Source organism: Nocardia sp. CA-135953, assembly GCF_050955735.1.
Classification (GTDB): Bacteria; Actinomycetota; Actinomycetes; order Mycobacteriales; family Mycobacteriaceae; genus Nocardia.
In genome coordinates, this window is sequence record NZ_CP192082.1 from 6,441,827 (window position 1) to 7,283,512 (window position 841,686).

The window sequence follows — 841,686 nt, forward strand, 5'->3', positions numbered from 1 at the left end:
GCACCGCACTGTCACCCTCGGGCTCCACGCGCTCTGCATCATCAGGCCGCACTGCGGCGTCAGCCTGGGCACGCACGGCACCTGTACGCCCGGGGCCGTCACCCTCGGGGCGGGCGGCACCGCCACCGTCGGCCCGCGCGGCACCGTCGCTCGCCGACAGAACACCGCCCTCGCGGTCGGGCAGCACCGGACTCTCGCCCTCCGGCCGCAGCACATTGGTGCTGTCGGGGTGCACCGCGCCGTGGTTGTCCGAACGTGCCACGCCGTCATCGTCGGGGTGCATGGCACTGTCGCCGACAAGGGGCACGACACCGTCACTATCGGAGCGCCCAACGGCATCCCCATTGAGCCGCACAGCACCGGCACTGTCCGGGGGTGCAGCGGTGTCGCTGTTGAGGCGGCGGACGGTGGCATTGCCGTCGGCGTTGGTCTCGGCGTGGCTGGGGGCTGGTGCTGCCTGTGGGCCTGCTATTGGTTCGGCGGTGGGGTGGTGGGGTGTTGATTGGTCTGCGCTCGCGCGGATTTCGGGTGTGGTGCGGCGGGATTCGGATTCGGAGGACGTGTCGCCGGTGCCGGTGCGGAATCGGTCCGGGCCGGGGCGTCCGTCGGTGGTGGTGCGGGTATCGGCGGACGGAGTTGCGGAACGTGGTTCTGTAGTGCGGGGTTCGGCGGTCGGTTGTGGGTGGGTCTGTTCGCGTGCGGTTTCGGTGTTGGAGGTTGCGCCGGGGCGCATGTCGGTGGTTGAGGTTGTGCGCGGTGTGGATGGTGTTGCGCCGGTGCGTGCGTCGGGTGCGGCGTGCGGTGGCGCGCTTCCGGGATGTGTAGGAGCAGTGCCGGTTTGGAGTGAGGTCGATGCTGCGGCGGCACCTGCTTGCGCGGCCACATTGTCGCCGAAGATGTGCGAACCCTCGGCGTTCGTGTTCGAAGTGTGTTCCACGCCCGCAGGGGTCAGGGAGGCCCGGGTACCGGCATCGAGGCGGCTCTGCCCCTCGCGCGCCGACGCCCTCGCGTGATCGGCCGACCCCGTACGGTCACCGGCACCGTTGGACTCGGCATTCGAATTCGCCCGTACCGCAGAGGGATCCGAATTAACCGCGGCTTCTCCTGCGGCCCGGACGGCACCGTCCGATCCGGTTCCCACCTCCGAATTCCGGGTCGACCGGTCGACTCCACCATCAGCCGTTTCATCGCCGATGCGCTGCGCGGCTGTGGAACCATCCGCGTCGGCGCGCACAGTCGAGGAACTGTCATCCCCCGCATGCGCGGTCGCACCATCATCACCGGCACGCGCTGTCGCACCATCATCACCGGCACGCGCTGTCGAACCGCCATCACCGGCGTGGGCGGTCGCACCATCATCACCGGCATGCGCTGTCGAACCGTCACCACCCGCGTGGGCGGTCGCACCGTCACCACCAGCACGCGCAGTAGAACCATCGCCGGAGGCCCCCGCCTTCGACATACCGTCATCAGCACCATGCGCCTGCACCGAACCATCGCCCGCACCACGACTATTCGACGAGCCATCAGCCCCCGACCCGTCGTCCATGGCATGCGCTGTCGAACCATCCGCCGCACCGTCCCCACCGCTACGACCGGCAACAGGCTCCCCCGTATGCCCCGCATTCGGCGCACCCTCGCCGGTCTGCCCGGTTCCCGAACCAGCGACCGCACGCCCACCGGCGTCGGCAGCATCACCAGCCGGCCCGGCATCGGGGCGAAAACCAATGCGGGACAGATCATCCGGGTTGACTCGCGTACCGTTCGGCCGGTACCAATCCGGATGCCGATTGTGATAGAACTGCTCGGCCGCCGCTCGATTCGCACCGGACATCGCGCCGTTCGAGGCGCCCGCCGTCAACATGCGCAGGTCGAATTCGGTCTTCTTCAGACCGTCGACGGCCTTGTCCCAGCCACCTTCGGGTCCGGACTTCGCCCAGGTGAACGCGAACTGCGCGCCGACGCTGCCGCCGAATCCGGCGATGGCACCCACTGTGCCCGCCGTCGCGCCGGTGAGCAGTCCACGCAGCCAGGCCTTCATCTCGGTCTCGGCGAACTTCTCGCCGAGACGCTCGCCGATCGGGCTCGCGGCACCGGCGCCAACCGCGGAGCTGATCGCGGTGATGGCGACCTGCTCCCAGTTGACCTCTTTGCGATGTCCCGAATTCACCTGGTACTGCTGAATTCCCCAGTCCTGGACGGTGCCGAGAACCGTGTCGATGGCGATGTGCCGGACCAGGAAATTCGCCAGTCGACGCCCGAGGAATTTGGCCACGATCTCGACGATCTTGTCCATGATCCGCTTGGCGATTATCCGGATGGCCACCCGTGTTCCGGCAATCGCCAGCGCCTCCTCCGCGGGCGCGGTCGGCGGAAAGATCCATGCGATCGCGATCTCGGCCGCGAGCAGCGCGAGGGAGGTGATCAGCATGAGCTGGCCGTATTCGATTTCGGTGCCGACGCTGGTCGCCGAATCGGCCAACTTCTCGAAATCGCGGGCCAGCATCTCGAGTGATTGCGGACCTTCGAGATAACTGTCGAAGTTGGCGATGATCGCCTCGATGCCGTCGCCGTCCTGATATGCCTTCAGCGACGCCGTTTTCGCATCACGGATATCGGGCAGAATGTCGCGCAGTCCGGCGGCCGCAGTGCGCCAGTCATCGGCCAGCCCCCACATGCCATCGGGATCGCCCGCAGGCCAGTCGGATCCGGCGACCCATTCCAGCCATTTGAGATAACCCGGCAGCTCAGCCATCTGCGCTCACCCTCGGTCACCAGCTGGAATCGGTGACTCCACGGTCCGTGGCCGATTGACGCGAGACGACCTCGACATTGCTGAATTCCATCGGCGCGCCGTCATCGTCGGAAACCGGTTGGCGCTCTTCGGAATCAGGCGGCGCAAGCGAAACCTTTGGCGCCTTCGGCATTTCGGCGCTCAGGTCGGGCATGCCCTCGATCAGATCCGATAGTTTGGGCAGTCGCGCACGACGGTCGTGCAGGGGCGTCATCAGCTCCTGCGCCTTGCGCATCACCTCGGCGGTCGCCTTCTGCGCCGCCTCGGTCACCGCCTTCGCGATCTCGCCATAGCTCAATTCGTCTATGCCGGAACCGAATTTGGTTTCGATAATGGTGCCGTCGGCGTTGACGGTGACGGTGATCCGCTTGCGCACGGTAGCGCTCGCGGTCAGTTCGGCACGCTGTTGCTGCACCTGCGCGATCGCCCGAAACTGTTGCTGGACTTCATCGAGCACCGCCGCCATCTCGGCCTTGGCGAATTCGTTCGTCATCGGCCACAACTCACCGGAAGCCGTCGCCGTTGGACTGGTCCATCCGCCGCAGTTCCTTGGCGGTCTTGGTCTGACCGGTGTAGAAGTTGTCGAAATTCGTCGCCGTGGTCTCGATATTCCCGGTCATCTGCGCGCGCGCGACCTTGTATCCGTCTGGCCCGTCGGCGAACTGGCGTCCCAGTTTGTCGTTCCCCCACGGCGCACCACGGCCGGCGAGCGCAGCGTCCAACGTGCTCAGCACGCCGTTCACTCGATCCCGAACGGCGCTGGTCCGCTCCGCGGCCTTCTCGAACAGATCCGCGTCGTGCCTCAACTTGTCCGACATCGCGTACTCCTCGAGCTCCAGCGGTCCCCCGCACCCATCGCCATCGGATCCTCTGATTCGACGATGACAGCGCTCGGCGACTCACCAGTAGCTCGAACATGAACGGCAAGTGCCGCGCCAGTTACAGCGCCCACCGACCGCGGTTCGCGGTCACTTCGGCTTGCGGAACCTGCCCATGATGCCGTCGACAATGCGCAGCACACCGCGCACCGCCATCGGGAAGAAGGCCGCCTTCATGAACTCGAAGTAGCTCGGGTTGTACCGCGCGACATACGAAATGGCCGGATCCACGGATTCGACCTGGTGCCACCAGAACATCGGGATGTAGAGGATGTCGCCGGTCTCGAGAACCACGTCGTAGCAGGACGCGTCCTGCAACTTCTCGAAGCTGCTCACATCCGGGTCGAACTCGTCGGGGAGTCCGGTGTAGGGGTCGGAAACCTTCATCGGAATCCGGCCGTAAACATTGCGGTACTCATTCGGCGGGAACAGCCGGACCCGCTTGCGGCCGTGCAGCTGAATCAGCAGGCCGTGCCATGGATCATTGTGCAGCGGAGTCAGATTGCCCTGTTGGCCGATCCACACACTGCTCGCCGCCGGGCTCTGCTGCCGGGTGCCGACGCGCGCGGGCAACTGCTCGGCGAGCGGCTGCGGGTTCGCGGCGGCACGCGAGTAGTAGTTCTTGCCCGGCTTCTGCTCGTCGAAAACAGCTGCCATGACATCGCGGTATTCGAGCACCTCGACCGGCGACGTCTCCTGTGTGAACACGTTGGTCGCACTGGTCAGCGCGGCGACCTTCTTGTCGCCGTATTTCTCGCGCAGCGCTTCCGGCTGAAAATCTTCGAATACCGGCCAAGTTCTTGCGACACCGCGGAATACGGCCGGAGTCCGTTTATCGAATACGGCCTCGAGTTGGAAATCCCGATCGGGTACGACCAGCCCTTGCTGCCCACCCGTCGACCGATTCAGTACATCGCGAACACTTCGCCCGGCCCAGAGTACGAAACTGGCTAGGAAAATAGGAGCCAGCGTGACCGGCCTCTCATCGTAACCCTTAGTCATATCCCCGTGTCTTCTAAGAGAATTGGTGCACTGCTTTGACTTTCGGTTGCTCGAAGCAACCACCACCGCGCCGCGATCCCGACCCTATCGACATCCTCGAGTTTACCGCCCGAACCGTGCCCACTGCTGGGAAGATGGGGACGCAACTCTCGGACCGAGCAGTCGGACCTCCCACAGACGGCAACAGCCGGTGCCGGCCGGAACGCCTAGGGTCGAGGAGACGCCGATTTCAGGAGATGTCGTGGCCGACTTGCCTTCGGACCCATTGCTTTCGCTGGTGACCGTGGCGGCTGAACATATGGGGTATTCGTGCCGGGCAACTGAACCCGACGAGGTGCAGTTGATGGGCCCGCGTGGGGATGGACCACATTTTCTGTGGCTTGACAACTTGCGGCGCAGGCTGAATGCGAAGCCATTCGATCAGTGGCCCGCGCTCATCGCGGATCATGTCGAGACGTTCCTGGCGCGAGTCGATCTGGATTACACCGATCCGCTCGATACCGACGAATTCACAACAGTGCGTGGATTTCTCAAGACACGGTTCGCGTCGTCGGACACCATCGCGGGTATCGACATTGTCGGGCACTACGTCGCGCCGGGCATCATCCAGGTGGTGGTGATCGAGCAACTCCGCACCGCCGAGATCGTCACTTGCGACCAGCTCGCCCACTGGCAGATCGACACCAACGAGCTCTTCGAACTGGCCGAGGCGAACACTCGTGCCGCCGACCGCCTGGCGATCGAATGGCGCAACTACAACGATGCGCATTTCGCCGTTCTGAGCGGGTCGGAGTCCGCGAGTGCCCACTCGAAATGGCTCGGCGACTATCCGGTGATCGGCACGTACGGAGCACTTTTCGTCATCTCGCACGAAGGCAACGTCTATACGCATCCCATTGTCGGGCCGAATGCGCTGACCGCGATGATTCTGCTGGGCAAGGTCGCCGCCAACACCTACCGCAGCGAACCGCAGCCGATCAGTCCGGCGGTCTACTGGTGGCGGGACGGGGAAATCGGCCTTGCCGCCATCACCGAGATCGATCCCGATAACAGCGTCGAGGTGCGCCCGACCCCGGAATTCGAGGCATTACTGACCAGCCTGGCGGTGACCTGCGAGTTCGCGGTGGTGCCCGCCGATGCGGTCGATACCGCACTCGATGCGATGGAGCAGTACCGGCACATGTGCACCGCCCCGGAGGGCAGTGCGGCCCCACCCGCCGTCGACGACCTCATCGCCGAGATCGACCGCAACGGCGGCGCAGTCGGATTCGTTGCCGCCGTCGCTGATTCGCGCGGAGCGGTATTGCGCACCTGGGGGCCGAACCGGGGCAGGCACCTGCTGGCCGTACTGAAACTCACCAAGGACCGCGACCTCGCCGTGCTGGACGTCGAGACGGGCCACCTCTACGACCCCCGCGGCCACATCGATGTCCGCGTGACCGTCGGTGACGGCCGGTCACTGCCCTACCTCACCCCCGCACTGCTCGAGGACGTCGTGGTCGCCGCCGCCGACCCCGATGACCCGTTCCTGGTCGTCGCACGCGCGGATGAGACCTACATCCGCACGCGCCGCCACGAATGGGTCTATGAAATCGAGCACCGGGCGGGATCCGCGTCGGAGCACTTTCGCGTATACACCCTGCGGCACAAGGTCGTTCGCGATGTCATCTGGGCGTGGGTCGGTGGGGACCCGTCCTGGACGGTCGCGGTGCAATGGCGGCGGGTCGATCCCACATCGCCCGGCATCGAGGCGGCATCCGGATTGGAAATCCTGCAGGACGAACTGTCGTGCGCCGGTCCCGGCCTCACGCCCGACGCACTCGCCCTCCTCGATACCTTTCTGGCAGTGCGTGATACGCCGATCCCGTCGATGGATCCGGTTCCGACGAATGACCTCGCGAGCGACCCGGCGAGCTTGCGTGATCTGGCGTCATCACACACCGAAGAGGCACGCCCGATTGCCGAAGTCGAGACGCCGGACGACACCGACGAGACCTGAGGGCGGCCGGCGCACCCGCGATCACCCGGGTGCAAGGATCGAAGCATGCGAGTACTGGTGCAGCGCGTATCCGCCGCGCAAGTGACCGTCGACGGACAGACCGTTGGCCGGATCGAACCGAATCCGCAGGGCCTGGTCACCCTGGTCGGAGTGACGCATGAGGACACGGAATCCACCGCGAAGGCATTGGCGGACAAGGTGTGGCGGTTGCGAATCCTGCAGGGGGAACGCGCGGCCGCGGACCTGGATGCGCCCGTTCTCGTGGTCAGCCAGTTCACCCTCTACGCCGATACCGGCAAGGGACGGCGGCCGTCCTGGTCCGCCGCCGCACCCGCCCCCGTCGCCGAACCGCTGGTCGAGACCTTCGCGCAAGCACTGCGCGAGCTCGGCGCAACCGTCGCCACCGGACGGTTCGGCGCGCATATGCACGTCGAACTCGTCAATGACGGTCCCGTGACACTGCTCCTGGAGGGCTGACCACAACCGCCGAGCGCAACCACCCCTGACAGCTTCGTGCACCGCTGGTTCGCACGGCTACACTCACGAACCACGCGGAACAGCCACGGCGGCCGCGAGCGCGGTTGTCATGGCTGTCGACAGGTCGATCGCGGCAGCACCGGTCGCCGGTTGATTGCCTGCTCATTCCGGCCATTTCTATGGCAAACTCGGTCGAGCAGAATGCGGCCGCTCGACGACCGTGACGCGGAAGGTGAAGCGGGAGTTGAGGTCGCGATGGATCTGAGTGCACTCGAGCGTCGGGTAGCCGAGGATCGCAGGGCAGCGATCGACCGGACGGTCGAGAACGAATTGCGTCTGGCCTCGTCGCTGTGCGACCTCGCAAAAGGCCTGGTCGCGACCAAGAACGGCCCCGGCAGGGACCGGACGGCCGAGGCCTTGGCCCCTTCGCAGGAGTCCGTCGGCATCCGGCTGCACTGGCTCGCCGCCGGTCGGGTGACCGCCGAGTTCGCGGGCGAAGTCCAGGATGCGCTACGCGTCTTCGAGCAGGCGACCCGGCACATCGGTCACCGCGAGCTCGCGGCGAGCACCATCCGCAATGCCTGCCATACCTATCGCCAAGTGTCACAGACGCATCCGCAGGTGGCCGCCGTCTGCGCGGACGGGCTCTCGAAATGCGGCGTCTGGTTGTGCCGCCTCGACCCGAAGGCCGCCGTCGCCGCCAGTGAGGATGCCGTGCGCATCCGCAGCGCGCTGTTCGCGGCGAATCCGGATCAGTCCGGAAAATATCTCGCCAGCCTGAACATGCTGCTGCGCACACTGATGGTCGGCCGCCAGCGCAAACAAGCCGTGGCGATGTATCGCGAGCGGTATGCGGCACTGACCTCACCTGAGATGACGGCACGGCTACGCGAAACCCGGATCGAGGACATCGATCTCACCAACAAGACCTTCACCGCGCTCACCAAACTCGAAGCCCGGACCTTGCAGCGCGCGGGACATCTGACGCAGCAGCAGATTCTGTACCAAACCTCCGGCGATCTCGCCACGATCGAGGAGATCAACTGGAAGCTCGCGCTGGTCGGCCTGAAGCCGCTGGCCGCTGGCGCCCTACCCGATCCCCCGTCCCGGCCGGTGGAAATCGGTGCGACCTTCGGCGCATTGAGTGTCCGCTGCAGCGCGCGCGACGCCGTCGCCCAGGTTCGCGCCGCGATCATCGCGGCCTACGCCACCGACAACGCACGCCAGGTCGATCGCTCAGCCGTGCGCGGCGCACACGAAACCCACTGGCATACCTTCGATCCCGAACTGAACTCGACCGAATCCCTAGGCGATGACGTAGTGCTGATCGAACAGCCATACGGCGGTTCGGTTGTCGTCATGAGCCTGAACTGGGAGATCACCCAGGTTGGCAAACATCCACTGGCACAGCACCTTTCCGCGCGTTGGCCGGTGATCAGCGTTACCGCGAACGAGAAGATGTCCTACGAGCTGTGCCGCTACGAGGACGGTGTGGCCACCCAATACGCCGCACTCGGCCGCCCGAGCGGACAGGCCCCACTCGATGCCCCATTGGCACCCCTGGACTTCGCGGCCCTGGCCGACTACGGCGCGGATTACGCGTCCGAAACCCAGGTCCGCGCCGCGTTCGGCAACACCGAAATGTTCGCGAAACTCACCCACCTGCCCGCCAGCGGCATTCGGCAAGCGGCCCTGGCCATTCCGCTCGCGGACTACGGCGACAATGTCCTCTTCTTCCGCGGCAACGGGAGTTAACCGGGTACTTCCACAGAGCACCGATCATGTCGACGATCATCGAGACTGCCGCAGCCAGTGTCAATCTCCGACTACCTGCACGGCAGACCCGAGACAGCAACCGGCGAATTCGACTTCCCCATCCACACCGACGTAATCCGCACCGTACGCCGCCCGGTCGATATCCGAACATCACAGCCGAATTGAGCCGCGCAGCGGTCTAGCGGAAGTCGCTACCTACTCGGTGCGCCATGCACCCCGCGCACCGCCCTGAGCTGTACGGAGACCCGTATCGCCGCCCTGAAGCACCCATCGAACGATCACTGTTCGCCGCAGAGCCACGCAATCCCACAAGGGAATTCGAGTAGCCATCTACTCGGGTGAGCACCCCACCCCCGGCCATACGCTTCTCCCATCGTCGAGGTTCAACACGAATCGGAGGAGAAATCATCGCCAATGTGGTTTGCGGTCGATCCCCTGGATGACCCCGGGTTGCGGTAGGACGCGGCGCAAGGAACGACGACACCGATCCAGCGCGAGCTGGGTAATGTCAGGGCAGGCAGCGGACGCATTGTGTCCGAAGTCGTTGCTTACCAGACATTTACGACCTGCGGGCGCCGGTGCGGCTCGGCTCCTCGCCGCGCGACGTCACCGAACACGGAGTCGGACAGCGTGACCGACCACGGCACACGGCGGAATGTTCGCCGAATCCAGGAACAGAGTCGAGCTACAGACTCAAATGTAGTCGTAGCGCCCGATCGAGTTCGGCCGCAAGAGTTTCGGGCAGTCGACCCAACGTGCGCCCGACTCTCTCGACTGATACCGAACGCACTTGCTCGGCCTGGGCTTTCGAGAGAACCCGCAGACCCGGCACATCCTTCAACAAGACCTGGAACGGAAAAACCTTCTCAGTGTTGCTGGTAACCGGGACAACTGTGACAACGCCTCGGCCAAGTTGCTCGGCGCGACGATTGGCACCGTCGTTACTCACGACGATTGCGGGACGAAGCTTACTGACCTCGTTCCCGCGAACCGGATCGAAATCTACGAGCACGAGATCGCCACGGCGCATCACCTCAGCCCGTCGTCGACAGTCGCCGACCAGACAGCTTCCTCACCAGCTCCGTCCCACTCATCCCATGCCTCTTCGTAGGCATCTTCGAGAGCACGACTACGCAGCAGCGCGATCGCCTTGTGAACGGCGGCCGACCGCCCTGGCAGGCCGGACCGACACACTTCAGCGTCGAGCACCGCCACGTCCTCGTCCGACAGGCTCACACTAAGCTTCATACCACCAATGCTACCAGGGTAGGAACGCGCAGGATACCGCTCTTATTTCGGACGAACCGTAAGAATCCGCGGCCCGTCCTCGGTAACCGCAACCGAATGTTCCCAGTGCGCCGCCCGACTTCCGTCCAACGTCACCACGGTCCAGTCGTCGTCGAGCACCTTCGTCTGCGTAGTGCCCAACGTCAGCATCGGCTCGATCGCGAGCACCGATCCGACCACGAGTTTCGGCCCCTTACCCGGCGCACCCTCGTTGGCCAGGAACGGATCCATATGCATCTCCCGGCCGATGGCGTGCCCACCGTAACCGTCGACGATGCCGTAGGACCGACCGTGTTCCTTTTCGGCCGCGCGCGTACCCATTTCGATGGCATGCGAGACGTCGGTCAGCCGGTTACCGGGCAGCATGGCCGCGATACCCGCCTCCATCGATATCCTGGTGGCATCGCTGAGCAGCTCATCGGCCTCGATGATCGTGCCCACGCCGAAGGTCCAAGCCGAATCACCGTGCCAGCCTTCGAGAATCGCGCCACAGTCGATCGAGACCAGATCACCTTCGGTCAGGATCTCGGACGAGGTCGGAATCCCGTGCACCACACGGTCGTTCACCGATGCGCAGATCGAACCCGGAAAGCCGTGATATCCCTTGAACGACGGCACGGCGCCCGCATCGCGGATCACCTGCTCGGCGATCTCGTCCAACTCCAGGGTGGAAACACCGGGCTTGGCCGCCGCGCGCGCCGCGACGAGTGCGCGGCCGACAATCGCACCGGCCGCCGCCATCGCATCCAGTTCACCTGCCGTCCGGAACGGCACGACCTTCTTCTTGCGGTTGAAGACCATCCGGCCTCAGTGTCCCAGGGCGTGCAGCGCGCGTGCGTTGACCTCGTCGATCTCGCCGACACCGTCGACCGAGACGACCAGACCGTCGTAATGCTCCAGCAGCGGCTCGGTCTCCTCGCGGTACACCCGGAGCCGATTGCGGATCACGTCCTCGTTGTCGTCGTTGCGACCGCGCGCCATCATCCGGCCGACCACGGTCTCCTCGGGCACGACGAAGCAGAGCACCGCGTCGAGCTTCTTGTCCATATCCGCGAGGATCTTCTCCAGCGCGTCGGCCTGATCGACTGTGCGCGGGTAGCCGTCCAACACAAAGCCGTTCGCGGCATCCGGCTCGGCGACCCGAGCCTCGACCATGCGGTTCGTCACATCGCTCGGTACCAGATCGCCAGCGTCGATGTACTTCTGCGCCTCCCGGCCCAGCGGTGTCCGAGCGGAGATATTCGTGCGGAACAGGTCCCCGGTGGAGATGTGCGGGACGCCCAGTTTGTCCGACAATAGGTCGGCCTGGGTGCCCTTGCCGGCTCCCGGCGGTCCGAGAAGTACAAGTCTCACTTGAGGAACCCTTCGTAATTTCGATTCATCAGCTGGCTTTCGATCTGCTTCACGGTGTCCAAGCCGACGCTCACCATGATCAGCACCGAGGTGCCACCGAACGGAAGGTTCTGGGTGCCACCGGATGCGCCGATATCGAGGAAAAGGTTCGGCAGGACGGCCACGAGACCGAGGTAGATCGAGCCGGGGAGGGTAATGCGGCTCAATACGAAATTGAGGTAGTCGGCGGTGGGCCTACCGGGGCGATACCCGGGGATGAAGCCGCCGAACTTCTTCATCTCGTCCGCGCGTTCCTCCGGGTTGAAGGTGATCGCGACATAAAAGTAGGTGAAGAACACGATCAAACCGAAGTAGATCGCGATGTATGCGGGGTTGCCCGGGTTCACCAGGTATTTCTGGATGATCTCCTGCCACCAACTCCTATCGGTGGCGGTCTTCGAGGAGGTCAGCTGCGCGACCAGGTTCGGCAGGTACAACAGTGAGGACGCGAAGATCACCGGAATAACACCGGCCTGATTGACCTTCAGCGGCAGATAGGTCGAGGAACCGCCGTACATCTTGCGGCCGACCACACGCTTGGCGTACTGCACCGGAATTCGGCGCTGGCCCTGCTCGACGAAGATTACCGCGGTGACGATGGCGAACGCGGCGACACAGACGAGTCCGAAGACCAGTCCGCCGCGGTTGTCCAGAATGTTCTTGCCCTCGGTGGGGATGCGCGCGGCGATACCGCCGAAGATGAGCAGCGACATGCCGTTGCCGATGCCGCGCTCGGTGATCTGCTCGCCGAACCACATGACCAGTGCGGCACCGGCGGTCATCACCAGCACGATGATCACCATGCCGAAGATGCTGGTGTCGGCCAGGATGTCCTTCTGGCAGCCCTGCAGCAGCTGACCGCGGGCCGCGAGCGCGACCAGACCGGTGGCCTGCAGGATCGCCAGCGCGATCGAGAGGTACCTGGTGTACTGCGTCATCTTGTTCTGGCCCGTTTGGCCTTCTTTACGCAGTTCTTCGAAGCGCGGGATGACGACGGTGAGCAGCTGGATAATGATGCTCGCGGTGATGTAGGGCATGATGCCGATCGCGAAGACCGACAACTGCAGCAGCGCACCACCGGAGAACAGGTTGATCAGCTGATAGATACCGGCGGAATCTCCGCCGGAGACCAGGTCGATGCATTCCTGCACACTCTTGTAGTCGACACCGGGGGACGGCAGCGAAGCACCCAAGCGGTACAGCGCGATCAACCCCAGCGTGAAGAGAATCTTCCGCCGTAAGTCCGGAGTCCGGAAGGCCGATACGAAGGCGGAAAGCACAGATCCTCCTGGCGAACGACATGGTCATGCCACGGATATAGAAAACCCGTGACGAGGCTTGGCAGACAACAACTGAACTCTAACAGTGGCACCGGCGGTGTGAGCTCAGTGCCCAGAGGCGGCAGCTCGCATAACCACGGAGGGCACGCGAGCGCCGCCAATCGAACACTGTCGAGCTCTTCACTCGTCCGGTGCCACTATCTGCAGAGTACCGTCAGCCCAGCTCGGTGACAGTGCCACCGGCCGCGGTGATCTTCTCCTTGGCGGCGCCGGTCACCTTGTCGACGGTCACCTGGACCGCGACGCCGATCTCGCCATCGCCGAGAACCTTGACCAGCTGGTTCTTGCGAACCGCGCCGGCTGCCACCAGCTCCGCCTTGCCGATCGCGCCGCCCTCGGGGAACAGCTTCGCGATCGCGCCGACATTCACGACCTGGTATTCCGTGCGGAACCGGTTCGTGAAGCCCTTGAGCTTGGGCAGCCGCATGTGAATCGGCATCTGCCCACCCTCGAAGGCGGCCGGGACGTTCTTGCGAGCCTTGGTGCCCTTGGTACCGCGGCCCGCGGTCTTGCCCTTGGAGCCCTCACCGCGACCCACACGGGTCTTCTCGGTCTTGGCGCCGGGAGCCGGACGCAGGTGATGCAACTTGATGGTCATGTCAGACCTCCTCAACTGTTACGAGGTGGCGCACGACGTTGATCAGCCCACGGTTCTGCGGGTTGTCCTCACGAACCACGGTCTGGCGGATCTTGCGCAGGCCGAGCGTACGAAGGCTCTCCCGCTGGTTCGCCTTGGCGCCGATCGACGACTTGATCTGGGTCACCTTGAGCTGGGTCTTAACCTCTTGGGCCATAACTACCGACCTCCCGCTGCCTGAGCGCGTGCGCGCAGCATGCCCGCAGGGGCAACGTCCTCGAGGGGCAGACCGCGACGGGCCGCGACCTCTTCTGGACGCTGCAGCATCTTGAGCGCCGCAACCGTCGCGTGCACGACGTTGATGGCGTTGTCGCTACCGAGCGACTTCGCCAGAATGTCATGGATACCAGCGCATTCCAGCACCGCGCGCGCCGCACCACCGGCGATCACACCGGTACCGGGCGAGGCCGGACGCAGCATGACCACACCGGCCGCCGCCTCACCCTGCACCGGGTGGGTGATGGTCGAGCCGATCATCGGAACGCGGAAGAAGCCCTTGCGAGCCTCCTCGACACCCTTCTGGATGGCCGCGGGAACTTCCTTGGCCTTGCCGTAGCCGACGCCGACCAGACCGTTGCCGTCACCGACGATCACCAGGGCGGTGAAGCTGAAGCGACGACCACCCTTCACGACCTTGGAGACGCGGTTGATCGCGACGACGCGCTCGAGCTGGTTCTTGTCGGCCTGCTGGTCACGACGGTCACCACCGCCACGACGATCGCGACCACCGCCGCGGCCGTCACGGCTGTCGCCGCCACCGGCGGCACCATTCTGCTGTCCGGCGGGTCCGTTGCCGCCGTCACGCCTCTGACGTCCCGGCATCAGACGTTCCTTCCGTAAATGTTTGCAGTCATCAGAACTTCAACCCACCTTCGCGAGCGGCATCGGCGAGCGCCGCGATGCGGCCGTGGTAGTCGTGGCCACCACGGTCGAACACAACGGCCTCGATGCCCGCGGCCTTGGCACGCTCGGCGAGCAGCTGACCGACCTTCTTGCCCTTGGCCGACTTGTCGCCGTCCAGTGCGCGCACATCGGCCTCGATCGAGGACGCGGCGGCAATGGTCTTGCCGATCGAGTCGTCGATGAGCTGTGCGTGCAGGTGACGCGAGGAGCGGTTGACCACCAGACGCGGACGCTGGGTGGTGCCGACGACCTTCTTGCGCAGACGGAAGTGACGGCGGGTCTTCGACAGACGACGCGTCGTCGACACGTCCTTGCCACGCGGAATGCGCTTGGCCTTCTGATTTTCGGTTTGCGCCATGATCACTTACCCGTCTTTCCGACCTTGCGGCGAACGACCTCGCCGGCGTAGCGGATGCCCTTGCCCTTATAGGGATCGGGCTTACGCAGTCCGTGGATGACAGCGGAGATCTGACCGACCTTCTGCTTGTCGATTCCGGACACGGAGAACTTGGTGGGCGATTCCACCGCGAAGGTGATGCCCTCCGGGGCCTCGATCGGCACCGGGTGCGAGTAGCCGAGGGCGAACTCCAGGTTGGAGCCCTTGGCCGCGACACGGTAACCGACGCCGAAGATTTCCATCTTCTTCTCGTAGCCCTTGGTCACGCCCTCGATCATGTTCGAGACCAAGGTACGGGTCAGGCCGTGCAGCGAGCGGTTCTGGCGCTGGTCGTCCGGGCGGGCGACCTCGAGCTGGCCGTCCTCACCCTTGGTGACGGTGATCGGCTCGGCGACGAGGTGGGTCAGGGCGCCCTTGGGCCCCTTCACCGACACGCTCTGGCCGTCGATGGCGACCTCGACACCGGCAGGAATGGCGATGGGCTTCTTACCAATACGCGACATTTGTCCTACCTCCCTTACCAGACGTAGGCGAGGACTTCGCCGCCTACGCCCTGCTTGGCCGCCTGACGATCGGTGAGCAGACCGGTCGACGTGGAGATGATCGCCACGCCGAGGCCGCCCAGGACCTTGGGCAGATTGGTGGACTTCGCGTACACACGCAGACCCGGCTTCGACACCCGGCGCAGGCCCTGCAGGCTGCGCTCACGGCTGGGGCCGTACTTGAGGTCGACGACGAGGGTCTTGCCCACGGTCGCATCCTCGGTCCGGTAGTCGGCGATGTAACCCTCGCGCTTGAGGATCTCGGCGATATTCGCCTTGAGCTTCGAGTGCGGAGCCTTCACCTGATCGTGGTACGCCGAGTTGGCGTTGCGCAGACGTGTCAGGAAGTCTGCGATCGGATCAGTCATGGTCATGGTTCGACCTTGACACCTTTCTCGCTGCGGTTCCCATGCAACACCGGCACCCAATAGGCGTACCAGCCGTGGGCCTACAGCAATTCGGCGGTCCGGCCGACATTTGCCGACCGGATTGAGTTCTCATACGAGTTCTCGGTGCGAGGGCCGTCCACACGTCGATGCAACAGCGCATCTTGGACATGCGGACACAGAGGTGCCCGAGCAACCGCTCTAGTGTAGGCAAGCCCCAGCTGAGGGCCAAATCCGCCCCCGGCCGCTCACCTCGGCGTAGGTTGCGCTGATGCGCCGTCTCGACCTGCAGCCGAAGAAGAAGCTCCGCAATCCGGGACGTCACCTGCGTCAGCTCGCTCGTTGGCCAGAGCGAATCGCGGATCGAATTCCTGACTCGACGAGCCTCGCTGACCAGCGCTACTGGAATTTCAAGCTGCCGGTCATCGACAAACTGGTCGAGCCGCCGTATGCGACGAATGCGATCCGCAGCGTGTGCCTCATCGCACTTTTCGCTGCTGCCGAGGCGGTTGAGCGTTCGACGCGGCGCCCGGAAAACAGCCGCGTCGCCTGCCTGGTGACGACGCCCTTCCTGTTCAGCTCGGAAGTGACAATTTTTCTATCGGAAGACTATTTCCACAGCTTCCTTCCAGTGCCAGACGTTCAGCGCACGACCTACCAGGGCGGATGGATCGAAGCGTCGCCCGCCGAAGCATCGCTGCTCGATCCGATTCGCCCACCAGAACCGAACGGCCTTGAATTCCTTGGCGGAACGCGGCTCCTCCAATTCGATGAGGAATGGCCCGATCACCTCGTCGACAGCATCAACTGGATCTGGGCGTTTCCGCGCAAATGAGATCGCCAGCAGGGATTGCATGGTCGCGACCGTAGAATCCAAGCAGCACTGAACCGCTACTTGGGTGGTGCGGGGTCCGACAAAGTCGGATTCTTGGGCATGCCTGCGGTGGCGTCGACGCGCACCGCCGAACTGTAAATTCCCTGCGGCAGGAAGCCTGGGATGAAGGTGGCGCGCTGGACCGCATCGCTCTTGCGATACACCAGGATGCTGGTCTGGCGCGTGAACACCGGCTCCATTTCCACTGTGGCCCCGACGAATTCCTCCACGCGCGCACGGGTGTTCGCGGTCAGCACATACACGCGGTCCCAGTCACCACCGGTCAGATCCCGTAGCTGCGCTTGACCTCGGGTCCGCACCAGTTCACGCAGTTTCGCCTCCAGCTCAGGGTCCGCCACCAGACGCGGGCCGGTCGGCTCTGGATCGGTGAACTCGAGATACTTCGGATAGCCCGGGGCGGCCAACGTCACTGCTGCCGTGTACACACCGGACTGCAACGGAACGTCCACCCACACCGCCCGTTGCAGCTCGACCCCCTTCATGAAGACCACCGCACTCGCGCCCCGGCGATCGAAGGTTTCCTCCATCGGTACCCGCGCACCCACCTCCCGCTCCACCTGATCCCGGCCGAGCTCCTCCTGCTGATAGATGTGCACTCGATCCCAGTCGCCACTCGCGAGCCCGCGCAGCGGTGCGGTTCCGCCGTTGTGCCACAACTCGTTCAAGCGAGTTGACAGTTCCCGGTCCTGCTCGAGCCGCGGCTGCCCCGGCTTACCGATGCTGAACAGCAACAGTCCGGCCACAACCAAGACTGGGAGGATCACCAGGACCGATCCCCACAGCACCTTGCCGCCCAGTTTCACCAATACGTTCCGTTCGTCGGTTTTCCGGGACTGCCCTCGGGATCGTGACCGCCCTGCGCAGGCGGCTCCTTGTCGGTCTGCCCCGTATACCCGAGCGGGACTTGGTTGCTGTACATCAGTTGGTTGTCCGGACCTGGCCCGACCACCACCGTCTGACCATCGAGCACGGCTTGCTTCACCAGCGTGTACAGCTCCGCATTCGATGCGTTCGGATTCTGCATGGCGATCCGGCGGCCGACCTCATTGTTGTACAGGTCCATCGCCTCCGCGCTGGCATGCGTTTTCGCGGGGTCGTCGATGCGCTCGTGTGCGGTGGTGAACGCCTTGGTCCAATCCTCCCCGAACTCCTTGGTCAACATCGCATTCCAGTACGCGTGCCGGAAGGCGTCGGCATGCCCGTCACCAACGCCGCCGTCGCGGAGCTCACCCTTGAATACTTCTTTCCCTCCATCGGAGGCCAATTCCTCGATGGCGTACGCCGCAGCGACCCCGTGCAGATTCAACCGCGAGAGCATGTCCGCCTCTCCAGCGGTCATCTCCTTCGGATCGATCCCCATCGAGCTGAGTAACTTCCCGATTGCACTGTCTGGGTCGGCGGGAAACATGATCGACCTTCAGCACCACAGTCTCCCCTTCGCACCTATCGATCCTATCGCGACCGTACCCGGTGAGGTGAGCGGCCGGAACGGGATGCGCGCCAGCGAGATGCCCGGCTGGATCCGGTGGGGGCGTCAAACCCGCCCGCCCCTTGGCATCGAAAACCCTTCGACTGCACCTACTCTCGCTCGCAGGACGCACATTGAAGCCCTCTGTAGCACTCGACTACAGGGCGCGGGCGCGGCGGCTACCCAACGGCGCTATGAATCGCTGCACCCCCGGACGGCGCTGACAACCGCTGACTAATCGGGCTTTAGCAGCGACGCCTCGGGGCCGACTCCAGCCGTTCTGTGGGTTGTGCTCCCTGTACATCGTGGCGGGCGGGTCGTAGCCTCGCAGTATGAGTAACATCCCACCGAACGCGGTCGGCCGCCATCTGCGTGTAGGAGCTGTCTCCGAGTCGCCAATGGCTTTGTACCCGCCTGCCGCACAGGGAGACTGAGCAACTGCCCTGAGGCTCTACACATGGAGCGCTCGGATAGTCGCAGCGAGATCCGACTGTCCATGGGCACTGGCGCCGTGCACAACCGCCACATCAACTACACATGGAGCTGTTCGTCGAAGATACCGACAAACAGCTGACCCTCATGTACTGCGAAGTGGATGCGATTACTCGTGGGTGAAAGCTTCGCGTGCCATTCGCAGCTGATCTGCTCGCCGTTGAAGTCAACGAGGCGCTGACGCATCGCTTTCGCATTCTTGTGGGTTTTCGGACTCTCTGGCGAACAGACCACATCGGCCTCGATCTGCATGAGCTTTACCCGCCGCACCGACTGCTTTTCCGCGGACCAGATCCGCGGCGCATGGTCATGTAGGCCAGCCAAGTTCGCGATGACCTGCCGCCGCACCACCAGCGGAGGACCGCTGAACCTACCCAGCTGATCCCAGATCCCGTCGACAAAAACGATGTTGGGAAAGGGCAGGTGTTGATGGTCGGCCACGTTGTCCAGCAAACCAGGATCTGAATCCAGAATGGACCGCCAGAACAGCGGCGCATCCGTCTTGTCGGCAATAAAAAATACACTTTCGCCCGGTCCGCCAGTCCTCGATTCAACCCGCTCAGCGCCACGCCGCCCTGCAGTTGCCGTTGTCAGACATGCGATCTGAACTTGCTTCGCCGCCATCATGAGGCAGATTCCAACGCTGGGCGCTATCGGAAGAACCTTCGTGCCGATAGTGAACTCCCACTCGCTGGGATCTTCGTCATACCGTGCGATCTTGTCCAAACGGCCATGCAGTTCCTGACGAATGTCACGGTCGATGCGTGGGTCGAGTAGATGATCGACCAAAGTGCGACCAGACCCCGATTCGATATCGAACAGTTCGTCTGACCGCTTCACCGTGCCTGGCGTGGACCGCACATAGTCGAGCAATTCCAGGAAGACGGCAAACGCCTCTTCCAGTTTGGCCGGCTCCTCTGATTCGAACGCGAACCCCGCTTCGTCCACAACGAACCGCCACCCCCGCATGCCACTACCTCCGCCGGGCCCGGTTGATGAACCCCAAGTCAGTGTCCATTTGGTCGAAAAAGCCTGCTGGCCAATCACTCATCGATCCAGTCGGCCCGATGGTCAATTCGTAGGGATCGGGATCGACGCCGAAGTAGTGCACCACGGCGTCCGAGTGGACCAATGACTCGTTGGCCGTCACCGCTCGCCGGATCCCATTGAGCACATGGTCACTGTGCGTCTCGACCACCACCTGAACTCCAGCAGCCGCGATTTGAGCGAAGAACCGCCCTATCATCGACTGTGCCGCCGGGTGCAGGTGTGCCTCGGGGCTGTCGACGATCAACATCCCACCGGTCGGGACGACGAGTCCGGCCACGATGATCGGCAGGCTGTAGCTGATTCCGAACCCCGTGTTGGTCAACAAGATCCATCCATCTTGCGAGCTGGCCCGCACGTTCAGGGTAGCAACCCCGGTGCGCGGTACCACCTGGGCTTCTATCTGCAACGGGCCCACAAGGCGGCTCATCCAGGCCTCGACTTGCGGACGCAGCAGTGGAGACGCCGAGTCCGCATGCTGCCGGGCAGAATCCACTTCCGCTCGGTCGGCGAGCGCCAGCACATGCGCGGCAAATCGGCCATCTTCACCTAGCACACAGCCATTTTCGGACGGCGAGGTAGGCAGCGCGATCCGTGGACCGATGCGCTCCGCAGCCAGATAGGTAAACGCCCCGGCACGGTCACCGAAGGGATAGGCTGGGCGCCCGGGCCGGTCGACGATGGACAACCGGGACGACTCCGGGTTCTGCGCACCGGAGAACTCCCAGCTCGCCGCGCTACCGTCGCCAAATGTCACCGAGATCGCGATCGCGTCCGAAGTGGCTTCCGCAGAAAGCACATCCGCGGCCTGGCCGAGATCGAGACCTGGATAGCCATTGAGAGCGACGAAATCATCGGTGTCCAGCTGGCCTTGGTGCGCTAGGTGCAACGCCTGAATTACCGTGCTCTTGCCCGCACCGTTGAGGCCAGTCAGCACGGTAAGCGCGTTGAGGCGCAATGAGAGTTGTTGGAACCGTTTGAAGTTGGCGATCTCGAGGGCTTCGATCACAAACCGACATCCTTCATGATGCTGCGCGGCTTGGCAAAACGTGTTTTGACACGTTGCGGGTCGGAGGTCGAGGCGCTGATCGATGCGATGTAGGCTTGGTCGTCAGTCATCGCCGACCGCGCCCGTTTGACAATTTTGGTTCGAACACTTTCGAGCTGCGCTGGCTTGTAGTCCGCAAGCACCACTGCCCAGCTTTCGAACAGTGCCCGATTGATCGGCGAGAGCCGATTGCTCGAGAGTGACCACTTCCGAAAGGCGTGCGAACCGAAGACGAGGCGGGCGTTGTCCATAGCGCGCACGAACTCGTCGAACCATTCTCCGACCTGAGCATCGGACACTTTGTCCTTTGCGTCGATCAGCTCAGCCGTCTTGTCCAGCAGGTTCTCCAGGCTGCCGTAGCGGTCGTAGTCGCGGATGTCGACCAGACGACGAAACGCGATGAATCGGAGGACCGCCTCACGGTCATTCATACGTATGTGGTCGCGTAGCACGCCGCCGGTCGCCGCATGAAAGGACGGGTGCGACGCACACAGCTTGAGCAGTTGCCGACTGCGGTTGCGGCTCATGCAGTGCCGAATCTCCATCGCGTTCAAAGGTTCGCCACCGGTATTGATGCGCTTGAAGATGTTGTACTTCACGTCATTTGGCGTCGACGGATCGATGACGTGGACAACGATCTGGGTGTTGAGCAGGCGACGACGCAGCGGCGGCGTCAGACTGTCGAACTTCTTCCCGTCCTCATCGAGGTACTCCAGATCATCGAGGGCGAAGGCAAGCTTCCGGGCGAAGTCGTGGATCGTCGAAAGACGTTGCAAGCCATCGACAACGCGCAGCAGTCCCACCTCGTCTTCGGCGAAGTAGAAAGCGGGTAGCGGAATCTGCAGCAGCAGGCTTTCAATCAACCTGGACTTCTGCCTTGGCTTCCATACCCGATTGCGCTGAAAGTCCGGTGCGAGTTCCAAGTCCGCGTCGTCGATCATGTCCAAAACATTGCGCAGCGCGAACTGACGGGTTGTCACCCGGATCTTCTCCGGATCCCATGGCCTGATCTCGCCCTCGTGGGGCATGGGGTAATCAGGTTCTACCTCGACACCGGTAGCCTCACCCTCGAAAACTTCCTCGACGATGTGATCGGGTTCGAACGAAGCATCGGGCGCATCCACTGCCGACATAGGTTCGGATTCTAGATGAGTCCGGGCCCAGTCCGGCAAAGTCAGGGTGAGGTCGTCGGCACGGAGCAAGTCTTCGCGTCGACAGAATCAAGGGCGCCGCTACTTCGATCACATACACCCAGCCTCGAGCCGAGCCAGCGGGGGCGACGTACTCGAAAGCCGGAAGTCCCGTCGATGACCAATCTGATCGCCTCGGGCTGTTCGTCCGGCGGGTACCGCTACTGCTGGTAGCTCCTCAGCAGGAGGGCTAGGGCATCGAATATGGAGAGCCCGCGCCCTCGTTCACGATAGGCCCTCGACTGCTCCCTCAGACTCGGAGAATTCTGTTTCGTTCACATCCCGTGCCGAGCGATCGGAGCACTTCTAGTGCGCGAAGCGACGCGCCACCGGGCGTTTTAGCTCCGATGTTCGCGTGTCGCCGTCCGGGCTGGCGAGGCGTCGTTCCAGGGTAGTGAACGCGCTGATCGCTTCTGGTGACTCGAAGGCTCGGTTGCGGCGGCCAATCGTGAGCTGGCGCAGGATTCCGGCCTCGGTCAATCGGTCGACCGCGGCATTCGTGGCGGGGAAACTGCGTCCGATGAGTGTGGCTGCGGTGGAGACGGTGAGAATCGGCGCTCCGATGAGCTTGCTGAGGAGCAGGTCCAGCGCGGAGTTCGCCCGCACCGGCGCCACTCGGTCCCGCCACGATCGTTGCAGTTCGACGGCTTTCACCTCGAAGGCGGTCGCATCCGCTGCCGCCCGAGTGCATGCCGCGGCGAAGCGCGCCACCCACAAGTTCAGATCGTCGGTGGCCTGCGCCGATTCGGACGAGCCGATGTGCCGGAAGCGAGTCAGACCGTCGATGTAGCTGTCACTCCAGGTAGCGAGGACCAGAGAGACAGGCGCAATGATGCGTTCGGCTACACCACGGCGGCGCAGCACGAGATGGATCAACGCACGGCCGGTTCTGCCATTGCCGCCGATGAACGGGTGGATCGTTTCGAACTGCGCGTGCGCGATCGCCGCTTGCGGCGACGGCGGGCAGGTCATCGCTGTTGCAGAAGTCGACCAGGTCTTCTATCAGTTCTGGTACATATTCCGGCGGCGGTGGAACGAAAGCGGCCGAGCACGGATTGAACGAGCTACCGCCGATCCAGTTCTGCACCTCACGCAAGCATCCGCCGTGCTCGGCAATCTTGGTACCAGCCAGCAAGCGCCGATGAACCTCGAGCAAAACATCTTCGCGGATCAACTCGTCGCGACTGATCGCATTGGTTGCGACCGCCATCGCGTCGATGTTGGCCAGCACCTCCGTGGCCGTGACGTCGGAGGATTCACCCTCCAACTTCCGCGCCGCCTCCGCGCGCAGCAGTCGACGCGCTCCGATCTCCAAGCCCTCGATTCGCGAAGAAGCGACAGCCTCGGCGCGAAGCAGCAAGCGAGACAACGCCTCCGTCTCGACCAGCGCTTTCGCCTCGGTGTCGAGGCGGGCGATGGCGACCTCGGCATCGACGACGTCGGCGGCGGTCTCGCTGGTCAGCACGATGGGGCGACCGACCAACGGATCGGGCAGGTACGCCTGGTAGGTGCCGGAGCCACGGTCTCTGCGAGACAAACCACCACCATCCAAGTTGCCCGCCCAGCGCAGCTGTACAACCTTCGCCATGTCGCCTCTTTATTAAAGGTTAACAGATAACCTTTAATAAAGGACGCAGTTGTTAGTACTTGCCGCAAAACACACGAGGGCACGGACTCGGTGGGAGTCCGTGCCCGTTCGCTATCGCATTATGCGTGGGCACCGAAGGATTCCGATGCGATCATCACGAACTTTCCTGGTCCGAACTCGAATTCTGATCGGGCGCAAGGAAAGTCGAACAGCCGAGGGCACGGACTCGGTGGGAGTCCGTGCCCTCGTTCAATATTCGATTGATGCGCTCACAAGGAGCGCAAGCTCACCAGGAGCTCTTGTGCACACCCGGCAGCTCACCGCGGTGCGCCATTTCGCGCAGGCACACGCGGCACAGGCCGAACTTGCGGTACACCGCGTGCGGGCGGCCGCAGCGCTGGCAGCGGGTGTAGGCGCGAACGGCAAACTTCGGCTTGCTGTTGGCCTTGTTGACCAGTGCTTTCTTAGCCATGTGCTCAGTTCTCCTTGAACGGGAAGCCGAGGTGCTTGAGCAGGGCACGGCCTTCTTCGTTGTTGGTCGCCGTGGTCACCACGGTGATGTCCATACCGCGCGGGCGGTCGATGGAGTCCACGTCGATCTCATGGAACATCGACTGCTCGCTCAGGCCGAACGTGTAGTTGCCGTTGCCGTCGAACTGCTTCGGCGACAGACCGCGGAAGTCGCGGATACGGGGCAGCGCGATGGAGACCAGCCGATCCAGGAACTCCCACATGCGGTCGCCACGCAGGGTGACCTTCGCGCCGATCGGCATGCCCTCACGCAGCTTGAACTGCGCGATCGACTTGGTGGCCTTGCGGATCTCGGGCTTCTGACCGGTGATCAGTTCCAGATCCCGGACCGCGCCGTTGATGAGCTTGGCGTCGCGCGCGGCGTCACCGACACCCATGTTCACGACGACCTTGACCACGCCCGGGATCTGCATCACGTTGGCGTAGTTGAACTCGCTGTTCAGCGCGTCCTTGATCTCGGCACGGTAGCGCGCCTTCAGCCGCGGCTGGGCAGGAGCGGAGCCTGCGGAGCGACCCGATGTCACAGTCTCAGAGGTGGTCATGTCAGATGTCCTTCCCGTTCTTACGGGAGATCCGGACCCGCTTGCCGCTCTCCTCGTCCGTCCGGTAACCGACGCGGGTCGGCTTGCCGTCGGAGTCGACGACCATCACGTTGGACACGTGGATCGGAGCTTCCTGGGTCACGATGCCGCCCGAGGAGGCACCACGCTGGTTGGTGGAGTTGGCAACGTGCTTCTTGATCCGGTTCACGCCCTCGACCAGGACCCGGTTCTCCTTCGGGTAGGCCTGGATGACCTTGCCCTTGGCGCCCTTGTCCTTACCCGAGATGACGAGCACCGTGTCGCCCTTGTGCACCTTCATGTCAGAGCACCTCCGGAGCCAGCGAAACGATCTTCATGAACTTCTTCTCGCGCAGCTCGCGGCCGACCGGGCCGAAGATACGAGTGCCACGCGGGTCGTTGTCCGCCTTGATCAGCACGGCCGCGTTCTCGTCGAACTTGATGTACGAACCGTCCGGGCGACGACGCTCCTTGACGGTGCGCACGACGACGGCCTTGACGACCTCGCCCTTCTTGACGTTGCCGCCGGGGACAGCGTCCTTGACGGTGGCGACGATGATGTCGCCGATGCCGGCATAGCGACGCGACGAACCACCGAGAACGCGGATGCAGAGGATTTCCTTCGCACCCGTGTTGTCGGCGACGCGCAGTCGCGACTCCTGCTGAATCACTTCAGCCTCCTTGACCTGGATGTATACGCACGCCGGATTGCCGACCCGACGGGCATGGTCGTGTCACCACCCGAACGCGCGCCTGCCAGCGGTTTCTCGATCGGATGGATCAACCACCGGGGGTTCGCGGCCGAATTGCGGGCACAGCTCCCGCAGGCAACCGGTTCAGTCTAGGGGAAGCCCCAGGTCGGTCCAAAATCGGGGCGGGCCATCGGACCGAGGCTGAACTTCGCCTTTGCATCCTCTCGCGCCCGAAAGTCGGAGAGTCCCGGCTCATGCCGCCCACTCGCTCGGCGAGCGAGTGGGTCTTACGCAATCGACACCAGCAGGGTTGAAACCAGCCCTGTAGAACCGCTCGAACCCCAGCTGGAAGGGGCCGCGGGCACAATGCGTCGGCTGGTTACTACCCTCGGGACGAGCAAGATCTCCGGAAGACCCGTGCATATTCCACATCACCGCTGGAAAAGGGGTTCTCTTGACTTCGTCCGCGCGTCCCACCCGGCTCGGTCGCCGCACGTTTCTGATCGCACTCGGTGTGATTCCGGCCACCACCGCGCTGGTCTCGTGCTCGCGGGAGCAGTCGGTGCGGCTCACCGGTGTCGATATGCGGGGCGAGGACCCGGCGATTCGGCCACAGGACGATTTGTTCCGTTACGTCAACGGCGGCTGGCTGCGCGATTATCAGCTGCCGCCGGACAAGCCGTCCTACACCACCTTCGACGAGGTCGGCGACCGGGTCGAACAGCAGCTTCGGGCGATCATCGACGGCATCCACGACCCGAAAGCCGGGACCGCCGAGCAGCAGATCCGAGATCTCTACGACGCGCGGGTCGATCTGGCGGAAATCGAGCGGCTCGGCGTGGCCCCGCTGGCGGATCTGTTCGCGGCGATCGACGGCGCGACGACCAAACCGGATCTGGCCGAGGTGATGGGCGCGCTGCCGATCGGCGGGCTCATCGGCTTGTCCGTCGGGGTCGATCAAAACAATTCGGCCAAATACGTCGCCGGCATCTCCCAGTCCGGTATCGACTCGAATATGGGCGAGCAGTATTACCGCAAGCCCGAATACGCCGAGCAGCGTGCCGCGTATCAGACCTATCTGCGACGCCTCGCCGCGGGCGCCGGCTTTCCCGATCCGGCGGGCACTGCCCAGCGGGTATTCGAACTCGAAACCAAGATCGCCAGCGGCTTCTGGGACGATGTTCGGCTGCGCAATCCCGATGCCGTCTACAACCCGATGAGCTGGACCCAATTGACCTCGCTCGCACCGCAATTCGATTGGGAACCGTGGCTGGCGGGCAATACCGACCGGCCGCGTGCACTGTTCGATCGCGTGGTGGTCGGCCAGCCGTCGTTCGTGTCGACGGCCGGAAAGCTCTGGGCCGAGGTCGATATCGCCGCCTGGCGGGAGTATCTGCGCATGGCGGTGGTCAAACAGTTCGCATCACTGCTGCCCAAGGCCATTGCCGATGCCGAATTCGATTTCGTCGGAAAGGTGCTGCAAGGGTTGCAGGAGCGTCCGGAGCTGTGGAAGGACGGCATCGCGACCCTCAATGCGAACCTGAGCCAGCCGCTCGGGAAACTCTATGTGGACAAACACTTTCCGCCCGCGGCCAAAGAGCGCGCCTTGGCGATGGTCGCCGATCTCATATCCGCCTATCGGGCCGACTTCACCGATTCGACCTGGATGTCGCCGCCGACCAGACAGGCCGCCATCGCGAAGCTCGACAAGATAGTCACGAAGATCGGCTATCCGGACAACTGGATCGATTACTCGGGTTTGACGATCACACGCGGCAAATTGATCGAATCCGTTCGCGCCGCACAGCGTTTCGAGACCAAGCGCGGTTTCGCGCACCTCGGCACCCCGGTCGACAAATCCGAATGGCAAATGCCACCGCAGATGGTGAATGCCCAGTACAACCCGAACGCCAATTCGATCTCGTTTCCGGCCGCCATTCTGCAGCCGCCGTTCTTCGACTCCGATGCCGCGACCGCGGTCAACTACGGCGCGATCGGGGCGGTCATCGGTCATGAGATCGGACATGGCTTCGACGATCAGGGTTCGCGCTACGACGGTGACGGCAATCTTCGCGACTGGTGGACGCCCGAGGACCGGACCGCATTCGAGGCCAAGACCAAGCAGCTCATCGATCAGTACAACGCGCTGGTCCCGGCCGGTCTCGACCCGAGCAAGCACGTCGACGGCGCGCTCACGGTCGGCGAGAATCTCGCGGATCTGCGCGGTCTCGGTATCGCCGTGGCCGCCCTCGACATAGCCGATAAACACGACGGCAAGGGCGACCCGGACAACCGCACGCTGTTCCTGTCCTGGGCCCGGATCTGGCGGGAGAAATCGACGAAGCAGCACATGGAACTGCGACTGGCCATGGATCCGCACGCGCCCAACGAGTTCCGCTGCAACCAGGTGGTCCGCAATATCGACGAGTTCTACACCACCTTCGCCGTCGAACCGAGCGACAAGCTGTACCTGGCCCGGGACCAGCGGGTCTCGCTCTGATCCGACGGGCTGGCAACGCCGGAGACAGGTAGCCTCGGGCCAGCACTATCGCGCCTGACGAGGATGCGGCCGGGACCGCATCGGGAGAGGAAATCCTCGTGACATCAACCGGTCGTCTCGGTCAGCTGGACCGTCGTGCCTTCCTGATCGCGCTCGGGGTGGTGCCCGCGGCCGTCGCTCTGGCCTCCTGCTCCAAGGATGAGCCTCAGGTGCAGCTCACCGGGGTCGATCTGGGCGGCGCGGACGAGGCGATCCGGCCGCAGGACGATCTGTATCGGCATGTCAACGGCAAGTGGCTGCGCGAGTACCAGCTGCCGCCGGACAAGGCTGCGGTCGGCGCGATCAGCGATGCCAGCGATCGGACGCTGGATCAGCTGCGCGAGATCATCGAGGGTCTCGAGGATCCGAAACCGGGTTCGGAGGCGCAGCAGATTCGCGATCTCTACGATGCGCGCCTCGATGAGGCCGCCTTCGAAACGCTCGGCATGACACCGCTGACCGATCTGTTCGCCAAGATCGATGGCGCGGCGACCAAACCGGATCTGGCCAAGGTGATGGCGGAGCTGCCGATCTCCGGGCTGATCGGCATCGGAGTCGGCATCGACCGCAAGGACTCCAATTCCTATATCCCCACCGTCAGCCAGTCGGGTATCACGCTGAGCGAGCAGTATTACCGCAAGCCGGAATACGCCAAGCAGCTCGCGGGCTACAAGACCTACCTCGAGAAGATGTCCGCGGGCGCTGGGTTCACCGATCCGGCGGGGATCGCGCAGCGCATGGTCGATCTGGAGACCAAGATCGCGGCGGCGCATTGGGACAGCGTGCGCAATCGCAATACCGATGCCACATACAACGTGATGGGCTGGCACGATCTGGTCGCGCTCGGACCGCAATTCGATTGGGATCCGTGGATGGCGGGCAATACCGATCGGCCACGCTCGCTGTTCGACAAGCTCGTGGTGGCGCAGCCGTCGTTCGTGACCGCGGCCGCGCAACTGTGGGCCGAGAACGATATCGCGCTGTGGCGAGAGTATCTGCGGGTCAATGTGGTCGCGCAGTTCGCCCGATTCCTACCCAAGGCGATCCGCGACGCGCGGTTCGATTTCGTCGGCAAGGTGCTCAGTGGACTCGAGGAGCGGCCGGAGACCTGGAAGTCCGGCGTCGGCGTCGTCGACGACAATCTCGGTGACCAACTCGGCAAACTGTACGTGGACAAGCACTTTCCGCCGACCGCCAAGGATCGGGCCAAGGAGATGGTGGCCGACCTCATGGCCGCTTATCGGGAGAACTTCACCAATTCGACCTGGATGTCCAAGCCGACCAGGGACGCCTCGATCGTCAAGCTGGACAAGATCGAGGCCAGAATCGGATATCCGGATAAGTGGGACGACTACTCCGCGCTGAAGATCACCCGGGGCAAGCTGATCGAATCCCTGCGCGCCGTCAATGCTTTCGACTCCAGGAAGGCGTTCAACCGGCTCGGCACTCCGGTCGACAAGTCCGAATGGGGTATGTCACCGCAGACCGTCAATGCCTACTACTCACCCACCAGCAACCAGATCACCTTCCCCGCCGCTTATCTGCAGCCGCCGTTCTTCGACAAGGACGCGACGACCGCGGTCAATTACGGTGCGGTCGGCGCGACCATCGGTCACGAGATCGGCCACGGCTTCGACGATCAGGGCCGTAAATACGATGCCAGCGGTAACCGCAGCGACTGGTGGACACCCGAGGACCTGGCCGCATTCGAGGCCAAGACCAAGCAGCTGATCGACCAATTCGACGTGCTGGTCCCCGAGGGCCTCGATCCCAAATACCACGTCGACGGCGCACTCACCGTCGGCGAAAACCTCGCCGATCTGCGCGGCCTGCAAATCGCCGTCGAGGCCTACCGTATCGCCGCCGAGCGCGACGGTATCGACCCCGACTACCAGCAGATGTTCTTCTCCTACGCCCGCAGCTGGCGCGAAAAGCAGACCGAGGAATCAACCATCAGCCTGCTCCAGGACGTCCACGCCCCCAACGAATTCCGCTGCAACCAGATCGTCCGCAATATCGCCCAGTTCTACAACACCTTCGCCGTCAAGGAAGGCGACAAACTCTTCCTCCCCGAAAACCAGCGCATCACCCTCTGAGCCGTAGGCCGACCTTCCTCGTTATCGGACCAGGTCCGCGAAGCTGATATCGCCCAGCACCACGTGTTCCAGTCGTACGAATCCGTCGCGATGCAAGCGGTGCAGGCGGTATTCGGCGGCGTGGGCGTCGAGCCGGAACTCGCGGACCTCCTCGATGTCGTACTTGGTGTCGAGTGCGACGACAAGATAGAGCGGGATCCCCGCGCGGGCGTACTGAACCTTCTTGTCGAGCAGATCCTCGGCGGCGGTGGATGGCGAGGAAACCTCGATGACGATCAGGGCATCACCGGCCTCCGGTTTCGCACCCCGCTCCGGAAGGCACCGATAGACCGTGACATCCGGCCGCCGGAACGTGAATTTGGGTACTCGCCAGAGCACTACATCGATATCGGTTTCGACTCGAATACACGGTTCGGTACTCGGCAACTGCTCCATGGCACCGGCCAGCCTGCGCGCCACGCGATTGTGCTCGGGTACCGGCGACTCACAGACGATCACATGCCCGTGTACGACCTCGATTTCGCGTGCTGTCGCCTCGGGCAGTTGACGGTATTGCTCCTCGGTCATCTCGTGCGGCAGATGGCCGAACGGCTCGATCGTCATGACGGAAGCCTACCCATTCGTCATGTCCGGAGCCCGACTTGGAATAAGCCCGGCTACTGTGCCGGGCTTATTCCAAACGGGACCCGCTTCTGGGCTTTCGCCGCCGAACCGACTCGGGTCAGAAGGCGCTGCCTGTGGAGGGGCGGGGGAAGTAGCCAGGCCAACCGGGGTAGTAGCCCGGGTAGCTCGGGTAGCCCGGGTAGCTGCGGTGGCCCCATCCACCGTTGCCCCAGCCACCGAAGCCACCCCAGCCGCCGAAACCGCCGTGGCCGTGGATGTCTTCGGCCTGATCGACCAGCACGATCGCCGGACCCTGGGTGTCGGTCGTATCGGCGAGCGCGGGTCCCGCGACAGCGGCGATCGGGGCCAGGGCAAGGGCGGAGGTGATGGCGATGCGGGCGACCATGGGGCGGACGCGTCCGGCGGAACTCTTTTGATTCATCGGAACTAGCCTCGATTCGGTATGCGTCAGTCGTGCGAAGACCCGCGTCTTCACGGGTTCGACGTCGATGCCTCCCGGACGAGAGGATCATTTATTGACGTCATTTAACGTACCGCTAGATAGCGGCACGTTCAATAGGTTTGCAACAGATGACATGACAGCAACCGCCGAGCCGGGGTGGTGCGGCGGTCAATGTAGGTTAGGCTGACCTATGCTATTGCGGCTCGAAGGGAGCCGAGTCGGGGAATTCCTCGATGAAGGAGAGGGTGTCGATGGAGTCTGTACGGACGTCTCGTGGCTGGAAGCGGGCGGCGGTTGCCGTGCTGGCCGGTGCCCTGACCCTGGGTATCGCCGCCTGTGGGTCGTCGAGCGACGACGCGGGGTCCGACGGTGGCGCACCCGTTACCGTCAACCACGCCCGCGGCACGACAACAGTGCAGGGCACCCCGAAAAAGGTTGTCACACTGGGGAATCAGTGGCTGGATTCGACGCTGGCGCTCGGGGTGACCCCGGTCGGCTACGTCGACAATGTCGCCTCGATATCCAAGAGCACCCCGGCATGGGAGCCGAAGTCGCTCGAATCGGCGAAGGCCCTGAATACCACCGGCAATATCGCCGAGCAGGTCGCGGCGCTGGAGCCGGATCTCATTCTGGTGGACGGATTCCTGGCCGACCAGAAGACCTATGACGAGCTGTCCAAGGTCGCCCCGACGCTGCCCGCACTCACCTCCTCGTCGATTCAGCCCTGGCAGGACCTGGTGACCACGCTCGGCAAAGTACTGCACAAACAAGACGACGCGACGCGCGTGATCGCCGATGTGGACAAGAAGGTGCAGTCCATCGGCCAGGCCAATCCGGGTCTGAAGGGCAAGACCTTCGCGAGCACCTGGTTGGCCAGCCCGGCGCAGCTGATGGTGCTGACCGATCCGAACGACGGGTCCAGCAAGATCTTCTCCCAGCTCGGACTGAGCATTCCGAAGAACCTCACCGATCGGCCGTCGAACCAGGGCAGGCTGGCGTTGTCCCCGGAGCGGGTCGACGAACTCACCGCCGATCTGCTGCTCGCGGGCTACTCCCCCGGTATGGACGAAAAGTACCGGCAGCTCCCCGGATACGCCGATCTGCCCGCAGTGAAGAAGGGTTCGGTGGTTTTCCTCACAGTGCAGGAGATCAGCGCCGTCAACCAGCCGACCGCACTGTCGGTGCCCTACCTGCTGAACAAGCTGGAGCCCGCCTTCGCCAACGCGGCGAAATAGGTTCAGCGCGCCGGAGATTCGAGGCTCGCACGCATCAGCGCGCGGGCCTTCGGCCATTCCGCGGCCAGAGCCAGCAGGCATCTGAGTTCATCGGTCCGGTCGCGCAGGTCGACCGGAGTGGCGCGACCGGAGGCCGTCGCGGGCGACCGACCAGCCGTAACTCAGCGCGCGCCGACGAGTTCGTCGGCCTCGGCGAGTTCGGCCAGTTCCTCCTCGACGTACTTATCGCCTGCGAAGTACGAGGCCGCGGCGGCCAGGAACATCATCAAGGCGGCCGAGACGAACACCACGATCAGACCCGAGTGGAACGGTCCGGTCAGCAGATGCGGGAAGAATTCCTGACCGGTGAGGGTGTCCGCATCGACGCCCGGCTTGGCCAATTCGCCACTGGGACCGAGCAATTCCTGGATCGGGTTGTAACCGAGGAAAGCGGCGAACATGCTCGCGACGGGCGGCAGGTCGGCGAGTTGGGACGCGGCGCCCGCGGATACACCCTGGGCGCGCAGACCACTGTCGAGTGCCGAGGGCAGGCTCGCGGCGAGGCCGACGACCATGAGCGAGAAGAAGATTCCCATCGACAGCGCATTGCCGCCGTTGAACAGGGTGCCGCGCATACCGGATGCCGCGCCGCGCTGGGACGCGGGCACGCTCGACATGATGGCGGCGGTGTTCGGTGAGAAGAACAGTCCGCAGCCGATGCCGTTGAGCAGCACGATCGTGGCGAACACCCAATAGTCGAAGTCGACCGGGATGACGAGCAGCAGCAGGAAGGTGAGCCCGGCCAGCGTCGCGCCGCCGGTGGTGAACCGGCGCGATCCGTAGCGGTCCGACAGCCAACCCGAAACCGGTCCGGCGGCAAGGAATCCCACGGTCAGCGGCAACAGATAGATACCGGCCCACAGCGGCGTCGATTCGTAGTCGTAGCCGTGCAGCGGCAGCCAGATGCCCTGCAGCCAGATGATCAGCATGAACTGCATGCCGCCGCGGCCGATCGAGACCATCAGATTGGCGAAATTGCCGAGGCCGAACGCACGGCTGCGGAACAGCGACAGATGGAACATCGGCTCGGCGACCTTGGTCTCCACCACGCAGAACGCCGCGAGCAGGGCGATGCCGCCGAACACCGCGCCGAGCACCCAGGGGTTGGACCAGCCGGTGGGATGTCCACCATGGGGCTGGATGCCGTAGGTGATGCCGGTGAGCAATGCGGTCAGTCCGAGGCCGAAGGTGATAGTGCCCGCCCAGTCGACCTTGCCCTCGGTGCGCATGCCCACCTCGTGCAGCGAGCGATAAGACCAGATCGAACCGATCACGGCGATCGGCACGCTGACCCAGAACACCGCGCGCCAATCCCATTCCGAGAGCACGCCTCCGATGATCAGTCCGAGGAAGGAGCCCGCGACCGCGGCGACCATATTGATGCCGAGTGCGGTACCACGCTGTTTGGCCGGGAAGGCGTCGGTGAGGATGGCCGTCGAATTGGCCGTGAGCATGGCGCCGCCGATGCCCTGCAGCACGCGCCAGACGATGATCCACATCGCGCCCGAACCACCCTGGAACGGATCGAAGGACAGCGCGACCGAGGTCACCGCGAAGACGGCGAAGCCGAGGTTGTAGATCCGGACGCGGCCGAAGATATCGCCGAGCCGCCCGAACATCACCACGAGTACCGCGGTGACGAGCAAATAGCCCATCAACATCCACAGCAGATAGCCGACATTGCCCGCTTCCAGTGGATTCAGCCCGATACCTCGGAAGATCGCGGGCAGCGAGATCAGCACGATCGAGGCATTGACCGCACTGAGCAGCACACCAATGGTGGTGTTGGTCAGGACGATCCACTTGTAGCGCGGGTGATCCCGGTCGTAGCGCAGGCGGCGGCGAATGGTCTGGACATCACCCAGATCGAGATCGGCGGATGGAATCGTCACGGCAGCCCCTTGCTGATTGTTACCTCACGAAACTATATAATTAGCTGATGTAACTATCAAGCCGGGGCCCCACTCAGTGGACCGCTCAGCCCTCCGCGGCCTTGCGGTAACCGCGTACCGCGAAAGCGCCGAAGACCGAGGCGAACCCAACGGACCAGGCCAGGGTCTGCAGCAGCGGGGTGGCGATGGGGCCGCCGATCGTGCAGCCGCGCATTGCCTCGATGGCGCAACTCATCGGCTGGACGCGAACTACCGGCTGCAGCCAACCCGGGTAGTTCTGCACGGGTACGAATCCGGAATTGAAGAACATCCCCAGCAGCACGAGCGCCGAGAACAACTGCACGACCTTGTCGCCCGCCTTGCTGACGCCGACCGTGATCACCATGGTGGCGAAGCCGGGAATCAGCAGCACCGGAACGGCGAGCGCGCCGAGCACACCCAGCCAGCCCTGCTCGAAGCGCAATCCGAGCGCGATGCCGAGAGCGACCACGATGATCGTCGCGATCAGCGTGCGTCCGCATTCGGCGAGCAGTCGGCCGATCAGTCCGGCCGCGCGGTGTACCGGCAGCACCCAAATGCGCCGCAGCAGACCGCTTTCCCGTTCCGCGTAGAGCGAAAGGCCGGTCCCCATGGCGCCGTACATCGCGCCGGTGACCGCGATCATCGGGACAAAACCGTAGATGGCGTCCACACCGGAGGATGCGCTGAGGAATTTGTGGAGCACCAGTTGGTACATCAACAGCAGCAGTACCGGCAGGATCACGGTCGAGGTCAGCACCTCCTGCTCGCGCGGCCAGCGTCGCAGCAGTCGGCCCGTTTCGACGAAGCTCTGGTCGATCAGTGTTTTCACGGCCGTCGCCCTTCCACCCAGACCGAGATCGCGGTGAACACGACGATCAGACCCAGAATCCAGGCCACCGCAACGGCGACGGCCGAGGTGTATTCGCCATCCGCGAGATCGCGCAGGGCCGCAGCGGCCTGGGAGACCGGCTGATTGCGAACGAAGGGCTGGATCCAACCTGGAAAGCCTTCGGCCGGAACGAAACCCGTGGACATCATGATGAGCAGCAGTTGCGGTGCCAGCAGTGCGGACGCGCCGACTTCCGGCTTACCCGTGGCGACGCCGAGCGTGTCGGCACCGATGACCAGTGCCACGGCAAAGGCAAGGGATAATGCGATGAAGACGAGAGCAGCTGCCGCGCTGTGGAATCGGAATCCGAAGGCCGTGCCGATGACCAGCGCTCCCGCGAGCCCGGCCAGCGCGCGAACCAGATTCGCGGACATCCGCGCGGCCAGCGGTACCCACGATTCGACCGGCATGGACCGCATGCGAGTTCCCATGCCGCTGAAGGTATCTCGGGCGGCGCGGTCGGCCGCGGACATGGCGGTGAAGAACATGCCCTGCAGCAGGATCACCGGCAGCAGGTACTGGGCGTAGTCCGCACCGGTCTGCTCCATCGACTTGCGCAGCGGGACATAAAAACAGACGAAGAAGATCATCGGCGCGACGAAACCGAAGGGCAGATCACCCTCGCGGATCGCCGCGCGCACGGTGCGACCGCTCAACGCGGTCCACTGCATTCCGGCGGGAATGGTGACTGATTCGGTCATGCGGTCACCAACCCGGGCTCGTCGGTGGTGAGCTTGATGAAGGCCTCGTCGAGTGACGGTCTGCGCAGGGCGATATCGATGAGTTCGATACCGGCCTCGGTAATGCGGCGCAGCGCCTCGGCCAGCGTGGCGGCACCGTCGGGAGCGGGAAGCGACACCCGGTCCTTGGATTCGGCGACGGTCACCGTGCCGAGACCGTCCAGTGCGGTGATCACGGCGGGCACGTCACCCGCGTCGACCGGAACGACCTCGCAGTAGCTCGAACCCGAACGGGCCTTGAGTTCGTCCGCAGTGCCCTCGGCGATGACGCGGCCCTTATCGATGACGATGATGTTGTCGCTCAACGCATCCGCCTCTTCGAGGTACTGCGTGGTGAGCAGGATCGTCACCCCCTGTTCTTTCAGCGAACGCACCAGCGACCAAACGCCCTGTCTGCTCACCGGATCCAGGCCGGTGGTGGGCTCGTCCAGGAAGACGACCTTGGGCGGGCGCACCAGCCCGCAGGCGATATCGACGCGTCTGCGCATGCCGCCGGAGTAGCCGCCGACGCGACGATCGGCCGCCTCGGTGAGATCGAACTGTTCGAGCAGTTCGGTGGCGCGGACCTTGGCCTGTTTCGGACGCAGACCCATCAGGCGGCCGAACAGGACGAGGTTCTCCCGGCCGGTCAGCACCTCGTCCAGGGCGGCGTACTGGCCGGTGAGCATGATGGATGCCCGCACATCCGCGGCCTCGCGCACGACGTCGTATCCCGCGACCAGGGCGCGGCCCGCATCGGGCTTGGTGAGCGTGGACAGAATGGAGACCGTGGTGGTCTTGCCCGCGCCGTTCGGGCCGAGTACGCCCAGCACACTCCCGGCCGGCGCCGAGAAACTCAGCCCGCGCACGGCGTGGACGTCGCCGAAGGACTTGCGGACGTCCTCGACCACGATAGCGTTTTCGATTGCGTTCATCGTTCTCCCGGAGTTGCGCTTGGTATGGCGGCGGCGACCGCAGTGATGCAGCGCTGCCAGATAGTGGCGAAACGGTCGATCTCGGTGGTGTCGAAAAGTGCGTCACTCCAGCGGAACAAGGTGGCCAGCTGGGGTCCATCGGCGCCGGGGTAGACGGCGACGACGAGGTCGAGTGCGTAGCGCAACGGCATCTCCGGTTCGGGTGCGACCGGAAGCCGTTGGTGCAGGGCGAGGTCGGTGATCGGGGTCCACGGACCCGATGCGCCTGCGGTGAGGTCCATGCGGCCCAGGTAGTCGAGCATCACCTGGGGATCGGTGTGCGACTCGGTATCGCCGTAGCGGAGCAAGCCGTAATCCAAGCCCTTGTTCGGAACGCTGTCGAGTTGTGCCGCAATCGCTTTCAGCAAGTCTGCGACTTCGGCCGAACCGGATTCGGCGCGAGTGATATCGAGTGTCGAGCCCGCGCCGACGCGCAATGGGTACACGGTGGTGAACCAGCCGACCGTCCGCGATGTGTCGACGTTGCCGACGGCGGCGTCTTCACGGCCGTGGCCCTCGAGGGCGACCAGTGCGCCGGTGGAGCCGTCCTGGTTGCGTTCCACTCGCCAGGTGGTGAGTGCGATTGCCAGTGCGGTGAGCAGTAACTCGTGCATGCCGAGGTCGTTGCCGAGGCCGTCGAGGATGTGGCGGGTGATGTCGGTCGGCATGAACGACGGCGTGAGACGGTAGGCGGACCAGGTGTCGCGGGTCGGATCCGGGTGGCGCAGGCCGAGTTCCGGATCGGAGCCGGTCAGCTGGTCCGACCAGAAGTCGCGTTGGGCCGATACTTCCGGTGCGGTACCGCGCTTGTCGAGCAGTTCGGCCCAGCTGCGGTACCCCGTCGATTCTGGTGCGACAGTGGGGGTTTGCCCCTCTGCGATTTGCGACCACGCGTCTGCCAGATCCGCGAGGATTATGTGCCAGGAGACGGGATCGACCGCGAGGTGATGGATCGACAGCAGCAGCACATCGCGGCCCAGGAAGCGGACGGCCTGAATCATGGTGCCGGTCTTCGGATCGATGCGGTCGATCGCCGCTCGTGCATGCTTCTCGAGCGCGGTACCGAAATCACCGGATTCCCGAACCTCGTGCAGGATTTCGGCGGCGCGCACGCTGCCCGGCGCTCTGGTTTCGAACCGGTTTCGGGTCCTCGACAGCTGGCCGCGCAGCATGTCGTGACCGTCGATCAGTGCCTGTAGCACCGCTTCCAACTGGGCCCGATCAACCTCGGCGGGCAGCGATACCAGCGTCGAGAGTGCGAGCCTGCGGAAGCCGCCGTACTCGTACATCCAGGACATGATCGGCGTCGGGAGTACCTCGCCGATCGCGGTCGGGATGTTCTCCTGTTGTGCCGCACGGGAATCGATGGCGGCGGCCAGGTCGCGGACCGTGGGGTTGGTCATGACCATGGCCGGACCGACCGAGAGTCCGGCGCGTCGCGCCGCGTTCACCAGGGAGATGGCGACAATGCTGTCCATGCCGAGTTCGATGAAGTCGTCATCGATGCCGGGCGTACCGCCAAGCACCTCGGCGAGCGCTCGACACAAGGTCCGCTCGGTATCGGTGCTCGGCAGGGTGCGCTGGGCGGAGCCCTGTAGGGCCTCCAGCGCCAGCGCGTTCAGAACTCGGACGTCGAGCTTTCCGTTGGGGGTGACCGGCAGCGCGGGCAGCGCAATGACCCGCGCCGGAACCATATACGCAGGCAGGCGCTCCGCAAGGCGGGCACGCAAGGTGGCCGAATCAGTACTGACCGCGAAGGCGACAAGACTCGGGCCGCTCGGCCGCTGCACGACCGATACAGCGCCCGCACGAACCTGCGGCAGCCGTAGCAAAGCCGTTTCGATATCACCGATTTCGATGCGGTAGCCGCGAATCTTGACCTGGTCGTCGGCTCGGCCGAGATAGGCGAGGTCGCCATTCGGCAACTGCCGCACCAGATCACCGGTGCGATACATGCGAGCCCCGGGTCGGAAGGGGTCGGCGATAAAGCGATCCGCGGTGATGGCGGCCTTACCGATATAGCCGCGGGCCACCTGAGCGCCGGACAAATACAGCTCACCGACGACACCGCGCGGCACCGGCCGCAGCATGGCATCGAAGACGTACGCGGACATGCGATCTACCGGTCCGCCGATGGTGGGCTGGGCATTGCCCGGCTCGTTGCGACCGGTATTCACCGTCGCGACCACCGCCTCGACCGTGGTCTCGGTGGGGCCGTAGCAGTTGTAAACCGCGGTACCCGGCAGCGCGCGCAGCTGCTCCCACATGGGCGCACCGATGGCCTCGCCGCCGAGGGCGAGCACGGTCAGTCGCTCACCGTCCACCAGACCGGCGGCCGAGAGCTGGGTGAACATCGACGGCGAGGTGTCGATCATGTCGATCTGGTGCCCGACGATGCCGTCGACGAGGCCCTGCGCATCGCGCATTTCGGTCTCGTCGAACAGGTGGACGGTGTGACCGTCGAATAGGCCGATCATCGGCTGCCAGGAGGCGTCGAAGCTCAGCGACCAGGCGTGTGCGATGCGCAGGCGGCGGCCGAGCCGGGCCACCGCCGGGCGGTAGACGCGGTCGCGGTGGTCGGTGAAATAGCTGGTCAGAGCGGCATGGGTGCCGATCACGCCCTTGGGTTCGCCGGTCGAGCCGGAGGTGAAGATGAGGTAGGCGGTTGTCTGCGGGGCGACCGGGCGGTAGGGCGAGACGGGGTGGTTGGCGATTCGCTCCGTGACGGCGGGATCGTCGAGTAGCAGGACCGGGTGTGTGGTCTCGCCGAGCAGGTTTGCGGACTCCCCAATTGTCAGAATGAGTTTCGTATCCGCTTGGCGCAGTATGGATTCGATGCGGGCAGCGGGAGCCGAGATGTCGACCGGCACATAGGCTCCGCCAGCTTCCAGTACGGCGAGGATCGAGATGATGGATCGAGCCGATCGCGGTAATGCCAGGGCGACAACGGTTTCCGGGCCGACACCATTGGTGGTCAGCTCATTCGCCAGTTGCCCAGCAGCTGTACGCAATTCACGGTAGGTGTAGCGATCCGAACCGGTGCTCAGTGCGATCGCATCCGGGGTGTGGGCGACCTGGTTCAGGAAGAGCTCGTAAGCCGTGCCATTCACGCAGACGTCCTTGCCTGCAACGATGACTTTTTCGTCGGCCAGCAGCACGTCCAGTGCATCGGGGCTCGAATCGCCACGATCGGGCAGCTGACGCAGCACCGACAGGATCCGCCGGCCGATATCGCCGACCGTGAAGTGCGGCAGGGCTTCGGCAATCGCCTCGAGCAGGACGACGAGCGTGCCGTCGTTCAGATGAGACACCACCGAAAGCGGGTAGTGCACCAGACTTTCCATGGCCACCGGCAGGAATCGGGTGCCGCTCGCGGTGACGATCGGATCGGTGGCCGCGCCGATGGGTGCGTTCTCGAAGACGAACAGCACGTCGAACAGCGCACCGTGCCCCGCCACACGCTGAATAGTCGACAGGCTCACATATCCCGCGTCCCGCATAGCCGCCGATTCGCGCTGCAGTTGTGCACATTGCTGGGCGACGGTGCTGGTCCGGTCGATGATGACGCGCGCGGGCACGGTATTGATGAACAGCCCGATCATCGTCTCGACGCCGGACAGCGCATCAGGACGGCCGGAAATGGTGGTGCCGAAGACGACATCGCGTCGACCGGTGAGCCTGCCGAGGACGACGGCCAAGGCATACTGCACAACGGTATTGACCGTCAGGCCGTTCGCGCGTGCCCATTGCACCAGCCGCGCGGTTTCGGCATTGTCCAAGCTGAATCGGCTGCGGCGCGGAATCGCCGCGCCGACTTCGGTTGCCGTACCGGCGGCCAGCATGAGCGGACCGCTCAGCGGCGCGAGGTATTCGGTCCAGCTGCGGGTGATGGCGGCGGTGTCCTGCGCGGCGAGCCAGCCGATGTAATCGCGGTACGGCCGGGCTGGTGGCAGCGAATCCGCCTGTCCCCCGGCGTCGTACACCGCGATCAGCTCGCGGAAGAACACCGCGACCGCCCAGCCGTCCATCAGGATGTGATGCGCGGTCACGATCATTCTGCGCCTACCCACCGCGCCGACTCCGTCGGTTGCCATCCCGCTGTATTCACCCACCCCGCCGACTCCGTCGGCTGCCATCCCCCTGTGTTCACCCACCCCGCCGACTCCGTCGGCTGCCATCCCCCTGTGTTCACCCACCCCGCCGACTCCGTCGGCTGCCATCCCCCTGTTTTCACCCACCCCGCCGACTCCGCAAGCTCCGTCGGCTGCCATCCACCTGTGGCGCTCGGCGGGCAGCGTAACCAGGGTGATCCGCAGGGCCGGACCGCGAGAGAGATCGAACCGCTGCTGCCGGTCCGCCTCGGCGATGGCATCGAATTCCGCAGGTAGCGCGGAGGTTTCGAACCAGGGCAGATCCACCCAGGTCGGCACGATCTGCACCGGCTTGGGTAGATCCTTATCCCAGAACGCGGCCCGCAGATTGGCGTGCCGCTGCAGGATCGCCTCGGCGCTGCGGCGCAGCATCGGCACGTCGACCGGACCGCCGATATCGATGACGAACTGCATCGTGTACAGGTCGATCCCGTCGGCGGCCAGCCGCGCCAACGAGAACAGACCCTCCTGCAGTGGGCTGAGCGCGAGCACATCCTCGATTTCGGCCGGGACGCTCCGGTCCACACTCATCGCAACGCCTTTCGGCCCTCGGACATCGCGTCACCCTTCGTCGGGTCCGCCGCTCGGAAGAAATCGCCCCTCATTGCGACTGCTTCCATGCCGCACCCAATGCGGCCAGCGCGTCCGAGCCGAGGCCGGACACGCTCATCGCGGCGTGCTGGTGGTTGTCGGTCGGCTGCTCGGGCTCGGCCTGCACGCCACCGGTACCGAAGGTGTCGCCCATGGTCGTGGTCTCCCCGGCGGCTACCGCTTCGTCTACCGCGGCCGCGAGTTCGCCGATGGTCAGGTGCTCGAATATCAGCTGCGGAGACAGCGGAAGACCGAGCTCATCGGCGCGGGCCGACCACTGGATGGAGATCACGCTGTCGCCGCCGAGTGCGAAGAAGCCGTCGGCGGCGGTGACATCCTCGATCTCGAGCAGTTCCTCGAGGATTGCAATGAGCTGCTGTTCGGTCTCGGTGTGCGCCACATCGGAAGATGCTTTGCCCGTGCTGGTTTCACCGGCGCTATCGGTCCGGAACGCGAGCCGCCCCACGGTATCCCAGCGCGCCCGCTGCCCCGTGCGGAACAACCGGGCTCCCGGCAGGTGCGGATCGTCGATGAACGCGTCTGCCGAATCCTCGACGTACCCCAGAGCAAGCCCGACACCACCGACGTACACATCGCCGTCAACCCCGGGCGCGACCGGTCGCAGGGCTTCATCCAGCACCAACAGCCGAGCCCCTGGAATGGGTCGCGCACGTCCGCTGCCATCGACCGCACCGCGTGCCACCGCACCCACGTACTCCGGAATCCGGAAGTCGAAGGTGGCGACCGAACCGGCTGCGAGCGCGGGCAGCAGATCGGGAAGCGCTGCGGGCCAATGGGTTCCGACGACCTCCCAGCTGTGCACCGACGGCAGCATGGATACGCCGGTCTGCACGAACCGCGACAGCGTGACGGGCTCGGCGACCACATGGGTGACCGAATGCGCGCCGATCAGCTCGACCAGCGCGACCGGATCTTCACCTTCGGTGGTGAGGATCAGCGTCGCCCCATCGGCGAGCGCGGCCAGCAACTCGACTTCGATCTCCGATCCCGTCCAGGGCACGGCGACGAGTCGCACATCCGCCCAACCTGTTGCCCGGTCCAGCGATTCGCCGCGGCGATCGGCGGCAATGGCGCGTCGATCGGCCACCGCGGCCGCCAGCGCGTCGCGGTCGAGCACAACGTGCGAAACCGCAATGGTCCCGCCGGTATTCGCTACCGCATCCAGTGCGGTTAGCCTGCGCACCACCCCGGCCATCGAAGCACCATCGGGCACTTGCGCCGATCCGCCGCCGTCGAGCTGTTCGAACAGCTCGCCATAAGTGAGCGTCTCGGTGCCGCACCGCAGGGCGATCCGATCGGTCGGCACCCCGCGGCCGCGCCGGATCAACTCGGCAAGGCCCGGCGTCCAGGAGAGCTCCACACCGGTGGCCCATTCACCGAGGACCCGTTGCCGCTCGGCGGCGGGCATGATGTCGAGCTCACCGACCGTGCTGTCGGGTGCTTCGGCGAAGGCCGTCAGCACACGAAGCATGCGCTGCGCGAACAACTCTCCGGTCGCGGGCTCGTACAGATCGGTATTGACGATGACGCTGGCATCGAAGCCGCCGTCGGAGCCCGCGAAAAAATTGATGCTGAGGTCCAGCAGCGAGATGTCGAAATCCAATGGCAATACCGTCAGCGCGGTGTGCGCGTCCAAACCCTTACCGGCACCGTCCCAGTTCTCCTCGCGGAAGTGCATCATGGCCTGGAACAGCGGGTTCCTGGACCGGGACCGCGCCGGATTCAGCGAGTCGACCACGCGTTCTATCGGGATGTCCTGATTGCTGTAGGCGCCGAGTGCGGTATCGCGGGAGCGCTCCAGCACGGTCCGCAGCGTCGGATCGCCGGACAGGTCATTGCGCAGCACCACCATATCGGCGAGCAGTCCGACCAACTCGGCGGCGGCCGGATCGACCCGGCCCGCGATAGGCGTACCGAGCGGAATATCCACACCCGCACCCAGTTTGTGCAGCAGAGTCGCGACGGCGGCCTGGTAGAGCATGAATTCACTGCCCCCGCTCGCCTCGGCGAGGCCCTTCAGTTTGCCGCGCAATGCGGCGGGCACCGCGAACGGCACCACATGTCCGTTCTTGCCGAGAATGGCGGGACGTGGCCGATCCAGCGCGACATTGATCTCGTCCGGCAGACCGGTGAGTGTGTCGCGCCAGTAATCCACCTGCGTGCCGAGCGTCTCGACCACCTCGCGCTGCCACAGCGCATAGTCGGCGTACTGCACGTCCAGGGGCGTCCAGTCCGGATCAGCGCCTGCGGTGCGTGCACGGTAGGCGGTGGCGAGGTCGTCCAGAATCGTCCGGAACGACCAGTGATCCGCCACCAGATGATGTACGAGCAGCGAAAGTACGTGGGCCTTGTTGTCCAGCACGAAGATTTGCGGTCGGATCAGCAGCTCGGTAGCAACGGCGAAGCAATGCCCACCGGCCGCAGCGAGTTCCGCACGCAGCTGCTCCGGATCGTCCAGCTCCGTTACCGGCACATCGATCGGCCCGGCGGGCAGCACCAATTGATAGGGCACACCGCCGTTCTCGGGGAAGACGGTGCGCAGCACCTCGTGCCGGGCAACGACATCGCCGAGCGCCGCAGTCAGCGCATCGAGATCCAGTGGGCCGTCCACCCGCACCGCGAATGGAATATTGCCGATCGCGCTCGGCCCCTCCAGCTTGCGCTGGAACCACAGCGCGAGCTGCGAATAGGACAGCGGAATATGCTCGGGCCGTTCCCGTTTCAGCAAGGCGGGCACGGCAGCGCGGGCCGGTGCCGGTGTGGCCTCGATGAGCGCGGCAAGTCCCGCGACGGTCGGGGTGTCGAACGGTGCCCGCACATCGATCTCGACGCCGAATTCGGTGCGAATCCGCATGACCAGGCGGGTGGCCAGCAGCGAATGCCCGCCTAGATCGAAGAAGGAATCGTCCGCGCCGATCTGCTCGCGGCCGAAGATCTGCGCGAACAGGCCGGCGAGCCGGATTTCGGTGGCGGTGCTCGGCTGCCGATAGCGGCGTGTGGTGACGCGTTCCGGATCCGGCAGCGCGCGCCGATCGAGTTTGCCGTGCACGGTCAACGGGATCTCGTCGATCACCGCGAAGGCACTGGGCACCATGTACTCCGGCAACGTCGCAGCGGCGTGCCTGCGCACCTCGTCGATATCGAGCGTCGACTCCGAAAGACCATTGGCCGCGACCACATACGCGGTCAGCATCGCACCGACGGCCGCGTCCTCGACCGCGATGACGACACAGTGGCCGACACCCGGACAGGACGCGATGGCCGCCTCGACCTCGCCGAGTTCGATCCGGAACCCACGCACCTTGACCTGCTCATCGGCCCGGCCGACGAATTCGATCTCACCATTGGCGTTGCGTCTCGCGAGATCGCCGGTCCGATACAGCCGAGCGCCCGATGCGAACGGATCGGCCACGAACCGCTCTGCCGTCAGCCCGCGCCGATTCAGGTAGCCGCGCGCCAATTGCGCTCCACCCAAATAGATCTCACCGACCACACCCGATGGCACCAACTGCAGCGCCTCGTCGAGCAGATACACCGTGACGTTCTGATTCGGCACACCGATCGGCACGATCCGCGTGCCCTGCGGACCTTCCACATTCATATGCGTCGCACACACCACGGCCTCGGTCGGACCGTAGTGATTGCGCAGTTCGGCATCGAAGACGCCGGCGAACTTGTCGGCCACCTCACCGGGCAGCGCCTCACCGCCCACCGGAACATGCCGCAGCGCACGCCATTGGCTCACCTCCGGCAGCAGCAGGAAGGTGCTCAACATCGACGGCACCATATGCAGCACGGTGACCCCGCAGCGGGTGATCAACTCGGCGACATACGGAATATCGCGGAAGGCATCCGGCTTCGGGATGACCAGCCGGGCGCCGAGCGTCAGCGTCACGAAGATATCGAGCAGGGAGGCATCGAAGCTCACCGAGGAGGACTGCAGTAGCCGGTCTTCGGCGGTCATACTCCATTCCGCGACGAAGCCCGCGAGATGTTCGGCGATCGCGGCATGGGACACCGGCACGCCCTTGGGCTTTCCGGTGGAACCGGAGGTGTAGATGACATACGCCAGATGGCCGGGCAGCAGCGGTCGCACCCGGTCCGTGTCGACAGGATCGGTCTCGGGGAGTTCGGCGGCCGCGGACTCGGCGGCGGCCAGTTCGGCCCACCCGAGCACCAGCCGGGGCGCGGCATCCTCGACCAGGTAGTCGATGCGATCGTCCGGGTAGGCCGGATCGATGGGCAAGTAGGCGGCACCGGATTTGAGGACACCCAGCACCGCGACGACGAACTCCACCGAATTCGACAGCCGCAACCCCACGATGTCCTCGGTGCCCAGTCCGCTCGTGATCAGCCAGTGCGCGAGACGATTGGCGCGGCGATTCAGTTCGACATAACTGAGTTCGATATCGAGGTCGGCAGGGGCGACGATGGCGAGCGCGTCGGGCGTTGCGGCGACCTGGTTTTCGAAGAGCGCGACCATGGTGGTCGGTTCGGCCTCGACAATCGGGCCGTGTGACAGTTCGAGAATCGCGGCCCGATCCGCCGCGCCGAGCATATCGATATCACCGAGCCTGCGATCGGGATTCGCGAGCGCGCTGTCCAGCAGCTGCACATAGTGGCCGAGCAGCTGTTCCACCAGAGAGCGGTCCAGATCGGCGATCCGGTACTCGGCCTCCAGATAGGCGCCATCGGCTTCGGCGACAACGGTCAGCCCCAGCGGAACCTGCGCCACAGCGCTACCGAGATCCAGCAGCGTCGCCTCGACACCCGCGAGATCGAAGCCCTGTGCGCTCCTGCGGACCCCGAAGCCGAGTCGGACCAGCTGCTCCAACCCGTCCCGGCCGCCGACGCGATCCGGATTCGCTTCGCGCACAACGCGATCGATGCCGACATTCTGATGTGCGAAGGCACCGACACAGGTGTCGCGAATGGTTTCGGTGAAGCGGGCGAAGGTGTCCTCGACGCCGATGGTGGCGCGGAGCAGCAGCGTATTGCCGAAGTAGCCGATCAATGATTCGGCGGCGGCATCGCGGCGCACGGTCACCGGGACCGATACCAGGAAATCCGTTGCCGCGGTGTAGCGATGGATCACCGCGTCATAGGCGGCCAGCCACACCATGAACGGGGTGGCGCCGTGTGCACGCGCGAAGGCCTCGACCCGGCCGACGAGCTCCGCGGACAACGGCAATGTGCACCGGTCGGACTGCTTGGCCGCGATCGCGGCGACCGCGGCCGGACCAGGGAGTTCCAGAGATTCCGGCAGTGGGCGCAGGGTTGCGCGCCAGTAGTCGATATCGGCGCTGTCGTTGTCGGCGCTGTCGTTGTCGGCGCTGTCGTTATCGGCGGCGGCGATATCGCCGATGACCGCGACGTCGACGAATTGCGCACGGCCGGTCTGGGCGGACTCGGCGCGGTAGGCGGCATTGAGTTCGGTGAAGAAGACCGCCCACGAGTCGTCGTCCCAGCTGATGTGATGTGCGACCAGGAGCAGGGCGAATTCGTCGGCGCCGGTGCGCACAAGGCTGACGCGCAACGGCGACTCGGTCGCCAGATCGAACGGTCGGCCGAATTCCCGGCGCGCCAGCACTTCCAGCCTGCGCGACCGGCCGGATTCCGGCAGATCGGTCAGATCGTGTGCCTGCCAGGACAGTTCGAGATCGGCACGGGCGATCTGGTACGGCTCGCCGTTCTCGTCCAGCCCATAGGTGGTTCGCAGTATGTCGTGGCCGTTCACGACGGCCGCGACCGCATCGCGCAGCCGCGCCTCGTCGAGCGCACCCGTCAGCCGGTAGGCCACACAAATATTGAGGGTCGTGTCCTCTGGATCGCGGGTCTGCAGAAACCACATGCGCCGCTGACCGGCCGAAAGCGGATGACGCTCACCGGGTTTCGATCTTCGAATCGGCGCATTCTCGGAAGTCGGTGCGGTCAGACCACTTTCGGCCAAACGCTGGCGCAGCAGCGCCTTGCGGCGGTCCAGCACGCTCGCCGGCTCATTGTTCGACATCGTCAATCCCTCGCCTAGACGTTGCTGTCGGCCATCAGGCGCACGACGTCGTCCAACGACGCGCCGCCCAGAATGGCCGCCACCGGAAGATCGCGGTTCAGTTCCGCCTGCACCCGTTTGCGGAAGTCCAACGCCTGCAGCGAATCCAGGCCGAGTGCCACCAGCGGCACCGAGCTGTCGATGGGGTCGAGCCCGTCGACGCCCATTACCTTGCCCAGTTCGATGCGGACCTGGTCGAACAGTGAACCGGCGGGCCTGGGCGTGGGCTCTACCACGATGACTGGCGTCGCCGTCGGCTCGACCGCGGGAGCTGAGCACTGCATCTGTGTGAGCACATCGGTGAGCAATGGCCCGAATCCGAGCGCCGAGATGAGGGCATGTACCTGGGACCAATCCGCTGCCGCGACCAGCCGGTTGCCGGGTCGGCCGATTTCGGCGTATTCGGACATCCCGACCACGAGCGCGTCGGCCGGATCCATCGGTACCACCCCGGCCGCGGTGACCCGGTCCAGACCGACCGCATGCAACGGCCCCGCCAGATCCCAGATGCCCCACTGCACCGCGACGGCGTTGGCGCCCTGAGCGCGCAAGCGCTGTGCGAGCACATCGAGCATGCGATTGACCGTGGCGTAGAGGATCTGTCCGCGCCCGCCGAACGTCGCGGCCGCCGAAGAACAGATGATGATGCGACAGTCCTCGCTCATCGGCAGTGCGCGCAGCAACAGATCGATGCCGACAATCTTGGAACCGCCCATTTCCCAGACCTTTTCGGCAGTGATATCGCCGAGTTCGGCACCGACGTAGTTCACCGCCGCATGCACCAGCATGCTCACCGGCCGATCGGCATGCGCGTCGGCGAATCCGCGCACCGCGGCCTCGTCACCGACATCGCACGCGACGACCACGACCTCGGCATCACCGCTCTCCCGGATCGAACGCAACCGAGCCGCGATGGCGTCGGTCTCCCCGGAACGGCTCAGCAGCGTGATACGTCGAGCGCCACGCTCGGCGAAGTGCGCACCGAACTTCAAGCCCAGTGTGCCGGTGCCCCCGACGATCACGATGTGGTCGAGGTCCTCGGATGCGATGGCACCCGAAGACTCCTGGTCGACCTCGAGCCGCTTGGCGTACAGACCACCCGCACGCAGCGCGAGTTGCGGTTCATCCTTGGTATGCAGGGCCCGCACAATCGCGGCGGCCTGCGCGGCGTCGCTCTCGCCGACGCCGAGATCCAGATGCCGGAACGCGGTGCCTATGTGTTCCATACCGATGCAGCGGAATCCGGCCGAAATCGCGCCGTGGAACAGGTGCGGCACGGCATCCTCGGCCACCACGGATTCACCGCCGATGGTCAGCAGCCAGCAGTCGGTGACGGTCGAGTCGATGGCGGGTAGCCACCGCGACTCGTAGAACTCGGCCACCTCACGAAGGGCGGTAGGCCCGTCCATATCCGGAAGTTCCGGCAGCAGTACGACAATGGCGTCGTGGTCGGCGACAGACTCGGGGTGAACGGGATCGGAAACCGTGGCATTGCCGCCGTGGTTGTAGGCCGCGGTGGTCAGCGCGGCCGCCAGTTCGCCGCATCGGCCGGTGGGGTCGACGATCAGCAGCCTGCGCGGCGCGCCGAGTGCGCGTCGCTCCAGCCGCACCCAACTCTCGGCCAGTCGCGTCGGGTACTCGCCTCCACCCACCGCTTCCGCGGTCACCGGTTCCGGCGGCGCGATCGGTGTCGCGGATCGGTATGCGGCCCAGAGCCGTTGCGGGTTGAGCACGGTATTCGGGAAGTCACGAAGCGGCAATTGGACAGTGCCGGAGCCGGATTCGCTGCGCAGCGAATCCCATGAATAATTCAGGTCGTGGACCGCGACCGTGGCCAGGTTGCGCGTGAACTCCGCCAGCCCCGTCGCGGTGCGCAGCGACGTGCCGAGCACCTGGAAATCGCGCGGCGGCAGCCCCGGATCACGCGGTACCAACGTCAGATTCTCCTGCACCGCCAGTTGCAGCATCGGATGTTCGGAGATCTCGATGAAGGTATCGACGCCGTCGGTTGCGGCCGCCACGACGGCACGATCGAAGCGGACCCGGTTGCGTAGATTCCAGTACCAGTACTCGTCGTGCTGCAGATCCGGAGTGATCGCCGCGCCGAGTGTGGCTCCGTAGCAAGGAATATCGGTATCGGCGAAGTTCGGCTCACTCATCTCGGTGCCGAGGAATTCCTCGAACTCCGCTCGCAATACGGCCACGATCGAGGTGTGCGCCGGGTAGGCGACCCGAATCTCGCGGGCGAACCGGCCCTTCGCGGTCGCGGTCGCGACCATGTCGACAATGGTGTCCCGATCCCCCGAGATGGCCAGAATATGTGGCGAATTGACCACCGACAGCTCAGCCCACCCGGAGTGCCTGGCCAGCAGCGCCTCGCAGTCATCGCGATTCATCCCGAACACGGCCATCGAATAGCCGCGCGGCGAGATCCGCTCGACCAGCCGGGCGCGATGGGTCACCGCGAGTACCGCATCGCGCCGAGTCATCACACCGGAGACCGCACCGGCCGCCAGCTCACCCTGGCTGTGCCCGATGGTGGCGGCGGGCAGCACACCGACAGCACGCCACATGGCGGCCAGACCGGCCATATGAAACATCAAGGCGGGCTGCACCTCCCAGACCGCGTCGGCGTATTCGCCCTCGTGCCCGAGCAGATAGTGCAGCGGGCTGACGTGGCCGAAACGCTCCTCGTGGATCTCGGCGCACGCATCGATCTCGGCTCGGTAGGCCGCGGAAACCTCGTAGTACAGCGCGCCCATACCCGGCCGCTGGCTGCCCTGACCGGGAAAAACCAGCCCGATCCGGCGGGCGGTCGCGGCTCCGTCGGTCGATACCACCGCCGCATGGGAGGCGTCTTCGGCGATCGCCCGCAGCGCGTCGAGTAGTTGCACGCGATCGGTGACCATCGCCAGTGCCCGCCGCCGACGCGCGACCCTGGTGCGAAACAGCATGTCCGCCACGCGATCCGGGGTCACTCCGGGATGCCGCTCCAGATATCCCAGGACGGCAGCCGCCTCGCCGCGCAGTCCGTCGGCCGTATCGGAGGAAAGCAGTACGGGGACGGTGCCGTCCGGTAGTCGGTAATCAGGCATCGATATCCTCCAGCACGGGCATGGCCAAGATCACGTGCGCGTTGGTGCCGGCGACGCCGAACGAAGAGACGGCGCCATAGCGGACGCCGTCGATCGGGTCCCAGGGTTCGAGTTCCGTGGCCAGCCGCAAGCTGGTGGCATCCCAATCCACCTCGGTGGTCGGGTTGTCCGCGTAGAGGCTCGGCGCGATCTGACCGTTCGCGCCGCTCAGCAGCACCTTGATCAGGCCGAGCACCCCCGAGGCGGCCTGTGCGTGACCCATGTTCGACTTCACCGAGCCGAGTCGCGGACCATCGGTGCCGCGGTCGACACCGCCATAGGACTGTGCGAGGGCGGTGAGCTCGAGCGGGTCACCGACCGGCGTTCCGGTGCCGTGCCCCTCGATCAGGCCGATGTCGTCCGGTTGGATTCCGGCCGCCGCCAAGGTCTTCTCGATCAGTCGCTGCTGTGCCGTCGCGCTGGGTACCGCGAGCGGTGCGCCCTTGCCGTTGTGATTGACCCGGGTGGCGAGCACCCGGCCGTAGATCCGATGGCCGAGTTCCCGTGCGCGCGACTCGCGTTCCACGACGACCACACCGGCGCCCTCACCCCACAGCGTGCCCGTCGCATCGGCGGCATAGGAGCGACAGTGGCCGTCGACGGCGAGTGCGTTGTTCTTGGAGAACTCGAAAAACGCCGCGGGCGAGCCCATGACACAGACGCCACCGGCCAGCGCCCAGTCACATTCACCGGCACGCACGGCATTGGTAGCCAGGTGCAATGCGGTCAGCGACGATGCGCACGCGGTGTCGGTGGTCAGCGACGGCCCGATCAGTCCGAGACTGTGCGAGATCCGGCCCGCCACCGCACCGAGGGCGGTCCCGGTGGCGCGGTATCCGGAGTACTCGGTCACCACGCCTGACTGCGGCCCGTATTCATTGATGGACGCGCCCATGAAGCAGCCGACTTCGGCGCCGTCCAGCGCGCCCGGATTGATGCCCGCATTCTCCAGCGCCCGCCAGGCCACCCGCAGCGCGATCCGCTGCTGCGGATCCATCGAAATGGCTTCGCGCGGGGTGATGCCGAAGAACATCGGATCGAATTCGGTTGCCTCGGACAGGAACCCACCGGCATCGGCGACCCGGCTCCAGCCTTCGGTACGGTGCAGCGCGAGCAACTCCTCGATCGGCCATTCCCGATTGCGCGGGAACGGTCCGATGAGTTCGCGCGCTTCGGCCAGCGCCGACCAGAAGTCGGGCAGCGTTTCGATACCGCCCGGCGCCTCGACGGCCATACCGGAGATGACGATCGGATCCATTTCGCTACTCATCCGACGCGATCCAGTTCGGGCGCGAGCAGCTCCGCGATACCGGCGGCATTGTCGTTCAGGTAGAAATGCCCGCCGTCGAAGATGGTGACGTCGATTTCCCGTGTGCTGTGATTGGACCAGCCGTACAGCTCACGCGGCGTGATGAAAGGGTCCTCGGCACCGCCGAGCACATGAATCTTGGCCTGCACCTGGACATCCACCGGACAGGTGTAGGCATCGAAGGCGCGGTAGTCGGCCTTCACCACCGGCAGCGCCATCCGCATGAGCTCGCGGCTGCCGAGTACATCGGCGCCGGTGCCCTCCATGGCGCCGAGGTGGTCGAGGATCTGCTCGTCCTCGGTCGGATGCGGCGGCAAGTCGATAGCCCGGCCCGGCGAAACCGCGGCGGACGGGGCGAGCAGTCGCACCTCGAGTCCGGCCGCCTCGGCATTGCGCACCAGTTCGAAGGCCACCATCGCGCCCATGCTGTGGCCGAAGACCGTCAGCGGCAGACCGCGATTGTGTTCGGAAGTCCGGAATTCCGCGAACGCACCGGCGGCCAGTTCGGGCAGCGTGGCGAGGGCCGCCTCGCGGGCCCGGTCCTGACGACCTGGGTACTGGAAGATCAGCACATCGAAGTGCTCGCTGAGCACCTTCGAGAACGCGCGATAGGTGGACGCGCCGCTGCCCGCGTGCGGGCAGATCAACAGGGGCGGGCGTGCTGTGCCGTTTCTAGCGACCTGCGAGCAGTCGCTAGCGGTGGAGCGGTGCTTATGGAATTGCCGGATCCATCCGAGATTTGCTGGCATGTCTTGACTCCTGCGCTTCCGCCGGACGTCCCGGCGCAACGGTCGCGCCAGGCAGCGTCATTCGATCGGCGGTGTACAACAAACCCCGGCTCGCTGCACTGATCTGGTTACTTCTGAACGGTCGATTCTTCTGAACGGGCGCCCGATATTAGCGTAGCCTACCCTAACAGATCCACCGATTCCGGCCGACTCCCCTGTGCCGCCGCCTCATCGACCGGTGAGATAGCCACCGCGCGTGAAGAATTCCGCGGCCGAATGCTCGGTACCGTCCGCGGTGCGAATCCGGGTGAGCACCAAGCCACGGTTGCGCCCGCGATGCGCCTCCGGACCACACACCACCGCGCCGCCGCCCTCCTGCACGATCACCCGACCGGGCGTGCCGCCGTAGCGCGCCTCCGAGACCGCCGCCCCGAGCACCTCGATCCGCTCATCGCGGTAGTAGGTGAACGCGCGCGGATACGGCTCGGACAGCGCGCGCACGAAACGCTCCAGATCGACGGCGGACCAGTTCCAGTCGATGCGGCTGTCCCGTTCCGAACGCTTGTGGAAGTAGGTGCGCTCGGATTTGCGCTGCGGCTTCCATTGCGCGGTACCGGATTCCAGGGCGTACAGCGCTTCCTGCAGCGCGCCTGGGATGAGTTCCATACCGCGCAAGACCAATTCGGTGCCGGTATCGGTGGGTCCGATGGGCAATGAGCGCTGCACCAGGATGTCGCCGGTGTCCAGCCCCTCGTCCATCCGATGCACGGTCAGACCCGTCTCGGACTCGCCGCTGATGAGCGCCCACAGCACCGGCGAGAAGCCGGTGAACTTGGGCAGCAGCGAATCGTGCAGATTCAGGGTGCCGTGCGGGGGCAGGTTGTAGAGCTCGGCGGGCATCCAGGTGTACCAACTGTTCACCACGATCACGTCCGGTTCGGCCCGCTTCACCAGGTCGATGGTTTCGGCATCGGCCCGTTCGGTCAGATGCACAGGTATGGCGTGCGCGCGGGCGAGGTCCTCGACCGAATCCGACCAGATTCCCTTGTAGGAGTCCGCACTGGCCGGATGGGTGACCGCGAGTACGACCTCGTGCTCCGAATCGATCAGTGCCTGTAGCGTTTTGCGGCCCCAGGTCTGGAAGCCGAACGAGACGATGCGCATGAAAACCTCACGTAGATGTATTGGGGATATCCGGGCCGAATCAGCACAGCCGGGCGGCCGCACCCCGCCGCGCACCGACGACCTGACGCGCCGGGGCGGTACGCAAGATCCGATCCGAAAGTTCGCCGAGGCAACTGAGATTCGGGAACCCGGGCCCCTGCGCGATGGCGGCCATATTCGGCAGATAGAGCTTCGCGTCAAGTCCGGAGACCGCGAGGTCGTAGCCGATCGAGGCCTCCAGCCTGGGCTGGGTCAGCGGGCCGCCGATGGCGAGCTCGAGCAGATCGGCGGCATCGGAATCGAAGAGCTCCAGGAACCACAGCGGCTGCCCGCCGGTCGCGTCGACCACCAGGTCGAAGTTCTGCACCAGATCCGGGCGACGGTCGTTGCGCAGCGTCACCGCCACGCCGTCACCCCGTTCGGCGACCCGCACGACCCGTCCTTGCAGGTGATGCACGCGGTTGTCGCCGATGACGCTCTCCTGCACGCGAACCGAGAACACACCGCGGTCGGTGCGCCGGATGACGTCGCGGCGCTCGTCCATGCTCAGCGCGTTCCACTTCGTCGGATCGCTGAAAAGTGCGTTCTCGAAATAGCTTTCGCCGCGGGTGTAGATGGTGGCCTTGGGCGTGATCACCGAGATGGTCAGCATGTCGTGGCGAACCAGCTCGTCCAGCGCCGAACCCGCTGTTTCGCCACCACCGATCACCGCGACGCGCGAGGAGACCGGCAGCGCGCGTTTGCCCGCCAGATCCCAGAATTCGGCGATGCTGAGCACCCTGGGGTGTTCGGCCAACGCCTGACCGCTGTGGCCAGGACCGGTGATCATCAGCGCGTCCGTGTCGATCTGGGTGATAACAGCAGTGTTGTTTCGAGCGACCTGCAAGCTGTTGCCAGCGGCGGCGTCGGTCACCGAAACCAGCCAGCCGTCGGCCGCCGCCGCGACCGAATCCACTGTCCCCAGGACCAATTCGAGATCTATCGCGCGGGACACCCACTGCAGATATTTAGCCCAGACGTGGTGGTGCGGGCTCGGCCGGCCGCGGTCGATCCATTCGGCGTAGGTGCCGTGCTCGACCAGGAAGGAGGTCCAGCTGTAGGCCATCATCGCCTCGTCGATGGCCCGGTTGTGCCCGCGCGCCCAAGTCGAGTGGTACGGGAATCCGATGTCCTTTTCCGGACTGGTACCGAGCCGGTGCTGACCGTTGGTCCAGCCGCCGCTCGGCAGCCAATTTCCGCCGACAGCATGCGCCTCGACGACGATCACGCGCGGGGTCGCGAGCCCCAATTTCCGCAGGACGTGCGCCTTTGCCGCCACCGCAAGGGCTTTCGGCCCGGCGCCGACCACCAATAGTGTGTCCACGGTTCTCCTGCGTTCGATCTGGGGCGGTAGCCAGGGTCACCTAACTTTCCGACTTCAGCTTTGCATAGGCTTACCTTATATTGCACTGTAGTGCCAGTCCCCGGATCGGCACCTCCCGGCAAACGAACGATTGGATGATCCGATGCTCAGCACCAGAAATAGGCCGGTGGCACGCCTTGCCGCCGCGGCGTTCTCGCTCACCGCGGCCGCAGTTGTCGGCGCATTCGGCACCGTCGCCACGGCGGCCCCGGCCACCGCCGCGCCCGTCGGCGCGCCGATGCGGACCGCGGCTCCCGGCCTCGGCGAGCTGAAGACCAAGCTGCAACTGGTGCTGAACACCGGCGCTTCGCGCTCCGCCCGCGCGGCCGAACTCGAGGCGGGCGAGGCCGGTCTCAGCCTGGTCGACCAGGTCGGCAGCGTCATGGCCTCGGCGCCGCCGAGCTTCCGCTGGAACGTCCTCGGCCCGGTCGATGTCTCCGGCGATCTGCTCACCGCCCAGCTGACCACCGCCATCGACGGCTGGGACCCCTGGTACTTCGACCTGTCCTGGAAGCAGATCGACGGCACCTGGAAGCTGACCCGCGAGGCCGAATGCACCATCGCGAGCGTCGCGATGCTGCCCTGCAACCTGTAATCGCCTGCGACACACGCGAGTTGGTCCCGAGGCCGATCATCGCCTCGGGGCCACACGGCCATTCGGAGTAGTTTCACCGGACACCCCACGACATTAGAGTGTGTTTAGGCTAACCTTAGCTGCATGGGTAGAGGTTTCGAAGGGTTGATGCTGAAGGCGTGGCGCGCCGAGGATTACCGGCTCACGGTGACCTCGACCGAGTACATCAGCGACAAGTACATGCGGCTCGGATTCGATGCGGGTGGACTGCTCGCCGATCATCCGGTGCATCCGACGCAGTGGGTGCGGCTGTGGATTCCGAACGGTGAGCGCGAACATCAGCGGGGCTACACGCTGGTCGATCCCGATCCGGACGGGAACAAATTCTCGATCGAATTCGCGGTGCACCACGGGCCCGCCTCGATGTGGGCGCAAAAGGCGGCCGTCGGCGACCAGATCGATGTCTCGGTGCTCGGCTCGGATTTCCAACTGCCCGACCCACTCCCGAGCGAGTTCGTCATCTTCGGCGATACCGCGTCGCTGCCCGCCATCAATTCCCTGCTCGACGCGATAGGCGATGTGCCCGCCCGGGTCTGGCTGGAATGGCAATACGAATCCGACACCGGGCTGCCGGTCCGCAATAAGCCGCACCACCAGGTGAAATGGGTGCAGCGGATCGACAACGGCCGGCTGCTGCGCGAGCAGGCCGATGAAATGGAATGCCCGAAGGACGCTTTCGCCTGGGTCGCGTGTGACGGCCACACCACACGGTCGATCGTAAAGGCGCTCAAGACCACCCACGAGCTCCCGAAACCCGCCATCAAATCCCGCGCGTACTGGAAATAACATCCCGGCCCGCACCATGCGCTGCGAACTCACCGACGGTAGTCAAATGGTCGTTCCTGATCTCCGCGCCGGCCACCCTTTGACTCCCCTCGGCAGCGCCAATCATCCTCCGGGATGGGCTGATCGGGACAGCGGTGGTGGCCGGTGCGCGATGACGAGCACGGTCCGACCTGCCATCAGCACCGCGAGCGCAGCATGCACCGTGCGGTACGAGCGGTGGCGATAGACGACCGATCGGGTGCCGTGGGAACTCGCACCTGCTCGATACCGAATGACCGGTTCTCTCATCGCATTTGGCAACATGTCTTCGACATGCCGGGGAAGCTTGTGTGAACGGCGCACCATCCCAGCAACTTTCGCGCGCGAGCATTACTAGCTTATGCAGCTACACAGATTGCGACTGCGGTTGGAGATGTGAAAATGTTTGTCACGACAATTATTTCGAATATCGGCGATTGCCGCCGTGATCCCGGCACCTTGACCGAGCGACAGGCGCACCGAGCGATGCAGGTACATCTGAATTGCAGTGTCGACAGCTGCAAGGTGCGCCGCCGCGCCCGGCAGACGCTGGTCGAGTCCCGGCGAATGGTGCTGGACGAACGCGCCGAGCCGTAGTCGTGATGGCGCAACTGCACCGCCTTGGAACCGACTGCACGCTGTCTGCGTTGTCAGAATCATGACCACCACCGAATCCGATCGCTCCGCCACGCCCGTCGTCGACACCGGCACCGCATTCGGTGCCAGGGTCGCCGCCCGCCTGGAACGCGAGAATGTCATCTGGCTGACCACCGTCGGCCGCAGCGGAACACCACAGCCGAATCCGGTGTGGTTCCACTGGCGCGACGGTGAATTCCTGATCTTCAGCCAGGCCGATAAGCCGAAGTTGCGCAATATCGCCCGCAATTCTCGGGTGTCGCTACATCTCAACAGCACCGCAACCGGCGACGACGTGGTGATTCTCACCGGCACCGCGCGAATCGACGAAACCGGGCCGACACCGGCGGAAGTCGCCGCGTTCACCGAGAAATACGTCGAGGGACTCGTCTCGCTGTCGATGACCGACGAACAGTTCTACGCCGACTTCTCGGTCACAGTGCGCATCACCCCGGATCGACTGCGCGGATTCTGAGCCCGACCCGACCGTGAGCTGGGGATTAGTCGCCGACTAAGGTCGTCGGTAATGAGAAGGAGGCAGCAGCCGCCGTTGCCGAAGCGGCACGGCCTGGATCCGGCCCGGCTCCGCCTACCGGAGCAGGGCGATTGGGCGACCATTCGCGACCATCTGGTGGATCGGCTGCCTCGTGTTCCCGCCGCGCGCATCGATGAGCTGCTGGATGCGGGCGGGATCGTCGATCTATCCGGTCCGATCGCACCGGACGCGCCGTATGTGCCGGGGGGCGCGGTCTGGTTCCATCGCGACCTACCCGATGAGACCGAAGTTCCGTTCGATATCCCGATCATCTACCGCGACGACGATCTGCTCGTGGTGGACAAGCCGCACTTCCTGGCGACGATTCCGCGCGGCCAGCACATCCTGCAGACGGCGTTGGTCCGGCTACGTCGCGAACTCGACCTACCCGATCTCATTCCGGCGCACCGGCTCGATCGCGTCACGGCGGGGCTGGTGCTCTTCGTGATCAATCCGGCCCGACGCGGGGCCTATCAGACGATGTTCCACAAGCGCACGGTGCGCAAGGAGTACGAGGCCATCGCCCCCTTCGATCCGGAGCTGACGCTGCCGCGCACGGTGCGCAGCCGGATCATCAAGGAGAAGCAGGTGCTCGCCGCGCAGGAGGTGGCGGGTGAGCCCAATGCGGAGACCTGGATCGAATTGCTCGAGCAGCGCGAGGGCCTCGGCCGCTACCGGCTGCGACCGCTGACCGGGCGCACCCATCAACTGCGGTTACATATGAACGGACTCGGCATTCCGATCCTCGGCGACGACTTCTATCCGGTGCTCACCGACAAATCTGTGCACGACTTCACTCGTCCCCTGCAATTGCTGGCCACATCACTCGAATTCACCGACCCGGTCAGCGGCGCACCGCGCCGGTTCGACAGTGCTCGGACGCTGCAGGCATGGGCGGATCCGCCGGGTTGGCGGGGTCGGCATCAACGCCGCGGAGCGTAGCGCGAAACAAGGTACGACCATGTTGATGACGCAACCCCCCGAAGCCGAAGCCGTCGCGCCAGTTGTGGGCATCCGTAGACTGGGCCGGATGCTTCAACAGGACCTCGACGAAGGGGAATGGCAGTCGGCGGAGCCGACGGGCTGGGTAGGCGCACCGCCCCGCCACAAACTGCACGCCTATCTCGACGTGGCCGTTGTGGTGATCGTCCTGGCCTGCACGAATCTGATCGCCCACTTCACCACCGCGTGGGCGAGCATCCTCACCGTTCCGATCGCCGCCGTGGTGCTGCTCGGGCTCATGCGGCGACGTGGACTCGGCTGGTCCGAACTCGGACTCGCACCACGGCACTGGCGACGCAGCACGCTATGGGCGCTCGGCGCGGTCGGCTTGGTGCTCGCGGTGGTCGCGATCGGGGCGCTGCTGCCGATCACCCGGCCGTTCTTCCTCGCCGACCGCTACGCCACCATTTCCGGCGCGCTCATCGCATCGATGATCGTCATCCCGCTGCAGACCGCGATCCCGGAAGAGTTGGCCTTCCGCGGTGTTTTGCACGGCACGCTCGACCGCGTCTACGGCGTCCGCGGGGTCTTCGCGGCAGGCTCCCTGCTGTTCGGCCTCTGGCATATCGCCTCCTCCCTCGGCCTGACCACCAGCAACCGAGGCCTGACCGGCTTCATCGGCGGCGGCCCGGCCGGTCAGATCATCGGCATCCTGCTCGCCGTCATCGCCACCGCCGCCGCGGGCGTCGTCTTCACCTGGCTGCGCCGCCGCAGCGGCAGCCTCCTCGCCCCCATCGCCCTGCACTGGTCGATAAACGGCGCGGGCGCATTGGCCGCCGCCATCGTCTGGCACACCACCCTCAGCTGACCCGAATTCCGAGCAAGCCCGGGAGCTTGCGATTCGCGCATTTGTTCGAGTTTTCGGGGTCCGCGGCATTGACCTCGGGCGCGTACCGGTTTAATCTCGGTGCGATCACACATATGTTCGAGCATGTAGGTCTGCGTCGATATGACACCTGCTCCTGGGAAGGCTCGCGATGCGCGACAAACAGTCGACCGGTAGGTCCGAGATCGCCGCATTGGCCGAGCGGGTCGCGAACGCGCGGGGGCGGCTGCCGCTGCAGGATGACGCGGCGCTGGTACAGGCATTATCGGATGACGAGATCGATGCGGAACGCGAACTCGCGCAATGGGTTCGGGCGCAGCGCCGGGGGCAGCGGAAACGGGCTGTCCAGGATGAACTCACGGCGGAGAAGCGCAACCGGCGAACCATGTCCGCCATCCAGCGCGCCGATGACGCGGACGCCCGCTGGCATCGGCGCGCACTGGCGGCGCGGCGACGGGTCTCGAATCAGGATGCGCGCCTTGCCCAGTTGTACCGGCGGGCCGAATGGTCCTCGCGTGCGTTGATCACCGTCGTGGTGCTCGGCATGGTGTGGGCCGGGGTGAATGTGCAGCACAACCTGGTGCCCAGCGGGAATATGGCAGATCCCCTGTACTGGTTGAGCTATGGGATCGAGGCAATGATCTCGATCCCGATCATCACCATCATGGTGGCCGCGACGACGGCCGCCCGCTGGGGCCGCGAACTCGACCGCGGCAAGGTCGTCTTCTTCGAAGCCGCCTTGCTCGGCACGACCATCGCGCTCAACGCGGGCCCGCACCTGGCCGCCGGATCCTTCGGTCAGGCCGCCGAATACGCGATCGCACCGGTCATGGTCGGCGTCGTGATCTGGTTGCACGCCTGGGTTTCCGCGCGATACGCCCTGCTCATCGACGGTGTACCGCTGGTCGAGGACGAACCCGACCTGCCGCCCCGGCATCGAGTAACCACCGAACGTGGCGCACCCATCGATACGTTCCGTGCCGATGAACCCACCGACCGTCGAGAACTGCTCGCCGCCACGGGTTTCGATCCCCTGCTCGACCAAGCCGGTGTCCGCTTCCCGGTCGATATGGATCCCCACGTCGCCGATGCGGCGAGGCGTACCGCCCAACCCGACTCGGTTCCCGTCTCGCGCCTCGATTGCACGGAAACGCTTGTCTATCACGCACAGAGCACCCGCTCGACGAACGGCCGTCTCACCCAACAGCTCCCGAACGACGACTACCGCGCTGGTAACGCGGTGCGTGCGACGGATCCGATCCATGACACCGCGCGGCCCTATACCCACGCCAACGGAACATTGCCGGCCAATACGTCGGCGAGCGCCGCGAACAGCCTCGGCAAGAACACATTTCATGCCACGGACCTCGATCAGCGCATAACACCAGATACGGCTGCGAGCGCCGAGCGCGCAGGTCACGCCACTGCGCTCGGCAAGTCCGCGACGGCACCGATGAATGCTCGGGACACGACTTCTGCCGGGTTCGAGCCTCGAGACGCGCCAAGGCCCGGTGCCGATGAGCGCGCGACCTTCGCCGACACGGACTTCGCGCCACAAACGGCAGCGCCGAGCGCCGCCAACAGCACCCGCGACGAGCACACGGCCGTCGCCGCGGACGGACTCGTCCCCAATACCAGTGCCGATCAGCGCACGCCCCTCACCGACACGGACTTCACGCCACAAACGGCAGCGCCGAGCGCCGCCAGCACCCGCGACAAGCACACGGCCGGTGCCGCGAACGGACTCGCGCATACCGGTGCCGATGAGCACACGACTCCTGCCGCAATCGGTCTCGATCCCCAGACCGCAGTGACTGCTGGCGATGAGCGCATGACTCTCACTGCCACAACAGGTTTCGATCCCCATACCACGCATCCCCGGACCGCGCTGGCGCCCGCGGCCGATGAACGCACAACTTCCGCGAGCACAGGCTCAGCTCCCCGGACGGCTACGCCGAGTGCCAGCGGCCGCGACGAGCACACGACTGTTGCCGCAGCAGGACTCGAGCCCAGGACCGCGGCGACTGCTAGCGATGAGCACACGACTGTTGCCGCCAACGTCCGTACCGCGTCCGCGACTACTGCTTCCACTCGCTACGCGCACACGGCTTCCAATACCAGCGGCTTCGATGCTCGCACAGCACCTGCGGCCGCCGATCGTGGGGCTTTGCCTGCCACAGAAGACGCAGCTCCTGCTACAGATATCGACCTCCGGGCTGCAACGGCGGCCGACGCCAGCACTCCGGACGAGCGCACGGCCTCCACGGCTGCAGGCCTCGAACCCGATGCCACGACCAGTGCGTCCGGTCGCGACGAACGTTCCAATCGCAGTGCGAGCGCGACTTCTGTTGTCGGAGAAGCGGAACCGCAGCGGGCCGCAGCACGCCCTGCAGCGCAGTCGCAGCTGAGCATCTTCGATACGGCGACTGTCGAATCCCTTGCGCAGACCAGTACGGACACCGGGGACCGCGCACAGGCCGATACCGATCGCGCCACGGTGCCCCACACCGCAACCGCTGCGGGCACGGGCACGCCAGCTGACGCTCCCCGCCCTGCGAAGTCCAGCACTCGCGCCGAAACCCCCACACGCACAAGCACACCCACCGAACCCCAGCGTGCTACCCGAGGTTCCGCCACACCGACGCCGGCCGAACGAATCACACGAGCAATGGAGGGTCACCGCACTTCGAGCGCCGACAACTCCGCAGTCGATCACGAGGATCAGGCGACAGTATCCGATGCCGACGTCAGGCAACTCGTTCCGGAGGACACACCTCGCCGGACCACCAGCGAGGTGATCAGCGAAGTCGTGCAATCGCTTTCGGCCGAGAACGTGCTGACCGAGAACCTCGGCTCCGAGAGCGACGATATCGAGGTGTGGTCGGTCGCCCGCGCAATCGCTGGCCGCGGCCTCTCGGTCATCCCCGTGGAACAACTCGCTGAAATCCTCATGCTCGCCGACCAATCCTGGACCCCAACCAGCATCGGCGCCGAAGTCGGCCTCTCCCGCACCGCTATCGCCCAAGTCTTGGAATTCGCCCGCCGAGTCCGCCGCCCCTACGCAATCAGCAGCTGACCAGACCTCACCACTGCAACCGACAACAGCACGGCAGCAGCACCGACAGGGCGACATTCGGTGCTCCCCACACACGAATACCCGCGCAGCTGCGGCCGTCGGCGGCTCAGCGGCAGCAGCAACAGCAGTGACAGCCCGAAAGCGACAGCGACGTAACGACAAGCCCGACAGCAGCGGCAGCGACGGCCGACGGCGGCAACGCAGCGGCGGCGTCAGCAGCGACAGCGCGACGTCAGCAGCGGCGGCGTCAGCAGCGACAGCGCGACGTCAGCAGCGGCGCAACAGCACCGTCAGCAGCGCGGCGTTCGGTGATTCCTGCTCACGCATGCCGAGTGACTACCTCACATAGGGTTGCACACCGTATGCGAGGTAGTCGCTGGGTATGCGGCAACGAGCATTGAGGACGACGAGAAGGGCCGTCCGACTTGGATATCCCGAGTCGGACGGCCCTGTTCACTCAACGGCTGGACTGATCTGTGTTGCGAGGTTCGACCTGTTGCCGCTGCCTGCTCGGCCTTTAGTTGGAGAACGTATCCGAGTATGCGTACGGATCCGAGCGCGTATCTTCCGCCATCCCCTCGGATGCACCCTTCGAATCCCGATCCCCATGCCCCGGCCACCAGGCACGGTGCCCGATCAGCGCGGTCACCGCCGGGGTGAAGAACATCGCCATGACGAATGCGGCGATCGCGATGCCCACCGAGATCGCAAAGCCCATCTGTGACAGCACATTGTTGCCCGCCAACATCATCGAGGCGAAGGTGCCCGCCAGGATTACACCGGCTGCGGCGACGGTCGGACCGGTGTGCCGAACCGCGAGGGCGGCAGCCTGTTTCGGCTCGTTTCCGGCTCGCGCCTCCTCACGCAAGCGAGCGACCATCAGAATGTTGTAGTCGGTGCCGAGTGCCACCACGAATAGGTACATGATCACCGGCAGGGTGAAGATCAGTCCGGAATTGCCCTGGAAGTGCTGGAAAACGAGTACCGCCGCACCGAGCGTCGCGGCGAAGCCGAGGAAGACCGAGGCCATCAGGTACCACGGCGCCACCAGACTGCGCAGCAGCAGCGCGAGCACGATCATGATGAGAATCGCCGCCACCGGGAACACGATCTTGTAGTCGTGCACCATCGCGTCCTGGAAGTCGACGAACACCGACGAGATGCCACCCACCACAGCGGTAGTGCCCGCGGGTGCCGCCGAATGCGTGGTATCGCGCAGCGGACCACGCACCGTATCGAGCGCGGCATCCGATTCGGGCGCACCATCGAGGGTCACCTGGAAGTCGGCGGCCAGTCGGTCACTCGATACCGTCGGCGCCCCGACCTGACTCACACCCGGCACCGCGGCGAGTACGGCGCGATAGGCGGTGAGCTGGTCATTATCGAGCGGTGCGCCGGTGTCCGAATGCAACAGCACCTCGGACGGTTGGGTCGATCCGGCGGGCATCCCCTTGAGCAATTCCTGGTTGTAGACCGTCGATTCGGAGGAATCCGAGGTCGAGCCCGAGCTCAGATCGAACGTCGGATGGAAGCCGAACGCAAGCACACCCAGGGCCACCATCAGCCCACCGGATACGGCCGCGAACGCACCGGGCCGCCGCCCCATCGCCGCGCCGATCGCACCGAAGCGCGCACCCTTCGGCTCCTGCTGCCACGCCTTCGACGGCCAGAACACCTTGGTGCCCAACAGCGAAACCACGGCGGGCACCAGCGTGAGACCGGCCAGCAGCGCCACCGCGACGGCGATCGCCAGCGCGGGACCGAGCGCACGGAACATGCCGAGTGTGGACAGGATCAGCGCCATGAACGCGATGATCACCGCACCGGCCGCCGAGGTGATCGCCTCGCCGACCTTGGTGACCGCACTGACCATCGCGGTCTTCGGATCCTCGCCGGACCGCAGTCGCTCCCGGTACCGGAACATCAGGAACAGGATGTAGTCGGTGCCGACACCGAAAAGCACCACCAGCAGAATGGAATTCACCGAACTGTCGACCTTCAGATCGAAGGCCTTGCTCACCATCGCGATCAGGCCGCCGACGGTGCCGGAGACCGCGCCGATCACGACAATCGGCAGCAGCGCGATCACCGGACTGCGGAAGATGATCAGCAGCAACACCAGAATCAGCACCACTGTGGCGATGCCGATAATGGCCATTCCCTTTTCACCGGACTCGGTCTGGTCCAGCATCTGCGCCGCCTGACCGGTGACGCCCGCCTTCAGATCCGAACTCTGCACCTGATCGCGCAATGCGTCGCGCAGTTTCTTGACCGCATCGCTCTGCGTCGTATCGCCCGCATTGGTCACCTTCGTCATCTGCACGGCGGCGATCTGCACCAACCGGTTCTCCGAGGGCGGAACGGCCTGGATGCCGATGACGTCCTTTATTCTCTGGTCGTCGAGCTTCGACGCGATCGCCGTCACGCTCGCCGAATCGGCCTCGGACAGCGGTGCGCCGTCCGCGCGGACGAAGACGAGCAGCGCCGCAGGCGCCTGCTGTTGCGGAAATGCCTTCTGCTGCAATTGCATTGCCTGAATCGACTCGTAATGCGATGGCAGGAATTCGGATTGGTCGGTGGTCGATTTCAGTTGCGGCGCCGTGGCCACCACCGCGATCACGATGAACAGCCAGAGACCGATCACCTTCAACGGGTTGTGCACGACGATCGCGCCCAGTCGAGCGAACATGTGGGAGAAGTCCTTTCGAGGTCCGAACGAGCGGACCGGTCTCAGATGTCGAGTTCGTCGATGTTCGGACTCGTCGCGGTGCCGACGAGTTCGCGGTAGATGCGTGCCGGAATCCGCCCGGCGAGTTCCTCGACCGAGTCGACGATGTCCACCGTGTAGTCGCCCCAGTTCTGGTCGCCGACGTCGAAGATCTCGCGCCAGTTCTTCAGATTCTTGGTCCAGTTCGTCAGCGCGAAGTCCATCCAGTCGGCCCGCTGCCGATGCACAACGTATTTGCCCTTGCGGCTCAGGTAGACCCGGATCACCTCGATTCCCGATTTGGTGAATTCCCTTGTCTCACCGAGCTTTCGCCCGACGAAGCGCTGTCGGCGCAGGCCGCCGGGACCGACCTCGAGCAGCACATCGCGCATATCCGATGCGTTCTTCTCGATATTGATCGTGGTCACATCCGAAGCGGTGTCGGTCGGTGCACTCGAATCCGGTGTCATGATTCCCCGTCTCATATACAAAAGCATTGGTTCGACGCCAGCGGACTCGATTCGGTCCGCTGCGGTGAGTCGATCTGCTGTTTACCGGTCGCCTCGAGCCCGCTCCTCGGCGTCCGTCGAGAATCACTATAAGTAGATGTATACGTATAACGCAAGACCTGCGCCGAGCGAGTTCAGCGCGCCCCAACGGGCACCTCCTCTCGGTCGACCCGACGCACCACCCTGACCAGCAGCAACAGCCCGATACCGAGTCCGAGCCCGAGTGCCGCGGCCACCGCGAAGCCCGCCGGGAATCCGCCCGCGTCGATCGCGACGCCGCAGAGAGAACTGCCGATGCCGTTGCCGAGCGTCATCGCGGCGCCGTGCCAGCCGATCGCCTCGCCGCGCCCGCCCTCCGGAACAATTCGACTCAATTGATCCACGGATGCGACAAGCGTTGGCGCACAAAGTGCTCCGGCAATGAGCCCGGTCACCCCGAGCGATAGCGGACCGATGGCGAAGCACATCGGAATGGTGACGGCGCCGAGCCCGGCGAGCAGCACATACGTCGAAATGGATCGGCGCAAAGCGCCGTAGACAAGCCCGCCGACCAGCGAACCGAAACCCCAGACCGCCATGACCACGCCGAGCCACCGCTGCGCGCCGAACTCGCGAATCGCGGATACGAATGTCAATTCCGAACCCGCGAGCACCGCGATCGCCACACACGCGCCGATGCACAGCGCGACGAACTCGACCCGAAACCATTCGCGCCGCGGCACCGTCGCGGCCCCGGCCTTGTCATCCGAGCGCAGCGGCGGATTACGCACCCACACAAAGACTCCCGCCAACACCAGCGCCATCTGCATGCCGAATAGGGTGAGCGTTGTCGACCAAGCCGTGGCGGCGGCGACGCCGAGCACCGGCCCGACCATGAACGCCATCTCCACCGACACCGATTCCAGTGCCAGCGCCGGTTGACGGCTCTGCTCGGTGGTCGTTGCGATCACGGCCTGCCGAACCACAGTGAAGATCGGAATATCGAAAAGCCCGGCGACCGCAGCCAGCACCAGTAGCGCCTCGTACCCGACGAACGGCGCGATCGACCAGCACGCCGCCCCGACCACGATCGACGGCAGAATAGTGCGCCGCAGCCCGAACCGGTCCAACATACGGCCACGCCACGGCCCACTCGCCGCGACGCACAGCGTGACAACCGAACTCAGCGCCCCGGCCTGCCCATACGACCCGTGCAAGGTCTGCACTACATGCAGTGCGAGCAGCACCGACCCGGCGAAGAACGGAATGCGAACCATCACCCCCAGCAGCAGCACATTGCGTACCGCCGAGTCAGCCAGCACCTCCCTGTAGGCCCGCACCCGACCGAGCGTCCCACGCCCGCCCACTCGCACGCCACCGATTAATCCGATGATTCGATCCGACGGCGCGCAACCACGCACCTGCTCGAGCCCGGATCACATCGGCGCAGGCTCACCATGTTCGAGGTAGACGGTACGGCTCTCGGAACGTGCGATATGTGCTCGACGTAGTCGGCGGGCGAGCCGCGGGATCAGGTAGTCATCGAACTTCGACAACCCGACCCACGCCCAGCGGTCGAGTTCGCTCTCCTGGAGGCTGATGGCTCGCTCATCGGCTCCGATCTCGCCACAGTCGAAAACATAGAGGATCTTGTCACCTTCGCCCTCGCTCGGCGCCCAATCGTGAACCAGCAAATGCCTTGGTGCACGGTCGATTCCGAGCTCTTCGCGAACCTCGCGACGGCAAGCCGCACCTGGCGACTCCCCGGGCTCGACGTACCCGCCGGGAATATCCCAACCGCTGCCGTAGGTCTTGTGCACCAACAGCACCTCGTCGCCGCGCACGAAAAGCGCTCCCGCCGCCAGACGTGCGTGTGCAAACCGATTGTCCGCATTGGTCATTGGTTACCTCACGACGTGCATTCGTTGGGCCAAGGCTTGCAAGACGAACGAAGGACTGCCGTGCGCGTTGCGCATCCAGGTGAGTACGAGTTGTCGGCTGAGGTAATGATGGCGAACCTGTTCCGGGGCCGCCTGATAGGCATCGAAAACACCACGCAGCTCCCGTTCGAGCGCGGGGAGTTGAAACGACTCCGGATCACGAGCAGGCGGCACCGGCGCAGGCATCAAATGGCTGTAGTCCATCAACGCGGCCCGGAGCGCGGGGATGGTCGAACTCCCGCTGTCGGTGGTCCATTCCAACAGACTCGGATCACCGATCAGGTCTCCCAGCGAAACATCGAGTGCGTCTGCGAGTAGACGGATCACCGACAAGCGGTCCAGCGGAATCCGATTGTTTTCGACCTTGCTCATCCAATCGTCTGTCCGCCCGACAAGACCGGCTAGCACGTCTTGGGACATACCGCGACGCCGTCGGTACCAAGACACCCGCTCACCGATGGTGAGGTTCTGGGTCATTCCGCGCACAACACAATCTTCCGACTCGGCTGGGCAACAATCCCGGAAAGATATTCCGGGCGTACATCTGATCCGGCCTCAGGCTACTTGCAAACCAAACGACATCAGTGCTGAACGGGACGAAGGCCACCGTGGACACCGAGGAACTCGAGAGCGTCGTCGATTGGGCGGACTACTACCGCCAACAGTTTCATCTTCCCGCCGAGGAACGCGGCGGTTATGTCATGCTGCCGGTGACGAACCATCTGAGCATTGTCCACATGCCGAAGCTATTGGCCGAAAAAGTCCGAAATTCCTTGCTACAGCAGGGAACTCCAGGCCCGGTGCTGGCGCGGCAGATCCGCTGGACCTTCGTCGCCGCCGTGGACTACTCCCCGGGTGATCAGGTCCTGGAACTGCTGGCACGCAAAAACATTTGTGTGCCCGTCGTAGGCAGCGCGCTGATGATACCGACGGGCCTCGGGCGGTGGACCCGCGAAGGGGTGCACTGGATCAATCCGCCGGGTCGCGATCAATTGCTGCCAATACTGTCGAACGTCATCAGCACAACGCTGGCATCGTTATTCGATCGAAACGATAGACCGGCTCCGCCGCAGACCGGGTGAATAATCCGAACCGCCGAGCAGATATGAAAAAGGCCCGCTTCCCAAATGGGAAGCGGGCCTTTGCTTTTCCGCCGGAAAAGGGGTTACTTGGCCTTCTCCAGGACCTCGACCAACCGCCAGTGCTTGGTGGCGGACAGCGGGCGGGTCTCCATCAGCTGGACGCGATCGCCGACACCGGCGATCTCGTTCTCGTCATGCGCCTTCACCTTGGTGGTGGAGCGAATGATCTTGCCGTAGAGCTTGTGCCGCGTGCGGTCTTCCAGCTCGACGACGATGGTCTTGTTCATCTTGTCCGAGACCACGTAGCCGATGCGAACCTTGCGGGTGCCGCGCTTGACCTCGGGGGTCACGTTCTCTTCACTCATGCCGCATCTCCCTTGCCAGCGGGTGCCGAGGCCAGGCCGAGCTCGCGCTCACGCATGACCGTGTAGATGCGCGCGATCTCGTGACGCACGACGCGCAGGCGACGGTTGTTGTCCAACTGACCCGTCGCCATCTGGAAGCGCAGATTGAACAGCTCTTCCTTCGACTCGCGCAGGCGGGCGACGAGCTCCTCTTCGTTGAGCTCGCGGAGCTCTGCGGCCGGTGTACCGGTAGCCATCAGAACTGCTCCTCCCTGGTCACGATCCTGCACTTCATGGGGAGCTTGTGCATCGCGCGGCGCAGGGCCTCACGAGCGATCTCCTCGTTGGGGTAACTCATTTCGAACATCACGCGCCCGGGCTTGACGTTCGCGATCCACCACTCCGGCGAACCCTTACCGGAACCCATGCGGGTTTCGGCCGGCTTCTTGGTGAGCGGGCGATCCGGGTAGATGTTGATCCAGATCTTGCCGCCACGCTTGATGTGGCGGGTCATCGCGATACGCGCGGACTCGATCTGCCGGTTGGTGACGTAGGCCGGCTCGAGAGCCTGAATGCCGAATTCACCGAACGCGACCGAAGTGCCGCCCTTGGCCATGCCGCTGCGGCTCGGGTGATGCTGCTTCCGGTGCTTGACCTTCCGTGGCATCAACATGCGTCAGCCCTCCTGTGTTTCTGCCGGGGCGTCGGCAACCGCGGTAGCGGCGCCTGCACGACCGGCTTCGGTGCTGGTCGCGGTGGTGCCTGCGGAACCGGACCGACGCGGGCGGCTCGGCCGCTCCCGGCGCTCACGGCGGTCACCAGCGGCGGGCGCGGCCGCGGCCGTGACCTCACGCTTGCCACCGACGATGTCGCCCTTGTAGATCCAGACCTTCACGCCGATGCGACCGAAGGTGGTCTTGGCCTCGTAGAGGCCGTAGTCGATGTCAGCGCGCAGCGTGTGCAGCGGGACGCGACCCTCGCGGTAGAACTCCGAGCGCGACATTTCGGCGCCACCGAGGCGGCCCGAGCACTGCACCCGGATGCCCTTGACGTTCGGCGAACGCATGGCCGACTGGATGGCCTTGCGCATCGCGCGACGGAACGCCACACGGTTGGACAGCTGCTCGGCGACACCCTGGGCAACGAGCTGCGCATCCGACTCGGGGTTCTTGACCTCGAGGATGTTCAGCTGCACCTGCTTCTTGGTGAGCTTCTCCAGCTCGGCGCGAATGCGATCGGCCTCGGCGCCGCGGCGACCGATGACGATGCCCGGACGCGCGGTGTGGATGTCGACGCGAACCCGGTCACGGGTGCGCTCGATCTCCACCTTGGAGATGCCCGCCCGCTCCATGCCGGTGGCCAGGAGCTTGCGGATGGCGACGTCTTCCTTCACGTAGTCCGCGTACTGCTTGTCCGCGTACCAACGCGACTTCCAGTCGGTGGTGATACCGAGGCGGAAGCCATGGGGATTGATCTTCTGTCCCATTTACTTTGCCCCTCCCTTCCGGCGGCTGCGAGCAGCACCGGCAGTGGGCACGCTCTCGACCTCGATGGTGATGTGGCTGGTGCGCTTGCGGATCCGGAACGCGCGGCCCTGGGCCCGCGGCTGGAAACGCTTCATGGTCGCGCCCTCGTCGACGTAGGCGGTCGAGATGACCAGCGTGGCCGGGTTCAGACCGAGGTTGTTCTCGGCGTTGGCCGCGGCGCTGGCGACGACCTTGGCGACCGGCTCGCTCGCGGCCTGGGGTGCGAACTTCAGGATCGCGAGTGCGTCCTCGACCCGCTTGCCGCGGACCAGGTCCACGACGCGGCGAGCCTTCATCGGGGTGACGCGAACGTGCTTCGCCGTCGCCCGGGCAGTCGGGTTCTGAACCGTCGCTGTGTTTGATTCGCTCATCGCCGCTTGCTCTTCCGGTCTTCCTTGACGTGGCTCTTGAACGTCCTGGTGGGCGCGAATTCACCCAGCTTGTGCCCGACCATGGATTCCGAGACGAACACCGGCACATGCTTGCGGCCGTCGTGGACGGCGAAGGTGTGACCGATGAAATCGGGGATGATGGTCGAACGACGGGACCAGGTCTTGATGACCTGCTTGCTGCCCTTTTCGTTCTGAACGTCCACCTTCGCGAGGAGGTGGTCGTCGACGAACGGGCCCTTCTTGAGGCTGCGTGGCATTTCTTACCTCCTCCTTCAGCGCTTCTTGCCGGTCTTGCGACGGCGGACGATGAGCTTGTCGCTCGGACGGTTGGGCTTGCGGGTGCGGCCTTCCGGCTGACCCCACGGCGAGACCGGGTGGCGACCACCGGAGGTCTTGCCCTCACCACCACCATGCGGGTGGTCGACCGGGTTCATGACGACACCACGGACCGTGGGGCGGCGGCCCTTCCAGCGCATACGGCCGGCCTTACCCCAGTTGATGTTGGACTGTTCGGCGTTGCCGACCTCGCCGACGGTGGCGCGGCAGCGCACGTCGACGCGACGGATCTCACCGGAGGGCATACGCAGCGTGGCGTAGGGGCCTTCCTTACCGAGCAGCTGGACGCTCATGCCTGCGGCACGGGCCAGCTTTGCGCCACCGCCCGGACGCAGCTCCACGTTGTGGATCGTGGTACCGGTCGGGATGTTGCGCAGCGGCAGGTTGTTACCCGGCTTGATGTCGGCGGTCGGGCCGGACTCGATCGGGGTGCCCTGCACCACGCCCTTGGGAGCGATGATGTAGCGCTTCTCGCCGTCCCGGTAGTGCAGCAGCGCGATGTTGGCGGTGCGGTTCGGGTCGTACTCGATGTGCGCGACCTTGGCCGGGATGCCGTCCTTGTCCAGTCGACGGAAGTCGATCAGACGGTAGGCACGCTTGTGGCCGCCACCGCGGTGACGCGTGGTGATACGACCGTGGGCGTTGCGGCCACCCTTGCTGTGCAGCGGGCGGATCAGCGACTTTTCGGGGGTCGACCGAGTGATCTCAGCGAAGTCCGAGACGCTGGAGCCACGACGGCCCGGCGTAGTCGGCTTGTACTTACGGATTGCCATGAGTTCTTCTCTGCTTTCTGGATTCCCAGGCGCTTACGCGACCGGGCCTCCGAAGATCTCGATGGGCTTGCTGTCGGCCGAGATGGTCACGAGCGCGCGCTTGGTGTCCTTGCGCTTGCCGTAACCGAAGCGGGTCCGCTTGCGCTTGCCCTGACGGTTGGCGGTGTTGACGCTGGTCACCTTCACACCGAAGACCTTCTCGACGGCGATCTTGATCTGCGTCTTGTTGGAATCCGGGTGCACGATGAAGGTGTAGGTACCTTCCTCGATCAGTCCGTAGGACTTCTCCGAGATGACCGGCGCCAGCAGAATGTCGCGGGGGTCGGCGATCGTGGTCACTTGCTCTCCTCCTGTGCGGATTCGGCGTCCTTGAATGACTCAGCGCCGTGCACGAAGGCGTTCAAGGCCGTTACGCTGAACACCACTTCGTCGCTCTCGAGCACGTCGTAGGTGTTGAGCTGATCCGGCGCGATCGGGTGCACGAACTCCAGGTTCTGCACGCTCTTCCAGCCCGCGATGTCCTCACGTCCGAGGACGAGCAGGAACTTCTTCCGGTCCGACAGCTCGGACAGGAACGACTTCGCGGTCTTGGTCGACGGGGTCTGACCCGAGACCAGTTCGGTGATCACGTGGATGCGCTCGTTGCGCGCACGATCCGAGAGGGCGCCACGCAGCGCGGCGCGGATCATCTTCTTGGGGGTGCGCTGGCTGTAGTCACGCGGCTGCGGACCGTGCACGGTGCCACCACCGGTGAACTGCGGCGCGCGGGTCGAACCCTGACGGGCGCGACCGGTGCCCTTCTGGCGGTACGGCTTCTTGCCACCACCGGAGACCTCGCCGCGCGTCTTCGTCGCGTGCGTGCCCTGGCGTGCGGCAGCGAGCTGCGCGATGACGACCTGGTGCATCAGCGAGATGTTCGCGGTGGCATCGAAGATCTCCGCGGGGAGCTCGACGGTGCCGTTGGTCTTGCCGCCGAGTTCCTTGACCGGGAGCGTGAGATTCACGGCCTTCTTCTCTGTATCAACTGCGGGGCTGGTCATGCGTGCGCACCACCCTTCACTGCGCTCTTGACGGTCACGACGCTGCCCTTGCGACCCGGGATCGCGCCCTTGATCAGCAGCAGGCCGTTCTCGGCGTCGACCTTGTGCACCGACAGGTTCTGCGTGGTGACACGGTCGTTACCCATGCGACCCGACATGCGCATGCCCTTGAACACGCGGCCGGGGGTGGCGCAACCACCGATGGAACCGGGGCGACGGTGTACCGCCTGGGCACCGTGCGAAGCGCCCTGACCACGGAAGCCGTGGCGCTTCATGGTGCCCGCGAAGCCCTTGCCCTTGCTGGTGCCGGTGACGTCGACGTAGGCGCCCTCTTCGAAGACATCGGCGTTGATCTCCTGGCCGACTTCGAAGGTGGAGGCGTCCGCGACGCGGATCTCGGCGACGTGGCGGCGCGGGGTGACACCGGCCTTGGCGAACTGACCGGAAACCGGCTTGTTCACCTTGCGCGGGTCGATGGCGCCGAAAGCGACCTGGACGGCGCTGTAGCCGTCGCGCTCCACGGTGCGAATCTGGGTAACGACGTTCGGTCCGGCCTTGATGACGGTCACGGGGACGACACGGTTCTTGTCGTCGAACACCTGGGTCATACCGAGCTTGGTGCCCAGGATGCCGGCCGCCGGCCTGTTCTTGTTGTCAGTCATATCTCGAGTCCCCGTCACTGAATGTTGACGTCGACGCTGGCCGGCAGGTCGATACGCATAAGGGCATCAACCGTCTTCGGCGTCGGGTCGAGGATGTCGATCAGCCGCTTGTGCGTCCGCATCTCGAAGTGCTCGCGCGAGTCCTTGTACTTGTGCGGCGAACGGATGACGCAGTACACGTTCTTTTCGGTCGGCAACGGCACCGGCCCGACCACACGGGCCCCGGTGCGGGTCACCGTCTCCACGATCTTGCGCGCGGACGCGTCGATCGCTTCGTGGTCATAGGCCTTGAGCCTGATGCGGATCTTCTGTCCCGCCACGCTAAGTGTCCTTTTCTCCGCTTATCGTTCGTGGTCCGGAAGCCGGCTTCCGTACCACCTTCAATTGCACAGCCCGAACACACGAAGACGTCCCAGCCTGATCGGGTCAGGCCCGGCGACGGCAGCCTGCGTAACCACGCACGGCCCCCGCTCGGGCAAGATCCAACACCGTGAGACCGCGACCGGGCACGCCCGATCCTCGCCGCTGTTCATCTGTCATGGTTCTCCGGTCCACGCGGTCGGGCGTGTCGCGCCGATCTTCGATCGGCATTCCACGCAGCCGCTCATCCCTCGGCCCCGGTCGAAAACTTCACCTGGCCTGGAACGTTCGTCCCGGACGTACCCACGCTGGATGTCCAGCGAGGTACACGATTGGGTGTTGCTCGCCTCGCCACCCGCCACAACCGTCGAACGGCATGACCCGGCGCAAGGCAACCCGAACAGTATGCCCGACTGCGTTGGCGACTTCAAATCCGCCCCCTACCAACGCTTCGCCAGCAGGTCAGGGTGCGAATCCCGGGCGCGCCCGACCACTACCGCAGACGAACTTACTTCCGAGTAAGATCGAGCCATGACGAAACCGACCGCGACTCATCGGATCTGGAACAAGCTGCCGGACAACCGGCTGGGACACACCTTGTTCTCGCTCGGCATGGTGGCCCGGGTGCCCTACTTCGGGACGGTGCTGCCGAGCGTCGTGCGGCTGGAGCCCGGACTGTGCGAGGTGACCTCGCCGAAGTGGTTCGGCATCCACAACCACCTTGGCACCTTTCACGCGATCGCGGCCTGCAACCTGGCCGAGGTAGCCATGGGCATGCTGAGCGAGGCCACGGTGCCCGATACGCACCGCTGGATTCCCAAGGCCATGAATGTGCAGTACCTGGCCAAGGCCGAGACCGGTCTGCGCGCGGTGGCGAAGCTGGCCGAGGTGCCCGACTTCACCCGGATCACCGAGGGGCAGGAGCTGACCGTTCCGGTGTCCATCTACGACAAGCACGGCCTCGAGGTCGTGCACGCCGACATCACCACCTGGATCACCCCCGAGTAGGTGACCGGCGGGACGCGGTGTTGCGGGCGAACGGACGGAGCGGTTTGAATGCGAAGCATGGGTGACAGGGCGGTCCGGGAATTCGACCTCTGCGTGGTCGGGCTCGGACCGACCGGCCGAGCGCTGGCGCATCGGGCCATGCGGGCCGGGTTCCACGTCGCTGCCGTCGATCCGCGGCCGGAGCGGCTCTGGCCGCCGACGTTCTCCTGCTGGATCGATGAACTGCCGGAGTGGTTGCCCTCGAGCGCGATTGCCGCGCGTATTCCGAAGCCGACGGTCTGGGCAAAGGCCGAGCATCGGATCGACCGCCCCTACTGCGTGCTGTCGAAAACCGGACTGCGCGATGCACTGCCGCTCGATGACGCCACCGTTGTAGCCGGGCGCGCAACTCGTGTCGAGGGCCATGAGGTGGAGCTCGCGGACGGCACGATCCTCAGGGCCGCAGCGGTTTTCGATACCCGTGGGCTGCCGACGCTCGGACACCGTCGCGCGGCAAGTGCACACGGCATCTTCGTCGACGCCGAAACCGCCGCGCCCATGGTGACCGATGGCGAGGGTCTACTGCTCGATTGGCGTACGGAGAACGGCGCGGGACCGGATGAGCCGCCGTCGTTCCTCTATGCCGTCCCGATCGGTGACGGCACGGTGATCTTCGAGGAGACCAGCCTCGGCCTGCGCGGCGGCATGCCGCAGCACGAGTTGCGCAGACGCACCCTGAACCGCCTTGCCGCACACGGCATTCGGCTCACCGGCGACGAGCCGACGGAGGCCGCGCACTACCCGCTGGACCAGCCACCGCCGAAAAAGGGGACCGCCCAAGCGATTCCGTTCGGGTCCCGCGGCGGCATGATGCATCCCTGCACCGGCTACAGCGTGGCCGATTCGCTGACCCTGGTCGACACCGCCGTCGCCGCCCTCCGGCAAGGCCACGACCCCATCGCCGAACTCTGGCCGTGGCAGGCCCGGCTGGTGTACTGGATGCGCATGCGCGGCCTCTGGGGCATGGGCCGCTTGACCACCGAGCAGTCCATCGCCATGTTCGACGCGTTCTTCAACGCATCGCCGCGCGGCCAGCGCGCCCTGCTCTCCGCCCACGACGACTACACCGTCCTCGGTGCCGTCCTCTTCAACACCGTCGCTCGCACCTGGCCGTTCCGCTGGCGCTACGACCTGGTCGGCTGGACGAATCGAAACCGCTGGGTCGGTTTCGATTTCGCCGCAGCCGAACGCGAAGAGGGCCGAATCGGCTGAGGAAGGTCAGGCGCCGGTTTCGGCGGCGCGCTGGTAGCCGCGGATCGCCGGATACGCGAACACGACGATGAGCCCGAGAACCCAGGCGACGGTCTTCAACAGGGGTTCGGCGACGGCGCCGCCGTAGGACAGTCCCTTCATCGCATCGATGGCGCAGCTCATCGGCTGATTCGCGACCACGTCCTGCAACCAGACCGGATAGGCGATCACCGGCACGAACCCGGAATTGAAGAACATCAGCAGGGTATTGACGATGCCGATGATGCTCACCAGCATGACGCCCTCGGTAATGGTCGCCAGCGCTGTGACCAGCACCGCGAAGCCGACACCGAACAGCACCGGAATGCCGACCAACGCGATGGCCGCCAATGGCCCCTGCCCGAAGCGGAAGCCGAGGGTGAAGCCGACCGCGATCACGAACAGCGTGGTGACCAGCACGCGGACCGCCTCGGCGAGCAGCCTGCCGGTCAGTCCGGCCGCCCGGTGCACCGGCATGGTCCAGAACCGACCGAGCAGTCCGGTGAACTTCTCACCCTTGAAGCCGAGTGCGCTGACCACCGCACCGGACATCGCCGCGACCAACGTGATCAGCGCGACCTGTCCGTAGATACTCGGCTTACCGGTGGCCGCGGTGATCGAATTGCCGAGCACGACGCGGAACATGAAAAGCGTCAGCGCGGGATAGATCAGCGTCTGGATGGTGGTCGCCGGATCACGCGCCCACACCAGCAGCAGCCGCTTGCACTGGATCAGGCTGTGCGTGATCCAGGTCGACAGCGCGCGTTCGGATGGCGTGGCCACCCGCGGCAGCGGGTCGAATCCGTCCACCTCGGTGCGCTCCAAGGTCTCGACAGAACTCATGACCGCCTCACACTCGCCCAGATCGCCAACGGAGTAAAGACGATCGCCATCCCGCCAAGCCAGGTCAGCGGCACCCACAGCACATCCCAGGTCACCCCGTTGTGGGCCATATCGCGCAGCGCGAAGGAGAACTGGGAGATCGGCTGATTGCGCACGAACGGCCGGATCCACATCGGAAAACTACGTTCCGGGACGAATCCACAGGAGAGCATGCCGAAGATCAAGGTGGGCAGCGTCAATGCCTGACTCAGCGATTCCGGGCTCTTGGTCAGGCTGCCCAGCGCGTCCGCGCCGAGCGCGAGCACCGTGCCGACTGCGATCGAGAACACGCAGAACAGCACGGCCTGACCGAGTCCGGCGACGAACCGGAAGCCGATCATGTAGCCGAAGATGATCGCCGCGGTCAGCGCGGTCAGCGAACGCACCAGGCCCGCGCCGATCCGCGCGCTCAACGGCACCAGCATGCCGATCGGCATCGTCTGTAGTCGCGTGCTCAGACCGGTCAGCGCCTCGTATGCGGACAGCTGCGCATTCGACATCATCGTGAACGCCATGGTCTGCAGCACGATGATCGGCATGACGAACTGGGCGTAATCGATGCCCTGGAACTTCATGACATAGCGCAGCGGCAGATAGAAGCCGAGCGTGAACACCAGCGGGGTGATCATCGCGACGATCAGTTCGCCCTTGACGGCCATGGTCCGCACAATGCGTCCGGACAGCGCGCGCCACTGCGCGAAGTGAGAGAGCCTGGCGGCGGGCAGCTCGGCGAAGAGCAGTGCCGAATCGGCCCGCTCGACGGTGGTAGAACTCACGACCGCGCCTCGCTGGCGCTCGGCTCCGTCGTGACTTCCAGTCCTGTGTTGTTGGTTCGCTCGCCGCGCTCGCTCACGACTGCGCCTCGCTGGCGCTCGGCTCCGCCGTGCGCGATGCGCGCTGTGTTGTTAGTTCGCTCGCTGCGCTCGCTCACGCGTGCCCGCCCGAATGGCCGGTGATGGAGAGGAAGACATCGTCGAGCGAGGGCCTGCGCAGCGCGATATCGGCCAACTGGATCCCGGCGGCGTCGAGCCTGCGCAACGCCTCCGACAGCGTGCCCGCGCCGTCGGGTGCGGGAATCGAGATCCGGTCGCCGCCATCGACGTCGGCGAGTACGGCGGCGGGCACCAGATCACCGAGTGCGCTGGCGGCCTTGCCGAGCTGACCCGGGTCCAGCGGCACCACCTCGCAGTAGCTGCCGCCGGTCTTCTCCTTGAGTTCGTCGGCGGTGCCCTCGGCGATCACCGTGCCCTTATCGATGACGATGATGTTGTCGCTGAGCACATCGGCTTCCTCGAGGTACTGCGTGGTGAGCAGCACCGTGATGCCCTGATCCTTCAGCGCGGTCACCAGATCCCACACGCCCTGCCTGCTGCGCGGATCCAGACCGGTGGTCGGCTCGTCGAGGAAGACCACCTCGGGCCGCACCACCAGTCCGCACGCGATATCGACCCGACGACGCATACCGCCGGAATAGTGGCGCACCGCGCGGCGGCCCGCGTGCACCAGGTCGAATTCCTCGAGCAGAGTGTCGGCGCGCTTGCGGGCGGCCGATTTGCCCAGACCCATCAGCCTACCGAACAATTCCAGGTTCTCCCGGCCGGAGAGGTTCTCGTCGAGCGCGGCGTACTGGCCGGTCATCATGATCGAGCGGCGCACACCCGCCGGATCCTTCAGCACATCGTGGCCCGCGACGACGGCGGTGCCGGAGTCCGGGCGCAGCAGGGTCGAGAGCACTTTGACCATGGTGGTCTTGCCCGCGCCGTTGGGCCCGAGGATGCCGAGCACGCTCGCCCGCTCGGCGGTGAAGCTGATGCCCTGCAGCGCGTGCACGTCGCCGAATGACTTCCGGACATCCGCAACCGCGACCGCGACGTCACCACCACTGTCGATGGGTGGTGGCTCGCTGGTATGCGAATCCGCTTGGTTCAAGCTCGGCATCAACTCTCCACTGTGTCTGATCGGCGGCGTTCGCGGGCCGGGGCGGCGACCCGGTCGCCGAGAGCGCGGGCAATGAATACGTCCCGCTTGGTGATCCCTACCGCCAAGCGTGATGTTACCGGCAGAGGCATCCGCGCATGGCCGACCGCGTTATACCCAGCGGCCCGCGACCTAACTGTGTCCTTACTCACATTTCTTCCGGCCGACTCACGCGACCCGAGAACGTCGCTGGTGGCGGCCCTCGAGGGGCCGCGTAGGGGCGGTAGCGACACCTTGTCCGGCCGTCGCGGCGACCATAGTCTGCTAAAACGGGAAAACGCACTAACTCGTTGCGGCAGTGCTGTTTCGCCAAAGCGTTCAGCGGCTGCGGCGGATCGACCCCGCGAGAGGTGACCATGGCCGAGACCGCGCAGCCGAGGCTGGCAGCGCATACGGGAGGATCGGGCCGACCGAACGTCCTGACGTCCTATGACCCGCGCACCGGTGAGATCGTCGGCAACTACGCCGTGATGGGCGCGGGTGAAATCAACCGCACCGTGCGCGCCGCACGCTCCGCCGAAAAATGGTGGGCGGAACTGGGATTCAACGCCCGCAAACGCTGGCTACTGGACTGGAAACGCAGTATCACCAGGCGTGCAGGCGAACTGGTGGAAATCCTGTGCGAGGAAACCGGAAAACCACAGGCGGACGCGGTGATCGAGGTGATGCTCGCCGTCGAGAATCTGGATTGGGCGGCACGCAATGCCGCGCGCGTGCTGGATCGGCGCAAGCTCGGCTCCACCTGGCTGACCCGCAACCAGCACGCGTCGGTCGGCTATCTGCCGCTCGGCGTGGTCGGGGTGCTCGGACCGTGGAACAACCCGGTGTTCACCCCGATGGGCTCGATCGCCTACGCGATGGCCGCCGGCAATGCCGTGGTGTTCAAACCCGACGAGCTGACCACCGGTGTCGGGGTCTGGCTCGCCGACAGCTGGAACAAGCTCGCGCCGAATCAGCCTGTGCTACAGGTCGTTACCGGCGACCACACCACCACCGCGTCGCTGTGCCGCGCCAAGGTGGACAAGATCGCCTATGCCGGTTCGGATGCGGGCGCGCGCGAGGTGATCACGCTGTGCGCGCAGACGTTGACGCCGGTGGTGGTCGAGCGGAATGGCAAGGGCACCATGGTGGTTCACGTCGACGCCAAACTCGACGCGGCCGCCGAAGCCGCGGTGTTCGGTGCGATGGCCAATGCGGGCCAGAACTCCACCGGCATCCAGCGGGCCTACGTCGCCAACTCCGTCTACGACCGATTCCTGGAACTGGTGATCGAGCAGGCGCGGCGGCTACGACCCGGCGCGGACAAGCGCGCGTCCTACGGTCCGATGATTCTGGAATCGCAGGTCGACGTGGTGCGCAAGCAGGTGCGCGACGCACTGGCCAGAGGCGGGCGCGCCGTGGTCGGCGGAATGGATTCGATTCGCGATCCCTACATCGAACCGATCGTGCTGGCCGAGGTGCCGGAGGAGAGCGTCGCGATCACCGGCGAGGGCATCGGGCCGCTGCTGATCGTCAACAAGGTCGCGAATATGGACGAGGCGGCACAGCGGATCAATGCGGTCGGCAATGGTGTCGCGGTGTCGGTGTTCACCCGGGACGTGCACGGTATCGAATCCTTCGCCGAGCAACTGCGGGTCGGCGTTGTGACCATCAATTCTTCGAGCACCTACGCCGGGGTTCCGGCGCTGCCGTTCGGCGGGGTCGGCGAATACGGGCAGGGACACCATCACGGCGATCAGGGACTGCGCGAGTTCAGCCGGACGCTGGCGATCGCACGCAAGCGGTATCGCGCGGCGGTGAACCTGTCCACCTTCGACCGGCACCCACGGCATCTGCGCACGGCCAAGGCCACCTTCCGCATGCGCCACGGGTGAGTCATTGGCCGCGCCTGCGGCGCGGCGGGTTCGCGGCCCCCTGGTGTCTCGCGTCCGAGCCGTCGAGACTCGCGACTTCGTCGCATGCGCTTCGACGGCTCGGACGCGAGACGGGCCGCGAACGGTCGCTCGTAAGACTCGCTCCGTGGTGGTCACCGATAACGGATCGTTCAACACCCATACGTACCCGCCGGACAGTCGAAACCCCCACCAACGCATGCGCTTCCACCACTCGGACACCACAGGCCACGAACTCCTCGCTCCGTGTGGGGCTGGTAGGCGGGGATAGCGGTCAGCCCAAGAGCACGGCCTCCATCAGGGCGCAGACGCGGGCCAGTTGTTCGGGCCGGGGATCGAACTTGGTCAAACGGCCCACGTCGATCACCTGAGCGATGCCGGCGTGCACGCGGAAGCGCGCCTCCACCGGATCGCCGTCGAGCAGGTTGGCCCACTCCAGTACGTTCTGGCGCTGGATGGTGCGCAGCTTGTGCTGTTCGGCCTGCGGCAGATTACTGAATTCGGCGTAGTAGACCGGCATGATCTCCGGCATCGAGAAGGTGAGCCGGGCCTGGCGGTAGGCGATGCGCCGGACGGCGTCGGGACGGCTGGTGGCTTCGGCCAGCGCCTCGGTGATCGCGATGGCCACCCGGTCGCCGGAGCGGTGGAAGGCTGCGGCGAGCAGGTCGGCTTTGCTGGTGAAGTACCGGTAGACGCTGGAGGCGTTGATGCCGACGGCCGCGCCGATTTCCTCGATGCTGGCCTCGTGATAGCCCTGTCTGCCGAAGATCCGGATCGCCTCGGTGAGCAGCTGTTCGCGTTTCGAGGTGACCGGTAGGCCGCGGGTGGCCGGTCCGGGCTGGGGCTCGGTCGGTGCGGGCGGCAGTTCGGCGCGCAAGATCGACCAGCTCATCTCGCGCAGCAGCGGCATCAGCCGGGCGGTGGCGAGCGTGGTGCGGTGCGAGGAGATGCTGGCGATGGCACTGAGTACCCCAGCCGCGAGCATCGCCACATCCGCGGGTGGTGCGGTAGGGCGCAGCTGTCCGATCGGTTCGGCCAGCGTCGCGTTGAGCGCGTCGTAGACCTTCCTGATCCGGGCGCGGTCCTCGGCCTCCAGGTAGCGCCGCTCCCAGCGATACAGTCCGGCCTCGCGGCGGATATCGATGGTGTGTTCGCTGATCGCCTTGATCAGGGCGTCGAGCCTGGGTTCGGGCTCCAGATCCGGGTTGTCGGCGGCGCGCGCGACCTGCAGCAGGTGCAGTGCGCCTTCTTCGGCGGCCGCGACCAGCAGCGCGTACTTGTTCGCGAAGTGGCGATACAGCGCGGGCCCCGAGATGCCGACCTCCGCGGCGATCTCGTCGACACCGACCGGGTAGTATCCGCGCTCGCTGAACGCGCGCGCGGCGGCCCGGATGATCTGGACCTTGCGATCCTTCGGGCGACGCCGCACCGGCTCCGCGCCGGTCCTGCTCGCACCCGCGTCAGGCCGCGCGGAAGCGAGACCGACCTCGCTGCGATCCGCGACCATGTAGCTCTCCGTTCCGATACGGCGCCGCTGGTTGACAGCGCCGGACAAATCATCCTAAGTTAACCACAATTCGCAAAGTTAACTACCATTCATGGTTCCCGCCAGCGATTGCTTGCAGATCGCTCCAAAGAACCAGGCCCGCTGAATTCCAGACCAGGAGCACCAAATGAGCCAACCGGATTCCGCGACCACACCCGCGGGTTTCAGCGCGGTCCACGACGGCAAGGTGCTCCGGGTCACCATCACCAAGCCCAAGCGCAAGAACGCCATCGACTACGACACAATGGTCGCCCTCGGTGACACCTTCCTCGCCGCCGCCGAGGACCGCTCGGTGCGGGTGATCGTACTGACCGGCGAGGGCGGCGACTTCTGCACCGGCGCCGATCTTGCCGCATCGGCCGCCGAGGCGCAGCGCGGCATCACCTCGGACATGGTGATGGATGTGGCCAACCGGCTCGTGAAAGCCATTGTGGACGCGCCGATTCCGGTCATCGCCCGGGTCAGGGGCGCGGCCGCGGGAGTCGGCGTCGGCATCGCGCTGGCCGCCGATCTGGTCTACGCCGCCGAGGATTCCTACCTGCTGCTCGCCTTCATCAATATCGGCCTGATGCCCGACGGCGGCGCGGCAGCCATGGTCGCCGCCGCGGCCGGACGCCCGCTGGCCGCCGAAATGGCCCTGCTGGGCGAACGACTCCCCGCGCCTGCGGCCAAGGCGGCCGGGCTGTTCACCGCCGTGGTTCCCGAGGATGAACTCGACGCAAAGGTCGAAGCGGCGGCCGCCAAGATCGCCGCGGGCCCGCGCCGTGCCCTCGAACTCACCAAAAAGGCGCTCAACGCCGCCACCCTCACGGCACTGGACACCGCCCTCGCCGCCGAAAAAACCGGCCAGAGCGAACTGCTCCACTCCCCCGACTTCTTCGAGGGCGCGACTGCCATGCTCACCAAGCGCAAGCCGGTCTTCGCCGACTGATCGCACGAATCGGGCGCGCCGTGATCCCGGACACAAGCGCGCCCGCACAAGCGACTATGTTGGTCGGCTATGGCTTACCTGGTTACCGGAGCAACTGGGTTCATCGGTCGATTTCTTATTCCCGAGCTGCTGAAACGGGAGGGGGATATTCATGTACTGGTCCGGCCGGGGGTCGATTCTGCGGACCGGTACACCTGTTGTGCTCGGGAGTGGATGGGTGGCGAGCGGGTACGGCCGGTGCGCGGGGATATGGGCGCACCCGGGCTCGGTATCGATCCGGCGTGGATCGCCGCGCACCGAGGGGCGATCGACCACGTCTTCCATCTGGCGTCGAGCTATGACCTCGCCGAACGCGACGGCGGCACCAGACATGTCGTCGATGTCGCGGAGCAGCTGAAAGCCACTCTGCTGCACCATGTCTCGACGGTTGATGTGGCGGGCGGGTTCGACGGTCTGTTCACCGAGGACATGTTCGACGAGGGGCAGGTGCTGAGTTCGCCCGTGCAGCGGGCGAAATTCGAGGCCGAGAAGATCGTGCGCGAGTCCGAGTTGGGCTGGCGGATCTACCGGCCTTCGATCGTGATCGGACATTCGCGCACCGGTGAGATCGACCGAATCGATGGGCCGTACTACTTCTTCCGGCTGCTGCGCATGGCCGCGCAGCTGCCGAGGATTCTGCCGGTGCTGGTGCCGAAGCTGGGGGAAACCAATATGGTCCCGGTCGATTTCGTGGCTCGCGCGCTGGCCCATATCGCACACCGGCCCGACTCGATCCGCACCACCTACCACCTGGCCGATCCGCGCCGACAGAGCGCCGCCGAGGCGCTGAATCTGTTCGCCGACGAGGCCGGTGCACCGCATCTGGTGGAAGTGATGCCCAAGCGCACCCTCGAGATGATGCTGCGCGTCCCCGGCACTAGCTGGCTGCTCCCACGCGTCGGCGTCCCCCAGGATGTGTTGGAGCACAGTGAATTCAGCTGCTGGTTCGACTGTCGCAATGCCACCGCCGCACTCGCGGGCACCGATATCAAGCTGCAGCCGCTGGCCGCCTATGCCCCGATGATCTGGAAATACTGGATCGAGAACTGGGTATGACTACCCCGCCAGCTCGTATTCGGCTCTGGCCGCATCGATTTCATCGATGTGTTCGATGGCCCAGGCCCGCAGCACGTCTACGGCTGCGCCCGAGCGGTGTCAGCGTGTATTCAACGGTGACCGGCACGGTCGGATACACCTGGCGGCCTCGCCCGAACGCGCCCGCAGGCTTTTCACCCCGGATTCGACCTGGCCCCTGTTCGTCGACCTGCCGACCGCGCGCACCTGGACCGGAGGAGATCTGCGGGCAATTCGTCGCGCAGATGATCGAGCGGATGGATGCGTCACAGCCGATCGGCCAGGAAGGTGCGGACCGTGCCGGCTGACGGCGCGCAGGCGGTCGCCGACTGGACCACCCGCGCGACCACCGTGGCCGGCGATTCGTACCTCAACAATGTGGCGATAGTGTTCCGGGTCGAGAACGGCAAGATCGCCGAGGCCCGTGAGTATTTCGATACTGGCTATGCGCAGCGCATGCTGTTCGCCTAGTTGCCCGTGACGGTCAAGTAGATCAGTGCCACGTTCAGCAGGCTGATGATGATGGCGACCAGCCAGGCCAGGCCGGTGGTCACCCGGTGGTTGACGTCGGCGCCCATCAGGATGCGGTCGCTGGTGAAGCGGACCAGTGGGATCAGGGCGAACGGGATGCCGAAAGACAGCACCACCTGCGAAATGATCAGTGCGCGAGTGGGATCGATGCCGACCGCGAGAATGATGATGGCCGGAATCAGGGTGACCAGCCGCCGGACCAGAAGCGGAATCTTGCGGCGCAGCAACCCTTCCATGATCATCGCCCCGGCGTACGCGCCGACCGACGTCGATGCCAGACCGGAGGCCAGCAGGCCTATCGCGAGCAGCAGCGCGGCGACCGGGCCGAGCGCATCGCCGACGGCGGCGTGCGCACCCTCGAGGGTGTCGACATTCTCGCGGCCGCGCAGGGTGTTCGCGGCCATCAGCAGCATGGCCAGATTGACCGTGCCCGCGAGTACCATGGCGAGTCCGACGTCGTATCGGGTGACCCGCAGCAGCCGGGTCCGCAGCGGACCGATCTCGGGCTGACCGTGGCGGTCCCGGGCCAGCCCGGAATGCAGGTACACCGCGTGCGGCATGACGGTCGCGCCGATCATGGCCGCCGCGAGCAGCACGCTCTCGGTGCCCTGGAACCGCGGCAGCAGACCACCGACGGTGCCGGCGGCCGACGGCGGCGAAATCACCACGCTGGCGAGGAAGCCGATGGCGATGACGGCGAGCAGACCGGTGATGACCCGCTCGAACGGCTTCTGCCCGCGATGGTTCTGCACCAGTAGCAGCGCCATCGAGACCACACCGGTGATCACGCCACCGACCAGCAGCGGCAGATCGAACAGCAGCTTCAGGGCGATCGCGCCGCCGACCACCTCGGCCAGGTCGGTGGCCATCGCCACGGTCTCCGCCTGCACCCAATAGGCAAGGCGCACCGGACGACTCGACTTGTACCGCACCGCCTCCGGTAGCGACATACCGGTGACCAACCCCAGCTTCGCCGACAGGAACTGCACCAGCCCGGCCATCACATTGGCCATCACGATGACCCACACGAGTAGGTAGCCGAACTGGGCGCCCGCGCTGATATTCGACGCCACATTGCCGGGATCGACATAGGCGATGGCCGCTACGAAGGCCGGACCGAGCAAGACACTGACGGATCTCGCCCGGGTCGTCGCGTTCCGCGCCGATTCGACCAGGGTTGTGCTCATATAACAGAATTTTACGGCTTCCCGAACTTTTTGTTTAGCACTATCTATAAAAACGACCGTCCCGATTTGTGTGATAGCGCACAATCGGGGCGGTCGGCTGGAAGTCGCGGGATCAGCTCAGATGCCGAGGCCCTTCGCGAGGGTAGGCCAGGAGGCGTGCAGCTCGTCGTTCCAGTAGCCCCAGGAGTGGGTGCCGTTGGGGCGGAAGTCGTAGGTGGCGGGGATGCCCAGCGAATCCAGTTTCGCCTGCATGTTGTGGGTGCAGTAATTGGTGCCCGCCTCGATGACACCGCCGATCAGGATCTGGTTCGCCAGACCGCCCGGGCCGGGCAGCGTGTACGGACCGTCCAGGGTGTCGTACGGGCCGGGCAGACCGCTGCCGGTCGAGATGTAGAGATCGGTGCCGCGCAGACCCTCGGCATTGACGTAAGGATCGTTCGCAACCCACTCCGGCCCACCGAGCGGGCCCCACATGTTGTCGACATTGCCGCCGCCCCAGGTCTCGACGGTGAGCTTGACGAACTCCGCGCCGACCGGGTCACTGGTCTGGGCGCAGCCGCTGTAGGCCGCGGCGGCCTTGTACAGGCCCGGCTTGGCGATCGGCAGCGCGAGCACGGTGGTGCCCGAGGTGGACAGGCCCGCGATGGCATTGGTGCCGTTGGTGCCGAGCGAGCCGTCGATCAGCGGCGGCAGCTCCTCGGTGAAGAAGGTCTTCCACTTGTTGCGGCCGAGTACCGGATCATCCTTGATCCAGTCGGTATAGTAGCTCCACTTGCCGCCGATGGGCTGGACCACATTGACGTTCTTGTCGCCGAGGAACTTCAGCGCATCGGTCTTGGCCACCCAGGACGCGCTGTCCTCACCGCCGCCCGCACCGTTGAGCAGGTAGAGCACCGGACGCGGCACCGAGGCGTCGGCGGGGCGCTGCACATCGATCGGGAAGGTCCGGTCCATGGCCGCGGACCAGACGTACAGGCGGATGCTGCGGTCGTCCTTGTACTCGGCCTTGGTGATCTTCGAGCCGTCCGGCGCGACCGGGTTCGCCAGCAGCGTCTTCGAATCGATGATCGGATCAGCCGTCGCGGTAGATGCGCCGAAGCCGGACATGACTCCCGCGAATACCGCGGTTGCCGCTATCACCGCCGCCGCACGTATGCCGCGACGCCGGACCAGACTACGCATCAATTTCACACCTTCACTTCGTATCGTGATTACGGGAGGGCTTCCCCTGGCCGCGGGCATGCACCGCGGCCGACCATACGGCCTATTCAGTCGTGACGATAGTGGACATCGTTACCGCAATGTTGCTCCATCATGCCTCAGCGGCCGGAATGTGATCATGGTCGCCCCGGATATCGCTGACCGTATTCGGCCAGCCCGCCGAGGGCCCGGATCCAGTGTTCGGCGAAAGTCTTGACCTCGTCACCACCGAATACCTCGGCCGCGTAGTCGAAGCGCACGAGCAGGCCTTCGGCGGTGGCGTCGGCGGTGATATCGAGCAACAGATCAGCGGCCGGTGCGTCGGTGTGCATGCGCGCCGGGCGCAGATCTCGGTAGCGCAACGCACACCGGCCCGCGGGGAGTGCGGTCAGGGCGGCGGCGGTATCGGGATTGAGGTAGCGCAGCAGGCCGTAACCGACGCCAAAGGACGGCACGGCTCCGGTGAGCCGTTTGACCTGTTCGATCGCGATACCCGCCGCGCGACCACCGACCAGCGCCTCCTGGATGTTCACACCATCCAGTTGCAGCGGGAGCGGGTAATCGGTGGTGAAGGCGCCGACAAGGGTATCGGTATCGGCCATCGACCGACTGTCGGCGTGCAGCCGGACCACCGGGCCCATCGCATCGGTGACGATTTCGCCCGCGGAGGTGATCTGCGCTATCGCCAGCGCGGTAAGTAGGACGTCATCGATGCCGGCACCGTGCACGGCAGCTGCCGCGACGACGGCGGCGGTGCCCTCGGTGGTGATGGTCAGCGAGACCCGGCGCCGCGCTCGCAGGTTCTTGTTCGTGGCGCCCGCCTTGGCGGCGGGGACCGCGCCCAAGGTGTGATGCCACCATGCCACTTCCTCGATTGCCGCCGGGCCGCTCGCTCTCTCGGACAGCACCCGGAGCAGGTCGGACAGTCCGGCCTCGGGGACGGCGGGCGAACGGTGCCTGCCACGCGACCAGGCCAGCGACAGCTTGTCGATGATGGTGCGCCAGGAGGTGTCGTCCACGACGAGGCCATTGGCGACGATGACCATGGTCGAGGGCACCTCGCGGCCGCCGACCAGTACGAAGCGGATATTGCGGCCATGGACCGGATCGAGTTCGGTGGCGACGGCACGCACCACATCGTCGATCGGCGGCGGCGTCTGCTCGATGCCGTATTCCAGGCTGAGGAAGGCCTCGTCGAGACGCTGCGCCTCGGCCGGGATCTCGAAGACCGGATCGGCGCCCGCACGGTCACGATGCAGCCGGACCCACAGCATCGGGTGCTGTTCGAGCACCGTATCGACGGCGAATTGCACCGCTTCCGGCGAGTAGTTGGGCGGGATCTCGAGAGTGACGACGCGCAGTTCGACACCGGAGTCCAAGAGCCGCACGGCATTCGGAGTCAGTGACAGCGGGATGGGTGCGTCGTCGGGTTCGTCGCGGCGGTGCGCGACGGCGTACTCGATCGGATCGTCGTCGTGGATGACCGCGAACGGGGCACGCTCGGGTTGGACCGCGATCTCGGGTTCGTCGGCAATCTTGGGTTCGTCGGCAATCTTGGGTTCGTCGTCATCGAGGTCAAGTACCGGCGCCTCGACCGTCGGGGGCAGGTCCTCGGCCGGTGCCGGCACATCGATTCGTACCGGGGCCAGGACCGATGTCGGGTAGTCGTGGTCGAATCCGGCCGGATCGGCCAGTGGTGCCGCGTGCTCGTATCCCTCCGGTGCGGCGGCGTATTCGACCGGTGCCGCGGCTTCGGTTGGCTCCGCGGCATTCTCGACCGGGGGCTCGGGCTCGGTGAGCAAGGCTGCCAGGACGGGTCCGATTTCGGCGAGGGCCGCCGGTGACGTCATCAGCTCATGGGTCGACTCGACCGGATGCTCGTTGATCGTGCCGTCGACATACGGCCGCCAGGCCCGGGGTTCGGCGGTATGGCCGGTGGCGCTGAAGAAATCGAGTGTGCCGTGGAAAACCTTGTGCTGATGGTTGATTCCGAGCTCCACCGAGCGCACCGCGCCACGGTAGCTCTGACGCAGGCGTTCCGGGGTCAGCAGTGCCAGTTCGGGCGGGATATTGGCGTAGAGCACCGCGAGCGCCTCTTCGGTGAGGTTGCGGATATTGCTGTCACCCAGCATGTCCGGGCCGATGCCGAGTTCGGCGAAGGCCGAACGCAGTTCCGCCCAGAAGTCGGCGATATTGCCGCCGGTGCGGCTGTCCAGCATGGCGAGCAGTGCGACTTCCGCACCCGCGGACTGCAATTCGACGGCGACCGCATGGGCCAGCGCACCACCGAGCGACCACCCGAGCAGTCGGTACGGCCCCTCTGGCTGCACCGCGCGGATCTCCTCGACATAGCGCCGAGCCATGGCATCCAGCGAATCCGGCCGGAAGTCGGATTCGGACAGCGCGGGCGACTGCACACCGAAGATCGGGCGCTCGGCGGGCAGATACTGCGCGAGACCGGTATAGCACCAGGACAATCCGGCCATCGGATGGATGCAGAACAGCGCTTCACCGGTGCCGTGGCGAATCGGCAGCAGCACCTCGAGTGCGGCCTCGGCGTTCAATCCGTATTCGTAGGCCTCGGTTTCGTCGGCGGCCATGATGCGCTGGGTGAGCGCCGCGACGGTCGGATCGGTGAAGAACCACTGCACCTGGACCGCGATGCCGGTCAGCTCGCGCAGCTTGTTCACCGCGCGCATGGCGGCCAGCGAACTGCCGCCGAGCGCGAAGAAATCGTCATCGGAGCCGACCAGGTCGAGACCGAGTACCTCGGCGTATACGTCGGCGACGGCCTGTTCCTGCGGGGTCGCGGGCGCGAAATAGGGACGCGGGGCGAGTTCGGGTGCGGGCAGCGCCGCGCGATCGAGCTTGCCGACCGGGGTCAGCGGCACATGGTCGAGGACCACCACCGCCGAGGGGACCATGTGCCGAGGCATACTGCGGGCGGCGTATTCGATGAGCGCACCGGTATCAATGGCCCGCCCCGCCACCGGAAGCACGTAGGCGACGAGAATCTTTTCACCCGTCGGATTTTCCCGACCGATCGTGACGGCGAACTCGACATCGTCGTGCCCTCGCAACACCGCATCGATCTCACCGAGTTCGATGCGCAGACCGCGGATCTTGAGCTGGAAGTCCGTCCGACCGACGTATTCGAGCTCCCACTCCCCCGGTTCACCGACCCAGCGCACCAGATCACCGGTGCGATACATCCGGGCACCGGGCGGACCCCACGGGTCGGCGACGAAGCGTTCCGCGGTCAGCGTCGGGCGGTCGTGATAGCCGCGTGCCAGCGCGTTGCCACCGAGATAGAGCTCGCCGACCGCACCCGGCGGCACCGGGCGCAGCCGCGGATCCAGCACCACCATCGGCGTTCCGGGCACCGGGCCGCCGATCGTAATGCGCTGTCCGGCGATCATCTCGCTCCAGGACGCGGCCACCGTGGCCTCGGTCGGACCGTAGCCGTTGATGAAATGCCGTCCCGGCTGCCATTTGGCGACCAACTCGGGCGAACTGGAATCGCCACCGCAGCACAGGAATCGGAATTCGTCCAGACCGGCCGGATCGACGGTGCCGAGCACGGCGGGGGTGAAGATCGCGTGCGTGACCCGCTCGGTGCGCAGCAGCGCGGTCAGATCCGGGCCGCCGAGGATGGTGGACGGCACAATGACCAGTGTCGCGCCGTTGTGGAAGGTGCACAGCCACTCCAGGATCGACGGATCGAAGCTCGGCGAGCACAGATGCAGGAACCGATGCTGCGGACCGAGCTGGAACACGGCGGTGGCGTTCTCCACGGCACCGCCGACCCCGACCTGGGTGACGGTGACGCCCTTGGGTATGCCCGTCGACCCGGATGTGTAGATCACGTACGCCGGATGCTGCGGCAGCAGCGTGCGCAGCCGCTCGGCATCGGTGATCGGCGATGGCGACTTACCGGCCACGGCCGCGTGGATCGCGGGATCGTCGAGCTGTAGCCAGCTGGTTTCGGTCGACTCCTCGGGCAGCCGCTCGGTGTAGGTGGAGGTGGTGATGCCGAGGACGGCACCGGAATCGGTCACCATATGCCGGATCCGGTCCGTCGGATAGGTCGGGTCGATCGGCACGTGCGCGCCACCGGCCTTGGCGATGGCCCAGAAGGCCGCGACCATCTCCAGCGAACGCGGGAAGGCAAGAGCGACAAGGCTCTCCGGGCCGACACCCCGATCGATCAGCACCCGAGCCAGCCGCGACGAGTATTCGTCCAGTTCACGGTAGGAGATCGAGCGACCGGCGGTGCGTACCGCGACATGTTCGGGATCGACGCTGACCGCGCTGGTCAGCAGGTCCGGCAGTAGCCGGACGGCGGGTGTCTCGCCGCGCCGCACCGGTGTCAGCGCCTGCTCTTCGGCGGCGCCGAGCAGGCGCAGGTCGCCGATCGGGGCGTCCGGCCGCGCGACGATCTCGGTGAGCAGCCGGGTGAACCGGGCGGCGAACATCTCGATCGTCTTGTCGTCGAACAGGTCTCGCGCGAAGTTGAATTCACCGCGCAGGCTCTCCTCGGAGGTACCCGGGGCCCACATGGTCAGCGAGAGATCGAATTTCGCGGTGTCGACGGCGAAATCGAAGGTCTCCGCACGTAATCCGGGGAGCTCGAAGCTGCTGGTCGGCAGGTTCAGATACGACATCGACACCTGGAACAGCGGGTGCCGAGCCGTGGAACGCGGCGGGTTCAGCAGTTCGACCAGCCGCTCGAACGGCAGGTCGGCATGCGAAAAGGCTTGCAGGTCGGTGTCTTTGGCATGGGCGAGCAGATCGCCGAAGGTGCGGTCGTCGGGCACCGGTAGCCGCAGCACCAGCGTATTGACGAACATGCCGATCATGTCGTCGAGTTCGGCCGCGCCGCGACCGGCGACCGGGGTGCCGATGGCGATATCGTCGGTGCCGGATATGCGCGCCAGGAATACCGACAGCGCGGCGTGCACCACCATGAACATGGTGGCGTTGTGCCTGCGGGCCAGGCGCATCAGCCCGGCGTGCACCAGCGGGTCGATCTCGAATTCGGTGCGACCACCCGCAAAGGTCCGCAGCGCCGGGCGCGGCCGGTCCGCGGGTAGGTTCAGTTCGTCGGGCAGATCGGCCAGCGCCGTCCGCCAATACGCGACCTGCGCCGAGATCAGGCTTTCCGGGTCGTCCTCGGAGCCGAGCATATTGCGTTGCCAGACACTGAAATCCGCATACTGCACCGGCAGCGGTGCCCACGAGGGCAGCTCACCCGCGCTGCGGGCCGAGTAGGCCAGCATGACGTCGCGGACCAGTGGCGACATCGACCAACCGTCGGCGCCGATGTGATGGGCGACGAACACCAGGATGTAAGCAGTGTTGTTTCGAGCGATCTGCGACCGGTCGCCAGCGGCGCTATCGAGCCGGAACAGGGTGGCGCGGAAGGGTACCTCGACGGTGACGTCGAAGCCCGCCGCGACGATCTGCTGCACCTGCTGCAGCGCATCCGATTCCGCGATCGGAACCGGCACCAGATCGATCGGCACTTCGTTGGGTGCGAGCACCTCCTGCACCGGACCGTCGGTGGTCTGCGGGTAGAAGGTGCGCAGCACCTCGTGCCGCGCCACCACGTCCTCGACCGCCGAACCCAGTGCGGCGATATCGAGTTCGCCGGAGAGCCGGATCGCCACCGGGATGTGGTAGACCGCCGAGCTGGGATCGAACTGGTTGATGAACCACATCCGCAACTGCGCCAGCGACAGCGGGATCTGCTCCGGTCGCAGCCCGGCCAGCAGCGGCTGTCGCCGACCGGAACCGGCATGGGTTTCGACCTTGGCGGCGAGTCCGGCCACAGTCGGCGTCTCGAAGATCGAGCGCACCAGCACCTTGGTATCCATTGCGTCGCCGACCCGGGCCGCCACCTGTGTGGCAAGCAGCGAATTGCCGCCCATGGCAAAGAAATCGTCATCGCGTCCGACGCGCTCCACGCCGAGCACCTCGCCGAAGACACCTGCCACGATCTCCTCCACCGGCGTCGCAGGCGCGCGGAAGACCTGGGTCTCGAACTCCGGTTCGGGTAACGCGGCGCGATCGAGCTTGCCATTCGCATTGCGCGGCAAGGCCGTCAGCGTGACGAACGCATTGGGCATCATGTACGACGGCAGCACCGCGGCCAGCGCGGCCTTCAGTTCGGCGACCACGACCGGCATCGCCTCGTCGGCAGGCACGACATAGGCCACCAGCCGATCACCGATCCGCGCATCGGATTTGACGAGCACCGCGGCCTGCGCGATCTCGCGCCTGGCGAGCAGTGCTGTCTCGATCTCGCCGGGTTCGATCCGGAAGCCGCGGATCTTCACCTGGAAGTCGGTGCGGCCGTGGTATGCCAGCTCACCGTGCTCGTTCCAGGACACCAGGTCGCCGGTGCGGTACATACGAGCACCGGATTCGAACGGGTTGGCCACGAACCGTTCCGCGGTGAGGTCGGTCCGCCCGAAGTAGCCACGTGCCAATTGTGCACCGGCCAGGTACAACTCGCCGGATACGCCGACCGGCACCGGCCGCAAGCGCGAATCCAGTACGTAGACATGGCTGTTCCACTCCGGCCCGCCGATCGGCACCGAAACCGCGTCGGCGTCGGTCACCCGATGGTTGGTGATCGAGACCGCGGCTTCGGTGGGGCCGTACAGGTTGAACAGGTCCGCGCCGTTGCCCTGACGGAATCGCTGCGCGGTGGCGGCCGATAGCGTCTCACCGATGGCCAGCACCCGGCGCAGCGATCGGGACAACTGACCCGTCGACAGCGCGTCCAGCATCGACGGCACCACATGCAGGGTCGTCACCGACTCGCGCGCCATCAATTCGTTCAGATAGGCCGGATCCCGATGACCATCCGGCGCGGCGACGACCACCGTGCCACCGCATATCGCCGCCGTCCAGAACTCCCAGACCGACAGGTCGAAGGTGGCGACCGTCTTGAGCAACAGCACATCATCGGCTCCGAGGCCGAATTCGGCCGTCTCCCAGAGCAACTGGTTGACGATCGCGCCGTGCGTAACCGCGACGCCCTTCGGCTGCCCGGTCGAACCCGACGTGTAGATCACGTACGCGGTATTGCCTGGCAGCAGTGCACCACGGCGTTCGTGCGCCGCAAGCGGAGCGTCCGAATAGCGCGACAGGTCGAGCTCATCGATCGTCACGGAATCGACGGCGTCGGTGTGGAAGCCGTCTTGCACGGAGCTGAGCAGGCAGACCGGTCGTGCGGTTTGCAGGATGTACTCGACGCGTTCGACGGGTTGATCCGGATCGATGGGCACATACGCCGCACCGGATTTCGCCACCGCGTATATGGCGACGATCAGATCGATGGACCGGCGGATGCCCAATGCCACCCGGTCCTCCGGGCGCACACCGAGCTCGATCAGGTACCGCGCCAACCGGTTCACCCGGGCGTCGAGCTCCGCATAGCTGACATTGCGCCCCTGCTGATCGGATACCACCGCCACCGCATCCGGCGCGGCGGCCACCGTCGCATCCAGGAGCGACACCAGCGTCGCGGTCGCATCGATCGGATGCGCGGTGTCGTTCCAACCCGCCAGAATCCGCGAACTCTCGTCAACGGCGAGCAGTTCGATCTCGCCGACCCGCACCGACACATCGTTGAGCACGGCGTCGAGCACCCGGACGAATCGGTCGGCGAAACCTTGCACCGTCGACTCGTCGAAAAGGTCGGTGGCATAGCCGAAGTTCGCCACCATCCCGGCGGGTGCGCCGTCGTCGGCGTAGCGGTCGGCCAGCGAGATGTGCAGATCCGTCTTGGCCAGCTGCAGATCGAAATCGACCGTGGCGACCGAGAGTCCGGGCAGCTCCAGGGTGGTCTCGGCCAGGTTCTGGAAGGAAAGACCCACCTGGAACAGCGGATTGCGGGCGATCGAACGAACCGGATTCAGCGCCTCGACGATTCGCTCGAAGGGCACATCGGCATTGGCGAAGGCCTCGAGATCACGCTCGCGCACGTCGGCGAGCAGGGCGGCGAAGCTGTCACCGGGACGCACCCGCGTCCGGAATACCAAAGTGTTGACGAACATGCCGATCAGATCATCGAGTTCGCGCTCGCCGCGACCCGCGATGGGCGTACCGACCGCGATGTCGTCGGTGCCCGACAACCGGGCCAGCAGCACTGCGAGCGCCGCATGCACGACCATGAACAGCGAGGCGTGATTGGCCCGCCCCAGCGCATGCAGTTCCGCGTGCCGATCCGCCGAGATCTCGAACCGCACCGACCTGCCCTGGAAGGATTGGGCAGGCGGGCGCGGGCGATCGGTCGGCAGTTCCAGCTGGTCCGGCGATTGCGCCAAGGTCCGTCGCCAGTAGGCGATCTGCTGTGCGGCCGGCGATTCCGGGTCGTCCTCGTCACCGAGTGCCTCGCGCTCCCACAGCGCGTAGTCGGCGTACTGCACCGGCAGCGGCTGCCACAGTGGAACCTGCCCCTGCACCCGAGCGGCATAGGCGACCATGAGATCGCGCGCGAGCGGACCCATGGATGCGCCGTCGGCCGCGACATGGTGCACGGTCAGCGCGATCACATGCTCGCGCGGCGCCAGGCGGAACAGCTCGACCGCGACCGGAACCTCGACGGTCACATCGAAGGTCAGCGCCGCGAAGTCGATGAGCCGACGTACCAGTTCGTCTTCGGCCACATCGACGGGCACCATGGCGAACCGGGTATCCGGCACCGGATGGATGACCTGATGCGGCCGCCCGCCGATGCTCGGATAGGTGGTTCGCAGCACCTCGTGCCGGGACAGCACATCGCCGATGGCCAGCCCGAGCGCCGCCGCATCCAACTCACCCGTGAGCCGCACGGCAAGCGGAATATTGTCCACTGCCGAGGTTTCGGTGTCGAACTGGTTGAGGAACCAGTACCGCTGCTGCGCCAGCGACAGCGGAATCAGTTCGGGCCGCTCCCCCGCGACCAGCCGCGGCCGACTCCGGCCGGATCCGGCGGTGCGTTCGACCACGGCGGTGAAGGCGGCGACCGTGGACGCGTGGAACAGATCGCGGACCGCCAACTGCGTATCCAGCGCGGCATCCAGTCGTGCGGTCACCTGGGTGGCCAGCAGCGAATTGCCGCCCAGCTCGAAGAAGTCGTCGTCCAGGCCGACGCGCGCGACACCGAGCACATCACCGAAGGTGCCCGCGACGATCTCCTCGACCGGTGTGGAAGGTGCGCGGAACGCCTTGGCCTCGAATACCGGCGCGGGCAGCGCCTTGCGGTCCAGTTTGCCCATCGGCGTCAGCGGCACCTTGTCGAGCACCGTGATGCACGCGGGTACCATATGCGCTGGCAATTTCCGCTCTACCAGGGCCTTCAGCTCCGCCATATCGACGGTCAGCCCGTCGATGGGGTGCACATAGGAGGCCAAGACGGTGGTACCGCTGTCGAGTTCGTGCCCGACGGTCGCCGCGAAATCCACGTGGTCGTATGAGCCGAGTACCGCGTCGATTTCGGTGAGTTCGATGCGGAAGCCGCGAATCTTGACCTGGGAGTCGTTGCGGCCGAGGTACTCCAGTTCACCGGTCGCGGTCCAGCGCACCAGATCGCCGGTGCGGTAGAGCCGGGTGCCCGGTTCGAACGGATTGGCCACGAATCGGGCCGCGGTGAGCGTCTGTTGGCCCAGGTAACCGCGTGCGAGTTGCGCACCGGCGACATACAGTTCGCCGACCACCCGGTTCGGCACCGGCACCAGCCGATCATTGAGCACATAGGCGGCGATGCCGTGGATCGGCGAGCCCAGGGTCACCGGCTCCCACGGCACCATCGGCGCGGTGATATTGGTGGCGATGGTGGCCTCGGTCGGACCGTAGGCATCGAAGAATTCGCGCAGCAGCCCGCCCGCGATCGGTAATACCCAGCGCCGCACCAACTGCGGCGGGCAGGCCTCACCACCGGTCACCACGACCCGCAGTTCGTCGAGTCCGGCGGGCTCCACCGAGGCCAGGGCCGCAGGTGTCACGAAGGCGTGGGTCACCCGCTCACGCCGCAGCACCGCGGCCAGTTCCGCGCCACCGTAAACAGTCGGCGATACGACCACCATGGTTGCCGCGCCGCCCAATGCCAACAGCAGTTCCAGCACCGACGCGTCGAAGGACGGCGAGGCGAAGTGCAGTGTCCGGGCGGCGCTCGTCACCCGGTATCGGGTCCGCTGTTCATCGCAGAAGCCGGATAATCCCTGATGGGTGACCACCACGCCCTTGGGAACGCCGGTCGAGCCCGAGGTGTAGATGACGTAGGCCTGATGTGCGCCGTGCAGTGGTCGCACCCGATCCTGATTGGTCACCCGGTCCACCGGATACCGCTGCAGCTGTTGCGCGGTGATCGGGTCGTCGAGCAGCAGCCATTCGGTACCGCTTGCGACTGCTTGCAGGTCGCTCGAAACAACACTGCCGGGCAGGCCGCGGCGGACCGCGGCGACGGTCAGGCCGAAGTTCACACCGGAGTCGGTCAGCATGTGCGCGACCCGATCCGCCGGATAATGCGGGTCCACCGGCACGAATCCGGCGCCGGTCTTGGCTACCGCCCACACCGCGAGCACCGAATCCACCGACCGCGGCACGGCCACCGCGACCAGATCCTCCGGTCCGACACCACGATCGATGAGCAGCCGGGCCAGCCGGGTCGAACGCTCGTCCAGCTCGGCGTAGCTCAACCCGCCAGAAGTGGTGGCGGCATCGGCGAATACGACGGCGAGGCCGCCGGGATTCGCCTCGACGGCGGCCGCCATCAGCTGCGGCAGGGTGATGGCGCGCGTCCGCTGTGTCCGTGTCCGAGCCGGCCGCACCCGAGTCTGGCGCGTCACCTGCTCACCGCTTCCTCATGCCGACGTTGCCCAACCACCCGAAACATGAAGGAGCTCACCTACCCTGTAATCCCTAAAAAGTGCTCCCCTCCCAGCGCTTGCTCAGAAGCATCGCATGGTCAGACGCCGATCGTAACCGCATTGGCACCTTGTTCCCGTCGACGATCCACCTGCGTTCCCCGGCCGATTGCTACCGCTCACGGGTTTCGAGCAGCTCAGCGAGCCGGGGACCGATCTCGGCCAACGCTTCGGCAGAGGTCATCAACTCGTGCGTCGACGCGATCGGCCGATCGATGATCTCATCGGAGACGAAAGGCTGCCAGTCGGCGGGGGTGCGATCTGGTCGAGCCTCGGCATCGACCGTGGCGCGGAAGAACTCGAGCGTCCCCTCGAATACCCCTGGCCGGTACTGCGACTCCAGCTCGACCGTGCGCATGGCCGTGCGGTAGATCAGCCGCAGTCGTTCGGGGGTGAGCACGTCCACGCCCTGGCCGATGGCCATGGTGTGCAGCGCCGCCACGGCCTCATCACCAATTTCCCGCAGATTTTCGGCCGCGGGCAGAGCCGCCGCGTCCAGTCCCGATTCGGTGAAGGCCTCGCGGATCTGGTTCCGGAAATCGGTGAAATCGCCGCCCGGGTAGGCGTCCAGAATCGCGAGCAGCTCGACCTGCGCGCCGTCGGCCTGCAGTTCGGTCGCCACCGCGTGGGCCAGCTTGCCGCCGAGCGACCAACCGAGGATCCGATACGGCCCCTCGGGCTGCACCGCCCGCATCTCGGCGATATAGCGACGCACGATCTCGACCATCGAGCCCGGGTGGTAGTCGTCTTCGGTGAGCGCGGGCGTCTGGATGCCGTAGATCGGTTGGTCGGCCGGGAGGACCCGGGCCAGTCCGGCATAGGACCATGACAGTCCGGCCAGCGGGTGCACGCAGAACAGCGGCGGCCTGGTGCCTGCGGCCCGGATCGGGAGGATTACCCCGAGTGCGGCCGCGGAGCCGGAGTCGAAATCGCGCCCGTGCTCGAGCACAGCGCTGATCTGTTTCGATATGCCGAGCACCGTCGGCTCGGTGAAGAACCAGGCGACCTTGATCTGCGCGCCGGTCACCTTGCGCAGTCGGCTGACGACCTGGGCGGCCAGCAGCGAATTACCGCCGAGGCCGAAGAAGTCGTCATCGATGCCGACCCGGTCGATGCCGATGACCTCGGCGAAGACAGCGGCGACGGTCGATTCGAGCGGGGTCGTCGGTGCGCGGAACTCCCGTGCCGCGAAGACGGGATCGGGCAGGGCGCGGCGATCGAGCTTGCCGTTGGGGTTCAACGGCATGGCGTCGAGGACCATGATGGCGGCCGGAACCATATAGGACGGCAGCTGTTCGGCGACATGGGCCCGCAATGCCTCGGCATCGACTGTGGTCGCGGCTACGACATGGGCGACGAGCTGATCCGACAGCACCGAGGCCACCGCCCGGGCCACCGAATCGTGTGCGGTGAGTGCGGTTTCGACCTCGCCGAGTTCGATGCGCAGGCCGCGCAGTTTGACCTGGAAGTCGGTGCGGCCGAGATAGACGATCGAACCCTCGGCCTTGCGGGTGACCAGGTCGCCGGTGCGGTACATCCGGGAACCGGGCGCACCGAACGGGTTGGCGACGAAGCGATCCGATGTCAGGTCGGTGCGGCCGGCGTAGCCGCGGGCCAATTGCGCACCGGCCAGGTACAACTCGCCCGCGACGCCTGACGGCACCGGATGCAGCCGCGAATCCAGTAGGTACGCTTGGGCATTCCAAACCGGCAGGCCGATCGGTACCGCGCCCTCGATATCGGCGGCCACCGGACTGTGCGTCGCGTGGACGGCGAATTCGGTCGGTCCGTACAGGTTGTAGAGCTCAGCTGAGCTGACCTTGCGGATGGCCTGCACCGCGTCGGCGTTGAATGCCTCACCGGCGATCAACAGGGTGCGCAGCGATGCCAGTGCGCAGCCGTCGACCGCACCCGCGAAGACGGTCAGCATCGAGGGCACGAACGAGGTGATGGTGACCCGCTCGGCCGCAATGACCTCCGCGAGGTACTGCGGGTCACGATGGCCGTCCGGGGCGGCCACGACGATTCGACCGCCGGTGGACAACGGGCCGAACAGCTCCCACACGGACACGTCGAACGTGGCCGGGGTCTTGAACAGCACGATGTCGTCGGCACCGATGCCGTATTCGCCGGTGATCCAACGGATCTGGTTCACCACTGCGGAATGCGGCACCGCCACCCCCTTCGGGCGACCGGTCGAACCGGAGGTGAAGATGACGTACGCCGGGTTGCTCGGCCGCAGCGGCGCAATCCGCTCGGTGTCGGTGACCGGCTGCTCCGAATAGCCGGACAGGTCCAGCTCATCGATCGTAATCGCAGGCAGTTCAGTCTCGAAGTCGTCGCGCGAACTGGTCAGAACGCACACCGGTGCGGCCGACTCGAGCACATGCCCGATCCGCTCCGCGGGCTGCTCGAGGTCGAGCGGCAGGTAACCGCCGCCGGCCTCCTGCACAGCGTAGGCCGCGATCACGAAATCGACCGAACGCCGCAGGGCAAGGGCGACAAGCTTTTCCGGCCCGACACCAGCCTCGATCAACCGCCGCGCCAACCGGTGCGCATGCGCACCGAATTCGGAGTAGGTAAACGAAGAGCCGGCCGCCGGATCGACGATCGCGACCGCATCCGGCGTCGCCGCGGCCTGCCCGGCGAATTCATCCACAAGTGTCCCCACCGCGGCGAGTTCACGGTTGGTGTCGTTCCACCGCCACAGCACCGCGGCCCGTTCGGTAGCGCTGAGCAGATCGATATCGCCGACCGGCGTGTCCGGCCGGGCGATGATCTGTTCGAGCAGCCCGACGAACCGATCCGCGAACCCTTGGACGGTGACGTCATCGAAAAGATCCCTGGCGAAGGACAATTCGGCGACCATACCGGCACTCGGAGCCGCCTCCTGAATGGTCAGCGACAGATCGAATTTCGCGGCATCGATCTCCAGATCGACCGCACCGATGCGCAATCCGGGCAGCTCGAACGAGCTGTCCGGCAGATTCTGGAACGACAGCATGACCTGGAACAGCGGATGCCGTGCGGTCGAGCGCACCGGGTTCAACAGGTCGACCAGGCGCTCGAACGGAATGTCCGCATGTGCGAAGGCGCGCAGATCCGCATCCTTCGTATGTGCCAGCAGCGCACCGAAACTCAGTTCGCGCGACACCGCGCTGCGCAGCACGAGGGTATTGACGAACATGCCGATCACATCGTCGAGTTCGGCCTCACCGCGACCGGCGACCGGGGTCCCGATTGCGATGTCATCAACGCCGGACAACCGCGCCAGCAAGACCGCGAGCGCGGTGTGCACGACCATGAACATGGTCGCATTCTCGGCCCGCGCGAGTTCCTGCAGGCCACGGTGCAATTCGGTGCCGATCGTGAAGGCCACCCGGCCACCGCGGAACGACTGCGTCGGCGGACGCGGCCTATTCGTAGGCAGATTCAGCTCGTCCGGAATTCCGGCCAGCGCGTTGCGCCAGTAGTTCGCCTGGGCCGTGATGAGGCTGTCCGGATCGGCTTCCGAACCCAGCACCGCACGCTGCCAGATGCTGAAATCGGCGTACTGCACCGGAAGTGGCGACCAAGCCGGTGGCGAACCGGCCGAGCGGGATACGTAGGCGATCATCAGATCCCTGGTCAGCGGGCCCATGGACCAGCCGTCCGCGCTGATGTGATGCGCCACCAGCACAAGCACATGCTCGTCCGACTCGACCTGGAAGAGCTTGGCCCGCACCGGAACCTCGACCGTCACATCGAAACCGGCCGAGGCCGTGGCGACGACCTGCATGGGCAGATCGACCGCGCTCACCCGCACCGGCGTCAGATCCGGCACCGCCTGTTCGGCGGGCACGATCAATTGCACAGGACCGTCATCGGTCTGTGGATAAACGGTGCGCAGCACCTCGTGCCGTTCGATCAGATCCATGACGGCCAGCTCCAGCGCAACCAGATCCAGCGCACCGGTCAGGCGCACGGCGGCCGGAATATTGTCGACCGCCGAGGACGGATCGAGCTGGTTGAGGAACCACATCCGCTGCTGTGCCATCGACAGCGGAATCCGTTCCGGGCGCGGACCGGCGGTCAGCGCGCGGCGACCACCGAATCCGGCGTGCTGCTCGATCGCGACCGCGAGCCCGCCGACCGTCGACGCCTCGAACAGGGTGCGCACCGGCACCCGGCCGCCGATGGCCACACCGAGCCGGGCCACCACCTGGGTGGCGATCAGTGAATTGCCGCCGAGTGCGAAGAAATCGTCGTCGGCGCCGACTCGTTCCAAGCCGAGCACATCGCCGAAGACGCCCGCCACGATTTCCTCGACCGGTGTTGCCGGGGCGCGGAATTCGCGGCTGACGAAGGTGGGTGCCGGCAGCGCCTTGCGATCCAGCTTGCCGCTGGTATTCAGCGGGAGTGAGTCGAGCGCCACGATGGTGGCCGGAACCATATATGCCGGAAGAGTTCCCGCGATCACAGCCAGCAGTTCGGTCTGATCGATCTGGTGACCGAGGGCAGGTACGGCGTACGCGACCAACTGGTCGCCCAACGTCGACGGCAGCACAACGGCCACCGCCTGGCTCACCGAAGCCTCGGCCAGCAGCGCGGTTTCGATCTCGCCGAGTTCGATGCGCTGGCCGCGGAACTTGACCTGGAAGTCCGTGCGGCCGATGTATTCGAGCACACCGCCGGACTCGGTCGCGCGCCAGACGACCAGGTCACCGGTGCGGTACATGCGTGTGCCGGCGCCGAAGGGGTTGGCCACGAACCGATCCGAGGTCAGATCGGGTCGGCGCACATAACCGCGGGCCAGCTGGTCACCGGCCAGGTACAGCTCACCGGCCACACCAGCAGGCACCGGATGCAGTCGCGAATCCAGTACGTATACCTGGGTGTTCCACTGTGGCGGGCCGATCGGGACGCCGGGGCGGTCATCGCCGCGCGCCTCCCAGGAGGTCACCGAGACCGCGGCCTCGGTCGGGCCGTATAGGTTGTGCACGCGGGCATTCGACATTGCCCGCACGGCGTCGACGGTTTCCGGCGGCAGCGCTTCGCCGATCACGAAGATGTCCCGCAGCGTCGGGCAGGAGCCCGCCGGGGTGTGCGCGGCGAAAACGGTGAGCATCGACGGAACGAAATCGGTGACGGTGACGCTCTGTGCAGTAATGGTTTCCGCGACATAGGCCGGGTCGCGGTGGCCGTCGTGCGTGGCGACCACCAGTTTCGCGCCCGCGCGCAATGGCATGAAATAGCCCCACAGCGAGACGTCGAAGGTGGTCGCGGTCTTCTGCAGGTACACATCGCCGACGCCGAGCGGATACTCCGCGAGCATCGACGTGGTCTGGTTGTGGATGGCCGCATGCGAAATCGCCACGCCCTTGGGACGTCCGGTCGAACCCGAGGTGAAGATGACGTAGGCCGGGTTCTCCGGACGCACCGGACGCAATAGTTCGTCGGCGCGCACCGGATTCGCGTCGAATCCGTCCAGTGCCAACGTATCCAGGTGCAGCACCGGCGTATCACCGGGCACCGTAACCGCATCCGCGGTGGTGGTCAGCACCGCTACAGGCTGGGCGGTATCCAGAATGTGCGCGATCCGCTCCGCCGGATGATCCGGATCCAACGGCACATACGCGCCACCGGCCGTCACAATCGCATACATCCCGACGACCAGCTCCACCGAACGCCGAATCGCCAGGCCGACCAGGGATTCCGTGCCGACACCGCGCTCGATCAGCAACCGCGCCGAACGGTTGACCCGCTGATCGAATTCCCGATAGGTCAGCGTTGCTCTCTCGTATACCACCGCGATCGCGTCGGGATGGTCCGCGACCGCTCGGCGATAGCTGTCGAGCAATAGTTCCGGGGCCACCGGACTGGCCGTCTGGTTCCAGTCGAGCAGGATCTGCTCCCGCTCGGCGGTGGCCAGCAGGTCGAGTTCGCCGACCGGGATGCGCGGTGCGGCGATGATCTGGTCGAGCAGGCGTCTGAGGCGCTCAGCGAACCCCTCGACGGTCGCCTGATCGAAAAGGTCCCTGGCATAGACGAATTGACCGGTGATACCGGCGGGCACGCCGTTCGCGTCGTAGGCATCGCTGACAATGAGGTCGAGATCGAACTGCGCCACCTGGATGTCGATACCGACACCGGAGACGGTGAGACCGGGCAGCTCGAGGCTGGACTGCTCCAGATTCTGGAACGACAACCCGACCTGGAAAAGCGGATGCCGCGCGGTCGACCGGACCGGGTTGAGCACCTCGACCAGCCGCTCGAACGGGATATCCGCATGCGCGAAGGCCCGGATATCGGCCTCCCGCTGACGCGCGGTCAGCTCGGTGAACGTGGCACCGGCGTCCACCCGGGTGCGGAACACCAGGGTGTTGACGAACATGCCGATCAGATGATCCAGCGCGGCTTCACCGCGGCCGGACATCGGTGTGCCGATGGCAATGTCGTCGGTGCCCGAGAGCCGCGCCAGCAGTACGGCCAGCGCGGTGTGCACGACCATGAACAGCGTCGCGCCCTCGGCACGGGCCAATTCGATGAGGGCACGGTGAGTTTCGGGATCGATGCGAACCTCGGCCGTACCGCCCGCGAAGGACTGCATCGCAGGGCGCGGCCGGTCCGACGGCAGATCCAGCTGTTCGGGCAGATCGGCCAGTGCGTCACGCCAGTAGGCGACCTGCTCGGCCGCCAGTGATTCCGGATCGTCCTCGCTGCCGAGCAGTTCGCGCTGCCAGATGCTGTAGTCCGCGTACTGCACGGGCAGTGGTGCCCAGCCCGGCGCGGCATTCGCGGAGCGGGCTGCATACGCGAGCATCAGGTCGCGGGTCAGCGGTGCGACCGACGAACCGTCACCGGAGATGTGGTGCACCACCATGGCGAGTACATATTCGTGTTCAGTGGCGCCGTCCGCGGAGCCCTGCACGGCCACACCGGCCACCGCCGAACCCACCCCGCCAACAACCGCGTCCCCACCGCCCTGCACGGCAACACCGGCCCCCACCGCCGAACCCGCCCCACCAACAACGGCATCCCCACCGCCCTGCACGGCGATACCAGCTCCGATCTCCGAACCCCCCGCACCGACTCTGTCGACAGCGAACAGCACGACCCGGACCGGCACCTCGCTGGTGACGTCGAAGGTCGTCGAAGTCAGCTCGACGACCGCGGATTCGAGTTCATTCGGCGCGACCTCGCGGACCTCGAGTTTCGGCACGACACCATCCGAGGGCAGAATCAGCTGGACCGCACCCGCATCGGTCTGTGGGTAGATGGTGCGCAGGATTTCGTGCCGCTCCACCACATCGACGACCGCTCGGCGCAGCGCCGCCACATCGAGGGTCCCGGTGAGCCGCACGGCGATCGGGATGTTGTAAGCCGTGGACTCGGTGTCGAATCGGTTGAGGAACCACATCCGCTGCTGTGCCAGTGACAGCGGAATATGTTGCGGCCGGTCGCCTGCCACCAATGCCTTGCGGGCACCGGTACCGGCGAGCTGTTCGAGCTCGGCCGCGAGTTCGGCGACCGTGGACGCCTCGAAGAGCAACCGGACGGGTACCCGGGTTTCCAGTGCCGCACCGAGACGCGCGACCAATTGCGTTGCCAGCAGCGAATTTCCGCCGAGGGCGAAGAAATCGTCGTCCAAGCCGAGGTAGCAGCCGTCGTCGGTGCCCGTGCCGATGCGCAACACGGTCGCGAACGTGCTTGCCACGATCTGTTCGGTATGCGTCTTCGGCGCACGGAAGGCAGCCTGCTCGAAGACCGGTTCCGGCAGCGCCTTTCGATCCAACTTGCCGACCGGGGTCAATGGGATCTCGTCGAGCACGACGACCGCGGATGGCACCATATGCGGCGGCAGGCGTCGTGCCGCATGCTCGATGAGCACACCGGGCTCGATGGCCCGGCCGGACACCGGCAGCACATAGGACACCAGGATCGTGACACCCGCGTCGCTCTGCCTGCCCATAGTGATCGCGAATTCGACATCGGCATGCCCGCCGAGCACGGCATCGATCTCACCGAGTTCGATGCGATAGCCGCGGATCTTCACCTGGAAGTCCGAGCGGCCGACGTATTCGAGTGCCCACGGGATCGACGGCAGCGCCGCATTGCCCATCCGGAGTTCGGCTTCGGCGAACCAGCGCACCACGTCACCGGTGCGGTACATCCGCGCTCCAGGCTCGCCCCAGGGATTAGCCACGAAACGCTCCGCGGAAAGCCCCCGACGATTGTGATAACCACGCGCCAACGCGCCGCCGGACAGATACAGCTCCCCCGCCACGCCCGGCGGGACCGGATGTAGCCGAGCATCCAGCACCAGCGCCGACATGCCGTGTACCGGTGTGCCGATAGTGATCGGCGAACCCGCCCGCAGCGTCGCGTAGGAGGCGATCACGGTGGCCTCGGTCGGACCGTAGCCGTTGTAGTACCTGCGGCCCGGCTGCCACTTACCGAGCAACTCCGGTGTCGTGGCATCGCCGCAGACCATGAGCATTTCGAGCTGCTCGAGCCCGATCGGATCCACCGAGCTCAGCACCGCCGGGGTGATGATCGAATGCGTGACCCGCTCGCTGCGCAGCAGGTCACCCAGTTCCGGACCGCCGATGATCGCCGCAGGGACGATCACCACTGTCGCGCCGACCGAAAGCGCGACAAGCCATTCCAGCACCGACACGTCGAAGCTCGGCGAGCAGATATGCAGCAGCCGATGCTCCGGCTCCAGCCGGTACAGGCCGACCGAATGGTCGATCAGGCCGCCGAGACCGGTGTGGGTCACGGCGACGCCCTTGGGCATACCGGTAGAGCCGGAGGTGTAGATCACGTACGCCACATGGTGCGGCCGCAACGGCATGATCCGGTCGGCGTCGGTGACCGCTGCGGCGGATCGGTCGGCGCACAGCGCATCCGTCTCCGCATCGTCCAGCACAAGCCATCGCACGTCGTCCGGCAACTCACCCAGATGCTGCGAAGCGGTGAGGCCGACAAGCGCACCCGAATCGGTCAGCATGTGCCGCACCCGATCCACCGGGTAATTCGGGTCGACCGGGACATGTGCGCCACCGGCCTTCGACACCGCCAACACGGCGGCCACCATCTGATACGAGCGTGGCAGAGCCAGCGCTACCAGGCTTTCCGGACCAACGCCGCGATCGATCAGTACCCTGGCCAACCGCGACGAGTACTGGTCGAGTTCGCGATAGCTGATCGACCCGCCCTGATAGCGGACAGCAGTACGCTCCGCACCACGACGTAGCCCACGCATGAGCAGATCGGGCATCAGCAGATCGGGCATCAGCAGATCGGGCATGAGCCCACCGGCCGTCACGTGATCCGGATGCACCCGGGTCAGGAATTTCATCTCGGTTTCGGCCAGCAGCGGCAGATCACCCACCGGCAGCTCCGGCCTGGTCGTGATCGCCTCGAGCAGCCTGACGAACCGATCCGCGAACACCCGAACGGTGGACTCGTCGAACAGGTCACGCGCGAAAGAAAACACCGCGTACATGCCCTCGGATGTGCCCGGCAGCTCGGTAATCGCCAGCGAAAGATCGAATTTCGCGGTATCGATATCGAGATCGACTGCGCCGACACGCAATTCGGGCAGCTCGAATGAATTATCGGGCAGATTCTGGAACGACAGCGCCACCTGGAACAGTGGATGCCGTGCCGTGGACCGCTCCGGATTCAGCAGATCGACCAGGCGCTCGAACGGAATATCGGCATGGGCGAAGGCCCGCAGGTCGGCGTCCTTCACCGCCGAGAGCAATTCCGGGAAGGTCGCGCCACCGCGCACCAGGGTCCGCAGCACCAGCGTATTGACGAACATGCCGATGACGTCGTCCAATTCGGCCGCACCACGACCGGCTATCGGCGTGCCCACGGCGATGTCCTCGGTGCCCGACAGACGTGCCAGGAAGATCGCGAGTGCGGTGTGCACGACCATGAAGATCGTCGCGTTCTGTGCGCGGCCGATCTCCTGCAGCCTGCGGTGCACCCGCGGGTCGACCGTGAAACCGACTGTGCCACCGGCGAACGACTGCGTCGTCGGGCGTGGCCGATCGGCGGGCAGGTTCAGCTCGTCGGGCAGACCGGCCAATGTCGTGCGCCAGAATTCGGCCTGCGCGGTGATCAGGCTTTCCGGATCGTCCTCGGAACCGAGCACTTCCCGCTGCCAGAGACTGAAATCCGCGTATTGCACCGGCAGCGGCTGCCAGGCGGGCGGAGTACCGGCCGCGCGCGATGCGTAGGCGAGCATGAGGTCGCGGGTCATCGGTCCCATCGACCAGCCGTCCGCGCTGATGTGGTGGGCCACGAAAACGAGCACGTACTCGTTCTCGGGTGCGACCTGGAACAATGCACCTCGCACTGGCACCTGATCGGTGACATCGAATCCGGCGGCGATGATCTCGACGATCCTCGCGTGCACCGCATCCGGCGCGACCTGTTGCGGAGTCAGGTCCGGAACCGCCTGTGCCGCAGGCACGATCACCTGATGCGCGATACCGTCGCGGTCGGCCGGATAGACGGTGCGCAGAATTTCGTGCCGCTCGACCAGATCGGCAACGGCCTGCTGCAACGCGGCGATATCGAGCGCACCCGTCAGCCGGACCGCGACCGGCAGATTGTTCACCGCAGATTCGGTATCGAACTGGTTGAGGAACCACATCCGCTGCTGTGCCAGCGACAGCGGAATCCGCTCCGGCCGCGCACCGGCCACCAGCGGCACCTCGCGACGCCGACCCGCGCCGGGTGCGACCGCGGCGGCCAGGGCGGCAACCGTCGGCGCTTCGAAGACGGCACGCACCGGAACGCGGTTGCCGATCGTGGCACCGAGCCGAGCCACCACGCGGGTCGCGACCAGTGAATTACCGCCGAGATCGAAGAAGTCGTCGTCCGCACCCACGCCCTCGATGCCAAGCACATCGGCGAATACCTCGGCGACGGAACGTTCCAGCGGCGTCGACGGTTCCCGGTAGGGCCGTCCGATGAACTCCGGTGTGGGCAGGGCCTTGCGGTCGAGTTTGCCGCTCGCATTGAGCGGCAAAGCGTCCAGATGCACGATCGCGGACGGGACCATATATGACGGCAGCGCCCCGCGTGCCTGGTCGAGCAGGGCATCGTCATCGATCTGCGCACCGGGCGCGGCCACCACATACGCGACCAACCGATCGTCGGCGCTCCCACGGACCAGCGCCACCGCGGCGCGCTGCACAGCGTCCACACCGAGCAGCACGGTCTCGATCTCACCGAGTTCGACGCGCTGACCACGCAACTTGACCTGGAAGTCGCTGCGGCCCAAGTATTCCAGGGCGTTTCCGCCAGCATGAGGCACCCAGCGCACCACATCGCCGGTGCGATAGAGCCGCGCACCATCGGCGTGCGCGACGAACCGTTCGGCGGTCAGCGATGGTGCGTTCACATAGCCACGTGCCAATTGCACACCGGCGACATACAACTCGCCGACCGTACCGACCGGAACCGGCCGCAACTGCCGGTCGAGCACATGCACCCGAGTGTTGGCGACCGGGGTACCGATCGCAATCGCCGGGCGCCCATCGGCTTCGGCGGGACAGGCGGTGACGACCGTCGCCTCGGCGGGGCCATACCAGTTGAACAGGTCCGCGTCGGGTACAACGGTGTTGAAGCGCGCGGCGGTCTCCCCCGACAGCGCCTCACCGGCGGCGAACACCCGGCGCAACGACGGGTACGCCGCAGGTGCGCCGTCGAGAAATGCGTCGAGCATCGACGGCACGAAATGCACCGTGCTGACCGAGTATTCGTCGATCACACGGGCCAGATACGCGGGATCGCGGTGCCCGTCCGGTTCGGCGACGACCACCGTCGCCCCGGTCTGCAAGGGCCACAACAGCTCCCAGGTGGAGATATCGAAGGTGATCGGCGTCTTGTGCAGCACCACATCACCGGGACCGTGCGGATATTTCCGCTGCGCCCAGCGAAATTGGTTCGCCATCTGCCGATGCGTGATCGCGACACCCTTGGGCCGACCGGTCGAGCCGGAGGTGTAGATGACATAAGCGGTGTTGCCGGGAAGCGGTGACGCGACACTCGGCAGGTCACCGAAGATCGAGGCGGTGGTCGCAGAGCGAACAGGTCGCTCGAAAATGTCCACATCGACCAGCGGTGTGTCGGTCTCGGTTTCGAAGCCGGTCCCGGTCGTGGTCAACACACACACCGGAGCCGCACTGGACAGCACATATTCACTGCGCTCGGCCGGATGGTCGGGATCGATCGGCACATACGCCGCACCGGCCCGCAGCACACCATAGATCGCGACGACCATCTCGATACTGCGCCGCATCGCCACCGCAACCAGCGATTCCGACCCGACGCCGCGACCGACCAAGTCCCCCGCCAGCTCCCGCGAACGCGCATCGAGTTGGCGGTAGCTCAGCGTGGTATCGCCGTAGATCACCGCAGGCGTGTCCGGGGTGCGGGCGACCTGTGCGTCGAACAGCGTCAGCAGTGTCGAATCATCCAGCAGCTCGGCCACTTCGGTGGCATTGACGGCGTCGAGTACGACGCGATCGGTATCGGTCAGCGCATCGACGTCGGCGACCTTGGCGAACGGATCGCTGAGGAAGCGCCCGATCAGTGTCGAGAAGCGTTGCGCCAGTGCCTGTGCCGCAGCCTCATCGAAGACATCGCGCAGGTATTTGAGGGTGAAGTGCATGCGCGCGCCGGGGACGATCACCGCGGTGACCGGATAGTGCGTGCCATTCACGGCGACCGCGCCCTCGATGCTCATGCCATCGAGCGCGCCCGCCGCCGCAGTCAGCGCCTGCTCATCGACCGGGAATGATTCGAACACCACCAGCGTGTCGAAAAGCCCTTCCACGCCGACGATTTCCTGGATTTCGCTCAGGCCGACGTAGTGGTGGTCCAGCAGCGCCGCCTGTTCGGACTGCAACTGCCGCAGCAATCCGGCGAGGGTGCCGTTCGCATCCAGGCGCACCCGGACCGGAATCGCATTGAGGAACAACCCGACCATGGTCTCGATGCCGTCGAGCTGCGGCGGCCGCCCGGAAACGGTGGCGCCGAAGACGACATCGTCGCGATCCACACTCCGGCCGATCAACAAACCCCAGGCCGCCTGGATGACGGTATTGACGGTGACCCCGGCATCGGCGGCCAACCGGCTCAACGCATCGGTGTCCGCCTCGGACAGTTCGAAGCCGACTTCGCCTACGCCCGCGGCGATTTCGCGGGCCGGATCGACCGAAGCCAGCGGTGTCGGCTCGGTGATGCCGTCCAGCACCTCGCGCCAGGCCTTGCGCGCGGCACTGTGGTCCTGCGCACCGAGCCAGGCCAGATAGTCACGGTAGGAGCGGACCTGCGGCAACTGGCTCGCATCGCCACCGAGCACATAGAGCGTCAGCAGGTCCTGGGTCAGCAGCGGCATCGACCAGCCGTCGATGAGGATGTGATGACTGGTCACCAGCAGGTGATAGGCATGGGCGGTCGAACGGATCAGCGTGAACCGCAGTAGCGGCGCGGTCCGCATATCGAAGTGGTCGGCCAGCTCGGCGGCCATGATCCGCTGCAACTCCGCGGTGGCATCTGCGCGATCGGTGAGATCGACTGCACGCCAAGGCACTTCGACCTCGTCGAGCACGACCTGCACCGGATTGCCCGCGGCATCCTCGGCGAATGCCACGCGCAGATTCACATGCCGACCCACCACGGCGACCGCCGCCGCGCGTAGTCGATCGGCATCGACATCGCCGCCGAGATCGACCATGAACTGGGTCATGTACGCATCGACCGAAGACTCGGCCAATTGCGCGTGGAACAGCATGCCCGACTGCAGCGGGGTCAGCGGCCACACCTCGGCCAGCTTCGGGTATTCCCTTGTCAGCCGGTCATTATCGGCCTGCGACAGCTCGACAAGCGGACCCTGCGCGCCGGTCTCTACCAGTGCTCCCTGTGTGGCGAGCGGCGCGAGGACCGCGACCGTGCGCGATTCGAAAACGTCGCGCGGCGTGAAGATCACCCCGCGCGCCCTGGCTCGCGACACCACCTGGATCGAGGTGATGCTGTCGCCGCCGAGTGCGAAGAAGTCGTCGTCGAGACCGATGCGCTCGATACCCAGCACCTCGCCGAGCACCTCGGCGATGAGCTGTTCGATTTCGGTCTCCGGCGCCCGGTACTCCTTGGTCTCCGGCACCGGTGCGGGCAACGCCCGGCGATCCAGCTTGCCGACCGGGGTCAGCGGAATCGTATCGAGCACCGTAATGGTCGTCGGAACCATATGGGCCGGCAGTGAGCGTTCGGCGAAGGCGGTCAGTTCGTCGGTATCGACAACCGCGTCGCCCGCCGGGTGCACGTAGGACGCGAGAATCGTGGCGCCGGTACTGAGTTTATGCCCGATGGTGACGACGAAGTCGACGCTGTCGTGCGCGCCGAGCACCGCATCGATCTCACCGAGTTCGATGCGGAAACCGCGGATCTTGACCTGGAAGTCGTTGCGGCCCAGGTATTCGATCTCACCGGCCGATGTCCGGCGCACCACATCTCCGGTGGCGTAGAGCCGAGAACCGCTGGGATCGAACGGATTCGCCACGAAACGCGATGCGGTCGGGGCGGGTCGATCGTGATAGCCACGCGCCACCTGCGAACCCGCGATGTACAGTTCACCGACCACGCCGTTGGGCACCTGATTCAGCCGGTCGTCGAGCACGTATTCGGTAATGGCACGGATCGGACCGCCGATGGTCACCACCGCACCGGGTGTCATCGGCGAGCTGATATTGGTCATGATCGTGGTCTCGGTCGGCCCATAGCCGTTGAAGAACTCACGTGTTCGGCCGTCGGCGATCGGTAATACCCAGCGCCGCACCAGATCCGGCGGACAGGCCTCGCCGCCGGCGACCACGACCCGGAGATCGTCGAGCCCCGCCGGATCGACCGAGGCGAGCGCGGCCGGGGTGATGAATGCGTGCGTCACCCGTTCCCGGCGCAGCAGCGCCGCCAGCTCGTCGCCACCGTAGATATCGGGCGAGACCACCACCATGGTCGCCGCACCGCCGAGTGCGAGCAGCAGCTCGAGCACCGACGCGTCGAAGGACGGCGACGCGAAATGCAGTGTGCGCGACTGGCTCGTGACGCGATACCGCTCGCGCTGTTCATCGCAGAAGCTGGACAATCCGGCCTGCGTGACGACAACACCCTTCGGCTTGCCGGTGGAGCCGGAGGTGTAGATGACGTAGGCCGAGTGCTCCGCCCGCACCGCGCGAACCCGGTCCGCATTGGTGATGGCCCCGCCCGAGTATTTCGACAGGCGCAGTGCGAATTCGGGTGCATCGATCACCAGCCACTCGACCCGATCCGGCAGCTCCGCCGCCACCTCGGCGACCGCGAGCCCCAGCACCGCACCGGAATCGGTCACCATGTGCGCGACGCGCTCGGCCGGATAATTGGGGTCGACCGGCACGAATCCGGCGCCGGACTTGGCCACCGCCCACACCGCGACCACCGACTCCAGCGACCGCGGAATACCAACGGCCACAAGATCTTCCGGACCGACACCGCGTTCGATCAGCAACCGGGCCAAGCGGGTGGACCGATCGTCGAGTTCGGCGTAGGCGAGCTGTCCCAGGGTCGCGCCGGCATCGGCGAAAACGACGGCGACACCCTCCGGATTCGCCTCGACCGCGGCGCCCATCAGCAGCGGCAGCGTGGCCCGCGACTGGCGGGCCCGGGCCGGACGGCTACGGGCTGGCCGGGTCACGCGAACGGCCCCCCTCCGATACCGCGCGGCCGCGCCCGATCCTGTCCCACCGACCGGTATCCCGGCATAGGAACTTTCTCCCCTCGCTCATCGTCACTACCCGGATCTCCCGGGTGGAAGATCAGCTCGGGTCCTGGACGCCCAATAGCGCACCGAGGTCGACCACAACCGGGACGGCCCCGAATTCCGGCGCGGGCGCGCCGTCATCCAGCACCACCGCGTGCAGATCCTCCAGCCCCGTCACCTCGACCGGCGCAAGTCCGGCCCGATCGATGAACAGGTGTGTAACCCATTCGTCGGCCAACAGTGCCGAAAGCGTTACGCTATCCAGGTCGCCGGCGGTGACCACGACCGACGCGCCGTTCTCTCCGGCCGCGACCACTTCCAATAGCGCCGCCGCCGAATCCGCACGGCCGTGCCGGAACACCCGGGACTCGAAGGTGAGTTCGGTGCGCGACCGCAGCCGCTTGGTCGCGACGGAAATATCGTTGTAGGACAAGGTAACCGCGGCCACGAAGGCCGGATCCTCACCGCGCAGCGCCTGCGTCCGGTTGGCATAGGTCACCGGGCGCGGCGATTCGGCGGCGATCTCGGCGAGCACATCCGGATCGTCGAGTGCCAGCCAGTCGACGATGCTGTCGGCGGGCCATGCGCCGGTGGTAATTCCGACCTTGACCTGCAGGCCGACGGGCAGTGCTCCATCGAGGGCGGTCACCGGCGTCAATGCGGCACCGGCTTTGAGCACCGCCCAGGTGGCGACCACCGCGTCCACCCCGCGATCCAGCCGGATCGCGACACCGGTGCGCGGACCGCAGCCGCGGGCGATCAGCACCCGAGCGAGTCGCGAGGACCGCGCGTCGAGATCCTGGAAGGACACCGCGTCCTCACCGAAAACCACCGCGGGCCCGTCCGGATCGTCCTCCACCGCGGCGGCCAGCGCCTGGGTCAACGCCGCACCGCTGGTGACCGGTACGCCATCGGCGGCAGGCTCGAGCACCGTTTCCGGCGCGGCGAGTGCGCGATCGCGTTCGGCGGCATCGAGGATATCGATATCGCCCACGCTGACCTGCGGGTCCGCGACGACCGCAGTGCAGATCCGAGTCAGCCTGCGACCGAATGCCTGCACCGTCAGCGCATCGAAAAGGTCTGTGGCGTAATTGAATACCGCGATCAGCCCGGCGGGTGCGCCGTCCGCGCCGTGCCGTGGCTCGACGGTCAACTGCAGATCGAACTTCGCCGCGACCGCACCGGTATCCAGTGCCGCGACCGTCAGACCCGGCAGTTCCAGCTTCGGCTGCTCGAGATTGTCGAAGGACAGCACCACCTGGAACAGCGGATTGTGCGAGGTCGCGCGGTTCGGCAGCACCACCTCGACCACCCGCTCGAACGGGATATCGGCATTGCCGAAGGCCGAAAGATCGGTCTCGCGAACATGTTCGACGAGCGCGTCGAAGGTGGTCCCCGATTCGGTCGTGGTGCGCAGCGCCAAGGTATTGACGAACATCCCGACCAGATCGTCGAGCGCGCGCTCACCGCGGCCCGCGATGGGGGTGCCGATCGTGATATCGGAACTGCCCGACAGCCGCGCCAGCAGCACCGCGAGCACGGCGTGCACGACCATGAACAGCGACGAATTGTGTTCCCGAGCAATACGAATCAGTCCGGCGTGCACCTCGGGCGAGAGCGTGAAGGCCGTCGAAGCACCGCGCATGGACGGCATCAGAGGGCGTGGGCGGTCCAGCGGTAGCTCGATCGCGCCGGACAGTCCGGCCAGTTGGTCGCGCCAGTAGGCCAATTGCTGTGCGGCGACGGAGTCCTCGTCGTCATCGGTGCCGATGACCTCGCGCTGCCAGATCGCGAAGTCGGCGTACTGCACCTCGAGCGGCGTCCAGGTCGGGACGTCGCCCGCACAGCGCGCGGCATAGGCGAGCATCAGGTCACGGGCCAGCGGGGCCATCGAGGCACCATCGGCCGAAATGTGGTGCACCACCATGGCGAGCAGGTGACGGTCCGGGGTATCACCGCGCAGCAGTACGCCGCGCACCGGAACCTCACGGGTCACATCGAATCCGGTCGACATCAGCTCGGTAATGCGGACGATCGGGTCGGCGTTCGACTCGACGGCGAGGCCGCCCGGCCAGGCCTCGGCGACCGGCAGGATCTCCTGGTACGGCAGCCCGCCGGGACCCGTCGACGGGTAGCGGGTGCGCAGCGCCTCGTGCCGCTCGAGCACATCGGCGACCGCAGCGCGCAGCGCCTGCACATCGAGCGCACCGGTCAGGCCGATGCCGAGCGGGATGTTGTAGGCCGCCGAACCGGTATCGAACTGATTGAGCACCCACATGCGCTGCTGCGCAAGCGACAGCGGCACCCGCTCCGAGCGCACCGCCGCGACCAGTGGGGCACGAGCTCCGGTCGAGGAACCGGGCACGATCCGCGCGGCCAGCGCCGAGACGGTCGATGCCTCGAACAGTTCGCGCACCGAGACATTGGCGTCCAACGCCTCGTTGATCCGGCTGACCGCCCTGGTTGCCAGCAGCGAGTTACCGCCGAGGCCGAAGAAATCGTCGTCCATGCCGACATCGCGCACGCCGAGCAGTCCGGCGAATACCCCGGCGACGGCCTGCTCGATGGGGGTCTGCGGGGCGCGGTAGGTGGCGCTGCTGACGAATTCCGGTGCGGGCAGCACCTTTCGGTCCAGCTTGCCGTTGGGAGTCAGCGGCAGCGCGTCGAGTACGACGATCGCGTCCGGAACCATGTAGCTGGTAAGGAAATCGGCGACCGCATTGCGCAGCTCCGCACCGAGTACCTGCGAATCAGCCTCGGCCACAACGTATCCGACCAGGCGATCACCGGCATGCTCGTCGGAGCACACCAGCACAACCGCCTGGCTGACCGACGGCTGGGCAAGCAGCGCCGCTTCGATCTCACCGAGTTCGATGCGGAAGCCGCGCAACTGCACCTGCTGGTCACTGCGCCCGGCGTATTCGAGATTCGCGTGGCCCGCGAAACCTGCCCAGCGACCGAGGTCGCCACTGCGGTACATGCGAGATCCCGGGATACCGAACGGATTCGCCACGAAACGGGTCGCGGCCAACCCGGGCCGACCGAGGTAGCCGCGGGACAACTGCCCACCGCTGACATAGATTTCGCCCGCCACCCCGACCGGAGCCGGATGCAGCCGGTCATCGAGCACATAGCTCTCCATGCCTGGCAATGCGCGACCGATCGCGCTGGCCGGATTCTCGGCCAGCTGCTCATCCAGTGCCAGGAACGACACGTGCACGGTGGTTTCGGTGATGCCGTACATATTGACCAGCCACGGCGCATCGAAGATGTGCCGCTCATACCAGCGCCGCAACTGACGCAGATCCAGTGCCTCGCCGCCGAATACGACATATCGCAGCGCGAATTTGCCCTGGTCGCCGGCGTGTGAGGCGCGATCGGCCTCGGCAAGTTGATAGAACGCCGACGGCGTCTGGCTCAGCACCGTGACCTGTTCGCGAATCAGCAAGTCGCGGAACTGTTCCGGCGAACGCGAGGTCAGATAGTCGACCACGACCACGGTGCCGCCATTGGCCAGCGCGCACCAGAGTTCCCACACCGAGAAGTCGAATGCGTAGGAGTGGAACAGCGTCCACACATCGGAATCGTCGAATTCGAACATCACCTGGGTGTTGGCGAACAGCTCCACCACAGTGCGGTGCGCGACGCCGACGCCCTTCGGTACACCCGTGGAGCCCGAGGTGTAGATGACGTAGGCCAGGTTGTCCGGACGTAGGCGGGACGTACGCTCGATATCGGTGATCGGCGATTCGCCGAAGCCCGCGGTCTCGTCCAACAGCACCAACGGAGTGTCCGTCGCCGGAATTTCGCCCAGCAGATCGAATGTGGTCAGCACACAGGTCGGCTGCGCGTCGGCGAGCATGAACTCGAGCCGCTGCGCCGGGTAGGTGGTGTCGATCGGCAGATACGCCGCACCCGCGGTGAGCACGCCGAGCAGTGCGACGGGCAACTCCTCGGACCGCCCGATGGCAACGGCGACCAGAGCTTCCGGCCCCGCACCGCGCGCCATCAGCGCCCGTGCCACTTGGTTCGCGCGCCGCTGCAGTTCACCGAAACTCAGTGCGGTATCGCCGAATCGGACCGCGATCGCATCCGGGCGACGGCGTGCCTGCGCCTGGATGAGATCGAGCAGCGTCACATCGGGCACCATCGCCCCGGCCGAATTCCATTCGTGCAGTACCAGCTCGCGCTCACCGGGGGCGAGTAGATCGATATCGCCGAGCACCGCATGGGAATCGGCGGCCACCGCGGACAGCACCCGCAGGAAGCGATCGGCGAAGTCCTGCACGGTGGCGGCGTCGAAGAGATCGGTGGCGTAGGTGAACGTCGCCGACATGCCCTGTGCAGCTGTGTATTCGCGGCGCTCCCGGTGCCCTCCGTGGTTACGCTCCGCTACCGCCTCCGGGCCCTTCGCTCGCGCCGCTGTGTCCGATTCGCGGCGCTCCCGGTGCCCTCCGTGGTTACGCTCCGCTACCGCCTCCGGGCCCGTCGCTCGCGCCGCAGTGTCCGATTCGCGGCGCTCCCGGTGCCCTCCGTGGTTACGCTCCGCTACCGCCTCCGGGCCCGTCGCTCGCGCCGCAGGGTTTTCCGCGATCTCGAGCTGCAGATCGAACTTGGCCAGCGCTACCCCGTGATCCACACCCGCGACCTTCAGGCCCGGCAGCTCCAGTTCGGTGCGCGCCAGATTCTGGAAGACCAGCATCACCTGGAACAGCGGATGCCGCGCAGCCGAGCGCACCGGATCGAGCAGCTCGACCAGCCGCTCGAACGGCACGTCGGCGTGTCCGAAGGCCTCGATGTCGACCTTGCGCACCGTACGCAGCAGATCGTCGAAGGTCATGCCGGGTTCGATCTCGGTCCGCAGCACCAGGGTGTTGACGAACATGCCGATCAGATCGTCCAGCGCCGCCTCACCGCGACCGGCGACCGGGGTGCCGACAGCGATATCGCGGGTGCCCGACAGCCGGGCGAGCAGTACCGCGAGCGCGGCGTGCACGACCATGAACAGCGTCGAATTGTGCTCGTGTGCAAGATCATTGAGTCGAGCGTGGATCTCGGCGTCGATGTCGAACGCGACGACGGCGCCGTTGTGCGACGACGTGGCAGGCCGCGGCCGATCCGCGGGCAGATCCAATTGGTCCGGCAGCGCGGCCAATTCGTCGCGCCAGAATTCGATCTGCTGCGCGAAGACGGATTCCGGGTCGTCCTCGCTGCCGAGGGCAGCGCGCTGCCAGATGGTGTAGTCGGCGTATTGCACCGTCAGCGGCGGCCATTCGGGCCGTCCGCCGCGCAGGCGATCGGAATACGCCGCCACCAGATCGCGGGCCAGCGGACCGAGCGAGAAACCGTCTCCCGCGATGTGGTGCACCACGCACACCAGCACGTACTCGGATTCGCCGAGCTGGAGCAGCCGCAGCCGCACCGGCGGCGCGACCGTCACATCGAATCCGGCCAGCACCTCGGCACTGATCAGCTCCGGAAGTTCATGTGCCGCAGCGTCGGTGAGTGGAAGGTCCGGCACCGCCCGCACATCGGTTACCGGCAGGACGACCTGGAATCCCTCACCATCGATGTCCGGATAGATGGTCCGCAGCACCTCGTGCCGCTCGATCAGATCGCGCGCCGCCGCCCGCAGTGCGTCGACATCCAGGCGCCCCGACAGCCGCACCGTCAGCGGAATGTTATTGACCGCGCCGGCCGTATCGAAACGGTTGAGGAACCACATCCGCTGCTGCGCGTACGACAGTGGAATCCGATCGGGACGGGTCTGCGCGGTGAGCGCCCGGCCGTCGGCCGAACCCGCGTGCTGCCCGACACGTTCGGCCAGTACGGATACCGTCGAGGCCTCGAAGATCAGCTGCACCGGCACTCGGATACCGAGTGCGAAACCGATGCGCGCGGCGGCCTGGGTGGCCAGCAGCGAATTGCCGCCGAGTTCGAAGAAATCGTCGTCGACGCCGACGCGTGTGTCCGTGCTGCCACCGTGCAGCACCGCCGCGAACACATCGGCGATGGTCTCTTCGACCGGTGTCGCCGGGGCACGGAACTGACGTGCCACGAACACCGGTTCGGGCAGTGCCGCCCGGTCCAGCTTGCCGACCGGGGTCAGCGGGATCTCGTCCAACACCATGATCGCGGCCGGAATCATGTAGTCCGGCAACGATTCTCCGATATGCGCGGCCAGCTCGCCGGTATCGACGGAGACACCCTCACGCGGCAGCACATACGCGACCAACGCGGTGGTACCCGAGGGCAGCGTCTTGCCGAGTGTGGCCGCGAAGTCGACATCCGGATGTGCGGTGAGCGCGTTATCGATCTCGCCGAGTTCGATGCGCAGACCGCGGATCTTGACCTGGAAATCGGACCGTCCGAGGTATTCCAGTGCACCGGTTTCGGTGCGGCGCACCAGATCTCCGGTGCGGTACAGGCGTGATCCCGAGCTGTCGACCTCCGCGCCGAACGGGCTGGCCACGAAGCGCTCCGCGGTCAGCTCCGGTCGACCGAGATAGCCCTGTGCGAGCACCGCACCCGAGACGTAGAGCTCACCGACGACGCCGGCGGGCACCGGCCGCAACCGCGCGTCGAGCACAAAGGCGCCGACGCCCGCGATGGCGGAGCCGATGGTGACCGGCTCACCGGACTGAAGGGCCTCCGTGCTCGTGACCATGACGGTCGCCTCGCTCGGCCCGTACGCATTGAATACCGATCGGCCGCTATCCGCCCACCGCGCCACCAATTCCGCGGGTAGCCGATCACCACCGGCCACCACGATCTGCAGGTCATCGAGACCAGCGGTATCCAGCGATTCCAGCGCCCCCGGGGTGATCAGCAGATGGGTGACCTGCTCGCGGCGCAGCAGATCCGCGAGTTCGACACCGCCGAATACCGTCGGCGGCGCGATGGCCAGCGTCGCGCCCACCGAGAAGGTGAACAGCGTCTCCATCATCGAGAAGTCGAAACTGGGCGAACTGAGATGGGAGACGCGGGAATCCGCGTCGATCAGATAGCGCTCGCCGATCGCCGCGAGCCCGGCCAGACCGGTGTGGGTGACCGCGACGCCCTTCGGCTTACCGGTGGAACCCGAGGTGTAGATGACATAGGCCGGATGGTTTTCATTGACCGTCCGCACCCGATCGGCATAGGAGACCGGGTGATCGGGCCGGGCGGCGATCCGCTCCGACAGCACCGGATCGTCCAATTCGATCCAATAGGCCGAGGTCCCGAGCTTGGCGCGATGCGCCGAGGTGGTCAGACCATGTGCGGCACCCGAATCGGTCACGATGTGGTGGATCCGGTCCGCCGGATAGTTCGGATCGACCGGCACATAGGCCGCGCCGGTCTTCGCGATCGCCCACAGCGCGACGATCGATTCGACCGAGCGGGTAATACCCATCGCCACGTAATCGCCCGCGCCGATCCCGCGAGCGATCAGCTCGCGCGCGACCCGCGAGGAGGCGGCATCCAATTCGCGGTAGGTGAGTTCACGCTGGTCAGCCGGGTTTCCAGTCGGGTTGAAGCGGAGTGCGACAGAGGTGGCGGCGGATTCCACTGCGGCAGTGAGCAGCTGGGCCAACAGCGGGCTTCCCGACCTGCGGCGGCGACTACCTCGGGCGGAACGACGAGCAGTTTCCATTCGGGTGTAATCACCTCTCGGGTCGAGCTAAGACCTGCCCCCGACCCCGCAAAAGGGCATCGTTACGCCGGAGGCCAAACCGGTCCGAGTCATCATATAAGCGTTGAACATGCACTGATACGCCTCCGCTCAGACGGCGCAGACGCGACAGCTATGTATCGGTCTCAGACGGTAGATGTTGCGACGCCCCCCAACGCAGTGAACTACGTCACATAGCAGATGCGCATCTCCAGCCCCGGAACCTCCATTGAAGCTGACCTCATTCGTCGAGCCATCGCTCGATCTGGTCGAGGTCCGCGACCGCACCCCATCAAGCGAGCGCCCAAAGATCACTCCGCGCTATGGCTTTCGCGCCAAACCGCGGTCAATACCTTGCCGATTTCCGCGAGCCCATCGGCGACCGTCATCCGCCAGTGAACGGTCGGCACCGCGCGATTGTCCACGGCACCGTCGACGACCTCCGCCCAGATTCCCGCGCCGATCGAACCGGTGGGATCGTCGAGCGCCGCAGTGAAATAGATGACGTCCCCGTGGAATCGAACGGGCTGGTACGCATTGCGCAGCACGACCGAATGCACGGCCGTATCCAGCACCCGGGTGAACCGGTCGGAACCGAAGGAGGCGAACGGCTCCGGCAGTTCGACCAGTCGCTCGGCGAGCTGTCCCCAGTCCACGTCGATATCGAAGCCCAGGTCACCCGCATTTTCGCCGAGCAGGCCGCCGATCAACTCGGCCACCGGCACAGGTGAGCCCGCGCCCTGCGCGCGTTCGTCGGGCGGATCGGCCATAAAGCTGTCCATCACCGCGAGCGTCGCCACTCGTTGTCCGGCTCGCTGTAGTTGCACCGCGATCTCGTGGGCGAAAACACCGCCCATCGACCAGCCGATCAGGTGATACGGCCCCTTCGGCTGGACCGAGCGGATCGCATCGACATAGATCGCGGCCCACTCCTCGATCGTGTCCGGCAGCACCGCCGGTGCGGCCAGAGTCGGCGCTTGGATGCCGTAGATCGGCCGGTCGGAATCGAGGTAGGCGGCCAGACCAGCGAACGACCACGCGATACCGGAGACCGGGTGAATGCAGAACAGCGGTTCGGCAGTACCCGTCGTGCGCAGCGGCAGCACTACATCGAAGGCCACCTCCCCCTCGACCTGCCCACCCGTCCTGCGGGCGAGCTCAGCCAGGAAGTCCGCCGGGGTCGGCGCGGTGAACACACGCATCACCGGAATCTTCTCGCCGAGAAGCGAACTCAGTCGCGCGGTCAGCTTCGTGGCGATCAGCGAATTGCCGCCGCGCTCGAAGAAGTTGTCGTCCATCCCGAATCGGTCGAGGTCGAGCACCTCCGCGAAGGCGGCCGCGACGGTTTCCTCGATCGGTGTGGCCGGTGCGCGGTACTGCCGCGCCTCGAATGCGGGTTCGGGCAGCGCGCGCCGGTCCAACTTGCCGTTCGGCGTGAGCGGCATGACGTCGAGCACCACGATGGCAGCGGGAACCATATAACCGGTGAGGAATTCGGCCACCTGGACGCGCAGCTCGTCTGGATCGATGCCGGCACCGGCGGCGGGCGCCACATAGCCGACGAGCTGATCACCGAGACGTTCGGTCGAGCGGACCAACACCACCGCCTGGCTCACGCCGGGACAGCGCAGCAGCGCGGATTCGATCTCACCGAGTTCGATTCGGAAGCCGCGCAGCTGGACTTGCTGATCACCGCGCCCGGCGTAGGCAAGCCCGGTCCGACCCCAGCGCCCGTGGTCGCCGGTGCGGTACATGCGAGATCCAGGTGCTCCGAAGGGATTCGCGACGAAACGCACCGCGGCCAGGCCCGGCCTGCCGAGGTATCCCCGGGACAGTTGAGCTCCGGCCACATAGATCTCACCCGGTGTGCCAACCGGCACCGGGTGCAGGCGCTCATCGAGCACATATCCGTCCAAGCCGGGCAGCGCGCGTCCGATCAGACTGTCCGGACTGTCCGCGATCTGCTTGTCCAGCGCCAGGAACGATACGTGCACGGTGGTTTCGGTAATGCCGTACATATTGACCAGTCGCGGCGCATCCGCGTCATGCCGCTCGTACCAGCGCCGCAACTGCCGTAGATCCAGCGCCTCACCACCGAATATCACGTGCCGCAGCGCGAATTCGCGGTCGGAATCGGCCCGATCGGCCTCGATGAGCTGGTAGAAGGCCGACGGCGTCTGGTTCAGCACCGTCACCTGTTCGCGAATCAGCAACTCGCGGAACAGCTCCGGTGCCCGTGAAGTCGCATAGTCGACCACGACCACCGAGCCGCCGGTGGCCAGCGCGCACCACAGCTCCCACACCGAGAAGTCGAACGCGAAGGAGTGGAACAGCGTCCACACATCGGTCTCGTCGAACCCGAACAGTGGCTGGGTATTCGCGCACAACTCGACCACATTGCGATGCGCGACACCAACGCCCTTCGGCACACCCGTCGAACCCGAGGTGTAGATGACGTAGGCGAGATGGTCCGGAAGCAGCGGTGCGATTCGGTCGGCATCGCTGACCGGACGGTCGTCGAATTCCGTTGTCTCTTCGAGCAATATCACCGGCAGTTCACCAACCGGCACATCGGCCCGCTGCTCCGCGGTCGTGAGCACACAGACCGGAACCGCATCCGACAGCACGAAGGCCAGCCGCTGCGCCGGATAGGTGATATCGATCGGCAGATACGCCGCACCCGCGATGAGCACACCGAGCAATGCGACCGGCAACTCTTCGGTGCGCGGAACCGCAACGGCCACCAGCGATTCCGGTCCGACACCGGCGGCAATGAGCGCTCTGGCCACCCGGTTGGCCCGCCGCCGCAGTTCAGCGAAACTCAGTGCCGTATCGCCGAAACGGACCGCCACCGCGTCGGGCCTGCGCCGGGCCTGATCGGCGATCAGTTCGGGCAGTGTCGCGGCGGGCACCCACGCACCGCGCGAGTTCCATTCGCGCAGAACTCTGGTGCGTTCATTCGGTCCGAGCAGCTCGATATCGCCGACGGTCACGGCGGCATCGGCGACGACCGCGGCGAGGATGCGGGCGAACCGATCGGCGAAGCCCTGTGCGGTCACGGCGTCGAACAGGTCTGTCGCATAGCCGAATTCGGCCAGCACGCCGTGAGTTTCACCGCGCGGGCCGATCCGCTCGTTCAGCGATAGCCGCAGGTCGACGGTGAGCGGATCCGTTGCCACGGTGTTGCCCATCGCGACTTGGAACAGCGGATGTCTGCCGGTCACCTGGACCGGGTCGAGCACCTCGACGAGTTGTGCGAACGGCACATCGGTGTACGCGCATGCGGAGGCGTCGACCGCACCGACTTCGGCCAGCAGTTCATCGAAGGTCGCGCTCGGGTCGTATCCGGTACGCAGCACCACAGTGTTGTCGAAGGTTGTCCCCGAGGATGGAATACCGGCGACGGCCGGTCCGACCGCATCGAGGGTCAGACCCGGATTGCTATCGGTACGGGGCACCACACTGTTGCCGAAGGTTGTCCCCGAGGCTGAAGTACCGGCGGCGTCGGCCGGACCGACCGCGACGCCCAGTTCATCGAAGGTTGTCCCCGATGCCTGTGCACCGATCGCGATATCGCTCGTGCCGGACAACCGCGCCAACAACACCGCGAAAGCCGCATGCGCCACCACGAATACCGAGGTATTCCTGGATGCGGCAAGCCGACGCAGTTCGTGGTGCAGGTGCACGCCGATTTGCAGCGCGACCTGCCCACCGATATACGAGGGCACGGTCGAACGCGGACGATCCATCGGCAGCGTCAACTCATCCGGCAGGCCTGCCAGCGTGGTGCGCCAGTATCGAACCTGGCTGAGTACATCGGGACCCACACCGTCCCGCACGGCGGCAACCGAATCCGCAGTGACGAATTCGCCGAGCACCGCGCGCAACCGCTGGGTCAGCGCCAGCGCCGCCGAATCCGCGACGGCATCGCGGCGGTACAGCACCTCCACCCGCAACTCGGCACCCAGTTCGGCCCGGACGGTAACCGGATAGTGGGTGTAGTCGACCGAACTCACACCACTGACCACCAGCCCATCGACGGCATTGCCCGCCTGCCGCAGGCCATCGGCGTCGATCGGATACGACTCGTAGGCAACCAGCGTGTCGAACAACTCGCTGCTGCCCGCGATCGCCTGGATGTCGGCCAGCCCGAGATAGTGATGCTCCAGCAGCGCCGCCTGCTCGCCTTGCAACACGGTGAGCAACTGCGAAACCGTTGTCGCCGAATCGAATCGGACCCGCACCGGAATGGTGTTCACGAACAGGCCGACCATCGCGTCGACGCCGTCGAGTTGCGGTGGACGTCCCGAAACGGTGACGCCGAAGACGACATCGTCACGGTCGGTGATACCGGCGACGACCACACCCCACGCCGCCTGTAACACCGTATTGACGGTGACCTCGGTCGCCGCGGCGAAGGCCGTCAGCGCGGCCGTCTCGGACGCCGACAGTTCGAATGCCGACCTGCCGAATCCATTGTCCGGCACCGCGGGTCGCACCAGCGCGGGTGCGAGCAGCGTCGGCGCGACCTTGGTCAGCGCGGTTTCCCACGCGCGCAGTGTGGCTTCGCGGTCCTGCCGCGACAGCCACGCCAGATAGTCGCGGTACGGTCGCAACCCGGGTAGCAGCGCGGTATCGCTCCTGGTCGCGTAGAAAATCAGCAGATCCTTCATCAGCAGCGGCATCGACCAGCCGTCGAGCAGGATGTGATGCGCAGTCAGTACGAGGTGGGTGTGCCCGGATACGGTGCGGTACACCGTGAATCGCAGCAGCGGCGCCAACGCGGAATCGAATCCGGTGCGCTGGTCGGCAGCGAGAAGATCGGGCAGGTCGGCGTCAGGCACCTCGGTGACCACCCGCCACGGCACCCGGACACCGTCGGCAATGAGCTGCACCGGTTTGCCGTTCGCGCCGAACGTGAAGGCGCTGCGCAGATTCGCGTGCCGGTCCAGCACCGCCTGTGCGGCGCGGCGAAGACGCTCGAGTTCGAATTCGCCCGAGAGTTCGACCGCCACCTGAATGACATAGGGGTCCACCGACTCCGCCAGCATTTCCATCAGGAACAGCAGGCCGGTTTGCAGCGGCGAAAGCGGCAGAACATCAACCAGACCGGGGTAGTTCGCCCGCCAGGTATCGAGTTCGTGCTGAGTGGTCGATACGAGCGGGACATCCGATGGTGTGAGACCACCGGCGTCCGGGTCGGCTACGTGCCCGGCTACTGCCGTGAGCGCGGTGAGCCAGTCGTCGGCGAGTTCCTGTACCGCCGCCGCGTCGAGGATTTCACCGGCGTACTTGAACACCACATCCATCCGCGGTCCAGCATCGGTATCGACGACGATCGCATTGATATCGACCACCGCCGACGCGGGCAGTGCCGGATCCTGGCCGTCGTCGAGGTCACCCAGGTCGCCGGAGGGCAGCCATCCCGGATCGGTCAACCCCGCCGATTCGCCGGTGGAAACCCGGCCCAAGTAGTTGAAGCCGATCTGCCCGATATCATCGGCCAGCGCACCGGCTGTGCCCGAATTCAGTTGGCGCAGCAGGCCGAAGCCGATGCCCCGATCCGGAACCGCGAGCAATTGCTCCTTGACCGACCGCAGCACCGCCGCGGGCTCCTCGGCAACCTCGCTCAGATCGAGCGCCACCGGGTACACACTGGTGAACCACCCGATCGTGCGCGTCAGATCGGCGCCGGGCACGGTCGCTTCTTCACGGCCGTGACCCTCGAGTCGAATCCTGGTGACCGTGGCGTCGATCCCGCGGCGCGCCCGCCAGGTCCGCACCGCCATGGCCAGCGCGGCGAGTAGACCGTCGTTGACACCGCCCCGGTACAGCGCGGGCACCGTGGTCAGCACCGCATCGGCGACATCGATCGGCACCTCGACCGTCAACTGACGCACCGTCGCATGGGTATCGACCGCGGGGTCGAGCGCACGCGAACCGAGCAAGGGATCCGGTGTCGCCAGCACAGTGCGCCAGTAGTCGAGTTCGGCTATCCGCGACGGCGAGCCCGCGACCTCCACCAGACCGTGCGCCCAACGCCGGAACGATGTTCCGACCGGCGGCAGCGCAACGGCCATCCCGGCGGAACGCTGCGCCCATGCGGTGATGAGGTCCGGGATCAGAATCCGCCACGACACACCATCGATCACATAGTGGTGCGCCGCGACGACCAGCAGATCGCGAGCATTCGACCTGCGCAGCCAACTGAACGCGACCATCCGGCCCGCAGCGGGATCCAGTGCGGCCAGCGCGGAAACCATGGCGGCGTTGCCGATTCGGTTGAGCTCGGCCTCGTCGGGAACGTCCGTCTCGGACACCAGCGCACCGAGGGTGCCCGGCGCGGCGACCTGCTGCCACCACCGGCCGTCGACCTGCCATACCCGCGCGCGCAGCATGTCGTGGTGGTCGAGTACGGCCGTGAGCGTCGCGGCCAGTCCAGTGCGATCGATCCCCTCCGGCAGCGCGAGCACGAGGGTCTGCGCGAATCGGCCGAACGAGCCGTTGTCGAGGAAGCCCGCGAGCACCGGCGTGAGCGGGATATCGCCGATACCGCCACCGGGCAGCTCGGCCAGCACCACCGGCGCGGGATCCGTGCCGAGCACCGCGACCCTGGCCAATGCGGCGACGGTCTTCTGCTCGAAGACATCGCGCGGGGTGAAGCCGATTCCGACCGCCTTGGCCCGCGAAACCAACTGGATCGAGACGATGCTGTCGCCGCCGATGGCGAAGAACGAGTCATCGGCTCCCACCAGCCGCACGCCGAGAACCTGCGCGAACAGTTCGGCGATCCGCGATTCCAGCGGACCGGACGGTGCCCGCGACACCGCGGTGGTGAACTGCGGCTCGGGCAGCGCGCTGCGGTCGAGCTTGCCATTGGTGGTCAGCGGCACCTCGTCGAGTACGACGATGGCCGAAGGCACCATATGCGAAGGCAATACCCGCGCCGCGAATTCCGTGAGCCGGTCCGCGTCGACGGCACGATCCGCCACGCGACGCACATAAGACACCAGTACTGTTGCGCCGGCGGCGGTTTCGTGACCGAGGGTGACCGCGAATTCGACATCCTCGTGTCCGCCGAGCACCGCATCGATCTCACCGAGTTCGACACGGAAGCCGCGCACCTTCACCTGGAAGTCGCTACGCCCCACATAATCCAGCTCCCATGCCCCGGCCGGAGTCGCATACCAGCGGACCAGGTCGCCGGTGCGGTACATCCGGGCACCCGGCTCGCCCCACGGGTTGGCGATGAAACGTTCCGCGGACAGCCCGGCTCGGTTGCGGTAACCGCGGGCCAGCGCGCCGCCCGCCAGATACAGCTCACCCGTAACCCCGGGCGGTACCGGATTCAGCCGCCCGTCCAGCACCAGTGCGGACATGCCGCGCACGGGCGTGCCGATGGTAATGCGCTGTTCCGCGGTCAATTCCGCATAGGACGAGATAATCGTGGTTTCGGTCGGTCCGTAGCCGTTGTAGTACCTGCGGCCGGGCTGCCACTTGGCCAGCAGTTCCGGTGTGGTGACATCGCCACCAACGGAAAGCATCTCGAGGTCGTCGAGGCCCGTCGGGTCCACTGTGCCGAGCACCGCCGGTGTGATGATCGCGTGCGTAACCCGTTCCGCGCGCAGCAGCTCACCGAGTTCGGGCCCGCCCGGCACGGTGGACGGCACGATCACCAATGTCGCGCCGACCGAGAAGGCGCACAGCCATTCCAGTACCGAAGGATCGAAGCTCGGCGCGCAGATATGCAGGAAGCGGCGTGTCGGCTCCAACCGGTACAGCTCGATCGCATGCGCGAGCAGGCCGCCGATTCCGGCGTGGGTCACCGTGACACCCTTGGGCATACCGGTCGAGCCCGAGGTGTAGATGACATAGGCCGGGTGGTGCAGACGCAGCGGAGTGATCCGGTCGGCATCGGTGATCGGCGCGGCGGATCGGTTGGCGCACCACGCTTCCGTCGTGGAATCGTCGAGCGCGAGCCACGGCACGTCATCGGGGAGGTCGCCGAGGTACTCGGTGGCGGTCAGTCCGACGACCGCGGCCGAGTCGGTCACCAGGTACCGGATCCGTTCCAGCGGATGGTTCGGATCGATCGGCACGTGTGCGCCACCGGCCTTCGCGACGGCCAAGACCGCGGCGACCATTACGTAGGAGCGCGGCAAGGCCAGCGCGACAAGACTTTCCGGGCCGACACCGCGCTCGATCAGGACCCTGGCCAACCGCGACGAGTACCGGTCGAGTTCGCGGTAACTGATCGACCGGCCCGCATACCGGACAGCGACACGGTCCGCACCATGGCGCAGTCCGCGCAACAGCAGATCGGGCAGCAGCCCACCCGCCATCACATGATCCGGCTGCACCCGGGTCAGGAATTCGACCTCGGAGTCGGCCAACAGCGGCAGATCACCCACCGGTGCTTCCGTATTCGCGACAATCGCGGTGAGCAATCGCACGAATCGATCCGCGAAGACGCGCACCGTCGCGTCATCGAAAAGGTCGCGCGCATAGGTGAACGCGGCGAACATACCCGAACCCGACTCGCGAATCGCCAGCGACAGATCGAATTTCTCGGTGATGAGATCGAAATCCACCGGGGCGACCTGCAACCCGGGCAGTTCGAACGAGGTGTCCGGCAGGTTCTCGAACGAGAGGGCCACCTGGAACAGCGGATGCCGTGCCGTCGACCGTTCCGGTTCGAGCAGGTCGACCAAACGCTCGAACGGGATGTCCGCATGTGCGAAGGCCTGTAGGTCCACATCCTTGGCGTGGGCCAGTAGCTCGGCGAAGGTGCTGTCACCCGATACCTCGGTGCGCAATACGAGCGTATTGACGAACATGCCGATGACATCGTCGAGTTCGGCCTCGCCACGTCCGGCGACCGGCGTTCCGATGGCGATATCGTCGGTGCCCGACAGGCGCGCCAGCAGTACCGCCAGCGCGGCGTGAACCACCATGAACAGGGTCGCATTGTGCTCGCGGGCCAATCGCAGCAGCGCGGCGTGCAACCGCGCGTCGATCGGGATATCGCACCGGCCGCCGACGAACGACGGGACGGCGGGCCGAATCCGATCCGACGGCAGGTTCAGCTCATCCGGCAGCTCGGCCAGCGCCTGTCGCCAATACGACACCTGCTGTCCGGCAAGGGAATCCGGATCCGATTCCGAGCCGAGTACCGCCCGCTGCCATATCGCGAAGTCCGCGTATTGCACCGGCAACGGCGTCCACGTGGGCGCGGACCCGCCAGTGCGCGCGATATAGGCCAGCATCAGGTCACGGGTCAGCGGCCCCATGGACCAGCCATCGGCACTGATGTGGTGGGCCACGAGCACCAGCACGTAGTCGCCGTCGCACCGCAGCAATTCGGCACGCACCGGCACCTCGGCGGTCACATCGAACCCGGTGCCGACCAGCTCGACGATTCGATCCGGCAGCTCGTCAAGGCTGATATCGACAACTGTCAGATCCGGAATCGCCTGTCCCACAGGGAGAATCACCTGATACGCGATCCCGTCGCGAGACGGGTACACGGTGCGCAGCACCTCGTGCCTGGCCACCACATCGGCGACCGCCGATCGCAGTGCATCGATATCCAGCGCACCGGACAGCCGCACCGCGACCGGCACGTTGTACGCGGCCGATGCGGGATCGAATTGGTTCAGGAACCACATTCGCTGCTGTGCCAGCGACAATGGCACCCGATCCGGTCGCGTACCCGCAGCCAATGCCGGTCGCCGACCTGAGCCGACCCCGTGCTCCACCCGGACCGCCAGGGCCGCGACAGTGGTCGCCTCGAACAACACCCGCACCGGTACCTGGGTATCCAGCGCAGCACCCAGGCGCGCCGCCACCTGGGTTGCGATCAGCGAATTGCCGCCGAGCGCGAAGAAGTCGTCATCGATACCGACCCGATCCGACCCGAGCACATCCGCGAACACCCCGGCGACGATCTCCTCGATCGGCGTCGACGGCGCACGGAAGACCTGGGTCTCGAACTCGGGCGCGGGCAATGCCTTTCGATCCAACTTGCCGTTGACGGTGCGCGGCAGCGCGGCCAGAACCACATAGGCGGCAGGCACCATATAAGAGGGCAGCACACGCGCGAGCGCCGACTTCACCTGTGCCACATCGATATCGACGCCCACCAGATACGCGACGAGCCGAGCACCGGTCCGCTGATCGGCATCCGCGATAACCGCCGCCTGCGCGATCTCAGGCAACGCGACCAATGCCGCCTCGATCTCACCCAACTCGATCCGGAAACCACGGATCTTCACCTGGAAGTCGGTGCGACCGCGATACTCCAGCTCACCATGCGCATTCCAGGCCACCAGGTCACCGGTGCGGTACATGCGCGTACCCGACTCGAACGGACTCGCCACGAACCGCTCTGCGGTCAGATCGACCCGCCCGAAGTAGCCACGCGCCAATTGCGCACCGGCCAAATACAACTCGCCCGAAACACCCACCGGCACCGGACGCAACCGCGCATCCAGCACGTAGACACGACTGTTCCACTCCGGCGCACCGATCGACACCGACGCCGCATCCGCATCGGTCACCCGATGGCTGGTGACCGACACCGCCGCCTCGGTCGGCCCATACAGGTTGAACAGTTCCTTCTGCGGATAGGTGTCCCGGAATCGCTGTGCCGGCCCCGCGGGCAATGCCTCACCGATGACCAGCACTCGCCGCAAGGTGAACGGCAGCCGACCGGTCAACAGCGCGTCCAGCATCGACGGCACCACATGCAGGGTGGTGACCGACTCCCGCGCCATCAGATCGTTCAGATAATCCGGATCGCGATGCCCGTCCGGGTGCGCCAGCACCGATCTCCCGCCGAATACGGCCGCCGACCAGAACTCCCACACCGACAGATCGAAGGTGGCGGCCGTCTTCAGCAGCACCGCGTCGCCAGGTCCGAGCACGAATTCGCTGGTCTTCCACAGCAATTGGTTGACGATCGCGGCGTGCGACACCGCGACACCCTTCGGCCGCCCCGTCGAACCCGACGTGAAGATCACATACGCGGTATTCGCCGCGCGCAGCGGCCTTACCCGCTCACCATCGGTGATCGGTGTCTCGGCAAGCCAACCGAGGTCGAGCCGGTCCAGTCGCACCACCGGCGCCAGCGCGGTGTCGAAACCCGCCGCCGCATTGGTCAATACGCAGACCGGTGCCGCGGCACCCAGAATGTAGTCGGTCCGCGCTGCGGCCTGGTCCGGGTCCACCGGCACATACGCGGCACCGGCCTTGGCCACCGCGTACATCGCGACAACCAGATCCACCGAGCGGCGGAAGGCGAGCACCACCCGCGACTCCGGACCGACACCGCGCGAAATCAGATGCCGCGCAAGTCGGTTCACCCGTGCATCCAGCTCGGCGTAGGTCACCGGTTCGCCGTCCGCGCCCATCAGCGCCACCGCGCCCGGTGTCGCGGCCACGGTCGCGTCCAAGAGCGACACCAGCGTCGCGGTCGCATCCACCGCATGGTCAGTCGCATTGCGAACCGACACCAGTTCGGTCCGTTCCGCAGCGTCGAGCAGTTCCAGCTCACCGACGACGGTGCGCGGTGCGGCGGCGATCTCGCCGAGCAAGCGCGCGAACCGAGCTACGAAGCTCTGAACCGTCCGCTCGTCGAACAGATCGTGCGCATAAGTGACGGCACCGCTGATCCCAGCGGGATGCCCCGTCTCGTCGTAGTGGTCGCCGATGATCCAATGCAGATCGAACTGCGATACCGCGGCATCGAAGTCCACCGCCGCGACGGTCAGTCCGGGCAGCTCCAGACTCGTCGCGGCCAGATTCTGGAACGACAATCCCACCTGGAACAGCGGATGCCGCGCCGTAGAGCGAACCGGGTTCAGCACCTCGACGAGTCGTTCGAACGGCACATCGGCATTGGCGAAGGCCCCGAGATCCGTCTCGCGCTGCCGCGCGAGCAGTTCAGTGAACGGTGCGGATTCATCGACCCGGGTCCGGAACACCAGGGTATTGACGAACATGCCGATCAGCTCGTCCAGCGCGGCCTCACCGCGACCTGCCATGGGCGTACCGACGGCAATGTCATCGGTACCCGACAACCGGGCCAGCAGTACCGCCAATGCGGCGTGCACCACCATGAACAGCGTCGCGCCCTCGGCGCGCGCCAATTCGGCCAGCGCACGGTGGGTTTCGGCATCGATGTGCACCGGAACCTTGCCACCGGCGAAGGATTGCACCGGTGGCCGTGGCCGATCCGTCGGCAGATCGAGCTGATCGGGCAGTTCCGCGAGCGCGTCCCGCCAGTAGGCGATCTGTCCGGCCGACAGAGACTCCGGATCGCTTTCACTCCCCAGCAGTTCGCGCTGCCAGATGCTGTAATCCGCGTATTGCACCGGCAGCGGTGTCCAGCCGGGCACGGAACCGGCCGAGCGTGCGGCGTAGGCGGTCATCAGGTCGCGCGTCAGCGGTCCCATCGAGGTGCCGTCACCGGCGATATGATGCACCACCAGCGCCAATACGAATTCGGCAGGCGCGTCCTCGACCTCGAACAAGCCGACCCGCAACGGCACCTCGGCGGTCACATCGAATGTCGTAGAAAGCAACTCGCGCACAGCGGATTCGAGTTGCTCGGCGGAGACCGTCCGGACCGTCAGCTCGGGAACCGACTGGTCCGCGGGCAAGATCAGCTGCACCGGCCCGGAATCGGTGTCGGGGTATACCGTCCGCAGGACCTCGTGTCGCGCAACCAGATCCGCGACCGCCGCCCGCAGCGCGGTCACATCCAGCGCACCGCTCAATCGCACCGCGATCGGGATGTTGTATGCCGCCGATCCGGTATCGAACCGATTCAGGAACCACATCCGCTGCTGCGCCGGCGACAGCGGAATGCCCTCCGGACGCGGCCCGGCAACCAATGCCTTGCGATCACCCGCCCCCGCGTGTTCCGCCACCGCGGCGGCAAGCCCGGCCACGGTCGGCGTCTCGAAAAGCAGACGCACCGGAATCCTGGCATCCAGCGCGGCACCGAGGCGCGCCATCAACTGGGTGCCGATCAGCGAGTTGCCCCCGAGTTCGAAGAAGTCGTCATCGGCGCCGACCGGCACGTCGAGCGCGAGAACGTCGGCGAACAGTTCGGCGACTACCGGCTCGATCACACCCGACGGCGCGCGGAAAGTCTTGGTGCGCAACTGCGGTGCGGGCAGCGCCCGCCGATCCAGCTTGCCGACCGGAGTCAGCGGGATCTCATCGAGTTCCATAATGGCGCTCGGCACCATATGGGCGGGTAGCTTGCTTGCGGCCAACTGGGTCAGTTCCGTCGTATCGATGGAAACACCATCGGCCGCGTGCACATACGACACCAGAATCGTCGCACCGCTGTCCTGTTCGTGACCGATGGTGACCACGAAATCGACGTCGTCGTGCGCGGCGAGCACCGCATCGATCTCACCGAGTTCGATGCGGAAACCACGGATCTTCACCTGGAAATCATTGCGCCCCAGATACTCCAGCTCCCGCTCCGCCGTCCAGCGCACCAGATCGCCCGTGCGGTAGAGCCGCGAGCCCGGCTCACCGAACGGATCGGCCACGAACCGAGCGGCGGTCAGTCCCGGTCGTTCGTGATAGCCGCGAGCCACCTGCGCACCGGAAATATAGAGTTCGCCGACGACCCGGCCCGGCACCGGCGCGAGTTCCTCGTCCAGCACATATTCGGTGATCCCGCGGATCGGCCCACCGATGGTCACCGGTTCGCCCGGCACCAGCGGTGCGCTGATATTCGTCATGATCGTGGTCTCGGTCGGACCGTATCCATTGAAGAATTCCCGGGTGCGACCATCCGCGATCGGTAATACCCAGCGCTGCACCAACTCCGGTGGACACGCCTCACCACCCGCGACCACGACGCGCAACTCGTCCAGTCCCTCGGCGGGCAGCGAGGCGAGCGCGGCCGGGGTGATGAAGGCGTGCGTCACCCGCTCCCGGCGCAGCAGTGCGGCCAGTTCCGCACCGCCGTACACCGTCGGTGCGACGACGACCATGGTCGCGCCCCGGCTCAGCGCAAGCAGCAACTCCAATACCGATGCGTCGAAGGAGGGCGAGGCGAAATGCAGTGTGCGCGAATCGGCGGTCAGCGTGTAGCGTTCGCGCTGCTCATCACAGAAGTTCGACAGCCCGGCCTGGGTGACGACCACGCCCTTGGGCGTTCCGGTCGATCCGGAAGTGTAGATGACATAGGCCGGATGCTCGGGGCGCAATTGCCGGATCCGATCCGTGTAGGTGATCGGTTCCGCCGAATATGCCGCGATGTCCGAGGTATCGATGGCGAGCCACTCCGGGCCGCCGGGCAGATCCACCGCCGCGACGGTGAGGCCGAGTGCCGCACCGGAATCCGACAGCATGTGCGCGATGCGATCGGCGGGATAGTTCGGGTCGACCGGCACGAATCCGGCACCGGCCTTGACGATCGCCCACACCGCGACAATCGAATCCACCGACCGCGGAATACCTACCGCGACCAAATCCTCCGGGCCGATACCGCGCTCGATCAGCCAGCGCGCCAAGCGGTTCGACCGATCATCGAGTTCGGCATAACTCAACTGCGCCGATGTCGCTGTGGCATCGGCGACGATCAGTGCGGCTCCGGCCGGATTGGCCTCGACGGCGGTGGTGAGCAATTGCGGCAGGGTCTTGATCCGCGGGCGTCGAGTCCGGTTGGGCCGCTCGCGATTCGGCCGCGTCATGCGCCGAACCCCTGTCGCACACCACGCGCTAACGCCAACACACCTTCGAACAAGCCGAGCATTTCCGGGACTACTTCCTAGCGTTTGTCATTACATCTCACCCCCCTGCACCGTCATCTACTCAGCTCGACACCACCGGCAGCAGCTCGTCCAACAGCACGATCTCGGCCGTTTCGGGCACCACGACCCCGGCGGTTGCGACCTCGGCGGTTGCGACCTCCGTGGCTGCGACCTCCGTGGCCGCGACCTCCGTGGCTGGGCCCTGCTCGAGCACCACCGCCCGCAGATCCGCCAGCTGGGCGGTATCGATGACGGCCAGCGCGGCTCGATCGGCGATCAGATGCGTCACCCACTCCTCGGCGAGCGACGCACCCAGGTCTTCGACACCCGGCACCACGATCAAACCGGCCCCGGTCGCACCGGCGCTCACCAGCTCGAGCAGCGTCGCCGCCGAATCGGACCGGCCGTGCTGGAAGGTGCGCGATTCGAAGGTCAGGTCGGTGCGCACGCGCAAGCGATCGGCCGCAGTGGCCAGCTCGTCGTAGCTCATCCGCACCCCGGTCGCGGCGCTGACGAGGGCCGGATCGGACCCGCTGAGCACCCCGGTCCGATTCGCGTGGTTCACCGGTCGCAGTGACTGCGCTGAGATTTCGGCGCTGGTCGCGGCATCGTCGAGGCGCAGCCATTCGATGTCGTCACCGATCGGACTCGCATCGGTGGTCAACCCGATCCGCACGGAGAGCTCATCGGGTATCGAAGACTCGTCCGCGGGCAGCAGCACCAGCGCCGCCCCCGCCTTGAGCACCGCCCACGCGGCCACCGCCCAGTCGGGACCGCGCTCCAGCCGGATCGCCACACCCGACCCCGGACCGCAACCATGCCCGATCAGCACTCTGGCCAGCTGAGACGACTTGGCATCGAGTTTCCGGTAGGGCATTTTCTCCTCGCCCCACACCAGTGCCGGCGCGTCCGGATCGTCTTCCACCGCGGCGGTCAGCAGGTGGGTCAGCTCGGTGCCATCGGTGGCGGTGGTGGCATCGCCGGCGGTGCGAACCGGATCCTGCTCGTCGACAATATCGATGCCGCCGATGCGCACGCCCGGATCGGCCACCACCGCGGTCAGAATGCACCCCAGCATGCGCCCCAGCCCACGCACCGTCGATTCCTCGAAAAGGTCTGTGGCATAGGTGAATACCGCTACCAGCTCATCCGGCGTCCCATCGGCCCGCAGGCGCGGTTCGACGACCACCTGCAGATCGAACTTCGCGACGACATCGCCTGTGTCCAACGCCGCGACGGTGAGTCCCGGCAGCTCCAGGCGCGGCTGCTCGAGATTCTGGAAGACCAGCATCACCTGGAACAACGGACGCCCCGGGGAGACCACCTCGACCACCCGCTCGAACGGCAGATCCGCATGCGCGAACGCCGCCAGATCCGTCGCACGCGTCTGCTCGACCAACTCGTCGAATGCCATGCCGCGCTCGACCGATGTGCGCAGCGTCAGCGTATTGACGAACATGCCGACCAACTCGTCCAACGCCCGCTCACCGCGCCCGGCGATCGGTGTGCCGATGGCGATATCCGCACCACCCGACAGTCGGGCGAGCAGGACGGCCAGTGCCGCGTGCACCACCATGAACACTGAGGATCGATGCTCACGCGCGATCCGAACGAGACCCTCATGCACCTCGGCGGGCACGGACCAGCCGACCGATGCGCCACGCCCCGACGCCGCCACCGGACGTCGACGATCCAGCGGCAACACCGGTGCGCTCGAAAGTCCGGCGAGCTGCTCGCGCCAGTACGCCAATTGCCCCGCGGCCACCGAGTTCTCGTCGTCATCGGTGCCGATGACCTCGCGCTGCCAGAGTGCGAAATCCGCGTACTGCACCGGAAGCGGCGACCAGCCGGGGGCCGCACCGCCCACGCGAGCGAGATACGCGGTCACCAGATCCCGAGCCAATGGGGCGAGCGAAGCACCGTCGGCCGAAATATGGTGCACCACGACAACGAGCACGTACTCGTCCCCGTCGGCCAATAGTCGAGCCCGCACCGGAACAGCTTCGGTCACATCGAATCCGGCCGACGCCAGCTCGACGACCCGACCGAGCACATCGGTGGTGGTCTCGACCTCGAGCCCATCGGGCAGCACCTCGGCGGCAGGCAGAATCTCCTGGTACGCCTGCCCACCGGTACCCGCCGTGGGGAACCGGGTGCGCAGCGCCTCGTGCCGCACCAACACGTCCTCGACGGCCAGGCGCAACGCCGCGACATCGAGTTCGCCGGTCAGCCGGAACGCGAACGGCAGGTTGTATGCCGGAGATTCCGGATCGATCCGATTGAGTACCCACATCCGTTGCTGGGCAAGGGAAAGCGGCACCTGCTCCGGGCGCTCGACCTTGGTCAGCGGTACGCGCGCGGCGGCGGCACGGCCCGCACCGGGGGTGATTCCGGCGGCGAGTGCGGCGACGGTCGAAGTCTCGAACAGATCACGCACGGCGACATTCGTATCAAGCGCATCGTTGATTCGCGCAACGACCCTGGTAGCCAGCAACGAATTACCGCCGAGTGCGAAGTAGTCGTCATCGAGGCCGATCCGCTCGATGCCCAGAACCTTGGTGCCCAGTACCTTGATGCCCAGCACCTCGGCGAAGACGGCAGCGACGATCTCCTGCGTCGGGGTGATCGGAGCGCGGAATTCGCGTGCGGTGAAGGTCGGCGCGGGCAGTGCCTTGCGATCCAGTTTGCCGCTGGTATTCAGCGGGAAGGCATCCAGCACCACAATGGCGGCTGGAATCATATATGCCGGAAGCACTTCGGCCACCGCGGTCCGCAAATCCTGCGGCTCGACCTGCCGCCCCGGCCGCGGCACCACGTAACCGACCAGTTGATCACCCGACTGCACAACCGATGCCGCGGCTTGGCTGACCGAAGGCTGGGCGAGTAGCGCGGTCTCGATCTCGCCGAGTTCGATGCGCTGACCACGGAACTTCACCTGGAAGTCGCTGCGGCCCAAGTACTCCAACCGGTGCGGGTGCTCGCGCCACACAACGAGATCACCGGTGCGGTACATCCGCGCCCCGGCGGTGAACGGGTCGGCGACGAAGCGATCCGCCGTGAGATCCGGTCGGGTGACATACCCGCGCGCCAACTGCGCCCCAGCCAGATACAGCTCGCCGACCACCCCGGCGGGTACCGGCCGCAATCGCGAATCCAGCACGTAGACCTGCGAATTCCACTGCGGCAGGCCGATCGGCACGGTGGTCTGCTCGATCGCGTCTGCGCGCCATGCGGTGATCGACACCGCCGCCTCGGTCGGGCCGTACAGGTTGTGCACGGCCGCATCCGACACCGCACGCAGCGCGGTCACCGTCTCCGGTGGCAATGCCTCGCCGATCACGAAGATATCGCGCAGGGTCGGGCAGGACCCGGGCGTCAGATGTGCGGCGAACACTGTCAACATCGACGGCACAAAGTCGGTGACGGTGACCCGCTGCGTGGCAATCGTTTCCGCGAGATACACCGGATCGCGATGCCCGTCGGGCGTGGTGACTACCAGCTTCGCACCCGCGCGCAACGGCATGAAGTACCCCCACAGGGATACGTCGAATGTGGTGGCGGTCTTCTGCAGATACACATCATCGGGACCGAGCGGGTAGTGGGCGAGCATCCACTCGATCTGGTTGTTGATGGCCGCATGGGTGACGGCAACACCTTTCGGGCGACCGGTGGAGCCCGAGGTGAAGATGACGTAGGCCGGATTGTCCAGCGAAACCGGTCGCAGCAATTCCGTCGGCAGCACCGGATCTCCCGAGAACGCCGACAGCTCAGCGGTATCCAGGTACACCACCGGCACATCGCCCGTCGACACGGCATCGGCCGTCGTGGTCAGCACACAGACGGGCGCGGCGGTATCGAGAATATGCGCGATCCGCTCCCCCGGATGATCCGGATCCAACGGCACATACGCACCACCGGCCGTCACAATCGCATACATGCCGACGACCAGGTCGATCGAACGCCGAACCGCCAGTCCCACCAGGGCTTCCGCACCCACGCCCCGCTGGATCAACAGCCGCGCGAGCCGATTGACCCGCTCGTCGAATTCGCGATATGTCAGCGTCGCGGAGCGACTCGATGAGGGGCGGTGGTCGGGCGACGGGTGGGCCAGCTCGGTCCCGTCGAAGGCCACTGCGACCGCATCCGGATAGGCGGCCACAGCACGGCGATATCCGTCGAGCAGCAGTTCCGGGACGACCGGGTGCGCGGTGTCGTTCCAGTCCCGCAGCATCCGCTGCCGCTCGGTGGGCGCGAGCAGCTCGAGCTCCCCGACCACCAGGTGCGGATCCGCGGCCACCGCGCCGAGCACCCGATTCAGGCGCTGCGCGAAACCCGCCACCGTCGCCTCGTCGAAGAGGTCGGTGGCATAGGTGAACGATGCCGCGAGACCGTTCGCCGCACCATGGTCCGCGCGCGGCACGACGGTCAGCTCGAGATCGAACTTCGCCTGCACGACGCCCAGATCGATGCCGGAAATGGTGAGGCCCGGCAGCTCCAATTCGGGCCGGTCCATGTTCTGGAAGGTCAGCATCACCTGGAACAGCGGATGCCGCGCCATCGAACGCACCGGATCGAGCAGCTCGACCAGTCGCTCGAACGGCACATCCGCATGTCCGAAGGCCGCCACATCGGCCCGCCGGAAGTTGCGCAGCAAATCGTCGAACGATAGTTCGGGGTCGACCTCGCCACGCAGCACCAGCGTATTGACGAACATTCCGATCACATTGTCGAGTGCGGCATCCCCACGACCGGCAACAGGGGTTCCGACGGCGATATCGGTGGTCCCAGCCAGCCGGGACAGCAGCACCCCGAGCGCCGCGTGCACCACCATGAACAGCGTCGAATGATGTTCGCGGGCTATCCGTTCCAGCGCCGTATGCACCTCGGCATCGATCTCGAAGGCGAACACGGCGCCGCGGCTGGACAGCACCGCCGGACGCGGCCGATCGGTGGGCAGCGCCAATTGCTCGGGCAGTCCGGCCAATTCGGTGCGCCAGAACGCGATCTGCTGAGCCAGCAGCGAATCCGCATCGTCTTCCGCACCGAGCACCGCCCGCTGCCAGATCGCGTAGTCGGCGTACTGCACGTCGAGCGGCTGCAGCTGCGTGCCCGCACCGACCGACCGAGTCGAATAGGCGGCCATCAGATCCCGCGCCAGCGGTCCCATGGAGAAACCGTCGGCCGCGATGTGGTGCACCACGCACACCAGTACCTGCTCGGTTTCGCCGAGCCGCATCAGACGTAGTCGGATCGGCGGCGCGACGGTGACATCGAAACCGGCGACGGCCGCGGCGATGACGAGCTCGGGCAATTCGGCCGTACTCGCGGACACGATCTCGAGCTCCGGCACCGCACGGGCATCATCGATCGGCAATATGACCTGGATGCCCTCGCCATCGATCTCCGGATACACCGTCCGCAGCACCTCGTGCCGCGCCACCAGGTCGCGCGCCGCCGCACACAGCGCCTCGACGTCGAGCGCCCCGGACAACCGCACCGCCAGCGGAATGTTGTCGATACCGCTGGTCGGATCGAAGCGGTTCAGGAACCACATGCGCTGCTGCGCGTAGGAGAGCGGAATCCGATCCGTGCGCGATTGCGCGGTCAAGGCATGTCCCGCGGCCGCGAGTACTGTCACCCGTTGAGCGAGTTCGGCGACTCCGGGGGCCTCGAATACCAGCTGCACCGGCACCCGCCCGCCCAGCGCGGTACCGATGCGCGCCGCGGCCTGCGCGGCCAGCAGCGAGTTGCCGCCGAGTTCGAAGAAGTCGTCATCGACACCGATATCCACACCGTCGGCGAGCAATAGCGCCGCGTACACCTCGGCGACGACCTGCTCTTCCCGCGTGGACGGCGCACGGAACGCACGCGCCTGGAAAACCGGATCGGGCAGCGCGTCACGATCCAGCTTGCCCACCGGCGTCAACGGCAGTTCGTCGAGCACCACAATGGCGGTGGGCACCATGTACCTGGGCAGCGAACGCTCCAGTGCGGCAACGAGTTCGGCGGTATCCACGACGGCACCGCTGCGCGGCAGCACATACGAGACGAGCGCGGTCGTACCCGAAGGCAATGTCTTGCCGAGCGTGGCCGCGAAATCCACATCCGGATGCGCGGTGAGCGCATTATCGATCTCCCCGAGTTCGATACGCAGACCGCGTATTTTCACCTGGAAATCGGATCGGCCCAGGTATTCCAGCACGCCGGTTTCGTTGCGCCGCACCAGATCTCCGGTCCGGTACAGCCGCGCGCCCGGCGCGCCGGCCTCCGCCCCGAACGGGCTGGCCACAAACCTTTCCGCGGTCAGTCCGGGCCGTCCGAGATAGCCCTGCGCCAGCGCGGGTCCGCCCAGATACAACTCGCCCACAACACCCGAAGGCACCGGCCGCAAACGCGAATCGAGCACAAAGGCCCCGACTCCGGCGACGGTGCCGCCGAGGGTGACCGATGCGCCGGGTTCCATCTGCCCGGTCGTGACCATGACCGTGACCTCGGTCGGACCATAGGCATTGAAAACGGCCCGCCCGTCCCGCGCCCAGCGCTCGACGAGTTCGGCGCCGAGCCTGTCGCCACCGGCCACCACGGCCCGCAGTTCGTCCAGCCCGGCCGAATCGACCGATTCCAGCGCACCCGGGGTGATCAGCAGATGGGTAACCCGTTCCCGGCGCAGCAGGTCCGCGAGCTCGACACCACCGAACACCGTCGGCGGCGCGATCACCAGCGTGGCCCCGGCAGCGAACGTGAAAAGCATCTCCATCAGCGAGAAGTCGAAGCTCGGCGAACTCAGGTGCGTCACCCGCGAATCACCGGTCAGTGCATACCGCTGACCGATCGCGGCCAAACCGGCCAAACCGGAGTGCGTGACCACGACGCCCTTCGGCCGTCCGGTGGAACCCGAGGTGTAGATGACATAGGCCGGATGCCGCTCGTCCAGCCGACGCACCCGATCGGCATAGGAGACCGGCCGCTCCGGCTGCGCGGCGATTTGCGCGGCGACAACGGGATCGTCGAGTTCGATCCAATCGACCGATGTGCCGAGCGCCGCGCGATGCGCCGCAGTGGTCAGGCCAAGCGCAGCGCCGGAGTCCGACACCATATGCGCGATCCGCTCCGCGGGGTAGGCCGGATCCACCGGGACATAGGCCGCACCCGTCTTCGCGATCGCCCACACCGCGAGGACGGACTCGACCGATCGCGCCAGCGCAGTGGCGACAATGTCGCCGGGGCCGATGCCGCGTGTCACGAGTTCCCAAGCCAGCCGCGAGGACGCCGCGTCGAATTCGCGATAGGTCAACTCGCGCTGGTCGGCCGGATCACCGGTCGGGTTGAAGCGCACGGCAACCGCATCGGCGGCGGATTCGACGGCGGCGGTGAGCAGTTGACCGAAGAGTGGGGTGCCGGCTCGGCGCCGACGGTTGGTCCGAACAGATCGACTCGCCCTATCCATTCCCAACCATTCGCCTTTCACATTTAGCACATGGCAGGGTCGAACAACCGCACACGGAATTCCGCCGCCGCATTCGCTCCTGCGCAACGCAATCGGGTAATCGTCTTGGCGAGAGCTAACTATCCGCGAATACGGAGTGCGTGGCGCTGGCTCCGAATCCGTTGTGACACAAGCCCTCAAACATCCCGGGACACTGATCGTTCAGCATTCGTCCCATGTTGTCCACTCGAGCGTTCACTTGCTCGAGCTATAGCCATCCTCGCCTCGTCGCCTGCACGCCCGCCTGGAACCGGGTGCTTGCGCCGAGCCGCTCCAGCAGCCGCGCCGTACGCCGGACCACGGTTCGACGGGACATGCCGAGTCGGCGAGCGATGGTGTCATCGGTCGCACCCAGGCCCATCAGAGTCAAAATCGCCTTATCCCTCTCGTCGAGCTCGTCGGCGGCCGGGTTCACCGAAATCGGCGCCGCCAGCGACCACAGCACATCGAAAGTCTTGACCAGCAACCGCAATCCCGGCGATCCGGTAATGCGCAGACCCATCGGATCCGGGCGGCGCTCGTCCGCGTGCAAGACCAGGCTCGCGCGCTCGTCATCACTGATGATCAGCTTGAACGGCGGCTCTGGCAGAGTGCGCGCCTGTGCCCCACTGGCATTGGTGGACAGCGCGTGCCGCAACCTTTCCGCATCCTGATAAATAGTGTCCTGATATAGCGTCTGGTAGCGGATGCCGTCACCGATCCGAGAGCGCTTGAGCAGGAACAGCTGTCGCTCGCGTTCCGGATCGCTGAGATAGGGACCACGTTCGATCACCTTGACCGTGTTGCGGGCCGAGGTCTGGACCTCCTCGAAATCCGCGAGCATCTCCAGGCGTTCGAAGACCGGCACGATCGCGCCATTGGTGCGCGGTGAGCGGCGCACCGATCGAAACGTCTCGCTCAGTCGCGCGGCCGCGGCGTGCATCTGGTTGATCTCGTGCTGCCTGCGCCGCGCCTCGGCTTCGGACAGCGATTCGGGGGCGTGCGCATCCCAGATGGCCTCACCATCGTCGGACAGCTGACTCACCGCGGCCTGCAGGTCGGTCAATACCCGCAGCGATGCGGCGGCGGTTTCCTTCGAGACGCCCAGATATTCGGCGACCTCGCCCAGGCTGGATCGCGGATGGTGCACCAGCACGGCGTAGGTCCGCCCATGCGGGGATCCAGGCTCGAAGATATCGCCCAGCGCTGTCATCGCCTGAGCCTAACGACCGTACGGTCCCGACGGGGCCCCCGTCGGAATATCAAGCCGGGCAAGAAAATCAGTGCGCCGACGGGCCCCACTGCAGCGGGACACCCTTGGCTGCCAAGTACGGCATCGGGTCGACCTTGTTGCCGCCCTGATCCCAGATCTCCAGGTGCAGATGCGGTCCGGTCGAATTGCCGCGGTTGCCGACGGTGGCGATGACATCGCCCGCGTTCACATGCTGCCCGGCGTGTACGAACATCTCGTTGACGTGGCCGTAGACCGCAATAGTGCCGTCGTCCTGCTGGATGCGCACCCACAGGCCGAAGCCGGAGGCCGGGCCCGCCTCGATGACGGTGCCGCTGCTCACCGAGTGGATCGGCGCGCCGAGCTGATCGGCGAAGTCGAGACCGTAGTGGAACTCACCCCAGCGGGAACCGAATCCGGAGCTGATCTCACCGGCGACCGGACGCACCGCGGGGGCAGGGGCGAACTGCTGCTGCGCACCCTTGAGGACCTGTTCGACCTGGGCCAGCGGGCCCGCGATCTCCGGCGGCAGGTTGCTGATGCCGAACGGATTGGCCACCGCGTCCGCGATCGGCGCGGCCACCGGAGTGGCTGCGACGGCCTGCGCGGCTTCGGCGACCGGGGCCGCGGCCTTGGCCTCTTCGACAGGTAATTCCGCCGTGCCCTTGAACGTGATGGGCGCGGCGGCTTCCTCGTCGCCGTCGTGCGCACCCGGCAGGAGCGGGGCGGCAATGGCGGGCGCGACCTGGGCTGCGGTGCCGATGAGAGCGCCGGTCGCGACGGCGACACCGGCCGCGATCTTCACCCGGTCGGTGGTCGACGGCTCGGCGCGATGCCGCGCCGGCCGACCCGCAATGCCGTCGCCGATGAGGCTCATGACGGTGATGGAACTGGGGCCTACCCGATGCTGCGACAAAGCTGGTCCTTGCGCTCGACCTACAGTGACTCGACGGATGCCGAAGTTTTGTAACGTTTCGGCATCCGTTGTGACGGGAACTCTACCCCGTCGTGACCATTCCGCAACCTTATCGACCGAAGTCCCTGTTTAAGGCCTGGTCAGACGCGCGGGGCGGCATCACGACGCTGACCCTTTCGAGCGACCTGCAAGCAATCGCGAGCGGCGACCGATGCGCCACACTAGGACCGTGATCCTCAACGAGTTGAGCGTTCCGATCGTGCTCGCGCCGATGGCGGGCGGGCCGTCCACACCGGAGTTGACGGCGGCGGTCTCCGCGGCGGGCGGCCTCGGCCTGCTGGCCGCCGGATACCTGACCGCGACCGATACCGCGGCGCGACTCGCGGCCACCCGCGAACTGACCACGGCGCCGTTCGGCGTCAACCTCTTCACCCCGGGCCCCGCCGCCGCGCCCGAGGATTTCGCCGACTACCTCGCCGAGTTGGGGCGCGCCCACGAGGTCGGCGTCCCGAAGTACGACACAGATGAATGGGACGCCAAGCTCGAGCTGCTCATCGATGCGCCGGTAGCGGTGGTCACCTTCACCTTCGGCTACCCGAGCGCCACCGAGGTCGCCCGGCTGCACGAGGCCGGTTCGGAAGTCTGGGTGACGGTCACCTCGGCGGCCGAGGGCCGCATCGCGGTCGAGGCGGGTGCCGATGTTTTGATCGCCCAGGGCGCGGAGGCGGGTGGGCATCGCGCCACCTTCATCGATCGCGTCGCGGATGACGCCACCGATCCGCTCACCTTGCTCGCACTGCTGCAGATCCTCAACGCCACCGTCGACCGGCCGATCGTGGCGACCGGCGGCATCACCACGGGGGCAGGCATCGCGGCAGCACTCGCGGCCGGCGCGGCGGCCGTGCAACTCGGGACCGTCTTCCTGCGCTCACCGGAAGCGGGCACCAATCCGGTGCACCGCGCCGCGCTCGGCGCCGACACCCCGACCATGCTGACGCGCGCCTTCACCGGCCGCCGGGCGCGCGGCCTGCGCAATCGGTTCATGGACGAACATTCCGCGACAGCACCGGCCGCCTATCCGGAAATCCATTACGCCACAGCGCCGTTGCGGGCCGCCGCACGAGCGGCGGGCAATCCGGACGATGTGAACATGTGGGCTGGCCAGACCCACACGCTGGCACCTGAGCTACCCGCTGGTGAACTGGTCCGCACCTTGGCCGCTGATGCGAAAACCGCACTGACCACAGCACTTTCGGGACGAATCCAGTCTTGTTGACAACAGTTTCCGTTTAGAATCGAGGGGCATCGCAACAGCAATCCAGGTCAGGAGAGCGCTATGTCCCTCGATGTTCCCACCGCCCTACTCGAACGCGCCGAACGCGGCGAGGTCGACGACGCCGACTTCGTCGAGGTCGTGCGAGTCTCGCTCCCGTATGCCTGGGAGGTCGTCAGCCGGGTGGCCGATGAGCTGCATTCCGGCACAGCCGAATTCGCCGACAATGTCGTCGCGCCGCCCGATGAGGTGGCCCGTGGACAACTGCTGCGCGCCATGGCCTCCGACGCCATCCGCGGCGGCCTGGAACGCCATTTCAACGTGAAGCTCGCCTTCCAGAACTGCCACCGCGTCGCGGCCTTCCCGATCGCCGCTGTCGGCGGCGAAACCTACACCACCTTCATCGGGACTCGTGCCCAACTGCTGAACCAGAACCCCGAACTACGCAACTGCTGAATCAGTTCACAGGTCGGCGCGGTCGAGATTTCGGTCGCGCCGACCTGCGTGTGGTCAGATGGCAGTGGACGCTGGATCCCGTGCAGTGATATCTCGAATTGCTACTGACAGATCAAGGGTTCCGATGGCACGAAGAGTGCCCGACCTCGACGATGATGCCCGCACTGAAGCAGCAAGGTATCTGGAGCAAGGTATTTGGGCACCAACACGAAGAACGACACGGTGAACGCGGCCTCCGTGAGATCGTCGACCGCCGACGCCGCGAGGCCGCCGTGCAGCGCCTGCGCCAAATGGTCGACTCCGGCGAGATCGACTTCTCAATCCTCGAATCGGAACAGCGTCACACTTGATTCGGCGCGTAGTGTGAGGGCGCATGAGCGGCAACGATCTTCGCGATGAGATCGATCGGCGGCTGAATCCCTGGCTGCCACAACTCGGCTCGGATCGCGGTGCGTACACCAACCATGTGCTGCGGGTGCTGGAGCTGTGCGATCTGCTCGATGGTGGCTCGAGCACCTTGCCGAGCACCCGCGAGGAGTTCCACACCGCCGCGGCGTTCCACGATCTGGGCATCTGGACCGCGGGCACCTTCGACTACCTTGCGCCGTCAGCCGACCTTGCCCTGCAATGGCTCGACCAGATAGATCGCCCCGACTTGGCGGACCAGGTCGTCGCAATGATCGACGAGCACCACAAAATTCGGTCAGCGGGCACCGCCACGGACCCGATCGAGATCTTCCGCCGAGCCGATGCGATCGATGTCGAATACGGCCTGCTCGGACGCTTCGGAATACCTCGCTCCACCTACCGCGAACTCACAAAGCGTTACCCCGACAAAGGCTTCCACCGCCGGTTGATCCAGCTGGCCGCCGAGCGAATCCGGACACACCCCACGTCACCACTGCCGATGCTGAAGTGGTGACGCGGGGTTTGTCGTTCTAGGACAGCGTGGTGACGGTGAGGTCGCCGTCGGCGTACTGGGCGCGCAGGCGCTTCTTGTCGAATTTCCCGACGCTGGTCTTGGGGACTTCCGCGATGAAGGTCCACCGTTCCGGCAGCTGCCATTTGGCGAACTTGTCGGCGAGGAACTCGCGCAGCTCTTCGGGTTCGGCCTCGGTGCCCTCGGCGAGCACGATCGCGACCAACGGGCGCTCGTCCCACTTCTCGTCCGGCACACCGATGACCGCGGCCTCGGCGACGGCCGGGTGGCCCATGACCGCATTCTCCAGATCGACCGAGGAGATCCATTCACCACCGGACTTGATAACGTCCTTGGCGCGGTCGACCAGGGTGAGGTAGCCGTCCGGGCTGATCTTGCCGACATCGCCGGTACGCAGCCAGCCATTGTCGAACTTGTCGGGATCGATCACCGCGCCGTCCGGGGCGTAGTACGACCCGGTGATCCAGGGACCGCGAACTTCCAACTCGCCCAGCGACTCTCCGTCATCGGGGACCACGGTGCCGTTATCGCCGACCAGGCGGGCCTGCACACCCGCCGGGAAACGGCCCTGGGTGAAGCGGTACTCCCATTCGTCCTCACCGTCTACCCCGGCGGGCGGATGCGCGACGCTGCCGAGCGGGGAGGTCTCGGTCATACCCCAGGCGTGCAGGATGCGCACGCCGTGCTTTTCCTCGAAGGCGCGCATCATCGACGGCGGCACCGCCGAACCGCCGACGACCACCGACCGCAGATGCGAGATGTCCTGCGGCTTCGCGGCCAGCCCGGCGAGTACGCCACCCCAGATGGACGGGACGGCCGCGGCGAAGGTCGGCTGCTCGCTGGCCATCATTTCCAGCAGCGGACCCGGCTGCAGGAAGCGGTCGGGCATGAGGACATTCGCGCCCGACATCAGCGCCGCATACGGCAGGCCCCAGGCATTGGCATGAAACAGCGGGACGATGGCGAGCACATAGTCGCGGTTGGAGAAGCCCATGCTGGTCGGCTGGCACACCTGCATGGCGTGCAACCAGTTGGAGCGGTGCGAATACACCACACCCTTCGGGTCACCGGTGGTGCCGGAGGTGTAACACATCGCGGCGGCGGATCGCTCGTCGATCACCGGGTAGTCGAAGGTATCCGGCTGCGCGGCGAGCAGTTCGGAGTAGGAATGCACCTGGACACCCTCGGGGGCCTGCAGCGCGGCGGCATCGCCATTGGCCACGATGACGTGGCGGACGGTCTTCAGATTCGGCAGGTACTGGGCGAACATCGGCACCAGCGTGCCGTCGACGATCACCACCTGGTCCTCGGCGTGATTGGCCACGAAGACCAGTTGCTCAGGGAAGAGCCGGATATTGAGCGCGTGCAGCACCGCACCCATCGCGGGTACCGCGATGTAGGCGACCATATGCTCGTTGTTGTTCCACATGAAGGTGCCGACCCGATCGCCGTCACCAATTCCCAAGGTGCGCAACGCATTTGCCAGACGTGCCGATTCGGCGCCGAGCTCGCGGTAGGTCATGGTGCGTACGCCGGTGCCGGTCCAGGTCGAGACGGTGGCATCGCCCATGAACGTCGATGCGTAGCGCAGCAACGTCGCCAGCGACAACGGCTCGTCCTGCATGGTGCTCAACATCGGTACTCCTTTTTTCTACGGTGGCTACGGCAGCCCGCCGACCATGAGCCACATCACACCGGGGATGTTACCCAAGGGTAGGGCGCGCAGAAGGCTCCATAGCCGATCCCATCAGAAGGCGTGTGCCATCAGTTTGTCCGGCTGCGCCGCGATTTGCGAGACGAGTCGAATGGGCACGTGGGGTCCAGTGGCGCGAAGAGTCGCGCTAAGTGCTGGCGCTGCTGTGCGCGACGGTGTTCACGTTGCGCGCCAAGGCGGTCGACGACGTGCTCGAGTTCTTCGACCTGCTGATGGTGACCAATCTGATGGCGCCGGGCAGAGCTGCAGTCCAAGGAGGAGAAACTGCGCCGGTACCCGAAGAGCAAGAACGCCGGCAGGTTGGCGCGGGCGGTGCGAGTGCTGCTGGAGATGACCGAGACCGAGCCGGAGCTGTCGTTGCGGCTGGTGTGGGATCTGATCGAGAACACTGTGTCCAAGGCCGAGCTGCGGGCGGCAGTCGCGGCGATCGATGAGCTGGTGCCGCAAGCGGACCTGGAGTTCGACTCCCGGTTCGAAGAGATGGCGGGCCGATTCGCCACGGTGCTGGCGTTCCTCCCTGCGATGATGCGGCACATCGACTTCGGCGCCGTCGGTGACGGCGTGGCGGTGCTGAAGGCCATGCGGGAGCTGACGGATCTTGTTGCTGGTATTCGATTCCGCCACGACGCCCCGTCCTTTCTCGGTCCAGCGCATCCAAGATCATCCGCGCTATCGCAGATAATTTGCGAAGTCGCCCCGCTCCGGACGGGGCACCAACAGTAAACTCTTGGCGCGACTTTTCGCGGATTTGGACTGAGCCCGCGAAAAGGCGCACCTCACAACGATTCCCAAGGACAGCCGGTGTGCGGCCGGTATTGGTGTCGAAGTCAGGTGACGAGGTCACCGAGTGGCGATGGCACCTCAGAGTTGACATCGGTCCTGTCCGGTGGGCTACGGTGTGAAGCGATGACTACCGGGACGGCATTGCGCCACACACGTATTGGTTACCCGGTGCTGTTCTGAGCGCCGCGCAGACCGCCGGTGTCGGTTCGCTTTTCGATCGAGGATCCGGTGTTGCGCGGGCTCCGCCTTCGTCGTGTTGATCACAGGACATCAACTACGACAGAAGGATTCAACGATGACTGCAACGCACGGTAGGTCGGTCGACGTTCGGACGCCCGATGGTGTCGCCGACGCGTATGTCGCCTGCCCCGACGATGGCGCGGCCCATCCGGGAGTGCTGGTGATTCAGGACGGTTTCGGACTGCGGCCCAGCCTGCGGTCGTTGGCCGACCGCATTGCTGCCCACGGCTACACCGTCCTGCTGCCGAACGCGTATTACCGGCACGGGCGTGCGCCGGTGATCGAGCTGCCGGACGTCATCGACCCGGCGGAACGGCCGGAGATCTTTCAGCAGGTCTTCCCGATGATCCGCGAGCTGACACCGGAGCTACTGCGTTCCGATGCGGACGCCTATCTCGAGTGGCTGGCGACGTCGCCGCAGGTCGCCGAGGGGAAGGTCGGCCTCACCGGTTACTGCATGGGTGCGCGGCTGGCGGTGCTGATCGCCGCCATGTTCCCGGATCGGGTTGCGGCGGTGGCAGGATTCCATGGCGGACCGCTCGTTACCGACACCCCGGACAGTCCGCACCTGACCGTCGGAAACATCACCGCGGAGCTGTATTTCGCCCACGCCGGCGAGGATCAGCACATGACCCCGGAACACATCGCTCAGTTCGACAAGGCACTCGACGCCGCCGGTGTCCGCTACCGCACCGAGGTCTACGAGGGTGCCCAACACGGCTACACCCAGGCCGATACCTCCGCCCACGACCCCGACGCCGCCGAACGTCACTACCGCGAGCTGCTCGCTCTGTTCGACCGCAATCTGCGCCGGTAGCCGAGCAGGCCCCAATCCGGGTCCGGAGTCCAACCACGCACGTCGTGATGCCTCGGGACACGCTTCTCGAGGCATCGTGTTAGCGCCAAATATGGCCGGTTGCAGCACCACCCCCGAAACCACCAGCGCCCAACAACGCTCAGCAATCACCCGAACCGACCGGCCCGACCCAACCGGATCGGCTTAGCGCGACTCTTCGCGCCACTGGACCCCACATGCCGAATGGCGGCCCCACGTGCCCGAGAACCGCCATCCGACGACGCTCGACGGCAAGTCAGACCGCGGAGTGAGCGGGGTAGGCGTGCACGAGGGCGCTGTCGAGTTTGGGCACGGCATGGGTGAGGGTGTGCTCGGCGCCGTGGGCCAAGCGGTGCGCGTCGGCCAGCGTGATGCTCGGGACGACATCCAGCTCGACATCCGCATGCAAGCGGTGGCCGATCCAGCGCATTCGAAGGCTGCGCACACCGAGCACACCGGGTTCGCCGACCAGCGCCCGCTCGGCGGTACTCACCAGGGTGGGCTCGACGCCATCCATCAAGCGGCGGAACACATCTCGCGCGGCCGTGCGCAATACCGCGAGAATCGCGATCGTAATCAGCAGTCCGACAATGGGGTCGGCGAGCGGGAATCCGAGCGCAACCCCGCCCGCACCGATCAGCACCGCCAGTGAGGTGAATCCGTCCGTCCGCGCATGCAATCCGTCGGCCACCAGTGCCGCCGAGCCGATTCGCCGCCCGACCCTGATCCGATACAGCGCGACGGTCTCATTGCCGAGAAAACCGATGAGTCCCGCTGCCGCGACCCAACTCAGATGCTGGATCTGCACCGGATCGATCAGTCTGCGCACCGCCTCGTATCCGGCGATGATCGCGGACAACGTGATCATACCGACCACGAACAACCCGGACAGATCCTCGGCCCGCCCGAACCCATAGGTGTAGCGCCGCGTCGCCGCCCGCCGACCGAGCGCGAACGCGATCCACAGCGGCACCGCGGTGAGCGCATCGGAGAAGTTGTGAATGGTGTCCGCCGCCAACGCGACCGAACCGGAAGCCAGCACGATCAATACCTGGAGCACGGCGGTCAGCCCGAGCACCAGCAGGCTGATCTTCACCGCGCGGATCCCGACAGCGCTGGACTCCAGCGCACCGTCGATGCTGTCGGCGGCGTCGTGGCTGTGCGGTAGGAAGATATCGCGCAGCGCACCACGCAATCCCCCCGGATGGTCGTGGTCATGGTTCGCACCGTGGTCGTGGTCGTGCCCATGATCGTGGTCGTGCTCGTGGTCCGCACCATGCGAATGCCCGTGGTGGTGACCACGCGAAATGTTCTGCCAGCGTTCAGGATTACGCTCGTGACTCATTCCGCCACCGCCTGATCGCGAGCAGGCAGTCCCCGTACCGACCCCCCGCCGCGGTGATGCGCAGGTACACCAGGGCCCGCGTGTTCGGCGTTGTACACCGCATCCACGACCAACTGGCGGACGTGTCCGTTCTCCAGGCTGTAGAAGATGGTGGTTCCGGCGCGGCGGGTCCGGACCAGACGAGCCATGCGCAGTTTGGACAGGTGTTGCGATACCGAGGGGCCGGGCTTGCCGATGTGATCGGCCAGATCATTGACCGAGAGTTCCCGGTCGACCAGCGCCCACAGGATCTGTACGCGGGTCGAGTCGGCCAGCATGCGGAAGACTTCGACGACCAGTCCGACCTGGTCCTCCGCAATCGGTAGCCGCAGTGGCTCGTTATCTGCATTCATACGCAGATAATAAAACTATGCTGCATCAGATGGAACGGTCCCTTCGGACCGGGTCAGATGGAACGGTCCCTTCGGACCGGGCCGACGGCGACATCCCTGCACTGCCGTCGGCAGACCGGCCCGCTCCAGCTCATCCGTTCAATCGGTGTGACTCGTGCGCGCTCAGTACCGACGGGCGCCCGCGTAGGGCATCGAGGACATCGGCGACATGATCACGCCGGTCCCATAGGTCGAAGCGTGGATGACCTTGCCGTCACCGGCATAGAGGGCCGAGTGGCTGCCGTCGTAGAAGGACACCACGTCACCGGGTTCGAGCTCGTCCTGGGCGACCGGGGTGCCCTCGGACAGCTGCTCATAACTGGTCCGCGGCACCTTCACCCCGGCCTGCTTATACGACCACTGCACCAGCCCGGAGCAGTCGAAGACATCCGGCCCCGTCGCGCCCATGCTGTATCCGGTGCCGACCTTGCCGCGTGCCGCGTCGACCGCGATCTCACCGTGCGTGCGTTGCGGCGCCACCACGGGCGGCGAGGCGGGCGGCTTGATGCCGAGAACGCTGCTGAGGTACGCGATTTCACTGCGGAACATATCCGCGGGCACCGTAATCCCGGTCCCCGGAATCGTCGCGAACGCCGGTGGCTCGGCACCGGGGGCTCCAGCCGGCGCCGATCGCCCGGCCTCTGGCGCCGAACGTTCGCCCCACGGAATCACCACGGGCAGTGAGCGCCCGGCCTGCGGCGCGGACCGTTCCGCGCCGGGGATCGCGAGCGGAGCAAACCGCTCCAACCCGAGCACCCCGACGGGTATCGAGATTTGTGCACCTGGAACCCCCAGCGGAATCGAAAGTTCGTTCCCACGGACCTCGACCGGCGCGAACTCTGGGACAGCGACCGGATCCTCGACCGCGGGAATCAGCGGGAGTTCCGAACGCCCGATACCCAGAGTCCGCAGGGACACCGCGAGCGCGGAACCCGGCGCAGCCAGCGGCGCCGAAAGTTCCTTGCCCTGCACCGCGACAGGCGCCGCACCCAAGGGAGCAATGTAATTCTCAACCGCAGAAACCAGCGGAAGCGCAGAACGCTCGACACCCACAGCCCGCAAGGGCACCGCGAGCGCGGAACCCGGCGCAGCCAGCGGCGCCGAAAGTTCCTTACCCTGCACCGCGACAGGCGCCGCACCCAAGGGAGCAATGTAATTCTCAACCGCAGAAACCAGCGGAAGCGCAGAACGCTCGACACCCACAGCCCGCAAGGGCACCGCGAGTACGGAACCCGGCGCAGCCAGCGGCGCCGAAAGTTCCTTGCCCTGCACCGCGACAGGCGCAGCACACGAAGGAGCAGCGTCAACAGTGGAAATCAATGGAAGTGCCGAACGCTCGATATTCAAGAACGCGAGAGGCGCGGAGAACATTGCTCCCGGAATCGTCGGCGGAATCGAAAGCTCATTACTCGGGACCCCGAGGGGCACCTCGACTTCCGCACCGGGAACCGCGCGCGGCGCCGAAAGTTCCTTCCCCGGAACTTCAGCTGGCCCGATCTCCGAAGGTGCGCCGGAATCCGCTACCGCGGGAATGCTGGGAATCGAAATCTGATCCGGGACTTCGAATGTCCCGACCCCCGGAATGGTCAGCGGTTGCGCTGACGCCCGACCTCCTGCGAGCAGTGTCGCGGCGATGGCCGCGCCTGCGATGACTCCCGCGCCGACGGCCCATAGGAGCACGCGCCGCAGGAAACGAGAATATCGACCCTCCGTAGTTGATGCCATGATCCGGTCCTCCGATGCTCGTATCGAAGTTCCTGGCCGGCCGTCGACGCCGAACTGCATTGGCGTTCCGGACTTCACCAAGACCTCGAATGAATTCGAAAACCATCACGGTGATCTTTGTCCAGCGGATCCGAGCGCCATGTTTCGCTCAATCCGCGCCAATTATGCGACACAACACGCGCATTGACGATAACAAAAGCGTAACTAATCTGAAATGCCCCGCAGCAGAATCTCTTCCGCAGCGAGGCATTCCGGCACAGAAATGGCTCAAGCGATGATCTGTTCTTCGATCTGTTCGGCGAGAGTTCGCAGTTTCGCGGCGAATTCGCGCGCCGCCGCCGGATCATTGTTCGAGCCCTTGACAACTCGTCGCGTCAGCGCGGCGAACCGCGATTCCACCGCGGCGAACAGATCGACGGCCCGCTCCCTCGATCGGTCCCGCAACTCCCCGCGCAGCCAGGCCTGCAGCAATTCGACCACCTCGGCCTTGTCGAACCGCTCGGGCAGCAGCGCGACGGCCTCGCGGAGCTTGCCCGCGGTGACCTTCACATCGTCGACACCGGCGATCGTGGTGTACACGGTGACCGCCGCATCTTCGCCGTACTGGGCGGCCACCGGCAGCAGTTCGCGAACCTGTCCCTCATTGATCGCGGGGGCGATCGGATGCAATTTGGCGGCGAGCGGCCAGGCCCGAATCAACTTGTGCGCGTATGACCGCTGCATATCCCAGCGCTGCTCCACATAATCGTCGAAGCTCGCGTGCCGATCCCGGTAGAGCCGACCGTCGCGCACTATTTGCAGCGCGCGTCCGGCAGACCAGAAGGCGACCCGCAGGCCGTCGATCGAGGTTTCACAGGCCGTCAACTGGGCCTGTTCGCGATCGTCGAGCGGCCCGACCAGCCCGGTTTCGTTCGGCGCGGGCAGTGGCATCGTCAGTACATTCGCCTCGACTGCCGGCGCGATCACCTCCAGCGACGCCGCGCTCAGCGGACCCGTTCGCCACTCGGCATCCCGCAGCGGGGATACCGGCGGCGTGTGCTCGGCACTATCCGCCAACGGATTCGCGCCACCGATCGAGCCCTTGCCGATGGAACCCTTTCTACGCTGCGGAGGCATCAGGCGGGCACCTCCACCGCGACCCGGTACGGACTCACCAGTTCCTCGCCGACCTGCCGGTATTCACCGAGATCCATGATCGGATTCTCGGCACCCTCCCCGACCTCCCCGTCGGCCGCCTCCCGGTACCACTTCCACGCGCTCAAATAGGATTCGAATACGTCGTAGCCCGCATCCTCCAGATTTCCGCGCTGCGTGCGGTATTCGGTCGAGACGTTCACGCCGTTCTTCATCGTCACCGGCACCTTGGTCATCAGTACCCGCACCCGGATCTCGCGGCCGCTATCCGCCGCGGCCTCCTCGGCGGCCTTATAGGTACTCGGCACCCGCTTGACCTCCGATGGGCTGACGCTGGTCAACAGAATCAGCTCATCGCTCTGCGGTATGGCGGCCTTGAATATCTCGGCCGACTCGCCACCGGCATCGACGATGATCACATCGAATTTCCCGCCATTATCGGTAATGCAGTCGTCGACATGCCGGGACGGGAAGGCGATCAGCTTGAACGGCACCTCGATCCCACCCCTGAGCAGCCGCCGATACCAGGAATATCCGGTCTGACTGAGCGGGTCGGCGTCGATGACGAGCACTCGCAATTCGTGGACCTGCGCGAAATATGAAGCCAAGAAAAACGCTGATGTCGTCTTGCCGACGCCGCCTTTGAGATTTCCGAGCGTTATGACCAGTGGTTCGGGTATTTCCAGTGGCGCAACAGAATTCTTCATGGACAGTCCTCCGAGGGTGAGGATGGTCAGCTGTGGCGGGCCAAGTTTCGCACAGCGGAGTTCAATTTCCGCTGATTGCGGACCTGCCATTTCCTCGCGCGCGAGCGCTGTGCCCGATTTCGGCGGCAAAGCTGTGTCCAATTGGACACACCCGACCGCCCTGTCGCCAACCGGGCGCATAGTGAAATGTCGACCCGATGCTCCCGACGCCGAGACCTGAGCGAGCTCACTCGCGATATCACCGACAAGGTGCCACGCGTGTTCGAATCCGAGAAGACCGAAACCTTTCCAGACGGCGCGGATCGGGCGAATCCATCGGCGCCTACAACATTTCCGAAGCGCATGCTGTATCCGATGCGGCCGCGGCGCGCTGTCGGGCCATCTCGGTCCGCGGTAAGCATGATAGACGTTGTGGGACAACGGCTTTCGATTGCATTCAGCGGTCCGAACTCGCCGGCCGGTATCGCGGAACTGATCGCCCCCGATGCCGCGATGAAGGTCACCACCGATGCGGCGCACGTGTTCGGCGTCGACGGCTACACCCAGGACTTCCCGATACAGCGCTATCTGCGCTATGCCGAGGTCATGCAGATTTTCGAGGGCACCAACCAGATCCGATGTCTGGTCATCCCGGCAGTCGCCGGACAATGGACACGACGGGTCACCGCCCGCCGCTAGCTCAGCCGAGTCTCAGCTAGCCCCCAGTAAGCTCGGGGCGACCGGGAACGATGACGAAAGGGCGCGAGCGATGCTGTGGGTACTGATCGGCGTTGTCATCTTGCTCGCGGCGGCCTACGTCATCTATCAGACGCAACAGAGCAAGCAGCGTGCGGCACGGGAGTTCGACGACGCGGCCGCCGACGCCAGGCAGATGATCGAGCGACTCGCAGGTCAGGTCTACAACCTGACCGGCAGCAATGAGGCAGCTGAGCAGGCACTCGTCGACGCCTCGGAGCGGCATATCGCGGCCGGCTCACAGATCGAGCAAGCCCGCACGCCCGCCCAGGCGCGGCTGGCGAAGCAGACCGCGGTCGAGGGCATGTATTACATCCGCGCGGCGCGCACTGCGATGTTGATGGATCCAGGCCCGGTGATTCCGGCGCTGGACGGTCAGGACACCGCGGGGCGGGTCACCGAGAAGCGGGTCGTCGAATACGAGGGCCGCGACGTCGCCGCTTCGCCGAACCCCTCCGCGGAGACGCCGAATTACTATCCGGGCGGACGCGTCGCGGGGCGGCCGGTACCCGCGGGCTGGTACTCCGAGCCGTGGTGGCGGCCCGCATTGATCGGCGGCGCTTGGGGTTTGGGTTCGGCGTTGCTGTTCTCCTCGCTGTTCTCCGGAATGTCCGGCGTCGGATATGACGTGCAGGGGTTCGAAAGTGGTTACGGCGAGGGGTATCAGGACGCGCTCGACGCGGCAGGTGGGGACCAGGGTTACGACTCGGGTGATCAGGGCGGGTACTCCGATGATCAAGGTGGGTACGACTCGGGTGGCGGGTTCGACGATGGAGGTTTCGACGGCGGCGGGTTCGATGGAGGCGGCTTCGACGGCGGGTTCTGACCGCCTTCAGGGCGCTGTTCGATACCAGCGGCTACTCCGAGGACCCCAACAGTCTCTGTCTTACGGCATTGGTCAACCCCAACCGATCCAGACCCGATGACACCCTCTTCGCCCTCCGACCAAATCGATTCAACCCACCCGCCCCCGACCCGGTAGACTCCCCGAAGTCCCACCGGTGCCCCCGGCACCGCCAGTTCAGCCCTCGTAGCTCAGGGGATAGAGCACCGCTCTCCTAAAGCGGGTGTCGCAGGTTCGAATCCTGCCGAGGGCACAGCATCGACGCAGGTCATCCCTGTACTTTTCGAAGGTCGACCACTTCTGCACCGTTTTGAGTACACAGTAACGAAGTTGGCTCGCGCCGAGTTCAGCCGATCAGCCACTGCATCGAGGTCGTCATCGAACAGGTCGGCATAGAAATCCAACGTCGTGCTCGGCTTGTCGTGTCCGAGCATCCGCTGAATGCCGAGTACCGACGCACCCTCCGAAACCGCCAATGACGCCGTGTGCCGCATCTCTTGCGGAGTGAACCCGCGAAGTTCAGCAGCTGCGGCGTTGTTCCACCTGCCAATCGGCTGGAAAAGTTGAGTGGCGATCGCGAGGGGCAGCACAGCATCCGTATCAACGACCAATGGCGGATCTGCTTCGTATGGGAAGCAGCTGGACCGCGCGACGTAGAGATTGTCGACTATCACTGAGGAGGAGAGACCATGACGACCACAACACCACTGCCTCCGATCTCTCCTGGCGAAATTCTCGCGGAAGAGTTCATGGAGCCATTGCAGATCAGCCAGAATGCGCTTGCGCGGGCGTTGGATGTCCCGGCGCGGCGTATCAACCAGATCGTGCATGGCAAGAGGGCCATCACCACACGAACCGCGCTGCTGCTGGCCCGGTACTTCGGCACCACACCCGAGTTCTGGATCAACCTCCAGACGCACTACGACCTGGTACGTGAACGCGAGAACCTCGGCGACAAACTCAGCCGGATCGTGCCTCGCCAATCGGTCGCCTGTTAGTTAGATATCCTCGTGGACAGTAATGAACCCGATCATTGATCGGGTTCATTGCTGTCCTGGAGTCCTCACGCGATGAACCCGAATGAAGGAGTCGCAATGGAAGCCAAGCCCACGGCCCTAGTCGTACAGCCCGGCGAGGCAGGCGGCGCGTCGCTCTCGGACGGAACGTTCGAGTTGCTCGCCGATGGCGGTGCGGTCAGCGCCAGCCGTCTGACGCTCAAGACCGGCGCCGACGGCGCGCCGCCGCATCACCACAAGCTGTCCCACGAAGCCTTCTATGTGCTGGGTGGGACGATGCTCTTCCGCCTCGGCGACACTCTGACGACGGTCGCGAAAGGCGGCTTGGTCGTCATCCCACCCGGCCTGCCGCACGTCTTCGGGGCGGCCGACGGCCAGGAAGCCGACGTGTTCGTCGTTCTCAGCCCAGGCATCGAGCGGTTCGGCTACTTCGAGCAGTTGGCCGCCATCAGCCGCGGTGAAGCCGAGTTCGACTCGCTAATCCCTGAGCAGGACCGCTACGACGTGCACTTCGAGAGTCTTCCCAACTGGCGCTCAGTCACCTGAGCACATGCGGTGCCTCTGCCAACACCAACGACTGACACCAACAGACACGAACACGAGCGGTCGTCGCGGGACCTCGACGGACGAGCGATCCAGTTGCAGCATTGGTTTGTCACCGCCTGTCCCTGTCAGACTGAAATGAGACCTGATGGTCTGTTAGTTTGCTGAGGTTGAGTAGGGCTGTATCACTCGCACGCGATCGAGTGGCGCCGCGCTCGGGACGCGGGCGCTTTGAATGCGTTGTCCGCCAAGCAGACCGGGCCGACGAGGACCGAGGCCGATAGGCGGGTGGAGAAGCTGGAAGCCGAGTTCGCACGTACCCGGGAAGAGCTGGCACGTAAGGACAAAGCCCTCGCCGTCCTGGGAAAAGCACACGCGCTGCTGGAAATGCTCTCCAGCAGCGCGGATTTCGAGAATAAGCACGAGAAGTGATCAATGCGGCCGTCGCCGAACTCGATCCGCTGGTCGGGGTTACGGCCGCGTGCCGGTTGACCGGCAAGTCGCGGGCGACGCTGCCGCCGAAGTCCGATCTGGTGTTGAGTGCTGCCGAACGCGCGCAACTGGTTTCGTGGGCGAGGCGGGCCAAGACCGCTCAGTATCTGGCGATGCGGGCCAAGATAGTGTTGCGTTGGATTCTCTTCGACGTCACAACGCGTCGATGATGCCGTCGACGATGGCGCCGAACGTCTCCGACGGCCTACCAGCCTTGATGAGCACACTGAGCCCGATCACGGAGGCAAGTACCTGACCAGCGGCGGCGTCGGCAACGCGATCCACGCCGAATTCTCCCGATTCCTGTCCTTGCGTGATTGCTTGCCGAAACACCGCTTCGATCTGCGTGAAGAGCTCGCTCGCGATGCGATTCACGTCGTCGTCGGCGGCGCCGAGCTCCGCGACAGCATTGACCATGACGCACCCCCGTTGGTGCTCACCGACGCCGGCAAGGACAGCGATCGCCCTTTTGAGACGCGGACCGATCGGCCCGGGCGCTGAGAACAAGTCGGTCAGATACTCGAGTCGTCTCTCGCTATAGCGCCGAAGGGCACTCATGAACAGCGCGTGCTTGCTCACAAATGTGTTGTAGAGACTGCCTTTGCCGATCCCCATCGCACTGGCCAACTCCTGCGGCGTCGTTCCGGCGTACCCCTGACGCCAGAACAGGTCCATCGCCTGTTCTACGGCCGCACCCGTCTCGAACTGCATCGGCCTACCCACGGAAACAGAGTAACTTGCAAGATACTGTACCTTCAGGTCAATAACTGCCCATGCGTTTCACGTCGGGGTCCCGCTACCCCTGCCAGGAGGACATTCCTTTGTCTGGTCAACTGCCCTTTGCGCACGTCATCCCTGCAACTGGCGTGCCGACGCGCGTTCCATTGAACACGCTCGCCATACCCCTGGGCTTGGCTGGACTCGCCCAGGTTTGGTCCGTGGCGACTATCGCGCTCGGCATGCCGTTCGCAATAGGGCAAGCGTTCTGGCTGATCGCTGCGATCGCCTGGCTCTGGACCATCGCGGTGCACGTGCGTCGCGGCACACGCACCGATCAACCGCTCTCGCATCAGCTCACGCACTTCGCTCAAGGCCCGCTCGCGGCATTGCTTCCCATCACCGCGATGCTGCTCGGAGCAAGCCTTCACCGTACGATTCCACTTGCCGGAACCGTGCTGACGTTGATCTCCATTGCCGCCGCTGCCGCGTTCGGCGCATGGATCCTGAGCTTCTGGATGCGTGGGGAACTGACGCTCGAATCCGTTCATGGCGGCTACTACCTGCCCATCAGTGCAGCTGGTCTCGTTGGCGCACTCGCCGCTGCCGAGTCAGGGCTTGACTGGCTTGCCGTCGGAACTTTCGCGGTCGGGATCTTCTTCTGGCTGGTTATCTCCGCGTTCTTCTTCCTCCGACTCGCGCTCCGTCCAACCATGCCCGCACCGCTCGTTCCGACACTCGCGATCATGATTGCTCCCCCTGCCGTCGCGGCGGCAGCGTGGCTGACGATCTCTGGCGGTCGACCCGATGAGGTGTTCGAGGGGTTGACGGCGGTGACGGCGTTCATGGTGCTGATCCAGGTGACGTTGTTGCCGCGCTACCGTGCACTTCCGTTCTCGCTCAGCTTCTGGTCATTCACCTTCCCTGCGGCGAGTGTCACTGCGCTCGTCATCACGTGGTTACGGCTGCTGCATCCATTTGCTTGGCAGGCCACCACGGTCGGATTGCTCGCCGCTCTCACGGTCCTCGTTGTGGTGGTCGCGGCGAAGTCGATCTTCTTGCTCAGCGCGACGACCCGTGCGGCAAGACGACAGCGGCCAGCCGCCGAGAAGCAGGCGATTGGCTGACCCGCGAGCAGGAACAGCCAAGTCGCTCGCCTCCGGCAACTTCTCGACCCAGGTCGTTACCCGGGAGCGGAGACATCGCTCGCCGCCTCGCACTTCTACAAGAACGCCTGGCAGCCCACGCTAGGGTCCGTCCTCAAAGCCATGTGAGCAGGGTGGCCAGGTCGAGCATGCCTCGGTTGGAGGTTGCGGTCGTATCGGGTGGCGATGGCCCGATACTGCTCGAGCCGGTTGAAACAGCGTTCGACCACATTGCGGCGCCGATAAGCGGTCCGATCGAACCTCGGTGGACGGCGACCTGCACTGCCTCGGCGACGACGGTTGGCCTGCTGATCGCTGTGCTGGGAATCGTCGCGGTGATACCCGCTGTCGAAGGTGCTGCCGGATCGCGCGAGTGAGTAGCCCTTATCGGCCAGGACTCGCCGGGGCCGTGCCTACGGCCGATCGCGCCCCAGGCGTCGCATCCAGATACCGGCTACGATTCACGGAAGTCGAGACGGGGCAGTCGGTTCAGCGGTCCACCGCAGTCATATCCTCGTAGCGTGAACCGCTGGCCGCGCCTTTCGGTACCGCCTCCCCGATGCGGTCCAGGTCCTCGCGCGTAAGGGTAATCCCGAGCGCGGCCACGTTCTCCTCCAGGTATCGGGGGTGCTTGGTGCCAGGGATGGGAACGATGCCCTCCTCCTGGGCCAGGATCCACGCCAATGCCAATTGAGCCGGCGTCACATGCTTCGCGGCGGCGATCTCCTTCACTCGCTCCACGAGTTCCAGGTTCTTCTGGAAGTTCTCTCCTTGGAACCGCGGCCTCCGGCGACGCCAGTCGTCCTTTGGCAGATCCTCGAAACGGCGCAACTGCCCGGTGAGGAAGCCGCGGCCGAGCGGGCTGTACGCGACAAAGCCGATGCCCAATTCCCGAACTGCGGGGATGAGGTCGTCCTCGGGGTCGCGACTCCACAGCGAATACTCGGTCTGCAGGGCGGAGATCGGGTGTATGGAATGCGCCCGGCGGATGGTCGCGGGCGCTGCCTCGGACAGGCCGAGATAACGTACTTTCCCCTGCCTTACCAGTCCCGCCATGGCACCGACGGTCTCTTCAATGGGGACGGCTGGATCGACGCGGTGCTGGTAGTAGAGGTCGATGTGGTCAACCCCCAACCGTCGGAGCGAGCCGTCGCAGGCCTCCCGCACGTGCTCCGGCCGGCCGTCAATGCCCTGCCAGCTGCCGTCCGAGCCGCGCACGAAGCCGAACTTGGTGGCCACTATCACTTCGTCACGCTGACCACGAATCGCCTTGCCGACCAGTTCCTCGTTGGTAAACGGGCCGTAGGCATCCGACGTGTCGAAGAAATTGACCCCTAGTTCCAGGGCCCGGTGGATGGTTGCGATGGACTCGGCTTCGTCGGCGGACCCGTAGGCATCGCTCATCCCCATGCAGCCGAGTCCCAACGTGGAGACGATCAAACCCTGCTTGCCCAGTCGTTGCGGCTCCATGTGATTCCTCCTCGTGAAATGTGACCTCTTTCGCCCGGATTTCCAACTGTGGGTCAACGTTATCCGGGACTTATCCCGGCTATCCTGCAAATATCTCCGCTTGGTCGATGTCGCCACCTCCTCGCACTCGATATCCCCATGCCGATCAGGCTGGCGATCACCTCGGTCCGGTCGTGAAAGAGTGCGGGTCGGTAGCGTCCTGTTCTCGACCCATACCTGGCCCGCCGTCAGGAAATCGAACGGGTACACCTGCTCCCCTCCGACGATCGAGAGGACTATCTGGTGTGGACATCGGCAGTCTGTCCTGCGGCGAGCAGGTTCTTCATGGAGGTCGATTGCACTGATGTCCCAGGTGCTGTTCACTGCGACGCCCGAAGTCGATCGGGCCTTCCCGCAGCCGTGGCACGAGTAGCCGATTGCCTTGCCGCGCTTCCAGCATCCCATCAGCAAACTGATGATGGGATGTTTCTATCAGAGGTTGATGGATTCGAGCCCTGCGGCGTCATGCCGGGCTTCCAGGGTGTGGTTGGTTACGGTGCAGAACATCTGAATGTGCCGCATGTGAGCCGGGCGATTGCGAGCCGCGTACCTGCCGTGCGAAGCAGCGCCTACCAATCATCGGCGGCAGGTCGTGGACTTGCCTGCTCTCGGCGGTGTTCGCCGAATTGGCAGTCGGCCGATCAGGAAAGACCCGATCTGCCCGCCCGACCAGGGATCGCCGCGTGCATCGACACGCGACCGGTTCCCGCCCGCACCATCTGGGGGTGATCACCGCAAATGCTCACGAAAGGCATTGGCATCGCCGCGATCGGCCGGACGCTGCATCTCACACGCAAGACTGTTGCCGGGGCCTCGGTGTGTCGTCCCGCGCCGGCCGTCGTTCGCGCGTGGGGATTGCTCGTGGTTCGAGCCCGCTTGCGCGACTGGACGTCTGGAATCTTCTGGAGAGCCGTGGAGCTCTGATCGAGACCGGCGCCGTGCGAGTGCGATCGAGAACAGATTCGCTGAGGTCAGCACGGGGTTCGACCAGGTGCGCGGCGAACTGGACCTCGCTGCGCTGATTGCCCGGACGGGCATCATGTTCGCCGTCCCCGGGGTGCAGCCCCTGACGTCGACGCGGCGGCAGCCGGGTCGGGCCTGCAACTGTGCCTTGACAGTATTGGGTCAGCAGGCCACCATGGAAACTATGGAGACGAAATTAGTTTCCTCAGTTTCCGAGGAGCGGCGTGCCGAGGTGATCGTCGACGCGGCCAGCCGGCTGTTCCTCGCGCCGGGCCTCGGGCGGGTCAGCATGGACGACCTCGCCCGTGAGCTCGGGATGAGTAAGAAAACGATCTACCGACACTTCCCGGATAAGCACAGCCTGATAACCGCGGTGCTGGACCGGCTGTTCGGGGCGATCGAGCGCACGCTGGTCGCCGCGGCCGAGGAGGCCGAAGGCCGGCCGTTCAGTGAGCAGGTGCAGCGGTTCCTGCACGCGACGTGCAGCGAGCTCGGGCGCATCGGCGCGGCTCAGCGAGCCACCGGGCGGGGCGATGCGGTGTTGCGCAAGCACGTGGAACAGCGGATGGACGCGGTGGTCTACCGACGGCTCGATGAGCTGTTCCAGCACGGGCACCGGCATGGGCTGCTGTCGACGCCACCCGAGCTGCTCAGCGAGATCATCCGCGGCGCGGCGGAACGGCTGCTGAACTCGCCGTTACCACGCAAGCTCGACCGCAGCGCAGCCGATCTGCTGCGAATAACAGTCAACACCGTCCTCTATGGCGCAATTCGTGAACAGGAGGTCGAATCATGACCAGGGTGGCATTGGTGACCGGGTCCAGTAGCGGAATCGGTGCGGCGACCGCGCGCCTGCTGGCCGAACGCGGAATGCGCGTTGTGGTCAATTACCTGCACAGCGACCAGGCGGCCAAGGATGTCGTGGCCGAAATCGAGGTCGGCGGCGGCCAGGCCATGGCCGTACAGGCCGACGTGCGCGACGTGGCGGCGGTCGACGGCATGATCGAGCAGATCCACGCGGCCTGGGGCGGCGGCGTCGACGTACTCGTGCACAACGCGCTCACCCCATACGTGATCAAGTCGTTCCACGACATGACCTGGGAGGAGCTGGGCGGAAAGCTCGACGACGAGATGCGGGCGGCGTATGTGGTCACCAAGGCCGTGCTACCCGCCATGACCGACCAGGGCTGGGGACGCGTCATCTATCTCGGCACGGGTCTGAGCCGCCGGCCACGGGCGGGCATGATCGCGCTCGGTACGGCCAAGGCGGCGCTGGCCCAGTTCGCCCGGTATCTCGCGCAGGAATTGGGCCCCAGGGGCGTCACGGTCAATGTCGTCGAGCCAGGCCCGGTGGCCGGAACCAACATATTGCAGGAAGTCGATGACGAGGTGAAACAGCAGCAGGTGGCCGCCACCCCACTGGGCCGCCTGGCGATCCCAGCCGATGTCGCCCAAGCGGTGGCCTTCTACGCCAGCGAGGACAACGGGTTCATGACCGGCACCACCGCCGCCGTCAACGGCGGCATGGCAATGTACTAGGGAAGGACCGATTATGCACACCATTGATCTGGCCTATGTCGGTCGGGGTCTGCACGAGGAACTGGTCGCCCATATCGCCGACCAGGAGGGCTACTACGCGGGCGAGGGGGTGCACGTCGCACTGCACGACGGCATCGCCTGGGACGAGGAACGGTTGCGCCACGGCGCCACCATCGGGCTCGGCCGAGCGCTGTTGTCGCGGTTGACCGGCGGCATCCCGTGGGTCACGCTCATTGTCAACACACACCGTCCGCTGTTCTGGTTCCTCGCCCGCCCCGGCCTGACCTCGCTGACGGACTTGGCCGGCCAACGGCTCGCGGTCCACGCGCCGGACACCCCGCCCGGTTGCTTCGCCCGGATCGTGTTGCGCCGGGCCGGCCTGGACCCGGACCGCGATGTGCACTGCATCGTGCGAGCGCCCGGCGACTACGGCATGGACCTGCGCCAGCTGCGCGAGGGCAGCATCGACGCCGCTTACGTCGGCAGCACCATGGCGCCGGAGGCGGTCGCCGCCGAGTACGGGTGGCAAGTGCTGGCCTGGGTCGGCGACCACTTCCAGATCCCCACTGTCGGCGTGGCCATCGACCCCGCTCACACCGACCCGGACGACCCCGCGCTGCAAGCCCTCGTCCGCGCCCACCGACGCGCCCTTCGGGTGATCCACGAAGATCCCGACACCACGATCCGGCATATGCGAACGTTCCTCGGCGGCCAGACCGCGGACGAGGTCCGAGCCCACTACGAGAAGTTCATCGCGCCGTACTACACCACCGACGGCCAGGTCGATCTGGCTATCGCCGACAGCGCGATCCCCGCGGTCGCCGCCGAACTCGGTGTGTCCGCCAGCGTTGACGCGGCCGACTTCTACCGCTAGTCACCCTGTGACAACCCCATGCAGGGCATCTCGACGGACCACCGGTGGTGGTGTTTGCCGTCAGTGTGACCGCATTCCTTGCAGTGCAGCACGGCCGGGGTCAACGGCGAGATGAACATCTCCTGACCCCGTGCCCTCCACACGGGGCCATACCGTCCCGGTCCGGCCGAGTGTCGTGCATCCGGCGCACCGTCTCAGCAACCGTCACATCGAAGCAAAACATTGATGCACACGATCGATCTTGCCTACGTCGGGCGAGGCCTACACGAGGAACTCGTCACCTACCTCGCCGGGCCCGATTCTGCATACATCACCGGCTCCAGCCTGAACATCGACGGTGGATTCAGCGCATGACCATGTGACAAGACAGTGGAGTTCATTTCCGGCCGATCCCCCGAATTCGTTGCTTCGACGCTGCGCGTGGCACGGATGTCCCACTCGGATGACGCTGTGGTTCAAGCACGAGCCGTTGTATTTTGCACTCCCTACAATGTGATGACGACTTTGCCGCGGGCTCGGTGGCTCATCATGTGGGTTACCGCTGCGGCGGCATCGGCCAGGGGGTAGGCCTTCTCGATGATCACCTTGATGTCGCCGGAGACCAGGAGGGTGGCGAGCGCTCGGAGGTTGTCGCGGTTCGGGACGCAGGTGACGGTGCGGACGTCGGTGGAGCCCCATCGCATCATCAGCATGGCCCGTCCGATTCTGGGCATGCTGCCGAGCACACCGCGGGCTTCGCCGATGCTGTTGGGGATCAAGGTTCCTCCAGGGGTCAGCAGTCGGGCAGTGACCGTGGGCGGATGATTCAGGACGTTGTCGAGGATGACGTCGTAGCGGTGTGTGCGGCGGGTGAAGTCCTCCTGGGCGTAGTCGATGACGTGATCGGCGCCGAGCGACTGGACGAATTCGATGTTGCGGCTGCTGCACACGCCGGTGACCTGCGCGCCGAGTGTCTTGGCGATCTGTACCGCGAGTGTCCCGACTCCGCCCGAGGCGCCGTTGATCAGCACTTGCTTGCCCGGTCCGGCCTGGCCCGCGTCACGCATGGCGGCCAGGGCGGTGATGCCCGACATGACCGACGCAGCGGCCTCCTCGAAGGTCAGTTCGGCGGGCTTCAGGATGAGCTGGCCCGCCGGTGCGACCGTGTATTCGGCGAAAGTGCCATGCTGTGTCGAGGCGGTGCTGTCCCACGTCGATCCGAATACCTCGTCGCCGGGCTCGAGGTCGGTCACGTTCGTGCCGACGGCCTCCACGATCCCGGCGATATCGGATCCCCGCACCGGCGTCGCGGGAGTCCACAGTCCGAACTGCAGCCGCAGGATGTAGGGCATACCGACCGCGCCGACCCAGTCCGGGGTATTGACGCTGGTGGCACGCAAACGGACCAGCGCATCGTCGGCGCCGACCGCGGGACGGGCGATATCGCCGAGCGCGAACACCCGGTCCGGCGGTCCGTAGCCCCGCTGCACGATCGCTTTCATCGGCTTGTCCCCGCCGGATATGTCGGGGGTGACCGCTTTCATCGATGGCGACATGGTTTCCTTGCCTTTCTCGAATGATGCGCCGCTCACGCCGCGTGGGCGTGCGCCGGTGTGGGAACACGTGATGAACGAGTCCGTCGCCGAATGGCTGTTTCAGCGACAGCGAGATTGAGCACCCAGGCGGCGCCGTGCAACAACGCCCTGGCGAATACGCCGGGCCCACCGACCGCGGCCTCCCAGAATCCGAGCAACACCCCCTGGGTTCCGGCGCCGACAGCGATCGCGTAGCCGCGGGTCATCCACGCGCCGTGCCCGGCGAAATCCCCGCGGCGCAGGGCCGCGGTGCCGAGCAGAATAGACAAGGCCATGCCCGATCCGAACAACAATCGAAAGGCACTGAGCAGAACCGAATCTCGCGCCGGCAGCGGATAGGTCACCGTCATCCACAGCGCCGACCCCGCGACCGCCAACCCGAGCGGCACCAGCACACGACCGGCATGGCGATGCCATCGATGACGGCGTAGCCCCGGCACGAATTGAAGCGCACCGATGACACTGAACAGACTGGCACTGACCACGTGCACCAGAATCGGCACCGGCGCCACGAAGAAGCGTTCGTTATCCATCGTGACAGCGACATCGACCGCCCCCGACAGTTCGGCGACACGAATTCCACTGGCAAGCACAGGAACAACGCTGAGCACGATCAATCCGGTGGGCACAAGCCAGTTCGTGCGAGAAGGCGTGGTCATACCTCACATCGTCGCCAACGGGCCGTTGCGCCACATCGGGACAAAGGCTCGAATCCGGTCACCCGATCGTCCGGTCCAGCAGTAGTACTTCCGGCCGATCGCGCGGCTGAGTCAGCGCTCGAGGCGGTGCGTCTCGTAGGCCCAGATGACGATCTCGACACGGTTACGTGCGCCGAGTTTCGCCATCAAACCGGCGATGTGGGTCTTCACCGTACTGAGGCTGATGTGCAGTTCGGCGGCAATCTCGCCATTGGTCCGCCCCCGGGCGACGATGGCCAGAATCTGTTCCTCGCGCTCGGTCAACGGCGAGACCGGTTGCAGCGGTGCCGGATCGGGCCCGCACCCGGCGAAGGCATTCAGCAGTCGCGCGGTAACGCTCGGAGCGATGAGGGCGTCACCGTTCGCGGCGGCACGCACGGCTTGCGCCAGCATATCCGGACCGGCCTCTTTGAGCAGGAACCCGCGCGCACCGGCACGCAATGCCGCGTAGACGTACTCGTCGAGATCGAACGTGGTGATCACCACCACGGCGAGGGGATCCGCGACGGCCGGACCAGCGAGGCGGCGGGTGGCCTCGATACCGTCGACCTTCGGCATGCGGATATCGAATATGCACACGTCGGGACGCAGTTGCTGCGCAAGTTCGACGGCACCCTGCCCGTCCGCGGCCGCGCCGACCACCTCGATGCCCGGCTGGGCGTCGAGGATCATCACCAGTCCAGTACGGACGATCTCCTGATCGTCGGCGACGACCACCCGGAGGTTCTCGCTCACGACACGACCTCGCGGGCGCTCGGCGGCGTCGTACGGGAGGCGCACTGTGCCGATGGCTCGCTCCACTGTGCTCTGCTCACGACACCTCACCTGCCTCGGCTCGTCGCGCTCGCACGTGGCAGCACCGCGCTCACCCGCCACCCCCGGCCGGGATGCGGACCCGCCTCGCACGTGCCGCCGAGCAGGGCGGCGCGCTCGCTCATGCCGAGGAGTCCATAGCCGAGAAATACAGAGCCGCGCACGGGATCGCCGTCGTCGCGCACAAGCAGACGCACCGCCGTGTCGTCGGCATCGACGCAGACCTGCACGCGGGTGGCATTGCGCGCGTGACGCAAGGCGTTGGTCACCGATTCCTGGGCCAGCCGGTAGATCGCGGTATCGACGGCCGCGGGCAAATCGGCGATATCACCGGTGATCTCGACATCCACCGACGGACCATGGCGGGCATTCCTGGCAAGACTGTCCACGTCGCCGACACCGGGACTCAGGTCGCCGTCGTGGACCGGACGGTCACTGCGGAGCATATGAACCATCGCGCGCATCTCACCGAGCGCGCGCGTGGCCTCGACCTCGATCAGGCGCAGCGCGTCCATCGCAGCGTCGGGACTGGACGCCGCGGTCACCATACCCGCCTGTGCGCGAATCACCATCGCGGACACATGATGTGCGACGCTATCGTGCAGATCCCGGGCCAGCCGCTCACGTTCGAGCAGCTTGACCTGATCGAGTTCGCGCGCCTTCGCCCGCGCCCGGTATCGCAATGCCAGGCCGAGCGCCACTACCGCGAACAGAACGATCAGACCGCCAACGACATCCGCGGCCGCAAGATCCGAAACCGCCATCGAGAAAACAGCGCTCACCAGCACGACCACCGAGCCGAGCAGCACCTCGCGCCCGGACCCCCACCGCACCAGCGCCAACGGCAACAACAACATCACCACCAAGCTGCGCAGGCCCGACTGTTCCCCACCCGCCAGCACCGTCCCGGCAGCCGACGCCACGAAGGCGAACGTCACCACCTCCAACGGCTTGGTCCGCCGCCACAGCAACGTCGGCATAATCGCCACCGCGACAGCCATCCACAGCACCCGATGCGGAAGGTTCGGCCGCACCAGCCCCTCCAGCACTACCAGCCCCACAAACACCCCCACCAGCACCCGATCCCACCACATTCGCCGCGGTGGGTCCGGTGGCCGCGGTTCGTCCCACACCGAACGCAAAAGGTGCCGCACGAAATCCAATCCTACGAAAATGGCCAGAGGTGACCGAATTACGATCCGACACGACCGTAGCCCGCTCTCCCGGCACGTCGTCGTCGCGGTCTGCTGATGAATCCCAACCGCAGGGCATCTCTTGTTATTTCGTCGCGGGATCGCGGCCACCGCGCCAAACTGTCGCCGCCGTAACGGTTTCCGTGCACACTTGCCGAGTTGACGGAGTGGACCCTGCCCGGAGACATCACCGCGGGGTTCAGGATTCGGACTGCTCGGCGGCCCATGTGGCAATCTGTGCGCGCGAGGTGAATCCGAGTTTGGTGAGGATATGTTCTACGTGTCTCTCGGCGGTGCGCTGCGAAATCACCAGCCGGGCGGCGATTGCCTTGTTGGTCATGCCTCGTGCAACGAGACCGGCGACCTGGCGCTCACGCTTGGTCAGTTGTCCTCCTGAGCGAGGGGCCGGCTCGATGGGGTCGGTGTGATCGCCGAGCGCGAATCCGACCGCGGCATCGAAACTCACCGCGGCGCCTTTGTCGCGGGCCGCCTCGAAGGCTCGCGCCCCGAGCACCGTGCGGCTGTGCCGGTCGCATTCCTCACGGTAGACAAGCAAATCCCGAAACATGAACGCGGAACCGCCTGCCACGCGACCCAGCGAATCGGCGGCACCCATCAGGACAGCGGCACGCCGGGCATGGCGCTGCTCGCCCGCGACCCAGGCCAGCGTCTCCAAACAGCCCGCGATGACGACCGGATCCGCTACCAGCCGGGCCGTTCGAATCCCCTCCTGCAGCAGGTACGTGGCGCGCTCGGGTTCATCCTTTCGCCACAGGGCAAATCCTGCTGCCCATGACAACCACGAACGAACCATCGTCTCGCCGGCGGATTTGGCAATGGCGAGCCCCTTGTCGAGGCACGTGAGGGCCCGGGCGCTTTCCCCCTGCAGTGCGTAGGCCCATCCGAGCGAAAAATGGGCCGCCAGATGTTCCAGTCCGACGTTTCCCGATGCCTCGTAGGCGTCGATGGCCTCGGCGAGGCGGGTACTTGCTCGCGCCAGATCATTGTCACCGCCGGCAAGACACGTGTTTGCCTCGGCATGGGCGAACAGGGCTCCGATCAGCGGCTCGGCAGTTTGCTCGGCCAGAGTCCGGAGTTGTGTCATTGTGTCGGTGGCGGCGGGCAGGTCGCCCTGTATCGCGGCCATCGCATTGGCTACGTACAGTGCCTTGGACCGCTCGACGGTCGTGGCACCGGCCGTGAGTTCGAGTGCGCGAACGCACCAGCGGCGTCCCTCGCTGAGCCGTCCCCGCAGCGTCCAGAACATATAGAGGGCGGTGGCGATCCGCAACGCGCTGTCGGTCGGTTCGGTCAGGGCGAATCCCAGTGCTTCGCGCAGGTTGGGTACTTCCCGCTCCAGCCGGGCGACCCATTGCACCTGGCGTGGACCGACCCACTCCGCCGCCGCCTGGGTCGCCAGCCGCTCGCACCAATCCCGGTGCCGCCGAGCCAATTCCGGATATTCGCCGCTGTCCTCGGCTTTTTCCTTACCGTATGCCTGGACGGTTTCGAGCATTCGGAAGCGGATCGTGCCGTCGGTTTCGCCGCGGATCAGGATCGACTTGTCGAGCAGCGCGGACATCACATCGAGCAGTTCCGGCTCAGTCAGGTCGGTGCCGCATACCTGTTCGGCGGCGTCGAGTTCGAAACCGCCGGCGAAGACCGACAGCTGGGTCCACAGTCGCTGCTCGATGGGCGTGCACAGGTCGTAGCTCCAGCCGATGGACCACCGCAGAGTTTGCTGCCGCTTGGGGGCGTCACGCCTGCCGCGGGTCAGCAGGGTGTAGCGGTCATCGAGGCGGGTCAGGATCTGCTCGGGCGACATCGCCCGTAATCGGGCCGCGGACAGCTCGATCGCCAGCGGTAGGCCGTCGAGCCGGGCGCAGATCCCGGTGATGGTGAGCCGGTTGTCGTCGGTCATCTCGAAGTCGGGCACGACCGCGGCGGCGCGTTCGATGAACAGGGTCACCGCGTCGTAGCGTGCCGCCGCTCGCAGCGTCGGCTTGTCCGTCGCATCGGGGATCGCCAAGGGGGGCACCGGGTACACCGCTTCGCCGCCCAGGCCGAGGGCCTCCCGGCTGGTGGCCAGAATTCGCAGGTGAGGACAGGTCCGCAGCAGCGAGTCGGCCAGCTTCGTGACCGCATCGATCACCTGCTCGCAGTTGTCGAGCACCAGCAGCAGCTCGCGCGGGGACAACAGCTCGGTGAGGACCTCGAGCATGGGCCGGGCACTCTGATTCCCCAGGCCGAGGGAGGTGGCCACGACGTCGACCAGCAATGTCTCATCTCGCAGACCACCCAGCTCGACCAGCCATGCGCCGTCGGCGAAATCGTCCTTCACCTTATGGGCGACGCGCAGTGCGAGCCGGGTCTTGCCGACTCCGCCGATCCCGGTCAGTGTCACCAGGCGTGACGCCGCCAGCAGGCTAACGACGTCGGCCACCTGGATCCGCCGACCGACGAGGCTGGTCACCTCGAGAGGCAGGTTCCCCTCACCGTTCCCTACTGCGGCCGTCGACCTCACGGCCGATGCCTGGTCGGCTCCAGGTTCGGTTCGCAGTGCCATCTCGTCGACCGGGAAACCGTGATTGCGTTCCACCTGTCGCAGTCGCTCGCCCAGTTCCGCACCGGTGGGACGTTGCTGTGGGTCGCGCGACATCGCCGCCTCGATCACCGTGGACACGTCGTCGGGTATGCCGCTGTTGCGCAGGTCGGGGACCGGTTGCTGGGTGATCCGCAGGAATTGCGCGACCACTTGCTCACCGCTGCGGCGTTCGAAGACCGCATGACCGGTCAGGGCACAGAACAGGGTGGCTCCCAGCCCGTACACATCCGAGGCTGGACTCGGGGCGTCGCCTGCGAGGACTTCCGGCGCGGTGAATGCGGGCGAGCCGGTGACAGTGCCGGATTCGGTATGGAATCCGCCGGTGATGTGGGCTATCCCGAAGTCGGTCAACGCGGGTTCGCCGTAGTCGGTGAGCAGAATGTTTCCCGGTTTGATGTCGCGGTGCAGCACGTCGGCCCGGTGCACTGTTTCCAGCGCACCGGCGATCTTCACTCCTAGGTGCAGCACGTCCGGCAGCGGCACGGGGCCGTCGCGGCGGATGCGGGCGTCGAGGGAGCCGTGCGTGTAGTACGGCATCGCCAAGTAGAGGAGTTCGCTCGTGGTCTCGCCTACCTCGAGCACATCGACGATGTTGGGGTGTCCGGTCAGTCGTCCCATCGCGCGTTGCTCGCGGAAGAAACGCTCCCGATTCTCGTCGAGCCCGGCGGTGAGGACCTTCACCGCGACCGTGCGGTCCATGGCGCGCTGGGTACACCGATACACTTGGCCGAACCCGCCCCGCCCGATCTCCGCCGCATCGTCGAAACCAGCGGCGTTCAACTCCGTGATGACATCACTACCGACATCACGCTGTGTCCGGAAGGCATCGCTCTCAACCATCGGCTACTCGTGTCCCAAACTCAGCGGACCATGGGAGTATATCCCCGCCGTCCTGTCCGGAGTACCCGACATACTCGCTGCCCTACTGCTTGGTGCCTGCTTCCAGCGCGCCTTCCTGATCGAGTTCGAGGGCGAGCATCTCGCAGACCAGCCCGCTGATGAGTTCGCCCGCGCTCTGGTCGACAGCCTGCTGCCGGAGTGAACGGCCTCTGGATCGAGTTTGTCTCGACCTGAACCGGGATTCTGAAATTCGGGCCCCTGCTTCGGCTGATCGGTGGATGATTTCCGCCAGTTGTGTTCCGGGGCAGGAGGGTTCGGGTTGGCGAGTGGAGCGCTGACCTCGGTGATGACCTGGCACCTCGCTGCCGCCGATGACGGAACCGTGGTGACCGTCAGATCGGCTGGAGATCGTCGGGCAGCAGGCGGAACGCGGCATGACCAGTGAGTGGGGTAACCGCGCGGAAATCACGTCGGTCGAGTGTCAACACCTCCGCAGTTTCGTATCGCTCGGCTAATGAAACATTGGTGGCGTCGGTGAGATCCAGGCGCATGGCCAGATATCGGTTCTGTACCTTGCGCGCGACCCGCAACAGGTCCGCCGAGATCGTGGGCACTTCGATGCGTCCGGTGTGCTCTTGTGCCAACAACCAATCATTAATCGCATAAGCGGCTTGACGATTGAGATTTCGGGTGGTGATGTGTTCGACTTCGAGCAAGACGAGCGGAGAAACGATGGTGAGCGCCGCCTGCTGAAGCGCTGCGCGCGCGTCGACGTGCTCGGGATCTGCGGAGTTGAAAGCGGCGACCAGACCTGAGGTATCGCCGATCACGATCATCCAGCATCGGCTTCGGTGCCGGTGATCGCTTCTCGCACAGCGCTATCGATCTCATCCGCCGTCACCGCATGCCCGTAATCGAGAACCGGGATATCCCATACCTCATCCCATCGGCGAGTGCGTATCGCGGCCAGATGAAAAGCTTCACGAAAATACTCGGACTCCGGGCGCCCTTCGCGCGCCGCTGCCATCTTCACCAACTCGAGGTCGGCCTCGTCGACCATGACCGTCGTCTTCTTCAAACCCATAGGGTTATGGTACCCGCACCATAACATTCGGCCGACCTATACGCACGGCCGTTCACGATAGACCCAGAACCCCCACATCGGCTGGGCGGCAAGGCCCTGCCGGCAGCTCGAAACTGGGACTCACCGACCGGACTTCAGACAGTCGAATCCCACTCCAACCGTCAGCGTTCACCAGAAGAATCGCCGGTCAGAACGGGTTCCACGCTGGTAGAGCCCTGCCTGGGACTCTAAAGGAATGGGTCCGGCCGCATAATCGACGCAGGCTAGTCAGATCGGGTACGCACCCACAATGACCAGCCGTTTTCCAGTTGCCCATGTTTTGCGTGCCATGCCGAGGGCACAAGAAATCTCCAGGCCCGGATGTGAGGACGAGTTTGCCTCGGATGCGGCCCGATTCGGCTAGTCGATGGGCGGCGGCGACGTCGGCCAGCGATATGACGCGATCGATATGCACGCGAATCCGGTGGGGACCGGCGGGGACTGCTGTCTGCGCCGCCGGAACTGCGGGCGAGATCACCCGCAGCGCGGTCGAGCGGCTGCAGAACTCGCAGTTACCATGCGAAACTCGACCGCAGTGCGACGATCTGCTGCGGACGACCGTCGACACAATGCGCTACGGGGCTATCCGCCCCGGGATCGAACACGAGAAAGGCTCCTGACCGAGGCTCACTTCTACCGGAAGGACATCTCATGAAAATCGCAGTCATCGGCACGGGACTCATCGGCTCTCAGGTGGTACAGAAGCTCACCGCGGCCGGACACGATGCGACCGGACACTCGCGCTCGACCGGGATCGATCTCCTCACCGGCGACGGGCTCGACGCGGCGCTACGCGGCGCCGAGGTCGTCGTCGACGTGGCCAACTCGCCGACCTTCGACGAGGCATCCCTCGACTTCTTCCGCACCACAGTGCCCCACCTCTTGACCGCCGCGCAGGCCGCAGGTGTCCGGCACATCGTGACGCTGTCGATCGTCGGCGTCGACCAGGTGCCCGACCTCGTCTACTACCGGGCCAAGACACTGCAGGAGGACATGGTCGAGGCCGGTCCGATCCCGTACTCGATCGTGCGCGCGACGCAGTTCATGGAATTCGTGGTGGCGTCGCTGGACTGGACCACCGATGGTGATGTCGTGCGCCTGCCCGCCACCGCGATTCAGCCCATCAGCGCCGCCGAGGTCGCGGCCGCTGTCGCCGAGGTCGCCGCGGGTGCTCCGCTGCGGGGCACACGCAATATCGGCGGCCCCGAAGTCTTCCCGCTCGACGAGCTGGGCCGCATCACACTGGAGATGACCGGCGACACCCGCCGCGTCGTCACCGACGAGTCCGCCGGCCTGTTCGCAGCGGTCAAAGGCGATGTGCTGACCGCGCCCGAAGGTGCCCACCTCGCCACCACGCACTTCCGGGACTGGCTACGGTCACGCTGACCCACTGGATCACACCGAACCGACCGAGCAGTCCGCAGCGCAGCCACCGATCATCAACCACCGACACCCACCGGAAACGGGTACCGGGCACACGGCCCGGTACCCGTTACTCGTTCATCGGTTCAGTTGAAATGCGCCGCGAGGATCGGTGCGTCGGCATTGCGGAGATCGCCCGCGAGGCACGCGCCCGCCATTGCCATGGCATTGCCGATCGGACCTTGTTCGACCACCAGATGACCACCCGCGCCGGGTCCGTCGGTAATGGTCACGGTGTTGGACATCGACCTGGCGACACCACCCGGCACGTGCCACGGCCCGCTGATCCGGCTGACCGCCCCGTTGGACCAGTTGATCTTGCCGTCGATCTGACCGTCGGCACCGTTGCAGCTACCGGTTCCATTGAAGGTGCCGTTGACCGCGGCCTCGGACGCGGGTGCGCCCGTGCAACCGGTGAGATTGCCGTTCCAGGTGGCCGTGGTCGGCGCGACCGACATCCCGAGCGGGCTTGTTTTGTAACTGAATTGGCCGCCGGTGCAGCCGCCGGCAATCGGATCGGCCGCGGCCTGCTGGGTGCCGACCAATGCGGCGGCGAGTGCGGCGACTGCGACCGAAGCTGTAGCGATCTTCCGGGAAATTGCCATGACGAGTACCTTCTCCTTTTGATCGAACTGATCTGATGGAGCAGCTGACGACAAGCAAACGCCAAGATCTTAGTCGGCGCGTGCGATGCGGGCTAATCAGCCCACACACATTCCCCGGGATATGCCCGTCGGGCATAGGTATTGTTCGGGTTGATGCTCGATCCATACAGGTCGGGTGCGGCTACTGTCGTTGGCGCCCGCCACCGCACACTGCCACAGCAAATACAACGCAACCGTAGTAAACCCCCCGCCGAATACAACAGGCGGCCTCGGCGAAGGTGGAGGCATTGGGCGTACCGCCCGAATAGTTCACCGACCGGCGGTCTTGGCGAGGTGCTCGGGATAGCGCGCACCGGCGAACGCGGTGGCAGGAGCAGCGGCATCGATACGGGCGAGATCGTCTGCGGTCAGGGTGATCTCGGCGGCGGCGACATTCTCCTCGAGGTAGGTGCGGCGCTTGGTGCCCGGAATCGGAACCACATCGTCGCCGCGGCTCTGCACCCAGGCGAGCGCCAATTGTCCTGCGGTAATGCCCTTTTCGGCGGCCAGCTCGCGCAGCGCCGCGACGATGGCCAGGTTGCTGTCGAGGTTTTCCCCAGCGAATCGCGGTAGCCGGCGGCGCAAATCATCGGCGGGCAGATCTGCTGTGGAGGTGATCGCGCCAGTCAGGAAACCGCGGCCGAGTGGCGAGAAGGGCACGATGCCGATGCCGAGTTCACGACATGTCGGCAGCACCTCTGCCTCGATATCCCTTGTCCACAGCGACCATTCACTCTGCAGGGCGGTCACCGGATGGACCGCGTGCGCGCCACGGATGGTCTCCGCCGAAGCCTCCGAGATGCCGAGGTAGCGAACCTTGCCCGCCTGCACCAACTCCGACAGCGCGCCCCAGGTCTCCTCGATTGGAACATTCGGATCGACGCGATGCTGGTAGTAGAGGTCGATGTGGTCGACACCGAGCCGGGCCAGCGAAGCGTCACAGCTCTGCTCGACGTATGCGGCGTCGCCACGAGCGCCCATGTTCCCGTCCTCGCCCCACACGATGCCGAATTTGGTCGCAAGCACCACCCGATCGCGGCGGTCGGCGATGGCCTTGCCGACCAGGCGCTCGTTGGTCTCCGGGCCGTAGACATTTGCGGTGTCGAGCAGCGTCACGCCCAGATCCAGCGCACGGTGGATGGTGGCGATGGATTCGTCGTCGTTATCGCGCACGCCGTAGGCCTGGCTCATACCCATGCAGCCCAGACCCTGTGCACCGACGGTCAACTGGCCGAGTTTCCTGGTCGGAATCATGCGGGCTCTCCTCCTTGGTCGACGATCTCGTCATCGACGCTACGACCTGGAGAGCGCTCCAAGTCAAGCGCAAGGAGTTCGGTCAGTTCGCGAATGCGCCCATGACGATCGGTGCGACGAACCGCTCCAGCATGACCCGCTCATCGGCCTCGTCACGGCCGGGCGCGGTGAGCAGCGACATGATGATACGAGCCAACCAGCGGGCGAGCCGGGAGCGGTCCGGATCGGCCGTCTGCGGCAGCAGCCCGGCCGCTATGGCCTCGATGACCTCGGATGATCGACCGATTTCATTGGCAATGCCCGCGTCGCCCGCATTGAACCACGCGATCAGGGTCGGGTCGGCACGGACCTCGCGCAGCGATGCGAGCATGATCGCGACAATGCGCTCACCCGGATCGGTTATCTCCCGAGTTCGCTCGGCGACCGCCGCGCCGACTCGACGAGCTTCGCGGTGCACGAACGCGATTCGCAACGCTTGGCGGTTCGGGAAATAGCGATACAGGGTGGCGCGCGAGCAACCCGCGGCCTTCGCGACATCGCCCATCCCGGTATTCGTGACCCCGCGCTCGACGAACAACTGCGCGGCGGCATCGAGAATTTGCTCGGCCGCGATATCGGCGCGCTTGGGGCGCAACCAATCTCCGGTCATGCGGTCACCCGGAACGGCACACGATCCGGCCAGCGCACATAACTGCCGTGGGCGTAACGCACCCGGTCGATGTCCACGACGAAATCCGGGCAACGCGCGAGCAGTTCCTCCAGCGCGACGCACGCGACCATGCGCGCGGCGGCTGCGCCGAGACAGTGATGGTTACCGTGGCTGAAGGTCAGGATCTGTTTGGGACGCCGTCGTACATCGAGTTCGCCTGCATTGGAACCGAATTCGCGTTCGTCCCGGTTCGCCGAGGCATACAGCAGCAGCACCCGACGTCCGGCCGCGATGGTGGTGCCGTGCATCTCGACGTCGCGCACCATGGTTCGCGCCAAACCCTGCACCGGCGAGGTGAGCCGCAAGAACTCCTCGACCGCATCAGGGATGAGCGACGGATCCTCGATCAGCAGCCGCCGCTGATCCGGACGCTCGGTCAGCAATTGCACCGCACCGCCGAGATTACCTGTGGTGGTGTCGTTTCCGCCGGTGATCATGGTGAAGGCGAAGCCGAGAATCGAGATGATGCCCGCATAGTCGCCATCGGCGCCGAGGCCGGAAGCCACCAGATGCGAGATCGTATCGTCGGCGGGTTCGGCGCGACGGCGTTCGATCAAACGGGTGAAGTACTGCATCAATTCGCCGATGGCGTCCTGGGCATGGAGCGGACTGCCGCCCGCGGAGGCGGTCATGATGAGATCGGTCCACTCGTCGAATTTCGGCCGATCCGGTTCCGGCACACCGAGATAGTGTGCGACCACCATGCTCGGCAGCGGCTTGAAGAGTTCGACGACGATATCGCCCTCGCCCGCCGCCCGCAGCCGCTCCAACCGCTCGATGACGAACGCGCGTACCTGCGGTTCGACCGATCGCACCTGGCGCGGCGTGAAGCCTTTCATGACCTGTCTGCGGAAGGTGGTGTGATCCGGCGGATCGGTGAAGACGAACGGCCGCGGTTCGGGCAGCCCGATCTCGCCGAGGTCGCGGTAGTCGACGGTCAGGCCGCCAGCCGAGGAGAAGGTCGCGACGTCCCGCGCGGCCGCATATACATCCGAATAGCGGGACAGGACGTAGTAGTCGCTCGCCGGATCATCCTGGGGCACAACGTGGTGCGCGGGATCGTGCGCGCGCAGTTCGGCATACATCGGCCACGGGTCGCGCCAGGTCTGCGCGGATCTCAATTCGAAATGCGGTCGATGAGACAACTCTGTCGTCATGATCCGAGCGTAAGACAAAATTATAGAACTGTCTAGAACGCGTTCTATATCGCGTCAGCGGGAATCCTGCGCCACTTCGAACCGGCCTTGCGGTCAGCGCAGAGTTACCACCAGCAACACCGCCACCACGATGAACAGGATTGCCAGCACCGCGGCCATGGCGATGAGGCCGACTCCGGTCGGCGGAAAGGGTCGGCTGGTGCGCGGTTCGGGCGCGGACAGTCCGGACTCGCACCACTTATAGGTCATCGTTCACTCGAAGATTGCCAGACTTCGGGGCAGTTCCCGAGCCGCTGCCCGGCGGTACCGTAGAAGCTGGGCCGAAAACGTGGGGAGGCAACGATGGTGCGGTGGGAACGGCCGCCCAGGATGAAGACACCGGACGCGCAAGCGCCGTGGAACGAGATCGTGCCGCAGCTGTGGATGGGTGGGCATCATTATGGAAACGTCGAAGGCGCGCGGGTGCCCGCGATCGTCGGTATCGAATTCGATGTGGTGATCAGCCTGTTCCAGGCCGACGGGCACGGGCCGGGACCCGATGTCGAACACCATCACCTCGCGATTCCGGATGCGGAGTTGCACGCCGATCAGTTGGCGGCGGCGCGCGAATTGGCCAGGATCGCCGCAGCGGCGGTTCGTGCCCATCGCAGCGTCATGGTGCGCTGCCAGTACGGCTACAACCGTTCGGGTTTGGTGGTCGCGCAGACGCTGCTGGATCTCGGGTATTCGGTCGATGACGCCATCGACTTGATTCGGCAGCGGCGTTCCCGCTATGCGCTGAACAACGAGTTCTTCGTGAAGTACCTGATGATAGGCCTCGACTGAACTTGAAATGCCAAGCGCCCCAACCCAACGGTCGGGGCACTGCGGTTTCGGCGACAGATGCGCCTCAACGCGGCGCGTTGGCCGGATCGGCAACCAGGAATCCCTTCTGCCGCACCAGTAGCCGTAACCCATATCATCGGACAACTTCGGCCGATGACGCGCAAGATGGCGCGTTCGGGGCGACGATGTATTGCGTGGCAGGACAATTCGTTCCGGTCCCCGACTGGTTCGCATGGGAGAACCAGGATTGCGGGATCGCGATCGCGGATATCGATGGAGACGGCGCCCTGGATGTCGTCGTACTCATGGTGGACAATCCGGCTGGTCAGAACACCGCGTCATATCGGGTGGGCATGGGGCTCGCCCCCGACGGCTCGACGAAGAGTTGGGGACCGTGGCTGCCGGTGCCGGATTGGTACGGCTGGGAGAACCAGGGCGCGGGCATCGCGATCGGCGATCTGAGCGGCAACGGCCGACCCGATCTCGTGGTGTTCGTCGTGGACAATCCACCCGGCCAGAACCAGGGTTGCTACCGGATCGGGCGCGATCTGGCCGAGGACGGCACGGTGACCGGCGGCTGGACGCCGTGGATCACCGTGCCGGATTGGTACGGCTGGGAAAACCAGGGTGCCGATATCTGCCTCACGTCCGTCGATGGGCAGCCCACCCTGGTCGTTTTGGCGGTCGACAATCCGCCGGGCCAGAACAGCGGACAGTTCCGGTTGGCCAAGGGACTGACCGCGGACGGCGCGGTCGGCGAATGGACGCCGTGGGTGGCGGTGCCCGACTGGTACGGCTGGGAGAACCAGGGCGCGGGCATCACGGCCGCGGATCTGGACGGCGACGGCAGGCCGGAATTGATCGTCTTCGCGGTGGACAACCCCGACGGTGTGAATGCCGGTGTGTACACCATCGGCTGGGGCCTGGAAGGTTCCGGGCACGCGGTCGACGGCTGGAGCGTATGGACCAAGACCGAGTGGGGCTTCGCCGAAAACCAAGGCGCGGCACTGGCTTTGCTGCCGCACGACGGGACACCTGCGGAACTGGTGGTCTTCACCATCGACGCACCGGATGGCATCAATGCCGGTTATATGCGCGTGCTCGAACTGGAGACCGATCTGACGCACGCACCACATATGGGCTTGTGGCGCATTCTCGATTTCGGTACCGAGATCAACCCGGTGCACGCCGCCGTACTGCACACCGGTGATGTGCTGTTCTTCGCCGGTTCCGGTAACGATCCGGACCGCCACGACGCCCACGAATTCCGCACGCGCGTCTGGCATTACCCGCGACCAGGACTGAGCGCACCCGGAACCCCGATCGATATGTTCTGCGTCGGACACGCGTTCCTGCCGGACGGCAGGCTGCTCGCCGCGGGCGGCACCGAACGCTACGACCCGTTCTACGGGCTGAAGGACACACTCATCTTCGATCCGGCGACGCTGACCTGGAATACCAAGCCGGACATGACTTTCGGCCGCTGGTACCCGTCGCTGGCGCCGCTGCCGAGCGGCAATATCGTCGCGGTGTCGGGTCTGGGTGCCGACAACTTCCTATCCGTCGTTCCGGAACTATTCGACGCCGGCACCGAAACCTGGTCCCAGCTGCCATCTCCAGGTCCGATTCCGATGTACGGGCATCTCGTGCTACTCGCCGACGGCAGGTTGTTCTACACCGGTGGCCAGTACGGTGCGAACAACGGCATGCGGCCCTCGATTTGGGATCCGGAGACCGGCACGACTGTCGAGGTGCCCGGTCTCACCGATCCGGGTTCACGCAATCAGTCGGCGAGCGTGTTGCTGCCGCCCGCGCAGCAACAGCGGGTCATGATTCTCGGCGGCGGCGGATACGATATGCACAGCCCCGCACCGGCTTTGGCCGATACCAGGATCGTCGATCTGACCTCTGCCACGCCGGAATACCAGGCGGCGCCGCCGATGGATCATGCCAGGATGCATCTCGGCGCGGTCCTACTTCCGGACCGAACGGTGCTGGCCACCGGCGGTTCCGGCATGGAGGAGATGGCGCCCGACGCGCCGCCGCACGCCGAGATCTTCGATCCGGCGATGGGCACCTGGATGCACACCGCGCCCAGCCGGGTACCGCGGCTGTACCACTCCGTCGCACTGCTCACCCCCGACGGCAAGGTAATCACCGCCGGCTCGAATCCGGCGCGCAAGACCGAGGAATTGCGCATCGAAACCTATTGGCCACCTTATCTTTTCCAAGGCGAGCGACCGCAGCTCACGCTCGCGACGGACACAGTCGCCCACGGCGCGACCGTTACCGCGATCACCACTGCGGCCCTGCGCGAAGTGAATCTCGTTCGACCTGGAGCGTGCACTCACTCCTCCGATAATGAGCAACGCCTGATCGACCTCGAATTCGCCAGCACCGCACCGGATTCCGTGACGATCACGCTGCCGTCGAATCCGGCACTCGCGCCGCCGGGCTGGTATCTGGTGTTCGTCGTGAACGACCAGGGCGTGCCGTCGATCGGACAGTGGCTGCACCTGGGCTGATTGTGACCGATCACAGTCCCGGACCGCCTGCCCGGCCCGTAAGGTACCGATCATGGTTCCCACCGAGATATCCGAGCTGGTCGAGTCGGTCGTGGAGTCCTATCTGCTCGACGGACGGCGCCGCTACAACCGGACCCAGGTCGCCGAAGAATCCGGGACGACCACCGACCTGACCAAGCGGCTGTGGATGGCACTCGGCTTCCCGGCCGGTCTCGACGATGCCGCCGTCGACTACGCCGACGCCGATATCGCCGCGGTGCGCAATTTCCGCGCGCTCAATGTGCTCGCCTCGGCGGACTCCCGTCAGCAGGCCGCGACCGCACGCACCCTCGGCCAGGGCATGGCGCGACTGGCCGAATGGCAGGTCGATGTGGTGCTCGCCGAAATCAGCGCTCGGATGGCCGCGGCCGCGCCCGGCACCGATCCGGCCGAAATCGCCCGCGACGCCACCGAGACGGCCATCTCCACACTCGAACAGCTCAATACCTACGCGTGGCGCCGCCACCTCGCCGCGGCCCTGGCCCGTTCCCTCGATCCGGGCACCACGGCGGGCGAGTCGGTGCGCGAGCTGGCGGTCGGCTTCGCCGATATGGTCGGCTACACCCGGCTCACCAGACATCTGCACCCCGACGAACTCTCCATGCTGCTGGAGGCATTCGAATCCACCACCACCGCCGCGATCACCGAGAACGGCGGCTGGGTGATCAAGAATGTCGGCGACGAGGTCATGTTCGCGGCCGAGTATCCAACGGATGCGGCCCGCATCGCGCTGGCCATCCAAGAGAGCACGATGATGGTCGGCGGCACCCCGGAGCTGCGGGTCGCCGTGGCATACGGGCCGGTGCTGCAACGCTTCGGCGATCTGTACGGCTCGGTGGTCAATATCGCCTCCCGACTCACCGGCGTCGCCCGCCCCGGCACCGTACTCGTCGATGACGACGCCGCCGCGGCCCTTGACGGCAATCCGGAGTTCGATATCCGCAATCTGCGCAGCGTGCGCGTCCGCGGCTTCAACCGCCTGCGGCCCCACACGCTGCGGCGTAATGGCAAGTACAGATAGCACACAACCTGGGCTCGCGCCCTGGGTCGCCACACGCTGCGCCGCAACGGCAAACACCGGCAGCGCACCACACTGAGCTCACCACCTCGGTCCCCACACACTGCGCCGCAACGGCAGACACCGGCAGCGCACCACCTCGGTCCCACACGCTGCGCCGCAACGGCAAAACGCCAGCAACGCACCACCTGACCTCACCACCTCGGTCCCCACATGCTGCGCCGCGAAGGCAAGCGCGGTGGCGCACAACCTAGGTCTCCACACTCTGCGCTGCAAGGCGAGCACGGTGGCGCACAACCTGGGTCTCCACACTCTGCGCTGCAAGGCAAGCACGGTGGCGCACAACCTAAGCTCGTCCGGTGGAGTTCGAGTGGGCCGAGTTGCGGAAAAGCTGCGTTATCGAGGAGGACGCGGCGGTGCTGGCGCTGAACAAGCCCGCCGGGATTTCGGTGACCGGGGAGCGGCACGACAGCGATATCGTCGAGGCGGCGGCAGCGGTGGGGGAAACGTTGTATCCGGTGCACCGGATCGACAAGGTGACCTCCGGACTCGTACTGCTGGCCAAGGAGCTGGGCGCGCACGGGCAGCTGACCAGGCAGTTCAACAAGCAGACGGCCGAGAAGGCGTATCTGGCGATCGTGGAATCGACCGGCCTGCCCGATCGCGGCGTCATCGAACTGCCGCTCAGTGTCGGCCGCAAGAACCGCGTGCGAATCGCCGCGCCCCGCGAATCCATTCGCGAGCAGGCCGGTCGCTGGTTCGTCGATGACGCGGATCTCTTGGCCACCAAGAACTATCCGTCGACAACCCAGTTCATCACGGTCCTGCGCACGGACACCCACACCGTGCTCGCAGTGCGCCTGATCACCGGCCGCCGCCACCAGATCCGAGTACACCTGGCTTGGATCGGACACCCCATCGTCGGCGACCCCCTATTCGACAAGTCCGCCCGATACGACCGCACCTACCTCCACTCCTGGCAACTCGCCCTCGCCGCCCCCTGGCGCACACCCCCAACCCTCACCCTGCAAGCAACCCCCACCCCCGACTTCTGGCACCCCCTCCACCCCACCCCCGACCCCGCCGCCCTCCTCCAACACGCCGACAACCTCCTGCGCACCGCCGAATCCTCGTTCCCCCCAACCGAATAGCCCTCACCCGACCCGAACGCCGCACACGGAATCACCGGGCGATGACCGAACAACTCCATATGCGGCGCGCTGATCCGGGCACGCGGTGATCAATCGAGCGGGTTCCGCTCAGGCCAGCTCGGGGACCGCCCGAGCATGGCGACGATCTCGTCGAGCACGGAGTCACCGGACCAGGTGACGACCGGTCCGAAGGCGGAGCCAGGGGCCAGGCGGGCCGGACCACCGGGGACGATCTCGGCTACCGATAATGCGACCGCGAGCAGGTCGTCGTCGAAATGCACTGTGCGGCCGAGGGTTCGGGCGACGTCCCAGGAGTGCACGACGTAGTCGACGAAGTGGAAGCCGACTGCCTCGGCTCCGGAGAATTCGAAGGCACGGGTGAACTCCGGCAGCGGGAAGGACCGGTCGAGCACCCCGTCCTCGGCGAAGGAGGCCAGTACGTGTTCGGCGGCGGCACGGTAGTCCGCGACCGGGTCATCGCCCAGCGGACGCAGCCGCCACCGCGACAAGTCGCCCTCGCCGTGGGACGCGGCCGCGAAGCCGTAGTGCTGGGTGATCATGTGCTCCAGCAACCCGTGCAGTGTCCAGCCCGCGCACGGCGTCGGCTTGGCCAAATCGGCGGGAGTCAGCTGGGAAACAACTTCGATGCTGGTGCGCACGGCCTTGGCATCGAGGGCGATCAAATCGACCCTTGTTCCCAGTGATTCGAGGGTCTGCAACTCGGAGGCGGTGTCGGAATCGGTGGTCATCGCTGTCCTCTCGATATTTCCAAATTGATAAGCGTATGCATATCGTAAGCTGCTGCTTATCATAAGCCAAGCGGTATTTTCTACCCATGCCGGAAAAGCGCCCCGACCTCGCCGCGATGATCGCGCCGCTCGGCCGCGCCCTCGCCATGGCGGAACTGCCCATACTCGAGCGGCACGGCCTGACCATGTGGGGCTATGTGGTCCTGCTCGGACTCGGCGACGAACCCGTCTACACCCAGGCGGCGTTGGCCAAGAAGATCCGCGCGGACAAGACGCGCATCATCGGCACACTCGACGAACTCCAGCAGCGCGGCCTCATCCAGCGCGACCTCGATCCGGCCGACCGGCGCGCACGCCTGATTTCGCTGACCCCGGCCGGTCGAACCATCCGCGACCAGGCACAACGCGATATCCAGGAGCAGGAGAACCGCCTGCTTTCTCAGCTCTCCGCCGCCGATCGCAAGTCGTTCCTGCGGTCACTGCAGACGCTGTGGGCATCGGTCGTCGACCCGTCGAGCTGACCCCGATGTGCGCGCGACCACTTCCGACCCCGCGGCCTTCTACCGGTGGTCAGCCTCATGGCGACGCGTAACCCGCAGGTCATCTAGCCTGTAAACGTGCCGGCACACGATGGCGACACCCTCTGACGCAATGGAGCGATCCCCCCAGAGAAAGCGAACGGCCGATGATCCTGGTGGCTCAGGTCAGCGATACCCATTTCGATCTCGGCACCCGAAATGCCGAACGCGTCGAGCGGGTCATGGCCTATCTCGCCGAGCTGCGACGCAGGCCCGATGCCATTCTGGTGACCGGCGATATCACCGATTCGGGTAAGCCCGAGCAATATGCCGAGGCGCGCGTCGCACTCGATGCCGATATCCCCGTCTACGCCCTGCCCGGTAATCACGACGACCGCGCCGCCTTCCGCACGATCCTGCTCGGCGAATCCGCGTCGACCGCGCCGATCAACCACGCACACCGAATCGGCAATTCGACCGTGGTCCTGTTGGATTCGAGCGTCCCCGGCGAATCCGGCGGCCGACTCACCGAGGAAACCTACGACTGGCTGCGCGGCGTACTCGCCGCCGCACCCGCCGACGCGCCCATTCTCCTTGCGCTGCACCATCCGCCCGCACATCTGTTCAGTCCGGTCATCGATGAGATATCGCTGGCCGAGCCCGAGAAGCTGGCCGAGGTGGTCGCCGACGACGAACGCATCGTCGGCGTGATCACCGGACATGCGCATTCCGCCGCCACGACCACCTTCGCGGGCCGCCCGCTACTGATCGCCCCGAGCACCGCCTCTGTCCTCGGCGGGGAGTGGGAACTCGAACTCCCCCATCGCGTGATGGACTACGCGCCGGATCCGGCCATCGCCCTGCACATCATCGATGAAAATCGCCGCATCACAACGCATTTCCGCAGTGTTGCGATGGGCGGCCGGATCGGCGTGCAGCCGAATCAGCGGCGCACCACTCGTTCGCGGCGGTAGGCGGCCGGGGTCGCGCCGGTCCAGCGCTTGAAGGCGTAGATGAAGGTGGAGGATTCGGCGTAGCCGAGCCGGATGGCCACATCGCTCACCGAAAGCGGTGTGGCGGTGAGCATTTCCTCGGCGAGAGCGCGGCGCACCTCGTCCAGCAGCGCGCGGTAGCTGGTACCCGCGGCATCGAGGTGGCGGCGCAGGGTGCGTGTGCTCATATTGAGATCGCGTGCGACGGAGTCGATTCCGCGCGGCGCGGCGAATCCGTCGGCACCGCCGGGCACCAGGAGTTCGCGTACCTCGGCCGCGATACCGGTGCGGGCTCGGCGTCGATCCACCAGATCACGGCATTGCGCGAGGCACATGGCCCAGGTGTGCTCATTCGCCTGCGGCAGCGGCTGCTCCAGCATTGCCGGATCGATTGTGAACAGGTTGTGCGGCCGTCCGAAACGCGGCCGCACATGAGTGACCTCCATGATCCGATCGACATATGCCGGCTCGGGAAAACGGAATTCGGCCCTGGTCAGCGGCAGCTGTTTACCGATCAGATCGCTCATGACCTGATGCATGGCGGTCACATCGCGCTCGACCAGGAACTGGCGCACATCGGCCGGAATCGATTCGTCGTGCACCCAGGCGATGAATTCGCCCTCCCCCCATTCCGCGACGGGCAGGCAGAAGGTGAAGCTCAGCTCCAGATAGCGCAGCGCGAACGAGATCGCCTCACCGAGCGTCGGACTGCTGACGCAGGCGAAGCCGAAAATGCCGAAGGTGGTGATCCGATACCGGCGACCGACCTCGACTCCGAGCGCGGGCGTATCGGCGAGTTCGCGGACGAGATTGCGGATGACGGCGAGTTCGGTGCGCGCGTCGATCTGCGCATCCGGATCGTGCAGCATGGCCTCGGTCAGCCCGGTTCCGGCGAGCATGCGCGCGACGGGCACGCCCTGCTCACCGGCATAACCGACCATGAGTGCCACGCTGGCGATGCCGCGCGGAAAGTTCCAGTCGCGGATGCCCGGATCCTGTACCCGCTCCACAGCGGACATTATGGCCGAAAATCTCGATAGGCCCACCCCATACGCGACCTGCGGTCTTAGAGTGGAACTCAGCTACCGTGCTGTGAGGAGTGCCACAAATGACAGCTGGCGAACGGCCCTCGGTTATCATCATCGGCGCCGGTTTCGGCGGCGTCGGGATGGCAATCGAATTGCGGCGCAACGGTTTCGACGATATCGCCATACTGGAGCGCGGCACCGACATCGGCGGGGTCTGGCGGGAGAACACCTACCCCGGCGCGGCCTGTGATGTGCCGTCGCCGCTGTACTCGTTCTCCTACGAGCCCAAGCCGGATTGGCCGCAGCGATATTCCGGACAGGCCGCGATCCACGACTACCTGCGCGGTGTCGCCCAGCGGCACCGCTTACTGGAGGCGATCCATTTCGGCGCTGAGGTGACCGACGCCGAATTCGACGACGCTTCCGGCCGCTGGACCGTACGGACCAGGGACGGCACGGCCCGCACCGCCGATGTGCTCATCTCCGCCGTCGGCCAACTATCTCGGCCCGCCCTGCCGAACATTCCTGGCATCGACACCTTCACCGGTCAGGCCTTCCACTCCGCCGAGTGGGATCACGGCGTCGAACTCGCCGGTAAACGGGTCGCCTGCATCGGCACCGGCGCCAGCGCCATCCAGTACATTCCGGAGATCCAGCCGCGGGTCGAACACCTCACCCTTTTCCAGCGCACGGCCGCGTGGGTGCTGCCCAAATTCGATACCGACTACACCCCGGTCCAGCACAAACTCTTCGCGCGGCTGCCCGGCGCCCTGCTCGTCGAACGCTTCGGCTGGTGGGCCGTCGCCGAATTCATCGCGCTCGGCCTGGTCGAATTCCCGTGGATCGTGCGAATGGTCGCGAAAATCGCGTCGAAACATCTGGAAATGCAGGTCCCGAATCCTGAACTGCGTGCCAAACTCACCCCCGACTATCCGATCGGCTGTAAGCGCGGCCTGTTCTCCAACGACTACTACCCGGCTCTGCTCGAACCGAACGTGCAGGTCGAGACCACCGCCATCACCGAAATCGTGCCGAACGGCGTGCGCACCGCCGACGGCAAGGTGCATGAGGCGGAAGTTATCGTCTACGGCACCGGGTTCAAGGGCACCGAATTCCTCTGGCCCATGAATATCTACGGCCGCGCGGGCCGCAAGCTCTCCGACGCCTGGCAGGGCGGCGCGCACGCCTACTGCGGAATTACCGTGCCCGACTTCCCGAATCTGTTCCTCGTGTATGGACCGAATACCAATCTGGGCGTCGGCTCGATCATCTACATGATCGAATCGCAGGCCCGCTATATCCGCCAGGCCGTCCAACTGCTCGCCGACCGTCCCGGCCACGTACTCGAGGTGCGTCCCGAGGCGGAGGCGCGATTCGATGCCGCGGTTCAGCAGCGCCTCGCCCGCACACCGTGGAACTTCTGCTCCAGCTGGTATCGCACCGCTTCGGGCCGGATCACGAACAACTGGCCGGGTCCACAGCTCGCCTACCGCCGTCGCGTCCGCAAGTTGAAGGCCGCCGATTACGAGCTGACCCGGGTCGCCTAGCGAGCAAATCGACACAGCCTCAGGCACTCCACAGAAAGACCACACGAACTGTCCACACCGATCCTGGCAGACTTGACCCGTGAGTGATCTGCCAGCCCGCCCCACCGAGCGCGGCCCGCTGCGCCCGATCGAATTGGCGGCGGGGGCGGTACTCGGCGGTGCCACCGTCGGCCTGGTCACCGTCGGTGCGCTGATTCCGTTCGCCGCGGCGCTGCAGCTGGTCGCCGCGGTGCCGCTGGCCATGATCGCGCACCGCTATCGGCTGCGCGCCCTGATCACCGCGACGGGTTCGGCCGTGCTGGTCTGCTTCGTCGCGGCGGGCATCGTGCCGGCATTCGGCATTCTCAGCTCGGCCACTGTCGCGGGCATTATCGGCATCGTCAAACGTCGACGCGGCGGTTTGCCCGCGGTGCTCGGATTGTCGGTAATCGCCGGTCTCGGCTTCGCGGCGTTCGCCGTCGGAACGCTGGTCGTGCTTTCTCGGTCACGGAATCTACTGTTCAACACCATCCGCAGCACCGCGGAGGGCCTGGAGCGGACGGCGGCGCGGCAGCCCCAGCTGGAACCCCTCGGACGTGGAGTCGCCGACGCCGCGGACGCGGCGATCCGCTGGTGGTGGGTGCTGGTCGGCGGTGGTGTGCTGGCGGGCTTCATCGCGACGGCGGTGTTTTCCTGGTTCGTACTCGGCTCGGTACTCGATCGGCTGTCCTGGCTGCCCAGTCGGGACCGGCTCGACGCACCACCCGACGACCGGCCGATCGCGCCGCTCCCGGTGCGACTGCGCGAGGTCGGCTTCCGCTATCCCGGCGCGCCGGTGGATGCGCTGTCCGGGATCGATCTCACGGTCGATATCGGCGAATTCGTGGCCATTGTCGGCCACAACGGATCGGGCAAATCGACGCTGACCCGGCTGCTGGCCGGACATCCGCCGACCACCGGCGGCGTGGACCGGCCGGGCGCCGCAGGCCTCGGCCATCTGGGTGGTACCGCGCTGGTGCTGCAGCGGCCGGAGAGTCAAACGCTCGGTGTGCTCGTCGCCGACGATGTGGTGTGGGGTCTGTCCACCGAGCTCGCCGCCGCGGTCGATATCGCTGGCCTGCTGCGCGAGGTCGGTCTGGACGGTATGGGCGATCGCGAGACCGCAACGCTTTCGGGCGGTCAGCAGCAGCGGCTGGCGGTGGCCGCCGCATTGGCCCGCCGCCCCGCGCTGCTCATTGCCGACGAGGCCACCTCGATGATCGATCCAGAAGGTCGCCGCGATCTCGTTGCGCTCCTGGCCGAACTGCCCAAACGCCATCCGATGGCCGTGGTGTTGGTAACCCATCACGAGGCCGATGCCGCCGCAGCCGACCGGGTGGTGCATCTGGCCGGCGGCCGGACCGTGGAGCGGCTGCCCGCCTGGCCGCGACCGGCCGGCGAGATCCGGCGTCGGCCGATGGGCGAAACAATCCTGCGGCTGAGCGAGGTTCGCCACACCTACAACCGCGGAACACCGTGGGCCGCACCGGCTTTGCACGGCGTCGACCTGACGGTACGGCGCGGCGAGGCCTTACTCGTGGTGGGCGGCAATGGCTCCGGCAAATCCACGCTGGCCTGGATCATGGCTGGATTGATCGAACCAAGTTCCGGCCGTTGCGAATTGGGCGGTAAGCCGATCGCGAAGCAGATCGGCCGGGTGGAATTGGCCTTCCAGCACTCCCGGCTGCAGCTGCAGAAGCAGACGGTCGGCGACGAAATCGCGGACTGGGGCGGCCGGGCCACCGGATCCGGTGCGGTCGGACGCGCACTGGATGCGGTCGGTCTGGATCGCGCACTGGCCGCACGCTCCATCGAAGAACTCAGCGGCGGCCAAGCCAAACGCGTGGTGCTCGCGGCCATTGTGGCCAGCCACGCGCCGGTCGTCGTGCTCGACGAGCCGCTGGCCGGACTGGACCCGCACGGTCGCGCCGAAATCGTGGAACTGCTTGCCCGCCTGCGTGATTCCGGGCTCACCCTGATCGTCATCTCCCATGACGTGCACGATATGGCCGCGGTCTGCGACCGGGCCGTGCACCTCGAGGCCGGACGCATTCTGGAGACCGATCCGATCCGCGATACCGCGAATGTGCCCGCGCACCAGCTGGATTCCCGCACGACAATGCCGGGGGCGCACCCGGGCGATCCGGCCTGGCGACTCGGGAACGGAGGTCGGTAATGAGTACGGTGCTGTTCCGCGAAGTGCCGGTTTCCAGTCCGGTGCACAGCCTCTGGGCCGGAACCAAGATCATCGGGGCGTTCCTGATCAGTGTGGTGCTGATGTTCCTGCCGTCCTGGCCGGTACTCGGCTTGATGGTCGTCTTCCTGATCGCGATCGGATTGGTGGCCCGACTGCCGCTGAGCACGCTGCCGCGCCTGCCGTGGTGGTTCTGGGCGGCGATCGGCATCGGCGCCCTGCTCAATGTGCCGGTCGGCCGCGACGCCGTGCTGCGCTACACCAATGTCACTGTCTTCGGCCTGATCCTGCTGGCCTCCTCGTTCCTGATCGCCTGGACCACCCCGATGGGCGATATCGCCCCCGCGCTGGCCAAACTCGGCTCCCCACTGCGCCGATTCCGCGTGCCCGTGGACGAATGGGCCGTGGTCATCGCGCTGACATTGCGCGGATTGCCGCTGCTGATGGACGAGATCCGGGTGCTGCGTGCGGCCCGCCGACTGCGCCCGAAGGATGGCCTGCTCACCCGCGCCGCCGATAATCCGCTCGTCGATATCCTCACCGCCGCGATGGCGGTATCCAGCCGCCGGGCAACCGAACTGGGCGAGGCCATCACCGCGCGCGGCGGCACCGGCCAGCTCACCGCACACCCGAGCGCCCCAGGACGCAATGACGCGATCGCGCTGACGATGGTCATCGCGGTCTGCCTCGGCGCGGTCGTCCTCGATCTGCTCAGCTGATCGGCGATACTGGCCCTTGTGCCGGACCAAGACGACGATGTACCTGCCTGGCAACGCAAGACGGAGGGTGAATCGCGGTGGGCCGCGACGCTTGCCGTACTGGTGATCGTGGTATTGCAGGTCGCGCCGCCGGAACTCCGCAAGCAGCCCGCCTGGTTTGTGCTACCCGTGCTCGAGGTCCTGTTGCTCGGTGTGCTGGTGGTGGCGAATCCGTTCCGGCTCAACCGGGAAGAGCGTTGGCTGCGCAACGGCGGCCTCCTGTTGATCGGGCTGTTGAGTCTGGCGACGGCGGTTTCGGCGGGTCGGCTGGTGTTCCGGCTGATCGACCGTAGCCTCACCGATCCCGTGGAGATTCTGCTCTCGGGCGGTGCGGTCTGGTTGACCAATATGGTGGTATTCGGGCTCTGCTACTGGGAGTTCGACCGCGGCGGCCCCGCCGCACGCGCGCATGCGCGAAAGCCGTTGCCGGACTTCCTGTTCGTACAGATGCAGAGTCCGGAGCTGGCCGAACCCGAGTGGGAGCCACAGTTCGTCGACTATCTCTATCTGGCGTTCACCAACGCGACGGCATTCAGCCCGACCGATGTGATGCCGATGTCGCGGTGGGCGAAGGCGACGATGATGCTGGAATCGGCGATCTCCCTGGTGCTGGTGATCTTGGTGATCGCACGCGCCATCAATGTCATGTAGTCGGGTAGCGGCGGAATAGCGGAGAGCTATAACAAGATTCATTATGTGAGCAAAATCGTTTACCCCGAAAAGCATTCCTTTAAACCTTTTGTACGCGGTACATTGTCTTCGGAGTGCGTTCTTTAGATCACATCGTGGCTCTGCACGGCGTCGGGGGGAGGATTTTTCCTGTGCGGAGCGTTGCTACGGCTCGCAAGTACTGATGAAGATTGGACCACCGGAATGATTCTCCGCAAGATCACTGCGGCAGCCGTGCCGATCGTCGCCGCTGTCGCGGTCGGCGCGGGCACCTCCTACGCACAGCCGGATGCCGCGCCCGTACCCGACATCGGGTACGAGGCAAAACTGGTGGGCGACAAGATCGTCACCACGCTGACCGACGGGTCCTTCCAGTTGTCCGCGAACACCGTGGATATCAAGGACATCGCGGGCAATACGGTGGTCACGCTGCCGCTGACGTTCCGGCAGGACAGTATGGAGTTCGCCATGCCGCACGAGATCCGCGATGCGGGCCGGGTGCTGGAGTTGACCGCGGTCAAGGACTACACGCAGGCGCGGCAGGCGGCCACGCCGATCGCGTCGCCACGGGAGAACCTGCGCGCACAGGATAACTTCCTGTCCCAGTTCGGCATTGCCACCGCTATCGGCGGCTTCCTCGGCACGGTGATCGGCGCGCTGGTCGGGCTCACCGGCATCATCGGCGGACCGACCGTCATCGCCAGCGTCATCGCGGGCGCGGGTATCGGCGGCATCATCGGCACCCTCGTGGTCGGCGGACCGGCATTGATCATCGCGGGCATCGATCTGCTCAGCACCCTGTCCGCCCCGGCCGGCACCACCAAATGGCAGGACGCGCCGGTCAAGTAGGACCGGCACAAGCACTCCGAACGCGGCGCGCGGCGAATCCTCATAGCGCGCCGCACCTTTCGGTTATCGGCCGTGACAGCCCGGCGCGACCGGAACACCCGCGAAGCGATCGGCGAGGAAGCCCATCGCACCGGCCGCCTCCCCGATGGCGGTCACATTGTGTCCGGGCAGCGCCGAATGCACAGAGGTGAGATCGGCACCCTGTGCGCAGTATCGGCCGACCAGATCGGTGAAGCCAGCGACCGGGATCACATCGTCGGTGGTGCTGTGGTACAGGTACATCGGCATGACCGGTGCGCTGCCGCCCAGCTCCTGACGGTCGGTCGCAGCCCGAAATACCGGATGAAACAGCACATCCGGCACCGCCGCGAAATCGTCCACATGCGCGTTGATGTACTCGAGGACCAGATCCGGTGCACAGGCCGAGGCATCATCGGCGAGGGCGATGCGACCGCGTTCGTTGAGCAGTTCCGGAACACCGGAATTCGGCTCGTTCTTCGCTATCGCGAGCAATACGAGCATTCCCAGCCCGGCCTGCACGGTGCCATCCACACTATGGGCCATGGCTGTCCAATCGGCGGGCACCCCACCCGAGGTGATCCCGGCGAACTGGATATCGGGCGCGTACCGCGGTTGAATCTGTCCCGCCCACAGCGTCGCGAAGGCACCGCCCGAGTAGCCCCACGCTCCGATCGGGCTCGCCGGACCGACGCCGTCCGGTGCGAGCGTCCGGGCCGCCCTGATGCCGTCGAGCACCGCGCGGCCAGCATTGACGCCGTCCAGGAATCGGGAGTCCGGCCCCTCGTAATCGCTTGTCACCACCGCCCAGCCGCGGCGCAGCGCCTCGGCGATGAACGGTGTGTCGATATAGGTATTCGCGCCGCCGAGATCCCAGCCGCCCGCCAGCGCGTACGACGGCGCACACCGGGTGGCGAGACTGTCCTCGGCGATCTGGTACGAGAGCAAGGGGCGCTGGCCAGGGCCGAACCACGGCCAATTCGGCACCAGCACCGTGGCCATCCCCGGGATCGGTGAGCCGTTCGTATCATTGGTCCGGTACTGCACCTGCCAGGCCGAAACCGGAAGCGGTAGACCGTACAAGGCGATCGAGCGGGTCCGCAGCACGGCACCGTCGGGCTGTGCAGCCAGATCGGCCGGTGCCGCGTAGAACGGATCCTGATCCGGCGTCGGCACCGCCCTGGCAACTGGCGCGAATGCGAACGCCACGACCGCGAGGACGATAAGGATCGATACCGCACCGGATCTCCGGTTACCGCCGACGAATGGTGCAGATGAAATTTTCATCCGGGCCTCCCATGTTCCGACGCGGCGCGACGCACAGTGTGCCGGGAACGCGTCGGCGCCGACTTCGCCCAGCCTCGAATGTCACCACCGTACTGCCTGATCAGAGGCCCAGCAACGGGCAATGGCGGGCATCGGCAACGCCGTGCGTGTCCGATTTCCGACATGGTTACAGTTGGGGCGAAGCACGCTGCGGCGCGCTTCGAAAGTGGCTATCGCGCAACCGAATCACCGTCGGGCCGTACCCGGAATGTGATCGGTATCGAACAGGAGTGAGCTGACCATGCGGCATGGCAACGGACTGGACATTCCCGAAGAACTCGCCGATGTGTGTGTGCCGCATCGCATGGCGGTGATCGTCTACGACATGCAGGTCGGTGTGCTGTCCCAACTGCCGGACGGTCCGGAGATCATCGAGCGGGTGGCGCGGGTGGTCGAAGCCGCACGACGCGGCGGCTATCCGATCATCTTCCTGCGGCATTTCTTCCTGCCGCGCCGCCTGAGTGGCACTTTCGCGCTGCGAATGGCCATGAGCTGGCAGCAGGTCGACAATGTCGACGACGTGAAGTTCATCCTGCAGCGCGACACCCCGGCCTTCGAACTTGTTCCGGAGTTGCGGCCGACGGCGGACGAAGTGATCTTCGACAAGACCTCGATGTCGGCATTCGAAGGCACACCATTGGCCGCGGTGCTGCGCGATCTCGGCATCGGCGCATACGCGATCGCGGGTGTCGCACTGGAGATCGGCATCGCGCCGACGGTTACCCATTCGACCGACCTCGGCTTCGTGCCGGTGATCATCAGCGACGCCGTCGGCGGCCGCGATAAGGAGGCAATGGCGCGCGCCTACGACGATTTCGAATTCCAAGGGCACGCGATGGTCACCGACAGCGCGACCATCATTCCGCTGCTGGCCCGCGAACAGAACTGACCGCGGGAATGGCGGATCGGTAGGCCCGGATCGCCACGCCATAGCGACCGCTCGCAGGTCGCTCGAAAGGGGCCGGCGACTCAGTTGTCCTTGCGGACGGCCTGCTTGGCGGCATCCTGCGCGGCGTCGACCTGGCTCGCGAATTTGCCGTCGGTCTGCTTGTCGACGAGATCGCCCACCTTATCGATGGCCGTATCCACCTTGTCCGCATTCTGCTGGGCCAGGTCCAGCGCCTTGTTCGCGAGGTTCTTGAAATCCACCGTGCACTCCTCGTTTTCGAGCCGACACAACCGCAAACAAACGATACCGAGCGAACTCCCCGATGATCCGGCAAACCATCGGCGACCGCCGTCACATCTCGCCGAGCCAGGCCGGATGCCAGAGGCGGCCGGTCTCGGTCCAGTTCATGAAGCGCACGGTTCCGCTGAGCTTCGGGGTCACCCACACCGCGGCCTCGCGTTCCTCGGCGGTGAGGTCGTTGTCGAACGGGGTGGTCTTGCGCTCCAATTTGCCGAGCCTCTTGGCCAGATCCCGCATGACCGGTTCGCTGAACCCGGTGCCGACCCGCCCCACGTAATACAGCCTGCCATCGTGCGGAATGCCGACCAGCAGCGATTTGAAGTTGCGCGCGTCGCTGCGCCGCCAGCCGCCGATCAGGACACGCTGGGTACGCCAGTTGCGCTGCTTGACCCACGAATGCCCGCGCTTACCGGGCAGATACACCGAATCCTTGCGCTTGGCGACCACACCTTCCAGGCCATGCTCCTGGCTGAAGCGCAGCGCTTCGGCGCCGGAGCCGTCCAGTCGCGGCGGCACCCGCAGTGACGGCGCGTTGGCTGCGATTGCCTCCAGCACCCGACGTCGATCCGAATACCGTTTGCGGATGAGTGAAGTCCCGTCCAGATACAGCACATCGAAGGCGACGAAGACCGCGCGCGCCGCATCGGCCTGCAGCAGACCGACATTCGCGACGCCGTGATCATCGAACACCACGGCCTCACCGTCGAGCACCACATTGTGTCCGGCCAACTCCTCGGCCAGCACCGCCATACCCGGATAGCGTTTGGTCACCACATTGCCCGCCCGGCTGCGCAGAGTCAGTGTCCCGGAAGCTATTTCGGCGATCAGCCGGAAGCCGTCCCATTTGGTTTCGAAGCACCACTCGACGTCATCGAGATCGGCGACCTCACCGTGGGTGGCGAGCATCGGTTGCAGTCCACGTGGAAAGGGCGCGGGCCCAGCCGGTCTCGGCACAATGAACGCGGCCTCCGGTCCGACCGGACCACTGGACACCCGGTCCGCCTCTTCCTCGGCCGGATTCTGATCGCGCATGAGATGCATCAGCCACTGGGTGCCATTGGTTCGGATCATCGCGTAGCGACCACGCAGTCGCTTGCCGTGGAAGGTGACGATGACCTCGTCCTCGCGCCATTTCTCGGTGTCGTAGGTGCCGGAATCCCAGATGGTCATCTCGCCCCCGCCGTACTGGCCCTTCGGGATGGCACCGTGGAAGTCCAAGTATTCCAACGGATGATCCTCGGTGTGCACGGCGAGCCGGTTCTGATCCGACGAGGTCGGCGGACCCTTCGGGACGGCCCATGACACCAGTACGCCGTCGCGTTCGAGCCGCACGTCCCAATGCAGCCGCCGCGCGTGGTGTTCCTGGACGACGAAGCGATCATTCGCCCCGGCGGTTGGCGTTTCGGACGGCACCGGTTCCGGGGTCGCCGAGGCATCACGCATGGAGCGATATTTCGTCAGCGCATCGCTGTTCGAACCGGGTGGATCCAATTCGGCGAGCAGATCGCCGTCATCGCGCCAGCGCGCGAGCACTTCGTCGAAGCGCAAGTGCCGCAGCTTTTTCCGGCTCTCCAGCTCGGCCCAGGTGCGCGGTGCGGCCGCATTCGGCTCGGTGCGACCGCGCAGCGAATACGGTGCGATGGTGGTCTTGGACGGATTGTTCTGGCTCCAGTCCAGGAAGACCTTTCCGCCGCGCGCCGATTTCGCCATTGTCGCGGTGACCAGATCCGGGTGCAGCTTTTCGAGATTCGTCGCCACCTGCCTGGCCACCGTGGACGCACCGCCCGGACTCAACTCCCGATTCAGCGGCACATAGATGTGAATTCCCTTGCTACCACTGGTCACCGGGAAGGCGTGCAGCCCGATCCCCTCGACCATCTCGCGCACCGCCAGCGCGACCCGCGCGCATTCGGCCAGTCCCGCGCCCGGCCCCGGATCCAGATCGAAGACCAACCGAGTGGCGTAGCCGACCTTGTCACCGTCGAAACGCCATTGCGGCACATGGACTTCCAGCGCGGCCTGCTGTCCGATCCAGGCCAGTCCGGCCTCGGAATCGATGACCGGATAGACAACCTTGCGGCCGGAATGCTCGATGGTGTGGCGCTCCAGCCACGACGGTGCGTGCTCGGCGAGATTCTTTTCGAAGAAGGACGATTCGTCGACCCCGTTGGGCCAGCGCTTTCGGGTGACCGGCCGCCCGGCGATATGCGGGAGCATCGCGGGCGCGATTGCCGAGTAGTACGCGATGACCTCGCCCTTGGTGGTTCCGGTCGCCGGATACAGCACCTTGTCGAGGTTGCTCAGCTCAACCTCGACGCCCGGCCGGCCCGGGCTGCCACCGAATTCCCGGCGGGTCACCATAAATGAAGTTTAGGGGCGGGGACCGACAGATATCGGCCCCCGCCACAGATCAGGCCTGCGGCTCTCCCGGCTCTTCGGGCTCGGGAGCCGGCTTGGGCGCCGGCGGCACGGGCGGCTCCTCAGCCGCGGCCGTGGGCGGCTTCGGTGCGGGCGCGGGCGGCTCCGATGCGGAGTGGTCCGTCGGGACCGCCTTCTTGGCGGCCTGCTGCACCTTGCCGATCTTGTCGGAGTATTTGTGGCCGGTCTTCTCGTCGATGAACCCACCGGCCTTGTCAACCGCATCGTAAATTTTGTCGGCGTTCTCGGCTGCCGCGTCCCTACCCTTGCCGACCAGGCCTTTCAGGGTGTCCACGAGACTCATGCCTGCATTCCTTCCTGTCGACGAACCTAGGTATTCACCCAATATCCTCCCACCAGGAATCCCGGCTCGGCAGGTCATTGGGGTCGATGCGCTGGCCCGGCATCGGCACCGCCACCTCGGTGCCGGCCGCCCGTGCCGCCGCGACCATCCGGCGCACCGGCTCCGACCACCCGTGGAAGGCCAGGTTGAAGGTCGCCCAGTGGATGGGCACCAGCAGTCCGTGTCCCGGATCGCCGACGCCGAGGTCGGCATGTGCGCGAACCGCCTCCTCCGGGTTCATGTGGACGTCCGGCCAGGCCTCGTCGTAGGCGCCGATCGGCAGGAGCGTGAGATCGAACGGTCCGAGCGCGGCCCCGGCCTCCGCGAAAGACTTGGTGTAACCGGTATCACCACCGAAGTACACCCGCCGCGTCGGGCCGATGATGGACCAGGACGCCCACAGTGTGGTGTTGCGCACCAGGCCGCGTCCGGAGAAGTGCCGCGCCTCGGTGCAGGTGAGCACCAGATCCGTACCGTCGCGCTCACGCCCCAGCGAGGCGAGGGAAACCGAACCGCCCCAATCCAATTCGACGATCCGATGTTCGGGCACACCCCAGTGCCGCAGATGCGCGCCGATGCCGATCGGCACCAGGAAGGGCGCGGCCTGCCCGACCAACAGCTGACGGATCGTCGCCTTGTCCAGATGGTCGTAGTGATCGTGCGAGATCAGCACCGCATCCACCTGCGGCAGTTCCGACAGCGGCGTCGGCACCGGATGCAGCCGGGCCGGACCGACCAGCGCGGACGGCGAAACCCGTTCGCTCCAAACCGGATCGGTGAGAATCCGGTAGCCGTCGACCTCGATGAGCGCCGATGCGTGCCCGTACCAGGTGACCGCGAGATCGGCGGCCTCGGTCGGCACGTCGGGGGTGGCCAGCGGAACCGCATTGCGCGGGCGACCGGCATTGCGCCGGGTCAGCGCCGAAATCAGCAGGGACGGAGCGGCTCCCGAGACGAACTGGGTGCTCGGCTCGGTGTTGTGGAACTGCCGATTGCGATAGCTCACCGCGCCGCTGGCGTAGGGCGCAATGGCATTGATGGAGGCGCCGATCGCCGACGGGATGTCCCAGACCGCGCGCACCACCCAGGCGAGGCCGAGTGCACCGGCGGCAATGCCCACTATCTTCTTCGGACTCATCTATCGCCCCACGAATTTCGCCGCGCGCTTCTCTGCCCTGGCCAGCCGCCCCTCCTGGGCGTCCTGACTGGTCCACGCCGCCTCGAGCGCCGCACGCTGCTGCGCGCTCTCCGGATCCCGGGTGCCGTCATCATTGAGCTCCAACTTCATATGCCGCAGCGACAACGGGGCCAACTGGGCGATCGATTTGGCCCATGCCTGTGCGTCGGCCAGCGTGCCGAGTCGGTTGGCGAAGCCGAATGCGTAGGCATCGGCGGCCGATACCGATTCCGCGCCGAGCAGAATGGTCCGGGCCGGGCCACCGCCGATCAGCGATGCCAGCCGCCGCACGGTCCAGCGGTCGACGGTGATGCCGAGCTTGGCGGCCGGAATGGCGATATAGGCGTCGGGTTCCATGACCCGCAGATCCGAGGCCAGCGCGATCTGCACACCCGCGCCGAGCGCACCGCCGTTGATCGCCGCGATCACCGGGACCGGCACGGATTCGATCGTGTGCAGCATGTCGGGCAGGGCCGTCAGGAATTCCTCCGCGTAGACCCCGGACAGATCCGCGCCCGCGCTGAACAGGGATCCCCGACCGGTGAGCACAATCACCCTGGCTTCCTCGGCCGCGGTCAACACTGCTTCGCGGAGCCGAGTGACGAGTTCGAAGTTCAGCGCGTTACGCCGCTCCTCGCGCTGTAGTTCGATAGTGACGACATCGCCATCGCGGCTAACGTCGAGCATGCATCCTCCCCAACTGACCGGTTCGAGTGGTTACATCAACTCTGCCACAGGTGGCCGAACATACCGTCCAAGCCGATACGATCTCGGTTTGGTGCCGACAGGCTTCCCCATCCTGGTGATCGGTGCTGGTCAGGCCGGGCTGTCGGCCGGTTACCACCTGCAGCGCCTCGGATTGTGCCCGGAACGGGACTTCCTCATCGTCGACCCGCGCATCCACTTGGTCGGCTACGGGCCGTCCGCGAGCACCATCGGCGCCAACCGAGCCGGGCGGGCCGCCGCCCAAGAGCTGACGGCCCCACCTCGGCCTGCGTGCGCCGAACTTCTACAGGAGTCCGGTGGTGAAAGTGGTCGGATCGGGACCTATGCGGGCACCCACGTCGAGTGCGTTGATGGCGTTCATCTGGTCGCGGGTGAGTTCGAATCCGAACACGTCGAAGTTGGCGGCGATGCGGGACGGGGTGACCGACTTCGGAATGACGACAATCCCCTGCTGGAGGTGCCAGCGGATGAGCACCTGGGCCGGGGTGCCGCCGACCTCTTCGGCGATGGAGCCGATGGTGTGATCATCGAGCAGCGTGCCCTGCCCGAGCGGACTCCACGCCTCGGTTGCGATGGCATTCGCATCGTGGAACGCGCGCAGCTCGCGCTGCGCCAGCCGAGGATGCAATTCGACCTGGTTGACGGTCGGAATCTCGCCGGTCTCGCCGATGACCCGCTCCAGATCGGCGACGGTGAAGTTCGACACACCTATCGAACGCACCCGACCCTGCGCCTTCAATGTCTGCAGGGCCTTGAACGTCTCGATGAAGCGATCGGCCTGCGCCACCGGCCAGTGGATGAGATAGAGATCAAGGTAGTCCAGGCCGAGTCGAGCCATGCTGGCGTCGAAAGCGCGCAGCGTGGAATCGTAGCCCTGGTCGGAATTCCACAGCTTGGTGGTGAGATAGACCTCGTCGCGCGGCAGCCCGAATTCCCGGATGGCGCGGCCGGTGCCCTCCTCGTTGCCGTAGATCGCGGCGGTATCGATGCTGCGATAGCCCGCCTCCAGCGCGGCGGTGACCACCGGCTGGACGTCCTCCGGCGGTACTTGGAACACACCGAAGCCGAGCTGCGGGATCACGTTCCCGTCGTTCAGCACGATCGAGGGAATGGCGCTGGTCTCGCTTCTGAAGGTCACATTCCGACCGTAGAAGTGCCGCGCCGCGTCGTCAACGAGAACCCCTGGTGTGTTGACCACCGGTTTTCCCAACGGGATCGCGTTTGTGCTGGTTACCGAGGGTCGTCAGGACCGACCGAGGCGGCGATAGCGGGTATGGCGGGAGGCGCGAATCTCGTCGAGCGGACGGGCACGCAGCCCGGTGAGCTCTTCGGCGATGGCGGCCACCATGCGGCGGGCGAAGTCGACCGGTTCGTCGGCGGCGTCGGGAAATTCCGGGACGATGCGGTCGACGACACCGTCGGCGAGCAGGTCGGTGGCGCGGATGCCCTGTGCGGCGGCCAGTTCGGGGGCGTGGTCGGTATCGCGGTAGACGATGGCACTCGCCCCTTCCGGTGGCAGCGGCGCGAGCCAGCCGTGGGTGGCGGCCAAGACGCGGTCGGCGGGCAACAGCGCCAATGCGCCGCCGCCGGTGCCCTGACCGAGCAGGACCGAGACCGTCGGGGTGTCGAGCGTCACCAGATCGGCTATGCAGCGGGCGATTTCGGGGGCGAGCCCACGCTCCTCGGCCTCCTTCGACAGGGCCGCACCGACCGTGTCGATCACCAGCACCAGCGGCAGCCGCAATTCCTCGGCCAGCGCCATACTGCGCCGGGCCTCGCGCAATGCGGCGGGTCCCATGGTGTGTTCGCCCTGCTGCCCCGAGCGATCGTGACCGAAAACAATGCACGGCTGCCCACGAAAACGGGCCAGCGCATGCACCATGGCGCGATCGGATTCGCCCTGCCCGGTGCCGCTGAGCGGAACCCGTTGCGTCACATGGCGCAATAGGTCGCGGATACCGGGCCGACCTGGGTGGCGCGAGATCCGAACCGATTCCCAAGCCGGAACATCCGCGGCCGCATTCCTGCTCCTACGCACCGGCGCGGCCCAGCCGGGTTCCGCCGCAACGGGATCCGGCACACCACTGAGCACACTCAACGCACGATGCGCGATCCGGCGGAAAACCGAAACCGGCAGCACACCATCGATCACGCCGCTGCGATACAGATTCTCCGCGACCTGCACACCCTCCGGAAAATCCCTGCCGTACAACGCTTTATAGACGCGCGGACCGAGAAAGCCGATGAGCGCACCGGGTTCGGCGAAGGTGATATGGCCCAGCGAACCCCAAGACGCGAAAACGCCGCCCATCGTGGGACTGCGCAGATAGACCAGATACGGATGCCCGGCCGCCTTGTGTGCCGCGACCGCACCCGCGATCTTCACCATCTGCACGAAAGCGACTGTGCCCTCCTGCATTCTGGTACCGCCGGAGGTCGGCGACGCGACCAGGGGCAGGCCGAGTTCGGTGGCGCGCTCGACCGCCGAGACGATGCGCTCGGCCGCGGCCACCCCGATCGAACCCGCCAGAAATCCGAACTCGCAGGCGATTACGGACACGCGTCGACCACGCAGCAGACCTTCGCCGGTCAGCACCGCCTCATCTGTGCCCGCCGCCAGCTCGGCCTTGCGCAGTTCCTCGAGGTATCGCGGGGATGCGGCCACCGTCACCGGTGGCCGATCCCAGCTGATAAACGAGTCCGAGTCGAGCAGTTGCCCGAGCAACTCCCGCGCCGAAATCCTCATCGAGCGAGCTTAACCACTCGATTCGGGCCGACGCGACAGACGTGAACGCTCAGTAACCCTGCATGACCTTGCGTAGGGCGTACTCGGTGAGCGAGACCAGCGCCTGCTTGGCGGGTTCGCGCCGGCGGGCGTCGATGGACAGGATCGGCACATCCGCAGGCACCGCAAGGGCCTGACGGATGTCCTCGATCGGATACCGCGGTGCGTCGTCGAATTCGTTGAGCGCAACCAGGAACGGTAGATTGCGCGCTTCGAAGTAGTCGACGGCCGCGAAGCTGTCCTCGAGTCTGCGGGTGTCGACCAGCACCACGGCGCCGATGGCGCCGCGGATCAGGTCGTCCCACATGAACCAGAAGCGGTACTGGCCGGGCGTGCCGAACAGGTACAGAACCAGATCGTCGGCGAGGCTGATCCGGCCGAAGTCCATCGCCACCGTGGTGGTCGACTTCATCGGAATACCGGTCAGATTGTCGATTCCGGTACTGGCATTGGTCACCAACGCCTCGGTGCGCAGCGGAACAATCTCCGAGACGGCACCCACCAACGTGGTCTTACCGACACCGAAGCCGCCAGCGACCACGATCTTCGCCGAAGTCGGTTTACTGGTGCGGGTATCGACCTGCGCCGTCGAATCAAATACGCCGGAGTCCACTGAGAACCCTTTCGATCAGCTCGCGACGTTCATCGTCGCTGGAATCGTCTTTCAAAGTCGCCGAAACTCGTACATGCCCGGCCTCGATGAGGTCGGCCACGAGCACGCGGGCCACCCCGATGGGTATACCCAAACGCGCTGCCACTTCAGCAACGGACGGCGATTCTCTGCACAACTCCACGATGGACGTCTCGATGTTGGTCAGTTCGAACTGCCGCTCCAGGGCGACCGGATGCGATGCGACAAGTGCCTCCAACGCCAACTCGACCGTGGGCCTGGTTCGGCCCGCGGTCAAGGAGTACGGGCGAACGAGACTCGGCTCGGCGCTCCCCATGCGGTGATCGTCTATGTCCATCCCACCATCAGGAACCCATCGTGACGCGTGGCGTGGCCTGCACCGTCTGGCCGACACGCTCGACCAACAGGGCCATTTCGTAACCCACCTGGCCGATATCGCAGGAAGTATTCGTCAGCACCGCAAGATACGAGCCGTCGCCGACTGCCATGAGTAGCAGATAGCCGTGCTCCATCTCGACTACCGACTGCAGCACGGTGCCGCCCTCGAACAGATTCGAGACGCCTACCGAGAGGCTGGCCAGTCCGGCGGTAACGGCCGAGAGCTGTTCGGCACGGTCCACCGGCAGCTGCGCGCTCGCCGCCATGAGTAGGCCGTCAGCCGAGACCAGGACGGCATGAGCTACGCCAGGAACCTCGTTGGCGAAGTTCGAAACCAGCCAATCCAGCTGACGATTCGTACCACCTAGATCGGGGTTCATCGGTCTCCTTTATCTCCGGTTAGGTTCATTGCCTTCATTGCGCGGCCATCCCGGACGCCCTGCTGGTGACGACTCAAGCTGGACCTGATCGTTTCTGGATCGCGACGCGGCGCGCGATCGGCATTGCCGGTGACACCGCCGGGGACCAGCCTCCCGCCCGGATTGCGTTGAGGCAACCCGGCGGCCGTCTTTGTTTCGGCCTGGGCCTCGCTGGCGCGGCGGGCCGCCTGCCAGCCCTCGTCGCCGGGTGACTCGAAGGAGGCAGCGACTTGGGACCGGTCCTGGTTGGGATCCGATAGCCACGCCGACATCATTTCGGCGAAGATCGGTGTCCCGCCCATCACCGAATCAGAGTCGACGGCTGGCTGCAACCTGGTCTGGAAGAACGACGCCGCCTTTTCCGGATCGGGCTTGAAGCTGTGCCTGCCCGGATCACGCGGTGCGGTCGTCGCCCCGCTCTCGGACATCGCGGATGTCTCACCGCCGGCGACGGGCTGGGCCGCACCACGATCCCGTCGCGGCAGACCGACACCCGGCGGAACTTCCTTGCGCGGCAGCACGGTCGCTCCCGGATCGCGCTGCGGCAGACCGGTAGCAGCCGACTCTCGCTGCGGCAGGCTGTCGCGGGAAGGTAGCAGACCGTCGCGCTGTGGCAGGCCGCTCGGCGTCCCGCCCGACTGACGCTGCGGCAAACCGTTCGGGGCCTCACGCTGCGGCAAACCGTTCGCGGGCGACTGACGCTGCGGCAGACCGGTGGCACCGGAATCCCGCTGCGGCAGACCACCAGAAGCGGAATCCCGCTGTGGCAAGCCCGAACCGGTGTCCCGCTGCGGCAGGCCATTCGAGGCCGGATCGCGTTGCGGTAGACCGCCCGTGCTCTCCCGCTGCGGCAGACTGCTCAACGGATCACGCAACGGATCACGCTTCGGCAGGCCACCGGTGCTCTCACGCTGCGGTAGACCGCCCGTGGTTTCCCGCTGCGGCAAACCACCCAACGCATCCCGCTGCGGCAAACCGCCCGTGCTCTCACGCTGCGGTAGACCGCCCGTGGTTTCCCGCTGCGGCAAACCACCCAACGCATCCCGCTGCGGCAAACCGCCCGTGCTCTCACGCTGCGGCAAACCGCCCGTGCTTTCCCGCTGCGGCAAACCACCCAACGCATCCCGCTGCGGCAGACCACCGGAAGCGGAATCCCGCTGCGGCAAGCCCGAACCGGTGTCCCGCTGCGGGATACCGGTCACGCCGGAGTCACGCTGCGGCAGGCCATTCGTGGCGGAATCGCGTTGCGGTAGACCGCCAATGCTTTCACGCTGCGGCAGACCACTGGCGCTTTCACGCTGCGGCAAACCGCTGGCGCTTTCACGCTGCGGCAGACCGCCAGAGCTCTCACGCTGCGGCAAACCGCCCGTACTTTCCCGCTGCGGCAGACTGCTCAACGGATCACGCAACGGATCACGCTTCGGCAGGCCACCGGTGCTCTCACGTTGCGGCAGACCACCCGTGCTCTCACGCTGCGGCAAACCATTCGACGTTTCCCGCTGCGGCAGACCGCTCGCAGGCGACTGACGCTGCGGCAATCCACCCGACGCAGCACGCTGCGGCAGACCCGAACCGGTATCGCGCGGCGGCACGCCGCCTGCACCCGGTTCGCGCTGCGGCAGACCGTTCAGCCCCGACGTACGCTGCGGCAGACCGCCCGCGCCCTCGCGCGGCGGCGCACCGTTGCTGCCCGGCTGACGCTGCGGCAGACCACCACTGGGCTGACCGCCCTCCGGCACACCATTCGTGCCGGGCTGACGCTGCGGCAGTCCACCCGAATTCAAATTCCGCGGCGGCAGACCGCCACCGGAAACCGTCGGCTCGGCGCCCGGCCGACTCGGCGGCGGACCGCCCGGAGTGACATTGCGTCTCGGCAGATTCGCCGCGGCGAGCTTGCCGCGCTGCGGACCATTCGGCGCCTGTCCGGCCGATGGGCGCAGGGTCGGATTCGGTTGCGCCGGTTCCTGACGCAGCCCGGAGGCGCCCGAGGACATGGTCGAGCCGGGCGAACGCTGCGGTAGTCCACCCGCCGTCGGAATCGGGCCACTGCCCGCGGCCGGTGCCGGGCTGCTTGTCGGAATCGGTCCGCTCACACCGGGATCGACGGTGACCATGACATTGCCACCCGGCGTCCTGGTGATCGCGCGCATCTGCATCGATGCCGCGGCGGACTGCCGTTGCGGACCGGCCGCGGCGATCTGCGGTGCGGCCTGCGGCATCGCCGTGGTCTGGCCCTGTCCGAGCACGATCAGACCGGCCGGGACCTGCACGGTGACCGTGACGCCTGGATCGCGTGCGGTATCGAAGGTCGGGCGCAGGCGCACGGTGAGTCCGTGGCGCTCGGCCAACCGGCCGACCACGAAAAGACCCATGTGCCGCGCGGTGTCCGGACCCGGTTCGGCGGTCTGCTCGAGCCGCCGGTTGATATCGGCCATTTCGCTGGGCGGCATACCGATGCCGCGGTCCGCGACCTCGATGAGCATGCCCTGGTCGTGTCCCTGCGCGAAGGTGAACTTCACGTCGGTCTCCGGCGGCGACGCGCGTAGCGCGTTGTCCAATAGCTCGGCGAACAGGTGTGCCATATCGGAGGCGGCGGGCTCGACCAGCGAACCACGCGGTGTCGCACCGAGCTTCACGCGTTCGTAGTCCTCGACCTCGGAGATCGCCGCACGCAGCACGTCCGCGATCTCGACCGGCGCGGACTTGCTGCGCCGCTGCCGGGTACCGGCGAGGATCAGCAGGTTGTCACCGTTACGGCGCATACGAGCCGCGAGATGGTCCAGCCGGAACAGGTTTTCCAGCAGGCGCGGATCCTTCTCGTCGTACTCCATCGCCTCGATCAAACTGAGCTGATGGTCGACGAGCGACTTGGAGCGCCGGGCCAGGGTTTCGAACATGTCGTTGACCTGGGCACGCATCTGCGCCTGGTCACTGGCCAAACGCAGCGCCTGGCCGTGGATATCGTCGACGGCCCGGGCCAGCTGACCGATTTCCTCGTGGCTGCGGATCGGCATCGGCTCGAGCGGCACATCCTCGGGGGACGCGCCGTTCCGCAGCTGTGCGACCTCGTGCGGCAGATCGCTCTCGGCCACGCGCAGCGCGGCCAGACGCAGCCGGTGCAGCGGCACGATCATCGAGCGCGCGACGAATACCGCGAGCAACAGCGCGGCGAGAATGGTCGCGATGACGACCGCGGTGTAGGTCCACGCGCCGGTGTTGGCGTTGGACACCAGCGAACTCATCGCCGAGTCGATGTCCTTGGTGGACTTGGTGACCACGCGCTCGTAGACATCGAGGCTGCCGGTGAGCGAGTTCTTCAGATCACCGACGGGGATCTTGCCGGACTGCGCCTCCGGGCTGGTCAGCAGTGAGATCCGGTTATCGATACCGGCCCGCAGATCGGCGATCGCGGTATCGCCATCGGAAAAGCGGTGGGCGAGCACGTTGAGCATCGCCCGCTCGGTATTGGCCGCGGTGATCGCGCTCTGCACGCCCGCCGCCGAACCGCGCAGCACCTCGGGGAATGCGGCGACCTCGGCGACCAGCGAGTAACGGGTGTTCAACGAGTCGACCAGCCGCAGCTTCGCCTGCTCGATGGCCTGATCACTGACCTGGCCGACCGTGGCCTCTACGATGTGCACGCTGTCGTTGCGGACCCTGTCGATCGTGCCAATGACTTCGGCCGGGGTCTGCGTCGAGACGTTCTTGCCCTGGGCGCGCACTGCCTTGGCCTGGGTGATCATGTCTTCCAGCGCTGCGCGCGCGCCGGCAACACCGTCGACCTTGCCGACCGACTGCTCGGCATCGGCGATGACCTTGTCGAGGTCGGCCAGGTTCTTGTCCGACACGATCGACACGTTCGGCATGATCGAAATCATCTGCGAACCGGCGGTCGTCGCCGTCTGCGCACTCAGCGCGGTGACGGCAGGAATCGCCTCGATGTTCTTCGCGGCGGCGTCCAGTCGGTTCGCCTCGGCGAACTCGGTGGTAATCCTGGACACGCCGAGCCCAACCGCGACTGCCAGCGGAACGGCCAGGACCGCCGTAACCTTCCAGCGCAGGTCCCAGTTGCCGAGCGCCCAGCGTTTGCTGCCGGACCTTGCGGCGTCACGCATCTCCCACTCACTTTCCAAACTGGCCCCAACCACGTGCCATCAGCGAACCTAGACAATCGCATGCTGGCTCGACAGGCAGAGCTGGCCGAGGAACTGCGGCTGGCCGAGAAATTGCGTCTACGACGGCCCAAATAAGTGACATCAGATTCTAACGGATCAATAACAGCTTGGGTGACGTTGAGTATAGCTACGGGCTTTGACCTGCCGATAGCTGGCAAAACCAAAGGTCGCGGCACCCACCCGGGCGTCGCGTGAAGTCTGCCACAATCGTGCTGATCTATCGAGGCGGGCATCGAGGCGAGGCTAGGGAGTCACAGGTTTGGGTACAGCATCGCGTAGCGATTCCGTGGGAGGCGGTGGTCGAGCGACGGGTGGGCCGGAAAACCAGACGTACCGGCCGGTCTATCAGACGAGCTTGGTCGATCCCGCTGAGTTCTGGGCCGACGCGGCCGAGGCGATCGATTGGGTGACCCCGCCGACTCACATCGTCGACACCACGGCTCGCTCGATGGCCAGGTGGTTTCCGGATGCTCGCCTCAACACCTCCTTCAATGCCCTCGACCGGCATGTGCACGGCGGCGACACTCCGGACGAGGCAAGCCGGGCCGATCAGCCCGCCCTGATATACGACTCCGCTATGACCGGCACCAGAGGCGTTTTCACCTACGCCGAACTACTCGCCGAGGTTGCCGAATTCGCCGGTGCGATGGCACGTTTGGGTGTCGCCGCGGGCGACCGCGTGGTCATCTACTTGCCGATGATCCCCGAGGCGGTGATCGCCATGCTGGCCTGCGCCCGCATCGGCGCGGTGCATTCGGTGGTCTTCGGCGGCTTCGCCGCACCCGAACTCGCCGCCCGCATCGATGACGCCGAACCCGTGTTGATCATCACCGCCTCGGGCGGGCTGGAGCCGGGCCGAACGATCGATTACCCGCCGATCGTGTTGCGGGCCCTCGACCTCGCCGAGACGAGCGCACCGCGTCACGTGATCGTCAAGCAGCGACCGGAATTTCCGACCATCCACTTCCCCGCTCCACAGCCCGCCACCGAATCACTGCCGAGTTCCAACCAGACCGTCGCGGCGCAGTGGCTCGATTGGGGAGACGCGGTGCGCGATGCGCAACCCGCCGATCCGGTTCCGGTCGCCGCGACCGATCCGCTCTATATCCTCTACACCTCCGGCACCACCGGGAAGCCCAAGGGCGTGGTCCGTGACAACGGCGGACACGCGGTCGCGCTGTCCTGGTCCATGCGCAATATCTACGACGTCGGGCCGGGCCAGGTGATGTGGGCCGCCTCGGATGTCGGCTGGGTCGTCGGGCATTCGTACATCGTCTACGCGCCGCTGCTCGTCGGCGCGACAACGCTGCTCTACGAAGGCAAACCGGTCGGGACACCGGATGCGGGCGCGTTCTGGCGGGTGGTCGCCGAGCACAAGGTGCGGGTGCTGTTCACCGCGCCGACCGCGCTGCGCGCCATTCGCAAGGCCGATCCGGACGCCGCACTCGCCCACCGCCACGACCTGTCCTCGCTGCGCGCATTGTTCTGCGCCGGTGAGCGTTTGGATCCGGCCACCTACGAGTGGGCCAGCGAAACACTGCTCGCCGATCGGCCCGACTGCCCGGTGGTCGACCACTGGTGGCAGACCGAGACCGGCTGGCCGATCTGCGCGAATCTGCTCGGCCTGCAGCAACTTCCGATCAAGGCGGGTTCGGCGTCGGTGCCGGTGCCCGGCTTCCGGCTGCGGGTTCTCGATGCCGAGGGCAATCCGGTCGCACCGGGCACCGAGGGCAATATCGTCATCGGCCTGCCACTACCGCCAGGGACACTAACCGGGCTATGGCGCGACGAAGACCGTTTCCAGCGCTCCTATATGTCGGCGTTCCCGGGCCACTACCTCACCGGCGACTCCGGATATTTCGATGACGACGGGTACCTCTACGTGCTCGGCCGCAGCGACGATGTGATCAATATGGCCGGCCACCGGCTCTCGGCGGGCAGCATCGAGGCCGCCATCGCCGGACACGAGGCCGTCGCCGAATGCGCGGTTATCGGCCTGCCAGACGAACTCAAGGGCCAGCGGCCGATCGCCTATGTGGTACTCAAGTCCGGCGTCGAGATCGATCCGGACCGCCTGCGCGACGAACTGATCGCCCGGGTGCGTGGGCAGATCGGCGCGATCGCCACCCTGCACGACGCCGTCGTCGTGACCGCGCTGCCCAAGACCAGGTCGGGCAAGATCCTGCGCAAGACGATCCGGCAGATCACCGCGGGCGAAACCTACGAGGTGCCGTCCACCATCGAAGATGCCTCGGTGCTCGCCGCGCTCGAGGTCCAGATCCGGGCCAGCCGCCCGCAGGAGCCCGGCCCGGAAGTCGTTGCACCCAACGGCGATCCGATTGTGCCGTCATAACTTTGCGATTGCATTGCGTTTCACCCCTTAGAGAATCCTCAGGGATAATTCACACATGCGCCAGTGCGGGGCAATAGCGTCTAGGGCGCTGGATCCACAGCACCCTCGAAGCAGCATGACCCCCGAAATCTGGAGGCACACCCCATGAAGCTCTTCCGCAGTCGCCCGGCCGTCGCCGCTCTCGCCGCGGGCGGCATGGCCAGTGTGGCCGTGTTGCTCTCCCCGGCCATCGCGGCCGCGGATCCGATGACGCTGGCCGGGCCGCTGCTGACCTCCGACTGCTCCTTCGCCCAGGTCGATGCGGCGCTGCACGCCAAGGCCCCGCAGCTGGCGGCGATGCTCGACTCGAACCCGACCCAGAAGGCCGAACTGCAGCGCAAGTTCGATCAGCCGGTCGAACAGCGTCGCGCCGAACTCCAGGCCGCGATCAACGAGAACCCCGGCGCCGCGCAGGACGCCGAGAACGACCCGCGCGCATCCGGGCTGGCCGAGACCATCCGCACCGTGGCCGAAACCTGCCACAGCTACTGACGCTCCCCCGCCTCCCCGCATCTTTTGCCGGTCGTCAGGCACATTGCCAGGTTTCGTCGCGGGCCGACGGTCACGGGCCGACGGTCATGGGCCGACGGTCATGGGCACAGCAAGTTCTGGGCGTACCCGACGAGTTGCCCATGTTCTTACGAAATCAGTCGGCCCGTCGCCATCCGGGAATGATCGGCAACACCCCGTCAGTGCGGAAGGAAGATCTGGGAGTGCGGCGAGCACAATGAGTGATGTGACCGAGCGGAGCGCGAACCCGACCGTCCTTGTCGTCGACGACGACGAGGACGTGCTCGCGTCGGTCGAGCGCGGCCTGCGCCTGTCCGGCTTCCAGGTGCGGGTCGCCCGCGACGGCGCCGAGGCGCTGCGCAGTGTGACCGAGCAGGCGCCCGACGCGGTGGTGCTCGATATGAATATGCCGGTGCTCGACGGTGCGGGCGTGGTGACGGCACTTCGGGCCTTGGGCAATGAAGTCCCGATCTGTGTGCTCAGCGCCCGCGCCTCCGTCGACGACCGGATCTCCGGACTGGAGTCCGGCGCCGACGACTATCTGACCAAGCCGTTCGTCCTGGCCGAATTGGTGGCGCGGATCAAGGCGCTGCTGCGCCGGCGCTCGGACGTCGCGGCCCCCGCCACACCGGGCGCGATCACGGTCGGCCCACTGGAAGTCGATGTCGCCGGATACCGGGCACTGTTGAACGGCCGCGAAATCGAGCTCACCAAGCGCGAATTCGAGCTGCTGTCCACCCTGGCCCGCAATGCGGGCGTCGTGCTGAGCCGCGAGCGGCTGCTGGAATTGGTGTGGGGCTACGACTTCGCCGCCGACACCAATGTGGTCGACGTCTTCGTCGGATACCTGCGGCGCAAGCTGGAGGTCGAGGGCGCGCCACGGCTGCTGCACACGGTCCGCGGCGTCGGATTCGTGCTGCGAGCGCCCAAGTGAGTTGGCGATGACGCCGCAGCTCCCGGCTTCCCGGAAACGGCGGCAGCGCACGTTCTCCCTTCGCACCCGGGTGGCCGGTGCGGCCGCGGTCGGCGCGATCATCATCGTCACCATCATCGGCGCGATCTCCTCTCGGGCCATCGAGCGCAACAATCTGGCCCAGACCGACCAGCAGTTGGCGATCGCGTCGCGATTGGTGCTCATCGATTCGGTCTTGGCTGTCGGTGTGCTCGGACTGGTCAGTCCGAACTACGACATGGCGGTGACGGTCCGCGACAACAACACGATCGTGGCGAGCACACCGATCCGCCTGCCCGAACAGCCGATCGGATCGCATACCGTCACCGTGAACGGCACCCCGTTCCGCGTGCTCACCACCACCACGAATCAACCGGCGGGACGCGTTGTCTCCCTTGGCATTCCGTCCACGGCAGCGGCACGCACAACCGCCGAGCAACAGCGCTGGGTGCTCGCCGGGGCCGGACTGGCGATCGCCACCGCCGCCGCACTCGGCTGGCTGCTCGCGGGCCGGGCCGTCCGCCCGATCGTCGATCTCACCCGACAGGTCGGCGCACGCAGCGGCTACCGCGATCCGGACAATCCACAGCCACCGGTCGACGGCTCCGGAGTCCGGGAGGCGGAAAAACTCGCCGAGGCGGTGAACACCCTGCTGCAACGGGTTGATCAGGCACAAACCGAAACCGCCGCCGCCCTGGAGACCGCCCGCGATTTCGCCGCCGTCTCCGCCCATGAACTGCGTACTCCGCTCACCGCCATGCGCACCGACCTCGAGGTGTTGCGCACCCTCGACCTGGACGAGGCCCAACGCGCCGAAATCCTCGGCGACGTGCAACGCAGCCAGGGCCGCGTCGAAACCACCTTGGCCGCATTGGAACGCCTCGCCTCGGGCGACCTCACCCACGAACGCGATCACGTCGACACCGACGTCGGCGACCTGTGCGACCAAGCCGCCCACGATGCCATGCGACACTTCCCCGGCGTAACCGTCCGCATCGATACCGACGCCGAACTGATCACCCGCGGCCTGCCCGCCGGACTGCGCCTCGCAGTCGACAACGCCTTGACCAACTCCGTCAAACACGGCCGCGCCACCGAGGCCGTGGTCTCGGCCCACCGAATCCCCGACGGACACATATTGATAACCGTCGACGACAATGGCCGCGGCATCCCCGTCGAAGAGCGCACCGCCGTTTTCGAACGCTTCTTCCGCGGCAGCGAAGCCAGCAAAGGCGGCTCGGGACTGGGCCTCGCCCTGGTCGCCCAACAGGCCCAATTACACGGTGGTCGAGCCTATTTCGATGACAGTTCCCTTGGCGGCGTGCGCCTGGTACTCGACCTTCCGGAGCGCCGGACTACGACCTGAACCGAAAGCCCACCGCGTTCACCACCGTAATCGGCCATGGCAGCAGTCGCTTCTCGAGCGTCGCAACGCCGTCGATCAGCCGGTCGCACCGTCGGGTCGGGTAACCGCAACGACCGTTACGAGTTCGTCCAGGCCGGGCACGAAGCGGCGGCGCCTGATCGGCGTCACTTCAGCCAACGGCTCGCCGTTGATGGTGAGTACGTATCGCCCCTCTCGCAGACCACGGGTAACGTCGCCGGACTCATTGACGAACTGGCGCACACACCTACCGCTGATGAAACGCGAAAACCGGTCCGGGAGTGCGGAGAACGGCTGCTGCCACCGTCACCCATTCCCGGACCGGTTCGCGGTATCTGTGTCCTACTTCGGCGGTGCGGTGACCTTGACCGGCTTACCCCACGCCGACAGCGTCACCTTGATGGTGCCCGGATCCCGTTTGACCACAGCCTGAACCAGGTTCGGGCCGTTGCCGGGAGAGGCGGCGGTGGACGGCAGGGCCGATGCCGAACCCGATGGCGGCGCGACATCCGCGATCCACAGGGTGATCGGGAACGTGCCGGCCGGGTCACCCGACTTGGGCACGATGGGGTCGATGACCGTGGAGTCGATGGTTCCGGTCACCTTCACGGTGTCGGTGCCGTCGATCTTCTCGCGGCCCTCGACCTTCGGGTTCTTCACCTGAGCGATGAGGTTGGCCAGACCCTTGTCCTTGTCGAGGATGACGCCTGGGTCGTAGATCTGTTCCGCCGGACCGATTTTGGCGTAGGCGGAGGAGCTACCGGACTGCGCGTACATCTCCTTGTCGACGACCAGGAACTTGGCCTGGATGAAGTCGGCCTCGGGCTTGGTACGGACCTTCGCCTCGCCGATCGCCTGACCGGCGCCCTGCGGCTGGTTGGTCACATCGGCCGAGACGCTCTCGACCGGAAGGTTGGTGAGGTTGTCCACCTTCAGATTCAGGTGCACGGCCTGCAGGGTCTGGGTGGTCCTGGCGGACTCCTGCACGATCTGCGCGGCATCGGGCAGCTGACCCGAGGGTGGCGCGGACGAGGTTGTCTTGGAATCGGAGCTGGAGTCACAGCCTGTCACCAGTGCAGCGAACATCGACGCCGCGACCACGGCGGGCACGAGACCCGGTCGGCGAAGTCGGATTCGGTGCGAGGTGCGTGCTCGCGCTGTCAGATCACTCAATGTTCTGCCCCCAGAAGAGTGCGAGGTCGGGTACGACCCGGGTGGTTGACGAGGACAGCTGCTGCTGCCGCCCGGTGTAGTGCAGCATTTCGCCCGCCAGATTAGCCTGTCCCACACGCCAACTCGACCCGGCGGTGGGAAGCCGACTTTGACCGAACCGGGCATGCTGCGAGGGCTGACGTTACCCTTGGTTCGGTCTTCTCGCAGAGATCGGGGGGAATCCGATGCGAAATTTACCGGGTTAAGGGATTGTTTAGTGAGATGTAAGGCGCTGCAAGCACGATGCTGTCACGAAGGTTCAGGCAGTGTGTGTGACTTCGGGGGGACATCCGGTTCCCCGGATGAAGCGCCCCCGCGCCTGTCCGCGATACACGCCATAACCCCGGGGCCGACAACGGTCACCGAACCGCGGATCAGACACGGAGGAATGCGATGACGAACAGCCAACCGGAAGCGGAGGAGCGGGACTTCCGTAGACCGCCCGGCCCTCCTCCCGGTGGTGGCCCGCAACTCTCGAATGTGTGGGTTTACAACGGAAAAGCCTACGATCTGAGCGACTGGATCTCCAAACATCCCGGCGGCGAGTTCTTCATCGGGCGCACGAAAAATCGCGATATCACCTCCATCATCGGGTCCTATCACCGCGATCCCGAGCGAATCGGACGAATGCTGGAGAGATATGCGTTGGGGCGCAACGCATTACCCGAGGACATCCATCCGAAGGCGAACGCACCCGACTTCCTCTTCAAAGAGGGTTTCGACAGCTGGCAGGACACTCCGAAGTACCGATTCGACAATAAAGACGATCTGCTGCACAAGGTCAAGGCGCGGCTGAAAGAGCCCGAGCTGGCCGCGCGATTGCGGCGCATGGACACGATCTTCAACATAGTGGTCGCCGTGCTGGCCGTCGCATACTTCGCGGTGCAGGGTCTGCGTCTGTTCGAGCGCAGCTGGATGCCGCTGCCCGTCTTCGTCATCCTGATGGTGCTGCTGCGCAGCTCGCTGGCCGGGTTCGGCCACTACGCGATCCATCGCGCGCAAAAGGGCCTCAACAAGATCTATACGAATACCTTCGATTTCAATTACGTCGCACTGGCTTTCGTCACCGCGGACGGACACGCACTGCTGCATCACCCGCATACCCAGAGTGAAGTCGATATCAAGAAGAACGTCTTCACCATGATGATGCGGGTGCCCCGGTTGTATCGGGTGCCGATTCACACCCTTCACAAATTCGGGCACACGGTGACCGGCATGACCATTCGACTCCTCGATGTCTGCCGCCTCACCCGCAAAGTCGGCATCAAAGATATGTACGGAACCTGGGGTGGTGCGCTGCCGCACTTCATCGGTTCGTTCGGGGTGCGCGCGCTATTGCTCGGCGAGTTGGTGGTTTTCACGCTGGCGGGCGACTTCTGGGCCTGGGCACTGCAATTCGTGGTGACGCTGTGGATCAGTACCTTCCTGGTCGTCGCAAGCCATGATTTCGAGGTGGCTTCCGAGGAACTCCCGGCCGCCGATACCGAGGACTGGGCCGTCGATCAGGTGGAGCAGGCCTACGACCTGAAGGTGATCGGAAATCGTTATATCGACTGCTTTCTCGCGGCCGGTCTGAGTTCGCACCGCGTCCATCACGTACTGCCGTTCCAGCGCAGTGGTTTCGCCAATATCGCCACCGAGGACGTGTTGCGTGAAGAATCGGCGAAATTCGGCGTCGAGTGGCTGCCTGCGAAGAGTTTCTTCACCGACCGTTTCCCGAAACTCTGCCGTACCTACCTCTTGTCGCCCTCGCGCGAAGCCGAGGAACGGAATTGGGGCTTCATCCGCGAGCATTGCTCGCCCAGGGCGCTGAAAACCTGTGCGGTCTACACGGTGCAGGGATTCACCGGAATCGGCACGGTCTGAGCCGATTCCGGAGGTCGACCGATCGAACCGCTGGTCGACGGCGGTGCCGATCACCATTTTCACAAGAACGGGGAGAATTTCGTGTCAATCACTATCGATGAGGGAACGTCGGCGGCTCGTCAGGGGGACGAGTACGGCCACGGCCTCGTACAGCACGGGCTGCCGCCCGCGCCGCCGACCACGGTCGGGGTGATCGAGAGCATCGCGACCGGTGCGCCGAGTCAGCTCGTCGATCAGGCCGGCGCCGCCGATCGGGTGGCAGAGCTGTTCACCGATCCGCAACAGCGGGCACGGATTTCGCGGATCTACCAGAAGACGAAGATCGACAGCCGTCGACTCGTCGTCGATCCGCTGGATCCCGACTTCCTGCAGTTCGGCCGGGAGCGCGGCACGATCCGGGACCGGATGAATCTGTTCTACCGCCACGCGGTGCCGCTGGCCGTCGATGTCGCTGGTCGCGCCCTCGCCGGTATCGAGGACCCGGCGGCGGAGATCGGCTTGCTGGTCTTCGTGACCAGCACCGGTTTCATCGCGCCCGGCGTGGATGTCGCGGTGGTGAAGCAGCTCGGGCTTTCGCCGTCGGTGGGGCGGGTCGTGGTGAACTTCATGGGCTGCGCGGCCGCGATGAACGGCATTCGGACGGCTGTGGATTATGTTCGGGCGCATCCGGATAAGAAGGCGATGGTTGTCTGCATCGAGCTGAGCTCGGTGAACGCCGTCTTCGACGACAACATCAACGATGTGATCATCCACAGCCTGTTCGGCGACGGCTGCGGTGCGGTGGTCATCGGCGCCGGTCAGGTCCAGCAGCCGCTGGCGCCGGGCCGGGTGGTGATCCGGGACAGCTTCAGCAGGCTCTTCGACGGAGCCGAGGACGGCATCGTGCTCGGTGTCGATCAGAACGGCATAACCTGCGAGCTGTCGGAGAATCTGCCCCAGTACATCTACACCGGGGTCGATCCCGTGATCACCGAGGTTCTGGCCCGCAATGGATTGCAGAAATCCGATGTCGATCTGTGGGCGATCCACCCGGGTGGGCCGAAGATCATCGAGGAGTCCGTGCATTCGCTCGGTATCGCGCCGGAGCGGGCAGCGCTGAGCTGGGATGTCTTGGCCAGGTTCGGCAATATGTTGAGCGTGTCGCTGATTTTCGTGCTGGAACAAATGATTCGGCAGGAAGCGCCGAAGCCGATCTCGACCGGTGTGGCGTTCTCCTTCGCGCCCGGGGTCACCCTCGAAGGCATGATCTTCGACATCATTCGCCGGTAATCGCACCGGTCTCAGGGAGCGCAGCAACCATGCAACTCATCCGATTCCTCATCTCGATCTCCTGGATGCGGATCGCGGCCGTCATTGCCGCGGGCCTCATCTGCGGTGCGGCCAATACCTATCTGGTGACCCTCATCAGGGGTGTGGTGTCGCCGGAACCGCATCCGCACGTCGATATCCAGAGCTTCGGCCTGACGGCCCTGGTCATTCTGGTCAGTGGCGTGGTGTCGCAGGTGCTCTTGATTCGCCTTGCCCAAGAGGCGATTTACCGGCTGCGCGCGGATCTGAGCTCCGGTATCGTCTCGGCGCCGCTCGAGCATCTGGAACGGCTCGGCATGCACCGTCTGATAGCGACGCTGACCGAGGATGTGCGCTCACTGTCACAGGCAGTGACGGCCATTCCGAGCATCTGCATCGATGTGGCCACCATCGTCGGTTGCTTCGTCTTCCTGCTCATGGTGTCGGGTCCGCTGTTCGCGGTGACCGTAGCGGGCACACTGCTCGGGATCGCCTGTGTCGAGCTGATTCTCGGGCGGGTGCGCAATATCTATCGCGAGGCGCGGGAGAACGAAGACGCGCTGTTGCGGTCGTATCAGGCCGTGACGCTGGGTATCAAAGAGTTGAAGCTGCATCGGGAACGCCGCCGCGATTTCATGCAGCGGCATCTGCTCGGTTCGGCCGCGACGCTGCGTGCGCAGAATGTCGATGCGGGATCCAAATTCTCGGTGGCGCAGGGATTCGGGCAGGCACTGCAGCTCGGCACCATGGCCCTGATCTTGTTCGTGCTGGTCGCGCCGCTCGACCTGTCGCGCGATGTGATGGTCGGGTATGTCCTGGTGACGACATTCCTGGCAATGCCGATGCAGAACTTCATGCACCGCATCCCGGATCTGCTGCGCGGTGATGTGGCGCTGGCGAAGATCCGCGCGATGAATCTGTCCATGGAGACCATGCACGACGAGCAGCGGTTGCCGTTCACGGACCGTCCCGTCGTCGATTCGGCGCGGCTGGAGCTGACGAATGTCACCTACAGCTACCGGACGGAGCCGCCACCGCCGTTCCCGCCGGGTCCCGGCGGGCCGCCGCCCGGGCCGCGAGGCGGCGCGCATCCGCCCGGTCGGGGTCCACGCCCCGGCGGGCCGCGACCGGATGTCAACGGTCATCGGATCATCGACCACAGCGGACACGACAACCGGCCGATGCCGCTCGGCCCGCCACCCGAGCAGAGTAACGACGAGTCCGGATTCCGGCTCGGCCCACTCGATCTGGTCTTCGAACCCGGGCAGATCACCTTCATCGTCGGCGGCAACGGCAGCGGCAAATCCACACTGGCCAAGCTGATCACGGGACTGTATGTGCCGCAGACCGGTGCGCTGTCGCTCAATGGCGAGCCGATCGATCACGAGAATATCGAGTGGTACCGACAGAACTCCTCGGCGATCTTCACCGACTTCCACCTGTTCGAGGACTACCTGGGCTTCGATCGGCCCGGACTCGACGGTGAGGTGCGCCGCTATCTCGAGGAGTTGCAGATCGCGCACAAGGTGACGGTGCGCGACGGTCGGCTGTCGACCATCGATCTGTCGCAGGGGCAACGCAAACGGCTCGCGCTGTTGACCGCGCTGCTCGAGGACCGGCAGATCTATGTCTTCGACGAGTGGGCCGCCGACCAGGAACCCAAATTCCGCGACGTCTTCTATCAGGAAATCCTCACCGAGCTCAAACAGCGCGGGAAGACCGTCATCGTGATCACCCACGACGATCGCTACTTCCACCACGCGGATCAACTCGTCAAGCTCGATTTCGGCCAGGTGGTCGAGGCGACGCGGACCGAGGAGCCCACCGGCGCCGAGCTCTCCTGATCATCTGCGGCTCTTACCGAATCCTCAGAGTTCGGCCAATTCGGAGTTCTAGGGTCGGCAAACGTGGCTGGAAATCGCGCCCGCTGGGCCCTGCTCGCCGTTGCCGTTGTCATCGCCGGGGCGCTCGGTGGCGCCGTCACCGCTTGCTCGAGATCATCCGGTTCACCCGGCGGTATCGCGCTGGTGAATGCCGATACCGGGCCGACGGGTGCGCGCATCGCGCAGGGTTTACAGCAGGACGGCGGCGGATACGAGTGGACCGTCGGCAAGCCGGGTGAACTCGATGCGGATGACTACGCGGCGGTGATCACCCTGCCCGCCGATCTCACCGAATCCATGGGCACACTGGCGAGCGCACAGCCGAAACGGGCCAAGGTGACGGTAGATACGCACAAGGGCGCGGACGCGGATGTGGTGAACGGCGCGGTGAATACGGTGACGCACCGGATCGGCGCATCCGGTGTCGATGCCGCCCTGGCCGCCGTCGCGCAGGCGCGCACTCAGATGACCTCGGTGCAGTTCACCACCCAACTGCTCAATGCGGGAGTGAATGCCGCTGCCGCAGGTGCCGATCAATTCAGCTCGGGCGCGGATCAGCTGCTCGGCTTCCTGACCTACGCCAAAGCGGGTTCGGCACAGCTGACTTCGGCCATCGCACTGCTGAACTCGACCGTCTCCGGCGCCGCCGCACAGGCGAATCAACTTGCCTCGGCGTTGGATTCGACCGGCATCACGATCGGACAGGTGCAGCAGACCGCGAATACGGTGAGCGGCGGTCTGGATCAAATCCTGCCGCTGATGCGAGCGCTACCGTTCGCGAGTGATCCCCAGGTCGCCGACATCATCGCGAAACTCGAAGGACTGCGAAATGTTTCGGGCCAGGCCGGAACCCAGCTGAGCTCTCTGGGTGATCTGGTCGGCAGCGCGGTCGATCCGAGCACCGATCTGGGCACGCTCCTGCGCACAGTTGTGGACCGATTGACCGGCGCCAGCGCGCAATTGGCCGAGGGCGCGAGACTCGCCGAAGGCCTGCCGCAACTGGCGGACCAGGGTGGCGCTCAATTAGTAAGCGCCATAAGCCAGCTCACCGGCGGCGTCACCCAGCTCCAGCAGATCGTGACCAACCTCAGCACCCAAACCGACAAGGCCGTCGCAGCGCTACCCCAGCGCAGCAGCACCCAGCAGTCCGCACTGGCGCTCGCCTTGACGGACCCGGTCGAGGTGGTCCGCAACTGATCAGGCCGTCGAACCCGATTGGGACAACACGACGTCACATACGATCCGGCGTTAGTACTGCAACGGCACTCACCTGAGTCATCCGTCAGGTGGAGCAAACCCCTGACGCAGACCCGGCCGCCGAGCCCGCGTGAGACGACTTCGGCCCGTGCTCTGCGAGAGCACGGGCCGAAGTCGGGTTTTCAGCTCAGTTGGCGTTGAGCAGGTCGATGACGAAGACCAGGGTCTTGCCGGAAAGCTTGTGGCCGGAACCGGCGGGGCCGTAGGCGAGATGCGGCGGAATGGTCAGTTGGCGGCGGCCGCCGACCTTCATGCCCGGGATGCCGTCCTGCCAGCCCTGGATCAGGCCGCGCAGCGGGAAGCTGATGGCTTCGCCACGGTTCCAGGAGGAGTCGAACTCCTCGCCGGATTCGAATTCCACGCCGACATAGTGCACCTCGACGACACCGCCGGGCACGGCCTCGGCGCCCTCGCCCTCGACGATGTCCTTGACAACCAGCTCGGTGGGCGCTGGGCCCGCCTGGAATTCGATCTCCGGCTTGGTCATTCGGCTATCCCCTCTGATAGGTAATGGTGGATTCGGTTGAAAATCAGCGGCCGTTGATTTCGTGGTAATCGCGGTGACCGTAGCCGGTGTAGATCTGGCGCGGACGGCCGATCTTCAAAGGCTCGCTGTGCATTTCCCGCCAGTGCGCGATCCAGCCCGGCAGTCGGCCCATCGCGAACAGCACGGTGAACATGCGGGTCGGGAAGCCCATGGCCTTGTAGATGACACCGGTGTAGAAGTCGACGTTCGGGTACAGCTGGCGCGAGATGAAGTACTCGTCGGTGAGCGCGGCCTCTTCCAGAGACTTTGCGATATCGAACAATTCGTCGTCGCCGCCGACCTTGGACAGGATCGCGTCGGCATGCTTCTTGGCGATCGAGGCGCGCGGGTCGTAGTTGCGGTAGACGCGGTGCCCGAAGCCCATGAGCTTCACGCCGTCTTCCTTGTTCTTGACCTTGCGGATGAAGTCCTTGACGTTGCCGCCCTCGGCCTTGATGCCGTCCAGCATCTCCAGCACGGCCTGGTTGGCGCCGCCGTGCAGCGGGCCCCACAGCGCGTTGATACCACCGGAGACGGAGGTGAACAGGTTGGCGTCGGAGGAGCCGACGAGGCGCACCGTCGAGGTGGAGCAGTTCTGCTCGTGGTCAGCGTGCAGGATCAGCAACATGTCGAGTGCGGCGGCGATCTCGGGATCGACCTCGTAGGGTTCGGCCGGGAAGCCGAAGGTCATCCGCAGGAAGTTCTCCACCAGGCTCAGCGAGTTGTCCGGGTAGAGGAAGGGCTGGCCGACCGACTTCTTGTACGAGTAGGCCGCGATGGTGGGCAGCTTCGCCAGTAGTCGGATGGTCGACAGCTCGACCTGCTCGGGATCCTTCGGGTCCAGTGAGTCCTGGTAGTACGCCGAAAGCGCGTTCACCGCTGAGGACAGCACCGGCATCGGGTGCGCGTTGCGCGGGAAGCCGTCGAAGAACCGCTTGAGGTCCTCGTGCAGCAGGGTGTGGCGGCGGATCCGGTCGGTGAACTCGTCCAGCTGCGCCTGGGTCGGCAGCTCGCCGTAGATCAGCAGGTAGCTGACCTCGATGAAGTTCGAGGACTCCGCGAGCTGGTCGATCGGGTAGCCGCGGTAGCGCAGGATGCCCGCTTCGCCGTCGATGTAGGTGATCGCCGACTTGGTCGGCGCGGTGTTCATGAATCCGGGGTCGTAGGTCACATACCCGGTGCTGGCCAGCATTTTGCCGAGGTCGACGCCGTCATTGCCTTCTTCGGCTTCGGCGATCGTCATGGCGTATTCGCCGCCGGGGTAGCTCAAAATCGGCTTGGCGTCGTTGATGTGGTCTTTTTCGGGCACGGAAGGATCCCTCTCAGGCTAGGACCGTCGGCATCGGGGTGCGGTCGGCACGGCGGTGCACTCACCTAGACGCTAGTCGCTGCTCGCACGGCCCGAGAACGAGGGTGCCCACCGGTCGACCTCACAAACAAGTTCGCGTCAGGTGAGGTTTGTCGCGCTGTCGGACACCGGCACCGAGTGCGACCTGGCGACGCGATAGCGCACGAAGGCCGGGAACATGAGCGCAGCCAGCGACACCCCGATAACGACCAGCACGCCGCCACCCGCCGCGGCGACCGCGGTACCCAGGGCCGCTGCGGCAAAACCGTGGGCAACATCACCGATGCGCGGGCCACCCGCGACGATCACGATGAACACGCCTTGCAGGCGGCCGCGCATCTCGTCGGTGGTGACCGCCTGCAACATGGCGATGCGCAGCGCGGCCGAAACCATATCGACCGCACCGCCGAAGGCCGAGCACGCCAACGCGATCCACAGCCCCGGCCCGATGCCGAGGCCGTGACCGGTCCAGGCGACGGCGACGCCGAAGCCGACCATGGCCACCCCCCAGAGCACGATGCAGACCACCACCGCCAGGCCCTGGCGGCGCACGTGCGAGATCCAGCCGGAGAACACTCCGCCGAGCACCGCGCCGACCGAGATGGAAGCGAACAGCAAGCCGAGCGCGACGCCGCCGCCAGCCGGATCGCCGAAGGTCTCGTGCGCGATCTGCGGATAGAGCGCGCGCGGCATGCCGAACACCATGGCGATCACGTCGACCACGAAGGAGGCGAGCAGGATGCGCTGCGTCGCCAGATAGGCGAAACCGTCCAGGACGGTGCGGAATCCGGCCTTGCGCGCGGTTCCGGTCGGTGGGATGGCGGGCAGCCGCCACACCGCCCAGATGGTGGCGAGCAGTGCGATCGCGTCGATCAGATACAGGGTGGACAGACCGACGACGGGAATCAGCACACCCGCGAGCACCGGCCCGGCAATGGCGCCGGTCTGCTGCACGGTCATGCTGAGCGCACTGGCCGAGGCCAGATGTTCGGTGGGCAGCAACCGCGGGATGGCGGCACTGCGGGTCGGCTGATTCACGGCGAAGAGCGCCTGCTGCACGGCGAAAAGTCCGAGCACGATCCAGACGTTGTCGAATCCCGCCGCGGCCTGAACCCAGAAGGCGAGTGCGGTGATACCGGTGCCGCAGTTGGTGATGAGCATGAGCTTGCGCCGGTCCATCACATCGGCCAGCGCACCGCCCCACAGACCGAACACGATCAGTGGGACCAGGCCGAACAGACCGGCCAGGCCGACATAGCCTGAGCTGCCGGTGATCTCGAATATCTGCTGCGGGACGGCCACCACGGCCAACTGCGAACCGATGACGGTGACGATGTTGCTGGTCCACAACCGTCGGAAATCGGGATAGCGCAGCGGGGTGGTGTCGGCGAGCAGTTTCACCGACCGCAGCGTAATGAGTCGGTCAGTAGGCCAACAAGGTTGGGGTCGCCACGATTTCTAAGGTTGTAGTCGGTCGACCGTCATGACATCGCCGCTGATCCGCACCCGGATCCGGTTGTGCAGCCGACCCCGGCGACCCTGCCAGAACTCCACCTCGTCGGGTCGGATCAGGTAGCCCCCCCAGTGCGGTGGCACCGGGATCTCGTCCACATCGGCGAAGCGTGCGGTGGTCTCGGCCAGGGTGCGATCGAGTTCGGCGCGTGAGGCGATCGGCCGGGACTGGCGCGAAGCCCAGGCGCCCAACTGAGAATCGCGTGGCCGGGAGCGCCAGTAGACCGCGGTCGTCTCGGCGGAGACCAGCTCGACCGGCCCACGCACGTGAACCTGTCGGCCCAGCGCGGGCCAGACGAACGTCGCGGCTGCGAATGGGACGCCCGCCAGTTGGTTGCCCTTGGCCGAGTCGTAATTCGTGTAAAAAGTCACACCTTCCGGTGAGAGGCCTTTACACAGCACCGTCCGGGCGACCGGACGCGGCCCGACATCGGTGAGTGCGACAGTCGCGACCACCATGGCATTGGGCTCGGGAATGCCGACCGCGGTGGCCTGTTCGATCCAGTGCCGCAGCAGCGGCTCCCAGCCGCCTGCCAGCCAGGTTTCGTCCAGATCGGTGTCCTCGCCGCTGCCGAATGGCATGCCGCCGTAGTCGACTCGCATGGCGGCCAAATCGGTCGCCGGGAAAAGAACCCGATCATTTGCGGCCATTTCCTGACCGAGAGATGAATTGTCCAGGTCACGCATGGGCCAGACGTTACTCCGCGGTAGCAGGGAGCTAAGGTTTTGTTGATCGGCATGTGCTCGGCGAGCCACACCCCTCATCGACGAGAACAAGCCTTTCCCAGCGACCTACAAGCAGTCGCCGAGGAACGAACCGAAGTGCAAGGAGAGTCACAGAATGACTACCAGCCATGCGGTGCCCAGTGGGCAGACCGCCGTACCCCCTGATTTCGTCAGCGGCCTGGAAGGCGTGGTGGCATTCACCACCGATATCGCCGAACCCGATAAGGACGGCGGCGCGCTGCGCTACCGCGGCGTCGACATCCAGGACCTGGTCGGGTCGCGGGTGACCTTCGGCGATGTGTGGGCACTGCTGGTGGACGGTGAATTCGGCCGCGGCCTGCCGCCCGCGGAGCCGTTCCCACTGCCGGTGCACACCGGTGACGTGCGCGTCGACGTGCAGGCCGGACTGGCCATGCTCGCCCCGATCTGGGGCTACCAGCCGCTGCTGGATATCGATGACGAGACCGCGCGGGAGAATCTGGCGCGCGCCTCGGTGATGGCGCTGTCCTATGTCGCGCAGTCCGCGCGCGGCATTTACCAGCCCGCGGTACCGCAGAAGAAGATCGACGAGTGCACCACGGTGACCGAGCGGTTCATGACCCGCTGGAAGGACGACCCGGACCCACGGCATACCGAGGCCATCGACGCCTACTGGGTTTCCGCGGCCGAGCACGGCATGAACGCCTCCACCTTCACCGCGCGAGTCATCGCCTCGACCGGCGCCGATGTCGCCGCGGCGCTGTCCGGTGCGATCGGCGCGATGTCGGGTCCGCTGCACGGCGGCGCACCCGCGCGTGTGGTGCCGATGATCGAGGCCGTCGAGAAGTCCGGTGACGCACGCGCTTTGGTCAAGGGCATCCTGGACCGCAAGGAAAAGCTGATGGGCTTCGGCCACCGGGTCTACCGGGCCGAGGATCCGCGTGCCCGCGTACTGCGCGCCACCGCGCAGCGCCTGAACGCCCCGCGTTTCGAGGTCGCCGCCGCGCTGGAGCAGGCCGCGCTCGCCGAACTGCGCGAGCGTCGTCCGGACCGTGCCATCGAGACCAATGTGGAATTCTGGGCGGCGGTCATCCTGGACTTCGCCGAGGTCCCCGCGCACATGATGCCCGCGATGTTCACCTGTGGCCGCACCGCCGGTTGGTGTGCCCACATCCTGGAGCAGAAGCAGCTGGGCAAGCTGGTCCGCCCGGCCGCCATCTATACCGGCCCCGGCCCGCGCCAGCCGCAGGACGTCGCAGGCTGGTCCGCTGTCGCGCACGTTTAGCTGTGTTTTTGGCCGCGTGGCCGCGGCGGGTTCGCGGCCCCCGGGTGTCTCGCGTCCGAGCCGCCGAGACTCGCGACTTCGTCGCATCGCTTCGACGGCTCGGACGCGAGACGGGCCGCGAACGGTCGCTCGTAAGACTCGCTCCGTGCGGGGTGGTCAGTGCTTGAACGGACTTTGTCAGGCCAGGCACGCGGTCGGTGGCTGGCAAACGGGTCGTCGAGACTTGCGCCTGCGGCGCATGCGTTTCGACGGGGCGGATGCGAGACGGGCCGCGAACTCCTCGCTCGTAAGCATCTCGCTCCGTGCGGGGTGGTCAGTGCTTGAACGGACTTTGTCAGGCCAGGCACGCGGGGTCGGGTTGGCTGGCGAACGCGTCGTCCAGACTCGCGACTACGTCGCATGCGCTTCGACGGCTCGGACGCGAGACGGGCCGCGAACGGTCGCTCGTAAGACTCGCTCCGTGGGGGCGGCGATGACGGGGCCTTCGGCACCTGATGCACTCGCATCGAATGGGGCGAATCCCGTGGCCGCGGCGCATGCGCTTCGACGGCTGAGTCGATGGTGCGCTATGCGGCGTACGCGAGACGGGCCGCGAACGGATCGCTGGTAAGACTTGCTACGAGCGGGGCTGGGTGAGCGAGGAATCTCGCTGCCGATATTCCGCGTAGCATCTCGGGGGACGCTGTGGGAGAGAGAGTTAACGGGGAATGCTGGATAGGAATGTGTCGCGGCGGCGGCTGATCGGATTCGGTGCCGCGGCTGCGGCTTTCGTCGCTGGTTGCAGTACCGACAAGGACAGAACTACCACCGCGCAATCGAGAACGACCACGGCCGCGAACGCCGTTGACGTGCAGGCCATTCCGAGATCCCCGTTGCAGCAGGCCCCTGCGGCCAACTCCGCCGCGGCGGTGGCCGCCCGGCACGCGGGTGCCCACCCGACGCGGTGGGGCACGGAGATGGACGGCATCACAAGCACTTTCGCGGCGAACGGCAAACAGATGGCGGTCACCTTCGACGCGTGCGGCGGGCCCGGAAATAACGATATCGATGAGACATTGCTGAATATGCTCATCTCCCAGCAGATTCCGGCCACGCTCTTCCTGAACAAACGCTGGATCGACGCGAATCCCGGTCGCGCCGCGCAATTGGCCGCCGATCCGCTGTTCGAGCTGGCCAATCATGGTGTGGCACACAAGCCGCTATCGGTGACCGGCCGGGCCGCCTACGAAATCCCGGGCACCGGCTCGCCGCAGGAGGCCGCCGACGAGGTCTGGGCCAATCACGAACGGCTCACCACCTTGCTCGGCAAACCGCCGCGGTTCTTCCGCGCGGGTACCGCGCACTATGACGATGTCGCGGTCGCGATCGTCAACGAATTAGGTGAGCGGCCGGTCGGTTTCAGCATCAATGCCGACTACGGCGCCACCGCGAGTGCGGCGCAGGTGCAGAATGCGATGAAAGCCGCCGCACCCGGTACGATCTCGCTGGCGCATATGCACCGGCCGAATTCCGGAACGGCCGCAGGCATGACGTCGGCGCTGCCCGCGCTGCGATCGGCGGGGTTCACCTTTGTCCATCTCTGAGCACCGTTGCCACCCGTAGCCGGGCTCGGCACGCCATCGTGCCGGTGAGCCGCGGGGTGCAATTATTACGGTATGGAGTGCACGCCCCAGGATCGCGCCAATAACGCGCAACCCCCGGCGGCAAGCCAGTATGGTACCGATGCTGACCGGTGTCGCGATGTCAGCCGACCGCCTGCCGGTCGCTCGAAAAACAATGGTGAGACGGATTGCGGCCGTGCACCGGGCATTTCGCCAGCGCGAGATGACCGGATCGGCCCGATCCGAGCGGAAGGCGGTATGTAGGGTGGCGCAGGGAATCTTCGCGCACACTCGATGGCGGAATCTCGAGCAATGGCGAGTCCGCTGGAAAGTCGGCGCGGCCGTTGCTCTTCCGCTGGCCGCGGCCATTCTGCTCGGCGGTCTGCGCCTGACGGTCTTGTTCCGCGATTACTCCGAATACGACAGTGCGGCCGATCGGATCTCCGATATTCCGGCGATCACCGCACTCGAATCGGCGGCCTCGACCGTCGCAGGCGGGCAGGTCTACGGCACCACCACCGACCAGGACCTGGTCGAATTGTCAACGGCTATTACCGAAGCCACGGTGCGCGCGGGACGCAACGGCATCGATCCGACGGTCGCCAGGGCGCTGAAGCAGATGACCGCGACCAGCGAGGTCATCCGCTCAGGCGGTAAGGGCGGCGGCGATCCGGTGAGGGCCATCGAGCTCAACAACGCGATTGTCGCCGATGCCGTCGGCACTGTGGACAAATTGCTCACCCCCGTCGGCGTCGGCTCGGTCGTGGCCGCGAAGGCGCAGCTCTCCGATGTGCTGGTCGGCAAAGTCGAGGGCTTCAACTGGCTGATGGCGGCCATGACGGCGATCCAACAGCCGACCCAGGCCGAGAATTTCCAGATTGCGCAGGGACGCATCCTGGCCGCGGCCGATGCGATCGAACGGGTGTTGCCCGCGGCCAAACCGCAACTCGATCAGGTGGTGCGTCCCAATACCGCGGTGCTCGAGGACATGATCGAGGTCGCGATGCGCACGCACGTCGTCGACCTGGTGGAGTTGCGTCGGCTGGCCATCGAATCCCGCGATGTCTTCACCGGATTGACGCGCCAGATCGTGCAGGGCGTCATCCATGATGTCGACGACAAGGTCGCCGAGGCCCGATCCTCGGCCGTGCAGGCCTCGCTGGTGGTGCTCGGGACCGTGATCGCGGCGCTCGCACTCGCGCTGTGGGTCGCCCACTCGCTGCTACAGCCGCTACGCAGGCTGCGGGCCGGTGCCAGCGAACTCGCCGAGATCGACCTCCCGAGCGAGGTCGAACGGATCATGCGCGGCGCCCAACTCGAGGACATCGAGGTGAAACCGGTGCCGGTGCACACCGGTGAGGAGATCGGCGAAATCGCCCGCACCGTCGACGGTTTGCACACCCAGGCACTCAAACTCGCCGCACAGCAGCAACTGCTGCGCGATCAGGTCAACGACATGTTCGAGACCATGGCGCGGCGCAGCCAGACGCTGGTGGATCGCCAGCTCAGCATGATCGAAGCGCTCGAATTCGAGGAGAAGGACCCAGATCGGCTCGGCCAGCTCTTCCGGCTCGACCACCTGGCCGCGCGCATGCGGCGCAACAGCGCGAATCTGCTGGTGCTGGCCGGAACGCGGTCGCGCCACGATCGGTCCGGACCGGTCGAGGTGCGCGATATTCTGCGCGCCGCGGTCTCCGAGGTCGAGGACTATCAGCGGGTCAAATCCGGTGCCACACCGGACGGTTGGGTCGCGGGCATCGCGGCCACCGATGTGGTGCATCTGATCGCGGAGATGCTGGAGAACGCGCTCCGGGCCTCACCGCCCGACAGCGATGTCACCTTCGCCTACAGCCGGACCTCCGAGGGCGGCCTGCTCATCGAGGTCATCGACGAGGGCATCGGCATCACGGCGAGCGAACTGAACGAGATCAACGAACGGTTGGCGACGCCGGCCGTGGTCACCGTCGCGATGACCCGGCAGATGGGCATGTTCGTGGTCGGCAAACTCGCCGAGCGGCACGGCATCACGGTTCGGCTGCGTCGGACCCACGATCGCGCGCTCAGTCCGGGAATCACCGCGAGCCTGCACATTCCGCCCGCGCTGATCGAGGTGCCGTCGCAGGATGCGGAGGATCCGTCGACGCTGAAGCCGGTCATTCCGGTGCATCGGGACACGCTCGGCACCAAGGCGGGCGCGGATGTTGCCGAACCTATAGCCAAGGCGGTCACACCTGTTGCCAAAGCCGAACCCCCCGCACGTCGAATCGGTGCACCGCCGTCGGCCGCACCCGAGCCTGCCGAACCTGCGGCGGATGCGCCCGCGGCACCGCCGGTGATCACCAGTTATGGTCTGCCGAAACGGGTTCCGGGAGTCAACCGCAAAGGTCGGCGCAAAGCGGGAGGGGCTGCTACGAAGCCATCGAGCACCACCGCGGCGGCGGGCGCGCCACCGCGGTCCGCTAGCGTGGCCGATTCGGGTCCCCCGACCGGGCCGCAGGAGCGGGTGGCGAAGACGACCTCGTTCTTCCAAACCGAAGAGGGGGATTCGGCGGAGACCGCCGAATCCGCTTCGAACGGGTCTGCTTCGAACGGATCGACTTCGAACGGATCGACGCAGCCCACCGAAAGGAAAGCGGCAACGCCGATTTTCACCGGCATGATGTCGGCGTGGTTGGCGGATCCGGCTACGGGGGAGCTACCGGTTTTGAAGAATTGGCATTCGTCGGCGGATGAAGGCTGGTCTGCGGCAGAGCGGGCAGCGGATCCGACAATCACGGAAAGGACAACGTCCGGGCTACCGAAACGAGATCCAGGGAATCAGTTGGTGCCGGGTGGGGCCGAATCGGGGTCGGCGGCAATGGAATCCGCGGCGAGCACGCGCCGCGACCCGGAAACGATCCGCTCAGGATTGAACCGGTATCAGCGGGGGGTACGTGACGGAAGAGCCACTGGTAAGTTGAAACCCCTTGCAGCCGAGGATGTTCGATGACCGCACCTGAACAAGCACCACCCGAGACCACATCCCGCGCGGTCTCGGCGAAAATCGTGATAGCCGGCGAAATGGGAGTCGGCAAAACTACGCTGGTCGGCGCGGTTTCGGATATCGTTCCGCTGAAAACCGAAGCGCTGATGACCGATCTGAGCTCCGAAATCGACGACACCTCGGCGGTCCCGGACAAGACGACCACCACGGTCGCCATGGATTTCGGTCGGATCACCCTGTCCGATGATCTGGTGCTGTATCTGTTCGGCACGCCCGGGCAGCACCGGTTCTGGTTCATGTGGGACGACCTCAGCCTTGGCGCGATCGGCGCGATCCTGCTGGTCGACACCCGTCGAGTGGACGACAGTTTCGCCGCGGTCGACTACTTCGAAGAACTCGGACTGCCGTTCCTGGTCGCGGTCAACGAATTCGAAGGCGCCCCCAAGTTTCCCGAGGAGGCCATCCGCGATGCCCTCTCGCTATCCGCTGATGTTCCGGTGATGATGATCGACGCCAGGGACCGGGAATCGGCCAAGACCGCGCTGATCACACTGACCGGACATGCGCTGGCGCGGGTGAAAGCCAAGAGTTAGCGAAACGGCGGCTCGAATACCGAGCCGCCGCCCTAATCCTCATCGAGGGAGGCAAGCCAGTCGACCGCGACGGATTCGCCGCGGTCCACGGTGAAGAAGGCGACCTCCAGATGTTGGCCCAGATCGACGAGGCCGATCGCGACCAGCGGTACCGGTTGGATCAGGCGCACGCGCCATGGTTTCGCCTCGTCCCAAGCGCGCAGTTCGAGGTCCAGGCGCAGCACCGGGTCGTCGCGACCGGCGTAGTCGGCGGCGACCGGCGCGGCGGCAAGGACAGTGGCATCGGCGCGGCGGCCATCGGCGAGGATCTTCGAAATGCTCGCCCGGCCGGTCTCGGCGATATCGGGCACATAGAGCACCAGTCGGTCGCGATCGCCCGGATCGACCCGGCAGCCGACTACGTCACCGGGCTGCATCCACTCCAGGTCGTCCTCGCGCATCCGCTGCCGCACCCGGGTTTCGTATGGCAGCGCGCCTTCCCCCTGCACTCGAATCCAGAAAACGTGTCCGGGTTCACTGCGCCCCGCGACGTTCGTGTCAGGCCCGGAGGCGGTAGCCCGCGCAACCACGGAGGGCCTCGCGAACGTCGCCTTCGAACTCGGCCGCACGCCGAGAATGGTCGCCGAGCCGATCGCGCCGTGCATGAGCAACTCGCGCCGCTGCGCATCCGATAGCGCGCCCGTGCGCAATCCGAAGTTCCGCGGCCCCCTGCTGCGCTCTCGCCACCCCGTGCTAGCCGACGCAAGGTTCATGGGCGATAACGTTAGCCGGAGTGTGGTCAGAGTCACAGCATTACCACCGTCTACCCTGATGGCCATGACCGCTGAGTTCCCGATCATTCCCGACGATCTCAAGCCCGCCGACGGACGGTTCGGCTGTGGCCCCTCCAAGGTGCGCCCGGAGCAGTTGCAGTCTCTGGTATCCGTCGGCGCCTCGGTGTTCGGAACCAGTCACCGGCAGAAGCCGGTCAAGGATGTGGTCGCACGCGTGCGCAGCGGCCTGCGCGAACTCTTCGCGCTGCCCGACGGCTACGAGGTGGTGCTTGGCAACGGTGGCACCACGGCGTTCTGGGATGCCGCCGCCTTCGGTCTGATCCGCGAGCGCTCGCTGCACCTGACCAACGGTGAGTTCAGCTCGAAGTTCGCCGCGGTGGCCAAGGGCAACCCGTTCATCGGCGATCCGATCGTGGTCTCGGCGGAGCCGGGCAGTGCGCCCGAGCCGGTTTCGGACCCGTCGGCCGACCTCATCGGCTGGGCGCACAACGAAACCTCCACCGGTGTCTCGATCCCGGTGCAGCGTCCGGCGGGTTCGGAGAACGCGCTGATCGCCATCGACGCCACCTCCGGTGCAGGCGGTTTGCCGGTCAACATCACCGACGCCGATGTCTACTACTTCGCACCGCAGAAGTGCTTCGCCTCCGACGGCGGCCTGTGGGTCGCGCTGATGAGCCCGGCCGCGCTGGCCCGGGTCGAGGAGATCAAGGCTTCGGGTCGCTGGACCCCGGAATTCCTTTCGCTGCCGATCGCGATCGACAACAGCACCAAGGATCAGACCTACAACACCCCCGCACTCGGCACCCTGCTGCTGTTCGCCGACCAGATCGAGTGGATCAACGGCAACGGCGGACTGGACTGGGCGGTCAAGCGGACGCTGGATTCGTCGTCGCGGCTGTACTTCTGGGCCGAGTCGAGCTCCTTCGCCACCCCGTACGTCGCGGATCCGGCGCAACGCTCACAGGTTGTCGGCACCATCGACTTCGCCGACTCGGTCGATGCGGCCGCCGTCGCCAAGGTGCTGCGCGCCAACGGAATCGTGGACACCGAGCCCTACCGCAAGCTCGGCCGCAACCAGCTGCGCGTCGGCATGTTCCCCGCCATCGACCCCGAGGATGTTTCGCAGCTGACGCGTAGCATCGACTGGGTCGTCGAAAAGCTCGGCTGACAACAAACGGCTCAACACACCACAACGCCCGCCGAACGGGCCGCGAACAAACGACCTGACGTAACAGACCCGCACTACCGACCAGCACGGAGCTGTCTGACGAGCGAGGAGTTCGCGGCCCGTCTCGCGTCCGAGTCGTCGAAGCGCATGCGCCGTAGGCGCGAGTCTCGACGGCGCCGCCGCTAGCGACTTGCTTGCACGTCGCTCGAAAGGGTCGGACGCGAGACACCAGGGGTCCGCGAACACGCCGCGGCCAAGCGGCCGACAACACGAATAGAGCAGATTAGCGGGGCACGGAGGGACTTTCGCAGATTTCCGCCCCGCGTGTCTTGCCTCGAGATCATCAGTAGTGCACTACTGTTTCGGAAAAGTGGGCGGTGTCGCGAGCCGACGCGATAAGGAGGTAACGGTGCGTGAACTTCGAGTGATCGGGGTGACGCCCGACTCCACACACATCGTGTGCATCGACACCGAGACCGGCACCAAGTACCGGCTGCCCGCCGACGACAAGCTTCGAGCCGCAGCACGCGGAGACCTTGCCCGATTCGGCCAGATTGAGATCGAGATGGAAGCAACTATGCGTCCCCGCGATATTCAAGCTCGTATCCGTGCCGGGGCATCCGTTGAACAGGTCACCGAAGAATCCGGTATGCCGCTGAGTCGCGTGGAGCGGTTCGCCTATCCGGTGCTGCTGGAGCGGGCCCGCGCCGCCGAACTCGCGCAGAAGGCGCATCCAGTGCGCGCCGACGGTCCGGCCGTGGAAATCCTCATCGATATCGTCACCGCCGCGTTCACCGAGCGCGGGCACACACTCGAGAATGCCGAGTGGGATGCTTGGAAGGACGAAAAGGGCTTCTGGGTCGCGCAATTGCAGTGGCAGAACGGCCGTTCCGAGATCGCCGCGCATTGGCGCTACCAGCCCGACGCGCACGGCGGCTCGGTTTCCCCGCTCGACGATCCGGCCTCGGATCTGATCGATCCCGACTTCGGCCGTGCCCTACGCGGACTCGCCACCATCCTGCCGCCGCAGGCGGAGATCGAGGCGCCGGCGGCGCCCGAACCGCCGGTAGAGACCCGGCCGGTGGAACCTCGTCCGGCCGAGGCGCGTCCGGCGCGCGAGGCCGCGGCGGCACCGGCGCGTCCGGCGGCCCGGACCCAGCCGACGTTGGACGAGTACTACGAGCAGCGTTCCGTCGCGGCCGGCGGTAGCAGTACGCCGGTCAGCGCGGGTGGTGCGGCAGCCGCGATTCCGCCCGCCGCGAGCACGAATGCCATTCCGGCCGCGAGCGGTTCCGCTTCGGTCACCGCCGGGACGAATACGGCTCCGGCGGCCGGTGGTGCTCCGGCCGGTGCGGGCACCCCGGCTGCGCCCGCCGCTGCCGCCCCGGCCAAGGCCTCGAAGCCTGCGCCCAAGCCCGCTGCTTCCGAGGAAGCGGCGAAGAAGGCGCCTGCGAAGGCAGCTCGGAACAAGCGGGGGAAGGCGCCGATGCCGTCCTGGGAGGACGTATTGCTCGGGGTGCGGAGCTCGGGCCACTGAGTTTCGCTCCTGCGCTGAGTACTCGGCAGCACTGCGACACCCGAACCTCCGTAGCCGCCAACCCCTTCGGACATAACCCAACTTCGGCCAGCCGCCCGGCGCGCATCCGACCCGATCAAGATCAGGCGGCAATGGCGGCGGGGGCTTCTCGGGCGATGCCGCCATGCGTGCCACCTGATCTTGATTTCGGGCGGTTTGTTGCGAATTTCTGGGGGGTGCTGGCGTGTTCGAATGCGGAAGGGGCGATGTTGGCGCGAGAGTGCGGGTAGATTTCGGTGTGTCGTCGACTTGGTGAGTCGACGGTCGGGCGGGTCACGGTAGCGGGAGTTGCTAGAGGGCGCCGTGGGTTGCTCAAAGTTTGCGGAGCTGTTTGGTGCAACCATCGGGAGGTGCCGGAAATGCTGTCCAAGGCTTCGTCTCTCTGGTACGTCGACGCACAGGATCCGTTGGCGGTACTCCGCGCGAACCACGATCCGGACCCCGAAGCCGCGCTCGCGCTGGCGAAACAGTTGCACACGGACCGTGATGTCAGGCCGATCATGGTCGGCACGCTGGGCGGTTGCGCCGGACCGGATGCCGACGAGGTGTACATCGGCTGCTATCCCGGGGTCACGGTGGTGTGCTCGGCACAGGCCGCACGTGCGCATCCGACGGCGCTGGCGGAGTTGCTGGTTCGCCCGCTCGCCTCGGAGCACACCTATCTGATCTCGTTCGACGCGCATCACGGCTGGGGCGCATTCGCGCATTGGGAGCGTGGCGAATTCCGGCGCTCGTTCAGCTCGACGCGGGTGAACATCCTGGAGGACGAGGGCCTCCCGCTGGTGTGGGAGCGTTCGTATTGGGCAGGTGATCATCCGGTGCGGTGGCAGGCCGGGGAACTGCCCGACCCGCAAACCCTCCCCTTCGACCCACCTGATTTCGCCGACGCCGCCAATAACGAATGGCTCGGCTTCCACTACCGCGCCCCAGCCCCCGAGGGCGCACTGGTGTCAGGCGATATCGCGGTCTGCGGATTCACCCTCTACCCGAAGGGCCAGGCCCCCGACCCGACCGACCTGATCCCACTGGAGCAGCACAACGGTGACACGAAATCGAGACGAGGTCTGCTCGACTGGCTGCGCGGCAAGGACCCCGTCTCGTAAGGGTCTCTGCTAACGCGACAGGCCGCCGATGATCAGGACCAGCCAGCCGAGCAACACACCGACGGTGCCGCCACCGATGACCCACCGGGTCACCGGTGCCAGGCGCCAGCGCCAGGCGGTGGGTGCGGCGCCGCCGACCGCCACCAGGTTGACCAGGATCGCGAGCAGCGGATGGACCTCCGCCAAGGCCGAGCCGAATGCGTACACCGCGACGGCCGTCAGCAGTGCGACCATGGTCGCGACGGTGAGCCCGGCGGCCCACGGGGTCGGATCCTGGTACGGCTGGTATGGCCGGTACGCCCCGTTCGGGAAGTAACTCACGACGTCCTCACCCGTTCATAGAACGCCATGGCGGCCGCAGTAGCCACATTGAGCGAATCGGTGCCGGGTGACATCGGGATACGGGCTCGAATGTCGGTGGCCCGCATGGCTTCCTCGGTCAATCCGGGTCCCTCCGCGCCGAGCAGCAGCGCCACCCGCTCCCCTGTCATCGCCGTCGCCAAATTCACCGCAGCCGGGTTCGGGGTGAGCGCGATGATCTGGAATCCGTTGCTCCGCAACACATCCAGCCCCTCCGGCCACTTCGGCAGTTGCGCGAACGGCACCCGCAGCACATGCCCCATCGACACCCGCACCGCACGCCGATACAGCGGATCGGCGCACCGATCGCCGAACAGAATCGCCTCGACGCCGAGTCCGGCGGCATTCCGGAACATCGAGCCGAGATTCTCGTGATCGTTCACGCCCTCCAACACCGCGACCGTGCGGGCCCGCTCGATGACGTCGCCCACGGTCGACTCCGCGGGCCTGCGCGCCACCGCGAGCACCCCGCGATTGAGATGGAACCCGACCACCTCCGCCATCACCTCGGCACTCGCCCGGTAATACGGCACATCGATCCGCGACAGATCCTCCGCGAGCTCCACCCGCCGCTTCTCCACCCCGAGCAGCCCACTCGGCCGAAACCGCGAATCCAACATCCGCTGGACGACCACCACCCCCTCCGCGATCACCAACCCCTTGCGCCCCGGCAGATCCGGCCGCCGATCCGCCGACTTCAGATCGCGAAAGTCATCGACTCGCGGATCAGCGGGATCGTCGATATCGATCACATCAGCCACCGCTACATCCTGCCGTTTGCCGACAGCTCCACGAACACCGGTGCCGCAGACCTTTGTGCTCCGCCGTCGGCGAGTCGCGCGGCAAGTCGGTATGCGAAGTATTCGGAGCTTCTGTGGGAACTCCGTGAGGGTGGTAATTCAGGTGCGGGCGGGTCGGGGAGCGTGCGATCGTCGAGGGATGACGCTGATACCCGGCATCACCATTCGGTCGGCCACCGAGGACGACGTGGCGGCCATTCAGTTGCTCGGCGACACCTCGTTCGGGATGCGCGGCTATCCGGCGCATGCGCGATTGCGGGCGCAGCTCTGGCCGACCGAGGACGCGATCCTCGCCATCGATGACGGTCGCGTCGTCGGACATGCCAGGTCGACTCGGATGACGCTGACGGTGCCCGGCGAACGCACCGTCGAGGCCTGCGGAATCGCCGGGGTCGGAGTCTCGCCGACACACCGACGGCGCGGGATTCTGCGGGCCATCTACACCGAGCAGCATCGACGCACCGAGGCGGACGGGCTCGCATTGACCATTTTCACCGCGAGTCAGGGCGCCATCTACGGTCGGTTCGGGTACGGACCGTCGATTCGGGAGAACGCGGTCTCGATCGATCGGCGCTTCGTCGAGTTCCTGCCATCCACACCCGATCCGGGCGGCGTGGTGCTCAGCACCCTGGCCGACGCGGGCGCGTCGATGCGCGCGATCTACGACCGGTGGCGGCGGCTGGTGCCCGGTGCGCAGGCGCGTCCCGAGGCACGCTGGCGAATGGAACTCGACGATCCGCCGGCGTTCCGCAACGGCGGCACCGACCTTTTCGCATTCCTGCACCCGGACGGGTATGCGCTGTACCGCTATCACCGCCGCGAACACGGGATGGTCGCGGTGGTCGAGGACATGCGCGCGGTGACCCCGGAAGCCGATATCGCGCTGTGGCGGGCGCTGTTCGGATTGGAGCTGTGCAGCCACGTCGAGGCGTCGATCACCGACAACGATCCGCTCCCGTATCTGCTCACCGATCTGCGACTCGTGCGCACGAAGGCGCGCAACGACACACTGTGGTTGCGTCTCATGGATGTTCCCGCTGCCCTGACCGCTCGCTCATACCTCCGCGATCTCGATATCGTTCTCGCAGTACAGGATCCGTTCCGCAACGCAGGCGGCACCTTCGCGCTCACGGTGCGCGACGGCGTCGCCGAATGCACACCCACCACCCGCCCACCCGACTTCGAACTCGGCATCGACGTCCTGGCCTCCATGTACCTGGGCGCCTACCCCGCCCGGGTCTTCGCAGCCGCCAACCGCCTGCAAGCCAAGGACTTCGTGCAGCTACGCGCCCTCGACGAGGCATTCGGGGCGGAACGAGACGCAGTGCTCGGCTGGTTCTTCTGAGCTGGGCTGTTGCTGTTGGGTCAGCTCGGCCCCGCCGGGTCGGGTTGGTCCGCCAGTCGGTCCGCTCCCGCGTAGCTGGGTCGCGGGCCAACCCGGTTCGTTCAGCCGAATCGGCTGATCCCGCCAGCCGATCCGCTCCCACGCAGCTGAGTCGTCTTTGCGGGCCAACCCGGTTCAGCCGAATCGGCTGATCCCGCCAGCCGGTCCGCTCCCACGCAACTGAGTCGCCCTTGCGGGCCAACCCGGTTCAGCCGAATCGGCTGATCCCGCCAGCCGGTCCGCTCCCACGCAACTGAGTCGCCCTTGCGGGCCAACCCGGTTCAGCCGAATCGGCTGATCCCGCCAGCCGGTCCGCTCCCACGCAACTGAGTCGCCCTTGCGGGCCAACCCGGTTCAGCCGAATCGGCTGATCCCGCCAGCCGGTCCGCTCCCGCGTAGCGGGGTCGTCCCTGCCGCATGCCTGGTTCTCCAGTCGAGTTGAATGGGTGAGCCGACCAGCCCGCAGTTTCGGGGATTTTCTGAGAGCCTGGCTGCCTCGAGCCTGCGTTTGCCGAACTGAGCAATTCTGAGCGGCCGAATCCGCTCACGACCGCCGTTCTGCGCCGAGGCGGCCGGTCAGGCGCTGGTTTCGCTGATCGGGGATATCCCTGAGCCGTCCTCGTACTCCGGAGTGATGTCCGGAGGCGACGTGGGCTGGCATGCTGGATTCATGAAGCCGATTCAGCTGGTGCTCAATATTCTGTGGCTCGTAATCGCGGGGTTCTGGATGGCGCTCGGCTACATTGTCGCGGGCATCATCTGCTGCGTTCTGATCATCACGATCCCCTGGGGTATCGCTTCGTTCCGGATCGCGACCTATGTGCTCTGGCCGTTCGGACGCACTACGGTCGAAAAACCTTCCGCGGGTGTCGGTTCGATGATCGGCAACATCATCTGGTTCATCGTCGCCGGTTGGTGGCTGGCGCTCGGCCACCTGCTCACCAGCATCCCCTTGTTCATCTCGATCATCGGCATCCCCTTCGGCTGGGCGAACCTCAAGCTGATCCCGATCTCGCTGTTCCCCCTCGGCCGCGAAATCGTGGACAGCGACCAGCCATTCGGCGCCCAATACACCCGCGGTGGCTACGTACCTCGCTAGCAACCAGGGTCCAGGATGGGTCGGTTACTCCGAGTCGTCGACGAGTTGCTTCATGATCCCGACGGCGCGCGTCAGCACGACCAGTTGTTCGTCGGTGAGGGTGGAGAGCTGTTCGGTCATCCAGGCCTCGCGGGCACTGGCTTCGTCGGCGATCAGTGCGCGACCCGCATCCGAGAGCGACACGATGATCTGGCGGCCATCGGTCGGATGCGGCTTGCGCTCCACCAGTCCCAGATCGGAGAGCGAGGCGATCACGCGCGTCATCGAAGGCGGCTGTACGCGCTCCTTGGCGGCCAACACGCCCGGCGTCATTGCCCCTTCTCGATGCAGGGTGGCGAGTGCGGAGAGCTGCGTCAGGGAAATCTGCGCGTCGGCGCGCCGCCCCCGCAGATGTCGCGTCAAGCGCACCACCGCGAGCGACAGCTCGCCGGCGAGAGCTCGAACATCCGATGGCGTTGTCACAGAGCAGAACGATACGGGACACGCTGGCCGGTGACCGCCTCTTCCCGCAGCTACGCTGTGACTGTGCCCCAGAATGTCCCGCAGATCCCGCCGCGCTTCACCGATCCACGGCCGGTCCTCGTGGTCGGCAGCGCCCTCTGGCTGATCGCCACCGTCGTCGTGTGGACCAGCGACCGCTGGGAATCCGCCCGCCCGGTGTGTCTGATGGGTATGGCCGTCGGCCTGCTCGGCTACACGATCTTCGCGATCCAGCGCCGGGGCGCCCGCCGCGGCGACAAAGGCGCGCAAACCGGACTTTGACCGCCGGCCTCAGCTCACTTCGAACTCGTTGGTGATACCGGTGAAGGGGTGCAGGGTGCCGTCGGGGCTGAGACTGTCGGCGAAGTGTTGCATGCGGTAGGTGCCGGGGGTGGCGTCCGTCGGGATATCCCAGGTGAAGCGAGCTACGGATGCGGCCGGTCCACGTTTGCTCCAGTAGAAGCGGACGGCCCATTCGCCCTCGTTGGCGACGCGGACCCAGTCGCCGGATGCATTGCGGCGTTGCACTTCCAGGAAGGTGCCGTTGCGACGGGGGTTGTGTTTCGGGTGGGCGGAGACGAATTCGGCGGCGGCCTGGGTACCGGGCGCGTGCGAGGCGGCGGGCTGGGTCAGGACATCGCCGAATCCACGACCCGACGGTGTGGTGTCCGGGCCGGGTGCGGGTTGGAAGTTCGGCTGCAGGTTGGATATGTCGCGCGGCGCAGGTCCGCGCGGGACCTGCTGTCGAGCGGCGAAAGCCGTTGCCAGACGGGCGAACTCCTGCTGGTAGGCGGGCAACGTGTACCGGCCGAAAAGGGTTGAGCCGCCCTCGTACTGCTGAGAGTCGTATTCCTCAGGAGTGGTGACGTATTCGTGATACGCGTTCGCGTAGCCCTGCATCAGCACCTGCTCGAGCGGAACGCCGAGCGCGGCGGCAACAGCTCGGCGGATGCGCAGTCCGGCGACAATGGTGAATTCCGCACCGCCGCAGGCCAAGTAGAGCTCACCGATCCGAACGATCTGTATCGGCACCACATTCGGCACCCACGGCACCGGCGGCAACAGCCCGAGCGGCGCGATGATCGCCTTGGGCGCCTGCGCATCTGCCAGCCAAGACGGTGCGGGCCGGCGCGGATCGCCGAGCGCATCGATGAACGGATTGCGCACACCCTCGGGGATCGGAATGCCAGGCAGGCCTGGACCATCCTCGACGCTGCCCGCGATGAGAGAGACACCCGCGGCGGCGGGCGCGGTGTGGCGCGGTTGGCCGTCGGGTGTGAATCTGCCGTCGACGGCGGTATCGGCCAGGTCGATATAACAGAGCATCGAATCGACCGGACCGCTGATGGACTGTGCGCCCGACAATGCGGTTTTCGACGCGCGGTACTGACGCTCGCCGATGATGCGGGTGTTGTCGAACTCGTTCTCGGTCGGTCCCGAGCCGGGTTTCAGATCGAGATTCGGGGACATATCCCCCGCGTTGGTCTGCGCGAACGCGGCGACGAAATCGGCTGGGCCGCCGAGATACCGAACGCCGTGCTCGGTGTGTTCATACGAGAACGAGGCGTAACCCTTGTTATCCGCGCTGATCAGTCGGTTCTGGTTGGTCATCGACGTGTTGTGCGTAGCGAACCAGGTGATTGCGCCGACTTGTTGGCCGCCCTTGACGAATGACAGTGCGGTGACCGCAGGGTCGATGGCATTCGGGAACTGCTGTTTATCCACATCTGGATTGCGTTCGAAGGCAACTCGTGATCGGTTGACGCTCGCGTCGTGCAGTTCGGCGCGACCCAGCGAAAGCGTGCCCGGTCCGAGATCGGCGTGCGCGGCGGCGATCGCCTCCACGATGCCGTTCACCTCGGCGTCATATACCTGCTGTTGAAAACCCAGAATCGACAGGTTGTACGCGTAATCGTTGCTGGAGCCGCCACAGGTCGCATGCGAATGCGTCGAGGTGAGCGCGACGTTCTGTTCGGTGTACAGATCACCGAAGCGGCGGCCGAGTTCGAGCATGACGCCGCGGTGCACGGACTGGAAAATCATGCCGTTCTCCGCTACTGCGAACACGATTCGACGCGCACCGCTGGCGATGATGAATGCGCGAGCGCGCGGGCGCAGATGGATGCCCGCCGTCTGCTGCTCGAACTGTGAATAGCCCATCATTCCGCATTCTGCGGCCGGGCCGGTGATATCGGAAAGCCCCAGTCCGATGAGGTAGCCGACTATTTCGGGAGCCGCGGTGGCCGGTGCGCCGAGCGCCGAAGTCACACCCGGCGCCGTCGCCGCAGTCGCGAGCGCGGCGGACCCCGCCGCGGTTCGGGCCAGCACCGTTCTGCGTGACACCGGCATACGCGTCTCCCTTCGATCCCGTGCTGAAGCGAACCACACAACTGGACAATCGTCCAGTCGAGATTTTCGGCCCTGCGAATTGACTGCGGCGGAGTTGCGGACTTAACTCGCTTGGGTGTCCTCCCGATTGAGCGTCGAAGAACGACGGGCCCACCTTATCGAGGCAGCCATCGGCCTTGCCGAGAAAAAGGGCGTCGCGGGCGTGACCACGCGCGATGTCGCTCAGGCAGCTGGCGTTTCACTCGGTGTGGTGCATTACTGTTTCGAAAACAAGGACGCGCTGATGACCGAGCTGGTCAAGGCGTTGTCGATGGAATTACGCGATTCCGTCGATGCCAACGAAACAGTTTGGCAAGACGTCGGAAGTGGAAAAGAAGCGCTTCAAAAATTGGTGCGCGCCGGGCTCGAACTGATGTGGCTCAACATTGAAGCAACACCGGAACGACAACTGCTCACATACGAAACCACGACATATGCGCTACGCGAAGGGGAATCGACTCCCGCGAAACTCGCGATAGCGCGCGAACAGTACGCATTCAACGACACGACGGTCGCCGACATCCTCGACCATGCCCGCGATGCCACCGGTTGCCAGTGGTCCGTGCCGGTGCCGACGCTGAGCCGCTTCACCTTGAATGTGATCGACGGTGTTGTGCTGCGCTGGTTGGTCGACAACGACAGCGAAAGTGTGCGCGGACAACTGGATCTGCTCAGCGAGATGGTTGCGAACTACGCGGTGTAATTCGGCTGGGTAGCTATGTAGCTCTGGGTAGCTACGTAGCTGCAGTCAGGCCGGATGGTGCGGGGTTCGGATGTGGGTGGTTGCGCCGTCGCGCCACCAGGGGACAGACACGGTGGCTTCCAGGGCACCGCGCAGGCGGATCTGGAGATCGTCGTGGAGCACCAGGTCGCCTTGTTCATCGGGCAGGATGAACAGTTGGCGGAGAACGATTCCCAATGGTTCGGCGGACCACGTGGTGTGGCGGCCCTGGCTCATCACCTCGGCCGTGATCACATCGGAGACCATGGGGAGATCGAGCAAGGTCGCGAGGGCGGGCGCGGTAGCGGAATCGCCTGCTACCAGGTGATCCGCGGGAACGGCGAGGCCGAACCACGGCTGGTCGAGTACCCAGGCGTCGTTGGGGTCGACGACTGCCGAGGACAGGGCACGCACGCGCTCGGGGAGCTCGAGTTCGGTCAGGTCGAGGTGATCCACGGCGGCCGCGAGGCGGGCGTGGGTTCGGGAAACCACATCGGGCGTAGGGGTTTTCGACGGGTCGGCGAGTGCGTCCAGCAGTGCGGCGGCCAGTTCCTGGGTGATGGCATTCGGGTTCGCCAGGACTGCGCGTAAGGCTTCGGAGTCCAGGCCGGAAAGTTCGAATTCGGGGAGTAGGCCGGCGAATTCGGTATCGGCGGGGTGACGGAGCAGACCGAGAGGGGTTCCGTCTATGCGCGCATGTCTGCGCAACCACCAAGTCGTGTAGCCGTCGGGATCGGTGAGCAGTTCGCGGGTACGCGGAGTGGATGCCAACTGCCGCAACGCCTCTGGCCAGCAGGACTCTTCGACGAGGTCCAGGTCGCGGACGGCGGCCAGTTCCGGCGGATCCTCGGGCAGGTCCGACCACCAGCGCTCCTCGTCGTCCAGGTGGTGATCGGGGCCGGTGGGATCGGTTTCGACGACAATGCTGAAATCCCAGCCGACGCCCACCGCACGCAGCGCCTCGGCGCCGTAGCGGTCCACCAGATCCGTCGCGACAGTGCCGAACGGCGAATCGAGCACCAGCAATGTGCTCAGCGGCGCATCGGGGAGCAGCAATTCGTCGGCGGGGAGCAATTCCCCAGTAGTGTCGGGTAATTCGAGGAGGCCGAGCCAAGACGGGAGTGCCGACGGATCCGTATGTGCGGCGAGGCGCAGCACGGCATCTGTGGTGTCGGGATCGCCCGGCTGGTCCTCCAGTTCCGCGCGTAATCCGGGATCGCTCAACAGATCCTCGGCGGTGGCCGAACGTGCGCCGAGTCGCGCGAGGAGTGGATGCACGGCCTCGGGGTGCACCAGACGCGCCCAGTGCACCGGTATGGCGAAATCTAGCTGGTCATCCAAAACTGCTGTGCGCGGGCCGGTTACCAGCCGGCCGTCCGCCAGCGGCACCGCGAGCGCGCCGAGCTCTTCAGCGGCCAACGGATCGACAACGTACGGCTCCAACGCCGCGTACAGCGAATGCCACCACGTCGGGGATCGCTCGAGCCCGGCCGAAAGTTCCGCCAGCCGGGCAAGTCCCAGTCTGTGTACATCCAGTACAGCCAGAGCCTCGCTGTGTGTGCGCCCCGACAACTCGGGTACTATCAGCGGTCCGACGACGTCATCGAGCAGGTCGGCCAATTCCCGACTCAGGCCGGTGAATACGCTCGCTCGCGTTGGCACCGCATGTCTTATCCGGGGCGCGGACGAGCGCGCGTCGCCGGGAAGGTCTGCGGCGGTCCAGTCGTCAGTGCCGAGCTCGGCATCGCTCTCAGCGGCCGTGCGCACCGAAAAGGCTTGGTCAGCAACGGCTGACCGGGTACCGGCCGAGGCCGACTGTGCGGCGGTTTCGCCAGCGGCTTCCGAGCGGGTCGTGACGACTGGTAGCCAGGGGTGAGTCTGCAGTTCGCGGATCAGGGCCTCGCGCAGAATGCCGTCGACCTCGCTGCGCGCGAAGCCCGGGGAGGGAACCAGGACGAGTCGATCGCGCGGCGGGAGTGCTCGGGCGAAATCGGCATAACCCTGCGCGAATTCGGCAAGGCGAGCACCAGGGAGGACGCGGCGGCGGTCCGGCTGCATCGGTATGTCGGCTATCAGGAGAGCTGGTAGCGACAGCTCCTCGTCGGATCGCGTGGGTGCGCGCAGCACATCATGCACAGCGGACACCGGCCTGCCATTTTGCAGCGGCAGCAACCAGCGCGCCCGCGCAGTCCGGTACTCCCACCAAACCCGTCGCTGCGATCCGGGGCCATCGATCCGCAACTCCCTGAGCCCTGCCCCTGCGGATCGGCCGATGCTCAGGTCTGCCTCGGTGCCGCCGGATTCGGCATCGTGGGTGTCGTGCGGCCCGATCAGGTCGGCGTGCCCGTCACTCGGGTCGGCGCGCCCGCCACTCAGGTTCGCGTCACCGCCAGTCAGGTTCGCGCGCCCGTCACCTGGGTTCGCGTGGCCGCCACTAGGGTCCGCATCACCGCCGCCCGAATCGGCGCGCCCGCCACTCGGGTCCGCGTGGCCGTCACTCGGGTCCGCGTGGCCGTCACTCGGGTCCGCGTGGCCGTCACTCGGGTCCGCGTAGCCGCCACTCGGTTTCGCGTAGCCGTCACTCGGGTCCGCGTAGCCGCCACTCGGGTCGGCACCCCCGCGCGTAGGATCCACATGCCCGAGAGTCGGATGCGCATAGCCACGGCTCGGGTCCGCATTACCGCCGCGGAAGTCCACACGCCCGTGACTGGGATCCGCATAGCCACGGCTCGGGTCGGCATCGCCGCGAGTTGGGGTCGCGAGGGTATCACCACTACCGTGTGGCACGCCTTGTCGACTGTGCGGATGCGAAGCGCCGCCGCCGAAATCCTCGCTGACGTGTGCGGGGTGGGGATCTTCGTGCTCGCACTGGTGCGGACCTTCGGTGGGCGGATCGGTGACCGTGCTGGTGATCTCGTCGTCGCCGATTCGGATGCTCTGTAAGGCGGGCAGTTCCAGGAGGAGGTCGACGGCTTCGGCGCGCATTGCGGCGAGTAGGGATTGGGGGTCGATGTCGGGGTGCAGGCGCAGGACGATCTCGGTATCTGCGTCCGGTGGCGGGGTGGCGTCGGTCGGCCAAGCCAGGCGGAGGACGGGTGGGGTGAAGGCTTCGGCCGGGTCTGGGACGGTGATCGCGTTGTCGCGCAGGGCTTTCCAGGTGAGATCGTGGGAGAACCGGATGGAGCCGGTGGTCGATCGGACCTCGATCTCTTCGCTTACCGTGCGTACGGCGGTGAAGCCGACACCGAAGCGGCCGACGCTCACGGCCGGATCCGCCTTGCCGGAAGCACGCAGCGCGGTCAGCGCGTGCACGCCCGAAAGATCCAACGGTGCACCGGTATTCGAAATGTGCACCGCACCGTCTACGAGACGCACCACCACTCGGCCCGCGACACCGGCCTTGGCCGCGGCGTCCGCGGCATTCTGCGCCAATTCGGTCAGCAGCCGATCCCGGTACCCTGCCCGCACCAGATCCGCTTCGGTCGCCGCATCCTCCCGCAACCGAGTAGGCGAATCACGCCAAGCCGCAAGCACCCCCGCCCGCAGCCCCGACGTCCCGAACGGATCCGCCGCCGATACCGCGCTCACCCCTGCAGCGATGACCCGAACTCCGGCCGAGCCGCAGCCCCGGGCCCACTCCCACCCGCACCGTCAGCGGCTTGGTCACCGGCACCGGCGACCCCGCCGTCAGCGTCCGGGTGCCCACCGTCAGCGTCCGCTACAGCACCGTCGGCATCGACCGCCTCGCCACGAACAGCAGAGGCCTCGCCATCGGTTCCGGTAGCCCCGCCATCAGAGTCCGCAGTCGCACTGTCAGCGCCGGCGTCCTCGCGCTCGGCACCGGCAGTCTCGCTGCCGGCATGCGCAACGCCGCCGCCGATGTCCGCACTCGCACTGCCGACATCGGCGTCCTCGTCATCGACACCCGTGGTCTCGCTGCGAGCGTGAGCAACGCCACCATCGACACCCGCATCCCCACCAACAGAGTCGACAGACGCGCCATCAGCACCCACTATCTCACCGTCAGCGTGAGCAACACCGCCATCGACGTTCACACTCGCACTGACTGCGCTGGCCACCTCGTTGTCAGCGCCCAGTGCGTCGGCATCGACAGCGCCACGATCAGCATCGGCACTCACGCCGTGCGCTTCGGCCACCTCGCCTCGAACGGAGGAAGCTTCGTCATCTGGAACTTCAGCTCCGCCTACGAAGTCTGCCGCCGCACCAGCCGCGCCTGCACCCGATTCCGGCTGCGGCACAGCACCTTCAATGCCCGGTTCGATCACTGCGGCCTCAGCTTCGGCCGTCGCATCGACGACCGGCTCAGCCATGTGGTTGACGTCCGATGCCAGAGCGCCACCCGAACCTTCGGACACGGCCTCGTCAACGCTCGACTCACCCGCAGCGACGCCACCTTCTGCACCAATGGCCGACGCCCCAGCAGCATCACCGACCTCGGTAGCCCCGGTCGCGAAACCAGCATCCGATTCCGGCTGCGGCACAGCACCTTCAGCACCCGGCTCGACCACAACGGCACCGGCCGCTGCGCCGACCCCCGACCCCGGCTGCGGCACGCTCACTTCAGCACTCGACTCAATAGCGGCGTCGGCGCCCGCCACAGCCTCGAGAGGAACCGCCACGCCACTCCCGGCAATGGCACCAGACGCGATCTCAGCGCCCGATTCCGGCTGCGACGCGGCCACTCCGGTGCTCGACTCAACTGCGGCGGTGTCGCCTGCTGCGCCACTCGCCACTGCCTCGGGAGCTGCCTCGCCGCCCCCGGCGGTTGCACCGGGCGCAAGCTCGGCACTCGACTCCCACTGCGACGCAGCAGTTTCGGCGCTCGGATCTCCCGACGTGGGGAAGCTCGCTGAGCCGGCGGTAGCCGTGGCCTCAGAGCCTGCCACGCTCTCGGCAGTGGCACTGTTCGGTTCGGTCTCGCGACTGACGGATGCACCCGTCGTCGATCCAACCGGGCCTTCCGCCGCATCCGCGCCGGGCGCCACTGCGCCGATCGACTCGCGGTCCGCATCGGACGAACCAACAGGCTCGACCACCGCGCTCGGCTCAGTGACCACGTCAGCAGCAGGGCCGAATGCGGCTGCGGCGCTGGACATGTCGGCCACGCCCTGGGCGACGACATTGGGCTCACCCGATGTGCTCGACTCTGCCGCAGCCTCGCCCGGCAGGTGCGCAGCGTTCGACTCGACAGCGCTGGGCGACTGGCTGCCGAAACGCGAAGCAGCAGCGCCGGGCTCCGGGGAAGGCGGCTCAGCAATTGCCGCAGTTCGAGTTGCGGCAGTCGCATCATCTGCCTCGGTGCCGACACTCGGTGCCGCAGCATCCTCGACGACCGCCGGATCGGGCTCAGTCAGCGAGTCGGCTGTCAGATCTACCGCAGCGTCACCGGGCTCACTGACCCCGCTCGGCGTGGTGGCATCGTACGCGGCGGCCGTATTCGGCTCGGCCGCAACATCATCCGACGCGGCGACAGCACTCGATTCGACAGCACTCGATTCGACAGCGTTGGGCGACGCGGCCGCAACATCACTCGACGCACCAACGCCGGGCTCGACGGTCGACTCGACGACATGGCTCGTCAGTCCTTCAGCCGCCTCGGTACTGGGCTCGCCGTCCACACCACCTGCGGAGAAATCGACCGCAGCATTCGGCTCGGCCGCAACATCATCCGATGGGAGAGCATTCGGCTCCACCGCGCTGGGTGACTCAGCCACGACATCACTCGACGTGGCACCGCCGGGCTCGACCGAAGTCGGCTCAGCGGCCTCACCTGTCAGATCTTCGGTGGCCTCGGCATCGGCCTGACCGTCCGCGCCAGGCACCGAGACATCGTGCGCGACCGACGCATTCGGCTCAGCCGTGACATCATCCGACGAGATGGCAGCCGACTCCACTGAGCTGGTCGCAACATCGCCGACCCCTGCCTCGCGCGGCTGGGCCGCAGTGTCGGATGCGCCACGATCGCTCGGTTCGACCGTGGTCGGTTCGGCCGCGATCGCGGCATCGCTGATGCCCGCCGCGGTGGAAGACTCACCCTCGGTGGTCACCGGATCCGGTGCGGCTTCGGGTGCGGGCTTGCGCAACGCCTCGACCGGGATCACGTCGAACGCCGCGTCGTCGAACGCCTCGTACAGCGGCGATCCGCCGCCGGTGGGGACTTCTACGTCGGAGTGCGCGCCGCAGCCGTATTCGGCGTGGACTACGTGGCCATTGGCGCCCATGGCGTTGCCGCAGACGCCGAAGGCGGAGCGGAGGGCGCCGGCGAGGGGGAGGTAGAAGCCGCAGCGGCCGCAGGTGGATGGGGCGGCCTTCGCCATATCGGTTTCAGGGCCGTATTCGGAGTACCAGCGTTCGGCGGCTTCTTCGCGCCCCTCGCGGCTGAGCACCTTGGTGCGGCCCAGGCCGATTTCCAGCGCAACCTCGTCGACGGCCGGATCGCCGCTCGCGACGTAGCCGGGCACCAGCCGGGGATCATCAGCAGGCGGGGCGAGCAGGTCGCCGGGCGCCAGATCGCCGGGGCGGATGCGCTGCTCCCACGGGACGAAATCGGGTGCGACGAGTGCGTCCGGACCGGGCAGCAGCGCCGATTCGCTCACCGTCGCGTACTGCGCGTCCGGCGGGGCGGCCACCACGACCGCCCACTGCCAGCCGCGATAACCGGCCAGGGTGGCCTCGAACCGGTGGGTTGCCGCGGCCTCGTCCTCGCCGGTGACACCGATATGCGGGCCGACACCGGTCGGCTCCAGCTCCAGGAGCGCACGGCGGGCCACGTCGACGGCATCGGCAAGGATCGGCCGCACGCCGGACTGCGAAACAGATACTGCGCTCACGGCCTACATTTTGCCGTATGGAGCGCAATCGGCGTTCGTTGGCCGTCGTTGTCCTGGTCAGCCTGCTCGGAATCACCGGGTGCGGCGGCTCCGACGACGATCCGCCGCGACGGCATATCGAGGTGGTCGGCACCCGTCCACACGATCCACGGGCGTTTACCGAGGGTCTGGAGGTCGACGGCACCGTGCTCTACGAAGCCACCGGCATGCCGGGCGCGTCGGGGGTGCGCGCGACCGATCTGACTACCGGCGACGAACTGACCAGAGCCGAACTGCCCGCGCCCTACTTCGGCGAGGGCGTCACCAAAGCCGGTGCCACCCTCTGGCAGCTCACCTGGAAGCACCGGATCGCGATCGCCCGCGATCCGGCGACATTGGCCGAACACGCCAGGGCGTCCTACGAGGGCGAGGGCTGGGGGCTGTGCACCCGCGCGGGCGAATTGGTGATGAGCAACGGCACCGACACCCTCACCTTCCGCGATCCGGTCACCTTCGCCGTGACCGGCACGGTAACCCTCACCACCCGAAACCGCGCCCACCTCAACGAACTCGATTGCGCCGCCGATGGTTCCGTCTACGCCAATTCCTATCCCACCGACGAGATCCTGCACATCGATCCCGAAACCGGCCGCGTCCTCGCGGTCATCGACGCGAGCGGACTGCTGCCCGCGACCGTGCGCGCGCACACCGATGTGCTCAACGGCATCGCGCAACTGCCCGGCACGGACCGCTTCCTGATCACGGGCAAATACTGGCCGACCATCTTCGAGGTCCGATTCGTACCGGACTGAGCGAGCCAAGTCACCTTTCCGGACGGCTTGGAGCGGCAATTGAACCCAAGTCGCCGATGTACGACAGAATTGAGGTTGTGACTACTCCCCGCGATCCCTCCGGTTCCGACCGTGGTCCGTGGGATGGCGAGGAGTCCCCACCGATCCAGCGTCACCCCGGTTACGACCGCTACCCGCCACCCCACACCCCGCCCCGCCGGTCCTCGCTACCGCCACTCTCGCCCGAACCGCCGCAACGCCGCGAACCCCCGCCGACCAAGCCGCTGCCCGGTGAATCCGCGAAACCGGAAGACCCGCCGCAGCCCGAAATCCCGGCCGAGCCCCAGCGCGTTCCGCGCAAGCTGACCGTCACCCGGGTCGCCGCCATGCGCGGCCGTGAACTCACCTCCCGCGGCGTCGCCACCTTCCAGCGCGCCGCCAAGGCCGACGGCGCCGACAAATCCGGCCTCACCGCGCTGACCTACGCCACCATGGCGAACTTCGCCTTGGACGCCGCGATCGCGGTGGCTTTGGCCAACACACTGTTCTTCGCCAGCGCGACTGCGGAGAGCAAAACCAAAGTCGCCCTGTACCTATTGATCACCATCGCCCCGTTCGCGGTGATCGCCCCGCTCATCGGACCGATGCTGGACCGACTACAGCGCGGCCGCCGCCTCGCACTCGCCACCTCCTTCGCCCTGCGCGTGGTGGTCGCGGTGGTGCTGATCATCGCCTTCGACAGCTGGGCGCTGTATCCGCTCGCCCTGTGCATGATGATCGGCAGTAAATCGTTCTCGGTGCTCAAGAGCGCGGTGACGCCGCGTGTGCTGCCACCCGAAATCGACTTGGTGCGCACCAACTCTCGGCTCACCGTGTTCGGTCTGGTCGGCGGCACCATCGGCGCGGGCGCGGTCGCCGCACTCGCCGCCGCGATCGCCGGTTCCAATGGCGCACTTGTGCTGGCCGCCGCGATCGCGATCGCGGGAACTTTCCTGAGCCTGCGCATCCCACGTTGGGTCGAGGTCACCGAGGGTGAGGTCCCGGCGACCCTCAGCTATCACGCGAAAACCGAAGTGTTCAGTCCGGCAACCGAAGCCACGGTTCCGCCGCGCAAGCGCAGGCAGCCGCTGGGCCGCGCGGTCGTGACCGGACTGTGGGGCAATGGCGCCATTCGCATCTTGACCGGCTTCCTGACGTTCTATGTCGCCTTCGTCGCCAAGGCGACCGAACACGGCGGCTGGCAGCAGGCTGCCATGCTCGGCGTGGTCGGCGTTGCCGCGGCGATCGGGAATTTCGCCGGCAATGCGACCGGCGCCCGGATCGAACTCGGCAAGCCGTCACTGATCGTGTTGGGCTGCACCTCGGCCTGCTGCGCGGTCGCCCTGCTCGCGGTCTTCCTCGACAATCTGCTCGGCGCCGCATTGGCCACCCTGGTCGCGGCGGGTGCGAGCGCACTGGCGAAGGTATCGCTGGACGCGTCCATCCAGGACGATCTGCCGCCGGAATCGATCGCGTCCGGCTTCGGCCGGTCCGAGACCGTACTGCAGCTCAGCTGGGTTCTCGGCGGCGCGGCGGGCGTGCTGATGCCGACCACCTACTGGCAGGGTTTCGCGTTCATCTCCGCGGTCCTGCTGTTCGGGCTGCTGCAGACCTTCATCAGCGACCGCGGCCACTCCCTGCTGCCCGGCCTCGGCGGCCACCGCCCCGAACATGCCGAGCAGGCGGTCGCGACAACCCGACACGCCGACGCCGACCGAGCCGCACAACGCGGCAAGGAGCGCGATGGCGACACTAAGCACATGCAACGAGGCACAGGAGACCCGATCTGGTGAACAAGCTCAGTACCCGCACCGTCGTCGCGCTATGCGTGGCGGCCCTACTGGTGTTCACCGCCGCGTTCGTCGGCGTGTTGACGGTGTTCGTCCGCAACGCGGACCACCCCGACCCGACCGTCACCGCATACGCGCACGGCAAGACCGTCACGGTGTCCCCATTCCTGTACTGCACAGTGAAAATGGAGAACTGCAAGTACGGCGAAACCGTAACCCTCGACGTCCCCGCCGGATACCCGCTGCAGCTGTCACTGCCGAAGAAGATCGCCGACGCGCCCTGGCTGGCGCAGCTGGTCTACGCCATGCCGAGCGGCGAGAAGGTGGACCGAGTGGTGAGCCGCAACGACTATCCCGAGGGCGCACTCGCCGTCACCATCGATTCGAAGCCGGAGCCCGAATTGCGGCTCGTCGGTATCGAATTGCAGCTGCCGATCCTCGCGCGCGACGAGACCGGCCGCGAGTTCTACGTCCCGCACGCGGCCTGGTCGATCAGCACCTCGTCGTAGCGACTGCTTGCAGGTCGCTCGAAAGGGTTCGTAGCGACTGCTTGCAGGTCGCTCGAAAGGGTCGGCAGCGACTGCTTGCAGGTCGCTCGAAAAGGTCCGTAGCGACTGCTTGCAGGTCGCTCGAAAAGGTCGGCCCTGAAACGATTCGCGCGCTGCCCGGTAGGCCGGGCAGCGCGCGTAATTCGTTATCCGCGAACGTCAGTGATCGAGTTCGCGCGCGACCGCCCGCACCACTTCCGAAATGCGCTGAGCGGTCTTGCGATCCGGGTACCTGCCCTTGCGCAGATCCGGCTGCACCTTGGCCTCGAGCAGGGTGATCATGTCCTCGACCATCCCGTGCAGCTCGTCCGGCGTGTGCTTGCGCGCGGCCGGTTCCTTGTGCGCACTGCGATCGCGCTCCTGGCCCTGACGGACCGAGGGCGGCGATTCGAGTACCTTCAGACTCAGCGCTTGCGGGCCACGGCGACCGGCGGCCATGCCGAATTCGACCCGCTGGCCGGGCTTGAGCCCATCGACGCCGTCGGGCAGCGCGGACGAACGGACATAGACATCCTCACCCTCGTCCTGGGAAAGGAAGCCGAAGCCCTTTTCGACGTCGTACCACTTCACCCTGCCGGTCGGCACTGCACTCACCCGTTCGTCATCGAAACTCGGGCCCCACTGGCCCGAGCGCATCCGTCTGCCCAGGTGCTCGTCCGGCATAATCGCCGCGGACAGCTCCTGTCAGTTTGCGAAAAGAACGCGCCCCACAGCTGTGCAGGACGCGATTGACACAGAGTCTACCCCGGTGCGAATAACGCAAGCACATCAGTTTTACGGTCGAGCAGTGACGAACCCATCCGCGCCACCGCCGCCGAGCCGCTCACCGCGCCGCGCGGGCGACCGGTTGCTGTACGTGGCACTCGGTCTGTTCGCGATCGGCTTGCTTGCGATCGTCGCCATATTTCTGACGCCGGTCCTCAGCGATTCCGACCCGGGCCTGTGGCTGTATTTGCTGGCGATGTCGGCGCCGCTCGGCTTCCTCTGCGCGATCGTTTTCGCACTGTGGTCCGGCCGGCGATCGCGGTAAACCGGTTACCCCTGCTAATCGTTACCGAATCGCCAGTGTGATCCTCGTCACATAACGGCGCGATAACGGAGCGGTAGTGGCCCGTGACCGGCCCGCCCGCACCATGCCTCAGCTGCGCGGAAGCTTCTCCCCCGCAACCGATACCGGTCCGAGATCCGCGCGGACCCGCCGGTTACCAAATAGTGATTTTTCGCGCCGATCGTCGTACCGTCTTACCCAGCCGGGACAACCGGCAACCACCGGCCCGCCGCATCAAGCCTCACCCCGCGGGTACCGGACCCCAACGGAAGCAGGGGTGGGGGCGGGACGGACGACCTCTCAGTCCGGACCACGTGCAGATGCGTACGAGAGGCAGAAGAACCCGATATGAGTGGACGCCATCGCAAGCCAACCTCCACCGGGCGCACCGTAGCCAAGGTCGCCGTCACCGGCGCGATCATCGGCACCGCAGGTGTGGCTCTCGCTGGAAACGCCAGCGCGGCACCCGACCAGGATTGGGATCGCCTCGCGCAGTGCGAGGCCGGAGGCAACTGGGGCATCAACACCGGCAACGGTTTCCAGGGCGGACTGCAGTTCTCCCCCTCCACCTGGAATGCTCACGGCGGCGGCGAATACGCCGCGACCGCCAACCAGGCCACCCGCGAACAGCAGATCGCGGTCGCCGAGAAGGTCCTCGCCAGCCAGGGCTGGGGCGCTTGGCCCTCCTGCTCGTCCTCGCTCGGCCTGAGCAGCAGATCCACCCCGCGCACCGCCCCCTCCTCCACCGAGACCCCGCGCTGGAACCCGGCCCCCGCCGCTCCCGAGCAGGCCGCCGCCGACCCCAGCCAGCAGGTGTTCGACGCGATCGACCGCGCCGTCGCCGTCGTGCAGGGCCAGGGTGTGCAGATCCCGCAGGAAGCCCTCGATTTCTTCAATGCCGCCAAGGGCACTCAGCTCGACCCGGCGGTCGTGAGCTTCTACGAGGCGAACAAGGGCATGCTGCCCTCCTGAGTCGGCACAGCGCAGACCATACGAAGAAGGTCCCCGCATCACTGATGCGGGGACCTTCTTCGTATCCGCGGGTTTTCCGTCCGGGTATCGAGCGATGTGCCGCTCAGCGGTTGATCACCGTATTCGGGTGCATGTATGGCAGCTGATCGGCCGGGAGCGGAAACTCGGTGTCCTCACCGAACGGCGAGAGCCCACCGGAACGAGTCGACGACAGTTCGGTGACCGCATGGCCACCGTCCTCCACCGAGGGCCAGCCATGGTCGACATAGGGTTTCTTCGATTTGTTCACCACGACCACATTGTGGCATGCGAGCGACCCGCCAGCACTCTGCCCTCCGCTGCTGCCGACGCCCGGCCACGGATAAAGCGACATCAACTAGGCTGACAAAATCGACAATATTCGGACTGCTACGCAACGACTGATCTCGAGAGCACATGGGTAACTCGTCGGGGACGCCCAATGCCGGACCGGGCACACCACCGTCGGCCCGCGACGGCAGTCACGCGACACTCACAACCGGCAAAAGGTCCGGGGAGGCGGGGAAGCCTGCGACCGAATCCCTGGCCGGGTGGCTCGCTGCCCGCAGCAATGCGCAGCTGGTGGCCCTGCTCGAACTCCGGCCCGATCTGGCCGTGCCACTGCCTTCCTCCATGGCGGTGCTCGCGGCCCGCGCCGAGCAGCGCGCTTCGGTGCTGCGTGCCACCGACGACCTGGACACACTCGAGTTCGCGATCGTGGAAACCCTTGCGGTGCATCGGGCAACGGGTTCGGGCGCAACGCCGATGAGTCGCAAGGCATTGCGCGTGCAGTTGAAAGATCGGGTCAAGGTCGCGGCGATCGATGCCGCGCTGGCCCGCCTATCCGATCGCGCACTGGTCTGGAACGTCGGTGACGAGCTACATCTGATCCCGGCCACCGCCGAGGCGCTGCCGTGGCCGATCGGCAGCACAACCGAAATTCCGGATGCGCTGACCGAGCCCGAGGTGTCAGCGGCCCTCGCGGCCGTCTCCCCCGCCGAACGTGCGCTGCTGGACAAGCTGGCCACCACGGGCCCGCGCGGACGCACCAGGGACGCGGCTCCGGGCACACCGGCCGACCGCCCGATCCAGCAACTGCTCGGTCGCCGACTACTGCACTGGATCGACGAGGAGACCGTCGAGCTCCCGGTCACCGTCGGCCAGGTGCTGCGCCGGGAGCCGGTGACCCACCCGCACGCGCTGAAACCGCCGGAGCCGACACCGACGAAGCACAGCCCCGCCGAAGTGAATGCGGTCGCGGCGGGCGAAGTGGGCGAGCTGCTGCGGCACTGTGCCGACATTCTGGAGGCGCTCGGCCAGGCGCCCGCGCCCGCATTGCGCGCGGGTGGTCTCGGAGTGCGGGAGTTGCGCCGCATCGCCAAACAGACCGGTATCGATGAACCGCGCGCCGGACTGCTCGTCGAACTGCTCGCCGCCGCCAAACTCATCGAGAAGGGTATGCCGGACCCGCCACCGGAATTCGACTCCACCGACGACTTCTGGGCACCGACACCGGCCGCCGACGGCTGGCGCGACGCACCGCCCGCGCGTCGCTGGGTGGCGCTGGCACAGGCCTGGCTGGACCTGGACCGCACCCCGTGGATGATCGGCATGCGCGACGCCAATGACAAACCGCTGGCGGCATTGGCGATCGAACTGCGCACCCCGCACGCGCCGCGCGACCGTCGCACCATGCTGAATCTGCTCGCCGAATATTCGACCGGCACCGCACTGGTCCCCACCGATATCAGCCGACTGCTGGCCTGGCGGCAACCGCGGTGGCGCAGGCACTTTCGCGCCGAAGCGGTCGAGCACACGTTGGGCGACGCCGCGACGCTCGGTTTCATCGGACGCGGCGCGCTCGCCTCACCTGCGCGAGCCTTGCTGCACGACTCGCCGACCAGCGCGTCCGATGCCGAGGCCGAGATGGAATCGGCGCTGCCCGAGCCCATCGATCATGTGCTGGTGCAGGCGGATCTGACCGTCATCGCGCCCGGTCCGCTGACGCCGGAGTTACAGGGCCGGGTGGCACTCGTGGCCGATATCGAATCCGCGGGTGCGGCAACGGTTTACCGGATCAGTGACACATCGGTGCGACGTGCGCTCGATGCCGGGATGACCGCAGCCGAGCTGCATACGCTGTTCACCACGCATTCCCGGACACCGATCCCGCAGTCGCTGACCTATCTGATCGATGACGTCGCGCGCAGGCACGGCCAGTTGCGGGCCGGTATGGCGCAGTCGTTCATACGCAGTGACGATCCGGCACTGCTCGCTCAGGTGCTGAGTTCGCCGGTGGCGAGCGAACTCGCGCTGCGGGCCATCGCCCCCACCGTCGCAATCGCCCAGGCTCCGCTCGGCGAATTGCTCGAGCGATTACGCGCGGCCGGATTCGCCCCGGCCGGTGAGGATTCCGCCGGCACCATTGTCGATCTGCGCCCGCGCGGCGCCCGGATCGCGGTGCGTCCGCATGCCAGGCAGCCGTATCGCCCGACGCCGCCGAGCACCGAACAGCTGACACTGCTCGTCGCGGAGCTGCGTGCGGGTGATCGGGCCGCCAGCGCCCGCAACGGCCAGGCGGTGCGCCCCGACGGCACCAGAACGAGTACCGCCGCAACCCTGGCGCTGCTGCAATTGGCGGCGCGGGTGCGGCGGTCGGTCAATATCGGTTATGTCGACGCCCAGGGCGTCGCGTCCCAGCGCGTGGTCGAACCTTTGAAGGTCGGCAACGGCCAGCTCGACGCACTCGACCCGGTGACCGGCGCGATCCGGCATTTCACCTTGCACCGGATCGCGTCGGTCGCACTACTCGAGTAATCAGCCCTTGGCTGCGCCGAGGCAGAAGGTGACCTTCGGGTCCGGGACGGTCACGAAGCTGGTCGCGTCGGCGCCACACTGCAATTCGTCGGCCTGACCGTCGATGCGCTGCATCACCTTGAAGGTGGCTTCGGAAGAGGAGCAGTCCACGTACTTGTACGGGTTCGTGCCGACGTCGGCGTAGCAGCTGCCCTGCTTGAAGTTCGGCGCGAGGCACATGTAGGCCTGGCCGCCACTGACCAGATCCTCGGTGTAAGTGGTGTATTCGGCCGCGCATTCGATCTTCTTGTCCGCGGTCTGGAATACCTTGTAAACCGCCTTCGGCGACGAGCAGTCGACCGGCTCGGATTTGGTGGCCGATGACGAACTGTCGGTGACATTGATGCAATCACCGACCTTCGCCTTGGCGGTGTCGGACTTGCTTGCATTGTCGAGCGCCGAACAACCGGTCACCACGGCCACCAATGCGCCCACCGCCAGGAGGGCGAGCACAATGCGTGCCAGCAGCCTCATTCCTGGGAACTTCAACGTGAAACCCTCTCTCACCGAACGTGTTCACGACAGATGTGAACGCGGTGAGGATACCGTCACGGTGGCCCGAACCGCATCAGCAGTTCGGACAACCGACCAACAGGAGGCGCGGCTCAGTACTGCCCGTAGAGTCCGGTCAGGCCCATCAGCGCGAGATTGACGAATTTCGGGATCAGGTTGACCAGGACCATGATTACTGAACTGTTCACTATCAATGCCTTCCGCATGACGAACACATGGACGTTTGTCCAGTATGTGCACTCTGTCGCTTCCGGAGACCCGGTCGTTACGCTTGGCAAGTATGAGGCTCGAAGAGGTCGCCGTCGACTTGTACGGATTAGACCCTGGTGAGTTCATCGCCGCCAGGGCGGCACGCGTCGCCGAGGCCAAGGATGCGGGCGATAAGGCGCTCGCGACCGCCGTCGGCAAACTGCGTAAACCGACGGTGGTCGCCTGGACGGTGAACCTGCTGGCCCGTGCCGTACCCGATGATGTCGATGCGCTACTGCAACTGGGGACCGCGCTTCGCACGGCGCAACGGGAATTGTCCGGCGATCAGTTGCGCACACTTACCACGCAGCGGCAGCAAGTAGTCAATGCCCTTGCCAAGCGGGCGGGCGCCCTGGCCGCAGATCGCGGGCACCCGGTCACCGAGGGGGTGCTGCGTGAAGTGGGACAGACGCTTACAGCGGCGCTGGCCGATGACACGGTCGCCGAGCAGGTGCGCAGCGGGACAGTGGTGACGTCCGCGAGTTATGCGGGTTTCGGACCGGGCGGTGCCGCACTCACCTCGGTGAGCGGAACGGGCACAAAGAAATCCACCGAACCCGTCGCAGCAGACAATGCCGGGCAGGAACTCGATGACGCACTCGAAGCCCTCGAAACCGCCCGTGCAGCAATGGATTCAGCGCAGGCCGCGGCTGCAGAGACGGCAAACCGATTGACCGAGAGCGAATCCCGCATAGACGCACTGCGCGAAGAGCTTGCGCACGCCGAACAGCAGAAGCAATTCGCCCGCACCGCCGATCGCGGTGCACAGGACCAACTACGCGCGGCCCGGAAACAACTCGATCGGGCAGAGCGCTGGGTGGAAAAAGCCCGCCAACGCGTCGACTGAACGTCAGCCGCGTAGTGCGCCAGGAAAGAGGTACTCGTCCGGGGGCATTGTGGTGCGGTTCAGCCAGGCGTCGAAGAAGCTGGTCAGATCGGTCGGGGATTTCGACTGCATGAAGGTGCGGAATTCGGGCATCGAAGCATTGCCGTAAGCGTGCGCGGCGTTGAATTCCCGGACAGCCGTGAAGAACACCTCGTCACCGAGTTGTTTGCGCAGGGCATGCAGGAACAGCGGGCCGCGATAGTAGACGGACGTGAATTCATTTCCGACGCCCGGATTTTCCAGCGGAATATCCCAGAATTTCGGGACGGCACGGTTTTTGCGAATGGTCTCGCGGTAGGCCGCGTCGACGTCCTTGCCCTCCATCCGCTCCGGCCACAAATAGTCGGCGGTGTAGCTGGCGAAGCATTCGTTCAGGCAGATATCCGACCATTGCCGCACCGAAACCGAATCGCCCCACCATTGGTGCGCGATTTCGTGCACCGCGGTCGGCAGATCGGTCCACGGTGCGTAGATCGGACGGGTCTGGGTCTCCAGCGAGAACTCCAGATCCGCGTCGACGTAGATGCCACCCCCGGTATCGAACGGATAGGGGCCGTAGAGCGCCTCTTCGAAATCGATGATTTCGGGCAGACGCTGCTCGGTTTCCCGATTGCCCTCCGCATTCTGGGCAAAGGCGCTGATCAGCGGGGTTCCGTTGGCGCGGCGCTGTTCGAGGTAGCTGTAATGATCGATCGCGACCGTGGTCAGGTAGCCGAGCACCGGTTTATGCGACGCCCAGGTGACGTTGCGCCGCGCACCGGCGACCGCGTTCTCGGTCCGCACACCGTTGGAAACCACCTCCCATTCCGCGGGAACCGACGCGTGCAGGGTGAAGGTGGCCTTGTCCAACGGGGTGTCGTTGAGCGGATACCAGGTGGTGGCCGAATGCGGTTCGCCCGCCGCGAAGGCGCCGCCGCTGGGCGCGTAGGTCCAGCCCTCGCCTTCGGTGTTCCTGGCCTGCCCGGCGTAGTCGACGGTCACCGTGAAGGGCAGGCCGGGCAACAGCGGCAGCAGTGGGGTGACGGTCAGTTCGTGATCGCCGTTGCGGTCGAAGGCTGCGGGCAGGTTGTTCACCGAGACCATGCGCACGTCCGGGCCGTTGAAGTCCAGATTGAACATCCGCAGGGCCTGGGTCGCGGTGGCCTCGATCGTGGTCGTGCCGGTGAGCTGATGGCTCGGCGGGTCGTAGTCGATGGTGACCTCGTAGTGGCCGACGTCGTAGCCGCCATTGCCGTCCAGTGGGTAGTACGGATCGTCCAGACCCGGCGCGCCGACGAGCGGATCGGCATTCGCCGGAACCGGGGCGGCGACCAGTGCGCCTATCACGGCCGCACACAACCAGCCGGACCACCTCATACCACCACCCCTTTCATGGCCCACCTGACCTCGGTGGATGGTAGTCGCTTCAGTCGGCACTACCGCTGAGTGCCACCGACGCGCCGAGGCCGAAGATCATCGCACCGCCCGCACCGCCGACCGCCTCCAGTCGTTGCGGCGAGCGTGCGAACCAGGTGCGTGCGGATGCGGCGAGCAGGCCCCAAGCGCTGTCGGAGATCAATGCGATCGCCAGGAAGATGGAGCCGAGGATCAGGAATTGCAACTGCAGCGAACCCGCCGACGGTTCGGCGAAATGCGGCAATACCGCCGAGAAGAAGACGATCGCCTTGGGGTTGGTAAGGCCGACGAAGACGCTCTGCCGAAAGACCTTGGCATCGGCGGGGTCGATCCGCTCGTTCAGCGCCGCCCGCAGCGCCTTGCGCTCGCGGATCGCCTGGATGCCGAGGTACATCAGATAGAGCGCACCGGCGAACTTGACCACAGTGAGCGCGAGCGCCGAGGCCGCGAGCAGAGTGCCAAGGCCCACCGAGACCAGCAGTAGCGCGATGAAAACGCCCACGGAATGACCGAATACCGAGACCAGGGCGGCGCGGCGGCCGAGTGCGAGAGCCCGGCCGATGGTGAAGAGCACACCCGGTCCGGGGATGACGATGATGACAATCGATGCGGCGATGAAAGCCAGCAGGTTGGACGCCGGAACCATTTACCGAGTCTATTCGGCGGCGCAAGGGAATTCGGCTGATCAAGACCCCAGGTCACCGGGGAGCTGGTGCGGGTCGAGCAGCAACCGTTTCGCAGAGGTGCGCCGCACCTTGTCGGCGAGTTCCAGATTATCGGTGAGCAATCGCCATTCGACCTCGCTGATGGCCGCCCGCGCCCGATCGATGACGGTGCCGTCACGGGTGCCCCAGGCGATCGGCATGGCGCTGACCGACTGCCAGCGCTCGCCGACCTGACGCGGCGCCCGATCGGTGCGCACCGCGACCGACGGCACCCGCTCACCCGCGCGCTTCTCGTGCCCCGGCAGATCCCTGACGTTCCTGATCACCAGGGCATAGCGCGGGTCGTGGGTCTCCGGTTTCGAGACATCGACCAGGGCGAGCAGCACCACCCCGCCCGGATGCGTTTCGGACACGACCGCGGGCACCAGCTCACCGTCGGCATAGAGCTTGTCGATGCTGGAGCGGTGCGGCGTCCAGAACGCCACCCACAGCGCGACGACCGCGCCGAGTGCGAATGCGATCGCCAGCAGATAGGCCCACGGATGGTTGAGCCAGATCAGGAAAGCGGTGCCGAGTCCCAGCAGGACCGCGGCACCGATCGCCGCCGCTCGTTGTCGGCGCAAACCTGCGACGACTTCATTGACCGCGCGGGCGTGCTTGCGGTCAACTATGAAATCGAAGCGTCGCACGTCACCATTCCTACAGCGTGTCGTACAGGTCGTCCAACACAACCCTTCACGGGTGTTCCCGCACCGTTGCCGATGCGGGTTCCTGTTTCACCGAGTCCGGTTTCGCCGTCCAACAGTGGTCGGCCAGAGCCAAACACTCCACAGGCTCTGATAACCCGGCCCTCCGCTTGGAGGTCCGGGGTGTCATCGCGGACACGGGCGCTACTCTACCGAAGGGCAACGACAGGCTCCTCCGCTTATCCGATGGCCGGTCCCAGCAAGTCGTCGGCATCCGTAATGCGATACGCATAACCCTGTTCGGCGAGGAATCGCTGCCGGTGCGCGGCATATTCGGCGTCCAGGGTGTCACGCGCGACGACCGAATAGAAGTGGGCTTGGCCACCATCGTGTTTCGGCCGCAATAGTCGACCGAGCCGTTGCGCTTCTTCCTGGCGCGAACCGAATGTTCCCGAAACCTGCACCGCGACAGAGGCTTCGGGCAAATCGATGGAAAAGTTCGCGACCTTGCTCACCACCAGCACCGGAATCTCGCCGCGCCGGAAGGCATCGAAAAGTTCTTCGCGCTCTTTGGTTTTCGTCGAACCTTGAATTACCGGCGCATCGAGATCCGCGCCGAGCTCGTCGAGTTGATCAAGATACGCGCCGATCACCAAGGTCTGCGCATCCTTGTGCTGAGCCAGAATCGATTCCACCACAGGGATTTTGGTGCGCGCGGTCGAACAGAGCTTGTAGCGCTCTTCGGGCTCGGCGGTGGCGTAGGCCATCCGCTCGGCATCGGTGAGGGTCACCCGGACCTCGATGCATTCGGCGGGGGCGATCCAGCCCTGCGCCTCGATGTCCTTCCACGGCGCGTCGTAGCGCTTGGGTCCGATCAGCGAGAACACATCGCCCTCGCGGCCGTCCTCACGCACCAGGGTCGCGGTGAGACCGAGCCTGCGCCGCGATTGCAGATCGGCGGTCATCCGGAAGACCGGTGCGGGCAGCAGGTGCACCTCGTCGTAGATGACCAGGCCCCAATCGCGGCTGTCGAAGAGTTCGAGGTGCTTGTATTCGCCCTTGGTGCGGCGGGTGATCACCTGATACGTGGCGATGGTGACCGGACGGATCTCCTTGCGCTCGCCGGAGTATTCGCCGATTTCGTCCTCGGTCAACGAGGTCCGGGCCAGCAGCTCACGCCGCCACTGCCGTCCGGCCACCGTATTGGTGACCAGGATCAGCGTCGTGGCCTGTGCCTTGGCCATCGCGGCGGCGCCGACCATCGTCTTGCCGGCACCACACGGCAGCACCACGACACCCGAACCACCGGCCCAGAACGAATCGGCCGCCATCTCCTGGTAATCGCGCAGATGCCACTTCCCGCCGGTGTAATCCAGTTCGATCGGATGCGCCTCGCCGTCGACGTAGCCGGCCAGATCCTCGGCCGGCCAGCCGATCTTCAGCAGCATCTGTTTGATCCGGCCGCGCTCGGACGGATGCACGACGACGGTGTCCTCATCGACGCGGGCGCCGAGCATCGGTGCGATCTTCTTGTGCCGCAGCACCTCCTCGAGCACCGCGCGATCCAGACTGACCAGCGTCAAGCCGTGCGCCGGATTCTTCACCAGCTGCAACCGGCCGTACCTGGCCATGGTGTCCACGATGTCGACCAGCAGCGGCTGCGGCACCGCATACCGCGAGTAGCTGACCAGGGCATCCACCACCTGCTCGGCATCATGACCCGCCGCCCGCGCATTCCATAGCGCCAGTGGCGTCACCCGATAGGTGTGCACATGCTCGGGCGCCCGCTCCAATTCCGCGAACGGCGCAATGGCCTGCCGTGCCACCCCGGCCAACTCGTGGTCGACCTCCAAAAGCAGCGTCTTGTCACTCTGAACGATCAGCGGACCGTCGGTCACAGTCTCTCCTCGTATGCGGCGCGTCCGGCACTGTCGGATCGCTCGTGCGACTCCGGTCCATTGTTCCCGACGCCACCGACAACCCATCGGATGCGGCATCGATCCTGCTCCCGACGGGCGTAGCGTGCGTTGGCTTCGCACATACAGCGTGCGAGCAGCCTGTTTTGTTCCGGGACGATGCACCGACCGCCGATTCTCGTCCGGATACCGCGGGATCCCGCTGGATCGAGACACGACTGGCGATGATGTCACCTGGGCGGTCCAGCGGTGTCCGACTGGACCGAGACATCGACAGGGAGTGCGGGTGAGGATCGGGGTCATGATCGAGACTGCTGCGTTGTTCGGTGTGGCGGCGGCCGCGTTGGGAATGGTGCTCACACCGGGACCGAACATGATGTATCTGGTATCGCGCAGTGTTTCGCAGGGGCGGCGGGCCGGATTGGTGTCGCTCGGGGGTGTCGCGGCCGGATTCGGGGTCTACTTGGCGGCGGCCACAGCGGGGATCACCGCCGTGTTCGCGGTCGTGCCCGGCCTGTATCTGGCGGTGAAACTGGCGGGTGCGGGATACCTGTTGTGGCTGGCCTGGCAGGCGGTGCGGCCCGGCGGGACCTCGGTATTCGCACCCGCCGAGCTACCGCCTGATCCGACGCGGCGACTGTTCACCATGGGATTGGTCACCAATCTGCTGAATCCGAAAATCGCGATCATGTACATGGCCTTGATCCCGCAGTTCGTAGCGCCCGAGCACGGCCGGGTGTGGTTGCAGAGTCTGTGCCTCGGGTCGGTGCAGATCGCGGTGGCATTGACGGTGAACGGGCTGATCGTGCTCGGCGCGGGCGGGATCGCCGCCTTCCTGACCGGTCGGCCGCTGTGGCTGCGGATCCAGCGCTATTTCATGGGCACGATGCTCGGCGGGATCGCGGTACTGGTCGCGACCGACCGTGCGCGGCCCATGCCTGCCCGACGCCGTGAGCCGCTGAATATGTGATCGTGTGCGCGTGGCGCATTTCGATTCCGCGGTGAATACCGCGCAGCACGTCGGGGAGTTGTTCGGCGTCTTCGCCTTCGCGACCTCGGGGGCGTTGCTCGCGGTGCGGCGCGGATTCGACGTATTCGGGATCGTGGTGCTGGCCTGCAGCACGGCGCTCGGTGGCGGTGTCATTCGGGATCTGGTGATCGGCCGGACGCCACCCGCGTCGTTCGTCGATCTCAGTTATCTGTGGACCGCGCTGCTCGCGGCCGCGGTCATCTTCTTCTGGCATCCGTCGCCGCGCGTGACCGGCGGTCCGCTCGGCGTGGCCGATGCCTTCGGGCTCGGGCTGTTCTGTGTGACCGGCACGGTGATCGCCTACCACCATGGTCTCGGCGCCCCCTCGGCCACACTGCTCGGATTGGTCACCGCGATCGGCGGCGGAGTGATCCGCGATCTGCTCGGCGGGCAGACGCCGAGTGTGCTGATACCCGAGCAGATCTATGCGGTACCAGCACTTTTCGGTGCCACGGCGACCGCGACCCTACTGCATTTCAATGCCTACAACCCGATTACCGGCGCCTGCGCCGCGCTCGGCGCCATCGTATTTCGCCTGCTCGCGATGCGGTACGACTGGCACGCACCGCAGGCGCGACGGCGTCCACAGGACCGGGCCTAGCCGACTCGAACACCCGCGCGAAGTCGGCGCACGCCCTCGTCGAGGGTTTCGTCGCGTTTGCAGAAGGTGAAGCGCACCAGGTGATTCCACGCATCGACGTGGTCGGCGAAGGCGAGCAGCGGCACGGCCGCGACCCCCAGCCGAGCGGGCAGTTCCCGGCAAAACGCCAAGCCGTCGGTTGTGCCGAGCGGCGTGATATCCGCGCAGATGAAGTAGCCGCCCGCACTCTCCTTCACCCCGAAGCCGGTGTCCTTCAGCGCGGCGGCGAGCCGGAGTCGCTTGTCCGACAGCGTGTCCCGCAGGGCGGCGACCCAGTCGAGTTCATTGTTCAGCGCGTGCGCGACGGCCGGTTGGAACGGCCCACCCGCCACGAAGGTCAGGAACTGTTTGGCCGCGAGAACACCGTCGATGAGTTCGGCGGGACCGAGCGCCCAGCCGGTTTTCCAACCGGTGACGCTGAATGTCTTTGCCGCACTGGACACCACGACGGTGCGCTCGGCCATACCGGGCAGGGTCGCGAGGCTGATGTGCTCGTTGCCGTCGTAGACGAGGTGTTCGTAGACCTCGTCGGTGAGCACCAATAGGTCGTGCTCGCAGGCGATTTCGGCGATCGCGGTCAGATCGGCGCGGTCGAGCACGGTGCCGGTCGGATTGTGCGGCGAATTGACGATCAGCATCCTGGTCGCGGGGGTAATGGCGGCGTGCAGGCTGTCCAGGTCGAGTACGAAGCGGTCACCGTCGGCAACGAGATGGGCGGTGCGCCGTCGCGCTCCGGCCAGCGCGATTGCGGCCGCATAGGAGTCGTAGTAGGGCTCGATCAGCACGACCTCTCGACCGGGCTCGACCAGACCGAGCACAGCGGCACTGATCGCCTCCGTCGCACCGACGGTGACCAGGACCTGTGTGTCCGGGTCGTACCGGGTGCCGTAGCGGCGGGCCCGGTCGGCGGCGATGGCGCGCCGCAGGATCGGCATACCGCGGCCGGGCGGGTACTGGTTCAGCCCATCGGCAATGGCCTGACGCGCGACCTCGAGCATGCCCGCGGGTCCGTCGGTATCCGGAAAGCCCTGCCCCAGGTTGATCGCCTCGTGCCGGACGGCTGATTCGGTCATCTCCGCGAAGATCGTGGAGGCGAAGGGGCGCAGGCGGGCGACGGTCGCGGGTTGCGAGGACATATCCGGAGAGTAGCCCAGCGATCACCATTGTTGCCAACAGATAGCGAAAGGCTATATTTCACTTTTGGATTGACCTCTCTACCTGCATGGTTGTGCGGTATCCCAACGGCGGCTAGCCTCGCCATGTTCTACCTCACAAACCGCCGACCTGCGGCGGTGGCTCGAAAGGGGCGCTTATGGCCTCGTATCTGGACCTGGTACTGCAGCCGGCCGCGTCGGAGGTCGCCGGAACGGTACTGGGTTTCCTTCGAAATATCGCACACGACCTGATCGCCGGCTTCGGCTCGTCCACCGGCGATTGGTTCAACGGCTCCTCGACCGGCAGTAACGGCACCGGATCGTCGACCGGGGACTGGTTCCTCGGCTCGTCCACGCCGTAACCGATGGCGGTGTCAGGCCTGGCGATGGGGGCCCGGCCTGGCACCGCCTCACCCCAGGCGGACGTGGGACAGTTTCTCCGGATTCGCGAGATCGTAGGTACCCCAGATCAATCCGTCGCGAACCGCGAATCCGATCACCCGGGGCGGACCCTCGAGCCGACCGTAACCCGGGCCGACCCGATACACCACCAGACCCAATTGACCGTTGACCGTGGCGAATTCGAATTCCAGTGTCGGCTCCGATGAGCCGTCCATACCGTACTTGCGCATCAGCCCGAGGAGGAAGCGGGCGACCTTGTCCGCACCGGCGATGACATTGATCGCGGTGGACGTGGTGCCGTTCGCATCGCCGATTATTACCGAATCCGGGTGCAGCGCAGCGGTTATCGCGGCGATATCACCGGCGGACAGCGCGGCGATGAAATTGCGCACCGCGGCCGCGTGCTCGACATCCGAGACGGGCGGCGGGGCCTGTGCGACGGACTTCCTGGCCCGCACGGCCAGCTGGCGCGCCGCCTCCACCGAAATGCCGAGGATCTCGCCGATCTCGTCGAACGGCACCGAAAGCCCGTCGTGCAGAACGAATGCCACGCGCTGCGGCGGTGTCAGACTCTCCAACACCACCAGGGCGGCCAGGCTGCATTCCTGTTTGCGGACCACCGCCTCGAGCGGATCCGGCATGGTCGATGGCGTGGTACCGGTCACGACCGGCTCCGGAAGCCACTGCCCGACATAGGTTTCCCGGCGCACGGCGGCACTGCGCAGGCGGTCCAGGCAGATTCGGCTGACCACGGTGGTCAGCCAGCCCCGCAGATCCTCGATCTCGGATTGATGCGCACCGGCCAGCCGTAGCCAACTCTCCTGCACGGCGTCCTCGGCGTCGCCCGCACTGCCCGTCAGCCGGTAGGCGACCGAGAGCAGATGCGCCCGATGCGATTCGAACAAGTCGGCGAGAAGAGCGGCAACCATCAGGCTGATTCTACGTTCCGCGCCGATGGGCCCGACGAGCCGGTCGTGACACGATGATCATATGGAGGATCATCCGCTATCCGACACAACCATCTTTTTGTCGCGGCCGACCGAGGCCGATATCGACGATATCGTCGCATGCTGCCAGGAGCCCAGCATTGCCGAGTGGGTGACAATTCCGGTTCCGTATCACCGGAAGAATGCCGAATCCTTCCTCGACGATATGGTCGCGCCCGGCTGGGCCACCCGCAGTCCGATCTGGGCACTGCGGACACGCGCCGACGGTCCGGTCGTCGGCATGATCGATCTCCATGCGCGCGACGAATCGGCATCGGAAATCGGCTTCTGGCTGGTCTCCGCGGAACGCGGACGCGGGCTGATGTCGCGCGCGGTCGCCCTGGTGTGCGAATTCGGTTTCCAGCCAACAGGATTGGCGCTGAGCCGGATCAACTGGCGCGCCTTCGTCGGCAATCACGCCTCGGCCGCGGTGGTCCGTCGCAATGGTTTTCACTATGAGGGGATGGCGCGGCTCGGCACCATGCAGCGCGGCAGCCGCCGCGACACCTGGCTGGCCGGACGGCTGGCGACGGACCCGCCGGGCCCGGTCTCGGATTGGCCGCCCGGGATCTGACCGAACCGCCGACAGGGGCGCGCAACAGTCGTACATTGCCCATATGGCGATCGATGCCCGATTCGAGTGGATCGCCGAGACCATGCACCTGCGGCCCGACGACCGGATCCTGGAAATCGGTCCCGGCTCCAGCGACTCGATCGCGTACCTGGCCGCACAGCTGGACGGCGGTCGCGTCGTCGGTGTGGACCGTTCCCCGACGGCCATCGCCCGCGCGACGAAGCGTCACGCCGCACTGATCGAATGCGGCAAGGTCCACCTGCTGCACGCCGGACTGGAACAGCTCGACCGAGCCCGGGTACTCGCCGAAATCGGACCGGCTCGCGGCTTCGACAAGGTTGTCGCCGTCAACGTGAATCTGTTCTGGACCAAGCGGCCCACCGCCGAACTCGCGCTGATCCGGCAGGTCCTCGCACCCGACGGCACGCTGTATCTGTTCTACGGATACGGACAACCGGACGGACCCACCGGCACCGGTCCGAAACCCGCTCCCGGACATCTCATCGATTATCTGGCCACCGCGGGCTTCGACGGCGCCACCGTCTGCTCCGGCGATATCCTCGGCGTCGTCGCGAAACCGCGGCGAAATCCGTAGCCGCGCCCCGGCTTTCACCGGGGCGACAGGCTCGGAGTATCAGCGCTCGCGGCGCCGCTGCACCGCGTCGGCGAGGCGATCGAGCTGGGCGGCCGTGGTCTCCCAATCGATGCAGGCGTCGGTGATGGACTGCCCGTAGGTCAGTGCGTCGGCGTGCCCGAGGGTCAGATCCTGGCGGCCCGCGACGAGGAAACTCTCCAGCATCACGCCGACCACCTCCGGCTCGCCCGCGGCCAACCGGCTCGCGATATCGGTGACCACATCGACCTGCTTGTTGTGATCCTTATTGCTGTTGCCATGGCTGGCGTCCACCACGATCCGCTCCGGTAGCGATGCCTTCTCCAACCGGATGCAGGCCTCGCGGACCGAGGCGGCGTCGTAGTTCGGGCCGGTGCTGCCGCCGCGCAGGATCACATGGCAGTCCGGATTGCCGGTGGTGCGGATCAGCGCCGAGCGGCCGTCCAAGTCGGTGCCTGGGAAAACGTGACTGGCAGCGGCGGCCCGCACGCCGTCGACGGCCACCTGCACATCGCCATCGGTGCCGTTCTTGATGCCGACCGGCATGGACAGTGCGCTGCTGAGCTGGCGGTGCACCTGGCTGGCCGCGGTGCGCGCGCCGATGGCGCCGTAGGAGACCAGGTCCGCGATGTACTGCGGGGTGATCGGGTCGAGGAATTCACATGCCACCGGCAGGCCGAGGGCGGTGATATCGACCAGCAGCTTGCGGCCGATGCCCAGTCCGGTGTTCACGTCGAAGGAACCGTCCAGGTGCGGATCGTTGATCAGCCCCTTCCAGCCAAGGGTGGTGCGCGGCTTCTCGAAGTACACCCGCATCACGACGTGTAGCCGATCGTCTGATTCGGCCGCCTTGGCGGCCAGGCGGCGGGCGTAGTCCAGCGCGGCGGCCGGATCGTGGACCGAACACGGCCCGACGATCACCATCAGGCGATCGTCGGTACCGTTCAGCACGTCGACGGTGGCTTTGCGACCGGCTCGGACCACGTCGGCCAGCGCATCGGTGATTCGGTGTACCTGGCGGACCTCGGCCGGTGAGCGCAACGGGCTCACGCTGAGAGTGCGTTGGTCGTCCAGATCGAACAGCATCGCGGAGCGATTCGATGCGGGGTGGCGGTCGGGCGACGGGTGGGCGTGCCGCGCGTCGACGTCGGCTGCGGTAGTCATCGTTTGTGGGTTCCTTTACTTCAAGGCCGACCCACGGACGTGAAACCCGTCGAGCCGGTCCATCCTCCGGCTCGGGGTGAAATGAGGTCAGCGCAAATGGTTGCCGCAGACCGACCCACCCAGGGCCGGCTTGCTAAACCAGAAATAGACGCGCTGCACGACGGTGACTGTACCAGGGACTATCCCGAGGTAACCACACGGCCAACTTTCGTGCCGAAGATCACCCCAGCTGACCGGGAACGTAACCACCGGCCGGGGTGCGGACGATCACATTCATCCGGTTCCACGCGTTGATCGTCGCGATGGCCGCGATGAGCGCCGCGGTCTGATCGTCGTCGTAGTGCTTGCGCACCTGCTCCCAGGTCTCGTCGCTGACGCCGCGACCGTCACCGATGCGGGTGGCCTCTTCGGTGAGGGCGAGGGCGGCGCGCTCGGCCTCGGTGAAGACGGTGGCCTCGTGCCACGCGGCGACGAGGTTGATTCGCACGGCGGTCTCACCCGCGTGCGCGGCATCCTTGGTGTGCATATCGACGCACATGCCGCAGCCGTTGATCTGACTTGCGCGGATCTTGACCAGCTCGTAGGTGGCGGCGGGCAGGGAGGACCCGTCGACGACCTTGCCCGCGGTGACGAGCCGCTTGACGTAGCTACCGGCGACGGGGTTGGCGTAGAGGTTGAAGCGCTGTTCCATGATCTGTGCCTTCCATTCGGTTGGGGTTTCACAGAGAGGACGACGCGGCCCACCACAGTGTGACATCCACGAATGTGATGTGGATCACGAGTGCCGCGCATCGCCGTCGTGGTCCGGATCAGTACTGGCTCGCAGTGATTTCCTTCATCGCGCCCAAAACGACCGGCACAACCGCCGCGCTCCCTGAATTGTCCTGTGCCGCAGAGGGTTCCGCTACTTGCCGAATGTGTAGGTGACGCCGGTCAGCTTCTCCGACAGCTCCCACAGGCCGCGCGCGACCTGCTCGTCCTTGGATGCCGCGGTGGAACCGGACAGCCCGGGATAGCCACGCAGGCCACCCCATCCGTCCGGGCCGTAGAACGCGCCCGACTCGACCTGCTCGGTCGCCGCGAAGATCTCCGACAGCGCACCCATTTCGGCGCTCTGCGCCAGCAGTCGGTTGCCCAGCGCCATGACCCTGTCCTGAATGGATTCGGTATGCGACTGCAGTTCCGTTGCGGCATAACCGGGATGCGCGGCCACCGAAATCTTCGACGAACCCGCCGCGGTCAGCCTGCGCTGCAACTCGTAGGCGAACATCAGGTTGGCCAACTTCGCCTGACCGTAAGCGGACCAGCGCTGGTACTTGCGGCGCTCCCAGTTCAGGTCGTCCAGATCGATCTTGCCGGCCCGATGCGCACCGCTGGAGACCGTGACCACCCGGTCCGAGATCTTTTCCAGCAGTAGCCCGGTCAGCGCGAAGTGACCGAGATGGTTTGTGCCGATCTGCATTTCGAAGCCGTCGGCGGTCCGCCGCAGCGGCACCGCCATCACACCCGCGTTATTGATCAGTACGTCGGATCGGTCCACCGCATCGGCGAACGCACGCACCGAGGCCAGATCCGCGAGATCGAGTTCGCGCACCTCGGCCCGCGCACCGATCTCCCGTGCCACTTTCTCGCCCTTGGCCAGATTCCGACAGGCCAGGACCACCTGCGCACCCGCCCCGGCCAGCGCACGCACCGTCGCCGCCCCCAGCCCGCTGTTCGCGCCGGTGACGATGATCGTGCGGCCACTCTGATCGGGAATGTTCGAGGTATCCCAATGGCTCATGACCGGAAGTCTAGTGCGCGCGGCGACCGTTCTCAGGCGATGCGCACAGGTCACGCCTGGGCCAGGATCTCCTCGTCGGTCATGGCCACCACCTCCAGGTACACCTTGGCCACGGCGTCCAGTCGATCGGGCGTGCCACGACCGGTCTCCCGTTCGACCAGCCGCCCGGCCAACCCGGCCACCGTCCGGCCGACGAGCAGATCGGCGATCAGCGCGTGGTCGACCTCGAGCCATTCGCGGATCCTGGCGACGGCCGTGGTGGCCAGCACCGAGTCACCGCCCGCGCCGAAGAAATCGTCGTGCACGCCGATCCGCTCGGTACCGAGCACTTCGGCGACGACGGTGGCCAGCGCGGCCTCCAGCGGCGTGCGCGGGCGCGCGTCGACCGCTTCGGACGCGTCGGGTTCCAGCAGTGCCACCACCGCGCGACGATCGAGCTTGCCGTTATCGGTCAACGGCATCTGCTCGACAATCTCGATACGAGTGGGAATCATGTAGCCGGGCAACAGATCCCGCACTGCGGCGACAATATCCTCGGCGGCGCCGACCTCGCCCGAAACCGCCGCGACCAGCTTCGGCGCGCCCTTGCCGACCACGGCGGCCACCGCGTGCCGCACCCCCGGCGCGGTACGCAGTCCGCTTTCCACCTCGCCCAATTCCACCCGGTAACCGCGGATCTGGACCTGATGGTCGGCGCGACCGAGGAATTCGATGGTGCCGTCGGGCCAGTAGCGCGCCATATCACCGGTGCGGTACCAGCGGAGATCGTCGTGGACGACGAACCGTTGCGCGGTGCGCTCCGGATCATTGCGATAGCCCGCCGCGACATTCGCACCGCCGACCCAGAATTCGCCGGGCACCCAGTCCGGGCAGTCGCGACCCGCCGAATTCACCACGCGGCAGCGCACATTGCGCAGTGGCACGCCGAACGGGACGGTCGCCCAATGCTCGGGCGGGTCGGCGACCTCGCAAATGGTGTTGTGGATGGAGGTTTCGGTGGCACCGCCCAAACCGGAGAACCGGCAGCCCGGCACCTGCCTGCCCAGCCGCCGCGCCAGATCCGCCCCGACCCAGTCACCGCCGAGGGTGACCGCGCGCAGCGAATCGCCCAGGTGGTCACCGCCGATCTCCAGGATCATGTCGAGCATGCTCGGCACACAGTTGAGGATCGAAACCCGGTGGTGGGTCAGCAGTTCGACCCAGCTGGTGGCCTCCTCGCGCTGTGCGGCCGACAGCGCGACCACCGAGCCGCCGACGGCGAACATGCCGAACATGTCGTAGACGGAGGCGTCGAATTCCAGCGCGGACAGCCCGAGCACCCGGTCGGCCGGGCCGACCTCGAACCACTCGTTCACCGCGTCGATGGTGTTCATCGCGCCGCGGTGCGGCACGTCGACCCCCTTCGGCACACCGGTGGAGCCGGAGGTGAACAGCACATAGGCGATCGACTCCGGATCCGGAATCACCGGCTCGGCAAGCGGATTCGGATGGGTACGCGCCGCCGACAGCGGCAAACACGTGATATCCGTGCGACCCAGATCGGCGCCGTCGACGGTGATCGCGGCGACCACGTCACCGGTGCGCAGGATCTCCGCGCGCCGCCCGACCGGCTGATCGAAACCGATGGGCACATAGGCCGCACCCGCCGCGAGCACACCGAGTGCGGCGAGGATCTGGTCCGGCCCCTTCGGCAGCTGCACCGCGACGGTTGCACCGGGCCGCACCCCGATCGCACACAACGCGGCCGCGACCGAAAGCGCTTGTGCGGCAAGCTCGCCGTAGCTCCAGTCGCCGTCCACGCCGTCGTGACGCCACAGCACCGCCGGTGCGTCGGGCGTGCTGCGGGCATGGTCGAAGAAGCCCTGGTGCAGCGCTCGTCCGGAGACCGGACCGTCGGTCGCGTTCACCGCGGCGCGCACCGCGGCCTGGGCGACCGGCAGGTGCACCGCGGCCTCCGCGATCCAGCCCGCTTCGCCCGCGCCCAGCCTGCCGATGGCCTCGGTGTAGCTGGTGAACATGGCGTCGATCATGCCCGCGGGGAACGCGGATTCGCGCACGTCCCAGTTGAGCAGCAGCCCGCCGCGCACCTCGGTGACCTGCGCGTCCAGCAGCACCTGCGGTCCCTGCGAGATGATCCAGACCGGCTCGCCGAAGGTCTCGGTGACCGCGGTGGCGAACAGCTCGCCCAGGTTCAGCGCACTGGTGTAGACGATCGGCGCGAGCACCGGCTCGCCGCGGTGCCTGCCCAGATCGCGCAGCACTTCCAGCCCGGAATACGCGGTGTGCGAGCCACTTTCGTGCATCGCACGCTGTAGTGCTTTCGCCCGTTCGGTGACCGTCACATTCTCGGTGACGTCCACCTCCAACATAATCGAGGAGGTGAAATCGCCGATCACCCGGTCGATATCCGGATGCACCGGTTCCCGGTGGAACAGCGGCACATTCAGCAGGAAGCGGCTCTGCGCCGACCAACCGCCGATCGTCTCGGCGAATACCGCGGCCAATGCCATTGCCGGTGTGATGCCGCGGGCGTGCGCGGCGGCGAGCAGCCGCTCCTTGGCTTCCGGCGCCAACCAGTGGTTGTAGCGGACGGTCCGATGCGGTTCGGCGCGCTCGCCGACCGGAATGGTCGGCAGCTCCGGTGCGCCGGGCAGCTCCGGCAGCCGATCGCGCCACCACTGCTTATCGCGTTCCCTGGCAACGGCATCCACTGTGCGCTCGGTGCGATAGCGACGATAACTGTAGCCCGGCGGCGGCACCGTGCCCCCGTGGTAGAGCTCAGCGAGGTCGGCGACGAGCACGCGGTAGCTCATCGCGTCACCCGCGATCATGTCGACATCGAGATGCAGCCGGGTGCGGCCGTCGGCGAGCAGGCTCAGCGTCACGTCGAGCACCTGGCCCTCCTCGATGGCCAGCCGCTGATGAGTCTTGCTGTCGCGCAACCGCTCCAGCTCGGCTTCGGCCGCCGCAGGAGCGTGCGCGCGCAGATCGACGACCGAGTACACCGGCCGGCCCGGGCCGAGAATGGTCTGCTGGGTGCCGTCGGGAAGGAACCTGGTGCGCAGCATCGGATGCACGGCAACGAGATCCGTCACCGCCCGCGCCAAACGTTCGGGATCGACCTCGGCACCGTCGAATTCGACATACAGGTGTGCCGCGACACCACCGAGATCCTGCTCCTCGGAGCGACCGATCCAGTAGGCGTGCTGCATCGAACCCAACGGGAACGGCGCGAATTCGTCTTCGGGATCAACGTTTTCGACGGGTTCGATCTCCGCAACCGCCGCGGCGGATTCGTCGACGCCGAGCAGCCGCGCCCACTCCGCCACCGACGGCGCCGCAGCCAACTGCGCGAAATTGATCTCCAACCCGCGTTTGCGCCAGCCGCCCGCCAACTTCATGGTGCGAATGGAGTCCAGTCCGAGCTGGATCAGATCATCGCCGTCGGCGATCGTCTCGACCGGTATGTCGAGCTGCTGGGCAATGGCAGCGCGGATTTCCTCCCGGCCGATCGTCATCCCCGCCCCGTCCCCCGGTCGCTGTGCTGGCTCCATCTGGCGCTGTCACTCCTTGGTCGCCGCCGCATCCGGCGGATCGAGACTGCTCGGCGGCAGCCTATCGCATTGAGATAGGGTTGCCTAACCTATGTTATGAGACCCTGATCATGCAGCAGACCTTCCAGTGAGGCAGACCGTGACTTCGACATCCACCTCGCCCACCCATCGCGACGGCTACGTCCCCTTCCCCACCACCGAGGCCGCGACCTATCGCGCGGCCGGCTACTGGACCGGCCGCCCACTCGGCGACCTGCTGCGCGCGACCGCGATCCGGCACCCGCATCGCACGGCCCTGCTCGATATCGGCAGCGCGCGCACATACGGGTGGGTGGACGCCGAGGCCGACCGAATGGCGCACGGTTTACTCGCACTCGGCATCGCCCCGGGCGAGCGGGTGGTGGTGCAACTGCCGAATGTGCCTGAGTTCTTGACGGTTCTGTTCGGATTGCTGCGCGCCGGAATCATTCCGGTACTGACCCTGCCCGCGCATCGCCGCGCCGAAATCGAGCATCTGGCCGGACTTTCCGAAGCGGTCGCGTACATCGTGGCCGACCGGCTCGGTGACTTCGACTACCGCGAACTGGCCGAAACCGTCCGCTCGGCCGTACCCACCCTGCGTCACATTCTCGTACTCGGAGATCCGGGAACCTTCACCGATCTGAATTCGATTCCCCGCGAGGGCGGTTCACTTCCCGACATCGATCCGAGCGATATCGCGCTGATGCTGGTCTCCGGCGGTACCACCGGCCTGCCGAAGCTCATCGCGCGCACGCACGACGACTACGTCTACAACGCCACCGCGAGCGCCGAGGTCTGCCGACTGACCGAGGACGACGTCTACCTCGCGACACTGCCCGCCGCACACAACTTCCCACTCGCCTGCCCCGGCATACTCGGCACCGTATCGGTCGGCGCGGCCGTCACCTTCATCACCGATCCGAGTCCGGAGAGCGCTTTCGCCGCCATCGAAAGCCATCGCGTCACCGTCACCGCGGTCGTGCCGCCATTGGCTCAACTCTGGTGTGCGGCAACCGAATGGGAGGACGCCGATCTCGGCTCACTGCGCCTGCTCCAGGTCGGCGGCGCGCGGCTGGCCGAGGTGAACGCCCGCGAGGTTGCGCCCGCGCTGGGCGTCCAACTGCAACAGGTCTTCGGTATGGCCGAGGGCCTGCTCAACTACACCCGCCTCGACGACACCGCCGATATCGTCTGCACCACCCAGGGTCGTCCGCTCTCGCCTGCCGACGAGGTGCGGGTCGTGGATCCCGACGGCAACGAGGTCGCCCCCGGCGAAGAGGGCGAACTCCTCACCAAGGGCCCCTACACAATCCGTGGCTACTACCGCGCTCCCGAACACAATGCCCGCGCCTTCACCCCGGACGGCTACTACCGCTCCGGTGATCTGGTGCGCCGACTGCCGAGCGGCCATCTGATCGTCTCCGGCCGCATCAAGGACGTCATCAATCGCGGCGGCGAGAACATCTCCTGCGACGAACTCGAGGAACATCTGCTGGCTCATCCGTCCGTCCGGCATGCCGCCGCCGTCGGCCTTCCCGATGCTGCGCTGGGTGAAAAGGTCTGTGCCGTCTTGGTTGTCGACGGCGAGATGCCGACCCTGGTCCAGCTCAAGTCCTTCCTCACCGAGCGCGGTCTGGCAACCTACAAACTCCCGGACCTGCTCCGCCAGGCCGACGAACTGCCGATCACGGCCGTCGGCAAGATCGATAAGAAGGCCCTGCGCGCCGACCAGGGCTGACCGGAACGATCGGGGGTGGCGCGAGTCCGATCTCGCCACCCCCGATCCGAACCCCGGATAACCGGGTGCCCCAGCAGATGATTCGGAACGCGGGCCGACCTTGATGGGTATGAGTTTTGCTAGGCCTTGACTACATAGGGCGCGACACTGCCCAGTTTTTCGCAGGTCTCCTCGAATTCCCGCTCCGGCCGCGACTGCCCGACAATGCCTGCGCCCGCCCGCAGCCACGCCCCTTCGGTGGTCTGATAGACCGCACGCAGCACCAGCGTCGCCTCCATCGCGCCACTCGGCGAAATCGTCACCACGGCACCGGAGTACAGACCACGCGGCGCACCATCGAGACGGAACACCGAATCGACGCCCTCCCGCTTCGGAATACCGGACGCCGTGACCGACGGGAACAGGACCTCCAGCGCATCCCAGCTGGAACGGTCCGCAGCGAGCCGCCCGCGCACCGTGGAGGCCAGATGCTGCACGCTGCCACGTTCCCGAACCGCCATGAAATCGGAGACCGCGGGCGTGCCCGGATCGGCCACCTCGGTGATCTCGGCAAAGGAGGTCTGCACCGAAATCGCGTGCTCCACGATCTCTTTGGGATCGGTGATCAGATCCGCCCGAGCCGCCATATCGATGGCTTCGCCGAGCCCGAAGGCGCGCGTCCCGGCAAGCGGCTCGGTGGTGACCACCCGATCCTCGTCGACGGAGGCGACCAACTCCGGACTGAATCCGGCCGCCTCGAGTCCACCGAGGCGAAGCAGGAACGACCGCGCCGGAGTGTTGTTGGCGCGGCCGAGCCGGTAACTGGCGGGGACGTCCACCGCGAACGGCAGATCGACCTTCCTGGACAGAATGACCTTCTGATAACGACCGGAGCGGATTTCCGTGACCGCCTCGGCAACCCGATCGCGATATCCGGTCGGATCGAGACGCACATCGACCGGATGTGCCTGGGGCAGCTCGGTCTCCTGCGAGGCGGCGATGAGATAGTGAATGTCATCGGCCTCGGCCGGTGTCGCGCCGGAAATCCGGACGCCGAACTCGCCGACCCGCACCTCGATGCGCGGAATCATCAGATGGGCCAGTGCGGTTCGCGGATCCAGATGCCGCGTCGCATCCAATGCCCATGCGCAGAACTCGAATCCGATCCAGCCGTAGGCCCGACGCCCGCCAAGCGGCAGCGTGGCGAGGGCGTTGTCGATGACCCGCGCCGGGCTGCCCTCCCAGGCACTCGTGGTGCCGCGCCCGTCCCAGGACACACGCAATTCGTTCGCGTCGAGTTCGACGCCGCCGAGCGGATCGGCCGCGAATACCCATTCGCCGGGCGGTTCGTACATCACGTATTCGCCGAAGCGCTCGGCCGCCGCCAACCGGGACATCGCTGCCGCCGGATCGGTCACATACTCAACGCGCAAGCGCTCCGTGGTCGACAACGATCCTCCAAAGTTACGCTGACCTAACTCAGAAAAGTAAGGTTAGCATTACCTGTCTAGATCGGGACTGTGCTGCAGACCACAGAAGGCGGTTACTCCGCGGGCAGCGCGAGCGCCGACCGCTCGACGCTCAACAAACTCTCCGTGTTGTGCTCCGCGTGATACGCGGCCCCGCCGCCGCGCACACCGAACAACCGCTTGCTGTAGACCAGCCACACCACCGCCGCGATATTGATCAGCAGCGCGCCGACGCGCAGCACGGTGATCTTCTCGGTCAACTCGTAGATCTCCAACGGCAGGAAGATGCTGGTCGCGACCACCGCGAAGTACTCACCCCAGCGCTTCACCAGCCACAGCCCCACCGCCTCGATCGCCTGCAGCGTCGCATAGGCGAGGATGCCGATGGCCACCCACCGCAGGGTCGTACTCGACAGCGAGAACGCGTCATCGATCAGATGCACGATCTTGGATCGGTCGATATCCCAGCCGATCTGATCGGCCAGCGGGCGCAGCAGCGGCAGTTCCTCGTCGAAGACCGCCCGCATATCCTCGCGCGAGGACCGGAATTTGAAGACGGCGAGCGCGGCGACCACCAAGAGCAAGCCGCGCACCAACCGCTCGATCGCCAACGCCCGCATCAGCCAGCGGTCCCGCAGCAGTCGCCCGCGCGGCACCTCCGGAGCGTGGTCGGCGGGCCCGGAGCCCACCGGTTCGCCGGGTACGAACGTGCCGCAGCGCAGACACCGCCACGCGACACCGGCCACTGTCTGAACATGCAGTCGCTCCGCCAGATCCTGCTCGTCCGGCGCGTAGGTGTAGTGGCCGTGCCAGCCGCACGCGCGTAACGCCCAATCCATGCGCGCAGCCTAGTTCGCCATCGCGATCGGCCGCGATCGCAAACGCCGTGTCGGTATCCGAAGCCCAACTCGCCTGCCGGAGTTCCTGCGCGGAATCCACTGGCGGGCTTCAATAGGAGTCATGATCGATCACCGCGGGGATTCGCCCGCTCCAGCTCGAGCGGCAGCCCCCGATTCGGTGGTTGCCCTGATCGATGCCAGCTCCGGCGTGGAACGCGAACTCGTCGGCGCCTGGCTGGCCGACGGCGGACTGAAACACGAACTCGGCGTCGACGCACCGATCACCCAGTTGGATCTGGATGCGGATGCGATCGGCGATCGACTGGTCGGACGACGCGACGATCCGCTGGTGGTGCCGATCCGGGTGCTGTGGCTCCCGCCGGAGCGCGACGGGGTCCGTCGCATCACCTTCGCCGACCTGGCCCTGCTGACCAATCCGCGTAAGCCGAACCGACTCACGCAACGCCGGTTGGTCGGCAAATCGCCGGACCGTCACGTGGTGCTCACCGGGCAGCCCGCTCTGCTCAGCGAATTGCGCGCCAATAATCCGGAGGCCGCGGCGCTGCTTCTGAAGGGCTCCGCCGAGCCGTTCGCGCGCGCCATCGTGCGCGCCGCGGTGGTCGCCCTGGAACGCGCCGAACGTTCCATTATCGGGGACCGGTACAAGGTGCCGCGGCTGGTAGCCGAGGAGATCCTCGACTCTCCCGACTTCCTGCGCAGGCTCGAACTCATCGCCGATCAGCTCGGTACGAGTCCGCACGAGGTGTACCGGCGGGCCGAGAAGGCGCTGAACGAACTCGTCGCCGCCCAGAGCAGGCTGGTCTCGGATCTGTTCACCCAGGCGATGCGCCCGATCCACGCCTCGACCTGGAAGGTCGCCTCCGACGACTCCGGTCTGGACGAATTGCGCGCGTTGAACCGCAATCATCCGCTGGTCTTCCTGCCCTCGCACCGGTCCTATGTCGATGCGTTCGTACTCGGTGATGTGCTGGCCCGCAACGACTTTCCACCGAATCATGTGATCGGCGGCGCGAATCTGAGCTTCTGGCCGATGGGTCCGATCGCCCGGCGCACCGGCACGGTCTTCATCCGGCGCAGCTTCGGTGACGACGAGGTCTACAAGGCGGTCGTCGAGGAGTACTTCGCCTACCTGCTGGCCAAGCGATTCAATATGGAGTGGTACTTCGAGGGCGGCCGCACCCGCACCGGCAAGCTGCGCCCGCCGCGCTATGGACTGCTGAATTACCTTGCCGCCGCAGTCCGTTCGAATCGGATCGACGATGTGCTGCTCGTCCCGGTATCGATCACCTATGAGCGACTGAACGAACTCGGCGCCATCGCCACCGAACAGGTGGGCGGGAAGAAGAAGCCGGAGGGCCTGGCCTGGATGGCGCGCTATATACGCAGCCAACAACATTCGGCCGGACACGTCTATGTGCGATTCGGCGAACCACTTTCGGCGCGCGATCGCCTTGCCGCATATGGGGATCCGCTCACCCCGGCGCCGACGATCATTCCGCTGCACCGCACCGAACCGGCGGGAACCGAACCGAGCAATGTCACCGAGTCGGCGGAGGTCGCCGAGCTGGAGCGAAAGGCCGTGCAGCGGTTGGCCTTCGAGGTCGCCGACGGAATCAATCGGGTGACCCCGATCACGGTCAACGCGTTGGTCACCTTGGCGCTGCTCGGTGTGCACGAGCGTGCGCTCACCCTCGGCGAGGTGCGTAATGTGCTGGCCCCGGTGCTGCGGTACATCGAGAAGCGCGAGCTGCCGCGCGGCGAACTGGCGGCGCTGCGTGATGAGCAGAGCCTCGCGGTGGTGCTCGAGCAGTTGTCGCTGGCCAAGGTCGTGACGGTGTATCGCGGTGGCCTGGAGCCGGTGTACTCGATCGAATCGGGTGCGCATCTCGAGGCCGCGTTTTATCGCAATAGCGCTGTGCATTGGTTCATCAACCGCGCCATTCTCGAATTGTCGATCCTGTGCGCCTTGGAGATGCAGGCGCCGGATCAGCTGCGAGCGGGCTGGGACGAGGCCTTCCGACTGCGCGATCTGTTGAAGTTCGAATTCTTCTTCCCGGAGCGGGCGGAGTTCTCGGCGCAGATGACCGCGGAAATGCTTCTGGTGGACCCGGATTGGCACCAGCACACCGCGGCGGACACCCTCGGCGAGGATGTTCTGCACAAACTCACCGCATCCGGATTCATGATGGCGCACCGTGCGCTGCGCGCATTCATCGACGCGCAACTGGTGGTGGCCGAGCGGCTGGCGGCTCACGACAGCGCCGAAGAGATCGATCGCAAGGAGTTCATCGACGAATGCGTCGCGGTCGGTAAGCAGATGCTGCTACAGCAGCGACTGCACAGTCCGGAGTCTGTCTCCACCGAACTGTTCTCCAGCGCACTCAAACTCGCCGACAATCGCGGGTTGTTGACCGGGGTGAGTCATGACTCTGCCAAGCCGAGGGCCGAATTGACCCGGCGCAGAAATGAGTTCGCCGACCAACTGCGCATCATCTCGACCCGGATCTCGCGAGCCACCGCACTCGATCCGTCCAATATTCCCCTGCGGGGGGCCTGATGGCCGAACAAAGCCTCGCGGTTCCAACGGATCTCGCGGCGGCCATCGCCGCGATCCGGTCCGGGCCGCAGGGGCCGGAAGTCGCCGCGGTCTTCGAGTTCGCCGCCGTTGTGGATGGTTTCGGGCCGCTGTCGCAGTGGACATTCCGGCGCGGTAAGAGCCGAACTACCGCGGATATCCTGCTCGGTAGCATCCGCAACGGACTCACCGATGGCGAATACAGCCGGTTCCTCCAGCAGGCCATGCGGACACTCGCCGAGCAGCCCGAAGACGAGCTGGACGAGTTGGGCACGCTGCTGTTCCGGAAAAAGATCTACGGACACCTGTATCCCGAAGCGTGGCAGCTGATCCGGACGCACGAAGCCGCCGGGCACACCGTGGTGCTCGCGACCGCGCTGACCCGATTCCAGGTCGAACCCGCCGCGGCCGAACTCGGTATCGAGCACGTGCTGTATACCCGGATGGCGACCACCGATGGCGTGCTCACCGGTTACGCCGACGGAAAAACACTGTGGCGCAATGGCAAGGCCGAAGCGGTTCGCGAATTCGCCGGCGCGCATGGGCTGCACATCGGCCGCAGCTACGTCTACGCCGACAGCATCGCTGATCTGCCGCTGCTCTCGGTGGTCGGGCATCCGGTAGCGGTGAATCCCGACCGAAAGCTCGCTACCGCTGCCGCCGAACAGAATTGGCCGATACTGACGTTCCGTCCGCGCCGACCACCACGCCCGACCGACTATCTGCGCACCGTCGCCGGATTCGCCGGGCTGCTGGCCGGAGCGCTGCTCGGCGTGCTGAGCAAGTCCTACACGCGTCAGCGCCGGAAGATGGCCGATGCGCTGATGGCCTACGGAACCGCTGCCACGCTCGGCGCTACCGGTATCCGGCTGCGGGTCAGCGGCGCGGAAAACGCCCGCGCCCCGAGACCCGCGGTCTTCCTGTTCAACCATCAGAGCCAGTTCGACGTGATCATCGTGCCCAAGGTGCTCGAAGGCGGGGTCACCGGAATCGGCAAGAAGGAGCTGACGAGGAATCCGATCTTCGGTCCGCTGATGCGCTTCGTCGGGGTCACCTTCATCGATCGTGCCGACACCACGCAGGCCAAGGCGGCACTGGCGCCGGTGGTGCAGACGCTGCGCGGCGGACTGTCGATCGCGGTCTCACCCGAAGGCACCCGGTCGTATACACCACGCATCGGCCCGTTCAAGAAGGGCGCCTTCCACATCGCGATCCAGGCCGGGGTGCCGGTGATCCCGGTGGTGATCCGCAACGCGGGTGAAATCAACTGGCGCAACTCGATGGTCGCGCGCAAGGGCACCGTCGACGTGGCCATCCTCGACCCGATCGACGTCGGCAGTTGGGACGCGAACGATATGGACGACAAGGTCGAAGCCGTGCGTCAGCTGTACACCGACACCCTGCTGAACTGGCCGTCGCCGGACCGGTGATGCCACCGGGACCTTCAGCACCCCGTACGCCGGGGGCTCCGCCTTACCGGATGCCCGGTCGGCGGACGGATGCCCGGTCGGCGAACGGATGCCCAGTCGCCGGACAGATGCCTGGTCGCCGGACAGATGCCTGGTCGCCGGACAGATGCCCAGTCGGTGGACAGATGCCCAGTCGCCGGACAGATGCCCAGTCGGTGGACGGATGCCTGGTCGGTGGACAGATGCCTGGTCGGTGGACAGATGCCTGGTCGGTGGACAGATGCCCGGTCGGTGGACAGATGCCCGGTCGCCGGACAGATGCCCGGTCGCCGGACAGATGCCCGGTCGCCGGACAGATGCCCGGTCGCCGGACAGATGCCCAGTCGCCGGACAGATGCCCGGTCGCCGGACAGATGCCCAGTCGCCGGACAGATGCCCGGCCGCCGGACAGATGCCCGGCCGGCGGACGGATGCCGCTTAAATGGCAGACCGGGTACCCGGCCCCGGCCAATGGATGCCGAGTTAGTTGGTGGGTGGGGTGCCCGATTGACGGAGGGTGCCCGGCTGCTTGCCGGACGGGATGCCCGGCTGACGGACGAACCCCCGTTACCTGGTGCCCGGTCGGCGCCGGGTGTCTCAGACCGAGCGCCCGAACAGCAGCTTCCATGGCATCAGCGCGGATTCCAGTTGCACCTTGAGGCTCATCTTGGAGGCGCCGAGGGTGCGCTCCTCGAACCTGATCGGTACCTCCGCGATCGTGATGCCCTTCTTGACGGTGCGGTAGTTCATCTCGACCTGGAACGAATACCCGTTGCTGCGAATCGAGGCCACGTCGATGGCGCGCAACGTATCGGCCTTCCACGCCTTGAACCCGGCGGTGGCGTCCTTGACGCTCAGCCGCAGGATCAGGTTCACGTAGAAGTTGGCCCACGCGGACAGCGCCTTGCGGTACCACTTCCACTCCTCGGCGGTGGACCCGCCGGGCACGTAGCGGGACCCGAGCACGACACCGGCATCGGTGGTATCCAGCTTTTCCAGCATCGCCGGAATGACCTCGGCGGGATGCGACAGGTCGGCGTCCATCTGGATCACCACATCGGCGCCCTCGTCCAGTGCCCGGGTGATCCCGGCCACGTAGGCGCGGCCCAATCCGTTCTTCTCGGTGCGGTGCAGTACGCCGACAACATTCGGCAGCTCGGCCGTCAGCTTGTCGGCGATCTCACCGGTCCCGTCCGGCGAATTGTCATCCACCACGAGCACATGCAGATCGGGCACCGGCAGCGCCGTCAGCCGCTCCACCGCAACCGGCAGATTCTCCCGCTCGTTGTAGGTCGGCACAACAACGGTAACCCTCAAGGGTCGCCCTCCCTGCTCACCTGTTCCAGCCCGCAGACCCACGACAGGACCCGGAGCACTCGTCTGATTGCCAAGAACCGTACTTGATCGAACTGAAGACCACCTGAGCGCCCGCACGCTCCCGCCGCCACCCCGAATACCCGCGACATGCCGACTACCTCGCGAATCGCGGCGCCCACCCCGCCGACCACCCCCGAAGCCACATCGAAATCAGTTGCCGCACACCACCCCTGGCGCGCCCTCACTTCTCCCCATCGCGCCAACCCCGATCCCGAGCATCCTCACGAGCATTGCGCGCATGCACGATCTCCAATGCCCGCTCAGCAGTAGCCCGATCCGGATACGGCCCCATCCGGTCCCGGAACCAACACTGCTTCCCGCTCTCGGCCCGCTGATGCTTCAAGCAGTAATACCACTTCTCCGCCATCCCCCCAGCATCCCACCACCATGATCAACAGACCCCCATTTCCCACGACCCTCCAAGATCCGGCCCAGACTCCGCGGCGCCTGTGGGCACAAGATGCGGCACGGTCGAAAACCGGTCGTCCTGGCTTCGTGACGGCCAGGACGACCGGCGGGCCGATTAGAGGCAGCCCTTTTCCCTGAGCTGGGCGGCAACCTCATCGGAGACAGTGATGGAGCGGCCGATATTGGCCTCCGTCAGGTCGGATGCGCTGATCCCGGCCTGCATCGCGCAGCTCAGCAACTTGGCGTCTACTGAGATGGTTTCGTCGGCGTGCGCAATTCCGACCCCGCTCATGAGAGCACCGGCCAGCGCTATAGCGAGAACACCGGTCTTGACGAATCGCATGAGATTTCCTCCTTCGAATCGCAGTCCTATGGTTCTGCTCGGCAACTGGTTCACTTGCCTGATGTGCATTCGGAGCACGCCCGTCGGCCGCAGCCGACGCAGCCCACCCCCTGAGTTGCAGGCTCAAACATACGCATGGACACCGATGCGCGCCGGAACTTCGTCACTTCCGTCGAAGTGAATGGCAGATCCCCTGGTCATACGCGAGGAACCCCTGTCCGCGCTCTTTGCGGACAGGGGTTCCTCGTTTCGAGTGGCCAGGGCCGGGATCGAACCGGCGACCTTCCGCTTTTCAGGCGGACGCTCGTACCAACTGAGCTACCTGGCCGCAGGCACCCGTGGTGAATGCCATACGCGAAACGCCGGATTGCTCCGGCGCTTATTTTGCGACCCTGACGGGACTCGAACCCGCGACCTCCGCCGTGACAGGGCGGCGCGCTAACCAACTGCGCCACAGGGCCTTGCTTTGCTTCCAACGATCCGAAGACCGTACCCCCTACGGGATTCGAACCCGCGCTACCGCCTTGAAAGGGCGGCGTCCTAGGCCGCTAGACGAAGGGGGCTCGCCCCGGATTTCTCCGGACCGGCTTCAACGGCTGTCCGTTGGGAGCTGGGATAGCTTATGACAGATCGGCCGCGTTTCCCAAATCGGCTGTTCAGGCTCCCAAACCGAGCTCATCGAGTCGAGCTTGCGCCCGCCAGCCGTCGTTGCGGAACTTCTCCGCCCACTCCGGGGTGGCCATCGCCTCGACCACGACCTCGAGCGTCTCCTGGAACCGGGTCCGCAGATCGACCCCGCTGCCGAGGATATCGATCAGATAGCGCTGGCCGGCGAGGGCGGCAGAGATGGTGCGGGTGAAGCGGTCCGGGTCCGCATCGGCGCGCAGCTGGCCCTGATCGATGGCGCGGACCGCGAGTGCTCTGGTGGCGCGGCCGAGTATTCGACCGCCGCCGGTCTGCACATCGCGATAGAAGTCCGGTTCGATGATCAACCGGAATTCGGCCTGCACGATGATGTCGTGCTCGAGTCGCAATGCCACCTCGTCGACCATCCCGTGCAGGACGTCGAGTGGACCGAGATCCGTTCTGGCAAGCCAACGCTCGGCCGATGTGCGGTATCGGTCGACGGCGGTCTCGAGTACCGCGCGTGCGAGATCTTCCTTGGAATCGAAATGAAAGTACATGGCGCCCTTGGTGGCGCGTGAACCTTCCAAAATGCGGTTGAGCGATGCAGCGGCATAGCCGCTCTTCCCGAACTCAACGGCGGCGGACCTGATTATCGCCGCGCGTGTCCGGCGGGCCCGCTCTTGCTGCCGTGCCATGCTCGAAACGCCTCCGAAGCCTACTCGTCGCCAATCGGTGCCCCCAAAAGGAACGGACCCTTGGCGCGAAGTTATGAGTTTTATCAATACTTCAAACCGGGATTTCGCCCCGTTTCAAACTTTCGGTACGAAAACTTGCGAAAATCCTGAAACACACCAGCTGGTATAGTTTTCCTGCCCAGGTGCGCCGCAGGGGGTGCGCACCTGGGCATTACTTCGTCTCGAATCTGCCTCCCCCGGCGTCGACTCGTAGGAAGTCGCGATCGGTCGAACCGGCCGCGACACGTGCGGGCACACCAACGATAAGCCGAATTTCGGATCGCCGGGTAAGTCGGCGATTCTTCCGTAATTCACCAAGTCGTCACCGTACCCGGAAACACCATCCGACACGCGGCAAACCGAAGACTCCAGCGGCCGAAACATCCGGATATCTGTTACAGCAAACTTCACGCAATCGAGCAAAGTAATGCCTCGGATTTCCGAATTCGACAGCGTCGCAGCACTGTTCACCCGAGTCGACCAGCGGCCCGGTCGCCGCGGAGCCGTCCGCGCGACACCGGCCAGTCGCCGCGCTGCGTCCCCCCGCGCACTGGCCCTACACCCCCTGCAAATCCAAAGACATTGGTACGCAACATGATTGGATGGTAGCCCGGCTCGGTAGGAATGAACAAAGCTGGGTACCAATTGTTTACCGGCAGCATCGCTACCGGCACGCATCGTGTTACCCCGTGCGCCAGCACGACTCGGCACCGGCACCCGACATCTCCGAGCGAACCGATCCACGCCCCCAACCGACGCGCCCCGCCCCCGGTTACCCGATCCGCGCCCAGCCCACTACACTGTCCATCCGCGCCCCTATAGCTCAGTTGGTAGAGCTACGGACTTTTAATCCGCAGGTCGTAGGTTCGAGCCCTACTGGGGGCACCTCCTCAGGCGTCCGGTTTCCGAACCGGACGCCTGAGTCATATTCCAGACGGCGCGCAGTCGCGACGCGCATCGGCTGCGGCCATGAAACACCACATTCCGCGGCAGGCTTTCCATACCTTGCGCCGCGGCCCGCGCACCCGAGGGCATCCTCCGACAACAGGTGGAGCCGATGACTTCGCTCGATGATTCGATTTTCTCGGATTCCCATTGGACAGATCGCCGACAAGTCGACCAGGCCACCGACACGAAGGAGCTATTGCTCGGTTGATCGCCACCCAGGGCGACCGAGCCCGAGGCGCGGCTCGCCGATCGGCGCGTTGGATCAGTTTTCGGCGCGCAGGAACACAGCCAGCGTCGCCGATGCCGCCTCCGATCGCGACGGCTGTCCACCCGAGCGGCGGAGCAGTGGTGCGCACCACAGACGCAGTCCGGCGACGGCATCGGACACATACTCGGCGGTCTGCTCTGCGGCAGCGGCAAGTGTGGTGGCATCGGCCGCGCGATCGGAGAAGCGTTGGCCGAGAACACAGGTGGTGCGCTCGGGCGGACTTTCGGCGGCGAAGCGGACCGATCGCGGCGGCGACACCAGCGGCTTTGTGCGTTACGGCACGCTGGGCTAACGACTCTCGGCCGGTAGCGATAAACCCCTTGCTGCGGGCCGAGCCCCTACACTCGTTGTGGTTGTCGAACGCCGACGTCGGCATATGACCTCTATCACGAGGTCTCGTTTGCCAGCCAGATGCGTTTCGCATCACACCTACGGTGCCGTAAGGTATGGCCGCATCGGCACACGGTCTACCCGGGGGACTGACCAGCAAGAGCGCACACACATGAAGGGCTTGTATATGGCAAGGGATCTGACTCAACTCGAGCTGCTCACGGAGTTGGAGCCGGTTGCCGAAGAAAACGTCAACCGGCACCTCTCCCTGGCTAAGGAATGGCATCCGCACGACTACGTCCCGTGGGATGAGGGCCGCAATTTCGCGGCACTCGGCGGGGTGGACTGGGACCCTGAGCAGTCGCGACTGAACGAAGTCGCCAAGGCTGCCATGATCACGAACCTGCTCACCGAAGACAATCTGCCCTCCTACCACCGCGAGATCGCCGAGAACTTCTCGCAGGACGGCGCCTGGGGTACCTGGGTGGGTCGTTGGACCGCCGAGGAGAATCGCCACGGCATCGTCATGCGCGACTATCTCGTGGTGACCCGTGGCGTCGATCCCGTGGCGCTCGAAGAGGCGCGCATGATCCACATGACCAACGGATTCGCTTCGCCGACCGAGGCCGACGCAGGCTTCCTGCACTCGGTCGCGTACGTGACCTTCCAGGAGCTGGCCACCCGGGTCAGCCACCGCAATACCGGCCGGGTCTGCGAAGACCCGATCGCGGACCGCATGCTGCAGCGCGTCGCCGCCGACGAGAACCTGCACATGATCTTCTACCGCAACATGTGCGGCGCGGCCCTGGATCTGTCCCCCGACCAGGCGCTCGAGGCGATCACGCTGATCCTGGAGAACTTCCAGATGCCCGGCGCCGGTATGCCCAACTTCCGCCGCAACGGCGTACTGATGGCCAAGCACGGCATCTACGATCTGCGCCAGCACCTCGAAGAGGTGGTGCAGCCCGTGCTGAAGAAGTGGAGCATCTTCGAGCGCACCGATTTCACCGCACGCGGCGAAGTCGTGCGCGAACGGCTCGGCCTTTTCCTGGAGAAGCTGAGTCAGGACGTCGTCAAGTTCGAAGAGCAGCGCGACCGCATGCTCGCCCGCGAGGCGAAGAAGCGCGAGCTCGCCGGAGTCGCTGCCGGCTGATCTGGACCCGCAAACGTAACGCGCCGCCGCCGGATTTCTCCGGCGGCGGCGCGTTTATTTTCGGCAACAACGAGCTCAGTGGCAAACTTATAGCTTCAACAACCGAAACTCCTTGCGGCGCTACTTCACCGGCAGTGCGCCGTCGACACCGCCCACATCGGTGATCTGCCAATCCGAGTTCTTATCCAGCGTGACGTTGTAGGTCACCGTTGTCTGCGCGCCTTCCGGACTCTGCGCATTCGTCGAACTCACATTCACGAACGCATCGACTTTGTAGATACCGCCTTGCACCGACATCACCTTCGCGGTAATCGACGCGGCGGTGGAGGTCCACTTCAACGGAACCAGAATCTGTTCGAGCTCGGGCGCGGTCGCATCGAACTTATTCGCCAGCTGCGGAACGGTATTCGCCTTCAGCTCGGCCACCCAAGACGGGATGTCCCGGTAATTGACGGTGGCCGCGCCGACCGCGTATTCGGTGGCCACCTGCTCGGCCCTCTTATCCGCGGCTTCCCGAACGTTTCGATCGGCAAGGTCACCGCGTGCCGAAACGAGCGAGCCGCCCAGCACGGCGACCGCGATTACCAATGCGCCGATTACCGCGCCGACGACCACGGTGGACACGCGAATCGACAGGGTGCCCGGCCGCTGTCCGAACTTGTCGGCCCGCGTACGTAGGCCGTTGCCTCGGCAGTCTTGCCCAACTCCACGCCGGAGTCGTCATCGCCTGATGCGGTGCCCTCGATCCGTTCCGTCATTCGCCCTCGCCGATAACTCTGGTGGTCACAGGCGCTACCGAGAGCAACAAGCTACCGAGGCCGTCTGAGAAGGCCGGAGCGCTCTCGGCGCGGAAGCTCCAACCCGGGCGAGTCATCTCGGGGTCCGGTTCCGAATCCGCCGACGATCCGGCCGCGAACCTCGACACTGGTGGTATTGCCGCCGACGGCGCGCCGCGCTGACCGGCCGTGACTCACAGGACCGCAGGAGGCCGAGGATATGTCCAGCACATCGAAGGGCGACGGGGCGCTCACCGGCAGGGTCGTCGCGATCACCGGCGGCGCCCGCGGGATCGGACGGGCCACCGCAGAGGCATTCCTGGGGGCGGGCGCCGCGGTCGCGATCGGTGATATCGATGTCGAACTGGTCGCCGACACGGCGGCGGAATTGGGTGCGGACCCGGATGCCAAGATCGTCGGGTTACCGCTGAACGTGACGGATAAGGCATCCTTCGCCGCCTTCCTCGACACCGTGGACAGTGAACTCGGCCCGCTGGACGTGCTGGTCAACAATGCGGGAATCATGCCGACCGGGCTGTTTTCCGAAGAGGACGAGACCATGACCGAACGAATCATCGCCATCAACCTCAATGGGGTGATCCACGGTTCGCGGCTCGCCGTCAAACGGTTCAAAGACCGCGGCAGCGGACATCTGATCAATATCGCGTCTTTGGCTGGGACACAGGGCTTTCCGGGCCTGGCCACCTATTGCGCGACCAAGCACGCGGTGGTCGGTTTCACCTCGGCGCTGCATCTGGAGATGAAGGAGCACGGCGTGCACGTCGGCGCGGTGCTGCCGGGCATCGTGCGCACCGAACTGTCCGCCGGCGCCAATATGCCGGCCTGGATTACGCCCCTGACCACAGTGGATCCGGAGGATGTCGCGCAGGCGATCGTGAAATCCGTACAACAGGACAAACCGCTGGTGACCGTGCCGCGCCGACTCGCGGCCATCATCAAATCAGCACAACTGCTGCCCTACCGCGCACAGCTGGGTGTCGCGAAATTCACCGGCGCGACAACGGCTTACGCCCGACCCGACCCGGCCGTGCGCGAGATCTACCACCGCAGACTCCGCGGCGACTAGCAGGTGGGTCAGCACACGTCAGCACATACGGCTCGAGGACAACCCAGCCGCTGATGAGACACTGGTGGGCGTGACGATTACTGCCGAAGCCAAGAGCACGCTGCGGATCGGGCCGTATCCGGTCGATCCGGCGGTGGTGCTCGCGCCGATGGCGGGCATCACCAACCTGGCGTTCCGGAAGCTGTGCCGGGAGTTCGGCAGCTCCACGTCGATCTATGTGTGCGAGATGATCACCGCGCGGGCGGTGGTCGAGCGCAATGAGAAAACGCTGCACATGATGTCCTTCGACGAGGACGAGCATCCGCGCTCGATGCAGCTCTACGGTGTGGATCCGGCCACACTCGGCGAGGCCGTGCGGATCATCGTCGGTGAGGGCTGGGCCGATCACATCGATCTCAACCTCGGCTGCCCTGTTCCGAAGGTCACTCGGCTGGGTGGCGGCGCCGCGCTGCCGTACAAGCGCGCGCTGTTCAGCAAGATCGTCAAGGCGATGGTTTCCGGCGCCGAACCGGCCGGTATTCCGGTGACGGTGAAGTTCCGCATCGGCATCGATGACGACCACCTCACCTACTTGGACGCGGGCCGCATTGCCGAGGCCGAGGGCGCGAAGGCCGTCGCACTGCACGCCCGCACCGCCGCACAGCGGTATTCGGGCCAGGCCGACTGGACGAAGATCGCGCGGCTCAAGGAGGCCGTCACAACGATTCCCGTGCTCGGCAACGGCGATATCTTCTCCGCCGCCGACGCGGTGCGCATGATGGACGAAACCGGTTGCGACGGAGTCGTTGTCGGCCGCGGCTGCCTCGGTCGCCCGTGGCTGTTCGCCGAATTGCAGGCGGCGCTGCGCGGCGAAGCACTGCCCGAGGCGCCGGATCTCGGCCGCGTCGGCGAGGTGCTGTACCGGCACGGCGCACTGCTCGCCCAACACCTCGGCGAGGACAAGGCCATGCGCGATCTGCGCAAGCATATGGCCTGGTATCTGATGGGTTTTCCGGTCGGTGCGGACCTGCGCCGCTCCTTCGCGACTGTGTCGAGTCTCACTCAATTGCAGGACCTCATCGGCGAACTCGACCCGACCGCGCCATTCCCCCGCGATGCCGAGGGTCCGCGCGGCCGTCAGGGTTCGCCGGGCAAGGTGGCGCTGCCACACGGCTGGCTAGACGATCCCGACGATCCGGCCGTCCCGGCGGGCGCGGATCTGATGCACAGCGGCGGCTGATCGTTCCGAGCGACCGGCAAGCAACTTATCCGTGCAATCGCACTGTCACGCGATCGTCAAGAACCCTCCGACCAGCACATTTCCAAATGCGCAACATAACCTCGGCCAGTCGATTTCGCACTGGGCTGGCTCGCCGTGGCGGAATCGTTATCATTGGCGGAATCGGTCATGCGGGTCGAAAGCGGCCGAAACGGCAGCGGAGACGAAAAGCGAGGTTCGTTGGTGGGTGACGATCGGCACGGGCAGTCGCCACGGCCCGGAGGTCGCGCCCCGTGGGAGCGCTATCCCACGGCGGATTACACCGAACGCGACGGTGCACGATCGTCCCGGAGAGCCCGACATAACGATCCCGATTCCGGCTCGACACCGCTGACGGTTCAGGACCTGGTCCAGAAGGTCGACAACGAACGCAGCGGGCGCGGACGTCGACCCACGACTCCGGATGCACCGCCCACGCACGCGAACCGGGCGGCCCCGCCGGAGTCCGCCGCACGCCAAGGCGATACCCCGCCGCGTAAATCGAGCGCTCCCTCCGCGCGCCAAGCGGACGCGCCGCCCCGCACCTCGGCCATGCCCGCCGGACGCAATGCCGACGCACCCCGCACATCGGCCACCCCGGCCGGACGCAAGGCCGACGCACCGCCGCGCACATCCGCAATGCCGACTGGACGCAAAGGCGACGCGCCTCGTACGTCGAGCACCCCAGCCGGACGCAAGACCGATGCGTCCCGCACCTCCGGCAACCCGGCTGCACGCAATCCCGACGCACCGCGTACGACGGCCACTCCAGCCGCCAAAGCCGACGCCGCCCGCCGTTCCGGGGCCTCCCCGGTCGTCGACGACATCGCGGGCACCCCGACGACCGCGCGCACCGGGAAACGCCGCGCATCGACGGTTTCCGGAAAAGAGCCGCCGGAGGTCGTCACCGACGTCATCCCCCCGGTCGAGGAGACCCCTCGACCGAAGAAGCGCACCATGGGCTGGCCGACCACCGATCCGGACGACCCGAAGACCGCGGCCGCATCGAGCCGTGTCGGCCTGTCCCGGCTCGCCGCGAGCCGACAGCGCCGCAATAAGCGGCTACGGGTCGCGGGCCGGGCCACCCTGACAATTTGTGCAGTGGTCGCGCTGCTGGTCACCGGCGGCGGCTGGAGCTATCTACGTTCGACCGCCAATGGTTTCACCCAGGTCTCCGCGCTCGACGACCATCCGGAAGACGTGGTCGACTCCGGCGCGCAGCTCGGCGACGAGAACTATCTGCTCGTCGGCACCGACACCCGCGCGGGTGTCAACGGACAGGTGGGTGCAGGCACCCTGGACGATGCCGAGGGCTCCCGCGCCGACACCGTCATGCTGGTGAACATCCCCAAGAACCGTTCGCGCGTCGTGGTGGTCTCGTTCCCACGCGACCTCGATGTCACCCGTCCGCAGTGCAACGGCTGGGACAACGACAAGGCCGTCTACACCAACGATGTGTTCCCCTCGGCCATGGGCGACAAGCTCAATGCCGTGTACGCGCTCGCCGGACCGAAGTGTCTGGTCAATGTGATCCGCAAGATGACGGGTCTGAGCATCGGACACTTCATCGGCATCGACTTCGCCGGATTCGAGGCGATGGTCGATCAGGTCGGCGGCGTCGATGTCTGCACGCCCAAGCCGATCGTCGACGGCGTCCTCGGTACCGTCCTGGAAAATTCCGGCCACCAGCACATCAACGGCGAGACCGCACTCAACTATGTGCGCGCCAGGCACGTCTACGGCGAGGAACGCAGCGACTACGACCGGATCAACCGGCAGCAGCGCTTTCTGGCCTCGCTGCTGCGCGGCGCACTGTCGAGCCGGGTGCTCTTCGATCCCGGCAAGTTGAACGGCTTCATCTCCGCATTCACCAGCCACACCTTCGTCGACAAGGTGCAACCGACCGACCTGCTGACCCTGGGTCGCTCGCTGCAGAAGGTCGACGCGGGCGCGGTCACCTTCCTGACCATCCCGACTGCGGGCACCACCTCCTACGGCAACGAGATCCCGCGCGATTCGGATATCAAGGCGATCTTCCGCGCCATCATCGATGACCAGCCGCTGCCCGGCGAGAAGAAGTCGACCCCGGCTCCCGGTTCGATCCCATCGGCCCAGCCTGCGCCGCCGAAGCTGACCGCAGTGGATCCGAGCTCGGTATCGCTGCTGGTCTCCAATGGGTCGGAGACGGCAGGCGCGGCCAACAAGGCGGCGATCAAGCTCGGCAATCAGGGCTTCCAGATCTACAACACCGGCAATTACTCCGGCGGCAATTCCGAGGTGGCCACCAAGGTGCGCTTCGGGCCCGGTCACGAGGCCGAGGCGGCCACGGTGGCCAGTTCCCTGCCTGGAGCGACGATGGAGCAGTCGAATAGTCTCGGTGGCATTGTCGAGGTTGTGATCGGCGCCGATAATCCGACCATTCGCACTCCAACGCCGGTCGGCGATCCGATCTCGAACGTCTCGGTCACCGTGGCGAGCGCGGAACCGGTCACACTGCCCTCGGACCTGGAGCACGTCAACGCCGCCGACGAAACCTGCAAGTAGTGCCGCCGCAGGCTGGGCAACGCCCTCGCTAACGTTCGGCACCACCCATTAACCCAGAGTTGGTGACGAGGTCAGCACCTGGCACTAGTGTTTCTTCTCATGCGTGTCATCTACAACGAGCAAATGGCCGACCTTGCCCACCTGCTGGGCGAGATGGCCGGTCTGGCGGGTTCGGCGATGGAACGGGCCACCCAGTCGCTGCTCCAGGCCGATCTCACTCTGGCTGAGTCGGTGATCGGCGAGGGCGACCGGATCGCCGAAATGATCACCGGCGCCGAGGAGAAGTCGTTTGCCCTGCTTGCGCTGCAGGCACCGGTGGCGGGTGATCTGCGGCAGGTAGTGAGCGCGATCCAGATCGTCCAGGACGTCAACCGGATGGGCGCGCTGGCGCTGCACGTCGCCAAGGTGACCCGGCGCCGCCACCCCAACCACGCCCTGCCCGAGGCGGTGAACGGCTACTTCGCGGAGATGGGCCGCGTCGCGGTGAGTATGGGTGAGGGCGCCAAGGAGGTGCTCGAGTCCCGTGATCCGGAGCGCGCCGCGCAGCTCAACGAGGACGACGAGGCGATGGACGATCTGCACCGTCACCTGTTCACGTTGCTGATGGATCGCGACTGGAAATACGGCGTCGCCGCTGCCGTCGATGTGACACTGCTCGGCCGCTACTACGAGCGCTTCGCCGACCACGCCGTGGAGATCGGCCGCCGGGTGATCTTCCTGGTCACCGGTGAACTGCCGCCGGACCCCGACATCGAGCTGTGAATTTCAAAAGGCCCGCGTTCTACGCGGGCTCTTCCGCCTCCCCGCGCCTTTAGGTGCCAGACTCAGGCGCCCTAGTGACATTTGCGGCTGGCGGAACGAGCGGATCGAGTTGGCCCGTCCCCGGTGAGTTACCCCATGTACTCAGAAATCAGCTGGACCGGCTGAACGTAAAATGGCCCGCACCAAGTGCGGGCCATTTACTTGTGCCTTATCCGAAGCGACCGGAGATGTAATCCTCCGTCGCCTTCTGGCCCGGGTTGGAGAAGATCTTCTCGGTATCGTCGATCTCGATCAGCTTGCCCGGCTTGCCCTGAGCCTCCAGGTTGAAGAAGCCGGTCTGGTCACTCACGCGCGCGGCCTGCTGCATATTGTGCGTGACGATGACGATGGTGAATTCCTTCTTCAGCTCGGTGATCAGGTCCTCGATCGCCAGGGTGGAGATCGGGTCCAGCGCCGAACACGGCTCGTCCATCAGCAGCACATCGGGCGATACCGCGATGGCGCGCGCGATGCACAGACGCTGCTGCTGACCACCGGAGAGGCCGCCGCCCGGCTTGTCCAGCCGGTCCTTGACCTCGTTCCACAGGTTGGCGCCCCGCAACGAACGCTCGGCGACCTCGTCGAGCTCCTTCTTGTTGCGCACACCCTGCAGCTTCAGTCCGGCCACCACATTGTCGCGAATCGACATGGTGGGGAACGGATTCGGGCGTTGGAACACCATGCCGATGGTGCGGCGCACGCCGACCGGGTCGACGGTGGAGCCGTAGATGTCCTCGCCGTCGAGGAGCACCGCGCCCTCGACGCGGGCATTCGGGGTCACCTCGTGCATCCGGTTGAGCGAACGCAGCACGGTGGACTTACCGCAACCCGACGGGCCGATGAAGGCGGTCACGCTGCGCGGCAGTACCGACAGCTTGACATCGGCAACCGCATGGAATTTGCCGTAGTAGATATTCAGGTCTTTGACGTCGATCCGCTTGGCCATTTTTCCGTTCGCTTCTATCGGTTCCGCGTGAGCAGCTTGTTGACGACCGCGGCCGCCGCGTACAACAGGGCGATCAACAGGATCAGCGTCAACGCCGCGCCCCACACCCGGGCTCGGCCGGCCGGTTCCGGGTTCGCCAACTCTTGGTAGATCAGCAGCGGCAACGACGCCATATTGCCGTCGAACAGGTTGGTATTGATCGACTTGCTGTAGCCGACCAGCACCAGCACCGGCGCCGTCTCACCCATGACACGGGCGAGCGAGAGCAGGATGCCGCTGATCATGCCGGGCGCCGCGGTCGGCACCACGATCCGAACGATGGTCTTCCACTTGGGAATTCCGAGCGCGTAGGACGCCTCGCGCAGCTCGTCCGGAACCAGCTTCAGCATTTCCTCGGTGCTGCGAATCACCACCGGAAGCATGAGCAGTACGAGCGCCAGCGATACCGCCAGCGAACTCTGCGGGAAACCGAAGGTCGCGATCCACAGCGCGAAGATGAACAGCGCCGCGACGATCGACGGGACACCCGCGAGGATGTCGACCATGAAGGTGGTGACCTTGGCCAGCACGCCACGCCCGTATTCGACCAGGTAAACCGCGGCCATGATGCCGAGCGGAACCGCCAGGATCGCGGCGACGACGGTCTGCACGATGGTGCCGTAGATCGCGTGGTACACACCGCCACCGGTCTGGTCCGGCAGGATGCCCTTCTGCGATTTCTGCCACCAGTCCGGCGAGACGACGGACTCGAGGCCCTTCGAAACCACCATGAACAGCACCCAGATCAGCGGCACGAGCGCGATGGCGAAGCAGGCCCAGACCACTCCGGTCGCGATGTTGTTCTTGAGGCGGCGGGCCGCGCTCACATGCCGGAAGGTGGGCGCCTTGACCGGCTTGTCGAGAGTCGTCGTGGTGGTCATTACCCGTTCACCCTTCCACCGGACACGAGCCGCGCCAGCGCATTGACGATGAAGGTCAGCGCGAACAGCACGAAGCCGGCCGCGATGTAGGCGCCGGTCGGCAGTGGCTGACTGAATTCCGATGCGGCGGCGGCGATTTTGGAGGCGAAGGTGTAGCCGCCGTCGAACAGCGACCAGTGACCGGCCTGTGCCGAGGTGCGCAGGATCACCAATACGGCGATCGTCTCACCGAGCGCGCGACCGAGGCCGAGCATGGAACCGGCGATCACACCGCTGCGGCCGTAGGGCAGCACCGTCATCCGGACCATCTCCCATTTGGTCGCGCCGAGCGCCTGCGCGGCCTCGATATGCGACAGGGGTGTCAGGTTGAAGACTTCGCGGGAAACCGAAGTGATGATCGGCAGGATCATCACCGCCAGTACCACGCCGGCGGTGAAGATCGTGCCGCCACCGGAGATCGACACGTTGCCGTCGGAGAACAGGAAGAACCAGCCGAGGTTCTTGTTCAGGAAGGTCTCGACGGGTTCGAGTTTCGGCGCGAGCACCAGGAAGCCCCAGAGACCGAACACGATGGACGGCACCGCCGCGAGCAGATCGACGAGCATCGCGAACGGACGTGCCATCGGCTTCGGCGAATAGTGGGTCAGGAACAGTGCGATGCCCACACCGATGGGCACCGCTATCACCAGCGCGAGTATCGAGCTCAACACCGTGACCATCAGCAGGTCCCGGATGCCGAACCGCAGGTGGTCGGCGTTGGTGGTGTTGAACTCGCTGGTGGTGAAGAAGTTCGCCTCGTTCGCCATGATCGAGGGCCAAGCCCGGATCAATAGGAATAGGGCGATCAGTGCGATGGCCGCCACGACCGTGGCACCTGCTGCGGTGGCAAGCGACCGGAAGACGACCTCGGCCCCTTGGTTGTGGCCTTTCCTGGCCGGTGTTGCGGCCGGACCTTTCGGCGAGTCCGGTTCGGTGCTCGGTTCACTCGACATAGGGGCAGTATCTCCAGCCGCCAGCGGACCAGTCGAGTCCGACTGGTCCGCGGCGGACACCTCAGGGTGCACGGTCATGGCGTGGCGGCTATCAGTTGACGGCGTTGATCGCGGTGGTCAGCTTGGTCTTGAACTTGTCCGGGATCGCGACGTAGCCCGCGGTGTCCAGACCCTTCTGGCCGTTGTTGACGGCCGAGGTCAGGAATGCCTTGACCGCCTTGGACGTATCGGCGTCGGCGTACTTCGAGCAGACGATCTCGTAGGTCGGCAGGATGATCGGGTACGCACCGGCCGCGGTCGGCTTGTAGAACGACGAGGTGTCGAGCACCAGGTCGTTGCCCTCGCCCTTGATCTTCACGCTGTCGACGGCCTTGGCCGCGGACTCCGGGGTGAGCTTGACCGGATCCTTGGAGGCCGAGGTGACGACCTGCGCGATGGACAGGTTCTGCGCCTTGGCGAAGGACCACTCGTTGTAGGTGATCGAGTTCTTGGTGCTCTTGATGGCGGCCGAGGTGCCCTCGTTGCCCTTGGCACCCTCACCGACACCGCCGTTGAAGGTCTTGCCCGCACCCTTGCCCCACGCGCCGTCGGAGGCGGCGTCCAGGTAGAGCTGGAAGTTGTCGGTGGTGCCCGACTCGTCGCTGCGGAAGATCACCGAGATCTTGTCCGAGGGCAGCTTGGCGGTCGGGTTCAGCGCCTTGATCTCCGGGGCGTCCCAGGTGGCGACGGTGCCGTTGAACACCTTGGCGGCGGTCGGGCCGTCGAGCACCAGATCGCTCACACCGTCGATGTTGTAGGTGATGGCGATCGGACCGAAGACGGTCGGCAGGTTCCACGCCGGGGCACCGCAGCGCTCCTGCGCCTTGGCCGGCTCACCCTTCGAGGCGCTCAGCGGCGAGTCGGAACCGGCGAAATCGGTCTGGCCGCCGAGGAATTCGTTCACGCCGGCGCCGGAACCGCTGGAGGTGTAGTTCAGCGTGGAGCCGCTGCAGTTGGCCTCGTAGGCGGCGACAAAGCGGTCCATGGCGTTCTTCTGAGCCGAGGAACCGCTGGACTTGAGGGCCTTCTTACCACCACAGGCGACATCGACCTTGGCGGTGGAATCGCCGTTGGACGAGGTGCTGTTGTCATCGCTGCCACAGGCGGCCAGGGGCATGGCGACGGCGGCCAGCACACCGATCAGGGCGCTGCTGCGCTTGAAGTTCACTTATTCCTCCGGGAATCGCGTGCGACACGCCCGGTCCCTCACCGGCCCGGGCGGGTTTCGTGGTGCCGTTCGCGGGGAACTTGCGCACCAGGCGGCAACGGTGCCGCCCTTATGTAACGTAAGGTCGCTCGGTTGACATTTGGACCAGGCTGAGTGAACGGAGGGTGAACAGCCCGGCGCTAATGGTCCCGTCACGTGTGACATTTGCCCCGGTGTTACTCGAGCAACCCCGGCGAGCCGCCTGTTATTCAGTCAGCGGCCGAATACGCGACATCGATATGTGACGCGGCGAAGCCGAGCCGCGTGTAGGTGTGTACGGCTGCGGTGTTGTCGGCCTCGGTATAGAGCAGAACCTCCGGCAGATCGCGTTCGCGCAGGTAGCGCAGGCCCGCGAGGGTGAGCAGGCGGCCGAGTCCCCTGCCCTGTGCAGCCGGGTCGATGGCGACTACATAGACCTCGCCGACAGGTGGGTTCTCCTCGTAATGCACCTTGGTCCAGTGGAATCCGAGGATGCGGTCCGGATCGGCCCGATCCACCGCGATGAACAGCCCCTTCGGGTCGAACCAGGACTCGTCGCGGCGGACGGCGATATCCCGCTCGGTCCAGCCGCCCTGTTCTGGATGCCAGGCGAAGGCGGCGTTATTGACACGCAACAGTTCGGCATCGTCGGCGGCGCCTTCGTAGGTCCGCAGCGCGGTGCCTTCCGGAACGACCAATTCCGGTAGCTCCGGCGTTGCCAGCGACCGCCGCATCTGCCACAACTCCCGTGCGACGCGCAGTCCGAGCCGGGCCGCGAGCGCCTGGGCGGCGGGCCGATTTCCGTGCGCCCAGACCCGAGTACCCGATCCCCCTTTTGTCAGCGCGGCCGAGACCAATTCCGCACCGATGCCACGGCCGCGCGCAGCCGGATCGACGGCGACCTCGGCCATTGCGGGGTGTTCGCCATGTGCGGCAACGAGATTCGCGTAACCGGCGACGACGCCCTCGCGCAGCGCCACCAGATGTTCGGCCCCGGAATCGGTCGCGAGGAGCGAGAGGACGGCTTGTTCGGAGACCGGCGCGACACCGTCTTCGGCACTCGTCCGCACGAGCAGTTCACGCACCGCCCGCGCCGTGTCGGCGCCGAGTTCCGTGCCCCACCGCAGCGTCATCTCACCCATGAGCGTCTCCCTCGTCGATCCCGTCATCGCGACGAACGCGCGAATACCGCGCACCATTCCATCCGCTCGAGATCAGGTGGAACTGGTGGCGGCGACTTCTCGACGAATGCCGCCATCGATTCCACCTGATCTCGAGCGGCTACGGGACGGATCCGTTGACGGTGACGGATGGGGAGTCGTCGGTGCCTTCGGCGGATTCGTCGTCGGGGAAGGTGACGTGGTCGCCCTTGGTGCTGTTGCGCGCGGGGCGGACGGCCTTGTAGCCGACATTGCGGACGGTGCCGATCAACGATTCGTATTCGCTGCCGAGCTTGGCGCGCAGGCGTCGCACGTGCACATCGACCGTGCGGGTGCCGCCGAAGAAGTCGTAGCCCCAGACCTCCTGCAGCAACTGGGCCCGGGTGAAGACCCGGCCCGCGTGCTGCGCGAGGTATTTGAGGAGTTCGAATTCCTTATAGGTGAGATCCAGCGGGCGACCGCGCAGCCGAGCGGTATAGGTGCCCTCATCTATCACCAGCTCGCCGAGGGTGATCTTGCCGGTGTTCTCCGGGCTCGCGACACCGCCGTTGCGGCCGACCAGTAGGCGCAACCGGGCGTCGAGCTCGGCCGGTCCGGTGCCGGGCAGCAGAATGTCGTCCAGACCCCAGTCGGCATTGACGGCGACCAGCCCGCCCTCGGTCAGCACGGCGACCACCGGAACCGACGAACCGGTGCTGCCGAGCAGTCGGCACAGGCCACGGGCCGCGGCCAGGTCGGTGCGCGCATCGACCAGCGCGACATCCGCGGTCCCCGCCTCGAGCAGGGACGCCACCTCGGTCGGCGCCGGGCGCACATTGTGCGCCAGCAGCGACAACGCGGGCAGAACCGACTCGGGGTTGGGGTCGGAGGTCAGCAGGAGCAGCTCCACAAGCCCTCCTCCCATCTAGTAGCTCCGGACATAAGCCACACCGCCGGGGCCACGTCGCTTGATCACAGGTAATCGGTGCAAGATTAGCGCGTGAACGCCGATGACCTCGCCATCCGGGGTTAGTGTGGCACCTCGACGCAGACGTGCGATACCCGAAACGCACCGCCAAGTAGTGTTGCCCGCATGCGCAAGCTGATCATCGGGCTGCTGTGCCTCGCGGCATTGGCGGTAGTCGTCGATTTCGGCGCCGCCGCCTACTCCGAGTATCGCGTGTCACGTGCCCTGCGTGTCGGCGCCGACCTCACCGCGGACCCCGACGTGGTCATCTATGGGTTCCCCTTTCTCACCCAGGCCCTCGACGGCCGATACCAGACCGTCGACATCCGCGCGCGCGTCATGCGACCCGATATCCCCGGCGAAATCTCGGTCGGCGCGACGCTGACCGGAGCCCACCTCTCCCTCGGCGACCTCACCGACGGGAACGTGCGCGCGGTGCCGGTGGATCGGGTCGAGGGGCAGATGCGGCTCGAGCCGACCGAACTCGGCAAGCTGTTCAAAATCCCGGACCTGCAAGTACATTCGGCGCCAGGGAACAAATCCGACGGAACCGGCGGATCGGGCGGGTCCGGTATGACCACCGGCGGACAGCTCCTGCTCACCGGCACCATGCCGGGCAAGACGCCGAGCAAGCCGGGCGCACCGCTCGGCGGTGACAATGTGAGTGTGACCGCAGACCTCGTGGTCGACGGCGATCAGGTGAAGATCATCGCGACCAGCATCTACCGTGGTACGGGTGATGCCACGACAACCGCGGTCGTCACCGACACCGAGCGCCCCAAGGTGCTCGAGCAATTCACCCGGACAATCGATACGAACGAACTGCCGTTCGGGCTACGGCCGACGAAGGTCTCCGCACAGGGCGGCCAGATCGTCATCGAGGCCAAGGCCGAGAACGTGACCATCGACCTGGACAGATTGCGGCGACCATGATTGAAATCACAATTCTGCTGGTGGTGGTGGTTGCCGCAGCGGCGATCGGAGTGGTGCTGCAGCGCCGCGACGGCAAGCTGCGCGAGAGCGACACCGAGGCACAGGACGAATCGGCGCGCACCGGTCTGCTGGCAGCGGTCGGTGCCGACAACTCGGGCCCGGCGGTACTGCACTTCTCCGCCGACTGGTGCGGACCGTGCGACGCGGTTCGTCGCGTGGTCGCCGGGGTGACCGAGGAATTGTCCGGATCGCCGCGCCCGCCGCTGGATATCGAGGTCGATATCGATTCCGAGCCCGCGCTGGCCAAAGAGCTGAACGTGCTCTCGCTGCCGACCACCTTCGTCTTCGATATCGAAGGGCGGGAACGCTTCCGGATCTCCGGGGTCCCCAAGTCCGCGGACCTGCGTACCGCACTCGAGCCGCTGACCGTGGGATAACTCTTCCGGTGAGTCACCCCTGAGGGTGGAAAAACCGGGCGTGACACGGGTTGATAGCAACTGTGACGAACCCCGGGTCCAATTCTCCGCCAGAACCAGGTAAACTCCTCTGCGTGCAAGCCAACCACGAGCTGATGCTCACCCGACGACGCACAGTTGATCTGTGTCGCCTCGGTGGTTGTTGCTGCCTGTGTGGCTGAGCGGTCGGCTCCGTCAGAAGTCCTGATGCCGACCTGCGTCCGTCGTGCGAGTGATCTTTGATCCCCCGGCGAACTGGCAGTTTTCCCGCCAACAGCGAAATTCAGCGCAGGAGTACGCACAATGTCCACAAATTCCCGAAACACAGCCGTTGAGAACGGAATTCCCACCCCGCGGCGCTTCCTCGGCCCCGGAGGCGGCAGCTTGCGTAACCACGCAGGGAGCGCCGTAAATCCGGCTCGAGTCGATGTGCGCGGGCCACGCTTCGCCGCGTGGGTCACCACCGGTGTCCTCGTTCTCGTCCTGCTCGCGGCAGCCGTTTCGACGCCGGTCGCCGCGGTGCTCATCGCCGCACAGGCGGTGGTCTTCGCGATCGGCGCGGCCTACGGGCCCCGTCGGCACCCATACGGCCGGATCTTCGCCGCGTTCGTAGCACCGCGCGTGGGTCCGACCCTCGAAACCGAACCGGTGGCACCGCTGCGGTTCGCCCAATTACTCGGCCTGGTCTTCAGTGCCGTCAGCCTGCTGGGTTTCCTGGTCGGCTCCACCGTCGTCGGCGCGGTGTTCGCCGGCTTCGCCCTGTTCGCGGCGTTCTTGAATGCGGCGTTCGGGATCTGCCTGGGTTGCCAGATCTATCCGCTGGTCGCCCGACTCCGCCGGGCAGGGCCGGTGGGCGGTGTTCGCGGGCCCTCCGTGGTCACGCAAGCTACCGCCTCCGGGCCTGACGCGAACACCGCTGGGTCCCCGGCGAACTGACACTGCAAGTCACCACCCCGAAAGGAACAACATGGCTCGCTCCGATGTCCTGGTCTCCGTTGACTGGGCCGAAGAGAACCTCAACGCCCCCGGCGTCGTCTTCGTCGAGGTCGATGAGGACACCTCCGCCTACGACGGCGGCCACATCGAGGGTGCCGTTCGGCTCGACTGGAAGAAGGACCTGCAGGATCAGGTTCGTCGCGACTTCGTGAACCAGGAGCAGTTCTCCGATCTGCTCTCGGCGCGCGGCATCGGGAACGATGACGAGGTCGTGCTCTACGGCGGCAACAACAACTGGTTCGCCGCATACGCCTACTGGTACTTCAAGCTGTACGGCCACAACAACGTCAAGCTGCTCGACGGCGGCCGCAAGAAGTGGGAGCTCGACGGTCGTCCGCTGTCCCGCGACGCCGTGAACCGCCCGGCCACCCAGTACAAGGCCGCCGCCCCCGATCTGACCATCCGCGCGTTCCGCGACGAGGTCATCGCCGCCATCGGCGCCAAGAACCTGGTCGACGTGCGCTCCCCTGACGAGTTCTCCGGCAAGATCCTGGCGCCTGCGCACCTGCCGCAGGAGCAGAGCCAGCGTCCCGGCCACATCCCGGGCGCCATCAACGTGCCGTGGAGCAAGGCCGCGAACGAGGACGGCACCTTCAAGTCCGACGCCGAGCTGACCGAGATCTACGGCGAGGCCGGACTGGACGGATCCAAGGACACCATCGCGTACTGCCGCATCGGTGAGCGTTCCTCGCACACCTGGTTCGTGCTGCAGGAGCTGCTGGGTCACCAGAATGTCAAGAACTACGACGGCAGCTGGACCGAATACGGCTCGCTCGTCGGTGCACCGATCGAATTGGGAGAGTAATCACATGTGCGCAGCACCTACCCAGGGACAGGCCATTCCGGCCGGAGTCGATGTCGAGAAGGAAACGGTTATCACCGGCCGTGTTCTGAGCACCGACGGCCAGCCCGTCGGCGGCGCGTTCGTGCGTCTGCTCGACGGCAACGGTGACTTCACCGCCGAGGTCGTGGCCTCGGGCACCGGTGATTTCCGCTTCTTCGCGGCGCCGGGCGCGTGGACCGTGCGGGCGTTGTCCTCCTCGGGCAACGGCTCGGCCGAGGTTCGTCCGGAAGGCGCGGGCATCCACCCCGTGGATGTGGCAGTCGCCAAGTAAGTAATGCCACCGACGGCCCCGTCGTTTCCCCGGTAGCTGGGAAGCAACGGGGCCGTCGTGCTGGGCGGGACGCAACTCGTTAGACTCCAGTTGTGGTCCTCTTCTTCGAGATTCTGTTGGTGGCCGTGGCCGTTCTGATCGGCTGGTTCGGCCTGTACGTCTTCTACCGGTTGTTCACCGAATCATGAGTGAACTCGCGAGCGAAGGTTCCAACCCGGCCGAGCGAGCGAGTGAACAACTGAACGGCAACGGCCCGGCCGAGTCGGCGCCGCGCCGCAGTGGCGACGAGGCCGTGGCCGAGGCCGCCGAGCGGGCGAAACGGACTGGTGCGCGCAATATTCCGGTGCTGCCGGATCTGCCGCTGCCCGAGGACACCGCAAATCTGCGGCTCGGTCCGGATCTGAGTTCGTCGATGCTCGCGCTGCTGCCGATGGTCGGTGTGTGGCGCGGTGAGGGCGAGGGCAACGATCCCGCTCGCGGCGACTACCGCTTCGGCCAGCAGATCATCGTCTCCCACGACGGTGGCGATTACCTGGCCTGGGACTCACGTTCCTGGGTCATCGAATCCGACGGCTCCTACGGCGGACCGGACCTGCGCGAGAGCGGCTTCTGGCGCGTCGGCATCGACGGTGACGACGAGGTCATCGAACTGCTGTTGACCCACAGCACCGGCATCGTCGAACTCTTCTACGGCACCGCACTGACCCAGTCCTCCTGGGAATTGGCCACCGATGTCGTCATCCGCAGCCAATCCGGCATCGTCGTCGGCGGAGCCAAACGCCTGTACGGCATTGTCGAGGGCGGTGATCTCGCCTACGTCGAGGAGCGCGTCGTGGCCGACGGTCCCCTAGAACCCCGCCTTTCGGCCCGTTTGCAGCGCTACATCGGTTAACCGCGCCGCCCGATCGATGTCAAGTCGATGTCGATCGAGAAGGGGACGCTGATTTTCAGACGGTCGTGGAAGATGCCGACCGAGCCGTAAGTCCTTGTGCCGGGGTCGAGTTCGTAGCCATAGACGACAGCGTCCACTTCCCGCCGCTCGATTCGCCAGTAATGTGGAATCCCGGCCTTGGCGTATTTGCCTGGCTTGGTCTCGCGGTCGCGCTCCTCGGAGTCCGGGACCACGGCCTCCACAGCGAGGACGAGGTCCTCGGCGAAGTAATACGTCGACGGGTCCTCACGGACGAATGCCTCTGCGGTAACGACAAGAACGTCCGGCTCCGGCATCTGACGCTTGCCGAGCCGCACCGCGATCTCTCGATCAGCCCGCAAGTGCGGCGGGGCCTGCATATCCAGTTCTCTCAGGAAAAGTGAGATGACTCGACTGTGCCACTTTTACTGCGGACTCACGAAGATCAGACTCCCGTCGATCAGTTCGGTGTGCTCAGGAAGACCACGCAGCTCCAAGAAGTCCTCGACGGTGAAACCACCAGCAGGTGGGATCACCCAGTCAGGCAACGGCTCAACGGTCATTGCCCCAGCGTAGCGCCCGGTGGGGTGGCATCTAACCGGAAAGCGACGGCCCCATCCGTTAGGTACGCGGGCCCCTCTGTATCGGCTGCACCGGGTGTGCGGCTAGGACCAGAGTGCGGCGAATCAGGTTGGGTGCCAGGTGACGAGGAGTTCGTCGGCGAGGGTTTCGACGGCGAGTTTGGATCCGTTCACCTCGAGGACGGCGGCGCGGAGGCGGTCGTCGTGCAGGCGGGATTCGGAGACGGCGGCGATGTGGGAGCCGATCAGGTGTGAGTACGGGGGTTCGGAGCCGACGTCGAAGGCGGTGTATTTGCCGGATTCGGCGACGTATTCGATGTATTCGGGTTCGGTGAGGCCGGCGAAAGGGTCGCGCCACGGGGTCGATGCGACGAGGAGTTCCTCGCCGTCGGTTCCGGCGTCCAGCAGCAGCACCGAATCGTCGTCGAAGGTCAATTCGATGGGGCCTTCGGTGCGGTCGACATCACTGCCCTGTACGTAGAACATGCGGCGAACCGCCCTGATGCGGCGCCCAACCACTGCCGCGAGACCCTCCGATGGCATCGGCTACCCCTCGTGTCGAACCCGGTCGCCGGACTCTACCGTCCGAGAGAATTGTGCCGAAAAAGGAACGGCCCCCGAGCCATACCCCGCAGGCGGTGAAGCCTGCACGGGTCCCGGTCGGACCAGACCGGTAGCTCGGGGGCCGGGTGGCTGCCTGGAATTCGCTCAGCGCTCGCGCGCACGGAAATCCGTTGCAGCGGTGGCGCTAGCGGACAGCCACCTCACGAGTCCTATGAACATACATTCTTCGAACCACCTCCTTCCTTGTGTACAAACGAATCTAGTCAGCGGTCAGTGCGTCGGCAACGGAATTTCGCGGGGCGCTGAACCGGTGCGCTCCTCGACTCCTCCAGTGGTCGTGACCTGGCCTGATCCGTCGAATCGCAGCACCGCTTCGGCGCGGTGATCAGATGGCAGCTGATGTGTGACGACGACCACAGTTCGGTCGGGCTCGACCAGGCCGCTGCCGATATCGAGTAGCTCGCGCAACAGTCGCGCGCCCGCCTCGGCTTCGAGATGTTCGGTCGGCTCGTCGAGCAGCAGCACCCGCGCGGGCGAAATGAGCGCTCGGGCGAGCAGAATCCGCCGCCGCTGCCCGCCCGAAACCGCGGCCGCACCTGCGACCAGCTCCGTGTGCACACCATCCGGCAGCGATTCCAGCCAATCCCCGAGACCGACCGCGCACAAAGCGTTCTCGGCCGCTTCGGCCGTGAGATCCCCCCGCGCGACCCGCAGGTTCTCGAGTACCGAGGTGCCGAAGATGTGCGCATCCTCGGCAAAGAACGTCACGCCGGGCACGGGCGTACCGAACAGGCCCGCCCACGCCATGAGCAATGTGGTCTTGCCCGCGCCGCTCGGTCCGACGACGGCAATCCGCTTTCCTACCGGACGCTCGGGGAGGTTGCCCGGCAATCGATTTCGTGCGTCGCGGAGATCCGTATCGGCATCGAGGCGATCGGATACGCGCGGTACGCCATCCGGCGACGAGGCAGCGACGCCGGACCGATCGGCCTCGACTCGGCCGGTCGCACTGCCCGGCAACATGTCTCGCGCATTGCGAGTATCCGGGTCGGTATGCGGGCGATCCAATGTGCGCAGGACACCGTCCGACGGCGCAACGCCGTGCCAGCTGTCCTCGGCTCGGCCGGTCGCATTGTCCGGCAACATGTCTCGCGCATTGCCAGTATCCGGGTCAGTATGCGGGCCATCCAATGTGCGCAGGACACCGTCCGACGGCGCAACGCCGTGCCAGCTGTCCTCGGCTCGGCCGGTCGCATTGTCCGGCAAATGGTCTCGTATCGACCCACTGCGGTGTTCGGTGAATGCGCGGGCGGATTGCTGCGCGGTGCTCTCTGCCAGGGGGAGGCGATGCAGGGCCGCGCGGGCGGTGGTGAGGGCTTGGGCAGCGGCGGGGAGTGGGGCGACTGCTTCGAAGGCCGAGAGGGGGAGCAGGACCAAGATGGTGAGCGCCATGGGGGTCATGGCGAGCGGGGCGGTGCCATAGATCGCGATGCCGATCAGGAGGGCGCCGAGGACGCTGGCGCCGATCGAGAGTGGCGTCGCCGCGGCGGCCCAGGCGCTGCGTGCGGCCGCGGAGTCCTCGGCGGCGACCGCACGTTGTCCGGCGCGGTCGGCGGCCGCCAGCGCGGCATCCAGCTTGCCCGCGACCCGGAGTTCGGCCGCGTGGTCGAGGACCGTGAGCGCCTGCGCGGTGAATTCGGCACGGTCGGCGCGCACCGCGCGTTCGGACTCGCGAGCGGCCCACCCCGAGAGCCACGGTGCGACGATTCCGGCAATGCCGAGCGATACCGCCAGAATGGCCGCCGCCACAATCGAAATGGAGGCCATGAGTCCGATAGCGGCCAGCGCCAGCACAATCGCGACCGCGATCGGCACGAACACACGGACGACAACCGCACCGAGATCGTCGATATCGCTGCCGATTCGAACCAGGAGATCCCCGCGCCGCAGCGACGCAGCACCATCCGCGCCTGCCGAATCCGTTGCGGCGATCGAGACATCCCGGTCGCGGCTACGACTGAAGCCGGTCGCGCCGTCGCGGCCGGGCCGACGAACCGCCCCGGGAAGCTGCTCGGCACGCAAACCGTCACCGCCGCGGGCCGACCCCCCTGAACTGCCACCGCGCATATCCCGCCGCATCCAGACGTCGGATTGAGCGAGGGTCCGGTAAACGGTTGTCCGAGCGGTCGTCATCGCACGCAGCGCGACATCGTGGGTCGCAAGACGTTCCAGGTATCGGCACAGCCCACGGGATATACCGAGCGCCCGTACCGCGACAACGGCAACGCTCAGATCGAGCACCGGAGGCATCTCCCAGGCGCGCGCGATCAACCACGCCGCCAATGCCGCCAGCCCGAGCCCGCTGCCCAGTGCCGACACACCCAACCCGATCGCAACGGCAACCCGCCACGGCGACAACTCGAGCAGCACCCACATGCGCCGCAGGTCCGCTATTACTCCACGGCGACGCGCCGTTGTCCTCGGCACCGAAGTGTCTCTCGCACGGTTCATGAGACGACTGCCTGTGCGGTGGAGTGGACAGGGATTATGTGATCGGCGGCGGCGAGGACGGTTGGGCGGTGGGCTATGACGATTACGGTTGCGCCGGTGCGGGCTCGCTGCTGCAGGGCGGTGAGGACGGTGGCCTCGGCGGCGGGATCCAGGTGCGCGGTCGGTTCGTCCAACAGCAGGATAGGGCGGTCGGCGGCCAGCACTCTGGTGAGGGCGAGGCGTTGGCGCTGGCCGAGGGAGAGTCCGATGCCACCTGTGCCGACGATCGTGTTCCATCCGTCGGGGAGTTCGTCGAGTACTGCGTCGAATCCCGTTGCGATGCAAGCGGCTTCGAGTTCGTCGAGCACGCGGGCCGCCCCCTTGGCCGTGGTGTCGGGTGTGCGCGCACCGAGTAATTCGAGATTCTCACGCAGTGTTCCCGGGACCAGGACCGGACGTTGCGGCAACCAGGCGAGGCGCGACCACCAAGTCTCCTGATCCAGCGCGCGTACGTCGGTGCCGTCGACCTCCACCGAGCCGGACTCCGGTGCGATCAAACCCAGGATTGCTTGCAGCGCAGTCGATTTCCCACTCCCGTTGGGACCGGTGAACACTGTCACCGAACCCGGCCGCAACACCGCCGTCAGCCCGGCGGGCGCAAACCCGTCCCTGGCGCGTACCGAGAGATCGCATATCGCGATGAGGCCCGAGCCATCTCTGCCGACTTCATCTCTCATCTCGGCCGGATTGCCACTCGACACCGCTGAATCGAGTTCGCTGGTATCCCTGCCGTCGTCCCCGCTCTCCGAAGCACCCTCGCCGCCGATAACCTCATGAGGGGAGCCGACGGCGGCCACGGGATCAACACCATTCGTGCTCGAAACCGGCCTCACAGCACCGGCGCGCCTGGGCGCAGCCGACCGAACAACGCCCGCTCCGCCAACCGCAGCATCAGCCCCAATAGTTCCGGAAACCGACCGGACAGCGCCCGCGTCCCCACCATCCGCTCGACCATCGGCACCCGATTCGGGCTGAACCTGCGCAGACGGCTCGAGAACAGCAAAGGCCTTGTCCGCGGCCGCCATTCCATCCTGCGCCGCATGGAACCGCTCCCCCACCATCCGCAGCGGCAGATACACCTCCGGTGCGAGAATCAACGCCACCAGCCCGGCGTAGAGACTCATCTCCCCGTATACGAGCCGCAGACCGATGGACACCGCGATCAACGCGACGCTCAGCGTGGCAAGCATCTCGAGCACCATCGACGACAGGAACGCGATCCGAAGCGCACGCATAGTGCGCTGCCGCAACGCATCCCCGAGCGCACGCACCCGGTGTTCCATCGAACCCGTCCGCCCCGCGCTACCCTCCCGCCCCAACGCCCGCAATGTCGGCATCCCGGCGAAGAGATCGAGCAGTTGATCCGACAGCCGTGTGGTCGCGACGAGGGTAGCCTCCGCTCGGCCCTGCGTGAGCAGACCGATGAGCACCATGAACACCGGAATCAACGGCAGCGTGACCACGGCGATGAGGCCGGCGACCGGATCGTGAAACCCGATGACCACCAAGACAATCGGCGGCACCAGGCAAGCAAGGAGCAACGCGGGCAGATACCCGGTGAGATACGCCCGCAGACCGGTCAGCCCGGTACTCGCGACAACCGCCAATTCGGTTCGCCGAGTTTCGAGTTCGCGCGGCGGCAGCTGAGCACCGGCGGTAAGCACCGCGGTTTCCAGTTCCGCGACCACCGCGGCCCCCGCCCGATGTGCGATCCGCGACTGGACCCAGGTGGCGAGCACCCGACAGCCGATGGCGGCCACGAGCACCACCAACTCGAATGTCCACGCCCCGAAGCTGCGCCGACCGGGATCGGTGACGACCCCCGCCAGCACCTTTGCCAGGGCGACCGCCGTGACCACGATCGAACCCGTGATCACCACGGACAGCGCCACACTCAGCACCAGATAGCGACGGGCCGAGCGCGCGTACTTCCACAACCGGGGGTCGACGGGTGGGCGAGCCATGATCAGTCCTTGACGGCTTCCAACGGCAGGCCGATCGGCGCGGGAATCTGCTCGACCGTAATCCGTTTGCGGAATACCCAGTACGTCCAACCCTGGTAGCCCAGCACAACGGGCGTGACGACCACGGCGGCCCAGCTCATCACCTTCAGCGTGTACGGCGTCGAGGAGGCGTTGTCGATGGTCAGGTTGAACATGTCGCTGATGGTGGACGGCAGCACATTCGGATACAGCGACCCGAACAGCAGCACCGTGGCCGCCGCGGTGGTGACCGCCGTGCCGACGAACGCCCACCCGTCGCGGTCGGCGAAACTCGCCGTGCCCGCCAGCAACAGCCCGATTACCGCCAGCGCCAACGGAATCCAGGTCCATCCGGTTCCGTAGGCCAACTGCGTCCACACCCCGAAAACACCGACCACGATCGCGGTCGGTGCCAGCAACAACCGCACCGTCTTCACCGCATCGTCGCGCACCTCGCCGCCGGTCTTCAGTGCCAGGAAGACCGCACCGTGCAGCGCGAACAGCAATCCGGTCGTGAGTCCGCCGAGCAAAGCGTACGGCCCGAGCAAATCCCACACCGAGCCCGCGATGTGCTTCTTCTCGTTCAGCGGCACCCCGCGCACCACGTTGGCGAATATCCAACCCCATGCCAGTGCCGGTACCCAGGAACCGATTCCGATTGCGGCATCGCACCAGGCCCGCCACCGCGCATCGTCGATCTTGCTGCGATATTCGATGGCGCAGACCCGCACGATCAGTGCGATCAGCACGAGCAGCAATGCGATGTAGAAACCGGAGAACAGGCTCGCGTACCACTCCGGAAAGGCGGCGAACATCGCACCGGCCGCAGTGATCAACCACACCTCGTTGCCGTCCCACACCGGCCCGATCGTATTGAGCACCACCCGCCTTCGGGTATCGCTGCCCTTGCCGAGGATCGGCATCAGCATGCCGACCCCGAAGTCGAAGCCCTCCAGCACGAAGTAGCCGGTGAACAACACGCCGATCAGCAGAAACCAGAACTGTTGCAGATTCATCGTCGGCTCCTAATAGGCGAACGAAAGCTGTTCGACGGCAGGTTCTTCGGCCTCATGACGACCGCCCGTATCGTCTGGTCCACCGGTCGGAATCTTCGCGGGCTCGGGTCCCGCGACCGTGTAGCGCCGCATCAGGTAGAACCACACCACCGCGAGCGCGCCGTACAGCACGGTGAACACCACGAGCGAGGTGATAACGGTGCCCGCGACGTGGTCGGAGACGCCCTGCTGAACCATCAGCCGCAGGCTCTGGTCACCGGTCGGGTTCGGCGCGACAACCCATGGCTGCCTACCCATTTCGGTGAAGACCCAGCCCGCGCTATTGGCCAGGAACGGAGTCGGGATGGCGATCAGGCACAGCCACGAGTACCAGCGCTTATCGGTGATCCGGCCACCGCGGGTCAGCCAGAGGCCGACCAACCAGAGCAGGATCGCACCGGCCGAAAGGCCGATCATGGCGCGGAAGGACCAGTAGGTGACGAACAGATTGGGCCGGTAGTCGCCGGGCCCGAATTTCGCGTTGTACGCGTGCTGCAGATCGGAGACACCGTCCAAGGTGACGTCGCTGAACTTGCCCTTGGCCAAATACGGCAACACATAGGGCACCTCGAGCACGTGCGTCACGCTGTCGCAGTTGTTGTGTGTGCCGATGGTCAGCACCGAGAAGTCCGGATCGGTTGCGGTATTGCACAGCGATTCCGCCGAAGCCATTTTCATCGGCTGCTGTTCGAACATCAGCTTGCCCTGCACATCACCGGTGAAGAACAGCGCGACACCGGCGATGACGATCACCCACAGGCCGCCGCGTCCGCCGGTGCGCCACATCGTTCGCGCCTCAGCGACTTTGGTCTCGTCACCGCTGCGCGCATTGCGCACCATCCACCAACCGCAGATGCCGACCACGAAAGTTCCCGAGGTCAGGAATGCTCCGGCCACCACATGCGGAAATGCCGCCAGCGTCGTGTTATTGGTGAGCACCGTCCAGATGCTGGTGAGTTCGGCGCGCCCGCGCTCCGGGTTGTATCTAGCGCCGACCGGATGCTGCATGAACGAATTGGCTGCGACGATGAAGTACGCGGAGGCATTCACCCCGATCGCGACGAACCAAATCGTCGCCAGGTGCACGATTTTCGGCAGCCGGGTCCAACCGAAGATCCACAGGCCGAGGAAGGTCGATTCGAGGAAGAATGCGACGAGCGCCTCCAGCGCGAGCGGTGCGCCGAAGACGTCACCGATGAAGCGGGAGTATTCACTCCAGTTCATGCCGAACTGGAATTCCTGCACGATGCCGGTCGCGACACCGAGTGCGAAATTGATCAGGAATAGCTTCCCGAAGAATTTGGTCAGCCGGTACCAGTGCTCTTTGCCGGTGATCACCCAAGCGGTCTGCATACCCGCCACCAGCGGGGCCAGACCGATCGTCAGCGGTACGAAAATGAAGTGATAGACGGTCGTGATGCCGAACTGCCAACGCGATAAGTCCAGGACGCTCAAAACCGACCTCCCGCCGATCTACGACATTACGTAGTAAGAGTACGCCCGGAAACGGGTCCATCAAGGAGTCGTACGCCACGACACACCGGCGCAACCGACCCCCGACGTCCTATTTTCCGAGCTCGCCGAGTACTCCTACACGCTGTAGTAGGACGAAGATCACGGGCCCGGCGAACTCACCAATCGCCGATGGCCCCGGCCCGCTCCACTCCTCGATCCACCAATTCGATGATTTCGGCCGCATTGTCCGGCGCCATCATCCGCAATCCGTCCAGTGAATTCACCCTCGCGGCGAGCGTGATGCTCGACATCAGCCAAATGCTGTCGCAGGTCAACAGGTCAGCGGTGAACAACGAGTCGTAGCTGCACTTCCACCCGGCCTTCTCGGCCTCGGCGAACAGCGCACGCTGGGTAACCCCCGGCAGTACGCCGTTCTTCGCGGGCGGGGTGATCAACTGCTTGTCGCGCACGATCACCACCGACGAGCGCGGCCCCTCCAGCACCCGGTTCTCGGTACTGGTGAAGATCACGTCATCGGCGCCCATCCGCTGCGCGAACCGCAGCGCCGCCATATTGGTGGCATAGGAGAGCGTCTTCGCACCCAGCAGCTGCCACGGCGCGGCCTGCGCCAGATCGACCGAGATCCCACGCGATAGCGACACCACCGCGACACCATCGGTGCGCGCCTTCTGCACCCGCTCCGGCACCGGCAGCACCAGCACATAGGAAGTCGGCACCGGCACCGCGGTCGCGAGATCGCCCGAGGTGACGCTGGACGGAGCCGACAGCTCGGTATCGCGCCCACGGGTGAGGACCAGCCGCATCAGGCCCTCACGGTCGGTCCCCCATTCCTTCGTCGCCGTCTCGACCGCGTCTCGCCATTTCCCCAGTTCGGGCTCGGGTAGATCGAGCGCCTGCGCCGAACGACGCAGTCGGCCTAGATGAAATTCGATCGCGCACGCGTCACCGGCACGAACCAAAACCGACTCGAAGACACCGTCACCGCGCAGTACGCCGATGTCGTCGGCAAACAACAACGGCGCGTCCGGATCCTGGACGGCGCCGTCGAGTGTTACAAGAACTCGATCCACCATGGGTCGAGCGTAGGCGCTGTTCGTTGACCGCGCTGAGGACTGTGTAGGATTTGCGGCGCCTGCGGCGCCGCGTGTTCGCGGCTCTGTTTCCGGCCGCGTGGCCGCAGCGTGTTCGCGGGCACCCGATGTCTCGCGTCCGACATTTCGAGCGACCTGGAAGTAGTCGCTAGCGGCGCCGTCGAGACTCGCGACTACGTCGCATGCGCTTCGACGACTCGGACGCGAGACGGGCCGCGAACTCCTCGCTCTACAACTCACTCCGAGGTGGTCGCTGATGGCGCGACGTTCAGCACTTGTCGCACGCGTGCTGGGCCGCCGAATCCCGGGGTCTGCAGCGCATGCCCTCGACTACTCGGACGCGAGACGGGCTACGAACGTCGCTTGTTGAGGGTTGCTGGGGAGCGGACGTTGCGACGCAGTCCGAGGCCGCTGACAGCAACCAATCCGGTTCGCGCTTAGAGTGGTTTACGTGTCCGTGGTCGTCGCACCCAGTCCCATCCTCGCTGTCCCGGGCGCCGTCGCGGGCGCGGCCGGTACGCCGGACGCCGCCGTCGCCTGGCATTACGGGGATCCCTTCCGAGAGCAGCGCGCCGCCGCGGAGCGGGTGGCGATCGTCGACCGGTCGCATCGCTTCGTCCTGAAAATCACCGGGGCCGAGCGGCTGACCTGGTTGCACACCATCAGCAGCCAGCACATCGCGAGCCTCGGCGACGGTCGGTCGGCCGAGAACCTCGACCTCGATCTCAACGGCCGGGTGCTGCACCACTTCGTGCTGACCGAACTCGACAGCGCCGTGTGGATCGACACCGAAGGTGAGCACGGACCGGCGCTGCTGGAGTTCCTGGCGAAGATGGTCTTCTGGGCAGATGCCAAACCGGTCGAGGCCGCCGATCACGCGGTGCTGAGCCTGCTCGGCCCACGCATGACCCAGTTGACCGAAACGCTCGGCATATCCGCCCTCCCGGACACCTACGAAGCAGTGCCGCTGCCCGACGGCGGTTTCCTGCGCCGCATGCCGTGGCCCACCGCGGACTCCTTCGACCTGGTCATCCCACGCGACCAACTCGCCGATCGCTGGGCGCGCCTCACCGCCGCCGGCGCCGAACCCGCCGGCATGTGGGCCTTCGAGGCACTGCGCGTCGCGGCACTGCGCCCCCGGATCGGACTCGACACCGACGAACGGACCATCCCACACGAGGCCCGCTGGATCGGCGGCATCGCCGAACACGGTGCGGTGCACCTGGACAAGGGCTGCTATCGCGGCCAGGAAACGGTGGCCCGGGTGCACAACCTCGGCAAGCCGCCGCGCCACCTGGTGCTGCTGCATCTCGACGGCTCGGCCGAGGAACGTCCGGCCACCGGCGAGGACGTCACCGCGGGCGGCCGTGCGGTCGGCCGACTCGGCACCGTCATCGACCACTACGAATTCGGCCCCATCGCGCTGGCTTTGATCAAACGCACCATCCCGGCCGATACCGAACTGGTCGCGGGCCCGACCGCCGCCGCCATCGATCCGGACTCGGTCCCCGCCGACGACGCACCCCAGGCGGGTCGGATCGCCGTCGACCGGTTGCGTGGCCGTTGATGCGACCTGACAGCGCTCGGGTGCTGGCCGTCTGCGTGGTCCATGCCGAACTGGAGGTGCCGACCCGCGTCGGCCGGACGGCCATCGACAAGCGACCTGTTCCCCATCGCGTCGCCGCGCGTGCCCACGGTCTCGACGGCGACTACGTGTGCGACACCAAGAATCACGGCGGCGTACATCAGGCCGTCTACGCCTACGCCGAGGAAGACGCGCGGCGCTGGGGTGAGGAACTCGGCCGCGAACTGCCCGCGGGTTGGTTCGGTGAGAATCTGCGCATCGCCGGCCTCCCGGTCAGCGATGCGGTGATCGGTGCGCACTGGACCATCGGCGACACCCTGCTCGAAGTCAGCGCGCCCCGCGTGCCGTGTTCGACCTTCCAGCACTGGTCCGGCGAGTCCCACTGGGTCAAGCGGTTCACATTGCAGAGCGATACCGGCGCCTACCTGCGCGTACTCACCGAGGGCACGATCGGCGCGGGCGACGAGGTCCGCATCGTGCACACACCCGAGCACGGCATCACCGTCCGCGACTTGTTCACCGGCCGCGATCCCGATCTTCTCGCGATTCTCGCGACCGAACCGACCATCTCCGATGATGTGCGGATGCAGATCGAGCGTCACGGCCGCCGCAACGCCGATGTCGCCCGTGCCCGCGAGCAGCGGTCCGATGCGGCAAGCGCGCGCGAGCAGCGGGCCGAACCGACAGGAGCCGAGCTGTGACGGTCGAACTGGTCGAGGTCGTCCGCTCCGGCTTCCGCGAATGCGTACACAGCGGTTCGGTGGTGATCCTCGGTGCCGACGGCGAACCGACCCTCGCGCTCGGCGAGGTGCACGTCCCGATCTTCCCGCGTTCCACCAACAAGCCCATGCAGGCGATCACCTTGCTGCGCAACGGCTTCGAACCGCTCGATGATGCCGAGCTGGCCATCGCGACCGCATCGCACTATGGCGAACCGGATCACGTCGCCCTGGTCGAGCGCCTGCTCGACCGTTTCGGCTTCGACGAGAAGGCCCTCGAATGCCCGCCCGACCTACCGCAGGACGAGCGCGCGCGGGCGGAGGCGCTACCCGAACCCCGCCGGGTGTACATGAACTGCTCCGGTAAGCACGCGGCCATGCTCGCCACCTGCGCCGTAAACGGCTGGCCCACCGAGGGCTACCTGGACCAGTCGCATCCGCTGCAACAGGCGGTGATCGCCACCATCATCGACCTCACCGGCGAACCCGAAACCGACCTCGGCATCGATGGTTGCGGTCTTCCGATCATTCCCGTCTCGCTGGTGAATCTGGCCCGTGCGTTCGCGGCCATGGCCACCGCCGCGCCCGGTTCGCCGCAGCGGCGCGTCGCCGATGCGATTCGCGCCAATCCGCGAGTGATTTCCGGCACCAACGCACCCGATTTACTGACCATGCGGGCCACCCCCGGCCTGGTCTGCAAGATCGGCGCGGACGGTGTGCACGCGGGTGCGCTACCGGACGGAACGGCCTTCGCATACAAGATCGCCGATGGTCACGACCGTGCGCGAATCCCCCTGACGCTGGCCATTCTGCATCGCATGGGCGTCGAATGGACCGCCGCGCATGCCGAACTCGCGGCGCCGCCGGTGCTCGGCGGCGGTGCCAGGGTCGGCGTCATCCGAGCGATTCCCGGGGTCGTCTGAGGGGCGGCCCGACGGCGACAACCGGGCAAACGGCGCCACTTCCGGAGTTCTACCCCCACTCCTGGAAGCGCGACCGCCTGACACACGCTAAAGTGTCTGTCAGGAAGAGTATTAATTCGAACGGGGCCGCCAACAAACCCCAGGCCGCCCCGCAGTGACGCGAGGGGGTCAGCCATGGGCCGTGGCCGGGCTAAGGCAAAGCAGACCAAAGTCGCACGCGAGCTGAAGTACAGCTCCGCGCCGACTGACTTCGCGAGCCTTCAGCGCGAGCTTTCGGGTAGCCCCACCTCCCAGCGGAGTGGTGGTGTGCTGTCCGATGAGCACGACGCGGACGAATCCTCATCCCGCTGGGACGAGGACGACGACTACAACGACTGGCGCCGCTGACTCGGTAGACGACGAAGGGGGAGGCCGACGGGCCTCCCCCTTCACCCGTTGACGCCGCGTGACCGGACTAACCATTCGAGGCTTGCACAACAACAGCGTCCCGCATCCGACGATGCGGGACGCTGTTGTGAATTTCCATGCGCGACAAACGGAACCACTGCTGTCTTACGAGCGACCGTTCGCGGCCCGTCTCGCGTCCGAGCCATCGAAGCGCACGTGCCGCACGCGCGAGTCGGTCTGACCGGGACAAACCTGGCACTATCGACCACCACGGAGCGAGAACGCTACATCTGGTGAGTACCTGAGTTCCCGCAGTGATCGACCGATCTCGCTGAAGGCCCGAAGCCAGTCTTGCGGTGAGTCAGGACGGCCACCGCGGGAATTCGGCAATCATTACTGTCTTACGAGCGAGTAGTTCGCGGCCGTCTCGCGTCCGAGCCATCGAAGCGATGCGCCGCACGCACGGGATTCGACCACCCGATACGAGTGCACCAGGCGCCGAACGATCCACCATCACCAACCACCACGGAGCGAGTTTTGCGAGCGACCCGTTCGCGGCCCGTCTCGCGTCCGAGCCGTCGAAGCGATGCGCCGCAGGCGCGAGTCTCGACGGCTCGGACGCGAGACACCAGGGGCCGCGAACACGCCGCGGCCACGCGGCCAAAAACGCCACGCGGCCAAAGACTCAAAAGCGCGGGTGCTCGCCGACCAGTACGGCGCGGACCGCGTCGGCGTCCTTGGCCTTCTTGACGGTGCCGAGGGTCCAGCAGGCGATATGCCGTGCCGTCAGCACGGCCAGGGCTCGGTCGACGTCCTCGGGTGCCACCACGGCAACCATGCCGACGCCCATATTGAAGGTTTTCTCCATCTCGACCCGATCGACCCGGCCGCGCTGGGCGATCATCTTGAATACCGGCGCCGGATTCCAGGTGCCGCGATCCAGTTCGGCGACCATGCCCGCGGGAATCACCCGGCCCAGGTTCGCGGCCAAGCCACCGCCGGTGACGTGTGCGAAGGTGCGCACATCGGTTTCGGCGATCAGCGCGAGGCAGTCCTTGGCGTAGATGACCGTCGGCTCGAGCAGCTCCTCACCGAGGGTGCGGCCGAACTCCTCGACATGGCCGGTCAGCGACATCCGGTCGATATCGAGCAGCACCTTGCGGGCCAGGCTGTAGCCGTTGGAGTGCAGGCCCGACGATCCCATGGCGATCACCACATCGCCGGGTCGCACCCGGTCCGGACCGAGCACCGAATCGGCCTCGACCACGCCGACACCGGTCGCGGATAGGTCGTAGTCGTCGGGATCCATCAGGCCGGGATGTTCGGCGGTCTCGCCGCCGAGCAGTGCGCAGCCCGCCCGCACGCAGCCCTCCGCGATACCGGAGACCAGTTCGGCGACCTTCTCCGGGACGACCTTGCCGATGGCGATGTAGTCCTGCAGGAACAGCGGCTCGGCGCCGCAGACCACCAGATCGTCCACGACCATGGCGACCAGGTCGAGGCCAATCGTGTCGTGCTTGTCCATCGCCTGGGCGACCGCGATCTTGGTGCCGACCCCGTCGGTGGAGGCCGCGAGCAACGGCTCGCGGTAGCCACCCTTCAGTGCGAACAGCCCGGCGAAACCGCCGAGCTCGCCCTGTACCTCGGGTCGGCTGGCCTTCTTCGCCAATGGCCCGAACAACTCGACTGCGCGGTCACCTGCCTCGATGTCCACGCCGGCCGCGGCGTAGGAAGCACCGGCACCACTGGGGCTCTGTTCAGTCATTTTCGGGGAAAGCTCCAAACCGAATCGGCGGATAGATGCCAGCTCACGCTACCGGAGCCACATAACAAGCTTGCACCGGACGGCTCCCCACTTCCCCGGGACTTCGGCCGGTCGTGAGTGCCGGAGGCTTCGAGACCGGACCGACGGTTGGGACAGGTGACACCTTCTGGGCGTGCCCGACGAGTTACCCATGTACTTACGAAATCAGTCGTCAGGGTTCTTGCTCGCGGTCGCCCTCGTGCTCTGTCGCGAACAGGGCGGCCGTTTGCGCACGCCTGCGTCGCTGCTCCACCGGATCCGGGACCGGCACCGCGGCGACCAGTCGCCGGGTGTACTCGTGCTCCGGACGGCGCAGGATGCGATCACGATCACCCTGCTCGACCACCGCGCCGTTGCGCAGTACGACGATCCGATCGGCCAGCTGGTCGACGACCGCCAGATCGTGGCTGATGAACAGGCAGGCCCAGCCGCATTCCTGCTGTAGTTGACCGAACAGCTCAAGCACCGCCGCCTGCACCGAGACGTCCAGCGCACTGGTCGGCTCGTCGGCCACCAGCAGATCCGGATCGAGGACCAGCGCTCTGGCCAGGCTGGCGCGCTGCCGTTGGCCGCCGGACAGTTCGTGCGGATAGCGGCGTTCGGTGCCCGCGGGCAACTGCACGTCATCGAGGAGTTTGCGGACTCGCGCCCGGATCTCCGCCGAACTGCCCGCCTTGTGCACGATCAGCGGTTCCGCTACGCAGTCGCCGACGGTGAGCCGCGGATTCAGCGAGCTGGCCGGATCCTGGAAGACAAATCCGAAGCGGCGGCGAATCGGTCGCAGCTGCCGCTGCGACAGCTCCGCGATGTTCTGTCCGCGCACCTTCACGACCCCCGAGGTCGGGCGCTGCAGGGCCGCGACGCAGCGGCCGATGGTCGACTTCCCGGAACCGGATTCGCCGACCAGGCCGAGGGTTTCGCCGGGCCGAATGGACAGACTCACGTCGTCCACGGCGCGGAACGGTGGTCGGCCGAAGGGGCCTGGAAACTGCACGACAAGATCGGTCACCTCGAGCACCGGCTCGCCTGCGGCGACCTCCTCGACCGCACCGTGCTCCAACTGCTCGGTGCCCAAATGCGGAACGGCAGCGAGCAGTTTGCGGGTGTACTCCTGCTTCGGCGCCGCGAAAAGCTCGTCCACCGGCGCCTGCTCGACCACCTTGCCGTCACGCATGACCACCACGCGGTCGGCGATATCGGCGACCACGCCCATATTGTGCGTGATCAGCACGATGGCGCTGCCGATGCGATCGCGCAGATCGCGCAGCAGTTCCAGGATTTCGGCCTGCACGGTGACATCGAGTGCGGTGGTCGGTTCGTCGGCGATGATCACCTTCGGCTCGCAGGAAATCGCGATCGCGATCATCACGCGCTGCTTCTGGCCACCGGAGAGCTGATGGGGGTAGTAGTCCACCCGATGCTCCGGATCGGGCAGGCCGACCATGCGCAGCAGCTCGATCGCCCTGGCCTTGGCGGCCCTGCGGCTCATATCGCTGTGCGCCCGCAGTGCCTCGGCGATCTGATAGCCCACCGTGAACAGCGGGTCGAGTGCGCGACCCGGCTCCTGGAAGATCATCGAGATCGCGCCGCCGCGCAGCGCGGTGAGCTGCCGCTCGCTCATCGAGGTGACCTTGTCCGCACCGAGGGTGACCAGGCCGTCGACCCGCGCGGTATTCGGCAGCAGTCCGATCGCGGTCCGCGAGCTCACCGATTTGCCGGAGCCGGATTCCCCGACGATGGCGAGCACCTCGCCGGGGAACACCTCGTAGGAGACATCGCTGACCGCGTAGACCGGACCGGCGTCGGTGGCGAAGGTGACCGACAGCGATTCGATGGACAGCGCCGGGCGTTTGGTCTCGGCGACCGCTTCCGTCATTGCGATACTCCTTCCCCTGCTGAACTGTCTTTATCGGCGGCACTGTCGCTTTCGCGCAGATCCAGTTCAGCGGCAGTGAGTTCCGTTGCGGGAACGCCTTTTTCGAGGGCGGTGTCGCTGGCGACCGTGGCCGGGGCGAGGGCGCGACGGGTGCGCAGCAACGGATTCAGCACCTCGTTGAGGCTTTCGCCGACCAATGTCAGCCCGAGTACGACCAGCACGATGGCCGTGCCTGGGAAGATGCCCGTCCACCAAATGCCATTGGACACATCGGAAAGCGCCTTGTTGAGGTCGTAACCCCATTCAGCGGCCTGGGTCGGTTCGATACCGAAACCGAGGAAGCCCAGCGCGGCCAAGGTCAGGATGGCATCGCCCGCGTTGAGGGTGACGATCACCGGCAGCGACTGTGTGACGTTGGCGAGGATGTGCCGGAACATGATTCGAGTGGTGGACGCACCGGTAACCCTCGCCGCGTCCACATACGGTTCGTTCTTTACCGCGACGGTCGCATTGCGAACCACCCGAAAGTATTGCGGCACATAGATCGCCGTGATCGCGACGGCCGCCGACAGCACGCCACCGAAGCTGCTCGACTGACCACCCGCGACCACGATCGACACGACGATCGCGAGCAGCAGGGTCGGGAATGCGTAGATGGCGTCCATGAACAGAACGAGCACCCGGTCGAGCGCACGTCCGATGTACCCGGACACCAATCCCAGCGGTACCCCGACGACCAGTGACATCACCAGCGAGATCGCGATCACGAACAGCGCGGTGCGAGCGCCGAAGATCACCCGGGACAGCACATCCTCGCTGCGCACCGACGTGCCGAACCAATGCTGACCCGACGGCGGTTGCTGTGCGACGAAAGCGACACCGTCCGAAGAGTTCTGGGCGAGCCCGTACGGTGCGATCAGCGGTGCGAAGATCGCGACGAATACGAATACCGCGACGAGTGCGAGTCCGACGATCAGCGTCACCCGCTGCAATCCGGCGGTCATGGTGAACAGCCGCAATCCGGGGATCCGCCTGCGCTTCGTCGTCGGCACCGGCGGGATCACCAGTGGTTCGTTCGCCAATTCCGGAGCGGTCATCAGAACCTCACTCTCGGGTCGATCAGCGCGACGATGACATCCACCAGGAAGCTGATGACCGCGACGGCCAGCGCCAGGAACGCGACAATCCCCTGCACCGCGATGAAATCGCGTTGATGCAGGTATTCCGCGAGCTGGTAACCCAGCCCTTTCCATTCGAAGGTGGTCTCGGTGAGCACCGCACCGCCGAGCAGCGTCGCGATATACATGCCCATCACCGTGATGATCGGAATCATCGCGTTGCGCACGGCATGTCGCCCCGTCACCACCCGCGCCGAAAGTCCGCGTGCGCGTGCGGCATCCACAAATTCGCTGTGCAGCGTCTGGATCAGATTGACTCGCACCAGGCGCAGGAAGATGCCCGCTGTCAACAGACCGAGTGCGACCGCGGGCAATATCGCGTGCTTCAGCACATCGATCAGATAGCTGTTGTCCCCGTAGAGGATTGCGTCGACCACCATGATGTTGGTCTTCGGCGAGACATGCTGCAGTTGCAATTCGACCGAGGTGCTCGCCCGGCCGGCGACGGGCAGCCACTCCAGCTTCACCGCGAAGATCAGTTTCAGCAACAGACCGACGAAGAAGACCGGCGCCGCGTACGCCAGGATGGCGAACAACCGCAGCCCGGCGTCGGCCGTCGAATCACGATGTGTCGCAGCGTATCTACCGAGCGGCACGCCGACCGCGAAGGCGACGAGCAGCGCCCAGAACACCAGTTCCAGGGTCGCCGCGCCGTACGTTGTCACCACCTCGCTGATCTGCCGATTGTCCTGGGAGTGACCGAAATCCCCGTGCATCAGCCCGGAGATGTACTCCCAATACTGGGTCAGGATCGGCCGGTTCAAACCGGCGGCCTCCTTGCGCACTTCGATCTGTTCCTGGGTCATCCGTCCGCCCATAGCGGCGCTGATCGGATCGCCGATAACCCGCATCAGGAAGAACACGACGGTGACCAGGATCCACGCCGTCGGCAGAATCAAGAACAGTCGAATCACCAAGTACCGCAGCAACGCCAGCTGCCGGGAATCCCCACTCGACTTCCCGGCCCTCGGCAGCCCGAAGCGCCGGGCCCGAACCGGTGCCTGCTTTTCAGCGGCGGCAACAGCTTCGGGTCCGGCTTCGTCCGATGTCACTTGCTCAGCACCGTGTACCGGAACTTGAAGGACGCGTCGAGTGTGTCCGACACACCTTTGACGCTCGGATTCGACACCGCGATCTGCTTACCGGAAAGCAGCGGCAGGGTCGGCAGGTAATTCTGCGCGAGATCCTTCTGCACGTCCTCGATCAATTTGATGCGCTTGGTCTTGTCCTGCTCGGTCGTCTCCGCGGTGAGCTGCGAGTTGATCTTCGGGTCCTCGAAGTGCGACTGCAGGAAGTTGTTGGGGCCGAAGAACGGGGTCAGGTAGTCATCGGCGTCCGGGTAGTCCGGGAACCAGCCGAAGTGATAGAGCGGGTAACCGTCGCGGGCCCGTTCCTTCTGGTAGGTAACCCATTCGGTGGATTGCAGATTCACCTTGAACAGCCCGGTCGACTCCAGTTGCGATTTGATCGCCGCATACTCCTCGGAGCTGCTCGAACCGTAGTGATCGGGGTTGTACTGCAGATTCAGCTCCACCGGTGTCGCGACCCCCGCACCGGAGAGGAACTTCGCCGCGGCATCCTTATTGGGCTTGGCCCCGTAGAGGTCTTTGAGCGGCTCGGCTGCACCCGGCATACCTTCCGGCACAAAGCCGTACGCGGGCTGATAGGTGTTCTTGTAGACGCCCTCGGCCAGCGCGGGTCGGTCGATCGATGACGCGATGGCCTTGCGCACCGCCAGCTTCTGCTCTGGGGTGCCGCCCGGCATGGTGTTCAGATTGAAGACGATGTAGCGCAGTTCGCCGCCGGGCCCGTCTTCCACATTGACCTTGCTGTCCTTGCGCAGCGATTCGATATCGGTCGGCGTGAAGGATCGGTAGGCGACATCGAGCGCACCGCTCTGCAGATCGAGTTTCATATTGTCGGAGGTCGCGTAGTACTTGGTGGACACCTGCGATGTCTTGGGTGTGCCGAGGATGCCCTTGTAATCCGGGAACGCCTTGTACTCGACCAACTTGTTCTTGTCGTAGCTGGCGATCGTGTACGGGCCCGAGTACCCCTTCGTCTTCACCACTTCCTCATCCGGCAGCACCTTGTCGGCCGGGAAGACCTTCTCGTCCACGATCGGACCGGCCTGGGTCGGCAGGATCGCGGGAAAGGTCTGATCGTTGGCTACCTTCAAGGTGAAGTTCACCGTCAGGTCGTCGGCGATCTCGGTCTTCTCCAGATTGCCCAGCAGCGAGGCGGGGCCGTTCGGGTCGTTGATGCCGAGCATGCGATCGAAGGAGAACTTGACGCTCTTGGCGGTCAACGGGTTCCCGTTGGCGAACTTCAGCCCCGACTTCAGCTTGCAGGTGTATACCGTCGGAGAGCTGAACTCACACTTCTCTGCGGCATCGGGCTTCGGGGTGGCATCGCCGGGCGCGAAATTCAGCAGATACGAATAGATCTGGGTTTCGACCAGCAGCGAACCGTTGTCGTAGGCGGCCGCGGGGTCGAGCGAGAAGATCTTGTCCGTGGTGCCCGCCACCAGTCCGGCCCCGTCGCCACCCCCACCGGTGCGCCCCGATCCGCATCCCGCGATCGCGGAGACGGCCAGCGCCGCCATCCCGACCGCCGCGATTCGTCGCGTCCGGTCCCCTCGCCCAGGCTTGTTCGAAACCCTCATCATCAGGCCCCACTTCTCGAGCGCGCCACACCGCGGGAACTGGATCACAGGACAGCGGCGGGCACGGTGAACTTCCGATATGTCGGGCACCGTACCCAGGATCCATTTCTGGGATGTTGCGTTTTCAAAGAAAAAGTCACGGGCAGGTTAGCGGACGTTGCGAACGGCGCGGGGTAACACCGGATCACCGGACGAATGACCAGGTTCGCCTCGAAAGCGCCGCCGCGGCGTCTCGAATAGGCCATGGCACAGCTGTGGACAGATCGCGTCGAAAGCGGCCGAACAAGATCGAACCCCCCGACTTCTCGCCGAGGGGTTCGTGATCATCGCATGCTGTCAGGGACGGCTGAGCGCACTCGCATTCGCGTTCTCGCCCAATAACATTGCCTCGGACTGGCCGGCTCGGGGGCGGTAAGCCGTCGGAGCTTGCGCAGACGGCGGGGTGGGTGAATCCAGCATGCCCTCGAGCACGTTCTTGCCGATGGCCGCCTCGGTGGGCAGCGGGATCGGGTAATCGCCATCGAAGCAGGCGGAGCACAACCGCGAGCGCGGCTGCTCGGTGGCGGCGACCATGCCCTCGGTGGAGATGTAGCCGAGGGTGTCCGCGCCGATCGAACGGCGCACGGCCTCCACCATGTCGTCGTAGCTGTCATCGGCGCCCGCGCCATTGGCGATCAGCTCCGCGCGCGAGGCGAAGTCGATGCCGTAGAAGCACGGCCACTTCACCGGCGGCGAGGCGATCCGCACGTGGATCTCCACCGCGCCGGCCTCACGCAGCATCCGGATCAACGCGCGCTGGGTGTTGCCGCGCACGATGGAGTCGTCCACCACGATGAGCCGCTTACCGCGGATCACCTCGCGCAGCGGATTCAACTTGAGCCGGATGCCGAGCTGGCGGATGGTCTGACTCGGCTGGATGAAGGTGCGCCCGACGTAGGCGTTCTTCATCAAGCCCTGCCCATACGGCACACCCGAGCCCTGCGCGTAACCGACCGCGGCGGGGGTGCCGGACTCCGGCACCGGAATCACCAGATCGGCCTCGACCGGATGTTCCTTGGCCAGGCGACGGCCGATCTCCACCCGGGTGGCGTGCACCGAGCGACCGGAGATGGTGCTGTCGGGCCGGGCCAGGTAGACGAATTCGAAGACGCAGCCCTTGGGTTCGGGATTGGCGAAACGCATGGACCGCACGCCGTCGGCATCGATCGCCAGCAGTTCGCCCGGCTCGATCTCCCGGACGAACGCGGCGCCGACGATATCCAGCGCGGCGGTCTCACTGGCTACGACCCAGCCACGCTCGAGCCGACCGAGGCACAGCGGACGAACGCCGTGCGGGTCCCGCGCGGCATAGAGGGTGTGCTCGTCCATGAAGGTCAGACAGAACGCGCCCTTCAGCGTCGGCAGCAGCTTCATCGCGGCCTGCTCGATGCTCGAATCCGCGGCGGCGTGCGCGAGCAGCGCGGTCATCACATCCGAGTCGGAGGTGGCGGTGATCGGCGCGGAGCGACCACCGGAGACCGGCGGCCTACCGATCAGCCCGAGTTCACGTGCGCGCGCGCTCAATTCGGCGGTATTGACCAGATTTCCATTGTGGCCCAACGCAAGTCCGGAACCGACTGCGGTGGTGCGGAAGATCGGCTGCGCATTCTCCCAGGTGGTGGAGCCGGTGGTGGAGTAGCGACAGTGACCGACGGCGATATGACCCGGCATCGCGGCCAGCGTCTGCTCGTCGAATACCTGGCTGACCAGGCCCAGATCCTTGAAAACCAGAATTTGTGAGCCGTCGGAGACGGCGATGCCCGCGGCTTCCTGGCCGCGGTGTTGCAGCGCATACAAGCCGTAGTACGTGAGCTTGGCCACGTCCTCGCTCGGCGCCCAGACTCCGAACACACCACACTCTTCGCGTGGTTCGTTCTCGACCTGATCGGGGGTAGTTTCGACCGGCATCTCGGCGTTGGTCACCGTTTGCTCCCTGTTCGGGCGGGCTGGGGGCAATGGCCATTCTACGGGGGAACGATTCGTCGCGATCACCGCCACCGGGTAGGCACAGCAATCGCCGAGCGACGCTGCCGTTTTTCCACATGGCACGGTGCTACCGTGCCAAGCCGTGACGACTTCGGACAGTGCGCGCACCCGTGGGTCGGATACCCGGTTGACCGCGCGCATGTGGCTGGTCCCGATCGCGGTACTTACGCTGTTCATGGCGCTGCTGGCCACGATGTATCTGGATTACGTCGTCGATCCGGAGAAGAACCTGCACGATTTCCCGATCGCCTTGGTGAACCAGGACGTCGGCGATACGGTCGGCGGGCAGCAGGTGAATTTCGGCACACAGATCACCGATGCGCTGCGCCACGGCATTCCGGCGGACAAGGTCGATCTGCAGGTGCTCGGCATCAACGACGCCGAGCTGAAGATGCAGTCCGGTGCGGTCTACGGCACGATCCTGATCCCCAGCGATTTCAGTAAGCGCCTCGGAATTCTCGGTGTGGGCAGTGTGGTGCCCGGTGATATCCAGCGACCGACGCTGACGCTGCAGACGAATCCGCGCAGTGGTGCGTTCGTCACCAATATCGTCACGACCATCGGCACCCAGGCGCTGACCCAGGTGAACGAGCAGGTCGGTAAGAAGCTGACCGATCAGGTGAATGCGCAGTTGACGCCGCCGAGCGGCGGGGCAGCGCCCGAGTTGACGGGTGCGACGCGGGTGGCGCTCGCGGATCCGGTGCACATCGTCGTCTCGCCGTTCCGTCCGCTGCCATCCGGCACCGGACAGGGTTTGACGGCGTTCTTCTACGCGCTGCTACTTCTGCTCGCCGGACTGGTCGGCTCGATGACCATCCACACCATGATCGATGCCGCACTCGGATTCGTGCCCACCGAATACGGGCCGTGGTACGTGCGTTTTCCGGCCACTCCGATCTCGCGGTTCAATACGCTGCTGATCAAATGGGGCGTGATGGTGATCACTGCGAATATCGTCGCCGGCGTATTCCTGACTGTGGCTCGGCTGCTCGATATGCCGATCGATCATCCGCTCACGCTGTTTCTCTATAGCGTGCTGGCCATCATTGCGGTCGGGATCACCGGGTTGTCCATCCTCGCAGCGGTCGGTTCGGCGGGTTTGCTGATCAACCTGATCCTGTTCATCATTCTCGGGCTGCCCTCTTCGGGCGGCACCGTGCCGATCGAGGCGACACCGAAATATCTGGGCTGGCTGGCGAAATTCGAGCCGATGCACCAGGTGTTCGTCGGTGTGCGCGCGATTCTCTATTTCGACGCGAACTTCCCGGCGGGGTTGGCGCGCGGGGTGTGGATGGCGGTGCTCGGGCTCGCGATCGGGCTGGTGCTCGGCACCTTCAGCACCCGGTACTACGACTACCGAGGCCTGCATCGGCGCGATCTGTCCCGCGGCTGAGTCGAGCCCCGTGGCGGCTGCGACCGAGTTCGCGGCATGCACCAAGATAGGTGCCGTGAATTCGTGGATCGAACACGCGCGTTATCTGGCCGATGAAGTATTCGCACCACAGGCCGACGCCGTCGACCGCACCGGCGAAATTCCCGGCACCCATTTCGACCTACTCGCCGAGTACGGCTTCTACGGCGCGACCATGGACCCAGCACCGCGCAGCGATTCGATGAGGGGTGGTGGCCGGGTGACGAGGCAGGCCGATATGGATATCGCCACCTTTACCCAGGCCGGTGAGATCCTGGTGGCCGGATGTCTGACGACCACCTTCGTCTGGGCGCAGCATCTCGGGGTCGCGCGACGGATCGCCACCTCACCGAATCTCGAACTGCGCGAACGACTTACCGAGGATCTGCGGCACGGACGGGTGCGCGCGGGTGTGAGTTACGCGGGCGCGAACGACCAACCCGGCCTGGTCGCGCGGCGCGTCGACGGTGGGTATGTGCTCGACGGCACCGCGCCGTTCGTCACCGGGTGGGGCCTGGTGGACGTCCTCGGCGTGATGGCACGCGATGCCGATGACGAGGGATCGCTGATCAGCGTGCTGGTGCCCGCCGAACCGGGCTCCACGATGCATGCCACCCCGCTCCCGCTCATCGCCGCGGACGCGAGCAAGACCGTGACGCTCACCTTCGACGGTGTCCAGGTACCCGATTCCGCTGTGGACAACCGGATTTCGCTGCGCAGCTTCAACGCTTCCTTCATCCTGGCCGCCTGGCGCAACGGCGCGATCGCTCTCGGCATCGTGCGGCGCTGCCTCGGCGAACTCACGCGACTCGGCATCGACACCACCGCTTCGGCCGCCGAAGCCGCCCGCATCCGAACCGAACTCGACGATGCGCTCACCGGCCAGTCGGATGTCTACCTGGCCCGCGCCCGTGCCTCCGAACTCGCCGTCCGCGTGGCCACCGCCCTGGTGACCGCAGTCGGCAGCGCGGCGGTCACCTGCGGCAACCTCGCCGAACGCTCTGTCCGTGAGGCCACCTTCAGCCTGGTTTTCGGGTCCCGTCCGGCCATCAAAGCAGCCCTACTCGATCGGCTCACACGGCCGGACCATATGGTTGCCTGACCTGCTAGCCGACACTCGCGCCGGCATCATCGGACTCGGATTGTTCGCCGAGACGCATGGCGTACACGCGATCCAGGAAGTCGCGGTGCGCGCGCAACGTGGAGTCGAGTAGTTCGCGCCAGGTTCTCCGATCGATGCGGTGGTCGCTGACCAGAGAAGACAGCGAAGCGGGCCGAAGCTTATCGATGTGGTCGACGATGAAGGTGAGTCGACGACGCGGGAATTGCTCACCGATGCGCGGATTCTCATCGAGGAAGGTGTCGAGCGCGTAGAGGTAGTTGATGGCGCGGTTGTACTCCTCATCAGTGAGGTGGTAATCCATCCGCTTGATTTCGACGATCCACAACTCGCCCGCATCGTGCAGGAGCACGAAATCCGGCTCCCGTTTCTCGCTGCCGATTGCGGTGGTCACCAGTGCCTTGCCGAATTTCTGCTTGTACCACCGTTCGAAGCTGACGCGGACCCGCTTCAACGATTCGTTCATTCCCAGCGGTGTCCACTCGGGTGCCAGCAGCCAGGGCGCCCGCTCGATCAGCTCCTGGAAGGGACGCTCCAGTGACCGACGGTCATCGACCAGGCTCTGCAGTCGATCGACCACGGCCACCCGCTCGGAGGCGATCTGGCCGAGGGAATACACCTCGGCCACCCGCGCGGTTTCGAAAAGGGCGACAACGACATCGAGCCGGTTATCGGTGTCCTCGGCGACTTCCTTCAGCGTTTCCAGCAGGCTGCGCTGCGGGCCGAGCGAAAGGGCCAGGCGCACAATGCTGTCGATATGGCTCGGATCCTCCAGCGCGGCACGATCCTTGTTGTTCACCAGGATCCGCGCGGCATCCATCACCGACTTGCGGAACATCCGATCCTGCGGCGCGATCGACTGCAGGGTCACCAGAATGCCGGACTTCTCGACGAACTCCTCCCACACCCGGCGTTTGACCGAACTCTCGCCGAGCAGCCCGAGTTCGCGCACGAGATTGCGGCCCCAGACCGAAAGTGCCTCACCGCGTTCGGAATTCCAGATGATGTCCTGCCGGTCCGAGCGGACCAGATCTTCCTCGTCGTCCAACCAGTTCACATGCACCGCGCCGACCAGGTAGGAACGCAACTTGAATTCGCCGGTGAAGCCCGACGGAATGCCGAAGTCGCGGGTCTGTGCGACCAGTTTGCCGCGCGCGTAGATCCGGACGCCTGCCATGGCCTCGTCGCGGTAGGGCTGTTTGGAATAGGCCGCCCAGCCGGTCACCGGCAGGAAGCGGTCGCCGATCCACACCGGCCGCTTCGCGACATCGATCCTGGTCTCCTCCATGACGTCTACGGGCAGATCACGCAGGACGAACTTCTGCGGTGCGCCGCGTTCGGCAATGCTGTTGTGCACCTCCACCTGCCAGTCGGCACGCTCCAGGCCGAAGCGTGCGGCCAGTTGCCGACTCAGTTCGGGACCAGAACCGACGCGCTTACGCAGGAAGTCGCGCAGGATGACCGTGGTACCCCGCTCGGTGCTGAAGGTGCCGTCCCGCGGTCCGGGCCGTGGATGGTAGTCGCGTTCGGTATCGGAGAGCATTTCGTCGAGGTTCATCACGATATTCGCGACCGGCCAACCCTTTTCGGTGCGCTCCGCATCGGTTCCGCCGACCGACACCACCTCGATGGTCCGGCAGATCCCGAACGGCGCGAGTTTGCCGATGCCCTTACGGCCCATCACCGGCCGTTCCAGCCGTCGCGACAGATCGGTGCCGACCCGCACCCGGCGGTCGGAGCCGACCATCAGATAGTGCGCGTTGATCTCCGCCGAAGTCATGCCATGTCCGTTGTCGCGCACCATAATTCGATGCGGCTCGTGCTCGGCGGCATGGATGGTGCCCGCGAGCGTCACACCCCACGGCAGCGAGACCTCGACCCTGGTGGCATCGGCGTCGTAGGAGTTGGCAATGAGTTCGGCGAGCACCGCGGAGACACGATCGTAGAGCCGAATACCGAGCTTGTCGATCGTCAGGCGGCTGATCCGCATCGTGTACTTGTGCGAATGGTCGTCGAGTTCGGTGATCGTGTCCATGGTGGCCCCCATTTACCCGAGCGGGTTAGCTGTGCGTCCGCTAGCGCCCATCCTCGTCCGCATGGTTGTCGAGGGACTGAACTTTCGAACACCAGTTCATAACGGGCGGTTCGGTTCTCGCGGCTACCCGATCACGATCGTTATTCCGCGGTGGGGCGGGCGATGGGGAGCCAATGGGCGACTTCGGCGGCTCGGCTGCCGGAGGCGGTCACGGTTCCGTTCGCCACTGCGGTCTCGAAATCGAGCAGGCCGGTGGCGAGTAGGAGCCAGGTGCGCGGGTCGGTTTCGACGACATTGGGTGGTGTGCCCCTGGTGTGCCGTGGGCCCTCGATGCACTGCACGGCCACGAAAGGCGGGACGCGGACCTCGACGGAGTGGCCGGGTGCGGAGGCGGCGAGGGCTCGGACGGTGGTGCGGACCGCGGCCGCGAGTTCGGGCCTGGCGGGGGCGGGCGCCGAGTCGTCGCGCAGCCAGGTGCCGACTGCCTCGACCGCCGCTCGCATTTCCGCCGGATCCACTGTTCCTCGTCCTGCCACGGTGCCGAGATTACTGCTGGGCTCCGACAACACTGATGGAGCGGTCGGTTGGAACCCGGTCCCGCACCTGGAGCGCATTCAGTCGGCAGCCGCACTGCCGGTGGGGTGGTGAAGGCGTGCCGATCACCTGTTGCGAGCAGGAGCCGAGGCGAGCGGGCAACTGCTCCGGGGCACGCGCCGAGGCGGGAGTCAGCTGCCCGAGCACAAGCCGGCACCGCAGTCAGCTGCTCCGAGCGCAGGCCGGCACCGCAGTCAGCTGCTCCGAGCGCAGGCCGGCACCGCAGTCAGCTGCTCCGAGCGGCAGTCGAGGCGAACCGGGCGGCGATTCGCGGCGCAAGCGCACCGCCGGCGTTCACGGCGAAGTGCAGCAGAGCGGGGGCCGTTGCACTGTCGGTGCGGCGGCGCAGCAGATCGAACAAGCCGCCGCCGGCCGCGGTCGCGGCGATCGATGCGGGAACGCTGTCGCCCGCAGCGCGGGCGGGATAGATGTGCCAGCAGCCGAAAGTGGCTGCTCCGATCAACGCACCGCAGCGTGGACCGAACTCTTTGTCCAGCAACGGGTTCAGTGTCGCGCGAAAGATGAGTTCCTCGCTGTAGACCGTGCCGATCGGGATATGTACCGCGACCCACTCATCGAGCGGGACGTCCGGAGCCCGGTCGGCAAACCCACCGAGACGCTCGCGCAGCGCCGGAATGGCAACGGCCACACCATAACCGGTGGCGACCACGCCCGCCGAGGCGAGTCCGTAACCGAACCCACGCGCGGACAACCAGTTCGGACGGCCGCGAAATGCCAGTGCGTAACCGGTCGCGAACCCGGCATTGGCGGCGGTGCGACCGCGCAGGTCCAGTTTCGAGCGCGGCAACAGCCAATTGCTCCAGACCAACGGAACACCAACGGCGACAGCAGTTTTCGCGACCCGTCCGATAAACGTCATTTGATCTCGCGCTCGTAGTCCTCGGCGGCCTCGATCTGGGCCCGGATCTTGTCGGACTGTTCCACGGTCCAATCCGGCGGTGCGGCAACGGCGATCCAGCCATCCAGCACCAGACTGCCGTACCGGTGCCCATGCCCGTCGGCGACGCCCTGCGCATTGGACAGGTCACACGTGACCTGCCAGAACGTGACGAACGGCCACCAGCGCATCTGCGAGGACACATCGGAGCCGCGCGGTTCGGACAGCCAATCCGGTTGGGAGAAGATCAGATCCGAGGACCACCAGACGATCGGGTCGGAGGCGTGCTGTAGATAGGCGATGCGCGGGGCGCGCCATTCGGTGGTCGGACGCGCGAGATCGGCGCTGTCGGAGGCGAATCGGACCACAAGACCGTCGGCGTACACCGGTTCGACCTCGCGCGATCCGGGATCGCGTCGCGAAACGAACTGCTCCCACAGTCGATTCGAATTCGGCGGCCCGACCCACAGCGCACCGTCGACCTTGGAGCGCAGATCGGCGAGTCCGTCGAAGGCCGCCTCCGAGCCCTGCGAGCCCAGGCTCTCGCCGTACACGAGCAGCTTCGGGCGCGCCCCCTCGGGCCGCGCCGACCAATGCTGGTAGACCGCGTCGAACAGCTGCCTACCCGCATCCGATGCCTTGCCGCGGTCCGCGAGGAAGGACAGCACACTGGGCAGATACGAATACTGCGAGGCCACGACGGCGGAATCGCCGCCGTACATGTATTCGATGGCGCCGGCCGCCATGGAATTCACCCATCCGGTGCCGGTTGTGGTGACCACCACCAGCACCTTCCGGTCGAACGCGCCGGTGCGCTCCAGTTCCGAGACCGCGAGCTCGGCCCGCGCATCACCGCTGGGCGCCGACTCCAGACCCACATAGGCGCGGATCGGCTCACGCGCGGGCTTACCGGTGATCGAGCTGATCAGGGCCGCGGAGGGACCGTGCGAGACGAACCAGCGGCCCTCGAATCCGAGCGAATCCCATTTCGCCAGCGACGCCGGACTGCCCGATCGCTCGGGCTGCGCCGGTTGGACCGCATTCGGCGAGGTGTGATCGTTCTGCACGCTGAATGCCGAATTGGCCACCGCGAAGAAGGCGCGCGAGGCGACGCCGTTGAACACCGTGACGGTCAGCACCACCAGAACCAGGAATCCGGCCGATGGCGCCAGCTCGCGCGGCACCCGCACCCAGCGGTTGAGCTGGCGGGCCAGGAATCGGATGATCTCGCGCAGCGTCCGATACACCGCGACCACCCCGGTCCCCACCGCGATGCTGAGCAATCCCGTACGCAGATACGCGGGGGTGGTGGTGCCCTCCATGCCCATCAGCGCGGTGATCTCGCGTTGCCAGCGAGCCGACTGCACCAGCATGAAGGCCGCCGTGACAGCGGCAGTGAGCAGGATCGCCGATTTCACCGCATAACGCACCCAAGTCGGCGGCGCTGCGATCTGGTCGCGCAGCAGCTCGGCGAGCCGCGGCCGGACCCAGAGCCGGAACAGCCACTCCAACAGGCAGCCGAGTCCGTAACCGAGCGCGGCATTGATGCCGCTGATCAGGCCCTGGAACAGCCAGTCGCGGGGTAACAGCGATGGCGTCACCGAGAGTGCGAAGAAGATCGTCGCGAAAACCAGCCCGACATAGTTCAGATCGATGATGTCCTCGGCACGGCGCACCACCACGGCGCCGCGCGCACGCAGCTTCGTCAGGGTGGTCGAAGTTTCGAGCATCGGTCAGCGCGACGGCGCGATGCCCGGGTTGTCGGTGGGATCGGGCACGGGAGGCGACGTCAACGGGTCCGTAGCGATCATCACTCGAACAGTATGCGGGTGCTCGGGGCAGCGGGTGCGTTGCCCCGGAGCGCCAACCGATATTGCCGGTACAGATCACACGGCCGCTCGGCCGACACGATTCGCGAATCACCCAGCGGCAGGGCCACTACCGTGTCGTCCGGCAACTACCCAATGCGCTCGAGTAGTTGTACGCGGTCGCGCAACGCGCCGAAACAGCAGACTTCATATTCATGAGCAATCCCAACGCCCGGCCGAAAACCTCTTCGGCCTTCCTCGCGCAAGCCGCGATCGCGTTCGGCGTCAGCTTCTTCGGGACCGGCGTCGGCATCTTCTACCTGCCACTCGATATCGCACAGCGCGGCTTCCTCGGCATGTCCGTGCTGTTCCTGGTGTCGAGCGCGTTCACCCTGGCGAAGGTCGTTCGCGACCAACAGGAATCGGCGAGCATCAGCCGTCGCTTGGACGAGGCGCGGATGGAAAAGCTGATGGCCGAGCACGATCCGTTCAAATCGGTCGCCTGATGACGCGCACCTGGGCGAGTCCGGCAACGAGGGGTTCGGGCCCGCCCAGGTGTGCCCCGAAAGTCGGGTGAACCGACGACGCCCGAGAAGGGCGGTGCCCGCAACACCCGTCGGGGTATTCAGACCCGCTGTGTTCGGGGCCAGTGCCCATTTGAAAACAGCTTCGGCAGCGTGCCCTCGTGCGCCTCGCGCAGGTCCTCCAGGGTGATCGAGAACTGGCCCTGCACCTCGACGGAATCCGAGCCCTGGTCGACCACACCGATGCGCACCCACGGCAATTCGCGCGCGGTGCACATCTTGGTGAAGCGGGTCTCCTCCGAGCGCGGCACCGCGACGAGCACCCGGCCCGCCGACTCGGAGAACAGCTGCACGAACGGATCCGAGCCCTCGGGGAGCAGAATGCGGCAACCGGTTTCGCCGGCCAGCGCGGCCTCGACCACGGTCTGGATCAGACCGCCCTCGGAAAGGTCGTGCGCCGCACTGATCATGCCGTCGCGCGAACCCGAGGTCAGCACTTCGGCGAGCAGCTGCTCGCGGGCGAAGTCGACCTCGGGCGGCACGCCACCGAGATGGTCGTGCGCGACCTGCGACCAGATCGAGCCGCCGAATTCGTCGGCGGTCTCGCCGAGCAGGATCAGCGTCTCGCCCGGCTCCAGGCCGAGTCCGGTCGGGATGCGCCGGTGCACATCGTCGATGACGCCAAGGACGCCGACCACCGGGGTCGGCAGAATGGCGTCCTGACCGGTCTGGTTGTAGAAGCTGACATTGCCGCCGGTGACCGGAATGCCGAGGGCCACACAGCCGTCCGCGAGACCGCGCACCGCCTGCTGGAACTGCCACATGACGCCCGGATCCTCCGGAGAACCGAAGTTCAGGCAGTTGGTGACGGCCTTCGGCGTCGCGCCGGTGGTGGCCACATTGCGGTAGGCCTCGGCCAGCGCGAGCTGCGCGCCGGTGTAGGGGTCGAGCTTGGTGTAGCGGCCGGATGCGTCGGTGGCCAGCGCGATGCCGCGGCCGGTCTCCTCATCGATCCGGATGACACCCGCGTCGGCATGTTCGGCGAGCACGGTATTGCCGCGAACGTAGCGGTCGTACTGCTCGGTGATCCACCGGCGGCTGCACAGCTGCGGGCTGGCGACCATCTGCAATACGGTGGCGCGCAGTTCCTCCGGGGTCTTCGGCCGAGGCAGCGTGTCCGGGGTATCGGCGATGAGCGCGTCCTGGAAATCCGGTCGCTGGACCGGCCGCTCATACACCGGGCCCTGATGCGCGACCGTGCGCGGCGGCACATCGACAACGGTCTCACCGTGCCAACTGATCACCAGCCGGTCGCCCTCGGTGACCTCACCGATGACCGTGGCCAGCACATCCCACTTGTGGCAGACGGCCATGAACGCGTCCACGTTCTCCGGCGTGACCACCGCGCACATGCGCTCCTGCGATTCGCTGGAGAGCACCTCGGCCGGGGTCATCCCCTTGGCGCGCAGCGGCACCTTGGTCAGGTCGATATGCATGCCGCCATCGCCCGCGGCCGCGAGTTCGGAAGTGGCACAGGACAATCCAGCGCCACCGAGGTCCTGGATGCCGACCACCAGCTTGGCCGCGTACAGCTCGAGACAGCACTCGATGAGCACCTTCTCGGCGAACGGGTCGCCGACCTGGACGCTGGGCAGTTTCTTGCGGCCGGTGGCGGACTCGTCACCGGAGAAAGTGTCCGAGGCCAGCACCGAGACTCCACCGATGCCGTCGAGGCCGGTGCGCGCGCCGAACAGAATGATCTTGTTGCCCGCGCCGGAGGCGAAGGCCAGATGCAGATCCTCGACCCGCATGACACCGGCGCACAGCGCATTGACCAACGGGTTGCCTTGGTAGGAGGCGTCGAAAACGGTCTCGCCGCCGACATTCGGCAGGCCGAGCGAGTTGCCGTAGCCGCCGACGCCGCGCACCACACCGTCGACCACGCGCCGGGTATCGGCCGCGTCCGCCGCACCGAAGCGCAGCTGGTCCATCACCGCGATGGGCCGCGCGCCCATGGCCATGATGTCGCGCACGATGCCGCCGACACCGGTGGCCGCACCCTGATACGGCTCCACATAGGAGGGGTGGTTGTGGCTTTCCACCTTGAAGGTGACCGCCCAGCCCTCGCCGATATCGACGACGCCGGCGTTCTCACCGATGCCCGCGAGCATCGCGGACTTCATCTCGTCGGTGGTGGTCTCGCCGAAGTAGCGCAGGTGCACCTTCGAGGACTTGTAGGAGCAGTGCTCGCTCCACATCACCGAATACATCGCCAGTTCGGCGTCGGTCGGCCGACGGCCGAGGATTTCCTTGATCCGCGCGTACTCGTCGTCTTTGAGACCGAGCTCCTTGTACGGCTGCGGGGCGTCGGGAGTTGCTGCGGCTGCGCTGACGGTGTCGACCTGCGGAGTCACGGAGTACCAGGGTCCTTTCGGGCCGGAGCGCGAAGCTGGGGATTCGCCATGAAGTTTAGCCGTGGCCCTCGATGGGCGACCGCTCGCATCGACCGGTCGTCCGGATCGTCGGTTTTCGGGCCCGGATGCCTCGGGTCGGCACACATCGCGCGAGCTCGCAACCGCTACGCTTTGGCCGTGAACGATCGATCGGGGGTCGCGGATCCGGCCGAGCAGCCCGTCACCACGCAGAACACTCGGCTCGAACTCGACTCGGATGTCTCGCCGCGATTCTCGTTGTCGAACCCGCAGGTGCGCTGGCTGTTGATCGCCGTGGCGATGTTCGCCGTATCGGCCATCGTCTCGCTGGTGGTGCACTGGTGGAACGGATACATCGATCTCCAGGTCTATCGCAACGGTGCGCGCGTCTGGCTCGACGACGGCGAGTTGTACGGACCGATGCCCCCGGTCGAGGGGATCGGGCTGCCGTTCACCTATCCCCCGCTGGCCGCCCTGTTCTTCGCACCGCTCGCGCTGATGCCACTGCCGCTGGCCGAGGTGCTGGTGACCGCCACCTCGGTGCTCAGCCTCGGCATCACGCTCTGGTTGGTGCTCGCGCGGTTACGCCCGAGCCTCGAGCGGCGGACGATGCTGGCGCTGGTCATCGGTATGGTCGCGGTGGCGCAGACTTCCGAACCGATCCGGGCGACCTTCGGCTTCGGCCAGATCAATCTGGTGCTGATGGCCGCGATCACCATGGATTGCCTTGTCCGCAAACCGTTCTGGCCGCGCGGCATGCTCATCGGCATCGCGGTCTCGGTGAAATTGATTCCGGCCGGATATCTGCTGTACTTCCTGCTGCGCCGGGATTGGAAGGCGGCGGGCACGCTGATCGTCTCCGCGATCGTCGCGGTCGGACTCGGATTCCTGCTGTTTCCGAGCGATTCGGCCGAGTACTGGTTCCACACGCTGGCCGACACCGGCCGCATCGGCCCGCCGTACTTCGCGGGCAATCAGTCGATCAAGGGCTTGGCCTTCCGCCTCGGCGTCTCCGATTCCCTGGCCACCCTGATCTGGATCGCCCTGTCGCTCATCGCGATTGCCCTCGCCGCGGTGTGGATGCGCCGCCTGCTCGAAGCGGGACAGCAGGTCGCCGCACTGATGGTGAACGCTGCCGCGGTACTGCTGGTGTCCCCGGTTTCCTGGTCGCACCACTGGGTTTGGATCGCCCCCGCCATCCTGGTCGCCGCCGACGCCATCGCCCGCGGCACCCGCAATCGCTGGTTCATCGGCTCCGTCGCCGCCTTCACCGTCCTATTCATGATCGGCCCGCAATGGCTCCTGCCGCATTCGAAAGACCTGGAACTCGGCTGGGCCTGGTGGCAACAGATCATCGGCAGCAGTTACGTCCTCGCGACTCTTGCGGTGTTCGTGGTTGCCGTCGTCACCTACCACCCGACCAAACCCGCGATACCCGAGACATCCGGCGCCGCAGTCTGATCAGCGATCGCCCGCCTCGCCTGCACCGGCGCGCACATCGGAGATCCACCCCCGCCGGGTAGGCGTGTCGCAATTCTGCTGCCGACGTTGCCATTGGCGCCGGACCTGCCGAAACGCCGCAGGCCCGCATCGAGACGCTGGACCCGATCGCGGAGTATCGCAGCACGACTCGCCGATACCGGCCGCACGTGCTCGACAGTTGATGGGCAAGCTCTGTGGGCGCTCACGGGGTGTGAAACCTGATAGCGGGGAACTCCGCAGCACCTACCGGTCGAGCGGTGCGGGGGTCAGGAACGCGGCGAGCGCGGCGGCGTACGCCGAAACGTCTGCCGCGCCCATGATTTCGCGAGCCGAATGCATAGCCAGCTGCGCAGCGCCGACATCGACGGTCGGCATGCCCGTGCGGGCGGCGGTCATCGGTCCGATGGTGGAGCCGCAGGGGAGATCGGCCCGGTGCACGTAGCGCTGCAGCGGGACCTCGGCTTGGGCGCAGGCCAGGGCGAAGGCACCCGCACCCGCGGCGTCGGTGGCGTAGCGCAGATTCTGGTTGACCTTGAGTACCGGGCCGCCGTTGACCTCGATGCGGTGGGCGGGCTCGTGCCGGTCCGGGTAATTGGGATGGGTGGCGTGCGCCATATCGCCGGAGGCGCAGACGGATCCGGCCAGCGCGGCCAGGTATTCGGCGCGGCCGCCACCGCGTGCGAGCACGATCCGCTCCAGCACCGTCGGCAGCAAATCGGACTGCGCGCCGCGATCGGATTGACTGCCGACCTCCTCGTGATCGAACATCGCCAAAACCGGAATGGCCGCACCTGGTTCCTCGACCGCCGCGAGGAATGCGTTCAATCCGGCGTAGCAGGTGCCCTGATTGTCCAGGCGCGCCGCGCTCACCAGATCGCGATCGCGGCCCACCAACCGGCTCGGTGCCAGATCGTGGGTCATCAGCTCCCAGCCGAGTACCGCCTGCGGATCGACCTCGGCACATTCGGCGACGAAATCGAGGAACGAGCGCGGCTGCGCACCCAGACCCCAGATCGCATTGACGTGCCGCTGCGGATCAAGCGTGACACCCCGGCGGTCCTCCGAGAGATGTATGGCCAACTGCGGCACCCGCAGAATCGGTTCATCGATGCGAACCAGCTGGTCGCGCACCGCATTTCCGTCGCGCACGCTGAGCCGTCCGGAGATCCCCAGTTCCCGGTCCAGCCACGAATTCAGCCAGGCGCCGCCGTAGGGCTCCAGCCCGACCAACTGCCAGCCCGCCGCGGCCAGATCCGGATACTGCTTCACCCGCAGATTCGGACTGTCGGTATGCGCACCGACCGCTCGGAACGGCGTCACACCGCCGGAATCGGCAGTCGCCCATGCGACCAGCGAACCGCCGCGCACGACGTAATGGCGGCTCGGCCCATCCGATGGCCACGGCGCCGACTCCGCGAGCGGGGTGAAGCCGTTGGCGTCCAGTTCCCGCGCGACCGTCCGGCACACGTGGAACGGCGACGGTGAATCGTCGATGAAGGCGCACAGTCCGGCGGCCGTGGCTGCGGTAGTGGGAACGGGCATGCCTGCGATCCTATGCAGACCTCGCGCAGACCTCGAGATCCGTCTCGATCAGACCCCGCACGTGCTCCTGTGCTTCGAGCGGTGGTTTGTCCGGGCTCGATAGCGATCGAGCGGGCAGTCCGCTCGCCGGGAATCACCGCCGCGGCGGCGGAGTACAACTCGGTCCAGTCGTACTACCTCGAATACCGGAGCACGATAGTGCGGTCTATTCGGAACATAACCGAAGGAATGGAAATTACGCGCCCACACCGGCGCAACCGGACATTCATAGGCTTAATTCATCCGACGACTGAGGCTGTACCGATTTGAACTACCCCGCGGAAACGAGTTCGAGCAAACGCATCAGCTCGGCATAACGCCGCGCACCGATACGCGAACGCAACTCCTGCTCCGCACGCTCCTCCTCGGTGCGCACCGCGTCGACCAGATCCGAACCGAGTCTGCTCAGGCCGATCAGGATGCGGCGGCGGTCGTCCTCGGCGGCGACACGGAAGATCAGGCCGCGCTCGGCGAGTGCGTCGGCGTGCCTGGTCGCCGAGGACGGCGGTAGCTGTGACCTCGCCGCGAGCTCACTCATGGTGACCCCGAACTCGGTGGACAGATTCGACAGCATCGACCATTGATCGGCCGTCAGCTGCCTGGCGCACAGGGCGGAGTCGAGGTGATCCAGCCAACGCCGTTCCGCGGCACGCAGCGCACCATGCAGCGTGGAATATCCGCTTACAATGGTCGTCATTATTTCCTGCCTGCCATGAATTTCGCTCGAACGAGAAGAAGAGTACCGAATGTCAGCGTTCGGCGAGAGCCCAGACGGCACGATCGAGATCCTGAACATAGTTCCGATGCAGGGACCGGGCGGTATCGTCGCGGCGTCGTGCGATGCGGCGATTTCCCTCGCGGTCGACGAAATCAATGCTGGAGCCGGTTTTCTCGGTCGCGAAATTCGTACTACGAATATCGATGGCGGCCGGAATCCGCGCGAGGTCGCCGATGAGGTCTCCGCGTTGCTCGCCACCGGAATGGTGCACGCGATCACCGGCTGGCACACCTCGGCGGTGCGATTGGCCGTCGCGCGGGCCAATGCCAGCCGGGTGCCCTACCTTTTCGCCACCGGACACGAGGGCCTCACCAATGAGCTACCCGGGGTGCTGATGCTCGGGGAACATCCGGCGGGTCAGACCCTGCCCGCCGTGCACTGGCTCGAGCGTGAACACGGCGTGCGCCGTTGGGCGATCATCGGCAACGACTACATCTGGCCGCGCGAATCGGCCAAGGCGGTGCGCCGCAGTCTGGCCGATCCGAGTGCCATCGTGCTGGAGCGATTCGTGCCGCTCGGCGCACCGGACTTCGGTGAATTCCTCAGCGATCCCGCATTGGACCAAGCCGATGCCGTCATCATCCTGATGGTCGGCGCGGATGTCTCCCGCTTCAACCAGCAGTTCGCCGCCACCGGACGCGCCGACACGCTGCTGCGCATCAGCCCGGCCGCCGACGAGAACGTCCTGCTGACCGGTGGTCCCGCCGCCAACGACAACTTCTACGTGGCATCGAGCTTCTTCGTGGACCCGGACACCGACGACGGCCGCGACCGACTCGCTCGCTACCGCCGCCTACACGGCACCTTCGCACCCGCACTGACCAGCTTCAGCAATATGAGCTACGAGGCGATCCACACCCTGCGCGCGATCGGCGAGACGGTCGGATCACTGGCCGTACCCGAGGTACACGCGGCGCTCGATCAGGGTGTGCAACTCGAAACACCTGGCGGTTCCCGATCTTTCGTCGGAAACCAGGCGCAGCAGCACGGCTATATCGCGCTGGCCGACGGCGTCGATTTCCACATCATCGCCCGGATCACTTGACTGACGCCCCGACCGGCGGCATCCGATGCGAGCGCATCAGGTCCCCAACACCCCGTCATCACCGACCACCACAGAACGAGTTTTACGAGCGACCCGTTCGCCGCCCGTCTCACGCCCGAGCCGTCGAAGCGCACACGCCGAAGGCACGGGATTCGGACCATCCGATGCGAATGCATCAGGTCCCCAACACCCCGTCATCACCGACCACCACAGAACGAGTTTTACGAGCGACCCGTTCGCGGCCCATCTCACGTCCGAGCGGGCCGAGCACATATGCCGCACACAGGATTCGACCATTCGGGCGCGGCATACATCAGGCGCCGAACGACCCGCCATCACCAACCACCACGAAGCGAGATGCTTACGAGCGACCCGTTCGCGGCCCATCTCACGTCCGAGCGGGCCGAGCACATATGCCGCACACAGGATTCGACCATTCGGGCGCGGCATACATCAGGCGCCGAACGACCCGCCATCACCAACCACCACGAAGCGAGATGCTTACGAGCGACCCGTTCGCGGCCCATCTCACGTCCGAGCGGGCCGAGCACATATGCCGCACACAGGATTCGACCATTCGGGCGCGGCATACATCAGGCGCCGAACGACCCGCCATCACCAACCACCACGAAGCGAGATGCTTACGAGCGACCCGTTCGCGGCCCATCTCACGTCCGAGCGGGCCGAGCACATATGCCGCACACAGGATTCGACCATTCGGGCGCGGCATACATCAGGCGCCGAACGACCCGCCATCACCAACCACCACGGAGCGAGTCTTACGAGCGACCCGTTCGCGGCCCGTCTCGCGTCCGAGCCGTCGAAGCGCATGCGACGAAGTCGCGAGTCTCGACGGCTCGGACGCGAGACACCAGGGGCCGCGAACACGCCGCGGCCACGCGGCCAAATTATAGAGCGTCCAGTACCGAGAGGAACAGGCCGAGGCCGTCGTCACTCGGGCCGGTCAGCGGCTCGGTGGCGTGCTCGGGATGCGGCATCAGGCCGACGATCCGGCCATCGGCCGAGGAAATGCCCGCGATATCGCGCTGGGAGCCGTTCGGATTGTCGCCCGCGTAACGGAAGACCACCCGGCCCTCGCCCTCGAGCTCATCGAGCACGCTCTCCGACGCCTGGTAGCGACCCTCGGCGTTCTTGACCGGGATGAGGATCTGGGCGCCGGGCTCGAAGCGCGAGGTCCATGCGGTATTCGCGGTTTCGACGCGCAGCCATTCGTCACGGCAGACGAAGTGCAGACCCTCGTTGCGGGTCAGCGCACCGGGCAGCAGACCCGCCTCGCACAGCACCTGGAAACCGTTGCAGATGCCCAGGATCGGCAGCCCCTTACCCGCGGCCTTGACGACCTCGCCCATCACCGGGGCGAACCGGGCGATGGCACCGGCACGCAGGTAGTCACCGTAGGAGAAGCCACCCGGCACGACCACCGCGTCGACCTGCTTCAGATCGGCATCGGCATGCCACAGGCTTACCGCCTCGGCGCCCGCCAGTTTCACCGCCCGAGCCGCGTCGACATCGTCGAGCGTGCCCGGAAAAGTAATTACCCCGATCCGGGCGGTCATGGGACGCGCACGACCTTCCAGTCCTCGATCACAGTGTTGGCGAGCAGCGCCTCGGCGATCTGCTCGAGCTCAGCGTCGCTGACACTGTCGTCGACATCGAGTTCGAATCGCTTGCCCTGCCGCACATCCGAAACTCCGGCGAATCCCAGGCGCGGGAGCGCGCCGGCGATGGCCTGACCCTGCGGATCCAGGATCTCGGCCTTCGGCATCACCTCGACCACGACTCGTGCCACGCGTTGCTCCTCAGGTGGTGTTGGGGTTACCTGAGCAGCGTAGTTGTCCAGCTTGTCCGAGCTACGGTCGGGGTCGAGTCAAATAGCATGGCCCCATGCGCATAGCCCACTTCGGCCACTCCTGCATCCTCGTCGAATTGCACGGCAAGAAGGTGCTGTTCGATCCGGGCACCTTCTCGCACGGCTTCGAGGGCATCACCGGCCTGGACGCCATCGCCGTTACCCATCAGCATCCCGACCATATCGATCCGAGCCGGATCGAGGCGCTGCTCGACAACAACCCGAATGCGCGCCTGTTCAGTGATCCACAGACCGCACAGCAGCGCGGCGAGCCGTGGGAGCCGGTGCACGCGGGCAATGTGATCACCCTCGGCGATCTCCAGATCACCGGAGGCGGCGGCAGGCACGCGGTGATCCACCCCGAGCTCCCGGTGATCGACAACACCGTCTTCCAACTCGGCACCCCGGACGATCCGGCCCAACTCGTGCACCCCGGCGACTCACTGTGGGTGCCACCGGTACCGGTCGGCGTCCTCGCCATTCCAGCATCCGCACCGTGGATGCGCATCAGCGAGGCCGTCGACTACCTGCGCGCAGTCGCTCCCCGCACCGCCTTCCCCATCCACTTCGGCATCATCCAACCCGAAGCCCAAGGCATCTACTTCGGTCGCCTATCCGAAATGGGCCCCACCACCACAGAATTCACCATCATCCCCCCCGAGGCCCACCGCGACCTCTAAAACCTCGGACTGCTGATCACCATGTATCCCTGGCGGCAAATGTCGAGAGGGTCCGCCATGGATGCATGGTGATCAGGTGTCCAACGCCGGCTCAGTGGATCTGTTCGGCGTAGGTGGTGAGGAAGAGGGCCTCGGCGAGGGCCATGTGTTCGATTTCGGAGGGGGCGACGCTTTCGTTGGGGGCGTGGATCAGGCATTTGGGTTCTTCGACGCCCAGCAGCATGATCTCGGCGTGCGGGTAGGTGGCGGCGAAGACGTTGCACAGCGGGATCGAGCCGCCCTGGCCCTGGGTGGTGGTCGGGCGGCCGTATGAGGCGGTGAGTGCGGCTTCCATGGCGGTTCGAGCGGGACCGCCGCTGGCCGATCGGAACGGTGCGCCGGTCGACTCGGTTTCCACGGAGAGTTCTGCACGCCACGGCGTATGCGCACGCAGGTGCGCGGTCAGCAGTTCCAGCGCCTGGTCGGGATCGGTGCCCGGCGGAATGCGCAGGTTGAGCCGGGCTCGCGCGGCGGGCTGGATGGCCGCCGCCGAGCCGACCACCTTCGGCGCGTCGATACCGAGCACCGTCAAAGCCGGTCGCGCCCAAAGCATATCGGCGACCGTGCCGTCACCGATGAGTTCGACGCCGCCGAGTACGCCTGCGTCAGCGCGGAATTGGTCCTCCGAGTACTGCACACCGGTCCAGCTCTGATAATTGGGCAGTCCGGCCACCGTGGTGTTGCCGTGTTCGTCGCGCAGGGAGGCGAGCAGGTGGACGAGCGCGGCGAGCGCATCGGGGGCCGGACCGCCGAACATGCCGGAATGCATTGGCCCGGCCAAGGTTTCGATGGTGACGACAACGTTCACGCTGCCGCGCAGGGTCTCGGTCAAGGTCGGCACCCCGATCGCGAAATTGCCGCAGTCGCCGATCAGAATCGCATCCGCGCGCAGCAGATCCGGATTCGCCTCGACGAATTGTTCGAGTCCGCCGGTGCCCTGCTCCTCGGAGCCCTCCGCGACCAGCGTCACCCCGAGCGGCAGTTCCGCGCCGAGGGCCCGCAGCGCGGTCAGATGCATCACGATATTGCCCTTGCAGTCCGCACTGCCGCGCCCGTACCAGCGGCCGTCCTTCTCGGTCAGCTCCCAAACCGGAGTGCGCCAGGCATCGTCGTCGAGCGGCGGCTGCACGTCGTAGTGGCAGTAGAGCAATACCGTCGGCGCACCGTTCGGCGCGGGACGCGAGGCGATGACGGCCTTACTGCCGTCGGGAGTTTCGTGCAGACCCACCTTGGTCAGACCCGCCCCGGCGAATGCGTCGGCCACCCATTGCGCGGTCCGGTCGCACTCCTCCAGCGGGAACTGCCGGGGATCGGCCACCGACTTGAACGAAACCAGTTGGGTGAGATCGGTTTTCGCCTGCGGCATCAGCGCGGCCACCCGCTGGCGCAGCGCCGCGGTGCGGGAGTCGTCGATCATCTGCGAAACCTCATTTCAGATCCGATCCGGCACAGAAGCGGCCGACCGCCCGCCGCCCGCCAACTCTGGCATGAACCGCTCGGTGCATACCGAGAACTCAGCCGACCGATCGGTCTGTGTCGTCCGGTTCGGAACACCCGAAAATCCGGTCGCCGCTGTGACATGCTGAAACGTCGACGCTGGTTGCCACTGTTCGGCAAACATCACGCGATCCATATTCGGAGGCGATTCGATGACAGAAGGACTGGAGCCCGACGACCTATTCGCTCTGCCGGGCCTGCGCCGGTCGGCGCCGAAGGCCGGATTTCCGATCAACGAGTTGTTCCCGCAGGTCGCCTACGAGATCGTGCACGACGAGTTGATGCTCGACGGCGTCTCCCGGATGAATCTGGCGACGTTCTGCACAACCTGGGTGGACGACCAGGCGCGCAGGCTGATGAACGAATCCCTGGACAAGAACATCGTCGACAAGGACGAATACCCGCAGACCGCCGAATTGGAACGTCGGTGCGTGCGGATGGTCGCTGATCTGTGGCATGCGCCGGATCCCGCAGGCACGCACGGCACCTCCACCACCGGCTCGAGCGAGGCCGCGATGCTCGGCGGTCTGGCCGCCAAATTCCGCTGGCGCAAGCATGGCGGCACCGGAACCCCGAATTTCGTCTGCGGCCCGGTTCAGGTGTGCTGGGAGAAGTTCGCGCGCTATTTCGATGTCGAGATACGGCAGATTCCGCTGCGCGGGGACCGGCTGACCATGCATCCCGACGACGTCGCCGCCTACTGCGATGCGCGCACCATCATGGTGGTGCCGACCTTCGGGCAGACCTACACCGGTCTGTTCGAGGATGTCGCCGAGATAAGCAAGGCGCTGGACCGGCTGCAGGAGGTCAGCGGCCTGGATATCCCCATCCATGTCGACGCCGCCAGCGGCGGATTCCTCGCGCCGTTCACCGCACCGGATCTGATCTGGGATTTCCGGCTGCCGCGGGTCAAATCGATCAATGCCTCCGGCCACAAGACCGGGCTCGCGCCGCTCGGCTCGGGCTGGGCGATCTGGCGCGAGGCCGCCGATCTACCCAAAGAGCTGATCTTCGATGTGGATTACCTCGGCGGCAGCATGGCCACCTTCAATCTCAACTTCTCCCGCCCCGGCGGGCAGGTGATCACCTCGTACTACGAATTCATTCGGCTCGGCCGCACCGGATACGCCCGACTGCAGTCCCAGCTCTACCACGTCGCCCAGCATCTGGCCGATGGCCTGCTGAAACTCGGGCCGTTCGAGATGATCCACGGCGGCGATCCACATCGGGGCATCGCGGCGGTGTCGTGGCGACTGACCGAGGATGTCGGCTTCAATCTCTACGAACTCTCGGATCGGCTGCGGACCAGGGGTTGGCTGATCGCCGCGTATCCGCTGCCCGCCGACCGCGAGAACGAGACGATCATGCGCGCACTGGTTCGGCACGGGTTCAGCATCGACATGGCCGACCTGCTGCTCGCCGATATCGCGCGCAGTATGGCGCAACTCGAAAAGCATCCACAAGCCAAACCGCTCACCCGCGAGGAAGCGGGCGGATTCACGCATAACGCGACCGCGGCCGTCCCGAGCGAGCAGGCCGAACCCGTTCGATCGAGCCGCGAATAGCGCTGGCGCAGCGTCGATTACGCCGCGCGCCGCCGCCCGGTCACGCCATTACGGGCGGCGGCGCCTCGTGCGGGCGGTGCCGACCACACCCCTGCACGGCTTCCGGCGGACCCGATCAGGCCGCCTTGACGGCAGCGAACGGCTCCCAGCGGTACACGTCGCTGGCCGCGCCGTGGAATAAAGCGAGATCGACCGCGTCGAGCATCGCCTGCCGCGGACCGGAACGGCCGAGCTGAGCGGCGGAAACGGCCAGCCGCAGCACACCGCCGCGACGCGCGGTCCTGGCCGCGCCGAGCACCAGGGCGCGACACCACCAGGGCTCGGTGCGGAAACCCTCGCCCATGCCGTAGACCCGCGCCTTCTGAGCGATATTGCGCTCGAGATCGAGAATCGAGGTCAGCCCGAGCGCGAGCCGGAAACCGGCCTCGGGCAACGCCTCGATGGCACCCGCCGAGGCATCCCAGCGCGGCGCCGCGAACAGCCGGGTGCGCAGTTCCACCTGCTCGAGCACTCGATCCGCCGCGGTCAGCCGCAGGCGCGCCTCGTGCCGGGGCAGGGCGGCGAATTCCGCTCGGCGCCGCTTGGTCGCCGCCTGGTCGTAGCCGTGCAGCACGATCGCATCGCCGCGGGTCCGCCGACCGCGCAGCCACGACTGCGTCGCCGGATCTTCCACGAGCCGGTAGCCACCCTTCAACCGGGGCGCGACCAGCAGTGAAAGCCGCACATCGCGGCGATCCATTTCGGCCGCGAATTCGATAGCCGCGTCCCGAGTGGTGTCCCGGATCCCGGAAATCGACACGATCAGCTCAGCGTTCATGGCCTTACGGTGCCAGCCGCAGATGTACTAGGCGTGCAGGTCGGATGACCCGCCGACGAACACTGCGTTCCACCCGCGGCACATCTGCCCTAGGATCTCCGGCGTGAAGACAGCCCTGCTCAGTGTTCTGTCGGTTCCACTCCTGCTCATCGCACCGGCTACGGCGCTAGCCGATCCGGGCGACCCCCAGATCTTCAGTCAAGACGAAACATGCACGGCCACACAGGGATTCGTCAACCAGGTACGCGGCAAGACTCCCGACGCGACGCCGGATCAGATCGCCGACGCCTACATCGCGATCATGGATGCGAACGGCGCATACCAGGGGATCGAGCAATTCCGCGACAGCGATCGCGCGACGTTCCTGGACAACATGCGCACCTGCGGCCTCTGATTTACCACCGCTCCCAGTGCAGTACCTGCGCCCTCGGCACCCGGACCGCCGGTTCGAAGTCGGTGCCGAGGGTGTAGGCCAGCGGAATGAACGCCGCGAGCGTCACCTTGTCGTACGGAATCCCGAGTGCCGCAGCGAATTCGCGCTCCAGCGGACCCTGCGCGCTGGTCCAAGTGGTGCCGGCCAGCTCACGACGCTGCTCGGCAAACTATCGGTACCCGCCGGGTGAGCGGCCGGGGTGAACCGGCCGTGCACGGAAGCTACGCATCGGCCAGGCCGAGGGTGTCGAGCACCCAGGCGTATTCGAAGGCGACTTCCTTCCACTTCTCGTAGCGGCCGCTGACGCCGCCGTGGCCCGCGCTCATTTCGGTCTTGAGCAGCAGCGGTGTGTCGCCGGTCTTGGTGGCGCGCAGTTTGGCGACCCACTTGGCGGGTTCGACATAGAGCACGCGGGTGTCGTTGATGCTGGTGATGGCCAGAATGGCCGGATAGTCCTTGGCTTCGATGTTCTCGTAGGGCGCGTAGGACTTCATGTAGTCGTAGACGTCCTTGTCCGTCAATGGATTTCCCCACTCGTCCCATTCGATGACGGTAAGCGGCAGGGACGGGTCGAGGATCGAGGTGAGCGGGTCGACGAACGGTACGTTGGCCAGGATGCCTTTGAACAACTCGGGTGCCAGGTTCGCTACCGCACCCACCAGCAGGCCGCCCGCACTGCCGCCGTCGGCGATGACGCGGTCCGAGGAGGTTATGCCGGTATCGATGAGATGCCTTGCGCAGCAGACGAAATCGGTGAAGGTGTTCTTCTTGGTGAGCGTCTTGCCGTGCTCGTACCAGAGCCGCCCCATTTCACCGCCGCCGCGCACATGCGCCACCGCGAACACCATGCCACGGTCGAGCAGCGAAAGCCGCGATACCGAGAACGACGGATCCATACTGGCCTCGTAGGAGCCGTATCCGTACAGCAGCAGCGGTTTCGGCCCCTCGGGCAGACCCTTCTTCCGCACCAGCGAGATCGGAATCCGGGTGCCGTCCGCGGCGATCGCCCAATCCCGGTGCTGCTCATAGTCGTTCGCGTCGTAGCCGCCGAGTACCGGCTGCTCCTTGCGCAGCAGCAGCTCACCGGTGGCGGGCACATAGTCGAAGACCTGCATCGGCGTGATGAACGAGGTCAGCCCGATTCGCAGCGTCGGCTGCTCCCACTCCGGATTGGCGCCGGAACCGACCGCGAAGAGTTCCAGATCGAATTCGAGTTCGCGCCGCTCGCCGTAACCGGATTCGGTCAGCGGCCAGATGGCGACGCGGGTCAGGGCTTCGCGCCGGTAGCTCAGCACCAGATGACTGGCGAACGGATCGACATCCTCGAGCCGCACATCGTCGCGATGGCCGATCAGCAGCGTCATATTCGACGGATCCGATACCGGCGCCTCGGCGAGTACGAAGTTCTCGGCCTTCACCCCGTCCACGACATCGTTGTGCAGGATCAGGAAACGGTCCTCGCCGCCGACCACCGCATGCTCCGCGGAGTACTCGACGCCATCGCGGCGCGCAATGATGACCCGGAAATCCCCTTCCGGATTATCGGATTCGAGCACCCAGCCCTCGGTGGTGATCTTGGAGCCGACCCAGATCATCAGGTACTTCTCCGAGCGCGTCGCGCCGATGCTCACCCAGTAGCGCTCATCGGACTCGTGGAAGACCTTGACGTCGTCGTCCTTGCCCGTACCGAGTCGGTGCCGCCACACGGTGTCGGGCCGCCAGGATTCGTCGACCGTCTGATAGAAGACATGGGTGCCGTCCAGCGACCAGGTCGCACCGGGTGCGGTGCCGGCGATCTCGTCGGCGAGCACCTCGCCGGTGCGCAGATCCTTGAAGCGCAGCAGATAGCGCTCGTCACCGCTGGTGTCGACGGAGTACGCGAGCAGGTTGCCGTCATGGCTGACCGAGAACGCGCCAAGCGCGAAGAAGTCGTGGCCCTCGGCGACCTGGTTGCTGTCGAGCAGCACCTGCTCCCCGGGAATCTCGGTATCGACCTCGAGCTGCGGCGGAGTCCAGGCATCGATACCCTCGGCCGTATCTATTGCGGCGCTCGCGGGGCGCTCCGTGGTTACGCGAGCTGCCTCCCCCGCGCCCGTCGCTCCCGCCGGGGCAACGATGGGACAGCGGCAGTGCACGCCGTACTGCTTGCCCTCGAAGCTGCGCGAGTAATACCAGTACTCGCCCATCCGAGTCGGCACCGACAGATCGGTCTCCTGGGTGCGCGACTTGATCTCGTCGAAGATCCTGTTCCGCAGCCCGCCGAGATGGGCGGTCTGCGACTCGGTGTAGGCGTTCTCGGCCTCGAGATAGGCGATGACCTCGGAGTTTTCCTTGTCGCGGAGCCACTCGTACTCATCGATGAAGACATCGCCGTGGTGCACCCGCTCGGTGCGCACCGTCTTGGCGACCGGCGCCGTCACATCACCCGAACCGGCGAGCGTTCCGATTCCACTATCGAGAGCCATGGGCACCACCCTACTGTTCGGGCCGCGCACCGCCCGCCGCTCGCAGGATCTCGTCGAGTACCGCGCCGGTGCAGGTCGGTCATGGCCTGGTCGATGCGCCTCACTACCGGGATCTACTCGCTCCTCGGCCAGCTTGTCCACCAGGAACGGTGTCGCCCGCTCGTTCGGTGTGCCGTCCTCGTCATGGATGCACGGCAGCAGCTGGCTGACGGTATCGCTGCCGATGCCCGCGGCGAACCAGGTGCGGATCGCACCGGACTGCTATCCGCCTGTCGCCGGGCGACCCGCAGTTCAATATGTACGAGGCCGATCCGGCACCGCTGTACCGCACGCTGGTGGCCGAGTTGGATCGCCGCGACCTGGCGCTATCTGTATCTGACCGACAACGACGACTATCCGGCCCTGGCCGATCCGCGGCCGCGCTGGCACGGCACGCTGATCGCGAATATCGGTGAGAACCGCGAGCCGACCAGCGCGATCGAGGCCGAGGCGGTGCTCGGGCTCGCCGATCTGGTGTCGTTCGGACGCGCGTTCATCGCCAATCCCGACCTGGTGGAACGGATTACGCACGATCTGCCGCTGGCTTCGATCCGCGAAGAGCTGCTCTACGGGCGCGAGGCGGCTGGGTACGGCGACTATCCGAGCTGGGATTTGCGCGAAACGCGGTGCGCCTGACGGTCCTGCCGCATGGCCGCGCAGCCCATTAGGCTCGCGGCCATGCGTGCTGTTCACCTGCTGGCCGTCATCGGAATACTGTTCGCCACAGCTGGAATCGGCGCGCTTGCACCGGCTTCCGCATGCGCGTGCGGCGGGGTCGCCAATCGGCCGGGTCACTTGGCGTCGGTGCGCGAGGAGACGGCGCTGGTCAGCTGGGACGGTCGGCGGGAGACCGTGCTCATGCGGCTCGCGCTGAAATCCGGCACCGATCAGGCAGCGCTGATCGTGCCGACACCGAAGCCGGCAACCGTCGCGGGTGGCTCCGCCGCGACCTTTACCGAACTGGCGGGCTTGACCGCACCCAAGGTCATCACCCAGCGTCGATGGTTCGGCTCGGGTTCCAGCGACTCCGCGGGCGATGGCGCAATGAGCGCTGCCGGTGGCGGCCCGACCGTCCTCGACCGCGTGCAACTCGGCCCGCTGGAGGCGACCACCCTGTCCGGCGGCAACCTGGATGGCATTCGAAAGTGGCTGAGCGACAACGGCTACGAGATGCGCCCCGAGGTGGTCAGCACCCTGGAGCCGTATCTGCGCGAGGGCTGGTCCTTCGTCGCTATGCGCCTCACCAGCGCCCAACCGCTCGACGGCGCAATCGATCCGGTGCGCCTGACCTTCGATTCGGATCGGCTCGTGTATCCGATGCGCATGTCGAGTGCCGCCGAACAGGCCCAGTACGTGCACCTTTACGCGCTGAGCGAGCATCGCGTGCGACGCGCCGATCCCGATGCCACCGCACAGAGCGTGCACGTCGATTTCGCGGGCCGGGTGGCCACATCGGATCCAGAACTCGCGCCGGTGACGACGAATGGCCGCAACTACCTGACCGAACTGCGGATTTCGATCGATAACCCCGCGGATATCCACTCCGACTTCGCCTTCGAGGCCGATGCCAGCGACGCGGAGGTTTACCAGACGATCCACCGAACCGAGAACGTCGAGCTATTCGGCGCGCCCGCGGGCATTGTCATTCTCGGCACGGTCTTCCTGGCCGCGATCGTCGTGGTGTTCGCCATCGTCCGCGTGCTGCGGGCCTGACCTCAGGCTCCGATGGCCGGACCGATGGTCGGCCAAGAGGCGTGCAGGGTGTCCTGCCAGTAGGACCAGGAGTGGGTTCCGGTCGGGCTGTAATCGACCTCGGCCGGGATGCCGAGGGAACGCAGCCGCTGTTCGAACGAGATGACGCAGTTGTTCACGCCGACCTCGACCGGGCCGCCGAGGACGATGTTCTCGCCCAGTTGGGGTTTGACCTCGGCCTCGTGCGGACCGGGTATACCGGTGCCGGTGGAGAGATAGATCGTCTTGCCGCGCAAGCGATCCGCGAGCGCCGCCGCATCGTGTTCGGCCCAGGCCGGGCTGCCGGGACCGCCCCACATATTCACCGGGTCGCCGCCGCGGTTGGCGATGGAGAACATCACCGCGCCCATGGCCAGAGTTGTGTCGGGACAGGCGCTGTAGCCCGCGATCGCCCGGTACAACTCGGGATGGCGGGCGGCGAGGATGAAGGCCGCGTTGCCGCCCATGGACAGACCGCCGATGGCATTGACGCCATTGCCGTATCGGGCGTCGATGATCGGCGGCAACTCCTCGGTCAGGAAGGTTTCCCACTGGTAGCGGCCGAATTTGGGATCGTCGCGCTGCCAGTCGGTGTAGTAGCTGGCCTGGCCGCCGACCGGCAGCACCACATTGACGTTCCTGCCCCGGAAGAAGGATTCGGCGTCGGTGGCATTGGTCCAGGTGCTCTGGTCGATGCCCGGATCGAGGCCGTCCAACAGGTAGAAGGACGGATGCGAGTCGCCGCCCGCCGGGTGCAGAACATCGACCTGGATGATCCGTCCCATCGATGGCGATTCGATGAACAGCGCCGAGCGCGTCGTGCTCGGTTCATCGATCCGATTGATCCGTGCGGCCGATGCCGTGCCCGGCTCGACGAGCATGGGCACCGTCAGTGCGGTCGCAAAGGCGAGCACCGCAACAGCAATCTTCGTTCGCCGCACGAACCTACCTCCGTCACCGCATGACAATGGCCTTCAACGTAACTCACGTCGAGACGTTGGAGAAGAGATTCGTTATCCGGCGTTTCCGCGGCAAACCTTCCGGTAGGTAGTAACTTTCACGGCAGTCGCAGCCCGGACCGGCGACGGCTCAGCGTTCGAGCGCACCGCGGATCGAACTCGCCAGATAGTCCAGGTCAGCGCGGTGCGGGCTGGTCGGCCGCCCACGTAGTCCGAACCCGTCACCCGGTGTCCGCGGAATGACGTGCAGGTGCACATGGAACACTTCCTGACCTGCGGTCACTCCGTCGGCCAAGAAGAAGTTGACGGCATCACAGCCCACCTCGCTGTTCCGCAGCGCCCCCGCCAATTTCTGCGCCACCTGGAACAACTTCCCCCCGACCGCCGGATCCAATTCCGCCAGACTCCGTGCCGCCACCTTCGGCACCACGAGTAAATGCCCTGGCGTCATGGGCCGAACATCCATGAACGCCATCACATCATCGTCCTCATACACCCGGCTGGCCTCGGCCCGCCCAGCCACAATGTCGGCAAAGATCGTGTACGGATTCACGCCGATCACTATGGCCGATCGCTAGAGGATCGGCGAGGGGGTGTAGCGAGCGGCGTCGGGGTACTGGTCCACCAGCTTCTGGACGGCGGCGACCACATCGGAAACCTGGGCTTCGGCCGCGCCGATGAAGGCGGACTTGTCGGCCAGGGCGGCGTCCAATTCGGCGCGGTCCAAGGGGAACCGGGAGTCGGCGGCCAGGCGGTCCAGCAGGTCGGGTTCGCGACCCTGTTCGCGCATGGCGAGGGCGACCGCTACGGCGTGTTCCTTGATTACCTCATGGGCGGTTTCGCGGCCCACCCCAGCGCGCACGGCGGCGATGAGCATGCGGGTGGTGGCGAGGAAGGGCAGGTAGCGGTCGAGTTCGCGGGAGATGACGGCCGGGTACGCGCCGAATTCGGTGAGCACGGTGAGGAAGGTTTCGATCATGCCGTCGATGGCGAAGAAGGCGTCCGGCAGCGCGACACGACGCACCACCGAGCAGAAGACATCGCCCTCATTCCATTGCGCGCCAGCGAGTTCGGCGGCCATCGAGGCATAACCGCGCAGCACCACCTGCAGGCCGTTTACGCGCTCGCAGGAGCGGGTGTTCATCTTGTGCGGCATCGCGGAGCTGCCGACCTGGCCGGGCTGGAAGCCCTCGGTGACCAGCTCGTGGCCCGCCATCAGCCGGATGGTGTGCGCGAACGACGACGGACCCGCACCGACCTGTACAAGCGCCGACAGCACATCGTGATCGAGCGAGCGCGGATACACCTGGCCGACGCTGGTCAGCACATTCGCGAAACCGAGATGCCGCGCGACCTGCTGCTCCAGCGTCGCGAGCTTGGCCGAGTCGCCGCCGAGCAGATCGAGCATGTCCTGCGCGGTGCCCATCGGACCCTTGATACCGCGCAGCGGGTAGCGGTCGATGAGCTCCCGCAGACGGGTCAGCGCGATCAGCAGCTCGTCGGCGGCGGAGGCGAACCGCTTGCCGAGCGTGGTGGCCTGGGCGGCGACATTGTGCGACCGACCCGCCATCACCCGCGCGTGGTACTCGGCGGCCCGCTCGGCCAACCGCGCCGCCACCGCGACACCGTGCGCGTGCACATGCTCGAGCGAAAGCCGGATCTGCAACTGCTCCACATTCTCGGTGAGATCGCGGCTGGTCATGCCCTTGTGCACCTGCTGGTGCCCGGCCAGCGCATTGAATTCCTCGATGCGCGCCTTCACGTCGTGGCGGGTGACCCGCTCACGCTCGGCGATCGAGGCGAGATCCACCTGATCGATGACCCGCTCGTAGTCGTCGATGACGCCGGCGGGCAGATCGATGCCGAGTTCGGACTGCGCCCGCAACACCTCCAGCCACAGCCGCCGCTCGAGCACGATCTTGTTCTCGGGCGACCAGAGATGCACCAACTCGGGGCTGGCGTATCGGGTGGCAAGGACGTTCGGGACGAGGCTCATGACTTCGCCTCGCTAGCGCTCGGCTCCGTCATACGCCTGGGCGCTGTGCCTTTGGTTCGCTCGCTGCGCTCTCTCACGTCCAGTCAGTCTAGTGTCCGGAACCTGTCGACCAGCTGCGGTGTCGCGGGCGCGACGATATCGATGACCTCGAGCAACGCACCGCGCGCCATTCGCCTTGGCTCCGGGTCCATTTCGCTCAGCGCCGCCACCACGGCCCCGTCGACCACCGCGACCATCCTGCGCAACTGCTCCGGCCGAACCGCCCGATCGGAGCGGCGCAGCACATCGGCGAGCAGCTCGTCCAGCTGTGCCCTTAGCCGGAGCTGGACTTCCCGCAGTTCCGGATGCCGCGCCGAGGCCACCGAACGCTCATAGCGCGCGATGAGCTGCCCGCGTGCGCCCTCGTCGTTTCCGTCCGACCCCACCAGCAGGTCCAGCACCAGGTCGACGGTCGCCTCCGCGCCGCGTCTGCGGTGGCTCACCTCGCCGACCCGGCGCCGCATCGCGTCCAGCTCCGCATTGCCGCTGAATTCGACCGCTCGCGCGATCAGATCATCGAGCGACTCGAAGTAGTACGTCGTCGACGCCAGCGGAAGGTCGGCGCGCGTTGCGACCGAGCGATGCCGCACCGCATCGAATCCGCCTTCGAGTAACAACTCGGCGGCGGCCGCTACCAAAGCCTGGCGACGCCGTTCGCCTTTCGGGGTCGTCGCGGTTATCACCGTGCCATCGTGCCAGTCATCATCAGCTCATCCGTGCGAAATCAGAGGAAACCCAAAGAGTGAAAGCCGAGCCATCGTTGTTTTACCGCATCTGCTCGTTAATGGTGCCGAACTGTGCAAACTTGTTGTCGGACAGCATGATCAACCACGCAGGTAGTGACCCAGCCGAACGAGTGCCGCCTCGATGTCCGCGGTAGCTCCGGCGAAGGAGAACCGTACCGTCCGGTGACCCGCCGCGGTATCGAAGTCGATTCCGGGGGCCAAGGCGACTCCGGTGTGGTCGAGCACCTCGGCACACCACTTCCGGGAATCGTCGGTGAGGTGGCCGATATCGGCGTAGGCGTAGAAGGCGCCGTCGGCCGGGGCCAGTTCGGTGATGCCGAGCTTGGGCAACCCCTCCAGCAGAAGTTGCCGATTCACCGCGTAGCGCCGGACGTGACCGTCGAGTTCCTCCTTGGCCTCGGCGCCGAACGCGTGCAACGCCGCGAACTGCGAGACCGCGGGCGGACACACGGTCATATTGGACGCGAGTCGCTGCAGCGCGGGACGCAATCCGCTCGGCGCCAGCATCCAACCGAGCCGCCAGCCGGTCATCGAGAAGTACTTCGAGACCGAACCGATGACCACGGATTCGCGCGAGGTCTCCCAGGCCGATGATGTCCGGCCGCCGCTGAGGCCCTGGTAGGTGATGCCGTGGTAGATCTCGTCGGAGATCAGCAGGGTGTCGTGCGCATCGCACCAGCGGGCCAGCGCGGCGAGTTCCTCCGGATCGATCATGGTGCCGGTCGGATTGGCCGGACTGGCCACGATCAGGCCCGCGGGCGGCTCAGGGAGCGCCTCCAGCATGGCGACCGTCGGCTGGAATCGAGTCTCCGCGCCGCAATCGAGTTCGATGACGCGACAGCCCAGGGCAGTGAGGGAGTTGCGATAGGCCGGGTAGCCGGGCCTGGCCACCACGACGGTGTCCCCGGCGTCGAATGCGGCCAGGAAGATGAGGGTGAACGCACCGGAGGAGCCGGTCGTCACCACGACGTCATCGGGTTCGACGGCGTATCTGTAGGTATCGCGGTGGTGTTCGGCGATCGCCTCGCGCAGCGGCAGAATGCCGAATGTCTCTGTGTAACCGAGCAATTCGGAATCAATCGCCGTCTTCGTCGCGCGCAGCACCGGGGCGGGCGCTGGCGTCGAGGGCTGCCCGGCCGCCAGCACCAGCACATCGCCGTGCGTCCTGGCCCGTTCCGCGGCAGCTTTCCAGACATCCATCACGTAGAAAGGTGGAATGGTCGACCGGCGAGATTCTCTGGACACCCGACGTACGGTAGACGGTCCCGCACGTCGGGTGTGCGCCGATGCTCGGCTTTTGCCGGACCGAAATGCGACCCACCCGTGGTTCGTCATGTGCACGGCACGCGGCCCGGGTTATGGTCGGCGTTAATGCTTGACAAGGCGCGCCGTGTGCGGCTGGACCGAGTACCCGGGGTGGGTGGCATCGGTGTCATACCCCCCGATTGGCGTGCCGAGTTGCGCGAACGGCGCGAATCCGAATTGCGTGGGTGGGCGCGCGAGGTGCTCGGCGAGTGCAAGGACGGCCTGGTCTGGCTGCGTCGACAGCCACCGCCCGACCTGCACGCGCTGTGGGAGGACCGACCCAAACCCGACTATCGCGCGCTATTGCGGCGGCACCGGATCCTGATCGCGGGCCTCTGCGTCACGGCCGTATTCGCGGCCGCCGATTCCACGGTCACCTGGACCGTCACCGATCGCACGCCCGGCCCGGACGAAGCGCAACGCGTCGCCTTCGCCTATCCACAGCAGACGCAGTCGACACCGCCGTCGGTGAAGCGCTATCTCAATGCCATCGCCAACGGCGAGCGCATCCGTGAGCAGGAGGTGGTCGCCGCGGCGGCCCGCGCAACGCTGGAACGTGCCAAAGCCGAGGCGGCCGCGGCCGTGTCCGGTGAGTATCAGCCGTGGATGGCGGGCAGCGCGCCGGTCACGACGGGTTCGGCGCTGCCCGGCATCACCGGCATGGTGTTACCCACACGCGGCACCTTCACTTCCGGATTCGGTTCGCGCTGGGGCACTTTCCACAACGGCATCGATATCGCGGGGCCGATCGGTACCCCGATCTATGCCGTCGCCAGCGGCACCGTCATCGATGCGGGACCCGCGCAGGGATTCGGACTATGGGTGCGGATCCGGCACGATGACGGCAGCATCACCGTCTACGGCCATATGTACGACTTCTTCGTTTCGGTCGGCGAGCGCGTTCCGGCGGGTATGCAGATTGCTCGCATGGGTAACCGTGGTGACTCCACCGGGCCGCATCTGCACTTCGAGGTCATCGTCAACGGGCAGCACGTCGACCCGCAGCAGTGGTTGGCGGTGCACGGGCTCACGTTCGGTTGAGTTTTTGGCAGCGCCTTCGGCGCGGCGGGTTCGCGGCTCTGTTTTTGGCCGCGTGGCCGCGGCGTGTTCGCAAGAGTCAAATGAGTCAAACAGAAATGCGGTCCTCGACGGCGGCGAGACCGATGTCGGTGCGAAAGTGGCTGCCTGGCAACTTGATCGAGGCAATTCGGTCATAGGCGTGTGCGCGGGCCTCGGCCAGATCCGCGCCGATGCCGACGACGCTCAGCACCCGACCGCCCGCGGAGATCAGGGCCCCGTCTTCGCGCAACGCGGTTCCCGCATGCAGCACGGCGGACGAGTCGTCGGTATTGCCCTCGCCCGCTCCGGTGATCACGTCACCGACGCGGGGACGACCCGGATAGTTCTCGGCGGCGATCACGACCGTGACCGCCGAACCGTCGCGCCAACGCGGCGCGGCGAACTCGGCGAGGGTGCCGGTCGCGGTGGCATTCAGCAATTCACCGAGCGGGCTTTCCAGCAGCGCGAGCACCGCCTGGGTCTCCGGATCGCCGAAGCGACAATTGAATTCGACGACGGCGGGTCCGTCCGCACCGATCGCCAGACCCGCGTAGAGCAGTCCGGAGAAGCCGCAGCCACGCCGCACCAACTCCGCGGCAACGGGCTTCACGACGTCCTCGACGATCGCGGTGACCGTCTGCTCCGGCAACCACGGCAGCGGCGTATAGGCACCCATACCGCCGGTATTCGGCCCGGTGTCGCCGTCGCCGACGCGCTTGTGATCCTGCGCGGGCAGCAGCGGCACCACGGTCTCGCCGTCGACCAGGCAGAACAGCGAAACCTCAGGTCCGTCCAGGAAGGATTCCAGCAGCACCGGATGGCCCTGCTCGAGCAGTTCGGCACCGTGATCGCGAGCCGCGTGCCGGTCGGCGGTCACCACGACGCCCTTGCCCGCGGCCAGACCGTCGTCCTTGACCACCCAGGTCGGGCCGAACCGATCGAGCGCGGCGTCGAGTTCAGCGGGGTTGTCCACAATCTCGCTGTGCGCGGTGCGGACCCCGGCGGCCGTCATGACGTCCTTCGCGAACGCCTTCGAACCCTCGATGCGCGCGGCCGCAGCGGACGGACCGAAGCACGCGATACCCGCGGCCCGGACCGCGTCGGCGACGCCGAGCACCAGCGGCACCTCGGGACCGATCACCACCAGGTCCGCGTCCAGGTCGGTAGCCAGCGCGACAACAGCCTCCGCGGAGGACTGATCGACCGCTCTGACCTGCGCGTACTGGGCGATCCCCGCATTGCCCGGCGCAGCGAACAGCGCGGTCACCGCGGGGTCCCGGCGCAGCGCCAGGACGAGGGCATGTTCACGGGCTCCGGAACCGATGACGAGTACGCGCACGGGCAACAGCTTAGGTTGTTGCCAATGGTGGCTCCCCCGGCTCCCCGGAACTTTGCCGGTCGTTGGGTGCGTCGTAACTTCGTCCGCGGACCGGCGGTCGAGTGGCTGGCCCATTCTTGGACGTGCCCGACAAATTACCCATGTGCTCGCGAAATCAGTCGTCACGTTCTCCACCCCCAGCGGTGGTCGTGTGGATGATTGATGGGAGGGGACGCGACAGCCGACCTCCACCGCGCAAAGGACGTGCTGAGTATGGGTCTGATCGACGGACTGATGGGCAATGCCGGGCGGATCGATCCCGGTAAGGCGCAAGAGGAATACGCGAGATTGATGGGCGGCGGTGAGCAGGTCTACGCCGCGTATCTTCTTGTCCGCGACGCGATTCTGTTCACCAACAAGCGTCTCATCCTGGTCGACAAGCAGGGGGTCACCGGCCGCAAGGTGAGCTATCACAGCATCCCGTACCGCGCCATCACCCACTTCTCGGTGGAGACCGCGGGCACCTTCGACCTGGATGCCGAACTCTGCATCTGGATCTCGGGCACCCACGAACCGGTGCAGAAGCGGTTCAATCGGCAGGTCGACATCTACGAAGTGCAGAGCATCCTTTCGCACTACGTCGCCTGAGCACATGGCGTGAACCTGCCGGTGACCACCGGCAGGACCCGGGTCAGCAGCAGTTCGAGGAACTGCTCGGGCTGCCAGCACGCCGCGAAGTGGTTGGCGTCCGCGATCAGCGCGAACTCCTTGTGCGGCGCCTCGACGTCGTCGAAGTAGCGGCGCGCATCAGGCTGTCGTGTTCGCCCTGAAAGATGAAGAAGGGCAACTCGAATCGCGTTCCGTCGCGTCGGGCGTCGAAGTGCACGGCGTATCGATCCGAGCGCATGAGCATTGCTGCGGCGACGCAGCCGACGGTGGGTGAGCAAGCCCGCGGGGGCGGCGGCGATGGCGAGGTCAATACCCGAACCGCCGATCGGGAACTCCCGGCGTAGCCTGCGGTGCATGGCTTCTGTTTTCAGCGCGATCATCGAAGGCCAGCTGCCGGGCCGTTTCGTCTGGGAAGACGACGAATTCGTCGCATTCCTCACCATCGCCCCGGTGACGCAAGGGCACACGCTGGTGGTCCCCCGCAAGGCGATCGATCAGTGGCAGGATGTCGACGCCGACACCTTCGCGCGGCTCAACAGCGTCGCGCAGAAAGTCGGCCAAGCGGTCCGCCACGCCTGGGACGCCCCCCGCGCCGGCCTACTCATCGCCGGCCTGGAAGTCCCCCACCTCCACGTCCACGTCTTCCCAGCCTTCACCATGGGCAACTTCGACATCTCCGGCGCCAACCACCACCCCACCCCCGAATCCCTCGACGAAGCCCAAACCAAAATCAAGTCGGCCCTGCGCGACCTGGGCTACGGAGCCAACGTTCCCGATTGATCAGGCGTAGCTTCGGTGCGCCGGGTGCGTCGACCTAGTCCGTATAGGTGTCGCGGAACGCCTCGCGGACGGTCGCCGCATCCGGCGCATCCCGCCCTTCGATCCCGGAGACCACCTCCGCGACGCGCCAATAGTTGGACGGGACCAGTCGGCCGGAAGTCACGGCCGTGAGCGTGACGTCTGCCGCCTCATCCGGTTTGTCGGCCGCTACCAGGGCCAAGCCCAGATCTATATTCGCCGTGGCGATTCGACGCGGCCGGACAGACGCAGCGCCAGCGAGATCGGTGAGGACATTCCGCGCATAAGCTTCGGCGGCGGGATCACCGATCCACGACAACGTCGTGGCTACGTAGGCATCGGACTTCGGATTGCCCTTGGCCGTCGTCATCGCGGTGGTCGTCTGGCCGATATCGGACATCCCCGAAGGGCGGTCGGTCGACGAGATCGAGCATCGAGTAGCCCGAGAGCTGAGCGAGATGGACGCGGCTGCCGGGCCGATCGGATTCCCGCACGATGCGCCGGACCGTCCACTCGGCGTGCCGGAAGCGCGGCGCACAATGCAGCGGCATCGGGGTTGCCGGGTGCCCGATTGCGCGCGCAAGGCAGCGGCGTGGGATGCCCTGGTCGCGGCTGGGCAGATCAAGCCATGGACGGGCCGGGAGGGCTGACCCGCTCGAGCGACCCTCACCAAGGACGGTGCCACACTCTCGAACTGACGACCTTTCGTCTACCACGGCGAGTGCTCCACCAACCCAGCCCCCGAGTGGCCACAGCAGTGCGGTCGCTCAGCGACTTTCGCGAGGGAGGCGGACGGTGAAGGTGGTGCCTTCGTCCTCGGCGCTCTCCACGCTCACGGTGCCATTGTGGGCATCGACCAAGGCTTGGACGATGGACAGGCCGAGACCGGTGCCGCCGCTGGCACGGGTGCGGGAGGTGTCGGTGCGGTAGAAGCGTTCGAAGATGCGCTCGGTCTCCTCGGGCGGCAAACCCTGACCGGTGTCGGCGACCTCCAGCAGGACCTCGTCGTCTGTGGGAGTCAGCCGGACCTTGACGTCGGTGTCCGGTGGTGTGTGCGTAAGTGCGTTGTTCAGCAGGTTGGCCAGTATCTGACGCAGCCGCGCTTCGTCGCCGGTCACTTCCAATGTTCCAGTGCCCGAACGGATTTCCAGCTCGACGGAGCGGCGGGGACCCTCCTCGCAACTGGCCGCGGTGACGGCGCGGGCATTGTGCACGGCGTCGCTGGCGATGGCTAGCAGATCGACCGGGCCCAGTTCCAGCGGGCGCTGTGCGTCCAAGCGGGCCAGCATCAACAGGTCCTCGACCAAGAGCCCCATGCGCTGGGCCTCGTGTTCGATACGGTCCATGAACATGGCCGGATCCGCGGTAGCGCCCTGTCGATACAGTTCGGCGAAGCCGCTGATGGTGGTGAGCGGGGTGCGCAGTTCGTGGCTCGCGTCGGCGACGAAGCGGCGCATCTTCGCCTCGGAGCGCCGGGCCGCCGATTCGGAGGCTTCCGTCGCGGCGAAGGCCCGTTGGATCTGGGCCAGCATGCCATTGAGCGATTGGGACAGCCGATCGACCTCGGTGTTGGTGCCGCGCACCGGAACTCGGCGATGCAGGTCACCGTCGGCGATGGCGGCGGCGGTCTTCTCGACCGCGCGCAACGGCCGCAGACTGCGTCGGATCACGAAGTAGGCGAGCACCGCCAGCGCGGCGAGCACCGCGGCACCGACCATGAGCTGCAACATGATCAGTCGATTGACCGTGTCGATGTTCTCGGTGAGCGGTATCGCGATCGTTGTCGTCGTGTCGGGTGACACCGCCGTCATGGTCCGCCATTTGACCGTCGAACCGTTCTTGGAGCCGACGGTCACCGCTCTGGTGAGGACCTTGCTGCCCGGCGGATCCGTGGTCGGCCGCACATCGGGCAGTCGCGGCAATTCCGGCTCGGCCTCCTCGTTGAACGGTCTGGTCTCGAGATAGGTCGTGCCGTTGCCGCCCGGGGTGGGCTCGATGTGGACATAGAAGGTGCTGGACGGATGCGACGGGTTCGAAGGAATCGGCGGCCGCGGCCGCGACCACGCCATCACCGCATCGCGAAGTTGCTGGTCGGTGCGGTGCAGCAGCGAATTCTCCAGCGCCGAGGTGACGACCATGCCGGATGCGAACAGTCCGAGCGCGGCAAGCAGTACAAGCGCCAGCACCAGCGTGACCCGCAGCGGAATCGCAGAAGAAGCGCGTGCCAGTTTGCGACGGGTCTGTTCGAGCCGAGACGTGGTCATTTCTCGTACTAGCGCGTGCGATTCGGCGCGCGCATCACGTAGCCCACACCACGCAACGTGTGAATCAGACGCTGATCCCCCGTGTCGACCTTCTTGCGCAGATACGAGACATACGTTTCGACCACACCAACCTCACCCCCGAAGTCGTAGCGCCACACATGATCCAGGATGCGCGGCTTACTCAACACCGTCCCGGCATTGACCATGAAATACCGCAGCAGGGTGAATTCGGTGGGCGACAACGCAACCGGCTCGCCCGCCTTCCACACCTCGTGCGTATCGTCGTCGAGCTCGATGTCCTCGAACCGGAGTCGTGAACTCTCGCGCTGCGGCGCGGCATGACCGAAGCGGCGCAGGACAACTCGCAGCCGGGCCACTACTTCCTCGAGGCTGAACGGTTTGGTGATGTAGTCGTCGGCGCCGAGGGTGAGTCCGGCGACCTTGTCCTGCACATCGTCGCGCGCGGTCAGGAACAGCACCGGTGCGTCGATGCCGTCGGCGCGCAGTCGGCGCAGCAGCCCGAAGCCGTCCATACCGGGCATCATCACATCGACGATCAGTGCCTGCGGCCGGAAGGTGCGCGCCTTGTCCAGCGCCTGCGCCCCGTCGATAGCGGTATCGACGGCGAACCCCTGATAGCGCAGGCTCACCGACAGGAGCTCCACGATCATGGGTTCGTCGTCCACCACCAGCACTCGGGCCTCGGGCGTGGACTCCGCAGGCGCACCACTCATTGCTTCATAGTCCGGCAATCGACTGGGAACTGTCTGGACCTTGGCTGGGTGAATGCTGTGAAGTTGGCCGCGCGGGCGCGGCGTGTTCGCGGCCCCCTGGTGTCTCGCGTCCGAGCCGTCGAGACTCGCGACTTCGTCGCATGCGCTTCGACGACTCGGACGCGAGACGGGCCGCGAACGGGTCGCTTGTAAGACACGCTCCGTGGTGGTGGGGTTATCGCCGGGGTGCTCGGGACTCCGGGTACACATCGTCGTCGGTGAGCAGCGCGCTGCCTGCGACCTGGTCCTGCGCTAGTGCCTCCAGGAATGAACGCGCCCAGCGGTCCACATCGTGGGCGAGCACCTGACGGCGCATAGAGCGCATTCGGCGACGACGGGTATCGCGGTCGTCGTCCAGTGCGGAGATGACGGCATCCTTCACACTGTTCAGGTCGTGCGGGTTGCACAGATAAGCCTGGCGCAATTCCGCCGCGGCACCGGTGAATTCGCTCAATACCAACGCTCCGTTGAGACCGCTGTGACAGGCGACGTACTCCTTGGCGACCAGGTTCATCCCGTCACGCAGCGGCGTCACCAGCATGACGTCGGCGGCCACGAAGAAGGCGACGAGTTCGTCACGAGGGATCGGGCGGTGCAGATAGTGCACGACCGGATAGCCGACTCTGGCGAATTCACCGTTGATCCGGCCGACCTGGCGCTCGATATCGCCGCGCATCTGGATATAGCTCTCCACCCGCTCACGGCTCGGGGTGGCCAGCTGCACCATGACGGTATCGGCTGGATCCAGCCTGTTCTCCAGCAGCAATTCCTCCAGCGCGGCCAGGCGGATATCGATGCCCTTGGTGTAGTCCAAGCGGTCGACGCCGAGCAGGATATTTTTCGGATTGCCGAGTTCGGCTCGGATTTTCGCGGCCCGTTCGCGGACCGAGCGGCGCCGCGAATGCTCATCGAGTTCGGCCGAGGCGATCGAAATCGGGAACGCGCCGACCCGGACCGTGCGGAAGCCCACCTGCACCACGCCGAGCTTGGACCGCACACCGACGGTGCCGCGCGAAGTGGGCTGGCCGGCCAACCTGCGGGCCAGGTAGAGGAAGTTCTGCGCGCCGCCCGGCAGGTGGAAGCCGATCAGGTCGGCGCCGAGCAGACCTTCGATGATTTCGGTCCGCCACGGCATCTGCATGAACAGTTCGACGGGCGGGAACGGAATGTGCAGGAAGAATCCGATGGTGAGGTCGGGGCGCAGCATCCGCAGCATCTTCGGCACCAACTGCAGTTGGTAGTCCTGCACCCAGACGGTCGCGCCCTCGGCGGCGACCTTCGCGGTGGCCTCGGCGAAGCGCCGGTTCACCGTGACATAGGCGGCCCACCAGGCGCGGTCATAGACCGGGCGCACGATCACATCGTGGTACAGCGGCCACAGCGTGCCGTTGGAGAAGCCCTCGTAATACTCGGAGACTTCCTCCGCGGACAGCTGCACCGGATGCAGTTCCAGGCCGTCCTCGATGATCGGATCGATATCGACATCGGGAACGCCGGCCCAGCCGACCCACGCCCCCTTGTTATTGCGGAGCACCGGTTCCAGTGCGGTCACCAAACCGCCCGGGCTGCGCTTCCAGCGGGTGGAACCGTCGGGCAGTTTCTCCAAATCGACCGGCAGCCGGTTGGCGACGACGACGAAGCCGGAACCGGCCCCGCTCATCTCGGCGAGTGCGGAGGGGACCACCGTGGTGTCGGGTTCGGATGGGGTCTCTAGAAAGGCGTGTTCGGAGTCCTCGGACGGCTGTTGGGTCATCTGGTCCACTCACGCATCCTTTGCGCGTCGCTTTCGGCGTTTGAAGTTGTGAATAGTCGACGGCCCCGTTGACGTCGAGGTGGTTACTCGCCTCGAGAGTTAGGCCCGATGCCCAGCATGGACAGCAGCATCCGGCATTCGTCCGCATCCTCCGCGTAGGCCGCGACAACTCGCTGCGCCTGACGGGCGGTCTCGTCGGCGAGTGGTTCCAGATCGTCGTCCGCGATGTCGTTCGCGCTGCTCTTCGCGGCCATCTTCTTGTCCTCCCGGCTGAGTACGCTCGTACGTGCGAATAGTCAATGGTATCTGGCCACCACGGCGGTATGCCGCACCCGGATCCGAGTGACCTCCGACACGTTCGGCGTCATACCCTTCGCCTGCTCGCCGAAAACCGAAGCCCTATACCGTGGGAACGCAGCACCAACTCCACGAAAGGGTCGATATGCCGCTGGCCACGGTGAACGGAATTTCACTCAACTACCAGGTCAAGGGCGACCGAACCAAGGGCACGGAGCCGAAGGGCGCGGGTCCGCTCGTCGTCATGATCATGGGCACCGGTAGCCCGGGCCGGGTCTGGGAGTTGCATCAGGTCCCGGCGCTGGTCAAGGCCGGATATCGGGTCTGCACATTCGACAATCGCGGCATCAAACCGTCCTATGAGGCACCCGACGGCATGACCATCGATCAGCTGGTCGGCGATACCGCCGGACTCATCGAACTGCTCGATGAGGGTCCCGCGCTGGTGGTCGGCACCTCGATGGGCGCGCGGGTGGCGCAGGAACTCGCGCTGGCGCGTCCGGAACTGGTGCGCAAGGCCGTATTCATGGCCGGACACGGCCGCCTCGACCAGTTCCAGAAAACGCTCTCGCTCGGCGAACACGAACTCGACGCCAGCGGGGTCAGCTTGCCCGCGAAGTACGAGGCCGCCGTGACCGCGGTGATGAATATGTCGCCCGCGACCATGGCCGATCCGAACGCTGCCCGCGACTGGCTGGATCTGTTCGAATTCACCGGCGGTGCGGTGACGCCCGGTATCCGCGCCCAGCGCCGGATGGACCACGATTTCGACCGGGTGCAGGCCTACCGCGGCATCAAGGTGCCGTGCCTGGCCATCGGATTCGCCGACGATCGGATGATTCCGCCGTATCTGTCCAGGGAGGTTGCCGAGGCCATTCCGGGTGCGCGTTACCTGGAAGTTCCTGATGCGGGGCACTACGGCTATCTCGAGCGTCCAGAAGCGGTGAACAAGATCCTGCTCGATTTCTTCGCGGCCTGAGGTAACTGCCTACGCGTAACGTCTGCCTTGCTAGGGTCGACACAACGCTCGGGGAGCTTCCGGCGCTCGACAGCGTTGGACGAGCCAAGAGCGATCCCGTACATGCGCCAGTATCCAGTGAGGTGAAATTGAGCACCAACCCCTTCGATGACGAAGACGGTCGCTTCTTCGTTCTGGTAAACGATGAGGAACAGCATTCGCTGTGGCCGGCCTTTGCGGAGGTTCCGGCCGGATGGCGAGTCGTTTTCGGCGAGGACAGCCGCGCCGCGTGCGTGGAGTACGTCGAGAAGAACTGGACCGATATGCGTCCGAAGAGCCTGCGTGACGCAATGGCCGCCGATGACGCGGCCCGCCAGGGCGCCCAGTCCTGACCCGCGGTATCCGATACTGCGCCGGGCCCACTGCTGAACCGTCACTGCGTGGCACCGTAAAGCCGGTGTCACGCAGCTGGCGTGCCCGGTTATGATTAGCACCGTTTGTAAGAACCGTCCGCCTCCTTAGCTCAGTGGTAGAGCACCGCTCTTGTAAAGCGAAGGTCGTCAGTTCAATCCTGACAGGGGGCTCCAGCCGAGCGCGTCGGTGACGGCGCGCTCGTTCACGTAACAGAGGCCTTGCCGATTGTGTAAGCGAAGGTCGTCAGTTCAATCCCGACGGGGGGCTCCAGCCGAGCGCGTCGGTGACGGCGCGCTCGTTCACGTAACAGAGACCCTGCCGATTGTGTAAGCGAAGGTCGTCAGTTCAATCCCGACAGGGGCGCTCCAGCCCAGCACGTCGATCACGGCACGCCCGTTCACGCTCGGGTAGACACGCGTGGCGGCTGGATAATGGCTGGGTGTGTGCGCAGATCGTCGCCGATGGACAGCGATCGCCGGCCTGCCCCTAGCCGGCTATCGCTCATCGGCGATACCGGATCCCGTGACAGCGGCTGCGGCCCGCTAGATCGGTGTTACTGCGGAAACGAGCCAGCGGGTGTCGTTCTTGTCCAGGGTTACCCGGACTCGGCTGGTGGTGATGTTGGCTTGGGGGGAGTCCTTGCCGGTGGTTACCTGGTTCAGGTAGAGCAGGACTACGGCGTGGGCGGGGGCGGCGGAGACTACGCCGGTGGCCTGGGTGGTGGCCTGGACGTTGAGTTCCTTTTCCTTGGCGCCGGGGGCGATGGCTTCCTTGATCAGTTTCAGGTAGTCGTCGCGGAAGCTGCCGCCGAGATTGTCGGCGGCCTTCGGCAATTCGGCGTCCACCGTTTTGAAGTTGTAGGTGAACATCGCTTCGACGGTGCGCTGCGCCGCGGGAACGACCTGGGTGCGCGCCTGTTCGCTCTTGCGGTCGTTCCAGTACTTGTACCCGGTGACGCCGCAGACGGCCGCCAGCGCAACGATGACGAGGGCGACCGCGGAAGCCACCAGAATCAGACGCCTGCTCATGCCACGAACTCCACTTGTGAGGCGGTGATCCCGCTGTCGCCGCGGGTGACGGTGACCCGGAATCGGTAGTACCGCGTCTGCGGATCCGCCATACCCGCATTGGTCAGGGTCTGCTTGGCGGCGACCAGCACGCGTGCCGAATCACCGTCCTCGCTCTCGATGGCGGATTCGATGATCTCGCCGGTGGCCTTCACCTTGGCCTGTTCCACCACGCTCGCGTAGGCGTCCTTGCGCTGCGAGTATTCGGCCTTGAGTTCGCCGGAGGCCACCGCGAGGACGCGGTCGATATCGGCCTTGGCGGTGTCGTCCTTGATGGTGGTGAGATTGAGGATCGCCTGTTTGGCGGTCTGCACGTAGTCCGCGCGCCGCGCATCGCGGTCGGATGCGGTGTGCAGGTTGTAGGCGAAGAATCCGGTGCCGATCACCAGCGCGATCGCCACGACCGCGGCCGTGGCGGCACCGGCGATGAGCACCCAGCGCGGCGGCCCGGATTTCGGAGCGTCGTCGATGACATCCGCGACGCTGGGTATCTCCAGCGTGGTCACGGGTTCGGCATCCTCGCTCGGACCGTCCGACTCCGATTTCGTCACCTTGACGGTGACATCGACGGCCTTGGTCAGCTCGACACCTTCGGTCTCGAGTGGGAGGGTGTCCTCCGGCGGCGGACCCGCCGAACGCACCGCCCGTCGCCTGGACCGGGCCTTGACCACACTGGATTCATTCATGCCCGCACCTCGCTGACGCTCGGTTCCGGCATGCGCGAAGCACGCTGTGACATGGTTCGTTCGCTGCGCTCTCTCACTGCTGCTGCTCCTGAAGCATCGCCTGCCAACTCGACGGTATCGTGCCGGATCCGTCCTTTCCGATATCCCCCTGACGGTACGTGCGTCCGTCCGGTCCGATGAAAGTCCCACTGCTGGGATCCAATGTCGTACTGTGTGCGGCCGGGTGGGTCGAGCCCTGATCGCCGATCGGGTCACCAGACGGTGTCACCGGCTGCGGCGGACCGAAGGCCGGGTTATTGCCTTCGGGCACATAGCCGTTCGGGTCGCGGCACAGCTCCGGCGACGGCGCCCGCTTACCCGGCACCTCCATGCACGGCGTATTGCGGATACCGCGCACGGCCTCCTTGGCGTTCTGCGCCACCTTGCAGAACAGCCCGGGCGGCGTGTCCGGTGTGTCGAGCTGGGCGGGTGAGCGGCGCTGTTCCGGCGTGAGGAAGCCGGTGGTGCAACCGGGCGGATCGTTGAGTTCCAGGTGGAAGTCCACCACGGCACCGTATTCGACGGGACCGCGGATGGCCGTCAGGAACGCGGCGGTCAGCGGTGGATAGATCACCAGGATCTGTTCCAGACCCGAGTGATAGGTCACCCCGACCTGACCCACGCTGACCAGATTCGACAGCAGGATCGGCAGGGTCGGGCGCAGGTCCTGGAACAGCGAACTCACCTGCTGTGCCGCGCCGGGCGTCTTCTCGATCACATTGCGCAGCGCCGGATCATGGGCGCGCAGTTGGTCGGTCACCGTCGCCAGGTCCTGGGTCCACGACCGGATCGCCGCATCGGACTGATTCTGCGTATCCAGCAGCGGCCCGATCTTTTCCAGCAGATCCTTGGTCGGCTCGGCATTCGCCTGGGCCTCCTGCACCAGCAGCGATGCGGAATCGATGAACTTCTGCAGATCCGGTCCGGCCCCGTTGAAGGCCTTGAACGCATCGTCGATCACCTGCCGCAGCTTGGTATCGGCAATGCTGGACAGCAGACGATCGGAGCGATCGAGCACGGTGCCGATATCCTCGGGCAGCTCGGTGCGATCCACCGGAATCACCGAACCGTCGGAAAGGTTGCCGCCCTTGGCATTCGCGACCGGCACCAGATCGACATACTGTTCACCGATGGCCGAGACGCTGCGCACCCACGCGTCGACATCGGACGGAATCTTGTAATCGCTCTTGATGGACAGCTTCACGTCCACCCCCGTCGGGGTGAGCCGAACCTCTTCCACCTTGCCGACATTCGTGCCGCGGTAGGCGACATTGGCCGTCGGGTACAGCCCCCCGGTGGCCAACAGTTCGACAGTCACCTCGTAGCGGCCGATACCGAACATGGCGGGCAGTCCCACATAGGTACCGCCCATCACCACCAAGCCGATCACCGTCAGCACCGAGAAGATGGCCAACTGGATCTTGACGAATCGCGTGAGTTTCATCGGCCCGCACCTTCCTGCCCGGCGGGCGGAACGGTGAGGCCGGGAATCGCGGGCAGACCCGGAATCGGCGGCAGCCCAGGGATACTCGGCGTCGGAGCCGGAGTCGCGCCGGGTGACTGCAGCGGTGCCGTCGCCGGATTGCTATTGCCCTCCGCCGTCCCGGCCAGACCGCCGAGTGCACCCTCCACCCCACCGAACCGACCGCCGAGCGGAGTGCCGGTGAGGAAGTTCGAATCCAATCGCTTGCCCGTGATGTCGACGGTCATGATCAGGTTCATGTAATCGCCCTTGACCGCGTGATCGAGGTTCTTCATCGGGAACGGGAAGGTGAAGATCAGCTTCAGGACCTCGACCAGGCTGTTCCCGGTGCTGGCCAAGGTCTCCAGCACGGGTGCCAGATTCGCCAGATTCGCCTTCAGATTGTCCCCACCCTGCGCGATGATCCGCTGCACGACATCGCTCAGATCACCAAGGGCGGTAAGGGTATGCGTGATGTCCTCGCGCCGATCGGCGAGCACGGTGAGCGCCGGATGGATCTGTTCGATCGCCGCGGCCACCCGATCCTTCTGCTTGGCCAGTGTGCCTGCGAACCGGTCCAGCCCGCCCATCGCATCGATGATGTCTTTGGTCTGGGAATCCAGTGTGGTGGTCAGCTCGGTCAACTGTGGCAGCAAATCGCGGATCGCATCCTCGCGACCGTTGAATGCGGCATTGAGTTCATGGGTAATGGTTTCCAGCTGACTGATGCCGCCGCCGTTGAGCACCACCGACAGCGATGACAGGGTCTGCTCGGTGGTCGGATAGACACCGGCCCGATCCAGCGGGATCAGATCACCGTTCTTCAGCTCGCCCTGTGCCGGAACATCTTTCGGCGCGGCGAGTTCGAGATGATTGCTGCCGAGCAGACTGGTCTGCCCGATTCGGGCGGTCGCATTGGCGGGCAGCTTCACATCGTTGTTCAACGAGACGGTGACCAGCGCATGCCAGCCCTCGACCTCGATCTTCGATACCGTGCCGACCGTCACGTCGTTCACGCGGACCGGTGAATTACGGGTCAGCGTGGTGACATTGGGCATCTGGATCTTGACTTCGTAGGCGTTGTCACTTCCGGCTGTACCGGGCATGGGCAGCGAATTGAGCCCGTCCCACTCGCAGCCGCTGACTCCGAGCACGACGGCCAATCCGATCGCCGCACCGGCCATTCGCGTGCGCATCATCGCCCTCCTCCCGGAATGGCCAGCCCGGCGATGCCGTTCGGCACCGTGACCGGATCCGATTGCGGCACCGAATCACTCGGCCCGCGCGCGGCCAGACTCGGCGGACTGTAGACGAGCTGATGCGGGAACGCGGTCTGGTTGGAAACCGGATTCGCGAGCAGCGGTGGGTAATTCATCATGAGCTGCTGGATGACGGGTGCCAGATACTGGCGGCACAAGGCGGCGCTCTGATCGGAACCGTTCGCGTCGTTCGCCTCGACCGCGCCGCAGAGGAAGGCGAACGGATTGGCGAAGTTCGGCGCGACGACGGCACCGGTGAGACTGCCCTGCGCCGGGTCGTAGATCTGATAGAAGTTCGCCAGCGACGTCGGCCCGGCATGCAATACCTGCTCGAGCTGGGGCCGCTTATCCGCGAGGATCTGGGTGACCTCGGCCAGCCGCTGCACCCCCTCGGTCAGCGCCCCGCCGCGCTCTTGGATGAACCGCTGCACATCACCGACTGCGATATCGAGATTGTCCAGTCCGGCACCGAGATCACCGGAGACATTCGCGAGCACCGACGAGACCGAGGCGAGCCGGCCGCCGAACTGCACGATCTGATCGTTGCTCTTGGACAGCACATCCACGAACTGCTGCAGATTGCGGATGGTGCCGAACAGATCGGTGCGCCCGTCCGACAACGTACTCAGCGTGTGCGACAGCTCGCGCAGAGTATCGCGCAACGCCTCCGCATTGCCATTGCCGAGATTATCGGCGGCGGTGTTCACGAACCGCCCGAACGAGCCCTGCTCGTCATCACCGACCGGCCCCAATGTCGTTGCCAGTTTGGACAATTCGGCCTTGATGTCATCCCATTCGACCGGAACCGCGGTGTGCTCGATCGGAATCACGCTGCCGTTGTGCATTTTCGGCCCGCCGGTGTAGGCCGGGGCCAACTGGATGAATCGCGCCGACACCAGCGACGGCGAAATGATGACCGCCTTGGCGTCCGCGGGGATCTCGATGCCGCGATCGAGTGTCATCGCGACCCGGACCTGGTCCTTACCGGGATCGATGGAGTCGATCCGGCCGACCTCGACTCCGAGCACGCGCACCTCGTCACCGGCGTACAGGCCGGTCGTGGACGGGAAATACGCGGTGATCGAGGTCTTTCCGATCCGCGATATCAGTGTCCACCCGCCGGCGATCACCAGCGCGGCGATGACGACAAGTGCGAGCACCCGCACCCATTGCGGTGCCGAACGAACAGTGCGCAATGCATTCATCGCGGCGGCTCCTGAATCGCGGGCTCGATCGACGGCAACGCGGGGTCGGTCAGATAGGCGCGGAAGGAGTCCGGCACATGCTGCGGCCAGACCAACGCGTCGACCAGGATCTGCAGGCCGCGCGTGGTCGCGTTCGAGACATAAGCCTGGAAGTATGGACCACTGCCGACCTGCTCACCGAGCGCGGCCGAGAACGGGCCGAGTCCATCGAGTGCCTTCGACAAGTTGTCTTTATTGGATTGCAGCAGTGCGAGCACCGAATTCAGCCGGTCCAGTGTGGGTTTCAGCTGCTTCTCGTTGTCGTTGACGAGGCCGGTCAGCTGCTGGGCCAGCCCGTTGATGTACACGATCAACTGACTGAGCGCACCGCGCCGCCGATCCAGTTCGCCGAGCAGGTCATTGCCGTCGACCAGCAGCGCGTTGATCTGATTGCTGCGATCGGCGAGCACCTTCGTGACGTTCTGTGCCCGGCCGAGCAACTCGGTCAGCGCCTTGTCCCTGGCATTCAGGCTGCGCGAGAGCTGGGTGACGCCGTCGAGTGCTGACCTCAGCGGCGCCGGAGTATCGGCGAAGGTCGTGGACAGCGCGTCCAGCGTCCGGTTGACCTGGTCCATGTCCAAGCCCTTGACGGTATTCGTCAGATCGCCGAGCGCGTCGGTGAGCGAATACGGCGAGGTGGTGCGGTCCAGCGGAATCGTGTCGTTCGTCCGGGTCGAGCCGCTGCCCGCCGGAGTCACCTCGAGCGATTTGCGGCCGAGCACCGTATTGGTCTTGATGGCGGCACTCGTCTTATTGCCAAGCACAATTCCCTCGTCCAGCGTGAACCGGACGTAGACCTTCGCACCGTCCAGCTTCACCTGCTCGACGCGTCCCGACTTCACCCCGGCGACCTGCACATTGTCACCGGGAACCAGTCCGCCCGCATCGGCGAAGTACGCGGTGTAGGTCGCCCCGGAGCGAATGAACGGCAGCCGGTCGACCTGCAGTGCGGACAGCGAGACCGTCGTCGCGACGACAATGCCGATGATGCCGAGCGAGACCGCGCGTGATCGAGTTTCCTTCATCGGCTCTTCGCACACCTTCCCGTCGTCTGCATACCGGGCAGGGTGATGTGCATCGGCTTGCCGTCCGGCCCGTCGACAATGAAGTTCGTGCCGCACACGTACATATTCAGGAACGACCCGTAGGAACCGATCCGGACCAGCTTCTTGTAGGTTTCGGGCAGCCGATCGAGCACCCATTGGACGGTGTCGGAGCCGTCGTCGAGAGTCGCGGCGACGGTGCCGGTCTGCTCGATGGTGGTCTTCAGATCCGGCCGGGCCTGCTGCAGCAGATCGGTCAGATCCCCTGTCGCACCGGCGATCCGCGGCAGGGCCGCACCGATCGGATCCTTGTCGGCGGCCAAACCGCTGACCAGCCGCTGCAATTCCTCGAGTGTGGTGGCGAACTGCTGATCGCGGTCATCGATCGTGGCGAGCACGGTCTTCAGATTCTCGATCACGCTGCCGATCAACGCATCTCGATCGGCGAGGGTTTTGGCGAACGATCCGGAACTGTTCAGCAGCGCGACGAGCGTGCCGCCCTGGCCCTGGAAAACCTGGAGCAGCGCCTCGGTCAGATCGTTGACCTGAGCCGGATCGAGTCCGCGCAGCAGCGGTTTGAAGCCACCGAGCAACATATCCAGATCGAGTGCGGGCGAGGTCCGATCGAGGCCGATGGTGCTGCCTTTGGACATCACCTTCGCGGTGCCCGGCCCTTCGAGCAGTTCGAGATACCGGTCCCCGACCAGGTTTTCGTAGCGGATGGTCGCCTTGGTGCTGGTGTAGAGCCGGTACTTGCTGTCCACGTCGAAATCGACGTGGGCGAGATTGTCCTTGCCGACATGCACACCGGTTACCGAACCCACCGGCACACCGGCGATTCGAACCTTGGCACCGTCCAGCATGCCGGAGGAGTTGGTGAAGACCGCGTGATAGCCGGTCTCCCTGGCGAAGCGCATCTGGCTGAACACCACCACCAGCCCGGCCAATACCAGCGCCATCACCAGCGTGAAGATCGTCAGCTTGAGCGTTGTCGCGCGCGGTTTCACAGCTGCCCCACCCCCGGCAATCCGGCGAACAGCAACTGGAACACCTTGGGCCCGTTCAGATGTGTCGTCGTCGACGGCGTCCACACATGACCCTCGGAAGTATCGGTGACCACGAAGTTCGCATGGCTGTCCGGCACCCGGTCCAGCACGCCCTCGCAGTGCGGCCCGCCGGTGGCATTCACCTTCGGCAGATCCTGTGGGTACTGGTAGGCGTCGGCGCCCGGCATGAAACTCGCATTCAGCGGCACCGCGTCGAACCGTCCGCCGAAGATGTCCTCACCGATCGGGAGCACATTGGCCAGGCCGACGACCAGGCAGTACAGCGCGGGCTTGTAGTCGTCGAGCAGTTGGGTGGTCGGACGCAGCAGATCCAGCGCGGTCACCAGCGGCTGTTCGTTCTCGTGCAGCACCGAGCCGGTGGTATCGGCCAATCCGATGAGGTCGGCCAGCATCGCATCGACGTTCTCCTGCTCCTCGACGAGCGTTTTGGCCGTCACCGTCGCGTTATCGGTGGTGCGCAGCAGATCCGGCACGGTGTCGGCATACAGATTCGTGACGCCGGTCGAGGAGACCAGATCCCGTTGCAGCGCGGGCAGACTCGGATTGATATCGCGCAGGTAGGCATCGCTGCGGGCGAGCAGGTCACCGAGCTTCTCACCGCGCCCCTGCAGCGCGGTGCCCAGCGCCGACAGTGTGGCATTGAGCTTCTCCGGCTCGATCTTCTGCAGCACATCGGTCAGATGCTGGAACAGCGTATTGAATTCGACGGTCACCGATTCGGCCGTCACGGTCGATCCCGGCTTCAGCGGGGTCGACGAAGCCTGGTCCGGCGCAGTGAAATTGATGTACTTGGCGCCGAATACCGTGGTGGACTTGATATCCACGGTCGCATTGGACGGAACCATCTTCAGCAGTTCGGGATCCATCGCCAGCGTCAGCTTCGCACCGTCGGCGGTCTGCTCGATCTCCGAGACCCGACCGATCTCCACCCCGCGGATCTTCACCTTGGCGTCGGGATCGAGCACCAGGCCGGTGCGCGGCGCGTCCACCGTGACGGTCACCGTCTTGGTGAATCCGCCGAAGAACATGACCATCGCGATGGAGACGACCGCGACCAGCGCGATCACCATGCCGAGCCCGGCGAGCTTGAGCCCGAGCCCGCCGCGCAGTGCCGCGGCCCAGGCTGAAGTGTTTGGGCCGCTTCCCGATTGCTTCGTTGCCATACCGCTCTACCCGGAGAGATGGAAGTTGCCGGAGGTGCCGTAGATGGCCAGCGAGATCAGCAGCGTCACCGTGACCACCGCGACCAGCGAGGCCCGCACCGCATTGCCGACCGCGATCCCGACGCCGACCGGTCCGCCCGCGGCGTTGTAGCCGTAGTAGGTGTGAATCATCATGACCGCCAAGGCCATGAAGATCGCCTGGGCGAAGGACCAGAGGATGTCGCTGGGGATCAGGAAGGTGGAGAAGTAGTGGTCGTAGACGCCCGCCGACTGCCCGTAGATGACCACGGTGGCGAATCGGCTGGCGAGGAACGAACAGATCACCGCGAGCGCGTACAGCGGCACGATCGCGATCATGCCCGCGAGCACCCGGGTGCCCACCAGATACGGCACCGGCCGGATGGCCATGGACTCGAGCGCGTCGATCTCCTCGGCCACCCGCATGGCGCCCAGCTGCGCGGTCGAACCCGCGCCGATGGTTGCGGCCAAACCGATTCCGGAGATCACCGGCGCCGCGATGCGCACATTGATGAATGCCGCGAAGAAGCCCGTCAGCGCCTCGACGCCGATATTGCCGAGCGAACTGTAACCCTGCACCGCGATGGTGCCGCCGGTGAACAGCGTGAGAAATCCGACGATGACCACGGTGCCGCCGATAACCGCCAAAGCGCCTGTGCCCATGCTGATTTCGGCGATCAAACGAATGGTCTCGGTGCGATAGTAAATCAGTGCGCGTGGGATGGAACCGATTGTCTGCGCATAGAACACCGCGTGTTTACCCAGCGAATCGAGCGAGTTCGAAAAGCGACGCACTCGCCGCACGGTACGCGGAAAGCGGGATTGGATTACGAATGCCATCGCCTCACCGCGCCGCGAACTTGATACCGACGGCGGTGACCACGACATTCACCACGAACAGGGCCATAAAGGCGAAGACGACGGTCTGGTTCACCGCATCACCGACACTCTTGGGACCACCTTTGACATTCAGGCCGAGATAACAGGCCACCAGTCCGGCGATCAGCCCGAACAAACCGGCCTTCACTTCGGAGATGACCAGCTCGGGCAGATGGGTGAGCAGCGTGATGCCATTGACGAAAGCGCCGGGATTCACGTCCTGCAGCAGCACCGAGAACAGGAAGCCACCGACGATGCCGATGGTGCACACCAGGCCGTTCAACATCAATGCCACGAACATCGAGGCCAGCACCCGCGGCACCACCAGCCGCTGCACCGGGTCGATACCGAGTACGCGCATCGCGTCGATCTCTTCGCGAATGGTTCGCGCCCCGAGATCCGCGCAGATCGCGGTGGCGCCTGCGCCCGCCACGATCAATACGGTGACAATCGGCCCGACCTGGGTGACCGCACCGAATGCCGCACCGGCGCCGCTGAGATCCGCGGCGCCGATTTCGCGCAGCAGAATGTTGAGCGTGAAGCTCACCAGCACGGTGAACGGAATCGCCACCAGCAGTGTCGGAATGATCGAAACGCGTGCGATGAACCAGGCCTGATCAATGAACTCGCGCCCTTGGAACGGACGTCGAATGCTTGCCCGCGCGACGTCGGCAACGAGTTCGAAGAATCCGCCCACTGCCCGCAATGGCACAGCAAGGACCTCGTTCATGCACGATCCTCCTTGCTCATCCTGCTGATTCTGCTCATCGCACGATGCCTCACCCCGGCCACATCGCCGCAACAATTAGAACACGTTCACATTGCCGTAGGAAGCTTTTTGGCATATTTGAACTGCCATTTTTCTCAAATTCGGCCCATGAATTTGTAACAGGTGTCATTTGAGGGTGGCCTAACCTTTGTGAGGCGTCACGCACCGTCGACTCCCATGTCTACCAAGCGCCGCATCGGTGATCAACAGCTGGACGAGTGATCAGCTAGTTTCCGATGGCACCCGCCATCACAGTGTCAGTTGTCGAGATCGATCAAAGAAGACGCTGAAAACGTACGCCCCGTGGGCCGCTGCGCGAAGTATCCGCCGAGCGTGGCGGCGAGATCATTTACCGACCAGTGATCATCGGCGGCGTCGAAGCGCTCTTCGACGACCGGCGCTGCCATCAAGGCGACCATCGGCCCGTACACCACGAACAGTTGTCCGTTGACCGCCTCGGCGGCGGGCGAAGCGAGATATGCGACCAGGCGCGCCACATGATCCGGCGAGAGCGGATCGATGCCGGCCTCGGGCGCCGCACTGAAGACCGCCTCGGTCATCGCGGTGCGCGCCCGCGGCGCAATGGCATTGGCGCGCACACCGAATCGGGACAGTCCGCGCGCGGCGGAGAGCGTCAGCGCGGTGATACCGGCCTTGGCCGCACCGTAGTTGGCCTGCCCTTCCGGGCCGAGCAGGCCCGCCTCGGAAGAGGTGTTGACGAGCCTGCCGTAGATCGGCGCGCCCGCCGCCTTGGACTTGGCCCGCCAATAGGCGCCGGCATTGCGGGTCAATAGGAAATGACCGCGCAGATGCACCGCGACCACCGCGTCGAAGTCCTCATCGGACATGTTGAACAGCATGCGGTCGCGGGTGATGCCCGCATTGTTCACCACGATGTCGACGCTGCCGAACGCTTCCTCGGCGGTGCTGATGAGCGCATCGGCGGTCGACCGCTCGGCAATGCTGCCCGCGACGAACTCGGCCTTGGCGCCGAGCGCACGGATATCGGCGAGGGTTTCGGCCACCGCATCCGACTCCGTCAGGTCGTTGACCACCACCGACGCGCCCGCCCCCGCCAAGGCCAGTGCCTCGGCGCGCCCCAGTCCGGCGCCGCCACCGGTGACGATGGCCACCCGCCCCGCAAGGCTCACATCCGTGTCGTCTACATCGCTCACGGCTGCACCTCGCTGCGCTCGGTTCCGCCGTGTGTGATACACGCTGTGTTTTCTGTTCGTTCGCTGCGCTCACCCACGGGGCCGACTCTAGAACGTGTTCCTATCCGACGGCAAGCACCGGCTACTGCAACCTCAGCGCCGCCTTCGGACACTGGGCCACCGCGTCCTCGACATCGGCGAGCCGTTCCGCAGGTACGTCGGCTTCCACGATGTGCAGCACGTCCTCATCATCGAGTTCGAAGACGTCGGGGGCGATTCCGACACAGATTCCGTTGGCCTCGCATTGATCCGGATCGACCGTGACCTTCATGGGAACTCCTTAAATGCGACTCTGGTCGAAGCCTAACAACACCAGGTCATATCGGGTACCGCCATTGCGCGGATTCGGTAGCAATACTGGAACATGTTTCAGTTCATATGCAATGATCGGTTGACCGACATCGAACGAAGGCTCAGCTATTCCCACCCCGGCTATTCCCACCCCGGCTATTCCCACCCCGCCGACTACGCAAGCTCCGTCGGCCGACCATCCCCCAAGAGGTACTGCCATGCGCATCGCGTACACGCCGCAGCAGGAAGAGCTCCGCGCGGAGCTGCGCGACTACTTCGCGCGGCTGATCACCCCGGAGCGCCGAGCCGCGCTGAGCGCGACCACCGGCGAGTACGGCCACGGCAACGTCTACCGCGAGGTGGTCCAGGAAATGGGCCGCGACGGCTGGCTCACCCTGGCCTGGCCCAAGGAGTTCGGCGGCCAGGACCGCCCGACCATGGACCAGCTGATCTTCACCGATGAGGCGGCCATCGCCGGAGCGCCGGTGCCCTTCCTCACCATCAATTCGGTGGCGCCGACGATCATGCACTACGGCAGCGAGGAGCAGAAGAAGTTCTTCCTGCCCAAGATCGCCGCGGGCGAACTGCACTTCTCCATCGGCTATTCGGAACCGGGCGCGGGCACCGACCTCGCCAGCCTGCGCACCACCGCCGTGCGCGACGGCGACGACTACGTGATCAACGGCCAGAAGATGTGGACCAGCCTGATCGCGTACGCCGACTATGTCTGGCTCGCGGTTCGCACCGATCCGACGGCCAAGAAGCACAAGGGCATCAGCATGCTCATCGTGCCGACCACCGCCGAGGGCTTCTCGTGGACCCCGGTGCACACCATGGCCGGACCGGATACCAGCGCCACCTACTACCAGGACGTCCGGGTGCCGACCAGTTCGCTGGTCGGCCAGGAGAACGGCGGCTGGGCGCTGATCACCAATCAGCTCAACCACGAGCGCGTCGCGCTCACCTCGGCCGGACCGCTCATGGTCGCACTGAACCAGACCACCGAATGGGCACGCAACACCAAGGCGGGCGACGGTTCCCGGGTCATCGATCAGGAATGGGTGCGGCTCAATCTGGCCAGGGTGCAGGCCAAGGTCGAATATCTGAAGCTGCTGAACTGGGAGATCGCCAGCCGGGCCGATGCGGGCGGGGATGCCGCACCGCGGCCGTGGGATGCCTCGACCTGCAAGGTCTACGGCACCGAACTGTCCACCGAGGCCTACCGACTGCTGATGGAAATCCTCGGCCCGCAGGCCTATCTGCGTCAGGATTCGCCCGGCGCCGAACTGCGCGGACGGTTGGAGCGGTTCCACCGCGCCGCGCTGATCCTCACCTTCGGTGGCGGCACCAACGAGGTCCAGCGCGACATCATCGCCATGACCGCACTGAAGCAACCCGCCGCCGCGCGCTGAATCTATGGCGGTGTTCCCGGGGCCCTGCGTGGTCACGCCTCCGGGCCCGTCGCTCACACCGCAGAAAGCAGGTAGACAACCATGGATTTCACTCCCACCGAGGCCCAGCTCGACCTGACCCGCCTCACCGCCGAGGTCTGCGCCAAACTTGTCACCGCGGACCGGATCCGCGAACTCGATGCCGAAAGCCGCTTCGACGAGCCGCTGTGGCAGTCGCTCGCCGAGACCGGCGTATTGGCCGCCGCACTGCCGGAGTCGGTGGGCGGCGGCGATTTCGGCGCGCTCGAGCAGAGTGCCGTACTGCGCGAACTGGGCAAGCATGTCGCCGCGGTGCCGTATCTATGGTCGATCGTGGTCGGTGCCGGTGCACTGGCCCGCTACGGGTCGGCGGCGCAACAGGATTGGGCACGTCAGGCGGGTACGGGCGAGGTCATTCTCACGGCCGGGCTCGCCGAGGAGCACAACTGGGAGCCGACCAAGCCGACCACGGTTGCCCATGAGGCCGATGGCGGCTGGCGACTCACTGGCGCGAAGACCACCGTGCCGTACGCCGATCGTGCGGCTCGAATCCTGGTCTCGGCCACGGCTTCCGGAGCTCCCGCACTCTTCCTGGTCGACCCCACCGATGCGACGGTCACGGTGACCGCGCAGCGCGTGGTCGACTTCAGTGCCGAGTTCGGTGTCGAATTCCATGACACTCCGGCGGAATTGGTCGCGACCGTTGCCGAGGGCGCCGAAATCCTGGACTGGATCCTGACCCGTGCCTGGCTCGGCCTGAGCGCGCAACAGCTCGGCACCCTGGAACGCGCACTCGAGCTGGTCGCCGACTATGCCAGGGAGCGTGAACAATTCGGTAAGGCCGTCGGCAGTTTCCAGGCGGTGGCCCAGCGCCTGGCCGACGCATACATCGACGTCCAGGGCCTGCGGTTGGCGGTCACCCAAGCGGCGTGGCGGGTCTCCGAGGAACTGGCCAGCGCCGAAGCAGTACACACCGCCAAGTTCTGGGCCGCCGATGCGGGACATCGGGTGGCGCACACCGTGGTTCACGTACACGGCGGCGTCGGCATCGACCGCGACCACATCGTGCACAACTACTTCACCGCGGCGAAGCACAACGAATTCGCGCTCGGCGCAGCAACCGACCACCTGCGAGCCCTCGGCTCGCTCCTCGCGGACACTCCTGCCTGACCCAGGATTGCCGCACCGATATCGGCCCGCCGGACCTGCCACCGGCGGGCCGATTACTGCTGTAACCCTCGATTACCGAACCCGTGCGGACCGACTGTCGCCCACCGGTTCGACGCCACTTCACCAATGCTCGCCTGCGGCCACATACGTCCAGTGACCTCCGCCGCCACCTCAAAGAGGTGAATCACGCAGTGGGAGCATGTGACCTTCTGTGATCATCGACGAACTCGAGGATTACTACCAGGCAGCAGGTGCCACAACGACTACCTGAGTGTGCATCGAGCAGCATAGAATCTTACGTCAGCTGGCTGTCCGGGAAGCTCGACGCTTCTCCCTGCCTGAGGGGCGGCGCAACCAGACGATACGGTCTACAGGGGGATTTATGGCTTTCGAGGTCAATCCGGACGGGTTGCGCGCGGCGGCGGGCGCTCTGGCATTACTACCAAATCAGATTGATAACGCACCCCATCTGGGTGCCGAGCCGGTTGCAGAGAAATTAAAAGGCTCTGCGATTGGCGACGCTCTGACTGAGACGGATTCACTGAGCAGGCAAGCAAAAGACGTGCTCAAAGCGCGGTTCAATGAGTTCTCGGCGGAACTGGCTTATTCGGCGGACAACTTCCACGATTCCGATCTGGATGCCGCCAAACGGCTGGCCGATATCGCGGATATCAATTCCGGCGACCCACACGCAGGGAAGTAGTCTCATGCCCACCCCAAGCGAAGTGCTGAAATGGGATATCGCCGGGTTGGCGATCGCAGCCACGAACGCAAGCCAGATCGCGGACGCGATAATCAAGGCGTCAAATGGGATGTTCACCACGGTCCACGATGATCTGGCGTGGAAAGGCGTAGCCGCCGATGCTGCCCGGAGCAAGGCTGAGCGGGAACAAACTCAGATGCGGGCGATCGCGACCGCATATGATGACCTTTCCACGGCCTGCAGTAATGCGCATCGGGATATGGAACATCCGCTGGCAGAGATCAAGACGATTTTCCAGCATTACGCGGTGGCCCCGATTGTAGTCGCTAGCGATTGGTCGATCACCGGTGTCGACGATTGGGATTCTGAAGCGGGCAAACAGCTTTCGCGGCTATCGGGTCTGGTGTCGACGCTGACAGCCGCAGATGCCCAGTGGGGCGCGAAGATCACCGAAGCCAATGATGAACTTGCGCAAATGGCCCCCGCATCTGTCCTTGCCGCCGCGAACACTCAGATCCAGCAGGACAAGGCCAAAGACGACCGCGCCGACCCCGAACGGATGCGAACCTCGGCCGCGGCGTTTCAGCAGACATTCGGCAGATCACCGGCCAGCTCAGCCGACTGGACAACTGCCGAAGTACTCAACCCACACAGCTACGACCCGAAGTACAAGGGAGTCGACCCTGAGATCCGCGTTATCAAGATCAACCCGGTCGACGGCCAGGGTGTCGTGCGGACAGGGCAGTACATCCAGGAGCGCGATGTCTCCGATCCATCCCTCAGTAATCCCGCAGGACGGAACAAGGGCGATAATCGCGGCCCGGATATAAACTTCGACCCCGAACATACGCGAGTCACCACATATGTCGATTACGAAAACGGCATCGTGGTAGTTCGACAGAACCCATCGGTGGTGCAGGAAGCAGACGGCAGTTCCGGCCACGTCGAAGTCGGGAAGCCCGAAGCAACAGTGAAGCAAGCAGCCGACGGTTCGGTGCGCATCAAATACGATGCTGCCGACCCCATCGGAGCTGGTGGTCCGACACGACAGCTCGGTTGGTCTGTCAACGGCGACGTAGTGGTCACACCCACCAAAGATGGCGCCTACATCGACGGCACTCGCACCAACTACCCGTGGATGGAGGCATATCAGGATTACCCAGACGGCAGACAGCAGACGATCGCAGTCGACCCGCCAACCGGCGTAGGTACCGGTTCGAGTTTCGGACCGTCGATCAATTTGCAAGGGCACCACGACATCGGTATCGGCGGACAGGCGTTCGACGACCGCTGGAAGTCATGGAATCCCCACTACGATGTCAAAGTGGAGACGCCCGGAACCTCGCTGGGCGACCCCAAGAACCCGCCGTCCGTTCCGGTTACACCCAAGCCGAATTATATTTGATCGCCGCAGATATCGAGGAATCCATGCCCACCGACGGCACTACATCGAAGACCGAGCCAGAGCAGCAAGCGTCCGGCATGCCTTCGGCGTATACGCTTCTGGTGCTGGGCCTTGGACTGCCTGGTACGGCACTCCTGGTCTTTCTGGTCAGTCGCAGCGACGGCGGCGGGTTGTCGGGCACGATCTTCGGGGCATGGGCGATCTGGGTGCCGATTGCAATCCTGTCCGGCACGAGGTCGCTGTGGGACAACAATTTCGCAGCTGGCGGTACTCGTCGTCAGCGGATACGCGCCTTCCTCGCCGAATGGTTCGGCTGGACCGGACTCCTGGTAATTGCGGCGCTACTTGTCTCTTGGGGTGTTTTATCGAGCCGTGGCATTCACCCCAGGACAGGTTTCTGCCTCATTCCGGAAATAGGCGTTCCGATCGTGATGGTCGCATTCCGCGGAGTCGTCCGCAAAGTTGGCACGGCCCTGCTTGTCACGCTTGCGGCACCCCTGTGGACATATCTGTTGCTCGGCGGAGTAGTCCTGCTGGGACCGCCGTTCATCGTTTATTTGGCAACTATCGCAATAACACGTTCGGCAGCCTCTAGAACTCAACGCTGAGGTCGCCACGATGTGCAGTTGGCGGTCACCCGCGGATACTTCCGCCTGGCCTAGGATTCACCACCGAAGCGGTACTGCTCGCACGGTTGCGCAAAGCGGGCGGGGATGTGCACCGACCCTACCGGATCACCAAGGTCGTCGATGAAAATGACGGCGTCACAGTCGAATACGTCGACGGCGAGGACGCGACCGGCACGATCCGCGCGGACTATGTGGTCGGCGCGGACGGTATGCACAGCGTCGTCCGGGAGCAGGCGGGCATCGGCTTCACCGGCGACACCTACCCGGAATCCTTCGTCCTCGCCGACGTCCGGATGGACTGGCCGATCGCGCGTGAGGAAGTGGCGCTGCATCTTTCGCCCGAGGGCGTGACGGTGGTCGCGCCGCTGCCGGACGAGACCGATCCGAATCGGTACCGGGTCGTCGCGACCGTCGCCGAAGCCCCGAACACCCGACCATCGAGGATATTCAGACCATTCTGGACACGCGTGGCCCCGGCGGCGCCGTGAAAGTCCGTGAGGTGCTGTGGAGTTCGCGCTTCCGGGTGCACCACCGCGTCGCGGACCACTACCGCGCGGGTCGTCTGCTGCTCGCCGGCGACGCCGCACATGTGCACAGCCCGGACAGGGTATGACCACCGGCATCCAGGACGCGGCTTTCCTCGGCCCCCTGCAGCCCGTCGAGCGTAGTGATATGACGGTCGAATGCGGCGGGAGCGACCACCATTCGACTACGTTCGACGGAACCCGCGCCTCGCCTGGACGGCCTCGTGGTTCAGTTGCCGGTGAAGGTGGGTTTGCGCTTCTCGGCGAAGGCCTTCGGCCCCTCCTTGGCATCGGCGGAACGGAAGACCGCCATGCCGAGCTTCGCTTCGATCTGGAAGGCGTCCTCCTCCGGCATGGCCTCGGTCTCCCTGATTGTGCGCAGAATGGCCTGTACCGCGAGGGGGCCGTTGGCGGCGATCTGCCCGGCCAGCTCGAGCGCCTTGTCGAGCGCGGTACCGTCCGGCACCACATGGCCGATCAGTCCGATCTCCTTGGCCTCGGCGGCGGTGATGTGCCGACCGGTCAGCAGGATGTCCGCGGCCACGGTATAGGGGATCTGACGAACCAGTCGCACAGCCGAGCCGCCGAGCGGGAACAGCCCCCAACGTGCCTCGGAGACACCGAATTTCGCACCTTCGCCGGCCACCCGGATATCGGTGCCCTGCAGGATCTCGGTGCCGCCCGCGATGGCCGGGCCCTCGACCGCCGCGATCAGCGGTTTGGTGAGCCTGCGGCCCTTGAGCAGCGCCTCGAGCTTGGTCGGATCGAAGCTGCCCGCGGCGGAGGCATCACCGGGATGCCGCGCGGTCATCGCCTTGAGATCCATACCCGCGCAGAACGCGCCGCCCGCACCGGTCAGGATCGCGGCGCGGATATCGGGATCGCTGTCCACCTGGTCCCAGGCGTCGCGCATGATCGCCATCATCTCGGCCGAAAGGGCATTGCGGGCCTCGGGCCGATTCATGGTGACGATGAGAACGTGATCGCGCTTCTCGACGAGGCAGTCTGGCATTGCTGAGTCTCCTGACTTTCCAGGGGGACGGCAGGTCGGCGGAGCCCGCCGGGGGCAAATTCGGCCTTGTCAGAAACAGTAACACGTTCTATTTTTGTCTCTGTGAGCTACAACATAGCGGACCTTGTCGAACACGCCATCGATCTGATGCCCGACCGCGTAGCGCTGGCCGACGACGGCCGCGAGGTGACTTACGCGCAGTTGGAGGAGCGGGCCAACAAACTCGCCAACTACCTGCTGCAACAGGGTGTCCAACCGGGCGACAAGGTGGGCATCTATTCACGGAATACGATCGAGGCCGTCGAGGCCATGGTCGCGGTCTTCAAGGCGCGCGCCGTAATGATCAACGTGAACTTCCGTTACGTCGATAACGAGTTGCAGTACATTTTCGACAATTCGGATATGGTCGCGCTGATCCACGAGCGCCGCTACAGCGACCGGGTGGCCGGGGTTCGCCCGAATACGCCCCTGCTGAAGACGGTCGTCGTCGTGGACGACGATACGACCGGCGCCATTGCGACCGCAGCCGATTCGGTGGAATACGAGACGGTGCTGGCCGAGTCCTCCGGTGAGCGCGACTTCGGCGAGCGCTCGGCCGATGACATCTTCATGCTCTACACCGGCGGCACCACCGGCCTGCCCAAGGGCGTGATGTGGCGGCACGAGGACTGGTGGCGCGTGCTCGGCGGCGGCATCAACTTCCTGACCGGCGAATACGTCGAAGACGAATGGCATCAGGCCAAGACCGGCGCGGGCAATCCGCAGATGGTTCGCTTCCCGATTCCGCCGATGATCCACGGTGGCTCACAAACCGCGACCTTCCACAGCCTGTTCGACGGCGGTAAGGCCGTGATGATTCCGGAGTTCACCGGACACGGCGTGTGGCAGCACATCGACCGGCACAAGATCAACCTCATCTTCATCACCGGTGATGCCATGGCCCGGCCGATGATGGATGCGCTGGCCGAGGGCAATCCGGAAACCGGTGAGCCGTACGACCTTTCGAGCCTGTACCTGATCGCCAGCACTGCGGCGCTGTTCTCGCCGACGCTCAAAGACCAGTTCCTGGAACGGCTGCCGAACCGGATGATCACCGACTCCATCGGCTCCTCCGAAACCGGCTTCGCCGGTCTGTCCGTTGTCGCCAAGGGCGCCAACCACACCGGCGGCCCGCGGGTGAAGATCGACGCCGCCACCCAGGTACTCGATGACGAGGGGAATCCGGTGGCACCGGGCTCCGGGCAGGTCGGCTTCCTCGCGCGCAGCGGCCACATTCCCGTCGGCTACTACAAGGACGAAGCCAAGACCAAGGCAACGTTCAAGGAGTTCAACGGAATTCGCTACTCCATTCCCGGCGACTACGCGCGGGTCGAGGAGGACGGCACCGTCACCATGCTCGGCCGCGGTTCGGTGAGCATCAACAGCGGCGGCGAGAAGATCTACCCGGAGGAGGTCGAGGGCGCACTCAAGATTCATCCCGAGGTCTTCGATGCGCTCGTGGTCGGTGTGCCCGATGAGCGGTGGGGACAGCGGGTGGCCGCGGTCGTGCAGTGCCGCGGCGATAAGCGACCCACCCTCGAAGAGCTGCGTCCGGTGCTCACCCAGGAGATCGCGCCCTACAAGCTGCCGCGCAGTGTGTGGTTCGTGGATCAGATCAAGCGCAATCCGGCGGGCAAGCCCGATTACCGTTGGGCCAAGGCGCAAACCGAGGAGCGCCCGGCCGACGAGCATGTCGAGGCGAGCAGCAAGTAGCTCCGGCATCGACAACGGCAAGGACTGCTGCGGCAGCCCTTGCCTTTCGCCGTTGGTCCCGCGGCGATAGGAGATCGAATTGACAACGCCCCTTGCGTTTTTCGCGGTAACCGACGACGGGTTCGAGCCGCTGCCGTTCGCCGCGAGCGCGTGGTCGCCGAATATGGTCAATGGGCCCGCTGTCTGTGGACTGCTGGCCAGGGCGCTGGAGAGTCAGCACTGCGCGGAAGGATTCTCGCCCGCCCGGCTGACCGTCGATCTGTTCCGGCCCACCTTGTACAAGCCGGTGACGGTGGTGACCGAATTGGTGCGCGACGGCAATCGGATCCGGGTCGCCTGTGCCGCACTGATGCAGGACGGCGAGGATGTGGCCCGTGCCAGCGCGGTCTTCCTGAAGCGGTCGGTGCAGCCGCCGGGCGAGCGGTGGACGCGCACGGAATCGCCGGTGCCACCTGCGGTTCCGGTCGCGAACGGGCCGACGGCGCCGATGTGGAGCAGCGGTCTCGACTGGTCGTCCAGGATCGGCGATCACCAGAACAGTGAACGCAAGCGCATGTGGCAGGCTCCGCTCTCGGTGGTCGAGGGTGAGCCGCCCTCGGCCTTCGCCGCTGCGGCGATGATCGGCGAGTCGACAAGTCTCATGACCAATTGGGGCACCACCGGAATCGGCTTCATCAATGCCGATCTGACACTGGCGCTGGCGCGGCCGCTGATCGGCTTGGAGATCGGGGTCGAAGCCGACAGCCATATCAGCGCCGATGGCATCGCCGTCGGTAGTGCGACTCTGTTCGATCGGCACGGATCCTTCGGCACGTGTGTGGTGACCGCGCTGGCCAATGCCGACCGCCAGATCGACTTCGGCAACGGCGATTCGCACCGGAGAGTCGGCATTCGGTAGCCGTCAATTGCCGGGATGGTCCATCCAGAAGGGCTCCCACTGGTGGCCGTCCGGATCGATGAACGTGCGGCCGAACATGCCGACCTGGGCTTCCTGGGCGCGGCGATCGTCGTTGATTTCCTCGGTGGCGCCCGCGGCCAGGGCGGCATTGGTGAGTGCGTCGACCTCCTGTGCGCTGGCCAGGGATAACGCGTAAGCGCCGCCGCTGGTCGCGATCGTGTCGGCGATCGGGCGCTTGCTGAAGTTCGAATAGAAGTCCTTGGTCAGCAACATGGCGCAGATGTTGTCGTCGATGACTATGCACGCGGCGTTCTCATCGGTGACGTCCTGATCCACCTTCCAGCCGATCGCCTCGTAGAAGTTTCTGGACCGGCCCAGGTCCGCGACGGGAAGGTTGATGAAGATCATCTTGCTGGGCATGCGGGATCCCTTACGTCGGCTTCGGCGGTCTCTATGTTGAGACTGATCGAGCGCGCGAAACTCATCGCTTCCAGGCACTGTGTGGCCGAACACATCTGCCACACCGCAGCGATGATCTTGAAACCGCTGGTAGGCGGTGGTCTCGCATTCGCTCGCCCAAGCGCAAGGGACCAATGACGGACTGCGTCCGGCGGCTCCCGATTGTGGCAATTCAGGTCTCGAATGTGTCGGTGGGCTGTGGCAGGGTGACACCCATGAACGACTCCGTCGGCCTCACCCCGGACGTCCTCGATTCCTTCGAAGGACATCGGCGGGAACTGTGCGCCTACGCCTATCGTATGCTCGGCTCCTCCTTCGAAGCGGAGGATGCGGTGCAGGAGACCTTCACTCGCGCGTGGAAGTCCTACGACTCGTTCGAGGGTCGCGCCAGCCTGAGGTCCTGGCTGTACAAGATCACCACCAATGTCTGCCTCGATATGCTCGACGGCCCGCAACGCCGGGCCCGGCCGATGGATCTGTCCGGTCCGTCGCGGCCGGATTCGCCGCTGCCGATGGCGCAACCGGATTACGTCTGGATCGAACCGATCCCGAACGCACTGGCCTTCGGATCGGATCCGGCCGAGCACGCCTCGGCCAAGGACACATTGCGGCTGGCGTTCGTCGCGGCCTGTCAGCATCTGCCCGCGACCCAGCGCGCCATCCTGATCATGCGCGAAGTGCTGCGGTTCTCGGCCAGCGAGACGGCCGAGGCACTCACCATGTCCCCCGCCTCGGTGAACAGCGCACTACAGCGCGCCAGGGCCACCATGTCGAAGGTGCAGCCGACGGCCACCGACACTTATGACGAAACCGATGACGATCAGCGCAAACTCGTCGACGATTTCGTCAAGGCCTTCGAAGCCTACGATATGGACACCCTCACCACCCTGCTGAAAACCGATGTGGCACTGTCCATGCCGCCGATCGAATTCTGGGTCTCGGGCCCCGAGAATGTGGCCGCGTTCATGCTCGGCCACGGCAAGGGCTGCCGCGATTCCCGCATGATCCGGTTGGCAGGCGCCAACGGGTTGCCCGCATTCGGCCACTACAAGCCGAGCGAGACGGAGCCGGGCGTCTGGGTGCCGTGGTCCATCACCGTGCTGGAGTTGGACGGCGACTCGATCGCCGGACTCAGCTTCTTCCTCGACACCGAAAAGCTGTTCCCGCTCTTCGGTTTGGCGCCGGAACTGCGCGAACCGGCTGGGTGAGGTGGGTCGCCAGGGTTCGGGAAGGGACTGACAGGTCAGGCGGGCGCTCCAGCATGCCCAGCCGACCAGGCATGTCGGGCTGCATGACAGGTGGCGCCCGGATGCCGTCGCACAGAAGTGAAGGTCGCACAGAGGCAATGACAATCGCCCAGAAGGCATAGCCCCTGCGCGACGTTCACTCGCTGTGTGACAACAGTTTCGCTAGGTCCACCGGTGAGCAGGCCAAGCGAGCGACAAGCCGAGCACTCGGGTGGCACGCCGACGCCATCACACAGAAAGTGAAGGTCGCACAGAGACAACGGCTGCCGCACAGAAGGCACACCCTCTGCGCGACGTTCACTCGGTATGCGACAACCAGTTTCGCTACATCCACCGGCCGAACAGGCCAAGCGAGCGACAAGCCGAGCACGTCAGGGGCCACCCCCGACGCCATCGCGCGGAAATTGGAGATCGCACAGAAGCAACGGCTGCCGCACACAGGGCACACACTCTGCGCGACGTTCACTCGGTATGCGACAACAGTCCCGCTAGGCCCACCGGCGAGCACGCCAAGCAAGCGACACGCCGAGCACGTCAGGAGCCACCCCCGACGCTCACACAGAAAGTGGAGATCGCACAGAAGCAACGGCTGCCGCACACAGGGCACACACTCTGCGCGACGTTCACTCGGTATGCGACAACAGTCCCGCTAGGCCCACCGGCGAACAGGCCAAGCAAGCGACACCAAGCACGTCAGGAGCCACCCCCGACGCCATCACACAGAAAGTGAAGGTCGCACAGAAGCAACGGCTGCCGCACACAGGGCACACACTCTGCGCGACGTTCACTCGGTATGCGACAACAGTCCCGCTAGGCCCACCGCCGAACAGGCCAAGCAAGCGACACCAAGCACGTCAGGAGCCACCCCCGACGCCATCACACAGAAAGTGAAGGTCGCACAGAAGCAACGGCTGCCGCACACAGGGCACACACTCTGCGCGACGTTCACTCGGTATGCGACAACAGTCCCGCTAGGCCCACCGGCGAGCACGCCAAGCGAGCGACACGCCGAGCACGCAGCAGGTGGCACCCCGACGCCATCGCGCGGAAATTGGAGGTCAAGGTCGCACAGAGGCAACGGCTGCCGCACACAGGGCACACACTCTGCGCGACGTTCACTCAGTATGCGACAACAGTCCCGCTAGGCCCACCGGCGAGCACGCCAAGCAAGCGACACTCAGAGCACGTCAGGAGCCACCCCCGACGCCATCACACAGAAAGTGAAGGTCACACAGAGACAACGGCTGCCGAACAGAGGGCACAACCTCTGCGCGACAGCCAGCCGGTGTGCGACAACCAGTTTCGCAACATCCACCGGCCCGAACAGGCCAAGCGAGCGACAAGCCGAGCACGCAGGTGCCACCCCGACGTCATCGCACGGAAATTGGAGGTCGCACAGAAGCGGCGGCTGCCGCACACAGGGCACACACTCTGCGCGACGTTCACTCGGTATGCGACAACAGTTCCGCTGCGTCAGGTGGCGTTACGACGCCGGGATAGCGGTCGCGGAGTTTGCGCTTGTAGAGCTTGCCGTTGGGGTCGCGGGGGAGTTCGTCCAGGTAGTCGATGGAGCGGGGCATTTTGTACTTCGCCAATTGGGTTGCGGCGAAGGCCAATAGTTCGGCGGTCAGTTCGGCGTTGCCCTCGACGCCCGCGACCGGCTGGACGACGGCCTTGACCTCCTGGCCCCAATCCGGATGGGGCAGACCGAAGACCGCGACATCCTCGACCTTCGGGTGGGTGGTCAGCACGTTCTCGATCTCGGCCGGGTAGATGTTCACACCGCCGGACAGGATCAGATCGGAGCGGCGGTCGTGCAGGTAGAGGTAGCCGTCCTCATCGAGGTGGCCGATATCGCCGACCGTGAAAAGGTCACCGACCCTTGCCTCTTCGGTCTTCTCCTTGGCGTGGTGGTATTCGAAGCTGGACGCGCCCATGCGCATGTAGACCAGACCGGTCTCGCCCGCGGGAACCTCGGAACCGTCTTCCTCGCTGAGTACCTTGATCACCGACCAGGGCCAGGCCTTGCCGACCGAGCCGGGCTTCGTGAGCCATTCGGTCCCGTTGATCACCGTGCCGCCGCCCTCGGTGGCCGCGTAGTACTCGGTGACCGTCGGGCCCCACCACTCCAGCATCTGCCGCTTGGTCTCGGCCGGACACGGCGCCGCGCCGTGCACCATGCTGCGCAGCGACGAAACGTCATATTTGGCGCGCACATCCGCGGGCAGCGCGAGCAGGCGGTGGAATTGGGTCGGCACCATATGGCTGTGGGTGACCCGGTGCTTGTCGATGAGCCGCAGCATTTCCTCGGCGTCCCAGCGATCCATCAGAACGACCTTGTGCCCCAACTGGATCGAGATCGTCGCGAAGTTCAGCACGGCGGTGTGGTACAGCGGCGAACCGCAGATGTGCACGTGATCGTCGTAGGGCTTCAGCCCGAACAGGCCGAAGAAGGCGGGCGAATGCGGCGGTACGACATCGGGGTCGGTGCCGGTGAGCGGACGCCGAACACCCTTGGGCCGCCCCGTGGTTCCCGAGGTGTAGAGCATCGGCGCGCCGGTGGTCCGGTTATCGGGGCGACCGGTATAGGCCGCACCCAGCCACGACACCGACTTGAAGCCCTCGATCTCACCGACCGCGAAGCGCGCGGTGGCGGGCAGCCCGGCCTCATCCGCCGCGGCGATCGCGGCGGCGGCGAACCGGTCGCTGGCGATGAAGGCCTTGGCCTCGCTGTCGCCGAGGATGTAGGCGACCTCCGGGCCGGTCAGATGCCAGTTCACCGCGACGATGTACAGCCCGGCCTGATAGGCGGCGAAGTAAGCGGCGATCGCCTCGACGCAGTTGTGCACCATGCTGACCAGCACGTCGCCGGGCTGCAGGCCGAGCGCCCGCAGTCCGGTGCCGTAGCGGTTTGCGAGCGTGGCCAATTCGCGATAGCTCACCTCGCGGCCGGATGGATCCACCAGCGCGATCCGATCGGGTTCCGCGTTCGCGATGTTCCAGAGACCGAGAATTTCTACTGACTCCCTCGGGGGATGGTGAGGAGGCGGAGCCGACGGGGTGGGTGAATCAGTCACCCCTACGAATCTAGAACGTGTTCTACATCTGTACAAGGGGTGCGAGCCGATGCAATTGCTCGATATCCGGAACCGACACAAGCATCTCGGTGACGCCCGCGGCTTCCCACACGCCGAGCTGCTTACGCACATGCTCCTCGTCGCCGATGATCGATGTATCCAGAATCAGCTCGTCCGGCACGATGGCGGCGGCCTCGGCCTTCTTTCCGGATCGGAAAAGCCTGCCGATCTCGTCGACCTCGCGCTCATAACCCATCCGCCGGTAGACCTGGGCGTGGAAATTCAGTTCAGGCGCGCCCATGCCGCCGATGTAGAGCGCCATGATCCAGCGCATCCGCTCCAACTCGCTCTTGGGATCGTCGGTGATCACCACCTGACAGCTCGCGGCGATCTCGAAATCCGCCCGCGAACGCCGTGCGCCCGCCCTCGCGAAGCCCTCATCGAGCCAGTCGTTGTACATCCCGGCCAGCCGCGGCGCGTAGTAGATCGCCAGCCAGCCGTCCGCGATCTCGGCCGTCAGCACCACATTCTTCGGCCCCTCCGCACCCAGCCAGATCGGCAAATCCGCTCGTAGCGGATGCACGATCGGCTTGAGCGGCTTGCCGAGTCCGGTGGCACCCGGTCCGGTGTAGGGCAGCGGGTACTGCGGCCCGTCATTGGTGACCGGCGCCTGCCGCTCCAGGATGCGGCGAATGATGCCGACGTACTCCCTGGTGCGTTGCAACGGCTTGGCGAACGGCTGGCCGTACCAGCCCTCCACTACCTGCGGCCCCGAAACGCCGAGCCCGAGGATGGCCCGGCCACCACTGAGATGATCCAACGTCAGTGCGTGCATGGCCGTCGCGGCGGGCGTGCGCGCCGAGAGCTGCACTACCGAGGTGCCCAACCGCACCCGATTCGTCGACGAGCCCCACCACATCAGCGGCCCGAAGGCATCCGACCCCCAGGATTCGGCCGCGAAGACCGCGTCGAAACCGGCCGCTTCGGCGGCGACCACTATCTCACCGGCATTCTGTGGCGGCTGCGCCATCCAGTACCCGAGTTGCAATCCGAACTTCATGGGAGACCTCTTTCCAGCCAACTTCTTGCCACCAGAATAAGAACCTGTTCTACTCGATTTCGTGGCTGAAGAAAATACTGCGTCGCGGAGCGACTCCGTGGGGGGTGGTGGTCGGGCGACGGGTGGGCATACCGCATCCGGCACAATCACGGATGAGAGAGGGTCCGATTCGAACACCGGACCCGATGTACTCAGCGCACCCCTGCGGGTGCAATTCGACTACACGCGATCGGTCGGACCGACCATCGGCACCTTCCTGGCCAAGCTGCGCGCCCGCCGGATCGTCGGTATGCGCGGCTCGGACGGGCGGGTATTGGTGCCGCCGCCGGAATACGATCCGGTCACCTCCGCGCCGCTGACCGAATTCGTCGATGTGGCCGATACCGGCACCGTCCAGTCGTGGACCTTCGTGCGCGATCCGCTGCCCGGTCAGCCGTTCGATCGCCCGTTCGCCTGGGCACTGATCAAGCTCGACGGCGCGGACACCTCGCTGCTGCACGCCGTCGATGTTTCCACACCCGAGGACATCCACACCGGACTGCGCGTGGTCGCACGCTGGGCCGAGGAGACCATCGGCAGCATCAAGGACATCGCCTGCTTCGAACCGGGCGAGACGTCCACCGCACCGGCGGAATCCAGCGCGGACGGCGAGCCGATCGAGGTGCTGATCACCCCGGTCGATCTGCAGTACATGCACAGCGCGTCGCCGCAGGAGACCATCTACCTGCGCGGTCTGGCCGAGGGCAAGCTGCTCGGCGGGCGCACGGATGCCGCGGGCAAGGTGTACTTCCCGCCGCGCGGCGCCAATCCGACCGACGGCAGGCCGACCGACGAAATCGTCGAACTGCCCGACCGCGGCATCGTCACCACCTTCTGCATCGTGAATGTGCCGTTCATGGGTCAGCGGATCAAGCCGCCGTACGTGGCGGCATATGTGCTGCTCGACGGCGCGGATATCCCGGTGCTGCACCTGGTGCTCGGATGCGACGCGAGCGAGGTGCGGATGGGCATGCGGGTGGAGGCGGTGTGGAAACCACGCGAGGAGTGGGGCTTCGGGCTCAGCAATGTGGACCACTTCCGACCCACCGGCGAGCCGGATGCCGACTACGAGACCTATAAGCACCATCTCTGAGAGGCCACGTTGACTAACAACGCTCTGCCTACCCACCCCGCCGTCCTCGCGGGCTCCGACGGCTACCGTCCCCCTGGCGACATCGCAGTGGTGGGCTTCGCTCACGCACCGCATGTGCCGGAGACCTTTGGCACCACCAATGGTGTCGAGATGCTGGTGCCAATTTTCCAGCAGCTCTACGCCCGACTCGGCATCACCAAGTCCGATATCGACTTCTGGTGCTCGGGTTCCTCGGATTACCTCGCCGGCCGTGCATTCTCGTTCATCTCGGCGGTCGATGCCATCGGCGCGGTGCCGCCGATCAACGAATCGCATGTCGAAATGGACGCCGCGTGGGCGCTCTACGAGGCATTCGTGAAACTCCGCTCCGGCCAGGCGCAGACGGCGCTGGTGTACGGGTTCGGCAAGTCCTCGGCGGGTACGCTGCGCCAGGTTCTGACCATGCAGCTCGATCCCTATCTGGTCACTCCGCTGTGGCCGGACGCACTGTCCATCGCGGGTCTGCAGGCGCAGGCCGGGCTGGATGCGGGACGCTGGACCGAGCGCGATATGGCGGCGGTGGCCGCCGGTGATTCCGGCGATGTCGAAACTCTGCTCGCCACACCGTATGTCGCCGATCCGCTGCGCGCGCACGATGTCGCACCGGTCACCGACGGCGCGGCCGCCATTGTGCTCGCGGTCGGTGACCGGGCGCGCGAACTGTGCGAGCGTCCGGCCTGGATCACCGGCATGGCGCATCGGGTGGACACCCCCAATCTCGGCGCCCGCGATCTGACCGTCTCGCCGTCGACTTCGGCGGCGGCACAGTCGGTTACCGGCGGCGATACCAGTGGCTTCGATATTGCCGAACTGCATGCGCAGTTCAGCCATCAGCAGCTGATTCTCGCCGAGGCCATCGGCTTGCGGTCCGAGACCAAGGTGAATCCGTCCGGCGGCGCACTCGCCGCCAATCCGATGTTCGCGGCGGGTCTCGAGCGCATCGGCTTCGCGGCCGAGGCGATTATCGCGGGCACCGCGAATCGCGCGCTCGCCCATGCCAGCAGCGGTCCGGCCCTGCAACAGAACCTGGTAGCCGTTTTGGATTCGGAGGCGAGATGAACACCGTATCGCGCAGCGACTCGATGAGGGGTGGTGGTCGGGCGACGGGCGGGTGTTTCCCTGCTGCGGTACTCGGCACCGGACAAACCCATCACGTGACGAAACGAACCGATGTGTCCATGGCGGGCATGTGCCGCGAGGCAATCGATCGTGCACTCGTCGACGCCGGACTTACCATCGCCGATATCGATGCGGTGGTGGTCGGTAAGGCGCCGGACTTCTTCGAGGGCGTCATGATGCCCGAGCTGTATCTGGCGGATGCGTTGGGCGCCACCGGAAAACCCCTGCTGCGCGTGCACACCGCCGGGTCCGTCGGCGGCTCCACCGGTGTCGTCGCCGCCAATCTGGTGCAGGCGGGAGTGCACAAGCGCGTACTCGCGATCGCCTGGGAGAAGCAGTCGGAATCGAATGCTATGTGGGCGTTGTCGTTTCCGGTTCCCTTCACCATGCCGGTCGGCGCGGGCGCGGGCGGCTACTTCGCACCGCACGTGCGTTCCTACATCCGTCGCTCGAATGCGCCGGGCCATATCGGCGCGATGGTGGCGGTGAAGGATCGCCGCAACGGCGCGAAGAATCCGCTGGCACATCTGCATCAGCCCGATATCACGCTGGAGAAGGTGCTTTCCTCCCAAATGCTGTGGGATCCCATCCGATTCGACGAGACCTGCCCGTCCTCGGACGGTGCGTGCGCCGTGGTGATCGGTGACGAGGATGCCGCGAAGGCCGTCGAGGCCACCGGCAAGAAGGTCGCGTGGGTGCACGGCACCGCCATGCGCACCGAGCCGACCACCTTCGCCGGACGCGATCAGGTCAATCCACAGGCGGGACAGGATGCGGCGGCCGCACTGTGGCAGGCCGCCGGAATCACCGACCCGCTCAACGAAATCGATGTCGCCGAGATCTACGTGCCGTTCTCCTGGTTCGAGCCGATGTGGCTGGAGAATTTGGGTTTTGTCCCGCAGGGCGACGGCTGGAAGCTCACCGATAAGGGTGAGACCGAGATCGGCGGGACCCTGCCGGTCAATCCATCCGGCGGCGTGCTCTCCTCGAATCCGATCGGCGCCTCCGGGCTCATCCGATTCGCCGAGGCCGCCAAGCAGGTCATGGGCCGGGCCGGGGACTACCAGGTCGCGAATGCCGAGAAGGCGCTCGGACACGCGTACGGCGGTGGGTCGCAGTACTTCTCGATGTGGGTGGTCGGCTCGGAGCAGCCGAACTGATGACCCCGTTGAAGTTCACCGTCGGTATCGCGCTGAGTCCGCTGGAGCAGCTGCCGGAATTGGCGAAAACCGCTGAGGAGTGCGGATTTTCGTCGATCGCCCTACCGGATTCGCTGTTCTACATGAAGTCGGCGGCGGCGAAGTATCCCTACACCGCCGACGGCAGCCGATTCTGGGGCCCGGACACGCCGTGGGTCGACCCGCTCATCGGAGCGACCGCCATGGCGGCGGTGACCAGCCGGATTCGCTTCTACACCAACGTGCTCAAGCTCGGCTCACGCAATCCGCTGTTGCTTGCCCGCCAGGTGGGCTCGGTCGCCAACCTGTCCGGTGACCGGTTCGGGTTCGGCGTCGGAATCGGCTGGGCACCTGAGGAATTCGAATGGTGCGGCGTACCCTACGCCGACCGTGGCGCACGGTCGACGAGATGATCGAGGTCATCAAACTGGTACTCGACGGCGGCATGGTCGAGTACCACGGGAAGTTCTTCGACTTCGAGCCGCTGCAGATCAGCCCGGCGCCGAGCGAACCGGTGCCGTTCTACATCGGCGGCCACACGGCACCCGCACTGCGCCGGGCCGCCAAGGTCGGCGACGGCTGGACCTCGGCGATGATGACCTACGACGAACTGTGCGTCACCATCGGCAAGCTCGGCGCACTGCGCACCGAATTCGGGCGGGAGAGTGCGCCTTTCGAAATCCAAGCAGTGTGCATCGACAAGTTCGGGCGCTCCGGATATCAGGATCTGGCCGATGCCGGGGTGACCGACGCGATCGTGGTCCCGTGGCTGGCCGACGGCATCGGCTTCGACGGTGAGCTGGCGGCCAAGCAGGATTCGCTGCGCCGCTTCGCCGCGAAGAATATCGAGGACCCCATCGTCGCGAAGGCACGCGTATGAGTACTTCCGAACATCCAGCAAGGACCGCCGGACTCGCCTCGCAGGCCGCGGTGCGGGCCAGGGACAAGCAGGCCTGGGTCGATCTGTTCGCAACCGACGGCATTGTCGAAGATCCCATCGGCCCTTCTGGTTTCGATCCGGAGGGCAAGGGCCATCGCGGCAAGGAGGCCATCGCGGCCTTCTGGGATATGGCGATCGCGAAGACCGATTCGATCGAGTTCCTGTTCGAAGACTCCTTCGCCTGCGGCAACGAGATCGCCTTCACCGGTCTGATCCGCACCAAGATGGGCGGGCACCAGATCGATGCCGAGGGCGTGTTCACCTACAAGGTCGACGAATCAGGCAAAATCGCCGCGCTGCGGGCCTTCTGGGAGGTCGACCGCGCCATGGCTACGGCCGAGCCGATTACCTGAGCGCGCTGCCCCTCCCCTTGGGGGCAGCACAACAAGGGCCCCCGCACCGGCTATTGGGCAAACCGGTGCGGGGGCTCTTGTCTGTCACCGAGGCCGGGGACCCAGGCTGCCGACCAAGCCTGGATCCCCGGCGATTCAGTGCGCGACCGGGCAGCCCGAGGCCTTGTAGTCGACCTGGAATTCCTTGACCCCGTTGAGCCAGCCGGAGCGCAGCCGCTTGGGGTCACCGAGCTTGGTGATATCGGGCATGGCGTCGGCAATGGCGTTGAAGATCAGATCGACCTCCATCCGCGCCAGATTCGCGCCGATGCAGAAGTGCGCGCCGGTACCGCCGAAGGACAAGTGCTGGTTGTCCTTTCGCATGATGTCGAACTTCTCCGGGTGCTCGAAGACCTCTTCGTCGAAGTTGGCCGAGCGGTAGAGCATGACCACCCGCTGGCCCTTCTTGATCTGGACGCCGCCGAGTTCGGTGTCCTCCAGCGCGGTCCGCTGGAACGAGGTGACCGGGGTGGCCCAGCGAATGATCTCGTCCGCGGCGGTGGCCGGACGCTCCTTCTTGAACAGCTCCCACTGGTCCGGATGCTCCAGGAAGGCCGCCATGCCGTGGGTGATCGCATTGCGGGTGGTCTCATTGCCCGCGACGGCGAGCATGATCACGAAGAAGCCGAACTCCTCCGGGGTCAGCTCATCGCCGTCGACATCCGCCTCGATCAGCTTGGTCGCGATATCGTCGGCCGGGCATTCCTTACGCGCCGCGGCCATCTGGTACGCGTAGCCGAGCACCTCGGCCGAGGCGGCGACCGGATCGGCCGTGCTCCCCGGATCGTCGTAGCCGGTCATATCGTTGGACCAGGTGAAGACCTTCCTGCGGTCCTCTTGCGGGATGCCGATCAGCTCGGCGATCGCCTGCAGCGGCAGTTCGGAGGCGACCTGGGTGACGAAGTCGCCGGTGCCGTTCTCCACCGCCTCCTTCACGATGGCCTCGGCTCTGGTCTCGAGTTCTGCTTTCAGGCCGTTTATTACGCGCGGGGTGAAGCCGCGGGAGATGATCTTGCGAAGTTTGGTGTGCTGGGGCGCGTCCATGTTCAACAGGACGAAGCGCTGCAGCTCGATCTGCTCGCGGGTGATGTCGTCGTTGAAGCGCGGGATCGCGGTGTTCTCGAAGGTGGAGAACACATCGCTGCGGCGCGAGACCTCTTTGACGTCGGCATGCTTGCTCACCACCCAGAAGCCCTCGTCGTGGAAGCCGCCGATTTCAGGGGGCTGCGGATTCCACCAGATCGGTGCGGTACGGCGCAGTTCGGCGTACTCCTCGACCGGAACACGCTCGGCATAAATGTCCGGGTCCGTGACATCGAACCCATCCGGCAGGTTCGGCCGGGCATCGCGCTGGTCTACCACCAGATGTCTCCTTCGACAAACTGAAACACGTTCTACAATCATTGAAGCATAGGCTGCATAATGAGGGAAGAACAGGACAGATTCCGCCGTACCACGCGTAAACACACGTTTCAGTTTCTGTCCCGAAAGAAAGGTTGGACATGGGCACACCCGTCATCGTCGAGGCCGCTCGCACCCCCATCGGCAAGCGCGGTGGCCGGCTCGCCGGTCTGCACGCCGCCGAACTGCTCGGCGTCGCCCAGCGCGGGCTGCTCGAGCAGGCGCACCTGGATCCCGCAGCGGTGGAACAGGTCATCGGCGGCTGCGTCACCCAGGCGGGCGAACAGTCCAACAACGTGACCCGCGTCGCCTGGCTGCACGCCGGACTGCCGTGGCAGGTCGGCGCCACCACTATCGACGCGCAGTGCGGATCGGCGCAGCAGGCCAACCATCTGATCGCCGGACTGATCGCGACCGGCGCCATCGATATCGGCATGGCCTGCGGCGTGGAGGCGATGAGCCGAGTTCCGTTGGGCGCCAACGTCGGCGAGAACGCGGGCCCGCGCCGCCCGGCCTCCTGGAATATCGATCTGCCGAATCAATTCGAGGCCGCCGAGCGTATTGCCAATCGGCGCGGCTTCACTCGCGACGATCTCGATGAACTCGGCGTCCGCTCGCAGCGGTTGGCCGCCCAGGCCTGGGCCGAGGGACGCTTCGATCGCGAGGTGCTCACCGTGACCGCGCCCGGTGTCGACAAGGAAGGCAAGCTCACCGGCGAGAAGCTGGATGTGACAAGGGATCAGGGCCTGCGCGAGACCTCGCGCGAGGGGCTGGCCAAGCTCAAGCCGGTACTCGAGGGCGGAATCCACACCGCGGGCACCTCCTCGCAGATCTCCGACGGCGCGGCCGCCGTACTGCTGATGGACGAAAAGGCCGCGCAGCGAGCGGGTTTGCGCCCGCGCGCGCGAATCGTGAGCCAGGTGCTCGTCGGCGCGGAGCCCGAGTTCCATCTCGACGGTCCGGTGCAGGCCTGCACCCGGCTGCTCGAACGCTCCGGAATGAATATCGGCGACATCGACCTTTTCGAGATCAATGAAGCCTTTGCGGCAGTGGCACTTTCATGGGCTTCTGTACACAAACCAGACATGGACCGGGTGAATGTAAACGGTGGCGCCATTGCCCTCGGACATCCCGTCGGCTCAACCGGATCTCGGCTCATCACAACGGCTTTGCACGAACTGGAGCGTTCCGGTGGCAGCACCGCGATGGTGCTCATGTGTGCAGGTGGTGCATTGGCGACAGGCACCATCATCGAGCGCTTGTAGCAGTTTCAACCAATTCCGCTCCGAAGTTGAACGTTCATCCCAATGAGCCCAAAACGTGTCGTACGCCACACAAACTCCAGCACAGGCACGTAGATGACCCATCAGCTATCTTTTCGCTATCGTATCCCCATAGGGGAAGACCCTTGCGACGGGCCAGAACCGGTTCACACCACCCCTTCTCAAGAGCCGTTGGCGTGACCCGCAAACGCAACCGTCGCAGTGACTTCACCAGAGCGGCACCTAGAAGCTTCAAGGAAATCCCGAATCAGGCGTAGGTTTTCAGTTACTGAGCCGCTAATATCAATGATACGTATCCGAGATAACGACTGTTAGTACAGCGAAGGGAATTGGGCGGCTCACAATGGCTGATTTCGCGGCGCGGCTGAACAAGCTGTTCGAAACCGTGCATCCCCCGGGGCGCAAGCCGCACACCAACGCGGAGGTTGCGGCTGCGCTGACGGCCTCCGGGCATCCGATCTCGAAACCGTACCTCTCGCAGTTGCGGTCGGGACAGCGGACCAACCCGTCGGACGAAACGGTGGCTGCACTGGCCAAGTTCTTCAAGGTCAAGCCGGACTACTTCTTCAACGACATCTATGCCGCCAAGATCGATCACGATCTGGAGTTGCTGTCCCAGCTGCAGGGCTACGGACTGCGACGGTTGTCGAGTAGGGCGTTCGATCTGTCCGAAGAATCACAGAACCTCCTCACCTCCATGGCGGAGAAATTGCGGGCAAGCGAAGGTTTGCCCGAAATTCCTCCGGACGGTACCGAATAGGTTCTCCCACAGCGCAGTACGGTGCGACCCTCAGGGTCGCACCGTACTGCGTCATGGTATGGATGCTTCTCGCCTTGCGTCACCCGTGAATTATGGGCTTGGCAACAAGTGCAGGGTTGCGATAAAAGCGCGCGCCTGGAGTGACTGCGTTGTGACGAAATCAGTTGTGCGGATACGTCGGTAGACACATGGAATCCGGCAGGCCATCAGAGCCTTGCCGGATTCCTTGCTATGTCAACTGTATTGAATACCCCGAGCGAGTCCTCGGGAATGCTTCGGACTGATCGGTTTTGATTGCGCACGATCAATTTCGGGCACCCGCTTCGTAGGCGCGCGCGATTGCCTGGATCCAACCGCGAGGACTAATGCCCTCGGGCGGAGCAATCCACCGTGCGTCTACTACTACATCGCCCAATGGGTTTCGTGCCCACTGCGCAACTCGGTCCGCACGCGCCGATACCAGTGGCGGGCCCGCGGTGACAATTCGACGCCGCCGCCGGATTGCAGATACCGCGCGTCCATGATCTGCGCGACCTGGTCGGATGCCTCGAGCTGCGCCGAGGTACCGGTCTGCTCATGGGCGACCACCTCCGGAAATCGGCCGACCATGACGCGGTGCAAAACCTTGATCTGCCGCAACAGGATTCGCGCACGCACCCACAACTCCACCACGATCCAGACCGCACCGAACGCGATGGGCAGCGCGGCCGCCGCCCAGATCGGCCAGGCCCAGTCCGGTTCGCCGACCCGCGCGGGCGGCGCATCGATGGAGGCCCGGCGAACCTCCAGCGCGGCCAGTACCGCGACGACCGCGGTGCCCGCGGTGAAGATCGCGATACCGCGACCGAGGGTGGTCCAGTCCAGATTGCGCGCACCGGTGACAACGATGAATACACAGCCGAGTGCTACGACTACCCAGCCGAAGGTGGTGGACCAGAACAGATTCACCGCCACCTCGAATACACCGACGCCATAGATGACCAAGGCGATCTGGCGCAGATTGCGGCGGGAGACGACCGGCCACGCGGCCGAGGCGACCACCGAGGTCGCGGCCGCGAAGAGGATCCACGCCGAGACGACGATGCCATCGGAGCGCAGGCCCGAACGCAGGCCGCGCGGTAGCAGGTTGTCCAGCGCCAGCGCGATTTCCGGAACCGCGACGGTGGCCGCGAGTGCGACCGCCGCGACCGCGACGACAATCGCCACCCGGGCGGTCGTCGCGGGCTTCACCAGCACGCGCCCCACACGCGCGCCGACGGAACCGACTGCGGCGGAACCAGTTCCAAGCACAGCCAAACCGGTACCGAGCGCGGCCGAACCCGCACCCACCACCGCGAAACCAACAGCAGCCGAACCAGTTCCAAGCACAGCCAAACCGGTACCGAGCGCGGCCGAACCCGCACCCACCACCGCGAAACCAACAGCAGCCGAACCAGTTCCAAGCACAGCCAAACCGGTACCGAGCGCGGCCGAACCCGCACCCACCACCGCGAAACCAACAGCAGCCGAACCAGTTCCAAGCACAGCCAAACCCGTGCCGAGCGCGGCCGAACCCGCACCCACCACCGCGAAACCAACAGCAGCGAAACTAGTTCCAAGCACAGCCAAACTCGTGCCGAGCGCGGCCGAACCCGCACCGGCGGCCGCGGAACCGTCGGCAGCGGAACCGGTCCCGAGAACGGTGGCGACCCCGGCCGAGCCGATGCTGGTGCTGGTGCTGGTGCCTACCGAGCCACCGCCGAGGAGTGCGCCGAGCAGACCCGTCGCGGCTGAACCAGCTGCTGAACCGGCGGCGGCCGAGCCGGGACCGGCGGCGGGGTTCACACCGGCTGCGGCGTCGGTCGAATCGATCGGCGAACTGACACTCGGTTGGCCCGGAATCGTGAGCGGCATCCAGACATCGCCGTTCGAATCCGGCGTCGGATTATTCGGGTCCGCGCACGTCGCAAGTACTGCGACCACACGCGACGTGCGACCAACGGCCATGCGCCAGCATTCCCCTCATCCGAAATAGCGCAGATCTCTGGCCCGGTCGCAACACTTCAGTTCCGGGACTTCAACGAACGGGAGCCCATAGTAAACCCCAGCCCAATCCGCGCAGTAGCTCGGGGCACGCCGGGTATTCGACACGCCCGGCCCGCCACACGCCGGCTCTCGGTCGACCGCCCAGATCATGCCATCGGGAGTTCGGCTTCGATCCCGAACACATTTCCGCGTCGATCCCCCGACGTGCGCCGGGCCAAACGGGCAGACCAGTACGTATGACGATGCCGCGCAGCGGCGAATCGGACGTGCCAACAGTGGAACCCGGGTCGGTCCGTTCGCCCGGCGACGAACCCACCGCGGACCGCATGTTCGCACCTCTACCGCCAGAACACGAATCGAGGGACGCGCCGACACGACCCCACCGAACCGGAGAGACAAATAGCACGACCGTACCGATCCTTGTCGGGCGAAGCAACCGTCCAGCTTTCGGCGCTGCCGGAACTATTCGGCGCTCAAGCGCCGTATACCGCCTCCGGCGGAACGGACTTGGCGATCAGGTCGGCGACCACCGGGCCGAGTTCGGCCGGATTCCAGCGGGCACCGCGGTCCACGGCGGTACCGTGCCGCCAGCCGTCGGCGAGCGCGACCTTGCCGCCCTCGACCTCGAACATCCGGCCCGTGACGGCCGCGGATTGCGAACTGCCGAGCCAGACCACGATCGGCGAGACATTCTCGGGAGCCATCGTGTCGAAGCCGTCCTCGGGTGCGGTCATCATCTCGGCGAAGACGGTTTCGGTCATGCGCGTGCGGGCCGAAGGGGCGATGGCATTGACAGTGACGCCGTAGCGTGCGAATTCGGCCGAAGCGGTGAGGGTCAGGCCCGCGATACCCGCCTTGGCGGCACCGTAATTGCTCTGGCCGACACTGCCCTGCAGGCCCGCGCCGGAGCTGGTGTTGATGATGCGGGCATCGACCGGGCGACCCGCCTTGGACTCGCCCCGCCAGTACTCGATCGCATGGCGCATGGTCGCGAAGTGGCCCTTGAGGTGGACCCGGACCACGGCATCCCACTCGTCTTCGCCGAGGTTCACCAACATGCGGTCGCGCACGAAACCGGCATTGTTGACCAGCACGTCCAGGCCGCCGAAGGTGTCGACGGCCTGGCGGATGAGATTGCGCGCGCCGTCCCAGTCCGCGACGTCGTCACCATTGGCCACGGCCTCGCCGCCGAGTGCTTTGATCTCGGCGACGACCTGTTCGGCGGGCGTCTCACCGGTCGCCGCACCGTTCAGCGCGGAGCCGAGATCATTGACGACCACGCGGGCTCCGGCGGCGGCGAAGGCGAGCGCGTGCGCCCGGCCGATACCGCGGCCGGCACCGGTGACGATGACAATGCGCCCCGCGCAGATCTGCTCGGTGTCCATACCTGTTGTGTCCTCTTCGTTTTCAGGTTCGATTGTTCAGGCCTCGGCGGTCTGCTCGCCGACTTTCGCATTCGACGCCGCGAGGAATGCCGGACGCTCACCGCCGCCGTGCACCAGCAGCGTCGCGCCGCTGACGAAGGCGGCCAGGGATGAGGCCAGGAAGGCGGCGCAGCGGCCGATGTCCTCCGGGCGGGCCATCCGACCGAGCGGGATGGTCGCGCCGACAGCGTCGATACCGTCTTGATCGCCGTAGTGCAATTCGCTCAGTTCGGTGACAACCGGGCCCACGACCAGCGAATTCACCCGGACCTTCGGCGCCCATTCGACCGCGAGCGAGGAGGTCAGGCTGTCGACGCCCGCCTTGGCCGCGCCGTAGGCGGCGGTACCCGGCGACGGTCGATGCCCGCTCACACTCGACACCATCACAATGGAGCCGCCGCCCGGCTGCTGCTGCATCACCGCATTGGCGGCCTGCGAGACCAGCAGGGGCGCGAGCAGATTCAGCTCGACGATCTTGCTGTGGAAGTTCTTGCCGGCGTCGGCGGCAAGGGCGAACGGGGCGCCGCCCGCATTGTTGACCAGGTGATCGAGGCGGCCGTGCCGCGCGACGATCGCGTCGACCAAACCCTGCACGGCATCGGCATCGCGCACATCGCAGGGCAGGTATTCGATCTCCCGGCCCTCATGCTGCACCAGCTCTTCACCGGGTCGTCGCGCGCAGGCCACGACGGTCGCTCCGGCAGCCAGGAAAGCCCTGCTGACGCCTGCGCCCACCCCGCGCACACCGCCGGTGACAAGGACGACGTTGCCGGTGAGGTCTATTTCGAGTGCCACCGTGCTAATCTACCAAGCAACTGCTTGCTTTGCCATCTCGTACACACGATGGGACTTGCGATGGGGATCAACCGTCACTCCGAATCAACCGGCATCACCGTGGTCACGGTCGACTACCCGCCGGTCAACGCCATACCGTCCGACGGCTGGTTCACGCTGGCGGATGAGATCCGCGCGGCCGGGCGCGATCCGGAAGCCAAAGTGGTGGTCTTGCGCGCCGAGAACCGCGGCTTCAATGCCGGTGTCGATATCAAGGAAATGCAGCGCACCCCCGGCCATCAGGCGCTGATCGACGCGAATCACGGCTGTTTCGAGGCGTTCGCGGCGGTCTACGACTGCCCGGTGCCGGTGATCGCGGCGGTACAGGGCTTCTGCCTCGGCGGCGGCATCGGCCTGGTCGGCAATGCCGATGTCGTAATCGCTTCGGATGACGCCACTTTCGGGCTGCCCGAGGTCGACCGCGGTGCACTCGGTGCGGCCACGCATCTGTCCCGGCTGGTGCCGCAGCATCTGATGCGCGCGCTGTTCTATACCGCGAGCACCATCACCGCACAGCAGTTGCAGCACTTCGGCTCGGTGTACCAGGTGGTCCCGCGCGCCGAACTCGATGCCGCCGCGCTGGAGGTCGCCAAGAACATCGCGACCAAGGACAGCCGGGTCATCCGGGCGGCCAAGCGGGCGCTCAATGGCATCGATGTACAGGACGTGCACCGTAGCTACCGCTACGAACAGGGCTTCACCTTCGAACTGAATCTCGCCGGTGTCGCGGATGAGATCCGCGCGCGGTTCGACGGCGATCTGGCCGCACGCAAGGAAGAGAGCAAGGAAAGCTGATGCGGGACAAGCGAATGTCGCTCGACGAGGTCGTCGGCGAACTGCGCAGCGGTATGACCATCGGCATCGGCGGCTGGGGCTCGCGGCGCAAGCCGATGGCGCTGGTGCGGGCCATCCTGCGCTCGGATATCACCGATCTGACCGTGGTCAGCTACGGCGGCCCCGATCTCGGTCTGCTGTGTTCGGCGGGCAAGGTGCGCACGGCGTACTACGGCTTCGTCTCGCTGGATTCGCCGCCGTTCTACGACCCGTGGTTCGCCAAGGCGCGGACGTCCGGCGCGCTGGTGGCGCGGGAGATGGACGAGGGCATGTTGAAATGCGGGCTGGAGGCGGCGGCCGCTCGACTGCCGTTCCTGCCGATCCGCGCCGGTCTCGGATCCGATGTCGCGAAGTTCTGGGATGGCGAGCTGAAGACCGTCGCGTCACCGTATCCGGACGGCGACGGACGAACCGAGACGCTGATCGCGATGCCCGCGCTGAATCTCGATGCGGCGCTCGTGCATTTGAATATCGGCGATAAGCACGGCAATGCCGCCTACACCGGCGTCGATCCGTACTTCGACGACCTGTACTGCCTGGCCGCCGAACGCCGCTACGTCTCGGTGGAGCAGGTGGTGGAGACCGAGGAACTGGTGAAAGCCGTTCCGCTGCAGTCGTTATTGATCAATCGGATGCTGGTCGACGGTGTGGTCGAAGCGCCCGGCGGCGCGCACTTCACCCTGGCCGCCGACAGCTACGGCCGGGACGAGAAGTTCCAGAAGCACTATGCGGAATCGGCCAAGACGCCGGAGTCCTGGCAGCAGTTCGTCGACAAGTATCTGGCGGTCTCCGAGGACGAATATCAGGCCGCCGTTCGCGAGTTCGCACAGGAGGCGCAGAAATGACATCGCGAAGCGATTCCGTGAAGGGTGGTGGCCGGGTGCCGGGCGGGCCTACTGCAGAAACCGTCACCAAGGCCGAGATCTGCGCCATCGCCTGCGCCGAGATCTTCAGCGGCGCAGGGGAAATCATGGCCTCGCCGATGTCGCCGATGACGATCATCGGCGCGCGGCTGGCCAAGTTGACCACCGAACCGGATCTGCTGCTCTCCGACGGCGAGGCGCTGTTCTTCGCCGACACTCCCCCGCTGGGCGCCAAAGCGCCGATCGAGGGGTGGATTCCGTTCCGCAAGGTGTTCGATGTGGTCGCCGCCGGACGGCGCCATGTGGTGATGGGGGCCAATCAGCTCGATCGGTTCGGCAATCAGAATCTGTCGGCATTCGGTCCGTTGCAGCAGCCGACCCGGCAGATGTTCGGTTCCCGCGGCGCGCCGGGCAACACCATCAATCATCCGACCAGCTACTGGGTTTCGCGGCATACCCGCCGGGTGTTCGTGGATCAGGTCGATATCGTCTCGGGCGTCGGCTACGACAAGGTCGATCCGGCCAATCCGGCGTATCGATTCCATCACCTGCACCGGGTGGTCACCAATCTCGGCGTCTTCGATTTCCAGGGACCCGACCATACGATGCGGGCGCGCAGTCTGCATCCGGGCGTCACCGCCGACGAAGTCGCCGAGAACACCTCGTTCGAGATCGCCGGACTGGCCGAGGCGGACCAGACCCGGCTGCCGACCTCGGAAGAGCTGCGGTTGATCCGGGATGTGCTCGATCCCAAGAAGGTTCGGGAATCGGAGGTGCCGTCATGAGTTCGCTGCGGACACCGCTGACCGAATTGGTCGGCATCGAACATCCGATCGTGCAGACCGGCATGGGTTGGGTGGCCGGGCCGAGCCTGGTGTCGGCGACGGCCGAGGCGGGTGGGCTCGGGATTCTGGCCTCGGCCACCATGACATTCGCCGAATTGGAAGCCGCGATCGCGAAGACCAAGGCGCATACCGACAAGCCGTTCGGCGTGAATATCCGCGCCGACGCCACGGATGCGCCCGAGCGGATCGATCTGTTGATCCGGGAGAAGGTAGCCGTCGCGTCATTCGCGTTGGCACCGAAGCAGGAACTCGTCGCCGAGTTGCAAGATGCCGGTGTGGTGGTGATTCCATCGGTCGGCGCGGCCAAACACGCGGTGAAGGTCGCGTCCTGGGGCGCCGATGCGGTGATCGTGCAGGGCGGCGAGGGCGGCGGACATACCGGCCCGGTCGCGACCACGCTGCTATTGCCGTCGGTGCTGGATGCGGTCGATATTCCGGTTGTCGCGGCAGGCGGATTCTTCGACGGACGTGGTCTGGCGGCCGCATTGGCCTACGGCGCCGCGGGTGTCGCGATGGGCACGCGTTTCCTGTTGACCAAGGAGAGCACCGTACCCGACGCGGTCAAGCAGGAATACCTGAAGCGACAGCTGCAGGACACTGTGGTCTCGCTCAAGGTCGACGGTATGGCGCACCGGGTGCTGAATACCGAACTCGTTGATCGCCTGGAACATTCGGGGCGCTGGCGGGGGTTGGCCGCCGCGGTCTCCAATGCGGCGAAGTTCAAGGGCCTGACCGGCATGAAGTGGTCGACCATGGTCCGTGACGGTCTGGCCATGCGAAAAGCCAAGGACCTCAGCTGGTCTCAGGTAGTGATGGCCGCCAATACCCCGATGCTGCTGCGCGCCGGACTCGTCGAGGGCAATACCCAGGCGGGCGTGCTCGCCGCGGGCCAGGTCACCGGCATCATCGATGACCTGCCCACCTGTAAGGAACTCATCGACCGCATCGTTGCCGACGCGGTTGTGCGGATCGACACCATCGCCGCGCTGACTGCCGATCATGGCGTGACCCCGAGCCCGTCATAGCCGAAGCACCGCTTCGGTCTATTCACGAAGGCCGCCCGGAGCCTTCCTGGCCGGAGCGGTCTTTCGCATGCATTGGAAGTTCATACGAATCAAGGTTTCCGAATCCACTATCTGCCGAGGTGTGTACCGGGGCCGCCGCCTTCGCCTTGTAGCCTTGACCCACGCGACGACGGACAAATGAGACGGGGGGCACCAGTGAGTGACTTCGAGCTGGATCCGGACAAGACCCGAGAGTTGGCGAATACGGTTCGGAGCCATGGTGACGCGGTCGGCGGATTGGCACCATTGGCTGAGGGGCTCGTCGCCCTGCCCACGATGGAAAGCTCCGATATAGCCCAGACCGTCGACGCGGTCGCGACCGGACTGAACAAGGTTGTGGAATATCACGCTCGCCGTCTGCACGAGTTCGCAGATCTCACCGACACAGCAGTGACTCAATTCCTTGCGGAGGATGGTGCCTTCGCGGACCGTCTGCGGGAGGCCGGACAGCGGTGAGCGGCGGCGCGTATGTAGAGGCGCTTACGGTGTCCAAGGTGCTCAGTTGGGATCCGCGCCCTGCGGTGAACATCGGAGCGAAGATCTCGGACAAGGCCCAGAAGCTTGACGCCGATACCGCCAAAGCGGCATCGGCGATCGACATGTCTTACGAATACTGGAAGCGCGCCGCTGGCGACGCCGCTCGCGATCGCGCAGCCCAAGACCGCGACCATGCGCGGCGAACCAAGCAGGTGATGGGGGACATCCAGCAGGAGATCTATATCCAGCTCGACGCCATTGTTGGCTACATTGATGTCATCAAAGAGGCAAAACGCGACGCCGAGGATTCGGAGTACCACTTATACGTCGAGGACGACGGCGAGGTCCGCTCACGAATGCCCAACTGGAAGGTCGTGCTGGAGCACGGTCCGGACGGATTGGTAGCGAAGGAAGGCTACGAGTTCTACCTGACCAGTCGGATCCGGGGCGCGCTCACATCGATTCAGCAGACCGACAAAGAGGGTGCCGAGAAAATCCGGCGACACCTGGAGTCTCTATCGCCTGAGGTGCAGCGAGGCGCGACTCCCATGCCCAGCGACCCAAAGCTAGCCGAGATCCTCACGAAATATCAGACAGCACCGTCCAAGTCGGGTGCGACCTTGTGGCCTTCGGGCCTGTTGCTGAACGAGATCCGGATGGTTTCACCCGATTTCCAACCGACATTCATGACACCTGAGGAAGTGGCGCTGCTCGAGTTGCAGCTCACGAAGCCGGACGGGATCAGCAGGGTTACCGACTTCTTCGATTTCAAATCACAGGCCGAGGAAGCGGCAAAGAAGGCGTACGACAACGACCCCGCCGCTCTCAATGACGGTCATGGAGACGCGTTCCGGCACATGTACTGGAACTCGCTGATGACCCAACGATATGGCGAGGACTGGACTCAAAGCTTCGGCACAGCACACGAGGGTATCGGCGGCAATGCTCCCGCACGGGAAGCAATGGACCTGCACAACAACAGCCTCGGCAGACAGGTCGCGGTCGAGCATCCGAACGCCTCACCTGAAGAACTGCAGAGACTGGTCCAGCAGAAGATCGATGCCGGCGATGCGATCGTGATCAACCAGCAGCAACAGATCGAGTGGAGCAACCGCGTGAAGGTTGGCGAGACCGGCTCGCCGGAACCATCGGATATCCCACTACCAGCAGGGAAGTGAGGGCCATGGGCATCAAGCTGGTTACAGCTGTTGTCGGGATGGCGATGCTGGTTCTCACCGGTTGTGCCGCCAGCTCGGAACCGCCGAACGGTGTCGGGGAGGACTGCACTGCGACGTTCGAGTTGGCTGCGAATCCGCAACCCTTGGGTTCGCCCGCGAGGCTCGAGCAGACAGTACGCACGAAAGCCGCTGCGCCCGATACGGTTTCACTTCGCGATCTGACTGTCGAGGCCGGTTGGAATGACGATTGGGACCGGATGGTGGTCGTCCAGTCGGGAATGACTCGGGAAACAATGAATTCGGCCTCGGGATTGGCCGGATATTGTTGGCGGAGACTGCCGGTGTTCAGCTCGGATGACCACTTCCACTACGAGTACTACGTTTTCATCCAAGGTTCGGCGCCAAAGCAGGCTGTCCCGGCAACCCCGAGTCGCAAGCTTTTCAGCAACGTTCAACGCGGGGATGTACTGCGCCCCGACACTCTCCTCGAATCGGTTCCGCCAGCAGGAGCACGACAGGCAGGATACTTCGTTCCCGCTGGCTAGGTGACAATCCAGCGCGGAATCGGGCCTGGTGTTGTGACCGGCACACATCACAACGTCGGGTGCGGGTCCCAGCCCGCTGCGCTCGACATGGCAGCCGCCATGCTCGGCGACGGGTACCGCGATGTCGAGCAGGCTGCACAGTTTGGCATCGAGGCGCTGTTGGTATCGAGTGATCGCCCGATCCGGTCGGTGTGGCAGCGAGCGAACGAGCTGGGCATGCTCATGCGGGCCATTCCTACACCGGCGTCGGCGGGTTACCTGGACGAGCTCGAGAAGTGGGCACCGGCCGCGCGTGAGTTCTCGGCGCCCGAGCTGTAGTCAACCGCCGAGCGCAACGACGGCTCGATCGGTCCAGCGATACTGGCGTCCTTCCCGGCGTAACTCCACCAAGTGCAGCCTGTCGACGCGAACGGAGATTTGCGGAAGGTTCCGGAGCAGGGAGACATCGTCGATCAGCGGGGCTGCTCCTTGTGACCGATTGATGTATCCGATTCCGAGATGCGGCCGGAACTCCGATGTCTCTGCAAGTCGGCTCGATGGGCGGTGAACAGCCGATGCGCAACGAACTCGGCGGTGCACGCTGAGGAGACCGTCCCATGGGGTGACGGAGAACCTGAGTGCGCTTCGGGATCCCGTCAACGGGCCAATGCTGAGGTCGAAGGGCTTCACTGTAGAAAGTTCTGCCTGTGCCGCCGACATGACGCCGTCCAGTTGCCGATCGGAGACTTCGGCAACCTTGCCGATACTGAGCACCGTCAGGTGCAGGCCGTCCAAGGGCACCAGGTCGATACCGTCATGCACGAGCGCTTCCTGACACCGCGCCACGAGGCTGATCAACTCTGGATCGTCGAATGTGATGTACCAGTAGTAGCCCGCTTGGCCTGGCCCCCATGGCTTCATGGTCCAGTGGTCATGCAAGGTGGACAGTTGACAAAAGGCCGACCAGTCGTTGTCTGCAATCGCGGCTGCCTCGGATGTTGATGCCGGGCGGAGCAAGGGGAACGGACGTTTGGACGTGGCGCTCATATAGCTGCCATGCTCCTCGGCTCAGGACGATTGACGCTGAAGAGTTTACGGTCCCGCCGAATCGCCTACGAGCTGATCGTGTTCGAAGAGTTCGCCATGCCTACCGGCACGGCGAAGCTCAGAGTTATATCGGTGTCGCTTCCACTATTGGGACTGTGCGAAGCGGCCGAAGTGAGCGACGAGTCCACCGAAGTCGCTTCGTCCGCCCAGACGAACTCGCGGAACTGCCAGTGCACAACACGGTCCGGCTCCGTCTGCACCATCACTCCGAATCCGAACACCGCACGCGACCCTATCTGGGCTGACAACGGTCGGGCTTCCATCCGACTCGCTGGTCCGGGATGCCCCGAACAATGCCCCCGCTGACGCCGCACCGGCAGAGGGCTCGGGGAGGCGAGGCTCTCTAGTTGAGGCGCTCGATAATCGTTACGTTGGCAGTACCACCGCCTTCGCAGATGGTAAGCAGGCCGTAGCGGCCGTTGCGGCGTTCCAGCTCATTGAGCAGCGTCGCGAAAAGCTTTGCGCCGGTGGCGCCGAGCGGATGTCCGAGGGCGATCGCGCCGCCGTTGACGTTCACCTTCTCCGGATCGGCGCCGGTCTCGCGCAGCCAGGCGAGCACGACCGGGGCGAAGGCCTCGTTGATCTCGACGACATCGATATCCTCGATGGTCAGACCGGTCTTCTCCAGCGCCCACTTGGTGGCCGGAATCGGGCCGGTGAGCATCATGATCGGGTCGGCGCCACGGGCGCTCACATGGTGGATGCGGGCGCGCGGGCGGAGTCCGTATTCCGCGACGGCCCATTCGGAGGCGAGCAGGGTCGCGCTCGCGCCGTCGGAGATCTGGCTGGCCACCGCGGCGGTCAGTGTGCCGCCCTCGGCGAGCACCGGCAGCGACGCCATCTTCTCGAGCGAGGTCTCGCGCGGTCCCTGGTCGATCCAGAAATCACCGACGGGCACGATCTCGCCGTCGAAGCGGCCGTTCTTGATGGCATCGCGGGCGCGCTCATGGCTGCGCAATGCCCAGCGCTCCATCTCTTCTCGGCTGATATTCCACTTGTCGGCGATCATCTGGGCACCGTTGAACTGCGAAACCTCCGCGGTGCCATAGCGATGGTCCCAGCCCTGCGCCCCGACGAACGGTGCGTCGAAACCATATTCCGTGCCCGCCAACATGGCCGCCGAGATCGGAATAGCGCTCATATTCTGCACACCACCCGCGACGATCACCTCAGCCGTGCCACTCATAATCGCCTGCGCGCCGAAATTGATGGCCTGCTGGGAAGATCCGCACTGCCGGTCGACGGTAACGCCAGGAACTTCCTCCGGATAACCGGCGGCCAGCCACATGGTGCGACCGATATTGCCCGCCTGCGGACCGATATTGTCGACGCAGCCGACGATCACATCGTCGACCACCGCCGGATCAACGGGGTTGCGATCCAGCAGCCCACGCAATGCGGCCGCGCCGAGATCGGCCGGATGCACCGCGGCCAGCGCACCATTGCGCTTGCCGATCGGCGTGCGCACCGCGTCGATCACATAGGCGTCCCGCACCGGGGTGTACGGGCGGCGAGCGGATGGTGCTGACATGGAGAACTCCTACTTGGTGTTGCCCGACGGGCCTGGAGGCGGTAGCTCGCGTAGCCCACGCTGGGCCATGCGAGCTACCGAAATCGACTACGGCACGGTCAGGCCGTCCAGCACGATGGTCAGGTACTGCTTGGCGAGGTTCTCGACGGTGATCGAGCCGCCGGGCTCGTACCACCGCACCGCAACCCAAACCGTGTCCCGGAGGAACCGGTAGGCCAATTCGACATCGAGTTCCGGCCGGAAGCTGCCGTCCTCGACGCCCTTGATCAACACCCGGTGCCACAGCTCGCGGAATTCTCGGTTGTAGTCCGCGATATAGGTGAACCGCTCCGAATCGCGCAACCGCTTGGCCTCGGCCTGGTAGATCGCCACTGCGGCGTGTGAGCGGTCGAAGGATTCGTAGGACGCGATCACCAAGGCTTCCAAGGTATCTCGCGAACTGAGCCCGGAGGCCACGATCTCCCGGTACCGCCCGAACAGATCGTCGAGGAAGCCGCGCAGAATCTCGTCGACCATCGACTCCTTGGAATCGAAGTGGTGATAGAGGCTCCCCGAGAGAATCCCGGCCGCATCGGCGATATCCCGCACGGTGGTCGCACGCAGCCCACGCTCGGCGAACAGTTGGGCCGCGAGTGCGAGCAATTCATTGCGCCGAGCTGATTTCGAGGCGTCTGGTGCGGTCACACGGCTCATAATACAACCAAGCATTTGCTTGGGCCAACCGCGTGCCTCGATTGGTCAGCGCATCGAATAGCGCAGTGGTGACGACACCGACAGGTCGGCAAGGAGTCGGTCGCAGATCACGACCGGTGAGACGCCTGCGCGCGCCATCCGGGCGACCAGCGCGAGTCTGCGCTCACAGCTGTCCCATTCGACGGTCAGCGGGTTGCGATCCGGGCCCGCGTCGACAGTGGCCATAACGCGCGGCGGGCCGAATAGGACCGGCTCCTCGATGAGTTTGAGGATCATGCCGCGCTGCCAGGCACGATAGGTATCCATATCCGCACCGACCACCAGCTTGTCCGTAGCGGCGCACAGACCTTGGGCGATCTCGTCGGTGAACGCCACGCGATCGAAGCGGAATTCGCGGCATTTGCGAATGACATCGAGCAGATCCGCTCGCACCTCACACAGCAGTGCCGTCTGCCGCCGCCGTCTGCGATCCTGTTCGGATCCGAGCGATGCGGCACTGAGCCCGACGCGGCAGGCACGTTCGTAATCGCGTGTCATATCGGCGCGCAACGCACCCCGCGGATCACGGGCGACCTCGGCTTCATCGATCGCGTACTGCTCGAGAATCTGGGCGGTCCGGGTCGCGGTCGCGCGGTCGGATGTGTGGTCCATGAGTTCGGCACCGAGGGTGAGTGCCGCGAGCACCATGCTGTCCAGACGTCGCCTGGCCAGCACGACTTGGCGCACCAATTCGAGTTCCAGTTGTTCGTCGGCCGGTGGGCGATCCTGCCCCATAGCCATCGCCCCTTAGGGGAGTGCGGGATTCGACCACTCCCAGCATTGCACAGGTTTACCGCCGGCGTCCCGGCCTTTTTTACCTGATCAGGCGGTGTTTGATGGCAGCGCCTGCGGCGCTGCGTGTTCGCGGCCCCCGGGTGTCTCGCGTCCGAGCCGTCGAGACTCGCGACTTCGTCGCATCGCTTCGACGACTCGGACGCGAGACGGGCCGCGAACGGTCGCTCGCAAGACTCGCTCCGTGGTGGTCGATGATGGTGGATCGTTCGGCACCGGATGCACTCGCATCGGATGGTCGAATCCCGTGCCTGCGGCGCATCGCTTCAACGACTCCGACACGAGACGGGCCGCGAACGGTCGCTCGCAAGACTCGCTCCGTGGTGGTCGATGATGGTGGATCGTTCGGCACCGGATGCACTCGCATCGGATGGTCGAATCCCGTGCCTGCGGCGCATCGCTTCAACGACTCGGACGCGAGACGGGCCGCGAACGGTCGCTCGCAAAACTCGCTCCATGGTGGTCGATGATGGTGGATCGTCCGGCACCGGATGCACTCGCATCGGATGGTCGAATCCCGTGCCTGCGGCGCATCGCTTCAACGACTCCGACACGAGACGGGCCGCGAACGGGTCACTCGCAAGGCAGTAATGATTGCCGAGTTCCCGCGGTGGCCGTCCTGACTCACCGTAAGACAGCTCCGTCGTGGTCGGTGATGGTGGGACGTTCAACACCTTGATGCGCGCCGGACGGTCGAGTCGCGCATGTGGTGGGTCGATCAGGCGCGCTGGCTGCTGACCGATACCACTTCGCCGGTGAGGTATGAGGTGTAGTCGCTAGCGAGCATGGCGATGGTGGCGGCAACCTCCCAGGGTTCCGCCGCGCGGCCGAAGGCTTCGCGTTCGGAGAGGCGGTCGAGGAGTTCGGTCGAGCTGACCTTGTCGAGGAAGGCGTGCCTGGCGATGCTCGGGGCGACGGCATTGATGCGGACGCCGAGTTCGGCGGCCTCGACGGCGCTGCAGCGGGTCAGGGCCATGACGCCGGCCTTGGCGGCGGCGTAGTGCGCCTGGCCGTATTGCGCGCGCCAGCCGAGCACGCTGGCGTTATTGACGATGACACCGCCGTGGCCCGCATCGCGGAAGTAGCCGAGGGCGGCGCGGGTGCAGCGGAAGGTGCCGTTGAGCGTGATGTCCAGGACTCGGTCCCACTGCTCGTCGGTCATATCGACGACCGGTGTCTCGCCGCCGAGTCCGGCATTGTTGACCATGATGTCGATGCGGCCCAATGCCGTTGCGGCACCGCGAATCAACTCGTCGACCTGTTCGCTGCTCTGCACATCGCACACGATCGAGGCGACCCGGCGCTCCGGGAATTCGGCCTTCAACTCGACCTCGGTTTCGGCGAGACGCCGCTCGTGCCAGTCGGATACAACGACATCGGCGCCCTCGGCGAGTAACCTGCGCGCGGTCGCGGAGCCGATGCCGGTGCCCGCCGCGGCAGTGATCACGGCATTGCGTCCGGTCAGCAGACCGTGCCCCGGAATAGGCTGCGGCGCAACGGAAAGCGGTCCATTCATGGGCGAGCCTCCCGCGGCAGTCCGAGCACGCGCTCGGAGATGATATTGCGCTGCACTTCGTTCGAACCTCCGTAGATCGTGTCGGCGCGGGTGAACAGATACAGCCGCTGCCATTCGTTGAGATCGTGCTCATCGGCCACCAGACCGGCGGGGCCGAGCACGGCCATGGCCAATTCGCCGAGGCCGCGATGCCAGTTGGCCCACAGCAGCTTCGAAACCGAGGCTTGGCCGCCGTCGTCGGCGGTGCTGTCCTGCATGGTGCGCAGCGCGTGCGCGCGCAGCACACGCAGGCCGACCCATGCCCTATCGATGCGGTCGGCGATCAACGGGTCGTCGGCCGCGCCGGTGCGGCGGGCCAATGCCTCGATATCGGCCAGTTCGCGAGCGAATCGGATCTGCTGGCCGAGGGTGGAGATGCCGCGCTCGAAGGTGAGTGTGCCCATGGCGATGCGCCAACCGTCACCGGGTTCGCCGACGACCAGGTCCGCGGCGGTGCGGGCGTCATCGAAGAAGACCTCGTTGAATTCCGAGGTACCGGTCAGCTGGATGATCGGGCGGACCTCGATACCGGGCTGATGCATCGGAACCAGCAGGTAGGAAAGGCCTTTGTGCCGGGTCGAACCCTTTTCCGTGCGCGCGACGACGAAGCACCAGTCGGCCACATGGGCCAGCGACGTCCAGATCTTCTGGCCGTTGATCGACCATTCGTCGCCGTCGAGCTGGGCGCTGGTGGTGATGGCCGCCAGGTCCGAGCCCGCGCCGGGTTCGGAGTAGCCCTGGCACCACAGCTCGGTCACATTCCGGACGCCCGGCAGGAACCGCTGCTTCTGCGCCTGGGTGCCGAAGGCCAATACCGTCGGACCGAGCAGTTCCTCACCGACATGGGAAACCCGCGCGGGCGCGTTCGCCTTGGCGTATTCCTCATGGAAGATCACCTGCTGGCGCACCGAGGCCTCGCGCCCGCCCCACTCCTCGGGCCAGCCGAGGCAGGTCCAGCCTGCGGCGGCCAGATGCCGGTCCCAGGCGAGGCGTTCTTCGAAGGCCTCGTGTTCGCGGCCGGGCCCGCCGAGTCCGCGCAGCGCACGGAACTCGCCGTCGAGGTTCTCGGCCAACCACTCGCGCACTTCTGCGGAAAACCGCGCGTCCTGTGCTGCGGTGCCGGAATCTGAGGTCTGGATAGCAACCACGCCGGTAGGATAACCTACCAAGCACTTGCTTTGTTAGAGCCGGACCGCTTTTATCGAGCAAGGGCAGCAAAAGACCCCGCCGACGGTGAGGACACCCGTGACAACCCCCGCACAAACGACACCCATGGCACTGCACGATGCCGCGCGCACCTTCGGCACCGCGCCCGCCCTCGGCGACGGCGACGTACGGCTGGACTGGGCGCAGTTGCTGGCAGCGGTGCAGGAGGTGGCGCGGGCGCTGATCGCGCGTGGCGTGCAGGCCGGCGATCGGGTCGCCATGTGGGCGCCGAATACCTACCACTGGGTGATCGCCGCCCTGGCCGCGCACTACGCGGGTGCGGCCTTGGTGCCGTTGAATACCCGCTACGTCGCGGACGAGGCCGCCGATGTGCTGGAGCGGGTCGAGGCCAAGGCGCTGTTCATTGCCGGGACCTTCCTGGGCAGGGATCGGTTGGCCGAATTGCGTGCCGCAGCACCGGAATTGCACATCGATACGGTGGTGGTCATTCCGGTCGAGTCGGAAACCGACGATCCCACCGCGCTGAGCTGGTCGCAGCTGGCCGAAGTCGCCGAATCCGTCCCGCCGGCCGATGCCGTGAAGCGCGCCGAAGATGTCGGCCCCCAGGATATTTCCGACATCCTGTTCACCTCCGGCACCACCGGACGCAGCAAGGGCACATTGGTCGCGCATCGGCAGGCGCTGTCGGTGGTGCGGGCCTGGGCCGAATGCTCCACCCTCGACAGCTCCGATCGCTATCTGGTGGTCAGCCCGTTCTTCCACAACTTCGGTTACAAGGCAGGCATTCTCGCGTGCCTGGTGACCGGCGCGACGATCATTCCGCAGGCGACCTTCGATGTGCCGGTGACCATGCGACTGGTCGGCGAAGAGAAGATCACGGTATTGCCCGGCCCGCCGACCATCTACCAGACGATCCTGGACTTCCCGGACCGGGACAACTTCGACCTGAGCACCCTGCGGGTCGCCGTCACCGGTGCCGCGACCGTACCGGTGGTGCTGGTCGAGCGCATGCGTTCGGAACTCGACTTCGATGTGGTCATCACCGCCTACGGGCTGTCCGAGGCCGCCGGATTCGGCACCATGTGCCGCGCGGACGACGAGGCCGCGACCATCGCGGGCACCTGCGGCCGGCCGATCGCCGATTTCGAACTGCGGCTGAGTCCGGAAGGTGAGGTGCTGCTGCGCGGCCCGAATGTCATGCTCGGCTACCTCGACGACCCGGAAAGCACCGCGGAAACCATCGATACCGAGGGCTGGCTGCACACCGGCGATATCGGCACGATCGACGAGCGCGGCTATCTGAAGATCACCGATCGACTCAAGGATATGTACATCTCCGGCGGATTCAATGTGTATCCGGCGGAGGTGGAACAGGCGCTGGCCCGACTCGCCGGGGTGGCCGAATCCGCGGTCATCGGAGTCCCGGATACCCGAATGGGCGAGGTGGGCAAGGCATTTGTGGTGCGCAAGCCCGGCGCGGGACTCACCGAGGAGCAGGTGCGCGCACATGCGAGCACGGTGCTGGCGAATTTCAAGGTGCCGCGGTTTATCGAATTCCGGGACCAATTGCCTTACAGCGCGGCCGGGAAAGTGCTGAAACGTGAACTACGTGAGGAGAAGTCGTAATGTCCGAGATTCCCTATGAGCCGGACGTCGTCACGTACGAACGGCGCGGGCGGGTCGCCATCGTGACGCTCAACCGGCCCGACTACCGCAATGCGCAGAACTCGGTGATGACCTACGCTCTCGACGCCGCCTTCGAGCGCGCGGTCGAGGATCCCGAGGTCGGCGTAATCGTCCTGGCGGGCAACGGAAAACACTTCAGCGCCGGGCACGATATCGGCACTCCCGGCCGTGATCACCATGTGCGCTACCAGAACAAGGCCGCGCTCTGGTGGGATCACGTCGACAAGGTCGGCGGTGACCAGCGTTTCGCGCGCGAGCTCGAGGTGTACCTCGGCATGTGCCGACGCTGGCGCGAAATTCCGAAGCCGACTATTGCCATGGTGCAGGGCGCCTGCATCGCGGGCGGGCTCATGCTGGCCTGGGTCTGCGATCTGATCATCGCTTCCGATGACGCCTTCTTCTCCGATCCCGTTGTGCGCATGGGTATTCCGGGTGTGGAGTACTTCGCCCATCCGTGGGTGATGGGTCCGCGCGCGGCCAAGGAGTTCCTGTTCACCGGTGACCGCTTCGATGCGGCGCAGGCCGAGCAGTGGGGCATGGTCAATCGCGTCGTGCCGCGCGACCAGCTCGAGACCGAAACCCTCGAACTGGCCGAAAAGATCGCCACCATGCCGCAATTCGGGCTCGCGCTGACCAAGAAGGCGGTCAACCAGGCCGAGGATCTGATGGGCATGCGGGCGGGCATGGATTCGGTATTCGGCCTGCATCACTTCGCACATGCGCACAATGCCGAGGTCGGCGCGGATTCGCTCGGCGGTATGAACGCCAAGTCGATGAAGGCCAACGCGACGACGGCCTCGACGTCCGAGCAGAACGGGACAACGTAGTGGATCTGGATCTCGATCAGGCGACGCAGGAATTCCAGCGGGAAGTCCGCGAATTCCTCGCCGCGGCCAAACCCGCGAAGCCGCTGCCTTCGATGGATACCAAGGCCGGGTTCGAGGCGCATCGCGAATGGGAGCGCACGCTGGCCGAGGCACGGCTGTCGGTCGTCGCCTGGCCGCAGGAGTACGGCGGGCGCGATGCCTCGCTGCTGGAGTGGGTGCTGTTCGAGCAGGAGTACTACGCCGCCGGTGCACCGGGGCGGGTCAGCCAGAACGGCATATTCCTGCTGGCGCCGACACTTTTCGAGCACGGCACGCCGGAGCAGCTGGAACGGATGATGCCGCGGATGGCACGCGGTGACGATATCTGGGCGCAGGCCTGGTCCGAGCCGGAGGCGGGCAGCGATCTGGCCGGTATCCGCTCGACCGCGCGACGCACCACCGGCGGCTGGCTGTTGAGTGGTCAGAAGACGTGGAGTTCGCGAGCAACATTCGCGGACTGGGCCTTCGGGCTGTTCCGCAGTGATCCCGAGGCCGTATCCGATGCGGGGCCCTCCGTGGTTACGCAGGAGGCCGCCTCCGGGCCTGACCGCAACCGCCGGGGGCGGCATCGCGGACTCACCTATGTGATGTTCCCGCTGTCCGCGGATGGTGTTTCGGTACGGCCGATTCCGCAGTTGGACGGGGAACCCGGCTTCGCGGAGATCTTCCTCGACGATGTCTTCGTACCGGATCGCGATGTGATCGGCGAGCCCGGCGACGGCTGGCGGGTCGCGATGAGTACGTCGAGCAATGAGCGCGGACTGTCGCTGCGGTCCCCGGGCCGCTTCAGCGCCACCGCGCAGCGGCTCATCGATCTCTGGCTCGACACCGGCGACCGCACCAATACCGCGCAGCGCGATGCGGTGGTGGACGCCTGGATCGGCAGCGAGGCCTATCGGCTGCACACCTTCGGCACGGTCACCCGGTTGAACGAGGGCGGCAAGCTGGGCGCGGAATCCTCGATCACCAAGGTGTTCTGGTCCGAATTGGATATCGCCGTGCACGAGACCGCGCTGGACCTACTCGGCAGTGCGGCCGAGCGGTCCGGGTCCTGGACCGACGGCTATCTGTTCTCGCTGTCCGGCCCGATCTATGCCGGCACCAATGAGATTCAGCGCAATATCATCGCCGAGCGGCTGCTCGGACTACCGAGAGGGAGCAGCCGATGAGATTCGCGCTCAGCCCGGAACAACTCGACTTCGGTACCAGCCTGCGCAAGCTGCTCGACGCCGGACGGACACCAGCCGCGGTGCGCGGCTGGGCCGCGGGTGACCCCCGGCCCGGACGGGCGCTCATTCGGCAGTTGGCCGGTGCGGGTGCGTTCGGTCTTGCCGTCGAGGAGCGGCACGGCGGTGTCGGTGCGGAGCCGATCGATCTCGTCGTCGCGTTCCAGGAGATCGGCCGCGCCGCCGCGCCCGGCCCGCTGGTCGAGACGGCGGCCGCGATACCGGCACTGCTGCAAGCCCTTCCGGATCCCGCACCGGCCGCGCGCTGGCTGCCCGAGTTCGCGGACGGTGCGGCGCTCGGCACGCTGGCATTTACTTCGGTCGAACACGGCACGGTCGCGTTGGATGCCGATACCGCCGACGTCGTGCTCATTGCCGACGGTAAGCAGCTCCGCACCGGACATCGCGCGGGTCTGGTGCGATCGGTCGATCCGGCGCGGCGACTGTTCGTCATCGAATCCGATGCCGTTGTCGCCGAAGGTGAGCAGGTGCTCGAGGCGGTTGGGGCGGCCTTCGACTCCGGCGCGCTGGCCAATGCGGCGCAATTGCTCGGTGCGGGCCGGGCATTGCTGGCCGCGGCGACCGAATATGCCAAGCAGCGCAAGCAGTTCGGTAAACCGATCGGCGAATTCCAGGCCGTGAAGCAGAAGCTGGCCGATGTGCTGATCGGGCTGGATCTGGCCGAGCCGCTGCTCTACCGGGCGGCATTGACGATGGGTGAAACCACGCGCGGGCGTGACGTTTCGGCTGCGGTGATCGCCTGCGGCGATGCGGCCTATCGGGCGGCACGCGCGGCGCTGCAGGTGCACGGCGCGATCGGCTACACCGCCGAGTACGACCTGTCGCTGTGGTTGACCAGGGTGACCGCGCTGCGTTCGGCCTGGGGTACACCGGATCTGCATCGTTCCCGGATTTCCCGCGCACTGCGCGACGAGGCTGTTCGGGACCGAGCCTTGCGAGGTATGAAATGACTGCGTCCCGTAGCGATTCGATGGGGGGTGGTCGGGCGACGGGTGGGCCGAGCACCGAACATCAGGAGTTCATCGCCTCGGTCCGGGCGCTGCTCGCCAAGCACGCCGGATCCGCCGCCGTGCGCGCGGCAATGGATACCGAACTCGGCTATGACGAGACGCTGTGGCGGCTGCTGTGCGAGCAGGTCGGTGTCGCGGCGCTGGCGATTCCGGAGGAATACGGCGGATTCGGCGCCAGCCTGGTCGAATCCCTGCTGGTGGTAACCGAATTGGGGCGCACGCTGGCCGGGGTGCCGATGCTGGGTTCGGCCGTGCTCGGTGTGCAGGCGGTGCTGTTGTCCGGTGACAGTGCGGCGTGTGCGCGGCTGCTGCCCGAGGTTGCCGAAGGCGCCCGCACGATCGCGGTGTGCTGGGCTGGCACCGGCGGCTGGGATGAGCCGGGTGTGCAGTCCGAAGGCGGAACACTGTCCGGCACAGCGCATTACGTGCTCGACGGGTCGCATGCGGACACTCTTGTCGTGGTCACATCTGACGGACTGTTCGAGGTCGAGTCGGGAGCCGCGGGCGTCACCCGACGTGCCGTCCCGACTATGGATCCCACTCGCAAGCTCGCCGAAATCACGTTTGCGGCGGTTCCGGCGCGGCGGCTCGCTTCGGCGGATCCGGCGCTCACCGTACGGCTGCACGAAATCGCTTGGGCCGCAGTGGCTGCCGAGCAGGTCGGTGCGGCCGAACGGTGCCTGGAGATGACGGTCGAATACGCCAAGTCCCGGGTGCAGTTCGGGCGGGCGATCGGCAGCTTCCAGGCGCTCAAGCACCGCATGGCGGATATGTACGTGCTGGTGGAGTCGGCCAAATCCGCGTCCTATGCGGCGACGGTCGCGGTGGCGGAGCAGAGTCCGTCCGCTGCGGAGGATGTCTGGGTGGCGCGGACGCACTGCTCGGAGACATTCACGACCATCGTGGCCGAGATGGTCCAGTTGCACGGCGGCATCGCCATCACCTGGGAGCACGACGCGCATCTGTTCTTCAAGCGCGCACATGGTGATGCGGAGTTGTTCGGGCAGCCGCGCAGGCCGCTGACACCAACCATCTGACGGTCACGCCTGGACAGGTCTCGTACACAACCCCTCGCCATACATAGTTAGCGTATGTAATAATATTCTATGCAGCAGGCTCAGGTGGCAACAGCAGATGACATCGTGGTCGACCTTCTTGTCACCGCGGGCCGGCTGACCCGGCTGGTCGGGGTGATCAGCGGCGACGATCTGCCGCGAGCCGTGATGCGCGCACTGGCGGTGCTCGATGAACACGGTGCGGTGCGCGTCAGTGAATTCGCTCGTATCGATAGATGTTCACAGCCGGCGGCAACGGCGCTGATCGGCAAGCTCGTTGCGGACGGATACGCCTCCCGGGTCAAGGATCCGGATGATTCCCGGGCCGTCGTCGTCGAGCTCACCCCGGCCGGACGCAGTCGCCTGAGGCGTGCCCGTGGCGCCTTCGGCGAGGCGATGGCGGCGGGGCTCACCGGTTTCGATATCGAACGTTTGGCCCGCATGGAAAGCGATATGAAGGAACTGCTGGACGCGCTGAAGAAGTCGGTGCCGCAGCATCTGTCCAGGTCGCGATAGCCGACTCGGCTGGTCGGACCGGAGTACGGTCGGAGAGTATGACCGATGAGAAGCGTGGCCGAGTCAAGGTGGCGACCAGCCAGAAGCGAGTCCGGGTCTACCTCGGCGGCCAGTTGGTCGCCGATACCGCCCGACCGGTCCTGGTCTGGGAGAGTCCGCACTACCCGACCTACTATCTGCCCGTCGCGGATCTGCACGCGAAACTCGAGCCGAACGGCACCAGCGCGAAATCCCCGAGCCGCGGCACCGCGACCGGATACGACGTGGTCGTCGACGGCACCACCGCGTCCGGAGCCGCGGTGCGCTATCACGACTCCCCGTTCACCGAACTGAACGAGCTGGTGCGCCTGGACTGGAACGCCATGGACGAATGGTTCGAAGAGGATGAGCCGGTCTACGTCCACCCGCGCGATCCGTACACCCGCGTCGACATCCTCGCCAGCTCGCGCCATATCCGCGTCGAAATCGACGGCACCACTGTCGCCGACTCGCACTCCCCCCGCATCCTCTTCGAAACCGGCCTCCCCGCAAGGTATTACCTCCCCCTGACCGATGTCCGACAGGACCTGCTGAAGCCCTCGGCAACCCACACCAGCTGCCCGTACAAGGGCACCGCCGACTACTGGACCGTCCACATCGACGGCAAGGAATACCCGGACATCGTCTGGGGCTACCGCACCCCCCTCCTGGAAAGCCAGAAGATCGCGGGCCTGGCCTGCTTCTACAACGAGAAGGTCGATATCTACCTCGACAGCGAACTCCAGGACCGCCCCAACACCCCGTTCAGCTGACAGCTTGCCGCATCAGACCGCAACGACCTCGAGCATGCTCTCCAGCCCACGGAAATCCTTGCCGTCGCGCGTATAGAGCGGCAGCCCCCGAGCCGACGCTATTGCCGCGATCAACAGGTCCATCCTGCGGGGTTCGGGATCACGTTTCGCCGCCATAGTCAGTGCCACCAACGTGCCATACCGTGTCGCGGCGTCCTCGTCGAACGGCAGCGGATCGAAGTCCACAATGGCCGCGCCCAACTGCTCGGATCGCGCGCGGAGCGGGTCGCGGCGTCCCTGGCCATCGCGACGCCCTGGTTCAGCCGGCCCCGCCGGAGGACTCACCTCGCATCAGCGCCCCTAGGGACTCGCGGTCGGTCACGTCCATCTTGATGCAGGCGCGGTAGAGGTGACCCTCGACCGTGCGGACGGAAACCGTGAGGCGATCGGCGATCTGACGGTTGGACAGGCCTGCCGCAACGAGATTGGCGATTTCACGCTCGCGGGAGGTCAGTGGCAAGGGCTGGGCTGCTTGGCGCAATGCGGGCGTGCCTGCACCGCCGCAGGCCGCGGCGAGACGGTTCGCGGTGGCCGCGGATTCGAGGAGCCGGCGGCGATCACCGGCGCGTTCGTGTGCGGATGCGGCTTGGGCGGCGGCATCGGCGGCGGAGAGCATGGCGCCGATGCGCTCGAATTCGGCTGCGGCCGCGTCGAGTCCGGGTCCGTCGTGAGCCGCGAGTGCCACCGCATGGCGGGCCTGGACCTGCACCAGTTCGCCGTCGACCCGGGCGGCCAGGTCGGTGAGTCGGCCTGCCACCGAATGCTCGCCGAAGCGCGCGGCGGCATGCAGTGCCATGGCCTCGATGGCGTGCTGATGTGCGCGCGCGGCGGCGTCGGCGGCGCCCATGGCCAGTCGGATGGCGGGGGTGACGGTGCCTTCCGCGGCGGCCGCGCAAGCGCGCGCGATCTCCAACTGCGGGTCGTAGACCGCGCTGTGCCTGCCACCGCGAGCGGCCGCCTCGGCAATGGATTCGGCCGCCTCCGAAGCGCGCCCGAGTGCCGAATATGCCTCGGCCAGGCGGATTCTCGCCGGAATATGCCAAGCGGCGGCACCCTCGGCGGTAAGCGCGGCCAGTGCCTGTTCGAGATGTTCGATCCCGTCCGGGAAGCGACCCTGCGCCACGTCGACGGTGCCCTGCAAGATCTTCGACATGCCCCACGCCAGGTACTGGCCCGGTGCCGAGTAGCCGAAATACCCCGAGGCGCGCCGACGTGCGGCCTCGAGATCACCGGTGCAGATCAGCGCGAGCACCTCGGCATGGGTCGAGATGAACCGGTTGAGTCCGTCGATATGCGACTCCACCTGATGCCCGCGTGCCGCGTACTGCCGCGCGGCATCGCCCTTACCCATCAGCGCCAGTGCCAGGCCACCGCCGAAGGCTGCCCACCAAACCGCCCACGGTGGTGCGCCTTCGGTCTCCATCACCGACTCGGCCCCGGAAAACGCTTCCTCCAGCAGATTTTCGTGAACCGCGCACGCCGCGGCCAGGCCGTCGAAGGTGGCCACGATCTTCGGATGCTGCACCTTGCCGCGCAGCATCGCGAGCACCTCGTCGGCACGCTCGGCATCGCCCATGGCCCAGAACAGGTTCGAGACCCGGGTGCTGCCCCAGCGGCCCAGTTGCACCTCGTTCATCTGATCCGGATCGAAGCTGGCGAGGGTGCGTTCGGCCTCGATGCGATGGCCCTGCCAAAGCAGCGCCCGAGCCAGCAGATCCGCGGCCTCCACCCCGCCGCGACGTTCCACCGCGGCCCTGGCGAAGCGCTCACCGAGCGGCAGATCAGCCAGCCCGATCGCATCGGCCGCGGCCGCCTCGAAGAGTTCGAGATCGGCGGATTTATCACTGTCCAAGGCCAATTCGGCCAGCCGGATGCGGTCGGGCGCGGAATTGATCGCGCGTTCCTTGAGCGAGGAGTACAGCCGACCGCGCAGCCGCCGGGCCGAGGCGATGCCGAGCCTGCGCCGGATGACCTCACCGAACAGCGGATGGTTGTAGCGCACGATCAACTGGTGGGTGTTCTCGACAACCCTGATGAGACCGCGGGTTTCGGCGGCCTCCACGGCTTCCTCCCCGGCCAGTTCGGAGAGCACGTCGAGATCGATGGGCTCGCAGAAGGTGAGCAGTTCGAGCACCCGCAGCACCGGTTCCGGCAGCTGCTCGACCCGATCCTCCAGTAGCGCAGCCAATTCCGAGGTCACCGCGGCCCGGCCGCGCAGCTGCCAGACGCCGTTGACCTGCCGCAGCGCGCCAGCCTCCAGTGCGCCCTCAGCCAAATGCCGTAGAAACAGGGCGTTTCCGCCGGAGGACTCCCACATCAGGTTGGCCGTGAAGCCTTCCAACTGCCCACCGAGCATCGACTCGACCAGATCGACGCTCTGCTGCTGCGTGAACGGAGTGAGGTCGATGCGCAGCAGATGGCCGTCTTTCCACAACGAGGTCACCGCATCTGGCACCTGCACCCCGCTACGAACGGTCGCGACGATATGCGCGGCCTTATCGATGGCCAGCTGCAACAGCAGTGTGGCCGAAAGCTGATCGAGCAGGTGCGCATCGTCGACACCGATGATCGCGTGCCCGTCGGCGAGCAGCGCCTCGCGCGCGGCCGACATGAATGTCACCGGATCGTGTGCGGTATAAACGCCGACCATATGGGCGAATACGCCCAGCGGAATGCTGCGGGCCGATTCCGTACCCGCCACCCACCGGACATTGCCGCCTACCGCAGCCGTCGCCTGTCTCGCCAGCGTCGTCTTCCCGACTCCGGCGTCGCCCGTCAATACCGCACCGACGTATTCAGTTCCGGTGAGTGCCGCGCGGATCGCTTCGAACTCGGTCTCGCGCTCGATCATCGGCCAGTTCCGAGCCATAGCTCTTACTGTAGTTCGTCACGGATCATGATCGATGACAACGAACCATGAAGGGGCGCACCGGCTCCGCTGCTCGAGCTCCTAGCCGAGCACGTCGTGACGGACAATGGTCTGGTCACGACCCGGTCCGACACCGATACAGGAGATGCGCGCACCGGACAACTCCTCCAGGCGCAAGACATAGGCCTGGGCGTTGGCGGGCAATTCCTCGAACGTCTCGACATGTGAAATGTCTTCCCACCAACCGGGCATCTCTTCGTAAATCGGCTTGGCGTGGTGGAATTCGGTCTGTGTGGTCGGCATCTGCTCGACCCGCTTGCCATCGATTTCGTAGGCGACGCAGATCGGCACCCGCTCCAGACTCGACAGGACGTCCAGTTTGGTGAGGAAGAAGTCGGTGACGCCGTTGACCCGGGTCGCATAGCGTGCGATGACCGCGTCGAACCAGCCGCAGCGGCGGGCTCGGCCGGTGGTCACGCCGACCTCACCGCCCTGCTTGGCCAGGAATTCACCGAAATTGTCGAATAGTTCGGTCGGGAACGGACCCGAGCCGACGCGGGTGGTGTAGCACTTCAGGATGCCGAGCACCGTCGTTATCTTGTTGGGTCCGACGCCCGCGCCGACCGCCGCACCACCCGAGGTCGGGTTGGACGAGGTGACATACGGGTATGTGCCGTGATCCACATCGAGCAGGGTGCCCTGCGAACCCTCCAGCAGCACGGTCTCGCCACGCTCGAGCGCCAGATTCAGTTCCAGGCGGGTATCGGCGATGCGGTGCCTGAAGCTCTCCGCTTGTCCGAGAACCTCATCCACCACCTGCTGCGGGTCCAATGCGCGACGGTTGTAGATCTTCACCAGGACCTGGTTCTTGAACTCCAGGGCCGCCTCGACCTTCTGGGTCAAGATCTTCTCGTCGAGCACATCGGCGACGCGCACACCGACGCGGGCGACCTTGTCCTGATAGCACGGACCGATGCCGCGACCGGTGGTGCCGATCTTCTTATTGCCGAGGAAGCGTTCGGTGACCTTATCGATGGCCACGTGGTACGGCATGATCAGATGCGCATCGGCCGAGAGCAGCAGCCCGGAGGTGTCGACGCCGCGCTCCTCCAGTCCGGCCAGCTCGGCGAGCAGGACACCGGGATCGACCACGACACCATTGCCGATGACGTTCGTCACGCCCGGCGTGAGAATGCCGGACGGGATCAGATGCAGCGCGAACTTGTCGCCATTGGGCAGCACGACCGTGTGACCGGCGTTATTACCGCCTTGGTACCGGACCACCCACTGCAACCTGCCACCGAGCAGATCGGTTGCTTTGCCCTTACCCTCGTCGCCCCACTGGGCGCCGATCAGGACGATTGCCGGCATGGTCGTGTCTCCTACGGTTCGACGCGCAACAGCCATCTGTTGCAGCTACCTGCCGTATCGAGGCGGTGGCCGGACGCACAGTCTACCCAATGCCCAGTTGCGTCCTGGCCTCCGTCCGGATCGCAGTCAACGGTCGATGTCTACGCGGCCACAACGGAGCGAGATGCTCTTACGAGCGACCGTTCGCGGCCCGTCTCGCGTCCGAGGGGCCGAAGCGCATGCGCCGAAGGCGCGAGTCTCGGCCGCTCGGACGCGAGACACCCAGGGCCCCCGAACACGCAGCGCCGCAGGCGCTGCCAATCAAACACAGCTATGGTTGCGAGGCACTGGCGGACCATGGGTCCGCCGACAGGTGGCGAGGGTGACCGACGGGTTGTCGGCCGAACCGAGGAGGGTGTACGGCAGTTTGAGTACCCACGTTCTCCGTTGCGACGGCGCACCGGTACCCATCGCCCTCGCGTCGCTGCCACTCTCGCAGACGACCGCCATCCCGGAAAACAGCGTCATCGATGAGCTATTGCCCGTCCTCGCCGCCGACAGCCTGCCCCGGCTGATCGTGCTCGGCGACGATGCCGCCCTGGCCTCCGTACTGACCAATCTGATGCGGACCGAGCGACTGCATGTGGAGATCGGGTACGTGCCCGTCGACAAGACCTACGGCTCGCGTGCCTACCAGACCGGCACCGGCAACGCCGCCGCCAAACGAGCGGTGAAGGGTCGGCCCGTCGAAACCCCGCTGATTCGCGACGACACCGGAACCGTGCTGGTCGGACGGGCCGAGATCACCGGGCCCGGTGACGAGAAGCTCGAGGGCGAAGCCTATGTGGACGACGCCCAGTTGTTCTCCGGCAAGGTCGACGCGATGATCGTCTCCCCCATGCTGGACATGCCGGGAGTGCGGGCGAGCGTGCAGAAGAACATCATCCGCAGGCGCCGCTGGCTGGAAGGGCGGGCCGCGCAGCTCGGCACACCGGGGGCCGTGGTGACCAGGGACGGCATCACCAACGATCGGGTGCTGCCGCGCTCGTCGTTCTATCGGCATCACGAAAACTGGCTGCTGGTGCGTTGACGATGCGTTTTCCGAGAGACGGCCGCCCCGCATCGGGTGTTTCGCGGCGGCCGAGCCCAATATTCCTGCTGGTGATCGCGATCGCGGTGGCCGGTGGCGCGCTCGCATGGAACGCCGACGTGCAGTCGACGCGGGCGAAGTTCGGGGTATTTCTGCTCGTCGTATTCGGCTGGATCGTCACGCTGTGTCTGCACGAATTCGCGCATGCGTACACGGCGTGGCGGGCGGGCGATCGCGAGGTCGAGTTGCGGGGTTATCTCACACTGAATCCGCTGAAATACAGCCATCCGCTGCTGTCGATCGTGTTGCCGATGGTGTTCATCGCACTCGGCGGAATCGGCTTGCCGGGCGGTGCGGTGTACGTGCACACGCATAACGTGAGCGCGCGCATGCAGCGGATCATCAGCGGCGCCGGGCCCGCGGTGAATGCGGTATGCGCGGTGCTGCTGCTGGTGGTCGTGCGGTTTTTCGGCAGTGACAGTTCGCATCGCGCGTTCTGGTACGGCCTGAGCTTTCTGGCGTTTCTGCAGATCACCGCAACGCTTTTGAACATCCTGCCGCTGCCCGGGTTGGACGGATACGGCGTGGTCGAGCCGTCGCTGAGTTATCAGACCCGGCGGGCCCTCGATCAGTTCAAGCCGTTCGGCATGCTGATCCTGTTCGCGCTGCTGTTCACGCCGTCGATCAACAAGGTGTTCTTCGATGCGGTGTACTCGCTGTACGAGTTGTCCGGGGTCGATGCGGACTGGTCGCGGTACGGCAGCTGGCTCACCCGGTTCTGGACCTAGCCGATGTCCCGGCCGCCCGATCCGACCTCCCGGACCGGGCAACCTCTTCGCACGACCGCTGCGCGCCCGTACCCGCCCGGCCACCACACCATATGGCCGGTAGGGCGGTTCGCCGTCGGGCGAAGCGTCCCAACCGCGCTACCCCTCGTAACCGCGGTTGCCTCTCGAGGCTATGACCCCGGGCAGCCGCGAACACGAGTAGCGGACTACGCGAAGATCATGATTCGGGTGCCCGGGGCCGAGCACGCGGTTCCGCAGCGGCGGGAGTATGTCCGAAATCCGCTGAGTAGTCGGCTCATTCCGCCGGCGGCACGTGCGGATTCGGGACCGTCGGGGGCAGCAGAGCCATGGCCGAGATGCGCTGCATGCCGCAGACCCGCATGAGATCGACCAGCATGGAGCGCATCTGCGCGAAGACCACATGGGCCGAAAGTCCCGCACCCTCAACGAGTTCCGGTCGCGCGGCCTTGGCTATGCCGCGCAGCACCCGGGCGGCCTCGGCCTGATCCGGCTGCTGGCCCGGATCGGCGAGCATCATCCGGCGCACCACCTCGACGGCTTGGGCCAGGCGCTCCAGTCCCTCGATCAGTCGCGGGTCGAGGATTTCGTCATCCTGGACCAGGGTCAGGGAACGGCGCAGCAGCACCCTCGAATTGCGGACGGCATTGTCGAGCGGGTCGGCGGTGGCGCGGATGCGGTCCAGGCGCTGGCGGGAATTCCAATAGAGCGGGGAGATCCGGCTGATCTCGCGGCCGCCCTCCAGGGTGGAGCGCAGTCCATCGATCTGGGGCTGGGTCGCGCGGGCCGCGGTCAAGGCCATGCGGATCTTCTCCGGATCCTGTTCGAGCAGACCGTCGGCGCACCCGTGCAGCGACTTCGCCAGTACCGCAAGGACTTCCGCGGCTTGCTCGCGGGCCCGACGTACCGGATGCAGTGGTATCGATGCGACCACAACAACGCCGACCAACCCGCCGACGAGCGCGTCGATCATGCGCGAGAAGCCGCCGCCGGCCGACGGCGGCAGCAGCGTCGCGACCAACACCGCCGAACCGGCGGCCTGCATGGTGATGATCGAACCACCGTCCAGGAATACCGTCAGCGCCATGGCCACCGCGACAACGAGGGCGATCTGCCAGACGCCCGTGCCGGCGCGGGTGATGAAAAGGTCGCCGATGCCGATGCCGACCGCTACGCCGACCACCAACTCCACCGACCTGCGCAGCCGGGCGCCGAACGAAATGCCGATCGACACCACGGCCGCGGTCGGTGCGAAAAAGGGCTGGGTGTGCCCGACTATTTTGTGCGCGATAAACCAGGCGAGCGCCGCACCGACCGCGCATTGCAGAATCGGCAGCGCGGACAATCGCAGACGCGCCCACGAGCTGCGCAGCTTCTCCATGCCGCTGTCGCGGGCGACACCTACCGGGGAGTTCGGGTCGAGTCCACCCTTCGCCCGACCACCACCCCTCATCGAATCGCTCCGCGATGCCGCAATCACTTAGTCGAGGCCGAGCGCACCTGCGGCGCGTGGGTCGCAGTCTTCCAGCAGATCTAGGCAGCGTGCGTACTCTTCGGTCTCGCCGACCGCCCTGGCCGCCCTGGCCAGCGCGGCGACACTGCGCAGGAAACCGCGATTGGGTTCGTGGCTCCACGGCACCGGCCCGAAACCCTTCCAGCCATTGCGCCGCAACAGGTCAAGGCCGCGGTGGTAGCCGGTGCGCGCGAACGCGTACGCGGCGACGATGTCGTGATTGACCACCTGTGTATCGCCTTCGGCCCCGCCGCGCTCCAACGCGGCCTCGGCGAGATGGGCCCAGGCGATCGAAGCCGACGGATGCGCGGCCGCGACCTGCACCGGATCGGCATTGTTCAGCAGCGCCTCCTCCGCATCGGAGTCTTCGGGCAGGAGTACCGGTTGCGGTCCGAGCAAGTCACCGAACGAGGTCATGCGGTTCATTGTGCACTGCGCGTGCATGTCGCGCCGACACGGTGTTCCCCTGCCTGAGCAAGGCCCAGCCCACCTGTCGCGCCCGCCCGCCGCTGTCGAGCCGGACCAGGCGGCGTACGGCGCAGGGGAATCATCACAGTCGACCGAATTGCTGGCTAGGCTGGCCGTCGAGTTCAAACTGTTCCGCCCGACCGAGGGGTTATAGGTGTCCGACCCGAACGACGAGAAGAGCCCGGCACAAGATCCCGGCCGCCCCACCGAAGCGGGAGCTGACCCGCGCCCAGCCGCGCCCGCTGACCGGACACCCACATCGCCCAACCCCTCCGACCGGGGTGCGCCCGCGCGCCCCGGTCCGGCCACCGGCTCCCCGTCGGGAACGGGCAGCTCCTCGGGCGCCGGGGCTACCGCGAAGGAAAGCACGGCTGACGCGACCCGCCCGTTCCCCTCATCGTCAGGGCCCAGCTCGTCGGGATCCGCGCCCACACGCCCTGGTCCGGCCACGGGCTCCGGCACCCCCTCGGGGCCCAGCTCGTCGGGATCCACGCCCACACGCCCTGGTCCGGTCACAGGCTCCGGCACCCCCTCGGGGCCCAGCTCGTCGGGATCCGCGCCCACACGCCCTGGTCCGGTCACAGGTTCCGGCACCCCCTTGGGGGCTGGCACTTCGGGAGGCGGCGCCGGCTCGGCCACTGCTCCGACCCGACCGGTCCCCGCCTCGTCGGGGCCGAGCGTATCTCGGGGATCCGGTGCGCCATCGGGAAGCGGTTCGGCTGCGAAAGAGGGGACCGCCAGCGCACCGACGCGGCCAGTTCCCGCGGGTTCGTCGCCGAAGCAGCCGTCGCCCGGTGCCGGGCAGTCGAGCGCGGCAACCGGGGATATCGCCGCGCTCGGGAAGCCGGCGGCACCCAGCCAGTCGGGCGGAGCAGCCAATGCGCCGTTATCGACTTCCGACTCAGGTGGCACAGGTCAACGGGCTGGCGGCGCAACACCATCCGCTCAGACGCCGACCGGCGTAACATGGTCGGGCAACGTGGGCCAGCGAGATTCCGGCGCAGCCTCGCCTTCCGCACCGGGTAGCGCAACTAGGCCCAATGCAACCGCCGCAGGCGGCGCGGGCCGACGAGACAGCGGCAGCGCTTCGCCTGCGCCGGAAATAGCTGCCAAGCCAGGCAGCGGGGGCCAACAAGGTGGCGGCGCAACACCATCCGTGCAAACACCGAGCGGCGTATCGAGGCCGGGCGGCGCAAGCCAGCGAGATAGCGGCACAGCCTCGTCGACTCCCGCGCCGGGCGGCGCAGTCAACCTCGGCAGCACGGCACAGCGAGGTGGCGGCAGCCCATCTGCTCCCACGCCGGGCAGCCCAACCAGGCCGGGCGGCGCAGCCAACTCCGGCGGCGCAGCCAACTCCGGCGGCGCGGGCCAACGCAGTGGCGGCGCTGCCCCATCTGCTCCCACACCGGGTAACGCAATAAAGCCAGGCGATGCTGGCCAGCGAGATAGCGGCGCAACCTCACATGCTCCAACGCCCGGCAGCACAAGCCAACGAGACAGCAGCAAAACCTCACCAACCCCAACGCCCGGCAGCACCAACCCCAACGCCGCGCCCCAGCGAGGTGGCAGCTCACCAACAACGCTCGGCAGCGCGGGCCAACGAGATGGCGGCGCGGCTGCGTCAGGACCTGCGCAGGGCAGCGCAATCGGGCCGGGTGGTGTCGGCCGACGAGACAGCGGCACAGCCTCACCTGCAGCGCCCGGCGGCGGAACCAACCCGGGTGGCGCGGGTCGACGAGATGGCGGCGCGGCGGCGTCTGCGCCCGGTTCCGCGAAACCGGGCGCAGCTGCCGATTCCACACGGTCCGGCGGTGACGCGGCGAATTCCGAAGTGAAGACCACGGAGACCTCGCGTAATGGCGTCGAGGGCAAGACGGCTCCCACGAAGGCACCGGGTGCGGCAGCTCCGGGTGGGGCGACGCCGGTTGGCCGCTCCGGCGGAGCAACCGATACCGGCTCCGGGCCGAATGCACCGACCGTCGTGATCAAACGAGGTGGTCCCGCCGCCAAGTCCGCTGGTGGTACGGCGAAGTCCGCGGCTGCCGCGGCCGGTGGAACTGCCGCTGCGGCCTCCGATGCCGAGGCCACGGTAGGAGATGAGTCGAGGGCGACCGCATCAAGTGCCGCTGAATCGACTACTCCGACGGGAGCTGAGCCACCGTCTGAAACCTCGCCACCGGGTGACACCCCCGTATCGGCGACCGGATCCGCTGCGGAAACCGCTGTAATTCAGCGGGATTCGGCTGCGGCCAAGTCTGCGACAGCGGCCGACAAGGTCGACGATGCCGCGGGTGCGGATGCGGCGACCATGGTGATGCGCCGGATCGATCCGAAGGCGAAGTCGACCGCCGAGGAAGCGACTGCTGCGCCGACGCGGGACGAGCCGGATTTGGCGGACGCGGACGACAAGACGATCGCCATGCCGGTGGTTTCGAAGTTGGATGCCGAGCAGACCGTCGCACTGCCGATACAGAAGCCGGCCGACAAGGACGCCACGCTGCGAATGCGGACCGATGCCGGGACCAAGCCCGGTACCGACCGCGTCGTTGCGCCTGCGGCGCGGCCCGGTCCCATCAGTAAGCCGCCGAGCACACCACGTCCGGCGGCGGGTCCGAAACAGGCTGGGGCGCAAGGGCCTTCGCAAAGTGGGCCAGGGGTCGAGGAGACCGCGCCCTCGGCGCCGCGCGGGCCAGGACGGCCGCGTCAGGTCGCGTCGGCACCGTCACCTGCGGATACCCAGCTGACTCGACCCGCGCAGCCGGTCACCGGATCACGACCGATGGCCCAGCCGCAGCGCATCACGCCGCCCGGTCAGCAACCGGCGGCCGCCGAAGCACCGGCCGAGCGCTCGAAGCGCTGGTTGTTCCTCGGTGCGGCCGCGGTGGTGCTCATCGCGGTGATCGGGCTCGCGGTCGCGCTCATCGGGAGCCGGGGCGACAACTCCCCGGAGGCCAAGGTGCGCGCCTCTATCACCGATTACACCCAGGCGCTGAAATCCGGCGATCTCGCGGCGCTGCGCAACACCACCTGCGGACAGTTGCACGATTTCTATCAGGGCATTGCGGCGGACCAGTTCGCGGGCGTGCACCAGCTGTCGATGGATCGCAAGAACATTCCCGTGGTGGCGAGCGTCGATGCGATCAAGATCACAGACAAGACGGCGATCGCGCAGGCCTCCGTGTACACCGACGCGGATCCGACGAAGCGCTCGGCGCGGACTTTCGATCTGGAGCAGACCGCGGACGGCTGGAAGGTCTGTGACCCGCCGAGTGCCGGGACGCCCTAGCCGAACGGTGACGCCGAGTCCAGCAGGACATATCCAAAAGGTAAGCCCTCTAACCGGTAGCGAACGTCACACTTACCTGGTTATCAGACCGGTTCGCCAGTAGCATGGCCCGGATCATGGTCAGGGAGCAGACAATCGAAAAGCCGGAAGTCGAAGTAGTCGAGCAGACAGCCACGCTGGCGGGAAGCCGGTTCCGGGTTCGCGAACACTATTCGGTCGGCCGGGAGAAGGTCCGTGAGTTCGCCCGCGCGACGCAGAGTCGCCACGGTGCGCATTATTCCGAACCCGATGCGCTCGAGCTCGGTTACGGCGGCATCATCGCGCCGCCGACCTTCGCCTCGGTCATCGGCATCAATGCGACCAGGGTCCTGCTGGACACGGTACTCACCGAATACGACCTGTCCCAGATCCTGCAGACCGACCAGGTCTTCGAGCTCACCCGCCCGATCCTGGCGGGCGACCGGCTCAGCACCGAGATCATGATCGACTCGATCCGCCAGTTCGGCGATAACGACTTCATCCTGGTGACCTTCTCGCTGACCAACCAGCAGGGCGAGATCGTGGTATCGGGTTCGACCACCATCGTGGCGCGCCGCGGTGTCGAGGTGGATCCGAATATCGCGGCAGCCGTCGAGAACATCATGATGCACGCACTCCCGGTCACCGTCGGTGATATCACGATGGCGGACAGCGGCCCGCTGGTCGCCTTGCCCGCGGATGCCCCGCCCCCCGGACAGCCCGCGGCGCGCAGCGCATCCGTGCGCTCGCTCCCGGACTTCGACCGGCTGGCCGTCGGCGATCAGCTCCCGGCCGAGACCGCGCATGTGACGCGCGGCGATCTGACCAACTATGCGGGCGTTTCCGGCGATCCGAACCCGATTCACTTCAGCGAGCGCGCGGCCCAGTTGGCCGGACTGCCGACAGTGGTGGCGCACGGCATGCTGACCATGAGCCTGGCCGGTGACTATCTGACCTCCTGGCTCGGTGATCCGACCGCCATCGAAAAGTTCAGCGTGCGGTTCGCCGGATTCGTTCCGGTGACCGCCGAGGCGCCGAGCGCCGTCGAATTCAGCGGGAAGATCAAATCGCTCGATCCGCGCCGACGGACCGCGACCATTGTGCTCGCGGGTAATTCGGCGGGCCGCAAACTCTTCGGCCGGGCCATCGCCGAGGTTCGCCTCGCCTAGCGGCGCAACCTCATTCGATGGTCGCGTGCACGAGATAGACGTTGTAGTCGCTCCAGGTCGAAACGTTGAAGTACAGGTCCGGACCCGAGGACCAGGGGTGGATGAATCCGCCGTACAACTCGGGATATTCGCGCACCGTCACCGTCGGTGCGCCATCGGACCACACGCCCTGCGGTGAATTCGCTTCGCGGACGACCAGTGCCGCTTTCGCGGTGTCCAAATAGCTCATCTGCCAGACGTTTCGGGAGGCGTCGAAGCGCACCGACAACTCACCGACGGGCGCGTCGACGATCGGGCTCGCGGAGCCGGATCCGCCTACCGGAGTCCAGTTTCCGTCTCGCCAGTATTGGTAGGCGGTGGTGTTGAGGAGCTGATCCTTCGGCACTCGCGCGAGGCCGACCGAGCCGAGGCGGGTATTGGGCGTGCCGAACATGTACACGTAGTCGCCATGCGGAACCATCGCGCTCACTTGGAAATTCGCGAGGCCGAAAATGTTGTCCCAACGCGCGTAGGGATCCTTGGTCCAGGTCTGACCGTGATCATCGGAATAGGCGATGCCGCCGTAATTGGTGAAGAACGTGCCCGGAATGCTGTTCCAGGTGCGAATCGACATGTAGCTCAGGTACTGTCGCGCACCGAGTGCGAATCCGGAGGTCGGAATCGTGGTGACCTCGACATTGTCGAGTTTGCGGCTGGAAAGCACCTCGGCCGCGTGGCAGCGGTCGTCGGTCACCATCCGGTCGTAGGTCATGCCGTCGGTGAGATCGCGATCGGTGCTGAATGCGAGCACATTGCTGCGCCAATCCGATCCCATTCCGCCCGGCGGGTGGAAGCCGCGTCCGATGGTGTCACCGAAGGCGGTCGCGATCTCCCCCGGCGCGCTCTCCCACATGATGCCGAGATCGGTGCCATCGACCTGCCAGCGCTTATCGGTCCGATTGACCGAATGCGCGCCGGTCTGCTTGGCCACCTCGGTGACCGCGCCGACCCGTGGCGTCGGGCGAGCCGCGGTCGAAGGAGCGGGCTCGGTCGATGGATCCACCCGCGGCGGAGGCGGCGGCACCTGACCGGGGTCCGGTCCCGGTCCCGGAATGGCGAAGTGGAAAGGCTTGGGGCTCAACAGAATTTCCGGAATGCCGAGTTGGCTCGCCGGACTCGGCGGCAGCGAAGGTAAGTCGGTCAGATCCGGGCACGGATTCGTGCAGGGATCCGGCGGCAACTGCATCTGCGTCCGAACCGGCGCGGGTTCGGGCCGATCCGGCGGCAGCACGGTGATCACCGGATACGGAATCGGCACGTCGAGCGTCTCGGGTATCAAGCCTTCATGTGTCGCGGGCGGATCCGTCACACACGGCCCGGCCGCCGGGGTCTGCTCCGGCGCTGCACCGGCTCGTGCCGCGCACGTCAATGCCCCGGCCGCGCAGACGACCACCCCGAACACCGCCACCCACCGCCGAGCCATCCGCAACCCCTCTATATCTCGCGCAACAATTGACACCCGCCACATCGATGCTCTCCGCGATGCTGTGCACCAGGGCCCGACCCTACCCGTCTTGCCCGCTTCGCCCCGTCCGACTTACCGACCGAATAGCCTATGCGCCGCACGGACATCCAGAAATTAACAGGAAACTCCTACTCCATTTCCGGGACCGCAGGACAACCGCCTGCTAGCGTCCACGACACGACAACTCGAGTCGGGGTGAGTGGCCGTCCACCGGGGGAGCAAAGGGCCTCCGGTGGTTCTCATTCGACCAGAGGACACCCATGAAGCCTGCTTTGCACCCCAGGTCGCTGCTCGGAACCGCTTCGGCGATCCTGATCGCTTCCGCCGCCATCGCATTCGCGGCACCGACGGTCACCGCCGATCCACTCACCGACCTGCTGTGCAACTCGGGGTCCGCCCAGTTCTGCCCGCCCGCACAACCCCAACAGAACTCGCCGAGCAATCCGCCGCCGCAATCACAACCACCCCAGGCACAACCACCCCAGGCGCAACCGCCGCAATCACAACCACCGCAGACCCAACCGGCGCCCTACTACAAGAACTGCGACGAGGTCCGGCGAGCGGGAAAAGCACCGCTGCACCGCGGTGACCCGGGATACGCGTCCCACCTGGACCGCGATAACGACGGAATCGCCTGCGAATAAAGCGCACTGACATCGGCGCGGAAAGCGGAGCAGGATGGAGGATGTGAACGCTTCACTGATCTATCGCCGTGCTGTACCCGCGTTCGGCGCCGCCTGTCTGGTGGTCGGCGGCCTCGCGATCGCGTCGCCGATCGTCGCTGCCGATTCGTCTGCCGTCCAATTCATTGCCGGGCCTGATAGTTCGCTTCCGGTACCGTCTTATCGGCCGGGGCCGAAGGGGTCGAATGTGCCGCCGCCGGAGAAGTCGAAGGAGGAGGAGTCGCCGAGGTATTACACCGATTGCGATCAGGTTCGGGCCGAGGGTAAGTTGCCGCTCTATCGCGGTCAGCCCGGATACAACCCGTATCTGGATCCGGATGGGGACGGCATCGCCTGCGACTGAGCGATTACTGGACGGCCTGGAACACCAGGACCGTTGCGCCGATACGGATATTGTCGCCGTCGGCGAGCAGCGCACCGCTCTCGATCGCCTCGTCGTTGACGTATACGCCGTTGGCCGAATGCAGATCCTTGATCAGCAACCCGGCCCGGCTCGGCATGATGTGCGCGTGGTAGCGACTGGCCTTCGGATCGTCGAGGACCAGATCGTTATCGGTCATCCGGCCGATTCGCATGCCGCCCTGCGCGATTGCCGTGACCCGGCCGTCCGGCATGCGCAGCTGACCACTGCGGACCGCACGCGGCATCTCGGTGACCGTCTCGGTCATCGCCGCGGCCAGCCGCTCGGTGCGCTTGAGCTCCATCGTGCTCAGCGGTTCCTGCCGCAGCACCCGCTGTTCGAGATCGACCAGGACCGGGCCCGGATCGATACCGAGTTCGTCCGCGAGCACTGTGCGCACCCGACGGCACGCGTCCAGCGCGTCGGCCTGTCGGCCGGATAGGTACAGCGCGGTGATGAGCTGACCCCACAGCGGTTCGCGCAGCGGATGCTCATTGGTCATCGAGACCAACTCGCCGATCACCGATGACGCACGCCCACAGGCGATTTCGGCATCGATACGCGCCGAGGCGGCCTGCAGCCGCTCCTCGTCCATCGCGGTGGCGAAACCGTCGGCGAACTGCAGTCCGGCCAGGTCGGCCAAGGCCCGACCGCTCCACTCGCGCAACGCGGTTCCGAACAGTTGCGACGCGCCCACATGGTCGCCGACTTCGGCGGCGCGCGTGCCCGCATCCCTGGCCGCCTCGAAGCGGCCGAGATCGCAGGCATCCTCCGGGATCTCGAGTCGATAGCCGGATGATTCGGTGCGCAGCACCATGGCCGGATCCACGCCCGAATTACGCAGTGCCTTACGGATATTCGAGACGAATACCTGCAGGCTGGCGGCGTAGGAATCAGGCGGATCCTCGTTCCAGACCATATCGGCCAGCGCAGGCGAAGCCACCGCACGCCGTCGATTGACGGTCAGCGCGGCGAGCAACGCTCGCGGCTTGGGTCCGCCTACTGCCACCGGTTCACCACCGACGAGCAGTCGAACGGGCCCGAGCACGCGCACATCCAGAACCATGTGCTCAATGCCCCCCGAAGGGTAAATAGGGTCAGGCGCTGATCGAGCGACCCGCGGACTTCAGATCATTGCACGCCTCGACGACACGTGCCGCCATGGCCGATTCGGCCTTCTTCAGGTAGCTGCGCGGATCGTAGGCCTTCTTGTTGCCGACCTCGCCGTCGATCTTGAGCACACCGTCGTAGTTGCTGAACATGTGCGCGGCCACCGGCCGGGTGAACGCGTACTGGGTGTCGGTGTCGACATTCATCTTCACCACACCGAAGCGCAGCGAATCCTCGATCTCCGACTTCAGCGAGCCGGAACCGCCGTGGAAGACGAAATCGAACGGCTGCGCGTCCGCCGCCAGACCCAGCTTGGCCGCCGCGACGGATTGCCCCTCGGCCAGCACCTCGGGCTTGAGCACCACATTGCCCGGCTTGTACACGCCGTGCACATTGCCGAAGGTCGCGGCGAGCAGGTACTTGCCGTTCTCGCCCGCGCCGAGCGCGTCGATGGTCTTCTGGAAGTCCTCGGAGGAGGTGTAGAGCTTCTCGTTGATCTCGGCCTCGACTCCGTCCTCTTCACCGCCGACGACGCCGATCTCGACCTCGAGGATGATGTTCGCTGCGTTGGTCGCCTTGAGCAGCTCCTTGGCGATCTCCAGATTCTCGTCGATCGGGATCGCCGATCCGTCCCACATATGCGACTGGAACAGCGGGTTCTTGCCCGCGTTCACCCGCTCCTGGGAGATGGCGATCAGCGGCCGCACGAAGGTGTCCAGCTTGTCCTTGGGGCAGTGGTCGGTGTGCAGCGCGATGGTCACGTCGTAGCGCGCGGCGATCACATGCGCGAATTCGGCCAGCGCGACCGCGCCGACGACCATATCCTTCACACCCTGGCCCGAACCGAACTCCGCGCCGCCGGTGGAGAACTGGATGATGCCGTCGCTGCCCGCGTCGGCGAAGCCCTTGATGGCCGCGTTGACGGTTTCCGAGGAGGTGCAGTTGATGGCCGGGAAGGCAAAGGAGTTCGCTTTGGCCCGACCGAGCATCTCGGCGTAGACCTCCGGAGTCGCGATGGGCACTGTGAAGACCTCCGTGTTGTGCGGCAAAAGACAATTCTGTCAGTCCACAGACTAGGCCAGCGGGCTTTCGCGCGATCTGCGGGGACCGCTCTGTGCGGCGGGTTGACAATACGGACCGGCCGGTCGGACGAGGCGAACTTTTCGCACAGCAAGAGGTTTCTCAGTTGGACCCGGTACTGTTGGCGACGTAATTGCGCTGGCAGCTTCCGATGCGGTGGCAAGCAATGCAGGCCAGCCGTACCCGGGACAGGAGGCCGCGTGATTCTGCTGGCAGCGACAGAATCGGTGACGAGCAACGTCGCACTTACCCAGTTGCTGGACCCGATGCACCTGCTTACGGAGACGTGGCTCGAGAACGCGGTGCTCCCGGCGATCCTGGTGATCGTCTTCATCGAGACCGGTCTGCTCTTCCCGATCCTCCCGGGCGATTCGCTACTGTTCACCGGCGGCCTGCTGTCCGCGACGGACAATCCGCCGGTATCCATCTGGATCCTGTTGCCCGCCGTCATGGTGACCGCCTTCGCCGGTGATCAATGCGCGTATTGGATCGGCCGGGCCATCGGGCCCGCACTGTTCCACAAGGAAGACACCCGGTTGTTCAAGAAGCATTACGTCACCCAGACGCATGCCTTCTTCGAAAAGCACGGACCGAAGACGATCATCCTGGCCCGATTCGTGCCGATCATCCGCACGTTCATGCCGGTGCTGGCGGGTGTGTCGAAGATGGATTACCGCAAGTTCGTCACCTTCGACATCGTCGGCGCCATCCTGTGGGGCGGCGGAGTCACGGTGCTCGGCTATTTCCTCGGCAATATCGAATTCATTCGCAAGAACATCGAGCCGATCTTCCTGCTCATCGTCCTTATCTCGATCCTGCCCGGCATCATCGCGGTGGCCAAGAAGGTGCTCAACCGCGGTCCGGCGGCGCGAGCGACGCGCCCGGAGGAGGCAGCGGAGCGTAACCACGGAGGGCGCCGGGAGCGCCGCGAATCAGGCACTTACGAGGCCGCTCAGCACGACGACGCCGCGCTGACCGCCTCGACGAACGAGCCGACCCACTGAGCCGGTGTCCACGGCGCAGTTGCCCCTAGCAGTGGGCAGTTTCGATCCGCTGACCTCGGCGGGGCCCGCGCTCGTCTGGACGGTGGTACTGACCTTCGTCTTTCTCGAATGCGCGTTGATCATCGGGTTGTTCCTGCCCGGCGACTCGATGCTCATCACCGCGGGCATCGTGATGGCCTCCAACGCCGCGGGCGAGGCCCATGTCTGGGCGTTGTCCATCGGTGCGATGATCGCGGCCATCGCGGGCAACCAGGTCGGCTATGTCATCGGGCATCGCACCGGCCATCATCTGGTGGCCAGGAAGAACGGCCGCTATATCAACACCCGCAACCTGCAGCGGGTCACCGAACTGCTGCAGAAGCACGGCTTCCTCGCGGTACTCATTTCGCGCTGGATCCCATGGGTGCGCACGCTGTGCCCGATGGTCGCGGGCGCGGCGCGGATGGATCATCGTAAATACACCGTGGCCAGCACGGTCGGCGCCATTACCTGGGCGCCGGTGCTGCTGCTCATCGGCTACTACGCGGGCAGTTTCCTGGACCGGGTGCCATGGCTGATGCCAGGTGTCATCGGCACCCTGGTGGTCGGGCTGATCATCGGAACCGCCATCGGCATCCGGCACTACCGCCAGGAGATCGCCAAACCCGCCGAGGATTTCGGGCTCGAAACCGCCGGCGACGATACGAAAACAGCCTCGCTTTGACTCGCTGACCGGCGCAACTGCCCGCGTCCCGTGCCGGATCAGGCGGCATCGGTTTTCTCGAACCGGGCGGCGAACCGCAATTCGAGTGCGTGCGCAACCGGTCCAGCATGCCGATGGGTGGTGTGCCGCCGCCGGACTCGAGCCGGAAACGTCCGGCTGGTGCAGTCCGGCACGCCGAGCCAACTGCGACTGGGTGAGACCGAGTTCCAGCCGCCGTTCGCGGATGGCGTTCGCGAGTTCGATGGACAGCAGCGCTTCCGCACGACCCGCATTATTGTCGCTCCCTGCCCAACGATCGATGAGCAGCGCGGATGAGCCGGATCAGCCCTTCAGGCGCAGGACCGCGAGGACTCTGCGGTGGTGGGTGTCGGAGGGTGGCAGATCCAGTTTGGTGAAGATATTGCCGATGTGCTTTTCGACCGCGCGCTCGGTGACCGTGAGTGCGGTTGCGATCGCATTGTTCGACAGTCCCTGAGCCATCAGTTCGAGGACCTCACGCTCGCGGGGTGTGAGCCGGGCGAGCGAATCCTGTTGGCGTGCGGCACCCATCAACTGACTCACCACCTCCGGGTCTAGCGCGGTGCCGCCGGTGGCGACGCGGTCCAGGGCGTCGACGAAGTCACGGACGTCGGCCACCCGATCCTTGAGCAGATAGCCGACGCCGTTCGCGCCGCCGGCGAGAAGTTCGGTGGCATAGCGGGTTTCGATCCACTGCGAGAACACCAGCACGCCGGTGAGCGGATACTTGCGGCGCAACTCGATTGCCGCGAGCAGCCCCTCGTCGGTGAAGGTCGGCGGCATCCGCACGTCGACCACGGCCACGTCGGGGTTGTGGGTGCCGACCACATCGCTCAAGGTGGTGGCATCGCCGACGATGGCGACCACCTCGTGGCCACGCTCGGTCAGCAGCCCGGCCAGCCCGTCGCGCAGGATCGCGTTGTCCTCGGCGATGACCACCCGCAACGGCGTACTCATCGTGGCCCGGCCGTCGGCAGCAGGATGGTCACCACGGTCGGCCCACCGGTCGGACTCTGCACGGTCAATGTGCCGTCCACCGCACGCGCCCGCGCGGCCAGTCCGGAAAGTCCGCTGCCCGCAACGTGTTCTCCGTCCACGGGCTGCAGTACACCACCGATGCCGTTGTCGCGCACGGAAACCGCGATGGTGTGCGCATCGGTCGGCACGACCGACACCCACGCACTGGTGGCATTCGCATGTTTGACCACATTGGTGAGCAGTTCGGCGACCGAGAAGTAGGCGATCGCCTCGATCGCGGGATTCGGCCGCTGCGGCAGCTGGACTCGCAGCTCAACTGGAACGGCACACCGCGACGCCAGTGTTTCCAGTGCCGGCTCGAGCCCCAATTCGAGCGCGGGCGGATGGATTCCGCGCACCAGTTCCCGCAATTCGGTCAGCGCCTCCTTGGCATCGGCGTATGCGTCGGCGATCAGGTCGCGAGCGTCACCACCGTGGGATATCCGCTCCTCGGCCCGGCCCAAGGCCATGGCGATGGTGACCAAGCGCGCTTGCGTGCCATCGTGCAGATCGCGCTCGACCCGACGTAGCGTCGCCGCCGAATCCTCGACGGCCGCACGCCGGCTCGCACGCAACTCGACCAATTGCCGGTCCCGCGCCGTCGCCGACAGCAAGGCGATGGTGAGTAGTCCGTGTACCCAGCACACCGCGCGCAGCAGCCACGGCAGTGCGAAGCAGCAGATGATGCCGACCGCGGACATCAGCAAAACCCTTGGCCAAGTGTCGATATAGAAGGATCCGAACTGGGCCAGCGAATGGTGCTCGACGCCGTTGTCGTCGATATTCGTCGGGTTGAACAGCACCCACGGGATGGGCGAGAACGCGGTGAATACCGACACGGCCACCACGATCAGCACGAGGTACCCGCCGCCCACACCGAGTACGGCCTGCGCGAACAGGAACAGAACGGCCCGCCAACTCGCGCGATCGGTGAACGCGCTCTTCAGAAATCCGAAAAAGCCCGGCTGCGAAACATAGGGCGGCGGCGCGTCCACCTGCGCGTCCAGCAGATCCCTGGCCAGCGCGCGATACACCTTCGCCCAGAGCCGCGCGCCCAGCAGCACCAGTGCCAGGATCGGGATGCCGATCAGGAAGATCGAGGCGTACAAACCGCCGCCGAAACCGAAGAACAGATAGCAGACGGCGAGCATGCCGATCACGAAAACCGTGAATACGTAGACGAGTTGCTTCCAGGTCCGAGCCTGGATCGGCGCCCGCAGCACCGCGCGCAGTACCTCTCGCGCGTCCGGGCCGGTCTTGCCGGTCGGCGCGTCGAGCACGAGTGTTTGTGTCTCGGTCATGGACTCCATGGTTGTCGCGGGCATGGCGGCATTCGATCGAGCTGACCGCCGAAACGGAGGTGTGGCCAGCCACACCACCAACTACCATCCTGCGCATGAACTATCCGCCGCCGCCGCAGTACGGTTCGCCGTACGGATACCCAGCCTATGGCCCACCGCAGGATCACCCGCAGGCCATTACGATCATGATCCTCGGCATTCTCGGCCTGCTGCTGTGCCAGCTCCTCGGCCCGGTCGCGTGGGTGATGGGCAAGAAGGCGCTCAACGAGATCGATGCGTCCGGCGGCGCCATCGGTGGTCGCGGCAGCGTGCAGGCCGGATACATCTGCGGCATGATCGCCTCGATACTGCTGATCCTGACCATTTTGTTCGTCATCCTGATGGTGGTCCTCGCCGCTGTCGGTGTCCTCGGCTCCTCGTCCTCGACGTACTGAATCGTGCCGCCGGGACGGCCGGAATTAGCATCGTCGGGGTGAACCACCCCGCGCCGGATACGGCCGAGCAGCCAGGCCCCACCGAATGGGGCGAGCACCCGCACGGTGTCGGACCATGGGCGCAGGAGCACGGGGAAGCCCCGCCGGCGGATCCGCACTACGATCCGGAGCTGCTTGCCGGCGGTGACCGCCGCAATGTCGTCGATGCCTATCGCTACTGGAAGCGCGAGGCGATCATCGCCGATATCGACCGCCGCAGGCATCCGTTCCATGTCGCCATCGAGAACTTCGGCCACGATGCGAATATCGGCACCGTGGTGCGCACCGCCAACGCCTTCGCCGCGGCCGCCGTGCACATCGTCGGCAGGCGGCGCTGGAATCGCCGCGGCGCCATGGTCACCGACCGCTATCAGCACATCGAACATCACACCGATATCGGCGAGCTACTCGCCTTCGCCGAGCGGGAAAACCTGACCGTGGTCGCGGTGGACAATGTGCCCGGGTCGGTTCCGCTGGAAACCGCCGAGTTGCCGCGCCGCTGCCTGCTGCTGTTCGGGCAGGAAGGGCCGGGTGTCACCGAACATGCCAAGGGTGCGGCGGCACTGACGGTTTCGATCGCGCAGTTCGGTTCGACCCGCAGTATCAATGCCGGAGTCGCGGCCGGCATCGCAATGCACGCATGGATCCGGCAACATGCCGATTTGACGTCAGCTTGGTAACGAAAAGATCGGTATTGATCGGCTCGAAGCTGGCACCATTGACCCATGACCTCGCGGAGCCCGGAAACCGGGCGCGATGCTGCCCCCATGCCCGCGCTGTGGTCCGAGCGCGCGGATATGGCCGAATCCGCGATCGTCTCTCGGCACCTACGCGCGCTATGGGCCGTGCCGGGAACCGAATTGGGTGTCGTCGGTTGGCCGGCGACCCGTCGTGAGCGGGCGTTCGCCTCCTGGCACTACTGGTGGCAGGCACATCTGATCGACTGTGCGGTCGATGCCGCCAACCGGGTGCCGACACCGACGCGACGCAACCGCATCGCGGCGATCGCGCGGGCGCATCGGCTGCGCAATATCACCGGCTGGACCAACAGCTACTACGACGATATGGCTTGGCTGGCAATCGCTTTGGAGCGTGCCGAGCGAACCCAGGGCATCGCCGAGGCGCGCGGCGGTCTGATCGCACTGGAGAAGGAACTGTACGGCGCGTGGGATCCGGCGCGAGGCGGCGGTGTGCCGTGGCGGGTCGGCGCGGACTATTTCAATGCCCCCGCCAATGGACCGGCCGCGATCGCGCTGCTGCGCCTCGGCCGCCACGTCCGCGCGCAGGAAATGGCGGACTGGATCGATGCGACGTTGTGCGACAAGGAATCCGGCCTGATCCTGGACGGCATCCACCTGCCCTCCGGCGAGATCGAGAGCCCGACTTTCACCTATTGCCAGGGCGTGGTGCTCGGCCTGGAGGCCGAACTCGCGGTGCACACCGGCGAGCCGCGGCACAGCGAACGGGTGCACCGGCTGCTCACCGCGGTCGAGGAGCAGATGACCACCGATGGGGTGATCAATGGCGGCGGTGGCGGCGACGGCGGACTGTTCAACGGAATCCTGGCCCGCTATCTCGCGGTGGTCGCGCTGATGCTGCCCGGCGACGAGCGCGAACAGGCCGCCGACCGGCGGACCGCGGCGGCCATTGTGCGCGCCAGCGCCCAGGCCGCCTGGGCGAACCGGCTCGAGGTCGAGGGCGAGCCGCTGTTCGGGCACGACTGGAACAAACCCGCCCAGTTACCGGGCGGCCGGTCCGGTGCCGGCCATTTCACTGCGGGCGGTTCGGTGACCTCCTCGCGGGTGCCCGAACGCGATCTGTCGGTGCAACTGTCGGGCTGGCTGCTGATGGAGGCGGCCTACCAGGTCAGCGCCGCGGGGCTGTAGGCGTAAGCCTGCCCCTGCCGTATCGATCAGATGATCAAAGGCATTGCCAGACAATTGATCAGCGGCAGTACCGGGTGTTCGGCACAACCGTGAGGTTCGACGGCACCGCTGCGCGCAAGACTGCGAGCGGAGACCGGACCAGCCGAGAAGCATTCTGGGTTTGCCGAACCATTCGGTTGCTCATCCCGCCGCATGGAGTGTTGGGACGCGGTGGAACGGGCAGGTCACGGTTGTGGTCAAGGCGGGTTCACGGCGGGTGAGCGGTCCTATCCTTGAGGTGCAGGGCAGTCGGGTGGAGGCTGGCATGGATCACGCACGCGTTCTCCGCACAGTGCTCGGGGTGACCACCGGGTATTTGATCGTGCTCGGATTCTGGCTGGGGTGGCTACTACCGCATACGCCGCCGGGGACCGAGCCATTTCAGATCGTCGCGTTGGTCGGGCTGTTCGGATCATGCGTGGGCGTCGGAATGCTATTGGCGGCTCGGCCATCGCGCGCGGATCGGCAGTTGTGGCGGCACGGGCTGGAGGGGTGGGCGACCATCGAGGGCGCGCATACGCTGCAGCGCACCGATCATCACACCGAACTGACCGAATTCGATCTGGAGCTGGTTGTGCCGGGGTCCGAAAGTTACCGTGGCACCATCGTTTTCGATGTCACCCCGGCCGATAAGCCGCGGCTCGCGGTCGGCGAGACCATCTCCATCCGGGTCGATCCGCAAAATCGCGATCGGATCATTCTCGTTCTGGGGCAATAACTCTCGACCAACTGCGCGCTCCGGGCCGATCGGCGAACTTCGCCGAATCGACGGGCGGGAGGTCAGTCCCGCGCGTGCGCTCGCGGGTCCGCGAGCAGATATTGCGCGGCCGCATAGGTAGCCAGGATGACGCCCTCGGTGACCCGCCGGGAACGCTCGCTCCGCGCGAACAGTCGGCGCAGCACGATCAAACCATCGGAAACGGTGAACAGCAGTGCACCCAGGCCGAGCCGACTACGCGGATCGGCACTCGGAATATTCAGTCCGGCAACATTTTTCGCGCCCGGAGCCAATCCGGTATCGGAGGCGAGCACTGCCGCACTGCCCAGCGTCGCACCATAGGCCGTGAGCGGAGCCGCAACGGTAGGCGCCTTGGCCCGCAGCAGCAGTGCGACACCGAGCCAGGCCAGCACCCGCGGCACCGCGATCTCCGGGCGCGGCCGCCCCCCGCGCCGCCACCACAGCACCGAATATCCGGTCTGCATCACCGCGAACGAGGACGCGCCCGCGATCAGCCGCCGGTCATTGTCCGGCTCGATCAACAGCACATCACCGATGGTCGCGGCACCGAGGGAACCCAGCAGAACCGTCCGATCAACCGGCTCCAACACCGCCTGATCGGTCGCCACATCCGCCGCCAACAGCGGCATCAGCAGCGGCTTCGCCACCCATTGCACCTTCTCACGGCCGGTGACCGCGCCGTACACGGTCGCCGCCGCTGCCGCCAGAAATGCGGCTCGGAACGGACGCGTCAAAAGCTCGGCTCTTTCGGGGCGGGCGGCAGGGTGACGACCTGGCCCGCATAGCTCAGACCCGCACCGAAACCGAGCAGCAGCGCGACCTGGCCGCCCTTGGCCTTGCCGGTCACCAGCATTTCCTCCATCGCCAGCGGGATGGAGGCGGCGGAGGTATTGCCGGTGTTCTCGATGTCATTGGCCACCGGGATGTCATCGGCCAGCCCGAGGTTCTTCTTCATCAGCTCGTTGATGCGCGCATTGGCCTGATGCGGAATGAAGACCTCGATATCTTCCTTGGAGACACCGGAGACCTCGAGCGCCGAGGCCAGCGCGCGCGGCAAAGTGACCGCCGCCCAACGGAATACCCGCGGGCCCTCCATCCGCAGCGACATCCGGCCGATGGGCTCGACGGCCGGATCGATGCCCTGCAGCCGCTGTGCCTTCTCCATGTATTCGAGGAAGTCGACGTCCTGCTCGATCGCCGAGGCATTCTCGCCGTCGCTGCCCCACACCGTCGGGGAGATGCCGTTCTCCTCGCTCGGGCCGACCACCACCGCACCCGCACCGTCGCCGAAGATCATCGCGGTGCCGCGATCGGTCGGATCGAGTCCGACCGTCATCGTCTCGGCACCGATGAGCAGCACATATTCGGCCGATCCGGAGCGGATCAGGTCGGCGGCGACCCCGACGCCGTAGCCGAAACCGCCGCAGCCGGAGGTCAGATCGAAAGCCGCGATCCCGTTCATCCCCAGGTCGTTGGCGACCTTGGGGGCGCCGTGCGGGGTCAGCGTCAACCAGCTCGAGGTAGCCAGAATCAGCGCACCGATCTTGGACCGGTCGATGCCGCTGTTGACGATCGCCCGCTCACCGGCGGCCGCCGATATCGACTGCAGCGTTTCGTCACCGCTGATCCACCGACGGTTGCGCACACCGGTGCGCTCATAGATCCACTCCGGGGTCGAGTCGAGAACCTCGCACACCTCTTCATTGCTGACCAGGCGTTTCGGACGGTAAGCACCGATGCCGAGCATCGCGACATTCGCACGGCTCTTATTGACTGCAATGCTCACCACAGGTAACTCCACGACCCTTCACTGTCTCGAACGCCTCGACGCGCTCGACGTATACGTCCTGTTATCGGGTCACGCCGCTGTCGGCGTTTCAGCGCAAGGCGAAGCGCCGATCACCAGCGATTGCGACCCAGGACCGCATTCGCAGCTTATCCGAGGGCCAGATCCTTCAATCCCAGGATGGACCGGTACTCCAGGCCCTCGGCGGCGATTACCTGATCGGCACCGGTCTCCCGGTCCACCACGGTCGCGACACCGACGACGGTCGCACCGGCCTCGCGCAGTGCGCGCACGGCGGTCAGCGGCGAATTTCCGGTGGTCGTGGTGTCCTCGACGACGAGCACCCGCTTGCCGACGATGTCCGGGCCCTCGATCTGGCGCTGCATGCCGTGGGTCTTGGCGGCTTTACGCACCACGAAGGCGTCGATCGGACGGCCGGGTGCGTGCATGACGGCAAGCGCGACCGGATCCGCGCCCATGGTGAGCCCGCCGACGGCCTCGAAATCCCAGTCCGCCACCAGTTCACGCAGCAGCTTGCCGATCAGCGGTCCGGCACCGTGGTGCAGGGTGGCGCGGCGCAGGTCGACGTAGTAGTCGGCCTCTTTGCCCGAGGACAGCGTGACGCGGCCGTGCACGACGGCGAGCTCGCGCACGAGTGCGGCCAATCTATCTCGGTCGGCCGTCGAAACGGTGGCCTTGTTCGCCTGGTCGATCATGTCTGTCAAGTCCTTCCGCGTGCGTTGAACATGCCGCGATTCAGTCGGGCCGCCAGGGCTCGCGGAATCATCCCGGCGGCGGTGGTGAGCACTTTGTACTGCACGCCGGGCACGCTGAGCACCCGGTCCTTCTCCAAGTCACGTAGCGAACCGGCGACCACCTGGTCGACGCTCAGCCACAGCTTTTTCGGCAGCGAGGACATCTCGATACCGGCCCGCTCGTGGAATTCGGTGTGCACGAATCCGGGGCACAGGGCTTGGACCCGGACTCCCGTTCCAGCCAGTCCACCCGCCAGCCCTTCCGTGAAGGATACGACGTAGGCCTTGGAAGCCGAATAGGTCGAGCCGCGTCCGGGGATCAGACCAGCGACGCTGGCCACATTGACGATCGAGCCCTTCGCGGCCGCGATCATCGACGGCAGCGCGGCCCTGGTGAGCTGCACCACCGCGGTGACATTGACATCGAGTTGGGCTTGCACCTCGGCGGGCGGCTGCGTCCAGAACTCCCCCGACTGACCGAATCCGGCATTGTTTACCAGGAATTCGATGCCATCGGCGGCGCGAGCCAGCACCCGATCCCGATCGTCGGCCTTGGCCAGATCGGTGACGAGCACCTCCGAACGGGTCGCGAATTTCCGCTCGAATTCCGCGGCGAGTGCGTTCAGCCGGTCCTCGTCGCGGGCGACGAGCACAAGGTCATAACCGAGTGTGGCCAAACGCACGGCGAATCCGTGCCCGATGCCGGAGGTCGGTCCGGTGATCAGCGCGACCGGGCGGGTGGCACCGGGCAGACGCACAGGTTGGACAATCGGTGTCGAAAGGGCGTCATGCCCGCTCACTGCGGCACGGGTCCCTGATACGGGCGGAATCCCGGGTGGAACGGACCGCCTGGCGGTTCCGGTGTGTGCTCGGCCGACTCCCAATCGTCCGCATCCGGGTCGGACCGGACGGACTCGGGCTTCGCGGATTTGCGCTGGGCGGGGCGGTCCTCCGGCGACCAGTCGTCCTCCGGTTCGGCTGCCCAGCGCTCGTCGCGGGCCCGCGAGCGAGAGTCGGGGACGACAGCGAGACTGGGGCGGCGGGGCGGCTCGGGTGGCACCGGTTCGGCGGCCGGTTCGTCGTCGTAATAGTCGTCGTCGGAGTACTCGCGGTACTGCGGACGGTCGAAATCGTCTTCGTCATAAGACGATTCGTCATAGGCGGAGGCCTCGTAGTCGTCCTCGAAGTCCTCGCCCTTGCGCAGATCCGCCGACGCGGCCCCTGGACTGTCCGCCTCGTCTCGGTCATCCGCCCGCTGGCGCGGATGCGGCCGTCCCGGATCGTGCCCACCGGAATCCACCCCGCGCACATCACTCACCGGCGGCAGCACATGCAACAGACCGGACAGGCGAAGCACCGCATCGATGGCGGTCTCCCAATCCTTGGCCACCGTCCCGACATTCAGCATGCCGAGGGTCCAATTGCCCTCGCTCCACAGCATCTGCACGCTGTCGGGCAGCGATTCGATGAAGGCGACCATGCGCTGGTCGACGGCGTGCCTGGCGATTTCCGGATTGGTCGCGAACACCACCCGATCGCCGATCGCGCCGAGCAGTTCCAGATCGGCGTCCTTCGGCGGGGAAGCGGTCTTGAGCCGCATATCCACATCGATGTCGGAGCCGATCTGCCTGCGCACCGCGACCAGCGTCGCCGCGTCCTCCAGATCGAAGAGGACGAATTTCTCGCCCTTGCGGACGCCGGACACCACATCCACCGCGGAAAGATAGCCGAGCTTGGCCAACGCACCGCGGCGCCAAGTGGACGCCAGCGCCGGTTCCACCGACACATACGTATAGCCCTGCGCCTTCGCCCACACCTGGCGCGCATGACCGGTCCGCCGTCGCTGGACCCGATCGAAATACAGCAGCACGATCGCACCAACGAGCGCGATCGCCGCCAACCCGAACCACATTGCCGTCATCGTCGCCTACCCTATAGAGCCGACAGGGCTATTGCGCATCACTGCCCGCTGATATTTCACCGTGTGCCCCCGGGCAGTGCGGTACTGATGATGATCTTCGCGTCGATCGAACCGTCCGCGGCCTTATCGCCCTGCACCATGACCATGTCGCCGACCGGAAGATCGGATGCCTTGGACCCGTTCAACGAGATCACCTGGGTCTTGTCGGTGGTGCGCACCGTCACGGCGGATCCGCCGATGGTGTCGAGGGTCAATTGGCCACCGGCATTGGCTTTGATGGTGCCCATGGTCGCGCCGAGGTTATCGATGCCGCCGAGTCCCGGAATGCTCGGCAGGACCTGGGTGGACGATGGACCGCCCGAGGGTCCGGTGGATCGGCCCGCGGTCGGGAAGGCCGAAGTGCTCGCGGCGGAGCTCGACGAGGTGTCCTTACCGCCCATCAGCACGCCCGCGAGCACGCCGACCGCGCCGATCAGCAGAATCACCCCGACTCCGAGGGCGATCCACAGGCCGGTGTTCCGCTTGCGCGGCGGTTGCTGATCCGGGGGTAGGGATCCACCCGGCGGGCCGGGCGGATACTGCGCGCCCGGCTGACCGTATGCACCGACCTGGGTCGGCTCCTGCCACGCGCCACCTTCCTGCCCGCCCCACTGGACCTGACTGTCGTACGGCGGGAACTCCTTGGTGGCATTGACCGGCGGCGGCCCCCACGGCTCGTATTGTTCGGTCGACGGATAGACCGAGGTCGCATCGCCGTGGCCGAACGCCTCGGTGTATTCCGTCGTGGGCGGCGAAGGCTGAAATCCCGACTTACCCGACGGACCGATATGTTCCGTCGGCGCATCCTCCGGTCGCTGTGCCCAGGGATCGTTGGGACTACTCATGGCCTCCAGCGTAGGCTGTGTTGCTTTGGCCGCGCCTGCGGCGCGGCGGGTTCGCGGCCCCCTGGTGTCTCGCGTCCGAGCCGTCGAGACTCGCGACTACGTCGCATCGCTTCGACGGCTCGGACGCGAGACGGGCCGCGAACGGTCGCTCGTAAGACTCGCTCCGTGCGGGGTGGTCAGTGCTTGAACGGAATTTGTCAGGCCAAGCACGCGGATCCGGCGGCTGGCGAACGCGTCGTCCAGACTCGCGACTACGTCGCATCGCTTCGACGGCTCGGACGCGAGACGGGCCGCGAACGGTCGCTCGTAAGACTCGCTCCGTGCGGGGTGGTCAGTGCTTGAACGGAATTTGTCAGGCCAAGCACGCGGATCCGGCGGCTGGCGAACGCGTCGTCCAGACTCGCGACTACGTCGCATCGCTTCGACGGCTCGGACGCGAGACGGGCCGCGAACTCCTCGCTCGTAAGCATCTCGCTCCGTGCGGGGTGGTCAGTGTTTGAACGGAATTTGTCAGGCGAGGGACGCGGTCGGGTGGGTGGCGTCCGGGTCGTCCAGACTTGCGCCTGCGGCGCATCGCTTCGACGGCTCGGACGCGAGACGGGCCGTCAACGGTCGCTCGTAAGACAGTAATGATTGCTGAGTTCCCGCGGTGGCCGTCCTGACTCACCGTAAGACGGTACGGGGTGATCAGTGTTTGAACGGAATTTGTCAGGCCAGGCGCGCGGGTCGGGTGGCTGGCGTCCGGGTCGTCGAGACTTGCGCCTGCGGCGTATGCGTGTCGACGACTCGGACGCGAGACGGGCCGCGAACTCCTCGCTCGTAAGACAGCTCCGTGGTGGTCACCGGGGACGCCCAGCTGCGGGATGATCGCAAGCTGGGCCATCTCGGTTAGGCGCGCCCGACGATGAGACTTTCGCCGTTCGGGCTCACATTTACCGCCACGGTGTCGCCGTCGGTGACCTCGCCGGCGAGCAGCTCCTTGGCGAGGGTGTCGCCGATGGCCTGCTGGATCAGCCTGCGCAGCGGGCGGGCGCCGTAGGCTGGGTCGTAGCCGCGCACGGCGAGCCAGAACCTGGCCGAATCGCTGACGTCCAGCTTCAGTCTGCGCTGCGACAGCCGCTTCTGCAGCTGGTCGAGCTGGATATCGACGATGGATTCCAGCTGCTCCTCGTCGAGGGCGTGGAACATGACTACATCGTCGAGGCGGTTCAGGAACTCCGGTTTGAAGGCCGAGCGCACCGCGTTCATGACGAACTCCGGATCGCCACCCGCACCCAGATTCGAGGTCAGGATGAGGATGGTGTTGCGGAAGTCGACCGTGCGGCCCTGGCCGTCGGTCAGGCGACCCTCGTCTAGTACGGCGAGCAGGATGTCGAAGACATCCGGATGCGCCTTCTCGATCTCGTCGAAGAGCACGACGGTGTAGGGCCGACGCCGGACCGCCTCGGTGAGCTGACCGCCCTGGTCGTAACCGACATAGCCGGGCGGGGCGCCGACGAGCCGAGCGACCGAGTGCTTCTCGCTGTACTCGCTCATATCGATGCGAACCATGGCGCGTTCGTCGTCGAACAGGAAGTCCGCCAATGCCTTTGCCAGCTCGGTCTTACCGACACCGGTCGGGCCGACGAACATGAACGAACCCGTCGGCCGGTTCGGATCCGCGACGCCTGCGCGCGCCCGGCGCACCGCATCGGAAACCGCCTGCACCGCCTCGGTCTGGCCGACCACGCGCTTGCCAAGCTCCTGCTCCATCCGCAGCAGCTTCTGGGTTTCGCCCTCCATCATCCGGCCGACCGGAATACCGGTCCAGGACGAGACCACCTCGGCGATATCGTCGGGGCCGACCTCCTCCTTGAGCATCACTTCGCCGTCAGCGGCTGTCGCGGAAACCTTTTCGGCCTCGGCGAGCTGCTTCTCCAGCGCCGGAATGCGTCCGTAGCGCAGTTCCGCGGCCTTGCCCAGATCACCGTCGCGCTCGGCGCGTTCGGATTCACCGCGCAGGGATTCCAATTCCTCCTTGAGCACGCGGACCTGGTCGATGGCGCTCTTCTCGTTCTGCCAGCGGGTCATCAGCTGGTTCAGCTTCTCGCGGTCGTCGGCGAGTTCCTGGCGCAACTTGTCCAGGCGCTGTTCGGATGCCGCGTCGGTCTCCTTCTCCAGCGCGACCTCTTCGATCTCCAGCCTGCGCACCGCCCGCTCGACCTCATCGATTTCCACTGGGCGCGAGTCGATTTCCATGCGCAGCCGCGACGCCGACTCGTCGACCAGGTCGATCGCCTTATCCGGTAGGAACCGGGAGGTGATGTAGCGGTCGCTGAGCGTGGCGGCGGCGACCAGCGCAGAGTCGGTGATGCGCACACCGTGGTGCACCTCGTAGCGGTCCTTGATGCCGCGCAGGATGCCGATGGTGTCCTCCACCGACGGCTCGCCGACCAGCACCTGCTGGAAGCGGCGTTCCAGGGCGGCATCCTTCTCGATGAACTTGCGGTATTCCTCCAGCGTGGTGGCGCCGACCAGGCGCAGCTCACCGCGCGCGAGCATCGGCTTGATCATATTTCCCGCATCCATCGCCGATTCGCCGGTCGCGCCCGCGCCGACAATGGTGTGCAGCTCGTCGATGAACGTGATGATCTGTCCCGCACTGTTTTTGATCTCTTCGAGGACGGCCTTGAGCCGCTCCTCGAATTCGCCGCGGTACTTCGCGCCGGCCACCATCGCGCCAAGGTCGAGCGAGACGACGGACTTACCGCGCAACGACTCCGGCACGTCACCGGCGACGATGCGCTGGGCAAGGCCCTCGACGATCGCGGTCTTGCCGACGCCTGGTTCACCGATCAGCACCGGGTTGTTCTTGGTGCGACGGCTCAAAACCTGTACGACACGGCGGATTTCGGTATCGCGCCCGATAACCGGGTCGAGCTTGCCCGCACGGGCGGCCGCGGTGAGATCGGTCGAATACTTCTCCAACGCTTGGTAGCTGCCCTCTGGATCGGCAGTGGTGACGCGCGCGCTGCCGCGTACGGTCGTGAATGCCTCGCGCAGCGCGTCGGGTGTCGCGCCGTACTTCATCAGCAGCATGGTCACATCCGAATCGCCTTCGGCCAGGCCGACCATGACGTGTTCGGTGGATACGTATTCGTCGCCGAGTTCGGTGGCCAGGCGCTGGGCGGCGGTGATCGCGGCCAGTGCCTCGCGGCCGAGTTGGGGTGCGGTGGTCGCACCGGTCGCTCGCGGCAGCTTGTCCACGATGTCCTGTGCCTCGCGTCGAATGGTCGCCGAATCTGCCGCGACGGCCTTGAGCAAGGGGGCGGCGATGCCATCGGTTTGATCCAGCAACGCCACCAGCAAGTGCGCCGGACGAATCTCCGGATTGCCCGCGGCCGAGGCGGCCTGCAGGGCGGCGGTCAGGGCCGCCTGGGTCTTGGTGGTGGGATTGAACGAGTCCACAAGTCACCTTCTTACTAGTCGATTCGCACTATCCAACGTCCGAAAGGTTGAGTCTGTTCCGCTCAACTTTGATTCTCGAGCGGGCCGCTCGACACCCGAACAGACTCGATTCGAACGCTACGCCGCGACACTGCCGAATGGCATCAATCACCGGGCCTATGACACCGCGATGCCTACGATGGCCTTGGCCGTTGATTGATGCATCAAATCCAGCCCGACTCGAGGAGCGATGGATGCGCGCGATCGTGGTACGAAGCTTCGGAGCAACACCCGAACTGGCCGAAATGCCGACCCCCGAACCGGGCGCGGGTGCGGTCAGAATCCAGGTCGAGGCGGCAGGTGTCAACCCCTTCGACCAGAAGATGGCAGGCGGCATTCTGGATGGCAAGCTGCCGCACGATTTCCCGATGATCCTCGGCGTCGACGGCGCGGGCACGGTGACCTCGGTCGGCCCCGGCGTCACCAAATTCGGCGTCGGCGACCGCGTCGTCGGCAAATTCCTGGTCCCGCCCGCGGGCCACGGCAGCTTCGCGGAGTACTCGGTACTGCCCCAGGACGCCACCCTGGTCCCGATCCCCGATCGGGTGCCGACCGTCGCGGCGGCCGCCCTGCCGACCGCGGGCATCACGGCGCAGGACATCGTGGACGCCACCAAGATCGAACCGGACCAGACGGTATTGATCGTCGGTGCCACCGGCGGCGTCGGCTCCTTCCTGGTGCAGCTGGCGAATATCGCCGGAGCGCACGTCATCGCGACGGCGCGCGGATCGGTCGCCGATCAGATGACCAGGCTCGGCGCTGCCGAGACCATCGATTACACCCGCGGTCCGATCCGCGAACAGGTCGCCGCCGCGCATCCCGACGGCATCGACGCACTGTTCGATCTGGTGAGTCCACCCGAGGTGCTGGCCGAACTGACCACGCTGGTCCGCGACGGCGGCACCGTCTACTCCACCATCCGGTCCGCCGATCCGAACGCGCTGCGCGATCGAGGCATCAAAGGCGGAAATATCGAATCCTCCGGGCGTGGACCGGAACTGACCCGCCTGCTCGATCGGGTCGCCGCAGGCGATGTGGTCGTGCCGATCGACGCGACCGTCCCACTGGACCGGGGCCCATCGGTCATCGGCGCGACAGGGGCGCGGGGCAAAACCGTGCTAGCCATCTGAGGCAAGGTGTGAGCGAGCGAGCCGAAGACACAGCCGCCAGGACGGGCACCGCGAAGCCGAGCGACAGCGAGGCGGAGGCGTGAGCGCCCGCAAGAAAGGCTCACGCACACCCGAATTCGGCCTCTTCCTGAGTCCGGAGGCCGACAACTACCAGCAGCTCACCGAGCTGACGACATATGCCGAAAACGCCGGACTCGACCTGATCGGCGTCCAGGACCACCCCTACCAGCGACGCTTCCTCGACACCTGGACCCTGATCACCGGCTTGGCCATGCGGACCGAGCGACTCACCTTCTTCCCCGATGTCGCCAACCTGCCCCTGCGCAATCCCGCCGTACTCGCGAAATCCGTTGCCTCCCTCGACATCATGACCGGCGGCCGGATCCATCTCGGACTCGGCGCCGGCGCGTTCTGGGCCGCCATCGCCGCCATGGGCGGTTACCACCTGAGCGCGGGCGAGTCGGTCCAGGCGCTGGCCGAGGGCATCGCGGTCATCCGGGCCATGTGGAGCGACGAACGCTCGGTCCGGGTGCCCGGCACCTATCACCTGCTCGCCGGCGCCCATCCCGGACCGCAGCCGCAGCACGACCCGGGCATCTGGCTCGGCGCGAAGGGACCGCGCATGCTCGCCCTGACCGGACAGCGCGCCGACGGCTGGCTGCCCTCGGCGGCCTGGGCCCCGCCCGAATTCCTGACCGAGGCCGGCAAGCGCATCGACGATGCCGCCGCCGCGGCGCACCGCGATCCGCGCGCCATCCGCCGGGTCTACAACCTGTCGGGCACCATCACCGCCGACGGTACGGACCACGGCTTCCTGGAGGGCCCGCCCGAGCGCTGGGTGGACGATTTATCCACACTGCATCGTGACCAGCGCATCGACGGCTTCATCTTCTGGCCGACCGAGGGCGACCCCGTCGACCAGGTGCATCGCTACGCCGAATTGGTCGCGCCCGCGGTGCGCGCGAACGTCACGAGTTGACCCGGCGGTAACCCGGAGCGAGCGAGGTCGCGATATCCTGCGTATCCGGCCCAGAGCAGCCCCGATTTGCCCACGGATTACCCGTGAGCGCGGACGTGATCGGCCATACCCACACGACCATGTGATTTTCAGGGATACTTGTCGGCGGAGGACCGCCGGTTACGGATATGTCCCTGGGCAGATTTTGAGGGAAAGGAAGCTCCACGTCGTGGATGCGCGTTCGGCAGCGCTGGTCCGCGCCAACTTCCGAGCGGTGATCGAGTCACCGAACGGACCCGAGCGGTTGATCAGTGCGTTTTATGGTCACCTGTTTGCGGAGAAACCGCAGCTGCGGGAATTGTTCCCGCCCGCGATGGAGATGCAGGCCAAGCGGGTGGTGACCGCCATCCATTACGTGCTCGACAATCTCGAGGACTGGGAGCGGGCCCAGAGTTTCCTGGAACAGTTGGCGCGCGATCACCGCAAGTACGGTGTCATCGCCGCACACTACGACATCGCGGGGCGGGCGCTGCTGGCCGCCTTCCGGGTCTTCAACGGTCCGATGTGGAATCGCTCGCTCGAGGAGGGCTGGCGCGATATCACCATCCTCATCTCCGCATCCATGGCCATCGGCGCCAACTCCGACAAGTCGCAGCCGTACTGGGATGCGACCGTGGTCGGCCATCGCCGGGTGCTCGAGGACTTGGCCGTCGTGCGGCTGCAGACCGAAAGCCCGATTCCGTATCAGGCCGGGCAGTACGTACCGATCTCGCTGCCGCAGCGCCCGAAGATGTGGCGCTACCTCTCGCCGGCGATTCCGGCGAATCCCTACGGCGAGATCGAATTCCACGTGCGCAAGATCCGCGGCGGTTGGGTCAGCCCGGCGATCGTCAACGAAACCAGGGTCGGCGATCGGTGGATGATCGCGGGTCCGCTCGGCGGTCTGCACATCGATCGCGACAGCGGCCGTGACGTGCTGCTGATCGGTGCGGGCACCGGGATCGCCCCGCTGCGCGCGCAGCTGATCGAGATGGGTCAGCGCGGCATCAACCCGCGCGTGCACTTCTTCATCGGCGGCCGCTACCCCTGCGATCTGTACGACGTGGAGAATATGTGGCAGCTCTCGCAGAGCAATCCGTGGCTCACCGTGGTCCCGGTCTGCGAGCAGAAGACCAACCCGTGGTGGTATCCGCATCCACCGCAGGACGAGCCGTACGGCATGCACCGCCGCCTGATCGGAAATCTGGGAGCGGTCGTCGCCAGCTTCGGCTCATGGTCCGACCGGCAGATCCAGATCGCCGGTTCGGCCCGCATGATCGCCGACACCCGCCGCGCCCTGATGGCGGTGGGCACCCCCGAGTCGGTAATCAGCTCAGATCCCGTTTGAGAGAAGTGATGACAATTGATCCGAGCCCGCACCGCAATGGTGCGGCGCCCGAATGGAAGTCGACCGTCGTCGGTCACCACCGGCTACGCCACGACATCGCGGTTATCCGTCTGATCGGTGAGTACGTCCCGTTTCTCGCGGGACAGTCGGTCGAGGTCCGGGTACCGCAGCATCCGGGGATGCGCCGTCGGCTCTCCCCCGCGCTGCCGCCGTCGCTGGACGGCAAGCTGGAATTCCACGTGCGCACTGTGCCGGGCGGCTGGTGCAGCGGCAGTATTGTCGCCGACACCCGACCGGGCGACGAATGGCAGATCAGCGCTCCCCTTGGCACTCTCGCCGTCGATCCGTACGGGGACGAGGTGGTGATGATCGCGGGCGGCACCGGGCTGGCCCCGATGCGCTCCCAGATTCTCGACCTGGCCCGCCACGATGATCCGCCGCCCACCTACCTGTTCGTCGGCGGGCGCTCCCCGCGCGACCTCTACGCCGATGACATGCTGTTCCTGCTGGCGAACGAATTTCCTTGGCTCACGGTGATTCCCGTGATCGAGGGTCCGGAGGATCCGGGCTGGGTCGACGAATGGTACGAGCAGTCGCGCGTGGATATCGGCTTCCCGCTCGACGATATGCTCTTCGGCACGCTCGCCGATGTCGTCGCTTCACACGGCGCATTCGACCACCATCAGGTACTTGTCTGCGGTTCACCCAATATGGTCCGCGTGACATTGGACCGCCTCGTCGAAACCGGAACCCCAGCTGCCGCAATACAGTTCGAGGGCCTTTGATCGACACTCCGACCACCATGGAGCGAGTCTCGCGTGCCGTTTCACGTCCGCGCGGCATGGCCACAGAGTCGAAGCGCACACGACGCAAGTGTGAGCCACCGACGCGCGCGTCAGGTGCCGAACGTCCCACCGTCAGTGACCACCACGGAACTCTGTCCTACGAGCGAGGAGTTCGCGGCCCGTCTCAGGGCGCCGCGGCGAAGGCGCGGCCAACAACTCAAAAAAGCGGATCGTGGCGGATGTCCTTGGTCTGCGTACCTGCTGCCATGAGACGGAACTTGGTGGTCTGCACCATCGATGGTGAGCCGACGATCTGCACATCCCGGTCGGACCAGGAGCCGTAGCTCGCGACGACCTTGCCGATCTGGCCGGTCATCCGGGCTTCGAGGCCCGGCCAGGTGTGCGTCGGCTCGCCGGAATCCAGGTACCACCAAGGGTTTTCATCGCTCTCGGTGACCGGCGTGACGGTGAGCCATTTATTGGCGGTGGCCAGTTGGCTCAGGATCTCCAGATCGTAGAGGTCACACGGGTGGTGGCCGCCGACGAACAGATGCACCCGCGGATTGACGCGCCGCTGTGCCATCGCCATGAGCTGGGCGCGTAGGGGTGCGATGCCGGTACCGCAGCCGACCATCAGCATTTTGCGTTTCACATTGCGCGGCACGCCGAGTCCGCCGAGCGGTGAACCGAGCAGCCACTGGTCACCGATATTGGTGTGGCCGACGATGGCGGGACTGACCCAGCCGCCGAGCACACCGCGGATGTGGAATTCGATCTCTCCGTTCGCATTCGCGGGCACCGCCGGGGACAGATAGCGCCACATGCGCGGCCGGGCCGGGATCTGCACGCTGATGTATTGGCCCGCGGCGTACTGCATCGGCTGATTCAATTGCAGCCGCACCACGGCGAGATTGCGCAGCACCTCGCGGCACTCGACGACGGTCCCGCTCCAGACCGGCGGCGCCGATTCCTGTTCGGCCGCGCCGATCATGGTGTCGCCGATGATCTTCAGGCCTTCGTCCCAGGCCCGGTCGACCTCGTCGGTCCACATCTCGGTGCCCGCGAAGATCCGCATCGCGGACTTCAACGAGGTCGCCACGGCGGTGTAGTGCGCGGCCTGCACCCCGTACTTGCGGTGATCGCGCCCGAGTTGGGCGAGGAATGGCAATAACTTGTTCGGCTCCTCGAGCCGATCCAGCGCGTAGGAGATGGCCTTGACCAATCTGTCACGCTGGGAATCCATTGCTGCGGGAAAGAAATCCCGTACGGCGGGATAGTCCGTGAACAGAATTGCGTAGAACGAACTGGCTAGCTTGGCCGGACCCCCCTCCTCCGCAGCAACCGCCTTGAACGTCGTTCTTATCAAAGCGACAGTCCGCGAGTCCATTTGTGTCACACCCCTTTTGCACTCGAACACAAACCCGTGCCGGCGAGTGAGGTGCTGCGGGACACTCGACAGCAGCCGATGCGTAACGAGTGTAGGCGAGGTTTGCCAGCCGCGGTATCAGTCGCATAAACATCACGCATGTAATTCCCCTGAACGAGGAACCGCCCTACGAAAACCCTTGAAAACAAACCGAAAGAACGAACACGACGGCGAAATCCGTCATATACTCACCGAATTCGGAAGGTCAGGTTTGCAAGATTCATCCCAATCGGCATCTTGGAGCTATCGTGCGGCAACCCGCGATCCGAGACCGCTCATCCGGCTCGAGCAAACCGCCGGCGTAGGCCGACCTGGCGACCGACGGAATCGGCGGCGCGATCCGGCGCATTGTTTGCCGAAGCAAGGGCCACAGCAAACTTCGCAGGTCGGCACATCGTTGGCAACCCTGCCGAACCCACACACCGACACCCACGAGAGGCTGAACCGGTTGTCGGGTAATGAAACCGGTTCGGGGGTTTGCTCGAGCACTGCCGGCGGTAATTCGGGTCCGCAACCCGATTCGACGTTGCGACATAACGCATTCACTTATCGGCACGAAATGACAAAAGGCTCCGGGCTCGGTCGAAACCGAATCCCGGAGCCTTTTCGCGCTTATCAGCGCCTATTGCGCGGTTTCCACACCACCAGTGCGGTACTGCGTTGCGACGGTACGAGATCGGGGCGATACCCCGCACGCAGCCGGTCCAGCTCGGCCGCCATCTCGGCGACGCGCTGTTGCAGTTCCTCGACCTGATTGGTGAGTTCGATGATGCGCTTGATGCCCGCCAGGTTCACACCCTCGTCCTGGGACAGCCGCTGCACCTCGCGGAGCAGTTCGACGTCCCGTGCCGAATAACGTCGACCGCCACCCGAAGTCCGTTGCGGCGTAACCAGTCCGAGGCGGTCATACGTGCGCAATGTCTGCGCGTGCATACCCGCCAGCTGGGCCGCCACGGAGATCATGAAGAACTCCGCCCGCGAAGCCCCGCCGGACGCCTGCTTCGGATTATCGGACATCACGCACCTGCCCATCCCGCACGTGGATCGAACCCGCTGGTCTTCTCCGCCTCCGCGTAGCGCTTGAGCGCCTCGGCGGCATTGTCGTCCAGCTTCTGCGGCACGGCCACCTTGACGGTGACGAGCAGATCGCCCGCCCCGCCGCCGGGACCGCGCTTGGGCACGCCACGGCCGCGCACCCGCAGGATGCGACCGTCCGCGGTGCCCGCAGGCACCTTGACACCGACGCGCCCTTCCAGCGTGGGCACGGAAACCGTTGTGCCCAGCACCAATTCACTGTAACTGACGGGCAGCACCAGGGTCAGGTCGTCGCCGTTGCGGCCGAAGACCTTGTCCTGGCCGACGTGCACGGTCACATAGAGGTCACCCGAGGGCGCACCACGCAGTCCGGCCTCGCCCTGTCCGGCCAGCCGGATCTTCTGCCCGTCGCTGACACCGGGGGGAATCCGCACGGTGATGGTGCGGGTCCGATTCTGGATGCCGGTGCCGTGGCAGTCGATGCACGGATCGTCGATGATCGAACCGCTACCACGGCATTCGTCGCACGGCTCGCTGAAGCCGAACGCGCCCTGGTTGCGGCTGATCACGCCGTTGCCATTGCAGACGGGACAGACTCGCGGACTGGTCCCCGGTTTGGCGCCGCTGCCGTGACAGGTCGTACACGGCGACGGACTGGTCATTCGCAGCGGAACCGTGACACCCTGCGCGGCCTCGCGAAAGCCGAGGGTCGTCTCGGTCTCCACATCGGCGCCGCGGCGGGGACGGCTCGTGGTGCGCGCGCCGCCCCGGTTGAACAGGCCGCCGAGCAGGTCACCGAGGCCACCGTCGCCGGCATTCGCCTGGCCGAAGATGTCCCCGATATTGAAGTCCTGCGAGAAGCCGCCGCCCGCACCGGGAGTGAAGCCACCGCGCCCGTATCCGCCACCGGCGAACAGCTTTCGGGTCTCGTCGTATTCCTTGCGCTTGGCCGGATCCGACAGCACGGCATGCGCCTCGCTGACGGATTTGAACCGCTCCTCGGCCTTGGTATCGCCGGGATTGGCATCCGGATGCAGATCACGAGCGAGCTTGCGGTACGCCTTCTTGATCTCGTCCTGCGAGGCGCTGGAGGAGACACCCAGCTCCTTGTAGAAGTCCTTTTCGATCCACTCCCGTTGGCTCACCGGGCATCTCCTCCTCTCGGGTTCCTATTGGTTGTTCGCATTGGCATCAGCATCCGATGCCTCTTCTTCGACCAGATCGGCCACGCCATCGGTTACCCCGACGAGTGCGTGCCGAAGCACTCGATCGCCGAACCGATAGCCCTTGCGCATGACAAGGCCGATCACCGGATCGTGGCCGGAGCCCTCGTGCTGCACGGCTTCGTGCAGGGTCGGGTCGAAAGGCTCACCCTCCGTACCGAATTCCTGCAGTCCCTGCTTGTGCAGCGCGTCGGCGAGCTTATCCGCGACCGACTTGAGTGGTCCGGCATCGAGATCGCCGTGCGCCCGCGCACGATCGAGATCGTCGAGTACACCGAGCAATTCGGAGACCACGGCCGCCTTGGCCGAATCGATGGTGGCCTGGCGGTCCCGCTCGACCCGACGCCGGTAGTTGGCGTATTCGGCGGTCAGCCGCTGCAAGTCGGCGGTGCGCTCGGCCAGTTCCTTGGTGATGGCCTCGGCCAGGATCTCGGCCCCCGCATCGGAACCGATGACGGGTTCGGTGCCGTTCCCGGCTTCGGGACCGGGCCCGGCGGCGGGCTGCTGCGCCGCCGGTTCCCGGATTTCACCAGCCTGCGCCGTCTGGTCGCTTCGCGGGCTCCGCTCCTCCGGATCGATCTTGCGATTGTCGACGATGGTGATCGGCTCCTGTTCGGAGTTTCCGTCGCTCACTTCTTCTCCGTGTCGACCGGCTCGTCAACGACCTCGGCATCCACGACCTGGTCATCGCCTGCGGAGCTCGACGCGCCGTTGCCGGACGCGGCTTGGTCGGCGGCCGATGCCTCGTAGATCGCCTGACCCAGCGCCTGCGACTCGGTCGCCAGCTTCTCCACCGCGGACTTCACGGCCGCGATATCGGTGCCCTTGAGCGCCTCGTCGGCCTCGGCGATGGCAGCCTCGACCTTGGTCTTGACATCCGCGGGGACCTTGTCCTCGTTCTCCTTGATGAACTTCTCGGTCTGGTGCACCAGCGACTCGGCCTGGTTGCGGGTCTCGGCCTCCTCGCGGCGAGTCTTGTCCTCGGCGGCGTGCGCCTCGGCGTCCTTGACCATCCGGTCGATCTCCTCCTTGGACAAGCCGGAGCCGTCCTGGATCTTGATCGTGTTCTCCTTGCCGGTGCCCTTGTCCTTCGCGGTCACGTGCACGATGCCGTTGGCGTCGATATCGAAGGTGACCTCGATCTGCGGCACGCCGCGCGGGGCCGGCGGGATACCGGTCAGCTCGAAGGAACCGAGCAGCTTGTTGTGCGAGGCGATCTCGCGCTCACCCTGGAACACCTGGATCTGCACCGACGGTTGGTTGTCATCGGCCGTGGTGAAGGTCTCCGAGCGCTTGGTCGGGATGGTGGTGTTGCGCTCGATGAGCTTGGTCATCACGCCGCCCTTGGTCTCGATACCCAGCGACAGCGGGGTGACATCGAGCAGCAGGACGTCCTTGACCTCACCCTTGAGCACACCGGCCTGCAGGGCGGCGCCGACGGCGACGACCTCGTCCGGGTTCACGCCCTTGTTGGGCTCCTTGCCGCCGGTCAACTCGCGGACCAGGTCCGAGACGGCGGGCATACGGGTCGAGCCACCGACGAGCACGACGTGGTCGATATCGGCGACATTGATGCCTGCGTCCTTGATCACGGACTGGAACGGCGCGCGGGTGCGGTCGAGCAGGTCCGAGGTGATCTTCTGGAATTCGGCGCGGGTCAGCTGCTCGTCGAGGAACAGCGGGTTCTTGTCGGCGTCGACGGTGATGTAGGGCAGGTTGATCGAGGTGCTCTGGCTCGAGCTCAGCTCGATCTTGGCCTTCTCGGACGCCTCACGCAGGCGCTGCATGGCCATCTTGTCCTTGGTCAGGTCGATGCCCGCACTGGCCTTGAACTTGTCGACCAGCCAGCTGACGACGCGCTCGTCCCAGTCGTCACCACCGAGGTGGTTGTCGCCGGAGGTGGCGCGGACCTCGACGACGCCCTCGCCGATTTCCAGCAGCGAGACGTCGAAGGTGCCGCCACCGAGGTCGAAGACCAGGATGGTCTGTTCCTTGTCGCCCTTGTCAAGGCCGTACGCGAGTGCGGCCGCGGTGGGCTCGTTGACGATGCGCAGCACGTTCAGACCGGCGATCTGACCGGCCTCCTTGGTGGCCTGACGCTGCGAGTCCTCGAAGTACGCGGGCACGGTGATGACCGCGTCGGTGATCTCCTCGCCCAGGTAGGCCTCGGCGTCACGCTTCAGCTTCATCAGCACACGCGCACTGATCTCCTGCGCGGTGTACTTCTTGTCGTCGATGGCCACCGACCAATCGGTGCCGATGTGGCGCTTGACCGAGCGGATGGTGCGGTCGACGTTGGTGACCGCCTGGTTCTTGGCGGGCTGACCCGTCAGAACCTCTCCGTTCTTGGCGAACGCGACGATCGATGGGGTGGTGCGCGATCCTTCAGAGTTCGCGACGACGACCGGCTCGCCGCCTTCGAGAACGGCGACGACCGAGTTCGTGGTCCCGAGGTCGATTCCGACCGCACGAGCCATGGTGGTTCCTCCTAGTTGACGTAACTTCTTGTGTCGGTGCTGGGTAATCGCGGTCTTCGGGCGATCTGCCCGCTCTGCGACATCCGACCGGGTCGGGTGCCACGAGACCTCGTCCCGAGCACCTCACGGAGCACGGTCCCAGCAACGCTGAGCGTGGTCGGCTCAATCCTGCACCCATTCGACGCCGGGCGTCAACTGAAACTTGAGTCGAACACACTCAACATTGTCGATCAGCTCAACCGATGGCCCACGATGTTCTATTCCCGATGCGGGAAGAAAGGTCTTGTCAGGCCCGATGGCCCGAGCCGGAATCGTTGATTCGAATCCGCCGATCACCCCACGCACACCTGAATGGAACGCGCACTCGACCTGGCTGCCGACCTGCCGCTTCACCCATGTGTACCCGGACGGTCCGGCACCGCACTTCGGAATCTACGCCGCAGGTCGCCGGGGCAATACGCTCGTGGAGTGGGATGACACCAAAGCCGCAGTCTCCGAGGCGCTCTCGACCGCGGCCGGGGCCATCACCCACCATCACGCAGTGAGCCGAGACCATCGGCCCTGGTACGACCGCCAGCGCCCCGACCCGTTCGCGACTGCGTTACGGGCAGCCGAGTCCGCGCTGGATCCGGCCGGAATCCTCGATCCCGGCGTGCTGATCTGAGTTCAGCACTTGTCCACCGGGCGGGCCAGTCCCGGGTGAATGCCCGGGACGAGTCCGTTCGCCGCGGCGGTGCGCTGCAGAAGGTCGACCAGGGTGGCGCGCTCGTCGGGTTCGAGCGCCGCCGTGACATCGGCATCCAAACCGGTCACGATCGTCTCGGCCCGGGTGAGCAGCTCGTGCGCCGCCGGGAGTAGATACACCGCGTGTGCGCGCCGGTCGGTCGGATGTTTGCGTCGCTCTACGAGTCCGCGCTTCTCCAGTTCGTCCACCAGCCCGACCATCACATTGCGGTGGATCCGCTGCGCCTCGCACAGTTGCTGCTGCGATTGGCCATCGTTGGCACTCAATATTCGCAGCGTGCCGTAGTGGCGCGGGCTGATACCGAGCGGCGCGAGCAGATCGGTGAAGCGCGCGGCGACATGGAACCCGAGCTGACCGAGCAGGAAGGCGGAGTGCTCGGACAGCGGCACGAAGGTCGGTTCGGTCACTCTCCGAGCATACCCCGATCAACACACTCTTAGTGATTGCACACTTGATTGATAATCAGATGATGTGCATAGTTTGAGGTGCCGTCCTACTTCACCGATTCGAAAAGAGCCTTCTCGTGGATACCGACATCTCTCCGGGCGCAGACGCGCCACTCGACCCGCGCCGATGGATCGCCTTCGCGGTCGTGCTCGCCGCGGGGTTCATGGATCTACTCGACGTCACCATCGTCAATGTCGCGGTACCGAGCATCCAGACCGATCTGGGCGCCCAGTATTCGCAGATCGAATGGATCATCGCGGCGTATGTGCTCGCCTTCGCCGCGGTGCTCATCACCGGCGGCCGACTCGGCGATATCTACGGCCGCAAGCGGATCTTCCTGATCGGCATGACCGGATTCACGCTGGCCTCGGCCGCGTGCGGCTTTAGCTCGGATCCGACCATGCTGATCACCTCCCGGTTCGTCCAGGGCGCGATGGCCGCGCTGATGGTGCCGCAGATCCTCGCCATCATCCGTGCCACCTTCCCGCAGGAAGAGCGCGCCAAGGCCATCGCGATCTACAGCGGTGTAGGTGGCTCGGCCTCCGCGGTCGGCCTGTCACTCGGCGGACTGCTGGTGCAATGGAATCTATTCGATCTCGACTGGCGGCCGATCTTCCTGGTCAATGTGCCGGTCGGGATCGCGGCGCTGATCGCCGCGACCATCGTCATGCGGGATTCCCGCTCGCCGGCCTCGCCGCGGCTGGATCCCATCGGCATGGCGCTGGCGATCTCCGCGGTGCTGCTGCTGGCCTATCCGCTCACCGAGGGCCGCCGATTGGGTTGGCCCGCATGGACTTTCGTCATGATGGCGAGCGCCGCGGTGGTCTTCGGCGCATTCGTCGTCTTCGAGCGGCGGCGGGCACGGACGGTCGGATCCCCGCTGATCGATCTGGAGCTGTTCCGGTCCCGTCCGTTCACCGTCGGCCTCGCGAGCTGGCTGCTGTTCTGGATCGGGCTCGGCGGGTTCTTCCTGATCTGGACGCTGTTCATGCAGGCCGGGCTGGGCTGGTCGGCAATGCGGGCCGGGCTAACCGCAGTCTTCTTCGCGGTCGGCGCGGGCATCGGGGCCGGTATTTCGGTGAGTGTGCTCGCGCCGCGGTTCGGGCGCGTCGTGCTGGTCGCCGGTGGTGTGGTGAACGCCGGTGGATTCGCGCTGTACGGGTGGCTGGCCGCGCACTACGGTGCGTCGATCGCGTCATGGCAGATGGTCATTCCGCTGATCGTCACCGGTGTCGGATTCGGCATGGTGGTCGCGCCGACCATCGACCTGCTACTCGGTCAGGTGCCCGCACGTGAGGCGGGGGCGGCGTCCGGACTGCTCAATACCGGACAGCAGCTCGGCACCGCGCTCGGTGTCGCATTGGTCGGCGTGGTCTTCTTCGGTCAGCTGGACCATGATTCGACGCGCGGAGTCGAGGCGGTCACGCCGCAGGTGCGCACCGAACTCTCGACGATCGGCCTTCCCGAACCCGCACAGGATCGGATCATCGCGAATTTCCTTGCCTGCGTTCATGATCGGTCGGCACAGGTGGATCCGACGGCGGTCCCGGCCAGTTGCCAGAGCTCCGATGTGGGCAATTACGCTGTGGCACAGGTGCTCACCGATGCGGGCGAACGAGCCAATGCGGTGAATTTCGCCAACACCTTCCGCTACACGCTGTGGTACGGCATCGGCCTACTGGCCGTCATGTGCCTCGGCTTCCTCGTGCTCCCCAAGGACGCACGGCTCGAGCAGCACGAAATCGACGACCCTCTGGAAGACGACCCTCTGGAATTGGTACCAACAGGAGCCTGAGATGAAAGTACTCGCCATCGGACGCGACCGAGCCGTCGTCGACACCGCCACGGAATTGTTGCAGGCCAATGGGTATATCGCAGTGGGTACCATCGCCGACGCCGAGGCGCTGCGCGTGCTCGATACCGGCGAGATCACCGATCTGATCATCGGTGGTGGCGTGGAAGCGGATTCGCGTGCGGCACTGCAGCGAAAGGCGGCCGACCGGCACGTCGCCGTACACGAGGCCAAGCGCGGCGGTCGCGGTATCGAGGATTATCTGAACGAGATGGTCATTCCGACGCTGGAGCGTCGGTAGTAGCCAGACGGCGGTGCCCGACTCGGCGCGGGGACCGCCGTCCTGGCCCGGACTCGCATTTCCGCTGCATCTGATATACGCGGCAGTAAGGTGGCATGTGGAGGCTTCGACCGCCTCACCGCGCGCCGCCGATCCGAGGAGTTCGTCATGAGGGCCGCCGTCGTCACCGATACCAAGTTTTCGGTGGAGGATTTGCCAGCACCGACGCCCGGGCGCGGGCAGGTGCTGATCAATGTGTCGCGGTGCGGCATCTGCGGGTCCGATCTGCATGCCCGCACCCATGCCGACGAGATGGCCGAGCTGGCCGCACGCACCGGATACGACCAATTCATGCGCACGGAACAGCGGGTGGTGCTCGGACACGAATTCAGTGGCGAGATAGTCGATTACGGGCCGGGCTGCCGCAAACGCTGGCACACGGGTACACCCGTGGTGGCACTGCCGATCGTGCGCCACGACGGCGCACCGCAGCTGACCGGGCTCTCGGCGGCCGCTCCCGGCGGGTATGCCGAGCAGGTGGTTGCGCAGGAGTCCATGACAATGCCGATCCCGAACGGACTTTCGACCGAACATGCCGCGCTCACCGAACCGATGGCCGTCGCCTGGCACGCAGTGCGCAAGGGGCGAGTCGGCAAAAGGCAGACGGCATTCGTAATCGGGTGTGGCCCAATTGGTTTGGCTGTTATCAGCATGCTGAAGACGTCGGGCGTGCGCACCGTGGTCGCCAGTGATTTTTCGCCGCGCCGCCGCGAACTCGCCGTCGGCTGCGGCGCCGATATCGTCGTCGATCCCGCGACCGAATCCCCTTGGGAGGCAGCGCCGAAACGCGGGCGGATCGATAGTGTCACCGATATTCTCAGCCTCGGATTCGACACCATGGAACGGCTGCGCCGAATCCCGAATCTGCCATGGTGGTACGTATTCCGGCTGGCGCACGCGCTCGATGCGGGTCCGGCGGGTCCGGCGATCTTCGAATGCGTCGGCGTGCCGGGGATTATCGATCAGATCCTCGCGGCCGCGCCGCCGCTGTCGCGCGTTGTCGTGGTCGGCGTCTGTATGGAGACCGACCGCTTCCAACCCGCGATGGCCATCAACAAGGAAATCGAACTTCGCTTCGCCTTCGGCTACGACCCGGGCGAATTCCGCGACACGCTGCATATGATCGCCGACGGGAAGGTCGATCCGGACCATTTGATCACCGGAACCGTCGGCCTGGACGGTATCGATAATGCGTTCACCGCGCTCGCAGATCCGGAACAGCACGCGAAAATACTGATCGACCCGGCCAGTACGGCGACGACGCCCTGACGCTCAGCCGAGGTGCCGGTCGCGATCGGGCTGCCGATCGAGCCATGAGGGCGCCGCGGTGTCCGGGTAGCTGAGCGCGGGTTCGCCGTGCTCGAGGTAGACGGCGTGGCCCTCCATCCGGGCACGGAAGGCCTGCCAGACGCCGCGGCACAGTTCGGCTCGGGCGAACGTGTCCACAGTGTCGACGCGGACCCACTGCCAGCGGTCCAGTTCGCGCGCCGACAGTTGGACGGCCGATTCTTCGCCGAGTTCGCCGCAGTCGAAGATGTAGTGGATCTTGTCGCCCGCGGGGCTCTGTGCCCAGTCGTGCACGAGCAGGCGCTGCGGTGGGCGGTCGAGGCCGAGTTCTTCGCCGATCGCGCGGCGACAGGCCGCCGCCGGTGATTCGCCGGGCCCGACAATGCCGCCCGGAATGTCCCAACAGCCCCGATCGACCGAATGGACGAGCAGCACGTCCTCGCCGCGCACGAAAAGAGCCCCCGCAGCCAGTCTCACCTGGGCGAACGGTTTCGCGTCACGGTCCGACATCACCTCACGACCTTCCTTCGCCGGGTCCGGAAATACGCGGGTTCGGCGGAGTTGCCGCCGTTGGACCGCACCTGCTGCGACGATGGGCACGGTCTCTCCACTTGTACACCAGCAGCGCACATACGTCCTCGAACAGCTCGAGAAGGTGGGCTAAGCATGGCCGAGAAGATCTTCGACATCGTGTGGGATGCGATCGACGACGTCCGAAGCGACGTCGAGAACATGCGGCTGCGGTCGCGGTTGATATTCGAACTGACCGACCGGATCGCGGCCGAGGGCTGGAGTCCGGACGCCGCCGCCGAGCACCTAGGCGTGACCGCCGCGCGGATCTCCGATCTGCTCGGCGGCCGAACGCAGCTGTTCAGCCTGGACGCGCTGGTCAATATGATCGCCGCGGCCGGTCTACGGGTACAGGTGCTGATCACCTGATCCTCAGGTGGCGGCGAGCACCTGATCGGCGATCTCGCGGTCCAGTGCGACACGCACCAATGCGGCGGCCAGGTCGGCGGTGTGGTTTTCGGGGGCCAGATCGGCCAAGCGGTCCGGGTCTTTCGGAAGTCGGACGCGTTCGGCGCCGCGCAGGGCGCGTTCGTCGAAATGTGGTCGAGCCCAGGTCCATATGTCCTGGACTTCGCGCAGGAAGATATCGCTGCCGGTCGGGCCGATGCCCTGGAACTGTTGCAGCAGTCCGGCGGCGCGGGTCGGCTCGTGGTCGGCTTCGTCGGCGAGTTTGCGCAGATCGCCGCCGTAGCGGTCGAGCACGCGAGACGCGTTGGCGCCAAGGCGGGACGCCGTACTTTCGTCGTAGCGCTTGTAGTGGGCGCGTCCGAGTGCGTCGACGAGTTCCTGCCAGTCGGCGTCCGCGACCCGGTTCGGGGTGCGATATCCGGTACTCACCAGTTCCTTGGTCGCGGCGACGGCGATATCGGCGGAGATCCGGGTGCTGAGCAATTCGGCGAGCATGAGCAGCTGGAACAGCGGAGCGGGCTTATCGGCCAGAGTGATACCGGCCTCGGCCGCGTAGGCGGTGCCCGCCCGGTCCAGCAAAGCGTTCACCACATCTTTTTGAGTCATCGCATGCTCCTGGGTTCGATATCCGGGGCGTACCCAGGGGTCGCGGGTCCACACTCACGGCGAAACTCCGCCGTGTGCTCGCATGATCCGGCAGCGTGCCGACCATCCGGCGAGAACGCGGCAGTGCCCTCACGCCGCATTCCGAACAGACCGACAATCCCCGGACGCGAACGCGACAGCTTTCCAGAAGCGTCGGGATCACTCCGGGAGCAGGCTGAGGGTGCCTTCGGCGCTGCGGGCTGCGGTGAGGCAGGCGGTGGTCGTGAACTGGTCGGCCAGGGGGTGGCGGGCGCGGGCCCGCCATTTGCGCACAGCGGCCATGGCTTCGGCGCGCTGTACGGCAGGGTCGGCGCCGAATGGCAGGCCGAGTCGCAGATGCGGGGCGACGCCGGAGCCGCCGATCAGTCGGTGCAGTTCGGCGAGATCCGGTGCGGGCAGCGCCAATTCATCGGTGCGCAGGCGACCGAGTAGGCGGAGTTCGGCGAAACCGTGCACGTCGGCGAGCAGGGTGCGGACCCGGGGTAGCAGCTGGTCGGCGGGGGTGCCGGGGTATGCGTTGAGGACACGGGCCAGGGCGGTGAGGGCCGAGTGCGCCTTGAGCTGGTCGGCGCGCTGGCCGAATTGAACGTCGAGTACCGAGCGGAGTTCGTCCACACCGCTGCGATTGGTCAATTCCGCTGCCAGCGTGGCGGAGTCGCGCACACCGAGGCGGATCAGGGTGACCGCCGTGCGAATTCCGAACAGGCCGAAACGGGCCGCCAGCTGCGCGCGGAGTTCCGGCGGGACCGGGAGCGGAATATCGGGGCGGGCGAAGCGATCCGCCGAGAGTAGTGCGGCGCTCAGCTCGTCGACCGGCACCCGGGCCAGCGCCTCGAATGCGGTGAATTCCTGCTGACGCAGGGTCGCCGCGGCGAATGCGAGCAGACCGGCGACCGGAATTACGGCCTGGCACAGTCCCATTCGCTCCAACTCGCCCGCGAAACGTGCCGCGACATCGCGAGCGGAATGCAGTGCGTCGATTCGGCCCGCCCCGATCTCGTCGGCACGCGAGACCACTCCGATAACACCTAGCGGACCCGAAATATCCTGCGCACCAGCGGTTCCGACACCGACCTGTTCGAGGAACCGGACGTCGGCGTCGTCGAGCCGACGCAGCAGATAGACCACGGCGTCCGCACCCGGAATCGATACGGCCGCCATGCCGTCGGCGTCACCGGGCGTGAGCAATCGCGCGGTCCGCAACGACACCTCCCGCGACAGCGACGATGTGCCAGGGGTGTCGATAATGGTGGTATTCGCCAGTGTGGCAGCGGGCCACTCGACCTCCAGGTGGTCCACCTCGCGCGGACCCGGCGCATTCCAGTTCAGTCGTTCCAAATCGAAGGTGAGCCCGTGCGTGCCGCTGCCGCGGCGCACCACCACATTCGCTGTCGAGCCGTCCGGTGCGTAGGCCGTCACACTCGGGGTCGAGCCGTTGCGGTACCAGGTGACCACGCGCGTGCATTCGGTCGCATCGGTCGGGGCGATGTCCTGACCGACCAGGGAGTTGAGCAGAGTCGACTTGCCCGCCTTCAACGAACCCGCCAGTGCCACCCGCAGCGGCTGATCCAGGCGGCGGGCACAGTCGGCCAGCAATGCATGCGGTCGCGGCTCACGGGGAAATGCCTGCCTGGCCGCGGCGACCAGCTGATGCGCCTCGGCGACGATGCCGGGCGCCCGCCGAGCATCATGCCGGGTCACGTCTCTTCTCACGGGGTTACCGTACCGGCGGCTCCTTTCCGCGGCGCGACGATGGCAGGTTGCATAGCATCCGCATAGCGGCGCAGCTCGGCGACCATGTGCAGCTGCCGGTCGAGTACCGCGCAGCGCTCGGTCCGGCGGGCCGTTTCCATATTCGCCGCCTCCTGCGCGGCCCGCAGCGAATCGTCGATGGAGCGCAGGCTGCGTTCGGCGACGCCGGTGTAGTGATCGCGCAGAGCCCGATGGATGCGGTGCAAGCGGTCCTTGGATTCCTTGCCCGCCTGGAACGCGACGTCATCGATGAAGCGCCGAATGGCGACCTTGGCCTCATTGCGGCGCCGGGCCAGCCTGGCCTGCTTGTCGTCGCGGAAAGCCTTGCCGCCCACCAGGACACCGGCGCCGATGGAGATCGGATTGAGCATCGCCAGCCCGGCGAAGGTGGTCGCGAGGCCGACCATCAGCACACCACCGTAGGAACCCCGCATGCCGACCAGAATTTTGCTGCCGAAACCGATATCGGGCTCGAGATCGGCGAGGGTCCCTCCCCCGGCGCGGCTGTCCTCGGTGTGCAGGCCGGAGCTGACATCGGGCAGTTCGACCATGCCGATCTCGGTGAAGTGCTCAGCGACCCGCTCGGCGAGCTCGACGGCGCGGGTATGTGTCCAGAGCAGGTTGTCGCCGAGGGCGGTGTCGATATCGCCGGTGAGCCATTCGGCAATCCGATCCCAATGGCGGCCCGGATCGTGTTTATCGATCCACTCCTCACCGGTTCGGGCGATCTCGCGCAGGCGCTCGCGCAGATCGTGATCGACATCGCCGGCCAGATCGGTGATGCCGTCGGAGAGGGTCAGCTGCCAGGCCGAGGTACGCCGGTGCAGATCCTCGGCGGTGGTCTTCGCGATTTGCAGCTCACGGACCGCCATCGCGCCCTGGCGGGGATCGCGCAGTGCGACCAGTTCACTGCCGAGCGCGAGCGCCAAATGCTCTGCGGCGGACTGGATATCGTGGGCCACCGCGACCAGGGTGGCGGCTTGATCGCGGGCTACCACCTGCTCGCGAAGAAACTGGTACAGCACACCGAAGCCGGATTCGGCACCCAACTGTTGGTCCTGCAGAATCATCGCGTGCCTGCGCAGAACCGAGGAAACCGGGATGATCGGCACCTCGACGCGCGCACGGCTCAGATGGCCCTCGTCGGCCTGATGCACTTGGCGCCAGTGCGGATACAGATCGATCTTGGTGAGTAACAGCGCGGTGGTCGGGCACAGTTCGCGGACCTGCCGGAGGAAGGCCAGTTCCGGTTCGGTGAGTTCGGTGGAGGCATCCGAGAGCACCAGCACCGCGTCGGCGGTGGCGACCAGGCCGAGTACGCCTGCCGCATAACCACTTCCGTGGCCGCCGACGCCCGGTGTGTCCACCAGGACGATGCCGTCGGCCAACAGCGGATTCGGGAGCTGGATCTCGATGCGCAGCACCCGCCGGCCGTGTGCCTGCGGTGTGCGGACATTGATCATGCCGATCTCCTCGACCGGCAATGGAACTCGCGCCTCCTCGGTTCCGCTCGGACCGGCCGGCACCAGTTCGACATATGGTTCGGGACCGTGCGCGAGCAAGGTCGGGACAGCGGTGGTCGCGTCATCGCCGACCGGGCAGATCTCCAGATTCAACAACGCATTGACGAAACAACTCTTGCCCTGGCCGACTTGTCCGACGATCACGATGCGCCGCCGCGGATCGCGGACCCGGTCGGCCGCCATTTCCAGGCGACCGACCAGATCATTGCGACCCGCGGCGCGCGCCGCGGCGATGGTTTCACCCAATACCGTCAGCAGCGATACCGCGGGCGGTTGAGCATTGACTGCGGGTGTCCCCATCGAACCTCTTTCGTACGAATATCCGCTGCCGCTCAGTGCAGGAAGGCGTCGCCGCCCAGATCGCCGCCGGCATGTCCGGCCAGATCGGTACCCGCATGAGTATCGGCGAAGAGGCTGGAATCGCTGTGTCCGGTGACCGACGTGTCCAGATGCGATCCGGCCGAACTGTCGAGTCCGGAACCGAAGGCACTCGAAACATCCAGCGACGACCAGGTATTCGCGGTGGACCCGACGGTCGAGGCGGCGCCGCCGGTGAGTGCCGAACCGGCGTGACCGCCCAGATCCGCGGCGCCGTTGGCGGTGCCCTGTGCCGCGGCGCCGGAGTGCACCGTGGAGTCGACGCTCGACGAGAGTCCGCCGCCGAGGCCCGCGTCCGCCGAGCCACCGACACCGGTGGAAAGGCCTGTGGCCAAACCGGTTCCGGCGTGCGCGCCACCGCCGAGGCTGGTTTCCAGGCCACTGCCGACCTGGACGCCACTGCTGATTCCGCTGGAAAGACCGGTCTCCAGGTGTGTTCCGGCATCGACGGCGCCCTGCGCTCCGGTAGACACACTGCCGCCGAGCCCGGTGGCCGCACCGGTGGACAGTCCCGTCTCCAGACCGGTAGCCGCATGGCCCCCGGCATCGACAGCACCGCCCAAACCTGTGGACAGCCCCGCACCGGCCTGCGTCCCGGCGCCGACCGCGCCGTTCAGACCCGACGAGAGTCCCGCACCCAGCTCCGAACCGGCATGCGCACCGGCACCGACCGCACCGCTCACACCCGAAGACAAGCCGGCACCGAGCTCCGAACCCGCGTGGGCGCCGGCGCCGACCGCACCGCTCACACCCGCACCGAGCTCAGAACCCGCGTGCGCACCGGCACCGACCGCGCCATTCAGACCCGAGGACAGGCCCGCACCGAGATCGGCGCCCGCCTGCGCACCGACGCCGACCGCACCGCTCAGTCCGGATGCCAGGCCGCCACCGAGATCGGCACCAGCCTGTGCACCGACGCCGACACCTGTGGACAGCCCCGCACCGGCCTGCGTCGCGGCGCCGACCGCGCCGTTCAGACCCGACGAGAGTCCCGCACCCAGCTCCGAACCGGCATGCGCACCGGCGCCGACCGCTCCGCCCAGACCCGTGGACAAACCGCCGCCCAGATCAGCCGCGCCACCGATGGCACTGGAGAACCCGGACGTGACGTGCGCCCCAGCGTCACCGATATCCGATCCGACCTGCGCACCGCCGCCCAACGCACCACCGAGACCGCTCGACAGTCCGCCACCGAGCTCAGCGCCCGCACCGAGCGCCGCACCGGTAGCCAAACTCGACTCCAGCCCCGTCGTCACCTGAGCACCGGTACCGATCGCGGACGAAGCCCCGCTCGACACGCCGCCACCGAGCCCGGCCCCGGCATCCACCACACCGCCGAGCCCAGTCTCCAGCCCACCCCCGAGCCCACTCCCCGCATGCGCCGCCGTATCGAAAGCCCCCTCGATCCCCGAAGTAGCCTGCGCCCCAGCATCAACGGCCCCATTCACCCCTGTGGACAACCCACCCCCGACCCCCGCACCGGCCTGCGCAGCCCCACCGAGCCCGGTGGACAACCCCGCCCCCAGACCGCTCCCCGCCTGAGCACCCGCGTCGACAGCGCCACCCAGACCTGTGGACAAACCACCGGCCAGATCGGCACCTGCCTGCGCACCGGCACCCGCCGCACCTCCCAAAACGGTCGACAGACTGCCACCACCCAGATCGGAGCCCGCCTGCGCACCGGCGTTTACCGCGCCTGTCAGGCCTGTGGACAAATCAACGTTCGCGTCGGCCGCGGTGCCGATTGCGCTGGAGAATCCGGTCGATGCCTGGGCGCCGGTGTCCAGTGCGCCTCCCAAGCTGCCGCCGAAATCGGCGGCCGCATCGAATGCACCGCCGAGGCCGGTCTCCAAGCCCGAAATCGCTTGTGCCCCTGCACCAATCGTGCCGCCGAGACCGGCACCGAGATCCGTGCCGAGCTGGCCACCCGCACCGACAGCGCCACCAAGGCCTGTTGCGGCTTGGGCACCCGCATCGACCACACCACCGAGACCAGCACCCAAATCCGCGCCAACCTGACCACCCGCACCCACAGCACCACCAAGGCCCGCCCCGAGACCCGTCGCGGCCTGTGCGCCCGCATCGAACACACCACCCAGACCAGCACCCAAATCCGCGCCAACCTGACCACCCGCACCCACAGCACCACCAAGGCCCGCCTCCAGACTCGCGCCGGCCTGCGTGCCCGCATTCACAATGCCGTTCAGGCCGGTCGAAAGGCTCGTGCCGAGGTCAGTGCCCGCTTGGGCACCGAGGGCACCGCCGAGGTCGGCACCCAACTGGGTGCCCGCTCCGATGGCACCGCTGAGCCCGGCGCCGAGATCGGCACCAGCGCCGACTGCGCCACCGAGACCCGTCTCCAAGCCCGAAATCACCTGCGCTCCGCCGTTCAGGCCCGCGCCGAGAGCCCCCTCCAGCCCCGCTCCGACCTGCGCTCCGGCACCGAGTGCACCCTCGAGACCAGTGGTGAGATCGGCGCCGGCCTGTGCTCCCGCGCCGAGCGCGCCACCCAGTGCACCGCCGAGACCCGTCACGGCCTGTACGCCCGCACCGATCGCACCGCCGAGGCCGGCGGTCAGATCCGCGCCCGCGCCGACAATGCTGCCGAGACCGGCGCCGAGTTCGGCTCCGGCCTGCAGGCCCGCGCCGATCGCGCCGTTGAGCCCAGCACCCAGGTCGAGCCCCGTGCCGACGCCGAGGCCCAGGTCCGCGCCGAGGTCGATATCGGTGCCGAGGTCCACGCCCGCGTCGGCGGCCGCACCGAGTCCTACCGCGGCGGCGGTATTGGCCCCTGCTGCGGCACCGGTATCGACCGCTCCGGAGCCGCCGGCCGCCACGATCGCCGACAGCTGTGAGCCGCCCACGATCAGGGCCGATTCGGCGACCATGGGGGCGACGGCGGCGATATCCTCCGGCGTCACGGCGGGCAAACCGGCAGCTGCCAGCGCCTGGCCGGGGTTGGCGCAATAACCCACCGCGGCCTCGTGGTCACGGAGCAGGTTGAGAATGAACTCCAGAATCGCGTTGGGTGTCATCGAAATCATCTCCTGGATGAGCGGACCCTCGCGGTCCGCAGTCGTTGGAATGCATTTCACGCTAGGGACGCCCGGCGTTACTCCGAAACGGGGCGCACCCCTACTGCGAACCACACGTTCCCGTTAGGGACCCCCGAACCATTAGGGGAATTTCCCCGCACCTTCCCCGACTGGGTAACGGCTGATGCCCAGCAACCGACAGAAGTGTTGCGGCTGGCAGGTCCACTGCGCCTTCCCGTCTATACAACAGCGACTACCGGGCCACACAGTTTTCGAACGGGGTTCTCGAATGACAGAGCGTCTGGCGCTCGGCATCACTGTCGGAGCGTCGAATTCGGTCGCCGTGGCGACCCCGGGGGACGGCGGCGACTATGACAGGGGTCACTCCGGCGACACGGTCATCACCCATCCGAGTGTGCTGCGCCTCGCCCCGCATGCGGCGCCCGCGTTCGGGAGCGGCGCTCGCCCCACCGGCAGGCACTCCAGTGACGTTGTACTCGAGGACTTCCTCGCCCGGGTCGGTGATCCGGTGGATATCCTCGCCGAGGACGGAACCGCCCACTCCGCAGCGGATCTCGTGGCCACCACGGTCGGCTGTCTGATCGATGAGATCGGAGCAGGCGCCGCGCACTCCATGGTCGCCTGCCATCCGGCGTGGTGGTCGCGACATACCGTCGATGTGCAGCGGGCCGCGCTGGATCGCGCGGGCCTGCGCGAGGTGACCTTGGTTCCGGAGCCGACCGCGTCGGTGCGCTGGCTGGAGGCCGCGCACGGCCCGCTCGGCGACGGCACGGTTGTCGTATACGACCTCGGAGCTTCCGGCCTCACCGTCTCGGTGGTCCGCACCGGCGCGCAGGCTGCCGTGCTCGGCGCGCCATTACGCACCACCGATGTCGCCGGCGCCGAATTCGATCTGTTGACCATGCGCTATGTCCTGGCTAATGCCGTGCGTGGAAATGATTTCGATCCGTTCGATCCGGTGGTGGAACGGGAATTGTCGGCATTACGCGATCGCTGCCGATATGCGAAAGAAGAGCTTTCCACAAATACCGCGACGGTTGTCCCGGTCCGTTTGAACCCGGATGATCACCATGCCGAAAACATCCGGCTGGTCCGTGACGAACTCGAAGACCTGTTGCGCGGCCCCTTGCTCACCTCACTCGATCTCGTCCGTGACGCGGTACATCGCGCCGGACTCGATATCGGCAAAATCGGCCGGGTGCTGCTCACCGGCGGCGGCGGTGCGATCCCGCTGGTGGCCGAGTTGATCTCCACCGAATTCGCACTCCCCGTGGTCGCGGCGCCGCAACCACGACTCACCAGCGCGCTCGGCGCCGCCGAACTGGCCGCGGACCTGAGGTCGGTCACCGTGGATCGCACCCCGGTCGCGGTCATGGGCGGCAACGCGAGAACCGAGGAGCTGCCCACCGTGCCGCGGCCGGTCGAAAAGTCCGCCGACAGCAGCGTGGCCGACAGCGCGGTAGCAAGCGGCGGCCTTTCCCACGATGACACCGTGCCCGAAAAGACCCTGCCCGGCACGAGCGACCGACCCCGCCGCAGGCGCCGCGCCGCCGTCATCGCGGGTGCGGCACTGGTGCTCGGCGCACTGGCGACCGGCACCGTCGCCATCGGCACCGGCGCGCAGCCCGGTCCGACCTCACCGGTGCGCTCCGATCCGACGACAACACCGGGCGCTTCCGTCGTCGCGGCGACCAGTGACGGCAATCCCACCGGCTCGGCGACGACCTCGGCGAAGGATTCGCCCGTCGGCAGTCCGAAGCCGAAACCAGCTGCGGGACAACCGGGTTCCGCTGCGACGAGCACCGTCGCGGTGGCGAGCAGCCAACCCGTCGCAGGCGAGTCCGCCGACGGCCAGACCACCCAGAACCAACCATCTCCCGCACCGGCCACCCAGCCGACGGCGGAAGCTCCGGCGACGCATACCCAACCCGCGCCGCAACCGCAGCCTGCTCCGCAGACACCGACGCAGGTGCAGGTCACGACCGTGCCGCCCGTGCAGACCAACTTGGGCGACACCTTGAGCGACACTCTCGGCGGCGTCCAATCCGCACTGCCCAAGATTCCCGGAGGCAGATGATGGGTGATACCGCCTTCGACACGCTGCCCTGGGCACGCGAGATCTTCCGCGAATTGAACTCCGCGGACCGGGAACCGGTCGTCTATCTGATCAGGGGCCGCTCCGGCTCCGGCAAGTCCACCCTCCTCTCGGTGATCCGAGCCCGCCTGCGCGCCAACGGCATCCCGTTCCGAGACGACCCCGCAATGCCCGAACACCTTGCAGCGCAAGCGGGCTCGGTCAACGGAGCGCATGCGATGGCTGACGCCCACCGCGCCGACGGGCAGCACCCCGACCACGACGATGCGCACACCATCGGCGCGGCGCACGCCACCGGCCACGGAACCCGAATCGCCCAGAAAACCGACATCATTCAGCGCACCGATAACGGAGCGCATCCGATCCACCGCCTCGACGGCGCACACCCACGCACACCGCGCCCGGCCCTGATCATCGACAACGCCCACACCCTGAGCGACTCGGATCTCGAATCCCTCTGCGCGACCATCGAATCCGGCCGCTACACGGTCATTGTCGCGACCCAGCCGCGCCCGCACGATCCGCAGCTGCGCACACTCGCCGACACCGTGGCCCGCCGCGGCCGGGTGGCCGATCTGCGCGCACTCGGTGTCTCCGATATCGCCCCGTTCGCCCGCGAATTGGGTATGGCGGTGCCGCGCCCGGTCGCCCAGCACATCCATCGCCAGACCGCGGGCAGCCGCGGCGGCGTGGTGGCCGCGCTGACCGCCGCCTGCTCGGCCCGCATCGATGCCGGCATCCGCTCCGTCGACGACGCCGTCGCCGCCTGGGCCCGCACCCTCTTGGACAACCTCGAGCCCGATCTGCTGGAAACCCTGGTCGTCGCCACCACCGGCACCGGCCTGGACTCCTCCGAACTCACCGAGGTCCTCGGCGTGGACACCGCCGCGGCCCAGGAACTGATCGACCGGGCCAGGGCCAGCGCGCTGGTCACCGATGCCGATCTGCTGCTCGAACCCGCCGTCACGCCGCTGCGCACCCTGCTCGGCGACCGCCGCTTCGTGGCCGTGCAGCGTCGTTTGCTCAACGCGCGATTGGATGCGGGTCTGCTGCGCGATCACACCGCGCTGCTGCTCGCCGAATCCGGTGTTCGCGATGAGCGGCTGGCCGAATTCCTCTGCGCCGCAGCGGAAAAGGCGGGACGCGAGGCCGTGCGCTACTACGCCGCCGCGGCGGCGACCGGCGCGGACCCGGATGTCATCGCGTTGCGCTGGGCCGAGGCGGCCGCATGCACCGGCGACGGCGATACCGCCATGCGACTTGCCGAACCGGTACTGGCTCGTCCCGGTGTCACCGGCGCGGAACTGGCTGCGGCCGTGCGGATCTGCGCGGCGGTGCTGACCCGCCGCGGTCTGGTCGGGCGCGCGGCGCAACTGTATTCCTGGCTCGGCGCGCATCGGGTCGGGGCGGATTGGGCGGTCGGCGCGACCGTGCAATATCTCGCAGGTTCGGTGACCGCCGCGGCGGAGCTGTCCGAATCGGCGACGCAGTGGCCGCCGACCGAGGCCAATGCGCACGCCCGCCTGATCGCCACCGCACTCGCGCGCACCATCGTCGAACACGGATCCGGTACCGCCACAGCCGTATCCGCGCTCATCCAGGCCGCGCAGGCCGATGCGGGCACCGATCGGTTCCTGCCGTGCACCGCGGTCTCCATCGCGACGCTGCTGTGCCTGAGCACCGGCGAACCGGGACGTGCCGGTGAGGCACTGCGCCGGGCCACCACCAGCGGCCTGCGCTGTCACCAGTTGCAGGTGCTGACCGCTTGGGCGGCGATGCTCGGCGGCGACGAACAGGCCGCCGCGACCACTGTCGCCGCGCTGCAAATGGATTCGCTCGATATCCGCGACCGCCTGCTCGCGCACGGTGTCGCGGTCGGTCTTGCCCGCCGCGGCGGCGATCATGCCGCACTGACCCGCGCCTGGCAGGCCGCCTATCCGCTCTTCGACGACGTCGACGCCGACCTGCTCACCCTGCTGCCGATCGGCGAACTGTGGCTCGCGGGCATCCGGCTGCGCGACGAGCGCCGGATCGCACCGCTGGTCGATGCCAGTCTCGCGTTGCTGCGTCGCCTCGACCAGCCGCCCGCCTGGGCCAATGCCTTCCACTGGTACGGCGTGCAGGCCGCGATCGCACACGAGAGCCCGGAGGAACTGCTCCCGCACGCCCGGCTGCTCAAGGCCGCGGCCGAGGCCGGTGACCGGCATGCCGCGATCCTCGCCGACGCGGGCCGCACCTGGGTGCTGGTGCTGCGCGGCCAGGTCGCCGCGGCTCCCGTGCAGGCGGCGGTCGCCGGACTCAGCGAGATCGGGCTGACCTGGGATGCCGCCCGGCTCGCGAGCGAGGCCGCACTCGCCGCCGCCGATTCCGCGACCGCGACCACCCTGCTGAAACTGGCCAGAACCGTCCGCGCCGAAGCCCGTCCGCAAGAGCCCGCGGCTCGTCCGGCCGCAATGGCCGCGGCCTCGGGCGACGGTCAGGCCGCCGGCCCGCCACCGGTTGCCGCCGCGGCGATTCTCAGTGAACGCGAACGCGAGGTCGCCGAACTCGTCCTACTCGGTTTGACGTACCGGGAGATCGGCGCTCGCCTGTACATTTCCGCCAAGACGGTGGAGCATCATGTCGCCCGGATCCGACGCCGGATCGGTGCCCGTTCCCGTTCGGAGTTATTGTCGATGCTCCGCGCCATGGGACACGGCTCGCTGCTGGTGTGATCGGGGTGCGGCCCGATCCGTGACGCCGAAGCGAGGTATTGAGGATGGCCACTGGGGTGGGCCTGCGCATCGCCGAGGACAACTGCACAGCGGCCATCGTCACCGATAACGGCGAACCGACATTCATCGTCCGCGAGTCGATCCTGCATATGTCCGATGACGGCGACACCGTCCTCGGCGGACCGGCCCCGGCCGGGCATACGCATTCGATCACCGGTTTCGCATCCTCGGTCGGGGATCCGGCCGGGATCTCCGTCGACGCCGGCGAGGCCTACCGGGCCGAGGATCTGGTCGCGACCGCACTGTTCTGCCTGATCAATCTGACCGCCGAACATCTGAACGGCGCCGCCGAGTTCTATGCGACCTATCCCGCGGGCTGGCCGTCGGAGCACGTGCTCTCGCTCCGCGACGCACTGGACTATCTGGGCCTGAAGTCGGTACTGCTGGTCAGCGAGGGTGACCTCCCCGGCAGCGACGCCGTCGCACCGGAATTGGCCTACGCCTACGACGCCGCGCGCGCGGCGCTGGCCGCGGTGCTGGCGACCCCGGCGGGCGCGACCCCACCGGATCCCAGCAATGCCGAGAACTCGACCGTGGTCACCGATGTCATCCCGGCGGTGCCGACGCCCGAGGTGCAGCAGCAGGCTTATTCGGCTGCGATGCCGGTGGCCGCACCGCTGGTCGCGGCGACCGCGGTCGAGGCGACCACCCCGGAGCCGCCGCCGGCCGCGACCCCCAAGAAAGACCGCGGCACACAACTGCTGATCGCGATCGCGGTCGGCGTCGGCCTGATACTCGGCGGCATCGGTGTCGCCGTGCTGTTCCGTGATCCCGGCTCGACCCCGGTGCCGCCGGTACGCGACGCCAAATCCGACCAGGTCTCGACGAGCCCGACCCCACAACCGCCGGTGGAGCTACCGACCGTGCCGGAAACCACGCCGCCGCCGACCACCGAACCGCCGGTCGTCATCACCAGCAGCGAACCGGAGACGACCGAGCCGACCACGCCGCCACCGACCACCACGCCCGCACCGACCACGACGACACCGCCGACCACCACCCGGCCGAGCCGGACCACGACCACCCGTCCTGGCTTCCCGATGTGGACGCCGCCGACGTGGACGCAGCTGCCGTGGCAGCAGCCGATTCCGTTCGAGTTGGCGCCTCCTGGTTGATTTCGCAGCGACCTACCGGGGTTTGTGCCTTAAAGTGATCCGCTGACCGGTGTAGTGGGCTGGCACATTTCGTGCCGACGAAGGGACTTCATGCGCAAGTTGGTGGCGCGCAGCGCCGCGGTCAAGGCAGCCTCGATCGGATTCGCCGCGACCGTTTTCATCGCACCCCTACTCGTCACCACCGCCGCTTCGGCCGAACCGGCAGCACCCGGGCAGCTTTCCGCCGAGAACCTGCCGCCCGAACTCGTCGAGGCCATTTCCCGCGATCTGAAGATGACGCCCGCCGAGTATCTGGAACGCTCCGCCAAGGCCCAGGAGCTCAGCGAATACGCGGAGTCGTTCCGCAGCGAGCGCCCCGACACCTACGCGGGCGCCTGGCTCGGCACCGACGGTAAGCCGGTCGTGGCGGTCACCTCGGTCGATGCCGCCAAGATCGCCGCGGCCGACGGCTACCAGACCCATCTGGCCCCGATCTCGGCGAACGGCCTGGAGAACGCGCTGATGCAGCTGAATCAGTGGATCAACACGCTGCCCAAGGAGATCTCCCAGTCGATCAACTCCGTCGCGGTCGACTTCCTCAACAGCCAGCTGGTGCTGTCGGTCGCCAATACGCCGGTCGGCCACGCGCTGAACCTGCCGACCCTGATCGCCAACGTCAAGGTCATCCTCTCGCCCAACAGCGGCGGCCCGATCGAACGCCGTCCGATGGGCGGCGATACCTACATCACCGCGCCGACCTCGCTGAAGGACGCCTCGCTGCGCGGCGTCGATGTGTGCTCGTTCGGCTTCAACAGTGTGGACGCGGCGGGTAACGCGCTGAATATCAGCGCCGGCCATTGCGACCCGAACCTGGAAAAGGACGACCAGCACGCCGCGGTGTACCTGCCCAATGTCAGGGACATCACGAACAGCATCGAGCTCGGCAACTTCGTCAAGGCGCGCCTCGGCGGCCCGACCGCGCTCGACTACTCCGTCATCAAGCTCAACGAGCGCTCGATCAATGCGGGTATGGACCAGCCGTCGGTGCGCGGCTCCAATGGCACCACGCTGACCATCACCGGCACCGCCGAGCCGGTCACCGGCGCCCCGATCTGCAAGTCGGGCCAGTCCTCCACCTTCACCTGCGGGTTCGTGGTGGCCGATCGGGTCGAAACCCAGCTGTACACCGCGGAGGGGGTGAGCAAGACCGTGCGTGGCTTCGCCAGCTCGGCCTGCACGCTCGGTGGCGACAGCGGCGGCGCGATCGTCACCGGCACGCTGGCCCTCGGCATCACCAGCGGTTCCAATGCCGCCGACGCGCCCGACTGCAACGAGGCCAATATCGCCCTCGCGCAATACGGCGGCACCGCGACGCTCGGCATCCCGATCCGCTCGATCCTGGCCGATATCGATGCGTCCGCCGACAACGGCGTCGGCACCGGCATCGCGCTGCGGACCCGTCCGAACGCCGGGTGAGAGGGCTTGTCGGACACCGTATTTCCGACAAACCGACCGCCGGTCCGTTAGTGGGCCGAACAACATCCCGACATAAGTAGGCATAACCGGGCGGACACCTTAAGGTATGGGCATGCTCCTGCCACGTATAGGTCAGTTCCGATCAGCTGCGCGACAGACCCGGGTCCGAAAAACAGTTATCGCCGCCTCGGCGGCGATTCTGCTGTTCGGTCCGACGGCAGCAGTGGCGAACGCAGAACCCGACCAGCCGGCCCTGCCCGCCGACCTGGTCGCCGCGGTCGCGCGCGATCTGAAGATCTCCCCCGAGGAGTACCTGCACCGGGCCGATCTGGCTCAGCAGCTCGCCGCTTTCGCCACCACAGCGCAGCGCCAGTTCCCGCAGGTCTTCGCGGGTTCGTGGCTCGCTGACGGCGGCAAGGCGGTCGTAGCGCTGGCACAGGGCCCTGGTGCCGACGAGGCGCGTCAGGCGGCCACGTCGGCCGGATTCGAGGTCCGCAATGTCGCCAAGAGCGAGGCGGCGCTGCGCGGCGAGAAGAGCGCGTTCGAACGCTGGCTGGAGGGCCAGCCCGAGGCGGTCTCCGCGCTGGTACGCGGTGTGGTGGTCGATCCCGTCAACAACAGCATCGCGGTGCGGGTCGAGCAGGCCGGCCTGCCGATGCCGAACTTCGTCGACCCGTCGCGGGTCATCGTGACGGCCCCGCCGATCGCCGGTGAGCAGCTGCAGACCACCCCGGTCGCGGCTGCGATGCAGACCGGTCCGCTGGCCGGTGGCGACGGCTTCGCCTCGATCTCCGGGAAGACCTCGCTGCGCTGCTCGCTCGGCTTCAACGGCACGGACCGGGCAGGCAATGTCGTGAACATCACCGCGGGCCACTGCAATCCGGATATTCCGTCGGCGGGTTCGGGGAATTCGGCCGGCGTCTACGAGCTGGCCGGCGATCGGGCGGGTGCGCAAGTGGGCACCTTCCAGAAGTCGGTGCTCGGCGCCCAGGACTACTCGATCATCCGGATCAACGATCAGGCCAAGGACCGGTTCAGCAACAACTTCGTGCGCCAGCCCGGCCAGCCGGTCGCGGTCGAGGGCGTCGCTGTGCCGGTGGTCGGTGCGCCGGTCTGCAAGTCCGGTGCGCGCACCGGCTTCAGCTGCGGCATCGTGAATGCCGTCGACCAGACCGTGCAGGTCGGTGACCGGGAGCTGACCCAGGCCTTCTCCGCCAACATCTGCGCCCTGCCCGGTGACAGTGGCGGCGCGATCGTGTCCGGCCGGATGGCACTGGGCATCTCCAGCGCGTCGTCGGTGGCCGACTTCCCGATCTGCGAGATCCCGAATCTGATCGGTGCGCTCACCGGCAATGCGCCGCAGCTGTTCGCCCAGCCGGTCAGCGTCGTTCTTTCGGACAACCCGGGCCTGAAGGTCAACAACTAGCACTACCCCGCGAAAGGCCGACAGCGACGACGCTGTCGGCCTTTTTGCTGTCCTTGGGCCCGATCCACTGAACTTGCGGTGCCCGAGACCACGTAAATGCTCTGTGGGGCCCGGCGACCTTCCGGCATCCTGGAATGCATGTGTTTGGTGTTGATCGGTTGGCGGGTCCATCCGGAGTATCGGTTGATCGTCGCGGCCAACCGCGACGAGTTCTACTCCCGCCCGACCGAGTCGATGCGATGGTGGTCCGAGGTGCCCGGACTGCTGGCCGGGCGCGATCTCGGGGCGCTGCGCAAGGTTGCGGGCGATCCGCCGGGCACCTGGCTCGGGTTGACGCGGGAAGACAAGGGCCGCAATCGATTCGCCACCGTCACCAATGTGCGCAGTCCGAAAGACGAACGCGGCGATGCCCGTTCACGCGGCGCGCTGCTGATGGATTTCCTGCGCGGCACCGGCGACCGGCGTGAACTACTCGGCCCGGAGCAGTACGTGCTCGACGTAGCCGCCGCCCCCGACGACTACAACGGCTACAACATGCTGGTCTCGGATCTCGAATCGCTGTGGTGGCACTCCAACCGCAGCGCACTACCGTCCCAGGAGCTGACACCGGGCTTCCACGGGGTGTCCAACGGCATGTTCATCGCCTCCGCCGCACCCGGCTCCGGGGCGGCATTCGAAGCGCCCCAACCCATTTGGCCCAAAGTCCACAGCGGTCTCAGCGAGCTGCGCGCGGTGATCGAATCGGATCCCGGCAATGTGGCGCGCTATTTCCAGGTGCTGGCCGATCGCACCGAGGCGCCCGATGAGCTGTTGCCGCACACCGGAGTTCCGCTGCGGCGTGAGCGCACGCTCTCAGCCAGATTCATCGCCAACGCACTGCACGGGACCAGGGCGAGCACGGTCCTGCTGGTACGCGAGGACGGTTCGTTCGAGATGGCCGAGCGTTCGTTCGGACGCTTCGGGCGGCACAGGGGCGAGGAAATATTCAGCGGCAGTTTGGATTTGCGCGAGCACCAGGCCTGAAAACTCGACCGGCCCGCTCCCCAAGAGGCCGGTCGAGTTCGTTCGAAATTCAGTTCGGCTGCTGCGCCGGTACCGGCTGCTGGGCCGATGCGGGCTGCTGCGCCGCCACCGGCTTCTCGGCCCACCTCGTGGTGCCGTCCGGCGCTTGCACGGTGTTGAGCAAATCGAGGCCGGCAGCGACCAGCGTCGGACCGCCGACCGCGATGGTGCCGAGGATACCGCCGATGCCCGCACCGGTCACCAGACCCGGAAGGCAGCCGACCGGGAGACTGATGATGCAGCCGGCGACCGCACCGATCGCGGTGCCGATGAAACCACCGACCGCAGTCGCGATGCCGAAGTTGCTCGCGAATTCGTTCTGCGCGCGCTGGTTCTCGACCGGCGACGCGATGTCCTTGGCGACGACCGGCTTGGCGACGACCGGCTTGTCGGACACGACGAGATCCGCCGGCTTTTCCGGGGTGACCTCGAGGACGGTGCCGTCGTTCTTCATATCCGTTTTGACCGGAACGAGCTTGCCGTCGACGTCCACATTCAGTGGGAAAGAGACGAGGGTAGCGCCCTTGCTGTCCCGAACGTTGGCGACCGTGGTCTTCGGATCATCGGCGGTAGCACCGGCCTCCTCGCTCAGCGAGAAGGTTCCCCCCTTGAGCGTCGCCACAACGGTCTTGTCCACCAACTTGACGGAGTAGCTGACGTCGGGATCAGCTGGGGCGATCGGCTCGGCATGCGCGCTCCCCAAGCCGATGGTCATCGCGCCGATGACCATCGTGGCAGCCGCGGTGGTGCTGCGGAGATTCATTCAGTTTCCAATCCATCGTCACGTTGTCCGCGCGCCGCTTCCGTACACGCGAGAGCGCTCATCAACCCGAGGTGGTCGGACCCCGGATTCTCCCCGAGCAGTGTAAAAGACAGGCACATCGAACAGAACGTGGTGAGCGTAATCGAACCGACATGAAGATGCGAGATCGACTATTCCCACTGTGATCTCGGCGTGACATAAGCCTGTCCTTGCCGCCGAGCATTGTTTACGGTGGTTGTCGCCCCGAACCACACCCGCATCGCGCGATCTTCGTGAAATCAATCACAGGCGAAAAGCCGGTCAAGCCCCAGGAAGAGGGGGCAAGAGCCAACCGCCGATCGTACGATAGACCGGTAAGTTACCGATGGGTAACTTGCCTGCGGTTAGGATACGAGCCGACCGGGTGGCGAGATCGCCGCCCACGCTCGTGTTGCCTCTAAAGAAAGGTCGCGACATGAATGCCCTGACATTGACGCTGGGCACGATTGGTGTGGCGTTCAGCCTGTTGGGTTGGGCATCATTCGTCGGTGGCGTCCGCAAAATGACCCGCGCGATCATGATCGGCCAGCCCGCGCCGGATCGTTGGCGACCCTTCTTCCCGCGCTTGAAGACGATGATCGTCGAATTCCTCGCCCACACCCGGATGAACAAATTCCGCACGGTCGGCTGGGCGCACTGGCTGGTGATGATCGGCTTCCTCGGCGGTTTCATCCTGTACTTCGAGGCGTACGGGCAGACCTTCGATCCCGAATTCCACTGGCCGATCATCGGCGGCTGGGGCATCTACCACCTGTGGGACGAACTACTCGGCATCGGCACCGTGATCGGCATCCTGGTGCTGATCGCCATTCGCCAGCTCAACCACCCGCGGGTACCCGCGCGACTGTCGCGATTCAGTGGTTCCCGGTTCGCCCCGGCGTACGTCATCGAGGCGATCGTGTTCCTCGAGGGCATCGGCATGGTCATGGTGAAGGCGGGCAAGATCGCCACCTACGGCCACTCCGAGGCCTGGACCGACTTCTTCACCATGCAGGTGGCCAAGCTGCTGCCCTCCAGCGTGGCCATGGTCGCCGTCTTCGCGTTCATCAAGATGGTTTCGGGCAGCACCTTCCTGCTGCTGGTCGGTCGCAATATCAACTGGGGTGTGGCCTGGCACCGGTTCGCGGCCTTCTTCAATATCTACTTCAAGCGTGAGGACGACGGTGGCGTCGCACTGGGTGCCGCGAAGCCGATGATGTCCAAGGGCAAGCCGGTCGATATGGAGACCGCCGACCCGGACGTCGACACCTTCGGCGCGGGCCGGGTCGAGGACTTCTCCTGGAAGGGCTGGCTGGACTTCACCACCTGCACCGAATGCGGTCGCTGCCAGTCGCAGTGCCCAGCCTGGAATACCGGTAAGCCGCTCTCACCCAAGCTGCTGATCATGTCGCTGCGCGACCACGGTGTCGCCAAGGCGCCGTACCTGCTGGCCGGTGGCCGCAAAGATATGGGCGGCGACGAGGTCGGCCTGGTCGACGGCGACGGCAAGCCCAACGAGGCGAAACTGGCCAAGATCTCCGAACTGGCCAAGGCCGAGGCGGAGCGTCCGCTGGTCGGCGGCGAGGACGTCAACGGCATCATCGACCCCGAGGTGTTGTGGAGCTGCACCACCTGCGGTGCGTGCGTCGAACAGTGCCCGGTCGATATCGAGCATGTCGATCACATCATCGATATGCGCCGCTACCAGGTGTTGATCGAGTCGGAGTTCCCCTCCGAGCTGGCCGGTTTGTTCAAGAACCTGGAGAACAAGGGCAACCCGTGGGGCCAGAACGCCAAGGACCGGCTGAACTGGATCAATGAACTCGACTTCCAGATCCCGGTGTTCGGCCAGGACGCGGACTCCTTCGACGGATACGAGTACCTGTTCTGGGTCGGCTGTGCGGGTGCGTACGAGGATCGCGCCAAGCGCACCACCAAGGCCGTCGCGGAGCTGTTGGCCACCGCGGGCGTGAAGTTCATGGTGCTCGGCGCCGACGAGACCTGCACCGGTGACTCCGCGCGCCGGGCGGGTAACGAATTCCTGTTCCAGCAGCTCGCGCAGCAGAACATCGAACTGTTGAACTCGGTGTTCGAGGGTGTCGAGCAGTCGCGCAAGAAGATCGTGGTCACCTGTGCGCACTGCTTCAACGCGCTGAACAACGAGTACCCGCAGGTCGGCGGCACCTACGAGGTGGTGCACCACACCCAACTGCTGAACCGGCTGGTGCGCACCAAGCAGCTGATCCCGGTCGCCTCGGTATCGCAGAATGTCACCTACCACGACCCGTGCTACCTGGGCCGCCACAACAAGGTCTACAACGCACCGCGCGAGTTGATGGAGGCCTCCGGCTCCACCCTCGTCGAAATGCCGCGGCACGGCGAACGTTCCATGTGCTGTGGCGCCGGTGGCGCGCGGATGTGGATGGAAGAGCAACTCGGTAAGCGGATCAATATCGATCGCGTCGACGAGGCGCTGTCCACCTTGAACGGTGGCAACGAACCGTCCAAGATCGCGACCGGCTGCCCGTTCTGCCGCGTCATGCTCACCGACGGTGTCACCGCACGCAAGGACAGCGGCGAGGTCGGCCAGGGCGTCGAGGTCGTCGATGTCGCGCAGTTGATGCTCGACGCCATCGACCGGGTCGACCCGTCGAAGCTCACCGAGAACCTGACCGTGGTGCAGGAACCGAAGCAGGCCCCCGAGCCGGAACCGGTTGCCGCCGAACCCGAACCGGCACCCGCGGCCGAAGCGCCCGCCGAACCGAAGGCGGCTCCGGCCGGTGGCGGTCTGGCGATGAAGGGCGGCGGCAAGGCGCCCGGTGGTCTGGGTATGAAGGGCGCGGCCAAGGCACCGGGTGGTGGTCTCGGTATGAAGGGCGCCGCGAAGGCACCCGGAGCCAAGGCGACCCCGGCTCCGGCCGAGGACACCGCGGCGGCGACTGCTCCGGCGGCCCCCGTCAAGGGCCTCGCGATGAAGGGCCCCGCCAAGGCACCGGGCAAGGGCCTCGGCATGAAGGGCGGTGCAAAAGCGCCCGGCGCCAAGGCAACTCCTGACGCCGCCACCGAAGCAGCACCCGCCGCCGAGGCACCGCCGGCACCGCCGGTCAAGGGCCTGGCAATGAAGGGTCCGGCGAAGGCACCGGGCAAGGGACTGGCCATGAAGGGCGCGGCAAAGACACCCGGAGCAAAGGCACCGGAAGCAACGGCACCCGCCGAAGCGGCCCCGGCAGCGGAAACCCCCGCCACCGCACCGGTTTCGACCCCGACCGAAACCAAGCCGTCCATCCCCGCCAAGGGCCTGGCCATGAAGTCCGGCTTCAAACGCCCCGGCCCCAAGGCCCCCGGCACGGCCACCCCGGCTCCCGCCGAACCGGCCCCCGCCACCCCGGAAGCCGCCACCCCGGAAGCCGCAACGGAACCCGCTGACGAACCGGCCCAGCCCGCCAACGGCAACGGCACCCCAGCCGTCGCACCCCCGCCCGCCAAGCCCGGCGGCCTCGGCTTCAAATCCGGCGCCAAGGCCCCCGGCCGCAAGAACTGACGGTAAGCGAGAACAAGCGAACGGCCCGGGTGTGCAATGCGCACCCGGGCCGTTCGCTTTCGTTGACCGCCGGTCCTACGCGACCAATCGGCGGCCAGTGCGTCGTCGCCGCCGAAGACGCGCCCGGTGATCATCCATTCCTTGGCCTTGGCCAGGCCGACAATGCGCGGCAAGAACCAGAGCGATCGGCCCTCGGGAAAGAGGCCACGGCGGGCGAAGACGAATCCGAAGCGGGAATCGGTCGCGGCCAAGCGAAATCGGCGGCGAGCGTCACGGACAGGCCGACACCGACGGCGGCAACCTTGCATGGCGACGATGACGGGTTTGTTGAGATTGGTCATCGGCTGAACCACACGCGTGGACCATTCGACCCAGTCGGGCGCGGCGACATCCTCGTCGGAGCCGCCCGCCGTGAGGTTTATGCCGACGCGGAAATCCGTTCCGGCCGCGGCGAATACGACAGCGCGTACCGCATCGTCGTTATCGGCGGCGGTGACGGCGGCACCGAGTTGATCGGCCATTTCGGTGATGAAACCGTTGCGCGCCTCGGGTCGATTCAGCGTGATCGTGGCGATCGCATCCGCAACGCGGTAGGTAATGGTGCTATTCGGCTCCCGACTGCGGTTCAGCGCTTGCCGGATGCGGCGGAGATGAGCAGTTCGACCATGGCGGTGGCTTTTTCGGACTGTGGCGGGTCACCGGTGATGACATCGCTCCAGACGAAAGCCTCGCCGATGCGCACGATCGCATAGGCGAGATCGCGGATCTCGATGCGCGGATCCAGATCGGGCAGCCCGGCCAAACGCTCTGCGGCCCAATCGATCATGCGGGCCTGTACAACGGTGTAACGCGAGGTCAGGACGCGCAGTCCGTACTCTGGATCCTCGGCGACGAAGCGTGACAGCGGTTCGAAGGTGCGCACGGTGTCGGCGAGCTTGCCGAAATTGCGGACGAAACGTGTGGCCGGCGCCCCGTAACCGCGCGCCTCGACCCGGGTGATCGCCTCCGCGATCACCCGCCACACCACCTCCCCGATCACCACTTCCCGACTGCCCCACCAGCGATAGAGCGTGGCGCGGCCGATGCCGAGTTCGCGCGCGAGCTGCCGCATATCGATGCGGCGGCCGTCGAGGAACCAGCGGTGCGCGAGGTCGATCACATCCGCACGCGCCGGTTTCGATACGACCGCCGCCTCGTCGGACACGGCTACGGCCTCGTCATGGCCGCATATCGAGCGAGATGCTGGTCGCTGGAACCGAATTCGTATTCGATCGCGGTCAGTCGCTTGAAGTAGTGGCCGATCGCGAGTTCCTCGGTCATGCCCATGGCGCCGTGCAGTTGCACGGCGTTCTGGCCGATGAAGCGCGCGGCCCGACCGATGGTGACCTTCGCGGCCGAGACCGCTCGCGCCCGGTCCGCCGCGGCCGCACCCAATGAGTAGACGGCCAGATACACCGCGGCAACGGCCTGCTCGAGCTCGATGAACATGTCGACCATGCGGTGCTGGAGCACCTGGAAACCGCCGATCGGCTGGCCGAACTGCTGCCGCTGTTTGGCGTATTCGACCGTGTCCGCCAACACCTTTCGCATGCAGCCGACGGCCTCGGACGCGATCGCCGCGATCGCCTCGTCCGCCGTCGCATCGATCGCGTCCCATGCCGCGCCCTCGGCGCCGAGCAGCGCGTCGGCCGGCAATCGGAATCCGGTGAAGGTGATATCGGAGCCGACCCGGTCGTCGATCGTCCGATACGAATGCACCTCGACACCGGTGGGCAGATCAGCGGCATCGAATTCGGAGAGGAATAGCGAGATTCCGTCCTTGTCGCGCCGCTCACCGGCGGTGCGCGCGGTGATGAGCAGATGTGTCGCCAGCGGTGCGCTGGTCACGACGGTCTTGACGCCATCGAGCACCCACCCGTCACCATCGCGACGCGCGGTGGTCGATACATCGTGCAGCGTCTGTCCCGAGCTCGGCTCCAGCGCCGCGAACGCTGTCCGCGCCGCACCGGAAACGATCTGGCGCAGTACCGAATCGGCACGCTCGCCGCCTGCGCGATTCAGCAGACCGGCGCCGACCACCACGGTGTCGACAAACGGCTCGACGACCAGCGCACGGCCGAGTTCCTCGGTGATGATCATCAACTCGACCGGACCACCGCCCAAACCATCGACCCGCTCGGGCAGGGTTGCCCCGAGAATGCCCAGTTCCTCGGCGAATCCGCGCCATACGCCCGGCTGCCAACCGGCATCGGATTTCGCCGCGCCCCGGCTCTTGTCCAGTTCGTAACGGGCGCCGAGGAATCCGGCCACCGCGTCGCGAAGCAGTTCCTGCTCATCGGTGAAGGTGAAGTCCATCAGAGCCCCAATGCTGCCTTGGCGAGAATATTTCGCTGAATTTCGTTGCTGCCCGCATAGATCGAGCCCGCCCGGTCATTGAAGTAGCGCAGCGGCGCGACGGCCTGCCAGTCCGCGCCGCTGTGATAGCCGTCGGCGGGCGGGGTGAATTCGGCGATCGGCCCGCCCGGCGCGGTGGCATGCGGCTGATAAACCCGGCCGCGCGGTCCGGCCGCCTCCAGCGCCAATTCCGTGAGCCGCTGACTCAATTCGGTGGCCAGGATCTTGAGCATCGAGGACGCGGGCCCCGGATTCTTGCCGTGCGCCATCGCCGAAAGCGTGCGGTACTCGAGGATTTCGAGCACCTCGGTGCGAATTCGGGCCTCCGCCAACTTCGCCGCGAATGCCGCGTCATCGATCAACGGATTGCCGTCGGGTCCGGTCTGCTCGGCCGCCGCGGTGGCCACATCCTGGGCCATGACCTGCAGCATCGGCGCTGCCGCACCGCCTCGCTCGTGCACGAGCAGAAATTTCGCGACGGTCCAGCCGTCATCGATCCGCCCGAGCACATTGGCCTTCGGCACCCGGACGTTATCGAAGAAGACCTGGTTCTGCACCTGTTCGCCGGAGGTCATCACCAGCGGGCGGATCTCGATGCCCGGCGAGGTCATATCGATCAGCAGGAAAGTGATGCCCTGCTGCTTCTTCCCCTCGCGCGAGGTCCGGACCAGGCAGAAGATCCAATTCGCCTCGGTGGCATGGGTGGTCCAGATCTTGCTGCCGGTGCAGACGAAATCGGCGCCGTCGTCGACGGCGGCCATGGTCAGCGCGGCCAGGTCCGAACCGGCCTCCGGTTCCGAATAGCCCTGGCAGAAGAAGACTTCCCCGGTCAGGATGCGCGGTAGATAGAAGGCCTGCTGCTCCGGCGTACCGAACGCGACGATCGCGGGCGCGACCATCCGGATGCCCATCGGCGAGAGCGACGGCGCACCGGCCAGCATCGACTCGCGATTGAAAATGTAGTGCTGGGTGAGGCTCCAATCGCAGCCACCGTGCTCCACCGGCCAGGCCGGTGCGGCCCAGCCGCGCTCATGCAGGATGTGCTGCCATCGCATGCTGGCCTCGTGGTCCGGGTACACGCTCGTCGCCAAGCGCCCGGCCCGCCGCAGCTCCGGCGTCAGCTTCTCGGCGAGAAATGCGCGAACCTCGTCCCGAAAGTCCAGATCGGCCGCTGACCAGTCGTAATCCATCTGCCCTCCCGGAGGGATCTGCGTCATTGCATCGGGTCGCGCTGCGGCCCCACGAGACACAATGTACGTCTGTCTCACGCCGGAAATCAAACTGATGCCACCTGCCTGCACTTGCGTGCGCTAGCAGTCTTCGAACGCCGCCTTGACGTATCCGACGGACTGGTAGACGTAGTCGTAGGCCCACCTGGCGACCGAAAGACGTGGCTGCGGATCCACCATCAGCACCTCACCGTCCCAGCATTTCCCGAGGATGTAGCGGGCCCGCGAAATGTGCGGCGTGAAGGTGACGACGATGACTCGACGCCAACCCTGCGCCGCGGCGAGTTCGGCGAGTTCGCGACCTTCGCCACGTGTGGTACGCGGCGACGGATCGAAGCAGGTGACCTGAAAGCTGTAGCGGCTGTGGCAGATTCGGTTCATCAGCGCACTGTTCTCATACGGATCCGAGAACAGCACCCGGGGCGCGTAACCCTCTCGGGCCAGCCGCAGTCCCAGCTTCTCGCGCCCGTCGTGCGCGCCGCCGAGCACGAGAATCGCATCGGCTTTCACGGGTGCGTCCACCTGCGGCCGAACGTAAACCGGCCACAGACCAGCGACCGATACCACCACCGCAACGCCGACTACCACCCAGGCGCTGCGGGCCCGGATGCTGCGCTGGCGTCGCACGAGATCGATCGTAACCGGGCCGTCATCGTATGAGTTTACGCAGGCCAGAAGGCTATCGGTCTTTCATGTCGCCACATGTACATCTGCTGTTGCCGAGACCCTTGCCTCGCTGACGTGGGGTGGCCATCGGCGGGACCTATCAATCGATCATGCGATGCACAGTCTTCGGAACCGGGTACCTCGGGGCCACGCACGCGGCGTGCATGGCCGAGCTCGGACACGATGTGATCGGCGTGGATATCGATCCGGGCAAGGTCGCGAAGCTGTCCGATGGTGTGGTGCCGTTCTACGAACCCGGGCTAGAGGAGGTGCTGCGCCGGAACCTGGACGCCGGTCGGCTGCGCTTCACCACCTCGTACGCGGAAGCCGCCGACCACGCCCAGGTGCATTTCCTAGGCGTCGGGACACCGCAGAAGAAGGGCGAGTACGCCGCGGACCTGAAATATGTGCACGCCGTGGTCGATACGCTCGCACCGCTGTTGGAGCGGCCATCGGTGATCGTCGGGAAGTCGACGGTGCCCGTGGGAACCGCCGCCGCATTGGGTGCGCGGGCCCGTGCGCTCACCGACGCCGCGGTCGAGGTGGCGTGGAATCCGGAGTTCCTGCGCGAGGGTTTCGCAGTGCGGGACACACTGCGTCCCGATCGACTGGTGCTCGGCGTGGATCGCGAACGCGAAAGCGCCGCCTGGGTAGAGGAATTGGTGCGCGAGGTCTATGCCGACCTGATCGCGGCCGAGGTGCCGTTCCTGCTGACCGACCTGGCCACCGCAGAATTGGTCAAGGTCGCCGCGAATGCCTTTCTCGCGACCAAGATTTCGTTCATCAACGCCGTCTCCGAGGTCTGCGAGGCCACCGGCGCCGATGTGACCATGCTGGCCGACGCACTCGGCTACGACGCGCGCATCGGCCGCCGATTCCTCAATGCCGGACTGGGTTTCGGCGGCGGCTGCCTGCCCAAGGACATCCGCGCGTTCATGGCGCGCTCCGGCGAACTCGGCGCCGATCACGCGGTGGCCTTCCTGCGCGAGGTCGACAACATCAATATGCGCCGCCGCACCAAGATGGTCGATATGGCCGCGCGAGCCTGCGGCGGATCGCTGCTCGGCGCCAATGTGGCGGTGCTGGGTGCGGCCTTCAAACCCGAATCCGACGATGTGCGTGACTCACCCGCGCTGAATGTGGCCGGGATGATCCAGCTGCACGGCGCGGTGGTGACGGTGTACGACCCGAAAGCGGCGGAGAATTCGCGACGGGTCTTCCCCACGTTGAATTACGCGACCTCGGTCACCGAGGCCTGCGATCGCGCCGATGTGGTGCTGGTGCTGACCGAGTGGGACGAATTCGTCGCATTGCGTCCGCAAGACCTCGATCCGGTCGTCCGCAAACGGTCGATCATCGACGGTCGCAACTGTCTCAATCGAGCCACCTGGAGAGACGCCGGATGGGTGTACGCCGGACTCGGCACACCGTAGAGTTGCCTGCGACGCAGGGGCGACGCCGGGATGATCAGATCCTGCCTTCGGGTCTGTCGGACGTCGGCGGTAGGGTCCCGAGAGCGGGCCGATTCCCCGGCGGGCGGCGCAGGCTCGCACGTCGTGATGTGTGAAACGGGATGGGCAGCTGATGAGTTCGGTTCTGGGAGTTTCGGTGGGGGCCGGCGCCGTCCGTATGGCGCGACCACACACCAGGAGCCCCCACGGCCCCATCACCCCGCATTCCTTCGATCTGCAGACGATTCCGATCGTCGAGCACCAGGTGGAGGAGCTGGCCGCCGAGGCGATCGGCGTGACGCTGGAATCCATGCCAGGTATCGCGGCCACCGCGATCGCCTACCGCAGTGAGCAGCATGCCAAGGCGCTGCGTGCGGCCATGGCGCGGCAACAGCTCACCAATTACGAACTGGTGCCCGAAATCGTCGCTGCGGTCGAATTCGCGCAGGCCACCGGGGATATCCGCGGCATCTCCTCACTCGTCGTCTACGACCTCGGCAGCTCCGGACTGACGGTCAGCGTCGTCGACACCCAGACCCGTGAGATACGCCACAGCGAACGCACCAGCGATATCAGCGGCGACTACCTGGATTCGCTGATTCGCGAACAGCAGATCGCCTCGGGCCGGATCGCGCATCCGCCGGATTCGGCGGGGCTGGCCGCCCTGGACGCACTGTGCCGCGAGGCCAAGGAGCAACTGTCCTCGAATACCGCCGTGGCGCTGCCCAGCGAACAAGGGCTGGTGCTGCTGGCCCAGGAGAATTTCGAAGCCCTCATCATGCTGGCGATCGAATCGTCGGCGCGGATGGCGCGCGATGTCATCGTGCGCTCGGATCGTCCGGTGCACGGCGTGCTCGCGATCGGCGGTTGCGCGCGAATTCCGCTGATCGCCAAGGTCCTCGAACGCTGGATGGGTGTGCCGGTCATCGTGCCCGACAGCCCGGAGACGGTGGTCACCCGCGGTGCCGCGCTGATGGCGCGTCCGGTGCGCACGGTCGTCCAGACCCCGCAGCAGCACGCGCCGGCCGCGGATTCGCTGCTCGATGATGATGAACTCTCACCCGCCTGGCTGTCCGCACCGCCCAAGCGGCGCCGCCGCAAGCGGGAAATCAATGGTGCGGTGCTGACCGTCAGCGCACTGGCTGTCGTCGCGGCGATCGGACTCGGACTCGGTTACGGCCCACAGGTTCTCACGCGCGATTCGCAGAGCAGCGACCACCAGACCTCGGTCTCGCCGACCAACCCGCCGCGCACCACCACCCTGGACCCGCAGATCGCCGTTGCCCCGGCCAGCTCCACCGAGTCCGCGGAGTCGGTGGCCGCCCCGCCCCCGTACCGCGCGACGACCACGGAGCCGCCCCCGTCCACGCCCGGCCCGAATACCATTGTCGTGCCGGGACTTCCGCCGATCGTGGTGCCGACGATTCCGCCAGTGATCCTCCCCTTCCCGCCACCGGCGCCGCGCTGAACCGGTGACCCGCACTCCCCAGCGAAGCAGGTTATGCGGCAGTTGCCGAGGGGCGGAACCCTCGTCGCCCCACGCGCTCTCGGATCCGGCGGCGGTTACCGAGCGGCAGGGCCGTCGTCGTCCCAGGATCCGCGCGGATCCGGGCGGCGGTAGCCGTGCGGGTCGGTGTCGTAGTCGGGCTCGTAGTCCTGCGGATCGGCGCTGCGGTAGCCTCGACTGCGTTCGTATGGCCGGGAATTCGAGGGTTGGTCGTTCCAGGCAGCCGGGCCCGGCTCGTCATCCCGGGTCGGGGCCGAGGTCCGTTGGCGGCTGGGAGCGGCGGCGGAGGGGCGGGACGGCGAGCGACGGGAAGGGGCGGACGCCTCGGACTTCGCATGCCGCGAGTGCCGCGCGGGAGCAGCGGGTTCGGGCTTGTGACCGAAGGGCCGGGCGAGCATGACGGCGATGGCAGTGGTCAACGGGACCGAAAGGGCCAGCGCGATACCGCCGACGGAGGAGCGAGCGATTTCGATGGCGACCGCATCGCCGGTCAGGACGTCGCGGATGGAGCGGCCCGCGACACTGAACAGCAGCAGCAATGGAAGCGCGCCACCGGCGTAGGCCAGCACCAGGGTGTAGACCGTGCTCGCGATATGGTCCCGGCCGACGCGCATGGCGGCAGCGAAAACCTCCCGGCGCGATGCGGATTCATCGATGGCGGCGAGTTCGAAAGCGGCTGAGGCCTGGGTGATGGTCACATCGTTGAGCACACCGAGCGAACCGATGATGAAGCCCGCAAACAGCAGACCGGTAATGCTGACGTGCTCGATGTAGGTGGCGACGTTGGTGTTCTGTTCCTCGGATAGGCCGGTCAGATGCGTGACCTCGATGGCGACCCAGGACAGCACCGCCGCGACGACCATCGATGTCAGCGTGCCGAGCAGCGCGGAACTGGTGCGCAGATTCACACCGTGCGCCAGATACAGCACGGCATACAGGATCATCGCACCCGCGACCAGCGCGACCGGAATAGCGGGCTTACCGTCCAACAGTGCGGGCAGCATGAACAGCACGAGCACCGCGAAGGCGAAGACCAGCCCGAGCAATGCCCGCAACCCGCGCCAGCGCGCCACCACGATGACCACGACCACGAAGGCCAGCACGATCAGGGTCAGCGGCAGCCCGCGCGAGTAGTCCTCGAACGAGTACAGCGGCATTCCGCTCGGATCGGTCTGTCGCACGATCCGGATGTGGTCACCGGCATGCAGATCGGGTTGTCCCGGGCCGGGCGCGATTTCGAACAGGGTGTGATTGCCCTTGTGCGGACCGGAATCGATGCTGATCAGACTGCGCTGACAGGTGTAGCCCGCGGCGCGCGGCTGCTCGGGCTTATCGATGAACACCTTGCCGATCGAACTGCTGCCGCACGCGCCGACGTCCTGCATCACCACGGTTCCGGCCTCGGTCTGCACCGCGCCACCGCCCGCGTTCTGCATCGGCAGCGGGATGTCGATGTGCTGGCTGCTCGGCCACAGCACGATGGCGGCGATCACGACCACGACACCGATCGCGGCGAGCAACCCGACGACCACCCGGGCCGCGGTCGCGCCGATCGCAATGGGGCCGGAATGGTCGTGGTGATGGTGATGATCACTCATGGCTCACCGGACTCCTACCTTTTCGTCTGTAGTCCAGGGTGCGAGCTTAAAGGATTTCATTTTCAAGATCCGATTCACGGACCGGCAGCGACCGACAACGAGTCAAGAAAAGATTCCGAATGGAAATCGGGAGGGGGCGGCGGAGAGCAGGGGGATGTCTCCGCCGCCCGCAGGTTGGCGCCCAGGGGGGTAGGCAGCCTAACCCGAGGTCAGGTTGTCCAGGGGGGGTAGACAACATGACCGGGCACTCGAAGTGCCAAGAGACACTGTACACAAAAAGTCTCGTTTAGCGCTAGCTAGTAACCAAAACTCGCAACTATCCGTACACCGAGTCTGTTTTACCCCCGGAAGCGGGGCGATCCAGTAGCCCAGCGCACACTGACGAGGAGGTTCGGACCGCCCAGTCCCTACTGCCGGTAACTCGACAGGAAGTTCCCGAAGCGCTCGATCGCCACCGCGAGATCCCGTGCCCACGGCAGCGTGACGATCCGCAAATGATCATGATTCGGCCAGTTGAACCCGGTGCCCTGCACCATCAAGATCTTCTCCTGCAGCAGCAGATCCAGGATCAGCTTCGAATCATCGTGGATTTCATAGACGTTCGGATCCAACTTCGGGAACGCGTAGAGCGCACCCTTCGGCTTCACACAGGAAACACCCGGGATCATATTCAGCCGCTCCCATGCGACATCGCGCTGCTCGAGCAGTCGACCGCCGGGCAGGATCAGATCCTCGATGCTCTGATGTCCGCCGAGTGCCACCTGAATCGCATGCTGCGCAGGCACATTCGGGCAAAGCCTGGTCGAGGCGAGCAGATCGATGCCCTCGAGGAAACCAGCCGCATGCTCCTTGGGTCCGGTGATCGCCAACCAGCCGGAGCGGTAGCCCGCGACCCGGTAGGCCTTGGAGAGTCCGTTGAAGGTCAGGCAGAGCAGATCGGGCGCGAGCGTCGCCAGCGAAATATGCTTGGCGTCGTCGTAGAGGATCTTGTCGTAGATCTCGTCGGCGAGCAGCAACAGCTGATGCTTGCGTGCGAGGTCGACCAGCTGCTGCAGCACCTCGGTGGAGTACACCGCACCGGTCGGGTTGTTCGGATTGATGACCAGCAGCGCCTTGGTCTTATCGGTGATCTTGGCTTCGATATCGGCGATATCGGGCTGCCAGCCGTTGGATTCGTCACACAGGTAGTGCACCGGAGTGCCGCCGGCCAGGCTGGTCATCGCGGTCCACAGCGGATAGTCGGGCGCCGGGATCAGCACCTCGTCACCGTTGTCGAGCAGCGCCTGCATGGTGATGGTGATCAACTCCGAGACGCCGTTGCCCAGGTAGACGTCGTCGACATCGAGTTCGGGAAAGCCGGGGACCAGCTCATAGCGGGTCACGATGGCGCGCCGGGCCGACAAGATGCCCTTTGATTCTGAGTAGCCCTGGGCATACGGCAGCGCGGCGATGATGTCGCGCATGATCACATCGGGCGCCTCGAACCCGAACGGCGCGGGATTGCCGATATTCAGCTTGAGGATGCGATGCCCCTCCGCCTCCAGCCGTGCCGCATGTGCGCCCACCGGTCCACGAATTTCGTAGAGAACGTTCTGCAGCTTCGTGGATTGCTCCAGCACGCGCGGCGGGTGATGCGGAAGATGGCTAGGACTCACCCTGCCTATGGTGCCATTTGTGTTTTTGGCAGCGTGGCCGCGGCGTGTTCGGCAGTGCTTGCAGCCGCGATTTGATCCAGTGTGCTCCGCCGAATCAGGACGACGAGTTGCCCGGCGGGATACCTTTGGCCGCAGTGTTTCCGCAGAACTCTTCGATTTTCTCGTCGAGGAAGCGCGCCTCGACGGCGTCGCGGAACTCCGGTCCGGCGATCCGCCGCCGCAGCCCGACCAGCCGTTCCTCCAGTTGGGCGATGCGCTTGTCCTCGGCGAGGCCGAGCACCGGAACCAAGGCGGCGGTCGCACCGTCCAGACTGCCGTTGATCAGGTGCGCCGCGGCGCTGTCGACCCGGGCCATCGCCTCGGTGCCGTAGGAACGCCGCTCGGACGGGCCGTTCGCGTACAACTCGATGGCCTGTTGCGTCGCGGCCAAGGCGGGTTCGGCCTGACCGAGATGGATATAGGTCGCGCCAGCGTAGTAATGGGCCTTGGCCTCGTTGAAGCCGAAGACGCCGCCGACCTCGTCGTGCAGGGAGTCGGTATCGGACACCTCGCGGGCATCATCGGCGGCCCGGATGCAGCGATCGGCGTCGGTGTCACTGCCCAACCGCGACCAGATTCTGGCCTCGATATTCAATAGTCGAACCTTGGCCGTGGCCGATTCGGCGAAGTCCTGCCCGCTTTGCGCCAGCAGCACTCCCCGACGCGGTCGATCGGACCAGTATTCGATCAGCGCGTGCATGCCGCGGGTCCAGGCGCGCAACCCGTTGTGACCACACAATTCCGAATACGCCCAGGCCGCTCTGATCTGCTCGCCCGCGGCATCGAGATAGCCGAGGTCGGTGCTCGCATTGGCGAGCAATCCCGACAGCGTGCCTGCCAGCAGATACAGATGGCTGGTATCGGCGGGGCGCTGATGCCCCTCCAGCAGCCGGTACACCCGGCGTCGCACGCGCAGCATCTCCACCATCATCGGTACCGGCGGGATGTGCACATATTCGTTCGCGATGCGCGTGACATCGGCATCGAGCTGCTCCAAGGTGGTAGCACCGACATTGGTGCTCTCGGCCTGGCCGGCGTGCTCGCTCGCCTCGTGGGCAGCCGCCATGATCAGATCCCTCTCCGAAATCGCCGCTAACGCATCACCTCTCATCGCACCGGCGTCAATGAGAGCCAAAAGGTCCGCGTCACTCGAATAATTAGCGCGAGCCGAGACATCGGCCCGCCTGTCGAATCCGGGCGCGGTCGGTCGATCGAATACGGGTTGATCGATTATCGCCGCAAACCGCGCCCGCACAACATCGTCGGACCTGGCCAGGGATGTATCGAGGGCGGCTTGATTCACCGGACGTGGATGGACCCGCGCTCCGCCGGCCTCCCACTTCGATACGAGCCGCTCGTGCACACCCAGATGCGCTGCGAACTCCCGGATACTCATCCGCCTGGCATCGCGAAGGGCACGGGCCTCTTTACCTGACCACTGCCGGACCACGACGTCATCCTTCCGACCGAACTCCTTCCCAGGGTACGAGCGCTTTGTGAGTGCGGCCACAGGCAAAAGCCGTCCGCTATCAGAGGCAGCGGAATGGCAGTAGAAGGCGAGCGGGTGGGCGATTCCCGAATCGCCGTCCGGCACAGGACCCTTGGACACGAGGAGGCAAGGAGTTGACCGTGAATGTGGAGAAACTCAGAACAGTCGACGATTGGGTGGCCTATTACCGGCACGAGTTCGGATTACCGGTCACCGAACGCGGCGGGTTCGTGATGCTGCCCATCACCGGCCGGGTCTGCGTTGTCCACCTGCCGACGATCCGGGCCGAAAAGGTCAGGGCCGCACTGGAACAGCAGGGGACGAGGGGCCCCATGCTGGCCAGGCAGATTCGCTCGAGCGTCCTCACCGAGCCGGACAGTCGGCCGGGCGCGCAGGTATTGGAGGTGCTGAACCGTCTCGACATAGGCATACCAGCCATCGGCAGCGCCGTGATGTTGCCGACCGGGCTCGGTCGGTGGACCCGGGAAGGGTGCTTCTGGGTCAACCCACCGAGTCGCGGCGACACGCTCCCACCGTTATCCGTCGTCATCACGACGGCACTCGCGGTGGGGGCGGGTGGCGGGGACTGAATGCGTCGTCGGTCCCCGCCGCCGGGCCTACCGAGTCCGCCCCTCTACTGGCAGTCGACAGGGGCGGGCTCGGTCGGGTGTTTTTCGGGCCGATCCAACGTGGGCGAAGAGGCAGCGAAAGGGCAGTGGGGTTGCGTCCTGGAGCCTGAACCCGTACGCATCTGCACGATTCGAGCGAGACGAGGAAGCTCGTTCGGATCGACGCTGATGCGTACGGGTCCTGCCGCTGGTCACAACTCTTTCCGGGTCGTCGAAACCCGTACTGCCACAGATCAAGTGGGCAGCGGGAAGTTCAGATACGACCGGGAGGGTGTCGGTCCGCGCTGGCCTTGGTATTTGGAGCCCGCGGTGGTGCTGCCGTACGGGTTCTCGGCGGGACTGGTCAGTCGCAACAGGCACAGCTGACCGATCTTCATGCCCGGCCACAGGGTGATCGGCAGATTCGCCACATTCGACAGCTCCAGCGTGATGTGGCCGCTGAAGCCCGGATCGATGAAGCCCGCCGTCGAGTGCGTCAGCAGGCCGAGCCGTCCGAGGCTGGACTTGCCTTCGAGCCGACCGGCCAGGTCGTCCGGCAACGTGCACACCTCCAGCGTGGAGCCGAGCACGAACTCGCCGGGGTGCAGCACGAACGGCTCACCTGGGTCAGGCTCGACCAGACTGGTCAGCTCATCCTGACGTTGTGCGGGATCGATATGGGTGTACCGCGTGTTGTCGAACACCCGGAACAGCCCATCCAGCCGCACATCGATACTCGACGGCTGGATCAGGTTTGCCAGGAGCGGCTCGACGCCGAGACGCCCAGCGGCGATCTCCGCGCGGATGTCACGATCGGAAAGCAGCACGCCGACGAGCGTAGCGCCTGCTCGATACCGCTGCTCAGCCGCCGCATGGTGACGAACTGCCGCCGCGTTGTCGATGGCTCGGTTGCCTTGTCCCGGAACCGATCTCAGCGATTTCCGTCCGCGGTTTCGGTTGCCTGCACGAGTCTGTCGGACATGGCGCTGGTGATGAACTTGGGGATCGCGGGGGCGAATACTTTGAGATAGGAGTCCACCCATTCATGGCGGGAGCTGAGGAATGGGAAGTCGGTGGCGGCCATATGGCGAATGGCGAGCATGGGCAGGGGCGCGTCGAGTGCGGGGAAGGCCGGGTTGCGCAGCCCCGGGACAGTGCAGCCCGGATAGAACTGGCCGAGCATCAGACCCTTTGCGACGAACCGAGACTTCTGGTCGTGTTGCACCGCGTCGATGTCTGCGTAGTGGGTGAGGTCCGGGAACACCGCGAGTACGGCCTTGAACTTGCAATCGGGTTCGTCCGAGGGTGGCAGGGCGGGGAACATGTCGTACAGATCGTCGATGATCGCGGTCAGGCGCTGGGCGTCGACGGAAGTACCCGCGAAGAATGCGGCCCAGAGCGACTGGTTCGCGATGGCGTGGCTGGTGTAAGGACAGACCGGACCGGATCGGCCGAGATCAGGGTGCGGCCGACACAGGTATTCGCGCGTCCACCTACGCAACTCGCCGGCACGGGGGTGCGGGTCGATATGCGTCGCTGGATCGGGATCGAATAGGTTGACCGGCTCGATGCCGGAACGCGTCCCGACGATTCGGTGCGGGTTCATGATCGGCTTGTCCTTGCGGAGGTGGCGGGTTCCATCGGGGTGGTCCGGGCCGAGCGGAAATGCTCGGCGAGGACGAGTCCGATCGCACGCAGCGACTCGGGTTCGATCATCCGCTCGTGCCGGACCGGAATGTGATGGTCGGTGATCCGGCCATCGATCAGGTTGTGCCATGCGAGGGCCGGCGAGGGGCCGTCGTCTGTGTGGGCGCCGGCGCTGAAGTAGATCAAGTCGCCGTCGAAGGAAGTCGGCCGGTGGTTCCAGGTGAGGTCGACGAGCCGGGTGTAGTCGTCGTGCAGGATCACAAGGTGCTCGGGGGTCACGGCGGTGAAGAGTCCGCCTTGCCGGTGGAGCAGTTCGGCCGCGGCCGCCGGAGTGAGATCGGCCGTGCCCGTTGGCACATCGAGTCCGGCGAACTCGGCGAGCAGCTGCCCGATGGAAGGAGTGGGCACGCGGACGGTGTCGGCGGTGACGACGCGGGTGTCCATCATGGCCAGGGTGGCGACGGACGCACCGTCGCTGCGGAGTTGGACCGCGATCGCGTGTGCGATGGTGCCGCCGAGCGAGTAGCCGAGCAGGTGGTACGGCCCGTGCGGCTGAACGGCCCGGATCTCCTGGACATAGCGGGCGGCGAGTTGGTCGAGCGTCTCGAACGCCGCGGTGGCATCGCTGAATGCCGGGGATTGCACCCCGTACACGGGGCGGTCGGAATCGAGATGCTGCACGAGTCCGCTGAAACCCCAAGCCAATCCGATGGCGGGGTGCACGCAGAACAGCGGCGGCTCGTTTCCGGCGGCGCGCAGCGGGAGCAGGACGGACAGCGCATCGCCGGGGTCCTGTTCGTCGAGCCCGTGCCGGCGCATGTCGATGCGGCGGGCCAGCGACTCGGGCGTCGGATCGGTGAAGATCCACTGAACCGGCACGTCGACAACGGTCGACTCGGCGAGGCGCGCCACCAGTTCGGCCGCGGCAAGCGAGTTGCCGCCGAGGGTGAAGAAGCCGTCGTCGAGGCCGACCCGCTCGACGCCGAGGGTTCGGGTGAACGCGTCACAAACGGCGGCCTCGAGTGCGGTGGACGGCGGCCGGAACCGGGCGGGTCGCCGATCGGGTGTGGGTAGGGCCTGGTAATCGACTTTGCCGGTAGGGGTGAGGGGTATCCGGTCGACCGTGTCGATAGCCGTGGGGATCATGTACGTGGACAGCCGTTTTGCGAGGTAGGCGGTCACTGCGGCGGTATCGGGCGTGCTGCCGGGAGCGGGCACCACGTAGCCGACGAGTTGAGTGCTGCCGTTGGGGCCGGTGTGCACCGTGACGGCGGCATGGTCGATGTCGGGGTGTGCGCGGAGCGCGGCTTCGATATCACCGGGTTCGATGCGGTGGCCGTTGATCTTGAGCTGCAGGTCGCTGCGACCTGAGAATCGCAGTGTTCGATCGGTGGTCCAGCTGACCAGGTCGCCGGTCCGATACATACGTGTCCCCTCCGGCCCGTACGGGTCGGGGACGAACCGGGCTGCTGTGGTCGCGGGTTGGCGGTGGTAGCCGCGGGCGAGGCCCGGTCCGGACACGTACAGTTCGCCGACCACGCCGGCCGGGACGGGACGCAATCTGCGGTCGAGTACGACGGCGGTGAATCCGAGCACCGGCCCGCCGATCGTCATCGGGCCACCCTTGGTCGTGGTCAAAGGCGCATGGCCGCAGCTGACGATTGTGGTTTCGGTAGCGCCGTAGGCGTTGAGCACGGTTCGGCCCGGCGTCCACTGTGCTGCCAGATCGGGTGGACATGTCTCGCCGCCCAGGATCAGCGTGTCGAGGGTGTCGACTTCGTCGGCGTGCAGTGATGCGAGCACGGTGGGAGTGATGGCGGCATGGGTCACCCGTTCGGCATTGATCAACTCGGCCAGTGCGGCACCGGCGACTACCGATGCGGGGGCCACGACCAGAGTCGCACCGGCGGCGGTCGAACTGAACCATTCGAGGATCGAGACGTCGAAGGTCGGTGAAGCGGCGGCCAGCATCCGAGAGGCCGGGGTGAGGCCGAACCGCTCCCGAATTTCGGCCGCCAGGTTCGCGATCCCGGTATGGGTGACCACCACTCCTTTGGGGGTTCCGGTGGAGCCCGAGGTGTAGATCAGGTAGGCCGGATGCTCCGGCCGTAGCGGGGTCGCGCGCTCGGCGTCCTCGATCGCCGTCGGATCCGTCTCCGCCGTCATCGCGACGAAGGCGGGATCGTCGAGGGCGAGCCATTCGAGTGTGTCCGGTAACTGGTCTCGGTAGGTGTCGAGGGTCAGCCCGACTGCGGCACCGGAATCGGTGAGAATGCGCATGATCCGGTCGCGCGGATGAGTGGGATCGATCTGGACGAACGCGCCGCCGGACTTGGCGACCGCCCACACGGCGATGACAGCGTCGATGCCGCGCGGAAGCGTCACGGCAACCATCGCCTCCGGACCGATTCCCATTTCGATCAACACGCGCGCCCAGCGGTTGGAGGTTTCGTCGAGTTCGCGATACGACATCCGCACGCCGTCGCAGACCAGCGCTTCCGTGCCGGGCGTCATCGCGACCGCATCCGATAACACCTGCGGCAATAGCGACGCCACCGGCCCGGGTCGACCGCGGACGGGCACCAGCTCGGTCTGCTCCACGGGCGAGAGCAGCTGTAGTTCGGTGAGCGGGAGATCGATATGCGCGGCGACGGTGTCGAGCACGCGCAGCACCCGGTCTGCGAAGGCGTCGATCTGCTGTCGAGTGAACAGATCAGGCAGGTATTCGAAGGTCAGGTGCAGCCGGGTGTCGTGGTGCACGACCAAGCCGAGCGGATAGTGCGCGGCGTCTCGTCCGTCGACGCCGCGGACGTGCATTCCGGCGATGTCGATGTCTTCGGACAGCCCCGCCCGGTCCACTGGGTAGGACTCGAAGACGGTCACGGTGTCGAACATCGCGCGGGCACCGGCCACCTGCTGGATGCGGGCGAGTCCGAGATGGTGATGGTCGAGCAACGCGGTTTGTTCGGTTTGGATTCGCCGCAGTAGCTGGGCGAGGCTTTCGCGGTGGTCGAGCCGGACCCGTACGGGCACGGTGTTGACGAACAGTCCGATCATCGATTCGATGCCGGGCAACTGTGGCGGACGCCCGGAGACGGTGGTGCCGAAGACCACGTCGTCGCGGGCGGTCGCGTTGGCGAGCACGAGCGCCCAGGCCGCTTGGACGACAGTGTTGAGGGTCGTCTCATATCGGTGGGCCACCTCGACCAGCGCCGCGGTGTGGTCCTGGCTCAGCCGCACCCGCACTTCGCGCCCCGCGGCGGTGGTGCGGCGACCGCGGTCCTCGGGGGCCAGCAGAGTCGGCTCCGCGACGCCCTCGAGTGCCTGCGCCCAGGCGGTTTCCGCACCGGTCCGGTCCAGGCTGTGCAGCCACATCAGGTAATCGCGGTAGGGACGCACCGGAGGCAGTGCCGCGGCGTCGCCGTCGCCTGCGTAGAGGATCAGCAGCTCCCGGATCAGCAGTGGCGTGGACCAGCCGTCGATCAGGATGTGATGCATGCTCAACACCAGCCGGTACTGCTCGGGGGCGATCCTGATCAGTGTCAGTCGTAGCAGCGGCGCCTCGGTCACGTCGAAATGACGGTCGCCGGCCATGACCTGCTCGAGGGCGGCCGCGGTGTCGTCGTGCTCGGCCAGGTCGACCTCGGCGAACGGCACGTCGACATGCCGGTACACCACCTGAACCGGTTCGCGGGCGCCGTCACGCACAAATACGGTCCGCAGGTTCGGGTGCCGTCCGAGCAGAGCCTGCGCGGCACGGCGCATCCGGTCCGCGTCGACGCGCCCGGCGAGTTCGATACGGAGTTGCACGATGTAGGCGTCGAGTGCGCCGTCGGCGAGCTGGGCATGGAACAGCAGTCCCGCCTGCAACGGCGTGAGCGGCCAGATGTCGTCCAGAGCCGGGTGTCGAGTCTCCAAACGGTCGATCGCGGCCTGGTCGAGATCGACTAGGCCGACATCAGAGGGGGTCAGCCCGCCGACACCGGGTCGGGACGTGTGGACAGCCAGAGCCGTCACAGCCTCGCGCCACAGTTCGGCGAGGTCGGTGACTTCGACACGAGTGAGCACGCCGGACGGGTAGTCCCAGGCGGCGGTCAAGGCGGGGCCGTCCGAGGCATCCGTGGTGACCGCGTTGATGCCGAGCACCGCCGCCGCTGCCGCGTCGGGATTCTGATTGCCGCCGCCGGCGTCGCCATCGGCGGGCAGCCATCCGCTGTCGCGCAATGCCTCGGGAACGGTGTCCAGACGACCGAGATAGTTGAAGCTCACCTGTGGGGTCGGCAGCGCACGCAGGATGGGGGCGGTGTCGGCGTCGAGGTAGCGCAGCAGCCCGTAGCCGATCCCACGGTCGGGGACCTCGCGCAGTTGTTCCTTGACCGATTTGATGACCGCCGCCGCGGCAGCACCCGCGGCGAATGCGTCGTCGATATCGATGCCGGACAGGTCGAGGCGCACCGGGTAAGCGGTGGTGAACCATCCGACCGTGCGGGTGAGGTCGGCGCCGGGTAGCACCGTGTCGTGGCGGCCGTGGCTTTCGAGTGTGAGCAGCGTTTCGGTCACGTTGTCGCCGTGACGCTGCCGCCATCGAGTCAGTGCCAGTGCGAGCCCGGCGATGAGTGCGTCGTCCACATTGCCGCGGAACGCCTGGGGCAGGGTGGTGAGCACAGCGCGGGTCACCGAGGTCGGCAGCGTCACCTCGACGGTCGCGACGGTGGCCTGCACGTCGAGCTCGGGGTCGATCGGGCGAGCGCCGATCGGCGGATCGGCGGCACCGAGCGTGGATCGCCACCAGTCGAGTTCATCGCGGCTCCCGGCGGCGGCCTCGAGCCCGTGCGCCCAGCGTCGCATCGAGGTGCCGACGGGCGCGAGCCGCGGCCGTTGCCCGGCACCGAGCTGGGCCCAGGCCGTGGCGAGGTCGGGAATCAGGATCCGCCACGACACCGCATCGACGGCCAAGTGGTGTGCGACAACCAGCAGCCGTCCCGGCCGTTGCGCCCAGTCGAACCAGACCAACTGCAGCATGAGGCCCGCGGCGGGGTCGAGTCGTTCGGCGGCGGCGTGCGCCTCGGCGTCGGCGATCGCGGCGAAGGCGGTGCTGTCCGGTGCCGCTGTCACCGGCACGCGCCGGATCAGCCCGGCGATCGTCGCGGCCGGCCGCACCTGCAATGCCCACCCGGACGGGTGCGTGGGCTCCGGCTGCAATCGGGCCCGCAGCATGTCGTGCTGATCGATCACCGCTTGCACGGTGGCCTCGATACCGTCGACGTCGATACCGCTCGGCAGCGTGAGCATCACCCACTGGCAAAAATGGTCGAATCCGCCGCGTTCGAACATCCAGCACATGATCGGCGTCAGCGGTACCTGGCCGACCCCGCCGCCGGGGAGCTCAGCCGGAAGAGCAGCCGCCGCGGCGCTGTCCCGGACTGCGACCTGGGCCAGTCCCGCGACCGTCTTCCGCTCGAATACCTCCCGCGTGGAGAGCACCACACCGGCTGCCCTGGCTCGCGTCACCAACTGGATCGACATAATGCTGTCGCCGCCCATGGCGAAGAACGAATCATCGACTCCGACCCTGTCGACGCCCAATACTTCGGCGAAGAGTCCGGCCAGCGTCCTTTCCACCTCGGTGACCGGCGCCCGGAATTCGGCCCGGCCCATGGTGAAGTCCGGCTCGGGTAGCGCGGCGCGGTCGAGCTTGCCGCTCGCTGTCACCGGCAAGGTGTCGAGCACAACCACGGTCGCGGGCACCATGTGCGGGGCCAGTCGCTGTTCGGCGAACGCGCGGACCTCGGACGGGTCCGGCTCGACGCCGGGCTCGGGCACCACGTACCCGACCAACCGGTCACCGGCGGCGCCCCGGTGGACGGTCGCGGCCGCTCGCGCCACACCGGCACAGGCCAGCAGGCCCGATTCGACCTCGCCGAGTTCGATGCGGAAACCACGCAGCTTGACCTGGAAGTCGGCGCGGCCCACATAGTCGAGTGTCAGATTCCCCTCCGGTAGCCGCAGCCACCGAACCAGGTCACCGGTGCGATACATACGCCGGCCCTGCTCCGCGAATGGATCGGCGACGAAGCGTGCGGCCGTCAGCCCCATTCGGTTGCGGTAACCACGAGCCAGGGCCGGACCCGTGAGATACAGCTCGCCGACGATTCCGACGGGCACCGGCCGCAACCAGGCGTCGAGCACGACGTGCCCGACCCCGCGGATCGGTCCGCCGACCGTCACCGGCTCACCTGCCACCAGCGGTGCACTGGCGTCGGTCTGGATCGTCGCCTCTGCCGGACCGTAGGTGTTGAAAAACCTCCGGCCCGGCGCCCACCGTGATACGAGATCGGGCGCGGGCGCTTCGCCACCGACCATGACCGTCTCGAGGTTCTCCAACCCGGCCGGGTCGAGTGTCGCCAAGGCGGTAGGCGTCAGTGCGGCATGGGTAACCCGCTCGCTCGACAGGATCCGCGCCAGCTCGTTCCCGCCGTAGACAGTCGGCGGCGCGATCACCAGCCGCCCACCGGATGTGAACGCCCAGAGCAGTTCCAGGACGGCCGCGTCGAAACTCGGCGACGCGACATGCAGCACTCGCGCGCCGGGCTCGATATCGAACCGGGAGCACAGCTCGGCCACCAGGTCTGCCAACCCCTGGTGCGACACCACCACGCCTTTGGGCACACCCGTCGAACCGGAGGTATAGATCAGGTACGCCGCATTATCGAGCCGGATCGGCGCTGTTCGCTCCGCATCGGTCACCGGCGCCGCCGATGCCGCCGACGCCTCGGCTTCGACCGCCGCCTCGTCGAGGACCAGCCACGGCACGGATCCGGGCAATCGAGACCGCCACTGTGACAACGTGATTCCCACCGCCGCACCGGAATCGGTGAGCATGTGCTCGATCCGGCCGGTCGGATACTGCGGATCTATCGGCACGAATGCCGCCCCCGACTTCGCCACCGCCCATACCGCAAGCACCGACTCGACCGATCGCGGCAGCCCCACCGCCACATCGGCCTCCGGTCCCACACCCCTATCGATCAACAACCGTGCCAACCGATTCGACTGCGCATCGAGCTCGCCGTAGGTCCACCGACGATCCTCGTACACCACCGCGACCGCGCCCGGATCCCGCTGCACCATCGCCGCCAACAGCTCCGGCAGCATGCGCCCCGGCGCCGCCGGGGAGCCCGACACCGGCGTCAACTCCCGGTCTTCCGAGGGGGAAAGCAGATTCAGCCGGGCCAGCGGCAGATCCGGATCGGTCGCGACGACACCGAGCACACGCAGGATGCGCTGCAGGGCCGCGGTCATCGTGTCGTGGTCGAAGAGTTCGGGCAGGTACTTGATCTTCAGGTGCAGTCGGGAGTCGATTCGCGCGACCACTCCCAGCGGATAGTGCGCGCCGTCCGTGCCCGTGACATCGACTACTCGCATGCCGGCGATATCGGTCTGCGCCGTCAGCCCGAAACGGTCGATCGGGAACGATTCGAACACCGTCATCGTGTCGAACACTGCCCCCGACCCGGCCACCCGCTCGATTTCGGTGAGGCCGACGAACTGGTGCTCGAGCAGGTCCGCCTGTTCGGTCTGGATTCGGTCGAGCAGTTGTCCCAGGCTCTGGGCGGCGTCGAGACGGACGCGCACCGGCACCGTGTTGATGAACAGTCCGATCATCGTTTCGATGCCCGCGATCCGCGGGGACCGTCCGGACACCACGGCACCGAACGTCACATCGTCCCGAGAAGTCAACGTGCCCAACACGATTGCCCATGCCAGCTGGATGACGGTGTTGAAGGTGATGCCACGGGACCTGGCCAGATTCGTCAGCGCCGTTGTCTGCTGCTCGGTCAATTCGCCGAGCACATCGCGTGATTCGGTGTAACGGCGGCCGGGATCGGCCTGTGCTACCAGGGTCGGTTCCTCGGCGCCGTCGAACGCGCCGGCCCATGCGTCGAGAGCCGCAGCCGAGTCCTGCCGGGCGATCCAGGCCAGGAAGTCCCGGTACGGACGGACTTCGGGCAGCACGGTGGCGTCGCCGTCGGTGGCGTAGAGCACCAGCAAGTCCCTCAGGAGCAGCGGCGTCGACCAGCCGTCGAGCAGCAGGTGATGATTGGTCAGTACCAGCCGATAGTGCTGCGGCCCGGTGGTGACCAGCATCCAGCGCAGCAGCGGGGCACGAGCCGGATCGAACCTGGTTGCCCGGTCCGCGGCCAGCAGCAGCTCCCACTCGCGATCGCGGGCACTGTCATCGAGGCCGGACAGGTCGAGCTCCGACCAGGCAGCCTCGACATCTTCCTGGACCACCTGCACCGGACCGACATCGGTGTCGAAGGCGGTGCGCAGATTCGAATGTCGGTCAAGTAGCACTTGTCCGGCTCTGCGTAGCCGCTCCGGATCGACCCGGCCGCGCAACTCGACGACCAGTTGGGTCAGGTAGGCGTCCACCGACTGCTCGGACACCAACGCGTGGAACAGCAGTCCCTCCTGCAACGGCGTCAACGGCCAAACGTCGCTCAGCGTCGGGTACCTGTGCTCGAGTCGCTCGATTTCGGCCTGCCCGAGCCGGACCAGATCCAGATCCGATGGTGTCCGTCCGCCGCTGCCGGCCTGGTGGGCGTGGCTCGCCAGCGCGGTCAGTGCCCGGCGCCAGGACTCCGCCGCCGCACGCACCTCCTCGGCGGTGAGTACCTCGGCGGGATAGGACCAGATGGCCCGCAACTGCGGGCCTTGTCCGTTGTCCCGGGCGCGGACATTGATGTCGAGTACGGCCGAAACCGGCATATCCGGATGCTGCGCATCGGTGAACTCCCCGCCGTCCACCGGCCGCCATCCGACCGTCGGTTCTCCTTCGGGAACCCACTGGGAGACCGGGCCGAGGTAGTTGAATGCGATCTGCGGCGTCGGCAGCGTGCCGGTGTCGTCGTCGAGATACCGCAGTAAGCCGTAACCGATTCCGTGGTCCGGGACGGCGAGCAGCTGTTCCTTGACGGACTTGACGGCTGCGCCCATGGCAGGCCCGCCCGCGCATGCGTCGTCGATATCGATGCCCGACAGATCCAGACGCACCGGAAAACTCGTGGTGAAGCAGCCGACCGTCCGGGTCAGGTCCGCGCCAGGAACGACGCTTTCCTCCCGACCGTGCCCTTCGAGACCGATCACCACATCCGTCAGCTCCGGGGCCGCGGGCTCCCGTTCGCGCCGCCACTTCGTCAGCGCAACCGCCAGAGCGGCCAGTAGCCCGTCGCCCACCTCGCCGTGGAATGCCACGGGCACGTCGTTCAACAGCGACTCGGTCACCTCGGGGGAGAGCTCGACCTCGAGCGTCCGAGCAGTTGCGGCCACGTCGATCGCGGGGTCGAGGGCCCGCGACCCGATCATCGGGTCCTGCCCGTCCGCCATCGCTCGCCACAGTTCGAGTTCGGCTACCCGCTCCGGCCGTCGGGCCGCCTCGACCAGTCCATAGGCCCACCTGCGCATCGAGGTCCCGACCGGGGCCGGCTCGGTTGGCTCGCCGGACTCGATCCGCGCCCACGCGACCGCCAGGTCCGACACCAGCACCTGCCAGGAAACCCGATCGATCACCGACTGATGCACCAGCACCAGCGCTCTGCCCGGTTCGGCCGGATTCGCCGGATCGAACCAGACCACCTGCAGCACGATCCCGGCGTCCGGATCGAGCCGGGCCGCAGCGGAAGTCAGCTCCGCCGCAGCCGACGTACGGAACTCGGCACTTGTCGGCATCGGCACGCGGTGGATGGCATCGGCGGCGCGAATCATGCCGACCGGCAGCACATCCCACGCCCGGCGGCCATCGCCGTCCGAGCGCAGCCGCGCGCGCAGCATGTCGTGCCGGTCGAGGACCGCCTGCACCGTTTGCGCCATCCGCTCCAGGTCGATTCCGATCGGCAGATTCAGCATCATCGCCTGCGAGTAGCGGGCGAACTTCGGACCGGACCGTGCGAGCAGCCTGCGCATCATCGGCGTCAGCGGTACCGGGCCGACGCCGCCGCCGCGCAGTTCAGTCAACTGGGAGGCTGCGGTGCTGTCGTGGGCTGCGACCTGGACCAGTCCAGCGACCGTTTTCCGCTCGAACACGTCGCGTGCGGAGAACGTCGCGCCGGCCGACCTGGCTCGGGCCACCAACTGGATCGCCATGATGCTGTCGCCGCCCAGCGCGAAGAACGAGTCGTCGAGACCGACCGTTTCGGTGCCGAGTATGTCGGCGAAGGCTCCGGCGATGACGTGTTCGGTTGGTGTCTGTGGTGCTCGGAAGGGTTTGCGGTCGGCGAAAACCGGCTTCGGCAACGCCCTTCGGTCCAGCTTGCCCGCCGGGGTCAGTGGGATGCGGTCCAGGACCATGATCGAGGACGGCACCATATAGGACGGCAACCGGTCGGCCAGGTATTCGGTCAGGGTCGTGGTGTCGATGGTGTGGCCCGGTGCGGCCACCACATACGCGACGAGTCTTTGGGTTCCGGCGTCGTTGCGGTGGCCGATGGTCGCCGCGTAGGCGACGGTTTCGTGGACGGCGAGCGCGGTATCGATCTCGCCGAGTTCGATACGCAGGCCACGGATCTTCACCTGGAAATCCGAACGACCGAGGTGCTGGATCGCTCCGTCGCCGGTCCAGCGCACAACATCACCCGTGCGGTACATACGTCGACCGGATGCCCATGGGCACGCGATGAAGCGGCCGGCCGTGGTGGCTGCCCGCCGGTGATATCCGCGGGCGAGCAGATCACCCGCGATATACAACTCACCGGCCACACCGACCGGAACCGGTTGCAACCGCTGGTCGAGAACCCAGACCGAAGCCCCACGGACCGGAGCACCGATCGTGACCACCTCTCCGGCCGTCAAAGGGCTCCGCGTCGCGGTGACGGTGGTTTCGGTCGGGCCGTAGTCGTTGATCAGCTTCCGGTCGACGCCCCAGTGTTCGACCAACTGACTGCCGTGGTCTTCGCCGCCGACGATCAGATATTCCAAATCCGGTAGTGGCCAACGGGTGTGGTCGACGGTGGACAGTGCCGAAGGTGAGATCAGAACGTGGCTGACCTGCTCGCGGTCGAGCAGCGCGGCGAGTTCATCACCGCCGTAGACATCCGACGGCGCGATGACCATCGCCGCCCCTTCGGACAATGGCAACAGTATCTCCAGTACCGACGCGTCGAAGCTCGGTGACGCCAGATGCAATGTCCGGGAGTCGGATTCGACGCACATTGCGGCTTCGAGCGCGATGGCGCAGTTGCCGAGCCCGCGGTGAGTAACCGCGACCCCCTTGGGTAGTCCGGTCGATCCGGAGGTGTAGATGACGTAGGCGATATCGTCGATCCGCAACGGACGAACCCGGTCGCCGTCGGTGATCGGACCGCTGTCGGCAGCGTCGAGGTTGTCGAACGTCAACCACTCGGTGTCGCCTGGCAATCGCGCGGGTAAGGACCCGGCCGTAATGCCGAGGGCCGCTTTCGAATCGGTCATCATGTGGGTGATGCGTTCGGCCGGATAAGTCGGATCGATCGGCAGGAACGCGGCTCCCGTTTTGGTCACCGCCCACACCGCGAGCACAGAGTCCACCGAACGTGGAATGCCGATCGCGACAACATCTTCCGGCCCGATACCGCGCTGGATGAGCTGCCGCGCCACCATGCTGGAACGTTGGTCCAATTGTCGATAACTCATCTGTTGTCCGTCGCACACGATCGCGGTGGCGTCGGGATCGAGCATGGCTGCCGCCGTCAGCAGGTCGGGCAACGTGGTGGGCGGAGCCGACGGGACACCGGAGCGAGTCAGCAGATCAGCTCGCTCGGCGGGTTCGAGAACGTCGATCGCCCCGACAGGCACCGTCGGATCGGCGGCGATCGACTCCAGAATCCGAATCCACCGATGGACCACAGAATCGATGGTCACGGCATCGAACAGGTCGGTGGCATAGGTGACCGCGACGCTCATATCGCCGCTGTCATGGCTTTCCGACAGGATGAATTGCAGGTCGAACCGGGATACCTGGTTGGGCAGTTCGACCATCGACAGCTCTAGATCGGGAAGTCGCAGTGTTACCGGTTCCAGATTCTGGAACGCCAGCAGCACCTGGAACAGCGGGTGTCGCGCTTGGGATCGCTGTACGACCAGTTTGTCCACGACCTGCTCGAACGGAACGTCGGCATGTTCGAAGGCGTCCAAGTCGGATTGTTTGATCCGGCCGAGCAGGTCGCTGAACGATTCATCGAGATCGATCTCGGTCCGCAGCACCAGGGTATTGACGAACATCCCGATCATGTCGTCGAGTGCGGCAATTCCGCGCCCGGCGATCGGTGTGCCGATCGGAATGTCGGTGCTGCCGCTCAACCGGGCGAGCAGCACCGCCAGCGTGCCGTGGATCGCCATGAACAACGACGAATTACGCTGCCGCGCAAACCGTTCCAATGCCCGCACCGAACCGGCGGACACCGAGTAGTCGATGGTGGCGCCACGATTCGACAGCACCACCGGCCGCGGCCGGTCGAACGGCAGACGAAGCTCCTCGGCAACACCGTCCAGCGCCTCGGTCCAGTATCGGATCTGTTCGGCGCACAGCGATTCCGGATCGTCGGGTGTGCCGAGGGTCGCTTGTTGCCACTGCGCGTAGTCCGCGTACTGGACCGGCAGCGGTGTCCAGGCCGGGGCTCTGCCGCTGATCCGCGCGGCATAAGCGGTTGTCACGTCGCGGGCCAGCGGCGCCATGGAGAAGCCGTCCGCGGCGATGTGGTGCACCACCACAGCCAATACGTATTCCGGTTCCTCGCCGCCGACAATGCGGAACAACCGGGCACGCACGGGCGCCTGGATGGTCACATCGAAGCCGTCGGCGACGAATTCGGTTAGCGTCCGGACCAACCGGCTCGGCACGACCGGCACCACGATCAGCTCGCGGTCGACGTTCTCGACGGGCTCGACCAGCTGAATCAGCGTTCCGTGGTGATCTGGATACCGCGTTCGCAACGACTCGTGCCTGCCCAGCACGTCGATAACCGCCGCGTGCATGGCATCGATGTTCAAGTCGCCACGCAACCGAATGACGATCGGCATGTTGTATGCGCCGGATGCGGTGTCGTACTGGTTGAAGAACCACATCCGTTGTTGGGCAGGCGCGAGCGGCACGAGATCGGGCCGCGGCCCGGCGACGAGCGGCGGGCGCCTGCGCCCGGTACCGGCATGCTGCTCGATGCGAGTGGCGAGTTCCGCGACCGTGGACGCCTCGAACAACAGTCGCACCGGAATCTCGGCATCCAATGTGGCCCCGAGTCGCGCCGCGACGCGGGTCGCGACCAAGCTGTCGCCGCCCAGGGCGAAGAACGAGTCGTCGAGACCGATCGTTTCGATGCCCAATACGTCGATGATTGCCTGGGCGATCGCGTGTTCAGTTGGTGTTCGTGGTGCTCGGAAGGGTTTGCGGTCGGCGAAAACCGGCTTCGGCAACACCCTTCGGTCCAGCTTGCCCGCCGGGGTCAGTGGGATGCGGTCCAGGACCATGATCGAGGACGGCACCATATAGGACGGCAACCGGTCGGCCAGGTATTCGGTCAGGGTCGTGGTGTCGATGGTGTGGCCCGGTGCGGCCACCACATACGCGACGAGTCTTTGGGTTCCGGCGTCGTTGCGGTGGCCGATGGTCGCCGCGTAGGCGACGGTTTCGTGGACGGCGAGCGCGGTATCGATTTCACCGAGTTCGATACGCAGGCCACGGATCTTCACCTGGAAATCCGAACGACCGAGATGCTGGATCGCTCCGTCACCGGTCCAGCGCACAACATCACCGGTACGGTACATACGCCGACCGGACATCCAGGGGCAGGCCACGAAACGGCCGGCCGTCACGTCTGCGCGCCGGTGATATCCGCGGGCGAGCAGATCACCCGCGATATACAACTCACCGGCCACACCGACCGGAACCGGTTGCAACCGCTGGTCGAGAACCCAGACCGAGGCCCCGCGGACCGGACCACCGATCGTGACGAGCTGTCCGGCCGCCAACGGCGAGATCAGTGTCGCGGCGATAGTGGTTTCGGTTGGACCGTACTCATTGAGCACGACGCGGTCGCGACCCCAGCGCTCGACCAGCTCGGTGCCGTAGTCCTCGCCGCCGACCATCAGATACTTCAGATCCGGTAGTGGCCAACGGTTGTGGTCGATCGTGGACAGTGCCGAAGGTGAGATGAGAACGTGGCTGACCTGCTCGCGGTCGAGCAGCGCGGCGAGTTCATCCCCACCGAAGACGTCCTTGGGTGCGATGACCATGGCCGCGCCGGCGGGCAAGGGCAGCAGCATCTCCAATACCGATACGTCGAAGCTCGGTGACGCCAGATGCAATGTCCGCGAGCCGGGTTCGACGCCCATCGCAGCCCGATGTTCTGCGGCGCAGTTGGCGAGTCCGCGGTGGGTGACCGCGACGCCCTTGGGTAGTCCGGTCGATCCGGAGGTGTAGATGACGTAGGCGATATCGTCGATCCGCAACGGACGAACCCGGTCGTCGTCGGTGACGGGCCGACTGTCTGTGGTCGGCTGGTCGTCGGAACCGCCGAGGTTGTTCGATATCAACCAGTCCGTGCTGTCGGGTAGCTGTGCGCGGACAGATGTCACGGTCAGACCGATCGCCGCTTGCGAATCGGTCATCATGTGGGTGATGCGTTCGGCCGGATAAGTCGGATCGATCGGCAGGAACGCGGCTCCCGATTTGGTCACCGCCCACACCGCGAGCACGGAGTCCACCGAACGTGGAATGCCGATCGCGACAACATCTTCCGGCCCGATACCGCGCTGGATGAGCTGCCGCGCCACCATGCTGGAACGTTGGTCCAATTGTCGATAACTCATGTGTTGTCCGTCGCACACGATCGCGGTGGCGTCGGGATCGAGCATGGCTGCCGCTGTCAGCAGGTCGGGCAACGTGGTGGGCGGAGCCGACGGTACACCGGAGCGGGTCAGCAGATCAGCTCGCTCGGCGGGTTCGAGAACGTCGATCGCCCCGACAGGCACCGTCGGGTCGGTGGCGATCGACTCCATAATCCGAATCCACCGATGGACCACAGAATCGATGGTCGCGGCGTCGAACAGGTCGGCGGCGTAGGTGACCGTTATCGCCGCCGCGCCGCTGTCCTGGTCGGCCGACATCAGAAAATGCAGGTCGAAGCGGGAGGTGTCGACTGGCAGTTCGGCCGAGGGGTCGGGATCCGGCTCCCCACTCGGCACCGCCAACATCACCTGGAACAACGGATGCCGGGTCCGCTGCGCGACGAGTTCATCCAGCACCTGCTCGAACGGAACATCGGCATGTTCGAAGGCGTCCAGATCGGCTTGTTCGACGCGGCCGAGCAGGTCGCTGCACGATTCGTCGAGATCGATCTCGGTTCGTAGCACCGGAATGTCGACGGACCCGTCGGCATCGTCGAGCGAGGCCACAGTGCGCCGGATCGGTGTGCCGATCGGAATGTCGGTGGTACCGCTCAGCCGGGCGAGCAGCACCGCCAACGCACCATGGATCGCGGTGAACAGTGACCAGTTGTGCCGCCGCACGCACCGTTCCATCGCGGGAACCAGGTCGGCCCGCAATGGGTACCGCGCCGTGGCGGCTCGATTCGACGGCATTGCCTGCCGCGGGCGATCGAACGGCAGGCGAAGCTCCTCGGGAAGGTCCGCGAGCGCGGCTCGCCAGAACGCCAGATTCTCGTGTCGACGCTTGATCACCCCGCCATCACGGATGCTGGCGGGGTGAATCCGCTCGAGCGCGGCGTCCGGATCGGCCGCGAACGCATCGAGGAACTCCCCGAATCTGGTGCAGTGTGCCGACAGTTCGGCGTCGGTATAGAGGTTGGGATTGGCGAGGAAGTGCAGGATCGTGCGCGGCGCATCCCCGGTTTGGTACAGGTCGATCAGCAAATCGTCGACCGGCCCCGAGCTGAGGATATGGAACTCCCCGCTCATCGATCCCAATCGGATCTCCTGGTGGAAGAACATGACATTCACTACCGGGCCCGCGAAACGTCGCTGTCCGCCGTGGTATCCGGCGGCGGCACGGATATCGGTGAGGCCGCACCGCTGGTGCCGCAATGCCCCGACCAGATCGGACTGCACCCGCCGCGTCGATGTCGCCGCGGTGTCGCCCGGAACCAGCGCGAGCGGAAGGGGTGCGACATTGACGAACATCCCGCCGGACCGCCGCAGTACGGCATTGGTCCGGCCCGAAACGGGGATGTTGACCATGACCGCGTCGCGGCCGGTCATCCGGGCCAGATAGCAGCCGAATGCGGCGATCACCACCGCAGCCGGGCTCGCGTTCAGCGCTTTCGCGGAATCGCCGATCCGCTGTACCGTCTCCGCCGAAAGTTCGGCGGTTGCGACCGTACTGTCCGCGCGAGCAAGTGCGTGCCCGGCGACCAGACTGGACTCATCCGGCGCATCGGCGAGTCTGTTCAGCCAGTATTCCTTGTCGTCGGCGAATCGCTTCGACTCCCGATAGCTGCTGTCGGCCTCGAAGAGCGTGCGTAGGTCCGCCGCCTGGTTCGGCTCCGGTGTCCGTCCCTGCACCGCCGCCGTGTACAGCGCGGCGATGCGGTTCACGATCAGCATTCCGGCGTAGCCGTCCATCGCGACGTGGTGGATTTTGAGGTACAGCAGGTAATGCTGGTCCCCGACCTGCACAATCGCCGATCCGAGCAACCGGTCTCGTGTCATGTCGAGCGGTCTGGTGTATTCCCGATGCATCCACTCCAAGCCGGCCGCAACAGGATCCGGTTCGCCGCGCACATCGATAAACGGCCCGGTCGTACGGAGGAGCGGGTCGAACAACTGGTACGGCTCGCCGTCCACCTCTACCAACCGCAGGTAGCCCGACTGGAACTCCTGGCCGGCTCGTATCGAGACTTCGCGCAGTAGCTCGACATCGAGATCGCCGCGCAACTCGATATATTGTGCCTCGCATATCGGCACATCCGGACTCAATTTCTGCGCCAGCCACAACCCACGCTGCCCAGCGGACAACGGTACCTGCGCTATTGCTGACACGTCCGGCTCGGTTACTCCGCTCAACCCCCGGTCGGGGTGAAGCTGTGGTCGCAGAACGGTCATTGAACTTTCCTCTAACCCCGACCACGGCCAGTCTAAGCCGAATCATTCGCCGATGTATACCCACATTCCGGAATCTGCACCGTGAAATTTTCACCCGATTCGAGGTGGCGACCTGCGAATCTCCTTCGACAGGCATGGCGCATCGGCAGGCGAAATGCAACATGTTGCAACATAGGGACCTTCGGCCCCGGATGCCATGACTGAATACCCTAAACCAGGTTGACGTACGCGGCGTATAAACCGACCGAATTGCAATGCAAGATGCAATTCTATATAAATTCAATTCTACTGTTAACACCCGACCGCAGCATTGCGATCTTCGCTTTTATCGAAATCGGCGAATAGATGTCGCAAAGATATCTCAGCACATCGATGCCGAACATCGATGCCGAACGCGGTGAGTTCGCCGTGCTGCGGATCGCGGCGAGGAGCCGCGCCGACCACCAACGGGTTCGCCACTGCCTGTCCGCATCAGAGCAGGTCAGCGATATCTACCTGGACTTTTACCGGCCGCCGGACGATTCTGCTACAGTCTCGGACGTACCCTTCGGGGTCTGCCGATGTAGTTCAATGGTAGAACTTCTGCTTCCCAAGCAGACAGCGCGGGTTCGATTCCCGTCATCGGCTCAACGAAACCCACACTCCCACAAGGGAATTCACCTACTCCACCGGCCTCGCAGAGGGTCACTGTACCCAATCCTGTACCCAACGCGCCTGTCGGAGAACCGGACTCGAATCGGACGAATCGCCGCAGGTCAGAGCATGCGGATGGGTTGCCAACCAAGCCGGCAGCCATCCCTGAACGGGAAGCCACCCAACACCGCACCGGTCAACTCCCACACCTTCACAAGGACGAATGGGCACGCGACCCTGACTACCTGATCGCCCGCATCCAGGACGCGATGACAACCGCCGCCGCTGCCGTTGCGGCAGAACGCGCTGAGGGCGACCGCGACTCGAAGCGCATCGCGGATGCGGTGGAACTCGAACTGCTCCACATCCACCTCGAGCGCTTCGAGAAGGAGCTGCGGTCCCACACGCGCGCTGCCGACGAAATGCTGGACGTACTCACCCAATCGCATCAGGGGACGCCCGATCCCGCGAGGTCTACCCATTCCCCGTGAAGGAATCCGAATAAGCATTCCCATTCACCCAATAGCCCGTACCCGCGGGAACCGATCAGCATGAGGGGCTGCCTGTTCGCATTGCTGATCGTCGCGATTCTGTGCGTCGGGGGCTGTGTCGCGATCATCGCGGAAGCGGGCAACAGCACCGCCTCATCGAAATGAGCGTTACCCGTACCTGGTCATCCGGCACCGTCGACCCACTGGCCAGTCGGCCGAACGCGCCACGAACCCAACGGGTCCGAGGCGCGTAAAGGCTGATCAAACCGCTATTTCGAGCGGCATTCGGTGAAGATCTTGGTGTTGGCCTCGCGGGCCTTGTCGGCATCGGACTGGCTCATGCCGAAGTTGTTGGCGTCGGCAGCCTTGGCGTCGTATTCGTCGCTGACCATCTTGCGCAGGCCCTCCTGCGAAATGCCCTGGTCCACATAGAGTTTGGCGGCGCAGTCGGCCAGGTTCTTGTCCTTGAGTCCCTTGTCCTGGAGCGACTTGGCGAGGTCCGCTTGGGTTACCGCGGGCTGGTCCGCGGCCTTATCGTTACCGCACGCCGCCAGTACCGGCAGCGCGACGAGCGCTGCGGCGATCAGGAAGGTCCGCACCTGATTCCTCTTCTCGATTCAGTCTGTATCTATGGCCACCGCGTGGCGCCGCAACGATAATGCCGTACGAAGCCCAGCGGTAGCCGAGCGATCGGCTTCCCATTCGGAAAGTGGTTAAAGATCCATGGCCGCGCGCAATGCGGTATCCAACCGATCCAGCGCATCCGCTTCCATCTCATCGATGGGCTCGGCCAGCCAGCCACGATAGATGCGACCGATATTCCCGGCATGCACCCAACCGTGCCGCTCGACAGGCACAGCCAGAATGTCCTGCGGATCCTCGTCGACGATCTCGGCGGCGATCAGCCACTGCCTCGCTGATTCATTGATGCCATCACTGCTGATGAGCACGACGGTACGGCGCCGCGGCGAACCGTGTGGGTGATAGAGCCACAGTTCACCCCTGCGCACGCATCGCCTCCTCGGCGGCGGCGAGTTCCACTTCGTCCGCCGCGGCCAGGGCGGTCACATCGGGTACCGGACCGACACCGGTCCGCACCGCCTCGCGACGCGCTGCCTTCGATATCCACGCCGATGGCGACATCCCCGCGCGGGCCGCCGCCTGTTCGGCGAAGGCCCAGGACGCCGCGTCCAGCGAAAGGGTGACCTTACGCGTTGCCATACCATTTATCGTACCGCCGTTTCCGCCGACTGCCAGCGGAAATCCGGTCCGGTCGTGGCCGGAAATCTCGGTCCGCCGACTGCGAATCGCTGTACGGTCACGGATATGACGACGTTGAACCACCACCGGGTGGGCGCGGGGGAACCGCTGGTCCTGGTGCACGGCGTAGGCAGCCGCTGGCAGGTGTGGGAGCCGATCATCGGCACCCTCGCCGAATCCTTCGACGTCGTCGCCGTCGATCTACCCGGCTTCGCGGGGTCCGCGCCGATCGAGCACACCACCGTCGACACCCTCACCGAAGCGCTCGCCGACTTCCTGCGCGAACAGGGCATCGAGCGCCCGCACCTGGCGGGCAATTCGATGGGCGGGCTCATCGGCCTGAACCTCGGCGCACGTGGTGCGGCCCGCTCGGTCACGGCCTTTTCGCCGATCGGATTCTGGGACACCCCCGGCCGCGTGTGGTGCCAACAGTCGCTCGGCAAATCCCGTCAACTCGCCCGGGTGCTGCGTAGGTGGCTGCCCGACGTGCTGGGCACCGCCGCAGGCCGCACCATATTTCTGACGTTGATCTTCGGCAAGCCGTGGGCGCTGGATCCACAAGTGGCCATCGACACCGCCGCCGACGCCGCCGACGCACCCGGCTTCGAGCCCGCCCTCGCCTCCTTCACCGATGCGCAATTGCACGAAATCGGTGCGCTGGCCGACATTCCCGTGACCATCGCCTGGGGCAACCGGGACATCCTGCTGACCTACGCCACGCAGAGCAGGAAGGCACGCGCCGTGCTGCCCAATGCTCGCCACGTCACGCTGCACGGCAGCGGCCACACCCCGTTCTTCGACGATCCGGCCGGCTGCGCGCAGGTCCTGCTCGACACCATCAGCCCGCATCCCTGACCACTCGCGTCAGCGTTGCCGGATCCGCTTCGCCGAGCAGGATGCGGACCACATTTCCCAGCGGTGCCGCAGGATTCGGTTCCGGTCCAGATCGCCGGGGAGCAGCACACGCATGGCGAGGCCGGTCGTGATCTCGATGGTGAATTAGATAATGGTCGGCACGCGCGGATCGTCCGCGAGCGTGGTGGTACCCGCCGACCAGACTCTCCACCGCGGCGTCCAGGAGTCGCGTGCGCATGCGCGAGCGCCGCCGCCTGCGTCTCCCGGACGCGTTCGGGCATCGGATCAGCGTCCCTGCCACTGGGGTTCGCGCTTCTGCGCGAAGGCCAGCGCCCCCTCGGCGGCATCCTTGGAGAACAGCGCGGGCAGCGCGATTTCGCCCTGCTTGGCAAACCCCTCCGCGACGGACCAATCCGGCGATTCGTCGATGATCCGCTTACTCGCCGCCACCGAAAGCGGTGCGGCCGCGACGATTTCAGCCGCCAGGGCCAAAGCGCCGTCGAGTGCCGCACCGGGTTCGGTGAGCCGATTGACCAGTCCGAGCTGGTAGAGCCGTTCGGCATCGATGCGACCACCGGTGAGCGCCAGCTCCGCGGCCATGGGACGCGGCAGCCGCTGGGTCAGCCGCAGTACGCCGCCGCCCGCGGCGACCAGACCGCGCTTGACCTCCGGAATTCCGAACTGGGCATTGTTCGCGGCGACAATGAGATCACCGGAGAGCGCGAGTTCGAACCCGCCGGCCAGCGCGAAACCCTCGACCGCCGAAATCATCGGCTTGGCAGGCGGTTTCGCGGCGATGCCGAGCGGGCCGCGCTTGGGGGTTATCGGCATCTCCCCCTTCGATGCCGCGACGAGATCCATTCCGGCACTGAAGGTCGCGCCCGCTCCGGTGAGCACGAGCACGCGCGCGGCATCGTCGGCCTCGAATTCGTCGACCGCCGCCTCGATGGCCTGCGCGGTGGCCAAATTGATGGCATTGCGGGCCTCCGGACGATTCACGGTCAACAGCGTTATCGCATCGCGCTTTTCGACCAGCACCAGATCAGTCATCGGACAGTCCTCTCGGTAAGAAACGTGAGCTTGTCGGCGGCGATCACATCGGCGTCCGCGCCGATCGGGTCGCCGTCGGTGAACGCCGCGACGGTTTCCGAATCGGACGCCCGAACCAGTATGCGGGCACCGGCCGGAGTCAATGCGGAGATCACCACGGCCTCGGGTTCGTCGGCGCGTTCGGGCGCGGGACCCTTGTGATAGGCGACGGTGTAGGCCTCGACGGTGGCCGGTCCGGTGTCGTCGGGCACCGTATCGCGCCGTGCCACAGGCACTTCCGGTTCGTCGGCATGGAGCAGTCGCGCGGGCGGGCGAGCGGAGTAGACGCCGATGGCGTGCTTGGTGATGTACCTGGCGAGCGCGCTCGCCAGGCCCGTACGCCGATGGATCATCGCGCAGACGAGGCGCGATCGAATGGGTCGGGTAGTTGTTGCCGGGGCCACCCGCCAAGGTGCGTCCGCCGGTGACCGACAGCGGCCGCGACGAATCGTCGATCGGCAGCCCCAGCGCCTCGGCCGCGACCGGGAACGCAATAGCCGATCCCCGGTGCCGCTGTCGGTGCCCGCGCGACGCAGCGATTCGGCGGCGAGTTCGACCGGTCCGGGCAGGCCGGGCTCGCCGCTGGGCAATGGCCCGCTAACTGACTCGCAGGTAAGATTCGGGAATGGCCTCGAATATCGCGCTGCGGTTCGTCGACGACCGCGCCTACGTCACGCTGGACCGGCCGGATAAGCACAATGGCCTGACCATCGAGATGCTGCGCGACCTCGTCACCGCCGCACATACCGTCGCAGATCACAAGGAAGTACGCGCGGTCATCCTGTCCGGCAATGGTCCTAGTTTCAGCAGTGGCCTCGATATCGCGGGGACGAGCCGCGATCCACTGGCCGTCGTCTGCGGCTTCATCCCGCTGCCCTGGCGCGGCACCAATACCTTCCAGGAAGCCTGCTGGGCTTGGCGTCGGCTCTCGGTGCCGGTGATCGCCGCGGTACACGGCCACTGCTACGGCGGTGGCTTGCAGATCGCGCTGGCCGCCGACGTCCGCTTCGCCGACGCCGACACGGAATTCTCGGTGATGGAGGCCAAGTACGGCCTGGTCCCGGATATGACCGGCGCGGTGACGCTGTCCCGGCTGATCGGTGTCGACAAGGCACTGCTGCTCACCATGACCGCCGATATCGTGGACGCCGCATACGCCGAGCGGATCGGCCTGGTCACCGAGGTGACCGCGGACCCGGTCGCGGCGGCGGAAAAGCTCGCCGATCGAATCGCCATCCGCTCGCCGCACGCCGTCGCAGGGGCAAAACAACTATTCGATCGCTCCTGGCATGCCTCGGCTCGCCGCACCTTCGCCATCGAACGAGCCACCCAGCTGCCATTGATCCTGCGACAGGCCATTTCTCGTCGTCGCTGATCACAATTCGGGTAGTACTGCGTACAACTATCCAGACGAATCACGCAAGCCACCAATTTCACCGGTTTCGCTGTTAGCATCGTGAACGATTTGCCAGCCAGCCGAATGTGACACACACGAGGTGGGGGGCCGCGTATCGTGCCACTTCGGCCAGAACCCGGAGGGCCTTGAGACTTGAACAAGACCGCGTCCGCCTTGCTCTCGGCATTGGCAGGAGCTTCGGCCTTGCTCCTCGCTGCGACTACCCCAGCCTCGGCAAACCCCAATGCGATCAATCCGATTCCGGTACTGAACGGCACCAGCGGACTCCCCAATCTGGTCGGCCGAAGCAGGGCGATATTCCAGGTGACCGGCATGGCCAGCCCGAATAACACCCAGGCCTATAACGTGCTCGGCACCGATCTGGGCATCATGTGGGACAACGGCGACGGCGAGATGCTGACCGCATTCGGCGATACCGCCGGACTCGGCCTGCCGAATCTGCTCGCGGGCAGCACATGGGCGTGGCGCAGCAATATTCTGGTGCGCAGCCACACCCACGATCCGTCCAATGGCATCTACTTCGACAGCGTCGTCCGCGATATCTTCGGCCAGGCGCGCGATCTGATTCCGAGCCCGAAGATTCCATTCATCGAGATCAGCCGTATCCCCACCGCGGGCATTTCGGTCGGCGGCGTTCAGTATATGAGCCTGATGTCGGTGCAGACCTGGGACGATGTCGGCCGGTGGACCACGAATTTCTCCGGACTCGCCGTCTCCGGCGATAACGGTGAGACCTGGGCCGAGCTACCCGAGACCAGACGCCCGAATGAGGGCGGTAACGTCAACTTCCAGATGAACGCGTTCGTCAAGAACGGCGGGTACGTCTACGAGTACGGCACCCAGTCCGGGCGCAACCGGGCGGCGTATATCGGGCGGGTCCGCGAAGGCGACATCAAGAATCTGGGCGAGTACGAGTACTGGGACGGCGAGCACTGGAGCAAGAAGGGCGATGTCGATGCCGCGGCGCCGATCATGGGGGGCGTCGGCGAGATGTCGGTGATGTACAACGAGTACCTCGGCCAGTTCATCTCACTCACCACCGATCCGTTCAACTCGGTGGTCATGCGACGGGCCGCCTCGCCGGTGGGTCCGTGGAGCGATCCAGAGGTTCTGATCGACACCCGCGAACTGCCGTCCGCATACGCTCCGTCGATCTTCCCCTACCAAACCGGACGCGACCTGTACTTCGTCACCACGGTTCACAGTCAGTACAACGTTTTACTGATGCATACCACCCTCTAGCCCCTCCGCAACGGCACCTGGCCGTGGCTGTGTGCCGTTGCTCGTGCCGACTTGACCTCAATGGCACTTCAGGTATGAAGCTGGGTCGCGTCGAGTAGTCGAGCTTCGGGAGAGACGATGGGCACCACCCTCACATCCAGTGAATCAGTTACCGGCACTTCGGATTTGCGTGGATGGCTGCGTTCGCATGCGCGGCCGATTTTCGATACGCATTCGAATAGCCTGGGATCGGATATCGCGACATTGACCGAGCGGCTGGGATCTGCGACCGTGGTCGGGCTCGGTGAGTCGACCCGGTTCTCTCGACAGACCTTCGGACTGCGGGAGCGGGTATTCCGGGTGCTCGTCGAGGCATACGGTTTCCGCGCGCTCGCCGTGCAGGACGGTGCACGTTCCGGTGAGCGGCTCGATGCCTACGTACGGAACGGCGCGGGCGATCCCGAATCGGTGCTCGCGGGTGCATGGCGGCCGACCCGTACCGTCGAAATGGCGGCGGCGCTGGTTTGGATTCGCGAATTCAACAATGAGCACCCGAACGATCCTGTGCGGATTTTCGGAGTCGAACCGCCGCGTGCCGAACCGTCGGATTACGACGTGGTCCTGGATTATGTCCGCCAACAGGCACCGGATCGGTTGGCAGCCATCGAATCCCACCTCGCTCCGATCCGCACCGCGCACCAGGTAGATGAACATGTGCAGCGCCATCAGGGAATTCACCCCGGCCGCCCGTTCATCGACGACGCGCGCGATGCCTTGGCCTTATTCGAAAAGCTCTCGGTTACACCAGAATTCGAAAACGCACTGACGCATCTGCGGCTCATAGTCGAATTCCACGAGAAGAGCGTTGCCGGGCAGGGTGGTTTCGCGCGCGACGAGCGACCTGCCGCGGACCGACTAATCGAATGGCAGCGCGATACCGGCGCGAAGATCGCGTATTGGGACGGCATCGCCCACACCGCGGCCCTTCCCCTCGGCGACGGTCCGGCGGAGACCGCCGAATTCCGCGGTACCGGTAGCTATTTGCGCGAACATTTCGGTGCGCGGTACATCTCGGTCGCCATCGGGTTCCATCACGGTGATCTCGGTATGGCGGTGGCACCGGAACCACTGTCGGACCTGGTCGACGCTTCCCTGGGCGACGTGGATCTGCCCGCCTTCTACGTCGACTTGCACAGCGACGCACCGGAATCGGTGCAACAGTGGCTACGCGGTCCGGCGAAGCTGCGCACGATCAGCGGTATCTACGATCCGGCCAAGGACGCCACCGCCCACACGAGCGTGCGATCTCTCCTGAACGCTTTCGACGTGCTCGTCCACATCCGCGAGACCTCGCCAGTGCACTGGTTGCCCCGAGCGACTTCTTAGAACTCGGTCCGCCCGCCCGCGATGATCCCCCGGCGCGCGGACGGGATTGGCGATCGTCGCGGATTCACGATCGTCGCGGATTCACGATCGTCGCGGATTCACGATCGTCGCGGATTCACGATCGTCGCGGGTACGCGATCGTCGCGGGTACGCGGCGGTCGCGAGGTACACGGCGGTCGCGGGTACGCGGCACGCGGCGGTCGCGAGGTACACGGCGGTCGCGGGTACGCGGCACGCGGCGGTCGCGAGGTACACGGCGGTCGCGGGTACGCGGCACGCGGCGGTCGCGAGGTACACGGCGGTCGCGGGTACGCGGCACGCGGCGGTCGCGAGGTACACGGCGGTCGCGGGTACGCGGCACGCGGCGGTCGCGAGGTACACGGCGGTCGCGGGTACGCGGCACGCGGCGGTCGCGAGGTACGCGGCGGTCGCGAGGTACGCGGGGCAAATACACTCGCGCATATGGACGCGACCGATTGGGACACGCGGTATGCGCAGAGTGAACTGGTTTGGGGCGCACCGCCGAACAGCACTGTGGTGGAGCATGTCTACGGACTCGAGCGGATCGCCCCGCTGGTGCCGGACACTCCCGACGGCGAGCCGCCCGGCCTGCCGCGGGCCCTCGATCTCGCCTGCGGTGAAGGGCGCAATGCGCTGTGGCTGGCCACGCACGGCTGGCAGGTGCACGCCGTCGACTTTTCACAGGTGGGCGTCGATAAGGGCCGCACCATCGCGACCCGCCTGTCCCGTTCGGTCCGCAGCCGGATCAGTTGGCAATGCGCCGATGTCACCGATCTGGATGCCGCGGGCATCACCGGCCCGTACGAACTCGTGCTGATGGTCTTCCTGCACTTGCCCGCCGAACAACGCCGCAGGCTGGTCCGCCGCCTCGCCGATCTGCTCGCCCCCGGGGGCACGCTGCTGATCCTCGGCCACGACACCACCAATCTCACCGACGGCTTCGGCGGCCCGCAGGACGCCTCGGTCCTGTTCACCCCCGACGACATCATCGCCGACCTCGGCAACGACCCCGAACGCATCCGAGTCCGCCTCGCCGACCGCCTCTATCGCCCGACCGAGGAACGTGACGCGATAGACGCCCTGGTGATCGCCACCAAACCCCCAGCGGATCCGCCCGCCATCGAACCCGATTCCCCCAGCTAGCCGAGGCCGCCGCATACGCCACGCAGGCCGCCGCACACCACACACGTCCTCACACGCCACACATGTCCTCGCACGCCGCGCACCGCCTCGCACGCCTCACAAGCCACAAACGGCCTCACACGCCACGCAGGTCACTGCGCGCCGGGCAGGCTTGGCCGAAAATCCGATGCCCGGTCGCGCAGGGCGTAAGTGCGGCACACGAGTTGCCCGGGCCGCCATACTTCGGTGGAGGGTCGCTCACAGGCGGCCAGACCCAACCGGAACCGGATCGCACGTCGCACACGTCCTGGCCCGCACGCAGGCCACTGCGCGCCAGGCTGGCTTGGCCGAAGATCCGATGCCCGGTCGCGCAGGCGTACGTGCGGCACACTCAAGTGGCCCGGCACTCTGGCCGCCGGTGAGCGACCCGGTATGACGGCCCGTTGGCCAGACCCAACCTGAACCGGTCTGGGCGCGCGCCCTACTGGTACCAGCGCTGCAACCAGGGGGCGACCGTGTCGGCGATGGTGTCGAATCCCGACCGGAAGGAATGTGGCTGACCAGGGATTACGCGCACCTCGGCGGCATCGGCGGGGTCGGGGATGCCGAATGGGTCGTTCGCGCCGTTGATCACGACGACTTCGATATCGCCCGCCGCCAGCAGTTCTTCGCGACGCGTCTGCTCCGGCTTACCCGGTGGATGCAGCGGGAAGGACAGCGCGAGCACGCCGCGCACGTCGGCGGCGATGGCGGTGCGGCATGCCACCCGGGCCCCATTGCTGCGCCCACCTTGGATCAGCGGGACGTTCTTCACTCGCTTGCGCAGGTCGGCCACGATCTCGAGCCACGCCTCGTCCTGCTTCACCGCGGAACCGGGGGCGCGTCGTCCGGCGACCCGGTACGGCTGCACCACCCGAGCCACCGCGCCGCCCAGCTCGTAGGCGCAGTCGCGCACGGCAAGCAGGTCTTTTGCGTCGACACCGCCGCCGGATCCGTGCGTGAGCAGCAGCAGGAACGCCGCTTTGCGCGGCTTGTCGAGCTCGATCTCCGCAGGCCCGGCGCTCGTCTCGATTCGCACATTTCCACGGTAGTCCCCAGCTATCCGAAGAAGCCCAGTCACCCGCAGCGCGTCGGCAGCAGGGTAATGCACCGGCAAACCCGGCTCGACCGTCTACTACGTGGGCCGTAGACAAACGGCAACGCCTTCGAGTGTTTTCCGTGTCACATTGCCCACTCGGGTCTTTGCGACCCCATTACCGACCGGTAATATGGACATAAGTTACCCGCGAGTAGCATGCGGAGAAACCGGCACGGCTACCCGGTGGACGGACAACGGGCGGGAACGGCAACCAACCGACCGCACCAACTCAACGGAGAGTGAGTAACAGACATGGGCCACTACAAGAGCAACGTCCGCGACCTGGAGTTCAACCTCTTCGAGGTACTCGGCCTCGGTGCCGTCCTCGACAGCGACGCCTACGGCGATCTCGACACCGAGACCGTCAAGGAGATGCTCAACGAGGTGCGTCGCCTGGCCGAGGGTCCGCTGGCCGATTCGTTCGTCGACGGCGACCGCAACCCCCCGACCTTCGATCCCGAGACCCACACGGTCACTCTTCCCGAATCGTTCAAGAAGTCCTACCGCGCGCTCGAAGACGCCGGCTGGGCCAAGGTCGCCGTCCGCGAGGAGTTGGGTGGCCTCGGTGCCCCGAGCGCCGTCTCCTGGGCGCTCGGCGAGATGATCCTCGGCGCCAACCCGCCGGCTCAGATGTACGCCGCCGGTGCGGGTTTCGCGCAGGTGTTCTACAACAACGGCACCGATGAGCAGAAGAAGTGGGCGCAGATCATCGCCGATCGCAACTGGGGCGCCACCATGGTGCTGACCGAGCCGGATGCCGGTTCGGATGTCGGCGCGGGCCGCACCAAGGCGCTCGAGCAGGAGGACGGCTCCTGGCACATCGAGGGCGTCAAGCGCTTCATCACCTCGGGTGACTCCGACGACCTGTTCGAGAACATCATGCACCTGGTGCTGGCCCGCCCCGAGGGCGCAGGCCCCGGCACCAAGGGCCTGTCGCTGTTCTACGTGCCGAAGTGGCACTTCGACTTCGAGACCCAGACCATGGGCGACCGCAACGGTGTCTTCGTCACCAATGTCGAGCACAAGATGGGCATCAAGGTCTCGGCCACCTGCGAGGTCACCTTCGGCGGCCACGGCGTGCCCGCCAAGGGCTGGCTGGTCGGCGAGGTGCACAACGGCATCGCGCAGATGTTCGACGTCATCGAGAACGCGCGCATGATGGTCGGCACCAAGGCCATCGCGACCCTGTCGACCGGTTACCTGAACGCGCTGGACTACGCCAAGCAGCGCGTCCAGGGTGCGGACCTGACCCAGATGACCGACAAGGCCGCCCCGCGCGTCACCATCACCCACCACCCGGACGTGCGCCGCAGCCTGGCCCTGCAGAAGGCCTACGCCGAGGGTCTGCGCGCCATCTACCTCTACACCGCCGCGCACCAGGATGCCGATATCGCCGAGCTGGTCTCCGGTGCCGATAAGGATGTCGCCTTCCGCGTCAACGATCTGCTGCTGCCGATCGTCAAGGGTGTCGGTTCCGAGCGGGCCTACCAGTACCTGACCGAATCGCTGCAGACCTTCGGTGGCTCCGGCTTCCTGCAGGACTACCCGATCGAGCAGTACATTCGCGACGCGAAGATCGACTCGCTCTACGAGGGCACCACCGCGATCCAGGCGCAGGACTTCTTCTTCCGCAAGATCGCCCGTGACCGTGGCGTCGCGCTGGCCCACGTGGCCGGCCAGGTGCAGAAGTTCATCGAGTCCGAGGCGGGCAACGGCCGGCTGAAGGCCGAGCGCAAGCTGCTCGCCACCGCGCTCGAGGATGTGCAGGCCATGGTCGCCACCCTGACCGGGCACCTGATGGGCGCCCAGGAGCAGCCGTCCGAGCTGTACAAGGTCGGTCTGGGTTCGGTGCGCTTCCTGCTCTCGGTCGGCGACCTGCTCATCGGCTGGCAGCTGCTGCGTCAGGCCGACATCGCCATCAAGGCGCTCGACAATGGCGCGACCGGCGCCGACGAGGCGTTCTACCAGGGCAAGGTCGGCGTCGCGCAGTTCTTCGCACGCAATGTGCTGCCGGAGCTGACCGCGACCCGCGCCATCCTGTCGAATCTCGACAACGACATCATGGAGCTGGACGAAGCGGCGTTCTGATCCAACAGATTTCGCACACAGCGGCCCCGAAGTCTCTGGGGCCGCTGTTGTTATTTGCTGCGGTGCACCATCTCTCGGGCGGGCTCGGCGAGTTCGATCGCCGGTTGTTCCGGATCTTCCGCCAGCACAACGGTATTGCCGCCCAGCCGTTTCGCCTGATACATCGCGTTGTCGGCACACCGCAGCAGCCATCGCGGCCGTCCGGCGTCCGTGCCGCCGTCGCATACCGCGACACCGACACTGGCCGTGACGGTGACGGATATGCCGGGCGTCTCCGCCACGGCCGAGCGCAATCGCTCGCCCAGACTCAGCGCTGCCGCACGATCCAACTGATCGACCACCGCGAACTCCTCCCCGCCGGTGCGGGCGACCACGGCATCGGGATCGGCCGCGGCGCGCAATCGCGCGGCCGTCGAGACCAGCACCTCGTCACCGATGGTATGACCGAAAGTGTCGTTGACCGCCTTGAAGTGGTCGAGGTCGAGGGTGATCACGCACAGTTGGCGCTGGTATCGCGTACGGTGCACGTAATAGTCGAGCCCGCGGCGATTCAGCAGCATGGTGAGCGGATCCGAGAGCACATCGATGCGCAGCACCCAATAGCAGAACTGCAACGCGGGCAACACCACGACGATGGCCGCGACCATGATCAAGACCATCGCACCGGCCAGCGCGAGATCATTGCCCTGCGCATCGGTCACCAGCAACACGGCCAGCGCACCCACCGTGAGCAGCGACCATCCAGCGTGCGCGGCGAGCGCCTTCGGGCTGTGGAAGAACGTGATGTACGCGCCGGTGACCACGAGCAGCATCGCACTCAATGCGCCGTACACCCGATCGCTGTCCACCAGACACGATGCCGTGATCGCGACATCCGCCCAGGTCAACATGGTCAGTGAAGTGATGGCGCGGGGCCACGGGAACAGCCACCAGCGAACCGTCCACACCGCTGCCGTCGCACCGGCCGCCGCGAAGATGGTCCGGTTCACCGTGCCGCTCGGACCGGCAGGCGACATCCAGATCAGCATGTTGATCACGAGCATGATCGCACCACCCGCGCCGATGATCGCCTTGATCAGGCGCAGCCCGGAATGGGATTCGAGTGTCCGCACGAACCAGCGATAGTGCGCCGGATCGCGCCACCAACTGCGAAGTATCGCGCGACTGTCACCCATGGACCCACCGCCTAGCGTTCACGAAATCCTGCTGGATGTACCGAACAGCTTTGCCATTTCGAGCGACCATTAAGCAGCGGTGACAGGCCAGCCCCTGTCGAAGCCCCCATCTCCTGGTGATCTTCAGTGTAGCGATGATCACATGTCGCTCTCCACCATGAGGAGCCGGACATAGATCACGAAACGGGGCACAATGACCGGGCAGACCGCGCAAGAAGGGATCGTCCGGATGAACCGATCGCTGTCCGCACTCAGCAGAGCCGGTGTGCTCGCCGCCGCAATATCGGTCGCGCTGGCCGGACCGGCCGCCGCGGATTCGAACTTCCTGCTTCCCATCCCCGGCATCAACCCCATTCCCGGCATCAACGGACAGCCACGCGGCCTGCCTCGCCTACCCGGACTGACCCAGGCGGTCTTCCAGATGACCGGTATGGACAGCCCCAATCGCACCCAGAACGTCAATGTGCTCGGCACCGACCTCGGCGTCATGTGGGACGACGGCAACGGCCGGATGATCACCGCCTTCGGTGACAGCGCGGGCCTCGGCTTCCCGAACCTGCTCGTAGGCAGCGTCTTCGCTTGGAGCAGCCAGGTACTTTTCCACAGCTCGACCACGGATCCGTCGCAGGGGATTTCCTTCGAAGGCGCAGTGACCAATCCGCTGCCGAGCCCCAAGATTCCGGGCATCGAGATCAGTCTCATTCCGACAGCGGGCATTTCGGTCGGCGGGGTGCAGTACATGAGCCTGATGTCGGTGCGCGAATGGGGTGAGCACGGCAAATGGTCGACCAACTTCTCCACCCTCGCCGTCTCCGGTGACGGCGGGCAGACCTGGACCCCGCTGACCACGACCCGGCGCGCGAATGTGGACGGGCATCAGAACTTTCAGCAGAACGCCTTCCTGAAAGATGACGGTTACGTCTACCGCTACGGCACTCCGGCAGGGCGGCTGAACCCCGGATTCGTTTCGCGGGCAGTGGAATCCGATATCGCCGATCTCGATCGCTACGAGTACTGGGACGGCAAGGAGTGGAAGCCCGAGGCCAAGGACGCCGCACCGATCGTCGGTGATGTCAGCGAGCTGTCGGTTATGTGGAACGAGCATCTCGGCAAATTCATCATGCTCACCACGGATTCCAAGAATTCGGTGGTGTTGCGCACCGCATCGGCGCCGGAGGGGCCGTGGAGCGAGTCGGAGGTCCTCGTCGACGGCACCGCGCTGCCGAGCGCCTACGCGCCGATGATCTTTCCGTATCAGACCGGCAGTGACCTGTACTTCTTGCTGTCGGTATGGAACCAGTACAACGTCCTGCTGATGCGAACCCCGTTGTAGGAGCCGACTACTCGCATTTCACGACAGGTACCGGGTCGTACTTCACAGTCCGCGTCGTGCGCGAGATCTGCCGACCGGTTTTGCGGTCGGTGATGACTCGCGTATCGGAAATGGTGAACCCCGGTGCGCCTTCGGTGGCGATGCAGTCCTTGCCTTTGGGGAGTTTGATCTCGGTGGGCTCGGTGGGTTTGGTCTTCTCGCCGGTGATGGATTCGACATCGACCGTCTTGGTGCCCCAGAGGCGGACCGTGACCTCGGAGTCGGTGGTCGATGTCTCGATATAGACACCGGATTGGCTGTTATTGCGGAACTCGAGGTCGATGGCGCCGTCGAAGACGGTGGCCTCGCGCGCCGCCGGGTAGCGGGAAATGTAGTAGCTGTGCTCAGTGTGACCGGCATCTTCCATGCCCGCGAAATAGGCGGCGTTGTAGAGGGTCGTCGCGAATTGGCTGATGCCGCCGCCGACGGCGGTGCTCGGGCGACCGTGGTCGATGATGCCGGATTCGACGTACCCCTCGGCGGTGCCGCGGGGACCGGTGAAGTCGTTGAGCGAGAACGTTTCTCCCGGCTTGACGATGGCGCCGTTCACCTTCTTGGCGACCACGCGGATATTCACGCCGGACGGCCCGCTGAAGCCGCTCGTGGTGAATTGGCCCATCACCTCGGTGACGCCGAGTCCGTTGGCGGCCTCGGTGGTGAGCTTGGGATCAACCTTCTCGTAAACGGCCTGCGCGGTGCGCTCCTGCGGGGCGACGACGAGATTCGGCAACTGCTCGAATGTCTTCGCCCAATTGATCTTGTCGCCGACCACGGCCGGAACCACCGTCGCGGCCGACCCGGTCACGGCGAAGGTCGCATCCTTGGCCTCGACCTCGGACGGCGCGAGTTGCGGCCCCAGCACCCCGAGCGCGACGTCCTGTTTGAAGGACGGGGCGAGGCCGCCCTGACCATCGGGGGCGAAGGACAGTATGGAGGCGATCTGCTCCGGCTCCAGCTTGCCCGTCGCATTGTTCTTGCCCGCGAACACAATCGGCGCACTCACCGCCGGTTCGGCAATGGTGTGCAGAGCCTGGTCGACCGCTTCCGCGCGCACGGCGATCGGTGCGGCGGTCTCCGGGAGATCCAGCAGCGCACCGAGATACCAGTTTTCGATGAGCGCGGTGCGCGCGGTCGGAACATCGAGGATGCGGCCGGGTACCGGCGGCACGGCGACCGGGCGCGCGCCGTCGAAGGCGATGGTGCCTTCGACCGTCGCACGGTCGTGCACGCGCAGGGCGGTGAGCTGAGCATCGAGTGCTTTGTCGTCGACCGTGCTCGCGACCGGCACCGTGTGCGTGACGAACAGCGAAGTCAGTCTGGTGATCGGATTGAGCGGCTGGCCGCCGATGCTGGCCCAGGTGGCGTCCCAATCCACCCCGAGGCCAGCAGTTTTGGGTGTGAGCCTGGTCTGCATGTCGCCGATCTGCAGCGGCAGTTCCTGGTCGGCGCGCGGATCCACCGCGGTGCGCAACCGAGCATCCGCGGCCGCGGTATCCGCACCTCCGATATCGATACCGGCCACCACGACGCCGCGCGGTACGTGCCCCGACGAAAGTACGAGGTCCGCAACGTAAGCCAGACCGCAAACCGCTATCAGTGCGCCCACGCCGATGCCGATGCGTTTCACGATGGACGATCTCAGCCCGCTCGGTCTGGACGGCTGTTCGGGTGCGCGACCCCGCTGCCCGCCGGTGGGCGCGTTTGCCTTGGATCGCCGAGTTGCCCGCAGCGGCTCGGTCGCCATGGCATCCCCACCCCACTCCGGTGACCGATGTCCCGACGGAGTCGGCTGCTGAGCGGCCGACTGGGGCGGCGCCGTCGTCTCGGACGACCTCGGTTGCTGCTGCGCCGATCGAGGCCTGGGCGGCTGCGGCGTCTGATCCGCGCCCGGTGCCTGCTGGGCAACCGTGCGCGGCGGCGGTGGCTGCTGCGGTGTGGTGGATCGAGCCGAGTCGAGGAGCTGTCGTAGACCGACCTGGCCGCCTTGGTGTCGGCCCTGCCGCCCGGTACTCGATTCGCTCGTCACGAACCGTCCTCCCCGCTGCTCGATTCAAGGAGCCCGCACGGTGCGAGCCCCGCCAACGATAGTGGTCTCCACCGACATCGTCAGCGCAGCGCGGTCCATCAGCAAATCACGTGCAACGGACCACGCCACACATGGAAGGGCCCCGCGTAGTTGCCGGGTCGGGGGTCTGGCAACTACGCGGAGCCAATCCGTTTATCTGGTCCGCCGCACCGCGCGTTACACATGCGCGGGACAATCGAGCTGAACTTCCTACCACCGGGGCTCCACACGCGACGAGGGAGATGGCTGGAATGCAGCTGGGAATGATCGGCCTGGGCCGGATGGGCGGCAATATAGTGCGCCGGATCGTCAAGGACGGGCACACCGCCGTCGGCTACGAACGCAGACCCAAGATGATCGACACGCTCGTCGCGGAGCTGGGCAGCGATGGTTTCCAGGGTTCCACCGATCTGAAGGACTTCATATCCCGGCTGCAGACCCCGCGCGTGGTCTGGGTGATGATTCCGGCCGCGGTGACCGGTCAGGTGATCGACCAGGTCGCCGCGCTGCTCGTGCCCGGCGACATCGTCATCGACGGCGGCAACAGCCGCTACCACGACGACATCGCGCGCGCCGCGGCGCTGAAGCCAAAGGGCATCCACTATGTGGACATCGGCACCTCCGGCGGCGTCTTCGGACTGGACCGGGGCTTCTGTCTGATGATCGGCGGCGAAGCCGAGCCGGTGGCGCATCTGGATCCGCTGCTGAAGTCCATCGCTCCGGGGGTCGAGGCGGCCGAACGGACGCCGGGCCGCACGGGCGAGCCGTCACCCGCCGAGCAGGGCTATCTGCACTGCGGACCGGCCGGAGCAGGCCATTTCGTGAAGATGGTGCACAACGGCATCGAGTACGGTGCCATGGCCGCCTACGCCGAGGGCCTGAACATCCTGCACAAGGCAAATATCGGCGCGACCCCCGATGCCGTGGCATCCGCCGAGGAGGCCCCGCTCGAACATCCCGAGTGGTACCGATACGACATCGACGTGCCCGAGGTGACCGAGGTGTGGCGGCGCGGTTCGGTGGTCGCCTCGTGGTTGCTCGACCTCACCGCGAGCGAGCTCTACGTCGATCCGACCCTGGAATCCTTCGACGGCCGGGTATCGGACTCCGGCGAGGGCCGCTGGACCCTCGACGCCGCGATCGATACCGGCGTCCCCGCGCCGGTGCTCGCGGCGGCGCTGTTCGCGCGATTCTCCTCGCGCGGCGAGGCGCTCTACGCGGACAAGATGCTCTCGGCCATGCGCAAGGCCTTCGGCGGTCACATCGAGCTGCCGCCGAAGTAGGACTATCCAGACCCAGCGTCTCGGACAAGGTTGTCCACGGCAGACGCCGCGTAATATCGCACTGACGCCGACTCGTTCGCCTACCTCGAATTTTCTTGCGCTGCCGGTACTGCCCAGGTCGCGATCGAGACCGGCATGAGCGAATGGCTGTGGCGCACCGGACTTTCCGCTCGCGGAAGTTCGGTGCACTGACGCCGCGGGCGGGAAGTCGATACGGTGGAGTTATGGAGTTCGCTACGTCTTCCTTCTCCGAGAACCTGCGCCGATACGCACCGGAACTCCTGCCCGGCAGCGATTTCGGCAATGCCACGGTGCACGGACAGGACATCGCGCCGCACGGCACCACGATCGTGGCCCTCGCCTACCGCGGCGGCGTGCTGCTCGCCGGCGACCGGCGCGGCACCATGGGAAATCTGCTGGCCAGCCGGGATATGGAGAAGGTGTTCATCACCGACACCTACTCGGCGGCGGGTTTCGCGGGCACGGTCGGCATGGCCATCGAGATGATCCGGTTGTTCGCGGTCGAGCTCGAACACTACGAGAAGATCGAGGGTGTCGAGCTGACCTTCGAGGGTAAGGCGAACAAGCTGTCGAAGATGGTGCGCGACAATCTGCCTGCCGCACTACAGGATATGGCGGTGGTCCCGGTGCTGATCGGCTACGACCTGAGCGCCACCGACCCGGAGAAGGTCGGGCGGATCTTCTCCTACGATGTCGTCGGCGGTCGCAGCGAGGAGCGCTTCGGTTATACGGCGGTCGGTTCCGGTTCGCTGTTCGCGAAGTCCTCGCTGAAGAAGACCTACAGCCGCGGCATCGATGAGGATCTGGCGCTGCGGATCACCGTCGAATCGCTCTTCGATGCCGCCGAGGACGACACCGCCACCGGCGGTCCGGATCTCACCCGTGGCATCTATCCGACCGTTGTCGTCATCAATGCCGAAGGCGCAGTGGAAGTTCCGGAGAATCGGATCGCGGAGATCTCGCGTGAACTCCTTACCGACCGCACCGCGACGGCACGCGAATGAAAGCCAGCAGGATGGGCCACTAGTCGTTGCGGACCTCCCAGAACCGGCAATTCGACATTGCCGCTGGTGCGGCGAAGTGGTCGAACAGGTCGAGGCCGCTGGCGCCGAGGTGTGGGGTGCGTCGATGATCGTTTCGCTCAGCGCTCCAGGATCGCGACGACGCCCTGTCCGCCCGCGGCACAGATGGAGATCAGCGCGCGGCCGGATCCCCTCTCCGCAAGCATCTTCGCGGTGGAGGCGACGATGCGGCCGCCGGTCGCGGCGAACGGGTGACCAGCGGCGAGCGAGGAACCGTTGACGTTCAGCTTGCTGCGATCGATCGAACCGAGCGCGCCGTCCAGGCCCAGGCGTTCCTTGCAGTACTGATCGGACTCCCACGCCTGCAGGGTGGCCAGCACCACCGAGGCGAAGGCCTCGTGGATCTCGTAGTAGTCGAAGTCCTGCAGGGTCAGGCCATTTCGGGCCAGCAGGCGGGGCACCGCGTAGGTCGGCGCCATCAGCAGGCCGTCGGGGCCGTGGATGTAATCGACCGCGGCGACCTCGGAATCGACCAGATGCGCCAGCACCGGCAGGTTGCGCTCGGTGGCCCATTCGTCGCTGGACAGCAGCACCGCGGAGGCGCCGTCGGTGAGCGGGGTGGAGTTACCGGCGGTCATGGTGGCATCGCCGAGTTTGTTGCCGAACACCGGCTTCAGGGTGGCCAACTTCTCGACGGTCGAACCAGGACGCAGATTGTCGTCGCGGGTCAGGCCGAGGAACGGGGTGATCAGATCGTCGAAGAAGCCGCGGTCGTAGGCGGCGGCCATATTCTTGTGCGACAGGTAGGCCAGTTCGTCCTGGGCCTCGCGCGCGATACCGAATTCCTTGGCGGTGATGGCGGCGTGTTCACCCATGGACAGACCGGTGCGCGGTTCGGCATTGCGCGGGATCTCGATGCCGAGCATGGCGGGACGCAGCTGACCGACCAGCTTGAGGCGGTCCTTATTGTTCTTGGCGCGGTTGGCGTCGAGCATCCACTCACGCATGGACTCGCTGACCCCGATCGGGGCATCGGAGGTGGTGTCGGTGCCACCGCCGACACCGGCATCGATGCGACCGGCGGCGATCGCGTCACCGACGGTGACGATCGCCTGCAGGCCGGTGCCGCAGGCCAATTGGAGGTCGTGAGCCGGGGTGTAGGGGCTGAGCTTGCTGCCGAGCACGCTCTCGCGGACCATGCCGTGCTCGCCGACCCGCTTGAGCACCGCGCCGCCGACGACCATGCCGAGGCGTTCGCCCTGCAGACCGAACCGGCTCACCAGACCGTCCAGCGCGGCGGTGAACATGTCCTGGTTGGAGGCGTGGGCGTAGGCCTTATCGGAGCGGGCGAACGGAATCCGGTTGCCGCCCACGATCGCAACCGGGCGTGGGCCCTTCTTTGCCGTGCTCTTCGCTGAACGGGCTTTGGTTGTCACTCGAGTCTCCAAGGTCTCGTCGGGTGCCCGGTGGGCCGTTCGACACGGACGTGTCCGTGCAGATCGGCGCCCCGTCGCGGTTGGTTTACTTTAAACTTACTCTGGAGTAAGTTTGTTGTCGACACCGTACCCCGCAAGTCTGCGTAAATTCGCGCCGGGGCATGTAGACCATTCGGCAACGCAGCCACCGGCGCGCCGAAACCACGACACACGAGAAAAGGGAGAAACAGTGGCAGCCAGCAAAAGCAAGGGTGCTCCCAACCTCTACGGATCGTTCGTACACTCGGCTCCCGGCCAATTCCTGGCGAGCAAGTTGGGCCTGCCGCAGCCGCAGAACCTGCGCCGCTACCAGGCCGGTGAGCCGCCGCTGCCCGGTCCGGTGCTGCTCGGCGGCAAGGGCCGCGTTGCCGAACCGGTGCGTACGCTGCTCTCGGACTACACCTTCGCCGACGCGCCCGCCTCGGGGCAGAAGTACGGCGCGCTGGTCTTCGACGCGACCGGCATCGGCACGGTCGAGGATCTCTCGCAGCTGTTCGAATTCTTCCAGCCCGCCATGCGCAGCGTGGCGGCGTCCGGGCGCATCGTCGTCATCGGCACCACCCCCGAACTGACCGCGGGCGTGGACGAGCAGATCGCCCAGCGCGCGCTGGAGGGCTTCACCCGCAGCGTCGCCAAGGAGCTGCTGCGCGGTGCCACCGCCCAGCTGGTCTACCTGCACCCGGAGGCATCCGCCACCGCGTCCGGCCTGGAATCCACACTGCGCTTCCTGCTTTCGGCCAAGTCGGCCTTCGTCGACGGGCAGGTCATCCGGGTCGGCTCGGCCGATTCGGTGGCCCCGGCCGCCTGGGACAAGCCGCTCGACGGCAAGGTCGCCGTGGTCACCGGCGCCGCGCGCGGCATCGGCGCGACTATCGCCGAGATATTCGCCCGTGACGGCGCGACCGTGATCGTCGCCGATATCCCGGCCGCCGGTGAGGCACTCTCGGCCACCGCCAACAAAGTCGGCGGCACCGCTCTCGCACTCGATGTCACCGCACCCGATGCCGCCGAGAAGCTGGCCGAATTCACCACCGAACGCTTCGGCGGCATCGATATCATCGTGCACAACGCCGGCATCACCCGCGACAAGCTGCTCGCCAATATGGACGAGGGCCGCTGGAAGTCGGTCATCAACGTGAATCTCGCCGCACCGCACCGCATTACCGAGGGTCTGGTGGCGCGTGGCGCGCTGAAGGAGGGTGGTCGGGTGATCGACGTGTCTTCCATCGCGGGCATCGCCGGTAACCGCGGTCAGACCAACTACGGCGCGTCCAAGGCCGGTGTCATCGGCATGGTCAACGCCGAGGCGCCGAAGCTGGCCGAGAAGGGCATCACCATCAACGCCGTCGCGCCCGGTTTCATCGAAACCGCCATGACCGCGGCCATTCCGCTGGCCACCCGTGAGGCCGGTCGGCTGATGAGCTCACTGCTGCAGGGCGGACAGACCATCGACGTCGCCGAGACCATCGCCTACTTCGCCAGCCCGGCGTCGAATGCGGTGAGCGGCAATGTGGTTCGGGTCTGCGGGCAGAGCCTGATCGGAGCATGATGACCGAGACGATCACGCTCACCGAACCTCCCAAGAACAGCAGCCTTTTCGTCAAGGCCGCGCTCGGTGCGGTGCCGGTGCCGCTGGTCTCGGGGCGCAAAGCGACGCTGCCCGACCGCGTCGTCCGGCTGGAGGGCCTGCGCGTGGATCCGGATCACCTGGCCGCGTACTGCCGGGCGACCGGACTGCGGTTCGGCGACTCGCTGCCGCTGACCTACCCGTTCATCCTGAGTTTCCCGCTGGCGATGCAACTGGTTGTGGCACGGGACTTTCCGTTCGTCGCGGTGGGTGCGGTGCACTCGCAGAATCTGATCGAGCGCAGTCGTGAGATCTCGGTGAGCGAACCACTGGACTTCACTACGCACATCGAGAATCTGCGCGAGCACCCGAAGGGGCTGCTGGTGGATGCGATCACCGAGGTGAATGTCGGCCGGGAACCGGTCTGGCGTCAGGTCACCACCTTCCTGCACCAGCAGCGCACCTCGCTTTCGGGCGAACCGAAGGGTGAGCCGAAGCCGGAAGAGGTTCCGCCGCCGCCGATGCGCACCGTTCGGGTGGATCAGAAGACGATCACCCGCTACGCGGCCGCCTCCGGAGACCACAACCCGATCCACACTTCGGCATTGGGCGCCAAAGCATTCGGCTTCCCGAAGGCGATCGCCCATGGCATGTGGTCGGCCGCGAGCATCCTCTCGAATGTCGAGGGGCGGATTCCCGAAAAGGCCGGCTACGCGGTCAAATTCGGAAAGCCGATCCTGCTGCCGTCCACGGTGAATGTGTACGCCGATCAGGTCGAGGGCGGTTGGGACCTGGCAATGCTGCACCCGAAGAAGGGGTATCCGCATCTGACGGCCACGCTGCGCTGACCCGACAGCGAAGCCGCACTCCTGGAGTGCGGCTTCGCTGTTTCTGGGCCGAGTTTCAGCAGTCGCAGCCGCAACCGTCGCAGCAGCAGCCGTCACCGTCACAGCAGCTGCCGCAGCAGTTACAGCCGCAATCGCCGCAGTCACAGCAATCGCCGCAGTCGCAGTCCTTGATCCAGGCGTCCTTGCGCGTGCCATCGCACGGGTTGGTGTGGTCGGCGCAGCAGGCGTAGCCGGTGCAGTAGACGCCGAGGACCAGTGCCAGCGCCTCGCCGATGCCGGGGCGACGCGGCGGCTTCTCGAATCCGGTTCCCGGCGGCAGCGGGTACTGCATCGTCGCGGTGTGCCGAGATGTGCTGCAGGCGTGGGCGGTTGTGCCCACGCCGCGGCCGACCCTGCGTACCAAAGCGTGCAGCGGGTCGAGCAGCATCCAGCGGATGGTCGGGACCTGGTCCAGTTTCGCCTTCGCGACGGCCTTGCGCAGGTGCGAATCCGATTGCCGCAGTAAGTCGTATGCCTCGGGCATGGTGGTCCCGGTGGCGGCGAGCGGATTGAAGCGGCCGCGGGTCCGGTCGTCGTCGAAGTCCGCGACGGCATCGGCGAGATGGGCTATCCGTCCGAAATTCCTGCCCGCCGAACGCAAAGCGGCGACGTTATCGGGGCGATCGGCCAGCACCGCGGTGTGCGCGAAGAATTCCGCTGCGCAGATCTGCGTCGGTGCGGTCAACTCGTCGAGAGAGATTGTGCGAGACGCATTTTCCGACGTGCCCGCGGTGGGTCGGGCACCCGCCGCGGCGAGAGCTTCCAGATGCGACTGCGAATTGATCGCGGCGACAAGCGGTTCCACATCGAGGCCGATCAGGGATGCCTGCGATCGCGCGCGGTCGGCCCAGCGACTCGATACCTTCGTCATCGGACGCCGGGAGAGGACCGAACCGTCACCATCGTCGACGTGATCGCGAATCTTGGCCGATCCCAGCAACAGTGACGCGGTGGCAGCCAGCAGTACGCCCGGCGAATCCGCACTGGCCACTTCGGCGCGACGCATCCCCCGCAGCGCGCACGGCCCCGCCGTGGTCCGCTCGGTCGGGCCGGACATCTGTGCCTCGGTCAGCACGCTCAGGACGATCGCATCGGTATTGGTCGCCGCCCGCGCCAACTGCCCGTGCCCATCCCGCAGCCCCAAACACAGCCCACACATATGTGCACGCCACGTGCTCGCATCGATCCCGTACTTCTCGGCCCCATGCGAACACGGCCGCAACATCCCGAACAATTCCGCCCCGTTCCCCGACCACAGCGCCGGTCCACTCTCTTGATCTCCCGCACTCTGGCAGCCCGTCAACCCTGCCGCAAGCCGAGCCACCGCCCCACATGTGCACACCGACACCATCACCTCTATACGCGATGTGCAGCCGCGAATAGATCTGCGCTGCTACGACAATGGCGCGCTGGGGCGGCCAACCACCACGGTCCTCTGACAGCTCCGGAACACCACGCCCTATCCGCGCGATGTCAGCCCGCAAATCGAAGTGCGCTGCTACGGCCAGAGCGGCCGAACCCACAGGGCCACTCAGGCGCTGCCCCGCTTTGTCTACGCATACCGGCCATACGGGGTGTGTAGCTGGGACGAAGAGTGTGCGCACTCGGGAGCGGCGACCGGGCGCATACGGGCCAGTGAGTTACTCCGCCTTCTTGCGCCCCGCGAGACCGCGCCAGGCAAGGTCGTCCAGGAGGTCGACCGCCTCGGAGACCTCGATGCGGCCGCTGGCTACGCGGTCGGCGATGGCCTCGCCCGCGCCGATGACGGCCGCGGCGACAATATCGAAGTTGGTACCGGGTTCGGCGTGCTTGGCACTGGATTCGAGCAGTTTGGCGGTCAGTTCGATGACGCGTTCGCGGGCGTTTTCGATTTCCGAGGCGAAGGCTTGCTGGCCGATTGCCTGGCGGTAGAGCACCTGCCAGGAGTTGCGGTTGCGGTCGACGAATCCGAGGAAACCCTCGAGCGCCGCGCGCACTTGTTCATGTGGGGACAGTTGCGGATTGCCCGCCGGTGCCACCGATTCGATGAAGCGCAATCCCTCGCGCTGAATGCAGGCGCGGAACAATTCATCCTTGGAGCCGTAGTAGAGGTACAGCATGGGCTTGGAGATTTTCGCCTCGGCGGCGATCGCGTCCATCGAGGTGTCGTGGAACCCCTTACGCGAGAAAACCTCGACCGCGGCGTCGAGCATCTGCTGCTCACGAACCGCCCGAGGAAGTCGCTTCGTTCCGCCCGCCATTACTCTCCTACCACATGGTGAAACTCTTATATTACTCCAAGGTAAGTTCGGCGGGTCGGATTGCGCGTTCGTAAGTTCGGCGAACTATCGGCACTCGGCTCCCATCCTTCGGACCGCGATGTCCTTGGATTCGCGGGCGCAGCTGTTCGGCTGTCCAGCAGGGGAATACTACGGGTGTACGGCGATAGGGCGGCTGTACAACATACGAGAGCCACCGGCGACTTCACGCAGGTCGCTTGGAAAGGCCAATCGTCAGCAGGACTGCAGCGCGCCCTTGAATCGAGCCATCCGCAGCACCGATGCCCCGACCCGCTCGGCGGACAGGCGCCCACTCGATACCGCCTGCTCGAGACGGTCCAGCACCTGCGGCACCGCATCGGTGGTGATCCACAGCGCAGTGTCGGCACCGGCGATCAGCGCCGCCTCGACCGCGTCCTCGATGCTCATCCGGCTCGTGATGGCGGCCATGCCGCCGAGGTCGTCGGTGAAAATCGGACCCCGGAACGGTGCCGCGCCGTAGCCGGTGCCGTCGCGCAGCAGTGACATGGCCTCCGGGCTGATGCTGGCGGGGACATCGGGAGTGGTCAGGCCGGGTACGTCGAGGTGACCGACCATGGCGGCAGCGCCGGAGTCGACCAGATTGCGGAACGGCACGAGGTCGACGCTCTGCAACTGCGTCAGCGGCGGGGTGCGGACGGCGCCGGTGTGCGAATCGCCCGATCCGGAGCCGTGGCCCGGGAAGTGCTTCATCACCGTGCCGACCCCGACCTCGTTCATGGCGCGGATGTAGGCGCCGGCGTATTCGGTGACCACCGCGGGATCGTCGGAGAAGGACCGGTCACCGATGACCGAGTCGTCGGGCTGACTGCTCACATCGACGTCCGGGGCGAAGTCCACGGTGACGCCCAGATCCTTCAGTGCGCGCCCGCGGGTCACGGTGGCGTCGTGGAACTGATCCGCTGTCATGGTCTGGGCGGTCACCCGGGCCGATGGGGCGGCGCCGATCAGATCCTTGGCCCGGGAGACGCGGCCGCCTTCCTCATCGATCGTCACCATGAGCGGTACCTTGGCGGCGGCCTCGACCTGTTTGATCAGGCCGTCACCCAGCAGCGACTTATCGGTCCAGCCGCCGACGAAAATGCCGCCGACCTGCGAATTGCGCACCACATTCGTGGCGTCGTCGGCACCGGTGACACCGACTGTCAGCAGTTGCCCCAGTTTCTCGCGCAGGGTGAGTTTCGCGAGGAAGTCGGCACCGCAGTCACCTTTGACGGTGGTGGTGGCGGGAGCCGCGGAACCGGCCGTCACGGCGGGAATCGCGGACTTCGACGGCGCGGGGCCGGAGTCGCCGTTCGAGCACGCCGTCGCGACGGCGGCGAGGATTGCGAGCAGGACGAGAGGCGTCTTCCGCATAAGTCCACGGTAATCGGCGTGCTGCGGACGGTTCGACTCAGGTATGGCTAGCGGCCAGTCGCAGCGTCCGGCGGGCCAGGTCGGAGATTCGGCAACCGTCGTGGCCGAAGACCGCGCTGTGCAGTCGGTCGTGGAACGGATCGGTCCAGTGCGCCGGGATCCCGCGGGCACCGGCGCGGATTCCGGCGACCGAACCCGCGGTCGCGCCATTGGAGTCGGTATCGCAACCGCCCTGCACGGTCAGCGCGATCGTGCGGGTGAAATCGCCTGCACCCCAGAGTAAACCGGCGGCGACGAGGCAGGCGTTCGGAATGGCGTGCACCCAGTTGTAGCGGTCGTGGCGGCGGTGAATCGCTGCGAGAGCCTGCTCCCATGACCTGCCGCCGTCATGGTCCACGATCACTTCGGCGACCGCGACGCGCAACCTGGAATGTGCCGGAATGCATTGCTGGGCAACGGAAAGCGCATCCGATATGGTGTCGGCGGTGAAGGCCGCGGCCACCAGCGCGGCGGCCCACATCGCCGCGTACACACCGTTGCCGGTATGCGAAAGCCCGGCATCGCGCGCGGCCAGTTCGGCGGCACGCGCCGGTTTACCCGGGTTGACGTAACCGTAGATATCCGCGCGAATCATCGCACCTATCCACTCGCGATACGGATTTCGATACCCGGCCACCTCCGGTGGTTTCCGACCGGCAATCAGATTGCGGTAAGCGACCCGCTCCGCGGTGTAGGTCTGCAGAAATGGCAGATGTTCCAACCAGGCATCGGCGACATCGGATTGCGTGAAATTCGTTCCACATGTTTCCAATAGGTGCAATCCCAGCACGGTGTAATCGACATCGTCATCGCGCGGTGCACCGTCGATGCGGCCTTTCGCCGATACCGGCCAGGTCGGATTCAACGGATATTCCGGCGACGGCGGCAATAATGCGGGCACATAGTCGGTCAGCGGATAGGCGTCGGCCCGCTCGAGATAGGCGCGGATTCGTGCGGGCGTCCAGACGAATCCGTTTTCCAGCGGCTTGCCGAGCGTGCAGCCGACGCAGCGCCCGAGCCAACCGCCGTGGATCCGCTCGAACAGCTCGGGTATCGGCGCGACCGGCCGGATTGCCGACTGCGGTGCCGCAGTTCCGGATTCGTCATAACCCCAGTCGGGATCGCGTTCGGCGTTTTCGAGTCGATCGAAAATCGCCCAGCATTCGGCCGGTTCGACATGATCGGCGGCGACGAGCGCGCGCACCTCGGACTCGAACTCGGCCACCGAATAGCCCGATTCGAGCCGCTGCCGCCATTCGTAGAACAGCAGGGTCCGCGGGTCGATCTCGTGCCTGCCGAAGAACACCAGTTCGTTCGCATCGGGCATATCCGCTCCTGGTCCGTGTCGCCCGGTCGGTTTTTTCGCCGTTCAATCCGTTCCCGCTGCAGATTATCCGCGCGCGGCAATACCTCGTGTCGGGGTTGTCCGGAGTAATGTTGTGGCGTAGCCATATGACTCCTACCTGGAGGTCATCGTGCCGTGCGATCTCATGCTCATTGCCTATGACGGTTCCGAAAATGCCAAGCGGGCCATCGAATACGCCGGCCGGTTCCTCGCGGCGAACAGAGCGGTGGTGCTCACCGCCTGGGAACCGATGGTGCGCCAGGCCGCTCGGCTGTCCGGACTCTCCGGTGTGATGCAGCCGGAATGGGTGCCCGACGAGGAGATCGAGGATGTCGCCTATGTCGACGCCCGCAATATCAATATCGAGGGCGTCCGCTTGGCCAAACTCGCCGGTCTCAATGCCGAGGCCCGCACCGCCGAGTGCACGTCGACGATCTGGAATGCCATCGTCGAAACCGCCGACGACCTCGACGTCGACATCATCGTGGCAGGGACGCGCGGCGCCACCGGTATTCGAGCGCTGATGCACAGCAGCGTCGCCGACGCCGTACTCAAGCATTGCCACCGTCCGGTGCTCATGGTGCCGCCGGGCAGGGAACGGCGTCGCTGAGATTCGGGTCGCTGAGATTTGGGTCGCTCGGGTGGCTCTGCTCCGGGTTTGCGGGGTTAGGGTCGAGGGATCATGAACGGTTTCTTGCTCGCTCAGCCCGGTGGGGTGATCCGCGCGTCGGGGACCCAGGTCACCTTCGACGAGGCGGCGCGGGCGGTGGCGGCGCTGCGGGACGGGACCGCCGAGCTGATCGTCGGCGCCCTGCCGTTCGATCCCCGGAATTCGACCGCGCTTTGCGTGCCCGAGCGGGCCCAGCGCACGGTCGGGCCATGGCGGCCCGCAGCGCTGCCCGACCTGCCCGCCGTTCGGGTCATCACCGAAATACCAAGTCCGGCAGAGCATGTCGCGCGGGTGACGAAACTGGTCGAGCAGCTGAACGATCCGGCGCAGCCGTTGCGCAAGGTCGTGGCCGCTCGATCGGTGCTGGCCGAAGCCGACAGCGCGCTGGAACCGGAGCTGGTCGCGGGGCATCTGCTGACCAGGCATCCGCACGCGAATGTTTTCGCGGTCGATCTGACGGCAGCGGGTCGGCCGGGTGCGACGCTGGTCGGCGCCACCCCCGAGGTACTGGTCGCACGGCACGGCGCGACCGTCACGCTGCATCCGCTCGCGGGGACATTGCCGCGCCTCGCCGATCCGGACGACGACGCGGCGCAGGCGCGAGAGTTGTTGGCCAGCACCAAGAATCGCGATGAGCACGCGTTCGTCATCGAGTGGATTCGGGAGGTGCTCGCGCCGGTCTGCGCGGTACTCACCATTCCGGACGCCCCGCAGCTGATCAATACCCACGAGGTCTGGCATTTGGCCACCCCGATCACCGGTCGCCTACGCGATCCCGCGACGACCGCGCTCGACCTGGCGATCCGCTTGCATCCCACCCCGGCGGTCTGTGGCACGCCGACCGATCTCGCCCTCGACACGATCGCGCACATAGAAGAGGAACGCGGCTTCTACGGCGGCGCGGTCGGCTGGTGCGATGCGTACGGCGACGGCGAATGGGTGGTCGCGATTCGCAGCGCGGAAATCGCCGCCGACGGGCGCTCGATCCGTGCCTTCGCGGGCGGCGGCATCGTGGCCGCTTCGGATCCGCATGCCGAGTTGGACGAGACCAGCGCCAAACTGCGCACACTGCTCGGCAGTTTGCACTGCGCCATCCCGAGCTGAGCGACCCGCGCCCGCTATTCGATTCCGCTATCGGTGGCCTGAACGTAGGTGATCGCGCGCTGCCCTGCTAGGTTGGCCCAGAATATGCCTGCATCGATGTATTGGAGTGCCGCGATGAAGTTTGCTGTCCCTGGTGTTGCGAGTGCAGTCGCGGGCGCCGTGTTGGGCGTGATCGGGGTGTTCGTCATCACGATGGCAGTGCAGCAGAACACGCGGCCCGATATCGAGCGTTCCGACTCGACCTCCTCACTACTCAACAATGTCGAGTACGGCAGCCGCTGATCCCGCGCGGCGCGAACGATAGGCCCGTAGGCGGCAGCCTGCGTAACCACGGAGGGCCGGTGAGCGCCGCGGATTCAACACAGCCCGCTGCTTCGGCCACCGACTCGTTCGGTTCCTCGGGCGCGGCGCGTCAGTATGAGAGCGCCCCGCTGGGCAGGGGCTGGTTCGTCGGGACCGTGGTCGCGGCATTCCTGCTCACCTTTCTCCAGGCGCCCGGCCTGACGGTCGCCGACACCAAATACGATCTGGCGCAGAATCCGCTGGGTTTCCTCGAACGCGCCGCCCACCTGTGGAGCAGTCAGGCCCCGATGGGGCAGGTGCAGAACCAGGCCTACGGATATTTCTTCCCCCACGGCGCATTCTTCTCAGCCGGACATTTACTCGGTCTGCCCGCCTGGGTGACGCAGCGGATCTGGTGGGCGTTGCTCCTGCTCGCCGGGTTCTGGGGCATCGTGCGGCTCTGCGAAGTGCTCGGCATCGGCGCACGCGGATCGCGGATCGTGGCGGCGGGGGCATTCGCACTGTCACCGCGAGTGCTGACCACACTCGGTTCGATCTCCTCGGAGACGCTGCCGATGGTGCTCGCGCCGTGGGTGCTGCTCGCGCCCGCCGCGCTGGGCACCGCCTACCGGAACCGGCGCGGGGGTGCGGCCTCGCCCGCAGGTAGTGCGCTGGCCTTGGCATTGATGGGTGCGGTCAATGCGGTGGCGACGGTCGCGGCGTTTCTGCCCGCGCTGCTGTGGTGGGCGTCGTATCGACCGAACCGGAAGTGGTGGCGGTTCACCCAGGCCTGGATTCCGCTGCTGGTGCTGGCCACATTCTGGTGGGCGGTGCCGTTGCTGTTGCTCGGCAAGGTGAGTCCGCCGTTCCTGGACTACATCGAATCGTCGGGGGTGACCACGCAGTGGGCCTCGCTCGGTGAAGTGCTGCGCGGCACCGACAGTTGGACGCCGTTCGTCTCGCCGGAGCGGATCGCGGGCGCGGTACTGGTGACCCAGCCCGCCGCGGTGCTGGCCACCGGACTGCTCGCGGCGGCGGGTATGGCCGGATTGGCGATGCGGTCCATGCCGTATCGCGGGCGGCTCGCGCTGATTCTGCTGGTCGGGCTGCTCGGGATCTGCGCCGGATTTGTCGGTGAACTGAGCGGGCCGTTCGCGGATTCGGTGCGGGTGTTCCTGGACGCCGGGGGCGCGCCGCTGCGCAACGTGCACAAGCTGGAACCGCTGATCCGAATTCCGTTGGTGCTCGGTCTCGCGCATATGTTGAGCAAGGTGCCGTTGCCCGCGTCCGTTCCGATGCCGGTGTGGCGCAGCGCCTTCGCCCATCCCGAACGCGATAGATCCGTCGCCGTCGCCGCCTTGATCCTCACCGCGCTCGCGCTGTCCACCTCATTGGCCTGGACCGCGAAGCTCGCACCGCGCGGCGCCTACGACGAAGTGCCCGAGTACTGGAAGCGGACGGCGCAGTGGTTGTCCCACAATGCCTCCGATACCCGAGCGCTGGTTGTGCCCGGCGCCCCCTTCGGCAGTCAGATTTGGGGACTCACCCGCGACGAACCGCTGCAGGCGCTCGCGAGTACGCCGTGGGCAATCCGGGACGCGGTGCCACTGAACCCGCCGGGCACCATCCGGGCCATGGATTCGGTGCAGCGGTTGATCGCCGACGGCAGGCCCTCGACCGGACTCGCCGCGACGCTGGCCGAGCAGGGCATCGGAATTCTGGTACTGCGCAACGATCTCGATCCGGAGACGTCGCGTTCGACCCGGCCGATGCTGGCACATCAGGCGATCGACGGGTCGCCCGGATTGCACAAGGTGGCCGAATTCGGCAATCCGATCGAGACTGTCAGACCCGACGGTCTGGTCGCCGATGGTGATCTGCGCCCCGCGTATCGGGCGGTCGAGATCTATCGCGTCGAGGCATCGCCCGCCGGCACTCCGATCGAGATCCACAGCGGCACAGGCGCGCCGACATCATTCCCCGGTGCCTACACGGTGCCCATGACCTCGGTCGGTACGGTTCAGGGCGGGCCGGAAGTGCTCGAACGGTTGCGCCGCGATCCCGGAACCGCGCCGACGCTTCTCGCATCCGATGCGGCGGCGGCCGGTCTGCCGATCGGGCCGTTGACGGTGACGGATACGCCGATGGACCGGGAGGCCGACTTCGGTCGGGTGGACAATCACAATTCGGCGCTGCGCGCGCCCGACGATGCGCGCCGCACGCACAACCTCGTGCCCGACTATCGGGTTCCCGGTGCGGAATTGGTGCGCGGGGAATGGTCGGGTGCGACGGTCACCGCATCGAGTTCCGCCGCCGACGCCACGCAGTTGGGCGGCTCCGCGCCCGGCAGTTCGACGGCCGCGGTTGTCGACGGTGATCCGTCGACCGCGTGGATCAGCAATGGCGCCGAACACGCACTGGGACAATGGCTTCGGCTCGATCTCGATCATCCGATCAGCTCCGGACTGCTCGAACTGACCACCAGCTCGGCCGCGATCGGCGATCCGGTGAAGTGGGTCGAGGTGCGGACCGCGAACGGGAGTGTGTCCGCGCGGATTCCCGAACCTGGTATGCCGGTGTCGATTTCGCTGCCTGCGGGCAAGACCGACTGGCTCACCATTACCGCTATCCGCACCGAGGACGGTACGCGCGGTGGGCAATTCGGAATCAGCGAGCTGACTCTGGACGACTACACCGACCGGAGTGCGCCGGCGCGGGTCGATATTCGGCATCGGACCGTGCTTCCGCCCACCCCGGCGGGAGCGCAAGTGCGGGCCTGGGATCTCGGTCAGGAATTTCCCGGGCGCAGTGCGTGCTTCGATGCGCCGGACCGCGTGCGATGCAGCAAGGGACTTGCCTTGGCGCCGGAGGAACCCGGCACGTTCGAACGCACGCTGTCGGTGCCGGAACCGGTGAATGTGACGCCGCAGTTGACCGTGCGGACTCGACAGGGTCCGGCGCTCGAGGCGCTGCTCACCGACCACACGCGTCCCGTCGCCCGCGGTAAGGCAGACGTCGGTGACCTCCGTGGTTCGGCCTTCGCGGCCACCGATGGGGATCCGCGCACGAGTTGGACCGCGCCGGAGGATTCGGTGCGGAATCTGGCGGGCGGCAAACCGACACTCACACTGGAATTGCCCGAACCGGCGCTGGTGACAGGGTTGGACGTGACACCGTCGCTCGGCGAGTTGCCCGCCGCACCTGTTTCGATAGTCGTAAATCTCGGCAACGGCCCACAGGTTCGCGAGATCGAACCGGGCGAATCGACCCGAGTGTCATTGCAGCCCACCGTGACCGACCGCATCGAACTGAGCATCCAGACCTGGAAGCCGGTCCTCGACCGCACCGCCCTCGGGTTCGCCCAGACGCAGCCACCCGGTCTCGCCGAGGTATCGGTACTCGGTCCCGACTACCCGGCGCCCGCCCCCGGGGATCGGCTGATCACCGTCCCGTGTGCGCAGGGGCCGACGATTGCGCTCGGTGGACGATTCGTGCGCACGTCCGTCACCGCGACCGCTGATGAATTGCGCTCTGGCGCACCGGTTCCCGCTCGCGTGTGTGCGGATTCGGAACTTCCGCCCGAGTTGGCGGACACCGGGAATGCCCGCCCCGGTTCAACCAACCCCGCATTCGGTAATGGCCTGAGCACAGCCCGCACACCGGATGCGGCCGACAGCGGATCCACCGACACGATCCCGGTGGCTGCGGGGCGTGCGGACGTGACGGTCGCACCGACGGATCTGTTCTTCGTAGACCGACTTCGCCTGAACCGCACCGATTTCCCCCCTGCCGCTGCGCCCACCGCGACATCGGGACAGCTCCTCGTCCTGCCGCTCAGTACCAATGTCGGTTGGCAGGCGCGCACCGCCGACGGCAAGGAACTCGAGCCGGTCGTGGTCAACGGCTGGCAGCAAGGCTGGCTGCTCCCGGACAACCACTCGAATGCCATTACCGTCTCATTCCCCATCGACCGCTGGTACCGCCTCAGTATCTTCGGCGGCCTGCTGCTGCTCATCCCGCTCATCCTGATCGCCATCCCTCGCAAGCGCCGGAGCCCGGAAACCGTTGGTCCGGAGCCGAATTCGCCCGCAGGCGCCGACGCCACCCGAAATCCGCCTGGTAAGTACAGCCGTGCCGACTCCGACATGCACGCAGCCGAGCGGACCGCCGACGGGGTGTCGCCCCCGACCAGCTGGGGCAATCGCCTTCTCGGCGCGCTCGGAATCGCTGCTGTAGCAACCGTCATCGCCGGACCCGTCGGCACCGCACTGACCGTGGTCGCGCTCGCCGCCACTCGGTTCTCCGCACGGGTGACGCCGAAAGTCCTCACCGCCGTCGCGGGCCTCGGCACCGCCGCCGCGTCGGCAGCCCTTTCCACCGGACCATGGCGCGCCGCAGGCGGATACATGGGCGGCTCGCTGTGGGTGCAAGTACCCGCACTGCTCGCCGTGATCGCCGTCGGCATCGCCGCGCTGCCCGCCCGACGTGCGCATCATTGAATAGCCTCGAACGGGTGACGGACTGCGCAGAGTGCGGAGTCGACTACGACCCTGCCTCGGTTCCCGAGGTGTCGGCGCTGACGAGGGACCACGCAGCGGAATACGCGGCACAGGCCCGAATCCGGTCAGCCAACCGTCTCGTCGCGCGCTTCCGTCACGGTCGCAGCCGAGCGCGCGGCCTTCGCACGATCGCGATCACGCGCGAACCGGCGCGCCGGTTCCTCGATGAGTGCATAGCTGGCCGCGGCGATCGGGAGGGTGATCGCGATCGTCAGGATGAGCACCTTGCCGAAGTTGCCGCCGAACGGCAGGATTCCGAAAATCGGGAACACCACCGAGAGCACCGCGAGATGCCAGAGGAAGATGCCGTAGGACCAGCGCCCGATCATCGCGGCGACCCCGGATTCCAACCAGCGATGTGGACGCGCGCCGGGCGGGCGCAGCACCAGCGGCGCGAGCAGCGCGAAACCGATGATCGCGCCGAAACCCATCTTCGCCGCGTACTGCCAGGGCTCGGCCCGCGTCAGCCCGGCGGGACCGCCCATGTCGGTGGCGGAGATCAGGAATGCGACCAGCGCGATGCTCCACATCACCGGCTGATTGGCGAGCAGCCGAAGCCGCGACGATAGCTGATCCCTACTGTCGACGAGCTCGGCGAGCAACATGCCGCCCGCGAACCACGGCAGATATCCGGGCAGCCAATTGTCGGCGTGAATGGCATCCGGAGTCGGGACCGGAATGAAGTTCCAGCCCAGGCTCACGACCGCGAGCGCGAGGATCGCGGGGACGCGCCAGCGCGCGGCATCGCCACGTAACCGCACCGCCACGAACGCCAGCAGCGGCAGCGCGACATAGAAGGCCACTTCGACGGACAGGCTCCACATCTGGGTGAGTCCATCGGTGAGCGTGAGCGGCACGAATACCTGCGTCAACGCCAGATTCGAAGCCCATACCCGTAGGCCGGCGGTATCGGCCGCACTCGGCACCAGGATCAGCACCGCGGCGACCACAACCCAGTACGCGGGCAGAATGCGCGCCGCGCGATGCCGCAAGTAGTGGGCGACCGACGGCGCGGTGCCCAGTCCGCGCGCGACCGCCGCATGCGGACGCCACAGCAGGAATCCGGACAATGCGAAGAAGACCGCGACCGCCATATCGAACCGTTCCAAGATCCGCCCGAGTACAGGCGTATTCGCGGCGCCGGTCTGGAATGCGACGTGGGTCAGCAGCACACTGAGTGCGGCCATGCCGCGCATACCTTCCAAGGCGGGCACGAAACCGCGTGTACGCGCGGGTGCGATGGTGGTCGGCGCGGATTGGGTGGCGGTCATCGAACTCCAGTCTGCAGGATCTCCTACCAGCTGGTAACCCCACGTTTCAGAGTTCGCGCTGGACTCGGGCGATTTCTGGGTCGAATCCGGCCTCGGCACCGCATGGTACGACATCGGGCTGTTAGTGTCGGGGCTCACGAGTGCCGTGGCGTGCCCGCAGTACTCGCCGCACAGACCCGTTTTCTACGACGAGGAGAGTTTGCATGGCACTGAGTGCCGGAACCAGAAGGACGGTGGCCTGCCTGCTCGTGGGTCTGGGTGCGTTGCTGATCGTCGCCGCGGTTATGATCCCGACCTACACCATCAGCAAACTGGCGAAAACTCCACTCGATCTCGAGATCACCACCATCGCGACGAACCAGCCGGGCGAAGACAGCCTGGTCCTGGACTCCAAGTCGCTCACCGCACCGGAGGGCGCGGCCAAGATCGAGACGAATGTGCCGCTGATCTCGCAGCGGTTCCTCACCGTAGAAGAGCCCTCCGACGCCACCGAGATGACCGTCCAGGCCGGTCAGACCCTGCGACGCATCGATAAGCAGGGCGACACCGGCCTGCTCACCGCGACCGTCGACCGGGTCACCATCGACCGCAAGACCGGCGAGCCGGTGGCCAAGGACCCCAACGGCTCCATTGCCGTCACGGTGAACAAGGACATGGAGAGCATCGCCGACCCGGTCCAGCACACCGGCCTGCAGTACCGCTTCCCGATCGGCACCGAGAAGAAGACCTACCCGTACTTCGATGTCAATGCGCGTAAGTCCTTCGACGTGAACTTCATCGAAGAGTCCGAGATCAACGACATGAAGGTCTACCACTTCCAGATGTCGGTCCCGGTGACGAACATGTGGGACGTGATCCAGGCGCCGACCAACAAGCTGAGCCTGCCCGCATCGAAGTGGGGCCTCGAGGGCGACGACCCGGTCACCATGACCCGCTTCTACACCAACACCCGCGACCTGTGGGTCGAGCCGCAGACCGGCACCGTGATCAAGGGTGGCGAGCAGATCCACCTGTACTACGCGCGCAGCGGCGACCACCCGGACGTCACCGCGCTGAAGTCGCACCTCGTCTTCGACGAGAACACCATCGAATCGCAGATCTCGGTGGCCAAGGAGAACATCGACAAGCTGTCGCTGTACGGCCGTATCATGCCGATCGTGCTCGGCGTGCTCGGTGTCGCCGCCGTGGTCGGCGGTGTGTTCCTGGGGATCCGCGGCGGGACCGGTGCGGGTCGGCGTGGGCCGGGTCGCGGTCGAGATGATGCTCCGACCGAGCAGATCAGGATCCAGAAGAATCTCTGACGGTTGGTTCGACTACTCGGCTCCCCGACGTTATGCCGGGGAGCCGAGTTCGTTTTCGCGTAGGTCGATTCAGGGCGCGGACGGCCCCATCGGGTAGGCAACGGGATGCGACGGCTGATACAGCAGCATCACTCCCGCGCCGGGAATCTTCATATCGATGCAGCGCCCGAAACCTCGCTCGGCGATCTCACCCACGAATTCCGCCCCACGCCCGCCCAATTCCGCCATCGTCTGCTCGATGTCATCGCACATCAACGAAATCTCGTGACGCGGCGGCCCATCCGCCGGATGCACCCCGAGCTCACTCGGTCCAGTCGCGAATATGAGCCACCCCCCATGCGCATCGACATTCGGCCAGCCGAGAACGTCACGGAAGAAGGCGCGGGCCACATCCGGATCCTGCGCGTAGACCAGCGTGTGCACAGCGGTGATCATGCTGGTGATGCTAGGTGAGCGGACGGCTCCGCGATGCGTGTTCTGTCGGCCCGCCGGATGTTCAGCCGGATGCGCTCGGCAACTCGGCAGTCCCGGAGCGGTCGGCGGTACGCAATACGATCACCGCAACGAAGATGGTGGTAACGGCCGCGACACCGACCGCGGTGGTGATCAGCGTCGGTACCGAGCGTGCGAAACAGGCCATGAGGACCACCTCGACCACCAGGCCGAGCCAGGTCACCGCGGCGAGGGCGGTGCGGTCCACCGCGATCGCCGAAAGCAGTGCACCCTGTAGCACCGCGAGTATGGCTCCTTGCAGGGCGAACAACCACAGCAAGCCTTGGATCGGCGCGTAATCCTGTCCCGCGAACAATGGCGCGACCGGTGCCGCCAAGGCAGCGCCCGATACCGCCACGATTCCGATGCCCGACAGCACCGCCAGTGCATCCCGGATCGCACGTGCCGAATGCGTCGGCTGCGCCATCCGCGGATACAGCACGACTCCCACGGCCTGCGGCAACCAGAACGCGATCTTCGCCGCGATCGCCCCCAGCGCGTACCGGCTCGCATCCGCCTCGTCCAAAACGATTCGCGCAATGATCAAATCCGCCGACGACAATGCCATCAACGCCGCCTGCACCTGTGCCGCCCGCAACACCGGCAGCACTCCGACCGAACGCACACCCTGAGCCGTCGGCCGGTCGCCGACGGACCGAACGTCATCTCGAGTTCCCGCTTCGTCGACTGCGAATCCGGGCATCGGTCCTTCGGCGGTAACGTCCGGCGACGGTCCCGTCGCAGGCGCGATAGCGGGGCGAATGCGTACTGGCGGCGCGCCCGCGGTGGAGCGGGCGAACGCGGAGGCAACGACGATTCCTGCGGCGGCGGCGCACAATGCGGGAGCTGTGCCACCACCCGCCGCGAGGATCACCAACGCCGGGACCACACGGGCTACCCCGGCCGCGCCCAGGACCACGGCCAGGGCTCGGAAGCGTCTGCTGCCCTGCAGGATTCCCTGTTCACCGGATAGCAGGACCAAGGCGGGTGCCGCGCCGAGGGCCGCTGCACCGGCGAGTACACCGACGTTCAGTACGGCAGTCACAACCGGTATCAGCGCCGCGGCGACTACAGCGACGATCACCGCGCACCGCCACTGCAACCCGCGCAGAGCCGCCACACTCGACCCGCGCACCAGTTCCCTGGCAACCACGTTCTGGAGCGCAAGGGCGGGTACCGCGCACAACAGCTGCACCGCGAGCAGGCTGGCGAATTCGCTGTATCCGGTGACCCCCAACCACCGACTGGCCAGCATCTGCAGCAGATATCCCGCCACATTGGCCGTCATCGCCCCTGCCGTGACCAACGTCAGATCCGCGACGACGGGAAGACGACGGACAGCAGGCACGCGGCAATCGTCGCACCCCACCACCCCGCGCCCCGCACGCGCCCACCGTGACCGAACCGACTGTCGTCCCTGTTCCCTGCATGTCCGGCACCCCGTGGGATATCGAGCAACTCACCCCGCTGGCCGCCCGTCCCATGCGCACAATGCGGCTCCCCGAAGACGCGCTCACGCCCACAACCTGACCTCGCCGCATGATCACGAGGGGGCAGGTCCGGTGGAGCAAGGCCGACAACCGGAACCTGTTCCTGGACAACACCCACGACCGATCCTTCGGCGCCGCGCCTGCTCGATGCGCGACTCACCGCCGAGGCCGACGCCCAACTCCAACGCCTGGCAACACTGCTCGGCGCGATCGGCTACCCGATCGGGATTCTCCGTACCGGAAGGTGGTGGTTTGCTCGACGGTACGTAAGGTGCACAGGCGTGAGTGGCAGCGGCCCGGCTCGACGCACCCGGTGGGCGAGGTTCGTCCCCGCCGGTTACAGCGGCCTGCTGGCGCTGCTCATCGCCGGGCCACTACTCGGCCCGGGTTATCTTCTGCTGCGCGACGCAGTGAGCACACCGCGTTCCTATCCGACGGACTCCGCACTCGGTCTCGGCGACGCGGCCCCACGCGCAGTCCCTCAGGATGCGCTGCTGGCGGCGCTGTCACCGCTCATCGACGGCGGTTCGATCGTCAAGGCAATACTGCTCGTCGCATTGTGGGCAGCCGGATTCGGCGCCGCGGTCCTGTCCCGCGAATTGCTCCGGGTATCGACCGGCCCTCAACTGGTCGCCGTCACGGTCGCGATGTGGAACCCCTACGTCGCCGAACGTCTCCTTCAGGGCCACTGGAGCCTCCTGACCGGCTATGCGGCTCTGCCCTGGACCGCATTGGCCGCGTACCGAATCCGCTGCTCGATCAACCCGGATCCCGGGCAGCCGCCACTCGTGCCGAACGCCGAGGCCGCTTCCAGCCGAAGCGGAAAGTCCGCTTCGCGCAGGCGTGCGGTGAGTTCGTGGGCGGCTCTGGCTGGATGCTTCGCGGCCGCGGGACTGACCCCGACGGGTGCGCTGCTGGCGGGCTGCACCGCCATGGTCCTGGTCGGACGGCGAAATCTACTCGGCGCGCTCGCGCTGCTGCTGGCCACGTCCGCACCGTGGCTGACCGCGACGGCACTGTCCGGCGCAGGCTCCGAACCGTCCGACCCCGCGGGAATCGCCGCCTTCGCCGCCCGCGCCGAACCCGCCCTCGGCACCCTCGGCTCCCTGGCCGGACTCGGCGGAATCTGGAACGCCGACTCGGTCCCCGACTCGCGCACCACGCCCCTCGCCCTGATCGCCACCGCACTGCTGCTGACTCTCGTCGCCATCGGCATTCGCACTACCGCGGGGATCGAGGCACCCGCTACGAATCGCCATACCGCTGATCGGCCCACGCCCTCGACCAGCCCTGCACATGCCGATGAATCCGATACCGCCACAACTCGTTCGCCGGCCTCTGCTGCCGAACAGTCCGGCGATACCGCAACCTGCCGCCTCGATGCCGGTGACATCGAATCAGACAGCGACGCGGATTCGAATCGCGAGGTGTCCGAGACATCCAGCGCCGGCGCGACTCCCGCAGGCGACACCACAAATTCGACGCACCCCGAGGCCACGACCACCGACGCCGACACAGCCGCCGGCGACACCGGCGGCATCGATCGGGAGGGCTTGCGAGTCCGTCGCGCATTGCTGGCACTTGCGATTCTCGCCGTCCTACTGCCCGCATTGGGGGCCACGACGTGGGGCATGAGCGGCTTGGAGTGGCTCGTCGGTCATGTGCCCGGCGCGGGGTTGTTGCGGGATACGCAGAAGTATGTGGCGCTTGCCATGCCTGCGTACGTGCTGTGCGCCGCCGCTGGGTGTCGAGCGGTCGCACTGCGCTTCGCGGCAGCGGCGAAGGAGTCCAGCGGCTCGTTCGGGATGGCCTTGACCGCAACGGTATTCATCGCGCTGCTGATGCTGCCGCTGTTCGATTTGGCCTGGGGTGTGGGTGGGGCGCTGAAGCCGGTGCATTATTCCGTCGGCTGGCAGCGGGTTGCTGAGCGGATCGATGGGTCTGGGGATGTTGCCGTATTGCCCGGCGGGATGTTTCGGAAGTTCCCGTACAGCGGCAAAGTGGCGGTATTGGATCCGGCGCCACGAATGTTGCCGCGCGACGTGTTGCAGACCGGTGAGCTTCCGGTGCACGGGCGCACCGTGGCCGGTGAGGGCGCCCGGGCCCGAGAGGTGGAAACCGCACTGCTGCACGGTGATTCGGCACGGCGGTTGGGTGAGCTCGGGGTCGGCTGGGTCCTCGTCGAACGCACCACGCCCGGACCGCTCGGCGAGTCGAAAACAACACTCGCCCAGCTGGACTCGGTCTACGCCGACTCCCAACTGGCCCTGTACCGAGTCCCCGACGCCACCGACCATCTCGAAGAATCACAGTCCGCGCACCGCGTGATCGCCTACGCCGCCCACATCCTCTGGGCCGCGCTCATGGTCGGCGGTCTGCTGCTCGCGGCCATATTGCGCCCCACGCCGTTGACCCGAGCGGCAGACGAGTTCGTCGCATGACCGCGACCCACGACCGATCAGGGTCCTGGCGGAATAAGCCCCGAGCTGTGCTCACCTCGAGCCGCGGCCGCGAGCACCTCGTACACACCGTTACCGGTTTGCTCCCAAGAGAATTCACGCGCCCGGGCACGCGCCTTCTCCCCCATGACAGCGCGCGCCTCGGTGTCGTCGACCAGCTCACCGACGGACTCGGCGAGCTGGCTCACATCGTCGACGAGCACCCCGGTCACCCCGTCGACAATGGAATCGGTGAGTCCGCGTGAACTGCGGTAGCCGATCGTCGGGACGCCGTGTTGCGCCGCCTCGATGACCGCGAGGCCCCAGCCCTCCTTGCGGGAGGGCAGCACGTGCACCCAAGCGCGCGCGAGCAATTCGTGTTTGCGCCGCTCGTCGACGTGGCCGTGGAAGGTGACCGCGTCGGCGATGCCGAGGTGGCGGGCGTCGGTCTTCAGGTTGTCCGCCCACCAGCCGTCGCCGATGACATCGAGTCGCAGGCCGGGAATCCGACTCCGTAGTCGCGCGACAACCGCGAGCGCGTCTTCGATCTGCTTGTGCGGCACCAACCGCGAGAGCACCACGATGCGCGGCTCTTCGGTGCGCGTCTCCGCGCAGCCGGTCGGCGCGTCCACTGGAACGGGCTCGGCGCCGTTGCGCACCACCGCGATCCGGGAACCGTCCACCCCCAACGTGGCCAGTTCCTCGGCCGAGGGCAGCGAAACGGTCAGGTATTGGTTGTGCCGATGCACCCGCGGCGAGAGCCGCGATTCGATCCACCAGCCGATCCGCCCGACGAACCGTCCGGCGACCGGCCACTGCTCTCGATGCCCGTGATGCACCAGCACCACCGACGGTGCCTTCGTCGCCGCCCCCGCGAAGAACGGGATCCCGTTCTGCGTATCGATCACCGCATCGGGCCGCAGACCTCGCAGCGGCCCGATGCCGAGCCGTCCGAGCGCGATAGCGACCAGCGCCCGCGGATAGACCGAGAACCGCCCGCCCGCCCGGCTGATATCGATGCCGTCGATGCGCTCCCGCTTCGGTGCGCCCGGATATCGCGCGGTGCGCAGGGTTACTTTGACCCCGCGCGCGGCGAGCTGCGCGCCGACCTGTTCCAGGTATCGTTCGCTGCCGCCGCCCTGCGGGTGCCCGGTGTCACGCCAGCACAGCAGGAGGACTTCGCGCACTGTGGAGCTTCTCTCGGTCAGCAGGTCACGGATATCGCCGTACACCCTAACCCGCGCACCTGCCCGACCAGCCGCCACCGCGCCCTTACCAGCAATCGCGCACCGCGTGAACAGCAACCGACGCCCGCGAGAATTCCCAGCCCAGGCAGGCGGGACCGCGGCGCATTGCCCGCACTATGCGAGACTCTGCGCCGTGCCGACTGCTGAAACCGAGCCAGCCGAGGCCGTGGCGGCCCAAGCCCCACGGCGCGGACGAGCCGTGTCCCGGTTCGCGCGGCGGGCGACCTTGCGCCGGTCGCTGCGGCTGCTCGGCAGTTTCCGATTCGAGCAGACCGATCCCGCACTGTTCTACGGCGGTCTGGCCGCCGACAGCGCGGCGATGCTCGTCGACTTCTACACAGATATCACCGGACACGGCCTCAACGGCGCGACCATCCTGGATGTCGGCGGCGGCCCCGGCTACTTCGCCGACGAATTCGTCAAGACCGGTGCACGCTACCTCCCCGTCGAGCCCGACCCATCGGAGATGCACGCCGCCGGACTCTCGGTGGCGGGCGCGGTCCGCGGGTCCGGTATGGCACTACCGTTCCGCGATAACGCCGTCGACATCTGCTTCTCCTCGAATGTCGCCGAGCATGTGCCGCAGCCGTGGGTCATGGCCGACGAAATGGTCCGTGTGACCCGTCCGGGCGGCTTGATAGTGCTCTCGTACACGGTCTGGCACGGCCCGTTCGGCGGCCACGAAACAGGGCCGTGGCACTACCTCGGTGGTGAGTACGCAGCGCGCCGATACCGTCGCAAGACCGGCCGGGAACCGAAGAACCGCTTCGGCAAGTCGCTGTTCGCGGTCCGCGCCGCCGACGGGTTGCGTTGGGCGGCAGGCACTTCCGCGGATGTGCGCATCATTTTCCCCCGCTACCACCCGCGTTGGGCCTGGTGGCTGGTTCGCGTACCCGTGTTGCGAGAGTTACTGGTGAGCAATCTGGTGGTAGTGGCCGGCAAGCCGTAGCGCTACTTCTCCAGCCAGCCCCGGCGCCAGCTCCTGCGCCCGCATACGTTGATCGTGGCCGCCCATGGCGATTCCTGAATGGCCAAACCGACCGTCTCCAGGGTGGTCAGACCGACCTGATCAGCCAGCATTCCGACGACGGCGACCGCCTCGGCGGCCTGCATCGCGGCGGTTGCCTGCTCGATGGTCAGCGTCCGGCCCGGTAGGAAGGAAACCACCCATCCACCTACGCCCACACTTTTAGCTTGATGCTCGGTCTGGTCGCTGGTCATCAACGACCGACCGATCACTTGCACCGCCATGACTCTGACTCCCCAATTGCGTAATCGGTTCATGAATCGAGCGAGCTGATCAGTAGCTACAGCATGACCGGTACAGGAACAGAACGCAATAGTGCGTTCTCTGAAAAGCGAACCGACAGGTTGGAATTCGCGCAGTTCAGACCGTGGACCAGATGGCGAACTGGAACATGTTACAGACAATCGGGCCACAAAACTGTAACGTGTTCTCATGCATTACGACAGCCTGTTCATCGGCGGCCGCTGGACCGCGCCCGCCGCCACCGAGCGCCTCCAGGTCATCTCGCCCGCAACGGTCGAGCCGGTGGGCAGCGTCCCGGTGGTGGGTCGCGCCGACGTCGACGCCGCGGTAGCCGCCGCTCGGCACGCCTTCGACAACGGTCCATGGCCGTCCACACCGCCCGCGGAGCGCGCCCAGGTGCTCACGCGCGCCGCGCGCCTGATCGAGGAGCGTTCGGCGGATCTGCTCGCCACGCTCACCGCGGAAATGGGCGCACCGCAGATGATCGCCATGACGCTCAACCAGATTCCGGCGGTGGCCGCGCTCGACGCGTACGCCGGACTGGCCGAGTCCTTCCCCTGGAACGAAACCCGCACCGGCCTGTTCGGCACCGCGCGGGTCTCGCGGGAGCCGCGCGGTGTGGTCGCGGCCGTCACGGCCTGGAATGTCCCGCTGTTTCTCGCGGCCAATAAGCTCGCGCCCGCATTGCTCGCCGGATGCACGGTGGTGCTCAAGCCCGCGCCGCTGACTCCGTTGACCGCCAACAAGATCGGGGAAATCTTCACCGAGGCGGGCCTGCCCGAGGGCGTGCTGTCGATCCTGCCCGCCGAGGCGGATGCCGCGGAATATCTGGTCTCGCATCCGGGCGTCGACAAGGTCACCTTCACCGGCAGCACCGCGGTCGGTCGCAAGATCGGCGCCATTGCGACCGGACAGCTCAAAAGCGTCTCGCTCGAGCTGGGCGGCAAATCGGCGGCAATCCTGCTGCCGGATATGGATATCGCCAATATCCCGGTGCTCGCCTTCTCCGGTCTGATGAACAGCGGCCAGGGTTGCGTCGCGCAGACCCGCATTCTCGCGCCGCGCAGCCGCTACGACGAGATCCTGGAAGCGCTGGTCGAGCACGTGCAGACGCTGAAAACCGGCGATCCCACCGATCCGGCGACGACCTTCGGCCCACTGATCTCCGAACGTCAGCGTGACCGCGTCGAGGGCTATATAGCCAAGGGCAGGGAGGAGGGCGCGCGACTGGTGCTCGGCGGCGGCCGCCCGGCGAATGTGGACCGCGGCTGGTTCGTCGAGCCGACCATCTTCGCCGATGTCGACAACAAGTCGACGATCGCGCAGGAGGAGATTTTCGGCCCGGTCCTGTCGGTCATCCCGTACGAGACCGAGGACGAAGCGGTGGCCATCGCGAACGATTCCGTATACGGCCTGGCCGGCTCGGTCTGGACCGCCGATATCGAGCACGGCGCGGAAATCGCGGCGCGGGTGCGTACCGGAACGTACGCGATCAATTGGTACGCATTCGACCCGAGTTCGCCCTTCGGCGGCTACAAGAACTCCGGCCTCGGCCGGGAGAACGGACCAGAGGGTCTGGACGCATTCTGCGAGCAGAAGTCCCTGCTGATGCCGATGGGATGGACGGGGTAGTCAAGCCCCCGGCATAACCACCCGGACTACCGGCTGACGATCCGGTGCGTCGACGATCCTCGGCGCACCGGCGTCGACGATTTCGACCTGCCAGCCCGACGGCAGCGCATCCTGCAAACGTCCGGCAGCGCGCCGCAGCGGCGTGCTCGCGGTCGCCGGCTCGATCTGCGGCACCGCCAGCGGGCCGATTTCCAGATCGGGCCCACCCGTCACCCGACCGCCACCCCTCGAGGAATCGCTTCGCGATGCCGTATTCATCCAACCACCTCTCATGCGTTGATCTCATCGCTGGCCGCAAGGTTCGGATTCGCGAGTCGAAAGGGAAGTAGTTCAGTCATTGAGTTAATGATTGGCAATTGATCTGGCGGGTCATGAGACGGAAACACGCGTAACATGCGCCCCTCCCGGACATTCCTCGTATTAATACGAAGCACATCCGGGCAAATCAACCGTAGCGCACCGACGGCTTCAGATCCGACGATCCGAAAACATCGACCGATCGATACCGCCTGGTACGCGCATTCACCGACGAGATTTGCCAGCGATGCAGCGACCGGCGATAACCGGCGGGCGTCGTACCGGTGGCCGCGCGCAGATGCACCCGCAGCGCGGTGACGCTACCGAATCCGGACTGTGCCGCAACAACTTCGGTGAACAGTTCGGTAGTCTTCAGCAACCCTCTGGCACGCACGGTGCGCTGCGCCTCCAACCAGCGCCGCGCGGCGTGGTGCCCACCTCGGCTTCGAATCGGCGGATGAATGTGCGTTCGCTCATCAGCGCAAGTCCGGCAATCGCCGAAACATCCGGCGCTGCAGCCGGATTCGCCGCCCCCAGGCCATGGTCGCGGCCAGCGCGCCCGGGAAGTCATTGCTGCCCAAAGCATCCGGAATGTATTGCGCCTGACCGCCCTCGCGGCGCGGTGGTGTCACATTCCAGCGGGCCAGATCGGCCGCCACACCCGCACCCAACTCTCGACGCACGATATGCGGACACAGGTCCATTCCCGCGGACAATCCACCGAGGTGAGCACATCACCGTCGTCCACGTAAAGCGCGGCGGGGTCAAGCTTTACCGCTGGGAACAGCGTGGCGAATTCATCGCAATACGCCCCAGACCCTGCGCGAGCAGGTGCGCCAGATCGAGGCGCACACCGTCGGTGCCGCGATCGCCGCGCACCTCACCGTCGGAGTCGCCGATGAGGTCGACGATCTCGGCTTCGTTCCGCAGGCGCGTCGGTGGACGTCTTCGGGGCACGGATGTCCGACCTAGATCCGAGCTGGGTCGAGGAACTGCTGCGGCGCCATCCTCGGCACAACTTCAAACAGCATGTGACACAAGCGCTGACGAATGAGGCGGCCGCAGTGCCGGACGGACGGATCCGATGGCTCTTCCGGACCGCCGGCTTCCGTCAAGTGATCCGGTTCGCGCCGTTCTCCGAATAAGTCCGCCCCAGCCGAATCCGCCCGCACCATCGTCGAAAGATGGTGCGGGCGGTGCCGCGAGTTTCGGAAATTACTCACCCAGCACGAAGCGAGTCTCAAGAGCGAGGAGTTCGCGGCCCATCTCTCATCCGAGGCGTCGAAACGCATGCGCCGCAGGCGCAAGTCTCGACGACCCGGACGCCACCCACCCGACCCGCGCGCCTGGCCTGACAAATTCCGTTCGAGCACTGATCACCCCGTACCGTCTTACGGTGAGTCAGGACGGCCACCACGGGAACTCAGCAATCATTACTGTCTTACGAGCGACCGTTCGCGGCCCGTCTCGCGTCCGAGCCGTCGAAGCGCATGCGACGTAGTCGCGAGTCTGGACGACGCGTTCGCCAGCCGCCGGATCCGCGTGCTTGGCCTGACAAAGATCCGTTCAAGCACTGACCACCCCGCACGGAGCGAGTCTTACGAGCGACCGTTCGCGGCCCGTCTCGCGTCCGAGCCGTCGAAGCGATGCGCCGCAGGCGCGAGTCTCGACGGCTCGGACGCGAGACACCCGGGGGCCGCGAACCCGCCGCGCCGCAGGCGCGGCAATCAGACAGAGCCCAAGCGCTCCTTCAGCGCCTCGAACTCGTCGCGCACGCCGGAGGGCAGCTTGTCGCCGACGAATTCGAACCACTCCTCGATGAGCGGGATCTCCTTGCGCCATTCGGCGGCATCGACGGCGAGTGCCTCGTCGACATCGACCGGGTCGACATTCAGACCCTCGAGGTCCATCTGGGCGGCGGTGGGCACATTGCCGATCGCGGTCGGCTCGGCCTGCGCCGAACCCTCGATGCGGCCGACGATCCACTCCAGCACGCGGGAGTTCTCACCGAATCCGGGCCACAGGAAGCGGCCGTCGCCACCGCGACGGAACCAGTTCACGTAGAAGATCTTCGGCAGCTTGTTCGCATCGGCATTCTTGCCGACATTGATCCAGTGATTCAGGTAGTCACCGACGTGGTAGCCCATGAACGGCAGCATCGCCATCGGGTCGCGGCGCACGGTGCCGACCTTGCCCTCGGCGGCTGCGGTCTGCTCGGACGACAGGGTCGCGCCCATGAAGACGCCGTGCTGCCAGTCGAAGGATTCGGTCACCAGCGGAACCGTGGTCTTGCGGCGGCCGCCGAACAGAATGGCCGAGATCGGCACACCCTGCGGGTCGTCCCATTCCGGAGCCAGGATCGGGCACTGCGACATCGGCGTGCAGTACCGCGAGTTCGGGTGCGCGGCAAGGGTCTCGGTCTCCCGCAGGTACCAGTCGTTGCCCTTCCAGTCGATCAGGTGATCGGGCTCGCCCTCCAGGCCCTCCCACCAGACATCGCCGTGATCGGTGAGCGCGACATTGGTGTAGACCGTGTTGCCCGCCTCGACGGTCGCCATGGCGTTCGGGTTCGAGCTGCGGTTGGTGCCCGGCGCGACGCCGAAGAATCCGAACTCCGGATTCACCGCGTACAGGCGGCCGTCCTTGCCGAAACGCATCCAGGCGATGTCGTCGCCAAGGGTCTCCGCGCGCCAGCCGGGAACCGTCGGCTGGATCATTGCGAGGTTGGTCTTACCGCAGGCGCTCGGGAACGCCGCGGCGATGTAGTACGCCTTGTCCTCGGGCGAGATCAGCTTGAGGATCAGCATGTGCTCGGCCAGCCAGCCCTCGTCGTGGGCCATGGCCGAGGCGATGCGGAGCGAGTAGCACTTCTTGCCGAGCAGCGCATTGCCGCCGTAGCCGGAGCCGTAGCTCCAGATCTCGCGGTCCTCGGGGAAATGGGTGATGTACTTGGTGTCGTTGCACGGCCACGGCACATCGGCCTGGCCGTCGGCCAGCGGGGCGCCGACGGAGTGCAGGGCCTTCACGAACGGCTTGTCGGTGCCGAGCTTCTCCAGCGCGGCGGTGCCCATCCGGGTCATCACGCGCATCGAGACCACGACGTATTCGGAGTCGGTGAGCTCCACGCCCAGCTTGGGGTCCTCGGCGCCGAGCGGGCCCATGCAGAACGGCACCACGTACATGGTGCGGCCCTTCATCGAGCCGCGGTACAGCTCGGTCATGGTGGCGCGCATCTCGGTGGGGTCGACCCAGTTGTTGGTGGGGCCCGCGTCGGCCTCGGTCTTCGAACAGATGTAGGTGCGGGATTCGACCCGCGCCACATCGGAGGGGTCGGAGAGGGCGAGGAACGAGTTCGGCTTCTTGTCCTCGTTGAGCTTCTGGAAGGTGCCCGCCGCAACGAGCTGAGCGGTCAGCCGATCCCACTCTTCGTCGGAACCGTCCGCCCAGACCACTCGCTCCGGCTGAGTGAGTTCTGCGACGTCCTGTACCCAGGCGAGTAGTTCGCTGTGCTCGGTCGGCTGCTCGCCGTCGGAATCGCGAAGACCAGGAATGGTCGCTGAGGTCATGAAAACTCTCCTGAGATGGGCGGTTCACGGTGTTTCCGCCTGGACTGACCCATTCGAGCGACCTGGCAAGCAGTCGCTAGCGGGCAGGCCCATGACCAGCGCGAACACACCGAGCGCCACCGTTGGCGGGAAGGCACCCGCTACGACCAGTCGAAAGCGCGTCATGGCTGGACCGCGTACAAGGACGAAGCGGACGCCCAGGTTCCTGCTTAAGAGGTTAACGCGATGTGACGACCGGTACGGAATCGGGTTCCCCCAGGAGTACCCACCAAGTTACCTAGTCAAAAGAAGTCCGATATCGGTCGAGTATGGCGATGTCGCGTTCGCAGGCGGCGAGCTGTCCCGGTTGCTCGGCCGCGGCACGGCGCAGTCTGGCCTCCAATTCGGCCACCTGACGGTCGATTTCGACGATTCGCTCGGTGCTCGCGTGCATGACGCGGTCCGATAGCGAGGTCTCCGATTCCACCAGCGCGGTGACGACCCGCTGCTCCAAATGGGCCTTCACATTGACCAGCGCGTCGGAGATCCATTGACGGAGGTGCGCACGGTCGGCGACCTGGCCGCGGGCACGCACCACCCAGGCCGCCGCACCCGCTCCGAGCAGCAGCGTCACGGGCAGGACCGCGAAATTGACGGCTTGCACGAGGGAGAACGGAGCGACCAGTAGACGGCCGATGCCGACACCAGCGGACGCACCCAGCGCGATCATGAGGTGATCTTCGACACCTCGGTGCCGCGGCTCCGGATCCGGACCGACACGCGGGGCCGGATCGCGCCAACGCGGTGGCATGTCGCGGTCGTGTTCCGGTGCGGCGCCGACGCGGTCGGTGAGCTCGGACAGCCGCTGGTCGATGGTGCCGTCCACGACGTTGGTCAGTTCGTTGACCGCCTGCCGTAGGCGTTCGGGATAGCCGCCGAATTCGGCGCGGCGCAAACGGTCGAGTTCGCCCCGGGCGGCGGCGTGCAGCGCGCGGACCCGGGCACCGACATCGGTCATCAGATCGACCCTGGCCAGATGCAGCTGGCTGCGCAGGGTGGACATGGCGGTGGCGCGGCCGCCGTCACGTCCGGCGAGCAGGACGGCGCGTTCTTCGCGCCACTGGATCGGTTCCGCGCCGGAACGCAGCACCGCGACCTGTTCGGCGACCCGTCGGCGGGTATCGGTCAGCACGCGCGTGGTGACCGCGGCGAGCCGGTCGTCGGATTCGGCGCCGGCCGTGGCCGCCGCGAGTTCCGCATGCAGCGCGCCGAGTCCGGAGCGATCGAGCAGACCCGCATCTCCAGCCGATCGGCCCGCCACCGCGAGCCGCGCCGATACCGGCACGATCTCCAGATCGTGGATGCCCTGGGCGGCGAGCAGTTCGAGGTTGTGCGCCTGCACCGCGCGCCAGTCCTGATAGGCGTGGATGCCGTTCATGGCGAGCAGGATCCGGGTGCCGTCGGCGCGCAAGCGCTGCACCATGTGCACAGTGTCGGCGCCGAGGGCGCTACCCGCGTCCAACAGCATGAGCGCAACCGCCGACGGCGCATTACCCGACGGCGACGTGGTCTCCACCGCCGCGCTCGCATCGGGCACCGGATCCGACAGCGGTATCCGCGGCTCGAACCGAGCCAGTTCGGTGCGCAACAGGCTCGTATTGGCGTCATCGGGCCCGATCAACGACACCGCCGACGCGACCCCGGTCCCCCGCACCGCGCGCAACAGCGCGGTCCCCTGCGGATTCCACCGCGCGATGACCGCCTCGACCTCAGGAGTCAGCGAGCCCTGCTCGGATGCGGATCGGCGTGGAGCAGTGGCGGATTCATCACGGTCGAGCGCACCCGAGGCCGACGGCTCCGTGCCCGCGGAACTCGGCTGCTCAGAGTCACTCGGCTGCTCAAAGTCACTCGGCTGCTCAGAGTCCGGCACTGCTCATCCGTTCCCATAGCCGGATGTAGCCGTTGTGCACGCGCAGGGCGGCGCGGCGAGCCGCAGGGGACATATCGCTGGAGACCACCGCGCGCCAGCGGGCGGCGCGGGCGAGGGCGTCATCGGCATCGGACGGCGCGGGTGCGCGATATCCGGCGGCCAGGTGAGCGACCTGCGGGTAGGCGAGGCCCGCGCAGAGGCCGAGCCAGAGGGCATCGTCGCCGAAGAGGTAGTCCTCCAGCACGTCCCGTGCGTTCGTGCCGTCGGCCGGGACGGCGCGGGCGGCGAGACGGGCCAGTTCGTCGAGGAGTTCGCCGCCGTGCAGTGCGGAGACCTGTTCGTAGCGGCGGTGCAATAAGCGGTGCAGCGGATCGATACCGCTGGCCGCGTGCATGATCTGCAGCAGTGCGTGCGGACCCAGTTCGGGGTCTTGCCGCAACGCCGACAGCGCGCAGGTCACGCCGTACAGATCCCAACGTTGCAGCAGTTCTTCGCGCTCGGCGACATCCGGTCCGGCCGATGCCGCGACGAACAGGTCGGGCGAAAGCGTGAGCGCCGGATCCGCGGTTTCGGCCAGGCGGCGCAGCGTGGCCATATCGGCCTCGCTCACCGCACCGGCCCTGGTGCGCACGGCCAGCGAGGCGACCACCGGCAGCGTGACGGTCCCGAGTCCGCCGCTGTACTGCTCGGCGGCGGCGACCGCATCACCCCACCTTGATCCGATGGCATCGGCCTTGTTCAGCACCGCGACCGTGCGCTCCGGCGGCAGTTCCGACAGAATCCGCCGGTCCGCGGGCTGTGGCGCACCGGAGAGCACGTAGACAATGATGTCGGCGTCGAGTTCGGGATCGGCGACGCCCGGTTCGTCGATCGGCGCCGTCTCCACCGCCGACATCAATGCCAGCGCGTGCAGCACTGTGGTCCGCCCGGTATGCGCCCGCCCGGTCACCTGAATGCGCGGCGGCCGACGCCACCGCGCTATGGCGGTCCCCACTTGGCCCACGATCCGCGGATCGGCACCCGAGCGCAGCGTCGCGAGCAGGTGGTCGAGCTGGTCCAGTTCCCGTGCGGGTCCGCCCGGTCGGATCCGGGGCCCCTCGGATTCGGTGGCTATCGGCAAAGCTTCGCACCCCCTTTTCGGTGCGCCATTCTTGCAGACATACCGGGCGGACGGGCCATAGCGACCGCGGGCAGGTCGCGAAAGGGTCAGCTGCCGCTGAAGTATTTGTTCGCGGTCCGCACGGCCCAGTTCGGCGCGTATTTCGCGGCGGCCGCCAGTACCTTTGCCTGCGCGCCGATTTCGTAGTGCACCCGCGGCAGCCGTCCGCGCTTGCGGGTCGCGTCCCAGATCCCGTGCGCGACATCCTCGGCGGTCAGACGCACGCCGAGCGATTTGGTCGTACCGGTTTCGACTCCGTCCACCATGGCGGTGGCCACGAACAGCGGCCACACCGCGATCACTCGGATATCGTGGCGCTCCCATTCGAGATCCAGTGCCTCGGTGAGGTTTTTGACCGCGGACTTGGTCGCACCGTAGCTGGCGAGTTCGGGTTGACCGTAGATCGCCGACGCCGAGCACAGATTCACGACCTGAGCACCGGGCGTATCGCGCAGATAGCTGAACGCGGCATGCGTACCCGCTATGACCCCGCCGAGATTGACGTCGATGATGGTCTGGTGGGTGGCCAGATCGATCGATTCGAACGAACCCGCGCGCAGGATGCCCGCATTGTTGACGAGGATGTCGAGCCGGTTCTCGTCACCGTTGAACTCCGCCAGACGCTCGGTCCAGTGGGTGTCGTTCGTCACATCCAGCACCCCGGTGCGCACACTGCCGTCGGCGGCGTGGATATCGGCCGCGAGCCTGGTCAACCCCACCTCATCGATATCGTATGCACCGACGTGATACCCCTGTGCTGCGAAAAGTAGGGCCGTGGCCCGGCCGATCCCCGCCGCCGCGCCGGTGATGAACACAGTCGGTCTGCTCATGCGCGCAGTCTAGTGCGGGGGCAAGCCCCCTACCTCGGGGTTCCCACAGATGCCATGGTCACTTAGTCTGACGGGATGGTCGGCACCATAGTCGGTGCGCAGCTTCGTTTTTCGAACACGCGGTGCGAGCGACGGGCCCGGAGGCGGTAGCTTGCGCAGGGCCCGGGAGCGCCGCAATCGAACACGGCAGCCGACCAGGCGGAATCCGTTCCGCTGGTCTCGATGAGGAGGTTGCCGTGACGGTCGATGTCATCGGTGTCGAGCCGGACGCGTCCGGCGATCGGAAGCCGCTGCTACCCAGTAGCGATCCATTCCTCCGTCCACCGAAGGGTTTCGCGGCCCGGCCGGCCGGGACCATCCTGCGCAGCCGTCGCGTCGAGCTCGCACTGTTCGGTCTTGTACCGCAGCAGGTCTCGGCCTGGCAGCTGCTCTACCGCAGCTGTGACATGCACGGCACCCCGGAAGCGGCGGTCACCACGGTGCTGCTGCCGCTCGGCGCCGACCCGAACGAAGACCGCCCGCTGCTGGCCTTCCAGACCGCCATGGACGCGGTCGCCGAGCGATGTTCCCCCTCCTACGCATTGCGGCGTGGGTCCCACGCACTCGGCTCGGTCACCCAATTCGAATGGATGCTGGTGGCCAACGCGCTGCGCCGGGGTTGGGCGGTGAGCATCGCCGATCACGAGGGCCCGCACGGGAATTTCGGCGCGCCGCGTGAGCCCGGTTACCGCGGACTCGACGGGATCCGCGCGGCGCTGCGTTTCGCGCCGCTGGGTCTGCGCCCCGATACCCGGATCGCGGTCTGGGGTTATTCCGGCGGCGGTATGGCCAGTTCGTGGTTGGTCGAGATGGCGCCGACCTACGCTCCGGAGCTCGATATCGTCGGCGCGGTACTCGGCGCGCCGGTCGGCGATCCCGGCCAGGTATTCGCCCGACTCAACGGCGGGCATTACGCCGGGCTGCCCGCGATCGTGATCGCCGCGCTACGCAGGCTCTACCCGGCACTGGCCGAGGTATTCGACGACGATTGCGATGCCGAGGGGCTGCGGCTCATCGAACGCGCCGAACGGTCGACACCGCTCGCGGCGGTTCTCGGGCTCGTCAAAAGAGATGTCGGTCACCATCTGAGCCGTCCGCTCGTCGAGGTGCTCGCCACACCCGAAATGCAGGCCGTGCTCGACGACCTGCGGCTCGGTCACTCCATCCCGACCTGCCCGCTGCTGGTGTTGCAGCCGGTGCACGACCAGATCATCCACATGGACGGCGTCGACGGTCAGGTCGAGCGGTACCGCCGCGGCGGCGCACAGGTCACCTATGTGCGCGACCGGCTCAGCGAGCACTTCTCCCTGCTTCCGCTGGCCACGCCGATCAGCCTGGATTGGCTGAGCGATCGGCTCGCGGGAAAACCGGTGCGCGAAGCCGGCGACAGCACGGTGTGGTCGGTCGCCGCCTCGCCCACGGGTGTGCGCGGACTGTGGGAGATGCTCGGCACCGCGGTCAAGGTGGCGCTGGGCAAGCCGCTGCGTCAGGAGACCGAGCCCGCCGCTCGAATCCCCCGCGTACGCGCCGCGTAACCGTTCGTCTCGGGTGACCCGCAAGCGATCCGCTACGACCGCTTGCCGCCCGCATCCTGCGATGCTGGACAATGGAGCGCGTGAACGACGCCGCGAACCATACTGCCGAGTCAGTTCCCGGACCGCCGTCCACAGCTCCGGCTTCGGCGGACGGTGGATCCCGAATGGGCTCGGGCTCTCGCCTGTACCCCCGCGTGACGAGCTTTCGCTCGCGCCGGGGCGCACTCACCGCGACCCAACAGCAATCCTGGGATCGCACCTGGCCCAAGATCGGTCGCGATGTGGCCGACGAACCACTCGACGCCACCGCCTGGTTCGGCCGCGAGGCCCCGCTCGTCATCGAGATCGGTTGTGGGACAGGCACCGCCACCGCCGCGATGGCACAGGCGGAACCGCATCTGAATCTCATCGGCATCGAGGTCTATCAGCCCGGTCTGGCGCAACTGGTGCAGCGCATCCAGCGCGAGCAGATCGACAACATTCGACTGCTGCGCGGTGACGCTGTGGATGTGTTGGAAAACATGATTGCTGAGCAGTCGCTCACGGGCGTTCGAGTCTTCTTTCCCGACCCGTGGCCGAAAGCGCGACACCATAAACGCCGGCTGTTGCAGCCCGCGACGTTCGCATTGATCGCCAATCGCCTACGGCCCGGCGGTGTGTTGCACGTCGCGACCGACCACGCCGACTACGCCGAATTCATCGCCGCGGTCGGCGCCGCAGAACCGCAGCTCATCGGCTTGAACGAGACAACGGGCGGGGTCAGCGCCGAGCATCGCGACAGCGCACCGATCGGCTTCGAAAGGCCCGTCACGAAATTCGAAGGTAAGGCACATCGCGCCGGAAGCGCCATCAACGAGTTCATATGGGGGAAGATCAGATGATGAGTGTCGGTGAGATGGCCCATGAGGTCGTGGATGTTGCCGGGGAGGTGCACGGAACCGGATCCGAGGTGATCGGCGCGGTTACGCCCGATGTGCGTCGAGTGCTATTGGTCTGGGACGCCCCGAACCTCGACATGGGGCTGGGCGCGATCCTCGGCGGCCGCCCGACGGCCGCCTATCGACCGCGCTTCGACGCGCTCGGCCGCTGGCTGCTCGCGCGCACCGCCGAACTATCGGTGGGCAGCGTGACCCGGGTCGAACCGGAAGCGACCGTCTTCACCAATATCGCGCCGGGCACCGCCGATGTGGTGCGGCCGTGGGTGGAGGCGCTGCGCAATGTCGGCTACGCGGTCTTCGCCAAGCCCAAGATCGATGAGGACTCCGATGTCGACGCGGATATGCTCGCGCACATCGAGCTACGCAGCCGCGGTGCCGGGCTGGCGGGCATCATGGTCGCCTCCGCCGATGGCCAGGCATTTCGCGAACCACTCGAACGATTGGCCGCCAACGGAATCCCCGTTCAGATACTCGGCTTCCGTGAGCATGCGAGTTGGGCCGTAACATCCGATACCCTCGAGTTCGTAGATCTCGAGGACATCCCGGGCGTGTTCCGTGAACCGCTGCCCAGGGTCAGCCTCGACTCGCTGCCCGACGAGGGTGCCTGGCTGCAGCCGTTCCGGCCGCTGTCGGCGCTGCTCACCTCTCGCCCTGCCCAAGGAGTCGCTTAGTGTTCACACGCTGGGGCGATCTGGTCTATCGGCTGCGCTTCGCCGTCATCGGCACAGTCGCGGCCGCACTCTTGGCCATCGGCGGTTACGGCCTGGGCCTGGAAGACCATCTCAGCTCCAGCGGGTGGGACGATCCCACGTCGCAATCGGCCAACGCGGCCAAGCTGTCCGACGAGGCGTTCGGGCGTGATCACAACAGCGATGTGATCGTGCTCTACACGGCACCGGACGGTAAGACGATCGATGATCCCGAATTCCGGCAGAAGATCGTCGACAGCCTCAATTCGCTGCCGCGCGAACATCCGGATGAGATCTCCAAGATCAACGGCGCCTACTGGCAGACCGAAACCGGTCCGGCGTCACCGTTGACATTCGGTTCGAAGGATAAGAAGTACACCTTCGCCTCGGTCGCCATCCAGGGCAATAACGACACCGATATGGTGCGCAACTACCGGAAAGTGAAGGATGCCTTCGCCATTCCGGACGTCGATGTGCAGGTCGCTGGCCTGCAGGCGGTGGCGGGCACGCTGAACGACACCATGGCCGCCGACCAGAAGCGGATGGAGATCCTGGCCATCCCCGCGGTCGCGGTGCTGCTGTTCTTCATCTTCGGCGGTGTGGTCGCGGCGGCACTGCCACTGATCGTCGGTGGTCTGACGGTGATCGGTGCTTGGGGCATCGTGCGTTTCGTCACCCAGTTCACCGAGGTCAACTCGTTTGTCTCGCCGGTCGTTTCGATGATCGGTCTCGGTCTGGCCATCGACTACGGCCTGTTCATCGTGAGTCGATTCCGTGAGGAACTCGCCGAGGGCTACGACACCCGGGCGGCCGTGCGCCGTTCGGTGATGACCTCGGGTCGCACCGTCGTGTTCTCCGCAACCATGATCATCGCCAGCCTCGGCGGCATGCTGCTGTTCCCGCAGGGCTTCCTGAAATCGATCGCCTACGGCTCCATCGCGACCGTCTCGCTGGCCGCGCTGACCGCCATCACCATCCTGCCCGCGATGCTCAGCATTCTCGGGTCGCGGGTGGATTTGCTCGGGCTCAAGCGATTTCGCAAGACCAAGACCGCGGAGGAAGTCGAGAACGGCTTCTGGGGCAAGTCGACCCGCTGGGTGATGCAGCATCCGCTCAAGATCGCGATCCCGATCTGCATCCTGTTGCTGCTGCTGATCATTCCGGTCAGGAATCTGGCCTTCGGCGGTATCAACGAGCGGTATCTGCCGCCGGATAACGCGACCCGGCTCGCGCAGGCGAAGTTCGACTCGATCTTCCCGCTACGCAAATCCGATCCGATCCAGCTGGTTTTCGTCTCGGGTAACAGCAGTGACGTCGGCAAGGTGTGGACCGCGGCCAAGCAGGCGCCCGGCTTGAACGGCACCTTCGACGTGCCTGCTCAGTCCAATACGGACAAGGAAGTGTTCCGCACCAGCGCGACACTGGCGGATTCGGAGAATGCGGATCCGACCATCGACTATCTGCGCTCCCTCGAAATCCCGGACGACGTGCAGATGTATGTCGGCGGACAGCCCGCGATCCAGAAGGACAGCATCGACGCGCTGCTGCACCGGATGCCGTGGATGATCGCGCTGGTCCTGTTCGTGACCACGCTGCTGATGTTCCTCACCTTCGGCTCCCTGGTGCTGCCCATCAAGGCCGCGTTGATGAGCGCGCTCGGATTGGGTTCCACGCTCGGCATTTTGACGTGGATCTTCGTCGACGGGCACGCCGCGGGCCTGCTGAACTTCACTCCACAGCCGATCATGTCACCGGTATTGGTGCTGATCATCGCGGTTATCTACGGTCTTTCGACCGACTACGAAGTATTCCTGTTGTCGCGCATGGTCGAAGCGCGCACACAGGGGGCTTCGACCACCGAGGCGGTGCGCATCGGTACCGCGCAGACCGGTCGCATCATCACCGCCGCCGCGCTCATCCTGCTCGTGGTGACCGGCGCGTTCGCATTCTCCGATCTGGTCATGATGCAGTATCTGGCCTACGGGATGATCGCGGCGCTGTTCATCGACGCGACGATCCTGCGCATGCTGCTCGTCCCTGCCACCATGAAACTGCTCGGCGACGACTGCTGGTGGGCGCCGGCGTGGATGAAGAAGGTGCAGCAGAAGATCGGGCTCGGCGAGCCGATTCTGGACGACGAACGTCCCGGCGGGGGCGAGGTCGTCGACCTGGTGAAGACCACGCCGATCACCGATCCGGTGACGATGCAGATGCCCGCGCTCACCGATAACGCCAGTACCCGGTCGCGGTCACCGCGACGGCCGCGCACGGTCGAGGAGATCGAGGCGGATGCGCCGACGCAGCATTTCGCGAAGCTCCCGCCCGAACCACCGGTGCCGCCACGGCCCGCTGTCGCGCCGCACGATCCGACTCGGCCGCGGGCGAATTCGCCGCTGCATACGCCACCGCCTGGGCCGCCCGTGCCGCCCTCCGGACAGGCATCGGCTGCGCCGGGGTCGCCGCCCGCACCGGGGTCGCCGCCCGCACCAGGGTCGCCGCCCGCGCATGGGTCGCCCGCCGCGCCGCTCGGCCAGTCGGCACCGCCCGCACCCGAGCCCATTCGGCCGCGGCCGATTCCGACGATTTCGGGAGCCTCCGAACCGACTCGTCCGATTCCGCCTGCGCCCACACCGACGCCTCCCCCGCCACCGGTTCAGCAGACGCCGATCCCGGCTTCGGACCATCCGACTTACCACGCGGTCTCGGAACAGCCCGCCCCGTCGAATGACGATGCCTCGGACGAGAATCGGAGCAGCATCGAAAACTGGATGGCCGAGTTACGGTCCAACCGTCGCCGCATCGGCCAGCCCGACGAAGGTCGGCATCACAGCGCGGACGGGCGGACGGTCAGTGTGAACGAGTTGCTGCGGCGGCGGGATCGCGAGTAACACGTTGCGCGGCCGCGCCTTTCAGCGGCGACTACGCAAGAGGCACGCAGGAAGACCCGGCGTCCTCCTTGTTCGTTGAGCAGCGTTGGTGGTATCGCCAGATGGTGCTGTCAGGTCTGACTGGGTTCGCGAGCGTCGCGATAGGGATTCCTCCCGTAGCAGTTTTGCGCCGAGTGGGGGAAGCTGTGGCGTTCGAATTCCGGCCGCACCGGCGTTCCACGGGAGGCCGTCGCGGGCTCGGATGCGAATTCCGGTGTGTCGCTGTTGGTTTCGATGGCATTGAGCGGTGCTGAGGAGACTCGGGTGCCAGCGGCGGATTCGTCGGTGACGGCTGAAGGACACTGAGCAGCTTCGGTGCCAACAGTTTTGCGGGCCGTTCGGTGCGAACCCCAGGGCTCACTGGATCGGCGTTGGGCTCAGGTTGTCGTCCGCTGTGGGCTGATGAACGCGCAGCCAGGCAAGGATGGTGTGCAAGCAGGTGCCGATATTGCCGATTTGGCAGTGGTTTTGGGCTTGTTCGGCGGCGGTGAAGAGGCGAGTGGTGATGGAGCGGGCGTGGGTCAGCGCGGCGGCTTGGCGGTGGAGTTGGTGTGTGGGGACGTAGTGGTCGTCGGCTCCGGCGAGCAGCAGGACGTCGGCGGTGACGCGATCGGAGATGGTGCGGGTGGACAGGGCGCGGGCGGCGCGGAAGAAGGCGTAGGCGTCCGCGGTGCCGGTGACGTGCATGCCCTGGCGCAGCCCCCAGGCGGCGATCGGTTTGCGGGCTTCGGCCAGGCGTGCGGTGAGGTTGACGATGGGGCGAGCGTGGGCGGCGAGGGCGAGGCGCAGCGCCGGGGTTGCACCGGGAAAGGCTTGTCCGCCAAGGCATTCGAGGAAATCATCGAGAACGTCGAGCGCGACGACCCGGCGGATGCGGGGCTCGAAGGCGGCTGCGCGGATGGCGAGTCCGCCGCCGAGTGAGATGCCGATCAAGGTGACGTCATCCAGGTCGTAGTGGTCGAGGACGGTACCTACAGGGTGTTCCCATGCTGCCGCGAAGGGCAGTCCGTGCTCTTCCAGAGCGCCGCCCTGGCCGGGGCCGTCGAAGGCGATGACGCGGTATCCGGCACGAGCGCCGGTCAGCAGCAGGGGGAAAATTTCCTCGGTGTACTCGTCGAATCCACCGCAGACGACGATGACGCCTTGCGAAGGGCCTTCGGGCTGCACCTCGTATGTCGGCAATGCGACAGCACCGTAGGGCACGTCGACCGGAAACAGCTGGTAGAGATCGCGCATCGCACCGACGAAACGGTCGCGAGCATGGACGCGACGCGGGTCGTCGACGGGCATGAAGAACTCGGCCGCCCGGTCGTAGTACGCGGCAGACAGCACGCGACCGTCGGCGCGTGCCTGCTGCGCCAGCCCGAGGAACACCGTGATCCAGTCGGAGTAGGAGCCGATGCGCTCGGCGGCCGCGCGAATCTCGCTCAGGGCATCGGGTCCGATCCACTGCAGGAATCGGTTGAGCTGGAATTCCATGCCCCGGTCCGGATGCAGTCTGTGGTAGCCGACCGGGTCCGCAGTGGGCGCGATGTCGATGGTCGGCGCATCCCAGTTGACCATATCCACTCCTTAACGCAAGTAATCATGCGATAAGCACGCTAACCCTCACCGAACTCGAACGCAAGGATTCTTGCGTTAAGGTGACAGGGTGACCGAGTCAGCAGATCGGCCGCGGCGGACCGGCGGTCGCAGTGCGCGGGTGCGCGAGGCAGTCGTCGAGGCCGCCGTCAGCGTGCTGCTCGAACATGGTCCGAACAATTTCAGCGTCGCTGAGGTCGCGACACGGGCCGGGGTCCATGAGACGTCGATCTACCGCCGGTGGCGCAACCGAGAGAACCTCATCGTCGATGCAATGCTGGCCACCAGCGGCGAGGACGTCCCCGTGCCCGACACCGGCTCGGTACGCGGCGACCTCCTCGCACTGACCCGATCGGTAGCGGCGTTCCTGTCCCAACCTGCCGGGGCGACCTTCACCCGCGCGGCGGCCGTGCATGTCGACGACGAGTCCGTCGCAGCGGCGCGCCGCAGGTTCTGGGAGTCGCGCCTCGGCCTGACGTCGGTCATCATCGAACGTGGCATCCAGCGAGGCGAGTTGCCCCGCAGCACCGATGCGCGCTTGGTGCTGGAGACCATAATCGCCCCGTTCCACATGCGAGTCCTACTCACCCACGAACCGATCGACGAGTCGCTACCCGAACGCATCGTCGACCTGATCTGGGCCGGGCTAGAGCAACCAGGTGCGTGATTTCAACGAGATTGCCCTAGCCCGACGACGCTGGGCATCCTCGTACCCGCCAACGATCGGACCGGTCTCGCCGGGTTGCGGCTGCTGAATCTTGTTATCCAACACAGGCTTCGGCGAGGAATTCGGATGTGGCGGTGGCGCCGACCAGCACAGTCGCTACCTGCATCAGCGAATAACGCTGGTGAATCCTGGATTGCGGCACCGGCTTCAGCGAAGTCCCGTGACTGCGGGTACCGGCTCGCAGGTGCCGCACGAGTCAGTGGCTGTCTTTGTCGAATCCGGGTTGCGGCACCGGCTTCAACGAAGGGCCGACATTGCAAATACCGGCCAAGAGCAGGAAAACCCCGCCCAAGGTGTCAGCGGGGTCTTCTGTTGGATCTCGGCCTGCAGTTCGGACTTCGGCGAAGCTTGACGTAGGCGCGTGCTGGCTACGAGCAGGCGGACAAGCAGTCTCCAGTTGTCAGTGTTCTGCTGAATCCGGGTTTGTCGCACCGGCTTCGGCGAAGGCTCGGGCGTAGCGGGTCCCTGCCAGGAGCAGCAGGACGCCGACCACCAGGAAGGCTGCAACTCGGACGAGGCCATCGAGGGTGGCGAGATCGAAGAGGAACAGCTTGGCCAGGGCGGCTGCGGTGACGAGCAGTCCGGAGCCGAGTGTCAGTTTGGCGACGGCGGCCGAGCGAGACAGATTGCGCAGGCCGAAGAACAGCGCGGCCGTGGCGGCGGCCATCCACAGGATGGTGGCGGCGCTGTGGCCGATGATGAAACCGTCGGCGCTGCCGGTCGCGATGCCGATCGAGACCGCTGCGGCGGTTACCGCATACAGGCCAGCGATGCTCGCTACGACGAACAGTGTCGACTCGTCGGTTCCGCCCTTCGTCATGCCGGGGAGTCTCCGGGCGCACCAGACGCCCTCAACGATGACCGCGAGCGCGAGGACTGCGCCCAGAGCGGTGGCGAGACTCAGATGCAGTTGCGCGAGCCGTTGTCCTGCAAGCACTTCCGGAGTCACGGTGGTGAAGTACGCTACCGATCCGACCAGGGTGAATGCCGCGCCGATGGCGGCGGCAATACGGGAGCGCCGCTGTCCGGCCAACCCGAGGTAGCTCAGCGCCACCAGGAACAGTGCGATGGGCAGGGTCTGCGCTCGCGTCACGCCGACACACGCCTCGAGCAGCGCGAACGAACCGGCGATCGCGGAGACGAATGCGATCGAACCCGGAATCCGCACCAGCTCACGCAATTTCGGCACCATATGCAATGCCGCCACGGCCAACAGGACCGCCGCATAAACGGCCGCGACCAAGGTGGCCGAGTGCCGCTCGAACATCGCGGGGGCGGCCAAGAGCGGAACCGTCGAGAGCGCGAAGCCCAGCGCGGCGACGATATCGCCGGATCGCCTGCGCACCACCAGAACACCGCCGACCAACCCGATCGCCGCAATCGCCACCGCAGCGGTGAGCAGCCAGTACACCCGACCCTGCGCCGGATCGTCGACGACGGCGACGGCAATGGCGAGCAAGGTCGCCGAGGTCGCCGGCACCGTGCGCACCACATGCAGGAACGGCCAATCACGGACCAATTGGACTGGAACACAGGTCAACTGCAACACGATCAGGAATGCGAGCAGCACCAGCTCCGAAGTGACGAACGGCGACAACAACGCCGCACCCGCGACCACAAGCACCGCGAGCGGCTGCGATTGCCACCGCATCGCCAACCCGACCCCTCCCGCCGCAACACCGAGCGCCACCGCGAGCCCGACCACCGGATGCAACCACTGGTAGATCGCCGTCACCGCGACCACATCCAGATACGCTCCGGCGATACCGGTGGCAGCCAAGGAAATTCCACCGACCCGACCACCGACCCGTACGAACACCCGCGCCCCGGCGCCCACCAGCACGGCCGAGAACACCGCCCCGGCAACAACTCTCGGCACCGGCCCGAAGAACCCGGCCTGCGCGGCGAGCACCAACAGCATCACCACCCCGATCAGCGTCACCCCCACCCCGGCCACGGCCAGCACCCGACTGATCATCCCCTCCTGCTGCCACCACGGCGTCTTCGGCGCACGCGCCCCACCCCACCCCGGCGGCCGCGGCGGAACCGCCCCACCTCCCGGTCCACGCGGTCCTGGCGGCACAAATCCGCCGGGCATACCCGAACCCCCCGGCACTCCACCCGGTCCCCCAGCCCACCCGGACATCCCAACACCGCCCGGCGCGCCATACCCAGGCGCCGGCCGCGCCCACCCCGAAGTCCCGGTCGGCGGCATCGGAATCCGCCCCACCCCGCCAGGAACTGGTGCCGACGGCACCGCACCCGCCATCGGCGCGCCAGGCACCGCCCAAGCGACGGGCACCCCCGGCACCGCACCTGCCGCAGGCACGGCCGGAGCGCCCGGAATACCGGCAGAAGCCGACTGCTGCGGCACCGCGCCTGCAGGCACAACCGGAACACCGGGAGTCTCTCCTGCTGTAGGCACAGCTGACGCGGCGTCCCCTGCAAACAAGGCAGCGGTACCCGCGGCCGCTGCATCCGACTTACTCCTTGCGGGCATGGTCGGAGCATCCGACGACGCACCCGCGACAGGTACACCGGAAGCACCAGAGATCGCTTCGGGTGTGGGGGCCATCCGGGCACTCGCGGCGTCCGACCGCGCCGTCGATCTCCGGTCGGCAGACGACTCCCCCGAGACTGCCGATGTGGCGGTTGCATCCTGGCCGCCGCACGCCGACTCAGCCGAAGGAGCTACGGGAGCGTCCGGTAAAACCGTCTGGCCACCGACCGCCCCTGCAGCTCCGGACGCAGGCTCACCGCTGACACCGGGCGGCACCGGGATCGGACCGAGCGGATACTCTCCGCGAACCGAGAAGCCGGTCGACTCCGGCGAAACCGCCGATGCCGCAACCGAATCGGCGACGACCTGCGCTCGCAACAAATCCAGATCCCGGCCGAGGACGCCCATCTGCGTTCCCAACGCGGCGAACTCACCGGACAACCGCGAAATCAGCGCGGGATCGATAGACGAAGTCATGTCTCCAATGCTGATTTCCCGAGCACAATCGAACATGAGTAGAAACCACTGGTACTCATCCGGGATCTACTCGAATTCCATCTGTGCGACCGAGTCAGCCAGGCCCACCGCAGCTACGCGGATCCCCCGCCCGGTCGGGGCAGGGGGTCGGCGCTTACTGCAGGGTGTGGGAGCGCATGTTGGTGACCTGGTAGACCGCATTGATCACCGCGGACCGGGGCGGCATGCGCAGGACACCTGGGGTCGGTTCACCTGCCCAGTGCCAGCCGAGTTGGGAATCGGTGGTGGGGAGCAGCACGTGGCGGCCAGGGGGGATGACGGTCACGTGATGTCCGGCCAGGCAGCGGCGCACGCTGATCTCGACCGGGGTGGCCGGGCTCGGTGGTGCGACGAGGAAGGTCCAGGTGCGTTCGCCGGGTTCGGCGACTACCGGGGCCGTATAGGTCCGGTCGAGGGTGCCCAGGACTTTGCGGCCGAGATCCGATGGCATCACCAGGGCCCCGAGTATGGAGCCGGTGGTGATCATCGGGCGACCCGCCAGCAGTTGGACCGGCAGTCCGTACAGATGTCGCAGCATATGCGCGATTTCGTGGGGCGAGTGACAGCGCTCGAACATGGCCTACTCCTCACCCCGTTCGCAGACCGGGCAGCCCCCTCTGCGTAGCGGACCGTGCTGTTCGCGCGCGCGCTGGGTGTGGCGCGCGGATCGACTGGTCTGGACACCGGGCTCGAACGCGCGATCGGCGCGGAGAGCTCGCACGGTGGTATTCGGCATGGTGATCATTGCCGCCGCCCTTTGCATTCTCAAAGTTGCAGAAAGGCAACGGTATTCCAACCGAGCAGGAACGAGTCGTACGTAATGTCCCACTTCTGGTGAGCGCGATCACTTAACGTCGTACGCTGAAACAAGGATGTAACAAAGGACTTGGCTAAATGGACGATTCGTCGATCGGCGTGCGGATAAGGCTCTTCCGCGGAAAAGCGCTCACGCAGCGCCAACTCGCCGACCAAGCCGGTGTCAGTGTGGATCTGGTGCGCAAACTGGAACAGGGTGGCCGCCAGACCGCGTCTATCGCGAGTCTGCAAAAACTCGCGCGCGCACTGGATGTCGACATCTCCGACCTGGTGGGCAAGCGACACGGCATCCCCTCCGGCAATCCCGATGCCGGTATCGTCGCGATCCGGCGCGCACTGACCCCGGTCGACGATCTGCTCGGCGAGATCCCGGATGAGGACACGATCGGCCTCGACGAGGGCAGTCGCGCAGTCGATTACGCGTGGGGCGCCTACTGGACCGGCCACTACGAACTGCTGGCCTCGATCCTGCCGACCGGACTCACCCAACTGCGGGCAATGGTGCACGCCGCCCGCAACGGCGCGGTCGCATCCGCTAATGAACTACTCGCACGGATGTATTGGGTCACCGGCTGCACCCTGGTCCATCTCGGGCAAACCGATCCGGCGTTCCTCGCGATCCGGCAGGGACTTGCCGCCGCCGAACTCGGCAATGATCCGCTGCTGCTGGCCACCATTCGCGGCTCGGTCGCGTGGCAGCTGCTGGTGCAGGGCCGTTATGAGGAGTCGCGCAAGGTCGCGCTGCGTGCGGCGGCGGAGCTGGAGCCCGAGGGTGACGAAGTCCCGACACACCTGTCCGCGTACGGATCGCTGGTCCTGCAGGGCGCAACCGCGGCTGGTCGATCGCAGGACGTTCCCGAAGCGTTGTCGCTGGTCCAAGCGGCGGGCGAGGTCGCGCTGCGCATCGGCGTCGATCGTCACGATTACGAAACCTATTTCGGTCCTTCCCAAGTCGTCATGCAGACGGTCGATGTGAATATCAGCTCCGAACGCTATCCGGAGGCTCTGACCGCCGCGCAGGATATGCCCGCGAATTGCGGTCTGCCCCAGGCCTCCCGCGCCCGCCACCTCACCGATACAGCCGTCGCCCTGACCCGCACCGGCCAGCACAAGCGGGCCCTTGCCGCCCTGCTCGACGCCGAACGCGTCGGCGGCGCCGACTGGATCAAATACCAGTCCCTGCCCCGCCACATCGTCTCCGAATTACTGGACCACGACCGCCGAGTCCCGTTGCGCGCCTTCGCCCGCCGCATCGGCGTCAATACCTGATCGGCGTCGAGATCCCGCTCGACCACCGCCAGTTCAGCGTCAGCCGCAGGTGCTTTGCCGTATCGCTGCGGGCGCTATCGGCGAGTTGTGCACTGCTGACGAGTGCAGCGGAGACCTTGCGGCTGCAAGAGCAATTGCGCCTCACCCATCGGACTTGCGCGATCCGCGCTACTCGACGGCCAAGCGCACCGAATCTACCTGCCGCCACGCTTCACGCAATTGCCTTTCGCACCTCGAGTTGTCCGGCGACCGACCTCACCGAGTCGGTTCGAGCTAGCTTCCCATCAACTTGCGCCATTGGGCGCGCAGGGAGTGTTTGGCGGTTATCGAGCCGAAGCGGATTCGGCCGTGCACCGCGACGTGCAGTCGGCCGAGTGGTGGGCCGGTGCGGACCTTGTTGTTGACGCCGGAGCCGATCAGGTCGACGGCGTTGAGGTCGACGGTGGCCTCGGCGGGGACGATCAGGGTGAGTGAACTGAGATAGTCGTCGACGTGCACCTCGACGACCTGCGTGGACATGATCGCCTCGGTGAAATCGAGGGTGACGCCGGAGAGCCAGTTGTTCAGATGCAGCGCGGGCGCCACCTGCCAGGGACCGCGGCGATTCACCCCGGACAGTCGGCTGCGGATCACATTCCCTGGCGTGACCTGCGGCGGGACCGATGGCGGCGGGGAGACCCGCTTCGTGAACGCGGGCGAGGAGTTCACGAATGTCGAAGGCGGCGCGGCAGGCCGGCCGACGAGTCGCACACCGGGCAGGTCGACCAGCACGGCATTGAGTTCACCGCGGGTCTTTGCGGCCAGCGCGGTATCCATCCGCTCGGTGAACTCCCCGAGGGAGAGCATGCCGAGCCCGACGGCGCGCTGGAGCAGTTGACCGACATGTTCGCGTTCGGCATCGGAAACACGCAACTCGCGATCGCCGACCATGTCACCGGAGCCGACACCGTTTGATACCGATTCGGGGCCACCCATGAATCCGAGATTACCGAGCCCAGCACCTCCGCCGCATCAGGGCAATCCCCGAGTCCCCATCCCCCTCGGCCCCGATCCCGCCGATTTCCGCACAGATGCCGGACCGTCTCCGCACTCACCACACAGATACGTCGGGCGAGCCAAGCCCGCACATCACCCGGAGCCAGGGGGCACCCACCCCATCCCACCGATTTCAACACAGATGCCGGACCGTCTCCGCACTCACCACACAGGTGCGTCGGCGAACCATGCGCACCTACTCCAGCCCCTGTTCGATCGCATAGCGGGTCAGTTCAACCCGGTTGGCCAACTGCAACTTCCGCAATGTCGCCTGCACGTGGTTCTCCACGGTTCGATGGCTGAGCCCGAGCCGTGACGCAATCTGCTTGGCGGACAAGCCTTTCGCCACCATCCGCAAGACTTCGGTCTCCCGATCGGTGAGTGCGGGCCGATGCGGTTCATCCGGTTCGACCGGCGCGGTCGCCATCCGCCGATACTCACCGAGCACCAGCCCGGCCAGCCCCGGCGTGAACACCGGTTGCCCGGCCGCTGTGGCCCGCACCGCCTCGATCAACTCGCTCGCCGACGCACTCTTGACCAGATAACCCGAGGCCCCCGCCTTGATCGCATCCAGCACATCGGCGCGCTCGGCCGACGCCGACAACACGAGCACCCGGCTCTCCGGCGACACCCGCAGTACCTCCGCAGTCGCCTGGGCCCCATTCCCATCCGGCAACTGCATATCCATCAACACCACTGCAGGCCGCACCGTCGCCGCCCGCCGAGTAGCCGACCCCACCCCGTCCGCCGTCGCGGCAACCACGAATCCCGCCTCGGCCAGATCACGGGAAACCCCATCCCGCCACATCGGATGGTCGTCCACCACCATCACCGAAATCACCTCGGCAGCATCATCGCTGGTCACATCGTCCTCCTACGTGCTCGGGCTCCTGAGCAGCCAGCGGCAACCAATAACCGAACCGCCCCAGTCGCACCACCACGGTCACAACGTCCTCCTCCACACTCAGGCACCTGAGCAGCCAGCGGCAACCAATAACCGAACCGCCCCAGTCGCATCATCACTGGTCACAAGGTCCGCCTCCGCCCGCTCGCGTACCTGCGGGCAAGAAATCGCCTCGACCGCATCACTACTGGTCACAGTGTCCTCCTCCGGACTCGAACGTCCGGAGACACCGACTCCTGCCACACAGCTCCGGCGCGTTCATGCGGCAGCGTCCACACACCGGTCGTCATGCACGACGAATACTTGCGCCAGCACTCACGCGACTCCTCCCGCACGCGGCACCCGAAACTCCCACTCGGTACCGAACCCGGCCCCACCAGCCTCCTCGGTAAGCAACACCGCCGTTCCCCCCAACGTCTCGACGCGACCGATAATGGATCGCGAAACCCCCATTCGCCCCTCGGCTTCCGCCTCTGCCAGGCGTCCCGGCGCAATCCCGACACCGTCATCGCGCACACTGATGATCAGCTCGTCACCGGTATCCTCCAGCAGCACATAAGCTTTCGCATCAGGCCCCGCATGCAGCGCGACATTGGACAGCGCGTTCGCCACCGCCGCCGCGATCTCCCCCGCCGCCCAACGCCCGACCCGCACCGGCTCTCCCGGCGTCGAAACGAACACCGACGGCGTCGCGTGCACCGTCAGCAGCGGCCGCAGATCGACATCCACACCACCGGTATCCCCGTGCCTACCTTGTTCGGAGATCAAAACCCGCAGCGCCACTTCCTGTTCCGCCGCCCGCTGCGCCAATTCCTCGGTGGGACCGCCGATCTCGTTGCCACGCCGCTTGATGTAGCTGAGCACCTGCAGCACGCCGTCGTGCACCTCACGCGCCAGCCGCTCCCGTTCCTCGGCCGCCGCGGTCAACCGAACGGCCCGTTCCAGCTGCCCCTGCGCCCGGCGCGCGGTATTGGCCGCCAGTCCGAGCGCCAGCCCGATGGAGACGAGCACCGGCGCGGTCGCATCGGCCCACACATCCTGGCCCCACTGCTCGCGCACCGTCACGATGACCGCCGCTATCAGCAGCCCGGAGAGCACACCGGCGAGCGGCCCGCGCAGAATCGCCGCGGAGACAACGGCATTGGCGACCCACAGCGTGGTCGGAAGCGTCTGATGACCGTGGTACCAGCCGTAATCGGCGACCAACCGGGTCGAGGCGATCAGCGCGATCACCACCACGTGATCCCCGATCACCACCCACGACCGCAGCCGCGCCACATCGGGAAAGTGCCACTGCGACAACATGAATGCCGACGCACCGGACCACACCGCCATCACCGCGATCAGTACCCAGCTCAGCTGCTGATGGTCGTAGTGCCGCACCGAGGCGATCTGCTGACCGACCGCATAGAGCAGCGTGACCAGCCGCAATGCCTGCACGGCACGCCACAGCGGCGCGGTCGCCGCATCGTCCGCGCTCAGCTCGGCCGCGCCGGCCTCAGTCGGGCCCGGCCGAGTCATCCGACCGGTCCTGCCGGTACATCTCCTTGGTCAGCACCGCATCCACATCGAACCGGCCGGGCTCCGGTTCATCCGGCTCCACCGTGAATCGCCCCCCGTCGCCGGTGTGCAGTTCCTCGAACGCCTCCTCCGGACTCTCCGACAGCAGTGACCGAATCGCGGTATTCATCACCGCGACGAACGGCACCGCCAACAGAGCGCCCGCGATGCCGCCGAGCACGAGGCCCGCGGCAATGGCGAGCACCACCGCGAGCGGATGGATGCTCACCGCCCGCCCGAGCAGCAACGGTTGCAGCACATGGCTTTCCAGCTGCATCACCGCGATAATGATGCCGAGCACGATGACCGCGGTCACCCAGCCCTTGGTCACCAGTGCGATGAATACCGCGATGGTCCCGGCCAGGAATGCACCCACTATCGGGATGAACGCGCTGATGAACACCAGCGATGCCAACGGCAATGCCAGCGGCACCCCGAGAATCGCCAGACCGGCCCCGATGCCGATGGCATCGACGAGCGCCACCACCACGGTCGCGCGGACGAATCCGACCAGCGTGCCGAAGCCGAGTTGCCCTGCGGTGCGCACCTTTTCCCGATGCGGGGTCGGCACGATCCGGGTGACGAAGTGCCAGATCTGATCGCCGCCGTAGAGGAAGAAGATGAGAATGAACAGGGTCAGGAACGCACCGGTGAGGACGTGCCCGATCACCGTCGCGGTGGTCAATGCCCCGCTGGTGAGACCTTCCCTGTTCGATTGGATCGTTTTGACGATCGTGTCGCCCGCATTCCGAATCTGCTCATTGCTCAGATGCAGCGGACCGTTGATCAGCCAATCCTGAATCTCGTGGACGCTGTGGGTGATTTCGTCGGACAGCTGCGGTACGCCCTCGATGAACTGCTCGACGACGAAGGTCATGATCCCCGCGACCATCCCGAGCGATCCGACCAGCGCGACGAAGACCCCCACCGACCTGGGCACCCCGAGCCGCTGCATCCAATCCACCAGCGGCGCCAGCATTGCGGCCGCCAATAGGCCGATGGCAAGCGGTATCACCACCGTCGCCAACTTCTGCACGACCATCGTGATCGCGATCAGCGCGGCGAACATCACCAGCAGCCGCCACGCCCACTCGGCGGAAACCCGGACAAACGGATGTACAGAATCAGCAGCCGACCGCGCAGCAGTGGCTTTTCCGAGAGCACTAACCTTCTGGTCGGTCATCTCCGCGAGCCTAATGGCTGATCCTTTCGAGCGACCTGCAAGCAGTGGCTATGGCCAGAGCGCCGCGGACATGCTCGAATGAGCTGAACGCTAGATTGGTCATCGTGTCAGCGCCCTTGGAAGCGGTCAAACAGACCATGCGAACGCGCTGGCCGCTGTACCTGACATCGATGCTGTTGGCCAATGCCTTCGGTGCGGTCCTGGTGTGGGCGTTCGTCCAATATGGACTCCCGGTTCCCGAAGGTGAGGCGGCCGGTGCGCGACGCGCCGGCTTGGTGATTCCCGGTCTGGTTTTCACCACCGGTGGTTTGCTGAGCCTTGCCGCTTCGGCGCTGATGCTGCGTCCGGTCATGCGCTGGCAGATGCGCGGTGGGCCGCCCAGCCACCAAGAGCAGATGGCCGCACTGCACGCGCCGCTGCGCCAGGCGATCCTGCATCTGGTGCTGTGGTTGATCGGCGGCGCCATCCTGGCGGCCACCATCATCGTGGACGCGCCGGAGCTGGCGGGTGCCGTCATCGTCACCGAGTGTATGGCCGCGACGATCGTCTTCGGTTTCACCTACATGCTCGGTGAACGGATTCTGCGCCCGGTCGCCGCGCAGGCCCTCACCGAGGGCTCGTTCGACCACACGCTGACCCCGGGCGTCGGCACCAGGATGGGGATGACCTGGGGCATGGGCACCTTCGCGCCCACCATCGCCATCGTGCTGCTGTGCGTCACCCAGATCTCCTCGGACGTGAAGTTCTCCGCGCAGTCGCTGGCCATCTCCATTCTGCTGCTGTGCGGCGTGGTGATCATGCAGGCGCTGGCGCTATCGATGCTGACCGGATCCAGCATCTCCGACCCGGTGCGCCAGCTCAGCCAGGCCATCGACCGGGTGCAGGAGGGCGCTCGCGACGTGCAAGTCGAGGTATTCGACGGCAGCGAGATCGGACTGCTGCAGGTCGGCTTCAACCGCATGATGGAAGAGGCCGCCAAGCGCCGCCAGCTGCAGGAACTCTTCGGCCAGCATGTCGGCGAGGAAGTGGCGCAGCGCGCACTCGACTACGGCACCGAACTCGGCGGCGAGACCCGATTCGTCGCCGTGCTGTTCGTCGATATGGTCGGGTCCACCGCGACCGCCGCGGAGCGACCCCCGACCGAGGTGGTCAGCCTGCTCAACGAATTCTTCCGCATCGTGGTCGACGTCATCGACCGGCACCACGGCTTCGTCAACAAATTCGTCGGCGACGCCGCACTGGCGATCTTCGGCGCTCCGCTGGACCGCCCGGACGCACCGACCGCCGCCCTGGCCGCCGCCCGTGAACTGCGCGAAGTCCTGCGCGAGGTGCCCGGACTCGATATCGGTCTCGGAGTTTCGGCGGGCCTGGCCGTCGCCGGGAATATCGGTGCCGCAAACCGTTTCGAATACACCGTGATCGGCGATCCGGTGAACGAGGCATCACGCCTGACCGAACTGGCCAAGGATCAACCCGGCCGGGTACTCGCCTCGGGCAGCGCGCTGTATTTCGCCGATGAAAAAGAGCAGGGCTTTTGGCTGACGGGCGAGGAAGTCCAGCTGCGCGGGCGGCGACGCAAGACCAGGTTGGCCTGGCCGAAGGATGGGACCGCGGTGCAAGCTGGTTTTTTCGAGCGACCTGCAAGCAGTCGCTAGCGGCGGGGCCCGGAGGAGGCTGCCTGCGTAACCACCGACGGCCCCGGGAACACCGCCGATCAGATATTGGCTCCGCACGTCGATGCAGACAGCGAAACAGCCGGTTCGTTAGGCTGACCGCGTGACGGCCAATGGGGAACTAGCCGGCGAGCCCGCGCCGCGGCCGTCCGACGACCCCGATAGACCGGCGAAACGTGGTCGCCGGAGCAAATTCTGGTGGGTCAAATGGGTCGCAGGCATCGCCCTACTGGCATTGCTGATCGGCGAGGGTTACTACCTCTGGCCACGATTACACGATTCCTGGAATAACCTCACCGAAATTCATTGGGGCTGGGTCGCCGTCTGTATCTGGTTGCAGGCACTGTCGATGAGCGGATTCAGCAGGGTGCAGAAGCAACTGCTGCATGCGGGCGGCGTCGAGGTCCGTCAGCACAAATCCGTCGCCGTCGTCTACGGCGCCACCGCCATGTCGGTCACGCTGCCTGCCGGACAGGTGTTCTCCACCGCCTTCACTTATCGCCAGACCCGCCGGTGGGGCGCGAATCCGATCGTCGCCTCCTGGCAGTTGGTGACGTCGGGTGTGATCGCGACCGCCGGACTTGCACTGCTCGGTGTCGGTGGTGCGCTGCTGGTGGGCGACCGGGTCGGGCCGTTCAAGCTCATATTGTCGCTGGCCGGTGTGATCGCGCTGGTGTGGGCGGGCAACCACCTGTCGAAGAATCCGGGCGCGCTGGAAGCCGTGCTGCGCCGCGGGCTCGCGCTGCTCAACCGGATCCGCAAGCGACCCGCCAAGCAGGGCATGAACAAGATCGCCGATGTGCTCTCGCAGCTGGAATCGGTGGATCTCGGCAAGCGCGACGGGGCAATGGTCGCGAGTTGGGCGCTGGTGCACCGCTTCGCCGATGTGGCCTGTCTCGGCGCTGCCTGCTACGCGATCGGTGCCGATCCGAAGCTGGCCGGTCTGCTGATCGCATTCACCGTGGGCAAGGCCGTCGGCTCGATCCCGTTCGCACCCGGCGGCATCGTCTACGTCGACGCGACCCTCATCTACGGTCTGACCGCGGGCGCGACCCTGCCCGCCTCCCAGGCCGTCGCCGCCGCCTTCGTCTACCGCCTGGTGAGTTTCGTCCTGGTCGCGATCATCGGCTGGATCGTCTTCGCCTTCCTGTTCCGCACTCCGCAGGCCGATGATGCCGAATTCGAGAAGGAGTTCGAACAGCGCCGCACGCTGTGACAGCTCTGTTTTTGGCCGCGTGGCCGCGGCGGGTTCGCGGCCCCCGGGTGTCTCGCGTCCGAGCCGTCGAGACTGGCGACTTCGTCGCATGCGCTTCGACGGCTCGGACGCGAGACGGGCCGCGAACGGTCGCTCGTAAGACTCGCTCCGTGCGGGGTGATCAGTGCTTGAACGGAATTTGTCAGGCCAGGCACGCGGGTCGGGTGGCTGGCGTCCGGGTCGTCGAGACTTGCTTCTGCGGCGCATGCGTTTCGACGGGGCGGACGCGAGAGATGGGCCGCGAACTCCTCGCTCGTAAGCATCTCGCTCCGTGCGGGGTGGTCAGTGCTTGAACGGAATTTGTCAGGCCAGGCACGCGGGTCGGGTGGCTGGCGTCCGGGTCGTCGAGACTTGCTTCTGCGGCGCATGCGTTTCGACGGGGCGGACGCGAGAGATGGGCCGCGAACTCCTCGCTCGTAAGCATCTCGCTCCGTGCGGGGTGGTCAGTGCTTGAACGGAATTTGTCAGGCCAGGCACGCGGGTCGGGTGGCTGGCGTCCGGGTCGTCGAGACTTGCTTCTGCGGCGCATGCGTTTCGACGGGGCGGACGCGAGAGATGGGCCGCGAACTCCTCGCTCGTAAGCATCTCGCTCCGTGCGGGGTGGTCAGTGTTTGAACGGAATTTGTCAGGCCAGGCACGTGGGTCGGGTGGGTGGCGTCCGGGTCGTCGAGACTTGCTTCTGCGGCGCATGCGTTTCGACGGGGCGGACGCGAGAGATGGGCCGCGAACTCCTCGCTCGTAAGCATCTCGCTCCGTGCGGGGTGGTCAGTGTTTGAACGGAATTTGTCAGGCCAGGCACGTGGGTCGGGTGGGTGGCGTCCGGGTCGTCGAGACTTGCTTCTGCGGCGCATGCGTTTCGACGGGGCGGACGCGAGAGATGGGCCGCGAACTCGTCGCTCGTAAGAGCATCTCGCTCCGTTGGGGTCAACGGTGTGCGAACGGTTCAGGCGGCGAGACGCTGGTGGGCGAGCAAGGGCCCGGACCTGATCGGCGGGTGTCACGTATCAGGTGCGGCCGCGGGCACTACTACGCTGGCCAGCGTGAGGAAACTGGTGCCGTTGGTGGTGGACGCACTGCTGGTGATCTTGTTCTGCGCGATCGGGCGGCGCAGCCATGACGAGGCGGTTCTCACCGGACTGCTGAAGACGGTGTGGCCGTTCGCCATCGGACTCGCGATCGGCTGGGTGATCGCGGTCGCCGTGGCCGGTCGGGTAAAGGGGGAGGTCGACGGAACCGCCTTGTGGCCCACCGGGGTTCTGGTCTGGCTCGGCACACTGTGCGGCGGCATGCTGTTGCGCGTGATCAGCGGTCAGGGCACGGCATTCAGTTTCATCATCGTCGCGGCGTGTGTGCTCGCGCTGTTCCTGCTCGGCTGGCGCGCCGCCTTCCGTGCCATCAACTGATCACGGTTCCGGGTGGGCCAGCGATTGGAACAGCCTGGCCGCCATCCGCGCGGTAGCATCGCCGCTGTCGGCGTCGTTGATGTGGATCGCCAGTGCCAAATCCCCCGCGTTCGCGATAAGCCATGCGTCATTGCCCGCAGTGGCCATGAATCCGATGACATCGCGGTAGGACCGCAGCGGCGCGAACTCGGGTCGGCCCGCGCCGTCGCGCAACATCGCGCGCAGCCGATCGGTGAGCTCCGGTGACATCTCGGGGACCTGTGCATCCGTGGCGCTCGGGTGTCCGGCCTCGATCATCGGCGGCGGCACCTGCCCGCGTGCGATGGCGGCCGCGGCGATCGCCATACCGAATGGGCTGGCCAGCACCGCATCCGTACCACCGCCCTGGCGCACCTGCTCGGCACTGCGACCCGCGATCGCGACCCGGCCGGTCACCTCGTCCAGTCCCGGCACCTTGTAATCGACGCCGACGCCGAGATTCGGCGCGGATTCGGCCGCATCCTGCACCGAGACATCCTGCGGCGCCTTGTTCTTCAGCACCGCGGCGACATTGCGGAACAGATCGATATTGGTGCCGACCGGATAGAGCCCGGTGAACGCGACCGAACCGTGCTCACTGGCCTGCGTATTCTGCGCCACCGCCACGACCGCGCCGCTGGACGGCTGGATCGCAACGATCGAGGCGGGCGTCCCCACGCTCACCACCGCATCCTCGGCGGCACGCTGCAGGCGCTGATCCATGGTAGCCGCGATATCCGGACCGGGCGGGCCCTGGTAACCGGCGATCTGGCCGACGAAACGTCCGTCCTGTTCGAAAATCTGCACACCCCAACCGGAGTGCAGATCCTGGCTGTCCTGCCACACTTTGCGCAGCGCGTCCAGCATCGGCGACCAGGTCCGGCGGTCGGCGGAGATCAACCGCGGCTGCTTCTCCATGACCACGCCGGGCACCCGGGCCAGCGCGGATTCCAGGATCGCGAAATCGGGTTCGCGCAGATTCACCGCGATGATCGGCTTGCCCTGTGAGGTCGACAGCTGCTGCATCAGCGACGCTCCGGTGATCAGCGGTGCGACCGGTGCGATGGCCTTGGCGAGCGCGTCGGTCGAGGCCACCGGGTCGGTCGTCTTGGCGGGATCGAGTGTTACCACATTGATGACCTGCTCGGTCATCAGCGCGTCGCCGACGACGTCCTTGACCCGCGGCGGCGGGGTGGGCGTGGTGCGCACGAGCCGGACGGTGCGGTTGTGGTCCAGCTGCGGCATGACGACTGCGGGATCCCAGGAGATGCGCCAGCCGATCGCCAACTTCCGCACGTTGCCCTGCAGGCTGTATCGCCAGGTCTTGTTCTCGCCGAAGTTCCAGGCGACGTCCATGCTGAACAGGCCCGCCTCGCGGTCCAGGTCGATGAATTGGGTTTTCTGGTAGTCGACCTTGCCCGGCTGCAATCCAGCGAACATCTGCTTCAGTGTTGCGGACGCGGCCGTGGGATAAGAGGTGAGCTCCGCGGCCTTTGCATAGTTCTGCTCGTCGAGCAGTGCGGTGAAGCGATCGACGACGTACTCGGCTTCATTGCGCTTCGCCTCGGAACCACATGCCCCGATCGCGATAGCCAGCGCCACCACCCCCGAGAGTGCGATTGCGCCCCGGACGCGATAGCGGCGGGATCCCCACACATCCATGTCGCCCACTCTTCACTCTTGTCACTTCAGTAACAAGACCACCGTACCTGAAATTAGCTGCCCGCCGCGCCGCGGTGACCGGACGTTACCCATGCTCAGTATCTCCGATTGTTCCCGAAGCCCGTGCTTCGGCTGGTCGATCATGGACGTTCCCCGGTCCCGTTGCGACACCCGGCGCCGCAACCGTACCGGCCGGAACACGAACTTGTCAGAAAACGGCCCACGTCGGCGTTTCGGCCGCCCGCGTTGGCGTTTCGATCGCACAGGGCCTCGTTGACCAGCACACACCTTTATCTGGCGTACCCGAACGGCCGGTGGGCGAAACCGTTCGCACAGAGCAGAACCACGCGCGCGCATTTCGACGTAATCTTGTAATCAGTGAAATACAGACACCACAGTAAGTAGGTGAATCCCAATGAGGCACGAGCATCGGGGACGAGGCTTCGGACGACCGGGCGGCTGGCAGCAGGCCGACCTACCGGATCCCGCGGACGCCCCGGACTGGTTCGCCGGAAGGTTGCCGAGCGACTGGTTCGCCGGGCCGCCCGTCATCGAAATCGATCGAGACGAGATCGTGGTTATCGGTGAGCTCCCGGCCCCGGTACCGGAAAAGGAAGACACTCCCGCCGAGGAGGTCCCGGCCGCGACGAAGGAGGGCGCCGTCGCCCGCTTCCGCGAGACCACCCGCCCGGCCCGCATGCAGATCGCGAACGAGGCCCAGCGCCGCTACGGACGCAGCGTCGCATGGGGCGTCTCGGTGGACGGCGAACGAATCATGTTCACGCACTTGGCGGTTCCGGTGATGACGCGACTGCGGCAGCCGGAGCGCAAGGTGCTCGACACGCTCGTCGATTCCGGTGTGGCGCGCTCGCGCGCGGACGCGCTGGCGTGGACGGTGAAATTGGCGGGCAAGCATGCCGAGGCATGGCTCGAGGAGTTGCGCACCGCCATGCGGAAAGTGGACGACCTGCGGTCGGAAGGTCCGCAGGGACTCTGAACAGGGCGGGCTAGTGTCTAAGCCATGTCGACACCTGGCCCGATCCTGGTTCTCAACGGCCCGAACCTCAATATGCTCGGCATCCGCCAGCCGGAGGTCTACGGGTCGGCCACGCTCGATGATGTCGTCCATTTGTGCCGACAGACCGCCGCCCGGTACGGCCGCGAGATCGATGCGTTCCAGTCGAATTCCGAAGGAGCGCTGATCGATCGGATCCACCGGGCGCGCGGCGTCGAGTCCGGGATTGTCATCAATCCCGGTGGACTCACGCATACTTCGGTCGCGCTGCGTGATGCGCTGGTGATTCCGGAACTCCCGATCGTCGAGGTGCACATCAGCAATGTGTATGCGCGCGAGGAGTTCCGGCATCACTCCTACATCTCCCCCATCGCCGCCGCGGTGGTGGCCGGGATGGGGATTCAGGGTTATTCCGCGGCCATCGAATTCCTGATCCACCGCTAGCGACTGCTCGCAGGTCGCTCGAAAGGGTCGGCTGACCGGATCGGCTTGTCGCACTAGGCGAGTCGGAAGACCGGGAAGCCCGGGGCGATCTCGGCCAGCTCCGCATCGGTGGCGTCCTTGGTGACGCCCTCGAAGAATTTGCCGACCTCCCAGCCCCACTTCTGCAGGTAGAGGCGCAGCAGCGGCACTTTGTCCGCGTCGGCCACTTCGGTCGCGGTGAACACCTCGACCTTGCGCCCCAGCCGCAGTTCACCATCGCCCGCGACGCGCAGATTCCGCACCCACTGGGTGTGACCGCGCGGCGCGACCAGGTAGCGCGTGCCATCGGTATCGGTCATCAGATTGACCATGGTGGTGCGCCATTCGCCACTCTTGCGTCCACGCACCGCCAACAGCCGCGACCCCATAACGCTGATGCCGAGGCGAGGCAGCCAGTTGGCAATCTTGTTCATGATCGGGTCCATGCCGGCCGGGGCGAGGTAGCGGGTGCTGGCGTTCATTTCCTACTCCTTTGTGAGCACTGCTCTCTGTTGAGATCAGTGTTCCACACCGATTCACACCAAGTCAAGAGCACTGCTCTCTTTTCTTTGGACGATCACTCGGCACCCGATCACCGAACATGACCTCGCGATCGACGAACAGGAAAGCCGGGTTCAGCGGCAGCAGTTGGGGTCCAAGACCAGACACAGCGCCGCGAGGGCGTCGCGTAGCGCGCGATGGTAGGTATTCATGCCGCGGCGTTCGGTCTCGACCAGGCCCGCTTTTCTCAGCTGGCCGAGATGATGGCTGGTGGTGGATTCGGCCAGTCCGATCGCCTTGGCGAGGTCGCCGGTGTTCTCCGCACCGACGGGGCTGGTGAGCAGCAGGGACAGCAGTTTGACGCGGACGGGCTCGGCGATGGCTTTGAGCCGCAGCGCGATTTCCAACGCGGCGATGTCGTCGATCGGTGCGGCGGCGACGGGGGCGCAGCAGACCGGGGTGGACATGTCGATCACGGGCAGCGCCTTGGGCATGCGGTCGACTCTACCCACCTTGTTGACATATGTCGAAAAGGTGGCAGACTCAACCTTGGCAGCTTTTCGATATATGTCTCACAAGTCGAGGTATGACCATGTCCCGTATCCAGCTCGCCCTCAATGTCGACGACCTCGACCAGGCGGTGATGTTCTACTCGACCTTGTTCCAGGCCGAGCCCGCCAAGCGCAAGCCGGGTTACGCCAATTTCGCCGTTGCGGAGCCGCCGCTGAAGTTGGTGCTGATCGAGAATCCCGGCCATGGTGGCAGCCTCAATCACCTCGGTGTCGAGGTGGAATCCAGCGATCAGGTGCACACCGAGATCGCTCGCCTGTCGGAGGCGGGCATGTTCACCGAGGAGCAGATCGCGACCACCTGTTGCTTCGCCACACAGGTCAAGGTGTGGGTGACCGCACCGGATGCCGAGCGCTGGGAGGTCTACACCGTGCTGGCCGACAGTGAAACCTTCGGCGTCGCACCGCAACTGGCGACCGGCGAGACAGCGAGCGACGAACAGGCGATCTCGGTGTGCTGCGGCACTGCCGAGGAAGCCGCCGCCGAGGGGGCGTGCTGCGCCAGTGACGCCAAGAAGGCGGCCGTCGCCTCCTGTTGCAGCTAACCCGTCGTTCATCTGCTGTTCGTTTGCCCTCGGATTCGATAACCATCAATATCGATGTGTGTCGAATCAAGAGCTCCCGCTGACCGCTGTGACCGCACCCGCGTGCGAGGTCACACCACTGGCGCGGCATCCCTTGACCGCGCGGGCCGCCGCCGACCTGGCGGCGGTATTCAAGGCGTTGTCGGACCCGGTCCGGCTGCGCCTGCTGTCGGTGGTGGCCGGCCACACCGGCCAGGAAGCCTGCGTATGCGATATCTCCGCGGGATTCGACGTCTCCCAGCCCACCATCTCCCACCACCTGAAGGTGCTGCGAGCGGCGGGGCTGTTATCGAGCGAACGGCGCGGGTCGTGGGTGTACTACCGCGTTGAACCCGCCGCCCTGCACCAACTTTCGCAGTTTCTCGACCTTGCGCTGCCCGAGGCGATCGCTCGATGAGTGCGCTGTCGCGGCGGCTGCTGGCCGAATTCGTCGGGACCGCGCTGCTGGTGTGCACGGTCGTCGGTTCCGGCATCGCCGCCCAGCAGCTCTCGCCGCGAGACAGCGGCTTGCAGTTGCTGGAGAACTCGACCGCGACCGTTTTCGCGCTCGGTGTTTTGATCCTGATGCTCGGCCCGGTATCCGGCGCGCACTTCAATCCCGTTGTCTCGGTCGCGGATTGGTTGGCCGGACGCCGCCGTGGTACCGGACTCACCGCTACCGACCTCTCCGCTTACATCAGCGCGCAGGTCCTCGGCGGGATGGCCGGGGCGGTACTGGCCAACATCATGTTCGACCAGCGTGCCGTCCAGATCGCCACCCACCACCGCGTCACCACCGGGCACTTGGTCGCAGAGGTGGTGGCCACGGCCGGGCTGATCGCGGTGATCTTCGCCCTCGCCCGCACCGGCCGCGCCGCAATGTCGGCTGCCGCAGTGGCCGCCTACATCGGTGCGGCCTATTGGTTCACCAGTTCCACTTCCTTCGCCAACCCAGCTGTCACGGTCGGCCGCATCTTCTCCGATACCTTCGCCGGCATCGCCCCCACCTCGGTGCCCGCGTTCATCGCCGCCCAAATCGTCGGCGCCGGTATCGGATTCGCCCTCATCGGGCTGCTCTACCCCGACCCGGCACCAGCCGAGAACATCGTCGCACCGCACCCCGTGACCGGTCCTGCCTGAAAGACGCACTCCGCCGATGACATCCAAACCCAGTGTGCTGTTCGTCTGCGTCCACAACGCCGGACGCTCCCAGATGGCCGCGGCGTTCCTCACCCACCTCGCCGGTGACCTGGTCGAAGTCCGCTCTGCCGGATCCGCGCCTGCCGACCAGGTCAACTCTGCCGCCATCGACGCCATGCGCGAGATCGGGATCGACATCTCCACCGAGATCCCCAAAATCCTCACCGTCGACACCGTGCGGGAATCCGACGTCGTCATCACTATGGGCTGCGGCGACGCGTGCCCCTACTTCCCCGGCAAGCAATACCTGGACTGGAAACTCGACGATCCCGCAGGCCAAGGCATCGACGCCGTCCGCCCCATCCGCGACGACATCGAAAACCGCGTCCGCTGCCTACTCGACGAACTCGGCATCCCCGCCCGGCCATAGACACGCTGCCGGTGCCGGCAGGGACTCCCCTCAGGCGCGAATAGAGCCGTCCCGAAGCGCACCACGTGCGCCCTTCGCAACCTCCACCGAGAATGTGGAGATGACATCCACTCCCCGGGTGGTGCTCGCCCCGGACAAATTCAAGGGCTCGCTGACCGCCCCCGAGGTCGCGGCCGCCCTGGCCGCGGGCATCACCCGCGCCGTGCCGCAGGCCGAGCTCCGGCAGGTGCCGGTCGCGGACGGCGGTGACGGAACCGTCGACGCATTCGTGGCCGCGGGCTGGGAGCGGATCGAGGTCGATGCTCCCGGACCAACCGGCGCACCCGGCACCGCCGCCTATGCGGTACACGGAACCACGGCCGTGATCGAATTGGCCGCAGCCGTCGGACTGACGAAACTGCCAGGGGGACAACCAGATCCGCTCGAAGCCGACACCTACGGACTCGGTGTCGTGATCGCTCATGCGCTGGATCGAGGGGTAACCGATATCGTCCTCGGCTTGGGCGGCAGCGCCTCCACCGATGGCGGTGCGGGCATGCTGCAGGCCCTCGGTGCTCGGATCCTGGATGCCGATGGCGCTGAATTATCCACAGGCGGGGCGGCTTTGGCGCATGCCGTGCGATTGGATCGCACCGGATTGCATCCACGGATCGCGACGGCGACCTTCACCCTGGCCTGTGATGTGGACAACCCACTACTCGGCCCAACCGGTGCGGTCGCCGTCTATGCGCCACAAAAGGGCGCGACACCGTCGGATCTGTCGATTCTCGAAGCGGCACTGACGAATTGGGCCACGGTCGTCGCACCGGAATTCGCGAAGGTGCCAGGCGCAGGTGCGGCGGGCGGCACGGGATTCGGCGCACTCGCGGTGCTCGGCGCGCAGGTTCGCAGCGGCATCGAGGTCGTACTCGAACTCCTCGATTTCCCAACACTTCTCGATGGCGCCACCCTGGTCGTCACCGGCGAGGGGGCCCTCGATATCCAGAGCCTGCACGGCAAGGCCCCGATCGGTGTCTGCGAAGCGGCGCGCAAGGCGGGCGTCCCGGTAGTTGCCGCAGTCGGCCGAACGCAATTGACGCGCAATGAGATCCGGGCGGCAGGCTTCACCGCCTGCTACGCCCTGGCCGATCTGGAAGCGGACCCCGCCCGCTCGATCGCCGATGCGGCACGGCTCCTCGCTCGCGTGGGCGAGCGAATAGGCGTCGACAACCTGTGAACGCCTAGCCCGCCGCGGCGAGCAGATTGCCGAGCAGTTCGTCGCTGTGCTTATCAGGATGCCGGGGCGCAGCACATCATCGATGCCAGCGAGGAGGTCGGTGTCGACGCGACGCTGTCGCACGCGGCGCAGGGCCTGTGGCGGCGCGCGATCGCGGCCAGTGCGGAGGCGGGACAGCCGGTTCCGGTGTATCAGCTGTTCGCCGGGCGGCGGTAAGTCTCAGTTCCCGGCGGCACGCGCCGAATCGATGGAGCCGAGGCGCGGGAACGGGGTGGTCGAGAAAATCACCTCCACCGCGACCTCGAAATAGGCCGCGATCCGCAATGCCAGATGCAGGCTCGGACTGTATTCGCCCCGTTCGAGGTAACCGATCGTCTGATAGTGCACGCCGAGCGCTTCGGCAAGCTCCCGCCGGGAGATGCCGCGCTCGGCCCGCAACATGGCGATGCGGTTGTAGATGACCTCAGTAGGCACGCTGAATCGCCTTCTCGCGGCGCGCCGCCACGTTCGACCCGGACTCGCGACGTGCCATCCTACGCAGCACGATCGGCGCGAGCAGCAGCCCGGCCACCGCCCAGACACCCAGCACGGCAATGGTTTCCAGATGCCGCCAGGAATGGCCGAGCTCGATGGCGACCGCATCGCCCGGCAGCATCGCCGAACGCATGCCGAGCCCGACCCAGTAGACGGGGAACACCTGCGCGAGGCCCTGCAGCCAACCGGGCATCGAGGTGATCGGGTAGAAGACGCCGGAAATCGCGACGATGCCCATGATCGGCAGCGAGACGAAGCCGATATTGCGCGGGTTGCTGAACAGCGATCCGAGCACCGCGCCGATCGGCATGGTCGCCAGCATGCCGATTGCGACCACGCCGATCAGGCCCAGCCAGGAACCGATGCTGCCCATTGCCGTGCCGTCGACCAGGAACAGCCCCGGAATCAGCACGATCAGGAACGGGATGACCACCCAGCCCGCGGTCGTGACGATCTTGCCGATCAGGTAGCCGATCATGCCGTTCGGAGTCGCCTTGGCGCGCAACAGCGTTCCGTCTTCGCGTTCCAGGGTCAGCATCTGGGCAATGCCGAACATGCCGTTGAAGGCGACGAGCATGCCGAGGATGCTCGGCAGTGCAAGTGAACCGAGTGCGAAGCCACTCGCCTCGAAGGTCGCGTTGCGCATGAAGAACAGCACGATGACCATGGCGACCGGCCAGAAGAGCATGCCCCACAGGTCCTGCACATTGGTGAGCGATTGCCGTATTTCGATCAGTCCACGCCGGGTTCCGGCCCGCACGGCGGCATCGATCGGATTCATCGCGCGACCTCCTCGAGGGAATGGACCTCGGTTTCGAGCCGGCCGGATTCGTACTGCCGCACCAGCGCCATATACGTGTCCTCCAGCGAGGCGCGGCGCACCTCGAGCTCGCCGATCTCGTCGCCGTGCTGCTTGAACAGCTCGTAGACGAATTCGGTCGACTCCGCGGTGGTGTGCACGAACCGTTGTCCACCGTGGGTCCAACGGATTTCGGCCTCGCCCGCGATACGTCGCGATAGTTCGTCGGCCGAGCCGTCGGCGATGATCCGGCCACCGGCCAGGATCATGATGCGGTCGGCGAGCTTCTCGGCCTCGTCGAGATCGTGGGTGGTGAGCAGGATGGTGGTCCGGTCGTCGGCGAGTTGATGGACCAGATCATGGAATTCGCGGCGGGCCTGCGGGTCGAAGCCCGCGGTCGGTTCGTCGAGGAACAGCAGTTCGGGGCGGCCGACAATGCCGATGGCGACATCCATGCGACGGCGCTGCCCGCCGGACAGCGATCCGATCTTACTGTTGGCCTGCTCGGTCAATCCGACGGCGGCAATGAGTTCGTCTGTGTCCCAAGGCCTGTGGATCCTATCCGTGCCGTACGGCGCGTAATAGGAGCCCAGATGCGAAAGTAGCTCGTGCACACGCCATTTGGCGTGATCACGCCACGATTGCAGGACGACGCCCAGTCGCGCCCGCCAGGCTTCGCTCCCGTGTGCCGGATCCGTGCCGAGTACCTCGACGCGACCCGCGGAGCGCATGCGGAAGCCCTCCAGAATTTCGATGGTCGTGGTCTTGCCCGCGCCGTTCGGGCCGAGGAGCACCAGCACTTCGCCCGGCCGGGCTTGGAACGTCACGTCGTGCAGGACGTCGGTCGTGCCGTACCGCATCCGCAATTTTTCGACGTCGAGCGCGACGCCGTCACCCATGGTCATCTCATCCTCCCGTTGTGAGATCGGGATGAATCGTAGCATATCTACTACATGGCACCGCGACAGTGCTATTTCTTGCCTGCGTCGTGGTTGACATGCAGCCAAATAGCTGCCTATCGTGAATATGCAGCTGAATGGCTGCATATCACGAAGAAGGTGGCATGGACGAGGTATTCCGAGCGCTCGCCGATCCGAGCCGCAGGAGGCTGCTCGACAGCCTCAACGCGCGCAATGGCCAAACCCTGCGCGAACTGTGCGCCGAACTGGATATGGCCCGCCAATCGGTGAGCAAGCACCTCGCGGTCCTCGAGTCCGCCAACTTGATCACCACTCGTCGCAGCGGCCGCGAAAAACTGCATTACCTCAATGCCGAACCCATCAACGCCATCGCCGACCGCTGGATCACCCGCTACCACCACGCCCGCGTCCGCGCGCTGGCCGACCTGAAACAAGCACTGGAGGCAAACCCCATGAGTGACAACGCATTCGTCTACACCACCTACATCAAGACGACGCCGGAGCGACTCTGGCAAGCCCTTACCGAGCCGGCCTTCACCAACCGCTACTGGGGCGCGAGCTTCGACACCGATTGGCGGCCCGGTTCGGAAATGGTGTGGCACCAACGGGATTGGACCAGCAAAGACGCGGAACAGGTTGTCCTGGAGGCAGATCCCTACACCCGGCTCTCCTACACCTGGCACACCTTCGACCCCGCCTTCGCCACCACCTTCGAAATGAATCCGGAAGACGTGGCGGCCTGGGCGCGCGAGCCCCGCTCGAAGGTGACGTTCGAAATCGAACCCCAGGGCGAAACCGTGAAACTGACTGTCATCCACGACGGTTTCGAGCCCGGCAGCGCGGTCCTGGCCGGTATCAGCGGTGGTTGGCCGAGCATCTTGGCGAGTCTCAAGACCTTGTTGGAGACGGGCGAGTCCCTGCCGGAACCGGTGGCGTAGTTCTCGCCGGATCGCTGAACTGCTGGAATACAGCCGAGGACCCAGCTGGATCGTCGCCCGAGCGCGCCTCACGAGGCACTCGCGGCGGCTCCCTACTGGCGGCGCAGGCCTGCGATGAGGAGGTCGACCATGCGGCGGGCGTTGTAGCGGGGGGTGTTGCCCGCGCCGATGCAGAGGTTGCCGACGGCGCGGAGGAGCTCAAAGGGGTCCATGTCGGGGCGGATCTCGCCTGCTGCTGTGGCGGCGTCGAGGAGTTGGGCGCATACCGGGACCAGGCGGTCGAGGAAGTAGGCATGCAGCGTCTCGAAGGCGGGATCGTCGGACTGTAGTGCCTCGGCGAGGCCGTGTTTGGTGACCAGGAAGTCGACGAAGAGGTTGATCCACCGCCCCAGCGCGGCATGCGGTGCGTCGCTGTTGGCCAGCAGTGTCGGGCCGGCCTCGGCGCATGCCTCGACCTGGTGTCGGTAGACGGCGACGATGAGATCGGCTCGCGTCGGGAAGTGGCGGTAGATCGTGCCGATGCCGACGCCCGCCTGCGCCGCGATATCGCGTACGGGGACATCGACGCCGGACTCGACGAAAGCCGCGGCGGCCGCGTCCAGCAGTGTCTTCTTGTTACGCAGGGCGTCGGCCCGTTTTCGCGGGGCTGACGACCCCGATCCGCTGTCGATATCAACCACCTCCGGCACATCGCTTGCCAAACGGAACAAGGTTCCGTATTGTTGGTTTCGGAACAAGGTTCCGTTTGTTCAGGATGACAGAACAGCCGAGCCGAAACCAATTCACGCCTCTCATGGAGGAACACCTCATGCAGTACCGCACTTTGGGCCGCACCGGTGTGCAGGTCAGCACCCTCGCGCTCGGCGCGATGAACTTCGGCCGGATCGGGCGCACCACCCAGGACGAGGCCACCGCTATCGTCGACGCCGCCCTGGCGGCCGGGATCAACCTCATCGACACGGCCGATATGTACAGCGACGGCGAGTCGGAGGAGATGGTCGGCAAGGCCATCGCCGGCCGCCGCGACGACATCGTGCTGGCCACGAAGGCGAGCATGCCGATGGGCGCGGAACGCAACCATCAGGGCGGCTCGCGCCGCTGGTTGGTCACCGAGTTGGACAACAGCCTGCGCCGGCTGGGCGTCGACCACGTCGATCTGTACCAGATTCATCGGTGGGACCCGAACACCAGCGACGAGGAGACGCTGTCGGCCCTGACCGACCTGCAGCGCGCCGGAAAGATCCGCTACTTCGGTTCGTCGACATTTCCCGCGTACCGAATCGTGCAAGCCCAGTGGGCCGCTCGCGAAAACCACCTGCGCCCTTACGTCACCGAACAGCCCGGCTACTCGATCCTGCAGCGCGGCATCGAATCCCACGTGCTGCCGGTGACCGAGCAGTACGGACTCGGCGTGCTGGTGTGGAGCCCGCTGGCTTCGGGCTGGCTGTCGGGTGTGATTCGCGCGGGTCGAGACATCACCACCAGCCGCTCGAAATTCATGCCGCAACGCTTCGACACCACCATCCCGATCAACCGGGCAAAACTGGATGCCGTCGAGCAATTGGCCAAGGTCGCCGACCAGGCCGGTTTGACGATGATCCAGCTCGCCCTCGGTTTCGTGACCGCGCACCCTGGCGTCACCAGCGCCATCATCGGGCCGCGCACGATGGACCACTTGCACTCGCAGCTCGCCGCCTCCGACACCGTGCTCTCCGCCGACGTGCTCGATGCGATCGACGCGATCGTCGCGCCCGGCGTCGACCTCGCCCCGGACGAGAAACACGACACGCCACCCGCTCTGCGCCACACGGCACTACGACGCCGCTCATCGCCGGTAGGTGGCCGGTAGCCATGCCCAGTTTCGGAATCATGACCGCCCCGATGCAGGTCGGCTACCAAGACATCCTGCGGGTCTGGCGCGAGGCGGACGCAATCCCGCAGATCGAACACGCGTGGCTGTTCGACCACCTCATGCCTATCGGCGGCGACCCGAACGGACCCACGCACGAAGGCTGGACATTGCTCTCGGCCCTCGCCGCACAGACCCGGCGACTGCGCCTCGGTCTGCTCGTGACCAGCAACCGCTTCCGCCCGCCCGCGATGCTGGCCAAGATCGCCGCGACCGTCGATATCGTCTCCGGCGGGCGGCTCGACTTCGGTATCGGTGTGGGCTCACGACCCGACCATCCGCTGGCCCGGCGCGAGTACGAAGCACACGGCCTGCCCTTCCACGACACTGCCAGTGCCGTAGAGGGTTTCGCCGAGGCCTGCGCGGTCATCCGGCGGCTGTGGACCGAGGCCGAACCGTTCGACTTCCATGGCACCCATATCCGATTCACCGGAGCGTTCTGCAACCCCAAACCGGTCCAGCGCCCCCACCCGCCGATCCTGATCGGTGGGCGATCAGCCGCGACGCTGCGAGTGGCCGCCGAGCACGCCGACCTGTGGAACATCCCCGGTGGCGATATCGACGACGTCATCCGCCGCAGCGCACTGCTGGACCGCTATTGCACCGAGATCGGTCGAGACCCCGCCTCGATCACCCGGTCGATCCACGTGCCCATCTCCTACGACAACCCCGGCGGCACCCGCGACGCCATCGGCGCGGCGATCGACGCCGGTTTCCACCACATAGTCCTCGGACTGCCCGCGCCATACCCCGCCGACATCGCGCAGTGGGTCGCCGACGAGCTCATCAGAACAGCGGTCTAGGCCGAAAAGGATTGGCCTGGCCGCCCATTCCGCAATCGAATGCGCCCAGCGCGGGAATGGCACTCAGGCCAAATCCTCACGACCGTCCGCGCACGGTGATACCGCCTACCGCAACGGCGCCTGGTCGGCGTGGTCGATGGTTACCTGACCGGTGCGCAGATACGTCATCACGGCGGCGTCGACGGCGGTGTTGCCGCGGCCGAATGCGCCGTGGTCGCCGCCCTCGACCGTGATCAGCGATCCGCCGAGCGCCTGCGCCATGGCCGGGCCGCCCGCGTAGGCGGTCAGCGCATCCCAGCGGCTCTGTAGCAGTAGCGGTCGGGTGCGCAGATCCCTTCCGGTGATCGGCACCGGCTTGGTCACCGGTTTCCAACTGCCGCAGGCGGTTCCGGAGCGGACCAGGTCGGCGCGGGCGTCCATGGCATTACCGCCGGTGGCGATGGTGGCGATGGCCGAACCGATCAGCTCGGAGCGGCCGGGCACATTGTTCTCGTTGCAGGTGATGGCCGAGAAGACGAAGCGTCCGGTCGGATCGGTGCTGGTCGCGCCCTCGATGGCGAGTAGCTGGCGGACGTTCTTCGGATCGATATTGGCGTCGGCCATCGCCCTCGCGAAGGTCGGCCAGAAGGTGCGGGTGTAGGTGGCGACCGCGGTCGCACCGACCAGCGGCACTTGCGCGGACGCGCCGCCGGTGACCATCAGGCGCACCAGATTCTGCACCTTGCCCGCTTGTTCCACACTGTCGTTGAAACCGTCGCGGGCGATTTCGGCGAGCGGTTCAGGCAGCTCGCCGGGCAGGTCGGCGACGCTCGCGGGTGGCGGGGTCAGGTTGGCGTACCAGCCTCCGCCCTGCTCGGCGACCAGCCGCACCCAGTTCTGGTAGACCTGCAGCGCGGTATCACCGAGCCGGTAGTCGCCGCTGTGGTCGGCGATCCAGGCGAACAGATCGTCGAGCCGCTGCTTGCCGGCGACCTGCTGTTGCGCGAATTCCTCGGTCCACACCCAGTCGGGATTGACGTTGGAGTCCAACACCATTCGATCCACCCGGCTCGGGAACAACGACGCGTACACCGCGCCGAGGTAGGTGCCATAGGACGTACCGAGGTAACTGATCCGATCCACGCCGAGCGCTGCGCGCACCTCGTCCAGATCGCGGGCGGTGCTCTCGGTGGTGATTGTGTCGAGGTAGCCGGGCAGCGCCGCGTCACAGGCCTTCTTGATATCGTCGCGGTTACCGCCGCCCAGCGAAACTTGTTCGCCCTCAGCCGGTTTCGATGCCGCACTGATGGTCTGGGAATCGCAGCGCAGCGGGGTGGCCCAGCGCAGCCCGCGCGGCTGCACCGCGATCCGGTCATAATGCTCGTCGAGTTCGGCGGGCATCGAATCGATCCGACGCGCCCAGTAGTCGAGGCCATCCGCGCCCGGTCCGCCCGGATTCGCGGCAATGACGCCGCGACGCTCGCCGGTGGCGGCGATCCGGCTGACGGTGAGTTCGATACGCGCGCCGCCGGGGTCGGCGTAATTCATCGGGACGGAGATCACCGCGCACCGCACGGCGCGCCCCTCGGTGACCGACGAGTCCGGGCAGGCGCCGAAGGACGCCGAGGGTGCGGCCTCGGCCCAACCCGTCACGATCGATCCGCTGATCAGGCTCGCGGCGGCGACAGCGACCAGTGCTCGTGGAAAACCTGGCGTCCTCATCATGTTTCGTACCTCCGCCGGGCCCATCGCCGATTCGGCGCGACCAACAGCATTCTGGTCAGCCTGGCACCGGTAGACAAGTCGAGCCGACGATCGGATGCGATTGGTATTGCGGTGCACGGCCATCCACACCCACCGGAGTAGCGTCGAGCCATGTCGACTGAGGTCCGCAACAACTTCGCGCTGGAACGTTTCGAGATCTACGTCGACGGTGCCATCGCCGGCTACGCCGAATATCAGGACACCGGCGCCGAGCGGGCCTTTATCCACACCGAGTTCGATCCAAGGCACGCGGGACGGGCATACGGCCGGGTGCTGGTGCAGGCGGCATTGAACGCCTCACGTCAGGAAGGTTTCGGCATTCTGCCGATGTGTCCGCTGGTGCGGCAATTCGTCCGAACGGAACCGGAGTACATCGCGACGGTTCCGCAGTGGGCGCGGGAGAAGTTCGGCCTGCCCCTGTAGATCAGTACACGGTAGATCAGTACGCGGCGACGGCCCCGTCGAGCGCCTGCTGCAGATCGGTGCGCACCAGCCGGGCGATTTCCGCGGGTTTGGTCGGCAGTTCGGTGATCGGCACCCCGAAATGGAAGCTGGCCGACTTGGCCTCCTCCTTGGTGACCGGCACGCTCGGATCGGGTCGGGGCCCATAGCTCAAACCCAGGCTGAGGAGCACCGGCCGCGCCCCCAACTTCATCGCGCGGAATGCGATGTGGCCGATCCCGCTGCCCACCGGCTGCACCTCGGTGTGGTCGACATCGTTGCAGGTGCCCTCCGGAAAGACCGCGATGCCGTCACCGTTTGCCATCCGCTCCGCGCAGATATCCATCATCCGTTGACCGGCCGCATTCGCCGCCCGCAGGCCGTGGTCTTTACCGCGGAATACCGGAATCCCGCCCATCATGTCGATCTTGCGGCGCTGGCCGGGATCGATGAACAGGTCGTCCTTGGCCAGTACGCGAACCCGCCCGATCACCGAACGCAATTCGCTGCGCCACGCCGCGGCGGCGACGGTGTACGGATCGGATTCGGAGAGGTGGTCGATCGCGACGAGCAACGGCCTGCGCTGGCGAATCACCTGGTGCAGTAGCTCTTGCGCACCTTCGGCATAGGTGACGCGCGGATGGTATCGACGTCCGAGAATGGCGTAGGCCCCCCATGCCTTCAGCCGGTTCTGCCGGTGGTCGCGATAGAAGTCGTACACAGTGTCAGCGTTGTCGAGGCGGACCTCGGGCCGTTCCATTGCCACACCCTAACCGGTCTGTTTTCGGCGTGATCCAGGTGCCGCCGGCCGCCGATCCGGGAATCCGCCGCGCCGCTTGACCGACGAACCGCCTGTGCCAGTGCGATGATGTCGGAGTGGCACGCGGAGATGACCCGGACGATCGGAAAACTCGCGGCGGACACGGTGACCGCAGGCGACGCGATTTCCGGCAGGGCGAGCAGGTGGTTCGCGCAGGCACCCTGCTGGTGTCGGCGACCGAACTGGTCGAGCCGACCTTCCGGCGCACCGTTGTGTACATCATCGAACACAACGAGGCGGGCAGCTTGGGGGTCGTACTCAACCGTCCGAGCGATACCGCGGTGCACGACGTGCTGCCACGCTGGTCCGAGGCGGCAGCCGCGCCGCGCACGCTCTTCATCGGCGGCCCGGTCAAGCGGGACGCGGCACTGTGTCTGGGCACCATCCGGGTCGGCGCATCGATCGCGGGCGTCCGTGGACTGCGTCGCATCGATGGCCGCGTGGTGCTCGTCGATCTGGACGCCGACCCGGAGCAGATCACGCCACTGATCGAGGGTCTGCGGATCTTCGCGGGCTATGCGGGCTGGACCTTCGGCCAACTCGAGGGTGAACTGCAGAACGACGACTGGATCGTCCTTTCGGCGCTGCCGTCGGATCCGATCAGCGCCGGCCGCCCCGACCTGTGGGCGCACGTGCTGCGCCGCCAGCCACTGCCGCTATCCCTACTCGCCACGCATCCGATTGAACTGGAACGCAACTAGGGACGTGGTCTGCATGAAGGAGGAAGTACCTACATGCAACGAGACAAGTGATCCGGCGAGAACATGGATAACTCGCCGGATAAGCCCAGAAGCCGATCACCCCGACTACCGCCGGCCCGCGACGAATCCGAGGGACCGCCCGACGACCGGCAAAAGACGCGGAGAGGCGGGGGAGCAGGTGACGAATGCCCGAAGAACAAGCCGAGCTGATGCGGGTTCTGTATCAGGAACATGCGTCGGCGCTGTGGCGGTACACGCTCGGTTTGGTTCGCGATCCAGGCCGGGCCGAGGACATCGTGCAAGAGACGTTGTTGCGGGCGTGGCAGCGCCCCAACGTGCTCGATCAATCGACGACATCGGCGCGGGCCTGGTTGTTCACGGTCGCGCGCAATCTCGCCGTGGATGAGCACCGCAGCGCCCGTAATCGGCGCGAATTCCGCACCGACAAGCCGCCGGAACAGGCCGCACCGGATCAGGCCGACCGGGCCTTGGACGGTTGGCTGGTCGCGGACGCATTGAGCAGACTCAGCGGCGATCATCGCGAGGTGATCGTGCGGGCCTACTATCGAGGCCTTTCCACCCACCAGATCGCCGAGGAACTCGATATCCCGGCGGGCACGGTGAAATCTCGCATGCACTACGGCATGCGGGCGCTACGGCTGGCACTACAGGAGATGGGGGTGACGAATCAATGACGGACATCGCCGACGACTATTCGACGTGGGATGCACCGTACATCCTCGGCTCCCTGTCCCGCACCGAACGGCGGGAGTACGAAGAGCATCTGGACGACTGCCCGGTCTGCCGGGCGGCGGTTGCCGATCTCGCCGGACTCCCGGGTTTGCTCTCGATGGTCGATCCCGATACCGCGTTGGCCATGATCGAGCGGCCGGAAAAGACTGCGGCCGAGGCGGATCCCCCCGCCCAGCTGCTGCCCCGGCTCGCCGATGCGGCCGAGCGGCGTAGGCGGCGCAGTCGGTGGGCGGCCGTCGGGGCTGCGGTCGCTGCGGCTGCCGCGGCGGTGGCCATCGCGGTTCCGGTGGTCACCTCGGTCACCGCAGTGCAAAGGCCGAGCTCCGAACAGGTTGTGGCCGAACGCAGTATGGAGGCGGTCACACCGAATCCGGTGACGGCCAGCTTCAAGGTCGTGCATGCCGATGGCAAGACCCGGATCGTGATGACCTGCAGCTATGGGCCGAGCGACCAGAAGTACAACTGGGATCTCGACCTGTACGTCATCGGCACCGACGGCAGCCAGGCCAAACTCGACCGGTGGCCCGCCGGACCCGGCACCGAGCTGACGATCGACCGGACCGTCGACAAGACGCCGGATCAGATCCAGGCGGTGCAGATCCGGAAGGCGTCGACGGGCGAGACGCTGCTGTCCGGCACGGTCTGACACGCTTCGATCCCCCCGCCGAACTCGACGGGGGGATCGAAGGTTTCGGTGATTCAGCGCTGGGTCTGCTTGCGGAAGACCGAGGTCGACCAGAAGTATCCGACCAGCGTGAGGCCGACGCACCAGGCAATGGAGATGATGCCGTTATTGCCGATCTCCGTGCCCATGAGCAGGCCGCGGATGGTTTCGGTGAGCGGGGTGAACGGCTGGTACTCGGCGAATTGACGCAATCCGACCGGCATGGTGTCGGTGCCGACCAAGCCGCTGCCGAGGAACGGCAGCATGATCAGCGGGAAGGGCATATTGCTCGCGCTCTCCGGAGTCTGCGCGACCAACCCCATGCCGACCGCTAGCCAGGTGAGTGCGAAGACGAGCATGCCCAGCAGTCCGAATGCGGCGATCCACTCGACGACATTCGCCGACGGCCGGAAACCGGCGAGCAACGCGACACCGACCATGGCGGCGATGCCGAGCAGAGCCTGAATCAATGCGCCGACGACATGTCCGGCGAGTATCGCAGACTGCGAAATCGCCATGGTGCGAAAGCGGTTCACGATGCCCTTGGTGGTATCGGTGCACACCGAGACCGCCACACCCGCGGTCATGTACGCCGGGATCATCAACAGCATGCCCGGAGTCAAGTAGTCGATGTAGTTTCCGCCGGACGACTTCTCCAGTGCGCCACCGAAAACGAAGTTGAAGGTGAGCAACAGGATGATCGGCATGAGGATGATGCTGAAGGTCATGCTCGGATACCGCTTCGCATGAAGCATGCTGCGCCGCAACATCGTTTTCGAGTCGGCGAGTGCGTAGGCCATCGAGCTGCTCATCGCACGGTCTCCTTTTCTGCGGTGGGATGTCCGGTGAGGGTGAGGAATACGTCGTCGAGGGTGGGGGTGTGCACGGAGAGTCCGGCGACCTCGATCTGCTCGTAGTCGAGCCGGTCGAGCACCGCACGCAGCGATTTGACGCCGCCGTCGCTGGGGACCGCGAGGGTGAATTCCTCCTCGGTCACGTCGTCTACGATCCGCGCCTCCGGCCCCAATGCCGTTGCCGCGGCGGCTAATCCGAGCTGATCGGCGAATTCCAGCCGGATATGTCCGCCGGGTATCCGCCGCTTCAATTCGGCGGCCGTGCCCTCGGCGACGATCCGGCCGTGATCGAGCACCGCGATCCGGTCGGCCAGTTGATCGGCCTCGTCCAGGTACTGGGTGGTCAAGAAGACGGTCACGCTGTAGTCGTCGACCAGCGTGCGGATCATTTCCCAGATCGCCCGCCTACTGCGCGGATCCAGGCCGGTGGTCGGCTCGTCCAGGAAGATGATGCGCGGATCGCCGACCAGCGTCATGGCCAGATCCAGCCGTCGCACCATGCCGCCGGAATAGGTTGCCGCGGTCTTGTCGCCGGCCTCGACCAGGTCGAAACGCTCCAGCAGCTCGGCGGCGAGGCGCTTGCTCTCGCGGCGCGGCAAATGGTGCAGATCGCCCATCAGGACCAGGTTTTCGCGGCCGGTCAGCAATTCGTCGACCGCGGAGAACTGGCCGGTGACTCCGATCGCGGTGCGCACGGCATCGGGTTCAATGACCAGATCGTGGCCGTCGACGCGAATTTCACCCGCATCGGGGCGCAGCAGGGTGGTGAGGATCTGCACGGTGGTGGTCTTGCCCGCGCCGTTCGGGCCGAGGAGGGAGTAGATCGTGCCCGCCTGAACCGTAATGTCGATGCCGTCGAGCACCACGTGCTCACCGAATGATTTACGCAGGCCCAGCGCCGAAATGGCAGGGGCGCGATGACCGTTGGACATGGTCTTCCTTTCGAGAAATTTCATAAATCAATGCGAATGACAGCATGATTCGGCCGCACCGCGCCCGGAGTCCGGTGCGGCGTTATGAGAGGTGGTATTCGGTTGGTATCGAGTTCGACTGTTCTTACCCGCCCCGTCGGCTCCGCCGACTGCTATCCCCTAGATGTCGAGTTCCTCGACCGGCGGACGGTCGGCGATCTGGGCCACTCGCTCGTAGAGCTTGTCCGGAATCTTTCCCTTCAATTCGCCGAGCGAATCGACGATCTCGAAAATGAAGTCGCCCCAGTCCTGATCGCCGACGCCGAGCATGCGACGCCAGTTCGTCAGATCCTTGACCCAGTTGGTGCTCTGCGGGTATTCGTCCCAGTTCGAATACTGGGCATGCATCACGAATTTGCCCTTCCGACTGCGATACACCCGGACGTGTTCCATGCGCTCTTCGTTCACGTCACGATGCTCGCCGAGCAGGGCGCCGGAGAAGCGGACCTGACGCACGCCATTGTGGCCGACCCGCAGCACTACCTCGTCGTAGCCCTCCAGCCTGCCCTCTTCCAGCTCGATGAACCGCCGCAGCGCGGTGGTCACCGCCCCCGAAAGGTTGCCGCCGACGAGCTCCTGCGCGCGCTGGAACAGTGGCAGGTCGTCATCGGCAACGTAGATCGTTTTGTTGGGCATGAACTCACTATACGTAGATGTATACGTACACGCAAGCAGTGGCGGGTCACAAGAATCCCGACCGCCTCATGCGCGGAGTACATCTTGCACGCCGCTAGCGACTGCTTGCAGGTCGCTCGAAAAGGTCGCCGCTAGCGACTGCTCGCCGGTCGCTCGAAAGGATCGGCATTGAACCGCTCGGCAGTCCAACTCGTAGTTCACGTGTACGCGATGCGTGACCGCGCTGTGCTCGCCTTCGGCGGCACGGCAGGTCGCTGCGAGAGGAGGGCCGATGCCGAGCAGGGTCGTAGATTATCTGGTACGAGCGGTTTCAACCCTGGGGGTGCGCCACATCTTCGGTGTCGACGGCGCGAATATCGAGGATCTATACGACGCCCTATTCGACGCGCCCTACGACGTCGCGGGAATCGTTGCCAAGCACGAGTTTTCGGCCGCGACCATGGCCGACGGCTATGCCCGTTCGACCGGCGGACTCGGCGTCGTCGCCGCCACCTCCGGCGGCGGCGCAATGAATCTCGTTGCCGGACTTGCCGAATCGTTCGCGTCCCGGGTGCCGGTATTGGCGCTGGTCGGACAGCCGCCGACCGCCCAGGAGGGCAACGGCGCGTTCCAGGACTCCAGCGGGCTCGCGGGCACCATCGACGCGGCCCGGATGTTCGGCGAGATCACCCAGTACTGCGCACGGGTGGAGACCGCCGCCGACCTGCCCGACAAGTTGGCCAGGGCGGTCGCCGCCGCCCGGCGCGGCGGACCCTCGGTCCTGTTGCTGCCCAAGGATGTACAGCAGAGCGATATCGGCGATACCCCGCCGTTCCGGCCGACATCGCCGACGCATCGGCGCGACGAAAGCGGCCTGGCTCGGGTGCGCGCCGCGCTGACCGCGGCACGCAAGGTCGGCAAGATCATGATCATCGTGGGCGACCAAATCGCGCGCGACGACGCCCGCGCCGAACTCGCTCGGCTGGCCCGCGCATTGGATGCGCCGGTGGGAGTCGCCCCCGATGCGAAGGACACCTATGACAATGCCGACCCCGCGTTCTGCGGTGTCGCCGGGAGTATGGGACATCCGGAATTGTCGGCGGCATTGCGCTCGGCGGCCCTGTGCCTGATCGTCGGCACACCGATGCCGATCACCGCGCGCACCGGATTGGACGAACTGTTGGCCGACCGCACCGTCGCGCATATCGGTGTCGCCGCGCCCTATCTGTCCGCGATCCACGCCACAAGCACGGATCTCGCGCGAGATCTGGCCGAACTCGCGGACGAATTCACCGACGGCATCGAAGAGAACCATCCGTATCCACCGCATGCTCTGACACCGCTGCGGGTGCCCGAGTCGACCGGTCCGGGTGTGCGCTACCGCGAATTGGTCGAGACGATCGAGGCGTTATTGCCTGAGGGCACGGACGTTTTCGCGGATGCGGGCAATACCGGGGCCGCGGTGGTGCACCATTTGCGGGTGCCGCGCGGCGGCCGATTCGTGGTCGCACTCGGCATGGGCGGGATGGGCTATGCGTTCGGCGCCGCGATAGGTTCGGCATTCGCACGCCATCGCGGACCGTCCGGAACCAGACGCACCATCGTCGTCGCAGGTGACGGCGCGTTCTACATGCACGGCATGGAATTGCACACCGCGATCGAACACCAGCTGCCGGTCATTTTCATCGTGCTCAACAACAACGCGCACGCGATGTGCGTCACTCGCGAACAGCTCTACTACCAAGATCGCTACAGCTTCAACCGATTTCGGCCCACACACCTGGGAGCGGGCATCGGTGCGATGTTCCCTGAACTCCCCGCGTACTCCGTACGTACTACCGCAGACCTGGCCATCGTACTGGGGCGATGCGTCGAATCCGAAGGGCCGGCGTTCATCTCGATCGACGTCGACCCCGACGAAGTTCCACCCTTCATCCCGTTTCTCGCGACATTGGAGAAGCTCGACACATTGGAGAATAGGCAGTGACAACAAGCGCCCTCCCCGCCCTCAGCGATATCCCGGAAGACGTAGTCCCCGGCGTGCTGCGGATCGAGAACTCAGATAAGGACGCAACCACTCCGATCATTATGGACATGCTGCGGTCGGTGTATCCGCACGACCAGATCTTCGGCGAATACTGTCCGGTGCAGGCGTATATCGCCGCGCCGCCGGAAGAGGTGTGGGAATACCTGGCCGATACCCGCAGCCTGGAGGAGTGGACCTACAGCCTGCGCGGCTTCGTCGAGACCGAGGAACCGGGGCTGTGGCTGGCCTGGGACCGGCTCGGCCCGGCGACCAAGATTTTCACCCGCACCGTCGCGCACCGCGAGGGCATGACCGTCGACTACCACTGCGCCTGGGATCAGAGTCAGCACCTTTGGATGATCTACCTGCTGCGGGTGATCGATGCCCAGGTGGTGTTCAACAAGCCGGGTTCGGTGGTGCTGTGGGTGAACTGCCGTCACCCGTTCTACGACGAAAACCCCTATCCCGAAACGGCTCCCGAGAAGCGGCCGGTATGGGTGGGCGACTTCTGGGAAATGTTCTCCGCCGGGCACCAGCTCGAAATGGACAACCTCAAGGCGATCTGCGAATACCGTGCGGCAAACGGTCTTCCGATCAAGCCCGACTGGATGAAGTGAGGCCGCGCCATGAACTTCTCTGATCCGAACGGCCCTGGACTGCCGGCCGTCAGCCTTGTCGATGTATCGAGCTATCTGCCGGGTGAGCCGGTCGGCACCGAATACTTCACGCAGTACAGCCGATCCGATCGGATGGCCAAGAACGTCATGTTCCGTTCGCCCAAGGCGCGCCACCATGTGGGCAGGGACGAGACCGCGGTGGACATGGTCGAGCGTGCCGTCGCACCGCTGATCGAACGCCATGGTGCACAGGCGATCTCGGATATCGATGTGCTGATCACGCACACCCAGCTGCCGGACAATCCGGTCATGGGCTGCGGACCCGAGGCAGCCCGCCGCCTCGGGATGAAGCCCCGCTTCGTCTACGACGTGCACAATGGCGGCTGCGCGGCCTTCGTGCACATGATGGCCATGGCCAGGATGATCCTGCAGACCACCGACGCCCGCTCCGCGCTCATCGCGGCGTCCCAGAACTGCGCGGGCCCGGTGTTCACCCAGACCGAGATCCGCAAGCTCGCGCAGGCGCCGGTGCCCGGCGACGCCTGCGGTGTCGGACTGCTCGTCAAGGACGATTCCGCGCCGATCCTGGATATCGAATGCCGCACCTATCCCGAATTCGCCGGGGATATGGAGTTCTCGACCAATGGCGAGCGCAAGTACTGGGAGCCGGGCGAGGGGCAGGGCTGCGTCAGTTTCACCGAATCGAAGATCACCAAGGTGTTCGCACGCGGTAATCGGCTGGTACCGGAGGTGGCATTGGCGGTGTGCGATCGGATCGGGGTGAAGGGCCGCGATATCGACACCTTCGTCACCAATCAGCCGAACCGGCTGTTCCTGCGCAACTGGCACGATGCGCTGGAACTGCCGCCGGAGCGGCATCCGGACACCTTCGACAAGTGCGGAAACCTGTTCGCCGCAGGCATTCCGGTCACCCTCGATACCGAGAATCGAGCGGGTCGGCTGCGCAACGGCTCGGTGGTGCTGTTGTCGGCATTCGCGCACGCCGGTGATTTCGCCGGCGCCGCGGCGGTGCGCTGGGGTGCGGCCGGATGAGCGTGCGGGTGGCCGATGAATCTCGGCCCTCGCAACAGCACCGAAGTCAGCGGACGCAGGCTCGGTTCGATCTCAGCCTGAGCGAAAATCCCTTCCCCCCACTGCCTTCGGTACTGATCGCCGTGAACAGCGTACTGGCGCAGGCCAATCGCTATCCCGAGTTCCTGCCGCGCCGGCTGCCGAGGTTGATCGCGGGGCGCGTCGGGGTGCATTCGGATCAGGTGGTCGTCGGTTCCGGTGCGACCGGGGTGGCCATGCAGATCATCCGGGCGTTGACCAAGCCGGGTGACGGAATCATCTACGGTGCACCGACTTTCGACGGCTATCCGATCATGGCGGAGATGGCCGATCTCGAGGTCGTGCCGGTGCCACTGGATGGCGCGGGCAATCAGGATCTCTGGGCGATGGCGAAGGCCATCGACAAGCGGACCGGTTTGGTGGTGGTCTGCCGTCCGCACAATCCGACCGGCACCGTGATCTCGGCCGGCGAACTGAAGTCATTCCTGTGTTCGGTGCCGCGCCGGGTCCCGGTCATCCTGGACGAGGCATATGCCGAATTCCTCGGTCCCGCCGATCGGGTCGATACCCTCGAACTGCTCAATCGACATCCGAATCTGCTGGTCCTGCGCACCTTTTCGAAGGCATACGGACTGGCCGGTCTGCGCATCGGCTATACCTTCGGCAGCAGCGAGTTGATCAGCCACGTCCGCAGGCTGCAGCTGCCGTTCGGGGTGAGTTCGGCGGCGGTGGCCGCGGTGGCAGCGTCCTACGCCGCCGAACCCGAATTGGCCGCGCGCATCCTGCGCATCACCACCGCACGCGAGACCCTGCGCAGTGCGTTGCTGCACCGACACATCGCCGTACCGCGCAGCTACGCCAACTTCCTGTACCTGCCGGGCCCCGGCGTAGCAACGGCGCTGCGCCGGGCCGGCATCGCGGCCAAGGTGTACCCCGACGGCAGCGCGCGCATAGCTGTCGGGGACACCGAGGCCGACAACGCGGTGCTGAAGGCGCTGGAATCACTGCGGTAGATGGTGTCGGAGCGGCGGCGTTCGCGGAACCTGTGTGGTTTCCACCACGCCGCCGCCTCCAGGTTATGGCCATGACGTTGCGACTCGATGATGACGACGAGCGCATGCTGAGCGAGGAAGCATTCGAGACCACGCTGGCTCGCACCACAACGCCGAACTGCTGGAATGGCTCGCGTGATCTCCCCCGGTCTGCGCACTTCCCGTGATCGCGCGGTGGTTCGATGGGGTAGTGATGCTGCGGCGGAAGTTCCAGGTGAATGCGGCGCCGGCGCGCGGGACGGCGAGCCGGGTGCTGTTCCGGTTCACGCTGGGGCGGCGTGCGGTGATCGGTCGCCAGACTGTCATCGAACCGGGTGGGACCAGTGGTTGGCACTATCACGATGGGACCCTGCTGGTGCTGGTCGCCCGCGGCACCCTCGACCATCCGGGCTCGGACTGTGTCCCGGTCACCTACCGGCGCGGCCGAATCTTCCGGGAACCCAGTGGCCCGTCCTATCCCCATGTGGCACGCAATCTCGGGACGACACCGGTGACGCTGTTCGTGCTGTACCTGAACCCGGTCGGCAGCCCGCTATCGCGTCACGTCGATCCGCCGCGGTGCGCCGAAAACAGCTCCGACTAGTTCCGTGCTCACACCAGCGAACCCCCGCGCACCAGACAAGCCACCACCGAGATTCCGGCCGAATAGCTGGTGCCGGTAATCGAGATCCGCCGAGCGCAGTCATACGGCGGCGGGGCGTGTCGTGCCGCGTTTCGACTGTGCTCGGCGAGCCAGTTCGTTCGAGCGCGGCTCAGACCGGGGGCAACCGAGTAATCGGGGGTCTCCCGAACGCAGTCAGTTGGTCGGGGCGCAGGTGTCGCGCAACGAGCACGCACCGCAGGAGGAACCGCAGCCGCCGATCTCCTGGGCGGGAACGAGCTCCTCGGCCGCGCGAGCTGCGGCATTCGCGCCCGCACCGAGGGTGAACAGCGCCACCGTGGCTGTGACCACCGCAACGATCAGCGCGGGGAAACCGCCTGCGGCCAGGGCAACGAGGCCGCCCGCGAAGAGCAGTGCGCCCGCGGCCACGGAGGTGGGGGCGGCGACGCGGTTGGCGATCCGGAAGGTTTCCTCGTCGTGCAGTGCCGCCTCGGTGTGCACCCCGACGAAGCGGTTGCGTGGCAGCCGGCCGGTCAGTCCGAGCACGCCGGTTGCGATGGCGACCATGGCCGGCACGAACAGGGTGAGAGCGACGACGAACACCTCAGGAGGCTAGCGCACCGCCGCCACGCCGGATCCAGCCCGGCCCGATTTTCGGTGTGTAAGCCCGGACGTTCTACCCTGATAGACACATCTATGACGGGGATCGGCGAGAACAAGAAGGCAGGACCGTGGCGGACACTCGTGCAACCGAAAGCGATGTACCGGAGCACAGGTACGGCGCCGGCCTCGCCGGCCGCATCGAGCGCCGGTGGCAGCGGACCTGGGATGAGCGCGGGACCTTCCACGCGCCGAACCCGGTAGGCCCGCTCGCGGGTGCGACGCCGTCGGACAAGCTGTTCGTCCAGGACATGTTCCCGTACCCGTCCGGCGCGGGACTGCATGTCGGGCATCCGCTCGGCTACATCGCCACCGATGTCTTCGCGCGCTATCACCGGATGCACGGCCGCAATGTGCTGCACGCGCTGGGCTATGACGCATTCGGTCTGCCCGCCGAGCAGTACGCGGTGCAGACCGGTGCGCATCCGCGCCAGACCACCGAGTCGAATATCGCCACCATGCAGCGTCAGCTGGATCGGCTCGGCCTGGGCCACGACCGTCGGCGCTCGTTCGCGACCACCGATCCTGAGTACTACAAGTGGACGCAGTGGATCTTCCTGCGCATTTACAACGCTTGGTACGACCAGGATCTGGACCGCGCCCGCTCGATCGCGGAACTGCGGGCACAGTTCGATTCGGGTGCCAGGCCGACCCCCGACGGCCGCGCCTGGAACGATCTGACCGCCGCCGAACGCGCCGAGGTGCTGGACTCGTATCGCCTGGTGTACCAAACGGATTCGGTGGTCAACTGGTGTCCCGGTCTTGGCACGGTGCTGTCCAATGAGGAGGTCACCGCTGACGGCCGCAGTGAGCGCGGCAACTTCCCGGTATTCCGGAAGCGGCTGTGGCAGTGGATGATGCGCATCACCGCCTACTCCGACCGGCTGGTCGACGATCTGGACCGCCTGGACTGGCCGGAGAATGTAAAGGCCATGCAGCGCAACTGGATCGGGCGATCTCGTGGCGCGCAGGTGAAATTCGATGCCGACGGTCAGCAGATCGAGGTCTTCACCACCCGGCCCGACACCCTGTTCGGTTCCACCTACGTGGTGCTGGCACCCGAACACGAACTGGTCGACAGGCTGACCGCGGAGGCTTGGCCCGCTGGTGTCGATCCGCGCTGGACCTTCGAGGACGCCGGTGACCCTCGGGAGGCCGTTGCCGGATACCGCAAGGCGATCGCGGCCAAATCGGACCTGGAGCGGCAGGAGAACAAGGAGAAGTCCGGCGTCTTCCTGGGTTCCTATGCGACGAACCCGGTGAACGGCGCCCAGGTGCCGATCTTCATCGCCGACTACGTGCTGGCCGGTTACGGCACCGGCGCGATCATGGCGGTGCCGGGACACGATCAACGCGACTGGGAATTCGCCTCCGTATTCGGCCTGCCGATCGTGGAAGTCATTTCCGGCGGAGATATTTCAGCCGCGGCCTACTCCGGCGACGGCGCGCTGGTGAACTCCGATTACCTGAACGGCCTGGCCATCGAGGAGGCCAAGGCCACCGTCATCGCGCGCTTGGAGGCCGACGGTCACGGCAAGGGCACCGTCCAGTACAAGCTGCGCGACTGGCTGTTCGCCCGCCAGCGCTACTGGGGGGAGCCGTTCCCGATCGTGTACGACGAGGACGGCGCACCGCACGCACTGCCGGAATCCATGCTGCCGGTCGAACTTCCGGAGCTGGACGATTTCGCGCCGGTCACCTTCGATCCGAACGACGCCGACTCCGAACCGTCGCCACCGCTGGCCAAGGCCACCGACTGGGTGAATGTCGAACTGGATCTGGGCGACGGACCCAAGCAGTACCGCCGCGACACCAATGTCATGCCGAACTGGGCGGGCAGCTCCTGGTATCAGCTGCGCTACGCGGACCCGACGAACCCGGATGCGTTCTGCGCCAAGGAGAACGAGCAGTACTGGCTGGGTCCGCGCTCGGCGGAGCACGGCCCGAACGATCCCGGTGGCGTCGATCTGTACGTCGGCGGTGTCGAACACGCGGTGCTGCACCTGCTGTACGCGCGGTTCTGGCAGAAGGTGCTGTTCGATCTGGGTGATGTGAGTGGTTACGAACCGTACCGCCGCCTCTTCAATCAGGGCTACATCCAGGCGCACGCTTACACCGACGCGCGCGGTGCGTATCTGCCCGCCGCCGAGATCATCGAGCGCGACGGCAAGCACTACTTCCCGGATCCGACCACCGGCATCGAGATCGAGGCGTTCCAGGAGTACGGCAAGATCGGAAAGTCGCTGAAGAACGCCATCTCGCCGGACGAGATGTGCGATACCTACGGCGCCGACACCTTCCGCCTCTACGAGATGTCGATGGGGCCGCTGGATACCTCGCGGCCGTGGGCGACCAAGGATGTCGTCGGTGCGCACCGGTTCCTGCAGCGGGTGTGGCGACTGGTCGTGGACGAAGAATCCGGCGTGCTCCGGGTCACCGACGCGGCGCCGTCGGAGCAGACGCGGCGCCTGCTGCACAAGACGATCGCGGGTGTGGACGACGACTACGCCGCACTGCGCGATAACACCGCCGGTGCCAAGCTGATCGAGCTGACCAACCATCTGACCAAGAGCTACCCCGCGGGCGCGCCGCGCGAGGTGGTGGAGCCGGTGGTGCTGATGCTGGCGCCGATGGCACCGCATATCGCCGAGGAACTGTGGGAACGGCTGGGGCACAAGGAATCCCTGGCCCACGGCCCGTTCCCGGTGGCGGATCCGGCGCTGCTGGTCGAGGAATCGGTGGAATACCCGATTCAGGTGAACGGCAAGGTGCGCAGCCGAATTCAGGTGCCCGCCGACGCCGATAACGCGACCATCGAGGCGACCGCTCTGGCCGATGAGAAGATCGCGGCACTGCTCGGCGGGAATGCGCCGCGCAAGCTGATCGTGGTGCCGGGGCGACTCGTCAATATCGTCGCGTAGGCGCGGGCCACCGCCGCGCACAGGTTGCCCGCCATCGTGCGCGGCGGGCAAATCCGTGTGGCGCGGGCGCTGTCAGCGCGACGGACAAGCCCGTTTGCGCCGACCGGTCAGCGCGGCGGCAGCAGCACGTCGTTCAGCGTCACCATAGAGAGATTGCGTTCCTTGATGATGTCCACCAGCTGCCCGTAGACGTGCGTAACCGCGGGCGCGTTCGCGTGCCCGATGATGATCGTCTGCGGATTGAAATACTTACGCGCGCACTCCAGTAGGTAATCCTCGGTGATCACGCCCGAGTCCGACAGCGAGCCGTACCACATGGTCGGCACGGTGTAGCCGAGATCCGCGGCGACCCGATCGACCGTGCCGTTGTGGCGACCGAACGGCGGGCGGTAGTAGGGCGTGCCGTCCACACCGAAGTTGTTCCACAGGAAGGACTTCGCCCGCTCCAACTGCGAGGAGATGCCCGACGCGGACAGATTGGTCAGGTCGGCGTGGTCCCAGGTGTGATTGCCGAGCTGGATCTGACCGGAATCGACCAGGGGCCGCAAAGCATCTCGGTGGATCGCCCACGAGTCGTAATAGGCGGTCACGAAGAAGGTGAACCGCGCGCCGGTATTCCTGGCGAATTCGATGTAGGCCCCGACGACTTCCGGACTCGCACCGTCATCGATCGTGAGCGCCATATTGGTGCCACCGCCCGGCAGTGCGGTGATGGTCTGCGCCGGAACCGGCGTCTTCGGTCCGATCGGCGGCGGGGGCAGCAGCGGCGCGGGCAGTATCGGCCCGCTACCCGCCGAACCACTGTTGAACGGCTCCCCCTCGGCCCGCACACAGCCGGTCAATGCCAGCGCGGTGCCTGTTGCAAGCATTGTCAGCAACCGACGTCTATCCACGATTCGAACCCTCTAGCTTCGCTCTATCAGCGCACCGCCGCCCCGTCGACGCAAACGCGCAGGTAACAGACGCGAGGCTACCGAGCGGAACTGTCTCCGAGCTGAACCTCGGAACAACATGTCAAGAAAACGACACCATCGCGGCCACACATTCGGACGAAATCACAGTGAGCCCGGACGAAATCACAGTGAGCCGAATCAGTAGGGGCGCAGCACGATCTCGGTCGGATGGCCGTCGCGCGGTGTCTCGATCGCGGCACGCACGGTCCCCGCAACCGTCTCCGGGCTCAGAAATTCCTCCGCGCGATACTCGCGACCCTCACCCGCGATGATCTCCCGCTGCATATCGGTATCGATGCGGCCGGGATGGATCGAGGTCACCCGCAGCGTCGGCTCCTCCAACCGCAGCGCGTCACCGAACGCGCGCAGACCGAACTTGCTCGCCGCGTAGGAGGCCCACCCAGCATTCGCCCGCAATCCGGCACCCGAATTGATCAGCACCACATGACCGTTGGCGGCGCGCAATGCGGGCAGTAGCAATCGAGTCAACTCGGCGATGGCGATCACGTTGGCTTCCAAGGTATTTCGCCACTGCCGCACCGAGGATTCGGCGATCGAACCCAGGTCCGCGATACCGGCGTTGTGTACCAACACATCCAGGCGTCGAATCGGCGAAACAGCTTCCGCCACCGCGGAATAGTCGGTCAACTCGACCGGCCATCCGGTGGCGCCGGGCAGTTCGCCTAATATCGCGCGCAGCGCCTCGGCCGAGCGGGCGCCGAGCAACAGATCGTGGGTCGGTGCGAGTTCGCGAGCGATCGCGGCGCCGAGCCCGCGGCTGGCGCCGGTGATCAGCGCGGTCGGCTTCGGTGTGCTGGTCACGGCGGTGGTCATGGAGTCACCGTATCGGCCACCGAAGCGGGCGGAAGCAGTACCCGCACGCGCGGCGATGGATGCATAAAGCGAATAAGTGGAATTCACGGACGGGGCATGCAGAGTGAGATCCGGCGCACAACAGCTGGCCACCAGGACGCACCAGGACGAGACACGAGTCACTGAGCGGGCGTACTTGCGGGTGTCATCGCAAAATAGGGGGATGGCACACCCGGGTTTCACCCCAACACAGCTCGCGGCTCGCGCCGCCTACCTGCTACGGGGCAATGATCTCGGCACGATGACCAGTGCCGCACCGCGGCTGTATCCGCACATGTGGAGCTGGGATGCCGCCTTCGTCGCGGTCGGTCTCGCCCCGCTGAGTGTCGAGCGCGCGGTCATCGAACTGGACACCCTGCTCTCGGCGCAGTGGAAGAACGGGATGATCCCGCACATCGTCTTCGCCAATGGTGTGGACGGCTATTTCCCCGGTCCGGCCCGCTGGGAGTGCAAGAAGCTGGCCGCCAATGCCCCGGACGGTCCGGACACCTCCGGCATCACCCAGCCGCCGGTGCACGCCATCGCGGTGCAGCGCATCCTCGACCATTCCCGCCGCCACGGCCGCAGCACCAGGGCGGTGGCCGAGGAATTCCTGAATCGGCGCTGGCCGGATCTGGTGCGCTGGCATCGTTGGCTGGCCCATGCCCGCGACCCCAAGGAGAGCGGCCGGATCACGCTGTATCACGGCTGGGAATCCGGGATGGACAATTCGCCGCGCTGGGATCGGGCCTATGCGAATGTGACGCCCGGCGATCTGCCGCCGTATCAGCGTGAGGATCTGCTGGTGGTCTCGGACACATCGCAGCGGCCCAGTGATCGCGAATACGACCGCTATCTGTGGCTGGTCGAGCAGATGCGTCGCGCCGGATACGACGACTACCAGCTCGCCTCGACGATGAGCTTCGCGGTGGAGGATGTCTTCGTCACCGCGATCTTCGCGCTGGCGTGCGAGGTTCTCGCCAATATCGGCGAGGAGTACAAGCAGCCGCATGCCGATGTCCGCGAACTGTATTCGTGGGCGGAGCGTTTCCGCGCGGGTGTGGTCGCGACTACCGACGCACGCACCGGCGCGGCCCGGGATTTCGATGTGCGACTCAAGCGCTGGATCAATACCGAAACCCTCTCGATGTTCGCCCCACTGCTGTGCGGCGGCCTGCCCCGCGACACCGAACGCAGTCTGCTGCGCCTGTTCGAGGGCCCGCGCTTCTGCGGCCATCCGGACCTGCGCTATGCCCTGCCGCCGTCCACCTCGCCGGTCTCCAAGGACTTCCGCTCCCGCGAATACTGGCGTGGCCCGGTCTGGCCGGTGATGAGCTGGTTGTTCTCCTGGGTCTTCGCCCGCCGCGGCTGGGCCGAACGCTCCTTCATGCTCCGCGCCGAGGGTCTGCGCCAAGCCAGCGACGGCAGCTTCGCCGAATACTACGAACCCTTCACCGGCGAACCGCTCGGCAGCATGCAGCAGTCCTGGACCGCGGCCTCGGTCCTGGACTGGCTCGGCTGACGCATCCGGGCCGGTCGCGACAATGGGGGGCACCGTTGAAGTAAGCGGCCCGACGGGCGGCGAGTGAATACCGTGCAAATACCTCAGATGTAACTCTGGTCACATCGATTGATGGTCGCTATCGTCGAACAGCATGGATAGTACTCGTTGGAGATCCACCCGCGCTGCGGCGCTGTCCGCGATCACGGTGGGCAGCATCCTGATGGCTACTTCGGCGGGCACGGCGGTGGCCGAACCGAGCGGGCCTGATGTGTCGTCGTGGCAACATGTCGACGGCCGGCTCATCGACTGGTTCGCGGTGCGTAGCGCGGGGCACTCTTTCGCCATGCTGAAGGCGACGGAGGGCGTGAATTACGTCAACCCGTATTTCGTGCCGGACAGCTTGTTGATGCGAGCGGCGGGAGTCGCGCGCGGGACGTATCACTACGCGCGACCGAACCTGCCGCCGGAGCCGCAGGCGGCGCTGTACGCGACGGTCGTGCTCGGACAGAACGGGCCGCTGGACCTGCCGCCGGTGCTCGATCTGGAAAATACGGGCGGACTCGGTCCGGCCGCACTGATCAACTGGACGCATCGGTATCTCAATACCGTGCAGGCCCTGACCGGGCGGGTGCCGATCGTCTACACCTATCCGAATTTCTGGAAGTCGGCCATGGCGAACACCGATGAATTCACCAGGTATCCACTCTGGATCGCCGACTACCGCGGCAACGAACAACCCGAAGTCCCAGGTGGCTGGCCGGCGTGGACGTTCTGGCAGACCACCGACAGCGGTCGCATTCCCGGTATCGCGGGCGGTACCGATGTCAACGTGTACAGCGGCGCCCAAGGCGATTTCGCGCGCTACGCCAATATGGGCTGAACAGCACGAAACCGCTACTCCCTGCAGGTTCGAGTAGCGGTTTCGTGTGTTGCGCGGGAAGCCGACTAGGCGCCGATTCGCCCGCCGCCCTTCTTCCACACCGAGACAACGGCGGGTCTGGGCAGACTATCGCCACCATCGGGCCAATGCGAGGCGGGCTTTTCCGCGGTCGCGTCATCACGCTCGCCCGGATGCTGGACGCACACCGTCACCCGCTGCTCCGACACCGTCGGACCGCAGGTCTCCGCGCCGAACGGGACGGTCAGGAATTGTTTGGTCTCTCCGCGATTCGGCCCGTCGAGCACCACCGAGAAGAGGCCGTCGTTGGCGCCGTTGGCGCGTGAGGCATCGGTGGAGATCCACAGATTGCCGTAATCGTCGAAGGCGAGATTGTCCGGTGCCGCGATCGGGCTGACCTTGGCCTTGTCGAAACCGGCGAAGTAGGTGTCGGTGGTCTTCGGATCACCGCACAGCATGAGGATATTCCAGGTGAACGTGGTGCCCGCGTGATCGTCGTCGAGTTCGAGCACCTGTCCGAATTTATTGATGTTGCGCGGATTCGCCTCGTCGATGGCGGGCTTGCCCTGCGCGCCACGCTGCTCGTTGTAGGTCAGCGCGACATAGACCTTGCCGGACTTGGGGTTCGCCTCGAAATCCTCGGGACGGTCCATCTTGGTCGCGCCGACCTTATCGGCGGCCAACCGGGTGAATACCGAAACCTCTTCGGCGGTGAAGCCGTCCACCTTCGAGGTGGCCTTGCCGTCCTCGCCGGTGACCAGCAGCGGAATCCACTGGCCGGTACCGGTGAAGCCCTTGTCCGAGGGCACCGTGCCATTGCCGTCGATCTTGTCCGGGTGATCGCCGGTGAATTTGGCGACGTACAGCGTGCCCGCATCCAGAATCGTCAGGTTGTGCCGCATGCTGGCCTGGCCGTTGCCGGACTGCACCTTTCGCGACGAGACGAACTTGTACATGTAATCGAAGCGCTCGTCATCGCCCATATACGCGACAACGGTGCCGTCCTTGGCGACGTGAATGGTCGCGGCCTCGTGCTTGAACCGGCCGAGCGCGGTGTGCTTGATCGGCGCGGCCGCGGCATCCCACGGATTCACCTCGATGACCCAGCCGAATCGGTTCGCCTCGTTGGGTTCCTTCGCCAGATCGAAGCGCGATTCGTGCCGCTCCCATTTACGCTCGGAGGCGCCGTTCGGGAAGCCGTAGCGCTTGAGCCTGGCCTTGGCGGCCTCGTCGGTGACCTTATCGCCGTTGGCGAAGTACTGGTTGACGTTCTCTTCACCGGAAAGGACTGTGCCCCAAGGGGTCAGGCCACCTGAGCAATTGTTGAGGGTGCCGAGCACCTTGGCGCCGGACGGGTCCGCGCTCGTCTTCAAGAAGGCGCTGCCCGCGGCTGGTCCGGTGACCGTGAATTCGGTGGTGCCGGTAATGCGACGGTTGTATTTGCCGAATTCCGGCGTCAGCTTGCCGACTCCGGATTCGCCCTTCACCTGGACCACCGAAAGACCGTGCGCGGCAATGGCGGTCTGGTAGTGCTCGAGTGCGGGATCTTCCTTGTTGTAGCCCTTGAACATCTGCGGTTCGGTGGTGTACTCGTGATTCACCACCAGCAGGTAGGTATTCGCCTGCCCTTCGATGGGCAGTAGCGCGGCGAAGTCGTTGTTGAAGCCGAACTGTTTGGCCTGCGCGGCGGCGGACTGGGCATTCGCGTCGAACTTCGGCGCGTCGGCGAACAGCGGGTCGCCCCAGCGGATCACGATATTGTGCTCGTAGCCTTCCGGAATGACCAGTGCGTCATCGGAATTCGCCGCGACGGGTTTGAAGTTGGTACCGACCGGTACACCGTCGACCAGCGAGCCACCCGCCGCCAATTCGACCTTGTCGTCTCCGCAGGCCGCGAGCACACCGGCCGCGCCGACCGCGACCACAACCCCCGCACTGCCTTTCAACATGCCGCGTCGCGTCAGCGCCGCGCGCACCATATCGCCGAAATATTCGTTCTCGGAAGTGTTCGGAACCTCGTGGAAGCAGGCGTTGCCGCATTTGTACTGACAGGTGATGGCCGAGCGCTTCGGCTGGCCGTCCCGCTTCACGAACAGGGCGAGGGGCTTCGGTGTCACGACTGCGCCTCGCTAGCGCTCGGGTCCGTCGTGCCACCGATGTGGCCTCTGCTTATGGTTCGCTCGCTTGGCTCGCTCACGATGAACTCCTGACATAGTGCTGACCGGCGCACCGTAAGCCGCTCAGGCAATCCACAGGAAACAGTCAGATGAACGACCGACCAATTAGGTGACCCTCAATTCGTTTACCGCGCTACTCATGTGCGACTCCCCTTGCAGGAGGAAGATCGGGATCAAGGACATGAGTACAGAGAGAGGAGTGGTGCGATGACCTTGTCCGGAGGAAAACCCCAGCTCACCTCGAAGGCGCTGGACTATCTCGATTCGATTCTCGCGGGTGCGGTGGCCGAGGCCCGCGTCGTCCTCGTCGACCACGACCATATGGGCGAAGACGGCGACGGCGGCTGCAACAGGTGTACCCACCCCACCTGTGTCGGGTTCATCCCGGGCGGTGGTGCGGTCTGCAAGCGCCCCACCTGCCAGCACAGCTTCTTCAGCCACCGCGTCTTCTGACGCAAACAAATACCGCGTCTTCTGACGCAAACAAATATTGCTCCCGTTCGGTGATGAACGAGAGCAACATTCTGCGCCGGGGCTACGCATTGACTTGCAGTGCGATCACGACCTCTTGTTCGTTCTCCGGCAGATAGTGCACCTGGATGATCCGACCGACCTGCACCTGGGCCACGCTGGCGGGCGGCAGGAACTTGTCCACGCCGGCGGTGAAAGTCGTTCCGTCGGGCCGGGTCACCACCAGGCCGAGCTCGATCTTGGAATACCCGTTACGAATTTCGCCGGGCACCGCAAGCGATTGCACGACGGCCTGAGCGGAAATGCCGCGCTCGGCGATATCGAGTTTGGCCTTGGTGGTGAAGCCCTTTCGGATCATGGATTCGTTCATGGCGCGCTGGGCTGCCGACCTATCACCGGAGCGGTCGACCTCGACCTTGTCGGTGTGATCGGGCAGATAGCGCACCGGCAGCACGACACCGGGCTGCAGCAGGGCGAGCTCGGTGAGCGGAACGATCATTTTTGCGTGCGAGTGGAAAATCTTGCCGTCGACGCCCTCGACGCTGAAATCGATGCGGATCTGCGGCTGGTCATTGACGGTGAGCCCGGTCTGGCGGAAGGACTTGATGGTGCCGATGCCGACCAGACCATCACGGAACGCTGAGCTGTTGTTGTTGCCGGTGAAGGCCGCCATGATGCCCTCCCCGATGCCATCGCCGGTGAAGGCGAAGACCATCGGGACGATGGTCAGGGCGATGATCGGCAGCGCCATCTGCGGGCCGACCCAGGCCAGCATGCTGTCGTCGAAGGGGCCGGAGCTGGTGTAGGTGAAGCCGTGCCAGAGGTAGTAGCCGATCGAGAGCACGAAGAAGGCGGCGGCGAGCGAGCGAGCGATGTTTTTCATGGTTTTCCCTGTATATGAAGTGGTTCGCCCCGCTCACGCCCCTTGTATCAAGGGGCGTGAGCGGGTTTGTCATGGTGTGGGTCAGCCGCCGACCACGGTGGAGCAGGCGAAGGTGATGTCGAATTTCGAGCTCTTCGGGGTTGCGGTCGGATTGGTGAGGTCGGGCGCGCCGACGCCCTCACCGGTGACCTTGTAGGTGTTGCCGTCCTTGACGACCTTGGCCGAACCGCCGGGCATGCCGTTGCCGAAGCCGAGGGCGTAGGGCAGGCCGTCGGCGCCGCCCTTGCTGCCCGCGACCGCGACCGCCTGGACGTTGTCGGTGCCGGTGATGGAGGCGCTCACGCTCAGGGTGCCATAGGTGGCGTTGTTGGTGTCGCTGAGTGCGAGGGCGAGGGTGCCGCCCTGCTTGGCGCAGGTGGTCTCGAACTTGCCGTCGAGCGCCTTGCCGTCGACCGAGGCGATCGACTTGCCCGACGCCGGTGCCGGGGCGGCCGAGGTGCCCGGCTTGGCCGAGGTGGTCGGCGAGCTGCCCGAATCGTCACTGCATCCGGTGACGAAGAGGGCGAATGCGGCGGCCGAGGCGGCGAGGGCGGCGGCGGAGATGCGGACCGGCTTGGTGTTCATGATCTGTTCCTTTGCTTGGTTCGGCTCCGGTGTTGGGCCGATACGAGAAAGGTAGGAATCGAACGCGCCCTACCGATCCCAGGTTTTTCGGAGTCTGAAACAGAGGAAGTTCCGTTAGCCTGGTCGAATGCGACGGCCGCGCGCGATGGTGCTGGACGAGGTTTGGCGCCGACTCGAGGGCGTCGAACCGCTCAGTGGACCCCACGGCGGGCCGCTGCGGCGCACCGTGAAGCTCATCCTGGATCCACTGGTCATCCGCCCCGTGCAGCATCCGCTGTGCGCGGGCCCGATCCTGACCGCCGACGGCGCGGTGCTGCTCGCCACTCGAATTCATGCCGCCGCCGACGTGCTGCGCGCGACGGCGGCCTGGTTTTCCCTGCTCAAACAGGTCCGACGGGCGCTGCGGATCACCGAGGGCAATCCGCAGGATCTGTATTTCCAGCGCGCCTTCGAACTCGCCACCACATCGGGTATGCCGGATCCGTCCCGGGACCGGGCGACCGCCGAGGCGACACTGCGCGACGTCCATGAATTCGCGGCGGGGCGCACCACACAGGCACTCAAGGAGTACATCACCGCGGGTGCGCGGACTGCCGAACTCGACTCGTTGATCGATATCGCGTGGGGACGACGTCCGGTGGGCGGGCCGACCGGAGAACACGCCGAGCTGTTCGCGGCGCTGCTCGATGCGGCCGCGGCGCGCGACGGTCGCAGCGCCGACGGGCAGCGGACATTCGATCAGCTCGTCGCCACCCATGCTGGGACACACGGGGGAATCCGACTATGGGGCAACAGCTTCGAGCCGACCGCACATCAGCTCGGGCTCACGGCGGTGCCGGTTCCGCAGTCACCGGCGCTCGGTTCGTCGGCCTCGAAGGCAAGTCTCGGGCTGCCGTTCGATCGCACCATCTACGAGCGCGTATTCACCGTGCTGCAGGCGTCGAGTGAACGGGCCGAACTGCCGCCCATTCCGGAATTGGTGACCACGGAGATCGCCAGAAGTTGTTCGCCCTGGGCGCTTTTGGATGAATCACTACGGGTCGCGGCGACGGCCGGGGCCGCGCTCGCGCTCGGGTTGCGGCCGATCGCACTGCATGGCGCGGAGTCGGCAGCGGCCGAAACCGCGGCGCATCGGGTGATCAATAGCCGCTGGCAGCGGGAGGCATACGTGCTGCAGGCGCGGCGGCTCGCGGTGCGCACCGATATCGAAATGCCGAGTGGCCCACTGGCGGCCATCGCGACCGAGCTGCGCACACCGTGGCGGCCGTATTTGCGGCGGCTGTGGGTTCGCCTGCACGGACGCGATGTCCGGGAGTTCGGCGTCTACGAGCCGGACGAGCTGTGGGATCTGCTCGATGGTGTGGCGCGCTCGGTCATGCTGGACCATCGCATGCGGGTCAAACAGGCGCTGAGTGTGAGTTCCCTGGTGACCGAGTCGGATCCGGCGGAATCGAGGGCGAGCTGATGAGCGGGATCGTGCGGATCGAACCGGCCGGAGACGGAATTTGGATCATCGCGCCCGACGGAGCGCCGACGGTATCGGACGGTGCCGCGGCGATCGATGCGATGGTGCTCGAGGTGGTCGGCGGTCATCTGTCGTGGAGTCTGCTTGCCGGACAGACGATTCCGGCGGCGGTGATCGATGATGTCGAGCTCGCTCAGGACTGGTTGTGGGCGGTGTACGGCGAACGGATTGCCATTGCCATCGCCGACACCGAGAGTGGTGGCACCGAATTCACCGACGTAGCCGACCCCGCGGTGCCGAATCTGGTGGCCGCCGCCTGGCGGCTCGGGTTCGCGTATTGGGCCGCGCGCTGGTGGCCGGCATCGACGATCGATGGCATCACCGCGCTCGACGATCGGCTGCTGGACCAGGAGATAGCGACACTGCGCACGCAGTGCGAACCGCTCCTCGGTGATGACCAGCCGGACTCAGACGAAGAGTTGCCTATTTCCGTCGAAATATCTACTCGTGCAGAGGATTACGCGCTCGCCGCTGGTGGCGGTGCCGATCGGCCGGCCGGGGCGCTGTCGCTCGGTCACGGCACGGGCGGATGGGATTGGCGCCGCTGCCCGCCCGGCCTCATCGACGCGTCCGAACGGGCGGTGTCCTGGGAATCGACCCGAAGTTCGGGCGCTACGACCGTCCGCGTCACCGCGGTAGCCGCGCCCCAATTGGGCTCGGACGCACCGGCACACCTGCACCCGCGCGCCCTCATCACCACACCCGTCGGGACCGCCGAGGCCGAGCTGGATCTGGTCGGCGATCTGTGGACCGGCGCGGCCACCACGCCGTCGAATTCTGTTTCGACGGTGGATGTCTACGTGCCCGGCGTCGGTGCGCCCGGCGAACCCGAACTGGGTGGTCCCGAGATCCGGCGACAGATTCGTGAACTCGCGGCCGCACGGCTGCGTCGGGCCACCACAGCGGACGATGCCGTCGACGCACCTCTCCTTGCCGAAATCGCCGCCGCCGCATCGGATTCGGACTTCTGATGCCTGCCGATGACGGTCGCGAGCGACTCGCCGAAGGAGCGGCCGCCTATCAGCGCGGCGATGTCGCCGAGGCCAGGCGACTGTTCGAGGAGATCGCAAGGACCAGCACGGATGGCCTGCGGGTCAGCGCTCTGGTCAATGCCGCGAGCATGTCCGATGAACTCGGCGATCATGCCGGGGCGATCGTCATGTTCCGCGAGGCACTCGCGGAAATGCCCGCGGACGCGATCGAAAAGCGGCCCGCCGCACTGATCAACCTCTCCCAGGCATTGCAGCACGTCGGCGATCTCGATGGTGCGCAGGAGGCGCTGGAACAGGCGCGCGCAATGCTGACCGAACACAATGACGAGAGCATGCAGCGGGTGGCCTGTCTGCTATCGCTGACCGCGGTGGCATTCCATCGCCAGAGCTGGGCCTACGCCATCGAACTCGCCACCGAATCATTGGATGCGGCGGTGCGTTTCGCGCCGCACCTGGCCGGACATCCGCTCTCGACGCTCGGCGGGATCTACTTCGAGACCGGACGGCGCGAACTCGCCGTCGACTTCATGGGCCAGGCGCTGGCGGCATTCGATGCGGCCGGTGATCGCAATGCTGTCGCCGAGACGGAACAGAATCTGGCCGTCATGTACGTCAGGTTGGATCGGTTCGACGAGGCGGAACCGCCGCTGCGCTCCAGCCAGGAGTATTTCGAGCGCGCCGAACTCGGATATCGGGCGGGCGTCGGGCTCAAGACCATGGGTTTTCTCGCCGAGGGCCGTGGCGATACCGATGCGGCGCATCAGCTCTATCGCCGCAGCCTCGACTATTTTCGAGAATCCGGTGCGGTGCTCGATGCCGCGGATGTGCGGGTGCGCCTGGCGACCGTGGCGTACTCGAACGGACAATACGACGAGGGCGAAATTCTCATCGGCGAGGCCTTCGCCGCGTATGCCGAGCGCGGTCTCGGTTTGCACTGTGCCCAAATCGATTTCTGGCATGCGGCGCTATTGGAGTCGGTCATCGAGGCGGCCGAATTCCCGGATGCCGAGTTATTGGGGCGGGCAATCGGTCTCGCGGTACCGTCGGCGCTGGCCATCGATGCCGTGCGCTACACGCTGCCCAATGGCAATCAACGCGAGAAATGGAACCGCCAGATCGCCGATCCGGCGATGCGGATGGCATTCCGGTTCGCCTATCTGTCCGGCAATGGTCCGCTGATCGTGGACCTCATCGAAACACAGTGCGCGGGTACGACATTGGATATCGCCAGATCAGCAGCCAGCGCACCGCCACGGCTGCCGCTCGAACTATTCGATCCCCCAGCTGAGTCGGCGCAACCCACGGTGCAGGTCGGGACCGGGCCGCAGAGTGGGTCGGCACCGCAGTTGGGCACGGCGCTGGCCTCGGTCGCGGCGGGCGCGGGACTGCCGGTGGTGCCACCGCCGCGGGTGACCGTCGCACCGGACGGGCATATCGCATTGGCCGGGTATATCGAGGCCGCCGAGCTGCGGTACGGGCATCCGGTGCGGGACAGCCGGGTGCTGCCCGCATGACCCTCTCGGAACAACCGACCGTCATTGTGCGGATGGCGGATGCCGGCGATCTGTACATGTCGTGGCGCTGGTTGCGCAACGAATACGCCCAGGGTGCGAGCATGCTGCCCGGGGATGCGATCACCGACGCCGTCGAGCAGTTCGCGCAGGCACTGCCGAATCCGGCGCTGCCCGGCGGACTCGAACGTGCCATGACCAGTGGCGCTTTCGCCTCGTACGACACGGAATATCTTGTTGCGCAGTCACTTTCCCGTGCACTGCTGCCCTATGGACTGGCGGCACAGTTGTACGACCTGCACATGCGCGGGGTGCGTCCACATATTCGGCTGCAACCCTCGCCCCGGGTGGCTCAGATCCCCTGGGAGATCATCGCTCCCAGCCCGGAGCTGCGTCTGGTGGATATCGCCGATATCAGTCTGCTCGCTCCCGCCAGCATTGTGCACGGCCCGAACCGCACGGCGCGCGCCTGGTCCGAGACGAGCACCCTTCCAGTAGTGGCCGTACTCGACCCGCGCGTCCCGGGCTTTCGCGCCGATTCCGCACTCGGCTCCGTCCTCGGACGGATGGACCCCAAAGCTCCACTCGCCCAACGGGTTGCCGAATATTCGGCCGAGGGCCGACTACTGCCCGCGGTCGACGACCCGATCGACGCGTTCCGCCGCACGGATATCGATCGAAGCTGGTTGAGCGAAGCACTGCGCGGCGGTGTCAGCCGCCTGACCTATGTGGGGCACGTAACCGCCGCAGCCCCCGAATCCGGCCAGAGCGAAGCCTCCGAACTACACCTCGCCTGCGACGCCGAATCCGTCGGCTTCGCCACCCCCGTCCGAGCGCATCGCCCGCTCTCGGCCAAGGACCTACTGCTCGGCACCCACACCCTGACCACCGATCCCGTCGCCGGACCACAACTCTGGCCCATTCCGAGCCGAGTCGCGCTGATCGCCTGCGAAAGCGGCGGCGATATGCGATTCAGCGAGGCCCTCGGCCTGGTCGCCGCCATGATCAACGGCGGCGCCGAACTGGTTACCGCCAGCCGCTGGCCGCTGCCCACCGACTTCGCCTTCCAGCGCCTCGCCGGCGCACCCCCCGAAGCCCACCCCCTGCAAGACGCCATCTGTGCCATCGACGCCGCCCACGAACACCCGGACCCGGTGACCGCCCTCGCCACCTGGCAACGCTCCCGCCTGACCGCCTGGCGCACCACCCACGCCATCGAACACTCCCCCTTGCTCTGGTCCGCCTTCGCCACCGTCCGCACCTGAGCGCGCAGCTACCGGTATGCGTCCGGTCGCTTCGCCACGACGAAGACAGTGACCAGCTGTTCTTATCGTCGATCTCGTACGCGGTACGTGGAGAGCTTCACCGGCGGTATCTTCCTCGAGCGGCCAGCAGATCTGGGCAGGTACCGTGAGGCGTACGGGGTTCTCCAGCGTGAGGCGCTTGATGCCCGACCGAGCCGAGACCTATTACGTGAAGTTGCGAAGGAGTTCGAACGTGGGCGTTGACCTGTCCGGTGCGAAGTGGTTTAAGAGTAGCCACAGTGGCGGGGGACAAGATTGCGTAGAGGCGGCGCACCTGGACGGTGGCCTGGTCGGTGTCCGTGACTCCAAGAACCCGACCGGTCCCGCGCTCGTCTTCACCCCGGCCGAGTGGGACGCGTTCACCGCTGGCATGAACGATGGCGAGTTCGATCGAGCATAGGCGCTCAAAACGTCAATCGAAAATACCCCGTTCCGCTGTCAGCGGAGCGGGGTATTTCATTGCGCTGTAAGGGGTTTCGACCGTCTCGCACCCCTGTTCCAGGTGTCGTGACCGGCGCGCGGTCCGGCTTCTACTGGATGCAGGAGGTATAGACGACCGTAGGTCACAGAATGTCCGCAATCATGACGAAACGGCTGAAACGAACCGTTGCCCTGAGAGTGCGTGCCACTGCGGGCGGTTCGGATCCGAGTCGCTCGGCGAGATCCCCAGCCGAGCCACGGCCGAACCGGGCAGCAGCTCGGCGGCGAGCTCAGTGGTCGTCGTAGTGGCCGTTGTGCGCGGCGTGGTGGTGGCCGTCGTGCAGGTAATCGACGTGGTCGCCGTGCTGGACGGCTTCATGGCCGCAATTGGGGCCGTGGATGTGGTCGTGGCCGACATGTTCGGTGTGGCCTACGGGTTCGCATTCGTCCCAGTGGCCGTTGTGCTCGCGGTGTAGGTGGCCGCCGTGGGCGTAGTCGGTGTGGTCGCCGTGCGGGACTTCGGCGTGGCCGCAGCCGGGTCCGTGGACGTGCTGGTGGTCGGTGTGCTCGTGATGCGCTGTGGTCATCGGACCTCCTCGTTCCCATTGCTGGATATGTGGCGCCGAGCGTGACGACACATTAACAGGTGCGCATCTGTCGAGTTTACTAGCCGTGTGCTGAGGGTCATAAAACCTGGGCGAGGAAGCGCTGCAGCCGCGGGGTCTGCGGGTTGTCGAACACAGCGTCGGGTGCGCCGGTTTCAACCACCTGACCAGCGTCCATGAACAGCACGCTGTCGGAGACGCTGCGCGCGAAACCCATTTCATGGGTCACCACGATCATCGACATCCCCTGGGTAGCCAGATCGGCCATCAGCGCGAGAATACCCTTCACCAACTCTGGATCCAGCGCCGAGGTGGCCTCGTCGAAGAACATGATCTCCGGCTGCATGGCCAGCGCTCGGGCGATAGCCACCCGCTGCTGCTGCCCACCGGACAGATTCGCCGGGCGCGAATCGGCCTTCTCGGCCAGCCCGACCACCTCCAGTTGCTCGACGGCCAGCGCGCGAGCGGCATCCTTGGACAGCCCGCGCAGCTTGCGCGGCCCGAGCGCCACATTCTCCGCGACCGTCTTGTGCGGGAACAGGTTGAAGTGCTGGAACACCATGCCGATGCGCTGGCGCAGCTGATCCGGATCAGCGGTGAGCACCGACTCGCCGTCCAACAGCACATCACCCTGATCGGGTTCGTGCAGGCGGTTCAGCACCCGCAGCAGCGTCGACTTGCCGGAGCCGGACGGCCCGATGACCGTGGTGGTCTTTCCCGCGTCGACATGGATATCGACGCCGCGCAGCACATGGTTGTGGCCCAACGTCAGATGCAGACCGGTTCCGGTGAGAGAGGCACTCATGCCTTACCCGCGCCCTTCCGTGATCGTGGCCGCCTCGACCTGGTCGATGGGCTGGTCGGGTCGGCCGGTGCGCATCCGGTGGTCGATGTAGTTCACCAGGTGCGTCAGCGGGATGGTCAGCAGCAGGTAGACCAGGCCGGCGGCGACCAGCGGGGAGAGATTTCCGGTCTGCGCGTTGAGATCTCGCCCGACCGCGAACAGTTCGCGCTGGGTCGCGAGCAGTCCGAGGAAGTAGATCAATGAGGAATCCTTGATCAGCGCGATGAATTGGTTCATCAGTGCGGGCAGCACCCGGCGCACACCCTGCGGAATCACCACCAGTGTCATGGCCTGGCGGTAGCCGAAGCCGATGGCCCGCGCGGCCTCCAGCTGACCCGCCTCCACGGATTGGATGCCGGAGCGGAAGATTTCACCGATGTAGGCCGAGGCCAGCAATGCCAGCGCGATCGCGCCGAGCCAATACGGGTTGTTGCCGGTGATATTGCGCACGACCGGCCCGATGCCGAGTCCGATGATCAGGATGATTACGACGGCGGGCAGGCCGCGAAAGATATCGGTGTAAACCCTTGCGGGCCAGCGCAACCAGCGCGTCCGGGAAATACCCGCGACCGCGAGCAGCATGCCGAGGATGGTGCCGAGCACACCCGAAACCAGCGCCAGGATCAGGGTATTCGGCAGACCGGTCTCGAACAGATCGGGAAAGGCCTTGCGGTACAGCGACCAGTCGAAGAACGTCTCCCGCAACTGCTGCAATGTCGATTTCGGCGCAGCCTGTCCGCTATCGGTGGTCTTCTTCTGCGCGGCGATGGCGGCGAAGTCCGGGAGTTGTGGTGCGGGTGCGGCTTTCGAGCCCGGCATCCAACCGGGCGGCAACTGCCTCGGCACCCAGTCGGCGTAGAGCTTGGCATAGGTGCCATCGGCGATCACGGCATCGAGACCGCTGTTCAGCGCATCGATCAGCGGCTGGTTGTTCTTGGCGACCGCATAGCCGACGAAATTGTCCAGGCTGAAGGTGTTCTGGATGATCGTGGTTCCGTCACCCGACTTCACCTGCCCCTCGGCCTGTGCCGACGGCGCGACCCAGGCATCGACCTGACCCGACTTCAGATTCGCGTAGGCGGTGGCGTAATCCGGGAACTTCACCGGATCCAGATGCAGCTGGTTGACCACGTAATCGTCTTGCACTGTGCCCTGCACGACGGCGATCCGGTTACCGCGTCCCAGATCCGAAAAGCCCTTGATGGCACTGCCGTTGGGGACTACGAGGGAGAAGTAGCCGAAGTCGTAACCGTTGGTGAATCCGACGCGTTCGCGCCGTTCCGCGGTGGTGGTGATATTCGACGAACCGACATCGAAGCGACCACCGGAGACCTGCGAGAGCAGCGGTGCGAATTCGGTGCCCGAGAACTCCACCTGGAGACCGAGTTTCGCACCGATCGCCCGCAGCAGCTCATTGTCGAAGCCGGTGAACGAGCCCGCCGAGTTCAGGCAGATGCTCGGCGGCGCATCCGAGAGCGTACCCACCGTGAGTTTGCCCGGCGTGATCAAACGCAGCTTGCCGGTATCGATCGCCGACACCGGCAACGTGCTCGCGGTGGTGTACTTGTCCGCACCCGCCGCGGCCGCCGAGCCGAGGTTCGTCGGTGCGGCCGATGCCGCGCTGAGTCCGGGCGGGCTGCATTGGTCTCGATCGGCGGAATCGTCGCCGGAACCGCAGGCCGTGGCGGCGAGGCCCACGGCAAGCAATAGCACGGCGATCAACGCACGAGACCGCACAGCGGGCAGACCAGCCATGGTGAGCAACCCTAACGCCCGATTCAGCGTTGAAAGGCAGCTACCCCGTGGCGCATGCGTCGGCCACACTTCGCGATCAGGGCTTACGGCCGCCGGGCGTGCGCGGACGCGGCACCATGGCCCGATCCCGGAATTCGAATCACGGTGATTCGAACCCGACCTCCGACCGGCGTTACGGCCCAGGGCTAGGCCAGACCTCGGACCGGCTCCGGATTCACTTCGTCACGCCAACGGACCGCTCGCTCGACCTCACTCAGGTCGAACTTCGGCCCGCTCACACCGATGGTGAACAGATTCACCCCGGCGTCGACGAATGTCGCCGCCCGCTCCGCACCCGGCCACTGCACCGAGCGCTCGATCTTCGCCTGATCGGTGCCGACGTCCGCGCAGTGGTCGGTGAGCACCTTGTTCTTGTGCGCGATCGCGTCGAGGTCGGCGAAGGTGTGCCATATATCGGCGTACTGAGCGACCAACCGCAGCGTCTTCTTCTCGCCACCACCGCCGATCAGAATCGGGATATGACGGGTCGGCTGCGGATTCAGCTTCTTCAGCCGGGCGGTGAGCCGGGCCATATTCGCCTTCAGCAGCGCGAGCCTGGTTCCCGGGGTACCGAATTCATAGCCGTACTCGTCGTAGTCCTTCTGGAACCACCCCGCGCCGATGCCGAGAATGAGCCGGCCATTGCTGATGTGGTCCACCGTGCGCGCCATATCGGCGAGCAGATCGGGATTGCGGTAACCGCCGCCGGTGACCAGCGCACCGATCTCGATCCGTTCGGTCTGCTCGGCCCAGGCGCCGAGCATGGTCCAGCATTCGAAATGCGCGCCGTTGTGGTCGCCGGTCAGCGGATAGAAGTGATCCCAGTTGAAGGCGATATCGACGCCCGCATCCTCCGCGCGCAACACGGCGTCGCGCAGGAGTCCGTAGTCGGAGGCGTGCTGGGGCTGTAGCTGTACACCGATTCGAACCGGTCGCGTCATGAGCCTGCTCCTCGTCGCTCGATCTGGTTCCCCGATCGAGGCTACCGGCGTCAAGATCTTCGGCGCAGCACCGGGGTCCCAGGTCGACGCAAGCTATTGAGCCGCCATGGCGACCAGCCGTAATACGTCGCGGATCCACCCGGCGTCACGGTCGCAGTGGGATCACCCGTGCAGCTACCGCGGCGCCCGCGAGCGAATTCAGCCCTGGCACAACACTACCGAGCCCTGCTCGCCACACCGCAGCAAACATGGAAGCCACCGACGAGCTGGGCCGATAGATTCGCCGACCACGAAGAGGGGCGGATTCGGCATTCTCCAGCTATGCTCAGCCGCGAGATTTCGAACTGCGTGGTGGTGTGTGAAATGGCGCATGCTGCTACCGCAGAGTTGTCGGGAAAACGACGAGGTTCCCCTCGGCAGCGAACGTGGATGTGGAAGTAACAGAACTTGTCATCGTCATCGAATCCGCCGAGTGGACAGCGCCGAGAGCAGCCCGTTCGACATCTACTTCCTATTGCGGCGTTCCTCACGTGCGCCACGGTGACTGCGGCGGTTGTGGTAGCCGCGCTGTTCTCCGCGCCCGCGACGTTCCGTATCCCGCTGGCGGTCGGCAGCATTGTGGCCTCGATCGCGTTGTGCGCCACGGTAACCGCGACGGCGTACTTCTACGGTGAAGCCACGCGAGCCCGCCTGACCATCGCCGCATACGAGGCGGCGGCCACGCAGGCGCGGGAATCCGATAGAGGCGTCGCGATACGCCTGGCCGCCGCGAACGAGGCTGCGGATGTGCACGCACGCGAGGCGAAGTACAACGAAACCCGCCGTGCCGCAGCGATGGCGGCCTTCGCGGGTGCGGCGAGCCGCATGCAGGCGATGACCACCAGCATGCTGGCGGAGTTGCGCGAGATGGAAAACCGGCACGGCGATCCCCGCGTCCTCGAAGACCTCCTGCACCTGGATCACCGCGCCGCGCAGGCGGGCCGTCTCGCCGACAGCATCGCCGTGCTCAGCGGTGCGCGATCGGGGCGCCGGTGGGCGAAACCGATTGCGATGGAATCGATTCTCCGCGGCGCGATGGGCCGCGTGCAGGACTATCAGCGGGTCCGGCTGCGTGCTGTTGCCGTCATCGCGATCGCCGGACATGCCGCCGAGGGTGTGATGCACGCGCTGGCCGAACTCATCGATAACGCGTGCAATTTCTCCCCGCCGACCACCGAGGTACACGTTTACGCCGCCGAAGTTCCGGCCGGTGTCGTAATCACCATCGAGGACAGTGGTCTGGTAATGAGCGAATCGGCGCTGCGGCGGGCCGAACAGGCTGTGTCGGGCGAAAACCGGAACGGACATGACGGCGCCCTGGATCTGTCCTCGCTGAGCGGAACTCGGCTCGGCCTGGCTGTGGTCGGCCATCTGGCCCGCAAGCACGGCCTCACCGTGTCCTATCGCCCGTCCGCGATCGGCGGAACCGCGGTGGTGGTGGTTGTCTCACGAGATCTCACCACACGCCTGGATCGCGCTCCGGGCGCGACGGCAGTACTCACGTTGCCGGAGCCGGTTCCGGTGCCCGCCGCCGCGCCGCCGGAAACTTTGCCCGCTGACGTGGAACCAGTACTGCCGAAGCGGCAGCGGGGCAGCACATTGGCCGCGGTCCACCCCGGCGGGTTGTCCGCGCCGCAGCGCCCCGCGGCGGTGCCCCCGCCCGTGTCGGAACCCGCCGCATTCGGTGCGTTCCAGCGCGCTTTCGCCGCCAAAAGCACCGATACCCCTGCCCCGGAATCACTTTCCCCTTCCTCTGCCGTGGAGAACGATCGATGACAACGTCTTTGCCCTCGCAACTGGGTTGGCTGTTGGAACAACTGCTGGACCGCACGCCCCGGACCCGGCATGCCCTGTTGCTGTCCAGTGACGGGCTGAAGATGTGTCACACACCGGAACTCGGCACCGACAGCGCTGATCAGCTCGCCGCGATCGCAGCGGGTATCCAGAGCCTCTCCCACGGCGCCTCCGTCGAGTTCGGCGACGCTCGCGGCGGGGTCCGCCAATCGATGATCGAGTTCTACGGCGGCATCCTGTTCGTCGTCGAAGCCGGTGCGAGCGCACATATCGCCGTCGTCGCCGCCGAGGACGCGGACGCCGGTCTGGTCGGTCACAATATGCGGGAACTGGTGGAACAACTGAGTGACCACCTCGCGGCCGCGCCGCGCGCCGAGGTACGGGGGTAGTCGTGGCCCGGGCAGGGCGCGACGACGAACCGGACCGCCTATATACCTTGACCGGAGGACGCAGCAAACCGGACTCCGACGCCTTCGACCTGGTAACCCTGGTGGTCAGCGAATGCGATCCGACGCCGGGCATGCAGTCCGAGCATGTGACGATCCTCGATATGTGCCGGGCGCCGACCGCCGTGGTCGAGATCGCTGCCGAGATGCGGCTGCCGGTCGGCATCGCCACGATCCTGCTTTCCGACCTGCTGCACTCCGGCAAGATCACCGTGCGGCATCCGCACGTCAGCTCCACAGTTCCTGGCGCGCCGTGGAATTCGGTGCCCGACTCCACCACCCTCGAGAAGGTGCTCGTTGGACTCCGCAATCTTTGACGCTGCCACGTCGAACGCCAAACCCGCGCGTGCCGACGCGCCGCTGGACAGCACGACTCAGCACGGGTTGAAGATCGTCATAGTGGGTGGGTTCGGCGTCGGTAAGACCACTCTGGTCCGTTCGGTCAGCGAGATCCGCCCGCTCGACACCGAGGCGACGATGACCGACGCAGGCCTAGGGATCGATGATGTGACCGGCGCACCGGGCAAGTCGACGACAACGGTAGCGTTCGATTTCGGGCGGATCACCATCGACGCCGAGAACGTGCTCTACCTATTCGGCGCTCCAGGGCAGGAACGGTTCTGGTTCCTGTGGGACCGTTTGTTCACCGGAGCGCTCGGCGCGATCGTGCTGGTGGACCAGCGCCGCATCGCCGACTCCTGGTATGCCATCGACCGGCTCGAACATCAGCGGACCCCGTTCATCGTGGCCTGCAATAATTTCGGTGCACCAGATCGGCCCGACGAGGTGCGTGCCGCCCTCGATCTGGATCCGCTGGTGCCGCTCGTCGACTGCGATGCCCGTTCCCGTGATTCCGCCAAACGTGTCCTCATCACGCTCGTCGAGCACATCCATGCCGCGTCCTCGAGCATCGCGGTCCCGCATACTCGCCCCACCCCGGAGATCGCGTCATGACCACCTCCAGCGCCGAATCGAGCGCGAGCACCGGCTGTCCGGCACAGCCCAACTCCGCGGCCGTGCCATTGACCGGCCCCCGGTTCCACACCGACCCGCACCATCTCTATCGCGAAATGCGCCGCAACCACGGCCCCGTGGTCGCCGTGGAACTGCCGGGCGGCGTACCGGCCTGGCTGGTCATCGGCTACCGCGAACTACACCAGGTCACCAGCGACCCGGAGCTGTTCCCCCGCGACGTCGGCCTGTGGAACCAGTGGCCGAATATCCCAGAGGACTGGCCGCTGCGCGCGATGTTCGGATCGAGGCGGCCGTCGATCTATTTCACCGTGGGTGCGGAGCACCGCAGGCACGTGGCGATGGTGGAACCCGCTCTGGAGTCGGTCGATCCGTTCGAGTTGCGGCGTACCTGTGAGGATCTGACCGATCGGCTGATCGACGGCTTCTGTGGCAGAGGCAGCGCCGATCTGGTCGGCGAGTTCGCCGCGCTGCTCCCCGTGCTGACCCTCGCCTCGGTCATCGGCTTTCCCGACGAGGAGGGGCCGCAGCTGGCGTGGGCGATGAACGAGATCGCCGACGGTGGGCCCGACTCCCAGTCGGCGTATATGCGGTACCAGGAGCGCATGCGCTATCTACTGGCGGTGAAGAAGGAGCGGCCCGGCGCCGATCTGGTGTCGCGGATGCTGGCTCATCCGGCGACGTTCACCGATGAAGAGTATGTCGAGGACCTGATGGCGGTCACTGCGGCGGCGCACCTGTCGACCGCGGACTGGATCGGGAACTCGGTGCGGCTGATGCTTACCGACGATCGTTTCGCCGCGGCGCTCGGCGGCGCGCGCTCGAGCGTGGGGAAGGCGATGAACGAGGTGCTGTGGGAGGACACACCGACGCAGATCCACGCGGGACGTTGGGCGGCACGCGATACGCGGCTGGGGGAAAAAATCATTCGTGCGGGCGACATGCTGTTGCTCGGACTGGCCGGCGCCAATGCCGATCCACATATCCGCCAGCATCTCGGTGGCGATACCGATACCCACGCCGGCAACAGTGCGCACTTCTCCTTCAGCTATGGCGAGTACCGCTGCCCGTTTCCGGCGCAGCAGATCGCGGAAATCATCGCGAGCACCGGCATCGAGGTGCTGCTGGACCGACTGCCCGACCTGGATCTGGCCGTGCCCGCACAGACCCTGGTCCGGCGACCGTCGGCCTTCTTGCGGGGTATGACTTCCCTGCCCGTCGTTTTCACACCTGTTCGGGCTTTGGGCGGTATTCGGTGAGCCGACCGACGATTTCGGTGGACCCGCCGACCTGTCACAACCCGGGTGGCGGCCGAGCGGTAGGCACCGACGCGATGCAAGCCAGACCTCCCGGTTGGCCATGGCTGGGTGCGGGCCGCGTCGTCTTCGAATTGTTCGCGGGCACACCACTGTTGGTACAGAATTAGCCCGCTCGTATGCCTGCTCATGGCCTCATGTCAGCGGTTGTAGCGCCGATTCCGAGCAGATCCCAGGACGCAGCTGTCAACCGTGCGCGCGAACTCGAGCATTTCGAGCACGAATCGAGCAGATCCAGTAGTATCGCCGCTCGACCCCTTACTCGGATCGTCCGGCACGTTCCTGCCGGTGATGGGATGTGATTTGTCATGGCCACCGTGACCTTCGATAGCGCGACCCGGCTCTACCCCGGCTCGTCCAAACCCGCCGTCGACAAGCTGAATCTGGAGATCGCCGACGGCGAATTCCTCGTGCTGGTCGGTCCGTCCGGCTGCGGAAAATCGACCTCGCTGCGGATGCTCGCCGGGCTAGAGGATGTCGACGACGGACGAATTCTGATCGGCGACAACGACGTCACGCACGCCGAACCCAAGGAACGCGATATCGCCATGGTGTTCCAGAACTACGCGCTCTACCCGCATATGACCGTCGCGGAGAATATGGGCTTCGCGCTCAAACTCGCCAAGGTCGCCAAGGCGGAGAAGGAGCGCCGGGTGCTGGAGGCGGCCGAACTGCTCGACCTCGAGCCCTATCTGGACCGCAAGCCGAAGGCGCTGTCCGGCGGTCAGCGTCAGCGCGTCGCGATGGGCCGGGCGATCGTGCGCCAGCCGCAGGTTTTCCTGATGGACGAACCGCTGTCGAATCTGGACGCCAAGCTGCGCGTGCAGACCCGCACGCAGATCGCCCAGCTGCAGCGTCGCCTCGGCACCACCACCGTGTACGTTACGCACGACCAGGTCGAGGCGATGACCATGGGCGATCGGGTCGCGGTGCTCAAGGACGGTCTGCTGCAGCAGTGCGCGACGCCGCGCGATCTGTACCGGGATCCGGTGAATGTGTTCGTCGCCGGATTCATGGGTTCGCCCGCGATGAATCTGTTCACGCTGCCGGTCGCCGACGGCGCGGTGGAGCTCGGCGGCGCCGAGCTGGCGGTGCCGCGGTCGGTCGCGGATGCGGCGGAGGGTTCGGTAGTGGTCGGGGTGCGGCCCGAGCATCTGGAAATCGGTGGGGCGGTGGACAAGTCGGGCATCCAAATGGAAGTCGACGTCGTCGAGGAGCTGGGCTCGGACGCCTACATCTACGGCCGCACGGTTGCCGAGGGCGCGACGAACGGCGCGGGCGAAACCATTGTGGCGCGGGCGGATTGGCGCAACCCACCGGAGAAGGGCACCCGGGTGCAGTTGACGCCCACACCGGAACACACCTACTTCTTCTCCGCCGTCGACGGTCGCCGCCTGTCCTGAGACCGCTGCGCGTGCACCTTCGGCAATCCGAAACTTCCTAGCGACGGTGCACGCGCAGAAGCGAAGGCCGAGGTGGCGGCACTGCTGAAATCCTTCGGCTGGTCCGATGAGCAGATCATCGACCTGGGCGGCGTCGTGACCGCACGAAGTACCGAACCCCTTGTGCTGCTGTGGGTTCACCTCTACAACAAGTTCGGCACCGAGGACATCAACTACGCGGTTGTCACCGGCTGAGGGACTACTTCGCCGAGCGGATGGCGCGCGAATATTCGGGGTTGAGCCGGACGCCGAGTTCTTCGAGGTCGATCTCGCGACCCGTTTCGCTACGCACCGCCACTCGAACCGGCGCACCGCTGGACTCCTCTACCAGCAGCAGCGGCGCGGGTCCCGGCTGCAGATACGCATCGCCCCACTGCATGAGTGCGAGCACCGCGGGCAGTAGATCGCGACCCATATCCGTCAGCACGTACTCGTGGCGAGTCCGCCTGCCTGCCTCCTGATACGGCCGCTTGGCGAGCAGCCCCGCCTCGGTGAGCTTGCGGAGCTGGCCGGATGCGGCGGCATCGGTGATGCCGACCCGGGCGGCGAAACCGTCGAAGCGGGTGGTGCCGTAGTAGGCCTCGCGCAGGATCAGGATCGCCGAGCGGGTGCCGATGAGATCCATCGCCTTCGCGATCGAGCATTCCGTGGGTTTCCACGCGCTCAGATCTGCCAACGGTCCTTCCATCACGGCTGCCATGACGAACATCATAGCGATATCTGGCTTGAGTCGACTATATCCAGGCGTTAATCTGACTATAAGACAATAGAGCCAGGCGGAGGAGCTCGGCTCACGGTTCGAAGGGAACCACCATGAGAGACGCGGTGATTGTCGAAGCGGTACGCACGCCGATCGGCAAGGGGAAGCCGAACGGGGCACTGCACAATGTCAACGCGGTGGACCTGCTCGCACACAGCCTGCGCGCGGTAGTCGACCGCAGCGGCATCGATCCGGCGCTCATCGACGATGTGATCGGCGGCATCGTCACCCAGATCGGCGAACAGGGCGCCAATATGACCCGGCGTGCGGCGCTGGCCGCGGGTTATCCGGAATCGGTACCGGCGACGACGGTCGATCGCCAGTGCGGCAGCAGCCAGCAGGCCATTCATTTCGCCGCACAGGGCGTGATCGCCGGTGCGTACGACATCGTGGTGGCGGCAGGTGTCGAGTCCATGGGACGAATTCCCATGGGCGCGAATATGATCGGCTCCGAGGACTTCTCCGGCGTCGGCTTCGCCGAGCGTTATCCGGAAGGTCTGGTATCCCAGGGCATCAGCGCCGAACTGATCGCGGCCCGCTGGGGACTGACCCGCAACCAGCTCGACGAATTCGCCCTCGGCAGCCACGAAAAGGCAGCGCTGGCAACGAAGAACGGCTCGTTCGCCGCTCAGCTCGCCCCCATCGCCGGACTGGAAACCGATGAGGGCATCCGGGTCGGCAGCACGCTGGAAACCCTCGGCAAACTGCGTCCCGCCTACTACGACGAGGCCATGGCCGCGCGCTTCCCGGAAATCGGCTGGCAGATCACCGCCGCGACGGCGAGCCAGGTCAGCGACGGCAGCGCCGCGGTGTTGATCATGACCAGTGAACGCGCCGAGGAGCTCGGTCTGAAGCCGCTGGCCCGGCTGCACAGCTTCGCGGTGGCCGGTGACGATCCGCTGCTCATGCTGACCGCCGTGATCCCGGCGACGCAGAAGGTGTTGCAGCGCGCCGGACTTCAGCTCTCCGATATCGATCTGGTCGAGATCAACGAGGCCTTCTCACCGGTGGTACTGGCCTGGGCGCACGACACCGGTGCGGACATGTCGAAGGTCAATGTGAACGGCGGCGCCATCGCCATCGGACATCCGCTCGGCGCTTCCGGCGCGCGCCTGATGACCACGCTGGTACACGCCATGCAGGAGCGCGGCGCACGCTACGGTCTGCAAACCATGTGTGAGGCAGGCGGTTTGGCCAACGCCACAATTATCGAACGGCTCTGAGGCGCCGAGTGCCGCGGCACCGGTCTCGTATCGGTGCCGCGGGCTCAGATCGAAACCAGCACTACCGCGATCAAAAAACCGAGCAACCACGACTCGGCAATCAATGGCACCGCCACCAACGGTGTCCACGCGATGCTGCGCCGGTAGCGGATCTTGTCCACCACCCTGATGCCCACCGCAACCACGGAAAGGGCAATCCCCACCCACGCAACGCAATAGGCGACTGCCAGATAGGGCACACCCCCATCGGGATCGGCATCACGCCCGAGGAGTTCGTACAGCGGCACGGAAGAGGCGACCACCCACCCGAACCCGACCGCGAATACCGACCCGAGCACCACCCGAACCGCATTCGCCAGCCGCGCTTTCCACCGACTCGACCCCACACCCTCAGCATGACCGGTAGATCGGGCTCAGGTTGTCGAACTCGTCCCGCTGGTGCCGGGACTTCGATGTCGACCGCAGCCATCGCCGATTCATCTGGCGATAGCGCAAATATTTTCGATCATGACGTGCCAGATATCGCGTGGGAACGCTCCATGCCCGATCCCTTCGAGCATGGCGAGTTTCGCTCCGGGGATGGCTTCGGCGGTTGCCCGGCCGCCTGCCGGTCTGATCATCGGGTCGGCCGTGCCGTGCAGCACAAGTGTCGGCAGTCGAACCGCGGCCAGCGCTGCGGTCCGGTCCGGTGCCGCCAGCATGGCCGCTTGCTGCCGCAGCTTGCCTGCGGGGTCGTAGGCCCGTTCGAAGCTCATCGCGCCGATTTCGGCGAGCCATTTATCGTCGCGTGGGTACTTGTCGGACGGTGTGCCGATGAGGTTGTAGAGGTCGACGAGTTGTTGTCCGCTCTCCTGTGCGGAGTTCACTGGTTTCCGTAGCAACGCAGCGACTTTCACGTTCGTCCTGACCGTAGCGCGTCCGATGCGAGCGGACGGTGACGACATGATCGAGGTCAGCGAACGTAGTCGTTCGGGATGTTCGATCGCCATAGTTTGCGCGATCATGCCGCCGAGCGAGCCGCCGACCACGTTGGCCGAGCGCCACCCGAGGTCGTCGAGGACCGCGATCGCGTCGCGGGCCATGTCGCCGAGCGAGTACCGCGCCGCGACCTTCGGGCGCACGATCATGGTGAACGGGCTCGGTTCACCGAGGTGAGTCAAATGCGTCGAGAGTCCGGCGTCGCGATTGTCCATCCGCGCCACCCGGAACCCTCGCCGCACCAGCTCGCGGCAGAAGTCATCGTGCCAGAGCAGCATTTGCGCGCCCACGCCCATGATCAGCAACAACGGCTCGCCCGTGTCCGGTCCGAACACCTCGTAGGCAAGTGAGACGTTCCCATTGCGCGCGTGCCGGCGCGTTACTTCGCGAGTCATCTACTGACCCTTTCGGTGGAGTGATATCGACCCATATCTTGACTGTTCACATAAGAACAGTTCTCAAGTGAACAGTCAAGATATGATGTCGACATGCCGCCCCCGACGGATCTCTACAGCGAGTTCGGTTTCTACATTCATCAGGTCGTCGCGTTGATCGACAAACGCGGCGATGCGATGTTCCGACGCAACCTCGGCATCAGCCTGCGACAGTTCACGCTGTTGCGGCTGTTCGACGTCGGCCCCACCGTGCCGTCCCAACAACTCATCGCCGAACGCCTCGGCATTGCGAAGAGTGCGGTCAGCAGGCAGATCGACATCGCACGGCAACGCGGCTGGATCCGAGTCGAGAGCTCGGCCCACTCCCGCAGGCAGAACACCCTCACGCTGACGCCGACTGGGCGACAATTGCTCAGCGAGGCGAAGTCGCTGATCGAGCAGTCCGAGTCATCGGCATTCGACGACCTACCGCCAGCCGACGTCGAAGCTGCGATACGCACCCTGAAAGCGCTGCACGGGAAACTGACAAAGCCGGTATCGGACACTGCCCCACCACCAACCGATTGACATCCCTTGCCAGCTGCGGCAAGCAGGCGGCGACAGCGGGCTCGTTAGGCTGCACGATGATGACCGAAACCTTCGTCTACGCCATTCCGATGCGGACCCGGTTCCGCGGCATCACGGTGCGCGAGGGAATGTTGATCAGAGGCCCGCTCGGCTGGGGCGAGTTCTGTCCATTCCCTGAGTACGACGATCGGGAGGCCGCCGGCTGGTTGGCGACCGCGGTGGAGCAGGTGACGGCGGGCTGGCCAGAGCCGGTGCGGGACAGGATTCCGATCAATTGCACGGTGCCCGCGGTCGATCCGGAGCGGGCGCATGCGATCGTGGCCGGGTCCGGATGCCGTACCGCGAAGGTGAAGATCGCCGATCACCCCGATTCGCTGGCCGAGGATCTGGCGCGGGTCGAAGCGGTCCGGGATGCGCTGGGGCCGAACGGATCTGTGCGCGTCGATGCCAATGCGGTCTGGGATGTCGAGACGGCCGTCACACATATCGAGCAGATCGACCGTGCCGCAGGCGGTTTGGAGTATGTCGAGCAACCGTGCCGCACCATCGAGGAGCTGGCCGCGGTGCGTCGTCGTGTCGAGGTCCGAATCGCCGCCGACGAATCCATCCGCCGCGCCGAGGATCCCCTGCATGTCGCGGTAGCGGGCGCCGCGGATATCGCGGTCCTCAAATGCACCCCGTTGGGCGGTGTCCGCCGCGCACTCGAGGTCGCCGAGGCCGCTGGACTGCCTTGCGTGGTCTCCTCCGCCCTGGAAACCAGCGTCGGCCTGGCCGCCCAACTCGCCCTCGCCGGTGCCCTCCCCGAACTCGAATTCGCCTGCGGCCTGGGCACTTTGTCACTCCTCGAAGGCGACCTCGTACCGGAATCACTGCGCCCGGTCGACGGCTTCATGCCGGTCCCGAAGTCTCCGCCCACACCCGACCCGACCCTGCTCGAGCGCTACCGCCACCCCGACCCGGCACGTATCCGCTGGTGGGAGGACCGACTTACCCGAGTCAGCGCACTGACCCCGCCGAAGTAACAGTGTCGCGAAGGTGGTCGGCAACAGCGAGCAGTGGACCACGTCGAACCCAGCACGCCCAACAGGTCGGCGTTGCGCGACCGCGGTCGCGCGATTTCGACCGTGCGGAGCCGGACACCACAGCCGAGCATCACGAGTTCGCATGCCCAGCCTGACAAATCAGCTACCGGCGTCCATAGGCGCGACCATAAGCAGCAGCGGCATCAGGTTATGCGGACACCGCACCCGAGCATGCTCGACCGCAAAACCAGCCCGGCTTCCGGCCCGATAATGCCATCGACGAGTTCCAAGTAGCGGCTACAGAACTCGGGCCCGTGCGGGGCCGCCGATCCGGCGGCGGGCTCGAGGTGATGGGCCAGTTCGTGCAGAATCACCAATTCGCGCAGTGCCCATGCGGTCGCACCGGCGTACAGCGGAACAGCCAGCACCGCATCGGCGGCCTCGTAATGCGCGGCGGCGCTTCCGGCGCGAGAGCGGACCCGGACGGGCGTCGCGGCGCGGTCCCATTGCGCCCGAATCCAATTGAGACTCAGCACCTTATCGGTGTAGACCTGCACCGATTCGACCGAGGCGAAGCGACGCTCGATCGGCAGCGTGAGGTGTGAACCGTAGAGCTCCACCGTGCGGACACCGTTTTCATCGGCTCGATCGAATACACTCCGCACCAACTGCTCGGCGTCATACACCTTGGCGCGCTGGGTATCTCGTGCACTCATCGGGCTCCGCTCACAGTCCTTCGTCGCCCACGCCGAGTCGGGCAATCGGCATGTCGCGCAATGAATTCGCTCATTTCGACCCACCCGGCAATTGCCCACGCGCAGCACCGAGTTCGGGAGATGTCCCCAGCCGCGCCGCCTTCCCGGCCCGGTCACCTGCACGCCGGGCCGCAGCGCTATGCCCGGCCGACGCCTGTGGGCCGCGCCAGGTGCCGCGGGCATCGGAGGTCTTCTTATAGAAGTCGGTGAGCTCGATTTCCTTATTGCGCAGGGCCAATGCCGTACCCGCCGCCACGGTTTCGGGCACCACCTCGGCCACGACCTCTGCCTTCACCTCGGCCAGGCGGCGGCCGATCCGTGCGGCGAATGCCATCTGAAAGTTCAGCCGCGCGGTAACCGCCGCGACCGGCGTTTGCACGCGCCGCTGCACCTTTCGGCCCCAGTGTTTCTCCGTGACGATCTTGTCGACGGTGGCCGAACGATACTGCCCCGATTTGATGTACTGATCCGACGCACGCACCATCTGCACCAGCAGACTTGCGTAGAGGGCTTCACACGTATCGATATCGGAATCGAAGCCGTACGCGTAAACCTGCGTGGAAGTGCGCGCAACATCGCAGCGCACATCATTGGCCGCGGCGATCGCCACGAACAACTGCACGTAGGTGCGCAACCCCTTCTTGCCCGGTTCGCCGATCGGAATCATCCGCTGCATCGGCGTCGGCCTGCGCTCACGTCCGGCGATATGCGCGCGGGCGACCGCGAGGTCGATCGAGGACCTGGTCGCCAACCGCTGGGCCGCGGCCAGAAATGCCTCGGCCTCGTGCTCGTTATCGGTCGATTCGGCTTGGCGCAGCAACCCACCGATCCGGGTGAGCATCCGGTCCGGGACCGCATTCGGCGAAGTCATCGCCAGTCAGCCTAACGGCATCGCGAGCGACCACCACCGGGCCCGCGGGACCCGGCAGCCGGCCGACCGACACCGCCCATCGCCACAGATCCGGCGGAAAACATTCGACCGCAGGCGATCGGGCCATCTGCCCGGCAAAATGTCGAGGCTACGAGCGACTGTGACGTCGCCGCGCCAGCGTCCGCCCCCGCCGGAAAGTGCCCCTGTTACGGGCACAATCGCTGCGTCGCATATAACAACCATGTATCTTGCCTTGTGCACCGGCAGGGTGTGCTGCTGCTCACGTCTCGACCCCTTGGAGTGTTCGCGATGGCTTTGAAAAAGGTGACGTCCCTACGTTCGTCGCTCGTACCACGAGCGGCGTTGGCAGCCGCCTCGGTTGCGCTGCTGACGGCGACGTTCACCAGTGCCTGCTCCAGCGACAACGGCGGCAATCCATCCAGCCAGAACCTCACCGGCCGCGGCCCGATCACCTACGTCGAGGGCAAGGACACCACCGAAACCGGCGCGGTCAAGCAGCTGATCGAGCGCTGGAACGCCTCGCACCCGGACGAGCAGGTCACCTTCAAAGAGCAGTCCAACGACGCCTCGCAGCAGTACGACGACCTGGTCGAGCACATGCGCTCCAAGCAGTCCACCTATGACGTGGTCGCCCTTGACGTGCCGTGGACCGCGGAGTTCGCCGCGAAGGGCTGGATCCAGCCACTGAAGGACACCTTCGCCATCGACACCTCGGCCCTGCTGTCCCCTACGGTCGCCAGCGCCACCTACAACAACACCCTCTACGCCGCGCCGCGAAACACCAACGGCGGCTTGCTGTTCTACCGCAAGGATCTGGTGCCGAATCCGCCCAAGACCTGGAGCGAGATGCTGGCGCAGTGCCCGATCGCCAAGCAGAACAACATGGGTTGCTACGCGGGCCAGCTCGCACCGTACGAAGGCCTGACGGTGAACGCGGCCGAGGCCATCAATGCCTACGGCGGCACCTTCGTCGGCGCGGACGGCAAGACCCCCACCGTGAACACCCCGCAGGCGCGCGCCGGACTCGCGGTGCTCGTCGACGCCTACAAGCGCGGCGATATCCCGAAGGAAGCCATCACCTTCAAGGAGCCGGAGAGCGCCAACGCCTTCAACACCGGCAAGCTGCTCTTCATGCGCAACTGGCCGTCCACCTTCGGTGACGCGGGCGCGGAATCCTCCGCGGTCAAGGACAAGTTCGGCGTCGCGCCGCTGCCCGGCGAGAACGGCGTCGGCGCATCGACCCTCGGCGGCTACAACGCGGCAATCAGTGCGTTCTCCAAGAACAAGGCCACCGCGCTCGACTTCCTGCGCTACCTGATCAGCGAGGACGCCCAGCACATCGTCGCGGCCGGTGCGCTGCCCTCGGTGCGCGCGTCGATGTACGACGATCCGGCGCTCATCGCGAAGATGCCGTACCTGCCCGCGCTGAAGGATTCGATCGCCAACGCGGTGCCGCGTCCGGTCACCCCGTTCTACCCGGCGGTGTCGAAGGCCATCCAGGACAACGCTTATGCTGCGTTGAACGGAACCAAGTCCGTCGACGACGCGATCAACGGTATGCAAAAGGGCATCGAGACAGCCGGGTCGTAGCGAGTACAAGAGCGGACCCGACCACCCCGTAGGAGAGAGAAACGGTGTCGGATCCTTCGGGAACGGCCACTCGCGTGCAGAGCGACGGCGATCAGCCGACAAAGCGCGGATTCGGTGGCACCTTGGCGTTGGAGTTGCGGCGTTCCGGTAAGGCGTGGCTGTTCGTCACGCCCGTGCTGATCACCCTGGCGGTGGTCGTCGGCTATCCGGTCTTCCGCGCGTTGTACATGTCGTTCCAGAAGGATCCTGGACTCGACCCGGCGACCGGCATGTTCGTCGAGGGCGGCGGCGCAGGCTTCTCGAACTACACGCACTGGCTGCTGCAGCAGTGTCAGGCGGCCGGCGAGACGGTCTCCTGCCCGACCGGCAACCTCGGCTCACAGTTCTGGCTGGCCATCGGCGTGACGCTGTTCTTCACGGTGATCACGGTGACCCTGGAGGCCACCCTCGGCCTCGGCATGGCCATGGTGATGGGCAAGACCTTCAAAGGCCGCGCCCTGCTGCGCGCGGCGGTGCTGGTGCCGTGGGCGATTCCGACCGCGGTCACTGCCCGGTTGTGGGAGTTCATGTTCCAGTACGACGGCGTGGTCAACCGGATCTTCGGCACCCACGTGCTGTGGACCTCGGAGGCCTGGCCCGCACGGTTCGCGGTCATCGCCGCCGATGTCTGGAAGACCACACCTTTCATGGCATTGCTGCTGCTGGCCGGTCTGCAGGTGATTCCGGCCGATGTGTACGAGGCCGCCAAGGTCGACGGCGCGTCGGCCTGGCAGCGCTTCACCCAGATCACGCTGCCGCTGCTCAAGCCCGCGCTGCTGGTGGCGGTGCTGTTCCGGACCATGGACGGACTGCGCCTGTACGACCTGCCCGCGATCATGACGCTCGGCAATCCGTCCACCCGCCCGATTTCGGCGCTGGTGGTCGAACAGGTCCGCCAGGGTCCCAACAGCGCGGCGGCACTGTCGACGATCACCTTCCTGCTGATCTTCGCGGTGGCGTTCCTACTGGTAAAGGTCTTGGGCGCCAATGCCGTTCGGACCCAGGAAGAACAGCGGGAGGCGCACTGATGACCACCGTGACCACCAAAAAGCCCGCGGCACAGACACCTTGGAGTAAACGGCTCGGTTCGGTTCGGCTGTATCTGGGTGCGCTGATCGTGCTGGTGTGGGGTCTGGCCCCGTTCTACTGGATGGCCGTCACCGCATTCCGCGATCCGGACTACACCTTCGACAACACCCCGTGGCCCACTCACGTCACCCTGGAGAACTTCCGCAACGCCTTCGACACCAGCCGCGGCAACGACTTCAGTAAGGCGCTGCTGAACAGCGTGATCATCGGCGCGGTGACCACGGCCGTCGCGCTGGTACTCGGCGTGCTCGCCGCATACGCGCTGGCGCGGCTCACCTTCAAGGGCAAGTACCTGGTCTCCGGGCTCATCCTGTCCGCGTCGATGTTCCCGGTGGTCGTGTTGGTCACCCCGCTGTTCCAGCTGTTCACCAACCTCGGCTGGATCGGCGAATACCAGGCGATGATCATCCCGAACATCTCGTTCGTGCTGCCGATGACCGTCTACATCCTGGCCTCGTTCTTCGCCGAACTGCCGTGGGAACTCGAGGAGGCCGCCCGCATCGATGGCGCGACCAAGATGCAGGCGTTCCGTCTGGTCATGCTGCCGTTGGCGGCGCCTGCGGTATTCACCACCGCGATCCTGGCGTTCATCGCCTCGGTCAACGAATATCTGCTGGCCCGACTGCTCTCCAGCGATAAGACCGAACCGGTGACCGTCGCGATCGCGCGCTTCTCCGGCAACAACCCGCTCGTGCAGCCCTACGCCGCGATCATGGCCGCGGGCACGATGGTCACGATTCCGCTGGTCATCATGGTGCTGCTGTTCCAGCGCCGGATCATCTCCGGTCTCACGGCGGGTGGCGTGAAGAGCTAGTACGCCTGTCGCATGGGTTGAATCCCGTTGCGGCGGTAATACTCGGCGTATACGATCTCTGGTCATTTCCGATCGTGTCCTGTGCAGGTGAGTTTTACCGACGCTCCGGGAGGAGATGATCGTGAGCTCGTTCGGCAAGAGGCGACGCGGCGGCAGTCGCCGGGGCAAACCGACGCAGGCACCCTATGCCTCGGTCGCGGGATTCAGCGAGCACAACTTCGGGACGTCACGACGCAAGGACAAGCCACGACCGCCCGGCTCCTCGAAACCGCCCCGGCCGCAGCCCACCCCGCCGAATCGACCACAGCGCACCAGGGGCGAACGCTTCCGACGGCTACTGCTCGCCCTGTTCATCACCTTCGTCGCGGTGCCGTCGCTGCTGTTCGTGCTGGTCTACTGGAGCGCCGAAATCCCGGATCCCGACTCGGTGCAGACCAATCAGATCGCCACCATCCTGGCCGCCGACGGGACCACAGTGATCGCGAAAGTTGTGCCGCCCGATGGCAACCGGATTCCGGTACCGCTGTCGGAGGTGCCGAAACCGGTGCGCGATGCGGTGCTATCGGCCGAGGATCGGAACTTCTATACCAACCCCGGCTACTCGACCAGCGGATTCCTGCGCGCCGCGCGGGACAATATCCTCGGCAAAGAGGATGCGGGCGGCGGTTCCACGATCACTCAGCAGTATGTGAAGAATGCCTTCCTCGGCTCCGAACGCACCCTGACGAGGAAGATGCGCGAGCTGATCATCGCAGCCAAAATGGCGCGGCAATGGAGTAAGGACGACATCCTCGCCGCCTACCTCAACACCATCTACTACGGGCGCGGCGCGTACGGGATCTCGGCAGCCGCGAAGGCCTACTTCAACAAGTCGGTGCCGGAGCTGACGCTCGCCGAAGGGACGGTACTGGCCGCGGTCATCCGCACCCCATCGATCCTGGATCCGGAAACCCATCTCTCCGATCTGACCGCGCGCTGGAAGTACGTGCTCAACGGCATGGTCGAGATGGGTGCGCTCGCGCCGGGCGACCGAGATGCGACGGTATTCCCGCAGATCGTCCCCATCACCGAAATTCCGGACGTCAACGCGGCCCGCGGGCCGGAGGGCCTGATCCGCAGCCAGGTGCTGCGGGAACTGCGCAGTGCGGGCATCAGCGAGCGGGAACTGAATACCGGTGCATTGCAGATCACCACCACCATCGATACCAAGGCACAGCAGACCGCACTCGACGCGATCCACGATCGACTCGACCCGCAACCGCCGGAACTACGTGGCGCGGTGGTTTCGATAGACCCACATTCCGGCGCGGTGCGCGCCTACTACGGCGGCGCCGACGGTTTCGGCTTCGATTTCGCACAGGCGCCACTGCAGACCGGCTCGGCATTCAAGGTCTTCGCGGTGATCGCTGCGCTGCGGCAGAGTATTCCGCTCACCCGGATGCTCGACAGTTCACCGTTGACCGATCGCGGTAACACGATCACCAATGTGGACGGCGAATCGTGCGGCAAATGCACCATGGCCGAGGCGCTGAAGCGCTCACTGAACACCAGTTTCTATCGACTGACGATGTCGATGTCCGACGGCCCCCAGGCAATTGCCGATGCCGCCCATCAGGCCGGTATCCCCGAAGAGATTCCAGGCGTGGCCGGTAAGACCCTCACCGAGGACGGCGGGCATCCACTGAACGGAATCGTGTTGGGCCAGTATCTGGTTCGCCCCATCGATATGGCGTCGGCCTACGCGACGATCGCCAATTCCGGTGTCTACCACCAGCCCTACTTCGTGCAGCGAGTGGTCGCGGGCGACGGCCGCGTCCTGCTGGATCGGGGCGGACCCGACAAACAGGCCGGCAAGCAACTCCCGCCCGGCCAGCAGCGCATACCGCGCGGCGTCGCCGACAGTACCGCCGGCGCGATGATCCCGATCGCCGCATACTCCAACGGACACAGCCTGTCCGGCGGGCGCCCCTCGGCCGCCAAGACCGGCACCACCCAGCTCGGTGAGTCGAAAGAGAACAAGGACGCGTGGATGATCGGTTTCACCCCGTCGCTGTCCACGGCGGTCTGGGTCGGCACCGAACAGTCCCAGCCCATCGAAACCGCGCGCGGCACCGACATCTACGGCTCCGGCCTGCCCGCCGATATCTGGAAGCAGGTGATGGACGGCGCGCTCGACGGCACCCCGATCGAGCAGTTCCCGGCGGCCGGTTCGCCGGGCAGCCCGCCGACCACGAGCAAACCCTCCGGCGGCAGCTACGACATCCTGAACCCGCCGACCAGCACCTCCTCCGCACCGATGATCATCATTCCACCCGCCCCGGAGCCCACGAAGGAAGTCGAAATCTTCCCCGGATTCAGCATTCCGGTGCCGGGCTGAATTGATGGCCGCGCCTTCGGCGCGGCGGGTTCGCGGCCCCCTGGTGTCTCGCGTCCGAGCCGTCGAGACTCGCGACTTCGTCGCATGCGCTTCGACGGCTCGGACGCGAGACGGGCCGCGAACGGTCGCTCGTAGGACTCGCTCCGTAGTGGTTGGGAGGGCTTGGATTCTTACTGCTTCAGTACTTCTGGTGACTATCGAGGGTCGCTCGAAGTACCTCGCGATGCGGCGGCAGCGCGACTCGGACGGGAGATGCGACGCGAACGGTCGCTCGTAAGACAGAGCTCCGTGGCGGTCGAAAACGACGGGCGTTCAGCACCTGATGCACGCATTGAGACTCACGCCTGCGGCGCATCGCTTCGACGACTCGGACGCTGAAACAGGCCGCGAACGGTCGCTCGTAAGGCTCGCTCCGTGGTGGTTGGGGAGGGCTTGGATTCTTACTGCTTCAGTACTTCTGGTGGTTATCGAGGGTGGCTCGAAGTACCTCGCGATGTGTCGGGAGCGCGACTCGGACGGGAGATGCGACGCGAACGGTCGCTCGTAAGACAGAACTCCGTGGCGGTCGAAAACGACGGGCGTTCAGCACCTGATGCACGCATTGAGACTCGCGCCTACGGCGCATCGCTTCGACGACTCGGACGCTGGAACAGGTCGCGAACGGTCGCTCGTAAGACAGCTCGGTTGGGTTGTGGCGAACTGACAACGTGCTGGTACTCGGTTCGCTGTGAATGTGCGTCGACCGGGGCCATGGGAACGGATGACGTGGCAGCATCGTTTGCCAGAGTGAAGTGAGCGCGCGCGCCGGAACCGAGACCAGGCCGACGCGGACGTCGCGAGATCGATGAGGAAGGATATGCGCTCGAGCGACGACACGGCGCGAGCGTCAGGCCCGGAAGTAGCTTCCGTGGCCACGGGGGCCCGGGAGCGCCGCCAATTGGAGACAGACTAGACATAGGGGCACGCCGGTGGATTTCAATGTCGTTGACCGTCCCGAGACGCTCGTGGCGGGCACAGTGCTGCGCAGCCCGGCGCTCGCGGTCGAGGGACCGCGCCGCGCCAAGGTCGAGGAGGCGTGGAAACGCAATCTGGCCCGCAAGCTGCCCGGCCCGCCGACCACCGCGTACGTGGACCACGCGCCGGAGATCAACTCCTACCTGACGCATATCGTCGGCTACCGCTGCCACACCATCGCGGATCTGCTACCGGGCGATGTGCTCGCCCGAGTACCCGCGGGACGGTTCGCCCGATTCACGCTCAGTGGCGACAATCTCGGCGACACCATCGTGACCATCTGGCGGGCGGTATGGGATGCCGAGGCAGCTGGACGATTGCTGCGCGCCTATACCGGTGACGTGGAACATTATCCGGACGCGCGTACGGCCGAAGTATTCGTGGCGCTGGCAAACGAACCGGTCGACGGTTAGGAACAGCTGTGGACTTCGAAATTGTCACATTGGACGAAAGCCTGGTCGCCGGACTCACCGTCCCGCTGGCCGGACGCGAGGTGACCGCCCGCGACCTGGACCTGGTGAACTTCACCTGGGACCGGTATCTCGCGCGGGAGAAGAATGTGCCGCGGGTCGCGGCCTATATCGGCCAGAACGATCACGCCGTCGCGATTCTGGGCTACGAGGTCACCGAGATGGACGATATGGATGCCGGTGATGTGCTGACCCGGATCCCGACCGGACGGTACGCGAAATTCGTTGTCTCCGACAAGCCCTACGATCTGCTGCGCACCGCATGGGCGCAGGTCCGCAAGGCCGAGAGCGCGGGCACCATCACCCGCTCGCACACCGCGGAACTCGAGCGCTACACGGGGCCGACCTCCGTCGAGGTCTACGTTTCGCTCGACTGAGCAGATCGACGGCGATGCGGGCCGGGGACGGAATTCCGTGCCCGGCCCTTTTGCGTGCCCGGCCCTTTGCGTGCCCGGCCCCGCCGGCGCCGCGGCAATCGGGCGGGGCAGGCGCCGCGGCAATCGGGAGGGTCTCGCAGCGGCGGAGTTGGGCGAGGCATTCGTCATCGTGCTCGGGCATCCGACCTACTACCCGCCCTTCTGCTTCGGTACGGCATCGGCCTCAGCATCGAGGTACCTGACGAGGCCTTGACAGCGCTCACGCTCGATCCGGCGCGGCCGCTACCGCGCGGCACGGTGCGCTACGCCGCGCCATTCGGTATCGACCAGCAAGAACGCCACTACCGAGGGGGCGCTCGACTTCCCACCCTCGGTCTACCTGCGAAAACAGTGCCTCATTGCGCCGACGACTATGCATGTTTATATCGCTCCGATATAGTGGAAAGTCGCATCCATCGGTTAGGTCTGCACACGCAGTCATCTGCACACACAGTCAGGGGGGTGAAGCTCGATGCTCGAGCTGGCAATCCTCGGGCTGCTCCTCGAAGTGCCCATGCACGGTTACGAGCTGCGCAAGCGGCTGACCGGATTGCTCGGGCCGTTTCGGGCCTTCTCCTACGGATCGCTCTATCCGACGCTGCGTCGCATGCAGACCGATGGGCTGATCGCCGAGGAGAACGTCGCGGGCGTCACCCGTCGTGCGCGACGGGTCTATCAACTGACTCCGGCCGGGCGGGAGCGGTTCACCGAACTGCTCGCCGATACCGGACCCCAGAACTACACCGACGACGGCTTCGGCGTCCACCTGGCGTTTTTCAGCCGCACCCCCGCGGAAGCGCGGATGCGGATTCTGGAGGGCAGGCGACGGCAGGTCGAGGAGCGCCGAGAGGGTCTGCGGGAGGCGATCAAGAAGGCCAGTGGCTCGCTGGATCGCTACACCCGCCAGCTCCACCAGCTCGGTCTCGAATCAAGCGAGCGCGAAGTGCGCTGGCTCAACGAGTTGATTGCGGCGGAGCAATCGACGAAGGCGGCACCACAGAAAGAGGGAAATATCGGCCATGAGTGAAGACAACAAGGCGGACAACGCCACCACCTCACCCACCCCGTCGGCTTCGCCTGCGGCCATCCCCCAGGTGCGCGTCGCCATCGTCGGCGTGGGTAACTGCGCTTCCTCGCTGGTCCAGGGCGTGCAGTACTACAAGGACGCGGACGAGACCTCCACCGTCCCCGGCCTGATGCACGTCAAGTTCGGCCGGTACCACGTGCGCGATGTGAAATTCGTCGCCGCGTTCGACGTCGACGCCAAGAAGGTCGGCTTCGACCTGGCCGAGGCGATCTTCGCCAGCGAGAACAACACCATCAAGATCTCCGACGTACCGCCGAGCGACGTTGTCGTGCAGCGCGGTCCGACGCTGGACGGTATCGGCAAGTACTACGCCGAGACCATCGAGCTGTCCGAGGCGCAGCCGGTCGACGTCGTGAAGGTGCTGAAGGACAACAAGGTCGACGTCCTGGTGTCCTACCTGCCCGTCGGCTCGGAAGAGGCGGACAAGTTCTACGCCCAGTGCGCCATCGACGCCGGCGTCGCCTTCGTCAACGCGCTGCCGGTGTTCATCGCCTCCGATCCGGTGTGGGCCGAAAAGTTCACCGAGGCAGGCGTTCCCATTGTCGGTGACGACATCAAGAGCCAGGTCGGCGCCACCATCACCCACCGAGTGATGGCCAAGCTGTTCGAGGACCGCGGCGTGCAGCTCGACCGCACCATGCAGCTGAACGTCGGCGGCAATATGGACTTCAAGAATATGCTCGAGCGCGAGCGCCTGGAGTCGAAGAAGATCTCCAAGACCCAGGCCGTCACCAGCAACCTGAAGAAGGAACTGGGCGCCAAGGATGTGCACATCGGCCCGTCCGATCACGTCGGCTGGCTCGACGACCGCAAGTGGGCCTACGTGCGTCTCGAGGGGCGCGCCTTCGGTGACGTACCGCTGAACCTGGAGTACAAGCTCGAGGTGTGGGATTCGCCGAACTCGGCGGGCATCATCATCGACGCGGTGCGCGCCGCGAAGATCGCCAAGGACCGCGGCATCGGCGGCCCAGTCCTCCCGGCCTCGGCCTACCTGATGAAGTCCCCGCCGAAGCAGCTGGCAGACGATATCGCGCGTGCGCAGCTGGAAGCGTTCATCATCGGCGCCGAGTAATCGGTCCCATCGATGCGAGAAGCTGGGGCGGAGAATGATTCTCCGGCCCAGCTCGTCTGTATCGCAACCGAGGGCAGCGTGGGCCGTGCCGACCGTTGCCGCTGGAATCATGCCGATCAGCACGGCCGCAGAGACAAGCCCTGATCGCGCAAACTGGTCTTCAAAGGTAACCCTCGATGTATCACCGGACCTTCGATATCCTCGCCGGTCAGTCCGTGACCGGCGACGCTGCCCGAGCGCTGATCCGCAAGGCGGTGGAGGCCGGATAGGTCTTCGTCTTGTCTGTTCGGGCGCGGTTGATGTGCACCGCATTCCGCGCTGGATAGGTCGATCACCTATCGCTGGTCGATACCGAAGCGGCAGCGGATTCACGGCCCGGCGGGAATTCGATCGAGTCGCGCGTGATGACACCGCCCCGAGGTACCTGAGCACGGCCACTCACGCGAACCAGGCGGCTCGCACGAGCGAATCAGGTCCTCAGCGGGGCGTGGGCGAAGCGACCCTGAGCGGTTCACCGGTGAATGTCACCGTCATGAATCCCGAAGCGCCTGCTCGGCTCTTGGCGTAGATCTCCACGGCTGGTCCGAGATCGACCGGTCCGTTGGTGGCGGAACTCAGCTTGAAGTAACTAACCGAGCCATCGGGCACCTTGATCGTCTGTGGTGCACCCGCGAGCAGTCCGGCTATCGCGCGTACATCGACGGCGGCCAGATCGAAGGTCTTCGTATCGGGGCTTCGTCCGTCCCGGATATCCGGCTCGCGGATGCTGCCGTTGTAGTAGTAGCTCGCCGTCTCGCTCGGATTACCGCTGACAGGCCGTTTGAAGAGCACATACTCCGGATATAGGGTGACCTCGTCGGCCTTGGTGTCGCCGAATTCCGCGCGGTACGCGGCGAGGAAATACGCGAGCCCGGCGCCGGTGGTCAGCGTCGGCACGTGTTCGGACGGACCGACAGAACCGCCGGCGCAGCTCGCGATACCGCCCACCGCTGCACCGAGCACCGCGGCCGCACTGATGATCGCCACCGGCGCGAGCCAGCGCCGTGGCCGCCTGCGATCCACCCGGACCACCGGCGCGTCGACCAGGTTGTCCGGGATCTGCAAATCGCCGACGATGGCATCGAGTTCGCCGAAGGATTTGGCGGACATGGCCTTCGCGGTGCGGGCGGTGTGCTCGTCCTCGGTGAGCTGACCGTCGGCCAGTGCCGCGTCGAGCAGGCCGCACACATCGGCACGGTCGGTATCGCGGGCCCGGATATCGCCGTAGCGCGTCGTCGCCATCAACGCCTCACTTTTCGAACGGCACCGCGCGCGCGACCGCGCCCGCTGGAGTCAGCAGTAGAAATCCGGACTCGTTGAACTTGTTGCCCGCGTAGATGGTGACGTACGGGCCGTTTCTCGGTATGCCGTAACTGCTGTACGCACCGGCGTCGTCGATCTGCACATCCATATGCGTGACAACACCGTTGGGCACCCGCAGGGTGCTCGGCGCGCTCGCGAGCGCATCAGTGATCGCGGTGACATTCAGCTGGGCGAGATCCACGGCGGGTTTATCCGCCTTGCGGCTGGTCACGGCGCTCGACTGCTGGAAGCCGCCGCGATAGTCGTAGCCGATCAACCGATTCGGCTCACCCGGCACCGCACGCGCCACGATGGCGTATTCCGGATACAACGTCAGCGTATCGACCTGCGGATCGCCGAATTTGTCGCGGTATTTCCCCAGGAACAGCGTGAGCCCTTCCCTGGTAAGCAGATTCGGCGTCGCGATCACGATCGGCTGCACCGATCCGAGGTCGACAACGACCGGTGGAGCGACAGGGGCGGGTGCGGTATCCGATACCCCGCTGGTCAGCACGAAGGCGGCGGCCGCCGCACAGACAGCGCCCGCCCCGACGGCGATCCGATACCAGCGCCGACGATTCGAACGCGGCGGCTGCGGTGGCGGCGCGGCATCGCTGGGCCGTTGCAGATCGTCGACCAATTGCACCAGTTCGCCAAGGGTTTTCGCCTCGCCGACCAGTTCGATGAGGGTCTGGTGCTCGTCCTCGCTCAGCTGACCGTCGCCGCGCGCATTGTCGATCAGTTGCCGGGTGGTGTCGCGATCGATATCCCGTGCCCGGGTGTGATCGGGATAACGTCCACCGGTTCCGGCTCGGCGCAACGGGTTTCGGGTAGGCGTCGATTCGCTCGGCACCAGATCACCCACGGCGGACGGTACTTGCAGATCACCGATGAGGCGCTCGAGCTCATCGACCGTCTTCGCGGTCTCGGCCTTGGCCGTACGGTCACGATATTCATCTGCGCCGAGCTGGCCTTCGGCGTAGGCGGCATCCAGCACACTGGACGCGTTGGCACGGTCGAGGTCACGCGCTCGCATACGTCCGGATGCTGCGGTCGACCGCCCGGATGTAGCGGGGGACACGGGAGAATCGTAATCCGCCGAGACCGGTAACGCCCCAGTTCACAATGAATACCGGTCGGTCGATCCCGCACAGCCCGGCGCGGCCCGCGCGCGGCCCCGCTACTCTGGTTCTCGTGCGAATTCAGCGACAGGTGGTCGACTACGCTCTCAAGCGTCGGTCGCTGCTCGCTGACGTCTATGCGGGCCGTGTCGATGTTGCCGAGGTTTGCGATGCAAATCCCTACCTTTTACGTGCGGCGAAGTTCCACGGTCGGGGGAGTGAGGTCACATGCCCGATCTGCCGGAAAGAGCAATTGACGCTCGTATCCTGGGTCTACGGCGACGGCGTCGGCCCGATGGCGGGATCGGCTCGCACACCAGAGGAATTGATACGCCTCGCCGAGACTCGCGAGGAGTTCTCGGTCCATGTCGTCGAGGTATGCCGGAGCTGCAGCTGGAATCATTTGGTGCAGTCCTATGTGCTCGGTACCGCTCCGTCGCCCACGCGGCGGCGCACGGGCACCAGGGCCAACCGGCGCACCGCAGCCGAATGATGTGCCAGGTCATCTGCCCGTCGGGTGACACGCGGAGCCTCGACGTGTCCGCCGCGGCGATAATCGCCGCACCGCGCCCCGCAGACCCTTACGAGTTATGGAGATCTTGTCAGTGAATTCGCCCTACGAGACTTCCCCCTACGGCGATGAACCGCACGGCGGCCGCACTCAGCGAAGTTCACCTCAGCCTCCGAACCCGTATCCCGGTCAGCGACCGGCCGGTCCCCCACCCGGTCGGCCCGGTCCCGGTGGTCCGCGACCGCCGCAGGGGGGGTATCCCGGTGAGCCGCGCGGTCCGCAGCCGCCGCGTCGACCGGGTCCGCCGCCGCAGGGCCGTCCGCCGCAGGGCAGGCCACTACCCGATAACGCACCGCCCAGCGCGCAGTCCACACAGAAGATCGAGCGCCCGAATCGGCAACCCGGTTCGCTGACCGACGCCGTCGCCGAACGCAACCGCCGCACGGCCCCGCCCACCGGTCCCCGACCGGCCAGCCCGCGGCCCGGCCAAGATCGACCCGGTCAGGACCGCCCCGGTCACGATCGCCCAGGTCACGATCGCCCCGGCGCCCGTCGACCCAACGGCGCCGGACCCACCACCGGCGAGCGCCGCGCGACCGCGGGCGCGCCACCCTCGGGACCGCCGCCGCGCCGCAATGGCGGTAACGGTGGTCCAGGCGGACCGGGCGGTCGTCGTCCCGGTGCGAAGAAGAAGTCGCCGTGGCGGATCGTGCGGCGGGTCATCTACGTCCTGCTGGCCCTGTCCATCATTTTGCCGAGCACGGTCTTCCTGATCGCCTACACCACGGTTTCGGTACCCCAGCCGGGTGACCTCAAAACCAACCAGGTCGCGAATATCCTCGCCAGCGACGGCACCACGGTGATCAGCAAGGTGGTACCGCCGGAGGGCAACCGCACCGACGTCACCATCGACCAGATTCCGCCGCATGTGCGCAATGCCGTGATCGCGGCAGAGGACCGGGACTTCTACACCAACCCGGGCTTCTCGGTTTCCGGCTTCATGCGCGCCGCCCGGGATCAAGTCCTCAACAAGGAGAGCGCGGGTGGTGGCTCGACCATTACCCAGCAGTACGTGAAGAACGCGCTCGTCGGTGACGAACACTCGCTGACTCGCAAGCTGCACGAGCTGGTCATCTCGGCGAAGATGGCGCGCCAGTGGAGCAAGGACGATATCCTCGCCGCCTACCTCAACACCATCTACTTCGGTCGCGGCGCGTACGGCATCGATGCGGCCGCCAAGGCCTACTTCGCCAAGCCGGTCTCGGAACTCACCGTGGCCGAGGGCGCGGTGCTCGCCGCCACCATCCAGCAGCCCTCCGGCCTGGATCCGGAGAAGAATCCCGAGGGCGCGAAGTTCCGCTGGAACTATGTGCTCGACGGCATGGTTTCCGGCGGCAATCTGAAGGCCGAAGAGCGCCAGGGCCAGCAATACCCGCAGGTGGTCCCGGTGTCCACCACCAAGGACAAAGGCCTGGACACCGGCCCCGAGGGCCTGATCAAGACCCAGGTGCTCAAGGAGCTGGCGGCTGCGGGCATCAGCGAACAGCAGCTCAACACCGCTGGTCTGTCGATCACCACCACGATCGATCCGAAGGCACAGCAGGCCGCCGTCGACGCCGCGCAGAAGAAGATGCAGGGCGAACCGGAAAAGCTGCGCGCCGCAGTGGTTTCGGTGGATCCGAAGACCGGTGCGGTGCGCGCCTACTACGGCGGCGACGACGGTCAGGGCTACGACTTCGCAAATGCCGGTCTGCAGCCGGGATCCTCGTTCAAGGTCTTCGGTCTCGCGGAGAACCTGGAATTGGGCAAACCACTGTCGGAGATGTATGACAGCGCGCCGGTCACCGTGAACGGCATCAAGATCACCAACGTCGAAGGCGAACAGTGCGGCACCTGCACCATCGCCGAGGCGCTCAAGCGCTCGCTGAACACCAGCTTCTACCGCATGGAGCTGGATATGCAGAACGGTCCGCAGAAGATCGCCGATATGGCGCACAAGCTCGGCATTCCGGAGACCATTCCGGGCGTCGGCAAGAGCCTGGTCGAGCCGGACGGCTCCCCGCCCAACAACGGCATCGTGCTCGGTCAGTATCAGGCCAGGGTGCTCGATATGGCCTCGGCCTACGCGACGCTGGCCGCCTCCGGCGTCTACCACGCACCGCACTTCGTCACCAAGGTGGTGAGCGCCGACGGGCAGGTGCTGCTCGACCGCGGTGATGTGGCCGGTGAACAGCGGGTCTCTTCGGCGGTCGCGGACAACGTCACCGACGCGATGAAGCCGATCGCGGCGTGGTCGCGCAATCACAACCTGGCCAACGGCCGCGAGTCGGCGACCAAGACCGGTACCGCCCAGCTGCTCGACACCGGCGAGAACAAGGACGCCTGGATGGTCGGCTACACCCCATCGCTGTCCACCGCGGTGTGGGTCGGCTCCATCGATAACTCACCGCTGCGCAACTACAGCGGAGGCATGGTCTACGGCTCCGGTCTGCCCTCGGATATCTGGAAGGCCACCATGGACGGCGCCCTGGACGGCACCCCCAAGGAAACCTTCCCGAAGCCGGCCCCGATCAAGGGCCAGGCCGGTGTGCCCGCGTGGTCCGCACCGTTCACCCCGCCGTCGACCACGGAGGCGCCGCTACTGCCGCCGATCCAGATCGTCCCGAATACGATCGACACCCCCTTCGGACCGATCCAGGTACCCGGCGTGCAACCGCAGACGCAGCAGCGCCAGCCGCAACAACAACAGCAGCAGCCGGAGTCGACGCCGCTGCCCGGACAGCCGACGGCGAACTCCGACGGTACGATGCCGACGACTACCGGATCACCCCAATCCGGCGAGACCGGTAACGGCAACGGCAACGGCAGTCAACCGACCCGCACCCGGTAGAGCGAAAAGCTCTGGCCAGCTCACTGGGGCTGGCCAGAGCTTCCCGATATTGTCGGACCAGACACTCGTGATGGACCAGAACCCATTCGGATCCTGGGTAGCACTTATCCTGCACCCCAGCCAACTGAGGCATTCGGTGTAGGAACCGTAACCCTTCAACACGACATATGAGCCGTCCGGTATCTGAACGCATCGATCGCGGACCCCGGCCCAGGTCGAGCATTCCGAATACGACCCGTACCCCGCTGAGGCATTTACCCGCGAACCCGACGAGCGCTGCGCCGACCAAGGCGACGGCAGCCATGACTTTCGTGAACATTCCCACCCCTTTGTAAGATCAACTGCCCCTCCGACGGTTGATCAATACGGCGCCAACACCGCTGAAAACGCCGCATAGCCGTTCGATCAGCGCGCAGCAGCCGCATCGAGCACGATACCCATCGGACACTCAGTACCACTCGGTCCAGGAGGCGCACCTCGCGGCCGGTACTCTCGGATGGCGTGACCGAACAGCACCTCGCGGACGGGCGGACGAACGGGAGCGCGCCGCAGCCCACTGGGATGCAGTCCGGTGCAGCGCAGACCACACCCGCGTATGACGCGCACGGGCACTATGTCGCGCCCGCGCCGCTGGCGCCGGATCTGCGTTCGGCCGACGGTCGAGATCGGCCCAGCCGCAACGATTCCCTGACCGCGCAGCTGAGCACGGTCGTCGGCGGCCCGGTCGGTGACCACGCGCTCATCGGCCGGGTCCGGTTCTGGACCCCGATGCGGGTGCTGCTCGCCTTCGCACTGGTCTTCCTCGCACTCGGCTGGGCGAGCAAGGCGGGCTGTATCCAGCAGACGACCACGTCCGACGGTTCGCTCACCCTCGACTGGAACAACGGCCGCCAGTACGTCGCCATGTGTTACTCGGATACCGTGCCGCTCTACGGCGCGGAGCGTTTGAACGAGGGCGCCTTCCCGTACAAGAAGGAATGGACCGAGCAGACCCCGGACGGCGGCCGCGAGACCAGGTACATGGAGTATCCGGTGCTGTCCGGGCTCTACCAGTACGCGTCGATGCAGGTCGCCAAGACCTGGGATGCCTCGCCGCTGCCCGGTGCGCTGCAGGTGGTCATCTACTTCAATGTGGTCGCGGTCGGTCTGGCCTTCGCCTGGCTGGTCACGGTGTGGGCCTCGGCGCAACTGGCGGGGCGGCGGATCTGGGATGCCGCGCTGGTCGCCTGTTCGCCACTGGTGATCGTGCACGCGTTCACCAATTTCGACGCGCTCGCAACGGCTTTCGCCGCCACCGGTCTGCTCGCCTGGGCCCGCCGACGACCGCTGCTCGCGGGCCTGCTGCTCGGACTGGGCGGCGCGGCCAAGCTCTATCCGCTGCTGCTGCTCGGGCCGATCGTGGTGCTGTGCCTGCGCGCCGACCCACGGCAGCGGGTGCCGAGCGCACGACTCGGACTTCGGTTGAGCGATATCGACAGCGTGCGCACCGCACTGACCTGGTTGCGCGAAACCCCGTATCGAACGCAATTCCTCAGTGCCCGACCGCTGGGCGCGGCCGCCTTGACCGTCGCGGCCGCGGCGGGCACCTGGCTGGTGGTCAATCTGCCGATCGCGCTGCTGTACCCGAATGGCTGGCGGGAGTTCTTCCGGCTCAATACCACTCGGCACGCCGACCCGGATTCCATCTACAACGTCATCACCTCGTTCACCGGCTGGGCCGGATTCGACGGCGAGATCGGACATGCCGAACAGCCGACCATCCTGAATCTGGTGTCGCTGCTGGTATTCGTCGCGGCATGTGCGGCGATCGCCTATATCGCGCTCACGGCCCCGCGCCGACCGCGCGTGGCCCAGCTGTGCTTCCTGGTGGTCGCCGCCTTCCTGATCACCAATAAGGTGTGGAGCCCGCAGTATTCGCTGTGGCTGGTGCCACTGGCCGTACTCGCGCTGCCGCATCGCCGAATTCTGCTGGCCTGGATGACCATCGACGCGCTGGTCTGGGTGCCGCGGATGTTCTACTACCTCGGCCTGGACCGCAAGGGTCTGCCCGAGCAGTGGTTCACCGGCACTGTTCTGCTGCGCGATATCGCGGTACTCGCGCTGTGCGCCTTGATCGTTCGGCAGATCTACCGACCGGAAGAGGACCTGGTCCGGCGCGATTTCGTCGACGATCCGGTCGGCGGCGTGATCGATCGCGCACCGGACCCGCTGCTGCCCTGGCTGCCGGAGGCACTGCGGCCAAGGGCTGTGCTCGGCCGCTAGCGACTGCTTGCAGGTCGCTCGAAAGGGTCGGCCGCTAGCGACTGCTTGCAGGTCGCTCGAAACGTCGGCTCAGCTGGTGCGCAGGAAGCGCGCCTGCCTGGCCGGTTCCCGTGGCAGCAGGTCCAGATCCAGCTGCCACGCGCTGCCGGTCCACGGATCGAACAGCGGGGTGCCGTCCACCGTCGGCAGATGACGGCAGGCCTGGGACAGCATCGCCACCGTGCCGTCACTGGACTCGGATTCGTCGGTGCCGACGATCACCGTGGACAGCCCGATCAGATCGCCGCGCACCAGCAGCGTCGCGATGCGCTGCGCGTCCGCGGTCTGATATCCGTGCGGGAAGTCCGCCGCGAGCAATACCCGGTGCTCGGTCGGCGGGGTGAAATTCCCACTGGAATAAGCCAATTCGGCCAGGTCTGCGGCATCGACCAGGATCTGCAGCCGCGCCGAGATATCGCCGTATTCGGTGATCGGCGGGCCGTTCAGCACCGGGGTCAGCGGACCGACGAGTTGGCTGAACGCACCGGTCAGATCGATCATGTCGACCAGGGTGCGCCGACCGGGATCGGCAGCGAGCAGCCGCGCGAGCACCGCGCCGACGACCGGGGCCGCCGCGGCTGTCGATTCGGTATCGATCCACAGCGGACGCGTCAGCGGCACCGGCACGCAGTACGGAATGCGCAGCGGCCCACGCTCGTTCGCGTAGAGCTCGCCGAGTCGGATGCCATCGCTCGGCGTCGGCGCCCCATCCCAGGCGGGCGAATCCCAGGACGCAAGTGACGGCGGCAGTTGCCGATCGGCGTCGGCGAGTTCACCCATGAGCGCTTGGCTGTCGCGCAGGTGACTACCTTCCGCGGTGGCGATCAGGTCGTCACAGCGCCGCTGTGCGGTCTGCCTGGCCTCCTCGGCGGCGGGGGTGTTCCTGGTCGCCGGATCCGAAACCGCCGCGGACAGTTCCTGATCCAGTCGCTGCATGGCGTAATCACGCGCGGAGATGAGCGCGGCGGCCGAGCGCGCGGCATCCTCGAAAATCATCCACAGGCGTTCGAGTCCGTGCGCGACCTCGAGCGGCGCCGGGCCGGCGGCACGGGAGTCGCCAGGACCGCTGATGGTGTCCTGACCACCAGCCCGGCCCGCACTGCCGACCGGTTCGGCTTCCCGCAGATCGGCCGCGCTGTGTTGCCCGGACTGCGGCGTCGCCGGTTCGTCGACCTCGACGCCGTGCGCGGTGAGCAGCACGGCGAGCCCACCCGCATAGCCCTGACCGACCGCGCGCAACTTCCAGTCGGTTCCGCGCCGATACACCTCGAGGCAGATCAGCGCGGTCTCCCCCGCCGACGGATTGATCGCGAATTCCGCTGTAGCGCTGTCGTGCACGGCGAGTTCGGCGGTGACCGCACCGAGCCCGTGCGCCTGCGCGGGCGCGGCCGGATCGGCGCTGACCACCAGCAGCACCGCCTTGGCGTCGGCGCGCACCTCGGCGAGCCGGATGGTGACGCCATCCTCGGACAGCGTCACCCCCGCGGTCTCGGCCTGGTTGTAGAACACGAAATCGCCGGTATCGAAGACCCGCAGGTTCTCCGCCACGACCAACGCCGAAACATCCAGGGCAGCCCCGGCTTTCGCGCTGAATCGAACTATATCGCCGGTCAGCACCATATTCTGACCGGCCTTCAGCTGAATCACGTTGTCCGCCCCGTTGTTTCGTGCAGTATCAATTACCCAGGAACCGGCCCAGCTGTGGCACCGCTTCACCGGGATGTTTGGCCTGGAAGCCTTCGCCGAGTGCCTGCAACTTCCAATCGCTGCCGACCCGGAACACCTTGGCCATCGCCATCGCGGTGAACGGCATTCCGCCTGCCATGGTGTACCTGGCCAGCTCGCCGTTGTTGGCGCCGTCGACCAAGCGGCAGAACGCGTTCTGGACTTGTTCGAAAGTGTGGCCCTTATAGGAGGTCACGATGAACACCAGCGTGCTGACGTGCGCCGGGATGCGGGTCAGGTCGACCAGGATCACCTCGTCGTCACCCTCGCCCTCACCGGTGAGGTTGTCGCCCTGATGCCGGATCGAGCCGTCCTTGGAGGTCAGCTGGCCGTAGTAGGCGACATCCACCACGTTCATATCGGCGAACATCACCACCGACGCGTCGAGGTCGATATCGACGGTCCGGTTGCCGAACATGCCGCGACTGCGCACCGGATCCCAGCCGAGACCCATCTTCACGAAGGTCAGCGCGGTGCCGCCTTCCTTACGCAGGGTGACCCGCTGCCCCTTGACCAGGCTGACCGGACGATCCTTGCTCAGGCTGATTTCACTGGGCGGCTGTTGCTGGGCGGCGGGCTGGGCGGGCGGCGGATAGCCCTGACCCGGGACTGGTGCGGGCGGCGGGTAACCACCGGGTGCGGGCGGGGGCGGGTAGCCCGGTCCGGGCGGCGGGTAACCGGACGCACCCTGAGGGTAGCCCTGCTGTGTCGGCGGGTACTGCGGCTGCTGCTGCGTCGGAGGCGCTGGCTGTGGCGGCGGGTAGCCCGGTCCGGGCTGTGCAGGCTGGTAGGCCGGTGGCGGCGGAACCTGGGTCGTGGCCGGCGACTCGTCGACGGTGACACCGTGATCGGTGACCAGCGCCGCGAAACCACCGGCGTAGCCCTGGCCGACCGCACGCACCTTCCACTCGCTCTGGCGCCGGTACAGCTCGAGTGCGATCACGATCGACTCGGTGTTCAAACCATCGATGCGGTACTCGTACAGCTGATTACCCGCCGAATCCGACACGATCGCGGTCGGCGCGGGAAAGCGGCCGAAATTGCTGGTCGCGTCGTCCAGGGTGATCACCGCGCGGATCTGCGCGATATCCGCGGGCACCGCATTCAGCGATACCGCCAGCGACGCGGGCTGCCCGGCCGGCGCGGGCTGCAGATTCACCCCGGGGCCATTGGGCTGATTGAAGAAGACGAAGTCCGCGTCGGAACGGACCTTCCCCGACTCGGTGACCAACAGCGCGGACAGATCCGCGGGTGCGGTCAGCTGGACGGAGATCACCACGTCGTTGGCGGCCAGCGGGCCATTCTGACCCTTGGCGAGTGTTGCGGACAAGTTCGACCCTTCGCTTGTCGGTGCGTACGGTGCCACTCTACGAGAAACGTGTCGAACACGATCCGAAGTAACTCCCCGCCGTGGCCCGTACAGGTACTCCAAGATCGGTTAGGGTGGCGAAACGCGGTCGGAATGGCGGGCGATAAACCCGTGTTCCCCTACGAGACAGCAGGCAAACCCCCTATGGCGCAACTGTTCGAACAGTCGAAAAAGGTGATCGAGGCACACCTCGCCGGATCGAGTATCCGGGCGATTTCCGGCTCGATGGTCGCCTACGAAGGAAATGTGCAGTTCAAGTCGGCCGGTTTCGGCGGCGGTGACGGCGTACTCGCTGGGCTCAAGCGGCGTGCCACCGGCGAAAAACTGTCGCTGATGGAATGCAGCGGCAACGGCCGGGTCTTCTTCGCGGTCAATGGTCAGCACGTGACCGTGGTGAATCTGAATAACGAGACGCTGCAGGTCGAATCGCAGCAGCTGCTGTGCTTCGCCGGAAACCTGCGCACGGACGTGCGTTTCGCCGGTGTGCGCGGTGCGTCCTCGGGTGCCGGTCTGTTCACCACCACGGTGACCGGACAGGGGCAGGTCGCACTGCTCTCGGCGGGCGGGCCGCTGATCCACCTGGAGGTTTCACCGCAGTATCCGCTGGTCGTCGATCCGGATGCCTTCGTGGCCTGCCGGGGCAATCTGAATCAGTCGTTCGTGACCGATGTTTCGTGGCGCACCTTCGTCGGTCAGGATGCGGGGGAGGCGTTCTCGCTGCGCTTCGACGGTCAGGGCCTGGTGTTGATCCAGCCGGCGGAACGGTAAGGGAGCCAGCGATGTTCGAGAAGGTCAACGGCAAGGTCGTCAAGGTCGACGTCGGGATGGCGGGCGGCGTGGTCGCGCGCAACGGCGCGATGCTGTTCTACACCGGCGATATTTCCTTTGCACCACACCAGGTTCCGGGAGCGGCGCCCGGTATGGGCGGTGGCGGCATTATGCGGATGGCGGGCCGGATGATGGCCGGTGAGCACGAGCGCACCATGCTGGCCTCCGGTAACGGCGAGGTGCACTACGGATTCGCCGGGCTGGAAGTGCAGGTGGTGCAGATGCAGCCGGGCGCGGTGCTGCGCGTCGAGGCCTCGCGGCTGCTGGCCAATACCGCCGCGCTGCAGAGTTCGATTGTGTCCGTGATGAGTTCGGGCGCCGGCGGTGGCGGCGGACTGATGGGTGCGTTGCGCGGCGCGGCCAGTGGTGCGCTGACCGGTCAGGGCATGTTCACCACGCAACTGTCCGGACAGGGCGCGGCGGTGCTGCTGGCACACGGCGGATTCCTGGAACTGCCAGTGGGCGGACAGAACCCGATCGTGGTGGACCCGCAGGCCTTCGTTGCCGCCTACGGCAATGTGCAGACCGAGTTGAAGACGGCATTGAGCTGGCGCGATGCGGTCGGTCGCGGTTCCGGCGAGGCGATGCAATTGCATTGCGTCGGACAGGGTGTCGTGTACGTGCAGGCCTCGGAAGAGAAGTTGTGAACCATGACCGATATTTTGAATCCGCTGAATCTCGGTGAGAGCGACAACCTTCCGGGCAACAGCTACGCCTACTGCATCGACCTGAACAAGCCGTGGTTCATGCGCAAGGGCGCGATGATCGCCTACTACGGCGATATGCGCTTCCAGATGCTCACCCACGGATTGCAGGGCGGACTGCTGCACATGGTCTCGCAGCAGTTCTCCGCACCGTTGTTCACCGGCGACTATGTGGTCGCCGAGGGCCACGGCAAGCTGATCATCGGCGACCGCGGTTACGACATCAATTCCTATGACCTCGAGGACAACGGCAACCTCACCATCCGCGCCGCCAACCTGCTCGCCTTCGAGCCGGGACTGTCGCTGAATCAGTCCATCGTCCCCGGATTTCTCACCCTCATCGGCACCGGCAAGTTCCTGGCCTCCTCCAATGGCCCGGTCATGTTCGCCGAGCCGCCGCTGCGCGTCGATCCGGAAGCCCTTGTCGGCTGGGCGGATTGCCCGTCGCCCAGCCACCACTACGACCAGCGCTGGGTCTCCAATTTCCTCGCGGCCGGTGCGGCGCGCTTCGGGGTGAACTCCGGTGAGGAGCGCCAGTTCGACTTCACCGGCGCCGGAACGGTTCTCATTCAATCCAGTGAGAAGATCCTCAGCGATTCCGCGCTGGTCCGCACCATCGAGGGGCAATTGCAGAGCGGCATGACCGTCGGCGGCCTGCAGCGGCTGCACGGCGTGATCACCCAGCAATTGGGCGCTCAGCAACAACAGAGTTACTGAATGAGGTTCGGGCATACACAGCATACGACCTGCTCCACGACCCTCGGCTTCAGCCGTGGGGTAAGCGTGTCAGCCATGTTCCCGAGGCACGCACGCTCGAACATGTCACATTCTCGCCGCCGGGCTGGCGGTGACAGCCTGCGGAGACCTCTGGATTACCAAGTCCGTGAAGCAGGAACCTCAACCCTCACAGGTTGGAATCCTGCGCCTTCAGGCGTGGGGAGGAGGTCAAGAACCAGTTGATGATCTCCTCGCCCGCGAGAATTCCGGAGGCGCGGGTGATGGTCAGGTTGGGGTGGGTCCAGTTGAGTTGTTCGAGTTCGCCGTGGCGCGGACGGATGGCGGAGTCCGCGGTCCGCAGCATTTCGGCGTCGAGAGCACCGTCACCTGCGGCAAGGGTCATTGCTGCAGCGGTGAGTTCACCGTTTTCGACCAAGCGGCGACGGACTTCGCGCACCGCATGACTCTTACAAACGGCCAGGGGCATCGTGTAGATCTTGCGGCCCTGCTGGGAGACGGACCAGCCGCGCGGGCGGCACCAGGCATCCCATTCGGCGAGGAAGCCGTCGGGTACTTCCTTGGGCTTGACCACCAGGTAGGTGAACAGATGATCGGCGACCCGGAACTTGGTGACCCAGGAATCATCGATCCGAGCACGCAATTCGGTGTTCACCTCCGAAAGCGTCGCGCCACCGGCCCGCACTTGCGCGTCGATATCGATGCGCCAGCGCATATCCGGCACGCCGTCGACCAGGATGTTCCCGCCATTGCTGGTAATCGCGTATCGCCAAGGAGCCCCGGGTAATTGGATACGTTCGAACTGCTTGATGGTCCGCGTGGTGGTGGGAATGACGGCGGCGGGTTCGGTCAGGGTCTGCATTCGCAGGGCGGCGGTTGTCGTCATGAACGACAGTGGCGCGCCCTCGAGGTGTTCCACACATACCGTCGGCACATCGGTCGCGGCGTGGAAAGCGTTGCGCGAGTAAATCATCGTTCGGTCGAGATCGGTAGCGATCAGAGCCTGTCTTCGTAGTTTTCTCAGATGCATTACTGCTGTACGTCCTTGATCAATCCCATGCACGAATAGGCCAAGTCGGGTACGACCTCGACCGGAACGCCGCGGGCCGCGGCGAGCAGACGGATATGCGCGTGTTCCGGTGCGTCCGCCACACGCACCAGTACCCGCCACGGCAGCCGCCGCAGCAATACCCGGGTCGTCTCACCGACACCCGGTTTCACGAAATTCACGCTGTCGACGCCGTATTCCTCGCGCACCCTGTCGACCGAGGCCCAGCCGGTCCAGGTCGGTGTCCGGTCGTCGGCGCGAACGGCGGCCAGCTCGGCGGGCACGCGATCCCGGACGGCGTCGAAAGCGGTGGTCACGGTGTCGAGCAGGCGACCGGAGACATCGTCGGCTGCCAGCTCGCGATAGAACTTCGCGCCGTGGAAATCGCCGGGTCCGATTAGCGTGTCATTGAGCACGGTGCGCGAAATCAGTCCGGAGACTGTCGAATTCAGGCAGGCGGAGGCGATCAGGAAGTCGTCTCGGGTGCCGTAGGTGCGCACGCAATGTCCCGGATCGGCGAGCACGGCGAGTTCGTCATTGAATCTGGCGCCGCCCGCGGCGTGATAGGAGTCCAGCGCTTCGGTGAGTTCGCGAGTGATGGCACCCTTGCCGGTCCAGCCGTCCACGAACACGACCGAAGCCGGATCGTGGTTGCGAGCAAGGTAATCCAGGGCGACAGCGTCGATACCGCGTTCGCGCACGATCGACACCGCGTAATGCGGCACGTCGAGACTTCGAGAACGCAACCAGCGCCGCATGAGAATCCCGATGGGCGTACCCGCGCGCGCCAGCGAGACCAGCACGATATCGGTACCACGTTCGGCGACAACGAGTTCGGATACCGTCGCGACGGCGAGCGCGAGGCGCTCGGCACTCTCGGCCAATACCTCGTCGAACAGTGAGCGATATGCGGCATCGGGCTGATATTCGATCGGCAGCGATTCCGCGTAATGCGCGGCACCGGACTGGATCCGGCGTTCCCGCTCGGCCACATCGGCCTCGAGGTCGACCTCGGACAGATCCTTCAGCAGCCACGAGACCTCGTCGGCCGCATACGATCCGAAGGTCGGTCCATACAGCGGAACCGGAAGTTCCAAGGCCGATTGTGGAGAGATATTCGATTCCGGCACAGCGTTCGACGTCATAACACCCTCGGTTCGGCATCGGTGCGTTCCGCGTGCAAAAGCCGCGGATCCGCACCCGGCAGCACTGCCAGCACGACATCGTCGCCGGATGCGGTCAGCACATCGATCAGACCGCCTTCGGCCAGCAGTTCATCGGTATCGGCAGGTGTGTCGATGACAACGACCAGAATCGGATCGACTTGGCGTGACCGCACCGAGGTGGCAGTCCCGGTCAGCGCCGGATCATCCCCTTCAGTCGCACGCGCACGATCGCCCGGTGCCGCGCCGTCGTCGCGCGTCACGAGTTCGGACAACGCATCCTCGATCCAGTGCGCGTTGTACAGATAACGCGGTTGCGTCTCACCCGCTTCGGGCGCAACGAACCGAAACCCACGCCGCAACGGATATCCCGGCTCATCGAGCACATATGCGGGCGAGCGAGTCGTCGTCTGAAACCGCGCCGGAATCCCGGCATCGGCCAGCTCGGCCGCCAACCGCAACGGCAGATACATCAGCTCTTCATGCCCGAGCACAATCGCGGGCCGACCAGCGAAATCATCAGCAAGTCGAACCCGCAGCGCCTCGGCGGCCCGCACCAGCGCCGCCTCGAACGCATCGGTATCCGATCGCAGAATCCCGTGCCGACCGCCTTCGGGAACCGAAGCAGGCCACGGCAACTCGACTCGATCGAACGAACCGCGCCGCGCCGCAATCGGATTCAAGACCGGATCCGGCATAGACGACACCGTCTCGACCAGATCCTCGGGCAGCATGGTGCGACCGGACGCCAGACACACCGTGTCGATCCGCGCATCCAACTCCGCGGCCGCCGCCGCGAACCGCGCCCGATCGCCCTCGGTCCGCATATCCACCAGCGACGCCAGCACATAATGCGACCGCGGCGAAAACGCGTGCAGTGCCCGAACCGCATCGATCGCCGTATCACCGGTGGAGATCTCGTCGTCGACGAGCACCAGCGGCAGATCGTTGACGAAGATATCCGCAGGTGCGGGCTGCAGCAGATGCGAGGTGGCGTGCGAATGCCCCTCTTCGAAGCCGGTCAGGGTGGTCGCGTCGGGCACCTCGCGACGGGTCGAATGCAGATAGCATCCGGCCCCGATCCGCGCCGCCACACAATGCCCCAAACCCGTCGCGGTCTCGGCGAATCCGAGCACCACGGCCTCGCGATCGCCAAGTGCGTCACGCACCAGATCGCCCAGCCGATTGCCCGCGCCGAGAACCACCCGCGGATCGGTCGGCAGATGCTTCCCGAGCACGGTCGAAACCAGGAGGTGCGCACGACGTGGATTACGCCGCAACCCCGGCTGAATCAATGTGGCGATGGGCAATTCGGCGGGCAGCACATCCAGCGATTCGCCGCCATGCGAATGCTCGTGCCGCAACTCGATACCCAAATTCGTTGTCGCCCAAGGATCAATGCTCACTCGGTCACCAACGCCGTCAATAGATCCACGAACGAAACACCCTTATTCGCGACACCGAAAACACGAGCCCGCAGCAGCGTCTGGCGCGCCCAACTGCGATGCGGCCGCATCTCGTTCATCTTGTTCCGGTATCCGGATGCGGCCACCCCGCCGACATCGACCTGCAGGATGTCGAGCGCATCCGAATACTCCTCGTGCGTCACCACCGACAGCGCATGCACGGCCGCGACATGCGACGGATGGATCACCGTCTTGCCCTGGATCCCATTGGCCCGGTCGAGTGTGATCTCGCGCAGTAGCCCGTCCAGATCGCGACTGACCAGATAACGCCGGAACGGCACCGCATCGGATTCCTCGAACGGCGCGGTCCGCAGCAGCGGCCGGAACATCCGCTCGTGGTCGGCGAAGTATTCCCAGACCGGTCCGGTGATCACGAAACCTGTACCGTCCGAACGCCCCAGATAGTTCACGATATCGGCGATGACATCCGCGACCACTCGCACGTCGTAGATGGTCAGATCCCGGTCCCGCCGAATACCGAAGGTCGAGCACATATCCGTCGCACCGATGCGCACCGCGAGTATCCGCTCCCGGTGCTCGGCCAACAGCGCGCCGATCTGGGTCAGCTCCTGATCCCGGCTCTCACGATGCACCAGCGCAGGCGATTCGAGCACCGGCATGCCGTATACGGGCCTGCCCAACCGCTCGGCGGCCGCCTCGAGCGCGGCGAGATATTTCGGACCGCTCGCCCTGTCGAATTTCGGAAAGACGAAGCCGGTCAGTGCCACCGCCCCGGTGCCGAGTTGCTCGACGATTTCGGTCACGGTATCCGCATCCCGAACGCGGACGAACAGCAGCGGATTCGGATCCTCGCTGTCGGCGAGCAGATTCAGCGTCGCGACGGTCTGCCGTTTGGCGAATTCCACCTCGTGATCGGCGACCGCGTCCTCCAGATCGATGACCATCGAACACACACCGCGCGCGGCCCGCTTACTGATCGTCAGGGCGAGGTCGGCCCGGGTCGCCGGCGCGTACAGCGTGGCGCCGAGCGCGAACGCCAGAATTTCCCGGTCGGCATCCTCGCCGAACGGTTCCGGTTGTCTATGGAACAGGTGCCGCGCCTCCGGGCCGTGCAGCTGGCGAAAATGGCGCAGCGGCAATTGCTTTCGCAGGGAAACCCGTTGCTGGACGACGATGCCCGCGGTCATCGCTTCGCTGTCCTCATCCCTGATGGCGGTGGCCGCATAAATCCTGGCCTCATTCTCGTCGTGGTCCTGCTTGCTTTCTCATTCGATCCACTACCCCGGCTACGAACTCCGCGGCTTTATCCAATTCGGTCACATAGGCCCAGTAGTCGGGGTGCCGCCCCGACAGGCTTTCGGTGATTCGATCTATCCGGTCCGCCTGTGCATCGAGCACAGATCCCCATTCGCCGACGAGTCCGCGGCTCACTGCGAGCATTTGCGCGTCCCGCAGCCGAAATCGTACGGCTTTGGCCTTCTCTTGCGGATTCTCACGGACCTCGCGCAGCAATGTCAGCCGTTTGGTGACGGCGTCGATCAAGTGTTCGGCCTCGGTGAGGTGCCCCCGTGCGGATGTGGTCAGATCAAGTGCGGACTCCGGATTGTTTTCGGCCGCCGCCGCACGTGCCCGCACGAGGGCGGCATCCGCGGCATCGATGGCCTTTTTGCTTTTCGGCCCATTGTTAGCCAGATCCGCCGAACTCGCAGCATTGAACTCGCGGAGCAACTCCGAGTAGGCCGGCGCCACCCGTTCGCCGCGGGTGTGGACCGCGGCCGATCTGGTGGCCACCGAGGTAATGGCATTGGCCGCGGCCGCGGTCCGAGATGGCGCTTGCGCCAACGCTTCTGCCAGCGCTTTCGTCGCCGATTCCAGGCGGTTGGCGGCCTCCCGGACATCGGCCGCGGGTGCCTCGGAACCGAGCGCCTCGAGTGTGAGCAGCGACTCATCCACCGCCGCCGCGTACTGGCGCACCGAAGGGTAGCCTGCATATTCGGATTCGGCGGCCTGCCCGCGCACACCGGCCGCCGCGACCTTCACTTGCTGCGCGAATTGCGGCACCGTGCCGAGCACCGCGACGGCATGTTCGAGCTGGGACTGATTACCGAGATAGAACTCGTCGACGGCACGGGCCGCGTCGGTCAGCTGCCGCACCAGGGTGTCCACCCGCGGTTGTCCCTGTGGCATCGGCGTGTCGTCGCGCTCGGCGTTATCCAGTTCCTCGGTGAACGTCAGATACGCGCCTGCGGCGTCGTAGCATCTGCTGCGCACGGGTTCCCATTTCGCGCTCATCCGTCGCTCGGGAAACACCTGTTCGCAGGCGTGCACCGCCGCCTCGGCCGCGCTCTGGCGCCGATCCATATCCAGGAACGCGGCCGCCAGTGTCGACCGGCCCTGTGCAATCCATTCATTGTTCCCGGACGACCGGAACCATCCACGCCTACGGCCTGCCACGCCCCGATGTTAGGCGGTGGACTAGTTCGCCGGGGATACACCAGTTCCTACGCAAGATTGCCGAAACCTACTACTGTCGTAAGGCGTACCCGGCGATTCGGACAATGCTGGGAACCACAGACGTCTATTGAAAGGGAACCCCGCATGGGTGTCAGTCTGTCCAAGGGCGGCAATGTCTCGTTGACGAAGGCAGCGCCGAACCTTACCGCTGTCTCCGTCGGGCTCGGGTGGGATATTCGTACGACCACCGGCACCGACTTCGATCTGGATGCCAGTGCGATCGCGACCGGTGGGGACAAGAAGGTCGTGTCCGACAAGCACTTCATCTTCTTCAACAACCTCAAGTCGCCGGAGGGCTCGATCGAGCACCTCGGCGACAACCTGACCGGTGAGGGCGAAGGCGATGACGAGGTGATCAAGGTCGACCTGGCCAACACCCCGCCGACTATCGAGAGCATCTTCTTCCCGGTCTCGATCTACGACGCGGACACCCGCCAGCAGTCCTTCGGCCAGGTGCGTAACGCCTACATCCGCGTTGTCGACCAGGCCAACGGTACCGAGCTGGCCCGCTACGACCTGTCCGAGGACGCCTCGACCGAGACGGCCATGGTCTTCGGCGAGCTGTACCGCAACGGCGCCGAGTGGAAGTTCCGCGCCATCGGCCAGGGCTACGCGTCGGGTCTGGCGGGTATCGCCCGTGACTACGGTGTGAACGTCTAAGACGTACTGGTCTCTCCCTCAGCGACTGCTTGCGGGTCGCTCGAAAGGATCGGCAGGGGGCTCGGCGACGGGCCCCCTGCTCGCATGTCCACGGAACGATTTGCCTCGCCGCTCCGTTGGACAATCGACGGTTCCGCGACCACGCTGGAACCATCATCGCGACCGCGGGTTGGTACGACCCTCGGGTTACATCGGCAAAGGCGCGCTCGGACAGACATTCGACCGCCGCACGGAAAGGGTCTCCGCGTGGTCCTGCGCATATTCGGCATGTCCATCGTTGTCACGGTGATATCACTCGTCGTGGCATTCCTGTACGGCGGGCCGACAGCACTGGCGCTGGCCGCCATCCTCGGTGTGCTCGAGGTCTCGCTGTCGTTCGACAATGCGGTCATCAACGCCACCGTGCTCGAGCGGATGAACGAGTTCTGGCAGCGGATCTTCCTCACCGTCGGCGTGATCATCGCCGTCTTCGGCATGCGGTTGGTCTTCCCGTTGGCGATCGTCTGGATCACCGCGGGCCTGAACCCGATCAAGGCGTTCGACCTGGCGCTGAACCCGCCCGCCGATGACGCGCTGGTCTTCGCGGACGGCAGCCCCAGCTACGAGAAGTTGCTCACCGACGCGCATCCGCAGATCGCCGCGTTCGGCGGCATGTTCCTGCTGCTGCTGTTCCTGAACTTCATCTTCGAAGAACGCGAGATCACCTGGCTGTCCTGGCTGGAGAAGCCGCTGGCCCGGCTCGGCAAGCTGGACATGCTCTCGGTGGTCGTCGCGAGTGTCGGCCTGGTGCTCACCGCGGAATTCATCGCGGGCGACGGGGAGCGCGCCACCGTTCTGGTCGCCGGTCTGCTCGGCATGATCACCTACATCGTGGTCGACGGCCTCGGTTCGCTGTTCCACACCGAGGAGTTCGAGGAATCCCCGGACGGCGGTCCGTCCCAGCTGGTCAAGGCCGCGGGCAAGGCGGCCTTCTTCCTGTTCCTGTACCTCGAGGTGCTCGACGCGTCGTTCTCCTTCGACGGTGTCATCGGCGCCTTCGCCATCACATCCGACCCGATCATCATCGCGCTCGGCCTCGGTCTGATCGGCGCCATGTTCGTTCGTTCGATCACCGTGTACCTGGTGCGCAAGGGCACGCTGTCGGAGTACGTGTACCTCGAGCACGGCGCACACTGGGCGATCGGCGCGCTGGCGGTAATCCTGTTCGTCTCGATCGGCGTGCACATCAACGAGATCGTCACCGGTCTCGTCGGCGTGGCGTTCATCGGCGCGGCGTTTGTTACCAGCATCATTCGGAATCGGCGCAAGGACACCGACGAAGTGGAGAGCGAGCGCGAGGTCACCCCGGTAGCCTGAATTCCGGCGGGTAGCCGAAGAACTCGAGCGGCAGCGGCCTCCTGGCCGGCTGCCGCTTCTCTTTTCCCGAGGGGGAAATGGCGATGTCGAACGAACCTCCAGGCGTGGACCTGTCCAAGGTGACCTTGTCAAAGGCCACGCCGAGCATCACCCTCACCAAACCCGGCGATCAGCAGGGCACCATGCGGGTCAATCTGAACTGGTCCAGTGGTCCGAAGGGCTTTTTCCGCCGATCCAAGGCCGTCGATCTGGATCTGGGCTGCCTGTATGAATTAGCCAGCGGTGCAAAGGGTGCGGTGCAGGCCGTCGGCAACAATTTCGGCGCACTGGAATCCGAGCCGTTCATTCAACTCGACAGCGACGACCGCAGCGGGGCATCGGCCAGCGGCGAGAATATGCACATCAATCTCGCTCGCCCCGAGGTGTTCCGGCGCATTCTGATCTTCGCCTTCATCTACGAGGGGGTGCCGAACTGGGCCGCCGCCGACGGTGTGGTGACGCTGTTCCCGACCTCCGGTCCGCAGATCGAAGTCCGGCTGGACTCCCCCGTGGACGGTGCGCGGTCCTGTGCGGTCGCCCTGCTGCAGAATCAGGGCTCGGGCATCACCGTGCACCGGGAAGTGAACTACATCAATGGTGCTCAACGCGCGATCGACGAGGCGTACAGCTGGGGCATGAACTGGCACGCCGCCAAGAAGTAATTCAGCGCACGGGCACCGGCTGCCGCTGATCGACTCGGTGCGTCGGGCGGCGGGCGTCGGGCGGCGTGCGGCGAACACCATGCCGATCAGTCCGGCGGCGAGGTGCCGCGGCGGCTGATCGATGAACAGCCAGGCCAGCACGGCGGTGACCGCGGGAGTCGCGAAGAACATACGCCCGACTCGCGTTGCATCCCAACGCTTCAGCATCGCGTTCACGCGGCAAGTCACGCCGCTCGTGCGATATGACCATCTGCGGCAACCGCGCCAAAAGCGCCGCGTTCCGCGCCAGACACGCCGACCGACCCGGTTCGTACTAGCCCACCGGAACCAGGCTGCCGGGTTCGAATCGGGGTATTCGCGGCAGTTCGGGCCGGAATCCGCGCGGTATCGCACGCACGAACAGGAAGAAGAACACCACGAGCAGCACGGCACGTCCCCAGACGCCGAATTGCACGACGTTCTCCATCGAATCCACCGAATTTCCGGTTCCGATCGAATAGAAATACCGGAATACGCCGATTCCGATCGCGGCGTCGGCGATCAGATACGTGCCGATCGCGGCCCACGGCACCTCGAGCAGCACCATGAACGGCACCAACCACAGCGTGTACTGCGGCGAATGCACCTTGTGGAACAGCAGGAATCCGCACAGCATCGCGCCGCTGACCCCGATCCACGGGAAGGTGCCGGTCATCGTGAATCGTTTCCAGCCCAACCACATCGCCAGCGCGAAGGAGGCCAGTACCAGAGTCGGCGAGGCAATCGATACCGCATGCTGAAATGCGCTCTCGCCGTAGGCGTCCTGACCGAAAAGCTGCCGAAGTCCCCAGTACCAAATGGAATTCGTGGTGATATCGGCCTGGCGCAATTGCTGGAAGGTGATCGATGCGCGCCAGCCGTCGTAACCGGCAAGCGCGAACGGCAGATTCACCACGACCACTGTGCCGACGGCGGCGGCGGCGGTCTGCAGCGCACCGCGCACATCGAATCGAGTCGGCGTCGGATCATCCATGCCGCGCTGACCGCCGGTGAGCACATAAGCCAGCAACGGCAGCACGAAGATGCCCGGATACAGCTTGAGACAGAACCCGATGCCGAGCAGCACAGCGGCCAGAATTCCCCTGGTACGCAGCGAATATCGGGTCAGCGCGGTCACCACGTACACCGCGGCGACCGCCGTGCAGACCACGGGCAGCTCCCAGTTGTGGAAGGCGTAGAGCACAAGCGGCGGCCCTGCCGCCCACAGCAGCGCCGCCCGCCCGGCCAGCCGGACCAGCAGCCAGGCGGTCAACAAGGCGAACGGCGCCAACAGCAATGCCGAATGCAGCAGGAATTCCGCGTCGTTATCGGCGCCGACCGCACCTAGCCACATCAGCACGCCACTGAGCACCGGATATTCGACCGCGCCACCGGTCAGCGTGCCATCAGCGGTGATGCCGCCATCGATGTAGGGAAAGACGTGCTGATCGATATCGCGACCGAGCCACAGGAATTGGATATCGGAATAACAGACGTCCGAATCCTTGATCACATCGAAGACCGCACTGCGACCGTTCTCGGCGAACGGCGCACCCGCGCACCGCGCCTTGTTCGCATATGCCAGCGCCAGCGTCAGCCCGCACAGCAACACCACCACCACCGCGGCCAAGGCCGCGCTGCGCGTCACTCCCCCGACGATCCTGTCGCGGGTGGCGAGTCCGGTCGGCATGGGCACCACCCTAGGCCGCACCGTGCGACGACGCCCGTACTTCCCCCCACCAATGACCACACGGGCACTGCCGCAGGCATCGATTTCGCTGCTCAACGGGCGTTCATGTAGCCTTGTCGGGTTGCTGACGCAACGACCCTCCTGCCACGGACCGTCCGTGGCCGTTTCCTAGTCCACAGGAGGTGATTGGTCCGTGCGTCATTACGAAGTGATGGTCATCCTCGATCCGAGCCTGGACGAGCGCACTGTTGGTCCGTCGCTGGACAACATGCTGAGCGTCGTCAAGACCGATGGCGGCAAGGTCGACAAGGTCGACATCTGGGGCCGCCGCCGGCTCGCCTACGAGATCGCCAAGCAGGCCGAAGGCATCTACGCCGTGGTCGATCTGACCGCCGAGCCCGCCACCGTGAGCGAGCTGGACCGCCAGCTGGGTCTCAACGAGTCGGTGCTGCGCACCAAGGTTCTGCGCCACGGCAAGTGACTCTCGATTGCGTCGGTGCCTGTCTCTAGGCTCTAGCGCAAAGCGAGTGCACTGCGGACTGCATACCGAGCAGGAGGAACCACATGGCAGGCGACACGGTCATCACCGTCATCGGAAACTTGACGGCCGATCCCGAACTTCGATTCACGCCCGCGGGCGCGGCGGTGGCGAATTTCACCGTCGCATCGACTCCCCGCGTGTTCGACCGTAATTCGAATGAATGGAAAGACGGCGAAGCGCTTTTCCTGCGCTGCAACATCTGGCGTGAAGCTGCGGAGAATGTCGCCGAAAGCCTGACCCGAGGCGCCCGTGTGATCGTGAGCGGACGACTGAAGCAGCGCTCCTACGAAACCCGCGAGGGTGAGAAGCGCACGGTCGTCGAGCTCGAGGTCGACGAGGTCGGGCCCTCGCTGCGCTACGCCACCGCGAAGGTCGCCAAGGCCAGTCGTGGCGGCGGGGGCGGCGGCTTCGGTTCCGGTGGCGGCGGTGGCAACTTCGCTCCGGCCGGTGGTGGTGGCGGCAGCCGCTCCGGCGGCGCCGACGACGACCCGTGGGGCAGCGCACCCGCGGCGGGCTCCTTCGGGGGCAGCCGCGTAGACGACGAACCGCCGTTCTGAGAACGGCTCACATCGGCTCGAATTTACTGAGCCATCATTGATTACGGAGTAACCATGCCTAAAGCGCCCGCGCGCGAAAAGGTGCTGAAGAAGAAGGCTTGCACCTTCTGCAAGGAAGCCAAGTCCGGCACCGTCAATATCGATTACAAGGACACCGCCCTGTTGCGGAAGTACGTCAGTGATCGCGGCAAGATCCGCGCTCGCCGGGTCACCGGCAACTGCGTGCAGCACCAGCGCGACGTCGCCGTTGCCGTGAAGAACTCGCGTGAGGTGGCCCTGCTGCCCTACGTGTCGACGGCTCGCTGAGAAGGGAGGCATCGCAATGAAGTTGATTCTTACTGCTGATGTGGACAACCTCGGTGCCCCCGGTGACACCGTTGAGGTCAAGGACGGCTACGGCCGCAACTACCTGCTGCCCCGCGGCCTGGCGATCGTGGCCACCCGTGGCGCGCAGAAGCAGGTCGAGGGCATCCGTCGGGCGCAGGACGCGCGCAAGGTGCGCGACCTGGATCACGCCAACGAGCTGAAGCAGGCCATCGAGGGCCTGGCGGCGGTTTCGCTGTCGGTCAAGACCGCTGGCACCGGCAAGCTGTTCGGTTCGGTCACCCAGTCCGACGTCGCCGCCGCCATCAAGACGGCCGGCGGGCCGGTCGTCGACAAGCGCAGCATCGAGCTGCCGAAGTCGCACATCAAGTCGGTCGGCAAGCACGACGTCGTGGTGCACCTGCACCCCGATGTCGTCGCGAAGTTCGACCTGCAGGTCGCGGCTAACTGAGTTCATTCGAAGGCCACTCTTGTGTTCCGACACAAGGGTGGCTTTCGAGACTGTGCGGCATCGATCCCAATTGGTCGGGCCTGGGTGAGTTGTGCCTTTCGCTGAAATAGCCAATTATTTGCGAATGGGTCGAAACGGTGATCTGGACCATTCTCGACACCCCGCCGCTATCAGCTCTACCACCGGTTATTCAGCTTGTGGATCGCCCAGAAAACCAACCGGATGCAATGTGATCTAGGCCATAGTCGCGCAACACGCTGTTTACCTACAACACGCCCGGCTGTTCAACTAGACCGACACGCCGCACTTAATTCATCCACACGTGGATAGATCAAGAAATCGATATCTATCAGCGAGTTTGAACGGCGTGACCTGGGTTTTCCCCAAGTTGTACACAGGGGGTGCACAACACCAGGTAAACAGTCCCCAACTTATCCACAGGTGTGTGCACATTGCGGTTTGGTGACTGCCCTCCGGGTCGCCTAGGTTCGTCGCAGCATCATGCACGCACCACCCGGAACGGCATGATTCGGCCCCTGCCGCGGCGGTTTGCTGGAACCGCAGGTGAGACCCTCTGATGAGGTCACTCGACCGCGGTGCGCTGCCGAATGTGTCGGAGCCCGGGAGTACAACGAGTGATCAATAGGGTCGGCGGGTAGGCGTTTTCGAGCGGCCTGCAAGTGGCGAGAGAGGACGGTCGAGTCTGGTGACCACCACCGATGACCGCGGGCATACGGACTATCCGCCCGAACCGCCCGGTGAGGACTTCGGCAGGCAGCCCCCGCACGATATGGCGGCCGAGCAGTCCGTGCTCGGCGGCATGCTGCTGAGCAAGGACGCGATCGCCGACGTCGTCGAGGTGCTGCGCCCGGGCGATTTCTACCGCCCGGCCCATCAAGCGGTCTATGACACCATTCTCGATCTCTACGGCCGCGGCGAACCCGCCGACCCGGTCACCGTCGCCGCGGGCCTGGACCGCCGCGGCGAACTCAAACGCATCGGCGGCCCGCCGTATCTGGTCACCCTCACCCAGACCGTCCCCACCGCCGCCAATGCGGGCTACTACGCCGAAATCGTTGCCGAAAAGGCGATTCTGCGCCGCCTCGTCGAGGCAGGCACCCGCATCGTCCAATACGGCTACGCGGGCGCCGACGGCCAGGACATCGCCGAGGTCGTCGACCGCGCCCAGGCCGAGGTCTACGAGGTCACCGAGCGCCGCACCACCGAAGACTTCCTCCCCCTCGAGGAACTCCTGCAGCCGACGATGGACGAAATCGACTCCATCGCCTCCCGCGGCGGCATCTCCCTCGGCGTCCCCACCGGTTTCACCGAACTCGACGAACTCACCAACGGCCTGCATCCCGGCCAAATGATCATCGTCGCCGCCCGCCCCGGCGTCGGCAAGGCCCTCGCCCTTGACACGCCCCTGCCCACCCCGTCCGGCTGGACCACCATGGGCGAAGTCCGAGTCGGCGATGAACTCCTCGACACCGCGGGCCGCCCGACCCGCGTCGTCGCGGCCACCGAGGTGCTGGCCGAAAGGCCGTGCTACGAGGTCGAATTCTCCGACGGCACCGTGATCGTCGCCGATGAGCAACATCAGTGGCTCACCATTGCCGGGTCAGCTGGTGCTCGCGTCGCCGCCGTACGCACAACCGGCGAAATCGTCCACAGCGTGCATCTCACGGACAACAGCCCGAACCATCTCGTGCCGACCACCGCTCGTTCGAACGCCCGGCATATTGTGGACGTTCGAAAGATCGACACCGTCCCCGTCCGATGTGTCGAGGTGGAAAATGCCGACCACCTGTACCTCGCCGGCGCGACGATGGTGCCGACTCACAATTCGACCCTTGGCATGGACTTCATGCGCAGCTGCTCGATCAAGCACGGCCTGGCCAGCGTGATCTTCTCGCTCGAGATGAGCCGTACCGAAATCGTCATGCGTCTGCTGTCGGCCGAGGCGAAGATCAAGCTGGGCGATATGCGTTCGGGCCGCATGAGCGACGACGACTGGACCAAACTGGCGCGCCGAATGAGCGAGATCAGCGAGGCACCTTTGTTCGTCGATGACTCGCCGAATCTCACCATGATGGAGATTCGTGCGAAAGCACGTCGGCTCAAACAGCGCCACGACCTGAAACTCGTTGTGGTGGACTACCTCCAGCTGATGACCTCGGGTAAAAAGGTCGAATCCCGCCAGCAGGAAGTCTCGGATTTCTCCCGAAACCTGAAACTACTCGCCAAGGAACTCGAGGTCCCGGTAATCGCGATCAGTCAGCTGAACCGTGGTCCCGAACAGCGAACCGATAAGCGCCCCATGGTGTCCGACCTGCGCGAATCCGGTTGCATGCCTGCCTCGACTCGAATTCTGCGCGCCGACACCGGCGGTGAGACCACTCTCGGGGAGTTGCTGGCCAGCGGTGATCAACCGCTCGTCTGGTCGCTTGACGAGCGGATGCGGATGGTGGCGCGTCCGATGGTAAAGGTGTTCCCGAGCGGTCGAAAGGAAGTATTCCGTTTGCGACTCGCCTCCGGGCGTGAAGTCGAGGCGACCGGCAACCACCCGTTCCTGACCGTCGACGGCTGGATCGCGCTGGAGAAGTTGGCCACTGGCGATCGCATCGCGACTCCGCGTCTGGTACCGGAACCGGTGCATACGACCCGGATGGCGGACGCCGAGATAATTCTGTTGGCGCACATGATCGGCGACGGCTCATGCGTGAAACGACAGCCGATCCGCGATGCCAGCATCGATGAGGAGAACCTCACTGCGGTCACTGAAGCGGCAACTCACTTCGGCGTCACCGCGGTTCGTGACGAGTATGCCGCGGCCCGTGTCACAACATTGCGACTGCGCGCTCCGGGCCGGCTGACCCACGGCAAGCGCAATCCCATCGCCGCCTGGTTGGACGAGCTCGGTCTATTCGGCTTGCGCAGCTACGAGAAGTTCATCCCCCAGCAGGTATTCGCCCTCCCCAACGATCAGATCGCACTTTTCGTGCGCCATCTGTGGGCCACCGACGGCTCGGTTCGCTGGGACGCCAAGGGGCGCCAACCCCGCGTGTACTACGCATCGACCAGCCGCCGCCTCATCGATGACCTGGCCCAACTCCTGCTTCGGCTAGGTGTGCACGGGCGGATCAAGAGAGTGCCCGAGGCGGGCTACCGCGACTGCTGGCACCTGACCGTCGACGGCGCGGACAACCAGAGCATCTTCCTGCGTGATATCGGTGTCCAGGACGCCCGACGACGCGCCGCTGAATCGGCACTGACCGAACTGGAACCGATGGCACGCAACACGATCCCCAAGGAGGTCTGGACCAAGGTCCGCGGCCTGCTGTCCGCCACGGAGATGACCCACCGTGAATTTTCCGCCGCGATGGGCTCACGCTTCTGCGGTTCTGCCATGTGGAAGCACGCTCCCAGCCGCGCCCGCTTAGCACGAGTCGCCGCCGTCCTCGACGACGCCGACATCGAGATGCTCGCAACAAACGACGTCTTTTGGGACAAGGTAATCGAAATCACCAGCCTCGGTGAGCAGGATGTTTACGATGGCACTGTTCCCGGGACACATAATTTTGTGGCACAAGGCATTTCGGCGCACAATTCCCTGGAGCAGGATGCCGATATGGTGATTCTTCTACATAGGCCGGATGCGTTCGAACGCGACGATCCGCGCGGCGGTGAAGCGGACTTGATTGTCGGTAAACACCGTAATGGTCCGACAGCGACCATTACAGTCGCACACCAGTTGCACCTGTCTCGGTTTGTCGACATGGCCCGTGGCTGAACCATAGGTTGGCGTTGCTGGCATTGATCGCCGACCAGGACGTCGAGCCCGCCGAGGACGCAGATGGTTTCGCGGCTGATGTCGGCAATCTTGTTGATCCGCAACACATCCGCCAGTTTCGACAGGCTCCAGGTCGAGAACGGCCAACCCAGCTCACGGGGTCAGCACCGGGCGATCTGACATATCCGATCACGCATCGTCGGATCGGTCTTCGCCGGTCTGCTCTCGCTCCATTTTGGGTCCAGTGCGTCGAACCCTTTCTCGTTGAAGTCGTGGATCACTTGCCGCACATACGGTTCCGACACCTGCATCAGCTTCGCGATCAGCCCCACCGGTTGATGCTGGGCCGAGGCCATCACCACCACCGCCCGACGCATCCGCACCGGCTGCTCGGGTCTCACCCATCGATGCCTCCCGGGTGCAAATGGTCGCGCAGGAAGGCGAGGATTTCGCGGCGGGCGGGGCGGGCGGCGGGTACCAGGCCGGGGGTGCTGAGGAAGGTGTGGGTGGCCTTCGGGTAGTAGCTCAGGCGGGCATCGGTGCCGTCGGCGCGAAGCCGTTCGACGTACCGGCTTCCGTGATCGGCTATGGGATCCAGCGCAGCGGTGACGACCAGTGTCGGTGGCAGATCGGCGAGGCTCTCGAATTCGAGCGGCGATACAGTGCGCGGGTCGAGGGTCGGCGGCAGGCTCAGCTTGCGGGCTGCACGCAGGCGGGACAGCGAAAGTGTCGGGTTATCGGCGTTTTCCGCGATCGAGGGGTAGTCGGTCACGGTTTCGGTCCAGTCCGTGCTCGGGTAGTTCAGCACTTGGGCGTGTAGCGCAGGGCCGTCCTTGCGGGCACGCAACGCCATGAGCGCCGCGATCATGCCGCCTGCGCTCTCGCCCATTACGGCGACGGCGGCGGGGTCGACACCCCAGTCGACGGGGTCTTCGACGAGCCGGACGAGCGTGTCGTAGCCATCCTCGACCGGCTGGGGCAGCGGGTACTGCGGGGCGAGGCGATACTCCACCGATACGACCACGGCCGGGCAGCGGGCCGCGAGATGACTGTTGAGCCAGTCGTTCTGGGCAGCGGTGCCCGCGATGAAACCGCCACCGTGGAACGAGACGATCAGCGGCAGCTTCTGGTACGCGTGCTTCGGGCGGTGCACCCGCAGCATCAGGCGGCGGCCAGGCAGATCGATCGTGGATTCGGTAATGCGGGCACGACGGTCCGGCAGACCGGTGACGATCCGCGCCGCACGAGACGATGCCGCGCGGTTGGCCTTCTCGCGCAAGGCAATCAATTGATCGTCGGTCAGGGCCTCCCAGTCCCGATCATCCTTGAAGAGGCGGGTGCCCAGTGGTGCTTTTCCAAACATGACTGCAGCATGCGCGCGTTCATCGTCGGGTGTCTTGGAGAAATGTTCCGCTCCGACGGTGAGCTTGCTTCGTGGTAGGCCACGCGACATCGTCGACCGCGAGCCACGGCGCGCGTGCCACGGCCGTGGGCGTTATCCCGGTAAAGGCCATGACATCCCGATGGAGGTGGGACTGGTCGACGAAGCCGCAATCCGTCGCCACCTCGGCGACACCGTGCCCCGCGGCGAGGCGGTGCGCCGCGTGGTCGAAACGAACCAGCGTCGCGGCACGTTTGGGTGTGAGGCCGATCTGCGTACCGAACCGGGACCACAGCCGCTTACGACTCCATCCGACCTCGGCAGCCAGCTGCTCGACCCGAACCCGCCCCCGGCTCCGCACCATCTGGCCCCACGCGAGGGCGACCTCCGGATCCACCGCCCGGCCCGCCGCAAACCGCCGAGCGACCGTGGCCTGCGCGATAGCGAACCTGTCGTCCCACGACCCGGCCGCGTGCAGTTGCTCCTGGATTCGCCGAGCGTCCGAACCCCACAGATCTTCGAGGGCGACCGCCGTCCCGCACCGAACACCCAACACCGCGTGTGCGATCACCGGCGACAGACGTATCTGCAGCACATCGACGTCTCGTCCGCATCCTCGAAAGTGGCAGGGGGCCAGACCCACAACGACACTGCCTCGCCTCCGCTCACCGCCGTCGTCATCGATCAGCAGTGTGTCGCCGAAATCGATGAACACCGTCAGCGCCGGATAGGGAACCATCCGAAAATCGACGAGGCCATCCGCTCGACCGCGGAACCCGGCCATGCTGACCCCTACCGGACCACCGGGCCCTGACGGGACCGCGATATCGACCACACCCGCGGCGACACGAACCGGCACGACAGGCATACCACCATGCTACGAGCGGTGCAGCTCCTACGCCGCCCTTGGTTGTGCGGGCCAGGTCGACCACCCGAAAGACGGCCGCCCGCAACGTTCGCGCGGACTCGACGGCGTGAATGTCAGGTTGTCGCGGCGATCCGGTCCCAGGGTCCGAATTGCATAACCATGCCGTCAGCGCTGCCGGATCGGTCAACTCCTCGGCCTCGGCGGGCGAGCCGCGGTGGCGCAACGTCCGCACGTAATCGAGGCAGATCCGACCGGATCCTTCACGAACCTTCAGCCTCGCGGCCAACCATCCGGAGACCGTGCGCAGGCTGGCGCTGCTGGAGGAGCCGCATTCCGATGATCGGCTCTACGACTTCCGCCTGCTGCCCGGCCCCGCGGAACGGGCCCGGCAGCGATGGTGGTTCGCCTTCAATCAGGTCGCCGAACTACCCGAACAGCTCCTGGCCGGACGCGGCAGGCACCTGGTCGACTACCTGTGCCATCGAAATCTGCGCAATCCCGACGCCATCGATGAACAGTCCCGTGCGGTGTACACACGCGCCTATTCCCGTCCCGAGTCGATCCGCGCCGCCACACGACGACGATTGGCGCGTGCTATCGCCGGGACGGATCATGCCGTCGACCAGCGTAGCTATATCAAACGGGCCGTTAATTAGTGACATACAACTTGGCCCGAACGTAACTTTTTGTCGGACCACGGTAACGATTCGGCCCTCGAGTCCGACGTCCTTCAAGACAGATGGCCTTGTCGGGGGGCCTGTCCGTCCACTTGTCGGTTTTTGGATTGGGGAACGGGACATGGCTCTTCGGGAGTTCTTCGCGCGCCATCGCATGGCTTCGGCCATCGCCGCGCCCGCGTCATTGGGAGTGGTGGCGATCGTCGCCGCTTCGATGGCGCTGACATCGACGCACGAAACGGTCGACACGCGCCTGCGGGCATCCGTTACGGAGTGCCACGACATGGTGACGATTTCGGTCGCCGGGCGTCGGGATACGCCCGACGCCGTGACCACGAAGATGCTGGTCGATGCCAATGGCAACGCGTTGCCCGCCGCGCTGTCCGGTGATCACAGCAGCCAATGGGTCGATCCGGTCGTCAACGCACCGGCCGACGATGTCGATCCCGGCTCGTATGCCGCCGTCTACATCGCCTATCCGGCGAATATGGACACCTACGAGGACGCCGTCAACGCGGGTGTCGCGAATACCGAACAGGTGATGCGGGAAATCTCACAGGCCTGCCCGGACACCAAGTTCTCGATCGTCGGCTACAGCGAGGGCGCCGATGTGGTGCGCCGCGTCGCCATGACGATCGGGCATCAGAGCGCCGATCAGGATGGTGGCTACGGCATCGTCGATCCGGCCGATGTCGTCGGTGTCGTCATCCTCGCCGATGCCGGACGTTCGGCGGGCGACGGTCCGTTCCCGGGTTCGAAGGATCCGTACAGCAACCCCGACGGGTTCGACCAGAAATATCAGAACGGCACGAAAGCCACGTCGGGCCAGGGTGCACTGCCCGGCACGAGCGGTGACTTCGGTGCGCTGAACGGCAAGATCGCGTCCTTCTGCTCCGATGGCGACCTCACGTGCTCGGCGCCGCAGAACATTTCACTGCTGCAGTTGGTGGTGAATGTAGGTCGGCAGTTGAATGTCGATGCACTGGAACGCGACGGGCTCACCCCCGCGACCGGACAGGACGTCGCCGTTGTCCTCGGCCGAATCGCGTTGGCGGCATTCGCGGACATCCAGTCGCAGCCGAACTGGATGCAGAGCGATGAGACGTTTCTGCAAGTGCTGCTGAGGGTTTCGGATCCGGAATACAAGCCGGGACAGGCGTCGCAGACTCCGGCCAAGGCGGAAGCGATCTCGACCGATCAGATGTCGCCGCTGGCCTATCTGCCGCAGAAGGTGTTCAACGAAATCATCGGTCTCATCGTGACGAACCAGAACACCATCCCGGTGATCATGAGCGACCCCTACCAGCAGACACTCGGCCCCAATGCGACCGGTCACCACTTCGACTACTGGCGCGATGCCGACCCGAACAACGGTAAGCCGCTGACATCCGCCGAGTACGCGGCGGCCTGGCTCACCCATCTGGCGAAGCAGGCCCAGGCGGGTCAGCCGGTCGACCCGACCACCAAGCCGGAGTCGGCCGATCTCGCCGCCGCCTACCAGGCAGCGACCTCGACGACCAAGACGCCCGAGCCGAGCAAGACCACCACCGCTACCACGTCACCGACCACCACCGCCCCCGCGAAGACAGAAGTCAACAGCCGGCCGACGACCACGACCACCACCGCGCCGCCGCCGAGCACGCCGGCGGTGACGACACCACCGGCTTCGACCACCACGACCACTCAACCCCCGAAGCCGACCACCACCGAATCCACCACCACCACAACGCAATCCACGCCACCGACCACCACCAGCGGGTCGAGTCACCCCTGATCCGGTCAGGAGCGCAGGTCAGCAACGGCGATCGCGCGCACGTCCGCACACGGCTGGCATGATGTTCGGGTGACAGCGAACAGTCGAACCGATCCCGCGGACGTGGCGCATACCCGCGCCGCCTATGACGAGAACGCGATCCGCTACGCCGACTTCGTCGAAGATCACCTGGCAACACAGCCGTTCGACCGCGCCATGCTCGGCGTATTCGCGGAACTGGTGCACGACGGTCGAGTGGCCGACCTCGGGTGCGGTGAAGGCCGAATGACCGCACACCTGTCCGGGCTCGGCCTGGATACCTTCGGGATCGACCTGTCACCGCGGCTGCTCGAATTGGCGCGGGCGCAGTATCCGACACTCGACTTCGAGGAGGGCTCGCTCGAGCACCTCGATATCGGCGACGCCACTCTCGCGGGAATTCTCGTGTGGTACTCGATAATCCATCTGCCGCCCGAACGAATGCCCGCTGTGTTGGCGGAGTTTCATCGGATACTCGAGCCGAGAGGGCACGCACTGCTCGCGTTCTTCCAGGCACCCGATGTCCAGGATCCGGAACCGTTCGACCACAAGGTGATAACCGCCTACCGATGGTCACCGGATCGGCTCGCCACACTGGCCGAACAGGCCGGTTTCACGCCGATCGCCCGGTTGGTCCGGGAACCGGATCCCGGCGAGCGGGGGCGCCAGGCGTACCTGCTCCTGGTGAAGGATCGCTGATTCGGCGAACGCGAATCCGCACCTTTCAGTAAGGTTGGGGACAGCACAGGGGACATGGCTGTGCGGGCCCTTATCGACATCGTGGTCGTTTCCTTTCACCAAGACCTCAGCACCACACCGTCGTCAGGGGGCGACAGACCATGGAGCTCATTTCTCCGATCGATGCCGTATTTCTGCTCGGCGAATCTCGCGAGCATCCGACGCACGTCGGTTCGCTACAACTATTCGAGGCACCGGAGGACGCCGGGCCCGATTTCGCGCGGCGGACCCACGAGAAATTATTGGCGGACAACGAATTCCACCCCACCTTCCGCAAGCGCCCGGCAACCTGGCTCGGCGCACCGCAGTTGGCGTGGACCCAGGACGAGAACGTCGAACTCGGCTACCACCTGCGCCGATCGGCGCTGCCGAGTCCCGGCAGCTTCGCTCAACTGCTCGAACTCGCCTCCGACCTGCACAGCACCCTGCTCGACCGACACCGTCCGCTGTGGGAAATCCACGTGGTGGAGGGCCTGAACGACGGCCGCTTCGCGCTCTACTCGAAGATGCATCACGCGCTGATCGATGGCGTCGCCGCGCAGCGAGTGCTGCAGCGAACGCTCACCAACGATCCCGCGGCGAGCGAAACACGCGTGCCGTGGAACCTGCCTCGGTCGATGCGCAAGACCGAGCCGTCGGGCTCGCTGCTGGGCGGGCTCGCGCGAAAGCTCTTGTCGGCGGCCAATTCCGGGCCCGCCGCGCTGCGGGTCGCACGCGCCGCACTGGTGCAGCAACAGTTGACCATGCCCTTCGAGGCGCCGCGCTCGATGTTCAATGTGCCGATCGGCGGCGCCCGCCGGTGCGCGGTCCGGTCCTGGCCGCTGGAGCGGGTCAAGCAGGTCAAGAAGGCGACCGGCACGACCGTCAACGATGTGGTGCTCGCCATGTCGGCCGGTGCGTTGCGCGCGTATCTGATCGAACAGAATGCGCTGCCCGATAAGCCGTTGATCGCCATGGTTCCGGTCTCGCTGCGGGCCGATGAGGACGATGCCGAAGCCAGTGGCGTGAAGGTCGGTGCGATCCTGTGCAATCTGGGCACCGATATCGCCGATCCGATCGAACGGCTGCGCGTGGTGAGCGAATCGATGCGCCACAGCAAAGAGGTCTACAACTCGCTCTCGCCCATCCAGACCATGACCCTATCCGGGTTGATGCTCAGCCCGCTGGCCCTGACCCTGCTGCCCGGCATGCTGTCGTTCACGAATCCGCCGTTCAATATCGTCATCTCGAACGTCCCGGGCCCGAAGGAACCGCAGTACTGGAACGGCGCCCGCCTGGACGCCTCATACCCGATGTCGATTCCGTTCGACGGGCAGGCCGTCAACATCACCCTCACCACCAATGTCGACAGTCTGGACTTCGGGCTCGTGGGCTGCCGCCGCAGCGTGCCGCGACTGCAGAGCCTGCTCGACCACCTGGAGAATTCGCTGGCCGAACTGGAGCAGTCAGCCTCCTGACCGTCTGATCCGGTCGGCCGGTACGGCTACCCCAAGAAAACTAGAACGTGTTACATTCGATGTCAGGCGTCCGCGCCTGTCGACGAAGCTACCGCCGCATCATGGCGATATCTGCGGCAGTTGGCCGAATCGGCAGCGCGGGCCGGTGACCAAATATGCAACCCGTTCCAGCACTCGTCAGCCGTTGTGATCCGGCTGCTGAGCAAGTAGGGAGACCAGCACGCCATGCGTACCGAAATCTGCGACCGGCTGGGGATCGAATTCCCCATCTTCGCCTTCACACATTGCCGCGATGTGGCGGCCGCGGTCAGCAATGCCGGCGGACTCGGCGTGCTCGGTGCGGTGGGCTTCACCGCCGAGGAATTGGAAGTCGAACTGGCCTGGCTCGACGACCATGTGCACGGTGTGTACGGCGTCGACCTCGTCATCCCGTCGAAGTACGAGGGCAAGGGCATCGATGACCTGACCCCCGAACAGCTGGAAGCCAAACTGGCGGAACTGGTTCCGCAGGAGCACCGGGACTTCGCGGAGAAGCTCCTCAACGACCACAATGTCCCGCATCTGCCCGACGGTGAGCACCACAACCAACTTCTCGGCTGGACCGCGACCACTGTCGCACCGCAGATCGAGGTGATCCTGCGCCATCCCAAGGCCAAGCTGGTCGCCAATGCCCTCGGCACCCCGCCGCCGGATGTGGTCGAGCAGATCCAAGGCTCCGGACGGCTCATCGGCGCACTGTGCGGTTCGGTGAAGCATGCGCTCGACCACAAGCGCGCGGGCCTGGATTTCGTTGTCTGCCAAGGCACCGAGGGCGGCGGGCACTGCGGTGAGATCTCCTCGATGGTGCTGTGGCCGCAGGTGGTCGATGCCATCGGCGATATGCCGCTGCTGGCCGCCGGCGGTATCGGCAACGGTCGTCAGGTCGCCGCGGCCATGGCGATGGGTGCGGCGGGTGCGTGGACCGGCTCGCTGTGGCTGACCGTAGAGGAGGCGAATGTGCCGCCCGCACAGATGCAGACCTACATCGACGCCACCAGCCAGGACACCGTGCGCTCGCGGTCCTGGACCGGTAAGCCGTGCCGCATGCTGAAGAACGACTGGACCGAGGCCTGGGAGGCGCCGGAGAATCCGGATCCGCTGCCCATGCCGCTGCAGATGATGGTGGCCCTGGACGGCGTCAAACGCGGGCACCGCTATCCGGAGGCTGCCAAGGATGTGAACTTCAATCCGGTCGGTCAGGTGGTCGGCATGATGAACAAGGTGGAGCGCTCCGCCGACGTGATCGCCCGGCTGATCAACGAATACGTGGAGGCGTGCGACCGCCTGAACAAGCTCAATAGCGCCATGTAACAGGCTCTTCGACGCCGCCTCGACCGTTCGGGGCGGCGTTTTCGTTCCTCCCGTGGCTGGGTAGCCGTTCGTCGGCGCACGCGGTATACAGATGATTCGCATTGTTACGGTGCGAGCGCTCGCGTCAGTCTTGGGAGGTCGGCATGTATCCCTGCACCAACCCTCGGTGCGGAAGTCGCGGACATAATGAGCCGGAATGTCCGAATCTGGTACATGCCGATCTGCCGCAACGGCGAAATCTGGTGGTGCTGGCCGTACTTGCCGTCGCGATCGTGAGTTCGCTGGTCCTCGCCGCCTTCGCCGCAGCACCGCATTGATATGAAGCCAGCGCCGCGTCCAGCTAGGTAATCGAGATCCGTCGAGCGCAGTCATATGGCGGTGCAGCTGGGCGTGTCGTGGCTCGTTTCGACTGCGCTCGGCGAGCGGGCCGGATTTATGCGGGGCAACCTATCCGGACGGGCGCCAATTGAGCTGAGCTGAGCCAGTTCTGGGCACGGCAGTACAGTCTCAGACAGATGGTCGACGGTCGCGATCTTGCTGACGATCACAACTCCGCAGCCCCCGAGCGGATTTGAGCGACAGCGCCGGCGATGACCGGTGGATTCCGAAGCATCTACGGCGATCAGGCCGTCGCCGCGTGCTCCGCATCCTCATGGCCCTCGGCCCCGACATCGAGCAATTCCTCGAATCGGGCGATCACCTTGTCGTGATACAGCCCGAACAGATCCTCGAACAGCGCGAGTTGCGCATCGGACGGGCCGGAACCCGAATCCCACACCGCGACGAGTGCACGCCATACCAAAACATGCAGATCCGCCGCACCCGCGAAGAAGGCCTCGACGGCCTCGGGTACCTCGAGCACCATATCGCCGATGGAGTTCATGATCGCGCGCTGCATGCTCAGCCCGAGTGCGGTGAGCAGTCGGCGGACCAGGCCGACCTCGATGGCAAGGATCTGTCGGAAGTCGGGAACATCCTGTCGGGCAAGCGATTCCAGTTGGTCGATCGCGGCCTTGAGTTCGGCCGGGTCGATCTCCTGCTCGCTGCTGGTGTAGGCGAGCAGCGCCTCCATGACGATGCCGCGCTCCACCTCGACGATGTCGTGGAACATCTCGATGGCCACATCCGGCATCGGAACCGAGAACCGGAACAGGTGCCGATATACATCGATGCCGCCCGCCTCACGGACATCGCGGATCGTGAACCCCTTGCCGCGTCGCGCTTCGACGAATCCGTACGATTCCAGCCGACCGAGGGTCAACTGCGCGGTCGCGCGGTTCATATCGAACTCTTCCGCGACCTGACGGACCGACGGCATCAACTCCCCCGGCTGATATTCCCCTGCGGCAACCCGGCGTGCCAGCTCATCGGCAACGTCGGCGACTACCGTTTGGGATCCCATCGAGATGCCACCTTTCGACTCGGTTCCGATACGTCCCAGACAGTCTATGCCCTCCTGTGCGAGACTGCACCTGTGTAACACTTGTCAGCGCGCAGTGTGAGGTGAGTCATGACAATTCCGCGTGGCGAGGGTCGATCGGCCGAGAGTTCGACAACTGGACGTGCACGCATTTTCGCGATGAGGTCGAACGGTAAACCTCCTGTTCGCACGGCGGTTCGCAATGCGAAATTAGCGGCGCTGCCGGTCGCTTTCGCGGGCCGGCAAGCCGCGGGCATTGGTAAGCGCGCGCTGGGCCGACCAGCCGGTGAGGTCAATCGCGAAATCCAGATGCGCACCGCACAGCATATGTTCGAGGTACTCGGCGAGCTGAAGGGCTGTGCCGCCAAACTCGGTCAGCTGCTTGCCATTTACGAACTCGCCCTGCCGCCAGATCTCGCCGAGCCGTACAAGATCGCGCTGAGTCGGCTACAGGATTCCGCGCCCGCAATGCTCCCGCGCTCCGTGCACGCGGCGATGACGGCCAGCATGGGGGAGAACTGGCGTTGGCATTTCCGGGAATTCGACGATCGGCGCGCCGCCGCGGCCTCGCTCGGCCAAGTGCATCGCGCGGTATGGCGCGACGGTACGCCGGTCGCGGTGAAGGTGATGTATCCCGGCGGTAGGCAGGCGGTCGCGAACGAGCTGGATCAGCTGCGCCGGATCTCCATGCTGGCAACGGTTTTCGTGCCCGGTGCGGATGTCAAAGGCTTGACGGAAGCGATCTGCGCCTGTGTGCTCGACGAACTCGACTATGCGGCGGAGGCCGAATCTCAGCGGATCTTCGCGGCGGCCTACACCGATGATCCGGATTTCTACATTCCGCGGGTGATCGAACAGCGCGGCGATGTGCTCGTCACCGAATGGCTGGACGGCACGCCGCTGCCGCGCGTCATCGCCACCGGTACGCGCGCGGAACGGGATCGGGCCGGCATGCAGCTGATTCGGTTCATGGCCTCCAGTTGGATCCGCAGCGGTCTGCTCTACGGCGATCCGCATCCCGGCAATTTCCGAGTGCTGCCGGACGGGCGACTCGGCGTCGTCGACTTCGGGGCCTGCACACCGTGGCCGACCGAGGGTTTCGAGGAATTCGCCTTCGACTACTGCGATGCGCTGTTCAACGGCGGACCTGCGGAATTGGAGGCGGCGGCACGCCGGCACGGCTTCTGCGAACCGGGCCGGGTGCTCGATGCCGAGGATCTGTTCCATGTGGTCGCGCCGTGCATCGAACCCTTCCGGCACGCGACCTACCGGTTCACCATGCGCTGGCTGCGCAAACAGGTTCTGCGCGTGGCGAATCCGCGGCTGTCGAATGCCCTGCGTCAGGGCACCATGCCCGCGCGCTTCACGCCGTTCGCCCGCTCGATGCTGACGCTGATCGGTGCGATCGGTCAGTTGGAGACCGAGGGTTCGTTCCGCGACGAGGTCGGGCGCTGGCATCCGACGCTGCACGAGTTGGTGATTCGGCCCGTCGAGGCGGGCGCGTTGCCGGTCGATCTGGCGGTGGCTCGGAGCAAGCGCGCCGACTCGGATGCGCGCCGGATGTCTGTCGGCTGAGTACAACCGCGCTGATCTGCTCGGATACCACGGACGGAACCACCAGAGAGATCACGTCTCAGACAGTGAGCTGTCCGTCGATGAACGTGGTGTCGTTGACGCCGAACGAAACGACCGAGCGGGCGTCGGAGCCGTCCGGAAATCGGGACGCGCATTCGGTCTGCCAGCGGCCCAGAATCTGCCTCCGCACACCCAGGTTGTACGAGGTGGCCGGCCGGCCGTTCGCATACGTCCGCGCGGCCAGGCGGCCGACCCAGCCGAGGCACTGCGGGTCGCCGACACCCGCGACGAAGGAATCACCGATGAAGCACACACGTAGGTCGTTCCACGCCCGGTGATCTTCGCGATTACTCGCCGTGGACCGGGACCCGGCTATCGTCCGCGCGACGGTTTCAGATCGTGCCCGTTAGGATCGCTGTGGTCATTCGGGAGGGATTGAAGTTGACAGGGGCCGAATCCGCAGTGGCCGCGGCACCGTCGTGGTTCACGGATTTGTTCGCGCATCGGCGCTGGATTCGCCGGGTCGAACCGTTTCCGCATATCTATGCCAGGGATGTGTTCGTACCCGAGTTCTACGGGCGGCTGGCCGATGAGCTCGCGCGAGTGCGCCGGGATCGGCCGAAGGCGTTCCAGGCGGTGGCGCCGGATTACGGTGCGGTCGGGGCCTCACTGGCGGGACTGCGGGACGGTCCGTTGGCGCTGTTCCTTTCACGGGAATGGCATGACCTGATCGCACGGGTGGCGGGGGTGGCGACGACCGGTGATGTCGAGGGGTCGGTGCACCATCATCGGCCGGGCAGTCCGTCGGGGTCACCGCACAATGATCTGAATCCGGCCTGGTTCAAGGGTTCGGCACCCGAGCCGGGCGAGATCAGGACCGTGGATCCGGAGGTGGATCTGAAGACCGGCCCGCGGACGCCGGAGGTCTTCGGGCGGGAGACGGTGCGCGCCGTCGCGGTGCTGTTCTATTTCGGCAATCCGGACTGGCAGCCGGGCGAAGGCGGCGAGACCGCGCTGTATGCCCATATCGGCGCGAATCCGGTTCCCGCACTGACGATTCCGCCACTGGACAATTCGCTGCTGCTGTTCGAGTGCACACCGCGCTCATGGCACACATTCGTCGGCGACAACGCCGCCGCGCGCAATAGCGTGGTGATGTGGCTGCACCGGCCGAAGGAAGATGTGGTGCGGCGCTGGGGAGGAGACAGCATTGCGCAGTGGCACTGAACGCCGGGTATGTCTGCTCACCGGAGCCGGAGGTGTCCTCGGTGACACTTTCTGCCGTGGTCTGTACACCGACTACGACATCATCGCGGTGTGCCGCAATCGCACCCCGGCCGCACCGTCGCAGCTCGAATGGTTCATCGATCCCTTCGAACCCGAAATGCCGGTGCCGGAGAACGATTCGCGGATCTTCGTGATCAAGGGCGACTTGGCCGAAGCGGGTGCGGTCGAGCGCGTCGTCGATATCGCACTTGCCCGCTTCGGGCAGATCGATCTGCTGGTCAACAATGCCGCGCACAGCCGATTCCAGCCGCGCGGCATCGTCGACGGCGATGCCGCGCTGGACGAATTCGATCCGCATTTCACGCTCAATGTCGGTGTGCCGCTGCGTTTGTCGGCTCGGTTGGCGCAGCGGAGCTGGGTGCACGCCGGAGACGAGAACCGGGCGCGAAATCGCAATATCGTGAATGTCTCCAGCATGGCGGGCTCGCGGGTGTACCCCGGCGGACAGGCGCTCTACGCGGCGTCCAAGGCGGCGCTCAACCACCTGACCCGGCATATCGCGGCCGAATTCGAGGAGTTCGGGGTGCGGGCCAATGCCGTCGCGCCCGATGATTTTCCCGCGGCGGTGTCCACCGAACAGGTGGTGCGGGCCATTGTCGAACTCGATCGAGGCGAGATGAGCGGCGAAGTGTTCACCGTCGGTGTGGCGGCCGAGGGTGGGCGTCACGCACTCGGTGCGGACACCCACTGACCTATGCCGTCGCGGTGATCTCTTCGGACATCGTCCAGAGCCGTTGCGCGAGTTCGGCATCCACCGCCTGCTTGTTCCGCGGCTCCTCCACGTCGAACCGGTGGAAGTACTTGCCGTTGATCTCGTCCGGCGTTGTCGCCAAGTGCACCAACGGATCCGCGCCTTTGTCTGCCCTGATGAAGAAGGGCCGTGACAGGGGCGAGCGGATGAACGCGCCGAGGCCGAGCGGAGCATTGTCGTAGACGTGGGTGGCGACCGCACCCGGATGGAATGCGGCGGTGACCAGCCCGGTGCCCTCGGTGCGGCGAGCCAGTTCCCTGGTGAAGACGATGTTGGCGAGCTTGGAGCTGCCGTAGGCGCCCAGCTGGTTGAACGAACCGGTCGAGGCGTTGACGGTGTCGAGGTCCAGTTTCGCCATCCGGTAGGTCATGCTCGCGGTATTGACCACCCTGGCCTGCGACTGCACCAGACGATCCAGCAGCAGGGCGGTCAGCAGGAACGGGGACAGGTGATTGACCTGGAAGGTCAGCTCATTGCCGTCATCAGTGACGGTGCGTTTCGCCCATGCGCCGCCCGCGTTATTGGCGAGCACATCGATGCACGGATAGCGATCGAGAAGCTGATCGGCAAGTTTGCGCACCTCGTCGAAGCGGGCGAAATCGGCGATGAACGGCTCCGCACCGACCCGTGTCGCCACCTCGGCGGTGCGCTCGGGCGAGCGCCCGACCACCGCGACGCTCGCGCCGCGCGCCACCAGCTTCGCTGCCGCCTCGGCGCCGATGCCGGAACTGGCGCCGGTCACCACCACCGTTTTCCCGGTTAGATCCTGTGTTGCCATGTGCTGCCTTCCATCGGCTGATTCGTCCTGATCCTCATCGGCTGAGACAGATTCGGCAAGACCGTCTACTGGACGGTAGGTCGGCGGGGCGAACTCGCCGGGACGCCCAGGCCCAGCCATCCGGGGGAAGCGCCGGCGCGCAACGGTAAGTTAGGCACACCCAACACCGGCAGAGGCCGGAGGAGGCGGACGAGCGGAGCCAGAGATGCGAGTTGATGGGCGGGATATCCCGGTCACGGGGAGCCTGCTGCAACCGCTGATCCGGCGGACCAGTGACATCATCCGTGTCGTACTCGCGGCCCTGTGGGTCGGCGTGGTCGTCGCCGCCTCGCTGATCACCCGGCCTGAGTGGCTGGCGCTGGAACGTTCGGTCTCGAATATCGTCGGCTTCCTCAATCCGGACCAGTCCAATCTGGTGTACCTGGTCTATGGCATGGCGATTCTGGCGCTGCCGTTCGCGATCCTCATCGAATTGATCATCGGCAGGCAGTGGAAATTGCTGGCGGGCTACGCGGCCGCGGGATTGGTCGCGGGTCTGCTGCTATCGATCACCGGCACGGGATTGTCCGCGCCGCAATGGCATCTGCAGGTACCGGATCGGCTCGATACCTTCCTGTCGCAGTTCCTCGACGATCCGCGCTGGATCGCCATGCTCGCGGCGGTGCTGACCGTATCGAGTCCGTGGCTGCCGACCCGGCCGCGGCGCTGGCTGTGGTTCCTGTTGCTGGCCTTCGCGCCGATCCACCTGGTGGTCAGCACGGTCGTCCCCGCGCGGGCCATGTTCGGGCTCGCGGTCGGCTGGTTGGTCGGCGCGGTGATCGTGCTGGTGGTCGGCACCCCGGCGCTGGAGGTGCCGCTGGATGCGGCGGTGCGGGTGCTGGCCAGGCGCGGACATACCGTCACCGCGTTCACCGTGGTGCGTCCCGCGGGACGCGGTCCACTGGTGCTCGCCGCGGCCATCGACGGTCCGGAGCGCGAATTGACCGTCGAGCTGTTCGGCAAGAATCAGCGCAGCTTCGGTGCGCTGCGTCAGCTGTGGCGCTGGCTCACCTTCCGCAGCAGTGAAACCGCGGCACTCAACGTCTCCATGCACCGCGCCGTCGAGCACCGTGCGCTGGTGGCCATTGCCGTCGGCGAAATGGGTCTGGCCGCAGTGCAGCAGGTCGCCGTCGCGGCGCTGGAACGCGGCTGGATGCTGTACGCGCACACCATGCCCCGGGGCAAGCCGCTCGACAAAACCTCCGGCGAGGACCTGGCCGGTGTATGGAAATCGCTCGCCGCACTGCACTGCGGCCAGATCTCGCACGGCGATCTGCGGCCCGTTGAGATCCGAATCGAGAACGGCGCCACGTTGTTCAGCGGATTCGTCAATGCGGAATTCGGCGCGTCCGACAAGCAGCGACAGTCCGATGTCGCGCAGTTGCTGGTCTCGACCACCGCGGTCTTCGGCAAGGAAGCCGCGGTGCGCACCGCCATCGAAACGCTCGGCGAGCAGACGGTACTGACCGCGGCGAGCAGACTCACCAAGTCCGCAATGCCCACCGGCATCAAGAAATCGATTCCGGACTGGGGCGAGGTGGTCTCCTCGGCCCGCGACGAGGTGCGCAAGCAGACCGGCCAGGACAAGATCGAGGCCGAGCAGATCACCCGGTTCAGCCGCAATCAGCTCATCCAGCTGGTGTTGCTGATCGGGTTGGTCTACGTCGCCTATCCCTTCATCAGTGCGGTGCCGACCTTCTTCTCACAGTTGTGGACCGCCAACTGGTGGTGGGCGCTGCTCGGGCTGGCGTTCTCGGGGCTGACGTATATCGGTGCGGCGGCGGCACTGTGGGCCTGCGCAACGCGCCTGGTCGGCTTCCGCAATCTGGTGATCATGCAAGTCGCCAATACCTTTGCCGCTACCACGACCCCGGCGGGTGTCGGCGGACTGGCCTTGAGTGTGCGCTTCCTGCAGCGGGCCGGGCTCGGTGCGGTGCGGGCCACCGCCGCCGTCGCATTGCAGCAGGCCGTCCAGGTGATCACCCACATCGGCCTGCTGATCCTGTTCAGTGTGGCGGCGGGCACCTCGGCGAATCTGTCGCATTTCGTGCCCGACGCAACCGTGCTCTATCTGGCGGCCGGTGTGGGCGTCGGCATTATCGGCGCATTCATGTTCGTGCCGAAACTGCGGCGCTGGCTGAACAATTCGGTGCGTCCGCAATTGCAGGAGGTGCTCGGTGAACTCGGTGATCTGGTCCGGGATCCGAAGCGGTTCTCGGTGATCGTGCTCGGCTGTGGCGCGATCACACTCGGCCTTGCGCTCGCGCTGTGGGCCAGCGTCGAGGCATTCGGTGGTGGCGCGTCATTCATCACCCTCACCATCGTCACCATGATCGGCGGAACCCTGGCCGCGGCCGCGCCGACACCCGGTGGCGTCGGCGCGGTCGAGGCCGCGCTGATCGGTGGTCTTGCCGCCTTCGGCCTGCCCGCGACCATCGCCGTGCCGTCGGTGCTGCTGTACCGCGTGCTCACGTGCTGGCTGCCGGTGTTCTGCGGATGGTTCTGCATGCGCTGGATGACATCGAAGGACCTGATCTGATCAGGCGTGCTTGGTTGCCACCAGTACGCCGGTGGTCGGTGCGATCGCGGTGAAGTCCACGGTCGCGAATCCCGTTGCCCGCAACGCTTCTCGGTAGCGGCGAATATCGATGGCCGCCAGCGGGTCCGTGTGCTGTCCTGGTGCGTGCGGGTCGTCGGTGCGGCGCGCGGCGAAGCGGGACATGATGCGAACCGCCGCGGGCAGGACTATTCCGGTCGGGTGGGTATCGGCGAGCAGCAGTCGGCCGCCGGGGCGCAGCACGCGGAACATCTGTGCCAGCGCCGCTGTGCGCTGTGCCTGCGGAATGTGATGCATGACGAAGGTCGAGGTAACCACATCGACCGACGCGTCGGGCAGGGTCAGCGACTGGGCGGCGCCGACTTCGAAACGGCAGTTGGGGGCGGCGCGGCCGCTCGCATAGTCGATCATCTCCTGGGACGGGTCGATACCGATCACTCGACCGGCCGGTCCGACCCGATCGGCCAGCCCTCGGACGAGTTGGCCAGGGCCGCAACCGATATCGACGGCGTGGTCGCCGGGGGCGGCACCGGTCAGCTCGACGAGTCGAGCGTTCAGGCTGCCCACCCGGCCGAGCAAGAAGGCCGACTTCAAGGCGAGGTAGCCACGCGGTTTGGTGATGAGAATGCCGATCTCGGAATTCCGGTCAGCAAATGCGTTAGTGGACTGTTGTTCGTTTCCGGTCATGAGTACATAATCGGATCAGATGACCGGATCGACCAGAAGCAAAAGTGCGGATATCGTGCCATTGCGAACGAATTCGCACTATCTGTACGACAACGCGGGTATTCGCGTTCGGAGGATGCCGATGACCAGCACCGATCGCCGAGTGCGGCGCACCAAGAGCCTGCTGCACCGCGCCTTGATCGAGCTGATGATCGAATGCGGCTACGACCGGATCACATTGCAGGACATTCTGAATCGCGCCGATGTCGGACGCTCCACCTTCTACGCGCACTTCCGGGACAAGGACGATCTGCTACTGGTCAGCAGTACCGAGTACCTGCGCGCGGCGGTCGCCGATGTCGAATCGGGCGCGAATGATCCTGACGCACCGCAACATTCGGAACCGCTCGCACCGCTGTACACGCTGTTCCGGCTGGCATCGGCGAATCCGGAGGTCTACCGGGCGCTGCTGGGCCGCAGGGCGACCGGCGTGCTGTTGCGCTCGACGCGGCGCATGGTGGAAGAGATTCTCACCGAACAACTTTCGGGTCGCCTGGATATGGACGACGACGAATTCGCGGTGACGATGACGTTTCTGTCCTGGGGCGTGGTCGGCCTGCTCGGCTCGATCGCGGATGCGGAGCCGCCGCTGCCCGCGGCCGAAACCTACCGTCGGCTCGAAGTTCTGGTCGGGCCCGGCCTGACGAGCCGGGTGTCGCACACCGAACGGGTCAGCGGCGCAGGCCGTTGACCACGCGGGTCGGCCTGCGGTCATAGCCTTCACACCTATGTGCCGATCAGCTCCAGCGCCTGCTCGCCCGGCCGCTTCGATCAGCTTCGCCTCATCGATGAAGTTCAAGGTGCCCAGCTGATCGTGACGCATCGGCGCCGCCGATGTCTTCGATTCGGCGAAAGGTCAGGACGAATAGTCCTTGCGCAACTGCACTTTCACGACCTTGCCGCTGGCATTGCGCGGCAGCTCGGCCACGATCACCAGATCCTTGGGTTGCTTGTAACGTGCCAGCTTCTCGTCGAGGAACGACGCCAGCTCGTCGAGGGTGAACTCGGCATCCGGATCGACCAGGGCGACAACGGCAACCGGCACCTCACCCCACTTCTCGTGTGCCCGCCCGATGACCGCGGCCTCGCGGATCTTCGGATGCGAGAAGAGCACATTCTCCACCTCGGCGCAGTAGATGTTCTCGCCGCCGGAAATGATCATGTCCTTCTTGCGGTCGACCACCCAGAGGAAGCCCTCCTCGTCCGCGCGGACCAGGTCACCGGAGTGGAACCAGCCACCGGCGAAGGCGTCGGCGGTGGCCTCCGGCTTGTTCCAGTAGCCCTGCATGAGAGTCGGTCCGCGATAGACGATTTCGCCGATCTCGCCGGGCGCGACATCGTTCATCTCGTCGTCGACGACGCGGGCCTGGATGGTCGGGATGGGCTTACCGACCGAACCGAGCTTGCGAATCGCGTCCTTGCCATCCAGCACACAGGTGATCGGCGACATCTCGGTCTGGCCGAAGACCGCGACATTGACCGCGTCCGGGAAACAGTCGGCCATGGCTCGCAGCACGGTATCGGAGGCCGGGGCCGCACCCCAGCTGAGCACCTTCAGCGCGAGCTTGCGCTGCTTGACCGTCGGCTCCTCGCAGATCATCTGCCACTGCGCGGGCACGCAGAACGCGGTGGTGGCCTGCTCGCGCTCGACAGCGTCGAGGAATTCGGTGGGATCGAAGGCACCGAGCGGGTGCAGCACGGTTTTGCCGCCGAGCAGGAAAAATGGTGCGAGACTGCCGAGTCCGGCGATATGGAACAGCGGCGAGGTGCAGAAGCCGATCGAATCGGGCCCGATATCCGTGGCCCGGATGCTGGTCAGCGCTTGGCCGTTCATATTCGAGTGCGACAGCACCGCGCCCTTCGGGCTGCCGGTGGTGCCCGAGGTGTACATGATCAGCGCGGGGGTGTCCTCGGGAATGTCCAGCGGCGTATGGGGTTCGCCACCCTCGGTAAGCACATCGTCGTAGCCGAGCACTCCGTCGGCGCTCTGGCCGCCGATCACTATGCAGGTCGCCAGCTCGGGCGCCTGACCCTGCACGGCGGCGGCCAACGGCTGCAGCATGGTGTCGGTGACGATCGCCTTCGCGCCGGAATCGCTGACGATATAGGCGACCTCGGGCGGGGTGAGCCGGAAGTTCACCGGGACCGCGATGGCGCCGAGTGCGTTGATGCCGAAGACGGCCTCGAGGTATTCGGGATAGTTCAGCGCCAGGATCAGCACCCGGTCACCGAAGCCGATGCCGCGGCGGGCGAGCGCGTCGGCGAACTTCAGTGAACGCTCGTGCAACTGCCGCCAGGTGGTGTCCACACCACGGAACCGCACGGCGACCGCGTCCGGACGCATCCGCGCATGCGATGCGATCTGGTTGTTCCAGTGGTTGCGCCGCGACCTGATCGGCTCGTCGAGCGCCTGTGCACCGGTGGTCATGCCACTCCTCTCGGACCGCCAACCGCGCGTCGGAGTATCCGACGGCGTCGACGGGCTGAACTGAGAGCAGAATAGCAACTAACTTAATCCAGCAGCAAGCGACCGATATGGGAATCGCTGTTAATCGGCTTGATTCGGTTACCTCGAGCAAAAAATTACATCTAACTGCGCTTTTAAGCGCAATCTCGATAGTTGCTTCGAGTCTTCGCGCGCGTCCAGAGGGCCATACGATGCGAATCACGACTCACTTACAAGTTGAACCGCAGACGATTGCCGTGTCACCATCACTGCGTAAGGGCGCCACTGGCACGCCCCGCAACGCATAGGAGAAGCGCAATGCTGCGTACCAGGTTCACCGAGACATTCGGCGTCGAACACCCGATCGTGCAGGGCGGCATGATGCATGTCGGCCGCGCCGGCCTCGTCGCGGCCGTCGCCAACGCGGGCGGGCTCGGCTTCATCACCGCGCTGACCCAGCCCACCCCCGACGACCTGCGCAAGGAGATCGCGCGGACCCAGGAGTCGACCGATAAGCCATTCGGCGTGAACGTCACGATCCTGCCGTCGATCAATCCGCCGCCATACGCCGAATATGTGCAGGCGATCATCGAGAGCGGCGTCAAGATCGTCGAGACCGCGGGCAGCAATCCGGAGCCCTTCCTGCCGTACTACCGGGAGGCCGGTATCAAGGTGCTGCACAAGTGCACCAGCGTGCGACATGCGTTGAAGGCGCAGAAGATCGGCGTCGACGGCGTCAGCATCGATGGTTTCGAATGTGCGGGACATCCTGGTGAGGACGATATTCCCGGGCTGATCCTGATCCCGGCCGCCGCACGGGTTCTCGATATTCCGATGATCGCCTCGGGCGGTTTCGCCGATGCCCGCGGTCTGGTTGCCGCGCTCGCGCTCGGTGCCGACGGCGTCAACATGGGCACGCGCTTCCTGTGCACACAGGAGTCGGCGATCGACCAGAAGGTCAAGGAACAGATCGTCGCCAACTCCGAACTCGACACCAAGCTGATCTTCCGGACCATGCGCAATACCGCGCGTGTCGCGGACAACGAGATCAGTCGCAAGGTCGTCGAAATCGAAAAGGCCGGCGGCACTTTCGACGATGTCCGCGATCTGGTCGCGGGTGCGCGCGGCCGACGCGTCTTCGACGAGGGCGACCTCGACGCGGGCATCTGGTCGGCGGGGCTGGCCCAGGGCCTCATCCATGACATCCCCTCCTGCGCCGAACTGATCGGCCGGATGGTCGCCGACGCGGAGGAGCTGATCACCGCGCGACTCGCGGAGAAGGTGGTCGCCTAGCGATTCGTCGCGAGCCCTGGGCCGAGCGCCCAGGGCTTGTCCCGTACCCGGCACAGCCCATCGAGAGGTGACCGCGACCGTGGTAAGACGAACCCCTGACCTACGATGACGTCGACTACCAGCCAAAGGACGGTCATCCGTGTCGGAAGGGTTCGACTGGTCTCTGCCGAAGACCTACATCCTGCCGGTGGATATCGACGGTTACCTGTCGATGCCCGAGGACATGGCGCGCAATGTCGAGATCAGAGACGGGATGATCATCCACTGCGAATCCACCTCGCCGAATCACAATGCGATAGCCCGAAATATCGAACGGGCACTGCTGGACGGCCACGCCGAACGCGGTTCGGCCGAGCCGTGCTTGCGAGTCAACCGGGCTGTGGACCTGTTGGTCTCGGAGGTCCCCTTCCACTACAAACGGCCGGACGTCATCGTCTACCGCTGTATCGATGAGCCTCGACCGAAGTGGCGGATGAAGCCGACAGCCGCGGACGCCGTGCTGGTAGTCGAGGTTGTCTCGCCGACCACGATCACCGCCGACCTGGTCGACAAACGTGCCGAGTATGCCCGGTTCGGTATCCAGCACTACTGGATCGTGCGGATGGCAAATGAGGACGGTCCCGCGGTTTCGATAGAAATGCTGACGCTCAACTCTGCCGGGGAATACGTCTCGGCGGGGCACCACACCCGATCGGACCGTTCAGCCAGTGCGATCGATTCGCTGGTGCCGTTCGAGGTGCACGCCACCTGGCAGCAACTCGACGAGGGGATCGACTGAAAGGGCGCGGGTTACCGCTTCCGTGCTGCGAGCGCCTCGACGGCCGCGTAGTCGTGGGCTGCGACGATTTCGATGCCGTCGGGTAGAGCGTGCAAGCGGTGGATGGTGGCGAAGGTGGCGTCGCGGTCGGCATCGAAGAGTTGACCGGGCATGGGTGCCTTCTCGCGGATCAGCTCGACCTGGAGTTTGTTCCATACCGCGTCGCCCGCGAGCAGTACCCGGGTGCCGTCGTCTACCGCGAGCAGGACGCCGATGCTGCCAGGGGTATGTCCAGCGAGGTCGACGAGCAGCACCGAACCGTCATCGAACAGGTCAAGGCTGCGCGGGAAGGTGAGCACCGGCGGCCCGTCGAGTTCGAAGGTGTCGAAGGCACGCCCGCGCAGTGGGCCTCGGGCAACGCCGGCCGGGGCGTGCGGGCCGTCGAGGGCCCAGGCGCGTTCGACGGCGGGTAGTCGGACGGTCACGGAATCGGGCAGTTCCAGCAGGCCGGAGATGTGGTCCCAGTGCAGATGGGTCGGCAGGACGAAATCGATCGCGTCGACGGCGATATCGCGGGCGGCCAGCGCGTCGGAGAGCCCGAGCACCGGCTTATCGGGCGCGACCAGGAGCGGAATCGGGAACGGCAGTTCGGGCAGCACCCGGTCGTGCACACCCGCGCACAGGGCCGGATCGACCAGGAATCGCGCCTTCGGATGTTCGATCAGATAGGCCGACATGGTCATCGGCAGTTCGCGCAGGCTGCGCACGCCCTCCGCGACGATCGTGGTCGGCGCGGCCATGCGGGCCTGCATCAGGACGGTGAGCCCGACGGTCGCCTCGGTCTGCGGCAGCGCGACCGGTTCCAGACCGGCCAGCAATGCGGTATCGGGGCGACGCGGGCGCAGCAATCGACCAGGCGTGGCAGCCAGCGCGCTGCAGCAACGCAGCAGGGTCGGCAGGGTGGGCGTCCGCTCGGTTCCGGATTCGGGCACGGTGCCACCGTAGGCGATCACGGAAAACGACGAAAGAACCGGGTATGCAGGACAATTCCGGACAATCCACCAGCCTGGACGACACCTTGATCGCGCCGATATCTACGGCATAATCGCAGGGGGTACCGGCGTGGGGGCACCAGCCCTCCGGCGACGGGAGGAGGACGGATGGGGCCTGATCTTCCGGACGGGCAGGGTGTTGTCTCGAGCGACCTGCGAACAGTCGCCGACGGTATATCGAACAGAACCGGTTCGCGACGTGCCGCGCTACTGAGCGCTGCCACCGTCGCCATTGCCGACCTGCTGAATGTCGATGCCGCAAAGGTCTCGACCGATGCACCGTTCAGCGATCTCGGCCTCGGCTCGCTGCAACTGGCGCGGCTGACGGCGCACCTGGAAGATGCCATGGGAGTCGAGGTTTCGCTCACCACCCTCTACGACCATCCGGACATCGAGCAGCTTGTCGAGTATCTCGCGATGCGATGAGCACCGCCGATACCGCTTCTGTCCGGCCGAATCCGCCGGTATCGATCGTGGGCATCGGCTGCCGGGTGCCGGGCGCGCCGAATGTATCCGAGTTCTGGCGGATGCTGTGCGATGGCCGGGATGCGACCGGTGCACCGCCGCCTGGTCGACCCGGCACGCGTTACGCCGGATATCTCACTGACGTCGACGCATTCGACAACGACTGGTTCGCGATCTCCGGTCGTGAGGCCGCGCTGATGGATCCGCAGCAGCGGCTGGCGCTCGAGGTCGCGATCGAGGCACTCGACGATGCCGGAATCGGCTATCACACCAGGGGTTCCGGGGCTGCGGTGGTATTCGGTGCGTGTGCCTACGATCACGGCATCGCGGTGCTCGGCCGCGACGGGCACGATGCGCCGTACGCGGTCACCGGATCGGCGCTGAGCATCATCGCCAACCGGCTGTCCTATGTCCTGGACCTGCACGGACCGAGTCTGGTGGTGGACAGTGCCTGTTCGTCATCGCTGGCCGCGGTGGATCTCGCGGTGCGTCTGCTGGCCGATGAGGCGGTGCCGTTCGCGATCGTCGGCGGGGTGAATCTAACGCTGCTGCCGCATACCTCGGAGTACCTGGCCGAAGGCGGGTTCCTCGCGCCCGACGGGCGCTGCAAACCATTCGATGCCGCTGCCGACGGATATGCCCGCGGTGACGGATGCACCGTGGTGGTGCTGCGGCGCACCGCCGACGCGCTGCGGGACGGCCATCGGGTGTACGCGGAAATCCTCGGCACGGCGGTCGGTTCGGACGGACGGTCCAATGGGCTGTACGCGCCGAGCGGCCGGGCCCAGCAGGACATTATTCGTACCGCCTGGGCACGGGCCGGACTCGATCCACATGATGTCGGGTACGTCGAATGCCATGGCACCGGAACACCATTGGGTGATGCGGTGGAGGTGGGTGCGCTCGCCGCGGTCGTCGGCGGCGGTGCCGAACCGACCTGGATCGGCTCCCTCAAATCCAATATCGGACATCTGGAGGCGGCCGCCGGAATCACCGGAATGGTCAAGGCGGCGCTGTCCATTCGCCACGGCGCCATCCCGCCGACCATCTATTTCCACACCGAGAACCCGCTGCTGAAGCTCGCCGAACACGGATTGCGGGTACCGACCGAGCCTGTCGACTGGACCGAAACACCGGTGTGTGCACGACGTGCCGGAGTCAGCTCATTCGGATTCGGCGGCACGAATGCGCACGTGGTGCTGCGCGGTCTCGACGCCGCGCGCCACCGGAGTTATGAACCGCCGGTATTGCTTCCGGTCACCGGTCGCGATATTGCCGAGCTGCGGTCGCATGCGTTGCGGTGGGCGAAGTTGCTCGAGTGCATGTCGTCGGACGGCACGAGCAACGATTCGCGAAACAGCATGAGCAACGCCCCACGCGACAGGCCCAGCAGCGCCACGCGCGATCGCATGAGCACAGCTCCGGGTAACGACACCACCTCGGCATCGCACGACAACATCCGCGCCCCCTACCACAACGGCGCAAGCAGCTCCGTGCATGGCGACACCGGCAACGCTCGGCGCGAGAGCACCTGTCGCACTTCGCAAGAGCGCACGAGCGATTCGCACGAGGGCGCTAGCGACGATTCACCTGAGCGAACAAGTGGTGATTCACCTGAGCACATAAGCGGCACTTCGCGCGCAGGCACACGTGGTGATTCAGGCGAGCGCACAAGCACTGCTACGCGCGCGGATATCGGCGCAGCGACCGGCGCGATTGTGGCGAGCTACTCGGGTATCGGAGGCAGCGATCACGAAATTCTTCGGCAATTCGCGGCTGGCGCGGCGCGGTTGATACCTGAGAATGCCCGGGCCGCAGTGGTTGCGCGGGATCTGGATGATGCGGTGGATCAGTTGCGGGCGTTGGCGGGTGGGGAGTCCGGGGGCGGGGTGATCGGCCCTGGTTCGGTGCGGCGGCGGGGCGGCGTGCTGTTCCTGTTTTCTGGGCAGGGTGGGCAATATTCCAAGATGGGGCGGGGTCTGGCGGCTCGCTATCCGGTATTCGCGCAAGCGGTGACCGCTGCCGCGGATGCGATTGCGGCGGCAGGTGGCGGGCGAGTTTGGACACCGCGCAACGGGTTCGCGCTCAGCGGTGCGGCGAGTAACGGAAGCAGTGCGACCGAATTCGTGCAACCGGCGATCTTCGCATTCCAGGTGGCGCTCGCCGAACTGCTGGCCGCGTGGGGGATCGAACCGGACGCGGTGGTCGGGCACAGTCTCGGCGAGGTGGCCGGGGCCGCGGTGAGCGGTGCGTTATCGCTTCCGGATGCGGCCCGAGTCGTGGTGCAGCGCAGCCGGATTCTGGCGCGGCTCGACGGGCACGGTGCGATGGCGGTGCTGGAGACGACAGCGGATGAGGCGGCGCGGCTGGTCGAGCCACTGCACACGACGGTAGCGATCGCGGCTATCAATGGACCGCGTTCGGTGGTGATCTCCGGTGCGCCGCGCTACATCGATGCGCTCGTCCGCCGAGCCAAACGCAGGCAGATATTCGCGCAGCGGATCGCCGTCGACTTCGCCGCACACAGTCCACAGGTAGGCGCGCTCTTCCCCGAATTCGTCGACACGCTCGGCGGACTCACCGCGCAGGTGCCGCGCGTCCCGGTGTACTCCACGGCGCGTCGACGCGAAACGATCACCACAGCCGCGATGGACGGCGACTACTGGGCCGAAAATGCCTCGAGAACGGTCGACTTGGCCGCCGCGCTGCAAAAAGCCGCCGACGACGGATTCGCGACGGTGCTCGAAATCGCACCCCATCCGGTCCTGACACCCGCGATCGGTGAGTTCCCCGAATTCGCCGGCGCCACCCACACGGTGACCACCCGCGACAACGAGGCCGGAACCTTCCTGACCTGCCTCGCAAAGCTCTACCTCGAAGGCCGCCCGCTGAATTGGGCCGCAAACGGCCCCTTCACCGCACCCCCGCCCGCACGCCAATGGTCCCACCGCCGGTTCCCCCCGATCACCATCATCGATCCCGGCACGACCAACGTTCCTGCCACCCAGGCCGACACCACCAACGTTCCTGCCACCAAGCCCCGTACCTCGTACGTCGCTGCCACCGAGCCCGACACCACCAGCGACGCCACAACCGAACCCCGCACCACCAGCAACACCGCCACCGAACCCCGCACCACCCGCGACATCGCCACCCGGGCCGACACCACCAATGTTCCTGCCATCGAGCCCAGCACGTCGTACGTCGTTGTCTCAGAACCGCGCACGTCCCACGACGCTGCAGCCAAGCCCGACGCAGCAACTGAATCCGGCGTCATCCGCGACGCTGCAACCAAGCCCAGCAGCACCCGCGCCGCCGCAACCGAACTCGACACCCACGGCACCCCAACAACGCCCCCTACCACCGGCCACGTCGGCACCAAACCCGAAAACATCTATGGCACCGCCACCGAAAACAGCACTCCCCGAGACGCCGCAACCGAACCCCACACCCACGGCGCTGCGGCTGAGCCTGGTACCACCCGTCGCAGTGCCACCGATCCCACTCTCAACGGCCACGCCGTCAACAACTCCCCGGTGTCCGACTTCGGCACAGGGATCGGAGTCGATGTCGTCCGCAGCGAACCCCACGACTCGAACGCAACCAACCAGCTCGCGGCTCCGCACAGCCGAAATGCCCAGGGTGCGAATACAACCACCGAGCAGGATGCTGCTGGCGGCCAAGACGCTCTCGACCCGAAGGCAACCGCTCGCGACTGGAACACCACCGCCCGACCCGACACGGCTAGCGGTCGCGACACCGACAGCGCGAATAGAACCACCGGACGCGAGACAATTCGCAGCCGAAATGCTCAGGGCGCGGACATCCCCTCTGGTTTCGACATCGGTGGCGGCCCCGACGCCCACGACTGGAACACAACCACCCCTCTCGACCGAGACATCCACGCCACGAACACAACCAGTGGTTTCGACATCGGTCGCAGCCGAAAGGCCGTCGATTCGAGCGCATCCGGCGTCTTCATCGCTGAATCCGAATTCCCCGCAGACGATCTCCACGATCACGTGGTGCAGGGTGCCCCGACTGTCCCCGCGGTCTTCTGGCTGCTCAGGCTCATCGGCCTGGCTGGGGCCGGGCGGACGATCGGCGATTTCGTGGTGCATGAGCGGACCGGGCTTGCCGCGCTGTCCGTTGTCACTTATCGAGCCGATGGTGCTGGAAAGTTGCGGGCGGAGGTCACAGGCGCCGGGACGCTGGCTTCGGCGCGGTTGGCCGGTGACCCCACACCCGGGGATATCGTCGCATGGATGCGGGTGGTCGATGCAAATCGGGCAGTCCGTCGGCGGATGCGAGCACTCACGCCAGGTGTTTTCTACGACTCGTTGCGTGCACGGCAACTCGACTACGGTCCCGGCTTCCGCGCGCTGCGCGATATCGAGGCCGGACCCGATTGTGCGGTGGGGTCGTTCGATTCCGCCCCGCTGCAGCGCTCGTCGACCCTCGACAGCTGCCTGCAGGTGCTCGCGGCCGCGACCTGGGACCACCTGCCCGCCGATGCCATCCCGCTGCCGTTCGGCATCGAATCCGCCTGGCTGTCCGCCGAACCGGACCTGGTTCTGCTGGAAGCCCATGCGCTCGTGCGTGATCGATCGACGACCGGAGTGACCGGCGACATCATCGGCACCGATCAGCACGGCGTCCCCGTGCTCGCGCTGTCGGGTGTCCGCATACGTTTTGCGGCGATCGAATCCACCATGCAGGTCGGCCCATTCCGCCAGGAAACGTGGATCCCGTACCTCGGCAACGCCGAGAGCAACGGCCGGCGCACCAGCACCACGAATCCGCGGCGCGCTTTGGTTATCGGCGAATCCCAGCTCGCCATCCGGCTCGCCAGAGAACTCGACCGCACCCTGCCCACCGAACGCGTTGCCCGCGAACCGGATGCCGCCGGTCCGATCGTCTCCGCTGTTCTCGCCGGACGCGCCGACACCGCCGACACAGCAGTCGTCGTGGTCTGGCCCACCGAATCCGGCGCGACTCACACCGGCCACGACATCGAGTCCGCGATCAGTGCCGCCGCCACGACCGGACGCATGCTGGATCTGCTCCAACGCGTCCAATCCGAGGACACCACAGCATCTTTGACGATCGTCCTCCCAGAACCCGGCGCGACCGACCGCCAACCGCCCGCTCGGAGCCGACAGCGCAGCTCGCCGGACAAAACGATCATGACAATGGCGGTAGCCGGTTTGGTGCGGTCGATGCAGCTCGAATCGGGCCGCGAAGTGCGGCTCGTATGGACCGATAGATCACCGTCCGCAGTGTCGCGACTGCAAGAACTCATCGCCACCGCCCACGCACTCCCCGATGAGCTCCGCGTCTGCGCCGACGCCATCATGGCACGCCGTTTCGTCCCCACCCGTCCCCGATCGACCACACCGACGCCGATCGACCCCAACGGCACCTACGTGGTCACCGGCGGATTGGGTGCGCTCGGTTCGGTCGCGGTGCGCTGGCTGCTCGATGCCGGTGCCCACGATGTCGTTGTACTCACCCGCGCACCCAGACCGGTGCCGGCACTCCTGGACGGACTCGAGGACCGGATAGTCGTGGTGCGCTGCGACGCCGCCGATCGCAGCGATCTCGCCAACGCGCTCGACGATGTTCGCGAATGCGGTTCCACCATCCGCGGCGTCGTCCATGCCGCGGGCGCACTCGAAGACGCCGCCTTCGAAGCCGTGACTGCCCGCCAACTCGCCCGCATGTTCGCACCGAAACCCATCGCCGCGAAAAACCTCATCGAGCTCACCGCCACCGACCCAACCGACTTCGTGCTGCTGTTCTCCTCGGCCACCGGGGCACTTGGCGCACCAGGACAGGGCGCTTACGCCAGCGCGAACGCCGCAATGGACGCCCTCGCTCACAAACACCCGGGTCGGCGCGTATCGAGCATCGGCTGGGGCGTATGGGATTCGGGCCTCACCCAGAGCGCGGGTGGTGCGGCGCATCTGCGGCGCGCCGGAATCCGCGCATTCGATATCGCACGCGGCACCGAATTACTCGCCCAGACCATGTATTACAACGAGCCCTACCTGCTCGCCCTCGACTACGCGCCGACCGCCGATCCCGACCCGGTCGCCACCCGACTGCGCAACCTGCTCACCGACCAACCAGCAACAGTCCCCGCGCCGCCGAACCCGATACCGCCGCGTCCGGCCGAACCACTCACCACGACCATCCGCACCGCCCTCGCCGCCACCCTCGACCTGACCGCCGACCATGTCGATCCGGAAGCCGATTTCAACGAATTGGGCATGAGCTCCCTGCTGGGCATAGAAATGCGCCGACGCCTCGAAACCCGCCTCAATATCCGGATCTCGACCGCCGAATTGTTCCGACACCCCACCGTCACGGCACTCGGCGCAGCCCTGGCCGACCGAGTCGCCGCCGCGAAATCCGATGGGGCGCTGTGACTTCTCCGAACACGATGCGAGCGACCGATGCACTGGTGACCCGGGTTGCCGAGTGGGCGCGAACCAGGCCCAACGACAATGCGTACACCGAATTGCGTTATCGCGGACAGGATTGCGCGCCGGTCACACTGACCTACGAACAACTGCACCACGCGGCGGGGGCACAGGCCCAAAGACTCAGGGCGACAACCGATCCCGGTGACCGAGTGGCAATTCTGTGTGGTCACGGAATCGACTACGTCATAGCCTTTCTCGCCTGCCTCTACAGCAATCGCATTGCGGTGCCACTATTTCCGCCGACGGGCAATAGAAACAGGTCTCGACTCGAGGGTGTACTCGCCGATGCTCGGCCCGCATCGAGCCTGACCTCGGCGACCGACACCACCACCAGCGCCATCTTGGGTCCAGACCTGGGCCGAGTGCTGATACTGACACCGGAGACCACCCCGGCAGCCGACCCGATTATCGATCGAGCAGACACGGCCTATCTCCAGTACACCTCCGGATCGACCAAGACCCCGGCCGGTGTCGAAGTAACCCACGCGAATCTCGCTGCGGCCCTGGATCAATTGTGGACAGCGGTGCCCGCGGTGCGCACCGAACCCATCGTCTCCTGGCTCCCGTTCTTCCACGATATGGGCTTGATCCTGGCCCTTTCACTACCGCTCTACTCCGGCGTGCACGGCGTGACCATGGCGCCGGCCGAATTCGTGAAACGCCCCATGCGCTGGCTGCGCGCCCTCAGCGACTACCGTGCCGGCGCCACCGGCAGCCCGAATTTCGGCCTGACGCTCGCGGTCTCGGCAACCAGCCCCGCCGAACGCGCGGGCCTGGACCTATCCCACCTCGACGCACTCCTCAACGGAGCCGAACCGATCCGCACCGAGGCTCTGACCGCCTTCACCGAAACCTTTGCCCCCTACGGATTCCGACACCGCGCCCACACTCCGGGCTTCGGCTTGGCCGAGGCCACACTCTCGGTCACCATATGCGATCAGTCGACCGAGCCCGTCACACATCGATTCGACCGAATAGCCTTGGCGCAGGGCCGCGCACAGACCGCACAAGAAGGCGTTCCACTGGTCGGCTGCGGCGTACCCGCAGGCCAGCGAGTCGCGGTGGTGGAGCCCAACGAGCACACCGAGGTAGCGGCGGGCACCGTCGGCGAGATCTGGGTCTGCGGCCCGAATGTCTGCGCCGGTTACTACAACAATCCGATCGCCACTTCGTCGACATTCCGGGCCACCATGTCCGGGAGTGACGAATCCTGGCTGCGCACGGGCGATCTCGGCTTCTGGCACGAGGGCCAGCTCTATATCGCGGGCAGGCGCGAGGACCTCATCATTATCGACGGCCGCAATCACTATCCGGCCGATATCGAATCCACAGTTTCCGACTGTGCCCCCGAACTGCGCGCCGGCCACGTAACCGCATTCGGTCACGATGACGGCCACCGCGAGGATCTGGTGGTCGTCGCCGAACTCGCCGACACGGCGGCCACCGGATCAGCGGAACTGGCCCTTCGCATCCGCAATGCCATCGCTGCCGCCCATGAGGTGACACCGAGGGCCGTCGTCCTGGTCGAACCGGGCCGGATCCCGAAGACTTCCAGCGGCAAATTGCGCCGTGGCGAATGCCGAGCGCTCTATCGCGCGGGCCACCTAACCCAGCAATGACGGAAACACCGCCGATCTCCCCCGGCTCGCCCACATCGGGCGCGATGATGGGCGAATGGCGACCGCAATCATCCCCGTGACATGGAAAGACCAGCCGGAAGAACACGACTACCCGGCGGCCGCGGACTATCTGGAGCTGCTCGCCGAACGGGACGTGGTCGACGCCGTGATCGGGGAACTGCGCGCCGCTCCGGTCGTGCACAAGAAGGCCAAGGACATCTTGCGTGCGGCCGGACTCGAACTGGTGTCGGCCGAGGATCCGTATGTCCGCCGCGATCTCGTCAAGATCAATAATCGCAAGTCGCGATCGCCGATCCTGCTGGTGCGCGGCGATTTCCGCAGCGGCGTGCCCATGGTGATCGCCGATGGCTACCACCGCGTGTGCGCCGTCCATTGGGCCGATGAGAATATCGCTATTCCGGCGAAGATAGCCGCTATGCCGCAATGACCTTCGCAACCCTCGCGCTGGTCATCGCACTCGGACTGTGCGGACCGCTGCTCGCACTGCGGCAGAGCTGGCACATCCCGGTGATCCTGGGTGAATTGCTCGTCGGCATTGTCTTCGGCACCACCGGATTCGGCATCCTGCACCCCGCCGACCCGATCTTCACCTTTCTCGCGGATATGGGTTTCGCGGTCGTCATGTTCGTCGCGGGCACCCATGTCCCGGTGCGTGATCCGGCGGTTCGCTCGGCAGTCGGTAAGGGCGCGGTCCGGGCAATCCTGGTCGGATTGCTCGCCGTCGCAGCCGGATTCGGGCTGGCCCGCTGGTTCGCAACCGGACACGGTGCGGTCTATGCGGTGCTGATGGCGTCCTCATCGGCGGCGCTGGTGCTGCCGATCATCGACTCGGTCGGTCTGTCGGGAAAGCCGATACTCGCCCTCACCGCCCAGGTCGCGATCGCCGATACCGCCTGCGTGGTGGCGCTGCCGCTGGTGATCGATCCGGCGAATGCGGGCCGCGCGGCACTGGGCGCCGTCGCGGTGGCGGTGGCCGCCACTGTGCTGTTCCTGGTGCTGCGCAAGCTGGAGCTGTCGGGTCGGCGGCGGCGAGTGCATCGACTGTCCGAGAAGCGTGCATTCGCCCTGGAACTGCGGGTCAGTCTCGCGGTGCTGTTCGCCCTGTGCGCATTGGCGACCCAGACCCGGGTGTCGGTCATGCTCGCCGGATTCGCCGCTGGACTCGCGGTCGCCGGAATCGGGGAGCCGCGACGCGTGGCCCGGCAACTCTTCGCCATCAATGACGGCTTCCTCGGCCCGCTGTTCTTCGTCTGGCTGGGCGCCCGACTCAACCTGCGCGAATTCGGCGACCACCCGCGGCTCATCGGACTCGGTCTCGCGCTGGGTATCGGCGCGGTGCTGGTGCACCTGAGCACCCGCGTCGCAGGTCAGCCGATCGCCTTCGGGATCCTCGCGGCGGCCCAGGTCGGTGTCCCGGTTGCCGCCGTCACCGTCGGCTCGCAACTACACGTCCTGCTGCCCGGCGAAGCATCCGCGATGATGCTCGGCGCGCTCTGCACCATCGCCGCTGCCGCAGTGGCGGCGAGCCGAATCGCAACCCGCACCGCGAAATCCGGCGCGAATTAGCGCCTCAGTTATCGGTGCGGCCGAGTAGACGGTCCGTCTCACGACGTTCCCGCTTGGTAGGTCGACCGGAGCCGCGGTCGCGGCGGGGCAGGGCCACGAGAATCTCCCGAGGCGGCGGCGGGGGGCTGCGGTCGATCAAGCACTGTGCGGCGATCGGAGGGCCGACGCGCTTGGTAATGACGCGCTCCACGATGACAATGCGTTCGATTCCACCGGCTCGGACACGGACCTCGTCACCGGGGTGAACCGGTTGGGCCGGTTTGGCAGCAACACCATTCACCCGGACGTGGCCGCCGCGGCAGGCTTCCGCAGCCGCGGACCTGGTCTTGAAAAGACGCACCGCCCACGTCCAGGAGTCCACGCGGGCCTGGTTCGGGGCGGTGTTCTTGGTAGTCGGTTGGGCGGATGCCACCCTTAGACCATACGGCGTGCCGTCACAACCATGTCGGGGCGCAGGGGGGTGTAGGACACGGGCTGACCGGACTGGACCGCATTGAGCAGCTTGCCGTCGCCCGCGTACAGGCCGACGTGGCCGCCACCGTTGGTCACCACGATATCGCCGGGCTGCAGGTCCTCGAAGGCGACCGGAGCGCCGACGTGCGACTGTTCGAAGCTGGTGCGCGGCAGTTCGATTCCGGCCTGCTTGTAGGCCCACTGGACCAGACCCGAGCAATCGAAGCTGAACGGTCCGGAGGCACCCCAGGAGTACTGCGCGCCGACCTTGGTCTTGGCGGCGTCCAGCGCGATGTCACTGGCGGTGTTGTGGAACATCTGCGGCATGGCCGGGGCGAACAAGCCGGGGAGCGACGGCGCGGCCTGCGGGGCAACGGCCTCCGGGGCGGGCGCGGCGGGCATCGAGGCGAGTGCCTGGGTGAGCTGCTTACCCAGATCCTGGGCCTGCTGGTCGAATTCCTGCGGAACCGGAACGTCGAAATCGCCGATTCCCGGGATGTTGATGGTGGCTGCCATCGCGGGGATCGCGGGCATCGCACCAGTAGATGCGGCGACCGCGCCCATGACGAGCGCACCCTTGACGGAATTCGGTAGCCGCGATTCCCGCTGCAAGCTGTGTTTACCCACCGAGCCGAGTCTCCGATCTTTCTGCTCTCCCACCGACCGGGTCAGCTGTCGGTTCGGACCGGCAGAACGGCCCCAACTCCCAGTTGAATCTCTGGGTCCCGGTACGGCAGTCGGAATTGGTGGCCCCGACAGCCGTTTTGGCGGTAACTCAGTGGCGCCGTTTCTCTTCCGAACCGACAGACTCCACTGGGTCACGAAGAGATTACGGCCAGGACGCGGTGTTGTCCAGCGCACAGACCAGCGTCTTCGTGGATGATCGAAAAACCCCAGGACGAGCGGTGCAATTGCGACACGCCCAGATGGTCACGACACGGTATCGGCGACGCACCGCGTGTTATCGAACCGACGTTCCGATCGGAAGTGACACTGCGTCCACCGGATTCGCGAGCCACCGATTGCTACCCGTCAGATCCGGCACTGCCAGATCCGGCACTGCGCTGATCGAGCGCCCGCTCCAGTTCATCGATCCGCCGCCGCGCATCGGCCAGACCGACCTCCAGCCGACCGAGCGCCACCACCAGCGGACCCACCGCGATATCCGCGACGAGTTGCGGATCGTCGAGGCCGCCTTCGATCGCCTCCAGAATGTTGGACCGGATGTGGCCTGCCACAGGGGCTTCGGCGGGAACTTTCCAGGACTCGACCAACTCGGCAAGGGTGGGGAGTGGTTCCGTGGGCATGCCCCTCAGCATGCGACAGTTTGCTAGCAATATCTAGGACACGCCTTATATATGGCCAGATTCGGCTGACGAAACGCGCTACGCTGTCTGGGCATGGACCCCGTGCGGAATCCGTATGCTCCCGGAGCCGGACAGCGCCCACCCGAATTGGCTGGGCGCGATAAGCAACTCGATGCCTTCGACGTTGTGCTGGAGCGGATCGCGCGTGGTCGACCGGAGCGCAGTGTCATGCTCACCGGATTGCGCGGTGTCGGAAAGACCGTGCTGCTCAACCAACTTCGCTCCGCCGCGGGCTCACGCGGTTGGGGCACAGGCAAAATCGAGGCCCGCCCGGATCAGGAACTGCGCCGCCCGCTGTCGTCGGCACTGCATATGGCCGTCCGTGCGATCGCCATGGCACACCGCAACCAGGAGCGCGTCGACGACTTCCTCGGCATACTCAAGGCTTTCGCGCTGCGCTCCACCGCCGATAAGGGCATGCGGGAGCGCTGGCAGCCCGGAATCGACGTGCCCGCGGTCACCGGTCGCGCCGACTCCGGCGATATCGAGATCGACCTGATCGAACTGCTCAAGGAGGCGGCCGCGCTGGCCAGCGATATCAATGTCGGCATCGCGGTCTTCATCGACGAAATGCAGGATCTCGGCCCTGCCGATATCTCCGCGATCTGCGGCGCCTGTCACGAATTGAGCCAGGACACCGCACCTTTGATCGTGGTGGGTGCCGGGCTGCCGCATCTACCCGCGGTGCTGTCCGCTTCGAAGAGCTACTCCGAGCGACTGTTCAGCTACCACCGCATCGACCGGCTGGACCGCGAATCGGCGGATCAAGCTCTCATCGCACCGGCCGAGCGCGAAGAGGTGAAGTTCACCGAGGAAGCGCTGGATGCGCTGTACCAGAGGGCGGATGGCTATCCGTACTTCGTGCAGGCCTATGGCAAAGCCGCTTGGGATCAGGCGCCCGAGAGCCCGATCACCGCCGAGGATGTCGAGGTGGCGGCACCGAGCGCCGAAGAGGAACTTGCCGTCGGATTCTTCGGTTCCCGATACGAGCGCGCCACCCCGGCCGAACGCGAATATATGCGCGCTATGGCCGATTTGGCGGGCGACGACGGTCCGGTGTCGACCGCGGCGGTGGCCAATGAGCTCGGCCGCAAACCCGCCTCGCTGTCACCGGCCCGCGACGGTTTGATCAAGAAGGGACTGATCTATTCGGCCGAGCGCGGCACCATCGGGTTCACGGTGCCGCACTTCGGTCGCTATCTGCGCAGCGTGTAGCCGGAAAGAGTCAGAGCGGCAGCGGAAGCGGGTATCGGTAGTCGCAATTCCCCTCCACCGACTTCCCCGTGTCGTGCAGGCATTCTGCAGCGACCGCAAGGTGGCGGGACTGACCACTCCGTCGTAAATGCCGACGGCTCGTTGAAAGTTCCGCTCCGCGGCCTTGGTCTTCGGGCCGAACTTACCGTCGACATCAACCTGACCGTTGCCATGGCTGTAGGTGAGGTTGTAGACCGAAACGACATTCGGGTGATCCAGGCAGCACACCAGATCGGCCTCACGCCGGAAAATGCTGCGCTAATGCCCTGATTAGCCCCGAGATTCTTGGCTAATACCTCGAGTGCCACCTGCTTCGGCAGGGCCGGATCATCGGCCAGATAGACCGCCCCATTCCGCCGGAACCAAGGGGCCGCACGATCGAATACCCTGTGAATACCTGCCCGGGCCGCAAGGACATCCCCACAATTCGGACCACGTTTTCTGGCGCGTTTCAGCCCCTACTCCACATCCGAAGCTTGGTGTCAAGGCAACTCCGGCACCTGGTACACGGCAAGGATCAGCTGATCCTTTCGAGCGATCTGCAAGCAATCGCTATGGCCACATCCACCCGTCTACCAAGATCATTAGAGATTGATAGATAACGCTCTACCTCAACGTCTACCGACCGGTAACAAACCCTCCTACACTCTTATGTGATCCTGATCACGTCCGAGGAGGACATCATGGCGACAACCGCGAAAGTCGACGCCACCGAAGAACAGGCCCGCGCACTGGTCGAGGAGTCCCGCGAAACCAGTTGGGCCAAACCATCGTTCGCCAAGGAGATGTTTCTGGGACGATTCCGGCTCGATCTGATCCACCCCTATCCCCAGCCCAGCGACGAGGATGCCGCGCGCACCGAGGCCTATCTGGCTCGGCTGCGGCCGTTCTGCGAATCGCTCGACGGCAGCGTCATCGAGGCGGAGTCCAAGATTCCGGACGAGTACGTCAAGGGTCTGGCCGAACTCGGCTGCTTCGGCCTGAAGATCCCGGAGGAGTACGGCGGCCAGGGCCTTTCCCAGGTGGGCTACAACCGGGCCCTGATGCTGGTCGGGTCCGCGCACCCCAGCCTCGGCGTCCTGCTTTCGGCACACCAGTCGATCGGCGTGCCCGAACCGCTGAAGCTGGCGGGCACCCCGGAGCAGAAGGCCGAATTCCTGCCCCGCTGCGCGGCGGGCGCGGTCAGCGCGTTTCTGCTCACCGAACCCGATGTCGGCTCCGATCCGGCCCGCATGGCAAGCACCGCGACCCCGACCGCGGACGGCGAGGCCTATGAGATCAACGGCGTGAAGCTGTGGACCACCAATGGCGTGGTCGCCGAACTGCTGGTGGTCATGGCCCGAATCCCCAAGAGCGAGGGCCACCGCGGCGGCATCTCGGCCTTCATCGTGGAGGCCGATTCGCCCGGTGTCACAGTGGAGCGGCGCAATTCGTTCATGGGCCTGCGCGGCATCGAGAACGGTGTCACGCGGCTGCACAACGTCCGGGTACCCGTACGCAATCTGGTCGGGCGCGAGGGCGATGGCCTGAAGATCGCGCTGACCACGCTGAATGCGGGCCGCCTCGCCATTCCGGCGCTGTGTACGGCCGCATCGAAGTGGTCACTGAAGATCGCTAGGCAGTGGTGCACGCAGCGGGTGCAGTGGGGTCGACCGGTCGGCGAGCACGCGGCGGTCGGGGAGAAGATCTCCTTCATCGCGGCCACCACTTACGCACTAGAGGCCGCGTTAGACCTTTCGGCCACCATGTGCGACGAGGCCCGCAACGATATCCGCATCGAAGCGGCCCTGGCCAAGCTCTGGGCCAGCGAAATGAGCTGCCAGATCGCCGACGAACTCGTGCAGATCCGGGGTGGGCGGGGCTACGAGACGGCGGCGTCACTGCGGGCCCGCGGTGAGCGCGCGGTCGGGGCCGAACAGTTGGTCCGCGATCTGCGGATCAACCGCATCTTCGAGGGGTCGAGCGAAATCATGCGACTGCTGGTCGCCAGGGAGATGGCCGATGCCCATATGGCCGCGGCTGGTGCGCTGGTCGACCGGAATGCGGAGTTCAAGGACAAGGCCAAGGCCGCGGTCGGCGCGGGTGGTTTCTATGCCAAGTGGTTCCCGCAACTGGCCGTCGGCGCGGGCACCGTGCCCGCGACCTATGCCGAATTCGGCTCGCTGGCAAGGCATTTGCGCTTCGTCGAGCGCAGTGCTCGCAAGCAGGCCAGATCGCTGATGTACGCGATGGCGCGCTGGCAGGCCGGGCTGGAATACCGGCAGAACTTCCTCGGTCGCATCGTCGATATCGCCGCGGAGTTGTTCGCGATCTCGGCCGCCTGCGTGCGCGCGCAGGCACTGCGGACCGCGGGCGCGCCGGAGGCCAAGGCCGCCGAGGAATTGGCCGATACCTTCAGCAGGCAGTCGCGGATCCGGGTCAAGAAGTTGTTCGACGCGCTGTGGGACAACACCGATGACGACGATCGCACGCTGACCCGCCACATCCTCGACGGCCGCTACGAGTGGCTCGAGGATGGCATCTTCGATCCGAGCGAGGGCACCGGACCGTGGATCGCCGAATGGCAGGTGGGTCCGTCGACCGAGACCAACCTGCTGCGGCCTTTCCTACCGTCGACCCGAAGCCACGCAGGCACCTAGACGCGCAACCGCGGCAAGCCGTCACCCAGGCATGGGTGACGGCTCGTCGCGTGATGAGTATTCACGTCTATCGGAAAATTTCTAGATATAGACATATTCCCGATACTCCACGTATGGTTACGGTCCCATAACAATTTCTAGCGGACTCTAGGAGATCCGATCGACTACCCGATAGACGGCGATGCCGCGGGTCGATCATGGACGTCTACCGGAATCTAGCGCCTGACCTATCCATTCATAGATTTACCGATCCACGGGCTTGTGCGCCCTGGCCAGGTCGATCAGCGGCGTCAGTTGGACAACGCGTACATAACGGACGGTATGGCGCGCTAACAGGGCGGGAATTCCGCCCGACAACCGGGCAAGAACGCTCCGAACCGGGTGTCCTACCAGACACAGGAGAATCGTCATGTCCACGACGACTGCCCGCGGCGCCGCCGACTACGACGGCCACCGGATGACGGTATCGGCCGACGACGGCACCCCGATCGCGGTCCGAACCTTCGGCGCCGACGACGCGCAACTGACCGTCGTCTTCGCGCACGGTCACTGCCTGCGGGCCGAGTCCTGGTCATTCCTGCGCGATCAACTGTTGCGGCAATTGGGGATGGCAGCCGGCGGGGCGGGTAAGTACAGCGGTTCGGATGTGCGGATGGTCTTTTACGACCACCGCGGACACGGCGAATCCGGCGTTGCCCATCCCTCGACCTACACCATCGAGCAACTCGGCCGCGACCTCGACGCGGTCCTGCGGTCGGTCGTGCCGACCGGCCCGATCATCCTCATCGGACATTCGATGGGCGCGATGGTCACCCTCGCCTACGCTCGGCTGTTCCCGGCGACCATCGGCACCCGGGTGGTCGGCGTCGGCCTCATCGCAGGTGCGGCGAATGGCATCACCGAGGTCGGGCTCGGCCGTTTCCTGAACCGACGCGCGGTGAATTCGTTGCAGCTCGCGGTGCTGCGAGCGCCCCGACTCATGCAGGCCTCGAAGCGACTTTCCCGCCGGATCTTCGAGCCGATCGCCCGCGAGGCGAATATGGGCACCAAGCGGACGAATCCGCGCATGGTCGCGGTGGCCGCGGCGATGATGAACGAAACCCCGCTGCTCACCATGTCGAGCTTCCTTGCCTCGCTGATGACCTTCGACGAGACCGCAGCGCTGCACCACCTCGGCGGCATTCCGGCGCTGGTGCTGGCCGGTTCTGCCGACATCGTCGTGCCCTTCGCACATTCGGTGGTACTCGCCTCGCAACTGGCGGGCTCGGAGCTGGTCCGGCTCGATGGCGCGGGGCACAGCGTGCATCTGGAGCGGGCCGAGGAGGTGGCGTTGTCCATCGTCGCGCTGGTCGACCGGGCCATCACCGCCATGCACGGTAACGGCCCCGAGTACGCGACCGCCAGCTGACGAACCGTTCGTCGGAACGTACGACAGGCCGGCAGCCAACCCTTGGCAACATGAGGGCGAACCACTGAAATTGTGGGCACCACGAGCCAGAATCCAATTCCTCACGTACTGTGTTAAAGATCACGTTGTGTGGTGAGTCACACGACTCGGTAGAGCGCGTTCCCAGGCAGACCATGGAACCCCTCGCTACCCATCGAGTTCGTCTGTCCGCCAAGGAACACAGGAGGTATCGCGATGACACGCAGCGATATAGCGGAACTGCGCTACACGGTCGGCCAGCTCCGGCAATCCATCGGCGCACTGCGCTCCCACTACGGCGACGCCAATTCGGTCCGACGACTGGAAAATGACCTCGAGCGGCTCGTCATCGATGCCGACGAACTCGAGCAGTCGCCGCCGCAGGAGATCACGCGCCGTCCGCAAGAGACCATCTACGTACCGGACAGCAAATCCGACGAAGCCGCGTGGATGGGCGCACAGGACGAGGGCCTCGGCTTCCATTCCCGCCCGCGCACAAAGTAATCCGGTTCGCGGACCCGGCTCGACGCCGAGCGGGCCCGCGACCGTATCTGCTCGCAATACCGCTCTGATCTGCGCGGCGTAACGGGTTCACCACCCGGTGCGGCGACCAAACCTCGATCGAATGTGGCAGAAATCACGGCCCCCCAGGCGGGTCGGCTTTGCCAGGACCCCGCTCGAGCCATAGCTGGGGTGTCGTATGGTGCTCAGCATCACATTCGATTGCGGAGGTCGCGCGGACCATCCGCACAGCAGATCAGCGAGGCATCCACCTGTGAGTGCCGCACCGACCGCCGCCCCGGAAACGGGCACCGGCGTCTTCAGCAAGACCAGGGCCGCCATCTCCACGCGCACCCTGCGTACCGACCGGTGGTGGGTACCACCGCTGGTAACCGCCGTCGGACTAGCCGCTTTCGTCACCTACGCGACAATCAGATCGTATGTGCGAACGGCATATTGGGTTCCGGAGTACCACTACCTGACCCCGTTCTACTCACCGTGCGTGAGCAGCGACTGCGTCGAGGGCTCCAGCCATTTCGGCGCATGGTTCGGCCACATCCCGGCCATCCTGCCGCTTGGCTTCCTGGTGCTGCCGTTCCTGCTCGGGTTCCGGCTCACCTGCTACTACTACCGCAAGGCCTACTACCGCGCGGTGTGGTTCTCCCCGCCCGCGTGCGCGGTCGCCGAACCGCACGCCAAGTACACCGGCGAGACCAAACTGCCGCTGATCATCCAGAACGTGCACCGCTACTTCTTCTATGTGGCCGTGCTCGTTTCGCTGATCAACACCTATGACGCGATCACCGCGTTCCACGGCAGGACCGGCGGTTTCGGCTTCGGTCTCGGCAATATCGTCCTGGTCGGCAATGTGGTGCTGCTGTGGGCCTACACGCTGTCGTGCCATTCCTGCAGGCACATCATGGGCGGCAAGCTCAAGCACTTCTCCGCCCACCCGGTGCGGTACTGGTTCTGGACCCAGGTCTCCAAGCTCAATACCCGGCACATGGCGCTGGCCTGGACCACCCTCGGCACGCTCGTGCTGACCGACTTCTACGTGATGTTGGTTGCCAGCGACACGATTTCGGATCTGCGGTTCATCAACTAACCGCCCTCACAAACCAGGAGTTTCGCGGCCATGCCAGAAGTGGAACGGCACAACTACGACGTCGTCGTCATCGGTGCCGGGGGCGCCGGACTGCGCGCGGTGATCGAAGCACGCGAACACGGTCTCTCCGTCGCGGTGGTGTGCAAGTCGTTGTTCGGCAAGGCGCACACCGTGATGGCCGAGGGCGGATGCGCCGCCTCGATGGGCAATGCCAATGAAAAGGACAACTGGCAAGTCCATTTCAAGGACACCATGCGCGGAGGCAAGTTCCTCAACAACTGGCGCATGGCCGAACTGCACGCCCAGGAGGCGCCCGACCGGGTGTGGGAACTGGAAAGCTATGGGGCGCTGTTCGATCGGACCGCCGACGGCCGGATCAGCCAGCGCAACTTCGGTGGCCACACCTACCCGCGCCTGGCGCACGTCGGCGACCGCACCGGCCTCGAGATCATCCGGACCATGCAGCAGAAGATCGTTTCGCTGCAGCAGGAGGATTTCGCGGAAACGGGCGACTACGAGTCGCGCATCAAGGTTTTCGCCGAATGCACCATCACCGAATTGCTCAAGGACGGCGATCGGATCGCCGGTGCGTTCGGGTACTGGCGCGAGTCCGGCCGGTTCGTGCTGTTCGAGGCGCCCGCCGTGGTGGTCGCGACGGGCGGCATCGGCAAGTCCTACAAGGTCACCTCGAACTCGTGGGAGTACACCGGTGACGGCCACGCGCTGGCCCTGCGGGCCGGCGCGACGCTGATCAATATGGAGTTCCTGCAGTTCCATCCGACCGGCATGGTCTGGCCGCCCAGTGTGAAGGGCATTCTGGTCACCGAGGGTGTGCGCGGTGACGGTGGGGTGCTGAAGAACATCGAGGGCACGCGGTTCATGTTCGAGTACATTCCGCCGGTCTTCAAGGGGCAGTATGCCGAGACCGAGGAAGAGGCCGATCAGTGGTTGCGCGATAACGACTCCGCGCGCCGCACACCGGATCTGCTGCCGCGCGACGAAGTGGCCCGCGCCATCAACTCGGAGGTGAAGGCGGGACGCGGCACCGAACACGGTGGCGTGTACCTGGATATCGCCTCGCGGCTGCCCGCCGAGGAGATCCGGCGGCGGCTGCCCTCGATGCACCATCAGTTCAAAGAGCTTGCGGACGTGGACATTACGAAGGAGCCGATGGAGGTCGGCCCGACGTGCCACTACGTGATGGGCGGAATCGAGGTCGATCCGGATACCGGCGCGGCGACCGTGCCCGGTTTGTTCGCCGCTGGTGAGTGTTCCGGTGGAATGCACGGCTCGAACCGGCTCGGCGGCAATTCGCTGTCCGATCTACTGGTATTCGGTCGGCGGGCCGGACTCGGCGCGGCGACCTACGTCGAGCAACTGTCCGAGCGCCCCGCAGTGGCCGATGCCGATATCGACGCGGCCGCGAAAGCCGCTGTGGCGCCGTTCGATCCGCCCGCCGAAGGGACCGGGGAGAACCCGTACACCCTGCACACCGATCTGCAGCAGGCCATGAACGATCTGGTCGGCATCATCCGCAAGGAGCACGAGCTGCAGCAGGCCATCGAGCGCCTCGCCGAATTACGGACCCGCTTCAACAGTGTGACCGTCGAGGGGCACCGGCAGTTCAACCCAGGCTGGCATCTCGCCCTCGACCTGCGCAATATGCTGCTGATCAGCGAATGTGTCGCGCAGGCTGCGCTATTGCGCACCGAGAGTCGGGGCGGACACACCCGCGACGACTTCCCCGCCATGGATCCGGAGTGGCGCAACAAGCTGCTGGTGTGCGCGATCGATGCCGCCGATGCGGACGGACCGGTGCCCGGCGTGCGGGTCACCCCGGAGGACCAGATCCCGATGCGCGACGATCTGCTCGCGCTCTTCGATCTGGGTGAGCTCGAAAAGTATTACAACTCAGCCGATCTCGCCTCCCATCCGGCGGGTTCGGTTTCAGCCACGGAAGGCGAGGCGTAAGAATGGGTTACGACGCCAAATTCCGCGTGTGGCGCGGTGATATCGACGGCGGGGAACTGCACGACTTCACCGTCCTGGTGAACGAGGGCGAGGTGGTGCTCGACATCATCCACCGGCTGCAGGCCACCCAGGCCCCGGATCTCGCGGTGCGGTGGAATTGTAAAGCGGGCAAATGCGGTTCGTGTTCGGCCGAGGTGAACGGCCGGCCACGGCTGCTGTGCATGACCCGGATGTCGACCTTCCAGCCGGACGAGCTGATCACCGTCACGCCGATGCGCACCTTCCCGGTGATCCGCGATCTGGTGACCGATGTGTCGTTCAACTACCAGAAGGCAAGGGAGATACCGTCTTTCACGCCGCCGGATGACCTGAAGCCGGGCGACTACCGGATGCAGCAGGTCGATGTGGAGCGCTCGCAGGAGTTCCGCAAGTGCATCGAATGTTTCCTGTGCCAGAACACCTGTCACGTGGTCCGCGACCACGAGGAGAACAAGGAGTCGTTCGCCGGTCCGCGCTTCCTGATGCGGATCGCCGAATTGGAGATGCATCCGCTCGATGTGGCCGACCGTCGCGATCTGGCTCAGGAAGAGCAGGGGCTCGGGCTCTGCAATATCACCAAATGCTGTACCGAGGTCTGCCCCGAGCACATCAAGATCACCGACAATGCCCTGATTCCGATGAAGGAGCGGGTGGCGGACAAGAAGTACGATCCGCTGGTCTGGTTGGGCAACAAGCTTTTCCGGCGCTGATCAACCGATACTGGACCACCGGCCGGGGTAGGAATACCCGGCCGGTCGGCGCACCCTTATAACAACGCGACAACCCCGACGGCGACGACCCACACGAGCACTCCGACGAAGAGTGCCGAGAGGAACGAGCCGGTCAGGACGAACACGCCGACTGCGGACACCGCGAAAAGCAGTGCCACGATCAGCCATTCCACCCAATCGCCCGGCCGCAGTTTCTTGTACCGGGGATGGGAACTCTTGAGCCCACGGTCCACAAGAAGTGGGCTACCCGTAATGACCCTGGGCAAACGCGGTTTCGTTGTCGAATCTGCGCTATTTCGTGATCTTCCCGAGCGGATCTGATCAATACGGGGGACCCGGTCTGCCGTCACGTGACCGAACCCGGCGGGCACAACAACCCGCCGGGTCGCTCACTCTAGGACGAGGGCCGGTCGAACTCACCATCGTGCACACCCGCTGTGAAAGCGGCCCACTCACCGGGGGTGAAGACCAGGACCGGCCCGTCCGGGTCCTTACCGTCACGCAGCGCGACATGCCCGGCATCCAATAGCGCCACCTCGACGCTGTCCTTGCCCGCGCCCTCGCCGGCTTTACGCCAGACCGCACCGGTCAAATCTACTTTCGCGCCCTCATTGATGCTCACGCCCGCAACTCCTCAGAACTCGCCGCCCGCAACACCTGCGGTGAAAGCGTGCCATGCGCCCGTGCCGAAGACGAGGGCAGGTCCACCGGAATTCTTGCTGTCGCGTACGCCGATCCGGCCGCCCGCGAGAAAAGCGACCTCGACGCAGTCCTTGCCCGCACCGCTGCGGGTGCTCTTGAACCATTGCGCGCCAACCAAATCCATACTCATGCCACATACTCCTTCGCTATCTGCCGGAGCAGATGTCTACTGGGTTGAATATCCAGCGCGCAGCGCTGGAGGCACTCGTGCGCACGATGGTACCGCCGTACATCGGCATGTCTTTCGAGGTAGAGATCCCCCGTGAAGCCCTCGGCGTACACCACCGGCGGCTCGATCGGCTGGCCTTTGCTATCGATACCGAATTCGAGAACTGTGAACGGTCCGGTGGACACTCCGAGCGGAACACCGGCCGCGAACGGCAGAATACGCAGGGAGATATTGGGTTGGGTGCTGATATCGGCAAGATGACGTAGCTGTGCCGCCATCACTTTGGCGCCACCGACCACCCGATGCAAAACCGACTCGTGCAGGATCACGTTCACCGTCGCCGGTGCGATCTTACGGGTGATCAAAGCCTGTCGCTGCATACGCAATTGGACCCGGCGCTCGATCTCCGCGTCCGAATCATCCGGGTAGCCGAGACGATTGAGCGCCCTGGCGTAGTCGGCAATCTGAAGTAGGCCCAGTACGATTTCGGATTGGTAGGAGGTGAGTTTTTGTGCCGATGCCTCCAAACCGACATAGACGTCGAAGTTTTCGGGGATGAGATCGCCGTAGGCATGCCACCAACTCTTGACGGCGGCTTGCTGAGCCAGCCCCTTGAGACCATCGGACAATTCGTCCGGTATGCCGTAGATACGACACAGTTCTTGGATATCGATCGTTCGGATGCGGTCGGCCTGGCCTTTTTCCAAGCGCTGCAACGTGCTTGCACCCCACTCCATCAGCCTGGATGCCTCCGCGATGGTGAGACCCGACTGGGTGCGCCAGTCCCGGAGATACCGGCCCAGCTGGCGTCTGGGTAGAGTGGAGGCGGCATTCTCAGGGGATAGCCGGTCCGGGGTTTCCGACGCTCTTGCCGAATTCGCTGACACAGCACGCTCCGTTCTGTATTCAACTGCGACGTTCTCGGGTCCCTCCGTGGTTACGCAGGCTGCCGCCTCCGGGCCCGTCGCTCACGCGATGCGCCCTGTGACATGGTTCGCTCGCTACACTCCCTCACGCCGCGCGTTCGGATGCATACCCAACGGTTGCTCCGGGCGATCCCACAAGCTCGGTTCCCCGGCACTTCGCTTGGGCAGAGGGCTCTTTCGTCCACTATGGAGAATCCTCCCTTCCCTGCTGGGTTTTGTGCTGGGAATTCGCCTCAAATCTTTGGATATCCATCAAGGACACTCTTCGCGACCTGCCGCGATGGTGTGCTGAGAGTGTGCCCGGAGCGGAACAGGCGTCTTTCCCCTCCCCCTGTGAAACCTCCGGGCGCGCACAGTATTCGATGGCGACGCTCGCGGCACCCTCCGTGGTCACGCAAGCGACCGCCTCCGGGCGTGCCGCGAACGTCGCCGGAATCGCACGTAGGAACGAGGAGTCATGGCTGTAAGTGTCATAGCGTCGTCCTTGATGACCAGCGATTTGACCCCGCATCGTGCCCGCAGCGTCGGGCAGGAGAGCTGGGTGGTTTCCTATTTGCCCGGACGCACGCTGACCTGCGACCAGGCGGTTGCCGCGCTGAAGGTTGCTGAGGTGGTGCCATCGCTGTTCGCCGCGGTCGGCGATCTCGCGGACGAGGTCGGCCTGACCGTCCTCGAGGCGCTGGGGATGGCGGTTCGACAGGCACCGTGGGATCAGGGACCGATCTCCCGATACACCCGACAAGTCCGCGCGGTGCGCCGCCGGGCGGAGGTCGCCTGATGCAGCTCACGAACCTGCACATGCCCGTCGCATCCCTATTGGCCTGCGGAAACGACCCTGGTGTGCTCACAACCGAACAAGCCCACGCCGCAATGCAGTTGCATATCGACTGCACCGTCGACCGGTGCCGGGTCCGCCGTGCGGCGCGGACCACGCTGGTCGAGGCGGGCAAATGTGTGCTGGACGAGCGCGCCCTGCCGTTATGAGGCCCGCTGCCGAGCCACCGGGCGTACCGGAGGTGCTTGCCGAGTGCATTCGGGTGCTGCGCTGGGTGACTGCCGAGTCCCTGGCACATCGACGGCACGCTGTCGCGCAGACGAAATACGGCCTGCCGAAACGAGTTGTCCGGCGGATCCGCTCAGTGCCAGGTGTGATCGGTGAGCGGGGTGCGCGGGCCGAACTTCGGCTTGTGCGCGTAACCGCTGATCTCCAGCAGGCGGACGGCCCGATAGCGATGTGGCCGTAGCGGTTCCAGATATTCGACCATCGCGTCGTCGTCGATGGGTTCACCGAGCAGGGTCCAGCCGACGATGGCCGCAAGGTGGTAGTCGCCGACCGAGAGGGCATCCGCGTCACCGAAGGCGCGCTGCCCGATCTCGGCGGCGGTCCACACCCCGATACCGGGCACTGTGCGCAGGCGGCGGGCGGCTTCGGCCGGACTTTCGGCCGCCGCCCGCTCCAGCGCATCGGCCACCCGGGCCGCGCGCACGATCGTCTGCGCGCGCTGCGGCCCGACATTGGCGCGGTGCCAGGTCCAGGACGGGATAGTGCGCCAGGTATCGGCGTCGGGTGGCAGCAGCAGTCCGGCGGGTGCTGGGCCAGGTGCTGGAGAGCCGAACTGTCGCACCAACTTTCGCCATGATGCGCGGGCGGAGACGGTGTGCACCTTCTGTTCGAGCACGGCGGGTACCAAGGCCTCGAAGACCAGGCCGGTGCGCAGCATGCGCAATCCGGGAAAGCGGCGGTGCGCATCGACGATCTTCGGATGATCGGGGGCGAAGTCGGAGACGTCCTCGTCGAGGCACAGCATGTGATCGAGTCCGTCGAGGAATTCGGCCGCGCCCGGACCCCAGGCGCGGGCATCGACAGTTCGGCGATCGGCTTGGGTCAGGCGATAGGTGACGGGGCCGGTCGGCATTCGGGAGGCGTGCCAGTGCGCGCCGTCATGGGTGACCTGGTGGCAGGGGTCGCCGCTGCCGCGAGACAGTGGCGCGAGGGTGGGCGCGAGATCGATCGGCCGCTCGGTCGTGATCGTCCTGGTCAGGCCGGTCGGGTTCAGGTCCGGCGCGGCCGTCTGATTGCGCACCGCCCCATTGTGCCCCGGTAGGTGGGCGGCGGGCGCGCGGGCCCGGAATGTCGCCCGGCTCACAATTTTCGGCCCGAATGTGCGATTTGCCATGCGGATTCGACATAATCACCGGTGCCAGCCATTTTGTAACGCCAAGAATTGGTGTGGCGATATTGATGCGTTCGGCAAACAGCTGGCAGTCGCCATTACGGAGGTACGAAATGATCACCAACGCGCTCAACTGGTTGCTCAATGCCTGGGGTGCGGTTTCCGCGGGCAGCTCGGGCTACCAGATTCCGTCGGGCACGCTGCCGTTCGGCAGCTGAGGCTCATTCGCCGAGCAGGAATTGCACGAGGTGCAGGCCTCGGCGGCCGCTCAGCTGCATGGCCTGGGTTCGGCACGAGAACCCGTCGGCTATGAAGATCGCATCTTCGTCGGCATTCCGTAACGCCGGGAGCAAGCCATTCTCGGCGACGGCGACCGAAATGTCGTAATGGTCTGATTGCATTCCGAAGTTTCCCGCAAGACCGCAGCAGCCGGTGACTTCGGTCACATTCAACTGCATTCTGGCTAATAGTTGGCGATCCTTGTCGAAGCCGATTACGGCATGGTGATGGCAATGTGGTTGGACGACCACCGACTGTCCAGGTCGGGGTGGCGGCCGCCAGTTCGGCTGTTCGGCAAGGAATTCGGCGAGTGAGCGCACGGCGGCGGCGGTAGCGGCCGCGCGCGGATCGTCCGGTAGCAGTTCCGGCAGGTCCGAGCGCAGGACCGCGGTACAGGACGGCTCTAGGCCGACGACCAGGCCACCGCCGCGCACATGCTCATCCAGTTCGGTCAGTGTCGCGCGCAGCCGGGCGCGAGCGCCGTCGAGTTGACCGGTGCTGATCCAAGTGAGCCCGCAGCACACGCGCCGTCCCGGTATCCGGACTCGGTAGCCGAGGGATTCGATCAGTTGTACTGCGGCCTGTGCTATTTCGGGGTCGAAGGCATCGGTGAAGGTATCGATCCACAGCAGCACTTCGGGTGCCACATCCGAATCCGCACGGTCGTGCCGGCTCCTGCGGAAACCGCGGTCGGCGAGTCGTGGTACCGCACGTCGCGGATCAATTCCGCCCGCGCGCAAGGCGATCCGGCGCAGCCAGCCGATTTCGGCCAGTGCGTTCGCCGCTCGCGGCATACGGCCCGCGACACCGAGCCAGCGCGGTAGCCATCCCAGAGAGTAATGATCGATGGGACGCGGGCGGTGCCGGTAGCGGCGGTAGAGCGCCTCGGATTTGTAGGTCGCCATATCGACCCCGGCCGGGCAGTCGGAGCGACATGCCTTGCAGGACAGACACAGATCGAGCGATTCGGCGACCGCCTCGGACGACCAGGGCAGTGCTCCACGCACCACCTCCTGCAGGACCCGTGCCCGGCCGCGGGTGCTGTCCTTCTCGTCGGCGGTGGCCAGATACGACGGGCACATGAAACCACCGGTCGCGCGGGTGTCGGCGCGGCATTTACCGATTCCGACGCAGCGATGCACGGCCGTGGAGATATCGCCGTTGTCGTGCGGAAATGCGAAACCGCCCGCTCCGATCGGCCGCACTTCGACCAGCCGCAGGTCGGCATCGATGGGGCGCGGCGCAACCAGGACGCCCGGGTTCAACACATCATCCGGATCGAAAAGTGCCTTGTACCCGGCGAATGCGTCGAGCGCGTCCTGGGAGTACATGATCGAGAGCAATTCCGAGCGGGCGCGGCCATCGCCGTGCTCGCCGGAGAGCGAGCCACCGTAGCGGACCACCAGCTCGGCGGCATCCTGTACGAAGTTCCGAAAGCGTTGCGGCGCATCGGCAATCGGCAGATCGAGACGGACGTGAATGCAGCCGTCGCCGACGTGACCGTAGAGCAGTCCATCCACGCCGTGGTCCTTTGTCAGCGTGGCGAAATCGCGCAGATACGCACCGAGGTGCTGCGGTGGGACGGCCGCATCCTCCCAGCCCGGCCAGGCCGGATGACCTGCCGGAGTGCGACCGGCCAGGCCCGCACCTTCGGCTCGAATGCGCCAAAGTGCCGCGGCGGCACCAGGATCGGTGACAATCGTGGAGTCCAGCGCACCGACGGTTCGGCCGAGCTGCTCGGCCGCGGCATATGCCTCGGCGGGAGTATCACCGGCGGACTCGACGAACAGCCAGCCGCTACCGCGCGGCAGGTCCGGTACACCGCTGGTGGCCCCGCGGTGTACGCGCACGATATCGACGAGTCGCGCATCGATGCCCTCGACCGCGATCGGGCCGCAGGCCATGACCGCCGCGACATCGTCTGCGGCCGTCGCGATATCGGGATAGCCGAGCACCGTGAGTACGGTGGCACGCGGCAGCGGGACCAGATCCACCGTTGCCTCGAGCAGCAACCCGCAGGTCCCCTCGGTGCCGACGAATGACTTCGCGACCGCCGAACCACGTTCCGGCAGTAGATGTTCAAGGCCGTAGCCCGATGCCTGCCGATCGAATCGGCCGAGTTCGGTGCGGATCACCGCGAGACCGGCCCTGGTGAATTCGGGCAGGCCGGGAATTACGGACGGGTCGGCGGCCAGCGTGCGCTCGGCTCCCGTCCCGTCGAGAATGCGCAGTTCACGCACATTGTCCGAGGTGCGCCCCCATGCCACCGCATGCGGTCCGCACGCATTGTTGCCGATCATCCCGCCCAGCGTGCACCGATTCTGCGTCGACGGATCGGGCCCGAACCGCAGTCCGTGCACGCCGGCCTTTCGCTGCAATTCGGCAAGGACGACCCCGGGTTGGACGCGTGCGATGCGCCGTTGCGGATCCAGCTCACCGATGCCGTTCATATATCGACTGAAGTCCACCACGATCCCGTGCCCGACAGCATTGCCCGCCACCGAAGTCCCCGCACCCCGCGCGGTAACCGTCAGCCCATTACCCCTGGCGAATTCGAGCGTGCGCGCCACATCCTCGGCCTCGCGCGGAAAGACAACCGCGGCTGGAAGTACCCGATAGTTCGACGCATCGGAGGAGTACTCGGCGCGCCGACGCAAGGACGCGTCGACCTCACCCGCGATCCTGCGACGCAACGCATGCGACATCTGGTCCTCGCTCACCCCACCAGCCTATGCACGCACATCCCCGACCACCCGCGCCATATCCGGACCCTTTGTCTGGATCCGTACTCCGCTTCGAATCGGTACTCATGTCCTGATCCGGATACCATTGCCGGATCCGCACCATGTGGGCGGGAGCCAAGGAAAAGGTGCGGTGGTTTCGCTGTGCGCGGAATCCTTGCGGAATCGGCTTGCACTCAACCTATGTTGAGGTCTTAGTGTCGGTGGCCAGGTATTCGATGGGTGGGGAGCGAGAGGGAGCAGCACGGTGAGTATCGAATCGGTGGCCTGGAGCCAGATGTATCGGCGGGCGAACGCGCCGCAGGAGCAGCGGCCGTTCCGGCTCGCGACCGCGCAGCGCATTCTGCGGTTCGCGCGGCCGCACCGCCGCCGGATCGGTGCGTTCCTGCTGTTCAGCGTGGTGTCCGCGCTGCTCGCGGTGGCGACGCCGGTGCTGGCCGGCCGGGTGGTCGACCACATCGTCGGCGGCGCCGCGCCGCGCCTAGTGGTCACCCTCGCCGTCCTGATCGGCGGGCTCGCGGTGGTCGATGCCGCACTCGGGGTGATCATTCGCTGGCTGTCCTCGCGGATCGGTGAGGGGCTGATCCTGGATCTGCGCACGGCCGTTTTCGATCATGTGCAGCAGATGCCGGTCGCGTTCTTCACCCGGACCCGCACCGGCGCGCTGGTCAGCCGTTTGAACAGCGATGTGATCGGCGCGCAGCGCGCGTTCAGCGACACGCTCTCCGGTGTCGTCACGAATCTGGTCACCCTCGTGCTCACCCTCGCCGTCATGGTCCGCATCTCCTGGCAGATCACGCTGCTCGCGCTCGTGCTGCTGCCGGTATTCGTGGTTCCGGTCCGGCGGATGGGCAATCGGCTGGCCGGATTGCAGCGCGAAGCCGCGGGCCTCAATGCGGCGATGAGCACCCAGATGACCGAACGGTTCTCCGCACCCGGCGCGACGCTGGTGAAGCTGTTCGGACGGCCGCAGCAGGAGTCGGACGAATTCGCACTCCGCGCGCGGCGGGTGCGCGATATCGGGGTGCGCACGGCGATGCTGCAGACGGTTTTCGTCACCTCGCTCACTCTGGTTTCGGCACTGGCTCTGGCTCTGGTCTACGGACTCGGCGGGTGGTACGCGCTGCGCGGCCAACTGGATGCCGGTGCGGTGGTATCGCTTTCGCTGCTGCTGACCCGCCTCTATACACCGCTCACCGCACTGGCCAGTGCTCGGATGGAGATCATGTCCGCGCTGGTGAGCTTCGAGCGGGTCTTCGAGGTGCTGGATCTGAAACCGCTGATCGAGGACGCACCGGATGCCGTTGCTGTGCCCGCAGGTCCGGTCGCGGTGGAACTGGACAATGTCACCTTCGGCTACCCGTCGGCCGACAAGGTGTCGCTCGCCTCGCTCGAGGATGTCGCGACACTGGATACCCGCGGCGGGGTCGAGGTGCTGCACAATGTTTCGCTGCGGGCCGAGCCCGGTCAGCTCATCGCTCTGGTCGGTTCCTCCGGTGCCGGGAAATCCACTGTGGCCCAGCTCGTTTCCCGGCTCTACGACGTGGACGGCGGTGCGGTGCGGCTGAACGGCACCGATGTGCGCGAGCTGACCACGACCTCGATCCGGGACACCGTCGGCCTGGTCACCCAGGACGGCCACCTGTTCCACGACACCATCCGCGCCAATCTGCTGCTGGCCCGACCCGAGGCCACCGAGGCCGAGCTGTGGGAAGCGTTGCAGCGGGCTCGGCTGCGTGAGCTGGTCACGTCACTGCAGGACGGTCTGGATACCGTCGTCGGCGAACGCGGCTACCGTCTCTCCGGCGGTGAACGCCAGCGACTGACCATTGCCCGGCTACTGCTCAAACAACCACGCGTGGTGATCCTGGACGAGGCGACCGCCTCATTGGACTCGACCTCGGAAGCCGCTGTCCAAGAGGCGCTTTCCGAAGCGCTGGACGGTCGAACCGCACTGGTCATCGCACATCGCCTCGCCACCATTCGGGCCGCCGACCAGATCCTGGTGCTCGAGGACGGCCGAATCGTGGAACGCGGCACGCATACCCAATTGCTGGCCGCCGATGGACGCTACGCGGAGCTGTACCGCACGCAGTTCGCGGACGAGCCGGTCGAAGTCGCGGCCTGAGCGCACCGAAGCCCGGCTCGAACCGGGCTGCGGTGCGTAGGTCAGAATTCGCCTGCGACGCCGAATACGGTGCGACCGGAGTGGCTGCCGTGCTGAATGGCGTGCAGGACCCGCTCGGCCTCGGTAATGGGAGCGAAGTTCTCGATGGTCGAAAGGTGCTGGGGCCGCAGCTCATTGGCGAGTCGTGCCCACATCGCGCGGCGCTTGTCGATCGGGACGTACGCGGAGTCGATGCCGAGCAGCGATACGCCGCGCAGGATGAAGGGCATGACGGTGGTCGGCAGATCCGGTCCGCCGGTCAGGCCGCTGACCGCGACCGCACCGCCGTAGCCGATCGCGCTGAGAATATAGGCAAGGGATTTGCCACCGACACTGTCCACCGCACCGGCCCAGGTGGCCTTGGACAGTGGACGCAATTTCGCATCCGGATCCGCCGGCAGGCGACCGATCACCTCGTTCGCGCCGAGTTCGGCCAGCCGATCACCCGCATCGGTCTTTCCGGTGGAGGCGATCACCTCGAAGCCGAGGCCCGACAGAATATCGATGGCCACGCTGCCGACACCGCCCGTCGCACCGGTGACCAGCACCGCACCGGTATCCGGGGTGAGTTCGTGATCGAGCAGCCCCTGCACGCTGAGTGCGGCGGTGAAACCGGCGGTGCCGAGCGCGGCCGCGTCGCGGGTGCTGAGACCGTCGAGCTCGACCACCCAGTCGGCCGGCACCCTCGCGTACTCGGCGAAGCCGCCATGATGCGAAACGCCGATGTCATAGCCGTGCGCCACCACCTGATCACCGGGCGCGAAATCGTCGACCTCGGAGGTGACGACCTCACCGGTGATATCGATGCCGGGGATGATCGGATACTTCCGGACCACGCCGCCGCCCGCGGTGATCGCCAGCCCGTCCTTGTAGTTCGCGCTCGAGTAGTGCACCTTGATCGTGACCTCGCCCGGCCCGAGGAAGTCCTCGTTGACCTGCTGCCGCGTGAGCACGATCCCGCTGTCCGATTCTTGTGCCACCATCGCCCAGAACTCCATGCCGACGAGCATACGAGCGTCGGCTGGTGCCAGGGTGGATCTTCGCCGCCCGCTATTGCGGTACGAGTTCGAGGCGCACGCCGATCAGTCTGACCGGGCGATCCAATTCGAACCGGTCGATGATGCGCAGGGCGGTTTCCACGATGGCCGCGATATCGGTGGTCGGCTCGGGTAGTTTCTCCTGCTTGCTGCGGGTATAGAAGGTATTGCTGCGGACGGTCACCGAGACGCGCAGCGGGGTGCGCCCCGCGGCGGCCATCTCCTCGCCGACCTCGGTGGCCAGTCGCGCCACCTGGGCGCGGATCTCCCCGGGATCGGTCAGGTCGTGTGGGAAGGTCTCGGATTTACTGCGGCCCACCGGAATTCGCGGTTCGGTGGTGACATCCGTATCGCCTTTACCGTGGCCGAGCACCCAGAGATATGGGCCGGTATTCGGACCGAACTCGGCGGCGAGGCGGCGGCGATCGGCGGCCATCAGGTCGGCGACGGTTTCGATGCCGAGTTCGGCCATCCGCGCGGCGATCCGATTTCCGATACCCCACAGCGCATTCGTCGGACGATGTGCCATCACCTCGACCCAGTTCGCGGCAGTGAGCCGGAAGATCCCCGCCGCCGCGCCGACGGTATCGGCGGGCGCGGCCGAGGACTTGCCCGCGGATTTGGCGAAGCCGGTCGCCAGCTTGGCCGTGAGCTTGTTGTCGCCGATGCCGATGGCGCAGGTCAGTTCCAATTGTGCGATGGCGCTACGGATTTCGCGTGCGAGCTGCTCCGGATCGTCGGTGTCGGCGGCGAGGAAGGCCTCGTCCCAGCCCCACACCTCGACGCGGCCGGGAAAGGTCCGCAGCAACGCCATGACTTCCTCGGATGCCTCCTCATAGGTGGCCATATCCAGCGGCAGGAAGATCCCGTCGGGACATTTGCGCTTGGCCGAGCGCAATGCCATCCCGGCGCGCACCCCGAATGCTCTGGCCGGATACGACGCGCAGGTCACCACCTTGCGTGGTTCGTCGGGATCGCCATTGCCGCCGACGATGACCGGCAGGCCGCGCAGCTCCGGATGGCGGCGGAATTCCACCGCCGCCTGGAACTGGTCGAGATCGACGTGCAGCAGCCACCTGGGCATACATAGGTCTTACCGCATGACCACGACAAGCAGCGGAAATTGGCCACGAACGTCCGTAGTCGACTCGGCCGGACCGGTACGAAACGGGCCGTACCCGCAGGTACGGCCCGTTCGAGGCGAATATCAGGCGCTCGCCGCGAAAGCGTGGGCGCCAAGGGCCGGTTCGGCGACCGGCTCGATGGCGTAGGCCAGGATGTCGGCCACGTCGGCGACCGGGCGCACATCCAGGGCGGCCAACACCTCCGCGGGCACGTCGTCCAGGTCCGGCTCGTTGCGAGCCGGGATGAACACCGTCTTCAGACCCGCCCGCTGGGCGGCCATCAGCTTCTGCTTGACCCCGCCGATCGGCAGCACCCGGCCGTTCAGCGTGACCTCACCGGTCATGCCGACATCCGCGCGCACCTGCCGACCCAGCGCCAGCGACACCAGGGCGGTGACCATGGTGACACCCGCCGACGGCCCGTCCTTCGGCACCGCACCCGCCGGGAAGTGGATGTGGATATTGCGATCCAGCACCGACGATTCGATGCCGATCTCCGCCAGGTGCGAGCGCACGTAGGTGAGGGCGATCTGCGCCGACTCCTTCATGACATCACCCAGCTGACCGGTCAGGGTGAGCGCGCGCTCGCCCTCGGCGCCATTGGCCTCGATGTAGAGGACATCGCCGCCGAGACCGGTGACCGCCAAACCCGTTGCCACACCGGGGACCGCGGTGCGTTCCACCGAATCCGGGGTGAAGCGTGGACGACCCAGGTACTCCTTCAGGTTCTCCAGATCGATGGTCAACGACGCCAGTGCGTCGTAACCCAGCTCGGTGTCGTAACCCAGCGAAACCACATTGTCGGCCGAACCGGTTCCGTCCTCGGACAGCCGAGTCGCGGCCTTGCGCAATGCCTTCGCGATCAACCGCTCCATCTGCCGCACACCGGCTTCCCGGGTGTAGTTGGCCGCCACCTCGCGCAATGCCTCATCGGTAATCGAAACCTCCTCGGTGGTAAGCGCATTGCGTTCCAGCTGCCGCGGCACCAGGAAGTCGCGGGCGATGGCCACCTTGTCGTCTTCGGTGTAACCGTCGACGCTGATCATTTCCATGCGGTCCAGCAGCGGGCGGGGAATGGTCTCGAGGACATTCGCGGTCGCGATGAACAGCACGTCGGACAGGTCCAGATCCAGATCCAGGTAGTGGTCGCGGAATGTGTGGTTCTGCGCCGGATCCAGCACCTCGAGCAGTGCCGCGGCCGGATCACCGCGGAAGTCCGAGCCGACCTTGTCGATTTCGTCCAGCAGGACAACGGGATTCATCGATCCCGCCTCCTTGATGGCACGCACGATCCGGCCCGGCAGCGCACCGACGTAGGTGCGCCGGTGACCGCGGATCTCCGCCTCGTCGCGCACACCACCGAGGGCGACGCGAACGAACTTGCGGCCCATGGCCCGTGCCACCGACTCACCGAGCGAGGTCTTGCCGACACCGGGCGGACCGACCAGCGCGAGCACCGCGCCGGAACCACGTCCGCCGACGACCTCGAGTCCGCGCGCCGCTCGGCGGGATCGCACAGCCAGGTACTCGACCATGCGATCCTTGACCTCGTCCAGGCCGTGGTGATCGGCGTCCAGCACGGCGCGGGCGGCCGAAACATCGGTGCTGTCGGTGGTTTTCACGGTCCACGGCAGTTCGAGGACGGTGTCCAGCCAGGTCCGGATCCAGCCGGATTCCGGGCTCTGATCGCTGGCCCGCTCCAGTCGACCGACCTCGCGCAATGCCTCGGCGCGCACGTCATCGGGCAGATCGGCCTGCTCGACCCGGGTGCGGTAGTCGTCGGCGCCGTCGGGCTCGTCCTCGCCGAGTTCCTTGCGAATGGCATTGAGCTGCTGGCGCAGCAGGAATTCGCGCTGACTCTTCTCCATGCCCTCGCGGACATCTTCGCTGATCTTCTCGGTGACCTCCGCCTCGGCGATATGCGCCTTGGTCCACTCGATCAGCTTGGTCAAACGCTGTGCGGTATCGGGGGTTTCGAGCAGCTCACGCTTCTCGTCGGCGGTCAGGTACGGCGCGTAGCCCGCGGTGTCGGCGATCGCCGACGGATCGGTCAGCTGATTGACCGCGTCGATGATCTGCCAGGCCTCGCGGCGCTGCAATACCGAAACGACCAGCTTCTTGTATTCGGCGGCAAGCTCTTTGGTGCGACCGTCGGCGGCGGACGTCTCGACCGGTTCGGCCTCGACCCACAGCGCGGCGCCCGGCCCGGTGACCCCGTGACCGATCTTGGCGCGCCGTTCGGCCTTCAGCACGGCGGCGGGCGCGCCACCACGCATCCGGCCGACCTGTTCGATGGTGGCGACGACGCCGTAGGAGGCGTAGCCCTCGGTCAATCGGGGCGCGAGCAGCACCGCGTCGGTATTCGCGGCGCGCGCGGCGTCGATGGCGGCCTGCGCCGATTCGTCCAGTTCGATGGGCACGACCATGCCCGGCAGCACGATCGGATCGGTCAGGAACAGCACCGGCAGGTTCTGTGGTGTAGTCACGTGTTCGACCCTTCCAAAAGTTGAGCGACGTCCAGTCAACCCCGGGCCTTCCACGTTTGTTCCACACCACCGCCCACGTTCGCTCAGAGCGATCAGCGTTCGATGCGGAACTGGAATTCAGAGCGTTTCCGAAGTCGATGCGCGGCCGGTATCCGGACCTGTTCGCTGCGACAATCCGGACGGGCTGAGTATCGGTGAGGCCGCGCGCCTTACCAAGGTCAGCGTGTACACCCTGCGCTACTACGAACGCGCCGGCCTGGTCATCACCCCCGTCGACCGCACCGCCGGCGCTACCACCAGCTGGACCTGGACTGGATCTACGTATGCACCAGGCTGCGAGCCACCGGAATGCCCCATCCAGACCATGCGTCGCTACGCCGGTGGCCGTCGGAAACGGCAATGAGCCCGAACGCATCGCGCTGATGGAGGCGCATCGCGGCGAGGTTGTCGCAAAACTCGCCGAGATCCAAGAGAATCTCGCCCTCATCGACCGCAAGCTCGATATCTATCGAGGTCGAATCGCAATCGGCGACCGCGATTTCACCGCACTCCGGGCTGATACATCCGTCGGCAATGACATACGTGTTGCGGACCTGCGGCGACGCTGGTCATCTTCGGGTGGGTCATCCCGCATCTGGACCGACTGTGCGCCGGGGCTCGGTCCCGCATTGACACCTCATCGGAGCCAATGAGAATGTTGGCAACCAGATATCTCACACCTGGGCGGCACTAGGGGGACCCGACGATGACAACACTCACCTCCGGAGTGTTCATCGATTGGGAACAGCTGACCGGTCTGTCCAAGTTATCCGTCGATCTGATCACCTTTCCGATCTTCAGTGCGCTAGCCGGTTGGCTCACCAACTGGACCGGTGTGCTGATGCTGTTCTGGCCGGTCATTTTTCGCGGAATCCGGATTCCTGGCCTCCAGGTGTTGTATCCGTACTTTCCGCGCCGGGTCCAGGTGCTGCCGACATTTTCCGGCGACGGTCGTCGGCTCGGATTCCAGGGATTCATTCCGGCGCGCGCCGAGAAGATGGCGAGCATTTGCGTCGACAAGGCACTGATGCGCATCGGCAGTCCGCGGGATTTCATCCACGAATTGGACCTGGAGAGTATTGCCGATTACATCGCGGTACTCGCGAGCGAACAGGTCGAAACGCTCGTCGACGAGGTGATGTACCGGGAGAATCCGGACCTGTGGCGCGGGGTGCCGAAGGCGATGAAACAGGTCATCTATCAGCGGGTGGACCGGGAATTGCCCGGATTGACCCGGCGGGCCTTCGAATCGCTCGGCGACAATGTGGACCAGCTCATCGATATCAAAACCTTCGTCATTCGGTATCTGCAGGAAAACCCGTACATCCTCGAGGATCTGACCACCACCATCGCCGCCCCCGAATTGCGTTTCATGGTGCGGATCGGCCTGCTCGGTGCGCCGTTCGGCCTGCTGCTCGCGCTGTATATGCATGTGCACCACACCATTCCGGTGTTCGGCTGGGTGCCGGGTTGGGTGATCGTGTTGCTGGCCTCGGCGGCGATCGGCGTGATCGTGAATGTCATCGCGGTCAAAATGGTCTTCGAACCGGGTGATCCGCAGCCGCGCTACAAGTACTTGTGGAAGCAGGCGCTGCTGGCCAAGCGACAGCCGCAGGCGGCGACCGATCTCGCGCACATCCTCGCCTATCAGGTGTTGACGCTGCCGAACCTGTCCAAGGAACTGCTCGACGGTCCGAACGGCGATAAGACCAGGCAGCTGATCGAGCGGCTGGTCTCCGATGAGATCCATCGCCAACTCGGCCCGACCACCTCGATCGTGCGCGTCGCCTTCGGCCGCCGTCAGTTCGACAATCTCAAGGTCGGCGCCGCGGGCGCGGCGGTCGGGCTGGCTCCCAGCCTGATCGAGGACGAGGCGTTCACTCTCGAACAGGCCAAGAAGATCGATGAGTTCGCCGCACGCAAGCTCCAGCACCTCACCCCGGGGGAGTTCATGGAGATGTTCTACGCATCGGTCGAGCAGGATGCCTGGCTGTTGTACTTGCACGGCGCACTGCTCGGCCTGGTGGTCGGCGCCGCCCACCTGACGATTTTCGGCTGGTAACCGGCCCGAATCCGGTCGGCGGCGAGCCCGCGCCAAATACAAGCACGCATGCTTGCATTTTTTTGAGCCCGCTGCGATGCTGGATCGCGACGGCGTACGAGCAGTGCGCCCGGACGGGACAGGGATCTGATGGCCGACCTGGACGCGCTCCTGCGCGATTTCGCCGACGACTGCGCGGAACTGGAACAAATCGTTGCGCCGCTGGCGGACTGGTCCGTGCCGACACCGGCGCCCGGCTGGAGTATCGCCCATCAGATCGGCCATCTGGCCTGGACCGATGAGGTCGCCGCCCTGGCCGCCACCGACCCGGACGGTTTCGCGAAGCTGGTCGAAGACGCGGGCCCCAAAGCGTTCACCTTCATCGACGAGGCCGCCGAGGAAGCGGCCACCGCACCCGCCGCCGAACTGCTCGACCGATGGCGCCGCGGCCGCGCCGGTCTGATCGAGGCGCTGCGCGCGCTGCCGTCCGGCAGCAAACTGCCATGGTTCGGGCCGCCGATGAGCCCGGCATCCGTGGTCAGCGCGCGCATGATGGAGACCTTCGCACACGGCCAGGACATCGCCGACGCACTCGGTTTGACCAGGACACCAACCGCCCGGCTGCGCACGGTCGCCCATATCGGCGTGCGGACCAGGAACTTCGCCTACACCGTGCGCGGTAAAACCGTGCCGTCCGAGGAATTCCGGGTCGAACTCACCGCACCGGACGACAGCGTGTGGTCCTGGGGTCCCGAAGATGCCGCGCAGCGGGTGACCGGTCAGGCACTCGACTTCTGCCTGCTGGTGACGCAGCGACGGCACCGTGACGATCTCGCGCTGAGAACAGTTGGCGCGGACGCCGCCGAATGGCTCACCATCGCACAGGCTTTCGCGGGGCCGACAGGGGACGGGCGGTCGGCGGGCCAGTTCGCCTGACCCGCCGCATCCGAACCACCGGGTCCGGCCGAATTTTCAGGTGCGGGCGAGCGCCACACTTGGGTGCGCCGTTCGTGTCGGCCGGACGCCGTTGGCCGGGTGTCTCGATGTGGCAGTCGAGAATGGCGCTCGCCAGCTAGGTGTATTTACCCGCTCGTCAGCTTGTAGAAACATTGACGACGCCATTCGGCTCGAGTTCGGCATCGCGGATATCACCCAGCTTTGTGATGCTGATCTCGCCCACGCGGCGCCACCTGCGGCCGCCCCTGTAACCTGGACAAGCGTATGGCTTTCAACGATGCGGGCCGCACGGTGAGGGGATCAGGGGCGGACGGAAAGGAACGCATCGTGGCATATAAGCCTGCCCAGATCGCTCGGCATGCCGCCATCGTGCTCGCGGGCGCCGCCAGTCTCAGTCTCACCGTTACCGCGGGGGCCTACATCGTCCACCAGATGGCCGACACCCAGCACGCCACCAACGACGTGGCCGCACCGCCCGCGGTTCGGATTCCGGATGCCGACATCGACTACGGACCGGTGCTCGCCGATGCCATATCGACCGGTGGAACTCGCGACCTGCCCGCACTATTCGGCCGCTTCCCCGCGGAATCCAGCGACGGCATGGTGAAAATCTCTCAGGCCCATACAGATCCGCCTGCCTCCGCCGGCATCGGCGGCAAACTGCGCCTCGGCACCGCCTATTTCGGCGCGCAGGTGGCACCGGGACGCGCGAATTCCGTCGCCTTCACGGTGGATACCAATGCACTGACGGCACTGACGGATTTCCTGCTCACCGAACCGGCTCGGGACCGGCTCGGCATCCACGCCGATCCTGATGGCGTCACCCGGTTGCGCACCGAGGTCGATACGCACAACTGCGAAGTGATATTCACCTTCACGGATCCGACCCTCGGTGAACACCGCTTGCGGCTCGATCGCAATCCCGCGCCGGGCACTGAACATGCTGCGACCGTGGAAGATTCGGCTACCTCAGAAACCGTCGACGCGACCCCGAATGCGACCATGACGACGGCGAACCACACCGTCGCGGTCTAGTCCGCCTACGCTGCGTCCCATGTACGACTTCTGTGTCATCGGGGGCGGGATCGTCGGAGTCGCGACGGCGCATCGGATTCTGCGACGTCATCCGGGTGCGAGCCTGGTGCTCGTCGACAAGACCGACGCACTCGCGACCCATCAGACCGGACACAACAGCGGCGTCATCCATTCCGGCATCTACTACCCTCCGGACAGTCTGAAAGCGCGGCTGTGCCGAAAGGGCGCCGCCTGGACGAAGGAATTCGCCGCGGCACAGGGCATTCCGTTCGAGGTGTGCGGAAAACTGCTGGTGGCCACCGATGCCACCGAATACCGGCGGATGCTCGTGCTGCACGAACGCTCGGTCGCCAACGGGGTCGATGTCGAACTCATCGACACTGCCGAAATGACTCGCCGCGAACCGCATGTCACCGGAGTCGGCGCATTGTTCGTGCCCGCTACCGGCATCATCGACTTCACCCGCGTGACCAACGCACTCGCCGAGGAGGTCTGGGCCGCGGGTGGCGAAATCGTGCTGAATGCCGAGGTCACCGCGCTCACGGAAACCGCCGATGCGGTCACCGCTGCGGGTCCCGCGGGTTCCTGGACGGCGCGCACCCTGGTGGTCTGTGCGGGTCTGCAGGCCGACCGGATGGCCGAACTCGCCGGTCTGCAAACCGATTTCCGCATCGTGCCGTTCCGCGGGGAGTACTATCAGCTGCCGCCCAGCCGATCCGGGCTGGTGCGCACACTTATCTATCCGATTCCCGATCCGAATCTGCCCTTCCTCGGGGTGCATCTGAGCCCGACGATCGATGGCACCCTGACCGTCGGCCCCAATGCGGTGCTCGGACTGGCCAGGGAGGGCTACCGCAAGGGCAGTTTCGACGCCCGCGATGCCCGTGCGGTGCTCGGGTTTCCCGGCTTCCATCGGGTGGCCCGCGCCAATGTGCGCACCGGACTGCGCGAGTTGCGCAACTCTCTGTTCAAACGCGGCTATCTGGCCGAATGCCGAAGGTACTGCCCGGATCTCACGATCGCGGATCTGCGACCACGCGAGGCGGGCATCCGCGCGCAAGCGGTACTGCGCGACGGCACCCTGGTGCACGATTTCCTGATCGAACGCACACCGCGCTCGATTCACCTGCTCAACGCACCGTCACCGGCGGCGACCTCCGCCATGCCGATCGCCGAATACATCGTCGACCAACTGTGACCCGCCGCGTTAGCTGGGTTGCGCGTTCCGGCAAACCAAGCGACCACCCGGTCATCAATGTGGTAAGCCCGCCAACCAAATTCCCGGCAACCCCTCGAATAAAGAGGAGGGCTGTAGTACTTTTAGCGGAGCCAACAGGGAGGGGCCCTATGGGCCACATCAAGTACGCGAGCGACGTCGGAGCCCCGGTCGAGGTGGCCTTCACCTATACGGACAACCATCAGTTCGTGCCGGATTGGATGTTCGCCGTCGCCGCGTTCGAGCCGAAAGACGAGCTCGACCAGGGTCTCGGTGCGATCTTCACGACGCGGATCGGGCTAGGACTGTGGCGGCCGACCATCGAATGCGAGATCACCGAATATCGGCGCAATGTGGTGATCGGCTACACATTGCGCGGCCAGATATCAGGAACTTTGACGCTGCGCTTCGACCCGCTCGGCTACGGACGCTCGGTACTGACCTCGCAAGCGGAGTACGCTCCACCGAGTGGGCTGTTCGGTCGGCTGTGCCTGCGCCCGGTGGATTCCGCCGTGCGCTCGGCACTGCGCCGCACCGAATCCCAGTTACGAAGGGAGATAGAGGAATTCCACGGTACCGATCTTGTCGGTCGGATTGCGTAGGGTGCCATCCATGATCATCGTGAGCACCGACGGATCCTGCCTCCGCAATCCCGGCGGCGCCATCGGCTGGGCTTGGGTCAATCATCAGGGCGGTTCACGCAGCGGGGGAGCCGCCACCGGAACCAACCAGGTCGCGGAGCTGCGCGCGCTTTTGGAGGCGGTACTCGCCCATCCCGGCGAGGAACCGCTGTTCATCGAGAGCGATTCGCTATACGCGATCAAATGCGCCTCGGAGTGGATCTTCGGCTGGCGGACCAACGGCTGGCGCACCGCCAGCGGCGGCGCGGTGAAGAACGTGGAACTCATCAAACAGATCGACCGGGCCATCGCCTCCCGACCGGGACCGGTCCGGTTCCGCTGGGTGCGTGGACACGTCGGCAATTACTTCAACGAAATGGCCGACACCCTCGCGGGCGAGGCGGCCAGACAGGCCGCGGCCTCCGCGGCCGGTGAGATCCCGACCGCGGAACTCCCCGAGCTACCGCCGGTGCTCGAGGACTCCTCCGACAAGACCACAAGATCCGCCCGGCCGCGGTCAGCGGGGAAGTCGGTCGCGCCAGCACCTCAGGCATTGACTCTGTTCTGAGTCCGCCGGGCGCGACCGGACGCAAGACCGCCGGAAAGACCTCCGGGCGGGTGGTGCCATTCCCACCCGCCCGGAGGCGCTTTTCGCCAGTAGTCGATCCGATCAGTTGCCCATCTGCTTGAGGATGGGCAGATCGAACTTGTCGACCAGCCACTTGTCGCCGACCTTCTTCAGACCGGACACCACCACGAGCTCCACCTTGCTCGGCGGCTTGTTCGCCGCGGCGATATTCACATTGGTGGTGGTCTGACCGATCACCACCAGCACATTCGCGTGCTCGGTATCGCCGGACTGGAAGCCGCACTGCATGTCGTAGGTGGACGAGGTCGCCTTGGCGTCGATGACGACACCCTTGAGGTCCTGGCCGAGCTTGGCGAACTGATCCTTCCAGTCACCGGCGGACGCGGCATCCACCTTCTTCAGGTACTCGTCGATGGTCTGCGGATCGTAGGTGGAGATCAGCTTGCCGTAATCGCACGCCGCCGCGGTGGCCGCCTCGTGCGCGTCCAGCTCATCGCCGCGATTACTCGCTTGCCGATAGAAGACGACAACGGCGGTCACCGCCGCGACGAGCAGCACACCGGCGACGAATGCGGCGACGATCGGCACCAGCGCGCCGCGATCCTTGCCGCCATTCTGCGGGACCGGCGGCGCCGCGCCCTTGGCCGACGTGTCCGCCGCCTGCTTCGGCTCGGACTTCGGGGCTGCCGGGGTCGGCGCCGCGGCTACCGCATCACCCGACTTCCCGATCTCGACGGTCTTGTTCTCGGCGGGCGCGTCGGCCTTGGCGTCCTCGTTCGGCGCATCCGAGTTCTGGTTCTCGGCGCCGACATCATCAGTGGACATCGATACAATCCTGCACTTTCCCGGCGCACCCGAGCGCACCGATATTGCCTTGTCGGTCCGCATCAGACGAACCGTTCGCACTCTGCGGGGGAGTATTCCCGGCCTGGGATCGCACGCCCGGGCCGGGGTAACTCACCGTCGAATACGTACCGCTCGCTGTGTCGACTCACCGCAGTGTTGGGTTCACCGCAGTGTTGGGTTCACCGCAGTGTTGGATTCACCGCAGTGTTGGGTTCACCGCAGCGGCGGCGGGGTCATTTCATTCGGATCCGCGCCCGGCGGCATTTGCGCGCCATTGTCCGGAACATTCGGGCGCGGCGCATTCGCCGAACCGCGCACCTGCAGTCCGGGCGGCGGGTTTTCGCAGTAGTTCCACTTGGGCAGCGAACCGTCCTGGATCACCTCGTTGCGGATCGGCGTGTGCGTGTACTGGCAGATCGGCCGAACCCAGATATCCGCGACAGCGTGGAATTCGTTGTCGTGCGCCGGCACGCCAGCGGCGGACAACCCGAGGTTCAGGGACGGGAACAGCGCCTGCAGCGCCGGAATCCGCAGCTGCGCGGCCCGGGTCATCGCCGCGAAGTTGGCGGCGAGACTGGTGATCGGATCGGCCGTTTTGTCCAGCACCGCACCGAGACTGGTCAGCTGTCCCGGTGCCTTCTCCAGCACCGCCTGCAGTTCACCGTTCGCATTGTTGAACTGGTCGAACAGCTGACCCGAATTGTGGGTCAGCGTCGCGAGATCGGGCTGCGCCATCGAGGTGGTGCTCGCGATGGTGCGCAGGTTGGTGATCAGATTCTGGGTCTGCGGCAGCAGATTGTCGAAACCGGCCATGGCCAGGCTGATGCCGTTCACCATGCCACGCAACTGATCCGGGCCACCGCTGAGCGCGGTGTCCAGGTTGGCCAGGATGACGCTGAACTTATCCGGATCGATCTGGGAGATCAGCGCGCTGGAGTTGTCGAGCACCGACCAGATCGGGGTCGGGGTCTTGATCTTCTCCGCATCGAATTCGATGACCGAACCGTCCTTCAGGTACGGCGCCTGCTCGGAATTCGGCCGGAAGTCGATGTATTGCTCACCGGCGCCGGAGAGCGCGCCCACCGAGATCTTGGTGTCGGCCGGAATCTTGTACTTCGCGTCGATTTCGGCCTTCGCGGCGATGGATTGTCCTCGATTGACCAACTCGATCGAGGTCACCTTGCCGATGCGATAGCCCCGCAGGGTCACATCGTTGCCCGGCTGCAGACCACCGGAGCGGTCCAGATCCACGGTGACGGCGTAGGTCGACTTCAGCGGATTCACCCGCATCACGCTCACCAGCAGATAACTGGCCCCGACGACGAACACCAGCACCAGGCCGATAGTGGACAGCAGCATCTTGCGCTGCATCAATTTGCCGAGCCAACTCATCGGTGACCCCCCTGCAGTCGTCCTTGAATCGCCTGCAGGACGGTGATCAGGCTGCCCGCGAAGTCGCTGAGGTCGCGGCCGTCGAAGAACTTGCCCTGCGCCGGATCCGACAACAGGCTGAAGTTGTGAATATTGGTGACCGTGGCGTAGACCGCGAGGCTGTTACCGCGGAAGGACGCATCGAGCGGGCCTCGTATTTCGTGCAGCGCATCCAATGCGGGACCGAAGTTCTGCTCGGTCTGCGACAGCGCGTTCATCAGCTTGTGCACATTGTCGAGTAGGTCGCCCAGTTGGTCGCCCGAGGTATTGGCATAGTCGCCGAGCGCCGCGCTGGTCACCGAAATCTTCTGCAACAGATCGCCGATGGCCCGGTTGTTCTCCGCGATGGCACCGATCATCTGCGGCAACGAATCGGCGACCTGCCCCAATTCCGAGTGCCTGCTCTCGATGGTGTTGGCCAACGTGCTGAACTGGGCGAGCACGCTGTCCACCCGGGCGCTGTTTTCGTTCAAACTGCCGACCACGCCGGTCATTTCATTGATCAGATGCGCAATCTGATCGCCGCGACCACCGACGATCGAATCCATCTCCGAGGCCAGTTTGGTCAGCGCGGCCACGCCACCGCCGTTGAACAACATGGATACCGAGATCAACAGCTCCTCGACGGTGGCGCCCGCCGAAGTCTTGTCCCGGCCCAGCGTGTCACCGTCGTGCAGGACCGGCGCACCCGGATCCGCCTTGGCCTTGGACACCGCGATGAACACATCGCCGAGCGGGGTGGCCTGGCGCAGTTCCGCGGTACTGCCGACGGGAAGTTCGATGTCCTTGCTGATCTTCAGATCGACAATGGCTTCGAAGTTCTTGGTCTGGATGTTGGAGACCACACCGACATCCGAGCCACCGATCTTCACCTTCGCCTGATCGGGCAGATTCAGCGCATTCTCGAATTTCGCGTGCACGGTGTAGGTTTCACCGGCCAAGCCCGGTTTCGGCAGCGGCAGCTTCTCCACCGTGAAACCACAGCCGGAGGTGATGGCCACCCCGGATGCCGCCGCCAACGCGACCAGCGTGCGACGGGCCTTCATCGTGAACCGGTCGCTCATTTGGTCATCCCCAACAGTGCCGCCGTCATACCGAGGTCCGGACCGAGATCCTCGAGCTTGCCGGTGCGGCAGCCATCCGAACGCATCTGAATCCGTTCACAGAACACGCTCAGCAGTTCACCGTTGAGGAAGGTCGGCAGGTTGCCGTGCAGCCGGACGTAGCCCAACTCCCGGTTCATCGACCGGTCCAGATTTTGCATGAGCAGCGGCGCGATGTCGACGACCTCGGTGAGGCCGCGGGCATTGGCCCGCAACTGATCGGTCACCTTGGTCAGACCCTCCAGCGAACTGCCCAGCTGATCCTGGTACTGCACGAAGACCGAACTCGTATTGGCCAGGAAGTCGTTGAGCTGCCGCAGTGTGGCGTCCAGCCCGGGGGCCTGATCGCTGAGCAGCCCGGTCATCTGCGTAATCCGATTGCTGAAATCGCGTACGGACTGGTCGTTTTCGGCCAACATCGTGGTCAGCTCGTTCAACTTGACGATGATGCTGGAGACCGCGTCCTTATTGTCGACGCCGACCTTCAATGCGCTGGAGAGTGCGTTGAGGGTGTCACGCATCTTCGCACCGTTGCCGTTCAACATCGGATAGAGCACCCGACCCGACAGCGGACCGATGCCCTCGGTACCCGGTTCCGGCTCGAGCGCGGCGGCGAACCGATCGATGGTCTCGAGCATCGTGTCCAGCTCGACCGGTGTCTTGGTCTTCGCCTTCGGCAGATGCGCGCCGTCGGACATGGTCTCGCCCTGGGTGTAGACCGGGGTCAGCTCGACGTGGCGGTCGGTGACGATGGACGGCGAAATGATCGCGGCCATCGCGTCTTTCGGGATCTTGACATCCTTGTCGATGGTCATATGCACTTCGACCAGGGTGCCCTTGGGAATGATCTTGTCGATCTTGCCGACCTGCAGGCCGAGCACCGTGACCGGATTGCCCTCGAAGACACCCGCGATGTTCTCGAAGTCCGCGGTGATCGTCATCGTGTTCCCCAGTGCGCTGTTCACCGAACTCGGCACCAGCGAGCAACTGCCGACGGCCAGGGCCGCAGCGCTGATCATCAGTGGTTTGGCCACCCGCCGCAGATTCGGCAGGCGCAGGTTGATTCGCATCAGTCTCATCCCTTGCACCCCTCGATCAGGTGGGCGAAGCACAACCAGTTGTCGGGGAAGAGCCAGGGGAGGCCGACCTCACCATACGGACCGTTGCCGAACGCGTTGTTCAAGGTGCGCACCGACACCGGCATGATCTGCAGCATCCGGTCGAGGTTGTCCTTGTTCTTCTGCAGGCCTTCCGCCATGGTGTTCAGCTGCGCGATGGTCGGGCCGAACTGGTTGTTATTGGCCGCACCGATCTCCTGCAGCTGGCGGCTCAGCGTCGACACGTTGTCGAGCAGCTGGCGCAGCAGGCTCTGGCGTTCCATCACCCGGTTCGCGATGGCCTCGCCCTGGGTGATCACCAACAGCACGCTATTGCGGTTGTCGCCGAGAATCGTGGTGACCCGGTCGAGATTTTTGAGCAGGCTGTCGACCTCCTCCTTGCGCGAATCCATCACCTTCGCCAGTGCGCCTACGCTGTCCAGCGCCTGCGCCGTCAGCGCGGGCGAATCACCCATCTGCTTGTTGATCAGATCGAGCGAGGTGGCCAACTGCTTGGTGTCGAGCGCCTCGAACTTCGGCGTGCCGTACTCGACCACATCGGCCAGGTTGTACGGAACCGAGGTGTTGGACAATGGAATTCGGCTGTCCTTCAGCCCCGACCCATCACCGGGGTCCAGATCGACATAGCGTGCGCCGAGCAGCGTCGCCATCTTGATCGAGGCCCTGGCATCGGGACCGAGCTCGACATCGTTGTCCAGGCTGAGGGTGAGCAGGACATGCCCGTTCTCCAGCTTCGCACCGGACACCTGGCCGCTCGGGACACCGGCCACATTGACCTTGTCGCCGACCTTGACCCCGGCGGTCTGCACGAACTCGGCCTTGACCGTCTTCTCACCGACGCCGATCAGCTTGTAAGCGCTCGAGCCGATCAGCAGCACGACGATGAGGACGCCACCGAGGACACCCAGCCAGAAGTAGCGGTTGTTGTCGAACCTGTCCTTGATCTTGGTCATCATGGGCGGCACACCGCCGACTGTCCGTTGCCACCGATCTGTGGGAGCAGACCGCGGGGGAGCAGGATGCCGTACAGCGAGACATCCAGCTTGCAGAAGTACGCATTCGCGTAGGCGCCGTCCTGGGTGAACTTGCCGAGATCGGACAGCGCCGCGGGCAGGTCGATCGCGGCTTGGTCGAGCTTGGCGCCGTTGGCGATCAACAGTGTCAGCGCCGCACTCGTCGAATCCTGTGCCGTGGCCAGCTTCGGCTGAATCTTGCCCATCATGTCGACCAGTCCGCTGGTCGCGTCCGCGATCTGCACCGTGGACGCTTGCAGCGACTGCCCCTGGTCGTACAGGCCGCCGATCAGTGCCCGGGTCTGGGTAACCAGGGTCTCCAATTCATCACCTCGCTTGGCCAACCCGGACATGACGCCGCTGAGGTTGGTGATCACATCGCTGAGAATCGCGTCTCGGCGCTGGAAATCCGTGGCCAGGGTAGCGGCCTGAGTGATGAACGCGCTCAACGAAACCCGGTCACCCTGCAATGCCTGGATGAAGGTCTCCGAGAGCCGGTTCACCTGCTCGGGCTGCAACACCTGGAACAGCGGCTGGAATCCGTTGAGCAGCCCGGACACATCGAAGGACGGTTCGGTGCGCTCGAGCGGAATCGTGGCCTTGTTCTTCAATGCCGCCGGGCTCGCCGCCTTGCCCGGGGCCAGTGCGACATAACGCTGGCCGATCAGGTTCTGGTAGCGCACCAGCGCCTTCGTGTCCTCGTACACCGTCTGGTTGCGCTGCACGATGAATGTCACGTTGGCGACGGACTTCTTGGTCTTCGAATCGCGGGTGACTTCGATCTTTTCGACCTTGCCGACCCGCACGCCCGCCATCCGGACGTCATCACCCTCGCGCAGGCCGAGCACATCGCTGAAGGTCGCGGTGTAGGTATTGGTGTCACCCTCCACGACCCGCGCCAACGTATTCCAGACGACAACGGTGACCAGGATCGAGACGATCGCGAAGAGGCCGAAGCCGATCAGTGGTTTACGAACGCTCATTCGGCGGCACCGCCGACCTGCAAGGAACCTCCGCGCATTGCCGAACTGAGCAGCAGATATTCGGCCGTCGTCGGACGACGACCGAGCAGGGCCACGATCGCGGCATCTCCTTCGTACGAAATTGGACCGGCGGTCACTGGCGCACTGGCCGGTTGGGCGGGCACGGCCGGGGCCGCGGGCTGATCGGAGGAGGGCTGCGCACCCGGTGCGGGCGGCGCCGGAATCGGGAACAAACCCTCCAGCGGGGTGCCGGCGAACGGGCTGGCCGGCTTCGGCTCACTCGAGCTCGCCGCGAGCGGATCACCCGGCGAGGTCAGACCCGGGATCTCCGGGAAGCCCGCGGGCAGTGGCAGTTTCGCCAAACCCTGCGCCGTTTCCAGCGAACGCGGCTGCATCGACGGTGGCAGGTAGCCGGGATCGGAGACCGCGGGTGCGGTGGCACAGCTCGGGCCGGCCAGGTTGCCGTAGCGCGGGCAGTCCGCCTGCTCGTACGGCCGATACGGGGTGAGCGTCGCACCGGCATTCCAGACCATCTGCCGCTGCGGACCCCAGTGGAAGGTCGTACTCAACTTGCGCAGCGAGTTGTTCAGCGACGCTATGGTGTCCGGGATCGAATTCGCGTCCGCGGCAAGCGCGCCGAACATATCGCCGGTCCCCGCCGTGATCTGCTTACCGATATCACCGTTGCGGGCGAACAGGCCGTTGACCGTATCCACCGTGCCCGCCGTGCCACTGATCAACGCGACCAAGGCGGTGCGGTGATCGGCGATGGTCTGCGCGGTCTTCACCGAACTGCCGAGCACATCGAGCAATTCGGGCGCGGACTGGTTGAGCGCGCGGGCCGAGGCCGAGAAATCATCGAGCAGCACACCGAGATTCGGGATGGACTCGTCCACCGAGGTGAGCCACTTGTCCAGCCGCTCGATGGTGGAGCCCGGCATCCGGCCGCTGCCGTCCAGTGCCTGGGAGAGCGTCCCGAGCACCCGGCCGAACTGCACCGGATCGAGCTTGGTGAGGATGGTCCGCACGGTGGTGAGGGTGTCCTGCAGCGCGATGGTGCCCTGGCTGCGGTCCTCCTCGATGGTCGAACCCTCGTGCAGGTACTTATCCGCGGGACCGTTGAACACCAGCTCTACCGAGGTGACGGCGAACAGGTTGCTCGGCACCACACGGGCGGTCACGTTCGACGGGATATCGCCGGCGAACTCCGGCTTCAGGTCGATCCGCACCTTCTGCAGCTCGCCCTTGGCGGCGACCTCGACATCCTCGACCGCACCGACCAGCACGCCGCGGAACTTCACATCGGCCTCGCTGGGCAGCCCGTCACCGGTGGTGGTCAAATTGGCCACCACATGCACCTTGGGCACGAAATAGCCTTGGTATCTCGCCATCAGGAAACCGAGGATCAGCGCGAAGACGACGAGTCCGCATACGCCGGCGACCAACAGTTGTCGCATGGTGGGGCCACGCCCACTGGGATCGATGATCATCTCGTCCTACCCCGAGATCCGGATGCCGGGATTGACGCCCCAGATCGCCAATGTCATGAACAGGTCCGCGAAAACCACGATGATGATGCACATCTTGATGGCCCGACCGGCCGCGACACCTACGCCCTCCGGACCGCCCGAGGCGAAAAAGCCGTAGTAGCACTGGATGAATGTGGTGATCGCGACGAACACCATCGCCTTGGCCAGTGAGTAGAGCACGTCTGTCGGTATCAGGAACTGATAGAAGTAGTGAGAGTAGGTACCGCTGGAGGTGTTGCCGATCAGCTGCACCGTGAGCGAGCAGGAAATGTAGGCCATCGCCAGGCCCAGGCAGTAGAGCGGAACAATGGCGATCATCGCCGCGAACATCCTGGTGCTCACCAGATACGGCAGCGGCCGGATCGCGATCGACTCGAGTGCGTCGATCTCCTCGGAGATACGCATCGCGCCGAGCTGCGCGGTGAAGCGACAGCCGGCCTGGGCGGCGAAGGCGAGTGCCGCGAGCAGCGGCCCCAACTCCCTGGTGGTCGCGAATGCGGAGATGGCGCCGGTGATCGGGCTCAGGCCGAGCAGATTCAGCGAGGTGTAGCCCTGGATGCCGACCGTCATCCCGCCGAACGCGCTGAGGATGAGGATGACGCCGATGGTGCCGCCACCGACGACCAGGCTGCCGTTGCCCCAGGTGACATCCGAAAGCAGCCGCCAGACTTCCTTCGGATAGTGCCGCAGCGCCAACGGGATCGAGCCCACCGACCGTAGGAAGAAGAACACCTGGTGACCCAGGCGCGCAACCATTTCCACCGGGACCTGCGCGGACTTCTTTATTTGCAGAAGTGGCCGCAGCAGCGGCGGTACGTAGGTTGTTGACACCGGCTCAGACCACCTGTGGGGGGAGGAGAACGTTGTAGATCTGGGTGATGATCAAGTTCACGCCGAACAACATGATGGCGGAGCTGACCACCGCGGAGTTCACCGAGTTGGCGACTCCACCCGGACCGCCCCGGGTATTGAGCCCGGTATCACAGGCGATGATCGCAGCGAGCAACCCGAAGATCAATGATTTCACCAGTGCGACAAGCAGATCGATGGTGACGGCGAACGAGGAGAAGGTGCCGATATAGGAACCCGGGGTGCCGTTCTGCGCGAAAATATTGAAAATGTAGCCAGTCAAAAATCCGACGAATACGACGAAGCCACACAGCAATACGCTGACCAGCATGGCCGCACCGAGCCGGGGCGCGACCAGGCGACGCAGCGGATCCACCCCCATCACCCGCATCGCGTCGATCTCTTCGCGGATGGTGCGCGAACCGAGATCGGCGGTGATCGCCGAACCGACCGCGCCCGCGATCATCAGCGAGGTGACCAGCGGCGCGCCCTGCTGAATGATGCCGAGACCGTTCGCCGCGCCGATGAACGATGTCGCACCGACCTGGCTCGCGACCGCGCCGACCTGGATGGAAACGATCACGCCGATCGGGATGGCGACCAGCAGTGTCGGTGCCGCGGCGACACTGGACATGAACGCACACTGGCGGATGAACTCACGATAAGGAAAGCGGCGTCGGAATATCGCGATGAACAACTCCGCGACCGCCGCGAACCCCATGGTGATCTGTCTGCCGAAGGTCTCCAAGGAGCGTTTCGGATGGTCTTCCCAGTAGGCCTTCGTCCAATCGACCGCATCACTCATCCGTGACTGCGCTGGTGGACTCTTGGTCGACTGCACTGGCTAACCCCTCTCGACGCCGGTAACCAAACCCCGACGACTTCTTTGCTTGACGCACCCTACTACGGAGTAGTGCAGAACACACCCACCACCGTGTGATTGCGGTCATAGATTGGAGTCAGTGTGGGAAAACGCTGTGAGCAGTGGCCCGACGCTTGGGATCGGTCCCAAAGTTAACGGTGATACTTCTAGAACGAGCCACAGTTCTACCGGCTCCCATCAGGCCCGCATATTGCCTGTTCCAATATTTAAGTGGATAATATTCATGCAAAATCTGCGCACGATCGAAGAGCTTCTTCGGTATCGATCAACATACAACCGAAACACAATCGGCCACTTTGTGATGATTGCAGTAATAGACTTTCGCTATCGCGAGTAAATGAGACGCTGCATCCAAAATGTCGAAAAGTGTGGTCGTCGCCGACGCGTTCGACATCGAGAGCGGACCGTTTCGAGCGACCCACAAGTGATCACCACGGATAGAGGACGCGCCCGGAGCCGAATACTGACACGATGGGTGCGACAGATTGATATCGTGCGGACTTCCGACGTCTGGAGGGACATGTTCAGCAAACTCGCCAAGGTGGCCAACGCTGCCTTCGCCGTAGCTCTTGGTGCGGCACTGGTCGCGACGGGGGCCGGGACCGCGGAGGCCGCGGGGCCACCCGTCATCGGCGGTGGGTCGGGAATCATTATCGATAATCAGTTCGAATGCACTGTCACGACGGTCGGCTACGACGGCGGGGGCCGATTGGTCGGCCTGACCGCGGGACACTGCGGCGACCCGGGCGCTCAGGTGTACGCCGAACTCGACCGCGGCGCAGGCGTGATCGGCCGGTTCGTCTACTCCAACCACGATCTCGACTACGCCATCATCCAATTCGATCCGGCCAAGACCACCCCGGTCAACCGGGTCGGCAATGTCACCATCACCGGAATCGGCGGCCCGGCCCAGTTCCCGATGATCGTCTGTAAGGAGGGCCGCACCACCGGCAATACCTGCGGCATCGCCTACGGCGACCTGTTCGGCACAAATATGGAGACCTGGTCGCAGATGTGTGTGGTGGAGGGCGATTCCGGGGCACCGGTCGTCGTCGGCACCACACTGGTCGGCATGGTGAACGCCTATCTCGCCATCGCCTGCTTCGGACCCGAGGTCGGCACCAATATGAGCTCGATCATGGGCGATATCAATGCCCGTGGCAGCGTCGGGGCGGGCTTCAACCCGATCTAGCCAGGATCAGTCGAATACCGAATGAGCGGGTCGAATGACCCGCTCATTCTGTTTTGTGCAGCGGCGCCAGCGCCGGACCCGCCACCCCGCACTGCGGCATGCAGTCGACATTGTCCAGTGTCGCGGCGTGGCGCGGCGCGCGCAGTAGTACTGCCGCGAACAGCGCACCGGCCACCAGCAGGCCGACGCAGATCCACATCGCGACGCCGAAGCCGCGATCGAATTCCACTGGGTCGCCGAGCGATCCGGAGATGCCAGCGAGGCCGGGCAGCGCGGCGACCGCGAGCAGCTGAGCGGTACGGGCCACGGCATTGTTCACCCCGGAGGCGATACCGGCCTCACTGGCGGGCACCGCGCCGAGTACCGCGCCGGTGAGTGGCGCGACCAATACCGATAGGCCGAGACCGAAGACCAGCACACCAGGGAGTACGTCGGTCGGATAGGTGGTGTCGGGGCCGATGCGCAGCAGCAGTACCAGGCCGAGCGCGGCGAGCAGTGGACCGACCGTCATCGGAATGCGCGCACCGTGCACCTGCGCCCAACGACCCGCGGGCGCGGAAAGCACCAGCATGATCAATGTGACCGGAACCGTGGCCACCCCCGACATCAGCGGCGTGTACTTCGCCACCAATTGCAGCTGCATGACCAGAAGGAAGAAGACACCGCCGAGCGCGGCGTAGACCGCGAGGGTGACCAGATTTGCGGCTGTGAAGACCCGAGAGGCGAACAGCGAGGGCGGCACCAGCGGGTGGTCGCTGCGTATTTCGAGCACCACGAAGACCGTGAGCAGCAACAGACCGACGACCACCAGCAGCGGCATCGCATCGATCAGACCGAAGGTCAGCGCACCGAGGGCCACCGCGACCACCACCGCACCCGGAACATCCAGTCGCGCCGAGGCATTCGGGTCGTGGCTCTCCGGCACATGCCGCAGTGTGACGAGTACGACGACCATCGCGAGCGGGACATTGATGAAGAAGATGGACTGCCAGCCGGCCAACTCGATAAGCCAGCCACCGAGGAACGGACCGAGTGCGCCCGCGACGCCGCCGAAACCGGACCATAGGCCGATCGCCGCACCCTGATCGCGTTGATCGATGGATGACGAGATCAGCGCCAGGCTGCCAGGGGTGAGCATCGCTCCCGCCACACCCTGCAGGATCCGGGCGACGACGAGCATCTCGATATTCACCGCGGCACCGCAGAGCACCGAGGCCAGCGCGAAACCGATCACACCCCAGACGAATACCTTGCGGCGGCCGAGATGATCGCCGAGCGAGCCGCCGAGCAGGATGAACGAGGCCAGGGTCAGCGTGTAGCCGTTGAGCGTCCACTGCAGGCCGGCGACATCGGTGTCGAGGGATTCGCCGATGCGCGGTAGCGCGATATTGACGACGGTGGCGTCCAGCGAGGCCACCGACGAACCGAGGATGGTGGCCAGCAGGATCCAGCGGCCGGTAGCCGAACCCAGGCGGGGTAACTCAGCACTCACCGACCAAACGTAGCCGCTACCGGCCTGTCTTCGTGGGCGTCAGAGATTTTGGACGCAGACCACGAAGCGACGCGTCGGGTACTCGAAGCCGCTGCTGCTGCCGCAGACGCTGGCATCGTCGGCGCCCTGCTGGATATTGGTCACCTTCACGCCCTGGCTGACGCGTTCGGTGCAGTCGATGCGCTTGGGATCCTCGCCGCTGATATCCATGCAGCCACCGACGACCCAGTCGATGTCCAGGCAGATCGCGCCCTGCTGCACGCCGTTGAGGGTTTCGAAGTAGGCCGAGTCGCGGTCGGCGACGCACTGCGAACTCGTCGCCGCCTTGCCGATGACCTTGTAGTTCGAGGCCCGGCTGCCACAGGAGGCCTTGGCGATGGTTGCGTTGTCGGTAGTTCCGCCGAGTGTCACGCAGTCACCGACATTGGCCTGGAAATCGGTGCTGCCACCCTTGGTCGCCGAGGTGGTCGCCGTCGGCTTACCGGAGGACGGGCGGGCACTGGTCGTCGGCCGTGCCGAGGTGGGCCTGGCGCCTGAGGTTTTCGGCGTGTTGGTGGCTGAGACCGCATCGATGGTCCCGTTTATGGCGGGCTGGGCATTGCCGCTGATCTTGTTGCCGCAGCCCGCTAGCAAGAGCGCGGCGACGACGGAGACCGCGGCGATGGCCGCAGTCGCGAGGCGACCCGAGATCGGTTGACGAGACACTTACAGTCCTCCCGGCTGTAACGCTCCGAACTCATACCCCCGTCGGAATCCGAAGTGATCTAGCAAAGCGTGAAATACCACGCCATGCATACACCACCGAGCGCAGGCGCGTCGAGTCGACAGCAACCGCATCGGAGAAGCAAAGTGCCGGCCCAAATGTTGGTTCGATCAGTGTGGCACCGCGGCGTACCAGTGGAATCTGTGTCACAGCAACCGATCTGGGTATGGTGGGGTTTCCGGTGTGAGAGGAGTTCGTTCGTGAAGCTGATCAGCGTGATCACCTGCACCGCCGCCGCGTTCGGCGCCGCGCTGATCCTCCCCGCTGTGGCTTCGGCAACCGATGTGCACTGCGCTTCCGACGGCGGGGCGGACGTCACCGTGATCGACGGAGGAACCGCATGCCGGGCCACGGCCGAATCCCTCGGCCGGGCACGGGCGGCCGGATACGACGGAGTCGGCTACGCCCGTGCCGGCCTGGGTGCCGCCGCGCTCGGCATCGGTGCGGCGGGCGGTGTGGGCGCCAGCGACGGAGTCGGCGGCATTCCGATCGCGTTCGGCTTCGGCGCCGATGCCGTCGCGCTGACCTCGATCGCCGCTGCGGCAACGGATTCCGAGACCGACCAACCGAGCCCGCCCACCCCGCTGTTCGCGATATCGATCGCCTTCGACGGTTCGCGCGCACAGGTCGCGACCGCCGACAGCGCGGTCGTGTGCCTGGGCACGGCAGCCTTCGCGTGGAATTCGGCAACCGGTGCGACCTGTGTGACGACGCCTTTCGGTCGCTGGCAAACGCCACGATCCGAGTTAGGCTGAGAATTCGGCCCCAGCCAGCAGGAGGTGTGACCCATGGTTTCAGCCTTCCCCGCACCGGACCGATGGCCGGCCGCACCACTGGAGATGCTCGTCGATCCGAGATTCGTCCGCCTCGCGGATCATTTCTTCGGCATGTTCGCCCAGCCGACGCGTGGCGGCGCTGCGCTCGCGATCTATCTCGACGGTCGACCCGTCGTCGATATCTGGGCGGGCTGGGCGGCCAAGGATCGACGTTGGAACGGCGAGAATGTCGCGCTCGCCTTCTCCACCGGCAAGGGCGTCGCCGCGACCGTGGTGCACCGGCTGGCCGAACGCGGGCAGATCGAATACGAAGCCCCGGTCGCCACCTACTGGCCGGAGTTCGGCGCACACGGCAAGGAAGACATTACGGTGCGCGATGTGCTCTCGCACCGCGCCGGACTGCACCGAGTGCGCGGCCTGGTGCCCGGCCGGGAGGGCATCCTCGACTACGACGCCGTGGTGACGGCGCTGGCCGACAGTCCCGCCGATCCGCGGCGCATCCGCACATCGGGCTATCACGCGATCACCTTCGGCTGGCTGGTGGCCGAGATCGTGCAGCGTGTCACCGGTGATCAGTTCACCGATGTGGTGCGCCGCGAGATCGCGGAACCACTCGGCTATGACGAATTCTGGTTCCGGGTACCGGAATCCGAGCGCTATCGGATCGCCAAGATATTTCCGCACCTGAATCCACCCGGAATCCGTTGGAATACCGCGTCATCGGTGCTGTCCTGGGTGCGGCCGGTGCGCGGACTCGCCGAGGCGGGAATGCCGGAGAGCTTCGACGAACTCGTCCGCGATCCGCGCGTGCACGATGCGGTGATGCCGGGCTGGAACGGTGTCTTCTCGGCGCGCGCACTGGCCAGAATGTATGGGGCCCTTGCGAATAGAGGGCGGGTCGAGGCGCTGGACCGCGGTGGTCACGCCATCGACGCGGTGCAGTTCCTGCGACCGGAGACGATCGCGATCATCAATGAGACGCAGCGGGCCGACAGCCGCGACTATGTGCTCGGGGTGCCGCTGAAATTCACCCTCGGCTATCACCGTCCGGTCGTGATGTCCAAGCAGCAGCCGCGAAAAGCCTTCGGCCACTACGGACTCGGCGGTTCGGGCGCCTATGCCGATCCCGAACTCGGTATGTCGATCGCCTTCGTCACCAATCGGCTCGGCAATGCGGTGACCGCGCTCGGGGACGCCCGGCTCGCGCGCTTGGCCGCCCTCGCCGAGAATATGGTGCGCAGGGGGCGCCCGAAGGGTGCGGTCGAACCGGGACCGGCGTGAGTTCGTAGCCATAGATATGGAGCAGGCGGGCGCATCCGAGGAAACGGCGCTGGACGCCGCGTCTTCGACGCCGCGCGCACCGAGAATGGTGGTTGCGCACGCGTTGGCGGCGGGCATCGATTTCGAGCGGTACTTCCGTTGGCGACGCGAACGCGAGGGCGATCCGTTCTACGTGCGGTTTCCCGGTCTCGGCGCGGCGCTGTTCACTAGCACGGCCGCCGGCGCCCGCGAATTCTTCCGCGCGCCGACCGATCTGCTCGAACCGCCGCGACCGAATCCGATCGAACCCCTGGTCGGCTCCGCGTCGCTCATCCTGGCCGCGGGCGAACGACATCGGCGCGATCGGGCATTGCTCGCACCCGCGTTCCACGGTGCGCTGATCCGCGCCTACGGCGAACTCATCCGCGAGTCGACCATCGCCGAAATATCCGGCAGCACAGGCGAATCCCGTTCGGCCTGGACACCGGGCACGCGCATCGACTCGCGGGCGGCAGCCAGGGCTATCACTTTGCGGGTGATTCTGGAGGCGGTATTCGGGGTGGACAGCCGCGCGCGCCGCGGCGAATACACCGCCGCGGTCGCGGAATTCCTCACCGCCTACTCCGGACCGCTGATGCTGGTGCCCGCATTGCGCCACGGGCTGTTCGGCCGGGCGCCGTGGGATCGGTTCGTGGCCGCGCGCGAGCGGCTCGACAAGCTGATCCTGACCGATATCGCGCGGCGTCGGGCCGTCGGCTCGGTCGGCGCCGACATTCTCGGTCTCCTGCTCGCGACCAGCTATGACGACGGCACCTCGATCACCGATGACGATCTGTGCGAACAATTGCGCACATTGCTCGTCGCCGGACACGAGACCACCGCGACCAGTCTGGTGTGGGCGCTGTTCCATCTGCATCGGGAACCCGAGGCGTTGCGGCGCCTGCGCGCCGAACTGGACGCGGCCGGTCCCGACGCCTGCCCGCTCGAGCTGGCCGGGCTGCCGTTGCTGGACGCGGTGTGCCAGGAGACACTGCGGCTGCATCCCACGGTGCCGATCGTGCTGCGCAGACTGACCGCGCCGTTCGCATTGCGCGGTGTCGAGCTCGCGGCGGGTGACAACATGGGCATCGCGCTGCCGCTGCTGCATTCCGATCCCGCGGTGTGGACGGATCCGCGGCTCTTCCGGCCGGAGCGGTTCATCGAGCGCAAGTACCGGCCGTACGAGTTCGCACCCTTCGGCGGCGGACATCGACGGTGTGTCGGGGCATCACTGGCCGACTACGAACTGCGAATCGTGCTCGCGACCATTCTCGGTCGCCGGCGGCTGCGATTGCCACCGCGATATGCGCGCGGGCCGACGCCGCTGTCGGTGCCGCACAACATCGCGACGGGTCCGCGCCGGTCGATCCCATTCGATGTCATTTCGTGATTTATCTCACGAAGGAGTTTGGCTCATTTGCGGCTAGAACCACTTGACGGCCACTGTGAGCCACCGAGCCGCATCGACCTGACCGGCAAATTTCACCAAAGATCACGACCCCCGACAGCATATGTGGCGCTCACCACACTGCGCTATGGGCACGAATTAATCCGAAACGCCACTGGCCTCAAATGGCCATGGACGGTAGGAAGGACGCCAGGGTCGGGTGCGTCATATACCCGTGGGGTGCTTCGTGTGCCCCACGCCGTTTTTCCGTGGTCGTTCGCACGGAATCCACGAAGAGTCTTCGTGAAACCGCCCTGCGAGCTCCACACCGATGAGAGATCTGGCCGCGCCACGGCGTAGGCGAGAAATGGATTGGACGAGAAACTTATGCATGCCGCTTTGCACACCGGGACGTCGACTGCTCCTCGTCGGGGAGCGCTAGCCCGCCGACTCCGGCAGGGCATCCTATTGTCGGCGGCGATCGCCGCGGTCGGCATCACCGCCGTCGCGCCGGCTCAGGCCGATCCGGCATTGCCGGGTGTCGGCACCGGCTCCGCAAACTCGACCGCCACCGATCCGGGCGCCACGGCGAACTTCGCGCCGCCGAGTATCAACCCCGGTGACGGCGAGACCGTCGGCGTCGCGCAGCCGATCATCATCAACTTCAAGGATCCGGTGACCGATCACGCCACCGCCGAGCAGGCCATCAGGATCACCTCCTCGAATCCGGCGCCGGGCCACTTCTACTGGTTCGGCGACAAGCAGGTGCGCTGGCGGCCGAACGAGTTCTGGCCGGCCAATACCGATGTGACCGTCGAGGCGGGCGGCACCCGCACCGCATACCGGATCGGTGACGCCTTCATCACCACCGCTGACGACGAAACCCACACCATCACGATCACTCGCAACGGCGAGGAGATCATGACGATGCCGACCTCGATGGGTAAGACCAAGCACGAGACCCCGAACGGCACCTACTTCGTCGGCGAGCAGCTGCGCAAGATGACCATGGATTCGTCCACCTACGGTGTGCCGACCACCGATCCCGAGGGCTACAAGGTCGAGGTCGAATACGCCACTCGGATCTCCAACAGCGGCATCTTCGTGCACGCGGCCCCGTGGTCGGTTGCGCAGCAAGGTGTTTCGAATGCCAGCCACGGCTGCCTGAACGTCAGCACCGAGAACGCCAAGTGGTTCTTCGAGAACGCCAAGAAGGGCGACCCGGTCATCGTCCAGAACACCCAGGGCGGCACCCTGAACGCTCGCGACGGCTACGGCGACTGGAACGACTGAAATAGCTGACCCGACGTCCGAACTCAGCTCGGCTCAGGCGCGATCGCCTGGGCCGAGTTCTTTTTGTTCAACTGATGGTGTTCGGGAATTCCCGAACGACGGACCAGTTGCCAGTTAATCTCCCGAGTGGCGCAACGCTACAACTGATTGCGGGAGAACATGGGTAACTCGTCGGGTACACCCAGCAAGAAGTTCAGCGTAGCGGCGTTCAGCGTTAACCAATCGTTTGCTACTCGCCGTAAAGCTTCGGCCGTGCGATCCAGGCCGGAACGAGTACTGCCGCAACCGCGCGGGCGTGGCCTGCGCAATCGGCCGTGGCAGGACTATGCGCTGTTCCTGATGTTGCTCGGGCCCAATCTGGTGCTGCTGACGCTGTTCGTCTACCGTCCGCTGGCCGACAATATCCGGCTCTCGTTCACCGACTTCAATATCTCCGACAACTTCGTGACCTACATCGGGTTCGCGAACTACCGGGAGTGGTGGGGCCGCGACGACTCCTGGCAGATCGTCACCAATACGGTGGTGTTCACCCTGGCCGCGGTGGTCGGCAGCATGGTGCTCGGCCTGGCGCTGGCCCTGCTGCTGGACCGTAAGCTGTTCGGGCGCAATGTGGTTCGTTCGGCCATCTTCGCGCCGTTCGTCATCTCCGGCGCGGCCATCGGCGTCGCCTTCCAGTTCATCTTCGATCCCAGCTTCGGGCTGATCCAGGATGTGCTGCACCGCATCGGCGTCGACAAGGTGCCGGACTTCTACCAGGACCCGCACTGGGCGCTGTTCATGGTGACGGTCACCTATATCTGGAAGAACCTCGGCTACACCTTCGTCATCTACCTGGCCGCGCTGCAGGGCACCCGCGCCGATCTCATGGAGGCGGCCGAGATGGACGGTGCGAGCCGCTGGACCACCTTCACCAAAGTGCTACTGCCGCAACTGCGCCCGACCACGTTCTTCCTGTCCATCACGGTGCTGCTGAACTCGCTGCAGGTCTTCGACATCATCAATGTGATGACACGCGGCGGGCCGCTCGGCACCGGCACCACGACCATGGTCTACCAGGTCTACGAAGAGTCCTTCCGCAACTTCCGGGCCGGCTACGGCGCGACGGTCGCCACCATCATGTTCCTCGTGCTGCTGGTCGTCACGCTGGTCCAGGTACGCATCATGGATCGGGGCGAGCAGTGAAACACGCGTGGCCGGCGCGACGGGCGCGGAGGAGGCAGCATGCGTAACCACGTAGCGGCGCGAGCGACGGGCCCGCAGGCGGTAGCGGAGCGTAACCACGAAGGGCACCGGGAACGCCGCGAATCGGACACAGCGACCCGCGCAGGCCGCTATGGAAACAGCGTGGAGACTCTTTCGTATCGCCGCAGACAACGGGCGGTGACGGTGCTCGGATACGCCGCGATGGTGTGTGTGCTGATCATTGTCGGCGTTCCACTGTTCTGGATCTTTATAACCTCGTTCAAGGCACGTCCGGATATCTACACCCAGCCCGCGGTGTACTGGCCGCACAGTTGGCATCCGGCGAACTACGAGGACGCCACCACGACGCTGCCGTTCTGGACGTTCCTGCGCAATTCGCTGATCATCACCGGGATCATCGCGCTGGTGAAATTCGTGCTCGGCGTGTTCAGTGCGTACGGCCTGGTGTTCTTGCGGTTTCCGGGCAAGACGCTGGTGTTCCTGGTGATCATCGCGGCGCTGATGGTGCCCAACCAGATCACGGTGATCTCCAACTACGCGCTGATCGCCCAGTTGGGTTGGCGAAATACCTTCCAGGGCATCATCATTCCGCTCTGCGGGGTGGCCTTCGGCACCTTCCTGATGCGCAATCACTTCCTCTCACTGCCCTCGGAGGTCATCGAGGCGGCCCGGATGGACGGCGCCAACTGGTGGCGCCTGCTCACCCGGGTGGTGCTGCCGATGTCCGGACCGACCATGGTGGCCTTCGCGGTGGTCACGCTGGTCAACGAGTGGAACGAATACCTCTGGCCGTTCCTGATGGCCGACGACACCAGGGTCGCCACACTGCCGGTCGGGCTGACCCTGCTGCAGAACACCGAGAATCCGAGCGTCACCAACTGGGGACCGGTGATGGCGGGGACGCTGCTGACCATGCTGCCGATCCTCGTCGTCTTCCTGCTGCTGCAGCGCCACATGATCAAGGGCCTCACCTCGGGTGCGGTCAAGGGTTGACCGATTAGGAGAAACCAGTGTCCACTTCACAATTCCCGGCACTGTCGCGGCGCGGATTCATCGGCCTGGCCGGTGCGCTTGCGGCGGGTACCGCACTGACCGCATGCGCGGGCAGCGGCGGTGGCGGCAAGCAGTCCGGTGACGCCAACACCATCACCTTCTGGTCGAATCACCCTGGCACCTCGAAAGAACTCGAGGCCGAGCTGATCAACCGGTTCCAGGCGAAGTATCCGGATCTGAAGGTCGATCTGGTCGACGCGGGTAAGAACTACGAGGAGGTGTCGCAGAAGTTCAATGCGGCGCTGTCCGGCGGTGAGCTGCCCGATGTCGTTGTGCTGTCGGATGTCTGGTGGTTCAACTACGCGCTCAACGGCACCATCGAACCGCTCGATTCACACTTCGCCGACGCCGGGGTCAAGCTCGACGACTACGTCGATTCGCTGGCCGCCGACTACGTCTTCAACGGCAAGCACTACGCATTGCCTTACGCGCGCTCGACGCCGCTGTTCTACTACAACAAGGACGTATGGGCGAAGGCCGGTCTGCCCGACCGCGGCCCGCAGAGCTGGCCGGAGTTCGACGAGTGGGGTCCGAAGATCCAGTCGGTGGTCGGCGACGGCAAGCTCGCGCACGGCTGGGGTGACGCCAAGAACTACCTGGCCTGGACCTTCCAGGGCCCGAACTGGACCTTCGGCGGCGCCTACTCCGACCAGTGGACGCTGAAGTTCACCGACCCCAAAACCATTGCGGCGGGGCAATTCCTGCGCGATATGATCCACACCAAGAAGTACGCCGGCATCAAACCGCAGATCGCCGTCGACTTCGGCACCGGCGTCATCGCCTCCACCATCGCCTCCACCGGCGATCTGCGGGGCATCCAGAAGAATGCCGAGGGCAAACTGCAATTCGGCACCGCATTCCTGCCGCATCCCAACGGCCCCGGCGTCACCACCGGCGGTGCCGGGCTGGCGATACCGTCGCGGATCTCGGATCAGCGGAAGGTGAACGCGCTGAAGTTCATCGAGTTCATCACCAATGCCGCGAATACCGCTTACTTCTCGCAGGGCACCGGATATATGCCGGTGCGCAAGTCCGCGGTGACCGATCCGAGCGAGGTCGACTTCCTGGCGAAGAATCCGAATGCGAAGGTCGCCATCGAGCAGCTCGCGGTCACCAAATCGCAGGATTACGCGCGCGTCTTCGTGCCGGGCGGTGACCAGATCATCGGCACCGGACTGGAGCAGATCGGTCTGCAGAATGCCGATCCGGCAACGGCTTTCGCGAATGTCGCCAGTCAGCTGCAGACCATTGTCGACCGGCAGATCACGCCGAAGCTGCCCAAGTAGTACCGACGAAGAGGGAGATCGACGCCGTGGCAACAGTGCACTTCGACGGGGTGACGCATCTGTATCCCGGTGCGCAGGCCCCCGCCGTCGACAACCTGGAGCTCGATATCGCCGACGGGGAATTCATCGTCCTCGTCGGCCCATCAGGTTGCGGCAAATCGACCAGTCTGCGAATGCTGGCCGGATTGGAATCCGTCGCGGCGGGTCGCATCCTGATCGGCGGTAAGGACGTCACCGCACTGCCGCCGCGCACCCGCGATGTGGCGATGGTATTCCAGAGCTACGCGCTCTATCCGAACATGACGGTCGCGCAGAATATGGGCTTCGCCCTGCGCAATGCCGGAATGAACAAGGCGGACACCGCGATTCGGGTGCAGGAGGCGGCCGAAATGCTCGAACTCCAGCATCTGCTCGACCGCAAACCGGCGAAACTTTCCGGCGGACAACGCCAGCGCGTCGCGATGGGGCGCGCCATCGTGCGCCGACCCCAGGTCTTCTGCATGGACGAACCGCTGTCCAACCTGGATGCGAAACTGCGGGTGAGCACCCGCTCGCAGATCGCCGCGCTGCAGAAGCGTCTCGGCACGACCACCGTCTACGTCACCCACGACCAGGTCGAGGCCATGACCATGGGCGATCGCGTCGCGGTGCTGCGTGAAGGGAAACTCCAGCAGATCGCCAAACCCCGTGAGCTCTACGACGATCCGGTCAATACTTTCGTCGCGGGGTTCATCGGCTCACCCGGCATGAATCTACTCGACGCTCCGGTTCGCGACGGTGCCGCCGTCCTTGGCGATCTGCGAATTCCCTTGCCCCGCACCGCAACCGGAAAGCGGGTCATGGTCGGTATCCGTCCGGAATCCTGGGAAACCACCACCGAAACCGATAACAGCCTCGCCGTGGCCGCCGAACTGCTCGAGGAACTCGGCGCCGAATCTTTCATCTACAGCCACGGCGTCACCGAGGAATGGAACAGCCGCTCCGGCAAGGTGGTGGCACGGGTGGACCGCCGCTTCCAAGTGACGCTCGGCGATCGCCTGCGCCTGCGTCCGAAACTCGACGAGATCTTCTTCTTCGACGGCGAAACCGAGGAACGCCTGCGCTGAGCGCGCCCCGCGTCCTCGGCTCGCCGCGTGCTCACCAGATCTTGACGCGCTGCGCGGGTTCCAGGTACAGCTCGTCGCCAGGCCGCACATCGAAAGCCTCGTGGAAGCTGTCGATATTGCGAACCACCGCATTGCAACGGAACTCCGGCGGCGAGTGCGGGTCGGTGGCCAGGCGCCGGATGGCCTCCTCATTGCGGGCCTTGGTCCGCCACACCTGCGCCCAACCGTAGAAGACGCGCTGCAGACCGCTCAGACCGTCGATGACCGGCGGCTCCTCGCCTTCGAGCGAAATCCGGTAGGCGGCCAGGGCAATGGACAGCCCACCCAGGTCACCGATGTTCTCGCCGATGGTGAATTCGCCGTTGACGGTGTGGTCGTCGGCCAGCGCCTTGGGTGAGAGCACGTTGTACTGCTCGACCAAAGCCCTTGTGCGCTTACCGAATTCGGTGCGATCGGCATCGGTCCACCAGTCGATCATATTGCCGTCGCCGTCGTACTTGGCGCCCTGATCGTCGAAGCCGTGGCCGATCTCATGGCCGATCACCGCACCGATGCCGCCGTAGTTGGCGGCGTCGTCGGCGTGCATATCGAAGAACGGCGGTTGCAGAATGGCCGCGGGGAAGACGATTTCGTTCATGCCCGGGTTGTAGTAGGCATTGACCGTCTGCGGGGTCATGAACCATTCGCCGCGATCGACCGGACCGCCGAGCTTGTTCAGATCGCGATCGTGTTCGGCGGCATAGCCGCGACGGTAGTTGCCGACCAGATCGGACGGGACGATGACGATGGCGGAGTAGTCGCGCCACTTGTCCGGATAGCCGATCTTGGGGGTGAACTTCTCCAGTTTGGCCAGCGCGGCCGCCCTGGTATCCGGCCCCATCCAGTCCAGCTCGGCGATATTGCGGCGGTAGGCCTCCTGCAGGTTGGCGACCAGCTCGACCATCCGCGCCTTGGCCTCCGGCGGAAAATGTTCGCCGACATACAGTTTGCCGACCGCCTCACCGAGCAGATCCTGCACCAGCGAAACACCGCGCTTCCAGCGTTCCCGGTTCTCCTGCGCGCCGGTCAGGGTGCGACCGTAGAAGTCGAAGTTCTCCTCCACGATCGCATCGGTGAGATTGGCCGCCCGCGAACGCAACAGCCGCCAGATCGCCCACGCCTGCCAGTCGGCGAGCGGTTCGGCCGCCCAGGTCTGGGCGAAGGTGCGCACGTAATCCGGCTGGCGCACAACCACTTCGGCGAACAGTTCGGGGCCCGACTTCGAGATCCCCTCGGCGAGCGCGGCGGTCCAGGCGTGCCAATCGAATTCCGGATGCTCGGCGACCAGCGCGTCGTAGGTGGTGAGGTTGTAGCTCAGCTCGGCGTCGCGGCGGCGCACCACATCCCAGTGCCCGGCCGCGAGTTTGCGCTCCAATTCGATGATCCGCTGTCCGACCGTCGCCAGGTCGGCGGGCAGCAGCGCGGCGATCTGCGGTTCGGCGGCGGCCAATGCGAACATCCGGCCGATGTGCTCGACATATCGGTCCCGGATCTCGGCGAATTCGTCCTGCCGATAGTAGGACTCGTCGGGCAGCCCGATCCCGGACTGGGTGGCGTGCACCAGATACCGGTTGGAGTTCTTGTCGTCGGTATCGACATAGAAACCGAGCGCGCCCCCGACGCCCGTGCGCTGCAGACGACCCAGTAGCGCGGCGAAGGCACTGCGATCGGCGACCTCGTGGATCTCGGTGAGTTCCCCCGCGATGGGCGCCAGCCCGAGCGAGGCCACCGTATCGGTGTCCATGAAGCTCGAGTAGAGATCGCCGATCTTGCGCGCGTCACTGCCGTGTGGCGGCGCCGAGTCGGCGGCCTGCCGGATGATCGTCTGCACATCGAGCTCCGCCTGGTCGTACAGCGTCCGGAAGGCGCCGTCGACCGCACGATCCGCCGGTATCTCATAGGTATCCAGCCACCCGCCGTTGACATGGGCGAACAGATCGTCCTGAACGCGCACGGCGTGGTCGAGGTGGGAGAGATCGATACCGGAGGGACTGCTCAGATCGGAAGTCACGATGTCCAGTATGCAGAGATGGGGCGGAGGCTGCCGTCGCCGAGGTTGGCCCCGGCCGCGTCACGGCCGGGGTAAGCGGTCAGGCGGGCAGGATGATGCGATCGAATTCGCCGTCGCGTGCGCCGGCGATGAACGCATCCCACTCTTCGGGCGTGTAGGAGAGAGTGATATCGCCGTGGCGCAGGGTAGCGCTGCCATCGGCGCAAGTTTGTGCGATCAGCTCGTTATGCGATCGGCCGCTGTTGAGAAGGTTGATGAACGAGGTCCAGAGGCTCGCGGTGACGGTGATGATGGGCTCTTCAGCGGGGCGGTTGGCCGGGTTGCGGCGGTATTTGCTGTCACGGATGAGCACCGCGTCACCATCGAACCGGACTTCGACGCATTGATTGCCGTTGTTCGATCGACTCGACGTGAACCAGTCGGTAAAAACCGACCGGAGGGTAGCGGTGGTGGCCATGGGCAGGATTTTACACTCGTGCATACCTGCTGATCAGGGCCAATGATGCTGCACGATTCAACGATTGTTCCAGTGCGCGAACGTAAGCGAAGCTCAAATCGCGCACCTGTTCCGGATCGTCGACCGCACCACCGAAGACCGCGCTCTCGGCCCACGCGAAGGTTGGCAGCTGTTCACCAGCGAAGTCGATCAGATGGAAACTGGACCCGCCGAGCACCGCGCCCGCCCGCGCCGCGAACGGTATGACACGCACCTCGATATTGTCGAGCTGCTCGAGCGTCTTCGCCAGATATTCCAACTGTCCGCGCAGCACCTCCGGCCCACCGGTCTGCTGCAGCAGGGTGCCCTCGCCGATGACCGCGGTCAGTTCCACCCGTCCTTTGCCGCGCAACCGCTCCTGCCGCCGCATCCGAATGGCTACCAGTTGCTCGACCTGAACCGGCCGGATCATCACATCGGCACTGATGAGCGCCCGCGCGTAGTCCTCGGATTGCAGCAGACCGGGGAAAACCAAGCTGTCATAGCTGCGAATGCTCTGCGCGCCGAACTCCATGCCGTACAGCCGCTGCAGTTCCGGCCCGATCAGAGCCGACGATTTGGCCCACCAGCCACGCTGCTTACTCGCCTCGAGCAGCGTGAGCAACTCCCCGCGTTCCTCGGCATCCACCTCGAGCAGTTCGAGCACCGGGCCGATGGTGTTCGTGGTGAGCACCCGTCGCCCCTTCTCGACGTGCGACCAATTGGCCGGGGTGAAGCCGACCCGTTTCGCGAAGGTGGCCGAATCGAAGCCGCGCTGTTCGCGCAATTCGCGCAGGCGGAGCACCAGCTCCCAACGAGCAACGGTCGGGGAAACAGGCGCCATGGCTCGAGATGGTACGCCGGAAATTTACTCGGCGTGTGACTATTGTCAAGGAACTTGTGCGGGTCTAGTGTCGATTTCAGCGGCAACTTTGGTTTTACGTCGATCCACTCAGAGTCGAGGCGAGGTTCGTCATGAGTACGTCGCGAATGGAATCGGGTGGCTACCTGGCGGCCCAGAATTTCGCGGCTACCCAGGACGCCTTGGCGCGATGTCGCCGCTATCGCAAGGACAACGGTCTCTACGGGGTGGTCGATCCGGGACTCGGGCGAATTCTGTTGGAAGTCGGCGCGGTCGGCGCGGTCGTCATGCCAGCCGTACTCGGCACGCGGGTACGCGCCTACCTCCTGGCCAACTACGGGCGGACCGGTCCGATCATCGCGCATCCGCGCTCCAGCCGTTGGTCCTTCCTGACCGGTCCGACCGACAACTCGTACCTGGATATGACGCTGTTCCCGGAGCTGTTCCGGGTCTGCGCTTCGGTGGCGCTGCCGGGCAGCCGGATCGTGCTGCCCTCACCGACCGATGAGATCAGCGGCTACCGGATCTGGATCGCACCGCCCGAGGGCGACTACCGCCCCGAACTCGCAGATGTCATCGCCGCCACCCGGACGTGCGCGAACAGTGGCGGCCGGTCGGTCGTCAAGGGTGTTGTCAAGGGGTCGGGCGTGGAGTGAGCGTCACGCTGAAGCTCTGCTCGATGCTGTGCTCCCACTTGTCCCGGCACTCGTTTTGTTTGGTCTGATCGTTGCCCGCCTTCTGCATACAGTCCAGATAATCCTTGCCGCCGGAGTCGACGAAGAAGCTCCAGCCGACGATGCTGAGCACGACCGCGGCGACCAGCGCGAGCACACCCAGGATCAAGCCGGTGACCGCCATGCCCGTGCCGCCCGCGCTGCCGGAACGAATCTTGACCAGCGCGATGATGCCGAAGATCAGCGCGAAGAAGCCGAACAGATAACCGCCGATCAGCGTCCAGCAGCTCAGGAAGCCGAGGATGCCGAGCACCAGTGTGGTGATCGCCAGGCCCTTGCGCTTGGGAGATTCCTGCCAATAGTTCGGCTGCCCCGGCGGCGGTGGGTACTGACCCGGTGGCGGATATTGACCGGGCGGCGGATATTGCGCCATGGGACTTCCTCTCAGCCGGTGCGCCTGCGCTGCAGTCGCCTTCTGATCGCACTCTCCGGGATGTTTATGCCGAGGGGGTTATTCCGAGCCGAGCCGCGCGTGCATCTCCCAGACCAGGATCTCCGCAGGCCCGTGAGCGGTCACCCGCTGCCCACCCGATCTGGTCAGGCGCACGGCGTCACTCGCGTACAACGGACCCACGCCCTCCATCTCCACCTCGCCCCTTGCGACGAACAGATGCAGGTACGGGGCGTCGGGTAGGTCGATCGCCTGCTCGGTTTCCCCGCTGTCCGCCAACCGCGCCACATGCAGCGCCGAATGGCTGCTGGCGATGGCGATCGCGGTCCGATCGCGATAGCGCGGCAAGCCGGAGGCCACGGTCACCAGGCCGCCGCGGGCCAATTCGTCGTCGATCTCGAGCTGCTGATATCCGGGCTCCGAGCCCGGTTCGTCCGGCACCACCCACATCTGCACGAAATGGACCGGCTGGTCGTGTTCGGAGCCGTGGTCCAGACGCCAGGAGTCGTTCTTCTCCGAATGCAGAATGCCGGTGCCCGCGCTCATCCGCTGCGCCAGACCGGGATAGATGACGCCGCTGTGCCCTAGCGAATCCTGGTGCACCAGCGAGCCGCCGAGCACCCAGGTCACGATCTCCATATCCCGGTGCGGATGGGTTTCGAAGCCTTGACCAGGGGAAACAATATCCTCGTTATTGACGAGCAGCAGCCCGTGATGGGTGTTGTCGGGATCGTAGTGCTCACCGAAGGAGAACGAGTGCTTCGAATCCAGCCAGGACACGCGCGTTTTCATGCGATCGCCGCCGCGATGGACATCGATGTGTGGTGTCGTGAGTGTGGACATCGTGGTCCTCCTCTCGGGACCGTGCACCGATCACCTTTCAGGGTAGGAGCACCTACGACGTGGTACTCCGAATTCCTAGTAAATTGTCCTGCACTCGGCATTTTACGCGAGCTGATCTTCGTGAGTGACGTGCGCGGGAGTACGCACGGCTGCGGTCAACGGCAGGCGAGCAGTACCGACCGGTTAGTCGAGTCGGCGGTCGGCACGGCCCGCCGGCACCCGACGGGGGACGGTACGCGCGCACGGTGGACTCGTAACATCATGTGCCACAACGGAATCGGAGGTGACGAACGGATGCGAACCGAGGTGCTCGCCCGCATCGAGCAGCGACTCCGCGATGCGGCAGAGCGCGACGGGATCAGCGATTTCGTCGTCGGCGTCGCGGTATTCCGCGATAGCAAACTCCTGGTAGTGCGCCGCGTACCCGACGATTACCACGGCGGCATGTACGAACTGCCCGGTGGCGGAGTCGAATCCGGGGAGACCCTGGCCGAATGCGTGGTGCGGGAACTGTTCGAGGAGACCGGGCTGCGGGTGCGTGCTATCACCGAGTTCCTCGGCGACTTCGACTACGCCACCAGGACCAAGCCCCGAGTGCGCAAGTACAGCTTCATCGTCGAGGTAGAGCCAGGCGAGGTCGCGCTGGCCCCGGGCGAACACGACGCCTTCGCCTGGATCGATGCCGCCGCGCTCGCCGATCTGCCGATGGCACCTGATATGCGCGAAACAATCTCCACACTGGTGGACTGCGTTTGATCCGTCCCGGGCCCACATTGCTGCCCGCCACGGAGCGGTCTTACGAAGAGTCAGGACGCGGGGCTCGTACACATACTCTCTGTCTTACGAGCGACCGTTCGCGGCCCGTCTCGTGTCCGAGTCGTCGAAGCGCGTGCACCGCTGGCGAGTCTCGACGGCGCCGCTAGCGACCGCTCGCAGGTCGCTCGAAAGGGTCGGACACGAGACAGAAGGGGGCCGCGAACACACGCCGCGCCGCAGGCGTGGCAAATCGAACACAGTAGCCTCTGGGCGTGTCTACTGGTCGCCCCGACGGCAACACTCCCGCGGACGCGCGGCCGGTTTCGCTACAGACGGCGCTGCGCGAGAGTCCCGGCGTATTGCGTTTGGCGCTGATCCGCTTTACCGGTCAGTTCGGTGACGGCATGTTCCAGGCGGCGCTGTCCGGCGCCATTCTGTTCAACCCGGAACGGGAGACCGATCCGCTCGCCATCGCCGCCGCGTTCGCGGTATTGCTGCTGCCGTACTCGCTGATCGGGCCGTATGCCGGTGCGCTGCTGGACCGCTGGGATCGGCGGGCGGTGCTGCTGGTCGCCAATGTGCTGCGGGCGGTGCTGATCGGTGCGGTGAGCGTCGGGCTGTTGGCGGGCAGTAGCGAGACACCGTTGCTGTTGCTCGCGCTCGCCGTGGTCGGGGTCAGCAGGTTCGTGCTCTCGGGCGTGTCGGCCGCGTTGCCCCGAGTGCTCGATCAACACTGGCTGGTGCCCGCGAATTCGGTGCTGGCCACGGTGGCGTCCGGATGTGCCGGTGTCGGCGCCGCGGCGGCGGTCGCGATCATCGGGTGGATCGGCGCGGGTGATTTCGCGTCGGCGGTCGCGGTGGCGATCAGTGCCGTGTGGTCGGTCTGCGGTGCGGTATTCGCGGCCGGATTCGGGGCCGGGGTGCTCGGTCCGGAGCCGGGGACCGCGACGCGCGACAGTGCGGTGCGAGCAATCGCGACCGGTCTGCGTCACGGTGCGGCCGCGGTCTGGGGAGCGGTTCAGGTCACCACCGCGATGATCGGCATCGGCACGCATCGGATCGTATTCGGCACCAATACGCTGATCATGGTGCTGGTGCTGCGGCAGGCACCCGTCGACGGCGGCGGCGTGAATACCGGACTGACCCGGTTCGGGCTCGCCATCGGCTGTACTGCCGCCGGGATGTTGGTGGCGGCCGTCGTCGCGCCGGTATTGATTCCGCGGCTCGGCCGCTCGCGCACCGTGGTCCTCGGGCTGTTGACCGCGACCGTGGTGCAGTTGGCGCTGGTCACCCCGACCGCGATCGCGACGTCGGGGACCGCGGCGCATCGGGCGCATCAATTGTTGCTGGTCGCCGCGTTCCTGTTCGGACTCGCGGGGCAGACCATCAAACTGACCGGCGACGCGACCATGCAGATCGATATTGATGACACCAGGCGCGGTCAGGTATTCGCATTGCAGGACACCGTATTCAATATCGCGTTCGTGCTGGCGATCGCGCTCACCGCATCGCTGATACCGGCGGATGGGCGCTCGATCGGCGTGGTGCTGGTCGGCGCCGGAATCTATTGCGCCGGAATAGTCACCATTGCCGTCAACAGTCGGCGAGTGCCGATTACTCGCTGAACGGCATTGTCGGATAAGTGGATTCATCACCCGACCAGGTCCGGTGATCCCGAAGCGCGGCGACAGGTTCGATCGGGGCTTTCGGATCGAACCAGCGCGAATCCCGCGTCGGCTCATCGTGATTCGACAAGGCCGCGCCGAATTGATCGACGGCGAGATGATCCGGCTCGGGCTCGGTGCGCTCTATCCAGGCCAGGTGTTCGCTGTCCGCATCGGCCGGGCTGCCGGTGATCTGGTGATTCCAGGTTCCGTTGCCGGTCGGATCGGTGAAGAAATGGTCGAGTACGCCGTCGTCGTCGAGATCCAGCCCGGCCACATCGGCAATGCCGGTGCCGTGCGAATCCCACAGCACATCGTCGACCAGGCCGTCGCCGTCGAAGTCGAGTCCCACCGCATCGCCGATGCCCGACCCGGATAGATCCAGCTCCGTCTGACTGGTCCAGACGTGCACCGTGCCGTCACCGGTTCCGAACACGTACTCGATCTCGTCCATATCTGGTTGGACGCGACTGCGCCCCATCCGGTTCCACCCTTCGCGCGATGCGGTCGGGTAAGTTGATCTCCCATCGACCCGAATCGACAGGGAGTCAACAACGGATGGGATTTCGGCCGATCTGTGCGCCCGCATTCCTCGGCGTGCTGCTCGCCGGAGCGCTGACCGTACCGACGCCCGTCGCGCAGGCCGCGCAGCATCCGTGGGCCCCGCCGCCGGTGAACAGTTGCGGCGAAATCGGATTCGACCCGTTGAACCGGGCGCCGGACCCGAACGCACCGCCGCCTCCGCCGCTGCCGCCTTTGCCTCCGCAGATCGATATCCCGTTCCCGGTTCCCGAGGTCACGCCGGTTCCGGTCCCTGATCCGCCGCCGGACAACACCCGCATCGATCCGGAACCGCTGCCGACCGACCCGTGCCGCAATCCGTGCCCGGATATCCGGGACACGCCGAAGCCATCGGATCCCGCCACCGATCCGGAACCGGAAGGCGCACCCGACACCGGGTCCAGCGCCGGTTCCGGACCCGGCTCGAGCTCCGGTTCGAGTTCGGGTTCCGGCTCGATCCGCCTGCCGCGCATAGAGTTCCGTCCGGAGATCGAACCCATTCCGATCCCGGTACCCGGTCCCGACGGAATCGAACCGCAACCCGCGCCGCCGCCGATCGTGCACCCGGCCGAACCCGGACCGCTGACCGCCGCCATCGCCGCGCCGCTGGTGGAATCGGTGGATCTGGTCGGTCAGGTGACCGGGCACGGTTCGGCGAACCGCACCGATATGCGCTGGCAGGTCGACGGCACCGACCTCGGCATCATGTGGGAGACCAAACCGGGCGAGGTCGCCGTGGCCTTCGGCGACACCTTCGGCGACGGCTGGACCAGTGGCGGCGTTGGCGGGCCCGACTGGCGCAGCAATGTGCTGGGCTACAGCACCGACCACGATCTCGCCGACGGACTCGACATCGACACCATGGTGCAGGACAGCCGCTGTCACGCCACCGAACTGCTGTCCAGCCGGAAGATCAAGAACTGGGAGACGACCACCATCCCGACCTCCGGGTTCGCGATCGGGCAGCGCCAGTTCATGAGCTATATGTCGGTGAACCACTGGAGCCGCATCCCCGGCCTGTGGTCTACCAATTACGGCGGACTCGCGTACTCCGACGACAACGGCCGCACCTGGGTCAAGGATCAGCATGCCCGGTGGGACAACTTCTTCGGACTCGGCCGGTTCCAAGTGGCGGCCATGGTGCCGCAGGGCGATTACGTCTATATGTTCGGCACGCCCAACGGGCGGGTCGGCATGATCGGCCTGGCCAGGGTGCCGAAGACCGAGGTGCTGAACAAATCTGCCTACCAGTACTGGGTGGGCGGAACCTGGGCCCCAGCGGCCGAAAACCAGGCCACGCCTTTGGTTCTCGGTATGGCCAGCGAGCTGTCGGTGCGCTTCGACAAGGACACCGGACAGTGGCAGATGGTCTATTTGGATTCGGCGCGCGCTGCGATCGTGATGCGCACCGCCGCGAGCCCGCAGGGCGTCTGGACCGATGGTGTCCAGCTGGTCTCGACCGACGACTATCCGAAGGCCTACGGCGGCTTCATCCATCCGTGGTCGACGGGCGAGGATCTGTACTTCACCATCTCGGCGTGGGACACCTACAACGTGTATCTCATGCACGCGAAGCTCGATCCGCCGCACTGATCGCGCTCGGATCCGCGCCGACGGTGATTCGGTATGGTGCGCATGTGATCGACCAGCGCATACGCACTTCGCACGGGCGGCTCCGGTGACGAGCGAGACACCGGGCTGGCAGTTCTGGATCGATCGGGGCGGCACATTTACCGACGTGGTGGCCCGTCGACCCGACGGCAAGCTCGTCACGCACAAGCTGCTCTCGGAGAATCCGGCGCGCTATGCCGACTCCGCGGTGGCGGGCATTCGCGAAATCCTCGCCGACGCGGGCGGCAGCGCCGATATAGACGCCGTGCGGATGGGCACAACGGTCGCGACCAACGCACTGCTCGAGCGCAAGGGCGAACGGACCGTGCTGGTCATCACCCGCGGCTTCCGCGATGCATTGCGCATCGCCTATCAGAATCGGCCGCAGATCTTCGCGCGCGAGATCGTGCTGCCTGAGTTGTTGCACGAGCACGTGATCGAGGTGGACGAGCGCGTCACGGCGGACGGAACGGTGCTGACTCCGCCGGATCTCGAGGCACTGACGGCCGAACTGAAGCCGTTGTACGACAGCGGTATCCGCGCCGTCGCCGTCGTCTGCATGCATTCGCATCTGTATCCCGAGCACGAAACGGCGATCGGCCGGGTCGCCCGCGAGATCGGATTTCCGCAGATCTCGCTGTCCAGCGAGGTGAGCCCGCTGATGAAGTTGGTGCCGCGCGGGGACACCACGGTGGTGGACGCCTACCTCTCACCGGTGCTGCGCCGCTACGTCCAGCAGGTCGCCGACCAGCTCACCGGTGTGCGGCTGATGTTCATGCAGTCCAATGGCGGACTCACCGAAGCCGGACAATTCCGCGGTAAGGACGCCATTCTGTCCGGTCCGGCGGGCGGCATCGTCGGCATGGTGCGGATGTCCGAACTCGCCGGATTCGACCGCGTCATCGGCTTCGACATGGGTGGAACCTCCACGGACGTATCGCATTTCGCGGGCGAGTACGAGCGGGTTTTCATCACCCGGATCGCCGGTGTCCGATTGCGCGCGCCGATGCTCGATATCCATACCGTGGCGGCGGGTGGCGGTTCGATCCTGCATTTCGACGGCAGCCGCTACCGCGTCGGACCCGATTCCGCGGGCGCGGCACCCGGGCCGGCCGGTTATCGCGGCGGCGGACCGCTGACGGTCACCGATGCCAATGTGATGCTCGGCCGCATCCAATCCGAGCATTTTCCAAGGGTTTTCGGGCCGGACGGCAACCAACCGCTCGATGATGCGCTGGTGCGCAACCGATTCGCGGAACTAGCCGCAGAAATCGCGGAGAGCACCGGCGACGATCGCACACCGGAGCAGGTCGCCGAGGGCTATCTCGAAATCGCGGTCGCCAATATCGCCGCCGCCATCAAGCGGATCTCGGTACAGAAGGGCCACGATGTGACCCGCTACGCGCTGACCACCTTCGGCGGCGCGGGCGGCCAACTCGCCTGCAAGGTGGCCGATTCCCTCGGCATTCGCACCGTTGTGGTGCCGCCGATGGCCGGTGTGCTCTCGGCCCTCGGTATCGGTCTCGCCGATACCACCGCCATGCGCGAGCGTTCGGTGGAGTTGCCGCTGCACGAGGAGTCGATGGACCGGGTCGGTGAGATCGCCGATGATCTGGAGGCCACCGCTCGCGCCGAACTACTCGGTGAGGATGTACCTGTGCACCGGGTGCGTATCGCGCGGCGCGCTCAGCTGCGCTACGACGGTACCGACACCACGCTCACCGTCGAACTCACCGAACCGGCGCAGATGGCAACGGATTTCGTCGAACGCCACCGCGGCACCTACTCCTTCGTACTGGACCGCCCGATCGTGATCGAGGCGCTCTCGGTCGAGGCGACCGGGCTCACCGAATCACCCGATCTCGCCGACCTGGCCGAACCGCGGGTAGCCACCAGCGAGCCGGAGTCGGTACAACTGCACACCGGTGGTGCTCGGCGTGCGGTATTCCTTTATCGGCGTGCGGAATTGGTGCCGAAGAAAGCAGTGCGCGGGCCCGCGATCATTACCGAGGCCAATTCCACCACGGTCGTCGACGACGGCTGGCAGGCCGTGGTGAACGACCTCGGACATCTGATCATGGAGCGGGTCGCGGCGGTGGCCGCACCGGAGGCGGGCACCGAAGCGGATCCGGTGCTGCTCGAGGTGTTCAACAATTTGTTCATGTCCATCGCCGAGCAGATGGGCGCGCGGCTGGAGTCGACCGCACAGTCGGTCAATATCAAAGAGCGCCTGGACTTCTCGTGCGCGCTCTTCGATCCCGACGGCAATCTCGTCGCCAACGCGCCGCATATTCCGGTCCATCTCGGATCGATGGGCACCAGCGTCAAGGAGGTCATCCGGCGCAGGCGGGCCGGGGGCATGCGCCCCGGCGACACCTATGCCGTCAACGATCCCTACCACGGCGGCACCCATCTGCCGGACGTCACGGTGATCACGCCGGTATTCGACACCACCGGTGCCCAGATCCTCTTCTATGTCGCCTCGCGGGGCCACCACGCCGAGATCGGTGGTATCGCGCCCGGTTCGATGCCGGCGAACAGCCGTCGCATCGAAGAGGAGGGGGTCATCTTCGACAACTGGCTGCTCGTCGAGGACGGCCGATTCCGCGAGGACGAGACGCTGCGCTTGCTCACCGAAGCGACGTACCCGTCCCGAAATCCGGCCACCAACCTCGCCGATCTGCGCGCCCAGATCGCCGCCAACGCCAAGGGCGTCGAAGAAGTCCGGAAGATGATCGAGCACTTCGGGCTCGATGTCGTCGAGGCGTATATGCGACATGTGCAGGACAATGCCGAGGAATCGGTGCGGCGCGTCATCGGTGCACTCGACGACGGCGAATACTCCTATGCGACCGACCTGGGTGCGACCATTCGCGTACGGGTCACGGTGGATCGGGAAAACCGCAGCGCCACCATCGATTTCAGTGGTACCTCCGGGCAGCTCGACGGTAACTTCAACGCGCCCTATGCCGTTGCGAACGCGGCCGTCCTGTACGTATTCCGGACGCTGGTCGCCGACGATATCCCGCTCAACGACGGCTGTCTGCGACCACTGCGGATCATCATGCCGCCCGGTTCTATGCTCGCGCCCGAACCGCCCGCCGCGGTTGTCGCGGGCAATGTCGAGACCTCCCAGGCGATTACCGGCGCACTGTACGCGGCGCTCGGTGTGCAGGCCGAGGGGTCGGGCACGATGAACAACATCACTTTCGGCAATGAACGCAGCCAGTACTACGAGACGATCGGATCCGGATCCGGTGCGGGCGACGGTTTCGACGGCGCGCCCGTGGTCCAGACCCACATGACCAACTCCCGGCTCACCGATCCGGAGGTGCTGGAGTGGCGGCTGCCGGTACTGCTCGAGGAGTTCTCGGTACGCGCTGGGAGCGGAGGCACCGGTCGATGGCGCGGTGGCGACGGTGCAGTGCGTCGGCTGCGATTCACCGAAGCGGTGACCGTCTCGACGCTGTCGAGCCATCGCCGGGTGCCACCGTACGGCATGGCGGGCGGCGCGCCCGGTGCCCTCGGCCGAAACCGGATCGAGCGTGCCGATGGCACGGTGCAGGACCTGAGCGGGGCGGATTCGGCGCATCTCGACCCGGGAGATGTGCTGGTCATCGAGACGCCAGGCGGTGGCGGGTACGGGAACTGATCATGTTCGACGCAGCGCCCTGGCATGCTCTCGCGAGTGAGACAGATCACATTCGAGTGTGTCACGTCGAGGGGGGTCAGCTGTCTACGGCGCGGGCGGCACGGAAACCGTAGTCGAGACCCCCTATCCGAATACGCACAATTTGCCCACTTCGTCACACCCGCGAACGTGGTCGGGCGCGCCGGCGCCAAGTACGCTCGGAGCAATCATGGCCACGTACTTCGATCCGACGTCATGGTCACCGATGCGGGCCGTCGACATGGGTAAACGCCTCTTCGACCAATCATTGCTCGAGCAATGGCTCGCCTACACCACCGCATGGGTGGATCCACTGGCCGACTTCGGCGCGGGTACGGTGACCGCGCTCATGCCGGACGTGCTGATGACCGTGCTCAGCGAGGGCATTCTCAGCCGGTTCGGCGGCCAGGAGGTCAGCGCCACCCTGCTCGGCCACGACCTGCACGCCACCCTGCAGGTGCTCGAGGTGCGCAGACGCGGCGCGCATTTCCAGACCAAGACCGTGCTGTCCCGGCTGCGCTGCGACGACTACCCGATCGAACGGGTCACCGTGATCGCGCACGGCGTCCGGCTGGTGCCCGGTGTACCGACGAAGGCACGCGTGCAGCAGCTGGATCTGAACGGAACCGTCACCACCGAGGCGCTCGTCGGTTGGCTCGATACCCAGCAGCGCGATTGGAAACTCGACATCGACGCGAGCGGATTGATCCGGGCGAAGCATCGCAAACGCCGGATCAGCGCGCTGGTGGAGGCGCAGGTGCGCGACAACCTGCTGACCGTCGATATCCACCGGGCGAACTGGCTGGGCATCCGGATTCCGCGCAAGCTGATCACCGCGCCGGCGATCCTGCTGGATCGACTACCGAACGACGCACGCATCGTGCACGCCACCCGCGAGGGCGATCTGGTCCGGTTCCGGGTGGAGCTGCCGGGGATCACCGGATCGTTCGATCTGGCACAGATCCGCTCGGCCATCGTGGCGGGTACCACGCTGATCATCTTCTGATCGACCGGCGAATTCCCTATCCGACCTGGTCTTTCCACCATTCCAGCAATGCGGCCCCTGCCTCGTCCCGGCTGAGCGGTCCGCGATCCAGGCGCAACTCCTTCAGGAAGCGCCACGCCTTGCCGACCTCTGGACCCGCGGGAATGCCGAGCAGTTCCATGATCGCGTTACCGTCCAGGTCCGGACGCACCCGATCCAGATCCTCCTGCTCCTGCAGTCCGGCGATCCGCGTCTCCAGCTCGTCATAGGTTGCGCGCAACGCGGCGGCGCGACGCTTATTGCGGGTGGTGCAGTCGGCGCGGACCAGTTTGTGCAGCCGAGGAAGCAGGTCATCGGCGTCGGTGACGTAGCGGCGCACCGCCGAATCGGTCCACTGTCCCTTGCCGTAGCCGTGAAAACGCAAGTGCAGGAACACCAGTCGCGCCACGTCCTCGGTGAACTGCTTGGGGTACTTGAGCGCGCGCATCCGCTTGCGCACCATCTTCGCGCCGACCACCTCATGGTGATGGAAGCTGACGCCGCCCGGTTCATTGCGCTTGGTATCGGGCTTGCCGATGTCGTGCAGCAGCGCGGCCCAGCGCAGCACCAGATCCGGATCGCCCTCTTCCAGGTCGATTGCCTGCTGCAACACGGTCAGCGAATGCCAGTAGACATCCTTGTGCTGGTGGTGCTCGTCGATCTCCAGCTTCATCGCGGGCACCTCGGGCAGCACCAGCTGGGCCAGACCCGTCTCGCACATGACATTGATGCCATCGATCGGATGCGCGGAGGCGATGAGTTTATCCAGTTCGGTGCGCACCCGCTCCGCGGTGATCCGCTCCAACTCACCCGCCATCGCGACGATCGCGACCCGCACCCGCGGCTCCAGTTCGAAGCCGAGCTGCGCGACGAAACGCGCCGCCCGCAGCATGCGCAGCGGATCGTCGTTGAACGAATCCTCCGGCGCCGCAGGCGTATCCAGCACTCCGGCGAGCAGCGCGTCCATCCCGCCGAGCGGATCGACGAACTCCAGCGACCCGTCGGCCCCGATCTTCACCGCCATCGCATTGACCGTGAAATCACGACGCACCAGATCACCCTCGAGCGAATCACCGAAGGTGACCTCGGGATTGCGCGACACCCGGTCATAGGTATCGCTGCGGAAGGTGGTGATCTCCAATTGCTGATCGGCCTTCGACGCACTCACCGTGCCGAACGCCAACCCGCCGGTATCCCACAGATGATCGGCCCACCCGCGCAACAACTCCTGCACCCGCTCGGGCCTGGCATCGGTGGTGAAATCCAGATCCGTCCCCAACCGCCCGAGCACCGCATCGCGCACACTGCCCCCGACCAGGTACAACTCATACCCCCGCGCCGCGAACAACTCGCCCAGCGGCGTCAACACATCGGACAACCGTCCCAGCGTGACCGCGGCCGCGGCCAGTAATCGGGTACGTCGATCCAACGCTGCATCCTCGGACTTGGGCGAAACCACGAAGTAGCAGCTTACCGAGCCCACACAACCGATATTCCCGCGCAGCCCCCACAGATATATAAGGCCTAGCGCATGAGGCGAGCTGGAGATGCCGAACACAACCATCCAGAACCCACGCTCACCACGCATACTCGAATCGCGACTTCGGCGGCTTACCCAGCCACGACGGAGCGAGTCTTACGAGCGACCGTTCGCGGCCCGTCTCGCGTCCGAGCGGCCGAAGCGATGCGCCGCAGGCGCGAGTCTCGGCCGCTCGGACGCGAGACACCAGGGGGCCGCGAACACTCAGCGCCGCAGGCGCTGAAAAATAGACACAGTAGGATTGCGTGGTGTCTCCGGCCGATCGCGCGAACAGTCGACGCCGCCAGCCCCGGCGCCGCGGTTCGGCCGCCAACGCGGCGAAACCGCGCATGCGCACGGTACGAGAAACCTCGGCGGGCGGACTCGTCGTCGACGGGTTGGACGGGCCGAGCGATAAACGCAGTGCGGCGCTGATCGGGCGGACCGACCGGCGTGGCAGACTGCTGTGGTCGCTGCCCAAGGGACATATCGAAGAGGGGGAGACGCCCGAGCAGACCGCGATCCGGGAGGTCGCCGAGGAGACCGGAATCAATGGGATAGTGGTTGCCGAACTCGGCAGCATCGACTACTGGTTCGTCACCGAGGGTCGCCGGGTACACAAGACCGTGCATCATTATCTGCTGCGCTCCATCGGTGGTGAGCTCTCCGATGCCGACGTCGAGGTCACGCAGGTGGCGTGGGTTCCGTTGAGCGAATTGGATTCTCGGCTCGCCTATGCCGATGAGCGGCGCCTCGCCGAAGTAGCGAACCGGATGATCGACCGGATGGAGACCGGCAAGAGATGACCCAGACTTTCCGGCATCGCGCAGCGATTCCGTGGGGGGTGGTGGTCGGGCGACGGGTAGGCCTGTTCCGGATCATCGCGGCGGTCCTGACCATTCTCGGCTCGGCGACGGCGGTCCCGGTACTGCTCGCCCAGCCCGCCGCCGCCCAGCCGACGACGCCGAATAGTTCGTCGTCGCCGAAATTCCTGAAGCTGACCCTGGATTCCGTCAATCCGTCCGCGGTGACCACCACCAGCGATCCGACGCTGACGGTCGCGGGCACCGTCACCAATATCGGCGATCGGGTAGTCGAGGACATCAGTGTCCGCATCCAACGCGCCGCTGCGGTGTCGGCACCGAGCGCGCTGCGCTCGACTCTGCGCTTGGACCAGGTCAACTACGACGTGACCGGTCCGTTCGAAGATGTCGCCGACCGTTTGAGTCCCGGCCAGCGCAAACAGTTCACGATCAGCATCGCGTTGCGCTCCGGCGGTACGGCCGCGCTCGATATCACCAAGCCCGGCGTTTATCCGCTGCTGCTGAATGTCAACGGGGAACCGGCCTACGGCACCCAGGCCCGCCTCGACGACGCACGGTTCCTGCTCCCGGTGCTTGGTGTACCGCCCGCAGTCGATATCAGCTCGCCGGTGCCCGCCGCGCCTGATACCCCTTTGGCGACGACGCTGCTGTGGCCGCTGGCCGACCGTCCTCGGCTGGTCGCCGGTGTCACCGGCCCGCTCAATGGAAAGGCCGAGCTCACCGACGACGAACTGGCCGCATCGCTGGGCAAGGGCGGGCGGCTGGACCAATTGCTCGGCACCTTGGAATCGGTGCTCGGCACCAACCCGGCCAGTCGTGATCGCACGCTGAACTCGGCGGTCTGCATCACGATCGATCCCGATCTGCTGATCACCGCACAGGTGATGACCAAGGGTTATCGCGTACTGGCCAGCCCATCCGATCCAGACGGTGCGACCAGGGCAGGTACCGGCGCCGATCAGGCCCAGACCTGGCTGGACCGATTGCGCGCGGTCGCCGCGTCGACCTGCACGGTCGCACTGCCGTTCGCACAGGTCGATATCACGGCATTGGCCGCGGTCAACGATGCCGAACTGTCCACGCGAGCGTTGAACGACCCCGCCGATATCGTCGATTCGATTCTCGCCACCAAATCGGTGCGCGGGGTCAGCGTGCCGGATTCCGGCAGTATCGATGAGAGCGCGGGAATGTTGTTGCGCGGCCACGGTTTCGGGACCGCGGTGCTGGCCGATAACGCCGCCGTCCCGCTCGGCACCGCCGGTACCTCGACAGATTCGCAGCCGATCACCACCGGACGCGGCGGCGCCGGTAGTCAGGGCAGCACCAACCTGACCACCTCGAGTCAGCCGCTGCCGGAGACGAGCACGCCGGATATGGTCCGGCTCGCCGAGATCTCCCCGGCACCCGTCACGCCGGAACCGGCACCGGAACCACAGACCAGCGCCACACCGAGCACATCCGCGACGAGCACGTCCGCCCCGACGACGAGTGCGGCCCCCTCCGGCACTCAGGCCCCGCCCGCTGATCCGGCACTGCACGCGGCGACCTTCGATATCTGGTCCGCGACCGCCCTCGCCGCCGTCGGCTCCAACCCGCCCACCCCGTCGTTCACCCCCGCACGCGTCCGCTACGACGTCACCAACGACTCCAGGATGGCCCGCCTGCAGGACGCGCTCGGCGCCATCACCTGGTCCGCGCTGAACCCGGACCCGAGCCGCCCGCACTCACTGCTGCTGGTGCCGCCGCAGCAGTGGAGCGCGAACCGGGAAGAGGCCACCGCGATCCTGAAGCAGGTCGACCTGCTGCTGCACAACAACCTCGCGACGCCGCGCACGCTCGCCGAGCTGGTCGCCGAATCGCCCGATGCACAACCTCACGAACCCGACTATCTGCCGCAGGCCGCCCATGACGCGGTTCCGGACCGCTTCGTGCTCCCGGTCCGCGACCAGGGTCGCCGGATCACCGATCTCATGCGTTCGCTCGTCGAGGTGCCCGAGACCGAGCCGACGCCGAACCAATATCTGACCCCGTTGCGCGACGGTCTGCTGCGCGTCCTGACCCTCTCCGACCGGCGCTCCGGCGATTCCGCACAGCCGGACACCTATGCGCAGCGCCGACTCGACCAGACGACACGCACACTGGACCGGCTCTACGGTTCGGTCACCGTGCTGCCGCCCGGCGGAGTGTACACCTTGGCCTCCGAACAGAGCCCATTGCTATTGGTCGCACGCAACGATCTGCCGGTCGCCATCCGGGTCCGGTTCCGGATCGAGGCACCGACGGAGACGAAGATCACCGATCCGGGCGAGGAGACGCTGCCGCCCACCGGTAGCCGGTCGTTCCAGATCCCGACCGAGGTCACCGATAGCCGTAACCTGGTCATTCCGATCTCCCTTACCACGTCCGACGGTGTCCCACTCGGCAATCCCACCTCGGTCTCGGTGCGTTCGAACGCTTACGGTCAGACCTTGGCAATAATTACGGCGTGTGCCGGAATACTGCTGTTCCTGTTGGCCGGGCGCCGGTTGTTGCGCCGGTTCCGCGGACAGCCGGATCCGGCCGACGAGGGTTTCGATCCGGGCACCCGACGCCGGGTGAACAGGTACCGACGGGCGCGCAGGCGCGTCCTACAGCAGCAGGAGCAGCAGGAGGCGGGATGACGACGAGGACACCTCGCTCGTGCTCGGCTGTCATCGCTGTGTTGATTCGACCGACCTGCAAGCAGTCGGTCGCCTCTGATCGGTACCCGACCTCGCACCACTCATGGCATCGTGGAGGACAATCGCGTAACCCCCTGGGCGTCATCGGCCCGGCGGCGGGGGATGACACGGCGAGGGAGGCACGATGAGCGACGATGATCTATCCGCTCATCGGCAACCACCTGTTGATCGGCCCGACGGACTCCAGGCCCGCCGGGCACCTTCGGCGCCGTGGGAACGTCAACTGGCGCAGCCACCGGCAGCACCGGAGGACGCGGATATGACTCCCGACGAACGTTTCGGCGATTCGCCGCACTTACCGCAGGTGAGTCGGCTGAGTCAGCCGCAGCGACCGGTGCCGCCGCCGCGTCCGGCACCCCGTGTCGCGCAACCGCCGACCGGACCGATGGCACCGCCCTCCGGCGCATTGCCCAGGCAACCCCGGCCGCAGCAGCGGCCGGTACCCCGTCCTCCGCAATATCCGGAACCGCAGCAATATCCCGAACCGCGGCCGCATCCGGCTCAGCAGGCCCATCCGGGTCAGCGGCAATACCCGGCGCCGCCACAGCGGCCCGGTCCGGCCCGGCCGCGTCCGATGCCGCCCGGTCAACAGATGCCGCCCGGTCAACAGATGCCGTCCGGTCAACCGGTACCTGGACCGCCGGGGGCACCGCCTCGGGTTCCGCCCCAGCGTTTCGCGCCGCCGCCGAGCTACCAGGCGCCGCGACCGAGCTATCAGACACCGCCGCCACAGCCCCCGGCGACGCGGCAGCCGCCGATCGAACAGCAGCGACCGATCCAACAGCAGGGACCGGTCGAGCGCCAGCAACCCGTCGAACGGCGGCAACCGGTAGAACAGCCGCAACGTCCGGCTCCCCGGGAAGCGGCCAGACCACGGACCCAGGAACGGCCCGCATCGGGCCCGGTCGCCACCGAAACCAAACAGAACGCGAGTTCGCGTCTGCTGCGCGACTCCGGATCGATCGCGATCGCCACCCTGATCAGCCGCGTCACCGGCTTCGGCAAACAGCTGTTGTTGCTGACCGCGCTCGGCCCGGCCGTCGCCAGTGCTTACACCTCGGCCAACCTGATCCCGAACATGATCACCGAGCTCGTCCTCGGCGCGGTCTTGACCGCGATGGTGGTGCCGACGCTGGTGCGCGCCGAACAGGAGGACGACGACGGGGGCGTCGCATTCGTCCGCAGGCTGGTCACCGCCGCCTTCGCGGTGCTCGCCGCGGCCACACTCTTCGCCGCGGCGGCGACGCCGTTGCTGGCGACCCGGGTCTTCGTCTCCTCGGACGGCAAGGTCAATACCGAACTGACCACGGCCCTGACCTATCTACTGGTGCCCGCCATCCTGTTCTACGGCATGTCGGCGCTGCTCACGGCGATCCTCAATACCCGGCACAACTTCAAACCCGGGGCGTGGGCGCCGGTGCTGAACAACCTCGTCGTGCTGGTCGTGCTCGGTCTCTATGCCCTCACGCCGGGCGAGATCACACTTGATCCGGTCCGGATGAGCGATCCGAAACTGCTGGTCCTCGGCGGCGGCATCACCCTCGGTGTGGCCACCCAGGCGCTGAGCCTGCTGCCCGCGATCAAGCGCAATCAGATCGATCTGCGGCCGCTGTGGGGTATCGACGCGCGACTCAAGCAGTTCGGCAAGATGGGTTCGGCCATCATCCTGTACGTGGTGATCAGCCAGATCGGTCTGATCGTCTCGAACCACATCGCCTCGACGGCCGACGAAGCAGGCCCGGCGATCTATACCAATGCCTGGCTGCTGCTCCAACTGCCCTACGGCGTGCTCGGTGTCACGCTGCTCACCGCGATCATGCCGCGGCTGAGCCGCAACGCGGCCGCCGATGACACCCCCGCAGTCGTCGACGATCTGTCCGTCGCGACCCGCTTGACGATGATCGCCCTCGTTCCGGTGGTCACCTTCCTGACGCTGGCCGGCCCGCAGGTCGGCGAGGCACTGTTCGGCTATGCGCGGTTCACCGGCGACGCCGCGCGCCTGGGCGAGGCGGTCAGCTGGTCGGCCTTCACGCTGATTCCGTACTCCCTGGTGCTCATCCATCTGCGCGTTTTCTACGCGAGAGAGCAGGCATGGACGCCGACCTGGATCATCCTCGCCATCACGACGATCAAGATCCTGTTCTCGGCGCTGGCGCCTGCGCTGGCGAGCGACAGCGGTCAGGTCGTGAAAATCCTGGGTGTCGCGACCGGACTGGGCTTCCTGGCCGGTGCCGTCATCGGCGGCTATCTGTTGCATAAGAGCCTCGGCGATTTGCGCATGGTCAATGTCGGACGCACGGTTACCCGCGTCCTGCTGTCCTCGATCGCGGGTGGCGCCGTGATGCTCATCGTCGACAAGGTGCTCGGACTCGACCGCCTCTCCGGCGGACCCGGCTCGCTGATCCGGGTGATCGTATCGGCCATCGTGATGTTCGCGGTCGCCTTCGGGCTGATGCGCCTGGCCGGTATCCCGGAGATCGTCGCGATCACCGTCGCCGTCTCCCGGCGCCTCGGCTTCACCCCGCCCGCACCCGATCTCGATCTCGAGGGTCCGGCCGAGGACGAGTACGCGACACAGGTATTCCGGCGGCCCGAGCCGTATGTGGCATACCCTGGTTTCGACCCGTACATGGATGCCCAAACCATGGTGCTACCCGTGATCCGAGCTCATACCGTTGACAGCACCGGTATGGGTGAGTTCCCGTACCCTGTTCGGCAGAGAAGCACAGGTGGCGAGTTCGCCGGAACTTCGACATATCAGGGCGAAGGAGGAACGAGGGTGAGCGACGACGCGGTGCCGGGCGGCGTCCCAGCCGCCGAATCTGCTGCGACCAAGGCAGGCGGGCTCTCCACAGATGTTCCGCCCGCCGGGGAGGCCTCCGATCTCGCATACGCGAATCAGGGTGCCGATAGCGGTCCGCCGGAGCACGATTCGGCGCCCGGATCCGGTGAGCAACCGCGGGAGGCCCCGCAGCGCGATCCGATGTACGACACCGGGATGATCCCGATCCCGCCGCAGCTACCGCCGATGGACGACACGGGTCGAAGAACGCCGCGCGGCCCCAAGTTGATTCCGGGCGCTTCCGTAGCGGGCGGCCGCTACCGGCTGCTCGCGAGTCACGGTGGATCCCGCGGACTCAAGTTCTGGCAGGCGCTCGATATCAAGCTCGACCGCGAGGTCGCGCTCACCTTCGTCGATGCCGATCAGAAGGCGACCGACAACTCCGGTCACGACGGTCCGCAGGCCATCCTGTCGCGCACGCTGCGCCTGGGCCGGATCAACTCGCCGGGCCTGGCTCGCGTACTCGATGTGGTGCGTGGCAGCTCCGGCGGCATCGTGGTGGCCGAATGGACTCCGGGTCGCTCGCTGCGCGAAATGGCCGAGACGGTGCCGTCACCGATCGGTGCCGCGCGTGCCATCCGGGCTTTGGCCTCGGCCGCCGAATTGGCCCATCGCGGCGGCGGCTCGCTGTCCATCGACCATCCGGACCGGGTCCGGATCAGTGCCACCGGTGACGCGGTGCTCGCGTTCCCGGGCACGCTGTCCGATTCCGACGCGCAATCCGATGTGCGCGGCCTCGGCGCCATGCTCTACGCGCTGATCACCGCTCGCTGGCCGATCCGCGCCGGTGGCATGACCGGCACGGCAGCGACGGTAGGCGGTCTGCGGCTGGCCGATTTCGGTTCCGATGGCACCCCCGTCGAACCACGGCAGATCCGGCCCGAGGTGCCGTTCGAGATCTCGGCGGTGGCGGTCCGTTCGCTGGAATCGAATAAGGGCGTACGCACCGCTGCGACCGTGCAGCATGTGCTCGAACAGGCCTCGGTGGTCGATCAGAAGACCGATTTCATCCCGGTGCTGCGCCTCGGTCAGCGTCCGTCGAGTGGTGCCGAGGAATCGCTCGCCGATCCGGAATTGCTTGCGGCGGAACGCGAACGCTCGCAGCGGATGATGTGGATCATGGTCGGGCTCGGCATTCTGGCCGCGCTCGTGGTCGGCATCATCATCTGGTGGATGGTCAGTGTCTTCGCGCCGAGCGCCTCGGACGCACCGCTCAACGAGCAGCGCAATATCGGGCTCACCACGAACAGTTCACCCGCGCCCGCGCCCACCTCCGGTGGTACGACAGGGACGGCCGCGGGCGGGGTGCCGGTTCCGGTGACGGGTGTGTCGGTGTTCTCCCCGGAGGGCACACCGGACAATGTCAGCGGTACCGGTGCGGTGCTCGATCACGATCCGGGCACCGTCTGGCGCACCGATCAGTACTTCCAGCAGTTCCCGGCGCTGAAGAAGGGCGTCGGGCTGCTGGCCACCCTGCCGAGTCCGGCCAAGCTGACGAGCGTCTCGATCGAATCGCCGAGTACGGGCACCTCGGTCGAGATCCGCACCTCCCCGACGGCCTCGCCCACGCTGGACCAGACCCAGCTGATCGGCTCGGCGCGACTAGAGAACGGCATTACCGAAATCCCGGTCCGCAGCGATCAGGCGGCCCGCTATGTGCTCGTATGGATCACCGGACTCGGCAATTCCGGTGGCCAGTTCCAGACCTCGATCGCCGACTTGCGTTTCGACGCCGCGCCGTAAGCCCGCTCAGCTCTGCCTCTCACCGCACGTGTCCGCCCCGTGCTCATCCGCCTCCCCGAATCTTCAGGCCGTACAAGTAAGTGCCGCGACGGCTGCGTTCAAATCCAGCGTCTTCCTGGCTTGGTTTCGGGCGTCCCCGGCGAGTTACCCGTGTACTCGCGAAATCAGTTGTCGCCTTCCCGCAGTTTCGGATCCGTTGTGCTCCAAGTGGTCTGGTTGCTGCCGATTCTTTACTGACGATATGATCTAGCCGCGCTCTCACTCAGGGGGAGCTCCCCGGGTTCTGGTTGTTCGATCCTGGATGCCGCGAAATTTCGATGGTGGTCGTTCGTGTCCGCATCGCCGTGAGAGCTGTCCAAGGGGTTGGTTTGCCGTCTGAACTGAACGAGGATTCCCACGGGGGGAAGTCGCGGCCTGTTGTGTTCCGGGAGCGTTCGTTCGTCCCCGACGAGCTCAGCGATGTCGAACTGCTGTACGCCCATGTGCGCGGTCAGCGGCATGCCTTCGCCGAGTTGCTGCGCCGCCATAACGACCACCTCTGGCAGACCGCCCTGCGCACCTCGTATACCCGCGAGGACGCGGCTGATTCGCTGCAGGATGCCCTGCTCTCGGCACACCGCACCGCGGCCACCTTCCGCGCCGAGGCCGAGGTGCGCAGCTGGCTGCACGCCATCGTGGTGAACGCCTGCCTGGACCGGATCCGGCGCAATAAGACCCGTCGCGCGGTATCCCTGTCGCCGGACACCATGCCGGAACCCAAGGACACCCGCGACGATATCGCCGAACTGGAAATGTCACTCGTCATCGACCGTGCGCTGTTCACGCTGCCGGAGGAGCAGCGGGCGGCGCTTGTCGCGGTGGAACTGGAGGGGCGTAGTGTCGCGGAAACAGCGGCGCTGCTCGGCGTTCCGGAGGGCACCATCAAGAGCCGATGCGCGCGCGGCCGACAGCGGCTCCAAGAACGTTTGGAATTTCTGCGTGATCCGGGGAACCGGAAGTAGTCGAGATGCGTCATTAACAATGACGGACAACCAGACGATGTATTGGCAGCGCCGCCCGCGACATGTGGGCGGGCATCTACTCGAGAATCCGGAGGTGCGATGGCGACCCGATCCGATCCGCAGCCTCCGTTCTCACCCGAACTGCTCGCCGACCTACATGCCGACAATGTGGCTCCGGAGCTCAGCGAGCAGCTGTGGCCGATGGTCCGCAATGATCCGGACGCCCTGCGGTTCCTGAACTCCCTCGACGATGTCAGTGCCGAATTGCGCGCACTCGGCCAGGACGAGCACGTCATCCACGCCATGCCCGCCGATATCGCGGCCCGACTGGAGCAGTTCGTCGAGGGCCTCGATCTGGCCCACGAGCCCACCGAGCAGGTCGCAACTGTCCATCGGCTGCCCTCGGCCACACGGCCGGAATCGCCGGTCGCCCTGTGGCCCGAATCCGCCGATGCCGCAAAGCATTCCGGGCACGCGGCGGCAATCCCGCTGACGCGACGCGGCACACGCAGACTCCGCTGGCTCGCCGCCGCGGCCGCCGTGATCGCGGTCGTGGCATGCGTGGCGGTCGCGGTCGACGCACTGCGCGGGCACGAGGTGGCCCCGAGCGCCCAACCGACGCCCAGCAGCAATGTCCAACTCGGTGACGAACTCGACGCCACCGTCGCATTGAGGGCCCTCGGTCGCAATGACGTCAGCGGCGCACTCGGCACTCCAGCGGCCCTGAACCGCTGCGTCCACGCCAACGGCCTGGACCGCACCGTCCTCGGTTCGACCGACACCACCTTCGGGGGCAGGGACGCCGTGCTGATCCTGCTCACCGGCCCGCGTCCACACAAGATCACCGCACTGGTCGTCGGAATCGGTTGCGGCGCCGACGATCCGCAACAGTTGGCACTCACCGACATCGGTTGACGAGTGGGCGACGTCACGTCGTGTGGTTGTCCCAGATCACGTCGGGAACAACACCGTTTACCCTGTTGTTGACCGACACGTCCAACGAATCTCCCTCGGAAGGGTCACCCGTGAGCGAGCGCAGCGAGCGAACAATCAACACAGCCGACCTGTTGGTCATGGCGGAGCCGAGCGCCAGCGAGGCGCAGGCATGAGCAACGCAGTTCGCGACTTGATCATCGTCGGCTCCGGACCCGCCGGCTATACCGCCGCCGTCTACGCAGCCCGCGCCGAACTCCAGCCCCTGCTGTTCGAGGGCACCCAGTTCGGCGGCGCACTGATGACCACCACCGAGGTCGAAAACTTCCCCGGTTTCCGCGCCGGCATCATGGGCCCGGATCTGATGGAGGAGATGCGCGAACAGGCCAAGCGGTTCGGCGCCGATATCCGGACCGAGGATGTGGACGCCATCGATCTCACGGGGACGGCAGCCGGCGGGGTGGATGAGCACAGCGGCCCGATCAAGACGGTCACCGTCGGCGATCAGACCTACCAGGCCTACGCCGTAATCCTCGCCATGGGCTCAGCCGCACGCTATCTGAACGTGCCCGGTGAGCAGAAGCTGCTCGGCCGGGGTGTCAGCGCCTGCGCCACCTGCGACGGCTTCTTCTTCAAAGGCCAGGACATCGTCGTGGTCGGCGGTGGCGACTCCGCGATGGAGGAGGCGACCTTCCTCACCAAGTTCGCCAGCACCGTGACCATCGTGCACCGCCGCGAGGAATTCCGCGCCTCACGCATCATGTTGGAGCGCGCCAAGGCCAACGAGAAGATCAAGTTCCTGCTCAACGCCGAGGTCGCCGCAGTCAACGGCGATACCAGCGTGACCAGCCTGACACTGCGCGATACCCGTACCGGCGAGACCTCCGAACTGGCCGCGACCGGCCTGTTCGTGGCGATCGGACACGATCCGCGCAGCGAGTTGGTCAAGGATCAGGTGGAGTTGGACGACGAGGGTTACGTGCAGGTGCTGCATCCGTCGACCGCTACCAAGGTCCCCGGCGTCTTCGCCGCGGGCGATCTGGTAGATCACACCTACCGCCAGGCCATCACCGCCGCGGGCACCGGCTGCCGCGCCGCGATCGATGCCGAGCGCTGGCTGGCCGAACACGGTGACATCACCTCGAACACCCTGGATCACGCGGGCAACTCAGTTGCCGTGCCCGCCAACTGATCTCATCACTTTTGCACTACAAGGAGATACCCATGTCCGAAAACACGGTCACCGTGACCGACGCGTCCTTCGCCGACGATGTGCTGCTCAGTGAGAAGCCGGTACTCGTCGACTTCTGGGCCGACTGGTGCGGTCCGTGCAAGATGGTCGCCCCGGTGCTGGAGGAGATCGCAGGCGCGCACGCCGACAAGCTGACCGTGGCCAAGGTGGATGTGGATGCCAATCCGGGCGTCGCCCGCGATTATCAGATCCTCTCGCTGCCAACTATGATGCTGTTCTCCGGTGGCAAGCCGGTCAAGCAGATCGTCGGAGCGAAGGGCAAAGCCGCCCTGCTGCGTGAACTCGACGGCATCATCTGACGTATTCGTCAAAGAACGCCGTCAATCGACGACGCGCCGTAGGATGCCTGGACGCCGGGAATTGTCGTATTCCGGTCCGGGTCTGAGACAATCGACCGACCTCCGGTCGTGCGAGGGTGTGAGCCATCGCATGAGTCGGTACCCGGGTTGACGGAAGGAAAGGGCTCTCACGCATGCACCGACTTCGTCACGGCGATACCGGTCCAGCCGTCGCCGAGGTTCGGAGCACCCTGGCAAGTCTCGGGTTTCTGCATACGCACTCCGCCGCAACAGATCACGCTGATGCGCGAGAGTACTGGATGGACACCGACGCTTCCTTCGATCGCCAGCTCGACTCGGCGGTTCGCGCCTTCCAACAGCACCGCGGACTGCTGGTCGACGGAGTCGTCGGACCGGCTACCTACCGCGCGCTCAAGGAAGCCTCCTATCGCCTCGGTGCCCGCACATTGATCTACCAACTCTCCGCGCCGCTCTACGGCGACGATGTGGCAACCCTGCAGCGCCGGCTACAGGATCTCGGTTTCTACGTGCACCGCGTCGACGGTTACTTCGGCCCGCACACCCATGAAGCGCTCACCGCATTCCAGCGGGAGATCGGCTTGGCGGCGGACGGTATCTGCGGTCCGGATACGCTGCGCTCGCTGGAGCTGCTCGGCGCGCGCGTCACCGGCGGCAATCCGCATCGGATCGCCGAGGAAGAGGTGGTGCACCGGGCCGGGCCGCAGTTGACCGGGAAGCGGATCGTCATCGATCCGGGTCTCGGCGGCCCGGACAAGGGCTTCGCGGTGCCGACCGAATACGGCGATGTCTACGAGTCGGAGATCCTGTGGGATCTGGCCAGCAGACTGGAGGGCCGAATGGCCGCCACCGGCATGGAAACCTTCCTGTCGCGGCCGTGGGGCGCCAATCCGAGCGACGCCGACCGCGCGGATACCTCCAATGCCTTCGACGCCGATCTGATGATCTCGCTGCGCTGCGCGACCAATCCGAGCCCGTCCGCCAACGGTGTCGCGGGCTTCCATTTCGGCAATTCGCACGGTTCGGTATCTATGATCGGCCAGGTGCTGGCCGGCTTCATCCAGCGTGAAGTGGTCGCGCGAACCTCGTTGCAGGACTGCCGAACTCATGCGCGCACCTGGGATCTATTGCGGCTCACCAAGATGCCGACGGTACAGGTCGATATCGGTTATCTCACAAACGAATACGATGCGTCGGTACTCACCAACCCGCGGATGCGCGATGTGATCGCCGAGGCCATCCTCATCTCGGTAAAGCGGCTGTATCTGCTCGGCCAGGACGATCAGCCGACGGGCACATACACTTTCGCCGAATTGCTGGCGGAGGAATTGGCCGCAGCCGACCGGATGTAGTGAATTACCTTCTGGCTCATTAGATTACGAACAACAAAAATACTTCCGATACGAGTGCGCCCCTGCCGATCATCGGCAGGGGCGCACTGTTTGTTGTATGCGGGGTCTCAGGGTGCTCCGACGCGGAAGGGGACCGTCAGGGAGGCGGCGGCGAGCAGTTGATCGAGCGCGCGCTCCACATCTTCCTTCCAACCGTGATCGGAGTCGAGTTCCAAGCGCAGCCGGGGGAAGCGGTGGTGCGGCGCCACCACTTCGAAACCGACGTCCTCCAGGAAGTCCGCCTCGATCATGCAGGTCTCCGGCGAACATCCGGTCGCCTTACCGGCCGAGGCCGCATCCCGGACCGGTGAACCGATCCGCTCCATCAACCGCATCGAGCCGAGCGAACGATCCGACATCGCGGTCGCCGGAGGATCGATGCGAATGCCGAAGGCCTCTAACGCACGCACGCCACGACGGACCAGATCGGCCACCACGGCCGTTATGAGGCGGTGGGCTATGTCGGCATCCTGATACGGGAATTCGGCACGCAGCGTGGTCAGCAGGACCGCGTCCGGGCTAACCGGCGATGTGGGGAACAGGCCGGCACGCGGTACGGCGCTCGGCGGCGAATACAGCGCACACCCCGCTATGTTGCCGTCCACGTTCGCGACCTGACCGCACGAACCCCACTCCAGCATGACCGTGGACAGCCACGCCTCCTTCTCGAAGACCGGATCACTGAACTCACGGGAGGTCGCGGCCACGGCCGGATCGATCTCCCAGAACACGCAACGCCGCGCATGGGCGGGTAGCCTGTCGAGTCCACCGAGGGTTAATGCTGTGACGCTGGTCGACACCGCTCTGCTCAGCCTCCAGCTATCCGATTCATCCACACTCACGCTGCATTCACTCGCCAGCAAGAATATGCGATCAAAGCGAACCCGCCTCATTCCACGTCGCTGTGCTGTTGGTATGGAGCCCCTCCGTAGGCCGATTTTCTGCGCCGTCACAGTGACGTTTCGACGCCGAACACGTGCCTACCGGAAACACACGGCTATTTTTTGCCACTTCTGTCACTTGCCGAGCTGCTGCTGCTCCATCATGCCTACGATACGTTCGAGGTCTTCGACCGAACCGAATTCGACGACGATCTTGCCCTTCCGCTTGCCGAGGCTCACGGTGACGCGAGTGTCGAAGGATTCCGACAGCCGCTCGGCCACATCCTGCAGACCCGGCATATGAATCGGCTTGCGCCGGGGGGCAGGGGGGGCGGCCGTATCCGGATCCCGGTTCGCCAGGGTGACGGCTTCCTCGGTGGCCCGGACCGACAATCCCTCGGCAACGATGCGGGCGGCGAGTACCTCTTGGGCGTCGGCGCCTGCCTCGAGACCGAGCAGCGCCCGAGCGTGTCCGGCGGACAGTACGCCGGCCGCGACCCGGCGCTGCACCGGGATCGGCAGTTTCAACAGGCGAATCATATTCGTCACCACCGGTCGGGATCGACCGATTCGGGTGGCCAATTCCTCATGGGTGACATCGAATTCCTCTAGCAGCTGCTGATAGGCCGCCGCCTCTTCGAGCGGGTTCAGCTGCACCCGATGGATGTTCTCCAAGAGGGCGTCCCGCAGCATCGCGTCGTCCGCAGTCTCGCGGACAATGGCTGGAATCGCCGCGAGCCCAGCCTCTTGGCAAGCGCGCCAACGACGCTCACCCATGACGATCTGATACTTGTCCACCCCCGGCTCCAGCCGACGCACCACGATGGGCTGCATCAGGCCGAATTCCTTGATGGAGTGCACCAGCTCGGCGAGCGCCTCCTCCTCGAAGACGTGGCGCGGCTGCTTGGGATTCGGTTCGATCTGCTCCGGCGGAATCTCGCGATAGGACGCGCCGCCATCCGACAGCTGCTCATCGCTGGGATCGGGGACCCGGTGCAGAAAGGCGGAGGCCGGTTGCGGTCCGATCGGATCGACGCCGATGACGACATTGGCTGCGGCGCTGCCGAGTCCGGGTGCGGCACCGAGTCCCGGTGTGGCCGCCGGCCCGGTCGGAATCAACGCGGCAAGTCCGCGGCCTAGGCCGCCCTTCTTCGCCTGAGTCATCGGTTACCGACCCTTTCGTCGTTTGTCATTGCGCGCGCTCTGCCGCACCCGGCTGGATCACCGACCGGGAGGCCATCTCGCGACCGGCGTCCAGATAACTCATCGCACCCCGGGAGCCTGGATCATAATCGAGCACCGTCATGCCGTAGCCCGGCGCCTCGGAGACCTTCACACTGCGGGGGATGACCGACTTCAACACCACATCGCCGAAGTGCCCGCGCACCTCCTCGGCGACCTGGTCGGCCAGCTTGGTCCGTCCGTCGTACATCGTGAGAAGCACCGTCGATACGTGTAGTTCGGGATTCAGGTGCGCCTGCACCAGACCGATATTCCGAAGCAATTGCCCGACACCCTCCAGCGCGTAGTACTCGCACTGGATCGGGATCAGCACTTCCTTAGCAGCAACCATTGCGTTGACGGTGAGCAGACCGAGCGACGGCGGGCAGTCGATCATGACGTAATCGATGTCGTATCCGGCGATATTGGCCTCCTGGATGGCGGCCTTGAGCCGTCCCTCCCTGGCCACCATGGAAACCAATTCGATCTCGGCACCGGCCAGATCAATGGTCGCCGGGATGCACAGCAGACGCTCGCTGTGCGGGCTCTGCTGAATCGCATCCATTACCGACACCTCGCCGATGAGGAGTTCATAGCTCGACGGGACACCCGAGTGATGTTCGATCCCCAGGGCGGTGCTGGCGTTGCCCTGGGGGTCGAGGTCGATCACGAGAACCGTCATCCCGGTATGCGCCAGGGCGGCCGCGAGATTCACGGCGGTTGTCGTCTTGCCGACGCCCCCCTTCTGATTGGCGATGGTGATGATCCGTTGCTCGTGCGGTTTCGGCACTGTCACCTTTCCTGGATGCAATATTTGGCTTGCACGTTGGGCTTCGGCTGCTATCGGGGTCTCACTGGGGGAGATGTGCCCGAACGGTGTGCTTCCGAATGCCTCCGCATCCAAGGTGCTGGAGTCCAGCATCCCCGGCACGCGCGACGTTGTTTCCCGTGAAACATTCGCCGGACCGCTCGACATAGACAGCTCCTAACGCGAGAACCTCAGATCACGTACGCCCGACCGAATTCGGCGCCGTGTCATCACTAGCTGTGTCGGATCGAACTTGATGCTCAATCGGACCGCGGCGCCCGACCGACGAGCGGAGCTCTCGCCGCTGCGACAAACCCACATCCCTCCGTGGCACCAACGCTCACGCCCGACGCTCACTAGCTTGCCAGCACTCAGCGCGATTAGAAAGCTGAATCGCGGCATCACACAAAGGACACGCGAATCTGCACCGAATCACATCGCCGCAAACAAGATTGACGCGTTCGATTTGCTGTTTCACATGAAACATGAAGTCCCGGACCGACACCGGAGTTATGTTTCACATGAAACATCGGATACGCTTCCACGCCGCAGACGTCTCACACCGGGCGCTCTCGTGTCCAATGAGGCTCGCGCAATGGGGATTATCGATTTCTCTATCCGGTGACACCAGACTCAAAACGTCACGTGAAGTTTCGGGTCGAAGCCTGCTGCGCCGCGGACGCCGAGACGCCTTGTTTCACATGAAACATTGCCACGAATCGAGAACTGCTACTTCGACTTCCGCGCCGACCTGCCGACTCGACGCGACGGACGCTCGGCACGCGGCAGCCGCTCGGCGCTGATCACCAGAGTGAGGGGGGAGACGAGTCCGGCGCCGCATTCCAGAACAGTCGCATTTCCCGCGCCCGCCTTCGTCAAAGCCTCACCGTCGCGCTCGAGTTCCTCGGCCGCACTGACTCCCTTCAATGCGAGCATCCGTCCGTGATCGCGCAACAGAGGGAGGGACCACTGCGCCAGCTTCGCCAGCGGGGCAACCGCGCGAGAGGTCACCACATCCGCGCCGCCTGCTTCCTTCATCACGCCGGACTGCTCGGCCCGACCGCGCACCACGGTCACATCGAGTCCGGCCGCCTCGATGAATTCGCTCAGAAAGATGGTGCGACGCAGCAGCGGCTCGACCAAGGTGATGCGGAGATCCGGGCGCGCGATCGCCAATGGGATTCCGGGCAGTCCGGCACCGCTGCCGATATCGACCACGGTGGCGCCCTCCGCCATCAACTCACCGACCACCGCGCAGTTGAGAATGTGTCGATCCCATAGCCTCGGCACCTCGCGGGGGCCGATCAGTCCGCGCTCGACACCGGCGGCGGCGAGGGCGGCGCAGTACCGACGCGCGAGATCCAGCCGGTCTCCGAAAACCAGTGCGGCCGTCGCCGGGGGCTCCAGCTCATTCGGCAACGCGGTGATGCCACCGAGATCTCGTTCCACGTGAAACATCCTTCCGAACTCGAGTCGATCAGTGCGGCAATGGGGCCGGGGGAGGGGGCGCGCATCCGAGACATGAAGAGGGCCTCCGGTCCGAAGACCGGAGGCCCTAATCCAATCACAACGCGCGATTCAGGCAGGCACCACGACAACGTGCCGATTGGGCTCCACGCCCTCGCTCCCGCTGCTGACACCCTCGACGGCGGCAACGGCGTCGTGCACGATCTTCCGCTCGAAAGGAGTCATCGGCGCCAGCGGCTCCGGCCTACCGGATTCCAGGACTCGCTGCGCGGCGGCGGTGCCGAGCGCACTCAACTCCGAGCGACGTTTGGCGCGCCAGCCGGCTACATCGAGCATGAGCCGACTGCGCACCCCGGTGGCCTGCTGCACGGCCAGCCGGGTCAGCTCCTGCAGCGCGTCGAGCACCTCGCCGTTGCGGCCGACCAGCTTCGAGAGATCCCGGCCACCGTCGATGCTCACGATGGCGCGATCGCCCTCGACATCGAGATCGATATCGCCGTCGAAGTCGAGCACATCGAGCAACTGCTCGAGGTAGTCGCCCGCGATTTCGCCCTCTTCGATGAGAGCTTCCTCGGCATCGTTCGCGGACTCGGTGGATTCGGCCCCCGCTTCGGCTTCGCCGTTCACCATCGTCGTCGTCGCCACAGTGGCGTCCCCTCCGTCGGTTTCAACAGTCATTTGATTTCCTTCATCTGCTCATCGCGCGCGACCGGCGACCGGCGCCGATCGGAGAACGCGAACAGGGTTGCTCAGAGATCCCGCAGGCGCGCGATGTATCAGCGCCGTCGCTTCTGGTTGGGGCGTCCGCGGTTGCCCGATCGCTTCTGCCCGCCCGAGCGCCGCTGTCCCGCCTTGGTCGGCGACTTCGCGGTGCCATTCGTCGACGGCGATGCGTCAACCGCATCCGCGGCGGCATCGGCATCCGCATCGACAGGCTTCGCATCGGAGGGCGACTGCTTCTTCTTGACATTTACCGGCTTCGCACCAGGCTTCGGCGCGTTCTGTGCGCGCTGCTCCAGCTTCTGCTGCTTCTTGACTTCCTCTTCCTTCGCCATACGGCCGAAGACGAGGTGCTGCTGTCCGTAGGTCCAGATGTTATTGGACACCCAGTAGAGCAGGATGGCGATCGGCAGGAAGGGGCCACCGACCAGCACGCCGAGCGGGAACACCCACAGCGCGAGCTTGTTCATCATGGCCGACTGCGGGTTGGCCGCGGCCTCCGCACTCTGCCGGGCAACCGAGGCGCGCGCGTTGAAATGCGTCGCCAGGCCGGCGATCACCATCAGCGGGATGGAGACCAGCGCGATGCTCAGCTTGGTCGGCACGCCGCCGTAATCGGCGAAGGCCTGCAACTGGCTCGGCGGGCTGGTGATGTAGGCCGAGATGGGGGCGCCGAAGATGCGGGCGCTCAGGAAGGATTGGACGTCGATGGCGCTGAAGACATAGTTCGGCGTATGCGCATTGTCGTAGGCCGACATGCTGAGCTGGCCGATGCCGGTGCCGGTGCGGTTGAAGGAGCGCAGCACATGGAACAGACCGAGGAAGACCGGGACCTGCGCCAGGATCGGCAGGCAGCCCATCAACGGGTTGAAGCCGTGATCCTTCTGCAGCTTCTGCATCTCGGTCGCCATCTTCTGGCGATCGTTCTTGTACTTCTTCTGCAGCTCCTTGATCTGGGGCTGCAGCTCCTGCATCTGCTTGGTGGTACGCACCTGCTTGACGAACGGCTTGTAGAGCACCAAGCGCAACGTGAATACCAGGAACACCACGGCCAGTGCCCAGGTGAGTCCGTTGTCCGCGCCGAACGCGAACCCGAAGACCCGATGCCAGAACCAGAGGATCCAGGACACCGGATAATAAATGAAGTCGAGCACGGCTCTATGCACTCCCGTCGTTCGTATCGCCGATCACCGCGCGCGGTGATCCTTTACAAGCGTGTGGCGCCGACACCTGCTGGTCGGCGGCTGACTCGTTCCGTTCGCGTGTTTTTCGCTCCGGAACGGGATCCCACCCACCAGGGTGCCAGGGTGCGCATTTCGCCAATCGCACGACCGTCAATCCGAGGCCGACGAACAGGCCGCGGGTGCGTAACGCGGTCACCGCGTACTCGCTACAGGTCGGGGTGAAACGGCACACCGGCAGGCGCATGGGGGAGACATACGTCCGGTAGAGCTCGATCAGGAAGATCACCGTGTTCGCGGGTAGCCGAGCAACGGTGGAACGCGCACTCATCCCGCACCGGCCACGGTAGCCGATTTGCGGACGATATCGAGCTTGCGCAGCGCGCCACGCAGCTGGCGGAGCAACTCCGTCGCGTCGGCGGTCGCGGCGCCGGGCAATGCGCGGATCACGATATCGGCATCGGTGGGCAGTTCGGCGATCACTTGACCGCAAATATGACGCAGGCGGCGGGCGACGCGGTGTCGAATCACCGCGTTGCCCACCGCCTTGCTGACAATCAATCCGAACCGCGGGCCGCCCACGCGGACCAACGATCCGGCCTCAGCCGCATCGCTTCGTCGTCCACTCGCGCCCACAGTTCCGTCATACCCGTGCACGAGCGCGTGTACGACCAGATCTCGCCTCCCGATTCGCTGGCCGCGGCGCACCGTCCGGGAGAAGTCGGCACGATGATGCAACCGATACGGCTCAGGCAACACCCGGGCGTCCGAGAGCGAGGATCAGGCAGTGAGGGACTTGCGGCCCTTGCCGCGGCGCGCGGAAACGATGGCGCGACCAGCGCGGGTGCGCATCCGAAGACGGAAGCCGTGGACCCGCGCCCGACGACGGTTGTTCGGCTGGAACGTCCGCTTGCCCTTGGCCACGGTCAACACTCCTCGAGTAGGTGGGCGCCGTTCGGCGCCCAAAGCTTGTCGGTGATACGTCTTTGCGCGATGAATCGCGAGGTGGTCATCATCGATGCGCGTCGGTCCTGGCGCACGAGGTCGATACGACCTGACCCAGCGGCGTGAGCGACGGGCCCGGAGGAGGCAGCTTGCGTAACCACGGAGGGCACCGCGAGCGCCGCCAATCGAAACGGTCAGCACAGGACCGCCACCGCACCAAGGGGTGACTGTACGAGGGTACTGATCGGCAAAGTACGGGTCAAACTCGGCCCACCCTCGCGCGGCTTGCGCGGGAGCGCTGCACCGGAGTGACGCATCCTGGGTATAACCGTGAGTTCGTCCACACCCCTAGCCGTCAGCCTGCGCACCAACTAACGTACGTAGCCAGAAGATTGCTGCAGAACCGCAGGTCCAGGCCGTATAGCGGCAGAAAGCAACCTCGTTTCACATCTCCCCAGGGTTCTCCACATCTGTGGATAATTGTGTGGAAAGACCCCTGGAGTGGCATATTCGTAGGGCCGACGGTGCCACGCCGCCGCCCGGATGGGGGACCCGGGCAGCGTCCGAACCGGTTACGGACGTATGCGGAATCACAACATCGACTCAGCCACGCCGATACTCCGCAGGCTCCGACCGTCTGCTCCTATCGCCTACTTCCGGGGAGGAAACTGC

The 841,686-nt window shown here is 65.7% G+C and carries 685 protein-coding genes, 7 tRNA genes and 13 pseudogenes (1 of these 705 running past the window's edge); 335 read left to right on the forward strand and 370 right to left on the reverse strand.

The window, feature by feature from the left end:
• From ACQPXH_RS29540 to ACQPXH_RS29555, 4 genes are all read right to left on the reverse strand, one after another.
• On the reverse strand, window positions 1–2,755 hold the 5' portion of the coding sequence (locus ACQPXH_RS29540; protein WP_433599730.1) for a hypothetical protein. 18,038 nt of this gene lie to the left of the window's left edge; the window shows 2,755 of its 20,793 coding nt (coding positions 1–2,755); it begins with the start codon at window positions 2,753–2,755; the stop codon falls past the left edge of the window.
• 16 nt (window positions 2,756–2,771) lie between these two features.
• The gene (locus ACQPXH_RS29545) at window positions 2,772–3,287 is read right to left on the reverse strand and encodes a YbaB/EbfC family nucleoid-associated protein (RefSeq protein ID WP_433599731.1); all 516 of its coding nucleotides are present in this window, start codon (window positions 3,285–3,287) and stop codon (window positions 2,772–2,774) included.
• A gap of 10 nt (window positions 3,288–3,297) precedes the next feature.
• A complete protein-coding gene (locus tag ACQPXH_RS29550) occupies window positions 3,298–3,612 on the reverse strand; it encodes a hypothetical protein (RefSeq protein WP_433599732.1) in 315 nt (104 codons plus the stop codon).
• A gap of 150 nt (window positions 3,613–3,762) precedes the next feature.
• Window positions 3,763–4,674, reverse strand: coding sequence for a cupin-like domain-containing protein (locus ACQPXH_RS29555; RefSeq protein ID WP_433599733.1), 912 nt, complete (start codon window positions 4,672–4,674; stop codon window positions 3,763–3,765).
• Window positions 4,675–5,062: 388 nt separating this feature from the next.
• On the opposite strand from ACQPXH_RS29555, the gene ACQPXH_RS29560 reads away from it, so the two are divergent.
• The 3 genes from ACQPXH_RS29560 to ACQPXH_RS29570 all read left to right on the forward strand — a co-directional run bounded on the left by ACQPXH_RS29560 (window position 5,063) and on the right by ACQPXH_RS29570 (window position 8,905).
• The gene (locus tag ACQPXH_RS29560) at window positions 5,063–6,673 is read left to right on the forward strand and encodes a hypothetical protein (RefSeq protein WP_433599734.1); all 1,611 of its coding nucleotides are present in this window, start codon (window positions 5,063–5,065) and stop codon (window positions 6,671–6,673) included.
• 45 nt (window positions 6,674–6,718) lie between these two features.
• On the forward strand, window positions 6,719–7,150 hold the full coding sequence (dtd, locus tag ACQPXH_RS29565; RefSeq protein ID WP_433599735.1) for a D-aminoacyl-tRNA deacylase: 432 nt from the start codon (window positions 6,719–6,721) through the stop codon (window positions 7,148–7,150).
• A gap of 255 nt (window positions 7,151–7,405) precedes the next feature.
• Complete coding sequence (locus tag ACQPXH_RS29570; RefSeq protein WP_433599736.1) at window positions 7,406–8,905, forward strand: hypothetical protein; 1,500 nt, start codon at window positions 7,406–7,408, stop codon at window positions 8,903–8,905.
• A 706-nt stretch (window positions 8,906–9,611) separates the two neighbouring features.
• Here ACQPXH_RS29570 and ACQPXH_RS29575 read toward each other — a convergent pair.
• The 11 genes from ACQPXH_RS29575 to rpsH all read right to left on the reverse strand — a co-directional run bounded on the left by ACQPXH_RS29575 (window position 9,612) and on the right by rpsH (window position 15,798).
• Entirely contained in the window at window positions 9,612–9,959 is a 348-nt protein-coding gene (locus ACQPXH_RS29575; RefSeq protein ID WP_433599737.1) for a type II toxin-antitoxin system PemK/MazF family toxin, read from the reverse strand.
• Window positions 9,956–10,174 (reverse strand): ribbon-helix-helix protein, CopG family, encoded by a 219-nt coding sequence (locus tag ACQPXH_RS29580; RefSeq protein ID WP_433599738.1) that lies wholly within the window; start codon window positions 10,172–10,174, stop codon window positions 9,956–9,958. The genes ACQPXH_RS29575 and ACQPXH_RS29580 overlap by 4 nt, the downstream gene beginning before the upstream one ends.
• 42 nt (window positions 10,175–10,216) lie before the next feature.
• The gene (gene map / locus ACQPXH_RS29585; RefSeq protein WP_433599739.1) at window positions 10,217–11,014 is read right to left on the reverse strand and encodes a type I methionyl aminopeptidase; all 798 of its coding nucleotides are present in this window, start codon (window positions 11,012–11,014) and stop codon (window positions 10,217–10,219) included.
• Between the two features lie 6 nt (window positions 11,015–11,020).
• Window positions 11,021–11,566 carry an adenylate kinase gene (locus ACQPXH_RS29590; RefSeq protein WP_433599740.1) on the reverse strand — a complete coding sequence of 182 codons (546 nt, stop codon included), beginning with the start codon at window positions 11,564–11,566 and terminating at the stop codon, window positions 11,021–11,023.
• Entirely contained in the window at window positions 11,563–12,885 is a 1,323-nt protein-coding gene (gene secY, locus ACQPXH_RS29595; protein WP_433599741.1) for a preprotein translocase subunit SecY, read from the reverse strand. Before secY ends, ACQPXH_RS29590 begins: the two co-directional genes overlap by 4 nt.
• 214 nt (window positions 12,886–13,099) lie before the next feature.
• Complete coding sequence (rplO, locus tag ACQPXH_RS29600; protein WP_063046903.1) at window positions 13,100–13,543, reverse strand: 50S ribosomal protein L15; 444 nt, start codon at window positions 13,541–13,543, stop codon at window positions 13,100–13,102.
• Between the two features lies 1 nt (window position 13,544).
• Window positions 13,545–13,739, reverse strand: a complete 195-nt coding sequence (gene rpmD, locus ACQPXH_RS29605) for a 50S ribosomal protein L30 (protein WP_433599742.1) — start codon at window positions 13,737–13,739, stop codon at window positions 13,545–13,547.
• A 2-nt stretch (window positions 13,740–13,741) separates the two neighbouring features.
• A complete protein-coding gene (gene rpsE, locus ACQPXH_RS29610; RefSeq protein WP_063046902.1) occupies window positions 13,742–14,404 on the reverse strand; it encodes a 30S ribosomal protein S5 in 663 nt (220 codons plus the stop codon).
• A gap of 31 nt (window positions 14,405–14,435) precedes the next feature.
• Window positions 14,436–14,843, reverse strand: coding sequence for a 50S ribosomal protein L18 (gene rplR, locus ACQPXH_RS29615; protein ID WP_433599743.1), 408 nt, complete (start codon window positions 14,841–14,843; stop codon window positions 14,436–14,438).
• Between the two features lie 2 nt (window positions 14,844–14,845).
• Window positions 14,846–15,385 (reverse strand): 50S ribosomal protein L6, encoded by a 540-nt coding sequence (gene rplF, locus ACQPXH_RS29620; protein WP_433599744.1) that lies wholly within the window; start codon window positions 15,383–15,385, stop codon window positions 14,846–14,848.
• A 14-nt stretch (window positions 15,386–15,399) separates the two neighbouring features.
• A complete protein-coding gene (rpsH, locus tag ACQPXH_RS29625) occupies window positions 15,400–15,798 on the reverse strand; it encodes a 30S ribosomal protein S8 (RefSeq protein WP_062983150.1) in 399 nt (132 codons plus the stop codon).
• Window positions 15,799–16,081: 283 nt separating this feature from the next.
• Here rpsH and ACQPXH_RS29630 point away from each other — a divergent pair, with 283 nt between their 5' ends.
• Window positions 16,082–16,645, forward strand: coding sequence for a DUF3916 domain-containing protein (locus ACQPXH_RS29630; RefSeq protein WP_433599745.1), 564 nt, complete (start codon window positions 16,082–16,084; stop codon window positions 16,643–16,645).
• A 56-nt stretch (window positions 16,646–16,701) separates the two neighbouring features.
• On the opposite strand, the gene ACQPXH_RS29635 is transcribed toward ACQPXH_RS29630, so the two are convergent.
• The 12 genes and pseudogenes from ACQPXH_RS29635 to rplN form a co-directional block, all read right to left on the reverse strand.
• Window positions 16,702–17,508 carry a hypothetical protein gene (locus tag ACQPXH_RS29635; RefSeq protein ID WP_433599746.1) on the reverse strand — a complete coding sequence of 269 codons (807 nt, stop codon included), beginning with the start codon at window positions 17,506–17,508 and terminating at the stop codon, window positions 16,702–16,704.
• On the reverse strand, window positions 17,505–18,065 hold the full coding sequence (locus ACQPXH_RS29640; RefSeq protein WP_433599747.1) for a DUF6973 domain-containing protein: 561 nt from the start codon (window positions 18,063–18,065) through the stop codon (window positions 17,505–17,507). Before ACQPXH_RS29640 ends, ACQPXH_RS29635 begins: the two co-directional genes overlap by 4 nt.
• Window positions 18,066–18,704: 639 nt before the next feature.
• On the reverse strand, window positions 18,705–19,613 hold the full coding sequence (locus ACQPXH_RS29645) for a hypothetical protein (protein WP_433599748.1): 909 nt from the start codon (window positions 19,611–19,613) through the stop codon (window positions 18,705–18,707).
• Window positions 19,614–19,638: 25 nt separating this feature from the next.
• Window positions 19,639–20,721 (reverse strand): AAA family ATPase, encoded by a 1,083-nt coding sequence (locus ACQPXH_RS29650; RefSeq protein ID WP_433599749.1) that lies wholly within the window; start codon window positions 20,719–20,721, stop codon window positions 19,639–19,641.
• Window positions 20,718–21,893 carry a DUF262 domain-containing protein gene (locus tag ACQPXH_RS29655; protein WP_433599750.1) on the reverse strand — a complete coding sequence of 392 codons (1,176 nt, stop codon included), beginning with the start codon at window positions 21,891–21,893 and terminating at the stop codon, window positions 20,718–20,720. The genes ACQPXH_RS29650 and ACQPXH_RS29655 overlap by 4 nt, the downstream gene beginning before the upstream one ends.
• A gap of 363 nt (window positions 21,894–22,256) precedes the next feature.
• Window positions 22,257–22,826, reverse strand: coding sequence for a hypothetical protein (locus tag ACQPXH_RS29660; protein ID WP_433603706.1), 570 nt, complete (start codon window positions 22,824–22,826; stop codon window positions 22,257–22,259).
• A 30-nt stretch (window positions 22,827–22,856) separates the two neighbouring features.
• Window positions 22,857–22,922, reverse strand: a pseudogene (locus ACQPXH_RS29665) (hypothetical protein); the annotation flags it as partial.
• 283 nt (window positions 22,923–23,205) lie between these two features.
• Window positions 23,206–23,538, reverse strand: a pseudogene (locus tag ACQPXH_RS29670) (Fic/DOC family N-terminal domain-containing protein); the annotation flags it as partial.
• 286 nt (window positions 23,539–23,824) lie between these two features.
• The gene (locus ACQPXH_RS29675) at window positions 23,825–24,010 is read right to left on the reverse strand and encodes a type Z 30S ribosomal protein S14 (protein WP_062983162.1); all 186 of its coding nucleotides are present in this window, start codon (window positions 24,008–24,010) and stop codon (window positions 23,825–23,827) included.
• A 4-nt stretch (window positions 24,011–24,014) separates the two neighbouring features.
• On the reverse strand, window positions 24,015–24,611 hold the full coding sequence (gene rplE, locus ACQPXH_RS29680) for a 50S ribosomal protein L5 (RefSeq protein ID WP_433599751.1): 597 nt from the start codon (window positions 24,609–24,611) through the stop codon (window positions 24,015–24,017).
• 1 nt (window position 24,612) lies between these two features.
• Window positions 24,613–24,930 (reverse strand): 50S ribosomal protein L24, encoded by a 318-nt coding sequence (gene rplX, locus ACQPXH_RS29685; protein WP_062983172.1) that lies wholly within the window; start codon window positions 24,928–24,930, stop codon window positions 24,613–24,615.
• Between the two features lies 1 nt (window position 24,931).
• On the reverse strand, window positions 24,932–25,300 hold the full coding sequence (rplN, locus tag ACQPXH_RS29690) for a 50S ribosomal protein L14 (RefSeq protein ID WP_040686591.1): 369 nt from the start codon (window positions 25,298–25,300) through the stop codon (window positions 24,932–24,934).
• 475 nt (window positions 25,301–25,775) lie between these two features.
• Here rplN and ACQPXH_RS29695 point away from each other — a divergent pair, with 475 nt between their 5' ends.
• Window positions 25,776–27,821, forward strand: a complete 2,046-nt coding sequence (locus ACQPXH_RS29695) for a M13 family metallopeptidase (RefSeq protein WP_433599752.1) — start codon at window positions 25,776–25,778, stop codon at window positions 27,819–27,821.
• A 98-nt stretch (window positions 27,822–27,919) separates the two neighbouring features.
• Window positions 27,920–29,956, forward strand: a complete 2,037-nt coding sequence (locus ACQPXH_RS29700) for a M13 family metallopeptidase (protein ID WP_433599753.1) — start codon at window positions 27,920–27,922, stop codon at window positions 29,954–29,956.
• A gap of 21 nt (window positions 29,957–29,977) precedes the next feature.
• Here the strand turns inward: ACQPXH_RS29700 and ACQPXH_RS29705 are convergent, their stop codons facing one another.
• Window positions 29,978–30,559, reverse strand: a complete 582-nt coding sequence (locus ACQPXH_RS29705; protein ID WP_063046884.1) for a Uma2 family endonuclease — start codon at window positions 30,557–30,559, stop codon at window positions 29,978–29,980.
• A 118-nt stretch (window positions 30,560–30,677) separates the two neighbouring features.
• Window positions 30,678–31,001, reverse strand: a complete 324-nt coding sequence (locus ACQPXH_RS29710) for a hypothetical protein (protein ID WP_433599754.1) — start codon at window positions 30,999–31,001, stop codon at window positions 30,678–30,680.
• 272 nt (window positions 31,002–31,273) lie between these two features.
• Here ACQPXH_RS29710 and ACQPXH_RS29715 point away from each other — a divergent pair, with 272 nt between their 5' ends.
• Window positions 31,274–32,257 (forward strand): ABC transporter substrate-binding protein, encoded by a 984-nt coding sequence (locus tag ACQPXH_RS29715; protein ID WP_433599755.1) that lies wholly within the window; start codon window positions 31,274–31,276, stop codon window positions 32,255–32,257.
• Window positions 32,258–32,418: 161 nt separating this feature from the next.
• On the opposite strand, the gene ACQPXH_RS29720 is transcribed toward ACQPXH_RS29715, so the two are convergent.
• The 11 genes from ACQPXH_RS29720 to ACQPXH_RS29770 all read right to left on the reverse strand — a co-directional run bounded on the left by ACQPXH_RS29720 (window position 32,419) and on the right by ACQPXH_RS29770 (window position 55,301).
• Window positions 32,419–34,188 carry an MFS transporter gene (locus tag ACQPXH_RS29720; RefSeq protein WP_433599756.1) on the reverse strand — a complete coding sequence of 590 codons (1,770 nt, stop codon included), beginning with the start codon at window positions 34,186–34,188 and terminating at the stop codon, window positions 32,419–32,421.
• Window positions 34,189–34,273: 85 nt separating this feature from the next.
• Window positions 34,274–35,038 (reverse strand): ABC transporter permease, encoded by a 765-nt coding sequence (locus ACQPXH_RS29725; RefSeq protein WP_433599757.1) that lies wholly within the window; start codon window positions 35,036–35,038, stop codon window positions 34,274–34,276.
• A complete protein-coding gene (locus tag ACQPXH_RS29730) occupies window positions 35,035–35,799 on the reverse strand; it encodes an ABC transporter permease (protein WP_433599758.1) in 765 nt (254 codons plus the stop codon). The genes ACQPXH_RS29725 and ACQPXH_RS29730 overlap by 4 nt, the downstream gene beginning before the upstream one ends.
• The gene (locus ACQPXH_RS29735) at window positions 35,796–36,752 is read right to left on the reverse strand and encodes an ATP-binding cassette domain-containing protein (RefSeq protein WP_433599759.1); all 957 of its coding nucleotides are present in this window, start codon (window positions 36,750–36,752) and stop codon (window positions 35,796–35,798) included. The genes ACQPXH_RS29730 and ACQPXH_RS29735 overlap by 4 nt, the downstream gene beginning before the upstream one ends.
• Entirely contained in the window at window positions 36,749–41,473 is a 4,725-nt protein-coding gene (locus ACQPXH_RS29740; protein WP_433599760.1) for an amino acid adenylation domain-containing protein, read from the reverse strand. The genes ACQPXH_RS29735 and ACQPXH_RS29740 overlap by 4 nt, the downstream gene beginning before the upstream one ends.
• Window positions 41,474–41,543: 70 nt before the next feature.
• Entirely contained in the window at window positions 41,544–47,564 is a 6,021-nt protein-coding gene (locus ACQPXH_RS29745) for an amino acid adenylation domain-containing protein (protein ID WP_433599761.1), read from the reverse strand.
• Window positions 47,565–47,578: 14 nt separating this feature from the next.
• Entirely contained in the window at window positions 47,579–50,698 is a 3,120-nt protein-coding gene (nbtC, locus tag ACQPXH_RS29750) for a nocobactin polyketide synthase NbtC (protein ID WP_433599762.1), read from the reverse strand.
• Window positions 50,691–52,007 carry a polyketide synthase gene (locus ACQPXH_RS29755; protein WP_433599763.1) on the reverse strand — a complete coding sequence of 439 codons (1,317 nt, stop codon included), beginning with the start codon at window positions 52,005–52,007 and terminating at the stop codon, window positions 50,691–50,693. The genes nbtC and ACQPXH_RS29755 overlap by 8 nt, the downstream gene beginning before the upstream one ends.
• On the reverse strand, window positions 52,004–52,795 hold the full coding sequence (locus ACQPXH_RS29760) for a thioesterase II family protein (RefSeq protein ID WP_433599764.1): 792 nt from the start codon (window positions 52,793–52,795) through the stop codon (window positions 52,004–52,006). The genes ACQPXH_RS29755 and ACQPXH_RS29760 overlap by 4 nt, the downstream gene beginning before the upstream one ends.
• Window positions 52,796–53,002: 207 nt before the next feature.
• Entirely contained in the window at window positions 53,003–53,938 is a 936-nt protein-coding gene (locus ACQPXH_RS29765; RefSeq protein ID WP_433599765.1) for a methionyl-tRNA formyltransferase, read from the reverse strand.
• A 40-nt stretch (window positions 53,939–53,978) separates the two neighbouring features.
• On the reverse strand, window positions 53,979–55,301 hold the full coding sequence (locus tag ACQPXH_RS29770) for a SidA/IucD/PvdA family monooxygenase (protein WP_433599766.1): 1,323 nt from the start codon (window positions 55,299–55,301) through the stop codon (window positions 53,979–53,981).
• A 142-nt stretch (window positions 55,302–55,443) separates the two neighbouring features.
• Here ACQPXH_RS29770 and ACQPXH_RS29775 point away from each other — a divergent pair, with 142 nt between their 5' ends.
• The 7 genes from ACQPXH_RS29775 (at window position 55,444) to ACQPXH_RS29805 (ending at window position 62,853) form a co-directional block, all read left to right on the forward strand.
• Window positions 55,444–55,935 carry a hypothetical protein gene (locus tag ACQPXH_RS29775; protein ID WP_433599767.1) on the forward strand — a complete coding sequence of 164 codons (492 nt, stop codon included), beginning with the start codon at window positions 55,444–55,446 and terminating at the stop codon, window positions 55,933–55,935.
• A gap of 123 nt (window positions 55,936–56,058) precedes the next feature.
• On the forward strand, window positions 56,059–56,760 hold the full coding sequence (locus ACQPXH_RS29780) for a siderophore-interacting protein (RefSeq protein ID WP_433599768.1): 702 nt from the start codon (window positions 56,059–56,061) through the stop codon (window positions 56,758–56,760).
• Between the two features lie 420 nt (window positions 56,761–57,180).
• Window positions 57,181–57,375 (forward strand): hypothetical protein, encoded by a 195-nt coding sequence (locus tag ACQPXH_RS29785; protein ID WP_387295093.1) that lies wholly within the window; start codon window positions 57,181–57,183, stop codon window positions 57,373–57,375.
• Window positions 57,376–57,436: 61 nt separating this feature from the next.
• Window positions 57,437–57,889: a TIGR03667 family PPOX class F420-dependent oxidoreductase gene (locus ACQPXH_RS29790; RefSeq protein WP_433599769.1), complete on the forward strand. Its 453-nt coding sequence runs from the start codon at window positions 57,437–57,439 to the stop codon at window positions 57,887–57,889.
• Window positions 57,890–57,940: 51 nt separating this feature from the next.
• Entirely contained in the window at window positions 57,941–58,891 is a 951-nt protein-coding gene (locus ACQPXH_RS29795) for an RluA family pseudouridine synthase (protein ID WP_433599770.1), read from the forward strand.
• Between the two features lie 88 nt (window positions 58,892–58,979).
• Window positions 58,980–59,759, forward strand: coding sequence for a lysostaphin resistance A-like protein (locus tag ACQPXH_RS29800; RefSeq protein WP_433599771.1), 780 nt, complete (start codon window positions 58,980–58,982; stop codon window positions 59,757–59,759).
• A 169-nt stretch (window positions 59,760–59,928) separates the two neighbouring features.
• Window positions 59,929–62,853, forward strand: coding sequence for a hypothetical protein (locus ACQPXH_RS29805; protein WP_433599772.1), 2,925 nt, complete (start codon window positions 59,929–59,931; stop codon window positions 62,851–62,853).
• A gap of 517 nt (window positions 62,854–63,370) precedes the next feature.
• On the opposite strand, the gene ACQPXH_RS29810 is transcribed toward ACQPXH_RS29805, so the two are convergent.
• From ACQPXH_RS29810 to ACQPXH_RS29830, 5 genes are all read right to left on the reverse strand, one after another.
• Window positions 63,371–65,542, reverse strand: a complete 2,172-nt coding sequence (locus tag ACQPXH_RS29810; RefSeq protein ID WP_433599773.1) for an MMPL family transporter — start codon at window positions 65,540–65,542, stop codon at window positions 63,371–63,373.
• Between the two features lie 41 nt (window positions 65,543–65,583).
• Window positions 65,584–66,045, reverse strand: coding sequence for an EXLDI protein (locus tag ACQPXH_RS29815; protein WP_433599774.1), 462 nt, complete (start codon window positions 66,043–66,045; stop codon window positions 65,584–65,586).
• A gap of 158 nt (window positions 66,046–66,203) precedes the next feature.
• The gene (locus ACQPXH_RS29820) at window positions 66,204–67,388 is read right to left on the reverse strand and encodes an MFS transporter (RefSeq protein WP_433599775.1); all 1,185 of its coding nucleotides are present in this window, start codon (window positions 67,386–67,388) and stop codon (window positions 66,204–66,206) included.
• Window positions 67,389–67,484: 96 nt separating this feature from the next.
• Window positions 67,485–67,949 (reverse strand): NUDIX domain-containing protein, encoded by a 465-nt coding sequence (locus tag ACQPXH_RS29825; protein ID WP_433599776.1) that lies wholly within the window; start codon window positions 67,947–67,949, stop codon window positions 67,485–67,487.
• Between the two features lie 3 nt (window positions 67,950–67,952).
• Entirely contained in the window at window positions 67,953–68,465 is a 513-nt protein-coding gene (locus ACQPXH_RS29830; RefSeq protein WP_433603623.1) for a helix-turn-helix domain-containing protein, read from the reverse strand.
• A gap of 131 nt (window positions 68,466–68,596) precedes the next feature.
• Between ACQPXH_RS29830 and ACQPXH_RS29835 the strand changes: the two genes are divergently transcribed.
• Window positions 68,597–69,070 (forward strand): hypothetical protein, encoded by a 474-nt coding sequence (locus ACQPXH_RS29835; protein WP_433599777.1) that lies wholly within the window; start codon window positions 68,597–68,599, stop codon window positions 69,068–69,070.
• 83 nt (window positions 69,071–69,153) lie between these two features.
• Here the strand turns inward: ACQPXH_RS29835 and rpsQ are convergent, their stop codons facing one another.
• The 11 genes from rpsQ to rpsJ are packed head-to-tail and all read right to left on the reverse strand — an operon-like array spanning window position 69,154 to window position 74,463.
• Entirely contained in the window at window positions 69,154–69,435 is a 282-nt protein-coding gene (gene rpsQ / locus ACQPXH_RS29840) for a 30S ribosomal protein S17 (RefSeq protein WP_063047820.1), read from the reverse strand.
• A complete protein-coding gene (gene rpmC, locus ACQPXH_RS29845) occupies window positions 69,432–69,671 on the reverse strand; it encodes a 50S ribosomal protein L29 (protein ID WP_040686552.1) in 240 nt (79 codons plus the stop codon). The genes rpsQ and rpmC overlap by 4 nt, the downstream gene beginning before the upstream one ends.
• Window positions 69,671–70,087, reverse strand: a complete 417-nt coding sequence (gene rplP, locus ACQPXH_RS29850) for a 50S ribosomal protein L16 (protein ID WP_014981662.1) — start codon at window positions 70,085–70,087, stop codon at window positions 69,671–69,673. Before rplP ends, rpmC begins: the two co-directional genes overlap by 1 nt.
• A 3-nt stretch (window positions 70,088–70,090) precedes the next feature.
• Window positions 70,091–70,900: a 30S ribosomal protein S3 gene (gene rpsC, locus ACQPXH_RS29855; RefSeq protein WP_040686551.1), complete on the reverse strand. Its 810-nt coding sequence runs from the start codon at window positions 70,898–70,900 to the stop codon at window positions 70,091–70,093.
• Window positions 70,901–71,311, reverse strand: a complete 411-nt coding sequence (gene rplV, locus ACQPXH_RS29860) for a 50S ribosomal protein L22 (RefSeq protein WP_387295067.1) — start codon at window positions 71,309–71,311, stop codon at window positions 70,901–70,903.
• The gene (rpsS, locus tag ACQPXH_RS29865) at window positions 71,308–71,589 is read right to left on the reverse strand and encodes a 30S ribosomal protein S19 (RefSeq protein ID WP_040686549.1); all 282 of its coding nucleotides are present in this window, start codon (window positions 71,587–71,589) and stop codon (window positions 71,308–71,310) included. Before rpsS ends, rplV begins: the two co-directional genes overlap by 4 nt.
• 15 nt (window positions 71,590–71,604) lie before the next feature.
• Window positions 71,605–72,441, reverse strand: coding sequence for a 50S ribosomal protein L2 (rplB, locus tag ACQPXH_RS29870; protein ID WP_062983234.1), 837 nt, complete (start codon window positions 72,439–72,441; stop codon window positions 71,605–71,607).
• A 33-nt stretch (window positions 72,442–72,474) separates the two neighbouring features.
• The gene (gene rplW, locus ACQPXH_RS29875; RefSeq protein WP_040686547.1) at window positions 72,475–72,780 is read right to left on the reverse strand and encodes a 50S ribosomal protein L23; all 306 of its coding nucleotides are present in this window, start codon (window positions 72,778–72,780) and stop codon (window positions 72,475–72,477) included.
• Window positions 72,777–73,481, reverse strand: a complete 705-nt coding sequence (gene rplD, locus ACQPXH_RS29880; RefSeq protein WP_433599778.1) for a 50S ribosomal protein L4 — start codon at window positions 73,479–73,481, stop codon at window positions 72,777–72,779. The genes rplW and rplD overlap by 4 nt, the downstream gene beginning before the upstream one ends.
• Window positions 73,478–74,143, reverse strand: coding sequence for a 50S ribosomal protein L3 (gene rplC, locus ACQPXH_RS29885; protein WP_040686545.1), 666 nt, complete (start codon window positions 74,141–74,143; stop codon window positions 73,478–73,480). The genes rplD and rplC overlap by 4 nt, the downstream gene beginning before the upstream one ends.
• A gap of 14 nt (window positions 74,144–74,157) precedes the next feature.
• On the reverse strand, window positions 74,158–74,463 hold the full coding sequence (gene rpsJ / locus ACQPXH_RS29890; protein ID WP_003938093.1) for a 30S ribosomal protein S10: 306 nt from the start codon (window positions 74,461–74,463) through the stop codon (window positions 74,158–74,160).
• A 571-nt stretch (window positions 74,464–75,034) separates the two neighbouring features.
• Here rpsJ and ACQPXH_RS29895 point away from each other — a divergent pair.
• Window positions 75,035–75,511, forward strand: coding sequence for a hotdog fold domain-containing protein (locus ACQPXH_RS29895; protein ID WP_433599779.1), 477 nt, complete (start codon window positions 75,035–75,037; stop codon window positions 75,509–75,511).
• Between the two features lie 57 nt (window positions 75,512–75,568).
• Window positions 75,569–76,762: a lycopene cyclase family protein gene (locus ACQPXH_RS29900; protein ID WP_433599780.1), complete on the forward strand. Its 1,194-nt coding sequence runs from the start codon at window positions 75,569–75,571 to the stop codon at window positions 76,760–76,762.
• A 6-nt stretch (window positions 76,763–76,768) separates the two neighbouring features.
• On the opposite strand, the gene ACQPXH_RS29905 is transcribed toward ACQPXH_RS29900, so the two are convergent.
• From ACQPXH_RS29905 to ACQPXH_RS29915, 3 genes are all read right to left on the reverse strand, one after another.
• Window positions 76,769–77,623, reverse strand: coding sequence for an ABC transporter permease (locus ACQPXH_RS29905; RefSeq protein WP_433599781.1), 855 nt, complete (start codon window positions 77,621–77,623; stop codon window positions 76,769–76,771).
• Window positions 77,620–78,402 (reverse strand): ABC transporter permease, encoded by a 783-nt coding sequence (locus tag ACQPXH_RS29910; RefSeq protein WP_433603624.1) that lies wholly within the window; start codon window positions 78,400–78,402, stop codon window positions 77,620–77,622. Before ACQPXH_RS29910 ends, ACQPXH_RS29905 begins: the two co-directional genes overlap by 4 nt.
• A gap of 187 nt (window positions 78,403–78,589) precedes the next feature.
• Window positions 78,590–79,600: an ATP-binding cassette domain-containing protein gene (locus tag ACQPXH_RS29915; protein ID WP_433599782.1), complete on the reverse strand. Its 1,011-nt coding sequence runs from the start codon at window positions 79,598–79,600 to the stop codon at window positions 78,590–78,592.
• Window positions 79,601–79,995: 395 nt separating this feature from the next.
• On the opposite strand from ACQPXH_RS29915, the gene ACQPXH_RS29920 reads away from it, so the two are divergent.
• The gene (locus tag ACQPXH_RS29920) at window positions 79,996–81,513 is read left to right on the forward strand and encodes an aldehyde dehydrogenase family protein (protein WP_433599783.1); all 1,518 of its coding nucleotides are present in this window, start codon (window positions 79,996–79,998) and stop codon (window positions 81,511–81,513) included.
• Between the two features lie 292 nt (window positions 81,514–81,805).
• Here ACQPXH_RS29920 and ACQPXH_RS29925 read toward each other — a convergent pair whose 3' ends face one another.
• Complete coding sequence (locus ACQPXH_RS29925) at window positions 81,806–83,038, reverse strand: TetR/AcrR family transcriptional regulator (RefSeq protein WP_433599784.1); 1,233 nt, start codon at window positions 83,036–83,038, stop codon at window positions 81,806–81,808.
• A 166-nt stretch (window positions 83,039–83,204) separates the two neighbouring features.
• On the opposite strand from ACQPXH_RS29925, the gene ACQPXH_RS29930 reads away from it, so the two are divergent.
• From ACQPXH_RS29930 to ACQPXH_RS29940, 3 genes are all read left to right on the forward strand, one after another.
• Window positions 83,205–84,008: an enoyl-CoA hydratase-related protein gene (locus ACQPXH_RS29930; RefSeq protein ID WP_433599785.1), complete on the forward strand. Its 804-nt coding sequence runs from the start codon at window positions 83,205–83,207 to the stop codon at window positions 84,006–84,008.
• A gap of 69 nt (window positions 84,009–84,077) precedes the next feature.
• The gene (locus tag ACQPXH_RS29935; protein ID WP_433599786.1) at window positions 84,078–85,103 is read left to right on the forward strand and encodes an SDR family oxidoreductase; all 1,026 of its coding nucleotides are present in this window, start codon (window positions 84,078–84,080) and stop codon (window positions 85,101–85,103) included.
• 315 nt (window positions 85,104–85,418) lie between these two features.
• Window positions 85,419–85,592: a nuclear transport factor 2 family protein gene (locus ACQPXH_RS29940; protein WP_433599787.1), complete on the forward strand. Its 174-nt coding sequence runs from the start codon at window positions 85,419–85,421 to the stop codon at window positions 85,590–85,592.
• On the opposite strand, the gene ACQPXH_RS29945 is transcribed toward ACQPXH_RS29940, so the two are convergent.
• From ACQPXH_RS29945 to ACQPXH_RS29985, 9 genes and pseudogenes are all read right to left on the reverse strand, one after another.
• Entirely contained in the window at window positions 85,589–86,839 is a 1,251-nt protein-coding gene (locus ACQPXH_RS29945) for an Nramp family divalent metal transporter (RefSeq protein WP_433599788.1), read from the reverse strand. The genes ACQPXH_RS29940 and ACQPXH_RS29945 overlap by 4 nt on opposite strands.
• 117 nt (window positions 86,840–86,956) lie before the next feature.
• Window positions 86,957–88,021: an alpha/beta hydrolase gene (locus ACQPXH_RS29950; RefSeq protein ID WP_433599789.1), complete on the reverse strand. Its 1,065-nt coding sequence runs from the start codon at window positions 88,019–88,021 to the stop codon at window positions 86,957–86,959.
• Window positions 88,022–88,176: 155 nt separating this feature from the next.
• Complete coding sequence (locus ACQPXH_RS29955) at window positions 88,177–98,877, reverse strand: amino acid adenylation domain-containing protein (RefSeq protein ID WP_433599790.1); 10,701 nt, start codon at window positions 98,875–98,877, stop codon at window positions 88,177–88,179.
• 640 nt (window positions 98,878–99,517) lie between these two features.
• Window positions 99,518–114,688: pseudogene (locus tag ACQPXH_RS29960) on the reverse strand (amino acid adenylation domain-containing protein); the annotation flags it as partial.
• Between the two features lie 121 nt (window positions 114,689–114,809).
• Window positions 114,810–122,387: an amino acid adenylation domain-containing protein gene (locus tag ACQPXH_RS29965; RefSeq protein ID WP_433599791.1), complete on the reverse strand. Its 7,578-nt coding sequence runs from the start codon at window positions 122,385–122,387 to the stop codon at window positions 114,810–114,812.
• Window positions 122,388–122,716: 329 nt separating this feature from the next.
• Window positions 122,717–137,125 (reverse strand): amino acid adenylation domain-containing protein, encoded by a 14,409-nt coding sequence (locus tag ACQPXH_RS29970; RefSeq protein WP_433599792.1) that lies wholly within the window; start codon window positions 137,123–137,125, stop codon window positions 122,717–122,719.
• A gap of 121 nt (window positions 137,126–137,246) precedes the next feature.
• Window positions 137,247–144,632: an amino acid adenylation domain-containing protein gene (locus ACQPXH_RS29975; RefSeq protein WP_433599793.1), complete on the reverse strand. Its 7,386-nt coding sequence runs from the start codon at window positions 144,630–144,632 to the stop codon at window positions 137,247–137,249.
• A gap of 247 nt (window positions 144,633–144,879) precedes the next feature.
• Window positions 144,880–145,863, reverse strand: a complete 984-nt coding sequence (locus ACQPXH_RS29980; protein ID WP_433599794.1) for a DNA-binding response regulator — start codon at window positions 145,861–145,863, stop codon at window positions 144,880–144,882.
• A 67-nt stretch (window positions 145,864–145,930) separates the two neighbouring features.
• A complete protein-coding gene (locus ACQPXH_RS29985; RefSeq protein ID WP_433599795.1) occupies window positions 145,931–146,758 on the reverse strand; it encodes a M23 family metallopeptidase in 828 nt (275 codons plus the stop codon).
• A gap of 250 nt (window positions 146,759–147,008) precedes the next feature.
• On the opposite strand from ACQPXH_RS29985, the gene ACQPXH_RS29990 reads away from it, so the two are divergent.
• The 4 genes from ACQPXH_RS29990 to ACQPXH_RS30005 all read left to right on the forward strand — a co-directional run bounded on the left by ACQPXH_RS29990 (window position 147,009) and on the right by ACQPXH_RS30005 (window position 149,448).
• Window positions 147,009–148,073, forward strand: coding sequence for a nitronate monooxygenase (locus tag ACQPXH_RS29990; RefSeq protein ID WP_433599796.1), 1,065 nt, complete (start codon window positions 147,009–147,011; stop codon window positions 148,071–148,073).
• 60 nt (window positions 148,074–148,133) lie between these two features.
• On the forward strand, window positions 148,134–148,526 hold the full coding sequence (locus ACQPXH_RS29995) for an SCO5389 family protein (RefSeq protein WP_433599797.1): 393 nt from the start codon (window positions 148,134–148,136) through the stop codon (window positions 148,524–148,526).
• Between the two features lie 152 nt (window positions 148,527–148,678).
• On the forward strand, window positions 148,679–148,876 hold the full coding sequence (locus ACQPXH_RS30000) for a hypothetical protein (RefSeq protein ID WP_433599798.1): 198 nt from the start codon (window positions 148,679–148,681) through the stop codon (window positions 148,874–148,876).
• A gap of 23 nt (window positions 148,877–148,899) precedes the next feature.
• Entirely contained in the window at window positions 148,900–149,448 is a 549-nt protein-coding gene (locus ACQPXH_RS30005; RefSeq protein ID WP_433599799.1) for a hypothetical protein, read from the forward strand.
• 16 nt (window positions 149,449–149,464) lie between these two features.
• Here the strand turns inward: ACQPXH_RS30005 and ACQPXH_RS30010 are convergent, their stop codons facing one another.
• On the reverse strand, window positions 149,465–151,102 hold the full coding sequence (locus ACQPXH_RS30010) for a long-chain fatty acid--CoA ligase (protein WP_433599800.1): 1,638 nt from the start codon (window positions 151,100–151,102) through the stop codon (window positions 149,465–149,467).
• Window positions 151,103–151,492: 390 nt separating this feature from the next.
• On the opposite strand from ACQPXH_RS30010, the gene ACQPXH_RS30015 reads away from it, so the two are divergent.
• Both ACQPXH_RS30015 and ACQPXH_RS30020 read left to right on the forward strand, forming a co-directional pair.
• Complete coding sequence (locus ACQPXH_RS30015; RefSeq protein WP_433599801.1) at window positions 151,493–151,903, forward strand: hypothetical protein; 411 nt, start codon at window positions 151,493–151,495, stop codon at window positions 151,901–151,903.
• 355 nt (window positions 151,904–152,258) lie between these two features.
• The gene (locus tag ACQPXH_RS30020) at window positions 152,259–153,020 is read left to right on the forward strand and encodes a dienelactone hydrolase family protein (RefSeq protein WP_433599802.1); all 762 of its coding nucleotides are present in this window, start codon (window positions 152,259–152,261) and stop codon (window positions 153,018–153,020) included.
• Window positions 153,021–153,294: 274 nt separating this feature from the next.
• Here ACQPXH_RS30020 and ACQPXH_RS30025 read toward each other — a convergent pair whose 3' ends face one another.
• The 5 genes from ACQPXH_RS30025 to ACQPXH_RS30045 form a co-directional block, all read right to left on the reverse strand.
• The gene (locus ACQPXH_RS30025; protein ID WP_433599803.1) at window positions 153,295–154,383 is read right to left on the reverse strand and encodes a cation diffusion facilitator family transporter; all 1,089 of its coding nucleotides are present in this window, start codon (window positions 154,381–154,383) and stop codon (window positions 153,295–153,297) included.
• Window positions 154,380–154,775 carry an ArsR/SmtB family transcription factor gene (locus ACQPXH_RS30030; RefSeq protein ID WP_433599804.1) on the reverse strand — a complete coding sequence of 132 codons (396 nt, stop codon included), beginning with the start codon at window positions 154,773–154,775 and terminating at the stop codon, window positions 154,380–154,382. The genes ACQPXH_RS30025 and ACQPXH_RS30030 overlap by 4 nt, the downstream gene beginning before the upstream one ends.
• Before the next feature lie 162 nt (window positions 154,776–154,937).
• On the reverse strand, window positions 154,938–156,539 hold the full coding sequence (locus ACQPXH_RS30035) for an NlpC/P60 family protein (RefSeq protein ID WP_433599805.1): 1,602 nt from the start codon (window positions 156,537–156,539) through the stop codon (window positions 154,938–154,940).
• A gap of 267 nt (window positions 156,540–156,806) precedes the next feature.
• Window positions 156,807–157,655 (reverse strand): hypothetical protein, encoded by an 849-nt coding sequence (locus ACQPXH_RS30040; protein WP_433599806.1) that lies wholly within the window; start codon window positions 157,653–157,655, stop codon window positions 156,807–156,809.
• Window positions 157,655–158,380, reverse strand: a complete 726-nt coding sequence (locus ACQPXH_RS30045; RefSeq protein ID WP_433599807.1) for a ParA family protein — start codon at window positions 158,378–158,380, stop codon at window positions 157,655–157,657. Before ACQPXH_RS30045 ends, ACQPXH_RS30040 begins: the two co-directional genes overlap by 1 nt.
• A gap of 456 nt (window positions 158,381–158,836) precedes the next feature.
• On the opposite strand from ACQPXH_RS30045, the pseudogene ACQPXH_RS30050 reads away from it, so the two are divergent.
• The 8 genes and pseudogenes from ACQPXH_RS30050 to ACQPXH_RS30085 all read left to right on the forward strand — a co-directional run.
• Window positions 158,837–159,058, forward strand: a pseudogene (locus ACQPXH_RS30050) (acyl-CoA dehydrogenase family protein); the annotation flags it as partial.
• A 70-nt stretch (window positions 159,059–159,128) separates the two neighbouring features.
• On the forward strand, window positions 159,129–159,941 hold the full coding sequence (locus ACQPXH_RS30055; RefSeq protein WP_433599808.1) for a DUF1542 domain-containing protein: 813 nt from the start codon (window positions 159,129–159,131) through the stop codon (window positions 159,939–159,941).
• Between the two features lie 198 nt (window positions 159,942–160,139).
• Window positions 160,140–160,212, forward strand: a tRNA-Arg gene (locus ACQPXH_RS30060).
• Window positions 160,213–160,495: 283 nt separating this feature from the next.
• Window positions 160,496–160,636, forward strand: a pseudogene (locus tag ACQPXH_RS30065) (type II toxin-antitoxin system RelE/ParE family toxin); the annotation flags it as partial.
• Window positions 160,637–160,648: 12 nt separating this feature from the next.
• Window positions 160,649–160,957 (forward strand): HigA family addiction module antitoxin, encoded by a 309-nt coding sequence (locus tag ACQPXH_RS30070; RefSeq protein ID WP_433599809.1) that lies wholly within the window; start codon window positions 160,649–160,651, stop codon window positions 160,955–160,957.
• A gap of 96 nt (window positions 160,958–161,053) precedes the next feature.
• A complete protein-coding gene (locus tag ACQPXH_RS30075; RefSeq protein WP_433599810.1) occupies window positions 161,054–161,521 on the forward strand; it encodes a cupin domain-containing protein in 468 nt (155 codons plus the stop codon).
• A 228-nt stretch (window positions 161,522–161,749) separates the two neighbouring features.
• Entirely contained in the window at window positions 161,750–161,950 is a 201-nt protein-coding gene (locus tag ACQPXH_RS30080; RefSeq protein ID WP_433599811.1) for a hypothetical protein, read from the forward strand.
• A gap of 80 nt (window positions 161,951–162,030) precedes the next feature.
• Window positions 162,031–162,144 (forward strand): annotated as a pseudogene (locus ACQPXH_RS30085) (IS630 family transposase); the annotation flags it as partial.
• Window positions 162,145–162,163: 19 nt separating this feature from the next.
• Here ACQPXH_RS30085 and ACQPXH_RS30090 read toward each other — a convergent pair.
• Complete coding sequence (locus tag ACQPXH_RS30090) at window positions 162,164–162,721, reverse strand: TetR/AcrR family transcriptional regulator (RefSeq protein ID WP_433599812.1); 558 nt, start codon at window positions 162,719–162,721, stop codon at window positions 162,164–162,166.
• A gap of 62 nt (window positions 162,722–162,783) precedes the next feature.
• Between ACQPXH_RS30090 and ACQPXH_RS30095 the strand changes: the two genes are divergently transcribed.
• Window positions 162,784–163,854 carry a potassium-tellurite ethidium and proflavin transporter gene (locus tag ACQPXH_RS30095; RefSeq protein ID WP_433599813.1) on the forward strand — a complete coding sequence of 357 codons (1,071 nt, stop codon included), beginning with the start codon at window positions 162,784–162,786 and terminating at the stop codon, window positions 163,852–163,854.
• Window positions 163,855–164,361: 507 nt separating this feature from the next.
• Here the strand turns inward: ACQPXH_RS30095 and ACQPXH_RS30100 are convergent.
• A complete protein-coding gene (locus ACQPXH_RS30100) occupies window positions 164,362–165,342 on the reverse strand; it encodes an aldo/keto reductase (RefSeq protein WP_433599814.1) in 981 nt (326 codons plus the stop codon).
• 1,030 nt (window positions 165,343–166,372) lie between these two features.
• Here ACQPXH_RS30100 and ACQPXH_RS30105 point away from each other — a divergent pair.
• The 4 genes from ACQPXH_RS30105 (at window position 166,373) to ACQPXH_RS30120 (ending at window position 169,111) form a co-directional block, all read left to right on the forward strand.
• Window positions 166,373–167,140 carry a TetR/AcrR family transcriptional regulator gene (locus ACQPXH_RS30105; RefSeq protein ID WP_433599815.1) on the forward strand — a complete coding sequence of 256 codons (768 nt, stop codon included), beginning with the start codon at window positions 166,373–166,375 and terminating at the stop codon, window positions 167,138–167,140.
• On the forward strand, window positions 167,137–167,883 hold the full coding sequence (locus ACQPXH_RS30110) for an SDR family NAD(P)-dependent oxidoreductase (protein ID WP_433599816.1): 747 nt from the start codon (window positions 167,137–167,139) through the stop codon (window positions 167,881–167,883). The genes ACQPXH_RS30105 and ACQPXH_RS30110 overlap by 4 nt, the downstream gene beginning before the upstream one ends.
• Before the next feature lie 13 nt (window positions 167,884–167,896).
• Window positions 167,897–168,757 (forward strand): ABC transporter substrate-binding protein, encoded by an 861-nt coding sequence (locus tag ACQPXH_RS30115; protein ID WP_433599817.1) that lies wholly within the window; start codon window positions 167,897–167,899, stop codon window positions 168,755–168,757.
• A gap of 225 nt (window positions 168,758–168,982) precedes the next feature.
• Entirely contained in the window at window positions 168,983–169,111 is a 129-nt protein-coding gene (locus tag ACQPXH_RS30120) for a hypothetical protein (protein ID WP_433599818.1), read from the forward strand.
• A gap of 131 nt (window positions 169,112–169,242) precedes the next feature.
• On the opposite strand, the gene ACQPXH_RS30125 is transcribed toward ACQPXH_RS30120, so the two are convergent.
• From ACQPXH_RS30125 to ACQPXH_RS30160, 8 genes are all read right to left on the reverse strand, one after another.
• On the reverse strand, window positions 169,243–170,292 hold the full coding sequence (locus ACQPXH_RS30125) for an NAD(P)-dependent alcohol dehydrogenase (protein ID WP_433599819.1): 1,050 nt from the start codon (window positions 170,290–170,292) through the stop codon (window positions 169,243–169,245).
• Window positions 170,293–170,324: 32 nt separating this feature from the next.
• Entirely contained in the window at window positions 170,325–170,990 is a 666-nt protein-coding gene (locus tag ACQPXH_RS30130) for a DUF2306 domain-containing protein (protein WP_433599820.1), read from the reverse strand.
• 111 nt (window positions 170,991–171,101) lie between these two features.
• The gene (locus ACQPXH_RS30135) at window positions 171,102–171,764 is read right to left on the reverse strand and encodes a response regulator (protein ID WP_433599821.1); all 663 of its coding nucleotides are present in this window, start codon (window positions 171,762–171,764) and stop codon (window positions 171,102–171,104) included.
• A gap of 86 nt (window positions 171,765–171,850) precedes the next feature.
• Complete coding sequence (locus tag ACQPXH_RS30140; RefSeq protein WP_433599822.1) at window positions 171,851–172,996, reverse strand: sensor histidine kinase; 1,146 nt, start codon at window positions 172,994–172,996, stop codon at window positions 171,851–171,853.
• A gap of 238 nt (window positions 172,997–173,234) precedes the next feature.
• Entirely contained in the window at window positions 173,235–176,480 is a 3,246-nt protein-coding gene (locus ACQPXH_RS30145) for a protein kinase domain-containing protein (RefSeq protein ID WP_433599823.1), read from the reverse strand.
• Window positions 176,481–176,872: 392 nt separating this feature from the next.
• Window positions 176,873–177,316 carry a PIN domain-containing protein gene (locus tag ACQPXH_RS30150; RefSeq protein WP_433599824.1) on the reverse strand — a complete coding sequence of 148 codons (444 nt, stop codon included), beginning with the start codon at window positions 177,314–177,316 and terminating at the stop codon, window positions 176,873–176,875.
• The gene (locus ACQPXH_RS30155) at window positions 177,313–177,540 is read right to left on the reverse strand and encodes a CopG family transcriptional regulator (protein ID WP_433599825.1); all 228 of its coding nucleotides are present in this window, start codon (window positions 177,538–177,540) and stop codon (window positions 177,313–177,315) included. Before ACQPXH_RS30155 ends, ACQPXH_RS30150 begins: the two co-directional genes overlap by 4 nt.
• Before the next feature lie 211 nt (window positions 177,541–177,751).
• Window positions 177,752–178,171 (reverse strand): zinc-binding dehydrogenase, encoded by a 420-nt coding sequence (locus ACQPXH_RS30160; protein ID WP_433599826.1) that lies wholly within the window; start codon window positions 178,169–178,171, stop codon window positions 177,752–177,754.
• 83 nt (window positions 178,172–178,254) lie between these two features.
• Between ACQPXH_RS30160 and ACQPXH_RS30165 the strand changes: the two genes are divergently transcribed.
• Entirely contained in the window at window positions 178,255–178,989 is a 735-nt protein-coding gene (locus ACQPXH_RS30165; RefSeq protein ID WP_433599827.1) for an SDR family oxidoreductase, read from the forward strand.
• Between the two features lie 122 nt (window positions 178,990–179,111).
• Here the strand turns inward: ACQPXH_RS30165 and ACQPXH_RS30170 are convergent, their stop codons facing one another.
• From ACQPXH_RS30170 to ACQPXH_RS30190, 5 genes are all read right to left on the reverse strand, one after another.
• The gene (locus ACQPXH_RS30170; RefSeq protein WP_433599828.1) at window positions 179,112–179,630 is read right to left on the reverse strand and encodes a hypothetical protein; all 519 of its coding nucleotides are present in this window, start codon (window positions 179,628–179,630) and stop codon (window positions 179,112–179,114) included.
• 309 nt (window positions 179,631–179,939) lie between these two features.
• A complete protein-coding gene (locus ACQPXH_RS30175) occupies window positions 179,940–180,923 on the reverse strand; it encodes an aldo/keto reductase (RefSeq protein WP_433599829.1) in 984 nt (327 codons plus the stop codon).
• An 82-nt stretch (window positions 180,924–181,005) separates the two neighbouring features.
• Window positions 181,006–181,572 (reverse strand): TetR/AcrR family transcriptional regulator, encoded by a 567-nt coding sequence (locus ACQPXH_RS30180; protein ID WP_433599830.1) that lies wholly within the window; start codon window positions 181,570–181,572, stop codon window positions 181,006–181,008.
• On the reverse strand, window positions 181,569–182,789 hold the full coding sequence (locus ACQPXH_RS30185; RefSeq protein WP_433599831.1) for a cytochrome P450: 1,221 nt from the start codon (window positions 182,787–182,789) through the stop codon (window positions 181,569–181,571). The genes ACQPXH_RS30180 and ACQPXH_RS30185 overlap by 4 nt, the downstream gene beginning before the upstream one ends.
• Before the next feature lie 93 nt (window positions 182,790–182,882).
• Window positions 182,883–183,038: a hypothetical protein gene (locus tag ACQPXH_RS30190; protein WP_433599832.1), complete on the reverse strand. Its 156-nt coding sequence runs from the start codon at window positions 183,036–183,038 to the stop codon at window positions 182,883–182,885.
• 93 nt (window positions 183,039–183,131) lie between these two features.
• Here ACQPXH_RS30190 and ACQPXH_RS30195 point away from each other — a divergent pair, with 93 nt between their 5' ends.
• The 4 genes from ACQPXH_RS30195 (at window position 183,132) to ACQPXH_RS30210 (ending at window position 188,347) form a co-directional block, all read left to right on the forward strand.
• On the forward strand, window positions 183,132–183,614 hold the full coding sequence (locus ACQPXH_RS30195) for a protein-tyrosine phosphatase family protein (protein WP_433599833.1): 483 nt from the start codon (window positions 183,132–183,134) through the stop codon (window positions 183,612–183,614).
• Between the two features lie 185 nt (window positions 183,615–183,799).
• Window positions 183,800–186,139, forward strand: coding sequence for a galactose oxidase-like domain-containing protein (locus tag ACQPXH_RS30200; RefSeq protein ID WP_433599834.1), 2,340 nt, complete (start codon window positions 183,800–183,802; stop codon window positions 186,137–186,139).
• A gap of 52 nt (window positions 186,140–186,191) precedes the next feature.
• Window positions 186,192–187,199 (forward strand): adenylate/guanylate cyclase domain-containing protein, encoded by a 1,008-nt coding sequence (locus tag ACQPXH_RS30205; protein WP_433599835.1) that lies wholly within the window; start codon window positions 186,192–186,194, stop codon window positions 187,197–187,199.
• Between the two features lie 356 nt (window positions 187,200–187,555).
• Window positions 187,556–188,347 (forward strand): RluA family pseudouridine synthase, encoded by a 792-nt coding sequence (locus ACQPXH_RS30210; protein ID WP_433599836.1) that lies wholly within the window; start codon window positions 187,556–187,558, stop codon window positions 188,345–188,347.
• 89 nt (window positions 188,348–188,436) lie between these two features.
• Here the strand turns inward: ACQPXH_RS30210 and ACQPXH_RS30215 are convergent, their stop codons facing one another.
• Window positions 188,437–189,096, reverse strand: a complete 660-nt coding sequence (locus ACQPXH_RS30215) for a TIGR03086 family metal-binding protein (RefSeq protein WP_433599837.1) — start codon at window positions 189,094–189,096, stop codon at window positions 188,437–188,439.
• Between the two features lie 86 nt (window positions 189,097–189,182).
• On the opposite strand from ACQPXH_RS30215, the gene ACQPXH_RS30220 reads away from it, so the two are divergent.
• Window positions 189,183–189,617 (forward strand): MarR family winged helix-turn-helix transcriptional regulator, encoded by a 435-nt coding sequence (locus tag ACQPXH_RS30220; RefSeq protein ID WP_433599838.1) that lies wholly within the window; start codon window positions 189,183–189,185, stop codon window positions 189,615–189,617.
• Between the two features lie 164 nt (window positions 189,618–189,781).
• Window positions 189,782–190,588 (forward strand): metallophosphoesterase, encoded by an 807-nt coding sequence (locus tag ACQPXH_RS30225; RefSeq protein WP_433599839.1) that lies wholly within the window; start codon window positions 189,782–189,784, stop codon window positions 190,586–190,588.
• Here the strand turns inward: ACQPXH_RS30225 and ACQPXH_RS30230 are convergent.
• Complete coding sequence (locus tag ACQPXH_RS30230; RefSeq protein WP_433599840.1) at window positions 190,558–191,616, reverse strand: AraC family transcriptional regulator; 1,059 nt, start codon at window positions 191,614–191,616, stop codon at window positions 190,558–190,560. The two genes, ACQPXH_RS30225 and ACQPXH_RS30230, sit on opposite strands and share 31 nt — an antisense overlap.
• 98 nt (window positions 191,617–191,714) lie before the next feature.
• Here ACQPXH_RS30230 and ACQPXH_RS30235 point away from each other — a divergent pair, with 98 nt between their 5' ends.
• From ACQPXH_RS30235 to ACQPXH_RS30255, 5 genes are all read left to right on the forward strand, one after another.
• Entirely contained in the window at window positions 191,715–193,181 is a 1,467-nt protein-coding gene (locus ACQPXH_RS30235) for a flavin-containing monooxygenase (protein ID WP_433599841.1), read from the forward strand.
• A 79-nt stretch (window positions 193,182–193,260) separates the two neighbouring features.
• On the forward strand, window positions 193,261–195,375 hold the full coding sequence (locus ACQPXH_RS30240) for an ABC transporter ATP-binding protein (RefSeq protein ID WP_433599842.1): 2,115 nt from the start codon (window positions 193,261–193,263) through the stop codon (window positions 195,373–195,375).
• The gene (locus ACQPXH_RS30245) at window positions 195,375–196,112 is read left to right on the forward strand and encodes an energy-coupling factor transporter transmembrane component T family protein (RefSeq protein ID WP_433599843.1); all 738 of its coding nucleotides are present in this window, start codon (window positions 195,375–195,377) and stop codon (window positions 196,110–196,112) included. The genes ACQPXH_RS30240 and ACQPXH_RS30245 overlap by 1 nt, the downstream gene beginning before the upstream one ends.
• A gap of 18 nt (window positions 196,113–196,130) precedes the next feature.
• A complete protein-coding gene (locus ACQPXH_RS30250) occupies window positions 196,131–196,802 on the forward strand; it encodes a hypothetical protein (protein ID WP_433599844.1) in 672 nt (223 codons plus the stop codon).
• Between the two features lie 222 nt (window positions 196,803–197,024).
• A complete protein-coding gene (locus ACQPXH_RS30255; protein WP_433599845.1) occupies window positions 197,025–197,669 on the forward strand; it encodes an ammonium transporter in 645 nt (214 codons plus the stop codon).
• Window positions 197,670–197,732: 63 nt separating this feature from the next.
• Here ACQPXH_RS30255 and ACQPXH_RS30260 read toward each other — a convergent pair whose 3' ends face one another.
• Window positions 197,733–198,974 carry a lipase family protein gene (locus tag ACQPXH_RS30260; protein ID WP_433599846.1) on the reverse strand — a complete coding sequence of 414 codons (1,242 nt, stop codon included), beginning with the start codon at window positions 198,972–198,974 and terminating at the stop codon, window positions 197,733–197,735.
• 280 nt (window positions 198,975–199,254) lie between these two features.
• Here ACQPXH_RS30260 and ACQPXH_RS30265 point away from each other — a divergent pair, with 280 nt between their 5' ends.
• Entirely contained in the window at window positions 199,255–199,902 is a 648-nt protein-coding gene (locus tag ACQPXH_RS30265) for a cysteine hydrolase family protein (protein ID WP_433599847.1), read from the forward strand.
• Between the two features lie 80 nt (window positions 199,903–199,982).
• Here the strand turns inward: ACQPXH_RS30265 and ACQPXH_RS30270 are convergent, their stop codons facing one another.
• The 11 genes from ACQPXH_RS30270 to ACQPXH_RS30320 form a co-directional block, all read right to left on the reverse strand.
• On the reverse strand, window positions 199,983–200,162 hold the full coding sequence (locus ACQPXH_RS30270; RefSeq protein ID WP_433599848.1) for an antitoxin: 180 nt from the start codon (window positions 200,160–200,162) through the stop codon (window positions 199,983–199,985).
• 91 nt (window positions 200,163–200,253) lie between these two features.
• Complete coding sequence (locus ACQPXH_RS30275; RefSeq protein ID WP_433599849.1) at window positions 200,254–202,563, reverse strand: ATP-dependent DNA ligase; 2,310 nt, start codon at window positions 202,561–202,563, stop codon at window positions 200,254–200,256.
• A 49-nt stretch (window positions 202,564–202,612) separates the two neighbouring features.
• The gene (locus tag ACQPXH_RS30280; protein ID WP_433599850.1) at window positions 202,613–202,924 is read right to left on the reverse strand and encodes an antitoxin; all 312 of its coding nucleotides are present in this window, start codon (window positions 202,922–202,924) and stop codon (window positions 202,613–202,615) included.
• A gap of 34 nt (window positions 202,925–202,958) precedes the next feature.
• The gene (locus tag ACQPXH_RS30285; protein WP_433599851.1) at window positions 202,959–204,101 is read right to left on the reverse strand and encodes an MBL fold metallo-hydrolase; all 1,143 of its coding nucleotides are present in this window, start codon (window positions 204,099–204,101) and stop codon (window positions 202,959–202,961) included.
• A complete protein-coding gene (locus tag ACQPXH_RS30290; protein ID WP_433599852.1) occupies window positions 204,102–204,827 on the reverse strand; it encodes an enoyl-CoA hydratase in 726 nt (241 codons plus the stop codon).
• 322 nt (window positions 204,828–205,149) lie between these two features.
• Entirely contained in the window at window positions 205,150–206,004 is an 855-nt protein-coding gene (locus ACQPXH_RS30295) for an aldo/keto reductase (protein ID WP_433599853.1), read from the reverse strand.
• 105 nt (window positions 206,005–206,109) lie between these two features.
• On the reverse strand, window positions 206,110–207,612 hold the full coding sequence (locus ACQPXH_RS30300; RefSeq protein ID WP_433599854.1) for a carboxyl transferase domain-containing protein: 1,503 nt from the start codon (window positions 207,610–207,612) through the stop codon (window positions 206,110–206,112).
• A 49-nt stretch (window positions 207,613–207,661) separates the two neighbouring features.
• On the reverse strand, window positions 207,662–208,264 hold the full coding sequence (locus tag ACQPXH_RS30305; RefSeq protein ID WP_174414979.1) for a GTP-binding protein: 603 nt from the start codon (window positions 208,262–208,264) through the stop codon (window positions 207,662–207,664).
• Entirely contained in the window at window positions 208,245–208,619 is a 375-nt protein-coding gene (locus ACQPXH_RS30310; RefSeq protein ID WP_433599855.1) for a DUF742 domain-containing protein, read from the reverse strand. Before ACQPXH_RS30310 ends, ACQPXH_RS30305 begins: the two co-directional genes overlap by 20 nt.
• A gap of 7 nt (window positions 208,620–208,626) precedes the next feature.
• Window positions 208,627–209,040, reverse strand: a complete 414-nt coding sequence (locus ACQPXH_RS30315; protein ID WP_011207200.1) for a roadblock/LC7 domain-containing protein — start codon at window positions 209,038–209,040, stop codon at window positions 208,627–208,629.
• On the reverse strand, window positions 209,037–213,194 hold the full coding sequence (locus ACQPXH_RS30320) for an ATP-binding protein (protein ID WP_433599856.1): 4,158 nt from the start codon (window positions 213,192–213,194) through the stop codon (window positions 209,037–209,039). The genes ACQPXH_RS30315 and ACQPXH_RS30320 overlap by 4 nt, the downstream gene beginning before the upstream one ends.
• A gap of 415 nt (window positions 213,195–213,609) precedes the next feature.
• On the opposite strand from ACQPXH_RS30320, the gene ACQPXH_RS30325 reads away from it, so the two are divergent.
• From ACQPXH_RS30325 to ACQPXH_RS30340, 4 genes are all read left to right on the forward strand, one after another.
• Window positions 213,610–215,607: an AMP-binding protein gene (locus ACQPXH_RS30325; protein WP_433599857.1), complete on the forward strand. Its 1,998-nt coding sequence runs from the start codon at window positions 213,610–213,612 to the stop codon at window positions 215,605–215,607.
• A 144-nt stretch (window positions 215,608–215,751) separates the two neighbouring features.
• A complete protein-coding gene (locus tag ACQPXH_RS30330; protein WP_433523273.1) occupies window positions 215,752–216,138 on the forward strand; it encodes a hemophore-related protein in 387 nt (128 codons plus the stop codon).
• Window positions 216,139–216,373: 235 nt separating this feature from the next.
• Window positions 216,374–217,090 (forward strand): response regulator transcription factor, encoded by a 717-nt coding sequence (locus ACQPXH_RS30335; RefSeq protein ID WP_433599858.1) that lies wholly within the window; start codon window positions 216,374–216,376, stop codon window positions 217,088–217,090.
• A 7-nt stretch (window positions 217,091–217,097) separates the two neighbouring features.
• Window positions 217,098–218,474 (forward strand): sensor histidine kinase, encoded by a 1,377-nt coding sequence (locus tag ACQPXH_RS30340; protein ID WP_433599859.1) that lies wholly within the window; start codon window positions 217,098–217,100, stop codon window positions 218,472–218,474.
• A 75-nt stretch (window positions 218,475–218,549) separates the two neighbouring features.
• Here the strand turns inward: ACQPXH_RS30340 and ACQPXH_RS30345 are convergent, their stop codons facing one another.
• Complete coding sequence (locus ACQPXH_RS30345) at window positions 218,550–218,735, reverse strand: hypothetical protein (protein ID WP_433599860.1); 186 nt, start codon at window positions 218,733–218,735, stop codon at window positions 218,550–218,552.
• 99 nt (window positions 218,736–218,834) lie between these two features.
• Complete coding sequence (locus ACQPXH_RS30350; RefSeq protein ID WP_433599861.1) at window positions 218,835–219,665, reverse strand: LppX_LprAFG lipoprotein; 831 nt, start codon at window positions 219,663–219,665, stop codon at window positions 218,835–218,837.
• 432 nt (window positions 219,666–220,097) lie between these two features.
• Between ACQPXH_RS30350 and ACQPXH_RS30355 the strand changes: the two genes are divergently transcribed.
• The 4 genes from ACQPXH_RS30355 to ACQPXH_RS30370 all read left to right on the forward strand — a co-directional run bounded on the left by ACQPXH_RS30355 (window position 220,098) and on the right by ACQPXH_RS30370 (window position 225,937).
• Complete coding sequence (locus ACQPXH_RS30355) at window positions 220,098–221,570, forward strand: cytochrome b5 domain-containing protein (protein ID WP_433599862.1); 1,473 nt, start codon at window positions 220,098–220,100, stop codon at window positions 221,568–221,570.
• A gap of 87 nt (window positions 221,571–221,657) precedes the next feature.
• The gene (locus ACQPXH_RS30360; RefSeq protein ID WP_433603625.1) at window positions 221,658–222,839 is read left to right on the forward strand and encodes a type III polyketide synthase; all 1,182 of its coding nucleotides are present in this window, start codon (window positions 221,658–221,660) and stop codon (window positions 222,837–222,839) included.
• A gap of 29 nt (window positions 222,840–222,868) precedes the next feature.
• On the forward strand, window positions 222,869–224,701 hold the full coding sequence (locus ACQPXH_RS30365) for an ATP-binding cassette domain-containing protein (RefSeq protein WP_433599863.1): 1,833 nt from the start codon (window positions 222,869–222,871) through the stop codon (window positions 224,699–224,701).
• Between the two features lie 63 nt (window positions 224,702–224,764).
• Entirely contained in the window at window positions 224,765–225,937 is a 1,173-nt protein-coding gene (locus tag ACQPXH_RS30370) for a hypothetical protein (protein WP_433599864.1), read from the forward strand.
• A 187-nt stretch (window positions 225,938–226,124) separates the two neighbouring features.
• On the opposite strand, the gene ACQPXH_RS30375 is transcribed toward ACQPXH_RS30370, so the two are convergent.
• From ACQPXH_RS30375 to pdxH, 4 genes are all read right to left on the reverse strand, one after another.
• The gene (locus ACQPXH_RS30375) at window positions 226,125–226,484 is read right to left on the reverse strand and encodes an FKBP-type peptidyl-prolyl cis-trans isomerase (RefSeq protein ID WP_433599865.1); all 360 of its coding nucleotides are present in this window, start codon (window positions 226,482–226,484) and stop codon (window positions 226,125–226,127) included.
• Between the two features lie 43 nt (window positions 226,485–226,527).
• Window positions 226,528–227,832, reverse strand: a complete 1,305-nt coding sequence (locus ACQPXH_RS30380; RefSeq protein WP_433599866.1) for a citrate synthase — start codon at window positions 227,830–227,832, stop codon at window positions 226,528–226,530.
• A gap of 138 nt (window positions 227,833–227,970) precedes the next feature.
• Window positions 227,971–229,272: an MFS transporter gene (locus ACQPXH_RS30385; protein WP_433599867.1), complete on the reverse strand. Its 1,302-nt coding sequence runs from the start codon at window positions 229,270–229,272 to the stop codon at window positions 227,971–227,973.
• A gap of 57 nt (window positions 229,273–229,329) precedes the next feature.
• Window positions 229,330–230,034, reverse strand: coding sequence for a pyridoxamine 5'-phosphate oxidase (gene pdxH / locus ACQPXH_RS30390; RefSeq protein ID WP_063047570.1), 705 nt, complete (start codon window positions 230,032–230,034; stop codon window positions 229,330–229,332).
• Between the two features lie 190 nt (window positions 230,035–230,224).
• Between pdxH and ACQPXH_RS30395 the strand changes: the two genes are divergently transcribed.
• The 4 genes from ACQPXH_RS30395 (at window position 230,225) to ACQPXH_RS30410 (ending at window position 236,550) form a co-directional block, all read left to right on the forward strand.
• Window positions 230,225–231,373 carry a citrate synthase 2 gene (locus ACQPXH_RS30395; protein ID WP_433599868.1) on the forward strand — a complete coding sequence of 383 codons (1,149 nt, stop codon included), beginning with the start codon at window positions 230,225–230,227 and terminating at the stop codon, window positions 231,371–231,373.
• A gap of 707 nt (window positions 231,374–232,080) precedes the next feature.
• Window positions 232,081–232,956: a polysaccharide deacetylase family protein gene (locus ACQPXH_RS30400; RefSeq protein WP_433599869.1), complete on the forward strand. Its 876-nt coding sequence runs from the start codon at window positions 232,081–232,083 to the stop codon at window positions 232,954–232,956.
• Between the two features lie 283 nt (window positions 232,957–233,239).
• Entirely contained in the window at window positions 233,240–235,963 is a 2,724-nt protein-coding gene (locus ACQPXH_RS30405) for an ATP-binding protein (protein WP_433599870.1), read from the forward strand.
• Window positions 235,960–236,550 carry a GTP-binding protein gene (locus ACQPXH_RS30410; protein ID WP_433599871.1) on the forward strand — a complete coding sequence of 197 codons (591 nt, stop codon included), beginning with the start codon at window positions 235,960–235,962 and terminating at the stop codon, window positions 236,548–236,550. Before ACQPXH_RS30405 ends, ACQPXH_RS30410 begins: the two co-directional genes overlap by 4 nt.
• Before the next feature lie 32 nt (window positions 236,551–236,582).
• Here the strand turns inward: ACQPXH_RS30410 and ACQPXH_RS30415 are convergent, their stop codons facing one another.
• On the reverse strand, window positions 236,583–237,302 hold the full coding sequence (locus ACQPXH_RS30415; protein ID WP_433599872.1) for a hypothetical protein: 720 nt from the start codon (window positions 237,300–237,302) through the stop codon (window positions 236,583–236,585).
• A 64-nt stretch (window positions 237,303–237,366) separates the two neighbouring features.
• Between ACQPXH_RS30415 and serC the strand changes: the two genes are divergently transcribed.
• The 3 genes from serC to ACQPXH_RS30430 all read left to right on the forward strand — a co-directional run bounded on the left by serC (window position 237,367) and on the right by ACQPXH_RS30430 (window position 241,170).
• Window positions 237,367–238,491 carry a phosphoserine transaminase gene (gene serC, locus ACQPXH_RS30420; protein WP_433599873.1) on the forward strand — a complete coding sequence of 375 codons (1,125 nt, stop codon included), beginning with the start codon at window positions 237,367–237,369 and terminating at the stop codon, window positions 238,489–238,491.
• A gap of 409 nt (window positions 238,492–238,900) precedes the next feature.
• Window positions 238,901–240,028 (forward strand): septation protein SepH, encoded by a 1,128-nt coding sequence (sepH, locus tag ACQPXH_RS30425; protein WP_433599874.1) that lies wholly within the window; start codon window positions 238,901–238,903, stop codon window positions 240,026–240,028.
• 398 nt (window positions 240,029–240,426) lie between these two features.
• A complete protein-coding gene (locus ACQPXH_RS30430; RefSeq protein WP_433599875.1) occupies window positions 240,427–241,170 on the forward strand; it encodes a DUF6928 family protein in 744 nt (247 codons plus the stop codon).
• 9 nt (window positions 241,171–241,179) lie between these two features.
• On the opposite strand, the gene ACQPXH_RS30435 is transcribed toward ACQPXH_RS30430, so the two are convergent.
• Both ACQPXH_RS30435 and ACQPXH_RS30440 read right to left on the reverse strand, forming a co-directional pair.
• Window positions 241,180–241,491 (reverse strand): DUF2537 domain-containing protein, encoded by a 312-nt coding sequence (locus ACQPXH_RS30435; protein WP_433599876.1) that lies wholly within the window; start codon window positions 241,489–241,491, stop codon window positions 241,180–241,182.
• Window positions 241,488–242,291 (reverse strand): TrmH family RNA methyltransferase, encoded by an 804-nt coding sequence (locus tag ACQPXH_RS30440; protein WP_433599877.1) that lies wholly within the window; start codon window positions 242,289–242,291, stop codon window positions 241,488–241,490. Before ACQPXH_RS30440 ends, ACQPXH_RS30435 begins: the two co-directional genes overlap by 4 nt.
• A 178-nt stretch (window positions 242,292–242,469) precedes the next feature.
• Between ACQPXH_RS30440 and ACQPXH_RS30445 the strand changes: the two genes are divergently transcribed.
• Window positions 242,470–243,675, forward strand: coding sequence for a GNAT family N-acetyltransferase (locus tag ACQPXH_RS30445; RefSeq protein WP_433599878.1), 1,206 nt, complete (start codon window positions 242,470–242,472; stop codon window positions 243,673–243,675).
• A gap of 709 nt (window positions 243,676–244,384) precedes the next feature.
• On the forward strand, window positions 244,385–244,813 hold the full coding sequence (locus ACQPXH_RS30450; protein WP_433599879.1) for a YccF domain-containing protein: 429 nt from the start codon (window positions 244,385–244,387) through the stop codon (window positions 244,811–244,813).
• A 24-nt stretch (window positions 244,814–244,837) separates the two neighbouring features.
• On the opposite strand, the gene ACQPXH_RS30455 is transcribed toward ACQPXH_RS30450, so the two are convergent.
• A complete protein-coding gene (locus tag ACQPXH_RS30455; RefSeq protein ID WP_433599880.1) occupies window positions 244,838–245,275 on the reverse strand; it encodes a MarR family winged helix-turn-helix transcriptional regulator in 438 nt (145 codons plus the stop codon).
• Window positions 245,276–245,338: 63 nt separating this feature from the next.
• On the opposite strand from ACQPXH_RS30455, the gene ACQPXH_RS30460 reads away from it, so the two are divergent.
• Entirely contained in the window at window positions 245,339–245,575 is a 237-nt protein-coding gene (locus ACQPXH_RS30460; RefSeq protein WP_433599881.1) for a DUF2530 domain-containing protein, read from the forward strand.
• A gap of 9 nt (window positions 245,576–245,584) precedes the next feature.
• On the opposite strand, the gene ACQPXH_RS30465 is transcribed toward ACQPXH_RS30460, so the two are convergent.
• Window positions 245,585–247,642, reverse strand: coding sequence for a neutral/alkaline ceramidase (locus ACQPXH_RS30465; RefSeq protein ID WP_433599882.1), 2,058 nt, complete (start codon window positions 247,640–247,642; stop codon window positions 245,585–245,587).
• A 127-nt stretch (window positions 247,643–247,769) separates the two neighbouring features.
• Here ACQPXH_RS30465 and ACQPXH_RS30470 point away from each other — a divergent pair, with 127 nt between their 5' ends.
• Complete coding sequence (locus tag ACQPXH_RS30470) at window positions 247,770–248,384, forward strand: TetR/AcrR family transcriptional regulator (protein ID WP_433599883.1); 615 nt, start codon at window positions 247,770–247,772, stop codon at window positions 248,382–248,384.
• Window positions 248,385–248,429: 45 nt separating this feature from the next.
• On the opposite strand, the gene ACQPXH_RS30475 is transcribed toward ACQPXH_RS30470, so the two are convergent.
• Entirely contained in the window at window positions 248,430–251,990 is a 3,561-nt protein-coding gene (locus ACQPXH_RS30475) for a sacsin N-terminal ATP-binding-like domain-containing protein (protein ID WP_433599884.1), read from the reverse strand.
• Window positions 251,987–255,253: a DUF3027 domain-containing protein gene (locus ACQPXH_RS30480; protein WP_433599885.1), complete on the reverse strand. Its 3,267-nt coding sequence runs from the start codon at window positions 255,251–255,253 to the stop codon at window positions 251,987–251,989. The genes ACQPXH_RS30475 and ACQPXH_RS30480 overlap by 4 nt, the downstream gene beginning before the upstream one ends.
• A 17-nt stretch (window positions 255,254–255,270) precedes the next feature.
• Here ACQPXH_RS30480 and ACQPXH_RS30485 point away from each other — a divergent pair, with 17 nt between their 5' ends.
• From ACQPXH_RS30485 to ACQPXH_RS30495, 3 genes are all read left to right on the forward strand, one after another.
• Window positions 255,271–256,044: a glutaminyl-peptide cyclotransferase gene (locus tag ACQPXH_RS30485; RefSeq protein WP_433599886.1), complete on the forward strand. Its 774-nt coding sequence runs from the start codon at window positions 255,271–255,273 to the stop codon at window positions 256,042–256,044.
• A gap of 77 nt (window positions 256,045–256,121) precedes the next feature.
• A complete protein-coding gene (locus ACQPXH_RS30490; RefSeq protein WP_433599887.1) occupies window positions 256,122–257,855 on the forward strand; it encodes an MFS transporter in 1,734 nt (577 codons plus the stop codon).
• Window positions 257,852–258,361, forward strand: a complete 510-nt coding sequence (locus ACQPXH_RS30495; RefSeq protein WP_433599888.1) for a DUF2771 domain-containing protein — start codon at window positions 257,852–257,854, stop codon at window positions 258,359–258,361. Before ACQPXH_RS30490 ends, ACQPXH_RS30495 begins: the two co-directional genes overlap by 4 nt.
• Before the next feature lie 198 nt (window positions 258,362–258,559).
• On the opposite strand, the gene ACQPXH_RS30500 is transcribed toward ACQPXH_RS30495, so the two are convergent.
• Window positions 258,560–258,985 carry a cold-shock protein gene (locus ACQPXH_RS30500; RefSeq protein WP_433603626.1) on the reverse strand — a complete coding sequence of 142 codons (426 nt, stop codon included), beginning with the start codon at window positions 258,983–258,985 and terminating at the stop codon, window positions 258,560–258,562.
• A gap of 202 nt (window positions 258,986–259,187) precedes the next feature.
• Between ACQPXH_RS30500 and ACQPXH_RS30505 the strand changes: the two genes are divergently transcribed.
• Both ACQPXH_RS30505 and ACQPXH_RS30510 read left to right on the forward strand, forming a co-directional pair.
• Window positions 259,188–259,430, forward strand: a complete 243-nt coding sequence (locus ACQPXH_RS30505; RefSeq protein WP_433599889.1) for a hypothetical protein — start codon at window positions 259,188–259,190, stop codon at window positions 259,428–259,430.
• A gap of 366 nt (window positions 259,431–259,796) precedes the next feature.
• Window positions 259,797–260,420, forward strand: a complete 624-nt coding sequence (locus tag ACQPXH_RS30510) for a transglycosylase family protein (protein ID WP_433599890.1) — start codon at window positions 259,797–259,799, stop codon at window positions 260,418–260,420.
• Between the two features lie 103 nt (window positions 260,421–260,523).
• On the opposite strand, the gene ACQPXH_RS30515 is transcribed toward ACQPXH_RS30510, so the two are convergent.
• Window positions 260,524–260,712, reverse strand: coding sequence for a hypothetical protein (locus tag ACQPXH_RS30515; protein ID WP_063044417.1), 189 nt, complete (start codon window positions 260,710–260,712; stop codon window positions 260,524–260,526).
• Between the two features lie 143 nt (window positions 260,713–260,855).
• On the opposite strand from ACQPXH_RS30515, the gene ACQPXH_RS30520 reads away from it, so the two are divergent.
• Window positions 260,856–263,255, forward strand: coding sequence for a helicase-associated domain-containing protein (locus tag ACQPXH_RS30520; protein ID WP_433599891.1), 2,400 nt, complete (start codon window positions 260,856–260,858; stop codon window positions 263,253–263,255).
• Here ACQPXH_RS30520 and ACQPXH_RS30525 read toward each other — a convergent pair whose 3' ends face one another.
• Window positions 263,256–263,768, reverse strand: coding sequence for an LppU/SCO3897 family protein (locus ACQPXH_RS30525; protein WP_433599892.1), 513 nt, complete (start codon window positions 263,766–263,768; stop codon window positions 263,256–263,258). It lies immediately after the preceding gene.
• Between the two features lie 319 nt (window positions 263,769–264,087).
• Between ACQPXH_RS30525 and ACQPXH_RS30530 the strand changes: the two genes are divergently transcribed.
• Entirely contained in the window at window positions 264,088–264,903 is an 816-nt protein-coding gene (locus ACQPXH_RS30530; protein WP_433599893.1) for a hypothetical protein, read from the forward strand.
• 3 nt (window positions 264,904–264,906) lie between these two features.
• Here the strand turns inward: ACQPXH_RS30530 and ACQPXH_RS30535 are convergent, their stop codons facing one another.
• From ACQPXH_RS30535 to ACQPXH_RS30550, 4 genes are all read right to left on the reverse strand, one after another.
• Window positions 264,907–266,298 carry a M1 family metallopeptidase gene (locus tag ACQPXH_RS30535; protein ID WP_433599894.1) on the reverse strand — a complete coding sequence of 464 codons (1,392 nt, stop codon included), beginning with the start codon at window positions 266,296–266,298 and terminating at the stop codon, window positions 264,907–264,909.
• Window positions 266,299–266,347: 49 nt separating this feature from the next.
• Window positions 266,348–266,983, reverse strand: a complete 636-nt coding sequence (locus ACQPXH_RS30540; RefSeq protein ID WP_433599895.1) for a LysE family translocator — start codon at window positions 266,981–266,983, stop codon at window positions 266,348–266,350.
• 39 nt (window positions 266,984–267,022) lie between these two features.
• Window positions 267,023–267,691, reverse strand: a complete 669-nt coding sequence (locus ACQPXH_RS30545) for a DUF3239 domain-containing protein (protein ID WP_433599896.1) — start codon at window positions 267,689–267,691, stop codon at window positions 267,023–267,025.
• Window positions 267,692–267,927: 236 nt separating this feature from the next.
• Complete coding sequence (locus ACQPXH_RS30550) at window positions 267,928–269,586, reverse strand: DNA repair helicase XPB (RefSeq protein WP_433599897.1); 1,659 nt, start codon at window positions 269,584–269,586, stop codon at window positions 267,928–267,930.
• 319 nt (window positions 269,587–269,905) lie between these two features.
• Between ACQPXH_RS30550 and ACQPXH_RS30555 the strand changes: the two genes are divergently transcribed.
• Both ACQPXH_RS30555 and ACQPXH_RS30560 read left to right on the forward strand, forming a co-directional pair.
• Complete coding sequence (locus ACQPXH_RS30555; RefSeq protein ID WP_433599898.1) at window positions 269,906–270,574, forward strand: LysE family translocator; 669 nt, start codon at window positions 269,906–269,908, stop codon at window positions 270,572–270,574.
• A gap of 10 nt (window positions 270,575–270,584) precedes the next feature.
• On the forward strand, window positions 270,585–271,235 hold the full coding sequence (locus ACQPXH_RS30560; RefSeq protein ID WP_433599899.1) for a trimeric intracellular cation channel family protein: 651 nt from the start codon (window positions 270,585–270,587) through the stop codon (window positions 271,233–271,235).
• Here the strand turns inward: ACQPXH_RS30560 and ACQPXH_RS30565 are convergent.
• Window positions 271,232–272,410 (reverse strand): pyridoxal phosphate-dependent aminotransferase, encoded by a 1,179-nt coding sequence (locus ACQPXH_RS30565; RefSeq protein ID WP_433599900.1) that lies wholly within the window; start codon window positions 272,408–272,410, stop codon window positions 271,232–271,234. The two genes, ACQPXH_RS30560 and ACQPXH_RS30565, sit on opposite strands and share 4 nt — an antisense overlap.
• 176 nt (window positions 272,411–272,586) lie before the next feature.
• Between ACQPXH_RS30565 and ACQPXH_RS30570 the strand changes: the two genes are divergently transcribed.
• Window positions 272,587–272,790, forward strand: coding sequence for a hypothetical protein (locus ACQPXH_RS30570; RefSeq protein ID WP_433599901.1), 204 nt, complete (start codon window positions 272,587–272,589; stop codon window positions 272,788–272,790).
• Between the two features lie 48 nt (window positions 272,791–272,838).
• Here the strand turns inward: ACQPXH_RS30570 and ACQPXH_RS30575 are convergent, their stop codons facing one another.
• Window positions 272,839–273,759: a sigma-70 family RNA polymerase sigma factor gene (locus ACQPXH_RS30575; RefSeq protein ID WP_433599902.1), complete on the reverse strand. Its 921-nt coding sequence runs from the start codon at window positions 273,757–273,759 to the stop codon at window positions 272,839–272,841.
• 61 nt (window positions 273,760–273,820) lie between these two features.
• Between ACQPXH_RS30575 and ACQPXH_RS30580 the strand changes: the two genes are divergently transcribed.
• Window positions 273,821–274,390 (forward strand): GNAT family N-acetyltransferase, encoded by a 570-nt coding sequence (locus ACQPXH_RS30580; RefSeq protein WP_433599903.1) that lies wholly within the window; start codon window positions 273,821–273,823, stop codon window positions 274,388–274,390.
• Between the two features lie 43 nt (window positions 274,391–274,433).
• Window positions 274,434–274,985 (forward strand): class I SAM-dependent methyltransferase, encoded by a 552-nt coding sequence (locus ACQPXH_RS30585; RefSeq protein ID WP_433599904.1) that lies wholly within the window; start codon window positions 274,434–274,436, stop codon window positions 274,983–274,985.
• Between the two features lie 39 nt (window positions 274,986–275,024).
• Here the strand turns inward: ACQPXH_RS30585 and ACQPXH_RS30590 are convergent, their stop codons facing one another.
• The 4 genes from ACQPXH_RS30590 to ACQPXH_RS30605 form a co-directional block, all read right to left on the reverse strand.
• On the reverse strand, window positions 275,025–276,167 hold the full coding sequence (locus tag ACQPXH_RS30590) for a 3-deoxy-7-phosphoheptulonate synthase (RefSeq protein ID WP_433599905.1): 1,143 nt from the start codon (window positions 276,165–276,167) through the stop codon (window positions 275,025–275,027).
• A gap of 220 nt (window positions 276,168–276,387) precedes the next feature.
• On the reverse strand, window positions 276,388–276,858 hold the full coding sequence (locus tag ACQPXH_RS30595) for a carboxymuconolactone decarboxylase family protein (protein ID WP_433599906.1): 471 nt from the start codon (window positions 276,856–276,858) through the stop codon (window positions 276,388–276,390).
• A gap of 213 nt (window positions 276,859–277,071) precedes the next feature.
• Entirely contained in the window at window positions 277,072–277,950 is an 879-nt protein-coding gene (locus tag ACQPXH_RS30600) for an oxidoreductase (protein WP_433599907.1), read from the reverse strand.
• A gap of 50 nt (window positions 277,951–278,000) precedes the next feature.
• Complete coding sequence (locus ACQPXH_RS30605; protein ID WP_433599908.1) at window positions 278,001–281,468, reverse strand: amino acid adenylation domain-containing protein; 3,468 nt, start codon at window positions 281,466–281,468, stop codon at window positions 278,001–278,003.
• A gap of 175 nt (window positions 281,469–281,643) precedes the next feature.
• Between ACQPXH_RS30605 and ACQPXH_RS30610 the strand changes: the two genes are divergently transcribed.
• Window positions 281,644–283,263: a (2,3-dihydroxybenzoyl)adenylate synthase gene (locus ACQPXH_RS30610; protein WP_433599909.1), complete on the forward strand. Its 1,620-nt coding sequence runs from the start codon at window positions 281,644–281,646 to the stop codon at window positions 283,261–283,263.
• Between the two features lie 119 nt (window positions 283,264–283,382).
• Here the strand turns inward: ACQPXH_RS30610 and nbtS are convergent, their stop codons facing one another.
• A complete protein-coding gene (nbtS, locus tag ACQPXH_RS30615; RefSeq protein ID WP_433599910.1) occupies window positions 283,383–284,693 on the reverse strand; it encodes a nocobactin biosynthesis salicylate synthase NbtS in 1,311 nt (436 codons plus the stop codon).
• Window positions 284,694–284,785: 92 nt separating this feature from the next.
• Window positions 284,786–285,550, reverse strand: a complete 765-nt coding sequence (locus ACQPXH_RS30620; protein WP_433599911.1) for a DUF2127 domain-containing protein — start codon at window positions 285,548–285,550, stop codon at window positions 284,786–284,788.
• Between the two features lie 121 nt (window positions 285,551–285,671).
• On the opposite strand from ACQPXH_RS30620, the gene ACQPXH_RS30625 reads away from it, so the two are divergent.
• Together ACQPXH_RS30625 and ACQPXH_RS30630 are read left to right on the forward strand one after the other, a co-directional pair.
• A complete protein-coding gene (locus ACQPXH_RS30625) occupies window positions 285,672–288,128 on the forward strand; it encodes a glycerol-3-phosphate 1-O-acyltransferase (RefSeq protein WP_433599912.1) in 2,457 nt (818 codons plus the stop codon).
• A complete protein-coding gene (locus tag ACQPXH_RS30630) occupies window positions 288,128–289,576 on the forward strand; it encodes an HAD-IB family hydrolase (protein ID WP_433599913.1) in 1,449 nt (482 codons plus the stop codon). Before ACQPXH_RS30625 ends, ACQPXH_RS30630 begins: the two co-directional genes overlap by 1 nt.
• A 615-nt stretch (window positions 289,577–290,191) precedes the next feature.
• On the opposite strand, the gene ACQPXH_RS30635 is transcribed toward ACQPXH_RS30630, so the two are convergent.
• The 6 genes from ACQPXH_RS30635 to ACQPXH_RS30660 all read right to left on the reverse strand — a co-directional run bounded on the left by ACQPXH_RS30635 (window position 290,192) and on the right by ACQPXH_RS30660 (window position 293,044).
• Window positions 290,192–290,911, reverse strand: a complete 720-nt coding sequence (locus tag ACQPXH_RS30635; RefSeq protein ID WP_433599914.1) for a polyprenol monophosphomannose synthase — start codon at window positions 290,909–290,911, stop codon at window positions 290,192–290,194.
• Between the two features lie 583 nt (window positions 290,912–291,494).
• Window positions 291,495–291,722: a hypothetical protein gene (locus ACQPXH_RS30640; RefSeq protein WP_433599915.1), complete on the reverse strand. Its 228-nt coding sequence runs from the start codon at window positions 291,720–291,722 to the stop codon at window positions 291,495–291,497.
• A gap of 254 nt (window positions 291,723–291,976) precedes the next feature.
• Window positions 291,977–292,050 (reverse strand) — tRNA-Phe (locus tag ACQPXH_RS30645).
• Between the two features lie 59 nt (window positions 292,051–292,109).
• Window positions 292,110–292,183: transfer RNA gene (locus ACQPXH_RS30650), tRNA-Asp, on the reverse strand.
• Between the two features lie 29 nt (window positions 292,184–292,212).
• Window positions 292,213–292,285 (reverse strand) — tRNA-Glu (locus ACQPXH_RS30655).
• A 93-nt stretch (window positions 292,286–292,378) separates the two neighbouring features.
• Entirely contained in the window at window positions 292,379–293,044 is a 666-nt protein-coding gene (locus ACQPXH_RS30660; RefSeq protein WP_433599916.1) for a TetR family transcriptional regulator, read from the reverse strand.
• A gap of 851 nt (window positions 293,045–293,895) precedes the next feature.
• On the opposite strand from ACQPXH_RS30660, the gene ACQPXH_RS30665 reads away from it, so the two are divergent.
• A tRNA-Lys gene (locus tag ACQPXH_RS30665) sits at window positions 293,896–293,968 on the forward strand.
• 325 nt (window positions 293,969–294,293) lie between these two features.
• Here ACQPXH_RS30665 and ACQPXH_RS30670 read toward each other — a convergent pair.
• Window positions 294,294–294,557, reverse strand: coding sequence for a hypothetical protein (locus ACQPXH_RS30670; protein WP_433599917.1), 264 nt, complete (start codon window positions 294,555–294,557; stop codon window positions 294,294–294,296).
• A gap of 259 nt (window positions 294,558–294,816) precedes the next feature.
• Between ACQPXH_RS30670 and ACQPXH_RS30675 the strand changes: the two genes are divergently transcribed.
• Window positions 294,817–295,782 carry an acyl-ACP desaturase gene (locus ACQPXH_RS30675; RefSeq protein WP_433599918.1) on the forward strand — a complete coding sequence of 322 codons (966 nt, stop codon included), beginning with the start codon at window positions 294,817–294,819 and terminating at the stop codon, window positions 295,780–295,782.
• 120 nt (window positions 295,783–295,902) lie between these two features.
• Here ACQPXH_RS30675 and ACQPXH_RS30680 read toward each other — a convergent pair whose 3' ends face one another.
• Window positions 295,903–296,406, reverse strand: a complete 504-nt coding sequence (locus tag ACQPXH_RS30680) for a hypothetical protein (protein ID WP_433599919.1) — start codon at window positions 296,404–296,406, stop codon at window positions 295,903–295,905.
• 372 nt (window positions 296,407–296,778) lie between these two features.
• Here ACQPXH_RS30680 and ACQPXH_RS30685 point away from each other — a divergent pair, with 372 nt between their 5' ends.
• The 4 genes from ACQPXH_RS30685 to phoU all read left to right on the forward strand — a co-directional run bounded on the left by ACQPXH_RS30685 (window position 296,779) and on the right by phoU (window position 302,188).
• The gene (locus ACQPXH_RS30685) at window positions 296,779–297,645 is read left to right on the forward strand and encodes an SDR family oxidoreductase (RefSeq protein WP_433599920.1); all 867 of its coding nucleotides are present in this window, start codon (window positions 296,779–296,781) and stop codon (window positions 297,643–297,645) included.
• A 70-nt stretch (window positions 297,646–297,715) separates the two neighbouring features.
• Window positions 297,716–298,864: a tRNA dihydrouridine synthase DusB gene (gene dusB / locus ACQPXH_RS30690; RefSeq protein WP_433599921.1), complete on the forward strand. Its 1,149-nt coding sequence runs from the start codon at window positions 297,716–297,718 to the stop codon at window positions 298,862–298,864.
• 222 nt (window positions 298,865–299,086) lie between these two features.
• Window positions 299,087–301,426, forward strand: a complete 2,340-nt coding sequence (locus ACQPXH_RS30695; RefSeq protein WP_433599922.1) for an LCP family protein — start codon at window positions 299,087–299,089, stop codon at window positions 301,424–301,426.
• 99 nt (window positions 301,427–301,525) lie between these two features.
• Entirely contained in the window at window positions 301,526–302,188 is a 663-nt protein-coding gene (gene phoU / locus ACQPXH_RS30700; protein ID WP_433599923.1) for a phosphate signaling complex protein PhoU, read from the forward strand.
• Between the two features lie 208 nt (window positions 302,189–302,396).
• Here the strand turns inward: phoU and pstB are convergent, their stop codons facing one another.
• From pstB to ACQPXH_RS30730, 6 genes are all read right to left on the reverse strand, one after another.
• Window positions 302,397–303,173 (reverse strand): phosphate ABC transporter ATP-binding protein PstB, encoded by a 777-nt coding sequence (gene pstB, locus ACQPXH_RS30705; protein ID WP_040686399.1) that lies wholly within the window; start codon window positions 303,171–303,173, stop codon window positions 302,397–302,399.
• 14 nt (window positions 303,174–303,187) lie between these two features.
• On the reverse strand, window positions 303,188–304,093 hold the full coding sequence (gene pstA, locus ACQPXH_RS30710; RefSeq protein ID WP_063044451.1) for a phosphate ABC transporter permease PstA: 906 nt from the start codon (window positions 304,091–304,093) through the stop codon (window positions 303,188–303,190).
• Window positions 304,093–305,085 (reverse strand): phosphate ABC transporter permease subunit PstC, encoded by a 993-nt coding sequence (gene pstC, locus ACQPXH_RS30715; RefSeq protein ID WP_433599924.1) that lies wholly within the window; start codon window positions 305,083–305,085, stop codon window positions 304,093–304,095. The genes pstA and pstC overlap by 1 nt, the downstream gene beginning before the upstream one ends.
• Window positions 305,086–305,176: 91 nt before the next feature.
• The gene (gene pstS, locus ACQPXH_RS30720; protein WP_433599925.1) at window positions 305,177–306,292 is read right to left on the reverse strand and encodes a phosphate ABC transporter substrate-binding protein PstS; all 1,116 of its coding nucleotides are present in this window, start codon (window positions 306,290–306,292) and stop codon (window positions 305,177–305,179) included.
• A 248-nt stretch (window positions 306,293–306,540) separates the two neighbouring features.
• The gene (mshD, locus tag ACQPXH_RS30725) at window positions 306,541–307,452 is read right to left on the reverse strand and encodes a mycothiol synthase (RefSeq protein ID WP_433599926.1); all 912 of its coding nucleotides are present in this window, start codon (window positions 307,450–307,452) and stop codon (window positions 306,541–306,543) included.
• A gap of 139 nt (window positions 307,453–307,591) precedes the next feature.
• Window positions 307,592–308,359 carry a winged helix-turn-helix transcriptional regulator gene (locus ACQPXH_RS30730; protein ID WP_433599927.1) on the reverse strand — a complete coding sequence of 256 codons (768 nt, stop codon included), beginning with the start codon at window positions 308,357–308,359 and terminating at the stop codon, window positions 307,592–307,594.
• A gap of 183 nt (window positions 308,360–308,542) precedes the next feature.
• Here ACQPXH_RS30730 and ACQPXH_RS30735 point away from each other — a divergent pair, with 183 nt between their 5' ends.
• From ACQPXH_RS30735 to ACQPXH_RS30760, 6 genes are all read left to right on the forward strand, one after another.
• On the forward strand, window positions 308,543–309,349 hold the full coding sequence (locus tag ACQPXH_RS30735) for an LmeA family phospholipid-binding protein (protein WP_433599928.1): 807 nt from the start codon (window positions 308,543–308,545) through the stop codon (window positions 309,347–309,349).
• Window positions 309,346–309,786 (forward strand): thioredoxin family protein, encoded by a 441-nt coding sequence (locus tag ACQPXH_RS30740; protein WP_433599929.1) that lies wholly within the window; start codon window positions 309,346–309,348, stop codon window positions 309,784–309,786. The genes ACQPXH_RS30735 and ACQPXH_RS30740 overlap by 4 nt, the downstream gene beginning before the upstream one ends.
• A gap of 402 nt (window positions 309,787–310,188) precedes the next feature.
• On the forward strand, window positions 310,189–310,740 hold the full coding sequence (locus ACQPXH_RS30745) for a DUF4395 domain-containing protein (protein ID WP_433599930.1): 552 nt from the start codon (window positions 310,189–310,191) through the stop codon (window positions 310,738–310,740).
• A 31-nt stretch (window positions 310,741–310,771) separates the two neighbouring features.
• A complete protein-coding gene (locus tag ACQPXH_RS30750; RefSeq protein WP_040686391.1) occupies window positions 310,772–311,605 on the forward strand; it encodes a sulfurtransferase in 834 nt (277 codons plus the stop codon).
• A 4-nt stretch (window positions 311,606–311,609) separates the two neighbouring features.
• Complete coding sequence (locus ACQPXH_RS30755) at window positions 311,610–311,915, forward strand: DUF1416 domain-containing protein (protein WP_387286318.1); 306 nt, start codon at window positions 311,610–311,612, stop codon at window positions 311,913–311,915.
• A gap of 184 nt (window positions 311,916–312,099) precedes the next feature.
• Window positions 312,100–312,807, forward strand: a complete 708-nt coding sequence (locus ACQPXH_RS30760; protein WP_433599931.1) for an FABP family protein — start codon at window positions 312,100–312,102, stop codon at window positions 312,805–312,807.
• Here ACQPXH_RS30760 and ACQPXH_RS30765 read toward each other — a convergent pair.
• The 8 genes and pseudogenes from ACQPXH_RS30765 to ACQPXH_RS30800 form a co-directional block, all read right to left on the reverse strand.
• Window positions 312,804–313,235, reverse strand: a pseudogene (locus ACQPXH_RS30765) (Uma2 family endonuclease); the annotation flags it as partial. The gene ACQPXH_RS30760 and the pseudogene ACQPXH_RS30765 sit on opposite strands and share 4 nt — an antisense overlap.
• 15 nt (window positions 313,236–313,250) lie before the next feature.
• Window positions 313,251–313,388: a hypothetical protein gene (locus ACQPXH_RS30770; protein WP_433599932.1), complete on the reverse strand. Its 138-nt coding sequence runs from the start codon at window positions 313,386–313,388 to the stop codon at window positions 313,251–313,253.
• Window positions 313,389–313,511: 123 nt separating this feature from the next.
• Complete coding sequence (locus ACQPXH_RS30775; RefSeq protein WP_433599933.1) at window positions 313,512–313,949, reverse strand: hypothetical protein; 438 nt, start codon at window positions 313,947–313,949, stop codon at window positions 313,512–313,514.
• A gap of 291 nt (window positions 313,950–314,240) precedes the next feature.
• On the reverse strand, window positions 314,241–316,406 hold the full coding sequence (locus ACQPXH_RS30780) for an ATP-binding cassette domain-containing protein (RefSeq protein WP_433599934.1): 2,166 nt from the start codon (window positions 316,404–316,406) through the stop codon (window positions 314,241–314,243).
• Between the two features lie 71 nt (window positions 316,407–316,477).
• Complete coding sequence (locus ACQPXH_RS30785) at window positions 316,478–318,484, reverse strand: ABC transporter ATP-binding protein/permease (RefSeq protein WP_433599935.1); 2,007 nt, start codon at window positions 318,482–318,484, stop codon at window positions 316,478–316,480.
• 2 nt (window positions 318,485–318,486) lie between these two features.
• Window positions 318,487–319,518, reverse strand: a complete 1,032-nt coding sequence (gene cydB, locus ACQPXH_RS30790) for a cytochrome d ubiquinol oxidase subunit II (protein ID WP_433599936.1) — start codon at window positions 319,516–319,518, stop codon at window positions 318,487–318,489.
• 9 nt (window positions 319,519–319,527) lie between these two features.
• The gene (locus ACQPXH_RS30795) at window positions 319,528–321,012 is read right to left on the reverse strand and encodes a cytochrome ubiquinol oxidase subunit I (protein ID WP_433599937.1); all 1,485 of its coding nucleotides are present in this window, start codon (window positions 321,010–321,012) and stop codon (window positions 319,528–319,530) included.
• A gap of 176 nt (window positions 321,013–321,188) precedes the next feature.
• The gene (locus tag ACQPXH_RS30800; protein WP_433599938.1) at window positions 321,189–322,106 is read right to left on the reverse strand and encodes an aminodeoxychorismate lyase; all 918 of its coding nucleotides are present in this window, start codon (window positions 322,104–322,106) and stop codon (window positions 321,189–321,191) included.
• Between the two features lie 469 nt (window positions 322,107–322,575).
• On the opposite strand from ACQPXH_RS30800, the gene ACQPXH_RS30805 reads away from it, so the two are divergent.
• The 4 genes from ACQPXH_RS30805 (at window position 322,576) to ACQPXH_RS30820 (ending at window position 325,738) form a co-directional block, all read left to right on the forward strand.
• A complete protein-coding gene (locus ACQPXH_RS30805; protein WP_433599939.1) occupies window positions 322,576–323,691 on the forward strand; it encodes a YgfZ/GcvT domain-containing protein in 1,116 nt (371 codons plus the stop codon).
• On the forward strand, window positions 323,691–324,410 hold the full coding sequence (locus tag ACQPXH_RS30810) for an MOSC domain-containing protein (RefSeq protein WP_433599940.1): 720 nt from the start codon (window positions 323,691–323,693) through the stop codon (window positions 324,408–324,410). Before ACQPXH_RS30805 ends, ACQPXH_RS30810 begins: the two co-directional genes overlap by 1 nt.
• Window positions 324,407–325,351 (forward strand): asparaginase, encoded by a 945-nt coding sequence (locus ACQPXH_RS30815; RefSeq protein ID WP_433599941.1) that lies wholly within the window; start codon window positions 324,407–324,409, stop codon window positions 325,349–325,351. The genes ACQPXH_RS30810 and ACQPXH_RS30815 overlap by 4 nt, the downstream gene beginning before the upstream one ends.
• A gap of 174 nt (window positions 325,352–325,525) precedes the next feature.
• Window positions 325,526–325,738, forward strand: a complete 213-nt coding sequence (locus ACQPXH_RS30820; protein WP_364396718.1) for a DUF3073 domain-containing protein — start codon at window positions 325,526–325,528, stop codon at window positions 325,736–325,738.
• 685 nt (window positions 325,739–326,423) lie between these two features.
• Here ACQPXH_RS30820 and purM read toward each other — a convergent pair.
• From purM to purF, 6 genes are all read right to left on the reverse strand, one after another.
• Window positions 326,424–327,503 (reverse strand): phosphoribosylformylglycinamidine cyclo-ligase, encoded by a 1,080-nt coding sequence (gene purM, locus ACQPXH_RS30825; protein WP_433599942.1) that lies wholly within the window; start codon window positions 327,501–327,503, stop codon window positions 326,424–326,426.
• 211 nt (window positions 327,504–327,714) lie between these two features.
• The gene (locus ACQPXH_RS30830) at window positions 327,715–329,418 is read right to left on the reverse strand and encodes an ABC transporter ATP-binding protein (RefSeq protein WP_433599943.1); all 1,704 of its coding nucleotides are present in this window, start codon (window positions 329,416–329,418) and stop codon (window positions 327,715–327,717) included.
• A complete protein-coding gene (locus tag ACQPXH_RS30835) occupies window positions 329,415–330,422 on the reverse strand; it encodes an ABC transporter permease (protein ID WP_433603627.1) in 1,008 nt (335 codons plus the stop codon). Before ACQPXH_RS30835 ends, ACQPXH_RS30830 begins: the two co-directional genes overlap by 4 nt.
• Window positions 330,423–330,514: 92 nt before the next feature.
• Window positions 330,515–331,525 (reverse strand): ABC transporter permease, encoded by a 1,011-nt coding sequence (locus ACQPXH_RS30840; RefSeq protein WP_433603628.1) that lies wholly within the window; start codon window positions 331,523–331,525, stop codon window positions 330,515–330,517.
• A 119-nt stretch (window positions 331,526–331,644) separates the two neighbouring features.
• Complete coding sequence (locus tag ACQPXH_RS30845; protein WP_433603629.1) at window positions 331,645–333,201, reverse strand: ABC transporter substrate-binding protein; 1,557 nt, start codon at window positions 333,199–333,201, stop codon at window positions 331,645–331,647.
• A gap of 396 nt (window positions 333,202–333,597) precedes the next feature.
• On the reverse strand, window positions 333,598–335,208 hold the full coding sequence (gene purF / locus ACQPXH_RS30850; protein ID WP_433603630.1) for an amidophosphoribosyltransferase: 1,611 nt from the start codon (window positions 335,206–335,208) through the stop codon (window positions 333,598–333,600).
• A gap of 217 nt (window positions 335,209–335,425) precedes the next feature.
• On the opposite strand from purF, the gene ACQPXH_RS30855 reads away from it, so the two are divergent.
• Window positions 335,426–336,679: an ABC transporter permease gene (locus ACQPXH_RS30855; protein WP_433603631.1), complete on the forward strand. Its 1,254-nt coding sequence runs from the start codon at window positions 335,426–335,428 to the stop codon at window positions 336,677–336,679.
• Between the two features lie 55 nt (window positions 336,680–336,734).
• Window positions 336,735–337,799: an acyl-CoA dehydrogenase family protein gene (locus ACQPXH_RS30860; protein WP_433599944.1), complete on the forward strand. Its 1,065-nt coding sequence runs from the start codon at window positions 336,735–336,737 to the stop codon at window positions 337,797–337,799.
• A gap of 4 nt (window positions 337,800–337,803) precedes the next feature.
• Here ACQPXH_RS30860 and ACQPXH_RS30865 read toward each other — a convergent pair whose 3' ends face one another.
• From ACQPXH_RS30865 to ACQPXH_RS30880, 4 genes are all read right to left on the reverse strand, one after another.
• Entirely contained in the window at window positions 337,804–339,852 is a 2,049-nt protein-coding gene (locus ACQPXH_RS30865; RefSeq protein WP_433599945.1) for an ATP-binding protein, read from the reverse strand.
• Window positions 339,853–339,992: 140 nt separating this feature from the next.
• Window positions 339,993–340,355, reverse strand: a complete 363-nt coding sequence (locus ACQPXH_RS30870; protein WP_433603632.1) for a sterol carrier family protein — start codon at window positions 340,353–340,355, stop codon at window positions 339,993–339,995.
• Window positions 340,356–340,672: 317 nt separating this feature from the next.
• Window positions 340,673–341,326, reverse strand: coding sequence for a lysostaphin resistance A-like protein (locus ACQPXH_RS30875; RefSeq protein ID WP_433599946.1), 654 nt, complete (start codon window positions 341,324–341,326; stop codon window positions 340,673–340,675).
• On the reverse strand, window positions 341,323–343,074 hold the full coding sequence (locus tag ACQPXH_RS30880; protein WP_433599947.1) for an alpha/beta hydrolase: 1,752 nt from the start codon (window positions 343,072–343,074) through the stop codon (window positions 341,323–341,325). Before ACQPXH_RS30880 ends, ACQPXH_RS30875 begins: the two co-directional genes overlap by 4 nt.
• Before the next feature lie 293 nt (window positions 343,075–343,367).
• Here ACQPXH_RS30880 and ACQPXH_RS30885 point away from each other — a divergent pair, with 293 nt between their 5' ends.
• Window positions 343,368–343,658, forward strand: coding sequence for a YiaA/YiaB family inner membrane protein (locus ACQPXH_RS30885; protein ID WP_063044483.1), 291 nt, complete (start codon window positions 343,368–343,370; stop codon window positions 343,656–343,658).
• A 119-nt stretch (window positions 343,659–343,777) separates the two neighbouring features.
• Here the strand turns inward: ACQPXH_RS30885 and purL are convergent, their stop codons facing one another.
• Window positions 343,778–346,090, reverse strand: coding sequence for a phosphoribosylformylglycinamidine synthase subunit PurL (purL, locus tag ACQPXH_RS30890; protein ID WP_433599948.1), 2,313 nt, complete (start codon window positions 346,088–346,090; stop codon window positions 343,778–343,780).
• A 177-nt stretch (window positions 346,091–346,267) separates the two neighbouring features.
• Between purL and ACQPXH_RS30895 the strand changes: the two genes are divergently transcribed.
• On the forward strand, window positions 346,268–347,569 hold the full coding sequence (locus tag ACQPXH_RS30895) for a glycosyltransferase 87 family protein (protein ID WP_433599949.1): 1,302 nt from the start codon (window positions 346,268–346,270) through the stop codon (window positions 347,567–347,569).
• Window positions 347,570–347,833: 264 nt separating this feature from the next.
• Here ACQPXH_RS30895 and ACQPXH_RS30900 read toward each other — a convergent pair whose 3' ends face one another.
• Together ACQPXH_RS30900 and ACQPXH_RS30905 are read right to left on the reverse strand one after the other, a co-directional pair.
• A complete protein-coding gene (locus ACQPXH_RS30900) occupies window positions 347,834–349,132 on the reverse strand; it encodes a M18 family aminopeptidase (RefSeq protein ID WP_433599950.1) in 1,299 nt (432 codons plus the stop codon).
• A gap of 310 nt (window positions 349,133–349,442) precedes the next feature.
• Entirely contained in the window at window positions 349,443–349,868 is a 426-nt protein-coding gene (locus ACQPXH_RS30905; protein WP_433599951.1) for a MarR family winged helix-turn-helix transcriptional regulator, read from the reverse strand.
• 49 nt (window positions 349,869–349,917) lie between these two features.
• Between ACQPXH_RS30905 and ACQPXH_RS30910 the strand changes: the two genes are divergently transcribed.
• Complete coding sequence (locus tag ACQPXH_RS30910) at window positions 349,918–350,994, forward strand: substrate-binding domain-containing protein (RefSeq protein WP_433599952.1); 1,077 nt, start codon at window positions 349,918–349,920, stop codon at window positions 350,992–350,994.
• Window positions 350,995–351,902: 908 nt separating this feature from the next.
• Here the strand turns inward: ACQPXH_RS30910 and purQ are convergent.
• Together purQ and purS are read right to left on the reverse strand one after the other, a co-directional pair.
• Window positions 351,903–352,571, reverse strand: a complete 669-nt coding sequence (gene purQ / locus ACQPXH_RS30915; protein ID WP_433599953.1) for a phosphoribosylformylglycinamidine synthase subunit PurQ — start codon at window positions 352,569–352,571, stop codon at window positions 351,903–351,905.
• Window positions 352,568–352,804, reverse strand: coding sequence for a phosphoribosylformylglycinamidine synthase subunit PurS (gene purS, locus ACQPXH_RS30920; protein WP_433599954.1), 237 nt, complete (start codon window positions 352,802–352,804; stop codon window positions 352,568–352,570). The genes purQ and purS overlap by 4 nt, the downstream gene beginning before the upstream one ends.
• 95 nt (window positions 352,805–352,899) lie before the next feature.
• Here purS and ACQPXH_RS30925 point away from each other — a divergent pair, with 95 nt between their 5' ends.
• Window positions 352,900–353,544 carry an MBL fold metallo-hydrolase gene (locus tag ACQPXH_RS30925; RefSeq protein WP_433599955.1) on the forward strand — a complete coding sequence of 215 codons (645 nt, stop codon included), beginning with the start codon at window positions 352,900–352,902 and terminating at the stop codon, window positions 353,542–353,544.
• A 91-nt stretch (window positions 353,545–353,635) separates the two neighbouring features.
• Here ACQPXH_RS30925 and ACQPXH_RS30930 read toward each other — a convergent pair whose 3' ends face one another.
• Window positions 353,636–355,000: a dipeptidase gene (locus ACQPXH_RS30930; protein WP_433599956.1), complete on the reverse strand. Its 1,365-nt coding sequence runs from the start codon at window positions 354,998–355,000 to the stop codon at window positions 353,636–353,638.
• Between the two features lie 232 nt (window positions 355,001–355,232).
• Between ACQPXH_RS30930 and ACQPXH_RS30935 the strand changes: the two genes are divergently transcribed.
• A complete protein-coding gene (locus ACQPXH_RS30935) occupies window positions 355,233–356,645 on the forward strand; it encodes a glutamate decarboxylase (protein WP_433599957.1) in 1,413 nt (470 codons plus the stop codon).
• A 115-nt stretch (window positions 356,646–356,760) separates the two neighbouring features.
• Here the strand turns inward: ACQPXH_RS30935 and ACQPXH_RS30940 are convergent, their stop codons facing one another.
• Window positions 356,761–357,462 (reverse strand): DUF2334 domain-containing protein, encoded by a 702-nt coding sequence (locus ACQPXH_RS30940; protein ID WP_433599958.1) that lies wholly within the window; start codon window positions 357,460–357,462, stop codon window positions 356,761–356,763.
• A gap of 103 nt (window positions 357,463–357,565) precedes the next feature.
• On the opposite strand from ACQPXH_RS30940, the gene ACQPXH_RS30945 reads away from it, so the two are divergent.
• A complete protein-coding gene (locus ACQPXH_RS30945) occupies window positions 357,566–357,856 on the forward strand; it encodes a hypothetical protein (protein WP_433599959.1) in 291 nt (96 codons plus the stop codon).
• Window positions 357,857–358,116: 260 nt separating this feature from the next.
• Here the strand turns inward: ACQPXH_RS30945 and ACQPXH_RS30950 are convergent, their stop codons facing one another.
• Complete coding sequence (locus tag ACQPXH_RS30950) at window positions 358,117–360,360, reverse strand: S9 family peptidase (RefSeq protein ID WP_433599960.1); 2,244 nt, start codon at window positions 360,358–360,360, stop codon at window positions 358,117–358,119.
• Window positions 360,361–360,543: 183 nt separating this feature from the next.
• On the opposite strand from ACQPXH_RS30950, the gene ACQPXH_RS30955 reads away from it, so the two are divergent.
• A complete protein-coding gene (locus tag ACQPXH_RS30955) occupies window positions 360,544–361,035 on the forward strand; it encodes a hypothetical protein (RefSeq protein ID WP_433599961.1) in 492 nt (163 codons plus the stop codon).
• A 42-nt stretch (window positions 361,036–361,077) separates the two neighbouring features.
• Complete coding sequence (locus ACQPXH_RS30960; RefSeq protein ID WP_433599962.1) at window positions 361,078–362,112, forward strand: DUF2330 domain-containing protein; 1,035 nt, start codon at window positions 361,078–361,080, stop codon at window positions 362,110–362,112.
• 2 nt (window positions 362,113–362,114) lie between these two features.
• Here the strand turns inward: ACQPXH_RS30960 and ACQPXH_RS30965 are convergent, their stop codons facing one another.
• The 5 genes from ACQPXH_RS30965 to ACQPXH_RS30985 form a co-directional block, all read right to left on the reverse strand.
• Window positions 362,115–363,044, reverse strand: coding sequence for an alpha/beta hydrolase (locus tag ACQPXH_RS30965; protein WP_433603633.1), 930 nt, complete (start codon window positions 363,042–363,044; stop codon window positions 362,115–362,117).
• A 175-nt stretch (window positions 363,045–363,219) separates the two neighbouring features.
• Window positions 363,220–363,642, reverse strand: coding sequence for an HIT family protein (locus ACQPXH_RS30970; protein WP_433599963.1), 423 nt, complete (start codon window positions 363,640–363,642; stop codon window positions 363,220–363,222).
• 21 nt (window positions 363,643–363,663) lie between these two features.
• A complete protein-coding gene (purB, locus tag ACQPXH_RS30975; RefSeq protein WP_433599964.1) occupies window positions 363,664–365,085 on the reverse strand; it encodes an adenylosuccinate lyase in 1,422 nt (473 codons plus the stop codon).
• An 83-nt stretch (window positions 365,086–365,168) separates the two neighbouring features.
• Window positions 365,169–365,807 (reverse strand): TetR/AcrR family transcriptional regulator, encoded by a 639-nt coding sequence (locus tag ACQPXH_RS30980; protein ID WP_433599965.1) that lies wholly within the window; start codon window positions 365,805–365,807, stop codon window positions 365,169–365,171.
• A gap of 141 nt (window positions 365,808–365,948) precedes the next feature.
• Window positions 365,949–367,115, reverse strand: a complete 1,167-nt coding sequence (locus ACQPXH_RS30985) for a pyridoxal phosphate-dependent aminotransferase (RefSeq protein WP_433599966.1) — start codon at window positions 367,113–367,115, stop codon at window positions 365,949–365,951.
• 126 nt (window positions 367,116–367,241) lie between these two features.
• Between ACQPXH_RS30985 and ACQPXH_RS30990 the strand changes: the two genes are divergently transcribed.
• Window positions 367,242–368,216: a M23 family metallopeptidase gene (locus ACQPXH_RS30990; RefSeq protein WP_433599967.1), complete on the forward strand. Its 975-nt coding sequence runs from the start codon at window positions 367,242–367,244 to the stop codon at window positions 368,214–368,216.
• An 85-nt stretch (window positions 368,217–368,301) separates the two neighbouring features.
• On the opposite strand, the gene purD is transcribed toward ACQPXH_RS30990, so the two are convergent.
• Window positions 368,302–369,573: a phosphoribosylamine--glycine ligase gene (gene purD / locus ACQPXH_RS30995; protein ID WP_433599968.1), complete on the reverse strand. Its 1,272-nt coding sequence runs from the start codon at window positions 369,571–369,573 to the stop codon at window positions 368,302–368,304.
• Between the two features lie 252 nt (window positions 369,574–369,825).
• Between purD and ACQPXH_RS31000 the strand changes: the two genes are divergently transcribed.
• On the forward strand, window positions 369,826–370,200 hold the full coding sequence (locus ACQPXH_RS31000; RefSeq protein ID WP_063046650.1) for a PH domain-containing protein: 375 nt from the start codon (window positions 369,826–369,828) through the stop codon (window positions 370,198–370,200).
• Here ACQPXH_RS31000 and ACQPXH_RS31005 read toward each other — a convergent pair.
• Window positions 370,188–370,601, reverse strand: coding sequence for a hypothetical protein (locus ACQPXH_RS31005; protein ID WP_433599969.1), 414 nt, complete (start codon window positions 370,599–370,601; stop codon window positions 370,188–370,190). The genes ACQPXH_RS31000 and ACQPXH_RS31005 overlap by 13 nt on opposite strands.
• On the opposite strand from ACQPXH_RS31005, the gene ACQPXH_RS31010 reads away from it, so the two are divergent.
• Window positions 370,576–371,001: an HIT family protein gene (locus tag ACQPXH_RS31010; protein ID WP_433599970.1), complete on the forward strand. Its 426-nt coding sequence runs from the start codon at window positions 370,576–370,578 to the stop codon at window positions 370,999–371,001. The two genes, ACQPXH_RS31005 and ACQPXH_RS31010, sit on opposite strands and share 26 nt — an antisense overlap.
• A gap of 34 nt (window positions 371,002–371,035) precedes the next feature.
• On the opposite strand, the gene ACQPXH_RS31015 is transcribed toward ACQPXH_RS31010, so the two are convergent.
• Complete coding sequence (locus tag ACQPXH_RS31015; RefSeq protein ID WP_433599971.1) at window positions 371,036–371,389, reverse strand: hypothetical protein; 354 nt, start codon at window positions 371,387–371,389, stop codon at window positions 371,036–371,038.
• Here ACQPXH_RS31015 and ACQPXH_RS31020 point away from each other — a divergent pair.
• Window positions 371,376–371,669, forward strand: coding sequence for a hypothetical protein (locus tag ACQPXH_RS31020; RefSeq protein WP_433599972.1), 294 nt, complete (start codon window positions 371,376–371,378; stop codon window positions 371,667–371,669). The genes ACQPXH_RS31015 and ACQPXH_RS31020 overlap by 14 nt on opposite strands.
• A 117-nt stretch (window positions 371,670–371,786) precedes the next feature.
• Here ACQPXH_RS31020 and ACQPXH_RS31025 read toward each other — a convergent pair whose 3' ends face one another.
• The 4 genes from ACQPXH_RS31025 to ACQPXH_RS31040 form a co-directional block, all read right to left on the reverse strand.
• Window positions 371,787–373,283, reverse strand: coding sequence for a sensor histidine kinase (locus ACQPXH_RS31025; RefSeq protein WP_433599973.1), 1,497 nt, complete (start codon window positions 373,281–373,283; stop codon window positions 371,787–371,789).
• Between the two features lie 8 nt (window positions 373,284–373,291).
• Window positions 373,292–374,017, reverse strand: coding sequence for a response regulator transcription factor (locus ACQPXH_RS31030; protein WP_433599974.1), 726 nt, complete (start codon window positions 374,015–374,017; stop codon window positions 373,292–373,294).
• A gap of 214 nt (window positions 374,018–374,231) precedes the next feature.
• On the reverse strand, window positions 374,232–375,716 hold the full coding sequence (locus ACQPXH_RS31035) for an alpha,alpha-trehalose-phosphate synthase (UDP-forming) (RefSeq protein WP_433603634.1): 1,485 nt from the start codon (window positions 375,714–375,716) through the stop codon (window positions 374,232–374,234).
• 176 nt (window positions 375,717–375,892) lie between these two features.
• Window positions 375,893–376,063: a hypothetical protein gene (locus tag ACQPXH_RS31040; protein ID WP_169338030.1), complete on the reverse strand. Its 171-nt coding sequence runs from the start codon at window positions 376,061–376,063 to the stop codon at window positions 375,893–375,895.
• A 188-nt stretch (window positions 376,064–376,251) separates the two neighbouring features.
• Here ACQPXH_RS31040 and ACQPXH_RS31045 point away from each other — a divergent pair, with 188 nt between their 5' ends.
• From ACQPXH_RS31045 to ACQPXH_RS31055, 3 genes are all read left to right on the forward strand, one after another.
• A complete protein-coding gene (locus ACQPXH_RS31045; protein WP_433599975.1) occupies window positions 376,252–377,085 on the forward strand; it encodes an alpha/beta fold hydrolase in 834 nt (277 codons plus the stop codon).
• Between the two features lie 128 nt (window positions 377,086–377,213).
• Entirely contained in the window at window positions 377,214–377,456 is a 243-nt protein-coding gene (locus ACQPXH_RS31050) for an MbtH family protein (RefSeq protein WP_011207082.1), read from the forward strand.
• A gap of 120 nt (window positions 377,457–377,576) precedes the next feature.
• A tRNA-Thr gene (locus ACQPXH_RS31055) sits at window positions 377,577–377,651 on the forward strand.
• A 369-nt stretch (window positions 377,652–378,020) separates the two neighbouring features.
• Here the strand turns inward: ACQPXH_RS31055 and ACQPXH_RS31060 are convergent.
• The 12 genes from ACQPXH_RS31060 to ACQPXH_RS31115 all read right to left on the reverse strand — a co-directional run bounded on the left by ACQPXH_RS31060 (window position 378,021) and on the right by ACQPXH_RS31115 (window position 389,659).
• Complete coding sequence (locus ACQPXH_RS31060) at window positions 378,021–378,506, reverse strand: h domain protein (RefSeq protein WP_433599976.1); 486 nt, start codon at window positions 378,504–378,506, stop codon at window positions 378,021–378,023.
• A complete protein-coding gene (locus ACQPXH_RS31065; protein ID WP_433599977.1) occupies window positions 378,503–379,231 on the reverse strand; it encodes a hypothetical protein in 729 nt (242 codons plus the stop codon). Before ACQPXH_RS31065 ends, ACQPXH_RS31060 begins: the two co-directional genes overlap by 4 nt.
• A 73-nt stretch (window positions 379,232–379,304) precedes the next feature.
• The gene (locus ACQPXH_RS31070; RefSeq protein ID WP_433599978.1) at window positions 379,305–380,714 is read right to left on the reverse strand and encodes an MCE family protein; all 1,410 of its coding nucleotides are present in this window, start codon (window positions 380,712–380,714) and stop codon (window positions 379,305–379,307) included.
• Entirely contained in the window at window positions 380,711–381,931 is a 1,221-nt protein-coding gene (locus ACQPXH_RS31075; RefSeq protein ID WP_433599979.1) for an MCE family protein, read from the reverse strand. Before ACQPXH_RS31075 ends, ACQPXH_RS31070 begins: the two co-directional genes overlap by 4 nt.
• Window positions 381,928–383,196, reverse strand: a complete 1,269-nt coding sequence (locus tag ACQPXH_RS31080; protein WP_433599980.1) for an MCE family protein — start codon at window positions 383,194–383,196, stop codon at window positions 381,928–381,930. Before ACQPXH_RS31080 ends, ACQPXH_RS31075 begins: the two co-directional genes overlap by 4 nt.
• On the reverse strand, window positions 383,193–384,260 hold the full coding sequence (locus ACQPXH_RS31085; protein ID WP_433599981.1) for an MCE family protein: 1,068 nt from the start codon (window positions 384,258–384,260) through the stop codon (window positions 383,193–383,195). The genes ACQPXH_RS31080 and ACQPXH_RS31085 overlap by 4 nt, the downstream gene beginning before the upstream one ends.
• The gene (locus tag ACQPXH_RS31090; RefSeq protein ID WP_433599982.1) at window positions 384,257–385,285 is read right to left on the reverse strand and encodes an MCE family protein; all 1,029 of its coding nucleotides are present in this window, start codon (window positions 385,283–385,285) and stop codon (window positions 384,257–384,259) included. The genes ACQPXH_RS31085 and ACQPXH_RS31090 overlap by 4 nt, the downstream gene beginning before the upstream one ends.
• On the reverse strand, window positions 385,282–386,415 hold the full coding sequence (locus ACQPXH_RS31095; RefSeq protein WP_433603635.1) for an MCE family protein: 1,134 nt from the start codon (window positions 386,413–386,415) through the stop codon (window positions 385,282–385,284). Before ACQPXH_RS31095 ends, ACQPXH_RS31090 begins: the two co-directional genes overlap by 4 nt.
• A 99-nt stretch (window positions 386,416–386,514) precedes the next feature.
• Window positions 386,515–387,366, reverse strand: a complete 852-nt coding sequence (locus ACQPXH_RS31100) for an MlaE family ABC transporter permease (RefSeq protein ID WP_433599983.1) — start codon at window positions 387,364–387,366, stop codon at window positions 386,515–386,517.
• Window positions 387,367–387,370: 4 nt separating this feature from the next.
• The gene (locus tag ACQPXH_RS31105) at window positions 387,371–388,135 is read right to left on the reverse strand and encodes an MlaE family ABC transporter permease (protein WP_387286415.1); all 765 of its coding nucleotides are present in this window, start codon (window positions 388,133–388,135) and stop codon (window positions 387,371–387,373) included.
• Between the two features lie 296 nt (window positions 388,136–388,431).
• Window positions 388,432–389,349 (reverse strand): 3-oxoacyl-ACP reductase, encoded by a 918-nt coding sequence (locus ACQPXH_RS31110; protein WP_433599984.1) that lies wholly within the window; start codon window positions 389,347–389,349, stop codon window positions 388,432–388,434.
• 121 nt (window positions 389,350–389,470) lie between these two features.
• Entirely contained in the window at window positions 389,471–389,659 is a 189-nt protein-coding gene (locus ACQPXH_RS31115; protein WP_433599985.1) for a ferredoxin, read from the reverse strand.
• A gap of 238 nt (window positions 389,660–389,897) precedes the next feature.
• On the opposite strand from ACQPXH_RS31115, the gene ACQPXH_RS31120 reads away from it, so the two are divergent.
• From ACQPXH_RS31120 to ACQPXH_RS31145, 6 genes and pseudogenes are all read left to right on the forward strand, one after another.
• A complete protein-coding gene (locus ACQPXH_RS31120) occupies window positions 389,898–391,091 on the forward strand; it encodes an acyl-CoA dehydrogenase family protein (protein WP_364357308.1) in 1,194 nt (397 codons plus the stop codon).
• Between the two features lie 81 nt (window positions 391,092–391,172).
• On the forward strand, window positions 391,173–392,279 hold the full coding sequence (locus ACQPXH_RS31125) for an acyl-CoA dehydrogenase family protein (protein WP_433599986.1): 1,107 nt from the start codon (window positions 391,173–391,175) through the stop codon (window positions 392,277–392,279).
• A gap of 382 nt (window positions 392,280–392,661) precedes the next feature.
• The gene (locus ACQPXH_RS31130; protein WP_433599987.1) at window positions 392,662–392,982 is read left to right on the forward strand and encodes a hypothetical protein; all 321 of its coding nucleotides are present in this window, start codon (window positions 392,662–392,664) and stop codon (window positions 392,980–392,982) included.
• A 4-nt stretch (window positions 392,983–392,986) separates the two neighbouring features.
• Window positions 392,987–394,387, forward strand: coding sequence for a hypothetical protein (locus ACQPXH_RS31135; RefSeq protein ID WP_433599988.1), 1,401 nt, complete (start codon window positions 392,987–392,989; stop codon window positions 394,385–394,387).
• Window positions 394,384–394,995 (forward strand): hypothetical protein, encoded by a 612-nt coding sequence (locus ACQPXH_RS31140; RefSeq protein WP_433599989.1) that lies wholly within the window; start codon window positions 394,384–394,386, stop codon window positions 394,993–394,995. The genes ACQPXH_RS31135 and ACQPXH_RS31140 overlap by 4 nt, the downstream gene beginning before the upstream one ends.
• 107 nt (window positions 394,996–395,102) lie before the next feature.
• Window positions 395,103–395,629, forward strand: a pseudogene (locus ACQPXH_RS31145) (FAD-dependent monooxygenase).
• 140 nt (window positions 395,630–395,769) lie between these two features.
• Here the strand turns inward: ACQPXH_RS31145 and ACQPXH_RS31150 are convergent.
• Window positions 395,770–396,552 (reverse strand): crotonase/enoyl-CoA hydratase family protein, encoded by a 783-nt coding sequence (locus tag ACQPXH_RS31150; RefSeq protein WP_433599990.1) that lies wholly within the window; start codon window positions 396,550–396,552, stop codon window positions 395,770–395,772.
• A 102-nt stretch (window positions 396,553–396,654) separates the two neighbouring features.
• On the opposite strand from ACQPXH_RS31150, the gene ACQPXH_RS31155 reads away from it, so the two are divergent.
• Window positions 396,655–398,304 (forward strand): acyl-CoA synthetase, encoded by a 1,650-nt coding sequence (locus tag ACQPXH_RS31155; RefSeq protein ID WP_433599991.1) that lies wholly within the window; start codon window positions 396,655–396,657, stop codon window positions 398,302–398,304.
• 79 nt (window positions 398,305–398,383) lie between these two features.
• On the forward strand, window positions 398,384–399,202 hold the full coding sequence (locus ACQPXH_RS31160) for a thioesterase family protein (RefSeq protein ID WP_433599992.1): 819 nt from the start codon (window positions 398,384–398,386) through the stop codon (window positions 399,200–399,202).
• Window positions 399,203–399,205: 3 nt separating this feature from the next.
• Here the strand turns inward: ACQPXH_RS31160 and ACQPXH_RS31165 are convergent, their stop codons facing one another.
• Entirely contained in the window at window positions 399,206–399,622 is a 417-nt protein-coding gene (locus tag ACQPXH_RS31165; protein WP_433599993.1) for a VOC family protein, read from the reverse strand.
• A gap of 254 nt (window positions 399,623–399,876) precedes the next feature.
• Between ACQPXH_RS31165 and ACQPXH_RS31170 the strand changes: the two genes are divergently transcribed.
• Window positions 399,877–400,869, forward strand: a complete 993-nt coding sequence (locus tag ACQPXH_RS31170; protein WP_433599994.1) for a sigma-70 family RNA polymerase sigma factor — start codon at window positions 399,877–399,879, stop codon at window positions 400,867–400,869.
• Window positions 400,870–402,350: 1,481 nt separating this feature from the next.
• Here ACQPXH_RS31170 and ACQPXH_RS31175 read toward each other — a convergent pair.
• Both ACQPXH_RS31175 and ACQPXH_RS31180 read right to left on the reverse strand, forming a co-directional pair.
• The gene (locus ACQPXH_RS31175; protein ID WP_433603636.1) at window positions 402,351–403,922 is read right to left on the reverse strand and encodes an acyl-CoA synthetase; all 1,572 of its coding nucleotides are present in this window, start codon (window positions 403,920–403,922) and stop codon (window positions 402,351–402,353) included.
• 85 nt (window positions 403,923–404,007) lie between these two features.
• A complete protein-coding gene (locus tag ACQPXH_RS31180; protein WP_433599995.1) occupies window positions 404,008–405,045 on the reverse strand; it encodes an LLM class F420-dependent oxidoreductase in 1,038 nt (345 codons plus the stop codon).
• A 145-nt stretch (window positions 405,046–405,190) separates the two neighbouring features.
• On the opposite strand from ACQPXH_RS31180, the gene ACQPXH_RS31185 reads away from it, so the two are divergent.
• From ACQPXH_RS31185 to ACQPXH_RS31205, 5 genes and pseudogenes are all read left to right on the forward strand, one after another.
• A complete protein-coding gene (locus ACQPXH_RS31185) occupies window positions 405,191–406,177 on the forward strand; it encodes a Zn-ribbon domain-containing OB-fold protein (protein ID WP_433603637.1) in 987 nt (328 codons plus the stop codon).
• Window positions 406,178–406,201: 24 nt separating this feature from the next.
• The gene (locus ACQPXH_RS31190) at window positions 406,202–407,275 is read left to right on the forward strand and encodes a thiolase domain-containing protein (protein WP_433603638.1); all 1,074 of its coding nucleotides are present in this window, start codon (window positions 406,202–406,204) and stop codon (window positions 407,273–407,275) included.
• A gap of 23 nt (window positions 407,276–407,298) precedes the next feature.
• Window positions 407,299–408,495, forward strand: a complete 1,197-nt coding sequence (locus ACQPXH_RS31195; RefSeq protein ID WP_433603639.1) for a thiolase domain-containing protein — start codon at window positions 407,299–407,301, stop codon at window positions 408,493–408,495.
• Window positions 408,495–409,393, forward strand: a pseudogene (locus ACQPXH_RS31200) (TIGR03619 family F420-dependent LLM class oxidoreductase). Before ACQPXH_RS31195 ends, ACQPXH_RS31200 begins: the two are co-directional and overlap by 1 nt.
• Complete coding sequence (locus tag ACQPXH_RS31205; protein WP_433599996.1) at window positions 409,390–409,806, forward strand: nuclear transport factor 2 family protein; 417 nt, start codon at window positions 409,390–409,392, stop codon at window positions 409,804–409,806. The pseudogene ACQPXH_RS31200 and the gene ACQPXH_RS31205 overlap by 4 nt, the downstream one beginning before the upstream one ends.
• A 135-nt stretch (window positions 409,807–409,941) precedes the next feature.
• Here ACQPXH_RS31205 and ACQPXH_RS31210 read toward each other — a convergent pair whose 3' ends face one another.
• Window positions 409,942–411,249, reverse strand: coding sequence for a cytochrome P450 (locus ACQPXH_RS31210; RefSeq protein WP_433599997.1), 1,308 nt, complete (start codon window positions 411,247–411,249; stop codon window positions 409,942–409,944).
• Window positions 411,250–411,347: 98 nt separating this feature from the next.
• On the opposite strand from ACQPXH_RS31210, the gene ACQPXH_RS31215 reads away from it, so the two are divergent.
• Both ACQPXH_RS31215 and ACQPXH_RS31220 read left to right on the forward strand, forming a co-directional pair.
• Window positions 411,348–412,511 (forward strand): steroid 3-ketoacyl-CoA thiolase, encoded by a 1,164-nt coding sequence (locus ACQPXH_RS31215; RefSeq protein ID WP_433599998.1) that lies wholly within the window; start codon window positions 411,348–411,350, stop codon window positions 412,509–412,511.
• A 361-nt stretch (window positions 412,512–412,872) separates the two neighbouring features.
• Window positions 412,873–413,289, forward strand: a complete 417-nt coding sequence (locus ACQPXH_RS31220) for a helix-turn-helix domain-containing protein (protein WP_011207048.1) — start codon at window positions 412,873–412,875, stop codon at window positions 413,287–413,289.
• A 402-nt stretch (window positions 413,290–413,691) separates the two neighbouring features.
• On the opposite strand, the gene ACQPXH_RS31225 is transcribed toward ACQPXH_RS31220, so the two are convergent.
• From ACQPXH_RS31225 to ACQPXH_RS31235, 3 genes are all read right to left on the reverse strand, one after another.
• Entirely contained in the window at window positions 413,692–415,182 is a 1,491-nt protein-coding gene (locus ACQPXH_RS31225) for a hypothetical protein (protein ID WP_433599999.1), read from the reverse strand.
• Between the two features lie 605 nt (window positions 415,183–415,787).
• On the reverse strand, window positions 415,788–416,699 hold the full coding sequence (locus tag ACQPXH_RS31230; RefSeq protein ID WP_433600000.1) for an SDR family oxidoreductase: 912 nt from the start codon (window positions 416,697–416,699) through the stop codon (window positions 415,788–415,790).
• 36 nt (window positions 416,700–416,735) lie between these two features.
• On the reverse strand, window positions 416,736–417,533 hold the full coding sequence (locus ACQPXH_RS31235) for an SDR family oxidoreductase (RefSeq protein WP_433600001.1): 798 nt from the start codon (window positions 417,531–417,533) through the stop codon (window positions 416,736–416,738).
• A gap of 60 nt (window positions 417,534–417,593) precedes the next feature.
• On the opposite strand from ACQPXH_RS31235, the gene ACQPXH_RS31240 reads away from it, so the two are divergent.
• The 8 genes from ACQPXH_RS31240 (at window position 417,594) to ACQPXH_RS31275 (ending at window position 423,696) form a co-directional block, all read left to right on the forward strand.
• The gene (locus tag ACQPXH_RS31240) at window positions 417,594–418,367 is read left to right on the forward strand and encodes an enoyl-CoA hydratase family protein (RefSeq protein WP_433600002.1); all 774 of its coding nucleotides are present in this window, start codon (window positions 417,594–417,596) and stop codon (window positions 418,365–418,367) included.
• Window positions 418,367–419,251: a CoA transferase subunit A gene (locus ACQPXH_RS31245; RefSeq protein WP_433600003.1), complete on the forward strand. Its 885-nt coding sequence runs from the start codon at window positions 418,367–418,369 to the stop codon at window positions 419,249–419,251. The genes ACQPXH_RS31240 and ACQPXH_RS31245 overlap by 1 nt, the downstream gene beginning before the upstream one ends.
• Entirely contained in the window at window positions 419,248–420,054 is an 807-nt protein-coding gene (locus ACQPXH_RS31250; protein ID WP_433600004.1) for a CoA-transferase subunit beta, read from the forward strand. The genes ACQPXH_RS31245 and ACQPXH_RS31250 overlap by 4 nt, the downstream gene beginning before the upstream one ends.
• Window positions 420,051–421,139: an NAD(P)H-dependent flavin oxidoreductase gene (locus tag ACQPXH_RS31255; protein WP_433600005.1), complete on the forward strand. Its 1,089-nt coding sequence runs from the start codon at window positions 420,051–420,053 to the stop codon at window positions 421,137–421,139. Before ACQPXH_RS31250 ends, ACQPXH_RS31255 begins: the two co-directional genes overlap by 4 nt.
• 195 nt (window positions 421,140–421,334) lie before the next feature.
• A complete protein-coding gene (locus tag ACQPXH_RS31260; RefSeq protein ID WP_433600006.1) occupies window positions 421,335–421,634 on the forward strand; it encodes a hypothetical protein in 300 nt (99 codons plus the stop codon).
• Window positions 421,635–421,663: 29 nt separating this feature from the next.
• Complete coding sequence (locus ACQPXH_RS31265) at window positions 421,664–422,833, forward strand: DUF6973 domain-containing protein (protein WP_433600007.1); 1,170 nt, start codon at window positions 421,664–421,666, stop codon at window positions 422,831–422,833.
• 5 nt (window positions 422,834–422,838) lie between these two features.
• Window positions 422,839–423,378 carry a hypothetical protein gene (locus tag ACQPXH_RS31270; RefSeq protein WP_433600008.1) on the forward strand — a complete coding sequence of 180 codons (540 nt, stop codon included), beginning with the start codon at window positions 422,839–422,841 and terminating at the stop codon, window positions 423,376–423,378.
• A 99-nt stretch (window positions 423,379–423,477) separates the two neighbouring features.
• A complete protein-coding gene (locus ACQPXH_RS31275; RefSeq protein ID WP_433600009.1) occupies window positions 423,478–423,696 on the forward strand; it encodes a hypothetical protein in 219 nt (72 codons plus the stop codon).
• Here ACQPXH_RS31275 and ACQPXH_RS31280 read toward each other — a convergent pair whose 3' ends face one another.
• The 6 genes from ACQPXH_RS31280 to ACQPXH_RS31305 form a co-directional block, all read right to left on the reverse strand.
• Complete coding sequence (locus tag ACQPXH_RS31280; protein WP_433600010.1) at window positions 423,697–424,404, reverse strand: 2'-5' RNA ligase family protein; 708 nt, start codon at window positions 424,402–424,404, stop codon at window positions 423,697–423,699.
• Between the two features lie 403 nt (window positions 424,405–424,807).
• Window positions 424,808–425,995 carry an acetyl-CoA C-acetyltransferase gene (locus ACQPXH_RS31285; RefSeq protein ID WP_433600011.1) on the reverse strand — a complete coding sequence of 396 codons (1,188 nt, stop codon included), beginning with the start codon at window positions 425,993–425,995 and terminating at the stop codon, window positions 424,808–424,810.
• An 87-nt stretch (window positions 425,996–426,082) separates the two neighbouring features.
• Window positions 426,083–426,688: a TetR/AcrR family transcriptional regulator gene (locus ACQPXH_RS31290; RefSeq protein WP_433600012.1), complete on the reverse strand. Its 606-nt coding sequence runs from the start codon at window positions 426,686–426,688 to the stop codon at window positions 426,083–426,085.
• A 45-nt stretch (window positions 426,689–426,733) separates the two neighbouring features.
• Window positions 426,734–427,462 carry a hypothetical protein gene (locus tag ACQPXH_RS31295; RefSeq protein WP_433600013.1) on the reverse strand — a complete coding sequence of 243 codons (729 nt, stop codon included), beginning with the start codon at window positions 427,460–427,462 and terminating at the stop codon, window positions 426,734–426,736.
• Between the two features lie 775 nt (window positions 427,463–428,237).
• The gene (locus tag ACQPXH_RS31300) at window positions 428,238–429,035 is read right to left on the reverse strand and encodes an SDR family oxidoreductase (RefSeq protein ID WP_433600014.1); all 798 of its coding nucleotides are present in this window, start codon (window positions 429,033–429,035) and stop codon (window positions 428,238–428,240) included.
• Complete coding sequence (locus tag ACQPXH_RS31305; RefSeq protein ID WP_433600015.1) at window positions 429,032–430,222, reverse strand: acyl-CoA dehydrogenase family protein; 1,191 nt, start codon at window positions 430,220–430,222, stop codon at window positions 429,032–429,034. The genes ACQPXH_RS31300 and ACQPXH_RS31305 overlap by 4 nt, the downstream gene beginning before the upstream one ends.
• 97 nt (window positions 430,223–430,319) lie before the next feature.
• Between ACQPXH_RS31305 and ACQPXH_RS31310 the strand changes: the two genes are divergently transcribed.
• From ACQPXH_RS31310 to ACQPXH_RS31340, 7 genes are all read left to right on the forward strand, one after another.
• Window positions 430,320–431,867, forward strand: a complete 1,548-nt coding sequence (locus tag ACQPXH_RS31310) for a FadD3 family acyl-CoA ligase (protein ID WP_433600016.1) — start codon at window positions 430,320–430,322, stop codon at window positions 431,865–431,867.
• Complete coding sequence (locus ACQPXH_RS31315) at window positions 431,867–432,754, forward strand: enoyl-CoA hydratase (RefSeq protein WP_433600017.1); 888 nt, start codon at window positions 431,867–431,869, stop codon at window positions 432,752–432,754. The genes ACQPXH_RS31310 and ACQPXH_RS31315 overlap by 1 nt, the downstream gene beginning before the upstream one ends.
• Complete coding sequence (locus tag ACQPXH_RS31320) at window positions 432,754–433,962, forward strand: acyl-CoA dehydrogenase family protein (RefSeq protein ID WP_433600018.1); 1,209 nt, start codon at window positions 432,754–432,756, stop codon at window positions 433,960–433,962. Before ACQPXH_RS31315 ends, ACQPXH_RS31320 begins: the two co-directional genes overlap by 1 nt.
• Complete coding sequence (locus tag ACQPXH_RS31325) at window positions 433,959–434,990, forward strand: acyl-CoA dehydrogenase family protein (protein WP_433600019.1); 1,032 nt, start codon at window positions 433,959–433,961, stop codon at window positions 434,988–434,990. The genes ACQPXH_RS31320 and ACQPXH_RS31325 overlap by 4 nt, the downstream gene beginning before the upstream one ends.
• Before the next feature lie 20 nt (window positions 434,991–435,010).
• Entirely contained in the window at window positions 435,011–436,087 is a 1,077-nt protein-coding gene (locus ACQPXH_RS31330; RefSeq protein ID WP_433603640.1) for an acyl-CoA dehydrogenase family protein, read from the forward strand.
• Between the two features lie 84 nt (window positions 436,088–436,171).
• Window positions 436,172–436,621 (forward strand): MarR family winged helix-turn-helix transcriptional regulator, encoded by a 450-nt coding sequence (locus tag ACQPXH_RS31335; RefSeq protein WP_433600020.1) that lies wholly within the window; start codon window positions 436,172–436,174, stop codon window positions 436,619–436,621.
• Window positions 436,622–436,659: 38 nt separating this feature from the next.
• Window positions 436,660–437,412 carry a DUF427 domain-containing protein gene (locus tag ACQPXH_RS31340; protein ID WP_433600021.1) on the forward strand — a complete coding sequence of 251 codons (753 nt, stop codon included), beginning with the start codon at window positions 436,660–436,662 and terminating at the stop codon, window positions 437,410–437,412.
• 12 nt (window positions 437,413–437,424) lie between these two features.
• Here ACQPXH_RS31340 and ACQPXH_RS31345 read toward each other — a convergent pair whose 3' ends face one another.
• From ACQPXH_RS31345 to ACQPXH_RS31355, 3 genes are all read right to left on the reverse strand, one after another.
• On the reverse strand, window positions 437,425–437,637 hold the full coding sequence (locus ACQPXH_RS31345; RefSeq protein ID WP_433600022.1) for a hypothetical protein: 213 nt from the start codon (window positions 437,635–437,637) through the stop codon (window positions 437,425–437,427).
• 73 nt (window positions 437,638–437,710) lie between these two features.
• Entirely contained in the window at window positions 437,711–440,320 is a 2,610-nt protein-coding gene (locus ACQPXH_RS31350) for a LuxR C-terminal-related transcriptional regulator (protein ID WP_433600023.1), read from the reverse strand.
• A gap of 81 nt (window positions 440,321–440,401) precedes the next feature.
• The gene (locus ACQPXH_RS31355) at window positions 440,402–441,691 is read right to left on the reverse strand and encodes an adenylosuccinate synthase (protein ID WP_397055527.1); all 1,290 of its coding nucleotides are present in this window, start codon (window positions 441,689–441,691) and stop codon (window positions 440,402–440,404) included.
• Between the two features lie 406 nt (window positions 441,692–442,097).
• Here ACQPXH_RS31355 and ACQPXH_RS31360 point away from each other — a divergent pair, with 406 nt between their 5' ends.
• Both ACQPXH_RS31360 and ACQPXH_RS31365 read left to right on the forward strand, forming a co-directional pair.
• Window positions 442,098–442,760 (forward strand): hypothetical protein, encoded by a 663-nt coding sequence (locus tag ACQPXH_RS31360; RefSeq protein WP_433600024.1) that lies wholly within the window; start codon window positions 442,098–442,100, stop codon window positions 442,758–442,760.
• A gap of 2 nt (window positions 442,761–442,762) precedes the next feature.
• Window positions 442,763–443,548 (forward strand): site-2 protease family protein, encoded by a 786-nt coding sequence (locus ACQPXH_RS31365; RefSeq protein ID WP_433600025.1) that lies wholly within the window; start codon window positions 442,763–442,765, stop codon window positions 443,546–443,548.
• A 295-nt stretch (window positions 443,549–443,843) separates the two neighbouring features.
• Here ACQPXH_RS31365 and ACQPXH_RS31370 read toward each other — a convergent pair whose 3' ends face one another.
• Together ACQPXH_RS31370 and ACQPXH_RS31375 are read right to left on the reverse strand one after the other, a co-directional pair.
• Entirely contained in the window at window positions 443,844–444,947 is a 1,104-nt protein-coding gene (locus ACQPXH_RS31370; RefSeq protein ID WP_433603641.1) for an FUSC family protein, read from the reverse strand.
• Between the two features lie 99 nt (window positions 444,948–445,046).
• The gene (locus ACQPXH_RS31375; protein WP_433600026.1) at window positions 445,047–445,496 is read right to left on the reverse strand and encodes a DUF3151 domain-containing protein; all 450 of its coding nucleotides are present in this window, start codon (window positions 445,494–445,496) and stop codon (window positions 445,047–445,049) included.
• A gap of 1,882 nt (window positions 445,497–447,378) precedes the next feature.
• Between ACQPXH_RS31375 and ACQPXH_RS31380 the strand changes: the two genes are divergently transcribed.
• Together ACQPXH_RS31380 and ACQPXH_RS31385 are read left to right on the forward strand one after the other, a co-directional pair.
• Complete coding sequence (locus ACQPXH_RS31380) at window positions 447,379–448,833, forward strand: Rv0361 family membrane protein (RefSeq protein ID WP_433600027.1); 1,455 nt, start codon at window positions 447,379–447,381, stop codon at window positions 448,831–448,833.
• 116 nt (window positions 448,834–448,949) lie between these two features.
• On the forward strand, window positions 448,950–450,020 hold the full coding sequence (locus tag ACQPXH_RS31385) for a fused (3R)-hydroxyacyl-ACP dehydratase subunits HadA/HadB (protein WP_433600028.1): 1,071 nt from the start codon (window positions 448,950–448,952) through the stop codon (window positions 450,018–450,020).
• 10 nt (window positions 450,021–450,030) lie between these two features.
• On the opposite strand, the gene ACQPXH_RS31390 is transcribed toward ACQPXH_RS31385, so the two are convergent.
• Window positions 450,031–451,482 carry a DUF4185 domain-containing protein gene (locus ACQPXH_RS31390; protein WP_433600029.1) on the reverse strand — a complete coding sequence of 484 codons (1,452 nt, stop codon included), beginning with the start codon at window positions 451,480–451,482 and terminating at the stop codon, window positions 450,031–450,033.
• A 302-nt stretch (window positions 451,483–451,784) separates the two neighbouring features.
• Between ACQPXH_RS31390 and ACQPXH_RS31395 the strand changes: the two genes are divergently transcribed.
• Together ACQPXH_RS31395 and ACQPXH_RS31400 are read left to right on the forward strand one after the other, a co-directional pair.
• Window positions 451,785–452,168: an excalibur calcium-binding domain-containing protein gene (locus ACQPXH_RS31395; protein ID WP_433600030.1), complete on the forward strand. Its 384-nt coding sequence runs from the start codon at window positions 451,785–451,787 to the stop codon at window positions 452,166–452,168.
• Between the two features lie 43 nt (window positions 452,169–452,211).
• Window positions 452,212–452,550 carry an excalibur calcium-binding domain-containing protein gene (locus ACQPXH_RS31400; protein ID WP_433600031.1) on the forward strand — a complete coding sequence of 113 codons (339 nt, stop codon included), beginning with the start codon at window positions 452,212–452,214 and terminating at the stop codon, window positions 452,548–452,550.
• Window positions 452,551–452,554: 4 nt separating this feature from the next.
• On the opposite strand, the gene ACQPXH_RS31405 is transcribed toward ACQPXH_RS31400, so the two are convergent.
• Both ACQPXH_RS31405 and fbaA read right to left on the reverse strand, forming a co-directional pair.
• Window positions 452,555–453,673, reverse strand: a complete 1,119-nt coding sequence (locus ACQPXH_RS31405) for a BTAD domain-containing putative transcriptional regulator (RefSeq protein ID WP_433600032.1) — start codon at window positions 453,671–453,673, stop codon at window positions 452,555–452,557.
• 31 nt (window positions 453,674–453,704) lie between these two features.
• Window positions 453,705–454,739, reverse strand: a complete 1,035-nt coding sequence (fbaA, locus tag ACQPXH_RS31410) for a class II fructose-bisphosphate aldolase (RefSeq protein ID WP_433603642.1) — start codon at window positions 454,737–454,739, stop codon at window positions 453,705–453,707.
• 324 nt (window positions 454,740–455,063) lie between these two features.
• Here fbaA and ACQPXH_RS31415 point away from each other — a divergent pair, with 324 nt between their 5' ends.
• Entirely contained in the window at window positions 455,064–455,801 is a 738-nt protein-coding gene (locus ACQPXH_RS31415) for a DedA family protein (RefSeq protein ID WP_433603643.1), read from the forward strand.
• Between the two features lie 19 nt (window positions 455,802–455,820).
• Window positions 455,821–456,504: a DedA family protein gene (locus ACQPXH_RS31420; RefSeq protein ID WP_433600033.1), complete on the forward strand. Its 684-nt coding sequence runs from the start codon at window positions 455,821–455,823 to the stop codon at window positions 456,502–456,504.
• A 321-nt stretch (window positions 456,505–456,825) separates the two neighbouring features.
• Here the strand turns inward: ACQPXH_RS31420 and ACQPXH_RS31425 are convergent, their stop codons facing one another.
• Window positions 456,826–457,479 (reverse strand): LuxR C-terminal-related transcriptional regulator, encoded by a 654-nt coding sequence (locus ACQPXH_RS31425; protein ID WP_063044803.1) that lies wholly within the window; start codon window positions 457,477–457,479, stop codon window positions 456,826–456,828.
• Window positions 457,476–458,840: a sensor histidine kinase gene (locus ACQPXH_RS31430; protein ID WP_433600034.1), complete on the reverse strand. Its 1,365-nt coding sequence runs from the start codon at window positions 458,838–458,840 to the stop codon at window positions 457,476–457,478. The genes ACQPXH_RS31425 and ACQPXH_RS31430 overlap by 4 nt, the downstream gene beginning before the upstream one ends.
• Before the next feature lie 95 nt (window positions 458,841–458,935).
• Here ACQPXH_RS31430 and ACQPXH_RS31435 point away from each other — a divergent pair, with 95 nt between their 5' ends.
• The 4 genes from ACQPXH_RS31435 to ACQPXH_RS31450 all read left to right on the forward strand — a co-directional run bounded on the left by ACQPXH_RS31435 (window position 458,936) and on the right by ACQPXH_RS31450 (window position 461,956).
• Window positions 458,936–459,274, forward strand: a complete 339-nt coding sequence (locus ACQPXH_RS31435; RefSeq protein ID WP_433600035.1) for a DUF4190 domain-containing protein — start codon at window positions 458,936–458,938, stop codon at window positions 459,272–459,274.
• A 38-nt stretch (window positions 459,275–459,312) separates the two neighbouring features.
• Window positions 459,313–459,993, forward strand: coding sequence for a TrmH family RNA methyltransferase (locus ACQPXH_RS31440; RefSeq protein WP_433600036.1), 681 nt, complete (start codon window positions 459,313–459,315; stop codon window positions 459,991–459,993).
• An 87-nt stretch (window positions 459,994–460,080) separates the two neighbouring features.
• Complete coding sequence (locus ACQPXH_RS31445) at window positions 460,081–461,199, forward strand: glycoside hydrolase family 76 protein (RefSeq protein WP_433603644.1); 1,119 nt, start codon at window positions 460,081–460,083, stop codon at window positions 461,197–461,199.
• Between the two features lie 304 nt (window positions 461,200–461,503).
• The gene (locus ACQPXH_RS31450) at window positions 461,504–461,956 is read left to right on the forward strand and encodes a DUF3592 domain-containing protein (protein WP_040696927.1); all 453 of its coding nucleotides are present in this window, start codon (window positions 461,504–461,506) and stop codon (window positions 461,954–461,956) included.
• 62 nt (window positions 461,957–462,018) lie between these two features.
• On the opposite strand, the gene ACQPXH_RS31455 is transcribed toward ACQPXH_RS31450, so the two are convergent.
• The 7 genes from ACQPXH_RS31455 to clpB all read right to left on the reverse strand — a co-directional run bounded on the left by ACQPXH_RS31455 (window position 462,019) and on the right by clpB (window position 470,770).
• Window positions 462,019–462,711, reverse strand: a complete 693-nt coding sequence (locus ACQPXH_RS31455; RefSeq protein ID WP_433600037.1) for a lysoplasmalogenase — start codon at window positions 462,709–462,711, stop codon at window positions 462,019–462,021.
• Window positions 462,708–463,766, reverse strand: coding sequence for a beta-ketoacyl-ACP synthase 3 (locus ACQPXH_RS31460; protein WP_433600038.1), 1,059 nt, complete (start codon window positions 463,764–463,766; stop codon window positions 462,708–462,710). The genes ACQPXH_RS31455 and ACQPXH_RS31460 overlap by 4 nt, the downstream gene beginning before the upstream one ends.
• Window positions 463,767–463,912: 146 nt before the next feature.
• Entirely contained in the window at window positions 463,913–464,479 is a 567-nt protein-coding gene (gene pyrE, locus ACQPXH_RS31465) for an orotate phosphoribosyltransferase (protein ID WP_433603645.1), read from the reverse strand.
• A gap of 5 nt (window positions 464,480–464,484) precedes the next feature.
• On the reverse strand, window positions 464,485–465,276 hold the full coding sequence (locus ACQPXH_RS31470; protein ID WP_433600039.1) for an SDR family NAD(P)-dependent oxidoreductase: 792 nt from the start codon (window positions 465,274–465,276) through the stop codon (window positions 464,485–464,487).
• Between the two features lie 38 nt (window positions 465,277–465,314).
• Window positions 465,315–466,439, reverse strand: a complete 1,125-nt coding sequence (locus tag ACQPXH_RS31475; RefSeq protein WP_433600040.1) for a hypothetical protein — start codon at window positions 466,437–466,439, stop codon at window positions 465,315–465,317.
• Between the two features lie 56 nt (window positions 466,440–466,495).
• On the reverse strand, window positions 466,496–467,323 hold the full coding sequence (locus ACQPXH_RS31480) for a DUF5666 domain-containing protein (protein WP_433600041.1): 828 nt from the start codon (window positions 467,321–467,323) through the stop codon (window positions 466,496–466,498).
• Between the two features lie 888 nt (window positions 467,324–468,211).
• Window positions 468,212–470,770 carry an ATP-dependent chaperone ClpB gene (clpB, locus tag ACQPXH_RS31485; protein WP_433600042.1) on the reverse strand — a complete coding sequence of 853 codons (2,559 nt, stop codon included), beginning with the start codon at window positions 470,768–470,770 and terminating at the stop codon, window positions 468,212–468,214.
• Between the two features lie 233 nt (window positions 470,771–471,003).
• Here clpB and ACQPXH_RS31490 point away from each other — a divergent pair, with 233 nt between their 5' ends.
• The 4 genes from ACQPXH_RS31490 to ACQPXH_RS31505 all read left to right on the forward strand — a co-directional run bounded on the left by ACQPXH_RS31490 (window position 471,004) and on the right by ACQPXH_RS31505 (window position 475,069).
• The gene (locus tag ACQPXH_RS31490) at window positions 471,004–471,939 is read left to right on the forward strand and encodes an NADP-dependent oxidoreductase (RefSeq protein ID WP_433600043.1); all 936 of its coding nucleotides are present in this window, start codon (window positions 471,004–471,006) and stop codon (window positions 471,937–471,939) included.
• 79 nt (window positions 471,940–472,018) lie between these two features.
• Window positions 472,019–472,918, forward strand: a complete 900-nt coding sequence (locus tag ACQPXH_RS31495; RefSeq protein WP_433600044.1) for an LLM class flavin-dependent oxidoreductase — start codon at window positions 472,019–472,021, stop codon at window positions 472,916–472,918.
• A 208-nt stretch (window positions 472,919–473,126) separates the two neighbouring features.
• The gene (locus ACQPXH_RS31500; protein ID WP_433600045.1) at window positions 473,127–474,284 is read left to right on the forward strand and encodes an FAD-binding oxidoreductase; all 1,158 of its coding nucleotides are present in this window, start codon (window positions 473,127–473,129) and stop codon (window positions 474,282–474,284) included.
• A gap of 8 nt (window positions 474,285–474,292) precedes the next feature.
• On the forward strand, window positions 474,293–475,069 hold the full coding sequence (locus ACQPXH_RS31505; protein ID WP_433600046.1) for an FAD-binding oxidoreductase: 777 nt from the start codon (window positions 474,293–474,295) through the stop codon (window positions 475,067–475,069).
• 217 nt (window positions 475,070–475,286) lie between these two features.
• On the opposite strand, the gene ACQPXH_RS31510 is transcribed toward ACQPXH_RS31505, so the two are convergent.
• The 5 genes from ACQPXH_RS31510 to dnaK form a co-directional block, all read right to left on the reverse strand.
• Complete coding sequence (locus ACQPXH_RS31510) at window positions 475,287–476,456, reverse strand: FAD-binding oxidoreductase (RefSeq protein WP_433600047.1); 1,170 nt, start codon at window positions 476,454–476,456, stop codon at window positions 475,287–475,289.
• 654 nt (window positions 476,457–477,110) lie between these two features.
• Window positions 477,111–477,512, reverse strand: coding sequence for a heat shock protein transcriptional repressor HspR (locus ACQPXH_RS31515; protein ID WP_433600048.1), 402 nt, complete (start codon window positions 477,510–477,512; stop codon window positions 477,111–477,113).
• Window positions 477,512–478,675, reverse strand: coding sequence for a molecular chaperone DnaJ (dnaJ, locus tag ACQPXH_RS31520; RefSeq protein ID WP_433600049.1), 1,164 nt, complete (start codon window positions 478,673–478,675; stop codon window positions 477,512–477,514). Before dnaJ ends, ACQPXH_RS31515 begins: the two co-directional genes overlap by 1 nt.
• Window positions 478,676–478,699: 24 nt before the next feature.
• Window positions 478,700–479,386, reverse strand: coding sequence for a nucleotide exchange factor GrpE (gene grpE, locus ACQPXH_RS31525; protein WP_433600050.1), 687 nt, complete (start codon window positions 479,384–479,386; stop codon window positions 478,700–478,702).
• Window positions 479,383–481,230 carry a molecular chaperone DnaK gene (gene dnaK / locus ACQPXH_RS31530; protein WP_433600051.1) on the reverse strand — a complete coding sequence of 616 codons (1,848 nt, stop codon included), beginning with the start codon at window positions 481,228–481,230 and terminating at the stop codon, window positions 479,383–479,385. The genes grpE and dnaK overlap by 4 nt, the downstream gene beginning before the upstream one ends.
• A gap of 373 nt (window positions 481,231–481,603) precedes the next feature.
• Here dnaK and ACQPXH_RS31535 point away from each other — a divergent pair.
• Window positions 481,604–481,894: pseudogene (locus ACQPXH_RS31535) on the forward strand (FAD-linked oxidase C-terminal domain-containing protein); the annotation flags it as partial.
• Window positions 481,895–481,896: 2 nt separating this feature from the next.
• Here ACQPXH_RS31535 and ACQPXH_RS31540 read toward each other — a convergent pair.
• Window positions 481,897–482,382: a MarR family winged helix-turn-helix transcriptional regulator gene (locus tag ACQPXH_RS31540; RefSeq protein ID WP_433600052.1), complete on the reverse strand. Its 486-nt coding sequence runs from the start codon at window positions 482,380–482,382 to the stop codon at window positions 481,897–481,899.
• 116 nt (window positions 482,383–482,498) lie between these two features.
• On the opposite strand from ACQPXH_RS31540, the gene ACQPXH_RS31545 reads away from it, so the two are divergent.
• The 3 genes from ACQPXH_RS31545 to ACQPXH_RS31555 all read left to right on the forward strand — a co-directional run bounded on the left by ACQPXH_RS31545 (window position 482,499) and on the right by ACQPXH_RS31555 (window position 485,823).
• Window positions 482,499–484,217, forward strand: coding sequence for an MFS transporter (locus ACQPXH_RS31545; RefSeq protein WP_433600053.1), 1,719 nt, complete (start codon window positions 482,499–482,501; stop codon window positions 484,215–484,217).
• A gap of 1 nt (window position 484,218) precedes the next feature.
• The gene (locus ACQPXH_RS31550; RefSeq protein ID WP_433600054.1) at window positions 484,219–484,515 is read left to right on the forward strand and encodes a hypothetical protein; all 297 of its coding nucleotides are present in this window, start codon (window positions 484,219–484,221) and stop codon (window positions 484,513–484,515) included.
• 147 nt (window positions 484,516–484,662) lie between these two features.
• Entirely contained in the window at window positions 484,663–485,823 is a 1,161-nt protein-coding gene (locus tag ACQPXH_RS31555; protein WP_433600055.1) for a zinc-binding dehydrogenase, read from the forward strand.
• Between the two features lie 3 nt (window positions 485,824–485,826).
• On the opposite strand, the gene ACQPXH_RS31560 is transcribed toward ACQPXH_RS31555, so the two are convergent.
• Window positions 485,827–486,441: an NUDIX domain-containing protein gene (locus ACQPXH_RS31560; protein WP_433600056.1), complete on the reverse strand. Its 615-nt coding sequence runs from the start codon at window positions 486,439–486,441 to the stop codon at window positions 485,827–485,829.
• Between the two features lie 66 nt (window positions 486,442–486,507).
• On the opposite strand from ACQPXH_RS31560, the gene ACQPXH_RS31565 reads away from it, so the two are divergent.
• On the forward strand, window positions 486,508–486,780 hold the full coding sequence (locus ACQPXH_RS31565; protein WP_433600057.1) for a helix-turn-helix domain-containing protein: 273 nt from the start codon (window positions 486,508–486,510) through the stop codon (window positions 486,778–486,780).
• 3 nt (window positions 486,781–486,783) lie between these two features.
• Here ACQPXH_RS31565 and ACQPXH_RS31570 read toward each other — a convergent pair whose 3' ends face one another.
• The 4 genes from ACQPXH_RS31570 to ACQPXH_RS31585 form a co-directional block, all read right to left on the reverse strand.
• Complete coding sequence (locus tag ACQPXH_RS31570; RefSeq protein WP_433600058.1) at window positions 486,784–487,425, reverse strand: endonuclease; 642 nt, start codon at window positions 487,423–487,425, stop codon at window positions 486,784–486,786.
• Window positions 487,426–487,623: 198 nt separating this feature from the next.
• Complete coding sequence (locus tag ACQPXH_RS31575) at window positions 487,624–489,177, reverse strand: dynamin family protein (RefSeq protein WP_433600059.1); 1,554 nt, start codon at window positions 489,175–489,177, stop codon at window positions 487,624–487,626.
• Window positions 489,174–491,039 (reverse strand): dynamin family protein, encoded by a 1,866-nt coding sequence (locus ACQPXH_RS31580; protein ID WP_433600060.1) that lies wholly within the window; start codon window positions 491,037–491,039, stop codon window positions 489,174–489,176. The genes ACQPXH_RS31575 and ACQPXH_RS31580 overlap by 4 nt, the downstream gene beginning before the upstream one ends.
• 32 nt (window positions 491,040–491,071) lie before the next feature.
• Window positions 491,072–494,152 (reverse strand): IniB N-terminal domain-containing protein, encoded by a 3,081-nt coding sequence (locus tag ACQPXH_RS31585; RefSeq protein WP_433600061.1) that lies wholly within the window; start codon window positions 494,150–494,152, stop codon window positions 491,072–491,074.
• Between the two features lie 289 nt (window positions 494,153–494,441).
• Here ACQPXH_RS31585 and ACQPXH_RS31590 point away from each other — a divergent pair, with 289 nt between their 5' ends.
• The 6 genes from ACQPXH_RS31590 (at window position 494,442) to ACQPXH_RS31615 (ending at window position 504,061) form a co-directional block, all read left to right on the forward strand.
• Window positions 494,442–496,250, forward strand: a complete 1,809-nt coding sequence (locus tag ACQPXH_RS31590) for an Hsp70 family protein (protein WP_433600062.1) — start codon at window positions 494,442–494,444, stop codon at window positions 496,248–496,250.
• Window positions 496,250–498,982, forward strand: coding sequence for a LuxR C-terminal-related transcriptional regulator (locus tag ACQPXH_RS31595; RefSeq protein ID WP_433600063.1), 2,733 nt, complete (start codon window positions 496,250–496,252; stop codon window positions 498,980–498,982). Before ACQPXH_RS31590 ends, ACQPXH_RS31595 begins: the two co-directional genes overlap by 1 nt.
• A gap of 44 nt (window positions 498,983–499,026) precedes the next feature.
• Entirely contained in the window at window positions 499,027–500,157 is a 1,131-nt protein-coding gene (locus ACQPXH_RS31600; protein WP_433600064.1) for a hypothetical protein, read from the forward strand.
• 90 nt (window positions 500,158–500,247) lie between these two features.
• The gene (locus ACQPXH_RS31605; protein WP_433600065.1) at window positions 500,248–501,612 is read left to right on the forward strand and encodes a S1 family peptidase; all 1,365 of its coding nucleotides are present in this window, start codon (window positions 500,248–500,250) and stop codon (window positions 501,610–501,612) included.
• 223 nt (window positions 501,613–501,835) lie between these two features.
• Window positions 501,836–503,038 (forward strand): S1 family peptidase, encoded by a 1,203-nt coding sequence (locus tag ACQPXH_RS31610; protein WP_433600066.1) that lies wholly within the window; start codon window positions 501,836–501,838, stop codon window positions 503,036–503,038.
• Between the two features lie 138 nt (window positions 503,039–503,176).
• On the forward strand, window positions 503,177–504,061 hold the full coding sequence (locus tag ACQPXH_RS31615) for an NRDE family protein (protein ID WP_433600067.1): 885 nt from the start codon (window positions 503,177–503,179) through the stop codon (window positions 504,059–504,061).
• A 49-nt stretch (window positions 504,062–504,110) separates the two neighbouring features.
• Here the strand turns inward: ACQPXH_RS31615 and ACQPXH_RS31620 are convergent, their stop codons facing one another.
• Window positions 504,111–504,863 (reverse strand): hypothetical protein, encoded by a 753-nt coding sequence (locus ACQPXH_RS31620; protein ID WP_433600068.1) that lies wholly within the window; start codon window positions 504,861–504,863, stop codon window positions 504,111–504,113.
• 454 nt (window positions 504,864–505,317) lie between these two features.
• Between ACQPXH_RS31620 and ACQPXH_RS31625 the strand changes: the two genes are divergently transcribed.
• Window positions 505,318–508,422 (forward strand): (Fe-S)-binding protein, encoded by a 3,105-nt coding sequence (locus ACQPXH_RS31625; RefSeq protein ID WP_433600069.1) that lies wholly within the window; start codon window positions 505,318–505,320, stop codon window positions 508,420–508,422.
• 143 nt (window positions 508,423–508,565) lie between these two features.
• Here ACQPXH_RS31625 and ACQPXH_RS31630 read toward each other — a convergent pair.
• From ACQPXH_RS31630 to ACQPXH_RS31650, 5 genes and pseudogenes are all read right to left on the reverse strand, one after another.
• A pseudogene (locus ACQPXH_RS31630) lies at window positions 508,566–508,943 on the reverse strand (enoyl-CoA hydratase-related protein); the annotation flags it as partial.
• Window positions 508,944–509,047: 104 nt separating this feature from the next.
• On the reverse strand, window positions 509,048–509,626 hold the full coding sequence (locus tag ACQPXH_RS31635) for a QsdR family transcriptional regulator (RefSeq protein ID WP_433600070.1): 579 nt from the start codon (window positions 509,624–509,626) through the stop codon (window positions 509,048–509,050).
• A 2-nt stretch (window positions 509,627–509,628) separates the two neighbouring features.
• On the reverse strand, window positions 509,629–510,777 hold the full coding sequence (locus ACQPXH_RS31640; protein ID WP_433600071.1) for an acyl-CoA dehydrogenase family protein: 1,149 nt from the start codon (window positions 510,775–510,777) through the stop codon (window positions 509,629–509,631).
• Window positions 510,777–512,006 (reverse strand): acyl-CoA dehydrogenase family protein, encoded by a 1,230-nt coding sequence (locus tag ACQPXH_RS31645; protein WP_433603646.1) that lies wholly within the window; start codon window positions 512,004–512,006, stop codon window positions 510,777–510,779. The genes ACQPXH_RS31640 and ACQPXH_RS31645 overlap by 1 nt, the downstream gene beginning before the upstream one ends.
• A gap of 120 nt (window positions 512,007–512,126) precedes the next feature.
• Complete coding sequence (locus tag ACQPXH_RS31650; RefSeq protein ID WP_433600072.1) at window positions 512,127–512,672, reverse strand: YdcF family protein; 546 nt, start codon at window positions 512,670–512,672, stop codon at window positions 512,127–512,129.
• A 149-nt stretch (window positions 512,673–512,821) separates the two neighbouring features.
• On the opposite strand from ACQPXH_RS31650, the gene ACQPXH_RS31655 reads away from it, so the two are divergent.
• Window positions 512,822–514,144 carry a UDP-glucose dehydrogenase family protein gene (locus tag ACQPXH_RS31655; RefSeq protein ID WP_433600073.1) on the forward strand — a complete coding sequence of 441 codons (1,323 nt, stop codon included), beginning with the start codon at window positions 512,822–512,824 and terminating at the stop codon, window positions 514,142–514,144.
• A gap of 151 nt (window positions 514,145–514,295) precedes the next feature.
• Window positions 514,296–515,630 carry an Hsp70 family protein gene (locus tag ACQPXH_RS31660; protein ID WP_433600074.1) on the forward strand — a complete coding sequence of 445 codons (1,335 nt, stop codon included), beginning with the start codon at window positions 514,296–514,298 and terminating at the stop codon, window positions 515,628–515,630.
• Window positions 515,631–515,998: 368 nt separating this feature from the next.
• On the opposite strand, the pseudogene ACQPXH_RS31665 reads toward ACQPXH_RS31660, so the two are convergent.
• The 3 genes and pseudogenes from ACQPXH_RS31665 to ACQPXH_RS31675 form a co-directional block, all read right to left on the reverse strand.
• A pseudogene (locus ACQPXH_RS31665) lies at window positions 515,999–517,267 on the reverse strand (YibE/F family protein); the annotation flags it as partial.
• A gap of 407 nt (window positions 517,268–517,674) precedes the next feature.
• Window positions 517,675–518,931 (reverse strand): pyridoxal phosphate-dependent aminotransferase, encoded by a 1,257-nt coding sequence (locus ACQPXH_RS31670; RefSeq protein WP_063044852.1) that lies wholly within the window; start codon window positions 518,929–518,931, stop codon window positions 517,675–517,677.
• Between the two features lie 85 nt (window positions 518,932–519,016).
• On the reverse strand, window positions 519,017–520,027 hold the full coding sequence (locus ACQPXH_RS31675) for an XRE family transcriptional regulator (protein WP_433600075.1): 1,011 nt from the start codon (window positions 520,025–520,027) through the stop codon (window positions 519,017–519,019).
• 563 nt (window positions 520,028–520,590) lie between these two features.
• On the opposite strand from ACQPXH_RS31675, the gene ACQPXH_RS31680 reads away from it, so the two are divergent.
• Window positions 520,591–521,040, forward strand: a complete 450-nt coding sequence (locus ACQPXH_RS31680; protein WP_433600076.1) for a hypothetical protein — start codon at window positions 520,591–520,593, stop codon at window positions 521,038–521,040.
• Between the two features lie 272 nt (window positions 521,041–521,312).
• Here the strand turns inward: ACQPXH_RS31680 and dcd are convergent, their stop codons facing one another.
• The 3 genes from dcd to ACQPXH_RS31695 all read right to left on the reverse strand — a co-directional run bounded on the left by dcd (window position 521,313) and on the right by ACQPXH_RS31695 (window position 539,796).
• Window positions 521,313–521,885 carry a dCTP deaminase gene (dcd, locus tag ACQPXH_RS31685; RefSeq protein ID WP_433600077.1) on the reverse strand — a complete coding sequence of 191 codons (573 nt, stop codon included), beginning with the start codon at window positions 521,883–521,885 and terminating at the stop codon, window positions 521,313–521,315.
• 104 nt (window positions 521,886–521,989) lie between these two features.
• Window positions 521,990–522,664 carry a DUF6875 domain-containing protein gene (locus tag ACQPXH_RS31690; RefSeq protein WP_433600078.1) on the reverse strand — a complete coding sequence of 225 codons (675 nt, stop codon included), beginning with the start codon at window positions 522,662–522,664 and terminating at the stop codon, window positions 521,990–521,992.
• The gene (locus ACQPXH_RS31695; protein WP_433600079.1) at window positions 522,661–539,796 is read right to left on the reverse strand and encodes an amino acid adenylation domain-containing protein; all 17,136 of its coding nucleotides are present in this window, start codon (window positions 539,794–539,796) and stop codon (window positions 522,661–522,663) included. The genes ACQPXH_RS31690 and ACQPXH_RS31695 overlap by 4 nt, the downstream gene beginning before the upstream one ends.
• A 556-nt stretch (window positions 539,797–540,352) precedes the next feature.
• Between ACQPXH_RS31695 and ACQPXH_RS31700 the strand changes: the two genes are divergently transcribed.
• Window positions 540,353–540,423, forward strand: a tRNA-Gly gene (locus ACQPXH_RS31700).
• Between the two features lie 128 nt (window positions 540,424–540,551).
• On the opposite strand, the gene ACQPXH_RS31705 is transcribed toward ACQPXH_RS31700, so the two are convergent.
• The 4 genes from ACQPXH_RS31705 to ACQPXH_RS31720 all read right to left on the reverse strand — a co-directional run bounded on the left by ACQPXH_RS31705 (window position 540,552) and on the right by ACQPXH_RS31720 (window position 542,141).
• Window positions 540,552–540,878, reverse strand: coding sequence for a hypothetical protein (locus ACQPXH_RS31705; protein ID WP_433600080.1), 327 nt, complete (start codon window positions 540,876–540,878; stop codon window positions 540,552–540,554).
• A gap of 311 nt (window positions 540,879–541,189) precedes the next feature.
• The gene (locus ACQPXH_RS31710; RefSeq protein WP_433600081.1) at window positions 541,190–541,519 is read right to left on the reverse strand and encodes a hypothetical protein; all 330 of its coding nucleotides are present in this window, start codon (window positions 541,517–541,519) and stop codon (window positions 541,190–541,192) included.
• 114 nt (window positions 541,520–541,633) lie between these two features.
• Window positions 541,634–541,930, reverse strand: coding sequence for a hypothetical protein (locus tag ACQPXH_RS31715; RefSeq protein WP_433600082.1), 297 nt, complete (start codon window positions 541,928–541,930; stop codon window positions 541,634–541,636).
• A complete protein-coding gene (locus tag ACQPXH_RS31720) occupies window positions 541,917–542,141 on the reverse strand; it encodes a hypothetical protein (RefSeq protein ID WP_433600083.1) in 225 nt (74 codons plus the stop codon). The genes ACQPXH_RS31715 and ACQPXH_RS31720 overlap by 14 nt, the downstream gene beginning before the upstream one ends.
• Before the next feature lie 105 nt (window positions 542,142–542,246).
• Here ACQPXH_RS31720 and ACQPXH_RS31725 point away from each other — a divergent pair, with 105 nt between their 5' ends.
• Window positions 542,247–543,035: an alpha/beta fold hydrolase gene (locus tag ACQPXH_RS31725; RefSeq protein ID WP_433600084.1), complete on the forward strand. Its 789-nt coding sequence runs from the start codon at window positions 542,247–542,249 to the stop codon at window positions 543,033–543,035.
• Between the two features lie 285 nt (window positions 543,036–543,320).
• Here the strand turns inward: ACQPXH_RS31725 and ACQPXH_RS31730 are convergent, their stop codons facing one another.
• Together ACQPXH_RS31730 and ACQPXH_RS31735 are read right to left on the reverse strand one after the other, a co-directional pair.
• Window positions 543,321–544,085 (reverse strand): crotonase/enoyl-CoA hydratase family protein, encoded by a 765-nt coding sequence (locus ACQPXH_RS31730; RefSeq protein WP_433600085.1) that lies wholly within the window; start codon window positions 544,083–544,085, stop codon window positions 543,321–543,323.
• Window positions 544,082–544,477, reverse strand: a complete 396-nt coding sequence (locus ACQPXH_RS31735; RefSeq protein WP_433600086.1) for a hypothetical protein — start codon at window positions 544,475–544,477, stop codon at window positions 544,082–544,084. Before ACQPXH_RS31735 ends, ACQPXH_RS31730 begins: the two co-directional genes overlap by 4 nt.
• Window positions 544,478–544,749: 272 nt before the next feature.
• Between ACQPXH_RS31735 and ACQPXH_RS31740 the strand changes: the two genes are divergently transcribed.
• From ACQPXH_RS31740 to ACQPXH_RS31755, 4 genes are all read left to right on the forward strand, one after another.
• Window positions 544,750–545,499, forward strand: a complete 750-nt coding sequence (locus tag ACQPXH_RS31740; protein ID WP_433600087.1) for a crotonase/enoyl-CoA hydratase family protein — start codon at window positions 544,750–544,752, stop codon at window positions 545,497–545,499.
• Between the two features lie 174 nt (window positions 545,500–545,673).
• Complete coding sequence (locus ACQPXH_RS31745) at window positions 545,674–546,783, forward strand: DUF4185 domain-containing protein (RefSeq protein WP_433600088.1); 1,110 nt, start codon at window positions 545,674–545,676, stop codon at window positions 546,781–546,783.
• A gap of 243 nt (window positions 546,784–547,026) precedes the next feature.
• Entirely contained in the window at window positions 547,027–548,148 is a 1,122-nt protein-coding gene (locus ACQPXH_RS31750; RefSeq protein WP_433600089.1) for an erythromycin esterase family protein, read from the forward strand.
• Window positions 548,149–548,610: 462 nt separating this feature from the next.
• Window positions 548,611–549,312, forward strand: coding sequence for a class I SAM-dependent methyltransferase (locus ACQPXH_RS31755; RefSeq protein ID WP_433603647.1), 702 nt, complete (start codon window positions 548,611–548,613; stop codon window positions 549,310–549,312).
• Window positions 549,313–549,772: 460 nt separating this feature from the next.
• Here ACQPXH_RS31755 and ACQPXH_RS31760 read toward each other — a convergent pair whose 3' ends face one another.
• Window positions 549,773–550,369, reverse strand: coding sequence for an alpha/beta hydrolase family protein (locus ACQPXH_RS31760; protein ID WP_433600090.1), 597 nt, complete (start codon window positions 550,367–550,369; stop codon window positions 549,773–549,775).
• A 312-nt stretch (window positions 550,370–550,681) separates the two neighbouring features.
• On the opposite strand from ACQPXH_RS31760, the gene ACQPXH_RS31765 reads away from it, so the two are divergent.
• Window positions 550,682–552,517 (forward strand): acyl-CoA dehydrogenase, encoded by a 1,836-nt coding sequence (locus ACQPXH_RS31765; RefSeq protein WP_433600091.1) that lies wholly within the window; start codon window positions 550,682–550,684, stop codon window positions 552,515–552,517.
• Between the two features lie 50 nt (window positions 552,518–552,567).
• Here the strand turns inward: ACQPXH_RS31765 and ACQPXH_RS31770 are convergent, their stop codons facing one another.
• The gene (locus tag ACQPXH_RS31770) at window positions 552,568–553,692 is read right to left on the reverse strand and encodes a GGDEF domain-containing protein (RefSeq protein WP_433600092.1); all 1,125 of its coding nucleotides are present in this window, start codon (window positions 553,690–553,692) and stop codon (window positions 552,568–552,570) included.
• 229 nt (window positions 553,693–553,921) lie between these two features.
• Between ACQPXH_RS31770 and ACQPXH_RS31775 the strand changes: the two genes are divergently transcribed.
• Window positions 553,922–555,025 carry a DUF4185 domain-containing protein gene (locus tag ACQPXH_RS31775; protein ID WP_433603648.1) on the forward strand — a complete coding sequence of 368 codons (1,104 nt, stop codon included), beginning with the start codon at window positions 553,922–553,924 and terminating at the stop codon, window positions 555,023–555,025.
• A gap of 7 nt (window positions 555,026–555,032) precedes the next feature.
• On the opposite strand, the gene ACQPXH_RS31780 is transcribed toward ACQPXH_RS31775, so the two are convergent.
• Window positions 555,033–556,691: a VanW family protein gene (locus tag ACQPXH_RS31780; RefSeq protein ID WP_433600093.1), complete on the reverse strand. Its 1,659-nt coding sequence runs from the start codon at window positions 556,689–556,691 to the stop codon at window positions 555,033–555,035.
• 689 nt (window positions 556,692–557,380) lie between these two features.
• Here ACQPXH_RS31780 and gnd point away from each other — a divergent pair.
• Together gnd and prcB are read left to right on the forward strand one after the other, a co-directional pair.
• A complete protein-coding gene (gene gnd / locus ACQPXH_RS31785; protein ID WP_433600094.1) occupies window positions 557,381–558,412 on the forward strand; it encodes a phosphogluconate dehydrogenase (NAD(+)-dependent, decarboxylating) in 1,032 nt (343 codons plus the stop codon).
• A 224-nt stretch (window positions 558,413–558,636) separates the two neighbouring features.
• Window positions 558,637–559,437 carry a proteasome subunit beta gene (gene prcB / locus ACQPXH_RS31790; protein WP_433600095.1) on the forward strand — a complete coding sequence of 267 codons (801 nt, stop codon included), beginning with the start codon at window positions 558,637–558,639 and terminating at the stop codon, window positions 559,435–559,437.
• 137 nt (window positions 559,438–559,574) lie between these two features.
• Here prcB and ACQPXH_RS31795 read toward each other — a convergent pair whose 3' ends face one another.
• Complete coding sequence (locus ACQPXH_RS31795; RefSeq protein ID WP_387286651.1) at window positions 559,575–560,891, reverse strand: acetyl-CoA C-acetyltransferase; 1,317 nt, start codon at window positions 560,889–560,891, stop codon at window positions 559,575–559,577.
• 229 nt (window positions 560,892–561,120) lie between these two features.
• Between ACQPXH_RS31795 and ACQPXH_RS31800 the strand changes: the two genes are divergently transcribed.
• Both ACQPXH_RS31800 and ACQPXH_RS31805 read left to right on the forward strand, forming a co-directional pair.
• Complete coding sequence (locus ACQPXH_RS31800; RefSeq protein ID WP_433600096.1) at window positions 561,121–562,479, forward strand: 3-oxoacyl-ACP reductase; 1,359 nt, start codon at window positions 561,121–561,123, stop codon at window positions 562,477–562,479.
• Window positions 562,479–563,345 (forward strand): MaoC/PaaZ C-terminal domain-containing protein, encoded by an 867-nt coding sequence (locus ACQPXH_RS31805; RefSeq protein ID WP_433603649.1) that lies wholly within the window; start codon window positions 562,479–562,481, stop codon window positions 563,343–563,345. The genes ACQPXH_RS31800 and ACQPXH_RS31805 overlap by 1 nt, the downstream gene beginning before the upstream one ends.
• Before the next feature lie 55 nt (window positions 563,346–563,400).
• Here the strand turns inward: ACQPXH_RS31805 and ACQPXH_RS31810 are convergent, their stop codons facing one another.
• From ACQPXH_RS31810 to ACQPXH_RS31825, 4 genes are all read right to left on the reverse strand, one after another.
• Entirely contained in the window at window positions 563,401–564,609 is a 1,209-nt protein-coding gene (locus ACQPXH_RS31810) for a DUF5685 family protein (protein WP_433603650.1), read from the reverse strand.
• Window positions 564,610–565,024: 415 nt separating this feature from the next.
• The gene (locus ACQPXH_RS31815) at window positions 565,025–565,624 is read right to left on the reverse strand and encodes a TetR/AcrR family transcriptional regulator (protein WP_433600097.1); all 600 of its coding nucleotides are present in this window, start codon (window positions 565,622–565,624) and stop codon (window positions 565,025–565,027) included.
• Between the two features lie 252 nt (window positions 565,625–565,876).
• Window positions 565,877–567,037 (reverse strand): glycoside hydrolase family 3 N-terminal domain-containing protein, encoded by a 1,161-nt coding sequence (locus ACQPXH_RS31820; RefSeq protein WP_433600098.1) that lies wholly within the window; start codon window positions 567,035–567,037, stop codon window positions 565,877–565,879.
• 37 nt (window positions 567,038–567,074) lie between these two features.
• Window positions 567,075–568,403 (reverse strand): ADP-ribosylglycohydrolase family protein, encoded by a 1,329-nt coding sequence (locus tag ACQPXH_RS31825; protein ID WP_433600099.1) that lies wholly within the window; start codon window positions 568,401–568,403, stop codon window positions 567,075–567,077.
• 148 nt (window positions 568,404–568,551) lie between these two features.
• On the opposite strand from ACQPXH_RS31825, the gene ACQPXH_RS31830 reads away from it, so the two are divergent.
• The 4 genes from ACQPXH_RS31830 to ACQPXH_RS31845 all read left to right on the forward strand — a co-directional run bounded on the left by ACQPXH_RS31830 (window position 568,552) and on the right by ACQPXH_RS31845 (window position 574,976).
• Entirely contained in the window at window positions 568,552–569,031 is a 480-nt protein-coding gene (locus ACQPXH_RS31830; RefSeq protein ID WP_433600100.1) for a universal stress protein, read from the forward strand.
• A gap of 72 nt (window positions 569,032–569,103) precedes the next feature.
• Window positions 569,104–570,195, forward strand: coding sequence for an isochorismate synthase (locus ACQPXH_RS31835; RefSeq protein WP_433600101.1), 1,092 nt, complete (start codon window positions 569,104–569,106; stop codon window positions 570,193–570,195).
• 114 nt (window positions 570,196–570,309) lie between these two features.
• A complete protein-coding gene (locus ACQPXH_RS31840; RefSeq protein WP_433600102.1) occupies window positions 570,310–570,477 on the forward strand; it encodes a DUF2613 domain-containing protein in 168 nt (55 codons plus the stop codon).
• A gap of 149 nt (window positions 570,478–570,626) precedes the next feature.
• Window positions 570,627–574,976, forward strand: a complete 4,350-nt coding sequence (locus tag ACQPXH_RS31845; RefSeq protein ID WP_433603651.1) for an alpha-(1->3)-arabinofuranosyltransferase domain-containing protein — start codon at window positions 570,627–570,629, stop codon at window positions 574,974–574,976.
• Window positions 574,977–575,101: 125 nt separating this feature from the next.
• Here the strand turns inward: ACQPXH_RS31845 and ACQPXH_RS31850 are convergent, their stop codons facing one another.
• Complete coding sequence (locus ACQPXH_RS31850; protein WP_433600103.1) at window positions 575,102–576,307, reverse strand: acyltransferase family protein; 1,206 nt, start codon at window positions 576,305–576,307, stop codon at window positions 575,102–575,104.
• 203 nt (window positions 576,308–576,510) lie between these two features.
• On the opposite strand from ACQPXH_RS31850, the gene ACQPXH_RS31855 reads away from it, so the two are divergent.
• A complete protein-coding gene (locus ACQPXH_RS31855) occupies window positions 576,511–577,608 on the forward strand; it encodes a DUF3068 domain-containing protein (protein WP_433600104.1) in 1,098 nt (365 codons plus the stop codon).
• 69 nt (window positions 577,609–577,677) lie between these two features.
• Here the strand turns inward: ACQPXH_RS31855 and ACQPXH_RS31860 are convergent, their stop codons facing one another.
• Window positions 577,678–578,043, reverse strand: coding sequence for a VOC family protein (locus tag ACQPXH_RS31860; protein ID WP_433600105.1), 366 nt, complete (start codon window positions 578,041–578,043; stop codon window positions 577,678–577,680).
• Window positions 578,044–578,104: 61 nt separating this feature from the next.
• The gene (locus ACQPXH_RS31865; RefSeq protein WP_433603652.1) at window positions 578,105–579,388 is read right to left on the reverse strand and encodes a polysaccharide biosynthesis protein; all 1,284 of its coding nucleotides are present in this window, start codon (window positions 579,386–579,388) and stop codon (window positions 578,105–578,107) included.
• A 107-nt stretch (window positions 579,389–579,495) separates the two neighbouring features.
• On the opposite strand from ACQPXH_RS31865, the gene ACQPXH_RS31870 reads away from it, so the two are divergent.
• Entirely contained in the window at window positions 579,496–579,630 is a 135-nt protein-coding gene (locus tag ACQPXH_RS31870; RefSeq protein ID WP_433600106.1) for a hypothetical protein, read from the forward strand.
• A gap of 241 nt (window positions 579,631–579,871) precedes the next feature.
• On the forward strand, window positions 579,872–582,031 hold the full coding sequence (locus ACQPXH_RS31875; RefSeq protein ID WP_433600107.1) for a hypothetical protein: 2,160 nt from the start codon (window positions 579,872–579,874) through the stop codon (window positions 582,029–582,031).
• Between the two features lie 17 nt (window positions 582,032–582,048).
• Here ACQPXH_RS31875 and ACQPXH_RS31880 read toward each other — a convergent pair whose 3' ends face one another.
• Window positions 582,049–583,215 carry a glycosyltransferase family 4 protein gene (locus ACQPXH_RS31880; protein ID WP_433600108.1) on the reverse strand — a complete coding sequence of 389 codons (1,167 nt, stop codon included), beginning with the start codon at window positions 583,213–583,215 and terminating at the stop codon, window positions 582,049–582,051.
• A 226-nt stretch (window positions 583,216–583,441) separates the two neighbouring features.
• On the opposite strand from ACQPXH_RS31880, the gene ACQPXH_RS31885 reads away from it, so the two are divergent.
• Window positions 583,442–584,224, forward strand: a complete 783-nt coding sequence (locus ACQPXH_RS31885; RefSeq protein WP_433603653.1) for a class I SAM-dependent methyltransferase — start codon at window positions 583,442–583,444, stop codon at window positions 584,222–584,224.
• A gap of 2 nt (window positions 584,225–584,226) precedes the next feature.
• Here ACQPXH_RS31885 and ACQPXH_RS31890 read toward each other — a convergent pair whose 3' ends face one another.
• Window positions 584,227–584,526, reverse strand: coding sequence for a hypothetical protein (locus tag ACQPXH_RS31890; RefSeq protein WP_433600109.1), 300 nt, complete (start codon window positions 584,524–584,526; stop codon window positions 584,227–584,229).
• A gap of 208 nt (window positions 584,527–584,734) precedes the next feature.
• Here ACQPXH_RS31890 and ACQPXH_RS31895 point away from each other — a divergent pair, with 208 nt between their 5' ends.
• On the forward strand, window positions 584,735–586,177 hold the full coding sequence (locus tag ACQPXH_RS31895; RefSeq protein WP_433600110.1) for an aldehyde dehydrogenase: 1,443 nt from the start codon (window positions 584,735–584,737) through the stop codon (window positions 586,175–586,177).
• Here ACQPXH_RS31895 and ACQPXH_RS31900 read toward each other — a convergent pair whose 3' ends face one another.
• From ACQPXH_RS31900 to ACQPXH_RS31910, 3 genes are all read right to left on the reverse strand, one after another.
• Complete coding sequence (locus ACQPXH_RS31900) at window positions 586,178–586,435, reverse strand: hypothetical protein (protein WP_433600111.1); 258 nt, start codon at window positions 586,433–586,435, stop codon at window positions 586,178–586,180.
• A gap of 187 nt (window positions 586,436–586,622) precedes the next feature.
• Entirely contained in the window at window positions 586,623–586,868 is a 246-nt protein-coding gene (locus tag ACQPXH_RS31905; protein ID WP_433600112.1) for a hypothetical protein, read from the reverse strand.
• 82 nt (window positions 586,869–586,950) lie between these two features.
• Window positions 586,951–587,178, reverse strand: coding sequence for a hypothetical protein (locus ACQPXH_RS31910; protein ID WP_433600113.1), 228 nt, complete (start codon window positions 587,176–587,178; stop codon window positions 586,951–586,953).
• A gap of 127 nt (window positions 587,179–587,305) precedes the next feature.
• On the opposite strand from ACQPXH_RS31910, the gene ACQPXH_RS31915 reads away from it, so the two are divergent.
• Window positions 587,306–587,446, forward strand: coding sequence for a hypothetical protein (locus tag ACQPXH_RS31915; protein ID WP_433600114.1), 141 nt, complete (start codon window positions 587,306–587,308; stop codon window positions 587,444–587,446).
• Window positions 587,447–588,201: 755 nt separating this feature from the next.
• On the opposite strand, the gene ACQPXH_RS31920 is transcribed toward ACQPXH_RS31915, so the two are convergent.
• The 4 genes from ACQPXH_RS31920 to ACQPXH_RS31935 all read right to left on the reverse strand — a co-directional run bounded on the left by ACQPXH_RS31920 (window position 588,202) and on the right by ACQPXH_RS31935 (window position 593,938).
• Window positions 588,202–590,040: a phosphoenolpyruvate carboxykinase (GTP) gene (locus ACQPXH_RS31920; RefSeq protein WP_433600115.1), complete on the reverse strand. Its 1,839-nt coding sequence runs from the start codon at window positions 590,038–590,040 to the stop codon at window positions 588,202–588,204.
• Window positions 590,041–590,317: 277 nt separating this feature from the next.
• Window positions 590,318–591,949 (reverse strand): hypothetical protein, encoded by a 1,632-nt coding sequence (locus ACQPXH_RS31925; RefSeq protein WP_433600116.1) that lies wholly within the window; start codon window positions 591,947–591,949, stop codon window positions 590,318–590,320.
• Window positions 591,936–593,069 carry a hypothetical protein gene (locus ACQPXH_RS31930; RefSeq protein WP_433600117.1) on the reverse strand — a complete coding sequence of 378 codons (1,134 nt, stop codon included), beginning with the start codon at window positions 593,067–593,069 and terminating at the stop codon, window positions 591,936–591,938. Before ACQPXH_RS31930 ends, ACQPXH_RS31925 begins: the two co-directional genes overlap by 14 nt.
• A gap of 86 nt (window positions 593,070–593,155) precedes the next feature.
• Window positions 593,156–593,938, reverse strand: coding sequence for an SDR family oxidoreductase (locus ACQPXH_RS31935; protein WP_433600118.1), 783 nt, complete (start codon window positions 593,936–593,938; stop codon window positions 593,156–593,158).
• A 236-nt stretch (window positions 593,939–594,174) separates the two neighbouring features.
• Between ACQPXH_RS31935 and ACQPXH_RS31940 the strand changes: the two genes are divergently transcribed.
• From ACQPXH_RS31940 to ACQPXH_RS31955, 4 genes are all read left to right on the forward strand, one after another.
• On the forward strand, window positions 594,175–595,512 hold the full coding sequence (locus ACQPXH_RS31940; protein WP_433600119.1) for a lipase family protein: 1,338 nt from the start codon (window positions 594,175–594,177) through the stop codon (window positions 595,510–595,512).
• 71 nt (window positions 595,513–595,583) lie between these two features.
• Window positions 595,584–596,393: a tRNA (guanosine(46)-N7)-methyltransferase TrmB gene (gene trmB / locus ACQPXH_RS31945; RefSeq protein ID WP_433600120.1), complete on the forward strand. Its 810-nt coding sequence runs from the start codon at window positions 595,584–595,586 to the stop codon at window positions 596,391–596,393.
• Window positions 596,393–597,121, forward strand: coding sequence for an NYN domain-containing protein (locus tag ACQPXH_RS31950; protein WP_387287475.1), 729 nt, complete (start codon window positions 596,393–596,395; stop codon window positions 597,119–597,121). The genes trmB and ACQPXH_RS31950 overlap by 1 nt, the downstream gene beginning before the upstream one ends.
• On the forward strand, window positions 597,121–600,027 hold the full coding sequence (locus ACQPXH_RS31955; RefSeq protein ID WP_433600121.1) for an MMPL family transporter: 2,907 nt from the start codon (window positions 597,121–597,123) through the stop codon (window positions 600,025–600,027). The genes ACQPXH_RS31950 and ACQPXH_RS31955 overlap by 1 nt, the downstream gene beginning before the upstream one ends.
• Window positions 600,028–600,423: 396 nt before the next feature.
• On the opposite strand, the gene ACQPXH_RS31960 is transcribed toward ACQPXH_RS31955, so the two are convergent.
• Entirely contained in the window at window positions 600,424–601,629 is a 1,206-nt protein-coding gene (locus ACQPXH_RS31960; protein WP_433600122.1) for an alpha/beta fold hydrolase, read from the reverse strand.
• Between the two features lie 88 nt (window positions 601,630–601,717).
• Between ACQPXH_RS31960 and ACQPXH_RS31965 the strand changes: the two genes are divergently transcribed.
• Window positions 601,718–602,314, forward strand: a complete 597-nt coding sequence (locus ACQPXH_RS31965) for a TetR/AcrR family transcriptional regulator (protein ID WP_433600123.1) — start codon at window positions 601,718–601,720, stop codon at window positions 602,312–602,314.
• Window positions 602,315–602,774: 460 nt separating this feature from the next.
• Here ACQPXH_RS31965 and ACQPXH_RS31970 read toward each other — a convergent pair whose 3' ends face one another.
• Complete coding sequence (locus tag ACQPXH_RS31970) at window positions 602,775–604,352, reverse strand: DUF2339 domain-containing protein (RefSeq protein WP_433600124.1); 1,578 nt, start codon at window positions 604,350–604,352, stop codon at window positions 602,775–602,777.
• A 1,153-nt stretch (window positions 604,353–605,505) separates the two neighbouring features.
• Window positions 605,506–605,967, reverse strand: coding sequence for a hypothetical protein (locus ACQPXH_RS31975; protein WP_433600125.1), 462 nt, complete (start codon window positions 605,965–605,967; stop codon window positions 605,506–605,508).
• A gap of 317 nt (window positions 605,968–606,284) precedes the next feature.
• On the opposite strand from ACQPXH_RS31975, the gene ACQPXH_RS31980 reads away from it, so the two are divergent.
• Complete coding sequence (locus ACQPXH_RS31980) at window positions 606,285–607,475, forward strand: helix-turn-helix domain-containing protein (protein ID WP_433600126.1); 1,191 nt, start codon at window positions 606,285–606,287, stop codon at window positions 607,473–607,475.
• 273 nt (window positions 607,476–607,748) lie between these two features.
• On the opposite strand, the gene ACQPXH_RS31985 is transcribed toward ACQPXH_RS31980, so the two are convergent.
• The 4 genes from ACQPXH_RS31985 to ACQPXH_RS32000 form a co-directional block, all read right to left on the reverse strand.
• On the reverse strand, window positions 607,749–608,450 hold the full coding sequence (locus ACQPXH_RS31985) for a DUF1707 SHOCT-like domain-containing protein (protein ID WP_433600127.1): 702 nt from the start codon (window positions 608,448–608,450) through the stop codon (window positions 607,749–607,751).
• A gap of 256 nt (window positions 608,451–608,706) precedes the next feature.
• Entirely contained in the window at window positions 608,707–609,339 is a 633-nt protein-coding gene (locus tag ACQPXH_RS31990; protein WP_433603654.1) for a response regulator, read from the reverse strand.
• 390 nt (window positions 609,340–609,729) lie between these two features.
• Complete coding sequence (macS, locus tag ACQPXH_RS31995) at window positions 609,730–610,935, reverse strand: MacS family sensor histidine kinase (protein ID WP_433600128.1); 1,206 nt, start codon at window positions 610,933–610,935, stop codon at window positions 609,730–609,732.
• On the reverse strand, window positions 610,913–612,157 hold the full coding sequence (locus ACQPXH_RS32000; RefSeq protein WP_433600129.1) for an AI-2E family transporter: 1,245 nt from the start codon (window positions 612,155–612,157) through the stop codon (window positions 610,913–610,915). Before ACQPXH_RS32000 ends, macS begins: the two co-directional genes overlap by 23 nt.
• A 137-nt stretch (window positions 612,158–612,294) precedes the next feature.
• Here ACQPXH_RS32000 and ACQPXH_RS32005 point away from each other — a divergent pair, with 137 nt between their 5' ends.
• From ACQPXH_RS32005 to ACQPXH_RS32015, 3 genes are all read left to right on the forward strand, one after another.
• Window positions 612,295–613,812 (forward strand): adenylate/guanylate cyclase domain-containing protein, encoded by a 1,518-nt coding sequence (locus ACQPXH_RS32005; protein ID WP_433603655.1) that lies wholly within the window; start codon window positions 612,295–612,297, stop codon window positions 613,810–613,812.
• Window positions 613,813–613,933: 121 nt separating this feature from the next.
• Window positions 613,934–615,046: a lysylphosphatidylglycerol synthase transmembrane domain-containing protein gene (locus ACQPXH_RS32010; protein ID WP_433600130.1), complete on the forward strand. Its 1,113-nt coding sequence runs from the start codon at window positions 613,934–613,936 to the stop codon at window positions 615,044–615,046.
• 1,079 nt (window positions 615,047–616,125) lie between these two features.
• Complete coding sequence (locus ACQPXH_RS32015) at window positions 616,126–616,488, forward strand: DUF3054 domain-containing protein (protein WP_433603656.1); 363 nt, start codon at window positions 616,126–616,128, stop codon at window positions 616,486–616,488.
• Here ACQPXH_RS32015 and ACQPXH_RS32020 read toward each other — a convergent pair whose 3' ends face one another.
• The gene (locus tag ACQPXH_RS32020; protein ID WP_433600131.1) at window positions 616,489–618,168 is read right to left on the reverse strand and encodes an NTF2-like N-terminal transpeptidase domain-containing protein; all 1,680 of its coding nucleotides are present in this window, start codon (window positions 618,166–618,168) and stop codon (window positions 616,489–616,491) included.
• 415 nt (window positions 618,169–618,583) lie between these two features.
• Here ACQPXH_RS32020 and ACQPXH_RS32025 point away from each other — a divergent pair, with 415 nt between their 5' ends.
• Both ACQPXH_RS32025 and aroQ read left to right on the forward strand, forming a co-directional pair.
• The gene (locus ACQPXH_RS32025) at window positions 618,584–619,165 is read left to right on the forward strand and encodes a hypothetical protein (RefSeq protein ID WP_433600132.1); all 582 of its coding nucleotides are present in this window, start codon (window positions 618,584–618,586) and stop codon (window positions 619,163–619,165) included.
• 24 nt (window positions 619,166–619,189) lie between these two features.
• A complete protein-coding gene (aroQ, locus tag ACQPXH_RS32030; RefSeq protein WP_433600133.1) occupies window positions 619,190–619,627 on the forward strand; it encodes a type II 3-dehydroquinate dehydratase in 438 nt (145 codons plus the stop codon).
• 53 nt (window positions 619,628–619,680) lie between these two features.
• Here aroQ and ACQPXH_RS32035 read toward each other — a convergent pair whose 3' ends face one another.
• Together ACQPXH_RS32035 and ACQPXH_RS32040 are read right to left on the reverse strand one after the other, a co-directional pair.
• Window positions 619,681–620,127 carry a nitroreductase family deazaflavin-dependent oxidoreductase gene (locus ACQPXH_RS32035; RefSeq protein WP_433600134.1) on the reverse strand — a complete coding sequence of 149 codons (447 nt, stop codon included), beginning with the start codon at window positions 620,125–620,127 and terminating at the stop codon, window positions 619,681–619,683.
• 153 nt (window positions 620,128–620,280) lie between these two features.
• Window positions 620,281–620,640: an Rv2640c family ArsR-like transcriptional regulator gene (locus tag ACQPXH_RS32040; RefSeq protein WP_433600135.1), complete on the reverse strand. Its 360-nt coding sequence runs from the start codon at window positions 620,638–620,640 to the stop codon at window positions 620,281–620,283.
• Between the two features lie 98 nt (window positions 620,641–620,738).
• Between ACQPXH_RS32040 and ACQPXH_RS32045 the strand changes: the two genes are divergently transcribed.
• The 6 genes and pseudogenes from ACQPXH_RS32045 to ACQPXH_RS32070 all read left to right on the forward strand — a co-directional run.
• Window positions 620,739–621,260, forward strand: a complete 522-nt coding sequence (locus tag ACQPXH_RS32045) for an ArsI/CadI family heavy metal resistance metalloenzyme (RefSeq protein ID WP_433603657.1) — start codon at window positions 620,739–620,741, stop codon at window positions 621,258–621,260.
• Between the two features lie 58 nt (window positions 621,261–621,318).
• Window positions 621,319–621,696, forward strand: coding sequence for an ArsR/SmtB family transcription factor (locus tag ACQPXH_RS32050; RefSeq protein ID WP_433600136.1), 378 nt, complete (start codon window positions 621,319–621,321; stop codon window positions 621,694–621,696).
• Complete coding sequence (locus ACQPXH_RS32055) at window positions 621,693–622,418, forward strand: aquaporin (protein WP_433600137.1); 726 nt, start codon at window positions 621,693–621,695, stop codon at window positions 622,416–622,418. The genes ACQPXH_RS32050 and ACQPXH_RS32055 overlap by 4 nt, the downstream gene beginning before the upstream one ends.
• A 16-nt stretch (window positions 622,419–622,434) precedes the next feature.
• Window positions 622,435–622,848, forward strand: a complete 414-nt coding sequence (locus ACQPXH_RS32060; RefSeq protein ID WP_433600138.1) for an arsenate reductase ArsC — start codon at window positions 622,435–622,437, stop codon at window positions 622,846–622,848.
• A 100-nt stretch (window positions 622,849–622,948) separates the two neighbouring features.
• Window positions 622,949–624,064, forward strand: coding sequence for a glycerate kinase (locus tag ACQPXH_RS32065; RefSeq protein ID WP_433600139.1), 1,116 nt, complete (start codon window positions 622,949–622,951; stop codon window positions 624,062–624,064).
• A 54-nt stretch (window positions 624,065–624,118) separates the two neighbouring features.
• A pseudogene (locus ACQPXH_RS32070) lies at window positions 624,119–624,280 on the forward strand (NAD(P)-dependent oxidoreductase); the annotation flags it as partial.
• A gap of 3 nt (window positions 624,281–624,283) precedes the next feature.
• Here the strand turns inward: ACQPXH_RS32070 and ACQPXH_RS32075 are convergent.
• Genes ACQPXH_RS32075 through ACQPXH_RS32085 form a run of 3 tightly spaced genes read right to left on the reverse strand, consistent with a single transcriptional unit; the run spans window position 624,284 to window position 626,302 of the window.
• Entirely contained in the window at window positions 624,284–624,538 is a 255-nt protein-coding gene (locus tag ACQPXH_RS32075) for a helix-turn-helix transcriptional regulator (RefSeq protein WP_433600140.1), read from the reverse strand.
• Entirely contained in the window at window positions 624,528–625,379 is an 852-nt protein-coding gene (locus ACQPXH_RS32080; RefSeq protein WP_433600141.1) for an ABC transporter permease, read from the reverse strand. Before ACQPXH_RS32080 ends, ACQPXH_RS32075 begins: the two co-directional genes overlap by 11 nt.
• A complete protein-coding gene (locus tag ACQPXH_RS32085) occupies window positions 625,376–626,302 on the reverse strand; it encodes an ABC transporter ATP-binding protein (protein ID WP_433600142.1) in 927 nt (308 codons plus the stop codon). Before ACQPXH_RS32085 ends, ACQPXH_RS32080 begins: the two co-directional genes overlap by 4 nt.
• 158 nt (window positions 626,303–626,460) lie before the next feature.
• Between ACQPXH_RS32085 and ACQPXH_RS32090 the strand changes: the two genes are divergently transcribed.
• Window positions 626,461–627,255 (forward strand): ArsR/SmtB family transcription factor, encoded by a 795-nt coding sequence (locus ACQPXH_RS32090; RefSeq protein WP_433600143.1) that lies wholly within the window; start codon window positions 626,461–626,463, stop codon window positions 627,253–627,255.
• Window positions 627,256–627,347: 92 nt separating this feature from the next.
• On the opposite strand, the gene ACQPXH_RS32095 is transcribed toward ACQPXH_RS32090, so the two are convergent.
• On the reverse strand, window positions 627,348–627,935 hold the full coding sequence (locus ACQPXH_RS32095; protein ID WP_433600144.1) for a TetR/AcrR family transcriptional regulator: 588 nt from the start codon (window positions 627,933–627,935) through the stop codon (window positions 627,348–627,350).
• Window positions 627,936–628,063: 128 nt separating this feature from the next.
• On the opposite strand from ACQPXH_RS32095, the gene ACQPXH_RS32100 reads away from it, so the two are divergent.
• Together ACQPXH_RS32100 and ACQPXH_RS32105 are read left to right on the forward strand one after the other, a co-directional pair.
• Window positions 628,064–629,104, forward strand: coding sequence for an aldo/keto reductase (locus ACQPXH_RS32100; protein WP_433600145.1), 1,041 nt, complete (start codon window positions 628,064–628,066; stop codon window positions 629,102–629,104).
• Window positions 629,105–629,124: 20 nt separating this feature from the next.
• On the forward strand, window positions 629,125–629,967 hold the full coding sequence (locus tag ACQPXH_RS32105) for an LLM class flavin-dependent oxidoreductase (RefSeq protein ID WP_433600146.1): 843 nt from the start codon (window positions 629,125–629,127) through the stop codon (window positions 629,965–629,967).
• 105 nt (window positions 629,968–630,072) lie between these two features.
• On the opposite strand, the gene ACQPXH_RS32110 is transcribed toward ACQPXH_RS32105, so the two are convergent.
• Window positions 630,073–631,671: an alpha/beta hydrolase gene (locus tag ACQPXH_RS32110; RefSeq protein WP_433600147.1), complete on the reverse strand. Its 1,599-nt coding sequence runs from the start codon at window positions 631,669–631,671 to the stop codon at window positions 630,073–630,075.
• 150 nt (window positions 631,672–631,821) lie between these two features.
• Between ACQPXH_RS32110 and ACQPXH_RS32115 the strand changes: the two genes are divergently transcribed.
• Window positions 631,822–632,133: a GNAT family N-acetyltransferase gene (locus tag ACQPXH_RS32115; RefSeq protein ID WP_433600148.1), complete on the forward strand. Its 312-nt coding sequence runs from the start codon at window positions 631,822–631,824 to the stop codon at window positions 632,131–632,133.
• A gap of 16 nt (window positions 632,134–632,149) precedes the next feature.
• Here the strand turns inward: ACQPXH_RS32115 and ACQPXH_RS32120 are convergent, their stop codons facing one another.
• Window positions 632,150–632,911: a lysophospholipid acyltransferase family protein gene (locus ACQPXH_RS32120; protein ID WP_433600149.1), complete on the reverse strand. Its 762-nt coding sequence runs from the start codon at window positions 632,909–632,911 to the stop codon at window positions 632,150–632,152.
• A gap of 116 nt (window positions 632,912–633,027) precedes the next feature.
• Here ACQPXH_RS32120 and ACQPXH_RS32125 point away from each other — a divergent pair, with 116 nt between their 5' ends.
• The 3 genes from ACQPXH_RS32125 to ACQPXH_RS32135 all read left to right on the forward strand — a co-directional run bounded on the left by ACQPXH_RS32125 (window position 633,028) and on the right by ACQPXH_RS32135 (window position 635,071).
• Complete coding sequence (locus tag ACQPXH_RS32125; RefSeq protein WP_433600150.1) at window positions 633,028–633,672, forward strand: YqgE/AlgH family protein; 645 nt, start codon at window positions 633,028–633,030, stop codon at window positions 633,670–633,672.
• 185 nt (window positions 633,673–633,857) lie between these two features.
• Entirely contained in the window at window positions 633,858–634,367 is a 510-nt protein-coding gene (locus tag ACQPXH_RS32130; RefSeq protein WP_433600151.1) for a sigma-70 family RNA polymerase sigma factor, read from the forward strand.
• Window positions 634,364–635,071: an anti-sigma factor family protein gene (locus ACQPXH_RS32135; protein WP_433600152.1), complete on the forward strand. Its 708-nt coding sequence runs from the start codon at window positions 634,364–634,366 to the stop codon at window positions 635,069–635,071. The genes ACQPXH_RS32130 and ACQPXH_RS32135 overlap by 4 nt, the downstream gene beginning before the upstream one ends.
• 53 nt (window positions 635,072–635,124) lie before the next feature.
• On the opposite strand, the gene ACQPXH_RS32140 is transcribed toward ACQPXH_RS32135, so the two are convergent.
• From ACQPXH_RS32140 to ACQPXH_RS32150, 3 genes are all read right to left on the reverse strand, one after another.
• Window positions 635,125–635,901 carry an ABC transporter permease gene (locus ACQPXH_RS32140; RefSeq protein WP_433600153.1) on the reverse strand — a complete coding sequence of 259 codons (777 nt, stop codon included), beginning with the start codon at window positions 635,899–635,901 and terminating at the stop codon, window positions 635,125–635,127.
• A complete protein-coding gene (locus ACQPXH_RS32145) occupies window positions 635,898–636,875 on the reverse strand; it encodes an ATP-binding cassette domain-containing protein (protein ID WP_433603658.1) in 978 nt (325 codons plus the stop codon). The genes ACQPXH_RS32140 and ACQPXH_RS32145 overlap by 4 nt, the downstream gene beginning before the upstream one ends.
• A gap of 159 nt (window positions 636,876–637,034) precedes the next feature.
• A complete protein-coding gene (locus ACQPXH_RS32150; protein WP_040697293.1) occupies window positions 637,035–637,550 on the reverse strand; it encodes an EXLDI protein in 516 nt (171 codons plus the stop codon).
• A gap of 271 nt (window positions 637,551–637,821) precedes the next feature.
• On the opposite strand from ACQPXH_RS32150, the gene ACQPXH_RS32155 reads away from it, so the two are divergent.
• From ACQPXH_RS32155 to ACQPXH_RS32180, 6 genes are all read left to right on the forward strand, one after another.
• Complete coding sequence (locus ACQPXH_RS32155; protein WP_433600154.1) at window positions 637,822–639,516, forward strand: thiamine pyrophosphate-binding protein; 1,695 nt, start codon at window positions 637,822–637,824, stop codon at window positions 639,514–639,516.
• The gene (locus tag ACQPXH_RS32160) at window positions 639,513–640,172 is read left to right on the forward strand and encodes an SRPBCC family protein (RefSeq protein WP_433523554.1); all 660 of its coding nucleotides are present in this window, start codon (window positions 639,513–639,515) and stop codon (window positions 640,170–640,172) included. Before ACQPXH_RS32155 ends, ACQPXH_RS32160 begins: the two co-directional genes overlap by 4 nt.
• Window positions 640,173–640,181: 9 nt before the next feature.
• Window positions 640,182–641,225, forward strand: coding sequence for a 3-oxoacyl-ACP synthase III family protein (locus ACQPXH_RS32165; protein WP_433600155.1), 1,044 nt, complete (start codon window positions 640,182–640,184; stop codon window positions 641,223–641,225).
• Between the two features lie 8 nt (window positions 641,226–641,233).
• Window positions 641,234–642,256 (forward strand): aminotransferase class I/II-fold pyridoxal phosphate-dependent enzyme, encoded by a 1,023-nt coding sequence (locus ACQPXH_RS32170; RefSeq protein WP_433600156.1) that lies wholly within the window; start codon window positions 641,234–641,236, stop codon window positions 642,254–642,256.
• Between the two features lie 71 nt (window positions 642,257–642,327).
• On the forward strand, window positions 642,328–642,462 hold the full coding sequence (locus tag ACQPXH_RS32175; protein ID WP_433600157.1) for a hypothetical protein: 135 nt from the start codon (window positions 642,328–642,330) through the stop codon (window positions 642,460–642,462).
• A gap of 26 nt (window positions 642,463–642,488) precedes the next feature.
• A complete protein-coding gene (locus ACQPXH_RS32180; protein WP_433600158.1) occupies window positions 642,489–642,878 on the forward strand; it encodes a cupin domain-containing protein in 390 nt (129 codons plus the stop codon).
• A 213-nt stretch (window positions 642,879–643,091) separates the two neighbouring features.
• On the opposite strand, the gene ACQPXH_RS32185 is transcribed toward ACQPXH_RS32180, so the two are convergent.
• Window positions 643,092–643,499 (reverse strand): SdpI family protein, encoded by a 408-nt coding sequence (locus ACQPXH_RS32185; RefSeq protein WP_433600159.1) that lies wholly within the window; start codon window positions 643,497–643,499, stop codon window positions 643,092–643,094.
• A 128-nt stretch (window positions 643,500–643,627) separates the two neighbouring features.
• Between ACQPXH_RS32185 and leuS the strand changes: the two genes are divergently transcribed.
• Entirely contained in the window at window positions 643,628–646,477 is a 2,850-nt protein-coding gene (gene leuS, locus ACQPXH_RS32190) for a leucine--tRNA ligase (RefSeq protein WP_433600160.1), read from the forward strand.
• A 107-nt stretch (window positions 646,478–646,584) separates the two neighbouring features.
• Here the strand turns inward: leuS and ACQPXH_RS32195 are convergent, their stop codons facing one another.
• Together ACQPXH_RS32195 and ACQPXH_RS32200 are read right to left on the reverse strand one after the other, a co-directional pair.
• Entirely contained in the window at window positions 646,585–647,355 is a 771-nt protein-coding gene (locus ACQPXH_RS32195) for a polysaccharide deacetylase family protein (protein WP_433603659.1), read from the reverse strand.
• A 213-nt stretch (window positions 647,356–647,568) separates the two neighbouring features.
• Window positions 647,569–648,264, reverse strand: a complete 696-nt coding sequence (locus tag ACQPXH_RS32200; protein ID WP_433600161.1) for an SDR family oxidoreductase — start codon at window positions 648,262–648,264, stop codon at window positions 647,569–647,571.
• Window positions 648,265–648,466: 202 nt separating this feature from the next.
• Here ACQPXH_RS32200 and ggh point away from each other — a divergent pair, with 202 nt between their 5' ends.
• Entirely contained in the window at window positions 648,467–649,804 is a 1,338-nt protein-coding gene (gene ggh, locus ACQPXH_RS32205; RefSeq protein WP_357481901.1) for a glucosylglycerate hydrolase, read from the forward strand.
• Window positions 649,805–650,006: 202 nt separating this feature from the next.
• Window positions 650,007–650,666: a glycoside hydrolase family 25 protein gene (locus tag ACQPXH_RS32210; protein ID WP_433603660.1), complete on the forward strand. Its 660-nt coding sequence runs from the start codon at window positions 650,007–650,009 to the stop codon at window positions 650,664–650,666.
• Between the two features lie 65 nt (window positions 650,667–650,731).
• Here the strand turns inward: ACQPXH_RS32210 and ACQPXH_RS32215 are convergent, their stop codons facing one another.
• Window positions 650,732–652,801, reverse strand: coding sequence for a PhoX family protein (locus ACQPXH_RS32215; RefSeq protein ID WP_433600162.1), 2,070 nt, complete (start codon window positions 652,799–652,801; stop codon window positions 650,732–650,734).
• Between the two features lie 267 nt (window positions 652,802–653,068).
• Between ACQPXH_RS32215 and ACQPXH_RS32220 the strand changes: the two genes are divergently transcribed.
• Entirely contained in the window at window positions 653,069–653,314 is a 246-nt protein-coding gene (locus ACQPXH_RS32220; RefSeq protein WP_433523562.1) for a hypothetical protein, read from the forward strand.
• Window positions 653,315–653,396: 82 nt separating this feature from the next.
• Here the strand turns inward: ACQPXH_RS32220 and ACQPXH_RS32225 are convergent, their stop codons facing one another.
• Both ACQPXH_RS32225 and ACQPXH_RS32230 read right to left on the reverse strand, forming a co-directional pair.
• The gene (locus ACQPXH_RS32225; protein WP_433600163.1) at window positions 653,397–654,215 is read right to left on the reverse strand and encodes a hypothetical protein; all 819 of its coding nucleotides are present in this window, start codon (window positions 654,213–654,215) and stop codon (window positions 653,397–653,399) included.
• 81 nt (window positions 654,216–654,296) lie between these two features.
• Window positions 654,297–654,839 carry a lipoprotein LpqH gene (locus ACQPXH_RS32230; protein ID WP_433600164.1) on the reverse strand — a complete coding sequence of 181 codons (543 nt, stop codon included), beginning with the start codon at window positions 654,837–654,839 and terminating at the stop codon, window positions 654,297–654,299.
• Between the two features lie 145 nt (window positions 654,840–654,984).
• Here ACQPXH_RS32230 and ACQPXH_RS32235 point away from each other — a divergent pair, with 145 nt between their 5' ends.
• The 6 genes from ACQPXH_RS32235 to ACQPXH_RS32260 are packed head-to-tail and all read left to right on the forward strand — an operon-like array spanning window position 654,985 to window position 660,571.
• Complete coding sequence (locus ACQPXH_RS32235) at window positions 654,985–656,304, forward strand: hypothetical protein (RefSeq protein ID WP_433603661.1); 1,320 nt, start codon at window positions 654,985–654,987, stop codon at window positions 656,302–656,304.
• Window positions 656,304–657,335, forward strand: a complete 1,032-nt coding sequence (locus ACQPXH_RS32240; RefSeq protein ID WP_433600165.1) for a hypothetical protein — start codon at window positions 656,304–656,306, stop codon at window positions 657,333–657,335. The genes ACQPXH_RS32235 and ACQPXH_RS32240 overlap by 1 nt, the downstream gene beginning before the upstream one ends.
• Entirely contained in the window at window positions 657,335–658,870 is a 1,536-nt protein-coding gene (locus ACQPXH_RS32245) for a tetratricopeptide repeat protein (RefSeq protein ID WP_433600166.1), read from the forward strand. The genes ACQPXH_RS32240 and ACQPXH_RS32245 overlap by 1 nt, the downstream gene beginning before the upstream one ends.
• Window positions 658,867–660,132 carry a CHAT domain-containing protein gene (locus ACQPXH_RS32250; RefSeq protein WP_433600167.1) on the forward strand — a complete coding sequence of 422 codons (1,266 nt, stop codon included), beginning with the start codon at window positions 658,867–658,869 and terminating at the stop codon, window positions 660,130–660,132. The genes ACQPXH_RS32245 and ACQPXH_RS32250 overlap by 4 nt, the downstream gene beginning before the upstream one ends.
• 48 nt (window positions 660,133–660,180) lie before the next feature.
• Window positions 660,181–660,375, forward strand: a complete 195-nt coding sequence (locus ACQPXH_RS32255; RefSeq protein WP_433600168.1) for a Scr1 family TA system antitoxin-like transcriptional regulator — start codon at window positions 660,181–660,183, stop codon at window positions 660,373–660,375.
• Entirely contained in the window at window positions 660,365–660,571 is a 207-nt protein-coding gene (locus ACQPXH_RS32260) for a DUF397 domain-containing protein (RefSeq protein WP_433600169.1), read from the forward strand. The genes ACQPXH_RS32255 and ACQPXH_RS32260 overlap by 11 nt, the downstream gene beginning before the upstream one ends.
• 310 nt (window positions 660,572–660,881) lie before the next feature.
• Here ACQPXH_RS32260 and ACQPXH_RS32265 read toward each other — a convergent pair whose 3' ends face one another.
• The 4 genes from ACQPXH_RS32265 to ACQPXH_RS32280 all read right to left on the reverse strand — a co-directional run bounded on the left by ACQPXH_RS32265 (window position 660,882) and on the right by ACQPXH_RS32280 (window position 664,775).
• Window positions 660,882–661,178 (reverse strand): hypothetical protein, encoded by a 297-nt coding sequence (locus tag ACQPXH_RS32265; protein ID WP_433600170.1) that lies wholly within the window; start codon window positions 661,176–661,178, stop codon window positions 660,882–660,884.
• Between the two features lie 97 nt (window positions 661,179–661,275).
• Window positions 661,276–662,001 (reverse strand): amino acid ABC transporter ATP-binding protein, encoded by a 726-nt coding sequence (locus ACQPXH_RS32270; protein WP_433600171.1) that lies wholly within the window; start codon window positions 661,999–662,001, stop codon window positions 661,276–661,278.
• Between the two features lie 3 nt (window positions 662,002–662,004).
• Window positions 662,005–663,795, reverse strand: coding sequence for an ABC transporter substrate-binding protein/permease (locus ACQPXH_RS32275; RefSeq protein WP_433600172.1), 1,791 nt, complete (start codon window positions 663,793–663,795; stop codon window positions 662,005–662,007).
• A 185-nt stretch (window positions 663,796–663,980) separates the two neighbouring features.
• A complete protein-coding gene (locus tag ACQPXH_RS32280) occupies window positions 663,981–664,775 on the reverse strand; it encodes an LLM class F420-dependent oxidoreductase (protein WP_433600173.1) in 795 nt (264 codons plus the stop codon).
• Window positions 664,776–665,315: 540 nt separating this feature from the next.
• On the opposite strand from ACQPXH_RS32280, the gene ACQPXH_RS32285 reads away from it, so the two are divergent.
• The 7 genes from ACQPXH_RS32285 (at window position 665,316) to ACQPXH_RS32315 (ending at window position 670,979) form a co-directional block, all read left to right on the forward strand.
• A complete protein-coding gene (locus tag ACQPXH_RS32285) occupies window positions 665,316–666,590 on the forward strand; it encodes a sensor histidine kinase (RefSeq protein ID WP_433600174.1) in 1,275 nt (424 codons plus the stop codon).
• Window positions 666,587–666,997 carry a roadblock/LC7 domain-containing protein gene (locus ACQPXH_RS32290; protein ID WP_433600175.1) on the forward strand — a complete coding sequence of 137 codons (411 nt, stop codon included), beginning with the start codon at window positions 666,587–666,589 and terminating at the stop codon, window positions 666,995–666,997. Before ACQPXH_RS32285 ends, ACQPXH_RS32290 begins: the two co-directional genes overlap by 4 nt.
• Before the next feature lie 2 nt (window positions 666,998–666,999).
• Window positions 667,000–667,371 carry a DUF742 domain-containing protein gene (locus tag ACQPXH_RS32295; protein WP_433600176.1) on the forward strand — a complete coding sequence of 124 codons (372 nt, stop codon included), beginning with the start codon at window positions 667,000–667,002 and terminating at the stop codon, window positions 667,369–667,371.
• A gap of 67 nt (window positions 667,372–667,438) precedes the next feature.
• Window positions 667,439–668,008 carry a GTP-binding protein gene (locus ACQPXH_RS32300; protein WP_433603662.1) on the forward strand — a complete coding sequence of 190 codons (570 nt, stop codon included), beginning with the start codon at window positions 667,439–667,441 and terminating at the stop codon, window positions 668,006–668,008.
• Window positions 668,005–669,285, forward strand: a complete 1,281-nt coding sequence (locus ACQPXH_RS32305) for a cytochrome P450 (protein WP_433600177.1) — start codon at window positions 668,005–668,007, stop codon at window positions 669,283–669,285. Before ACQPXH_RS32300 ends, ACQPXH_RS32305 begins: the two co-directional genes overlap by 4 nt.
• A gap of 365 nt (window positions 669,286–669,650) precedes the next feature.
• Window positions 669,651–670,745 (forward strand): ABC transporter ATP-binding protein, encoded by a 1,095-nt coding sequence (locus ACQPXH_RS32310; RefSeq protein WP_433600178.1) that lies wholly within the window; start codon window positions 669,651–669,653, stop codon window positions 670,743–670,745.
• 72 nt (window positions 670,746–670,817) lie between these two features.
• Window positions 670,818–670,979, forward strand: coding sequence for a hypothetical protein (locus tag ACQPXH_RS32315; RefSeq protein WP_433600179.1), 162 nt, complete (start codon window positions 670,818–670,820; stop codon window positions 670,977–670,979).
• A gap of 4 nt (window positions 670,980–670,983) precedes the next feature.
• Here the strand turns inward: ACQPXH_RS32315 and ACQPXH_RS32320 are convergent, their stop codons facing one another.
• Entirely contained in the window at window positions 670,984–671,496 is a 513-nt protein-coding gene (locus ACQPXH_RS32320; protein WP_433600180.1) for a winged helix-turn-helix transcriptional regulator, read from the reverse strand.
• Between the two features lie 101 nt (window positions 671,497–671,597).
• Here ACQPXH_RS32320 and ACQPXH_RS32325 point away from each other — a divergent pair, with 101 nt between their 5' ends.
• Window positions 671,598–672,767: a thiolase family protein gene (locus ACQPXH_RS32325; RefSeq protein ID WP_433600181.1), complete on the forward strand. Its 1,170-nt coding sequence runs from the start codon at window positions 671,598–671,600 to the stop codon at window positions 672,765–672,767.
• 44 nt (window positions 672,768–672,811) lie between these two features.
• Here the strand turns inward: ACQPXH_RS32325 and ACQPXH_RS32330 are convergent, their stop codons facing one another.
• The gene (locus ACQPXH_RS32330) at window positions 672,812–673,069 is read right to left on the reverse strand and encodes a hypothetical protein (protein WP_433600182.1); all 258 of its coding nucleotides are present in this window, start codon (window positions 673,067–673,069) and stop codon (window positions 672,812–672,814) included.
• Window positions 673,070–673,243: 174 nt separating this feature from the next.
• The gene (locus tag ACQPXH_RS32335; protein WP_433600183.1) at window positions 673,244–674,140 is read right to left on the reverse strand and encodes an alpha/beta fold hydrolase; all 897 of its coding nucleotides are present in this window, start codon (window positions 674,138–674,140) and stop codon (window positions 673,244–673,246) included.
• 93 nt (window positions 674,141–674,233) lie between these two features.
• On the opposite strand from ACQPXH_RS32335, the gene ACQPXH_RS32340 reads away from it, so the two are divergent.
• A complete protein-coding gene (locus ACQPXH_RS32340; protein ID WP_433600184.1) occupies window positions 674,234–674,707 on the forward strand; it encodes a MarR family winged helix-turn-helix transcriptional regulator in 474 nt (157 codons plus the stop codon).
• A 56-nt stretch (window positions 674,708–674,763) separates the two neighbouring features.
• Window positions 674,764–675,729, forward strand: coding sequence for an o-succinylbenzoate synthase (locus tag ACQPXH_RS32345; protein WP_433600185.1), 966 nt, complete (start codon window positions 674,764–674,766; stop codon window positions 675,727–675,729).
• Between the two features lie 203 nt (window positions 675,730–675,932).
• On the opposite strand, the gene ACQPXH_RS32350 is transcribed toward ACQPXH_RS32345, so the two are convergent.
• Entirely contained in the window at window positions 675,933–676,445 is a 513-nt protein-coding gene (locus ACQPXH_RS32350) for a TIGR04338 family metallohydrolase (protein ID WP_433600186.1), read from the reverse strand.
• Between the two features lie 70 nt (window positions 676,446–676,515).
• Window positions 676,516–677,355: a DUF2786 domain-containing protein gene (locus ACQPXH_RS32355; protein ID WP_433600187.1), complete on the reverse strand. Its 840-nt coding sequence runs from the start codon at window positions 677,353–677,355 to the stop codon at window positions 676,516–676,518.
• A gap of 309 nt (window positions 677,356–677,664) precedes the next feature.
• On the opposite strand from ACQPXH_RS32355, the gene ACQPXH_RS32360 reads away from it, so the two are divergent.
• The 8 genes from ACQPXH_RS32360 (at window position 677,665) to ACQPXH_RS32395 (ending at window position 687,344) form a co-directional block, all read left to right on the forward strand.
• Window positions 677,665–678,966 (forward strand): ABC transporter substrate-binding protein, encoded by a 1,302-nt coding sequence (locus ACQPXH_RS32360; RefSeq protein ID WP_433600188.1) that lies wholly within the window; start codon window positions 677,665–677,667, stop codon window positions 678,964–678,966.
• A gap of 44 nt (window positions 678,967–679,010) precedes the next feature.
• Window positions 679,011–680,033, forward strand: a complete 1,023-nt coding sequence (locus ACQPXH_RS32365) for a carbohydrate ABC transporter permease (RefSeq protein WP_433600189.1) — start codon at window positions 679,011–679,013, stop codon at window positions 680,031–680,033.
• Window positions 680,033–680,908 carry a carbohydrate ABC transporter permease gene (locus ACQPXH_RS32370; protein ID WP_433600190.1) on the forward strand — a complete coding sequence of 292 codons (876 nt, stop codon included), beginning with the start codon at window positions 680,033–680,035 and terminating at the stop codon, window positions 680,906–680,908. Before ACQPXH_RS32365 ends, ACQPXH_RS32370 begins: the two co-directional genes overlap by 1 nt.
• A 115-nt stretch (window positions 680,909–681,023) precedes the next feature.
• Window positions 681,024–683,285: a transglycosylase domain-containing protein gene (locus ACQPXH_RS32375; protein WP_433600191.1), complete on the forward strand. Its 2,262-nt coding sequence runs from the start codon at window positions 681,024–681,026 to the stop codon at window positions 683,283–683,285.
• Between the two features lie 968 nt (window positions 683,286–684,253).
• A complete protein-coding gene (locus tag ACQPXH_RS32380) occupies window positions 684,254–684,712 on the forward strand; it encodes a GyrI-like domain-containing protein (RefSeq protein ID WP_433600192.1) in 459 nt (152 codons plus the stop codon).
• A gap of 8 nt (window positions 684,713–684,720) precedes the next feature.
• Complete coding sequence (locus ACQPXH_RS32385) at window positions 684,721–685,146, forward strand: GyrI-like domain-containing protein (RefSeq protein ID WP_433600193.1); 426 nt, start codon at window positions 684,721–684,723, stop codon at window positions 685,144–685,146.
• A 511-nt stretch (window positions 685,147–685,657) separates the two neighbouring features.
• Window positions 685,658–686,212 carry a PadR family transcriptional regulator gene (locus ACQPXH_RS32390; RefSeq protein WP_433600194.1) on the forward strand — a complete coding sequence of 185 codons (555 nt, stop codon included), beginning with the start codon at window positions 685,658–685,660 and terminating at the stop codon, window positions 686,210–686,212.
• Window positions 686,205–687,344 (forward strand): inositol-3-phosphate synthase, encoded by a 1,140-nt coding sequence (locus tag ACQPXH_RS32395; RefSeq protein WP_433600195.1) that lies wholly within the window; start codon window positions 686,205–686,207, stop codon window positions 687,342–687,344. The genes ACQPXH_RS32390 and ACQPXH_RS32395 overlap by 8 nt, the downstream gene beginning before the upstream one ends.
• Window positions 687,345–687,821: 477 nt before the next feature.
• Here ACQPXH_RS32395 and ACQPXH_RS32400 read toward each other — a convergent pair whose 3' ends face one another.
• Together ACQPXH_RS32400 and ACQPXH_RS32405 are read right to left on the reverse strand one after the other, a co-directional pair.
• Window positions 687,822–688,625, reverse strand: a complete 804-nt coding sequence (locus ACQPXH_RS32400) for a DUF1707 SHOCT-like domain-containing protein (RefSeq protein ID WP_433600196.1) — start codon at window positions 688,623–688,625, stop codon at window positions 687,822–687,824.
• 7 nt (window positions 688,626–688,632) lie between these two features.
• Window positions 688,633–689,721, reverse strand: a complete 1,089-nt coding sequence (locus ACQPXH_RS32405; RefSeq protein ID WP_433600197.1) for a DUF1707 SHOCT-like domain-containing protein — start codon at window positions 689,719–689,721, stop codon at window positions 688,633–688,635.
• A 158-nt stretch (window positions 689,722–689,879) separates the two neighbouring features.
• On the opposite strand from ACQPXH_RS32405, the gene ACQPXH_RS32410 reads away from it, so the two are divergent.
• The 3 genes from ACQPXH_RS32410 to ACQPXH_RS32420 all read left to right on the forward strand — a co-directional run bounded on the left by ACQPXH_RS32410 (window position 689,880) and on the right by ACQPXH_RS32420 (window position 695,469).
• Window positions 689,880–690,299 carry a DUF5318 domain-containing protein gene (locus ACQPXH_RS32410; RefSeq protein ID WP_169814622.1) on the forward strand — a complete coding sequence of 140 codons (420 nt, stop codon included), beginning with the start codon at window positions 689,880–689,882 and terminating at the stop codon, window positions 690,297–690,299.
• 397 nt (window positions 690,300–690,696) lie between these two features.
• A complete protein-coding gene (locus ACQPXH_RS32415; RefSeq protein WP_433603663.1) occupies window positions 690,697–693,207 on the forward strand; it encodes a transglycosylase domain-containing protein in 2,511 nt (836 codons plus the stop codon).
• Window positions 693,208–693,768: 561 nt separating this feature from the next.
• Window positions 693,769–695,469: a glycosyltransferase family 87 protein gene (locus tag ACQPXH_RS32420; RefSeq protein WP_433603664.1), complete on the forward strand. Its 1,701-nt coding sequence runs from the start codon at window positions 693,769–693,771 to the stop codon at window positions 695,467–695,469.
• A 69-nt stretch (window positions 695,470–695,538) separates the two neighbouring features.
• On the opposite strand, the gene ACQPXH_RS32425 is transcribed toward ACQPXH_RS32420, so the two are convergent.
• Together ACQPXH_RS32425 and ACQPXH_RS32430 are read right to left on the reverse strand one after the other, a co-directional pair.
• Window positions 695,539–697,155, reverse strand: coding sequence for a TerD family protein (locus tag ACQPXH_RS32425; protein WP_433600198.1), 1,617 nt, complete (start codon window positions 697,153–697,155; stop codon window positions 695,539–695,541).
• 28 nt (window positions 697,156–697,183) lie between these two features.
• Complete coding sequence (locus ACQPXH_RS32430; RefSeq protein WP_433600199.1) at window positions 697,184–698,563, reverse strand: TerD family protein; 1,380 nt, start codon at window positions 698,561–698,563, stop codon at window positions 697,184–697,186.
• A 183-nt stretch (window positions 698,564–698,746) separates the two neighbouring features.
• On the opposite strand from ACQPXH_RS32430, the gene ACQPXH_RS32435 reads away from it, so the two are divergent.
• Genes ACQPXH_RS32435 through ACQPXH_RS32445 form a run of 3 tightly spaced genes read left to right on the forward strand, consistent with a single transcriptional unit; the run spans window position 698,747 to window position 700,851 of the window.
• Entirely contained in the window at window positions 698,747–699,370 is a 624-nt protein-coding gene (locus tag ACQPXH_RS32435; RefSeq protein WP_040697553.1) for an AIM24 family protein, read from the forward strand.
• A gap of 11 nt (window positions 699,371–699,381) precedes the next feature.
• A complete protein-coding gene (locus ACQPXH_RS32440; protein ID WP_433600200.1) occupies window positions 699,382–700,077 on the forward strand; it encodes an AIM24 family protein in 696 nt (231 codons plus the stop codon).
• A 3-nt stretch (window positions 700,078–700,080) separates the two neighbouring features.
• Window positions 700,081–700,851, forward strand: a complete 771-nt coding sequence (locus ACQPXH_RS32445; RefSeq protein ID WP_433600201.1) for an AIM24 family protein — start codon at window positions 700,081–700,083, stop codon at window positions 700,849–700,851.
• 187 nt (window positions 700,852–701,038) lie between these two features.
• On the opposite strand, the gene ACQPXH_RS32450 is transcribed toward ACQPXH_RS32445, so the two are convergent.
• From ACQPXH_RS32450 to ACQPXH_RS32470, 5 genes are read right to left on the reverse strand one after another with little or no spacing between them, the layout of a single operon-like run.
• Window positions 701,039–701,842, reverse strand: a complete 804-nt coding sequence (locus ACQPXH_RS32450) for an HAD family hydrolase (RefSeq protein WP_433600202.1) — start codon at window positions 701,840–701,842, stop codon at window positions 701,039–701,041.
• A 56-nt stretch (window positions 701,843–701,898) separates the two neighbouring features.
• Window positions 701,899–703,062, reverse strand: a complete 1,164-nt coding sequence (locus ACQPXH_RS32455; RefSeq protein WP_433600203.1) for a cysteine protease StiP family protein — start codon at window positions 703,060–703,062, stop codon at window positions 701,899–701,901.
• Window positions 703,059–704,486, reverse strand: a complete 1,428-nt coding sequence (locus tag ACQPXH_RS32460) for a phosphoribosyltransferase family protein (RefSeq protein ID WP_433600204.1) — start codon at window positions 704,484–704,486, stop codon at window positions 703,059–703,061. Before ACQPXH_RS32460 ends, ACQPXH_RS32455 begins: the two co-directional genes overlap by 4 nt.
• Window positions 704,483–705,694 (reverse strand): HpcH/HpaI aldolase/citrate lyase family protein, encoded by a 1,212-nt coding sequence (locus ACQPXH_RS32465; protein WP_433600205.1) that lies wholly within the window; start codon window positions 705,692–705,694, stop codon window positions 704,483–704,485. Before ACQPXH_RS32465 ends, ACQPXH_RS32460 begins: the two co-directional genes overlap by 4 nt.
• Window positions 705,695–705,743: 49 nt before the next feature.
• Window positions 705,744–706,961, reverse strand: a complete 1,218-nt coding sequence (locus ACQPXH_RS32470) for a hypothetical protein (protein WP_433600206.1) — start codon at window positions 706,959–706,961, stop codon at window positions 705,744–705,746.
• Between the two features lie 144 nt (window positions 706,962–707,105).
• On the opposite strand from ACQPXH_RS32470, the gene ACQPXH_RS32475 reads away from it, so the two are divergent.
• The 4 genes from ACQPXH_RS32475 to ACQPXH_RS32490 all read left to right on the forward strand — a co-directional run bounded on the left by ACQPXH_RS32475 (window position 707,106) and on the right by ACQPXH_RS32490 (window position 710,055).
• Complete coding sequence (locus ACQPXH_RS32475; protein ID WP_063042648.1) at window positions 707,106–707,681, forward strand: TerD family protein; 576 nt, start codon at window positions 707,106–707,108, stop codon at window positions 707,679–707,681.
• A 246-nt stretch (window positions 707,682–707,927) separates the two neighbouring features.
• Entirely contained in the window at window positions 707,928–709,037 is a 1,110-nt protein-coding gene (locus tag ACQPXH_RS32480; RefSeq protein ID WP_433600207.1) for a DUF475 domain-containing protein, read from the forward strand.
• An 83-nt stretch (window positions 709,038–709,120) separates the two neighbouring features.
• Complete coding sequence (locus ACQPXH_RS32485) at window positions 709,121–709,738, forward strand: TerD family protein (RefSeq protein ID WP_433600208.1); 618 nt, start codon at window positions 709,121–709,123, stop codon at window positions 709,736–709,738.
• A 242-nt stretch (window positions 709,739–709,980) separates the two neighbouring features.
• Window positions 709,981–710,055, forward strand: a complete 75-nt coding sequence (locus ACQPXH_RS32490) for a hypothetical protein (protein WP_433603665.1) — start codon at window positions 709,981–709,983, stop codon at window positions 710,053–710,055.
• Here ACQPXH_RS32490 and ACQPXH_RS32495 read toward each other — a convergent pair.
• Window positions 710,052–711,446 (reverse strand): hypothetical protein, encoded by a 1,395-nt coding sequence (locus ACQPXH_RS32495; RefSeq protein WP_433600209.1) that lies wholly within the window; start codon window positions 711,444–711,446, stop codon window positions 710,052–710,054. The genes ACQPXH_RS32490 and ACQPXH_RS32495 overlap by 4 nt on opposite strands.
• Before the next feature lie 193 nt (window positions 711,447–711,639).
• Between ACQPXH_RS32495 and rpsF the strand changes: the two genes are divergently transcribed.
• From rpsF to ACQPXH_RS32520, 5 genes are all read left to right on the forward strand, one after another.
• The gene (rpsF, locus tag ACQPXH_RS32500; protein WP_040697500.1) at window positions 711,640–711,927 is read left to right on the forward strand and encodes a 30S ribosomal protein S6; all 288 of its coding nucleotides are present in this window, start codon (window positions 711,640–711,642) and stop codon (window positions 711,925–711,927) included.
• 83 nt (window positions 711,928–712,010) lie between these two features.
• Window positions 712,011–712,544, forward strand: coding sequence for a single-stranded DNA-binding protein (locus tag ACQPXH_RS32505; RefSeq protein ID WP_433600210.1), 534 nt, complete (start codon window positions 712,011–712,013; stop codon window positions 712,542–712,544).
• Window positions 712,545–712,598: 54 nt separating this feature from the next.
• On the forward strand, window positions 712,599–712,850 hold the full coding sequence (gene rpsR / locus ACQPXH_RS32510; RefSeq protein WP_040697505.1) for a 30S ribosomal protein S18: 252 nt from the start codon (window positions 712,599–712,601) through the stop codon (window positions 712,848–712,850).
• Window positions 712,851–712,866: 16 nt separating this feature from the next.
• Complete coding sequence (gene rplI / locus ACQPXH_RS32515; protein WP_433600211.1) at window positions 712,867–713,319, forward strand: 50S ribosomal protein L9; 453 nt, start codon at window positions 712,867–712,869, stop codon at window positions 713,317–713,319.
• Between the two features lie 706 nt (window positions 713,320–714,025).
• Window positions 714,026–717,112 carry a replicative DNA helicase gene (locus ACQPXH_RS32520; RefSeq protein ID WP_433600212.1) on the forward strand — a complete coding sequence of 1,029 codons (3,087 nt, stop codon included), beginning with the start codon at window positions 714,026–714,028 and terminating at the stop codon, window positions 717,110–717,112.
• Window positions 717,113–717,273: 161 nt separating this feature from the next.
• On the opposite strand, the gene ACQPXH_RS32525 is transcribed toward ACQPXH_RS32520, so the two are convergent.
• From ACQPXH_RS32525 to ACQPXH_RS32540, 4 genes are read right to left on the reverse strand one after another with little or no spacing between them, the layout of a single operon-like run.
• Window positions 717,274–717,489 (reverse strand): helix-turn-helix domain-containing protein, encoded by a 216-nt coding sequence (locus ACQPXH_RS32525; RefSeq protein ID WP_433600213.1) that lies wholly within the window; start codon window positions 717,487–717,489, stop codon window positions 717,274–717,276.
• Between the two features lie 20 nt (window positions 717,490–717,509).
• Complete coding sequence (locus tag ACQPXH_RS32530) at window positions 717,510–718,475, reverse strand: alpha/beta hydrolase (RefSeq protein ID WP_433600214.1); 966 nt, start codon at window positions 718,473–718,475, stop codon at window positions 717,510–717,512.
• Window positions 718,476–718,494: 19 nt separating this feature from the next.
• Window positions 718,495–719,277: a helix-turn-helix domain-containing protein gene (locus ACQPXH_RS32535; protein WP_433600215.1), complete on the reverse strand. Its 783-nt coding sequence runs from the start codon at window positions 719,275–719,277 to the stop codon at window positions 718,495–718,497.
• Window positions 719,171–719,647 (reverse strand): ABATE domain-containing protein, encoded by a 477-nt coding sequence (locus ACQPXH_RS32540; protein ID WP_433600216.1) that lies wholly within the window; start codon window positions 719,645–719,647, stop codon window positions 719,171–719,173. The genes ACQPXH_RS32535 and ACQPXH_RS32540 overlap by 107 nt, the downstream gene beginning before the upstream one ends.
• A gap of 13 nt (window positions 719,648–719,660) precedes the next feature.
• Between ACQPXH_RS32540 and ACQPXH_RS32545 the strand changes: the two genes are divergently transcribed.
• From ACQPXH_RS32545 to ACQPXH_RS32570, 6 genes are all read left to right on the forward strand, one after another.
• Window positions 719,661–720,017, forward strand: coding sequence for a hypothetical protein (locus ACQPXH_RS32545; RefSeq protein ID WP_433600217.1), 357 nt, complete (start codon window positions 719,661–719,663; stop codon window positions 720,015–720,017).
• Between the two features lie 142 nt (window positions 720,018–720,159).
• Complete coding sequence (locus tag ACQPXH_RS32550) at window positions 720,160–721,812, forward strand: cutinase family protein (protein WP_433603666.1); 1,653 nt, start codon at window positions 720,160–720,162, stop codon at window positions 721,810–721,812.
• Window positions 721,813–721,881: 69 nt separating this feature from the next.
• Entirely contained in the window at window positions 721,882–722,529 is a 648-nt protein-coding gene (locus ACQPXH_RS32555; protein ID WP_433600218.1) for a class I SAM-dependent DNA methyltransferase, read from the forward strand.
• Window positions 722,530–722,669: 140 nt separating this feature from the next.
• Window positions 722,670–724,025 (forward strand): WS/DGAT/MGAT family O-acyltransferase, encoded by a 1,356-nt coding sequence (locus tag ACQPXH_RS32560; RefSeq protein ID WP_433600219.1) that lies wholly within the window; start codon window positions 722,670–722,672, stop codon window positions 724,023–724,025.
• Between the two features lie 225 nt (window positions 724,026–724,250).
• Window positions 724,251–725,375 carry an NAD(P)H-dependent flavin oxidoreductase gene (locus ACQPXH_RS32565; protein ID WP_433600220.1) on the forward strand — a complete coding sequence of 375 codons (1,125 nt, stop codon included), beginning with the start codon at window positions 724,251–724,253 and terminating at the stop codon, window positions 725,373–725,375.
• Window positions 725,376–725,518: 143 nt separating this feature from the next.
• Complete coding sequence (locus ACQPXH_RS32570) at window positions 725,519–725,692, forward strand: hypothetical protein (protein WP_387286910.1); 174 nt, start codon at window positions 725,519–725,521, stop codon at window positions 725,690–725,692.
• Window positions 725,693–725,997: 305 nt separating this feature from the next.
• Here ACQPXH_RS32570 and ACQPXH_RS32575 read toward each other — a convergent pair whose 3' ends face one another.
• Entirely contained in the window at window positions 725,998–726,777 is a 780-nt protein-coding gene (locus ACQPXH_RS32575) for a GntR family transcriptional regulator (protein ID WP_433600221.1), read from the reverse strand.
• Between the two features lie 177 nt (window positions 726,778–726,954).
• Between ACQPXH_RS32575 and ACQPXH_RS32580 the strand changes: the two genes are divergently transcribed.
• Entirely contained in the window at window positions 726,955–728,370 is a 1,416-nt protein-coding gene (locus tag ACQPXH_RS32580) for an ABC1 kinase family protein (protein ID WP_433600222.1), read from the forward strand.
• Between the two features lie 58 nt (window positions 728,371–728,428).
• Here the strand turns inward: ACQPXH_RS32580 and ACQPXH_RS32585 are convergent, their stop codons facing one another.
• Window positions 728,429–728,683, reverse strand: a complete 255-nt coding sequence (locus tag ACQPXH_RS32585; RefSeq protein ID WP_433600223.1) for a hypothetical protein — start codon at window positions 728,681–728,683, stop codon at window positions 728,429–728,431.
• Window positions 728,684–728,787: 104 nt separating this feature from the next.
• Here ACQPXH_RS32585 and ACQPXH_RS32590 point away from each other — a divergent pair, with 104 nt between their 5' ends.
• Complete coding sequence (locus ACQPXH_RS32590) at window positions 728,788–729,597, forward strand: 2OG-Fe(II) oxygenase (RefSeq protein ID WP_433600224.1); 810 nt, start codon at window positions 728,788–728,790, stop codon at window positions 729,595–729,597.
• On the forward strand, window positions 729,581–730,348 hold the full coding sequence (locus tag ACQPXH_RS32595; RefSeq protein WP_433600225.1) for an SDR family NAD(P)-dependent oxidoreductase: 768 nt from the start codon (window positions 729,581–729,583) through the stop codon (window positions 730,346–730,348). Before ACQPXH_RS32590 ends, ACQPXH_RS32595 begins: the two co-directional genes overlap by 17 nt.
• A 1-nt stretch (window position 730,349) precedes the next feature.
• On the opposite strand, the gene ACQPXH_RS32600 is transcribed toward ACQPXH_RS32595, so the two are convergent.
• A complete protein-coding gene (locus ACQPXH_RS32600) occupies window positions 730,350–731,186 on the reverse strand; it encodes an SDR family NAD(P)-dependent oxidoreductase (RefSeq protein WP_433600226.1) in 837 nt (278 codons plus the stop codon).
• A 205-nt stretch (window positions 731,187–731,391) separates the two neighbouring features.
• On the opposite strand from ACQPXH_RS32600, the gene ACQPXH_RS32605 reads away from it, so the two are divergent.
• Entirely contained in the window at window positions 731,392–733,764 is a 2,373-nt protein-coding gene (locus tag ACQPXH_RS32605) for a lysylphosphatidylglycerol synthase transmembrane domain-containing protein (RefSeq protein WP_433600227.1), read from the forward strand.
• Here ACQPXH_RS32605 and ACQPXH_RS32610 read toward each other — a convergent pair whose 3' ends face one another.
• Complete coding sequence (locus ACQPXH_RS32610; RefSeq protein ID WP_433600228.1) at window positions 733,765–734,469, reverse strand: methyltransferase domain-containing protein; 705 nt, start codon at window positions 734,467–734,469, stop codon at window positions 733,765–733,767.
• 121 nt (window positions 734,470–734,590) lie between these two features.
• Here ACQPXH_RS32610 and ACQPXH_RS32615 point away from each other — a divergent pair, with 121 nt between their 5' ends.
• The gene (locus tag ACQPXH_RS32615) at window positions 734,591–735,199 is read left to right on the forward strand and encodes a TetR/AcrR family transcriptional regulator (RefSeq protein ID WP_063042613.1); all 609 of its coding nucleotides are present in this window, start codon (window positions 734,591–734,593) and stop codon (window positions 735,197–735,199) included.
• A gap of 165 nt (window positions 735,200–735,364) precedes the next feature.
• On the opposite strand, the gene fadD5 is transcribed toward ACQPXH_RS32615, so the two are convergent.
• The gene (gene fadD5 / locus ACQPXH_RS32620; RefSeq protein ID WP_433600229.1) at window positions 735,365–736,936 is read right to left on the reverse strand and encodes a fatty-acid--CoA ligase FadD5; all 1,572 of its coding nucleotides are present in this window, start codon (window positions 736,934–736,936) and stop codon (window positions 735,365–735,367) included.
• A gap of 336 nt (window positions 736,937–737,272) precedes the next feature.
• Between fadD5 and ACQPXH_RS32625 the strand changes: the two genes are divergently transcribed.
• Together ACQPXH_RS32625 and ACQPXH_RS32630 are read left to right on the forward strand one after the other, a co-directional pair.
• Window positions 737,273–738,247 carry an NAD(P)H-dependent flavin oxidoreductase gene (locus ACQPXH_RS32625; protein ID WP_433600230.1) on the forward strand — a complete coding sequence of 325 codons (975 nt, stop codon included), beginning with the start codon at window positions 737,273–737,275 and terminating at the stop codon, window positions 738,245–738,247.
• Window positions 738,248–738,386: 139 nt separating this feature from the next.
• Window positions 738,387–739,025 carry a Uma2 family endonuclease gene (locus ACQPXH_RS32630; protein WP_433600231.1) on the forward strand — a complete coding sequence of 213 codons (639 nt, stop codon included), beginning with the start codon at window positions 738,387–738,389 and terminating at the stop codon, window positions 739,023–739,025.
• An 11-nt stretch (window positions 739,026–739,036) separates the two neighbouring features.
• Here the strand turns inward: ACQPXH_RS32630 and ACQPXH_RS32635 are convergent, their stop codons facing one another.
• Window positions 739,037–739,996 (reverse strand): MBL fold metallo-hydrolase, encoded by a 960-nt coding sequence (locus tag ACQPXH_RS32635; RefSeq protein ID WP_433600232.1) that lies wholly within the window; start codon window positions 739,994–739,996, stop codon window positions 739,037–739,039.
• 168 nt (window positions 739,997–740,164) lie between these two features.
• On the opposite strand from ACQPXH_RS32635, the gene ACQPXH_RS32640 reads away from it, so the two are divergent.
• The 5 genes from ACQPXH_RS32640 to ACQPXH_RS32660 are packed head-to-tail and all read left to right on the forward strand — an operon-like array spanning window position 740,165 to window position 750,215.
• Complete coding sequence (locus ACQPXH_RS32640; RefSeq protein ID WP_433600233.1) at window positions 740,165–740,482, forward strand: acyl carrier protein; 318 nt, start codon at window positions 740,165–740,167, stop codon at window positions 740,480–740,482.
• Complete coding sequence (locus ACQPXH_RS32645) at window positions 740,479–746,952, forward strand: SDR family NAD(P)-dependent oxidoreductase (protein ID WP_433600234.1); 6,474 nt, start codon at window positions 740,479–740,481, stop codon at window positions 746,950–746,952. The genes ACQPXH_RS32640 and ACQPXH_RS32645 overlap by 4 nt, the downstream gene beginning before the upstream one ends.
• Window positions 746,949–748,628 carry a fatty acyl-AMP ligase gene (locus tag ACQPXH_RS32650; protein ID WP_433600235.1) on the forward strand — a complete coding sequence of 560 codons (1,680 nt, stop codon included), beginning with the start codon at window positions 746,949–746,951 and terminating at the stop codon, window positions 748,626–748,628. Before ACQPXH_RS32645 ends, ACQPXH_RS32650 begins: the two co-directional genes overlap by 4 nt.
• Window positions 748,629–748,683: 55 nt before the next feature.
• Entirely contained in the window at window positions 748,684–749,076 is a 393-nt protein-coding gene (locus ACQPXH_RS32655; protein WP_433600236.1) for a hypothetical protein, read from the forward strand.
• Window positions 749,073–750,215, forward strand: coding sequence for a cation:proton antiporter (locus ACQPXH_RS32660; protein ID WP_433600237.1), 1,143 nt, complete (start codon window positions 749,073–749,075; stop codon window positions 750,213–750,215). The genes ACQPXH_RS32655 and ACQPXH_RS32660 overlap by 4 nt, the downstream gene beginning before the upstream one ends.
• Before the next feature lie 4 nt (window positions 750,216–750,219).
• Here the strand turns inward: ACQPXH_RS32660 and ACQPXH_RS32665 are convergent, their stop codons facing one another.
• The 3 genes from ACQPXH_RS32665 to ACQPXH_RS32675 all read right to left on the reverse strand — a co-directional run bounded on the left by ACQPXH_RS32665 (window position 750,220) and on the right by ACQPXH_RS32675 (window position 751,975).
• Window positions 750,220–750,627 (reverse strand): RNA-binding S4 domain-containing protein, encoded by a 408-nt coding sequence (locus tag ACQPXH_RS32665; RefSeq protein ID WP_433600238.1) that lies wholly within the window; start codon window positions 750,625–750,627, stop codon window positions 750,220–750,222.
• Between the two features lie 2 nt (window positions 750,628–750,629).
• Window positions 750,630–751,232, reverse strand: a complete 603-nt coding sequence (locus tag ACQPXH_RS32670; RefSeq protein ID WP_433603667.1) for a C40 family peptidase — start codon at window positions 751,230–751,232, stop codon at window positions 750,630–750,632.
• 461 nt (window positions 751,233–751,693) lie between these two features.
• Window positions 751,694–751,975, reverse strand: a complete 282-nt coding sequence (locus ACQPXH_RS32675; protein ID WP_433600239.1) for a hypothetical protein — start codon at window positions 751,973–751,975, stop codon at window positions 751,694–751,696.
• A 93-nt stretch (window positions 751,976–752,068) separates the two neighbouring features.
• On the opposite strand from ACQPXH_RS32675, the gene ACQPXH_RS32680 reads away from it, so the two are divergent.
• Window positions 752,069–753,250 (forward strand): AAA family ATPase, encoded by a 1,182-nt coding sequence (locus ACQPXH_RS32680; protein ID WP_433600240.1) that lies wholly within the window; start codon window positions 752,069–752,071, stop codon window positions 753,248–753,250.
• On the opposite strand, the gene ACQPXH_RS32685 is transcribed toward ACQPXH_RS32680, so the two are convergent.
• Complete coding sequence (locus tag ACQPXH_RS32685; RefSeq protein ID WP_433600241.1) at window positions 753,143–753,517, reverse strand: peptidoglycan-binding domain-containing protein; 375 nt, start codon at window positions 753,515–753,517, stop codon at window positions 753,143–753,145. The two genes, ACQPXH_RS32680 and ACQPXH_RS32685, sit on opposite strands and share 108 nt — an antisense overlap.
• A 455-nt stretch (window positions 753,518–753,972) precedes the next feature.
• Between ACQPXH_RS32685 and ACQPXH_RS32690 the strand changes: the two genes are divergently transcribed.
• From ACQPXH_RS32690 to ACQPXH_RS32715, 6 genes are all read left to right on the forward strand, one after another.
• Window positions 753,973–755,928, forward strand: coding sequence for an acyl-CoA dehydrogenase family protein (locus ACQPXH_RS32690; protein WP_433600242.1), 1,956 nt, complete (start codon window positions 753,973–753,975; stop codon window positions 755,926–755,928).
• Window positions 755,929–756,337: 409 nt separating this feature from the next.
• A complete protein-coding gene (locus ACQPXH_RS32695; protein WP_433600243.1) occupies window positions 756,338–757,336 on the forward strand; it encodes an alpha/beta fold hydrolase in 999 nt (332 codons plus the stop codon).
• Between the two features lie 234 nt (window positions 757,337–757,570).
• Window positions 757,571–757,858, forward strand: coding sequence for a hypothetical protein (locus ACQPXH_RS32700; protein WP_433600244.1), 288 nt, complete (start codon window positions 757,571–757,573; stop codon window positions 757,856–757,858).
• Between the two features lie 271 nt (window positions 757,859–758,129).
• Window positions 758,130–758,960 carry a hypothetical protein gene (locus ACQPXH_RS32705; protein WP_387286958.1) on the forward strand — a complete coding sequence of 277 codons (831 nt, stop codon included), beginning with the start codon at window positions 758,130–758,132 and terminating at the stop codon, window positions 758,958–758,960.
• Window positions 758,961–758,990: 30 nt separating this feature from the next.
• The gene (locus ACQPXH_RS32710) at window positions 758,991–760,931 is read left to right on the forward strand and encodes a fumarate reductase/succinate dehydrogenase flavoprotein subunit (RefSeq protein WP_433600245.1); all 1,941 of its coding nucleotides are present in this window, start codon (window positions 758,991–758,993) and stop codon (window positions 760,929–760,931) included.
• A gap of 2 nt (window positions 760,932–760,933) precedes the next feature.
• Window positions 760,934–761,680, forward strand: coding sequence for a succinate dehydrogenase/fumarate reductase iron-sulfur subunit (locus tag ACQPXH_RS32715; protein WP_063042544.1), 747 nt, complete (start codon window positions 760,934–760,936; stop codon window positions 761,678–761,680).
• 56 nt (window positions 761,681–761,736) lie between these two features.
• On the opposite strand, the gene ACQPXH_RS32720 is transcribed toward ACQPXH_RS32715, so the two are convergent.
• The 4 genes from ACQPXH_RS32720 to ACQPXH_RS32735 form a co-directional block, all read right to left on the reverse strand.
• Entirely contained in the window at window positions 761,737–761,967 is a 231-nt protein-coding gene (locus tag ACQPXH_RS32720; protein WP_433600246.1) for a hypothetical protein, read from the reverse strand.
• Window positions 761,968–762,095: 128 nt separating this feature from the next.
• The gene (locus ACQPXH_RS32725) at window positions 762,096–762,323 is read right to left on the reverse strand and encodes a DUF397 domain-containing protein (RefSeq protein ID WP_433600247.1); all 228 of its coding nucleotides are present in this window, start codon (window positions 762,321–762,323) and stop codon (window positions 762,096–762,098) included.
• Window positions 762,324–762,335: 12 nt separating this feature from the next.
• Window positions 762,336–762,533 carry a DUF397 domain-containing protein gene (locus ACQPXH_RS32730; protein WP_063042541.1) on the reverse strand — a complete coding sequence of 66 codons (198 nt, stop codon included), beginning with the start codon at window positions 762,531–762,533 and terminating at the stop codon, window positions 762,336–762,338.
• A complete protein-coding gene (locus ACQPXH_RS32735) occupies window positions 762,530–763,459 on the reverse strand; it encodes a helix-turn-helix domain-containing protein (RefSeq protein ID WP_433600248.1) in 930 nt (309 codons plus the stop codon). The genes ACQPXH_RS32730 and ACQPXH_RS32735 overlap by 4 nt, the downstream gene beginning before the upstream one ends.
• Window positions 763,460–763,985: 526 nt before the next feature.
• On the opposite strand from ACQPXH_RS32735, the gene ACQPXH_RS32740 reads away from it, so the two are divergent.
• Together ACQPXH_RS32740 and ACQPXH_RS32745 are read left to right on the forward strand one after the other, a co-directional pair.
• Window positions 763,986–764,276 (forward strand): hypothetical protein, encoded by a 291-nt coding sequence (locus tag ACQPXH_RS32740; protein ID WP_307678042.1) that lies wholly within the window; start codon window positions 763,986–763,988, stop codon window positions 764,274–764,276.
• Between the two features lie 20 nt (window positions 764,277–764,296).
• Window positions 764,297–764,482, forward strand: coding sequence for a hypothetical protein (locus tag ACQPXH_RS32745; RefSeq protein ID WP_433600249.1), 186 nt, complete (start codon window positions 764,297–764,299; stop codon window positions 764,480–764,482).
• Between the two features lie 152 nt (window positions 764,483–764,634).
• Here the strand turns inward: ACQPXH_RS32745 and ACQPXH_RS32750 are convergent, their stop codons facing one another.
• Together ACQPXH_RS32750 and ACQPXH_RS32755 are read right to left on the reverse strand one after the other, a co-directional pair.
• Window positions 764,635–765,582, reverse strand: a complete 948-nt coding sequence (locus ACQPXH_RS32750; RefSeq protein ID WP_433600250.1) for a DNA-3-methyladenine glycosylase family protein — start codon at window positions 765,580–765,582, stop codon at window positions 764,635–764,637.
• Window positions 765,583–765,893: 311 nt separating this feature from the next.
• Window positions 765,894–768,656 (reverse strand): FAD-binding and (Fe-S)-binding domain-containing protein, encoded by a 2,763-nt coding sequence (locus ACQPXH_RS32755; protein ID WP_433603668.1) that lies wholly within the window; start codon window positions 768,654–768,656, stop codon window positions 765,894–765,896.
• Window positions 768,657–768,939: 283 nt separating this feature from the next.
• Here ACQPXH_RS32755 and ACQPXH_RS32760 point away from each other — a divergent pair, with 283 nt between their 5' ends.
• The gene (locus ACQPXH_RS32760) at window positions 768,940–770,820 is read left to right on the forward strand and encodes an ABC transporter ATP-binding protein (protein ID WP_433600251.1); all 1,881 of its coding nucleotides are present in this window, start codon (window positions 768,940–768,942) and stop codon (window positions 770,818–770,820) included.
• 41 nt (window positions 770,821–770,861) lie between these two features.
• On the opposite strand, the gene ACQPXH_RS32765 is transcribed toward ACQPXH_RS32760, so the two are convergent.
• The 3 genes from ACQPXH_RS32765 to lon all read right to left on the reverse strand — a co-directional run bounded on the left by ACQPXH_RS32765 (window position 770,862) and on the right by lon (window position 775,446).
• The gene (locus ACQPXH_RS32765) at window positions 770,862–771,857 is read right to left on the reverse strand and encodes an oxidoreductase (protein WP_433600252.1); all 996 of its coding nucleotides are present in this window, start codon (window positions 771,855–771,857) and stop codon (window positions 770,862–770,864) included.
• A gap of 52 nt (window positions 771,858–771,909) precedes the next feature.
• Window positions 771,910–772,980: a DNA polymerase IV gene (locus ACQPXH_RS32770; protein WP_433600253.1), complete on the reverse strand. Its 1,071-nt coding sequence runs from the start codon at window positions 772,978–772,980 to the stop codon at window positions 771,910–771,912.
• A gap of 123 nt (window positions 772,981–773,103) precedes the next feature.
• Complete coding sequence (gene lon, locus ACQPXH_RS32775) at window positions 773,104–775,446, reverse strand: endopeptidase La (protein WP_433603669.1); 2,343 nt, start codon at window positions 775,444–775,446, stop codon at window positions 773,104–773,106.
• Between lon and ACQPXH_RS32780 the strand changes: the two genes are divergently transcribed.
• The 7 genes from ACQPXH_RS32780 to ACQPXH_RS32810 all read left to right on the forward strand — a co-directional run bounded on the left by ACQPXH_RS32780 (window position 775,445) and on the right by ACQPXH_RS32810 (window position 781,982).
• A complete protein-coding gene (locus tag ACQPXH_RS32780) occupies window positions 775,445–775,909 on the forward strand; it encodes a MerR family DNA-binding transcriptional regulator (protein ID WP_433600254.1) in 465 nt (154 codons plus the stop codon). The genes lon and ACQPXH_RS32780 overlap by 2 nt on opposite strands.
• Before the next feature lie 342 nt (window positions 775,910–776,251).
• Window positions 776,252–777,607: a hypothetical protein gene (locus ACQPXH_RS32785; RefSeq protein ID WP_433600255.1), complete on the forward strand. Its 1,356-nt coding sequence runs from the start codon at window positions 776,252–776,254 to the stop codon at window positions 777,605–777,607.
• Window positions 777,608–777,736: 129 nt separating this feature from the next.
• Window positions 777,737–778,522 carry a TIGR03084 family metal-binding protein gene (locus ACQPXH_RS32790; RefSeq protein WP_433600256.1) on the forward strand — a complete coding sequence of 262 codons (786 nt, stop codon included), beginning with the start codon at window positions 777,737–777,739 and terminating at the stop codon, window positions 778,520–778,522.
• A gap of 348 nt (window positions 778,523–778,870) precedes the next feature.
• Entirely contained in the window at window positions 778,871–779,578 is a 708-nt protein-coding gene (locus tag ACQPXH_RS32795) for a hypothetical protein (RefSeq protein ID WP_433600257.1), read from the forward strand.
• Window positions 779,579–779,597: 19 nt separating this feature from the next.
• Entirely contained in the window at window positions 779,598–780,776 is a 1,179-nt protein-coding gene (gene lhgO, locus ACQPXH_RS32800) for an L-2-hydroxyglutarate oxidase (protein WP_433600258.1), read from the forward strand.
• Window positions 780,777–780,925: 149 nt separating this feature from the next.
• On the forward strand, window positions 780,926–781,396 hold the full coding sequence (locus tag ACQPXH_RS32805) for an SRPBCC family protein (protein ID WP_433600259.1): 471 nt from the start codon (window positions 780,926–780,928) through the stop codon (window positions 781,394–781,396).
• 10 nt (window positions 781,397–781,406) lie between these two features.
• On the forward strand, window positions 781,407–781,982 hold the full coding sequence (locus ACQPXH_RS32810; RefSeq protein WP_433600260.1) for a ribonuclease H family protein: 576 nt from the start codon (window positions 781,407–781,409) through the stop codon (window positions 781,980–781,982).
• Between the two features lie 102 nt (window positions 781,983–782,084).
• On the opposite strand, the gene ACQPXH_RS32815 is transcribed toward ACQPXH_RS32810, so the two are convergent.
• The 9 genes from ACQPXH_RS32815 to ACQPXH_RS32855 all read right to left on the reverse strand — a co-directional run bounded on the left by ACQPXH_RS32815 (window position 782,085) and on the right by ACQPXH_RS32855 (window position 791,680).
• Window positions 782,085–782,828 carry a hypothetical protein gene (locus tag ACQPXH_RS32815; RefSeq protein ID WP_433600261.1) on the reverse strand — a complete coding sequence of 248 codons (744 nt, stop codon included), beginning with the start codon at window positions 782,826–782,828 and terminating at the stop codon, window positions 782,085–782,087.
• Window positions 782,829–783,062: 234 nt separating this feature from the next.
• Window positions 783,063–784,241: an MlaD family protein gene (locus ACQPXH_RS32820; protein ID WP_433600262.1), complete on the reverse strand. Its 1,179-nt coding sequence runs from the start codon at window positions 784,239–784,241 to the stop codon at window positions 783,063–783,065.
• The gene (locus ACQPXH_RS32825) at window positions 784,238–785,344 is read right to left on the reverse strand and encodes an MCE family protein (RefSeq protein WP_433600263.1); all 1,107 of its coding nucleotides are present in this window, start codon (window positions 785,342–785,344) and stop codon (window positions 784,238–784,240) included. The genes ACQPXH_RS32820 and ACQPXH_RS32825 overlap by 4 nt, the downstream gene beginning before the upstream one ends.
• Window positions 785,341–786,453 (reverse strand): MCE family protein, encoded by a 1,113-nt coding sequence (locus ACQPXH_RS32830; protein WP_433600264.1) that lies wholly within the window; start codon window positions 786,451–786,453, stop codon window positions 785,341–785,343. The genes ACQPXH_RS32825 and ACQPXH_RS32830 overlap by 4 nt, the downstream gene beginning before the upstream one ends.
• Before the next feature lie 5 nt (window positions 786,454–786,458).
• A complete protein-coding gene (locus ACQPXH_RS32835) occupies window positions 786,459–787,454 on the reverse strand; it encodes an MCE family protein (RefSeq protein WP_433603670.1) in 996 nt (331 codons plus the stop codon).
• Window positions 787,454–788,497, reverse strand: coding sequence for an MCE family protein (locus ACQPXH_RS32840; RefSeq protein ID WP_433600265.1), 1,044 nt, complete (start codon window positions 788,495–788,497; stop codon window positions 787,454–787,456). The genes ACQPXH_RS32835 and ACQPXH_RS32840 overlap by 1 nt, the downstream gene beginning before the upstream one ends.
• Window positions 788,494–789,987, reverse strand: coding sequence for an MCE family protein (locus ACQPXH_RS32845; RefSeq protein WP_433600266.1), 1,494 nt, complete (start codon window positions 789,985–789,987; stop codon window positions 788,494–788,496). The genes ACQPXH_RS32840 and ACQPXH_RS32845 overlap by 4 nt, the downstream gene beginning before the upstream one ends.
• A 6-nt stretch (window positions 789,988–789,993) precedes the next feature.
• Window positions 789,994–790,857 (reverse strand): ABC transporter permease, encoded by an 864-nt coding sequence (locus ACQPXH_RS32850; protein ID WP_433600267.1) that lies wholly within the window; start codon window positions 790,855–790,857, stop codon window positions 789,994–789,996.
• Window positions 790,858–790,861: 4 nt separating this feature from the next.
• Window positions 790,862–791,680: an MlaE family ABC transporter permease gene (locus ACQPXH_RS32855; protein ID WP_174566228.1), complete on the reverse strand. Its 819-nt coding sequence runs from the start codon at window positions 791,678–791,680 to the stop codon at window positions 790,862–790,864.
• Window positions 791,681–792,278: 598 nt separating this feature from the next.
• On the opposite strand from ACQPXH_RS32855, the gene ACQPXH_RS32860 reads away from it, so the two are divergent.
• Window positions 792,279–792,950 carry a S1 family peptidase gene (locus tag ACQPXH_RS32860; RefSeq protein WP_433603671.1) on the forward strand — a complete coding sequence of 224 codons (672 nt, stop codon included), beginning with the start codon at window positions 792,279–792,281 and terminating at the stop codon, window positions 792,948–792,950.
• Window positions 792,951–792,993: 43 nt separating this feature from the next.
• On the opposite strand, the gene ACQPXH_RS32865 is transcribed toward ACQPXH_RS32860, so the two are convergent.
• Both ACQPXH_RS32865 and lppU read right to left on the reverse strand, forming a co-directional pair.
• Entirely contained in the window at window positions 792,994–794,442 is a 1,449-nt protein-coding gene (locus ACQPXH_RS32865; RefSeq protein WP_433600268.1) for an MFS transporter, read from the reverse strand.
• A 39-nt stretch (window positions 794,443–794,481) separates the two neighbouring features.
• On the reverse strand, window positions 794,482–795,132 hold the full coding sequence (gene lppU, locus ACQPXH_RS32870; RefSeq protein ID WP_433603672.1) for an LppU family putative lipoprotein: 651 nt from the start codon (window positions 795,130–795,132) through the stop codon (window positions 794,482–794,484).
• A 273-nt stretch (window positions 795,133–795,405) separates the two neighbouring features.
• On the opposite strand from lppU, the gene ACQPXH_RS32875 reads away from it, so the two are divergent.
• The 8 genes from ACQPXH_RS32875 (at window position 795,406) to ACQPXH_RS32910 (ending at window position 804,608) form a co-directional block, all read left to right on the forward strand.
• Window positions 795,406–795,960 (forward strand): DUF6764 family protein, encoded by a 555-nt coding sequence (locus ACQPXH_RS32875; protein WP_433600269.1) that lies wholly within the window; start codon window positions 795,406–795,408, stop codon window positions 795,958–795,960.
• Window positions 795,961–795,993: 33 nt separating this feature from the next.
• Complete coding sequence (locus tag ACQPXH_RS32880) at window positions 795,994–797,262, forward strand: serine hydrolase domain-containing protein (RefSeq protein WP_433600270.1); 1,269 nt, start codon at window positions 795,994–795,996, stop codon at window positions 797,260–797,262.
• Between the two features lie 16 nt (window positions 797,263–797,278).
• Window positions 797,279–798,670: a cytochrome P450 gene (locus ACQPXH_RS32885; RefSeq protein WP_433600271.1), complete on the forward strand. Its 1,392-nt coding sequence runs from the start codon at window positions 797,279–797,281 to the stop codon at window positions 798,668–798,670.
• A 384-nt stretch (window positions 798,671–799,054) separates the two neighbouring features.
• Window positions 799,055–799,960 (forward strand): L,D-transpeptidase, encoded by a 906-nt coding sequence (locus ACQPXH_RS32890; protein WP_433600272.1) that lies wholly within the window; start codon window positions 799,055–799,057, stop codon window positions 799,958–799,960.
• A 252-nt stretch (window positions 799,961–800,212) separates the two neighbouring features.
• Window positions 800,213–801,142, forward strand: a complete 930-nt coding sequence (locus ACQPXH_RS32895; RefSeq protein WP_433600273.1) for a carbohydrate ABC transporter permease — start codon at window positions 800,213–800,215, stop codon at window positions 801,140–801,142.
• Window positions 801,143–801,364: 222 nt separating this feature from the next.
• Complete coding sequence (locus tag ACQPXH_RS32900) at window positions 801,365–802,156, forward strand: carbohydrate ABC transporter permease (RefSeq protein ID WP_433603673.1); 792 nt, start codon at window positions 801,365–801,367, stop codon at window positions 802,154–802,156.
• 17 nt (window positions 802,157–802,173) lie between these two features.
• Entirely contained in the window at window positions 802,174–803,502 is a 1,329-nt protein-coding gene (locus ACQPXH_RS32905) for an ABC transporter substrate-binding protein (RefSeq protein WP_433600274.1), read from the forward strand.
• 26 nt (window positions 803,503–803,528) lie between these two features.
• Complete coding sequence (locus ACQPXH_RS32910) at window positions 803,529–804,608, forward strand: ABC transporter ATP-binding protein (RefSeq protein ID WP_433600275.1); 1,080 nt, start codon at window positions 803,529–803,531, stop codon at window positions 804,606–804,608.
• Between the two features lie 31 nt (window positions 804,609–804,639).
• Here ACQPXH_RS32910 and ACQPXH_RS32915 read toward each other — a convergent pair whose 3' ends face one another.
• From ACQPXH_RS32915 to ACQPXH_RS32925, 3 genes are all read right to left on the reverse strand, one after another.
• Window positions 804,640–806,658, reverse strand: coding sequence for a M13 family metallopeptidase (locus ACQPXH_RS32915; RefSeq protein WP_433600276.1), 2,019 nt, complete (start codon window positions 806,656–806,658; stop codon window positions 804,640–804,642).
• 79 nt (window positions 806,659–806,737) lie between these two features.
• Entirely contained in the window at window positions 806,738–807,115 is a 378-nt protein-coding gene (locus tag ACQPXH_RS32920; protein WP_040697841.1) for a DUF397 domain-containing protein, read from the reverse strand.
• Window positions 807,116–807,125: 10 nt separating this feature from the next.
• Window positions 807,126–807,977 (reverse strand): Scr1 family TA system antitoxin-like transcriptional regulator, encoded by an 852-nt coding sequence (locus ACQPXH_RS32925; RefSeq protein ID WP_433600277.1) that lies wholly within the window; start codon window positions 807,975–807,977, stop codon window positions 807,126–807,128.
• 131 nt (window positions 807,978–808,108) lie between these two features.
• Between ACQPXH_RS32925 and ACQPXH_RS32930 the strand changes: the two genes are divergently transcribed.
• On the forward strand, window positions 808,109–808,651 hold the full coding sequence (locus ACQPXH_RS32930) for a hypothetical protein (protein ID WP_433600278.1): 543 nt from the start codon (window positions 808,109–808,111) through the stop codon (window positions 808,649–808,651).
• Here ACQPXH_RS32930 and ACQPXH_RS32935 read toward each other — a convergent pair.
• Window positions 808,629–809,102, reverse strand: a complete 474-nt coding sequence (locus ACQPXH_RS32935) for a DUF4190 domain-containing protein (RefSeq protein WP_433600279.1) — start codon at window positions 809,100–809,102, stop codon at window positions 808,629–808,631. The genes ACQPXH_RS32930 and ACQPXH_RS32935 overlap by 23 nt on opposite strands.
• A gap of 78 nt (window positions 809,103–809,180) precedes the next feature.
• Window positions 809,181–809,963 carry a pirin family protein gene (locus ACQPXH_RS32940; RefSeq protein WP_433600280.1) on the reverse strand — a complete coding sequence of 261 codons (783 nt, stop codon included), beginning with the start codon at window positions 809,961–809,963 and terminating at the stop codon, window positions 809,181–809,183.
• Between the two features lie 294 nt (window positions 809,964–810,257).
• Between ACQPXH_RS32940 and ACQPXH_RS32945 the strand changes: the two genes are divergently transcribed.
• Together ACQPXH_RS32945 and ACQPXH_RS32950 are read left to right on the forward strand one after the other, a co-directional pair.
• Window positions 810,258–810,719 (forward strand): NUDIX domain-containing protein, encoded by a 462-nt coding sequence (locus ACQPXH_RS32945; protein WP_433600281.1) that lies wholly within the window; start codon window positions 810,258–810,260, stop codon window positions 810,717–810,719.
• Between the two features lie 272 nt (window positions 810,720–810,991).
• On the forward strand, window positions 810,992–812,344 hold the full coding sequence (locus ACQPXH_RS32950) for an MFS transporter (protein ID WP_433600282.1): 1,353 nt from the start codon (window positions 810,992–810,994) through the stop codon (window positions 812,342–812,344).
• Here ACQPXH_RS32950 and ACQPXH_RS32955 read toward each other — a convergent pair.
• A complete protein-coding gene (locus ACQPXH_RS32955; RefSeq protein ID WP_433600283.1) occupies window positions 812,334–812,864 on the reverse strand; it encodes a hypothetical protein in 531 nt (176 codons plus the stop codon). The two genes, ACQPXH_RS32950 and ACQPXH_RS32955, sit on opposite strands and share 11 nt — an antisense overlap.
• Before the next feature lie 77 nt (window positions 812,865–812,941).
• Between ACQPXH_RS32955 and ACQPXH_RS32960 the strand changes: the two genes are divergently transcribed.
• The 3 genes from ACQPXH_RS32960 (at window position 812,942) to ACQPXH_RS32970 (ending at window position 819,231) form a co-directional block, all read left to right on the forward strand.
• On the forward strand, window positions 812,942–814,537 hold the full coding sequence (locus ACQPXH_RS32960; protein ID WP_433600284.1) for a DUF4185 domain-containing protein: 1,596 nt from the start codon (window positions 812,942–812,944) through the stop codon (window positions 814,535–814,537).
• Window positions 814,538–814,622: 85 nt separating this feature from the next.
• Window positions 814,623–818,207: a hydantoinase B/oxoprolinase family protein gene (locus ACQPXH_RS32965; protein ID WP_433600285.1), complete on the forward strand. Its 3,585-nt coding sequence runs from the start codon at window positions 814,623–814,625 to the stop codon at window positions 818,205–818,207.
• Window positions 818,208–818,415: 208 nt separating this feature from the next.
• Window positions 818,416–819,231: a hypothetical protein gene (locus ACQPXH_RS32970; RefSeq protein ID WP_433600286.1), complete on the forward strand. Its 816-nt coding sequence runs from the start codon at window positions 818,416–818,418 to the stop codon at window positions 819,229–819,231.
• Window positions 819,232–819,247: 16 nt separating this feature from the next.
• Here ACQPXH_RS32970 and ACQPXH_RS32975 read toward each other — a convergent pair whose 3' ends face one another.
• Window positions 819,248–820,678, reverse strand: coding sequence for a CCA tRNA nucleotidyltransferase (locus tag ACQPXH_RS32975; protein WP_433600287.1), 1,431 nt, complete (start codon window positions 820,676–820,678; stop codon window positions 819,248–819,250).
• Between the two features lie 359 nt (window positions 820,679–821,037).
• On the opposite strand from ACQPXH_RS32975, the gene ACQPXH_RS32980 reads away from it, so the two are divergent.
• The 8 genes from ACQPXH_RS32980 (at window position 821,038) to ACQPXH_RS33015 (ending at window position 833,752) form a co-directional block, all read left to right on the forward strand.
• Complete coding sequence (locus ACQPXH_RS32980) at window positions 821,038–821,574, forward strand: NUDIX hydrolase (protein ID WP_062981726.1); 537 nt, start codon at window positions 821,038–821,040, stop codon at window positions 821,572–821,574.
• Complete coding sequence (locus ACQPXH_RS32985; RefSeq protein WP_433600288.1) at window positions 821,571–824,252, forward strand: DUF6049 family protein; 2,682 nt, start codon at window positions 821,571–821,573, stop codon at window positions 824,250–824,252. The genes ACQPXH_RS32980 and ACQPXH_RS32985 overlap by 4 nt, the downstream gene beginning before the upstream one ends.
• A gap of 184 nt (window positions 824,253–824,436) precedes the next feature.
• Window positions 824,437–828,897 (forward strand): lipid II flippase MurJ, encoded by a 4,461-nt coding sequence (locus ACQPXH_RS32990; protein WP_433600289.1) that lies wholly within the window; start codon window positions 824,437–824,439, stop codon window positions 828,895–828,897.
• A gap of 368 nt (window positions 828,898–829,265) precedes the next feature.
• Window positions 829,266–829,898, forward strand: coding sequence for an RNA polymerase sigma factor SigM (gene sigM / locus ACQPXH_RS32995; RefSeq protein ID WP_433600290.1), 633 nt, complete (start codon window positions 829,266–829,268; stop codon window positions 829,896–829,898).
• 99 nt (window positions 829,899–829,997) lie between these two features.
• Window positions 829,998–830,813 (forward strand): hypothetical protein, encoded by an 816-nt coding sequence (locus tag ACQPXH_RS33000; protein WP_433600291.1) that lies wholly within the window; start codon window positions 829,998–830,000, stop codon window positions 830,811–830,813.
• A gap of 190 nt (window positions 830,814–831,003) precedes the next feature.
• Window positions 831,004–832,023 (forward strand): thioredoxin-disulfide reductase, encoded by a 1,020-nt coding sequence (trxB, locus tag ACQPXH_RS33005; protein ID WP_433600292.1) that lies wholly within the window; start codon window positions 831,004–831,006, stop codon window positions 832,021–832,023.
• A 32-nt stretch (window positions 832,024–832,055) separates the two neighbouring features.
• Complete coding sequence (trxA, locus tag ACQPXH_RS33010) at window positions 832,056–832,382, forward strand: thioredoxin (protein WP_433600293.1); 327 nt, start codon at window positions 832,056–832,058, stop codon at window positions 832,380–832,382.
• A gap of 173 nt (window positions 832,383–832,555) precedes the next feature.
• Window positions 832,556–833,752: an N-acetylmuramoyl-L-alanine amidase gene (locus ACQPXH_RS33015; protein WP_433600294.1), complete on the forward strand. Its 1,197-nt coding sequence runs from the start codon at window positions 832,556–832,558 to the stop codon at window positions 833,750–833,752.
• Window positions 833,753–833,859: 107 nt separating this feature from the next.
• Here the strand turns inward: ACQPXH_RS33015 and ACQPXH_RS33020 are convergent, their stop codons facing one another.
• The 9 genes from ACQPXH_RS33020 to rpmH all read right to left on the reverse strand — a co-directional run bounded on the left by ACQPXH_RS33020 (window position 833,860) and on the right by rpmH (window position 840,993).
• Window positions 833,860–834,591 (reverse strand): GNAT family N-acetyltransferase, encoded by a 732-nt coding sequence (locus ACQPXH_RS33020; protein WP_433603674.1) that lies wholly within the window; start codon window positions 834,589–834,591, stop codon window positions 833,860–833,862.
• Between the two features lie 216 nt (window positions 834,592–834,807).
• Complete coding sequence (locus tag ACQPXH_RS33025; RefSeq protein ID WP_433523708.1) at window positions 834,808–835,836, reverse strand: ParB/RepB/Spo0J family partition protein; 1,029 nt, start codon at window positions 835,834–835,836, stop codon at window positions 834,808–834,810.
• A gap of 25 nt (window positions 835,837–835,861) precedes the next feature.
• On the reverse strand, window positions 835,862–836,815 hold the full coding sequence (locus ACQPXH_RS33030; protein ID WP_433603675.1) for a ParA family protein: 954 nt from the start codon (window positions 836,813–836,815) through the stop codon (window positions 835,862–835,864).
• 615 nt (window positions 836,816–837,430) lie between these two features.
• Window positions 837,431–838,159, reverse strand: coding sequence for a 16S rRNA (guanine(527)-N(7))-methyltransferase RsmG (rsmG, locus tag ACQPXH_RS33035; protein ID WP_433600295.1), 729 nt, complete (start codon window positions 838,157–838,159; stop codon window positions 837,431–837,433).
• A gap of 120 nt (window positions 838,160–838,279) precedes the next feature.
• A complete protein-coding gene (locus ACQPXH_RS33040) occupies window positions 838,280–838,798 on the reverse strand; it encodes a protein jag (protein ID WP_433603676.1) in 519 nt (172 codons plus the stop codon).
• 146 nt (window positions 838,799–838,944) lie between these two features.
• A complete protein-coding gene (gene yidC / locus ACQPXH_RS33045; RefSeq protein ID WP_433600296.1) occupies window positions 838,945–840,042 on the reverse strand; it encodes a membrane protein insertase YidC in 1,098 nt (365 codons plus the stop codon).
• Between the two features lie 4 nt (window positions 840,043–840,046).
• On the reverse strand, window positions 840,047–840,400 hold the full coding sequence (gene yidD / locus ACQPXH_RS33050; protein ID WP_433600297.1) for a membrane protein insertion efficiency factor YidD: 354 nt from the start codon (window positions 840,398–840,400) through the stop codon (window positions 840,047–840,049).
• Window positions 840,397–840,828, reverse strand: coding sequence for a ribonuclease P protein component (gene rnpA, locus ACQPXH_RS33055; RefSeq protein WP_433600298.1), 432 nt, complete (start codon window positions 840,826–840,828; stop codon window positions 840,397–840,399). Before rnpA ends, yidD begins: the two co-directional genes overlap by 4 nt.
• Before the next feature lie 21 nt (window positions 840,829–840,849).
• Window positions 840,850–840,993, reverse strand: coding sequence for a 50S ribosomal protein L34 (gene rpmH, locus ACQPXH_RS33060; RefSeq protein WP_083898281.1), 144 nt, complete (start codon window positions 840,991–840,993; stop codon window positions 840,850–840,852).
• Window positions 840,994–841,686 lie beyond the last annotated feature (693 nt).

What these genes read in the sequence shown, in the direction of transcription:
- ACQPXH_RS30395 (WP_433599868.1), top strand. Translation starts at nt 230,225, where the DNA reads ATGACTACCAGCCATGCGGTGCCCAGTGGGCAGACCGCCGTACCCCCT.
- ACQPXH_RS30220 (WP_433599838.1), top strand. Translation starts at nt 189,183, where the DNA reads ATGCCGGAAAAGCGCCCCGACCTCGCCGCGATGATCGCGCCGCTCGGC.
- ACQPXH_RS31255 (WP_433600005.1), top strand. Translation starts at nt 420,051, where the DNA reads ATGAGTTCGCTGCGGACACCGCTGACCGAATTGGTCGGCATCGAACAT.
- ACQPXH_RS30575 (WP_433599902.1), bottom strand. Translation starts at nt 273,759, where the DNA reads ATGGTTGCCGCTCTTCTCGCCGACTTGTTCGAATCGCATCGGGCGCAT.
- ACQPXH_RS31070 (WP_433599978.1), bottom strand. Translation starts at nt 380,714, where the DNA reads ATGAAACTCACGCGATTCGTCAAGATCCAGTTGGCCATCTTCTCGGTG.
- ACQPXH_RS30245 (WP_433599843.1), top strand. Translation starts at nt 195,375, where the DNA reads ATGAGTACGGTGCTGTTCCGCGAAGTGCCGGTTTCCAGTCCGGTGCAC.
- rplO (WP_063046903.1), bottom strand. Translation starts at nt 13,543, where the DNA reads ATGACCATCAAGTTGCATCACCTGCGTCCGGCTCCCGGCGCCAAGACC.
- ACQPXH_RS32770 (WP_433600253.1), bottom strand. Translation starts at nt 772,980, where the DNA reads ATGCCCAGGTGGCTGCTGCACGTCGATCTCGACCAGTTCCAGGCGGCG.
- ACQPXH_RS31675 (WP_433600075.1), bottom strand. Translation starts at nt 520,027, where the DNA reads ATGGCGGCTGCCCACGAGGCGAGCGAGCACGCCGGCCAGGCCGAGAGC.
- ACQPXH_RS32610 (WP_433600228.1), bottom strand. Translation starts at nt 734,469, where the DNA reads ATGACCGGAAACGAACAACAGTCCACTAACGCATTTGCTGACCGGAAT.
- ACQPXH_RS31765 (WP_433600091.1), top strand. Translation starts at nt 550,682, where the DNA reads ATGGGCCACTACAAGAGCAACGTCCGCGACCTGGAGTTCAACCTCTTC.
- ACQPXH_RS30415 (WP_433599872.1), bottom strand. Translation starts at nt 237,302, where the DNA reads ATGAACCTTGCGTCGGCTAGCACGGGGTGGCGAGAGCGCAGCAGGGGG.
- ACQPXH_RS30595 (WP_433599906.1), bottom strand. Translation starts at nt 276,858, where the DNA reads ATGGAACAGCGCTTCAACCTCTACGCCAACCCCGTCGCCGGTAGCTAC.
- ACQPXH_RS31010 (WP_433599970.1), top strand. Translation starts at nt 370,576, where the DNA reads ATGGCTTCTGTTTTCAGCGCGATCATCGAAGGCCAGCTGCCGGGCCGT.
- ACQPXH_RS31755 (WP_433603647.1), top strand. Translation starts at nt 548,611, where the DNA reads ATGGACGCGACCGATTGGGACACGCGGTATGCGCAGAGTGAACTGGTT.
- purM (WP_433599942.1), bottom strand. Translation starts at nt 327,503, where the DNA reads ATGACTGAACAGAGCCCCAGTGGTGCCGGTGCTTCCTACGCCGCGGCC.
- ACQPXH_RS31415 (WP_433603643.1), top strand. Translation starts at nt 455,064, where the DNA reads ATGCACCTGCTTACGGAGACGTGGCTCGAGAACGCGGTGCTCCCGGCG.
- ACQPXH_RS30020 (WP_433599802.1), top strand. Translation starts at nt 152,259, where the DNA reads ATGACTGCAACGCACGGTAGGTCGGTCGACGTTCGGACGCCCGATGGT.
- ACQPXH_RS32395 (WP_433600195.1), top strand. Translation starts at nt 686,205, where the DNA reads ATGAGTGAAGACAACAAGGCGGACAACGCCACCACCTCACCCACCCCG.
- ACQPXH_RS32840 (WP_433600265.1), bottom strand. Translation starts at nt 788,497, where the DNA reads ATGAGCGTTCGTAAACCACTGATCGGCTTCGGCCTCTTCGCGATCGTC.
- ACQPXH_RS30005 (WP_433599799.1), top strand. Translation starts at nt 148,900, where the DNA reads ATGAGCGGCAACGATCTTCGCGATGAGATCGATCGGCGGCTGAATCCC.
- ACQPXH_RS30940 (WP_433599958.1), bottom strand. Translation starts at nt 357,462, where the DNA reads ATGAACGCTGAGCTGATCGTGTCGATTTCCGGGATCCGGGACACCACT.
- ACQPXH_RS31935 (WP_433600118.1), bottom strand. Translation starts at nt 593,938, where the DNA reads ATGAGCAGACCGACTGTGTTCATCACCGGCGCGGCGGCGGGGATCGGC.
- ACQPXH_RS31805 (WP_433603649.1), top strand. Translation starts at nt 562,479, where the DNA reads ATGACCGAGACGATCACGCTCACCGAACCTCCCAAGAACAGCAGCCTT.
- purF (WP_433603630.1), bottom strand. Translation starts at nt 335,208, where the DNA reads ATGCCGGTCGAAACTACCCCCGATCAGGTCGAGAACGAACCACGCGAA.
- phoU (WP_433599923.1), top strand. Translation starts at nt 301,526, where the DNA reads ATGCGTGTCATCTACAACGAGCAAATGGCCGACCTTGCCCACCTGCTG.
- trxB (WP_433600292.1), top strand. Translation starts at nt 831,004, where the DNA reads ATGAGCAACGCAGTTCGCGACTTGATCATCGTCGGCTCCGGACCCGCC.
- ACQPXH_RS32115 (WP_433600148.1), top strand. Translation starts at nt 631,822, where the DNA reads ATGTCGACTGAGGTCCGCAACAACTTCGCGCTGGAACGTTTCGAGATC.
- gnd (WP_433600094.1), top strand. Translation starts at nt 557,381, where the DNA reads ATGCAGCTGGGAATGATCGGCCTGGGCCGGATGGGCGGCAATATAGTG.
- ACQPXH_RS32695 (WP_433600243.1), top strand. Translation starts at nt 756,338, where the DNA reads ATGTCCACGACGACTGCCCGCGGCGCCGCCGACTACGACGGCCACCGG.
- ACQPXH_RS30205 (WP_433599835.1), top strand. Translation starts at nt 186,192, where the DNA reads ATGGTTCCCACCGAGATATCCGAGCTGGTCGAGTCGGTCGTGGAGTCC.
- ACQPXH_RS30255 (WP_433599845.1), top strand. Translation starts at nt 197,025, where the DNA reads ATGATTCTCCGCAAGATCACTGCGGCAGCCGTGCCGATCGTCGCCGCT.
- ACQPXH_RS31130 (WP_433599987.1), top strand. Translation starts at nt 392,662, where the DNA reads ATGGCTTTCGAGGTCAATCCGGACGGGTTGCGCGCGGCGGCGGGCGCT.
- ACQPXH_RS30125 (WP_433599819.1), bottom strand. Translation starts at nt 170,292, where the DNA reads ATGTCGCCATCGATGAAAGCGGTCACCCCCGACATATCCGGCGGGGAC.
- ACQPXH_RS30770 (WP_433599932.1), bottom strand. Translation starts at nt 313,388, where the DNA reads ATGACCGTTGAGCCGTTGCCTGACTGGGTGATCCCACCTGCTGGTGGT.
- ACQPXH_RS31425 (WP_063044803.1), bottom strand. Translation starts at nt 457,479, where the DNA reads ATGAGTACGCCGTTGCGGGTGGTCATCGCCGAGGACAACGCGATCCTG.
- ACQPXH_RS31615 (WP_433600067.1), top strand. Translation starts at nt 503,177, where the DNA reads ATGTGTTTGGTGTTGATCGGTTGGCGGGTCCATCCGGAGTATCGGTTG.
- ACQPXH_RS32055 (WP_433600137.1), top strand. Translation starts at nt 621,693, where the DNA reads ATGAGTGCGCTGTCGCGGCGGCTGCTGGCCGAATTCGTCGGGACCGCG.
- ACQPXH_RS29810 (WP_433599773.1), bottom strand. Translation starts at nt 65,542, where the DNA reads ATGTTCGCTCGACTGGGCGCGATCGTCGTGCACAACCCGTTGAAGGTG.
- ACQPXH_RS30855 (WP_433603631.1), top strand. Translation starts at nt 335,426, where the DNA reads ATGTGGCTGGTCCCGATCGCGGTACTTACGCTGTTCATGGCGCTGCTG.
- ACQPXH_RS31365 (WP_433600025.1), top strand. Translation starts at nt 442,763, where the DNA reads ATGCGTTTTCCGAGAGACGGCCGCCCCGCATCGGGTGTTTCGCGGCGG.
- ACQPXH_RS29985 (WP_433599795.1), bottom strand. Translation starts at nt 146,758, where the DNA reads ATGAGCCTCATCGGCGACGGCATTGCGGGTCGGCCGGCGCGGCATCGC.
- ACQPXH_RS30580 (WP_433599903.1), top strand. Translation starts at nt 273,821, where the DNA reads ATGGAGGATCATCCGCTATCCGACACAACCATCTTTTTGTCGCGGCCG.
- ACQPXH_RS32370 (WP_433600190.1), top strand. Translation starts at nt 680,033, where the DNA reads ATGACCACCGTGACCACCAAAAAGCCCGCGGCACAGACACCTTGGAGT.
- ACQPXH_RS32925 (WP_433600277.1), bottom strand. Translation starts at nt 807,977, where the DNA reads ATGGCGCCTGTTTCCCCGACCGTTGCTCGTTGGGAGCTGGTGCTCCGC.
- ACQPXH_RS31620 (WP_433600068.1), bottom strand. Translation starts at nt 504,863, where the DNA reads ATGAATCTCCGCAGCACCACCGCGGCTGCCACGATGGTCATCGGCGCG.
- ACQPXH_RS31325 (WP_433600019.1), top strand. Translation starts at nt 433,959, where the DNA reads ATGAGATTCGCGCTCAGCCCGGAACAACTCGACTTCGGTACCAGCCTG.
- ACQPXH_RS29895 (WP_433599779.1), top strand. Translation starts at nt 75,035, where the DNA reads ATGACGAAACCGACCGCGACTCATCGGATCTGGAACAAGCTGCCGGAC.
- ACQPXH_RS32005 (WP_433603655.1), top strand. Translation starts at nt 612,295, where the DNA reads ATGCGAACGCGCTGGCCGCTGTACCTGACATCGATGCTGTTGGCCAAT.
- rpsQ (WP_063047820.1), bottom strand. Translation starts at nt 69,435, where the DNA reads ATGAGTGAAGAGAACGTGACCCCCGAGGTCAAGCGCGGCACCCGCAAG.
- purB (WP_433599964.1), bottom strand. Translation starts at nt 365,085, where the DNA reads ATGAGCCTCGTCCCGAACGTCCTTGCCACCCGATACGCCAGCCCCGAG.
- ACQPXH_RS31515 (WP_433600048.1), bottom strand. Translation starts at nt 477,512, where the DNA reads ATGTCCGATAATCCGAAGCAGGCGTCCGGCGGGGCTTCGCGGGCGGAG.
- ACQPXH_RS31030 (WP_433599974.1), bottom strand. Translation starts at nt 374,017, where the DNA reads ATGAGTGGTGCGCCTGCGGAGTCCACGCCCGAGGCCCGAGTGCTGGTG.
- ACQPXH_RS29800 (WP_433599771.1), top strand. Translation starts at nt 58,980, where the DNA reads ATGCTTCAACAGGACCTCGACGAAGGGGAATGGCAGTCGGCGGAGCCG.
- ACQPXH_RS30090 (WP_433599812.1), bottom strand. Translation starts at nt 162,721, where the DNA reads ATGCAGTTCGAGACGGGTGCGGCCGTAGAACAGGCGATGGACCTGTTC.
- ACQPXH_RS31695 (WP_433600079.1), bottom strand. Translation starts at nt 539,796, where the DNA reads ATGACCGTTCTGCGACCACAGCTTCACCCCGACCGGGGGTTGAGCGGA.
- ACQPXH_RS32245 (WP_433600166.1), top strand. Translation starts at nt 657,335, where the DNA reads ATGCCTGCCGATGACGGTCGCGAGCGACTCGCCGAAGGAGCGGCCGCC.
- ACQPXH_RS30780 (WP_433599934.1), bottom strand. Translation starts at nt 316,406, where the DNA reads ATGTGGGTGCTGCTCGAGTTGTCGCCGTGGCGGGTTGCCGTTGCGATC.
- ACQPXH_RS32390 (WP_433600194.1), top strand. Translation starts at nt 685,658, where the DNA reads ATGCTCGAGCTGGCAATCCTCGGGCTGCTCCTCGAAGTGCCCATGCAC.
- ACQPXH_RS32235 (WP_433603661.1), top strand. Translation starts at nt 654,985, where the DNA reads ATGGTGCTGGACGAGGTTTGGCGCCGACTCGAGGGCGTCGAACCGCTC.
- macS (WP_433600128.1), bottom strand. Translation starts at nt 610,935, where the DNA reads ATGACTCGGCCGGGCCCGACTGAGGCCGGCGCGGCCGAGCTGAGCGCG.
- ACQPXH_RS33030 (WP_433603675.1), bottom strand. Translation starts at nt 836,815, where the DNA reads ATGCTGGACTCCAGCACCTTGGATGCGGAGGCATTCGGAAGCACACCG.
- fadD5 (WP_433600229.1), bottom strand. Translation starts at nt 736,936, where the DNA reads ATGACCACCGGTGCACAGGCGCTCGACGAGCCGATCAGGTCGCGGCGC.
- ACQPXH_RS31025 (WP_433599973.1), bottom strand. Translation starts at nt 373,283, where the DNA reads ATGACCACGTCTCGGCTCGAACAGACCCGTCGCAAACTGGCACGCGCT.
- ACQPXH_RS32765 (WP_433600252.1), bottom strand. Translation starts at nt 771,857, where the DNA reads ATGGAGTTCTGGGCGATGGTGGCACAAGAATCGGACAGCGGGATCGTG.
- ACQPXH_RS30190 (WP_433599832.1), bottom strand. Translation starts at nt 183,038, where the DNA reads ATGACCTATAAGTGGTGCGAGTCCGGACTGTCCGCGCCCGAACCGCGC.
- ACQPXH_RS31740 (WP_433600087.1), top strand. Translation starts at nt 544,750, where the DNA reads ATGGCCTCGAATATCGCGCTGCGGTTCGTCGACGACCGCGCCTACGTC.
- ACQPXH_RS30175 (WP_433599829.1), bottom strand. Translation starts at nt 180,923, where the DNA reads ATGATTCCGACCAGGAAACTCGGCCAGTTGACCGTCGGTGCACAGGGT.
- ACQPXH_RS32405 (WP_433600197.1), bottom strand. Translation starts at nt 689,721, where the DNA reads ATGCGAGCGCGTGACCTCGACCGTGCCAACGCGTCCAGTGTGCTGGAT.
- ACQPXH_RS31230 (WP_433600000.1), bottom strand. Translation starts at nt 416,699, where the DNA reads ATGGACACCGAGCAGATCTGCGCGGGGCGCATTGTCATCGTCACCGGT.
- ACQPXH_RS32085 (WP_433600142.1), bottom strand. Translation starts at nt 626,302, where the DNA reads ATGACCATGGGTGACGGCGTCGCGCTCGACGTCGAAAAATTGCGGATG.
- pstA (WP_063044451.1), bottom strand. Translation starts at nt 304,093, where the DNA reads ATGACCACCACGACGACTCTCGACAAGCCGGTCAAGGCGCCCACCTTC.
- ACQPXH_RS31275 (WP_433600009.1), top strand. Translation starts at nt 423,478, where the DNA reads ATGCTCGGCGACGGGTACCGCGATGTCGAGCAGGCTGCACAGTTTGGC.
- ACQPXH_RS32200 (WP_433600161.1), bottom strand. Translation starts at nt 648,264, where the DNA reads ATGACCACCGCCGTGACCAGCACACCGAAGCCGACCGCGCTGATCACC.
- ACQPXH_RS32120 (WP_433600149.1), bottom strand. Translation starts at nt 632,911, where the DNA reads ATGGAACGGCCCGAGGTCCGCCTCGACAACGCTGACACTGTGTACGAC.
- ACQPXH_RS31150 (WP_433599990.1), bottom strand. Translation starts at nt 396,552, where the DNA reads ATGCCAGACTGCCTCGTCGAGAAGCGCGATCACGTTCTCATCGTCACC.
- ACQPXH_RS30030 (WP_433599804.1), bottom strand. Translation starts at nt 154,775, where the DNA reads ATGAATGCAGATAACGAGCCACTGCGGCTACCGATTGCGGAGGACCAG.
- ACQPXH_RS31720 (WP_433600083.1), bottom strand. Translation starts at nt 542,141, where the DNA reads ATGGCAACGCGTAAGGTCACCCTTTCGCTGGACGCGGCGTCCTGGGCC.
- ACQPXH_RS30520 (WP_433599891.1), top strand. Translation starts at nt 260,856, where the DNA reads ATGGGTAACTCGTCGGGGACGCCCAATGCCGGACCGGGCACACCACCG.
- ACQPXH_RS31490 (WP_433600043.1), top strand. Translation starts at nt 471,004, where the DNA reads ATGCGCGCGATCGTGGTACGAAGCTTCGGAGCAACACCCGAACTGGCC.
- ACQPXH_RS30145 (WP_433599823.1), bottom strand. Translation starts at nt 176,480, where the DNA reads ATGGTTGAGAGCGATGCCTTCCGGACACAGCGTGATGTCGGTAGTGAT.
- rplB (WP_062983234.1), bottom strand. Translation starts at nt 72,441, where the DNA reads ATGGCAATCCGTAAGTACAAGCCGACTACGCCGGGCCGTCGTGGCTCC.
- ACQPXH_RS32250 (WP_433600167.1), top strand. Translation starts at nt 658,867, where the DNA reads ATGACCCTCTCGGAACAACCGACCGTCATTGTGCGGATGGCGGATGCC.
- ACQPXH_RS29735 (WP_433599759.1), bottom strand. Translation starts at nt 36,752, where the DNA reads ATGAACGCAATCGAAAACGCTATCGTGGTCGAGGACGTCCGCAAGTCC.
- ACQPXH_RS31215 (WP_433599998.1), top strand. Translation starts at nt 411,348, where the DNA reads ATGGGCACACCCGTCATCGTCGAGGCCGCTCGCACCCCCATCGGCAAG.
- ACQPXH_RS30265 (WP_433599847.1), top strand. Translation starts at nt 199,255, where the DNA reads ATGCGGCATGGCAACGGACTGGACATTCCCGAAGAACTCGCCGATGTG.
- ACQPXH_RS31285 (WP_433600011.1), bottom strand. Translation starts at nt 425,995, where the DNA reads ATGTCAGCACCATCCGCTCGCCGCCCGTACACCCCGGTGCGGGACGCC.
- ACQPXH_RS31920 (WP_433600115.1), bottom strand. Translation starts at nt 590,040, where the DNA reads ATGACCTCAGCGACCATTCCTGGTCTTCGCGATTCCGACGGCGAGCAG.
- ACQPXH_RS31120 (WP_364357308.1), top strand. Translation starts at nt 389,898, where the DNA reads ATGCGCATCGCGTACACGCCGCAGCAGGAAGAGCTCCGCGCGGAGCTG.
- ACQPXH_RS31195 (WP_433603639.1), top strand. Translation starts at nt 407,299, where the DNA reads ATGAGGGGTGGTGGTCGGGCGACGGGCGGGTGTTTCCCTGCTGCGGTA.
- ACQPXH_RS30375 (WP_433599865.1), bottom strand. Translation starts at nt 226,484, where the DNA reads ATGACCAAGCCGGAGATCGAATTCCAGGCGGGCCCAGCGCCCACCGAG.
- ACQPXH_RS30155 (WP_433599825.1), bottom strand. Translation starts at nt 177,540, where the DNA reads ATGGTCGACGAGGCCGACCTCGAGTTGGTGAAGATGGCAGCGGCGCGC.
- ACQPXH_RS33015 (WP_433600294.1), top strand. Translation starts at nt 832,556, where the DNA reads ATGCACCGACTTCGTCACGGCGATACCGGTCCAGCCGTCGCCGAGGTT.
- ACQPXH_RS30740 (WP_433599929.1), top strand. Translation starts at nt 309,346, where the DNA reads ATGATTGAAATCACAATTCTGCTGGTGGTGGTGGTTGCCGCAGCGGCG.
- ACQPXH_RS31210 (WP_433599997.1), bottom strand. Translation starts at nt 411,249, where the DNA reads ATGATTGTAGAACGTGTTTCAGTTTGTCGAAGGAGACATCTGGTGGTA.
- ACQPXH_RS31895 (WP_433600110.1), top strand. Translation starts at nt 584,735, where the DNA reads ATGCATTACGACAGCCTGTTCATCGGCGGCCGCTGGACCGCGCCCGCC.
- ACQPXH_RS30830 (WP_433599943.1), bottom strand. Translation starts at nt 329,418, where the DNA reads ATGACGGAAGCGGTCGCCGAGACCAAACGCCCGGCGCTGTCCATCGAA.
- ACQPXH_RS30950 (WP_433599960.1), bottom strand. Translation starts at nt 360,360, where the DNA reads ATGGCTCTCGATAGTGGAATCGGAACGCTCGCCGGTTCGGGTGATGTG.
- ACQPXH_RS30960 (WP_433599962.1), top strand. Translation starts at nt 361,078, where the DNA reads ATGCGTGCTGTTCACCTGCTGGCCGTCATCGGAATACTGTTCGCCACA.
- ACQPXH_RS32955 (WP_433600283.1), bottom strand. Translation starts at nt 812,864, where the DNA reads ATGGGGCGCAGTCGCGTCCAACCAGATATGGACGAGATCGAGTACGTG.
- ACQPXH_RS32135 (WP_433600152.1), top strand. Translation starts at nt 634,364, where the DNA reads ATGACGGACATCGCCGACGACTATTCGACGTGGGATGCACCGTACATC.
- ACQPXH_RS32835 (WP_433603670.1), bottom strand. Translation starts at nt 787,454, where the DNA reads ATGACCAAGATCAAGGACAGGTTCGACAACAACCGCTACTTCTGGCTG.
- ACQPXH_RS32275 (WP_433600172.1), bottom strand. Translation starts at nt 663,795, where the DNA reads ATGGCTGGTCTGCCCGCTGTGCGGTCTCGTGCGTTGATCGCCGTGCTA.
- ACQPXH_RS31565 (WP_433600057.1), top strand. Translation starts at nt 486,508, where the DNA reads ATGGCCGAGAAGATCTTCGACATCGTGTGGGATGCGATCGACGACGTC.
- ACQPXH_RS30340 (WP_433599859.1), top strand. Translation starts at nt 217,098, where the DNA reads ATGACGCCGCAGCTCCCGGCTTCCCGGAAACGGCGGCAGCGCACGTTC.
- ACQPXH_RS32080 (WP_433600141.1), bottom strand. Translation starts at nt 625,379, where the DNA reads ATGAATCCGATCGATGCCGCCGTGCGGGCCGGAACCCGGCGTGGACTG.
- trmB (WP_433600120.1), top strand. Translation starts at nt 595,584, where the DNA reads ATGGAGCGCGTGAACGACGCCGCGAACCATACTGCCGAGTCAGTTCCC.
- ACQPXH_RS30540 (WP_433599895.1), bottom strand. Translation starts at nt 266,983, where the DNA reads ATGGTTCCGGCGTCCAACCTGCTGGCTTTCATCGCCGCATCGATTGTC.
- ACQPXH_RS31135 (WP_433599988.1), top strand. Translation starts at nt 392,987, where the DNA reads ATGCCCACCCCAAGCGAAGTGCTGAAATGGGATATCGCCGGGTTGGCG.
- ACQPXH_RS29795 (WP_433599770.1), top strand. Translation starts at nt 57,941, where the DNA reads ATGAGAAGGAGGCAGCAGCCGCCGTTGCCGAAGCGGCACGGCCTGGAT.
- ACQPXH_RS32435 (WP_040697553.1), top strand. Translation starts at nt 698,747, where the DNA reads ATGGCGCAACTGTTCGAACAGTCGAAAAAGGTGATCGAGGCACACCTC.
- ACQPXH_RS30555 (WP_433599898.1), top strand. Translation starts at nt 269,906, where the DNA reads ATGATCGAGACTGCTGCGTTGTTCGGTGTGGCGGCGGCCGCGTTGGGA.
- ACQPXH_RS29745 (WP_433599761.1), bottom strand. Translation starts at nt 47,564, where the DNA reads ATGTCGAACAATGAGCCGGCGAGCGTGCTGGACCGCCGCAAGGCGCTG.
- ACQPXH_RS30835 (WP_433603627.1), bottom strand. Translation starts at nt 330,422, where the DNA reads ATGACCGCCGGATTGCAGCGGGTGACGCTGATCGTCGGACTCGCACTC.
- ACQPXH_RS31445 (WP_433603644.1), top strand. Translation starts at nt 460,081, where the DNA reads ATGCCCGCGCTGTGGTCCGAGCGCGCGGATATGGCCGAATCCGCGATC.
- ACQPXH_RS29730 (WP_433599758.1), bottom strand. Translation starts at nt 35,799, where the DNA reads ATGACCGAATCAGTCACCATTCCCGCCGGAATGCAGTGGACCGCGTTG.
- ACQPXH_RS30025 (WP_433599803.1), bottom strand. Translation starts at nt 154,383, where the DNA reads ATGAGTCACGAGCGTAATCCTGAACGCTGGCAGAACATTTCGCGTGGT.
- trxA (WP_433600293.1), top strand. Translation starts at nt 832,056, where the DNA reads ATGTCCGAAAACACGGTCACCGTGACCGACGCGTCCTTCGCCGACGAT.
- rpsS (WP_040686549.1), bottom strand. Translation starts at nt 71,589, where the DNA reads ATGCCACGCAGCCTCAAGAAGGGCCCGTTCGTCGACGACCACCTCCTC.
- ACQPXH_RS32605 (WP_433600227.1), top strand. Translation starts at nt 731,392, where the DNA reads ATGCGAGTTGATGGGCGGGATATCCCGGTCACGGGGAGCCTGCTGCAA.
- ACQPXH_RS31705 (WP_433600080.1), bottom strand. Translation starts at nt 540,878, where the DNA reads ATGCGATTGGGTGAGTACGTCCAGCATTTCGTCGGCAGCGCGCGTGTG.
- ACQPXH_RS30905 (WP_433599951.1), bottom strand. Translation starts at nt 349,868, where the DNA reads ATGACGACCATTGTAAGCGGATATTCCACGCTGCATGGTGCGCTGCGT.
- ACQPXH_RS29790 (WP_433599769.1), top strand. Translation starts at nt 57,437, where the DNA reads ATGACCACCACCGAATCCGATCGCTCCGCCACGCCCGTCGTCGACACC.
- ACQPXH_RS31605 (WP_433600065.1), top strand. Translation starts at nt 500,248, where the DNA reads ATGCGCAAGTTGGTGGCGCGCAGCGCCGCGGTCAAGGCAGCCTCGATC.
- dtd (WP_433599735.1), top strand. Translation starts at nt 6,719, where the DNA reads ATGCGAGTACTGGTGCAGCGCGTATCCGCCGCGCAAGTGACCGTCGAC.
- yidD (WP_433600297.1), bottom strand. Translation starts at nt 840,400, where the DNA reads ATGAGTGCGCGTTCCACCGTTGCTCGGCTACCCGCGAACACGGTGATC.
- ACQPXH_RS31990 (WP_433603654.1), bottom strand. Translation starts at nt 609,339, where the DNA reads ATGGTGGTGGACGACCATCCGATGTGGCGGGATGGGGTTTCCCGTGAT.
- rplE (WP_433599751.1), bottom strand. Translation starts at nt 24,611, where the DNA reads ATGACCACCTCTGAGACTGTGACATCGGGTCGCTCCGCAGGCTCCGCT.
- ACQPXH_RS32530 (WP_433600214.1), bottom strand. Translation starts at nt 718,475, where the DNA reads ATGTTTGGAAAAGCACCACTGGGCACCCGCCTCTTCAAGGATGATCGG.
- ACQPXH_RS30910 (WP_433599952.1), top strand. Translation starts at nt 349,918, where the DNA reads ATGTCAGCGTTCGGCGAGAGCCCAGACGGCACGATCGAGATCCTGAAC.
- ACQPXH_RS32440 (WP_433600200.1), top strand. Translation starts at nt 699,382, where the DNA reads ATGTTCGAGAAGGTCAACGGCAAGGTCGTCAAGGTCGACGTCGGGATG.
- ACQPXH_RS31975 (WP_433600125.1), bottom strand. Translation starts at nt 605,967, where the DNA reads ATGTTCGAGCGCTGTCACTCGCCCCACGAAATCGCGCATATGCTGCGA.
- ACQPXH_RS30355 (WP_433599862.1), top strand. Translation starts at nt 220,098, where the DNA reads ATGACGAACAGCCAACCGGAAGCGGAGGAGCGGGACTTCCGTAGACCG.
- nbtC (WP_433599762.1), bottom strand. Translation starts at nt 50,698, where the DNA reads ATGCCTGATTACCGACTACCGGACGGCACCGTCCCCGTACTGCTTTCC.
- ACQPXH_RS30445 (WP_433599878.1), top strand. Translation starts at nt 242,470, where the DNA reads ATGACGCTGATACCCGGCATCACCATTCGGTCGGCCACCGAGGACGAC.
- ACQPXH_RS29975 (WP_433599793.1), bottom strand. Translation starts at nt 144,632, where the DNA reads ATGGATAGGGCGAGTCGATCTGTTCGGACCAACCGTCGGCGCCGAGCC.
- ACQPXH_RS30185 (WP_433599831.1), bottom strand. Translation starts at nt 182,789, where the DNA reads ATGACGACAGAGTTGTCTCATCGACCGCATTTCGAATTGAGATCCGCG.
- ACQPXH_RS30535 (WP_433599894.1), bottom strand. Translation starts at nt 266,298, where the DNA reads ATGAGGTGGTCCGGCTGGTTGTGTGCGGCCGTGATAGGCGCACTGGTC.
- ACQPXH_RS31475 (WP_433600040.1), bottom strand. Translation starts at nt 466,439, where the DNA reads ATGACGGCAATGTGGTTCGGGTTGGCGGCGATCGCGCTCGTTGGTGCG.
- ACQPXH_RS31510 (WP_433600047.1), bottom strand. Translation starts at nt 476,456, where the DNA reads ATGGACTCGCGGACTGTCGCTTTGATAAGAACGACGTTCAAGGCGGTT.
- ACQPXH_RS30035 (WP_433599805.1), bottom strand. Translation starts at nt 156,539, where the DNA reads ATGGCATCAACTACGGAGGGTCGATATTCTCGTTTCCTGCGGCGCGTG.
- ACQPXH_RS32730 (WP_063042541.1), bottom strand. Translation starts at nt 762,533, where the DNA reads ATGAGTATGGATTTGGTTGGCGCGCAATGGTTCAAGAGCACCCGCAGC.
- ACQPXH_RS32265 (WP_433600170.1), bottom strand. Translation starts at nt 661,178, where the DNA reads ATGACCACAGCGCATCACGAGCACACCGACCACCAGCACGTCCACGGA.
- ACQPXH_RS29760 (WP_433599764.1), bottom strand. Translation starts at nt 52,795, where the DNA reads ATGCCAGCAAATCTCGGATGGATCCGGCAATTCCATAAGCACCGCTCC.
- ACQPXH_RS32065 (WP_433600139.1), top strand. Translation starts at nt 622,949, where the DNA reads ATGACATCCACTCCCCGGGTGGTGCTCGCCCCGGACAAATTCAAGGGC.
- ACQPXH_RS31590 (WP_433600062.1), top strand. Translation starts at nt 494,442, where the DNA reads ATGACAGAGCGTCTGGCGCTCGGCATCACTGTCGGAGCGTCGAATTCG.
- ACQPXH_RS32150 (WP_040697293.1), bottom strand. Translation starts at nt 637,550, where the DNA reads ATGCCCAACAAAACGATCTACGTTGCCGATGACGACCTGCCACTGTTC.
- ACQPXH_RS31735 (WP_433600086.1), bottom strand. Translation starts at nt 544,477, where the DNA reads ATGATCCATCGGCGTACGGGCCTGGCGAGCGCGCTCGCCAGGTACATC.
- ACQPXH_RS30465 (WP_433599882.1), bottom strand. Translation starts at nt 247,642, where the DNA reads ATGCCGGTGTCACGCAGAACGGTGCTGGCCCGAACCGCGGCGGGGTCC.
- ACQPXH_RS32615 (WP_063042613.1), top strand. Translation starts at nt 734,591, where the DNA reads ATGACCAGCACCGATCGCCGAGTGCGGCGCACCAAGAGCCTGCTGCAC.
- ACQPXH_RS32580 (WP_433600222.1), top strand. Translation starts at nt 726,955, where the DNA reads ATGAGGTCGAACGGTAAACCTCCTGTTCGCACGGCGGTTCGCAATGCG.
- ACQPXH_RS30235 (WP_433599841.1), top strand. Translation starts at nt 191,715, where the DNA reads ATGACAGCTGGCGAACGGCCCTCGGTTATCATCATCGGCGCCGGTTTC.
- ACQPXH_RS29930 (WP_433599785.1), top strand. Translation starts at nt 83,205, where the DNA reads ATGAGCCAACCGGATTCCGCGACCACACCCGCGGGTTTCAGCGCGGTC.
- ACQPXH_RS30290 (WP_433599852.1), bottom strand. Translation starts at nt 204,827, where the DNA reads ATGCTCGACGTTAGCCGCGATGGCGATGTCGTCACTATCGAACTACAG.
- ACQPXH_RS31100 (WP_433599983.1), bottom strand. Translation starts at nt 387,366, where the DNA reads ATGGCATTCGTAATCCAATCCCGCTTTCCGCGTACCGTGCGGCGAGTG.
- ACQPXH_RS30335 (WP_433599858.1), top strand. Translation starts at nt 216,374, where the DNA reads ATGAGTGATGTGACCGAGCGGAGCGCGAACCCGACCGTCCTTGTCGTC.
- ACQPXH_RS29705 (WP_063046884.1), bottom strand. Translation starts at nt 30,559, where the DNA reads ATGACGATCGAGCCGTTCGGCCATCTGCCGCACGAGATGACCGAGGAG.
- ACQPXH_RS32830 (WP_433600264.1), bottom strand. Translation starts at nt 786,453, where the DNA reads ATGCGAATCAACCTGCGCCTGCCGAATCTGCGGCGGGTGGCCAAACCA.
- ACQPXH_RS32645 (WP_433600234.1), top strand. Translation starts at nt 740,479, where the DNA reads ATGAGCACCGCCGATACCGCTTCTGTCCGGCCGAATCCGCCGGTATCG.
- ACQPXH_RS31585 (WP_433600061.1), bottom strand. Translation starts at nt 494,152, where the DNA reads ATGACACCCAACGCGATTCTGGAGTTCATTCTCAACCTGCTCCGTGAC.
- ACQPXH_RS29830 (WP_433603623.1), bottom strand. Translation starts at nt 68,465, where the DNA reads ATGACCCAGAACCTCACCATCGGTGAGCGGGTGTCTTGGTACCGACGG.
- ACQPXH_RS29925 (WP_433599784.1), bottom strand. Translation starts at nt 83,038, where the DNA reads ATGGTCGCGGATCGCAGCGAGGTCGGTCTCGCTTCCGCGCGGCCTGAC.
- ACQPXH_RS31045 (WP_433599975.1), top strand. Translation starts at nt 376,252, where the DNA reads ATGCCGCTGGCCACGGTGAACGGAATTTCACTCAACTACCAGGTCAAG.
- ACQPXH_RS31220 (WP_011207048.1), top strand. Translation starts at nt 412,873, where the DNA reads ATGGCTGATTTCGCGGCGCGGCTGAACAAGCTGTTCGAAACCGTGCAT.
- ACQPXH_RS32025 (WP_433600132.1), top strand. Translation starts at nt 618,584, where the DNA reads ATGAGGCACGAGCATCGGGGACGAGGCTTCGGACGACCGGGCGGCTGG.
- ACQPXH_RS31855 (WP_433600104.1), top strand. Translation starts at nt 576,511, where the DNA reads ATGGCACTGAGTGCCGGAACCAGAAGGACGGTGGCCTGCCTGCTCGTG.
- ACQPXH_RS30260 (WP_433599846.1), bottom strand. Translation starts at nt 198,974, where the DNA reads ATGAAAATTTCATCTGCACCATTCGTCGGCGGTAACCGGAGATCCGGT.
- ACQPXH_RS30010 (WP_433599800.1), bottom strand. Translation starts at nt 151,102, where the DNA reads ATGTTGAGCACCATGCAGGACGAGCCGTTGTCGCTGGCGACGTTGCTG.
- ACQPXH_RS31225 (WP_433599999.1), bottom strand. Translation starts at nt 415,182, where the DNA reads ATGCCGCTCACGATTCCGGGCCAACCGAGTGTCAGTTCGCCGATCGAT.
- ACQPXH_RS31385 (WP_433600028.1), top strand. Translation starts at nt 448,950, where the DNA reads ATGGTCAGGGAGCAGACAATCGAAAAGCCGGAAGTCGAAGTAGTCGAG.
- ACQPXH_RS31370 (WP_433603641.1), bottom strand. Translation starts at nt 444,947, where the DNA reads ATGGAGAAGCTGCGCAGCTCGTGGGCGCGTCTGCGATTGTCCGCGCTG.
- pyrE (WP_433603645.1), bottom strand. Translation starts at nt 464,479, where the DNA reads ATGATCGACCAGGCGAACAAGGCCACCGTTTCGACGGCCGACCGAGAT.
- ACQPXH_RS32855 (WP_174566228.1), bottom strand. Translation starts at nt 791,680, where the DNA reads ATGAGTGATGCGGTCGATTGGACGAAGGCCTACTGGGAAGACCATCCG.
- ACQPXH_RS32940 (WP_433600280.1), bottom strand. Translation starts at nt 809,963, where the DNA reads ATGTCCACACTCACGACACCACACATCGATGTCCATCGCGGCGGCGAT.
- ACQPXH_RS29630 (WP_433599745.1), top strand. Translation starts at nt 16,082, where the DNA reads ATGCGCCGTCTCGACCTGCAGCCGAAGAAGAAGCTCCGCAATCCGGGA.
- ACQPXH_RS30320 (WP_433599856.1), bottom strand. Translation starts at nt 213,194, where the DNA reads ATGCGTGACGCCGCAAGGTCCGGCAGCAAACGCTGGGCGCTCGGCAAC.
- ACQPXH_RS30400 (WP_433599869.1), top strand. Translation starts at nt 232,081, where the DNA reads ATGCTGGATAGGAATGTGTCGCGGCGGCGGCTGATCGGATTCGGTGCC.
- ACQPXH_RS31775 (WP_433603648.1), top strand. Translation starts at nt 553,922, where the DNA reads ATGAACCGATCGCTGTCCGCACTCAGCAGAGCCGGTGTGCTCGCCGCC.
- ACQPXH_RS32970 (WP_433600286.1), top strand. Translation starts at nt 818,416, where the DNA reads ATGGCCACGTACTTCGATCCGACGTCATGGTCACCGATGCGGGCCGTC.
- ACQPXH_RS32045 (WP_433603657.1), top strand. Translation starts at nt 620,739, where the DNA reads ATGTCCCGTATCCAGCTCGCCCTCAATGTCGACGACCTCGACCAGGCG.
- ACQPXH_RS32700 (WP_433600244.1), top strand. Translation starts at nt 757,571, where the DNA reads ATGACACGCAGCGATATAGCGGAACTGCGCTACACGGTCGGCCAGCTC.
- ACQPXH_RS29710 (WP_433599754.1), bottom strand. Translation starts at nt 31,001, where the DNA reads ATGAATCAAAAGAGTTCCGCCGGACGCGTCCGCCCCATGGTCGCCCGC.
- ACQPXH_RS31245 (WP_433600003.1), top strand. Translation starts at nt 418,367, where the DNA reads ATGCGGGACAAGCGAATGTCGCTCGACGAGGTCGTCGGCGAACTGCGC.
- ACQPXH_RS30625 (WP_433599912.1), top strand. Translation starts at nt 285,672, where the DNA reads ATGATCGATCACCGCGGGGATTCGCCCGCTCCAGCTCGAGCGGCAGCC.
- ACQPXH_RS31980 (WP_433600126.1), top strand. Translation starts at nt 606,285, where the DNA reads ATGGACGATTCGTCGATCGGCGTGCGGATAAGGCTCTTCCGCGGAAAA.
- prcB (WP_433600095.1), top strand. Translation starts at nt 558,637, where the DNA reads ATGGAGTTCGCTACGTCTTCCTTCTCCGAGAACCTGCGCCGATACGCA.
- ACQPXH_RS30525 (WP_433599892.1), bottom strand. Translation starts at nt 263,768, where the DNA reads ATGAGGCTGCTGGCACGCATTGTGCTCGCCCTCCTGGCGGTGGGCGCA.
- ACQPXH_RS30150 (WP_433599824.1), bottom strand. Translation starts at nt 177,316, where the DNA reads ATGATCGTGATCGGCGATACCTCAGGTCTGGTCGCCGCTTTCAACTCC.
- ACQPXH_RS29980 (WP_433599794.1), bottom strand. Translation starts at nt 145,863, where the DNA reads ATGACAGCGCTGGGCGATATCTTCGAGCCTGGATCCCCGCATGGGCGG.
- pstC (WP_433599924.1), bottom strand. Translation starts at nt 305,085, where the DNA reads ATGTCGAGTGAACCGAGCACCGAACCGGACTCGCCGAAAGGTCCGGCC.
- ACQPXH_RS30450 (WP_433599879.1), top strand. Translation starts at nt 244,385, where the DNA reads ATGAAGCCGATTCAGCTGGTGCTCAATATTCTGTGGCTCGTAATCGCG.
- rpsE (WP_063046902.1), bottom strand. Translation starts at nt 14,404, where the DNA reads ATGCCGGGACGTCAGAGGCGTGACGGCGGCAACGGACCCGCCGGACAG.
- ACQPXH_RS32340 (WP_433600184.1), top strand. Translation starts at nt 674,234, where the DNA reads ATGCCGCCCCCGACGGATCTCTACAGCGAGTTCGGTTTCTACATTCAT.
- ACQPXH_RS31660 (WP_433600074.1), top strand. Translation starts at nt 514,296, where the DNA reads ATGAGTTCGGTTCTGGGAGTTTCGGTGGGGGCCGGCGCCGTCCGTATG.
- ACQPXH_RS30925 (WP_433599955.1), top strand. Translation starts at nt 352,900, where the DNA reads ATGCGCATAGCCCACTTCGGCCACTCCTGCATCCTCGTCGAATTGCAC.
- ACQPXH_RS31690 (WP_433600078.1), bottom strand. Translation starts at nt 522,664, where the DNA reads ATGAACCCGCACCGAATCGTCGGGACGCGTTCCGGCATCGAGCCGGTC.
- ACQPXH_RS30930 (WP_433599956.1), bottom strand. Translation starts at nt 355,000, where the DNA reads ATGATCGACGACTCCCGCACCGCGGCGCTGCGCCAGCGGGTGGCCGCG.
- ACQPXH_RS32145 (WP_433603658.1), bottom strand. Translation starts at nt 636,875, where the DNA reads ATGTCCAACGGTCATCGCGCCCCTGCCATTTCGGCGCTGGGCCTGCGT.
- ACQPXH_RS32020 (WP_433600131.1), bottom strand. Translation starts at nt 618,168, where the DNA reads ATGGATGTGTGGGGATCCCGCCGCTATCGCGTCCGGGGCGCAATCGCA.
- ACQPXH_RS32110 (WP_433600147.1), bottom strand. Translation starts at nt 631,671, where the DNA reads ATGATGAGGACGCCAGGTTTTCCACGAGCACTGGTCGCTGTCGCCGCC.
- ACQPXH_RS31205 (WP_433599996.1), top strand. Translation starts at nt 409,390, where the DNA reads ATGAGTACTTCCGAACATCCAGCAAGGACCGCCGGACTCGCCTCGCAG.
- ACQPXH_RS31295 (WP_433600013.1), bottom strand. Translation starts at nt 427,462, where the DNA reads ATGGGGCAGGATCGCCCACCGGCCGACGAACAACTGGAACTCGAATTG.
- lhgO (WP_433600258.1), top strand. Translation starts at nt 779,598, where the DNA reads ATGTACGACTTCTGTGTCATCGGGGGCGGGATCGTCGGAGTCGCGACG.
- ACQPXH_RS29555 (WP_433599733.1), bottom strand. Translation starts at nt 4,674, where the DNA reads ATGACTAAGGGTTACGATGAGAGGCCGGTCACGCTGGCTCCTATTTTC.
- ACQPXH_RS31300 (WP_433600014.1), bottom strand. Translation starts at nt 429,035, where the DNA reads ATGAATGGACCGCTTTCCGTTGCGCCGCAGCCTATTCCGGGGCACGGT.
- ACQPXH_RS30055 (WP_433599808.1), top strand. Translation starts at nt 159,129, where the DNA reads ATGCTGTGGGTACTGATCGGCGTTGTCATCTTGCTCGCGGCGGCCTAC.
- ACQPXH_RS31115 (WP_433599985.1), bottom strand. Translation starts at nt 389,659, where the DNA reads ATGAAGGTCACGGTCGATCCGGATCAATGCGAGGCCAACGGAATCTGT.
- ACQPXH_RS32400 (WP_433600196.1), bottom strand. Translation starts at nt 688,625, where the DNA reads ATGGCGACGACGCGCTACGGCGATATCCGGGCCCGCGATACCGACCGT.
- ACQPXH_RS31900 (WP_433600111.1), bottom strand. Translation starts at nt 586,435, where the DNA reads ATGAATACGGCATCGCGAAGCGATTCCTCGAGGGGTGGCGGTCGGGTG.
- ACQPXH_RS31250 (WP_433600004.1), top strand. Translation starts at nt 419,248, where the DNA reads ATGACATCGCGAAGCGATTCCGTGAAGGGTGGTGGCCGGGTGCCGGGC.
- ACQPXH_RS32570 (WP_387286910.1), top strand. Translation starts at nt 725,519, where the DNA reads ATGTATCCCTGCACCAACCCTCGGTGCGGAAGTCGCGGACATAATGAG.
- ACQPXH_RS31730 (WP_433600085.1), bottom strand. Translation starts at nt 544,085, where the DNA reads ATGACTGATCTGGTGCTGGTCGAAAAGCGCGATGCGATAACGCTGTTG.
- ACQPXH_RS31290 (WP_433600012.1), bottom strand. Translation starts at nt 426,688, where the DNA reads ATGAGCCGTGTGACCGCACCAGACGCCTCGAAATCAGCTCGGCGCAAT.
- ACQPXH_RS31970 (WP_433600124.1), bottom strand. Translation starts at nt 604,352, where the DNA reads ATGATCAGTCGGGTGCTGGCCGTGGCCGGGGTGGGGGTGACGCTGATC.
- ACQPXH_RS32220 (WP_433523562.1), top strand. Translation starts at nt 653,069, where the DNA reads ATGACCTTGTCCGGAGGAAAACCCCAGCTCACCTCGAAGGCGCTGGAC.
- ACQPXH_RS29740 (WP_433599760.1), bottom strand. Translation starts at nt 41,473, where the DNA reads ATGAGTGTGGACCGGAGCGTCCCGGCCGAAATCGAGGATGTGCTCGCG.
- ACQPXH_RS31080 (WP_433599980.1), bottom strand. Translation starts at nt 383,196, where the DNA reads ATGAATGCATTGCGCACTGTTCGTTCGGCACCGCAATGGGTGCGGGTG.
- ACQPXH_RS29945 (WP_433599788.1), bottom strand. Translation starts at nt 86,839, where the DNA reads ATGAGCACAACCCTGGTCGAATCGGCGCGGAACGCGACGACCCGGGCG.
- ACQPXH_RS32140 (WP_433600153.1), bottom strand. Translation starts at nt 635,901, where the DNA reads ATGAGCAGCTCGATGGCCTACGCACTCGCCGACTCGAAAACGATGTTG.
- rplC (WP_040686545.1), bottom strand. Translation starts at nt 74,143, where the DNA reads ATGACTGACAACAAGAACAGGCCGGCGGCCGGCATCCTGGGCACCAAG.
- ACQPXH_RS31180 (WP_433599995.1), bottom strand. Translation starts at nt 405,045, where the DNA reads ATGAAGTTCGGATTGCAACTCGGGTACTGGATGGCGCAGCCGCCACAG.
- ACQPXH_RS30280 (WP_433599850.1), bottom strand. Translation starts at nt 202,924, where the DNA reads ATGAGTCTCGTGGACACCCTGAAAGGCCTGGTCGGCAAGGGTAGGGAC.
- ACQPXH_RS30410 (WP_433599871.1), top strand. Translation starts at nt 235,960, where the DNA reads ATGACCGCACCTGAACAAGCACCACCCGAGACCACATCCCGCGCGGTC.
- ACQPXH_RS32175 (WP_433600157.1), top strand. Translation starts at nt 642,328, where the DNA reads ATGACGTTGCGACTCGATGATGACGACGAGCGCATGCTGAGCGAGGAA.
- ACQPXH_RS32180 (WP_433600158.1), top strand. Translation starts at nt 642,489, where the DNA reads ATGCTGCGGCGGAAGTTCCAGGTGAATGCGGCGCCGGCGCGCGGGACG.
- ACQPXH_RS30775 (WP_433599933.1), bottom strand. Translation starts at nt 313,949, where the DNA reads ATGCCATCGGAGGGTCTCGCGGCAGTGGTTGGGCGCCGCATCAGGGCG.
- ACQPXH_RS32105 (WP_433600146.1), top strand. Translation starts at nt 629,125, where the DNA reads ATGACCGCCCCGATGCAGGTCGGCTACCAAGACATCCTGCGGGTCTGG.
- ACQPXH_RS30095 (WP_433599813.1), top strand. Translation starts at nt 162,784, where the DNA reads ATGCGTTTCACGTCGGGGTCCCGCTACCCCTGCCAGGAGGACATTCCT.
- rpsH (WP_062983150.1), bottom strand. Translation starts at nt 15,798, where the DNA reads ATGACCATGACTGATCCGATCGCAGACTTCCTGACACGTCTGCGCAAC.
- cydB (WP_433599936.1), bottom strand. Translation starts at nt 319,518, where the DNA reads ATGAATCTGCAACAGTTCTGGTTTCTGCTGATCGGCGTGTTGTTCACC.
- ACQPXH_RS31850 (WP_433600103.1), bottom strand. Translation starts at nt 576,307, where the DNA reads ATGACCGCCACCCAATCCGCGCCGACCACCATCGCACCCGCGCGTACA.
- ACQPXH_RS30820 (WP_364396718.1), top strand. Translation starts at nt 325,526, where the DNA reads ATGGGCCGTGGCCGGGCTAAGGCAAAGCAGACCAAAGTCGCACGCGAG.
- purQ (WP_433599953.1), bottom strand. Translation starts at nt 352,571, where the DNA reads ATGACCGCCCGGATCGGGGTAATTACTTTTCCGGGCACGCTCGACGAT.
- ACQPXH_RS31550 (WP_433600054.1), top strand. Translation starts at nt 484,219, where the DNA reads ATGAAAGTACTCGCCATCGGACGCGACCGAGCCGTCGTCGACACCGCC.
- pdxH (WP_063047570.1), bottom strand. Translation starts at nt 230,034, where the DNA reads ATGGCCGCAAATGATCGGGTTCTTTTCCCGGCGACCGATTTGGCCGCC.
- rplV (WP_387295067.1), bottom strand. Translation starts at nt 71,311, where the DNA reads ATGAGCGAATCAAACACAGCGACGGTTCAGAACCCGACTGCCCGGGCG.
- ACQPXH_RS30755 (WP_387286318.1), top strand. Translation starts at nt 311,610, where the DNA reads ATGTGCGCAGCACCTACCCAGGGACAGGCCATTCCGGCCGGAGTCGAT.
- ACQPXH_RS32880 (WP_433600270.1), top strand. Translation starts at nt 795,994, where the DNA reads ATGGTTTCAGCCTTCCCCGCACCGGACCGATGGCCGGCCGCACCACTG.
- rplD (WP_433599778.1), bottom strand. Translation starts at nt 73,481, where the DNA reads ATGACCAGCCCCGCAGTTGATACAGAGAAGAAGGCCGTGAATCTCACG.
- ACQPXH_RS32000 (WP_433600129.1), bottom strand. Translation starts at nt 612,157, where the DNA reads ATGACCGACCAGAAGGTTAGTGCTCTCGGAAAAGCCACTGCTGCGCGG.
- ACQPXH_RS29915 (WP_433599782.1), bottom strand. Translation starts at nt 79,600, where the DNA reads ATGCCGAGCTTGAACCAAGCGGATTCGCATACCAGCGAGCCACCACCC.
- ACQPXH_RS31950 (WP_387287475.1), top strand. Translation starts at nt 596,393, where the DNA reads ATGAGTGTCGGTGAGATGGCCCATGAGGTCGTGGATGTTGCCGGGGAG.
- ACQPXH_RS30875 (WP_433599946.1), bottom strand. Translation starts at nt 341,326, where the DNA reads ATGACGTTTATCGGACGGGTCGCGAAAACTGCTGTCGCCGTTGGTGTT.
- ACQPXH_RS32785 (WP_433600255.1), top strand. Translation starts at nt 776,252, where the DNA reads ATGACAACACTCACCTCCGGAGTGTTCATCGATTGGGAACAGCTGACC.
- ACQPXH_RS31330 (WP_433603640.1), top strand. Translation starts at nt 435,011, where the DNA reads ATGGGGGGTGGTCGGGCGACGGGTGGGCCGAGCACCGAACATCAGGAG.
- ACQPXH_RS32690 (WP_433600242.1), top strand. Translation starts at nt 753,973, where the DNA reads ATGGCGACAACCGCGAAAGTCGACGCCACCGAAGAACAGGCCCGCGCA.
- ACQPXH_RS32935 (WP_433600279.1), bottom strand. Translation starts at nt 809,102, where the DNA reads ATGGCGCAATATCCGCCGCCCGGTCAATATCCGCCACCGGGTCAGTAC.
- ACQPXH_RS32445 (WP_433600201.1), top strand. Translation starts at nt 700,081, where the DNA reads ATGACCGATATTTTGAATCCGCTGAATCTCGGTGAGAGCGACAACCTT.
- ACQPXH_RS31165 (WP_433599993.1), bottom strand. Translation starts at nt 399,622, where the DNA reads ATGCCCAGCAAGATGATCTTCATCAACCTTCCCGTCGCGGACCTGGGC.
- ACQPXH_RS32155 (WP_433600154.1), top strand. Translation starts at nt 637,822, where the DNA reads ATGCCGAGCAGGGTCGTAGATTATCTGGTACGAGCGGTTTCAACCCTG.
- ACQPXH_RS32320 (WP_433600180.1), bottom strand. Translation starts at nt 671,496, where the DNA reads ATGATGTTCGTCATGGCAGCCGTGATGGAAGGACCGTTGGCAGATCTG.
- ACQPXH_RS32550 (WP_433603666.1), top strand. Translation starts at nt 720,160, where the DNA reads ATGGCTCTTCGGGAGTTCTTCGCGCGCCATCGCATGGCTTCGGCCATC.
- ACQPXH_RS32920 (WP_040697841.1), bottom strand. Translation starts at nt 807,115, where the DNA reads ATGGCCACCACCGCTACCCTCCGGTCGGTTTTTACCGACTGGTTCACG.
- serC (WP_433599873.1), top strand. Translation starts at nt 237,367, where the DNA reads ATGACCGCTGAGTTCCCGATCATTCCCGACGATCTCAAGCCCGCCGAC.
- ACQPXH_RS32090 (WP_433600143.1), top strand. Translation starts at nt 626,461, where the DNA reads ATGGACGAGGTATTCCGAGCGCTCGCCGATCCGAGCCGCAGGAGGCTG.
- ACQPXH_RS30530 (WP_433599893.1), top strand. Translation starts at nt 264,088, where the DNA reads ATGAGGCTCGAAGAGGTCGCCGTCGACTTGTACGGATTAGACCCTGGT.
- ACQPXH_RS32805 (WP_433600259.1), top strand. Translation starts at nt 780,926, where the DNA reads ATGGGCCACATCAAGTACGCGAGCGACGTCGGAGCCCCGGTCGAGGTG.
- ACQPXH_RS31555 (WP_433600055.1), top strand. Translation starts at nt 484,663, where the DNA reads ATGAGGGCCGCCGTCGTCACCGATACCAAGTTTTCGGTGGAGGATTTG.
- rpmD (WP_433599742.1), bottom strand. Translation starts at nt 13,739, where the DNA reads ATGGCCCAAGAGGTTAAGACCCAGCTCAAGGTGACCCAGATCAAGTCG.
- ACQPXH_RS29655 (WP_433599750.1), bottom strand. Translation starts at nt 21,893, where the DNA reads ATGTCGGCAGTGGATGCGCCCGATGCTTCGTTCGAACCCGATCACATC.
- ACQPXH_RS31060 (WP_433599976.1), bottom strand. Translation starts at nt 378,506, where the DNA reads ATGAGCAGGCGTCTGATTCTGGTGGCTTCCGCGGTCGCCCTCGTCATC.
- ACQPXH_RS30115 (WP_433599817.1), top strand. Translation starts at nt 167,897, where the DNA reads ATGCACACCATTGATCTGGCCTATGTCGGTCGGGGTCTGCACGAGGAA.
- ACQPXH_RS31375 (WP_433600026.1), bottom strand. Translation starts at nt 445,496, where the DNA reads ATGACCTCGTTCGGTGACTTGCTCGGACCGCAACCGGTACTCCTGCCC.
- ACQPXH_RS29990 (WP_433599796.1), top strand. Translation starts at nt 147,009, where the DNA reads ATGCGCCACACTAGGACCGTGATCCTCAACGAGTTGAGCGTTCCGATC.
- ggh (WP_357481901.1), top strand. Translation starts at nt 648,467, where the DNA reads ATGGCACACCCGGGTTTCACCCCAACACAGCTCGCGGCTCGCGCCGCC.
- ACQPXH_RS29545 (WP_433599731.1), bottom strand. Translation starts at nt 3,287, where the DNA reads ATGACGAACGAATTCGCCAAGGCCGAGATGGCGGCGGTGCTCGATGAA.
- ACQPXH_RS31450 (WP_040696927.1), top strand. Translation starts at nt 461,504, where the DNA reads ATGGATCACGCACGCGTTCTCCGCACAGTGCTCGGGGTGACCACCGGG.
- ACQPXH_RS31910 (WP_433600113.1), bottom strand. Translation starts at nt 587,178, where the DNA reads ATGGACCTGTGTCCGCATATCGTGCGTCGAGAGTTGGGTGCGGGTGTG.
- ACQPXH_RS31405 (WP_433600032.1), bottom strand. Translation starts at nt 453,673, where the DNA reads ATGGTTCTGGATGTGCGCGTGCTCGGGCCCGTTCGACTGCTCGTCGGT.
- ACQPXH_RS29755 (WP_433599763.1), bottom strand. Translation starts at nt 52,007, where the DNA reads ATGAGTAGCGAAATGGATCCGATCGTCATCTCCGGTATGGCCGTCGAG.
- ACQPXH_RS32790 (WP_433600256.1), top strand. Translation starts at nt 777,737, where the DNA reads ATGGCCGACCTGGACGCGCTCCTGCGCGATTTCGCCGACGACTGCGCG.
- ACQPXH_RS29675 (WP_062983162.1), bottom strand. Translation starts at nt 24,010, where the DNA reads ATGGCTAAGAAAGCACTGGTCAACAAGGCCAACAGCAAGCCGAAGTTT.
- ACQPXH_RS30685 (WP_433599920.1), top strand. Translation starts at nt 296,779, where the DNA reads ATGTCCAGCACATCGAAGGGCGACGGGGCGCTCACCGGCAGGGTCGTC.
- ACQPXH_RS30750 (WP_040686391.1), top strand. Translation starts at nt 310,772, where the DNA reads ATGGCTCGCTCCGATGTCCTGGTCTCCGTTGACTGGGCCGAAGAGAAC.
- ACQPXH_RS30675 (WP_433599918.1), top strand. Translation starts at nt 294,817, where the DNA reads ATGGCAAGGGATCTGACTCAACTCGAGCTGCTCACGGAGTTGGAGCCG.
- ACQPXH_RS30040 (WP_433599806.1), bottom strand. Translation starts at nt 157,655, where the DNA reads ATGCCTCCGCAGCGTAGAAAGGGTTCCATCGGCAAGGGCTCGATCGGT.
- ACQPXH_RS31280 (WP_433600010.1), bottom strand. Translation starts at nt 424,404, where the DNA reads ATGAGCGCCACGTCCAAACGTCCGTTCCCCTTGCTCCGCCCGGCATCA.
- ACQPXH_RS32165 (WP_433600155.1), top strand. Translation starts at nt 640,182, where the DNA reads ATGAACTTCTCTGATCCGAACGGCCCTGGACTGCCGGCCGTCAGCCTT.
- ACQPXH_RS32810 (WP_433600260.1), top strand. Translation starts at nt 781,407, where the DNA reads ATGATCATCGTGAGCACCGACGGATCCTGCCTCCGCAATCCCGGCGGC.
- ACQPXH_RS32280 (WP_433600173.1), bottom strand. Translation starts at nt 664,775, where the DNA reads ATGACGCGACCGGTTCGAATCGGTGTACAGCTACAGCCCCAGCACGCC.
- ACQPXH_RS31835 (WP_433600101.1), top strand. Translation starts at nt 569,104, where the DNA reads ATGAACGGTTTCTTGCTCGCTCAGCCCGGTGGGGTGATCCGCGCGTCG.
- ACQPXH_RS30900 (WP_433599950.1), bottom strand. Translation starts at nt 349,132, where the DNA reads ATGCCCGTTCCCACTACCGCAGCCACGGCCGCCGGACTGTGCGCCTTC.
- rpsC (WP_040686551.1), bottom strand. Translation starts at nt 70,900, where the DNA reads ATGGGACAGAAGATCAATCCCCATGGCTTCCGCCTCGGTATCACCACC.
- ACQPXH_RS32535 (WP_433600215.1), bottom strand. Translation starts at nt 719,277, where the DNA reads ATGGCCGGGTTCCGCGGTCGAGCGGATGGCCTCGTCGATTTTCGGATG.
- ACQPXH_RS31595 (WP_433600063.1), top strand. Translation starts at nt 496,250, where the DNA reads ATGGGTGATACCGCCTTCGACACGCTGCCCTGGGCACGCGAGATCTTC.
- ACQPXH_RS30195 (WP_433599833.1), top strand. Translation starts at nt 183,132, where the DNA reads ATGGTGCGGTGGGAACGGCCGCCCAGGATGAAGACACCGGACGCGCAA.
- ACQPXH_RS31960 (WP_433600122.1), bottom strand. Translation starts at nt 601,629, where the DNA reads ATGGTCAACTGGGATGCGCCGACCATCGACATCGCGCCCACTGCGGAC.
- ACQPXH_RS31505 (WP_433600046.1), top strand. Translation starts at nt 474,293, where the DNA reads ATGACAATTGATCCGAGCCCGCACCGCAATGGTGCGGCGCCCGAATGG.
- ACQPXH_RS32040 (WP_433600135.1), bottom strand. Translation starts at nt 620,640, where the DNA reads ATGCCCAAGGCGCTGCCCGTGATCGACATGTCCACCCCGGTCTGCTGC.
- ACQPXH_RS31240 (WP_433600002.1), top strand. Translation starts at nt 417,594, where the DNA reads ATGGGGATCAACCGTCACTCCGAATCAACCGGCATCACCGTGGTCACG.
- ACQPXH_RS30630 (WP_433599913.1), top strand. Translation starts at nt 288,128, where the DNA reads ATGGCCGAACAAAGCCTCGCGGTTCCAACGGATCTCGCGGCGGCCATC.
- ACQPXH_RS31890 (WP_433600109.1), bottom strand. Translation starts at nt 584,526, where the DNA reads ATGGCGGTGCAAGTGATCGGTCGGTCGTTGATGACCAGCGACCAGACC.
- ACQPXH_RS32825 (WP_433600263.1), bottom strand. Translation starts at nt 785,344, where the DNA reads ATGAGCGACCGGTTCACGATGAAGGCCCGTCGCACGCTGGTCGCGTTG.
- ACQPXH_RS32815 (WP_433600261.1), bottom strand. Translation starts at nt 782,828, where the DNA reads ATGTCCACTGATGATGTCGGCGCCGAGAACCAGAACTCGGATGCGCCG.
- rsmG (WP_433600295.1), bottom strand. Translation starts at nt 838,159, where the DNA reads ATGTTTCACGTGGAACGAGATCTCGGTGGCATCACCGCGTTGCCGAAT.
- ACQPXH_RS30760 (WP_433599931.1), top strand. Translation starts at nt 312,100, where the DNA reads ATGAGTGAACTCGCGAGCGAAGGTTCCAACCCGGCCGAGCGAGCGAGT.
- ACQPXH_RS32655 (WP_433600236.1), top strand. Translation starts at nt 748,684, where the DNA reads ATGGCGACCGCAATCATCCCCGTGACATGGAAAGACCAGCCGGAAGAA.
- ACQPXH_RS30640 (WP_433599915.1), bottom strand. Translation starts at nt 291,722, where the DNA reads ATGCGATTCGTCAAGACCGGTGTTCTCGCTATAGCGCTGGCCGGTGCT.
- ACQPXH_RS31000 (WP_063046650.1), top strand. Translation starts at nt 369,826, where the DNA reads ATGGGTCTGATCGACGGACTGATGGGCAATGCCGGGCGGATCGATCCC.
- ACQPXH_RS30000 (WP_433599798.1), top strand. Translation starts at nt 148,679, where the DNA reads ATGATGCCCGCACTGAAGCAGCAAGGTATCTGGAGCAAGGTATTTGGG.
- ACQPXH_RS30275 (WP_433599849.1), bottom strand. Translation starts at nt 202,563, where the DNA reads ATGGTGACCCGCCGGGAATTCGGTGGCAGCCCGGGCCGGCCGGGCGTC.
- ACQPXH_RS31085 (WP_433599981.1), bottom strand. Translation starts at nt 384,260, where the DNA reads ATGAAGGAAACTCGATCACGCGCGGTCTCGCTCGGCATCATCGGCATT.
- ACQPXH_RS29935 (WP_433599786.1), top strand. Translation starts at nt 84,078, where the DNA reads ATGGCTTACCTGGTTACCGGAGCAACTGGGTTCATCGGTCGATTTCTT.
- ACQPXH_RS30865 (WP_433599945.1), bottom strand. Translation starts at nt 339,852, where the DNA reads ATGGACACGATCACCGAACTCGACGACCATTCGCACAAGTACACGATG.
- ACQPXH_RS32860 (WP_433603671.1), top strand. Translation starts at nt 792,279, where the DNA reads ATGTTCAGCAAACTCGCCAAGGTGGCCAACGCTGCCTTCGCCGTAGCT.
- ACQPXH_RS30485 (WP_433599886.1), top strand. Translation starts at nt 255,271, where the DNA reads ATGGAGCGCAATCGGCGTTCGTTGGCCGTCGTTGTCCTGGTCAGCCTG.
- ACQPXH_RS31640 (WP_433600071.1), bottom strand. Translation starts at nt 510,777, where the DNA reads ATGGACTTCACCTTCACCGATGAGCAGGAACTGCTTCGCGACGCGGTG.
- ACQPXH_RS30180 (WP_433599830.1), bottom strand. Translation starts at nt 181,572, where the DNA reads ATGACCGGAGATTGGTTGCGCCCCAAGCGCGCCGATATCGCGGCCGAG.
- ACQPXH_RS32290 (WP_433600175.1), top strand. Translation starts at nt 666,587, where the DNA reads ATGACAACGTCTTTGCCCTCGCAACTGGGTTGGCTGTTGGAACAACTG.
- ACQPXH_RS30605 (WP_433599908.1), bottom strand. Translation starts at nt 281,468, where the DNA reads ATGACGATCGGCCGGGAGGAAATCCGCGCTGCCATTGCCCAGCAGCTC.
- ACQPXH_RS30810 (WP_433599940.1), top strand. Translation starts at nt 323,691, where the DNA reads ATGCGACCTGACAGCGCTCGGGTGCTGGCCGTCTGCGTGGTCCATGCC.
- ACQPXH_RS29785 (WP_387295093.1), top strand. Translation starts at nt 57,181, where the DNA reads ATGTTTGTCACGACAATTATTTCGAATATCGGCGATTGCCGCCGTGAT.
- ACQPXH_RS32845 (WP_433600266.1), bottom strand. Translation starts at nt 789,987, where the DNA reads ATGATCATCGATCCCAGTGGGCGTGGCCCCACCATGCGACAACTGTTG.
- ACQPXH_RS32640 (WP_433600233.1), top strand. Translation starts at nt 740,165, where the DNA reads ATGGGGCCTGATCTTCCGGACGGGCAGGGTGTTGTCTCGAGCGACCTG.
- ACQPXH_RS29780 (WP_433599768.1), top strand. Translation starts at nt 56,059, where the DNA reads ATGGGTAGAGGTTTCGAAGGGTTGATGCTGAAGGCGTGGCGCGCCGAG.
- ACQPXH_RS29775 (WP_433599767.1), top strand. Translation starts at nt 55,444, where the DNA reads ATGCTCAGCACCAGAAATAGGCCGGTGGCACGCCTTGCCGCCGCGGCG.
- ACQPXH_RS31430 (WP_433600034.1), bottom strand. Translation starts at nt 458,840, where the DNA reads ATGACCGAGACACAAACACTCGTGCTCGACGCGCCGACCGGCAAGACC.
- ACQPXH_RS30165 (WP_433599827.1), top strand. Translation starts at nt 178,255, where the DNA reads ATGAAAATCGCAGTCATCGGCACGGGACTCATCGGCTCTCAGGTGGTA.
- ACQPXH_RS31435 (WP_433600035.1), top strand. Translation starts at nt 458,936, where the DNA reads ATGAACTATCCGCCGCCGCCGCAGTACGGTTCGCCGTACGGATACCCA.
- ACQPXH_RS29765 (WP_433599765.1), bottom strand. Translation starts at nt 53,938, where the DNA reads ATGCGCATCGTCTCGTTCGGCTTCCAGACCTGGGGCCGCAAAACGCTA.
- ACQPXH_RS30660 (WP_433599916.1), bottom strand. Translation starts at nt 293,044, where the DNA reads ATGGCACGGCAGCAAGAGCGGGCCCGCCGGACACGCGCGGCGATAATC.
- ACQPXH_RS31315 (WP_433600017.1), top strand. Translation starts at nt 431,867, where the DNA reads ATGTCCGAGATTCCCTATGAGCCGGACGTCGTCACGTACGAACGGCGC.
- ACQPXH_RS30570 (WP_433599901.1), top strand. Translation starts at nt 272,587, where the DNA reads ATGGCCTCGTATCTGGACCTGGTACTGCAGCCGGCCGCGTCGGAGGTC.
- ACQPXH_RS32210 (WP_433603660.1), top strand. Translation starts at nt 650,007, where the DNA reads ATGGCTACTTCGGCGGGCACGGCGGTGGCCGAACCGAGCGGGCCTGAT.
- rplF (WP_433599744.1), bottom strand. Translation starts at nt 15,385, where the DNA reads ATGTCGCGTATTGGTAAGAAGCCCATCGCCATTCCTGCCGGTGTCGAG.
- ACQPXH_RS30215 (WP_433599837.1), bottom strand. Translation starts at nt 189,096, where the DNA reads ATGACCACCGATTCCGACACCGCCTCCGAGTTGCAGACCCTCGAATCA.
- ACQPXH_RS29715 (WP_433599755.1), top strand. Translation starts at nt 31,274, where the DNA reads ATGGAGTCTGTACGGACGTCTCGTGGCTGGAAGCGGGCGGCGGTTGCC.
- ACQPXH_RS31825 (WP_433600099.1), bottom strand. Translation starts at nt 568,403, where the DNA reads ATGCCCGATGCGAACGAACTGGTGTTCTTCGGCAGGCACGAGATCGAC.
- ACQPXH_RS30800 (WP_433599938.1), bottom strand. Translation starts at nt 322,106, where the DNA reads ATGGTGGATCGAGTTCTTGTAACACTCGACGGCGCCGTCCAGGATCCG.
- ACQPXH_RS31340 (WP_433600021.1), top strand. Translation starts at nt 436,660, where the DNA reads ATGACCGATGAGAAGCGTGGCCGAGTCAAGGTGGCGACCAGCCAGAAG.
- rpsR (WP_040697505.1), top strand. Translation starts at nt 712,599, where the DNA reads ATGCCTAAAGCGCCCGCGCGCGAAAAGGTGCTGAAGAAGAAGGCTTGC.
- ACQPXH_RS31815 (WP_433600097.1), bottom strand. Translation starts at nt 565,624, where the DNA reads ATGGCGGGCGGAACGAAGCGACTTCCTCGGGCGGTTCGTGAGCAGCAG.
- ACQPXH_RS32230 (WP_433600164.1), bottom strand. Translation starts at nt 654,839, where the DNA reads ATGAACACCAAGCCGGTCCGCATCTCCGCCGCCGCCCTCGCCGCCTCG.
- ACQPXH_RS30510 (WP_433599890.1), top strand. Translation starts at nt 259,797, where the DNA reads ATGAGTGGACGCCATCGCAAGCCAACCTCCACCGGGCGCACCGTAGCC.
- ACQPXH_RS31355 (WP_397055527.1), bottom strand. Translation starts at nt 441,691, where the DNA reads ATGCCGGCAATCGTCCTGATCGGCGCCCAGTGGGGCGACGAGGGTAAG.
- ACQPXH_RS32335 (WP_433600183.1), bottom strand. Translation starts at nt 674,140, where the DNA reads ATGACTCGCGAAGTAACGCGCCGGCACGCGCGCAATGGGAACGTCTCA.
- ACQPXH_RS32350 (WP_433600186.1), bottom strand. Translation starts at nt 676,445, where the DNA reads ATGAGTGCACGAGATACCCAGCGCGCCAAGGTGTATGACGCCGAGCAG.
- ACQPXH_RS30590 (WP_433599905.1), bottom strand. Translation starts at nt 276,167, where the DNA reads ATGACTACCGCAGCCGACGTCGACGCGCGGCACGCCCACCCGTCGCCC.
- ACQPXH_RS33025 (WP_433523708.1), bottom strand. Translation starts at nt 835,836, where the DNA reads ATGACTCAGGCGAAGAAGGGCGGCCTAGGCCGCGGACTTGCCGCGTTG.
- ACQPXH_RS29920 (WP_433599783.1), top strand. Translation starts at nt 79,996, where the DNA reads ATGGCCGAGACCGCGCAGCCGAGGCTGGCAGCGCATACGGGAGGATCG.
- ACQPXH_RS30600 (WP_433599907.1), bottom strand. Translation starts at nt 277,950, where the DNA reads ATGAGCCATTGGGATACCTCGAACATTCCCGATCAGAGTGGCCGCACG.
- ACQPXH_RS32680 (WP_433600240.1), top strand. Translation starts at nt 752,069, where the DNA reads ATGGACCCCGTGCGGAATCCGTATGCTCCCGGAGCCGGACAGCGCCCA.
- ACQPXH_RS32820 (WP_433600262.1), bottom strand. Translation starts at nt 784,241, where the DNA reads ATGAGTTGGCTCGGCAAATTGATGCAGCGCAAGATGCTGCTGTCCACT.
- rplI (WP_433600211.1), top strand. Translation starts at nt 712,867, where the DNA reads ATGAAGTTGATTCTTACTGCTGATGTGGACAACCTCGGTGCCCCCGGT.
- ACQPXH_RS32270 (WP_433600171.1), bottom strand. Translation starts at nt 662,001, where the DNA reads ATGAGTGCCTCTCTCACCGGAACCGGTCTGCATCTGACGTTGGGCCAC.
- ACQPXH_RS30225 (WP_433599839.1), top strand. Translation starts at nt 189,782, where the DNA reads ATGATCCTGGTGGCTCAGGTCAGCGATACCCATTTCGATCTCGGCACC.
- rplX (WP_062983172.1), bottom strand. Translation starts at nt 24,930, where the DNA reads ATGAAGGTGCACAAGGGCGACACGGTGCTCGTCATCTCGGGTAAGGAC.
- ACQPXH_RS31580 (WP_433600060.1), bottom strand. Translation starts at nt 491,039, where the DNA reads ATGGGGACACCCGCAGTCAATGCTCAACCGCCCGCGGTATCGCTGCTG.
- ACQPXH_RS31065 (WP_433599977.1), bottom strand. Translation starts at nt 379,231, where the DNA reads ATGAATGAATCCAGTGTGGTCAAGGCCCGGTCCAGGCGACGGGCGGTG.
- ACQPXH_RS29550 (WP_433599732.1), bottom strand. Translation starts at nt 3,612, where the DNA reads ATGTCGGACAAGTTGAGGCACGACGCGGATCTGTTCGAGAAGGCCGCG.
- ACQPXH_RS32945 (WP_433600281.1), top strand. Translation starts at nt 810,258, where the DNA reads ATGCGAACCGAGGTGCTCGCCCGCATCGAGCAGCGACTCCGCGATGCG.
- ACQPXH_RS31985 (WP_433600127.1), bottom strand. Translation starts at nt 608,450, where the DNA reads ATGGGTGGCCCCGAATCGGTATCAAACGGTGTCGGCTCCGGTGACATG.
- ACQPXH_RS29805 (WP_433599772.1), top strand. Translation starts at nt 59,929, where the DNA reads ATGCGCGACAAACAGTCGACCGGTAGGTCCGAGATCGCCGCATTGGCC.
- ACQPXH_RS30565 (WP_433599900.1), bottom strand. Translation starts at nt 272,410, where the DNA reads ATGTCCTCGCAACCCGCGACCGTCGCCCGCCTGCGCCCCTTCGCCTCC.
- ACQPXH_RS29950 (WP_433599789.1), bottom strand. Translation starts at nt 88,021, where the DNA reads ATGCGTAGTCTGGTCCGGCGTCGCGGCATACGTGCGGCGGCGGTGATA.
- ACQPXH_RS32375 (WP_433600191.1), top strand. Translation starts at nt 681,024, where the DNA reads ATGATCGTGAGCTCGTTCGGCAAGAGGCGACGCGGCGGCAGTCGCCGG.
- ACQPXH_RS30880 (WP_433599947.1), bottom strand. Translation starts at nt 343,074, where the DNA reads ATGCTCGAAACTTCGACCACCCTGACGAAGCTGCGTGCGCGCGGCGCC.
- ACQPXH_RS30100 (WP_433599814.1), bottom strand. Translation starts at nt 165,342, where the DNA reads ATGGAGCCGCAACGACTGGGCAAGCAGGGTTTGATCGTCTCCACGTTG.
- ACQPXH_RS32305 (WP_433600177.1), top strand. Translation starts at nt 668,005, where the DNA reads ATGACCACCTCCAGCGCCGAATCGAGCGCGAGCACCGGCTGTCCGGCA.
- ACQPXH_RS32890 (WP_433600272.1), top strand. Translation starts at nt 799,055, where the DNA reads ATGCATGCCGCTTTGCACACCGGGACGTCGACTGCTCCTCGTCGGGGA.
- lon (WP_433603669.1), bottom strand. Translation starts at nt 775,446, where the DNA reads ATGGTCGTGCCCATCGAACTGGACGAATCGGCGCAGGCCGCCATCGAC.
- map (WP_433599739.1), bottom strand. Translation starts at nt 11,014, where the DNA reads ATGGTCTTCAACCGCAAGAAGAAGGTCGTGCCGTTCCGGACGGCAGGT.
- ACQPXH_RS32225 (WP_433600163.1), bottom strand. Translation starts at nt 654,215, where the DNA reads ATGAAAAACATCGCTCGCTCGCTCGCCGCCGCCTTCTTCGTGCTCTCG.
- ACQPXH_RS30200 (WP_433599834.1), top strand. Translation starts at nt 183,800, where the DNA reads ATGTATTGCGTGGCAGGACAATTCGTTCCGGTCCCCGACTGGTTCGCA.
- ACQPXH_RS30990 (WP_433599967.1), top strand. Translation starts at nt 367,242, where the DNA reads ATGCTTGACAAGGCGCGCCGTGTGCGGCTGGACCGAGTACCCGGGGTG.
- ACQPXH_RS30430 (WP_433599875.1), top strand. Translation starts at nt 240,427, where the DNA reads ATGCTGTCCAAGGCTTCGTCTCTCTGGTACGTCGACGCACAGGATCCG.
- ACQPXH_RS32660 (WP_433600237.1), top strand. Translation starts at nt 749,073, where the DNA reads ATGACCTTCGCAACCCTCGCGCTGGTCATCGCACTCGGACTGTGCGGA.
- ACQPXH_RS32355 (WP_433600187.1), bottom strand. Translation starts at nt 677,355, where the DNA reads ATGACTTCGCCGAATGCGGTCCCGGACCGGATGCTCACCCGGATCGGT.
- ACQPXH_RS32560 (WP_433600219.1), top strand. Translation starts at nt 722,670, where the DNA reads ATGGAGCTCATTTCTCCGATCGATGCCGTATTTCTGCTCGGCGAATCT.
- ACQPXH_RS31770 (WP_433600092.1), bottom strand. Translation starts at nt 553,692, where the DNA reads ATGGGTGACAGTCGCGCGATACTTCGCAGTTGGTGGCGCGATCCGGCG.
- ACQPXH_RS32600 (WP_433600226.1), bottom strand. Translation starts at nt 731,186, where the DNA reads ATGGCAACACAGGATCTAACCGGGAAAACGGTGGTGGTGACCGGCGCC.
- ACQPXH_RS32240 (WP_433600165.1), top strand. Translation starts at nt 656,304, where the DNA reads ATGAGCGGGATCGTGCGGATCGAACCGGCCGGAGACGGAATTTGGATC.
- ACQPXH_RS32450 (WP_433600202.1), bottom strand. Translation starts at nt 701,842, where the DNA reads ATGATTTACTCGCGCAACGCTTTCCACGCCGCGACCGATGTGCCGACG.
- ACQPXH_RS31860 (WP_433600105.1), bottom strand. Translation starts at nt 578,043, where the DNA reads ATGATCACCGCTGTGCACACGCTGGTCTACGCGCAGGATCCGGATGTG.
- ACQPXH_RS32755 (WP_433603668.1), bottom strand. Translation starts at nt 768,656, where the DNA reads ATGTCGCATGCGTTGCGTCGCAGGATCGCGGGTGAGGTCGACGCGTCC.
- ACQPXH_RS30310 (WP_433599855.1), bottom strand. Translation starts at nt 208,619, where the DNA reads ATGGACATAGACGATCACCGCATGGGGAGCGCCGAGCCGAGTCTCGTT.
- ACQPXH_RS32715 (WP_063042544.1), top strand. Translation starts at nt 760,934, where the DNA reads ATGGGTTACGACGCCAAATTCCGCGTGTGGCGCGGTGATATCGACGGC.
- ACQPXH_RS30935 (WP_433599957.1), top strand. Translation starts at nt 355,233, where the DNA reads ATGACAGAAGGACTGGAGCCCGACGACCTATTCGCTCTGCCGGGCCTG.
- dnaK (WP_433600051.1), bottom strand. Translation starts at nt 481,230, where the DNA reads ATGGCTCGTGCGGTCGGAATCGACCTCGGGACCACGAACTCGGTCGTC.
- ACQPXH_RS29570 (WP_433599736.1), top strand. Translation starts at nt 7,406, where the DNA reads ATGGATCTGAGTGCACTCGAGCGTCGGGTAGCCGAGGATCGCAGGGCA.
- ACQPXH_RS32485 (WP_433600208.1), top strand. Translation starts at nt 709,121, where the DNA reads ATGTCGAACGAACCTCCAGGCGTGGACCTGTCCAAGGTGACCTTGTCA.
- ACQPXH_RS29825 (WP_433599776.1), bottom strand. Translation starts at nt 67,949, where the DNA reads ATGACCAATGCGGACAATCGGTTTGCACACGCACGTCTGGCGGCGGGA.
- ACQPXH_RS33040 (WP_433603676.1), bottom strand. Translation starts at nt 838,798, where the DNA reads ATGGTGAACGGCGAAGCCGAAGCGGGGGCCGAATCCACCGAGTCCGCG.
- ACQPXH_RS30330 (WP_433523273.1), top strand. Translation starts at nt 215,752, where the DNA reads ATGAAGCTCTTCCGCAGTCGCCCGGCCGTCGCCGCTCTCGCCGCGGGC.
- ACQPXH_RS29905 (WP_433599781.1), bottom strand. Translation starts at nt 77,623, where the DNA reads ATGAGTTCTGTCGAGACCTTGGAGCGCACCGAGGTGGACGGATTCGAC.
- ACQPXH_RS30170 (WP_433599828.1), bottom strand. Translation starts at nt 179,630, where the DNA reads ATGGCAATTTCCCGGAAGATCGCTACAGCTTCGGTCGCAGTCGCCGCA.
- ACQPXH_RS32360 (WP_433600188.1), top strand. Translation starts at nt 677,665, where the DNA reads ATGGCTTTGAAAAAGGTGACGTCCCTACGTTCGTCGCTCGTACCACGA.
- ACQPXH_RS31015 (WP_433599971.1), bottom strand. Translation starts at nt 371,389, where the DNA reads ATGACGACGGCCAAGGGCAATCCGAAGTCCGATGCCTACGTAGCCACG.
- ACQPXH_RS32960 (WP_433600284.1), top strand. Translation starts at nt 812,942, where the DNA reads ATGGGATTTCGGCCGATCTGTGCGCCCGCATTCCTCGGCGTGCTGCTC.
- ACQPXH_RS31105 (WP_387286415.1), bottom strand. Translation starts at nt 388,135, where the DNA reads ATGAACGAGGTCCTTGCTGTGCCATTGCGGGCAGTGGGCGGATTCTTC.
- ACQPXH_RS30845 (WP_433603629.1), bottom strand. Translation starts at nt 333,201, where the DNA reads ATGGCGGCGCTGGCCGTCTCCGCGATCGCGGGATGCGGATCGGGGCGC.
- ACQPXH_RS31600 (WP_433600064.1), top strand. Translation starts at nt 499,027, where the DNA reads ATGGCCACTGGGGTGGGCCTGCGCATCGCCGAGGACAACTGCACAGCG.
- ACQPXH_RS30110 (WP_433599816.1), top strand. Translation starts at nt 167,137, where the DNA reads ATGACCAGGGTGGCATTGGTGACCGGGTCCAGTAGCGGAATCGGTGCG.
- ACQPXH_RS32100 (WP_433600145.1), top strand. Translation starts at nt 628,064, where the DNA reads ATGCAGTACCGCACTTTGGGCCGCACCGGTGTGCAGGTCAGCACCCTC.
- ACQPXH_RS31390 (WP_433600029.1), bottom strand. Translation starts at nt 451,482, where the DNA reads ATGGCTCGGCGGTGGGTGGCGGTGTTCGGGGTGGTCGTCTGCGCGGCC.
- ACQPXH_RS32780 (WP_433600254.1), top strand. Translation starts at nt 775,445, where the DNA reads ATGCCCGGCAGCACGATCGGATCGGTCAGGAACAGCACCGGCAGGTTC.
- ACQPXH_RS32670 (WP_433603667.1), bottom strand. Translation starts at nt 751,232, where the DNA reads ATGGGCGCGGTCGCCGCATCTACTGGTGCGATGCCCGCGATCCCCGCG.
- ACQPXH_RS32900 (WP_433603673.1), top strand. Translation starts at nt 801,365, where the DNA reads ATGGTGTGTGTGCTGATCATTGTCGGCGTTCCACTGTTCTGGATCTTT.
- ACQPXH_RS30735 (WP_433599928.1), top strand. Translation starts at nt 308,543, where the DNA reads ATGCGCAAGCTGATCATCGGGCTGCTGTGCCTCGCGGCATTGGCGGTA.
- ACQPXH_RS32495 (WP_433600209.1), bottom strand. Translation starts at nt 711,446, where the DNA reads ATGCCGACCGGACTCGCCACCCGCGACAGGATCGTCGGGGGAGTGACG.
- ACQPXH_RS32930 (WP_433600278.1), top strand. Translation starts at nt 808,109, where the DNA reads ATGAGTACGTCGCGAATGGAATCGGGTGGCTACCTGGCGGCCCAGAAT.
- ACQPXH_RS30070 (WP_433599809.1), top strand. Translation starts at nt 160,649, where the DNA reads ATGACGACCACAACACCACTGCCTCCGATCTCTCCTGGCGAAATTCTC.
- ACQPXH_RS29995 (WP_433599797.1), top strand. Translation starts at nt 148,134, where the DNA reads ATGTCCCTCGATGTTCCCACCGCCCTACTCGAACGCGCCGAACGCGGC.
- ACQPXH_RS30620 (WP_433599911.1), bottom strand. Translation starts at nt 285,550, where the DNA reads ATGGATTGGGCGTTACGCGCGTGCGGCTGGCACGGCCACTACACCTAC.
- ACQPXH_RS32990 (WP_433600289.1), top strand. Translation starts at nt 824,437, where the DNA reads ATGAGCGACGATGATCTATCCGCTCATCGGCAACCACCTGTTGATCGG.
- rplR (WP_433599743.1), bottom strand. Translation starts at nt 14,843, where the DNA reads ATGGCGCAAACCGAAAATCAGAAGGCCAAGCGCATTCCGCGTGGCAAG.
- ACQPXH_RS32310 (WP_433600178.1), top strand. Translation starts at nt 669,651, where the DNA reads ATGGCCACCGTGACCTTCGATAGCGCGACCCGGCTCTACCCCGGCTCG.
- ACQPXH_RS32345 (WP_433600185.1), top strand. Translation starts at nt 674,764, where the DNA reads ATGATGACCGAAACCTTCGTCTACGCCATTCCGATGCGGACCCGGTTC.
- ACQPXH_RS32745 (WP_433600249.1), top strand. Translation starts at nt 764,297, where the DNA reads ATGCCCGTCGCATCCCTATTGGCCTGCGGAAACGACCCTGGTGTGCTC.
- ACQPXH_RS31810 (WP_433603650.1), bottom strand. Translation starts at nt 564,609, where the DNA reads ATGTTGCGGCCGTGTTCGCATGGGGCCGAGAAGTACGGGATCGATGCG.
- ACQPXH_RS29815 (WP_433599774.1), bottom strand. Translation starts at nt 66,045, where the DNA reads ATGAGACGGGGAATCATGACACCGGATTCGAGTGCACCGACCGACACC.
- ACQPXH_RS32420 (WP_433603664.1), top strand. Translation starts at nt 693,769, where the DNA reads ATGCAGTCCGGTGCAGCGCAGACCACACCCGCGTATGACGCGCACGGG.
- ACQPXH_RS31350 (WP_433600023.1), bottom strand. Translation starts at nt 440,320, where the DNA reads ATGGCTCGGAACTGGCCGATGATCGAGCGCGAGACCGAGTTCGAAGCG.
- ACQPXH_RS31395 (WP_433600030.1), top strand. Translation starts at nt 451,785, where the DNA reads ATGAAGCCTGCTTTGCACCCCAGGTCGCTGCTCGGAACCGCTTCGGCG.
- ACQPXH_RS31095 (WP_433603635.1), bottom strand. Translation starts at nt 386,415, where the DNA reads ATGGTGATCGCGCTGGTCGCGGTCGTCTCCATCGCGATGGTCATGTTC.
- ACQPXH_RS32625 (WP_433600230.1), top strand. Translation starts at nt 737,273, where the DNA reads ATGCTGCGTACCAGGTTCACCGAGACATTCGGCGTCGAACACCCGATC.
- ACQPXH_RS31655 (WP_433600073.1), top strand. Translation starts at nt 512,822, where the DNA reads ATGCGATGCACAGTCTTCGGAACCGGGTACCTCGGGGCCACGCACGCG.
- ACQPXH_RS32130 (WP_433600151.1), top strand. Translation starts at nt 633,858, where the DNA reads ATGCCCGAAGAACAAGCCGAGCTGATGCGGGTTCTGTATCAGGAACAT.
- ACQPXH_RS30785 (WP_433599935.1), bottom strand. Translation starts at nt 318,484, where the DNA reads ATGGCTCGCCCACCCGTCGACCCCCGGTTGTGGAAGTACGCGCGCTCG.
- ACQPXH_RS32525 (WP_433600213.1), bottom strand. Translation starts at nt 717,489, where the DNA reads ATGCGTCGGGCGGTGGTGGTGATGGCCTCGGCCCAGCATCAACCGGTG.
- ACQPXH_RS32455 (WP_433600203.1), bottom strand. Translation starts at nt 703,062, where the DNA reads ATGACGTCGAACGCTGTGCCGGAATCGAATATCTCTCCACAATCGGCC.
- ACQPXH_RS30365 (WP_433599863.1), top strand. Translation starts at nt 222,869, where the DNA reads ATGCAACTCATCCGATTCCTCATCTCGATCTCCTGGATGCGGATCGCG.
- pstB (WP_040686399.1), bottom strand. Translation starts at nt 303,173, where the DNA reads ATGGCCAAGCGGATCGACGTCAAAGACCTGAATATCTACTACGGCAAA.
- ACQPXH_RS30120 (WP_433599818.1), top strand. Translation starts at nt 168,983, where the DNA reads ATGCACACGATCGATCTTGCCTACGTCGGGCGAGGCCTACACGAGGAA.
- ACQPXH_RS31035 (WP_433603634.1), bottom strand. Translation starts at nt 375,716, where the DNA reads ATGAGCGGGGCCGGTTCCGGCTTCGTCGTCGTCGCCAACCGGCTGCCG.
- aroQ (WP_433600133.1), top strand. Translation starts at nt 619,190, where the DNA reads ATGTCGACACCTGGCCCGATCCTGGTTCTCAACGGCCCGAACCTCAAT.
- ACQPXH_RS29970 (WP_433599792.1), bottom strand. Translation starts at nt 137,125, where the DNA reads ATGACGCGGCCGAATCGCGAGCGGCCCAACCGGACTCGACGCCCGCGG.
- ACQPXH_RS31820 (WP_433600098.1), bottom strand. Translation starts at nt 567,037, where the DNA reads ATGCGGAAGACGCCTCTCGTCCTGCTCGCAATCCTCGCCGCCGTCGCG.
- ACQPXH_RS29640 (WP_433599747.1), bottom strand. Translation starts at nt 18,065, where the DNA reads ATGGGGATCGATCCGAAGGAGATGACCGCTGGAGAGGCGGACATGCTC.
- ACQPXH_RS30955 (WP_433599961.1), top strand. Translation starts at nt 360,544, where the DNA reads ATGGATGCACGGCAGCAGCTGGCTGACGGTATCGCTGCCGATGCCCGC.
- ACQPXH_RS31005 (WP_433599969.1), bottom strand. Translation starts at nt 370,601, where the DNA reads ATGATCGCGCTGAAAACAGAAGCCATGCACCGCAGGCTACGCCGGGAG.
- rpmC (WP_040686552.1), bottom strand. Translation starts at nt 69,671, where the DNA reads ATGGCTACCGGTACACCGGCCGCAGAGCTCCGCGAGCTCAACGAAGAG.
- ACQPXH_RS32740 (WP_307678042.1), top strand. Translation starts at nt 763,986, where the DNA reads ATGACCAGCGATTTGACCCCGCATCGTGCCCGCAGCGTCGGGCAGGAG.
- ACQPXH_RS32575 (WP_433600221.1), bottom strand. Translation starts at nt 726,777, where the DNA reads ATGGGATCCCAAACGGTAGTCGCCGACGTTGCCGATGAGCTGGCACGC.
- rplP (WP_014981662.1), bottom strand. Translation starts at nt 70,087, where the DNA reads ATGTTGATGCCACGGAAGGTCAAGCACCGGAAGCAGCATCACCCGAGC.
- ACQPXH_RS30045 (WP_433599807.1), bottom strand. Translation starts at nt 158,380, where the DNA reads ATGAAGAATTCTGTTGCGCCACTGGAAATACCCGAACCACTGGTCATA.
- ACQPXH_RS32325 (WP_433600181.1), top strand. Translation starts at nt 671,598, where the DNA reads ATGAGAGACGCGGTGATTGTCGAAGCGGTACGCACGCCGATCGGCAAG.
- ACQPXH_RS30130 (WP_433599820.1), bottom strand. Translation starts at nt 170,990, where the DNA reads ATGACCACGCCTTCTCGCACGAACTGGCTTGTGCCCACCGGATTGATC.
- ACQPXH_RS31480 (WP_433600041.1), bottom strand. Translation starts at nt 467,323, where the DNA reads ATGAGTAGTCCCAACGATCCCTGGGCACAGCGACCGGAGGATGCGCCG.
- ACQPXH_RS30315 (WP_011207200.1), bottom strand. Translation starts at nt 209,040, where the DNA reads ATGAACCCCGATCTAGGTGGTACGAATCGTCAGCTGGATTGGCTGGTT.
- ACQPXH_RS30075 (WP_433599810.1), top strand. Translation starts at nt 161,054, where the DNA reads ATGGAAGCCAAGCCCACGGCCCTAGTCGTACAGCCCGGCGAGGCAGGC.
- ACQPXH_RS31625 (WP_433600069.1), top strand. Translation starts at nt 505,318, where the DNA reads ATGAATGCCCTGACATTGACGCTGGGCACGATTGGTGTGGCGTTCAGC.
- ACQPXH_RS30285 (WP_433599851.1), bottom strand. Translation starts at nt 204,101, where the DNA reads ATGAGTCCGAAGAAGATAGTGGGCATTGCCGCCGGTGCACTCGGCCTC.
- ACQPXH_RS32710 (WP_433600245.1), top strand. Translation starts at nt 758,991, where the DNA reads ATGCCAGAAGTGGAACGGCACAACTACGACGTCGTCGTCATCGGTGCC.
- ACQPXH_RS30585 (WP_433599904.1), top strand. Translation starts at nt 274,434, where the DNA reads ATGGCGATCGATGCCCGATTCGAGTGGATCGCCGAGACCATGCACCTG.
- ACQPXH_RS32060 (WP_433600138.1), top strand. Translation starts at nt 622,435, where the DNA reads ATGACATCCAAACCCAGTGTGCTGTTCGTCTGCGTCCACAACGCCGGA.
- ACQPXH_RS31645 (WP_433603646.1), bottom strand. Translation starts at nt 512,006, where the DNA reads ATGGATTACGACTGGTCAGCGGCCGATCTGGACTTTCGGGACGAGGTT.
- ACQPXH_RS31570 (WP_433600058.1), bottom strand. Translation starts at nt 487,425, where the DNA reads ATGACTCAAAAAGATGTGGTGAACGCTTTGCTGGACCGGGCGGGCACC.
- ACQPXH_RS31170 (WP_433599994.1), top strand. Translation starts at nt 399,877, where the DNA reads ATGAACGACTCCGTCGGCCTCACCCCGGACGTCCTCGATTCCTTCGAA.
- ACQPXH_RS32565 (WP_433600220.1), top strand. Translation starts at nt 724,251, where the DNA reads ATGCGTACCGAAATCTGCGACCGGCTGGGGATCGAATTCCCCATCTTC.
- mshD (WP_433599926.1), bottom strand. Translation starts at nt 307,452, where the DNA reads ATGGGTGAGATGACGCTGCGGTGGGGCACGGAACTCGGCGCCGACACG.
- ACQPXH_RS32885 (WP_433600271.1), top strand. Translation starts at nt 797,279, where the DNA reads ATGGAGCAGGCGGGCGCATCCGAGGAAACGGCGCTGGACGCCGCGTCT.
- ACQPXH_RS32505 (WP_433600210.1), top strand. Translation starts at nt 712,011, where the DNA reads ATGGCAGGCGACACGGTCATCACCGTCATCGGAAACTTGACGGCCGAT.
- ACQPXH_RS33000 (WP_433600291.1), top strand. Translation starts at nt 829,998, where the DNA reads ATGGCGACCCGATCCGATCCGCAGCCTCCGTTCTCACCCGAACTGCTC.
- ACQPXH_RS30885 (WP_063044483.1), top strand. Translation starts at nt 343,368, where the DNA reads ATGAGCAATCCCAACGCCCGGCCGAAAACCTCTTCGGCCTTCCTCGCG.
- ACQPXH_RS31040 (WP_169338030.1), bottom strand. Translation starts at nt 376,063, where the DNA reads ATGGCCGCGAAGAGCAGCGCGAACGACATCGCGGACGACGATCTGGAA.
- ACQPXH_RS29965 (WP_433599791.1), bottom strand. Translation starts at nt 122,387, where the DNA reads ATGGAAACTGCTCGTCGTTCCGCCCGAGGTAGTCGCCGCCGCAGGTCG.
- ACQPXH_RS29900 (WP_433599780.1), top strand. Translation starts at nt 75,569, where the DNA reads ATGGGTGACAGGGCGGTCCGGGAATTCGACCTCTGCGTGGTCGGGCTC.
- ACQPXH_RS31840 (WP_433600102.1), top strand. Translation starts at nt 570,310, where the DNA reads ATGAAGTTTGCTGTCCCTGGTGTTGCGAGTGCAGTCGCGGGCGCCGTG.
- ACQPXH_RS32475 (WP_063042648.1), top strand. Translation starts at nt 707,106, where the DNA reads ATGGGTGTCAGTCTGTCCAAGGGCGGCAATGTCTCGTTGACGAAGGCA.
- ACQPXH_RS31125 (WP_433599986.1), top strand. Translation starts at nt 391,173, where the DNA reads ATGGATTTCACTCCCACCGAGGCCCAGCTCGACCTGACCCGCCTCACC.
- ACQPXH_RS32985 (WP_433600288.1), top strand. Translation starts at nt 821,571, where the DNA reads ATGACCCAGACTTTCCGGCATCGCGCAGCGATTCCGTGGGGGGTGGTG.
- ACQPXH_RS32675 (WP_433600239.1), bottom strand. Translation starts at nt 751,975, where the DNA reads ATGCCCACGGAACCACTCCCCACCCTTGCCGAGTTGGTCGAGTCCTGG.
- ACQPXH_RS32465 (WP_433600205.1), bottom strand. Translation starts at nt 705,694, where the DNA reads ATGACCGCGGGCATCGTCGTCCAGCAACGGGTTTCCCTGCGAAAGCAA.
- ACQPXH_RS31075 (WP_433599979.1), bottom strand. Translation starts at nt 381,931, where the DNA reads ATGATGCGCACGCGAATGGCCGGTGCGGCGATCGGATTGGCCGTCGTG.
- ACQPXH_RS32035 (WP_433600134.1), bottom strand. Translation starts at nt 620,127, where the DNA reads ATGAACGCCAGCACCCGCTACCTCGCCCCGGCCGGCATGGACCCGATC.
- ACQPXH_RS31725 (WP_433600084.1), top strand. Translation starts at nt 542,247, where the DNA reads ATGACGACGTTGAACCACCACCGGGTGGGCGCGGGGGAACCGCTGGTC.
- ACQPXH_RS29580 (WP_433599738.1), bottom strand. Translation starts at nt 10,174, where the DNA reads ATGAAGCTTAGTGTGAGCCTGTCGGACGAGGACGTGGCGGTGCTCGAC.
- ACQPXH_RS31865 (WP_433603652.1), bottom strand. Translation starts at nt 579,388, where the DNA reads ATGACGGCCAATGTGGCGGGATATCTGCTGCAGATGCTGGCCAGTCGG.
- ACQPXH_RS30870 (WP_433603632.1), bottom strand. Translation starts at nt 340,355, where the DNA reads ATGCGAGCGGCGGTCGAGGCAGTCGGCACCTGGCTGCGCGACGACTCG.
- ACQPXH_RS31270 (WP_433600008.1), top strand. Translation starts at nt 422,839, where the DNA reads ATGGGCATCAAGCTGGTTACAGCTGTTGTCGGGATGGCGATGCTGGTT.
- ACQPXH_RS30300 (WP_433599854.1), bottom strand. Translation starts at nt 207,612, where the DNA reads ATGAGGATTTCGGCGCGGGAGTTGCTCGGGCAACTGCTCGACTCGGAC.